This window comes from Streptomyces sp. NBC_00996 (genome assembly GCF_045162675.1).
GTDB lineage: Bacteria > Actinomycetota > Actinomycetes > Streptomycetales > Streptomycetaceae > Streptomyces.
Genome location: NZ_CP108723.1, coordinates 3,833,134 through 4,755,879, shown reverse-complemented (window position 1 = coordinate 4,755,879; position 922,746 = coordinate 3,833,134). Strand labels below are relative to the sequence as shown.

780 protein-coding genes, 11 tRNA genes, 3 rRNA genes, 1 other RNA gene, 50 pseudogenes and 3 riboswitches (2 of these 848 cut by a window edge) are annotated in these 922,746 nt (G+C 69.7%); of the genes and pseudogenes, 442 read left to right on the top strand and 403 right to left on the bottom strand.

Annotation, left to right across the window (positions count from 1 at the left end):
- The 3 genes from OG390_RS22340 to OG390_RS22330 all read right to left on the bottom strand — a co-directional run.
- On the bottom strand, positions 1-1,024 hold the 5' portion of the coding sequence (locus OG390_RS22340) for an O-antigen ligase family protein (protein WP_406170443.1). 293 nt of this gene lie to the left of the window's left edge; the window shows 1,024 of its 1,317 coding nt (coding positions 1-1,024); it begins with the start codon at positions 1,022-1,024; its stop codon lies off the left edge, out of view.
- Positions 1,025-1,028: 4 nt separating this feature from the next.
- Positions 1,029-1,856 (bottom strand): glycosyltransferase family 2 protein, encoded by an 828-nt coding sequence (locus OG390_RS22335; protein ID WP_406177803.1) that lies wholly within the window; start codon positions 1,854-1,856, stop codon positions 1,029-1,031.
- A 223-nt stretch (positions 1,857-2,079) separates the two neighbouring features.
- Positions 2,080-3,360, bottom strand: a complete 1,281-nt coding sequence (locus tag OG390_RS22330; protein ID WP_406170441.1) for a nucleotide sugar dehydrogenase — start codon at positions 3,358-3,360, stop codon at positions 2,080-2,082.
- Positions 3,361-3,571: 211 nt separating this feature from the next.
- Between OG390_RS22330 and OG390_RS22325 the strand changes: the two genes are divergently transcribed.
- The 3 genes from OG390_RS22325 (at position 3,572) to OG390_RS22315 (ending at position 6,784) form a co-directional block, all read left to right on the top strand.
- Positions 3,572-4,681 (top strand): glycosyltransferase family 61 protein, encoded by a 1,110-nt coding sequence (locus OG390_RS22325; RefSeq protein ID WP_406170439.1) that lies wholly within the window; start codon positions 3,572-3,574, stop codon positions 4,679-4,681.
- A gap of 135 nt (positions 4,682-4,816) precedes the next feature.
- Positions 4,817-5,680, top strand: coding sequence for an FkbM family methyltransferase (locus OG390_RS22320; protein WP_406170437.1), 864 nt, complete (start codon positions 4,817-4,819; stop codon positions 5,678-5,680).
- Between the two features lie 69 nt (positions 5,681-5,749).
- Positions 5,750-6,784 carry a GDP-L-fucose synthase family protein gene (locus OG390_RS22315; RefSeq protein ID WP_406177801.1) on the top strand — a complete coding sequence of 345 codons (1,035 nt, stop codon included), beginning with the start codon at positions 5,750-5,752 and terminating at the stop codon, positions 6,782-6,784.
- A 643-nt stretch (positions 6,785-7,427) separates the two neighbouring features.
- Here the strand turns inward: OG390_RS22315 and OG390_RS22310 are convergent.
- The 3 genes from OG390_RS22310 to OG390_RS22300 are packed head-to-tail and all read right to left on the bottom strand — an operon-like array spanning position 7,428 to position 10,801.
- Positions 7,428-8,333, bottom strand: a complete 906-nt coding sequence (locus OG390_RS22310; RefSeq protein ID WP_406170435.1) for a glutaminyl-peptide cyclotransferase — start codon at positions 8,331-8,333, stop codon at positions 7,428-7,430.
- Positions 8,326-10,215, bottom strand: a complete 1,890-nt coding sequence (locus OG390_RS22305) for a DUF4012 domain-containing protein (RefSeq protein ID WP_406170433.1) — start codon at positions 10,213-10,215, stop codon at positions 8,326-8,328. The genes OG390_RS22310 and OG390_RS22305 overlap by 8 nt, the downstream gene beginning before the upstream one ends.
- Before the next feature lie 10 nt (positions 10,216-10,225).
- Entirely contained in the window at positions 10,226-10,801 is a 576-nt protein-coding gene (locus OG390_RS22300; RefSeq protein WP_406170431.1) for a hypothetical protein, read from the bottom strand.
- Between the two features lie 508 nt (positions 10,802-11,309).
- Here OG390_RS22300 and OG390_RS22295 point away from each other — a divergent pair.
- The 3 genes from OG390_RS22295 to ltrA (OG390_RS22285) all read left to right on the top strand — a co-directional run bounded on the left by OG390_RS22295 (position 11,310) and on the right by ltrA (OG390_RS22285) (position 15,501).
- Positions 11,310-12,773: a polysaccharide biosynthesis tyrosine autokinase gene (locus OG390_RS22295; RefSeq protein ID WP_406170429.1), complete on the top strand. Its 1,464-nt coding sequence runs from the start codon at positions 11,310-11,312 to the stop codon at positions 12,771-12,773.
- Positions 12,770-13,396, top strand: coding sequence for a low molecular weight phosphatase family protein (locus tag OG390_RS22290; RefSeq protein WP_406170427.1), 627 nt, complete (start codon positions 12,770-12,772; stop codon positions 13,394-13,396). The genes OG390_RS22295 and OG390_RS22290 overlap by 4 nt, the downstream gene beginning before the upstream one ends.
- An 815-nt stretch (positions 13,397-14,211) precedes the next feature.
- Complete coding sequence (gene ltrA / locus OG390_RS22285) at positions 14,212-15,501, top strand: group II intron reverse transcriptase/maturase (protein WP_406170409.1); 1,290 nt, start codon at positions 14,212-14,214, stop codon at positions 15,499-15,501.
- 226 nt (positions 15,502-15,727) lie between these two features.
- Here ltrA (OG390_RS22285) and OG390_RS22280 read toward each other — a convergent pair whose 3' ends face one another.
- Positions 15,728-17,200, bottom strand: coding sequence for an APC family permease (locus tag OG390_RS22280; RefSeq protein WP_406170425.1), 1,473 nt, complete (start codon positions 17,198-17,200; stop codon positions 15,728-15,730).
- A 76-nt stretch (positions 17,201-17,276) separates the two neighbouring features.
- Positions 17,277-17,963 carry a FadR/GntR family transcriptional regulator gene (locus OG390_RS22275; RefSeq protein WP_406177799.1) on the bottom strand — a complete coding sequence of 229 codons (687 nt, stop codon included), beginning with the start codon at positions 17,961-17,963 and terminating at the stop codon, positions 17,277-17,279.
- Positions 17,964-18,346: 383 nt separating this feature from the next.
- Here OG390_RS22275 and OG390_RS22270 point away from each other — a divergent pair, with 383 nt between their 5' ends.
- Complete coding sequence (locus OG390_RS22270; RefSeq protein WP_406170423.1) at positions 18,347-19,804, top strand: amino acid permease; 1,458 nt, start codon at positions 18,347-18,349, stop codon at positions 19,802-19,804.
- 987 nt (positions 19,805-20,791) lie between these two features.
- Here OG390_RS22270 and OG390_RS22265 read toward each other — a convergent pair.
- Positions 20,792-20,950 (bottom strand): annotated as a pseudogene (locus OG390_RS22265) (chaplin); the annotation flags it as partial.
- 63 nt (positions 20,951-21,013) lie between these two features.
- Positions 21,014-21,391: pseudogene (locus OG390_RS22260) on the bottom strand (hypothetical protein); the annotation flags it as partial.
- Between the two features lie 1,083 nt (positions 21,392-22,474).
- On the opposite strand from OG390_RS22260, the pseudogene OG390_RS22255 reads away from it, so the two are divergent.
- Positions 22,475-22,730, top strand: a pseudogene (locus tag OG390_RS22255) (replication initiator); the annotation flags it as partial.
- 377 nt (positions 22,731-23,107) lie between these two features.
- Entirely contained in the window at positions 23,108-24,130 is a 1,023-nt protein-coding gene (locus OG390_RS22250) for a DNA-directed RNA polymerase subunit alpha (protein ID WP_406170421.1), read from the top strand.
- 196 nt (positions 24,131-24,326) lie between these two features.
- Here the strand turns inward: OG390_RS22250 and OG390_RS22245 are convergent.
- Positions 24,327-24,674: pseudogene (locus OG390_RS22245) on the bottom strand (G1 family glutamic endopeptidase); the annotation flags it as partial.
- Between OG390_RS22245 and OG390_RS22240 the strand changes: the two are divergent.
- The 4 genes and pseudogenes from OG390_RS22240 to OG390_RS22225 form a co-directional block, all read left to right on the top strand.
- A pseudogene (locus tag OG390_RS22240) lies at positions 24,607-24,870 on the top strand (aldo/keto reductase); the annotation flags it as partial. The pseudogenes OG390_RS22245 and OG390_RS22240 sit on opposite strands and share 68 nt — an antisense overlap.
- A gap of 187 nt (positions 24,871-25,057) precedes the next feature.
- Positions 25,058-25,860 (top strand): annotated as a pseudogene (locus OG390_RS22235) (lanthionine synthetase LanC family protein); the annotation flags it as partial.
- Between the two features lie 160 nt (positions 25,861-26,020).
- Positions 26,021-26,278: a hypothetical protein gene (locus OG390_RS22230; RefSeq protein ID WP_406170419.1), complete on the top strand. Its 258-nt coding sequence runs from the start codon at positions 26,021-26,023 to the stop codon at positions 26,276-26,278.
- A 163-nt stretch (positions 26,279-26,441) separates the two neighbouring features.
- Complete coding sequence (locus OG390_RS22225) at positions 26,442-27,287, top strand: hypothetical protein (RefSeq protein WP_406170417.1); 846 nt, start codon at positions 26,442-26,444, stop codon at positions 27,285-27,287.
- A gap of 265 nt (positions 27,288-27,552) precedes the next feature.
- Here the strand turns inward: OG390_RS22225 and OG390_RS22220 are convergent.
- Positions 27,553-28,204 (bottom strand): annotated as a pseudogene (locus OG390_RS22220) (mobilization protein); the annotation flags it as partial.
- 573 nt (positions 28,205-28,777) lie between these two features.
- Between OG390_RS22220 and snpA the strand changes: the two are divergent.
- A pseudogene (snpA, locus tag OG390_RS22215) lies at positions 28,778-29,431 on the top strand (snapalysin); the annotation flags it as partial.
- Between the two features lie 362 nt (positions 29,432-29,793).
- Positions 29,794-30,360 (top strand): hypothetical protein, encoded by a 567-nt coding sequence (locus OG390_RS22210; RefSeq protein WP_406164537.1) that lies wholly within the window; start codon positions 29,794-29,796, stop codon positions 30,358-30,360.
- Here the strand turns inward: OG390_RS22210 and OG390_RS22205 are convergent.
- Positions 30,278-31,099, bottom strand: coding sequence for an IS5 family transposase (locus OG390_RS22205; RefSeq protein WP_406170415.1), 822 nt, complete (start codon positions 31,097-31,099; stop codon positions 30,278-30,280). The genes OG390_RS22210 and OG390_RS22205 overlap by 83 nt on opposite strands.
- Before the next feature lie 594 nt (positions 31,100-31,693).
- Between OG390_RS22205 and ltrA (OG390_RS22200) the strand changes: the two genes are divergently transcribed.
- The 4 genes from ltrA (OG390_RS22200) (at position 31,694) to OG390_RS22185 (ending at position 36,704) form a co-directional block, all read left to right on the top strand.
- Positions 31,694-32,947: a group II intron reverse transcriptase/maturase gene (ltrA, locus tag OG390_RS22200; RefSeq protein ID WP_406170413.1), complete on the top strand. Its 1,254-nt coding sequence runs from the start codon at positions 31,694-31,696 to the stop codon at positions 32,945-32,947.
- 551 nt (positions 32,948-33,498) lie between these two features.
- Positions 33,499-34,233, top strand: coding sequence for a reverse transcriptase domain-containing protein (locus OG390_RS22195; RefSeq protein ID WP_406170411.1), 735 nt, complete (start codon positions 33,499-33,501; stop codon positions 34,231-34,233).
- Between the two features lie 558 nt (positions 34,234-34,791).
- Positions 34,792-36,081, top strand: a complete 1,290-nt coding sequence (gene ltrA, locus OG390_RS22190) for a group II intron reverse transcriptase/maturase (RefSeq protein ID WP_406170409.1) — start codon at positions 34,792-34,794, stop codon at positions 36,079-36,081.
- Positions 36,082-36,149: 68 nt separating this feature from the next.
- Entirely contained in the window at positions 36,150-36,704 is a 555-nt protein-coding gene (locus tag OG390_RS22185) for a group II intron maturase-specific domain-containing protein (RefSeq protein WP_406170407.1), read from the top strand.
- A gap of 36 nt (positions 36,705-36,740) precedes the next feature.
- Here OG390_RS22185 and OG390_RS22180 read toward each other — a convergent pair whose 3' ends face one another.
- Together OG390_RS22180 and OG390_RS22175 are read right to left on the bottom strand one after the other, a co-directional pair.
- Complete coding sequence (locus OG390_RS22180) at positions 36,741-37,184, bottom strand: hypothetical protein (protein WP_406170405.1); 444 nt, start codon at positions 37,182-37,184, stop codon at positions 36,741-36,743.
- A 17-nt stretch (positions 37,185-37,201) separates the two neighbouring features.
- Positions 37,202-37,594 carry a transposase gene (locus tag OG390_RS22175; RefSeq protein ID WP_406170403.1) on the bottom strand — a complete coding sequence of 131 codons (393 nt, stop codon included), beginning with the start codon at positions 37,592-37,594 and terminating at the stop codon, positions 37,202-37,204.
- Positions 37,595-37,830: 236 nt separating this feature from the next.
- Between OG390_RS22175 and OG390_RS22170 the strand changes: the two genes are divergently transcribed.
- Complete coding sequence (locus OG390_RS22170) at positions 37,831-38,784, top strand: IS481 family transposase (protein WP_406170401.1); 954 nt, start codon at positions 37,831-37,833, stop codon at positions 38,782-38,784.
- Positions 38,785-39,030: 246 nt separating this feature from the next.
- Here the strand turns inward: OG390_RS22170 and OG390_RS22165 are convergent, their stop codons facing one another.
- Together OG390_RS22165 and OG390_RS22160 are read right to left on the bottom strand one after the other, a co-directional pair.
- Positions 39,031-39,693, bottom strand: a complete 663-nt coding sequence (locus OG390_RS22165) for a response regulator (protein WP_406170399.1) — start codon at positions 39,691-39,693, stop codon at positions 39,031-39,033.
- Positions 39,668-40,840 (bottom strand): sensor histidine kinase, encoded by a 1,173-nt coding sequence (locus OG390_RS22160; RefSeq protein ID WP_406170397.1) that lies wholly within the window; start codon positions 40,838-40,840, stop codon positions 39,668-39,670. The genes OG390_RS22165 and OG390_RS22160 overlap by 26 nt, the downstream gene beginning before the upstream one ends.
- 175 nt (positions 40,841-41,015) lie before the next feature.
- Here OG390_RS22160 and OG390_RS22155 point away from each other — a divergent pair, with 175 nt between their 5' ends.
- Positions 41,016-43,277, top strand: coding sequence for an MMPL family transporter (locus OG390_RS22155; RefSeq protein WP_406170395.1), 2,262 nt, complete (start codon positions 41,016-41,018; stop codon positions 43,275-43,277).
- A 67-nt stretch (positions 43,278-43,344) separates the two neighbouring features.
- On the opposite strand, the pseudogene OG390_RS22150 reads toward OG390_RS22155, so the two are convergent.
- A pseudogene (locus OG390_RS22150) lies at positions 43,345-44,216 on the bottom strand (IS5 family transposase); the annotation flags it as partial.
- Between OG390_RS22150 and OG390_RS22145 the strand changes: the two are divergent.
- Complete coding sequence (locus tag OG390_RS22145) at positions 44,202-44,381, top strand: FxLD family lanthipeptide (RefSeq protein WP_387925134.1); 180 nt, start codon at positions 44,202-44,204, stop codon at positions 44,379-44,381. The pseudogene OG390_RS22150 and the gene OG390_RS22145 overlap by 15 nt on opposite strands.
- A gap of 1,463 nt (positions 44,382-45,844) precedes the next feature.
- On the opposite strand, the gene OG390_RS22140 is transcribed toward OG390_RS22145, so the two are convergent.
- Positions 45,845-46,693 (bottom strand): LysR family transcriptional regulator, encoded by an 849-nt coding sequence (locus OG390_RS22140; protein ID WP_406170393.1) that lies wholly within the window; start codon positions 46,691-46,693, stop codon positions 45,845-45,847.
- Positions 46,694-46,797: 104 nt separating this feature from the next.
- On the opposite strand from OG390_RS22140, the gene OG390_RS22135 reads away from it, so the two are divergent.
- Positions 46,798-47,523 (top strand): SDR family oxidoreductase, encoded by a 726-nt coding sequence (locus OG390_RS22135; RefSeq protein ID WP_406170391.1) that lies wholly within the window; start codon positions 46,798-46,800, stop codon positions 47,521-47,523.
- Positions 47,524-47,575: 52 nt separating this feature from the next.
- Positions 47,576-48,484 carry an SDR family oxidoreductase gene (locus OG390_RS22130; protein WP_406170389.1) on the top strand — a complete coding sequence of 303 codons (909 nt, stop codon included), beginning with the start codon at positions 47,576-47,578 and terminating at the stop codon, positions 48,482-48,484.
- 144 nt (positions 48,485-48,628) lie between these two features.
- On the opposite strand, the gene OG390_RS22125 is transcribed toward OG390_RS22130, so the two are convergent.
- Positions 48,629-49,066 (bottom strand): winged helix-turn-helix transcriptional regulator, encoded by a 438-nt coding sequence (locus OG390_RS22125; protein ID WP_406177797.1) that lies wholly within the window; start codon positions 49,064-49,066, stop codon positions 48,629-48,631.
- Between the two features lie 141 nt (positions 49,067-49,207).
- On the opposite strand from OG390_RS22125, the gene OG390_RS22120 reads away from it, so the two are divergent.
- The 4 genes and pseudogenes from OG390_RS22120 (at position 49,208) to OG390_RS22105 (ending at position 53,698) form a co-directional block, all read left to right on the top strand.
- Positions 49,208-50,080, top strand: a complete 873-nt coding sequence (locus OG390_RS22120) for an aldo/keto reductase family oxidoreductase (RefSeq protein ID WP_406170387.1) — start codon at positions 49,208-49,210, stop codon at positions 50,078-50,080.
- 158 nt (positions 50,081-50,238) lie between these two features.
- Positions 50,239-50,446 (top strand): annotated as a pseudogene (locus OG390_RS22115) (ISL3 family transposase); the annotation flags it as partial.
- A 349-nt stretch (positions 50,447-50,795) separates the two neighbouring features.
- Positions 50,796-51,551, top strand: coding sequence for a hypothetical protein (locus tag OG390_RS22110; protein WP_406170385.1), 756 nt, complete (start codon positions 50,796-50,798; stop codon positions 51,549-51,551).
- Complete coding sequence (locus tag OG390_RS22105; protein ID WP_406170383.1) at positions 51,491-53,698, top strand: GDSL-type esterase/lipase family protein; 2,208 nt, start codon at positions 51,491-51,493, stop codon at positions 53,696-53,698. The genes OG390_RS22110 and OG390_RS22105 overlap by 61 nt, the downstream gene beginning before the upstream one ends.
- 466 nt (positions 53,699-54,164) lie before the next feature.
- On the opposite strand, the gene OG390_RS22100 is transcribed toward OG390_RS22105, so the two are convergent.
- On the bottom strand, positions 54,165-54,599 hold the full coding sequence (locus tag OG390_RS22100; protein WP_406170381.1) for a nuclear transport factor 2 family protein: 435 nt from the start codon (positions 54,597-54,599) through the stop codon (positions 54,165-54,167).
- A gap of 183 nt (positions 54,600-54,782) precedes the next feature.
- Between OG390_RS22100 and OG390_RS22095 the strand changes: the two genes are divergently transcribed.
- Positions 54,783-55,682 carry a helix-turn-helix transcriptional regulator gene (locus OG390_RS22095; protein ID WP_406170379.1) on the top strand — a complete coding sequence of 300 codons (900 nt, stop codon included), beginning with the start codon at positions 54,783-54,785 and terminating at the stop codon, positions 55,680-55,682.
- A gap of 900 nt (positions 55,683-56,582) precedes the next feature.
- Positions 56,583-56,930 (top strand): STAS domain-containing protein, encoded by a 348-nt coding sequence (locus tag OG390_RS22090; protein ID WP_406170377.1) that lies wholly within the window; start codon positions 56,583-56,585, stop codon positions 56,928-56,930.
- Here the strand turns inward: OG390_RS22090 and OG390_RS22085 are convergent.
- The 4 genes and pseudogenes from OG390_RS22085 to OG390_RS22070 all read right to left on the bottom strand — a co-directional run bounded on the left by OG390_RS22085 (position 56,873) and on the right by OG390_RS22070 (position 59,337).
- Positions 56,873-57,232, bottom strand: coding sequence for a helix-turn-helix transcriptional regulator (locus OG390_RS22085; RefSeq protein ID WP_406170375.1), 360 nt, complete (start codon positions 57,230-57,232; stop codon positions 56,873-56,875). The two genes, OG390_RS22090 and OG390_RS22085, sit on opposite strands and share 58 nt — an antisense overlap.
- A gap of 724 nt (positions 57,233-57,956) precedes the next feature.
- Positions 57,957-58,118 carry a hypothetical protein gene (locus OG390_RS22080; RefSeq protein WP_406170373.1) on the bottom strand — a complete coding sequence of 54 codons (162 nt, stop codon included), beginning with the start codon at positions 58,116-58,118 and terminating at the stop codon, positions 57,957-57,959.
- A gap of 33 nt (positions 58,119-58,151) precedes the next feature.
- Positions 58,152-58,508 (bottom strand): annotated as a pseudogene (locus OG390_RS22075) (PRC-barrel domain containing protein).
- Positions 58,509-59,136: 628 nt separating this feature from the next.
- Entirely contained in the window at positions 59,137-59,337 is a 201-nt protein-coding gene (locus OG390_RS22070) for a hypothetical protein (RefSeq protein ID WP_406170371.1), read from the bottom strand.
- A 192-nt stretch (positions 59,338-59,529) separates the two neighbouring features.
- Here OG390_RS22070 and OG390_RS22065 point away from each other — a divergent pair, with 192 nt between their 5' ends.
- Both OG390_RS22065 and OG390_RS22060 read left to right on the top strand, forming a co-directional pair.
- The gene (locus tag OG390_RS22065) at positions 59,530-59,781 is read left to right on the top strand and encodes a hypothetical protein (protein WP_406170369.1); all 252 of its coding nucleotides are present in this window, start codon (positions 59,530-59,532) and stop codon (positions 59,779-59,781) included.
- A gap of 104 nt (positions 59,782-59,885) precedes the next feature.
- A pseudogene (locus OG390_RS22060) lies at positions 59,886-60,071 on the top strand (ANTAR domain-containing protein); the annotation flags it as partial.
- Between the two features lie 69 nt (positions 60,072-60,140).
- Here OG390_RS22060 and OG390_RS22055 read toward each other — a convergent pair.
- The 3 genes and pseudogenes from OG390_RS22055 to OG390_RS22045 all read right to left on the bottom strand — a co-directional run.
- Positions 60,141-60,467: pseudogene (locus OG390_RS22055) on the bottom strand (SpoIIE family protein phosphatase); the annotation flags it as partial.
- Positions 60,362-61,558, bottom strand: a complete 1,197-nt coding sequence (locus OG390_RS22050; protein ID WP_406170367.1) for a PP2C family protein-serine/threonine phosphatase — start codon at positions 61,556-61,558, stop codon at positions 60,362-60,364. The gene OG390_RS22050 and the pseudogene OG390_RS22055, both read right to left, overlap by 106 nt.
- A 76-nt stretch (positions 61,559-61,634) precedes the next feature.
- Positions 61,635-62,228 carry a hypothetical protein gene (locus tag OG390_RS22045; protein ID WP_406170365.1) on the bottom strand — a complete coding sequence of 198 codons (594 nt, stop codon included), beginning with the start codon at positions 62,226-62,228 and terminating at the stop codon, positions 61,635-61,637.
- Between the two features lie 469 nt (positions 62,229-62,697).
- On the opposite strand from OG390_RS22045, the gene OG390_RS22040 reads away from it, so the two are divergent.
- Together OG390_RS22040 and OG390_RS22035 are read left to right on the top strand one after the other, a co-directional pair.
- Positions 62,698-63,507 (top strand): SigB/SigF/SigG family RNA polymerase sigma factor, encoded by an 810-nt coding sequence (locus OG390_RS22040; RefSeq protein ID WP_406170363.1) that lies wholly within the window; start codon positions 62,698-62,700, stop codon positions 63,505-63,507.
- A gap of 78 nt (positions 63,508-63,585) precedes the next feature.
- Entirely contained in the window at positions 63,586-63,990 is a 405-nt protein-coding gene (locus OG390_RS22035) for a DUF1003 domain-containing protein (RefSeq protein ID WP_266958110.1), read from the top strand.
- A 21-nt stretch (positions 63,991-64,011) separates the two neighbouring features.
- On the opposite strand, the gene OG390_RS22030 is transcribed toward OG390_RS22035, so the two are convergent.
- The 11 genes from OG390_RS22030 to OG390_RS21980 form a co-directional block, all read right to left on the bottom strand.
- Positions 64,012-64,728, bottom strand: coding sequence for a GAF and ANTAR domain-containing protein (locus tag OG390_RS22030; RefSeq protein WP_406170361.1), 717 nt, complete (start codon positions 64,726-64,728; stop codon positions 64,012-64,014).
- Positions 64,729-64,807: 79 nt separating this feature from the next.
- The gene (locus OG390_RS22025) at positions 64,808-65,467 is read right to left on the bottom strand and encodes an ANTAR domain-containing protein (RefSeq protein ID WP_406170359.1); all 660 of its coding nucleotides are present in this window, start codon (positions 65,465-65,467) and stop codon (positions 64,808-64,810) included.
- Between the two features lie 89 nt (positions 65,468-65,556).
- Positions 65,557-66,159, bottom strand: a complete 603-nt coding sequence (locus tag OG390_RS22020) for a hypothetical protein (protein ID WP_406177795.1) — start codon at positions 66,157-66,159, stop codon at positions 65,557-65,559.
- 65 nt (positions 66,160-66,224) lie between these two features.
- Complete coding sequence (locus OG390_RS22015; RefSeq protein WP_406170357.1) at positions 66,225-66,650, bottom strand: STAS domain-containing protein; 426 nt, start codon at positions 66,648-66,650, stop codon at positions 66,225-66,227.
- 377 nt (positions 66,651-67,027) lie between these two features.
- Positions 67,028-68,269, bottom strand: coding sequence for a PP2C family protein-serine/threonine phosphatase (locus OG390_RS22010; RefSeq protein ID WP_406170355.1), 1,242 nt, complete (start codon positions 68,267-68,269; stop codon positions 67,028-67,030).
- Between the two features lie 308 nt (positions 68,270-68,577).
- On the bottom strand, positions 68,578-69,441 hold the full coding sequence (locus OG390_RS22005; RefSeq protein WP_406170353.1) for a slipin family protein: 864 nt from the start codon (positions 69,439-69,441) through the stop codon (positions 68,578-68,580).
- Complete coding sequence (locus tag OG390_RS22000) at positions 69,429-70,052, bottom strand: hypothetical protein (RefSeq protein ID WP_406170351.1); 624 nt, start codon at positions 70,050-70,052, stop codon at positions 69,429-69,431. Before OG390_RS22000 ends, OG390_RS22005 begins: the two co-directional genes overlap by 13 nt.
- Positions 70,053-70,129: 77 nt before the next feature.
- Complete coding sequence (locus tag OG390_RS21995; protein ID WP_406170349.1) at positions 70,130-70,456, bottom strand: STAS domain-containing protein; 327 nt, start codon at positions 70,454-70,456, stop codon at positions 70,130-70,132.
- A gap of 52 nt (positions 70,457-70,508) precedes the next feature.
- On the bottom strand, positions 70,509-70,784 hold the full coding sequence (locus tag OG390_RS21990; RefSeq protein ID WP_406170347.1) for a hypothetical protein: 276 nt from the start codon (positions 70,782-70,784) through the stop codon (positions 70,509-70,511).
- 10 nt (positions 70,785-70,794) lie between these two features.
- Positions 70,795-71,517, bottom strand: coding sequence for a DUF5994 family protein (locus OG390_RS21985; RefSeq protein ID WP_406170345.1), 723 nt, complete (start codon positions 71,515-71,517; stop codon positions 70,795-70,797).
- Between the two features lie 39 nt (positions 71,518-71,556).
- Positions 71,557-71,904 (bottom strand): hypothetical protein, encoded by a 348-nt coding sequence (locus OG390_RS21980; protein WP_406170343.1) that lies wholly within the window; start codon positions 71,902-71,904, stop codon positions 71,557-71,559.
- A gap of 503 nt (positions 71,905-72,407) precedes the next feature.
- On the opposite strand from OG390_RS21980, the gene OG390_RS21975 reads away from it, so the two are divergent.
- Together OG390_RS21975 and OG390_RS21970 are read left to right on the top strand one after the other, a co-directional pair.
- The gene (locus OG390_RS21975) at positions 72,408-73,409 is read left to right on the top strand and encodes an acyl-CoA desaturase (protein WP_406170341.1); all 1,002 of its coding nucleotides are present in this window, start codon (positions 72,408-72,410) and stop codon (positions 73,407-73,409) included.
- 42 nt (positions 73,410-73,451) lie between these two features.
- Positions 73,452-73,850, top strand: a complete 399-nt coding sequence (locus tag OG390_RS21970) for a DUF5994 family protein (protein ID WP_406170339.1) — start codon at positions 73,452-73,454, stop codon at positions 73,848-73,850.
- On the opposite strand, the gene OG390_RS21965 is transcribed toward OG390_RS21970, so the two are convergent.
- From OG390_RS21965 to OG390_RS21900, 14 genes are all read right to left on the bottom strand, one after another.
- Positions 73,841-74,440 (bottom strand): DUF5994 family protein, encoded by a 600-nt coding sequence (locus tag OG390_RS21965; protein ID WP_406170337.1) that lies wholly within the window; start codon positions 74,438-74,440, stop codon positions 73,841-73,843. The genes OG390_RS21970 and OG390_RS21965 overlap by 10 nt on opposite strands.
- Before the next feature lie 308 nt (positions 74,441-74,748).
- Positions 74,749-75,516 (bottom strand): ANTAR domain-containing protein, encoded by a 768-nt coding sequence (locus OG390_RS21960; protein ID WP_406170335.1) that lies wholly within the window; start codon positions 75,514-75,516, stop codon positions 74,749-74,751.
- A complete protein-coding gene (locus tag OG390_RS21955; RefSeq protein WP_406170333.1) occupies positions 75,513-76,262 on the bottom strand; it encodes an ANTAR domain-containing protein in 750 nt (249 codons plus the stop codon). The genes OG390_RS21960 and OG390_RS21955 overlap by 4 nt, the downstream gene beginning before the upstream one ends.
- 64 nt (positions 76,263-76,326) lie before the next feature.
- Positions 76,327-76,695, bottom strand: coding sequence for an STAS domain-containing protein (locus tag OG390_RS21950; RefSeq protein ID WP_406170331.1), 369 nt, complete (start codon positions 76,693-76,695; stop codon positions 76,327-76,329).
- Between the two features lie 459 nt (positions 76,696-77,154).
- A complete protein-coding gene (locus OG390_RS21945; protein WP_406170329.1) occupies positions 77,155-77,517 on the bottom strand; it encodes a glutamate ligase domain-containing protein in 363 nt (120 codons plus the stop codon).
- Complete coding sequence (locus OG390_RS21940) at positions 77,517-78,041, bottom strand: C39 family peptidase (RefSeq protein WP_406170327.1); 525 nt, start codon at positions 78,039-78,041, stop codon at positions 77,517-77,519. The genes OG390_RS21945 and OG390_RS21940 overlap by 1 nt, the downstream gene beginning before the upstream one ends.
- 36 nt (positions 78,042-78,077) lie before the next feature.
- Positions 78,078-79,169: an ATP-grasp domain-containing protein gene (locus tag OG390_RS21935; protein ID WP_406170325.1), complete on the bottom strand. Its 1,092-nt coding sequence runs from the start codon at positions 79,167-79,169 to the stop codon at positions 78,078-78,080.
- Positions 79,166-79,966: a diaminopimelate epimerase gene (gene dapF, locus OG390_RS21930; RefSeq protein ID WP_406170323.1), complete on the bottom strand. Its 801-nt coding sequence runs from the start codon at positions 79,964-79,966 to the stop codon at positions 79,166-79,168. The genes OG390_RS21935 and dapF overlap by 4 nt, the downstream gene beginning before the upstream one ends.
- 56 nt (positions 79,967-80,022) lie before the next feature.
- Positions 80,023-80,268 carry a hypothetical protein gene (locus OG390_RS21925; protein WP_406170321.1) on the bottom strand — a complete coding sequence of 82 codons (246 nt, stop codon included), beginning with the start codon at positions 80,266-80,268 and terminating at the stop codon, positions 80,023-80,025.
- Between the two features lie 82 nt (positions 80,269-80,350).
- Complete coding sequence (locus tag OG390_RS21920; protein WP_406170319.1) at positions 80,351-80,893, bottom strand: NUDIX domain-containing protein; 543 nt, start codon at positions 80,891-80,893, stop codon at positions 80,351-80,353.
- Positions 80,890-81,276, bottom strand: a complete 387-nt coding sequence (locus OG390_RS21915) for a hypothetical protein (RefSeq protein WP_406170317.1) — start codon at positions 81,274-81,276, stop codon at positions 80,890-80,892. The genes OG390_RS21920 and OG390_RS21915 overlap by 4 nt, the downstream gene beginning before the upstream one ends.
- Positions 81,277-81,371: 95 nt before the next feature.
- The gene (locus tag OG390_RS21910; RefSeq protein ID WP_406170315.1) at positions 81,372-82,217 is read right to left on the bottom strand and encodes a helix-turn-helix domain-containing protein; all 846 of its coding nucleotides are present in this window, start codon (positions 82,215-82,217) and stop codon (positions 81,372-81,374) included.
- A 24-nt stretch (positions 82,218-82,241) separates the two neighbouring features.
- The gene (locus tag OG390_RS21905) at positions 82,242-82,754 is read right to left on the bottom strand and encodes a DUF6879 family protein (protein ID WP_406170313.1); all 513 of its coding nucleotides are present in this window, start codon (positions 82,752-82,754) and stop codon (positions 82,242-82,244) included.
- Entirely contained in the window at positions 82,732-82,962 is a 231-nt protein-coding gene (locus tag OG390_RS21900) for a hypothetical protein (protein WP_406177794.1), read from the bottom strand. Before OG390_RS21900 ends, OG390_RS21905 begins: the two co-directional genes overlap by 23 nt.
- 40 nt (positions 82,963-83,002) lie before the next feature.
- Between OG390_RS21900 and OG390_RS21895 the strand changes: the two genes are divergently transcribed.
- Both OG390_RS21895 and OG390_RS21890 read left to right on the top strand, forming a co-directional pair.
- Positions 83,003-83,344, top strand: a complete 342-nt coding sequence (locus tag OG390_RS21895; RefSeq protein WP_406170311.1) for a hypothetical protein — start codon at positions 83,003-83,005, stop codon at positions 83,342-83,344.
- Positions 83,341-84,501, top strand: a complete 1,161-nt coding sequence (locus OG390_RS21890) for a caspase family protein (RefSeq protein ID WP_406170309.1) — start codon at positions 83,341-83,343, stop codon at positions 84,499-84,501. The genes OG390_RS21895 and OG390_RS21890 overlap by 4 nt, the downstream gene beginning before the upstream one ends.
- Positions 84,502-85,195: 694 nt before the next feature.
- Here OG390_RS21890 and OG390_RS21885 read toward each other — a convergent pair.
- Positions 85,196-85,618, bottom strand: coding sequence for a hypothetical protein (locus OG390_RS21885; RefSeq protein ID WP_406170307.1), 423 nt, complete (start codon positions 85,616-85,618; stop codon positions 85,196-85,198).
- Between the two features lie 198 nt (positions 85,619-85,816).
- On the opposite strand from OG390_RS21885, the gene OG390_RS21880 reads away from it, so the two are divergent.
- Positions 85,817-86,350 carry a hypothetical protein gene (locus OG390_RS21880; protein ID WP_406170044.1) on the top strand — a complete coding sequence of 178 codons (534 nt, stop codon included), beginning with the start codon at positions 85,817-85,819 and terminating at the stop codon, positions 86,348-86,350.
- A gap of 67 nt (positions 86,351-86,417) precedes the next feature.
- Complete coding sequence (locus tag OG390_RS21875) at positions 86,418-87,953, top strand: ISKra4 family transposase (RefSeq protein WP_406170305.1); 1,536 nt, start codon at positions 86,418-86,420, stop codon at positions 87,951-87,953.
- A 32-nt stretch (positions 87,954-87,985) separates the two neighbouring features.
- Here the strand turns inward: OG390_RS21875 and OG390_RS21870 are convergent.
- Positions 87,986-88,165: pseudogene (locus OG390_RS21870) on the bottom strand (hypothetical protein); the annotation flags it as partial.
- 1,183 nt (positions 88,166-89,348) lie between these two features.
- On the opposite strand from OG390_RS21870, the gene OG390_RS21865 reads away from it, so the two are divergent.
- Positions 89,349-89,498, top strand: a complete 150-nt coding sequence (locus OG390_RS21865; protein WP_406170303.1) for a hypothetical protein — start codon at positions 89,349-89,351, stop codon at positions 89,496-89,498.
- A 58-nt stretch (positions 89,499-89,556) separates the two neighbouring features.
- On the opposite strand, the gene OG390_RS21860 is transcribed toward OG390_RS21865, so the two are convergent.
- The 3 genes from OG390_RS21860 to OG390_RS21850 all read right to left on the bottom strand — a co-directional run bounded on the left by OG390_RS21860 (position 89,557) and on the right by OG390_RS21850 (position 93,654).
- Positions 89,557-91,281, bottom strand: coding sequence for a hypothetical protein (locus tag OG390_RS21860; RefSeq protein ID WP_406170301.1), 1,725 nt, complete (start codon positions 91,279-91,281; stop codon positions 89,557-89,559).
- A gap of 169 nt (positions 91,282-91,450) precedes the next feature.
- Positions 91,451-92,631, bottom strand: a protein-coding gene (locus OG390_RS21855) for an IS3 family transposase (protein WP_406164501.1) whose coding sequence is annotated in 2 segments (ribosomal slippage) — positions 91,451-92,367 and positions 92,367-92,631 — 1,182 coding nt in all. Because the reading frame shifts where the segments join, the coding sequence is not laid out codon by codon here.
- A 63-nt stretch (positions 92,632-92,694) separates the two neighbouring features.
- Entirely contained in the window at positions 92,695-93,654 is a 960-nt protein-coding gene (locus OG390_RS21850; protein WP_406170299.1) for a hypothetical protein, read from the bottom strand.
- A gap of 335 nt (positions 93,655-93,989) precedes the next feature.
- Here OG390_RS21850 and OG390_RS21845 point away from each other — a divergent pair, with 335 nt between their 5' ends.
- A complete protein-coding gene (locus OG390_RS21845; RefSeq protein ID WP_406170297.1) occupies positions 93,990-97,205 on the top strand; it encodes a hypothetical protein in 3,216 nt (1,071 codons plus the stop codon).
- 26 nt (positions 97,206-97,231) lie between these two features.
- On the opposite strand, the gene OG390_RS21840 is transcribed toward OG390_RS21845, so the two are convergent.
- Positions 97,232-97,780, bottom strand: coding sequence for a GNAT family N-acetyltransferase (locus OG390_RS21840; RefSeq protein ID WP_406170295.1), 549 nt, complete (start codon positions 97,778-97,780; stop codon positions 97,232-97,234).
- Positions 97,777-99,060 (bottom strand): XRE family transcriptional regulator, encoded by a 1,284-nt coding sequence (locus OG390_RS21835; RefSeq protein ID WP_406170293.1) that lies wholly within the window; start codon positions 99,058-99,060, stop codon positions 97,777-97,779. The genes OG390_RS21840 and OG390_RS21835 overlap by 4 nt, the downstream gene beginning before the upstream one ends.
- Positions 99,061-99,301: 241 nt before the next feature.
- Here OG390_RS21835 and OG390_RS21830 point away from each other — a divergent pair, with 241 nt between their 5' ends.
- The 7 genes from OG390_RS21830 to OG390_RS21800 all read left to right on the top strand — a co-directional run bounded on the left by OG390_RS21830 (position 99,302) and on the right by OG390_RS21800 (position 108,355).
- A complete protein-coding gene (locus OG390_RS21830) occupies positions 99,302-99,748 on the top strand; it encodes an ATP-binding protein (protein ID WP_406170291.1) in 447 nt (148 codons plus the stop codon).
- A 227-nt stretch (positions 99,749-99,975) separates the two neighbouring features.
- Entirely contained in the window at positions 99,976-100,164 is a 189-nt protein-coding gene (locus OG390_RS21825) for a hypothetical protein (RefSeq protein ID WP_406170289.1), read from the top strand.
- Positions 100,165-100,354: 190 nt separating this feature from the next.
- Positions 100,355-100,534: an FxLD family lanthipeptide gene (locus OG390_RS21820; protein WP_016825826.1), complete on the top strand. Its 180-nt coding sequence runs from the start codon at positions 100,355-100,357 to the stop codon at positions 100,532-100,534.
- Positions 100,535-100,747: 213 nt separating this feature from the next.
- Complete coding sequence (locus tag OG390_RS21815) at positions 100,748-103,702, top strand: lantibiotic dehydratase (RefSeq protein ID WP_406170286.1); 2,955 nt, start codon at positions 100,748-100,750, stop codon at positions 103,700-103,702.
- The gene (locus tag OG390_RS21810; protein WP_406170284.1) at positions 103,699-104,973 is read left to right on the top strand and encodes a lanthionine synthetase C family protein; all 1,275 of its coding nucleotides are present in this window, start codon (positions 103,699-103,701) and stop codon (positions 104,971-104,973) included. The genes OG390_RS21815 and OG390_RS21810 overlap by 4 nt, the downstream gene beginning before the upstream one ends.
- A gap of 21 nt (positions 104,974-104,994) precedes the next feature.
- Entirely contained in the window at positions 104,995-107,076 is a 2,082-nt protein-coding gene (gene fxlM / locus OG390_RS21805) for a methyltransferase, FxLD system (RefSeq protein ID WP_406170282.1), read from the top strand.
- An 88-nt stretch (positions 107,077-107,164) separates the two neighbouring features.
- On the top strand, positions 107,165-108,355 hold the full coding sequence (locus tag OG390_RS21800) for a hypothetical protein (RefSeq protein ID WP_406170280.1): 1,191 nt from the start codon (positions 107,165-107,167) through the stop codon (positions 108,353-108,355).
- Here OG390_RS21800 and OG390_RS21795 read toward each other — a convergent pair.
- The 4 genes and pseudogenes from OG390_RS21795 to OG390_RS21780 all read right to left on the bottom strand — a co-directional run bounded on the left by OG390_RS21795 (position 108,342) and on the right by OG390_RS21780 (position 113,218).
- The gene (locus tag OG390_RS21795) at positions 108,342-109,523 is read right to left on the bottom strand and encodes a hypothetical protein (protein ID WP_406170278.1); all 1,182 of its coding nucleotides are present in this window, start codon (positions 109,521-109,523) and stop codon (positions 108,342-108,344) included. The two genes, OG390_RS21800 and OG390_RS21795, sit on opposite strands and share 14 nt — an antisense overlap.
- A gap of 277 nt (positions 109,524-109,800) precedes the next feature.
- A pseudogene (locus tag OG390_RS21790) lies at positions 109,801-110,652 on the bottom strand (mobilization protein); the annotation flags it as partial.
- 498 nt (positions 110,653-111,150) lie between these two features.
- On the bottom strand, positions 111,151-112,317 hold the full coding sequence (locus tag OG390_RS21785) for a DUF3631 domain-containing protein (protein WP_406177792.1): 1,167 nt from the start codon (positions 112,315-112,317) through the stop codon (positions 111,151-111,153).
- Positions 112,318-112,996: 679 nt separating this feature from the next.
- A complete protein-coding gene (locus OG390_RS21780) occupies positions 112,997-113,218 on the bottom strand; it encodes a helix-turn-helix transcriptional regulator (RefSeq protein ID WP_406170276.1) in 222 nt (73 codons plus the stop codon).
- Between the two features lie 476 nt (positions 113,219-113,694).
- Between OG390_RS21780 and OG390_RS21775 the strand changes: the two genes are divergently transcribed.
- Together OG390_RS21775 and OG390_RS21770 are read left to right on the top strand one after the other, a co-directional pair.
- Positions 113,695-113,976 carry a helix-turn-helix domain-containing protein gene (locus tag OG390_RS21775; protein ID WP_406170274.1) on the top strand — a complete coding sequence of 94 codons (282 nt, stop codon included), beginning with the start codon at positions 113,695-113,697 and terminating at the stop codon, positions 113,974-113,976.
- Positions 113,977-115,215, top strand: a complete 1,239-nt coding sequence (locus tag OG390_RS21770; RefSeq protein WP_406170272.1) for a tyrosine-type recombinase/integrase — start codon at positions 113,977-113,979, stop codon at positions 115,213-115,215.
- Between the two features lie 95 nt (positions 115,216-115,310).
- Here the strand turns inward: OG390_RS21770 and OG390_RS21765 are convergent, their stop codons facing one another.
- From OG390_RS21765 to OG390_RS21740, 6 genes are all read right to left on the bottom strand, one after another.
- On the bottom strand, positions 115,311-115,655 hold the full coding sequence (locus OG390_RS21765; protein WP_406170270.1) for a hypothetical protein: 345 nt from the start codon (positions 115,653-115,655) through the stop codon (positions 115,311-115,313).
- A 113-nt stretch (positions 115,656-115,768) separates the two neighbouring features.
- Positions 115,769-115,841, bottom strand: a tRNA-Arg gene (locus OG390_RS21760).
- Between the two features lie 97 nt (positions 115,842-115,938).
- On the bottom strand, positions 115,939-116,289 hold the full coding sequence (locus OG390_RS21755) for a hypothetical protein (protein ID WP_406177790.1): 351 nt from the start codon (positions 116,287-116,289) through the stop codon (positions 115,939-115,941).
- On the bottom strand, positions 116,187-116,615 hold the full coding sequence (locus tag OG390_RS21750; RefSeq protein WP_406177788.1) for a hypothetical protein: 429 nt from the start codon (positions 116,613-116,615) through the stop codon (positions 116,187-116,189). The genes OG390_RS21755 and OG390_RS21750 overlap by 103 nt, the downstream gene beginning before the upstream one ends.
- A 384-nt stretch (positions 116,616-116,999) precedes the next feature.
- The gene (locus OG390_RS21745; protein ID WP_406170268.1) at positions 117,000-118,715 is read right to left on the bottom strand and encodes an IclR family transcriptional regulator C-terminal domain-containing protein; all 1,716 of its coding nucleotides are present in this window, start codon (positions 118,713-118,715) and stop codon (positions 117,000-117,002) included.
- A 179-nt stretch (positions 118,716-118,894) separates the two neighbouring features.
- Positions 118,895-120,172, bottom strand: a complete 1,278-nt coding sequence (locus OG390_RS21740) for a M6 family metalloprotease domain-containing protein (RefSeq protein ID WP_406170266.1) — start codon at positions 120,170-120,172, stop codon at positions 118,895-118,897.
- 337 nt (positions 120,173-120,509) lie between these two features.
- Between OG390_RS21740 and OG390_RS21735 the strand changes: the two genes are divergently transcribed.
- Together OG390_RS21735 and OG390_RS21730 are read left to right on the top strand one after the other, a co-directional pair.
- Positions 120,510-121,154, top strand: a complete 645-nt coding sequence (locus tag OG390_RS21735) for a TetR/AcrR family transcriptional regulator (RefSeq protein WP_406170264.1) — start codon at positions 120,510-120,512, stop codon at positions 121,152-121,154.
- Positions 121,155-121,294: 140 nt separating this feature from the next.
- Positions 121,295-122,842, top strand: coding sequence for an MFS transporter (locus tag OG390_RS21730; protein WP_406170262.1), 1,548 nt, complete (start codon positions 121,295-121,297; stop codon positions 122,840-122,842).
- 270 nt (positions 122,843-123,112) lie between these two features.
- Here OG390_RS21730 and OG390_RS21725 read toward each other — a convergent pair whose 3' ends face one another.
- Entirely contained in the window at positions 123,113-123,625 is a 513-nt protein-coding gene (locus tag OG390_RS21725; protein ID WP_406170260.1) for a MarR family winged helix-turn-helix transcriptional regulator, read from the bottom strand.
- A 108-nt stretch (positions 123,626-123,733) separates the two neighbouring features.
- Between OG390_RS21725 and OG390_RS21720 the strand changes: the two genes are divergently transcribed.
- Entirely contained in the window at positions 123,734-124,540 is an 807-nt protein-coding gene (locus OG390_RS21720) for a dioxygenase (protein ID WP_406170258.1), read from the top strand.
- 17 nt (positions 124,541-124,557) lie between these two features.
- Here OG390_RS21720 and OG390_RS21715 read toward each other — a convergent pair whose 3' ends face one another.
- A complete protein-coding gene (locus OG390_RS21715; protein ID WP_406170256.1) occupies positions 124,558-125,085 on the bottom strand; it encodes a GNAT family N-acetyltransferase in 528 nt (175 codons plus the stop codon).
- Positions 125,086-125,253: 168 nt separating this feature from the next.
- On the opposite strand from OG390_RS21715, the gene OG390_RS21710 reads away from it, so the two are divergent.
- Together OG390_RS21710 and OG390_RS21705 are read left to right on the top strand one after the other, a co-directional pair.
- Positions 125,254-126,252 carry an RNA polymerase sigma factor RpoD/SigA gene (locus OG390_RS21710; protein WP_399093243.1) on the top strand — a complete coding sequence of 333 codons (999 nt, stop codon included), beginning with the start codon at positions 125,254-125,256 and terminating at the stop codon, positions 126,250-126,252.
- 613 nt (positions 126,253-126,865) lie between these two features.
- Positions 126,866-127,159: pseudogene (locus OG390_RS21705) on the top strand (TetR family transcriptional regulator); the annotation flags it as partial.
- Between the two features lie 140 nt (positions 127,160-127,299).
- On the opposite strand, the gene OG390_RS21700 reads toward OG390_RS21705, so the two are convergent.
- The gene (locus tag OG390_RS21700) at positions 127,300-128,295 is read right to left on the bottom strand and encodes a helix-turn-helix transcriptional regulator (RefSeq protein ID WP_406170254.1); all 996 of its coding nucleotides are present in this window, start codon (positions 128,293-128,295) and stop codon (positions 127,300-127,302) included.
- A gap of 62 nt (positions 128,296-128,357) precedes the next feature.
- Here OG390_RS21700 and OG390_RS21695 point away from each other — a divergent pair, with 62 nt between their 5' ends.
- The 5 genes from OG390_RS21695 (at position 128,358) to OG390_RS21675 (ending at position 134,928) form a co-directional block, all read left to right on the top strand.
- The gene (locus OG390_RS21695; RefSeq protein WP_406170252.1) at positions 128,358-129,878 is read left to right on the top strand and encodes an MFS transporter; all 1,521 of its coding nucleotides are present in this window, start codon (positions 128,358-128,360) and stop codon (positions 129,876-129,878) included.
- Between the two features lie 217 nt (positions 129,879-130,095).
- Positions 130,096-130,857 (top strand): DeoR/GlpR family DNA-binding transcription regulator, encoded by a 762-nt coding sequence (locus OG390_RS21690; RefSeq protein ID WP_399093255.1) that lies wholly within the window; start codon positions 130,096-130,098, stop codon positions 130,855-130,857.
- A 73-nt stretch (positions 130,858-130,930) separates the two neighbouring features.
- Positions 130,931-131,884, top strand: coding sequence for a 1-phosphofructokinase (gene pfkB / locus OG390_RS21685; RefSeq protein ID WP_406170249.1), 954 nt, complete (start codon positions 130,931-130,933; stop codon positions 131,882-131,884).
- A 568-nt stretch (positions 131,885-132,452) separates the two neighbouring features.
- Complete coding sequence (locus tag OG390_RS21680; protein WP_406170247.1) at positions 132,453-134,558, top strand: fructose-specific PTS transporter subunit EIIC; 2,106 nt, start codon at positions 132,453-132,455, stop codon at positions 134,556-134,558.
- Positions 134,559-134,667: 109 nt separating this feature from the next.
- Positions 134,668-134,928, top strand: coding sequence for a hypothetical protein (locus OG390_RS21675; protein ID WP_406170245.1), 261 nt, complete (start codon positions 134,668-134,670; stop codon positions 134,926-134,928).
- Between the two features lie 123 nt (positions 134,929-135,051).
- On the opposite strand, the gene OG390_RS21670 is transcribed toward OG390_RS21675, so the two are convergent.
- From OG390_RS21670 to OG390_RS21655, 4 genes are all read right to left on the bottom strand, one after another.
- Positions 135,052-135,801 (bottom strand): DUF6227 family protein, encoded by a 750-nt coding sequence (locus tag OG390_RS21670; protein ID WP_406170243.1) that lies wholly within the window; start codon positions 135,799-135,801, stop codon positions 135,052-135,054.
- Positions 135,802-135,958: 157 nt separating this feature from the next.
- Positions 135,959-137,179: an Ig-like domain-containing protein gene (locus tag OG390_RS21665; protein WP_406170241.1), complete on the bottom strand. Its 1,221-nt coding sequence runs from the start codon at positions 137,177-137,179 to the stop codon at positions 135,959-135,961.
- Positions 137,180-137,570: 391 nt separating this feature from the next.
- Entirely contained in the window at positions 137,571-138,599 is a 1,029-nt protein-coding gene (locus OG390_RS21660) for a P1 family peptidase (RefSeq protein WP_406170239.1), read from the bottom strand.
- Positions 138,600-138,718: 119 nt separating this feature from the next.
- Positions 138,719-139,942, bottom strand: coding sequence for a low temperature requirement protein A (locus OG390_RS21655; RefSeq protein ID WP_406170237.1), 1,224 nt, complete (start codon positions 139,940-139,942; stop codon positions 138,719-138,721).
- A gap of 236 nt (positions 139,943-140,178) precedes the next feature.
- Here OG390_RS21655 and OG390_RS21650 point away from each other — a divergent pair, with 236 nt between their 5' ends.
- Complete coding sequence (locus tag OG390_RS21650; RefSeq protein ID WP_406170235.1) at positions 140,179-140,361, top strand: hypothetical protein; 183 nt, start codon at positions 140,179-140,181, stop codon at positions 140,359-140,361.
- A gap of 133 nt (positions 140,362-140,494) precedes the next feature.
- Here the strand turns inward: OG390_RS21650 and mscL are convergent, their stop codons facing one another.
- The 6 genes from mscL to OG390_RS21620 form a co-directional block, all read right to left on the bottom strand.
- Positions 140,495-140,965: a large conductance mechanosensitive channel protein MscL gene (gene mscL, locus OG390_RS21645; RefSeq protein WP_406170233.1), complete on the bottom strand. Its 471-nt coding sequence runs from the start codon at positions 140,963-140,965 to the stop codon at positions 140,495-140,497.
- Positions 140,966-141,079: 114 nt separating this feature from the next.
- A complete protein-coding gene (locus OG390_RS21640) occupies positions 141,080-141,661 on the bottom strand; it encodes a hypothetical protein (protein ID WP_406170231.1) in 582 nt (193 codons plus the stop codon).
- A 144-nt stretch (positions 141,662-141,805) separates the two neighbouring features.
- Positions 141,806-142,684: an S-methyl-5'-thioadenosine phosphorylase gene (locus tag OG390_RS21635; RefSeq protein WP_406170229.1), complete on the bottom strand. Its 879-nt coding sequence runs from the start codon at positions 142,682-142,684 to the stop codon at positions 141,806-141,808.
- 109 nt (positions 142,685-142,793) lie between these two features.
- Positions 142,794-143,108 (bottom strand): FmdB family zinc ribbon protein, encoded by a 315-nt coding sequence (locus OG390_RS21630; RefSeq protein ID WP_406170227.1) that lies wholly within the window; start codon positions 143,106-143,108, stop codon positions 142,794-142,796.
- A gap of 68 nt (positions 143,109-143,176) precedes the next feature.
- Positions 143,177-144,439 (bottom strand): MFS transporter, encoded by a 1,263-nt coding sequence (locus OG390_RS21625; RefSeq protein ID WP_406170225.1) that lies wholly within the window; start codon positions 144,437-144,439, stop codon positions 143,177-143,179.
- Positions 144,440-144,688: 249 nt separating this feature from the next.
- Positions 144,689-146,236, bottom strand: a complete 1,548-nt coding sequence (locus OG390_RS21620) for a potassium/proton antiporter (protein ID WP_406170223.1) — start codon at positions 146,234-146,236, stop codon at positions 144,689-144,691.
- A 225-nt stretch (positions 146,237-146,461) separates the two neighbouring features.
- On the opposite strand from OG390_RS21620, the gene OG390_RS21615 reads away from it, so the two are divergent.
- The gene (locus OG390_RS21615) at positions 146,462-149,221 is read left to right on the top strand and encodes a penicillin acylase family protein (protein ID WP_406170221.1); all 2,760 of its coding nucleotides are present in this window, start codon (positions 146,462-146,464) and stop codon (positions 149,219-149,221) included.
- Between the two features lie 68 nt (positions 149,222-149,289).
- Here the strand turns inward: OG390_RS21615 and OG390_RS21610 are convergent, their stop codons facing one another.
- Complete coding sequence (locus tag OG390_RS21610; RefSeq protein ID WP_406170219.1) at positions 149,290-149,865, bottom strand: 5-formyltetrahydrofolate cyclo-ligase; 576 nt, start codon at positions 149,863-149,865, stop codon at positions 149,290-149,292.
- A gap of 133 nt (positions 149,866-149,998) precedes the next feature.
- Between OG390_RS21610 and galU the strand changes: the two genes are divergently transcribed.
- The 7 genes from galU (at position 149,999) to OG390_RS21575 (ending at position 155,680) form a co-directional block, all read left to right on the top strand.
- On the top strand, positions 149,999-150,910 hold the full coding sequence (gene galU / locus OG390_RS21605; protein WP_406170217.1) for a UTP--glucose-1-phosphate uridylyltransferase GalU: 912 nt from the start codon (positions 149,999-150,001) through the stop codon (positions 150,908-150,910).
- Complete coding sequence (glp, locus tag OG390_RS21600; protein ID WP_406170215.1) at positions 150,907-152,229, top strand: gephyrin-like molybdotransferase Glp; 1,323 nt, start codon at positions 150,907-150,909, stop codon at positions 152,227-152,229. Before galU ends, glp begins: the two co-directional genes overlap by 4 nt.
- A 119-nt stretch (positions 152,230-152,348) precedes the next feature.
- The gene (gene moaC, locus OG390_RS21595; protein ID WP_406170213.1) at positions 152,349-152,861 is read left to right on the top strand and encodes a cyclic pyranopterin monophosphate synthase MoaC; all 513 of its coding nucleotides are present in this window, start codon (positions 152,349-152,351) and stop codon (positions 152,859-152,861) included.
- Complete coding sequence (locus tag OG390_RS21590) at positions 152,858-153,370, top strand: molybdenum cofactor biosynthesis protein B (protein WP_406170211.1); 513 nt, start codon at positions 152,858-152,860, stop codon at positions 153,368-153,370. Before moaC ends, OG390_RS21590 begins: the two co-directional genes overlap by 4 nt.
- Before the next feature lie 23 nt (positions 153,371-153,393).
- The gene (locus OG390_RS21585; RefSeq protein ID WP_406177786.1) at positions 153,394-154,053 is read left to right on the top strand and encodes a GNAT family N-acetyltransferase; all 660 of its coding nucleotides are present in this window, start codon (positions 153,394-153,396) and stop codon (positions 154,051-154,053) included.
- A gap of 187 nt (positions 154,054-154,240) precedes the next feature.
- Positions 154,241-155,509 carry a gephyrin-like molybdotransferase receptor GlpR gene (gene glpR, locus OG390_RS21580; protein WP_406170209.1) on the top strand — a complete coding sequence of 423 codons (1,269 nt, stop codon included), beginning with the start codon at positions 154,241-154,243 and terminating at the stop codon, positions 155,507-155,509.
- A gap of 97 nt (positions 155,510-155,606) precedes the next feature.
- Positions 155,607-155,680: transfer RNA gene (locus OG390_RS21575), tRNA-Ala, on the top strand.
- A 440-nt stretch (positions 155,681-156,120) separates the two neighbouring features.
- Here the strand turns inward: OG390_RS21575 and OG390_RS21570 are convergent.
- Positions 156,121-156,597 (bottom strand): GNAT family N-acetyltransferase, encoded by a 477-nt coding sequence (locus OG390_RS21570; protein WP_406170207.1) that lies wholly within the window; start codon positions 156,595-156,597, stop codon positions 156,121-156,123.
- A 149-nt stretch (positions 156,598-156,746) separates the two neighbouring features.
- Between OG390_RS21570 and OG390_RS21565 the strand changes: the two genes are divergently transcribed.
- Positions 156,747-157,550: an exodeoxyribonuclease III gene (locus OG390_RS21565; protein WP_406170205.1), complete on the top strand. Its 804-nt coding sequence runs from the start codon at positions 156,747-156,749 to the stop codon at positions 157,548-157,550.
- Between the two features lie 392 nt (positions 157,551-157,942).
- Here OG390_RS21565 and OG390_RS21560 read toward each other — a convergent pair whose 3' ends face one another.
- On the bottom strand, positions 157,943-158,572 hold the full coding sequence (locus OG390_RS21560; RefSeq protein WP_399093389.1) for a MerR family transcriptional regulator: 630 nt from the start codon (positions 158,570-158,572) through the stop codon (positions 157,943-157,945).
- A gap of 154 nt (positions 158,573-158,726) precedes the next feature.
- Between OG390_RS21560 and OG390_RS21555 the strand changes: the two genes are divergently transcribed.
- The 4 genes from OG390_RS21555 (at position 158,727) to OG390_RS21540 (ending at position 162,421) form a co-directional block, all read left to right on the top strand.
- Positions 158,727-160,277 carry a flavin-containing monooxygenase gene (locus tag OG390_RS21555; protein WP_406170203.1) on the top strand — a complete coding sequence of 517 codons (1,551 nt, stop codon included), beginning with the start codon at positions 158,727-158,729 and terminating at the stop codon, positions 160,275-160,277.
- A complete protein-coding gene (locus OG390_RS21550) occupies positions 160,274-161,212 on the top strand; it encodes an alpha/beta fold hydrolase (protein ID WP_406170201.1) in 939 nt (312 codons plus the stop codon). The genes OG390_RS21555 and OG390_RS21550 overlap by 4 nt, the downstream gene beginning before the upstream one ends.
- Positions 161,209-162,093, top strand: a complete 885-nt coding sequence (locus OG390_RS21545; protein ID WP_406170199.1) for an SDR family oxidoreductase — start codon at positions 161,209-161,211, stop codon at positions 162,091-162,093. Before OG390_RS21550 ends, OG390_RS21545 begins: the two co-directional genes overlap by 4 nt.
- Positions 162,094-162,208: 115 nt before the next feature.
- Positions 162,209-162,421: a hypothetical protein gene (locus OG390_RS21540; protein WP_406170197.1), complete on the top strand. Its 213-nt coding sequence runs from the start codon at positions 162,209-162,211 to the stop codon at positions 162,419-162,421.
- 296 nt (positions 162,422-162,717) lie between these two features.
- Here the strand turns inward: OG390_RS21540 and OG390_RS21535 are convergent, their stop codons facing one another.
- The gene (locus OG390_RS21535; RefSeq protein ID WP_406177784.1) at positions 162,718-165,990 is read right to left on the bottom strand and encodes a S41 family peptidase; all 3,273 of its coding nucleotides are present in this window, start codon (positions 165,988-165,990) and stop codon (positions 162,718-162,720) included.
- 311 nt (positions 165,991-166,301) lie between these two features.
- Here OG390_RS21535 and OG390_RS21530 point away from each other — a divergent pair, with 311 nt between their 5' ends.
- Both OG390_RS21530 and OG390_RS21525 read left to right on the top strand, forming a co-directional pair.
- The gene (locus OG390_RS21530) at positions 166,302-166,892 is read left to right on the top strand and encodes a TetR/AcrR family transcriptional regulator (protein ID WP_406170195.1); all 591 of its coding nucleotides are present in this window, start codon (positions 166,302-166,304) and stop codon (positions 166,890-166,892) included.
- A gap of 142 nt (positions 166,893-167,034) precedes the next feature.
- Complete coding sequence (locus OG390_RS21525) at positions 167,035-169,251, top strand: MMPL family transporter (RefSeq protein ID WP_406170193.1); 2,217 nt, start codon at positions 167,035-167,037, stop codon at positions 169,249-169,251.
- Positions 169,252-169,386: 135 nt separating this feature from the next.
- On the opposite strand, the gene OG390_RS21520 is transcribed toward OG390_RS21525, so the two are convergent.
- Positions 169,387-169,800 (bottom strand): SsgA family sporulation/cell division regulator, encoded by a 414-nt coding sequence (locus OG390_RS21520; RefSeq protein WP_406170191.1) that lies wholly within the window; start codon positions 169,798-169,800, stop codon positions 169,387-169,389.
- A gap of 184 nt (positions 169,801-169,984) precedes the next feature.
- Between OG390_RS21520 and OG390_RS21515 the strand changes: the two genes are divergently transcribed.
- From OG390_RS21515 to OG390_RS21490, 6 genes are all read left to right on the top strand, one after another.
- On the top strand, positions 169,985-171,034 hold the full coding sequence (locus OG390_RS21515; RefSeq protein WP_406170189.1) for an energy-coupling factor ABC transporter permease: 1,050 nt from the start codon (positions 169,985-169,987) through the stop codon (positions 171,032-171,034).
- Between the two features lies 1 nt (position 171,035).
- Positions 171,036-171,797 carry a cobalt ECF transporter T component CbiQ gene (gene cbiQ, locus OG390_RS21510; RefSeq protein WP_406170187.1) on the top strand — a complete coding sequence of 254 codons (762 nt, stop codon included), beginning with the start codon at positions 171,036-171,038 and terminating at the stop codon, positions 171,795-171,797.
- Positions 171,785-172,543, top strand: coding sequence for an energy-coupling factor ABC transporter ATP-binding protein (locus tag OG390_RS21505; protein ID WP_406170185.1), 759 nt, complete (start codon positions 171,785-171,787; stop codon positions 172,541-172,543). The genes cbiQ and OG390_RS21505 overlap by 13 nt, the downstream gene beginning before the upstream one ends.
- Positions 172,544-172,584: 41 nt before the next feature.
- Positions 172,585-173,082, top strand: a complete 498-nt coding sequence (locus OG390_RS21500; RefSeq protein WP_406170183.1) for a MarR family winged helix-turn-helix transcriptional regulator — start codon at positions 172,585-172,587, stop codon at positions 173,080-173,082.
- Between the two features lie 203 nt (positions 173,083-173,285).
- Positions 173,286-173,690 carry an organic hydroperoxide resistance protein gene (locus OG390_RS21495; RefSeq protein ID WP_406177783.1) on the top strand — a complete coding sequence of 135 codons (405 nt, stop codon included), beginning with the start codon at positions 173,286-173,288 and terminating at the stop codon, positions 173,688-173,690.
- Between the two features lie 67 nt (positions 173,691-173,757).
- Positions 173,758-174,918 (top strand): serine hydrolase domain-containing protein, encoded by a 1,161-nt coding sequence (locus OG390_RS21490; RefSeq protein ID WP_406170181.1) that lies wholly within the window; start codon positions 173,758-173,760, stop codon positions 174,916-174,918.
- 158 nt (positions 174,919-175,076) lie between these two features.
- On the opposite strand, the pseudogene OG390_RS21485 reads toward OG390_RS21490, so the two are convergent.
- From OG390_RS21485 to OG390_RS21470, 4 genes and pseudogenes are all read right to left on the bottom strand, one after another.
- Positions 175,077-175,217 (bottom strand): annotated as a pseudogene (locus tag OG390_RS21485) (YbaK/EbsC family protein); the annotation flags it as partial.
- A gap of 10 nt (positions 175,218-175,227) precedes the next feature.
- The gene (locus OG390_RS21480; RefSeq protein WP_406170179.1) at positions 175,228-175,500 is read right to left on the bottom strand and encodes a hypothetical protein; all 273 of its coding nucleotides are present in this window, start codon (positions 175,498-175,500) and stop codon (positions 175,228-175,230) included.
- A gap of 95 nt (positions 175,501-175,595) precedes the next feature.
- Positions 175,596-177,269, bottom strand: coding sequence for a penicillin-binding transpeptidase domain-containing protein (locus OG390_RS21475; protein ID WP_406170177.1), 1,674 nt, complete (start codon positions 177,267-177,269; stop codon positions 175,596-175,598).
- 102 nt (positions 177,270-177,371) lie between these two features.
- Entirely contained in the window at positions 177,372-179,015 is a 1,644-nt protein-coding gene (locus OG390_RS21470) for a penicillin-binding transpeptidase domain-containing protein (protein WP_406170175.1), read from the bottom strand.
- Between the two features lie 260 nt (positions 179,016-179,275).
- Here OG390_RS21470 and OG390_RS21465 point away from each other — a divergent pair, with 260 nt between their 5' ends.
- Together OG390_RS21465 and OG390_RS21460 are read left to right on the top strand one after the other, a co-directional pair.
- Positions 179,276-179,701, top strand: coding sequence for a DUF3592 domain-containing protein (locus OG390_RS21465; protein WP_406170173.1), 426 nt, complete (start codon positions 179,276-179,278; stop codon positions 179,699-179,701).
- Between the two features lie 396 nt (positions 179,702-180,097).
- Positions 180,098-181,606: a glycosyltransferase family 39 protein gene (locus OG390_RS21460; protein WP_406170171.1), complete on the top strand. Its 1,509-nt coding sequence runs from the start codon at positions 180,098-180,100 to the stop codon at positions 181,604-181,606.
- A gap of 141 nt (positions 181,607-181,747) precedes the next feature.
- On the opposite strand, the gene OG390_RS21455 is transcribed toward OG390_RS21460, so the two are convergent.
- Positions 181,748-183,487 (bottom strand): dolichyl-phosphate-mannose--protein mannosyltransferase, encoded by a 1,740-nt coding sequence (locus OG390_RS21455; protein ID WP_406170169.1) that lies wholly within the window; start codon positions 183,485-183,487, stop codon positions 181,748-181,750.
- Positions 183,488-183,549: 62 nt separating this feature from the next.
- Here OG390_RS21455 and rsmI point away from each other — a divergent pair, with 62 nt between their 5' ends.
- From rsmI to OG390_RS21405, 10 genes are all read left to right on the top strand, one after another.
- Positions 183,550-184,407, top strand: coding sequence for a 16S rRNA (cytidine(1402)-2'-O)-methyltransferase (gene rsmI / locus OG390_RS21450; protein WP_406170167.1), 858 nt, complete (start codon positions 183,550-183,552; stop codon positions 184,405-184,407).
- A gap of 198 nt (positions 184,408-184,605) precedes the next feature.
- Positions 184,606-185,025, top strand: a complete 420-nt coding sequence (locus OG390_RS21445; RefSeq protein ID WP_406170165.1) for a hypothetical protein — start codon at positions 184,606-184,608, stop codon at positions 185,023-185,025.
- A 112-nt stretch (positions 185,026-185,137) separates the two neighbouring features.
- A complete protein-coding gene (locus tag OG390_RS21440) occupies positions 185,138-186,007 on the top strand; it encodes a TatD family hydrolase (RefSeq protein ID WP_406170163.1) in 870 nt (289 codons plus the stop codon).
- Positions 186,008-186,145: 138 nt separating this feature from the next.
- Positions 186,146-187,546 (top strand): ubiquitin-like domain-containing protein, encoded by a 1,401-nt coding sequence (locus OG390_RS21435; RefSeq protein WP_406170161.1) that lies wholly within the window; start codon positions 186,146-186,148, stop codon positions 187,544-187,546.
- Between the two features lie 156 nt (positions 187,547-187,702).
- Positions 187,703-188,569: a 16S rRNA (adenine(1518)-N(6)/adenine(1519)-N(6))-dimethyltransferase RsmA gene (rsmA, locus tag OG390_RS21430; RefSeq protein WP_399086881.1), complete on the top strand. Its 867-nt coding sequence runs from the start codon at positions 187,703-187,705 to the stop codon at positions 188,567-188,569.
- Positions 188,570-189,463, top strand: a complete 894-nt coding sequence (locus tag OG390_RS21425; protein ID WP_406170158.1) for a 4-(cytidine 5'-diphospho)-2-C-methyl-D-erythritol kinase — start codon at positions 188,570-188,572, stop codon at positions 189,461-189,463.
- A gap of 371 nt (positions 189,464-189,834) precedes the next feature.
- On the top strand, positions 189,835-191,640 hold the full coding sequence (locus OG390_RS21420) for an ABC-F family ATP-binding cassette domain-containing protein (protein WP_406170157.1): 1,806 nt from the start codon (positions 189,835-189,837) through the stop codon (positions 191,638-191,640).
- Positions 191,641-191,924: 284 nt separating this feature from the next.
- Entirely contained in the window at positions 191,925-193,751 is a 1,827-nt protein-coding gene (locus OG390_RS21415; RefSeq protein ID WP_406170155.1) for a PQQ-binding-like beta-propeller repeat protein, read from the top strand.
- A 58-nt stretch (positions 193,752-193,809) separates the two neighbouring features.
- On the top strand, positions 193,810-195,621 hold the full coding sequence (locus OG390_RS21410; RefSeq protein WP_406170153.1) for a PQQ-binding-like beta-propeller repeat protein: 1,812 nt from the start codon (positions 193,810-193,812) through the stop codon (positions 195,619-195,621).
- 260 nt (positions 195,622-195,881) lie between these two features.
- Positions 195,882-196,598: a LuxR C-terminal-related transcriptional regulator gene (locus OG390_RS21405; protein WP_406170151.1), complete on the top strand. Its 717-nt coding sequence runs from the start codon at positions 195,882-195,884 to the stop codon at positions 196,596-196,598.
- A gap of 137 nt (positions 196,599-196,735) precedes the next feature.
- Here OG390_RS21405 and OG390_RS21400 read toward each other — a convergent pair whose 3' ends face one another.
- The 3 genes from OG390_RS21400 to OG390_RS21390 form a co-directional block, all read right to left on the bottom strand.
- Positions 196,736-198,010, bottom strand: a complete 1,275-nt coding sequence (locus tag OG390_RS21400) for an ATP-binding protein (RefSeq protein ID WP_406177781.1) — start codon at positions 198,008-198,010, stop codon at positions 196,736-196,738.
- A 208-nt stretch (positions 198,011-198,218) separates the two neighbouring features.
- Positions 198,219-198,533 (bottom strand): hypothetical protein, encoded by a 315-nt coding sequence (locus tag OG390_RS21395; RefSeq protein WP_406170149.1) that lies wholly within the window; start codon positions 198,531-198,533, stop codon positions 198,219-198,221.
- Between the two features lie 31 nt (positions 198,534-198,564).
- Positions 198,565-200,277 (bottom strand): sodium:solute symporter family protein, encoded by a 1,713-nt coding sequence (locus tag OG390_RS21390; RefSeq protein ID WP_406170147.1) that lies wholly within the window; start codon positions 200,275-200,277, stop codon positions 198,565-198,567.
- A 190-nt stretch (positions 200,278-200,467) separates the two neighbouring features.
- Between OG390_RS21390 and galT the strand changes: the two genes are divergently transcribed.
- Genes galT through galK form a run of 3 tightly spaced genes read left to right on the top strand, consistent with a single transcriptional unit; the run spans position 200,468 to position 203,688 of the window.
- Complete coding sequence (galT, locus tag OG390_RS21385; RefSeq protein ID WP_406170145.1) at positions 200,468-201,580, top strand: galactose-1-phosphate uridylyltransferase; 1,113 nt, start codon at positions 200,468-200,470, stop codon at positions 201,578-201,580.
- Entirely contained in the window at positions 201,577-202,542 is a 966-nt protein-coding gene (galE, locus tag OG390_RS21380; protein ID WP_406170143.1) for a UDP-glucose 4-epimerase GalE, read from the top strand. Before galT ends, galE (OG390_RS21380) begins: the two co-directional genes overlap by 4 nt.
- A 3-nt stretch (positions 202,543-202,545) precedes the next feature.
- Positions 202,546-203,688, top strand: a complete 1,143-nt coding sequence (gene galK, locus OG390_RS21375) for a galactokinase (RefSeq protein ID WP_406170141.1) — start codon at positions 202,546-202,548, stop codon at positions 203,686-203,688.
- A gap of 136 nt (positions 203,689-203,824) precedes the next feature.
- Here galK and OG390_RS21370 read toward each other — a convergent pair whose 3' ends face one another.
- Entirely contained in the window at positions 203,825-204,280 is a 456-nt protein-coding gene (locus OG390_RS21370; RefSeq protein ID WP_406177780.1) for a GNAT family N-acetyltransferase, read from the bottom strand.
- A 258-nt stretch (positions 204,281-204,538) separates the two neighbouring features.
- On the opposite strand from OG390_RS21370, the gene OG390_RS21365 reads away from it, so the two are divergent.
- Positions 204,539-205,309: a LuxR C-terminal-related transcriptional regulator gene (locus OG390_RS21365; protein ID WP_406170139.1), complete on the top strand. Its 771-nt coding sequence runs from the start codon at positions 204,539-204,541 to the stop codon at positions 205,307-205,309.
- On the opposite strand, the gene tamR is transcribed toward OG390_RS21365, so the two are convergent.
- Entirely contained in the window at positions 205,268-205,765 is a 498-nt protein-coding gene (tamR, locus tag OG390_RS21360) for a MarR family transcriptional regulator TamR (RefSeq protein ID WP_399086907.1), read from the bottom strand. The two genes, OG390_RS21365 and tamR, sit on opposite strands and share 42 nt — an antisense overlap.
- A 140-nt stretch (positions 205,766-205,905) precedes the next feature.
- Here tamR and OG390_RS21355 point away from each other — a divergent pair, with 140 nt between their 5' ends.
- Complete coding sequence (locus OG390_RS21355; protein WP_406170138.1) at positions 205,906-206,727, top strand: trans-aconitate 2-methyltransferase; 822 nt, start codon at positions 205,906-205,908, stop codon at positions 206,725-206,727.
- Positions 206,727-207,092 (top strand): VOC family protein, encoded by a 366-nt coding sequence (locus OG390_RS21350; RefSeq protein ID WP_406170136.1) that lies wholly within the window; start codon positions 206,727-206,729, stop codon positions 207,090-207,092. The genes OG390_RS21355 and OG390_RS21350 overlap by 1 nt, the downstream gene beginning before the upstream one ends.
- On the opposite strand, the gene OG390_RS21345 is transcribed toward OG390_RS21350, so the two are convergent.
- Positions 207,089-207,769, bottom strand: coding sequence for a TetR family transcriptional regulator (locus tag OG390_RS21345; RefSeq protein ID WP_399086913.1), 681 nt, complete (start codon positions 207,767-207,769; stop codon positions 207,089-207,091). The genes OG390_RS21350 and OG390_RS21345 overlap by 4 nt on opposite strands.
- Complete coding sequence (locus OG390_RS21340) at positions 207,766-208,776, bottom strand: acyl-CoA desaturase (protein ID WP_406170134.1); 1,011 nt, start codon at positions 208,774-208,776, stop codon at positions 207,766-207,768. Before OG390_RS21340 ends, OG390_RS21345 begins: the two co-directional genes overlap by 4 nt.
- A gap of 365 nt (positions 208,777-209,141) precedes the next feature.
- On the opposite strand from OG390_RS21340, the gene ppc reads away from it, so the two are divergent.
- Positions 209,142-211,886 carry a phosphoenolpyruvate carboxylase gene (gene ppc, locus OG390_RS21335; protein ID WP_406170132.1) on the top strand — a complete coding sequence of 915 codons (2,745 nt, stop codon included), beginning with the start codon at positions 209,142-209,144 and terminating at the stop codon, positions 211,884-211,886.
- A 62-nt stretch (positions 211,887-211,948) separates the two neighbouring features.
- Here the strand turns inward: ppc and OG390_RS21330 are convergent, their stop codons facing one another.
- The 7 genes from OG390_RS21330 to OG390_RS21300 all read right to left on the bottom strand — a co-directional run bounded on the left by OG390_RS21330 (position 211,949) and on the right by OG390_RS21300 (position 217,790).
- The gene (locus OG390_RS21330; protein WP_406170130.1) at positions 211,949-212,644 is read right to left on the bottom strand and encodes an LPXTG cell wall anchor domain-containing protein; all 696 of its coding nucleotides are present in this window, start codon (positions 212,642-212,644) and stop codon (positions 211,949-211,951) included.
- A 199-nt stretch (positions 212,645-212,843) separates the two neighbouring features.
- Positions 212,844-213,353, bottom strand: a complete 510-nt coding sequence (locus tag OG390_RS21325; protein WP_406170128.1) for a hypothetical protein — start codon at positions 213,351-213,353, stop codon at positions 212,844-212,846.
- A 101-nt stretch (positions 213,354-213,454) separates the two neighbouring features.
- On the bottom strand, positions 213,455-214,081 hold the full coding sequence (gene pth / locus OG390_RS21320) for an aminoacyl-tRNA hydrolase (RefSeq protein ID WP_406170126.1): 627 nt from the start codon (positions 214,079-214,081) through the stop codon (positions 213,455-213,457).
- A 129-nt stretch (positions 214,082-214,210) separates the two neighbouring features.
- Entirely contained in the window at positions 214,211-214,804 is a 594-nt protein-coding gene (locus OG390_RS21315; RefSeq protein WP_406170125.1) for a 50S ribosomal protein L25/general stress protein Ctc, read from the bottom strand.
- Positions 214,805-215,034: 230 nt separating this feature from the next.
- Positions 215,035-216,009: a ribose-phosphate diphosphokinase gene (locus tag OG390_RS21310; protein WP_399086927.1), complete on the bottom strand. Its 975-nt coding sequence runs from the start codon at positions 216,007-216,009 to the stop codon at positions 215,035-215,037.
- Positions 216,010-216,153: 144 nt separating this feature from the next.
- Positions 216,154-217,602: a bifunctional UDP-N-acetylglucosamine diphosphorylase/glucosamine-1-phosphate N-acetyltransferase GlmU gene (glmU, locus tag OG390_RS21305; protein ID WP_399086929.1), complete on the bottom strand. Its 1,449-nt coding sequence runs from the start codon at positions 217,600-217,602 to the stop codon at positions 216,154-216,156.
- A gap of 113 nt (positions 217,603-217,715) precedes the next feature.
- A tRNA-Gln gene (locus OG390_RS21300) sits at positions 217,716-217,790 on the bottom strand.
- Positions 217,791-218,110: 320 nt separating this feature from the next.
- On the opposite strand from OG390_RS21300, the gene OG390_RS21295 reads away from it, so the two are divergent.
- On the top strand, positions 218,111-219,481 hold the full coding sequence (locus tag OG390_RS21295) for a sensor histidine kinase (RefSeq protein WP_406170122.1): 1,371 nt from the start codon (positions 218,111-218,113) through the stop codon (positions 219,479-219,481).
- Between the two features lie 565 nt (positions 219,482-220,046).
- Here the strand turns inward: OG390_RS21295 and OG390_RS21290 are convergent.
- Together OG390_RS21290 and OG390_RS21285 are read right to left on the bottom strand one after the other, a co-directional pair.
- Positions 220,047-220,541 carry an SUKH-3 domain-containing protein gene (locus OG390_RS21290; RefSeq protein WP_406170120.1) on the bottom strand — a complete coding sequence of 165 codons (495 nt, stop codon included), beginning with the start codon at positions 220,539-220,541 and terminating at the stop codon, positions 220,047-220,049.
- Between the two features lie 69 nt (positions 220,542-220,610).
- Complete coding sequence (locus OG390_RS21285; RefSeq protein WP_406170118.1) at positions 220,611-221,114, bottom strand: YwqJ-related putative deaminase; 504 nt, start codon at positions 221,112-221,114, stop codon at positions 220,611-220,613.
- A gap of 229 nt (positions 221,115-221,343) precedes the next feature.
- Between OG390_RS21285 and OG390_RS21280 the strand changes: the two genes are divergently transcribed.
- The 3 genes from OG390_RS21280 to OG390_RS21270 all read left to right on the top strand — a co-directional run bounded on the left by OG390_RS21280 (position 221,344) and on the right by OG390_RS21270 (position 226,432).
- Positions 221,344-222,339 carry an SMI1/KNR4 family protein gene (locus OG390_RS21280; RefSeq protein WP_406170117.1) on the top strand — a complete coding sequence of 332 codons (996 nt, stop codon included), beginning with the start codon at positions 221,344-221,346 and terminating at the stop codon, positions 222,337-222,339.
- A 7-nt stretch (positions 222,340-222,346) separates the two neighbouring features.
- The gene (locus tag OG390_RS21275; RefSeq protein ID WP_406170115.1) at positions 222,347-225,241 is read left to right on the top strand and encodes an SUKH-4 family immunity protein; all 2,895 of its coding nucleotides are present in this window, start codon (positions 222,347-222,349) and stop codon (positions 225,239-225,241) included.
- Between the two features lie 303 nt (positions 225,242-225,544).
- Positions 225,545-226,432, top strand: coding sequence for a cellulose-binding protein (locus tag OG390_RS21270; protein WP_406170113.1), 888 nt, complete (start codon positions 225,545-225,547; stop codon positions 226,430-226,432).
- A gap of 174 nt (positions 226,433-226,606) precedes the next feature.
- On the opposite strand, the gene OG390_RS21265 is transcribed toward OG390_RS21270, so the two are convergent.
- The 3 genes from OG390_RS21265 to OG390_RS21255 all read right to left on the bottom strand — a co-directional run bounded on the left by OG390_RS21265 (position 226,607) and on the right by OG390_RS21255 (position 230,591).
- Positions 226,607-228,259 carry a cation acetate symporter gene (locus OG390_RS21265; protein ID WP_406170111.1) on the bottom strand — a complete coding sequence of 551 codons (1,653 nt, stop codon included), beginning with the start codon at positions 228,257-228,259 and terminating at the stop codon, positions 226,607-226,609.
- Positions 228,256-228,768 carry a DUF485 domain-containing protein gene (locus tag OG390_RS21260; RefSeq protein WP_406170109.1) on the bottom strand — a complete coding sequence of 171 codons (513 nt, stop codon included), beginning with the start codon at positions 228,766-228,768 and terminating at the stop codon, positions 228,256-228,258. Before OG390_RS21260 ends, OG390_RS21265 begins: the two co-directional genes overlap by 4 nt.
- Before the next feature lie 305 nt (positions 228,769-229,073).
- Positions 229,074-230,591, bottom strand: coding sequence for an MFS transporter (locus OG390_RS21255; protein WP_406170107.1), 1,518 nt, complete (start codon positions 230,589-230,591; stop codon positions 229,074-229,076).
- A 456-nt stretch (positions 230,592-231,047) separates the two neighbouring features.
- Here OG390_RS21255 and OG390_RS21250 point away from each other — a divergent pair, with 456 nt between their 5' ends.
- The gene (locus OG390_RS21250) at positions 231,048-231,836 is read left to right on the top strand and encodes an ABC transporter ATP-binding protein (protein WP_406170105.1); all 789 of its coding nucleotides are present in this window, start codon (positions 231,048-231,050) and stop codon (positions 231,834-231,836) included.
- Positions 231,833-234,403 carry an ABC transporter permease gene (locus OG390_RS21245; RefSeq protein WP_406170103.1) on the top strand — a complete coding sequence of 857 codons (2,571 nt, stop codon included), beginning with the start codon at positions 231,833-231,835 and terminating at the stop codon, positions 234,401-234,403. The genes OG390_RS21250 and OG390_RS21245 overlap by 4 nt, the downstream gene beginning before the upstream one ends.
- A 102-nt stretch (positions 234,404-234,505) precedes the next feature.
- Here OG390_RS21245 and OG390_RS21240 read toward each other — a convergent pair whose 3' ends face one another.
- The gene (locus OG390_RS21240; protein WP_406170101.1) at positions 234,506-235,936 is read right to left on the bottom strand and encodes a DUF2079 domain-containing protein; all 1,431 of its coding nucleotides are present in this window, start codon (positions 235,934-235,936) and stop codon (positions 234,506-234,508) included.
- A 448-nt stretch (positions 235,937-236,384) separates the two neighbouring features.
- Here OG390_RS21240 and mfd point away from each other — a divergent pair, with 448 nt between their 5' ends.
- Complete coding sequence (mfd, locus tag OG390_RS21235) at positions 236,385-239,915, top strand: transcription-repair coupling factor (RefSeq protein ID WP_406170099.1); 3,531 nt, start codon at positions 236,385-236,387, stop codon at positions 239,913-239,915.
- Positions 239,916-239,930: 15 nt separating this feature from the next.
- Positions 239,931-240,093 (top strand): annotated as a pseudogene (locus tag OG390_RS21230) (helix-turn-helix domain-containing protein); the annotation flags it as partial.
- Positions 240,094-240,238: 145 nt separating this feature from the next.
- On the opposite strand, the gene OG390_RS21225 reads toward OG390_RS21230, so the two are convergent.
- Positions 240,239-240,421: an antitoxin gene (locus OG390_RS21225; protein ID WP_406170097.1), complete on the bottom strand. Its 183-nt coding sequence runs from the start codon at positions 240,419-240,421 to the stop codon at positions 240,239-240,241.
- Between the two features lie 161 nt (positions 240,422-240,582).
- Here OG390_RS21225 and OG390_RS21220 point away from each other — a divergent pair, with 161 nt between their 5' ends.
- From OG390_RS21220 to OG390_RS21200, 5 genes are all read left to right on the top strand, one after another.
- The gene (locus OG390_RS21220; RefSeq protein WP_406170095.1) at positions 240,583-241,308 is read left to right on the top strand and encodes an HNH endonuclease family protein; all 726 of its coding nucleotides are present in this window, start codon (positions 240,583-240,585) and stop codon (positions 241,306-241,308) included.
- A 351-nt stretch (positions 241,309-241,659) separates the two neighbouring features.
- Positions 241,660-242,403 (top strand): GNAT family N-acetyltransferase, encoded by a 744-nt coding sequence (locus OG390_RS21215; RefSeq protein ID WP_406170093.1) that lies wholly within the window; start codon positions 241,660-241,662, stop codon positions 242,401-242,403.
- A gap of 252 nt (positions 242,404-242,655) precedes the next feature.
- The gene (locus OG390_RS21210; protein WP_406170089.1) at positions 242,656-253,740 is read left to right on the top strand and encodes a LamG-like jellyroll fold domain-containing protein; all 11,085 of its coding nucleotides are present in this window, start codon (positions 242,656-242,658) and stop codon (positions 253,738-253,740) included.
- 17 nt (positions 253,741-253,757) lie between these two features.
- Positions 253,758-254,318 carry a suppressor of fused domain protein gene (locus tag OG390_RS21205; protein WP_406170087.1) on the top strand — a complete coding sequence of 187 codons (561 nt, stop codon included), beginning with the start codon at positions 253,758-253,760 and terminating at the stop codon, positions 254,316-254,318.
- A 275-nt stretch (positions 254,319-254,593) separates the two neighbouring features.
- The gene (locus OG390_RS21200; protein ID WP_406177779.1) at positions 254,594-255,094 is read left to right on the top strand and encodes an Imm1 family immunity protein; all 501 of its coding nucleotides are present in this window, start codon (positions 254,594-254,596) and stop codon (positions 255,092-255,094) included.
- 184 nt (positions 255,095-255,278) lie between these two features.
- Here the strand turns inward: OG390_RS21200 and OG390_RS21195 are convergent, their stop codons facing one another.
- Together OG390_RS21195 and OG390_RS21190 are read right to left on the bottom strand one after the other, a co-directional pair.
- Positions 255,279-256,004, bottom strand: a complete 726-nt coding sequence (locus tag OG390_RS21195) for a 5-formyltetrahydrofolate cyclo-ligase (protein WP_406170085.1) — start codon at positions 256,002-256,004, stop codon at positions 255,279-255,281.
- A gap of 22 nt (positions 256,005-256,026) precedes the next feature.
- A complete protein-coding gene (locus tag OG390_RS21190) occupies positions 256,027-257,193 on the bottom strand; it encodes a helix-turn-helix transcriptional regulator (RefSeq protein WP_406170084.1) in 1,167 nt (388 codons plus the stop codon).
- A 224-nt stretch (positions 257,194-257,417) separates the two neighbouring features.
- Here OG390_RS21190 and OG390_RS21185 point away from each other — a divergent pair, with 224 nt between their 5' ends.
- The 4 genes from OG390_RS21185 (at position 257,418) to OG390_RS21170 (ending at position 263,864) form a co-directional block, all read left to right on the top strand.
- On the top strand, positions 257,418-257,786 hold the full coding sequence (locus OG390_RS21185) for a hypothetical protein (protein WP_406170082.1): 369 nt from the start codon (positions 257,418-257,420) through the stop codon (positions 257,784-257,786).
- Positions 257,786-258,130: a hypothetical protein gene (locus tag OG390_RS21180; RefSeq protein ID WP_406170080.1), complete on the top strand. Its 345-nt coding sequence runs from the start codon at positions 257,786-257,788 to the stop codon at positions 258,128-258,130. The genes OG390_RS21185 and OG390_RS21180 overlap by 1 nt, the downstream gene beginning before the upstream one ends.
- A gap of 597 nt (positions 258,131-258,727) precedes the next feature.
- Positions 258,728-263,035: an RHS repeat-associated core domain-containing protein gene (locus OG390_RS21175; protein ID WP_406170078.1), complete on the top strand. Its 4,308-nt coding sequence runs from the start codon at positions 258,728-258,730 to the stop codon at positions 263,033-263,035.
- Positions 263,036-263,099: 64 nt separating this feature from the next.
- Positions 263,100-263,864, top strand: coding sequence for a hypothetical protein (locus tag OG390_RS21170; protein ID WP_406170076.1), 765 nt, complete (start codon positions 263,100-263,102; stop codon positions 263,862-263,864).
- Between the two features lie 78 nt (positions 263,865-263,942).
- On the opposite strand, the gene OG390_RS21165 is transcribed toward OG390_RS21170, so the two are convergent.
- The 12 genes and pseudogenes from OG390_RS21165 to OG390_RS21110 all read right to left on the bottom strand — a co-directional run bounded on the left by OG390_RS21165 (position 263,943) and on the right by OG390_RS21110 (position 272,015).
- Positions 263,943-265,235, bottom strand: coding sequence for a tyrosine-type recombinase/integrase (locus OG390_RS21165; protein ID WP_406170074.1), 1,293 nt, complete (start codon positions 265,233-265,235; stop codon positions 263,943-263,945).
- On the bottom strand, positions 265,235-265,417 hold the full coding sequence (locus OG390_RS21160; protein WP_406170072.1) for a helix-turn-helix domain-containing protein: 183 nt from the start codon (positions 265,415-265,417) through the stop codon (positions 265,235-265,237). Before OG390_RS21160 ends, OG390_RS21165 begins: the two co-directional genes overlap by 1 nt.
- Positions 265,410-266,688 (bottom strand): annotated as a pseudogene (locus OG390_RS21155) (replication initiator). The gene OG390_RS21160 and the pseudogene OG390_RS21155 overlap by 8 nt, the downstream one beginning before the upstream one ends.
- 131 nt (positions 266,689-266,819) lie before the next feature.
- On the bottom strand, positions 266,820-267,077 hold the full coding sequence (locus OG390_RS21150; protein ID WP_406170070.1) for a SpdD protein: 258 nt from the start codon (positions 267,075-267,077) through the stop codon (positions 266,820-266,822).
- Between the two features lie 14 nt (positions 267,078-267,091).
- Positions 267,092-267,286 carry a hypothetical protein gene (locus OG390_RS21145; protein WP_406170068.1) on the bottom strand — a complete coding sequence of 65 codons (195 nt, stop codon included), beginning with the start codon at positions 267,284-267,286 and terminating at the stop codon, positions 267,092-267,094.
- Positions 267,287-267,304: 18 nt separating this feature from the next.
- Complete coding sequence (locus OG390_RS21140) at positions 267,305-267,496, bottom strand: mobile element transfer protein (RefSeq protein WP_406170066.1); 192 nt, start codon at positions 267,494-267,496, stop codon at positions 267,305-267,307.
- 11 nt (positions 267,497-267,507) lie between these two features.
- Complete coding sequence (locus OG390_RS21135) at positions 267,508-268,110, bottom strand: DUF2637 domain-containing protein (RefSeq protein ID WP_406170064.1); 603 nt, start codon at positions 268,108-268,110, stop codon at positions 267,508-267,510.
- Positions 268,111-268,132: 22 nt separating this feature from the next.
- Positions 268,133-268,342, bottom strand: a complete 210-nt coding sequence (locus tag OG390_RS21130; protein ID WP_406170062.1) for a hypothetical protein — start codon at positions 268,340-268,342, stop codon at positions 268,133-268,135.
- Positions 268,343-268,425: 83 nt separating this feature from the next.
- Positions 268,426-269,801, bottom strand: a pseudogene (locus OG390_RS21125) (FtsK/SpoIIIE domain-containing protein).
- The gene (locus OG390_RS21120) at positions 269,801-270,157 is read right to left on the bottom strand and encodes a hypothetical protein (RefSeq protein ID WP_154823304.1); all 357 of its coding nucleotides are present in this window, start codon (positions 270,155-270,157) and stop codon (positions 269,801-269,803) included. The pseudogene OG390_RS21125 and the gene OG390_RS21120 overlap by 1 nt, the downstream one beginning before the upstream one ends.
- Before the next feature lie 324 nt (positions 270,158-270,481).
- The gene (locus OG390_RS21115) at positions 270,482-271,711 is read right to left on the bottom strand and encodes a helix-turn-helix domain-containing protein (protein WP_406170060.1); all 1,230 of its coding nucleotides are present in this window, start codon (positions 271,709-271,711) and stop codon (positions 270,482-270,484) included.
- Complete coding sequence (locus OG390_RS21110; protein WP_406170058.1) at positions 271,701-272,015, bottom strand: putative quinol monooxygenase; 315 nt, start codon at positions 272,013-272,015, stop codon at positions 271,701-271,703. Before OG390_RS21110 ends, OG390_RS21115 begins: the two co-directional genes overlap by 11 nt.
- Positions 272,016-272,228: 213 nt before the next feature.
- Here OG390_RS21110 and OG390_RS21105 point away from each other — a divergent pair, with 213 nt between their 5' ends.
- From OG390_RS21105 to OG390_RS21090, 4 genes and pseudogenes are all read left to right on the top strand, one after another.
- On the top strand, positions 272,229-272,636 hold the full coding sequence (locus tag OG390_RS21105; protein ID WP_406170056.1) for an ATP-binding protein: 408 nt from the start codon (positions 272,229-272,231) through the stop codon (positions 272,634-272,636).
- Positions 272,636-273,022: a hypothetical protein gene (locus OG390_RS21100; RefSeq protein WP_406170054.1), complete on the top strand. Its 387-nt coding sequence runs from the start codon at positions 272,636-272,638 to the stop codon at positions 273,020-273,022. The genes OG390_RS21105 and OG390_RS21100 overlap by 1 nt, the downstream gene beginning before the upstream one ends.
- A gap of 1,058 nt (positions 273,023-274,080) precedes the next feature.
- On the top strand, positions 274,081-274,638 hold the full coding sequence (locus tag OG390_RS21095) for a hypothetical protein (protein ID WP_406170052.1): 558 nt from the start codon (positions 274,081-274,083) through the stop codon (positions 274,636-274,638).
- Positions 274,639-275,451: 813 nt separating this feature from the next.
- A pseudogene (locus tag OG390_RS21090) lies at positions 275,452-275,580 on the top strand (ATP-binding protein); the annotation flags it as partial.
- 185 nt (positions 275,581-275,765) lie between these two features.
- Here the strand turns inward: OG390_RS21090 and OG390_RS21085 are convergent.
- From OG390_RS21085 to OG390_RS21050, 8 genes and pseudogenes are all read right to left on the bottom strand, one after another.
- On the bottom strand, positions 275,766-276,089 hold the full coding sequence (locus OG390_RS21085) for a hypothetical protein (protein ID WP_406170050.1): 324 nt from the start codon (positions 276,087-276,089) through the stop codon (positions 275,766-275,768).
- Positions 276,086-276,433, bottom strand: coding sequence for a DUF6247 family protein (locus OG390_RS21080; protein WP_406170048.1), 348 nt, complete (start codon positions 276,431-276,433; stop codon positions 276,086-276,088). The genes OG390_RS21085 and OG390_RS21080 overlap by 4 nt, the downstream gene beginning before the upstream one ends.
- Before the next feature lie 33 nt (positions 276,434-276,466).
- A complete protein-coding gene (locus tag OG390_RS21075) occupies positions 276,467-276,796 on the bottom strand; it encodes a hypothetical protein (RefSeq protein ID WP_406170046.1) in 330 nt (109 codons plus the stop codon).
- A gap of 370 nt (positions 276,797-277,166) precedes the next feature.
- The gene (locus OG390_RS21070; protein WP_406178369.1) at positions 277,167-277,412 is read right to left on the bottom strand and encodes a hypothetical protein; all 246 of its coding nucleotides are present in this window, start codon (positions 277,410-277,412) and stop codon (positions 277,167-277,169) included.
- 31 nt (positions 277,413-277,443) lie between these two features.
- Positions 277,444-277,635 (bottom strand): annotated as a pseudogene (locus OG390_RS21065) (IS701 family transposase); the annotation flags it as partial.
- Positions 277,636-277,665: 30 nt separating this feature from the next.
- Positions 277,666-278,381, bottom strand: a pseudogene (locus tag OG390_RS21060) (ISAzo13-like element transposase-related protein); the annotation flags it as partial.
- A gap of 314 nt (positions 278,382-278,695) precedes the next feature.
- Positions 278,696-280,232: pseudogene (locus OG390_RS21055) on the bottom strand (ISKra4 family transposase).
- 67 nt (positions 280,233-280,299) lie between these two features.
- Positions 280,300-280,833 (bottom strand): hypothetical protein, encoded by a 534-nt coding sequence (locus tag OG390_RS21050; protein ID WP_406170044.1) that lies wholly within the window; start codon positions 280,831-280,833, stop codon positions 280,300-280,302.
- A 529-nt stretch (positions 280,834-281,362) separates the two neighbouring features.
- On the opposite strand from OG390_RS21050, the gene ltrA (OG390_RS21045) reads away from it, so the two are divergent.
- Positions 281,363-282,616 (top strand): group II intron reverse transcriptase/maturase, encoded by a 1,254-nt coding sequence (gene ltrA, locus OG390_RS21045; RefSeq protein ID WP_406164427.1) that lies wholly within the window; start codon positions 281,363-281,365, stop codon positions 282,614-282,616.
- Between the two features lie 552 nt (positions 282,617-283,168).
- Positions 283,169-284,431, top strand: a complete 1,263-nt coding sequence (ltrA, locus tag OG390_RS21040) for a group II intron reverse transcriptase/maturase (RefSeq protein WP_406170042.1) — start codon at positions 283,169-283,171, stop codon at positions 284,429-284,431.
- Between the two features lie 86 nt (positions 284,432-284,517).
- Here the strand turns inward: ltrA (OG390_RS21040) and OG390_RS21035 are convergent.
- From OG390_RS21035 to OG390_RS21025, 3 genes and pseudogenes are all read right to left on the bottom strand, one after another.
- Positions 284,518-285,483, bottom strand: a pseudogene (locus tag OG390_RS21035) (ISAzo13 family transposase); the annotation flags it as partial.
- A gap of 25 nt (positions 285,484-285,508) precedes the next feature.
- Entirely contained in the window at positions 285,509-285,661 is a 153-nt protein-coding gene (locus OG390_RS21030) for a hypothetical protein (RefSeq protein ID WP_406170041.1), read from the bottom strand.
- A 22-nt stretch (positions 285,662-285,683) separates the two neighbouring features.
- Entirely contained in the window at positions 285,684-286,127 is a 444-nt protein-coding gene (locus OG390_RS21025) for a hypothetical protein (RefSeq protein ID WP_406170039.1), read from the bottom strand.
- A 251-nt stretch (positions 286,128-286,378) separates the two neighbouring features.
- On the opposite strand from OG390_RS21025, the gene OG390_RS21020 reads away from it, so the two are divergent.
- Together OG390_RS21020 and OG390_RS21015 are read left to right on the top strand one after the other, a co-directional pair.
- Positions 286,379-287,332 carry a hypothetical protein gene (locus OG390_RS21020; RefSeq protein ID WP_406170037.1) on the top strand — a complete coding sequence of 318 codons (954 nt, stop codon included), beginning with the start codon at positions 286,379-286,381 and terminating at the stop codon, positions 287,330-287,332.
- A 63-nt stretch (positions 287,333-287,395) separates the two neighbouring features.
- Positions 287,396-289,114, top strand: coding sequence for an insulinase family protein (locus OG390_RS21015; RefSeq protein ID WP_406170035.1), 1,719 nt, complete (start codon positions 287,396-287,398; stop codon positions 289,112-289,114).
- A 62-nt stretch (positions 289,115-289,176) separates the two neighbouring features.
- On the opposite strand, the gene OG390_RS21010 is transcribed toward OG390_RS21015, so the two are convergent.
- On the bottom strand, positions 289,177-289,563 hold the full coding sequence (locus tag OG390_RS21010; RefSeq protein WP_406170033.1) for a hypothetical protein: 387 nt from the start codon (positions 289,561-289,563) through the stop codon (positions 289,177-289,179).
- An 88-nt stretch (positions 289,564-289,651) separates the two neighbouring features.
- Positions 289,652-290,371 carry a hypothetical protein gene (locus tag OG390_RS21005; protein ID WP_406170031.1) on the bottom strand — a complete coding sequence of 240 codons (720 nt, stop codon included), beginning with the start codon at positions 290,369-290,371 and terminating at the stop codon, positions 289,652-289,654.
- A 353-nt stretch (positions 290,372-290,724) separates the two neighbouring features.
- On the opposite strand from OG390_RS21005, the gene OG390_RS21000 reads away from it, so the two are divergent.
- From OG390_RS21000 to OG390_RS20980, 5 genes are all read left to right on the top strand, one after another.
- A complete protein-coding gene (locus tag OG390_RS21000; RefSeq protein WP_406170030.1) occupies positions 290,725-291,552 on the top strand; it encodes a glycoside hydrolase domain-containing protein in 828 nt (275 codons plus the stop codon).
- A gap of 124 nt (positions 291,553-291,676) precedes the next feature.
- A complete protein-coding gene (locus OG390_RS20995; RefSeq protein ID WP_406170029.1) occupies positions 291,677-291,988 on the top strand; it encodes a hypothetical protein in 312 nt (103 codons plus the stop codon).
- A 23-nt stretch (positions 291,989-292,011) separates the two neighbouring features.
- On the top strand, positions 292,012-292,692 hold the full coding sequence (locus OG390_RS20990) for a hypothetical protein (RefSeq protein WP_406170027.1): 681 nt from the start codon (positions 292,012-292,014) through the stop codon (positions 292,690-292,692).
- Positions 292,693-292,878: 186 nt separating this feature from the next.
- Positions 292,879-293,538: a SurA N-terminal domain-containing protein gene (locus OG390_RS20985; protein WP_406170025.1), complete on the top strand. Its 660-nt coding sequence runs from the start codon at positions 292,879-292,881 to the stop codon at positions 293,536-293,538.
- 361 nt (positions 293,539-293,899) lie between these two features.
- Entirely contained in the window at positions 293,900-294,934 is a 1,035-nt protein-coding gene (locus OG390_RS20980) for a nucleoside triphosphate pyrophosphohydrolase (protein ID WP_406170023.1), read from the top strand.
- An 89-nt stretch (positions 294,935-295,023) separates the two neighbouring features.
- Here the strand turns inward: OG390_RS20980 and OG390_RS20975 are convergent, their stop codons facing one another.
- Positions 295,024-296,235, bottom strand: coding sequence for a globin domain-containing protein (locus tag OG390_RS20975; protein ID WP_406170021.1), 1,212 nt, complete (start codon positions 296,233-296,235; stop codon positions 295,024-295,026).
- Positions 296,236-296,884: 649 nt separating this feature from the next.
- Between OG390_RS20975 and OG390_RS20970 the strand changes: the two genes are divergently transcribed.
- The 10 genes from OG390_RS20970 (at position 296,885) to OG390_RS20925 (ending at position 308,423) form a co-directional block, all read left to right on the top strand.
- A complete protein-coding gene (locus OG390_RS20970; protein ID WP_406170019.1) occupies positions 296,885-297,112 on the top strand; it encodes a hypothetical protein in 228 nt (75 codons plus the stop codon).
- Entirely contained in the window at positions 297,109-298,395 is a 1,287-nt protein-coding gene (locus OG390_RS20965) for a cytochrome P450 (protein ID WP_406170017.1), read from the top strand. Before OG390_RS20970 ends, OG390_RS20965 begins: the two co-directional genes overlap by 4 nt.
- A 199-nt stretch (positions 298,396-298,594) precedes the next feature.
- Positions 298,595-299,563, top strand: coding sequence for a transglycosylase family protein (locus OG390_RS20960; protein WP_406170016.1), 969 nt, complete (start codon positions 298,595-298,597; stop codon positions 299,561-299,563).
- 137 nt (positions 299,564-299,700) lie between these two features.
- Positions 299,701-299,909, top strand: a riboswitch (cyclic di-AMP (ydaO/yuaA leader).
- A gap of 4 nt (positions 299,910-299,913) precedes the next feature.
- Positions 299,914-300,609, top strand: a complete 696-nt coding sequence (locus OG390_RS20955; protein WP_406170014.1) for a transglycosylase family protein — start codon at positions 299,914-299,916, stop codon at positions 300,607-300,609.
- Positions 300,610-301,024: 415 nt separating this feature from the next.
- The gene (eno, locus tag OG390_RS20950; RefSeq protein ID WP_356275861.1) at positions 301,025-302,311 is read left to right on the top strand and encodes a phosphopyruvate hydratase; all 1,287 of its coding nucleotides are present in this window, start codon (positions 301,025-301,027) and stop codon (positions 302,309-302,311) included.
- A 158-nt stretch (positions 302,312-302,469) separates the two neighbouring features.
- Positions 302,470-302,946 carry a septum formation initiator family protein gene (locus OG390_RS20945; protein WP_406170012.1) on the top strand — a complete coding sequence of 159 codons (477 nt, stop codon included), beginning with the start codon at positions 302,470-302,472 and terminating at the stop codon, positions 302,944-302,946.
- Positions 302,947-302,975: 29 nt separating this feature from the next.
- A complete protein-coding gene (locus OG390_RS20940) occupies positions 302,976-303,500 on the top strand; it encodes a DUF501 domain-containing protein (RefSeq protein ID WP_406170010.1) in 525 nt (174 codons plus the stop codon).
- A 189-nt stretch (positions 303,501-303,689) separates the two neighbouring features.
- Complete coding sequence (locus OG390_RS20935) at positions 303,690-304,685, top strand: exopolyphosphatase (RefSeq protein WP_406170008.1); 996 nt, start codon at positions 303,690-303,692, stop codon at positions 304,683-304,685.
- Between the two features lie 703 nt (positions 304,686-305,388).
- Positions 305,389-306,783 carry an NAD(P)/FAD-dependent oxidoreductase gene (locus OG390_RS20930; protein WP_406170006.1) on the top strand — a complete coding sequence of 465 codons (1,395 nt, stop codon included), beginning with the start codon at positions 305,389-305,391 and terminating at the stop codon, positions 306,781-306,783.
- A gap of 347 nt (positions 306,784-307,130) precedes the next feature.
- A complete protein-coding gene (locus OG390_RS20925) occupies positions 307,131-308,423 on the top strand; it encodes a class I SAM-dependent methyltransferase (protein ID WP_406170004.1) in 1,293 nt (430 codons plus the stop codon).
- 83 nt (positions 308,424-308,506) lie between these two features.
- Here the strand turns inward: OG390_RS20925 and OG390_RS20920 are convergent, their stop codons facing one another.
- Both OG390_RS20920 and OG390_RS20915 read right to left on the bottom strand, forming a co-directional pair.
- Positions 308,507-311,038, bottom strand: coding sequence for an ABC transporter permease (locus OG390_RS20920; RefSeq protein ID WP_406170002.1), 2,532 nt, complete (start codon positions 311,036-311,038; stop codon positions 308,507-308,509).
- 99 nt (positions 311,039-311,137) lie between these two features.
- Positions 311,138-311,908 (bottom strand): ABC transporter ATP-binding protein, encoded by a 771-nt coding sequence (locus OG390_RS20915; RefSeq protein WP_399086999.1) that lies wholly within the window; start codon positions 311,906-311,908, stop codon positions 311,138-311,140.
- A gap of 426 nt (positions 311,909-312,334) precedes the next feature.
- On the opposite strand from OG390_RS20915, the gene OG390_RS20910 reads away from it, so the two are divergent.
- The 4 genes from OG390_RS20910 to OG390_RS20895 all read left to right on the top strand — a co-directional run bounded on the left by OG390_RS20910 (position 312,335) and on the right by OG390_RS20895 (position 315,928).
- Positions 312,335-312,417 (top strand) — tRNA-Leu (locus OG390_RS20910).
- Positions 312,418-312,792: 375 nt separating this feature from the next.
- Entirely contained in the window at positions 312,793-313,491 is a 699-nt protein-coding gene (locus OG390_RS20905; protein ID WP_406170000.1) for an SDR family oxidoreductase, read from the top strand.
- Between the two features lie 176 nt (positions 313,492-313,667).
- Positions 313,668-314,843: a 4-hydroxybenzoate 3-monooxygenase gene (locus OG390_RS20900; protein WP_406169999.1), complete on the top strand. Its 1,176-nt coding sequence runs from the start codon at positions 313,668-313,670 to the stop codon at positions 314,841-314,843.
- Between the two features lie 200 nt (positions 314,844-315,043).
- Positions 315,044-315,928, top strand: coding sequence for a Bax inhibitor-1/YccA family protein (locus OG390_RS20895; RefSeq protein ID WP_406169997.1), 885 nt, complete (start codon positions 315,044-315,046; stop codon positions 315,926-315,928).
- 141 nt (positions 315,929-316,069) lie between these two features.
- Here the strand turns inward: OG390_RS20895 and OG390_RS20890 are convergent, their stop codons facing one another.
- Complete coding sequence (locus OG390_RS20890) at positions 316,070-316,300, bottom strand: DUF4287 domain-containing protein (RefSeq protein ID WP_165342835.1); 231 nt, start codon at positions 316,298-316,300, stop codon at positions 316,070-316,072.
- A gap of 104 nt (positions 316,301-316,404) precedes the next feature.
- Between OG390_RS20890 and OG390_RS20885 the strand changes: the two genes are divergently transcribed.
- On the top strand, positions 316,405-316,716 hold the full coding sequence (locus OG390_RS20885) for a hypothetical protein (RefSeq protein ID WP_406169995.1): 312 nt from the start codon (positions 316,405-316,407) through the stop codon (positions 316,714-316,716).
- Positions 316,717-316,885: 169 nt separating this feature from the next.
- On the opposite strand, the gene OG390_RS20880 is transcribed toward OG390_RS20885, so the two are convergent.
- From OG390_RS20880 to OG390_RS20870, 3 genes are all read right to left on the bottom strand, one after another.
- On the bottom strand, positions 316,886-317,677 hold the full coding sequence (locus tag OG390_RS20880; protein WP_406169994.1) for a hypothetical protein: 792 nt from the start codon (positions 317,675-317,677) through the stop codon (positions 316,886-316,888).
- 277 nt (positions 317,678-317,954) lie between these two features.
- On the bottom strand, positions 317,955-319,175 hold the full coding sequence (locus tag OG390_RS20875; RefSeq protein ID WP_406169993.1) for an acetyl-CoA C-acetyltransferase: 1,221 nt from the start codon (positions 319,173-319,175) through the stop codon (positions 317,955-317,957).
- A gap of 308 nt (positions 319,176-319,483) precedes the next feature.
- Positions 319,484-320,503, bottom strand: coding sequence for an SGNH/GDSL hydrolase family protein (locus OG390_RS20870; RefSeq protein WP_406169991.1), 1,020 nt, complete (start codon positions 320,501-320,503; stop codon positions 319,484-319,486).
- A gap of 143 nt (positions 320,504-320,646) precedes the next feature.
- Between OG390_RS20870 and OG390_RS20865 the strand changes: the two genes are divergently transcribed.
- Positions 320,647-322,041, top strand: coding sequence for a cystathionine beta-synthase (locus OG390_RS20865; RefSeq protein WP_369247112.1), 1,395 nt, complete (start codon positions 320,647-320,649; stop codon positions 322,039-322,041).
- Positions 322,042-322,549: 508 nt separating this feature from the next.
- On the opposite strand, the gene OG390_RS20860 is transcribed toward OG390_RS20865, so the two are convergent.
- Together OG390_RS20860 and OG390_RS20855 are read right to left on the bottom strand one after the other, a co-directional pair.
- Entirely contained in the window at positions 322,550-322,987 is a 438-nt protein-coding gene (locus OG390_RS20860; protein ID WP_406169989.1) for a hypothetical protein, read from the bottom strand.
- A gap of 10 nt (positions 322,988-322,997) precedes the next feature.
- Positions 322,998-324,150, bottom strand: a pseudogene (locus OG390_RS20855) (SulP family inorganic anion transporter).
- Positions 324,151-324,204: 54 nt separating this feature from the next.
- Between OG390_RS20855 and OG390_RS20850 the strand changes: the two are divergent.
- Positions 324,205-324,692 (top strand): annotated as a pseudogene (locus OG390_RS20850) (IS200/IS605 family accessory protein TnpB-related protein); the annotation flags it as partial.
- A 300-nt stretch (positions 324,693-324,992) separates the two neighbouring features.
- On the opposite strand, the gene OG390_RS20845 reads toward OG390_RS20850, so the two are convergent.
- The 4 genes from OG390_RS20845 to OG390_RS20830 form a co-directional block, all read right to left on the bottom strand.
- Complete coding sequence (locus OG390_RS20845; protein WP_406169987.1) at positions 324,993-325,685, bottom strand: carbonic anhydrase; 693 nt, start codon at positions 325,683-325,685, stop codon at positions 324,993-324,995.
- Between the two features lie 103 nt (positions 325,686-325,788).
- Entirely contained in the window at positions 325,789-325,995 is a 207-nt protein-coding gene (locus OG390_RS20840; RefSeq protein ID WP_406169985.1) for a hypothetical protein, read from the bottom strand.
- A 1-nt stretch (position 325,996) separates the two neighbouring features.
- A complete protein-coding gene (locus OG390_RS20835; RefSeq protein WP_399087025.1) occupies positions 325,997-326,497 on the bottom strand; it encodes a cysteine dioxygenase in 501 nt (166 codons plus the stop codon).
- 40 nt (positions 326,498-326,537) lie between these two features.
- Positions 326,538-327,428: an amidohydrolase gene (locus OG390_RS20830; protein ID WP_406169982.1), complete on the bottom strand. Its 891-nt coding sequence runs from the start codon at positions 327,426-327,428 to the stop codon at positions 326,538-326,540.
- A gap of 166 nt (positions 327,429-327,594) precedes the next feature.
- On the opposite strand from OG390_RS20830, the gene OG390_RS20825 reads away from it, so the two are divergent.
- Entirely contained in the window at positions 327,595-328,599 is a 1,005-nt protein-coding gene (locus tag OG390_RS20825; RefSeq protein WP_399087029.1) for a LacI family DNA-binding transcriptional regulator, read from the top strand.
- A gap of 127 nt (positions 328,600-328,726) precedes the next feature.
- The gene (locus tag OG390_RS20820) at positions 328,727-329,077 is read left to right on the top strand and encodes a DUF1330 domain-containing protein (RefSeq protein ID WP_406169980.1); all 351 of its coding nucleotides are present in this window, start codon (positions 328,727-328,729) and stop codon (positions 329,075-329,077) included.
- Positions 329,078-329,168: 91 nt separating this feature from the next.
- Here OG390_RS20820 and OG390_RS20815 read toward each other — a convergent pair whose 3' ends face one another.
- The 4 genes from OG390_RS20815 to OG390_RS20800 are packed head-to-tail and all read right to left on the bottom strand — an operon-like array spanning position 329,169 to position 332,495.
- Positions 329,169-330,101, bottom strand: a complete 933-nt coding sequence (locus OG390_RS20815; RefSeq protein ID WP_406169978.1) for an ABC transporter substrate-binding protein — start codon at positions 330,099-330,101, stop codon at positions 329,169-329,171.
- A gap of 14 nt (positions 330,102-330,115) precedes the next feature.
- Positions 330,116-330,823 (bottom strand): ABC transporter permease, encoded by a 708-nt coding sequence (locus OG390_RS20810; protein ID WP_406177777.1) that lies wholly within the window; start codon positions 330,821-330,823, stop codon positions 330,116-330,118.
- Positions 330,823-331,464 (bottom strand): ABC transporter permease, encoded by a 642-nt coding sequence (locus tag OG390_RS20805; protein ID WP_406169976.1) that lies wholly within the window; start codon positions 331,462-331,464, stop codon positions 330,823-330,825. The genes OG390_RS20810 and OG390_RS20805 overlap by 1 nt, the downstream gene beginning before the upstream one ends.
- Entirely contained in the window at positions 331,461-332,495 is a 1,035-nt protein-coding gene (locus tag OG390_RS20800; protein WP_406169974.1) for an ABC transporter ATP-binding protein, read from the bottom strand. The genes OG390_RS20805 and OG390_RS20800 overlap by 4 nt, the downstream gene beginning before the upstream one ends.
- Before the next feature lie 142 nt (positions 332,496-332,637).
- Here OG390_RS20800 and OG390_RS20795 point away from each other — a divergent pair, with 142 nt between their 5' ends.
- The 3 genes from OG390_RS20795 to OG390_RS20785 all read left to right on the top strand — a co-directional run bounded on the left by OG390_RS20795 (position 332,638) and on the right by OG390_RS20785 (position 335,732).
- Positions 332,638-334,203 carry an aromatic amino acid ammonia-lyase gene (locus OG390_RS20795; protein ID WP_406169972.1) on the top strand — a complete coding sequence of 522 codons (1,566 nt, stop codon included), beginning with the start codon at positions 332,638-332,640 and terminating at the stop codon, positions 334,201-334,203.
- Entirely contained in the window at positions 334,200-335,060 is an 861-nt protein-coding gene (locus tag OG390_RS20790; protein WP_406169970.1) for a MurR/RpiR family transcriptional regulator, read from the top strand. The genes OG390_RS20795 and OG390_RS20790 overlap by 4 nt, the downstream gene beginning before the upstream one ends.
- A gap of 102 nt (positions 335,061-335,162) precedes the next feature.
- A complete protein-coding gene (locus OG390_RS20785; RefSeq protein WP_406169968.1) occupies positions 335,163-335,732 on the top strand; it encodes a hypothetical protein in 570 nt (189 codons plus the stop codon).
- A 19-nt stretch (positions 335,733-335,751) separates the two neighbouring features.
- Here the strand turns inward: OG390_RS20785 and OG390_RS20780 are convergent, their stop codons facing one another.
- From OG390_RS20780 to OG390_RS20760, 5 genes are all read right to left on the bottom strand, one after another.
- Positions 335,752-336,126: a hypothetical protein gene (locus OG390_RS20780; protein ID WP_399087046.1), complete on the bottom strand. Its 375-nt coding sequence runs from the start codon at positions 336,124-336,126 to the stop codon at positions 335,752-335,754.
- Between the two features lie 16 nt (positions 336,127-336,142).
- The gene (locus OG390_RS20775) at positions 336,143-336,652 is read right to left on the bottom strand and encodes a roadblock/LC7 domain-containing protein (RefSeq protein WP_406169966.1); all 510 of its coding nucleotides are present in this window, start codon (positions 336,650-336,652) and stop codon (positions 336,143-336,145) included.
- 64 nt (positions 336,653-336,716) lie between these two features.
- On the bottom strand, positions 336,717-337,532 hold the full coding sequence (locus OG390_RS20770; RefSeq protein ID WP_406169964.1) for a hypothetical protein: 816 nt from the start codon (positions 337,530-337,532) through the stop codon (positions 336,717-336,719).
- The gene (locus OG390_RS20765; RefSeq protein ID WP_406169962.1) at positions 337,529-337,927 is read right to left on the bottom strand and encodes a hypothetical protein; all 399 of its coding nucleotides are present in this window, start codon (positions 337,925-337,927) and stop codon (positions 337,529-337,531) included. Before OG390_RS20765 ends, OG390_RS20770 begins: the two co-directional genes overlap by 4 nt.
- Positions 337,928-338,384: 457 nt before the next feature.
- Positions 338,385-339,839 carry a diaminopimelate decarboxylase gene (locus OG390_RS20760; RefSeq protein WP_406169960.1) on the bottom strand — a complete coding sequence of 485 codons (1,455 nt, stop codon included), beginning with the start codon at positions 339,837-339,839 and terminating at the stop codon, positions 338,385-338,387.
- A 174-nt stretch (positions 339,840-340,013) separates the two neighbouring features.
- Here OG390_RS20760 and hutU point away from each other — a divergent pair, with 174 nt between their 5' ends.
- The 4 genes from hutU to hutI all read left to right on the top strand — a co-directional run bounded on the left by hutU (position 340,014) and on the right by hutI (position 345,503).
- Positions 340,014-341,678 (top strand): urocanate hydratase, encoded by a 1,665-nt coding sequence (hutU, locus tag OG390_RS20755; RefSeq protein WP_406169958.1) that lies wholly within the window; start codon positions 340,014-340,016, stop codon positions 341,676-341,678.
- Complete coding sequence (locus tag OG390_RS20750; protein ID WP_406169956.1) at positions 341,675-342,904, top strand: allantoate amidohydrolase; 1,230 nt, start codon at positions 341,675-341,677, stop codon at positions 342,902-342,904. The genes hutU and OG390_RS20750 overlap by 4 nt, the downstream gene beginning before the upstream one ends.
- On the top strand, positions 342,901-344,262 hold the full coding sequence (locus OG390_RS20745) for a formimidoylglutamate deiminase (RefSeq protein ID WP_406169954.1): 1,362 nt from the start codon (positions 342,901-342,903) through the stop codon (positions 344,260-344,262). The genes OG390_RS20750 and OG390_RS20745 overlap by 4 nt, the downstream gene beginning before the upstream one ends.
- A 65-nt stretch (positions 344,263-344,327) precedes the next feature.
- On the top strand, positions 344,328-345,503 hold the full coding sequence (hutI, locus tag OG390_RS20740) for an imidazolonepropionase (RefSeq protein ID WP_406169952.1): 1,176 nt from the start codon (positions 344,328-344,330) through the stop codon (positions 345,501-345,503).
- Between the two features lie 710 nt (positions 345,504-346,213).
- Here hutI and OG390_RS20735 read toward each other — a convergent pair.
- Positions 346,214-347,293 carry a transcriptional regulator gene (locus tag OG390_RS20735; protein WP_406169950.1) on the bottom strand — a complete coding sequence of 360 codons (1,080 nt, stop codon included), beginning with the start codon at positions 347,291-347,293 and terminating at the stop codon, positions 346,214-346,216.
- A gap of 232 nt (positions 347,294-347,525) precedes the next feature.
- On the opposite strand from OG390_RS20735, the gene OG390_RS20730 reads away from it, so the two are divergent.
- The 4 genes from OG390_RS20730 (at position 347,526) to OG390_RS20715 (ending at position 349,004) form a co-directional block, all read left to right on the top strand.
- The gene (locus tag OG390_RS20730; RefSeq protein ID WP_406169948.1) at positions 347,526-347,876 is read left to right on the top strand and encodes a hypothetical protein; all 351 of its coding nucleotides are present in this window, start codon (positions 347,526-347,528) and stop codon (positions 347,874-347,876) included.
- Positions 347,869-348,156 carry a hypothetical protein gene (locus OG390_RS20725; protein ID WP_406169946.1) on the top strand — a complete coding sequence of 96 codons (288 nt, stop codon included), beginning with the start codon at positions 347,869-347,871 and terminating at the stop codon, positions 348,154-348,156. Before OG390_RS20730 ends, OG390_RS20725 begins: the two co-directional genes overlap by 8 nt.
- 267 nt (positions 348,157-348,423) lie before the next feature.
- Positions 348,424-348,564, top strand: coding sequence for a hypothetical protein (locus OG390_RS20720; protein ID WP_406169945.1), 141 nt, complete (start codon positions 348,424-348,426; stop codon positions 348,562-348,564).
- 125 nt (positions 348,565-348,689) lie between these two features.
- A complete protein-coding gene (locus tag OG390_RS20715; RefSeq protein WP_406169943.1) occupies positions 348,690-349,004 on the top strand; it encodes a hypothetical protein in 315 nt (104 codons plus the stop codon).
- Between the two features lie 133 nt (positions 349,005-349,137).
- Here the strand turns inward: OG390_RS20715 and OG390_RS20710 are convergent.
- Positions 349,138-350,275 (bottom strand): annotated as a pseudogene (locus OG390_RS20710) (tyrosine-type recombinase/integrase).
- Between OG390_RS20710 and OG390_RS20705 the strand changes: the two are divergent.
- The 3 genes from OG390_RS20705 to OG390_RS20695 all read left to right on the top strand — a co-directional run bounded on the left by OG390_RS20705 (position 350,274) and on the right by OG390_RS20695 (position 352,336).
- Positions 350,274-350,603 carry a transposase gene (locus OG390_RS20705; protein ID WP_406169941.1) on the top strand — a complete coding sequence of 110 codons (330 nt, stop codon included), beginning with the start codon at positions 350,274-350,276 and terminating at the stop codon, positions 350,601-350,603. The pseudogene OG390_RS20710 and the gene OG390_RS20705 sit on opposite strands and share 2 nt — an antisense overlap.
- Before the next feature lie 29 nt (positions 350,604-350,632).
- Positions 350,633-351,511 carry an IS3 family transposase gene (locus OG390_RS20700; RefSeq protein WP_406169940.1) on the top strand — a complete coding sequence of 293 codons (879 nt, stop codon included), beginning with the start codon at positions 350,633-350,635 and terminating at the stop codon, positions 351,509-351,511.
- Positions 351,512-351,772: 261 nt separating this feature from the next.
- Positions 351,773-352,336, top strand: a complete 564-nt coding sequence (locus tag OG390_RS20695; RefSeq protein ID WP_406169938.1) for a Uma2 family endonuclease — start codon at positions 351,773-351,775, stop codon at positions 352,334-352,336.
- A gap of 459 nt (positions 352,337-352,795) precedes the next feature.
- On the opposite strand, the gene OG390_RS20690 is transcribed toward OG390_RS20695, so the two are convergent.
- Together OG390_RS20690 and OG390_RS20685 are read right to left on the bottom strand one after the other, a co-directional pair.
- Complete coding sequence (locus tag OG390_RS20690) at positions 352,796-354,451, bottom strand: ricin-type beta-trefoil lectin domain protein (RefSeq protein ID WP_406169937.1); 1,656 nt, start codon at positions 354,449-354,451, stop codon at positions 352,796-352,798.
- A gap of 197 nt (positions 354,452-354,648) precedes the next feature.
- Complete coding sequence (locus OG390_RS20685) at positions 354,649-355,560, bottom strand: RNA polymerase sigma factor SigF (protein WP_406177775.1); 912 nt, start codon at positions 355,558-355,560, stop codon at positions 354,649-354,651.
- A 250-nt stretch (positions 355,561-355,810) separates the two neighbouring features.
- Here OG390_RS20685 and OG390_RS20680 point away from each other — a divergent pair, with 250 nt between their 5' ends.
- The 6 genes from OG390_RS20680 (at position 355,811) to OG390_RS20655 (ending at position 361,367) form a co-directional block, all read left to right on the top strand.
- Entirely contained in the window at positions 355,811-356,179 is a 369-nt protein-coding gene (locus tag OG390_RS20680) for an STAS domain-containing protein (RefSeq protein ID WP_406169935.1), read from the top strand.
- Between the two features lie 245 nt (positions 356,180-356,424).
- Positions 356,425-356,970 (top strand): ATP-binding protein, encoded by a 546-nt coding sequence (locus OG390_RS20675; protein WP_406169933.1) that lies wholly within the window; start codon positions 356,425-356,427, stop codon positions 356,968-356,970.
- Positions 356,971-357,143: 173 nt separating this feature from the next.
- Entirely contained in the window at positions 357,144-357,848 is a 705-nt protein-coding gene (locus OG390_RS20670) for an LPXTG cell wall anchor domain-containing protein (RefSeq protein WP_406169931.1), read from the top strand.
- An 89-nt stretch (positions 357,849-357,937) separates the two neighbouring features.
- On the top strand, positions 357,938-358,903 hold the full coding sequence (locus tag OG390_RS20665; protein ID WP_406169930.1) for a hypothetical protein: 966 nt from the start codon (positions 357,938-357,940) through the stop codon (positions 358,901-358,903).
- A gap of 14 nt (positions 358,904-358,917) precedes the next feature.
- Positions 358,918-359,994 (top strand): hypothetical protein, encoded by a 1,077-nt coding sequence (locus OG390_RS20660; protein WP_406177773.1) that lies wholly within the window; start codon positions 358,918-358,920, stop codon positions 359,992-359,994.
- A 62-nt stretch (positions 359,995-360,056) separates the two neighbouring features.
- On the top strand, positions 360,057-361,367 hold the full coding sequence (locus tag OG390_RS20655; protein ID WP_406177771.1) for a hypothetical protein: 1,311 nt from the start codon (positions 360,057-360,059) through the stop codon (positions 361,365-361,367).
- A 52-nt stretch (positions 361,368-361,419) separates the two neighbouring features.
- Here OG390_RS20655 and OG390_RS20650 read toward each other — a convergent pair whose 3' ends face one another.
- Together OG390_RS20650 and OG390_RS20645 are read right to left on the bottom strand one after the other, a co-directional pair.
- A complete protein-coding gene (locus OG390_RS20650) occupies positions 361,420-361,641 on the bottom strand; it encodes a DUF397 domain-containing protein (RefSeq protein WP_406177769.1) in 222 nt (73 codons plus the stop codon).
- Entirely contained in the window at positions 361,634-362,431 is a 798-nt protein-coding gene (locus OG390_RS20645; protein ID WP_406169928.1) for a Scr1 family TA system antitoxin-like transcriptional regulator, read from the bottom strand. Before OG390_RS20645 ends, OG390_RS20650 begins: the two co-directional genes overlap by 8 nt.
- Positions 362,432-362,596: 165 nt before the next feature.
- Here OG390_RS20645 and OG390_RS20640 point away from each other — a divergent pair, with 165 nt between their 5' ends.
- The 4 genes and pseudogenes from OG390_RS20640 to OG390_RS20625 all read left to right on the top strand — a co-directional run.
- Positions 362,597-362,914, top strand: a complete 318-nt coding sequence (locus tag OG390_RS20640) for a hypothetical protein (RefSeq protein ID WP_406169926.1) — start codon at positions 362,597-362,599, stop codon at positions 362,912-362,914.
- Positions 362,914-363,243 (top strand): hypothetical protein, encoded by a 330-nt coding sequence (locus tag OG390_RS20635; protein WP_406177767.1) that lies wholly within the window; start codon positions 362,914-362,916, stop codon positions 363,241-363,243. The genes OG390_RS20640 and OG390_RS20635 overlap by 1 nt, the downstream gene beginning before the upstream one ends.
- A gap of 742 nt (positions 363,244-363,985) precedes the next feature.
- Positions 363,986-369,226 (top strand): DUF6531 domain-containing protein, encoded by a 5,241-nt coding sequence (locus OG390_RS20630; protein WP_406169924.1) that lies wholly within the window; start codon positions 363,986-363,988, stop codon positions 369,224-369,226.
- A 987-nt stretch (positions 369,227-370,213) separates the two neighbouring features.
- Positions 370,214-370,707, top strand: a pseudogene (locus OG390_RS20625) (histidine phosphatase family protein); the annotation flags it as partial.
- Positions 370,708-370,785: 78 nt separating this feature from the next.
- Here the strand turns inward: OG390_RS20625 and OG390_RS20620 are convergent.
- Positions 370,786-372,282 (bottom strand): oligopeptide:H+ symporter, encoded by a 1,497-nt coding sequence (locus OG390_RS20620; RefSeq protein ID WP_406169922.1) that lies wholly within the window; start codon positions 372,280-372,282, stop codon positions 370,786-370,788.
- 491 nt (positions 372,283-372,773) lie between these two features.
- Here OG390_RS20620 and OG390_RS20615 point away from each other — a divergent pair, with 491 nt between their 5' ends.
- The 3 genes and pseudogenes from OG390_RS20615 to OG390_RS20605 form a co-directional block, all read left to right on the top strand.
- Positions 372,774-373,451, top strand: coding sequence for a response regulator transcription factor (locus OG390_RS20615; protein ID WP_018566970.1), 678 nt, complete (start codon positions 372,774-372,776; stop codon positions 373,449-373,451).
- A gap of 324 nt (positions 373,452-373,775) precedes the next feature.
- Complete coding sequence (locus tag OG390_RS20610; protein WP_399087080.1) at positions 373,776-375,053, top strand: ATP-binding protein; 1,278 nt, start codon at positions 373,776-373,778, stop codon at positions 375,051-375,053.
- Between the two features lie 94 nt (positions 375,054-375,147).
- Positions 375,148-375,285: pseudogene (locus OG390_RS20605) on the top strand (S-methyl-5-thioribose-1-phosphate isomerase); the annotation flags it as partial.
- A gap of 503 nt (positions 375,286-375,788) precedes the next feature.
- On the opposite strand, the gene OG390_RS20600 reads toward OG390_RS20605, so the two are convergent.
- Positions 375,789-376,325 (bottom strand): GtrA family protein, encoded by a 537-nt coding sequence (locus OG390_RS20600; RefSeq protein ID WP_406169919.1) that lies wholly within the window; start codon positions 376,323-376,325, stop codon positions 375,789-375,791.
- 186 nt (positions 376,326-376,511) lie between these two features.
- On the opposite strand from OG390_RS20600, the gene OG390_RS20595 reads away from it, so the two are divergent.
- From OG390_RS20595 to OG390_RS20580, 4 genes are all read left to right on the top strand, one after another.
- Entirely contained in the window at positions 376,512-377,672 is a 1,161-nt protein-coding gene (locus OG390_RS20595; RefSeq protein WP_406169917.1) for a 5-(carboxyamino)imidazole ribonucleotide synthase, read from the top strand.
- A complete protein-coding gene (gene purE / locus OG390_RS20590; protein WP_399087086.1) occupies positions 377,669-378,193 on the top strand; it encodes a 5-(carboxyamino)imidazole ribonucleotide mutase in 525 nt (174 codons plus the stop codon). The genes OG390_RS20595 and purE overlap by 4 nt, the downstream gene beginning before the upstream one ends.
- 5 nt (positions 378,194-378,198) lie before the next feature.
- Positions 378,199-379,377, top strand: coding sequence for a dipeptidase (locus OG390_RS20585; RefSeq protein WP_406169915.1), 1,179 nt, complete (start codon positions 378,199-378,201; stop codon positions 379,375-379,377).
- Positions 379,378-379,501: 124 nt separating this feature from the next.
- Positions 379,502-380,647 carry a dipeptidase gene (locus tag OG390_RS20580; protein ID WP_406169913.1) on the top strand — a complete coding sequence of 382 codons (1,146 nt, stop codon included), beginning with the start codon at positions 379,502-379,504 and terminating at the stop codon, positions 380,645-380,647.
- Between the two features lie 108 nt (positions 380,648-380,755).
- Here the strand turns inward: OG390_RS20580 and OG390_RS20575 are convergent, their stop codons facing one another.
- Both OG390_RS20575 and OG390_RS20570 read right to left on the bottom strand, forming a co-directional pair.
- Positions 380,756-381,139: a VOC family protein gene (locus tag OG390_RS20575; protein ID WP_406169912.1), complete on the bottom strand. Its 384-nt coding sequence runs from the start codon at positions 381,137-381,139 to the stop codon at positions 380,756-380,758.
- A 22-nt stretch (positions 381,140-381,161) separates the two neighbouring features.
- Positions 381,162-381,521 (bottom strand): VOC family protein, encoded by a 360-nt coding sequence (locus OG390_RS20570; protein WP_406169910.1) that lies wholly within the window; start codon positions 381,519-381,521, stop codon positions 381,162-381,164.
- 112 nt (positions 381,522-381,633) lie between these two features.
- On the opposite strand from OG390_RS20570, the gene OG390_RS20565 reads away from it, so the two are divergent.
- Entirely contained in the window at positions 381,634-382,140 is a 507-nt protein-coding gene (locus OG390_RS20565) for a CGNR zinc finger domain-containing protein (RefSeq protein ID WP_406169908.1), read from the top strand.
- A 241-nt stretch (positions 382,141-382,381) separates the two neighbouring features.
- On the opposite strand, the gene OG390_RS20560 is transcribed toward OG390_RS20565, so the two are convergent.
- The 4 genes from OG390_RS20560 to OG390_RS20545 form a co-directional block, all read right to left on the bottom strand.
- Positions 382,382-383,026: a hypothetical protein gene (locus tag OG390_RS20560; protein WP_406169906.1), complete on the bottom strand. Its 645-nt coding sequence runs from the start codon at positions 383,024-383,026 to the stop codon at positions 382,382-382,384.
- A gap of 31 nt (positions 383,027-383,057) precedes the next feature.
- The gene (locus OG390_RS20555) at positions 383,058-383,615 is read right to left on the bottom strand and encodes a hypothetical protein (RefSeq protein ID WP_399087100.1); all 558 of its coding nucleotides are present in this window, start codon (positions 383,613-383,615) and stop codon (positions 383,058-383,060) included.
- A gap of 80 nt (positions 383,616-383,695) precedes the next feature.
- Positions 383,696-384,886, bottom strand: a complete 1,191-nt coding sequence (locus OG390_RS20550; protein WP_406169904.1) for an AI-2E family transporter — start codon at positions 384,884-384,886, stop codon at positions 383,696-383,698.
- Positions 384,887-385,209: 323 nt separating this feature from the next.
- Positions 385,210-386,553, bottom strand: coding sequence for a UDP-glucose dehydrogenase family protein (locus tag OG390_RS20545; protein ID WP_406169903.1), 1,344 nt, complete (start codon positions 386,551-386,553; stop codon positions 385,210-385,212).
- A gap of 272 nt (positions 386,554-386,825) precedes the next feature.
- Between OG390_RS20545 and OG390_RS20540 the strand changes: the two genes are divergently transcribed.
- The gene (locus OG390_RS20540; RefSeq protein ID WP_406169901.1) at positions 386,826-387,983 is read left to right on the top strand and encodes an acyl-CoA dehydrogenase; all 1,158 of its coding nucleotides are present in this window, start codon (positions 386,826-386,828) and stop codon (positions 387,981-387,983) included.
- A gap of 88 nt (positions 387,984-388,071) precedes the next feature.
- Here the strand turns inward: OG390_RS20540 and OG390_RS20535 are convergent, their stop codons facing one another.
- Positions 388,072-388,737, bottom strand: coding sequence for a tellurium resistance protein (locus OG390_RS20535; RefSeq protein ID WP_406169899.1), 666 nt, complete (start codon positions 388,735-388,737; stop codon positions 388,072-388,074).
- A 233-nt stretch (positions 388,738-388,970) separates the two neighbouring features.
- Between OG390_RS20535 and OG390_RS20530 the strand changes: the two genes are divergently transcribed.
- The 6 genes from OG390_RS20530 to OG390_RS20505 are packed head-to-tail and all read left to right on the top strand — an operon-like array spanning position 388,971 to position 394,478.
- A complete protein-coding gene (locus OG390_RS20530; RefSeq protein WP_406169897.1) occupies positions 388,971-390,194 on the top strand; it encodes a hypothetical protein in 1,224 nt (407 codons plus the stop codon).
- A complete protein-coding gene (locus OG390_RS20525) occupies positions 390,191-390,670 on the top strand; it encodes a hypothetical protein (RefSeq protein WP_406169895.1) in 480 nt (159 codons plus the stop codon). The genes OG390_RS20530 and OG390_RS20525 overlap by 4 nt, the downstream gene beginning before the upstream one ends.
- Before the next feature lie 21 nt (positions 390,671-390,691).
- Positions 390,692-391,360: a vWA domain-containing protein gene (locus OG390_RS20520; RefSeq protein WP_406169894.1), complete on the top strand. Its 669-nt coding sequence runs from the start codon at positions 390,692-390,694 to the stop codon at positions 391,358-391,360.
- Between the two features lie 43 nt (positions 391,361-391,403).
- Positions 391,404-392,963 (top strand): protein phosphatase 2C domain-containing protein, encoded by a 1,560-nt coding sequence (locus OG390_RS20515; RefSeq protein WP_406169892.1) that lies wholly within the window; start codon positions 391,404-391,406, stop codon positions 392,961-392,963.
- The gene (locus OG390_RS20510; protein WP_406169890.1) at positions 392,960-393,907 is read left to right on the top strand and encodes a hypothetical protein; all 948 of its coding nucleotides are present in this window, start codon (positions 392,960-392,962) and stop codon (positions 393,905-393,907) included. Before OG390_RS20515 ends, OG390_RS20510 begins: the two co-directional genes overlap by 4 nt.
- A 40-nt stretch (positions 393,908-393,947) precedes the next feature.
- The gene (locus tag OG390_RS20505) at positions 393,948-394,478 is read left to right on the top strand and encodes a CbrC family protein (RefSeq protein ID WP_406169889.1); all 531 of its coding nucleotides are present in this window, start codon (positions 393,948-393,950) and stop codon (positions 394,476-394,478) included.
- Between the two features lie 79 nt (positions 394,479-394,557).
- Here the strand turns inward: OG390_RS20505 and OG390_RS20500 are convergent, their stop codons facing one another.
- Positions 394,558-395,193, bottom strand: a complete 636-nt coding sequence (locus OG390_RS20500; protein WP_406169887.1) for an HAD family hydrolase — start codon at positions 395,191-395,193, stop codon at positions 394,558-394,560.
- A 244-nt stretch (positions 395,194-395,437) separates the two neighbouring features.
- Here OG390_RS20500 and OG390_RS20495 point away from each other — a divergent pair, with 244 nt between their 5' ends.
- On the top strand, positions 395,438-395,800 hold the full coding sequence (locus tag OG390_RS20495) for a four-helix bundle copper-binding protein (protein ID WP_406169885.1): 363 nt from the start codon (positions 395,438-395,440) through the stop codon (positions 395,798-395,800).
- Positions 395,801-395,899: 99 nt separating this feature from the next.
- Here the strand turns inward: OG390_RS20495 and OG390_RS20490 are convergent, their stop codons facing one another.
- Positions 395,900-397,219: an LCP family protein gene (locus tag OG390_RS20490; RefSeq protein ID WP_406169883.1), complete on the bottom strand. Its 1,320-nt coding sequence runs from the start codon at positions 397,217-397,219 to the stop codon at positions 395,900-395,902.
- A gap of 119 nt (positions 397,220-397,338) precedes the next feature.
- Here OG390_RS20490 and OG390_RS20485 point away from each other — a divergent pair, with 119 nt between their 5' ends.
- Positions 397,339-397,887, top strand: coding sequence for an acyl-CoA thioesterase (locus OG390_RS20485; protein ID WP_399087128.1), 549 nt, complete (start codon positions 397,339-397,341; stop codon positions 397,885-397,887).
- Between the two features lie 34 nt (positions 397,888-397,921).
- Here OG390_RS20485 and OG390_RS20480 read toward each other — a convergent pair whose 3' ends face one another.
- Complete coding sequence (locus OG390_RS20480) at positions 397,922-399,283, bottom strand: LCP family protein (protein WP_406177765.1); 1,362 nt, start codon at positions 399,281-399,283, stop codon at positions 397,922-397,924.
- Positions 399,284-399,520: 237 nt separating this feature from the next.
- On the opposite strand from OG390_RS20480, the gene OG390_RS20475 reads away from it, so the two are divergent.
- Positions 399,521-400,549, top strand: coding sequence for a glycosyltransferase family 2 protein (locus OG390_RS20475; RefSeq protein WP_406169881.1), 1,029 nt, complete (start codon positions 399,521-399,523; stop codon positions 400,547-400,549).
- Between the two features lie 104 nt (positions 400,550-400,653).
- On the opposite strand, the gene OG390_RS20470 is transcribed toward OG390_RS20475, so the two are convergent.
- The 4 genes from OG390_RS20470 to OG390_RS20455 form a co-directional block, all read right to left on the bottom strand.
- Positions 400,654-402,402 carry an LCP family protein gene (locus tag OG390_RS20470; protein WP_406169879.1) on the bottom strand — a complete coding sequence of 583 codons (1,749 nt, stop codon included), beginning with the start codon at positions 402,400-402,402 and terminating at the stop codon, positions 400,654-400,656.
- A 103-nt stretch (positions 402,403-402,505) separates the two neighbouring features.
- Entirely contained in the window at positions 402,506-404,239 is a 1,734-nt protein-coding gene (locus tag OG390_RS20465) for an LCP family protein (protein ID WP_406169877.1), read from the bottom strand.
- Positions 404,240-404,486: 247 nt separating this feature from the next.
- Positions 404,487-405,764, bottom strand: a complete 1,278-nt coding sequence (locus OG390_RS20460; protein ID WP_406169875.1) for an LCP family protein — start codon at positions 405,762-405,764, stop codon at positions 404,487-404,489.
- 476 nt (positions 405,765-406,240) lie between these two features.
- Positions 406,241-406,996, bottom strand: coding sequence for a TIGR03089 family protein (locus OG390_RS20455; RefSeq protein WP_406169873.1), 756 nt, complete (start codon positions 406,994-406,996; stop codon positions 406,241-406,243).
- Positions 406,997-407,124: 128 nt separating this feature from the next.
- Here OG390_RS20455 and OG390_RS20450 point away from each other — a divergent pair, with 128 nt between their 5' ends.
- Together OG390_RS20450 and OG390_RS20445 are read left to right on the top strand one after the other, a co-directional pair.
- Complete coding sequence (locus OG390_RS20450) at positions 407,125-408,717, top strand: peptidoglycan recognition protein (RefSeq protein WP_406169871.1); 1,593 nt, start codon at positions 407,125-407,127, stop codon at positions 408,715-408,717.
- A gap of 161 nt (positions 408,718-408,878) precedes the next feature.
- Entirely contained in the window at positions 408,879-409,961 is a 1,083-nt protein-coding gene (locus tag OG390_RS20445) for a sugar phosphate nucleotidyltransferase (RefSeq protein ID WP_406169869.1), read from the top strand.
- A gap of 194 nt (positions 409,962-410,155) precedes the next feature.
- Here OG390_RS20445 and OG390_RS20440 read toward each other — a convergent pair whose 3' ends face one another.
- The 4 genes from OG390_RS20440 to OG390_RS20425 all read right to left on the bottom strand — a co-directional run bounded on the left by OG390_RS20440 (position 410,156) and on the right by OG390_RS20425 (position 414,485).
- A complete protein-coding gene (locus OG390_RS20440) occupies positions 410,156-411,160 on the bottom strand; it encodes a DNA-3-methyladenine glycosylase family protein (RefSeq protein ID WP_406169867.1) in 1,005 nt (334 codons plus the stop codon).
- A 470-nt stretch (positions 411,161-411,630) separates the two neighbouring features.
- Positions 411,631-412,974, bottom strand: a complete 1,344-nt coding sequence (locus OG390_RS20435) for a coenzyme F420-0:L-glutamate ligase (protein WP_406169865.1) — start codon at positions 412,972-412,974, stop codon at positions 411,631-411,633.
- Entirely contained in the window at positions 412,971-413,930 is a 960-nt protein-coding gene (gene cofD, locus OG390_RS20430; RefSeq protein WP_406169864.1) for a 2-phospho-L-lactate transferase, read from the bottom strand. The genes OG390_RS20435 and cofD overlap by 4 nt, the downstream gene beginning before the upstream one ends.
- Positions 413,931-413,993: 63 nt before the next feature.
- Positions 413,994-414,485, bottom strand: coding sequence for a cysteine dioxygenase (locus OG390_RS20425; protein ID WP_406169862.1), 492 nt, complete (start codon positions 414,483-414,485; stop codon positions 413,994-413,996).
- Between the two features lie 698 nt (positions 414,486-415,183).
- Here OG390_RS20425 and OG390_RS20420 point away from each other — a divergent pair.
- The 3 genes from OG390_RS20420 to OG390_RS20410 all read left to right on the top strand — a co-directional run bounded on the left by OG390_RS20420 (position 415,184) and on the right by OG390_RS20410 (position 420,846).
- The gene (locus tag OG390_RS20420) at positions 415,184-415,447 is read left to right on the top strand and encodes a WhiB family transcriptional regulator (RefSeq protein WP_003975777.1); all 264 of its coding nucleotides are present in this window, start codon (positions 415,184-415,186) and stop codon (positions 415,445-415,447) included.
- A gap of 219 nt (positions 415,448-415,666) precedes the next feature.
- Entirely contained in the window at positions 415,667-419,353 is a 3,687-nt protein-coding gene (locus OG390_RS20415) for a glycosyltransferase (RefSeq protein ID WP_406169860.1), read from the top strand.
- Positions 419,350-420,846: a DUF5719 family protein gene (locus tag OG390_RS20410; protein WP_406169858.1), complete on the top strand. Its 1,497-nt coding sequence runs from the start codon at positions 419,350-419,352 to the stop codon at positions 420,844-420,846. Before OG390_RS20415 ends, OG390_RS20410 begins: the two co-directional genes overlap by 4 nt.
- Positions 420,847-421,036: 190 nt before the next feature.
- Here the strand turns inward: OG390_RS20410 and OG390_RS20405 are convergent, their stop codons facing one another.
- Positions 421,037-421,486: a metallopeptidase family protein gene (locus OG390_RS20405; protein ID WP_406177763.1), complete on the bottom strand. Its 450-nt coding sequence runs from the start codon at positions 421,484-421,486 to the stop codon at positions 421,037-421,039.
- 331 nt (positions 421,487-421,817) lie between these two features.
- Between OG390_RS20405 and OG390_RS20400 the strand changes: the two genes are divergently transcribed.
- From OG390_RS20400 to OG390_RS20370, 7 genes and pseudogenes are all read left to right on the top strand, one after another.
- On the top strand, positions 421,818-422,300 hold the full coding sequence (locus OG390_RS20400; RefSeq protein ID WP_406169856.1) for a DUF3499 domain-containing protein: 483 nt from the start codon (positions 421,818-421,820) through the stop codon (positions 422,298-422,300).
- A gap of 181 nt (positions 422,301-422,481) precedes the next feature.
- Positions 422,482-424,155, top strand: a pseudogene (locus OG390_RS20395) (L-lactate permease).
- A gap of 130 nt (positions 424,156-424,285) precedes the next feature.
- Positions 424,286-425,650, top strand: a complete 1,365-nt coding sequence (locus tag OG390_RS20390) for a phosphomannomutase/phosphoglucomutase (protein WP_406169854.1) — start codon at positions 424,286-424,288, stop codon at positions 425,648-425,650.
- Positions 425,651-425,879: 229 nt separating this feature from the next.
- Positions 425,880-426,050 carry a Trm112 family protein gene (locus OG390_RS20385; protein ID WP_103553626.1) on the top strand — a complete coding sequence of 57 codons (171 nt, stop codon included), beginning with the start codon at positions 425,880-425,882 and terminating at the stop codon, positions 426,048-426,050.
- Positions 426,051-426,144: 94 nt separating this feature from the next.
- Positions 426,145-427,272 carry an SIS domain-containing protein gene (locus OG390_RS20380; protein WP_406169851.1) on the top strand — a complete coding sequence of 376 codons (1,128 nt, stop codon included), beginning with the start codon at positions 426,145-426,147 and terminating at the stop codon, positions 427,270-427,272.
- Positions 427,273-427,397: 125 nt separating this feature from the next.
- Positions 427,398-428,549, top strand: coding sequence for a mannose-6-phosphate isomerase, class I (manA, locus tag OG390_RS20375; RefSeq protein ID WP_406169849.1), 1,152 nt, complete (start codon positions 427,398-427,400; stop codon positions 428,547-428,549).
- A gap of 122 nt (positions 428,550-428,671) precedes the next feature.
- A complete protein-coding gene (locus tag OG390_RS20370; RefSeq protein ID WP_406169847.1) occupies positions 428,672-429,646 on the top strand; it encodes a cation diffusion facilitator family transporter in 975 nt (324 codons plus the stop codon).
- A 129-nt stretch (positions 429,647-429,775) separates the two neighbouring features.
- Here the strand turns inward: OG390_RS20370 and lepB are convergent, their stop codons facing one another.
- On the bottom strand, positions 429,776-430,459 hold the full coding sequence (gene lepB, locus OG390_RS20365; RefSeq protein WP_406169846.1) for a signal peptidase I: 684 nt from the start codon (positions 430,457-430,459) through the stop codon (positions 429,776-429,778).
- 599 nt (positions 430,460-431,058) lie between these two features.
- On the opposite strand from lepB, the gene ahcY reads away from it, so the two are divergent.
- On the top strand, positions 431,059-432,516 hold the full coding sequence (gene ahcY, locus OG390_RS20360; RefSeq protein ID WP_399087175.1) for an adenosylhomocysteinase: 1,458 nt from the start codon (positions 431,059-431,061) through the stop codon (positions 432,514-432,516).
- Between the two features lie 99 nt (positions 432,517-432,615).
- Positions 432,616-433,230 carry a hypothetical protein gene (locus tag OG390_RS20355; protein ID WP_406169843.1) on the top strand — a complete coding sequence of 205 codons (615 nt, stop codon included), beginning with the start codon at positions 432,616-432,618 and terminating at the stop codon, positions 433,228-433,230.
- 103 nt (positions 433,231-433,333) lie between these two features.
- Here the strand turns inward: OG390_RS20355 and OG390_RS20350 are convergent, their stop codons facing one another.
- Positions 433,334-434,332 carry an RDD family protein gene (locus OG390_RS20350; RefSeq protein ID WP_406169842.1) on the bottom strand — a complete coding sequence of 333 codons (999 nt, stop codon included), beginning with the start codon at positions 434,330-434,332 and terminating at the stop codon, positions 433,334-433,336.
- Positions 434,333-434,451: 119 nt separating this feature from the next.
- Here OG390_RS20350 and OG390_RS20345 point away from each other — a divergent pair, with 119 nt between their 5' ends.
- The 4 genes from OG390_RS20345 to rrf all read left to right on the top strand — a co-directional run bounded on the left by OG390_RS20345 (position 434,452) and on the right by rrf (position 441,215).
- Positions 434,452-435,459, top strand: coding sequence for a stage II sporulation protein M (locus tag OG390_RS20345; RefSeq protein WP_406169840.1), 1,008 nt, complete (start codon positions 434,452-434,454; stop codon positions 435,457-435,459).
- Between the two features lie 586 nt (positions 435,460-436,045).
- Positions 436,046-437,571, top strand: a 16S ribosomal RNA gene (locus tag OG390_RS20340).
- A 314-nt stretch (positions 437,572-437,885) separates the two neighbouring features.
- Positions 437,886-441,005: ribosomal RNA gene (locus tag OG390_RS20335) — 23S ribosomal RNA — on the top strand.
- Positions 441,006-441,098: 93 nt separating this feature from the next.
- Positions 441,099-441,215 (top strand): 5S ribosomal RNA (gene rrf / locus OG390_RS20330).
- Together the 16S, 23S and 5S rRNA genes form the textbook arrangement of a ribosomal RNA operon.
- A gap of 129 nt (positions 441,216-441,344) precedes the next feature.
- Here rrf and OG390_RS20325 read toward each other — a convergent pair.
- From OG390_RS20325 to OG390_RS20305, 5 genes are read right to left on the bottom strand one after another with little or no spacing between them, the layout of a single operon-like run.
- Positions 441,345-442,655 (bottom strand): DUF58 domain-containing protein, encoded by a 1,311-nt coding sequence (locus tag OG390_RS20325; protein ID WP_406169838.1) that lies wholly within the window; start codon positions 442,653-442,655, stop codon positions 441,345-441,347.
- Positions 442,655-443,644: an AAA family ATPase gene (locus tag OG390_RS20320; RefSeq protein ID WP_406177761.1), complete on the bottom strand. Its 990-nt coding sequence runs from the start codon at positions 443,642-443,644 to the stop codon at positions 442,655-442,657. Before OG390_RS20320 ends, OG390_RS20325 begins: the two co-directional genes overlap by 1 nt.
- On the bottom strand, positions 443,644-444,834 hold the full coding sequence (locus OG390_RS20315) for a DUF4350 domain-containing protein (RefSeq protein WP_406169836.1): 1,191 nt from the start codon (positions 444,832-444,834) through the stop codon (positions 443,644-443,646). Before OG390_RS20315 ends, OG390_RS20320 begins: the two co-directional genes overlap by 1 nt.
- A complete protein-coding gene (locus OG390_RS20310; RefSeq protein ID WP_406169834.1) occupies positions 444,831-445,577 on the bottom strand; it encodes a DUF4129 domain-containing protein in 747 nt (248 codons plus the stop codon). The genes OG390_RS20315 and OG390_RS20310 overlap by 4 nt, the downstream gene beginning before the upstream one ends.
- Positions 445,578-445,581: 4 nt before the next feature.
- A complete protein-coding gene (locus tag OG390_RS20305) occupies positions 445,582-446,925 on the bottom strand; it encodes a hypothetical protein (RefSeq protein ID WP_406169832.1) in 1,344 nt (447 codons plus the stop codon).
- A 140-nt stretch (positions 446,926-447,065) separates the two neighbouring features.
- Between OG390_RS20305 and mtnA the strand changes: the two genes are divergently transcribed.
- A complete protein-coding gene (mtnA, locus tag OG390_RS20300; RefSeq protein ID WP_406169830.1) occupies positions 447,066-448,211 on the top strand; it encodes an S-methyl-5-thioribose-1-phosphate isomerase in 1,146 nt (381 codons plus the stop codon).
- Positions 448,212-448,849: 638 nt separating this feature from the next.
- Here the strand turns inward: mtnA and OG390_RS20295 are convergent.
- The gene (locus tag OG390_RS20295; protein ID WP_406169828.1) at positions 448,850-449,365 is read right to left on the bottom strand and encodes a hypothetical protein; all 516 of its coding nucleotides are present in this window, start codon (positions 449,363-449,365) and stop codon (positions 448,850-448,852) included.
- Between the two features lie 416 nt (positions 449,366-449,781).
- Here OG390_RS20295 and mtrA point away from each other — a divergent pair, with 416 nt between their 5' ends.
- From mtrA to OG390_RS20265, 6 genes are all read left to right on the top strand, one after another.
- Positions 449,782-450,471, top strand: a complete 690-nt coding sequence (gene mtrA, locus OG390_RS20290; RefSeq protein WP_015659998.1) for a two-component system response regulator MtrA — start codon at positions 449,782-449,784, stop codon at positions 450,469-450,471.
- A 1-nt stretch (position 450,472) separates the two neighbouring features.
- On the top strand, positions 450,473-452,563 hold the full coding sequence (gene mtrB / locus OG390_RS20285; protein ID WP_406169825.1) for an MtrAB system histidine kinase MtrB: 2,091 nt from the start codon (positions 450,473-450,475) through the stop codon (positions 452,561-452,563).
- Positions 452,553-454,397: an LpqB family beta-propeller domain-containing protein gene (locus tag OG390_RS20280; RefSeq protein WP_406169823.1), complete on the top strand. Its 1,845-nt coding sequence runs from the start codon at positions 452,553-452,555 to the stop codon at positions 454,395-454,397. Before mtrB ends, OG390_RS20280 begins: the two co-directional genes overlap by 11 nt.
- Positions 454,398-454,673: 276 nt before the next feature.
- Positions 454,674-455,612, top strand: coding sequence for a ComF family protein (locus OG390_RS20275; RefSeq protein ID WP_406169821.1), 939 nt, complete (start codon positions 454,674-454,676; stop codon positions 455,610-455,612).
- A gap of 314 nt (positions 455,613-455,926) precedes the next feature.
- Complete coding sequence (gene hpf, locus OG390_RS20270; RefSeq protein ID WP_406169819.1) at positions 455,927-456,619, top strand: ribosome hibernation-promoting factor, HPF/YfiA family; 693 nt, start codon at positions 455,927-455,929, stop codon at positions 456,617-456,619.
- A gap of 205 nt (positions 456,620-456,824) precedes the next feature.
- The gene (locus OG390_RS20265; protein WP_189184664.1) at positions 456,825-457,571 is read left to right on the top strand and encodes a response regulator transcription factor; all 747 of its coding nucleotides are present in this window, start codon (positions 456,825-456,827) and stop codon (positions 457,569-457,571) included.
- Between the two features lie 47 nt (positions 457,572-457,618).
- Here OG390_RS20265 and OG390_RS20260 read toward each other — a convergent pair whose 3' ends face one another.
- Entirely contained in the window at positions 457,619-458,809 is a 1,191-nt protein-coding gene (locus OG390_RS20260) for a winged helix-turn-helix domain-containing protein (protein ID WP_406169817.1), read from the bottom strand.
- Between the two features lie 167 nt (positions 458,810-458,976).
- Entirely contained in the window at positions 458,977-459,585 is a 609-nt protein-coding gene (locus OG390_RS20255) for a GNAT family N-acetyltransferase (RefSeq protein WP_406169815.1), read from the bottom strand.
- 244 nt (positions 459,586-459,829) lie between these two features.
- Between OG390_RS20255 and secA the strand changes: the two genes are divergently transcribed.
- Positions 459,830-462,643: a preprotein translocase subunit SecA gene (secA, locus tag OG390_RS20250; protein WP_406169813.1), complete on the top strand. Its 2,814-nt coding sequence runs from the start codon at positions 459,830-459,832 to the stop codon at positions 462,641-462,643.
- A 123-nt stretch (positions 462,644-462,766) separates the two neighbouring features.
- Here secA and OG390_RS20245 read toward each other — a convergent pair whose 3' ends face one another.
- Positions 462,767-463,696, bottom strand: a complete 930-nt coding sequence (locus OG390_RS20245; protein WP_406169811.1) for an Rv3235 family protein — start codon at positions 463,694-463,696, stop codon at positions 462,767-462,769.
- Between the two features lie 357 nt (positions 463,697-464,053).
- On the opposite strand from OG390_RS20245, the gene OG390_RS20240 reads away from it, so the two are divergent.
- Positions 464,054-464,569: a DUF6912 family protein gene (locus OG390_RS20240; RefSeq protein ID WP_406169809.1), complete on the top strand. Its 516-nt coding sequence runs from the start codon at positions 464,054-464,056 to the stop codon at positions 464,567-464,569.
- Between the two features lie 115 nt (positions 464,570-464,684).
- Complete coding sequence (locus OG390_RS20235; RefSeq protein WP_406169807.1) at positions 464,685-465,350, top strand: HAD family hydrolase; 666 nt, start codon at positions 464,685-464,687, stop codon at positions 465,348-465,350.
- Between the two features lie 159 nt (positions 465,351-465,509).
- Here the strand turns inward: OG390_RS20235 and OG390_RS20230 are convergent, their stop codons facing one another.
- Complete coding sequence (locus OG390_RS20230; protein WP_406169805.1) at positions 465,510-466,076, bottom strand: DJ-1/PfpI family protein; 567 nt, start codon at positions 466,074-466,076, stop codon at positions 465,510-465,512.
- Positions 466,077-466,806: 730 nt separating this feature from the next.
- On the opposite strand from OG390_RS20230, the gene OG390_RS20225 reads away from it, so the two are divergent.
- From OG390_RS20225 to OG390_RS20210, 4 genes are all read left to right on the top strand, one after another.
- Positions 466,807-471,747, top strand: coding sequence for an NAD-glutamate dehydrogenase (locus tag OG390_RS20225; RefSeq protein WP_406169803.1), 4,941 nt, complete (start codon positions 466,807-466,809; stop codon positions 471,745-471,747).
- Positions 471,748-471,882: 135 nt separating this feature from the next.
- The gene (locus tag OG390_RS20220; RefSeq protein ID WP_406169802.1) at positions 471,883-472,398 is read left to right on the top strand and encodes a GtrA family protein; all 516 of its coding nucleotides are present in this window, start codon (positions 471,883-471,885) and stop codon (positions 472,396-472,398) included.
- 37 nt (positions 472,399-472,435) lie between these two features.
- Positions 472,436-475,303 (top strand): CDP-glycerol glycerophosphotransferase family protein, encoded by a 2,868-nt coding sequence (locus tag OG390_RS20215; RefSeq protein WP_406169800.1) that lies wholly within the window; start codon positions 472,436-472,438, stop codon positions 475,301-475,303.
- Positions 475,300-476,451 carry a glycosyltransferase gene (locus OG390_RS20210; RefSeq protein WP_406169799.1) on the top strand — a complete coding sequence of 384 codons (1,152 nt, stop codon included), beginning with the start codon at positions 475,300-475,302 and terminating at the stop codon, positions 476,449-476,451. Before OG390_RS20215 ends, OG390_RS20210 begins: the two co-directional genes overlap by 4 nt.
- Before the next feature lie 46 nt (positions 476,452-476,497).
- Here the strand turns inward: OG390_RS20210 and OG390_RS20205 are convergent, their stop codons facing one another.
- Positions 476,498-477,322, bottom strand: a complete 825-nt coding sequence (locus OG390_RS20205; protein WP_406169797.1) for an ABC transporter ATP-binding protein — start codon at positions 477,320-477,322, stop codon at positions 476,498-476,500.
- Positions 477,315-478,235, bottom strand: coding sequence for an ABC transporter permease (locus OG390_RS20200; protein WP_406169795.1), 921 nt, complete (start codon positions 478,233-478,235; stop codon positions 477,315-477,317). Before OG390_RS20200 ends, OG390_RS20205 begins: the two co-directional genes overlap by 8 nt.
- Before the next feature lie 159 nt (positions 478,236-478,394).
- On the opposite strand from OG390_RS20200, the gene OG390_RS20195 reads away from it, so the two are divergent.
- Positions 478,395-479,030 (top strand): TetR/AcrR family transcriptional regulator, encoded by a 636-nt coding sequence (locus OG390_RS20195; protein ID WP_406169793.1) that lies wholly within the window; start codon positions 478,395-478,397, stop codon positions 479,028-479,030.
- 98 nt (positions 479,031-479,128) lie between these two features.
- On the opposite strand, the gene OG390_RS20190 is transcribed toward OG390_RS20195, so the two are convergent.
- Genes OG390_RS20190 through OG390_RS20175 form a run of 4 tightly spaced genes read right to left on the bottom strand, consistent with a single transcriptional unit; the run spans position 479,129 to position 480,711 of the window.
- Entirely contained in the window at positions 479,129-479,290 is a 162-nt protein-coding gene (locus OG390_RS20190) for a hypothetical protein (RefSeq protein WP_406169791.1), read from the bottom strand.
- A gap of 46 nt (positions 479,291-479,336) precedes the next feature.
- Entirely contained in the window at positions 479,337-480,296 is a 960-nt protein-coding gene (locus tag OG390_RS20185) for an ADP-ribosylglycohydrolase family protein (RefSeq protein ID WP_406169789.1), read from the bottom strand.
- Between the two features lie 5 nt (positions 480,297-480,301).
- On the bottom strand, positions 480,302-480,526 hold the full coding sequence (locus OG390_RS20180) for a DUF397 domain-containing protein (RefSeq protein WP_406169788.1): 225 nt from the start codon (positions 480,524-480,526) through the stop codon (positions 480,302-480,304).
- Positions 480,523-480,711 carry a Scr1 family TA system antitoxin-like transcriptional regulator gene (locus OG390_RS20175; RefSeq protein WP_406169786.1) on the bottom strand — a complete coding sequence of 63 codons (189 nt, stop codon included), beginning with the start codon at positions 480,709-480,711 and terminating at the stop codon, positions 480,523-480,525. Before OG390_RS20175 ends, OG390_RS20180 begins: the two co-directional genes overlap by 4 nt.
- A gap of 140 nt (positions 480,712-480,851) precedes the next feature.
- On the opposite strand from OG390_RS20175, the gene OG390_RS20170 reads away from it, so the two are divergent.
- Positions 480,852-481,268: an ATP-binding protein gene (locus OG390_RS20170; protein ID WP_406169784.1), complete on the top strand. Its 417-nt coding sequence runs from the start codon at positions 480,852-480,854 to the stop codon at positions 481,266-481,268.
- Between the two features lie 114 nt (positions 481,269-481,382).
- On the opposite strand, the gene OG390_RS20165 is transcribed toward OG390_RS20170, so the two are convergent.
- On the bottom strand, positions 481,383-481,976 hold the full coding sequence (locus OG390_RS20165; protein WP_406177759.1) for a TetR/AcrR family transcriptional regulator: 594 nt from the start codon (positions 481,974-481,976) through the stop codon (positions 481,383-481,385).
- 109 nt (positions 481,977-482,085) lie between these two features.
- Here OG390_RS20165 and OG390_RS20160 point away from each other — a divergent pair, with 109 nt between their 5' ends.
- Positions 482,086-483,009, top strand: coding sequence for an oxidoreductase (locus tag OG390_RS20160; protein WP_406169782.1), 924 nt, complete (start codon positions 482,086-482,088; stop codon positions 483,007-483,009).
- A 35-nt stretch (positions 483,010-483,044) separates the two neighbouring features.
- Here OG390_RS20160 and galE (OG390_RS20155) read toward each other — a convergent pair whose 3' ends face one another.
- Genes galE (OG390_RS20155) through OG390_RS20145 form a run of 3 tightly spaced genes read right to left on the bottom strand, consistent with a single transcriptional unit; the run spans position 483,045 to position 487,026 of the window.
- Positions 483,045-484,037, bottom strand: a complete 993-nt coding sequence (gene galE, locus OG390_RS20155) for a UDP-glucose 4-epimerase GalE (protein ID WP_406169780.1) — start codon at positions 484,035-484,037, stop codon at positions 483,045-483,047.
- A gap of 57 nt (positions 484,038-484,094) precedes the next feature.
- Positions 484,095-485,690 carry a glycosyltransferase family 2 protein gene (locus OG390_RS20150; protein ID WP_406169779.1) on the bottom strand — a complete coding sequence of 532 codons (1,596 nt, stop codon included), beginning with the start codon at positions 485,688-485,690 and terminating at the stop codon, positions 484,095-484,097.
- A 55-nt stretch (positions 485,691-485,745) separates the two neighbouring features.
- Positions 485,746-487,026 (bottom strand): glycosyltransferase family 87 protein, encoded by a 1,281-nt coding sequence (locus OG390_RS20145; RefSeq protein WP_406169777.1) that lies wholly within the window; start codon positions 487,024-487,026, stop codon positions 485,746-485,748.
- 168 nt (positions 487,027-487,194) lie between these two features.
- Here OG390_RS20145 and OG390_RS20140 point away from each other — a divergent pair.
- Both OG390_RS20140 and OG390_RS20135 read left to right on the top strand, forming a co-directional pair.
- A pseudogene (locus tag OG390_RS20140) lies at positions 487,195-487,824 on the top strand (hypothetical protein); the annotation flags it as partial.
- A 281-nt stretch (positions 487,825-488,105) separates the two neighbouring features.
- On the top strand, positions 488,106-488,273 hold the full coding sequence (locus OG390_RS20135) for a hypothetical protein (protein ID WP_406169775.1): 168 nt from the start codon (positions 488,106-488,108) through the stop codon (positions 488,271-488,273).
- Positions 488,274-488,431: 158 nt separating this feature from the next.
- On the opposite strand, the gene OG390_RS20130 is transcribed toward OG390_RS20135, so the two are convergent.
- On the bottom strand, positions 488,432-489,667 hold the full coding sequence (locus OG390_RS20130; protein ID WP_406169773.1) for an amidohydrolase family protein: 1,236 nt from the start codon (positions 489,665-489,667) through the stop codon (positions 488,432-488,434).
- Entirely contained in the window at positions 489,664-490,584 is a 921-nt protein-coding gene (locus tag OG390_RS20125; RefSeq protein WP_406169771.1) for an MAB_1171c family putative transporter, read from the bottom strand. The genes OG390_RS20130 and OG390_RS20125 overlap by 4 nt, the downstream gene beginning before the upstream one ends.
- On the opposite strand from OG390_RS20125, the gene OG390_RS20120 reads away from it, so the two are divergent.
- The 10 genes and pseudogenes from OG390_RS20120 (at position 490,585) to OG390_RS20075 (ending at position 500,685) form a co-directional block, all read left to right on the top strand.
- Positions 490,585-491,523 carry a ParB/RepB/Spo0J family partition protein gene (locus tag OG390_RS20120; protein WP_406169769.1) on the top strand — a complete coding sequence of 313 codons (939 nt, stop codon included), beginning with the start codon at positions 490,585-490,587 and terminating at the stop codon, positions 491,521-491,523.
- Positions 491,524-491,773: 250 nt separating this feature from the next.
- Positions 491,774-492,259 (top strand): hypothetical protein, encoded by a 486-nt coding sequence (locus OG390_RS20115; protein WP_406169767.1) that lies wholly within the window; start codon positions 491,774-491,776, stop codon positions 492,257-492,259.
- Between the two features lie 191 nt (positions 492,260-492,450).
- Positions 492,451-493,926 (top strand): radical SAM family RiPP maturation amino acid epimerase, encoded by a 1,476-nt coding sequence (locus OG390_RS20110; RefSeq protein ID WP_406169765.1) that lies wholly within the window; start codon positions 492,451-492,453, stop codon positions 493,924-493,926.
- Positions 493,923-495,092, top strand: a complete 1,170-nt coding sequence (locus OG390_RS20105) for a homoserine O-acetyltransferase (RefSeq protein ID WP_406169763.1) — start codon at positions 493,923-493,925, stop codon at positions 495,090-495,092. Before OG390_RS20110 ends, OG390_RS20105 begins: the two co-directional genes overlap by 4 nt.
- Positions 495,089-496,735 (top strand): hypothetical protein, encoded by a 1,647-nt coding sequence (locus OG390_RS20100; RefSeq protein WP_406169761.1) that lies wholly within the window; start codon positions 495,089-495,091, stop codon positions 496,733-496,735. The genes OG390_RS20105 and OG390_RS20100 overlap by 4 nt, the downstream gene beginning before the upstream one ends.
- A pseudogene (locus OG390_RS20095) lies at positions 496,732-497,202 on the top strand (ATP-binding cassette domain-containing protein); the annotation flags it as partial. The gene OG390_RS20100 and the pseudogene OG390_RS20095, both read left to right, overlap by 4 nt.
- A 101-nt stretch (positions 497,203-497,303) precedes the next feature.
- Positions 497,304-497,675: a hypothetical protein gene (locus tag OG390_RS20090; RefSeq protein WP_406169759.1), complete on the top strand. Its 372-nt coding sequence runs from the start codon at positions 497,304-497,306 to the stop codon at positions 497,673-497,675.
- The gene (locus tag OG390_RS20085; protein ID WP_406169757.1) at positions 497,672-498,487 is read left to right on the top strand and encodes a hypothetical protein; all 816 of its coding nucleotides are present in this window, start codon (positions 497,672-497,674) and stop codon (positions 498,485-498,487) included. The genes OG390_RS20090 and OG390_RS20085 overlap by 4 nt, the downstream gene beginning before the upstream one ends.
- Before the next feature lie 69 nt (positions 498,488-498,556).
- Positions 498,557-498,775, top strand: coding sequence for a hypothetical protein (locus OG390_RS20080; RefSeq protein ID WP_406169755.1), 219 nt, complete (start codon positions 498,557-498,559; stop codon positions 498,773-498,775).
- A 98-nt stretch (positions 498,776-498,873) separates the two neighbouring features.
- Positions 498,874-500,685, top strand: a complete 1,812-nt coding sequence (locus tag OG390_RS20075) for an ABC transporter ATP-binding protein (protein WP_406177757.1) — start codon at positions 498,874-498,876, stop codon at positions 500,683-500,685.
- Between the two features lie 490 nt (positions 500,686-501,175).
- Here the strand turns inward: OG390_RS20075 and OG390_RS20070 are convergent, their stop codons facing one another.
- Positions 501,176-501,709 carry a MarR family winged helix-turn-helix transcriptional regulator gene (locus OG390_RS20070; protein ID WP_406169753.1) on the bottom strand — a complete coding sequence of 178 codons (534 nt, stop codon included), beginning with the start codon at positions 501,707-501,709 and terminating at the stop codon, positions 501,176-501,178.
- Between the two features lie 125 nt (positions 501,710-501,834).
- Here OG390_RS20070 and OG390_RS20065 point away from each other — a divergent pair, with 125 nt between their 5' ends.
- Entirely contained in the window at positions 501,835-502,248 is a 414-nt protein-coding gene (locus OG390_RS20065) for an organic hydroperoxide resistance protein (RefSeq protein WP_399080524.1), read from the top strand.
- Between the two features lie 114 nt (positions 502,249-502,362).
- Here OG390_RS20065 and OG390_RS20060 read toward each other — a convergent pair whose 3' ends face one another.
- The 3 genes from OG390_RS20060 to OG390_RS20050 are packed head-to-tail and all read right to left on the bottom strand — an operon-like array spanning position 502,363 to position 504,214.
- Positions 502,363-503,325, bottom strand: a complete 963-nt coding sequence (locus OG390_RS20060; protein ID WP_406169751.1) for a hypothetical protein — start codon at positions 503,323-503,325, stop codon at positions 502,363-502,365.
- Complete coding sequence (locus OG390_RS20055) at positions 503,325-504,029, bottom strand: cytochrome b N-terminal domain-containing protein (protein WP_406169749.1); 705 nt, start codon at positions 504,027-504,029, stop codon at positions 503,325-503,327. Before OG390_RS20055 ends, OG390_RS20060 begins: the two co-directional genes overlap by 1 nt.
- A complete protein-coding gene (locus OG390_RS20050) occupies positions 504,026-504,214 on the bottom strand; it encodes a hypothetical protein (protein ID WP_406169747.1) in 189 nt (62 codons plus the stop codon). Before OG390_RS20050 ends, OG390_RS20055 begins: the two co-directional genes overlap by 4 nt.
- A 280-nt stretch (positions 504,215-504,494) precedes the next feature.
- Here OG390_RS20050 and msrA point away from each other — a divergent pair, with 280 nt between their 5' ends.
- Positions 504,495-505,007 (top strand): peptide-methionine (S)-S-oxide reductase MsrA, encoded by a 513-nt coding sequence (msrA, locus tag OG390_RS20045; RefSeq protein ID WP_406169745.1) that lies wholly within the window; start codon positions 504,495-504,497, stop codon positions 505,005-505,007.
- 162 nt (positions 505,008-505,169) lie between these two features.
- Here the strand turns inward: msrA and OG390_RS20040 are convergent, their stop codons facing one another.
- From OG390_RS20040 to OG390_RS20000, 9 genes are all read right to left on the bottom strand, one after another.
- Positions 505,170-506,750, bottom strand: coding sequence for a hypothetical protein (locus OG390_RS20040; RefSeq protein ID WP_406169743.1), 1,581 nt, complete (start codon positions 506,748-506,750; stop codon positions 505,170-505,172).
- Between the two features lie 84 nt (positions 506,751-506,834).
- The gene (locus OG390_RS20035; RefSeq protein WP_406177755.1) at positions 506,835-508,106 is read right to left on the bottom strand and encodes a hypothetical protein; all 1,272 of its coding nucleotides are present in this window, start codon (positions 508,104-508,106) and stop codon (positions 506,835-506,837) included.
- A 59-nt stretch (positions 508,107-508,165) separates the two neighbouring features.
- The gene (locus OG390_RS20030) at positions 508,166-510,388 is read right to left on the bottom strand and encodes a CDP-glycerol glycerophosphotransferase family protein (protein ID WP_406169741.1); all 2,223 of its coding nucleotides are present in this window, start codon (positions 510,386-510,388) and stop codon (positions 508,166-508,168) included.
- A gap of 1 nt (position 510,389) precedes the next feature.
- Entirely contained in the window at positions 510,390-512,552 is a 2,163-nt protein-coding gene (locus tag OG390_RS20025; RefSeq protein WP_406169739.1) for a CDP-glycerol glycerophosphotransferase family protein, read from the bottom strand.
- A 123-nt stretch (positions 512,553-512,675) separates the two neighbouring features.
- Positions 512,676-514,943, bottom strand: a complete 2,268-nt coding sequence (locus tag OG390_RS20020) for a CDP-glycerol glycerophosphotransferase family protein (protein ID WP_406169737.1) — start codon at positions 514,941-514,943, stop codon at positions 512,676-512,678.
- A 151-nt stretch (positions 514,944-515,094) separates the two neighbouring features.
- Positions 515,095-516,003 carry a carbohydrate ABC transporter permease gene (locus tag OG390_RS20015; RefSeq protein WP_406169735.1) on the bottom strand — a complete coding sequence of 303 codons (909 nt, stop codon included), beginning with the start codon at positions 516,001-516,003 and terminating at the stop codon, positions 515,095-515,097.
- Complete coding sequence (locus OG390_RS20010; protein WP_406177754.1) at positions 516,000-517,280, bottom strand: carbohydrate ABC transporter permease; 1,281 nt, start codon at positions 517,278-517,280, stop codon at positions 516,000-516,002. The genes OG390_RS20015 and OG390_RS20010 overlap by 4 nt, the downstream gene beginning before the upstream one ends.
- A gap of 70 nt (positions 517,281-517,350) precedes the next feature.
- Entirely contained in the window at positions 517,351-518,778 is a 1,428-nt protein-coding gene (locus OG390_RS20005; RefSeq protein ID WP_406169733.1) for an ABC transporter substrate-binding protein, read from the bottom strand.
- Between the two features lie 289 nt (positions 518,779-519,067).
- Positions 519,068-522,820 carry an FHA domain-containing protein gene (locus OG390_RS20000; RefSeq protein WP_406169731.1) on the bottom strand — a complete coding sequence of 1,251 codons (3,753 nt, stop codon included), beginning with the start codon at positions 522,818-522,820 and terminating at the stop codon, positions 519,068-519,070.
- Positions 522,821-523,276: 456 nt separating this feature from the next.
- On the opposite strand from OG390_RS20000, the gene OG390_RS19995 reads away from it, so the two are divergent.
- The 4 genes from OG390_RS19995 (at position 523,277) to OG390_RS19980 (ending at position 528,758) form a co-directional block, all read left to right on the top strand.
- Positions 523,277-524,959: a serine/threonine-protein kinase gene (locus OG390_RS19995; protein ID WP_406169729.1), complete on the top strand. Its 1,683-nt coding sequence runs from the start codon at positions 523,277-523,279 to the stop codon at positions 524,957-524,959.
- A 180-nt stretch (positions 524,960-525,139) separates the two neighbouring features.
- Positions 525,140-526,381 (top strand): serine/threonine-protein kinase, encoded by a 1,242-nt coding sequence (locus OG390_RS19990; RefSeq protein ID WP_406169727.1) that lies wholly within the window; start codon positions 525,140-525,142, stop codon positions 526,379-526,381.
- Positions 526,382-526,650: 269 nt separating this feature from the next.
- Positions 526,651-527,757 (top strand): peptide chain release factor 2, encoded by a 1,107-nt coding sequence (prfB, locus tag OG390_RS19985; protein WP_399080545.1) that lies wholly within the window; start codon positions 526,651-526,653, stop codon positions 527,755-527,757.
- A 326-nt stretch (positions 527,758-528,083) separates the two neighbouring features.
- A complete protein-coding gene (locus tag OG390_RS19980) occupies positions 528,084-528,758 on the top strand; it encodes a hypothetical protein (protein WP_406169725.1) in 675 nt (224 codons plus the stop codon).
- A 95-nt stretch (positions 528,759-528,853) separates the two neighbouring features.
- On the opposite strand, the gene OG390_RS19975 is transcribed toward OG390_RS19980, so the two are convergent.
- The gene (locus OG390_RS19975; protein ID WP_028805018.1) at positions 528,854-529,045 is read right to left on the bottom strand and encodes a hypothetical protein; all 192 of its coding nucleotides are present in this window, start codon (positions 529,043-529,045) and stop codon (positions 528,854-528,856) included.
- A gap of 399 nt (positions 529,046-529,444) precedes the next feature.
- Here OG390_RS19975 and ftsE point away from each other — a divergent pair, with 399 nt between their 5' ends.
- The 5 genes from ftsE to ssrA all read left to right on the top strand — a co-directional run bounded on the left by ftsE (position 529,445) and on the right by ssrA (position 533,456).
- A complete protein-coding gene (gene ftsE, locus OG390_RS19970; protein WP_081217588.1) occupies positions 529,445-530,134 on the top strand; it encodes a cell division ATP-binding protein FtsE in 690 nt (229 codons plus the stop codon).
- A gap of 33 nt (positions 530,135-530,167) precedes the next feature.
- Positions 530,168-531,088, top strand: coding sequence for a permease-like cell division protein FtsX (gene ftsX / locus OG390_RS19965; RefSeq protein WP_399080550.1), 921 nt, complete (start codon positions 530,168-530,170; stop codon positions 531,086-531,088).
- 67 nt (positions 531,089-531,155) lie between these two features.
- Positions 531,156-532,319 carry a S41 family peptidase gene (locus OG390_RS19960; protein WP_406169722.1) on the top strand — a complete coding sequence of 388 codons (1,164 nt, stop codon included), beginning with the start codon at positions 531,156-531,158 and terminating at the stop codon, positions 532,317-532,319.
- Between the two features lie 106 nt (positions 532,320-532,425).
- Complete coding sequence (gene smpB, locus OG390_RS19955; protein ID WP_399080554.1) at positions 532,426-532,959, top strand: SsrA-binding protein SmpB; 534 nt, start codon at positions 532,426-532,428, stop codon at positions 532,957-532,959.
- A gap of 127 nt (positions 532,960-533,086) precedes the next feature.
- Positions 533,087-533,456: a transfer-messenger RNA gene (gene ssrA / locus OG390_RS19950) on the top strand.
- A 59-nt stretch (positions 533,457-533,515) separates the two neighbouring features.
- Here the strand turns inward: ssrA and OG390_RS19945 are convergent.
- From OG390_RS19945 to OG390_RS19920, 6 genes and pseudogenes are all read right to left on the bottom strand, one after another.
- Positions 533,516-534,682 (bottom strand): glycoside hydrolase family 3 N-terminal domain-containing protein, encoded by a 1,167-nt coding sequence (locus tag OG390_RS19945; RefSeq protein WP_406177752.1) that lies wholly within the window; start codon positions 534,680-534,682, stop codon positions 533,516-533,518.
- A 109-nt stretch (positions 534,683-534,791) separates the two neighbouring features.
- Positions 534,792-535,802, bottom strand: coding sequence for a LacI family DNA-binding transcriptional regulator (locus OG390_RS19940; protein ID WP_406169719.1), 1,011 nt, complete (start codon positions 535,800-535,802; stop codon positions 534,792-534,794).
- 2 nt (positions 535,803-535,804) lie between these two features.
- Positions 535,805-538,054, bottom strand: a complete 2,250-nt coding sequence (gene yicI / locus OG390_RS19935; protein ID WP_406169717.1) for an alpha-xylosidase — start codon at positions 538,052-538,054, stop codon at positions 535,805-535,807.
- Positions 538,055-538,065: 11 nt separating this feature from the next.
- Entirely contained in the window at positions 538,066-538,887 is an 822-nt protein-coding gene (locus OG390_RS19930; protein ID WP_406169716.1) for a carbohydrate ABC transporter permease, read from the bottom strand.
- The gene (locus OG390_RS19925; RefSeq protein WP_406169714.1) at positions 538,884-539,705 is read right to left on the bottom strand and encodes a carbohydrate ABC transporter permease; all 822 of its coding nucleotides are present in this window, start codon (positions 539,703-539,705) and stop codon (positions 538,884-538,886) included. The genes OG390_RS19930 and OG390_RS19925 overlap by 4 nt, the downstream gene beginning before the upstream one ends.
- Before the next feature lie 104 nt (positions 539,706-539,809).
- Positions 539,810-540,202 (bottom strand): annotated as a pseudogene (locus OG390_RS19920) (extracellular solute-binding protein); the annotation flags it as partial.
- Between the two features lies 1 nt (position 540,203).
- On the opposite strand from OG390_RS19920, the gene OG390_RS19915 reads away from it, so the two are divergent.
- The 3 genes from OG390_RS19915 (at position 540,204) to OG390_RS19905 (ending at position 544,234) form a co-directional block, all read left to right on the top strand.
- The gene (locus tag OG390_RS19915; RefSeq protein ID WP_406169712.1) at positions 540,204-540,596 is read left to right on the top strand and encodes a hypothetical protein; all 393 of its coding nucleotides are present in this window, start codon (positions 540,204-540,206) and stop codon (positions 540,594-540,596) included.
- 1,002 nt (positions 540,597-541,598) lie between these two features.
- Positions 541,599-542,984 (top strand): nitrate/nitrite transporter, encoded by a 1,386-nt coding sequence (locus tag OG390_RS19910; RefSeq protein WP_406169710.1) that lies wholly within the window; start codon positions 541,599-541,601, stop codon positions 542,982-542,984.
- A 98-nt stretch (positions 542,985-543,082) separates the two neighbouring features.
- The gene (locus OG390_RS19905) at positions 543,083-544,234 is read left to right on the top strand and encodes a uroporphyrinogen-III synthase (RefSeq protein WP_406169708.1); all 1,152 of its coding nucleotides are present in this window, start codon (positions 543,083-543,085) and stop codon (positions 544,232-544,234) included.
- Here OG390_RS19905 and OG390_RS19900 read toward each other — a convergent pair.
- On the bottom strand, positions 544,183-544,746 hold the full coding sequence (locus OG390_RS19900; protein ID WP_406169706.1) for a DUF1772 domain-containing protein: 564 nt from the start codon (positions 544,744-544,746) through the stop codon (positions 544,183-544,185). The genes OG390_RS19905 and OG390_RS19900 overlap by 52 nt on opposite strands.
- Positions 544,747-544,909: 163 nt before the next feature.
- Between OG390_RS19900 and OG390_RS19895 the strand changes: the two genes are divergently transcribed.
- The 6 genes from OG390_RS19895 to OG390_RS19870 all read left to right on the top strand — a co-directional run bounded on the left by OG390_RS19895 (position 544,910) and on the right by OG390_RS19870 (position 552,246).
- On the top strand, positions 544,910-545,497 hold the full coding sequence (locus OG390_RS19895) for a CGNR zinc finger domain-containing protein (protein WP_406169705.1): 588 nt from the start codon (positions 544,910-544,912) through the stop codon (positions 545,495-545,497).
- Positions 545,498-545,812: 315 nt separating this feature from the next.
- Positions 545,813-546,343: a sigma-70 family RNA polymerase sigma factor gene (locus tag OG390_RS19890; RefSeq protein ID WP_037619265.1), complete on the top strand. Its 531-nt coding sequence runs from the start codon at positions 545,813-545,815 to the stop codon at positions 546,341-546,343.
- Positions 546,344-546,381: 38 nt separating this feature from the next.
- Entirely contained in the window at positions 546,382-547,164 is a 783-nt protein-coding gene (locus tag OG390_RS19885) for an anti-sigma factor family protein (protein ID WP_406169703.1), read from the top strand.
- 82 nt (positions 547,165-547,246) lie between these two features.
- On the top strand, positions 547,247-549,784 hold the full coding sequence (locus OG390_RS19880; protein ID WP_406169702.1) for a HelD family protein: 2,538 nt from the start codon (positions 547,247-547,249) through the stop codon (positions 549,782-549,784).
- Between the two features lie 395 nt (positions 549,785-550,179).
- Complete coding sequence (locus tag OG390_RS19875; protein WP_406169700.1) at positions 550,180-551,613, top strand: NAD-dependent malic enzyme; 1,434 nt, start codon at positions 550,180-550,182, stop codon at positions 551,611-551,613.
- A gap of 351 nt (positions 551,614-551,964) precedes the next feature.
- On the top strand, positions 551,965-552,246 hold the full coding sequence (locus OG390_RS19870) for an HU family DNA-binding protein (protein ID WP_148008648.1): 282 nt from the start codon (positions 551,965-551,967) through the stop codon (positions 552,244-552,246).
- A 113-nt stretch (positions 552,247-552,359) separates the two neighbouring features.
- Here the strand turns inward: OG390_RS19870 and murA are convergent, their stop codons facing one another.
- Positions 552,360-553,700 (bottom strand): UDP-N-acetylglucosamine 1-carboxyvinyltransferase, encoded by a 1,341-nt coding sequence (gene murA, locus OG390_RS19865; RefSeq protein WP_406169698.1) that lies wholly within the window; start codon positions 553,698-553,700, stop codon positions 552,360-552,362.
- Between the two features lie 280 nt (positions 553,701-553,980).
- Between murA and OG390_RS19860 the strand changes: the two genes are divergently transcribed.
- The 10 genes from OG390_RS19860 (at position 553,981) to OG390_RS19815 (ending at position 566,182) form a co-directional block, all read left to right on the top strand.
- Positions 553,981-554,553 carry a YqgE/AlgH family protein gene (locus OG390_RS19860; RefSeq protein WP_406169697.1) on the top strand — a complete coding sequence of 191 codons (573 nt, stop codon included), beginning with the start codon at positions 553,981-553,983 and terminating at the stop codon, positions 554,551-554,553.
- Positions 554,554-554,582: 29 nt separating this feature from the next.
- A complete protein-coding gene (locus OG390_RS19855) occupies positions 554,583-554,888 on the top strand; it encodes a DUF3039 domain-containing protein (protein ID WP_362017694.1) in 306 nt (101 codons plus the stop codon).
- Positions 554,889-555,641: 753 nt separating this feature from the next.
- Positions 555,642-556,487 (top strand): carbohydrate ABC transporter permease, encoded by an 846-nt coding sequence (locus tag OG390_RS19850; protein ID WP_406177751.1) that lies wholly within the window; start codon positions 555,642-555,644, stop codon positions 556,485-556,487.
- 18 nt (positions 556,488-556,505) lie between these two features.
- Positions 556,506-558,152 carry a beta-N-acetylhexosaminidase gene (locus tag OG390_RS19845; RefSeq protein ID WP_406169695.1) on the top strand — a complete coding sequence of 549 codons (1,647 nt, stop codon included), beginning with the start codon at positions 556,506-556,508 and terminating at the stop codon, positions 558,150-558,152.
- 280 nt (positions 558,153-558,432) lie between these two features.
- Complete coding sequence (locus OG390_RS19840) at positions 558,433-559,326, top strand: FAD binding domain-containing protein (protein WP_406169693.1); 894 nt, start codon at positions 558,433-558,435, stop codon at positions 559,324-559,326.
- A complete protein-coding gene (locus tag OG390_RS19835; protein WP_406169691.1) occupies positions 559,323-560,855 on the top strand; it encodes a 2Fe-2S iron-sulfur cluster-binding protein in 1,533 nt (510 codons plus the stop codon). Before OG390_RS19840 ends, OG390_RS19835 begins: the two co-directional genes overlap by 4 nt.
- A complete protein-coding gene (locus OG390_RS19830; protein WP_406169689.1) occupies positions 560,852-563,158 on the top strand; it encodes a xanthine dehydrogenase family protein molybdopterin-binding subunit in 2,307 nt (768 codons plus the stop codon). The genes OG390_RS19835 and OG390_RS19830 overlap by 4 nt, the downstream gene beginning before the upstream one ends.
- Complete coding sequence (locus OG390_RS19825; protein WP_406169688.1) at positions 563,155-563,283, top strand: hypothetical protein; 129 nt, start codon at positions 563,155-563,157, stop codon at positions 563,281-563,283. The genes OG390_RS19830 and OG390_RS19825 overlap by 4 nt, the downstream gene beginning before the upstream one ends.
- A gap of 351 nt (positions 563,284-563,634) precedes the next feature.
- Complete coding sequence (locus OG390_RS19820) at positions 563,635-564,792, top strand: SUKH-4 family immunity protein (protein WP_406169687.1); 1,158 nt, start codon at positions 563,635-563,637, stop codon at positions 564,790-564,792.
- A 352-nt stretch (positions 564,793-565,144) separates the two neighbouring features.
- The gene (locus OG390_RS19815) at positions 565,145-566,182 is read left to right on the top strand and encodes a chitinase (RefSeq protein WP_406169685.1); all 1,038 of its coding nucleotides are present in this window, start codon (positions 565,145-565,147) and stop codon (positions 566,180-566,182) included.
- Between the two features lie 294 nt (positions 566,183-566,476).
- Here the strand turns inward: OG390_RS19815 and OG390_RS19810 are convergent.
- Positions 566,477-566,577, bottom strand: a tRNA-OTHER gene (locus tag OG390_RS19810).
- 267 nt (positions 566,578-566,844) lie between these two features.
- Here OG390_RS19810 and OG390_RS19805 point away from each other — a divergent pair.
- From OG390_RS19805 to OG390_RS19780, 6 genes and pseudogenes are all read left to right on the top strand, one after another.
- Positions 566,845-567,216: pseudogene (locus OG390_RS19805) on the top strand (MFS transporter); the annotation flags it as partial.
- A pseudogene (locus OG390_RS19800) lies at positions 567,197-567,415 on the top strand (type II toxin-antitoxin system death-on-curing family toxin); the annotation flags it as partial. The pseudogenes OG390_RS19805 and OG390_RS19800, both read left to right, overlap by 20 nt.
- A 116-nt stretch (positions 567,416-567,531) precedes the next feature.
- Complete coding sequence (locus OG390_RS19795) at positions 567,532-569,385, top strand: DEAD/DEAH box helicase (RefSeq protein ID WP_399080670.1); 1,854 nt, start codon at positions 567,532-567,534, stop codon at positions 569,383-569,385.
- A gap of 478 nt (positions 569,386-569,863) precedes the next feature.
- Positions 569,864-570,505: an IclR family transcriptional regulator gene (locus OG390_RS19790; protein ID WP_189184748.1), complete on the top strand. Its 642-nt coding sequence runs from the start codon at positions 569,864-569,866 to the stop codon at positions 570,503-570,505.
- A 639-nt stretch (positions 570,506-571,144) separates the two neighbouring features.
- A complete protein-coding gene (gene menC, locus OG390_RS19785; protein ID WP_406177750.1) occupies positions 571,145-572,371 on the top strand; it encodes an o-succinylbenzoate synthase in 1,227 nt (408 codons plus the stop codon).
- A 56-nt stretch (positions 572,372-572,427) separates the two neighbouring features.
- Positions 572,428-573,213: a S16 family serine protease gene (locus OG390_RS19780; RefSeq protein ID WP_406169683.1), complete on the top strand. Its 786-nt coding sequence runs from the start codon at positions 572,428-572,430 to the stop codon at positions 573,211-573,213.
- Here OG390_RS19780 and OG390_RS19775 read toward each other — a convergent pair.
- The 7 genes from OG390_RS19775 to OG390_RS19745 all read right to left on the bottom strand — a co-directional run bounded on the left by OG390_RS19775 (position 573,210) and on the right by OG390_RS19745 (position 578,347).
- A complete protein-coding gene (locus tag OG390_RS19775; RefSeq protein WP_406177749.1) occupies positions 573,210-573,395 on the bottom strand; it encodes a hypothetical protein in 186 nt (61 codons plus the stop codon). The genes OG390_RS19780 and OG390_RS19775 overlap by 4 nt on opposite strands.
- Before the next feature lie 17 nt (positions 573,396-573,412).
- Complete coding sequence (locus OG390_RS19770) at positions 573,413-574,021, bottom strand: ArsR/SmtB family transcription factor (protein WP_406169681.1); 609 nt, start codon at positions 574,019-574,021, stop codon at positions 573,413-573,415.
- Between the two features lie 102 nt (positions 574,022-574,123).
- The gene (locus tag OG390_RS19765; RefSeq protein WP_406169679.1) at positions 574,124-575,089 is read right to left on the bottom strand and encodes a glycine betaine ABC transporter substrate-binding protein; all 966 of its coding nucleotides are present in this window, start codon (positions 575,087-575,089) and stop codon (positions 574,124-574,126) included.
- Entirely contained in the window at positions 575,086-575,940 is an 855-nt protein-coding gene (locus OG390_RS19760; RefSeq protein ID WP_406169677.1) for an ABC transporter permease, read from the bottom strand. Before OG390_RS19760 ends, OG390_RS19765 begins: the two co-directional genes overlap by 4 nt.
- Positions 575,937-577,214, bottom strand: coding sequence for a betaine/proline/choline family ABC transporter ATP-binding protein (locus tag OG390_RS19755; RefSeq protein ID WP_406169676.1), 1,278 nt, complete (start codon positions 577,212-577,214; stop codon positions 575,937-575,939). Before OG390_RS19755 ends, OG390_RS19760 begins: the two co-directional genes overlap by 4 nt.
- A complete protein-coding gene (locus tag OG390_RS19750; RefSeq protein ID WP_406169674.1) occupies positions 577,207-577,854 on the bottom strand; it encodes an ABC transporter permease in 648 nt (215 codons plus the stop codon). The genes OG390_RS19755 and OG390_RS19750 overlap by 8 nt, the downstream gene beginning before the upstream one ends.
- A 22-nt stretch (positions 577,855-577,876) precedes the next feature.
- Entirely contained in the window at positions 577,877-578,347 is a 471-nt protein-coding gene (locus OG390_RS19745) for an Lrp/AsnC family transcriptional regulator (RefSeq protein ID WP_189184758.1), read from the bottom strand.
- A 122-nt stretch (positions 578,348-578,469) separates the two neighbouring features.
- Here OG390_RS19745 and hppD point away from each other — a divergent pair, with 122 nt between their 5' ends.
- Positions 578,470-579,615 carry a 4-hydroxyphenylpyruvate dioxygenase gene (gene hppD, locus OG390_RS19740; protein ID WP_406169671.1) on the top strand — a complete coding sequence of 382 codons (1,146 nt, stop codon included), beginning with the start codon at positions 578,470-578,472 and terminating at the stop codon, positions 579,613-579,615.
- A 115-nt stretch (positions 579,616-579,730) separates the two neighbouring features.
- Here the strand turns inward: hppD and OG390_RS19735 are convergent, their stop codons facing one another.
- Positions 579,731-581,335: a tetratricopeptide repeat protein gene (locus tag OG390_RS19735; RefSeq protein WP_406169669.1), complete on the bottom strand. Its 1,605-nt coding sequence runs from the start codon at positions 581,333-581,335 to the stop codon at positions 579,731-579,733.
- Between the two features lie 92 nt (positions 581,336-581,427).
- On the opposite strand from OG390_RS19735, the gene OG390_RS19730 reads away from it, so the two are divergent.
- Positions 581,428-582,843: an FAD-binding oxidoreductase gene (locus tag OG390_RS19730; protein ID WP_406169667.1), complete on the top strand. Its 1,416-nt coding sequence runs from the start codon at positions 581,428-581,430 to the stop codon at positions 582,841-582,843.
- 9 nt (positions 582,844-582,852) lie between these two features.
- On the opposite strand, the gene OG390_RS19725 is transcribed toward OG390_RS19730, so the two are convergent.
- Positions 582,853-583,326 carry an SsgA family sporulation/cell division regulator gene (locus OG390_RS19725; RefSeq protein WP_406169665.1) on the bottom strand — a complete coding sequence of 158 codons (474 nt, stop codon included), beginning with the start codon at positions 583,324-583,326 and terminating at the stop codon, positions 582,853-582,855.
- 312 nt (positions 583,327-583,638) lie between these two features.
- Between OG390_RS19725 and OG390_RS19720 the strand changes: the two genes are divergently transcribed.
- Both OG390_RS19720 and OG390_RS19715 read left to right on the top strand, forming a co-directional pair.
- A complete protein-coding gene (locus tag OG390_RS19720) occupies positions 583,639-585,222 on the top strand; it encodes an RDD family protein (protein ID WP_406169664.1) in 1,584 nt (527 codons plus the stop codon).
- 99 nt (positions 585,223-585,321) lie between these two features.
- Positions 585,322-585,984 carry an RDD family protein gene (locus OG390_RS19715; RefSeq protein WP_406169662.1) on the top strand — a complete coding sequence of 221 codons (663 nt, stop codon included), beginning with the start codon at positions 585,322-585,324 and terminating at the stop codon, positions 585,982-585,984.
- 107 nt (positions 585,985-586,091) lie between these two features.
- Here the strand turns inward: OG390_RS19715 and OG390_RS19710 are convergent, their stop codons facing one another.
- On the bottom strand, positions 586,092-586,385 hold the full coding sequence (locus tag OG390_RS19710; RefSeq protein ID WP_406169660.1) for a hypothetical protein: 294 nt from the start codon (positions 586,383-586,385) through the stop codon (positions 586,092-586,094).
- A gap of 441 nt (positions 586,386-586,826) precedes the next feature.
- Here OG390_RS19710 and OG390_RS19705 point away from each other — a divergent pair, with 441 nt between their 5' ends.
- Positions 586,827-589,184, top strand: coding sequence for an immune inhibitor A domain-containing protein (locus tag OG390_RS19705; protein WP_406169658.1), 2,358 nt, complete (start codon positions 586,827-586,829; stop codon positions 589,182-589,184).
- A 122-nt stretch (positions 589,185-589,306) separates the two neighbouring features.
- The gene (locus OG390_RS19700) at positions 589,307-589,648 is read left to right on the top strand and encodes a hypothetical protein (RefSeq protein WP_406169656.1); all 342 of its coding nucleotides are present in this window, start codon (positions 589,307-589,309) and stop codon (positions 589,646-589,648) included.
- 500 nt (positions 589,649-590,148) lie between these two features.
- On the opposite strand, the gene OG390_RS19695 is transcribed toward OG390_RS19700, so the two are convergent.
- The gene (locus OG390_RS19695; RefSeq protein ID WP_406169654.1) at positions 590,149-590,733 is read right to left on the bottom strand and encodes an isochorismatase family protein; all 585 of its coding nucleotides are present in this window, start codon (positions 590,731-590,733) and stop codon (positions 590,149-590,151) included.
- A gap of 296 nt (positions 590,734-591,029) precedes the next feature.
- Complete coding sequence (locus tag OG390_RS19690) at positions 591,030-592,358, bottom strand: nicotinate phosphoribosyltransferase (protein ID WP_406169653.1); 1,329 nt, start codon at positions 592,356-592,358, stop codon at positions 591,030-591,032.
- A 92-nt stretch (positions 592,359-592,450) separates the two neighbouring features.
- On the opposite strand from OG390_RS19690, the gene clpS reads away from it, so the two are divergent.
- From clpS to OG390_RS19655, 7 genes are all read left to right on the top strand, one after another.
- Complete coding sequence (gene clpS / locus OG390_RS19685; RefSeq protein ID WP_399080725.1) at positions 592,451-592,768, top strand: ATP-dependent Clp protease adapter ClpS; 318 nt, start codon at positions 592,451-592,453, stop codon at positions 592,766-592,768.
- Between the two features lie 106 nt (positions 592,769-592,874).
- Positions 592,875-593,480 carry a DUF2017 domain-containing protein gene (locus tag OG390_RS19680; RefSeq protein WP_406169651.1) on the top strand — a complete coding sequence of 202 codons (606 nt, stop codon included), beginning with the start codon at positions 592,875-592,877 and terminating at the stop codon, positions 593,478-593,480.
- A gap of 378 nt (positions 593,481-593,858) precedes the next feature.
- Positions 593,859-595,310, top strand: coding sequence for an amino acid permease (locus OG390_RS19675; protein WP_406169649.1), 1,452 nt, complete (start codon positions 593,859-593,861; stop codon positions 595,308-595,310).
- 180 nt (positions 595,311-595,490) lie between these two features.
- On the top strand, positions 595,491-595,913 hold the full coding sequence (locus tag OG390_RS19670) for a Mov34/MPN/PAD-1 family protein (RefSeq protein WP_399080731.1): 423 nt from the start codon (positions 595,491-595,493) through the stop codon (positions 595,911-595,913).
- Positions 595,914-596,024: 111 nt separating this feature from the next.
- On the top strand, positions 596,025-596,126 hold the full coding sequence (locus OG390_RS19665) for a putative leader peptide (RefSeq protein ID WP_313904860.1): 102 nt from the start codon (positions 596,025-596,027) through the stop codon (positions 596,124-596,126).
- Between the two features lie 114 nt (positions 596,127-596,240).
- Positions 596,241-596,519, top strand: a complete 279-nt coding sequence (locus tag OG390_RS19660) for a MoaD/ThiS family protein (protein WP_369246898.1) — start codon at positions 596,241-596,243, stop codon at positions 596,517-596,519.
- A 17-nt stretch (positions 596,520-596,536) separates the two neighbouring features.
- Complete coding sequence (locus OG390_RS19655; protein WP_406169646.1) at positions 596,537-597,487, top strand: PLP-dependent cysteine synthase family protein; 951 nt, start codon at positions 596,537-596,539, stop codon at positions 597,485-597,487.
- Positions 597,488-597,635: 148 nt separating this feature from the next.
- On the opposite strand, the gene OG390_RS19650 is transcribed toward OG390_RS19655, so the two are convergent.
- Complete coding sequence (locus tag OG390_RS19650; RefSeq protein WP_406169644.1) at positions 597,636-598,094, bottom strand: type II toxin-antitoxin system PemK/MazF family toxin; 459 nt, start codon at positions 598,092-598,094, stop codon at positions 597,636-597,638.
- Positions 598,095-598,355: 261 nt separating this feature from the next.
- On the opposite strand from OG390_RS19650, the gene OG390_RS19645 reads away from it, so the two are divergent.
- Entirely contained in the window at positions 598,356-599,108 is a 753-nt protein-coding gene (locus OG390_RS19645) for an MBL fold metallo-hydrolase (RefSeq protein WP_406169642.1), read from the top strand.
- A gap of 69 nt (positions 599,109-599,177) precedes the next feature.
- Here OG390_RS19645 and OG390_RS19640 read toward each other — a convergent pair whose 3' ends face one another.
- Positions 599,178-600,443, bottom strand: coding sequence for a PTS transporter subunit EIIC (locus OG390_RS19640; RefSeq protein ID WP_406169640.1), 1,266 nt, complete (start codon positions 600,441-600,443; stop codon positions 599,178-599,180).
- Between the two features lie 252 nt (positions 600,444-600,695).
- Entirely contained in the window at positions 600,696-601,985 is a 1,290-nt protein-coding gene (locus OG390_RS19635) for a PTS transporter subunit EIIC (protein WP_406169638.1), read from the bottom strand.
- Between the two features lie 174 nt (positions 601,986-602,159).
- Here OG390_RS19635 and OG390_RS19630 point away from each other — a divergent pair, with 174 nt between their 5' ends.
- The 4 genes from OG390_RS19630 to rdgB all read left to right on the top strand — a co-directional run bounded on the left by OG390_RS19630 (position 602,160) and on the right by rdgB (position 604,660).
- A complete protein-coding gene (locus OG390_RS19630) occupies positions 602,160-602,393 on the top strand; it encodes a PTS glucose/sucrose transporter subunit IIB (RefSeq protein WP_362501359.1) in 234 nt (77 codons plus the stop codon).
- Between the two features lie 93 nt (positions 602,394-602,486).
- The gene (rph, locus tag OG390_RS19625; protein ID WP_406169636.1) at positions 602,487-603,233 is read left to right on the top strand and encodes a ribonuclease PH; all 747 of its coding nucleotides are present in this window, start codon (positions 602,487-602,489) and stop codon (positions 603,231-603,233) included.
- 166 nt (positions 603,234-603,399) lie between these two features.
- On the top strand, positions 603,400-603,792 hold the full coding sequence (locus tag OG390_RS19620; protein WP_406169635.1) for a hypothetical protein: 393 nt from the start codon (positions 603,400-603,402) through the stop codon (positions 603,790-603,792).
- Between the two features lie 265 nt (positions 603,793-604,057).
- Positions 604,058-604,660 carry an RdgB/HAM1 family non-canonical purine NTP pyrophosphatase gene (gene rdgB, locus OG390_RS19615; protein ID WP_406169633.1) on the top strand — a complete coding sequence of 201 codons (603 nt, stop codon included), beginning with the start codon at positions 604,058-604,060 and terminating at the stop codon, positions 604,658-604,660.
- 52 nt (positions 604,661-604,712) lie between these two features.
- Here rdgB and OG390_RS19610 read toward each other — a convergent pair.
- The 4 genes from OG390_RS19610 to bcp all read right to left on the bottom strand — a co-directional run bounded on the left by OG390_RS19610 (position 604,713) and on the right by bcp (position 606,721).
- A tRNA-Leu gene (locus OG390_RS19610) sits at positions 604,713-604,797 on the bottom strand.
- A gap of 53 nt (positions 604,798-604,850) precedes the next feature.
- Positions 604,851-605,294 (bottom strand): HNH endonuclease, encoded by a 444-nt coding sequence (locus tag OG390_RS19605; RefSeq protein WP_406169631.1) that lies wholly within the window; start codon positions 605,292-605,294, stop codon positions 604,851-604,853.
- 50 nt (positions 605,295-605,344) lie between these two features.
- Positions 605,345-606,001, bottom strand: a complete 657-nt coding sequence (locus tag OG390_RS19600; protein ID WP_406169629.1) for an HNH endonuclease signature motif containing protein — start codon at positions 605,999-606,001, stop codon at positions 605,345-605,347.
- A 252-nt stretch (positions 606,002-606,253) separates the two neighbouring features.
- On the bottom strand, positions 606,254-606,721 hold the full coding sequence (gene bcp, locus OG390_RS19595) for a thioredoxin-dependent thiol peroxidase (RefSeq protein ID WP_406169627.1): 468 nt from the start codon (positions 606,719-606,721) through the stop codon (positions 606,254-606,256).
- A gap of 134 nt (positions 606,722-606,855) precedes the next feature.
- On the opposite strand from bcp, the gene OG390_RS19590 reads away from it, so the two are divergent.
- From OG390_RS19590 to sugE, 3 genes are all read left to right on the top strand, one after another.
- Positions 606,856-607,194 carry a DUF3618 domain-containing protein gene (locus OG390_RS19590; RefSeq protein WP_399080756.1) on the top strand — a complete coding sequence of 113 codons (339 nt, stop codon included), beginning with the start codon at positions 606,856-606,858 and terminating at the stop codon, positions 607,192-607,194.
- A gap of 98 nt (positions 607,195-607,292) precedes the next feature.
- A complete protein-coding gene (locus OG390_RS19585; RefSeq protein WP_187285621.1) occupies positions 607,293-607,595 on the top strand; it encodes a co-chaperone GroES in 303 nt (100 codons plus the stop codon).
- Between the two features lie 66 nt (positions 607,596-607,661).
- Positions 607,662-607,748: riboswitch (guanidine-III (ykkC-III) riboswitch) on the top strand.
- A gap of 29 nt (positions 607,749-607,777) precedes the next feature.
- A complete protein-coding gene (gene sugE, locus OG390_RS19580; protein WP_399080759.1) occupies positions 607,778-608,098 on the top strand; it encodes a quaternary ammonium compound efflux SMR transporter SugE in 321 nt (106 codons plus the stop codon).
- 64 nt (positions 608,099-608,162) lie between these two features.
- Here sugE and OG390_RS19575 read toward each other — a convergent pair whose 3' ends face one another.
- Positions 608,163-610,649, bottom strand: coding sequence for a transglycosylase domain-containing protein (locus OG390_RS19575; RefSeq protein WP_406169624.1), 2,487 nt, complete (start codon positions 610,647-610,649; stop codon positions 608,163-608,165).
- A 202-nt stretch (positions 610,650-610,851) separates the two neighbouring features.
- On the opposite strand from OG390_RS19575, the gene OG390_RS19570 reads away from it, so the two are divergent.
- From OG390_RS19570 to OG390_RS19555, 4 genes are all read left to right on the top strand, one after another.
- Positions 610,852-611,652, top strand: a complete 801-nt coding sequence (locus OG390_RS19570) for an ABC transporter permease (RefSeq protein ID WP_406169622.1) — start codon at positions 610,852-610,854, stop codon at positions 611,650-611,652.
- A gap of 25 nt (positions 611,653-611,677) precedes the next feature.
- On the top strand, positions 611,678-612,529 hold the full coding sequence (locus tag OG390_RS19565) for an ABC transporter permease (RefSeq protein WP_406177748.1): 852 nt from the start codon (positions 611,678-611,680) through the stop codon (positions 612,527-612,529).
- 11 nt (positions 612,530-612,540) lie between these two features.
- Positions 612,541-613,551: an ATP-binding cassette domain-containing protein gene (locus OG390_RS19560; RefSeq protein ID WP_406169620.1), complete on the top strand. Its 1,011-nt coding sequence runs from the start codon at positions 612,541-612,543 to the stop codon at positions 613,549-613,551.
- Positions 613,552-613,614: 63 nt separating this feature from the next.
- A complete protein-coding gene (locus OG390_RS19555) occupies positions 613,615-614,475 on the top strand; it encodes a DUF1707 domain-containing protein (RefSeq protein ID WP_406169618.1) in 861 nt (286 codons plus the stop codon).
- 95 nt (positions 614,476-614,570) lie between these two features.
- On the opposite strand, the gene OG390_RS19550 is transcribed toward OG390_RS19555, so the two are convergent.
- Positions 614,571-615,953 (bottom strand): SGNH/GDSL hydrolase family protein, encoded by a 1,383-nt coding sequence (locus OG390_RS19550; RefSeq protein WP_406169616.1) that lies wholly within the window; start codon positions 615,951-615,953, stop codon positions 614,571-614,573.
- A 207-nt stretch (positions 615,954-616,160) separates the two neighbouring features.
- Between OG390_RS19550 and OG390_RS19545 the strand changes: the two genes are divergently transcribed.
- From OG390_RS19545 to OG390_RS19535, 3 genes are all read left to right on the top strand, one after another.
- Positions 616,161-617,528, top strand: coding sequence for a DUF445 domain-containing protein (locus OG390_RS19545; protein ID WP_406169614.1), 1,368 nt, complete (start codon positions 616,161-616,163; stop codon positions 617,526-617,528).
- 51 nt (positions 617,529-617,579) lie between these two features.
- The gene (locus tag OG390_RS19540) at positions 617,580-619,082 is read left to right on the top strand and encodes an MFS transporter (RefSeq protein WP_406169612.1); all 1,503 of its coding nucleotides are present in this window, start codon (positions 617,580-617,582) and stop codon (positions 619,080-619,082) included.
- A gap of 99 nt (positions 619,083-619,181) precedes the next feature.
- On the top strand, positions 619,182-619,646 hold the full coding sequence (locus tag OG390_RS19535) for a hypothetical protein (protein ID WP_406169610.1): 465 nt from the start codon (positions 619,182-619,184) through the stop codon (positions 619,644-619,646).
- 101 nt (positions 619,647-619,747) lie between these two features.
- Here OG390_RS19535 and OG390_RS19530 read toward each other — a convergent pair whose 3' ends face one another.
- Together OG390_RS19530 and OG390_RS19525 are read right to left on the bottom strand one after the other, a co-directional pair.
- Positions 619,748-620,257, bottom strand: a complete 510-nt coding sequence (locus OG390_RS19530) for a levansucrase (RefSeq protein ID WP_406169608.1) — start codon at positions 620,255-620,257, stop codon at positions 619,748-619,750.
- 117 nt (positions 620,258-620,374) lie between these two features.
- Positions 620,375-620,851: a DUF2269 family protein gene (locus tag OG390_RS19525; protein ID WP_406169606.1), complete on the bottom strand. Its 477-nt coding sequence runs from the start codon at positions 620,849-620,851 to the stop codon at positions 620,375-620,377.
- 208 nt (positions 620,852-621,059) lie between these two features.
- Between OG390_RS19525 and OG390_RS19520 the strand changes: the two genes are divergently transcribed.
- The gene (locus tag OG390_RS19520) at positions 621,060-622,103 is read left to right on the top strand and encodes a GlxA family transcriptional regulator (protein WP_406169604.1); all 1,044 of its coding nucleotides are present in this window, start codon (positions 621,060-621,062) and stop codon (positions 622,101-622,103) included.
- Between the two features lie 110 nt (positions 622,104-622,213).
- On the opposite strand, the gene OG390_RS19515 is transcribed toward OG390_RS19520, so the two are convergent.
- The gene (locus OG390_RS19515; protein WP_406169602.1) at positions 622,214-622,516 is read right to left on the bottom strand and encodes a hypothetical protein; all 303 of its coding nucleotides are present in this window, start codon (positions 622,514-622,516) and stop codon (positions 622,214-622,216) included.
- Between the two features lie 39 nt (positions 622,517-622,555).
- Complete coding sequence (locus tag OG390_RS19510) at positions 622,556-622,837, bottom strand: DUF3500 domain-containing protein (RefSeq protein ID WP_406169600.1); 282 nt, start codon at positions 622,835-622,837, stop codon at positions 622,556-622,558.
- A gap of 53 nt (positions 622,838-622,890) precedes the next feature.
- On the opposite strand from OG390_RS19510, the gene OG390_RS19505 reads away from it, so the two are divergent.
- On the top strand, positions 622,891-623,595 hold the full coding sequence (locus tag OG390_RS19505) for a hypothetical protein (RefSeq protein ID WP_406169598.1): 705 nt from the start codon (positions 622,891-622,893) through the stop codon (positions 623,593-623,595).
- Positions 623,596-623,636: 41 nt separating this feature from the next.
- On the opposite strand, the gene OG390_RS19500 is transcribed toward OG390_RS19505, so the two are convergent.
- Complete coding sequence (locus tag OG390_RS19500) at positions 623,637-624,176, bottom strand: hypothetical protein (RefSeq protein ID WP_406169596.1); 540 nt, start codon at positions 624,174-624,176, stop codon at positions 623,637-623,639.
- Between the two features lie 191 nt (positions 624,177-624,367).
- Here OG390_RS19500 and OG390_RS19495 point away from each other — a divergent pair, with 191 nt between their 5' ends.
- A complete protein-coding gene (locus OG390_RS19495) occupies positions 624,368-625,642 on the top strand; it encodes a transcriptional regulator (protein WP_406169594.1) in 1,275 nt (424 codons plus the stop codon).
- Here the strand turns inward: OG390_RS19495 and OG390_RS19490 are convergent.
- The gene (locus OG390_RS19490; RefSeq protein ID WP_406169592.1) at positions 625,623-626,285 is read right to left on the bottom strand and encodes an HAD family hydrolase; all 663 of its coding nucleotides are present in this window, start codon (positions 626,283-626,285) and stop codon (positions 625,623-625,625) included. The two genes, OG390_RS19495 and OG390_RS19490, sit on opposite strands and share 20 nt — an antisense overlap.
- A 260-nt stretch (positions 626,286-626,545) precedes the next feature.
- Here OG390_RS19490 and OG390_RS19485 point away from each other — a divergent pair, with 260 nt between their 5' ends.
- Both OG390_RS19485 and OG390_RS19480 read left to right on the top strand, forming a co-directional pair.
- Positions 626,546-627,757: a DUF262 domain-containing protein gene (locus tag OG390_RS19485; RefSeq protein ID WP_406169590.1), complete on the top strand. Its 1,212-nt coding sequence runs from the start codon at positions 626,546-626,548 to the stop codon at positions 627,755-627,757.
- A gap of 8 nt (positions 627,758-627,765) precedes the next feature.
- Positions 627,766-628,383, top strand: a complete 618-nt coding sequence (locus tag OG390_RS19480; RefSeq protein WP_406169588.1) for a HEPN domain-containing protein — start codon at positions 627,766-627,768, stop codon at positions 628,381-628,383.
- Between the two features lie 41 nt (positions 628,384-628,424).
- On the opposite strand, the gene OG390_RS19475 is transcribed toward OG390_RS19480, so the two are convergent.
- Together OG390_RS19475 and OG390_RS19470 are read right to left on the bottom strand one after the other, a co-directional pair.
- Positions 628,425-628,625: a DUF397 domain-containing protein gene (locus OG390_RS19475; protein WP_406169586.1), complete on the bottom strand. Its 201-nt coding sequence runs from the start codon at positions 628,623-628,625 to the stop codon at positions 628,425-628,427.
- Complete coding sequence (locus OG390_RS19470) at positions 628,625-629,470, bottom strand: helix-turn-helix domain-containing protein (RefSeq protein ID WP_406169584.1); 846 nt, start codon at positions 629,468-629,470, stop codon at positions 628,625-628,627. The genes OG390_RS19475 and OG390_RS19470 overlap by 1 nt, the downstream gene beginning before the upstream one ends.
- Positions 629,471-629,670: 200 nt before the next feature.
- Between OG390_RS19470 and OG390_RS19465 the strand changes: the two genes are divergently transcribed.
- Positions 629,671-630,333, top strand: a complete 663-nt coding sequence (locus tag OG390_RS19465; RefSeq protein ID WP_406169582.1) for an ATP-binding protein — start codon at positions 629,671-629,673, stop codon at positions 630,331-630,333.
- A gap of 13 nt (positions 630,334-630,346) precedes the next feature.
- Here the strand turns inward: OG390_RS19465 and OG390_RS19460 are convergent, their stop codons facing one another.
- The 4 genes from OG390_RS19460 to OG390_RS19445 all read right to left on the bottom strand — a co-directional run bounded on the left by OG390_RS19460 (position 630,347) and on the right by OG390_RS19445 (position 636,920).
- Complete coding sequence (locus OG390_RS19460) at positions 630,347-633,496, bottom strand: DUF3427 domain-containing protein (RefSeq protein ID WP_406169580.1); 3,150 nt, start codon at positions 633,494-633,496, stop codon at positions 630,347-630,349.
- 157 nt (positions 633,497-633,653) lie between these two features.
- Complete coding sequence (locus tag OG390_RS19455; RefSeq protein WP_406169578.1) at positions 633,654-634,679, bottom strand: SEC-C domain-containing protein; 1,026 nt, start codon at positions 634,677-634,679, stop codon at positions 633,654-633,656.
- 236 nt (positions 634,680-634,915) lie between these two features.
- Positions 634,916-635,353, bottom strand: coding sequence for a DUF3592 domain-containing protein (locus OG390_RS19450; protein ID WP_406169577.1), 438 nt, complete (start codon positions 635,351-635,353; stop codon positions 634,916-634,918).
- 91 nt (positions 635,354-635,444) lie between these two features.
- Positions 635,445-636,920: a beta-1,6-galactanase gene (locus OG390_RS19445; protein ID WP_406169575.1), complete on the bottom strand. Its 1,476-nt coding sequence runs from the start codon at positions 636,918-636,920 to the stop codon at positions 635,445-635,447.
- A gap of 347 nt (positions 636,921-637,267) precedes the next feature.
- Between OG390_RS19445 and OG390_RS19440 the strand changes: the two genes are divergently transcribed.
- Positions 637,268-638,065, top strand: coding sequence for a class E sortase (locus OG390_RS19440; protein WP_406169573.1), 798 nt, complete (start codon positions 637,268-637,270; stop codon positions 638,063-638,065).
- Positions 638,066-638,447: 382 nt separating this feature from the next.
- Here the strand turns inward: OG390_RS19440 and OG390_RS19435 are convergent, their stop codons facing one another.
- Together OG390_RS19435 and OG390_RS19430 are read right to left on the bottom strand one after the other, a co-directional pair.
- Entirely contained in the window at positions 638,448-639,044 is a 597-nt protein-coding gene (locus OG390_RS19435) for a hypothetical protein (RefSeq protein WP_406169571.1), read from the bottom strand.
- 25 nt (positions 639,045-639,069) lie between these two features.
- Positions 639,070-639,546, bottom strand: a pseudogene (locus tag OG390_RS19430) (MFS transporter); the annotation flags it as partial.
- Here OG390_RS19430 and OG390_RS19425 point away from each other — a divergent pair.
- The 4 genes and pseudogenes from OG390_RS19425 to OG390_RS19410 all read left to right on the top strand — a co-directional run.
- Positions 639,545-639,898: pseudogene (locus OG390_RS19425) on the top strand (winged helix-turn-helix transcriptional regulator); the annotation flags it as partial. The pseudogenes OG390_RS19430 and OG390_RS19425 overlap by 2 nt on opposite strands.
- Positions 639,899-640,005: 107 nt before the next feature.
- The gene (locus OG390_RS19420) at positions 640,006-640,323 is read left to right on the top strand and encodes a DUF6412 domain-containing protein (protein ID WP_406169569.1); all 318 of its coding nucleotides are present in this window, start codon (positions 640,006-640,008) and stop codon (positions 640,321-640,323) included.
- 96 nt (positions 640,324-640,419) lie between these two features.
- Positions 640,420-641,175, top strand: coding sequence for a YidC/Oxa1 family membrane protein insertase (locus tag OG390_RS19415; protein WP_406177746.1), 756 nt, complete (start codon positions 640,420-640,422; stop codon positions 641,173-641,175).
- A 161-nt stretch (positions 641,176-641,336) separates the two neighbouring features.
- The gene (locus OG390_RS19410; RefSeq protein WP_406169567.1) at positions 641,337-642,227 is read left to right on the top strand and encodes a fumarylacetoacetate hydrolase family protein; all 891 of its coding nucleotides are present in this window, start codon (positions 641,337-641,339) and stop codon (positions 642,225-642,227) included.
- Between the two features lie 127 nt (positions 642,228-642,354).
- On the opposite strand, the gene OG390_RS19405 is transcribed toward OG390_RS19410, so the two are convergent.
- Together OG390_RS19405 and OG390_RS19400 are read right to left on the bottom strand one after the other, a co-directional pair.
- Entirely contained in the window at positions 642,355-642,819 is a 465-nt protein-coding gene (locus OG390_RS19405) for a heme-degrading domain-containing protein (protein WP_406169565.1), read from the bottom strand.
- Positions 642,816-643,901: a Gfo/Idh/MocA family oxidoreductase gene (locus tag OG390_RS19400; protein WP_406169563.1), complete on the bottom strand. Its 1,086-nt coding sequence runs from the start codon at positions 643,899-643,901 to the stop codon at positions 642,816-642,818. Before OG390_RS19400 ends, OG390_RS19405 begins: the two co-directional genes overlap by 4 nt.
- Before the next feature lie 165 nt (positions 643,902-644,066).
- Between OG390_RS19400 and OG390_RS19395 the strand changes: the two genes are divergently transcribed.
- From OG390_RS19395 to OG390_RS19350, 10 genes and pseudogenes are all read left to right on the top strand, one after another.
- A complete protein-coding gene (locus OG390_RS19395) occupies positions 644,067-645,230 on the top strand; it encodes an ROK family protein (RefSeq protein WP_406177744.1) in 1,164 nt (387 codons plus the stop codon).
- A 285-nt stretch (positions 645,231-645,515) separates the two neighbouring features.
- A complete protein-coding gene (locus OG390_RS19390) occupies positions 645,516-646,400 on the top strand; it encodes a hypothetical protein (protein WP_406169561.1) in 885 nt (294 codons plus the stop codon).
- Positions 646,401-647,031: 631 nt separating this feature from the next.
- On the top strand, positions 647,032-647,802 hold the full coding sequence (locus OG390_RS19385) for a GntR family transcriptional regulator (protein WP_406169559.1): 771 nt from the start codon (positions 647,032-647,034) through the stop codon (positions 647,800-647,802).
- A 184-nt stretch (positions 647,803-647,986) separates the two neighbouring features.
- Complete coding sequence (locus tag OG390_RS19380; RefSeq protein WP_406169557.1) at positions 647,987-649,111, top strand: TIGR03364 family FAD-dependent oxidoreductase; 1,125 nt, start codon at positions 647,987-647,989, stop codon at positions 649,109-649,111.
- A complete protein-coding gene (locus tag OG390_RS19375; RefSeq protein ID WP_406169555.1) occupies positions 649,105-649,842 on the top strand; it encodes an HAD family hydrolase in 738 nt (245 codons plus the stop codon). The genes OG390_RS19380 and OG390_RS19375 overlap by 7 nt, the downstream gene beginning before the upstream one ends.
- Positions 649,839-650,060 (top strand): annotated as a pseudogene (locus tag OG390_RS19370) (ATP-binding cassette domain-containing protein); the annotation flags it as partial. The gene OG390_RS19375 and the pseudogene OG390_RS19370, both read left to right, overlap by 4 nt.
- A 247-nt stretch (positions 650,061-650,307) precedes the next feature.
- Positions 650,308-651,087, top strand: coding sequence for an HAD-IIA family hydrolase (locus OG390_RS19365; protein WP_399080840.1), 780 nt, complete (start codon positions 650,308-650,310; stop codon positions 651,085-651,087).
- Positions 651,088-651,239: 152 nt separating this feature from the next.
- Entirely contained in the window at positions 651,240-651,779 is a 540-nt protein-coding gene (locus tag OG390_RS19360; protein ID WP_406169552.1) for a hypothetical protein, read from the top strand.
- A gap of 1 nt (position 651,780) precedes the next feature.
- On the top strand, positions 651,781-652,446 hold the full coding sequence (locus OG390_RS19355) for a class F sortase (protein WP_406169550.1): 666 nt from the start codon (positions 651,781-651,783) through the stop codon (positions 652,444-652,446).
- Between the two features lie 599 nt (positions 652,447-653,045).
- A complete protein-coding gene (locus OG390_RS19350) occupies positions 653,046-654,065 on the top strand; it encodes a glycoside hydrolase family 6 protein (RefSeq protein WP_406169548.1) in 1,020 nt (339 codons plus the stop codon).
- 75 nt (positions 654,066-654,140) lie between these two features.
- Here OG390_RS19350 and OG390_RS19345 read toward each other — a convergent pair whose 3' ends face one another.
- The 3 genes from OG390_RS19345 to OG390_RS19335 all read right to left on the bottom strand — a co-directional run bounded on the left by OG390_RS19345 (position 654,141) and on the right by OG390_RS19335 (position 658,502).
- A complete protein-coding gene (locus tag OG390_RS19345) occupies positions 654,141-656,078 on the bottom strand; it encodes a galactose oxidase-like domain-containing protein (RefSeq protein ID WP_406169546.1) in 1,938 nt (645 codons plus the stop codon).
- The gene (locus tag OG390_RS19340) at positions 656,075-658,021 is read right to left on the bottom strand and encodes a glycosyltransferase family 2 protein (RefSeq protein WP_406169544.1); all 1,947 of its coding nucleotides are present in this window, start codon (positions 658,019-658,021) and stop codon (positions 656,075-656,077) included. The genes OG390_RS19345 and OG390_RS19340 overlap by 4 nt, the downstream gene beginning before the upstream one ends.
- Positions 658,022-658,428: 407 nt before the next feature.
- A tRNA-Lys gene (locus tag OG390_RS19335) sits at positions 658,429-658,502 on the bottom strand.
- 186 nt (positions 658,503-658,688) lie between these two features.
- On the opposite strand from OG390_RS19335, the gene OG390_RS19330 reads away from it, so the two are divergent.
- The 6 genes and pseudogenes from OG390_RS19330 to OG390_RS19305 all read left to right on the top strand — a co-directional run bounded on the left by OG390_RS19330 (position 658,689) and on the right by OG390_RS19305 (position 663,448).
- Positions 658,689-660,050 (top strand): peptidoglycan-binding protein, encoded by a 1,362-nt coding sequence (locus OG390_RS19330; protein WP_406169542.1) that lies wholly within the window; start codon positions 658,689-658,691, stop codon positions 660,048-660,050.
- Positions 660,051-660,192: 142 nt separating this feature from the next.
- Positions 660,193-661,419 (top strand): SPFH domain-containing protein, encoded by a 1,227-nt coding sequence (locus tag OG390_RS19325; RefSeq protein WP_406169540.1) that lies wholly within the window; start codon positions 660,193-660,195, stop codon positions 661,417-661,419.
- A gap of 109 nt (positions 661,420-661,528) precedes the next feature.
- On the top strand, positions 661,529-662,137 hold the full coding sequence (locus tag OG390_RS19320) for a lytic polysaccharide monooxygenase (protein WP_406169538.1): 609 nt from the start codon (positions 661,529-661,531) through the stop codon (positions 662,135-662,137).
- 135 nt (positions 662,138-662,272) lie between these two features.
- Positions 662,273-662,743 carry a DUF3592 domain-containing protein gene (locus tag OG390_RS19315; protein ID WP_406169537.1) on the top strand — a complete coding sequence of 157 codons (471 nt, stop codon included), beginning with the start codon at positions 662,273-662,275 and terminating at the stop codon, positions 662,741-662,743.
- A gap of 70 nt (positions 662,744-662,813) precedes the next feature.
- Positions 662,814-663,230 (top strand): annotated as a pseudogene (locus tag OG390_RS19310) (AMP-binding protein); the annotation flags it as partial.
- A 29-nt stretch (positions 663,231-663,259) separates the two neighbouring features.
- A complete protein-coding gene (locus tag OG390_RS19305) occupies positions 663,260-663,448 on the top strand; it encodes a hypothetical protein (protein WP_406169535.1) in 189 nt (62 codons plus the stop codon).
- A gap of 238 nt (positions 663,449-663,686) precedes the next feature.
- On the opposite strand, the gene OG390_RS19300 is transcribed toward OG390_RS19305, so the two are convergent.
- The 6 genes from OG390_RS19300 to ehuB all read right to left on the bottom strand — a co-directional run bounded on the left by OG390_RS19300 (position 663,687) and on the right by ehuB (position 668,066).
- Positions 663,687-663,760, bottom strand: a tRNA-Lys gene (locus OG390_RS19300).
- 108 nt (positions 663,761-663,868) lie between these two features.
- Positions 663,869-664,627, bottom strand: a complete 759-nt coding sequence (locus OG390_RS19295; protein ID WP_406169533.1) for an IclR family transcriptional regulator — start codon at positions 664,625-664,627, stop codon at positions 663,869-663,871.
- Between the two features lie 316 nt (positions 664,628-664,943).
- Positions 664,944-665,774 (bottom strand): ectoine/hydroxyectoine ABC transporter ATP-binding protein EhuA, encoded by an 831-nt coding sequence (gene ehuA, locus OG390_RS19290; protein WP_406169531.1) that lies wholly within the window; start codon positions 665,772-665,774, stop codon positions 664,944-664,946.
- Positions 665,764-666,408, bottom strand: coding sequence for an ectoine/hydroxyectoine ABC transporter permease subunit EhuD (gene ehuD, locus OG390_RS19285; protein ID WP_406169530.1), 645 nt, complete (start codon positions 666,406-666,408; stop codon positions 665,764-665,766). The genes ehuA and ehuD overlap by 11 nt, the downstream gene beginning before the upstream one ends.
- Positions 666,405-667,148: an ectoine/hydroxyectoine ABC transporter permease subunit EhuC gene (gene ehuC, locus OG390_RS19280; RefSeq protein ID WP_406169528.1), complete on the bottom strand. Its 744-nt coding sequence runs from the start codon at positions 667,146-667,148 to the stop codon at positions 666,405-666,407. The genes ehuD and ehuC overlap by 4 nt, the downstream gene beginning before the upstream one ends.
- Positions 667,149-667,163: 15 nt before the next feature.
- Positions 667,164-668,066, bottom strand: a complete 903-nt coding sequence (gene ehuB, locus OG390_RS19275; RefSeq protein WP_406169527.1) for an ectoine/hydroxyectoine ABC transporter substrate-binding protein EhuB — start codon at positions 668,064-668,066, stop codon at positions 667,164-667,166.
- A gap of 174 nt (positions 668,067-668,240) precedes the next feature.
- Between ehuB and OG390_RS19270 the strand changes: the two genes are divergently transcribed.
- The gene (locus tag OG390_RS19270; RefSeq protein WP_406169525.1) at positions 668,241-668,741 is read left to right on the top strand and encodes a DUF3830 family protein; all 501 of its coding nucleotides are present in this window, start codon (positions 668,241-668,243) and stop codon (positions 668,739-668,741) included.
- Between the two features lie 15 nt (positions 668,742-668,756).
- Here the strand turns inward: OG390_RS19270 and OG390_RS19265 are convergent, their stop codons facing one another.
- Positions 668,757-670,160 (bottom strand): amidase, encoded by a 1,404-nt coding sequence (locus OG390_RS19265; protein WP_406169523.1) that lies wholly within the window; start codon positions 670,158-670,160, stop codon positions 668,757-668,759.
- A 19-nt stretch (positions 670,161-670,179) separates the two neighbouring features.
- Positions 670,180-671,121 carry a D-2-hydroxyacid dehydrogenase gene (locus OG390_RS19260; RefSeq protein WP_406169521.1) on the bottom strand — a complete coding sequence of 314 codons (942 nt, stop codon included), beginning with the start codon at positions 671,119-671,121 and terminating at the stop codon, positions 670,180-670,182.
- Between the two features lie 256 nt (positions 671,122-671,377).
- Between OG390_RS19260 and OG390_RS19255 the strand changes: the two genes are divergently transcribed.
- The 3 genes from OG390_RS19255 to OG390_RS19245 all read left to right on the top strand — a co-directional run bounded on the left by OG390_RS19255 (position 671,378) and on the right by OG390_RS19245 (position 674,245).
- Positions 671,378-672,175, top strand: coding sequence for a decarboxylase (locus OG390_RS19255; RefSeq protein WP_406169519.1), 798 nt, complete (start codon positions 671,378-671,380; stop codon positions 672,173-672,175).
- Positions 672,172-672,903 (top strand): decarboxylase, encoded by a 732-nt coding sequence (locus OG390_RS19250; protein WP_406169518.1) that lies wholly within the window; start codon positions 672,172-672,174, stop codon positions 672,901-672,903. The genes OG390_RS19255 and OG390_RS19250 overlap by 4 nt, the downstream gene beginning before the upstream one ends.
- A 247-nt stretch (positions 672,904-673,150) precedes the next feature.
- Positions 673,151-674,245, top strand: coding sequence for an LLM class flavin-dependent oxidoreductase (locus OG390_RS19245; protein ID WP_406169516.1), 1,095 nt, complete (start codon positions 673,151-673,153; stop codon positions 674,243-674,245).
- A gap of 71 nt (positions 674,246-674,316) precedes the next feature.
- Here OG390_RS19245 and OG390_RS19240 read toward each other — a convergent pair whose 3' ends face one another.
- Complete coding sequence (locus tag OG390_RS19240; RefSeq protein ID WP_406169514.1) at positions 674,317-676,236, bottom strand: putative bifunctional diguanylate cyclase/phosphodiesterase; 1,920 nt, start codon at positions 676,234-676,236, stop codon at positions 674,317-674,319.
- A 355-nt stretch (positions 676,237-676,591) separates the two neighbouring features.
- Here OG390_RS19240 and OG390_RS19235 point away from each other — a divergent pair, with 355 nt between their 5' ends.
- Positions 676,592-678,274, top strand: a complete 1,683-nt coding sequence (locus OG390_RS19235; protein WP_406169512.1) for a M6 family metalloprotease domain-containing protein — start codon at positions 676,592-676,594, stop codon at positions 678,272-678,274.
- A gap of 139 nt (positions 678,275-678,413) precedes the next feature.
- Here the strand turns inward: OG390_RS19235 and OG390_RS19230 are convergent.
- The 7 genes from OG390_RS19230 to OG390_RS19200 form a co-directional block, all read right to left on the bottom strand.
- Positions 678,414-678,487 (bottom strand) — tRNA-Lys (locus OG390_RS19230).
- Positions 678,478-679,167: a bifunctional DNA primase/polymerase gene (locus tag OG390_RS19225; RefSeq protein ID WP_406169510.1), complete on the bottom strand. Its 690-nt coding sequence runs from the start codon at positions 679,165-679,167 to the stop codon at positions 678,478-678,480. Before OG390_RS19225 ends, OG390_RS19230 begins: the two co-directional genes overlap by 10 nt.
- A gap of 400 nt (positions 679,168-679,567) precedes the next feature.
- The gene (locus OG390_RS19220) at positions 679,568-679,945 is read right to left on the bottom strand and encodes a hypothetical protein (protein WP_406169508.1); all 378 of its coding nucleotides are present in this window, start codon (positions 679,943-679,945) and stop codon (positions 679,568-679,570) included.
- Positions 679,946-680,087: 142 nt separating this feature from the next.
- Entirely contained in the window at positions 680,088-681,458 is a 1,371-nt protein-coding gene (locus OG390_RS19215; RefSeq protein WP_406169506.1) for an AAA domain-containing protein, read from the bottom strand.
- A gap of 109 nt (positions 681,459-681,567) precedes the next feature.
- Complete coding sequence (locus OG390_RS19210) at positions 681,568-683,172, bottom strand: hypothetical protein (protein WP_406169504.1); 1,605 nt, start codon at positions 683,170-683,172, stop codon at positions 681,568-681,570.
- Positions 683,163-684,467 (bottom strand): hypothetical protein, encoded by a 1,305-nt coding sequence (locus tag OG390_RS19205; RefSeq protein WP_406169502.1) that lies wholly within the window; start codon positions 684,465-684,467, stop codon positions 683,163-683,165. The genes OG390_RS19210 and OG390_RS19205 overlap by 10 nt, the downstream gene beginning before the upstream one ends.
- On the bottom strand, positions 684,418-685,422 hold the full coding sequence (locus tag OG390_RS19200) for a phosphatase PAP2 family protein (protein ID WP_406169500.1): 1,005 nt from the start codon (positions 685,420-685,422) through the stop codon (positions 684,418-684,420). Before OG390_RS19200 ends, OG390_RS19205 begins: the two co-directional genes overlap by 50 nt.
- Before the next feature lie 239 nt (positions 685,423-685,661).
- On the opposite strand from OG390_RS19200, the gene OG390_RS19195 reads away from it, so the two are divergent.
- Positions 685,662-686,258, top strand: a complete 597-nt coding sequence (locus tag OG390_RS19195; RefSeq protein WP_406169498.1) for a histidine phosphatase family protein — start codon at positions 685,662-685,664, stop codon at positions 686,256-686,258.
- Positions 686,259-686,407: 149 nt separating this feature from the next.
- Here OG390_RS19195 and OG390_RS19190 read toward each other — a convergent pair whose 3' ends face one another.
- Entirely contained in the window at positions 686,408-688,009 is a 1,602-nt protein-coding gene (locus OG390_RS19190; protein ID WP_406169496.1) for a hypothetical protein, read from the bottom strand.
- A 298-nt stretch (positions 688,010-688,307) separates the two neighbouring features.
- Here OG390_RS19190 and OG390_RS19185 point away from each other — a divergent pair, with 298 nt between their 5' ends.
- Positions 688,308-688,745 (top strand): hypothetical protein, encoded by a 438-nt coding sequence (locus OG390_RS19185; RefSeq protein WP_399080911.1) that lies wholly within the window; start codon positions 688,308-688,310, stop codon positions 688,743-688,745.
- Between the two features lie 54 nt (positions 688,746-688,799).
- Entirely contained in the window at positions 688,800-689,705 is a 906-nt protein-coding gene (locus OG390_RS19180) for a spermidine synthase (RefSeq protein WP_406169494.1), read from the top strand.
- A gap of 191 nt (positions 689,706-689,896) precedes the next feature.
- Here OG390_RS19180 and OG390_RS19175 read toward each other — a convergent pair whose 3' ends face one another.
- On the bottom strand, positions 689,897-690,412 hold the full coding sequence (locus OG390_RS19175; RefSeq protein ID WP_406169493.1) for a hypothetical protein: 516 nt from the start codon (positions 690,410-690,412) through the stop codon (positions 689,897-689,899).
- A 169-nt stretch (positions 690,413-690,581) separates the two neighbouring features.
- Here OG390_RS19175 and OG390_RS19170 point away from each other — a divergent pair, with 169 nt between their 5' ends.
- The 4 genes from OG390_RS19170 (at position 690,582) to OG390_RS19155 (ending at position 695,435) form a co-directional block, all read left to right on the top strand.
- On the top strand, positions 690,582-691,271 hold the full coding sequence (locus tag OG390_RS19170; RefSeq protein ID WP_406169491.1) for a response regulator transcription factor: 690 nt from the start codon (positions 690,582-690,584) through the stop codon (positions 691,269-691,271).
- A gap of 28 nt (positions 691,272-691,299) precedes the next feature.
- A complete protein-coding gene (locus OG390_RS19165) occupies positions 691,300-692,679 on the top strand; it encodes a sensor histidine kinase (protein ID WP_406169489.1) in 1,380 nt (459 codons plus the stop codon).
- Positions 692,680-693,192: 513 nt separating this feature from the next.
- Positions 693,193-694,668: a cellulose binding domain-containing protein gene (locus OG390_RS19160; protein WP_406169487.1), complete on the top strand. Its 1,476-nt coding sequence runs from the start codon at positions 693,193-693,195 to the stop codon at positions 694,666-694,668.
- A gap of 182 nt (positions 694,669-694,850) precedes the next feature.
- Positions 694,851-695,435, top strand: coding sequence for a TetR/AcrR family transcriptional regulator (locus OG390_RS19155; RefSeq protein WP_406169485.1), 585 nt, complete (start codon positions 694,851-694,853; stop codon positions 695,433-695,435).
- A 178-nt stretch (positions 695,436-695,613) separates the two neighbouring features.
- Here OG390_RS19155 and OG390_RS19150 read toward each other — a convergent pair whose 3' ends face one another.
- Positions 695,614-697,800: an MMPL family transporter gene (locus OG390_RS19150; protein WP_406169483.1), complete on the bottom strand. Its 2,187-nt coding sequence runs from the start codon at positions 697,798-697,800 to the stop codon at positions 695,614-695,616.
- A gap of 305 nt (positions 697,801-698,105) precedes the next feature.
- Here OG390_RS19150 and OG390_RS19145 point away from each other — a divergent pair, with 305 nt between their 5' ends.
- Positions 698,106-698,756 carry a TetR/AcrR family transcriptional regulator gene (locus tag OG390_RS19145; protein WP_406169482.1) on the top strand — a complete coding sequence of 217 codons (651 nt, stop codon included), beginning with the start codon at positions 698,106-698,108 and terminating at the stop codon, positions 698,754-698,756.
- Positions 698,757-698,973: 217 nt separating this feature from the next.
- Here OG390_RS19145 and OG390_RS19140 read toward each other — a convergent pair whose 3' ends face one another.
- The 4 genes from OG390_RS19140 to OG390_RS19125 form a co-directional block, all read right to left on the bottom strand.
- Complete coding sequence (locus OG390_RS19140) at positions 698,974-700,404, bottom strand: GH1 family beta-glucosidase (RefSeq protein WP_406169480.1); 1,431 nt, start codon at positions 700,402-700,404, stop codon at positions 698,974-698,976.
- 106 nt (positions 700,405-700,510) lie between these two features.
- A complete protein-coding gene (locus OG390_RS19135; protein ID WP_406169478.1) occupies positions 700,511-701,419 on the bottom strand; it encodes a carbohydrate ABC transporter permease in 909 nt (302 codons plus the stop codon).
- The gene (locus tag OG390_RS19130; protein WP_399075061.1) at positions 701,416-702,444 is read right to left on the bottom strand and encodes a carbohydrate ABC transporter permease; all 1,029 of its coding nucleotides are present in this window, start codon (positions 702,442-702,444) and stop codon (positions 701,416-701,418) included. The genes OG390_RS19135 and OG390_RS19130 overlap by 4 nt, the downstream gene beginning before the upstream one ends.
- Positions 702,441-703,766, bottom strand: coding sequence for an ABC transporter substrate-binding protein (locus OG390_RS19125; RefSeq protein WP_406169475.1), 1,326 nt, complete (start codon positions 703,764-703,766; stop codon positions 702,441-702,443). The genes OG390_RS19130 and OG390_RS19125 overlap by 4 nt, the downstream gene beginning before the upstream one ends.
- Before the next feature lie 399 nt (positions 703,767-704,165).
- On the opposite strand from OG390_RS19125, the gene OG390_RS19120 reads away from it, so the two are divergent.
- Both OG390_RS19120 and OG390_RS19115 read left to right on the top strand, forming a co-directional pair.
- Entirely contained in the window at positions 704,166-705,221 is a 1,056-nt protein-coding gene (locus OG390_RS19120) for a LacI family DNA-binding transcriptional regulator (RefSeq protein WP_406169473.1), read from the top strand.
- 254 nt (positions 705,222-705,475) lie between these two features.
- A complete protein-coding gene (locus tag OG390_RS19115) occupies positions 705,476-706,303 on the top strand; it encodes a serine/threonine protein kinase (RefSeq protein WP_406169471.1) in 828 nt (275 codons plus the stop codon).
- Positions 706,304-706,353: 50 nt separating this feature from the next.
- Here the strand turns inward: OG390_RS19115 and OG390_RS19110 are convergent.
- The 4 genes from OG390_RS19110 to OG390_RS19095 all read right to left on the bottom strand — a co-directional run bounded on the left by OG390_RS19110 (position 706,354) and on the right by OG390_RS19095 (position 709,294).
- Positions 706,354-706,426, bottom strand: a tRNA-His gene (locus OG390_RS19110).
- A 106-nt stretch (positions 706,427-706,532) separates the two neighbouring features.
- Positions 706,533-707,135, bottom strand: a complete 603-nt coding sequence (orn, locus tag OG390_RS19105; RefSeq protein ID WP_399075051.1) for an oligoribonuclease — start codon at positions 707,133-707,135, stop codon at positions 706,533-706,535.
- 126 nt (positions 707,136-707,261) lie between these two features.
- Positions 707,262-708,506, bottom strand: a complete 1,245-nt coding sequence (locus tag OG390_RS19100) for a helix-turn-helix domain-containing protein (RefSeq protein ID WP_406169469.1) — start codon at positions 708,504-708,506, stop codon at positions 707,262-707,264.
- Between the two features lie 374 nt (positions 708,507-708,880).
- A complete protein-coding gene (locus OG390_RS19095) occupies positions 708,881-709,294 on the bottom strand; it encodes a hypothetical protein (protein ID WP_406169467.1) in 414 nt (137 codons plus the stop codon).
- A gap of 403 nt (positions 709,295-709,697) precedes the next feature.
- Between OG390_RS19095 and OG390_RS19090 the strand changes: the two genes are divergently transcribed.
- Positions 709,698-710,225: a universal stress protein gene (locus OG390_RS19090; protein WP_028803506.1), complete on the top strand. Its 528-nt coding sequence runs from the start codon at positions 709,698-709,700 to the stop codon at positions 710,223-710,225.
- A 339-nt stretch (positions 710,226-710,564) separates the two neighbouring features.
- Positions 710,565-711,137: a GPR1/FUN34/YaaH family transporter gene (locus OG390_RS19085; protein ID WP_406169465.1), complete on the top strand. Its 573-nt coding sequence runs from the start codon at positions 710,565-710,567 to the stop codon at positions 711,135-711,137.
- A 124-nt stretch (positions 711,138-711,261) separates the two neighbouring features.
- On the opposite strand, the gene glmS is transcribed toward OG390_RS19085, so the two are convergent.
- Entirely contained in the window at positions 711,262-713,079 is a 1,818-nt protein-coding gene (glmS, locus tag OG390_RS19080; RefSeq protein ID WP_406169463.1) for a glutamine--fructose-6-phosphate transaminase (isomerizing), read from the bottom strand.
- 62 nt (positions 713,080-713,141) lie between these two features.
- Positions 713,142-713,399, bottom strand: coding sequence for a hypothetical protein (locus tag OG390_RS19075; protein WP_121402877.1), 258 nt, complete (start codon positions 713,397-713,399; stop codon positions 713,142-713,144).
- A 165-nt stretch (positions 713,400-713,564) separates the two neighbouring features.
- Between OG390_RS19075 and OG390_RS19070 the strand changes: the two genes are divergently transcribed.
- On the top strand, positions 713,565-715,136 hold the full coding sequence (locus tag OG390_RS19070; RefSeq protein ID WP_406177742.1) for a purple acid phosphatase family protein: 1,572 nt from the start codon (positions 713,565-713,567) through the stop codon (positions 715,134-715,136).
- Between the two features lie 55 nt (positions 715,137-715,191).
- Here OG390_RS19070 and OG390_RS19065 read toward each other — a convergent pair whose 3' ends face one another.
- The gene (locus tag OG390_RS19065) at positions 715,192-716,070 is read right to left on the bottom strand and encodes a DUF4429 domain-containing protein (RefSeq protein WP_406169462.1); all 879 of its coding nucleotides are present in this window, start codon (positions 716,068-716,070) and stop codon (positions 715,192-715,194) included.
- 111 nt (positions 716,071-716,181) lie between these two features.
- Between OG390_RS19065 and OG390_RS19060 the strand changes: the two genes are divergently transcribed.
- Entirely contained in the window at positions 716,182-717,774 is a 1,593-nt protein-coding gene (locus tag OG390_RS19060) for a beta-N-acetylhexosaminidase (RefSeq protein WP_406169460.1), read from the top strand.
- A 12-nt stretch (positions 717,775-717,786) separates the two neighbouring features.
- On the opposite strand, the gene OG390_RS19055 is transcribed toward OG390_RS19060, so the two are convergent.
- The 10 genes from OG390_RS19055 to OG390_RS19010 all read right to left on the bottom strand — a co-directional run bounded on the left by OG390_RS19055 (position 717,787) and on the right by OG390_RS19010 (position 731,031).
- The gene (locus OG390_RS19055) at positions 717,787-719,592 is read right to left on the bottom strand and encodes an IucA/IucC family protein (RefSeq protein ID WP_406169458.1); all 1,806 of its coding nucleotides are present in this window, start codon (positions 719,590-719,592) and stop codon (positions 717,787-717,789) included.
- Positions 719,589-720,149 carry a GNAT family N-acetyltransferase gene (locus OG390_RS19050; protein ID WP_406169456.1) on the bottom strand — a complete coding sequence of 187 codons (561 nt, stop codon included), beginning with the start codon at positions 720,147-720,149 and terminating at the stop codon, positions 719,589-719,591. The genes OG390_RS19055 and OG390_RS19050 overlap by 4 nt, the downstream gene beginning before the upstream one ends.
- Positions 720,146-721,423 (bottom strand): lysine N(6)-hydroxylase/L-ornithine N(5)-oxygenase family protein, encoded by a 1,278-nt coding sequence (locus tag OG390_RS19045; RefSeq protein ID WP_406169455.1) that lies wholly within the window; start codon positions 721,421-721,423, stop codon positions 720,146-720,148. Before OG390_RS19045 ends, OG390_RS19050 begins: the two co-directional genes overlap by 4 nt.
- Entirely contained in the window at positions 721,407-722,873 is a 1,467-nt protein-coding gene (gene desA / locus OG390_RS19040; RefSeq protein WP_406169453.1) for a lysine decarboxylase DesA, read from the bottom strand. The genes OG390_RS19045 and desA overlap by 17 nt, the downstream gene beginning before the upstream one ends.
- Positions 722,874-723,157: 284 nt before the next feature.
- A complete protein-coding gene (locus tag OG390_RS19035) occupies positions 723,158-724,033 on the bottom strand; it encodes a siderophore-interacting protein (protein WP_406169451.1) in 876 nt (291 codons plus the stop codon).
- Positions 724,034-724,075: 42 nt separating this feature from the next.
- The gene (locus OG390_RS19030) at positions 724,076-725,125 is read right to left on the bottom strand and encodes an ABC transporter substrate-binding protein (RefSeq protein WP_406169449.1); all 1,050 of its coding nucleotides are present in this window, start codon (positions 725,123-725,125) and stop codon (positions 724,076-724,078) included.
- A 222-nt stretch (positions 725,126-725,347) separates the two neighbouring features.
- A complete protein-coding gene (locus tag OG390_RS19025; protein WP_406169447.1) occupies positions 725,348-726,514 on the bottom strand; it encodes an acyl-CoA dehydrogenase family protein in 1,167 nt (388 codons plus the stop codon).
- A gap of 5 nt (positions 726,515-726,519) precedes the next feature.
- Positions 726,520-727,476: a hydroxymethylglutaryl-CoA lyase gene (locus tag OG390_RS19020; RefSeq protein ID WP_406169445.1), complete on the bottom strand. Its 957-nt coding sequence runs from the start codon at positions 727,474-727,476 to the stop codon at positions 726,520-726,522.
- Positions 727,473-729,401, bottom strand: coding sequence for an acetyl/propionyl/methylcrotonyl-CoA carboxylase subunit alpha (locus tag OG390_RS19015; protein ID WP_406169443.1), 1,929 nt, complete (start codon positions 729,399-729,401; stop codon positions 727,473-727,475). Before OG390_RS19015 ends, OG390_RS19020 begins: the two co-directional genes overlap by 4 nt.
- Before the next feature lie 13 nt (positions 729,402-729,414).
- Positions 729,415-731,031 carry a carboxyl transferase domain-containing protein gene (locus OG390_RS19010; protein WP_406169441.1) on the bottom strand — a complete coding sequence of 539 codons (1,617 nt, stop codon included), beginning with the start codon at positions 731,029-731,031 and terminating at the stop codon, positions 729,415-729,417.
- 96 nt (positions 731,032-731,127) lie between these two features.
- On the opposite strand from OG390_RS19010, the gene OG390_RS19005 reads away from it, so the two are divergent.
- From OG390_RS19005 to OG390_RS18985, 5 genes are all read left to right on the top strand, one after another.
- Positions 731,128-731,721: a TetR/AcrR family transcriptional regulator gene (locus tag OG390_RS19005; protein WP_406169439.1), complete on the top strand. Its 594-nt coding sequence runs from the start codon at positions 731,128-731,130 to the stop codon at positions 731,719-731,721.
- Positions 731,722-731,951: 230 nt separating this feature from the next.
- Positions 731,952-733,109, top strand: coding sequence for an acyl-CoA dehydrogenase family protein (locus OG390_RS19000; protein ID WP_399075010.1), 1,158 nt, complete (start codon positions 731,952-731,954; stop codon positions 733,107-733,109).
- A 35-nt stretch (positions 733,110-733,144) separates the two neighbouring features.
- Positions 733,145-734,017, top strand: coding sequence for an acyl-CoA thioesterase II (tesB, locus tag OG390_RS18995; protein ID WP_406169437.1), 873 nt, complete (start codon positions 733,145-733,147; stop codon positions 734,015-734,017).
- A gap of 10 nt (positions 734,018-734,027) precedes the next feature.
- A complete protein-coding gene (locus OG390_RS18990) occupies positions 734,028-734,999 on the top strand; it encodes a cation diffusion facilitator family transporter (RefSeq protein WP_406169435.1) in 972 nt (323 codons plus the stop codon).
- Between the two features lie 176 nt (positions 735,000-735,175).
- Positions 735,176-735,856, top strand: a complete 681-nt coding sequence (locus OG390_RS18985) for a maleylpyruvate isomerase N-terminal domain-containing protein (protein WP_406169433.1) — start codon at positions 735,176-735,178, stop codon at positions 735,854-735,856.
- Positions 735,857-735,912: 56 nt separating this feature from the next.
- Here OG390_RS18985 and OG390_RS18980 read toward each other — a convergent pair whose 3' ends face one another.
- A complete protein-coding gene (locus OG390_RS18980; RefSeq protein WP_399075000.1) occupies positions 735,913-736,701 on the bottom strand; it encodes a phosphatase in 789 nt (262 codons plus the stop codon).
- A gap of 577 nt (positions 736,702-737,278) precedes the next feature.
- Positions 737,279-738,805, bottom strand: a complete 1,527-nt coding sequence (locus OG390_RS18975; RefSeq protein ID WP_406169432.1) for a PucR family transcriptional regulator ligand-binding domain-containing protein — start codon at positions 738,803-738,805, stop codon at positions 737,279-737,281.
- A gap of 202 nt (positions 738,806-739,007) precedes the next feature.
- On the opposite strand from OG390_RS18975, the gene OG390_RS18970 reads away from it, so the two are divergent.
- From OG390_RS18970 to OG390_RS18940, 7 genes are all read left to right on the top strand, one after another.
- Positions 739,008-740,468, top strand: a complete 1,461-nt coding sequence (locus OG390_RS18970; RefSeq protein WP_406169431.1) for a sodium:solute symporter — start codon at positions 739,008-739,010, stop codon at positions 740,466-740,468.
- 73 nt (positions 740,469-740,541) lie between these two features.
- Positions 740,542-741,510, top strand: coding sequence for an agmatinase (speB, locus tag OG390_RS18965; protein WP_189184904.1), 969 nt, complete (start codon positions 740,542-740,544; stop codon positions 741,508-741,510).
- The gene (locus OG390_RS18960; protein ID WP_406169429.1) at positions 741,507-743,198 is read left to right on the top strand and encodes a thiamine pyrophosphate-binding protein; all 1,692 of its coding nucleotides are present in this window, start codon (positions 741,507-741,509) and stop codon (positions 743,196-743,198) included. The genes speB and OG390_RS18960 overlap by 4 nt, the downstream gene beginning before the upstream one ends.
- Before the next feature lie 118 nt (positions 743,199-743,316).
- Entirely contained in the window at positions 743,317-744,594 is a 1,278-nt protein-coding gene (locus OG390_RS18955; RefSeq protein ID WP_406169428.1) for an ATP/GTP-binding protein, read from the top strand.
- The gene (locus tag OG390_RS18950; RefSeq protein WP_406169425.1) at positions 744,594-745,274 is read left to right on the top strand and encodes an RloB family protein; all 681 of its coding nucleotides are present in this window, start codon (positions 744,594-744,596) and stop codon (positions 745,272-745,274) included. The genes OG390_RS18955 and OG390_RS18950 overlap by 1 nt, the downstream gene beginning before the upstream one ends.
- 95 nt (positions 745,275-745,369) lie before the next feature.
- Positions 745,370-746,770, top strand: coding sequence for an N-6 DNA methylase (locus tag OG390_RS18945; protein WP_406169424.1), 1,401 nt, complete (start codon positions 745,370-745,372; stop codon positions 746,768-746,770).
- A 426-nt stretch (positions 746,771-747,196) separates the two neighbouring features.
- Complete coding sequence (locus OG390_RS18940; protein WP_406169422.1) at positions 747,197-747,928, top strand: restriction endonuclease subunit S; 732 nt, start codon at positions 747,197-747,199, stop codon at positions 747,926-747,928.
- A gap of 222 nt (positions 747,929-748,150) precedes the next feature.
- Here OG390_RS18940 and OG390_RS18935 read toward each other — a convergent pair whose 3' ends face one another.
- Both OG390_RS18935 and OG390_RS18930 read right to left on the bottom strand, forming a co-directional pair.
- Entirely contained in the window at positions 748,151-749,758 is a 1,608-nt protein-coding gene (locus OG390_RS18935) for an IS1634 family transposase (protein WP_406169420.1), read from the bottom strand.
- 292 nt (positions 749,759-750,050) lie between these two features.
- Positions 750,051-751,400 carry a tetratricopeptide repeat protein gene (locus tag OG390_RS18930; RefSeq protein ID WP_406169418.1) on the bottom strand — a complete coding sequence of 450 codons (1,350 nt, stop codon included), beginning with the start codon at positions 751,398-751,400 and terminating at the stop codon, positions 750,051-750,053.
- Positions 751,401-751,607: 207 nt separating this feature from the next.
- Between OG390_RS18930 and OG390_RS18925 the strand changes: the two genes are divergently transcribed.
- From OG390_RS18925 to OG390_RS18915, 3 genes are all read left to right on the top strand, one after another.
- Positions 751,608-751,961 (top strand): hypothetical protein, encoded by a 354-nt coding sequence (locus tag OG390_RS18925; RefSeq protein WP_406169417.1) that lies wholly within the window; start codon positions 751,608-751,610, stop codon positions 751,959-751,961.
- On the top strand, positions 751,958-752,323 hold the full coding sequence (locus OG390_RS18920; protein ID WP_406169415.1) for a hypothetical protein: 366 nt from the start codon (positions 751,958-751,960) through the stop codon (positions 752,321-752,323). The genes OG390_RS18925 and OG390_RS18920 overlap by 4 nt, the downstream gene beginning before the upstream one ends.
- Positions 752,324-752,483: 160 nt before the next feature.
- The gene (locus OG390_RS18915; protein WP_406169413.1) at positions 752,484-753,533 is read left to right on the top strand and encodes a YgjP-like metallopeptidase domain-containing protein; all 1,050 of its coding nucleotides are present in this window, start codon (positions 752,484-752,486) and stop codon (positions 753,531-753,533) included.
- Positions 753,534-753,586: 53 nt separating this feature from the next.
- Here the strand turns inward: OG390_RS18915 and OG390_RS18910 are convergent, their stop codons facing one another.
- Both OG390_RS18910 and tnpA read right to left on the bottom strand, forming a co-directional pair.
- A complete protein-coding gene (locus OG390_RS18910; RefSeq protein WP_406169411.1) occupies positions 753,587-754,390 on the bottom strand; it encodes an endonuclease I family protein in 804 nt (267 codons plus the stop codon).
- Between the two features lie 305 nt (positions 754,391-754,695).
- A pseudogene (gene tnpA / locus OG390_RS18905) lies at positions 754,696-754,938 on the bottom strand (IS200/IS605 family transposase); the annotation flags it as partial.
- Positions 754,939-755,081: 143 nt separating this feature from the next.
- Between tnpA and OG390_RS18900 the strand changes: the two are divergent.
- From OG390_RS18900 to OG390_RS18890, 3 genes and pseudogenes are all read left to right on the top strand, one after another.
- The gene (locus tag OG390_RS18900; protein ID WP_406177740.1) at positions 755,082-756,008 is read left to right on the top strand and encodes a serine hydrolase; all 927 of its coding nucleotides are present in this window, start codon (positions 755,082-755,084) and stop codon (positions 756,006-756,008) included.
- 4 nt (positions 756,009-756,012) lie between these two features.
- A pseudogene (locus tag OG390_RS18895) lies at positions 756,013-756,372 on the top strand (esterase-like activity of phytase family protein); the annotation flags it as partial.
- A 119-nt stretch (positions 756,373-756,491) separates the two neighbouring features.
- Positions 756,492-760,262, top strand: a complete 3,771-nt coding sequence (locus OG390_RS18890) for an ABC transporter ATP-binding protein (RefSeq protein ID WP_406177738.1) — start codon at positions 756,492-756,494, stop codon at positions 760,260-760,262.
- Positions 760,263-760,290: 28 nt separating this feature from the next.
- Here the strand turns inward: OG390_RS18890 and OG390_RS18885 are convergent, their stop codons facing one another.
- Positions 760,291-760,794: a hypothetical protein gene (locus OG390_RS18885; protein WP_406169409.1), complete on the bottom strand. Its 504-nt coding sequence runs from the start codon at positions 760,792-760,794 to the stop codon at positions 760,291-760,293.
- A gap of 164 nt (positions 760,795-760,958) precedes the next feature.
- Between OG390_RS18885 and OG390_RS18880 the strand changes: the two genes are divergently transcribed.
- Together OG390_RS18880 and OG390_RS18875 are read left to right on the top strand one after the other, a co-directional pair.
- Positions 760,959-761,348: a hypothetical protein gene (locus tag OG390_RS18880; protein WP_406169407.1), complete on the top strand. Its 390-nt coding sequence runs from the start codon at positions 760,959-760,961 to the stop codon at positions 761,346-761,348.
- Positions 761,349-761,462: 114 nt separating this feature from the next.
- On the top strand, positions 761,463-762,911 hold the full coding sequence (locus OG390_RS18875) for a S28 family serine protease (RefSeq protein ID WP_406169405.1): 1,449 nt from the start codon (positions 761,463-761,465) through the stop codon (positions 762,909-762,911).
- Positions 762,912-762,936: 25 nt separating this feature from the next.
- On the opposite strand, the gene OG390_RS18870 is transcribed toward OG390_RS18875, so the two are convergent.
- Positions 762,937-763,578: a hypothetical protein gene (locus OG390_RS18870; protein WP_406169403.1), complete on the bottom strand. Its 642-nt coding sequence runs from the start codon at positions 763,576-763,578 to the stop codon at positions 762,937-762,939.
- 160 nt (positions 763,579-763,738) lie between these two features.
- A complete protein-coding gene (locus OG390_RS18865) occupies positions 763,739-765,607 on the bottom strand; it encodes a glycoside hydrolase family 3 protein (RefSeq protein ID WP_406169401.1) in 1,869 nt (622 codons plus the stop codon).
- 269 nt (positions 765,608-765,876) lie between these two features.
- On the opposite strand from OG390_RS18865, the gene OG390_RS18860 reads away from it, so the two are divergent.
- From OG390_RS18860 to OG390_RS18845, 4 genes are all read left to right on the top strand, one after another.
- Positions 765,877-767,511, top strand: a complete 1,635-nt coding sequence (locus OG390_RS18860) for an IS200/IS605 family accessory protein TnpB-related protein (RefSeq protein WP_406169399.1) — start codon at positions 765,877-765,879, stop codon at positions 767,509-767,511.
- Between the two features lie 414 nt (positions 767,512-767,925).
- Positions 767,926-769,212 (top strand): 3-phosphoshikimate 1-carboxyvinyltransferase, encoded by a 1,287-nt coding sequence (aroA, locus tag OG390_RS18855; RefSeq protein ID WP_406169397.1) that lies wholly within the window; start codon positions 767,926-767,928, stop codon positions 769,210-769,212.
- 43 nt (positions 769,213-769,255) lie between these two features.
- Entirely contained in the window at positions 769,256-770,020 is a 765-nt protein-coding gene (locus tag OG390_RS18850) for a dienelactone hydrolase family protein (protein ID WP_406169395.1), read from the top strand.
- An 84-nt stretch (positions 770,021-770,104) separates the two neighbouring features.
- A complete protein-coding gene (locus OG390_RS18845) occupies positions 770,105-770,749 on the top strand; it encodes a GNAT family N-acetyltransferase (protein WP_406169393.1) in 645 nt (214 codons plus the stop codon).
- Here the strand turns inward: OG390_RS18845 and OG390_RS18840 are convergent.
- Positions 770,653-770,958: a LysR substrate-binding domain-containing protein gene (locus OG390_RS18840; protein WP_406177736.1), complete on the bottom strand. Its 306-nt coding sequence runs from the start codon at positions 770,956-770,958 to the stop codon at positions 770,653-770,655. The two genes, OG390_RS18845 and OG390_RS18840, sit on opposite strands and share 97 nt — an antisense overlap.
- Here OG390_RS18840 and OG390_RS18835 point away from each other — a divergent pair.
- The gene (locus tag OG390_RS18835) at positions 770,857-771,468 is read left to right on the top strand and encodes an alpha/beta hydrolase (protein WP_406177734.1); all 612 of its coding nucleotides are present in this window, start codon (positions 770,857-770,859) and stop codon (positions 771,466-771,468) included. The two genes, OG390_RS18840 and OG390_RS18835, sit on opposite strands and share 102 nt — an antisense overlap.
- Here the strand turns inward: OG390_RS18835 and OG390_RS18830 are convergent.
- The 5 genes and pseudogenes from OG390_RS18830 to OG390_RS18810 all read right to left on the bottom strand — a co-directional run.
- A pseudogene (locus OG390_RS18830) lies at positions 771,446-771,622 on the bottom strand (MFS transporter); the annotation flags it as partial. The gene OG390_RS18835 and the pseudogene OG390_RS18830 sit on opposite strands and share 23 nt — an antisense overlap.
- A gap of 206 nt (positions 771,623-771,828) precedes the next feature.
- Complete coding sequence (locus OG390_RS18825) at positions 771,829-772,629, bottom strand: sugar phosphate isomerase/epimerase family protein (protein ID WP_406169391.1); 801 nt, start codon at positions 772,627-772,629, stop codon at positions 771,829-771,831.
- Between the two features lie 18 nt (positions 772,630-772,647).
- Positions 772,648-773,583 (bottom strand): GNAT family N-acetyltransferase, encoded by a 936-nt coding sequence (locus tag OG390_RS18820; protein ID WP_406169390.1) that lies wholly within the window; start codon positions 773,581-773,583, stop codon positions 772,648-772,650.
- Between the two features lie 203 nt (positions 773,584-773,786).
- Positions 773,787-774,386 carry a dihydrofolate reductase family protein gene (locus tag OG390_RS18815; protein WP_406169388.1) on the bottom strand — a complete coding sequence of 200 codons (600 nt, stop codon included), beginning with the start codon at positions 774,384-774,386 and terminating at the stop codon, positions 773,787-773,789.
- Between the two features lie 130 nt (positions 774,387-774,516).
- Complete coding sequence (locus OG390_RS18810; RefSeq protein ID WP_406169386.1) at positions 774,517-775,566, bottom strand: LacI family DNA-binding transcriptional regulator; 1,050 nt, start codon at positions 775,564-775,566, stop codon at positions 774,517-774,519.
- A 351-nt stretch (positions 775,567-775,917) separates the two neighbouring features.
- On the opposite strand from OG390_RS18810, the gene OG390_RS18805 reads away from it, so the two are divergent.
- From OG390_RS18805 to OG390_RS18795, 3 genes are read left to right on the top strand one after another with little or no spacing between them, the layout of a single operon-like run.
- Positions 775,918-777,069 (top strand): Gfo/Idh/MocA family protein, encoded by a 1,152-nt coding sequence (locus OG390_RS18805; protein WP_406177733.1) that lies wholly within the window; start codon positions 775,918-775,920, stop codon positions 777,067-777,069.
- On the top strand, positions 777,066-778,220 hold the full coding sequence (locus tag OG390_RS18800) for a dihydrodipicolinate synthase family protein (RefSeq protein WP_406169384.1): 1,155 nt from the start codon (positions 777,066-777,068) through the stop codon (positions 778,218-778,220). The genes OG390_RS18805 and OG390_RS18800 overlap by 4 nt, the downstream gene beginning before the upstream one ends.
- Positions 778,217-779,044: a sugar phosphate isomerase/epimerase family protein gene (locus tag OG390_RS18795; RefSeq protein WP_406169382.1), complete on the top strand. Its 828-nt coding sequence runs from the start codon at positions 778,217-778,219 to the stop codon at positions 779,042-779,044. Before OG390_RS18800 ends, OG390_RS18795 begins: the two co-directional genes overlap by 4 nt.
- A gap of 200 nt (positions 779,045-779,244) precedes the next feature.
- On the opposite strand, the gene rbsD is transcribed toward OG390_RS18795, so the two are convergent.
- From rbsD to OG390_RS18770, 5 genes are all read right to left on the bottom strand, one after another.
- Positions 779,245-779,634, bottom strand: coding sequence for a D-ribose pyranase (rbsD, locus tag OG390_RS18790; protein ID WP_406169380.1), 390 nt, complete (start codon positions 779,632-779,634; stop codon positions 779,245-779,247).
- Positions 779,631-780,530 carry a ribokinase gene (locus OG390_RS18785; RefSeq protein WP_406169378.1) on the bottom strand — a complete coding sequence of 300 codons (900 nt, stop codon included), beginning with the start codon at positions 780,528-780,530 and terminating at the stop codon, positions 779,631-779,633. The genes rbsD and OG390_RS18785 overlap by 4 nt, the downstream gene beginning before the upstream one ends.
- Positions 780,531-780,624: 94 nt before the next feature.
- The gene (locus tag OG390_RS18780; RefSeq protein WP_406169376.1) at positions 780,625-782,574 is read right to left on the bottom strand and encodes a substrate-binding domain-containing protein; all 1,950 of its coding nucleotides are present in this window, start codon (positions 782,572-782,574) and stop codon (positions 780,625-780,627) included.
- Entirely contained in the window at positions 782,564-784,081 is a 1,518-nt protein-coding gene (locus OG390_RS18775; protein ID WP_406169374.1) for a sugar ABC transporter ATP-binding protein, read from the bottom strand. Before OG390_RS18775 ends, OG390_RS18780 begins: the two co-directional genes overlap by 11 nt.
- Positions 784,078-785,094: a LacI family DNA-binding transcriptional regulator gene (locus OG390_RS18770; RefSeq protein ID WP_406169372.1), complete on the bottom strand. Its 1,017-nt coding sequence runs from the start codon at positions 785,092-785,094 to the stop codon at positions 784,078-784,080. Before OG390_RS18770 ends, OG390_RS18775 begins: the two co-directional genes overlap by 4 nt.
- A gap of 174 nt (positions 785,095-785,268) precedes the next feature.
- On the opposite strand from OG390_RS18770, the gene OG390_RS18765 reads away from it, so the two are divergent.
- Complete coding sequence (locus OG390_RS18765; protein WP_406169370.1) at positions 785,269-787,527, top strand: ATP-dependent RecD-like DNA helicase; 2,259 nt, start codon at positions 785,269-785,271, stop codon at positions 787,525-787,527.
- Positions 787,528-787,803: 276 nt separating this feature from the next.
- The gene (locus OG390_RS18760; protein ID WP_406169368.1) at positions 787,804-789,093 is read left to right on the top strand and encodes a citrate synthase; all 1,290 of its coding nucleotides are present in this window, start codon (positions 787,804-787,806) and stop codon (positions 789,091-789,093) included.
- 594 nt (positions 789,094-789,687) lie between these two features.
- On the opposite strand, the gene OG390_RS18755 is transcribed toward OG390_RS18760, so the two are convergent.
- The 4 genes from OG390_RS18755 to OG390_RS18740 all read right to left on the bottom strand — a co-directional run bounded on the left by OG390_RS18755 (position 789,688) and on the right by OG390_RS18740 (position 794,511).
- On the bottom strand, positions 789,688-791,955 hold the full coding sequence (locus tag OG390_RS18755) for a heavy metal translocating P-type ATPase (RefSeq protein WP_406169367.1): 2,268 nt from the start codon (positions 791,953-791,955) through the stop codon (positions 789,688-789,690).
- 92 nt (positions 791,956-792,047) lie between these two features.
- Entirely contained in the window at positions 792,048-792,287 is a 240-nt protein-coding gene (locus tag OG390_RS18750) for a heavy-metal-associated domain-containing protein (protein ID WP_406169365.1), read from the bottom strand.
- Positions 792,288-792,386: 99 nt separating this feature from the next.
- Entirely contained in the window at positions 792,387-793,274 is an 888-nt protein-coding gene (locus tag OG390_RS18745) for a PrsW family intramembrane metalloprotease (protein WP_406177731.1), read from the bottom strand.
- A 547-nt stretch (positions 793,275-793,821) separates the two neighbouring features.
- Complete coding sequence (locus OG390_RS18740) at positions 793,822-794,511, bottom strand: TetR family transcriptional regulator (protein ID WP_406169363.1); 690 nt, start codon at positions 794,509-794,511, stop codon at positions 793,822-793,824.
- 166 nt (positions 794,512-794,677) lie between these two features.
- Here OG390_RS18740 and OG390_RS18735 point away from each other — a divergent pair, with 166 nt between their 5' ends.
- Positions 794,678-797,092 (top strand): MMPL family transporter, encoded by a 2,415-nt coding sequence (locus tag OG390_RS18735; RefSeq protein ID WP_406169361.1) that lies wholly within the window; start codon positions 794,678-794,680, stop codon positions 797,090-797,092.
- A gap of 264 nt (positions 797,093-797,356) precedes the next feature.
- Positions 797,357-798,400, top strand: a complete 1,044-nt coding sequence (locus tag OG390_RS18730) for a zinc-dependent alcohol dehydrogenase family protein (protein WP_406169359.1) — start codon at positions 797,357-797,359, stop codon at positions 798,398-798,400.
- On the opposite strand, the gene OG390_RS18725 is transcribed toward OG390_RS18730, so the two are convergent.
- From OG390_RS18725 to OG390_RS18710, 4 genes are all read right to left on the bottom strand, one after another.
- A complete protein-coding gene (locus tag OG390_RS18725; protein ID WP_406169357.1) occupies positions 798,381-798,977 on the bottom strand; it encodes a GNAT family N-acetyltransferase in 597 nt (198 codons plus the stop codon). The two genes, OG390_RS18730 and OG390_RS18725, sit on opposite strands and share 20 nt — an antisense overlap.
- Positions 798,978-799,072: 95 nt before the next feature.
- A complete protein-coding gene (locus OG390_RS18720) occupies positions 799,073-799,273 on the bottom strand; it encodes a helix-turn-helix transcriptional regulator (protein WP_406169356.1) in 201 nt (66 codons plus the stop codon).
- A gap of 429 nt (positions 799,274-799,702) precedes the next feature.
- Entirely contained in the window at positions 799,703-800,704 is a 1,002-nt protein-coding gene (locus tag OG390_RS18715) for a helix-turn-helix domain-containing protein (RefSeq protein ID WP_406169354.1), read from the bottom strand.
- 181 nt (positions 800,705-800,885) lie between these two features.
- Entirely contained in the window at positions 800,886-801,845 is a 960-nt protein-coding gene (locus OG390_RS18710) for a sugar phosphate isomerase/epimerase family protein (protein ID WP_406169353.1), read from the bottom strand.
- 122 nt (positions 801,846-801,967) lie between these two features.
- Here OG390_RS18710 and iolC point away from each other — a divergent pair, with 122 nt between their 5' ends.
- The 6 genes from iolC to OG390_RS18680 all read left to right on the top strand — a co-directional run bounded on the left by iolC (position 801,968) and on the right by OG390_RS18680 (position 810,024).
- A complete protein-coding gene (gene iolC / locus OG390_RS18705) occupies positions 801,968-802,918 on the top strand; it encodes a 5-dehydro-2-deoxygluconokinase (RefSeq protein ID WP_406169351.1) in 951 nt (316 codons plus the stop codon).
- Positions 802,915-803,892 (top strand): deoxyribose-phosphate aldolase, encoded by a 978-nt coding sequence (locus OG390_RS18700; RefSeq protein ID WP_406169349.1) that lies wholly within the window; start codon positions 802,915-802,917, stop codon positions 803,890-803,892. Before iolC ends, OG390_RS18700 begins: the two co-directional genes overlap by 4 nt.
- Positions 803,893-803,899: 7 nt before the next feature.
- The gene (gene iolB, locus OG390_RS18695) at positions 803,900-804,733 is read left to right on the top strand and encodes a 5-deoxy-glucuronate isomerase (RefSeq protein WP_406169347.1); all 834 of its coding nucleotides are present in this window, start codon (positions 803,900-803,902) and stop codon (positions 804,731-804,733) included.
- Positions 804,730-806,613 (top strand): 3D-(3,5/4)-trihydroxycyclohexane-1,2-dione acylhydrolase (decyclizing), encoded by a 1,884-nt coding sequence (gene iolD / locus OG390_RS18690; protein WP_406169345.1) that lies wholly within the window; start codon positions 804,730-804,732, stop codon positions 806,611-806,613. Before iolB ends, iolD begins: the two co-directional genes overlap by 4 nt.
- A gap of 14 nt (positions 806,614-806,627) precedes the next feature.
- Positions 806,628-808,139, top strand: coding sequence for a CoA-acylating methylmalonate-semialdehyde dehydrogenase (mmsA, locus tag OG390_RS18685; protein ID WP_406169343.1), 1,512 nt, complete (start codon positions 806,628-806,630; stop codon positions 808,137-808,139).
- Between the two features lie 475 nt (positions 808,140-808,614).
- A complete protein-coding gene (locus OG390_RS18680) occupies positions 808,615-810,024 on the top strand; it encodes an APC family permease (RefSeq protein ID WP_406169341.1) in 1,410 nt (469 codons plus the stop codon).
- 4 nt (positions 810,025-810,028) lie between these two features.
- On the opposite strand, the gene OG390_RS18675 is transcribed toward OG390_RS18680, so the two are convergent.
- Positions 810,029-810,439, bottom strand: a complete 411-nt coding sequence (locus tag OG390_RS18675) for a GNAT family N-acetyltransferase (RefSeq protein ID WP_406169339.1) — start codon at positions 810,437-810,439, stop codon at positions 810,029-810,031.
- A 117-nt stretch (positions 810,440-810,556) separates the two neighbouring features.
- Between OG390_RS18675 and OG390_RS18670 the strand changes: the two genes are divergently transcribed.
- The 3 genes from OG390_RS18670 (at position 810,557) to OG390_RS18660 (ending at position 815,793) form a co-directional block, all read left to right on the top strand.
- Complete coding sequence (locus OG390_RS18670; protein WP_406169337.1) at positions 810,557-813,202, top strand: alpha/beta fold hydrolase; 2,646 nt, start codon at positions 810,557-810,559, stop codon at positions 813,200-813,202.
- On the top strand, positions 813,199-814,062 hold the full coding sequence (locus OG390_RS18665) for an ABC transporter permease (RefSeq protein ID WP_399074909.1): 864 nt from the start codon (positions 813,199-813,201) through the stop codon (positions 814,060-814,062). The genes OG390_RS18670 and OG390_RS18665 overlap by 4 nt, the downstream gene beginning before the upstream one ends.
- A 153-nt stretch (positions 814,063-814,215) precedes the next feature.
- Complete coding sequence (locus tag OG390_RS18660) at positions 814,216-815,793, top strand: von Willebrand factor type A domain-containing protein (protein WP_406169335.1); 1,578 nt, start codon at positions 814,216-814,218, stop codon at positions 815,791-815,793.
- A 242-nt stretch (positions 815,794-816,035) separates the two neighbouring features.
- Here OG390_RS18660 and OG390_RS18655 read toward each other — a convergent pair whose 3' ends face one another.
- Positions 816,036-817,778: a hypothetical protein gene (locus OG390_RS18655; RefSeq protein WP_406169333.1), complete on the bottom strand. Its 1,743-nt coding sequence runs from the start codon at positions 817,776-817,778 to the stop codon at positions 816,036-816,038.
- A gap of 158 nt (positions 817,779-817,936) precedes the next feature.
- On the opposite strand from OG390_RS18655, the gene OG390_RS18650 reads away from it, so the two are divergent.
- A complete protein-coding gene (locus OG390_RS18650) occupies positions 817,937-819,880 on the top strand; it encodes an AMP-dependent synthetase/ligase (protein ID WP_406169331.1) in 1,944 nt (647 codons plus the stop codon).
- A 91-nt stretch (positions 819,881-819,971) separates the two neighbouring features.
- On the opposite strand, the gene OG390_RS18645 is transcribed toward OG390_RS18650, so the two are convergent.
- Entirely contained in the window at positions 819,972-820,382 is a 411-nt protein-coding gene (locus tag OG390_RS18645; protein ID WP_406169329.1) for a rodlin, read from the bottom strand.
- Between the two features lie 201 nt (positions 820,383-820,583).
- The gene (locus tag OG390_RS18640; RefSeq protein WP_406169327.1) at positions 820,584-820,997 is read right to left on the bottom strand and encodes a rodlin; all 414 of its coding nucleotides are present in this window, start codon (positions 820,995-820,997) and stop codon (positions 820,584-820,586) included.
- A 238-nt stretch (positions 820,998-821,235) separates the two neighbouring features.
- On the opposite strand from OG390_RS18640, the pseudogene OG390_RS18635 reads away from it, so the two are divergent.
- The 5 genes and pseudogenes from OG390_RS18635 to OG390_RS18615 form a co-directional block, all read left to right on the top strand.
- Positions 821,236-821,313 (top strand): annotated as a pseudogene (locus OG390_RS18635) (RdlA protein); the annotation flags it as partial.
- 212 nt (positions 821,314-821,525) lie between these two features.
- Entirely contained in the window at positions 821,526-821,783 is a 258-nt protein-coding gene (locus OG390_RS18630) for a chaplin (protein WP_399074897.1), read from the top strand.
- Positions 821,784-821,915: 132 nt separating this feature from the next.
- Positions 821,916-822,293, top strand: a pseudogene (locus tag OG390_RS18625) (chaplin); the annotation flags it as partial.
- 50 nt (positions 822,294-822,343) lie between these two features.
- Entirely contained in the window at positions 822,344-822,802 is a 459-nt protein-coding gene (locus tag OG390_RS18620) for a hypothetical protein (RefSeq protein WP_406178368.1), read from the top strand.
- Positions 822,720-822,893, top strand: coding sequence for an LPXTG cell wall anchor domain-containing protein (locus tag OG390_RS18615; protein WP_406177729.1), 174 nt, complete (start codon positions 822,720-822,722; stop codon positions 822,891-822,893). Before OG390_RS18620 ends, OG390_RS18615 begins: the two co-directional genes overlap by 83 nt.
- Before the next feature lie 262 nt (positions 822,894-823,155).
- Here OG390_RS18615 and OG390_RS18610 read toward each other — a convergent pair whose 3' ends face one another.
- Both OG390_RS18610 and OG390_RS18605 read right to left on the bottom strand, forming a co-directional pair.
- Positions 823,156-823,536: a hypothetical protein gene (locus OG390_RS18610; protein WP_406169325.1), complete on the bottom strand. Its 381-nt coding sequence runs from the start codon at positions 823,534-823,536 to the stop codon at positions 823,156-823,158.
- Positions 823,503-823,733 carry a hypothetical protein gene (locus OG390_RS18605; protein WP_406169323.1) on the bottom strand — a complete coding sequence of 77 codons (231 nt, stop codon included), beginning with the start codon at positions 823,731-823,733 and terminating at the stop codon, positions 823,503-823,505. The genes OG390_RS18610 and OG390_RS18605 overlap by 34 nt, the downstream gene beginning before the upstream one ends.
- Before the next feature lie 867 nt (positions 823,734-824,600).
- Between OG390_RS18605 and chpG the strand changes: the two genes are divergently transcribed.
- The 8 genes from chpG (at position 824,601) to OG390_RS18565 (ending at position 828,429) form a co-directional block, all read left to right on the top strand.
- A complete protein-coding gene (gene chpG / locus OG390_RS18600; RefSeq protein ID WP_406169321.1) occupies positions 824,601-824,840 on the top strand; it encodes a chaplin ChpG in 240 nt (79 codons plus the stop codon).
- A gap of 330 nt (positions 824,841-825,170) precedes the next feature.
- The gene (locus OG390_RS18595) at positions 825,171-825,443 is read left to right on the top strand and encodes a hypothetical protein (protein ID WP_406169319.1); all 273 of its coding nucleotides are present in this window, start codon (positions 825,171-825,173) and stop codon (positions 825,441-825,443) included.
- 31 nt (positions 825,444-825,474) lie between these two features.
- Positions 825,475-825,648 carry a hypothetical protein gene (locus OG390_RS18590; RefSeq protein WP_406169317.1) on the top strand — a complete coding sequence of 58 codons (174 nt, stop codon included), beginning with the start codon at positions 825,475-825,477 and terminating at the stop codon, positions 825,646-825,648.
- Positions 825,649-825,869: 221 nt separating this feature from the next.
- On the top strand, positions 825,870-826,172 hold the full coding sequence (locus OG390_RS18585; RefSeq protein ID WP_406169316.1) for a hypothetical protein: 303 nt from the start codon (positions 825,870-825,872) through the stop codon (positions 826,170-826,172).
- Between the two features lie 86 nt (positions 826,173-826,258).
- Positions 826,259-826,498 (top strand): chaplin, encoded by a 240-nt coding sequence (locus tag OG390_RS18580; protein ID WP_399074887.1) that lies wholly within the window; start codon positions 826,259-826,261, stop codon positions 826,496-826,498.
- A gap of 159 nt (positions 826,499-826,657) precedes the next feature.
- Positions 826,658-827,158 (top strand): DUF5949 family protein, encoded by a 501-nt coding sequence (locus OG390_RS18575; RefSeq protein WP_406169314.1) that lies wholly within the window; start codon positions 826,658-826,660, stop codon positions 827,156-827,158.
- The gene (locus OG390_RS18570) at positions 827,158-827,781 is read left to right on the top strand and encodes a vitamin K epoxide reductase family protein (RefSeq protein ID WP_406169313.1); all 624 of its coding nucleotides are present in this window, start codon (positions 827,158-827,160) and stop codon (positions 827,779-827,781) included. The genes OG390_RS18575 and OG390_RS18570 overlap by 1 nt, the downstream gene beginning before the upstream one ends.
- Before the next feature lie 135 nt (positions 827,782-827,916).
- Positions 827,917-828,429: a hypothetical protein gene (locus OG390_RS18565; protein ID WP_406169311.1), complete on the top strand. Its 513-nt coding sequence runs from the start codon at positions 827,917-827,919 to the stop codon at positions 828,427-828,429.
- A 416-nt stretch (positions 828,430-828,845) separates the two neighbouring features.
- Here the strand turns inward: OG390_RS18565 and OG390_RS18560 are convergent, their stop codons facing one another.
- On the bottom strand, positions 828,846-829,082 hold the full coding sequence (locus OG390_RS18560) for a chaplin (RefSeq protein WP_406169309.1): 237 nt from the start codon (positions 829,080-829,082) through the stop codon (positions 828,846-828,848).
- Between the two features lie 193 nt (positions 829,083-829,275).
- Here OG390_RS18560 and OG390_RS18555 point away from each other — a divergent pair, with 193 nt between their 5' ends.
- Positions 829,276-829,827: a DUF2087 domain-containing protein gene (locus OG390_RS18555; RefSeq protein WP_406169307.1), complete on the top strand. Its 552-nt coding sequence runs from the start codon at positions 829,276-829,278 to the stop codon at positions 829,825-829,827.
- A 201-nt stretch (positions 829,828-830,028) separates the two neighbouring features.
- Here the strand turns inward: OG390_RS18555 and OG390_RS18550 are convergent, their stop codons facing one another.
- Positions 830,029-830,988 carry a D-2-hydroxyacid dehydrogenase family protein gene (locus tag OG390_RS18550; RefSeq protein WP_406169306.1) on the bottom strand — a complete coding sequence of 320 codons (960 nt, stop codon included), beginning with the start codon at positions 830,986-830,988 and terminating at the stop codon, positions 830,029-830,031.
- Positions 830,989-831,116: 128 nt separating this feature from the next.
- On the opposite strand from OG390_RS18550, the gene OG390_RS18545 reads away from it, so the two are divergent.
- Together OG390_RS18545 and OG390_RS18540 are read left to right on the top strand one after the other, a co-directional pair.
- Complete coding sequence (locus tag OG390_RS18545; RefSeq protein WP_406169304.1) at positions 831,117-831,704, top strand: hypothetical protein; 588 nt, start codon at positions 831,117-831,119, stop codon at positions 831,702-831,704.
- A gap of 29 nt (positions 831,705-831,733) precedes the next feature.
- Positions 831,734-832,480, top strand: coding sequence for a YcnI family protein (locus tag OG390_RS18540; RefSeq protein WP_406169302.1), 747 nt, complete (start codon positions 831,734-831,736; stop codon positions 832,478-832,480).
- A 57-nt stretch (positions 832,481-832,537) separates the two neighbouring features.
- On the opposite strand, the gene OG390_RS18535 is transcribed toward OG390_RS18540, so the two are convergent.
- Complete coding sequence (locus OG390_RS18535; protein WP_406169301.1) at positions 832,538-833,638, bottom strand: HoxN/HupN/NixA family nickel/cobalt transporter; 1,101 nt, start codon at positions 833,636-833,638, stop codon at positions 832,538-832,540.
- Between the two features lie 27 nt (positions 833,639-833,665).
- Positions 833,666-833,867, bottom strand: a riboswitch (cobalamin riboswitch).
- An 80-nt stretch (positions 833,868-833,947) separates the two neighbouring features.
- Here OG390_RS18535 and OG390_RS18530 point away from each other — a divergent pair.
- On the top strand, positions 833,948-834,307 hold the full coding sequence (locus tag OG390_RS18530) for a winged helix-turn-helix domain-containing protein (protein ID WP_399074867.1): 360 nt from the start codon (positions 833,948-833,950) through the stop codon (positions 834,305-834,307).
- A 128-nt stretch (positions 834,308-834,435) separates the two neighbouring features.
- On the opposite strand, the gene OG390_RS18525 is transcribed toward OG390_RS18530, so the two are convergent.
- The 4 genes from OG390_RS18525 to OG390_RS18510 all read right to left on the bottom strand — a co-directional run bounded on the left by OG390_RS18525 (position 834,436) and on the right by OG390_RS18510 (position 840,391).
- Positions 834,436-835,824: a Cys-Gln thioester bond-forming surface protein gene (locus OG390_RS18525; RefSeq protein WP_406169299.1), complete on the bottom strand. Its 1,389-nt coding sequence runs from the start codon at positions 835,822-835,824 to the stop codon at positions 834,436-834,438.
- Between the two features lie 280 nt (positions 835,825-836,104).
- Positions 836,105-836,575 carry a single-stranded DNA-binding protein gene (locus OG390_RS18520; protein ID WP_406169297.1) on the bottom strand — a complete coding sequence of 157 codons (471 nt, stop codon included), beginning with the start codon at positions 836,573-836,575 and terminating at the stop codon, positions 836,105-836,107.
- 199 nt (positions 836,576-836,774) lie between these two features.
- Complete coding sequence (locus OG390_RS18515) at positions 836,775-838,778, bottom strand: GTPase (protein WP_406169296.1); 2,004 nt, start codon at positions 838,776-838,778, stop codon at positions 836,775-836,777.
- 5 nt (positions 838,779-838,783) lie between these two features.
- The gene (locus tag OG390_RS18510; protein WP_406169294.1) at positions 838,784-840,391 is read right to left on the bottom strand and encodes a dynamin family protein; all 1,608 of its coding nucleotides are present in this window, start codon (positions 840,389-840,391) and stop codon (positions 838,784-838,786) included.
- A gap of 310 nt (positions 840,392-840,701) precedes the next feature.
- On the opposite strand from OG390_RS18510, the gene OG390_RS18505 reads away from it, so the two are divergent.
- The 9 genes from OG390_RS18505 to OG390_RS18465 all read left to right on the top strand — a co-directional run bounded on the left by OG390_RS18505 (position 840,702) and on the right by OG390_RS18465 (position 847,018).
- A tRNA-Arg gene (locus tag OG390_RS18505) sits at positions 840,702-840,774 on the top strand.
- Between the two features lie 976 nt (positions 840,775-841,750).
- Positions 841,751-842,104 (top strand): hypothetical protein, encoded by a 354-nt coding sequence (locus OG390_RS18500; protein ID WP_406169292.1) that lies wholly within the window; start codon positions 841,751-841,753, stop codon positions 842,102-842,104.
- A gap of 29 nt (positions 842,105-842,133) precedes the next feature.
- The gene (locus OG390_RS18495) at positions 842,134-842,484 is read left to right on the top strand and encodes a DUF6247 family protein (RefSeq protein WP_406169290.1); all 351 of its coding nucleotides are present in this window, start codon (positions 842,134-842,136) and stop codon (positions 842,482-842,484) included.
- Positions 842,481-842,747, top strand: a complete 267-nt coding sequence (locus tag OG390_RS18490; protein WP_406169288.1) for a hypothetical protein — start codon at positions 842,481-842,483, stop codon at positions 842,745-842,747. Before OG390_RS18495 ends, OG390_RS18490 begins: the two co-directional genes overlap by 4 nt.
- Before the next feature lie 159 nt (positions 842,748-842,906).
- A complete protein-coding gene (locus OG390_RS18485; protein WP_406169286.1) occupies positions 842,907-843,953 on the top strand; it encodes a 2OG-Fe(II) oxygenase in 1,047 nt (348 codons plus the stop codon).
- Positions 843,954-844,055: 102 nt separating this feature from the next.
- Positions 844,056-845,198 carry a hypothetical protein gene (locus OG390_RS18480; protein WP_406169284.1) on the top strand — a complete coding sequence of 381 codons (1,143 nt, stop codon included), beginning with the start codon at positions 844,056-844,058 and terminating at the stop codon, positions 845,196-845,198.
- A gap of 69 nt (positions 845,199-845,267) precedes the next feature.
- On the top strand, positions 845,268-845,498 hold the full coding sequence (locus tag OG390_RS18475) for a hypothetical protein (protein ID WP_406169282.1): 231 nt from the start codon (positions 845,268-845,270) through the stop codon (positions 845,496-845,498).
- Between the two features lie 96 nt (positions 845,499-845,594).
- The gene (locus tag OG390_RS18470; protein WP_406169280.1) at positions 845,595-845,984 is read left to right on the top strand and encodes a hypothetical protein; all 390 of its coding nucleotides are present in this window, start codon (positions 845,595-845,597) and stop codon (positions 845,982-845,984) included.
- A 719-nt stretch (positions 845,985-846,703) separates the two neighbouring features.
- Positions 846,704-847,018: a calcium-binding protein gene (locus OG390_RS18465; protein WP_406169278.1), complete on the top strand. Its 315-nt coding sequence runs from the start codon at positions 846,704-846,706 to the stop codon at positions 847,016-847,018.
- A gap of 11 nt (positions 847,019-847,029) precedes the next feature.
- Here OG390_RS18465 and OG390_RS18460 read toward each other — a convergent pair whose 3' ends face one another.
- Positions 847,030-847,734, bottom strand: a complete 705-nt coding sequence (locus tag OG390_RS18460) for a UPF0158 family protein (protein ID WP_406169276.1) — start codon at positions 847,732-847,734, stop codon at positions 847,030-847,032.
- Positions 847,735-847,796: 62 nt separating this feature from the next.
- On the opposite strand from OG390_RS18460, the gene OG390_RS18455 reads away from it, so the two are divergent.
- Together OG390_RS18455 and OG390_RS18450 are read left to right on the top strand one after the other, a co-directional pair.
- Positions 847,797-848,969, top strand: coding sequence for a hypothetical protein (locus OG390_RS18455; RefSeq protein WP_406169274.1), 1,173 nt, complete (start codon positions 847,797-847,799; stop codon positions 848,967-848,969).
- Entirely contained in the window at positions 848,966-850,228 is a 1,263-nt protein-coding gene (locus tag OG390_RS18450) for a hypothetical protein (protein ID WP_406169273.1), read from the top strand. Before OG390_RS18455 ends, OG390_RS18450 begins: the two co-directional genes overlap by 4 nt.
- A gap of 9 nt (positions 850,229-850,237) precedes the next feature.
- Here OG390_RS18450 and OG390_RS18445 read toward each other — a convergent pair whose 3' ends face one another.
- The gene (locus OG390_RS18445; RefSeq protein WP_406169271.1) at positions 850,238-851,527 is read right to left on the bottom strand and encodes a helicase-associated domain-containing protein; all 1,290 of its coding nucleotides are present in this window, start codon (positions 851,525-851,527) and stop codon (positions 850,238-850,240) included.
- Positions 851,528-851,682: 155 nt separating this feature from the next.
- Between OG390_RS18445 and OG390_RS18440 the strand changes: the two genes are divergently transcribed.
- The gene (locus tag OG390_RS18440; protein WP_406169269.1) at positions 851,683-852,813 is read left to right on the top strand and encodes a hypothetical protein; all 1,131 of its coding nucleotides are present in this window, start codon (positions 851,683-851,685) and stop codon (positions 852,811-852,813) included.
- Positions 852,814-852,855: 42 nt separating this feature from the next.
- On the opposite strand, the gene OG390_RS18435 is transcribed toward OG390_RS18440, so the two are convergent.
- A complete protein-coding gene (locus OG390_RS18435) occupies positions 852,856-853,266 on the bottom strand; it encodes a type II toxin-antitoxin system VapC family toxin (RefSeq protein WP_406169267.1) in 411 nt (136 codons plus the stop codon).
- Entirely contained in the window at positions 853,253-853,471 is a 219-nt protein-coding gene (locus OG390_RS18430) for a hypothetical protein (protein ID WP_406169265.1), read from the bottom strand. The genes OG390_RS18435 and OG390_RS18430 overlap by 14 nt, the downstream gene beginning before the upstream one ends.
- 754 nt (positions 853,472-854,225) lie before the next feature.
- Here OG390_RS18430 and OG390_RS18425 point away from each other — a divergent pair.
- Together OG390_RS18425 and OG390_RS18420 are read left to right on the top strand one after the other, a co-directional pair.
- Positions 854,226-854,684, top strand: a complete 459-nt coding sequence (locus OG390_RS18425; protein WP_406177727.1) for a hypothetical protein — start codon at positions 854,226-854,228, stop codon at positions 854,682-854,684.
- Between the two features lie 8 nt (positions 854,685-854,692).
- Positions 854,693-854,938 carry a hypothetical protein gene (locus tag OG390_RS18420; RefSeq protein WP_406169263.1) on the top strand — a complete coding sequence of 82 codons (246 nt, stop codon included), beginning with the start codon at positions 854,693-854,695 and terminating at the stop codon, positions 854,936-854,938.
- A 616-nt stretch (positions 854,939-855,554) separates the two neighbouring features.
- On the opposite strand, the gene OG390_RS18415 is transcribed toward OG390_RS18420, so the two are convergent.
- The 3 genes and pseudogenes from OG390_RS18415 to OG390_RS18405 all read right to left on the bottom strand — a co-directional run bounded on the left by OG390_RS18415 (position 855,555) and on the right by OG390_RS18405 (position 858,407).
- Complete coding sequence (locus tag OG390_RS18415; RefSeq protein WP_399074857.1) at positions 855,555-855,839, bottom strand: DUF1876 domain-containing protein; 285 nt, start codon at positions 855,837-855,839, stop codon at positions 855,555-855,557.
- 537 nt (positions 855,840-856,376) lie between these two features.
- The gene (locus OG390_RS18410; protein WP_406169261.1) at positions 856,377-856,601 is read right to left on the bottom strand and encodes an FMN-binding protein; all 225 of its coding nucleotides are present in this window, start codon (positions 856,599-856,601) and stop codon (positions 856,377-856,379) included.
- 433 nt (positions 856,602-857,034) lie between these two features.
- Positions 857,035-858,407, bottom strand: a pseudogene (locus tag OG390_RS18405) (ferric reductase-like transmembrane domain-containing protein).
- A 529-nt stretch (positions 858,408-858,936) separates the two neighbouring features.
- Between OG390_RS18405 and OG390_RS18400 the strand changes: the two are divergent.
- Positions 858,937-859,395 (top strand): annotated as a pseudogene (locus OG390_RS18400) (polysaccharide deacetylase family protein); the annotation flags it as partial.
- A gap of 56 nt (positions 859,396-859,451) precedes the next feature.
- Positions 859,452-859,815: pseudogene (locus OG390_RS18395) on the top strand (sigma factor-like helix-turn-helix DNA-binding protein); the annotation flags it as partial.
- Between the two features lie 52 nt (positions 859,816-859,867).
- Here the strand turns inward: OG390_RS18395 and OG390_RS18390 are convergent.
- Positions 859,868-860,125, bottom strand: a pseudogene (locus tag OG390_RS18390) (DUF6928 family protein); the annotation flags it as partial.
- A 243-nt stretch (positions 860,126-860,368) separates the two neighbouring features.
- Here OG390_RS18390 and ettA point away from each other — a divergent pair.
- Genes ettA through OG390_RS18375 form a run of 3 tightly spaced genes read left to right on the top strand, consistent with a single transcriptional unit; the run spans position 860,369 to position 863,148 of the window.
- The gene (gene ettA, locus OG390_RS18385) at positions 860,369-862,033 is read left to right on the top strand and encodes an energy-dependent translational throttle protein EttA (RefSeq protein ID WP_406169259.1); all 1,665 of its coding nucleotides are present in this window, start codon (positions 860,369-860,371) and stop codon (positions 862,031-862,033) included.
- Positions 862,034-862,039: 6 nt separating this feature from the next.
- Positions 862,040-862,453 (top strand): acyl-CoA thioesterase, encoded by a 414-nt coding sequence (locus OG390_RS18380; RefSeq protein ID WP_406169257.1) that lies wholly within the window; start codon positions 862,040-862,042, stop codon positions 862,451-862,453.
- Positions 862,450-863,148, top strand: coding sequence for a hypothetical protein (locus OG390_RS18375; RefSeq protein ID WP_406169255.1), 699 nt, complete (start codon positions 862,450-862,452; stop codon positions 863,146-863,148). The genes OG390_RS18380 and OG390_RS18375 overlap by 4 nt, the downstream gene beginning before the upstream one ends.
- A 5-nt stretch (positions 863,149-863,153) precedes the next feature.
- Here the strand turns inward: OG390_RS18375 and OG390_RS18370 are convergent, their stop codons facing one another.
- Both OG390_RS18370 and OG390_RS18365 read right to left on the bottom strand, forming a co-directional pair.
- Positions 863,154-864,095 carry a hypothetical protein gene (locus tag OG390_RS18370; protein WP_406169253.1) on the bottom strand — a complete coding sequence of 314 codons (942 nt, stop codon included), beginning with the start codon at positions 864,093-864,095 and terminating at the stop codon, positions 863,154-863,156.
- A 47-nt stretch (positions 864,096-864,142) separates the two neighbouring features.
- Complete coding sequence (locus OG390_RS18365) at positions 864,143-865,207, bottom strand: ABC transporter ATP-binding protein (protein ID WP_406169251.1); 1,065 nt, start codon at positions 865,205-865,207, stop codon at positions 864,143-864,145.
- A 95-nt stretch (positions 865,208-865,302) separates the two neighbouring features.
- On the opposite strand from OG390_RS18365, the gene OG390_RS18360 reads away from it, so the two are divergent.
- Positions 865,303-865,647, top strand: a complete 345-nt coding sequence (locus OG390_RS18360; RefSeq protein ID WP_406169249.1) for a hypothetical protein — start codon at positions 865,303-865,305, stop codon at positions 865,645-865,647.
- A 62-nt stretch (positions 865,648-865,709) separates the two neighbouring features.
- On the opposite strand, the gene OG390_RS18355 is transcribed toward OG390_RS18360, so the two are convergent.
- The 3 genes from OG390_RS18355 to OG390_RS18345 all read right to left on the bottom strand — a co-directional run bounded on the left by OG390_RS18355 (position 865,710) and on the right by OG390_RS18345 (position 872,412).
- On the bottom strand, positions 865,710-868,463 hold the full coding sequence (locus OG390_RS18355; RefSeq protein WP_406169247.1) for an FtsX-like permease family protein: 2,754 nt from the start codon (positions 868,461-868,463) through the stop codon (positions 865,710-865,712).
- A gap of 1 nt (position 868,464) precedes the next feature.
- Positions 868,465-871,716, bottom strand: coding sequence for an FtsX-like permease family protein (locus tag OG390_RS18350; protein WP_406169245.1), 3,252 nt, complete (start codon positions 871,714-871,716; stop codon positions 868,465-868,467).
- Between the two features lie 282 nt (positions 871,717-871,998).
- On the bottom strand, positions 871,999-872,412 hold the full coding sequence (locus OG390_RS18345; RefSeq protein ID WP_399074832.1) for a globin: 414 nt from the start codon (positions 872,410-872,412) through the stop codon (positions 871,999-872,001).
- A gap of 146 nt (positions 872,413-872,558) precedes the next feature.
- On the opposite strand from OG390_RS18345, the gene OG390_RS18340 reads away from it, so the two are divergent.
- Positions 872,559-873,542 carry a methyltransferase domain-containing protein gene (locus OG390_RS18340; protein WP_406169243.1) on the top strand — a complete coding sequence of 328 codons (984 nt, stop codon included), beginning with the start codon at positions 872,559-872,561 and terminating at the stop codon, positions 873,540-873,542.
- A 31-nt stretch (positions 873,543-873,573) separates the two neighbouring features.
- Here the strand turns inward: OG390_RS18340 and OG390_RS18335 are convergent, their stop codons facing one another.
- The 16 genes from OG390_RS18335 to OG390_RS18260 all read right to left on the bottom strand — a co-directional run bounded on the left by OG390_RS18335 (position 873,574) and on the right by OG390_RS18260 (position 892,953).
- Positions 873,574-874,884, bottom strand: a complete 1,311-nt coding sequence (locus OG390_RS18335; RefSeq protein ID WP_406169241.1) for an FHA domain-containing protein — start codon at positions 874,882-874,884, stop codon at positions 873,574-873,576.
- Positions 874,885-874,957: 73 nt separating this feature from the next.
- Complete coding sequence (locus OG390_RS18330; protein ID WP_406169239.1) at positions 874,958-876,304, bottom strand: vWA domain-containing protein; 1,347 nt, start codon at positions 876,302-876,304, stop codon at positions 874,958-874,960.
- Between the two features lie 102 nt (positions 876,305-876,406).
- Positions 876,407-877,972, bottom strand: a complete 1,566-nt coding sequence (locus OG390_RS18325) for a PP2C family serine/threonine-protein phosphatase (protein ID WP_406169237.1) — start codon at positions 877,970-877,972, stop codon at positions 876,407-876,409.
- A gap of 3 nt (positions 877,973-877,975) precedes the next feature.
- Complete coding sequence (locus OG390_RS18320; RefSeq protein ID WP_406177726.1) at positions 877,976-880,525, bottom strand: tetratricopeptide repeat protein; 2,550 nt, start codon at positions 880,523-880,525, stop codon at positions 877,976-877,978.
- A gap of 11 nt (positions 880,526-880,536) precedes the next feature.
- Positions 880,537-881,868, bottom strand: coding sequence for a hypothetical protein (locus tag OG390_RS18315; RefSeq protein WP_406169235.1), 1,332 nt, complete (start codon positions 881,866-881,868; stop codon positions 880,537-880,539).
- Positions 881,869-881,946: 78 nt separating this feature from the next.
- A complete protein-coding gene (locus OG390_RS18310) occupies positions 881,947-882,963 on the bottom strand; it encodes a glutamate ABC transporter substrate-binding protein (RefSeq protein WP_406169233.1) in 1,017 nt (338 codons plus the stop codon).
- Positions 882,964-882,977: 14 nt separating this feature from the next.
- Positions 882,978-884,435: a hypothetical protein gene (locus OG390_RS18305; RefSeq protein WP_406169232.1), complete on the bottom strand. Its 1,458-nt coding sequence runs from the start codon at positions 884,433-884,435 to the stop codon at positions 882,978-882,980.
- Between the two features lie 245 nt (positions 884,436-884,680).
- Complete coding sequence (locus OG390_RS18300) at positions 884,681-885,148, bottom strand: hypothetical protein (RefSeq protein WP_406169230.1); 468 nt, start codon at positions 885,146-885,148, stop codon at positions 884,681-884,683.
- Positions 885,145-885,645 (bottom strand): RNA polymerase sigma factor, encoded by a 501-nt coding sequence (locus OG390_RS18295; protein WP_406169228.1) that lies wholly within the window; start codon positions 885,643-885,645, stop codon positions 885,145-885,147. The genes OG390_RS18300 and OG390_RS18295 overlap by 4 nt, the downstream gene beginning before the upstream one ends.
- Positions 885,635-886,108, bottom strand: a complete 474-nt coding sequence (locus tag OG390_RS18290) for a DUF3995 domain-containing protein (protein ID WP_406169226.1) — start codon at positions 886,106-886,108, stop codon at positions 885,635-885,637. Before OG390_RS18290 ends, OG390_RS18295 begins: the two co-directional genes overlap by 11 nt.
- 106 nt (positions 886,109-886,214) lie before the next feature.
- On the bottom strand, positions 886,215-887,228 hold the full coding sequence (locus tag OG390_RS18285) for an N-acetylglucosamine kinase (RefSeq protein WP_406169224.1): 1,014 nt from the start codon (positions 887,226-887,228) through the stop codon (positions 886,215-886,217).
- Positions 887,225-888,490 carry a 6-phospho-beta-glucosidase gene (locus OG390_RS18280; RefSeq protein WP_406169222.1) on the bottom strand — a complete coding sequence of 422 codons (1,266 nt, stop codon included), beginning with the start codon at positions 888,488-888,490 and terminating at the stop codon, positions 887,225-887,227. The genes OG390_RS18285 and OG390_RS18280 overlap by 4 nt, the downstream gene beginning before the upstream one ends.
- Positions 888,491-888,495: 5 nt before the next feature.
- Entirely contained in the window at positions 888,496-889,389 is an 894-nt protein-coding gene (locus OG390_RS18275) for a carbohydrate ABC transporter permease (RefSeq protein ID WP_369246648.1), read from the bottom strand.
- A gap of 5 nt (positions 889,390-889,394) precedes the next feature.
- A complete protein-coding gene (locus OG390_RS18270; RefSeq protein WP_406169220.1) occupies positions 889,395-890,336 on the bottom strand; it encodes a carbohydrate ABC transporter permease in 942 nt (313 codons plus the stop codon).
- 7 nt (positions 890,337-890,343) lie between these two features.
- Positions 890,344-891,681 carry an ABC transporter substrate-binding protein gene (locus OG390_RS18265; protein WP_406169218.1) on the bottom strand — a complete coding sequence of 446 codons (1,338 nt, stop codon included), beginning with the start codon at positions 891,679-891,681 and terminating at the stop codon, positions 890,344-890,346.
- A 60-nt stretch (positions 891,682-891,741) separates the two neighbouring features.
- Positions 891,742-892,953 (bottom strand): ROK family transcriptional regulator, encoded by a 1,212-nt coding sequence (locus OG390_RS18260; RefSeq protein WP_406169217.1) that lies wholly within the window; start codon positions 892,951-892,953, stop codon positions 891,742-891,744.
- A 460-nt stretch (positions 892,954-893,413) separates the two neighbouring features.
- Here OG390_RS18260 and OG390_RS18255 point away from each other — a divergent pair, with 460 nt between their 5' ends.
- Positions 893,414-893,590 (top strand): hypothetical protein, encoded by a 177-nt coding sequence (locus OG390_RS18255; protein WP_406169215.1) that lies wholly within the window; start codon positions 893,414-893,416, stop codon positions 893,588-893,590.
- A 118-nt stretch (positions 893,591-893,708) separates the two neighbouring features.
- Here the strand turns inward: OG390_RS18255 and OG390_RS18250 are convergent, their stop codons facing one another.
- On the bottom strand, positions 893,709-894,812 hold the full coding sequence (locus OG390_RS18250; protein WP_406169213.1) for a mechanosensitive ion channel family protein: 1,104 nt from the start codon (positions 894,810-894,812) through the stop codon (positions 893,709-893,711).
- 273 nt (positions 894,813-895,085) lie between these two features.
- Here OG390_RS18250 and OG390_RS18245 point away from each other — a divergent pair, with 273 nt between their 5' ends.
- Complete coding sequence (locus OG390_RS18245; protein WP_327428786.1) at positions 895,086-895,622, top strand: HNH endonuclease; 537 nt, start codon at positions 895,086-895,088, stop codon at positions 895,620-895,622.
- Positions 895,623-895,673: 51 nt separating this feature from the next.
- On the opposite strand, the gene OG390_RS18240 is transcribed toward OG390_RS18245, so the two are convergent.
- Genes OG390_RS18240 through OG390_RS18215 form a run of 6 tightly spaced genes read right to left on the bottom strand, consistent with a single transcriptional unit; the run spans position 895,674 to position 903,340 of the window.
- Complete coding sequence (locus tag OG390_RS18240) at positions 895,674-896,300, bottom strand: hypothetical protein (RefSeq protein ID WP_406169211.1); 627 nt, start codon at positions 896,298-896,300, stop codon at positions 895,674-895,676.
- 20 nt (positions 896,301-896,320) lie between these two features.
- A complete protein-coding gene (locus tag OG390_RS18235) occupies positions 896,321-897,865 on the bottom strand; it encodes a hypothetical protein (RefSeq protein WP_406169209.1) in 1,545 nt (514 codons plus the stop codon).
- Positions 897,862-898,704 carry an ABC transporter ATP-binding protein gene (locus OG390_RS18230; RefSeq protein WP_406169207.1) on the bottom strand — a complete coding sequence of 281 codons (843 nt, stop codon included), beginning with the start codon at positions 898,702-898,704 and terminating at the stop codon, positions 897,862-897,864. Before OG390_RS18230 ends, OG390_RS18235 begins: the two co-directional genes overlap by 4 nt.
- A 20-nt stretch (positions 898,705-898,724) precedes the next feature.
- Complete coding sequence (locus OG390_RS18225; RefSeq protein WP_406169206.1) at positions 898,725-899,666, bottom strand: zf-HC2 domain-containing protein; 942 nt, start codon at positions 899,664-899,666, stop codon at positions 898,725-898,727.
- Positions 899,663-900,265 carry an RNA polymerase sigma factor gene (locus OG390_RS18220; RefSeq protein WP_399074786.1) on the bottom strand — a complete coding sequence of 201 codons (603 nt, stop codon included), beginning with the start codon at positions 900,263-900,265 and terminating at the stop codon, positions 899,663-899,665. Before OG390_RS18220 ends, OG390_RS18225 begins: the two co-directional genes overlap by 4 nt.
- A gap of 51 nt (positions 900,266-900,316) precedes the next feature.
- Positions 900,317-903,340 carry a beta-N-acetylglucosaminidase domain-containing protein gene (locus OG390_RS18215; RefSeq protein WP_406169204.1) on the bottom strand — a complete coding sequence of 1,008 codons (3,024 nt, stop codon included), beginning with the start codon at positions 903,338-903,340 and terminating at the stop codon, positions 900,317-900,319.
- A 254-nt stretch (positions 903,341-903,594) separates the two neighbouring features.
- Here OG390_RS18215 and OG390_RS18210 point away from each other — a divergent pair, with 254 nt between their 5' ends.
- The 3 genes from OG390_RS18210 (at position 903,595) to OG390_RS18200 (ending at position 906,290) form a co-directional block, all read left to right on the top strand.
- Positions 903,595-903,834 (top strand): hypothetical protein, encoded by a 240-nt coding sequence (locus OG390_RS18210; RefSeq protein ID WP_406169202.1) that lies wholly within the window; start codon positions 903,595-903,597, stop codon positions 903,832-903,834.
- The gene (gene malQ / locus OG390_RS18205) at positions 903,835-905,979 is read left to right on the top strand and encodes a 4-alpha-glucanotransferase (RefSeq protein WP_406169200.1); all 2,145 of its coding nucleotides are present in this window, start codon (positions 903,835-903,837) and stop codon (positions 905,977-905,979) included. It abuts the gene before it with no gap.
- 71 nt (positions 905,980-906,050) lie between these two features.
- Complete coding sequence (locus OG390_RS18200) at positions 906,051-906,290, top strand: hypothetical protein (RefSeq protein ID WP_399074778.1); 240 nt, start codon at positions 906,051-906,053, stop codon at positions 906,288-906,290.
- A 155-nt stretch (positions 906,291-906,445) separates the two neighbouring features.
- Here OG390_RS18200 and OG390_RS18195 read toward each other — a convergent pair whose 3' ends face one another.
- The gene (locus OG390_RS18195) at positions 906,446-907,096 is read right to left on the bottom strand and encodes a TetR family transcriptional regulator (protein WP_406169198.1); all 651 of its coding nucleotides are present in this window, start codon (positions 907,094-907,096) and stop codon (positions 906,446-906,448) included.
- Positions 907,097-907,295: 199 nt separating this feature from the next.
- Here OG390_RS18195 and OG390_RS18190 point away from each other — a divergent pair, with 199 nt between their 5' ends.
- Positions 907,296-908,903, top strand: coding sequence for an FAD-dependent monooxygenase (locus OG390_RS18190; protein WP_406169197.1), 1,608 nt, complete (start codon positions 907,296-907,298; stop codon positions 908,901-908,903).
- Here the strand turns inward: OG390_RS18190 and OG390_RS18185 are convergent.
- Positions 908,841-909,068, bottom strand: a pseudogene (locus OG390_RS18185) (MarR family winged helix-turn-helix transcriptional regulator); the annotation flags it as partial. The gene OG390_RS18190 and the pseudogene OG390_RS18185 overlap by 63 nt on opposite strands.
- A gap of 16 nt (positions 909,069-909,084) precedes the next feature.
- Positions 909,085-909,408: a hypothetical protein gene (locus OG390_RS18180; RefSeq protein ID WP_406169195.1), complete on the bottom strand. Its 324-nt coding sequence runs from the start codon at positions 909,406-909,408 to the stop codon at positions 909,085-909,087.
- Positions 909,409-909,478: 70 nt separating this feature from the next.
- On the opposite strand from OG390_RS18180, the gene OG390_RS18175 reads away from it, so the two are divergent.
- Positions 909,479-909,949 (top strand): hypothetical protein, encoded by a 471-nt coding sequence (locus OG390_RS18175; RefSeq protein ID WP_406169194.1) that lies wholly within the window; start codon positions 909,479-909,481, stop codon positions 909,947-909,949.
- 33 nt (positions 909,950-909,982) lie between these two features.
- Here the strand turns inward: OG390_RS18175 and pepN are convergent, their stop codons facing one another.
- Positions 909,983-912,562, bottom strand: a complete 2,580-nt coding sequence (gene pepN / locus OG390_RS18170) for an aminopeptidase N (protein WP_406169192.1) — start codon at positions 912,560-912,562, stop codon at positions 909,983-909,985.
- 113 nt (positions 912,563-912,675) lie between these two features.
- On the opposite strand from pepN, the gene OG390_RS18165 reads away from it, so the two are divergent.
- Positions 912,676-913,167 carry a DUF1203 domain-containing protein gene (locus OG390_RS18165; RefSeq protein WP_406169190.1) on the top strand — a complete coding sequence of 164 codons (492 nt, stop codon included), beginning with the start codon at positions 912,676-912,678 and terminating at the stop codon, positions 913,165-913,167.
- 20 nt (positions 913,168-913,187) lie between these two features.
- Here the strand turns inward: OG390_RS18165 and OG390_RS18160 are convergent, their stop codons facing one another.
- The 3 genes from OG390_RS18160 to OG390_RS18150 all read right to left on the bottom strand — a co-directional run bounded on the left by OG390_RS18160 (position 913,188) and on the right by OG390_RS18150 (position 916,044).
- A complete protein-coding gene (locus OG390_RS18160) occupies positions 913,188-913,427 on the bottom strand; it encodes a hypothetical protein (protein WP_406169189.1) in 240 nt (79 codons plus the stop codon).
- Between the two features lie 38 nt (positions 913,428-913,465).
- Complete coding sequence (locus OG390_RS18155) at positions 913,466-914,491, bottom strand: aspartate-semialdehyde dehydrogenase (RefSeq protein WP_406169187.1); 1,026 nt, start codon at positions 914,489-914,491, stop codon at positions 913,466-913,468.
- A gap of 671 nt (positions 914,492-915,162) precedes the next feature.
- Complete coding sequence (locus OG390_RS18150) at positions 915,163-916,044, bottom strand: hypothetical protein (protein WP_406169185.1); 882 nt, start codon at positions 916,042-916,044, stop codon at positions 915,163-915,165.
- Positions 916,045-916,500: 456 nt separating this feature from the next.
- Here OG390_RS18150 and OG390_RS18145 point away from each other — a divergent pair, with 456 nt between their 5' ends.
- Together OG390_RS18145 and OG390_RS18140 are read left to right on the top strand one after the other, a co-directional pair.
- Positions 916,501-917,028, top strand: coding sequence for a sigma-70 family RNA polymerase sigma factor (locus tag OG390_RS18145; RefSeq protein ID WP_399074750.1), 528 nt, complete (start codon positions 916,501-916,503; stop codon positions 917,026-917,028).
- Between the two features lies 1 nt (position 917,029).
- Positions 917,030-917,773 (top strand): hypothetical protein, encoded by a 744-nt coding sequence (locus OG390_RS18140; protein WP_406169183.1) that lies wholly within the window; start codon positions 917,030-917,032, stop codon positions 917,771-917,773.
- Between the two features lie 52 nt (positions 917,774-917,825).
- Here the strand turns inward: OG390_RS18140 and OG390_RS18135 are convergent, their stop codons facing one another.
- Both OG390_RS18135 and OG390_RS18130 read right to left on the bottom strand, forming a co-directional pair.
- Positions 917,826-921,143, bottom strand: coding sequence for a S8 family serine peptidase (locus OG390_RS18135; protein ID WP_406169181.1), 3,318 nt, complete (start codon positions 921,141-921,143; stop codon positions 917,826-917,828).
- A 222-nt stretch (positions 921,144-921,365) separates the two neighbouring features.
- Positions 921,366-921,902 carry a CGNR zinc finger domain-containing protein gene (locus OG390_RS18130; RefSeq protein ID WP_406169179.1) on the bottom strand — a complete coding sequence of 179 codons (537 nt, stop codon included), beginning with the start codon at positions 921,900-921,902 and terminating at the stop codon, positions 921,366-921,368.
- Between the two features lie 125 nt (positions 921,903-922,027).
- On the opposite strand from OG390_RS18130, the gene OG390_RS18125 reads away from it, so the two are divergent.
- Both OG390_RS18125 and OG390_RS18120 read left to right on the top strand, forming a co-directional pair.
- The gene (locus tag OG390_RS18125; RefSeq protein ID WP_406169177.1) at positions 922,028-922,471 is read left to right on the top strand and encodes a VOC family protein; all 444 of its coding nucleotides are present in this window, start codon (positions 922,028-922,030) and stop codon (positions 922,469-922,471) included.
- A 29-nt stretch (positions 922,472-922,500) separates the two neighbouring features.
- Positions 922,501-922,746 carry the beginning of a pyridoxamine 5'-phosphate oxidase family protein gene (locus OG390_RS18120; RefSeq protein WP_406169175.1) on the top strand. Its footprint extends 624 nt past the window's final position, so 246 of the gene's 870 nt are visible here — the first part of the coding sequence; the start codon lies at positions 922,501-922,503; its stop codon lies off the right edge, out of view.

Genomic DNA, 922,746 nt, shown 5'->3' with positions numbered 1-922,746 from the left:
AGACCTCCACGTAATAATTGTGGGGTGCAAAGGCGATGAATGATCCGTTGATCACGCGGTCGTACCCGGATCCGAAGGGCAGACCCAGTACCCAGTCCGGCATCTCTTCGAGCCGCGGCAGCAGAGCGTGCCAGCCCTCCATCCGCCACACCAGCGTCCGATCATCTTCACTGGAAGCGGCGAGACTTGAGATGACCCCATCGGTGGTTCCCCAGGAGACGGCCAGCAAGGAGACCATGCTGAGGGAGCCCAGAACGCCCAGTGCCCCAGCACGGGATCCAGTCTGCCGGCGGCGGGACAGCAACCAGCCCATGATCATGGTGCCCACGGCCAGCCAGACGGTGCGGTGCTGGGCCAGGACGACGACCACCAGGAGCAGCCAAGCCAGCGTTCTCCCCCGCCCAGAGCCGCGACCACACAGCAGTATCGTGGCCGCCTGGCCGATGATCAGTGTTTCAGCAGCATTTACCGGGCGGGCGCCGGTGAGCACTCCGTCGACCACGATCCGGTCGGAGTTGGAGCCGATACCGAAGTGCAACCACCACAGCAGAGCAATGCAGGACAGAGCACAGGCGGCCAGCACCCAGATGAGGGTGACCGCGCGGACCAGGTTCCGACCGGGGGAAAGAACGGCGATGAAGAGCGCGACGCAGAAGAGCTGGATGAAATTGGTTCGGGCTTCATTGCCCGCCGTCTGGACACCGAAGAGTCCGAACCCGCGGACCAGCGCACAGGCGGTCAGGACCAACAGGGCGACAAGCAGAGCCGGGGCGCGGCGCCCCCGATTCCCCCTGAATATGATGAGGGCAGCGACCAGCAGACATACGGTCAGCACATCGGTGGGCACCAGATCCAGACCCGCGTCCGGTAGTGACTGACGCATGTTCTGCTGCGCCTGCCAGAGCTGGACGGCGGTATACAGGCCGATTCCCCAGACGGGCCAGCGGACGAAGCTGGCGGTGAGTGCCGCGCAGGCGATGAGCGCGGCGCAGCCGAGCAGCAGTGTCGTCGGATCGAGTAGCAAGGGATCACCGCGCCGCGGGGGAGCGACGAACGGACGCTCGCGCCGCGGTCTTCACATAGGGAGAGAACATCAGCAGCGGGGCCCACGGCCAACAGTGCCGCAGACAGTAGACCCACCATTGACGGGGCGGCAGTTCACGCTGCGAGGTGAGCCGGCGCAGCGCCTCGCGCACGCCGATGCCCGGTTCTCGGGACCCCGTGTGCGGTGGGTTGCGGTCGCAGATGCCGACGTGGCACGGCGTCACATAGGCGGGAATGCCGGCCCGGCGGACGCGGAATCCGTGATCGTAGTCGCCCATGCCGTGCTTGAAGACCTCGTCGATGTCGCCGACCCGTTCGCACACCGTCCTGGGCAACAGCACCACGTTGCCGTTGTACGTGTCGCAGTGCTCGGGTCGACCGGTGGGCTCGACCAGTGCGAGCGCACGACCGCGGCGCCCCGAGTACGTGGTGCGGTCGTCGGCCGAGGCACGTACGGCGCCGACTACGACCTTGCCGGGTCCGACCGTGTGCGCGGTGTCGAGCAGTACGGCGAGGGCGTCTCCGCCCAGCGTCACATCGTCGTTGAGCCAGAGCTCGTAGTCCCAGGTCGGTTCGCCGGATCGCCGACTGGCGTGGCTCGCGATCCGCATGCCGTGGCTCCAGTAGATGTCGGTGCCGACTGAGGTGACCTCCACCTCGGGGTGTGCCGCGCGGACGGCCTCGGGTGTGCCGTCGGTGCTGCCGGCGTCGACCAAGTAGGTGCGTACGGTGGTGTCCTCCGGCAGTTCGCGCTGTCCGGCGAGCGCGGCGAGCGCGGACAGGGTTTTGGCGCGGCGATTGTGACTGGTCATCAGCACGGCGATGCGGACTGGTGACACGTGGGACTCCTCAACTTGAACACCTCATCAATACCGGACAAATTTCCCATGAGCGCTCCGCCATGCCGGGTACTGATCCGAATGGCCAGCGGTTTTGGTTTCCGGAGATCGCTGCTCGCATCGCCGGGGCAAACCCGTGACGCGGCCTACCGCATTTCCCATACCGGGCTCCACGCTGTGCGAGGGAAGACGGAATTCACAGGACCTCGACACGGTCCCCCTGGCAACGGTTGCGGGTATCGAAAACGTACGCCCCGGCCCGCTCGACGAGCGCATAGTCGAAATCGTCGTGGTCGGTTGCCACAACGACCACGTCGGCCGCCCGGATTTCGGCTTCGGTCAGTTCCACGCAGATGATGTCCGGGGGGAGGAGATAGGAGTCGGTGTGCGGTTCCACCGCGGCGACCCAGGCGCCAAGGCCCTGCAGTGACCGGGCGAGCGCGATGGCCGGTGACTCGCGGATGTCGCCGGTGTTCTTCTTGTAGGCCAGGCCCAGTTGCAGGACCCGAGAGCCATTGACCGACTTGCCGCGTTCGTTCAGACCCCGGCTGATCCGCCAGACGATGTGGTCCGGCATGTGATCGTTGATTTCGTTCGCCAGCGCGATGAACCGGACGTTCTGCCTCAGTAGTCGTTTGACCTGCCATGACAAGTAGGACGGGTCCACTGGCAAGCAGTGCCCGCCGACACCGGGGCCCGGACTGAACGCCATGAAGCCGAACGGCTTGGTGTCGGCGGCCTCGATGGCTTCCCAGATGTCGGCCCCGAGCCCCCTGGAGAAGGTCGCCATCTCATTGACCAGGGCGATGTTGACGTGGCGGAACGTGTTCTCCAGCAACTTGGTCAGCTCTGCCGTATGGCAGGAGGACACGGGCACGGTGCGCTCGACGATGCGTGCGTAGAAACGCTCGATGTTGTGCAGCGACGCCGGGTCGATCCCGGAGATCACTTTGGGTGTGTTCTCCAACTGCCACTCGGGATTGCCCGGGTCGATACGCTCGGGGCTGTAGCCGAGATGGAAATCCACACCGGCCTTCAGCCCACTGCCGTCCTCCAGCAATGGCTGCAGCAGACTCTCCGTGGTGCCGGGATATGTGGTCGACTCTAGAATCACAGTGGCGCCGCGGGTGATACGAGAGGCGATGCTCCGGGCAGCGCATTCCACGAAACTCAGGTCCGGCACGCCCTCGCGCAGCGGTGTCGGCACGGTGATCGTGCAGATGTCGAAGTCGGAGATCCCGTCGTATTCGGTAGTCACCTTGTAACGGCCACTGTCCAGAGCGCTGATCAAACGCGTATTGCCGACTCCCTCGATGTATGAGTCGCCGGAGGCCAGACGCTTGACTCTCAACTCGTCCGTGTCCACGCCAACAACGGAGAATCCCGCTTCGACCGCGCGCATGGCCAGCGGGAGACCCACATATCCCTGACCGACGACGATCAGCTTGCGCTGGTCCCGGATTGGGGGATGCCCCACACTTACCACCCCGAATCTTCAGAATGGAGTATCACTGTCCCAACGTCGCATGCCCGGCCGCCTCGATTTTCCCCTCTCCGCATGTGTCCGCCGAGGATCACTCTGATTCAGTAACTGGCGCCGAACGGCACCGTCGCAATGGGTGAATACGCGCCCGATGGTGGGCGCGTAACCGGACGACGGCAGCCGCCCGGTCCTAGCGTTCCGGGGTATGACGCCGAAGCTGCGCGAATTGACGGCCCGCGGCCGAGTTCTGCTGGCGAGAACCGCCAACCAGGCACTGCTCGGACCAGTCTCGGGAGCAATGCCGCGGGAGTATGTGCGCTCCCTCACCGAGCGCATGCACCAGCCCAGGTTCGCCAGGCATGTGAGCGAGTCCTTGACCAGGACCGAAGCCGTGGTCGAGCGGTACGACTTCCCCGCCGGCTTCCCACCGCGGTTCCGCCGGTCCAAGGCGTTCGACGAGCGCCATGCGTACCGGCTCCACAATGTGCTGGTCAGCCCGCACAGCGGCCTCATCTGGTTGCCCGGCGGCCCCGTCCTGGAAGAAAGCTACGGATCCCTCATCCGGTCGCTCGGCTGGGGCGACATCCGCCACGAACCGTTGCTTCCGGTGAGGCGACTCGCTGGTCGTCCCGTCGTCGCCTTCGCGCCGACGGGCTATTACCACTGGCTGCTCGAGGTACTCCCCGCCGCGGTCTTCGCCCTCAGTGTCGAGCCCGAGGCGCTGCTCCTGATGCCGAGGGGCGTGCCCGCCTATGTACTGGCGGCCGCGGAGCACCTGGTCGGACCCTCCAGGATCGTCCGCCTGGACGACATCGCACACGTCGACTCATGCGTACTCGCCGCCATCGAGCCCATGTCCGGCTTCGTTCAGCGTGCCGAGATCGACCGACTGCGCGCAGCCTTCCCCGCGGACCCCGCCGACGTCGACACCATCTACGTAAGCCGCTTGAAGGACTCCAGGCGAGCATTGTCGAACGAAGCAGAGGTCGAGCGCGCGATGCGGGAGGCGGGCGTCACCGTAATGCACGCCCAAGACCTGTCCTTCGAGCAGCAGCGCGCGCTGTTCGCCGGCGCCCGTACGATCATTGCTCCGCACGGAGCCGGTCTGGCCAACCTGGTGTGGGCTCGGCGGGCGGAGCGTGTGATCGAGGTTTTCCCTGCCCCGTGGTTCAACGACTGCTATGCCCGCTTGAGCCGCAACCTCGGCATCGACTACGACTACGTCGTTGCGTCGCCCACGGAAGAAGGAGGGGGCGTCGCACCACTGGATCGGCTCGACGCGCTTCTGAACGAGGGTGCGGGCGCTGGGTGCTGAGCTGTGCACAACGGTGGAGTGCCGGAGTGCGGCGCCGGAGTGAACTCGGCCGCACCCGCGCAACAACACACCTCTTAGGCGGGCTATGCGCTATATGCCCTGATTATTCTGCCGTCCGTGCCCTCCAAAGACATCTTGACCAGCACACGTGACCTCGTCCTCCGCGTTCCGGGCTGCCAACGGGCTCTTCGCGCCGCGGCTCTGCGCGGCCTGCTGCCCAGCGCAGTATGGAGACGCCTGCATCCGACGGGAGAGTGGAGCCTGCGAGCCCCCGACGGACGCACCTTCCGCTACGTCAGCAGCGACGCGGACATCCTGGCCCGGGGCCTGATCTGGACCAATATGCGGCACTGGGAGGAGACCACGCATCCGCTCGTCTACGAACTCGCCCAAAACGCCCGTCGGTTCGTCGACATCGGCGCCTTCTCCGGCATCTACACCCTCCTCGCCTGCAGGGCCAACCCACACCTTGAGGCGGTGGCTGTTGAACCCAACCCGGTCGCAGCCAGCATGCTGAACCGCAACGTCCGGGCCAACCGGTTCGAGAGCCGCGTCACCGTCATCGACAGGGCGCTCTCGGACACACCTGGGCGCACCCGGCTGAGGATCCCCGCCAACGCGACGAAAGCCTCGTTGCTGGACAGGTGGCCCGCCCAAAGCATCGTCGACGTGGAGGTCACAACGGGGGACGAGGTGCTCGATGGACGTGCGGTCGACCTCATCAAGATCGACGTGGAGGGGCTCGAACCGCAGGTGCTGCGCGGACTGGAGAAGAGCATCCGCGTCCACCACCCCGCCATCATCGCGGAGTGCCTCGACAAGGCAGCCCTGAGCAGGCTCCGGGAGACCGCATTCGACCTGGGCTACCGTCACATTCAGCATCTCGGCAGCAGGGGGCCTGCACCCGTGACGGCGGACCTCGTTCCACCGGCGCGCTATGTGAACTTCCTCTTCACCCGGGACGCAATGGCCGCAGGACGGTCCGGAAGCACTTGCTGATTTCGTGCGTTCCAGGCCCACTCTCGTCCCGTGGTCCCCGTTGAAGGAGCGACTCCCATGTCAACCTGCATGAACGCCGACAGCGATGTCGCTCACCCCGCCGCTTCGGCGCCAAACGCCTTGGCAGTGGCAGCAGACGGAAACGTTCACCGCCCCCTCGACCGCTCGGCACGCGTGTTCGTGGCCGGAAGACGTGGCCTCGTCGGGTCAGCGGTATGCCGACACCTGAGGCGGGAGGGATTCACTGACCTGGGCGGGCCCACCTCGGCGGAGTTGGACCTGCGGGAGCGGCGGGCCGTGTTCGCCTGGTTCGCGGACGCGCGGCCCGACGTCGTCGTGCTCGCGGCCGCGCGCGTGGGTGGGATCAAGGCGAACGCTACCCGGCCCACCGAGTTCCTCTCCGACAACCTCCGCATCCAGGTGAACGTGCTGGACGCCGCCCTGGAGCACGGGGTGGAGAGGCTGCTGTTCCTCGGTTCGAGTTGCATCTACCCGAAGTTGGCCGAGCAGCCTATTCGGGAGGAGGCGCTGCTGACAGGTCCGCTGGAGCCGACCAACGACGCCTACGCCATCGCCAAGATCACCGGGATTCTGCAGGTGCAGGCGGTACGGCGCCAGTACGGTCTGCCGTGGATCTCCGCCATGCCGACCAATCTGTACGGGTCCGGCGACAACTTCCACCCCAAGCACTGCCATGTGCTGCCGTCCCTGATCCGGCGCTTCCACGAGGCGAAGGAGTCGGGGGCGCGGAGTGTGGTGAACTGGGGCAGCGGATCGCCTCGCCGTGAGTTCCTGCACGTCGACGACCTGGCCCGAGCGTGCCTGCACCTGCTGGAACACTACGATGAGGGCGGGCCGGTCAACGTCGGCACCGGCACGGATCTGACCATCCGTGAACTGGCGGAGCTGGTCAGGCAGGTCGTCGGATATCAGGGGAGTGTCGAGTGGGATCCGAGTCAGCCGGATGGCACCCCGCGCAAGCTCCTCGACGTCTCGCGGCTCACTGCGCTGGGCTGGGCACCTCGTATCGCACTGCGAGAGGGACTCGCCCAGACGTATGCCTGGTACGTGGAGAACCTCGGGACCGACGCCCTGCGGCACTGACCGGTATCGGGTTCGCCAGACCGATGGCCCCCAGCCGGAGGAGATCCTCGAACAGACCTCGGCCCCCGGCCGCACGACTACGTCGATCGTGCCGTCCTCCCCGGCACAGCGGAAGCGCCGCTGGCGCCTTCCGCCGGTAATGCGGGGTGCCCTTACGCATCACCCTGAATTGCCGCGCCACCTCCCGGTCACTGGCCCCGGCCTGATCAGATCGGCGGCCGCCAACCGGACCCGCTCACGCCGAACTCGCTCCTCAGCAGTCAGCCCTCCGCCATCGGGATACCTCATCCCTCCGGCACAGCGCGGCCCACGACAGCCGTCACGACCCCACGTAACCCGCACCCTTAAAGATCTCTAGTCGGCTCGACCGGCGTCTTGACGGAGTCGACGAGCAGCCTGGGCGAGGTCCGCGACCTGGATCGACTCCCTGGCCTTGCCCAGCGACACGGTGATCGCGGCGAGTTGCCTCGGGGCCGCTCGGGCCTGCGAGGGGGATTCCGTTCCTCCGTCGTACTTCCGGTGTACTCCGAAGGAGACTACTAAGCGGCAACTTATACAGTCCGTCTGAGACTGCCCACTTCTGCCGCCGCACTGTGTCCGCGCAAGCGGTGATCTGCGTCGCCGTGGATTCCTTCCCTCCGGATCAGCCACCGGTGCGGTTGGTCCGCCCGGCGGGTACGAACGTGACCCGGAGCATCCTGGGCCAGAATTTCCCGGTGATCAGGAACTGGTCCGTTCCGGGGACCGCCGCGATGCCGTTCAGCGTGGACCCCGGGACGAGTTCGTCGTCGCGCAGCAGGCCCGACGCGTCGATGTCCGCCGTCACCGCGCCGGTGGCGGGATCGATGCGCATGATCCGGTCGGTGGGGAGCACGTTCGCGTATACGGCGGCGCCGACACACTCCAGTTCATTCAGTCCCGTCACCGGTCGGCCCCCTGCGGTCACGGTGACCTCGCCCGTCTTCGCGAGCGTCCGGGGGTCTCGGAACGTCAGCCGTGCCGAGCCGTCGCTGGTGACGAGCCGGTGCGCCGACTGCCGGAAGCACATGCCCCAGCCGTCATCCGGGTACGGCACGCGGCGCAGCTCCGCGAGCGTCGTGACGTCGCGCTCGACGGCCGTCCGGTTCCGCCAGGTGAGCTGCCACAGGGTGCGGCCGAGCACGGTGATGCCCTCACCGAACAAGGGCGCGGGCAGCGCCACGCGGCCCGTGGGCGGTCTGCCCGGCGGCCCTGCCCGTACCGAGGACGCGCCGGACAGGCCGGTACTTTCGTAGAGCGTGTCGCCGGCCATCTCGAGGCCCTCGGTGAACGCCTGCGGATCGTGGGCCAGGGACTCGAGCACTTTGACCCGCAGTTGCTCGACTCGGTGCGCCGCGGCCTGCCGCCCATCCATGGCTCGGCCTACCGGGTCGTCGGGGGCGCGGTCTGCCGGGGGGCGCGACGCGAGCAGCAGTGTGGCCGCGAGCACAGCCCCCGCCGCGCGGAGGCCGCGCTGAGCCGCAGTGGGGTACACGCGATCAGCCGTGGCGCGACGCACACGCTCAGACACGGCAGGCGCCTCCCGGCTTCAGCGTGGTCCGCAGCGGCCTCACCAGGGACTGCTGCAGCAGGGTGGGGGAGCCGTCCGCGTGCGGCTCCCGCAGGTGCAGCACGAGCGTGCGGCTGGAGCCCGCGGGCAGCTCCAGGTCCAGCGTGAACACGGAGTGGCCGCGTTCGATGCCAGGCGCGAGCAGCGCGCGGCGGCCATCCAGGGTCGCGTCGGCGAGGGTGGCTCCGACCCCGGCGTAGTAGGACACCAGGAGGCGGTTGTCACCCGGCCGGGTGCGGTAGGGAGGGGAGTCCACCCTCATGGTCACGTAGTCGGGCAGGCCGGAGGCCGGTGCCCGGTTGGTCAGGGTCATGGTCGCGGTGACCGCCCGGTCGCCGCCGGAGCAGGCGCCCGCTTCCCAGGTCAGGCTCCGGTCGAGGTAGTAGTCCAGTTTGCCGCCGGCCGCGTTGTTCACCACCAGTCCCGCGAAGGGGCCGGGGGCGTTGGGGAGCGTGCCCGAGTAGGGGCGGGACTCCAGGAGGCGCTGCTCCGCCGTGTGGGCGCTCCAGACCTTGAGCCGTCCGTCCCGCTGGACGTCGTTCACGGCGACGAGCAGTGCGGGCAGTCGGCGCGTGTCGTCGAGCGCCCCCATCAGCTTTGCGGCGGCGGCACGGGCGGCGTCAACGAAGAACGCCTTGCGCCGGGCGACGTCGTCGTACTTCGCGTAGCTGGCCCGTTCGGTGAGGTCCACGACGTTGTCGGCGGTGAGCTCGGTGCCGTCGGCCATGCGGGCCGGGCCGGTGACCCGCAAGAGACGGCTCAGCGTGACCGGGTCGACGGCGATCGCCCCGTCCACGCGTTCGCCGGTGTGCTTGCGCCATGCCGCTGCCCAGATGCGGGCCGCGTAGGGGAAGTGCGGGCTCTTGTTGGAGTTGGGCCACACGTGGATGGGGTCGCTGCCCGCGTAGCGGGCGTTGAACTCGGCCCCGAGGTCGATGTCCGGCTTCGCCGTTTCCATCTCGGTGTTGTTGCCGAACCGCTCGAAGGACAGCCGGCCCCGGTCGGCCCGCAGCACGGCGAAGGCCCCCGGAAGGCCCCCGGTGCCGCGTGCCTCGGCGAGGTTCTGGAACGCGAGGAAGTAACGCCGTTGTCCTTGTGCGCCGAGCATGGGCGGCAGGACGCGCGCCGCCAGGGAGGCGTCGGTCATCACCGGGGCGAGGCGGTCCAGCTGCTGTTGCAGCCCGGCACGGGCCCGGTCGGCCGCCGGCAGCCAGGTGGACCGGGGCAGACCGTGCACGTCGGTCCGCACCTCTGCAACGGCGTCTGCGGCCCGGGCGATTTCCGGCCGGTGGCGCTGCAACTCCGCGAGGGCCTCGGACATCCCGCCGCCGCTTCCGTGCGGCGTGGCTTGCGGCAGGACGTCGGTCAGCGGGGACAGCACGTCGCCGGCCAGCCGGTCCGCCGCGTAAGCGGCGCCGCGCACGGTTCTGACGGGACCCCCGAGGAAGGGCAGCTCCGCGGCGGAGTACCAGGCCGGCCCGGTGGTGAGACGATGCGCCCGAGCCGCGTGGACGGCGGCCGAGCGCACTGCCTGTTCCGCTACCTGCGCGGGCGCGGTCGCCTTTCCGGAGGCGGAGCCGGGCGCCGCCGCGGCCGTCGCCGAGTGCCGCAGCGCGTCGAGGTCCTGCTGGGCCGCGAGCAGCTCCGAGCGGGCGAGCAGCCCGGTGACACCGATCCAGACGGCGCCGGCCAGCGGGAGCAGCGCGATGGCCAGCAGTGCTTTCCTGCGTACGCGGCGGCGACCCGGTACCTGTTCGCCGGAGCGATCTGCCCCGGGCATGCGTACGGCGTCCCGGCCGGGGCCGGGACGCCGTACCGCCTTACGGATGTCGCGCTCCGTCATGAACTACCCGTCATGAGCTGCGGCGACGGCGCACGGCCAGCGTCGTGCCGCCGCCCGCCACGAGCAGCGCCGCCGCGGTGCCGCCCACGGTCAGGGCCTTCCCACCGCCCGTCTCCGCGAGGCCTTCGCCGTTGTGGCTCTGAGTCTCGTGCTGGTAGTTCACCGGGTCGGCGACTACGCCGCCTCCGAGGGATCCGTTGTGTCCGTCGTCATGTCCGCCGTGCCCACCGGGGTGCTCGGGCTTGTCCGAGTGGGTGGGCTTACTGGTCGGGGTGTGGGTCGGTCTCGGGTGCTTGGTCGGAGTCGGAGTCGGTGTCGGTGTCGGTGTCGGTGTCGGTGTCGGAGGCGGGGTGCTACCGACACCGCCCTGCACGTAGATGGTGACGCCGATGCTTTGGTCGGGGTTGTCCCCGGTGAGCCGGAAGACGTGCCAACCGGAAGGCGCCGTCTCCGGGATGTCCACGGTACCCGCCACCGATCCGTCGTCCTCGGCCTGGAAATTACCGAGGACGATCGGGGTCGATTCCAGCAGTACCGTGATGCCCTGCCCGGGAGCGAAGACTCCCGCGGGCGTGTCGAAACTCAACACTTCTCCGGCCGTGACCGTGGTGGTGCTGACGTTCAGGGGCGGGGGCGACCCCGGGTATGGCTGTGCGTAGGCGGCCTGAGCCCCAATCAGGGGTGCCGCGATGAGCATGGCAGCTGATGCTGCCGATGCCAGGGCAACCCTCCATCTGGGCGATGTCGTCATCCTCTTCACTCTCCTCGACTTCGGTGCGGGCCAGGCTGCAGCGTCGGCCGTAATCCATGTCTAGGTACCAAGATCTGGATACATGGAATAAGTGAGACATATCGACATCTGTTGGTGCGACAGCGCCCAGAAGCCACCGGATGGTGGAGCGCCTGCCCACTGTTGGCCCATGCCGCCGTGTCGAGTGGCCGGACGGTCCGCCACCGGGGTCGTTCGACGGTCCGACGTAGGGGTGGCTCCCCCAGTTCGAGCGCGCGAGTCCCTATCTTCGGCCGTGCGCAGGGAACAGAACATTTCATTTCGGGTGATTGCCTCGGTTCGCGAGGGTTATGAGGAGTGCAGCTTGGATCTCCACGGATTGCTGAAGGCTCTTGCCAGACACTGGCCGACCGTCGTGGTCTGCCTGGTTCTCGCGATCGGGGCGGCGCTCGCCGCGACGGGCTTGAGCGCCCCCGTCTACGAGGCGAGGACCCAGCTCTTCGTCGCCACCCGCACCGGTGAGGACACCGCCCAGCTGAACCAGGGGCAGAGCTTCTCGCAGGCGCGCGTGCAGTCCTACGCGGCGATCGTGACGACCCGTCAGGTGACCGGGCCCGTGGTGAAGGAACTGGGGCTGCGCACCACACCGGAGGAACTGGCGTCCCGGATCACCGCCGTCGCCCCGCTCAACACCGTGCTCATCGACATCACCGTCCGGGACACGGCGCCCAAGCGGGCGGCGCGCATCGCCAACGCCGTGGCGGAGCGGTTCAGCGCGGTCGTGGAGCGGCTGGAGACGCCCAAGCGCACCGTCCAGCGGTCCGGAAAGAACCACGCGGACGATGCCCCGCCAGTCTCGCCCGTCTCCCTGGGCGTCACCCAGGAGGCCGTCGCCCCCACCGGTCCGGTCTCGCCCCGCCCGCTGCTGAACCTGGCCGCAGGAGTGCTCGGCGGCCTGCTGCTCGGTGCCGGACTCGTCGCCCTGCGCGAGACCCTCGACACCACGCTCAAGACGAGCGAGGCGCTGGGCGAGTTCACCGCGCTGCCGGGTCTCGGCACCATCCCGTACGACAGGAACGCCCCCAGGCAGCCGCTCGTCAGCGCCGACGGGCACTCCAAGCGCGCCGAGGCCTTCCGCAAGCTGCGCACCAGCTTGCAGTTCTCCCAGGTCGACGACCCACCGCGGGTCATCGTGGTGACGAGTTCGGTGCCCGGTGAGGGCAAGACCAACACCGCGGTGAATCTCGCCCTCTCGCTCGCCGAGGCAGGTGTCTCCACCTGCCTCGTGGACTGCGACCTGCGCCGCCCGAGTGTGGCCCCGACCTTCGGTCTCGTCCAGGACGCCGGTCTGACCACGGTGCTCATCGGACAGGCTCGCATCGAGGACGTGATGCAACAGGCCGACGGGCGGCTCTCGGTACTTGCCAGCGGCGCCGTACCACCGAACCCCACGGAGCTGCTCGCCTCTGCGCGTATGGAAGAGGTGCTGCGCGAGCTGGCGGACGCCTACGAGGCCGTGATCATCGACACCGCGCCACTGCTGCCGGTCGCCGACACCATTGGACTCGCCTCGCTCGCCCAGGGCACGTTGCTCGTCGTCCGCGCTGCGAAGACCGGCCGGGACCAGGTGCGCACCGCCGCGGAATCGCTGGAGCGCGTGGGCGTCCGCGTCCTCGGTACGGTCTTCAGTATGGCTCCGGTTCCAAGGGGTGGCCGCTACGGCCGCTACGGCAACTACGGGTACGGCGAGCTGCCCGCTCCCCGTGCGTCGGCCCCCCGCGAGGAGGCCGTCGTACCCGCGGCGACGCATCTCGCGGGCGAGAAATGACCCGGGTCCTGTTCATCTGCACGGGCAACGTGCACCGCTCGGTGCTCGCCGAGCGGCTGCTGGCCGCGAGGCTTCCGCCCGGCTCGGCCGTGCGGCCGGAGAGCGCCGGCACGGAGGCGTGGCCCCGGCCCGGCATGGAGAGCTCCACCATGGCGGTGCTGGAGAAGCTGGGCGGTGACGGCTCCGGCTTCGCGGCCCGCCCGCTCACCGCGCAGCTCGTCGTGGGAGCGGCGCTGGTCCTCGGGCTCGCGCGCGAGCACCGGGAGGCGGCCGTGCGGCTCGCGCCGTCGGCTATGCGGCGCTGCTTCACCCTGAAGGAGTTCCTGCGTCTCGCCGTGAGGGGAGTCGACGAAGGGCGGGGCGGGGAAGTGGGCGGGGAAGGTGCGGCGACCGCGCAGGGCGGCGTACCGGACGGGGAAGGCCCGCGGATCGTGGACGGTTTCGACGTCGTAGTCGCGGCCGCGGCCGGCCGTCGCGGTGCCGCCGCCCCGGTCCCGCCGGCCGAGGACGACGTCACGGACCCGTGGGGGAGACCCCACTCGGTGCTGTACGGGTGCGCCCGCGAGATCGACGGGGCGGTGAGCACGCTCGCCCGGTTGCTGGGCGGCGGGGCGAGCGTCTGAATCGAGGGTCCATGGAATAGTTCGACCGCGGCAGGACCGAGTGGACCGAACACCACCTCGAGCCGCAGGGCTCACCGGCGGGGCGAGCGTCTGAATCGAGGGTCCATGGAATAGTTCGACCGCGGCAGGACCGAGAGACCGAACACCACCTCGAGCCGCAGGGCTCACCGGCGGGGGACGGGAGAAGGCCCCACTACCGGATTCGCCGGTACGCGGACGACTGTGCGCCACGAACACAACAGGAGGTTCTGATGTAGACGGAAGCTCTTGACGTGGTGCTGCACTGGTGATGGAGGTAGGCCCTCCGGGATCGCCCACACAGGGGGAGATCTCAAATCGCCGCAGGTTGCTCCGGTGAATGAGCCGGGGTGATGAGCACTGCGGAAAAGGCGCACGAGATGCGTCAGGTGCGTGCCGAGAAGGCGAACGCGAGTGAACCACTGCTGAAGTGTCGTAAGCGTATGAGTGGTTGCCGAAACCGGGGTCCAGTTGTTGCCCCGGGACAAGTCTGGCGGGTTCCTGTATTCCTGGCCAGGTGGCGGCCCGGCATGAAGGTGGCGCGAGCTCGGTGACAGGCACCAGTGCGGAACGTGGGAACCTCTCGCCGCGATGCTGCCGACGGTCAAGTTGAAGGCCGGTTGGCGATAAGGGAGAACCCCAAGCAGCTAAAACTGTGAGGGGCTGAGTACCGATGCGTGGCAGGGGGACGGACCGCCTCGTAGTAGTGATGAAGTCCCTGTAATGGGGATGGAGCGAAGGGGGCGGGTTGTCCTGATCTTGTTTGGTGGTCAACCGGTATGTCCGGGAGGAGCCAGGTGAACGGATCAAGGCCGCAGGCCGAGGTCAAGTCGTTCTATATTTCCAAGTCGATGGTGTGGGAGGCGTATCTGAGGGTCAAAGCCAATCGGGGTGCACCCGGGGTGGACGGCGTTTCGATCGAGCAGTTCGAGCAGAACCTCAAGGGAAATCTGTACAAGCTGTGGAATCGTATGTCGTCTGGCTCGTATTTCCCTCCGGCGGTGAAGGCCGTGGAGATCCCCAAGGCGGGCGGGAAAGGTGTCCGTGTGCTTGGGGTGCCCACTGTGGCTGACCGGATCGCCCAGACGGTGGCCGCGATGTATCTGGAGAGGCGGGTGGAGCCTGTGTTCCATCCGGACTCCTACGGGTACCGGCCGAGGCGGTCTGCGCTGGACGCGGTGGAGACGTGCCGGCGGCGTTGTTGGCGGAACGACTGGGTGGTCGATCTCGACATTCGGGCGTTCTTCGACAGCGTGGACCATGAGCTGATGCTCAAGGCCGTCGAGCGGCATGTTGACGCAGACGGGAAGTGGGTCCTGCTTTATGTCCGGCGGTGGCTTGTGGCGCCGCTGGCGAAGGCGGACGGTTCGGTGCAGGAAAGGGATCGCGGGACTCCCCAGGGGTCGGCGATCTCGCCCGTGTTGGCGAATCTGTATCTCCACTACGCGTTCGATGAGTGGCTGGGGCGGGAGTTTCCGCACATCACGTTCGAGCGGTATTGCGACGATGCGGTGATTCACTGCCGCAGCGAGCACCAGGCCCGCCGCGTGCGGGACGCGCTCGCAGCGAGATTGGCGCAGGTCGGCCTGGAGTTGCATCCCGGCAAGACGCGCATCGTGTATTGCAAGGACGCTGACCGACGCGGCTCGTTCGAGCACACGTCGTTTACGTTCCTCGGGTACACGTTCCGGCCGAGGCTGGCCAAGAACCGGTATGGGAAGCACTTTGTGAACTTCCTGCCCGCGGTCAGCAAGGAGGCGATCAAGGCGATGGGCAAGGAGATGCGTTCCTGGCGCATCGCTCAACGCAGTGACAAGTCCCTGATGGACCTTGCACGGATGTTCAACAGCGTCGTGCAGGGATGGATCAACTATTACGGACGCTTCTACAAGTCCATGTTGTATCCCCTTCTCCGGCGCATCAACCGCATGTTGGTGGGCTGGGCTTGTCAGAAGTACAAACGACTACGCCGCCGGGAGAAACGCGCGGGAGAACTACTGGCTGGCACGGCCCGCCGGTATCCCAACATGTTCGCCCACTGGCGGTTCGGCCTCAAACCTGATGGCTGGGCAATGGGAGCCGTGTGAGCCGAGAGGCTCCCGCACGGTTCTGCGAGCGGCGGCGGGTGAGATTCCCGCCGCCGACTCACCTTCTCGTGCTCGTCGCGGGGACCCGAGAGGATGCGATGCGCATCCGGGCCCTTCCCCGTCCTGATGTGTGCTGAATCTGCTCTGGCCGCAGGCTGCTCGGCAGGCGCGCGGCCGTTTGCCCGGGCTCGTTGTGGCGATCTTCGGTCGCCCAAGAGCAACATGCTCACTCCGCGTCGGCGACGACGGAACCGACATGTTCGGCCAGGCTCGGGTCGCGGCGGACCAGGAGCGTCGCGTAGCCGATGGCAGCGAGCAGGGTGGCCAGTGACGCGAAGGGGAACCAGCTGTACGGCGCGGGCTGTCCGGGCTTGGCGAGGTAATAGAGCGGAACCAGGATGGCCAGGGTGCCGATCGCGGGCAGCAGCAGGTGCCGGACCGTCCGGAACTCCTGTGGACGGTACCTGCGGTAGTACAGCGGCAGGGCGACGTTGGACGCGAGGTAGACCAGCAGGATCAGGATGGCGCCCAGACTCGAGGACTCGGTGAAGAAGACCACGGGGTTCATCGAGCCGCCGTCGGACCCGAGCAGATGGCCCAGGCCCCAGCCTCCGATGATCAGCAGTGCGGTGGCGGTGAAGGTGACGATCGCATTGGTCGGCGTGCGGCGGGTGGGGTGCACGTAGCCGAAGAAGGACGGGAGCAGTCCCTCGCGTCCGGCGTTGAACACCATGCGGGCCTGGGAGTTGATGCCGGCGATCAGTACGCCGAGGGTTGAGGTCAGGCCGCCGATGTAGGCGACGAACGCCAGCGCTCCGAGCGTGTCGTGGGCGATGTCGATGAAGGGAATGCGGGAGTCGCCGAGACGGGCCACGTCGTAGTCGAAGCCGGTCACCGTGGCGTAGGAGAAGAGGATGTAGCTCACTGTCATGATCGCGACGGAGAAGAACACGGCGCGGCCGACGTTGCGCCGCGGGTTCTCCGTCTCCTCTGCCAGAGCCGCCGAGTTCTCCCAGCCGATGAACAGGTACACCGCCAGCGGGAAGCCCGCTGCCAGGCCCCTGAGGCCGTGGCTGATGTGGCCGGGCAGGAACGGGTCGGCGGAGAGACGGCCGCGGTGTTCGACGATCGCCGCGATCGAGACGACGACCAGCACCAGCATCTCCACGCCGAAGAAAAAGCCGGCCCACTTGGTGGAGACCACCACCCCGCGCAGCATCAGCACCACCGACAGTCCGGTCAGCAGCAGCGTCCAGATGATCCACGGCAGGTCGACGCCGGTGTAGTGGTGCAGCGTGATCTGTACGAACCCGCCCGAGATCGCGATGACGGAGGCCATCGCGATGATGTAGCCGAGTCCGGCCAGCAGGGCCGTGGTCACCGCGCTGACCGGTCCGAAGGTCTTGCCGACGAAGGTGATGAAGCTGCCCGCCGAGGGGTGTGCCCGGGAGAACTCGGCGAGCGTGTTGCCAAGCAGTGCGACCGCGACGCCCGCGGCGGCGATGGTCAGCGGGGACGCGATGCCCGCGGTGGTGGCCAGGAAGGCGAAGCCGAAGAAGAAGCTCATGGCCGGGCCGACGTTGGCCATCGTGGCCGCGGCGATGTCCGCCATGCCGAGGACACCGCCGCGCAGGCGCTGGGGCGTGCCGCGGACGGGGCCCGATGTCGACGACGAGCCGACGGCTCCGGGGTCAGGCATGGCGGCAACTCCTTCTGCGGTGTGGCGGCGCAAGGGGCGTGTGAGGTGTCGGCACTGGGGTCGGCACGACCGGGCGTCAGCTCGGGCGGGCGTGCTGGTGCGCCTTCACCGCCCGCACAGCCGGGTCCATCGCACCGCGGCCGAGCTCGGCGAGCAGGTCGGCGTGGCAGCGGTTCTGCGCGCGTACCACCTCGGGCGTCGGATCGGGCAGCAGCAGGCACAGCCGACCGAGCAGGTCGGCGGCGAACTCGCGGATTCCGGCGCCGCCGAGCGCCTCCGCGAGGTCGAGATGGAAGCGCGTCTCCAGTTCGAGCAGTCGTGCCCGGTCGTCGGCCAGGTCCATCTCGTCGACCAGGGTCTGCAGCGCTTCGAGTCGATCGGGCGGCACCTCGCCCGCGCCGTGCGCCACAAGGCCGCACTCGAGCAGGAGGTGGAAGGCGTCCAGTGAAGCCGCCTCGTCGGCGTCGTGCATCAGAGCGACGACCGCGTCCCATTCCGGCGCGACGAAGGTCCCGCCCGCACGGCCCCGTCGGCGGTCGAGCAAGCCGTCCTGGCACATCCCCTCCAGCGCGCGGCGCACGGTGATCTCACTGATCCCCAGCTCCTCGGCGAGGACGCCGGCGTCCGGCAGCCGGTCTCCCGGAGACACGGACTTCAGGCGCACCCGTAGTGCTATCCGTGACCGGACGAGCTCCGATCCCGTCTGGCCCCTGCCGGGCAGGACACGGGCGTCTCGTACCCCGGCGACCAACCCGGGCCGCACTGGACCTGGCTGGTTGTAGGGCCCGAACTTGCCCGCTGGATTCACCACGACGCCACCCTAACGGCCTGCTGAGCGGAGGCACGGCCCGCGGCGATGCCCTCCGCACCGGTGGTTCTCGCGACCGTGCCGCGGTGTTGCGCATAGGGGCTCCCACGGGTGCCGGAACACAGGAGACGGCGCGGCAGCCGTATCGGAAGGAGCAGCTCCGCGCTGCACGGAAAATAGAGCATGGTGAACACTTAAACAAGCCTTGTTCTTTTGGATCGTAGTGAACTATTTTCCCCTCACGGCGCCCGTCCCCCTTCGGTGAAAGCTGTGCGGTCAACCCCCGCCCCAGCTCACCGACGCATGTCCTCTTCCGCACTCCCTCCATGGATGTCGAGATGACTACACGTCCCCCGCTCTCCACCGCAGACCCGTCGGCCACCACCAAAAGCACCCCGGCAGGATCATCCGGCCTGCAAGCCGGACTGAAGAACCGACACCTGTCGATGATCGCGATCGGCGGTGTCATCGGCGCCGGCCTGTTCGTCGGCTCCGGCTCCGGCATCGCCGCCGCGGGCCCCGGCATTCTCGTCTCCTACGCGCTCGTCGGGGTCCTCGTCGTCCTCGTCATGCGCATGCTCGGCGAAATGGCCGCGGCCAACCCCACGTCCGGCTCGTTCTCCGCCTACGCGGACCGCGCGCTGGGCCGCTGGGCCGGATTCACGATCGGCTGGCTGTACTGGTTCTTCTGGGTCGTGGTGCTCGCGGTCGAGGCGACCGCCGGAGCCAAGATCCTGGCGGGCTGGATCCCGGCGGTCCCGCAATGGGGCTGGGCCCTGATCGTCATGGTCGTCCTCACCGCCAGCAACCTGGCCTCGGTCGGCTCCTACGGCGAGTTCGAGTTCTGGTTCGCCGGCATCAAGGTCGTCGCCATCGCCGCGTTCATCGTGATCGGCGCCCTCGCGATCTTCGGGCTGCTGCCCGGCTCGGACCACCCGGCGTCCGGCTTCTCCAACCTGACCGCACACGGCGGGTTCCTGCCGCACGGGCCGGGGGCGATCCTCACCGGCGTCCTGATGGTGGTCTTCTCCTTCATGGGCAGTGAGATCGTCACGCTCGCGGCCGGTGAGTCCAAGGATCCACAAGGTGCGATCACCAAGGCCACCAACAGCGTGATCTGGCGCATCGCGGTGTTCTACCTGGGCTCGATCCTGATCGTGGTGTCGCTGCTGCGCTGGGACGACCCGGCGATCCTCAAGGACGGCTCGTACGTCGCCGCACTGAGCTCCATCGGCATCCCGCACGCCGCCCAGATCATGAACGCCATCGTGCTGACCTCCGTGCTGTCCTGCCTCAACTCCGGCCTCTACACCGCGTCGCGGATGGCGTTCTCCCTCGGCCGGCGCAGTGACGCTCCGGTCGCGCTCGGCCGCACCACGGGTCGTGGCGTGCCGCAGTCGGCCATCCTGGCCTCAGTGGTCTTCGGCTTCGTCGCGGTCGGCTTCAACTACCTGTGGCCGGACACGGTCTTCCAGTTCCTGCTCAACTCCTCCGGCGCGATCGCCCTGTTCGTCTGGCTGGTGATCTGCTTCTCCCAGCTGCGGATGCGCAAGATCGTCCAGCGGGAGGCGCCGGAGAAGCTGATCGTCAAGATGTGGCTCTACCCCTACCTGACCTGGGCCACCATCGCCCTGATCACGTTCGTGCTGGGCTACATGCTGACCGACACGGCCGAGGGCGGCGGCCGCGACCAGGTGGTCCTGTCCACCCTGGTGGCCGTGGGCGTGGTGGCTATCGCGCTGGTCCGCGAACGGCTGGGCCGGAACAGGACGCACAGCGCGGTCACCCCGTCATAGGGGCCGACCCGTCATAGGGGCCGGCCCGTCGTGCGGGCCGGCCCGCAGTCGGTCCGCAAGGCGTGCACAGTCCTCAGCGGTGTCCTCGATTACGCGGTCAAGTCCCGCCGCCTGGGCGGCATGCCTCTGCCACGGACACGTATGCGTCGGAACGCAGGGTGGGCAACTGCGGCGGAGCAACTTCCGGAACGACCAGGTCACGGCCCGGAAGGCAGCAGGTAGCACGTCCGAACCGCACTTCCGCAATCTCCGCCACACCGGCGACACCCTGGCCCCGACCGCCGGAGCGGGCACCCGCGAGCTGATGCCCCGCATCGGCCACAGCAGCTCGCGTGCCGCGCTGATCCATCAGCGCATGACCAGCGACCGTGACCAGACCATCGCCGATCGTCTCGGCGCCATGATCCGCGACGGTGGGGGCCCTCCGGCTCATGCCGTGTGGCATCCACATGGCATGAGTGGGACGCGTGTGGCACGGCCTCGAACAAGACGAAGGGCCGGCCAGGGAGGAAGCCTCTCCTGAGCCGGCCCTTCTCGCTGTGCCCCGGCAGGATTCGAACCTGCGACACCCGCTTCAGGAGTTCCGTCGCTGCGCGGGGCGATCTCACGGGACGGACCCTTTTGCTGCCTGCCACTGAGGGCAGAGCTGCTGATGTCTGCCTTCGTTCAGCGGCGTTGGTGTCAACTGGTGATGTCAGCCGGACGATGTGTGCCCGCCGGGACCCGCCCGGTCCCGGCGCGGCGAGTGACCTGGTCGGCCAGTGCCGCGTCAGCCGAGGTTCGCCCCGTCGCGACGCCCGGCACGCTCCCCCACTGCCTCAAGGGCGTGGGAGGTGCCCCCACTCGCCGCACCGGCCGAAAGCCCAAGTACGTCCAGTACGAGGACTTCCGGCCGGCACTCCCCCAGCCTTCGGCCGGGGGGACCCCCAGAGCACGCACCGGAGGCCGCTCCTTGACGGGCAAACCCTGGCTGACGCGGCACTAACCGTTGACGCAGACGTTGCCCGTCGCCGGGTTGAGCAGTCCGATGACGTTCACGGAGTTGCCGCAAGCATTGACCGGGATGTCCACCGGTACCTGCACCACATTGCCGGACAGCAGACCGCCCGAGCCCGTCGCGGTGCCCACCGCCGCTGCTCCCTTTCCCTTGACGGTCAGGGTCGCGGGGTCCGGGGGATTCAGGCCAACCGTGGTGATCGCTTCGGGGCGGTTGACGTAGGTTCCCGCCTTGTCGGCCGTGACGTTCACCGTGACCGTGCAGGACTTCTCGCCGGCGGTCAGGTCGCCGCCGTTCAGGGCAACGGACGCGCCCCCCGCCGTCGCGGACACCGTGCCGTTGCCGCAGGTCGTCGACGCCTTCGCGTTCGAGGCCACCTTCACTCCGGCTGGCAGGCTGTCGGCGAAGCTGAAGTCGTTCTTCGCCGCCAGTTCACTGGTGTTGGTCACTGTCATGGTGAGCGTCGACGTGTCGCCCTTGTCCACGGTGGCAGGACTGAACGCCTTGTCCAGCTGCGGAGTCGCATCCAGGATCCGAATGTTGTCGAATGCGTGGTCATTGCCGTACCAGTCGCCTTGCCCGTTGACCATCTTGATGCCCAACCGGCTATCGCTGAACAGGACGGCTTTGTTGCCGGCGAACGTCCCGGCCCTCAACCCGCTTCCGCCGGGGTAGGGCTTGGAGTTGGGATCGGTGCAGGGATTGATGGGGGTGGTGAAGGTAGGGATGTCTGACCCGTTGCCGGTCAGATAGAACTTCAGCAGCGGAGGAGCCGCTTGGTCGCAATTCACGGCGGCTGCGTCCACTGCGAAGGTGATGTAGCGGTTCGGCTTCGCGAGCGGAATCGGCTGCTCGGTCCGGAACTCCACCCGGTCGGCGCCAGGTGGCACCCAGTTGGTGTAGGCCGCGACCACGTGGTTCGTCGGCGGATTCGTTCCGCCTACCTGTCCCAGCGCATTGGACATGTTCTTCAACACTGCCGGGCAGTTAGGCTGATCAGCACCGGTCTGATCGAGGATGATGCCGTTGCACTGTCCGTGGTCAAGCCACTGGGGGTCGGCTGTGTATGTCTCGTCGAGCGGTGGAGCGCCGACGTAGTCCTCCAGGAAGATCGGAGTCTCGCCTGCGTTTTCGAAGTCTTCGACGAACACCGTAACCGGGGCCTGCGGGGCCCCCGGAGTGCCAGGTGCATGCCGGGCGTTCAAGCCCGGTGACATGACCAGGGCCTGGGCTTGAGAGGCCAGCGGAGCACTCGCGATCGCAAGTGCTACCAGGGACACTGATGCAGTGCGCGTGTGCGAGGAAAGCTTGACTGCGGAAATTTCCACCATCTCTTTTCCAATCACCACGGCGTACAAGCAACAGCGGACATGGGCGGAAACGGCGCAGCCCAGACCATTGGCTATGCACCCCGATAGGCAGGTCGCCTTAACTTCAGCACACGCCCTCAAAAAAGACGACCAGCGACCTCGACGACTGTATCTTTCACCGCGTTGGCCGAACTGGGAACGGACACTGTGGGCTTATATCGGAATTTCATCCAGCAATGTAATGCCTAATCTAACAGCGCGTCTCTCAGGAATGGCCGGCGAGTTCGAATTGAGGTCGGTGGAAGGGGTTTGGGGTGGCCTGCCCGGTCTGGGGTCGAGCACGATCAGGGGGCCGTAACGCTGGTTGGCAACTCGGGCAGGCTTTGGACCTGCGACTACGCCGCTGCCGCCCTCTTCAACAACCACGCGGGCGACCTGTGGATGAGATTGACAACCCACCTCCGCCGCGAGATCGCCGCCCGTGCCGGACTCACCCGCCGCGAACTGCCACGTACGCCTGTCGTACGGCAAGGTCGCCGAATTCCAGAAGCGCGGAGCCCTGCACTTCCACGCTGTGATCCGCCTCGACGGACCGGACGGCCCCGACGCACCGGCGCCCCGGTCGTCACTGACCGTGCTCGTGATGTCAGACGTGGATGTCAAAGGCCCCGCACCATGATCGGTCCGGGGCCTTTTCCCTTGTGCCCCGACAGGATTCGAACCTGCGACTCCCGCTTTAGGAATTTTCCCTGGATAGGGCTGTGACCTGCGAAAACGCCAAGCGCGGTGTGTCCCGCCTGGGAAAACGCCCCTCGGTAGTTCTCGGCTGTTCAGGGGGTTTCCCGTCCTCGTGTGTGCCGAATGTGTTCCGCAGGGATGCCTGCCTGGCGAGGCGTCAACTGCTCATGCGTCAGGCTGGAGGCGGTGCCTGCCCGTACCCTTTGTGGTGTCCACGGCGTCATATAGCGGGCGCCAAACCATTGGAGGCAATACCTCGTGCTGATTGCTCAGCGTCCGTCCCTGACCGAAGAGGTCGTCGACGAGTTCCGCTCCCGGTTCGTGATCGAGCCGCTGGAGCCGGGCTTCGGTTACACCCTCGGCAACTCCCTGCGTCGTACGCTCCTCTCCTCGATCCCGGGTGCGGCGGTCACGTCCATCCGCATCGACGGCATCCTGCACGAGTTCACCACCGTGCCGGGCGTCAAGGAGGACGTCACCGACCTGATCCTCAACATCAAGCAGCTGGTCGTGAGCAGTGAGCAGGACGAGCCTGTCGTGATGTACCTGCGCAAGCAGGGCCCGGGTCTCGTGACCGCCGCCGACATCGCGCCCCCGGCCGGTGTCGAGGTGCACAACCCCGACCTCGTCCTCGCCACGCTCAACGGCAAGGGCAAGCTGGAGATGGAGCTGACCGTCGAGCGCGGTCGCGGCTACGTCTCCGCCGTTCAGAACAAGCAGGTCGGTCAGGAGATCGGGCGCATCCCGGTCGACTCGATCTACTCGCCGGTGCTGAAGGTCACGTACAAGGTCGAGGCGACCCGTGTCGAGCAGCGCACCGACTTCGACAAACTGATCGTCGACGTCGAGACCAAGCAGGCCATGCGTCCGCGTGACGCCATGGCGTCGGCCGGTAAGACCCTGGTCGAGCTGTTCGGTCTGGCCCGCGAGCTCAACATCGACGCCGAGGGCATCGACATGGGCCCGTCCCCCACGGACGCCGCCCTTGCCGCCGACCTCGCGCTGCCGATCGAGGAACTCGAGCTCACCGTTCGGTCGTACAACTGCCTCAAGCGTGAGGGCGTCCACTCGGTGGGTGAGCTCCTGGCGCGCTCCGAGGCGGACCTGCTCGACATCCGTAACTTCGGTGCGAAGTCGATCGACGAGGTCAAGGCGAAGCTGGCCGGCCTGGGCCTGGGCCTGAAGGACAGCCCGCCCGGATTCGACCCGACCGCCGCTGCCGACGCCTTCGGCGCCGACGACGACGCGGACGCGGGTTTCGTGGAGACCGAGCAGTACTGAACGCTGCGCCGGGTGGCGGGGGAGCCGGGACGGCAGAGCAGCCGGCGATGAGCAAGAGAGCGGAGACGGTGTCTTCCCGGACCCCGCTCATGGCGGCGAGGTTTCCCGTCCACAGCGGCCACGAGCCCAGGGGCTTGCCATTGACGGTGGCGCCGGAGAACGTGACGGAGCCGAAGTCGGTGACGTTGCCGGTGGGGCCACCGGTGTCGGAGTTGGCCTCGACGATGACATTCGCGGAGGTCGGCGTGCCACCCGTGGAGACCTGGGTCTTGTTCTCGGTCCTCGTCCAGCCACGGGTGACGTCCTTGATGGTGAGGGTGAAGGCGTTGTTGCCGCGGTAGGTGACCGAAGCGTGCATGTGGTCACCTGGCTTCGTCGGCACGCACATCGGGATGCCCTCCGCCGGGTACATCTCCCACCAGGAGTAGTAATCCGGCGTGGTGCCGTTGCAGTTGGCGGCGGTCCCGGTCTGCGTGATGGTGCCGCTCCCGCTGAGGCCGACCCAGAAACCGGTCTGCTGGTCGCCCCCGCGGCTGGCGGCCATCGGCTGGATCCAGTGCCAGAAGATCTCTATCCGCGCCATCGCACAGGCATATGGCAAGAGTCCGGCGCAGGTCATGCTCCGGTGGCACTTGCAGCAGGGCCGCTCGGCCATCCCGAAGTCGACCAAACCCCGGCGGATCGCAGAGAACTTCGACGTCTTCGACTTCTCGCTCACCGACGATGAACTCGCCACTCTCGATTCCCTCAACACCGGCGTCCGGCACGGACCGGACCCGGACGTGGCGCGACCCGGCATGTTCGACATGGCCATCCCGACGCGTAGAAGACGGAACCCGGCGGCGGCGTTCGAGCCCTGCCCGCCGAAACGACAGAGCCCTCGTTTTCCGTGGCAGTGGCTCTCGCCCAACGGGTGCGGCGGGGGCCACTTGGGTGGTGTGGTTGTCGCGTGCGGCGCCGGTCCGGCCGTACTGGGTCACTCAGGGCGAGCTGCGCAGGGGGCGTCTCGGCTCGTCAGCCCCCACGCGGCCGTCCTGGTGCTACGGCACCCCCGGCCTCGCACGCGCCCAGCAACTTGCGCGCTTGCCCTCGGCGATGCCAGCCGCCAGATTGACGCGGAGCACGCGCTCGTGGCTACCCTCACCGATCCTGAGCAGCTGAAGGCCACGACGGGCAACGGCCTCTGCCACGGGTTCGCCGGCCTCGCCCACGCTGCCGCGCGTACGGCACCCGAGCGCGTGGGCGGCCTCATCGAACTTGCCGACACGGCGGTGAAGAAGAGCGAGACCGTGCTGTGCCGCCGTGACGCTGGGCAGCCGATCGACCGCCACCTGACGGATCTGACAGCCACCTTTCTTGAGCGGAAGACGGAACCAGGGATGACCATCTTCGAGATACGGCTCGGACTTGCCGTCCTCGACGCGATCGGTTCCGCCGAGGCGCCCGCCGCGCACCGCATCGTCGAGAACCTCCACCGCAAGACGACGGACGCGCAAGACGGCTACGCGGCTCGCGAGTGCCTGGCGCACCCTCTGTTCACCGAGATTGCCACGGGCTGGCAAGCGCAGGACTGCCGCGAGCTGGTGCGTGCCTGCGTCTTCGGGGCGGGGGCCATCCCGGACGAGTTGCAGGGAGAACTGACGGCGGTTCATCGCGCCAGCGACGGTGTGATCAGGGAAAGCCTCGCAGACCCCTCCGATCCCGGAGGAATGCACCCCCTGCGGTTCTGACGGTGCTACCGGAGCTGTCGGTGCTGCTGTTCGGTAGGCGTCGTAGTCGCTGATGGAAGGCGACTGTTATGGGCCTGCTGGACGGGGATCGAGGCTGTGATGGTCGAGCGGCGGCGGGCGGCTTCGGCGCGGCGGTCTCGCTATCAAGGGTGCGCTCTGGGTGGACCAGGACACCGAGGGAGTGCCGGGCATCGTTGCCACGGACGACCACTTCGGCTGTACCGTCGGCGCGCCGGACACCGACGGCAACGGCCGTGTCGAACCCCTGGTCGGAGCACCCGGCAACGCGGCTGGCACAGTGACCGTCCTCAAGGTGAAGCCGAGCACCCTGGAGTCCGTGACGGCCCTCGCCGAGGCCGACTTGGGCTGGTCCGCCGGCAGCGACGGCGACGCGTCCGGCATCGCGCTGTCGCGCTGACGCACAGGGCTCGGGGACGAAGACCTCCGACAGGGCAACCCGCATACCCCATAACGGTGACTTCGGAGCTCGCCGTTCGGCTCGGGCGGCGGACCCCCGGCCCCTGCTTGAGATGTTGGCCAAATCTGTCCTTGCCAGGCATCTTCACGTAGCCTCATGGCCCGTGAAGATCGCACGGGTGATACGGAGCCGCGTACGGGAAGCGGCCACCTTGGAGGGCCTCCACCAGCTGTACCAGGAAGGCAAGTACGAGGAGGCCGAGGCCGGAGCCAGAGCGATGGAGGAAAAGTCGGGGCGCCGGCTCAGGCGAAGTCGGGGTCTCGCGGTGGGGTGGCACGCCAAGGCTCTGGCCACGGCGGCGGCCTGTGCTCACGGGCGCGGGGCGCAGGTGCTGGACGAACTGGAATCTCTCACAGCAGAGTTGAATGAGATGGTCGGCCCCGGCCGGGTACTGCTGCTGATGATCCGGAGCAACCGCATGCTGGTTCTCAACAGTGCGGGGCGCCACAGCGAGGCGGAGGCGGAGGGACTGGACATACTGCGCGACCTGACTCGGCTCAAGCATCTGGCACCGGTGTGGTCGATCGAGCTGTGCGTACTGGACAACCTGGTCGACGCGCTGTGCGGGCAAGCCCGCTATGAGGAGGCCGAGGCCATCGCCCGGGGGAATCTGCCCCGCGCCGAAGGGACGGCAGTCGCTGCTCTGCACTGCGGCCTGGTGCGCAGCCTGAACGGGCAGAAGCGGTACGACGAAGCGCTCACCGAGGCGCATCGGTTCACCCCACGTTGGGATCGGGGCCAGAGCGGGAGTCTGGGCATAGCCACGGCCGTCGCCCTGCATGGCCTGGGGCGCCGAAGTGAGGCGGAAGCGACGGTCCGTGAGGCGCTGAACGACTGCGAGCGGTTTCTGCATTCGGACCACCCCCATTTCCGGGAAGCCCGCGCACTGCTGGCCCGCATCACCGCCGACGACCCACCAGCGCCGACAGCCGAGGAGGCCGCGCGCTGACTGCGGCGGCCTCTTCCCGTCAGGGCGAGCTCACCGCCAGGTGTCGTTGGCGGCGTATAGCCCGACGAACTGCCGGTCGGGTATGGGTGGCTGGAGCCGGACTCCCAGATCCCGTTCCCCGAGGTGCCCCCTGGCTGACACGGACGCACATTGCGTCAGCCACACGAACCGGGGAAAGGCGGGCGACGTCCTCGCCATGGATGTCGAAGGCACCCGCGTGCAGCTGGTCCACCGTTGCTTTTCGTTCCGACGTTCAACGCCCGCGTCACCGATGCCGTCGGTGCCGCTGTTCAGTGGGTACCGCCGCTGCCGGCTGGAGGCTACGGCTCTGCTGAGCGGGGATCGAGCCTGCGATGGTCGAGCGTCGGCGGGCGGCTTCGGCACGGCGGTTGGGTGCTGGGTTTCGGCCGGCGTGCTGGATGCGGGTGATCAGGACGCGGGCGGGTTGGCGGGCGGTGGTCAGCTCGCGTTGGGCAGCGGCTTCCTTGAGGAGTTGGTGGGGTTGGTGGCCGCGGGCTTCGGCGTCGGCGAGGACGGTGGCGAGCGCGGGCCAGGCCGGGTCGGCGAGGATGCGCTCGGCGTGGTCGGGGACGGCTGCTCGTACGTGGCTGGCCAGGACGCGGTGGGCTTCCTCCTTGGGCGGGTCGGGCTGTGAGTTCGGCGAGCGTCGGGGCGAGGGCGCGGTCGGCGGCTGTCTGGAGGTGCTGGATGGCTTGGCGGGCGGCGTCGGCCTGGTGGGCGTGGTTCTTCGCTTTGTGCCAGCGCCCGGCGAGGATGGTCGCCCAGACGAGGGCTGCGACCAGGGCGGCCAAGGCGCTGCCGTCGGGGCCGGTGGCGGTGTGGACGATGTCGCGTACCGCGCTCCGCAGGGCGTGGGCGGCACGGTCTTTCGCCCGGACCTGGGACCGCTGGGCCCGGGGGGACTAGACAGCGTTGCGTGGGGCTATTCGTACTTGCGCGGCTTCCTTCCTGATCAGGACTGAGCGACGGCGGCTCAGTGGCCAGGGATGTCGCCCAGCGCCGAGGGCGACTCCCTGGGGGCGACCCGGAGCCGATGGGGCGCGAAAGAAGCGGAAGCCCATATTCCGTGACGTCGGTCACAGAGCTCCGCGAATCAACCGGTGTACTTAGTAGATGCAGCTTGGTGGACATCTGAGGATTTGCCCGTCTTGGCCCGGATGCGGATTCCGCCGCGCGTCCCGGAATTCCGGCCGGCCGGCCCGCGCGCCCACTGCCCCGCGCTGTAAGGCTTCTGACGCCGCGACAGCTTTCCCTCCTGCCACCGTGTGCGGACCGGAGGCCCGCGCACTGCCCCGGAGAGGTCCTGGGACCTACGAGGCGACGTAGTGGCGGGGCCCATTGCGCGCCTTGTCGGGCCGTTCTAAGAATGTCGACCCACAGGACGTCGCTGCAGTTCGGAACCGGTGTTCACGCCGAGTCGGCCGCGCGCTGCGGCGCTCGGCGTCACTGAGTGAGTAGGAGCCCCCCACATGAATTCGTCCCGAATGTCCCCGAGACTCCTCGCCCTCGCTCTCGGCCTGGGACTGGCCTCCAGCGCGCTGGGCGCAGCGGTGCCGGCGAGCGCCTTGACGGCCCCCACCCCGTCCGCTTCCGCCGATACCTCCGTGGCGGGGTACGACGGGTCGGCCGAGGAGGCCGCGAACAACAAGGCGTTCTTCGAGGCCGTGCTCAAGTCGGTCGCCGAGAAGCGCGCCGCCCAGCCCAGCGGGCAGGCGGTGACCCTCCACTACGACGCCTCCAAGGCGCCGAGCTTCCGTTCGCAGATATCGAGCGCGGCCGCGATCTGGAACAGCTCCGAGTCCAACGTCAAGCTCGAGGAGGCTTCGAGCGGGGCCGACTTCTCCTACTACGAGGGCAACGACCCCCGCGGGTCCCACGCCTCCACCAACGGGCACGGGAGCGGCCAGATCCTCCTCGACTACACGCAGATCCAGCAGAACGACCCGATCCGCGTCGTCACCCACGAGACCGGGCACGTGCTGGGCCTGCCGGACAACTACAGCGGGCCGTGCAGTGAGCTGATGTCGGGCGGCGGCCCCGGCCCGTCCTGCACCAACCGCTACCCGAACGCCACCGAGCGTGCGCGTGTCGACGAACTGTGGGCCAATGGGCTCGCGCAGGCCCCGGGCACGGGGAACCAGCCCGCTGGCGACCCGAGCGCTGCACCGTCGGCACCGACCGTGGCCCCTGGCACGGGGGACCAGCCCGCTGGCGGCCCGAGTGCGGCATGGCCGGTATGGCCCGTGGGGCCGGGCCATGGTCCGTGGCATCCGCACCACCGCACGCCCTGGAATTGACTGCGTTCCAGTGGGAAGCGGCTCGCTGTCGAGGACGGCTGCAGCCGCATGCTCAAGACGGTCGTCTGAGTGCGTTGTGGCAAAGGGAGTCCCTGTTCGATGAGCAGGGGCTTCTTCGTGTGCGGGGCATGATCGCGACGGGGTAGGGGCAGGCAGCGGACGGCTTGCTGTTGATCGAGGAGGGTGCGATGCCGTCGGTGCTGGGGCTGATGGAACGGCGTGAGGCGCGGGCGAGGCAGGATCTGGAGTCCTGGACGGAGGTTCTGGAGCAGGCTCAGGCGGAGGTGGATGCCGCGCGGGAGCGGGTCGAGCGGGCCCGGGTGGGGCGTGAGGAGCTCGTGTCGGTGCTGGCCGGGGAGAGCCCGGTGAATACGCCGGTTTCCGTGCCGTCTGGTGGTGAGATGGCTGCTGCCGTGAGATCGAGCGGCCCCGGCGCGGGGCATGGCGAGAGGCCGCCGGTGTGGCGGTCGGGCCTGGGCGAGGAGGTGCTCAGCGGCCTGTACCGGGAGGTGTTCGCCGCGGTGGTGGCTGCTTCGGGGCCGGTGAACGGGGTGGAGTTGACGCGGGCGGTGGGCCGGGAAGCGGAGATCAAGAACGAGGTGGAGAAGATCCGTCACCGTGCCTACGTGCTGGAGAAGCGGGGCTGGCTGGTGCGGGCGGAGGACGGACGGTTCATGCCCGCGCCCGGAGCAGTCGGCCGGGGCGTTTCTCCGGCCAGCGCGGAGCGTCTGCGGCCAGGCGCCGGGACAGCCTGATCACGGCGGCCCACCACACCATCTGGGCGTGGTGGTCGGGGCGGCGTTCGTGGTCGCGGTTGAGGCGGCGTGAGCGGGCCAGCCAGCTCAGCGTGCGCTCCACCACCCACCTGCGGGCCAGTACGACAAATCCGCGTTGCCCGTCGGATCGGCGCACGACCTCGATCCGGACTCCGTGACGGGCGAACGCCTTCGCCAGCGCCGGACCCTGGTAGGCACTGTCGACCCACACCAGCTTCAACAGCCGGCCCGGCTGGTCCATGAACGTCTCCAGCAGCGTGGGGGCGGCCTTGGAGTCGTGCATATCGGCCGTGGTCACGGTCACCTCCAGGAGCAGGCCCTCGGAATCGGTCAGGATGTGGCGCTTGCGCCCGTCACGTGACTTGCCGCCGTCGTATCCGCGGCTGTCCTCGCCGACGGTCTCGGAGGCGTCCACCGACTGACTGTCGATGATTCCCGCACTGGGCTCGGCGTTGCGGCCTGCGCGTGCCCTCGCCGAACATCGCAGGCGTTCGTACAGTTCACGCACGTAGTCATAGGTCCGCCAGCGGCGGAAGAAGTCATAGACCGCCCGCCAGTACGGGAAATCGACCGGCAGGGCCATCCACCTCACGCCGTTGTCGACCAGGTAGCGCACAGCGTCGAGCATCTCGCGGTGGCAATACGCCTCCGGACGCCCGCCCCGCTTGAGCAGCCAGGCCGGCACCGGCATCGCCGAGCGTGCGGGGGGAGGCTTCAAACCATGTGTGTCACGAACGTAGAGGGGAGTTCAGGTAGGAGGAGCTTCTTGATGCGGTGCTGTGCGAGAGATGAAGGATGGTTGGCCCTTCGGTGCCGTCCTGCGGGGGATGGTGCCAAACCGCCACATGCTGCGTTGGTTGACGACCGTCGTGGTGAGCGATGTGGAAAAGGCGGCGGTAGAGCCGTCAGGTAGGGATCAGGAAGACGAACGCAAGTGAATCGCTGCGGAAGTGTCGTTAGAAGATAGATGACATCAGAACCGGAGATTTGTGGTTGCTCCGGGATAAGTCTGGCGGGAGTCCCGTCTACTGGCCAGGCGGTGTCCGGCACGGAGGCGACGTGAGCCTGATCTGCGGCTTTCGCATGGAACGTGAGAAGGCATGCCCCGATAATGCCGCTTGAGTAATACGGGTGGCGAGAGGGAGTGGCTCAAGCGGAAGAACCGTGAGGGCTTGAGTACCGATGCGGGGCGTGCTGGCGGACCGGCTCGTAGTAGTGAGGAACCCTTTGTAATGAGGGGGGAGCGAAGGGGTCGGGTCATCCGTGACTGATTGTTCGTTCGGTCAACCGGAAGGTCTCCGGGAGGAGCTGGGTGGACCAGTTGAAATCATCAGGCAAGCCGTTTGAGATTTCGAAGTGGGAGGTTCAGGAGGCGTACGAGAAGGTCAAGGCAAACAAAGGTGCGCCAGGGGTGGACGGGCGTTCCATCGAGGACTTCGAGAAGGATCTGAAGAATAATCTCTATCGGATTTGGAATCGTCTGTCCTCGGGGAGTTACTTTCCCCCTCCGGTGAAGGGTGTGGAGATCCCGAAGTCGCATGGTGGCGGGGTTCGTTTGCTCGGTGTTCCTACCGTGGCGGACCGAATCGCTCAAACGGTTGTGGCCCGGCGTCTTGAAGAAAAGGTCGAACCGATCTTCCATCAGGACTCCTACGGTTACCGTCCTGGGCGGTCCGCGTTGGACGCGGTCGCGGTATGCCGAAAACGCTGTTGGAAGTACGGCTGGGTGATTGATTTGGACATCCAGAAGTTCTTTGACAGCGTGCCATGGGACCTTGTCATCAAAGCGGTTCAGGCCCACACCGATCTCCCCTGGGTAGTGCTGTATGTGCGGCGGTGGCTTGAGGCGCCGTTGCAACTGCCCGACGGGACCTTGCAGCAGCGTGATCGGGGAACCCCGCAGGGTTCTGCGATTTCGCCTGTACTGGCTAACCTGTTCATGCACTACGCGTTCGACATGTGGATGGCCCGGGAGCACCCGGACGTACCGTTCGAACGGTACGCAGACGATGGTGTTGTGCACTGCGTCAGCGAGAGCCAGGCCCGGAGACTACGGGAGGCGATCGCGAACAGGATGCGGGAGGTCGGGCTGCGTCTGCACCCTGACAAAACCAAGATTGTGTACTGCCGGGACGGTAAACGCCGACGGCCCTTCGGGCAGACGGAGTTCACCTTCCTGGGGTTCACTTTCCGGGCCCGCAAGGCCATCGACAGGAACGGGGAGAGGTTCACCTCGTTCCTGCCGGCGATCAGCAAGGAAGCCTCGAAGAAGATCAGCGGTGAAGTGCGGCAATGGCGGCTTCATCGGCAGATCGGCCGGACCTTCGCAGAGCTCGCACGGGCGATCAATCCAATCATTCGGGGCTGGATGCAGTACTTCGGCGCGTTCTACCGGACAGCACTGCTTCCCCTCCTGGAGCGCATCAACGCCTACTTGATGCGCTGGATCCGCAAGAAATTCAAGCGGCTGAGGACCTTCAAGAAGGCCCATGCGTGCTGGCGGCGTATCACCCGTCAGTACCCCAGGCTCTTCGCCCATTGGGCATGGATTCCCACGTTCTGGTGATCAGGATGACAAGAGCCCGGTGACGGGAGACTGTCACGCCGGGATCTGTGAGGGCCGGGGGGCGAAATTCCCCCCGGCTACTCGACCTCATGCTGCGTTGGTTAACGACCGTCGTGGTGAGCGATGAGGAAAAGGCATCGGAAGAGGTGTCAGGTGGGGAACGGGAAGACGAACGCAAGTGAATCGCTGCTGACGTGTCGTAACACAATCAGACGACGTCGAAACCGGGGTATGGGATAGATCTCGGGATGAGCCTGACGGGAGCCCGTCTATTGGTCAGGTGGCGTCCGGCATATAGGCGACGTGAGCCCGGTCTGCGGCATCCGTACGGAACAGGAGAAGGCAGGGCCCGGTACTGCCCGCCGGATGGTGGGCGAGAGGGAGGACTCCGAGCAGCAGAAACTGCCAGGAGCTGAGTACCGACCCGTGGCCCTGCTGGCGGACCGTCTCGTAGTAGTGCTGAAGCCCCTGTAATCGGGGTGGAGCGAAGGGGGCGGGTCGCTCGTGACTGAGTTGATCGCATCAACCGGGAGTATCCCGGGAGGAGTTCGGTGAGCCAGTTGAAGTCGAAGGCCAAGTCGTTTGAAATCTCCAAGTGGGAAATCAAGGAAGCATGGGAGGAAGTCAGGGAGAACAAAGGGGCGTCCGGAGTGGACGGGCAGAGCATCGAGGACTTCGAGAAGGACCTGAGAGGGAATCTCTATAAGGTCTGGAACCGGATGTCGTCGGGCTCCTACTTTCCTCCTCCGGTGCGTGCGGTGGAGATTCCTAAGGTGCACGGAAGTGGCATGAGAATGCTCGGCATTCCCGCTGTCGCGGACCGTGTGGCGCAGACCGTTGTGGCGCGGCATCTCATGCGGCGAGTGGAACCAGTATTCCATCCGGACAGCTACGGATATCGTCCCGGACGGTCGGCCTTGGATGCCGTGGAGAAATGCCGGGAACGCAGCTGGAAACGAGACTGGGTCGTCGAGTTCGACATCGTCCGCTTTTTCGACAGCGTGCCCTGGGACCTCCTGGTCAAGGCCGTGGAAGCACACACCGACGCCGTCTGGGTGAAGTTGTACGTGCGCAGGTGGCTTGCCGCCCCGCTCGTCATGCCCGACGGAGCCCTGCGGCAACGGGAGCGCGGAACCCCGCAAGGGGCTCCGGTATCTCCCGTTTTGGCGAACTTGTTCCTGCACTACGCGTTCGACACCTGGGTGGACCGGGAGTTCCCCATCATCCAGTTCGAGCGGTATGCCGACGACGGTGCGCCACGAACACAACAGGAGGTTCTGATGTAGACGGAAGCTCTTGACGTGGTGCTGCACTGGTGATGGAGGTAGGCCCTCCGGGATCGCCCACACAGGGGGAGATCTCAAATCGCCGCAGGTTGCTCCGGTGAATGAGCCGGGGTGATGAGCACTGCGGAAAAGGCGCACGAGATGCGTCAGGTGCGTGCCGAGAAGGCGAACGCGAGTGAACCACTGCTGAAGTGTCGTAAGCGTATGAGTGGTTGCCGAAACCGGGGTCCAGTTGTTGCCCCGGGACAAGTCTGGCGGGTTCCTGTATTCCTGGCCAGGTGGCGGCCCGGCATGAAGGTGGCGCGAGCTCGGTGACAGGCACCAGTGCGGAACGTGGGAACCCCTCGCCGCGATGCTGCCGACGGTCAAGTTGAAGGCCGGTTGGCGATAAGGGAGAACCCCAAGCAGCTAAAACTGTGAGGGGCTGAGTACCGATGCGTGGCAGGGGGACGGACCGCCTCGTAGTAGTGATGAAGTCCCTGTAATGGGGATGGAGCGAAGGGGGCGGGTTGTCCTGATCTTGTTTGGTGGTCAACCGGTATGTCCGGGAGGAGCCAGGTGAACGGATCAAGGCCGCAGGCCGAGGTCAAGTCGTTCTATATTTCCAAGTCGATGGTGTGGGAGGCGTATCTGAGGGTCAAAGCCAATCGGGGTGCACCCGGGGTGGACGGCGTTTCGATCGAGCAGTTCGAGCAGAACCTCAAGGGAAATCTGTACAAGCTGTGGAATCGTATGTCGTCTGGCTCGTATTTCCCTCCGGCGGTGAAGGCCGTGGAGATCCCCAAGGCGGGCGGGAAAGGTGTCCGTGTGCTTGGGGTGCCCACTGTGGCTGACCGGATCGCCCAGACGGTGGCCGCGATGTATCTGGAGAGGCGGGTGGAGCCTGTGTTCCATCCGGACTCCTACGGGTACCGGCCGAGGCGGTCTGCGCTGGACGCGGTGGAGACGTGCCGGCGGCGTTGTTGGCGGAACGACTGGGTGGTCGATCTCGACATTCGGGCGTTCTTCGACAGCGTGGACCATGAGCTGATGCTCAAGGCCGTCGAGCGGCATGTTGACGCAGACGGGAAGTGGGTCCTGCTTTATGTCCGGCGGTGGCTTGTGGCGCCGCTGGCGAAGGCGGACGGTTCGGTGCAGGAAAGGGATCGCGGGACTCCCCAGGGGTCGGCGATCTCGCCCGTGTTGGCGAATCTGTATCTCCACTACGCGTTCGATGAGTGGCTGGGGCGGGAGTTTCCGCACATCACGTTCGAGCGGTATTGCGACGATGCGGTGATTCACTGCCGCAGCGAGCACCAGGCCCGCCGCGTGCGGGACGCGCTCGCAGCGAGATTGGCGCAGGTCGGCCTGGAGTTGCATCCCGGCAAGACGCGCATCGTGTATTGCAAGGACGCTGACCGACGCGGCTCGTTCGAGCACACGTCGTTTACGTTCCTCGGGTACACGTTCCGGCCGAGGCTGGCCAAGAACCGGTATGGGAAGCACTTTGTGAACTTCCTGCCCGCGGTCAGCAAGGAGGCGATCAAGGCGATGGGCAAGGAGATGCGTTCCTGGCGCATCGCTCAACGCAGTGACAAGTCCCTGATGGACCTTGCACGGATGTTCAACAGCGTCGTGCAGGGATGGATCAACTATTACGGACGCTTCTACAAGTCCATGTTGTATCCCCTTCTCCGGCGCATCAACCGCATGTTGGTGGGCTGGGCTTGTCAGAAGTACAAACGACTACGCCGCCGGGAGAAACGCGCGGGAGAACTACTGGCTGGCACGGCCCGCCGGTATCCCAACATGTTCGCCCACTGGCGGTTCGGCCTCAAACCTGATGGCTGGGCAATGGGAGCCGTGTGAGCCGAGAGGCTCCCGCACGGTTCTGCGAGCGGCGGCGGGTGAGATTCCCGCCGCCGACTCACCCGGTCATGCACTGCGTCACAGAGCGTCAGGCCCACGAGGTCCTGGACGCGCTCCGGAACAGGATGGTCGAGGTCGGGCTGGAACTGCACCCGGACAAGACCCGGATCGTGTACTGCAAGGACGACAAGCGCCGCGGCTCGCACGAGCACGAGGCGTTCACGTTCCTGGGCTACACCTTCCGCGCCAGATTGAGCCGTGACCGACAGGGTGTTCAGTTCCTGTCGTTCACGCCGGTCGTCAGCAAGGAAGCCCTGAAAAGGATGGGGCAGGAGGTGCGGTCCTGGCGACTGCACACCCGCTCCGACCTGTCCTTCGTGCAGCTCGCCCGCAGGATCAATCCTGTGGTGGCGGGCTGGGTCAACTACTACGGCCGCTTCCGGCCGTGGGAGATGAACCCGGTCTTGAGGCGCATCAACGCCTATCTGGTGCGCTGGATCCGACAGAAGTACAAGCGGCTGGCGCCGAAGCGCAAGGCCATCGCGAAGTTCCAGGAGATCGCGAAGCGATACCCCGGCATGTTCGCGCACTGGCGCGTGACGATGGCGCTCTGGATGGTCTGATGATCAGGGCGACAAGAGCCGTGTAACGGGCGACTGTTACGCACGGTTCTGTGAGGGCCGGGAGGTGAGATTCCTCCCGGCTACTCGGCAGGTGAAGACCTGCGAGGGGCCGGTCGCCGTCAGCTCGGGGATCGTCCTGGGCGGATGGGTGGCCTGGCGGCGGCGTTCGCCGTTCTGCCCGGCGGCGGACAGAATCCGGTACATCGTCCGCTCCGAGCACCAGTAGTTCCCCGCGTCCAGCTCACGCGCCCAGACCTGCGCGGGCGGCAGGTCGGCGTACTCCGGCCGGTTCAACAGCGCCAGGACCTGGGCCCGTTCGGCCGGCGAGAGGGCCGAAGCGGGCGCGGGTCTTGGGGACGGTGCGGGCTTCGGCCTGGGGCTGATGTGACGGTAGTGGGTGGCGCGTGAGCGCCCGGTCAGCCGGCAGGCCGCTGTGGTCCCCAACTGGCCCTGCACGCCCGCGAACGCTTCGTCGATCACGGGCGCGGCGGCGTGCTTCAGTCCGCGCTCTCGGAGAGCAGTTCCAAGAGCGCGTTGGCTTTTCCCATGACTTCCAGGGCCGCGTCCCGGCGGGCCAGGTCCTTCTCCAGCCGGGCGACCTTCTTGCGCAGCCGCTCCAGCTCGGCCTGCTCGGCCGCCTTCTTCGGCCGCACCGCCGAGGTCCGCCGGTCGACAAGGGCATCCAGGGCGCCGGCCTCGCGGGCCTGGCGCCACTCGATGATGTGCGAGTGGTACAGCCGCTCATGGCGCAGGGTCGCGCCCTTCTCCCCGGCCGGGGCGGCGTCGTACTCGGCGACCATGCGCAGTTTGTACTCGGCGGAGAATGTGCGCCGTTTCGGACGCGGCGCCGGATCCGGTCCGGAGCTGCTGGGGGTGGTGGTGCTGGCCATGCCGGGGTGTACTCCTGTCTCGCCCATCCAGGCTAACCCGACAAGACGGGTGCCTCAGCCGAGGCTGTCAGAGAGGGGCCGCAGAGGGTGTCTCCCACTTCACGCCCGCAGCTCGCTAGCTGTTCTGCCCACGGAGGTTGGTGACAGGGTTCACGGCTGATTGATCTTGAAATGGGTGAGGGCCTTCTGGCCTGGTGTGGATTGCGACATCTGCACCGGCGACCAGAAAGGCCCTCGTGCCTCACCGTAATGCACCCCTGACCGAGACCGGACGGCTGCGTCTGGCCCGTTGTGTGGTCGAGGACGACTGGCCCCTGCGCAGGGCCGCCGAACGCTTCCAGGTCTCCGTGACCACGGCCAAGCGGTGGGCCGACCGCTACCGCGAGCTGGGCGAGGCAGGCATGAGCGACCGCTCCAGCCGCCCGCACCACAGCCCGCGCCGGACCCCGACCCGCACCGAACGCAGGATCATCAAGGTCCGCGTCCTGCGCCGGTGGGGACCGGCCCGCATCGCCTACCTCCTGGGCCTGAACCCGGCCACCGTCCACCGGGTCCTGACCCGCTACCGCCTGGCCCGGCTCACGCACCTGGACCGGGCCACCGGCCGGGTGATCCGCCGCTACGAGCGCGACCGCCCGGGCGAGCTGTGGCACGTCGACATCAAGAAGCTCGGCAACATCCCCGACGGCGGCGGACACAAGACCCTCGGACGCCAGGCGGGCCACAAGACCCGCTCCGGCGCCGGCTACAGCTACCTCCACAACGCCGTCGACGACCACTCCCGCCTCGCCTACAGCGAGATCCTCGCCGACGAGAAGAAGGAGACCGCCGTCGCCTTCTGGCAGCGGGCCCACGCCTTCTTCACCGAGGCCGGGATCACCGTCGAACGCGTTCTGACCGACAACGGCTCCTGCTACAAGAGTCACCTGTGGCGCAACTCCCTTGCACAGCAGGGCATTTCACACAAGCGCACGCGGCCGTACCGGCCTCAGACCAACGGCAAGGTCGAGCGCTTCAACCGCACCCTCCTGGACGAATGGGCCTACGCGCGGCCCTACCGGACCGAGGACGACAGACGTGCCGCCTACCCGGCCTGGCTGCACACCTACAATCACCACCGCGGACACACCGCGCTCAAGGGCCAACCACCCGCCAGCCGCGTCCCCAACCTCACGGGTCAGTACACCTAGGGCGCGTATCGAGTCGTGATCATCGGGTGGTCCTGGTGAGGTCTTTGATCCAGATCATCGAGGCGTGCAGGTGGAGACTGGCGAGGTAGCTGTCGGGAGTCTTGTCGTATCGGGTGTCTCATCGTCCCAGTTCCGGCCTCCTGGTACGTCACGCTCTGGGGCGGGTGCGGCACGTGGAGCCGACGTGAGCCGACCGGTGCACTGATGTCCGGGCGGGGACTCATGGGACATGGCCCGGCACCCGGCTCAGGTTCCGGGGAGGATACGGCGCGTTTCGTAGGCCCACATCGCGATCTCGACCCGGTTGCGGGCGCCGAGTTTGGCCATCAGGCTGGCCAGATGCGTCTTCACCGTGCTGAGGCTGATGTGCAGTGCATCGGCGATCTCGGTGTTGGTCAGCCCGCGAGCGACGGCGAGGAGCACCTGCTCCTCGCGGGCGGTGACGGGGGAGACCGGCTGGGCCACGGGCCGGCCGGCGGGCAGGTCCGCGAAGGCCTGGAGCAGACGGACGGTGACGCTGGGCGCGATGAGCGCCTCACCGTCGGACGCCGACCGTACGGCCTGGGCCAGAAGGTCTGGTCCCGTGTCCTTGAGGAGGAATCCGCGGGCGCCGGCACGCAGTGAGCCGTAGACGTACTCGTCGAGGTCGAACGTGGTGATGACGACCACGGCCAGCGGGTCGGCGACGCCCGGGCCGGCGACCAGCCGGGTGGCACCGAGCCCGTCGAGTACGGGCATGCGGATGTCGAACAGGCAGACGTCGGGGCGTAGTTCGCGAGCCAGACGTACCGCTTCCCGCCCGTCGGCGGCCTCGCCGACCACCTCGATGCCGGGCTGGGCGTTCAGCATGATCCGCAACCCGGTGCGGATGATCGTCTGGTCGTCAGCGACGAGGACGCGAATGGACACCGCTCTCGCTCCTCGCTCTCGGCAGTTCGGCTTCGACATGCCAGCCCCGGTCAGTGCCCGGGCCGGCTCGTAGTGTGCCGCCGAGCAGGGTCGCGCGCTCGCGCAGTCCGGTAAGTCCGTATCCGTCGCGACCCCGGCCGGTGCGCCGGCCGTTGTCGCGCACGCTCACCCGTACCGTGTGCCGTTCCGCGGCGACCCGGACGACGAGCTCGGTCGCGTCGACCGCATGGCGCATCGCGTTGGTCACCGACTCCTGCACGATCCGGTAGACGGCCGCGTCCACGGCCGGGGGCAGCGCGTCCAGTTCGCCGTCGAGCCCCAGGTCGACCCTGAGGCGACCACCCGGGGTGCGCACCAGGCGCTCCAGATCCGCGACACCGGCAGGTGGCGCCAGCTCGGCGCCGACCCCGCGGTCGCGCAGCGCGGCGACCATGGCTCGCATTTCCTCCAGCGTGCGCGCCCCTTCCTCCTCGACCCCCTCCAGCGCCTCGACGGCGGCGGACGGGTCGGTGCCCGCGAGCACCCGGCCCGCCTGGGCGATGATCACCATGGCCGACACGTGGTGGGCCACCGTGTCGTGCAGTTCCCGGGCGAGCTGCTCGCGCTCGCGGGAGCGCACCTGCTCCAACTGCCGCTCGCGAGCGGTCACCCGGAACCGCACGGCAGCCCCGACCACGCCGGGCACCAGCAGGAAGACGAAGCCCACGACCTTTTCGACGACCGGGGTCTCGTCCGTGACGACACACAGCGCGCCGGCCGCGAGGATCACCGCGCCGCCCAGCACGATCTCCCGTCCCGATCCCCACCGGGGCAGCGCGTACACCAGCACGAGCACGACCGCGCCGGTGTACAGGCCGACGGGCTCGCGCGGTGCGGCGATGAGCGAGGCCACCGGAAGCAGGATCACCGAGCCGAACGCCAGCGTCACCATCGCCAGCGGGCGGGTCCGGCGCCACAGGGGCAGCAGGCACAGCCATACGGCGAACACCACCGCCACCGGCCGCCACACGACGTTCTCGCGCAGGGTGGCCTCCAGCGCCACACCGGCAAGGCCCGCGGCGAGCAGCGCCCAGTCCCGCCGCACCCGGGCGGGCGCGTCGGGGGGCCGGGGTTCGGTCCACAGGGTTCGCAGGTCGTCTCGGAGCACGGTTCTCAGCCTAGGGACCGCGGCGTGCCGCGCATCGGCCGAAAGGACGGGTCGTCACTCCGCCCCGGGGCCGACGGATCCGCGGCCCGCGGGCCGATGCCGCGGAGCGCCGTGGCGACGAGCCTCGGCATCGGCGGCCGTACAAGGACGGCCGACGAGGTGGTTGGAGGACCCGATGCTCTCGAAAGCCCTGTTGCGCCTGGGCGCAAGCGCCGCCCGCCATCCCTGGCGGGTGATCGCGGCATGGCTGATCGCCGCCACGCTCGCCGTCCTCCCCGCCGTCGCCTTCGGCGGGCGTACCGCGGACTCGATGACCGCTCCGGGACTGGACTCCCGACGGGCCGCGGAACTGATCGAGCGGGCAGGCACCGGCCAGGAGGGGATGACCGCCCAAGTGGTCGTCACCCCCCTCGACGACGGTGCGACGTTCTTCGACGACGACGGCGCGCGCACCGCTCTCACGCGGCTGCGGGCCGAGGTGAAGCGGCTGCCGCACGTGCTCGGCACGAGCGACCCGGCGGGGGCGCTCGACACGGGCGGGGACACCGCCGTGCGCGGCGGCCTCGTTTCGGCCGACGGGCGGATCGCGGTCGTCCGGGTGCAGTACCCCGACCAGAGCCGGCTGTCGGCCGAAGACCTCGACGCCCTCGTCGATCTCGGCGACCGGCTGCGCGCCGAGCTGCCGCTGCGCATCGAGATGGGCGGGAGCCTCTTCTACGCCTTCTCCGACCCCGACGGCGGCGCGAGCGAGCTGATCGGCCTCCTCGCCGCGGCCGCGATCCTGTTCCTGGCGTTCGGTTCGCTCGTCGCCGCCGCGCTGCCGATCGGCATGGCGGTCTTCGGGCTGACCGTCGGGGTCGCCACGATGACGGTACTGGCGGGGGTGACAGAGGTCCCCACCTTCGCACCGGTCCTGGGCAGCATGGTCGGGCTCGGAGTGGGCATCGACTACGCGCTGTTCGTGCTCGCCAGGCACCGGGAGTACCTCGCGTGCGGGCTCGATCCGCAGGCGGCGGCCGGACGAGCGGTGGCAACGGCGGGGCGGCCGGTGGTCTTCGCCGGCGGCACCGTCGTCGTGTCGATCCTCGGCCTGGCGGTCGCGAACGTGCCGTTCATGACGGTGGGCGGGGTTGCCGTCTCGATCGTCGTCCTGACGATGGTGCTCGCGTCGGTGACGCTGCTGCCGGCCTTCCTCGGCGCGGCGGGCCCGCGCCTGGCCCGGGCCGGCCGGATCGGCCGGGCTCTGCAGACCAGGAAGCTGGGCCGACTCGCACGGCGGCGGGACCCGGCGGCAGGCGCCGCCCACGCCGCCGGGTGGCGTCGCTGGATCGGGCACGTCAGCCAGCACCCGGTGCCGTACGCGGTCGGCGCGGCGGGGCTGCTGCTGACCGCGACGCTGCCCGTGCTCGGCCTGCGCGTCGGCCTGCCCGACGACGGCTCACTGCCGCAGAGCCGTACTGAACGCCGGGCCTACGACCTCGTCGCCGAGGGATTCGGCCCGGGCACCAACGGTCCCCTCGTCATCGCCGCGGACCCCACCGGCGATCCGGGAGTGCTGGACCGACTCGTCGCAACGGTCGCGGCGGATCCGGGCATCGCATCCGTCGTGCCGACACACATCGATCGGGCCACCGGCATCGCGACCCTCGTGGTGTTCCCGACCACCAGCCCTCAGGACAAGGCCACGGCCGACACCATCGCCCGGCTGCGCGCCGAGGTGCTGCCCGCGGCGATCGGGCACGGCCCGGCCACGGCGCACGTCGGCGGGGCCGCCGCGAGCCTGTCCGATGTGGGCCGACGCACCAGCGAACGTCTGCCGGTGTTCGTCGCCGCCGTGCTGGCGATGTCGTTCCTGCTGCTGATGCTGGTCTTCCGCTCGGTCGTCGTACCGCTCAAGGCGGTACTGCTGAATCTGCTGAGCATCGGCGCGGCCTACGGCATCATGGTCGCGGTCTTCCAGTGGGGCTGGGGAGGCGCACTCATCGGGCTGGAGGCGACGGTTCCGATCGTGTCGTTCATCCCGATGTTCCTCTTCGCCATCCTGTTCGGCCTGTCGATGGACTACGAGGTGTTCCTCCTCTCCCGCGTACGCGAGGAGTACCTGCGCACCGGCGACAACGGCACGGCGATCGTTGAGGGCGTCTCGCGCACCGCCCGGATCATCACCTCGGCCGCCCTCATCATGGTGGCGGTCTTCCTGTCCTTCGCCGTCGCCGAGGACCCCTCCACCAAGATGTTCGGGCTCGGCCTGGCCACCGCGATCTTCATCGACGCCACGGTCGTACGTATGGTGCTGGTACCGGCGACCATGACACTCCTGGGCCGGGCCAACTGGTGGCTGCCGACGTGGCTAGACCGGACGCTTCCCCGCGGCCCGGTCGGCACCGACGCGGAATCCACGGGTGAGGCCCCGCGTCCACGGCTGGTTGACCGTTGACTCAACTCCTGCCCGCCCTTGGCGTCCGGCACCTCAGCGCGTCACCTAGGGGCATATCGAGTCGTGATCATCGGGTGGTCCTGGTGAGGTCCTTGATCCAGATCATCGAGGCGCGCAGGTGGAGACCGGCGAGGTAGCTTTCGGGAGTCTTGTCGTATCGGGTGGCGATGCCTCGCCATGCTTTGAGCTTGTTGATCAGGCGTTCGACGGTGTTCCGCTCCTTGTAGAGATCGGCGTCGTGGCTGACGGGTCGGCCACCTCTGGAGCCCTTCTTCTTCCGGTTGGCGGCCTGGTCCTTCTTCTCCGGGATGACCGCCTTGATACGGCGTTTACGCAGGTGGGCGCGGTTTCCGCGGGACGAGTACGCCTTGTCCCCGGCGACCGCGTCCGGCCGGATGCGGGGTCGGCCGACGGGCCCGCGTACCCGTACCTTCTTCAGGACGGGGATGAACTGCGGGCTGTCCGCCGCCTGGCCTGTGGTCAGGATGAACGCCAGCGGGCGGCACTTGCGGTCGGCGGCGAGGTGGACCTTGCTGGTCTGCCCGCCTCTGGAACGTCCGAGGAGGGCGGCCTTCAGCCGGAGTTTCCGCCGACGCCGCATGCGTCGTCGTTCTTCCAGCGCGGGATCACTTTCGGTCTCTTGCCCGTTTTGCTCCTCGAGGTCGCCCCCTTTGACCTGGCCTCCTCCTCCTCGGCCGCGGCTTTCTCCAGGGCGGTGACGACGTCCTCGTCGAGGTACATCCCGGCCGCGTCGTGGTGGGCTCGGGCGGTGGTGGAGTCGATGCTGACCAGGGACAGGTCCACCTCACCCCGCTTCGCGGCTTCCGTGATCAGGCCCTCCAGCAGAGCCTCGAAGACGCCGGCGTCACGCCACTGCCGGAAGCGGTTGTGGACGGTCGACCAGGCGCCGAACTCCGTCGGCATCTGACGCGCAGCACCGTAGTTCCCAGCCGCACCGAAGTACGCCCGCAGATCCCTGGGGCACCGGACGGCTTCGACCTGGACGTCTCCCTCGTCGAAATCGCCGACCCGGCGGGCCTGGTCAACCTGACCGACGACAACTGCGGGTCCACCTGCGGCGCCTGCACCACCAACGTCGCCTGACCCGGACCCGAGATCACTCCGGTCTGGTGCCGCCGCGTCTCCGCACGGCGGCACCAGCCGCCCGCCCCCTCACCAACGGAGATACTTGGTGGTTGCTCCGCCCGCAGCGTTCCGCACCGGTTCCACCGCTCTCGTGCGCGCCGTGGCCCGGCCCTCGCTGCCGTTTCCTCCATTCCCTGACCTCGATGACCGCTCGCCCAGTGGTTCGTCTACCCGCGTGGCGTGGCTACGCGCGGTCTGGGCGAACACGGACAACGCCGAGGCACTCCAGCACTCCAGCCCGGTCCTTGCTGCGCAGCCGAGGCTGCAGCCCGGCTCGTACCGCGCGCCCGCGTCACCTCCGAGAACACCACGCCCGAAGCGGAAGCCGAGCCCGACGAGGCCGATGAGGCGCAGGCGGACTCCGTGCCGGAGGGTGCTGATCCGTCGGGAGAAATATCGGGGCCTGGCGACTCATCCGCTCACGCAAACGGCCCCGGACGAGGAGTCCGAGGCCGACTAAAGCGCCTCCCTGGGGAAGAAACCCCAGGTCAGAGCGGTAACGCGTTGTGCCCCCGGCAGGATTCGAACCTGCGACACCCGCTTTAGGAGCATGATCATAAGCTCACTCGTCTTGCCTGATCTGGCTTGATTCTTCGCCGTTTCAGCAGGTCAGTGGACTGATGGGGGAAGGCGGGGGAGCGATCTTTCGTGATCCTTCGCGGGCCTTCTTTGTTTTGCTGTTCCCATCAGGTTCCCAGCCGAGGGCATGGAGGCGGTCTTTCGAGAGCTAGCAGAGGCATCTACGCAGGTTCGTCGCCCAACCGGGTTCCATTGAGCACCGCAGATGCTTTGGGAGGGGCGACAGGCTCGCTCCCTTGGCCCGGGAGTTGAGCCAGCGGCCGTTTCCGCAGGTCAGCCGCCTGACCGCAGGCTAGCTCGTCCTTGCTCCGTTCGGAACCGGAACTGCTCCGCCTGGGTCGCCTCCCGGCTCCTCCATCTGCCGTACGGCGAGTGCCAGCGGCGCGTGGTCGGAACCGGTGGTCGCGCAGAGGCGTCCTGCGTTACCAGTGAAGTTCATCCGATGTTGCTGGAGGCGGCCGTTCGTCGGCTGCCGGGGGGTGAGTGGGTGTGAAGCCCGCCCTTGCGCACATCACCGGGCACTGCACCTCAACCGGCACCGGCGGCACCCACCAGCTGGCCCCGGTCTCGGCCGACGACGCCGTGCTCGCGCTGCGGGCCCTGCACCGGCTCAGCCTCATCGATTTGCCAGTGATCTTCCGCAAGGCGCCCCGAACATCAAGGACCTGGGCAAGCTCCGCTACGTCGTCGAGCAGGCCTTTTTGCTCCTGCACCACTTCACAAGCCTGGCCGTCCGCTGGGGAAGACGCCTCGACCTGCACGACGCTCACGTCTCCCTCGTCTGCGGCCTCATCTGCTGGAGGTACTTCAAGAAGGCCCGTCCGTGATCGTTTTACGGGCTTTCAGAGACGTGTCGCGGTCTGGACGAGGCTGGCGACGGCTCGGGACCGGCTGTGGGGTGGCCATGCGATGACCGTCGTGACCGTGGGCGCGTCCAGTACCGGGATGGTGGCGAGATCGTCGCGTAGTTGGGCTCGGCACGACTCCGGCGCGATCCAGCAAGCGCGGCCGAGCGCGATCAGTTGGAGCAGCTGCGCATGGTCCCGAGCCTGCGGGCCGGGGCCGTCCGGGTACGTACCGTCGGGGCCGGGCCAGCGCGGCAGCGGCAGGTCGGGCAGGTCGGTGACCTCGGCCGTCCGCACATGGGTCCGGGCGGTGAGGGGATGCCCGGCCGGCAGCACCACGACCTGTCTCTCGGTGCAGAGTTCCTCGGTGTCGAAGCCGGCCGTGGTGTCGAACGGCCGGTGCAGCAGGGCCACGTCGGCCCGGCCGTCGCGCAGCATTCGTTCCTGCTCGCCGATTCCGCACAGGAGCAGATCCACGGTGACCGCATCGGATTCGGCGGCGTAGGCGTCGAGCAGTTTGGCCAGCAGTTCGCTGGACGCGCCGGCCTTCGTGGCGAGGACCACGCCGGCGTGGCCGGTGGCGGCGAGGGCAGTGCGGCGGGTGCGACGCTCGGCGGCCTCGACCGCGTCCAGCGCCGCCCGGGCTTCCCGTAGAAGCACCGACCCGGCCTCGGTCAGGGTGACCGTGCGGCTGGTGCGGTTTAGCAGCGCCGCCCCGAGGCGTCGTTCGAGCTGGCGGATCGCTCGCGACAGCGGGGGCTGCGCGATCCCGAGCCGCTGTGCGGCCCTCCCGAAGTGCAGCTCCTCGGCGACGGCGACGAAGTACCGCAGCTCTCGTGTCTCCACGCCGCAATGCTACCGGCCCCGACCGGGATCGATACCCGCGCGGTATCGCTGCCCACCCAATCGGTGTTGGCCGGCTCCGGATGGGCCCGGACAGGATTGGCCGTATGAGTGAACAGACGATTGCGCTGGTGACCGGCGCGAACAAGGGCATCGGGTATGAGATCGCGGCCGGTCTGGGCGCCCGGGGCTGGGCGATCGGGGTCGGCGCCCGGGACGGGGAGCGGCGCGAGGCGGCCGTGGCGAAGCTGCGGGCGGCGGGCGTCGACGCGTTCGGCGTACCGCTCGACGTGACCGACGACGCGAGCGTGTCCGCCGCCGCCGGGCTGATCGTGGACCGCGCCGGACGCCTCGACGTGCTCGTCAACAACGCCGGGATCACCGGCAGCGCGCCGCAGATGCCTACCTCGGTCGATGTCGCGACGGTGCGGGCGGCCGTGGAGACCAACGTGATCGGCGTCATCCGCGTCACCAACGCGATGCTGCCGTTGCTGCGCCGCTCGGTGTCGCCGCGGATCGTGAACATGTCCAGCAGCGTCGGCTCGCTGACCCTGCAGACCACTCCCGGCGCCGAAACGGGCCCGATCGCCGTCGCTTACTCACCGTCGAAGACGTTCCTCAACGCCGTCACCGTTCAGTACGCCAAGGAGCTGGGCGACACGAACATCCTGATCAACGCCGCCTGCCCCGGCTTCTGCGCGACCGACCTCAACGGTTTCCGCGGCGTCCGCACCCCGGAACAGGGCGCGGCGATCGCAATCCGGCTCGCGACCCTGCCCGACGACGGCCCGACCGGCAGCTTCTTCGACGACGCAGGGGAGGTGCCGTGGTGACCCGAATGTCAGTGAAGGACATCGGCGCACCATCGACCACAGGGGGTTCCCCATGCGCATCTTCGTGACCGGCCCGTCCGGCTGGATCGGCTCCGCACTCGTCCCCGAGCTGCTCCAGGCGGGCCACGAGGTGGTCGCCCTCGCCCGCTCCGACGCCTCCGCCGGTGCCCTGAAGGCCGCCGGCGCCGAAGTCCACCACGGCTCGCTCGACGATGTCGACGCCCTGCGCAGCGCCGCCGCCGCGTCCGACGGCGTCATTCACCTCGCCTACAAGCACCAGGAGGCGTTCTCCGGCGACTTCGCGACCGCGATGGACGCGGACCGTCGCGCGATCGAGGTGTTCGGGGAGGTCCTGGCGGGCTCCGACCGGCCGCTGGTCATCGCCTCCGGCCTGGCCGGGCTCCCGCCCGGCAAGCCCGCGACGGAGGACGACGTGCCGGACGCCACCTCGCCCGGCGGCGGGCGCACCCTCTCCGCGCAGGCGGCGCTCGCCCTTGCGGACCGGGGCGTGCGCTCGTCCTGCGTGCGCCTTCCGCCGACGGTGCACGGCGACGGCGACCCCGGCTTCGTCGCGCGCCTGATCGGCATGGCCCGCAAACACGGCGCCTCCGGCTACATCGGCGACGGCGCCAACCATTGGCCCGCGGTGCACCGGCTCGACGCCGCGCGCCTGTTCCGGCTCGCGTTGGAGGGCGCCCCGGCGGGGTCGGTTCTCCACGGCGTCGCGGAGGAGGGCGTGCCGACCCGGGCCATCGCCGAGGCGATCGGCCGGGGACTTGGCCTGCCGGCCGTGTCCGTCGCCCCGGACGCGGCCGAGGCCTACTTCGGGTGGCTCGCGCTCCTCTTCGGCCTGGACGTGCAGGCATCCAGCACCCGCACCCAGCGGCTGCTCGGGTGGCAGCCGACGCACCACGCTCTCGTCGAGGACCTGGACAAGGGCCACTACTTCAACGAAAGCTGACCGACCCGATGGTCACCGTCGCCGCCCGCCCCGCACCCCGGCACGTGTGGTGCTGCCGGTAGGGGTTCGGGTGCGGTGCGGCTCTTCGCCGTTGAGGGTGTAGCGCCGAGAACATGGAGCTGTTGGACGGTTGGATGTGAGTCGTCAGGAGGTGTGAGAGTCGTAGTTCTCGCGGTTTGCGAGGACCTCGGTCATGTGTATCTGCGCCCAGTCCCTGAGCCCGCGCGTCATGCGGTGGAGCGAGAGACCGAGGTCGGTCAGCTCGTAGGAGACGGTGACAGGGACGGTTGGCGTCACGGTACGGGTGAGCAGACCATCGCGCTCCAGCGACCGTAGCGTCTGGGTCAGCATCTTCTGGCTGACCCCGGCCAGAAGGCGATAGATCTCGGAGTAACGCATCGCCTTCGGAGCGATTGCGTGTGCTGCACCGGCCTGGCCGGAGCTGTTGTCGCCGCCCAGCGCACACAGCACCAGGACGACCCACTTGTCCGAGATTCGGTCGAGCAGCTGCCGGCTGGGGCACCCTGCCAGGAACGCGTTGTACTCCACCTTGGCCTGAGCCCTCTTCTGGGCCGCGTTCATCGTCGTCACTGATCGCACCTCTCACCGCTGGGTGGGTTGCGCACTCCCAAGTGCCTACTTCCCGATGGGAAGTTTCTCTCCAATGCTGATGCAGGGAGGCAGCAGGCGCCACCCCCCAAGTGCACGACGAAAGGCAACAAGATGAGCACACCTTCCCTCTCTCTTCCCGGCGGCACCTGGACTTTGGGTGACCTGACCGTCGCCCGGTTCGGCTACGGCGCCATGCAACTGGCCGGCCCGTGGGTCATGGGGCCGCCCGCCGATCGCGAGGCTGCCCTGGCCGTTCTGCGTGAAGCGGTCGACCTCGGTGTCACCCACATCGACACGAGCGACGCCTACGGGCCGCGTGTCACCAACGAGTTGATCCGCGAGGCATTGCACCCCTATCCCGAGTCGCTGCACATCGTGACCAAGGTGGGCGCGACCCGCGACGAACAGGGTGGCTGGCCTCCGGCCCGGCGACCCGAAGATCTGCGCCGCCAGGTCCACGACAACCTCAAGTCCCTCCGGCTCGACGTACTCGACCTGGTCAACCTCCGACTCGGCAACGCCGAAGGTCCCCAGCCCGGCTCGCTCGCCGAGGCGTTCGAGACGCTCGTCGAACTCCAGCAACAGGGCCTGATCCGCCACCTCGGGGTCAGCAACGCCACCGAGGAGCAGGTCACCGAGGCACAGAGCATCGCGCCGATCGTGTGCGTGCAGAACATGTACAACCTCGCCCACCGCCCCGATGACAAGCTCATCGACCGGCTCGCCACCGACGGCGTCGCCTACGTGCCCTTCTTCCCTCTCGGGGGCTTCACCCCGCTTCAGTCCTCGGCGCTCTCGGCGGTCGCTGCTCGATTGGTGGCGACACCGATGTCTGTCGCGCTGGCCTGGCTGCTGCAGCGATCACCGAACATCCTGCTCATCCCCGGCACGTCATCGACGGCGCACCTGCGCGAGAACATCGCCGGTGCGGGACTCTCCCTCTCGCATGAGGACTTGACCGAACTGGACGACATCAGCCGCTGAATGCCCCAGAGCTGCCAGGTCCACAAGCCACGACCGAAGCCACGACTCAGGTTCCGGCCCCGGTCACCTTCGCGCGACCGGGGCCGAAGCAGGACGATTCACCCTCACCTGGATGACTTCACATCGTCAACCGCCAGGAACTTGTCTGGCCCGGACTGCTGAAGATGCGAGCCACTGACGTGCTGGCCCATTCCGGACGCCCGGGCACCTCCAACAGACCGAACGAGGCCATCAAACGAGGCCATCAACAGACGGCTCGGACACCTCCGCGGCTCCGCCCTCGGACTCCGCAACCTCACCCACTACGGCGCCAGATCCCGCCTGGAAACGGGCGGCTTCAGGCCACGACTACACCCTGGATTGTGAAGAGCCGGAAAATGACGTCTTCTTAGGGAGATTCTCTTGACGAGATCGTTAAGTGCCGCGCTGTCGGCCCGGGTGCGGGCGCTTCGGGGGCACCGCCGGGGCATCGGCACGACGCCGGACCGGGCCGGGCGGCCGCGTGGGCGGCGCAGTTGGGCGACCACGGTGGTCCTCGCCCTGCTCGCGGCGGTCGTGGCGGTGGTGACATACCCGACGGGGACTGCCGTGGCCGCTGATCGGCCGCTGCGGAGCACCCCAGTGATCACCTGGAACATGCAGGGCGCCGACTCAGGGGGGAACAACAACAAGTGGCAGAACAATGTGCGGAACTACGCCCGGGCAGGCACAGATCGTGATGCTCCAGGAGGCCGGGCCGTGGCCGGCCGAGTCGGCCATGCAGCAGGACGACCTGACCCGGACCACGGTGGACCGTCACGGCACCGTCCACACCCACACCATCCGGCAGTTCCTGTGGAGCGTGCGTGACGGGGACTTCCGCACGGTGTACTTCGCGCACACCCAGAACGGGCAGGGCGGTCGGGTCAACCTGGCGATCGTGTGCGACGGGGAACCGGATGAGGTCAACGTGGTGCAGAACCCGGTGGACGCCGGCCGGATCGCGCTGGGCGTGCGCTACGGCCACTACTGGTACTTCACCGTGCACGGGCTGTCCGGGGGCGGCGGGGACTCCGCCGCGCTGCTGGACGCCATCGACACCGCGGTGGAGGACTGGCAGCCCCCGGGCGAGGAATACTCCTGGACGGCCGGTGGTGACTTCAACGTCGATCCCGACATCCTCGAAGAGCGGAGCGCCTTCCCGGTCGCCATGCCGGTCAGCACTCCTTCCAACGTGCCCACCCACGACAGCGGCAACAGGTACGACTACTTCGTCACCGACGACATTCCCGCCAGCCGGGAGAGCGCCTACCTCGTCGGCATGTACCAGCCTCCCTCAGACCACCGTGTGGTCGGCCTGGGCCGGATGCGCGCGGCAGGCGAGCCGCCCTCGGAGATCACGCTGCTGCCTCTCGGCGATGACCTGAAGGGGTGGGCAGCAGCAACGAATCCGGCGCCCGCGACGAGATCCAAGAGGATCTGGGGAAGATGACCTTCGACTCGCTGTACGGCCGTCTCCCCGGAGACACGTCGGCGACGGAGCCGATGTGGCCGTCGCTTACCGACCGCGATCTGGTCGGCAGCCGCAGTCACGGGGAGGGGATCCCGGACCGCCACCATGAGGGATGGCATGGCCACACCATCTCTCAGGTCCACGATTCCGCCCAGAAGGTGCTTGCCGCAGATGGGGAAGCTGCCATCCCGCACCCCAATGTGGTCATGTTGCTGGCCGGGTTGACCGACATCGTGCACGACGAAGACGTACCCACCGCGCCGGACCGGCTGAGCAGTCTGATCGACCACATCTACACCGCCGCGCCGGACGTGGCCATCGTGGTGGGCACGCTGCCGCCGTCCGACGACACGGCCATCCAGGCCCGCATCGACGCCTACAACGACGGTGTGCGCAGCATGGTCAACGACCGCATCGGCGAAGGCGACCACCTGGTCCTGGTCGATCTGAGCGCGGTGACCACCGACGACCTGGTCGACGGGGTGCACCCCGGCGACCAGGGCTATGAAAAGATCGCCGACGCCTTTATGGCCGGGATCCACTGGGCGCTGGTGAACGGCTGGATCAAGGATCCCCCCGGTGCCAGTGACATCGCCGACGCATGCACCAACAGCGTCAAGCCCGGCGTGGGCAGCGCCACCGACTCTGGTGACTCGGGCGATGACTCCGGCCAGACCGTCCAGGACGATGCCTCCGCCTCGGGCAACAATGCCTCGGACGGGGTGTGCGATGTGCTGATCGTCGGTGATTCGATCAGCAACGGGTACGAGGGCGACCACACCTGGCGGTACCGGTTCTGGGAATGGGCACGGGAGCAGCAGTTGGGGTTCAACTTCGTGGGACCGCTGACCGGGACCGTGAAGCCGAACGCCCCCCTCCCGCCACAGCCGCCCAAGCTGGGCGAACAGACGCAGGAGGAGAACGCCGATCCAGCCCAGTTCACCGGGGAGTACGCCAAGGATGTCGACGAAACGTTCGCCGAAGGCGGCTCGGCGCACTATGCGATGTGGGGCCGGCAGCTGGGTCAGAGCGTGCACACCATCGAGAAGGTCATGAACGATCTGAAGGCCAAGCAGCAGACGCCCGACCTGCTGCTGGTCGAGATGGGCTTCAACGACATCGGCTGGCTGGGTGCCGACGCCGGTCTGGTCGACACCATGAAGGACTTCATCGACAACGCCCGCGCCGTCAACCCGGATGTGGACATCGTTCTGGCCAACGTCCCCCAGCGCACCACGCTCGGCGACGCCAACCGGGACCTGCCCAAGCGCATCACCGAGTACAACTGGGCCCTGGCCAAGGCGATTCCCACCTGGGACACCGACACCTCCCCGGTCGCATTCGTCGACCTCGACGCCGCGATGAGTTGCGACCCGACCGCGACCATATGCCCGACCGCCTATGACGGGCTGCACCCCAACCAGGTGGGCGAGTACCGCATCGCCCAGAGGTTCACCGTCGCACTGCACGAGGAGTTCGGGATCGGCTCGGAGGCGCTCGCGCCCCCGTTGTCCGGCAGCGACTCCCAGCGGTCGGTGGCCACTCCGACCGGCCTGGAGTTCGACGGCACCCAGCAGGGGGTGACCGTGACCTGGCCCAAGGTCTTCGGCGCCCACGGCTACGACGTACAGTGGCGCGACATCACCGACAACAGCGCGGCCGAATGGCAGGACAGCCTCCCCGGCGCCCGGGCCAACCGCTGGGACCTGGGCTGGCAGTTCACCAACCAACCGTGGGCCGGCCACACCTACGAGGTCAGAGTGCGCTCGGCCGCCGGCGACGTGAAGTCACCGTGGTCGGATCCGGTCAGCGGAGTGGCCAACCCCACCACCGCCCCGCCACCCGCGGACATCGTCGTTTTCGGTGCCGGCGAGGGCTCGTTCGACGTGCGCTGGACGGCGGCGCCCAGGGGGCCGCACACCGACTCCATCACCCGGTACGCGCTGTGGGTCTGGGACGAGGACACCCCGATGGTGCACTCCCGCATCATCGGCTACCCGGCCTCGGAACGTATCGCCCATGTCGACGGGCTGACTCCGGGCCACCGCTACCGGGTGTTCGTGTCCACCTGGAACGCGGCCGGTGAGGGCAAACCCCGCACCGCCGCCACCGTGACCGCGCGCTGACCGCCCACCACCCGCAATCTGACGGCGCTCCCGATGCGGACCACCGCACCGGGAGCGCCGCCACAACGGCCGCCGGCCCCTGCCGCGTGGCCAGGACAGCGTCCCGCGGCGCGTGGCGCCCGCAGGTCGACCGATGGCCGTCAGGTCGAAGGGTGCGGGCTTGGCGCCGCGGCATGCCGGTCCGGTCCTCGCCCGTACCCGCCGCATCCGCCGCCAGTGCTGCGACCGGCAGGCGGACGAACAGAACACGGCCGTCGCCTTCGCCGCAGGCATCAGCGGACCACCGCACCCGCGGCACAACCGCGGCCCGGAGTCGTCGTCCGTGGTCGCGACCAGCCGCAGCCGGGGCACTCCGTTCCTGCCCGTGCCTCCACCGTACGACTGTGCGGATGGCTGCCGACCACCCGATGACCTCAGCGAAGCGGGTCACCGCGTGCACCACGGGAAGACCCGACGAGTGTCGCGGTCAGCGGGTGCCCGCCTCGGCGCGCGCGTAGAACGCGGCGAGCTCGTGGGGGTTCTTGGTATAGACGTCGATCTTGCGTACCGTGCCGTCCTCGACCTGGTGGATCTCGACCATGGTCAGCGGGAACTCCTCACCGGTGGTGTGGGCTGTGAGCGTTCCGGTGAGCGTTCCGATGACGCCGGCCGGGCCCTCGAACACCTCGGCATCGGTGATGGCGACGTTGGCGTAGCCCATCATCGCGCCCAGGATCGACTGCACGAACACCTCGCGGCCCTGGTGCACGCCGCCGTAGGGGAGTTGGTTCGGCTCATCGACGATCACCTCGGGGGCGAGCTTGGCCAGGACACCCGGCACATCGCCCTTGCTCAACGCGTCATACAGCCCTCGCACGACATCCGCGGGGCTCTCCGTCACCGCCTCGATCTGGCTGCTCATCTTGTGTGTCCTGTCCGTTTTCAGGTGCTGCCGACCGCGGCGCGTACGTCCTCGCACCGGTCGGGCCCCGGGGGATCGGGGCACGCACCATGCAACGGGAGACGGCCGTGACGGGGGAGTCCTTGCTGTGAGGGGTATTGGCAGGGCCCCCACCCCATCGCGCAGCCTGCCTACCCTGTCCTCATGGACAACCGGGACGCAGTCAGCGCATTCCTCCGCTCCCGACGCGACAAGATCACCCCAGAGCAGGCCGGTCTGCCGGCGTACGGTCAGCGGCGGGTGCCCGGACTGCGCAGGGGTGAGGTCGCCACGCTCGCCGGGGTGAGCGTCGAGTACTACACCCGCCTGGAGCGCGGCAACCTCCAAGGTGTCTCCGACAGCGTGCTGGACGCCCTCGCCCGGGCCCTGCGGCTCGACGACACCGAGCGCATGTACCTGTACGACCTCGCCCGCGCTGCGGGACCGGCGCCCCAGACGCGGGCCCGGCAGCGGAAGAGCCGACCGACGGTGCGGCTGAGTGTGGCGCGGATCGTCGAAGGCATGCCGGAGCTGCCTGCGTACGTGATGAACAACCGCCTCGATGCGCTGGCCGCGAACCCGCTGGGCCGGGCCCTGTACTCGGAGATGTATGCCGACCCGACCTGCGGTGCGAACGTCGCCCGGTTCGCGTTCTTCAACCGCGCAGCCAGACGGTTCTACGCCGACTGGGAGCGCATGGCCCGCTTCGCCGTGGGCGCGCTGCGCATCGAGGCGGGGAAAGACCCCTACGACCGGGAGCTGTCGAACCTGATAGGTGAACTGTCCACCCGCAGCGACGCCTTCCGCGTGATGTGGGGATCCCACGACGTGCATGTCTTCCGCGAGAGCACCAAACGCCTCAACCATCCCCTCGTCGGCGACCTGGAACTCGATCAGGAGACCATGAGCCTGCCGGACGAAAGCGGCTTGAGCGTGGTCGTCTACAGCGCGCCACCCAAAACCGCCGCCGAGGACGGCCTGAAGCTGCTCGCCAGCTGGTCCGCCACGACCGGACAGGAGCAGGACACGGAATCCCCAAGTAAGCCGTCGACCCGGCAGCCCTGACGGGCGGCACCATCAGGCCAACGGTCGATGCTCCCGCATCGACCGGGTGTCGGCGGTTTCTCCCAGCCGTCGCCGACACCGAGGCTCGTCTCGCCGCAGAGATGGGAGCTTTGCGTCGGATCATCAAAGGATGTCCGACGTGCGACAAACGCGCATTTTCAATGTTCCCAGGATGATCCCATTGCGCACCCAAAGGCCTTCCAGGGAGGTTCCCTGGAAGGCCTTTAGTGCGCTGACCTGTGCTTTTGTGGTGCCCCCGGCAGGATTCGAACCTGCGACACCCGCTTTAGGAGTGGGATCGAATCCATGATCGGGGGTGTTGGTTCATGCCGGGTGGCGCTGTTCTCGCAGGTCAGCGCCGTCCGGCATGATTCTTGATCCAGCTCATGACGGGTACTGCTCCGTCATCCGCTCACGCATCGCTCACGCGTGCGGGGGCGTTCTTACTTCCGGCGGGGCGAGTACGGGTGGGTCAGTAGCCGGTTGTGGTGGGCTCGCGCTCGAACCGGCTACCTCTTTGTCTCGAATGAGGATCGGTCAAGATCGGTACCTGTGGATCTCGTAAAAGTGTAGGTCAGAGGGTTGGTGTGGGCTGGTGTGACGGGGATTCGCTTGGTCTCCGGAGGAAGATCATCTCCCAGAATTCTCCCAGGGGCTGGCGCTGCGCTTGGGGCTCGTATCCACGCCACGCCTGCGAGCCGCATTGCGGGAGCAAGTTTGCCCGGGTGCTCACCTGCCCCGCGCGGCGTCAATCCTGTCAGGGCTGCCGCCGCGCGCTGACGCGCGTATGTCCCCCATGGGGTGAAGGGCTGAGTAGGAAGTCCAGGGAGGGGCAGTGGGTCGTAAGGTTCGGGTCGAGATTCCGCCGTGGTCACCAGACGAGACGGTTGGGAGAGCGTTGTGGCTGATCTTTCGTTCGAGACGATCGCTTCCGGTCGCTGTTTGGTGGCGAGGGTAGGCGGCGAGATGGACTACCTGACCGATCCCTGGTTCCGTCCGCGGTTCAAAGAGCTGATCGCGGGTGGTGGCCGCTTCATCGTGCTGGATCTGTCGGGGGTGTCGTTCTGCGACTCTGCCGGGCTGAATGTGCTGCTCGGAACGTGGCGGCAGGCGGATGCGAGTGGGGCTGTGTTGGTGCTGGCGTGTGTGCCTGAGTCGTTGCGGGGGATCCTCGAAATGACTGGAGCGGATCACGTCCTGCGTGTGTTTGACACCGTCGCCGACGCAGAAGCGGTCTTCGGCGGCTGAGCCGCTGTCCCGGTCTCGCGATCGACAGCGAGGTCAACGAGAGCGCGCAGGGTGAGGTGGGCTTCGCCCGGATGCCGCAGCGGCTGGTCGAGGCTGAGGGTGTACTGGTTGCGCCGGCCGACCCGTTGCCGGTGCAGATAGCCGGCCTGTTCGAGGTCGGCGAGGATGGCCTGGACCGCTCGTTCGGTGATAAGGTAGATGGCGGCGATGGTTCGGAGCCGCGCGTCCGGGTCCCGTGCGACGGCCCGCAGCACCCTGGCGTGGTTGGTCAGGAACGTCCACCGGCGGCCCTGGTGATCCATGAGCCTCAGCCGCCCTCCGCCTCGCGCGATGTGCGATGAAGAATGCCGGAAATCCTCATCACCCATTCTGGCAGGGGCGAGCACGACCGGAATGCCTCTCGTGCAGGAGGTGCGTCCTTGTCGGCGCCCTTGTCGCTGGCCTGGTGCGACACGACGGTGTGCACTTGTGGCGGCTTGGCGTCCGGCTCTCCCGCGCGGTCAGGAGGAAGCACTTCCGCCACTCGTCCCGTAGGACAAGAACTCGCACCCGAACCGTGGTGGGCCACCTCAACCGGGCCGCCCTTCGCGTGCCCCCAGGGCGCACGCGTTCCCCTCATGTCGGCTCGCGAGGCGGCGCCCTTCCGGGCGGGACACAAACGATGATCAGAGCACGTGCCCGCCTCGACTCTCGTCGGGGCGTCAGCCTCAGAGAGATGCTGCTGGTAAGCCCGCAAGGAGATCCCCGAAGTCGGCCGAGAAGCGCGCCTGACCATGCGTTCCGGGGGGTACGGTCGGAGCCGGCCGATGCGGGGCGCGAGAGGCAGGGCGTCCTGCCCGCCTTGGGACGCGGCCGAGGCCGACTGGGACTCGGCCCGGGAGCGGGTCTGGGGTTCACGGTGACGTGCGTGATCTGCCCCCACAGCGGGTCCAGAACCCGCGGCGGCGAAGCAGAAGACGGCATCCGGTCTTCGACCGCAGGTCGGCGCGCTGCAAGGTCGTGGTCGTCCGCTGCCCCCCGTCGTCGTCAGCGGAGAGGACGCCGCCGGGACAGCCGCACGGCGGCCACGGTCACATCGGCCACGAGAACCACGATGCCGATGATCAGCAGATAGCCCAGACCTCCGGCTGTCACGCCGATGATCCCCAGGACGACGGCAACAAGGGCGAACAAGAGGAAGTACGCCACGACTCGGACACCTCCCTTGGACCGTGCCGTCGCTCAGCGGCGTGCGAGCTTGCGTTCGCCGTTCGCGCCCGGCTGGTACGTCGTCCCGTAGTGCTGGAAGATCGCTTCTTCCTGCTCGGCGGGCAGGATGTCGTCCATGCCCATCGAAGGAGCCTTCCTGACCAGGCTCCTGGTGCAGGCGATCTTCACTTAGCCCGTACCCCGGAGTGCGTCGTCGACGGGCACGAAGACCAGGTGACGGCGAGTCGGCAGCCCGGTCCGTATGGTGACCACGGCCGGTTGGTCGGTGGTGGTGTCCACGCAGACCGCTTCGAGCACGCCGATCCTGTGCCTCTTCGGGTCGACGACGTCATGGGTGTGCCACTCGCGGATGTCGGCTGCGTGGATCATGCGCTGTCCCTCCTGAGCGGGACACCGGTCGACGCGGGCCGCGTCTCTTGGAAGGTCGCCGCCCGGCCGGAACCGGCACTGCGGCTGTGCCAACGACTCCGGCGCAACCACGCCGGAGTCGCCCTTCCGGGCGGCTGCACGTGAGAGTGAGCCAACCCACGATCCATGGTACTGCGGCTGGTGCGCCTCGCACCCTTGATGGATACGCCGGTGCGATGGATCCATGCCCGCGCAGCACTATTGCGTGATCTCCCGGTCCGGTCGTGCCGGCCCTCGTGGCGGACGCGCCGCCGCTCCGCGAGGCCGGAAGAGGAAACCCGTCCGGGCCAGGTTCGGTTTGCAGGAGTACGACGCCGGGGGCGGGCCCGGAGGCGCGGCGGCGCGCGAGGGTGCGCAGCATTCCCGCCACCGGGGTGATGCCGCTGCCCGCCGTCACCGTTAGCATCCGCGGCGGCAGCGGATCCTCCCCTGGTGACCACCTGCGCCTGTACCGGAGCCTGCATCCAGATCATCGCCGGGCCTCCGGATCGAGGCGATTTCCTGAGTTCCGCGGAGTCCGGCGAATCGGGAAGGCGGAATGCGGTGACCGCATGATCCGAAGTGGCATGGCCCTACGCCGTGCTGCCGGTCAACGCCCGGCAACCTCCCCTGTCAACGCGGTGTCGACACCCGGGAGTTCTGGGAGCTGCGCAGGGGCCGCCGGGGTGACCGGAGCCTCGGCGGGAGCTTCGACCGGCGGCGGCAGGATGCGGTCCTCCCACCACGACAGGGCCATCACAACGGCGAGTAGGACGAAGGGGATCGAAGCCGGAACGATCAGCGTGTACATGCGTACCGCGCTCGGGCCGTACCGCGCACACCAGCCCTTGCCGCGCTCCCTGAACAGCCGGCAAGTGGCCGTCCGCTCCGGGTGCGAGACCGTTACATCGGGCGCTACCAGCAGTCACGTGGCAGGGCTAGGCTGTCCGAACAGGCCCCGGCCCCCGGCAGTGATGCTCTGTTCCGCTCCGGGGGGTCCGTCGTGTTCGTCCTGCTCCTTGTCCTCATCGCGGTCCTGTTCGGCTTCGGCTTCCTCCACCCCATCTGGTGGGTGGCCGCGGCGTCGGTCGTGCTGGTGTTCGGCGCCGCCCAATACGGCCGCCGTGGTGAAGGCGGGGGCTGGGACCGTGGCGGCAGTTCCGGTCCCGGGGAGTACTGGGACCACCGGGACCGCCGTCGGCATCGGGCGCGGTGGAGACGCGAGGTCCTTCGGGACAGCGAGCACCGCAGGTGACCGACACCACGGCCCGCCCTACCAGTCCGGCGCGGCCGGCGAACGGCAACTGGCGTATCGCCGACCACCCATGGACAGGATGACTGCGTTGCGAGGTACGCACCATGCAACAGGTGACCACGCCCCGTGAGGAGCAGCCGCTGTCGACGGCTGCGGCTCTGCTGGCCGAGGTCGTCGAACTGCGCGCCAGCAACGAGCAATTGGGGCGGGCGCTGGTGAGCCGTGCGGTGATCGACCAGGCGCGCGGCATGGTGATGGCCCTGGCGCCCTGTTCCAGTGAGAGGGCCTGGGATCTGCTGGTGGACGACGGCGTGTGCGCCCGGCGGTCGTCCTGTCGGCTCATCGCCCGTTCGGCCCGGTCATGTGCTGTCGGGGAGTGGGAGGGGCACGCTGGTGTGTGCGGTGCCCGAGGCGCCGGAGGGTGTGGTGGTGGGCGTCGTGGAGGTGGCGCTGAGGGCGAGGAGCGCGACGTCGTCCGCGGGTCCTGCGGGGAAGGTGTTCAGCAGCGCGGTGAGGTCGCTGATGATCGCGGTGGCGCCGAGGGCTCGGTTGGTGGCGGCGTCGTGGGTGAGGTGGGAGGTCAGGCCGCTCTCGCCGAACCGGGCGCCGCGGGGAGTACGGGCCTCGGTGAGTCCGTTGCTGTAGAGGAAGAGCGCCTCGCCGGGCAGGAGTTGAACGGCCCGGGCGACGAAGTCCGCCTGCGGCAGGGCGCCGACAAGCATCCTCCCGCCAGGTTCACCTGCTCGGTCCCGGCTGCTGCCCGGGCGGGCCCGTCGCGGCGGGCGGGCCGCAGGTGGTGGGCCGGGAGATGGCCGCCTCCGGCGAGGGTGAGGGCGAAGCCGCCCGCGGGGTCGGGTGCGAGGGTGCCGAAGACGAGCGTGCAGAAGCCGCTGCCGTCGGACGATGCGGACAGCAGGGCGGTGTTGAGCGCCCGCAGTACGACACACGGGTCCGGTTCCAACAGGGCGGTGGTGCGCAGGGTGTAGCGGATCAGCGAGGTGAGCGCGGCGGCGGGTGCACCCCGGCCGCTGACGTCACCGAGGAAGAACGCCCACCGCCCGGTGCCGAGCGGGAAGACGTCGTAGAAGTCGCCGCCGACGTCGTGGACCGAGGCGGTGGTGTAGTGGCAGGCGGCCTCCAGGCCCGGCACCTCCGGGAGCGCCGGGGGCAGTAGGGTGCGCTGCAGGGTGGAGGCGTACGCGGCGATCTCCGACCGGTCCCGCTGGGCGCGCTCCCGTGCCGCGTGCTCGACCTCCACCAGTTCTCGTTCCACACGGAGCATGCGCAGGGCGGACAGCCGCAGTTCGAGTTCGTCCATCACGAGCGCGGCCAGGTCGGTCAGGGCGTTGGCCTGAGCCGCTGTGATGCGGCGCGGCTTGGTGTCCAGGACGTCCACGGTGCCCAGGCGGTGACCGTCGCCGGTGGTGACCGGGGCGGCGGCGTAGAAGCGCACCCGGGCCGGACCGGTCACCGGACAGTGGGCGCGGGCGACCGGGTCGTCGAGGGTGTCGGGGACGACCAGGGGGCCGCCGGTGAGGATCGCCGAGGTGCACAGCCCCGGGTCCCGGCCGATCTGTGTGACCCCCGCCAGGCCGTACGCGGCCTTGAACCAGACCCGGTCGGTGTCCACGATCGTCACCGTGGCGGCCGGAGCGTCGAACAGGCGGGCGGCCAGCGCGGCGATCCGGTCGAAGGCGCCATCGGGCGGAGTGTCCAGGATGTCGTAACGACGCACCGCGGCGATCCGCCGCGCCTCCTGCTCCGGAGACAGATCCACGCGTTCCTCCACCGCTTCTCAACGCTTCCACGTCTTCGCGCGCGACGCACCCGGCCGGCGCGGACGGCGCAGGCGACTATTCGGACCGTTGGGTCCGGTCGTTGTGCGCGAGGCCGTCCGGATGCTCCGTGGTGCGCTCTCCGAGGGGCAGAAGCAGTACGCACAGGACGATCGGGGCGCGGAGGACCTGGCCCGCCTCCTGCCAGCCCCACGCCTCCAAGGCGGCACGGGCCGAACGGTCGGACTGGTCCACCAAGGCGACGCCGAGCGAAGCCTGGTGGTCGGCGAGCAGCCGCTCCTGGAGCCGGCGGGCGAGCCCGCGGGCGTACTGGTGCGGATGGACGACGGTTTCGAGGATCGCGAAGACGTGTCCGGACGCGGTCAGTTGCTCCAGGTTCTGCGGCAGCGGCCCGTCGAACCCCTGCCACCAGGAGCCGTCACGCGGCACGGGGAATCCGAAGACACAGCCGCTCAGGGACCGGGCTTCGGCGACCAGCATGTCGAATCCCGGCAGTTTCACGCCGTCCGCCAGACGGCGCAGGAACTCCTGCCGGCCGCGGAACTCCTCGCCCGGCGGGGTGGTGGTGGACTCCACGTACAGATCCGCCAGGTCCTCCCGCAGTCCCTCGGCCTGCCAGCGGTTCAGCCGGCGCAGCCGCACCGTGTCCATGGCGGACGGCTCCGAGCCTTCGGGTTCGTGTGATTGCCGCGGAGTGCGCATGGGGCGCCTCGGTTCAGGAGACCGGCAGATGTGCGGGAGTGCCATCGTGGCCGATGTGCGGTGCGGCGCCGGGGTCTGGGACGTCTGTTCGTCAGCATAGCCCCGGATCGGCGCCGCGCCGGGGCCAGTTGGGGGTACGAGGCCGCTGTGGCCCAGGCAACTGAACGGTGAGTGAGCAGACCGACTTGTCGAGGACGAAGAGGAACGCGGCGACGAACCGGATTTGCCCGCACACCATCCGTGGACAGCCGGTGTCGTGGGACGGAAACCGTGTTTGAACGCGGGCTGTCCGGGAATCCGTGCGCTGTGCTTCAGACCGGAGGCACGCCCGTGCGAGCAGCTGTCGCTGCTCCCCAACGTGCTGCGGCCTGTCGGCTCCCACGGTGAGTGATGCCACCGATCGGGGAGACACGTGCCCATGCCGGACGTACGCACACAGAGCCCAAGAGGCGCACATCCCTACGCCCACGACGACGCCCCGGACACCGACGCCGCGTTCCGCAGTATCGCCGCCCTGCCGGACGGCCCGGAGAAGACCGCGCTGCGCCAGCAGGTGGTGTGCGCCTGGGCACCGATGGCCGTACGGCTCGCACGGCGCTTCCGTCATCACGGCGAGTCCCTCGAAGACCTCCAGCAGGTTGCCCGACTCGGCCTGGTCAAGGCGGTGGCCCGCTTCGACCCGAGCCTTGGCACCGCCTTCCCGAGCTTTGCCATACCGACGATCCTCGGCGAGGTGAAACGGCACTTCCGTGATCACCTCTGGGGCGTGCATGTGCCGCGACGCGTGCAGGAGTTGCGCGGCCGGGTCCGGTCCGCCGGGAATGAGTTCGCTTCGCTCTACGGACGCGAACCCTCCGTCGGTGAGATCGCTGCGCACGCCGGCCTCACCGAGGCGGAGGTACGGCTCGGCCAGGAGGCGCTGGAGAGCTTCACCGCGGTGTCCCTGGACGCCGTTCCCGGCCGCTCCGGGCACAGCCACCCACTGACCGACACCCTCGGGGGCCTGGAGCCCGGCTTCGACCTGATCGTCAACCGTGAGGCGCTCCGTCCACTGCTACGGGCCCTGCCCGAACGCGAGCGGCAGATCCTCTACATGAGGTTCTTCGGCGAGATGACACAGAACCGGATCGCCCTGCAGCTCGGTCTCTCGCAGATGCACGTCTCCCGTCTGATCATCCGCATCTGTGCACGCCTGCGCGACCAGGTGATGGCCGAGGCCCACGATTAGGCTCCAGGGACGCGCGGGGGCCGTTGTCTGTGGTCGGCGGAGCCCCGCGAAGCCCCGTAACGCGAGAGGCGCGCCGCGATGAGCGAGCAGGACAGCCAGGCCATGCATCATCCGGCAGTGGTTGCGCACCGCAACAGCCGTGCCGGGGATACCCAACTGCGGATCGCCGACGCCATCACCAAGTTCGCCGGTTCGATGCCGTTCGTCTACATCCATGCGATCGCGTTCGTGCTCTGGATGCTGTTCGCCGAGGGCAGCCCCTGGCCCACGTTGACGCTCGTCGTGTCGCTGGAGGCGATCTTCCTCTCCACATTCGTCATGATCGGTCAGAACCGGCAAGCGGCCTTCCAGCAGATCAAGGCCGACCACGATTTCGTCGAGCAGGAGTTGGAGCTCAGGACCAACACCGAGCTGACGCGAGCGATCCACGTCATGACCACGGAACTGCATCGCCGTCTGGTCGAGGACGGTGCAGAGCAGTAGCGGGCCCCGCCCGGGAGTGGGTCAGGACCCCAGACCGGGGAGGGGTTCGGAGTCGTCGATGAAGGTGCGGGCCACATCGGCCAGGCGCCGGTTGTGGGAGGGGGCGTAGCCGCGCAGAGCGGTGAAGGCCCGTTCCATGTCGATGCCCTGGCGTTCGGCGAGTTTCCCCTTGGCCTGTTCGATCAGCACCCGGCTGTTCAACGCCGTCTGCAGCTGCTCGTTGAGCACCGTGCTGCGGCGGGCGGTGCGTTGTTGCAGGAGGCTGATGGTGGCGACGTCGGCAAGCGCCTGGGCAATAAGTGTGGCGAGCGGGTCGAAGGGGCCGGGCGCGGCGCGGAAAAGGTTCAGAGCGCCCACGGTCTCGTCCCGCAGGCGTATGGGCAGGGCCTGGACGGCCCCGAATCCGCTGCGATGGGCCACCGTGACGAAGCGCGGCCAGCGGTCGACCTCCCGGGTCAGGTCGTGGACGATCACCGGTGCGCCGGTGCGGAAGCAGTCGAGGCAGGGGCCTTCGTCATTCTGGAGCTGGAACAGCTCCAACAGACGCACCTGTTCGTCGGAGGCGGCCATGACGCGGAGTTTGCCGTCCCGGTCGGCAAGCAGCACCCCGGCGGCGCTCGCGTCGAGCATGCCGACGCAGCGGTCGGTCAGCAGGCGCAGGAAGTCGATGAGGTCGAAGTCGGCGACCAGGTTGTCGGCCAGCTCGACGAAGGTCTTGGCCAGGAGCTGTTGATCCATCGTGGGCACCCTCGATTGAGACTAGTCCCTCCGGGAAGGGTCGGGAAGTACGGCACGTTCCTCGGTCGGCACCGCTGCGTCAGGTTTTCTCCCCGGCCTGATCCGGCTCCGCGTCCGGTGGGAAACGAAGCTGCCGGGCCACCGCGTCCGCGGCCACGTCGGCGAGCCGGCGTCCCTGTGCATAGGCGTAGGCGCGGAGCCGGACGAAGGCTTCCTCGATGCCGACTCCGAGCTGGACCGTGAGCATCCCGCTGGCCTGGTCGATCTCCGCTCGGTATGCGCCCAGGTCCTCGAAGCTGCGGTCCGCCACCGGTCCGTCGGTCGGTGCGCCCGTCTCGCCGATCCTTGTATCGAGCAGGAGGAGAGTCGCGAGATCGGCGAACGCCAGTGCGTCGGCCAGTTCCTCCGTGTCGAGCACGGTCGGAATGTCGGCGTACAGGTCCAGGACTCTCGGGCTGATCGCCCCCATCTGCAGGGGGAGCGAGAAGACCGCGCGGGCCCCGGCTTCCAGGGCCGCATCGGCGAACACGGCCCAGTGATCCTGCAGTTCGACGGTGAGCAGATCGGGTGTCAGGACGGCCGAGCCTCGTGCAAACGCGTCCACGCAAGGCCCCTCGCCCAGCGTGAGCTGGAGCTCTTCCAGTTGCTCGCTGATGTCGTCGGTGCTGCACAGCGGATGGCTCGCCGCGGCCTTGGACATCGCCGACACCCCGGCCCCGCCGACCGGCAGCGCTGCCACGGCCGCGGTGCACATCCACCACGCCGACCCGAACACCGCGTCGGGCCGCCTGCTCGGCCACCAGTATCTGGATGCGGGCCGACCGGCTGTCAGGCCCCACCCGGGCCACCGCCTCCAGGCATCGTGACAAGGCCCTCCAGCCTCGCCGTGGTTCGTTCCCCGAGGGGAAACACCAGTACGCGGAACATGGTGGGATCGGCCGGCCCGCGGAGCCCTCCGACGTCCAGCCATCCCCAGGAGCGGAGCGCAGCGAGGGTTGGGCGGTCGGCCCGGTCCACCAAGGTGGCACCGAGCGATGCCTGGTGGTCGGTCAGCAGCCCCTCCTGCACACGACGGGCGAGGCCACGGTCCTGCGGGTGCGGCCGGATCAGGATGCCGGAGAACGAGAAGACCCTGCCGGACACTGTGAGTTGCTCGATGGCGCGCGGTAGCGGTCCGTCGAAGCCGAGCCACCAGGAGCCGTCGCCGCGTACCGGGAACCCGAAGGCGCATCCCATCAGTCTGTCCGTCTCGCCGATCACCATGGCGAATCCAGGTCGGCGCATGTCCGTGGTGAGGCGGTTCAGGAAGTTCTGGCGGCTGGGACGGCGGTACGCATCACCCGGCGCCGTCGCACGGGACTCCACATACAGATCGGCCAGATCCTCACGCAGGCCCTCCACCAGCCAACGGTTCAGCCGACGCAGTCGCATCGGAGCCACGGCGGACGGCTCGCCGCCCTCAGGCTTCCATGACCGTCCCTGCCGGGGGTCGGCCGTCATCGCACATCGCCCGAGAGGACCATCACCAGCGGGACAGACCCGTGCGGTGGGGCTGCAGCGGGTGCGGCCGGGGCATCCCCGAGAGGAGCTGTCAGCCGGCCGGACGGTACACCGAGGAGGAGGAACCCGCAGCCGGTGACGTCGAGAATCAGAGCCAGCATCGCCGGCGGGTAGTGCAGTCGCAGGGTCCCGCCGGCCACGGTGGTCTGCTGCGAGGCGTGGAGGAAGGCGTTGAGGCCGCTGCAGTCGCAGAAGCCGACGGCGGTGAGGTCGACGTCGATGGTGCGGATGCCGTCCCGCAAGCACCGCTCCAGGGATGCGCGCACCAACGGCGCGGATTCGAGATCGATCTCACCGGCCAGGGTGATCAGTGCCCGTTTCCTTCGGTCATGGCGGTACACGGTGAGCTGTGGGAGGGGCATGACGCCTCGGTTCGGAAGACCATCCGGCAGCGGACGCGGTGACGCCGGATTCCCGGCCTCCCAGGGCGCGCTGTCGGCAGGGGTGTACGTTCGGCGGAGGCAGGGCAACGGTTGGTTCGACAGCCTGCACAGCAGGACAGCGAGCCCACCCAGTTCCCTCCTGGGATGCGCCGGGTGGCGGACGCAAGGTCCGCTCGCCCCAGCCATCTGTGTTCAGCAACAGCATGCCGCCGGGGTCTGGGACGTCTGCACAGCAGCGTAGTCCTCGCGTCGTGTGAAGGACGGTCCGAAGCCGCCCGGTCTCAGAATGGATGGTGCAAGCGCGCGGGTGGGTTCACCGAGGTCGCCGTAGAGTCCGTAAGAACGTGATCGTCGGCTCACTCCAGGAGGGCGAGGTGGTCGGCGCCGCCCCCGCGCCATTCGATCAGGAAGAGGGTCGCGTCGTCGCTGGTCCGGCCGCCCCGTTCCTGCTTCAGGGCGTGGGAGAGTGCGCGCACCATCGCTCGTACTCCCTTTGTCGTGTGTTCGATGCGGTTGACCCAGTGGATGAGTTGCTCTTCGCCGAACTGCTCTTCACCGGCTTCGTGCTCCTCGATCAGGCCGTCGGTGAAGCACAGCACCCGGTCGCCGCGTTGGAGCATCTGCTGACTGATCCGGGGCTCTTCACCGCCGAAGCCGACCGGCAAGGTGGTCGGGCCTGTCAGTTGCCGGACGACTTGGTGGTTGCGGATCAGCAGCGGTGCGGGGTGGCCCGCGTTGACCCACTGAAGGTGGCCCGTTGCGATGTTCAGCCGCATCATCTGGGCGGTGACGAAGTGGTCGGGCCCGAACTGCTCGGCGATGGCCCGGTCCATGAACGTGTAGATCTCGGACAGGCCGATGTCGGCACGTCTGGCGTGCCGGTAGGCCCCGACGGCGACGGTCGCCATCGTGGCGGCGTCCAGGCCGTGGCCCATCGCATCGACCATGGCCACGTGCAGGATGTCCTCGTTGAGGGCGTAGTCGAAGCTGTCGCCTGCGACGCTGTAGGCGGGCTCCAGGATTCCGGCCACCGCGACCTGCGGGACGGACATCGCCAGCGGCGGCAGCAGGGACCACTGGATCTCCGCGGCCACGCTCATCGGTTCGCGGCGCCGGGCGAGGAAGAACTGATCGGTGTAGCTGTGCTTGGTGACCAGCATGTCGGCGACCAGGCCGGCGAGCCTGCGCAGCAGCCGCCGGTCGTCGTCATCGAGGGTGTCCAGGGTGAGGGCCATCACTCCCACCTGGTCGCTGCCGTCCAGCAACGGCAGGTACATCCGGACGCCGCCGGACTGCGGCACCTCGACAGTGGTCGCCTGCAGGAAGGCCGTGCCGGCCGGAGAGTCATCGATCGGCTCAGGCTCGCCGACTGTCAGCTGCCGACCCGGCAGCGGCACCAGCACCTGCTGGCCGTAGTCCTGCAGCAGGATCGAGACGTCGCGGCCACCGACCCTGGCCACCTCTTCCGCGATCAGCGGTGCGATCAGCTGCGGCGGCATCTCGTGTGCCCGGTCCAACAGCACCCCCAGCAGCCGCTCACCGAACCCTTCCGACCGGTCCAGCATGCCCTTGTCAGGCCGCCGTCCACCTTCCGCCATAATCCGACCCGCTCACGTGATCTGTACGCACGAGCTCCTGACACGACCGCGAACAACCTGCACAGAGTGACGCGGCCAATCACCCCGGACAGCCCATTACGCCGGACGCGGCATGTCACACACGGTCAGGACAGATGCCTCTCCCTCCCGTTGTGCACCATCCCCTTCCGGAGCGGTGTCACATCCTCAACGACGTCCACTTGTCGGACGGGGACACACCAGAGACCAGCGAGGGACGAGTGCGGGGGCGATTCCTCCGGCGAGCTCGCGCTACCCACTGCCTACGGGGATGCTCGGTGCGGCACCGGTCATGCTGCCGTGCCGGGCGCGTCGGTGGCCGGCCTGAGTGTCTTGTCGGTGCTGTCGGGGACGGACGCCGGCAGCGCCGTGGCGGGGGCGGCGGCCGCGGTTTCCCGGGCGAGGAAGGAGCCGAGTTCGCCGATGGTGCTCATGAGGGGGGCGGGGAAGACGACGGTGGTGTTCTTGTCAACGCCGATCTCCACCAGGCTCTGCAGGTTGCGCAGTTGGAGGGCGAGCGGGTGGGCCATCATGGTGTCCGAGGCGTCGCCGAGCGCGGCGGCGGCCAGAGATTCGCCCTCGGCGTTGATGATCTTTGCTCGCTTCTCCCGCTCGGCCTCGGCCTGGCGGGCCATGGCGCGCTTCATGGTGTCGGGCAGCTGGATGTCCTTCAGTTCGACGAGCGTGACCTGCACGCCCCATTCGAAGGTGGTGACGTCCAGGATCTCGCGGATGCCCAGGTTGATGCGGTCGGTCTCCGACAGTGTCTCGTCCAGGGTGTGCTGTCCGACGACTTTCCGCAGGGTGGTCTGTGCGATCTGGTTGATCGCGGCGTGGACGTTCTCGACGGCGACGACCGACTTCACGGCGTCGACAACGCGGAAGTAGGCGACCGCGGACACGTCGACGCTCACGTTGTCCCGGGTGATGATGCCCTGGGACTGGATGGGCATGGTGACGACCCGGAGCGACACCCGGTGCAGGACGTCGACGACGGGGATGATGAACCGCAGTCCCGCGTCGCGGGTTCCGATGAGCCGACCGAAGCGGAACAGCACGCCCTTCTCGTACTGCTTGACGACCTTCACGGAGAGGGCGAGGCCGAGGAGGGCCAGAAGGCCGATCACGACGGCGAGAACGATCAGGGCTTGCATGGGAGGCTCCTCGGGACGAGGGTCACCGGGTGCGGGGAGTTCCCGGCACCCGTTCGGTCCGGTGTGCGGATCGCCGGGGAATCCGGCCGCGGCGACCGTGCCACGGGCAGGACCAGCACCCGCAGTGCCACCGGCCCGGGCAGCCGCACGATCTCGCCGATCTCCAGCCACCCCCAGGACTGGAACGCTGTGCGGGCGGCCCGGTCGTACGGAGGGACCAGGGTGACCCCGAGTGAGGCGTGGAGGTCGGTCAGCAGCCGTTCCTGCAGTCGGTCGGCGATGTCGCGGTTCTGCTTGTGCGGGTGGGCCACGACCTGGGTGAGGGTGAAGACCTGCCCGGCGGCGGTGAACTGCCCGATGCTCCACGGCAGTGTGCCGGCGAAGCCCCGCCACCAGGAGCCGTCGCGGCCGACCGGGAAGCCGAAGGTGTAGCCGGCCAGGGTCGTCGTCTCCGCGACCAGCAGGCCGAAGCCCGGGCGCCGGATGTCACCCGCCAGACGGCGGAGGAACCCTTCCCGGTCGCGGTACTCCCTGCCGCCCGCCCCGATGGCGGACTGCACGTACAGGTCGGCAAGTTTCTCCCGCAGGTCCTCGGCCTGCCCTCGGCTCAATCGGCGCAGCCGGATCGCGTTCGGGAGGACCGGCTCATCGACTCCCCTCCTCCGCACCGCTGTTCCGGCCCGGTTCATCAGAGGAGCACTCGATCGGAGCCGGTGTCCGCGAGGAGTCGTGCGGTCTGTGGGCACGGGTAGTGCAGTTGCAGGGACGTGTGGGTCTCGGTGGCGTGCTGCGACGCGTCGAGGAAGACGCCCAGGCCGGTGATGTCGCAGAGGCCGACGGTGGTCAGGTCGACGTCGATGGTGGTGATGCCGTCAAGCAGGCACCGCTCCAGAGCCGTGCGCACCAGGGGCGCGGTGACCGGGTCGATCTCGCCGGCCAGGGTGATCAGTGCTCGCGTGCCCCGGTCGTGCCGGTAGATGTTCAGCTGCGGAAGAGTCATGATGCCTCGGTTCATGGGCCCGGCCGCTCCTCGCGCAGTCGATGGCCCGGTGACGGAAACCGGCTGGTCACCCGTGGTGAGTGGTACGGCTGCGTCGGCGGCGCGGTGCGAAGCGGCCGCGGCCCCCGTCGCGGTGGTCCCGTCGCTCGCCGGAGGTCGGCGACTCGGACCGACCGGGTTCCACGGGGGGCTGCGGCGTGCCGCGTCCGCGGCGGCCGGGCAGGGCGGCGCTGTACCGGTGCACGGCGATTCTGTCGGCGTGCTCGATGTTGAGCCGGTGGATCACGTATGCCGCCGCTGCGATGAGGACGATGAAGGCGGCGGCCGTCAGGAAGGCATTCATGGCGGCCGCCTCACATACCGACGATCAGGCGACTGGTCCGGCTGGTCTCATTGACACGGCTGGGAGGACCGGGCTGGTGCGGGACGGCTGCCGACACCGCCGAGGCATCGCCCTCGAACTCCCATGCCTCGTCCGAGTCCAGTTGCTCGTCGGCCGCGGCGACGCCGTGCCGGGCCTCGTCCGCGGCGATGAGCGCGCTCGCGATCAGGGGCGGACCGTCGTAGTCGGACGCGGCAGCCATCAGCCGGGCCGCCGACTCCGCCCCGGTCTCCGGCGGGATGACCAACAGGTCCCAGCGGCCGGTGCCGTAGGAGAGCAGCAGCAGCTTGTGCGGGTCGATTTCCGGCGTGAACCAGCCGACCTTGACGATGTGGCCGCCCACGGGAACCTGGCGGGGGATGACCGGCCAGTACTTCGGGTTGACGGCGATGCGGGTGATGCGGCCCCACAAGGGGTCCAACACGTCGGTCAGCGCGGGCAGTTCGCTCAGCAGATCCCGGGAGCGGGGCCACCAGGCACCGTCCAGGAGTCCACGGGAGGTGCCGTCGGTCTTCAGGGCGAGACGTGCGGCCGGGGCTGCGACGGGCTCGGGGTGCGGCAGGGTTGGGTGCAAGGTCGCCGACATGATACGGACCCGTCTCCGAGCCGCCGCTGCGGCGGCCCGGGCTTCATCTCTCACCGAGAACGACCCGGCGTGGAAGCCGGTGTGCGAAATACTCTCGGTACTGTCCACACTACTCCGCGCTCCCCCGTAGCGCGGAGTAGTGGCTGCCTAGATGTGGAGCAGTCGCTGGGTGATCTCCCGGTACTGCCTCAGTGCGTGCCGGAGTTCGTCGGACTGTGTCTCGGGGTCCTGCTCCTGCCAGCCGGCGCGAAGGAGACGCCGCCGTTCCGCGAGGGCGTTCACGAGCTGCTCGATGGCTTCGTTGAATGCGCTCTCGGCCTCCGCCAGCGCCTCGAGCGGGGTGTCGGTGAAGGTGTTGAGGGCGTGCCGGAGGCGCTGGACGATCTTGTCCTGTTCGTCCGACCGGAGCAGCGGCTCCGGGCCCGGGCTGCGGCGCCCGGCCGGGCCCGGGGTCTGGCCCGCGGACTGCCGGGCGCGTGTCTGGTCGTACATCATCGGGGCCCGATTCCGTTCCGCCTGAAGGCGCCCTTGGTCTTCTCGACAGCCTGTTTCAGGCTTCCGGAAACCCGGTCGACCCTGCCCCGGCGTTGCAGTCGCCTGTTGCGGGTGACCCGGCCGAGCTCTTCCGTGATCCTGCCCTTCATCGTCTGCGCCCGGTTCCTGATGCTCCGTGAAACGGTCATGGCCGGCCTCGCTGTTGTCCGGTAGGTGGGGTCCCGCGGGGTCTGGGCGAGGCGGGTAGGCGGAATGCTTCGCCGTGCGTTCCTTCAGAGGCATGGCCCTGCACCGCGCTGCCACTCAACGTCCGACGACGGTCCGTGTCAACGCGGTGGCCACGCTGTCCGGCCCGCCTCCTTCCGGAGCATGCGGGAGTACGGTGAAGGAAGCGAGGGCCCTTCGTTGCCGGCGTCCGAACCGGTTCTGTCCTCGCGTCTCCCGTCACAGGGGCAGCCCCTGACCCCGGCCGCGCCACCCGCACCGAGGCCGAGGAGCCCCGAATGTCGCTCGACTCCACCATGTCCACGACGGCGATTGCGCCGGACACCATCCCGCCGCCCCAGAGCTACGACGGCACTTCGCCCTTCCCGCCGGACGGCCCGGCGCCCGCGCGCGAGGGCGGGGAACGGCTGTATGTCGCCGTGACGGCGGTGATCGTCGTTCTGCCGTTCGTGGCCCTCGGGCTGGTCGGATGGCTGCTGTGGGGGCGGCTCATCCACCCGGCCGACATCGTGCTCGCCGCCGTCTTCTACACGGTCACCGGCCTCGGCGTCACGGTCGGCTTCCACCGCGGTCTCACCCACGGCGGCTACCGGGCTGTCCGTCCCGTGCGCATTGCGCTGGCGGTGGCCGGCTCGATGAGTTTCCAGGGCGATGTCATCGGCTGGGTCGCCACCCACCGCCGGCACCACGCGTTCACGGACCGGCCCGGGGATCCGCACTCCCCGTACCGCTACGGCACCCATCTGCGCGGCCAGTTGCGCGGGTTGCTGCACGCCCACGTGGGCTGGCTGTTCCGCAATGACAGTACGCCGGCGGAGCGGTACGCCCCCGACCTGCTGGCCGACCGCGACATCCGGGCGGTCGACCGCGCCTTCCCGGCGCTGTGCGTCCTCACGCTCGCCCTGCCGTTCGGGCTGGGCTGGGCGATCGGCGGCACCTGGGTGTACGGGGTGACAGCCTTGCTGTGGGCGGGACTTGTACGTATCGCGCTGCTCCACCACGTCACCTGGAGCGTGAACTCGCTGTGCCACATGATCGGTGAGCGCCCGTTCCGTACCCGGCGCCACGACCGGGCGACCAACCTGTGGCCGCTGGCCCTGCTCTCGTTCGGCGAGAGCTGGCACAACCTCCACCACGCCGACCCCACCAGCGCCCGGCACGGCGTCGACCGCGGCCAGCTCGACCCCTCGGCCGCCTTCATCCGTCTCCTCGAACGCCTCGGCTGGGTGCACGACGTGCGCTGGCCGACACCGGACCGGGTCGCCGCCCGCCGCGCCTGACATTAACCACTCGCCCATGTACGGCAGTTGGCAGGAGCCCTCATGACCACCGCACTGCAACCCGCGCTTCCCTCCCATCCCGTTCTCCGTCTGCGTCTGGCACCTCGCGGCGGCATGCCCCGGCCCATCGACGGAGCGTGGTGGCCGCGTTCGTACGATCTGCTCGCCGAACTCCCCCGGCTGCTCGCCGGGTTGCCGCGCGCGTGGGGCCACATCACCAGCGTCACGGTCAACGGGGCGACGTGGTCCGCTGTACCCGGCCGGATGCTCGTGTTCAACCAGGTCATACGACTGCGCAGGAGCCTCACGGCATCAGCTCCGCACACCATCGTCCTGCTCGCCCCAGGCAGGGGGCGCTGGGACCTGCTGGTCGTGCCTCCGGACACGACCGAGGAGGCCGCGGAACCGCTCATGGCGGCTGCCGCGGGCGGTCACGTCTGATCCGGCCTGTCGCGCACTGCCCGGCGAATCACCAGAGCACCGACGGCCGGGGTGGTGACGTCACCGTCACATCCCCGCCACCAGTCGGCGGAGCTGTCCGGGGCTTCGTACGACGCGGAAGCGTCGTCGGCCCGTTCTGCCGTCATGAGAGTGGTCGCGGTCGACTGCGGTGCGGTACTCGCGCTCCCGGCGGCCATCAGCCGGACGGCCGAGGCGGCGGTGGTCTCCGGGGGAATCACCAGGAGGTCCCAGCGGCCCGACGTTCCGGACAGCAAGAGGATCTTGTGCGGGTCCAGCTCCGAGGTGAACCAACCGACCTTCACCACATGGCCGTTGACGAAGATCCTGTGCGGGAGGATCGGCCAGTAGCGGGGGTTGACAGCGACACGAGTGATCCGTCCCCACAGCGGGTCCAGTACGTCGGCCAGGGCGGGGAGTTCGTCGCTCAGGTCACGCGAACGGGGCCACCAGGCGCCGTCCAGTTCGACCTGTCCCGGGGAGGGGCTCACGGGCTTGAGGGCGAGGCGTGCGGTCGGCGCCCTGAAGGGCACGGCGCGCATCGCCGAATGGTCGGTGATCGCGGACATCATGCGAACCCGTCCCCGGACCTCTGCGCGTGGGCAGTTGTCCGGTGTCGTTGCTCACCAGGAACGACACCGGCGTCGGGGCCGGTGCGCGAAGTGCTCCCGATGACTTCACGCTACTCCCCGAAGAGGCCGAACGGACCGCTCCCGGCTATCGCCTCACTTCCGGCGGCCGTCCTTGCCCCAGGAGCGGTTTGTCTCCAGCCAGGAGCGCTGCGATGGCCGAGGCCGTCCGCGCCGACAACGTCACGCAGGCCGAACAGATCCTCATCGACACCGGTACTGGCCGGGCGGCGCCGGGGGCGTGACGGCGGTCAGCCGCGGTGGTCGCCGGTCCGGTCCGGTGCCGGGGGCGGGATGGCGGAGGTGTCGAAGTCGCCCGAGATGATCTGCGTGGCCAGCTCCGCCAGGCGCAGGCGACGGGCGCGGGCGTACGACCGGAACACCTCGAAGGCGTCGTCGACGGAGGTGTTCCAGCGTTCCGCCAGGACGCCTTTGACCTGCTCGATCAGGATGCGGCTGGTGAGCGCGGTCTCCAGTTGGCCGTTCTCGACGTGCGACTGCTCCAGGGTGCGCTGCTGGAGGATCGCGATGGTGGCCACGTCGGCGAGGGCCTGGGCGAGCGCGATGTCGTCGTAGCCAAGGCGCTGCGGGGTGGTTTGGAAGAGGTTGAGGGCGCCGACGATCCGGTTGCGCAGGCGCAGGGGGATGGCGTGTGTGGCCGCGTACCCCGTTTCGCGGGCGCGTGCGGCGAAGCGCGGCCAGCCGGCGGTGGCCTCCGCCCGCGTCAGGTCGATGTTGGTCCGGGCAGTGCCTGTGCGGTAGCACTCGACGCACGGGCCTTGGTCGTGCTGGAGCGCGAAGAGTTCCAGCAGGCGGGTGTGCTCGTCGGAGGCGGCGATGATCTGCAGTTCACCGTGTGCGTCGGCGAGCAGGATCCCGGCCGCCGACACATCGAGCAGCTCCACGCAGCGCGTGGACAGCCGCTGCAGCAGGTCGATGACGTCGAAGTCCTCGACGAGGGAGTCCGCGACCTCCACGAAGATCTCGGCCAGACGTCGTTCGCGGGCCATGCCGATCATCCCTTTCCACCGTCGGGCGCATACGGCCCGCTTCCATCGCCGTCGAATTCGTGGCTGAAGCGCAGTCTGCGGGCGACCACGTCTGCCGCAATATCACCGAGGGGGCGCTCGCTGCCGTACGCGTGGGCGCGCAGGCGCAGCAGTGCCTCCTCCATGGACACGTCCAGCTGGACGCTGATCATTCCCGTGGCCTGGTGCACGACCGCGCGGCGCAGCACCGAGGGAGGTTCCAGGGCCACGCCGAGGCCGGGAACGCCCCCGTCCCCGTCGCGGCGGTCGCCGTTCAGGAGAGCACCGGTCAGTGCGGCGGTCAGGGCGGTGGCGTCCGTGTACTCCTGCTCGCTCATACGCCGGTTCCCGTCGCACAGCACGGTCAGTACGCCGATCCGGATGACCCCGATGCCCAACGGGAAGCAGCACACACCGTGCACGCCCAGCTCGCGCGCGGCCGGCAGCAGCGCGGGCCAGCGCTCGGGGCGCACCCGTTCCAGGTCCGGCTCGACGACGGGTGAGCCGACGCGGGCCGCGTCCGGCCCCGGGCCCTCGCCCAGCGTGAACTGGAGTTCCTCGAACCGCGCGCTCAGCTCGGGATGGCACCACAGCAGCTCGGCCGACCGCTTGGCACCGACCAGCGCGGACAGCGCGACACCCTCGGCGCCCAACGCCCGCGCACAAGCCTGCGCCGTGTCGTCGGCCTCGCCCCGGTGCAGCGACCGCAGTACCTCGGCCATGCCGTCGCTGATCACCGCGCTGCGCTCCCTGGCGGCCGGGACACCTCGGGGCGAGACGCCGTCCGGCTTGCGGCGTCCATTACGTGGCTCCGCCCACCACCGCGTCGTCGGCGGGTATGCCGTTCCAGGCGTCCTGGGCGCTCGCGTACCGCGGGAAACGCTCCTGCAGATCGACGGCCCGCAACACGAGACCTGCGCCCGGCCGGTTGTGCACGATGCGCACCCATCCGAGCCGCTCATGACACTCCTCCCACGCCGCGCACAGCGGGGCCAGGACGCTGCCGTCCATGAACGTGACACCGCGCAGGTCGACGATGAGGAACAGCCGCGTGCTGCCGTGGCGGGCGTCTTCCAGATCACGCGCGAAGGCCGGCACGGTCGTCAGGTCCAACTCGCCGCCCGCCGTGACCACACGCAACTCATCGAACAGGTCGGGATGCGGGCCCATGCGCCCCATCTCCTCTGTCACCGGGGTGGCTTTCGCCTCGCGCAGGGCCTCTGTTGCGCGGAAGGGGACTTCACGGAGAGGGCCGGGGTCACGGGCGGCCGTATGACGAGAGTACCGCCGCGGAGGGATCGACCGATCGCCCATTCTCCAGGTATCCACGAGGGTGGTCGAAAGTGTCGTCCCAGGTCGATTCGTGACGGGATCGAGGGCGAGTGGTGCGGGCGGAGGCCGTTGCCCGGGAGCCGGATTCCGAACTCGGCTCCCAGATGGCTCCCAAAATGGCCCCCGGAACCACTCAGGGACCCGACCCGCGATGCGGATCAGGCCCCTGACCGTGTTCCATCAGCTCGGGATCGGTCCCGCTGTCGGGGCCGGTGATCCGGGCGCGGCAGCGGCCGGCGGGGCCGATGATCTTATCTCGGCGTTCGCCGGAGCGGCACCTGGCGGGTCGGTAGCGGCTCACAGGCCGGTGACGGCCTGTCCGGTGAGGGCTTGGGCGATCTGCCAGAGCTGACCGCCGCGGGACGCTTTGACGAGTACAACGTCATCGGGGCGGAAGATGGAGTCGAGGTAGGCGGCAGCGGTGGCGTTGTCACCCACCAGGGCAATCTCCGGAACCCCAGCGGCGCCCGCCGCAAGGGCGAGCTGCTTGGCGAGGTCCCCGCCAACTGCCACGACCAGGTCAACGCCGCTCTCGGCTGCGTAGCGCCCGATCTCGCGGTGGGCTTCGACGGCTTGGTCGCCCAGCTCCAGCATCTCTCCGAGTACGGCGATCCGCCGGCCGCCTGCGGCTTCGGTCGTTTCGCCGTCGGCCTCGGTCATCAAGATTCTCCGTGTGGGGTCAGGGGCGCGAAGGTGATTGCGCGGCCGGTGTAGGAATGGGACAGGCGGCTGAGGGTGACTCGATCGTGCGTCTGGCCCCACGCCGACGGGTCTCGGAAGAGGATCGCCGGGTCGGGACCGTCTTCGTAGCCGCGAAGGATGACGAGGTGGCCACCTGATCGGCCGTCGTCGGGGAACTGCTCGGTCACGGACACGATGAGCGGGGCGTCATCGAGGCGGCCGAACAGTTCTTCCACGGGCACGGGCTCTGCGACAGCTGGCACTCCCAGGTCGGTCGCCAGGCTCGCGATCCCCGCGTGAAGTGCCCCACGCGGGGTCAGAACCTCATGCTTGACCGCGAGTTTCAGGAGTTCCGTCACTGTGGGGGCCTCGCGCCCGTAGGCGAGAAGGATCATCCGCAGTGACGCCAGGCCGCACGCCCGGTTGGACCATTCGATCCGGTCCCCAAGGGCCCATCCGCCGTGCCGATCCCACTCGGCGGGGTCGATGAGCTGTCGGCACATGGGGACATCGTGGACGCGCGGCACAGCGGCAGGCTCCTACGGGGAGACGACAGCTTCCCGTGTCAGTGTGGTGTCGGTGAACACGGGAGTGGGCAGGGGGACATCGTACGGCGGGCGGGCCAGGGCCTCGTGCAGCATCGCCAAGACGACGTCCGTGTGCGTGAGCCCGGCCATCGCCGCCCCCACCGCGAAGTTGCTGTCACGGGACATGCCCGGCGTGCTGTTGACCTCCAGCACGTACGGCTCGTCGCCTTCGGTGAGGATGAAGTCGATGCGGGCTGAACCGCGCAGCCCGATTCCGTCCCACAGTGTCCGGGCGTCCCTGGTGATCTTGTCCAGCACATCCGGCGCCAGCTCGGCTGCGCGCACGGTTACGGTGCCCCTGGAGTCCACGTCGAGCTTCGTGTCGGCGTCGTAGAACTCGGCCTCGGCGGCCTCGGTGGCAAGCGGCGGGAAGACGACGACCGAGCCGCCCGGCAGTTCCAGCAGCCCCACGGTCAGCGGCGTGCCGCTCACGTACTCCTCGACGAGCACAGCCGCGCCCTCGCCGCCGGCAGCATCCGCAAGGGCGCCAGGGAAGTCCGCCGGATCGCGTACGAGGCTCATGCCCACGCTGGACCCGCCGAAAGGCGGCTTGACCATCACCGGGCGCCCGTTCCAGTTGGCTGGTCCGCCGGTCCAGACCTCCCAGCCGGGGGTGGGGACGCCGAGGGTCAGCATCACACGCTTGCAGAGGATCTTGTCCGCGGCCACCGCGGATGCCCCGACTCCGCTGCCGCAGTAGGGCACGCGCAGGTAGTCGAGCAGCCCCTGCAACCGGCCGTCCTCGCCGTACGGGCCGTGCAGGTTGGAGAGCGCCACGTCGTACCCGACCAGATCCATGATGAAGTCCGGTTCGCACGGGTCCAGCACCTTCCAGCGGGCGCCGATCTCCTCCAGGGCCTCGGCCAGGGCGGTGACGGACCGCTGCTCGACGGGGCACTTCGCGTGGTAGAGCCTGTCCTCGGCGGACACCGGCCCGTAGATGAGGGCGACGCCGAGGCCCTGGCGGCTCTGCCCCCACTGTCGAAGTTCCTCGGCGGCCTTCTGCACCGCGAGGTCCGAGCTGAGGCTGAGGAAGAGCGTCATACGAGTACCCCTTCGAAGGTGTTGGTGACCGGCCCGCCGACCCACTGAGTTCGGTTCGGTCGGTCGTCATGAGGCCGGACCGTGAGCGGCTCACCGGCGCGGTTGTGGACGGTGACGGCACGTCGAGCTACGAGTCCACGCATGGTGGCGACGATGACGGCTGCGACTGCCCCGCTTCCGCACGACAGGGTTTCCGCTTCGACGCCGCGTTCGTAGGTGCGGATCTTCAACGCCTGGCTGCCGGCGGACTGGACGAAGTTGACGTTCGTCCCCAGCGGGGCAAGGTCGGGATGGTGACGGACGAGGCGCCCGACCATGACCGCGTCGATGGCGTCCACGTCGTCCACGATGGCGACGACGTGTTCCGTACCGGTGTGGGCGCTGTCGAACCAGGTCGGCCTGCCGTTGATGACGGTCTGTAAGCGCCGGGGCAGAATCGCGCCCACCTCGGCCGTGACCCACACGGAGTCGTCGGCCACGACCGCCTCGTGCACCACCCCGGCCATGTGGAGCCTCATCCGCTGAAAGCCGCGATCGTGGTGGGCGGCCCAGGCGGAGCACCGCAGGGCATTGCCGCACATCGTTGCGATGGAACCGTCCGCGTTGAAGCACGTGATTTCGAGGACGGCGGGGCTGTCGCTGACGAGGTGGCTGATGACCAGCCCATCCGCGCCCACTCCGGTACGCCTGGCACACAGGCGTTCAGCTTCCTTGGGCCAGTCCTTGCCGTCGTCCGGTCCGAGGTCGGAGAGGAGGACGAAGTCGTTTCCTGCGCCGTGGATCTTGCGGAAGCGCATGGCAAAGCTCCTCGCATGGTGAGGTGAGAAAGATGCGACGCCCGAGCGGGCTGCGATCAGCGGAATTCGAGGGGCCGGTAGGTGGTCCGGGCCTCCCGCATGATCAATGGGGCACGTCCGGCGAAGTGCAGGATGCGGGCCGAGGCGCCGCCGGCGGACCTCATGTCCTGGACCCGCTGATACGTGCCGTCGAGCAGTATGAAGTCGCCAATGCGGACGTCGGTCGGCGGCCTCGTGGCCCCAACTGTCCCGACAGGTGGAGGGGGTATCGAGGGCTCCTCCTTGGTCCTGCGCTCGTACATCAGCCCCTCCAGATGCCGAGCAGCAAGGAGCCGCCGATGGCGACGAGGCTTACAGCGAGGGCGAGTTGTTGGTTTCGGGGGCTCATCGGGTTCCGATCAGGTGGCATTCAACGCGGCTGCGGACTGACGGGATGCCTATCTCGGTGAGAGGCACCCAGGCCGCTGCGCCCGTTTCGATCATTGAGGGGAAGACCGCGCCCGAGTGGGCCCGGAAGAGATAGCGGATGCCGACCCGGAGGCGGCTCCTGTACCTGTGCTGCCCTGGCCTGGTCACGTCGACCAGGAAGGGGCCTTCGGCGCCGGGCTGAGTCCAGATGTCCCGGATGCCGACCTCCTCGGCCAGCAGTCGAAGCGCTGCCTCGCTGAGTGATTGGTCCTCGGCCTCCGGCTCAGCCTCCGCGAGCGCGTAGTCTCCCTCGTGCCGCAGGCAAAGGACGTGGTTGCGCTCATCGATGACGACGGCTCCTGTCATCACTAGAGGGCAGCGCTGGTCGTGGGTGCAGGCTCGGCGTCGCGAGTGGTCGAGGGCCGCGTCGTACACGGGCATCAACGCCATTTGCTCGGCGGGATGTTCGTGGATGTAGTGGGAGAGTTCGCGAATGATCTGGTCTTCTCTGACGGTCACGGCGCATCCAGCCCGTTCCGCTCCGAGTAGATCCACAGCAGCCGCCGCGTCACCAGTGCCACATCGCGGAGGTACAGGAACGTCCCGAACACAGGAGTTTCGGCGGTCGGCCGGTTCGTGAGGTCGATCAGCCTGGTCCCCCTGCGGACCAGCTCCCGCACCTCGCTGTCGTCTTCGGCGCCCAAGTCCTCGCCGAGCAGGCGATTCAATCCCTTGGTAAGCCCTGGCAAGTGGCCGTCCATCGCCGCGCGGGTCGTAGTGTCCATCCGCAGATTGAGGACGGTTTCCGTTCGCGAGGAGATCACTGGCATGTCGAGGGAAGAGTCCTCGGCCTCAGAGTCCTCGGCCAATTCCGTCGCCTTGCCCGTGCTTGCCACAGTCATCACTGGCCCCTCCGGAGCACGCTTTCAGCCGTGGCAATAAAGCTAGGAAGGAGGAGGGGTAGGGCTCCACGAGTGTGCCCGAACTTGCCAGGCGTTCACCCTAGAGATTCGATGGCGGCGGTGATTATTTCACGCGCGGCGGGGCCGTAGACGGCAAGCTCGGCCAGCTCGCCGAACGTTTTGGCATACATGGCAAGTTCGTGCTTCTGGACGACGGTGAGATGAGCCGAGATCAATTCGACGTTCACCAAGTCGTCGTCGTACAGGAAGAATCCTTCGACGGGCCAGAGGCCCGAACGGTCGGCGCTCTGGGGGATGATGCCGATGCTTACCGAGGGGAGGGCCATGACGCTGAGGAGGTAGCCGAGTTGGCCCGCCATCACGTCCGTTCCGCCGATGCGATATCGCAGGACGCTCTCTTCGAGGATGATGGCGAACGTGTGCTTCCCGTAGACGACCTGTTGCTTCTCCACGCGCACTCGGACGGCCGCCGGCACATCGTCAACGAGTCCTCGGCGGTCACGAATGGAGGTCAGGAGTGCGGTGATGTACGACGCCGTCTGTACGGGGCCGGGGATGAGCCAGGGCGAGTAAATGCGGAACCGCTCGGTGCGCTCCCAGAGGGGAACCACGGACTCCTGCGCCCACTTGAGCCCGTGGCGCTCCATCTTGCGCCACTCGACATACATGCCCTCAATTCCGCGGGCCGTGGAGATGAGATCCTCTGCCTCATCGTCCGCGCCGCATGCGGAACACCAATCGCGAAGGTCGCGCTCCGAGGGGGCTCGTGTGCCGCTCTCGAAGCGCGAAGCCTTCGACTCATGCCAATCCAGGCTCTGGGCCAGTGCTCGCTTGGTGAGTCCGGCTGTTTTCCGGATTTCGGCGAGACGTTGTCCGAGCGCCTTGCGGGCTTCCTGGACGCTCGAGGATGGCGATGTCATGTCAGTGCGGTGCTGTTCGGACTGTCAGGCCAACTCGAATTGTGCGTGCGGCGTTGCCCGCTTCCACACGGTCTCGAAGGCCGACTCGCAGAGCTTCGCCACCTCCGGGTCTTCTGTGAGTTCGACCTCCATGTTCTCGCCTTCGCCGTCGAAGTGGTTGACGAGGACGAGGTGGGAGTCGAACAGCCAGAAGTCATTGCCAGGAAGCGCGATGTCAGTCGCATTGCGCCGCGAGAGCCACCGCACGCTTTCGCCGGCAGCGATGTTCAGTCCGTCCGTCACGTCGTACTCGAAGCGGATGTACTCGCTGACCGGTGTCGATACGACGCGGGCCCGTCGAACCTCGACACCTCGCGAGGACGCCTCCGTCACGATGGCGTGCCAGTCGGCCCAGCGCTCGGCCGGATCTAGGACCACACCGGCCTGCCAGTCGATGAAGGCCGGGTCCGACTTCATGTAGGCGTCACGCATCTCCAGGTGGACAGCGGTCCTCTGGCAGTCGCGGAACAACTCCTCAAACGTCGGGGTCCTCGTCACGCCTCTTCACCTCCTGGAAGAACTGCACCATGCGCCGGGGGATCTCCACCACGGTCTCGTGTCCGGGGATGTCCATCTGCCCGAGCCGCTCGTCGTCCTCCACCCTCCACCCCTGCACGAGGTAGGTGTCCTTCTCGTCGTCGAGGTAGACGGTGGGGGAGCCGCCGCTGGGGCTCTCCTGGGATCGCAGGTGCCGAGCGCGAATAATTGGTACGGGGACAGGGGGCGTTGTGCGCGTTGATCTGCGTATGGAACACGGTGCGAGTGACCTGCGCTCACTCCACACCTGGCTGCGGAGTGACGCGGGTGTGCGCCGATCGGCCACCCTGGAGCTGCAGGAGGCATCACTCCAGCCAGGACAAATGGGATCCGCTATCGAGGTGATCAAGCTGGTGACCGAGAACGGGTGGAGTGCGGCCTCGTTCGTGATGGCCGTGGTGGCGTGGAAGCGGACGCGGCCGCAGAGTCCCCAGATCACGATCAGCCGCGACGACACCACCGTCTCGCTCACGAACTGCAGCGACGAGGAAGTGGAGCGTGTGATCCGCATCCTGAGCGAGAGGCAGGACGGGGAGGGGCAGGGCGAGTGACTGTGCTGCCCGACCCAGGAGCATCACGGGCCGTCCTGATCGGCTCCAGTCGATTTGATCACCTGGAGCAGCTTCCGGCTGTCGCTAACAACCTCACCGCGCTTGCTGAGGTCCTGTGCCTCCCCACTTCCTGGGGCCTGCCGCCGGAGAACTGTGTGGTCGTGTCGAACCCGGCATCCAACGATGAAGTGATGGCAGAGCTCAGATCTGCTGCCAAGCAGGCCCGCGACACGCTGCTCGTGTACTACGCAGGACACGGGTTGATCAACCTGCAGAACGCCTTGCAACTTGCGTTGCCCAAGTCCCATCAGCAGCGAGTGGAGTCGGGGCTTCCCTACGACTATTTGCGCCAAGCGGTTTTGGACGGTCCGGCAGAGCGGCAGGTGATCGTGTTGGACTGTTGCTTTGGCGGCCTGGCTCTCGGGGCGATGGCCGGCACACCGGAACTGGTGGATCAAGCATCTGTGGAGGGAAGTTACCTCTTGGCTGCAGCGTCGGAGACGAGTTACGCCCTGGCACCGCCTGGCGAGACCTACACGGCCTTCACCGGCGAGCTCCTGGAAGTCCTTCGCGCGGGCATGCCTGGTGGGCCGGAGCTGCTGGAGCTCGATGCCGTGTACCGGCACCTGCGCCTCTCGCTCGGAGCCAAGCAACGCCCCATGCCGCAAGCTCGCAACAGGAACACCAGCGCTCGACTGGCACTCGGACGGAATCGAGCCTTCCTGCCTGGACCTCCAGTAGGCACCTCGGCCAGCCCGGACTTGGCCAGCCGTGCTTGGCCTGCGCCGGAGGGCATCCACACTGTCCATGGGTTCATCGCCAGGCTTCAGAATGTTCGTCAGACGTCAGGCTTGACCCAGAAGGCGGTTAGCCAACGGTCGGGTGGGCGGATTTCGGAAGGCAGCGTCAGCAATCTACTCACTCGCGAGACCCTGCCCAGGACATGGACGGCTGTGCCAACCTTCTTGTCCGCTTGCGGTGTGCCGGACGAACAGGTGGAGCAATGGCACGCAGCCTGGACGAGACTTCGGGCAGAGCAATCGAGCCTCAGTGGCGCTGTGCAGCCGCCGAAAGGCCAGATTACGAAGCCTGTTGTAGGGACGGGAGGCGTCTGGCGGAGGCTAACCAGCCGTATCGGGAGATCAAAGCCGGGTTAAGCCTCGGTGCCTACGGGGTCTGGGAAACCTGGGAAGTTGGACTTATCTGTTGGGGTGTTGTGCCAGGCTTGTCCGAATCGCTTCCGAAGACCGTGTTCCAGAGGGCGATGGCCACGATCACTGCAGCCACGATGGCCCACGTGGACGGCTTCCTCGCCCGCCGCGAGACCACTGTCGGCCTGACGTACGTGGCTGCCCGGTAATGCCCCTTGCGGTACTGCGCCACCGCGAATCCTCCCCCGAGGTCAGCATGGACGAGCTGCTCGTCCTGCCGAGCAGTCTGACAGTGCGCAGGGGTGTTTGAAGGTGAGTTGAAACCATACGGCTGGATTCCATTCACCGGATGTGGTCTCCACAGAGGTACTCGGGCACCTACGGGACCCATGGCGGCAGGACGGGACTCGTGCCTGAACTCGCAGGGGTTCTTCGACGACGGCGCCTGCTCAACCGGCCTCGGCATCGCACGTGGCACACCCATCGCCGAACTCAGCCCTGGTCCCGGCGGCCTCTACGCCGGCCACGAAGAACCGGACAGCACCTCAAGGACGAAGGATCCGCGCCTGGGTGCTTACACTCATGGACGTCAGGATTCTCCGCCTCGCCCTGCCTCCTCGTCATCCATCTCATCGGTACCGCCTACGACGCCGAAGGACGAGCCGACGTGGGCTGCGAGGAGAGGATCAGGTGGCAGCCCTTACCGCGGCACGGTCACTGCCATAAGTTTGCCGTCCCCAAGGTGGAGCCAGCCACGGCCAGGAGTGAGAGGGCTGCCGATAATGGAGTCGCCCGTCTTGATGCCGATCCAATCACCGGCGTGCCGCTCCTGAGGAGACAGCAGGAGGCCGCGGTGGGCTCTCTTCGCTTTGCCCAGCCAGGTGTAGCTCGGCCCGAGCTTGTCTTCATCGCCTGCCAGGACCAGCGCCGTACCCTCCGCGAAGCCGTGTTCCAACAGGTTTCGCAGCACACGCCGGGCATCGCACTCGCCCAAGACCTCTGCGTCGTCCATCACGACAACTACCGGCTCCTCAGCGGACGCCACTGCCAGGGCCTCCTCGAGTTCGTCGTGCCCGATGTTGTCTCGATCGAAGCAAGCAACCACGCCGTCCTGATCAGCCAACTCCCGTAGAGGCGACGGCCTGGGCGTGGCTAAGGCGAGCTGGGTGCCAGATGCGAGCAAGGAGCGTGCGATGTTCACCAGTGCCGTGGAGCGACCTGACTTGGGTGCGGCTCGTTTCGAGGGAGGGGCTGACCTGGGGAGACGTTGATTGGTGCGTGGATGGGCAGGTCTCTTCCTGACGGGAAGGGGGCGGTGCCGGTGGGGTCGTTGCTCGATGCGATCGAGGCCGAGGAGGCCGTGGTCCGGGGGCGGGTGGAGGAACTCGAGACTCAGGTCGCGGAGTTGATGGTGCGGCTGGAGGCCGAGCGCGAACGGCTGTCCCGGCTGGTGATCACGCGGGAGACGGCCGGCGAGCTCCTGGCGAGGATGGCCGGCAGTGATCCGGCAGAGCCGGCGCGTGAGCCGCCGCGGGCGGAGGAGGTGTCGCCGTTCGCGGGGGCGGAGCGGCGGGTCGTGGGAGTCCTTGCGGTGCCGAAATGGCAGCCGGGCTTGGAGCCGGGGGTGCTGCCACGGGTCTACCAGGACATCCTGGAGGTCGTGGGGGACGCTCCGGGACCGGTGCGGGCCAAGCAGATCGTGCCGAGGATCGGCCTTGCGGCCGAGACCACGAAGATCGAGGGTACGCGCGCGAAGCTGAAGCGTCTGGTCGAACGCGGCTGGCTGGATGAGGACTCGCCCGGCTTGTTCACCCCGTCCCGCACCCGAACGACCGGTTCGCCCAACTCACCCTGAAAGAAGGGCTCTTCCTTCTAGATTCGAAGGTGCCAACCGAAACGAATCGCACGAAAGAAGAGCCCGGATGGAACAGTACGACACCCGCGGCACGCCTGACCCGTTTACCCGCTCGGTCAGTGCCTTCGAATCGCTGACGGCCACCCTGTCGGGCACTTCGGCCGGCGAGTGGACCCACGCCGAGCTGGAAGAACACCTCGATGACACCGGGCGCGCCCTGATCCGGCAACTCCTGCAGGACCACCTCGACCTGCGGGCGATACGCGAGGAACAACAAGCCCGGGATGCGACTGTTGCACGCCTGGTGGGGCCGGAAGGAAAGGAACGTCCGTGGCGCGAGACGGGTCATGAACGGTGGCTGGCCTGTCTGTTCGGACACGTGAGGGTGCGCCGCGTCGCCCACCGGGGGCCGGGAGTCTGCAACGTGCACCCCGCAGACGTGTGTCTGTCGCTGCCGGCCGGGCGTCACTCGCTGGGCCTGCGGCGCCTGGCGGTCACCGAGGCCGTCCGCGGCTCCTACGACCAGGCCCTCGAGGCGATCCACCGCCGCTGCGGCCATGTGCTGGGCAAACGGCAGCTCGCCCGGCTCCTGATCGCCGCGGCCGGTGACATCGACGCGTTCTACCAGGCCAGGGTCCCCGTCCCCTGCACCCGCGACATGCCGCTGGTGATCCAGGCCGACGGCAAGGGCATCGTCATGCGGCCCGAGGCCCTGCGCGAAGCGACCCGCCTCAAGGCCGCCAAGGCCGCAGCTCAGGGCCGGCGCGGACGCCTCGCACCCGGCGAGAAACCCAACCGGAAACGCATGGCTGCCGTCGCCTGTGTCTTCGACACCCGCCCCGCCTCCCGCCGTCCCCACGACGTGATCCACCCGCCCGGCGGCCGCACCGAGGGCCGAACACCCCGGCCCGGCCCGAAGGCCGTGAACAAATGGTGCACCGCGTCGGTGATCCGCCCGCCCGAACAGGTCATCGCCGACGCCTTCCGTCAGGCCCACGACCGCGACCCGCACCACCACCGCCCCTGGATCGTCCTCGTCGACGGAGCCCACCACCAGCTCGGCCTCATCCGCGCCGAAGCCGAGCGCCGCAACATCACCGTCCACGTCCTGCTCGACTTCGTCCACGTCGCGGAGTATGTCTGGGCCGCCGCGCACGCCTTCCACACCCCCGGCAGCCGCGAGGCAGAAGCATGGGCCGCCGACCACCTCACCACGATCCTCGCAGGCCAAGCCCCCCGCGCAGCCGACGAGATGCTGACCCAGGCCGACCGTGAACGCCTGCCCGGCTCACGCCGGGAAGCCGTCACCGGCTGCCACCGCTACCTCACCGGCCACCTCGACCAGCTCCACTACGACACCGCACTCGAAGCCGGCTGGCCCATCGCCACCGGCGCCGTCGAAGGAGCCTGCCGGCACCTCATCGGCGACCGCCTCGACATCACCGGCGCCCGCTGGGGCCTCGAAGGAGCCGAAGCCGTCCTCCGTCTGCGCGCTCTCACCGCCAACCACGACCTCGACGCCTACTGGACCTTCCACACCAAGCGTGAACACAACCGGCTCTATCCCAGCCCCGACCAGGACGGTTACACACTGACCGCCTGATCCACGACCTTCACTTCAAAAGAGCTGCACCCACCTGACTTTGCGGGCCCGGCCACAACGAATGCGGGAGCCGTACCGGAGGCCAGGTCAGGGCCATATGCGGCCAGGTTGTCGCCCCCGACACCCGCAAGTGCCCACAACCTTGGTGCCGCCGAGTCGCGCAGGGTCCACGCTTCATCGAAGCTGATGCTGGACGGTAAAGAGGCAGAGCGCTTCTGTACCTCCAAGGCATCATGGGCTGCGTCCCACAGGCCGAGCAACAGGACGTGATCTTCGTGCATCAGGCTCGCCATGTGGGAGAAGGCGACAAGTGCCTCCCGCTTGGGCAGCTCATCGTGGGTGTACCAGCGGATCCACGCATCCGCCGAGATCCCCGTTTTCTCCTCCATGTCAGTGAAGGACCACTTGCGCTTCAGCCTGTGTTCGTCGAGGCGGCGATGCAGCGTGACCAACTCCAGCCGCGCCGGAGAGTGGTCCACCTCGAACTCTCTGCTCTTCACGCCGTAGAACGTCGCGTTGGCTGGCCGCTGCTCCTCTGCGGCATCAGCCATCCTGACGAAGCCTTCACTACGGCGCACTACACCTAGGAACACTCTCAACGCGTCCTTGTCGTGCCACAGGGCCTGTGCCGCGTTGAGGATCAGTCCCTTCAAGGACTCATGCGCGTAGTTGAACTGCGCTGTGTCTTGGCTGGCGTTGGCCGGTGTCTCCGTGCCGGCTGGTGGCTCTTCTTCTGCCCGCCCGCTTGGGGCCTCGGTGCCCTGCTTCGGCAAGTCCTCGGAAGGGGCAGTCGCGTCGTTTACGTCATTATCTCCGGCGGATGCTGTGGTATCTGCCGGAGGGTTTACTGATGCTTGGGCGACGGTTTCCCTGACGACCTGCTTCCACAGGCCCTTGAAACGATCAATTTCGCCGTCTACGTCGCCGTGTCGAGCGAATTCGGCCAGGGCGCGGACGATGACCTCAAGGCGGCCCCACGGCGGTAGGTCTGGCTTCTGGAACGTGTCTAACACTGCTTGGTGATTCACGATCCAGTAGTCCTGCGCATCCTTTCCGACGCGCTCGCGAATAGCCCGTGCTGACGGGAGTCCCGCGTCCAGCCTCAGATCGTGGAGCTCGTCGTTCAGCTTCTTCAGGTCAGGCTGGTCAGCCAGGTCGGGCTTCTTCCACGGCTGAGCGACCACTATCTCTGCCCCCTCCTGGTACTTCTGCGTCAGGTCCTGTGGATCAGGCATTGGTGCCTGCACTCACGGGCGTCAGGATCTGTCACGCCTGTCATTGAGCGGTTGTTCTTGGCCGATGCTGTCAGCGATCGTCTTGAGTCGTCAGGGCCGTCCGGGAAACGCCCACGCTGGATGGACAACCCACTCGGTGCCCCACGGAAGGCAGATCCTCATGGAACAGATCAGCGTGCGCCTCGTAGTCCTCCTGCTGGTCGGAGTCCTCGTCATCGCCCTGACCTTGCATGCGCCCCAAGTCGGGGCGGCCTTGGTGGCAGCTACTGCGGTGGTGGCACTACTCGCCCAACTCATGGGCCGCGAATGACTCTGGGCGAGCGTAGCGAGCCCAGTCCGACGCAGGCCAGGCATCCCACCCTGGATGCCTACGGAAGGATCCGCCTGATCGAAGCGTGGTTGGCGAAGTCCGCCACGTATACGGTGCCTTTGGCGTCAAAGCAGACAGCACCAGGATTCTGCAGGTTTGCGGCTACTGTGACGAGCAAGCCGTCGCTGAGGCGGAGCAACTGGCCTCCGTAGAAGTCCGTCACGTAAATCTCCCCGCTGGGCCCCGCCGCTAGGGCGCCGAGTGTGTTGTTCGTCAGAGGCTCGGTGAGCAGGTCCTCGGGCGTCTCGGGATGGTCGGGATCCAGGCGGCAGATCTGTTGTTCCGTTCCATGGCCTGTGAGGGCGAGCAACTTGCCAGTGTTCGGCTCTGAAGTAAGTTGCTTGATCGCGGTTGGGGTCTGGCCGAGCAGAATGCGCTGGTCATCGGAGGTGCAGCGCCACAGGGTCCGGGTGTGCATGGCAATGATCAGGTCTGCTCCCTGCCAGGCGAACGCCGTGATGGTGTTCTCGGGTTCAGGTTTGGTGACCGCGTAGCTGGAGCTCAGGTTGGAGCTGGCCGTGAGGACGAGCAGATCTGGTTCGCCATGGAGTTGAAGAGCCACATCCCCGTCGGGCGCCGGAGCCAGGATGTCGACGCCGCCGTAGTTCGGTGGCTGGAGCTGGGCACCTGCTGCCGGTTGGAAGCCGCCAGTCTTCGGGTCGACGCGCCAGATGGTGGCTTCCCTGGTCGCGATGAGCACCCCCGTGTGGCTGGTGAACGCGAGGCCGCTGACCGGTGGAAGGGCGGTGACCCAGTCCGCGACTGTGCCGCGGGGATGCGCGACGGCTTCCACGACTGCTTCGGCGTACTGCCCATCGTGCTCCAGACGCAGCGTGCACCGTCCAGCTGCGAGGACGCGTAGGGACTGCTTCTCGAAGGAGACGGTCTTCTTGTCGTCAGTCTGGAGACGGGGGTTCTCGATGGGTTCCGTCCAGGTGGCTGTTCCGTCCGTCTTCCACACCAGCGCGCGGATAGGGGGAGCCTCACCGACACGGGCTTTGATGAGGTGTGGCTCCAGGGAGACGCGCATCGTGCGGGCGGGGTGGGCTGCGGCCTTTGGGTCGCCGGCGAAGAGGGTCGATGCGTTGAAGACCATGAAGGGCGGTTCGTTGGCGCGCTCTCGGGCCCAGGCTGTGGGCAGTGTGGTCGTGCTGTCCCAGCTCCAGGTGACGTAGTCGCCGGGCGTGTATACGGTCCTGGTCGCTACGATGCGCTGGCCTTGGACACCGGCTTCCCTTGTCACCAGGCGGATGCCCGTCGTGTCCAGAGGAACGGTGCAATTTTGGTCGGAGTAGAGGGGGATATCGACCTCTACGACGCGATACCAGTTCCCTTGCCCTGCTCCTCGGACCAGCCAGATCGGCTTGCTCGGGCTCTGAAGCGAACCGTCGATCAGGACGATGTTGTGTTCATCGGTCGGGATGCCGGCTGTGGAGACGGTGATCGTGCCTACCGTGCGGCGCAGGATGCGACAGGGGCGCTCATCGATGAGAACGCGGGTAGTGGGGGTGGCTCGTACCACGCGCAGGGTCAGGGTGTCGTCGTCGCGTTGTGCGTATCCGGTGATGGCGGGGGCGACGGCGATGTCTCGGTCGAGGAGGTCGAGCAGGACGCAGGCATGAGCGAGGATTCGAACGCATTCGGGCAGGGTGCGGCAAACGAGGTTGGGCTTATTTTTGTGGGCGCGGTCTCCACGGTGCAGGCCGATCGCGGCGCTGAACATCTCGTGAAGCCGATTTTGGTCCTGCTTCCTCTCGGAGACCCGGATTTTGTATGGCTCGTCCAGGAATGCCTGCTGGAGGAGGAGGCCACCGATCGTGTCTGTCAGGCCGGTGCGGCGCTGGACCTGTGAGGGGCCTCGCGTTTTCCGGACAGGTATCTGACCGTCTATTTCACGCGGCGATTCGCAACTTCTCGTACTCGGCGTGGACTTCGCGTGGAGGGCGGTAACCCACCGACGAGTGGAGGCGCTTGCGATTGTACCAGAATTCGATGTAGCGAGTGATGTCCTGCCGGGCGGCCTCGCGGGTCAGGTAAGTCACCCTTGATACACGCTCGTTCTTCAGTGCGCCGAAGAATGATTCGGCCATGGCGTTGTCGAAACAGATCCCGGTGCGGCCGGAAGATCTGCGGAGCCCGAACCGGTCGAGCGTCTTCCCGAACTCGGCTGACATGTAGTTACTTCCGCGGTCGGAGTGAAATATTGCGCCGGCCGAGAGGTTCCTGTTCCGTGCCGCGTTGCGGATCGCCCTGGATATCAGTGGGGTTTGGTAGTGGTCGTCCATCGCGTAACCGATGACTTCCTTCGTGCAGCAGTCGATGACCGTTGCGAGGTACAGCCAGCCTTCCCCAGTCGCGATGTAGGTAATGTCGCCGACGAGCTTTTCGCCGGGCGCGTCAGCGGTGAAGTTGCGGCCGACGAGGTCCGGCACCTGACCGGCCGCGGCCCGGGTGAGGCTGAACCTCTTCGGCCGCGGCTGGCAGGGCTCAAGGCCCAGCTCGCGCATGAGCCGGCGGACCAGTTCCAGGCCGGCGGTGACGCCCCAGCGGTGCAGCTGGGCCTGGATGCGCCGATGTCCGTAGGTGCTGTCGGACATATCGAAGGCTTTCTCGATGAGCAGCTTCAGTTCGTCGCGCCGTTGGCCGGTCGCGGTTTCCGGGCGGGCTCGCCAGTCGTAGTAGCCGGATCTGGATACGCCGAGTCGGCCGCACATGAACTCGACGCTGTATGCGTACTCCTCGGTGTCGAGCCGCATCTCGTCGATGAACTCGTACTTGCTTGCTACCGGGGATCCTTCGCGAAGTACGCTGCGGCTTTTTTCAGGAAGGTAACTTCCATCTCCAGCTCGCGGTTGCGTCGTTCGAGTTCCTTCAGGCGCGCCCGCTCGTTCACTGTCAGTTCCGAGTCGGGGGCCGGTTCCTGCTGCTTCTGGTGCTTCTTGACCCAGCCGCGTAGCGTCTCCGGGTTCAGCTCAAGCTCCCGGGCGACTTCGGAGATCGTCTTGCTCGACCTCAACGCGATCTGGACGGCTTCCTCGCGGAACTCCGGTGAGTACTTGCTGGGTGGCGCCACTGCTTCCTCATTTCCTGTTCAGGACAACCCTATTGGGTCCCTGTCCGGAAACTTCGTGGCCCCTCACTGTTCTTCGACATGACGGAAGGCATCGAAGATCGCGTCGTCGTAACGCCCTTGGCTGGCAGCTTCGGTGCACAGTTCAACGACATCGTCTCTCAGCACCGATAGCAGCGTCTCGTGGGACCCTTGACGAATCGCAACAGCCGCGTCCTCACTGGCCGAGGCGGTGTCCTGCGCGGCGACCGTAACGTCCGCGGTATCCACGGTCTCCGCAGGTGGCGGCTGCGTCGGTGGGGATTCTGTGTCGCGCTGGATTTCATCCTCAAGCGAAAGAAGGTCGGTGCCAGTGCGCAGGCCACGGTAACGCCGCAGCCGACGCCGGTCGATGGAGAACGTCCAGTCCCAGGAACCTGCATGGGAGTATCCCGCTGACTGCCAGAAGCTGGGCACGAGCATCCCCAGGACTCGGATGCGTGTCATCTTCACTCGGGCCGCCGCTGCGTCCGGGGAAACCGGCCCCGCATCCGCAGACTGCGGGTCCTGCGGATCGGGCAAGGGGCCCAGGTCCAGACCGAGAACCTCGGCATACTCGCGACTGGTGACCGTCAGATCCGATTTGTCGACGGGCGTACCAAGCTCCTGTTCGCACACCCAGGCGAGGAATGCAGCCAAAGAGTCGAGGTCTTGGTGGCCGCCCTGGCAGGCGTCGATGCCGCGGAGGGTCAGGCGCACCTCGTCGTCGTCGTAGAACCTGGCCATCCGCCACGGCTGCATTAGCAACCGATCAGGAATAGATAGCAAGGCCGCCTGCGTGTCACTGATGCCCAGAGATCGGTCCATGTGCAGGTCCACCGTGCGATACGTGGGCCAGGCCCCCTCGGGGTAAACCAAGCCATAGATCAAATCCAGGATCGCTTGATCCTGCCTCGCCAGCACCATTGGCCTATTCTGGCCGAGTTGGAACCCTGCGTGCAGGATTTCAGAGCTGCCGAGCAGGGCCGCCCAGCCGCTCAGAGCCATCTGCGGCAGCACCTCGGCTTGGCGCCGAGCCGCTGACCTTGGCCCGCGGCAATGGGTAGAGGATCTGCTGGGATGTTCGATGCTGCGGTCGGAATGGCGGTCGTCGTTGAAGCCTCCGTCCCGGGGGTGCAGCAGTGTGTGATGCTGCTGGGGGCTGAGGGCAGCCAATGTAGGACCGTCAACACCGCCCCTGGGCTGTCGGAGGCTGCACACTCTGGGGCTGCAATGATCATCATGAATCGGGGCATGCCTCGTAGACGCGGTGCGCGGATCGCACAGGATCCCGCCGATGCAGAGGGCCACTGGCGTGTTGCTTGGGAGACTGAGTTGTGGCTATGACTGAGGATGCCGATGGTTCGTTGCTCGACTTGCCGGCGGAAGTGGCCGAACGAGTTGTGGCTGAGCTGTCTGACCGGGGCAGGAAGGCCGTGGCGGCGCTGCGGACCGCGGCTGTTCTGATCGCGCAGGCGGTGCACGACGAGACTGGACTGCGGTTCGCGGAGAGCGCTGCGTACAACCTGCGCGAGGCGCTGGAAGCGGTGGTGACCGGACGTACTCCTGTCCCGGGAGGATTGCCTGCGGTCATCGAAGCGTGGAAGCAGTTTGAGCGCGAGCGGGCTCAGCCCGGTAACGACGACACTGCTTCACTGGAGATGTTCGGCACGGTGGTGCGGAGCGCGGCAGAGAGGCAGGACCGCAACTCCTACCACGAGGCCAAGCTGCTCGGCTACTTTCGTGACAAGTCCGGCGTAGACCCTCTCTTTGGTGGCCTCGATCCGGTCGTGGAGTACAAGCGTCTCCGCAGGACAGCGAGTCAGGGACTGCACCGAGAGACGGCGCTGGACTCTGTTACTGAGCTCTATCAGAGGACGCTGGCGTGGTTCGTCCGTATGTTCACGCCGCCGGACACCGTCGTGCTAGCGCTTCGGGAGTTGGCCGCAGAAACGTGGCGAGGGCTTGGCCAGATCGACCGTTTGCGGGAGTTGGCGTCGAACCCGCACCACCTCCGGATGTTCTTCGCCTCGCTGGTTGATTCAGCCTGGCTGGCTCCCTTGTACCAGGCTGGTGTGGTGCCAGTACCAGACGGCGAGGGGCCGTGGCCGGTGGTCGGCCTGCTGGACGGGCTCGGCCGCACGAAGCCTGCAGAGGTCGCCGGGTTGGCGCAGCAACTGCTGGCGGACTGCAAGCGCCTGCCGGTCAAGCAACGGTTGGAGGCCCGGTTCAAGCTGCTTATCCTGGCGACGCAACTTGGCCCCAACGGCCACACGATCGTCGGCGATGTCACCACTGCCCACCCGGACAACGGCTCCGTGCGTTCGCTCGCGGCCAGCGTGGTCAAGCGGGCCGACCCTACAGCCCCGATCGTCGAGCGCGTCGGCAACGTCGTGCTCAACGGCGGCCCTCAGGACCACGACAGCTACTACTACCGGTTGCTGCTGGACCAGTTGGTATCCGGAATGACCCCGAACAACGCTGAGAAGCGAACCCGGATGGTTGCGGCCAAGCTGCGGCATGACGCACAGGAGCCCGCCGCCGACTGGTTCGTTCCGGACATCGCTAGGCTCACCTCGGACCTCGGCGAGGACGACCGCTACTTCCTAGTCGTGGTCTCTCACTACCTCGCGCGGATCTTGGTTCGTGCACACGCGCTCGGTGTGCCGAGCCGGCGGCTGCTCGACTGGTTCACCGAGATCCCTGGCGAAGTCGGCGAACGCCTCACATGCCGCGTTCTGGCACTGGCCGATGACATCCCGGTCCAGGACAAGATCGAACATGTGACGCGCCGCCTGGCGTCACAGAGGGCCACAGGTGACGACCAAGACCTCGTCGACGCGGTGCTTGCCGCCAACCCGGACCCAGCCCAGCTCGCCGTGTGGACCGACGCGCTCGGATCACCCTCGGACCCACCTGCCGACCCTGCCTTGCTGCCACAGGACTGGGCCAGAGCTTGGCGATGGTCGGCGATCCTTCCTGGGTACTTGCTCACACGGTGGCAGGATCCGATTGCATCGGTTTCTGCCCGACACGGTCAGATAGGCCCCGAGGCATTCGGCCGCAGGATTCCCACCTCTTACGCGACGTGGGGACAATCGGCTTACAGCATGGAGGAGTTGGCGGCTCTGCCCGCACTCGATGCTGCCCGTTTGGTTGCCGGATGGCGCCCTGACGCCGACAGCGACCGACGGATGATTGGCGCTCGCGAACTCGCCCGCGTCCTCCAGAGCGTCGTTGCTGCAGAGCCCCAGAAGTGGACGGCAGATGCGGTCATGATGGTTGAGACGCTGCGCGAACCCGTCTATGTGCTGCACTACCTCGATGCTCTCGCTGGAAGAGCAGCCGACATCCTTCCCCGAACCGGGGAGATCATCACCGCGGCCCGCCTCGCCATGACTGAGAGGTGGACACCGACAGTTCTCGGCAATGATAATTTCGACTTTGAGCCCGATTGGCATCGTGTCGAAACCGCCAATGTCGAACTGATCACCGCGCTGGCCGATCACGAAGCGCCCTTCGCCGAGCACCTTGACACCGCATGGTCCTGGGCACTGGCCGCCCTCGAGTCGCCGCCAGGCACCGACATTTCCACAATGGGCGACCCTCTCCATCGGGCGATCAACGCTCCACGCGGACGAGGGCTGCAGGCTGTGCTCTCTCTCGCCCACTGGGAACACCGCAACATGAGAGCGATTCGGCCACAGTTCCTCGACACCCTCGACAACCTCGTCCACGTAGATGGCCCGGTCGGCATGGAGTACCGGGCGATCCTGGCGTCGCAGCGCCCACGTCTGGAACTCATTGCCCAGGACTGGCTCGACCGACGGGTCGACACATTGTTCCGCGCCGACGACATTGGGCTGGCCACCGTGGATCTCACGCTCAAATACGCTCGGTACACCACACCGTGGTTGCATCGGACTTTGCGCGACGACATCATCGCTGCGGCACTGCGGGGCACCGACAACGCGGTCGCGAGCCTGCTTATCGGGACCCTGGAAGGCGCACCAGGCTATGACATTGACGCGATCATCACAGCACTCCGCGAAGAACCCGCCGTCCTGAGCAGGGCCGCCGAGGACATGGCGCTCCTGGTGCAGGACAGCCCCGCCGACGCACCTCAGCTTGCCCTGGCGGTCCAGTTCTGGCAGGCCCTGACTGACGCTAGTCGCGATGTCGTGCCCGTCGAAGTCCTCCGCCGCACTGGGCGATGGGCTTTCGTCACCGGCCTCCCGGACAGCATCTGGTCACCGCTCACCGTCCGGACTCTCATCATCACTGAGGGGTTGATCGACTATGCCATCGAGGTCGCCGACCGCTGTAAAACCGTCTCGATGCCAGGGGACAGCACCAGAATCCTCCTGCTGCTCCAGGGTCGCGGCGAACCGTGGGAACAGCACCACATCGGCCGGGTGGCCCTCAGCGCCTTGCGCACCCTGAGTACCGGCCGTCCCGATGAACACTTCCCGGCACTGCGGACCAGGCTGATCGAACTCGGGTATGACGAAGCTGCCGATCTGAATCCCGCCGTCATACGGCGCCCGTCGGCCCGATAGTGCCTTCTGGGAGCCGGCTTAGATGGTCACTTGCTGTCCTTCACGGAGCGGATCATCACGGTCAGGACAGGGGAGGTCGGTGACGGTTGACTCTGTCCGATGTCCTCGTATCCCCACGACCTGTAGAGCGCGTAGACCTTTCCGTCTCCAGCGGCCGGGTTGACCATAAGCGTGACGTATGGCTCGTCGCGTGTGCCGAGGAGGGCGTCATGGATACGCCGGGCGGTGCCGGTCTTTCGCCAGGCCGGTCGGACGCCGATCTCCTTCAGGGCCACGGCCGGAGATTCGGTGTACTTCTCTGCCGGCGCCGGGCTGGTGCGCTGCCAGTAGCGGTCGCCGTGCTCGATGGTGTTGCCGTAGGCGTAGCCGACCGGATGTCCTTCCGCGTACGCGAGGACGGCCGTGAACCCCGGCTCGGTGCTGTGCCGGTCCAGACGCTCGCCGAACGCGGTGACCGCGTAGTTCGGCAGGTGGAGGAGCGGGGCGCGTACGTCGGCGTACACGTCGAGGAGGTCGCCGCGGGCTGTGTCGAGGGTGGTGAAGGTGCGCAGTTCGATGGCGGGCGCCGTGGTCATGCGGCCATCCTCCAGTTGGCGGTGTGCTCGGTCCAGGTCTGCACGGTGGAGCTGCCCGGCGCGGTGGCGCGCAGTGCGGCCCCGAACTCCTGCAGCATGCGTGTGACCCGGGCGTGCTGGGTGGCGGCTTCGGCGGGGACTTTCATCGCGGTGGCCGTGGCGGCGTCGGGGGCGCCCTGGGCCAGCTGGGCGTGTGCGAGCCGGGTGGTGGTGATGGCCCGGGACCGGATCATGTGGGGCCGGAGGGCGGCCAGGCAGCGGTGGGCGTGGTACTCGGCGGTCGAGTAGTCGCCGAGCGCCAAGTGCGCTGACAGGGCCAGGGAGTCCAGTTCGGCCTGGTCGTAGAAGGCGAGCATCCATACCGGGCGGTAGTCGGTGGGATCGGAGCGCAGCATGGCGTCCTGGGCTTGATCGAACGCGCGGCGGGTGCCAGTGCGGTCCTGTGCCGCGCCGTGGATGGCGCCTTGGCGCGCCATGCCGAGGGACGCGAACAGCGGGTCTCGGCGTGTGAGGTGCAGGTTGCGGGCGACGTCGTTGGCGGCGAACGCGTCCGCCGGTCGGCCCATGTGGCGGTACATGGTGCCCGCGTGACTCCAGATGCGGAACTTGATCGCCTGGTCGCCGGACATCTCGGCGAGGGCCTGGGCCTCGCGCATGTGCGCCTTGGCGACGTCGTAGCGTCGGCCGTCGATGGCGGCCCACATCGCGGAGGAGCGGAAGGCGGCTGCGGAGGCGTAGAGGTTGCTTCGTACGCGCTGGGTGGCGCTGCCGGCGTTCTGGAGATTGAGCGCCTCGTCGGCGAGGGCGGCGGCCCGCTGCTCGATGCCGAGTTGTCCGCCGTGGCGGTGGTCGCTGGCGATGATCTCGGCGAAGCGCTTGTTCAGGCGGTTGACATCGCTCATGCCGATACGGCGCGGCGATGCGGTGCCGGGTGCGGCTGCTGCGGCGGCAGCCGCCGCGATGCTGCCGACGAGAGTGCGGCGCTTCATGTCGGGGTCCTCCTGCTGCGGTGGGGCTGGGGTGGACGAAGGTCGGCCCCGTGGCACGAACCCTAAAGCGACGGCGGGTAGTCCGGTGACGTCCTCAAGTGCCTTGCGGGCAGCTGACTTTGGCCACGTGACCCGGCCCGCTTTCCATGCCCGGACCGATGAGCCGTCGAGTCCTCCAGGGCGCCCGGTCAACCGTTCAATGGCCCTGTTCACGGCCTCGGCGAGGCTGTTGGAGCTGTAGCCGTGTTCGGTCATCCACGCCTCAAGAACGGTGTTGCGGGTGGTGTCCATGCGGGCACGGTAGCCCGCGCGATCCTCACCCGCCAGGTAAAGGAGAGGTCAAAACGTCCTAGGCGGGTCCGTCGGCTGAGTGCCTGAACGTCCTAACCAACCTGTTGGGAAAGGGAGTTGTCTAGGTGCTGGTCGCTCGCCGCGCCCCACCGTGCGGGCGGCTGTTGACGGCCCGGCCCGCCCCTGCGGTTCCCCCGCGGGGGCGGGCCGGGCGCCGAGACGACACGAAGGCTCCACCCCAATGACGAGTCTGAGAACAACAGTTGAGGCCCTCTCCGCCGGCCACCCCACGTACAGCCAGACCTTCCCGTGCGAGCCGCCCACGGCCGAGATCGGCCGCGAACTCGTCCGAGACGTCCTCGGTGTGTGGCACCTCGACGGCTTCGCCGACCGTGCGGCGCTGATCGTCACCGAGCTGATCGCGAACGCCTCCAGGCACACTCCGTGTCCCGAGATCCGCCTCACGGTTGGGCGGCCGAGCGCGACACGACTGCGTGTCGGGGTCGTGGATCAGGAACCATCGCGTCTGCCCATACTCAGCCAGGTGGCTGACGACGACGAGTCGGGGCGCGGGCTGCTCCTCGTCGATGCTGTCGCCGACCGCTGGGGCTACGACCTGCACGGCTCGGGCAGACGCCCTTGGGGCAAAGAGGTCTGGGCGGAACTCCGCACCGAGGGCGGCGAGTGAGCATCCCGGCCACGGCATCCTCGCCCCTTCCGGACCTCGCCCGACTCCGGCCCCGCCAGCAGATGGCCATGGACTGTGCCCTCTGCGCCCGCCCACTGGGAGCGAGCGGTCGACGGCTGGGCGAGATACGCCACCGGGGTCTTCCGTTCCGGCTCTGGGCTTGTGCTTTCAACTGCCAAGCCGCCAGATCGACCATCCCGACGAGCTGAGAAAGGGGACGTTCTTCCATGGAGTGGCCGTGGATCACCGGTGATTGCTGGCTCGGCTGTGGGCGTACGGGAGTCCTGGTGATCTGGCTCGGCCCGGTGCAGTGGGACGGGCAGCACGCCCCTTTCTACGCGTGCGAGCCGTGTCTCGAACGCCTCAAGGCCCAGGCTCTCGCCTACTTCATGGAGCGGCGGCCGACGTCCGCTTGATCAGACTCCCGGCACACGACTTCCCGGCGTGAGGCAGGCACCCCGCGAGGACCTTCCTACGCGGAGCACGTCCCCTCGTGCCGGGCGGCCAGGAGCCGTCCGGGGAGCAGCCATCCGGCAACGCTCCCGTGACAGCACCTGGTGGGCGCTCCAGCCCAGTAACACCACAACAATTACGAGGAGTTGAAGCATGACGCGCAGCACCGTAGTTCCCAGCCGCACCGAAGTGCGCCCGCAGATCCCTGGGGCATCGGACGGCTTCGACCTGGACGTCTCCCTCGTCGAGATCGCCGACCCGGCGGGCCTGGTCAACCTGACCGACGACAACTGCGGGTCCACCTGCGGCGCCTGCACCACCAACGTCGCCTGACCCCCCAGGTCACCCCGGTCTGGTGCCGCCGCGCCTCCGCGCGGCGGCACCAGTCGCCCGCCCCATCACCTACGGAGGTACTTGGTGGTTGCTCCGCCTGCAGCGTTCCGCACCGGTTCCACTGCTCTCGTGCGCGCCGTGGCCCGGCCCTCGCTGCCGTTTCCTCCATGCCCTGACCTTGATGACCGCTCGCCCAGTGGTGCGTCTGCCCGCGTGGCGTGGCTACGCGCGGTCTGGGCGAACAAGGACGTTGCCGAGGCACTCCAGCACTCCAGCCCGATCCTGGCCGCGCAGGTACGGGCCCTGTGTACGGCTGAGCACCCCGACCTCCGAGATGTGCAGGGCGCGACGCTGTCCGTGGCCCGCTACCTGTTGCGTGCCCTGCACCGGGCGACGCCCTTCGGCCTGTTCGCCGGCGTGGCCACCGCGGAGTTCGGCCCGCAGGCGCGGGCCGACTGGGGCGAGGAGCACGTGGCCGTCGGCCGCGCGGGGGCAGAGTGGCTGGCGGCCCTGGTCGCACGGTTGGAGTCATGCCCGGACCTCCTCGAACGGCTGCCCGTCGTCATCAACAACACCGTGACGTACCGGGGAGACCGGCTCATCGTGCCGTTCCAGCCCGACGTCCAGGACGACCGGACTCGCGCGGTCGAGGCGTCTCTGGCTCTGACCGGACCGGTGCGCGCGGTCCTTGCCGCGACCCGACTGCCGATCCGGTTCGGCACCCTCGTGGACAAGCTCCAGGCGGAGTTCCCCGAGGCCGGTTCCGAGAAGGCGCGTCAACTGCTGGCGGAGCTGATCCGGCGGCGGGTACTGATCACGGGCCTGCACTCTCCGAGCACCGAGACCGACGCCCTCGGGTATCTGGTGGGCCAACTCGACGCGATCGACGCTGGCAGCCTCGCCGCGGTCGCGGAGACCGTACGCGAACTCCGCGCGGTCCGGGCGGGCCTGGAGAAGTGCGCCATGCACGGTGGCCGGGACAGTGTCGCGGCGCGGATGCGAGACCTCGTCCCCGGCCTGCGTCGCCACCCCGTCGCGCTGGACCTCCGCCTGGACGCGCAGATCGTTCTGCCGGAAGCGGTCGCCCGCGAGATCGAGCGCGCCGCTCTCATCCTGACCCGCTTGAGCATCCGCCCATACGGGACCGCCGCCTGGAACGAGTACCACCAGCGGTTCTACGAACGGTACGGCATCGGCACGATGGTGCCGCTCGCGGAGGCCGTGGCGGACAGCGGCACCGGCTATCCCGACGGCTACCCAGGCGCTCCGGCCGGCGTACGCAGGCCCCGCGTCTCCGCTCGGGATGACGCCCTCGTACGACTGGCTCAGGCCGCCGCGCTCGATGGCCGTGACGAAGTGATCCTCACGGACGAACAGATTGAGGCCCTGGACGTGGGTCCTGACGAGCCTCGATTGCCGCCGCACCTGGAGATCGGGGTGCGGGTGCACGCGGCCAGCCTGGAGGAGTTGCAGCGGGGGCGCTTCCGGCTGGAGGTCGTGAGCGTGTCCCGTGGCGCCGGGGTCTCCACGGGCCGATTCCTCAGCGTGCTGGCCCCCGCCGACCGGGAGGTCCTGGTCACAGAGCTTGCCGACCTCCCGGCCGCAGACGGCAACACCATGCCCGCGCAGCTCTCTTTCCCGCCCCTGCTCCCCGAGAGCGCCCACGTCAGCCGCTCTCCACAGGTCCTGCCCACTGTGATCAGCCTTCAGGAGCACCGCGCCCCGCAGGACACCGTCCTCACCCCGGAGGACTTGGCTGTGGGATGCGACGGTCGCCGCATGTACCTCGCCATCCCCGAGCGCGGACACCGCGTGGAGGCCGTCGGGATGCACGCGCTGAACCTCCGCACCCACACCCCGCCGCTTGTGCGGTTCCTTATTGAACTGTCCCGCGCCCAGCGCGCGCAGGTCACCGTCTTCGACTGGGGCGCCGCAACGGCGATGCCGTTCCTTCCACGTCTGCGGTACGGCCGGACCGTGCTAGCCCCGGCGCGCTGGCGGCTGGACGCGTCCGAACTGCCCGGCCATGCCCGTCCTCGGGCTGAGTGGGACGCCGCGCTCAGCGACTGGCGTGCCCGGCGGAGGCTGCCGCGCCGCGTCTACCTCGTAGAGGACGACCGGCGCCTCTTCCTCGACCTCGACGAGGCCGGCCACCGTGCGCTCCTGCGCAGACACCTCGACCACTCGCGCCTGGCCGTGCTCGTCGAGGCCCCGGAGCCGGAGGCGTACGGCTGGTGCGGCAGGCGAGCCCACGACGTCGTAGTGCCCCTCAAAGCAACCGGGCCGTCGGCATGGCCGCCACTGCCAGCCCCCAGCCGGGCCCGTGCCCTGTCTGCGGCCCAGATGCAGACGCCTGCCTCTTCTTCGGTTCTTCTGGCCGCCCTGTACGGCGACCCCCGCCGCCAAGACGTCCTGCTCTCCCGGCACTTGCCCGGTCTCCTCGAACAGCTCGGCAACCCGCCGTGGTGGTTCATCCGCTTCCGCGACCCGGACCAACACCTCCGCGTTCGCATCGCCCTCTCCGACCCGGAAGCCTTTGCCGGCACGGCCCGAACGGTGAGTGCCTGGGCCGACGAGCTACGAAGCATCGGCCTGCTGGCCGACCTGCGCTATCCCACCTCCTACCGGGAGATGGGCCGCTGGGGCTCCGGCACCGCATGGAAGGCGGCCGAGGAGGTCTTCCGGGCGGACTCGCGGGCCATCCTGACCCAGCTCGCGCAGCCACAGCGCCCCGGACCGCGCACACTGGTGGTGGCACACACCGTCGCCATCGCCTCCGCGTTCCTCGGCATCACCGCAGCCGGGATGCGGTGGCTGATCGACCACATCCCGCCGACAGCCCCCGCTCCCGTTCCACGCCCGCAGTTCACCGACGCCGTACGGCTCGCCGACCCGAGCGACGACTGGGCGGCGCTGCGCTGTGTCCCGGGCGGGGACGCCATCGTGTCGGGATGGGCCGACCGGGATACGGCGCTCGCCGCGTACCGGCCGCATCTGCTCGGCCCGGACACCCAGGGCATCGCCGTCGACGATGTCCTGACCTCGCTGCTGCACGTCCACTTCGTGCGCCACGTCGCCGTGAACTTCCCGGAGGAAGAGGTGTGCCTCTACTTGGCGCGCGCCGCCGCCCTGGCCTGGACCGCCCGCACCAGGGGGAGGGCTTCGTGACCGCCCATCCCGCGCTCGGCCTGGTCGACGCCATCGCCGCCCGGCTCGCCGACCCCGACACCGCGCCCCTCGGCTCCGGGACGCTGTCCTCGAACCGGCAGCACCTTGCTTACGGCCCGCCCGGAATCGCGCTCCTGCACATCGAGCTGGCCGCGAACGGCCTCGGCCCGTGGCAGCGCGCCCACGACTGGATCGCCGCCGCCTCCCGGCAGCCGCTCACCAGCGGCCCGGACAGCCACCCGTTCTACGGAGTACCCGCCTTCGCCCACGCCCTGAGCTGCGCCGCCGACCACCTTCCCGACTCCTACCAGCGCGTCCTCGACGCGATGGACAGACAGCTCGCAGTCGACGTCGGACGCCGTCTCGACACCGCACACCGCCGCATCGACGCCGGACGCCTGCCGCAGCTAGCCGAGTTCGACGCCATCCGGGGCCTCACCGGATACGGCGCCTACCTACTGCGCCGAAACCCCGGCAGCTCCACGATGCGCGCCGTTCTCGACTACTGCGTGCGCCTCACCGAACCGATCACCCACCATGGTGAGACCCTGCCGGGCTGGTGGGCCAAGACCGGGCCCTCGGGCAGCCCGGACGACCGATTCCCCGGTGGGCACGCCAACACCGGTATGGCGCACGGCATCGGCGGTGTGCTCACGCTCCTGGCCCTCGCCGCTCGGAACGGCTCCGTCGCCGATGGGCACCACGCAGCGCTGCGCACGATCCTGGCCTGGCTGGACCGCTGGAAGGAGAAGGCCGACGGCGGGCCGGTCTGGCCGTACTGGGTCACTCAGGGTGAGCTGCGCAGGGGGCGTCTCGGCTCGTCAGCCCCCAGGCGGCCGTCCTGGTGCTACGGCACCGCCGGGCTCGCCCGCGCCCAGCAACTTGCCGCGCTTGCCCTCGGCGATGCCAGCCGCCAGATTGACGCGGAGAACGCGCTCGTGGCCGCCCTCACCGATCCCGAGCAGCTGAAGGCCACGACGGACAACGGCCTCTGCCACGGGTTCGCCGGCCTCGCCCACGCTGCCGCGCGTACGGCCGACGACGCTCACCCCTCGACCGCGGGCCAACTCCGCGCCGCGATCCCGGCCCTCCTGGCTGCGGTCACCCCGCCGGGCACCGACCCCCAACTCATGGCCACGGCGCTCATTCAGGACGAGGAAAGCGGCCCCGGCCTACTCGACGGCGCCGTCGGCATAGCCCTGGCCCTCCTCGCGCCCAGCACCGCTGCACCACCCCGGTCCGCCTGGGACGCATGCCTCCTCATCGCTTGATCCACCGACCGAAGGACCTCCATGCCTCCCGACCGCTGGCAGCAGCACAACATCACCTTCGTCGACCGCGAGAGTGCCCGGCGCACCATCGCCGAGCGCCTCGGCCCAGCCCTGATCGAGGCCGAGGCCGACGGGCAGCTCACCGGCTGGTGGTTCATGAACAAGCAGCCCTGGCGGCTGCGTTACCTCGCCGACAAGCCCTCACCAGCCATTGAGTCGCTCCTGAGCGATCTCATCGGCGACGGCGTGGCCGTGTCGTGCCTGCCCGGCATCTACGAGCCCGAGACCGATACGTTCGGCGGACCCGAGGCCATGGACGCAGCCCACGAACTCTTCGACAGCGACTCCCGCCACCTGCTCACCTACCAGACGAGCCCGATGCACCTGGGACGCCGGGAGACCGCCGTCCTGCTGACGAGCGTCATGATGCTCGGTGCTGGACTCGACTGGTTCGAACAGGGCGACGTATGGGCGAAGGTCGCGGCCCTTCGACCGGCCACCGCTCAACAACCGCCCGAACGAGCCGCCGAACTGGCTCCGGCCATGCGCAAGCTCATGACCGCCGACGCCCACAGCCTCTGCCACCCGGGTGGCCCACTCCACGCTCACGAGGAATGGGTGACCGCCTTCGAACGGGCCGGTGCCACGCTCGCCGACCTCGCAGGCCGCGGCGCCCTCACTCGCGGCCTGCGAGCCGTCATCGCCCACCACGTGATCTTCCACGCCAACCGCGCCGGTCTCCTCCGGGACGACCAGAGCGCTCTGTCCCACATCGCACGAGAGGTAGTCATGGGAACGAGTGACCACACCGAGTCGCCCACCGAGGCAACGGCCGACATCGATAGCGTCAGCGCGGTGAACACCGACACGATCACCACCCCCACGGCGGGCGCCGAGCGCCTCCGCAACGCCCTTGTCGACCAGCTCCGCGCGGACGGACACGCCCGCACGCCCGCCGTCGAGACCGCGTTGCGGACCGTGCCCCGCCACGTGTTCGTGCCCGAGGCATCGCTCGAAGACGCCTACGCCAACGCACCGGTGCACATCAAGTACGACACCGACGGCACCTCCATCTCCTGCGCCTCCCAGCCGGGCGTCGTCGCCCTCATGCTGGACCAGCTCGAAGCCCAGCCCGGCGAGCGCATCCTCGAACTCGGCGCCGGCACCGGCTACAACGCCGGTCTGCTCGCCCACCTAGTCGGCGAGAGCGGACACGTGACCACCCTCGACGTGGACGAGGACCTCGTGGAGGGTGCCCGCGCGCACCTTGCCGCAGCCGGGATCACCAACGTCCAGGCCGTGACCCGCGACGGAGCCCTCGGCTACGCCGAAGGCGCGCCGTACGACCGGATCATCGCCACGGTCGGCGCGCACGGCGTGCCGCACGCCTGGTTGCAGCAGCTCGCCCCCGGCGGTCGGCTCCTCGTCCCTCAGCGCCTCAAGGGCACGGTGTCCCGATCCATCGCCTACGAGCAGCGTGACAGCCGTTGGGTCTCCCTCGGCAGCAAGATGAACACCTTCATGCCGCTCCGACAGGGCATCGCCGACGATGACCGCCGAGCCATCCCGCTCAGCACGGACAGCACCGTCCGGCTTCAGGCCCCCGCCGGCCAGCACATCGACGCCGACGCCCTCACTGCCGTCCTGGATCAACCGCGCACCGAGGAGTGGACCGGCATGACGGTCCGTGCCATGGAGTCGCCGGAGTGGATGGAACTGTTCCTCACCTGCACCCTCCCCTCCGGTCTAATCCGGATGCTGTTCCCCCAGAGCGCCAAGGGCACTCTGCTCACCGAGGACCCCTATCCCTCATCGACCGCGGCCGTCGACAAGGGCGCCGTCACCTACCTGGCACGGCGCCTGTCGGAGGAAAAGACCCCCGAGGGCGGCAAGCTCTGGGAGTTCGGCGTCATCGGCCACGGCCCCGGCAGCGACGAGCTGGCCGCGAAGGTCGCTGACGCCATCCGGGCCTGGGACCGCGACTACCGCGACCGCGAGGCCACGTTCGAGATCCAGCCCCTCGACGCCCCCGCCATCGAGCAGCGCCCGGGCCTCTTCGCCCTCGACACCCCGCTGAGCCGCATCGTCGTCGACTGGCGCTGACGCCGTACATGGACGTGACGGTGCCCGCCGGCCCACGGTCGGCGGCCACCGTCGCCTCGGCAGTCCTCACTCTCGACCTGGGGGATCCATGGACCCGCACGGCCCCGTAGCCCAGCGCTTCCCGCTCGTCGCGCGATTCCGACCCGCCTGCCTACCCCTGCCTCAACGCGTACGCGCACTCGTCGACTTGGCCGACACCGCGGTGAAAGCGACCGACCAGGGGCTCGCATCGGCCGTCTACAACCAGGCCGCGCTTATCGCCTCCGACCTCGACCTCCCCGACCTCGCACGCGCGATGTGCCACAAGCACGCCGCAGCCTACCTCCACGCCTGTCCCCTGTCCGGCATGAGCGCGATCCGCGGACTGGAACCAGTCGTCAACCTGGCCCGCCTCCAGATCCGCGCTGGCCACGCCGATGAGGGCCGTCAGCGACTCCTTAACCTGTACAAGGCCGTCGAGTCGGGCACGGCCGCCCGCTTCGAGGGCGTCAACGTACCCGCGGACCTCACTGCGACTGACGAAGACCGCCAGGAGGTTCGCGCGTGGCTGTGGCGCGTTCTCCTCGCCGACGGCACGCGCACCCTCACCACCGAGGGGCGATGGGCCGAGGCCCTGGCGCACATCGAAGCCCACCATGGCATCGGAAAGCGGATGCTTGACGGACGGCAGGTCGCGGTACTTGCCGCCCTCGTCACGAACGACACGGCAGGGGCTGCTGATCTCCTCGCCGACACGGTGCCCGGCGATCCATGGGAGCAAGCTGTCACGGACTGCCTGACCGCCCTCTTCCGGCTCAGCGCCAGGCAGCCCGTCGACAGACACCTGAAGGACCTGGCAGCCGCTTATCACGGGTGGCAGGCCGAACCCGGGATGACCGTCTTCGACATCCGGCTCGGCCTTACGGTCCTCGACGCGATCGGCTCCGCCGAGGCGCCCGCCGCACACGTTGTCGAGGACCTCCACCGCAGGACCACGAACGCCGAAGACGGCTATGCGGCCCGCGAGAACCTGGCGCACCCCCTGTTCACCGCGATCGCCACAGACCGGCAATCAGAGGACTGCCGTGCGCTGGTTCGTGCCTGTTCCCTCAGGGCCGGAACCATCCCGCACAAGCTGCAAGGAGAGCTGACGGAGGCTCTGCGTGCCTGCGGCAGCGTGATCCGGGAAAGCCTCGAGACATCGAGCAACCGCGGGACCAGCTGCACACCTTTTTTAGAAGGCGTCCCATTTGGTGAGAGGGCGCTTCAACATGGGCTGTTCAGCCTCACCGTGGGATGATCAAATCGGTGAGCTGCCCTGCAGTTGGCATCCGACCACGATTGAAGACGACCGCGACAAACAGAACCACTACCGGAAGCAGAGGGACGAGTGCAGCCTCGGGCAACCCGAGGACAGCCGCACAAGCCATAACTACCACGACCACGAGCCCCACGACTCCCATCCGCAATCGCTCCCGTGGCGCGGCCGGATCCACGCCGTCGAGTTGATCTGCGTCGAGAAGGTCGTCTATGCGGCCCTCGGCGTAGCGTTCGGCGATTGTCAGCAGCATCACGATCAGGTCCTCAAGGGCCCGACCCGGCTCGGAGTCCTGCCGCGCTTCAGCCCTTCGCAGCGCGCCCACTACCAGTGCGGCGTGCGCCTTGAACTGCCGCTCGTTGTGCCGTCTGGCTCTGGCGCGGCGGGTGCGGTGGGCCATCCAGATCACTTGCTCAACTGGTTGCACGGAAACCCGGGGTATCTGGCATTCCGGCTGGGTCTCCTCCCAGCGACGAAGAACTGTGGCGCACTGGGCTGCGACCGTCAGTAGTGCCACGACAGGCCAACAACGGCGATATTCCATTCGCGCACTCTCTTTGTCCCGGGGCCCAACAAGGGTCTCGAGGTCATACGCGGCATGCGTCGCGCCGCTACCAGAGCTGGTCAAGTTTGTGCGCTTGAGAAGCCGTACTTCAGCGATCAAGATCAGGGCCCAGAACAGGAACGGCGCTGCTCTATCTACCAGCGAAAAGTCCCATGCACGCACCGCCATCGGCACAGCCACGATGTTGCTGAGCAGTGCCTGCACCACGCCTGGCTGCGGTCCCGGATCCGCGCTCAACCGCAGATGGTCCCAGTCGGCCATGTTGCCGACGTTCGCCACGACGACTAGCAGCAAGCCAAACCGGAGCGCCTTGATCGGCATGGCCAGGGGCAGAGCTCGCCACCATCGCACGACATACTGAGGGGCCAATCCGTGGCCGTCGACTCGGTCCAGTATTTGAGGCGGCAGCAACAGTATCTGCATCAGAAGCGGGACAGCTCGACGCAACCCCGAGGCGACGCGGAGTCGCTCGAAGTCCTCCAAATACCCCAAACACCACCGCTGCACTGGTCCAGGAATGAAGAACAGCGCGATCGCGACCCCGAGCGCCAGCTCGCTACCCACAATTAGATAACCGATCAACACATCGGCAGTCTCATGTATCCCACTGCCAGCGATGCCTCGAACGCGATAACCCGACGGCGGCGCTGGCGCTTCGGGACGAACCTGATGCCCATGGCAGATCGCCTGCCTCGGACGCACCCAGGGCGCGTGGACCGCTCCTGCGGTACCTGCACGCGCCCCTTCTTCGGACTCACGGCAGCCTTATGCGCCACAGGCGACTCGTCCGCTTCACCATGCAGGACGCGGTCTCATAGCCCGCTGTCCGGCATCAAGCAAAGGGGCTGTCGGCACACCGTGATCAGCGCTGACGTACCTGCGGCGGCTGTGGGGCTGTAACAGCTGCGCCCTTGTGGACTTGAGCGTCGATGCGTTGTGCGGCAGCGCTGCGGTCCTGTGCTGCGCGGGCTCCTGCACTGGGGTCCAGCCGTGCGCTGAGGCGCTGGAGGCGCCAGGTCAGGACTCGTGCGGCGGAGTCGGCGTCATCCAGGGCGCGCTGGTCGGCGACCTGCTGGAGGAGCCATACCGGGTCGCGGCCAGCTGCTTCGCCTTGGGCGAGGGTGGTGGTGAGGGCGTCGAAGGCGGGGTCGTCGATGATCTGCTCGGCGTGGTCGGGCACGGCGTGGCGTAGGTGGCGGACGTGTCGGTTCACGGTCTGCTGGGGCGGCCGGCGCTGGGCGAGGGCGGCCAGGGGTGCGGCTGCTGCTTGGTCGTAGGCCGCCCGAAGGTGGAGGAGGGTTTGGTGGGCGGCGGCGACCTGCTGGTCGTGATGGCGCAGCTCGTGCCAGCGGGCGGCGGCGATGACGACGAGGATCGCGGCGTCGAGGAACATCGCCAGAACGGCACCGTCCGTGGGGGCGGGCTCGCGGAGCATGGCACGCACGGCGCCGCGCAACGCGAGGGCATGGCGGTGTTCGGCCTGGAAACGAGAACGGGTGGCGCGTTCGAACACGGTTGCCGCGTCTCGGAGTTGGGGTCGGATGTCCTGTGGCGTGAGGATAGGGAGAGCGTCGAGGGCTTCACCGAAGGCCGCTATGTGAGCCTGGGAGGCTTGGTTGTCAGGCTGGTCGAGACGGTGCGGGATGCGTTCGAGTACGGCGGTGGCCTGGTGCCAGAGGGCGGGCCAGCGTCGGCCCGGCTGGGAGGTGGGCTGCATCGATGCTGTAGCGGGCGTCGACGCGCTGCTTGCGCTGGCCGTTCGGGTCGGGCTTGCGGCGTCGGGCGACACGGTGCAGCGCGGCGGCTTCGGCAGCACGTGGGAGCGGTGCAGCGGTGTCGGCGGGCTGTTCCTGCTCGGGCGCCCCCTGGTGCCCGAGTGCCTCCGCCACTCCCGGGGCGGAGGCATCGCCGATGGGGCCGTCCTTGGACGGTCCAGCGGCATACCTTGCTGCGCGGTTGTCTGGGGCTGAGGCGGTGTGCGTCTGCTGCTGAACTGTGGGGAGTTCGTGGTGCTGTTCGTGCATGGTGATGCTCCGGCGGTGAGGGGGCGGGGGCTGTGTCACGTGCGTCGCATCCGTCCCATGCCTGGTCAGGACAGGTACGGACACTCGGGCAGGTACGGAGATGTCCGTCCCGGTGAGGACATCCGTCCCCGCGCTGACCTGCGCGGGGACGGATGCGACGCAGTGATACGGACCCAGGGGGAGGCGGGTCAGCGGGCGTGTTTGGGGCCGGAGGGGCCGCCGGGCGGGCCGATGGGCAGCTGACCTGCCGGGACGGCGGGCGGCTTGCCCTGGGCCGGACGCGCGGGCGTGGCGTCGTGCGCGGGGGCGGGCGCCGTCTCGGTGAGGTCGGGGCAGTGCCGGGCCCAGCTGTCCAGGAACCGGTTGCGGGCGTACCCCTTGGCCTGCCTGCCCTTGTCGAAGCGGTAGTTGGCCGGGCGGATGTCGAAGTCCCGCAGCAGTTTCCCCAGGTGGTAGGCGTTGAGCCCGTTGGTGCCGTGCTCTGCCCAGGGGGCGTCGGGGTCCTGGAGCAGGGTGGTGACCAGATCCAGGCTGGACAGGGCCTCGGGGTTGCCGTGTGCCTCGAAGACGCGGTGGATGTCGCGCAGCAGCCGCGTCTTCAGGTTGGTCTGCTCGTCCTGGACGGCCTCGTACCGGCTCATCGCCACGCAGGCCGCACGGGCACTGGCGGGCCAGTGGCCGCCGGCCAGGTCGGCGACGATGACCAGCGGCTCCCAGGTGTCCGCCGCCCGGTCCTCCACCGGCATGGTCGGCGCCATGCCGCCGGCCGTGCCGCGCAGCGGTCCTAGCCAGGCGGCCAGCTTGTCCCGCACCGCGTTCAGCTCCGGTGTGGCGTAGCGCGAGCGGAACGGGGTCACCTTCTCGCCCGGCTTGCGCTTTTGCATGCGGAGCACGACCGCCCGGTCCGTGATCGTGTCGGGCAGGTCGCCGATCGAGGCCAGCGCGGCCATGGCGAAGGTCGGATACGGGGTCGGCTTGTGCTCCGGACCGGAGATGCGCCAGGCCGGCCGGTTGCGCTGATGTCCGGCGTTCAACAGGCCGCGCAGTTCCTCGTTGTCGCCGGCCTTGCTGAAGATGGCGTCGGCCTCGTCCACGAGGATCGTGCGCGGATTCTTGCCGATGACGCGGAAGAGCACCGCCGTGGACATGTTCACCGTCATGATCGGCTGGTGGACGGTCTCGTGAAGCACGTCCAGAACACGGGACTTGCCGCAGCCCTTCGTCGGGCCTACGACCGCCAGACGCGGCGCGTGCTGCAGAACGGTCTGGATGTGCGTGGCCGCCACCCACAGGGTGACCGCTGTCAGCGCCTCGTCACTGGGCAGCACGACGTACTTGCCGATCGCCGCCCGCAACTCATCCAGCAGTTCCGCACCCTCACCGGAACCCCGTTCCCCAGGGGCTGCCGGTCCCCGAGGAGGCCGGGAGCCGGTCACGTGATCCGGTCCCCGTGCGTCGACGGGACCGGTCCCCTCCTGCTGGGCGGCTCCCGCCACGGGGTTCTCGGTCCCCAGCGACTGGCGGGGACCGTGCTCACGGTCCCCATTGCGGTCCCCTGGTGCAACTGCAGCCTCTTGGGGACCGGTCCCCATTTTGGCGCCGCTGACCTGCGGGTTTGCGTCGGATGTCGATACGGGGACCGGGACGTGCGGGGACCGAGCAGCGGGCACTTCGCGGGGACGGTCCCCAACAGCGGCATCAGCAGACGGCTGGGGACGGTCCCCGTGTGCTTGCGCATCCGCCGAGTGCTCGACGGTCCCCGACGTGGGGGACCGTGTGTCCGCCTGATCCCTGCGGCGCCAGGGGATGCCTTCGCCGGGGACCGCGGGAGTGGGCCAGTCGGTCGGGGAGGTGTTTGTGGTGCTGGGGGACGTAGAGTCCTCCATAGGCGTTCCTCTCCGGTGAGAGGCAGGACGGGCAAGGTCCCACCCCTCACCAGCTCATTCGTTCAGGGATGGGCAATCGACAGGGGAGTCTTCGGCCCTCGGCGTTGGCGCGCCGGGGGCCGCTTCGTTGTCCGCGCCAGACGCGGGGTCAGGCCGTGAGGTCGTACGACGTCTGGGCATCCAGCCACGCGTCCACCTCCCGCCAGCGGTAGCGCAGGTGACGGCCGACCTTGTGGACGCTGGGGCCGATGTCCCGGTACTTCCACTGGTAGAGGGTTTTCACTGGTACCCCGAGGTACGCGGCCACGTCGGCGGGAGTGGCGAGCTGGTCACGCTCGGCGCCGGCAAGGCGCGGGGAGTGGTTCGGCAATGAGGTCTCCGTATAGGAATCAGGGTTTTGGATGGCAGGCGTGGGCAACACAGCCACACCACTTGGGAAGCGTCCAGAGTGAATTCTGAAACTCCCGGCTACTTCCCTCGGCGTCGCCGGGGAAGACCAAAACAGTAAGGGCAGATCCCCGGTTGTCGAAATCGCTCCCGCGGGAGCCGAAATTTTCTGCGGAGAAGCAACCGGCTGAAGTGCCGGAATCCGGTACCTCAGCAGCTCAGAGGCGACGTCCAGCGCTGAGAAGTGACGTGGTCAGTCCACGGATATCCCATCCGATAGCCGCTCAAATCGCCCAATTCCTTGACGCGGAGGGAAGGTAGCACAACCTCCCCGCCGAAACGACTCGTGATGTACCGGAATTCGACGAGACGAACACCACTTCGCCCCCGGGCGACTTTTGGAGAGTTTAAGAACTAAGTCTTGCCCTGACGGCCGGCTGCAAGTTACAGCTATTTGTTATGTCCAACCGAACCGTCGGAATAGGCCCCGCCGGCCTCCACACCGCCCGCGCCATCGAGCACCTACGCCTCGTGCGCGGTCTGACCCAGCACCAGCTCGCCGCCCGCTGCTCCGCATTGGGCCGTCCGATGGCCAACACCGCCCGCAGCCGCACCGAACGCGCCCGCCGCCGCTGCGACGTAGACGACCTCGTCGCCATCGCCACCGCGCTCGGCGTTTCACCCACGACCCTGCTCCTGCCGCTCCCGTCGGTGCCCGGTGATGACCGGAGGGGGTGCTAGTTGGCGCGGGTCTGGATTGAGGACCGCATAGGGCACGCGGCGTACGTACGGGCCGTGGCGGACGCCAAGCGGGCAGGACGTACGCCACCGGGGCGCTACCGCGTGCGCTGGTACAACCCCGACGGCAAGCCGAAGATGAAGACCTTCACCCGCAAGGTCGACGCCGAGGCCGAGCGGACGAGGATGGAGTCCCGTCTCAACGACGGCTCCTACCGCGATCCGGCCGCCGCACGCGTGAAGTTCGCAGAGGTGGCGGAGTCCTGGCTGGCCGCGCAGATCCATCTCAAGCGTTCAACCCGGGCCCGCTATCGCGGCGTTCTCGACGTCCACGTGATCCCCAAGTGGGGCACAACCGCGTTGGACCGCATCCATTTCGAGGACATCGCGGAGTGGCTCGCGGATCTGCTGTCCGGCGAGGCGGCCGGCGGCAGGAAGCTCAGCCCGCGGTCGGTCCGCAAGGCGTACGTCGTCCTCAGCCGCGTTCTCGGCTACGCGGTCAAGGCCCGTCGTCTGGCGGTCAACCCGGCTGTCGGCGTGCCCCTGCCGAAGGCGATGCCAGCTGACCACGTATACCTCGACGACATGCAGGTCGACGCGCTGGCCAACGCGTCAGGCGCCTATCGGGTGTTCATCCTGCTGCTGGCCTACACCGGCCTGCGCTGGGGCGAGGCGTCCGCACTGAAGGTGGGCCGCGTCGATCTGGACGCCTGTCGAGCGCACATCGTCGAGGCGTACGCCGAGGACAACGGCAAGCTCTACCTCGACACCCCCAAGAACCACGAGCGCCGGTCGGTACCGATCCCGCGATTCCTGGCCGATGAGCTGAAGCCCCACGTCCAGGGGCGGGGAGATGACGACTTGCTCTTCACCGCCCCGCAGGGCGGGCCGCTGCGGGCCCGCAACTTCCGTCAGCGATTCTTCGCGCCAGCGGTCGCGAAGGCCGGGCTGGGGCACCTCAAGGTCACCCCGCACAAGCTGAGGCACACGGCAGCCTCGCTCGCCATCGCCAGCGGCGCGGACGTCAACGTCGTCCAGACGATGCTGGGCCACAAGTCCGCGACGCTGACCCTGGACACGTACGGGCACCTCCTCCCTGACCGTCTGGACGAGGTCTCGAAGAAGATGCACAAGCGCCGGGCCAAGCAACTGGCCAAGGCGAAGGCCAAGCTGGAGAAGGCGGAGCGAAAGGCCCGTGAGGCCGCCGAGGCGGTGGCCACTCTGGAGGATGATGCCGCGTGATGTGTGCCTGATCCGTGCCGGGGAGCTGTAACCGAGGGAGCCGCCCCACCGCGCTGATTCGGTGGGGCGGCGCCTTGCGTCTCCCCCGGATCAGGTCAGCCGCGCGGTCGGTGGCTTTCCTGCCGGGCTCGGTCGATCGCGGCAGCGGCTGCATCTCCGGCCAGCCGCTCGATCTTCTCGGGAGCCTTCCGCTCGTCGAGGACGAAGAGCCGTTCACCGACGAGACGGGTGGTCGTCTTCCAGCCGAGACGCCGTCCCGCCTCCCTGGCGGCATGCCGGACGTCCTTGAGCTCGCCCATCTCCGCAAGATCGTCAGCGCCAAGGATCAGCTGCCCGTAGTACCCCTCGTACTCCGGCTTCAGCGCGGCCCGCATCATCGACTCAAGCCGGTCGACCAGCCTTTCGTACCGTCGCCGGGCCAGCTCGTCCTTCGCGGGCATCTCGCACAGCTCCCCACCTCTGCCCACAGCCCCATGTGTGCCATATGCGTGCTGCGAGTACGAAGGCCCTCCCGTCCGTTGGACGAAAGGGCCTCTGACCAGGTGTTTCTCTGTGCCCCCGGCAGGATTCGAACCTGCGACACCCGCTTTAGGAGAGCGGTGCTCTATCCCCTGAGCTACGAAGGCGTGCGGATCCCGGTGGGATCCGGTGGCTAGCCTAGCGGATGGCGGGCGGCGGCTGGGAGAGTTCCGGTTTGCGCAGGTGGGGGAGGGGAGGCGAGGGTCAGGAAGGGGGGGTGGGGAACGCGGGTTCGGAGGCCGTCGAGGACTCGGGCCAGGCCGTGGGCGAAGGTGGCTTCGCGGGTGGTGCGGGGGTCCTTGTTGCGTTGGTCGGCGTAGGTCTCGCGAAGGCGGGGTGGGCTGGGCCGCCTGTTCGGCGGTGGGCCAGAGGGCGGTGGCCCAGTCCTGTTCGGCGGTGGGCCAGAGGGCGGTGCCCCAGTCCTGTTCGGTCTGGCCTGCGGGCGAGGGTGGTCAGGCGGGCGGCCTCGCTGGTGGCTGTGCCGATGACGTAGGCGACCAGGGTTGAGGCTGCCTGGTCGACCTCGGCGGCCGGGAGGCCCGCTCGGGTGAACAGGGTCGGCAGCGACTCCGAGAAGTGCATGGCGTTCGGACCCAGGTGGGGGCTCGGGTGGACCTTGTACGACTGGTTCGGCGTTCCCGGCTCGGGCACGAAGGGCCTCGATCCGCCATCGCGTCGCTGTGGCTCAGCGAGCCTCGCACCCCTGGGGACCAGGCCGGGGAACCCGTCGCCGTATGTCTCAGCCACTGGCCTTGGTCCGTCGCCGCCTCCAGTGCCCGCCATGCGGCCAGGCGGCCCGCCGCGAACTCCGCGCGCCGGCGTGCTCCCGCGTCGGACAGCCTTACGGCCGACGGGAGTTCGTCCTGGTCACACTCGCCCATGAGCGTGCTGCCGGCGTTCACGGCAGCGGTGCGAGCGGTGCCGCGACGGCCGTCTCCGCTTCGCCCACCCCCTCCCATGTGGCTGTCCGCGCTCCGTATGGCTGTCCACGTTCCGTGAGACTCCCCGCGTCCCATGTGGCTGTTGCATCAACGCCTCTTGGCGCATCGACGCCTCTTGGCTACCGCCTGAAGCGACGACCGCCCCAGACGCGAGCAAGTCCCCGGCAACAGCCCGGGAGCAACGGCCCGGAAGCAACAGCCAGGAGCCACAGCCTGAGAGCAGCAGCCCGGACCCGCCCCGGACTTGGCCCCTGAGGTCCAGGTCGGCGGCGAGGCTGGGCGCCCCTGCCTTGGCCTGGGACGCCGGCCCGCTTGGGCACGCCGTCAGCTGACGGGTACGCGCCTGAAGCGGCCCGCGACCCGCAGGTCCGCCTCGATGCGGCCGGCCGTGGCACGGAGTTCGGGCAGCACGTCGCGGACGCACTCCTCGGGGGTGCGGCGGCTGCTGTGCATGGCGACGTTCACCGCGGCGACGACGCGCCCGTGGCGCTCGCGCACCGGTACGGCGACGGACCGCAGTCCCTCTTCCAACTCCTCGTCGACCAGGGCGTATCCGGCATCCCGTACGCGGTCCAGTTCGGCCCTGAGCCGCTCCGGGTCGGTGAGGGTGCGGGTGGTCTGCGGGAGCAGTTCGGGCAGCCGGGCCTCCGGCAGGCCGGCCAGCAGCACACGGCCCAGTGAGGTCGCGTACGCGGGCAGCCGGGTGCCGACGGCGATGTTGACGCTCATGATGCGGCTGGTGGAGACGCGGGCCGTGTACTGGATCTCGTCGCCGGTCAGGATCGCGAGCGACACCGAGTCGTGCAGCCGCTGCGAGAGTTCGGTGAGGTGCGGGGCCGCGATGTCGGAGAGCGAGGTCCGTGACAGCGGAGGGAAGCCGAGGCCCAGGACGCGCGGCGTGAGCCGGAAGACGCGGTCGTGCGCGGTGACGTATCCGAGGTGCTCCAGGGTGATCAGGGCGCGGCGGGCTGTCGCGCGGGCGAGCCCCGTGGCCTGGGCGACCTCCGTCAGGGTCAGTTCGGCGCGGCCCTCGCCGAAGGCGGTGACGACGGTGAGTCCGCGGGCCAGCGACTCGACGAACTCCCGCCCCAGCTCCTGCTTGAAGGCACCGGTCCAGGTGGCGAGCCCGGAAGCGGCCCCCGGTTCGGCGGGCGGCGCCTGTCGCAGCTCCCGCTCCATCGCCGCCACGGCCGTCCGCAGCCGTGGCAGCAGGGTGTCCCGCAGGTCGGCCGCGGTGTGCCGGCTGGTGTGACTCACCACGCTCACCACACACGCGACCCGCCCCGCCTCCCGGACGGGCATGGCCACGGCGACGAGCCCCGGCTCGATCAACTGGTCGTCCAGCGCCCACCCGGCCTCCCGTGCCTCGGCCGCACGTTGCTCGAAGCCGTCCCCGACGATGGGGAGGCGGGTGAGTGCGGCCGCCGCGGAGTCCGCCGCGTCCTCGGCTTCGTAGGGTCGGCTGCGAGCCGGTACGGCGGGGAAACCGCGGTCCTCCGGATCGGCCGCCCGGCGTTCGCGCCAGCGCGTCCACTCCTCCTGGCCCCACTCGGCGGCGAACAGCGGTCCCGGCGCGGTGCGTTCGGCGGGCAGCAGGTCGCCTATGCGGAAGCTAAGGGACATGGCGCGGCGCCGGGTCGCCTGGTGGATGAAGCGGATCCCGTCCCGGTCGCCGACGGCCAGGGACACCGACTCGTCCAGTTCGTCGGCGAGCGCGTCGGCGTGCGCGTCCAGAAGGTGGGGGAGCCGCAGGGCCGCCAGGTAGGCGTTGCCCAGTTCCATCAGACGCGGGGCCAGTACGGCGTCCCGGCCGTCGAGGCGTACGTACCCCATGCGCGCGAGGGTCGCGGTGATCCGGTCGACGGTGGAACGCGCGAGCCCGGTGGCCCGTTCGAGCCCGCTCAGGCTGGACGCCCCGTCGGCCTCGGTCAGCCGCCGTAGCACGGCGATACCGCGGATGAGGGGAGTGACGGCCTCGGCGGGCACCGCGGTCCCGGGTCCGGTCCCAGCCCCGGGGGCCGGCACGACATTCGATGGCATGGGCTCTCCGTTGCGGCTCTCAGGAGAGACACCGTGGTGCGGCTCTCGGAAGAGACACCGTGGTGCGGCTCTCAGAAGAGACACCGTAATGCTTGCCCGGCACACGTGCCCGGCCACTCCAGCAGGTCAGCGGCGGTCGGCAGCGGTAGGTGGCGGTCGGCGGACGCACTCGCGGGCCCTCAGCGCCGCGTCACGGTCACCCGGTAGTTCCCCGCGGCGTCCACCCCGGTGACATGGACCGTGACGCCCGTCTTGGGGTCCTTGAAGGTCTCGTCGGGCTCGAAGGGCGCGTCGGAGAGTTCCGCGTGCACGTTGGGGGAGCGGGTGCAGCCGCCGCTGTCCTTCTGGGAGTCGTACACGGTGATGGGCCCGTTCCCGGTGTCGACGTCCGCGTCGACCCGGTAGATGAGGATGCCGGGGCGGCAGACCGCCGCGTCGTTGCCCTCACGGGTGCGCAGTTCGAGGGCGTACCCGGTCTTGGTGCTGGTGGGCACGAAGACGAGCTTGTTGCCGCCGGGCCGGGCCAGCGGGGTGATCGTGTACTCGGTGGTGCCGGGGGCGGCGGCGCAGCGGACCTGGGAGTTGTCGAGCCAGCCGAGCTTCCACTTGTGCCAGCCGAGCAGATCGTTGTCGGCTCCCCAGTCCTCGCTCATGATGTCCCAGTGGCCGACCGCGCCCCCGCCGTCCTGGGTGTAGAGGTCGGGCAGGCCGAAGGTGTGGCTGTTCTCGTGCGGGAGCACCCGGTAGCCGGTGTCGGCGTAGGAGCCGGAGCCGTCGTCCTGGCGGCTGTAGACGAAGGACGCGTTGGAGACCGGGACGCCGTCGGCGACCGGCGCCTCCGTATTGCCGGCGAAGGTCACCGACAGCACGGTGTCCAGTGCGGAGGGCCCGGCGTTCGGCGTCACCAGGATGTTCAGGATGTCGTACGAGTCGAAGTCCACGGTGGGGTCGGCCGCGGCCACGATGTCCTGGACCAGCTCGCGGTACCCGGGGTCGAAGGGTGCGCCGCGCTCTATGCCGTACGCGTTGAAGGGCTTGGGCATCCGCAGCCAGTGCTTGATGGGGGTCGAGGGGCGGTAGTCGAGGCGGCCGTACGACGCGGCGCGAAACCATCGCTGGGTCTGCGGGAAGAACTCACCGTAGCGGTCGAGCGCGCTGCCCTTTCCGGGCGCGTCGGAGAAGTCGACCATCAGCGTGAGGGCACGGACGATGCCGGTGGAACGGGCGTAGGCGGGCGCGGTGGGGATGCCTTCCCCCATCTGTACGCCCATGGAGCCATTGATCATGCAGGGACCGAGCGCCGTGGAATGGGCCAGCGCGATGGAGCCCGCCGCCGTGGAGCCGGCCGTGAGGTGCCCGGTGCCGGCGGAGGTGCTGACCGTCAGCGTCAGGAGGGTCACCGTGGCCAGCGCTGCCACGCGGCGCGGGCGTATCCGACGGCGGCTGGTCGGCTGCATGCGGGGGCCCTTCGCTCCACGGCAGCCACCGATCTCCGGCTGCACCCTTGCGATCACCCTGTGTCGACGACGGGGCGGGCGCGCGCTGGAGGAGCCCGATCGTGGGTTTCTCCCCCGAAAGGCCCGCGGGAGGCCCGCCGGAGGCCTCCGCAGCTCACGACAGGCATGTGACGCGGGTCACAGAAAAGAATCCCGCGGGCGGGAAATAACCGGGGATCGTTTCCCCGTTTAGCCATACGTCCACGCGAAACGGGGAGCGAATCCCCGGATCGCACCACAGCCTTCAAGCACCGGCCTCACCGCCGTCACGCACCGCAAGGAAGAGGAGGAGTACGCCGTGGAAACCGCCACTCCCGTGCAGCGTCGAGTGGTCCGGCCGCGCGCCGATGCCCTGCGCAACCGGGAGCGGATCGTCGCCGCGGCCCGCGAGACGTTCGTCGAGTTCGGCCCCGAGGTGCCGTTCGACGAGATCGCCCGCCGGGCCGGGGTCGGCAATGCCACGGTGTACCGCAACTTCCCCGACCGCGACGCGTTGGCGCGGGAGGTCGTCTGCTCGGTCATGGACCGCACGTCGGAGTGGGTCGAGGAGGCGATCGCCGGGGGTGGCGACGCCTTCGAGACACTGAGCGGCTTCGTGCACTTCGCCGCCGACGAGCGGATCGGCGCCCTGTGCCCGATGCTCTCCGAGGCCTTCGACCAGAACCACCCCGATCTGGTGGCCGCGCGCGACCGGATCACCGACCTGATCGAGCAGCTGATGGCCCGCGCCCGCGAGGCCGGACAGCTGCGCCCCGACGTCGAGTTCGGCGACCTGATGATCGCCGTCAGCCAGCTCACCCGGCCGCTGCCCGGCACCGCGTGCCAGGGCATCGACCGCTTCGTACACCGTCATCTGCAGCTGTTCCTGGACGGTTTGCGGGCTCCGGCCCGTTCCGAACTGCCCGGAGTGGCCGCCACCGTGGAGGACATGCGACGAGCGTGACCGACACGTCGTCCACCTGACCGATTAGTTCAGCGCACAGCACCAGTCAGAACCGGCACAACGCTTCCGACCGTCACCGGCGACGAGCCGTCCCTTTTCCTGATCCTTTTTCGCTACGAAGTACCGAAGTGGGTACCCCCATGTCTGAAACGTCCAAGGCCACCGCGAAAGCGGCAGAGGCCGACGCCCATTCCAACCGCTGGAAGGCGCTCACCTTCATCGCGCTCGCCCAGCTGATGGTCGTCCTCGACGCGACCATCGTGAACATCGCGCTGCCCTCCGCCCAGCAGGACCTGGGGATCTCGGACGGCAACCGCCAGTGGGTCGTCACGGCCTACGCCCTGGCCTTCGGCGGTCTGCTGCTCTTCGGCGGCCGGATCGCCGACCTGTGGGGCCGCAAGCGCACCTTCGTCGCCGGTCTGATCGGCTTCGCCGGTGCGTCCGCGATCGGCGGCGCGGCCACGAACGAGGCGATGATGTTCGGCGCCCGCGCCCTGCAGGGTGCGTTCGGCGCGCTGCTCGCGCCCGCCGCGCTCTCGCTGCTCGCCGTGATGTTCACGGAGCCCAAGGAGCGCGCCAAGGCGTTCGGCATCTATGGCGCGATCGCCGGTGGCGGCGGCGCCGTGGGCTTCATCCTCGGCGGTGTCCTCACCGAGTACCTCGACTGGCGCTGGACGTTCTTCGTGAACATCCCGTTCGCGATCATCGCGGCCGCGGGCGCGTACTTCGTCATCCGTGAGCCGGCCGGCGGCCGCAACCGCTCGCCGCTCGACATCCCGGGCGTCGTCCTGTCCACCCTCGGTCTGGTCTCCCTCGTCTACGGCTTCACCCGCGCCGAGTCCGACGGCTGGGGCGACTCCGTGACGGTCGGCCTGTTCGTCGCCTCGGCCGTGCTGCTCGCGGCGTTCATCCTCACCGAGTCCAGGGTCAAGGCCCCGCTGCTGCCGCTGCGCGTCATCACCGAGCGCAACCGCGGAGGCGTCTACCTCTCCCTCGGCCTCGCGATCATCGCGATGTTCGGCCTGTTCCTCTTCCTGACCTACTACCTGCAGATCGTGAAGGGCTACTCGCCGGTCAAGACGGGCTTCGCCTTCCTGCCGATGATCGGCGGCATGATGGTGGGCTCCACGCAGATCGGCACTCGCCTGATGACCCGGGTCGCTCCGCGCCTGCTGATGGCTCCGGGCTTCGTGGTCGCCGCGGTCGGCATGCTGCTTCTCACCCAGCTGGAGATCGGCTCCTCGTACGCCGGTGTGATCCTGCCGTCGATGGTGCTGCTCGGCCTCGGTATGGGTACGGCGTTCATGCCCGCCATGTCGCTGGCCACGCTGGGCGTCGAGCCGCGTGACGCCGGTGTCGCCTCCGCGATGGTGAACACCTCGCAGCAGGTGGGCGGTGCGATCGGCACGGCCCTGCTGAACACGATCGCCGCCTCGGCGACCACCTCGTACATCAAGGACCACATCGCCGGTGCCGCCTCCAAGCCCCAGCAGCAGCTGGTCCAGCTGGAAGGCCAGGTGCACGGCTACACCAACGCGATCTGGTTCGCCGTCGGCATCCTCGTGGTCGCCGCGACGGTTGCTGCGACCTTCATCAACACCGGCCGTCCGGACGTCACCTCGGCCTCCGGCGCGGGTGCGGGCGACGGTATCGAGGACGAGGTGAAGGTGCCGGTGATCGCTCACTGATCACCCGTACCGCCGACACTTCGGGCACTTCGCGTACGGACGCGGGGTGGGGACGCCTCGTCCGTACGAATCCCAGGGTCCGCCCCGGCTCCGAACTCCACGGAGCCGGGGCGGACCCGTGTCCGGACTCCCGAGTGCCAGGCGTGCCGGAACTCCCCACGAATGAGCTCTCGACGGGAGGGGCCCAGGGCCTGTCGTCGAACTCCTTCGTCCGCCCGGAGGGCGGGCTCCGTGCCAGGCGTCGCGGGGCAGGCCGGAGTTCGAGTACACCTAGCGCAGCCAGGGCAGGTCGGCGCCCGCGTCCTTCGGCTGGAGTCCCTCGGCGATGACGCGCATGGCCTCGCCGAAGGCCTTCTGCTGGTCCGCGCTGAGCCGGTCGAACAGGACCTGGCGTACGGCGGCCACATGGCCCGGCGCGGCACGGCTCAGCACCTCGTAGCCGTCGTCGGTGAGGACCGCGAACTGTCCCCGCTTGTCGGAGGGACAATCCTCGCGCCGCACCCAGCCGTTCTTCTCCAGACGCGCGATCGCGTGGGAGAGCCGGGACCGGGTGATCTTCGCGTTCATGGCCAGCTCGGTCATCCGCAGCCGTCTGCGCGGTGCTTCGGCGAGCTGGACGAGCAGGCCGTAGTAGATGTGCGGCATGCCCGCGTCACGCTGGAGCTGGCGGTCGAGGTGGTCCTCAAGCAGGGTGGTGGCGTGCATGTACGCACGCCAGATGCGCTGTTCCTCGTCGGTGAGCCAGCGCGGCTCTTCAGCGGGTGCCGTGTTCATGTACTCCACTGTACGAGCCCCTTCTTGAATGTTAAACAAAAGCGCGCTAAGCTCAGGGTAGAGCTTTAAAGTTCAAATATAAGCGTCAGGTGATTGAACCCGCCGGAGGGAGCCGCCATGTCCGCCGCCGTCGAGGAGCGTGCCTCGCGAGAGCGCATGCCCGCCCTCTACCTGAGCCATGGTGCCCCGCCGCTCGCCGACGACCCGATCTGGCCCGGCCAGCTCGCCGCCTGGTCCGCGGACCTGCCGCGCCCCAAGGTGATCCTCATGGTTTCCGCGCACTGGGAAGAGGCCCCGCTCGCCCTCGGCGCGGTGGAGACCGTGCCGCTCGTGTACGACTTCTGGGGCTTCCCCGAGCACTACTACCGGGTGCGGTACGCGGCCCCCGGCGCCCCCGAACTCGCGCAGTCCGTACGGAAGTTGCTGCGGGCGCCCGGTACGCCGGTGCAGGACATCCCGGATCGCGGGCTCGACCACGGCGCCTACGTCCCGCTGGTGGAGATGTTCCCCGAGGCCGACATCCCGGTCCTGCAGATCTCCATGCCGACCCTCGACCCGGTCCGCCTCTTCGAGATCGGCCGCAAGCTGGCGCCGCTGCGCGACGAGGGCGTGCTGATCGTCGGCTCCGGTTTCTTCACCCACAATCTCGCGGCCCTGCGGCACAGCGGCGGGGGAGTGCCGTCCTGGTCGAGCGAGTTCGACGACTGGGGCCACCGCGCCCTGGACGCCGGTGACGTGGACGCGCTGCTCGACTTCGAGCGCAAGTCCCCGGCGGGCCGTCTCGCCCACCCGCGCACCGAGCACTTCGCCCCCCTCTTCGTGACCATGGGCGCGGCGGACGCGGCCGATGGGCCGGCCGGGCAGAAGTCCGTGATCGACGGATTCTGGATGGGAATGGCGAAGCGGTCGGTGCAGTTCGGCTGACCCGCGCCCGACGGAGGCTACGAGAGTTCCTTCTCGTACCAGGCCACATCCCAGTAGCGGCCGAACTTGCGACCCACCTCGCGGTACGTGCCCACGTGCCGGAACCCGAAGCGTTCGTGCAGCCGCACGGACGCTTCGTTCCTCTCGGGCTGGGCGATGCCGGCGTAGGCGCGGTGCAGGTCCTCGTCGGCGAGGGCTTCGAAGAGGGCCTTGTAGAGGCGGGTGCCGACGCCGCGGCCGCCGGCATCCGGGGCGAGATAGATGGTGACCTCCACGGAGGTGTCGTACGCGGGCTTCACCCGGAACGCGCTGGATGTGGCGTACCCCAGAATCCCCTGTGAGTCCGCGTCCGTGGCAACCATCAGACGGTGCGGTCCGTCTTCAGGGTGGGAGAGCAGCCACGAGCGACGCTCTTCCGGCCTGAAGACCCCGGTATCGAACGTGATGGGCGTCTCGCGTACGTAGTGGTTGTAGATGTCCGTGAGGGCGTCGAGATCGCTCTCGACTCCCGGCCTGACCTGCACCTCTGTACGTTCCGACGGCATCCGTCCTCCTCTGTGGCCGGACAGGGTACTGCATGATCAGAAAAATCGAGGGGCGGCTTGGGAATTCTGTCCGGATTCCAGTCGTTGTTTCCTTCGGATGCCGGGCACCCGGGAGGGTGAGCTCGAAGTCCAGGACCACCCGCAAGCCACCATCGCAAGGGAGCACGCATGGCAACCCGTGCCGTCGCCCGTCGTAAGTCCGCCACCGGCGAGACCACCGACGCGGCACGCAGTGTTCGCGCCGTAGGCGGCGAGATCGCCGACCGCGACCTGGTCGGCATGTACCTCGACGAGATCGCGCGTACGCCACTGCTCGACGCAGCCAAGGAAGTCGAGTTGTCCCAGATGATCGAGGCGGGTGTTTTCGCGCGGCAGATCCTCGACGGTGAGGAGGAGGCCCGGGCGGACGCGTCCCGCGAGGAGCTCGAGGCGCTGGTCGCCGAGAGCGAGCGTGCGAAGGACATCTTCATCCGCTCGAACCTCCGGCTGGTCGTCGCTGTCGCCCGCCGCTATCCGCGTAGCGGCCTGCCGCTGCTCGACCTCATCCAGGAGGGCAACGCGGGCCTGGTCCGCGCGGTCGAGAAGTTCGACTACCGCAAGGGCTTCAAGTTCTCGACGTACGCGACGTGGTGGATCCGTCAGGCCATCACCCGCTCCATCGCCGACCAGTCGCGCACGATCCGCCTCCCCGTCCACCTGGTCGAGGAACTGGGCCGGATCCGGCGCGTGCAGCGCGAGTTCAACCGTGAGCACGGGCGCGAGCCTGAGCACGCGGAGATCGCCGCCGAGCTCGGTTCGACGCCGGAGCGCGTGGGCGATGTCCTGGACTGGGCCCGCGACCCGGTCTCGCTGAACATGGCGGTGGACGACGAGGGCGAGACCCAGTTCGGCGACCTGCTGGAGGACACCTCCGCGGTATCGCCCGAGCAGTCCGTCATGACCCTGCTGCGCAGCGAGGAGCTGGACGACCTGATCGGCCGCCTCGACCAGCGCACGGCCTCCATCATCAAGATGCGGTACGGCATCGAGGACGGCCGGGAGCGCACGCTCACAGAGGTCGGCAAGGAGCACGGTCTCACCCGCGAGCGGATCCGTCAGATCGAGAAGCACGCGCTTCTGGAGCTGAAGAAGCTGGCCCGCGACACGGGGTTCGACGCTGCCGCGTAAGGCTCGTACCGGTCCGCCCCGCGCGGACCGTACGGACCCGCGGGACGCGTTGGCCACAAGTCGACCAGACATGGCCATGTAAAGCCGCTTCAACCTGCTGGGCTCTGGGCACAAGACTTCAGGGCCCAGGGTTCAGGGTTCCATCCGGGGCGTATCCACCCGCCCCGCCCAAAACCGAGTCCCGACGCACTCCCCCCCCCGCGCCGGGACTCCTCCCGAGCCGAGCCTCGGCGCCTTCCCCCCCCTGGCGCCGGGGCTCGGCTCCACTTTGCGTTCGGGGGCGGGGCAGGGTTCTGTTCGCGGGCAAGTCGCGGCCCTGTTTCAGGGCAGGTCGTGGCCCGGGTCACCCCGAACCTGAACCCCGGGGTGACCCGGATGGCAGATTCTGTCACAGAGGCATAACCTGCCGTCCGTGACCGGTTGCGAACGCGCGGTGCGCACCTCCACCGGCCGAGCGACCTCCGTCTCCGCCTCTGCGTCCGCCTCTGCCTCCTCCGGCCGACCGGTCCCGGCTTCAGCCTCCGCCCCGGCTTCAGCCGCTGCCGCCGTTTCCGGCTCTGCCCCTGCTCCTGGTCCTGCCCCTGCCGGCCCTGCGGTCGGCGCCGGTCTTTCGCTGACCGAGCGGCGCAAGGCGGCCACCCGGATGGAGATCGCCCGGGCCGCGGCGGGGCTCTTCATGCGCAACGGTCTGCGGGCCACCCGCGCCGAGGACATCGCCCGAGCGGCCGGGGTCGCGCCGCGCACCTTCTACCGGTACTTCGCGAGCAAGGAGGAGTCCCTCGGCCCCTTCTTCGACGCCGGCGCCCAGAAATGGGCCGAGGCGGTCCGTGACGCCCCGGCCCAGCTGCCGGTTCCCGAGGCCCTCCACCATGCCGTCGTCTCCACCTTGACCCCGGGCGTCGGTGTCCGGCCACCGGCAGCAGAAAGACAACCCGGGGGGCTGGGGCGCAGCCCCCAGGTACGGGACGGGTAGGGGCGGAGGGGGCGAGAAACCCGCTCCCCGGCTCCGGTCGTGCGGGCGTCACCCGGCGCCGGAATACGTGGGCGTCACGGCGCGGCGAGGCCCCGTTCCTGGTCCGGGCCGCCCGCCGCTCGCGTCAGACGCCCACCCAACTCCCGTATACAGCCCACCAGTTCCGGCGGCTCCCGCACCTCGAACTCGCAGTCGACCATCGCCATCCGCACCGCCAGCCACTCGACGGAGTCGCCCGCGGAGGAGCGCAGCCGACAGCTGTGGTCGTCGATCGGCTCGGGCGCGCCGAGCCAGGCGGGCAGGCGCGCCGCGACGAACTCGGCGGGTGCGGCGAAGGTGACGTCGAATGCGTACGTCTGCTGTCGGCGGAACATCGACTGCCGCAGATACTCCGCCGCGCTCCCCGTAGGCAGCTCGCGCGGCGTGAACCGCGCCCCCGTCGCGAAGGGCTCGGTGACCCGGTCGACGCGGAACGTACGCCAGTCCTCGCGATCGAGGTCGTACGCGACGAGGTACCAGCGACGGCCGGTGGAGACGAGCCGATAGGGCTCGGTCAGCCGTCGCGACGGCGTCCCGTCCCCGGAGCGATACGCGAACCGCAGGCGCTCCCGCCCGGCGACGCACGACGCCATCACGGTCAGTGTCTCGGGCGCGATGCTCGCCCCGTCTCCGCTGGTCAGCGGTGTGGTCGCGGCCTGGAGTGTGGCGACGCGGTGGCGCAGCCGGGACGGCAGGACTTGTTCGAGTTTGGCCAGCGCCCGTACCGACGCCTCGTCCACGCCCTCGAGGGCGTGCCCGGCGCCGGCCCGCAGCCCCACCGCGATGGCCACCGCCTCCTCGTCGTCGAGCACGAGCGGCGGCATCGCCTTCCCCGCCACCAACCGGTACCCGCCGTCGGCCCCCTTGGTCGCCTGCACCGGATACCCCAGTTCCCGGAGCCGGTCGATGTCGCGCCGGACGGTACGACGGGACACCCCGAGCCGCTCGGAGAGCTCGCCGCCGGGCCACTCGCGAGGCGTCTGGAGGAGGGAGAGGAGCTGGAGCAGCCGGGCCGGTGTGTCCGTTGTCATGAGGTCGAGGATGCCGCACAACTAGGACACGATCTGACCTATTGGGGCCATAGCTTCGAGACATGACCTCCACCGAGACCACTCTCAGCAGCCCGGCCGATGCGGCCGACCGACGGCGCTGGCTCGCCCTCGCCATCGTGATGACCGCGGCCTTCATGGACCTGGTCGACGTCACGATCGTCAACATCGCGATCCCCTCGATCCAGAAGGACGCGGGCGCCTCGTTCAGCCAGATCCAGTGGATCACGGCGGGCTACGCGCTCGCCTTCGCCGCCGGGCTCATCACCGGAGGGCGGCTCGGCGACATCCACGGCCGCAAGCGGCTCTTCCTCCTCGGCATAGGCGGCTTCACGATCGCCTCGGCCCTGTGCGGCTTCGCCGCGAACCCGGAGATGCTCGTCGCCTCCCGCATCCTGCAGGGCGCAATGGCCGCGATGATGGTGCCGCAGGTCCTGTCGATCGTGCACGCCACCTTCCCGGCGCACGAGCGGGGCAAGGTCTTCGGCCTCTTCGGCGCGATCGTGGGACTGGGGGCCGTGTCCGGTCCGCTGCTCGGCGCGCTGCTCACCGAGTGGAATCTGTTCGGTCTGGAGTGGCGGCCGATCTTCCTCATCAACCTGCCGGTGGGGGTGGCCGCGCTGATCCTGGGCCGCCGGTTCATCAGCGAGTCCAAGGCCCCGCAGGCGCTGAAGCTCGACCTCGTCGGCGTCGCCCTGGTCACCCTCGGAATGCTGATGCTGATCTACCCGCTGACCCGCGGCCGTGAGTTGGGCTGGCCGCTGTGGGGGTACGTGTCGATGGCCGGTGCCCTCGTCGTCTTCGCGGCGCTGGTGGGCTACGAGAAGCGCAAGACGCGGATCGACGGTTCCCCTCTCGTCGAGCTCTCGCTGTTCAAGGTGAAGAGCTTCGCGGCGGGCATCGCCGTACAGACCGTCTTCGGAGTCGCGCTCGGCATCTTCTTCCTGGTCTGGACGCTGTACATGCAGAGGGGGCTGGGATGGAGCCCGCTGCGGGCCGGTCTGACCGGGGTGCCGTTCTCGATCGCCGTGTCGGCGGCGGCGGGCATGTCGGTGCAGCTGCTGGTGCCGCGCTTCGGGCGCAAGGTACTGCAGGCGGGCGCCCTGATCATGGCGGTCGGCGTGCTGCTCTACATCTGGGAGTCCGACCGCTACGGGATGTCCATCGCCTCCTGGCAGATGGCGCTTCCGCTGGTGGTCATGGGCGCGGGCATGGGCTTCATCGTGGCCCCGCTGACGGACGCGGTGCTGTCGGAGGTCCCGTGGGAGCACTCCGGATCCGCATCCGGGCTCATCAACACCGTGCAGCAGATGGGCAACGCGCTGGGGCTCGGGCTGGTGTCGGTCCTCTTCTTCGGCGAGATCAGCGACCGGCTGACCCGGGTGCAGGTGGGCCCCGCCTTCGTGCACGCCTTCCAGTACGCGCTGGGCTGGGTCGCGGCGGTGATGGCGGTCATCTTCCTGCTGATGTTCGCCCTGCCGAAGAAGCCGGCGCAGCACGTGGAGGGCGCGGCGGCCGAGCCCGAGGCGGTCGAGGGCAAGAAGGAGCCGGTGCTCGTCCCGTGAGCCACGGGCGACGTACTGTGCGCCATCGCTGAAGGGCCCGGCACCTCAGGTGCCGGGCCCTTCTCTTGCGTTGCGCCGCCCAGCCCGTTTTGCGGCCAGGCACAAACCCAAGTCCGTTCATGCCCGAATCACGCCCGAACCTGTTTACTTTTCGGAAATCCGGGCGTAGCCTCCGAGTGAAACCACAGGTTCGGGCATCAGGCGGAGGCGAACGGACATGTACGCACCGGAGCGGCAGCAGGAGATCCTCCGGCTCGCTCGTGACGGCGGCAGGGTGGACGTGCTGTCCCTGGCGGAGGAGTTCCAGGTCACCGCGGAGACCATCCGCCGGGACCTGAAGACCCTGGACCGCGCGGGTCTCGTACGCCGTGTGCACGGTGGAGCGATACCGGCCGGGCGCCTGGACTTCGAACCCGACCTCGCCGAGCGCGAGTCCACCGCGGCCGACCAGAAGGACCGCATCGCCGAGGCCGCGGTCGCCGAGCTGCCGGCCGACGGCACGGTGATCCTGGACGCGGGCTCGACGATCGCCCGCCTCGCCGGTGCGCTGCCTCTGGAGGCGACGCTCACCGTCGTCACCCACAGCCTGCCGATCGCGGCCCGCCTCGCGGACCACCCCGGCATCCAGCTCCATCTCGTCGGGGGGCGCGTACGGCACCGTACGCGTGCCGCCGTGGACGCCTGGGCGCTGCGCGCGTACGGCGAGATCCGCGCCGATGTGCTGTTCATCGCCGCCAACGGCTTCTCCGCCGACTACGGACTGACCACCCCCGACCTTGCCGAGGCCGCCGTCAAGCGCGCGACCATGCGCGCCGCGCGCCGCGTGGTGCTGCTCGCCGACTCCTCCAAGAGCGGTCAGGAGCACTTCGCCCGCTTCGGCGACCTGAGCGATGTGGACCTGCTGATCACCGACCGGGGGCTGAGCCCCGAAGACGCCGCCACCATCGAACGCGGTGGCACCGAAGTGCTGTGTGTCTAGAGCGGCAAGCGGCGCGAAAGCGCCGCGTTGTCCAAGCGGCACGTATGTGCCGTGTGTTGAGAAACGAGTGCGCATGATCCTCACCGTCACCCCCAACCCGTCCCTCGACCGTACGTACGAGGTCCCGTCGCTCGACCGCGGCGAGGTCATCCGGGCCACCGGCGAACGCATGGACCCGGGCGGCAAGGGCGTGAACGTCTCGCGCGCGGTCGCGGCCGCCGGACAGCGCACGGTCGCCGTACTGCCCCTGGGCGGAGCGCCCGGCACACTCGTCGCCGACCTCCTCGACGCGCAGGGCATCGAGGTCGCCCCGGTCCCGGTCGCCGGGGCCACCCGCTCGAACATCTCGGTCGCCGAACCCGACGGCACCCTGACGAAGATCAACGCCCCCGGCCCCGAACTCTCCGCCACCGAGGCCGAACTCCTCCTGGAGACCGTCCGGCAGCAGTACCGCCCCGGCGACACCGACTGGATCACCTGCTGCGGCAGCCTGCCCCGCGGGCTCGCCCCGTCCTGGTACGCCGACCTCGTCGCCCGCGCGCACGCGGCGGGCGCCCGGATCGCGCTGGACACCTCGGGCCCGGCGCTGCTCGCGGCGCTGCGCGAGCGGCCCGACGTGGTGAAGCCCAACGCGGAGGAGCTCGCGGAAGCCGTCGGGCGCCCCCTCGCGACGGTGGGCGACGCGGTGAAGGCGGCCGAGGAATTGCGTGAGCTGGGCGCGCACGCCGTGCTCGCGAGCCTCGGCGCGGACGGGCAGTTGCTCGTGGACGCGACGGGTGCCTGGTTCGGCAGCGCGCGTGTCGACGTCGTGCGCAGCAACGTGGGCGCCGGCGACTCCTCGCTCGCCGGCTTCCTGATCGCCGGCGGCAACGGCCCCGAGGCCCTCGCCTCCGCTGTCGCCCACGGCGCCGCGGCCGTCCGACTCCCCGGCAGCGTGATGCCGGGCCCGGCCGACCTCGACCCCTCCGCGGTGACCGTCACGTCGGAGGTCCCGGTGGACCTCGCACTCACGGAGCCCGTGTCATGAACACCGGATCGCTTTGCTGCGGCGCGCGCGGATCGCTTCCCCACGCCGAGTACGGCCGGCCGGGCTGCGGCGAGTACGGTTCACCTCGCTCCGGCGAGTACGGCTCATCTCGCGGTGGCGAGCACGCCTCACCTCGCTACGGTGCGCGCGGATCGCTTCCTCGCGATGTGCGCAGGTCGCTTCCCCACGGCGTGCGTGGATCACTTTTCCACCGTGCGCGCGGATCGATTCCGCCCGGCGTGCGCGTCCCGCACCCCGGATCGCGTACGGGGCTGGTGAGCCCGGCGGCACACCCCTCCCGTACGCCCCCTGAACCGGCCCTGAAGCGGCGGGGGCTCCCCTTCCCCGCCGCAGCCATCCGGAAGTGGGGTCCCCCCGGCCCCGCGACCGGCGAGAGGCGGGATTTCCCCGGCCCCGCCTCTTCCCCTCACCGCACCACTCCTCTCACCCCCCTCGCCGGTCTCACCCGGCCTTCCCCTGTCACCTCTGTCCCCGCTGAGCGCAACACCCCCGTCCCCACCCCCGCCCACACCTCCCCCCGGGCGATACGCGTGCGAAGGAGCCCGCGATGAGCGAGATGATCACCGCGGACCTGGTCGACCTCGACCTGTCCGCCGATACGAAGGAAGCGGCGGCGCGCGCCCTCGCCGAGCGCATGGTCGCCAAGGGTCGGGTCACCGACCTCGACGGCTTCCTCGCCGACGTGGCCGCCCGTGAGGCCCAGATGCCGACCGGCCTGGACGGCGGCATCGGCATCCCGCACTGCCGGAGCGAACACGTCACCGAGCCGACGCTCGCCTTCGGACGCAGCGCGGCCGGGATCGACTTCGGCGCGCCCGACGGGCCCGCCGACCTGATCTTCCTGATCGCCGCCCCGGCCGGCGCGGACGACGCCCACCTCACGATCCTGTCGTCCCTCGCCCGCCAGCTGATGAACGCCGAGTTCACTTCCGAGCTGCGGGCCGTGGACGACGCGGCAGCCGCGGCAGCGCTCATCCGCGGGGACGAGCCCCCGGCGGCCGCGACCGCGGCCGCCTCCGAGGACTCCGCGACGGTGTCGAATGCGGCGGCCTCCGCCGGCACCGTCACGGACGGCAAGGCCCCGGTGCCGGGTGCGACCGTCGACGACGGAACCGCCCCGGCGCCGGGCGCCCCCGACACGGAGGGCGCGCAGCCGTTCCGTATCGTCGCCGTCACCTCCTGCCCCACCGGCATCGCGCACACCTACATGGCGGCCGAGTCGCTGGAGAACGCGGGCCGCGAGGCGGGCGTCGAGGTGGCCGTCGAGACGCAGGGCTCTGCCGGTTTCACCCGGCTCGACCCGGCGGTCATCGCCGCCGCCGACGGCGTGATCTTCGCGCACGACGTACCGGTTCGGGACAAGGACCGCTTCGCCGGCAAGCCGACGGTCGACGTCGGTGTGAAGGCGGGCATCAACAAGCCCGCCGAACTGATCTCCGAGGTGCGGGACAAGGCCGCACGCGGTGAGGTGACCGCGGGCTCCGCCCCCGGCACGCCCGTGGAGCGCGCCGGTGAGTCCGGCGAGGGTTACGGCACCAAGCTCCGCAAGTGGCTGATGTCCGGTGTGAGTTACATGGTCCCGTTCGTCGCGGCGGGCGGTCTGCTGATCGCCCTCGGCTTCGCGATCGGCGGCTACAAGATCAACAAGGCGCCGTCGGTCATGGACCACTTCCTGTGGACCCAGGCGGACAGCTGGGGCGCGCTGTTCTTCCAGATCGGTGTCGTCTCCTTCGGCTTCCTCGTCCCGGTCCTGGCCGGCTACATCGCCTACGGCATGGCGGACCGGCCAGGCCTCGTGCCCGGCTTCGTCGGTGGCGCGATCTCCCTCACCATCAACGCGGGCTTCCTCGGCGGCCTGGCCGCCGGTCTCATCGCCGGTGGTGTGGTGATCGGGATCCAGAAGGTCAAGATCCCGGCGGCGTTGCGAGGCATCATGCCGGTGGTGGTGATCCCACTGATCTCCGCGGCGATCGTCGGATTCCTGATGTTCGTGGTGATCGGCAAGCCCATCGCCTCCGCCCAGAAGGGCATGACCGACTGGCTGAACGGCCTCACCGGCACCAACGCCATCCTGCTCGGCATGCTGCTCGGCCTGATGATGTGCTTCGACCTCGGCGGCCCGGTCAACAAGGTCGCGTACACCTTCGCCACCGCCGGTATCGCGGTCGCCAGCCCCAGCGACTCGGCCATGAAGATCATGGCCGCGGTGATGGCGGCCGGTATGGTCCCGCCGCTCGCCATGGCGCTGGCGACGACCGTGCGCGGCAAGCTCTTCACCCAGACCGAACGCGAGAACGGCAAGGCCGCCTGGGTCCTCGGCGCCTCCTTCATCTCGGAGGGCGCGATCCCGTTCGCGGCCGCCGACCCGCTGCGCGTCATTCCCGCCTCCATGGTGGGCGGCGCGGTCACCGGCGCCCTGTCGATGGCCTTCGGCGCCACGCTGCGCGCCCCGCACGGCGGCATCTTCGTGGTCCCGCTGATCGGCAACCCGTTCCTCTATCTGATCGCCATCGCGGCCGGTGTCTGTGTCACCACCGTCCTGGTGGTCGTCCTGAAGGGCATGCGGAAGCAGGCCCCGACGGGTGCCGCCACGGAGGTCGCGGACACCGCGATATCGGCCAAGGCCACCTCGAAGGAGCCGGTCGCGGCCTGAACCGCCGAACCGCCTGCCCCTTTAGGGCGCCTGTGGGGTGTTCACCGCATCTGCGAGATGCATCACGGTCCGGGATCAAAGTCCCGGACCGTGGTGTCTACTGGGGCGTATGCCTGAGCATGTGTCGATGTTCCAGTTGGTGGGCCTGCCCGTCCTCGCCCTGGTGACCGCCATCTGCGTCGTCGGCCTGGGACGCCTCCGGCGTCGGCACCGCTTCGAGGCCGCGGCCCGGCGCCGCCATGAAACACTCCGGGCCATGCCCGAACAGCGCCGGTCCGGCCCCGCCACGGAGTCCGTGGAACTCACCCCGGAGGAGCACGCCGCCTTCGCGGGCCTGGTACGCCGGTTCAGCGACAGCCGCCGCCCGTAGCGGACGATGCGGGGGCGCCGGACGCTCCGTGGGCGGCATGCGGGGCGCAGGCTCACCGCGCCGCGATGTCTGGGGCGCACGGCAGTGCGGGGGCGCGTGGGGGTGCGGGCGTGCGCGGCGGTGTCAGCCGAGCCGTGCCGCGCGTCGTTCCATCGCGTCCCGCGCCGCTTCCTCCGTCGCGTACACCTCGCACATATGACGTCGATCCGGCGTCGCCGTGTGCTCGACCTCCCACAGGGAGATCTCCCGCCCGTCGCGCAGCAGGAACGCGTGCTCGTAGAGCGAGAAGCACAGCCCCGCCTGGCCCGCGCGGCACGGGCGCCCGAAGGCCTGGGTGATCTGATGGGCGGACGCCTCGCGCAGCAGGAGCGACGTGATGTCGGCTCCCGGCCGGTCCGGGTTCTCCGCCCGTCGCAGCAGCCGGCGCGCATGGTCGGCCGAGTCGTCGGGCACGTACGCGTGACGCGGCTCGGGGATCGTCGACAGCTGCACCAGCACGGGCAGTTCGAAGTCCGGGGCGTCCGGCGGCAGCGGGAGCCGGGCCGTGGCGGCGCGCAGCTCCTCCTCGTCGACGTACAGCTCATGCTGCGGCTCGCTGCCCGGCGCCGTGTTGTGCACGAGCTCCCACAGCGTGACCGCCGAGCCGTCGGCGAGCAGCCATGTGTGCCGGTACGTCTCGCGGTGCAGCCCCGCGCTGTGGTGCGCGGAGTGCAGCGAACTGTCGTGCGCCAGCGCGCAGTCGAGCCGCCTTATCGTCTCGTCGGGCAGCTCGAAGGAGTTCAGGGCGCGACCGAGGAGTCGCGCGAGATGCTCCTCCGGAGACTCGGGCGACTCGGGTGGTTCGTACGCTGCTGTCTCGTACGGAACGCTCAAGGTTTCTCCCGGCGTTGCTGCATGTCACCTTGTGGGTGCATACCGTAGCCCCTCGGTCGGACATCATGTCCGCGAACCGAGAAAACGTACGGACGGAAAACGAGCGGGCCGCGCGGCAAGTTCCCACGCGACCTGCCCGAGCGTCAAAAGGCCCTCGTCAGACGGCACTTCCGGCGGTCCACGCGCTCCATGACATGTTCCAGCCGTTGAGCCCGTTCTCCGGCGCGACCGTCTTGTCGGGCGAATTCTTGACCGTCACGACGTCCCCGATGAGGGAGCTGTCGTAGAACCACTTCGCGGTCGTGTCCCCCTGAGCGCCGTGCACATCGGCGAGGCCCACGCAGCCGTGGCTGGTGCCCTGCCGACCGAAGGGCGGATTACCCCGGTTGTACCAGTAGTTGCCGTGGATGAACGTCCCCGACGACGTCAGTCGCATCGCGTGCGGCACGTCCGGGATGTCGTACTCGCCGCCGTAGCCGACCGTCGAGCCGTTCATCCGCGTCTGGACGAACTTCTCCGAGATCACCATCTGCCCGTTGTATGTGGTGTGCTGCGGGCTGCCCGCCGAGATCGGAACCGACTTGAGGGTCTTGCCGTCACGTACCACCGTCATGGTCTGCGTGTTCACGTCGACCGTGGAGACCTGGGAGCGCCCGATGGTGAAGGTGACCGTCTTCTTCTGCACCCCGTAGACGCCGTTCGCGCCCTCGACCCCGTCCAGGTCGATCTTCATCGTGACCTTGGACCCGGCCTTCCAGTACTCCTCGGGCCGGAAGTCGAGCCGATCCGTCCCGAACCAGTGCCCCACCACCTGCTGTCCGCTGCTGGAGCTGACCGTGATGTGCGACTGCACGGCCTTCTTGTCGCTGATCGCCTTGTCGAAGTTGAAGGAGACCGGCATACCGACACCGACCGTGGCGCCGTTGTCGGGTGTGTACGTACCGATGAAGCTGTTGCTCGAAGAGACCGTCGTGAAGATGGAGTTGGCGGCGGAGGTCCGCCCGTTGGCGTCCTTCGCGGTCACCGAGATCTGATACTTCGTCCCCCGCTCCAGCTGCTCCTTCGGCTTCCAGGAGCTGCCGTTCGCGGAAATCGCCCCCGGTACGGTCGTCCCGGTCCCGGCCACCGTCATCTTCACGTCGGCCAGCCTGCCGTCGCTGACCTTCACCCCGGTCGCGTTGATCGACGCGCCTGTCGAACCGTCCTTGGCCGAGATGGCGATCTTCGCCGTGGACGTCTTGGCCGTGCTCTGGCCGTCCTTGCCGCTCTTGCTGTCGGCGCTGGCGTTGCCGCCGCAGGCGGTGAGGGTGAGGGCGCCGACCATCAGGGCGGCACAGGCCCCCAGTGCGCGCCGCGCTGTTATGTCCGGCGTTGTCACGGGTTGCTCCCAGTTCTCGTGATGTGCGTGATCCGCTCCAGTGCGTGGAGAAAGAGCGAGCCGAAGCGGGAGGGGTTCCCCTCGGCCCGCTCGGCAGGCCATCACGTGACAGAACCGGGACAATCGCTCCTGGGGGACCTCCCCCCTCCCCCCTCCCCTCGCCCCCAACTAGTGCCGCATCAGCCGAGGTTCGCCCCGTCGCGACGCCCGGCACGCTCCCCCACTGCCTCAAGGGCGTGGGAGGTGCCCCCACTCGCCGCACCGGCCGAAAGCCGAAGTACATCCAGTACGAGGACTTCCGGCCGGCACTCCCCCAGCCTTCGGCCGGGGGGACCCCCAGAGCACGCACCGGACGCCGCTCCTTGACGGGCAAACCTTGGCTGACGCGGCACTAGACGCCCCCGTAGAGCTCCCCGTACGACGGCCACAACCCGCCCGGCCCCTCCACCGACTCCGCCGCCCGCACCGCCCGGACGATCGCGCGCGTCACCAGGTCCGCGCCCGCCGCGAGGACCTCGTTGAGCGCGAGGGGGTTCTCGGCGGCGAGCGGCCGGGCGCCCGTGGCCAGTGCGAACACCGTGTCCCCGTCGTTCAGGAGATGCACCGGCCGCACGGCGCGCGCGATCCCGTCGTGCGCCGTGCCCGCAAGCTTTTGCGCCTGCGCGCGGGTCAGATCGGCGTCGGTGGCGACGACGGCGAGCGTGGTGTTCAGCGGGGGAGGAGCGTTCCTCGCGGCCGCCTCTGCAAGCCGCCGCCGGGCCGCCTCGTGCATTTCGACCGACGGGAGCGATGTGCGCCCCCGCAGCAACTCCCCGTACAGCGCCCCCGTTTCCGGTTCCATCGCCGAACCCGCCGCGTTGGCCACCACCAGCGCCGCCACCGTGATCCCGGACTCGAGCACGGCGCTCGTCGTCCCGATCCCGCCCTTGATCCGCCCTACCGCCGCTCCCGTGCCGGCGCCCACGCACCCTTCGCGCACCGGCGCGCCCGGCTCACTCGCGTCCGCCGCCTCGACCGCGCGCCGCCCCGTGGACGCGTCCGGCCTGGCCCGGAATTCGCCGCCGCGGCCCAGATCGAAGACACAGGCGGCGGGCACGACCGGCACGACGTGCGCCGGGTCGGGGCCCACCCGCACTCCACGCCCTCGCTCCTCCAGCCAGGCCATCACGCCCGACGCCGAGTCCAGCCCGTACGCGCTGCCGCCGGTCAGCACGACCGCCTCGACCTTCTGCACGAGGTTGCGCGGGTCCAGCGCGTCCGTCTCCTTGGTGCCGGGGCCGCCGCCGCGTACGTCCACGGCCGCGATCGCACCGCCCCCAGGGGCGAGCACCACCGTGGTGCCGGTGAGCCAACCGTCACCGATGCGCGTCGCGTGTCCCACCCGCAGGCCCGCCACATCCGTCAGAGCGTCAACTGTCATGCCGCCAGTGTTCCTCGGCCGCACGGCTCAGTGGCGGCATGTACTGCACGGCTCCGGCGGGCACACGGGCCGCACGGCTCCGCGGCGGCACGGCCGCGGGGGAGCGCGGCTCGCCCTTCCTAAGCGGTCCTCGTCCCTTCCCGCACGACCATCCGCGCCGTCAGCGTCACCCCGACCGCCACCGCCAGCGCCGATACGATGCCCGCCGCGAGCACCGCCCAGTCGCCCAGGAACGTGCAGAGGATGACCAGCAACGCGGTGGTCGGCAGCACGAGCTGCTGCGCGATGCCCACCTTGAAGTGACGGGAGTGCAGCACCCAGACCGTGAGCAGGTACAGCGCCGTCGGCAGCGTCACCGCTGCGGACGCCGCGAGCGTCGAGATGTGTGCCGTGCCGACCGCCTGCTCGACCGCGACCTCCAGCCCCGCACCGATCGCGGCGGCCGACGCGAAGATCAGGTAGTGCCCGTACCCCCACAGGAACGCCTGTGCGTTGGATCGCAGATGCCCATGGATCGGCACCACGAAGTAGATCCACCAAGCGGAGAAGACAATCAGCAGCCCACCCGCGGCGATCGGCAGCAGCTCCCCCAGCGCGTCGTGCTGGTCCACGCCCGCCTTCACGGCGACCGTGGCCGCGGCGATCGTCTCGCCGAGCACGATGATGGTGAACAGGCCGTACCGCTCGGAGATGTGATGCGCATGCCAGGACGTGGTGAAGTCCTTCTCCGCGTACACCGGGACGCACAGTTCGGCGATCGCCATGACCAGGAAAACCCAGGGGCGGCCGGACTCGGGCAGGATCAGCAGCCCCAGCCAGCCGATCAGGCACAACAGCACGCCGCCCGCGTACCGCAGCGCCATGGTTCTCTCGGCCCCTTCGGTGGACCGCGCCACGCGCAGCCACTGCGCGATCATCGCGAACCGCATGATCGCGTATCCGAGCCAGACGAGCAGGAACTGGTGGTTCTCGAATGCTTGTGACACTCCGGCCGCGAGTACCAGGACGCCGGCGATCTGCACCAGCGTGACGACCCGGTAGAGCGCGTCGTCGTTGTCGTATGCCGAGGCGAACCAGGTGAAGTTCATCCAGGCCCACCAGATCGCGAAGAAGATCATCGCGTAGTTGAGGATGCCCTCGCCGGCGTGGCCCGCGGCCACGGCGTGCACCAGCTGGGCGCCCGCCTGGGCAACGGCCACGACGAAGCACAGGTCGAAGAAGAGCTCCAGCGGCGACGCCACCCGATGGGCCTCGTCCCGCTCCCGGGCGGTCATTCTGCGCAGCGGCCCTCGCGGGGCCGGCCGGGGCGGGGGAGCGGAATCGGGTGCGGTACTGGACGTCATACGGCCAAGCACAGCAGAAAACTCCCGGGAACTCCTGCTGTGGCAGTTCACCGGCCCCTGCACCGCCTGTCGTACCGTCCGCCCCGTCCGCCCCGTCTGCCCTGCGACCTTCGGTGCCCGTCCCGCCGTCCGGGCAGCCTGCCCTGCCGTCCGCCGGCGGCGTCGAGCCCGCCCGGGTGTCGGGGCCCCCGGCCGGGCCGGACTGGGCCGGGACCCCCTCGGCGTACTCTTGACGCATGAGTAGCGCCCCTGCCCCCGAACCGCGCGATCCGAAGCCGGCGCTGGTCTTCGACGACCCGCTGAGCCAGCAGTCCTCGGACGACACGGACCGTGGGTGGGGCGAGCGGGCCGACAGCGGCAGCGACAGTGCGGCGGACCTGAAGCGCTTCCTTGACGAGAAGCCGCCCCACCACATCTGAGCCCATCTCTTGGGAATCCGCGTCCGAGCCCATCCCGTGGAGTTCTGCGCCCATCCCGTGGAGTTCTGCGCCCGTCCCGCGGGGTTCTGCGCCCGGCCCGCGAGATTCTCGGCCCAGGCCCGGATCCTCGCCGTCAGTCCTGGGTGCGTCCCGAGCCGCGCTGTGCCACCAGGGCGTCGCGGATCTCCTTCAGTACCTCCAGCTCGGTCACCTCGATGGCCTCGTGCGTGCCCTCCTTCGCCTTCCGGCGGGCCTCCACCCGTGCCAGGTACTTGGCCATCGGCAGGACCATCAGGAAATAGACGACGGCCGCGGTGATCACGAAGCTGAGTGTTGCGCCCAGCACCGAGCCCCACAGGATCCGGATGCCCGTCGCGTTGTCCCCGCTGCCGGTGCACGGGTTCTTGAGGCAGGAGCTGTAGCTGTCGAGGTTCTTCGTGCCGATCGCACCGACCAGTGGGTTGATGACGCCCTTCACGACCGAGTTGACGATGTTGGTGAAGGCCGCGCCGATGACCACCGCTACGGCCAGATCGACGACGTTGCCGCGCATCAGAAAGGCCTTGAAGCCGTCCCAGACACCGGGTTGCTTCTTCTCGCTCACAAAGAGCCCCCTCCGCACAAGTTGTGGAACAAACAGCTCCGCAACCTACGTCAGGGCCCGCCGGACCTGTCCAATTCGGCAGCTCGAAGGAGCGACTTGACACCGATTCGTCACTCAGCACAGCGTCACCGCCAGCCGTGCGGTGGCGCTCGCGCCGGCCAGCCGCGCCGCCGTCGACCGTGGGACGGAGAGGACGACCAGTGCCCCGGTCTCGGTGGCGCCGACGTCCGGCACCTCGGTCACCCGCGCCCCGGCCGCGACCACCCGGGCCCGGCCGCCGCTGTCCGCCGCGACGACATCGACCCGGTCGCCCGGCCGCAACAGCCGCACTGTGGCACCGTCGGAGATCCGCACCGGCGCCGTCACGGTCTCGACCGCGTGCCGCTCGCGTACGGGAGGGGACGCGGTGGCGGAGGCGGCGGCCGGATGCCCTCGCGTCCGCTCGGCGTCACGAGGGCCCGCCGCGACCAGGGCCGCCGCGGTGACAGCGAGCCCCGCGGCCACGGCGCGCCGCCTGTGCCGTGCGAGGCGCCGCAGCTGATACCGCCCGCCGCGTACGCGTAGGGGAGCGAAGTGCGGCACCTCGCAGGTCGGAGGCGCGTCCGTGCCGGGCGGGCGTACGAGCGCGTCCGTGCCGGGCGGGCGTACGAGCGCGTCCGTGCCGGGCGGGCGTACGAGAGGGGAGAGCTGTGTCATGGTGACCACCACCTGCGATGAGAGATCGGCTTGCGATCCCACGATGAGGCCTCGCGGCGAAGCCCGTCGGCGCCCGTGCACTACCGACGGGTTGTGGACAACTCCCTCACCCGAACGGGAAGTTTCGCATCCCTGTGAGCGGTGCTACGGCAGCGTGAACCCCGGATCCATCCCTCCCAGCGCCGTCGTGCACAGACAGTCCCGCGTCTCGTTCGTCGGCAGCCCCGCGACCGCGTCGAAGAGCACCCCCCGCAGCCGGTCCACATTGGCCGCGAACACCTTCAGCACCTCGTCGTGCGAGACGCCCTCACCGGTCTCGGCGCCCGCGTCGAGGTCGGTGACGAGGGTCAACGACGTGTAGCAGAGCTCCAGTTCGCGGGCGAGCGCGGCCTCGGGGTGGCCCGTCATGCCCACCACCGACCAGCCCTGCGCCTGGTGCCAGAGCGATTCGGCGCGGGTGGAGAACCGCGGCCCCTCGATCACCACGAGCGTGCCGCTGTCCACCGGCTCCCAGTTCTGCCCGCGCGCCGCTTCGAGGGCGACCTTGCGTCCGACGGGGCAGTACGGGTCGGCCAGCGACACATGCACCACGTTCGGCACGGTGCCGTCCGGCAGCGGCATCCCGTCGAAGTATGTCTGCGTCCGCGACTTCGTACGGTCCACCACCTGGTCCGGCACGAGCAGCGTCCCGGGCCCGTACTCCGGTCGCAGTCCGCCCACCGCGCAGGGCCCGAGGATCTGGCGTGCGCCGACGGAGCGCAGCGCCCACAGGTTGGCCCGGTAGTTGATGCGGTGCGGCGGCAGATGGTGGCCGCGGCCGTGGCGGGGGAGGAAGGCGACCCGTCGCCCGGCGATCTCGCCGAGGAACAGCGAATCGCTGGGTGGTCCGTAGGGGGTGTCGACCTGTATCTCGGTGACGTCGTCCAGGAAGGAGTAGAAGCCCGAGCCGCCGATGACACCGATCTCGGCCCGGGCCGTCGCCTGCTCCCCGCCCGGGCTCTGTGCGTTCTCCGTGTTCGCCATGGTCCGCACCCTAACCGGGCCGGGGAACGCCGAAGACCCTGCCGCCGGACGACGACAGGGTCCTGTAAGAACTGGCCCCGCGAAAGCCGGGGGCAGGCCTTACGAAGTGTTATGCGGCGGAGCTGCTGGACGAGCCGGTTCCCGACGACTTCGAGTCCGAGGACGACGAGGACGACGAGGTCGTCGACGACGAGGACGAAGAAGAGGTCGACGGCTTCGCCGACGCGGGCGAGCTGCTCGACGAGGAGCCGCGGCTGTCGTTGCGGTAGAAGCCGGAGCCCTTGAAGACAATGCCGACGGCCGAGAACACCTTCTTCAGGCGGCCACCGCAGTGGGGGCACTCGGTCAGGGCATCGTCGGTGAACTTCTGCACCGCCTCAAGGCCCTCGCCGCACTCGGTGCACTGGTACTGGTAGGTCGGCACTTGTCTTCCTCCTGGCACTCTCACTCAATGAGTGCTAACGACGGTCCATAGTGACGTATTCCGCGAGATCAGTCCACTGTCACCGGCACTCGGTGACCGACGCCACGTGCGACGGTGCGACTCCGGGCCCGCGTCGTCAGCCGTGACCGCAGGGCCAGCAGCGTCACCAGAGCCAGTCCCGTACCGGCCATCGGCACCAGGAAACCGGCACCGTCCCAGAGGCGGTCCTCCAGCTGTCCGGCGACCGTGACGGCCGCCGCCTGCCCGAGCGCGACCGCGCCGGTCAGCCAGGTGAAGGCCTCGGTGCGGGCGGCCTGCGGGACCAGGCTCTCGACCAGGGTGTAGCCGGTGATCAGGGCCGGAGCGATGCACATGCCGACCAGGAGGCCGATCCCGGCGAGCACGATCACGGAGTGGGCGGCCCACAGTCCGGAGGCGGTGAGCGCCAGGGCCGCGTACCCGAGGACGAGGCGTCGCTGCGGGGCCACCTTCCAGGCGATGGCGCCGCAGACGATGCCGGAGAGCATGTTGCCCGCGGCGAAGACGCCGTACAGGACGCCGTTCAGACCCGGCTCGCCGATCGACTCGCTGAACGCGGCGAGGGAGACCTGCATGCCGCCGAAGACGGAGCCGATGCCCAGGAAGGTGACGATCAGAACGCGCACCCCGGGGACCCGCAGCGCGGAATCGTGCCGCACGCGCGTGTGCCCGGCGGGAGCGACAGTGGGCTGGGTGCCCTTCTGCGCGGCGAAGAGGAGACCGCCGATCAGGGTCAGCGCGGCCTCGGTGAGCAGACCCGCGGACGGGTCCACGGCCGTGCACAGCGCCGTGGCGAGCAGCGGGCCGAACACGAAGGTCAGCTCGTCCGTGACGGACTCGAAGGCCGCCGCGGTGGTCATCAGGGGCGAGCCCTGCAGCTTCATGCCCCAGCGGGCACGCACCATGGGGCCGATCTGCGGCACCGAGGCGCCGGTCGGCACGGCGGCGACGAAAAGCGCCCACAAGGGGGCGTCGGTCAGCGCGAGCGCCGTCAGGGAGAGGCCCGCCAGGGCGTGCACCAGGACGCCGGGCAGCAGGACCGACCGCTGCCCGTGGCGGTCGGCGAGGCGTCCCGTGAAGGGCGCGAACAGCGCCATGGAGACACCGGTGACGGCGGCGACGGCGCCGGCAGCTCCGTACGAGCCTGTGGTGTGCTGCACGAGCAGCACGATGGAGATGGTCAGCATCGCGAACGGCTGGCGTGCGGCGAAGCCGGGAAGCAGGAACGTCCAGGCGCCGCGTGTGCGCAGCAGCTGTCCGTACCCAGGGCGGGAGGTGACCGTGGATGCCACGGCCCGTGCCTTTCTGCCGCCTGGTAGCGCGCCCGTGCGGGGGCGCCGAGAGCTGTCCTCTTGCGCGGAACTGCGGTAGATACCGGGTCGCCCACTGCGAGGGCACCGCGGCCGCCATACGGTCGCGCCAGCTCTGCGTCAGGCAGAGTTGGTTCGATCAAGGTGTGCCTTCATCGTACAGGGACGGAGGTGTCGGTACCTGTGAAAACGAGCACCACGGCAGCATTCGCCTGTGAATGCCATCGCTCCTTAATGTCCCTTTTGCCGTTCCGCTCCGTTGCCCGGTGTTCCCAGCCAGCCGGCCAGCTTGCCGCCCTGCGCCACGGCGCGCAGCCGCTTCTCGGCCGCGTCCCGGACCGGATCGGTGGCCACCACGAGTAGCTCGTCGCCGTGCCGCAGCACGGTCGTGGGCAGCGGCACGAAGGACTTGCCGTCCCGCACGACGAGCGTGACGGCGGCTCCCGCGGGCAGCCGCAGCTCGTTGACCTCGACGCCGTGCATCCGCGAACCCCCGGGGATCGCGATGGACAGCAGATGACCGCGCAGCCGTTCCAGGGGCGCCGATTCGATGCCGAGGTCGGCGGCCCCGGCGGCCTCGCCCAGGCGCAGCTTCCGGGCCAGCCAGGGCAGTGTGGGCCCCTGGACGAGGGTGTAGACGACGACCAGGACGAAGACGATGTTGAAGATCCGGCGGCTCTCCGCGACGCCGTTCACCATCGGGATCGTCGCCAGGATGATGGGGACGGCGCCGCGCAGCCCCGCCCAGGACATCAGCGTCTGTTCCTGCCACGGAACGCGGAACGGCAGCAGGCTCACGATGACGCTCAGCGGCCGCGCCACCATGGTCAGCACCAGGCCGATGACGAGGGCGGGCCAGATGTCGTCGCCCATCTCGTGCGGCGTGACCAGCAGACCGAGCAGGACGAACATGCCGATCTGGGCGATCCAGCCGAGTCCTTCGGCGAAGCCGCGAGTGGCGGGCCAGTGCGGCAGCTTCGCGTTGCCGAGCAGCATCGAGGCCAGATACACGGCGAGGAAGCCGCTGCCGTGGGCGAGCGCGCCGGCGGCGTAGGCGACGACCGCGATCGCCATCACGGCGATCGGGTAGAGACCGGAGGCGGGCAGTGCCACATGGCGCAGCCCGTAGGAGCCGAGCCAGCCCACCGCGATGCCGATGGCCGCGCCGATGGCGAGCTCCAGGGCTATCTCGCCCAGCAGCGTGTACCAGTGCTCCACGGGGCCGGCCGTGGAGAACGCGACGACGAGGATGACCACCGGAGCGTCGTTGAAGCCCGACTCGGCCTCCAGAACGCCTGTCACGCGCGCGGGGAGGGGGATTTTCCGCAGGACCGAGAAGACCGCCGCCGCGTCCGTCGAGGACACCACCGCACCGATGATGAGCGCCTGCCGCCACTCGAGCCCGATGAGGTAGTGCGCGCCCGTGGCTGTGATGCCGACGCTCACGGCGACGCCGACCAGCGCCAGGCAGGAGGCGGCCGGAAGCACCGGCTCGATCTCCTTCCACTTCGTGCCCAGGCCGCCCTCGGCCAGAATCACGACCAGGGCCGCGTACCCGATGACCTGGGTCAGCTCGGCATTGTTGAAGTGGATGCCGCCGATTCCGTCCTGGCCCATCGCGATGCCGATGCCCAGGTATACGAGCAGGCTGGGGAGCCCGCTGCGCGAAGAGATCCGAACCGCTGCCACCGCGACGAGCAGGACGAGCGAGCACACGAGCAGGAGCTGGTTGAGGTGGTGGACAGTCAGCGGCTGTTCCCTTCTCGCCGATCCGGGCACGGGATCAGAACAGGCCGATCCGAACGCCGGACGTTGGTACGTCAGTCCAAGTACTTCATTACCTTACCTAATTCTTGACGCTTTCTTGACACTCCAGTGGGCAAGATCGAACTCCCGTGCGCTCGGGTACCCGACTCCGCGTCAAGGCGCTGTGGGCCCTGCGCCTATGGTTGCTCCAGCACTCCAGGACCGCCTGCCGCTCGCGTTAGGACAGCAAGGACAGCGATGCCCCCCAACACCACCGCCTCTTCCGGCCAAAAGCCCGGCAAGTCCGGCAGGAAGAAGGGGCGCAAAGCCCGACTGTTCTTGATTGTCCTGGTCCTGGCCATCATCGGAGGCGTCGCCTTCGGCGCGTACTGGAGCGTCAGCACCGTGCGCGCCTCCTTCCCGCAGACCAAGGGCTCCATCACGCTGGACGGCCTGTCGGGACCCGTCGACGTGAAGCGCGACGACTACGGCATCCCGCAGATCTACGCCTCCTCCGACGAGGACCTGTTCATGGCGCAGGGCTTCGTCCAGGCGCAGGACCGGTTCTACGAGATGGACGTGCGCCGCCACATGACCTCGGGCCGGCTCTCCGAGATGTTCGGCAAGGGACAGGTCAAGAACGACGAGTTCCTGCGCACCCTGGGCTGGGACCGGGTGGCGAAGAAGGAGTACGACACCAAGCTGTCGGCCTCCACGAAGAAGTATCTCCAGGCGTACGCCAAGGGAGTCAACGCCTACCTGAAGGGCAAGGACGGCAAGGACATCTCCCTGGAGTACGCGGCCCTTGGTTTCACCAACGACTACAAGCCCCAGGAGTGGACCCCGGTCGACTCGGTGGCCTGGCTCAAGGCGATGGCCTGGGACCTGCGCGGCAACATGCAGGAAGAGATCGACCGCTCCCTGATGACGAGCCGCCTCGGTCCGAAGCAGATCGCCGACCTGTACCCGGACTACCCGTACAGCCGGAACAAGACCATCGTCCAGGACGGCGCGTACGACAGCATCACCAAGTCGTACGTGCAGGCCGGCTCCGGCACGGCCTCCTCGGCCTCCACGGCGGGCACCGGACTCACGAACAACGCCACGGCACCCTCCGGCTCCGGCCTGCAGAGCCAGCTGTCGGGGCTCTACAACGTCCTCGACGACCTGCCCACGGCCGTCGGCGTGAACGGCAACGGCATCGGTTCGAACTCCTGGGTCGTCGGCGGCAAGCACACCATCACCGGCAAGCCCCTGCTGGCCAACGACCCGCACCTGTCGGCCTCGCTGCCGTCGGTCTGGTACCAGATGGGCCTGCACTGCACGAGCGTCTCCAGCAAGTGCCAGTACGACGTCTCCGGATACACCTTCGCGGGCATGCCCGGTGTGGTCATCGGCCACAACCAGGACATCTCCTGGGGCATGACCAACTCCGGGGTCGACGTCACCGACCTCTACCTGGAGAAGCTCACCGGCGACGGCTACCAGCACGGCGGCAAGGTGCTGCCCTTCACGACCCGCAAGGAGACGATCAAGGTCGCGGGTGCCGCGTCCAAGAAGATCGTCGTCCGGGAGACCAACAACGGGCCCCTGCTGTCCGACCGCGACGACGAACTCGTCAAGGTCGGCAAGAAGGCCACCGTCGACCCCGCTGCGCCCGACCGCGGCGACGGCTACGGCATCTCGCTGCGGTGGACCGCACTGGACCCGGGCAACTCCATGGACGCCGTCTTCGAGATGGACAAGGCGTCGGACTGGCCCGAGTTCCGCAAGGCGTCCGCGTCCTTCGACGTGCCCTCGCAGAACCTGGTCTACGCCGACACCAAGGGCCACATCGGCTACCAGCTGCCGGGCAGGATCCCGATCCGCGGCGAGGGCAACGGCTCGCTCCCGTCTCCGGGCTGGGACCCCAAGTACAACTGGACCGGCTACATCAAGCAGGCCGAGCTGCCCTACGAGTACGACCCGAAGCGCGGCTACATCGTGACCGCCAACCAGGCCGTCGTCGACCCGGACAAGTACCCCTACACGCTCACCACGGACTGGGGCTACGGCACGCGCAGCCAGCGGATCACCGATCTGATCAAGACGAAGATCGACGGCGGCGGCAAGATCTCGACCGACGACATGCGGCAGATGCAGCTCGACAACAGCAGCGAGATCGCCAAGCTGATCGTGCCCAAGCTGCTCAAGATCGACGTCGCCGACAAGAACGTCCGCGAGGCGCAGAAGCTTCTGGAGGGCTGGGACTACACCCAGGACGCCGACTCCGCGGCGGCCGCGTACTTCAACGCGACCTGGCGCAACATCCTCAAGCTCGCCTTCGGCAACAAGCTGCCCAAGGAGCTGCGGGTCAAGGGCCAGTGCCTGTGGGTCGACCCCGTCGACAGCACCGGTCCCGCGGACGAGGACCAGTCGGTCCGCGAGTGCGGTCAGCGCGACGCCGACCAGGCGCAGCCGGACGGCGGCGACCGCTGGTTCGAGGTGGTCCGCAAGACCATAGACGACGAGAACAACGACTGGTGGAAGTCGCCCAAGACGCGCCTGGACAAGGCGACCGACACCCGTGACGAGCTGTTCGCGCGGGCGATGAAGGACGCTCGCTGGGAGTTGACCGCGAAGCTCGGCAAGGACATCGACACCTGGAGCTGGGGCCGGCTGCACCGCCTGTTCCTGAAGAACCAGACGCTGGGCACCGACGGTCCCGCGTTCCTGAAGTACATGCTCAACCGCGGCCCCTGGAAGCTCAGCGGCGGCGAGGCGGCGGTCAACGCGACCGGATGGAACGCGGCGGGCGGCTACGGAGTTGTCTGGGTGCCGTCGATGCGGATGGTCGTCAACCTCGGGGATCTCGACAAATCCAAGTGGATCAACCTCTCCGGCGCCTCCGGGCACGCCTACAGCGCCCACTACACCGACCAGACGGACAAGTGGGCCAAGGGTGAACTGCTGCCCTGGGCCTTCTCGGAGAAGGCCGTCGACAAGAAGACGAGCGACACTCTGGTCCTGAAGCCCTGAGGGTCGGTACGGAATCGAAGTGGCCCTCACGCGTGCGCGTGGAGGGCCACTTCACGTATGCGGGGGCGTCAGCGGAAGCGGCGCACGCCGGAGGGGGTCACCACCGCGTGGACGGGACGGTCGTGCGGCTCCTCGGGCACCCGCTCGACGACCTCGGCGTCGTACAGGAGCACCACCAGCGCGGGATCGGCCCCCGCACGCTCCAGACGGGCCAGGACACGGTCGTAGGAGCCCCCGCCGCGTCCCAGACGCATGCCGCGCGCGTCGACGGCGAGACCGGGCAGCAGGACGACGTCGGCGCCCTGGACGGCCTCCGGACCCAGCCGCTCGCCGGTGGGCTCCAAGAGCGCCATCTTTCCGGCGTGTTGGACCCGTACGAGGGACTTCTCCCCGGCGTACGCCCCCCAGTCCAGGTCGTTGTCCGTCATCAGGACCGGTAGCAGCACGCGCACGCCCCCGGCGCGCAGCGCGTCCAGGAGCGCGAGGGTGCCGGGCTCGCTCCCCACGGAGACGTACGCCGCCACCGTGCGCGCATGCGCCAGTTCGGGCAGCTCCAGGGCGCGGGCGGCCAGGGCCTCGGCCGTTTTCTGCACGTCATCGGCCGTCAACCCTTTTCTCACCAAGAGGAATCCTCGCCGCAACATTCGCTTGCCAGACTCAGGTTCACGTCCGAGGTGACTCACAGGTTGCTCCCGTACCCTTCCTAATGCGCTCATATGAGAGCGAATTAACCGGAGCCTCAGATTCCGCACATAGCCACCGGTTATGGTTGCGGGCATGACTGAGTCACACCCCAGGATCAGCAAGGCTGTCATTCCCGCAGCAGGCCTCGGCACCCGGTTCCTGCCGGCCACCAAAGCCACTCCCAAGGAGATGCTGCCGGTCGTCGACAAGCCGGCGATCCAGTACGTGGTCGAAGAGGCCGTGGCGGCGGGTCTTGACGACGTCCTGATGATCACGGGCCGCAACAAGCGCCCCCTCGAGGACCACTTCGACCGCAACTACGAGCTCGAATCGGCGCTCCAGAAGAAGGGCGACGCCGACCGGCTCGCCAAGGTCCAGGAGTCCAGCGACCTCGCCACCATGCACTACGTGCGCCAAGGCGACCCCAAGGGTCTCGGTCACGCCGTTCTGTGTGCCGCCCCGCACGTCGGCCACGAGCCCTTCGCCGTGCTCCTCGGTGACGACCTGATCGACCCGCGCGACCCCCTGCTCGCCCGCATGGTCGAGGTCCAGGAGCAGCGCGGCGGCAGCGTCATCGCGCTCATGGAGGTCGCGCCCGAACAGATCCACCTCTACGGATGTGCCGCCGTCGAGGCCACCGACGAGGGCGACCTGGTCAAGGTGACGGGACTGGTCGAGAAGCCGGACGCGGCGGACGCGCCCAGCAACTACGCGATCATCGGGCGATACGTCCTCGATCCGCACATCTTCGACATACTGCGCAAGACCGAGCCGGGCCGCGGCGGTGAGATCCAGCTCACCGACGCTCTCCAGCAGCTCGCCGACGAGGAGAAGATCGGCGGCCCCGTGCACGGCGTCGTCTTCAAGGGCCGCCGCTATGACACCGGGGACCGTGGCGACTACCTGCGTGCCATTGTCAGACTCGCGTGCGAACGTGAAGACCTGGGCCCGGACTTCCGGACCTGGCTTCGCAGTTACGTAGCCGAGGAGATGCAGGGACTTTGAGCAGCGCCGCGACCCGCACCACCGGCCAGGATCACCTCTGGTCCGTGGACGACCACCTGGAGGACATCCTCGCGACCGTTCGCCCCCTCGAACCCATCGAGCTGCAACTCCTCGACGCCCAGGGCTGCGTCCTGGTCGAGGACGTGATGGTGCCGGTCTCCCTGCCGCCGTTCGACAACAGCTCGATGGACGGGTACGCGGTCCGGGTCGCCGATGTCGCGGGGGCGAGCGAGGAGTACCCGGCCGTCCTGGCGGTCGTCGGTGACGTCGCGGCCGGCCAGGCCAAGCCCCCCTATGTGGGCCCCGGCCAGGCCGCCCGCATCATGACCGGCGCCCCGCTTCCGCCCGGCGCCGAGGCCGTCGTCCCCGTGGAGCGGACCGACGGCGGCCTGGGTGAGGGCCCGGTCTCCGGGATGCGCGCCCGCAGCGCGGCCCCCGAGGCCGCTTCCGGTCAGGTGCAGGTCCACCGCCCGGCCGAGGCGCGCGCGCATGTGCGCGCGAAGGGCAGCGATGTGAAGGCCGGTGACCGCGCCCTCGAAGCCGGCACCATCCTCGGCCCGCCGCAGATCGGCCTGCTCGCCGCGATCGGCCGCGGCACCGTACGCGTGCGCCCGCGCCCGCGCGTGGTCGTCCTGTCCACGGGCAGCGAACTGGTCCAGCCCGACGAGGAGTTGGGTGCCGGCCAGATCTACGACTCGAACAGCTTCGCCCTCTGCGCCGCCGCCCGCGACGCCGGAGCCATCGCCTACCGGGTGGGCGCGGTCGCCGACGACGCCGAGACGCTTCGCGCCACCATCGAGGACCAGCTCATCCGCGCGGACATGCTGGTCACGACGGGCGGCGTGAGCGTCGGCGCGTACGACGTCGTCAAGGAGGCGCTGTCCTCCGTGGCCGACGAGGACGAGGCGGGCAGCGGCATCGACTTCCGCAAGCTCGCGATGCAGCCCGGCAAGCCCCAGGGCTTCGGCACCATCGGCCCCGACCACACCCCGCTGCTCGCACTCCCGGGCAACCCCGTGTCGTCGTATGTCTCCTTCGAGCTGTTCGTGCGCCCCGCGATCCGCACCCTGATGGGGCTGAAGGACGTCCACCGGCCCACGACCAGGGCGACGCTGAAGGCGGACAAGGCGCTGACCTCGCCCGCGGGCCGCCGGCAGTTCCTGCGGGGGACGTACGCGGAGGGCGAGGTGACGCCCGTCGGCGGCGTCGGATCACACCTGGTCGCGGCGCTCGCGCAGGCCGACGCGCTGATCGTCGTCCCCGAGGACGACACGTCGGTCGAGCCCGGCGCGGAGGTCGAGGTGGTCCTTCTCGGCTGAGCGGCCGGGGCCCGAGAGGGTCCTGCTCGGCTGAGCACCCCGCGTTGGCGGTACCGTGTCGCGCACAACAGGCCCACGCGCCGCACCGCGACAGGCCCGGACCGGGAGCGCCCACGCACATGACTGTTCCATCCCGGGGGGAGACCCCCGGACCCCCTGTGCAGGACCGACTGACGCACATCGACGAGGCGGGCGCCGCCCGTATGGTCGACGTATCCGGGAAGGACGTGACCGCGCGCACCGCCCGCGCCAGCGGACGCGTCCTGGTCTCACCCCGTGTCGTCGAGCTGCTGCGTGGCGAGGGGGTCCCCAAGGGTGACGCCCTTGCCACCGCGCGCATCGCGGGCATCATGGGCGCCAAGCGCACGCCGGACCTGATCCCGCTGTGCCACCCGTTGTCGGTGTCGGGTGTCAAGATTGATCTGTCGGTCGCGGACGACGCCGTCGAGATCCTCGCCACCGTGAAGACCACCGACCGTACGGGCGTCGAGATGGAAGCCCTCACCGCGGTCAGCGTGGCGGCTCTCACCGTGATCGACATGGTCAAGGCGGTCGACAAGGGGGCGGTCATCACGGACGTGAGGGTAGAAGAGAAGACGGGCGGGAAGTCGGGCGACTGGAGCCGGGCATGACGGCATCGTCGTATCGAGCCCTGGTGGTCACGGCCTCCAACCGTGCCGCAGCCGGGGTCTACGAGGACAAGGGCGGTCCCCTGATCGCCGAGGGGCTCGCGAAGTTCGGCTTCGCGGTGGACGGCCCGCAGGTCGTCCCCGACGGTGACCCGGTCGAGGCCGCCCTGCGCGCAGGCACCGACGCCGGGTACGACGTCATCGTGACCACCGGTGGTACAGGGATCTCGCCGACCGACCGGACGCCCGAGGCGACGCGGCGGGTGCTCGACCTGGAGGTGCCGGGCATTCCCGAGGCCATCAGGGCGTTCGGAAGAGAGAAGGTCCCGACGGCGGCACTGTCCCGGGGGCTCGCCGGAGTCGCCGGACGGACGCTGATCGTCAACCTGCCGGGCTCCACCGGCGGGGTGCGGGACGGCCTCGCTGTCCTGGAGCCCCTTTTGATCCACGCCGTCGACCAGATCCGCGGCGGCGACCACCCCAGACCTCATGGCAGTGGGGGTGCGAGCTGAACAGCCCATCCTGGCCGGTCGAGCTGGTGGACGGCGATGTCGTCCTCCGGCCCATAAAGCTGCGCGACCAGCGGGCCTGGCGCGAGGTGAACCGGCGCAACCGGGACTGGCTGCGGCCGTGGGAGGCGACCATCCCGCCGCCCACCCCCAGCGGCCCGATCGCGCACCGGCCGACCTACCGCCAGATGGTCCGGCATCTGCGCGCCGAGGCCAACGCGGGCCGGATGCTGCCCTTCGTGATCGAGTACCAGGGCCGGCTCGTCGGGCAGCTGACGGTCGCCGGAATCACCTGGGGATCGATGTGCTCCGGGCACGTCGGCTACTGGGTGGACCAGGGGGTCGCGGGCCGCGGGGTGATGCCGACGGCCGTGGCGCTGGTGACCGACCACTGCTTCCGCGCCGTCGGACTGCACCGCATCGAAGTCTGTATTCGCCCCGAGAACAGGCCGAGCCGCCGGGTCGTGGAGAAACTCGGATTCCGTGAGGAAGGGCTTCGTCCACGTTATCTCCACATCGACGGGGCCTGGCGCGACCATCTCGTGTACGCGCTCACCGCCGAAGAGGTGCCCGAAGGGCTGCTCGGACGTTGGCGCCGGACGCGCTCGGCGCAGACCCGATCGGAGCAGGTGGGATCGGAGCAGGCGGGCTCGCAGAACCAGAGCGAGCCGGGGAACGCCGGCTAATTGAATAGATGTTCGAAATTGACCGATCGGCGATCGCCTTGAGTCCGTCTCCGGTCATTGAATTCACGGTCCCGGCGGCCTGCTGATCGCATCGGTCGCAAAAAAAGCTCGAAATATCAGCCAGATCGTGCGACACACCGGCGCAATTGGCAGATGGCCTCACGCAAACCCCTCTACCGTGTGAGACGTGAGCAGCAGCGGCCTCATCTACGCAGTCATCGTCGGGGCCTGGGCCGCCTACTTGGTGCCGATGTGGCTCCGTAGGCAGGACGAGCTGAACGAAGCCCGTCCGACGGAACGCTTCAGCACCGCCATCCGGCTGCTGTCCGGACGGGCGGGTATGGAGCGTCGGTACGCCAAGGACCTGCGGGCGCGCTCCGCCGAGGAGGGGGAGTTCAGCGCCGACCCGGACGGCGTCACCGATTCGGTGGACGTCCGGGCCTTCGCCATGCCTCCGACCCGGCCGCAGGCGCAGGTCCAGCACCGGCCGCAGGTGCAGGAGCGGGTTCAGCCGTCGTCCCCGGCGCACTCGGAGACGGCGCCTCCGGCCGCCGCCCGGCAGGGGGCCGCGCACGAGGCCCCGGGCGCCGCCAGACCCGTGCCCCAGCAGGCGGCCAAGTCCGTACCGCAGCAGTCGCCCACATCCGCGCCGAAACCGTCGGCCAAGTCCGCGTCCAGGCGTGCGCCGGGCGCGCGGCGTGGTTCTTCGGCGGAGGCCGCAGCGCGTGCCCGGCGCTCGAAGGTGCTCGCACGCCGACGGCGTACGACGGTGATGCTCTTCCTCGCCTTCACACTCGGCGCGATCGTGGCGGCCGTGGGCGGGCTCGCCTTCCTGTGGGCGCCCGGCGTGCCCGCGGTGATGCTGAGCGGGTACATCGTGTATCTGCGGGCCCAGGAGAAGCGCCGCTTCACCTACACGATGGACCGGCGCCGGGCCGAGGCCGCGGCGCAGCGGCTGCGGGAGCGGCAGCCGCGCCGACGGCCGACCGTCGACCCCGGAGCCGACGAGCCGGGCGAGGGACCGGAGCCGGAGACCGACCCCGGCCTCTCCGCGCTCGCGGCCGATCGCCGCGCGCTCGTCGAGCAGACCGACCACGCGGAGTGGGTCGACCAGCAGCGCGAGCGCCAGCGCCGTCCCGGCCAGGGCGACAGCTGGGACCCCGTGCCGGTTCCGCTGCCGACGTACGTGACCGCGCCGGTCGCGCCCCGGGCCACGCCCAGCGTCGACCTGGGGGCGCCGGACGCGTGGAGCTCCGCGCGCTCCAGCGCCGTGGAAGCGTCCGCGCCGGAGGCCGAGCCGGCCGCCGAGGAGCCGTCCGACGAGGCGGAGGCCGTCGACGACGGCCGCAGTGACGCGCGTCGCGCCGCGTCCGCCCGGCGCGCCCGCGAGCGCGGTCGTACACCGCTCTTCGACCAGTACGAGGACGGGGGACGGCCGCGTGCGGCCAACGAGTGACGGGTGTGACGACGGGGGTTCGGGAGCCCCTGGCTGACCAGCCAGGAACGGATTTCCGGGCACCTCGATGGGGATGCTAGAGTTTCACTCGTTGCAAGGGCCTGTGGCGCAGTCCGGTAGCGCACCTCGTTCGCATCGAGGGGGCCAGGGGTTCAAATCCCCTCAGGTCCACGCAGCAGCTGTTCTTGAGGTAACTCGGGGACAGTTGAAGAGATCCCGTCCGATCTGATTGATCGGGCGGGATCTTTGCTTTCCCGGGCTGTCCACAACTCGCGCCCGACCTGCGGGCGTTGCCGTAGGGTGCTCGCTGCGCCGAGCACGAGGGAGAGCATGCACACCGCAGCGGACTTATCGACGACCCGTGTGGCGCCCCTGAGGATCCCGGCCTTCCGGCGATTTGTGCTGGCCAACCTGATCTCCGTCACCGGGTCGCCTTCCGGGAGCGGACCAGGGGGCGCGGAAGGGGTCAATCCCCTTGGCCGACGCCGGTCATGATGAGGTCCGGGAGGGCGGCGAGGGCCAGGTCGCGGGGTAGCGCTTGGGGGCCGGAGACCCTCGGTTCGGGCTTGGCCGAGGGGTTCCCCCATGCGGTCGCGACCACGAGCGGAGCTCTACAGCGCCTTGGCGTAGCACAGGCTCAGTTCGTGGAAGCGGTAGTGGCCGAACTTGGCGCAGGGCTCGTAGTCGCTCGATGCGTAGAGGGCGACCGCCTCGGGCTGCTTGGAGCCGGTTTCCAGGACCATGCGGGTGCGGCCGGCCGCACGGGCGTCGGACTCGAGGGCGGCCAGGATGCGGCGGGCGAGGCCGAAACCGCGGGCCTCGGGGATCACGTACATGCGCTTGAGCTCGGCGTCGCCGTCCGAGTAGCCCTCGTCGTTCTCGCCCTGGGCGCGCCAGCCGCCCGTGGCGACCGGGCGGTCCCGCTCGTCGTACGCGATCAGGTAGAGCCCGAGCGGTGGGGCGAACATCGACGGGTCGAGGGGGGTGGCGTCACCCTCGTCTCCGTAGCGCTCGGCGTATTCGGCCTGCACCTGGTCGTTGAGCTTGACGGCGTCGGGGTGGTCGAAGGCGACCGAGCGGATATTCATGCAGTCTACCGTACATCTATGCAATCGGTGAGGAGTGCCGATCGGGTTCGGATCGGCGGTACCGATTAAGTATCGTGCCCGGGTGCCGGCGGTGGCCTCGGACAGGGTGTCCCGTTGATCGCGCCGGCAATGAGGCCGAGGAGAGTGTTTTGCTGACGGTGACCTCTGTGAATGTGAACGGACTTCGGGCCGCTGCGAAGAAGGGCTTCGTGGAGTGGCTCGCGGGGACCTCCGCGGACGTGCTGTGCCTTCAGGAGGTGCGGGCCGAGCCCCAGCAGCTGCCGCGGGAGGTTCTCGAGCCGGCCGGATGGCATGTCGTGCACGCTCCCGCCGCCGCCAAGGGGCGCGCTGGTGTGTCCCTTTACACACGGCGTGAGCCGGATCGTGTGCGGGTCGGGTTCGGGTCCGAGGAGTTCGACTCCAGTGGGCGCTACGTCGAGGCCGACCTGCCCGGTGTCACAGTCGCCAGCCTCTATCTGCCCTCCGGTGAGGTCGGGACCGAGCGGCAGGACGAGAAGGTCCGGTTCATGGGGGAGTTCCTCGAGTATCTGAAGGCGCTGCGGGTGCGGGCCGCCGCTGATGGGCGCGAGGTGCTCGTGTGCGGTGACTGGAACATCGCCCACCGCGAGGCCGACCTCAAGAACTGGAAGGCGAACAGGAAGAACTCCGGATTCCTGCCCGAGGAGCGGGAGTGGCTGGGGCGGGTCTTCGCCGATGAGGACGGCGGGTACGTCGACGTCGTGCGGGCGCTGCATCCCGATGTCGAAGGGCCGTATACGTGGTGGTCGTATCGAGGGCGGGCGTTCGACAACGACGCAGGTTGGAGGATCGACCTGGCCGTTGCCACGGCAGGGCTCGCGGGGCGCGCGGTCAAGGGGCTCGTGGAGCGGGCCGTCAGTCATGAGCAGCGGTGGTCGGACCATGCCCCCGTGACAGTGGTCTTCGAGTCCTGACGAGTGCTGGGTGTGCCGTCTGGATCGGCCCACCCAGCACTCGGGTCTCGGCCCACCCCCTGTGCGGCAGGGGATTCCTCAATGGCGAAGGTCAGGCGTGAGATGTCCGGTCCGGCCGGTCGGAGCGCATGCCTGCCGGCGCGGAGCGCACTTCACCTCGGGCAGTAGCGCGACCCATGTGGTCGCCGTACGGATAGCCCTTTCGCGCGGCGAAGTGCATGCGTCCGCCGCAGCCTGCACAGTGCACCACCCCGGTGAGCAGGGCCGTTGTCGTCCCCCGCTTGCGGCGCGTGCCGTTGGAACGCGCCAGGAGGACGTCTTGCGGGGCCTGGAACTCGTCCTCGGCGAGTGGGTGTTCAAGACCCTTGCCGTCGGCTTCGGCGAGCGGGTGTTCAAGACCCTTGGCGTCGGCTGAGTCGCCGGTCCAGCGCCATCGACAGCTCCGCCTCCACCACGCTCTTCGCCAGCGGGCGCAGGCGTTGGAGGTCCTCGGTCGTGCGGTCCTCGGTGAGGACGAGGGTGGTGAAGAGCTGGGCGAGCGCGTCGGCGTGATCGCGTACACGCCGGGCGGCCGTCAGGACGTCCGCGAGCGGGATGCCCTCGCGGACCAGGGCCGCCGAGACGTCGAGCAGACGGCGGCTGATGTGGACGATCTCGCCGCCGTCGGTGCCGAGGTAGCCGAGGTCGAGCGCCGCGGCGAGGTTCTCCGGGGTCGCCTGGCCCGCGAAGGCGTCGGCCAGTTCCTCGGGAGAGAGGCGGACGGGGGTCTCCTCGGTGGGCTCGCCGAGGCCCAGCAGCTCGCCCACGTCGCGGCCGTGGTCGAAGGCCTCGGCCAGCTCGGCGATGCCGCTCAGGGTGTGGCCGCGTTCGAGCAGCGCCGAGATCGTGCGCAGGCGGGCCAGGTGTGTGTCGTCGTACCAGGCGATACGGCCTTCGCGGCGGGGCGGCGGTATGAGCTTGCGCTCCCGGTAGAAGCGCAGGGTGCGCACGGTGATGCCGGCCTCCTTGGCCAGCTCCTCCATCCGGTACTCACGCTTCTCCGCCACGTGCGCACCCTACGTCGTACCCCCGGTAACTTTCCCGGCCGCGCCCCCTACCCATCAGTACGCGGCTGCTCTACTCTCCCCATTGCGCCAGTGTTCACTGGCAGGGTCGTGCGGCTAGGGAGGCGTCGGGATGACCGAGCACGAGCATGTCCGAGTGGCGGTGATCGGGTCCGGGTTCGGCGGTCTGGGAGCGGCCGTACGGCTGCGCCGCGAAGGGGTCACCGACTTTGTCGTCCTGGAGCGCGCCGACAGCGTGGGCGGCACCTGGCGGGACAACAGCTACCCCGGGTGTGCCTGCGACGTACCGTCCCACCTGTACTCGTTCTCCTTCGCGCCCAACCCCGACTGGCCGCGCACCTTCTCCGGGCAGGAGCACATCCGCGCGTACCTGGAGCATGTGGCGGACGTCTTCCGGCTGCGGTCACATCTGCGCTTCGACACCGAAGTGAAGATGATGACCTGGGACACGGAGAAGCTGCGCTGGGGGATCGAGACCAGCAGCGGGTTCCTCACGGCGGATGTCGTCGTCTCCGCCACCGGGCCGCTCTCCGACCCCAAGATCCCGGACGTCCCGGGGATCGACACCTTCCCCGGCAAGGTCTTCCACTCGGCCCGCTGGGACCACGACTACGACCTGCGCGGCAAGCGCGTCGCCATGATCGGCACGGGGGCGTCGGCCATCCAGATCGTGCCGTCCATCCAGCCGGAGGTGGCCGGGCTCACCCTCTTCCAGCGCACTCCGCCCTGGGTGATGCCGCGCGTCGACCGGGCCATCAGTGGCGCCGAGCGCTGGATCCATCGCCAACTGCCCTTCACCACGCAGGCCCGGCGCGGACTCCTGTGGGGCATCCGGGAGTTGCAGGTCCAGGCGTTCACCAAGCGGCCGAACGAGCTCGGCATGGTGGAGCAGCTGGCCAAGCGGAACATCGCCCGCGCCGTCAAGGACCCGGAGCTTCGCAGGAAGCTGACTCCCGACTACCGGATCGGCTGCAAGCGGATCCTGCTGTCCAACACGTACTACCCGGCGCTCACGCAGCCGAATGTGGACGTGGTGGCCTCCGGGCTCGCCGAGATCGACGGCTCCACGCTCATCGCCGCCGACGGCAGTACCGCCGAGGTCGACGCGATCGTCTTCGGCACGGGCTTCCACGTCACCGACATGCCGATCGCGGAGCGGGTCGTCGGGGCGGAGGGCAAGACGCTCGCCGAGGTGTGGCGGACCGGTATGAAGTCGCTGCGCGGGGCCACCGCGGCCGGCTTCCCCAACTGGATGACGATCATCGGGCCCAACACCGGCCTCGGGAACTCGTCGATGATCCTGATGATCGAGTCCCAGCTGAACTACATGGCCGACTTCGTACGGCAGTTGGACGTGCTCGGCGGGCGTGCGGCCCTCGACGCGCGTCCCGGCGCCGTGGACGCCTGGAACCACAAGGTGCAGGAGCGCATGAAGCGCACGGTGTGGAACACCGGTGGCTGCACCAGCTGGTACCTCGACGCCAACGGCGTGAACACCACCATCTGGCCCGGCACGACGAGCGAGTTCCGCACGGCCACCCGGCGCGTGGACCTGGGGGAGTACGAGGTCGTGCGGGCGCCGAAGGCACCGGCCGCCGGCGCCTCCGCTGCCAAGTCCCCGGCCAAGTTCCGTTCCGAGAAGAAGGTGGAGGCCGAAGCGTGAGCCGACTGATGCATGTGGCGCACGGGGCGTACGCGCCGCCTGCGCCCGCGCGTGAGCTGACCGCCGTCTCCGCCGACGGTGCGCGACTGCACGTAGAGGTGCACGGGCCCGAGAACGCGCCCGCGGTCGTTCTCGCGCACGGCTGGACCTGCTCGACCGCCTTCTGGGCGGCGCAGATACGGGACCTCGCCGCCGACCACCGGGTCATCGCGTACGACCAGCGCGGTCACGGGCGCAGCCCCGCGAGCGCCACGTGCGGCACGGATGCGCTCGCCGACGACCTGGAGGCCGTGCTCGCGGCCACGCTCGCGCCCGGCGAGAAGGCCGTGCTCGTGGGGCACTCCATGGGCGGGATGACGCTCATGGCCGCCTCGGCCCGGGCGCGCTTCCGGGAGCACGCGGCGGCCGCGCTGCTGTGCAGTACGGGGAGCTCGCGGTTGGTCGCGGAGGCGCAGGTGGTGCCGATGCGCGCCGGCCGGCTACGGACGCGTATCACCCAGTCCGTCCTCGGATCGCGCGCTCCGCTCGGGCCGGTCACGCCGCTCGCCAGGCGGATCCTCAAGTACGCGACGATGGGCCCCGGTTCGTCACCCGGCATGGTCGAGGCGTGCGCGCGGATCGTGCACGCCTGTCCGCGCAAGGTGCGGTACGCGTGGTCGCTCGTCCTCGAACTGCTCGATCTCGACCACGGCGTACGGGAGTTGCGGGTGCCGACGGCGGTCGTCGTCGGGACGGCGGACCGGATGACGCCGGTCGTGCACGCGCGCGCTCTGGTCGCCGCACTGCCGAACTGCGTCGGGATCACCGAGTTGCCGGGGCTCGGACACATGACACCGGTGGAGGCGCCCGAGCTGGTGACCGCACGCATCCGCGAACTCGTCACCACATACGCCTCAGGGGCACCGGAAGCCGTAGAGATGAAGGAGGGCGCATGAGCAGGGTGAGCCTGGAAGGACAGGTCGCGGTCGTCACGGGCGCGGCGCGGGGCGTCGGTGAACTCCTCGCCCGCAAACTCTCCGCGCGCGGCGCCAAGGTCGCGCTCGTGGGCCTGGAGGCGGACGCGCTCAAGCAGGTCTCGGAACGGCTGCACAGCGACAGCGACCACTGGTACGCCGACGTCACCGACCACGAGGCGATGGCGCGGGTCGCCGAAGAGGTCAAGCAGCGGTTCGGGAAGGTCGACATCGTCGTCGCCAATGCGGGGGTGGCCAGCGGCGGGCCCTTCGTGGACTCCGATCCGGTCGCCTGGCGGCGCGTCATCGAGGTCAATCTGATCGGGTCGGCGGTCACGGCGCGGGCGTTCCTGCCCGTGCTGATGGAGAGCCGGGGGTATCTGCTGCAGATCGCCTCGCTCGCCGCCATCACTCCGGCGCCGATGATGACCGCGTACTGCGCGTCCAAGTCGGGCGTGGAGGCGTACGCGCACAGCCTGCGTGCCGAGGTCGGTCACAAGGGCGTGCGCGTCGGGGTCGGGTATCTCTCGTGGACCGACACGGACATGGTGCGGGGCGCCGACCAGGACGAGGTGATGCGCGAACTGCGGCAGCGGCTGCCGTGGCCGTCCAACAAGACGTATCCGCTGGGTCCCGCGGTGGACCGGATCGTCGCCGGGATCGAGCGGCGGTCGAGTCATGTGTACGCGCAGTGGTGGCTGCGCGGGATGCAGGGCGTGCGCGGGTATCTGCCCGGGATCATCGGGGCGGTCGGGCAGCGCGAGATGCGGCGGTTCGAGCCACGGCTCGCGAGCGTGCGTACGGGGCTGGTCGGGGCCGGTGGGGCCGCCGACGAGCAGCAGCGGCAGGGCACTTCACCTTGAGTCATACGGTGTGGCTCACCGTGAGTAACTGATCGAAATGCGTGCTTTGTTCCCCCGTGTAAGTCTGGTCGAGGCCCAATCCCCTCACCCACTACGGGAGTGAAACCTCATGGGCATGAAGGACCAGTTCCAGGACAAGGCCGAGCAGATGAAGCAGCAGGCCAAGAAGAAGATGGGCGACCCCAAGGAAGAGACGCGGGAGCGTTCCTCGCAGAAGCAGGGCTCGCAGAAGCAGGGCTCGCAGAACCAGCGTTCGCAGAACCTGCGTGAGGACGAGCGCATGCAGCAGGAGGCCCAGGACCGCTTCGACCAGGACTACGACGTCTGATCGTTGCGCCTGGCTGCGCCGGCTTTACCCGGGACGGGGTGCCCTCTTGACGGAGGGCACCCCGTACTTGCGTTGGCTGCTGCTGGGCGGATCCCCATCGCCCTGCGGGACGATCGAGCACAGCGCGCGCGACGATTGCGCACAGCGGCACAGCGGCACAGCGGCACAGCGCATGCACTCTCGCCGCACCGGCCGAAAGCCCAAGTACATCCAGTACGAGGACTTCCGGCCACCGGCATGCCGAGAGCACGCACCGGACGCCGCTCCTTGACGGGCAAACCTTGGCTGACGCGGCACTAGTTCGTGGGCCTCGGCGGGAGTTTCGGTCTTGTCCTGTCCGGGACCTGTGAGTAGTCCGGTGGGGATGCCGCGGGGTTGGACTTCAGCAGGTCGAGGGCCAGTCGGATGGCGTCGTCGAGTTGCGCGTGGCGGCCCTCGGCCCAGTCGAGGGGGGTGCGGAGGATCTCCAAGTCCGGGATGACGCCACGGTTTTCGATGGACCAGCCGTAGGCGTCGAACCAGGCCGCGTTCATCGGAACCGTGATCACGGTGCCGTCGCCGAGGCGGTGGCGCCCGGTCATGCCGACGACGCCGCCCCAGGTACGCTGGCCGATCACCGGGCCCAGCTTCAGCAGCTTGAACGCCGCCGTGATCATGTCGCCGTCCGACGAGGTCGCCTCGTCCGCCAGGGCGACCACCGGCCCCCGCGGCGCGTTCGACGCGTACGACACCGGCTGGGCGTTGCGTGTCAGGTCCCAGCCCAGGATCTTGCGCGTCAGCGTCTCGACGACGAGCTCGCTGATGTGGCCGCCCGCGTTGCCGCGTACATCGACGATCAGGGCGGGCCGGGACACCTCCATGCGCAGGTCGCGGTTGAACTGGGCCCAGCCGGAGCCGCCCATGTCGGGGATGTGCAGATACCCGCACATGCCGTGGCTCAACTCCCGTACCACTTCGCGGCGTTTGGCCACCCAGTCCTGGTAGCGAAGGGGCCGCTCGTCGATCAGGGGCACCACGGCGACCCGGCGCGACCGGCCCTCGCCTTCCGCCGGGGTGAACGTCAGCTCCACCGTCGTACCGCCCGAGCCGGCCAGGAGGGGATACGGGCCCGTCACCGGGTTCACGGGACGGCCGTCGACGTGGGTGAGCACCGCACCCTCGCGAATACCCGTACCGGCAAGAGGGGAGCGGGCCTTGGAGTCGGACGAGTCGCCGGGGAGAATCCGCTTGAGCATCCAGCTGCCGTCGCGACGGACGAAGTTGGCGCCCAACAGGCCCTGCCGGCGCTGGTAGTGGGGCGGGCCCTCGTTGCGGCGGGCGGCGGAGACGTACGCGTGGGAGGTGCCCAGTTCGCCCAGCACCTCGCGCAGCAGGTCCGCGAACTCGTCCGGTGACGCGACCCGTTCGACCAGGGGACGGTACTGCGCGAGCACCGCGTCCCAGTCGATGCCGCACATGTGGGGTTCCCAGAAGTAGTCCCGGATGATGCGGCCCGCCTCCGCGTACGCCTGGCGCCATTCGGCGGGCGGGTCCACGGTGTGCAGGATGCGGCGCAGGTCGATCCAGACCGTCGTGTCGCTGTCGCCGGCCTCGGTGGAGGGGACGGCGCGCAGGTCGCCCTCGTCCGCGACGACCAGCCGGGTGCCGTCGCCGCTCACCGCGAACCAGTCCAGATGCTCGACGAGTTCGGACTTCTTCGCCTTGCCGAGATTGAAGTACTCGAGGGTCGGGCGGCCCGACAGGTCGGCCGGGTTCACGAAGGTCTCGCCCAGCGCGCCCGAGATCGGCCAGCGCAGCCAGACCAGGCCGCAGCCCGCGACCGGTTGCAGCGCCGAGTACTTGGAGGCGGTGACCGGGAAGGGGGTCACCCGGCTCTCCAGGCCTTCGATTTCGACGGTCGCCATGCCGCTGTCGCCCGCCTCGTCCTCGATCGGGTCCAGGCCCCCGGCGACCGGACGCCCCTCGGGGTTCAGCGCGAAGGGGGAGGGGGTCGCGGAGGACAGCGGCACCAGATAGGGCCTGCAGCCGAGCGGGAAGGAAAGGTCCCCGGTGTGCACGTCGTACACCGGGTCGAAGCCGCGCCAGGACAGGAAGGCCAGATAGCGGCCGTCCCGGGTGAACACCGGGTTCTCGTCCTCGAAGCGACCGTTGGTGACGTCGACGATCAGGCGGTCCTTCATCCGCGCCATCTTGATCTGGCGCAGGGAGCGGCCGATGCCCGGGTGCGACCACGCCAGCCACGCCCCGTCCGGCGAGAAGGCCAGATCCCTCACCGGCCCGTTGATGGACCGAATGAGTTCCGTGACCTCGCCTCCCCCGGACTCCTCGCTCGCGTCGAGCAGCAGCAGCCCCCCGTCGTTCGAGGCGATCGCGAGGCGCTCGCCCTGCGGGTCCGACACCAGCTCCTGTACGCGGCCCAGCTCCCCGGAGGCGAGCCGGCGCGGCTCGCGGTCGCCGGTGGCGCGCGGGAGGAAGGCGATCTCGACGGCGTCCTCGCCCTCCGCGTCGGTGACGTAGGCGACCTGACCGCCCGAGCCGAGCATCTCGGGGAGCCGGACCCGCACCCCGGGGGTGTCCGTGATCGTGCGGGCGGGGCCGTCGCGGTGGGTGAGCCAGTACAGGCTGCCGCGTACGACGACGGCGCCGGCGCGGCCCGTCTCGTCCACGGAGATGCTGTCGATGTTCTGGGTGGCCGGCACCTGGTACGTGCGGCGTCCCGCGCGTGGCCCGCCCAGACGCACGTCGAGGCGGCGCGGGATCGACTCGGGGGACAGGTCGTCGACGATCCACAGGTCGCCCGCGCACTGGTAGACGACCCGGGTGCCGTCGCTGGAGGCGTGCCGGGCGTAGAAGGCGTCGTGGTCGGTGTGCCGGCGCAGGTCGGAGCCGTCGTACGCGCACGAGTAGAGGTTCCCGATGCCCTCGTGGTCGGAGAGGAAGGCGATGCGGTCGCGGACGAACATGGGGCAGGCGAGGTGGCCCTCGAGGTCGGGGAGCAGCTGCTGACCGTGCATCCACAGCCGGCCCATCGCGCCGCCCCGGTACCGCTTCCAGGAGGCCGGCTCGTGCGGCGGGGTGCCGGTGAGCAGCAGGGTCTTGCGCTCGTCGTCGATGTCTGCGGTGGCGATGTGCGAGACCGGGCCCCAGGGCATCTTGCCGCCCGGGTCGCCGTTGGTGGGGACCTTGTAGGCCCAGGTGAAGTACGAGAAGGGCTCGCCGTGCGAGGCGACGGCGAGGATGTCGCCGTCGGGGGTCCAGCCGCAGACCTGGGTGTCCGCGCTGCCCCAATAGGTGAGCCGCCTGGCGGGACCGCCGGCCACCGGCGCCAGATGGATCTCCGGGACGAAGCTGCGCCAGCTCGTGTACGCGATGTGGCGGCCGTCGGGGGAGAAGCGGGGGTGGCCGATCTTGGTGCGGTCCACGGTGACCCGCCAGGCGCGGCCCGGCCCGTCGAGGGGGGCCAGCCACAGGTCGTCCTCGGCCGCGAAGCACAGCAGGTCGCCGCTGAGGTGCGGGAAGCGCAGGTATCCGGGTGCGTGGTCCGCGCCGGTCGCGTTCTCGTCGGTGATCGCCTGCTCGTCGGTGATCACGTGCTCGTCGATCGTCGCCTGCTCGTGCTCGTCGCTCACCTACCCATGCTTTTCCGCTCGGCGCGCCCCGGCAACTCGTAGCTTTGCCGGCGGGCCTCGGCAACTCGTAGCTTTTCCGATCGGAGGGCCTCGGCAACCACTGAAAACGTGCCCGTGACCCAGAACACGTACGAAACGGTTTCGTTTCGTTGACTCTCGGGGTATCTTCAGAGACGTACGCAAGAGACGTACGAAACCGTGTCGTTCGGAGCCCTGCCGCTCCGGGCGCGGAGCAGGGGAAGGTGAGTGCGATGGCTGAGACCGCGACGGCGCGACGCAGTCGGATCACGCCGGAGCGCGAGGCCGAGCTGTACGCGGCCGTGCTCGACCTGCTCCGGGAGGTCGGCTACGACGCGCTGACCATGGATGCCGTCGCCGCGCGCACCAAGTCCAGCAAAGCCACCCTCTACCGCCAGTGGGGCAGCAAGGCCGAGCTGGTCGTCAGGGCGATGCGGCACAGCAAGCCGGGCAACATCGCCGATATCGACACGGGGTCCCTGCGGGGCGACTTCCTCGCGCTGCTGGCGCGCGAGGACGACTGTGTCATGGAGCAGAACTCCGCGCTGATGCGGGCCCTGGCCATGGCGGTGCACTCCAACCCCGATCTCCTCAAGGCCTTCCGTGAACTGCTCATCGAGCCGGAGATCGTGGAGATGCGCAAGGTGCTCCAGCGCGCCGTCGACCGGGGTGAGATCCGTCCGGACAACCCCGCGATGGACTACGTGCTGCACATGGTGATCGGCGGCTTCGCCGCCCGCACGTTCATCGACGATCTGCCACCGACGCAGGAGTTCCTCCGCAAGTACTTCGAAGCCGTGGTCTTCCCCGCCCTCGGTGTCTGAACCTCCGCCAACTCACCTGTAAGACCCACCTGTTGCACCTGACGCGCGACCGCTCACGTCGTCGGGCTGATCCCCCCCTGCCCCCACTCGGGTGATCACACCAGCCCCTGCCATCCCACGACCTGATCGGGAGAACGCCCTCGTGGCCACGTTCCTCTACAAACTCGGCCGACTCGCCTTCAGGCGACGGCACTTCGTCGCCCTGATCTGGGTGGCACTGCTGACGCTCGCGGGTGTCGGCGCCGCCTCCGCGCCCACCGCGGGAGCGTCCTCCTTCTCGATCCCCGGCACCGAGGCGCAGAAGGCCTTCGACCTGCTGGAGAGCCGCTTCCCCGGTATGAGCGCCGACGGAGCGACCGCGCGGGTGGTCTTCAAGGCGCCCAGCGGCGAGAAGATGTCGGACAAGGACAACAAGGCCACCGTCAAGAAGACCGTCAAGGCGCTCGGCGACGGCTCCGAAGTCACCTCCGTCACCGACCCGTTCAAGGCGAAGGCCGTGAGCAAGGACGGCTCGATCGCCTACGCGCAGGTGAAGTACAAGGTCTCCGGGATGGAGTTGAAGGACTCCTCGAAGGACGCGCTGAAGGAGACCGCGCAGGAGGCGCGGCATGCCGGGCTGACCGTCGAGGTCGGCGGTGACGCCCTCCAGGCGACGCCCGAGACCGGATCCACCGAGGTCATCGGTATCGCGGTCGCCGCGGTCGTGCTCGTCATCACCTTCGGTTCGCTGATCGCGGCCGGGCTGCCGCTGCTGACCGCGCTGATCGGTGTCGGCATCGGCGTCTCCACCATCACCGCCCTCGCCAACGCGCTCGACCTCGGCACCACCACGTCGACGCTTGCGATGATGATCGGCCTCGCGGTCGGCATCGACTACGCGCTGTTCATCGTCTCCCGCTACCGGGCCGAGCTGGCCGAGGGCCGCGAACGCGAGGAGGCGGCCGGGCGGGCCGTCGGCACGGCGGGCTCCGCGGTGGTCTTCGCGGGTCTGACGGTCGTGATCGCGCTGGTGGGCCTGTCGGTCGTCAACATCCCGATGCTGACGAAGATGGGCGTCGCGGCGGCGGGCACGGTCGCCATCGCCGTACTCATCGCGCTGACCATGATTCCCGCGCTGCTCGGGTACGCGGGCCGCAAGGTGCAGCCCGCCGGCAAGAAGAGCAAGCTGCTCGGCGGCGGTCGCGCCGCCAAGAAGGAGAGCAAGCCCAACATGGGCACGCGCTGGGCGAGCTTCGTCGTGCGCCGTCCGCTCGCCGTCCTGCTGCTCGGCGTCGTGGGTCTGGGTGCGGCGGCGATTCCGGCGACCTCGCTCGAACTGGGTCTGCCCGACGACGGTTCGCAGCCGACGTCCACCACGCAGCGCCGCGCCTACGACCTGCTGTCCGAGGGCTTCGGGCCCGGTTTCAACGGCCCGCTGATGGTCGTCGTCGACGCGAAGGCGAGCGACGCCCCGAAGGCGGCGTTCACCAAGGTGCGCAACGAGATAAAGGACCTCAAGGGCGTCGTGACGGTGACCCGGCCGGCGCCCAACAAGGCCGGCGACACCGCGACGATCACGGTGATCCCGGACTCCAAGCCCTCCTCGGTCAAGACCGAGGACCTGGTGCACGCGATCCGCGACGACGGCGCCGACGTCAAGGCGGACACCGACGCCACGGTGCTCGTCACCGGCACTACGGCGATGAACATCGACTTCTCGCAGAAGCTCAACGACGCGCTGATCCCGTATCTGGCGCTGGTGGTCGGCCTCGCCTTCCTGCTCCTGATCGTGGTCTTCCGCTCGATCCTGGTTCCGCTGAAGGCGGCCCTCGGCTTCCTGCTCTCGGTGATGGCCGCGCTCGGCGCAGTCGTCGCGGTCTTCCAGTGGGGCTGGCTGTCCGGCCTCATGGGCGTCGAGGAGACAGGCCCGATCATGTCGATGATGCCGATCTTCATGGTGGGCGTCGTCTTCGGTCTCGCCATGGACTACGAGGTCTTCCTCGTGACCCGGATGCGCGAGGCGTACGTCCACGGGGAGAAGCCCGGTCAGGCCATCGTGACCGGCTTCAAGCACGGCGCGCGGGTGGTGACGGCGGCGGCCGTCATCATGATCGCGGTGTTCTCCGGCTTCATCGGCTCCAGCGAGTCGATGATCAAGATGATCGGCTTCGGCCTCGCGATCGCCGTCTTCTTCGACGCGTTCATCGTGCGCATGGCGATCGTTCCGGCCGTCCTGGCCCTGCTGGGCAAGAGGGCCTGGTGGCTGCCGAAGTGGCTGGACCGCGCGCTGCCGAACGTCGACGTCGAGGGCGAGGGCCTGCGGGCACTCGACAGGAAGTCGATGAACGAGGACGACGACCGGGCACTGGCCCGGGTCTGAGTACGCCTCAACCGCGGTGAGGGCGCCCCACGCACGCGTGGGGCGCCCTCACCGGCATTCATCGGGCTTCCGCGGTCTGCGCACGTTGCCGACCGACCCGCTCGGCCCCGCGTCGAGCGGTATGCGGCCGTCTCGCTAGCCGCGCCCGCGCGACGTCGCGCCGTGTCCGACCGGAGTGGCTGACAGGCCCGCGGACGCTGTCGTGCGCGTCGTCGCCGTGTACGTCCGGCGCAGGAAACGCATCAGGGCTTTCGAGTCGAGCTGTACGACCGCCACCCCTTGCGGTGAGTGGAACTCCAGGACGGTCTGCACCCGGCCGCACGGCCAGACGCGGACGTCTCCGCTGCTCGCCGGGACGCGCAGTCCCTTCTCCAGCAACTCGCGGGCGAACACCCACTCATGGGGGCCGGGCAAGGTGATGTGCACCTGGCGGGAATCGCCCTCGGGGTCGTAACGGAGGGCCACCGGGACGGCTCGATGCTCGTCCTCGGGGGAGTCGGCGGTGTCGGTGACGATATGGGCGCGGGCGTATTGTTCGACGGCGTACATGAACCGACTCCTTACGCTGCGTTAGCTGTGTGGAATCTGTGAATCCGCCACTGTTCCAATGTCGCACATCTCACGGAAAACGCTTCCGGATCAATCGGTGCGATCCTCCAGGACGCGCCCGCAGGACTATTCGTGGGTGACTCGCTCTTGCAAGCCATTCGCAACAAGGCACTATCATCGAACGGTGCATGTGCCTGACGGATTCATCAACGCCCCGGTCTCCGCGGTCACCGGAGTAGTCGCCGCCGGTGCCATCGCCGTGAGCCTGCGCGGCGCCCGCCGCGAACTCGACGAGCGAACCGCCCCGCTCGCCGGCCTGGTCGCCGCCTTCATCTTCGCCGTACAGATGCTGAACTTCCCGGTCGCCGCCGGGACCAGCGGACATCTGCTCGGCGGCGCGCTGGCCGCGATACTCGTCGGCCCCTGCACCGGCGTCCTCTGCGTCTCGGTGGTCCTGCTGATGCAGGGCATCCTCTTCGCGGACGGCGGCCTCACCGCGCTCGGCGTGAACATCACGGACATGGCGATCGTGACCACGGTCGTCTCGTACGCCGTCTTCCGGGGCCTGGTGAAGGTGCTTCCGCGCAAGCGGCGCTCCGTCACTGTGGCGGCTTTTGTCTCCGCGCTCCTTTCCGTCCCGGCCGCCGCCGTCGCCTTCACCCTCATCTACGCGATCGGCGGCACCACCGACGTCGCGATCTCCAAGGTCGCCACCGCCATGATCGGCGTGCATGTCCTCATCGGCATCGGCGAGGCCGCCATCACCGCACTCACCGTCGGCGCCGTCATCGCCGTACGACCCGACCTCGTGTACGGCGCCCGCGGCCTCCAGCAGCAGCTCAAGCTCCGCGTGAACGGCGAACTGGTCGACGCCCCCACGACCGTCGCCCCCGTCGCCGCCCGCTCCTCGCACCGCAAGGTGTGGATCACCGGCCTCGTCACCTCCCTCGTCCTCGCCGGATTCGTCAGCTTCTACGCCTCCGCCAGCCCCGACGGCCTGGAGAAGGTCGCCAAGGACAAGGGCATCGACCAGAGGGCCGAGAAGCACGCCACGGAGGACTCCCCGCTCGCCGGTTACGGCGTCAAGGACATCTCCGACGCCCGGATCTCCGGCGGCCTCGCGGGCGTGATAGGCGTCGGCGTCACCGTCGTCGCGGGCAGTGGCGTCTTCTGGGCGATCCGCAGGCGCCGCAGCGCCGACGCGTCTGCCGTCTCCCTCCCCGAGAGCGTCTGACGTGGGCGCGGGTCACGCCCACCGGCTCTACCGGCACGGGCACTCGCCCGTGCACGCCCTGCCGCCGCACACCAAACTCGCCGCGGCCTTCGCCTTCGTGGTCGTGGTCGTCTCCACCCCGCGCGAGGCGATGTGGGCGTTCGCGCTGTACGCCGCGCTGCTGGCGACGGTCGCGTACAAAGCCCGCGTACCGGCCGGATTCCTGCTCCGACGGCTGCTGATCGAGATCCCGTTCGTCGCCTTCGCCGTGCTGATGCCGTTCGTGGGGGAGGGCGAGCGGGTGGACGTGCTGGGCATGTCGTTGAGCGTCAATGGCCTGTGGGGCGCCTGGAACGTGCTCGCCAAGGGAACGCTGGGCGTCGCCGCCTCCGTGCTCCTCGCGTCCACCACCGAACTGCGCGAACTGCTCCTCGGTCTGCAGCGGTTGAAGCTTCCGCCGCTGCTCGTGCAGATCGCCTCCTTCATGATCCGGTACGGCGATGTCATCACGGACGAGATGCGGCGGATGCGGATCGCACGGGAGTCGCGCGGCTTCGAGGCCCGTGGTGTGCGGCACTGGGGGGTGCTCGCCAAGTCGGCGGGTGCGCTGTTCATCCGCTCCTACGAACGCGGGGAGCGCGTGCATCTCGCCATGGTGAGCCGGGGGTACGCCGGTTCGATGCCGGTCATCGACGAGGTGACCGCGTCCCGGGCGCAGTGGTCGTACGCCCTCGCCCTCCCGTTCGCCGCCCTTGTCGTATGTCTGCTGGGATGGACGCTGTGACCCCCTCTCTGGAAGTGGCCGGACTGGCCTTCGCCTACCCCGACGGGCACCAGGCCCTCTTCGGCGTGGACTTCACCATCGGGCGTGGCGAGCGCGTCGCGCTGCTCGGCCCGAACGGCGCCGGCAAGACGACGCTCGTGCTGCACCTCAACGGCATCCTGAGCGGCGGTACCGGCAGCGTGACGGTGGCCGGACTGCCGGTCGGCAAGCGGCACATGGCGGAGATCCGGCGCAAGGTCGGCATCGTCTTCCAGGACCCGGACGACCAGTTGTTCATGCCGACCGTCCGGGAGGACGTCGCCTTCGGCCCGGCCGCGGCGGGGATGAAGGGCGCCGAGCTGGAGGAGCGTGTCCGTGCGGCGCTGGAGCGGGTCGGAATGGAGGCCTTCGCCGACCGTCCTCCGCACCACCTCTCCTTCGGCCAGCGGCGCCGGGTGGCCGTCGCGACGGTGCTGGCGATGGAGCCGGAGATCCTCGTCCTCGACGAGCCGTCCTCCAACCTCGACCCCGCCTCACGGCGCGAACTCGCCGACATCCTGCGGTCGTTGGACGTCACCGTCCTCATGGTCACGCACGACCTGCCGTACGCCCTCGAACTGTGCCCCCGGGCACTCGTCCTGAGCGAGGGCGTGATCGCGGCCGACGGGAAGACCGGCGAACTGCTCTCCGACGACGCGCTCATGCGCACACACCGTCTGGAGCTCCCCTTCGGGTTCGACCCGCGCTCCGTGACCACGGGCGCGTGAGCCCCGGGCACGTGAACAATGGGCACGTGAACAATGGGCGCGTGACGAAACAAGAGGACGTCGGGTCCGTCGGTTCCGCCGGAGCGGTCGGCTCGGCCGGATCGCTGCTCCTCGACGAGCAGCTGTGCTTCGCGCTGTACGCCGCCCAGCGCGCCGTGACCGCCGCGTACCGCCCGCTGCTGGAGGAACTCGGTCTCACCTACCCGCAGTACCTGGTCCTGCTGGTCCTCTGGGAACGCGGCGAGACCACGGTCAAGGAGCTCGCGACCGCGCTGCACCTGGACTACGGCACGGTGTCGCCGCTGCTCAAGCGGCTGGAGTCGGCGGGGCTGGTGCGCCGTGAGCGGTCGGCGCACGACGAACGCTCCGTGCTGGTCGCGCTCACCGGCCGCGGCGAGATGCTCAGGGAGCGCGCGGAGGAGGTACCGCAGGCGCTGCTGACGGCGACGGGCGTGAGCGAGGCCGAGGTCGCGCGGCTCCGGGAGGAGCTGTGGCGCCTGGCGGAGCGCGCGGAAGGGGCGGCGGCGCGAGGGCGCTGACGGGCGCCCCTGGAGCGCTCCTCGAGGGTTACCCACGGTTTCTACCCCCTGGTAGTACGGATCTCCGTACCGGCGGGTACCTTGTGCACGATGTACTTGCACACCCGTGTGCTGCCTGCCGTTCCGCTCACCGAGTTGTATGCCCTGGGGGAGGTCCCGCTGTGATCGACGGCACCGTTGTCGACACCCGTCCGACGAAGATCATGTACGTCGCCGAGGCCACCGCGCACGGCGGCCGGGACGGATACGTCACCAGCCAGGACGGCCGGCTCGAACTGAAGGTCGCGATGCCGCCCGCGCTCGGCGGCGACGGCAACGGCACCAACCCGGAGCAGCTGTTCGCGGCCGGCTACAGCGCCTGCTTCCACAACGCGCTGGTGCTGGTGGGCCGCCGCGCCGGGTACGACCTCTCCGGCTCCACCGTCGCCGCGAAGGTCGGCATCGGCCCGAACAAACAGCGCGGCTACGGCCTCGCGGTCGCCCTGAGCGTCTCGCTCCCCGTCGTCGACCAGGCCTTGGCGACGAAGCTCGTGGACGCGGCCCACGATGTCTGCCCGTACTCGAACGCCACCCGCGGCAACATCGAGGTCACGATCCTGCTGGGCTAGGAATCGAAGGCTGTAGGTGTGTGTTGCACTCACTGTTGGCACAGGTGAGGCGACAGGGAGCGCGGGCGTGGACGTGAACGGCGCAGTGGCCGAGGGCTTCGAGCCGGTCAGGGAAGCGTTCGTACGCAACTTCGAGACGCTCGGGGACCGGGGCGCCGCCGTCACCGTGTACCGCGACGGGCACAAGGTCGTCGACCTGTGGGCCGGCACACGGGACGTCGACGGCAGCGAGCCCTGGCAGCGCGGCACCGCGCAGATCGTGCGCTCCGCGACCAAGGGCGTCGCCGCCGCCGTACTGCTGCTGCTCGCCCAGCGCGGGGTACTCGACCTGGACGCTCCGGTCGGCCGGTACTGGCCGGAGTACAAGGCGGCGGGCAAGGAGCCCACCCTCGTCCGGCAGGTGCTCGCGCACCGGGCCGGGGTGCCCGTTCTCGACCGTCCGCTCACTCCGGCCGAGGCGGCGGATCCCGATCTCGCGGCCGCGGTGGTGGCCGCGCAGGCACCGGCGTGGGAGCCGGGGGCGGAGCACGGGTATCACGCGCAGACCTACAGCTGGCTGACCGGTGAGCTGGTCCGGCGGGTGACCGGGCGCTCGATCGGCGCGTGGATCGCGGACGAGGTGGCCGGGCCGCTCGGGCTGGATCTGTGGGTCGGGCTGCCCGAGGCGGAAGCAGGGCGCGTGGGCAGGGTCGCGCAGGTCGAGACCCCGTCGGCGGCAGGGGGCCTGAAGACCCGCCCCAAGCGGGCGGTCTCCGAGGCGTACGCGGATCCGTCGTCCCTCACCCGACGCGCCTTCGCCGCGATCACTCCACTTCCGGACGAGAACGATCCGGCGTACCGGGCGGCGATGCTGCCCGCGTCCAACGGCATCGCCACGGCGGAGGGGCTGGCCCGGTTCTACGCCGCGCTGATCGGGGAGGTGGACGGCGTACGGCTGTTCACGCCGGCCACCGTGGAGCGGGCCCGCGCCGAAGAGTCCGCCGGCCCCGACCGCGTCCTCGTCGTCAACACCCGCTTCGGCCTCGGCTACATGCTCCACGGCGCGGCCTCGCCCCTGCTCTCCCCGGGCTCCTTCGGTCACCCCGGCCGCGGCGGCGCCCTCGGCTTCGCCGACCCCGACGCGGGCATCGCCTTCGGCTACGTCACGAACGGCTTCCGCAAGAGCGTGACGGCGGACCCGCGGGCCCAGGCGCTGGTACGGGCGGTACGTCTGTCCCTCGGGGGCTGAACTCTGCCCCGGGGGGCTGAGGCCAGGGCGGGGCGCACAGCTCGGCGCTCACGGGGTGGCACTGTGCCCACCCGTGGCGCCCCTGGTGGCGCACATGCCCACAGCTACAAACGCTGTCGCGGCACCCTGCACACGCCGGTCGGCCCACCCACCGGGCGGCGGGTCGCGGCCGGGAAGCGACGGACGCGCCCGTTCACCTCATCGAGGCCCAACTCCCGCAGGGCCTCGGCGAAACGGGGATGGGCGGCGGTCCCGGCGCGGGTGCGCTCTTCGGCGGCGTTCTCATCGGTGCCGGTCATGAACGGCACGCTAGCGGTCGGTGTACGAGGCATGCGACCGGGTTCCAGTCCCACGACAAGCGCCACAGCGGGGCGTCGACGAGGGACGCCGCGTACCCGGGGAATCGGACCGGCGGTTCGGATAGCAGAGGACCGGCAGCAGGCCGGTGTCGCCCTGCTGCCGCTGATACCTCGTCCACTCGGCCAACGGGTCCGCCGGTGGCTCGTCGGACTGCCACATGACGGGGGAGCCGTCGGGGACGAGGCGCCCGGCGGGCAGCTCCTCGGGAAGCGAGACGGTCATGAGCGGAGCGTAGGGCGCCCCACTGACATCGCCCCTGGGCCCAAGACTGGGCGCCCGCAACTGGACGGCCGGGGGCCTGATCCAAACGACAGGCCCTAGCTGCCGGCTTTCAGCAGCGCCGCCACGATCGGCCCCGCCGTGTCACCCCCGTGCCCGCCCTGCTGTACGACGCCCGCCGCCGCCAAGTCGCCCTTCCACGCCGTGAACCAGCCGTTCGGCTTGTCCTGGCCGTCGACCTCGGCGGAGCCGGTCTTGGCGCCGTAGTCGGGTCCGAGACCGGACATGGCCTCGGCGGCGGTGCCGGCTGCGGCCGTGTACTGCATGACCTCGCGGAGCTGGGAGAGCGTGGACGCGGACATGGTGCGGGACGCCGTGGCCAACGTGCGGTGGTCCACCGTAGGAGACACCAGGTACGGCTGGTGGAAGCTGCCCGCCTGGACCGTCGAGGCGACCGACGCCATGTTCAGCGGGTTCATCCGGACCCCGCCCTGGCCCATCAGCGACGCCGCCATCTGCGCGGCGCTCTGCACCGGCACCGAGCCGTCGAAGGACGGCACGCCGATGGCCCAGTTGTTCATGCTCAGCCCGAAGACCTGCCGGGCCTGCTTGGTCAGGTCGTCGTTCTCGAGCTTCTTCGCCTGGGTGATGAAGGCGGTGTTGCAGGACCGCGCGAAGCTCGCCTTGAACGTGCCGTTCTTGATCTCGAAGTCGTCGTCGTTGTGGAACTTCCAGCCGCCGTACGTCTCGGTCTTGGGGCACGGGTGCGGCTTGTCGGCCGACGCCAGCCCCTTGTCGAAGAGCAGCGAGGCCGTGATGACCTTCATCGTGGAGCCGGGCGCGAGGGAGCCCTGGAAGGCGGTGTTGAAGCCGTGGCCGGTGTTCGCGACGGCGAGGATCTCGCCCGTCGAGGGGCGCATCACGACCACCGACGCCTTCGCCTTGGCGGCCACTTTCTCCTCGGCGAGGGCCTGCAGGGTCGGGCTGAGCGTCGTCTTCACGGTCCCCGGGGTGCCCTCGCTGAGCGTCACCAGGGTCTTGTCGGGGGTCTTCTGGGCGGCCTTCTTCGCGGCCTTGCGGACCACGCGCAGCTCGATGCCCGCCTTGCCGCCGGCCGTCTTGCCGTACTTCTCGCGCAGCCCGTCGAGGACCGTGCCCAGGGAGGGGTACTTGGCGGTGGTCAACTCCGCGCCATCGCGGTCCAGGGCCGTGACCGGGGGCGTGCCCGACTCGCCGGTGACCAGTCGGTCGCCGTCCTGGAGGTCCGGGTGGACGACGGACGACTTCCAACCGACCAGCGGGATGCCGTCCTTGGCGCGTCGGACGACCGTCAGCTTCGAGTCGTACGTCAGCGGTTTGCTCTTGCCCTTGTAGGTGACGGTGGCCTTGACGGAGAACGGGACGGCGGTGCCCGAGCGCGTGCCGCTGGTCAGCGTCACTCCGGTGATGTGGGCGTCCTTGGTGTACCCGGTCAGCGCGGTCGTCGCGGCGGCCGAGTCGTCCGTGGCGGCGGCCGCCTTGGCCACGTCGCCGCTCTGCCAGGCGGTGAGGAAGGCGGCGGCCGTCGTGCGCACTTCGGTCGCCGACAACGGGCCCGTCTTCACGGCCTTGTGGTTGGCCGTCGTCGACGCCCGGTCCTCGGCCGCCGCGCCGCCGCCGTACAGGCTGTAGGCGCCGAACGCCCCGCCGGCGACGACCACGGCGATCACCCCGCCGAGTACGGCGGGTTGCTTCGTCTTCCGCCGCTCGGCGACGCGCCTTCTCTTACCCACAGCTTCCAGTCCTCCGCCGTCCCCTGATGCCCCCGTGCCTCACGCTGCTCAAACTGCTCAACGAGAGCACCACCCTAGGGTCCCGCCCCGTGAGGGGTGACTTCAGCCACCGGTTCGTAGCACAGCTGCGACGATCGGACCGGCCGCGTCCCCTCCGTGGCCGCCCTCCTGGGTCATCGCGGCGGCCGCGACGTCATTGCGGTAACCGGTGAACCAGCTGTTGGACTTGGTCTGGCCGTCGACCTCGGCGGAGCCGGTCTTGGCGCCGATGTCACCGCCCAGCCCGGCCATGACACGCGTGGCGGTGCCGCTCGTCGCGGTGAGCCGCATCATCTGCTTGAGCTGCGCGACGGTGTTCATCGGCAGCCCCTTCGCCTGCGCGGGCACGCGGTCGTCGAGCTTGAGCGGCACGATGACCGGCTGACGGAACGTGCCGGTGATGGCGGTCGCCGTCACGGACGCCATGTTCAGCGGGCTCATCTGGACCTGGCCCTGACCGATCGCGTTCGCCGCGCGGTCCGAGCCGGCGGAGGCGGGGACGCTGCCGTCGAAGGACGGAATGCCGGTCTTCCAGTTGTCCTGGCCGAGGCCGAACCGCGTCTGCGCCTCGGTGGTGAGCGACTCGTCGGTGAGCGGCGCCTTGTCGGTGCCGTCGATGAGCTTCACGAAGGCCGTGTTGCAGGACCGCATGAAGCTGTTGGCGAGGCTGGCGTTCTCGTTGGCCTGCATGCCCGTGAGGTTGTGGAACGTCTGGCTCTGCCAGGTCGCGGTGTCCGGGCAGGGCGCGGGGCCGTTCATCGTGGTCACGCCGTTGTCGATGAACATCGCCGCGGTGATGATCTTCATCGTGGATCCGGGCGCCAGCTTGCCGAGGAACGCCGCGTTGAACCCGTCCTCGCGGTGGTTGGCGACCGCCAGTACCTCACCGGTGCTCGGCTTCACTGCCACCACGGACGACTCGGAGTACTGCACGACCGCCTTCTCCGCGGCGGCCTGCGCGCTCGCGCTGAGCGTCGTACGCACCTTGCCCGGCTGCCCCTTGGCGAGGGTGACCAGGGTCGTGTCGCCGGTGTCCTCGCTCCCGTGCCGGATCGCCAGCTCGATACCGGGCGTGCCGCCCGCCGTCTCGCCGTACTTGTCGCGCAGCGCGTCCAGGATCGGCCCCAGGGACGGGTACTTCTCCTTCGTCAGGACAACGTCGTTGCGGTCCACGGCCTCGATCGCCGGACTCGCCGACTCGCCCGTGACGAGCGTGTCCCCGTCCTTCAGCTCCGGGTGGAGCACGGACGGCTTCCAGCCGACCAGCGCCTTCCCGGTGGTGTCCCCGCGTACGACGGTCAGTTCGGAGTCGTACGAGAAGGGCCTGCTCTTCCCGTCGTACGACACCTTCGCCTTCACCGAGAACGGAACGGTCGCGCCGGACGGCGTGCCCGGCGTGATCCGCACATCGGTGAGGTGCGCGTCGGTGCGGTAACCGGCCAGCATGGTTTCCGCGTTTGTCGCGTAGTTGGTGTACGACGCCGCCTTGGCCGCGTCGCCCTTCTCCCAGGCCGCGAAGAACGCCCGGCTGGTCTCCTTGACCTCCGCACCGCTCGGCGGCCCGGTCTTCACGGCGGCGGCCCCGGACGCGCCCGAGCCGCCGTCCCCGCTGATCGCGGTCACCACGTTGTAAGCGCCGTACCCGGCGCCCCCCACCATCACGGCGAACACACTGCCGATGACGGCTGCCTTTGCCCCCTTGCGCATTGCGCGAACCCTCCCCGTGGCCCTCTCCCGAACTTCTGAACGCGTTCAGAAAAGTTGGTCTACACCGCACCCTATGTGGGGCGTGTGGCTCGTGGGGCGGACATTCTCCGAATCGTTAGGCCCAAGTGTCGAGTCACATCCGTGAACGCCATTCATTGATGGGGATTGCGTGCCGGTAGGCACAGGGGCCAGAAGCCCGCTCGCGGGGGAGCCCGTCGCGCGACCGCAACCGAGACCCCAGCGCACGCGTCGCGTACCACATGGAACGCGAATGGCTCTTCTCCTTCATCCCCCTGACGATCGGCGCGGTCTTCCTCGGTTTCGGCGTGTACGGCCTCCGCCGTGCCGGCGCGCTCCGCCGCGCAGGTGTCACGGCAGAGGCTCGGATCGTCCGCCACGAGGTCAGGCGGGACGACGAAGGCGCCACGTTTTACCACCTGGTCGCGGCCTGGACGGCCCGGGACGGGCGCACGTGCGAGTACTCATCCAGGTTCGGCCGTGGAGCCGTCAGAGACGCCTTCGGCGTGGGGGCGTGCGTCACGGTCCAATACGATCCGCAAGCCCCACACCGGTTTGCGATCGAAGGCTGGGACATGAGGGGGGTCGACCTGCTGTTCACCGTGCTGGGGTCGGTGTTCACCTTGGGCACGGTGACGGTGTTGCTGATCCGGCTGCTCACCCTCTGACGGTGGCCAACCCTCGGCCGCCGTCCCGCCTCGACCTGCCGCGCTCCTCGTGCGCGTCCAGCCGGGCGATCTCGAACGCGCACGGCGGTGGATCGCGGACGAGCTTGTCTGGACCGGCAACTCGATGATCCTGCTGGGCAGGGATCGGCTGGAGGTGACAAGCGAAAGCGTCTCGGTCGCCCAGTATGTGTCGGCCCGGAACCCTGTCTGACGGATTCCTGACTCAGAGGCTCAGCCCCGAATCGCCGATTCGACCAATCATATGAAGCAAGACTATTTTCACGGATCTTTCGTTTCTGCACCCATCAAGGCGAACGCTCGACCTGTCTGCCGTCCTGATTCTCCGGCCCGCGTGTATAAGGGAGCGGTTCCCACTGCAGTGCACAGGAGATCTTGATGGTAGCCACCGCGCCGCTGCCCCCACCACGCGAAGCAACCCAGAGTGCAGAGGCGGCCGTACCGAGCAGGCACCGGACGCAGCTGCTGCTGTGGCCATTCGTCCTCACCTTCGGTGTGACCGGTTACGGTCTGACTGCTCCTGTACTGGGGCGCGACGAACTGATCACCTGGGACGTGGTGACCCGCGATGCAGGGCACATTCTTGCCACTCTGCACAATGTCGATGCCGTGCACGGAACGTATTACCTGCTGATGCACCTGTGGGTGAATCTGTTCGGCGATTCCGTCATTTCCATGCGGCTTCCCTCGGTTCTCGCCGCATCCGGAGCCGCGTCCGTCCTAAGTCTCATCGGTAACCGGCTTTTCGGGCCGCGGGCGGGAATTCTCGCGGGAATTCTCTTCGCTCTCGTTCCGGCCGTGAGCCGCTACGCTCAGGAGGCACGCAGCTACGCCTTGGTGGCCCTCCTGGCAGCACTCGCGACCCTCCTGCTGCTCCAGGTGCTCGACCGTCCTCGCAGCGTGTGGCGCTGGGCCGCATACGCCCTCACGCTTGTCGGCCTAGGACTGCTCCATGTGATTGCGCTGTCCGTCGTAGCAGCCCACGCCTGCATGCTCGCGGCTCACGCGCGGCGTGACCGCTCCCTGTGGTGGAAGTCCGCCCTCGCCCTCCTGGCCGTCGCCGTCCTGCTCGCCCCGGTCGTCCTGCTCAGCCGGTCCCAGGTCAACGTCCAACTGGGCTGGGTTCCGGTGCCCGACGGGTGGGCGCTCCTCTCCGTCTGGTGGGACATCTTCGCCTCCGGAGCATGCACCGGGGCGCTGATCGCCCTGGCTCTCCTGGCTCGTTCGCCACGCAGGGCTGCGCTGCTCCTGTGCGCAGTCTGGGCCCTCCTGCCCCCCGTGCTCGTGTGGCTCGCCTCCCAGGGCGACGTCTCCTACTTCCGCTCCGTGTACCTGCTGTTCACCATCCCTGCCTGGGCCCTTCTCGCCGGCGTCGGCCTCAGCGCAGCCTGTCACTCCTGGAAGGCTGCAACGGCCCTCCTCGCGGTGCTGGCCGTCCTCAGCCTGTTCGACCAGAGACAAGTGCGACAGCCGTTCGACCACGACGGCCCGATCCTCCAGCTCCCCCTCGACTACAGGTCCGCGGCGGACCTGATCGCGAAGCACTACCGGCCCGGGGACGCCGTCGTGTACGACCGTGAGCACTCGTGGAAGCTCGACACCGGAGTCCAGTACTACCTGCCCCGCGGCCTCAAGATGCGCGACGTGTTCCTGCAGAGTGCTTCGAGGGAGATCAACCAGCTCTACGCGATCGACTGCTCCGTGCCGGACCGGTGCCTGAAGGGCGAGCAGCGCATCTGGCTCCTGGCCCACGGTGCCGAGCCGGACCCGTTCAATGCCATCAACCAGGGCCAGGCCTACGTTCTGCGCAACCGGTACAAGCCGTCCTGGAGCCGATCGATGGCGGGGATGACCGTCACCCTGCTCGTACGCGACGACAAGCACTGACTGAGGGGCCTGCAGATCTCCCGGTGGCCGGAGCTGGGCCGTCCTCGGGCCGTGCGAGGGCGACCAACGTCCACCGCCAACGGCCGATAACGACCGAGGGGGCGCGGCAGATTGCCGCGCCCCCTTGCTACGTCTGCCCAGCTAGACCCAGGTGTCCAGCCACATCCGTGACCGCCACTGGTCGATCGGGATCGCGGTGCCCGTGTACAGCGGCCAGAAGTAGATGAAGTTCCACGCGATCAGCAGGACCAGGACGCCCGCGCCCGCCGCGCCGATGACGCGGCGGCGTTCGCCCGCGCCGGGTGGGCCGAGGATCGCGCCGATCATCATCGCGACGGCCAGGCACAGGAACGGGACGAAGACGACGGCGTAGAAGAAGAAGATCGTGCGCTCCTGGTACATGAACCAGGGGAGGTATCCGGCCGCGATGCCGCAGGCGATGGCGCCCGCGCGCCAGTCGCGGCGGAACGCCCAGCGCCAGAGCACATAGGCGATCGCGAAGCAGGCCGCCCACCACAGGAGGGGGGTGCCGAGCGCCAGCACCTCGCGGGCGCACTTGCCGCCCGCGTCGGTGGGGCAGCCGTCCTTGCCGGGCAGCGGGGACTCGTAGAAGTACGAGACCGGGCGGCCCAGGACGATCCAGCTCCACGGGTTCGACTGGTAGGTGTGCGGGGACGAGAGGCCGACGTGGAACTCGTACACCTCGTGCTCGTAGTGCCACAGGCTGCGCAGCCAGTCGGGGAGGAAGGTGAAGCTGCCGCCCTTGCCGTCCGTCACCGCCCAGTTGCGGAAGTAGCCGCCCTTGCCGTTGTCGGGGGAGAGGATCCAGCCGATCCAGGAGAAGAGATACACGGCCAGGGCGACCGGGACCGTCGCCAGGAACGTGATGCCTGTGTCGTGCTTGAGAGCCGCCAGGTACGGGCGGCGGGCGCCCGCGACCCGGCGCGAGGCCGCGTCCCACAGGACCGCCATCACACAGAACGCGGCGAGGATGTAGAGGCCGTTCCACTTGGTGCCGATGGCCAGGCCCAGCAGCAGACCGGCCCCCCAGCGCCAGGGACGCCAGCCGAGGCGGGTCGTCTCGGCGATGTGCGCGTCGGGACGGACGACTCCGTCGGCGTCGGCGGGCAGCGCCGCCGCCAGCCTCGCCCGCGCTTTGTCGCGGTCGACCACCAGGCAGCCGAAGGCCGCCAGCACGAAGAACATCAGCACGCCGTCGAGCAGCGAGGTACGGCTCATCACGAAGTGCAGGCCGTCGACCGCCATCAGTGCGCCCGCGAGGCAGCCGAGGAACGTCGAGCGGAACAGCCGGCGCCCGATCCGGCACAGCAGCAGCACCGAGAGCGTGCCGAGCAGCGCCGTCATGAACCGCCAGCCGAACGGGTTGAACCCGAACATCCACTCGCCGAGCCCGATGACGTACTTGCCGACCGGCGGGTGCACCACATAGGCGGCGTCGGTCGGGATCCGCACATGGCCGTTGCCCTGCAGGATCAGGTCGTTGGCGTCCTTCGCCCAGTTGACCTCGTATCCGCGGTGGATGAGCGCCCAGGCGTCCTTGGCGTAGTACGTCTCGTCGAATATCACCGCCTTCGGGCTGCCCAGGTTCCAGAACCGCAGCAGCCCGGCGAGCAGCGTCACCAGGAGCGGGCCGCCCCAGCCCGACCAGCGCGTGATGCGCTCGGCGACCTCGTGGCGCAGCCCGATCGTGGCCCAGATGCGAGGGCTGGGCTCGGCATATGGGGGCACGAGCCGGTCGCGGACATCACTTCTGGGCGGCGCCGTGTATCCGAAGCGGCGCAGCCGCTGCTGCCACGACGGCCGCTGCTCTTGGGCGGCCTGGCCCTGCCGGGTGTCCGTGGAGGACGCGGTACTGGTCACCGCGCCATCGTAGGGAACACGTCTGTGGGAGTCCCGTGCCTGGGCCCTGCGAGGATGGAACCGTGACAGGAACCCTTGTGTTGGCAGGCACTCCCATCGGCGACATCTCGGACGCGCCGCCACGGCTGGCCGCCGAACTGGCCGGGGCCGACGTCGTCGCCGCCGAGGACACCCGGCGGCTGCGGCGGCTCACCCAGGCCCTCGGCGTGCAGCCCGCCGGGCGCGTCGTGTCGTACTTCGAGGGCAACGAGGCGGCCCGTACGCCGGAGCTCGTCGAGGCGCTGGCCGGCGGGGCGCGGGTGCTGCTGGTGACCGACGCGGGGATGCCGTCCGTCTCCGACCCCGGGTACCGGCTGGTCGCGGCCGCCGTCGAGAAGGACATCAAGGTCACCGCCGTACCCGGCCCTTCCGCCGTGCTCACCGCGCTCGCGCTGTCCGGGCTGCCCGTCGACCGCTTCTGCTTCGAGGGATTTCTGCCCAGGAAGGCGGGCGAGCGCCTGTCGCGGCTGCGCGAGGTCGCCGACGAGCGGCGCACCCTCGTCTACTTCGAGGCGCCCCACCGGCTCGACGACACCCTTGCCGCGATGGCCGAGGTCTTCGGGACGGAACGGCGCGCCGCCGTCTGCCGCGAGCTGACGAAGACGTACGAGGAGGTCAAGCGCGGCCCGCTGGGCGAGCTGGCCGCCTGGGCCGCCGAGGGCGTACGCGGTGAGATCACCGTCGTCGTCGAGGGCGCCGCCGAGAAGGGCGCCGAGGAACTGGACGCCGCCGAGCTGGTGCGCAGGGTGCAGGTGCGCGAGGAGGCGGGGGAGCGGCGCAAGGAGGCGATCGCGGCCGTCGCCGCGGAGGCGGGAATTCCCAAGCGCGACGTCTTCGATGCGGTCGTCGCGGCAAAGAATGCAGCGCGAGGCGCCCCATAGAAGGGCAAAGGACGGTGGGGAAAGGCAAAGCTCAGACCGGGCGGCGAGCGCCTTCCGACAAGGAACGCCCAAAACGACTCCAATAGTCGACAGACCTGATGCGTTCGCGCCGGGAGAAGCGTCCACTGGTTGAAGGGACGTACCCGTCCCTCGCCCCCGTACGCGGGGGCGCTTGTCCAGCGGACAGCAGGAGCTGGCATGAGTGAGATCGCAGGGCAGACCGGCCACCGCGGTGCGGCGACCGCCGTTGTCAACGAGTCGTATTCCTTCGCCTGCATGCGCTGCGGGGACGGCTGGGAGCAGTCGTACGAGATAGAGCACCACCTCGACGCCGAGGGCAACGAGTTCGTCATGTATGTGGCCGACGGCCGGGTCGTGCCGTCGCCGCTGAGCCGGCCCACCTGCCAGAACTGCGACAGCCATGTGGTGCGCATCATGCGTCCGGGACAGGTGTCCTCGGCGCGGAACTCTCAGCAGCGGACGGTGTCGGCACGGCAGCCCGAGCCCCGGGCGGAGGCGCCCGAGACGGCGGTCGAAGAGCCCCGCGAGCCCCATGAGTCCCACCACTGGCATCTCTCCGATCTCCTGCACCCCTTCCACCACCGCAAGGCGGGCTGATCCGCCGGACGGCGGGTCGATTCGCGCGTCGGCCGTCCCGGCGGCCCGGTGGAATGGCCTCCCGGCTCCCCGCGAGGTGAGGTCGGGCATGCCCCCTTCGTAGGATCGGGGCATGCCTTCCCACGCTGAAGCCCCACCGCTGCCGGACCCCCTCCGGGTGCCTGTCGCCGACTCGCACACCCACCTCGACATGCAGTCCGGCACGGTCGAGGAGGGCCTCGCCAAGGCCGCGTCGGTCGGCGTGACGACCGTCGTGCAGGTCGGCTGCGACGTGAACGGCTCGCGCTGGGCAGCGCAGACGGCGGCCGAGTACGACGCCGTGCACGCGACCGTCGCGCTGCACCCCAACGAAGCGCCCCGGATCGTGCACGGCGACCCCGACGGCTGGTCCCGGCAGGGCGCGCGACAGCCGGGCGGAGACGCCGCGCTGGACGAGGCGCTCGCGGAGATCGACCGGCTCGCCGCCCTTCCCCAGGTCAAGGGCGTGGGCGAGACCGGGCTCGATCACTTCCGTACGGGACCCGAGGGCAAGGCCGCGCAGGAGCGGTCCTTCCGCGCTCACATAGAGATCGCCAAACGGCACGGCAAGGCCCTGGTCATCCATGACCGCGACGCCCACACCGACGTGCTGCGCATCCTCAAGGAGGAGGGCGCGCCCGAGCGGACCGTCTTCCACTGCTACTCCGGCGACGCCGCGATGGCCGGGATCTGCGCCCGCGCCGGGTATTTCATGTCCTTCGCCGGCAACATGACCTTCAAGAACGCCCAGCCGTTGCGTGACGCGCTGGCCGTGGCGCCCCTGGAACTCGTCCTCGTCGAGACCGACGCGCCCTTCCTGACACCCGCTCCGTACCGCGGACGGCCTAACGCGCCGTATCTCATTCCGGTCACGGTGCGCGCGATGGCGGCTGTACGGGGCATCGACGAGGATGCGCTGGCGACCTCGATCTCCGCGAACACGGCGCGCGCTTTCGATTACTGACGGATAACGGTTCCAGGGGTTCTTCCGGGGCGCACCTCAGGGGAGTGTCGCGACACAGCGTAGTCACGTTGCTTGGGAGAGCGGCGATCGCTCCGCTAGGTTCTGGTCGCCTGATCCGGACTTCTGGAGCGTGTCGTCGTGAGCAGCTCGCAGTACGAGACGTATGGACCCACGGGTGCCGCTGGTGACACCACTGTCGCCGGGAGCGCCGGTGTCGCTGGATTCCCTGGTGCGACGGGGACGTCGTGCGGGGATTTCGAGCCGTCGGACGGCCTCGGCCACCCGGACACCTACCGGCCCGCGTACGAGGTGGCCCGGGTGGCCGAGGCGCAGGCGCCGACGGAACCCCGGCTGCCCCGGCAGGGGCAGCCGGACGGGGCGCCGCCCGCGCCCGGCGGCCGAGCCGAGGCCCGGCGCGCGGCGCGGCGCAAGCGCGCCGCCGAGCGCCCCGACCCTCTGCGGCGACTGCTCCCGCAGGCGCTGGTCGTGGCTTTCCTGGCCGGAGGCACCTCCGCGTTCGTCGCCAACGACAAGGCGATCGAGCTCAGCGTCGACGGGAAGCCGCGCACCCTGCACACCTTCGCGGACGACGTCGGCGAACTGCTCGCCGACGAGGGGGTCGATGTCGGGACGCACGACGTCGTCGCGCCCGCGCCCGGCACGGCGATCACCAGCGGCGACGAGGTCGCGGTGCGTCACGGGCGGCCGGTACACCTCACCCTCGACGGACAGCGGCACAAGGTCTGGACGACGGCGCACACGGTGGACGGGGCGCTCAGACAGCTCGGAGTGCGTGCGGAAGGCGCGTACCTGTCGACGTCACGCTCCCAGCGGATCGGCCGCCAGGGCCTCGCGCTGGACGTCCGTACCGAGCGCACGGTGACGATCATGGCGGACGGGCGGGCGCGGACGATCCGTACGAACGCGGCGAGCGTCCGTGAGGCCGTCGAGGAGGCCGGGATCACCCTGCACGGGCAGGACACCACCTCCGTGGCGCCCTGGAGCTTCCCGCGCGACGGGCAGACGGTCACCGTGATGCGGGTCACCGGGGGCAGGGAGGTCCGCGACGAGCCGATTCCGTTCGAGGTGCGGCGGACTCAGGATCCTTTGCTGTTCAGGGGCACGGAGGTCGTCGAGCGTGCCGGTCAGCCGGGGGCGCGGCGCGTCACGTACGCGCTCCGGACCGTCAACGGCGTCGCGGAGAAGCCGCGGCCGCTCGACTCCGAGGTGGTGCGCGAGCCGCGGACGCAGCTGGTGAAGGTCGGTACGAAGCCGCATCCGACGTCCTTCGGCGGGGTCGACGATCTGAACTGGTCCGGTCTCGCGGCGTGCGAGTCCGGTGGGCGGCCGGAGGCCGTGGATCCGTCCGGCACATATGGCGGCCTGTACCAGTTCGACACCCGCACCTGGCATTCCCTCGGCGGCTCCGGGCGCCCCCAGGACGCCTCCGTCGCCGAGCAGACCTTCCGTGCGAAGAAGCTGTATGTGCGGCGGGGAGCGAGCCCTTGGCCGCATTGCGGGGGCCGGCTGCGGGGGTGAGGCCGCGAGGTTCATTCGCCCCCTCCGCCCCTTTTCGGGGCGCGGGGAACTGCGCAATCTTTCAGGGGGTCTGGGGCGCAGCCCCCAGGGACGGGACGGGCGGGGGTGGAGGGGGCGAAAACACCCCCCGGCCCGTCACACCCGTACCCTTGCTCCGTGACCAGCCCCACCCCCGACGCCCTCCTGGGCCCCGCCGACATCCGCGAACTCGCGGGTGCCCTCGGCGTGCGGCCCACCAAGCAGCGCGGCCAGAACTTTGTGATCGACGCGAACACGGTGCGCCGCATCGTGCGCACCGCGGACGTGCGGCCCGACGACGTGGTCGTGGAGGTGGGCCCCGGGCTCGGCTCGCTGACACTCGCCCTGCTGGAGGTGGCCGACAGGGTCGTCGCGGTGGAGATCGACGACGTGCTCGCGGGGGCGCTGCCGTCGACCGTGGCGGCTCGCATGCCGGAGCGCGCGGAGCGTTTCGCGCTCGTGCACTCCGACGCGATGCACGTACAGGAACTCCCCGGGCCCGCGCCGACCGCGCTGGTCGCCAACCTCCCGTACAACGTCGCCGTACCCGTCCTGCTGCACATGCTCGACACCTTCCCGACCATCGAGCGCACGCTCGTGATGGTGCAGGCCGAGGTCGCCGACCGGCTCGCGGCCGCGCCCGGTTCGAAGGTGTACGGCGTCCCGTCCGTGAAGGCGAACTGGTACGCCGAGGTCAAGCGGGCCGGCGCCATCGGGCGGAATGTCTTCTGGCCGGCGCCCAACGTGGACAGCGGGCTCGTGTCGCTCGTCCGCCGGACCGAGCCGATCAAGACCACGGCCACGAAGCGCGAGGTCTTCGCCGTGGTCGACGCCGCATTCGCCCAGCGGCGCAAGACGCTGCGCGCCGCCCTCGCCGGGTGGGCCGGATCCGCACCCGCCGCGGAGGCCGCGCTCGTCGCCGCGGGTGTCTCGCCGCAGGCGCGCGGGGAGTCCCTGACGGTCGAGGAGTTCGCGCGTATCGCCGAGCACAAGGAGTCGCAGTAAGTGAGCGTGACGGTACGCGTCCCCGCCAAGGTCAATGTCCAGCTGGCGGTCGGCGGCGCCCGCCCCGACGGCTTCCACGACCTGGCCAATGTCTTCCTCGCGGTCGGCCTCTACGACGAGGTGGCCGTGACCCCCGCCGAGGAACTGCGCATCACCTGCGCGGGTCCGGACGCCGCGCAAGTGCCCCTGGACCGTACGAACCTGGCGGCCCGCGCGGCCCTCGAACTCGCCCGGCGCTACGGCCTCGACCCCGCCGTGCACATCCACATCGCCAAGGACATCCCCGTCGCCGGCGGTATGGCGGGCGGAAGTGCGGACGGGGCCGGTGCGCTCCTCGCCTGTGACGCGCTGTGGGGCACGAACGCCTCACGCGTCGAACTCCTCGACATCTGTGCCGAGTTGGGCAGCGATGTGCCGTTCAGCCTGGTGGGCGGGGCGGCGCTCGGCGTCGGCCGGGGCGAGCAGCTGCGGGCGCTGGAGGTCGGCGGAACCTTCCACTGGGTCTTCGCGATGGCCGAGCGGGGGCTGTCGACGCCGGCCGTCTTCCGGGAGTTCGACCGGATGAACGAGGGTGTGCGGATCCCTGAACCCGTCGCCTCGCAGGAGCTGTTCGACGCGTTGAGGAAGGGGGACGCAGACGCTCTCGCGGCCGCGGTCTCCAACGACCTCCAGCCCGCCGCGCTCTCCCTCTTCCCGGCCCTCGCCGACACCCTCGACGCGGGCCGCGCGGCCGGCGCCCTCGCCGCGCTGGTCTCCGGCTCGGGCCCGACCACGGCCTTCCTCGTGCCGGGTGCCGAGTCCGCGAAGACGGTCGCCGAGGCCCTGCTCGCCTCGGGCACCTGCCGCTCCGTACGGGTCACCGAGAGCCCGGCGCCGGGCGCGACCGTGCTCTGACGCACGCAGCGGTGTGACCGAGCGGTCGGCCCGGGTATAACGGCGGCGTCACCGCGGCCGTCCTCATCCCCGAGAGCCTCCTGCGTGCCGACATGCCGGTCGACGACCGCGCGGCCAGGGCACCGGCCAGGGCCGCCCCCTGGCCCCGGCGTCGGCCCTGAGCCCACGCCAGCGCCTGTCCTGACGCCGGACGGTGCCCAGACCCCGCTGAAGGGCTCCGGGAACTGCGCGATCCTTTGGCGGGGGTCCGGGGGCGGCGGCCCCCAGGTACGGGACGGGCAGGGGTGGAGGGGGCGAAGAGCCTCACGGCTCGGCCCCCGTACCGCGCGGACTACCCTTGAGGGTCGATCGTCCCCCTTGTCAGGAGAGAAATGGCCGTCAACCTGGTCAATGTCGAGTCCGTCAGCAAGGTGTACGGCACCCGTGCACTGCTCGACGGGGTCTCCCTCGGCGTCAGCGAGGGCGACCGCATCGGCGTGGTCGGCCGGAACGGCGACGGCAAGACCACCCTCATCCGGATGCTCGCCAAGCTGGAGGAGGCAGACACCGGCCGTGTCACGCACTCCGGCGGCCTGCACACGGGAGTGCTGACACAGCACGACTCCCTCGACCCCACGGCCACCGTCCGCCACGAGGTCATCCGCGACCTGGCCGACCACGAGTGGGCGGGCAACGCCAAGATCAGGGACGTACTGACCGGGCTGTTCGGGGGGCTGGACCTGCCCGGCTTCCCGCAGGGACTGGACACCGTCATCGGCCCCCTCTCCGGCGGCGAGCGCCGCCGCATCGCCCTCGCCAAGCTGCTCATCGAGGAGCAGGACCTGATCATCCTCGACGAGCCCACCAACCACCTGGACGTGGAAGGCATCGCCTGGCTCGCGCAGCATCTGCGCGAGCGGCGTTCGGCCCTCGTCTGCGTCACCCACGACCGGTGGTTCCTGGACCAGGTCTGCACCCGCATGTGGGACGTGCAGAAGGGCGCGGTGTACGAGTACGAGGGCGGCTACTCCGACTACGTCTTCGCGCGCGCCGAGCGCGAGCGCATCGCCGCCACCGAGGAGGTCAAGCGGCAGAACCTCGTGCGCAAGGAGCTGGCCTGGCTGCGGCGAGGGGCGCCCGCACGCACCTCCAAGCCGCGCTTTCGCGTAGAGGCCGCCAACGAGCTGATCGCGGACGTGCCGCCGCCCCGGGACAAGAGCGAGCTGATGAAGTTCGCCAGCTCGCGGCTCGGCAGGACCGTCTTCGACCTGGAGGACGTGACCGTCCAGGCGGGCCCGAAGGTGCTGCTCAAGCACCTGACCTGGCACCTCGGCCCCGGCGACCGCGTCGGCCTGGTCGGCGTGAACGGCGCCGGCAAGACCTCGCTCCTGCGGGCCCTGGCCGAGGCCGCCCGCAGCGAGGGGGAGAAGCAACCCGCCGCCGGGCGGATCGTCACCGGCAAGACCGTCAAGCTCGCCTACCTCTCGCAGGAAGTCGCCGAACTCGACCCGAACTGGCGCGTGTTGCAGGCCGTCCAGGCCGTCCGCGACCGGGTCGACCTCGGCAAGGGCCGCGAGCTGACCGCGGGGCAGCTCTGCGAGACCTTCGGCTTCAACAAGGAGAAGCAGTGGACGCCGGTCGGGGACCTCTCCGGTGGAGAGCGTCGACGGCTGCAGCTCCTGCGGCTCCTCATGGACGAGCCCAACGTCCTCTTCCTCGACGAGCCCACCAACGACCTCGACATCGAGACGCTGACGCAGCTGGAGGACCTGCTCGACGGGTGGCCCGGGTCGATGGTCGTGATCTCCCACGACCGGTTCTTCATCGAGCGGACGACGGACAACGTCTTCGCGCTGCTCGGCGACGGCACGCTGCGGATGCTGCCGCGCGGGATCGACGAGTACCTGGAGCGGCGCAGGAAGATGGAGGAGGTCGCGGCCGCCGCCGTGCTCGCCTCCGCGCCGGCCGCCGGCAAGTCCGCCTCCGCCGCCGACAGCCGCGCGGCCAAGAAGGAGCTGCAGAAGATCGAGCGGCAGCTGGACAAGATCTCCGAGAAGGAGACCAAGCTGCACGCCCAAATCGCCGACAACGCGACCGACTTCGAGCGGGTCGCCAAACTCGACGCGGAGTTGCGCGAGTTGGCCGGGGAGCGCGAGAACCTGGAGCTGCGCTGGCTGGAGCTGGCGGAGGACGCCTGACAGGTCGCGCAAGAGGGCGCGTATGCATCAAGTGCGCCGTGCGAAGCCTGACATGGGCCCGCGCGAGCGCCGACGTGGGCCCCGCGTGAAGGGCGCGTGAAGGCGCGTAACGACGGCATCACGGGCCGGTCCTCCCTTGGGAACAGGGGAAGGACCGGCCCCCTGTTCATGGGCGCCACAGTGATAGAAAGAGCCGTCTGAGAACAGTCTGAGAACCACCAGGAGCGGCGCGAGTCCAGCGCCACCGGGTGGGGCGCCACATCAGTGAAGAGGGGGAAGCGCTGATGAGTCAGCCGCCCAGTCAGCCGCCGCAGGGCGGCTTCGGAGCACCACAGGACCAGCCGCCGGCGGGTGGCCTCGGTGCGCCCCAGGACCCGCGGTCGCAGGGCGGCTTCGGCGCGCCCCCCGCCAACACGCCCCAGGGCACGCCCCCTCCGCCGGCGCAGCCGCCCCAGGCCCCCGCGCCCCCGCAGGCTCCGCCCGCCGGCCCCCCGCAGCCCGGTTACGGATACCCCCAGCAGGCCGGCCCCTACGCCCAGCCGGGCCCGTACGCACAGCCCCAGCAGTCGGGTCCGTACGGCCCGCCCGGCCCCTACGGCCAGCCGCAGCAGCCCGGTTACGGATACCCGCCCCAGGCGCAGTACCCGGGCGCGCCCGGCACCCCGCTCCCCGGCGGCGGCTCCAAGAACCCCTTCAAGGGCAGGCCCGCGGTGATCATAGGCGCCGCGGTGGCCGCGCTGCTCGTCGTCGGCGGCACCGTCTGGGCCGTCAGCAGCGGCGGTGACGACGGCAAGAAGCCGGTCGCCGACAAGAGCCCGACCTCCAAGGCCTCCGCCTCCGACGACCCGGTCAACCCCGGTGACGGCAGCGGCAACGGCGGGGAGGATCCCGAGGACCTCAACGCGGGCCGCCAGGCCGGTGAGGCGAAGGTGCTCTGGTACAAGCAGGCACCCGACGCTCCCGGTTCCGGCGCCGACGCCCCCGGTCTGTGGATCACCGACAAGTCCGCGGTGAAGGCGGCGTACAAGCAGGTCTTCGCCTACAACGTCGGGGACGGCAAGCCCACTTGGGACGCGCTGACCTTCCCCCAGAAGATCTGCGCGGTCACCCCGCAGAAGACGTCCGACGACAAGGTCTTCGTGGCGTACATGAGCGGCTCCAGCGACAGCGCCAAGTGCAACCAGCTCCAGGAGATCGACCTCGACACCGGTGCCAAGGGCTGGAGCGGGAAGGTCCCCGACGGCGACCTCTTCGACAGCACGCTCTCCGTCGAGCTGTCCATCACCGGCGACACACTGACGGTCGGCCGCTCGATGTCCGGTACGGCGTTCGATGTCGCCAGCGGCAAGAAGCTGTGGGACAAGGGGAAGTACGGCTCGGGCTGCTACCCGGCCGCGTTCGCGGGCGGCCCCAAGCTGCTGGCCGTCTCCTCCTGCGGTGTCGGCTCCGACACCGAGCACGACGAGGTGCAGGAGCTGGACCCGGCCACCGGCAAGGCCAAGTGGACCACGAAGATCCCCAAGGGCTGGCGGGTCGAGCGCGCGTACTCCGTCGATCCGGTCGTTCTCTACATGACCAATGACGACAAGAAGCGGGTGAACGTCACCACGCTGAAGAACAACGGTGACCTCCGCTCGCAGCTGGAGAGCAAGGACGCCTTCGCGCCCGAGTGCGGCTACGCCGTCCTCAACCGCGACCTGGCCGGCTGCTTCGGCACCGCCGCGGACGCCAACACCCTTTATCTGCCGACCGAGGCGAAGAGCGGCGCCAACGAGATCGTCGCGTTCAGCCTGGAGACCGGCAAGGAGAAGTGGCGCGTCAAGTCCCCGGCGGACGAGACGATGCTGCCGATGCGGATGGACGGCACGAACCTCGTCGCGTACGTCGAGCCGTCGTACGACGGCGGTGGCCAGATCGTGTCGATCCCGACGAACGGCGGCAGCCACAGGACCACGAAGCTGCTGCAGATGCCGCAGGGCACCGCGGACGTCGAGAACAGCTTCTTCTCGAAGGCGGTCGACTACGTCGACGGGCGCTTCTACATCTCCACCACCCGGCTGACGGGCAATGACGAGTCGAAGGAGAAGTTGATGCTGGCCTACGGCAAGTGACCCTCGTCCTCCTTTCGTCCAGACCCGCCATCCCTTCGTATTCCGAGGTACACACGTCATGAGTCAGCCGCCCCCGCCACCGCCGAACCAGCCCCCGCAGGGCGGCTTCGGCGCGCCCCAGGACCCGCCGCCCGGCGGTTTCGGCGCCCCGCAGGACACGCCCCCGGGCGGTTTCGGCGCCCCGACGCCCCCGCCGCCCGCGCAGGGCCCCGGCTACGGCTACCCGCAGACGCCCCCGGCTCCGCAGTCGCCCCCGCCCGCCACGCCGCAGCAGCCGTACGGCTACCCGCAGACGCCGCCCCCGGCCCAGCCCGGCTACGGCTACCCGGGCCAGCAGCCGCAGTACGGCGCGCAGCAGACGCCGTACGGCTACCCCCCGCAGCAGACCATGCCGATGCAGCCGCAGTCTGCCCAGGGCGGCGGGCGGAAGTTCAACAGTCAGCTGGTCATCATCGTGGCGGCTGTGGTCGCCGTAGCGCTGATCATCGGCGGCGGGGTCTGGTACGCCAACTCCTCCGGCAAGGACGACGGCAAGAACAACTCGTCCGGTACGAGCGGCGGCACCGGCGGCAAGGACGGCGGCAAGACCAGCGGTTCCAACGGCAAGGAGAAGGTGCCGTCCAACACCACCTCCAAGTTGCTGTTCCAGGTGCCCGCGCCCGCCGTGAAGGACGACAGCAGCGTGACCACCGTCGGCTCCTGGCTCACCGACAAGGTGTACGCCAAGAGCGGCAATGCCGAGATCAACGGCTACGACCCCGACTCGGGCGCCAAGCTCTGGACGATCAAGCTCCCCGGCCCGGTGTGCCAGGCCAGCCGCCACAGCACCGAGTTCAACCGGACGGCGATCATCTACGAGCCCGCCATGCCGACCAAGGCGGAGCCGTCGCACGGCTGCAGCCAGCTCGCGGCCCTCGACCTCGACATCGGCAAGAAGCTGTGGACCAAGACGGTCAAGTCCGGTGACCAGCTGGTCAGCCTCGACAACGTCACGGTGAGCGCGAACACGGTCGCCGCGGGCAGCACCAGCGGCGGCGCCGCGTTCGACATCTCCAGCGGCAAGCAACTGTGGGCGCCGAAGCCGACGGACAGGTGCTACGACTCCGGATACGGCGGCGGCGACAAGCTGGTCGCGGTCCGCAAGTGCGGTGAGTACGGCAGCACCCGTCAGCTGCACATCCAGACCATCGACCCGAAGTCCGGGAAGGTGCTCTCGGAGTACAAGATGTCGCCCGGCATCGAGTACGCGAGCGTCGTGTCGACCAACCCGCTGGTCGTCGCCGCAGACGTCGGCGACTCCGCCGGCGACGGCAGCGGCATCTCGGACTTCTTCTCCATCGACAACAAGACCGGCAAGCTGCGTGCGAAGATCTCGGCGCCCGGCAAGACGTACGCCGCCCGGTGCGACGGGATCACCAGGATCGAGTACTGCTCCTCGCTCGCCGTCGGCAACGACAAGCTCTACATCCCGACCGAGGAGCACGACGGCACCGGCGAGTACAGCCAGACCAACGAGATCGTCGCCTTCGACCTGGCCACCGGAAAGCAGACCGGCCAGCGCGCGGACGCGGGTGACGGCTACACCATCACCCCGCTGCGTATGGATGGCGGCAACATCCTGGCGTACAAGCGTCCGCCGTACGACAAGGGCGGGCAGATCGTCACCATCGACGGCACCTCGTTCAAGGAGACCAAGCTCCTGGAGAACCCGGCGACCGAGGCGGTCCGCGACGCGGAGACCAGCATGCTCCCGGAGTACGCCGAGATCCTCTACAAGGACGGTCACTTGTACATGTCCGCGGTCTACGCCCACAAGCTCTCTGCCTCGGACGACAAGGAGTACCTGGCGATCGCCTTCGGCACGCGCTGATCGCGCACGGCGCTCAGCAGGTGAACGCGCCGTTGTGAACGACCCCGCCCCTGGTGCAGGATCCCTGCTCAGGGGCGGGGTCGTTCGCGTACCCCTCATCACTCCCGAAAGGGAGGGATTTTGATATTCCGGGGCACTTCTCTCCAGTAGGGGAAGCGCAACGTCGAACAAGCGTGTAGCTTCCGGGGGATGGAGAGCCGGGGGGCTCCTAATCCACGGGGAACCAGTGGGGATGCTTGGGGGGACTGGGGGGTTGCCTGATGGGAGTGCGGCTCATGGTGGTCGACGACCACCGACTGCTCGCCGAGGCGTTGGCCTCGGCCTTGAAGCTGCGGGGGCACCGGGTGCTCGCCGCGGCGGCGCCCGCCGCGGGAGCGGCGGAGCTGGTGATCACACGGGCACCCGAGGTGTGCCTGATCGGCACGGCGACACCGGCCGAGCCGGGGATCTTCGACCCGGTGGTGAAGATCAAACGGGAGCGCCCGCAGGTGGCGGTCCTTGTCCTCGGCCCGGTACCGAACCCGCGTGGCATCGCGGCAGCCTTCGCCGCCGGCGCCTCGGGCTACGTACGCCATGACGAACGCATAGAGGGCGTCGAGCGCGCGATCATGAAGGCGAGGGCGGGCGAGGCGGCGGTCGCCCCGCAGCTGTTGCAGGGCGCCTTCAGCGAACTCCTCAACCCCGCCGCCCAGCCGGACGACGAGGGCCAACGCCTGCTCCAGATGCTCACCCCGAGAGAGGTCGAGGTTCTGGTCCGGGTGGCGGACGGCGAGGACACGCGCCTCATCGCCGCCGGGATGGGGATCGCTCCGTCGACGGCCCGGACCCATGTCCAGCGGGTGCTGATGAAGCTGGGGGTGGGGTCGCGGTTGGAGGCGGCGGCACTGGCGGCGCGGACGGGGTTGCTGGAACGGGCGGGGCCGGTGCCGGCGTCGTCCGGGGGTACGGAGGATGCAGCGGGCTCTGATCCTTATTGAGGTCGGTCGAAACCGGCGAAGCAGACGGCGGGCAGGTTTTCGTCGGCGTGCTCCCGGGCGGCTCGACCGAGGCGGTCGAGCCGCCCGGGAGAATCCGTGCTCGACCGAGGCGGTCGAGCGCTGGGGAGAATCCGGCATCACATGCGCACGTGGTGCTCGATGTCTTCTCCGAACTCGGTGAGCGCCTGGGCGGTGAGGGAGGGACGGGTGTCGGCGATGGCGGCGAGGTAGTCCTCGGTGTCGGCCGGTGCGCCCTCGCGGCCGGTGACTTCGCGTTCGAAGGCGGCTTGGGAACCCTTGCGGGCGGCGAACTCGATGTCGGCGGGGGTGAACATCTCGCTGGCCTCCACCAGCCGGTGCAGCTCGACCCCGCCGGCGGGACCCAAGTAGCGCCGCCAGATCGCTTCCCGGGCGACCGGATCGGGGGGACCGACCGGGATGACGTAGTCGAACCGGCCCGGGCGCAGGAACGCCGGATCCAGGGAGCGGACGGAGTTGGTGGCGCAGATCAGCAGACGGTCGTCGTGGTCACGGAATCCGGGGATCAGCTTGAGCAGTTCGTTGGTGACGCCGTGGCCGGGGTCGACGGCCACGCCGGACCTGACGCCGGCGATTTCCTCGACTTCGTCGATGAACAGGACAACGGTCTCCAGGCCGGCCAGATCGGTGAACGTCTCCCGCAGCGAGGTGGCCAGGCCCCCGGCTCCCGCGGCGAGCCGGGAGGGGAAGAGCTCCACGAACGGCCACTCCAACCGGGAGGCGACGGCCTTCGCGAAGCTGGTCTTGCCGGTGCCCGGCGGGCCGAAGAGGACGACCGCCTTCGGCGGCCTGACCCCGTATCGGTCGGCCAGCGCGGGCTCGGCCAGCGGCAGCACGATCCGTCGCTCGATGGCTTCCTTCTCCCGCTCCATCCCCGCGAGGGAGCCCCAGAGTCCCTTGGGCTGGACTCGCCCGCCGAGCTCGGCGAGGAGACCGGCGTCGCTCGCACCGAGATGCTCGACCTTCTCGTAGAAGATCAGCCTGTCGCGGGTCCGGTAGCCGGAGTTCTCCAGGGCCGCGGTTCCGGTGGCCCCCGGAGCCAGTAGCGCGCCGATCCGGCGTATCCCCTGGGTGCGCAGGCGCCGCTCGAGCTCGGCGATCAGGGCGCTGCCGATCCCACGGCTGCGCCAGTTCCCCGCGAGCGCCACCAGCGTGATCCAGGCCCGGTCGCCCTGGGCCTGCGCCACCGCCATGCCCACCAGATCGTCACCGACCACCGCGACCACCGCGGGCCCGCCGGTCCGGGCCGTGGCCATGACCTCGGAGACGGGGAACACGGGAGGCGAATCGTGGGTCTGCCGGTCCTGGTCCCAGATCTGGATGGCGCGGTCGAGATCGTCGTCGCGGAAGTCCCGCAGTCGCCACGTCGGCATCATCGCCACCTCGTCGGCAGGTCACCACCACCCTTGCCGACGCCGTGGCCGCGGGCTGCCTGGCGAGCGGCGCCCACGCTCCCGCTCTTGTCATTCTCCGCGCAGATCAGACGGGGGGCGACCGGGCGGCCCGGTCGAGGCTCCGAGCAGCCCGCACAGCCGTACGGGGCCGGAATCCCCTGCGAGACGCCGGCCCCGTACGCGGACGTTACTGCGGCGCCCCCTCGTCCTCGGACACCGGCGGCAGTGGCGGCGCAAGTGGCCGCAGCCACAGCCACAGCAGGAAGAGCACGCCCAGGGCCAGCATGCCGAGCCCCGTCCAGAGGTTGATGTTGACGCCACCGGCCTTGGCGAGGTTGGCGTCGGAGACGGTGATGCCGGCGATCGTGACGATGATGCCGTAGATCACGAACAGGCCGCCGATCATGAGGCGGATGTCGAAGAGGCGGGTCGCGGTCGCGGACTTCTGCTCCAGATCGGTGACCTCGCGCTGGACGTCGCGATCCGAGTAATGGTCGGACATGGTTTCTTAAGCCTCCCTCGTCGCAACGAGATCAGAACGAGAACGGGATGTAGCAGGCGGCCGCCAGGATCAACGCGCCCCAGCCCAGCAGGGCCGGCTTGCGGTACCAGGCGTCGTCGCCGACGGCGGGCGGCTCGGCCATGCCGGGGGAGCGGGTCCCGTAGACGAGGCCCTGGAGGTCCTCCTCCGGCTTGGGGGCGGTGAAGAACGAGACCGTCACCATGACCACCGCACCGGCCACGAAGCCCGCGATCGCCGAGACGAAGTTGGCGCCCTGGTCGGAGGGGATGCCGATGATGCCCTGCTTGTAGATGACGAAGTAATTGATCATCGCCGCGGTCGTCCCGGCCAGCAGGCCCCAGAAGCCCGACTTCACCGACGCGCGCTTCCAGAACATGCCGACGATGAAGACCACGAACATCGGCACGTTGAAGAAGGAGAACAGTGTCTGCAGGTAGCTCATGATGTTCGAGAAGGACGACGCCAGGAACGCCGTGCCCATCGAGGCCAGCACTCCGATCACCGTGATCAGACGGCCGAAGCGGACGTAGTAGGTGTCCTCCCGTCCCCTGACCACGTACTTCGCCCAGATGTCCGTCGTGAAGACCGTGTTGAAGGACGAGACGTTGGCCGCCATGCCCGCCATGAAGGCCGCGAGGAGCCCCGTCACCGCGATGCCGAGAACGCCGTTCGGCAACAGCTCCTGCATCAGATAGGGGATCGCGTCGTTGTACTGCAGGTCCGAGCCGCTCGTGCCGATCTTCGGGACCAGGACGGCCGCCACCAGGCCCGGGATCATCACCAGGAAGACGATGAAGATCTTCGGGTACGCGGCGATCAGCGGGGTGCGCTGGGCCGCGGAGAGGTTCTTGGCCGACAGCGCGCGCTGGACCTCGGCGAAGTTCGTCGTCCAGTAGCCGAAGGACAGGACGAAGCCCAGGCCGAGCACGATGGTCAGCCAGTTGGCGCCCAGTGGGTTGTCGTGGCCGATGCCCGTGCCGCCCCAGGCGGTCGTGAAGTCGGCGCCGTGGGTCTTGTCGAGGGAGTTCGTCAGGCCGTCCCAGCCGCCCACCCGCTTCAGGCCGAGCGCGGCGATCGGGATCAGCGCGGCGAGGATGACGAAGAACTGCAGGACTTCGTTGTAGATGGCGGAGGACAGGCCGCCGAGCGTGATGTACGCCAGGACGAAGAGTCCGGCCACCACGATCGCCACCCACTGCGGCCAGCCGAGCAGCGCCTCGACGACGATCGCGAGCGAGTAGAGATTGACGCCGGCGATCAGGATGGCGGCGCAGGCGAACAGGATCGAACTCAGCAGGTGCGCCCATTTGTCGAAGCGCAGCAGCAGGAACTCGGGGACCGAGCGGACCTTGGAACCGTAGTAGAAGGGCATCATCACCAGGCCGAGGAAGACCATGGCGGGGATGGCGCCGATCCAGTACCAGTGCACGGTGTAGACGCCGTACTGCGCGCTGTTGGCGGCCATGCCCAGGATCTCGGTGGCGCCCAGGTTGGCGGAGATGAACGCGAGCCCGGTGACCCACGCGGGCAGTGAGCGCCCGGAGAGGAAGAAGTCGAGGCTCGTCTTCACCGAGCGGCGGGCGGCGAAACCGATGCCGAGCACGGCGACGAAGTAGATCGCCAGGATCGTGTAGTCGAGGCCATTGGTGGGGAGCCGGAGTCCGGCGGCGAGGTGGATGCCTGGTTCGGTGAGGAATGTGGGGGATTGTGTGGGGGGCTGCATAAGAACTCGCTTCGTCTCGCTTCGTTGCGCGAACTGATCAAGAGCGGAACCTACGCCTCCATGTTCAAGAAATGGACACTTCTGGTGGTGTCCTTTGTTTGATTGTGATGTTGACGCAGGTGGTGATTCGTGGTTTGTTGTGTTCGGTTCTGTTTGATGGTTTGAATGGGTGCGGATGGGGAGTCCGACTGTGAAGAAGACCTCGACCCGGCTCGCCGACGGTCGTGAGCTCATCTACTACGACTCGCGCGACGACGTGGTGCGCGACGCGGTGGACCGGCGCCCGCTCGATCCGACCGTCACCACTTCGGAGGTACGCCGCGACCCGCTGCTCGGCGATTCGGTCGCGATCGCCTCGCACCGCCAGGGCCGTACGTACCACCCGCCGGCGAACGAATGCCCCCTGTGCCCCTCCTCCGGCGACCGGCTGAGCGAGATCCCCGACTCCTCGTACGACGTCGTGGTCTTCGAGAACCGATTCCCCTCCCTGGCCGGCGACTCCGGCCGCTGCGAGGTCGTCTGCTTCACCTCCGACCACGACGCGTCCTTCGCCGACCTCACGGAGGATCAGGCGCGGCTGGTGCTGGAGGCGTGGACGGACCGGACCGCCGAGCTGTCCCACCTCCCCTCCGTCGAACAGGTCTTCTGCTTCGAGAACCGCGGCCCCGAGATCGGTGTGACCCTCGGCCACCCGCACGGACAGATCTACGGCTATCCCTTCACCACCCCGCGCACCGCGCTGATGCTGCGTTCACTGGCAGCTCACAAGGAGGCGACCGGCGGGGAGAACCTCTTCGACGAGGTCGTCGCCCGCGAGATCGCGGACGGCTCCCGGGTCGTCCTGTCGAGTGACCACTGGGTGGCCTTCGTGCCGTACGCGGCGCACTGGCCGTACGAGGTCCACCTCTACCCGCGGCGCCGCGTGCCCGACCTGCTCGGCCTCGACGAGGGCGCGCGCACAGAGTTCCCCCAGGTCTATCTGGAACTCTTGAGGCGCTTCGACCGGATCTTCGATGGGCGGGGTGGAGGGAAAGAAGGGGCGCCGGGTGGAGGGAAGGAAGGGGCGGGCGAGCCTCCGACGCCGTACATCGCCGCCTGGCACCAGGCACCCTTCGGCGCACTGGAGGAGTTCGAGGGCGTCCACCGTGACGATTTCGCGCTTCACCTTGAGCTTTTCACCATTCGACGTACTTCCGGCAAGCTGAAGTTCCTCGCGGGTTCCGAGTCCGGCATGAGCGTGTTCATCAACGACGTGCCGCCGGAGACCGCGGCCGAGCGACTGCGAGAGGTAGCGAGTTCATGAGTGGGAAGTACCTGGTCACCGGTGGCGCGGGCTATGTGGGCAGCGTGGTCGCGCAGCACCTGATCGAGGCAGGCCACGAGGTCGTCGTACTGGACAACCTCTCGACGGGCTTCCGAGAGGGCGTACCGGCGGGTGCTTCGTTCGTGGAAGGCGACATCCGGGACGCGGCCAAGTGGCTGGACTCCTCGTTCGACGCCGTGCTCCACTTCGCCGCGTTCTCGCAGGTCGGCGAGTCGGTCATGAAGCCCGAGAAGTACTGGGACAACAACGTCGGCGGCACGATGGCGCTGCTCGCCGCGATGCGCGAGGCGGGCGTCCGCAAGCTGGTCTTCTCCTCCACGGCGGCGACGTACGGCGAACCGGAGAAGACCCCGATCGTCGAGTCGGCGCCCACCAGGCCCACCAACCCCTACGGCGCCTCGAAGCTCGCCGTCGACCACATGATCACCGGCGAGGCGGCGGCGCACGGACTGGGCGCGGTGTCGCTGCGCTACTTCAACGTGGCGGGCGCGTACGGGGCGTGCGGAGAGCGCCACGACCCCGAGTCGCATCTGATCCCCCTGGTCCTCCAGGTCGCGCAGGGCCGCCGCGACGCGATCTCGGTCTACGGCGACGACTACCCGACGCCGGACGGCACCTGCATCCGTGACTACATCCACGTCGCGGACCTGGCGGAAGCCCACCTGCTGGCGTTGAAGGCGGCCACTCCGGCCGAACACCTGATCTGCAACCTCGGCAACGGCAACGGGTTCTCCGTCCGCGAGGTCATCGAGACGGTGCGACAGGTGACCGGGCACCCGATCCCCGAGGCCGTGGCCCCGCGCCGCGGCGGCGACCCGGCTGTGTTGGTGGCTTCCGCGGCCACGGCCCGGGAGCGGCTCGGCTGGAACCCGTCCCGTGCGGATCTCGCGGGGATCGTCGCGGACGCGTGGGAGTTCGCACAGAACGTAGCGAAGGGATAGCAAGTGGGGGTACGTGAGGGCTTCGAGGAGCTGTACGGGACGGCTCCCGAGGGCGTCTGGGCCGCGCCGGGCCGGGTCAACCTGATCGGCGAGTACACGGACTTCAACGAGGGGTTCGTGATGCCGCTCGCCCTGCCGCACACCGCGGTGGCGGCGGTGTCGCGCCGCTCGGACGGCGTCCTGCGCATCCACTCGGCGGACATCGAGGGGCCGATCGTCGAGCTGCACGTGGACGCGCTGGAGCCACGGACGAACACCAGCTGGGCCGCGTACCCGGCGGGCGTCGTCTGGGTCCTGCGCGAGGCGGGGCACGCGATCACCGGCGCGGACATCCACCTGGCCTCGACGGTGCCGACCGGCGCGGGCCTGTCGTCGTCGGCGGCACTGGAGGTCGTCACCGTCCTGGCGCTCAACGACCTCTTCGAACTGGGGCTGGCACGCCCGGAGCTGGCGAAGCTCGCCCAGCGCGCCGAGAACGACTTCGTCGGCGTCCCCTGCGGCGTGATGGACCAGACGGCGTCCGCGTGCTGCGACGAGGGGCACGCCCTGCACCTCGACTGCCGCGACCTGTCGATCCGTCAGATCCCGTTCGACCTGCCCGCCCACGGCCTGGAGCTCCTGGTCGTGGACACCCGTGTGAAGCACGCGCTGGGCGACGGGGCGTACGCGGAGCGGCGGGAGGGGTGCGAGGAGGGGGCGCGACAGCTGGGCGTCTCCCATCTCCGTGACGTCGCGTACGAGGAGTTGGACGCGGCGCTGGCCCGCCTCTCCGACGAGCGCGTACGCCGCTACGTCCGCCATGTCGTCTCCGACGACCAGCGCGTGGAGCGGGTCGTCACGCTGCTGGACGCCGGCGATGTCCGGGCCATCGGCCCCGTCCTCACCGACGGCCACGCATCCCTGCGGGACGACCTGCGGATCTCCTGCCCGGAGTTGGACCTGGTCGTCGACACCGCCACTTCCTCCGGTGCCCTCGGCGCCCGGATGACCGGCGGCGGCTTCGGTGGCTCGGCGATCGTCCTGGTCGAGTCCGCGGACGCCGACACGGTCACCAAGGCGGTGGAGGAGGCATTCGCCGCGGCGGGCTTCACGGCTCCCCGGGTGTTCCCGGCGGTACCGTCAGCGGGGGCCCGCCGTCTGGCCTGAAGGTCTTTCGCCGTACACGCAGTTCCCCGCGCCCTTTCAGGGGCGCGGGGAACTGCGCATTCTTTTGGCGGGGGTCCGGGGGCGCAGCCCCCGGATACGGGACGGGTAGGGGCGGAGGGGGCGAGAACCCCTTTGCTCAGCCCAAGCGCTTCGTCAGCGTGTACTCCGTGATCCCCGGCGGGTAATCGGGAATCACGCACACCACCTCGTACCCCCGCTTCTTGTAGAAATCGGGGGCCTGGAAGTCCCAGGTCTCCAGGCGCGCGTTGCGGCAGCCGCGTTCGGCGGTGGCCATGTGCTCGGCCTCGGCCAGGAGACGGGAGCCGAGGCCCGAGCCTCGGTGGATGCCGTCGACCCACAGGTAGGTCACGTGGAGCCACGTCGTCCAGGTGTGGCCGACGAGGCCGCCGGCGAGGGCGCCGGTGGAGTCCAAGGCCCAGACATGGAGCGGAAGTTCGCGTTCATCCGGGGTTCCGCGCAGGGCGCGGAGGACCGGAGACGCCGCGGTGTTGGTGTCGCGCAGGCGCCGGCGGAGCAGATCGCGCCGTTCTCTGTCGTCTCCTGTCTCAATACGAAACATACGGCTCACCATAAACGCGCTGGCCAACCAGTTCTGCAAATTACCTTCCGCTCCCGGCCCCCGGCCTTACCCTGATGAACAGCGCCGGTGGGGGCCGGTGCTGATCAGGGGGCGAGACAGTCGGGTACGACGCCCGAAGTGGGGGTAGCAGTTCCAGCACGGCGGCGGCCGTGCGGCTGTGGCACCTTGCTTTCCGAGTCGTCAGCGGGCTCGGGATCACTTCGGGCGCCGTGCCCGCACCGGCCGTCCCCCGACAGTGGGGGTTTCAGAGTGGTTCGCATCCGAGTACTGGTCGTCGACGACCATCGCATCTTCGCCGAGTCGCTCGCTGCCGCCCTCGCGGCCGAGCCCGACGTCGACGTGTCCGCAGCGGGCAGCGGTCCCGCCGCGCTGCGCTGCCTGGAGCGCGCGGCGGCGGAAGGCCGCCGGTTCGATGTGCTGCTCGTCGACGCGGACCTGGGCGGCAGTCTGCCCGGCATGCGTCCGGCGGCCGTGCCCGTCCAGGAGAGCAATGAGGACGGGCTGGTGGACGGGATCTCGCTCGTCGCCGGTGTCCGTTCAGGCCAGCCGAGCGTACGGACCGTCGTGCTGGCCGAGAAGGACGACCCGCGCAGGGCCGCGCTCGCCTTGCAGGCCGGGGCCTCCGGGTGGGTTGCCAAGGACTGTTCGCTGTCGCGGCTGCTCACCGTCATACGTGGCGTGTTGCGGGACGAGACCCACCTTCCGCCCGCCCTTCTCACCGGCGTGCTGCGCGAGTTGACCGCCGCGCGCAAGCACCGCACCGAGAGCGAGCGGCTCGTCGAGTCGCTCACGCCCCGGGAGCGGGAAGTGCTGCGGTGCATGGTCGCCGGGCTGGGCAGGAAGGCCGTCGCCGAGCGGTTGTTCCTGTCGCCGCACACCGTCCGTACGCATATGCAGAACGTGCTCGGGAAGTTGGGCGTGCACTCGACTCTCGCCGCCGTGGCGCTTGCCCGCCGTGCCGGGGTCGGACCCGTCGACCTAGCCGGGGATATTGTCGAACGGGGCGGTCAACTGGCGTAGCAGGCCCGCCAGTTCGGCGCGTTGTGCCCTGCTGAGCTCCGCCAGGATCGCGCGCTCCTGTTCGAGGAGGCCCGCCAGTGCCTGGTCGGCGCGGTCACGGCCCTCGTCCGTCAGGCGTACGAGCACGCCCCTGCGGTCGCTCGGGTCGGGGAGGCGCTCCACCAGGCCCTTCTTCGTCAGCCGGTCGATGCGGTTCGTCATCGTGCCCGAGGTGACGAGTGTCTGGGTGAGCAGTTGGCCGGGCGAGAGCTGATACGGGGATCCCGCGCGCCTGAGCGCGGTCAGGACGTCGAACTCCCAGGGCTCCAGGCTGTGCTCGGAGAACGCCAGGCGGCGGGCACGGTCCAGATGCCGGGCCAGTCTGCTCACCCGGCTGAGCACTTCCAGTGGTTCCACGTCGAGGTCCGGGCGCTCCCGGCGCCACGCAGCGACCAGCCGATCGACCTCGTCCTCCATGACGATCAGTGTAATGGTTGTGTCGACATGAAGTCTCTTGATATAGAGTATCTTGAGATCAAGATAATTCTCGCGGCAGCTCGATCAGCTCTCGAGACAGTCCTCAAGATGGTTTCCCTGCTTTTCAGGAGGCCCCACCCATGTCAGCCGCCACCACCCCCGCCTGGGACCCGAGCCAGTACCTGCGTCACGCGGAGCACCGCGCCCGCCCCTTCGCCGACCTCCTCGCCCGCGTCCCGGCGCCGCCCCGCGACCCTGCCCGCATCGCCGACCTCGGCTGCGGCCCCGGCAACGTCACCACCCAGCTCGCCGAGCGCTGGCCCACCGCGCACATCACCGGCTACGACAACTCCCCGGAGATGCTCGCCAGGACCAAGGAGTACGCCGGTCCCACGGCCGGCGGCGGCCGGCTCGACTTCGCTCACGCCGACCTCACGCGCTGGGCGCCCCCGGAGACGTACGACCTGATCGTCTCGAACGCGGCGCTCCAGTGGGTGCCGGGGCATCTGGAGTCCTTCCCGGCCTGGCTCGACGCGCTCGCCCCCGGCGGTACCTTCGCCTTCCAGATCCCCAACAACATCGACGCGCCGCTGCACGCCCTGATGCGCGAACTCGCGGCCACCGCCCGCTGGAAGGACCTGCTCGACGGCGTCCTGCGTCATGAGGACTCGGTCCACGATCCGCTGGTCTACCTGGACCGGCTGGCCCGGCTCGGCTGCGAGGCGGACGTCTGGGAGACGACGTACATGCAGCTGCTGCCGGGCGAGGACCCGGTGCTGGACTGGGCGAAGGGTACGGGGCTGCGACCCGCCCTCACGGCCCTCGCGGACGACCCGGAGGCCCGGGACGCCTTCGTGGGTGAATACCGGGACCTGCTGCGCGACGCCTATCCGACGGAGCCGTACGGCACGGTGCTCCCCTTCCGCCGGCTGTTCGCCGTGGCCGGGAAGGCCGCCGCCTGATGCTCGTCGCCGTCGACCATGTGCAGCTCGCCGCGCCGCCGGGGTCCGAGGACCGGCTGCGCGCGTATTACGTCGATGTCCTCGGGATGACCGAGATGGCCAAACCGCCCGTTCTCGCCGCCCGCGGAGGCTGCTGGTTCCGGGCGGGGGCCGTGCAGCTGCACCTGGGGATCGAGGATCACTTCCGGGCCGCCAAGAAGGCGCACCCAGGGCTGCGGGTTCGGGACATCGAGGCGTACGCCGAACGCCTCGCGGCCCATCACGCGCCCGTCACCTGGGACGACGGCCTCCCCGGCCATCGGCGCTTCTACTCGGAGGACCCCGTCGGCAACCGCCTGGAGTTCCTGGAGCCCATGCAGTCCTAGGACTTGCGATGGCCTATCAGCCGCGGCTTCGGCTCCAGGCCGTCCAGGCCGTGCCAGGCGAGGTTCACCAGATGGGCGGCGACCTCGGCCTTGCGGGGCTTGCGGACGTCGAGCCACCACTGGCCCGTCAGGGCGACCATGCCGACCAGGGCCTGCGCGTACAGCGGGGCGAGCTTCGGGTCGAAGCCGCGGCTCTTGAATTCGCGGCCCAGGATGTCCTCCACCTGGGTGGCGATGTCGGAGATGAGCGAGGCGAAGGAGCCCGTCGACTGGGGGATGGGGGAGTCGCGGACCAGGATGCGGAAGCCGTCCGTGTACTCCTCGATGTAGTCCAGGAGGGCGAACGCGGCCTGCTCGCAGAGCTCACGGGGGTGCCCTGCGGTCAGCGAACCCGTCACCATGTCCAGCAGGCGGCGCATCTCGCGGTCCACCACCACCGCGTACAGGCCCTCCTTGCCGCCGAAGTGCTCGTACACCACCGGCTTGGAGACCCCGGCCTTCGCCGCGATCTCCTCCACCGACGTGCCCTCGAAGCCCTTGGCCGCGAACAGGGTGCGGCCGATCTCCAGCAGCTGCTGACGGCGCTCGGCACCGGTCATGCGGGTGCGGCGCGCGCGCCGCGGCTTCTCATTGCTGCTCGAGGTGCTGCTGGAGTCGGTCGCCACGCTGTCAATCATGCCGCTTCGGGGGTTTCCGTCTTGCGTCGGGAGCCGGTCCCGTCGGTATTGCGGCGGGAATCGATACGCGAGCGTGACGGCCAGCGCACGTCGTACGCCCAGCCGAGCTGCTCGCACCAGCGGATGATCCGGGCCGAGGAGTCCAGCTGGCCGCGCTCCACGCCGTGCCGCGCGGAGGTCGGGTCGGCGTGGTGCAGGTTGTGCCAGGACTCGCCGCAGGAGAGCACGGCCAGCCACCACACGTTGCCCGAACGGTCACGCGACTTGAAGGGGCGCTTGCCCACCGCGTGGCAGATCGAGTTGATCGACCAGGTCACATGGTGCAGCAGGCCCACCCGGACGAGTGAGCCCCAGAAGAAACCGGTGAAGGCGCCCCACCACGACATCGTCGCCAGGCCGCCGATCAGCGGCGGAAGGGCCAGGGAGAGCATGGTCCAGTAGATGAACTGACGCGAGATCGCGCGGATCGCCGGGTCCTTGATCAGATCCGGCGCGTACTTGTCCTGCGGGGTCTGCTCCTCGTCGAACATCCAGGCGATGTGCGCCCACCACAGGCCCTTCACCAGCGCCGGAACCGTCTCGCCGAAGCGCCAGGGCGAATGCGGGTCACCCTCGGCGTCGGAGAACTTGTGGTGCTTGCGGTGGTCGGCGACCCAGCGCACGAGGGGCCCCTCCACCGCCATCGAACCGGCGATCGCCAGCGCGATCCGCAGCGGGCGTTTCGCCTTGAAGGAACCGTGCGTGAAGTAGCGGTGGAAGCCGATCGTGATGCCGTGGCAGCCCAGGTAGTAGAAGAAGACCAGCAGGCCGAGATCCAGCCAGCTCACCCCCCAGCCCCAGGCCAGAGGCACCGCCGCGACCAGCGCGAGGAACGGGACGGTGATGAAGAGCAGAAGCGTGATCTGTTCGAGTGACCGCTTCTGCTCGCCGCCCAGCGTGGCGGAGGGGAGCGGGGTGTCGTTGTTCGCCTGCGGGGCGTCGTCGATCACATCGGAGCTCGTGGTCATGGGCGTCCCCTGTGGGGTTCGAGGGTGAAGACAGATGTCCGGGGAGAGGGTTGAGCCAGAAGTCCGGGGTACGGATCTCAGGGTCCTCCCGTTATCTGACGAGAGTACCTACGCTTCCGTAACCTACGGCGTCGTAAGTATGGCAGCGCGTAGCCCGTCGGCAAGAGCCCGTGAGCCTGCGCGTCCACATGGACACCTATCCTTGGAGTCGGTCGGACAGCGCGGTCCGTTCTGATTTCTTCCCGGATGCCACGTCCCTAAGCGGCACCCGCCGTGCGGTCGCCACCCGGGTTCCCTCCCAGACGAGCTTCAGACGAGCTTCCACACTCTTCGGACGAGCTTCAACACTGCAAGGAGCCGCACCTGTGAGCAGTGCCGACGACCAGAACACCATGACCAGCAGCGAGCTGCGCGCCGACATCCGCCGCCTCGGCGATCTGCTCGGCGAGACCCTCGTCCGGCAGGAAGGCCCGGAACTGCTGGAACTGGTCGAGAAGGTCCGCCGACTGACCCGTGAGGACGGCGAGGCCGCCGCCGAGCTGCTGCGTGGCACGGAGCTGGAGACCGCGGCCAAGCTGGTCCGCGCCTTCTCGACGTACTTCCATCTGGCGAACGTGACCGAGCAGGTGCACCGCGGCCGCGAGCTGCGCGCCAAGCGCGCCGCGGAGGGCGGCCTGCTCTCCCGCACGGCCGACCGGCTCAAGGACGCCGACCCCGAACACCTGCGCGAGACGGTCAAGAACCTCAATGTCCGTCCGGTGTTCACGGCTCACCCGACGGAGGCCGCGCGCCGTTCGGTCCTGAACAAGCTGCGCCGTATCGCCGCGCTGCTGGAGACCCCGGTCATCGAGGCCGACCGCCGCCGGTACGACACCCGGCTGGCGGAGAACATCGACCTGGTGTGGCAGACCGACGAGCTGCGTGTGGTGCGTCCGGAGCCTGCGGACGAGGCCCGCAACGCCATCTACTACCTGGACGAGCTGCACGCCGGCGCGGTCGGCGACGTGTTGGAGGATCTGACGGCGGAGCTGGAGCGCGTCGGCGTCCAGGTTCCGGACGAGACGCGACCGCTGACCTTCGGCACCTGGATCGGCGGTGACCGGGACGGCAACCCGAACGTCACCCCCGATGTCACCTGGGATGTGCTGATCCTGCAGCACGAGCACGGCATCAACGACGCGCTGGAGCTGATCGACGAGCTGCGGGGCTTCCTGTCGAACTCGATCCGCTACACGGGTGCGACGGAGGAACTGCTGGACTCGTTGCGGACGGATCTGGAGCGGCTGCCGGAGATCAGCCCGCGTTACAAGCGGCTGAACGCGGAGGAGCCCTACCGGCTGAAGGCGACCTGCATCCGGCAGAAGCTGGAGAACACCAAGCAGCGCCTGGCCCAGGGCACCGCGCACGAGGACGGGCGGGACTACCTGGGCACGGCCGAGCTGCTGCGGGATCTGACGCTGATCCAGACCTCGCTGCGCGAGCATCGTGGCGCACTGTTCGCGGACGGCCGGATGAACCGGACGATCCGCACGCTGGCCGCGTTCGGTCTGCAGCTGGCGACCATGGACGTACGCGAGCACGCGGACGCCCACCATCACGCGCTCGGCCAGCTCTTCGACCGCCTCGGTGAGGAGTCCTGGCGTTACGTCGACATGCCCCGCGACTACCGTGCCAAGCTCCTCGCCAAGGAGCTGCGGTCCCGGCGACCCCTCGCCCCCACTCCCGCGCCGCTCGACGCCGCAGGTCACAAGACCCTTGGCGTGTTCGGGACGGTCAAGAAGGCGTTGGAGATCTTCGGGCCGGAGGTGATCGAGTCGTACATCATCTCGATGTGCCAGGGCGCCGACGATGTGTTCGCGGCGGCGGTCCTCGCCCGTGAGGCGGGGCTTTTGGACCTGCACGCGGGCTGGGCGAAGATCGGCATCGTGCCGCTGCTGGAGACCACCGACGAGCTGAAGGCCGCCGACACCATCCTGGAGGACATGCTCTCCGACCCCTCCTACCGGCGTCTGGTCGCGCTGCGCGGCGACGTCCAGGAGGTCATGCTGGGCTACTCCGACTCCTCCAAGTTCGGCGGCATCACCACCTCGCAGTGGGAGATCCACCGCGCCCAGCGCCGACTGCGCGACGTCGCCCACCGCTACGGCGTACGCCTTCGCCTGTTCCACGGCCGCGGCGGCACCGTCGGCCGCGGCGGCGGCCCCTCGCACGACGCGATCCTCGCCCAGCCCTGGGGCACCCTGGAGGGCGAGATCAAGGTGACCGAGCAGGGCGAGGTCATCTCCGACAAGTATCTGGTGCCCTCGCTCGCGAGGGAGAACCTGGAACTGACGGTCGCCGCCACCCTGCAGGCCTCCGCCCTGCACACCGCGCCCCGCCAGTCGGACGAGGCGCTGGCCCGCTGGGACGCCGCGATGGACGTCGTCTCGGACGCCGCGCACGCCGCGTACCGCAGGCTGGTCGAGGACCCCGACCTGCCCGCGTACTTCTTCGCCGCCACCCCCGTCGACCAGCTCGCCGACCTGCACCTCGGGTCGCGGCCCTCCCGTCGCCCCGACAGCGGGGCCGGGCTGGACGGGCTGCGGGCGATCCCGTGGGTGTTCGGCTGGACCCAGTCCCGGCAGATCGTGCCCGGCTGGTTCGGCGTCGGCTCCGGGCTCAAGGCGCTGCGCGAGGCGGGCCTGCGGCAGGAAGGGGACACCGTGCTCGACGAGATGCACGGCCAGTGGCACTTCTTCCGCAACTTCCTGTCCAACGTCGAGATGACGCTGGCCAAGACCGACCTGCGGATCGCCCGCCACTACGTCGACACGCTGGTGCCGGACGAGCTGAAGCACGTGTTCGCCACCATCGAGGCCGAGCACGAGCTGACGGTCCGCGAGGTGCTCCGCATCACCGGCGGCGAGAAGCTGCTGGACACCAACCCGGTCCTGCAGCAGACCTTCGCCATCCGCGACGCCTACCTGGACCCGATCTCCTACCTCCAGGTGGCCCTCCTCAAGCGCCAGCGCGACGAGGCGGCCGCCGGCGCGGAGGCGGACCCGCTGCTGTCGCGGGCGCTGCTCCTGACGGTGAACGGTGTGGCGGCGGGGCTGCGCAACACCGGTTGATCTTGAGGGAATTGGCGGTGCCCCCGTGGTCGTACGAGCACGGGGGCACCGCTTTTCGCATGTCAGGCGTTGTTCGCCTTGCGGCGGCGGATCACCAGGTAGCCGCCCGCCGCGACGAGCGCGGCCGCCGCGGCCGAGAGGGCGCCGACGGGTGCGCTGCTGCCGGTCTCGGCGAGGTCGCCGCCGCCCTGCGCGGACGGGGAGGAGGACGCCGACGGGGCCGCCTCGGCGCTTTCACCGGAGGCGGGCGACGAGGCGGGCGAGGTGGGGGACGCGCTCGCTCCGGCCGTGCTCGACGGGGAGGCGGACGAAGACGGCGTGGAGCCGCCCTCCTGCTCGTCCGTGCAGTCGGTCCAGAAGACCTTGTGCTTGGCCGCGCCCTTCTCGCCGTCGAAGTTCCAGAACAGCTTGTAATGGCCGTCGGGCAGCGACAGGTCGTTCGTGCGGCCGTGGCCCTCGGCGTCCAGCGTGAGCGCGCCGGACTTCACGGTCTCGCCCTTGGTCGCGGCGGTCGGGGCCCAGGCCTCGATGTGCCAGTCGACCTGCTGGACGCCGTCGAAGCCGAAGGCGTCGAGGTAGAAGGTGCAGACATGCGGCTCGTTCTTGCGGAGCTCCTCGCCGGTGGTGGCGTCGTGGATCTTTACGGTGCCGTTGTCGCCAGGGCCATCGGCATTCTGGGTGGCGTGGGCCGAGGGGGCGATGAGCAGTACGGCGGATGCGCCGGCGACGAGAGCGCCGGCGCGAGTGAGGCTACGCATGGGCAGTCCATCTTCGAGAGGAGAAACGGAAGACGTGGAGGGGGCGGCTCAGCTTCCTGTTCCGCTGACCATCGGTCAAGCGGAAGAAAATCCCTCCTGAGCCATGTGTCATGTATCGCCCCAATAGTCACGGATAACAATCAGGGAACGCACAGATCTTCCATGGATATGAAGGCGATCTCCGACCGGGATCCGCAGATCAGAGCGCCAGGAACGTGACCGTCAGCTGAGCGATCCCCAGCCCCGCCATCACCCACGCCACGCGTGTGAGGCGCAGGCCGCCCGCGACCACCACCGAGGCGAGCAGCAGGGCGCCTCCGAGGGGCACCCAGGCGTAGAGGAGCCCGGCCGGGCCGCTGCGGACGACGTCGCTGCTGCCGGGTTTCACCGTGACCGTGTACGTCTGGCCCTTCTTCACCGCCACCGACTGCTCGATGGTGACGCGGGCCCGTGCCTTCGAACCCGCCGATGTCGGCGTGTACGGCCCCGTGCAGCGCTCGCCCGAGCACGCCTTCACGGTCATCGTGCCCTGCTCCCGGCCCTTGCCCAGCATCACGTGCTGGGCGGTGCCCCAGGAGGCCCAGACGCCCGCGATCAGGATCAGTCCCGCGACCGCACCCATTGCCGCGAGCCGTCCGAACCGCAGGGCCGCGTGGGTGCTCTGACGGGAGCCTCGACTTGCGGTGACGGCAGGCATGGCCGGGATCATTGGCCATGGCCGTGCGCTCGGTCAACTCCCGTGGGGCCCGGTGGGCGGACAAGTCGGCAGTTGTGCGCGTACTTCGACCGGCTGCGAGTTGTGCGCGCCGCCTACGAGTTGTACGTGCTCTGCGCTCGCTCCAGGCCCTCGATCACGAGGCACTCCGCGGCGTCCGCCGCGCGGTCCACGAAGTAGTCCAGCTCCTTGCGCTCCGCCGACGCGAAGTCCTTCAGTACGAAGTCGGCGACCTGCATCCGGCCCGGAGGGCGCCCGATGCCGAACCGCACCCGGTGGTAGTCCGGACCCATCGCCTTCGTCATCGACTTCAGCCCGTTGTGGCCGTTGTCGCCGCCGCCGAGCTTGAGCCGCAGCACGCCGTAGTCGATGTCCAGTTCGTCGTGGACGGCGACGATGTTCGCCACCGGCACCTTGTAGAAGTCCCGCAGCGCGTTCACCGGGCCGCCGGACAGGTTCATGTACGACATCGGCTTGGCCAGGATCACCCGGCGGTTCGCCGGACCGGGCGGGCCGATGCGCCCCTCGATCACCTGCGCCTGCGCCTTCCCGGCCCGCTTGAACTTCCCGCCGATCCGTTCCGCCAGCAGGTCGGCGACCATGAAGCCCACGTTGTGCCGGTTCATGGCGTACTCGGGGCCGGGGTTGCCGAGGCCCACGATCAGCCAGGGGGCGTTGGCGTCGGTCGTCACGTCCGCTTCTCCTTCATGCCAGACCTTCATACGAGGCTCGTACGACGCTCTGCTCGTACGACGCACTGCCCGTACGGCGCTTTGCTCGTACGACGCTTTATACGCGTCAGCCGCCGCTCCCTCGCGGAGCGGCGGCTGACGGACGGGAATCCGGGAGGATCAGGCCTCGGCGGCCTCGGTCTCGCCCTCGGCACCCTCGGCGGCCGGCTCCTCGGCCTGGGCGGACAGGACCTGCAGCACGACGGCGTCCTCGTCGATGGCCAGCGTGGTGCCCGCGGGGAGCGGGATGTCCTTGGCGTGGACGGAGGCACCGGCCTCGAGGCCCTCGACGGAGACGGTGACCGACTCGGGGATGTGCGTGGCCTCGGCCTCGACGGTCAGGGTGTTGAGCACGTGCTCCAGCAGGTTGCCACCGGCGGCCAGCTCGCCCTCGGTCTGGACCGGGATCTCGACGGTGACCTTCTCGCCGCGCTTCACGAGGATCAGGTCGACGTGCACGAGGTAGCCCTTGATCGCGTCACGCTGGACGGCCTTCGGGATCGCCAGCTCGGTCTTGCCCTCGATGTCCAGGGAGAGCAGGACGTTCGGGGTGCGCAGCGCGAGGAGCAGGTCGTGGCCCGGGAGCGTCACGTGGACCGGCTCGGCACCGTGGCCGTAGACAACGCCGGGAACCTGGTTCTCGCGGCGGATGCGGCGGGCGGCGCCCTTGCCGAACTCGGTGCGGGTCTGGGCGGCGAGCTTGACCTCGGACATGTTCACTCCTCGTAGATCTTGGCGATTGCGATCCCCCGCTCGAACGAAGTCGAGAGCTTGGGGGAGGTCACCCGGCCATATGAATCGGCCTGCTACGAAGAGCGCGTCGATAACGGATCGCCGTATCCGCCTTGAAGCGGTACGGCCTCCCTCGCCGAGCAACTGTGACAGCTTACGCGGCAGGGAGGCCGTACAAGAAATCGATCTAGGAGATCGAGCGGTTCGAGGGCTTACTGCTCCTCGAACAGGCTCGTCACCGAGCCGTCCTCGAAGACCTCACGCACCGCGTTCGCGATGGTCGGGGCGATCGACAGCACCGTGATCTTGTCGAGCTCCAGCTCGCCCGGGGTCGGCAGGGTGTCCGTGAAGATGAACTCGCTGACCTTGGAGTTCTTCAGACGGTCGGCCGCGGGACCAGAGAGCACGCCGTGCGTGGCCGTCACGATGACGTCCTCCGCGCCGTGCGCGAACAGCGCGTCGGCGGCGGCGCAGATGGTGCCGCCGGTGTCGATCATGTCGTCGACGAGCACGCAGACGCGGCCCTTCACGTCACCGACCACCTCGTGGACCGTGACCTGGTTGGCGACGTCCTTGTCGCGGCGCTTGTGCACGATGGCCAGCGGGGCGTCGAGACGGTCGCACCAGCGGTCGGCGACGCGCACCCGGCCGGCGTCCGGGGAGACGACGGTGAGCTTCGACCTGTCGACCTTGGCACCCACGTAGTCCGCCAGGATCGGCAGCGCGAAGAGGTGGTCGACCGGGCCGTCGAAGAAGCCCTGGATCTGGTCGGTGTGCAGGTCGACCGTGAGGATGCGGTCCGCGCCGGCCGTCTTCATCAGGTCCGCGATCAGACGCGCCGAGATGGGTTCACGTCCCCGGTGCTTCTTGTCCTGCCGGGCGTAACCGTAGAAAGGCACGATGACCGTGATGCTCCGGGCGGAGGCCCGCTTCAGAGCGTCGATCATGATCAGCTGCTCCATGATCCACTTGTTGATCGGAGCCGTGTGGCTCTGCATCAGGAAGCAGTCGGCGCCGCGGGCGGACTCCTGGTAGCGGATGTAGATCTCGCCGTTCGCGAAGTCGAAGGCCTTCGTCGGGACGACCCCGACACCCAGCTTGTGGGCGACCTCCTCGGCAAGCTCGGGGTGGGCGCGGCCGGAGAAGAACATCATCTTCTTCTCGCCGGTCGTCTTGATCCCGGTCACAGCACTGTCTCCTCAGAGGTTTCTCAGCTGGGTGTTGAGAGGACATCTCCACTGGGCGTGAGGGGTCGTCTCAGCTGGGGGTGCGGGTGCACGGTGCGGTGTGCACTTATCACGGTACGCCGTGTCAGACATGCCCGTTTCCGGTCAGGCTTCGCCTTCCGGCTCCCGGGAAGCCGCCTCCGCCGCCTTCGCGGCCGCGCTCCCCGGACGCTTGCGAGCCACCCAACCCTCGATATTCCGCTGCTGGCCACGGGCCACGGCCAGCGAACCGGGCGGCACGTCCTTGGTGATGACCGAGCCCGCCGCGGTGTACGCGCCGTCCCCGACCGTGACGGGAGCCACAAACATGTTGTCCGAACCCGTGCGGCAGTGCGAGCCGACCGTCGTGTGGTGTTTGTCCTTTCCGTCATAGTTCACGAAGACACTGGCGGCACCGATGTTCGAGTAGTCGCCGATCGTCGCGTCGCCCACGTAGGACAGGTGCGGGATCTTGGTGCCCTCGCCGATCGTCGCGTTCTTCGTCTCGACGTACGTGCCGACCTTGGCCTTCAGTCCGAGGCGGGTGCCCGGACGGAGATACGCGTACGGGCCCACGCTCGCCTGCGGCCCGACCTCGGCGCTGTCGGCGACGGTGTTGTTGACACGGGCGCCGGCCCCCACCTTGGTGTCCTTGAGGCGGCAGTTGGGGCCGACCTCGGCGCCCTCGCCCAGGTGCGTGGCGCCCTGGAGCTGGGTGCCCGGGTGCACGAGCGCGTCCTGCTCGAAGGTGACGGTGACGTCGACCCACGTGGTGGCCGGGTCCACGACGGTCACTCCGGCGAGCATGGCCTGCTCCAGCAGCCGGTCGTTGAGGATGCGGCGGGCCTCGGCGAGCTGGACGCGGTTGTTGATACCGGCGATCTCGCGGTGGTCGGCGGCGACGGCCGCACCGACGCGGTGCCCGGCCTCGCGCAGGATTCCGAGGACGTCGGTCAGGTACTCCTCGCCCTGGCTGTTGTCCGTCCGCACCTTGCCGAGCGCGTCCGCGAGCAGCTGGCCGTCGAAGGCGAAGACACCCGAGTTGATCTCGCGGATGGCCCGCTGCGACTCGCTCGCGTCCTTGTGCTCGACGATCGCGGTGACCGCGCCGCTGACGCCGTCCCGCACGATGCGGCCGTAGCCGGTGGCGTCGGGGACCTCGGCGGTGAGCACGGTGACGGCGTTGCCGTCCTGCGTGTGCGTGGCGGCGAGGCGCCGGAGGGTCTCGCCGCTGAGCAGCGGGGTGTCGCCGCAGACCACGACGACGGTGCCGTCGACATGGCCGCCGAGCTCTTCGAGGCCCATCCGCACGGCGTGCCCGGTGCCGTTCTGCTCGGCCTGCACGGCCGTGCGTACGGCGGGGTCGATCTCGGCGAGATGCGCGACGACCTTCTCGCGGGCGTGCCCCACGACCACGACCAGGTTCTCGGGCTCCAACTCGCGCGCGGCCGCGAGCACATGACCCACCAGGGAACGGCCACACAGTTCGTGCAGAACCTTCGGTGTGGCCGACTTCATACGGGTGCCCTCACCCGCTGCAAGAACGACGACGGCTGCCGGGCGATTGGCGCTCACGGGTATGCCCTTCGGCTTCGGATGGGGGGTTTTGACACCCGCAGGATACCGGGGCGTATCAGGAGGGACATGAGAGCGGGCCCTGACGGAACTGTCAGGGCCCGAACCGAGCATGGCTCCCCCGCCAGGACTCGAACCCGGACAGATGGCACCAAAAGCCACAGTGCTGCCAATTACACCACGGGGGATTGAACGCGACCAAAATGGACATTTGGTCAGGTCGCCGAGTGGGCAACCAACACTATGCCGTACCGGGCGCCTTCCATGCGACGGCGATCGTGCGGATCGGCGCTCTGTCGAAAAGTGGATCGCGAGGCAACCCCGGCAGGTGTCTCCGGTGCGTGCCGTGCGGCCGCACGGAATGTGGACTTCCGGAGGTGAGTCGTGAGTGATTCAGCAGTTCGAGGGATATTGGCGGGTTTCGCTTCTGTTCGATTACGGAGGGTGGTGTAGGCCAGTACGTGAAACTCGCCGGAAAAGGGGCGGGGGGCGACCGTAGGCTGGAGGCATGACCACGACGGGGGAAGAGCACACCACGGCCGGGACCGGGCCGTGGTGGTGGGTCAGGTGGCGCAGTGCGGTGCTGGATGCGGGACTCGCGACGGCGTCCGCGGTGGAGTGCGCGGGGGAGGGGATCCGGTTCGCGCATGACGCGGGGCTGCCTGTTCCGGTGGGGGTGGGGTTCGGACTGATCGCCGGGTCCGTGCTGCTGCTGCGGCGGAAGTGGCCGATCGCCGTTGTCCTGGTCTCCATCGCCATCACGCCTGCCCAGATGGGGTTCCTGATGGGACTCGTCGGGCTGTACACGCTCGCCGCGTCCGAGCTGCCGCGGCGGATCATCGGGGCGCTGGCGGGGATGTCCTTCGCCGGGATGCTGATCGTCACTTTTGTGCGGGCGCATCAGGGAGTGGTGCGCGGGGACGTGACCATGGGGGACTGGTTCGTCCCCTTCATCTCCATTACGACGGCAATCGGGATGACCGCGCCGCCCGTGCTGCTCGGGCTGTACGTGGGGGCGCGGCGTCGGCTGATGGAGAGCCTGAGGGAGCGGGCGGACTCGCTGGAGCGGGAGCTGCAGCTGCTCGCCGAGCGGGCGGAGGAGCGGGCCGAGTGGGCGCGGAACGAGGAGCGGACGCGGATCGCTCGGGAGATGCATGACGTGGTCGCGCATCGGGTGTCCCTGATGGTCGTCCATGCCGCCGCGCTTCAGGCCGTGGCTCGGAAGGATCCCGAGAAGGCCGTGAAGAACGCGGCGCTGGTCGGCGACATGGGGCGCCAGGCGCTGACCGAGTTGCGAGAGATGCTGGGCGTGCTGCGTACGGGCGACGGACTGGGGGTGCGGGTGCAGTCCGTGCCGCTTGCGGCAGTGGGGGCGGCGGCCGCGGCGGCGGCTTCGCGGGCGGCGGACGACTCGGAGTCCGGGGTCGGAGCCGGGGCCGGGTTCGGGTTCGGCTCCGGGGCCCTGTCCGTGGACGGGCCCTGTCTTGCCGAGCTGGACGAGCTCATCGGGCAGTCGGCGGCTGCGGGGATGGTCGTCGACCTGTCGGTGGAAGGGGATGTGCGGGCGTACGCGCCGGAGGTCGAGCAGACGACGTACCGGGTGGTGCAGGAGGCGCTCACCAACGTCCACAAGCATGCGGCGGGTGCGAAGACGCATGTGCGGCTGGCGCATCGGGTGTCCGAGATCGCGATGCAGGTGGAGAACGAGTGCCCGTCGGAGCCGGAGCCCGGGGCGGGGGCATCCGTGCTGTTGCCCAGCGGGGGTAATGGGTTGCTCGGGATGAAGGAGCGGGTTGCCGCGCTGGGGGGCGTGTTTGTGTCCGGGCCTACGGACGTGGGTGGGTTTCGGGTGTCTGCGGTGATTCCTGCGGAGGCGTAGGGGGGCCGTGGTGCTGGGCGTTCCGCCGGGGGGTGGTTCCGCCCTGTGGCCGGTGGGTGGGTTTCGCCTGTGGCCGGTGGGCGGGTCCGCCCTGTGGCCGGTGGGTGGTTCCGCCTGCGGCCGGTGGGTGGGTCGGGGCCGTGCCGGTGCATCCGCCCCGTCGCCGGTGGCAGATCGCTTGGGCTTCACGGGTCTGCCTGTTGGCAACCACGTAAGCGACGGGGCATCTGATGTACCGGCACGGCCCCTTCCGTGTGTCGGCGACTGCGGGTGCGTGGGGGCGTGCGTCGCACGCCACCACGCCCGCCACACCCACCCACAGCCACCGCGCACACCCCCAGCCAAGAGAGGCCACACGCCCCCACGCACCCGCACCCATCCGCCAGCACCCGCCCGCGGTGACGACGCATGCCCCCACCCGCCCGCACCCATCCCCACGCACCCGCACCCGCCCGCCCGCACCCATCCGCCCGCCCGCGGCCGTCAAGGCCGAAGCGGGGGGGCTGGGGGCGGCAGCCCCCAGGTACGGGACGGGTAGGGGCGGCGGGGGCGAGAAAAGTCGCTGTCAGCCGGCGGTGAGGCGGGTGGGCTCTATGCCTGAGAGGAGGGTGGTGAGGGCTGTGTCGATGGTGGGGCCGAGGTACCAGTCTCCGGTGTGGTCGAGGCTGTAGACGCGCCCCTCGGCGTCGACGGCGAGGAGTGCGCGGGTGTCGGACTCCTCACCCAGGGGGCAGACCTCGGTGCCCAGCGCGCGGCCGAGGTCGCCGAGGGTGCGGGCCATGTGGAGGCCGTGCAGGGGGTCGAGATCGAGCGTGGCGGGGGCCAGCTGGCGTCCGGGGCCCGGTGAGGTGATGCGGAGGCCTCCGAATTCCGCCCACGCTTCCACCGCCGCCGGGAACACGGCGTGCCGGTGACCGGCCGGCGACGCGTGCCCGCGCAGCGCGTCGGCCCAGTATTCGGCCTGCTTTATGTCCCAGCGCCCGGGCTGCCACCCCGCGGAGCGCAGCGCGGCGTCCACAGGGACCGAGAAGCGTGTGGTGGAGGAGCGGTCGGCGTGCATCTGCCCTTCGTTCGTCGAGGGTTGGGACATCGGCGTGGCGGACGCCGTCGTACAGGAGCGGGAGGGGGGTCAGGCTTCCGGCGCGGCAGGGTCGACGATGCGTACGCCGAAGTGGTCGCTGAGCGCCGTGCAGGAGCGGCAGGGCGCGGCGAAGCTGCCGTGCAGCGGGTCGCCGTCCTCGCGGATGCGGCGGGCGGTGAGTTTGGCCTGTTTGAGGGCTTTGCGGGCCTCGCCGTTCGTCATCGGTTTGCGCGCGGCGCGCTTGCTGCGGGCGGCGTCGATCGAGGCGATGTGGCGGGAGATGAGGATCGCCTCGGCGCAGCGGCCGGTGAAGCGGTCGCGTTGCGCGCTGGTGAGGGTGTCGAGGAAGTCCTGGACAAGGGGGTGCAGGGCGGGGGGCTGGTCGACGCGCGCCGCCGTGCCCGTGAGCGTCGCACCGCGTACGGAGAGGGCGGCGGCGACCGTGGGGAGTATGCCGTCACGGCGGTGCAGGAGGGCGGGGGTATGGGGTGCTTCGGCGCTGCTCCAGCCGACCCGAGGGTCCCCGGACGTGCCCGTATGCGTCGCGCTCATGATCGTTTTTCCCTCCCGTGCATCCCCCGGTGCGGAGACAGACTGCCAAATGCCGTGGCGGGTGCGGAAGCTGGGGCGCCGCGACACGCCCGGTCTTCGTCGTACGGTCACGGCGGGGTGACGGCAGGTCACGGAACCGGAGGCCCGGTGACCGGTGTCGTTCAACCGCATAGGCTGTCGACATCCACGATCCATACCGCTATTGAGAACGCCGCAGGGGGCAACCGCCATGACGACAGGTCGGCTCGGGCAGCAAGCCGCGCCGCCGAACGCGGCCTACGCCGGGCAGGTCGTGCATTTCCCGGATCCGGTCCGGGCTGCCCGTCACCCCAGAGGTGTACGGGTCGACGAGCACGGCTACCCCGACTTCTCGCTGTACGCGCGTGCCGCCGCGGAGATCGCCGAGCCCCCCGAGGGCTTCGGCGTCGACGAACTGCGGCTCACGGACTACGTCTCCGCGAACGCCGCGCTGGCCGCCACCGGTCACGACCTGTGGGACACGATCCCGTCGGTGGCCACCCCGCACGGCTGGACCTGGCACCACGTGCCGGGCGGTCGGCGGCTCGAGTTGGTGCCCGTCGAGGTCAAGGCGTTGCTGCGGCATCACGGTGGTATCGCGACGTCGGCCGTCGACCACGACAAGCGGGGCACGCGGCCGTTGCAGGAGACGCGGCCCGCGCACTTCGGGCTGCCGAAGTCGGCTGTGGCGGTGACGGAGCAGCAGGTGCTGGGGGTCGAGGAAGACCTCGGGTACCGGTTGCCGGGTGCGTATCGGTCGTTCCTGAAGGCGGCCGGGGGGTGCGCGCCGGTCGGCGCCGCGCTCGACGCCGAGCTGGGTCTCTTGGTGGACCAGCCCTTCTTCACCGTGCGTGACGAGGCCGCCGTCAATGACCTCGTCTACGTCAACAAGTGTCTGCGCGACCATCTCACCAAGGATTACTTGGGCGTTGGGTTCGTGCAGGGCGGGCTGTTGGCCGTGAAGGTCAGGGGTGAGGGGATCGGTTCGGTCTGGTTCTGCGCGTACGACGATGCCCGCGACCAGGACGCCTGGGTGCCGGCCGAGCGGGTGCAGCGGCTGCTGCTGCCCTGCGGCGACGACTTCGACCAGTTCCTGTCCCGGCTCGCGGGTAATCCGCCCGAGCTGGAGACGGTGGCGAACCTGATGGTGGACGGCGGCTTCGCTCGCGCCGTGCCCGTCTCTTCAGTGTCTTCGGTGGGGGAGTGAACTTCCGATGGTGACCTTCGCGCAGGCGCAGGAGCGCGCGGAAGAGTGGATCAACGGCGACGTGGCCTCGTATCAGCATCGTGAGGTGCGGGTGCGGGAGTTCGAACTCGGGTTCGTGGTGTGGGCCGAGGACCGAGCCGAGGGGCCGCGCTCCGACGGGGGCGCGCAGCGGCTCGTCATCGCGCGCGACAGCGGGGAGGCCACGCTGTGGCCCGCCCTGCCGGTGGGCGAGGTGATCCGCCGGTACGAGGAGGAGTACGGGGTGCCGGCCGCGGCGCCCGAGCCTTCACCGGCGCCTCCGGCCCGGGTCGATCTGAACCAGACTTCCTTCTTGTTGAGTCCTCCGGAGTGGTTGCAGGAGGCCGCGGACAAGTTGGGGATCCCGGATCGGCGGGCAGGCGCCGGGGCGTCCGACGGGGCGGGGTCTCGTCCCGCTGCCGCTGCCGCCTCTGCGGGCGGGGACGCGCCCTTGGGCGGCGGGTCCGTCAATGGGGCTGCCGGGAGCGGGAGTTCGGTGCCGGGTGCGCCAGGGCAGTCGGGCGCGTACGCGGCGCCTTCCGCGCCGGGGGTGCCGTCGGCTCCCGGTGGGGGTACGCCGTGGCCTGCGGCGGCCGTTGACGAGCCGGGTTCGGGTCCGCAGGACGCCGTGACGCCGGGTGTGCCCTCCGCGGCCACCCCGTGGGCGGGGACCGACACGAACGCCGACGCCGGTGACGATCGCTCCGTGCCGCTGCCGGCGACCGTGTTCGCGCCGCCGCTCACCGATGTCGACGACACCCCGCCGCCGGCCGCGACGCCGGACGCCAAGACCGCCCTGATGTCCGGGGGCAGCCAACTTCCGCGCACGGCACTGGCGCCCGCGGTCGACGACCCGAACGCGCCGCCGCCGTCCGGCCCTTCGCAGGGTCTTGGTGCGCCTCAGGGCGCAACGCCGCCGGTCGCGCCGTCGTACGGGTATCCGCAGGGGCCCGGTGGTCCGCAGGGCACGCCTCCTCCGGGTGCGCCTGCGTATGGGTTCCCGCAGGGTCCGGGTGGGGTTCCGGGTACGCCGCCGCCCGGCGTGCCGCAGGCTCCGGGTGCCCCCGGCACGCCTCCGCCCGCCGCGCCCTCGCGGCCTCTGCCGCCCAACGCCGGTGACATCGCCGACGCCGCGACCAGCAAGGCGCAGGCGCCGCCGCGGGGCGCGCGCGGTGGTGGAGCGAGCACACCGCATCCGCCGAGCGCCCCGGGTGTGCCGGGTGCGCGGCCGGGGAGTACGCCGCCGCCGTCCGGGCCCGGTGCGCCGGGGACCCCCGCGGGCGGTTACGTGCCGACGCAGCTCGTCTCGCAGCTCGGTCCTGACGGGCCCGAGGGGCTCCCTGGTGCGCCTGCCGCGCCCGCTGCTCCGGGGCAGCCCGGTGCTCCTGGTGCGCCGCAGCCGCCGGGTGGGGTTCACCATGCGGCGACGATGCTGGCCGGTCCGGCCGTCGGTGGTCCCGGTGCGCCGCAGCCGCCGGGTGCTCCGGGCGCTCCTGGTGTTCCCGGTGCGCCTGCCGCGCCCGGTGCTCCTGGTGTGCCGCAGCCTCCGGGCGGTACGCCGCCGGGTGGGGTTCACCACGCCGCGACGATGCTGGCCGGTCCGGCCGTCGGTGGTCCCGGTGCGCCGCAGCCGCCGGGTGCTCCGGGCGCTCCTGGTGTTCCCGGTGCGCCTGCCGCGCCCGGTGCTCCTGGTGTGCCGCAGCCTCCGGGCGGTACGCCGCCGGGTGGGGTTCACCACGCGGCGACCATGCTCGCGGGTCCCGCCGTCGGTGGTCCCGGCGCGCCCCCGCCTCCGCAGGCTCCCGGTATGCCTCCGGGCGCTCCCCAGCCGCTGCCCGGGCAGGCCATGCCGGGGCAGCCGATGGCTCCCGGTCAGCAGCCGCCGGCGTACGGCTATCCGCAGGCGGGGCAGCCGACCGTCGGGCCCGGCTACCAGGCCGTCCTGCGCTATCGCGCGCAGGACGGCTCCGAGCAGCAGTTGATCCGGCGCTCCGCGCCGGGTACGCCGCACCCGGAGTGGCAGATCCTGCACGAGCTGCGCGCGATGAACGTGCCGCCACAGCAAGTGCTTGAGCTGCACACGGAGTTGGAGTCGTGTGAGCTGCCGGGCGCGTACTGCGCGCGGATGATCCGGGAGACGTGGCCGCAGGCGCGGATCACGAGCATCGCGCCGTACGGCACGGATCACGCGAGCCGTCAGCAGGGTATGCACCAACTCCTGGCTCACCAGGGTGAGTTGCACCAGGTGGCGGACGGTCCGGCGCGTCCGGCGCCGATACGGGCCCCGATTCCGCCGGTGCAGCCCGCGCCGCCGATCCCGCCGGAGGCGATCGGGCAGGAGCTGGCGGCGGCATTCGGGCCGGGGGTGTTCCGGTTCGACCAGGTGGCGGTCTCGCGTCAGGGCGTGCCGAACATTGTGGCGCACACGCTGGTGGTGGCCGGACTTCCGGTCGACATGGGCCCGTTCTTCTGGGCCCAGGCCCAGCCGGGCCGCCCGGTGCCGACGCTCGCCGAGCTGGCGCAGGAGCGCGGGGTGCAGCCTGCCGCGGACGCGGGCTCGTACCTCGTCATGGGCAGCGACTTCGGCAGGGCGATCTGTGTCCAGTACGGCACGGCGAACATCGTGGCCGTGCCGGTGGAGGCGGGTCCGGGCGGTGCACCGGTGCCGCCGCAGTTCGTGAACACGGGGCTCCCCGAGTTCACGCGCTGCCTGGCGCTGCTCGGCCGTATGTGGCGGCTGCGCTTCGGCCTCAACCAGGAGCAGGCGGGCCGCTGGACCGTCGACTTCCAGGCCCAGCTCGCCTCCCTCGACCCGGCTGCCCTCGGCTCCCCGGAGAGCTGGTGGTCGGTCCTGCTCGAGCAGATGTGGGACGGACTGCTGTAGCTCCGCGTGCACATGTACGACCGAGGCGCCCGACCCGTGTGACGGGTCGGGCGCCTCGGTCGTTCGGGCATTCGTGCGCTTCCCTCCCGGAGTCGGTGATGCCGTCGGGTGGGACCGTGCGCAGGCCCGACAGCCCTTCTCGGCGCTGCGTCGCCGCACCGCGATTCCGGCTTCTGACCTCAGATGACGCGTCTCTGGCCGGACGGCTGGGCGGAGTGTCGCGTTATGAACACTTCTGTCTGATCCATCAAGATATGCGCGAAATCTTCATTTCGTGTAGGTCGGGCGTAGAGGGGTTCGAGGATGAGCAGCGCATCGGTGTCGCCGCACGGCTTCATGGCCGTAAGGGGGCGCGGTTACCGTCCCGAGCAGGTCGACGCGTACGCCGCGGCGCTCTCCCGGGACCGGGATGCCGCCTGGGAGCGGGCCGCCCGGCTGACCGTGCTGGCCAAGGAGATGGGAGCGGAAGTGGAGCGGCTGCGGGAGACCGTGGCGCGGCTCGCCCCGCAGACGTACGAGACGCTCGGTGAGCGTGCCCGGCGGATCTTCGAACTCGGCGAGGAGGAGGCCGCGTCCGTCCGTGACACCGCACGCAGTGAGGCCCAGCTGGTCGTCGACGAGGCCGAGGCGGCGGGGCGGCAGGTGCGGGAGGCCGGGCAGGCGTACGCGGACGAGGTGCGGGGCGAGGTCGAGGAAAGCGTCCGGCAGCGGCTGCTCGCCGCGCGGGCGGAGGCCGACGAGACGCGGATCTCGGCCCGTCGTGACATCAAGGAGAACCGTGGTGAGGCGCTGGCCGCGCTGCGGGAGACACGGCAGCGTATGGAGGGACTGCTCGCCGACCAGGAGAAGGAGCGCGCGGAGCGCTGGGCGGAGGCCGGGCGTTCCGCGGCCGAGCGGGAGGCCGCACTCGACGCGCACCACGTCGAACGCGTCGCGCTCGCCGAGGCCGCGCTCGCCGAGGCCGAGCGGGCCTTCGTCGAGGCCGAGGAGTCGGCTCGGTGCCGGCAGGAGGCCGCGGTGGCCCGTGCCGGCGAGCTGCTTGCCGAGGCGCGGGTCCGGGAGGATGGGATCGCCCGGGACACCGAGCGGGTGCTGCGCGAGCACGGGGAGCGGTGGGACGACGTACGGGCCCAGATGGACCACGTACGCACGAGCCTCACGACCCTGACGGGGCGGGCGCCCGCGGAGTAGTGCCGACGCGGCACTAGTGTCCTGCGCCATCAATTCGTCGTTAGTTCTTGGTGCCCCACTGCCGCCGACTTGGCCGAATACTCGCAGGCCGGGGCTGGATGGGCGGACAACCAACCCGGCCGGGCAAGGCGCGAATCCACCGACGAACTTCTGGCGCAGCGCACCTAGCTCGCACTAGCTCCCCCTCCGTACCGCCCCCGCCAGGATCCACCCTTCCACCGCCTCGTACTGCCTCCGCTGCTCCTCCGCCTTCCTTCGGCCGGAGGCCACCGTGCCCAGCCAGCCGTAGGCGAACCCGAGGGGGATGGAGACGAGGCCCGTGGTCGTGAACGGGAACCAGTTGAAGTCGGTGTCGGGGAAGGCGGAGGTGGGGGAGCCGGAGACGAGGTTGGTGCCGGGCATGAGCAGAAGGACGGTGAGGGTGCCGCCGATGAGGGTGGCGAGGAGGCCGGTGCGGGTGTAGCGGCGCCAGAAGAGGCTGTAGACCAGGGCGGGTGCTATCGCGGAGGCGCCGAGGCAGAAGGAGAGGGTGACCAGGGGCTGCAGGCTGTGGTGTTGGACGAGGGTGGCCAGGAGGATGGCCGGTGCGCCGACCGCGAGGGCGGAGACGCGGGCCAGGATCATCTCGCGGCGCGGTGACAGCTCGTCGTCGCGGCGGCGGCCGCGGAAGAGCCGGCCGTGCGCGAACACGTCGTGGGCGAGGGAGTTGGCGCAGGCGAGGATCATCCCGGCGACCGAGGCGAGCAGGGTCAGGAAGATCGCCGACGTCACCGTGGTGAAGAGGAGGGATTCCGCCGTCGAGACGTCCGCGCCGAAGGCCGCCCTGGAGCCCAGGAGGTAGGCGGTGTTGCCCTGCGGGTCCGCGCCCGCGATCACCCCGCGGCCGATCAGCGCCGTGGCGCCGAAGCCGATGACACTGATGACGAGGACGAACAGGGCCACGCACGGCACCGCCCAGGACATCGAGCGGCGCACCTGGCGGGCGCTGTTCGCCGTGTACATCCGCATGGTGATGTGCGGGAGGCAGGCGCCGCCGAGGACGACGGTCAGCTCCGAAGTGATCATGTCCAGGCGAGGGCTGGGGCCGCCCGCGAACTCCAGGCCCGAGTGGAGGAACGCGGAGCCCACGCCGCTGTTGCTGCCGGCCGCGTCGAGCAGCGCCCCCGGGCTCCAGTCGAACCGGTGCAGGATGAGTACGGCGACGACGGCCCCGGACCCGAGCAGCATCACGATCTTCAGGATCTGGATGAGGGCGGTGCCCTTCATGCCGCCGATCGCCGCGTAGCTGATCATGAGCGCGCCGAGCCCGATGATGCAGCCGGTCTTGAGTGAGTCGCTGGAGAAGCCGAGGATGAACGCCAGCAGGTCGCCGGCTCCGGCGAGTTGGACGAGCATCAGTGGCAGCAGCGCGACCAGGGTCACCGTGCACGCGGTGATGCGGACCGCGCGCCCCGGCGTCCGGCGCGCGAGCGCGTCGCCCATGGTGAACCGGCCCGCGTTGCGCAGCGGTTCGGCCAGCAGGAACATCAGCAGCATGAGGGAGAGGGCCGTGCTGAGGGCCAGTACGACGCCGTCGTAGCCGGCCAGCGCGATGACCCCGCCCGTGCCGAGTACGGTCGCCGCGGAGATGTAGTCCCCGGCGATGGCCAGCCCGTTGCGCATCGGCGACAGCGATCCGTACCCCGTGTAGAACTCGTCCAGGTCGTCACGGTCGGGGCCGGTCATCACGCACAGCAGCAGCGTGATCGTGGCCACCGTCGTGAACGCCACCAGCGACATGGCCTGCGCGGAACTGCTGAACCCGGTCAACCCGGTCACCCCTGTCATCGTGCCGCCTCCCGCTTCGCGTCCAGCTCCGCCTGCTTGCGGATCCGGTCCGCGATGGGGTCGACGCGCCGGCGCGCCGAGTACTCGTACAGCCCGATCGCCAGGCAGGTGACGGGTACTTGGAGCAGTCCGAGCAGCAGCCCGGTCGACAGTCCGCCGGACACCGTGCTCGTCATCAGCTCCGGCGCGAACGCGGAGAGGAGGAGGAAGAGGGTGAAGTATCCGAGCGCGGTGAGCGTCGCCACCCGACGCTGCCGGCGGTACGCACCGCGCAGGAGTCTGATGTCGCTGTGGTGTCCCAGCGCCTGGTGCCGCGGCAGACGCCTTCTCTCGGGCTCGGGTGGCGGGGGCTGCCAGGGGTAGGTGGCGTAGGAGGGTGAGGAGCTGTTCGGGAACTGCGGGTACTGGTGGGACGGTTGGTACCGCGGTGGGGACGACGGCTGGTGCGGCGCTTGGTGCCTCGGTAGGCGCGGCGGTTGGTACTCGGGGGACGAGAACGCGTCTGGCATCCCGTTTCTCCTTGCGTGGCTCGGGTCCGGTGCGGACCGCAGGGAGCTGGGGGGTGAGCAGCGCACGCTACCCGCAGGTAGTCGCGGCGCGCGAGGGTTTCACCAAACCGAGCGGTCGGTATGCGCTTACTTCGGTGACCTGGGGTGTTACCCACGTTTACCCCTGTTGTCGTGCGGAACTCGTGTGAAGCCTGCACTTCAGGGATGCGGCGCGCCGCTCCGCGGAACTGCCCACGCAAGCCCGGCCACTACGACCTGATCGCTCCCGACGGCGGGACACCGACAGGCCGGGGCCGGGCGTTGTCTCAGTCCGCGGGGTTCTTCAGCACCGGAAAGCGGCGCGGTGCGACGAACAGCAGGATCAGGAAGGAGAGCGCGGCCGCGCAGGCCGCCCCCAGGTACACGGCGTGCACCGCGTCGGCGACCGCGTGGCGCAGGTGCTCGGCACGGGCGCCCGAGTCCAGCGCGCGGGTCACCGAGTCGAGATCCCCCGCGCCGCCGAGCCGCGCGGCCAGCACCCCGTTGGCGACCGCGCCGAACAGGGCCGCCCCCAGGGTCTGTCCGGTCTGGCGGCAGAAGAGGACGGAGGCGGTGGTGGTGCCGCGTTCGGCCCAGCCGACGGTCGACTGGACGCCGATGATCAGGGGGAGTTGGAAGAGGCCCAGCGCGCCGCCCAGCAACAGCATCAGCAGGGCCGGCTGCCACGGCCGGCCCGGGTAGGGGAGGAACGGGAAGGCCAGCAGGAGCAGGGTCGCCGCGCCGATGCCGATCATCGCGGTGTTGCGGAAGCCGATCCGGCGATAGACGTGCTGGCTGAGCGCTGCCGATACCGGCCAGCTCAACGTCCATACGGAGAGAACGAATCCGGCGGCGATGGGGGCCAGGCCCAGCACCGCCTGCGCGTAGGTGGGCAGGAAGACCGTGGGGGCGACCATGAGCAGCCCCAGCGCGCCGAGTGCCAGGTTCACCGCCGCGATGGTGCGCCGCCGCCACACCCAGCCGGGGATGATCGGCTCGGCCGCCCGCCGTTCGACCAGCACGACCACCGCGACCAGGCCGAGTCCGGTGCCGAACAGGGCGATCGAGGGCGCCGACAGCCAGTCCCAGGCGACGCCGCCCTGCACCAGCGCGGTGAGCAGGACGCCACCGCTGGCGAAGACGGCGAGCGCGCCCGCCCAGTCGATGCGCGGACGCCGGGTCGTCTCCCGTGCCGGCTCGTGCAGGTGACGGGCGATCAGCCACAGGGCGAGCGCGCCGATCGGCAGATTGATGAGGAAGATCCACCGCCAGTCGGCGTACGCCGCGAGGACTCCGCCGAGCGCGGGACCCGCGATCGCCGAGGTCGCCCACACAGTGGACAGTTTGGCCTGGATCTTGGGGCGCTCCTTGAGCGGGTACAGGTCGGCGGCGAGCGTCTGCACGGTGCCCTGGAGGGCGCCGCCGCCCAGGCCCTGCACGATACGGAAGGCGATCAGCGCGGCCATGTTCCAGGCCGTGGCGCAGAGCAGGGAGCCGAGGAGGAAGAGGACGGCGCCGGCGACCAGCACAGGCTTGCGGCCGAAGGTGTCCGACAGTTTGCCGTACACCGGCAGCGTGACCGTCACCGCCAGCAGATAGCCCGAGAACAGCCAGGAGAAGACGGAGAAGCCGCCGAGGTCGCCGACGATCTGCGGTACGGCTGTGGAGACGATGGTGGAGTCGAGCGCGGCCAGCGCCATCGCGAGCATGAGGGCGGAGACCACGGCGCGGCGTCCGCGGGTGTCCCGAGGCCGGCTCGCCGAGCCCGTCGCCGCGGCTCGTATCTCGGTTTCCCCCTGGTCCACGAGATTCCTTCCCCTTGCACCTATCTGCCGAGGAACACTCTCCCACTTGGCCCTCCCGTCGCCCAGCCGCCTCAACGACGCGCTTCGCGCGGCACCTGCTGATTGTCGCGGGAGGGTGGACGCTGAGTGGGCTCAAGGGTGGAGGCGACCCCGAGAGGGACTCCACCGAAGGGTGGAGGGCCCCTAGGGGGATCTCCGTACTAGGGCTCGGGGAGGGTTCGTCCCGCTGGAGGACGAGACGGGGCAGGGCCCGTCCTTAACCTGGCTTTACGCCGCTGGGGAGCACGTCCGGTCGTACGGACCGCACCTTTGGGGGTGGGGTTTTCCCCAGCAAAAGACTGCGCTGAGCACCAGCGCGCCGGACCGCCGCCCGGCACCAGACTTACCGACGTGCCGAAGCGCACGTTCAACCGCTGCGCAGCGGAATCATCTGCTGCCCGACATAGGAGACTTACCGTGACATCGGCTGTGACCATTCCCAGGCACGGGGGCACTGGAGGGCGTACGGCCGTTGCCGCGCGGGCGCGGCAGGTCGTGAAGGCGTACGGGTCGGGGGAGACCCGCGTCGTCGCCCTGGACCACATCGACGTGGACGTCGCGCGGGGCCAGTTCACCGCGATCATGGGCCCCTCGGGATCCGGCAAGTCCACGCTGATGCACTGCCTCGCCGGGCTCGACACCGTGACGAGCGGACAGATCTACCTGGACGAGACCGAGATCACCGGGCTCAAGGACAAGAAGCTCACGCAGCTGCGCCGGGACCGGATCGGCTTCATCTTCCAGGCGTTCAACCTGCTGCCGACGCTGAACGCGCTGGAGAACATCACGCTGCCGATGGACATCGCGGGCCGCAAGCCGGACAAGGGCTGGCTGGACCAGGTCGTGGAGACCGTCGGGCTCGCCGACCGCCTCAAGCACCGGCCGAACCAGCTCTCCGGTGGTCAGCAGCAGCGCGTCGCCGTCGCCCGTGCGCTGGCCGCGCGCCCCGAGATCATCTTCGGTGACGAGCCGACCGGAAACCTGGACTCCCGTGCGGGCGCCGAGGTGCTCGGCTTCCTGCGCCGCTCCGTGGACGAGCTCGGCCAGACCATCGTGATGGTCACGCACGACCCGGTGGCGGCCTCGTACGCGGACCGGGTGCTGTATCTCGCGGACGGCGGGATCGTCGACGAGATGTACCAGCCGACGGCCGACCAGGTCCTGGACCGCATGAAGGACTTCGACGCCCGGGGGCGTACGTCATGACCGTCCTGAAGACCTCGATGCGCAACTTCTTCGCGCACAAGGGACGCATGGCCCTCTCGGCCGTCGCGGTCCTGCTGTCGGTGGCCTTCGTCTGCGGCACGCTGGTGTTCACCGACACGATGAACACGACGTTCGACAAGCTGTTCGCGGTCACCTCCTCCGATGTGACGGTGCTGCCCAAGGCGGCCAAGAGCGACGGCACCCCGCAGAACGGCAAGCCCGAGTCGGTGTCGGCCTCCGCACTGCAGCGGGCGAAGAAGGCGCAGGGCGTCAAGTCCGCCGAGGGCGCGGTCAGTTCGATGAACGTGACCGTCGTCAACAGCGACAACAAGAACATGGGGTCCAGCAACGGCGCCCCGACCATCGCGGGCAACTGGACCAGGAACGACCTGCGTTCGATGGAGATCACCTCGGGCCACGCCCCGCGCGGACCGACCGAGGTGATGGTCGACGCCGACACCGCCGACAAACACCACCTGAAGATGGGCGACGAACTGCGCACCATCGCGGTCACCGGTGACCTCAAGGCGAAGATCGTCGGTATCGCCACCTTCAAGGTGACCAACCCGGGTGCCGCCGTCGTCTACTTCGACACGGCCACCGCGCAGCGCGAACTGCTCGGCGCCACCGGCCGGTTCACGCAGATCAATCTCTCCGCCGCGTCCGGTGTCTCCGACGCGCAGCTCAAGCAGAACGTCTCCACGGCGCTCGGCGGGTCGGGTTCCTTCAAGATCCAGACCCAGAAGGAGAACGCCGATGAGAACCGCAAGGGCGTCGGCGAGTTCATGAACGTCATCAAGTACGCCATGCTCGGCTTCGCCGGCATCGCGTTCCTGGTGGGCATCTTCCTGATCATCAACACCTTCTCGATGCTGGTCGCCCAGCGGACCCGCGAGATCGGCCTGATGCGCGCCATCGGCTCCTCCCGCAAGCAGGTCAACCGCTCGGTTCTGGTCGAGGCACTGCTGCTCGGCTTCTTCGGCTCGATCCTCGGTGTCGGCGCGGGCGTAGGCCTCGCGGTCGGCCTGATGAAGATCATGTCGTCGATGGGCATGGACCTGTCGACCCGCGACCTCACGGTGAAGGCGACCACCCCGGTGGTGGGTCTGCTGCTGGGCGTCGTGGTCACCGTCCTCGCCGCCTACCTCCCGGCCCGCCGCGCGGGCAAGGTCTCCCCGATGGCCGCGCTGCGCGACGCCGGCACCCCGGCGGACGGCAAGGCGGGTCTCGTACGCGGTCTGATCGGCCTGGTGCTGACCGGCGCCGGAGCCTTCGCGCTCTACACCGCGGCCAACGCCGACAAGGCGAGCGACGGTTCGCTGGTGCTGGGCGCGGGTGTCGTCCTCACCCTGATCGGCTTCGTGATCATCGGCCCGCTGCTCGCGGGCGGGGTGGTCCGGGTCATCAGCGCCGTACTGCTGCGCATGTTCGGCCCGGTCGGACGGCTCGCCGAGCGCAACGCACTGCGCAACCCGCGCCGTACGGGCGCCACCGGTGCGGCCCTGATGATCGGCCTTGCCCTGGTCGCCTGCCTCTCCGTGGTGGGCTCGTCCATGGTGGCCTCGGCGACGGACGAGCTCGACAAATCGGTCGGCGCGGACTTCATCGTCCAGGGCAACCAGCGGATCGTGCCGCAGGCCGAGAAGGCCATGGAGACGACGCCGGGCCTGGAGCACGTCACGCGCTACAAGGACCTCGGGGCCAGGACGACCTCGCCGGACGGCCAGGTCGACGACTCCGGGATCACCGCGGCCGACCCTTCCTACGCCCAGGACCTGCGCCGCAAGACGACCGCCGGTGAGCTGTCGGCGGCGTACGGCAGGGACGCCATGTCGGTCGGCTCGGACTACGCCAAGAAGCACGGGGTGAAGCTCGGCGACACCCTGACCGTCGCCTTCAAGGACGGCAAGACGGCGAAGCTCAAGGTCGCGGCCATCACGGACGACGACGTGGCCATCGACAAGGGCGCCCGGTACACCAGCCTCGAGACGATGAAGAAGTACCTGCCCGCGAACAAGATCCCGCCGAACGAGATCATGTTCGCCAAGGCCAAGGACGGCCAGGAGAAGCAGGCGTACGCGGCCCTGAAGAAGTCCATGGAGCCGTACCCGCAGTATCAGGTCCGCGACCAGACGGACTACAAGCAGGAGCTCAAGGACCAGATCGGCCAGCTCCTGAACATGGTCTACGGTCTGCTGGCCCTGGCGATCGTCGTGGCGATCCTGGGTGTGGTGAACACCCTGGCCCTGTCGGTCGTCGAGCGCACCCGCGAGATCGGCCTGATGCGCGCCATCGGCCTCTCCCGCCGCCAGCTGCGCCGCATGATCCGCCTGGAGTCGGTCGTCATCGCCCTCTTCGGCGCCCTCCTCGGTCTCGGCCTGGGCATGAGCTGGGGCGCCACCGCCCAGAAGCTTCTCGCCCTGGAGGGTCTGAAGGTCCTGGACATCCCGTGGCCGACGATCACCTATGTGTTCATCGGCTCGGCGTTCGTGGGCCTGTTCGCCGCCCTGGTCCCGGCGTTCCGGGCGGGCCGGATGAATGTGCTGAACGCGATCGCCACCGACTAGCGGCCGAGAGGTCGCCGCACAGCCACCGCGAACGGGGGTTGCGGGGGACGGGCCCGGCCCGAGGAGAGTCGATCTCCTCGGGCCGGGCCCGCGGCGTGGCTCCTACCGCCTCTTGAGGAGTACATACCCGTAGGCGGCGCCGATCACCGAGTACTCGGCGTGCGGGTGCAGTTGACGGGCGTACGCCTGGACGTCGTGGTGGGAGTGGTCGGTGTCGTCCAGGGCGATGAAGTCCGGGGTGATCCCGTGGGTGGTGCCGACCCAGAAGACCCGGCAGCGCGAGGTGAGACGGCTGCTCGGTCCGGTGTTCGCCTCGACGCTCGCCCCGTCCGGGACGAGCGCCAGCATCCGCTCGACGGCACTCACGCGCGCGGGTTTGCGATACGCCTCGGGCTCGGTCAGCAGGGACAGCGGGAGCGTGGTCGTCAGCGCGAGGGAGGCCGCGGCGATGGCGGCCGGGAGGTGCAGCGCGTACGAGCGCAGCCACGGGCGCGGGCTGTAGCGGGCGCGGGAGAGCGCGTCGGCGAGGGCGAGCGAGAGGACCGGCATCAGGACCGCGCTGTAGTGCCAGTCCGTTCCCCAGTAGTGCGCGTCGGAGGAGCCGAAGCGCCAGCCCAGGGTCGGCAGGGCGACCAGGAGGAGCGGGGAGCGCAGGGCGAGCAGTCCGGTGGTGGGGATCAGCAGCCAGGCGAGGGTACGGAGTTTGGTGCCGATGCCGTCCAGGGGGCTGCCCGCGTCGCCGACCTTGTCCCAGTAGGCGTAGGCGTCCCCGGAGTTGACGGCCGGTATCACCAGGGTGAGGGTGACCACCGTGGCCAGCACGCCCAGAGCGGCCACGCCGAGCGCGTACCGCACCGCGGTGGGGGACGAGCGCCGGGCCCGCACCGCGACGACCAGGGCGATCGCGGCCACCGTGAGCCCCAGGTCCTCCTTCACGAGCACCAGGGGCAGGGCCCACAGGAGGGCCGCGCGCCGGCGGTGGGCGAGCAGTGCTTCGAGGGCGAAGGCGATCAGCGGGACGGCGAAGCAGATCTCGTGGAAGTCGAAGTCGACGGCGCGCTGAATACCCCAGGACAGCCCGTACGCGACCCCGAGCGCGAGCCCGCGGTGACGCCCGAGCAGCCCCGCCGCGGCCCGGGTGACCGGAACGGCGGACAGCGCGAGCAGCGCGGCCTGCGCGACGAGGAGGGTGACGGGCGTGGGGAACAGCCGGTAGGCCGGGGCGAGCAGCGCGGTGATCGGGCTGAAGTGGTCGCCGAGGATGTTCGTGCCGGGGCCCTTGAGGTCGGCCACCGGGGCCTGGAGATGAGCGTAGGCGCGGACCGCCTGTTCGAAGATGCCGAGGTCCCAGGACTTGATGGCGAGGTGCCGGTAGCGGCCGAGGGAGAGCGCTGTGTACGCCACGAAGAGGACGGCGGCGAGGAGGTGGGGGTCGCGGGGGCGCCGGTCACGGGTGGGGGCGGGCGTGACCGGCAGGGGTATGTGGGGGGTCGCCGGGGCGCGGTCCGGTGGGGCGGCCTGGGCTGTGTGCACGGGGTGGTCCTTGGGCGGGGTCGCGGCTGCGGGGTGCGGGTTGGCGTCGGTGAGTTTTCGCCCCGGACGCCCCTACCCGACCCATCTTCCAGGGGCGCCGCCCCTGGACCACGCCCGGGGCTTCCCTCCCCGACCGCCGGGTTGTTTCGGCTGCTGGCTGGAACCCGCCGTCGCGCATTCCTCGTGCTTCTGAGCGGGGCGCACCATGCCCTTCCCGGCCCGGGCCGGCAATCTCCAGCCTGTACGGCGATCGAGGACGAGCGCGTCAGCGCGATGCGGGGGCTGGGGGCGGAGCCCCGGGGAGGCTCACCCCACGCCGGGGTGCGGGGCGCCGGGCCGGTGGACAAGGCCCGGCGCCGCGCACCTCGGCGTCGTACGCTTGAGACCCCCGGCCCGTCACACGTGTCGGGCGGTTCGCGTTGCCCACTCCCCGGGATGGAAGCCCTTCATGAGCCTGCACGGTCTGCTCGACGCCGTCGTCAAGGACGCCGCCCTCGCGGAAGCGGTGGGGGCCGCCACCGACGGCAACCGTATGCACGTCGACCTGGTCGGCCCACCCGCGGCCCGCCCCTTCGCGGTGGCGGCCCTGGCCCGCGAGGCCGGCCGCCCCGTGCTTGCGGTGACGGCGACGGGCCGCGAGGCCGAGGACCTGGCCGCCGCGCTGAGGTCCCTCCTTCCGTCGGAGGGCGTCGTCGAGTACCCGTCGTGGGAGACGCTCCCGCACGAGCGGCTGTCCCCGCGCAGCGACACCGTGGGCCGTCGCCTCGCCGTCCTGCGGCGGCTGGCCCACCCGCGCCCCGACGACCCGGAGACCGGCCCGGTCTCGGTCGTCGTCGCCCCGGTCCGCTCCGTGCTGCAGCCGCAGGTCAAGGGCCTGGGCGACCTGGAGCCGGTGGCGTTGCGCACGGGGCAGAGCGCCGACCTGGGCGAGGTGGTCGAGGCGCTCGCGGCAGCCGCGTACTCCCGGGTCGAGCTCGTCGAGAAGCGCGGCGAGTTCGCGGTCCGCGGCGGCATCCTGGACGTTTTCCCGCCCACCGAGGAGCACCCGCTGCGGGTGGAGTTCTGGGGTGACGACGTCGAGGAGATCCGTTACTTCAAGGTCGCCGACCAGCGGTCCCTCGAAGTCGCCGAGCACGGCCTGTGGGCGCCGCCCTGCCGCGAGCTGCTGCTCACGGACGACGTACGCCGGCGGGCGGCCCAGCTGGCCGAGGAGCACCCGGAGCTGGGCGAGCTGCTCGGCAGGATCGCCGAGGGCATCGCCGTAGAGGGCATGGAATCCCTGGCACCGGTCCTGGTCGACGACATGGAGCTGCTGCTCGACGTCCTGCCCAAGGGCTCGATGGCCGTCGTGTGCGATCCGGAGCGGGTGCGGACGCGGGCCGCGGACCTGGTGGCGACGTCGCAGGAGTTCCTGCAGGCGTCCTGGGCGGCGACCGCCGGCGGCGGCGAAGCCCCCATCGACGTGGACGCGGCCTCCTTGTGGTCCATCGCGGACGTACGGGACCGGGCGCGCGAGCTGGACATGATGTGGTGGTCGGTGTCGCCGTTCGCGGCGGACGAAGAGCTCGACACGGACACCCTCAAGCTGGGCATGCACGCCCCCGAGACCTACCGCGGTGACACCGCCCGGGCCCTCGCCGACACCAAGGGCTGGCTCGCCGACGGCTGGCGCACGGTGTACGTCACCGAGGCGCACGGCCCCGCCGCCCGTACCGTCGAGGTCCTCGGCGGCGAGGGCATCGCGGCCCGCCTCGACACGGAGCTCGCGGACATCGGCCCTTCCGTCGTCCATGTCTCGTGCGGTTCGATCGACTACGGCTTCGTCGACCCCGCGCTGAAGCTCGCGGTCCTCACCGAGACCGACCTCTCCGGCCAGAAGGCGGCCGGCAAGGACGGCGCCCGGATGCCGGCCCGCCGCCGCAAGACCATCGACCCGCTGACCCTCGAAACGGGCGACTACATCGTGCACGAGCAGCACGGCGTCGGCCGCTACATCGAGATGGTGCAGCGCACGGTCCAGGGCGCGACCCGCGAGTACCTGGTCGTGGAGTACGCCCCCGCCAAGCGTGGCCAGCCCGGCGACCGCCTCTACATCCCCACCGACCAGCTGGAGCAGATCACCAAGTACGTCGGCGGCGAGGCCCCCACGCTGCATCGCCTGGGCGGCGCCGACTGGACGAAGACCAAGGCGCGCGCCAAGAAGGCGGTCAAGGAGATCGCGGCGGATCTGATCAAGCTGTACTCGGCGCGGATGGCGGCCCCGGGGCACGCGTTCGGCTCCGACACCCCGTGGCAGCGCGAGCTGGAGGACGCCTTCCCGTACGCGGAGACCCCCGACCAGCTGACGACGATCGCGGAGGTCAAGGAGGACATGGAGAAGACGGTCCCGATGGACCGTCTGATCTGCGGCGACGTGGGTTACGGCAAGACGGAGATCGCGGTCCGCGCCGCCTTCAAGGCGGTGCAGGACGGCAAGCAGGTGGCCGTGCTCGTCCCCACGACCCTCCTGGTGCAGCAGCACTTCGCCACCTTCTCCGAGCGTTACTCACAATTCCCGGTGAATGTAAGGGCGTTGAGCCGCTTCCAGACGGACACGGAAGCGAAGGCGGTCCTGGAGGGCCTGCGCGACGCTTCGGTGGACGTCGTCATCGGCACCCACCGGCTGTTCTCGGCGGAGACGAAGTTCAAGGACCTCGGCCTGGTCATCGTCGACGAGGAGCAGCGCTTCGGCGTCGAGCACAAGGAGCAGCTGAAGAAGCTGCGCGCGAACGTCGACGTGCTGACGATGTCCGCCACTCCGATCCCGCGCACCCTGGAGATGGCGGTCACGGGCATCCGTGAGATGTCGACGATCACCACGCCCCCGGAGGAGCGCCACCCGGTCCTGACCTTCGTCGGCCCGTACGAGGAGAAGCAGATCGGTGCGGCCCTGCGCCGCGAACTGCTGCGCGAGGGCCAGGTCTTCTACATCCACAACCGTGTCGAGTCCATCGACCGCGCGGCCGCGCGGCTCAGGGAGATCGTCCCGGAGGCACGCATCGCGACGGCGCACGGCCAGATGGGGGAGCAGGCTCTGGAGCAGGTGGTCGTCGACTTCTGGGAGAAGAGGTTCGACGTGCTCGTGTCCACCACGATCGTCGAATCAGGCATCGACATCTCCAACGCGAACACGCTGATCGTGGAGCGCGGCGACAACTTCGGCCTCAGCCAACTCCACCAGCTGCGAGGCCGAGTCGGACGCGGCCGGGAACGCGGATACGCGTACTTCCTCTATCCCCCGGAGAAGCCGCTGACGGAGACCGCGCACGAGCGTCTCGCGACCATCGCCCAGCACACCGAGATGGGTGCGGGCATGTACGTCGCGATGAAGGACCTGGAGATTCGCGGCGCGGGCAATCTGCTCGGCGGCGAGCAGTCCGGTCACATCGCGGGCGTCGGTTTCGACCTCTACGTACGCATGGTCGGCGAGGCGGTCGCGGACTACCGCGCCTCGCTGGAAGGCGGCGTCGAGGAGGAGCCGCCCCTGGAGGTCAAGATCGAGCTCCCGGTCGATGCGCACGTCCCGCACGACTACGCCCCCGGCGAGCGGCTCCGTCTCCAGGCCTACCGTTCCATCGCCTCCGCCAACACGGAGCAGGATGTCAAGTCCGTACGCGAGGAACTCGTCGACCGCTACGGCAAGTTGCCCGAGCCGGTGGAGAACCTGCTGCTGGTGGCCGGTCTTCGGATGCTCGCGCGCGCGTGCGGCGTCGGCGAGATCGTCCTCCAGGGCAACAACATCCGCTTCGCCCCGGTGGAGCTGAGGGAGTCCCAGGAACTCCGCCTGAAGCGCCTGTACCCGGGCACCGTCATCAAGCCGGCCGTCCACCAGATTTTGGTGCCCCGCCCGAAGACGGCGAAGGTGGGCGGGAAGCCGTTGGTGGGGCGGGAGTTGCTGGGGTGGACCGGGGAGTTCCTGGCGTCGGTTCTGGGGTCGTAGGATCCGGCTCCCACTCAGGTCGAACAGCGCACGGACGAACTGGCCGCCGCCTCTTTGGCGTGCCCTCGGCCTGGACGCCGCCGCCCGCCTCGCCGACCTGCTCGGCGAGTTCCGGGCCGCGGTGCTGAGCTCGGGGCTGCCGCCTTCGCAGACGACGCTGGGGATCGGCGAGGTGTGAGAGGCCAGGTGACAACGCGCGCGGTAGGCCGACTCCGCCTCGGGCAACGCAGAACCGCCCGCGGGACACCGGGTCTCCGCGGACGGTCTCTGTTGCCTGGGGTTCAGGATGATTCAGTCGGCGCAAGCCTCCGTATGTCTCCGGGCTATCGCTGTTCGGGCCGGTCGCGGTCCATGCCCATCGCGCCTTCGATCTTCTGCTGCGCGTCGTCGACCCGGTCCGTGTACTTGTTGCCCGTCTTCTTGTTGACGTCTTGCTCTGCGGCGTCGGACATCTGCTTGGCCTTGTCCTGGCCGTGACGACTCTTGAACCTGTCGAAGATGCCCATCCAGAGCTCCTTCCGGAGGTGACTCACCACCGACGATACGCCCGGCGTGCGCCGATTGCCCGTTGGGTGCGGGTATGGCCGAGGGGCCCTGACCGCTACCTTGGGACCCGGGGAAACGCGCCCGTACAGGGCGGACCCGGGGAGGCAAGGGGAGGGACGCCGTGCTGCGTCTGAGGGGTGGCGCGGCCGCGGCCGCGCTGGTGGTGTTCGTCGTCGGTGCCGGCGTCAGCGGCTGCAAGAAGGAGGCCACGGGTTCCGCGGGCCCGCAGGAGACGGCGGCCGGCGGCGCGGCCCTCGCCGCCGTGGACTCGCTGACCGTCAAGGGGCGCGCGCCCAAGACGGGGTACAGCCGGGAGCGCTTCGGCACGTCCTGGGCCGACACGGACTCGAACCGGTGCGATACCCGCGACGACATCCTCAAACGGGACCTGAAGGACGTGAAGTTCAGCGACGGAAAGTGCAAGGTGAGCTCCGGGATCCTTGCCCCGGATCCGTACGGGGGTCAGGACGTGACCTTCGCGCGCGGTCGCAGCCTGGTGGACATAGACCACCTCGTCGCGCTCTCGGACGCCTGGCAGAAGGGCGCCAAGTACTGGGACGCGAGCAAGCGAATAGCCCTGGCCAACGACCCGCTCAACCTCCGTGCGGTTGACGCCGGCGCCAACCGCAGCAAGGGCGACGGCGATACGGCGACCTGGCTCCCGCCCAACAAGGCGTATCGCTGCACGTATGTCGCCGCGCAGGTGGCCGTGAAGAAGAAGTACGGGCTGTGGGTCAGCGCCGCCGAGAAGGCGGCCATGAAGAAGGTGCTCTCCGGCTGCCCCGGCCAGAAACTCCCCTCGGGCGGCAACCCGACACAGGCGCCGAAGCGGTTCCACGCGAACTAGGGTCGCGTCAGCCGAGGTTCGCCCCGTCGCGACGCCCGGCACGCTCCCCCACTGCCTCAAGGGCGTGGGAGGTGCCCCCACTCGCCGCACCGGCCGAAGGCCCAATTGCGTCCCGTACGAGGGCTTCCGGCCGGCACTCCCCCAGCTTTCGGCCGGGGGGACCCCCAGAGCACGCACCGGACGCCGCTCCTTGACGGGCAGACGTTGCCTGCCGGGGCACTGGTCCCGTCTTTCGGATCACGCCGACATCGACATGCCGGCGGCTGAGCGCGAACCCATGCCGCTGCCCCGTTGAGGCTGACACGGCGAAACCGTTTCATCGGGACCGAGTTGACGCCTACCGTGTGCGACATGCAGTTGAAGGTGTCAAGTCTCGCGGAACGGCCCGAGATGCTCGGGCACGTGGTCCGGATGGCCAACAGCTGGCCGGAGTTCCTGCTCCAGGACCCGGTGGGTGACACACACTACGGCCGGATCGCCACCGAACTTCCGGAGTACGTGCTGTTCGCCGAGGACGAGCACGACCGCGTGGTCGCCCACGCCTACAGCGTGCCGTTCGCCCTCGCGGACGAGGACCGGGGCGAACTGCCCGCGCGGGGCTGGGATCAGGTGCTGACCTGGGCGTTCGCCGACCGACGCCGCGGCAGACCGGCCGACACGGTGAGCGCCATCTCGATCGTCGTCGCCCCGCACGCCCAGGGCGGCGGCCTGTCCGCGCGGATGCTCTCCGCAATGCGGGACAACACCCGGGCGCGCGGTTTCACCGAGGTCGTCGCCCCCGTCCGCCCCAGCGCCAAGCACCTGGAACCGCGCACCCCGATGGAGGAGTACGCGTTCCGGGAGCGCACCGACGGGCTGCCGCACGACCCGTGGTTGCGCGTCCACGTCCGGGCGGGCGGTGTCATCGAGGCGGTGGCGCCGGCGTCCATGACGGTCGCGGCCTCGCTGGAGGAGTGGCGCGCATGGACGGGGCTGCCCTTCGACATGGATGGCCTCGTCGAGGTGCCCGGCGCGCTGGTGCCGGTGCACTGCGAAGCGAGGCGCGGATACGCCGTATACGTCGAGCCCAATGTCTGGGTGCGGCACACCCTGTGAACTGGCACCTTGTCAGTTCACAAGGCGTCGTTCCTGTCCATTCCTGCAAGATGAAGAATTCTGATCACTGAGGTCACCAACCTGCAAAGAAGTTCACAAGAGACAAAGGGGTGAGTCGAAACAAGTCGGGCTGGTTCAGTAAGAGGTGGTCAAGGCCAAGCCAAGATCTCCTCTCGGATCTGTCCATGGGATGTTCACAACAGTCAAGATCAGCGCGTTTCTCTGCCTCTTCTGACTGTTGGAGTCGAAGCCGTGCGCATTCGGCCTGCCCGCCGCTCCCGCCCCGCTCCCCGCGCGCACCGCGCGCGGCGAAGCGTGGCCGTGCTCGTCCTGACGGCCCTCGCACTGATGCTGACGACCCAGCAGGCCATGGCTGAGGGCCTGGAGCTCGACACCGTTTCGGTCTCCCTGCCGAGTCTCTCCTCGCTGGCGTCCTGGTTCGAGGACCCGCACTGGGGTAAGACCCCCCACCAGCAGTCGGGCACCGCGGCCGGGCACAAGCACCACGTGTCCGCGAAGGCGACGGACGCGAAGCGCGGCGTGGGCAAGGCACGGGGCAAGGGGAAGGGCGAGCTCGCCGCCTACCACGCGCACAAGCCCGCCGTCCAGCACGGCAAGAGCCAGGGCGGCCCCGGCTACAACGCGAAGACCAGCAAGCGCAACGCGGCCAAGTCCTCGCGCACCGACACCGTCTTCGACAACGCCGACGGCAGCACCACCCGCCGTATCTCCCCGAAGACCGTCAACTACCAGGTGAGAAAGGGAAGATGGGCGCCGATCGACGTGGACGTGCGGGCCGGTCCCGATGACCGCTGGTACGAGAAGGCCAACTCCCTCGCCGTCGACTTCGGCCCCAAGGCGAACGACCACGAGCTTGTCTCCTTCGCCGTCGACGGTACGCACTCCCTCTCGTACGCCCTGAAGGGCGCCAAGTCCGTCAAGGGCACGGCCGACGGCTCCCGCGTCACGTACGAGAACGTCCTGACGGACACCGACCTCCAGGTCGCCCCCACCGCCACCGGGGTCAAGGAAGCGATCGTCCTGCGTTCCGCGGACGCCGCGAACAGCTGGACCTTCCCGCTGGACCTCAAGGGCCTCACGCCCGTCCAGACCAAGAGCGGGTCGATCGACCTGCGCAACGCCGCCGGCAAGACCGTCGAGCGCATCCCCGCGTCGTACGCCTACGACGCGAAGGTGAACAAGCGCTCCGGAGACCCGGCCACCACCTACGACGTCACCACGAAGCTCGTCCACGACAAGGACGGCTACGCACTGAAGGTGACTCTCGACGACAGCTGGCTGCACGACTCGCGCCGCGTCTTCCCGGTCACCGTCGACCCGACCGTCACGGACGGTTGGACCACCACCTACGCCGAGTCCGGGTCCGGTAACAACATCGACCACTCCTACGAGCAGACCATCAAGGTCGGCTCGTACGACTCCGGCACCCACTCCGCGAACAGTTTCGTCAACCACTGGGACACCGCCTGGGACGGCAGCGGAGTCACCGTCTCCTCCGCGACGCTGCACCTCTTCGACACCTGGGCCTCCACCTGCACCGCCGAGCGGTTCGACGTTGCCCTGGTGACCAGCTCCTGGACCCCGGAGTCCGTCACCAGCTACCCGGGCCCCTCGAAGGGCTCCTCCATCGGCAACGCCACCCCGAGCGTGCCCAACGCCTGCGCCAACACGGCCGCCGACCGCAGCGTCGGCGACTGGGTGAGCGTCTCGCTGTCCACCTCGGCCATCCAGGGCTGGATGAGCGGCACCACCGCCGACCACGGCCTGGCCGTGTACGCGTCGACCACCGACAACCTGCACTGGAAGCAGTTCGGCTCCTTCAACGACCCCTCCAAAGGCCCGTACATCGTCGTCACCTACACGGGCAACACCGCCCCGCAGATGTACGAGCAGTTCCCCGCCGACAACGCGGTCGTGGGCACCAGCACGCCCGAGCTGACCGCCTGGGCGGGCGGCGCCAACTCCACCAGCGGCAGCAACAACCAGTACATCTTCAAGGTCTACGACGCGACCAACACCAAGGTCGCCGACTCCGGGCTGATCGCCACCGGCGACTGGACCGTCCCGGCGGGCAAGCTGGCCTGGGGCAAGGCCTACACATGGACCGTGCAGGCGTACGACTCGACCACGGCCCTGTACTCCCCCGCGGAACCGTACGCACTCTCCGTCCAGGTGCCGCAACCCGTGATCACCTCGGGGCTGTCACAGAACAGCAGCGACCATGGCTTTGACGCGTCGATCGGCAACTACACCACCTCCGACACCGACGCCTCGATCTCCACCGTCGGCCCCTCGCTGGACGTGGAGCGGGACTACAACTCCCGTGACCCGCGTTGGACCGGCGCGTTCGGCTCCGGCTGGTCGAGCATCTTCGACTCCCGTGCCACCGAGCAGTACACGGCGTCCGGAGCGGTCGCCGGCGTCAACGTCACCTACCCGGACGGCTCCCAGGTCGGCTACGGCAAGAACAGCGACGGCACCTTCACGCCGGGCAACGGCCGGTTCGCCACGTTCAAGACGATCACGGGTGGCTACTCGCTGACCGACAAGGACGACACGGTCTACACGTTCACCCAGTCCCTGGGCTCGGGCGGGTACGGCCTGACCTCGGTGACGGACGCCAACGGCCGCTCCATCACGTTCACCTGGACCAGCGGTCACATCACGAAGATGACGTCCGCGGTCTCCTCGCGCTCCCTCAACCTGACCTGGTCCACACCGACGGGCGCGTTGGCCGCGCATGTCGCGACCGTCGTCACCGACCCGGTCACCGCCGGCGACTCGTCCACCGCGCAGACCTGGACGTACGGCTACACGGGCGACCAGCTGACCAAGGTGTGCTCGCCGCTGTCGGCCACCAAGTGCACGACGTACGGCTACCAGACCGGCTCGCAGTACCAGAACGCCTCCCTCGACCTCGACCCGGGCGCCATGTGGCCGCTGACCGAGGCCTCGGGCACCACAGCGAAGGACGCCGTCCTCGCCAATGAGGGCACGAAGAACGCCACGTACGAGAACGTGACGCTCGGCGCGGCTGGTCCGCTGACCGGTTCCTCCGCGACGGCCGCCTCGTTCAACGGCACCTCGTCCGACGTCGCGCTGCCCAAGAACACCGGCAACGATACCGACTCCGGTGCGCTGTCCCTGTGGTTCAAGACCTCGGCCGGGCCCGGCGTCCTCTACTCGTACGCCTCCCAGCCCATCGGCTCCGGACAGGCCGCCGGCTTCTACACCCCGTCGATCTACGTCGGCACGGACGGCAAGCTGAACGCCGAGTTCTGGTACAGCGGCGGCATCAACCCGATCGTCACGTCGACGTCGGTCGCCGACGGCCACTGGCACCACGTGGTGCTGTCCGCCGCGGGCAACTCGCAGACGCTGTACGTCGACAACGCCAAGATCGGCTCGCGGACCGGCACCGTCTCCATCCAGAGCGCGGTCGCCTTCGGCAAGAACCAGTCGTACAACTACCTGGGCACCGGCTTCCTCGGCGGCAACTGGCCCGACGAGCCGCACCAGAGCTCCACCTCCAAGAGCGGCTACGCCACCTACTTCAACGGCACCATCGCGGACGCCGCCTGGTACGGCCGCCCGCTGGTCGCTGCCGACGTCAACTCCCTCTACCAGTACGGCACCCATGCGGCGAGCCTGCTCACCTCCATCACCCGGCCGTCCGGCAAGACGTACGCGGCGATGACGTACGACCCGGCCACCACCGCGCTCACCCAGCTCACCGACGAGAACGGCGGCGTCTGGAATCTCGGCACGCCCACGGTCGCCGGTTCCAGCCAGACCTACCGCGGCGCGGTCCTCGGCAGCGCCCCCTCCGGCTACTTCCGCCTCGGTGAGGCAGCAGGTGCGAGTACGGCCGTCGACGAGGTGCGCGGCGGCAACGGCACCTACAGCTCGGTGACGCTCGGTGCGACCGGGCCGTTCAGCGACCACACCACGGCCTCCTTCGACGGCAGCACCTCGTTCGTGAACCTGCCTGACGGCATGGTGCCCGGCTCGGGCGACGAATCGGTCAGCATGTGGTTCAAGACGTCCACGGCGGGCGGCGTGCTGTTCGGCACCTCGAAGCATCCGGTCACCGACGGCACCGGCTCCACCCCGTACACACCGGTCCTTTACGTCGGCAGCAGTGGCAAGCTCTACGGCGAGTTCTGGTTCTCCACGGGCTCCGACAATCCGCTGGCTTCTGCCTCGGCCGTGACCGACGGCCAGTGGCACCACGTCGTGCTGTCGACGTCGGCCACCAGCCAGTCGATGTACCTCGACGACCAGCTGGTGGGCACGCAGACCGGCACCGCGGCGATGAACGACCAGCCGTACACCTACGTGGGCGCCGGATTCCTGGGCGGCTACTGGCCGGACGAGCCCTACCGCAACACCAGCGGTGACTACACCGGCCACGCGAGTTACTTCAAGGGCTCGATCGCCGAGGCCGCCGTCTACCGCTCCCACTTGTCCGCGGCCGACGTGTCCGAGCAGTGGCAGGCGGCGAAGAACTCCACCGGCCTGCTGCCGGTCGAGACGGTCAACGTGACCTCGCCGACGAACGCCACGCTCACCTACACGTACGACGTCGACCACGGCAACCGGGCGCTGACCGAGACCGACGGCCTCGGCAACAAGACGAGCTTCGGCTACGACACCGCCGGGTTCGAGCACACCGTCACCGACCCCAACGGCTCGATGACCATCACCGGTCATGACGTGCGCGGCAACGTGGTCTCCTCGACGGCCTGCCAGGATCAGTCGGCGAACCACTGCTCGACCGAGTACTACACGTACTACCCGGACGACACCACGGCGCAGCTGACCACCGCCGACCCGCGCAACGACCAGCTGCTGACCGAGCGCGACGGCCGCTCGGCGTCCGCGACGGACAACACGTACCTGACGTCGTTCACGTACGACGCGCAGGGCAACCAGACCGGCATCACCGGCCCGGCGGTCCCCGGCTTCCCGAACGGCCGCACCACCACGACCACCTACAGCGACGGCACCAGCACCTACCCGTCCGCCGACGGCGGAGTGGTGCCGGGGGGCCTGCCGGTGAAGACCACCAGCCCCGGCGGCGCGGTCAACTCGGTGGCGTACTTCACCAACGGCGACGTCGCCTCGACCACCGACGCCATCGGTCTGGCCACCACCTACACCTACGACGGCCTCGGCCAGGTGCTCAGCCAGAAGGTCGTCTCCGACACCTATCCCAACGGCCTGACCACCACGTACACGTACGACCTGAACGGCCAGGTCACCGAGGAGCACGACCCGCAGCTCACCGACCGCGTCACCGGCGCCACGCACGCCGCCGTCTCCACGACCGTCTACGACGAGGACGGCAACGTCACCTCGCAGACCGTCTCCGACGCGAGCGGCGGCGACTCCGCGCGCACCGAGACGCAGACATACGACGCCTACGACCACGTGCTCACCCAGTCGGACGCCAACGCGGCCGCGGGCGCGACCAACGGCAACACCACGACGTACACGTACGACACCTCCGGCAACAAGACCAAGGAGGTGACCTCGGCGGGCAACGAGACCCGCTACACCTACGACGACAACGGCAACCTGCTCACGCAGGCCCTGATGTACACCGGTGACCCGGTCAACCCGCAGACCGCGACCCTTCTCACCGAGTCGTCGCGCGCCTACGACCCGGCCGGACGCCTCGCGTCCGTGACCGACGCGATGGGCAACACCACGTCGTACACCTACCTGGACGACGGCCTGACCGCCTCGGTGAAGCGGACCAGCGCCGACGGCAACAGCTCCTACGTCCTGGAGTCGGACACCTACGACGCCGCCGGGAACCTGCTCACGTCGACCACCGACAACGGCGAGACCGTCACCAACCACAAGGTCGACGCGGCCTCCCGCACCACCTCCACCGAGGTCGACCCGACCGGCGTGGACCGCGTGAGCACCGTCTCGTACACCCCGGACGACGAGATCGCCTCCGAGAACGACCACGACGCCACGGGCTACGACCGCACCACCACCAGCACGTACGACGACATGGGCAATGTGCTCAGCGAAACGCTGTACGGGGACGCCTCCGGGCACCCGGCCGGCTGGTGGAAGCTCAACCAGACCTCGGGCACGAACGTCACGGACTCCTCCGGCACCGGCAACACCGCCGCTGCCGGGGCGGGCGTGACCTGGGCGGACGACGCGGCCAAGTTCAGCGGCTCCAGCACCGGCACCGGCGACATCGTCGCCACCAACAGCCCGGTCCTGGACACCACGGCGTCCTACACGGTGTCCGCGTGGGTCAACCTGGCCGACACCTCGACCTACCGCACGTTCGTCGGGCAGGGCGGCACCAACCGGTCGTCCTTCTACCTGCAGTACTCCCCGACGAACAACGCGTACCGCTTCCACACGTCGAACGAGGACGTGAGCTCCCCGTCCGCGTTCTACGACGCGGTCGCCCCGAGCCCGCCGACGCTGAACACCTGGACCCACTTGGTCGGTGTCTTCGACTCCACGAACGGCTCGATGAAGCTGTACGTCGACGGGCAGTTGGCCGGTTCCGGAACCGACGCCTCGCCATGGACCGGAACGGGTCCGCTGGCGATCGGCGGCGCCAAGCGGGCGGGCGGCACCGTCAGCAACGTGGTGGACGGCTCGGTCTCCAACGTGCAGGTCTACCAGCGCGCCCTGGACTCGTCCGACGTCTCCTCGCTGTACGGCAAGGGCCGTACCGGCGGCACGGTCGGTTCCTCCGCCGAGCAGACCACCAAGTACACGTACGACAAGCGCGGTCTGCCGACGTCCACGACGGATGCCGAGCAGAACACCACGACGTACGCCTACGACGAGGCGGGCAACCTGGCGGTCTCCACCGCGCCGGCTGTCCAGGCCGAGGCGGACGGCACCAACCCGGTCACCGTGCACCCGGTCACCACGAGTGGTTTCAACACCTTCGGCGAGGGTGTCGAGGAGCAGGACCCGAACGGTCTGGTGACCAGCACGGCGTACGACGCCGATGGCAACAAGGTGTCCGAGACGTTGCCGTCGTACACCCCGGCGGGTGCCTCCCAGCCCAATGCGGGCACCACGGTGTGGACGTATGACAGCGAGGGCAACCAGACCTCGGTGGTCAGCCCCGGTAACAAGACGACGTCGTACCTCTACGACCAGATGGGCGACTTGGCGCAGATCACGGCGCCGGACGGTTCGACGACGCATGCCACGTACGACACGGCGGGTGACCAGCTGTCGGCGACGGATGGCACGGGCGCGCAGGCGCAGGCGACCTACGACTACCTGGGCCGCCGGCTCACCTCGACGACGATGGAGCGTTATCCGTCGACGCGGACGCTGACGAGTACGAACTCGTACGCGGTCACGACGGGCAATCCGTACGGCGCGCACCTGGCGTCGACGACGTCGCCGGGCGGTGTGTCGAGCACGTACGGCTACGACCGGGCCGGTGAGATCACCTCGGTGACGGACGGCGCGGGCAACACGACTCGCGTCGGCTACGACTTCGAGGGCAACGCGACGAAGACGACGCTGGCGGACGGTACCTGGACCGAGACGGACTACAACGCCTCGGACGACCCGACGGCGACGCGTGAGTACGACGCGAGCGGTACGAAGCTGTCGGAGACCTCGCAGAGTTACGACGGTGTGGGCAACCTGGTCGCGGCGACGGACGCCAACCAGCACACGACGCGCTGGACGTACGACGCGGCGGGCACGATCACCCAGCAGGTGGAGCCGGTCGACGCGGCGACGTCCATCACCACGACGTTCGGCTATGACGCGGCGGGTAACCGCACGCGCTTCACCGACGGCCGCGGCAACTCCTGGCGGTATACGTACACGCCGTGGGGCCAGCAGGAGAAGGTGATCGAGCCGACGACCGACCAGTACACGTCGGCGGCGGACTCGACGACGACCTTCGCCTATGACGCGGACGGTCAGGTGACGACGGCCACGTTGCCGGGCGGGGTGACGACGTCGATGACGTACGACGTCAACGGCCAGCTGAAGACGATGAACGGCTCCGGCGCGGACGCGGCGACGGCTCAGCGCAGTTTCGACTACGACGCCGACGGCAGGGTCTTGTCGGCGGACACGGCGGAGGCCGGCATCACGGGCGCGGACGATCACCAGTCGTCCACGCACGACGCGTTCACGTACGACGACCGCGGTGACGTACTGAGCGCCTCCGGTTCGGCGGGTTCGTCGAGCTTCTCCTACAACGACGACGCGTCGATGCTGTCGCGGACGGACGCGGCGGGCACGACGTCGTACGGCTACGACACGGCGGGCCGCCTGTCGTCGCTGAACGACGCGGCAACGGGCACGCAACTGACGTACACATATGGCCAGTTGAACGAGGTCAAGTCGGTCAAGTACGGCTCGACGGGCCAGACGCGCACGTTCGGTTACAACAGCGCGCACGAGCTGACGAGCGATGTGCTGGTGCAGGACGCGTCGACGTTGGCGAGCTTCAGCTACGGCTACGACGACAACGGCAACCTGACGTCGAAGACGACGACGGGTGTGTCGGGGGCGTCGTCGAACACGTACACCTATGACTGGTCGGATCGTCTGACGTCGTGGAACGACGGGTCGACGACGAAGAGTTACGCCTACGACGCGTCGGGCAACCGGATCCGCAACGGTGCGGACGTCTATACGTACGACGCCCGGGATGAGTTGACGTCGGACGGTACGCACAGCTACTCGTATTCGGCGCGCGGGACGATGACGCAGGAGTCGCAGGCGTCGGGTTCGGTGGCGTACAAGACGGACGCGTTCGGCGATCAGATCACGGCGGGTACGCAGTCGTACACGCTGGACGCGCTGGGCCGGAACATCTCGGACACGGACACGACGGACCAGTCCACGCGGACGTTCGCCTTCTCGGGTGCGGGCAACACGATCGCGTCGGACGGCGACAATACGTACACCTACGATCCGGCGGGTGGTGTGGTCGGCGTCAAGCCGTCGGGCGGCAGTGGGGCGCTGGCCCTGACGGACCAGCACAGCGACGTGGTGGGCACGTTCACGTCGGGTGCGACGTCGCTGGCGGGTTCGGCGTCGTATGACCCGCTGGGCAAGGTGGTCTCCCCGACCGACACGGTCACCGGTCATCTCGGCTTCCAGTCGGGCTGGACGGAGCCGGGCACGGGTGATGTGGGTACGGCCTCGCGCTGGTACGACCCGGGCACGGGTCAGTTCCTGAACAAGGACAGCATCTCGCTGAACGCGGTGCCGAACTCGGTGGCGGCGAACCCGTTCGCCTACGTCGACGACAACCCGATGGCGGGTACGGACACCTCGGGCAACTGCTCCTGGTACGACGTGGTGTGCGGTGCGAAGAAGGTCGCGCACCATGTCAAGCACGCGGTCTCGCATGTGGCGCACAAGGTGTACCACGCGGTCAAGCACGCGGCCCGCAAGGTGGTCCACGCGGTGAAGCACGCGGCGCGCAAGGTCGTGCATCACGTGCGGGATGTGTATCACGCGACGGTGCGGGTGGTGCGGCGGGTGTATCACTACGCGGCGCGGCATGTCAGACGCGTGTATCACGCGGCGGTGCATGCGGTGCATACGGCGTATCACAAGGCCTCGCGTGTGGTACATCGTGTGGTGCATGCGGTGAAGAAGGCGGCGCACAAGGTCGCGAGCCATGTGAAGAAGGCCGCCAAGGCGGTCGCTCATGCGGCGCGGACCGCGTATCACGCGACGGTCAAGGCGGCGAAGGCGACGGCGACGTTCGTGAAGCACCATGCGGCTGCGATCACGTCGTTCGTGGTGTCGACGGCGGTGTTCGCGGGGTGTGAGGCGGCGACCTGGGGTGTGGGCACGGTCGGCTGCGCGGCGATGGCCGGCGCGGCGGGCTCGCTGGTGGAGCAGGGCTTCAAGTGCGCGGAGAACGGTGGCGGCGACTGCAGTGTGGGGGCGTTCGCGGGCTCGGCTGTGGAGGGCGCGGTCCTGGGTGCGGCGGGCGGCAAGCTGGGCGAGCTCGGCGGGAAGCTGCTGGCGAAGGTGGCGCCCAAGGCGATGAAGGCCGTGGGCGGGCTGTTCGGGAAGGGAGCGACCGAGGCCGGAGACTCGGCGGCTGCGGATGCCACGGAGGAGGCGGCTTCGGCGGCGGAGTCGGAAGGGGCCGGGACGCGGAGTCAGTCGCGTTCAGGCGAGGGGGAGTCGGGCGGCGGTTGCAAGATCCCGAAGGCGCCGAGGCCGCACAGCTTCACCGGCTCGACTCCGGTCCTGATGGCCGACGGCACGGCGAAGGCGATCGACCACGTGCGGGTCGGTGACACGATCGCCAACTCGGTGCCAGGAGTTGCGGGTACGGAGGCGCACAAGGTCACCGCGGTGATCGTGACGCACACGGACCACGACTTCGTCGACGTCACCATCAAGAAGACAGCTGAGTCCGTGGCGAAGCCGACTACAAAGGGCGGGGCGAAGTCCCTGGCCCGGAAGGTGGCCCGCAAGGCGGCGTTCGGCCTGGCGGCTTCGGCGGCGGTACTGGGCGCGCTGGCGGCGAGCCACGGCCACGGCCAGGAGCCGGCGACGGCTCCGGTGGCGGCGGTCAGCAGCGCAGCGTCCGCGCAGGACAGCAAGGCTGCCGCGTCCGGCGCAGCGGCCGGAGACACGTCGGACGCGCAGGGCGCGCACCTGACGACGACGTTCCACCACCCGTTCTACGACGAGACCCAGTCGGCGTTCGTGGAGGCCAAGGACCTCCACACCGGAGACGTCCTCCAGACCCCGACCGGCACCGCGAAGGTCACCGGCGTCCGCCTCTACCACGCGAACACCACCACCTACGACCTCACTGTTGGCAGCCTTCATACCTACTATGTGGAGGCCGGAGACACCCCCGTCCTCGTCCACAACTGTGGCGAGGGCGATGTAGCGGACAACGCGCGCTTCGAAGTCGATTCCGACGGTGTGGCCACTGACCGGCAGGGGCCCGAGATGCCCGAAGAGCGGTACAACCGTCAGCAGCATTACGGTGGTTCGCAGACCAACGGGCCCGCCGGCCAGGCGGCTCGCGCAGCGGGAGAAGGCCAGCGCTGCATCTCGTGTGGTGAGGTGCAGGTCACTGGGACGCGTACGCAGCCGGTACCTGAGCACGATCCGGAACTTGCCATCCACTACTATTTCAAGGGCGGATGGGAAATGACGGATGAAGAACGTCGTGCTTATGCTCAGCAAGGCATCAATGGGACGCAATGTCTTACATGTCAGCGCAAGCAAGGTGCGGTGCTCTCAAGGTATACGCGTTACTTGGCCAGAGCGTTCGGCATGAGAAGGCCGGGGCGAGGGTGACGACTCGAGGTGGCAGAATGCAAGAACGTGAAATCGATGCGCACCTTCGCGGAATGTGGCCCGACCGGCAGCATGAGGATTTTCAATGGACGGCAGGGCCTGTCCAAGAAAGACTTCCGGGGTTTCACGTTCGCCGTATCGCCCCGCTTCGGCCCCGAGAGAGCTGGGTCTATGTATCAATCGGCGGCTATCAGGCGGGTGCGCCTCGACGTGAATTCGTGATCCTCTCCCCAGTGGAGTCCGTGCGGCACGTGGAGAGTCTGGCCATGGTCGCGTATTTCCACTCACTGCCCGGTCACAGAGTGGAAATTGGCTCCATCGTGAACCTTGGTCACCCATGGCTCGAAGGCTCCGAGGCCGATCGTTTCTTGGCGTCGCCTCCCTATTCCCTGGAGCATGAATTCTGGCGGACGGGGGACTCCGGTGAGGATGTGGAATTCACGTGGCTGGTTCCCATCTATTCCGAAGAGTCCGAATATGCCAAGCGTCGAGGTATTGAGGCGTTGGAAGAGAGGCTGGAGAAGCGTGGGGTCAACCTCGTGGATCCGCGCAGAACCTCTGTCGTCGGTCGCTGGTAGACCAGACGCTGATCAGTTCCCTCGAAGACTCAGCGGCTCCTTCGCCTCGCCGCGCTGGAGGTTTTTCCCTCGGTCCGTCATGACGCCACTTGACTAAGGGCGGTCAAGGCCTTCCTGCCTCGGGGGTCGACGTTGACGGTGTGGTTCAGGGGTGCGGCAAGAGTCATGCGCAGGGTTCCTTTGGAGGGCCTCGCACAGCCCTGGGGTGAGTGGTAGCAGTGGTACTGAGCGCTTTCTTCAACGGGGACTGGCTTTATGGCGAGACTTGGGATGAGATGTCTCGCATAATTTCGGGCGTCATGGAGAACCTTTGCGGAGAAGGGGGAGAGGGAAGGGGGTACACCCCGGGAGACGATGCCTGGTTCTCCCTGGCAAGTCAGCGACACAGCTATGAGCAGCGAGTTGCGGACAACCATCTGCGTGTGGCAGTCAATAGGCAGACGGGATATGGGAGTCTCATCTGGTTTGTCGACGGCGATAGTTCCAGGGTGGGCGAGGTCTGCGAATCCGTCTGGATCTCCGACAATCCCCAGCCTCCCCGCTTCGACCCTCGCGTTGTCTCCGACCCGGGGTACCCCCTTTTTCATGACCCGTCTAGTGCGCTTCCGCTTGAGCAGGTGCGTGCGGCACTCGAAGAGTTCTGCCGTATAGGCACGGGAGAGCGCCCTGAGTGCATTAGTTGGGCGCCAGGGGACGCGAATGGACAGCGTCTTGACAGGGCTCCCATGGTGGAGCAGGTGGAAGACCCGGTGATTGACTGGGGCAGCCTCTTGTAGTGAGAAGTTTCCAACCTGGCGTGGCTGCCAACGACTTGGATGGCCTGACGGAACGAAGAAGCTCCTGGTATGACGAGGTCTGGTTGGTCTTCTTCGAGGCCAAGGACGTGAAGGCGGGAGGCATCCTCCAGCCCCGACTGGCGCGGCAAAGGGGCGCGTGTGTCGCCCATACTGTGTTTGCGCGTCAGTTGGCCGGGGCCCGGGCCGCGAGTGCTGGAATGGAAGCGATCTTCGCTGCATCCAGGTGTTCCCACACTAGTCCGGTTGGGCGGTGCGGCGACCGGCACGAGATGACCTCGTGGGGCGTGATGATCAAGTCCACTCCGAAGTCGTGATCAGTTGCCGGGAGTTCTTCGTCCAGTACCTGTAGCGAGTGGACCGTGGACACGACCACTGTCTGGTCGCTGATCAGTCCGGCCTCCATGAGGAGCGCGAACTCAAGATCCGAATATCCGGCTCCCTTGCCGATGCGTACGCCGTGCCGGTTCACGGCGACACTGCCCACTACCACCATGTCGACGGGTTGGAGGTCGGCCACATCAACTCGCGGAGCCACGGTTGCCGCGATCTTGCTGGAGGCTGCTTCCTGCGGGGGAACGGGGATCACTGCGGGATCGAGGAGGTAGAAGGGGCGTGGGTCGGCGAGTTTCGGCACGGCCATGAACACCGTTTTGCCCTCGGTGAGAGCGCGAGCGCGTACTGGCAGCTGGGCCTTGTCCGGCACGGCCTTGATGACGTGCGCATCGTGCCAGACCGGCAGTTCGGCGAGACGGTTTGCGGCGGCGCCGGAGCCCTTGAAGTTCGGGATGCGGCCGTGTGCTGTCGCGTCGAGGGTGGCTCCCTCGGCGTCGAGCAGATCCCAGACGCGCTCGCGTACCTGCTGCTTGTCCTCGTCCACACGTGTGCGCACGTCGGGCTCCTTCATGCCGTGGTCACGCCGCTTCCATTAACGTCATCAACCGGTCCTGCGCGTCCTGCACCGCAGGTTCGCTTCTCCACGGTCGCATCTCTCGGGCGGCTCGGAAGACGATGTTCATCCCACCACCTCCGCGCGTGCCGTGCAGTTCGCTCACAGCGTCGTTGAACGCGGCGAGTGCGGCGTCCAGGTTCCCGTGCCGGAGCCGAGCCAGTGTGAGGTTGCCGAGGACGATGGCCCGGGACTTGCGTCTGTCGTGCAGCTCGGCCGCGGTGTCGGCCAGGAGCTGCTCGGCCTTGCCGTAGTCGCCGAGAGAGAGGTAGCAGGAGCCGGCCATGCGTCCGAAATGCGTGGGCGAGTACAAGTCGTGGGCAGCATCCGCACCGTGGGCTCGGCTCAGGTGTCTCTCTGCACCCGCCAGGGCGAGTTCACACTCGTTTGCTTCGCCCAGGTAGGCGTACGCCTCCGCGGAGTGCAGCATGGCGAGCCCTGCGAGGACGTGGCTGGTGTGCCGGACTGTGTGGGCTGCGCGGAGCGCCAGGTCCAGACCATCTCGGTGGTCACCGGCTCCGTAGAGGGCCACGTAACAGGTCCGTAAGAGGGCGTGTCCTTCCGCGTTCGGGTCGCCCAGGTAGCGAGCCACATCGACACTTTGCGCGTAGTAGGAGCGGGCTGTCGTGTGGTCCCTCCGCTGGGAGGCGTCCCAGACGAGCTGCCCCATGAAGGTTGCCGAGTCTGCTTGGAGGATGCGCATCTCGCGTTGAACGCGCCCGGGCGGGGCCTCTTCGGCGAGGAAGGCAACCTTGCTCGCGTGTTCGCTGGTGCGGGCGAGCAGCGTTGCGGAGGGGATGCGGTCGTAGCGCTCGCCCAAGGAGTTCATGCTGTTCCGGAGTTCGGCAACCGTCGAGAGATCCACACGGGACGGGTAGCGCATGGCGTACTCCGTCCGTTCGGCGAAGGGCTGCTCGTCAGGGAAGGAGACGACAAGGAGATCGTTCAGCTCGTCCACGCTGACCCGGAGAGCCTCTGCCAGCCGCGGCCGGATCCACGGTTGGGGTGCCACTTTTCCGGACTCCCAGCGTGCGACGGTGGACCGTTCGACCCTCAGCGTCTCGGCGAGGCCCTCCTGAGTGAGGCCCACCACCCGGCGGCGGCGCACCAAGCCGTGCCGTTTCAGAGCCATGGACCGACCTCCCCGCGTGGTTCTTCGTGCTTCCCAAGGGGGAATCCCCCTGCTCATGCCCGGTGTTGCGTCATGGATGCCTCATCCATGCGCCAATTCTGCTCTGGTTCACGGCAGCAGGAGGCGGTTCCGTGAAGCTCCACCGAACGACGTAGTGGACGTTCGGACCCCCGCGACGCGGCGAACGTCCGGGGGCATGGCCGATCTGATGGGAGCAGACCGACATGCACGACCTTATCCGCCGGATCCTTCAAGGGCTGAGTCTCCTGCTCGCCCCCGGCACGGGCAGGCGCCGGGTGGGCGCCCGCCCCACACCTACGACACCCGCCAGACGTTCGGACAAAGCCCTCACCACCGCTGTATCCCACCCCATCCGCCTCCCGCTGCACCGCTCCCCCTACGGCCTTCACCTCCCCCTCGACGGCACCGCCACCCGTCTCGTCCGTCCATACCTCACCGCCCACGAACACGAACGCGCCCAACAGCAGCGCCGCCGTCTCGCCCTCGTGCTCGCCGCCGACTTCGGGATCGACCTCGACCGGCACCTGGTCGGGGACCGGTACCTGGTCGGCATGCCGGAGGTGGCCGTCTGATGGAGTCGGTGACCACACTCCGTCTGCTGCCGTGGCCGTCCCCCGAGGGGAAGCCGTGCTACCTCGTACCGGGCAGCGAGGGCGGGTACCTGTCGCGTCTGGCGGATGACATGGAGGCCACACAGCTGGCCATGGCGGCCGACGTTCTCGGCCACGCCCAGAAGGTGCTGGACGACCGAATGTCCCCGCACGCCGAGGTGCGGTACGCCGGGGTCCGGCTCGCCGAGTGCCTGCGCGACGCGCTGCGGGTCGCCGAATCACGAGGCATGCGCCTTCGAGTACCGGACAACGAGGATGCCAGGGACGCAGAGACCGACAACACCAAGCCGGGAGATCGTGCGTGAGCCCGCGCACTGTGTACCGATACGTGTCCCACACGGTTCGACAGGTTCCGGAAAGTGGCGTGATCTACGAGGCGTTCTGCAGTGCCCCCGACTGCAATGCCGCATCCGGTCCCCAGGATGTCCAAGAGGCGGCACAAGACTGGGCACTTGCCCACGCCGGGCGCACGGACCACTGCCGCTTCCGCCGAGTGGTGACTGACCACGCCCGCGTGACCCGCGACGAGTAGGCCTCCCACTTACGGCCGTGACGGCATGGGCCGACTGGTGTGAGGTCCAGCGGCCCCTGCCTGTCATATGTTTCCCCATGGCGGGCAGGGGCTCACCATCCGGCGCTCGGCCTGGCCGCTGCCGCGCGTCTTCTGGAACGCGGCCGCCTTCGAGATCTCGTCGCTGTATGGCTAGGGCCGTACCGGCGGCACGGTCGGTTCCTCCGCCGAGCAGACCACCAAGTACACGTACGACAAGCGTGGTCTGCCGCTGTCCACGACGGATGCCGAGCAGAACACCACGACGTACGCCTACGACGAGGCGGGCAACCTGGCGGTCACCACCGCGCCGGCTGTCCAGGCCGAGGCGGACGGCACCAACCCGGTCACCGTGCACCCGGTCACCACGAGTGGTTTCAACACCTTCGGCGAGGGTGTCGAGGAGCAGGACCCGAACGGTCTGGTGACCAGCACGGCGTACGACGCCGATGGCAACAAGGTGTCCGAGACGTTGCCGTCGTACACCCCGGCGGGCGGCTCGACGCCCAACGCGGGCACCACGGTGTGGACGTATGACAGCGAGGGCAACCAGACCTCGGTGGTCAGCCCCGGTAACAAGACGACGTCGTACCTCTACGACCAGATGGGCGACTTGGCGCAGATCACGGCGCCGGACGGTTCGACGACGCATGCCACGTACGACACGGCGGGTGACCAGCTGTCGGCGACGGATGGCACGGGCGCGCAGGCGCAGGCCACCTACGACTTCCTGGGCCGCCGGCTCACCTCGACGACGATGGAGCGTTATCCGTCGACGCGGACGCTGACGAGTACGAACTCGTACGCGGTCACGACGGGCAATCCGTACGGCGCGCACCTGGCGTCGACGACGTCGCCGGGCGGTGTGTCGAGCACGTACGGCTACGACCGGGCCGGTGAGATCACCTCGGTGACGGACGGCGCGGGCAACACGACTCGCGTCGGCTACGACTTCGAGGGCAACGCGACGAAGACGACGCTGGCGGACGGTACCTGGACCGAGACGGACTACAACGCCTCGGACGACCCGACGGCGACGCGTGAGTACGACGCGAGCGGTACGAAGCTGTCGGAGACCTCGCAGCAGTACGACGGCGTGGGCAACCTGGTCGCGTCCACGGACGCCAGCCAGCACACCACGCGCTGGACGTACGACGCGGCGGGCACGATCACCCAGCAGGTCGAGCCGGTGGACGCCTCGACCTCGATCACCACGACGTTCGGGTACGACGCGGCGGGTAACCGCACCCGCTTCACCGACGGCCGGGGCAACTCCTGGCGCTACACGTACACGCCGTGGGGCCAGCAGGAGAAGGTGATCGAGCCGACGACCGACCAGTACACGTCGGCCGCGGACTCGACGACGACCTTCGCCTACGACGCCGACGGCCAGGTGACGACGGCCACGTTGCCGGGCGGGGTGACGACGTCGATGACGTACGACGTCAACGGCCAGCTGAAGACGATGAACGGCTCCGGCGCGGACGCGGCGACGGCTCAGCGCAGTTTCGACTACGACGCCGACGGCAGGGTCTTGTCGGCGGACACGGCGGAGGCCGGCGTCACGGGCGCGGACGACCACCAGTCGTCCACGCACGACGCGTTCACCTACGACGACCGCGGTGACGTACTCAGTGCTTCGGGCTCGGCGGGTTCGTCGAGCTTCTCCTACAACGACGACGCGTCGATGCTGTCGCGGACGGACGCGGCGGGCACGACGTCGTACGGCTACGACACGGCGGGCCGCCTGTCGTCCCTGAACGACGCGGCGACGGGCACGCAACTCACGTACACGTACGACCAGTTGAACGACCTGAAGACCGTCAAGTACGGCTCGACGGGCCAGATCCGCACCTTCGGCTACAACAGCTCGCACGAGCTGACGAGCGATGTGCTGGTGCAGGACGCGTCGACGCTGGCGAGCTTCAGCTACGGCTACGACGACAACGGCAACCTGACGTCGAAGACGACGACAGGCGTGTCGGGCGCGTCGTCGAACACGTACACCTACGACTGGTCGGACCGTCTGACGTCGTGGAACGACGGGTCGACGACGAAGAGTTACGCCTACGACGCGTCGGGCAACCGGATCCGCAACGGTGCGGACGTCTATACGTACGACGCCCGGGATGAGTTGACGTCGGACGGTACGCACAGCTACTCGTATTCGGCGCGTGGCACGATGACGCAGGAGTCGCAGGCGTCGGGTTCGGTGGCGTACAAGACGGACGCGTTCGGCGATCAGATCACGGCGGGCACGCAGTCGTACACGCTGGACGCGCTGGGCCGGAACATCTCGGACACGGACACGACGGACCAGACCACGCGGACGTTCGCCTTCTCGGGCGCGGACAACACGATCGCCTCCGACGGCGACAACACGTACACCTACGACCCGGCCGGCGGTGTGGTCGGCGTCAAGCCGTCCGGCGGCACGGGCGCGCTGGCCCTGACGGACCAGCACAGCGACGTGGTGGGCACCTTCACCTCGGGCGCGACCTCGCTGACGGGCTCGGCGTCGTACGACCCGCTGGGCAAGGTGGTCTCGCCGACGGACACGGTGACGGGCCACTTGGGCTTCCAGTCGGGCTGGACGGAGCCTGGCACGGGTGATGTGGGTACGGCCTCGCGCTGGTACGACCCGGGCACGGGTCAGTTCCTGAACAAGGACAGCATCTCGCTGAACGCGGTGCCGAACTCGGTGGCGGCGAACCCGTTCGCCTACGTCGACGACAACCCGATGGCGGGTACGGACACCTCGGGCAACTGCTCCTGGTACGACGTGGTGTGCGGTGCGAAGAAGGTCGCGCACCATGTCAAGCACGCGGTCTCGCATGTGGCGCACAAGGTGTACCACGCGGTCAAGCACGCGGCCCGCAAGGTGGTCCACGCGGTGAAGCACGCGGCGCGCAAGGTCGTGCATCACGTGCGGGATGTGTATCACGCGACGGTGCGGGTGGTGCGGCGGGTGTATCACTACGCGGCGCGGCATGTCAGACGCGTGTATCACGCGGCGGTGCATGCGGTGCATACGGCGTATCACAAGGCCTCGCGTGTGGTACATCGTGTGGTGCATGCGGTGAAGAAGGCGGCGCACAAGGTCGCGAGCCATGTGAAGAAGGCCGCCAAGGCGGTCGCTCATGCGGCGCGGACCGCGTATCACGCGACGGTCAAGGCGGCGAAGGCGACGGCGACGTTCGTGAAGCACCATGCGGCTGCGATCACGTCGTTCGTGGTGTCGACGGCGGTGTTCGCGGGGTGTGAGGCGGCGACCTGGGGTGTGGGCACGGTCGGCTGCGCGGCGATGGCCGGCGCGGCGGGCTCGCTGGTGGAGCAGGGCTTCAAGTGCGCGGAGAACGGTGGCGGCGACTGCAGTGTGGGGGCGTTCGCGGGCTCGGCTGTGGAGGGCGCGGTCCTGGGTGCGGCGGGCGGCAAGCTGGGCGAGCTCGGCGGGAAGCTGCTGGCGAAGGTGGCGCCCAAGGCGATGAAGGCCGTGGGCGGGCTGTTCGGCAAGGGGGCTACCGAGGCCGGTGATTCCGCGGCGGCGGATGCCACGGACGAGGCGGCTTCGGCGGCGGAGTCGGAAGGGGCCGGGACCAAGAGCCAGTCGCAGTCTCGTGACCGCTGTGAGTTCCACAGTTTCACCGGGGCGACTCGGGTGTTGATGGCCGACGGCACGACGAAGGCGATCGACCACGTGCGCGTGGGCGACACGATCGCCAACTCGGTACCGGGAGCGGCCGGTGTGGAGGCGCACAAGGTCACCGCGGTGATCGTGACGCACACCGACCACGACTTCGTCGACGTCACCATCAAGAAGACGGCCGAGTCGGCGGCGAAGCAGAGCACGAAGGGCGGGGCGAAGTCCCTGGCCCGGAAGGTGGCCCGCAAGGCCGCGTTCGGCCTGGCGGCCTCGGCAGCGGTACTGGGCGCGCTGGGAGCGAGCCACGGACACCACGGACAGGAGCCGGCGACGGCTCCCGTGGCGGCTGTCAGCACGGCTTCCGCGCAGCACACGAAGACCATCGCCAGTGCGGAAGACGCCCAGGGCGCGCACCTGACGACCACTTTCCACCACCCGTTCTACGACGAGACCCAGTCAGCGTTCGTCGACGCGAAGGACCTCCACACCGGAGACGTCCTCCAGACCTCCACAGGCACCGCCGAGGTCATCGGTGTTCGCCTGTTCCACGCGAACACCACGACGTACGACCTCACCATCGGCACCCTCCACACGTACTATGTGCTGGCGGGGGCCACTCCGGTCCTGGTTCACAACTGCAATGTCAGACTGACCCAGGAGGAAGCCGATACCCTGCAAATAGGACCCCACGCTAATGAGTCCGTTCCTGCGACGGGACCTGTGGTAACACCTGAACAGAGTGCGGCGATGCAGGGGAAGGTTTGCCACACATGTGGCGGAAGGACTCCGACGATGATCGGAGATCACCAGCCGCAGTCCGGGATCGGACCCACCAGTCTGCCGAGAAATCTGTTCCCGCATTGTCAGGTTTGCAGCGACACGCAGTCTGTCGCGGTACAGAAGGCTCAGCAGATACTCCGAAATCACGGATATCATGATCCGACCTTCCCGGGGCTGCCCGGCATACCCAGTGCCGTAGAAAAGCTAGCGGAGCTTCTTCCTGGCCATACAGCTTAAGTTAGAATCTGCGCCTGGCCGGCTGTATGTCGGCCAGGCGCGCTTCATGTCATGGAGGTGGCAGGTGCTGATTGGTAGCGCGGATATCTATCTAAACCACCGCGTAGTTCGCATCGGATCCAATGAGGCTCCGGCAGCGGCTTCCCCGCTTGGCGGCGCACCCGTGGCGGCATCTGACAGTCATATCCACGTGGCGGCGAGGGCGCAGGCCGGGCTGGTGCGCGTCAAAATATGGAACAAGGTCGGGCCCGTGAGGGGCGCAGTCGTCTTTGACGGAGAGATCTCGCTTGCTGATGGTTGCATCGCGGTTGGAGACATCCTCAATGTGTCCAGCTTCGTCCAGAATTTCGGGTCTGCCGGGTTGCATCGCATGCGGGTCTCGGTCGACGATCCGGGAAATGCTTCGCGTGTTGATGTGATCCTAAATCCCGGCGGGAGTCTTATTTCCCTGACGAGTGTTGATGGCCACGCGATTCCATATGAGTGGACAGCTGGCGAAGCGGCGATCGGCAGATTCGACGAGTTGGGGCTGGTGCTGTCTTCGCATGACCTTCCGCTCGGCCGCCTATCCGCAGCCTTGAAGATTGTCTTGATCGCACACAATGAAGGGGAGGCAGACAGCAGGGAATACCTCCGCGATTTCGGAATTCGCATGATTGTCGAATGGCTGCGGTGGCTGCGTGATGACATTTCCGAGGCGACTGCATCAGAGGTGGGCCGTGACATCTCGGTAAGGCTGCGCGACCTACCCGACCTCGAATCGGATGACAATATAAGTCGTTTGGCGTCCAGAGTCCTTGAATCGCTGCATCGGTCTAGTAGTTGCTAGCGATTGCAAAAAGCAGCCCCGCCAGGTGCGTCCTGGCGGGGCTTCTGCGTGGGGTGACGGCAGTAGTTGACGGCAACGTCAGCGGACGGGGACGGCGGAGGGTGGCGGTTCATCGCCTTCGTCCCGGGCCGTATGGCTGCTCTCCGGGCTGCCGAGCGCGGTGCTGAGTGTGTCGATGGCGTCGCGCTGGAGGCGGAGTCGGACGTGGGCGTAGACGGTGGCGGTGACGCCGATGTGGGCGTGGCCGAGGAGTTCCTTGATCACGACGAGTTCGACGCCCTGTTCCAGGAGGAGGGTGGCGGTCGAGTGGCGGTCGTCATGGAAGCGGATGCGGCGGAGGCCGGCCTTGCGGAGGAGCGTGATGAAGGCGCGGGTGAGGTTGGTCGGGTCGATCGGTCGGCCCTGCGCGGTGGTGAACACGTGCCCGTCGTGCTGCCATGTGCTGCCCGCGGACTCACGCTCGCGCTCCTGCTGCTCGTGGTGGAGCTTCAGCGACTGGACGCAGCGGGTGGGGAGGGCGATGCGGCGTTCGGAGGCCCGGGTCTTGGTGGGCAGCGTGGTGAGGCCGCCCGTGCCGGTGCGCTGAAGGGTGCGGCGGATGGCGGCGGTGCCGGCGTCGAGGTCGAGGTCTTCCCAGCGCAGGCCGAGGAGTTCGCCCTTGCGGAGTCCGGTGTGGAGGGCGAGTTCGAACAGCGCGTGTAGCCGGTGGCCCTGGGCGGCGGTGAGGAGCTGGCGGGCTTCGTCGGTGGTGAGGGGTTCGAAGCGGCGGGGCCGTGGGGTGCCGGTGCGGACGTTGCGGGCGACGTTGCGCGGGATCTCTTCCTCGCGGACGGCGTGTTCCAGGGCGGACTTGAGTACGGAGTGGATGTAGGTGAGCGTGAGCGGGGAGAGCAGCTTGTGGCAGCACTGGCCGGCGGCGCAGCAGCGGGGCTGGTCGCGCCGGGCGTCGATGCCGCGGGTGCAGCACTGGCAGGTGGTGCGGAGCTGGTTGAGCCAGGTGCGGATGTCCTTGGCGGTGAGCTTGGTGAGCTTCTTCTTGCCGAGGCCGGGGATGACGTAGCGGTTGACGCAGGTGGTGTAGCGGGTGTGGGTGTTCTCGCGGAGGTGGTGGACGGCAACGGCATCGAGCCAGTACGTCAGGTACGCGCCGACGCTGCCCTGTGCGGAGGGGACGGGGTGGCCGCTGTTGCTGGCGGCCATCTTCTCGGTGAGCTTGTCGGCAGCCTCTCGTCGAGTCGAACCGTACACTCGGACGCGCTTCCGCGTACCGTCGGTGGCCAGTAGGTATCCGGCGGCTTCCCAGCGGCCGTCCTTGCGCTGGTAGATGGTGCCTTCTCCGTTGGCACGAGTTTTCTTGCGCGGTGCGGGCATCACGCGGCTTCTTCCAGGTGATGGCGAATGTATCTGTCGAGGGCGGAGGCCGGGATGCGGCGGGCGCGGCCGATGGTGATCGAGGGCAGGCGACGAGAGCGGATCAGGTCGTAGACCGTGGACCGGCCGAGCTTCAACCGCGCCATCACGTCGGGCACCGTCAGCAGCTCGTCGTCATGCATGGGTGGGTTCTCCTTCCGTTCCGGGAGCCGGTTCGAGGGATGCGGCCAGCCAGGCTTCGCCGCTGGTGAGGCCGGTTCCGGCGAAGATCCAGTGGGCGAGGACGAGCGTGGTTTCGCTGTCCTGCGGGACAGGCGTGGCAGCTTGGGCGCGGCGCCAGTCGGCGCGGGCGTCGCGGAGTGCGCCGAGGGTGGTGGAGTAACGGCGGGACTTTGTGGAGAAGTGGCCGCGGAAGCCCAACATGTGGGACCAAGCCCGCAGGCGGAGGTGTTCCAAGTCCTTGCGGGCGCCGAGGGACCAGGCTGTGCGGATCATGCGGTGGGCGTGTTCGGTGATCCGGGCCCCGGCCAGCTCGGCGAGGAAGCGGATCGGGCAGTCCAGAGTGCCGGTTGCGGTCTCTGCTCCCTTGGTGGCGTACTTGGCGATGTACGCCGCTACGGCCCGCTCGGTCAGTTCCTGGCCGTCGTCGAAGTCAGCGGATCGGATCGTGCGGACGTCGAGCTGCCGGCCGAAGACGATGGTGTGGGGCCGCCTGTCGATCACCGGCCCGCCAACACGCGCCGCAGTGGCTGCTGCCCGAATGGCATCGGTCAGCAGCTCGGCGGTGGCCCAGGCGGGAGGAGCGGAGTCGCCACCCTCGGGGCCGTCGAGGCGGATCACGGCGTGGAAGTGGACGGCACCCCGCTTCTGGTACTCGGCTACCTTGCCGAACGAGGCTCGTTGGGTAAGGCCGGCGCGCTTGGCGACTTCACGGCGGAGGTAGATCGAGAAGCGCCGCCACAGCGCCCCTGCGTGCGCGTTCCACAGCACGGCCGCTTCGTAGTCGTAGGAGTCCGGGTCGAGGGGTGTCCCCAGGACGGTGTCACCTTCCTCGTGTGGGAGGCCGCAACGGCAGTTCCGGCCGCCGGAGGGGCGGTTGTGGACCGGGCCGAAGCTGGGGGCGGTGAAGGTGGCGAAGACGCGTGGGTGCGTGGCGACCCGTTCGGGCGTGCCTTTGCCGCCGCGGAGTCCGGCGGTGATCAGGTGGTAGGCGGCGGTAGGTCTCGGCGCAGGCCGCGCACCGGGTGGCGCGGCGGTTGTTGCAGCGGACGAGGAGCTGACCGGCGGGCAGGGCCGACGAGTCCAGGTGGTGCAGGACGCGGCCGATCTCGCCGGTCCTCTGGTCCACGGCGTATTCGGTGCGGTGGCCGTCGAGGCGGACGGGGTGGGTGCAGCCGCCCAGTCCGGACAGTTGGTGGGCCAGCTCGGGCATGGTGCCGAGGGAGGCCAGCATGGAGAGTTCCGCCAGCGGGGGCGGAGTCTGCCGGGTGATGATGGCAGTTCCTTTCGGCTGTTGCGACGTTTGGGAGGGACGGCCCCGGGGCGGCGGGATGCTTGGCGGCTTGTTGCCGCCCCGGCGGCTGATCAGCGCTTGTTCGCGCTGCTGAGGAGGGAGCGCAGGACCACGGCGGCGACGGCCACGGATACGGCGGAGACGGCGACCGCCGCCAGGAGCGCGGTGAGCACGATTCCGACGACGACCACGGCGGCGACCGCGCCGACACCGACACCCACGTACGGAGCGACCTGGCGGCCGGCCGAGGAGGGCGGAACCTGTGTCTGCTGAGGCGTAAGGGTTGTCGTCGGCAGAGTCGGGGCGTCGGGCAGCTTGGGGCGGAGCATGGCAAACCTCCTTGTCACTTGTGGGTGCTGTTGACGACGCCGACCCCGGAACGGGTGCCGGACTCGATGGCAGGGGCCAGGAAGGTGTGGGAGAGCCAGAAGCCGAACAGCGCGATCACGACGGCGACCCAGAGACGGACGCCGAGGAACTTGATCGCGGCCCAGGCGATGACGCCCAGGATGAAGACGAGGGGCAGCGAGACGGTCATGGGAGCTCCCTCAGCGGATCAGCGGACGTGGCAGCCATGGGTGCGGGCAGCCAGCTCGGCGGCGGCGCGGCTGTCGTAGTCGGCGGAGAAGCCGCAGCGCGGGGCGGTGCAGACGGCGGCGTGCTTCTCGCGGCCCCGACCGTCGTAGTACGTGCCGACCTGGACGGGACCGATGCGGATGACTCGGCGGAATCGGGGGTTGGCAGGCATGAGTGCTCCTCTCAGAGCTGTGCGGCGATGGCTTCGGCCAGTGGTGCCGGGACGCCGAGCCGAGCGCGAAGGGTTGAGGTGTCGATGGCCGATCCGGTCCGGGCGTGGTGTTCGTCGGCGACCTTGCGGGCGTGGGTGACGAGCGCGGCCGGGACCGGTACCGGGCGAGGGGCGACGGCCGGTCGCTGATCGGGCTCCGGGGCCGTCACGGTCGGCTCCGGAGCTGCCGGTGCGGACTCTTCGGCCGTCTCGTGTGTGGTGTGGGCGAGGAGGGTGCCGCCGAGGAAGGCGACGGCGGGCCATCCGGCGACGAGGATGCGCAGCCAGGCGGGTACGGCTCCGAGGTCGAGGAGGCCGGTGGTGGCGATGTTGGCGCCGAGCGACGCGGTCAGCGCGGCGAGGAACCAGCACCACCCGGCCGCCTTGGGGCCGCCGGAGCGCAGCCGCCGCCAGGCCGCCACCAACAGCAGGTCGACGGAGACCGGGTAGGCCCACGCCTTCCACTCGTCCTGACCGGCGGCCACGGCAAGGTCGTGCAGGTGGGCGAAGGACAGCGCGGCGGCGATAACTGCCTGAACGAGCACTGCATCGACGCGGACCAGGTGGGCGCGCACGGTCGGGTTTCTTCCGGTGCGGTCAGTCGGTGGACTTGAGTTGGTCGGCCCGTGCGCGGGCGAGGGCGGCGACATCGGCCGTTTCCTTGTCGTCAGGCCGGTCGGCCGCGATGCGTTCCAGCAGATCGGCCTTACGGCACATCAGGTCGGTGTAGTCGCCAGCTCCGAACTTGCGGTGGTCGGCCAAGTCGGCCAGGAGCGTGCTGATTTCGGAAATGGATGGGCGAGACACAGAGGGCTCCCTCGGTTTCTGGGCGTGCCGGGGTAGGGACTCGGCACGATGCGGACATGCCGGCCGTTGGGGCGGTGAGTGACCTACTCGGTGACCGGTACCGGTTTGAGCGGTGATGCGGGCCCCTCGACCGGCTGTACCGGGACTGCGGGCCGGAACGGTGCGAGTGCGGGCAGGTCGGGGACCAGGTGCGCCGACTCTCGGCAGACCGTGGCCGCGTCGGTGAGGGATAGGAACGGGGTGCGAATGCGGGACCAGCCGCCGGAGGTGTCTCCGGCTACGGCGAGGCCGGGTAGTTCGGGGGCGATGGCGCAGGCGGCGTAGACCGCTTCGGGTGCGATGTCGCCGAGTGCCATCTTGGCGGATGCTTCGTCGTTCACCCTGTGGCAGAGGCGGCCGGTCAGCTGAGCACGGAGCATGTGGCGCCCTTGCCCAGCTCGGCGCCGAAGCGCTGTCCGCAGACCTCCAGGTAGATGCCGGCCGCACGGCCGAGCTGGGCGAGCCGGATGAGCTGGGTGACCATCTCGTCCCGCCGCTCCTCGTCCTTCTTCGTGGCGACGAGGAACAGCTCGGCGACCTCGTCGACGAACAGCACGACGGGAACAGGCCGTTGGTGTTCCGGCAGCCCCCAGATGCCGGAGGTGATCTCCTCATCCGGGGTGCCGGGGGCGACGCCCTGCCGGACCTTGATCAGGTCGTACCGGTCTTCCATCTCTCGTATGAGGACTGGCAGCAGTTCGGCCGCCTGCTGCGGATCCGTCGCCAGTGCCGACAGGCGCGGGGCGAACGGCGCCAGCTCCACTCCCCGCTTGCAGTCGACCCCCACCAGCGCGACCGGTTGCCGCGCCAGTCTGGTAACCAGGTGCCGCAAGTACATCGACTTGCCCGAGAGCGTTGCGCCGAGCGTGAGCTGATGCGGGACGGCGCGATAGTCCCGGACGAAGGCCGTCGCGTCCTCCCTCAGCGCCACCGGCACCTTGAGGAGTCCACCGCCCGCTTTCCTCGGCATCCGCACGTCGCGCAGCACGTCGAAGCCGACGAGCCGCAGCTCCACCACGCCCGGCTTCACGTCCTTCACATACACGGCGTGGACGCCCCAGGCATGCCGCAGCCGTTCGGCCGAGGCAGCGACGTCCGCCGGTTCCTGTCCGGGAGCGAGCCGCAGCCGAAGCCGCAGGCCGGTCGAGGTGGGCCGGATGATGCCCCGGCGCGGGGGAACCGGCCGGACCTCACGTCGAGTCGTCGCCTTGGTGGCGAGAACGCGCAGCCGGGAAGGCTGCACCGTCAGCCCGCACGCCTCCATGACGGAGCCGTACGAGCCCAGGAGCCGGGCCGTCGATAACGGCAGCCCGACCGTGGACCAGTAGACGCCCGGGTGACGAGCCCGGGTGAAGGCGGCCCCACCGCCGAACGCGGCGAGGGGGCCACCCACCTCCAGCAGTGTCATCCAGTCCGACATCAGGCCGAGGCCCCGACGGCGGCCGGGAAGGCGGCCGGCGCGACCGCAGCCGCGCGGAAGGCGATGCCGTGGCGCTGCTGGCCGTTGAACACGCTCTCCCAAGGCCGCGCCACCAGGCCGACCAGCGAGACCGGTGCACCCAGCGCCAGCCCTTCGGTGACGCCGCTCTCCGGAACGGTGACCTTGATCAGCGAGGACTCTCCGTCCTCGATGTAGACGACGCCGATCGTCATCAGCGCTTCGCCGCTGTTGGCGTCCTTGGCGATCTCCCCGGTCTGCCGGTCCCGTACCTTCGGTTCCGGTGCCTCGGTCAGCAGGATGGTGGCCGACGAGGTCTCTACACGGATTACACGCACAGAACTGATCTCCCTTGCGCTGCACCGTACACATGCACGACGGTGCAATTAGTGACGAATGGCTACGCAACGGGAGGTTGACCGCATACCGACTGGGCGCGATACGCTCCAAGAGCGTTGATGCCAACGACGCACCCGGCCTGAGTGGGCTGCCTCCCGCTCAGGCCACATCTGCTTTCTGTGGCCCTTTCCGCTCATGTGCCGACGCAGGTCTGCCTTCCTGCTCCGGCCCGTTCGCATGCCCGCATCACCAACTCCGCTGGACGCGAAGGGGCGTGCCGACGACAACCACAGTAACCCGTACTCCAAGTGCTGTCTAGTACTTCAAGTACCAGTCCGTACTTCGTGTATGCCCAACTCTCCTGCCAGGGCTCGCAGCTCCTCGGAGGGCGGCTGGCTCATGGTCAGCAGGTCGGCGATGAGTTGCTTCACCATCGGCAGGGCCCGCACCAGCTCCGGTGACAGCTCGCAGGCCGCCAGCAACGCTGAAACGGCGTCAGCGACTTGTCGACGCTGGGCATAGGCCCTGGCAAGGTCGATCTGGAAGCGTGTCTGCCGTTCCGCCGACAGACCGGATGCATCAACGGTCTGCGCAGCCCGCAGGGCGACGCCGGCGTCTCCCAGGTCCACCGCGACGGCCACCTCATGCAAGGCGACGTTGGTGGGCCCGAACTCGGTGTTGTAGTCGTTGCGGCCGTCACCGACCTGTTCGCCCATCTCGCGGGCCTCACGGAGGTACCCGTAAGCGTCATCCGCGAGGTTCAACCGAGCGGCGGCCACCGCTCGTTGCAAGGTCAAAGCACCGCGCAGGGCGACCGCCTCAACCTGCCCGGACTCGGCCAGGGGCCGCAACGCCTCAGCCGCACTCCCGGACACCTGGGCCGCCTGATCAAAGTGACGCGCACCGAGGAAGACCAGCGACAGACGGAACTCACCGGCCGCCATCAGCAGCGGATCATTCGCCCGCTCGGCAGCGACCACAGCCCGGTCCACGGCGATCCAGGCCGCTTCCGGCTCACCCATGTTCGCCAGGGCGCCGCTGCACGTGTGGTACATGACCGCCAGCATCCGGAAGAGCTCAGGGCGTTCCGACTCGGAGACCGACCGGGTGGCCGACTCCAGCCGGGGCACCAGCCCTTCGAGCAGTTCGGCCAGGTCGGCGTACTTGCCCTGGTGGGTGAGCGACCATGCACGGTCGACTTCGGCGCGCAGCGCCGGCACGTCAGGGGAGGCGTCCTGCCGACTGAGGACCGCTTTGAGCGAGTGAGCTGCGCTCAGCACCAACCGCAGGCGACTCGCACCAGGCGGCTCCCCTTCGGCCACCGACGCGACGAGGGGCGCCTCTGCCGCCAGCTCGGCGATCGGCACTTCCAAGACGTCGGCGACCTTCTCCAGGACGGTCATCCGGTCGATGCGCCTTACGCCCCGCTCAACTTGGGACACCCACGCTTCCGAGCGCCCCAGAAGGCCGGCGAACTCCTTCTGCGACAACCCCCGGCGTTTGCGGTTGAAGGCGATCTTGCGACCGAGCGCCTTCTGATACTCAGTGCTCAACGTCCACGCCCTTGCCGGACACGAAGTCCAAGCGGTCCACCTCGATGCCGGACAGGTACTGCTCCCGCTCGGAGAGGAAGGCGCGCACGTAGTCCTTCGACTCGTGCTCCTCGAAGGCACTCTTGTCCCGGTAGAGCTCGTAGAACACGCGCTCCAGCGGACGGCCGTCAACGCGGTGCACCGCGTAGACCACCGTTCCGGGCTCGTTCGCCCGGATCAGCTCACCGGTCCGCGCCACCAGGTCGTCGAACGCAGCCGCCGCCACGTCGTCCTTGCACGTGAAGCGCACAAACAGACCGAACATGCGGAGTCCTTCCTCTATCGGCATCAGGTCAGCACCAGCCCATGCGGCGAACGCTATGCGCCCACCTGCCCGCACGAAAAGTACGAACCCGCACTCCCGCTACGCGCACATTCGGTACGGTGCTAGTACTAATTGTACGGCTCTGCATGGTTCGTGTCAGCCAGTCCGCCTGGAAGGCACAGAGAACAGCAGGTCACCGCCATGGAGGACGCCATGCGCACCCACCAACGCACGTTCCCGGGGGACCCCCGAGCGCTCCGCACCGCGCGCAACTGGATCCACGTCGCCCTGAATGGCCACCCTCACTCCGACGACGCCGCGCTGATCGTCACGGAACTCGGCACCAACGCCCTCACCTACACGGCCAGCGGAGACGGCGCCGGCGCTTTCCACGTCACGCTCACCGTCTCCGAGCTCGCCACCACGATCACGGTGACCGACTCCGGGCACGCCAAGACCACCCCAGAGATCCAGCACCCGCCCCTCAACGCCACGCACGGCCGCGGCCTCGGCATGGTGGCCGCCCTCGCAGACAGCATCACCATCCAGGGTGACGACTCCGGCCGCACGGTCACCGCGGAGCTCCGTACAGACGGCCACCAGGGAGGCCACCCGTGCTGATGAAGGGTCCTCACCGCGGCTACTGGTGCGAGTGCTGGACAGAAGACCTCACGGAGCAACAGCGGCCGACGCTGTTGGCATCCTTCGACGCCTACACGGCACCCCAGGCAGACCGATGGGTCGCAGTCGCACTCCGCACGATCTCCCCGGCCCTCGACGCGGACGCATCGGACGCAGCGTGGGAGTGGCTGTACGACGGCCGCACCGAGACCAGACGAGCTCTCTTGCGCTCTGAGCCCAGCACGGTGTCAGTCACCCACGAGGACACCCGCGTCACATGGACGATCCGGCCAGTGATCTTCCTGCCGCTCGTACACCGTCAGAGCGCTGAACTCCCAGCCTGTGCATACGATTTCAAACCCCAGGCGCCCCAGGCATCCGACTGAGTAACAACCTTCTTCACGGGTTCAAGGCGCCGCGCATCCGCGCGACGCGGCGCCCGCCCGGACTGCGCGCCGCCGCTCCTGCCTCCGGCCCGCAGTCCGCGCGGGCGCCGCAGCCAGCAATGCACGCCAACCCGAGAACAGCAGTGGGGCTCTGCCCCACACCCCGACCCTCTCTCGGAGGGGGAAGAGGCCGGCGATCGTGCGCGGGTGCGTCGTGGCACGGGAATGAGTGGCTGCCGCGGGTGGGTCCCTCCCCGGCCGGGCCCCGGAGGCGTACCAGGAACCCCCAGGGGCCGCCAAGGCCGGGCGCAAGCGTCACGACGTGAGCCTTGGCGGCCCCTGGAGAACCCTGGTCCGGCGAAGCTGCCCGACCGAGGAGGGACCCACCCGCTCCGGCCGGTCGTGTGCCGGTAGACCGGATCGGCAACCCGCACAACAGGCACGGCCGTTGACGGCAACGGCGACGGCAACCGGGACGCACGCCAGCGCACATCGACGGACGCCGACGGACCGTTGATTCCTCCCTCACCTGCGAAAACGCAGGCGGGAACGGTCCGCCTTCCACACCTACTACGTGGAAGCCGGCAGCACGCCTGTCTTGGTTCACAACTGCAACGGTGCCGTTGCGGGACACTCGACGAAGTGCCAGTGTGCCAGCGGCGCCAAGCCTCGAATTCCGCGGAATCCCTACGGTATGCGGGGCAAGCCGTCGACTGTCAGGCACATTGACGAGGTCCGGGACGAACTCTTGGACGCCAACCCCGGCTGGAAGCATGTTGCGGGAGGCACGGATCGTGCCACCGGGGCGGTCAAACCGGAGCAGACAATCTTGGGCCCTGGAGGAGAGCCACGAAGGCCTGACCTGTCATTTGAACTGGAAGATGGGTCACCCCTCTTCGTGAACACCGTTGATACCCTGAGTGACGGAATCACGGCAGATTCAAGGGAACTTGCAAATGCTATTGACATTCAGATGTGGGGCAAGGGTCCTGTTCTGATGATTCCGAAACCCAAACCATAATCGGGGGCGGGCCGGTCGAATCGGGAATGGAGAGATCATGTCTGCCGTCACGAAACAGGTGCAGCTGCTGCTACTTCCGGAAGACGAGGCGCATGTTTTCCGAGCAGTCCGGGCCGCCTATCCGGAGGTGAAACTTCTCGCCGATGTCCCCTGGGGCTCTGCGGACAGACCTCCTGCGCGCGAGTCCGTGCAGGACTGCGGAGCCAGTGCGAGTATCTGGAACCCTGCCGTGCATCCGCGACTCCAGGTGGACGTTCGCTCCAATGGCGCGATCTTTGGTCCTGGAATTGGGCCGGTCGTGCAATGGATGAGGAGCTTGGAAAAGGAGCCAGGGGTTCTCGACTCTGGTCGCTGGGCTGCCTCATTCGACAAGGAGAAGGACCCGGAGATGGCAAAATTCGTCAGTGGCTTGTGGCGGATCCTCAACCGCCTGACCACCAATCGGATACTGCGTGCAGCCGGACCCGGCGCGAGCTCTCCCGGTGCCGCACCTGAACGAAGGTTCAGAGTCGGAGAAAAGGCCGTGGAGTGGGCGCTGGAAGGCAAGTTGACGCTGCGCTCGGGCGGGCTGTACCTGCGTCCGGAGGACGCATGAGTTCGGGACATCAAATCTTCGACGGACCTCGCCCGGCGCCCTACTACTACAGCCGGTGGCTTCACGGTGAGTGAGCGCGAGCCGTCCGGGTGCGGTAGTGGCTGGCGCGGGTCTGGGTCTGGTGGCGGGTGCGCCAGCGGTGCCAGTGCATGGCCACACAGCATGACCGTACATGGCGGCCTGGACGACCGCGGTGATGCGGTTGGTGCTGCAGCGGAGTTTCCGCAGCAGGCACCAGCCTTTGAGGGGGGCCATGGCCCGCTCGCCGACGCAGCGGATCTTGGCGTGACTGCTGTCGTGCCGGCGCTGCCATCGCCTGAGCCGTCAGCCGCGGAACGGCACGCGGACGTGCCAGCTGGCACCCTGGTAGGCCCGGCCTCGGCCAGGGCGTCGACAATGCCCTGCTCGCGGGCGGCCGTCAGGCCGTCGGGCGGCAGTGGGGCGCTGGCCCTGACGGACCAGCACAGCGACGTGGTGGGCACGTTCAGGTCGGGTGCGACGTCGCTGGTGGGTTCGGCGCCGTACGACCCGTTGGGCAAGGTGGTCCGGGCCATCGAATGTTCATGAGTGAAGCGCTGATTGTGGACGTCGGTCCCGCGATGGATTTCAGGGCCCCGCTGCGCAATAGGGAGGGCTTCTCTTCTGTGAGGGTTTCGGGAACTTCCCCCGAAAGCCTTAGCTACTTGGATGAGGCTCCTTCCGTGAAGTGGCTAGTCTATGCGGCTCTGGATCATTATGATTCGTAGTTGACTCACAGGGCCGTCTGGCTGAGCTGTTGACAGCAACGATCGGCGGTCTGGGTGATCGCGTTATGCAGTTCGGCCCGCCCGGGTCACCCTCAGAGCCGTACTCGCCGGGCACGGCATGACGCAATTCACCGACACGGCCGAGCTGTTGACCTCAGAACTTGTCACGAACGCCTATCGGCACTCCACTGGGCCCCGACCGTCCGTCTCCGCGCCCTGGGAAGCGCCCGTCTCTGAGGGGCCCTGCGCTTCTCGGACAGCTCGGCAGATCGGCTCGACTTCGAACACCTGGCGTCCTTATGCCGGGCCCGTTCATGGCGTCGGTGCTCAGCAACGGCTGGTTGGACGCTGCTGGACGTACGACGGGACGGGCGGCCTGGCCTACTGCCAGAAGCACTCGTCGATCACGATTTGAGGGTCGGTGGTGCGGGGGGCGAAGTGGTACCGCAGCCATCCACGCCCGTGATCGAAGTAGAGGACGTGCTCACCGCCGGGACGGGTGGACTGGACGGGTTCGACGCTCATGCCGGCTGGTAGGCCGCGGTCGCTGTCGATGCCCCGGAAGTACGGGTCCTTGGCGGTGACGAGTTCGGCGCGGGCGGCGTCGACCAGGGCGCGGGCCTGAGCGGGGAGGGCGTTCCTGTTGACCTCGGCTTCCTTCGTCCAGTCGGCTTGCCAGGGTGGCCCCATGAATGCGCTGGTCACTGGCCGGGTTCCGCCTTTGCGGCCGTGCGGCGGATGCGTCCGGCCTCTTCGATGAGCGCTTTGGCGTGGGCGTAGTCGGGTGCCTGGGCGGCCTCGTCCTCCAGGCGGTGAACGTTGGCTTCGAGCTGGGGGTCACGGGCGAGGGCGTACTCGCTCCACCAGCGGGCCATGAAGGCGGGAACGGGGGCGAGGTCATAGGCGTCGGCGATGTCCCGGCGCCAGTGCCGGTCGAAGTCGACGAGGAGCTTTGGCGCGTGCTGGGCGATGGCGGCGCGGAGCGCCTTCGGGGTCCTCTCGGGCATGGGGGGTACGGAGGTCCCGGCCGCGAGGGGTGCGGTGGTCATGGGTGGCGGGTTCCCTTCGGCGGAGCGGGGCAATCAGGCTGCGGCAGGGAGCGAGACGGGTGCGGAACAGTCTGTCTCGAGGTGAGGCCCCGCTTGCTTGGCGCGGTTCTTTCGTACGGCGGCGCGGATTTTGGCGACGCGGTCGCGTTTGACGCCCAGCAGTCGCGCGACATGCTCGACGCGGCCGTACGGGATGGGGTTGTCCGGGGCCTTGGTGGTAGCGGCGTAGACGAGATCGGCGAGCTTTTCCCGCTCCTTCTGCATCTTCTCTTCCGCCCGACGGATGAGCTCCTGCTGGCAGGCGATGGCGATGAGTGCTGACGTCTTCAGGTCTTCTTGGTATCGCGCGTCCTCAGTGCCCATGCGGCCGAGCATGACACACAATCGCTGCCCCCAACAATTAAGTCTGCTGGTATGCACTCTGATGTGGAGCGCCGTGCGGTGATCTGTGTGGCCCGATGGCCGGGAGGTGCCCCACAGTGCGCGCCCAGCCTCCTGCGGCGGTGGAGCGAGACGTTCAACAGCTGGCACCACTCCTGTCCTCGTCCACAACTGCGACGATGCTGCCGATCTGGAAGTGGTCGACCGGGCGAGCTACGACACGCTGAAGTCAGCGGTTGATCGCGCTGCGAGCCGGACCCCCAGCAAATCCGCGGTTCGCTGAGCCCAGGGCAGCTTCGCGCCGGACAGCGGATCCCGGCCCTGCGGTCTAGACGAGTCTCTCCGAACACGGTCAGTGGTCCCTACCTTGTGGGCCGTGGACGGCGGCCCAGTTGTACTTGCGCAGGCCTTTGGCGCCGTCGGCGCAGGAGCGGCGCTCGAAGGCGCCGACGGGCACGACCGCATACAGTTCGCGGGCCTGCCGGGTGCGGCCGTCCGGCAGGGGCAGGGCCTCGTCCTTGGGGATCGCCGGCACGTTGCGCACCCGGTTGCCCTCCAGCCAGGCGCGGCAGCGCGCGGCAGGAGCCGTGTGCCTCATCGGCCAGGAAGTGGGTGAAGGGCACACCGGCGGCCAGGGTTCGCTCCAGCATGCGCCGGGCCAGTTCCGGCTTGGTGGCCACGGCCCGCGCGCGGTCGGGCGGGATGCCTTGCTCGGTGCAGCGCGCCTGGTGCTTGGCGATGGGGCCGGCCCAACCCTTGCCGAGGCGGACCTCGCGGTCGATCAGGGTGCGTCCCCGGCTGGAACCGAACGACAGGTACACGCTGACCTGGGCATTCTCGATCCTTCCCGGGGCCCGTATTTCAATAACTGTCAGCGACGGGTTTCCGCGGGGGTTGTTCGGGCGTGTAGCTGTTCCATTGTGCGGGCGGGCGATCCGGGTATCGGCGTGACGAGGATCCGGTGCAGGTCCAGGAGCCGTTTTGCATCCTGGTACTGGATGGACAGGTTGGTGCGGTTGACGCCCAGTAGTTGGGCCAGGAAGGTCATGGTCACCGCTCTGCGGCGGCGCAGGATGGCTGCCAGGAGCCGGTGGGTGTGGTCCACGCTGCTGGTTTGCGGGTGTCGGTAGCTGCGTGGGCGGTGGAAGCGTCGCTGGAATGCCGCCTCGGCCATGGCGTCCCAGAAGGGTTCCGAGACCGCCACCAAATACTCGAAGGCGGTTCGTGACATGCCGGTCAGGGCTGGATCGGTGAGCATCATGGTCAGGGCCGGGGCGGTCCGGTGAGTGGTTGCCGGCGCGTCGGGCGTTCGCGGTGGCTCGGGAGACAGGGTGTAGTTCCAGTCGCCGTGGAAGGCGTTGGGTGTGATCGGAAGGGTGTGGAACTCGGCGGGTGTGACGCTGATGCCGAGGTCGTAGCTGCCGGTGTCCAGTTCGGCCCCAATGGTTAGGCCGGTCTTGGTTGTTGTGGCGGCGATGGTCTCGAGGACGACCTGGTAGCTGGTCAGCGGTCGCCCCCGCCAGTTCGCGGTGATGTGGCAGAACATACGATGCTCTATTTTGTTCCAGTGTGTCCTGAAGGCAGAGGGGAATTCGATGTAGGACGAGTTTCTTGAAGCAGTGCTGCATGACCGATGAAGGATTGGCCCTTCGAAGTCGCCCTGCGGGGGGAGGCTTCAAACCGCGTGTGTCACGAACGTAGAGGGGAGTTCAGGTAGGAGGAGCTTCTTGATGCGGTGCTGTGCGAGAGATGAAGGATGGTTGGCCCTTCGGTGCCGTCCTGCGGGGGATGGTGCCAAACCGCCACATGCTGCGTTGGTTGACGACCGTCGTGGTGAGCGATGTGGAAAGGGTGCAGCTCTTTTGAAGTGAAGGTCGTGGATCAGGCGGTCAGTGTGTAACCGTCCTGGTCGGGGCTGGGATAGAGCCGGTTGTGTTCACGCTTGGTGTGGAAGGTCCAGTAGGCGTCGAGGTCGTGGTTGGCGGTGAGAGCGCGCAGACGGAGGACGGCTTCGGCTCCTTCGAGGCCCCAGCGGGCGCCGGTGATGTCGAGGCGGTCGCCGATGAGGTGCCGGCAGGCTCCTTCGACGGCGCCGGTGGCGATGGGCCAGCCGGCTTCGAGTGCGGTGTCGTAGTGGAGCTGGTCGAGGTGGCCGGTGAGGTAGCGGTGGCAGCCGGTGACGGCTTCCCGGCGTGAGCCGGGCAGGCGTTCACGGTCGGCCTGGGTCAGCATCTCGTCGGCTGCGCGGGGGGCTTGGCCTGCGAGGATCGTGGTGAGGTGGTCGGCGGCCCATGCTTCTGCCTCGCGGCTGCCGGGGGTGTGGAAGGCGTGCGCGGCGGCCCAGACATACTCCGCGACGTGGACGAAGTCGAGCAGGACGTGGACGGTGATGTTGCGGCGCTCGGCTTCGGCGCGGATGAGGCCGAGCTGGTGGTGGGCTCCGTCGACGAGGACGATCCAGGGGCGGTGGTGGTGCGGGTCGCGGTCGTGGGCCTGACGGAAGGCGGTCGGCGATGACCTGTTCGGGCGGGCGGATCACCGACGCGGTGCACCATTTGTTCACGGCCTTCGGGCCGGGCCGGGGTGTTCGGCCCTCGGTGCGGCCGCCGGGCGGGTGGATCACGTCGTGGGGACGGCGGGAGGCGGGGCGGGTGTCGAAGACACAGGCGACGGCAGCCATGCGTTTCCGGTTGGGTTTCTCGCCGGGTGCGAGGCGTCCGCGCCGGCCCTGAGCTGCGGCCTTGGCGGCCTTGAGGCGGGTCGCTTCGCGCAGGGCCTCGGGCCGCATGACGATGCCCTTGCCGTCGGCCTGGATCACCAGCGGCATGTCGCGGGTGCAGGGGACGGGGACCCTGGCCTGGTAGAACGCGTCGATGTCACCGGCCGCGGCGATCAGGAGCCGGGCGAGCTGCCGTTTGCCCAGCACATGGCCGCAGCGGCGGTGGATCGCCTCGAGGGCCTGGTCGTAGGAGCCGCGGACGGCCTCGGTGACCGCCAGGCGCCGCAGGCCCAGCGAGTGACGCCCGGCCGGCAGCGACAGACACACGTCTGCGGGGTGCACGTTGCAGACTCCCGGCCCCCGGTGGGCGACGCGGCGCACCCTCACGTGTCCGAACAGACAGGCCAGCCACCGTTCATGACCCGTCTCGCGCCACGGACGTTCCTTTCCTTCCGGCCCCACCAGGCGTGCAACAGTCGCATCCCGGGCTTGTTGTTCCTCGCGTATCGCCCGCAGGTCGAGGTGGTCCTGCAGGAGTTGCCGGATCAGGGCGCGCCCGGTGTCATCGAGGTGTTCTTCCAGCTCGGCGTGGGTCCACTCGCCGGCCGAAGTGCCCGACAGGGTGGCCGTCAGCGATTCGAAGGCACTGACCGAGCGGGTAAACGGGTCAGGCGTGCCGCGGGTGTCGTACTGTTCCATCCGGGCTCTTCTTTCGTGCGATTCGTTTCGGTTGGCACCTTCGAATCTAGAAGGAAGAGCCCTTCTTTCAGGGTGAGTTGGGCGAACCGGTCGTTCGGGTGCGGGACGGGGTGAACAAGCCGGGCGAGTCCTCATCCAGCCAGCCGCGTTCGACCAGACGCTTCAGCTTCGCGCGCGTACCCTCGATCTTCGTGGTCTCGGCCGCAAGGCCGATCCTCGGCACGATCTGCTTGGCCCGCACCGGTCCCGGAGCGTCCCCCACGACCTCCAGGATGTCCTGGTAGACCCGTGGCAGCACCCCCGGCTCCAAGCCCGGCTGCCATTTCGGCACCGCAAGGACTCCCACGACCCGCCGCTCCGCCCCCGCGAACGGCGACACCTCCTCCGCCCGCGGCGGCTCACGCGCCGGCTCTGCCGGATCACTGCCGGCCATCCTCGCCAGGAGCTCGCCGGCCGTCTCCCGCGTGATCACCAGCCGGGACAGCCGTTCGCGCTCGGCCTCCAGCCGCACCATCAACTCCGCGACCTGAGTCTCGAGTTCCTCCACCCGCCCCCGGACCACGGCCTCCTCGGCCTCGATCGCATCGAGCAACGACCCCACCGGCACCGCCCCCTTCCCGTCAGGAAGAGACCTGCCCATCCACGCACCAATCAACGTCTCCCCAGGTCAGCCCCTCCCTCGAAACGAGCCGCACCCATGTGGAAAAGGCGGCGGTAGAGCCGTCAGGTAGGGATCAGGAAGACGAACGCAAGTGAATCGCTGCGGAAGTGTCGTTAGAAGATAGATGACATCAGAACCGGAGATTTGTGGTTGCTCCGGGATAAGTCTGGCGGGAGTCCCGTCTACTGGCCAGGCGGTGTCCGGCACGGAGGCGACGTGAGCCTGATCTGCGGCTTTCGCATGGAACGTGAGAAGGCATGCCCCGATAATGCCGCTTGAGTAATACGGGTGGCGAGAGGGAGTGGCTCAAGCGGAAGAACCGTGAGGGCTTGAGTACCGATGCGGGGCGTGCTGGCGGACCGGCTCGTAGTAGTGAGGAACCCTTTGTAATGAGGGGGGAGCGAAGGGGTCGGGTCATCCGTGACTGATTGTTCGTTCGGTCAACCGGAAGGTCTCCGGGAGGAGCTGGGTGGACCAGTTGAAATCATCAGGCAAGCCGTTTGAGATTTCGAAGTGGGAGGTTCAGGAGGCGTACGAGAAGGTCAAGGCAAACAAAGGTGCGCCAGGGGTGGACGGGCGTTCCATCGAGGACTTCGAGAAGGATCTGAAGAATAATCTCTATCGGATTTGGAATCGTCTGTCCTCGGGGAGTTACTTTCCCCCTCCGGTGAAGGGTGTGGAGATCCCGAAGTCGCATGGTGGCGGGGTTCGTTTGCTCGGTGTTCCTACCGTGGCGGACCGAATCGCTCAAACGGTTGTGGCCCGGCGTCTTGAAGAAAAGGTCGAACCGATCTTCCATCAGGACTCCTACGGTTACCGTCCTGGGCGGTCCGCGTTGGACGCGGTCGCGGCATGCCGAAAACGCTGTTGGAAGTACGGCTGGGTGATTGATTTGGACATCCAGAAGTTCTTTGACAGCGTGCCATGGGACCTTGTCATCAAAGCGGTTCAGGCCCACACCGATCTCCCCTGGGTAGTGCTGTATGTGCGGCGGTGGCTTGAGGCGCCGTTGCAACTGCCCGACGGGACCTTGCAGCAGCGTGATCGGGGAACCCCGCAGGGTTCTGCGATTTCGCCTGTACTGGCTAACCTGTTCATGCACTACGCGTTCGACATGTGGATGGCCCGGGAGCACCCGGACGTACCGTTCGAACGGTACGCAGACGATGGTGTTGTGCACTGCGTCAGCGAGAGCCAGGCCCGGAGACTACGGGAGGCGATCGCGAACAGGATGCGGGAGGTCGGGCTGCGTCTGCACCCTGACAAAACCAAGATTGTGTACTGCCGGGACGGTAAACGCCGACGGCCCTTCGGGCAGACGGAGTTCACCTTCCTGGGGTTCACTTTCCGGGCCCGCAAGGCCATCGACAGGAACGGGGAGAGGTTCACCTCGTTCCTGCCGGCGATCAGCAAGGAAGCCTCGAAGAAGATCAGCGGTGAAGTGCGGCAATGGCGGCTTCATCGGCAGATCGGCCGGACCTTCGCAGAGCTCGCACGGGCGATCAATCCAATCATTCGGGGCTGGATGCAGTACTTCGGCGCGTTCTACCGGACAGCACTGCTTCCCCTCCTGGAGCGCATCAACGCCTACTTGATGCGCTGGATCCGCAAGAAATTCAAGCGGCTGAGGACCTTCAAGAAGGCCCATGCGTGCTGGCGGCGTATCACCCGTCAGTACCCCAGGCTCTTCGCCCATTGGGCATGGATTCCCACGTTCTGGTGATCAGGATGACAAGAGCCCGGTGACGGGAGACTGTCACGCCGGGATCTGTGAGGGCCGGGGGGCGAAATTCCCCCCGGCTACTCGACCTCATGCTGCGTTAGCCGAAGACTGTCGTGGTGAGCGATGAGGAAAAGGCGCCGAGCAGGCGTCAGGTGGGGATCAGGGAGACGAACGCAAGTGAATCGTTGCTGACGTGTCGAAAAGATTCCGACGACATCAAAACCGGGGAGCTTGGAACCGTCCCGGGATAAGCCTGGCGGGAGCCCGTCGACTGGCCAGGCGGTGTCCGGCATGGAGACGACGTGAACCTGATCTGCCGCGGTCATGTGGAACAGGAGAAGGCGCGTACCGATACAGCCCGTTCTGGTAGGGGCGGGCGAGAGGAAGCACCCCGAGCGGTTGTGCCGTGAAGGGGCCGAGTACCGATGCGGGACGCGCCGGCGGACCGGCTCGTAGTAGTGGAGAAGCCCTGTAATGGGGGCGGAGCGAAGGGGCCGGGTCGTTCGTGACTGAGTTGATCGCATCAACCGGACGGTGTCCGGGAGGAGTTCGGTGGACCAGTTGAAGTCGCAGGCCAAGCCGTTTGATATCTCAAAGTGGGAAGTCAAGGAAGCGTGGGAGGAAGTGAGGGCTAACAAGGGTGCACCGGGTGTGGACGGACAGAGCATCGCCGAATTCGAGAAGGACCTGAAGAACAACCTTTACAAGGTCTGGAACCGGATGTCGTCGGGCTCCTACTTTCCTCCACCGGTGCGTGCGGTGGCCATTCCCAAGCCGCATGGCGGCGGCGAGAGAATCCTTGGGATTCCTGCCGTCGCTGATCGCGTGGCTCAGACTGTGGTGGCCCGGCATTTGGTGCGGCGGGTGGATCCTGTATTTCATCCGGACAGCTTCGGATACCGGCCCGGACGGTCCGCCTTGGACGCCGTGGAGAGGTGCCGGGAACGCTGTTGGAAGCGGGACTGGGTGGTTGAGTTCGACATCTCCCAGTTCTTCGACAGTGTGCCGTGGGACCTCCTGGTCAAGGCGGTGGAAGCGCATACCGACGCCGTTTGGGTGAAGTTGTATGTGCGGCGGTGGCTTGCTGCCCCGCTCAAGTTGCCCGACGGCACCCTGCTGGAACGGGGGTGCGGGACGCCACAAGGCGCTCCGGTTTCTCCCGTTTTGGCGAACCTGTTCCTGCACTACGCGTTCGACGTCTGGATGGCGCGGGAGTTCCCTGCTGTCTCGTTCGAACGCTATGCGGACGATGCGGTCGTGCACTGCGTCACCGAGCGCCAGGCCCGTCAGGTGCTGGCCGCGCTCTCGGACAGGATGGCCGAGGTCGGGCTGCGTCTGCACCCGGCAAAGACCCGGATCGTGTACTGCCAGGACGGGTTGCGGCGTGGCTCGTACGAGCACACCTCTTTCACGTTCCTGGGGTTCACGTTCCAGCAGCGCCAAATGCGGGACAAGAACGGCCGTATCAGATGGTCGTTCCGTCCCGCGGTCGGCAGGGACGCCCTCAAACGACTCGGCGAGGAGGTCCGCTCCTGGCGGCTTCACCGGCGGGTCAACCTCACCGTGGAAGAACTCGCGCAGCGGATCAATCCGATCGTCGCGGGCTGGATGCAGTACTACGGCCGGTTCTACCGATCGGCCTTGTATCCAATTCTGATGCGCATCAACGCCTACCTGGTGCGCTGGCTCCGCAACAAGTACAGACGGTTTCGCGCGATGAGGAAGGCCATCGCGGCCTTCCAGAGGGCAGCCAAGCGCCGCCCGGGGATGTTCGCGCAGTGGAGATGGATCAGTTCCCCCTCCTTGGCCTGGTGATCAGGACGACAGGAGCCGTATGACGAGAGATCGTCACGTACGGATCTGTGGGAGCCGGAGGGTGTGACTCCCTCCGGCTACCCGACTTTCGACGTTCCGGGCGGTAGGTGACAGACCGTTATCTCCAGGCCGCTCTCTCGTGCGAAGGCAGCCAGGTTGTTTTTCCAGGTCCAGCGGCGGGGGTCGTTGGAGCCGCCGGAGTCGGCGGTGATCAGGAGCCTGCCTGCATTCGGGTGGTCCGTCCGTCCGCGGTGCTGCCACCAGCGGCGGATGGACTCCACCGCGAACTGGGCGGTGTCGTGGTCGGTTCCGACGTTGACCCATCCGGTGTTGTTGGCGATGTCGTAGATCCCGTAGGGGATCGCCATGGGCTGGTCGTTGGTGGTGAACGTGTGGCAGTCCACCTTGATCGCGTTCTTGCCCGGCCGCCAGGTGCGACCGGGACGGTCACGGTTGCCGAGCCATTCCTTGGCCTTGGTGTCGACGCTGATCACCGGCTGGGCGTCGTTGAGGAACTCGGTAGCGGTGGCATTGAGGTGGGTGAACTGGGCATCGCGGTCCGGATGGCTGATGCCCTCTGTCGTCTTCGCGGTTCCTTGCAGGCTGTAGCCCAGGGTGTGCAGCAGGTGTCCGACGGTTGAAGCGCTGATCGGGTGGCCCTGTGCGGTGAGGGTCGAGGCCAGGGCCCGTAACGACAACGTGGTCCACCGCAGCGGGGAGACGGGGTCGCCTCGGGTGTGTGGCTCGATCAGCGACTCGAGCGCGGGCAGCAGACCGGAGTCGGTGTCTGTCAGCCGCTTGCGGCCGGCACCCGGAGCCCGGATCCGTAGGGTCGGCACGGAGCAACCGGCCAACTCGGCGATACCACGCGCGATAGTGGCGGTACTGGTACCGGAGGCGGCGGCGACTCGAGTGATCCCGCCGTGGCCGACGGCGGTGGCCTCGCTGGCCAGGTACAGCCGACGGCGGCGCTCGTCGAAGTGCGGCAGGATCTGATCGAACTTGGCCCGCAGCGCACGGGTGGAGAGACAGCCTGGCAGACACGTAGTCATATCCCAGGCTCCCACCAACACCCGCCTACCGAGCACTTATTGACGTACAGGCCCCCGCCGTGCTGGTGTACTGCCGGGCCACACCGACGTTCTTGGTGCCCTTCTTGATGTCGGCGATCAGGACCGCGTCAGGGGCGGACAGCGCGGCGACCGTGAACTCGCGCACCCGGTCGCGCAACTCGTCCGGGGAAGGATGCGGGTCAGCGTGTCACCGGCAGAGCCGCGGCGAACCGATGGCCGTCGGCGCGGGTCTGGACCGGGAAGTCGACCTTGAGGGCGCCCTCCTGGCCCTCGACGGTCAGGTGGGTGACCACCTTGAGGCCCAGGAAGGTCTTCTTGGGTGCGCTCGCGGTGACGTAGGGGCGCGGGAGGTTCATCAGGAGCTTGCCCGGCTTGCCGCCGCGGTTGCCGTCGAAGAACAGGATCCGCTGGTTCGTCAGGGCGAGGTACATCGGGCGCGGGGTGACCGTCGCCATCACCGTTCCCGCGCTGAGTACGCCGACCACCGCCGCGGTGAGGGCCTGCTTGCGCACCGAGACCGTTCCGATGCCGGCCACGCTCGTGAGTTCGACCTGCTCGCCCTGGAGCAGCAAGGGGGCCGAGATCTCCAGCAGTTGTCTGGCGCGACGGGCGTTGAGTGCCACGGGTGGGGCTCCTGGTGACGGTGAGGTGAGTTGAGGTGAGGTGACAGTGACGGCATGGATTGTTCCAAGCCAGGGGAAAGATGGGAGGTCACCTCGCACAAGGCGAACTCAAGTTCGAGTCATGACCCGGTCAAGATCAGCCATCGAAGGGTCAAGTCGACGCCGGTATGCACTGTTTGGGCATTGTGTTCCCGCAGGTTTCCCTCACCTGGCTGGAAACCGCTTCCAACCCTCCACTTACCATCCGCTCCATGTCGACCGACGCATCCCTCCCACCCCCCGACTTCGAACTCGCCTCCGCCTTTCCCGAGGCCGGCTGGCTGCGGCAGGCCACCGCCGCGCGGGACTGGGCGGGGATCCGGCAGTACGTCGACGGACTGCCGCAGGGCACCGACCGGGCGTTTCTCGTCGGCGTGGTCGCCGATGTGCCCGGCGTCGAACACCCTCTGCGGGAACTCGTGGCCGCCGCCCCCGACGACGTACTCGCCCTGACGCTGCTCGGGACCCGCGAAGTGGAACTCGGCTGGGAGATCAGGACCGACGCGCGGGCCCAGAACGTCAGCCGGGAGCAGTTCCAGGGGCTGCACGCGCATCTGCGGCAGGCCGAGCGGCTGCTCATCCGAGCTACCGCCCTCGACCCGTCCTTCGATGCCGCCTGGGCCTCGCGCCTGACCACGGCCATGGGACTGCAACTCGGGCAGAACGAGGCCCGGCGAAGGTACGACCGACTGGCCGCGTACCACCCATACCACTTCACCGGGCAGGCCCGGCTGCTCCAGCAGCTGTGCCCGAAGTGGAGCGGGAGTTGGGAGGCGGCGCACGGGTTCGCCCGTGAATGCCTGCTCAACTCGCCCGAAGGGGCGCTCAACGGGGGGCTCGTGGCGGAAGCGCACCTGGAGCACTGGCTCGCGCTGCCCTCCGCGGGGAGTGAGCGGACCGACTACCTGCGCCAGGCCCACGTCCACGCCGAACTCGTCGAGGCCGCCGAACGGTCCGTCCTGCATCCGTACTACCGACCCGCGTATGGGTGGGTCACCATCCAGGGCGTCTTCGCAGCGCTCTTCTCGGTGATCGGGGACACCGCCCGCGCCGCCGCGCACTTCCGCGCGCTGGGCAACCTGGCCTCCGAGTACCCCTGGAGCTACCTCGGAAAGCCCGCGGACGCGTACACACGACACCGTGCCGCCGCCCTCGGAAGGGGCTGAGCGGATGCGGAACCACACAGGCAGACGCAGATGCAGACGCACAGGCATAGGTAGAGGCAGACGATGAGCCAGGGCATCCACCACACCGAGGTCGACGGCATACCCACCCTCTTCGCGTACGCCACCGGGCCGATGCGCGCCGGGCTGGTCTTCCGTGTCGGCGTAGCCGACGAGACGCTCGCCGGGGCCGGGATCACTCACCTGGTCGAGCACCTCGCCCTGCACCGTCAGGGCCTGGCCGACTACCACTTCAACGGCGCGACCAAGGCCGCGTTCACCCACTTCCACGTCGAGGGCGCCGAGCACGAGATCGTCGCCTACCTCGACGGCGTGTGCACCTCCCTCCTCGACCTGCCCATGGAGCGGCTGGAGACCGAGAAGGAGATCCTGCGCACCGAGGAGGCGCGCCGGGAGCCCGGGCAACTGCCTCTGTGGCGGTACGGGGCACAGGGGTACGGGCTGGTCAGCTACCCGGAGTGGGGCGTACGGGGGTTGCGGCCGGACGAGGTACGGGCATGGGCGGGGGCCTGGTTCACCCGGGACAACGCCGTGCTGTGGATCGCGGGGGAGCGGCTGCCGGCCGGGCTCTCGCTCAAGCTGCCCGGCGGTCAGCGCTGTCCGATGCCCGTCGTCACCTCCGCCCTCCCCACCGCTCCCGCCTACTTCTCCGACGGCAAGGGCGGCGTACTGCTCGACGCCGTCGTCACCGACACCACCGCCGCCAGGCTCTACGCCGGTGTCCTGGAACGCGAACTCTCCCGCTCCCTGCGCCAGGAGGGCGGTTACTCCTACACGGCGGCCAGTGATTACGCCTCCCGCCGGGACGGTTTCGCCACCGTCACCGCCTTCGCGGACGCCCTGCCCGCCAAGCAGGACGCGGTCCTCGGCGGATTCGTCGACGTCCTCGCGGGGCTCCAGGTCGGCCGGATCGCGCAGGGCGACCTGGAGGCCGTACGCAGCCGCAGCGACGCCACGCTGACAGCGCCCGACGCGGCCGTACGGCGGCTGCCCGGAGCGGCGGAGGACCTGCTCGCGCACCGTCCGCCGCGCGGGCTCGACGAACTGCGTTCCGAGCTCTGGGCGATGACACCGCAGCACGTGCACGCGGTGGCGCTGGAGGCCGCCGGGACGGCACTGCTCCAGGCGCCCTCGGGGCACAGAGCCGACTGGGCCGGGTACACCGCGGCCCCGACCACCTCGTCGTGTGCCGTCCAGGGCACGCGGTTCGACTCCGTACGCAAGGACGGCTCGGCCCTGGTCGTCGGGGGCGAGGGGGTCAGTCTGACGGCGGGGAACGAGCAGGCCACCGTAGCCTTCCGCGCGTGCGCCGCCCTGCTGAGCTGGCCCGACGGCGGGCGTCGGCTCATCGGCACCGACGGGCTGTCCGTGGAGGTGGAGCCGGGGGAGTACGGGATCGACGCGCACACGATGGCGACCATCGACGCGGCGGTCCGTCCGAGTGCGATGGTTCACCTACCGCCCCGGCCGCGGCGGCAGGAGCGTGCCGCTCCGGCGGGAGAGGCCGGGGGCTCCACCCTTGCCGCCCCACGGGAGTCTTCGGCTCCGGTACGGCGTACCGGCAGTCAGACGGCGATGCTCGTCGTCTTCGGGGTCCTCGCGGGGCTCTGGTCCCTCCTGGCCATCGCGTTCACCGTCTTCGGCGCCTCGGACCCGGAGACCAGCACCAGCGAATGGGCCGGCCTCACCGTCTTCCTCTGGGGTGTCGGCGCGCTGCTGGCCTGGCCGGCCGTAAGGGTTCTGCGAAGCACCCGGCGGGGGTGAACCGCCGGCATCAGGTGGGGGTGAATCGCCGGCATCAGGTGGGGGTGAACCGCCGCGTGCCTTCAGCGCAGATAAGGGTTGCCCGGCGCCGGACCCGGCAAGGGCCCCGGCACCGGACCCGCGTGCGCCGTGGCGTACTTCTGCGTGGCGTCCTTCGGTGCGCGTTTGTCGAACAGCGCGAACAGCAGCAGCCCCACCGCCATCGCGATGCTGACGACGGCGACCGTGCCGAGGATGGAATCACCAGGACCCTCCGCCCGGACGGACGCCCACGGCAGCGTCACCAGCTCGTACAGCAGGAACGCGGCGAAGGCGCCCCAGTCCGAGCCCCGGCCGCGGCGGACCGCCACGTACAGGAACGGCACCCACACCAGCAGACCCAGCGACGCGACCACCAGAACCGACCACGCGATCCGCTGGGCCCAGCCGGCCTCCACGCGCTTGCCCATCACACCCCCCGAGTACCCCCGAGCCCCCGGAGAGGTTTCCCGGGGCCCCGAGAAACCTCTCCGGGGCGTCATGCTCCCACCCGGCGGGTCAGGCGCGCTGGTGTTCGCCCTTCAGAGACGTCACGATCTGCGCCGCCAACTTCTTCGCCGTGGCCGCACCGTTGTCGTGCCCGTCCGTGGACATGACGCTGACGACGTCGGTTCCCGTGCGCACGGCGATCAGGGTCGTGCCGTTCTGCCAGGCGCTGTCGGTCAGGGTGATGGTGTACGCGGCGTCGCCCAGACCGGGGGTGGTGGCGCCGGTGGCCTTCACCTTGGTGTGTGTCTGGGAGTCGGTGAAGGTCGCGCAGGCGGTCGCGTTCTTCTCCAGGTCCTTCAGTACCGTCGCCGAAGTCGTGCCGCGGTAGGTGTCGACCTCCTGGGCGATGTCCTCGGAGGTGGCCTTGCTGACGTAGTCGTTCTGGGCGAAGGACACCCCCGAATCGCCCGTGATCGCTATCCAGCTGGTGCCGCCCAGCAGGGAGCAGTCCGGCTTCGGCGCGGGGGAGGAGCTTGGCGCGGAGTACGTGGCGCCGGAATCCCGCGCGCCGCTGGGGTCGACCGCGAAGCCGGAGGCGAAGAAGGACGTGGGTGCCAGGGCCTTCTTGAGCTGTGTGCCCGTCATGAGACCGGCGTTGGGGTCCTTGGCCGCCTTCGTCTTGGCGGGGGACGCGGAGTGGCCGGCTGTTCCGGAGGAGCAGGCTGCCAGGGCCAGCGGGAGGGCTGCTGCGGCGAGCAGTGCCTTGACCGCGCGTGACGGGTGACGCATCTGAATCTCTGAGTCCTTTGACGGGGAGCGTGGGCCGATCGGCCCGAGCGGACTCTAAAGGTGCTCGGGCGATGCACAGGTATGCACATGCCAAAGTTCGGTCAAAGAGGGGCGGTTCGCCTGGTGTCCCTCGCGGACTCGCCGGGTTTTGCCATGCCTTGAGGGAATCTTGTGGCGATCAAGGTGCGGGGTTTCCCGATCAGCAGGGCCGCGTCGGTTACGCTGCGATCCGCCCCGGGCGCCGGGGGCCGCGCACCGTCATCGGGGTGGCGGATAGGCGCCGTCTCAGGGGTCCAATCGTCTTCGGTCCGCAGGTCACGCATGCCGTGACGTGTGTCATGAATGGGGTGGGAATGTCCAGCCATCGGCTGTCCAAGAAGGGTCGTTACATGGCCTGGGCCACGGCCGGCGCCGCCGTGGTCGCCGGTGCCGGGATCGCCGCGCAGACCTCGATGGCCGCCACGACGTGGCCCGCGCAGAAGACGTACACCGGCCGGGCCTTCGACACCTGCGCCGCTCCCTCGCTGTCTGCGATGAAGGCCTGGCACACCGGCTTCTACGGCGCCGCCGCCGTCTACGTCGGCGGCAAGAACCGCGGCTGCAGCCAGCCCAACCTCACCGCGTCCTGGGTGAAGTCGGTCAGCTCCATCGGCTGGAAGCTCATCCCGATCTATGTCGGTGCCCAGCCGCCATGCCAGAGCGGCTCCAACCCCGAGAAGCTCACCGCCTCCACCGCCTCCTCCCTCGGCGCGAGTGACGCGGCGGACGCCGTGTCCAAGGCGTCGGCGCTCGGCATCAAGGCCGGCAGCCCGATCTACCTCGACATGGAGTCGTACGACATCACCAACAAGTCGTGCAACGACGCCGTGCTGACGTACGTCCGCGCCTTCGACAAGGGCCTGCGCGCCAAGACGTACCGCGCGAGCTTCTACGGCTTCACCAGCTCCAGCGCCAAGGCCATCGCCACCGCGACCGACAAGACCGACCTGCCGGGCAATCTCTGGTACGCCCTGTGGGACAAGACGAACACCACGACCACGGACTGGCCGTGGGGCTCCACGCAGTTCACCAACCACAGCCGTGGCCACCAGTACATGGTCAACAGCAAGGAGACACGTCACGGTTACACGATCACCGTGGACCGGGATGCGTGGGACGCGCCGGTCGCCATCACCGGCTGAGACGGCGGCTGTCCGAGTGCGGGCTGTCCGAGTGCCGGCTGTCCGAGCACAGACTGTCTGCGTGACCGACTGTGTCTGAGTGAAGGAGTGGGATATGAGGGTTCGGGATACGAGGGTTGAAGGCGTGCCCGTGCTCGGGCCCTCCGCCGTTCGTGCGGGGCTGGCGGCGCTTCCCGTCGTCAGCCTGGGGCTGTTGTGTCCCGTGCCTTCTCTCGTGATAGCCCTGCGGCGCGGGACGCGCGCGGACTGGGCTGCCTTCGGGGCGTTCTGCGCCGTGCTGGTCGCCTGGGTCCTGGAGCTGTCGTTCACGCCCGAGACCACCCACGGGCTGGAGTTCGCGGACGACCTGCTGCTGATCCTGGTGTCGATGGTCGGCGCCTCGGTGCACGCCTGGACGTTCTGGCCCCGGCGCGTGGGACGCGCCGGTCGCCAGTAGCACGAAGAGAGTAAGAGAACGACATGGTCAAGCGGGTCAGACAGGTGCCCCAGGCGCAGCGTGCGAAGGCGGCGCGCGACGCTGAGAAGGAGTCGCGGCTCACCGTGGCCGCCAGATCCGTGTTCCAGCGGTTGAGGGGGTTGGGCGGCCGGCGGATCACGGTGGCGACAGGTGCCGTGGTCGTGGTGGCTGCCGTCGCCGTCACCGGATACCTCCTCTCCCGCGACGACGGGAAGCGGCAGCTGCCCGACACTCGGGCCCGGCACTACAAGGACATCGACGCCTGCCTGCTGACCGGGAAGAACGGGATCACGGCCGGGACCACCGCCGCCGAGGTCTGGCAGGGCATGCAGGACGCGTCCCTCACGACACACGCGCGCGTGAGCTATGCACCGGTGACCGGCGAGCCGTCCGCGGCCAACGCGCGGCCCTATCTCAACGGCCTGCTGCAGCGCTCCTGTGATGTGGTGCTGGCAGTCGGAAAGCCCGAGGTGACGGCCGCCGCGCAGACCGCTCCGCAGTACCAGAAGGTCGACTTCGTACTCGTCGGCGACGACGGCGCCGGCTCGAAGACCGACGCCAAGGACGCCAAGGACGCCAAGGACGCCGAGAGCGCCAAGAACGTCACCGTCGCGCACACCGGCGACGGACTGCGCGCGGAGATCGCCGGGGCGGTGGAGCGGGAAGTGAACGCGCGCGGCTGAAGGCGCGCGGCCAGGACAGGCCGCGGCGGACGTACGTCCGGACGGTGACCGTCCCCGGGGTGCGCGGCAGTACCCCAACTCTCGACGAATCGTTGGGCGAATGGCTGGCCGAGAGGCGAGCCACTGCCTACCATCGATCACCGCAAGACCTTGTGCACCGCCGCACAATCTCCTCGGGAGGCTTCCTTGCACCGCCGTCGTCGCACCGCGCTCGTCCTCTCCGCCGCGCTCGTCGCCGCGGCCCCTGTCCTGACCGCGTGCGGCAGCGACGCGCATCCCGGCGCCGCCGCCGTCGTCGGCGGTCAGCGGATCACGGTCGCGCAGTTGGAGAGCCGGGTGAACGAGGTGCGCGCGGCGCAGAAGGCCGCCACCAAGGACGAGGCCCAGTACGAGCAGACCATCGCCAGGACCGGCACGCTCGCCCGCGACACCCTGCACGGCATGGTCCTCGACCGGGTCCTGGACCGGGCCGCGAAGAACGCGGGCGTCGGCGTGACCCGCAAGGACACCCAGCAGCTGCGGGCCTCCCTCGAACAGCAGGCGGGCGGCGCGCGGGCGCTGGAGACGGCCTGGCTGCAGAACTACGGAGTGGCGCCGACGCACCTCGACGAGAGTCTGCGCACCGAGATCGAGGCGCAGAAGCTGGCCGCCACGCTCGGCGTCGACATGAACACCACCGAGGGCAAGACCACCTTCTGGAAGGCGATGTCCGTCGCCTCCAAGGAGCTCCGCGTCGACCTGAACCCGCGCTACGGCGCCTGGGACGTCCGGAAGAGCAGCCGCGTCGACGCGAAGACGCCGTGGCTGCGGGAGGTCACCGCGGCGGGGACCCAGCAGACGACGTAACGCCCTGCGGGCGTGGGGGCTGTGGATAACGGTTCGGCCGGGCGGCTCGCGGAGAGAGCCGCCCGGCGCTCCCCGTCCAGGCAGTGGCACCCCCGCCCCCGTCCGGCAGCCGTACGGTGGTCTGCGTCCGGCGCCCGTACGGTGGTCTGCGTCCGGCGCCCGCATGGCGGTTCACGTCCGGCAGCCGCACGGCGGTCCTCGTCCGGCAGTTGTACCGTGGTCCGCGTCCGGCGCCCGCACGGTGGTCCGCGTCCTGCGGTCGTACGGCGGTCCGCGTCCGTTCGGCGCGTGGACGGACGGTGGGCCGCCCGGCCTGTGGATAACTGATGGGGCTGTCGGCGGTGTGGGTTACGTTCGAGGGGTGAACGCAACCAGCTTCGACGGCGCCCCGGACGCGACCGGCCCCGACGCCCCCGCCACCTCCACCGACCCCGGCCGTATCGTGCTGCTCACCACCAGCCACCGGGTGGCGCCCGGGCTGCTGTCCTGGCCCGCCTGGCAGGCGCTCCGCGGTGCCGACCAGGTCCTGTGCGCGGACGGCGCTCACCCGCAGTTGCCTTATCTGCGCGAAGCGGGCATCACCGTCGACGAGGCGTCCCCGACCGCACAGGAGCTGGTCGACGCGTGCGCGGGCGGCCGCACCCTGGTCGTCGTCGCCACCGGCGAGGGTGAGCCGCGGCTCACCGACGGCCTGGCCCGCCTGGCCGGCTCCGGCCGCATACAGATGCCGGACCTGGAGCTGCTCCCCGCCTCGTACGACCTGCCGGGCGCCCGCCTCCTCGACCTCGTCCAGGTCATGGACCGCATCCGCGCGGAGTGCCCCTGGTCGTCCCAGCAGACCCACAAGGGCCTGGCGAAGTACGGCATCGAGGAGGCGTACGAACTGGTCGAGGCGATCGAGGAGGGCGACCGGGACGAGCTGCGCGAGGAGCTCGGCGACGTCCTGCTCCAGGTCGTCTTCCACGCCCGTATCGCCGAGGAGGACGAGGACGCGCCCTTCTCCATCGACGACGTGGCGGGCGGCATCGTGGCCAAGCTCATCCACCGCCACCCGCATGTCTTCGGCGACGAGACGGCCACCACCCCCGAGGAGGTCAAGGAGCACTGGCTGCGCACGAAGGCGGTGGAGAAGCAGCGCACGTCCGTGACGGAGGGCGTCCCGCTGGGCCAGCCGGGCCTGGCGCTGGCGGCGAAGCTGGCATCGCGGGTGCGTACGGCGGGACTTGACGTCCAGCCGCCACGGGGCGAGGGCGTCGGGTACGAGCTGCTGCGGACAGCCGCGCGCGCCGAGGCCGAGGGCGTGGACCCGGAGGCGGCGCTGCGGGCGGCGGCACGGGCGTACCGGGACGCGATCCGCGCGGCGGAGGGGGCTTCGGGGGAGGGCGCGGAGGACTGAGGGCCGGGCGCCCGAGTGGCTGGATGAGAGGGGCGGGGCTGAGGGCCGGAGGCCTGACGATCGAGCGAGCCGGGGCGGCCGGGCCGGAGTTACGCCTGCGGGGCGCGGCTCGACGGGTTGTGCCAGCTCGGCCGTGGGCGGCCGAGGAGCCACTCCGCCGCGCCCACCGGTCGAGGTTGTCCCTGGCCGGTCGGCGCCAGGACGTCGTGGAAGATCCGCTCCGGCGGCGTGCCGAAAGAGGGCAGGGTCTCGCCGATCTCTTCGACGAGCATGGGCGGACCGGCGAGATAGACGTCGTGCCGGGTCCAGCCGGCGCGGTTGCCCAGCGCGGTCAGCAGCCGTTCGGTCGCCTGGGCCTTGGGCCGGCCGGGGGCGGGGGTGATGAAGGTGACGGCGAGCCGGGGAAGCCGGGCCCGCAGACGCTCGAGGGCGCCCCGGTCGTAGAGGTACGAGGTGTCGCGGGCGACAAGGAACAGCCGGGCCTCGTGTGTGTCGTCGAGCTGTTCCAGCAGCGCCTTCACGGGCGCCCATCCCGTGCCGGCCGCGATGAGGGTGAGGGGCCGATCCACGGGCGTGCGCAGGGTCAGCCCGCCGCCGGGCGCGCCCAGCCGCAGGACGTCGCCCTCCCGGGTCTGCCGGACGAGGGCGGTGGAGAGGAGGCCGTCCTCGACCCGGCTGATGTGCAGGTCGACGGTGCGGTCGGCGCGGGGTGCGTTGGCCAGCGAGTACGGCCGCCAGATGCCGGGCAGATGGGGGACGTTGACGCTGACGTACTGGCCGGGGGAGTAGCGCAGCCGGCGGTGCGGTCGCAGGGTCAGGACGACGAGGTCGTCGCCGTACCGTGTCCGGGCGGTCACCTCGGCGTCCCACCAACGCGGTTCGCCGCGCTGCTGTGCCTCCCACGCGCCCTGCAGCATCACATTCGTGATCGCCCCGTACGCCTCGCCCCAGGCCTTCTCGACCTCCGCGTTCCACGCCGACCCCGCGACGAGGGCGAACGCTGCGATCAGACTCGCCCCCACGGCGGCGTAGTGCTCCGGCTCCGCCAGATACTTCCGGTGGTCCCTCCCGAGCTCCCGTAAGTACCTCGGCAGCCCCGGATCCTCCAGCCGCTCCATCACATGGGTGAGTGCCGCGAAGAGTCTGTCCCGCTGCCGCTCCATGTCCTCCGGGAAGCCCAGCGGAAACAGCCCGCGGATCTCCGGGTGGTGCCGGAACAGGTGCGAGTAGAAGTACTTGACCGCGAACTCGGCCCGTCTCTCGACGACCGCGAAGCTGGATCTGAGTATTTCGGGGTCCACGGCGCGAATGTAGGGAGTTGTCGAGCCGCGGAGTCAAACAGCAGGTGATTTACGGACAGTCCGGGGTGAAGTATGCGGGGCCGGAGAGAGCGTGGCTGAGTACCGTTGTTCCAGGGTGTGCGGGAGCAAGGGGGCGCGGTGGAAGCGGAGTTGGCGGCGGAGTTGGCACAGGTCCTTGTCCGACGGAAGCCGAGGCGGGACTGGGAGCGGCTCAGGGCGCGTCTCGACGCGGCGTTCGGACCACGCGTGTTTCTGGGACCCGCACTTGACCAGCTGCAGAGGGAAGTGACGTACCACAGGGTGTCCCCTGGCGGCACGATCGAACGCGAATGGACCGAACGGCTGGCGGGTGTGCTCCGGCGGAAGCCGGGTGCCGTTCCTGAAATCCGGGCGATCGTGGCAGATTTCCGCCCCTCCGCGGCTTCGAGGGCCGCCTCCGGCAGCACCTCCGGAACGGAAGGCCAAGAGGGCGCGGTCAGGTCCCTCGCCGTGCAGGCCCCACCCTCCGTCGACGCGCCCCGCGCCCACGACCACCTCGACTTCCGCGAGAGCACCTTCCACGGTCAGGTCGTCGGCGTGCGAGGACCAGGACGCGGAGGTCCTGTTCCTGCGCGGGCGCTTCGCGGGACTGGGCGTCGATCCGGACGATATGCACTGGTTTCGCCGGGCGGCGGACCTCGGGCACCACAGAGCGACCCTGATGGTCGGGCTGGCCCTCGCACGCGCACAGGACCTCGCCGCGGTCCCCTACCTGGAAGCCGTCGCGGACAAGGGCAACCGACAGGCGGCGGCCGCCCTCGCCGAACTCCTCCTCTACTGGGCCCACCACTGGTCGAACAAGGCATCCGAGCCCCCTCCGGATACCGTCATGGAGTGACCGACCAGCCCCAGCTCCCCAGCACCGCCCCCGAACTCTTCACCTGGGAGTTCGCCACCAACCCCTACCCGGCGTACGCCTGGCTCAGGGAGCATGCCCCCGTGCACAGGACCCGGCTGCCCAGTGGGGTGGAGGCCTGGCTGGTCACCCGGTACGTGGATGCCAAGCAGGCGCTCGCGGACGGGCGGCTGTCCAAGAACCCCGCCCATCACGACGAGCCCGCGCATGCGAAGGGGAAGACCGGTATCCCCGGTGAGCGCAAGGCCGAGTTGATGACGCATCTGCTGAACATCGACCCGCCGGACCACACCCGGCTGCGGCGGCTGGTCAGCAAGGCGTTCACACCCCGGCGCGTGGTCGAGTTCGCGCCGCGCGTGCAGGAGCTCACGGACCACCTGATCGACCAGTTCGCCGAAAAGGGTTCCGCCGACCTCATCCACGAGTTCGCCTTCCCGCTCCCCATCTACGCCATCTGCGACCTGCTCGGCGTGCCCCGTGAGGACCAGGACGACTTTCGGGACTGGGCGGGGATGATGATCCGGCACGGCGGAGGGCCGAGGGGCGGTGTGGCGCGGTCCGTCAAGAAGATGCGGGGGTATCTCGCCGAGCTGATCCACCGCAAGCGCCAACTCCTGCCCGACCGGCCCGCCCCCGGCGAGGACCTCATCTCCGGGCTCATCCGCGCCTCCGACCACGGCGAGCACCTCACCGAGAACGAGGCCGCCGCCATGGCCTTCATCCTGCTGTTCGCCGGCTTCGAGACCACCGTCAATCTCATCGGCAACGGCACCTACGCCCTCCTCACCCACCCCGAGCAACGCCGACGACTGCAGGCCTCCCTCGCCGCCAAGGAGACCGGACTTCTCGAGTCCGGCGTCGAGGAGCTCCTGCGCTACGACGGCCCCGTCGAACTGGCCACGTGGCGGTTCGCGACCGAGGCGGTCCGGATCGGGGGGCAGGACATCGCGCCCGGCGACCCCGTCCTCGTCGTACTGGCGGCAGCGGACCGTGACCCCGAACGGTTCCAGCATCCGGACACCCTCGACCTCTCGCGGCGTGACAACCAACACCTCGGGTACGGCCACGGCATCCACTACTGCCTCGGCGCGCCGCTCGCTCGCCTGGAGGGCCAGACCGCGCTCGCCACCCTGCTCACCCGTCTTCCGGATCTCCAACTCGCGGGAGATTCGGCCGATTTGCGCTGGCGCGGCGGACTCATTATGCGTGGATTGCGCACACTTCCCGTGGAGTTCACGCCTCCGCTTGACTTGCCCCGCGCCTAAGGGGTGGGCGTGCAGGGAACGGCCGCTCAGCAGGGAAAAGGTGACGTTCCGTCAACTCTGTGATCTTCACGTGATCTGCGCTGCATCGACTTGTGACAAGCGTTCGAGTGCGGATACGTTCACCCATCAACGCGGCCCATCCGTCGCTGCAGTCGCAGTAGCGGCTGTCGTCACCTGCTGTCACGCGAAAGGCTTCCGCATGCTCTCCGGGAACGGCCGTCATCGTCGCCCCCGTCAGGCCCCGGCTCTCATCGTCGCCGCAGGAGTGACCGGATCGGCCATCGCCATCCCGTTGCTCGGCGCCACCAGTGCGAGCGCGGCCGACGGCACCACCTGGGACCGGGTCGCGGAGTGCGAGAGTGGCGGCGCCTGGAGCGCGAACGACGGCAACGGGTACTACGGCGGGCTGCAGTTGACCCAGGAGAACTGGGAGTCGTACGGCGGCCTCGAGTACGCCCCCAGTGCCGACCAGGCCAGCCGCTCGCAGCAGATAGCCATCGCCGAGAAGGTCCTCGACGGCCAGGGGCTCACCGCCTGGCCCACCTGTGGACCGCTCTCCGGGCTCAGCAAGAACTCGGGCTCGGTCGAGGTCGACACGGGTGTGGCGGACGACTCGTCGAGTTCGTCGAGTTCTTCTGATTCGTCCGACTCGTCCAATTCATCTGCTGAGTCCGATTCATCCAACTCGTCCGACTCGGGCTCCGACTCCTCGTCCGACGCCTCCTCGAGTGCGGACGGGAACTCCACGAAGTCCGACACCTCACAGGGTTCCGACAGCTCGGATACGGGAGCGGCCAAGAGTGACGAGTCGGACAAGCCCGGCCAGAACGACGACTCTTCGGCCGGGTCCGACAGTGCGACGTCCGGCGCCGGGCGCCACCGTGGCGACACCGCCGACGAGGGCGCGGCCGAGGGTGCGACCGACGGCCGTAAGGACGGCGCTTCCGGACGGCACGCCTCGCGCGGCTCCGACGCCTCCCGTGACGCCGCCGACGGCTCCTACGTCGTGCGCGCCGGAGACAGTCTCTGGACCATCGCCGACTCCCTTGACCTCAAGGGTGGATGGGCCGAGTTGTACGCCGGGAACAAGGAGGCGGTCGGCGCCGATCCCGACCTCATCCTTCCCGGTCAGAGGCTTGCAGTTGGTGCTGAATCGGGCGAAAAGTAGCGGGAGTTCACGTCATGATTCGCCGTGGAATGTCCGGTTTGGCGTGAGTGAGACATGAGTCTCAGAAGCCCTGATCGTCTTTGAAATTCCGGCGATCGCATGTCTACGGTCATGACCGCTCGCCACTGCGGGCCCCGACGGTCGCAACGCCGAATCCTGCCAACGGCCGTACGGGAACAGTCGACGCGTCAGCGCCGTAGGCAGGAGCGGGGGACCCAAGGTAAGCGCCGCGCCCGGTAGTTGACCGGGAGCGGCTTGGGGTGAAGCCGTGCGCCAGTGGCGTACGACCGGGCACTCACCCGCCCGAACCCGACAGCTCACCTCGCAGGCGTCGGTGAGGGGATCTCTCCATGCTGTTTTCCAGCAAGGGCAAGCACCGCCGCCCGGCCGTCCTCAATCGGACCACCCGTCTCGCAACGCTCGCCGGTGTCACCGGTGTCGCCATCGCCGCCCCGCTGATGGCGGCCGGCAGCGCTTCCGCCGCCACCGCCTCCGAGTGGGACGCCGTCGCCCAGTGCGAGTCCGGCGGCAACTGGTCCATCAACACCGGCAACGGCTACTACGGCGGCCTGCAGTTCTCGGCCTCCACCTGGGCCGCGTACGGCGGTACCGCCTACGCCGCCGGCGCCAACCAGGCCTCCAAGTCGGAGCAGATCACCATCGGTGAGAAGGTCCTCGCCGCGCAGGGCAAGGGTGCCTGGCCGACCTGCGGCACGGGCCTGTCGAGCGCCGCGTACACCGGCGGCACCTCCAGCTCCTCGTCCAACAGGTCGCAGAGCGCGACCCAGAGCACCACCACCCGGACGACGGAGCAGCCCGCCTCGCGTTCGGCCGAGCGCCCCGCCGCCAAGACCGTCACCACCCCGACCGGCAAGAAGGTCAAGAAGGGTGAAGGCGAGTACAAGGTCGTCAAGGGTGACACCCTCAGCTCGATCGCCGAGAAGAAGCACGTCAAGGGTGGCTGGCAGCAGCTGTTCAAGCTGAACAAGGACATCATCGACGACGCGGACTTCATCTACCCGGGTCAGCAGCTCCACCTCGGCTGAGTGCGCGGCTGATCGCTTGAGTGCGCGGCTGATCGCTCAGCCGGGCGTGCGGCGGATTGTCCGGCGGAGTAACAGCTCCCTCATGGAGGAGGCCTCCATACCGGAGACCTCGTGAGGGTCCCCCCGTCACCACGGGCTCCCCGCTCCGGTGCGTGTTCCCCCGTACGCGCCGGAGCGGGGCTTTTTGTGCCTGGCTCTCGTGCGCTTTCATGCCTGGCTCTCGTGCGCGAGGTTTCGTGTACGGGGCAGGTTTTTGTTCCGTTCGGAAACAATTTACTCTCGGTTCTGCCCAAGGGGTGGTCGACCGGCTGGCCGATCCCCCCGAGGCGGTTAGGCTCATCTCGCGGAGCCGACCGCGGCTCCGTGCACTACGGGCCCCGCGGCCCCGCGTACCCGCGTCACATCCCAGAAGGAGATGCTCGTGCCGTCCATCGACGTCGTCGTAGCCCGGGAAATCCTGGACTCCCGAGGCAACCCCACGGTCGAGGTCGAGGTCGGCCTCGACGACGGCAGCACGGGTCGTGCCGCCGTCCCGTCCGGCGCCTCCACCGGCGCCTTCGAGGCCATCGAGCTCCGCGACGGTGACCCCAACCGCTACCAGGGCAAGGGTGTCGAGAAGGCCGTCCTCGCCGTCATCGAGCAGATCGGCCCGGAGCTCGTCGGTTACGACGCCACCGAGCAGCGCCTGATCGACCAGGCGATGTTCGACCTGGACGCCACCGACAACAAGGGCTCGCTCGGCGCCAACGCCATCCTCGGCGTCTCGCTCGCCGTCGCGCACGCCGCCTCAGAGGCCAGCGACCTCCCCCTCTTCCGCTACCTGGGCGGCCCGAACGCGCACCTGCTGCCCGTTCCGATGATGAACATCCTGAACGGCGGCTCGCACGCCGACTCCAACGTGGACATCCAGGAGTTCATGATCGCCCCGATCGGCGCGGAGTCCTTCTCCGAGGCCCTGCGCTGGGGCGCCGAGGTCTACCACACCCTCAAGAAGGTGCTGAAGACCAAGGGCCTGTCCACCGGCCTCGGCGACGAGGGCGGCTTCGCCCCGAACCTGGAGTCCAACCGCGCCGCGCTCGACCTCATCCTCGAGGCCATCAAGCAGGCCGGTTACGTACCCGGTGAGCAGATCGCGCTCGCGCTCGACGTCGCCGCGTCCGAGTTCTACAAGGACGGCAAGTACGAGTTCGAGGGCAAGTCCCGCTCGGCCGCCGAGATGACCGAGTACTACGAGGAGCTCGTCTCCGCGTACCCGCTGGTCTCCATCGAGGACCCGCTGTACGAGGACGACTGGGCCGGCTGGAACGTCATCACCGAGAAGCTGGGCGACAAGGTCCAGATCGTCGGCGACGACCTCTTCGTCACCAACCCGGAGCGCCTGGCCCGCGGTATCGAGGAGGGCTCCGCCAACGCCCTGCTCGTCAAGGTCAACCAGATCGGCTCGCTGACCGAGACCCTGGACGCCGTCGAGATGGCCCAGCGCAACGGCTTCAAGTGCATGATGTCGCACCGCTCCGGCGAGACCGAGGACGTCACCATCGCCGACCTCGCCGTCGCGGTGAACTGCGGCCAGATCAAGACCGGTGCCCCGGCCCGCTCGGACCGCGTCGCCAAGTACAACCAGCTGCTGCGCATCGAGGAGATCCTCGACGACGCCGCGGTGTACGCCGGTCGCTCGGCCTTCCCGCGCTTCAAGGGCTGAGTGTTGCCGCAGGTCCGCTCCGCGGACAGTCGGCACAGCAAGGGCTGACCCGTACAGGGCCAGGCCTTAGCCAGTCGTACGTACGTCCCCGTACTCGGTCCCGTACCGTGTGCGGGGACGTACGCACGTGATGGGCTTGCACCGGGGAGGCGGGACTCATGGCCGTGAAGGACCGGGACCGGTTCTCCACCGCGACCAGACTGCGGCTGCTCGGCGAGCAGACCGCGGCCCGTGTCTACCGTTCCCAGACCAAGCGGCAGGCCCGCCGCTCGCGGCTGACGGGCCGGGCCGCGCTCCTGGCTCTCGTCCTGTGCTCCCTGATCGTGGCCCTCGCGTACCCGATAAGGCAGTACGTGTCCCAGCGGGCCGAGATCGCCGATGTGGAGCGGCAGCGGGAGCAGGCCCGTGAACGGGTCGAGCAGCTGCGCGACCTCAAGGCGCGCTGGCGGGACGACGCGTACGCCGAGCAGCAGATCCGGCAGCGGCTGCACTATGTGATGCCGGGCGAGATCGGCTACGTCGTGATCGACCCGGACACGTCGAAGCAGACTCGCGTCGACAAGGGGGCGGCCGCCCGTCCCTGGTACGCCAATGTCTGGGACGGCGTGGACAAGTCCGACGCCGCCGACCAGTGAACTGACCAGAAAGACAAGTGACTCACGGCATGGAAACGCCACCGCCGCCCACCCCGCGCACCGAGCCGACCGACGCGGACGTCGAGGCCTTCAAGCAGCAGCTGGGCCGGCCGCCCCGCGGGTTGCGCGCGATCGCGCACCGGTGCCCGTGCGGGCAGCCGGACGTCGTCGAGACGGCGCCGCGTCTTCCCGACGGGACGCCGTTCCCGACGACGTACTACCTGACGTGTCCGCGGGCCGCGTCCGCGATCGGCACGCTCGAGGCCAACGGTGTCATGAAGGAGATGACGGACCGGCTGGCGACCGACCCCGAGCTGGCCGCCGCGTACCGCGCCGCCCACGACGACTACATCGCGCGCCGCGACTCCATCGAGGTCCTGGAGGGCTTCCCGAGCGCGGGCGGCATGCCGGACCGGGTGAAGTGCCTCCATGTGCTGGTGGCCCACTCCCTGGCTGCGGGGCCCGGCGTGAACCCCCTCGGGGACGAGGCCATCGCGATGCTGCCGGAGTGGTGGCGCAAGGGCGCATGCGTGGTCCCCGCGGACGGGACCTGACCCTCCGCCTCACTCAAAGGATCGCGCAGTTCCTTCGCGTCCCGGAAAGGGGCGCGGGGAACTGCGCGACAAGCCCCCACCGTCCCGCACAAAATGAACAACGCAAGGGGGTCCGGGGGCGCAGCCCCCAGGCACGGGAACGGGTAGGGGCGGAGGGGCGAGAACCATCACGACAGGAGACCGGACACCATGACCAGGGTCGCTGCCATCGACTGCGGCACCAACTCCATCAGGCTGCTCGTCGCAGACGCGGACCCGCGGACGGGTGAACTCGTCGAGCTGGACCGCAGGATGACGATCGTGCGGCTCGGCCAGGGCGTCGACCGGACCGGACGGCTCGCGCCGGAGGCACTGGAGCGGACGTTCGCCGCGTGCCGGGAGTACGCGGCGATCATCAAGGAACACGGCGCGGAGCGGCTGCGCTTCGTGGCGACCTCGGCCTCCCGGGACGCCGAGAACCGGGACGAGTTCGTCCGTGGGGTGCTGGACATCCTCGGGGTCGAGCCGGAGGTCATCACCGGGGACCAGGAGGCGGAGTTCTCCTTCACCGGCGCGACCAAGGAGCTGACCGGCCAAAACCAGGGGGGCGCGGGGCGCCCTTCGAATGAGGGTGATGGTGGGCGACGGGCGGGCGACCTGGCCAAGCCCTTCCTTGTCGTGGACATCGGCGGCGGGTCGACCGAGTTCGTCGTCGGCGACGACCATGTGCGCGCGGCGCGCTCCGTCGACGTCGGCTGTGTACGGATGACCGAGCGGCACCTCGTACGGGACGGGGTCGTCACCGATCCGCCCACCGAGGAGCAGATCGCGGCGATGCGCGCCGACATCGAGCACGCGCTCGACCTCGCCGAGGAGACGGTCCCGCTGCGCGAGGCACACACGCTGGTGGGCCTCGCCGGCTCCGTCACCACGGTCGCGGCGATCGCGCTGGGGCTCGACGCCTACGACTCCACGAAGATCCACCATTCCCGGATCGCGTACGAGCGGGTCAAGGGCATCACCGACGCCCTTCTGAAGGCCACTCATGAACAGCGCGCCGCGCATCCGGTGATGCACCCGGGGCGCGTCGATGTGATCGGCGCGGGCGCCCTCGTCCTCCTCGCGATCATGGAGCGGATCGACGCCCAGGAGGTAGTCGTCAGCGAGCACGACATCCTCGACGGGATCGCCTGGTCCATCGCCTAGTGCCGGGTCAGCCGAGGTTCGCCCCGTCGCGACGCCCGGCACGCTCCCCCACTGCCTCAAGGGCGTGGGAGGTGCCCCCACTCGCCGCACCGGCCGAAAGTCCAAGTAACACAGTACGAGGACTTCCGGCCGGCACTCCCCCAGCCTTCGGCCGGGGGCCCCCGGAGCACGCACCGGACGCCGCTCCTCAACGGGCAAACCTTGGCTGACGCGCACTAGAGCCTGGGGCTCCTGGACCGTGACCCGAGCCACTGCTCGGCCGTGGCCTGGGTCTCCTTCGGCTACCGCTCGGTAGCCTCGGCTGAGCGGGTCGGATAGCGTATGAGCGCGCCTGAGGGGCACCGAAATACCCCTGGGCGACGAGCCGTCCGGAAACTTCGTGAAGTTCTTCACAAGGAAAAAGGCCCTGCTCGGCGAGGATTGGACCTCTGGGGCCACCGTGGGGGGCTCAGGCGGCCTGGGAACGTGCTCACAGGAGCGTTTCGAGGGCGTGGTCGACGGGTGAAACAGGGGCCTGGTCCGGTCGGTTCGAAAGGCCGGAGCGGCAGCTCACGCGGTGTTGACAACGGTCCGCACTGCACAGTGGTTCCTCGTTGTCACCATGACCTGGGTCACGTGGGTCGCGCAGTGTAGCAGAGGGCCTGCCCAAGCTTGTGAAGGGGCGCACGAGCGACCCCCCATGACCGGGTGGATACTCGATGGCATGAGCACCACGGAGCGTCCCAGGATCCTCGTAGTAGGCGGTGGGTACGTAGGCCTGTACGCAGCTCGGCGCATTCTCAAGAAGATGCGCTACGGAGAGGCGACCGTCACGGTCGTCGACCCCCGGTCGTACATGACCTACCAGCCCTTCCTCCCCGAAGCCGCCGCCGGCAGCATCTCCCCGCGGCATGTCGTCGTCCCGCTGCGACGCGTGCTCCCCAAGGCGGAGGTCCTCACCGGCCGGGTCACCACCATCGACCAGGACCGCAAGGTCGCCACGATCGCCCCCCTCGTGGGTGAGGCGTACGAGCTGCCTTTCGACTACCTCGTCATCGCGATGGGCGCGGTCTCCCGCACCTTCCCGATCCCCGGCCTTGCCGAGCAGGGCATCGGTATGAAGGGCATCGAGGAGTCCATCGGCCTGCGCAACCACGTACTTGAGCAGCTCGACAAGGCCGACTCCACGACCGACGAGGACGTCCGCCGCAAGGCGCTCACCTTCGTCTTCGTCGGTGGTGGCTTCGCCGGTGCCGAGACCATCGGCGAGGTCGAGGACATGGCCCGCGACGCGTCGAAGTACTACACCAACGTGTCCCGCGAGGACATGCGCTTCATCCTCGTCGACGCCGCGGACAAGATCCTTCCCGAGGTCGGCCCGAAGCTCGGCCAGTACGGCAAGGAGCACCTGGAGAGCCGCGGGGTCGAGATCTACCTCTCGACGTCCATGGACTCCTGCGTCGACGGCCACGTGGTCCTCAAGAACGGCCTCGAGGTCGACTCCAACACCATCGTGTGGACGGCCGGCGTCAAGCCGAACCCCGTTCTCGCCCGCTTCGGCCTGCCGCTCGGCCCGCGCGGTCACGTGGACACCCGGACCACCCTCCAGGTGCAGGGCACGGACTACATCTGGGCCGCCGGCGACAACGCCCAGGTGCCGGACGTCGCCGCCCGCAAGGCCGGTGTCGAGAACGCCTGGTGCCCGCCGAACGCGCAGCACGCGCTGCGGCAGGCGAAGGTCCTCGGCGACAACGTGGTCTCCGGCATGCGGGGCTTCCCGCAGAAGGAGTACTCGCACTCCAACAAGGGTGCGGTGGCCGGTCTCGGCCTCCACAAGGGCGTCGCGATGATCGTCATGGGCAAGATGAAGATCAAGCTCAAGGGCCGCCTGGCGTGGTACATGCACCGCAGTTACCACGGGATGGCCATGCCGACCTGGAACCGGAAGATCCGCGTCTTCGCGGACTGGACGCTCGCGATGTTCCTCAAGCGTGAGGTCGTCTCGCTCGGTGCCATGGAGTCTCCTCGCGAGGAGTTCTACGAGGCCGCCAAGCCGGCGCCCGCGGCCACCGCGGCTGCGCCCGCGGCCAAGACCGAGGAGAAGGCCAAGGCCTCCTGACCTCCGGTCACTGAACGCCCCGAAGGGGCCGTCCGCCATCCGTGGTGCGGGCGGCCCCTTCGGCGTCCCCCCCGGAGGGGTGGTTCCTTTGCTGCGGCCCGGTGGGGGTTGGTCGCACAGTTCCCCGTGCTCCTCTGAGGGGCGCGGGGAACTGCCCAGTCTTTCAGGGGGGTCTGGGGGGCGGAGCCCCCACATGTGGGAATAGGCAGGGGTGGCGGGGGCGGAAAACGCGTGGCCGCTACAGCTATTTTGCTCAGCTGTAACGCGGAAGGGGGACTGCGCAGCAGGCCCGTTGGTGTTTACGTGGTGTTGGAGCGTTCGGGAGTGTTGTCTCGGAGGTGTACGCCATGCAGGACGCCGCGCTGCGGCTGAAGAGCCTTGTCGAACAGTTGCTGGGGGTCCCGCTCCCGTTGCGCATCCGCGCCTGGGACGGCTCGGAAGCAGGCCCCCCCAGCGCCCCCGCCCTCGTGGTGCGCAACCGAAGGGCCCTGCGCCGGCTGCTGTGGAAACCCGGCGAGTTGGGGCTCGCCCGGGCCTGGGTCGCCGGAGACCTCGGGGTGGAGGGCGACCTGTACACCGCCCTGGACCTGATGTCCGGGCTGGTGTGGGATCGGGGCGAGGACGCCAGGGGAGTCGGGGAGGCGCTGCGCGACCCCGAGGTGCGCGCCGCCGTACGCGGGCTGGTGAAGATGGCCGGGCCCCCGCTGCCGCCCGCCCCGCCCCGCGAGGAGGTCCGCAGACGCAGCCACCTGCACACCAAGCGCAGCGACAAGCGGGCCATCAGCCACCACTACGACGTGGGGAACGACTTCTACGAGATCGTCCTCGGGTCCTCCATGGTCTACTCGTGTGCCTACTGGGAGAACGGCGGCACGCTTGAGGAGGCCCAGCGCGACAAGCTCGAACTCATTGCCCGCAAGCTCGATCTGAAGCCCGGCCAGCGGCTGCTCGACGTCGGCTGCGGCTGGGGTTCGATGGCCATCCATGCCGCCCGCGAGCACGGCGTGAGTGTCGTCGGGGTGACCCTGTCGCAGGAACAGGCCGCTTACGCCCGCAAGCGGGTCGCCGACGAGGGGCTGACCGACAAGGTCGAGATCCGCGTCCAGGACTACCGGGACGTCGCCGACGGACCCTACGACGCCATCTCCTCCATCGGGATGGCCGAACACGTGGGCGCCGAGCGCTACTTGGAGTACGCCGAGGTGTTGTACCAACTCCTCAAGCCGGGCGGACGGTTGCTCAACCATCAGATCGCCCGGCCGCCGCGGCGCGATGAATCGGCGTACTCCGTGGACGAGTTCATCGACGCGTACGTCTTCCCGGACGGCGAACTCGCGCCCATCGGGACGACCGTGACACAGCTGGAGCGTGCCGGGTTCGAGGTGCGCGACGTCGAGTCCATCCGCGAGCACTACGCGCTCACCCTGCGCCGCTGGGTCGCCAACCTGGAGGCTCAGTGGGCGCGGGCCGTCAAGCTCACCAGCCCCCCGCGGGCCCGCGTCTGGCGGCTGTACATGGCGGCCAGCGCGGTCGCCTTCGAGCGCAACCGCATCGGCGTCAACCAGGTACTGGCGGTCAGGACACCGGAGGCCTCCGGTGCCTCCGGGATGCCGCTGCGCGCGCGTATCTGGGGGGCGTGACCGTACGCGGGAGAGTCCTCCGTACGAGAAAGGGGCCCCGTTCCGTCCGGAACGGGGCCCCTTTCTCGTACCGCCCGGACGCGCTACTCCGACTTGATCGCCGTCAGCATGTTCAGACGAGCCGCCCGCCGGGCCGGCCACAGCGCCGCCAGGACGCCGACCGTCGCCGCCAGGAGGAGGAAGATCCCCATCCGGGCCCAGGGCAGGACCAGTTCGTACGTCGCCATCTTGCTGCCCAGCAGCTCACCGGCCGCCCAGCCGAAGAAGACGCCCAGGCCGATGCCGAGGACAGCGCCGAAGAGCGAGATGACCAGGGACTCCAGGCGGACCATGCGCTTGATGCCCTTGCGGTCGAGGCCGACCGCGCGCAGCATCCCGATCTCCTGCGAGCGCTCGAAGACCGACATGGCGAGGGTGTTGATGACGCCGAGGACGGCGACGATGACCGCCATCGCGAGCAGGCCGTAGAGCATGTTCAGCATCAGCGTGAACATCCGCGCGATGCCGTCGGAGATGTCCTGCTTGTCCTGGACCTTGATGGCCGGGTTGTCGCCGAGGGCCTTCTCCAGCTTGTTCTTGGCCGCGTCCGACGTGCCGTTCGACGTCTTCAGCATGACCTGCATGTCCGAGGCGGTGTCGGTCTGGTGGGGCGACAGCGTCGCGTTGTCCACGATGATGCCGTGGATCATCTCGTTGCCCTCGTAGACACCGGCGACGGACAGCCTCCCCTTCTTCCCGTCCTCGTACGAGACCGTGAAGTCCGAACCCGCCTTCCAGCCGTGCGACTTGGCGGTGTCCTGGTCGACGACGATCCGCTCACCGCCGACCTTGAAGGAGCCGTCGCTGATCGTCAGGTCGGTGAGCTTGGTGATGGCCGCGCCGTTGACGCCGGTCAGGAACTCGGTCTGCCGGTCGACGCGTGAGGGCGCGTCGCGCAGGGAGCTGATGTCCGTGATCCCGTCGACCCCGGCGAGCTTCTTCTCGACGTCCGGCGAGAGGGAGTTGCCGTTCGCCATGGAGACGACGTAGTCCGCCTTGAGCGCGGAGCCGGCCATCTTGTCGATCGACTTCTGCAGGCTGCCCGCCATCACCGTCATGCCGGTGATCAGGGTGAGGCCGATCATCAGGGCGGAGGCGGTGGCGGCCGTACGGCGCGGGTTGCGGACCGAGTTCTGGCGGGCCAGCTTGCCGGAGACCCCGAAGACGCGGAGCACCGGGGCCGCCGCAGCGATCAGCGGGCGGGACAGCAGCGGGGTGAGGACGAAGATGCCGATGATCAGCAGGACCGCGCCGAAGCCCATCGGGGCCTGGCCGTCCGAGCCGTCCATGGTCGTCGCGTAGAGGACCACGGCGACGCCCGCGGCGGCGAACAGGGCCCCGATCGTGTTCCGCAGGACCAGGGACTTCGTCGTCGCCTTCGCGTGCACGCTGCTCATCGCGGCGACCGGCGGGATCTTCGCGGCGCGGCGGCCCGGCAGCCACGCGGCCAGCATCGTGATGAGGATGCCGACGAGCAGGGCCGTCGCGACCGTACCCGGCGAGACGACCAGCGGTCCGTCCGGCACGGTGGCGCCGAGCGTGCCCATCAGGGAGCGCATCCCGGCCCCGATGCCGATGCCCGCGGCCAGACCCGCGACCGCCGCGACCGCGCCGACCACGAACGCCTCGACGAGGAAGGACCGGGTGACCTGCCTGCGGGAGGCGCCTACGGCGCGCAGCAGGGCCAGTTCCCTGGTGCGCTGGGCGACCAGCATGGTGAAGGTGTTGGCGATGATGAACGTGCCGACGAAGAGCGCGATGCCGGCGAAGACCAGCAGGCCCGTCTTCATGCCGCTCATCGCGGAGGAGATCTGCTCGGCCTGGTCGTCGGCGAGCCGCTGCCCGGTGGTGGTGGAGGCGACGTCCTTCGGTACGACGTCGTCAAGGGCGTTGCGCAGCGCGGTCTGGCTCGTGCCGGGCGCCGCCTTCACGTCGATCTCGTCGTAGGAGCCGACCGAGTGGAAGAGCTTCTGCGAGGTCGCCGTGTCGAACAGGGCGAGGCTGCCGCCCGCGGCCACGTTTCCGTCGTCGGTGGTGAAGATGCCGGTGACAGTGGGCGTGAGGACGGGCCCGTCTACGGACAGCCGTACGGTGTCGCCGACCTTGTAGCCCGCGCGCTTCGCTGTCTCCGAGTCGATCGCCACCTCGCCCGTCCCCTTGGGCGCGTGACCGCTCGTCAGCGGATACCGGGGGTCCTTGGCTCCCCAGTAGTTCCCGCCCTGCGACTGGAAGCCGCCGCCGATCAGCTTGCCGTCCTTGTCGGCGATGGCGGTGAAGCCGTTCACGACGCCGATGGCGGAGGCCGCGCCCGGGACCTCGGCGGCCTTGTCGAGCAGCGGCTGCCTGAGCTTCGCCGTCTTGCCGACGGTGTCGCCCTCGTCCGCCCGGCTCTCCGGCTGGATGGCGACGTCGACCTGGTCGAAGCCCTTGGCGGAGCTCTTCTGGTAGGCGTCCGAGATGGTGTTGGTGAAGACCAGGGTCCCCGACACGAACGCCACGCCGAGCATCACGGCGAGCACGGTCATCAGGAGCCTGGCCTTGTGCGCGAATACATTGCGCAAGGCGGTACGGAACATGGGTTTCTCAGTCCAGGAGGGTTGCGTCGACGGGTGGGCGCGGGCGATCGGGCCCCGGTCGGCCGTTGCGGGACGGGGGCTGGGACCGGGGCCGGTGGGTCAGCTCGTGCGGCCCTTGCCGTCGAACTGCTTCATGCGGTCCAGGACGGAGTCCGCGGTCGGCTCGTACACCTCGTCGACGATCCGCCCGTCCGCGAGGAAGACGACACGGTCCGCGTAGGCCGCCGCCACCGGGTCGTGGGTCACCATCACCACGGTCTGCCCCAACTCCCGTACGGAGTTGCGCAGGAAGCCCAGCACCTCCGCGCCGGAGCGGGAGTCGAGGTTTCCGGTCGGCTCGTCGCCGAAGATGATGTCCGGGCGGGAGGCGAGGGCGCGGGCCACGGCGACGCGCTGCTGCTGGCCGCCGGAGAGCTGGGAGGGGCGGTGGCCCAGACGGTCGGCGAGACCGATCATCTTGATGACCGTGTCCAGCCACGCCTTGTCCGCCTTGCGGCCCGCGATGTCCATGGGAAGCGTGATGTTCTCCAGGGCCGTCAGGGTCGGCAGCAGGTTGAATGCCTGGAAGATGAAGCCGATCTTGTCCCGGCGGAGCTTGGTGAGCTGCTTGTCCTTGAGGGAGCCCAGCTCGGTCTCCCCGATGCGTACGGAGCCGCTGCTGAAGGTGTCCAGGCCCGCCACGCAGTGCATCAGCGTGGACTTGCCGGACCCGGAGGGACCCATGATCGCGGTGAACTCGGCCTGACGGAAGTCGACGGTGACCCGGTCGAGGGCGACCACCTGGGTCTCGCCCTGTCCGTAGACCTTCGACAGTTCCGTGGCACGGGCTGCCACAGCGGTGGTTCGGCCGGCGAGGGGAGTGGTGGTCACGGGAGGGTGCTCCTGTCGGACGACGACGTTTCTGGGGGACGTGTCCCATCGTCGGGTGCGATCCGCGACATGTAGTCAGCCGCTGTTCTGGTTCCGGGGGCAGCCTGCGGTCGGACCGGGAGCGGTCGTGTCATACCTGGGGATGACAGGACTCCCCTGAGCGGTCTCCGGGTAGGGCCACGGCACCCGCGGGGGCGACCTCGTGGAAGCCGCGCCTTCCAACGGTGCGTTCGGAGGGTGAAATTCCGTCATTCCGCAGACGCCGCCCCGGAGCGTCCGAAAGGCTGTTGGCAAGTGCGGATGGCCCGTACCGAGGGCTGATGCACCCTCAGGCGTCAATAAAATAAGACAACATCGGGCCGCCCGTCCGCTGTTCGAGGGATGCGCCCCGATAGGCTCGGAACCTCGATGCGGAGCCCATGGCCTGCCCGGATGGTGGAATGCAGACACGGCGAGCTTAAACCTCGCTGCCCCTCGCGGGCGTACCGGTTCAAGTCCGGTTCCGGGCACTTCCCGCACCTGCAACGCAGGCACGGGCCACAGTCGGAGTACTCCGAAAGCGGCCCGCTGGTTGCATTTCTGGTTGCTGTCGCCCTCCCCGGAGGGCGTCCCCTCCCCTGGTTCGCGGCGTCCCTCGTCGACTTGCGCGGCATGCGCGTACGGCTTGGTGACGGACAGCCCTGCCACGTTCTCGCCGGTCGGCCACGGGCACGTCCGGCACGCGCGGCTCGGCCATCGAGTGCGCGAAGAGGTATCGACGCAGGTGCCGTCAGGTGCCGTCAGGTGCCGTCAGGTGCCGTCAGGTGTCGGGTGGAGCAGCCGCTGTCCTGGGCCTAGCGTCGGAAGGAAGGAGTCCTCCACATCCACTCGCAGGGAGGATGATCATGGACATCAAGGGTTCGGTAGCCCTGGTCACGGGAGCCAACCGCGGCATCGGGCTGGCCTTCGCCCAGGCACTGCTCGCTCACGGCGCCGCCAAGGTCTACGCCGGCGTCCGGGAGCCGGAGACCGTCCGGGGCCCCGGACTTGTTCCGCTGCGACTGGATGTCACCGACGAGGAGCAGGTCGCCGCAGCCGCACATGCCGCCGACGATGTCGGCATCGTCGTCAACAACGCCGGGGTCGCCGGTGGCCCGTCCCTCCTCGAGGGGTCGTTCGACGGTGCCAGGCGCGAGATGGAGGTCAACTACTTCGGCACCTGGGCCGTCTCGCGTGCGTTCGCGCCCGTATTGGCGGCCCATGGCGGCGGAGCGCTGGTCAACATGCTGTCCGTGGCGTCGTGGGTGGCCAACAGGCGGCTTCCGAGCTACGCGGCCTCCAAGTCCGCCCAGTGGTCGCTGACGAACGCCTTCCGACTGGCGCTGCGGGAGCAGGGCACGCTGGTGGTCGGCGTGCATGCCGGCTATGTCGACACCGACTTGGCGGCGGAGATCGACTCTCCGAAGATCCTCGCGTCCGATGTGGCCGAGAAGACGATGGCGGCGCTGCTCGATGACGAACCCGAAGTACTGGTCGACGAGACCACCCGCCAGGTACGCGCGGCGCTCTCGGGGGAACTGGAGGCGCTGTACGCCGATCGGTGACCGCCTCGGCGCGCCGCCGGCCGGCCTGCTGGGCAGGCCGGTTGACGCAGATCCCTCGGTGACGCAGGACTTCGCCGTCGAGCGTTGACAGCAGGCGCGTGCGGTCGGACACTTCCTTTCAGGAAATGGTGAAATAAATTTCACTGAACGAACAACGGACGCGAAGGGGCGTGCCGATGCGTACCACCGTCGGGATCATCGGGGCCGGGCCGGCCGGGTTGCTGCTGGCGCGGTTGCTGCACAACGCGGGGATCGGGTCCGTGGTGCTGGAGAGCCGGCACCGGGCGTATGTGGAGCAGCGGCAGCGGGCCGGGATCCTGGAGCAGGGGACCGTGGATGTGCTGCGGGCCGCCGGGGCCGCGGAGCGGATGGACCGCGAGGGGCTGCGGCACGACGGGATCGAGCTGCGGTTCGCGGGCAGGCGGCACCGCGTCGACTTTCCCGCGCTCACCGGCGGGCGTTCCGTGATGGTGTACGCGCAGACCGAGGTGTGCAAGGACCTCATAGCCCTGCAGCTCAAGGAGGGCGATCCGCTGCTCTTCGGGGCCGAGGCGCTCGCCGTGGAGGACGCCGGGAGCGCGCGGCCGCGGGTCCGGTTCACCTGTGAGGGGCGCGAGGACGTGCTCGAGTGCGACTACGTCGTCGGGTGCGACGGATTCTGGGGCGTCGCCCGCAAGGCCGTACCGGCCGAGCTCTCCCGTGTCTTCGAACGGACGTACCCCTTCGGTTGGCTCGGCATCCTCGCCGATGTCCCGCCCTCGCACGACGAGCTGGTCTACGCCCGCCACGACCGCGGCTTCGCCCTGCTCAGCATGCGTTCGCCCGCCGTGTCCCGGCTCTATCTCCAGGTGCCGCAGGGCACGGACGCCCAGGCGTGGAGCGACGAGGAGATCTGGGACGAACTGGAGCGGCGCTTCGCGACGGACGACGACTGGCGGCTCGAGCGTGGGCCCATCACCTCCAAGTCCGTCACCCCGATGCGGAGTTACGTCCACGAGCCCATGCGGCACGGGCGGGTCTTCCTCGCCGGGGACGCGGCGCACATCGTGCCGCCGACCGGCGCGAAGGGGCTCAACCTCGCCGTCGGCGACGTCGTCACCTTCGCGCGGGCACTGGCGTACAAGAAGCAGACCGGTTCGAGCGAGCTGCTCGACGCCTACTCCGAGACCTGTCTGCGCCGTGTCTGGCAGGCCGAGCGGTTCTCGTACGACATGACGACCCTGCTGCACCGCGACCCCGAGGCGACCCCCTTCGAGGACCGCATCCAGCTGGCCCGCCTGGAGCGGGTCGCGAGCACACGGGCGGCCGAGACCGACCTCGCGGAGGGCTACACGGGCTTTCCCTTGGAGTAACCGGAATAAGAGGGGGTCGAGGTGGATCGAGAGGGCACACGTGGTGGTGTCACGGCTTCGTACCAGTGCGGGCAGGGCATGGGACACACGCGTACCGTGGCACCACAAGGGAAAGATCCTCCCCAAGCAGTAGGGTCAATCCTTTGCCTACCTATTACTCTTGAGCCCAAGGCCGCGCAGGGTGGCTATGGAGGAGCGAAATGAGGAGCAGTAACCCGGTCTTCTCGCGACGGGGGTTCAGCCGCGACAGCGGCTACGCGGGCTTCAACGCGGCGCCGCAGGCCGGGGGACCCGCTGTCGGCACCCAGGGCAACCCGTACGCCCAGCAGGGCGGCAACCCCTACGCGCAGAACCCGTACGCCCAGCAGGACCTGCAGCACGGCGCTCCGCCGCAGGCCCCGGTCACCACCACCGGCCGTATGACGATGGACGACGTCGTCATGCGCTCGGCCATGACGCTCGGCACCGTCACCGTCGGCGCCATCCTGGCCTGGGCGCTGCTGCCGGTGTCGTCCACCAGCTACGGCCTGGCCATCGGCTCCGCCCTGGTCGCCTTCGTGCTGGCCATGGTGCAGTCCTTCAAGCGCACGGCCTCGCCCGCGCTGATCCTCGGTTACGCCGCCTTCGAGGGCGTCTTCCTGGGGGTCATCAGCGAGATGTACAACAGCCGGTGGTCGGGCGCGCCCTTCCAGGCGGTCCTGGGCACCATGGCGGTCGCCGGCGCCACCCTCCTCGTCTACAAGGCGGGCTGGATCCGGGTGACCGCGCGGTATGCGCGCATCGGCATGGCCATCGCCATCGCGTTCATCGTCGTCATGGCGGTGAACCTGCTGCTGGTCGCCTTCGGTGTCGCCGGGGACGGCGGACTGCGGAGCATGGGCCCGCTCGGCGCGATCGTCGGCATCCTGGCGATCCTGATCGGCGCGTTCTTCCTGACCCTCGACTTCAAGCAGATCGAGGACGGCATCGCCTACGGCGCGCCGAAGGAGGAGGCCTGGCTGGCCGCGTTCGGCCTGACCCTGACCCTCGTGTGGATCTACGTCGAGATGCTGCGCCTGGTCGCCATCTTCAGCGGCGACGACTAGAACGACGGAACAGGCCGGTCATGACCGGTAGTGCGTACCCGGTACGCGCCGTCAGCAGGTGACCGAAGGGCCCGTGAACCAGTGGTTCGCGGGCCCTTCGTGGTTCTGTCGTCGGATGCCTGTCGTCTCGGTGGTGCGCGCTCAGAGCAGTTTGCGCGCGGCCCTCCTCAGGTCGTACTCGTGAATAATCGCCTTGGCGTGGCCGTACGCGAGATCGTGTTCGGCGCGGAGCCAGCTGACCTTCTCCTCGAAGCGGAAGAGAGCGGGGCCTTCGTCGACGGTGCGAAGCCAGTCGGAGACTTCACGACCGGTGCAGTGGGGGATGCGGGCGAGCATGTTGCGATGGGTCTCCTCGGAGAAGACTTGGGACATCGGCGCCTCCGGACGCAAAGGGGATGTAAGCCGGTCCTTCACGCCACCGTGCCTGAGGGTTGGGTTGTTGGCAACAGTCCTGCTGCGACGCGTACGCTCGCCGCGTGCTTGATACGACGCCGTTGACCCGTGCCGTGGATCACTTCGCCGACCGGTTGAGGGCCGCGCCGCAGAGCAGGCTGCAGCGGGGGGCCGCCGCCGAGGCACTGGGGCTGGCCAGGGAGTTGGCACGCCGCGCCCAGCGTCTGGAGGATCCCTCGGGCGAGCCCCGTGAGATGCCCGACGCGGGGATGTTCGCGGCGGCGGATCAGATCACCGTCGCCGCGCACGACTTGGCGGTCGCACTGAAGGGCGAGGAGGAGCTGGCGGAGGCGGTGGCGCTCGTGGCGGAGGCACAAAAACGCGCCGGAGTCTGAATCGACTCCGACGCGGGCGCTTTGCCGGGTGGTGCGGAAAACTGCGGGCGGTTCTTTCGGCTGCGGGTCTGTTGTGGCTGGTTGGGCCGCGGGTCCGTTTTGGCTGGTCGCGCCCACGCGGCGGAGCCGTATGGTGTCACAGCCCTGCGCCCCTGACGGGGCGCTCCTCCTACAGCGACGCGATGACGCGGTCCGCCAGGATGTAGACGTTCTCCTCGCCGTAGGCGAAGGTCAGGGCGTAGGCACCCGAGACGCCGGAGCCGCCGAGCAGGACCGGGGCCTCGCCGGCGCGCAGGGCCGCGGCCAGCTGCTCCGCGGTCTCGCGGTGACCCGGCGTCATGCACAGGGTCGTACCGTCCGCGAAGACGTAGACGTCGAGGGTGCCGAGGGGGCCGGGGCGGACGTCCGCCAGCTCCGTGCGGGACCCGGCGAGTTCCTCCAGGCAGGCCACCGTGCGCTCATGGTCGTTCACGACGGGCGACTGGACCGGTACGAAGTCGGGATGCGAGGGGTGGCGGCGGCGGGCCGCGGCGAGTTCGGGGGAGTCCCCGGCGAACTCCTCGGCCTCCAGGCCGGCCTCCGTCACCGGCTCCAGGGGCTCCAGGCCCACGAAGTCCGACGGCCGCGACAGGAACAGCTCGCTGTCGGGCAGCCCGAGCAGCGAGGGCATGTCCGTGGCGTCACGTGCCTCCTGGGCGGCCCAGAACGCCCGGGCCTCGGCGAGCTCCCGCTCCCGCTCCTCGGCGAGTGCCTCGGCGACGGCAGCGCGTATCTCGTCCGCGTCCGCGGCCGTGCGGGCCGCGGGCACGAGGCCGCGCGCGGCGCCGACGCGGCTTTCGGCGAGTTCGGCACGCAGGGCCGCGACCTGCCGCCGCAGTCCCTGCAGGGTGCGCAGAACGGCGACGCCCACGGCCGCGGCGGCGGCGGTGGTGAGCAGCAAAGCAATCGGCGTGGCGCTCACTGACGTACTCCCGGTTCCAAAGTCGACCCCCCGACTTCCTACATCAGCTTGAAGGGCGGACCACCGAGCTGTCAGTGCGTAACGTCACGAAAGGGACAGGACTTTGGCCCTGATGTTTAGTCGCGCAGCGCCTCTGACCTGCGTAAATGCCGTTCTTGAGGGACATAGGTCACATTTTGGGGGGGGATTGGATCACGAATCGGCCCAGAGCCCCGGTGTTGCCGGGTTCTGGGCCGATTCGGTCACGCTGGGTTCAACTGTGGCTACTCGTACGGCACTAGCTGAGGCGCTCGATGACCATCGCCATGCCCTGGCCGCCGCCGACGCACATCGTCTCCAGGCCGAACTGCTTGTCGTGGAACTGGAGGCTGTTGATGAGCGTGCCGGTGATGCGGGCGCCGGTCATGCCGAAGGGGTGGCCGACGGCGATGGCGCCGCCGTTCACGTTCAGCTTGTCCAGCGGGATGTTCAGGTCGCGGTAGCTCGGGATCACCTGGGCGGCGAACGCCTCGTTGATCTCGAACAGGTCGATGTCGTCGACGGTCAGGCCGGCGCGCTGGAGGGCCTGCTTGCTGGCCTCCACCGGGCCGAGGCCCATGATCTCGGGGGAGAGGCCGGTGACGCCGGTCGAGACGATGCGGGCGAGCGGGGTGAGGCCCAGCTCGCGGGCCTTGGTGTCGCTCATGATGACGAGCGCGGCGGCGCCGTCGTTGAGCGGGCAGCAGTTGGCGGCCGTGACCATGCCGTCGGGGCGGAAGACCGGCTTCAGGCCCTGGACGCCCTCCAGGGTGACGCCGGCGCGCGGGCCGTCGTCCTTGCTGACGACCGTGCCGTCGGGGGTGGTGATCGGGGTGATCTCGCGCTCCCAGAAGCCGTTCTTGATGGCTTCCTCGGCGAGGTTCTGCGAGCGGACGCCGAACTCGTCCATGTCCTGGCGGGTGACGCCCTTCAGGCGGGCCAGGTTCTCGGCGGTCTGGCCCATCGCGATGTACGCGTCCGGGATCAGGCCGTCCTCGCGCGGGTCGTGCCAGGTCGAGCCCTCGGTCTGCGCGACGGCTTCGGTGCGGGCCTCGGCCTCGGCGAAGAGGGGGTTGTGGGTGTCCGGGAGCCCGTCGGAGGTGCCCTTGACGGACCGCGACACCATCTCCACGCCCGCCGAGATGAAGACGTCGCCCTCGCCCGCCTTGATGGCGTGCAGGGCCATGCGGGAGGTCTGGAGGGAGGAGGAACAGTAACGGGTGATGGTGCACCCCGGGAGGTGGTCCATGCCCATCTGTACGGCCACGATGCGGCCGAGGTTGTGGCCCTGCTCGCCGCCGGGGAGGCCGCAGCCGAGCATCAGGTCGCCGATGTCCTTCGGGTCCAGCTCGGGGACCTTGGCAAGGGCTGCCTGGATGATCGTGGCGGTCAGGTCGTCGGGGCGTACGTCCTTCAGGGAGCCCTTGAAGGCGCGGCCGATCGGGGAGCGGGCGGCTGAGACGATCACGGCTTCGGGCATCACGGCTCCATTGGCGTACGGGGGGAATCGCTGGGCTGAGTGGGAAGTTACCCGTACGTACCCGCGAGGTCACCGCTATCGGCGTGTGACTCCGGCCGCACTTTTCTAAGCGCTTGCTTTTCTCTGGCGGGGGCGCCATCGGGGGGTGGGGGTGGTGGGGGTGTGGTTTTCGCCCCCTCTGCACCTACCTGTCCCGTTCCTTGAGGGCTCCGCCCCCAAACCCCCTGGGGTTGTTTCTTCGGCCGCGGGTGGGTGGGGGCTTGTCGCGCAGTTCCCCGCGCCCCTGAAGGACGCGGGGAACTGCGCGGTCACGGGGAAGGAGCCGGAGCCGGGTCCGTGGCCGGGAGGCGGCGCCGCCGGCGGCGCTTGAGGAGGGCCCAGGGGCCGCGCGGGCCCGTGGGCATGGCGGCGGTGACCTCGGTGCCGGGCTCCGACGCGGCCTCGGCGGCCGCCCGGGCGACCGGCAGGAAGCCCTCGTGACGCGAGACGTCCGGGCGCTCCTCTTCCGCCGGCCAGAGGCCCAGCGCCGCGCAGACCGTCGGGAGCACCGCCATCGCCGCCGTGGCATACCCCTCCGCCGAGGGGTGGTAGTTGTCGGGCCCGAAGAGTTCGCGAGGGTTCGCCTCGAACTCGGGGCCCAGCAGGTCGCCCAGCGACACCGTGCGGCCCCCCTGCTCGACCGTGCCGATCGTCTGCGCGGCGGCCAGCTGGCGGGACGCCCGCCGCGCCAGCCACCGCAACGGCTGCTGGACCTGCTCGACCGTACCCAGGTCGGGACAGGTGCCGACCACCACCTCCGCCCCGGCGGTGCGCAACCGCCGTACCGCCGAGGACAGATGACGCACCGAGCGCGTCGGCGGCATCCGGTGCGTCACATCGTTCGCGCCGACCATGATCACGCAGATGTCGGGCACCCGCGAGGTGTCCGCGAGGGCGAGTGCCACCTGGCGGTCCAGGTCGTCCGACTGGGCCCCGGGCAGTGCCACGTTGCACAGCTCCACCGGCCGTTCGGCCACCGCGGCGAGCCCGGAGGCCAGCAGCGCGCCCGGCGTCTGGCGGGCCCGGTGCACACCCTGGCCCGCGGCCGTGGAGTCGCCGAGCATGGTCAGGCGGAGCGGTGGCCCGTCAGGACCCGTGTACGCGTAGCCGTACAGGCCGTCCGCGCGGGGCGCGTGAGTGTGTCCGTTGCCCACATGGCGTTTCGCCAGCTGCACCTCGGCCAGCACCAGACCGACGGCGGCCGCCCCGACCAGGCCGATACCGCCGCCACCGTACGCCGCCCCCGCCGCGATGCGCCGGGCCACCCTCGCTCTCGACAAGCTCGACATCCGTCGCCGCCACCTCCTCGTAGCCGTACAACCACTGCTTGCCCCGTGGACCAGGTCGGCCAATCTCAACGGCGCGTGAACGGTCCTTCAGGGCCTTAGGCTGACGGGACCATTCCTTTTGAAACGCAGCTCCGGAGACAACGGTGCAATTCCACGACTCGATGATCAGTCTCGTCGGCAACACCCCGCTGGTGAGGCTCAACAACGTGACCGCGGGCATCCAGGCGACCGTCCTGGCGAAGGTTGAGTACTTCAACCCCGGCGGCTCCGTGAAGGACCGCATCGCCCTGCGCATGATCGAGGCCGCGGAGGAGAGCGGCGCCCTCAAGCCGGGGGGCACGATCGTCGAGCCGACCAGCGGAAACACCGGCGTCGGGCTGGCCATCGTGGCGCAGCAGAAGGGGTACAAGTGCATCTTCGTGTGCCCCGACAAGGTGAGCACCGACAAGATCAATGTGCTGCGCGCGTACGGCGCCGAGGTCGTCGTCTGCCCGACCGCCGTCGACCCCGAGCACCCGGACTCGTACTACAACGTCTCCGACCGGCTGGTGCGCGAGACGCCCGGCGCCTGGAAGCCCGACCAGTACTCCAACCCCAACAACCCCCTTTCGCACTATCACTCCACCGGACCCGAGCTGTGGGAGCAGACGGAGGGGAAGATCACCCACTTCGTGGCGGGTGTGGGGACCGGCGGGACCATCTCCGGCACCGGGCGGTACCTGAAGGACGCCAGTGACGGCAAGGTCCAGGTCATCGGCGCCGACCCCGAGGGGTCGGTGTACTCCGGCGGCTCCGGGCGGCCGTATCTCGTCGAGGGCGTCGGCGAAGACTTCTGGCCGACCGCGTACGACCGGACCGTCGCCGACGAGATCGTCGCCGTGTCCGACAAGGACTCCTTCCAGATGACGCGGCGGCTCGCGAAGGAAGAGGGGCTGCTGGTCGGCGGCTCCTGCGGCATGGCCGTCGTCGCGGCGCTGCGGGTCGCGGAGCGGCTGGGCCCGGACGACGTCGTGGTCGTCCTGCTCCCCGACAGCGGGCGCGGCTATCTGAGCAAGATCTTCAACGACGAGTGGATGGCCGACTACGGGTTCCTGGAGGACTCCGGCCCGAGCGCGCGCGTCGCCGACGTACTCAACGACAAGGCGCCCGGCGCCATCCCCTCCCTCGTCCACATGCACCCGGACGAGACCGTCGGCCAGGCCATCGAGGTGCTGCGCGAGTACGGCGTCTCGCAGATGCCGATCGTCAAGCCGGGAGCCGGGCACCCGGACGTGATGGCCGCCGAGGTCGTCGGGTCCGTCGTCGAACGCGAGCTGCTCGACGCGCTGTTCACCAAGAGGGCCTCCCTGGAGGACCCGCTGGAGAAGCACATGTCGGCGCCGCTGCCGCAGGTCGGCTCCGGCGAGCCGGTCGGCGACCTGATGTCCGTGCTCGGCAGCGCCGACGCCGCGATCGTCCTCGTCGAGGGCAAGCCCACCGGCGTCGTCAGCCGCCAGGACCTGCTGTCCTTCCTCGCCAAGGGTGGCGCCAAGCAGTAGGGATGCGCCGGGAGACAGGAAGAAATCTCCTGAAGTACCGCCATGGACAGGGATCTTCCGGCCGTTTCGGCGGGGAACTTCGCGGAAGTGGTACGAGCGCGTCACGTCCGCGCAGCACACGCTTAACACGCGTCCGGCACATTGGTGGGTGTCGGCAGGGCGGTGGGGATACTTCCCAGGCGTTAAGCACTGGGGGAGGCTCCCCGCCCCGGCCGGCACCGAAAACGGCGCCAAGGACCTCCGGAGCGGCTCCCGGACCTCCATGACGCCACGGACGCGCAAGCCCGGCCCTGACCCGGCCCGCGTCCCTCGCGGGGACCGCCGTCGTCCCGCCCCCCGGTAACGGGGGTGCGGCGGTCCCCGCGCACCACGTGGAAAGGGCCCGGCACCTGTGAAGGTGCCGGGCCCCTCTTTTGCGCCTGAACCGGCGCCGCTCTCGCGGACCTGGTTGATCGCCGTCGTGGTTCCTCAATGAGTGGTTACGGCGTTCGTCGCTTCAAAAGCGGGGTTACTCGTCCCAGTCCGAGCCCTGTGAATTGTCCTTGCGGCGGCCGAAGAAGTTCGGGGACTGCCGCGCGGCCTGCACCACGTTGACCCCGACGATGCCGCCCCAGGCGACCAGCAGGCCGGGCAGGTGCGCGACACCGCCGCCGATCGCGGACAGCGGGATCGCGAGGACGAGCGAGACGATCCCGAAGCCGAAACGCTCGCCGAAGGAGTCGGACGACTGGGGTGACCGCGAGCCCCGGGCCACCACCATCTGCTGTTCGGCGAGCTGGCGCCGTACCCGGCGGTCGACCGCGCCGTCGAGGCGCTGCTCGACCTTCTCCAGGAACGAGTCGACCAGCGCGGACTCGTACTCGTCGCCCAGCTCCTTGCGCGCATGCAGGGTGGCGTCGAGTTCCTTCTTCAGTTCGGCGTCGCCGCGGGCTTCCATACCGGTCATGGTGCTTACGTTAGGGAGCCGAGGTCCCCGAGGCACTGGGGATAGCCCCCTTGTTGGAACTGGGCTGCGCCCCCGACGGCAGCACCCCGAGAGACTCCAGGACCTTGCGATGACCCCGTTCGACTCCGGTGATGCGGACCTCGACGCCCCGGCCCCGCAGATCCCCCACCGCGTCCTTCAGCGCCAGCGCGCCGGTCGCGTCGACCGCCGTCAGCCCCGACATCCGCAGGTCGACCGCCGACACCCCGTGCACCTCCGCGAGGCTGCGCCGGAAACGGTGCGCCGCGGCGAACAGCAGCGGCCCGTCGAAGCGGTACGTGACCTCCGCGCACCCCGGCCCCTCGTCGGCGGCGGCGGGGGTGAGCCGGCTGCCCCGTACCGCCGCGCGCAGGGCGAGCAGCACGGACACCGCGAGGCCCAGCAGTACCGCCCGCACCAGGTCGAGGGCGAGCGTCGCGAACGCGGTGAGTGCCAGCACGAGGGCGTCCCCGCGGGTGGCGCGCGCCATCGCCCGTACGGCGTCCGTCTCCACCATCCGTACGGCGGTGGCCAGCAGCACCCCCGCCAGCGCGGCCGGCGGGATCCGTGCCACCAGCGGGGCCGCCGCCGCGACGATCCCGGCGAGGATCACCGCGTGCGTGAGCGCGGCGAGACGGGAGGCCGCGCCGGTACGGACGGTCGCCGCCCGGCACGGGCACACCCAGCGCCGACGGCACCTGCTGCAACGCGATCACACACGCGATGCCGACGGTGAATCCCGCGATCACGGGAGCGGGCACGTACGCCATCGCGGCCCCCGTCCGCGCGAACGCGAGCGCCAGCAGCATCACTCCGGCGATCAGCCCGACGGTCAGCACCCCGTCGGCGCCGTACTCGTGCACGATCGGCACGAGCACGACGGTCATCGCCCCCGTGGGCCCACTGACTTGTCTCGCCGATCCGCCGAACAGCGCGGCCAGCGCCCCCGCGACGATCGCGGTGGCCAGCCCGGACGCGGCCCCGAGCCCTGAGGTCACCCCGAACCCGAGCGCGAGCGGAAGGGCGACCACGGCGACCGTGAGCCCGCAGAGGAGGTCGCGCCGCGGCGCGCGGGTCATGGAGAGGAAGTCGGCGGGAGCGGGGAGGACGGAGAGGGCCCGGGTGAGGGCGGGGGATCGCTTCATGGCGGGTGTGGCTTCTTCGCGTGGGGAGTGGGTGAGTCGAGGGACACGCCGCGCCGCCGCGAGAAGCACGGACGCCGACGCCGGTTCAGACAGCTGATCTCCGGCATGCCCACCGGCAAGCTCCGCGCCCGGCTCACCTCCATGGCCGACGCCACCGGCATCGCCATCATCGCCGTGGACCCGGCCTACACCTCCAAGTGGGGCGCCCAGCACTGGCAGAAGCCCCTCACCGCGAAAAACCGCACCACCACCCGTCACGATGCGGCGAGCATCGCGATCGGACGACGCGCCCAAGGGCATCCGATCCGGCGACGGACGACACCGCCCCCTGCCCACCAGAGCGATGGGCAGGGGCATCGGGCCGTCCAGGCCAGACCGGATGCCGTCGGGCGTGAGGGACCCCGCCCCCGCGACCCCGGGCCACGCACAGGATGTGTGCAGCCGGACGTGGAGAGTGCGCGGGCGACCAGGACATCCAAAACCGTCGGGATGTCCGCAGTGACCAGGTATGGGTGCAACACTCACTCCTGCTCACTGATTAGGAACGGTTCCGGCGGCGGACGGTGGCATGGGCGACGGCTGCCGCTGTGGGGCGGATGCGGCATCCGTCAGCCACCGCTGTGGCTACCGCTGCAGGCGTGGACGCGCAGCCGTGACGGATCGCCACGACGGTGGGTGCGGGCGTGGCAGCCACCCCGCTGCCGCTGTGGGCAGTCGTTCTGCGGGGCGATGGGCCCTCTGCCGAGCGGACCGAGAGCTTGGGGGAGGGTGGGCACAACGGGCAGCGCCCGGTGCCGTCGGAACAAGGGCTCAGGGCAGCAAGGGCGCCCCGTGGCAAGGGCTCAGGGCAGCACGGCGACCCGCCCGCTGTCGAGATCGAACCGCGCGGCCGCCACCTCGGCCGGGGCGAACGCCGGGTCCGCCCGGATGGCGTCCCGCACCCACGCCGCATGGGCCCGCACGGTGAGATCGGCCCAGTCACCGGGCAGACCACAGGTCCGCCGAGCCGCCGGCATGATCTCGTCCACCAGCAGCCGGAGATGTCCCGGCACGGGCGCTCCGTCGCGAAGATGCGCGAGCGTCGCCGCGACGGCCCCGCACCGCTCGTGCCCCAGCACGAGCACCAACGGAATGTGCAGCGCCTCGACCCCGTACTGGACGGACCCGAGCACCGCCTCGTCCAGCACCTGGCCGGCGGTCCTTATGCAGAGCAGGTCCCCGAGCCCCTGGTCGAAGACCAGCTCGGGCGGCACACGGGAGTCGACGCACCCGACGACGACCGCGAACGGATGCTGCTCGGCGGCGAGGACATGCCGCCGCGCGCTCCCTTCGTGCGGATGCAGCGGGCGCCCGGCGGCGTACCGCCGGTTGCCCGCGAGCAGTTCGGCGAGGGCCCCGCGGGCGGTCGTCGGGTGCGGATGCGGATCTGGGTGTCGATGCGGAGATGGATCCGGCGCGGCGGCGGCCGAAGCGGCCGGGGTCGCGGTGAGCGCGGCGGTGGTCGCCGCCAGAAAGGCCCTGCGATTCGAGGGCATGACGCTCCCTCAGGAGTTGTTCGTGTAGCGCTCATTCACAGTAAGCACATGAGCACGCACCCTGAGTGTCCGTTTAATGGCCCTTGGTTGATTCGTCGTCAGATCATCGCCGCGGCGATACCGGCTCTTGATCGGGTACCGGCGGATACGCCGTCCGCTCCGGAATGTGCGCCGTGTTGCGCCGTGCGACCAGCCGGTACAGCAGCGCCGGTACGGCGAGCCCCACGATCCACGACACGTCCGCACCGCCCAGCGGCGCCACCGACGGGCCCGAGCAGAAGCTCGTCGCGAGGAACGGGAGTCTGGGCATTTCAGGCGGCCGGAGTGTCCAGTGGTCGCAGCTCGTCGGCGTACGAGACGGAGATCCGGCGCATCAGGCCGTCCTCGGTGATGTCGTACTGGCCGAGGCGCCACAGCGGCGGCGAGTACGCGTGGATCGAGACCGCGTCGTCGGTGGCGCCGGTGAGACGGTGGATGTGCTCGGGGCCGAAGCAGAACGAATCGCCCGCGCCGACGGTGACGGACAGGTGGCTGCCGCCTATGCGCGGGTTGGATTCGTCCAGTGCGCCCTGGACGACGGCGACCGCACCGGAGGAGATGTCGTGGTCGTGCCAGCCGGTGTCGTTCTGCCGGGTCCAGCACAGCAGCCAGACATCGACGTACTCGTCGCGGTACAGGGACGCGTAGTGCCGCTCCTCGTCGGAGAAGGCGACCTGTTCGCGCCAGAGGTCGGGGCGGACGGCGAGATCGTCGACGAGTGCCCGGAGTTCGCGCTTGTCGAGCGTGCGGTCCGGCAGGGCCTCGTACGTCATGGATGGCTCCTCTCGTGTCGTGTCGGTCGCGTGGCGTGGCTCAGGCCGGGCCGCGCAGCAGACGGGCGGGGTTGACGGTGCGCAGGGCGTGGACGGCGGCGTCCGCGCCGAGGTCGGGGATGACGGGGGGTGCGTAAGGGCGGTCGCTGCCGCTGACGACCACGTCGATGCCGACGGCCCTCACGAGTGCGTCCACGGCGCGCGTTCCGTAGGACGAGGTCTCGTAGAAGGCGTCGAAGTCGACCTTGCCGCGCCCGCCGCCACGGGCGACGAGCCGCTCGCCGTGCAGCGGGGCCAGGCCCGCGAGGGCGGCGAAACAGACCCGCAGGTGCGGGTGCCGGGCGCGGCCGAAGGCGCGGAAGGCGAACCAGGACGCGTGCATCTGGTGGAGGTAGGGGACCAGGGCGGGCCACCACGGCGGGGCGTCGGGGGTGGGTGGGGCGGCGCCCGGGTGGACGAAGAGGGGTTTGTCGTGGTGGGTGAGGACGTCGAGGAGGGGGGCGCGGCGGTCCCAGCCGGCCGCGTCGAGGAGCGCCGTGGCGGGGAGTTGGAGACCCGCGCAGCCGCGGCTCAGCTCGCGGGCGACCGCCCCCGGGTCCGGTGCCGTCAGACAGGGCGAGGCCCAGACGCCGAAGGGTGCGGGCAGGGCGAGGGCGCCGTCGTGGAAGGCGGTCAGGAGTTCCCCGGCCTCGGTGGGCGGCAGGTGTTCGATGCCGAGCGGGCTGGACAGGGAGACCAGGGCCAGGTCGAGGCCGTCGGTGCGGGCCAGCTCGGTGCGGGCCGCGATGTCGTGGTCGGCCGGGTCGACCTCGTAGGGCGGCTCGCCCTCCAGGTGAAGGGTCCAGCCGTCGAGGTACGGCGGCGTGGTGCGGGCGCGCAGCAGCTCGATGAAGGCGGGCGGCCAGATGTGCTGGTGGACGTCGGTGGGCACGCGGCGGTCCTCGGGGCGGGATGGTCTGACTGGTCTGAGCGTGGTTAACCGATTCACTTATACGGTTAACTTAAGCGGTTAACAAGCCCTTCTGTCAACTGTTCGGCCAGGGAGCGGAGGGCGCCGCGTGCCCACAATGCGGACGGGGCCCGGTAGGCTTCCCGGCATGGCCAGGCCCAACAAGCGCACCACCCTCCGGGAGGTGGCCGAGGCCACGGGCCTCTCCACCGCCGCCGTCTCCTATGCCCTGCGCGGCAAGCACGTCTCGAAGGAGACCGAGGAGCGGGTACGCAGGGCCGCGGCCGAGCTCGGCTACGAGGCCGACCCCATCGCCCGCGCCCTCGCCAGCGGCCGCACCAGCATGGTCGGCGTTCTCGCGGGCGACCTCCAGGACCTCTGGCAGCAGCAGCTGATGGCCGCCATCGGCCGGGAGCTCCTGGCCGGCGACCGCTTTGCGCTGATCCTGGACGCGGGCGGCGACCCCGACCGCGAGCTGGCCCTCGCCAAGCAGCTGCGCGACCAGCGGGTCGACGCGCTGCTGGTGTCTCCCGTCAATCCCTCGGCGGAGGGCTGGGCCGCGATCGCCGACGCGCTCCCGGTAGTGGCCGTCGGGGACTCGCTGAGCGCCGCCCGCACCGCCGGGCAGGTGATCTTCGACAACAGGGCCGGTATCGACGCCGTACTGGAGTACCTGCACGGCCTCGGCCACCGCAGGGTGACCGTGCTGACACCGACCCGGCCGAGCACGCCGGACCGCCCCGCCGACGTATATGTCCGCGAGGCCGCCGACCGCCTCGGCCTCCGGGCCGAACTGGTCCCCTGTCCACAGGAGTTGGGCGAGGCGACCTTGGTGGCACGGCGCGTCCTGGACGGCGCGCGCCCCGCGACCGCCGTCTTCTGCTTCTCCGATTCCCTCGCATACGGGGTGTACGCGGCCGCGGCCGAGGCCTCCCTCGAAGTCGGCCGCGACGTCTCCGTGGTCGGCTTCGACGACCACCCCGTCTCCCGGGTGCTCACCCCGCCGTTGACCACCGTCGACTGGGGGCTGGCCGAGATCGCCGCGGAGGCGGCTCGACTGACCGTCGCGGCGATCGAGGGGAAGCGGGTGCGCAAGAAGCGGATTCTCTGCGCGCCTCGGATGAGTGAGCGGGGCTCGGCGGTGCGGGTGTAGGGGCCCGCCGGCCTCGGCCAGGGCTTACCCCGGAGGTAATCGACCGCGCTCCCGCGGCACGGCAGGCTTCATGGCAACCGCTCCGGCGCCGCCGGCCACCGGGGTGTCACCCGCCGAAGGAGGGCCCATGTCCGCGTACGCCATAGCCAACCTGTTCCCGACCGGCCTGAACGAGGACATCCTGACCTACATCGAACAGGTCCAGGACACCTTCGCCGCGTTCGGTGGCCGGTTCCTCGTCCACGGCGCCCGCGCCGAAGTGGTGGAGGGGGAATGGCCGGGGGACATCATCGTCGTCGAGTTCCCCGGCATGGACAGCCTCAAGGCGTGGTACGCGTCTCCCGCGTATCAGGAGATACTGTCGCTGCGCAAAGACCACATCGAGGGCAACTTGTTGTTCGTGGACGGCGTTGCGGCCGACTATGACGCGAGGAAGACAGCGGCGGAGCTCAGGGCCGCGATGGCGCCGGGTCGCTGACTCGTCCCGGCGTCCCCGAAGCCCCACGGTCGTGTCCTCGAAGAAATGCCGGACGGGCTGAAACACCTTGAACCGCCCGGCAGTTCGACGCTCACGCCGGCTCCTTCCCCTTCAGCCAAGCGTTCGCGACCTCGTCCGGGTCCTTCTTCTCCTTGTCCACCAGACGGTTGAGCTTGGTGAGTTCCTCGGAGGTGAGGACGTTGCCGAGGGTCGCGAGGGCCTTGCGGACCTTGGCGTCGGCCTTGCGGGAGGCGATGAGGGGGACGATGTGCTGGGAGGGGATCAGGTTGAGCGGGTCGGTGAGGACGACCCAGCCGTTGTCGGCCACGTCCACGTCCGTGGTGAAGACGTTCGCCACGTCGATGTCGCCCTTCTTCAGGGCGCCCTTGACGAGCGGGCCGGAGGAGTCGAGGGACTTGAACTCCTTGAACTCCACGCCGTAGCGGTCCTTGAGGCCCACGACGCCGACGACGCGCTTCTTCATCTCGGCCGCGGCGCCGAGGATCAGCTTGCCGTTGGCCTTGCGCAGGTCGGCAAGGGAGGTGAGGCCGTACTTGTCGGCGGTCTCCTTGGTGACGGCGAAGCTGTCGCGGTCCTCGGCGGCGGCGTACGGGAGGACTTCCAGGCCGCCGGGGAGGACGGTGGTCAGTGTGTTCTGCATCGCGCCCGCCTCCGTGTCCGTGGCCTTCTCGTCCAGGTAGAGGAGGAGGCTGCCCTGGTACTCGGGAAGCAGGTCGATGTCGCCGCCCTTGAGCGCGGGGACGACGATCTCGCGCGAGCCGAGGTTGGGGCGGACCTTCGTCTTGACGCCCGCGGCCTCCAGCACGCCCGCGTACAGGTAGCCGAGTATCTGGTTCTCGGTGAAGTTGGCGGTGCCGATGGTCACGCCGCCGGCGCTCGATCCGGAGCCGCCGCCGTTACCGCTGCCGGAGCCGTCGAGCGAGGTGATGCCGCTGCCGCAGGCGGCGAGGGCGGGGACGGAGGCGGCGGCGAAGAGGCCGCCGAGCAGAGTCCTACGGTTCATGGTTCTTCGGCTCCTCAGTGGGCTGCGGTACGGCGATGGGGGTCCCGCCCGCTCGAGCGCAGTCGAGAGTGGGGGAGGAACAGGTAGCGCTGGAGTCCGGCCAGCGCCAGGTCGAGCACGACGGCGACGATCGCGACCAGGGCCGCGCCGCCGAGGACCTGGACCAGGTCGCGCTGGGCCAGGCCGTCGAAGACGTACCGGCCCAGGCCGCCGAAGCTGACGTACGCGGCGATCGTGGCGGTGGACACCACCTGGATCAGGGAGAGCCGCAGGCCCGTCATGATCAAGGGGAGGGCCAGCGGGATCTCCACCTGGAACAGGACCTGGTGGCCTCGCATGCCCTGGCCGCGCGCCGCGTCCTTCACCTCGGGGTCCACGGCGCTCATGCCCGCATAGGTGTTGGTGACGATGGCCGGTACGGCGAGGACGACGAGGGCCACATACACCGACCACAGGGACAGGCCGCTGATCAGGAAGACCAGGACCACCAGACCGACGGTGGGGAGCGCGCGGCCGAACGACGAGAGGTTGATGGCCAGGAACGCGCCCTTGCCGGTGTGGCCGATCAGCAGGCCCAGCGGGAGCGCGATGGCGGCGGCTATGAGGGTGGCGAAGAGGGAGTACTCCAGGTGCTCGGCAATGCGGTGCGCTATGCCGTCCGTGCCGGCCCACTGGTCGCCGCTGACCAGCCACTTGCCGAGGTTCTTGAAGAGTTCGTACATCAGGCTCGCCGCCTCGTCCACGGGGTGAGTACGTACTGGATCGCGACCAGCAGCGCGTCCGCGACCAGGGCCAGCAGCAGGGTCAGTGCGACACCGGCGATGACCGGGGTCGGGAAGTTGCGCTGGAAGCCGTCGGTGAAGAGCTGGCCGAGGCCGCCGTCGCCGATGTAGGTCGCCACGGAGACCAGGGAGATCGACATGACCGTGGCGATCCGGACGCCAGCCATGATCACCGGGAGGGCGAGGGGGAGTTCGACGGTCAGGAGGGTGCGCAGGGGGCGCGTGCCCATCGCCTTCGCGGCTTCCGTCGTCTTGGCCGGGACCGAGTCGAGGCCCTCGACCGTGTTGCGCAGGAGGACGACCAGGGAGTAGATCGTCAGGCCGATGACCGTGGTGGTGCGGGTCAGGCCGGACACCGGCAGCAGGAGGACGAAGATCGCGATCGACGGGATCGTGAACAGGACGTTCGAGAGGCCGAGGAGGAAGCCGCGCAGGGGGCGGACCCGGTGGGCGACGACGGCCAGGGGGAGGGAGATCAGCAGGCCGAAGAAGACCGCCGAGAGCGCGGCCTGGAGGTGGGAGAGGGTGAGCGTGGTGAGGTCGTCCGTGTGGTCGCCTATCCACGACCAGTCGATGGTCATGCGGGCACGCTCGCTTCCGTGTGGGCGCGGCCCGCGTGCTCGTGGATGTCGTCCCGGGACGAGACACCGGTGAGCACGCCGGCCGCGTCGACCCGGGCCACCAGGCCGGTGGGTGAGGCGATCGACTCGTTGAGGGCCGCCAGCAGGGAGTCGGTGTCCTTCAGGGCCCGCAGGGGGAGCTCGGCTTCCTTCGACGCCCAGTGCAGCGGCTTGCGGGCCTCGTCCAGTACGAGGGTCCAGGCGCCGCCCTCGGGGGCCGGGCCCTGCGGCAGGTCCGCGAGGGACTCCAGCGAGAGCAGCTTGAGGCCGCGCTCGGTGCCGAGGAAGTCCGCCACGAAGTCGTCCGCCGGGTGGGCCAGCAGCTTCGCGGGCGTCGCGCACTGCACCAGGTGGCCGCCGGTGCGGAAGATCGCGATCTGGTCGCCGAGCCGGACCGCCTCGTCGATGTCGTGCGTGACGAAGACGATGGTCTTGCTCAGATCCTTCTGGAGTCGCAGCAGCTCGTCCTGGAGCTGGGTGCGCACGACCGGGTCGACGGCGCCGAAGGGCTCGTCCATGAGGAGGACGGGCGGGTCGGCGGCGAGCGCGCGGGCGACGCCGACGCGCTGCTGCTGGCCGCCGGAGAGCTGGTGCGGGTACCGCTTGCCCGCGTCGGCGGCGAGGCCGACGGTCTCCAGGAGCTCGGCCGCCCTGGCCCGCGCCTTCTTGCGGCCCCAGCCGAGGAGCAGCGGCACGGTGGCGATGTTGTCGAGCACCGTGCGGTGCGGGAAGAGCCCCGACTGCTGGATGACGTAACCGATGGAGCGGCGCAGCTCGGCCGCGTCCTGCTCCAGGACGTCCTTGCCACCGACGCGGATGGTTCCGGAGGTCGGGTCGACCATCCGGTTGATCATCCGGAGGGTGGTGGTCTTACCGCAACCGGAAGATCCGACGAGGACGGTCACGCCGCCTTCCGGCATCTCCAGGGAGAGGTCGTGGACTGCGGTGGTGCCGTTGGGGAAGCGCTTGTGGACCGTGTCGAACTGGATCATGAGGTGTCCCTTGCCCGGTCTGCATATCGTCATGCAGAGTTCTCTGTACCTGAATAGGTTGTCAACGGTCCCGCGTTAATCGCTCGTTACTTATGACCACCAGGCAAGATCCAATATCCGTGTTGAGGGGAGTTTGGGCTTTATGTCGTCTCAGGATGTGGATACGCCGAGTGCGGTGTCGGCGGGCCTCGTGGTTCTGGACGGGGTCGGCACCGGCGTCACCGATGTCGTGCGCCTCGCCGACGGGACCGCGCGGCCGGTCCCCGGCACCGACGCGATGAAGCGCGTCGAGGAATCCTGGGACGCGGCCCGGCAGATCGCCGCGACGGGCCGCGTCTACGGCCGGTCCACCGGCGTCGGCGCCAACCGGAACGAGGACGTGCCGACCGAGGCCGCCGCCGAACACGGCCTGCGCCTGCTGCGCAGCCACGCGGGCGCCATCGGTGAGGAACTCCCGGCCCGCCAGGTCCGCGCCATGCTCGCCGTCCGCGCCAACCAGCTCCTCGCCGGCGGAGCGGGGCTGCGGCCCACCGTCGTCACGGCGCTGTGCGAAGCGCTGGAGACGGGCGCGTATCCCGTCGTGAACGAGTTCGGGTCCGTGGGCACGGGCGACATCGCGGCGCTCGCGCAAGTGGGGCTCGCGCTGGTGGGCGAGCATCCCTGGCGGCGCCCGGAGGGCGGACACTCCATCGAGGACCTCGTCCTGGAGGGTGGGCGCTCCCCGCAGGACCTCTCCCCGGCCCCCCAGCCCCTGGACAACAACGACGCCCTGGCGCTCATCAGCAGCAACGCGCTCACGCTCGGACAGGCCGCGCTCGCGCTGCACGAACTGCGCGGGCTGATCGGGGCCACCCAGGTCGTGGCCGCGCTGTCGCTGCTGGCCGTCGACGGGTCGCACGAGGCGTACGCGGCGCCCGTGCACGCCGCTCGCCCGCACCAAGGGTCGGTCGAAGTGGCGCGGCGGATGCGGGAGTTGATCGGCGCGGCCGACCGGCCGACGCCGCCGCTCGGACGGATCCAGGACCCGTACGGCTTCCGGTGCGTCCCACAGATCCACGGACCCGCGCACGACGCGGCGGACGCGCTGGAGGCGGTCCTCACGGTGGAGATCAACGCCGCCGCCGAGAACCCCCTCATCTCGCCCGAGGACATGGCCGCGTACCACCACGGCGGCTTCTACCAGGCCCAACTCGCCCTGGCCCTGGACCACTTCAGGCTCGCCGTCACCCAGGTCGCCCGTCTGTCGACCTCCCGTCTCTCCACCCTGAACGAGCCCGCCTACACCCGGCTGCGCCCCTTCCTCGCCGACCACGAGCCCGCGTCCTCCGGCGTGATGATCCTGGAGTACGCCGCCGGGGCCGCCCTCGGCGATCTGCGGGCCTTCTCCGCGCCCGCCTCGCTCGGCCACGCTGTACTCTCCCGGGGCGTCGAGGAGCAGGCGAGCTTCGCCTCGCTCGCGGCGCGTCAGACACTGCGGGCGTGCGGTGCGTACCGTCTCGTCGTCGGCTGTGAGCTGGTCGCCGCCGTACGGGCGCTGCGCCAGCGCGACCTGCGGCCCGAGCCGGAGCTGCCGGTGGGCCGCGCGCTGGAGCTGGCCGAGTCGGTGCTCGAACCGGACCAGGCCGACCGGCCGCTCACGGACGATGTGACGGCGGCGGCCGCACTGCTGGACCGTTTCACGGAGATCTGGAGGGGGAGCACGTCATGAGCGTGGACAGGGATATGAACGTGACGGACAGTCCTGCCGCACGGCTGCAGGCGCTCTTCGAGGGGCACCGGCTCACGCCGACCCAGCGGCGCATCGCGCACAGCATGGTGCGCAGCGCCGCCGATGTGCCGTTCCTGTCCAGCGTCGAGCTGGCCGAGCTCGCCGGGGTGAGCCAGCCGTCGGTCACCCGCTTCGCGGTCGCCCTCGGCTTCGACGGCTACCCGGCGCTGCGCAAGCACCTGCGCGAGGTCGCGCCTGCGGAGCAGACGGTGGATTCGGGGTCGTACAACGAGTACCAGCAGGCCGTCGAGGCCGAGATCGAGAACCTGAAGCGTCTCGCGGAGGTGCTCGCCGACCCGCGCCCGGTCGCGAGGGCGGGCCGCCTGCTCGCCGCCTCCCGCCCGCTCCCGGTGCTCGGCCTGCGGGCTGCCGCCTCCCAGGCGTACGGCTTCGCGTACTTCGCCGCCAAGGTCCACCCCGACGTGCGGCTGCTGCACGAGGGCGGAACGATGCTCCAGGACCGCATCGACGCGGCGGTCAAGGCCGGAGCGACGGCGCTGCTGTGCTTCGCGCTGCCGCGGCATCCGCGCGAGGTCGTGGACTCCCTCGCCTACGCGAAGGAGGCCGGGCTGACCGTCGTCACGGTCGCCGACTCCGCCTTCGCGCCGGTCGCCAAGGTGTCGGACCTGCTGCTCCCTGCCGCCGTCGGCACCGGCCTCGCCTTCGACACGGCCTGCGCCCCGATGCTGCTGGGCCGTGTCCTCCTGGAGGCGATGTGCGACGACCTGCCGGACGCGCAGGCCCGGTTGGAGCAGTTCGACACGCGGGCCGCGGCGCGGGGCCTGTTCGTGGAGTAGTCACGGTTTGGTGGAGTACCCGTGCCTTCTCAGATTCGTCTCACCTTCCCTGACTAGCCTGCGCGGCCAAAGGGGCTGAACGGTGAGCCGAGGAGGCGGATCGTGGCGCGCGGAGGGCAGGGGCTGGCCCGGGTGGCCGTCGTCGTGCGGGCGGGAGCCGCACCGCTGTGGTGGTGCGGGGTGTTCGCGACCGGGATCGGGGTGCTGATCCCGGGGGTGACCGGGCGCCGGATCGGGGTCATGGCAGGGGCGGCGCTGTTCATCGTCGCGGCCGCCGCGGTGGCGTACTGGCGCCGCAAGCGGTACGCCGTCCTGGTCCGCTCCGCCGCCCGGGCCGGCAAGCACGACGTCCTCCAGGACCGCGCCGTGACGGTACGCAACTGGCGCCGGGGCCACCGCTGGTGGCTCCTGGCCGCCTTTGTGGCCGCGCTGGGCAGCTCGTTCGTGGTGCCCGCCGCGGGCGGCATGCTGCTCGCCGGCGCGGGCATCGGCCTGTGGCTGAAGGCCGGCTGGCTCGGGCGCCGCGAACGCACCGAGCAGGCCCTGATCTGGGTGCGCGTCGACTGGCTCGGCAGGGGCGCGGGCGCCCCCGCGGGCAAGCCGGTCAAGGCCTGCCGGGCCACCGGCGTCGCGGCGGGCGACGCCGCGCCCGGCGGAGCGCGGCGCCGCTGACCGTGTCGAAGCGGACTCGCTACACCTCCAGGTCCGCCTCGATCTTCTTCAGCTGGTGCCGGGCCATCGCCAGGTTGGACCGCTTCTGGTCGAGCACCAGGTACAGGAAGAGGCCGTTGCCGCCGCGGCCCTTGAGCAACCGGATCAGGTGGTACTGGTCGGACAGCGTGATCAGGATGTCCTCGATCTCGCCCTTCAGACCGAGGTGCTCCATGGTGCGCAGCTTGGCCCGTACGACGTCGGTGTTGCCGGCCGCCGCGACGGTGAGGTCGAAGCCCTTGCTGCCGCCGATCGTGCCCAGCGCCATTCCGCTGGTGTAGTCGACGAGGGCGGCTCCGGTCGCGCCCTCGATGGATGCGAGCGCCTCTTTCAGCGCGGTTTCGGTATTGGCCATGGTGCTGTGATTCCTTTCAGCTTTCCGATGTGGTCGGGGTGTTGGGGGTAGGGGTGGTGCGCGCGGCTGCCGAGCCGCGGGCCGTACGGGTCCGCGAAGTGCTGGAGGCGGTCTTCGTGGATGCCCTGGTTGGTGCGGTCGGTTCACCACGGGCCGTCGCGGTGTCCACGAGCTCCCCGATCCGGGTGCCGGAGCGGCGCCCCTCCAGATGGAGCCGGCCGACGTTGACCCGGTCCTGGGCGAGCAGCGTCAGCACGGCGGAGGTACCCGCCGCATACGTCGCCACATAGCCGTGGACGCCGCGCACCAGCAGCTCGCGGAAGTCGCCCTGTCCGGTGGCGTCCGCCATCCGCACGGCGACGCCCAGGGCGGCCGCGGTGAGTGCGGCCAGGCCCTCCGGCTCCACGCCTGGGGTGTCCTGGGCGAGGACGAGACCGTCGACGCTGGCCGCGAGGGCTCCGGTCAGCTGGGGCACTCGGGCCCTCAACCGGTGCAGTTCGTCGAGGACTTCGGGCTCCGCCGCCATCAGCAGTCTCCTCTCGGCACGCTGTCGCAGCGCGCGGATCACAAGGCCTCCCGCGGGTCGTGGCTCACAGGGCCTCCAGCGCGTCTCGCAGCCGCCGCAGCAGAGCCACGTCGGGATCGTCGGAGGGCTGCGTGAGCACACTGGGCACGGGAGGCGGCTGCGCCGGGGGCGCCGCCGTCACGAGCCCGGCGGCGGCCAGTCGGCGCAGGTCGACCAGGGTGTGGAACGCGGGCCGTCCCAGCGCGAGCGAGACATCCGCCGCGGTGCGCACGCCGTCCAGCCGGCCGAGCACGGCTTCCTGCCGCAGCGGGACCGACGGCCCGGCGGCCAGTCGGGAGCGCACCAACGGCGCGGTGTCCGTCGCCGGGTCGGGCCAGATGCGGTGCAGCAGCTCGCGGCGGCGCACGGTCTCGCGCTCCAGCGCGGCCACCGGCACGGGGCGGACGGGGCCGAGCCAGTGCGCGGCCCCGTACCGGAAGCGGGTCGGGGTGCTGCTCGGCCCGAGCGCGAAGTACGCCGCGTCGTACAGCGAGCCGAGGTGGCACAGCTCCAGCGCGCCCTTGGCGATCCGGCCGCTGTCGACCAGGAAGCGGCCGACCCGGCGGCGTGCCCCGGCCGCGGCGACGGCCTCCCGCCACACCTCGGCGTCCAGCACCCCGCGGGCGGCGAACAGCTCGTCGAGCCCTGGTGTGGCGGGGCTCTCGGCGTGCACCACGTCGCCGTCGGCGAGGTAGAGCGTGCCGCGCTCGCGGATGAGGACGCCGGTGGCCCGTTCGGCGGCGAGCCGGCTGAGCATCGGCGAGACGCCCGTACCGGGGGTGTCCGCCGCTCTGTCCCGTACGGGCAGCTTGGGCGGGGGAGGCGTCCTGACCGTCGTCATCCCAGCACCAGCCGTCCGGCCATCTCGCCGAGCCGGATGCGGGCCAGCGCGAGATTGCCGTCCGCGCGGGCCATCCACAGGTGCAGGAACACACTGCTGTCGAAGGTGGTCCGCACGAACCGCAGCAGGTGGTAGCTGTCGCGATTGCTGATGATCAGGTCCTCGACGGGTGTCTCCTGCTCGGACCAGTCGGAGCCGTCGGCCGGGGCGAACGCCTGGTGCTCCGCGGCCAGCCGGGCCAGCTCCGCGGCCTCCGCCGCGGTCGTCTCGTGGTCACCGCCCGGCGCGTCCCCGACAGTGCCCAGGGCCAGGCCGCTGGTCCAGTCGACCACCGCGGCACCCCGGGCACCTGGCAGTGTCATGGCTTCCAGTAGGCACTCGTCGATTCCGGGCACCGTGTTTCCCCTCCCGCCAAGGGTTCGGCCGAGTGACGCCGAAGTTACGCAACGTGTGCACGGGGGGTGAGGGATCTGGCATTTTCATGTGGAACATGCCCGGGCTGACTAAGGTGGGTCAACTGACCATATTTTCCAGCCGGCTGAATCCACCCCGGAGACCTTTCCGGGGGCGCGCGCGGGTGCGCCGGCGCGCACGGTGGCGTGGTGCGGCGCTGGTGACGGTGCGAGCGCGCACCGGGTGGCGGCGTGAGCGTGCACCCGGTGACGGTGAGAGCGTGCACCCGGTGACGGTGAGAGCGTGCGCCGGGTGGCGGCGTGAGCGTGCACCCGGTGACGGCGTGAGCGTGCACCCGGTGACGGCGTGAGCGTGCACCCGGTGACGGTGAGAGCGTGCACCCGGTGGCGGCGTGCGCGTGCGCCGGGTGGCGGCGTGAGTCTGCACCCGGTCGCGGGCCTAAAGCTCCGTGAGCGCCGACGGCTGCGCCCCTCCCGACTCCGCGACGATCTCGTCGAGAGTCTGCGGCTCCCGTACGACCGCGAAGCGCACCCCACCCTCTCCGTCCGGCGCGAAGCCGTAAATGCCCGGCCGGGCAAGGGAGTTGTATGCGTAGTGGTGGGCGAAGTAGTACGCGCCCGTGTCCAGCGCGGCAGCGTAGTCGCCCTGTTCGAGCAACGGCAGCACGCGCCCCTCGGCGAGGAGGTCGCCCGCGAAGCAGGCGGGGCCCGCGATGTCCTGGACGACGTCCGGCCCCGCCTTGGGGCGGCCCTTCGCGTCGTACGCGGCGATCCGCAACGGCCACGACGCGGGCGCGTACACCGTGCGGGCCGCCACCTGCACCCCGGCATGCGTGACCGCGACCGCCCGGCCCCCGGCGGACTTCGTGTACTCGACCCGCGCGAGCACCGTCCCGTGCTTGGCGAGCAGCGACCGCCCGAACTCGGTGACCAGTCCGTACCGCCCGTCGAAGAGCCCGGGCACCACCTCGGCGAGCAGCCGTGCGTACTGCGCGTATGTCGGGGCCGTCGCCTCGGAGCCGAAGTTCACCGGCAGCCCGCCGCCCAGGTCGATCGTGTCGATCTGCCGCCGCCCGATGCGCCGGTTGATCTCCTCCGCCAGCGCGTACGTCTCCGCCACGCCCTGCGCCATCAGCGACAGTGGGATGCCCTGAGACCCGGTGTGCGCGTGCAGGCGGGTTAGCCACGGCCGGTCGGCGTACGCCCCGACGATCCACTCGCGGGCGCCCTCGTCCCGCAGCGCGACCCCGAACTTCGAGGTCGCCGTGGCGGTGGACAGTGCCTCGATGGAACCCCCGCCGACCTGCGGGTTCACCCGGATTCCGAGGGGAGAGCGGGTGCTCGTGGACCGCATCAGGCCGTCGATGCGGTCCAGCTCCTGCGGATTGTCCGCGTTGACCGCGATGCCCAGTGCCAGCGCCTCGCGCAGGTCGGCGGAAGTCTTGGCGGGGGAGTCGAGCACGATGTGCGTCGGCGGCACTTGGGCCGTCCGCGCGAGCGCCAGTTCTCCGGGGCTCGCCACCTCCGCGCCGATGCCCTGCTCGTGCAGCAGCCGCAGTACGGGTACGAGGGGGGTCGCCTTCACCGCGAAGGCGTGCAGCACCGGGGTGCCGGGAGCGGCCACCGAGCCGAAGGCGGCTCGCAGCGCCGCCGCCGAGGCCCGGATGCCGGGGACGTCGAGGAGCGCGACGATGGGGGTTCCAGGTCCGAGAAGTCCCTGCTCCACGGCGGCCCGGACGGCTTCGTCGCGCCGGATGGCGCGGTGGGGGTCCGGCTCACCGCCGGCGTCGGATGCGCTGCCGGACCCATAGCCGACTCCGCCGCCGGGAAACGCCGTCGTCGCATCCACGCCGTCGCCCACCGGATCCCCTGTCCTGTCCCTGTCTGCGCCCATACATCCCAGCCAAACACCCACGACGTGCCCGCGCTGGGCCATGCGCCTATTGACTAGCTCTATTCAAGAAGTCAGGATGTGAATATCCACTGCAACAGTCCGCTGGAGCAGTCCGCTGGAGCAGTCCGCTGGAGCAGTCCGCAGAGCCGGAACAGTCCGCATAGGAGGCAGACCATGTCAGGACCCCGCCCCGTACGAGCGCCGCGCGGTACGGAACTGAGTGCCCTGGGATGGCAGCAGGAAGCCGCCCTGCGGATGCTGCAGAACAACCTCGACCCCGAGGTCGCCGAGCACCCCGACAAGCTCGTCGTCTACGGCGGCACCGGCAAGGCCGCCCGCGACTGGCGCTCCTTCGACGCGATGGTCCGCACGCTGCAGACCCTGAAGCAGGACGAGACGATGCTCGTCCAGTCCGGCCGCCCCGTCGGCGTCATGCAGACCCACGAGTGGGCCCCGCGCGTCCTCATCGCCAACTCCAACCTCGTCGGCGACTGGGCGAACTGGGAGGAGTTCCGGCGCCTCGAGCAGCTGGGCCTGACCATGTACGGCCAGATGACGGCCGGTTCCTGGATCTACATCGGCACCCAGGGCATCCTCCAGGGCACGTACGAGACCTTCGCCGCCGTCGCCGCGAAGAAGTTCAACGGCACGCTCGCGGGCACGATCACGCTGACCGCCGGTCTCGGTGGCATGGGTGGCGCCCAGCCGCTCGCCGTGACGATGAACGACGGCGTCGCGATCTGCATCGACTGCGACCCGCGCGCCATCGAGCGCCGCATCGAGCACCGCTACCTCGACGTGAAGGCCGACTCCCTGGAGCACGCGCTCCAGCTGGCCACCGAGGCCCGCGACCAGCGCAAGCCGCTCTCCATCGGTCTGCTCGGCAACGCCGCCGACCTGCTGCCGCGGATGCTCGCCGAGGGCGCGCCCATCGACATCGTGACCGACCAGACCTCGGCCCACGACCCGCTCGCCTACCTCCCCGTCGGCGTCGATTTCGACGACATGGCCGACGCGGCCGCCAAGGACCCGGCGGGCTTCACCACCCGCGCCCGCGAGTCCATGGCCCAGCACGTCGAGGCCATGGTCGGCTTCATGGACGCCGGTGCCGAGGTCTTCGACTACGGCAACTCGATCCGCGGTGAGGCCCAGCTCGCCGGCTACGACCGTGCCTTCGCCTTCCCCGGCTTCGTCCCCGCCTACATCCGCCCCCTCTTCTGCGAGGGCAAGGGCCCCTTCCGCTGGGCGGCGCTCTCCGGTGACGCGCAGGACATCGCCAAGACCGACAAGGCGATCCTCGAGCTCTTCCCGGAGAACGAGTCCCTGCACCGCTGGATCAAGATGGCGGGTGAGCGCGTCCACTTCCAGGGCCTGCCCGCCCGTATCTGCTGGCTCGGCTACGGCGAGCGCGACAAGGCCGGCGAGCGCTTCAACGACATGGTGGCCTCCGGCGAGCTGGCGGCTCCCCTCGCCATCGGTCGCGACCACCTCGACTGCGGGTCCGTCGCCTCGCCGTACCGTGAGACGGAGGCCATGCTCGACGGTTCCGACGCGATCGCCGACTGGCCGCTGCTGAACGCCATGGTGAACGTGGCCTCGGGCGCGTCCTGGGTCTCCATCCACCACGGTGGTGGCGTCGGTATGGGCCGGTCCATCCACGCGGGTCAGGTGTCCGTCGCCGACGGAACCAAGCTCGCCGGCGAGAAGATCCGTCGCGTGCTCACGAATGACCCCGGCATGGGTGTCATCCGCCACGTGGACGCCGGGTACGACATCGCCGAGTCCGTCGCCGACGAGCGTGGCGTGCGGGTGCCGATGCGCGAGGGTGGCGAGGCGTGACCTTCCACAGCATGTGGGCGGAGCTGCTGCCGGTCGGCCGCAGCTCCGCCTCCGGGGGATACCGCCGGTTCGCCTGGACCGGGGCCGACGCCGACTGCCGGGCCTGGTTCCGTGCGCAGGCCGAGGCCCGGGGGCTCACCTACGAGGTGGACCGGAACGGGAATCAGTGGGCCTGGCTGGGGGACCCCGCGGAGGGGGACGCCGTTGTCACCGGGTCGCACCTGGACTCCGTGCCGGACGGCGGGGCGTTCGACGGACCCCTCGGGGTCGTGTCGTCCTTCGCCGCGCTGGACGAACTGCGCGCCCGCCATGTGAAGTTCACCCGGCCCCTCGCCCTCGTGAACTTCGGTGACGAGGAGGGCGCCCGGTTCGGGCTGGCGTGCGTCGGGTCGCGGCTCGCCGCGGGGCAGCTCACCGTCGAGCAGGCGCACCGGCTGACGGACGCGGACGGGATCACGCTGCCGCAGGCCATGGAGCGGGCCGGGTACGACCCCGACATCATCGGGCCGGACCCCGAGCGGCTCGCCCGCATCGGTGCCTTCGTCGAGCTGCACGTCGAGCAGGGGCGCGCCCTCGACCTCAGCGGCGACCAGGTCGGCATCGCCAGTGCCATCTGGCCGCACGGCCGCTGGCGGTTCGACTTCCGGGGCGAGGCCAACCACGCGGGCACCACCCGACTGGTGGACCGCCGGGACCCGATGCTGTCGTACGCCGAGACCGTGCTCGCCGCCCGCCGCGAAGCCCGACTCGCGGGCGCCGTCGCCACCTTCGGCAAGATCTCCGTCGAGCCGAACGGCGTGAACGCCATCCCCTCCCTCGTCCGCGGCTGGCTCGACTCCCGCGCCGCCGACCAGGCGACCCTCGACACGGTCGTCAACGGCGTCGAGGAGGCGGCCCGCGAGTACGCGAAGGCACACGGCGTCGAACTCGACGTCGTACGTGAGTCGTTCACCCCTGTCGTGGAGTTCGAGCACGCCCTGCGCGACGAGCTCGCCCGCATCCTGGGCAAGGACGTGGAAGGGGCCGCGGGACTCACGGTCCCCGTCCTGGGTACCGGTGCGGGACACGACGCCGGAATCCTCTCCGGCACCGTCCCGACCGCCATGCTGTTCGTACGCAACCCCACGGGTGTCTCGCACTCCCCGGCCGAGTACGCCGCCGAGGACGACTGCGAGGCCGGGGTGACCGCACTCGCCGACGTAGTCGAAGGGCTGGCCTGCAGGTGACGACGCAGACGTACTGGCTGGAGCACGCCCGGCTCGACACCCACGTCGAGCAGGGCGTCGCCCTGACCGTGTCCACAGGCGGCTCCGCCGCGGGGGAAGACGGCCGCATCACCGCCGTCCGTACCGGGCTCGACAGCCCGCCCCCCGGCGCCGAGATCCTCCGCGGACTCACCCTCCCCGGGCTCGCCAATGCCCACTCGCACGCCTTCCACCGCGCCCTGCGCGGCACCGTCCAGGTCGGCTCCGGCACCTTCTGGACGTGGCGCGAGATCATGTACTCCGTCGCGGACCGGCTGACCCCGGACACCTACCACGCGCTCGCCCGCGCGGTGTACGCGGAGATGGCGCTCGCGGGCGTCACGGCCGTCGGCGAGTTCCACTACGTGCACCACGCTCCGGGCGGCACCGCGTACGCCGACCCGAACGCGATGGGCGAGGCGCTCATCGCCGCCGCCGCCGATGCCGGGATCCGGATCACCCTCCTCGACACCGCCTATCTGTCCTCCGGGTTCGGGCAGCCCCCGAACCCGCACCAACTCCGCTTCTCCGACGGCACGGCCGACGCCTGGGCGGAACGCTGTTCAGTTCTCAAGGACCGGGATCACGCACGGATCGGTGCGGCGATTCACTCGGTGCGGGCCGTGCCCGCCGGGCAGCTGGCGACGGTCGCGCGATGGGCCGAGGAGCGGCGGGCCCCGCTGCATGTACACCTGTCCGAGCAGACGGCGGAGAACGACGCCTGCCAGGAGACGCACGGCTGCACGCCCACGCGGCTGCTCGCCGACCACGGTGTCCTCGGCCCGCGTACCACCGGTGTCCACAACACGCACCTCACGGACGAGGACATCGCCCTGATCGGCGGCTCGGGGACCGGCACCTGCATGTGCCCCACCACCGAGCGCGACCTCGCCGATGGCATCGGACCCGCCGTCGCCCTCCAGCGAGCGGGCTCGCCCCTCTCCCTGGGCTCCGACAGCCACGCCGTCATCGACCTCCTCGAAGAGGCCCGCGCGATGGAGCTGAACGAGCGGCTGCGCACCCGCACCCGCGGTCACTGGACGGCGGCTGCCCTCCTGCGTGCCGCCTCCGCGGACGGCCACGCGGCCCTGGGCTGGGACGGCGCGGGCATCCTGGAGACGGGTGCGCTCGCCGACTTCACGACGATCGCCCTCGACTCGGTCAGAACCGCGGGACCGCTGCCGCGCCTCGGTGCCGAGACGGCCGTATTCGCCGCGACGGCGGCCGACGTACGTCACACGGTCGTGGGCGGCCGGCACGTCGTACGAGACGGTGCGCACACCCTCGTCCCCCATGTGCCGACAGCCCTCGCCGACGCCATCGACGCCCTGCGCGCCTGACGCCCACCGCCGGTTCCGCCACCCGCGGTCCGGTCACCCCCGGTCCCGCCACCCATGAGGACACCATGAGCAGCACGACGGTCATCACCAACATCGCCGGCCTGGTCACCAACGACCCCTCCCTCGGTGACGAATCCCCCCTCGGTCTGATCCAGGACGCGGCCGTCGTCATCGACGGCGACCGCGTCGCGTGGACCGGTGAATCAAGCAAAGCACCCGCCACTGACAACCGAGTCGACGCCGGTGGCCGCGCGGTGATCCCGGGCTTCGTCGACTCCCACTCGCACCTGGTCTTCGCGGGCGACCGCACCCAGGAGTTCAACGCCCGCATGTCGGGCCGCAGCTACAGCGCGGGCGGCATCCGCACCACGGTGGCCGCGACCCGCGCCGCGAGCGACGAGGACCTGGAGCGGAACCTCACGCACTATCTCCGCGAGGCCCTGCGCCAGGGCACCACCACCTTCGAGACGAAGTCGGGCTACGGCCTCACCGTCGAGGACGAGGCACGGGCCCTGCGCATCGCGGCCGCGCACACCGACGAGGTCACCTACCTCGGCGCGCACATCGTCCCGCCGGACTACGCCGACGACCCGGCGGCGTACGTCGCCCTGGTGACCGGCGAGATGCTCGACGCCTGTGCCCCGTACGCCCGGTGGGTCGACGTCTTCTGCGAGAAGGGCGCCTTCGACGGCGACCAGGCCCGCGCGATCCTCATGGCGGGCAAGGCGAAGGGCCTGCACCCGCGGGTCCACGCCAACCAGCTCTCGTACGGCCCCGGCGTCCAGCTCGCCGTCGAACTGGACGCGGCGAGCGCCGACCACTGCACCCATCTGACGGACGCGGACGTGGACGCGCTGGCGAGCGGCAACACCGTCGCGACGCTGCTTCCCGGCGCCGAGTTCTCCACCCGCGCCGAGTGGCCGGACGCGCGCCGCTTGCTGGACGCGGGTGTCACCGTCGCCCTCTCCACGGACTGCAACCCGGGTTCGTCCTTCACCTCGTCGGTCCCGTTCTGCATCGCGCTGGCGGTGCGGGACATGAGGATGACGCCCGACGAGGCCCTGTGGTCCGCCACGGCGGGCGGTGCCGCGGCGCTGCGCCGTGACGACATCGGCCGTCTGACGCCGGGCGCCTATGCCGACATGGCCTTCCTCGACGCCCCGAGCCATGTGCACCTGGCGTACCGGCCGGGGGTGCCGCTGGTGTCGGAAGTGTGGCGGCGGGGAGTGCGCGAGGTGTGACTCGGTCTTCGGTCCGTCGATCAGACCCAGGCCAAGTCGTCGGAGATTGAAGGGAGTTGACTCACGTCAGGGGCGGGAGGGGCTGCTTGTGGCTCAAGTTGCGCCCTTGACGGAAAGCGAGAGGAGGGTTTGAATCCTGGTCACATTATGAAGATCGTGTGACCACGGGGGCGGGGTTCGAAGAAGCGCCGGCAACAGCGGCCCTGACCCTCGACCCGGCAGCCCGGCCGGTGGGTTCGACGGGGTGAGCTGTTCAGATTTTCTTTACTTGATCAAGGCGGCCCGCTGGCGCGGCCCGCGCGCGCCCGGCCCCACGGGGCCGCCGCCCGCTCCTGTCTCCGCCCCGCTCGCCGCCGACCCCGCCGGACCGGGCGCGCAACAACCCACCCAGCGAGCCCATTTCAGGGGCTCCGCCCCAGACCCCGGCCCTCCCTCCGAGGGGGCAGGGGGCCGTGTGTCGGGTGCGGCTTCGTCGTGGCCCGGGGTTCGCGGTCGCGGGAGGGGGTCCCTCGCCGCCCGGTCACCGGAGGCGTACCAGGAACCCCCGGGGGCCGCCAAGGCCGAGCGCACGCGTCACGAAGTGAGCCTTGGCGGCCCCCGGAGAACCCTGGCACGGCAAAGCTGCCCGACCGACGAGGGACCCCCTCCCGCTCAGGCCCGGAATCTGCCGAGGCTGACTCCGGCCGGCGGACGGCCGACTCCGAGGGCGCTCAGGACGCCAGTAGTTCGGCGACCTCGGGCACATCGCGATAGGACCGCAGTCGATCGAGCACGATCCTCGTGCGTTCCGCCGTGCGTTCGCTGCCGCTTTGCCCGAGGGCGAGCATCCGGCCCGCTGTTCCCGCTGCGGCCTCGGGCTCGTTGGCGTCGGAGTAGGCCACCGCCAGCCAGGAAAGGTACAGCGCCAACTCCCGGGCGTGGCTGGCGTCGTATCGTCCGAGCACGTCTCTAAGCAGCGGCACGGCCCGCAGCGGGCGCCGCAGTTCGGTGTAGACGCGGGCCTCCATGACCTGCAACTCCCCGGCGTCCATCCAGTACAGGTACGACGGAGATTCGGTGCCGGCCGAGTCCTCGGACAGAGCCTCGGCCGCTTCCCCGAGGGCGGTCATCGCCGGGCGGTCCTGCCCGGCACGGGTATGCGCCCAGGCGACACGGTCCAGGTACAGCGCGCGAGCCTTCGCCGGGGCGTGCGGACCCGCGTCCTCCAGTGCGGCGCGGGCCAGTCCCACTGCGTCCGCTGTCCGGCCGGTGTTGCTCCACTGGTAGGCCAGCGAGCCCGCCACGTTCCCGGACAGTACGCCGTCCCCGGCGGCCTGTGCGGCGCTCATGCCGAGCCGGTAGATTCGCTCTGCCTCGGCATGCTCCCCTGCATCGGAGGCGACCCACCCGGCGATCTGCGCCAACTCTCCGATGGCCCGCAGAAGTTCGTGCCCCACTCCTTCGGTGTGTGTGCCCTCGCGGTAGAGCTTTACCGCCGCTTGCAGCTCGCGCAGCGCGGGCCCGATCAGGTCCTTGCCATAGACCACATCGTCAGCGAGCCGCAGGCCGTGGACCCGCTGGGCCAGGTCGGCCACCTGTCCGGCCCCGATCCGGCGGCCCGTACGAGCACGCAGCGGGGCCAGCGGATCGCCCTCGGGCAGGAAGTCGGTCACCGACCGCACCGGCGGCGCGGACTCGACCGGCTGAACGGCTTTCGCCATCTCCAGCATCTCGCGCGGCACCTGAAGCACCTGCGCGAGGAAGGGCAGCCACTCCCGCGGAGACCGCGTCCCGATCTCCCAACGGGACACGTCATTTCGCGTCGGCGGAACGCGCCCAGGAGCAGCCTCAGCCAGAGCCTCGGCGAGCCGCCGCTGACTCCAACCACGCGTCACGCGCAGCCGTCTGACCAGTTCTCCGACCGTCTCCCGCACCCCACCAGCTTGGCAGACAGCAAGGCAGACACGCTGGCTACTCCGCAAGGTCCAGGCCGGCGGGACGCTGATCAGCAACCCCGCGTCGAGTCGAGGAGAGGGCAACAAGATGGCTGAGCATGCGACACCATGGCCAGAGGGTCCTGCTGTGCAGGGGCCGCGCCTGCTGCCGTGGGCCACCGCCGAGGGGAAGCCCTGCTACCTCAGCACCGACGGCCGCGGCTACCTCGCCACCCTCGCCGACAACATCGAGTCGGTACAACTCGGTATGGGTGCGGAGCTGCTGGAGTACGCCCGAGACACCATGGCCCCCGGAGCGAAGATCCTGTCGGCCACCGAATACCGCTGGCTGGCCTGCCGGTTGACCGAAGCCCTCTCCGACGCACTCCGGGTCGCCGACTCACGCGGACAACGCCTCCCGGGCCTGGAGGAGGAAGAGGAAGCGGGCGAAGATGTCTGACTCCACGAACACCGACGCACCGGCCCGCAGTACTGCCCGTGGCCGCTTTCGATTCCGCGAGTACCACGTGACCACCGTCCCCGACACCTTGGCCCTGCCGACCGTCGCGGCGGAGTGCGTCACCGGCGAAGACCGCAACTGCGGTGCCACCTCCGGCCCCCTGCACACCCCGGACGAACTGACCCGCTGGATCGCCGGACACTGCGCCGCCACCGGCCACGAACTGTACGAACAGACCACCCGCACCCTCCTCCGAGCCGAACCCGGCGCATGGCAGTAAGGTCCTCATGCGTCGCAGAGGTGCCAGCAACAGCGCGTCGCAACTCCCGCATCCCTGACGGCAGTAGCGACGGCAACACCCACGGATTCCCCCGCACAACCACGGACACCAGCGGAACCAGAAACCACCGCTGATCTGCGAATACGCAGATAGAGAGGGGCCGCGTAGCACACGTACTCTGTACTCGCCGGGGCCACGCCGGTTCTCGTTCACAACTCGAACGGTCTTTGTGGAGTAACCTCCGCTATCCACGATGACCCGTATCTCGTGAAGGCAGCAGAAGCGGCCGGAAAGAATCAGCGAATCCAGAAGGAAATGGATGATCTGGTCATGCAGTTCCGGGGCGGTAACACGAACCCCGGCCTCGGGAATAATTCCCTTGCTGGCACGGACATTTCCTATCTGTGAGGCCGCAATGGCGGGCGCGTCTTCTTCCGGAATACCGACGATGGCATGCAGATCGTTGGTAAGGCTGACAAATCAAATGAGTCCAAGGTCATCAGTCGCCTCATGGATATGTACGGAAACTAGGTATGTACGAGATCAGCGAAGAAGGCTTGACCCTCCAGGCCGAGCTTGGCGGAGACGCGCCAGGCGAGGTCGAGAACGCGGATGGATGGATCCTGCTCCCTGACGGAGAGAGGTGGTCTGTGACCTTCTTGACGTACCTGGAGCTGGGGCGAATTCTGGATAGATGGCAGGCGACTGGAGAATGCCTCAACGGATCATATTTCGCCTGCCCCGATCTGGTGTTGATTCGCCGTCCGGGGGTCCATGAAATGTTCGCGGCGGTGCGTGAGATGGTTGCTAATGGCGACCATGAAATGTCCCTCAAGCGGGTCGAGTAACTGCGGTACAGAACATCCTGTTCGTGAGTTTCTTTTCACCCGCAGGACCTCGAACACGGCAAGAAGAAGCCCCACCGAAGAGGACCTTCGGTGGGGCTTCTGATGTGCTTGACGGCAGTAGTTGACGGCAACGTCAGCGTACGGGCGCGGGGCAAAGGGATGGTTCGTCGCCGTCGGGCTTGCCGGTGATCTTGGCGGGGTTGCGGAGGGCCTTGCCAAGAAGATCGATGGCGTCGCGCTGGAGGCGGAGCCGGACGTGGGCGTAGACGGTGGCGGTGACGCCGATGTGGGCGTGGCCGAGGAGTTCCTTGATTTCGACGAGTTCCACCCCCTGCTCCAGGAGGAGCGTCGCCGCCGAGTGACGGAGATCGTGAAACCGGATGCGGCGGAGCCTGGCCTGGCGGAGCAGGGTGTTGAACTGCCGGGTGAGGGTGGCCCGGGGCACTGTCCGGTCGGGTGAAGACGTAGCCACTGTTCTGCCGGCTCTTGCCTGCCGCTTCGTGTTCCTGGAGCTGTCGGCTGCAGTGGTGTTCGAGGGACCGCAGGCACGGCGTTGGCAGGGCGATGCGCCGTTCGGAACTCTGGGTCTTGGCCGGGAGGGCGGTCAGGCCGCCGGAGTTGGTGCGCTGGAGGGTGCGGCGGATGCTGGCGGTGCCGCCGGTGAGGTCGAGGTCTTCCCAGCGTAGGCCGAGGAGTTCGCCCTTGCGGAGCCCGGTGTGCAGAGCGAGTTCGAAGAGAGGCTGCAATCGGTGACCGTTGGCGGCGGCCAGGAATTCGCGTGCTTCCTCGGTGGTGAGGGGTTCGAAGCGGCGGGGTCGGGGTGTGCCGGTGCGGACGTTGCGGGCGACGTTGCGCGGGATTTCCTCCTCGCGTACCGCGTGCTCCAGGGCGGAGTTGAGCACGGAGTGGACGTAGGCGAGGGTCAGGGGTGAGAGCCACTTGGCGCAGCACTTGTCGGCGGCGCAGCAGAGGGGCCGACCGCGGGCAGTATCGAGGCCGCGGGTGCAGCACTGGCAGGTGGTGCGGAGGTGGTTGAGCCAGGTGCGGACGTCCTTGGCGGTGAGCTTGGAGAGCTTCTTCCGTCCGAGTCCGGGGATGAGGTAGAGCCGGGCGACGGCGGTGTAGCGGGTGTGGGTGTTCTCGCGGAGGTGGTGGACGGCGACGTTCTCCAGCCAGTACGTCAGGTACGCGGCCAGGCTGCCCTGCGCGGAGGGGACGGGGAGGCTGCACCTCCCCTCCCACTCGTGACCGGAGGGATAGTTGGGGGTCATGGCATCCAGGAAGCGCATCTACGACGCCGAGTTCCGTGAGGGGGCGGTGCGGATCGTGACGGAGACCGGGAAGCCGATTCCGGAGGTGGCCGAGGATCTGGGTATCCATCCCGGGACGCTGCACAGCTGGGTCTCGCGGGCCCGGCGCAACGGTTCGCCGTCGTCGGACCGGCCGGCGGCCGGGCCCTGTGGTGGCCGGCTGCGGGAGAGTGAGCGGGTGGAGCTGGAGCGGCTGCGGGCCGAGGCCAGGGAGAAGGACAAGCACATCCGCGAGCTGGAGATGGAGCGCGATGTGTGCAAGCGATTCGTGGCCTTGTGGGTGAAGTAGCTGAAGCGGACCCGGCCGTGGCGGTCGGGGTGACCAGCAGATGCAAGGCCGAGCAGAAGATTCCGTACCGCGTTGCCCGCCGGGCTTTGAGGGTGTCGGAGTCGTGGTACTACAAGTGGCGCGACCGCCCGCCCACCGAGCGGGAGATGCGCCGGCAGCACCTGGCGGAGGAGATCGAGGAGATCTTCCGCTGCTCCGGGGGCACCTACGGCTCGCCGAAGGTGTTCATCGAGCTGGTGCGCCGGGGCTGGCGGGTGTCGGTGAACACCGTTGCGAAGCTGATGGCCGAGCTCGGGCCGGCGGGCCGGAAGGTCACGCGCCGCCGGTCGCTGACCAGGCCGGGCAGGCGACCGGCCGCCCCGGACTTCGTGCGGAGGGACTTCACCGCCGAGGAACCGGACCTCGTCTGGGTGGGCGACATGACCGAGATCGACACCGGCGAGGGCAAGCTCTGCCTGGCAACGGTGATCGATCTGTTCTCCCGTCGGCTGCTGGGCTACGCGATGGGCGCCCGGCACGACGCCGAGCTGGTGGTGGCCTCACTCAACATGGCCGCGGCCACCCGGGGCGGCGACGTCCGCGGCGTGATCATGCACACCGACAGGGGCAGCGAATACTGCTCCCGGACGTTCGAGCGGGCCTGCCGCAAACTGGGCATCGTGCAGTCCATGGGCAGAATCGGATCCTGCTTCGACAACGCCGTGAGCGAGGCGTTCAACAGCGTGCTGAAGGTCGAGCACGTCCACTGGCACACCTTCCGTACCCGCACCGAGGCCCGCATCAAGATCGCCACCTGGATCACCGACTTCTACAACACCAGGCGGCTACACAGCGTATGCAGGTTCAAGAGCCCGATCGACTACGAACGCGAGTTCCGGGCCGCCCTCGCCGAGGGACTGGCCGCATAGATCGTCTCCACGCTGCGAGGGGATTGACAGCCAGCAGACCGCAGGAATCCCACGACGCGCCGGCACTCGGCAGAGCAGGCCCTGCCACGCGCTGACACATGCCGACGCCCTCTGGGCGGATGACTACGCGGCACGCCTGTTCGAGGGCTCGCTCATGACAGCGGAACCTCGTGTCAGCTGGTGGGAGCGCCCGTATGCTGGGCACGTACCGCCCGTCGAGGTCACACCGAGACTGCCGGTCGGACGAAAGGGTGAAAGGGAATGAGCGTTGCCATCGACCACACGGGGCCGTGGACCGTCGCCGATGTCCTGGCCCTGCCCGAAGACCGCACCACCCGTTACGAGCTGCTGGGGGAGTCCCTCGTAATGTCCCCCGCACCCGGCATCCGCCATCAGCGGGCCTCGCTGCGGCTCGCCATGATTCTGCACGCGGCGGCTCAGGCCGCCAAGGCGCCGGTCGAGGTACTGGAGGCCATCAACGTCATCCTGCCCTCGGGCCTGGTGGTCCCCGATCTCGTGGTGACCGACGCCGGCGCGACCGCCGAGGACGGCGTCAGCGTCGACGCCGAGGGCGTGCAGCTCGTGGTCGAACTGGTCTCTCCCGGCAACCGCACCCTGGACCGCAAGTTCAAGCCGATGTTGTACGCCGAGGCCGCCATCCCGCACTTCTGGCGACTCGAGTTCGACCCGGCCCCCATGCTCGTCGTCTACGACCTGCAGGGCGGCCGCTACGTGGAGCGGACGACCGCTCTCGCGGGCGCGACCACCCGCCTGGCGACCCCGTTCCCCGTTGAGATCGACCCGGCTGGACTCTCCCGGCAGTAGATGTCGTCTGACGGCAACGCTGACGGCAACCGGACCCGTCAACGGCGGACACCAGCGGACTTGAGCGGACCAGCTGACCCGCGCTCACCTGCGAAAACGCAGGTGAGAAGGGGGCGCCCAGCACACGTACCATGTGCTGGCGGGCGAGACTCCGGTCCTTGTTTATAACTCCAATGGGTGGTGCGGCCCTGCTTTAGAACGGCGTTAGAAGCTGGTATCAGCCCGAATGATGCCAAGCGAATTCAGAATGTCGCCGATAAGGCCGGGCAGCCAATCATTGTGGTCGGGAGCCGTGCCCGGTACACCCGGCGGTGACCGGCGGGGCGGAAAACGGCGCCAGTAGCCGCCGCCCGGCCCCTGACGGCGGTAGCGACGGCAACACTCGACCGGGGAGATGGTGATCCGGTATCCGCTGGGCCGACAAGACACCCCATGCGCCTACTGTCCCGCCAGGCCCTGTCAGCTCGTCCCCGTCCCCGCCCGCCACCGCTGTTCCTCCCGCCCCTGCTCAGGAGCGAGGAAGAGCCCGTCGCCGTACGGCGTGACCGCGTGGTCCGGGGCGATGTCCGGGCGGATCACGCCGTCATCGTCGACCGTGAAGCGGAGGTTCATGCCGTTGCGGCCGTAGACCGACCGGCACTCCCAGATGCCGACACCCCGGTCCGTGGAGCCGCGGCTGTCGAGGCAGAAGTCGGGGTCGGCGTACGACTGGAGGACGCCGCGGTCGGTGTCGACGCGCCACATCTGGGTGCGCGACGAGGTGCAACGGGCCGTGATGACGTCGGTGCCCAAGTCGATGTCGCCGTCGCGGATGTCCAGGCAGAGTCCCGAGCCGGCGTTCACCACCTGGGCGAAGGTGCCGTTCGGGGGGTGGGACGCGGTGTGCGCGGGAGAGGGCTTCGGGGACGAACGGGTCGGCGAGGGGGCCTTCGAGGGCCGCGAAGTCGCGGTGGGGGTAGGGGACTTGGTCCTGTGCGTGGCGGGCGGTGACGGGGTCAGTGAGACCGTCGCCGTGACCGTCACCGGAGGCGGTGCCTGAGGGGTCCGTACCGAACCGGCCGTCTTCGCGGGCTCCGATCCGCCCGACATCAACACGAACAGCAGCAGCGGCGCCACCGCGACGCCGAGCGCGGCCGAGGCGAGGACGACGCGCCGGGAGGGCAGCCAGGCCCAGTCGGCCCCTCTGTCGGGAGCGGTTCGCGTATCGCCCGCGGAGCCCATGACGTACGCCGCCCCGCCCCACGGCAGCAGCCCCTCCGCCAGCGCCTCGCGTGGGGCGTCCCGCAGGGCGCCCAGCTCCTCGTACCCGGCGGCGCAGTGCGCGCAGTGCGCCATGTGGGCCTGCAGGTCGACGCTGTAGCGCGGGTTCTCGGGGTGCGCGGCCTCCTCGATCAGCCGGCGGAAGTCCTGGCAGCGGGGGTTGCCGGAGCGGGCGAGGCGGGTCTTGAGGCAGGCCTGGCGCAGCGTCTGGAACGCGGACTCCTTGCCGTACGTCACGTCCGGGGGCGTGACCTCGAGGAGCATCGCGGTCCTGGTGTCGGCCTCCCCGTCGACGACGCCGTACCAGAGGAGTCCCTGGACGCGGGTCGGCAGTGCCTGGAACGCGTCGAGCATCGGCGGCACGGGTCCGACTGGAGACAGCACGGGGCCGGCCTGAGACGGCACAGGCCCGGCCGTAGACGGCACGGGTCCGACGGGCCCCGCCTCGCGCAAGTGGACGAGCAGGCCGGGGTCGAGGCGGCTCCCGCGCTCGTCCATGGCCCAGGACGCGGCCACCCGCCCTGTCAGGAGCAGCAGTTGGTGGCGCCAGGGCCCCGGGGGATCGATGCCGCGCGTGGTGTCGCGGGCCGCGAGGGCGAACGCCTGGGCCGTGAGCTGCCGGGCGGCGGACTCGCCCACCGTGCACAGCCGGGCGTACGAGAGGACCGCCGGCCGGTGGCGCAGGCGCAGTTCACGCAGCGCCGGATACGCGGTCGCGGTCTCGGCGCGCAGCAGTTCGGTGAGTCGTGCGTCCGAGACGGTGGCGAACATGCCGCCGCCCTCGGCGTCAGCTTCGTGCTCGCCCTCGTAACCGTGCCCGTCGTCCGCAGCGTCGGTCCGGCCGGCCCCAGCCATTCCCGTGCCTCCTCGCATCCCCGGTGCTCTGCCCGCCGTAGCCCTGACCTACTGGCGGGTATGGGGGTGCCCATAGTGATGGAGGTGAACCTTTGGGGAAAGGGGTTCCCGTGGGTAACCCCGTCCGATGCCAAGCTGTAACTGCGCCCGGCACCCCCTCACTTGGGGTACCGGGCACACAAGGCGACAGCGGGACGTCAGTCCTCGACCGTCAGCCCCTTCCGCAGCCGCACCAGCGTGCGCGACAGCAGCCGGGAGACATGCATCTGGGAGATGCCGAGTTCGTCGCCGATCTCGGACTGGGTCATATTGGCGACGAAGCGCAGCGAGAGGATCTGGCGGTCACGCGCCGGGAGTTCGGCTATCAGCGGCTTCAGGGACTCCACGTACTCGATGCCGTCCAGTCCGTGGTCCTCGTAGCCGATGCGGTCCGCGAGCGCGCCCTCGGAGTCGTCCTCCTCGGGCTGGGCGTCGAGCGAACTGGCCGTGTAGGCGTTTGAGGCCGCCATGCCCTCGACGACCTCGTCGTTGCTGAGACCGAGGCGCTCCGCCAGCTCTCCCACCGTCGGAGCGCGATCGAGTTTCTGGGCGAGTTCATCGCCCGCCTTGGCCAGGTCCAGGCGGAGTTCCTGCAGCCTGCGCGGTACGCGCACGGACCATGAGGTGTCGCGGAAGAAGCGCTTGATCTCGCCGATGATGGTCGGCATCGCGAAGGTGGGGAACTCGACGCCTCGGCTCAGTTCGAAGCGGTCGATCGCCTTGATCAGGCCGATCGTGCCGACCTGGATGATGTCCTCCATCGGCTCGCTGCGTGAGCGGAAGCGGGAGGCGGCGAACTTCACCAGCGCGAGGTTGAGTTCGACGAGGGTGTTGCGAACGTACGAGTAGTCGTGCGTGCCCTCTTCGAGGGACTCCAGCCGCTCGAAGAGTGTCTTGGACAGGGCCCGTGCGTCCACCGGCCCCACCTCGTCGTAAGGGGGGATCTCCGGGAGTCCGTCGAGTCCGTCGAATCCGCTGGTTCCATCGGCTTCGTCGAGGTGCTCCGGGCGTCCCAGAGAGGGTGCCGACGTCGCCGTCTGGGTCTGCGATGCGTCGAGCCGGGGTGACATGGTGTCCTCCATCGTTCTCGGCATATGGCCGCCGATGCCAATTCGTGCACTGCGGTGTGCCGCGCCTCCAAAGCCGGCCGTGTCGAATAGCTGTCTCTACTAGCCCTACCCGCTTTCGTGAGCTTGTCGCAAGTGCGTTTCATTACTAAATGTCCGTTTTCGTGGGGTTGTTCGGGTGTCAGGGGTAGTGAGGAAGGCGTAGTGTTCGAGTGCGTACATCAGCAGTCGCGACGCTCGGGAGAGAGACGGCATGGACCGCGGGACGGTCGGCAGCGCACAGTCGGGCCGGCTTCTTGTCGAGGTGCGGGAAGAGGGCTCAAGCGCCGTCGTGACCCCCGCGGGTGAGTTGGATCACCACACGGCCGATTTGTTGCGTGAGCCACTCGAGGACTGCCTCGACAAGGGGTATTCCCGTCTGGTGGTCGACTGCTCACGCCTCGAATTCTGTGATTCCACCGGGCTCAATGTGCTGCTCGGCGCCCGGCTGAAGGCCGAGGCCGCGGGCGGCGGCGTTCATCTGGCCGGGATGCAGCCGGTGGTGGCCCGGGTCTTCGAGATCACCGGGGCGGAGGCCGTCTTCACCGTCCACGAGACGCTCGACGCGGCCCTGGCCGACTGACCCGCCCGGCCCCGACGACGTCGAAGTTGTGACTCAGTTGCCCCCATGTGATCGCCGCGTTACTTGCGTCACATCTTCCGTGCCGAATAAGTGGGTGTTCGGACGGTTCGGTCGGGCAGGAGACATCCTGAACACGTCGGCAGCGCATATGTCGGCAGCCAAAGCGGCGAACGCGCCGTTGATCCCTACGTACTGAGTACTGAGTCTTGAATCGTGAACCGGTGAATCGGTGAGGTGAAGCGCTGATGAGCACCACCCGGCCTTACTCGCCGGGCGACCGCGGCCCGGAGTCGGGTGACGGCGGCGCTTCCGGGGCGTCCGCGGACGGCGTGACGCCCGGAGGCGGCGCGTCCCGGGGCGGCGTGGCCGTCCCCTCCGCAGGCCGTCAGGCCCGCAGGCTGAACCTCGACGGCGCGAGCGGAGTCGTGCCGCTCGCTCGCGACTTCACCCGTCAGGCGCTGTACGCCTGGGGCTGGCTGCCCGCCGCGAGCGCCGACCGGCGGGCCGCCGCCGAGGACGTCCTGCTGGTCGTCTCCGAGCTCGTCACCAACGCCTGTCTGCACGCCGAGGGCCCGGACGAACTCTGGATCGCCTGCGACAACAAGGTGCTGCGCCTCGAGGTCTCCGACCGGGGCACCGGCCAGCCCGCCCCGCGCACCCCGCACCGCGCCGGACGCCCCGGCGGCCACGGGATGTTCATCGTGCAGCGGCTGTGCCTCGACTGGGGGGTCGTGCGGACTCCGGGGGTCGCGGGCAAGACCGTGTGGGCGGAGCTCGGAGCGCCCGCGTAACCGTCATCTGGGGTTACCCAGGGTTCGAACCCCTCTTCGTACGTCGCCGTATGCGCGCCGGATCTCCTCAGATCCGGCGCGCACTTTGTCTTCCCTCCACAAGACCCCGGGCGTACTTTGAGCGCCCGATCTGATGTGCCGTCAGTAAATTTCGGCGACGAGGGGACTTCGAGGTGTCGTACCGGACGTACCAGAAACGAACCGCCGCGCTCGCGTTCGCCGCGGCCCTGGCCGGCTCGGCGGTGCTGATGGCCGCCCCCGCCGCCCAGGCCGACGTGGTGAACGTCGACTACCAGTGCAAGACGCCGATCGGCGACAAGAGCGCCATCTCACCCATCGACATCAAGAGCGTCAAGAGCGGCAGCGGCTACAAGCTCACCATGTCCTGGCAGAAGGGCGTCTCCTCCAGCCCGGTGGAGCTGGGCAAGGGTGCGATGAAGCCGAGCGCCGTGATCAAGGTGGGCGGCGCGGACAGCGGCACGGTGCCCGTGAGCGGCCCGGCCAACGCCGCCGCGATCCCCGCCAACACCCCGATCAAGATCAGTGACTTGAGCGGCACGTACACGCCGAAGAAGACCGGCAAGGTCACCTTCACCGCGGGTGTGCTCACCATCAAGGCGCTCGGCACGACGACCACCTGCACGCCGTCGAACAACCCGAAGCCCTCGCTGACCCTCGACGTCACGGCCGCGAGCGGCGGTTCGGGATCGTCGAGTTCCGGCCAGACGCAGAGCGGCTCCGACTCCGGCGGCCGGCTCCCGCAGACCGGCCCCGAGGACTCGGCGATCGCCCTCGGCACCCTCGGCGGCACGGTGCTGCTCGCCGGCGCGGCGGGCGTGCTGTGGCTGACGCGCAGGCATCAGGCGGTACGCCGCTGAGACACCTCGTACGTCGTACGCCCACCCGTCGCCCGACCACCGCCCCTCAACGAGGCGCTGCGCGCCGCCTCCGTATTTGGGAGCCGCTTGTGCCGTACGCACTCTCCGCTGCCCGCGTGCTGGGCCTGACCTTGGTGTTGTCGATCACGGCACCGGTACGCCCGGCCCTGGCCGACGACGGCTGGTCCGTGGTGCCGTCCGTGAGTACAGCGGGTACGGCGGACGGTCGGCCGTACGTCTACGCGGAGGGCGCGCCCGGCACGGTCCTGCAGGACGCCGTGTCCGTGCTCAACCCGGGTGCGCGGCCGCTCACCGTCCGGCTGCGCGGCGCGGATGCCGACAACACCACGGGCGGCGGCTTCACCGTACGGAAGAAGTCGACGGACACCGGCGCGTGGATCGGCTTCGCGCGGGAGAGGGACGGCCACCGGACGGCGGTGCGTGAGGTGTCCGTACGGGTTCCCGCGCACACCCGCGCCGACGTGCCGTTCACCCTGAGCGTCCCGGCGGGCGCGGCGCCCGGCGACCACCCCGGCGCGGTCGTCGCGAGCGGCGGCGGCCGAACCTCGGCGGTCCGGATCCAACTGCGGGTGAGCGGACCGACGTTGTCGGCGCTCACTGTCGAGCATGTCGCCGTGCGCGCCGGCCGGATCTCGTACGAGCTGGTCAACCGCGGCACCACCGTCCTCACCCCGAGACTCGCGGTGCACGCCGACGGGGTCTTCGGCGAGCTCCTCGACCGCGCCCCGCGCACGCTGCCTCTCGAACTCCTGCCGGGCCGCCGCGTCACGCTCGGCGAACCGTGGCACGACCCCCCGGCGCTGGACGCGGTCGACGTGCGGCTGACGGTGACGGCGGCGGGCGGGGCGCACGACACGGCGTCCGCGTCGGTGCGGTTCGTGCCGTGGGGCGCGGTCGTGGGGACCGGGGGTGGACTCGCGGCGGCGGTGGGCGCCTGGCTGGTCCTACGACGGCACAGGCTTCGTGGGCCGGGGGGCGAGGCGCGTGAGGAAGAGCCGCGTACGGAAGTCGAGTTGACGGGAGCGGTGTCGTGAGCGTCAAGGTGCGGATGGCGGCGCTGGGGGCGGCGCTCGCGCTCGTCCTGGTCCCGCTGACGGGGACGGCCGCTGTGTCCGCCGACGGGAAGCCGAGTGTGAAGTTGTCCAAGTCCCAGGCGGGAACGGGTGGTTCGATCACGGTGACCGGCAGCGGATGGCGGTCCAAGACCTTGCTGATGATGCTGATCTGCGGGCAGTCCGTGCCGTCCCGGGGCGTGATCGGCGGCACCAACTCCTGTGCCAACGCGGACGGCCGGGCCGTCACCACCGACGCGAAGGGCAGTTTCAGCAAGCAGCTGCCGGTCACCGAGCCGCCCAAGCCGTGTCCGTGCGTGGTGCACGTCGCCACGGTCACGGGGGAGAAGGCGGAGGCGGACGCCATCTTCATGGTGGCCGGGCACTCGGTCGAGCCGCTGCCGAAGGAGGAGAGCGGCGGGCGGCTCTCGGTGCTGACGGACACCCGGCTCGACGGGTCGAGCGGCCTGCTCACCTGGTTCGGCTCGCCGCCCTCCCGCAAGCTCGTCTTCACCGTCGGCAATGTCGGCACGGCTCCCGTGAGGAACCCGGTCTTCCAGGTCGGCACCTCCCACGGGGTGTTCGCCCCGCAGTGGGAGGCACAGCAGTGGCGCGGCACGATCGCGCCGGGCCGCAAGGCGCAGATCAAACTCCCCGTCGAGCTGTCGGCAGGTGCGCACGGCGACTACACGGTCTCCCTGAAGTACGGCGGCAAGGTGCTCGCCGAGCAGCCGTGGGGCGTGGGCCGCCCCTGGGGCGTGACCCTCTTCTGGATCCTGCTCTGCGTGGTCGTGCCGGGCGCGGTGTTCCGCATCGGGATGACCGTGGTGGAGCGGGTGCGGCCGCGCAGGTCGAACGGGCGCGGGGGTCGTCACCGGGGTCTGCGCCTGCCCGAACTCACCTTCCATGTACCGAAGTTGATCCCGCCACCGGCCTCCGCGCCGGTGTCGTCGAAGACCTCCACGACCCCGACCCTGCCGTGGTTCACGCCGGACAGCGATCCGGGCACCACGGAGAACGGTCAGCTCTCCGCACCGCAAGAGAACAGCCCGACGACGAAGGGAAATACGTGAGCACGCAACGGAGAGTGGTACCGGCGGCCGGACGGAGAGTGAGCGCGGCCGGGGTCGCGCTGATGCTCGGCGGCGCGGGCATCCTGCTGGGTGTGGCCGCGGCCCCCGCGCAGGCCGCCGAGGTGTCGTACAAGACGGAATGCGTTCCGCCCTCGATCTCCGGGCTCCCCCCGGTCGAGGGCACCACAAAGGTGGAGATCACCGCGCCCGCCGAGGCGAAGGTGGGCGACGAGGTCACCATCACATGGAAGTTCGTCCAGGCGGCGTCGAAGAATCCCGACGTCATCGACCTGGGGAAGGACACGGTCAAGCCGACCGGCACGCTGAAGGCGGGCGGTGCGCAGACGGCCGACATCGCCATGGAAGGGCCCCGGTCGAACCCGGCGATCCCCAAGAACAGCGACATGAAGCTGTCCGACATGACGGGCAAGCTGAAACTGACGGCGGCGGGTGACGTCACGCTGACCCCGGACGCGTACAACATCAACGTCAGCAAGCCCGTGTCCACCGACACGAAGTGCACCCCCAAGGAGACGGTGCAGCCTGCGGCGACGATCAAGGTGACCGGGAGCGGCGGGAGTTCGGGCGGCACGACGGGCGGGCTTCCGACGGGGACACCGACCCTGCCGACGGGGCTGCCCACGCTGCCGACGGAGCTGCCCACGGGCTCCACGACGCCGGCGCCGAGCGCGAGCGACACCGGGGGCACCGGCGGAAGCGACGCGGGCGGCGACACCACCGGGGGCGACAGCGGCGGCCAGACGGACTTCACCGGCAAGGAAGTCTCCATCCCCTACCAGTGCAAGACGCCCATCGGCGACAAGAGCGCCACGTCCCCCGTGCAGATCAACGCCAAGAAGAACGGCGGGAGTTTCGACCTCACCGTCCAGTTCAAGAAGTCCGTGATGGACAGCCCGGCCGACATCCCCGCGGACTCGGTCAAGCCGTCGATGGAGGTCGTACTGGGCGGCTCCGACAAGGGCACGGTCCATGTCGAGGGCCCCACCAACGCCAAGGAGATCAAGTCGGGCGACCCGATCGAGATCCCCGACCTCACGGGCACCTACAAGCCCGGCGCCAGCGGCAGTTCGACCCTCTCCCCGGGCGTCCTGACCGTGCAGGCCCTGGGCACGACCACGACCTGCACGCCGTCCAAGACGGAGGTCTCCCTGACCCTGGACACCACGGAACAGGCGAGCGGCGCGTCGGGGGGCGGCTCGTCCGGCTCCGGCGACACGTCGTCCAGCGGGGGTCTGGCGGAGACGGGCTCCGACAGCCACGGCGCGCTCAAGGCGCTCGGACTGGTCGCGGGGACGGTGATCCTGCTCGGCGGGGCGGTCTTCACGTTCCTGCCGGGACGGCGCCTGCGCTGAGCTCCCACTGGGTGTGGGGCACTCGGGAGGTGTCCCGCACCCACGAGGGGGCTCAAGCGGGGAGATCGCCATCCCTGACAGCAATGACGAACGACGACCAGCCGGGCGCTGAGAAGACCAGCGCGGGGCCGTGCGGGATCTTGGAGTCGCGGACGGGGACGCCGGAGACGTATCCGTCGAGGACTTCGACGCAGCTACCGGCTTCGTTTCCGCTGTATGACGACTTGCGCCAGCCGCTGAGCCTGGCAGCGTTCGAGATGGCGTGCTTAGGCATCATCGTGTCCGTGGTCCTTCGCTGTGGCCTTGAGTAGGGCAAGCGACTCGCCCAGCGGCAGTGCGTCGCTCAGTGCGAGATGGTAGGCGCCTTGCAGCTGGTCGACGATGGCCGGGGCGTCGTGAATCTTGGCAACCCGAATGCCCTCGGAATAGGCCACTGGAGGCTGGTCCTCGAACCACATCAGGCTCAACATGCCTTGCATGACCGGGTAAGCACCCGTACCGCGCGGCATGACGTGCACCCGGATACGGCCGCTCTCGACGAGGTGTACGAGGTGGATGAGCTGCTCCGCCATGACGTGTCGGCCGCCCACCAGGCGGTACAGCACGCCCTCGTCCAGTAGTGCCCAGAAGGCAGGCGTCACCGGATCGGCGAGGATCTTCGCACGCTCAAGGCGTGTGACAAGGCGCTTGTCACGCTCCTCGTCACTCAGGGGAGGGAACGTCGTGCCCAGGACGGCTTGCGCGTACTTCTTGGTCTGAAGGATCCCGGGTACGAACGTCACTGCGGACTCCCGGATCATCACCGCCTGTTGTTCGAGCAGCCGCGCCGCCTCGAAGTAGCCGGCGACGGCCACCTCTTCTTGCGGCAGGAAGCTACTCAGCACATTCCCCGTGTTCAGGGCCCTGTCCAGACGTCGCGCGTCCTCCTTGGAAGGGATCCGGCGTCCGGCCTCGATGTGCGCGATGTGCGAGCGCGTCATGATCGCCGAGTCGGCCAGATGCTGCTGCGTCAGCCCCGCCGCCTCGCGCTGCTCCTTGAGCCAGTCGCCGTAGATGCTGCTCACCACGTCAACTCCCTTGAGACTAACGCCTTGTCACCAGCCACCCCCTGGCGAGCCTAGCCCGCCCCATCCCACTCTGCGAGTGGATCGCTACACAGAGCGATACTCCCGCGACCGAGCGACCGGTCCGGGGGCGTGGCCATCAACGAACCCAAGGAAGTTGACGACATGAGTCACCGTCTCGTCCGCGTCTTCGAGCCGCTTCTGCGGCTCCTGCTCCCCGGCTCGGGGCGCCATCGTCTCGCGGTCACTACGCAGATGGGCCGTCAACCTGTCACCTCGCACTTCGGCGGGCCGACCGCCCACCGAGCTGGCTCCCGCCCCTTGCGTGGCGAGGACCACGCCTTGGTTCGCCCCTACCTCGTCGCTCACGAGCGGCGCCGCGAGGCGCAGCGGCAGCGGGCCCGGCGCCGTGCGCTGTGGCTGGCCGTCCACGGGGTCGACATCGGTCCACGCCTGATCCACGGGGTCGAGGTGACGGCGTGATGGATGGCATCGGCAGGGCACGACTGTTGCCCTGGGCGGGTCCGGAGGGCGAGCGCTGCTACCTCATCACCGACGGGAGTGGCTCTGTGTCGCGGGTGGCCGACACCATCGAGAGCGTGCAACTCGGCATGGCGGGTGAACTGCTCGGCCACGCAGCCGACATGCTCGCCGATCGTCGGGCGACATCCGGGCAACTCCGGTTCCTGCTCGCCCGGATGGCCGAGGCGCTGACCGACGTACTCCGGATCGCGGAGAGCCGGGATGTCGGCTTTCCCGCACCCGCCTGCGACGGTCCCGGCGGCATCGAGGAGACCGCGCCGCAAGCCTGAACTGGGAGAAGCCAGAGGGTGTATGGGGGCGTGTGTCCCTGACTGGTGCTGCACAGGGAATGTGGCACTCACTGCTGAACTGTCACATTTCCGCAGGCCGACCTACATGGTTGGACGGAAGTCGTTGTCGAGCCGCCCTGGGAACCGTGCTGGTTGCCAGTCATGGCCTGCCTCTCCTCCTCGGTCGGGTCGAAGTCAGGACGGAACACTTGGAACGTCTCGCGCTAATCCCACCCGTGCATGATCTCCGCGCCGGACATCGCCACCGAGGCGCGCCTCGGAGCCCCAGCCGGTCCGCCCGCATCGCGTACTCGCGGGCCTCCACCAGGCACTCGCCGGCATCGAGAACCACCGCTCGAATCACGCTCGGCAGCGTGAGGCATCGTGGTCGCACTGGCCTAAGCGCGCGGACGTTTAAGGCGGCTGCAAGGTTGTATAGACCTTTCTGTGAGTGTCCCCACGCATGCGCATTGTGTAGCGAAGCCTTGACTCCATGTGTTGTGTCCCTGGCAAGATCTGCTGGACCGCTTGATCGCTGTTGCCTGCCGACCCGCAGGCTGGGGGAGGGCTCGTTGTGCTGCGCACGCGGGTAACACGTGTTGTTGCTGCTCTGACGGTGCTGATCGCACTGATATGCACTGATGCATTGCGCGCGGTGCCGCTTCGCCCCAAGAGCCCAGAGGTTGAGGCGTCTGCTCCGGTCGCCAAGCGCACCTCGGAGCCGCTCAGGCCGGCGAAGGCGATGACCGTCAAGCAGCGCAAGACGCAGGCGAAGCGCGACGAGCAACTCGCGATAGTGCGCCCGGATCTGCGGCACAGCAAACGCCTGCAGAACGCGTTCACGAACACGGGAAGCAAGAGTCAGGACTCGATTCTGACCGCTACCGGCGAGCTCAAACTTTCCAATCAGGCGGCCCCGGCGGCGGCCGCGGCTGACTCGGACTTTGAGGGGGCGCTCTGGGGTGCCACGTACATAGTCAATGACGAGTCCCAGCTCGATCCCGCCGGGGTGGCGACGGCACTAAAGGCGAATCCGCCGGTCAATCCCCAGGTGTACCCGAACTACCGGCCCGGGCGGACGACTTGGTACGTGGAGTCCGAGTGGACGGAGAGCTCCAACATCCCTCCGGTCATGCTCCGCATTCAGCTGTACCGGGCATCGGACAACCAACTCGTGGCAACTCGGCTGACCAGTAAGGACACGACCTCCAGCGCGGAGACCGGCAGCCTGTGCTTGCGATGGAGCCTGGGCAGCAGCGCGCCGAAGACGTGCCTCTGGTCACTTCGAGACGGGGTGCTCGTCGGCAAGGCGGGCACGGCCTACTACGCGAAGCTCTCCTACGCGACGGAGATGACCAACCACTTCTACAAGGTCCCGGATCAGGACAGGCCGACCTACCGTGAGTACTGGCTGCCGACCAAGTGGACCGCCTCCGTCACAAGTCCTGCTGCCCCGGCCGTCTACACACCGGGCATCAGTGACGGCCTGTCCGGCCAGTGCACCTGCTGGTATCAGACTCTGATCGCCGATCCGGTGAACACGGCCACGGGCGCGGTCACGGAGACCGTCACCGATACGGTCGTGCCTGGCAAGGGCCTCCCTTTGACCTTGTCCCGGTCCTACTCCTCGGCCGCGACGGACACGGCCGGTCTGCTGGGCAAGGGTTGGAAGTTGCCGTTCGAGGCCAAGCTCACCGTGGCCACCAGTACCGTCACCCTGGCCGAACCGGACGGTGCCAAGGTCGAGTTCGCCAAGCAGAGCGACGGCACCTATACGGTACCCAAGCCGGTGCGCTATGTACTGACGCAGACGAGCAGCGGCTTCAAGGTGACCAACACCGATCACACCAGCCGCGTCTTCAATTCGTCGGGCCAATTGACCGGCTGGCTCGACGGTGCCGGGCAGGGGCTGGCGTTCGGCTATTCGGGCGCCAAGCTCGCGAAAATCACGGACGCGGCCGGTCGGGAAACCACGCTGGACGTCGACGCGACCACTGGACGACTGAACTCCGTGACACTGACCGACGGTCGGAGAGTGACCTACGTTTACGAGACAGGTCAGTTGGCGAAGGTGACTGGCACTGACGGAGGCATCACCAGGTACACCTACGCGGGCGGGCGGTTGGCCACCGTCGTCGACCCCAAGGGAAACACCGTCACGCAGAACACCTATGACGCGACAACCGGGCGGATCACCAAGCAGATTGATGCCTCGGGCGGTACATACAGTTTTACCTGGGCGGCTACCGCCGATGCTCCGGGTGGTTCCGGTCAATCGAATATGACAGACCCGGCCGGAGGCGTCTGGACCGACGTCTACGAGGCCGGTGTCCTCATGCGAAGCTACCGCCCGGAAGGCGGAGGCACCGATCGCGGTTACGACCAGAACCTCAATGTCACGGCCGAGTACGACGGCAACTCCAACCAGACGGCGCGGACGTTCGACGCCCGAGGCAATCTTGCCTCCCAGGTGACGGGCGGGGTGAGTGAGAAGTTTGACTTCGACACTTCCGACCGTCTCAAGTCCATGACGAACGGCCGCGGTTACAGCACGTCCTATGCGTACGACGGCAGCAGCGACCGGGTGAAGACCGTCACGGGCCCCGTAGGCACCACGGCGTACACCTACACAGCCGACGGGCAGGTCGAGACAGAGACGGCGCCAGGTGGAGGCACCACTCGATACAGCTACACCAGCGAAGGGCTTCCGGTATCGGTGACGACCCCGGAAGGCCGCAAGACGACCTACGGGTACGACGCCGCCGGCCGACTGAAGACGACGACGGATCCGCGTGGCAACGTCGAGGGAGCTGACCCGGCGAAGTACACCACCAGCTACGACTACGACGCCCAGGGGCGTCTATGGAAGGTCACCGATCCGGAAAACCAGACAACTACGTACGCCTACGACAGCAACGGCAACGTCAAGACCGTCACGGATGCGCTGGGCCAGGTCACCGCGTACGAGTACAACAAGGCGAACGAGCTGACCAAGGTCACGGACCCTGACGTCAAGTACGCCACTGTGGAGTACGACGACCGAGGCAACCAGACCGCCACCGTGGACGAAACTGGTCGCCGGACGACGTATGCCTACGACGGTGCCGGTCGTCTAGCGTCTACGACGACCCCGCGCGGCAACGTCGCCGGTGCCGATGCGGCGAAGTACACGACCACGTATGGCTACGACGACAACGGCAATCTCACCAAGACCGTTGATCCGACGGGAGCTCTGACGACTACCGGATACGACGCCCTGGACCGGCCGTACCAAGTGACTGATCCCATGGGGAACACCACCACGACGAAGTACGACGGCAACGGAAACCCCCTTGAGGTGACCGATCCGCTCGGCAAGACCACGTCGTACAGCTACACGGCCAATGACCTCGTGGATAAGGTCACCAACCCGCTGGGCAAGACCACGACCTATGGCTACGACGCCGACGGCAACCAGACCTCGATGCTGACGCACCTCGGCCGCAAGAGGACGTGGACCTACGACCACGACGGACGTTTGACCAGCGAGACTGACCCGCGTGGCTATCTGACGGGCGCGGATCCGGAGGCGTACACCACCCACTTCGGCTACCCGCAGGCCGGTGGAAAGGACACGGTCACGGACCCGCTGGGCAACACGGAGACCACGGAGTACGACGGCCGTGGCCTGGTGAGCGGATACGTCGATGCCAACCAGCACAAGACGGACTACGGCTACGACGCCATCGGCCGGCTCAAGACCGTCAGAGCCGCCGACGGCGGTGTCACGACGTACACGTACGACAAAGCGGGCAACGTCAAGACCCGGACCGACGACAACCAGCACACCACCACCTACGGTTACGACGCGGCTCATCGCCTGACATCGACGACGGACCCGCTCAACCACGCGGTCAGCTACGGCTACGACCAGGACGGCAACCGCAACAAGGTCACCAATGCCCGGGGTGCTGCGGCGACCACGACGTACAACGCGAACAACTGGCCCGACTCGATCACGTACTCCGACGGCACACCCACCGTGTCATTCACATACAACGCGGACGGCTCTCGCCGCACCATCACCGATGCCACCGGAACCCGCACCCTCGACTACGACAAGGGCGGCCGACTCAAGAAGGTCGTGAAGCAGGGCCAGAGCGCGGGCTTCAGCTACACCTACGACGATGCGGGGCAGGTCACTGGTCGCACCTACCCCGACGGGCGCACCACGACCTTCACATACACCTCTGACGGCAACAGGGACTCCAGCACCACTGACGGGCTGAAGACCACCTACGGCTACACAGCTGCACGTCAGCTCGCGCGCGTCACGCTGCCGACCGCCAACGGTTACCAGGAGACGCGCTCCTACGACCGCGCGGGCCGAATGACCGACGTCGCCAGTACCAAGGGCACCGACACTCTGTCGGCCTGGCATGCGGAACTCGACGCCACGGGGCAGCCCTGGCGCGTCGACAAGACGCATGGCGGCAGCACCAAGTCGACGTACTACAGCTACGACAAGACCGGTCGTCTGCTCACCGAATGCACCTCCGCCACCAAGGCCGCAGCGTGCCCCGCCGGTGAGCCCAGCGACACTTACACCTACGACAAGGTCGGCAATCGCAAGACTCGTACTGCGGTCAGCGGTGCCGTCACCAACTACAGCTACGACGACGCCGACCGCCTCAGCCAGGTGACCACCGGCACGACCGCCACCGGATACGACTACGACGCGGACGGCAACCAGACCAAGGCGGGCAGCACCACTTTCGGCTACGACGCCGAAAACCGCCTGACCGCTGTGACAACCAGTTCTGCCACGTACGGGTTCACGTACGACGCCGACGGCCTGCGCACACAAGCGACCAAGAACGGTGCGGCGTTGCGCACTACCACGTGGGACATCAACTACGGCGACGACCTAGCGCGTGTCGCGACCGAGAGTAGTGGATCAGGAAGCCTTCTGGCCGACTACCAGTACAACCCGGTCGACCAGATCCAAGGAGAGACGACCAGCGCCGGGGTCTTCTACCACCATCACGACCTGCTCGGCTCCGTCACGGACGTCACCGACTCGGCTGGCGCCGCACAGATCGCGTACGACTACGACGCCTTCGGTGAGCTGACCACCACGAACATCGCGGCCAGCCCGCCCAGCAACAGGTTTACCTTCACTGGCGAGTACAAGGAGCCCGCAACGAGCACCGCGGGCTACTACTTGCGGGCCCGCAACTACGACCCGGGCACCGGACGCTTCACCACTGAGGACCCGTACGTCGCCGACCAGGACACGCCGTACGCGCAGTCGTACGCGTACGTGGAAAACATGCCGACCAGCCGCACTGACCCCAGCGGCATGTGCAGCGTCGCGACCCAGATGAAGGACCTCTTCACTGGCAACTTCGGCTGGAACAACAACTGCAAGAAGGAAGACCGCGAGACCACGCAGAAGCCCGCACCCGTCCAAGCGGTCAAGAACGCCTCCGACAACTTCACGAAGGCGGCCATCGAGATAACTGGGCAGACCAGCCTCGGATTCATCGACGGCGTGACCTTCGGAACCTTCAGCCTGGTCAGTGGTGCCCAGGTCACCTGCGCACCGGCCTACAACGTCGGCTTGTACGCGACCATGGTGCCCTTCCCGATTTCGGGAGGGGGCAAGCGTGCTGCAGTGGAAGGAGGGCTCTACCTCGTTCCGAAGGCAATAAACTTGCCGTCCTGGAAGGTCGTCACTGTTGATATGATCCACGTTCTTGAGAGGCACACGGCGGACGGCAGAATTTACAAGCAGAGCAAAATAAAGACAAAATTCCCTGACTATATGTCGGCTAAAAAGATCGAATCGACAATCATCAATGCCTATCGATTCGCCTCGACGGCTGGACCTTCGCAGGGGTCGAGAGTGTTCCTTAGGGGTATGGCTGAAGGTCTGGAGATCGAGATGTGGGTCAATAAGACAACAAAGGTGATTGAGACTGCATATCCGGTCTGGCGGTAGTGGTGGATTTTGTCCTGCGGTGTGCCGTGGATTCACTGGAGATTTCCCCGTCGGGGGCTATCTGGGGAGGGGTCTGGATCGAGTTCAACGGCGAGGGTTTCCCTGAGGTTGGTTGGAACGATATGCCAATCGCTCTCGCCTGCGAGCTGGTGAGCGCGGTTGCTGCTTCCAGGGTGGGTGATTTTACATCGAGGCGCGTACGCTTTTTTGACGGACCATTCTGGGTAGATGTCAGGCGCTCTCTTTCTGGGGATCTTGACGTGACACTTGGCGGCCTTGGTGCAGGGAAATTTCTGCAGGGAATTTCGGTAGACAGAGCCATTGCGGACATAATTTCTGCAGCTCTGGAACTTCTTGATGCCTGCAATGTGCGAGGGTGGGGCGGAACTGCAGATGTCATCAGCCTTGCGGATGCGGTGGCGTCAGCAAGGAGAGGGACGTCTCATTAGACGGGCATGTGGGTGCTGAGGCGTGTGGTGAGGTGTAGGCAAAGGTCTTTTGGACGCCTGTCTTTCCCTCTCTGTCAATGGGGTGTGGCATCTCGGGAGTACGCCATTTTTCTCCTATAGGCCGCGCGCTTTCCAGTGGTTTGAGTAAGTCTGCTTGGGGCGGGAGATGGCAGTCGCCGGCACAAGGCGAAGTCAAGGCATTGTGATCAGGCCGTGAAGCGCAGCTGACCTCTGATGTGCTGAATGAGATGGCCCCGAGGGCCGCTTGACCCGTATCCGGAATTGACGGAACGCCGGGACACGTTGGTGAACCCTTGGAGGCGGGCGCCGACGAGCGCTCCCTGCCTGGGGCGCGCCCCGAACGGGCCCACGGCGGCGACCTCCCGGGGTTGAGACACCGTTTCGGGCGCGCGCAGTGCACAGCTGCGGCCGCAGCTTTCGCGATCACTACGAGGAGTTGTGTGCGGTCGGTGCCGCCCGCGTATACGGCCTGTCGTAGCAAGCGGTGGTGCACCCAAGAGAGTTGGTGGACCGGCTGCGGCTGCCCGCGGTCCCTACGCGGGCGGTCGAGGCGGCCGGGGACTATGTGCCGTACGTGCCCGGCAGGAGCGAACTGCCGACGGACGCGGCCGAGCGGCTGCTGGCGTTCCTGGCGCTTGTGGCTGAGGAGAAGCGCGAGTGCGAGTAGGGAGCGGCGCTGGCGCAGCTAGGCCGAGCAGCGGTTCACCGGTCCGTGGAAGGCGGTGAGGTACGCCAAGAGCTGGTCGTCGCGCACGCCTTCCTCATCGGCTGGCTGGTCCGCGCCGCCCTCGACGCCCCGCCCTGGCGCTGGCTGGACCTCAACCACGGCAACGCCGCCCTGACCGTCATCCGCTACGCCCCGGCCGCCCGGCCTCCGTACTCCTCTTCAGCGACATGGCCCACCTACCCGCCGAGCTGCGCTGGACCGGCTTCCCACCCGAGCTGAGCGCGCGGGTGGGAGACCTGCACCGCGGGCCGGGCTCCGTGCACGGAAAGCCCGGAGAATCCTGAAAGAACCCTGGAGGAAAGCCCGAAGGGCCACAGCACCCAGCGGTGCGGTGGCCCTTCGTAAGGGGGCTCAGGCGTACGTCAGTGGACGTCGCCCATCAGCTGCTTGACCTTCTTGCGGTACATCCACACCGCGACACCGGCGATCACGGCGAGCGTGGCCTCCAGGGCGACGATGCCCGTCTTGTTGAGGTCGACCTCGGCGATGGAGAGGAGACCGGTCGTGGCGTCACCGGCGGTGACGGCCAGGAACCAGACACCCATCATCTGGGAGGCGTACTTCGCGGGGGCCATCTTCGTGGTGACGGAGAGTCCGACCGGAGAGAGCGTCAGTTCACCGACGGTCTGCACGAAGTAGATCGCGACCAGCCACATCGCGGCGGCCTTGTGACCGCCCTCGGCGATCGTCAGCGGAGCCAGGAAGAGGAAGAAGGAGGCGCCGATCAGGATCAGACCCGACGCGAACTTCGTGGCCGTGCTCGGCTCCTTGCCGCGCTTGTTCAGTGCCAGCCACGCCCAGGCGAAGACCGGGGCGAGCGCCATGATCATGACCGGGTTGACGGACTGGTACCAGGAGACCGGGAACTCCCAGCCGAAGACGGTGTTCTCGGCGGAGGAGTCGGCGAAGATCGACATCGTCGAGCCGCCCTGGTCGTAGATCATCCAGAAGACGGCCGCGGCGACGAAGAACCAGATGTACGCGGACATCTTCGACTGCTCGGCGCGGTCCAGGTCCTTGTCCCGCTTGATGCGGCCGATGACCATGATCGGGATGATCAGACCGGCGAGCGTGATCGGGATCAGCAGCCAGTTCAGCGTGTAGTGACCGGAGAAGCCGACGATCGCGTAGAAGACGACGGCGACGGCGGCCCACAGTGCGGACTTTCGCAGCGTCGCGGCCTTCTCCTCGGCGGACAGCGGCGTGGGGACCTCGTGCGAGCGGGCGCTGAGGTGACGGCCGCCGAGCAGGTACTGGACGAGGCCGAGGGCCATGCCGAGCGCGGCGAGCGCGAAGCCCAGGTGCCAGTTCACGTTCTCACCGACGGTGCCGATGATCAGCGGCGCGGCGAAGGCACCGAGGTTGATGCCGATGTAGAAGAGGGTGAAGCCACCGTCACGGCGCGCGTCGTCCGGGCTGTCGTAGAGGTGGCCGACCATCGTGGAGATGTTGGCCTTCAGCAGACCGGAACCGATCGCGACGAGGCCGAGGCCGCCGTAGAAGGTGCCGGACGAGGGCAGAGCCAGCGTGAGGTGGCCCAGCATGATGATCACACCCGCGACGGCGACCGTGTTGCGCGGGCCGAGGACACGGTCGGCGAACCAGCCGCCCGGCAGCGCGAGCAGGTACACGAGCGAGAGGTACACCGAGTAGATCGCGGTCGCGGTGGCCGCGCTCAGGTGCAGGCCGCCCGGTGCCACCAGGTACAGCGGGAGCAGTGCCTTCATGCCGTAGTAGGAGAAACGCTCCCACATCTCGGTCATGAAGAGAGTGGCCAGTCCGCGGGGGTGGCCGAAGAAGGTCTTCTCGGAACCGGGGGTGCCCGGGGTGACCGAGTCCTTCGTCAGGCTGGACGCCATGGTCGTTCCTTGCTGGTCGGGACGCGCTGCTTGAGCGTCGCGCGCCCGGTGGGGGGCGGCCGGCACCGGCGGGGTACGACCATCCACCCCCACGCCCACGGGGATTCCGCTCCGGATTGCGAAGCGGTGGACGGCGACCACCGGGATCCACGCCCTTCACGCGTCAGCGCGCTCGGGCCCGGCCACAGGTCATTCCTTTCAAGGCTGGCGAACACCAGCCCGCACACAAAAGAGACCTTCAGCGTCAAACACTCGCCAAAGGTCCCGGTGTGGTGCTACAGGCGTCTGGTCACCATACGACATGTCAATGCCGCATATGGAAGGACTTGAGACATGGATCACAGGCGATCATGGAACCGGGGGCGCCCATTCGAAGGTGCTTCCCAGGATCGCATCCCACAGCCGCAGGTAAGAATCACACTGGTGGCGGGTGTGAATCACGGAGGCCGATCGCCCCACAGCACTCGTCCGTGGCGGACTACCATCACCCCATGACCCGAGTACTGCTCGCCGAGGACGACGCGTCCATCTCGGAGCCGCTGGCCCGCGCACTGCGCCGGGAAGGCTACGAGGTCGAGGTGCGCGAGGACGGACCCACCGCGCTCGACGCCGGAATGCAGGGCGGCGTCGACCTGGTCGTTCTGGACCTGGGGCTGCCCGGCATGGACGGCCTGGAGGTTGCCCGCCGGCTGCGCGCCGAGGGCCACACCGTCCCGATCCTCATCCTGACCGCGCGCGCCGACGAGGTGGACACCGTCGTCGGCCTCGACGCGGGCGCCGACGACTACGTCACCAAGCCGTTCCGGCTCGCCGAACTCCTCGCCCGGGTACGGGCGCTGCTGCGACGCGGCGCCGCCGAGCCGCAGCAGCCGCCCGCCACGCACGGGGTGCGCATCGACGTCGAGTCGCACCGCGCGTGGATGGGCGACGAGGAACTCCAGCTCACGGCCAAGGAGTTCGACCTGCTGCGGGTCCTCGTCCGTGACGCCGGACGCGTCGTCACCCGTGACCAGCTCATGCGCGAGGTCTGGGACACCACGTGGTGGTCGTCGACCAAGACCCTCGACATGCACATCTCCTGGCTCCGCAAGAAGCTGGGCGACGACGCGGCGAACCCTCGCTACATCGCGACGGTACGAGGCGTGGGCTTCCGCTTCGAGAAGAGCTGACATCCCACTTCTCCGTCAGGTCTGGGGCTGCGCCCCAGACCCTGCTGGGTCGTTCCTCGGCTGCGGGTGAGTGGGGGCTGGTCGCGCGGTTCCCCGCGCCCCTGATGGGGCGAGGCCCGGCAGCACTGGCCCGTCCGGCGATCGAGGACGGGGCCGCTCAGGCCGAAGGGGGGTCTGGGGGCGCAGCCCCCCAGAGATGGGACGGGTAGGGGCGGCGGGGGCGAAAACCGGGCCCGCGGCACGACGCCCGCACCCACCCCGTCCAGGCCCGGCACAGCGTCAGGGCACACTGGACCACGTACAGCCACCTGCCCGGAGGGCCCCGTGCGTCGCCGTCTCATCCAGTCCACGCTCGCCGTCGTGCTCGTGGTGATCGCCGTCTTCGGCGTATCCCTCGTCATCGTCGAGACCCGCACGATCAGCAACAGCGCCCAGGAGCGGGTGGACTCCGAGGCCCTGCGACTGGCGAGCATCGTGGACAGCCGCATCCTCGGCGACGAGAACATCACCGCGGCGGTCTTCAAGAACCAGGTCGCGGACCAGCGCTACGCCATGATCAGGATCCCCGGCCGCCCGCCCATCGAGGTCGGCACGGAGCCCACCGGCGACGTCATCCACTCCACCGCCAAGGGCGAGGAGGGCGAGACCGTCACCGTCGAGGAGCCGCGCTCGTCGGTGACCCGCGAAGTCGGCCGTACGCTCCTGATCATCGGCGCCGTCGCCCTGCTCGCGATCGTCGCCGCCGTGCTGCTCGCGGTGCGCCAGGCCAACCGCCTGGCCTCCCCGCTCACCGACCTCGCCGAGACCGCGGAACGGCTCGGCTCCGGCGACCCCCGCCCGCGCCACAAGCGGTACGGCGTCCCGGAGCTGGACCGCGTCGCCGATGTCCTGGACGGCAGCGCGGAGCGCATCGCGCGGATGCTCACCGCCGAGCGCCGCCTCGCGGCCGACGCCTCCCACCAGCTCCGTACGCCCCTCACGGCGCTCTCCATGCGGCTGGAGGAGATCACGCTCACCGACGACCCGGACACGGTGAAGGAGGAGGCGACGATCGCGTTGACGCAGGTCGAGCGCCTCACGGACGTCGTCGAACGTCTGCTCACCAATGCCCGCGACCCGCGCACCGGCTCCGCCGTCTCCTTCGACCTCGACGAGGTCATCAAGCAGCAGCTGGAGGAGTGGCGCCCCGCCTACCGCAGCGCGGGCCGCGCCATCGTCAGCTCGGGCAAGCGGCACCTGCGGGCGGTCGGCACACCGGGCGCGGTCGCGCAGGTCCTGGCGGCGCTGATCGAGAACTCCCTCATGCACGGCGGCGGCACCGTCGCCCTGCGCACCCGAGTGACCGGCAACCAGGCCGTCGTCGAGGTCACGGACGAGGGCCCCGGCGTCCCCACCGACCTGGGCGCACGGATCTTCGAGCGCACGATCAGCGGCCGTAACTCCACGGGGATCGGGCTCGCCGTCGCCCGCGACCTGGCGGAGGCAGACGGGGGCCGCCTGGAGATGCTCCAGGCCCAGCCGCCGGTCTTCGGCCTGTTCCTCTCCCGCACGCCCCTGAAGAGGCCCCCGGCAACAGAGGAAGACGAGCGCACGGTCCGATAACCCCACCCGCGCCCACCCCCACCCGCGCCCCCCGACCGAGCGGCCTCGACCGAGCGGCCTCGACCAACCCATCCCCGACCGGGCCCCGGCCCCGACGCTCGCCGTGCGCGGGGCGCCGTTGCTCGGCATCGCGGGGGCGTACGGCGTTGCGCTCGCCGCCGTGCGTGGCTCAGACGTGGATGACGCTGCCCAGGCGCTGGCCGGCGCCCGGCCCACGGCGGTGAACCCGGCCTCGACCAAGCCAGGCGCCCTGACAATGCCCCGGGCTCACCCCCGACCCGTTTCCAGGGACGCGCAAGCCACGTCCAGGCTGCCCGGCGGCGTCCCGGTGGCTGTGGCTGAGGCCTCGGCTCCGGCCTGCTCGGCAGAGCCGTGGTACGGACCTCGGTACCACCACGGCCGTCGCGCAGAGCCCCTCACGAGGCTCAGGCTTCGCACCCGGCCGGCCTGCCCGCCCGAGTCGACCTCGCGACGTTCGAGCGCGGCTCCCGCCGCCGCCCATCGAGGCCCACCCCGTGACCCACTCGCACGGGTGGGTCGGTGGGAAACCCGCCGCGGCGCGGCGAAGAAGCGGAGCGGCGAAAAAACGGCGCGGCGAAGAAGCGGCGCGGAGCGCCGGGAAGCGGGTGTCGCGGAGCGGGCGGCGGAGACACAGCAGGCGGCCGCGGAGCGGCGGAGAAAGCGGGTGGTCGCGGAGCGGCGAAAAGCCGGCGGCCGCGAAGGAGCCGAATCGCTTCAGTTCACCTTGGCCCGCGGGCGAGGCTTCGCCCCCGCGTCGAGGAACGATTCCGCACTGGCCACAGCCTCCCGCGCCGGCAGCGCCCGGAACACCCATGTGCGGTACGACCAGAACCGGAACAGCGTCGCGACCCCGATGCCGAGGAACTTGAAGACGTTGCTCTGCAGCGGGGTGTCCCAGCCGAACCCGTACGTCGCCGCGTACAGCACGCCGTTCTCGATGACCAGCCCCACCACGCTGAACAGCAGGAAGAGCGTCAGCTCCTTGGTGCGGCCACCCTTGTCGCGGTCCCGGTAGGTGAAGTAGCGGAACCCGATGTAGTTGAAGACGATCGCGACGACGGTGGCGATGACACTGGCCCGCACGACCTGCAGCCCGGTGACATGGCGTACGAGGTTGAACACGAGCAGGTTGACGAGCAGCCCCGCCCCACCGACCGCACCGAACTTGGCGATCTCCCTGAAGAGCAGGTCGAACCGGCGGCGAACCGCGCTGCGAGGCCTCGCAGGAGACCCCGAAGAAGCACTGCCCATGGTGTCGCCAGCCCCCGTCGGTGGGTACGTCGGTCGAAGTACGTCAACCCCGCCATGCTAACCAGCGGCCCTCTCCGCCGCCTGTGCACGGGCTCACAGGTAAGAAAACAGGCGGTCACAGGCTCGGAAATTACGGCGGAAGGGCGCGGAAATCGGCCACCGTGGCGCGGCCGATACTCTTGGAGCGTGACGTTCCCGGTAGTCGGCATGGTCGGCGGGGGTCAGCTCGCTCGTATGACACACGAGGCGGGCATCCCGCTCGGCATCAAGTTCAAGCTCCTCAGTGACACCCCTCAGGATTCCGCGGCGCAGGTCGTCAGCGATGTCGTCATCGGCGACTATCGCGACCTCGACACGCTGCGTGACTTCGCGCGGGGCTGCGACGTGATCACCTTCGATCACGAACACGTACCCACCGAGCACCTGCGGGCCCTGGAGGCGGACGGCATCCCCGTCCGCCCGGGACCCGATGCGCTCGTGCACGCCCAGGACAAGGGCGTGATGCGCGCGAAGCTCGACGAGATCGGTGTGCCGTGCCCACGGCACCGCATCGTGAGTGACGTCGCCGACGTCGCCGCGTTCGCGGCGGAAGGCCTCGCAGAAGGGGCCGAGGGCGACGGTTTCCCGATCATCCTCAAGACGGTCCGCGGCGGCTACGACGGCAAGGGCGTCTGGTTCGTCCGGTCGATCGAGGACGCGACCGACCCCTTCCGTGCCGGCGTCCCCGTCCTCGCCGAGGAGAAGGTCGACTTCGTACGGGAACTCGCGGCGAACGTCGTCCGCTCCCCGCACGGCCAGGCGGTCGCGTACCCCGTCGTCGAGTCGCAGCAGGTCGACGGCGTCTGCGACACGGTGATCGCTCCCGCCCCCGGCATAGCGGAGGCGCTCGCTCTCCAAGCCGAGGAACTCGCCCTGCGCATCGCCAAGGAGCTCGGCGTGGTCGGCCACCTGGCCGTCGAGCTCTTCGAGACGGCGGACGGCCGCATCCTGGTCAACGAACTGGCCATGCGCCCGCACAACTCGGGCCACTGGACCCAGGACGGCGCGATCACCTCCCAGTTCGCCAACCATGTCCGCGCGGTCCTCGACCTCCCCCTCGGCGACCCGCGCCCGCGCGCCAAGTGGACGGTCATGGCGAACGTCCTCGGCGGCGACTATCCGGACATGTACTCCGCGTACCTGCACTGCATGGCCCGCGACCCCCAGCTGAAGATCCACATGTATGGCAAGGACGTGAAGCCCGGCCGCAAGGTCGGCCACGTCAACACTCACGGCGACGACCTGGACGACGTCCTTGAGCGTGCCCGCCACGCAGCCGGTTACCTGAGAGGCACGATCACAGAATGAGCCCCGTTGTAGGCATCGTCATGGGGTCGGACTCCGACTGGCCCGTCATGGAAGCCGCCGCGCAGGCCCTCGACGAGTTCGAGATCCCGTACGAGGTCGACGTGGTCTCCGCGCACCGCATGCCGCACGAGATGATCGCGTACGGCGAGCAGGCCGCCGAGCGCGGGCTCAAGGCGATCATCGCCGGCGCGGGCGGTGCCGCCCACCTGCCCGGCATGCTCGCGTCGGTCACCCCGCTGCCCGTCATCGGCGTGCCCGTCCCGCTGAAGTACCTCGACGGCATGGACAGCCTGCTGTCGATCGTGCAGATGCCGGCCGGTGTCCCGGTCGCGACCGTCTCGGTCGGCGGCGCGCGCAACGCGGGCCTGCTGGCCGCCCGGATGCTCGCCGCGCACGACGAGGAGCTCCTCGGCAGGATGCGGGAGTTCCAGCAGGAACTGAACGACCAGGCCACCGAGAAGGGCAAGAGGCTGCGCACCAAGGTCGAGGGCGCGGGCAACGGCTTCGGCTTCGGGAAGTGACGCGGATGTCGTCCCTCGATGAGGCCCGCGCACTTCTGGCCGACTTTCCCGTCGTCGACGGCCACAACGACCTGCCCTGGGCGCTGCGCGAGCAGGTCCGCTACGACCTCGACGCCCGAGACATCGCCGCCGACCAGAGCGCGCACCTGCACACGGACCTGGCGCGCCTGCGCGCGGGCGGCGTGGGCGCCCAGTACTGGTCGGTGTACGTCCGCTCGGACCTGCCCGGCGCGGTCACGGCCACGCTCGAACAGATCGACTGCGTACGGCAGTTGATCGACCGCCACCCCTCGGAGCTGCGCGCCGCTCTGACGGCCGCCGACATGGAGTCGGCGCGGGCGGAGGGTCGTATCGCCTCCCTGATGGGTGCGGAGGGCGGGCACTCGATAGACAACTCCCTCGGCGCACTGCGGAGGCTGTACGCACTGGGCGTCCGCTATATGACGCTCACCCACAACGACAACATCGCGTGGGCGGACTCGGCCACCGACGTCCCCGCCGTGGGCGGTCTGTCGGCCTTCGGCCGTGAGGTCGTCCGGGAGATGAACCGCGAGGGCATGCTCGTGGACCTCTCGCACGTGGCCGCGACGACGATGCGGGACGCGCTGGACACCTCAGTCGCGCCGGTCATCTTCTCCCACTCCTCCTCGCGCGCGGTGTGCGACCACCCGCGCAACATCCCGGACGACGTGCTGGAGCGGCTGCCCGCCAACGGGGGAGTGGCGATGGTGACGTTCGTACCGAAGTTCGTCCTCCAGGCGGCGGTCGACTGGACGGCCGCGGCCGACGAGAACATGCGCGCGAACGGCTTCCACCACCTCGACACCACCCCCGAGGCCATGAAGGTCCACCGCGTCTTCGAGGAGTCGAACCCGCGCCCCATCGCCACGGTGGCGACGGTCGCCGACCACCTCGACCACATGCGTGAGGTCGCCGGGATCGACCACGTCGGCATCGGCGGCGACTACGACGGCACGGCCTTCACCCCGGACGGCCTGGACGACGTCTCCGGCTATCCGAACCTGATCGCCGAACTGCTGGACCGCGGCTGGTCGTCCACCGATGTGGCCAAGCTGACTTGGCAGAACGCCGTACGGGTGCTGGGCGCGGCCGAGGACGTGGCCCGCGATCTCCGGGCGAAGCGGGGCCCGTCGAACGCGACGCTGGAGCAACTGGACGGCTGAGTGGGCAGGGCGGCATGCCCGGTGGGCTGGGCGTACCCCCAAACGCCCTGCCCACCAGGAAGCCCCGCGGGCTCCGTGCAACGGTGGCGATACTGCGATCACCGTCCACCCCACGGAGCCCGTCATGGCAGAACTGCAGGACGAACTGCACGCCACCGCCGAGGTGGAAGAGCTCGACCGGCCCGTTGCCTGGCCGGAGGCGGAGTCCCTGGAGTCCCTGGAGTCCCTGGAGACCACGCAGACCACGGAGACCGACCGGGGGACGGACCCGCTGGAGCGGGCCCACGTCTTCCTCGCCGGCCACCCCGTCGCCGACGGCTACAGTGGTTTGCCCTGGGCGCTGCGCCACCTGCCGTGGTTCGACCTGGAGCTGGGCGAGAGCGCCGTGGACACGGATGTGCCGAGGTTGCGGGAAGGGCACGTGGGTGCGCTCTTCTGGTCGCTGCACCTGCCCGAGGGGCTGGCCGGGGAACGGGCCGTGGGCGCCACCCTGGAGCAGCTGGACCTGGTGAAGACGGTGGTCCGGGCACACCCCGAGGGACTGCGCATGGCGCACAGCGCCGCCGAGATCACCGACGCCCAGTACTGCGGCCGCGTCGCCGTCGTACTCGGGCCGGCCCGTGCCGACGCGCTCGGCGACTCGCTCGGCATCCTGCGCGCCCTGCACACGCTCGGCCTGCGCATCCTCACGCTGTCGGGTGCGTCCTGGGCGAGCGAGGCGGGCCTGACCCGGTTCGGCGAGGAGGTGCTTCGCGAGATGAACCGTCTGGGCGTGCTCGCCGACCTCTCCGACACCTCGGAGGCCACGATCAGCCGTGCCCTCGCGGTCTCCAAGGCCCCGGTTCTGTTCACCCGCTCCGCGGCCTGGGCGCTGCGCCCCCATCCGGCCAACCTTCCCGACGACGTTCTCGTCGCACTGGGCGCCGCCAAGGGGCTGTGCCTCGTCCCGCTCACGGCCGAGCAGACCGGTCCGTCCGTGCGGGACGTCGCCGACCACCTCGACCACGTCCGCGCCCTCGCCGGTGCGGAGTGCGTCGGCCTCTCGGGTACGTACGACTCCGGAGTGGCCCATCCGCAGGACCTGGCCGACGCGTCCTGCTATCCGTACCTGATCGCCGAGCTGTTCTCCCGCGGCTGGTCCGAGACCGATCTCGCGCTGCTCACCCGGGGCAATGTCCAACGGGTGCTGCGCAGCGCGGACTTCACGGCCCGCGCCGCCCAGCAGCGCCGCGAGCCGTCGACGTCGAAGATCGCCGAGCTGGACGGATAGCCGACCGTTACGAGTGGCCCATGACGAGTGGCCCGGTAGGAGCGGTGGCCCGTGGCAGGTGGTCGATCACGGGTGGCCCATGACGGGTGGTCGGTCAAGGGCGGTCGATCACGGGTGCTCGATCCTGCACAGGCAGAACGGATGCCCCGCCGGATCGGCGTACACGTGGAAATCCTTCTTCTCCCGGTTCTCCAGGTCCAGCGGCCGCGCGCCCAGCGCCAGCACCTTCTCGTGGGCCGCGTCGACCTCCGCCCAGGTGGCCCCGGCGTCGAAGTCGATGTGGACCTGCTGCGAGTTCCGGTCGGCCCGCGGCCACTCCGGCGGGGTGTGGCCGTCCGCCCGTTGGAAGGCCGGCCGCGGCCCGTCCGGAATCCGGGGTACGACCCAGTCGTCGTCCTCGGCCTGGGGTGTGCCGCCGCCCACCCGGGCGTAGAAGTCGGCGAGCGCGCGCGGGTCGGGGCAGTCGATCACGACGGAACGAAAACGGGCCACAGCCGGCGTGAGTCCTCCAGGGTCAGCAGGCGCAGAGACAGAACGGGTGCCCCGCCGGATCGGCGTACACACGCCAGGAACGCGACCGGTCGTCGGCGTCCAGCGGCTTCGCGCCGAGCGTGAGCACGCCCTGCTCCGCCGAGTCCAGGTCGTCGACGGTCAGGTCCAGATGGAACTGCTGTGATGCGGCGGGCGCGGGCCACTTCGGCGGTACGTGACCCGGTGCCGCCTGGAAGGCCAGCGACTGCCCGCCGGGCACCTTCAGGTCCACCCAGTCTCCCTCGCCCTCGACGGTGCCGCCCAGCACCTCGGCGTAGAACCCGGCGAGCGCGCGCGGGTCGGGACAGTCCAGGACGACGACGCCCAGTTCGGCGAGAGCCATGACTTCCTCCTAGGGGGACTCGGATACCCGTTTACCGTCTGTTACCTGTAGACCGCCTCAAGCGGTAACAAGTGTTACTGCATGTTCCCGCATTGGAGGTAACGTCGCAAGCATGAGTGAGAGATCGCCCGCACCCGGGGGGCTGGCCCTGGTGGAGGCCCTGGTGAACACCGTGGACCTGGAGTCGGGCGCCGACACGCTGGACACGGTCGAGGGGCGTGCCGCGTTGGGCGTCGCGGAGCGGGACGTGGCCGAGGTACGAGAGCTGCGCGAGTCCCTGCGGGCCGTGTGTCTGGCGCACGCCGGTCACGCCCCGCACCGCGAGGTGACGCCCCTGGGCGAGTTGCTTGCACGCGCGCCGCTGTATGTGGCGGTCGACGAGCGGGACGGCTCGGCGGCCCTCGCCCCGGCCGACGCGGGCCCGCTGCTCTCCCGCGTCGCGGCGGCCGTGGCGGAGGCGCTCACGGCGGGCACCTGGCTCCGCCTCAAGGCCTGCGAATTGCCCGAGTGCCATTGGGCGTACTACGACCGCAGCCCGGCCGGCCGGGGCCGCTGGTGCTCGATGGCGGTGTGCGGCGCGCGCGCGAAGATGCGGCGGTACCGCGCCAAGGAGTCGTAGGACAGCGGGAGTCGGGCGCCAACCGCTCGACGCACAGCGAAGTGGGGCAGAATGCAAGGGGCGCCGGTCCGGCCGACTGAGCCTCGGCCGGACCGGCGTCGTGCGTGTGGGTGTCCGGCCGACTGAGCCTCGGCCGGACCGGCGTCGTGCGTGTGGGTGTCCGGCCGACCGAGCCGCGGCCTGACCGGAGTCGTGCGTGCGCGTCGCGGCGCCACGTCACGTGACCAGCAGACGGTTCGCGTCACGTGACCAGCAGGCGATTGAAGAACGAGCGGTAGTGGCGCAGTGCCAGGCGCAGGTCCTCGGTGTCCGCCTGCTCGCCCCGATTCCACTGTCCCTCCAGTTCCTGTTTGTGATCGGCGAAAGTGGCGGCGAGCCTCTGCATCACGTCCGCGACCAGGGCGTCGGCGGTGTTCACGGCGTCGCGCGGATCGTCGACGAACTTGCTCTGCACCTCCTGCCAGCGGGCGCGGAACCCTTCCTCGTCCTCCGCGCTGAGGAGTTGGGGAATCTCGTCCTCGGCCCCCGCGTCCGAGCCGCGGGCCTCGTCCCGGGCGCCGGAGCTGTCGGCCGTGGCCTCGTCCCGGGCGTCGGAGCTGTCGGCCGTGGCCTCGGGCGAGGGGCCGGAGTCGGCCTTCGTGTCCTCGGCCGCCGGGCGGGAGTCCGCTTCCACGTCCTCGGCCGGGGGGCCGGACTCGGCTTTCACGTCCTCGCGTTCGGCGGATTCGCCCGCCAAGGTCGTGCCTTCGCCCGGGAAGGTCGGCACTTCGGACCGCGTGCTCGCCGTGTCGTCCGTGTCGGCCGTCCTCCGGTCACGGGGCTGGGCAATGTCGTCCGTGGACAGGCCGCTCCCGGTGGCGGCGTCCGGTATGTCGTGACGTTGCATCTCTTCTCCGTTCCTGCGGTCGCCGAGCCGATCAGGCCCGGGCGTGGCGGGCTCGGCCTCCATTGGAGAGCAGTTCTTCGAAGAGGGCGCGGTAGTGCACCATGGCGCCCCGCAGTTGCTCTGTGGTCGCCTGGTGTCGCACGCTCAGTTCGTCCACCTCATGAGCGGCCCGGTAGTGCTCCAGGGTGCGGCCGTGCTCGACCGAGAGGTCCTTGAGCTGCTGCTCGAAGTGCTGGGTCGGATAGCCGCGTTCGTCCATCAGAGAGGTCACCAGACGGTCCGCGTCGTGCACGGCGCCCTCCGGGTGGTCCACGAAGTCCTCCTGCACGCTGGTCCAGTCCCGGGCGTACCGATCCCTGACGCTGCTGTCCAGCGGCTTGATGTCCAGCGAGTCGTGCCGCTTCTCGCGGGCCCTGAGTTCGCGTTCGCCGGCCATGCGGCTGTCGGCGTCCTCCACCGTCCGCTCGTACTCCGGGCCGAAGCGCTCCCGCAGCTTCCGGCGGCGCACGAACAGCGCAGCCGCCACGGCGGCCAGGGCGATCACCACCACGATGGGAATGATGATTGCCAGAAGTGTCCCTGTTGACATCGGGCGGAACCTCCTCACGGGGGCAGAATGCGCCCCTATTTATGCCGAATTCCCCCGACTTTTCGACTAAAACGAAATAATCAAAGGGGAGTACGCCCTCGCCCCGGCGACCGCCCGGGCTCGTCAGGCTCGGGTGCGGCGCGCAGCTCGCCGATCACGGACCAGGCGACCGACACCATCGGGACGGCCACGACCGCGCCGATCACGCCGGCCAGGATGCCGCCGGCGATGACGGAGACGGCCACCACCACGGGGTGCAGCCGGACCGCCCAGCTCAGCACCAGCGGGTGCAGCACGTGTCCTTCGAGCTGACCGATGACGACGATCAGGGCGAGCACCGCGAGGGCGATGACCGGCCCCCGTGAGGCCAGGGCGACGACCGTGGCCACGGCCAGCGCGATGGGCGACCCCACCAGCGGGATGAAGGCGAGGAAGAACTCCAGCAGCGTCAGCGGCAGGGCCAGCGGCACGCGCAGCGCGAACAGGGCGGTCCCGACCAGTACGGCATTGGTGGCCGCCACGATGATGATGCCCCGCGTGTACCCGGCGAAGGTGCGCCACGCCGCCCGTCCCGTGCGCGCCCACGGGTCCCGCGCGCCCTCCGGCAGCAACTCCTGGAACCAGTGCCAGAACTGGTCCCCGGAATGAATGAAGAACAGGGAGCAGAACAGCGCGAGCACCCCGGTGGTGAGCACTTCCACCAGCCGCCCGGCGCCGCTGAGCGCGGAGCTGATCAGGAGGGAACGGTGCTCCGAGATGTACTTGGCCAGCTTGCCCTGGAGATCCGACACCACCGCATGGCTCAGGTGGAAGGGGGAGCCCTCCAGCCATCGTTCGATCCGCCCGATGCCCCCGGAGAACTCCTCTCCCAGCTTGCCCGATTCTCCCGCCACCAGACTTCCGACCAGCGCCAGCAGCCCCAGCACCACCACCAGGCTCCCCACGACGCTCACCGCGACCGCCGCGGGCCTCGGCAGCCACCGTGCCAGCAGATTGGCCAGCGGACGCAGCACCGAGGTCACCACCAGTGCGAGGAACAGCGCCACTGCGACCAGTTGCAGCCGCCCGAGGATGGTGAAGCCCGCGTACACGGCCGCGCCGAGCACGAGCAGCCGCCATGCGTGGGCCGCGGCCACCCGCAGCCCGTGGCCCACGGTCGTGGCCGCGCTGTCGCGGTCCCGGGCGCGCCGCATCGCCGCCCCGGCCGTACGGGCCTGTGCCACCGCCCCTACCCCGCGGGCGGGCCGGCTCCCCAGCACGGTGAACCGCATCCGTCGTCCGCCGCGACCGGAGCCGGGGTTCGCGCCGGCGTCCGTGCCGGGACCCGCGCCGGGCGAGTCCGGCCGTGGGCGCGAACGACGCGATCCGTCGCTCACCTGTGTGTCACCGCCTCCCGTCGGCGGGATCGCGCTGCTACGCGTTGCTACGCGTTCCCGAAGGGGCACCTTCGAACACAAGGGGCGTCAGGGACAGCGTGGGGCGGCAGGAGGAGTCGGGCGAGCCGGGGATGCCGGCCGTACGCCATCCGGCCCCCTGGAGTCGGCCGATCGGTGACGGGACGCCGATCGGCGGCGGGGCCGCGGGGTGTGGCCGGCTACGCGGTGGGTCGCCCCATCGCCCGGTAGGTCCACCCGGCCCGGCGCCACACCTCCGGGTCGAGGGCGTTGCGTCCGTCCAGGAGCACCCGGACCGAGGCCGCCTCGCCGAGCAACTCCGGGTCCAGCTCACGGAACTCGCGCCACTCGGTCAGGTGCAGGACGACGTCGGCGCCACGCACGGCCTCGACGGCGGAGTCGGCGTACCCGAGCGTCGGGAACAGGCGCCGCGCGTTCGCCATGCCCTTCGGGTCGTAGACGGTGACCTGGCCGCCCTGGAGGTGGATCTGTCCGGCGACGTTCAGCGCAGGCGAGTCCCGTACGTCGTCCGAGTCCGGCTTGAAGGTCGCGCCGAGCACGGCGACCCGCTTGCCGAGGAAGGAGCCGCCGCCGAGCGCCTCGCGGGCCATCTCCACCATCTGGCCGCGGCGCCGCATGTTGATGGAGTCGATCTCGCGCAGGAAGGTGAGCGCCTGGTCGGCACCGAGCTCACCGGCGCGGGCCATGAAGGCACGGATGTCCTTGGGCAGACACCCGCCACCGAACCCGATCCCGGCACGCAGGAACTTCTTCCCGATCCGCTCGTCGTGCCCGATGGCCTCGGCGAGCTTGGCGACATCGCCGCCGGCGGCCTCGCACACCTCGGCCATGGCGTTGATGAAGGAGATCTTGGTGGCGAGGAAGGAGTTCGCGGAGGTCTTCACCAGCTCGGCGGTCGGGAAGTCGGTCACCACGAACGGCGAGCCCTCGGCGACCGGTGTCGTGTACACCTCGCGCAGCAGCTTCTCGGCGCGTTCGCTGCGCACGCCCACGACGATCCGGTCGGGGTGCAGCGTGTCGTTCACGGCGAAGCCCTCGCGCAGGAACTCCGGGTTCCAGGCGAGCTCGGCGTCCTCTCCGGCGGGCGAGAGCTCGACGAGCGTCCTGGCCAGCCGGTCCGCCGAGCCGACGGGCACGGTGGACTTGCCGACGACGAGGGCGGGCCCGGTCAGATGCGGCGCGAGCGACTCGAAGGCCGAATCGACGTACGACATGTCACAGGCGTACTCGCCGTGCTTCTGCGGCGTATTCACGCAGACGAAGTGGACGTCGCCGAATTCCCCGACCTCGGCCCAGTCCATGGTGAACCGAAGCCGCCCGGTGGACCCCTCGATCCCCGCCACATGTTTGCGCAGCAGCTCCTCGAGCCCGGGCTCGTACATCGGGACTTCGCCCCGCTGGAGCATCTCGATCTTTTCGGGGACGACGTCGAGCCCCAGCACCTCGAAACCGAGCTTGGCCATGGCGGCGGCGTGCGTGGCGCCGAGATAGCCGGTTCCGATCACGGTGATCTTGAGGGCCATGGGTGCTCCAGATAATCAGGTGTCGGCGCGTCAGCGCCGTCGTTGAGGGGTGGTGGTCGGGTGACGGGTGGGCTTACGGGCCGTGGGTGCGGTGCCCGAGCATAGTCGGGGCCTGCGGGGCGACCTCACCGGACAGATCTCGCCGTGTCTTTCCGGTGCTTTTCCCTTTGTCGCCAAGCTCACGTATCACTCGGGTGGGCGGGCCCCTAAAATTTGGGTTACTTAACGGTAGTTAGCGCCACCATCACAGCATCCTTGGAGCGTGAGAGACCTTGGCCGGATCGGCTGATTTCGACCTGTACCGCCCGTCCGAGGAGCACGACATGCTCCGGGACGCGATCCGTTCGCTGGCCGAGGCGAAAATCGCGCCGTACGCCGCAGCGGTGGACGAGGAAGCCCGTTTCCCCCAGGAGGCCCTGGACGCCCTGGTCTCCTCCGACCTGCACGCGGTGCACGTACCGGAGACCTACGGCGGCGCGGGCGCCGACGCACTGGCCACGGTGATCGTGATCGAGGAGGTGGCGCGGGTCTGCGCGTCCTCCTCCCTGATTCCCGCGGTGAACAAGCTGGGCTCGCTCCCCGTGATCCTCTCGGGCTCCGAGGACCTGAAGAAGAAGTACATGACGCCCCTGGCCAAGGGTGAGGGGATGTTCTCGTACTGCCTCTCCGAGCCGGACGCGGGCTCCGACGCGGCGGGCATGAAGACGAAGGCGGTCCGCGACGGCGACTCCTACGTCCTGAACGGCGTGAAGCGCTGGATCACCAACGCGGGCGTGTCCGAGTACTACACGGTCATGGCCGTGACGGACCCGACGAAGCGCTCGAAGGGCATCTCGGCCTTCGTCGTGGAGAAGTCGGACGAGGGTGTCTCCTTCGGTGCCCCGGAGAAGAAGCTCGGCATCAAGGGCAGCCCCACGCGCGAGGTCTACCTGGACAACGTCCGCATCCCCGCGGACCGCATGATCGGCGAGGAGGGCACGGGCTTCGCCACCGCGATGAAGACCCTGGACCACACCCGCATCACGATCGCCGCCCAGGCGCTGGGCATCGCGCAGGGCGCCCTCGACTACGCCAAGGGCTACGTCCAGGAGCGCAAGCAGTTCGGCAAGCCGATCGCCGACTTCCAGGGCATCCAGTTCATGCTCGCCGACATGGCGATGAAGATCGAGGCCGCCCGCCAGCTGACGTACGCGGCGGCTGCCAAGTCCGAGCGCGGCGACGCCGACCTCACCTTCCAGGGCGCGGCGGCCAAGTGCTTCGCCTCGGACGTGGCCATGGAGGTCACGACGGACGCGGTCCAGCTCCTCGGCGGCTACGGCTACACCCGCGACTACCCGGTCGAGCGCATGATGCGCGACGCCAAGATCACCCAGATTTATGAGGGCACGAACCAAGTTCAGCGCATAGTGATGGCCCGCAACCTCCCGTAACGCACCACGCAGGCAAGGCACTTGAGGGGCACTCTCCGGAGTGCTCCTTTCCCTTGTCCGTCCCGTGGCAACGAGACGACGGGGCGGATCAGTCCTTCGTCCCCCACACCCACGGGAAGCCGAAACCGTACGCGCGGTCCATCAGCTCCTGGACCGAACTGCGTCGCGTGCCGGTGTACCAGCGGACCTCGCGGCGGACCGTGAGCCCGCCCGGCCCGGGCGACGCCAGCGCGATGGCGCAGCCCGTGGCACCGTCGGGGGAGTCGTCCAGGGCGATGCGGAAGCCGCCGGCCGGAGCGGTGACCGTGGCCGTGGCGCCCAGACGCCGGAAATCCACCGCACCCTCGTACACATAGACGTAGAAGAGCAGCTGCCGGAAGTGCTCGCGCCGGTCCAGGTTGACCCGGAGCGTCTCCCCGTCGGACAAGGCCCCGGTGCGGTCGTCCTGGTCGAGCTCCACATACGGCCACTGCGACAGTGAACCGAAGGCATTGCCCAAGGGCTGCACGGCCACGCCCGAGCCGTCCGCGCAGGCGACCAGGCAGCCGAGGTCGAGGTCGGCCTCGGTCGCCGCCGACCAGTTGAGGTTCACCTGAAGAACGCCGCGCCCCGCGATGCTGGCCTGCGGCACCGTCCTGGTCAGCACGGTGTCCGAGTGCGCGGACGGCGGCCGCATCTCGCGGGCGGCAGCGCGCTCCGGGCCGGCCGTGGGCTTCAGGCGGATGGTGCCGCGCGGACGATTGTCGTTGCTCAACTGCGCCCCCTTGCACTGCCGTTCGGGAGAGCGGCGGGTGCCGGGAGTTTATGCGCGGTGCGGCGATTCTGGAGTACTCTCTGTGCCTTCGGTCTCACGTCTGGTGCGTGTGAACCGGCGGGGGCACGGGGGCACTTGCTACGGGTGGGGATCCAAGGGTGTCGTCAACACACCCCCGCGTCCGTCGTGTTGTGGGGGTGGGCATGCCGACAGGCGCCCTGTTGGACCGTCATATGGTCGCTCAGAGCATCAACGATCTGGCGGATCGGCCGGCGCTCGGGACCCGGAAGGAAGAGCTGACCGCCCTCGCGGACGCGCTCCGGGACCAGGACGCCGGCGCGCTCGAACCGTGGTCCGAACTCGATCTGCTCGCCGCCTACGCTCGTCCGGAGAGTCTCCGGGCGACCAGGGACCAGGGCGCGGAGCACAAGGCCTGGTCCTATGCCGAAGCGGTGCTCGGCGCACTGGTCTTCGTACCGCTGATGCTCACCTGGTACGGCCTGACCCGGGCGTCGAGCGCGTACGGAGCGCTGACCGGCGCGGATCCGAAGGCTGCCGGCCGGCCCTTCCTGCAACTGTGGCAGTCCGGCTTCGAGGGGCATCTCACCGGCGCGTTCACCTTCGGTCACGTGGCGATGAGCGCCACCGTCGCCATCGCGGTGCTGTTCACCCTGGTCCTCGTGCACGGGCTGCGACGGTCCGCCGTCACGCGCAGGGAAGAGGAGGCCGAGCGCACCGCCGAGGAACTGATGGCGGTGCTCGTACCGGCGCTGACCCGCGCTCAACTGGTGCTGAACCAGCAGCGGCTCAGCTCTCCCCAGCGCTTCGCCGCCGAGCTCACCGGGGCCGCCACGACCCTCAACCGGCTGGGCAACAAGGCCGTCCGGGTCCAGAAGGACCTGACCACGGCCGCCTCGGTCGTCGGCGGGGCGGTGGAGGCCGCCGAGCGCCGGCTGGCCGGGGTGGACACGTCCATCAAGCCGCTGGAGGTGGCGGCGGGCCGCATCGAGGCCGCGGTCAGCGACGGCGGAGCGCAGGTCCGCAAGGCGCTCGACGACGTCCGTGACGCCAGCGGTGAGGTACGGCTCGCCGTGGAGGGCGCCGGTGACCGCGTCGAGGACTCGGTCACCGTGCTGGCCGCGTCCCAGCGCGCCTACACCACGGGCATCGAGGTGGCCTCGGATGTGTCCGTCCAGCTGCTCGGCAAGCTCGGCGACGTGGTGGAGGACACGGCCCGCGCGGTCGAGGGGTCCCAGCAGGCGGTCCGTGAACTGAGCGCCCAGACAGGGGCGTTGCGCGCGGCGGCCGAGGAGTTCTCGCGGCTCGCCGACGCACTGCGGGTGGACCCGGTGGAGCGGGTGCGACCGGTGGCCGACGCGGCCGACCGGCCGGATCGGGCGGCCGACGAACGGGAGACACCGCAGCTGCCCGAGGCGTCCCTGACCGAGGTTCGATGAAGGGCCGCAGGCTCCAGCCACTGCACCTGGCGGGGTGGCTGTTCGCGGACATGCTGCTCGTCCTCGCGCTGGTGGCCATGGGCGACCAGGGAGACCCGCAGGCCGCGGAGAGGCCCGGCTCCTCGCCCTCCCCCTCGGCCTCGGCGCAGCACAAGAAGCCCCAGCACACAGGCCCGCGGGCCGTTGTCCGCACACCGGTCAAGGTGGCCCTCGACGCGCGGGCCGGGGACAGGGAGGCGATCGTGCGCGGCCTGCGCAAGGCGACGGCACGCTACAAGGGGCGGCAGGCCGCCTTCGTGCTGACCTTCGGACGCCACACCGACCCGGGTGCCGGAGGCCGCTATGCCCACGAGGTCAACTCCCTGCTGGAGAAGGCGCGTCCGGACATGTTCCACGGCGCCACCACACGCGACTTCTGGAAGGGCGGCGCCTCCTCGGGCCACGCCGACATCGAGATCTACTTCTACACGTACTGAGTCACACGGAGGTACGACACCGTGCAGATCCTGCCCTTCTACCTGCTCTGCGACGAGTCCGGGTCGATGATCGGTGAGCCGATCGACGCCATCAACGGCGCGCTACCGGACCTGCACCACGAGATCAGTACCAACCCGACCGTCGCCGACAAGACGCGTTTTTGTCTCATCGGCTTCTCCGACAGCGCCACCGTGCTGCAACCGCTCGTCGACCTCAGCGACATCGACTCGGTACCCGCGCTGGCCGCCGGCGGGCTCACCTCGTACGGCGACGCGTTCCGCACGCTGCTGCGCTGCGTCGAAGCGGATGTGGCCGCGCTCAAGGCGGAGGGCCACGAGGTGTACCGCCCGGTGGTCTTCTTCCTGTCCGACGGCATTCCCACCGACGAACCGGACTGGGAGCAGGCGTACAAGGAACTCACCCAGTCCCGGTTCTGCCCGAAGATCATCGCCTTCGGCATAGGCGAGGCGCAGGAGAGCACGATCGCGCAGGTCGCCAACTTCCGGGCGTTCATGCAGAAGGACTCCTCGGTGTCACCGGCCCAGGCGCTCCGCGAATTCGCGTCCAGCCTCACCCGGTCGATCGTCCGCTCCGCGGGGAGCATCGCGGCGGACGGCGGCAACGGATTCACCCTGGCCATGGACGACACCGTGCCCGGGTTCTCCACCGTCTCCCTCGACAAGCTGTGAGGTCGTGCCGATGGGCCAGGAACAGGGCAGGAGCGCCGAGCACATGAACGCCGGACCGTCCCCTGCCGACCCGCGGCAGCCCGATCCGCTGGACGCGACGTGGCAGAGCGTCGGGCAGTTCTTCGCCGAGCCCCCGGAGCCGACCGCGCCCGCTTCCGGGCCGGAGCCGACCGCGCCCGCCTCCGGGCCGGAGCCGACCGCGCCCGCCTCCGGGCCGGAGCCGACACCGCCACCGGCACCGCCACCGGCACCGCCGACACCGCCACCGGCACCGCCGACACCGCCACCGGCACCGCTGGCGACGCCGTACGAGCCGACCCCGCCGGTGATCTCGTACGAGCCGATACAGCCAGCGGTGCCGTACGAGCCGACCCCGCCGGTGATCTCGTACGAGCCGACCCCGCCGGTGATCTCGTACGAGCCGACACAGCCCGCGACCTCGTACGAGCCGATACAGCCAGCGGTGCCGTACGAGCCGACCCCGCCGGTGATCTCGTACGAGCCGACCCCGCCCGCGATCTCGTACGAGCCGGATCTGTCGGCGATCCCGTACGTCGTCCCCGTACCACCGCACCCCGAGGTCCTCCCGACGCCGGCCGGGCCACAGACTCCGCCGCCCGGCGCCCCCGAGGAGCCCCCCGTGCTCCAGGAAGCCCCGGTCGAGGCCCCGGTCCCGGTCGTGGCCCCGGACCTGGTCCCGGCCCTGGGCGTCCCGCCGTACTCCGGCCCGAAGCCGCCGCTGTATCCGCCCGAACCCCGCGGCGTCCCGGCAGTCCGGCGCGACCCGACGGCGGCGCTGATTCCCGACATGGTGGTGGACGGTGCCGGCTACGGCGCCCTGACGGTGCGGGCGGCCTCCGTACGCGGCGACTCGCACCGCTATCAGAGCGAGCCGCGCCAGGACTCCCTGGCCGTGGTCCGCCTCGGCGCGCCCGGCCCGGACGAGCTGCTGCTGCTCATGGTGGCGGACGGCGTGGGTTCGGCGGCCCGTTCGCACGTCGGCTCGCAGCAGGCCTGCCGGCTCGCCGCGATGCAGCTGGACAGCGCCTCCGCGGAGCTCGCCGAGGCGCTGCGCGAGGGCGACCCCAGCCGGTTCGCCGCGTCGGTGGACGCCGAGGTGGGGCGCGTCGCGACGCTCCTGGCCCACCACGCGCAGGAGCGGGGCGACGACCCCGCCGCATACGCCACCACGCTGCGCGCCCTGCTCGTGCCCCTCGACCCGGAGGTCCGCACCCGCGGATTCCTGGCCGTCGGCGACGGTGGCACCGCCCGGCTGCGCGACGCCGAGTGGGACGTGTCCCTGACGGATCCCGAGCATGGCGGCGACGGGATGATCGACACCCGCACGGCGGCGCTGCCGCACAGCCACCGGGCCCGTGTCTCGCTCCTCGGCCCGGCTCTCCCCGGCGACGTACTGGTCCTGTGCACGGACGGTCTGTCCACGCCGCTGGCGGGGGACGCCGGGATGCGGGACTTCCTGCGTTCCGCATGGGGCACCGGTGCCGTTCCCGCTCCGGCCGACTTCCTCTGGCAGCTGCAGTACCGGGTGAAGTCGTACGACGACGACCGCACCGCGGTCGTCCTCTGGGAGGCCATGCCATGAGCCCGAGCGACGGCGCCGACGTACCGCTCGGCTCGCTCACCCTCGGGACCCGCGTCGGCGACGGCGGTCAGGGCGAGGTGTACGACGTCGACGGCCCGGGTCGACTGCTGTACAAGAGCTACCGCGAGCCGCAGAAGGTCGACGGCGCGGAACTCGCGGCCCTTGTGACGCTCCGTCAGGGTCTCGCCCCCGCCGACCGGGACCGTCTGGACCGGGAGGCAGCGTGGCCGCTGTGCCGGGTCGTGAACGGCGGGCGGGTGACCGGCTTCCTCATGTATCGCGCCCCGGACTCCATGACCTGGCGGACGTCGCGCGGCGAAGCACGGCTGACCGAGCTGTCGTATCTGCTCCGGGCCCCCAAAGCGGCCTGGCATGCCGTTCCGCAGCCGTCTCCGGCCGAGCGGTACGCGCTGGCGGTCGCCGCCGTCGAACTCTTCCAGTGGCTGCACGCGCTGGGACTGGTCGTCGGGGACGTGTCGCAGGCGAACGTGCTGTGGGCCGCGCGACCTGGGCCCGCTCCCTACCTCCTGGACTGCGACGGGGTGCGTCTGGTGGGGCGACCGCCGGTCCTGGAGCAGGCGGACACCCCGGACTGGCACGATCCGCTGGCAGCGCCGGGCGCGGTCACCGTGGACAGCGATCGCTACAAAGTGGCCCTGGTCGTGGGGCGCGTCCTGAGCCAGGACGCCTACGTGGCCCCCGGCAAGCCCCTGCGGCCGCTGTCCGGCGTCCTCGACGACAGACGGGAGAACGCGGTCACGGCGCTGTGGGAACAGGCGGCCGGTCCGCGGGGCAGCAGGCCGCACCTGGCACAGTGGCGTACGGCGTTGGCCGGCCGGGACACGATCAAACTCATCGCCGCCGAACCGGCGCCGAAACCGGCTGTGGACCGCACCAAGTTCGACGGCCCGCGCAGCCGGGGACGGATCAGCCTCCGTGACTGATCCACGGACCGCAGCGGCGCGCCCGAGGCAGGCTGACCCCATGACCGATCCCACGACAGCGGACCTGCCGTCCTTCCCGTACCACCCGGACCCCCTGGCCACCGGCTCGGTGGTCCCCTCGGACACCGAGTGCCTGAGCTGCGGACGCCGACGCGGATACGTCTACGCCGGTCCCGTGTACGCGGTGGCGGACATCGGCCACGAACTCTGCCCGTGGTGCATCGCGGACGGCAGCGCCGCCGAGCGGTACGAAGCCTTCTTCACTGAGGTGGACGGCCAGGTGCCGATGGACGTCGTGCGCGCCGTGGCACAGCGCACGCCCGGCTTCTCCGCCTGGCAACAGGAACGCTGGCTGACCCACTGCGGTGACGCCGCGCTGTTCCTCGGCCGCGCGGGCGTCCCCGAACTGGAGCCCTACCCGGACGCGATGGAGACCCTGCGAGAGGACCTCGGGTCACTCGGTGGCACGGAGGCCTTCCTCGCCGCCCTGAACGCCGAGGGCCAGCCGACGGCCTATCTCTTCCGCTGCCGCCATTGTGAACGACACCTCGCCTACGCGGACTTCACCTGACGGAACCGACGCCCCTCGACGTCGGGACCGGCACCCGTGACGTCGCCGCCGTGGCCCGCCGGTGCCTTGCCGGACGTGGTCACCGGCCGCCCAGCGCGCGCCGCAGGTCCTCCGGTTCGCGGAAGTGGACCGCTTGCATGCCGAGTGCGGCCGCCGCCTCCACGTTCTCCAGGGTGTCGTCCACGAACAGGCACCGTTCGGCGGGGACACCGGCCCGTTCGACGGCGATCTCGAAGATGCGCGGGTCGGGCTTGGCGATGTTGACCCGCGCGCTGCTGACGACGTCGTCGGCGAGGTCCGTCAGCCCCAACACCTCCAGGTCCGCCTCCAGTTGGACGGACGCGTTGGAGACGAGGATCAGGCGGACGTGCTGCGCGCGGGCCCCGCGCAGCAGGGCCACGACCGTTTCGTCGGCGTGAAAGGGGGAGTCGACAAGGGCGTTGGCCAGCTCGAAGGCCGTGACCTCGGGGACGAGCCCGGTCAGTCCGCGCGCGACCGACCACGCCCATTGGGTCGGCGTGATCCGGCCGACCAGCAGCGGCAGCACCGTGTCCGGCGCGAAGGCCACCTTCATGACGGTGCCCTCGGCCAGTCCGGCGGTGCGTTCCAGCGCGGTCACGGGGGCCGGGTCGTAGATCCGGATCACGTTGTCGATGTCGCAGAGCACCGCGGCGAAGGTCGGTCTGCCGGATGCCGGGTGCGGGGAGGGCGTCATGGGGAACACCCTGACACCCGCCCGCGCCCGGTCACCGGCCGGGGCTCACCGATCGGGGCTCACCGATCGGAGTATCGGCGACGGACCCCCCGGAGGGATTTCGGGTCCTTTTGTCGCCTTGGGGGTGTGGCATACGAAGCGGATTGTTGGCATCCGCTCGATGGCGCGGCGCGGCCGAGGGGCGTACCACGGAAGGACACGTACGCGGGGCCCGGCCCGGGCCCCACCACCCCCAGGAGGAGCCATGACCCAGCCCGGAACCATGACCGCGATGACCAAGGAGATGCAGGACTGCGTCGAGGCGTGCATGTCGTGCCACAGCATGTGCGAGGAGACCATGAGCTCCTGCATGCAGATGGGCGGCCAGGCCCAGATGCAGATCATGCGCGCGCTCATGGACTGCTCCGAGATGACCCGCATGTGCGCGGACATGATGATGCGCAGGTCACCCATGTCGCCCGAGATGTGCGCGCTGTGCGCCAAGGCGTGCGAGATGTGCGCCGAGGCGTGTATGTCCATGCCGGACGACCCCCAGATGATGCGCTGCGCCGAGGCCTGTCGCCGCTGCGCGGAGACCTGTCGCACGATGGCGGGCGCACGGATGTGATGCTGCCCGACCCGGCTCGCCCCGTCGAGCGGTGGGCACGACGCAGCCCCCGGAAGAGTTCCGGGGGCTGTGTCGTGTTCCAGGATTGCGGCAGGGGCGTCAGTTGCCGCTCACCGTCACCTTCTCGTCGTTCTTCAACTCGCTCACCAGCGTCTTCACCTTGGCCTTGTCCCAGACGAGGTTGCCGCCGGTGGAGCCGGAGATCGGCATGTTCATGGACTTGCCGTCGCCGCTGGTGACGCCCTTCATCGCCCAGAACATCTCGGCCAGGTCCCACAGGCTCATGTCCTTGTCGACGGTGAGGCTGTCGAGGCCCGCGCCCATGGTCGGGTAGAGCTTGAAGGGGTTCAGGACGGTCGAGGGCGTCGCGACCTGGTGCGCCAGGGCGGACAGGAACTTCTGCTGGTTCTTCGTGCGCTGGAGGTCCGAGGCCGCGAAGGCGTGCCGGGTGCGGACGAACGCGAGGGCTTGCTCGCCGTTGAGGGTCTGCTTGCCCTTCTTGAAGTCCGCGCCGGAGTACTTGTCCTTGAAGCCCTGGTCGAGGTTCATCTCGACGCCGCCGACCGAGTCGACGATCTTCGCGAAGCCGGCGAAGCCGATCTCCACGTAGTGGTCGATGTGCAGACCGGTGTTGTACTCGATGGTGCGCACGAGCAGCGTCGGGCCGTCGAACGCGTAGGCCGCGTTCAGCTTGTTCGCGCCCAGTGGGCCCTTGATCTTGCCGGACTCGGACCCGCGGAACGTGGGAATGGTGACGTTCGAGTCACGCGGCAGTGATATCAGGGTGTCGCCGTTGCCGCCGACGTGCAGGATCATCATCGAGTCCGTGCGCTTGCCCTCGGCGGACCCGGTGTGCAGCTTCTTCTTCTCCTCGGCGGACATGCCGGCGCGGCTGTCGGAACCGACGATCAGGTAGTTCGTGCCTTCGCCCGTCTCGGGGCGGTCGATGACCTTGGAGAGATCCACGTCACGGTGGAGCTTGGAGTCGGCCCAGAAGTAGGTGCCGACGGAGACCACGACCAGCAGTGTGACCAGGGTTATCGCGGTCCACTTGATCCGGCGGCGCCAGTTCGGGCGCGGGCGGTAGTTCTGGTAGTCCGGGTCCGGGTCGTTGTCGTTCGGTACGAAGCCGCCCCGGCCGCCGCCGTAGACCTGGCCGGTGTTGTATCCGCTGTCGTAGCCCTGGCCCTGGCCCTGGCCGTATCCGTCGTCGTACCCCTGCCCGTCGTCGTACGTCGGCTGTTGGGGCACCCCGCGGTACGGCGGCGCGCCCTGGCCCGGACCGGGCGTGGACGGCCCGCGCCGCACCTGCCGCATCACGCGGGCGCTCTCAGGCTGTGCGCCTGCGCTGCCGCGTCCGTAGCGGTTGCCGCCGTTGTTGCGGTTGTCGTCGGACCACGCGTCGGGCCAATCGTTCATGCGGACCAGTGTGCAGGGCCCCACTGTGTGTCTTACAAGAGAGTCAGGAGATCTGGGTCACGCCTGTTGCAGAGCTGATGCAAAGCAGGCCTTGCACGGCCCGGCATATGGTGGACGCCATGACAGACCAGGCCCCCAACCCGGAATCCGATATTCCGGGCAAGCCGACCTCCGCGTCCCGGACCACCCTCAGCCACATCATGACCCACAACGACACCAACCTTCTGGGAACGGTGCACGGTGGAGTGATCATGAAGCTCGTCGACGACGCGGCGGGTGCGGTGGCCGGGCGCCACTCCGGCGGGCCCGCCGTCACCGCCTCCATGGACGAGATGGTCTTCCTGGAACCCGTCCGCGTAGGCGACCTCGTCCATGTGAAGTCTCAGGTCAACTGGACCGGACGTACCTCCATGGAAGTCGGCGTCCGCGTCCTCGCCGAGCGTTGGAACGAGTCCACGCCACCCCAGCAGGTCGGCTCGGCCTATCTCGTCTTCGCCGCCGTCGACGCCGACGGCAAACCCCGTCGCGTCCCGCCGGTCCTCCCGGAGACCGAGCGCGACAAGCGCCGCTACCAGGAGGCGCAGATCCGCCGCACCCACCGGCTGGCCCGCCGCCGCGCGATCATGGACCTGCGCGAGAAGCGTGCGGCGGAAGGTCTCGACGACTGACCGTTCGGAGCGCTCGGGGCCAAGGCTCGGTGCCTTACGGACACATCACCTGATCCCCCGTCGCCGCCCCGAACTCCCCCTGATACGGATCCTCCGCCCGCACCCGCCTGACCTGCTTGAAGTCCGCCCCGGCGGTCACCTTCAGCAGCTGGCCCTGCCCCTTGACCGCGCGCAGCTCCGCGCCGGGCAGCGCAGCCGCGAGGGACTTCGCCGAGCGGTCCCACCGGGGGTCGTAGGAGATGACGGTGCGCGGGACGGTCGTGGCCGACGCGCTGCTGGGCCGGCCCGTCGTACGGAATCCGAGGGCGGACAGTGCGCCGTCGACCCGCTTGCCGAGGCCCGTCGTGGCCGTCCCGTTCTCGACCTGGACCTTGATCTGCTGCGGGGCCACGTCGACGCGCACGGACTTGGGCCGCGCCTTGTGCACCGCGATCGGCTTGTCGTCGCGCAGCGACTGGAACAGCTTCGCCGACTTGGCGGGGTCCCACTTCAGCGTCGAACCGATGCCCTTGACGACGTATGCCATCTGCCCGATCGGCACGGTCGCGAACTCCGACGAGGAGGGCGAGAACTTCCGCATGGCCCGCCCCAGGTCCAGCAGCTCGTCCGTGCCGAACCCCTTGTCCGCGCGGACCGACCCCAGTACGGCCCGGGTCACGTCGCGGAACCTCATCGGGTTCATCAGCACCCCGGATGAGGTGGCCCGCCCGACCAGCGCCGCCAGGAAGCGCTGCTGGCGCTGCATCCGGCCGAGGTCGGAGGCCCCGTCGACATGCCGGGCACGTACGTACTGGAGCGCCTGCCCGCCGCCCAGCAGATGCGAGCCCGCCGCCAGATCGAGACCGGTGTACGAGTCCTTGAGGGGCTTTGCGGTGCAGATCTCCACGCCGCCGAGCACGTCCACCGTCTTCATGAAGCTGGTGAAGTCGACCTCCAGATAGTGGTCGATCTTGACGTGGGTCATGTTCTCGACGGTGCGCACGGTCAGGTTCGGGCCGCCCTCCGCGTACGCCGCGTTGAGCTTGATCGGGTGGGAGCCGTGCCGCGTGCCGGTGGTCTCGTCGGTGTGCGCAGGCGTCTGCGCGTACGAGTCCCGTGGCAGGCTGACGATGCTGGCCCGCTCCCGGTCCTCCGAGATGTGCACGATCATGATCGTGTCGGTGCAGTGGCAGGGAGCTCCGCCCAGCCGGAACTTCCGTCGCTCCGCCTCCGTGATCTTGTCCCGGCCGTCGGTGCCGACCAGCAGCACGTTCATGCCGTGGCCGGCCTCGGGGCGGTTCTTCATGTCCTTGAACGGGTCGACCCGGGCGATGTCCGCGTCCAGGCTGGTGACCACCGCGTGCCCGATGCCCGCCGAGGCGAGGACCACCACGGAGATGGTCGTCACCACCCGCATGGCCCAGCGCGGCTTCTTGCGCCGTACGGGCGGCCGTACGGGGGGCCGCCGCGGGCGGGACGGCTGCTGGTGGCGCTGAGGGCGCGCCGGGGAGCGGGGCGGGCTGGGCAAGGGGACACCTCCGCGTAGGCCGGGCGTGGGGATCCGTGAGCACCGTAGGCCGATACGATCTGCGGCCCGGGCCGTAGGCCGGGCGGCGCGCGCCGGTGTCCCCCGTTCGCGGTAACGTGACGTCCGATGAGCGAGAAGTCTGACGTGCGGCCCCCCGCCGTCTCTGTGATCATGCCCGTCCTCAACGAGGAGCGGCATCTGCGCGGGGCCGTCCAAGCGATCCTGGCGCAGCGGTACGACGGCGAGATGGAGGTGGTGATCGCCATCGGTCCCTCCACGGACCGTACGGAGGAGATCGCCGCCGAACTCGTACGCGAAGATCCGCGCGTGCACACCGTGCCGAACCCGACCGGGCGCACCCCCGCCGCGCTGAACGCCGCGATCAAGGCGTCCCGGCACCCCGTCGTCGTACGCGTCGACGGGCACGGCATGCTGTCGCCCAACTACATAGCGACCGCCGTACGCCTCCTGGAGGAGACCGGCGCGCAGAACGTCGGCGGCATCATGCACGCCGAGGGCGAGAACGACTGGGAGCACGCGGTCGCGGCCGCCATGACCTCGAAGATCGGGGTCGGGAACGCCGCGTTCCACACGGGCGGCGAGGCCGGGCCTGCCGAGACCGTCTACCTCGGGGTCTTCCGGCGCGAAGCCCTGGAGCAGCAGGGCGGCTACAACGAGGAGTTCATCCGCGCCCAGGACTGGGAGCTGAACTTCCGGATCCGGGAGGCGGGCGGACTCATCTGGTTCTCGCCCGAGCTGCGGGTGTCGTACCGGCCACGGCCCTCCGTCAAGGCTCTCGCCAAGCAGTACAAGGACTACGGGCGCTGGCGGCATGTCGTCGCCCGCTACCACGAGGGCTCCATCAACCTGCGCTACCTCGCACCCCCGACCGCGGTCTGCGCGATTGCGGCGGGTGTGGTCGTGGGCGCGGCGCTGACGCCCTGGGGATTCCTGATCCCCGGCGGCTACCTCGCGGCCATCGCGCTCGGCTCACTGCCCGGCGGCAAGGGGCTGCCGCTGAAGGCACGCCTCCAGATCCCCGTCGCCCTCGCCACGATGCACATGTCGTGGGGCCTCGGCTTCCTCACCAGCCCGAAGGCGCTGGCCAGGAAGGTCATCGCGTCCCGGCGTCCGGCGGTACTCAGCGCCAACTGAACGTCCACGCATACGAGTGGGGCCCCTCTCGGAGCCGAGAGGGGCCCCACTCGTATGCCAGGGACTCGTCTGTACGGGCTACCAGGTGTAGTCCGGTATACGGGCTACCAGGTGTAGTCCGGGTCCACGTGCATGCACGCCGACTTGTCCGAGCCGTTGAGGACGTCCGCCGACTTCGGCGTCTTGTCGTCGTCCTCGGGCGCCTTGTACGTGGTGCCGTCCCGCCAGTCGGCGCCGACGACCAGCGTGACCCCGGAGACAGCCGTCGACTTCTTCACCGCGCTCGTCGGAATCCCGAGGGCCTTGGCGACCCGCAGGGCGTCGCCCTCCAGGTCCGCGCTGGGATAGCGGATGACCGTCGTGTCCTCGGCGGTAGCCGTCGTCGTGTCGGCCCTCGCCTGCGTGAAGCCCTTGCCGACGACCAACTGGGTCACGGTGCTCGCGCGTCCGCCGACCGGGGCCAGGGTGGACGTGCGCGTGCCGTTCTGCACGATCACGCCGATCTTGTCGTCCGCGGCGGCCGGGTCGGACGACGTCCTCTCCTTGGCGGCCTTCTTCTTGTCCTTGCCGTCCAGCGCGATGTCCTCGCGGACCAGCCGGAACAGCTTCGCCGCGTCACCCGGCTTGGGCACCACCCGGCCGCTGCTGGTCGACGAGTACTGCCACGGCATCGTCGTCATGGTGATCCGCTTGCTCGGGACCTTCTTCAGCTCCTTGCTCAGGTCGTACAGCTTCGTCACGGACCCGAGGCCCTCGTCGACGGTGAGCGCGCTGGTGGCCGTCTCGGCGAGCTTGCGCAGCTTGTTGGGGCTGCTGAGTGTGGCGTTGTCGCGCAGCTGGCGGACCATCGAGTTCATGTACTGGTGCTGGGCCTTGGTCCGGGCGATGTCGGTGTCGTCCTCGAAGCCGTACCGCGTCCGCAGCCACTGCAGGGCCTGCTTGCCCTTGATGGACGTCGTGCCCTCCTCGAGCTTCAGCCCGGAGCCGTGGCCGGAGGAGGTGTGCGAGTAGATGTTGGCGTCCACGCAGACCGGGACGCCGCCGATGGCATCGGCCATGGACACCACGCCCGCGAAGTCGACCATGACGAAGTGGTCGATGTGGATGTCGGTGAGCTTCTCCCAGGTGGCGACCGTGCAGCCGGGGCCGCCGCGGCCCAGCGAATCGTTGGTGATCGTGGGGAAGGTGCTCGCCGCGTAGGTCTTCCCGGTGTCCGGGTCGGTGCACTTGGGTATCTGCAGCAGCGTGTCGCGCGGCATGCTCACCACCGACATGTTGCTGCGGTCCGCCGAGACGTGCAGCAGCATCTGGACGTCCGCGCGCGGCGCGGTGTTGAAGGTGTCCTTGGCTCCGCCGAGCTTCTGGTTCTCCGCGGAGTCGCGGGCATCCGAACCGATCAGCAGGATGTTCAGCGGGGTCTGACCCGCCGCGTTCGGCTTGGATTCGGCGGCGCGGTCCTTCTCGTCGCCGATGTTCAGGTCCCTCTTTTTGATGTTGGCGTTCAGGTGCTGGTAGTAGAGATAACCGGCACCGGCGGTGCCGAGTATCAGGACCGCCAGGACCGTCGCCGACCAGCGCAGGATGCGGCGTCTGCGACGCGGGCGCCCCCCGCCCCCGTGCCGGCGCCCACCGCCGCCGCCGTGCCGGCCGTGCCCCTGCGGCTTGAGCGGCATGGTGTCGTCGGCCGTACGACGGCCATCGCCGTCGGCCGTCCGAACGGAAGCATCGTCGGTCCGGTGAACCGGATCGCCGTTCTCGTCGTACGGACTGTCGTCCCAGCCCGGTTCACCGGCCCCACCGGCTCGCCGGACGCGTGGTCGTGCTCCCTCCCCACGCACACTGCTTTGCGCCATCTCCCTGCCCCTCCCCACCCTGCGCCTGACAAACGGGTCCGTCGCGCGTCCGAACCGGACGCACCTCACGCCCTGTTAGACGTCTGACGGACCCGTTAGGTCATCAGCTGGCGCACACCGTCTTGTCCGCCGTGGACTTGTCGACGTCCGGCGCCTTCGTCGCAGTGCTCATCGACACCCCGGCGCCCTTGAAGTCCTTGCCCAGGGTCAGCACGATCGCGGGCAGACCCTGGGCGTTCTTCTCGCTCTTGCCAGGCTTCATCGCAGAAGCGGACAGCCCCATGAGGTCCGCCAGTTTGCGTGCCTGATCTGCCTGGTCGGGAGAGTACTCCAGGGTTGTCTTGCTGAGTGTTGCGTCAGCGTTTCCGAGCTGGCTGGACTTGGTCACACCCTCACTGTTCTGCAGCCAGTTAAGAGTTTCCTGTGCGGAGCCGGACTCGGCGCCGCCGTTGTAGATGTCGACGCGGATCTCGGAGGCGGCGGAACGGGAGCCCTTGAGCCGGGCGGCCACCGCCGCCTTCTCCTTCTTCTCCTTCTGCTTCACCGCGGTGAAGGAGACGTCGTTCTTGATCGCGTCGAAGACCTGGGAGCCCAGTGCCTTGTTGACGATGACCGTCTTGTGGACGACGCCGTCCGCCGGGTTGTCGAGGACCGGCACCGTGGTGAAGGTGATGTTCTTCGTCGGCACCTTCTTCAGCTCCAGGGCCATGTCCTTGAGGGTGCTGACCTTTCCTATCCCCTTGTCCACGGTCAGCGCCTTGGTGGCTGCCTCGGCCAGCTTGATCAGCTTGGTGGGGCTGGTGAGGGTGTCGCTGGAGCTCATCTTGCGCATCAGGGAGCCAAGGAACTGTTGCTGTACTTTGATGCGGTCGAGGTCGCCCTGGTTGCCGAAACTGTGCCGGGTGCGCACGAAGGCCAGGGCCTGCTCGCCCTCGATCGTGTGCTTGCCCTTCGAGAGCTTGAGGTGCGAGTCGGGGTCGTCGACGTCCTTGGCAAGACAGACGTCGACGCCGCCCACCGCGCTGGTCAGCGTCTTGACCGCGTTGAAGTCGGCCATCATGAAGTGGTCGACCGGGATGCCGGTGACGGCCTTGACCGTGCGCATGGTGCAGCCCGGGTCCCGGCCGGCCTGACCGAGACTCGTGTTGAAGCGCACGTTCTGTGTGCCCCCGATGACCTTTTCGGAGCCGTCCGACTGCTTGGTCGGGCAGTCCGGGACGTTGACGATCAGGTCGCGCGGGATGCTCATCGCGGTCGCGTTCGTACGGTCCTTGGAGACGTGCAGCAGGATGTTGGTGTCGGCGTGCCCAACGCTGTTCTTGTCGCCGTAGCCCTCGTTGCCCTTGCCGGTGCGCTTGTCGGTCCCGATGATCAGGATGTTGAAGGCCTCGTCCTTGCTGAAGCCGTTCTTGCCCGCGCTGCCGATGTCCGTCGTACTGACGTTGCCCTCGAGATGCTTGAGGTAGGCGTACCCGGCGGCCGAGACGGCGATCAGCACGAAGGCCATGCTGCCGCCGGTCCACAGCAGGATCTTCTTCGCCTTCGACTTCTTCGGCTTCGTACGCCCCCGCCGCCGCCCGGGAACGGGCTCCGGCGGTTCCGTACGGCGGCGACGCGGCCCCGGCACGCCGGTGGTGCCGGGAGCCGGACGGTCCCTGCCCGGCGCCGTGCGGGCGCGCGCTCCCGCGGGAGCACCGGAACCCGTTCGCGGCCTGGGCACCCCCGACTGCGGAGCGGAAGGGGTCAGTCGCAGTTCGTATTCACCGGTGTTCGGGTTGAGTACCCACTGGTCTGCGGGGTCGATGTTGTCCGCCCGCCCACGGCCTTGCGCGTCCACGGTTGTCTGAATCCTCCGTCGGGGCCACGCGGCGCCTTTCCCCCCTTTGAAGGCGCTCGGGTCTCGGTCAAGCAGTGCGCGACCCCCAGGACTGACCTCGTGGCCGGGTGCACCGGATCGCTCACACTATCCGCCCAGTTCAGCGTCGAGCGACGGCGGTGACAAATTCCACGTCCCTACAACTGGGCAATCCGCCCTATTTCTCAAAGACTTCTTAGCTCAGCAGTTCCCCACCTTGGTGTGCGCTTTACTCGCAGGCGTCCTCGGCCGCGGTGTTCCCGCGGAAAGTCGGCGCCGGATCAGGGGTGTCGGCGGGTGCGCCGGGCCGCTTTCCGCTCGACTTTCCGTCCTTGGTCGACGCCTCTCCGTAGTCGTGCGAGAGGGACTCAAAGGTGCTCTGGGACGGTGATTCCTTGGGCTGTGGGGTGGAATCCTCCGGAAGGTCCTTCGAGACCGCCACCGGTTCGTCCGAACGCAGCCGCGTGAAAAGGTGTGCCGCCGCGGGCTGCACGAGCTGGTCGCGATTGGAGTTGTGGACGTACGACGTCCGGGGCACCGTCAGGAACTGCACATGTTCCGTGGGGATGTCGCGCATGCCGCGCACCAGGTCGTACAGCCCGCGCAGGCTCGCCAGATCCGGGTCCGTGGTGAGCGACGAGGTGGCCGCGTCGAGCACGGGATAGAGCTTCGTCGGGTTGAGCAGGACGTCGTTGCTCTGCACCTTGTTGACGAGCGCGCCGAGGAACCGTTGCTGACGGTCCATCCGGTCGGTGTCGCTGCCGTCGCCGATGCTCTTGCGGGCGCGGACGTAGCCGAGGGCCTGCTCACCGTTGAGCGTGACCTTGCCCGCGGGCAGCTTCAGCTTGGCGGCCTTGTCGTCGATGGGTTCCTTCAGGCACACCTCGACGCCGTCCACGGCATCGACCATGTCCTTGAAGCCATGGAAGTCGACGACCATGTGGTGGTCGACGCGTATGTTCGTGAGCTTCTCGACGGTCCGGATCGTGCAGGCCGAACCTCCCGTCTCGAAGGCGGAGTTGAACATCGTGAACGTCGGCAGGGAGCGTGTGCCGTCCGGGCGCCGGCAGCTCGGCACGTTCACCATCAGGTCGCGGGGCAGCGAGACGGCGGTCGCGCTGTGCCGGTCCGCCGCGAGGTGCAGCAGGATCGTGGTGTCGGACCGCTCGGTCCCGGAGTCCCGCCCGTACTTCCGGTTCTCGTCCCCCGAGCGTGAGTCCGATCCGATCAGCAGGATGTTCTGCGCGTCACGCACCAGCGAGGTGGGCCGCTCCTTCTCGTACCGGGCCAGCTCGGCGGCGGCGCGGTCGTCGGACGTGATGTTCCCGTTCAGCTTCTCGTAGGCCGCCCAGCCCGCCCCCACGACGCCGAGCACCACACCCGCCACGCCTATCGCCGTGCAGCGCAGCCAGCGCCGCCGCCGACGTATGAGACCGGCCCCGGTGGGCGACGCTCCCAGCCCCGGCCCTACCGGGCCTCCGGAGGGCGTGCCTGCGGTGTCGGTCACGAGCGGATCCACCCCTCATGGCGTACGAACATGTCGCGCTGCGGTGCTCTTACGACCATGGCTCGAGGCGGGGGAGGGGGGCGGGCGGTGATGGGCCGAATGGGGGATGAGCGCCCCGCCGGGGGCGCGGGGAACGGCGCGATCAGCCACGAATGGCCCCCAGGCGTGGGGCGGCCTTGTCGGGGCGTGGGGAGCGGGACGTTCGACCACGAGTGGCCCGCGGGCGTGGGGCGGCCGTATCGGGGGTGTGGGGGTGGGGCGATCGGCTACGAGTGGCCCGCGGGCGTCGGGCGGCCGTTTCCGGGCGCGCGGAACTGCGCGACCAGCCGCAGACGGCCTGTGCTCAACGGGGCGGCCTTCTCGGGGAACGGCCTGTGCTCAACGGGGCGGCCTTCCTGGGGAACGGCCTGTGCTCAACGGGGCGGCCTTCCTGGGGAACGGCCTGTGCTCAACGGGGCGGCCTCCCCGGAGAATCGTCAGCGAGCGGTAGCCGTCACCCGCTCACTCTCGATCCGCTTGGCAACCGTGTCCTCACCGAGCTGCTCCAGATGGCGGCACAGCACCACGGACCCCCCGGTGGCGAGCGGCGCGTACAAGCCGGCGCTGAGCCCCTCCCACGTGTCGTAGGAAAGCGCCGACAGAATCCGCGAGCCCGGCCCGGTCAGGTCGAGCGCCGGCGCCTCCGAACGGGCCATTTCGACGACCTCCGCGCTCGTGTACTCGGCCCCGGCGACGATCAGCGCGGGCTCCTCCGGGTCCACCGGCCCGTACGGTACGAAGCGGTCGCCCTGGGACGGCACCTCGACGGCGTAGTCGGCGTACCCGGCGGGCGGAGTCGGGAAGCGACGCCCGAGCGGTGCGAGCGAGAGGGCGACGCGCTCCCCGGAGCAGGCGAGCCCGGCCTCGAACTGCCCGGGCCCGGCGACGACGTGGTCCGCCGCGCCCGGGTCGCCCCCGACATCCGCGACGACGCCGACCGAGGAACACGCGAGCAGCCACACCGCCGTCTGCCAGTGCGCGGGCAGCAGCAGCGCGACCCGTTCGCCGGGCTCGGCGGACAGTTCGCCCTGGAGCAGATTGGCGGTCTTGGCCACCCAATTGGCGAAGGTGGCCACGGACAATTCGACACGTTCGCCCGTGGCGTCGTCGTAGAAGGTCACCAGGGGGCGCGCGGGGTCCGCAGCGAGCGCGGATCGCAGCAGGTCGGCGGGGGTACGGTCGGTGGCATTCACGCGCGCAAGCGTACGCGGGGGCGGCGCGCGGGGCGGTCTGCCCGCGCCACCGGTTCGGACGAGCGTGCCCGACGGCCCGTCAAATCCCCGATGGACAGATATATACGGCTATGTCCACGATCAGGGGCATGCATGAATTCCTTGCTTCCTCGGTCGGCGTCACCTGCGCGGCCGCACTTGCTCTTCCGCTGACCCTGCCCGCCCCGGCGCAGGCCGGAACATCGGCGGTGACGTCCGAGCCGGGCGTCCCCGGCAGCACCCAGTCCCTGCCGCTCGCCCCGCCCGACGACCAGCGGGCCCTCGGGCCCGCCGCGCCCGAACAGGATCTCGCCCGACGTGACGTACGGCCGTTCTCGCTGGTCGGCGTCATCTGGGACAACCCGCACAGTGAGCTGCACGGCCGCGTCCAGGTCCGTACCCGCGCGGTCGGGACCGGCCACTGGTCCGACTGGCAGGACGTCGAGACGCACAACCACGAGCACGCTCCCGACCCGGACACCGCCGAGGGGGCATCGGGCCGGGTGCGCGGCTCCACAGCGCCGTTGTGGGTGGGGAACTCGGACGGCGTCGAGGCGCGCGTCCAGGCGGAGCGGGCGAAGGAGGACGAACGGGGGACGGCCCCCGGCGACTCGCCGCTCCCCAGGGGTCTCCACCTCGAACTCGTCGACCCCGGCGCGGATGCCCCGCGTGAGGGCGTGCAGATGAGCGACGCACGCGGGAGCGCACCGACGGGCAGCGCACACGAGGGCGCGCCCCCGCTGGATCCCACCCCGGTCACGCCCGTGGGCAAACTGACTGCGATCGCTTCCCTGGCCGTGTCGTCTGCGGTCGCTGCCGTGAGCGGCCTGATCGCGGACGCTTCCGCGGGCGAGACGGCCAAAGACGCTTCCGTGGACGAGCCGCTCGCGAACGCACCCGTGGACGACACGGACGGCACGGGCATACCCGCCGCCGACGGCACGCTCGCCGGCGCCATGTCCGCGAAGGCCGCCGCCGCGTCCTCCGCCAACGCCGATGTCGCACCCCTCGGCGCCAGGGAGATCCCCGCGCTCTCCCAGCAGGAGACGGAGCGCGAATTCATCGCCGCGAGCGGGGGCGACGAGCGCGAGAAGCCGTACATCGGCCCACGTCCGCGCATCATCACGCGCAGCGGCTGGGGCGCGGACGAGAGTCTGCGTGAAGGCGGCTTCGTCTACACGAAGAAGGTCAAGGCGGCCTTCGTGCACCACACGGTGTCGGGCAACAACTACAGCTGCTCCCAAGCCCCTTCGGTCATCCGCAGTATCTACCGCTACCACGTGGTGAGCAGCGGCTGGCGCGACATCGGCTACAACTTCCTCGTCGACAAGTGCGGAAACATCTACGAAGGTCGCGCCGGGGGCGTGACCAAGCCCGTCGTGGGCGCCCACACTCTCGGTTTCAACAGCGACACCATGGGGATCGCCGTCCTCGGCAGCTACGCCAAGACGAAGCCGTCCAGCGCCGCAGTCACCGCCATCGCACGGCTCACCGCATGGAAGCTCGGCCTCTTCGGAGCGAATCCGCGTGGCAAGACATACCTGAAGTCGGGCGGTGGCAATCTCTACGCAAAAGGAAAGAACGTACGACTGAATGTGATCTCCGGCCATCGGGACGGATTCGCCACCGAGTGCCCAGGAAAGCTCCTGTACGGCAAGCTCGGCTCGGCCCGCCAGGCGGCGGCCCGCTACCAGGGCAGGTAGGAGCGGGTGGATCCGACCGGAGGCTGCAGAGATCACCTGAGGTCGACGGAGGGCCATCGAGGGACACCGCACGGCCATCGAAGGCGCCATCGAACGGTCTGCATACACTGGCCGGCCGATACACAGTTCGGCCCGGTCCCGGCAGGAAGCAGAGACGACAGGTGACAGAAGCGATCCTCCTGGTCGGCGGCAGAGGCACCCGGCTGCGCCCCCTCACGGTGCACACTCCCAAGCCCATGGTCCCGGCGGCCGGGGTCCCGTTCCTCACCCACCAGCTGGCGCGAGCGAGGGCGGCGGGCGTCGAGCACATCGTCCTGGCGACCTCCTACCTGGCCGAGGTCTTCGAGCCGTACTTCGGCGACGGCTCCTCGCTGGGCCTCCACATCGAGTACGTCACCGAGGAGGAACCCCTCGGCACGGGCGGCGCCATCCGCAATGTGGCGTCGCGACTCCATTCGGGCCCCGACGACCCGGTACTGATCTTCAACGGTGACATTCTCACCGGCCTGGACATCCGGGCGCTGGTGACGACCCACGAGACGATGGGCGCGGACGTCTCCCTCCACCTCACCCGTGTCGAGGACCCGCGCGCATACGGCCTGGTCCCCACGGACGCGACCGGCCGCGTAACGGCCTTCCTGGAGAAGCCCCAGATCCCCGAGGAGATCGTCACCGACCAGATCAACGCGGGGGCGTACGTCTTCCGCCGCGCGGTCATCGACACGATCCCCGAGGGCCGCCCGGTCTCGGTGGAACGCGAGACCTTCCCCGAACTGCTCGCCACCGGCGCCCATCTCCAGGGCATGGTGGACTCCACCTACTGGCTGGACCTCGGCACCCCCCAGGCCTTCGTGCGCGGCTCCGCGGATCTCGTCCTCGGCCGTGCCCCCTCGCCGGCCGTCCCCGGCCGCTGCGGCGACCGCCTGATCCTGCCCACCGCCACGGTCGCCCCCGACGCCAAACTCACCGGCGGCACGGTGGTCGGCGAGGGCGCCCGCATCGGCGAGGGCGCCCGCATCTCGGGCAGCACGATCCTCGAGGGCGCCGTCGTCGAACCCGGCGCCGTCATCACCGACTCCCTCATCGGCGCCCGCGCCCGCATCGGCGAGCGCTCCATCCTCACCGGCGCGGTCATCGGAGACGGCGCGACGATCGGCCCGGACAACGAACTCCGCGCCGAGGTACGAGTCTGGTGCGACGCCCGCATTCCCGGGGGCGCGATCCGCTTTTCATCGGATCAGTAGGCAGGGCTGCACGACGGTTCCGGCCGGGGCTGGGAACTCAGCCCCGGCCGGGGAAGTTTCAGCCCGTCCGGCGCTTGAGGACGAGCGCGAAGCGCGATACGGGCGTCTGGGGGCGGAGCCCCCAGGTACGGGACGGGCAGGGGCGGAGGGGGCGAAAACCGCTCGGACCTCACCCCCCCCGCACAGGCGCCCGTTCACAGCCGCCCGATATCCCCCCGAGGCATCTTCGGCACCCGCCGCGGCGGCGTCCGCCCGGACAGCAGAATCAACCGAGCCGCCCGATGCCGCTGCCCCGCATACGGCTCCAGCAGCGAAAGCATCACCGAGTCATCCGCATCCCGGTCCCCCGCCAGGGCATACCCCACGATGCCGGGCAGATGAAGATCCCCCACGGTCACCGAATCCGCCGCCCCATGACTCCGCTGCACAACCTCCGCAGAGGTCCAGGGCCCAATCCCGGACACCACCTCAAGCCGAGCCTGAGCCCGCACGGGATCGAACCCCACCGCCTCCTCGAGCCGCGCGGCAACCCGCACGGCCCGGAGAATCGTGGAAGCCCGCTTGTTGTCGACCCCGGCACGATGCCACTCCCAGGAGGGAATCAACGCCCACGTCCGCGGCGCGGGCATGACGTACATCCGCTCCGGCGCGGGCCCGGGCGCGGGCTCCCCGAACTTCCGTACGAGCAACCGCCACGCCCGATACGCCTCGTCCGTGGTGACCTTCTGCTCCAGCACCGACGGAATCAGCGACTCCATCACGAGCCCGGTCCGCGTCAGCCGCAATCCCGGCCGCCGATGCCGAGCGACAGCGACAAGCCGGTGCCGCGGTTCGAAGACGTCGGGATCGTCGGACGCCCCGAGCAGTTCGGGAAGCTGATGGAGCAGCCACTCGGCCCCCGGTCCCCACGCCTCGCCCCGGGCCACCCCGCCCCGCAGCACGACCCGGAGGGTCCCGGGTCCGGCGGGCGTACGGCTGGTCCGCCACACGGCCCCGTCCGGCGTCGCCCGGAACGTCGGATCGCCGGGCCCGCGCCGCAGCGGCCCGAGTACGAGCCCGAGGTCGAGCGGCCCCGAGGGCGTCCACGTACGAGTGCGCCCGGCCACGGCCGCCTGCCGCGGCACCCCGCCACCGGGCACGACGACATGCCCGCCGCGCACGGTCGTACGCGTCGGCCGAGGAGAGAAACGTCCAGCCATGAATGAGGTCCTAGGGGCGCCAGGGATGCCTTACGAGAGTAGGCGCTCCACTCACCCGACACGCACGAGTCGCCCCACACAAGACAGCGCACCACGAGATCCCGCACTAGCCCCACCCAGCCCGCAAGTACAAGCCGCTGCACAACGCTCGTCCAGCCCGAAGCGCTGCCCCAGGTCGAAGCTCCGCATGGCGCTGTACAACGCTCGTCCCGCCCGGAGCACTGCACAGGGCGCTGCACAACGCTCGTCCAGCCCGAAGCGCTGCCCCAGGTCGAAGCTCCGCATGGCGCTGTACAACGCTTGTCCCGCCCGGAGCACTGCACAGGGCGCTGCACAACGCTCGTCCAGCCCGAAGCGCTGCCCCAGGTCGAAGCTCCGCATGGCGCTGTACAACGCTTGTCCCGCCCGGAGCACTGCACAGGGCGCTGCACAACGCCCCCACCTCAGCCGCCCTCCCGCACGGCGCCGCCTCAACGCACCTCGATGAACGCCCCCGCATCCCGCTCCGGCCGAGCTCTCGGCTCCTCGGCCGCGTGTCCCACGGCCACGGCCCCCATCGGATCCCACTCCTCCGGCAGCCCCAGCACCTCCCGTACGACATCCCGGCAGAACATCGTCGACGACACCCACGCGGATCCGAGCCGCTCCCCGGCCAGCGCGACCAGGAAGTTCTGCACACCCGCCCCGGCGGCGACCACGAACATCTCGCGCTCGGCCCCGTCCCGCCGTACGTCGCCGTAGGTATGGGACCCGTCCATCACGAGGCACGGCACCACGAGATACGGCGCCTTGCGCAGCACGTCACCCCGCCGTACCCGCTTGGCGATGGACTCCTCGCTCTTCCCGTCGCCCCGCAGATCGGCGATCCACGCGTCCCGCATGGCGTCGAGCAGCCGTGTCCGGGACTCCTCGGACTCCAGGAGGACGAACCGCCAGGGGGTGGTGTGATGCGGCGCCGGAGCGGTCACCGCCGCGGCGACCGCGCGCCGTACCGCACCGGGGTCGACGAGCTCGTCGGTGAAGGCCCGTACGGTACGCCGCTGGGCCACCGCCTCCCGTACGGCCTCCGACGTGCCGAGGCGGAACATGTCGTCGTGCGCGCCGCGCACCATCGCCCGCGCCCCCGCGCCGTCGTCCTCGGCCAGGACATGCGGCAGTCCGCGCACGACGGCGACGGGCAGCCCGGAGGCCTTGCCCTTGACCAGGTCACCGGCGGAGGCGAGCTCGTCGGCGGTGGCGACGACGGTCGCGCTCAGCGGATTGCCGAACGCGTCCGTGCCGCCGCGCAGATCGTCGAGCACGCGTACGCCCGCGGCGCCGATGGCAACGTCGGTGAGCCCGGTGCGCCACGGTCGCCCGAAGGTATCGGTGACGACGACACCGACACTCACGCCGAGGGTGTCGCGCAGCCCGTCCCGGATGGCCCGCGCCGACGCGTCAGGGTCCTCGGGGAGCAGGAGAACGGTCCCGGCGGGGGTGTTGGAGGCGTCGACCCCGGCGGCGGCCATCACGAGCCCCTGTCGGTTCTCGACGATCCGCAGGGCCCCGCGCCGCGCCACGACCCGTACGGTCTCGGCGTCGATGGCGGCCTCACGGTCGAGGGCCTCGACGACCCGCCCCTCCGCCTTGGACACGATCTTGGAGGTGACGAGGAGTACGTCCCCGTCGACGAGCCCGGGCTCGACCGCGGCGATCAGCTTCGCGAGGTCGTCCCCCTGACGAACCTCGGGAAGCCCGTCCAGAGCCCAGACCCGATAACCGGCCGACGGTCCGCCGTTCCCAACGCCCTCCTTCGGAGGGTGCGCTCTGCTCAAGGCGTCCGTACCTCCTCCGCCAGCGTCAGCGCCTCACGCGCCATCTGCGCCGTCGCGTCGAGGTCGGACATCATCAGCGGCACGGCCCGGCACCGGATGCCGGCCGCGTTGACGCGCTCCACGGCGGCCGCGTCCACCGTGTCGACGAGCCAGCCGTCGAGGAGCCCGGAGCCGTAGTGCTCGGCGACCGCCGCGGCCGTGGACTCGACGCCCACCGCGGCCAGCACCTTGTCGGCCATGCCGCGCACGGGCGCGTCCCCGACGATGGGCGAGAGGCCGACCACGGGAACCCCCGCGTCGGCGATGGCCTCCCGGATGCCGGGCACGGCGAGGATCGTGCCGACGGACACGACGGGGTTGGACGGCGGGAAGAGGATGACGTCCGCCTCGGCGATGGCTTCGAGCACCCCGGGCGCGGGCTTGGCCTGCTCGGCGCCGACCGGCACGATGGCCTCGGCCGGCACGGAGGCCCGCAGCCGCACCCAGTACTCCTGGAAGTGGATGGCCTTGCGCTCGCCGTCCACCTCGACGGCGACATGGGTCTCCACGCGGTCGTCGGACATGGGGATGAGGCGCACGCCCGGCTTCCACCGGTCGCACAGGGCCTCGGTGACGGCGCTGAGCGGATAGCCCGCGCCGAGCATCTGCGTCCGCACGATGTGCGTCGCGAAGTCGCGGTCGCCGAGCCCGAACCACTCGGGTCCGACCCCGTACGCCGCGAGCTCCTCCTTGAGGTGGAAGGTCTCGTCGGCCCGACCCCAGCCCTGTTCCTCGTTGATGCCGCCGCCGAGCGTGTACATCACCGTGTCGAGGTCCGGGCAGACCTTCAGACCGAAGAGATGGATGTCGTCGCCGGTGTTGCCGATGACCGTGATGTCCGCGTCCGGCACGACCCGCTGGAGACCACGCAGGAACCGGGCACCACCGATACCGCCTGCCAGAACCACAATGCGCATGGGGTTCAGTCTTGCAGGCGGGTACGACAAAGCGTCAGGTGGTTACGAGACCTCGGGCGCTTCTCAGGCGGTGACGGCGGCCGCGGCGCACTGGGCCGCGTGCATCGGCATCTCGGTGAGACCCGGGTAATAGACGTGCAGGCTCACGGCCGGTTCGAGCGAGTCGTTGACGACCTCGTGGACGTACCCCGGCGCGAAGACCCGCTGAGAACCCACGCCCAACGCGCGCGTGCCGCGTTCGGTCCGCTCGGTCAGCTCGCCGTCGAGGACCGTCAATACGCCGGACGAGGGGCCGTGGTCGTGCAGCCCGCTGCCCTGTCCGGGCACCCAGGAAAGGAGCCACACCTCATAGCCGGGCCCGGTGCGCAGCCGGTGGTACCAGCGCGAGGTCGCGTCGTACTGCACGAGGTGCTCCCACTGGGAGCGGTCGGCGGCGATGGAGCGGGCGAGGCCGACGAATTCGGCCACCGTGGCGGGGTGCTCGCGCGGCGGCTGGAGGAGGTGCGTCACTTCGAGGATGTCGCCGGCGATCTGGAGGTCGCTGTCGCTGTTCATGGGGTGCGGTGGTTCCTCGGCGGGAGAGTGCTGGGGTGTCGCGGGTCGTTCCGCCCGGGTCGCGAGCGGGAGGAGTCGCCCGGATAGGGGCGGTGGGTGCCTCAGTGGGCGGAGGGCAGCCGGAGCGCGGTACGGCTCAACAGCTGGAACAGCAACAACAGCTACAGCGAGCGCGGGCAGCACCGTGGGACCCGGCGGTGCGGGTCGAGGTGAGTGCCAAGTTCGCGAGCATGCCCACAAGGACATCGGTTCATACCTCGACTGTCAACTTCATGACCGGTATGTGGGCAATGTTTCACCTCATCCGGTTCACCTGGCAGGCGAAAGGTTTGTTCAGGAGTCGCCCCGGACACATGGCGCACAACCGGGCGCACAAACCTCGCTGCGATCCCGTGATCCAACTGTGATCCGGATCGCTTCGATGCTCGTGTTCGAAACGTTCGGAACGAGATCGAACTTCCGGGCGTCCTTCCCTGTGAGGGGTTGGGCGCCTGACCTGGGCTCCTTGGGCTGTCAGGGTTTATGCCGATTTGAACACTTTCCGCATAGCCTTGGTTCCGCAGAGTGAATAAGGGGCTCAATAGCAGATCTCGGCTTGACTGGCCCGGATCGGCACACTTGTAATTTCACTCGTGTCGTTCAGCCGAAATCGGTAACGACAGCATCACGGGGACGCGAAAGACAGACGAGGGGCGCACATGACCGAGCTGGTGCAGCAACTGCTGGTCGACGACGCGGACGAGGAACTCGGCTGGCAGGAGCGCGCGCTGTGCGCCCAGACCGACCCCGAGTCCTTCTTCCCCGAGAAGGGCGGCTCCACGCGCGAGGCCAAGAAGGTCTGCCTCGCCTGTGAGGTCCGCTCCGAGTGCCTCGAATACGCACTCGCCAACGACGAGCGGTTCGGCATCTGGGGCGGTCTGTCCGAGCGTGAGCGGCGAAGGCTGAAGAAGGCCGCCGTCTGAGCGTGACCGCCGCTGTCCGAAGACGGTCGCCCGCCGACCGAACGGCGCACACCCCTCCGTACCGATACGTAACGAACGGCCCGTCGCAGGTGGGTTATCCACAGGCGGCGGGCCACTGTGTTGCCCAGCCGTTAGTGTGGGCCCTCGTCCGAGACGTCCCGCTGTCCCCGCCGGGCACAGACGTCCACCGCAGTCCATCGAACCGGGGCCCGTACCTCGATGTCCGTGCACAGCCATTCGGCAGCCCATCACGACGCCGCTGCCACCGCGCCGTTCGACCCGGCCCACCCGCCCGAGTTTCCGCGCCACGTGGTGACCGCGGTGCTCGTCTCCCACGACGGCGCCCGCTGGCTGCCCGAGGCGCTCGCCGGGCTGCTCGGCCAGGAGCGCCCCGTACAGAACGCGGTGGCGGCCGACACCGGCAGCGCGGACGACTCCGCCCAGCTGCTGACCGACGCGCTCGGCGCCGACCGCGTGCTGCACCTCGCGCGGCGCACCGGCTTCGGCCAGGCTGTCGAGGAGGCCACCCGCAGCGCCGCCGTGCTCACCCCGGACGACCTGCCCTACCTGAAGCGCCCCAGCGGCTGGGATCCCGTCACCCGCACCTGGCGCGACGACGCGTACGACATGCCGGACCTCCCGCACGGCGAGCCCGAGCAGTGGCTGTGGCTGCTGCACGACGACAGCGCCCCCGAGCCGGACGCCCTGGCCCAGCTGCTGCGGGTCGTGGAGAACGAGCTGGAGCTCGGCAGGGAAGTCGCCGTCGTGGGCCCCAAACTCCGCGGCTGGTACGACCGCCGTCAGCTCCTCGAAGTCGGCGTCACCATCGCCAACTCCGGCCGCCGCTGGACGGGTCTGGACCGTCGAGAGCAGGACCAGGGCCAGCACGACCACGTCCACCCCGTGCTGTCCGTGTCCACCGCCGGCATGCTGATCCGGCGCGATGTCTTCGAGCAGCTCGGCGGATTCGACCGCAGACTGCCCCTGATGCGTGACGACGTCGACCTGTGCTGGCGCGCCCAGACCGCAGGCCACCGCGTCCTCGTCGCCCCCGAAGCGGTCGTACGGCACGCCGAGGCGGCCTCCCGCGAGCGCCGCACCGTCGACTGCGTGGGCCGCACCTCCGCGTCCCCGCACAAGGTCGACAAGGCGGGTGCCGTCTACACCCTCCTCGTCAACGCCCGTACGGCACAGCTGCCTTGGATCCTGATCCGACTGGTCCTCGGCACCCTGCTGCGCACGGTCGCCTATCTCGTCGGCAAGGTCCCCGGACAGGCCGTCGACGAGATCCGCGGTCTCCTGGGCACCCTGTTGCGCCCCGAGCGGATCATCGCGGGGCGGCGCAGGCGCGGCCGGCCACAGGTCGACAAGGGCGAGCTGCGCGCACTGTTCCCGCCGCCCGGCGCGACGGTGCGGGCCACCGTCGAACAGGTCGCGAGCAACCTGGTGGGCCGCTCCGACCCCGAGGTCGCCGCCGGTGCCGGACGGCACGGCAGCGCGGTCGAGTCCGGACCGGGCGGCGACGACGCCGACTTCCTGGAGATCGAGCAGTTCGCCCGGCTCAAGCGGGTCGCCCGCAACCCCGGTCCGATGCTCTTCCTGGTGCTGCTGTTCGTCTCGCTGCTCGCCTGCCGTGAGCTGCTCGGCGGCGGGGCGCTCGCGGGCGGCGCGCTGCTCCCCGCGCCCGCGGACTCCTCCGAGCTGTGGTCGCACTACCTCGACGGCTGGCATCCGGTGGGCGCGGGCGGCACCCGGTCCGCGCCGCCATATCTCGCGCTCGTCGCGCTGCTGGCCTCGTTGCTCCTCGGCTCCACCGGACTTGCGGTCACCGTGCTCCTGGTGGCCTCCGTGCCGCTGGCCGGCTTCGCCGCGTACTTCGCCTCGCGGCCCCTCGTCGATTCGCGCCTGCTGCGCGCCTGGGCGTCGGTCGCGTACGCCTTCCTGCCCGCCGCCACCGGCGCGCTCGCGGGCGGCCGCATCGGCACCGCCGTCCTCGCGATCCTGCTGCCGCTCCTCGCGCGCGCGGGTATCGCTGCGAGCGGCCTGACCCACTCCTCCGGAGCGCGTGGCAGCTGGCGCGCCACCTGGGCGTACGCCCTGCTGCTCACGTTCATCACGGCGTTCACCCCGATCGTGTGGCCCATCGCGCTGGTCCTCGGGATCGCACTCCTCGCGGTGCGCCGGAGCGAGATCACCGCCTATGGGCTGCGTTTCCTGGCCCAGTTGGGCACCCCGCTGCTGATCCTCGCGCCCTGGTCGCTGACGCTGCTCCCGTTCGGCTTCTTCAAGGAAGCCGGTCTGGAGTACGGCGACAGCGCGGCCTCCGCGCTCGATCTGCTCGGCGCCGGCCCGGGCGGCCCCGGGACTGTCAGCGGGCTGATGCTGTTCGGCATCGTGCTGGCCGCGCTGGCCGCCCTGATGCGCACGCAGCGCCAGGCGGGGATCTGGACGGCCTGGGCGGTCGCCCTGGTGGCACTCGTCTTCGCCGTCCTGTCGAACAGCTCGACGTGGGCCGGCCCCGCCACCCTCGTCTACGGCCTCGGACTGCTCGCCGCCGCAGCGATGGGTGCCGACGGGGCACGCGCGCGCGTGACCGAGCAGAGCTTCGGCTGGCGCCAGCCGGTGGCCGCGCTCATCGCCTTCGCCTGCGCGGCCGGGCCGCTGCTCGTGGCCGCCGGATGGATGATCCGGGGCGCCGACGGGCCGGTGGAGCGCCGGGACCCGGTGCAGGTGCCCGCGTTCGTCGCCGAGGAGAGCGGTACCCGCGACCAGGCTCGCACCCTCGTCCTCGACAGCCGCTCGGCCGCCACGGTCGGCTACACCCTCGTGCGCGGCTCCGGCGCCCGCCTCGGCGACGCCGAGCTCGCGTCGGCGGACGGGGCGAATCAGAAGCTCGACAAGGTCGTGGCCAACCTCGTGGCCGGCTCGGGCGCCGACCAGGCCGACGAACTGGGCGGCTTCGCCGTGCGCTATGTCCTCGTCCGCAAGGGCGCACCGCGCGAGGTGAGCCGCGTCCTGGACGCCACGCCGGGCCTCACCCGGCTCAGCCAGCAGGACGGCAGCGCCCTGTGGCGCGTGGACCAGCAGGTCTCGCGCGCCGCGATCGTCCCGAAGTCCGGCGACTCGCTGTCCATCGCCGCCGGACCCGTCGAGGTGCACACCACCGTCCCCGCCGGAGCCGAAGGCCGCGTCCTGCGCCTCGCCGACACCGCCAACGAGGGATGGACGGCGACCCTGGACGGAAAGCCGCTCACCGGCACCACGGTCGACGGCTGGGCGCAGGGCTTCGAACTGCCCAGCAGCGGCGGCAAGTTGGACGTCACCTTCGAGGCTCCGATGAGCCACACGGCCTGGCTGTGGGCGCAGGGCGCGCTGGCCGTCGTCCTCGTGGTGCTCGCCCTGCCCGGGCGGCGCCGGGACGTCGACGACGACCTCCCCGAGGAGCAGGTCGTGCCCGCCCAGGACGTCACGGGCGAGGGCCGCCGCGCCCGCCGTCTGCGTGCCCAGGCCGAGGCCGAGCAGGCCGAGCAGACCGCCGACGACGCGGACACCCCTCCCCCTCCGGAGGAGGTCCCGGCCGTCCCCGCCGCCGTCCCGCAGCAGCAGGCGTACGGCGAGTGGGACACATCGAGCTACGCGGGAGCCGAATACGGCACCTATGGCGGCGAGCAGTACCAGGGCGGGCAACAGTACCCGGCGGGCACCTACGAGCAGCCGTACCAGGCGGACCCCTACCAGGGTGGCCAGTACGACCCGTACGCGTACGGGGGCACGACCTCGTACGACCAGACGTACGGCCAGGGCTACGACGCGACCGGCCAGGGCTACGACCCGGCGCAGCCCCAGATGCCCGCGCAGCCGCCGCACGGCACCGACAGTGAGCGCCCCGACGGGAGCCAGCAGTGAACCGCACCACCCTGTCCCTGATCGCCGGCGCGACCGCGCTCGCCGCCGTCACCGGATTCGCCACGCTCTCCGCGCCGTCCGCCTCAGGCGGGCGCACCGCCAAGGCGGCCGCACAGCTGCCCGTGGAGCGCACCAGCCTGCTCTGCCCGCAGCCGAGCACCTCCGACATCGCGGACACCGCGTACACGTCGTTCACGCCCGTCTCGAAGGGCACGAGCGCCGACGGCAAGGCCGAACTCCAGGCGGCGACCGAGGAGTCGGGCGACGGGGCCGGCGGTCAAAAGAGCGGCAAGAAGGCCGCCAAGCCCGTCGTGGAACCCAAGGAGCCCGGCAAGCCGGCCACCGGTGACAGCTCGGGCGCCGAGGAGCCCGCCCTCGTCGGCACCGCCGAGGGCAAGTTCGCGCCCGGCTGGACCGTCCAGGAGACCACCGAGGTCGCCGCGGGCACCGGGCGCGGTCTGCTCGGCACCAACTGCACCGCCCCGGACACCGAGTTCTGGTTCCCGGGCGCCAGCACCGCCGCCGAGCGCACCGACTACGTGCACCTGACCAACCCCGACGACTCCGCCGCCGTGGTCGACATCGAGCTGTACGGCAAGGACGGCACCCTGAAGTCGACGGTGGGCGACGGGATCACGGTCCAGCCGCACTCCAGCGAGCCGATCCTGCTGAACACGCTCACGGACGTCCCGCAGACCAACCTCACCGTGCACGTGACGGTCCGCAGCGGCCGCGTCGGAGCCGCCGTGCAGGCACTGGACGACAAGCTCGGCGGCGACTGGCTGGCCGCGTCCACCGACCCCTCGGGCAGCCTCGTCCTGCCGGGCATCCCGAAGGACGCCACGTCCGTGCGTCTGGTCGCCTTCGTGCCCGGCGACGCCGACGCCGACCTGAAGGTACGCCTCGCCTCGCCCTCCGGGCTGATCACTCCCGCGGGGAACGAGACGCTGCACGTGAAGTCGGGCATGACGTCGGCGATCGACCTCGGTGACGTCACCCGGGGCGAAGCGGGCTCCCTGGTGCTCACGCCCACCGGCACATCGGTGCCGGTCGTCGCCGCCCTGCGCGTCGTACGCGGCAAGGGCGACAAGCAGGAGACCGCGTTCATCCCCGCCACCAGCCCGGTCGGCGCGCGCGCGACGGTCGCCGACAACAGCTCCAAGGGCTCCACGCTCGCCCTGACCGCCCCCGGACGCACCGCCCAGGTCAAGGTCACCGCGTCGGCGGGCAGCGAGGGCGGTACGGCCGTGACGAAGACGTTCACGATCAAGGGCGGGACGACGCAGAACGTGGAGGCACCGGTCCCGAGCGGCCTCAAGGGGACGTACGCGCTCACCGTCGAGCCGGTCTCCGGAGGCCCCGTCTACGCCTCCCGGATGCTCGCGGCCACCGAAGAGGGCGTGCCCGGCTTCACGATCCAGACGCTCCCGGACGACCGCGGAACGGTCGCGGTGCCGAAGGCGGAGCAGGATCTCTCGGTGCTGTTGAAGTAGTGAGCCACCGGTGGTGATCCGCCGGGTCCTCGATGTGGACCCTCTGGTGGTGATCCGCCGGGTCCTCGATGTGGACCTTCTGGTGGTGATCCGCCAGGTCCTCCACGTGGACCCCTGGTAGTGATCCACCGAGTCCTCCGCGAGGCCCCCTGGTAATGATCCGCCGGGCCCTCCACGAGGACCCGGCGGTTCAGTCCTCGCCGTACCGCGGATCCACCGTTTCCGGTGTCAGCCCCAGCAGCTCCGCGACCTGCTCCACGACGACCTCGTGCACCAGGGCGGCGCGCTCGTCGCGCCCCTTGGTGCGGATCTCGACCGGGCGGCGGTAGACGACCACGCGCGCGGGGCGACCCTCTCGCGGGGGGATCGTGCCGCCCAGGGGTACCGGCTCGTCGCTCCAACTCTCACTCGAGCGCTCCAGGCGGGGCACTTCGAGTACCAGGAAGTCGATGTCGGCGAGCTGCGGCCAGCGCCGCTCCAGCCGCTCCACAGAGTCCTGGACCAGGTCCGCGAACACCTCGGCGCGGCTCGCGGAGAGCGGCACCTGGGGCGGCGCGACGGGGCCGCGCATGCCCCTGCCATGGCGGTCACGACGGCGGGGCCCGGGTGCGGCGGCGCGGGGCTGTACGGGGTTGTCCATCACTGACGAAGAGTAGTCCCCGTGGGGGCCGGGTGCCCGGCCCCCACGCGGCCGCCCGCACGGACGGCACCCGGCGCGGTGATCACGCAGACGGCACCCGGTGCGGTGATCACGTCGGCAGCGCGAAGACCCGGTGATCACGTCGGCGGTACGAAGTCCGTTGATCACGCGGGATGTCGCTCGATGACCATTCCAGCCAAGGTTGGGCTCGTTTCCGTATCCCTCCAAGACCGCCGCTCACATGGCAATTGACGTGGTTTGCACCAAGTGGTGACCGGATTCAGGTCCGTTCGGGATCTCGGAATGTGATGTCGCCCCAGGTCAGGGCGGGATGTTCGGAGCTCTGTGTGGGCGGTCTCACAGCACGACACGGTGGGGTGACCTGGGGGAGAGTCGTCGCGGCCCGCTCAAGAGTGCGGTACCGTCCAACGTCGTGAGCCCTGTACGTCGCTGTTCGCGCACCGCTTGCGGCCGTCCCGCCGTCGCGACGCTGACGTACGTCTACGCCGACTCGACCGCGGTCCTCGGCCCGCTCGCCACCTACGCCGAACCCCACTGCTACGACCTGTGTGCGGAGCACTCCGAGCGCCTCACCGCGCCGCGCGGCTGGGAGGTCGTCCGGCTGGCCGACGCCTCGGCTCCCTCCCGTCCCAGCGGCGACGATCTGGAAGCGCTTGCCAACGCGGTGCGCGAGGCGGCACGACCGCAGCAGCGCGCCGCGGAGGCCGGTGGCGGCGGCAGTGCTCGCTCGGCGGACCCGATGGAGGTCGCGCGCCGCGGCCATCTGCGCGTGCTGCGCTCGCCGGACAACTGACCGCCCCGCACTCGTCCGCACGCCGTTTCCCCGACCCCCGCTCGCCTTGCGGAGCGCGGGTTTCCCGCACGCCGATTCCCTTCAGCGGCGCATGCCCATTGACGTGAAGTTGTCGCGGACACGACCATTCCGTTTGCCGTGAGAAATCGCTTTCCGCATCACGGAAACCGGGGAGGCGTCCGTGTACGTCCAGGAACTGAAGCCCGTCGCCGACTCGCTCGGTCTGTCCGCCCTCGTCGCTGCCCTGCCCCTCGTCATCGTGCTGGTCCTGCTCGGCGGCGTCCGCATGAAGGCGCACCGGGCCGGGCTCATCGGCCTGCTGGCAGCCGCCCTGGTCGCCTGCTCGCGTACGGCATGCCGGTCGGTCAGACGCTCTCCAGCGCCGCCCAGGGCGCCGTCTTCGGCCTCTTCCCCATCCTGTGGATCGTCGTCAACGCGCTCTGGGTGTACCGGATGACGGTCCGCACCCGGCACTTCGACATCCTGCGCCGCTCGTTCGGGCGACTGTCCGACGATCCGCGCATCCAGGCGCTCGTGGTCGCGTTCTGCTTCGGCGCGCTCCTCGAAGCCCTGGCGCGCTCCTCGAAGCCCTGGCGCGCTCCTCGAAGCCCTGGCGCGCTCCTCGAAGCCCTGGCGGGCTTCGGGGCGCCCGTCGCGATCTGCTCCGTGATGCTGGTCGCGCTCGGCTTCGACCCGGTGCGCGCGGCGGTCGTCGCGCTCGTCGTCAACACCGCACCGGTCGCCTTCGGCGCCATGGGCACACCGGTCGTCACGCTCGCCCAAGTCACGGGCCTGCCACTGGATTCCGTCGCCTTCGTAGTGGGCCGTCAGACCCCGCTGCTGGCCCTCGTCGTGCCCCTTGTGCTCGTCGGCCTGGCCGACGGCAGGCGCGGGCTGCGCGAGACCTGGGTGCCCGCCCTGGTGTGCGGAGTCGCCTTCGCCGCCGCCCAGTTCGCCGCCTCGAACTACGTTTCCGCGCAACTCGCCGACATCGGTGCCTCCTTGGCGGGCGCGGCCGCCCTGATCGCCGTACCGCAAGCGCGCAGGCCCGCCGCCGAGCCCGTACGTGCCGCGGTGCTGACCGGCGTACGCTGCGAGGACCTGGACGAGGAGGACCCGCGGCCCGAAGTCGTGCGCGCCTACGCCCCGTACGTCCTGATCGTCGCCATCTTCGCGATCGCGCAGATACCGGCGGTGAAGGACTGGCCGGCGAAGGCGACGCGCGTTTTCGACCGGCCGTTCCTGAACGTCGCGAACCCGGACGGCGAGCCGGTCGGCGGCAATGTCTTCACGCTGCCCCTGGTGTCGACCGGCGGCACCCTCGTGCTCCTCGCCGGGCTGTGCACGGCCGCCCTCCTCGGGGTGCACGCGCGCGTTGCGGCCGAGGAATGGGCGGCGGCCGTACACGAGTTGAGGTTCGCAATCCTCACCGTGACGTCGGTGCTGGCCCTCGCCTACGTCATGAACCTCTCCGGGCAGGCCGCCACCATCGGCCACTTCGTGGCGGCGGCCGGCGCGGGGCTCGCCTTCCTGTCACCCGTTCTGGGCTGGTTCGGCGTGGCCGTCTCCGGCTCCGACACCTCGGCGAACGCCCTTTTCGGTGCCCTCCAGGTGAGCGGCCAGGCAGTCGGGACCGTCTCCCGAACTGCTCGCCGCCGCCAACAGTTCGGGCGGTGCGCTCGGCAAGATGATCTCGCCGCAGAACCTGACCATCGCGTGCGCGGCCGTCGGGCTCGCGGGCCGCGAGGGCGACCTGCTGCGCAAGGTGCTGCCCTGGAGCGCCGGACTGCTGCTGATCATGTGTCTGATCGTGGTGGGGCAGAGTTCGCCGGTCCTGGAGTGGATGGTGCCCTGACGGACCGCGGTCCTGACGGGCGGCGTTTCCCCCAGGTGACGGATGTGCGTCCGCTCAGCGGCCCGACAGCGGGCTGTCGGTCGGGACGGGTAGTTTGGGGCGACCGAAGTGGACATCTGGAGGGTTGGCCGTGACTGCTGATCTGTCGCAGCTCGTGAAGGCGTACGACGTACGCGGTGTGGTCCCGGACCAGTGGGACGAGTCGTTGGCCGAGCTGTTCGGGGCGGCCTTCGTCCAGGTGACCGGAGCGGAAGCCATCGTGACCGGGCACGACATGCGGCCCTCGTCGCCCGGGCTGTCACGCGCCTTCGCACGCGGCGCGGCGGCGCGCGGTGTGCACGTGACCGAAATCGGCCTGTGCTCCACGGACCAGCTCTACTACGCGTCGGGCGAGTTCGACCTGCCGGGCGCCATGTTCACGGCCTCGCACAACCCCGCCCAGTACAACGGCATCAAGATGTGCCGGGCGGGCGCGGCCCCGGTCGGCCAGGACACCGGCCTCTCGGAGATCCGCGAACTCGTAGAGTCCTGGCTCGACTCGGGCGCCCCGGTGGCCTCGGACGTGACGCCGGGCACCATCACGCAGCGTGACACGTTGGAGGATTACGCGGCGTACCTCCGCGGCCTCGTCGACCTGACCTCGATCCGCCCCCTCAAGGTCGTCGTCGACGCGGGCAACGGCATGGGCGGGCACACGGTCCCCACGGTCTTCGCCGGCCTGCCCCTGGACCTCGTCCCCATGTACTTCGAACTGGACGGCACGTTCCCCAACCACGAGGCCAACCCGCTCGACGCGGCTAACCTCGTGGACCTCCAGAAGCGGGTGCGCGAGGAGGGCGCCGACATCGGCATCGCCTTCGACGGCGACGCGGACCGCTGCTTCGTCGTGGACGAGCACGGCGACCCGGTCTCGCCGTCGGCGATCACCGCACTGGTGGCCTCCCGCGAGCTCGCCAAGCACGGCGGCGGCACGGTCATCCACAACCTGATCACGTCCTGGTCGGTCCCGGAGGTCGTCCGTGAGCAGGGCGGCACCCCGGTGCGCACCCGTGTGGGCCACTCCTTCATCAAGGCCGAGATGGCTCGTACCGGCGCGATCTTCGGCGGCGAGCACTCCGCGCACTACTACTTCCGCGACTTCTGGAACGCCGACACGGGCATGCTGGCCGCCCTCCACGTCCTCGCCGCCCTCGGCGGCCAGGACGGTCCGCTCTCCCGGCTCGTAGCCGAGTACGACCGCTACGTGGGCTCCGGCGAGATCAACTCCACGGTCGGCGACCAGGCCGCCCGCCTCGCCGCCGTCAAGAGCGCGTACGGGGACCGCGAGGGCGTCGGATTCGACGAACTCGACGGCCTCACCGTCACGGCCGGGGACTGGTGGTTCAATGTCCGCCCGTCCAACACCGAGCCCCTCCTCCGGCTGAACGCGGAGGCACGCGACGAGGCGACGATGGCGAAGATCCGGGACGAGGTGCTGGAGATCATCAGGGGCTGAGGGATCGCAGCCGTCCAAGCCGCGTGGGCCTGCGTGCCCCCAAGGGCGGCACGCAGGGGCACAGCGGCACCCCGTACGCCGGGATCGCCGCCCCGCCCCTACGCAGGCGCCGACCCGCGTACCCGTGAGTGTCGGCAACCGGGGACGGCAACCGCACTCCGCACAAGCCAGCGCCGCGCCCCGGCGGTAGTCTGACCAGGCCGCATCCACCCGTTCGAAAGGACACCACATGCCGCTCGAAGCCGGCCTCCTGGAGATCCTCGCCTGCCCGGCCTGCCACGCCCCGCTCAAGGAGCAGGAGAGCGAGCTGATCTGCACGGGAGCGGACTGCGGCCTCGCCTACCCCGTCCGGGACGGCATCCCCGTACTGCTTGTCGACGAGGCCCGCCGCCCCGCGTAAGCGACACAAGGCGGCGCGCCAACGCGACGCATCGACGTGGCGCACAACGCGCCGCACCATGGCGACACACCGGCGATCGGAGGCTGCCGACCCCATGCTCGACGAATCGCTGCTCGACGACCCCGAAGCGCTGGCCAGAGCCGACCGGCGGGCGCTGCTCCGCGGCGCCGCCGAAGCCGGCGCCCGCGTGCGTACCGCGGTCCGGCACGCCGCGGAGGCCGGGATCGCGGACCTGAAGCCGGACGGCCGCCCACGCGCCGTCCTGATCGCGGGCCCCGGCACGGCCGCCACCGGCGTCGCCGAACTGCTTGGCGCGCTCGCCGGAGCGAGCTGCCCCCTCACCCGGCTCACACCCACTGGCGTCGCCCCCGCCGCGGGCGCCCTGCGCTGGGAGCTGCCCGGCTGGGCGGGTCCCGTCGACCTCCTCCTAATCGCGACACCGGACGGCACCGAACCAGGCCTCGAACTCCTGGTCGAGCAGGCCTACCGGCGCGGCTGCACCGTCGCCGCCGTGGCCCCGGCCCGCTCGCCACTGACCGAGTCGGTGGACGGCGCGCACGGCCTGTTCGTACCGATGGCGACGGCCCCGTACGAGCAGGACGAACCCCTGGCCGCGTCCGCGCCCGGCGTCCTGTGGGCGCTGCTCACCCCGCTGCTCTCCCTCCTCGACCGCACCGGCCTCGTCTCGGCCCCGCCCGAGGTCCTGCAGAAGGTCGCCGACCGCCTCGACCAGATCGCCGAGCGTTGTGGTCCGGCCATCGCGACCTACAGCAACCCGGCCAAGACGCTCGCCGCCGAGCTGGCCGAGACCCTCCCGGTGATCTGGACGGAGGGCACCTCCGCGGGCCCCGCGGGCCGCCGTTTCACCGCGGCGCTTGCCGAGCTCGCAGGCCGGCCCGCGCTCACCGCCGAACTCCCGGAGGCGCTCGCCTCGCACAGCGTGCTGCTCGCCGGCGCACTCGCGGCCGGCGCCGACCCCGACGACTTCTTCCGCGACCGCGTCGAGGAGGCACAGGCCCTGCACGCGCGCGTGGTGCTGCTCCGTGACCGCCCGATCGGCGGAATCAGCGCGGCGCCCGCCGCCCGCGAACTCGCCCTCAGCCACGACACCTCGATCAGCGAGCTCGAACCGGAGGAGGGCGACGAGCTGGAGACTCTGGCCGAGCTGATCGCCATCACGGATTTCGCCGCCGTTTACCTGGCGCTCGCTTCGGGGGCCTGATCTTGACTCCGACACCCTGACCTTCGTACGCGGAGAGCACGCGGAGAAGCGCCACTGTGACCTTCGGGCACGGAGGCGGGACCCGCCTCGCCCGCGTCGTACCCAGAAGGAACCGCAGAGACCGTATGGACCGCCTCGACAACACCATCCGCCCCTATGCCTGGGGTTCGACGACCGCCATCCCGCAGCTGCTCGGCGTGGAGCCGACCGGTGAGCCGCAGGCGGAGATGTGGATGGGCGCTCACCCGGGCGCACCCTCGCGCACCGCGCGCGGTCCGCTCAACGAGGTCATCGGCGAGGACCCCGAGCAGGAACTCGGCCGCGGGGCCGTCGCCAAATTCGGCCCCCGCCTGCCGTTCCTCCTGAAGATCCTCGCCGCCGGCGCCCCCCTCTCCCTTCAGGTGCACCCGAACCTGGAGCAGGCCAAGGAGGGTTACGAGGACGAGGAGCGCCGCGGCGTCCCGATCGACGCCCCGCACCGCAACTACAAGGACGCCAACCACAAGCCCGAACTCATCTGCGCCCTCACGGAGTTCGACGGCCTGTGCGGCTTCCGTACCCCCGACGAGGCCGCCGAGCTCCTCGCGGGTCTCGACGTCGACTCCCTCAAGCCGTATGTCGACCTGCTGCACGCGCACCCGGAGGACGCGGCGCTGCGCGAGGTGCTGACTGCGGTGCTGAGCGCGGACCCCGAGGACATGGCCCGCACGGTCACCGAGGCCACGGCCGCCTGCGCCCGGCTCGGCGGCGCGTACGCCCCTTACGCCGACCTCGCCCACCACTTCCCGGGCGACCCCGGCGTCATCGCCGCCATGCTGCTCAACTACGTCCAACTGCAGCCCGGCGAGGCCCTGTTCCTCGGCGCGGGCGTTCCGCACGCGTACTTGAACGGCCTGGGCGTCGAGATCATGGCCAACAGCGACAACGTCCTGCGCTGCGGTCTGACCCCCAAGCACGTCGACGTCCCCGAACTCCTGCGCGTCGTCCGCTTCGAGGCGGGCGACCCCGGCGTACTGCGCCCGGAGGCATCCCCGGACGGCGAGGAGGTCTACGCGACTCCCATCGACGAGTTCCGCCTCTCCCGCTTCGTCCTGGCTGAGGGCGCCGCCCCGCAGGACCTCACCCGTGCGACCCCGCAGATCCTGCTCTGCACGGCGGGTTCGGTGCGCGCGGACGGCATCACGCTGGCCCCCGGCCAGTCGGTCTTCGTACCGGCCGGCGAAAAGGCCGAAGCGTCCGGAAATGGCGCGATCTTTCGCGCGACCATGGTGGCCTGACGGGGTAACTGTGGTGGCCTGAGGCGCCGCTGTCGCACAGGGCTGCAAGAATGGCCCGTCGCAAAGGGCCGGCAAAGGCCCGGCGACGGACAGAGGCGAAGGCGAAGGGACACCCCGGACACATGAGCGCGTCAGGCGGCACCAAGGCGATCGTGGCGGCACTCGGCGCCAACCTCGCGATCGCGGTATCGAAGTTCGTCGCGTTCGCCTTCAGCGGCTCGTCCTCGATGCTCGCCGAGGGCGTCCACTCGCTCGCCGACTCCGGCAACCAGGCCCTGCTCCTGATCGGCGGCAAGAAGGCCCAGCGCGAGGCGACCCCGCAGCACCCCTTCGGTTACGGCCGCGAACGCTACATCTACGCCTTCCTCGTCTCGATCGTCCTCTTCTCGGTCGGCGGCATGTTCGCCGTCTACGAGGGCTACGAGAAGATCAAGCACCCGCACGACATCGAGCACTGGTACTGGCCGGTGGGCGTCCTGGTGTTCGCGATCATCGCCGAGGGCTTCTCCTTCCGCACGGCCATCAAGGAGTCCAACGCGCTGCGCGGCACGCACTCCTGGTCGCAGTTCATCCGCCGCGCCAAGGCCCCCGAACTGCCGGTCGTCCTCCTGGAGGACTTCGGCGCGCTCATCGGTCTGGTCCTCGCGCTCGGCGGCGTCGGCCTGGCCCTGCTCACCGGCGACGGCATCTGGGACGGCATCGGCACGGTCTGCATCGGTGTGCTGCTCATCCTGATCGCCCTGGTCCTGGCGGCGGAGACCAAGTCCCTCCTCCTCGGAGAGGCCGCGGGCACCGACGAGGTCAAGAAGATCGAGGACGCCATCGTCGACGGCGACACCGTCACCGGCATCATCCACATGCGCACCCTCCACCTCGGCCCGGAGGAGCTCCTGATCGCCGCGAAGATCGCCGTCCAGCACGACGACACGGCCGCCGAGGTCGCCTCCGCGATCGACGCCGCCGAGTTCCGTATCCGCGCCGCCGTCCCGATCGCCCGCGTGATCTACCTGGAGCCGGACATCTACAGCGAGGCGAAGGCGGCCAAGGGCCCGGACCCCGAGGCAACGCCCGGGGGACCGGCACAGTCGCACACGTGACGGGGGGCCCGCCTGGAGTCGTCCAGCCGGGCCCCCCGTCATACGTCTGTGAGATCTGCCCGGCCCATACGTCCGCCAGGCCTGCCCGGCCCGATACGTCCGCGAGGCCTGCCCGGCCCGATACGTCTGTCAGGCCTGCACGGCCCACGGCGGCATCGGAGGCACCGCCCGACTCCGCCGTCGTACGACGAGGGCGGCGATCCCGAAGCCGATTCCGGCAAGTACGACAGGCACTCCGAGCATCCCGGTCACCGCGAGGGCGATGGGCACCGCGCGTTCCTCGGTCACCCGCCCCTGCACCGCGCTGACGGGCACGGTCCCGCCGTGGTCGTCGCGGAAGTAACGGGAGTCCCTTGCGTTCAGGCGGTGATCGCCGAGCAGGAACAGCCGTCCTTCAGGCACCTTGACCTCGTACGGGTCGTACGGCCTTTGCATTTCGTCGACGATGCCGTCCTGCACATACGGCTCGTCGAGCGGCTTCCCGTTGAGGGTGATCCGCTCGTCCGCCCCCTTGCCGCCACAGCAGGCCACGCGGTCGCCGCCGACCCCGATGACGCGCTGAATGACACTGACCCCCGGTCCGTACCGCTCCGGCGCGGAGTACAGCACCACGTCACCGCGCCGCACCTCGTCCCCGCCGACGCGCTCGAAGACGAGCCGCTCACCGACGGTGTACGTGGGCGTCATGCTCCCGCCCCGCACCGTGGCCGTCGTATACGCACTTCGCGCGTACATGAGCGACCCGATCAGCATCACCAGCCCCAAAAGCCCCAGCGCCCACGCCGTGACCGCCAGTCCTCGCCCCCTGCGCATCCCCATCCCCTCCCCGCACGGCACTCCCGCGCGCGCCGAGGCTAGCGGTTCGCTGTGAACGGGCGACGGCGGGCCCCGAGCCTTCCGGCTACGGGACCCGCCATGGCCAGTACGGCTACTGGATCTCGCCCAGCACGCCGAGGACCGTGCGCTCGTCCCCGTCACCCCGCTCAGCCAGCGGTTCGTGCAGCCGATCATGCCCATCATCGTGATCCCGGTCGTGGCGACACGTCCCCGAATGCCTGGTCCGATGGCCCCTGTTGGCCCTGCCGAGGACCGGCTGTTATCGATCCCGAGGATGTTCCGTTATCGGCCTGATGCCTGTGCACGGGACGCCGTGGTGTCCGGAGGCGGACTGGGGAGGGCCGGGTCCGCCGGTGTAGCTTGGTGACCGAGCCAGACGTCGCTGCTGATGGCGGTCGGGCGGTCCCATCGCGGACCGGCCGAGGGAGAGAGGGCCTCCGACGGACTGCGCTGCGCGCACCAGGCACTCCGTGTGCCGTGCTGGGCACGTCTGTGCCTCGCTCGGGCATGCGTATGCCAACCGCCGCGCAGACCAGCCGTATCCACCTCGCCCCAATCCCGAGGAGCAGCTCGCAATGACGACTGTCGACAACCGACAGGACTTCAAGGTCGCCGACCTCTCCCTGGCCGCCTTCGGCCGCAAGGAGATCACCCTCGCCGAGCACGAGATGCCCGGCCTGATGTCGATCCGCAAGGAGTACGCCGAGGCGCAGCCCCTCGCGGGCGCCCGCGTCACCGGCTCCCTGCACATGACGGTGCAGACCGCCGTCCTCATCGAGACCCTGGTCGCCCTGGGCGCCGAGGTCCGCTGGGCCTCCTGCAACATCTTCTCCACCCAGGACCACGCCGCCGCCGCCATCGCGGTCGGCCCGAACGGCACGCCCGAGAACCCTCAGGGCGTTCCGGTCTTCGCCTGGAAGGGCGAGACCCTGGAGGAGTACTGGTGGTGCACGGAGCAGGCGCTGAGCTGGCCGAACAGCCCCACCGGCGGCCCGAACATGATCCTGGACGACGGCGGTGACGCCACCCTCCTCGTCCACAAGGGCGTCGAGTACGAGAAGGACGGCAAGGTCCCCTCGGTCGACACCGCCGAGTCCGACGAGCACCGTGTCATCCTCGAACTCCTGCACCGCACCATCAGCGACGGCTCGCAGAAGTGGACCCAGCTCGCCTCGGAGATCCGCGGCGTGACCGAGGAGACCACCACCGGCGTACACCGCCTGTACGAGATGCACCGCGACGGCACCCTGCTGTTCCCGGCGATCAACGTGAATGACGCCGTCACCAAGTCGAAGTTCGACAACAAGTACGGCTGCCGCCACTCCCTGATCGACGGCATCAACCGCGCCACCGACACGCTCATCGGCGGCAAGACCGCCGTCGTCTGCGGCTACGGCGACGTGGGCAAGGGCTGCGCGGAGTCCCTGCGCGGACAGGGCGCCCGCGTGATCATCACCGAGATCGACCCGATCTGCGCCCTGCAGGCGGCGATGGACGGCTACCAGGTCACGACCCTCGACGAGGTCATCGACAAGGCCGACATCTTCGTCACCACGACGGGCAACAAGGACATCATCATGGCCTCCGACATGGCCAAGATGAAGCACCAGGCGATCGTCGGCAACATCGGTCACTTCGACAACGAAATCGACATGGCCGGCCTCGCGAAGATCCCCGGCATCGTCAAGGACGAGGTCAAGCCGCAGGTCCACACCTGGAAGTTCGCGGACGGCAAGGTCATCATCGTGCTGTCCGAGGGCCGCCTGCTGAACCTGGGCAACGCCACCGGTCACCCCTCCTTCGTGATGTCCAACTCGTTCGCGGACCAGACGCTGGCCCAGATCGAGCTGTTCACCAAGCCCGAGGAGTACCCGACCGATGTCTACGTGCTGCCCAAGCACCTGGACGAGAAGGTCGCCCGCCTCCACCTCGACGCGCTCGGCGTGAAGCTGACGACACTCCGCCCCGAGCAGGCCGCGTACATCGGTGTCGAGGTCGAGGGCCCGTACAAGTCGGACCACTACCGCTACTGAGCACCCGGCCGAGCAGCGGTACCACCGCTCGGCGTACGGATGTCAGCAGGCCCTCGCCCCCGTGGCGGGGGCCTGTCCCCGATGAGGACCTGAACGCCCATGCCCCGCGGCCGTTATTCGCTCCATGATCCGCACGATCACACCCCCCTCGCTGAAGAGCACTTCCACTGCGCGCCCGGCCCCTCCGGCTGGCGCTACGTCTCCCAACTCACCACCCCCTCCGGTGACCAAGCCGGTTCCGTCGACCTCGCCCTCGACGACCTGGGCCGCCCCATCCGTCTCGAACTGCACGCGGCGGGCTGGCAGGTCCGCGGCGCTGCGCTCGACGGCGTGACCTGGGTCCGCACCGACCCCTCGGGCGCACAGGCCACCGAAGGCAATGTCCCCGCTCACGCCTTCACCGGCACGTCCCCCGCGTTCCTCATTGCCACCGCCCGTCTTCTTCGCCTCACCCCCTCCGCCTCCGCGACCCGCGTACGCCTCGTCGCCTTCAGGGACCCGGTCCTCGCCCCGCGCACCCTCGACCAGTCCTGGGCCTTGATCTCGAGAGAAACACACGCCACTGACAACGGCCCTCTGACCGTGGACGAATACCAGGTCACAGCGCTGGACACGGGTGAGCAGCATGCCGTGCACATATCGGGAGACGTGGTGCTCGCGGCACCCGGCATCGAACTGGAACACCTCGAATCACCGCCGTCGGTGTTCACCTGACCACGACGTCCCGACGTACATCCGCCGGCTATGCCCTGGCGGACCACGTGCCGGCGCTCGGCGACGTCTCTCGCTGCCCGTCCGAGCCGCGAGAGGCGTCTGGTCACGCGGGTGGCACGAAGCCCGTCGCGGGGCGATCGACATGGTCGGCCTGCTGCACGGCGGGCTGGGGCGCTTGCGGCGCCTGTTGCGACGCCGCCCCGGGAGTCGCTGACGGTCCATGCGGAGCCGACGGGTAGGAGTAGGGGTGTGCGCCCGGGGTCTGTGCCGCTGGTCCGGCCCCGCTCGGGTGCCCACCCGAGCCCGGCTGCGGGTGGTGGCCACCCTGGGCCGGGTGAGTGATCCCGGCCTCCCTGTTCCCGAATGCCCGCCGAGCCTCCCGCGCCTGCCGCTCCTGCATCACCGCCGCCAGGTACGCGGCCGCCGGAATTCCCTGCGGGGCCGGAGCCCCCGTACGAGCAGCGAGATCCATGGCCAGCCGTTCCGCCATCGCCCCGCCGACCTGCGGATCCAGCTGGTGCATCCGGGTCAGGTACTGGCGAATGGCCAACCACAGTCCGTCCGGCACCGCGGATAGATCAAGCCCGGAGAACCGACCCGCCAGCCAGGGCGGCGGCGGAGGTACGAAGGGCATGCGGCCGACCGGAATCCTTTCCCGTACGACGAGAGTCCCCGCGAACACGTCACCGAGTCGCCGCCCCCGCGCCGACACCAGCGAGGCGATGCACGCGACGATTCCGAACGTCATCAGAATCTCGACCACCCCGACGGCACCGCGCACGAGCGCATGCCGGAACCGGATCGGCCCTCCGTCGTCCCGCACCACCCGCAGCCCGAAGGCCAGCTTCCCGAGCGAGCGACCGTGGCTGAGCGTCTCCACCGCGATCGGCCCGCCCACGAGCACGAGAACGAAGCTCGCGATCGAGATCGCGAGTTGCGCCGCATCGTCCAGGGCGGCCGTCGAAGCCACCAGACCGATGGTCACAATGACGTAGACGGCCACGGCCACTACCAGGTCGAGCAGCACGGCCAGCGCCCGGCTCGGCAGCTTCGCGGGGCGCAGCTCCAGCGCCACCGCCTCGCCCGTCACTAGCTCACTCACGCTCGCCGTCCTTCCCCTGACCTGCCCCGAGAACGGCCAGTCTGCCAAGCTGAGGGCACATCGCGCCGCAGTACGACAAGCTGACACCCACGACGAGCAGCCGAGGAGCAGCCAACCCGATGGACCTCGACGTCTTCGTGTCCGCCCACCGCGTCGAGTGGGACAGGCTCGACGCCCTGCTGCGCCGCCAGCGCCGCCTCACCGGAGCCGAGGCCGACGAACTCGTCGCCCTGTACCAACGCACCGCCACCCACCTGTCTCTGATCCAGTCCAGCGCCCCGGATCCCCAGCTCACAGGCCGCCTCAGCCAACTCGTGGCACGCGCGCGCAACGTGGTGACAGGCACCCGCCGTGCCTCGTGGCGCGATGTAACCGGCTTCCTGACGCGCGGCTTCCCGGCGGCGGTCTACCGCTCGCGCCACTGGTGGGTGCCCACGGCGCTCGTCTCCACTGTCATCGCGGCCCTTCTGGGGTGGTGGATCGGTACGCACCCCGCGGTCCAGTCCTCGATCGCCGCCCCCAGCGAACTGCGTGACCTCACCCGACCCGGTGGCGAGTACGAGACCTACTACTCCAGCCACCCCGCCGCCTCCTTCGCGGCCCAGGTGTGGACGAACAACGCCCAGGCCGCCGCGATGTGCCTGGTTCTCGGCGTCTTCCTCGGTATCCCGGTCCTCTGGATCCTCTTCCAGAACATGCTCAACCTGGGTGTCGGCATCGGCCTGATGTCCTCGGCCGGCCGCCTCGATACCTTCCTGGGGCTGGTCCTCCCACACGGCCTGCTGGAACTGACCGCCGTCTTCGTCGCCGCGGGCACAGGTCTGCGACTGGGCTGGACCGTGATTGACCCTGGCCCGCGCTCCCGCCGTACCGCGCTCGCAGAAGAGGGTCGGGCCGCCCTTGGGATGGCGGTCGGCCTGGCACTGATCCTCTTCGTCTCGGGCGCCATCGAAGGCTTTGTCACGCCGTCCGGTCTCCCCACCTGGGCCCGCATAGGCATCGGAATCGCGGCTGAACTGGCCTTTCTCGCGTACGTCTACGTCCTGGGCGGTCGTGCGGCACGTGCCGGCGACACGGGTGACGTCGACGAGTCCGAGCGCAGCGCCGTCCTCCCGATGGCCGCCTGATGTGCGGGCACACCCGCTGACCTGCTAGTCTCCTCTTCGCCCCACAAGAGCCGTTGACACGGAGCGAGTGGGGAGGTAGATTCGAACAGTTGCCTAGAACTGGACATGTCCGGTGGCAGCAGTTAGTCTCTGTCTGCTTCCGGAAACAATCGATTTCCGGGAAGCCATTCCCGATGATTCAGAAATGGATGCCGGTCAGTCCGGCCCAAACTTCTGATAAAGTCGGAACCGCCGGAAAGGGAAACGCGAAAGCGGAAACCTGGAAAGCACCGAGGAAATCGGATCGGAAAATGATCTGATAGAGTCGGAAACGTAAGACCGAAGGGAAGCGCCCGGAGGAAAGCCTGAGAGAGTCTCTCGGGTGAGTACAAAGGAAGCGTCCGTTCCTTGAGAACTCAACAGCGTGCCAAAAATCAACGCCAGATATGTTGATACCCCGTCTCCGGCCGATCGGCTGGGACGAGGTTCCTTTGAAAAAGTCCTGCCGGACAGTGTTCGGTAGGCGCACAGCGAGGACGCTGTGAACCGTCCGATTATTCCTCGGACGGTTCCGCTCTCGTGGTGTCGTCCCGATTACGGGAAAACATTCACGGAGAGTTTGATCCTGGCTCAGGACGAACGCTGGCGGCGTGCTTAACACATGCAAGTCGAACGATGAAGCCCTTCGGGGTGGATTAGTGGCGAACGGGTGAGTAACACGTGGGCAATCTGCCCTTCACTCTGGGACAAGCCCTGGAAACGGGGTCTAATACCGGATAATACTGCGGACCGCATGGTCTGCGGTTGAAAGCTCCGGCGGTGAAGGATGAGCCCGCGGCCTATCAGCTTGTTGGTGAGGTAGTGGCTCACCAAGGCGACGACGGGTAGCCGGCCTGAGAGGGCGACCGGCCACACTGGGACTGAGACACGGCCCAGACTCCTACGGGAGGCAGCAGTGGGGAATATTGCACAATGGGCGAAAGCCTGATGCAGCGACGCCGCGTGAGGGATGACGGCCTTCGGGTTGTAAACCTCTTTCAGCAGGGAAGAAGCGAAAGTGACGGTACCTGCAGAAGAAGCGCCGGCTAACTACGTGCCAGCAGCCGCGGTAATACGTAGGGCGCAAGCGTTGTCCGGAATTATTGGGCGTAAAGAGCTCGTAGGCGGCTTGTCACGTCGGTTGTGAAAGCCCGGGGCTTAACCCCGGGTCTGCAGTCGATACGGGCAGGCTAGAGTGTGGTAGGGGAGATCGGAATTCCTGGTGTAGCGGTGAAATGCGCAGATATCAGGAGGAACACCGGTGGCGAAGGCGGATCTCTGGGCCATTACTGACGCTGAGGAGCGAAAGCGTGGGGAGCGAACAGGATTAGATACCCTGGTAGTCCACGCCGTAAACGGTGGGCACTAGGTGTTGGCGACATTCCACGTCGTCGGTGCCGCAGCTAACGCATTAAGTGCCCCGCCTGGGGAGTACGGCCGCAAGGCTAAAACTCAAAGGAATTGACGGGGGCCCGCACAAGCAGCGGAGCATGTGGCTTAATTCGACGCAACGCGAAGAACCTTACCAAGGCTTGACATACACCGGAAACGGCCAGAGATGGTCGCCCCCTTGTGGTCGGTGTACAGGTGGTGCATGGCTGTCGTCAGCTCGTGTCGTGAGATGTTGGGTTAAGTCCCGCAACGAGCGCAACCCTTGTTCTGTGTTGCCAGCATGCCCTTCGGGGTGATGGGGACTCACAGGAGACTGCCGGGGTCAACTCGGAGGAAGGTGGGGACGACGTCAAGTCATCATGCCCCTTATGTCTTGGGCTGCACACGTGCTACAATGGCAGGTACAAAGAGCTGCGAAGCCGCGAGGCGGAGCGAATCTCAAAAAGCCTGTCTCAGTTCGGATTGGGGTCTGCAACTCGACCCCATGAAGTCGGAGTTGCTAGTAATCGCAGATCAGCATTGCTGCGGTGAATACGTTCCCGGGCCTTGTACACACCGCCCGTCACGTCACGAAAGTCGGTAACACCCGAAGCCGGTGGCCCAACCCCTTGTGGGAGGGAGCTGTCGAAGGTGGGACTGGCGATTGGGACGAAGTCGTAACAAGGTAGCCGTACCGGAAGGTGCGGCTGGATCACCTCCTTTCTAAGGAGCATCTAGGCCGCCAAGCTTGCTTGGTGGTCCAGGGCCACAACGCAGGCGAATGTCCTGCGGTGGTTGCTCATGGGTGGAACGTTGATTATTCGGCACCTTCAGCCAACTCGGGCTGCCAGTACTGCTCTTCGGAGTGTGGAACGCAGGCCACGGGTGGCGGGGGTGTCGGGCACGTTGTTGGGTGTCTGAAGGTACGGCCGAATGTGGCTGCCTTCAGTGCCGGCCCCAGTGAACTCCGGGTTGTACCGGGGGTGATGGGTGGTTGGTCGTTGTTTGAGAACTGCACAGTGGACGCGAGCATCTGTGGCCAAGTTTTTAAGGGCGCACGGTGGATGCCTTGGCACCAGGAACCGATGAAGGACGTGGGAGGCCACGATAGTCCCCGGGGAGTCGTCAACCAGGCTTTGATCCGGGGGTTTCCGAATGGGGAAACCCGGCAGTCGTCATGGGCTGTCACCCGCTGCTGAACACATAGGCAGTGTGGAGGGAACGCGGGGAAGTGAAACATCTCAGTACCCGCAGGAAGAGAAAACAACCGTGATTCCGGGAGTAGTGGCGAGCGAAACCGGATGAGGCCAAACCTCAAGCGTGTGAGACCCGGCAGGGGTTGCGCTTGGGGGGTTGTGGGATCTCTCTTCTGTCGTCTGCCGGCGACAGGACGAGTCAGAAACCGTTGATGTAGGCGAAGGACATGCGAAAGGTCCGGCGTAGAGGGTAAGACCCCCGTAGTCGAAACATCAGCGGCTCGTTTGAGAGACACCCAAGTAGCACGGGGCCCGAGAAATCCCGTGTGAATCTGGCGGGACCACCCGCTAAGCCTAAATATTCCCTGGTGACCGATAGCGGATAGTACCGTGAGGGAATGGTGAAAAGTACCGCGGGAGCGGAGTGAAATAGTACCTGAAACCGTGTGCCTACAAGCCGTGGGAGCGTCGGACAAGCACTTGTGCTTGTCTCGTGACTGCGTGCCTTTTGAAGAATGAGCCTGCGAGTTTGCGGTGTGTTGCGAGGTTAACCCGTGTGGGGAAGCCGTAGCGAAAGCGAGTCCGAACAGGGCGGTTTAGTAGCGCGCTCAAGACCCGAAGCGGAGTGATCTAGCCATGGGCAGGTTGAAGCGGCTGTAAGAGGTCGTGGAGGACCGAACCCACCAGGGTTGAAAACCTGGGGGATGACCTGTGGTTAGGGGTGAAAGGCCAATCAAACTCCGTGATAGCTGGTTCTCCCCGAAATGCATTTAGGTGCAGCGTCGTGTGTTTCTTGCCGGAGGTAGAGCACTGGATAGGCGATGGGCCCTACCGGGTTACTGACCTTAGCCAAACTCCGAATGCCGGTAAGTGAGAGCGCGGCAGTGAGACTGTGGGGGATAAGCTCCATGGTCGAGAGGGAAACAGCCCAGAGCATCGACTAAGGCCCCTAAGCGTACGCTAAGTGGGAAAGGATGTGGAGTCGCACAGACAACCAGGAGGTTGGCTTAGAAGCAGCCACCCTTGAAAGAGTGCGTAATAGCTCACTGGTCTAGTGATTCCGCGCCGACAATGTAGCGGGGCTCAAGCGTACCGCCGAAGTCGTGTCATTGCAGCATGAGGGCCAACGCCCGCTGTGATGGGTAGGGGAGCGTCGTGTGCCGGGTGAAGCCGCGCCGGAAGGCAGTGGTGGACGGTTCACGAGTGAGAATGCAGGCATGAGTAGCGATACACACGTGAGAAACGTGTGCGCCGATTGACTAAGGGTTCCTGGGTCAAGCTGATCTGCCCAGGGTAAGTCGGGACCTAAGGCGAGGCCGACAGGCGTAGTCGATGGATAACCGGTTGATATTCCGGTACCCGCTGTGAAGCGTCAAACATCGAACCAGGCGATGCTAAGTCCGTGAAGCCGCCCCGGAGCCTTCGGGCAAAGGGGAGTGGTGGAGCCGACGGACCAGACCTGTAGTAGGTGAGTGATGGGGTGACGCAGGAAGGTAGTCCATCCCGGGCGGTGGTTGTCCCGGGGTAAGGGTGTAGGCCGTGCGATAGGTAAATCCGTCGCACTTGTGGCTGAGACCTGATGCCGAGCCGATTGTGGTGAAGTGGATGATCCTATGCTGTCGAGAAAAGCCTCTAGCGAGTTTCATGGCGGCCCGTACCCTAAACCGACTCAGGTGGTCAGGTAGAGAATACCGAGGCGTTCGGGTGAACTATGGTTAAGGAACTCGGCAAAATGCCCCCGTAACTTCGGGAGAAGGGGGGCCATCACCGGTGAGGGAACTTGCTTCCTGAGCTGGGGGTGGCCGCAGAGACCAGCGAGAAGCGACTGTTTACTAAAAACACAGGTCCGTGCGAAGCCGTAAGGCGATGTATACGGACTGACGCCTGCCCGGTGCTGGAACGTTAAGGGGACCGGTTAGTCACAATTCGTTGTGGCGAAGCTGAGAACTTAAGCGCCAGTAAACGGCGGTGGTAACTATAACCATCCTAAGGTAGCGAAATTCCTTGTCGGGTAAGTTCCGACCTGCACGAATGGCGTAACGACTTCTCGACTGTCTCAACCATAGGCCCGGTGAAATTGCACTACGAGTAAAGATGCTCGTTTCGCGCAGCAGGACGGAAAGACCCCGGGACCTTTACTACAGTTTGATATTGGTGTTCGGTTCGGCTTGTGTAGGATAGCTGGGAGACTGTGAAGCATTGGCGCCAGCCAGTGTGGAGTCGTCGTTGAAATACCAGTCTGGTCGTGCTGGATGTCTAACCTGGGTCCGTGATCCGGATCAGGGACAGTGTCTGATGGGTAGTTTAACTGGGGCGGTTGCCTCCCAAAGAGTAACGGAGGCGCCCAAAGGTTCCCTCAGCCTGGTTGGCAATCAGGTGTTGAGTGTAAGTGCACAAGGGAGCTTGACTGTGAGACCGACGGGTCGAGCAGGGACGAAAGTCGGGACTAGTGATCCGGCGGTGGCTTGTGGAAGCGCCGTCGCTCAACGGATAAAAGGTACCCCGGGGATAACAGGCTGATCTTCCCCAAGAGTCCATATCGACGGGATGGTTTGGCACCTCGATGTCGGCTCGTCGCATCCTGGGGCTGGAGTCGGTCCCAAGGGTTGGGCTGTTCGCCCATTAAAGCGGTACGCGAGCTGGGTTTAGAACGTCGTGAGACAGTTCGGTCCCTATCCGCTGTGCGCGTAGGAGTCTTGAGAAGGGCTGTCCCTAGTACGAGAGGACCGGGACGGACGAACCTCTGGTGTGCCAGTTGTCCTGCCAAGGGCATGGCTGGTTGGCTACGTTCGGGAGGGATAACCGCTGAAAGCATCTAAGCGGGAAGCCTGCTTCGAGATGAGGACTCCCACCCCCTTGAGGGGTTAAGGCTCCCAGTAGACGACTGGGTTGATAGGCCAGATCTGGAAGGCGGGTAACCGCTGGAGGTGACTGGTACTAATAGGCCGAGGGCTTGTCCTCAGTTGCTCGCGTCCACTGTGTTGGTTCTGAAACCACGAACAACCCCATGCCCCGGGGCCACCGGGCATGGTGCGGTTGACAGTTTCATAGTGTTTCGGTGGTCATAGCGTGAGGGAAACGCCCGGTTACATTCCGAACCCGGAAGCTAAGCCTTACAGCGCCGATGGTACTGCAGGGGGGACCCTGTGGGAGAGTAGGACGCCGCCGAACTAATTGTAGAGAAAACCCCCTTGCCATGCGGCAAGGGGGTTTTCTGCGTTCGGGATCATTCTCGTGATCACTTCCACGGGATCACTTCCAGGGGCCTCTTGAAACAAGAGGCCCCTTTTTTGCGTCCGCTCACAGCTGTCCCGCGGCCTTGAGCGCCAGATACGCGTCCGCGAGAGTAGGGGCCAGGTCGTCAGGAGTCGCGTCGACGACCGTGACACCGTGGCGCCGAAGCTGTTCGGCGGTGCGATGGCGTTCCGTCTGGGCCTGGGCCGCGGCGGCTGCTTCGTACACCGCTTCGGTGTTTCCCCGGCCCTTCGCCATGTGGGCAATGTGCGGATCGGCCACCGATGCCACCAGGACCGTATGGCGCTTAGTGAGGAGGGGGAGCACGGGAAGCAGGCCCGCCTCGATGGGGGCCGCGTCGAGGCTGGTCAGCAGCACGATCAGGGAGCGGCGTGGGGCCGTACGGAGTGCCGTGGCGGTGAGGCCGCGGGCGTCCGTCTCGACGAGTTCCGGCTCAAGGGGCGCCATTGCGTCGACCAGGGATGGGAGGACGTCGCCCGCCGCGCGGCCCTGGACGAGGGCGCGTACTCGGCGGTCGTACGCGAGGAGGTTCACTCGGTCGCCGGCCCGGGAGGCCAGGGCCCCGAGGAGCAGAGCCGCGTCCATGGAGGCGTCGAGGCGTGGGGCGTCACCCACGCGGCCTGCCGAGGTGCGGCCCGTGTCGAGGACCAGAAGGATGTGGCGGTCGCGTTCCGGGCGCCAGGTGCGTACGGCGACCGTGGTCTGGCGGGCGGTTGCGCGCCAGTCGATGGAGCGAGTGTCGTCGCCGGGAACGTATTCGCGAAGACTGTCGAATTCCGTGCCCTCGCCCCGCGTGAGGACGCTGGTGCGCCCGTCGAGTTCGCGGAGCCGCGCCAGTTTGGAGGGCAGGTGCTTGCGGCTGGTGAAGGGTGGCAGGACTCGTACCGTCCAGGGGACTTTGTGGCTGCCCTGCCGGGCGAAGAGGCCGAGTGGGCCGTACGAGCGGATGGTCACGCGGTCCGCCTGGCGGTCGCCGCGGCGGGTGGGGCGCAGACGGGTCGTAAGGCGTCGGCGTTCGTCGGCTGGGACCGTCAGGTGGTGTCGGGAGGCGGCTACCTCGGTGCCGGGTTCCCAGCTGCTCGGTGGCCAGGCGTCGCGGAGGTGGGCGCGCAGGGGGCGTCCGGAGGAGTTGGTGACGGTCAAGGCCACATCGGCGGTTTCGCCGAGGCGTACCGAGGTGTCGCCGGACCGGGTCAGGCCGAGGCGCCGTACGGGAGCCGCGAGGGCGGCGTCGCAGGCGCAGGCCAGGGCCAGCGGCACGTTCACCGCGAGGATGCCCGTCCAGCTCGGCTCCCAGATGCCTACGGGAAGCGTGCCGAGGGCCGCCAGGAGGGCGGCGCGTCCGGTGAGTGCCATCAGCGGGGGACGGGGACGTGGGCGAGGATCGCGTTGATGACGGAGTCCGCCGTGACGCCCTCCATCTCTGCCTCGGGGCGGAGTTGGATGCGGTGGCGGAGGGCGGGGAGGGCCAGGGCCTTTACGTCGTCGGGGATCACGTAGTCGCGGCCGGTCAGCCAGGCCCAGGCGCGGGCCGTGGCAAGGAGCGCTGTCGCGCCACGGGGGGACACACCGAGGGTGAGGGACGGCGATTCGCGGGTGGCACGGCAGATGTCGACTACGTAGCCGGTGATTTCGGGGGAGACGGCTGTCTTGGCGACGGCGGCGCGTGCGGCTTCCAGGTCGGCGGGGCCGGCAACGGGGCGTACGCCGGCCGCGCGCAGGTCGCGCGGATTGAAGCCCTCGGCGTGGCGGGTGAGGACGTTGATCTCGTCCCGGCGGGACGGCAGAGGGATCGTCAGTTTGAGGAGGAAGCGGTCCAGTTGGGCCTCGGGGAGGGGGTATGTGCCCTCGTACTCGACCGGGTTCTGGGTCGCGGCGACCAGGAACGGCTCGGGGAGCAGGCGTGGAGTGCCGTCGACAGTGACCTGGCGCTCCTCCATCGCTTCGAGGAGGGACGACTGGGTCTTGGGCGGCGTGCGGTTGATCTCGTCGGCGAGGAGGAGATTGGTGAAGACCGGGCCCGGCTGGAAGGAGAACTCGGCGGTGCGGGCGTCGTAGACGAGGGAGCCCGTGACGTCGCTCGGCATCAGGTCGGGAGTGAACTGGACGCGCTTGGTGTCGAGTTCCAGCGCGGATGCGAGGGCGCGGACGAGCAACGTTTTGGCGACTCCGGGGACTCCTTCAAGCAGAACGTGTCCGCGGCAGAGAAGGGCGACGACGAGACCGGTCACGGCGGGGTCCTGGCCGACCACGGCTTTGGCGATCTCGGCGCGCAGGGCCTCCAGGGAGGAGCGGGCGGTGCCCGGATCCCCGGCGTACCCGGCGTTGTCGGTGGTCGGGTCCATCATGAACGGCGTACCTCTCTTTCGAGGGCGTCGAGTTGGTCGGCGAGGGCGATGAGGGCCGCGTCGTCGCGGGGCGGCGCCCCGAAAAGGAGGGAATGCAGGGCCTGGCCGTCCCCTTGGAGGTGGGCGGACAGGGCGGGGAGCAGGGTCTCGGGCGCGTGCGCCTGGGCGGGGGACACGCCGATGAGGGGGGCGAGGCGGGTGCGGGTGGTGGAGCGCAGACCGCTCGCCGCGCGGTCGCGGGCGTTGGCTTTGCGGTAGAGGCGGGCGCGGCCTTCGACGGTTTCGGAGGCGCGGATCGCGACGGGGAGGCGTTCGGGTACGAGGGGGCCGAGTCGGCGTGCCCGCCAGAGGGCGGCCAGGGCTGCCGCGATGAAGAGCTGCAGCGTGCCCCAGAGCCAGCCCGAGGGGAGCAGGTCGACGAAGCTCTGGTCGCCCGCGTCGGTGGCCGAGGTGTCGGAGAGCGAGGGGAGGTACCAGACCAAGTGGGAGCGGGAACCGAGCAGTTGAAGGGCGAGCGAGGCGTTGCCCTGCTCGTCGAGGCGGTCGTTGTAGAGGATGTCGGGGGCGCCGAGCACGACGGTGTCGCCGCTCCCGGAGGCTGCGGGGAGACGCAGGAGGGTGGGCAGGCCGTCGCTGGGGTAGCACGCGTCGGCGCCTGGTTCGGTGGTGGTGTAGCGCACGCCGCCCGTGTCGGCGCTGCCCGCTCGCTGGGCGGCGGGCAGGGTGCAGTCGGGGGAGAGCGTCGAGTCGAAGCTGACCGCGGGATCGGCGGTGACCTTTGGAGCGAGGGTGCCGAGGGAGGGCGACCCGGGGGAGATCAGGATCGTACGTCCGTCGGGGTTCTCGGTCGCCGTGTGGAGGAGCGTCTGCTGACGTTTGGTCAGCAGGTCGGGGGCGGCGATCAGGAGAGTGGTGTCGGAGCCCGTCGCGGCGCGGGCCTCGTCCAGAGTGGTGACCAGGCGTGTGGACACGCCCCGTTCGGCGAGGAGTTCGGCGACGGCGCGGCTGCCGTAGGGGTCGGTGGAGCGCGGGTCGAGGCGGCCGTGCTGGGCATCCGAGCGGACTGCGGCGATCGCGACGGCGGCCGCCAGCAGGATCACGAGCGCGATGACGACGCCGCGGGCGCGGGTCCACACCTGGCGGGCGGTGGGCGAGACAGAGGTGGACGTGAGGGTGGCCTCGGTCATGAGGCGGCCCCCTGGCGGGCGTTGTGGGCCGCGCTCTGGGCGCTGTTGGCGAGTACGGGTTTGGTGCGGTCCAGGTCGCGGTCGAGTTCGGTGAGGCGTTGGTATGTGCGTGAGTCGGCGGACCGTCCGCCGTACGTGACGTCGTCGAAGTCCCGGGCCGCTGCGCGCAGTCGGTCCGTGTGGGAGGGCAGGGTGCGGCTCGCTTCGGCGGCTGCCTCGTCCGCTGTGCGGCCGGGGCGCGGATCGAGAAGGGCGCGCTCCTCCAAGGATCGGACGACGGCGCGCATGCGTTCCTGGACGGCCTGGTTCCATTTGCCCTGGGCGGCATGGGCCTCGGCGGCCGCGCGGTGTTCGGCGGCGCTCTTGGGGCGGTCGTCGAAGAGTGCGGCGGACGACGTGGGAGTGCGGTGGGGGGCGCCCAGGCGCCACCACAGGGCGGCGACGACCGCCACCACGGCCAGCACGATGACGACAAGTCCCAGCGTTCCGCCGGGCGTGGCGGCGGATGCGGCGCTCAAGAGCTTGTCGACCCAGTTCCAGAAGGCGTTCAGCGCGCGCTGGACCAGGCCGGGGTCGTTCTCGTGGTACATCCGCTTGGACAGCTCGCGCTTGGCCGCCTCCCGCGCGGGGTCGCGCGGGATTGTCACCGGTGGTTCGTCGCCGCGCGGCAGCGCGAGGACGGCTGAGGCGCCGGTGTGCGGCAGTGCCAGTACCGCCGTGAGAACTCCCCCCGCCGGACTCACCGCATCAGCTCCCCGGAGTGGTGCCGGGGGAGTCGGGGCTGTAGTCCTGGACGCCGGCGGCGCGGGCCAGGTCGAGGTCGAGCGCCTCGCGGCGGATGCGCTGGTCGATGTAGAGGAGCACGGTGACGCCCGCGGTGATCGGGAAGGTGAGCATGGATCCGATCACCGAGCCGACGCCGCTGACGATCAGGAACGTCCAGCCGAGATTGCCGCTGCCGCTGTTGAGGAAGCCGGTGACGCCGTCGCCGCTCAGGGCCGCGGCGAGGACGGCGAACGGGATCACGACGATCGACGCCACGATGTTGGCGATGATCGTGGCGAGCAACTGGATGCCGAAGACCCGCCACCACGAGCCGCGTACGAGCTTGGCGGAGCGGCTCATCGACTTCCAGATGCTCTGCTTCTCCAGCATCAGCGCCGGCGAGGCGAGCGAGAAGCGGACCATCAGCCAGAGGGCGACGATGCCGGCGCCGAGTCCGCCGAGGACAGCGAGTGCGGCGCCCGCGTCGCCGGCGCCCGCCACCGCGGCGAGTACGCCCGGCAGAGTTCCGAGGGCGACGACCGCGATGGCGATGAGCGGCAGCAGGAAGGTCAGGCCGAACAGCTTCGGCAGCTGAGGACGTGCGTCCCGCCAGGCCTCGGCCGTGGTCACCGATTTGCCGAGCACGGCGCGGCTGGTCACGCTCGTGAGCAGGGCCGTCGCGACGATGGTGCCGAGCAGGGTGATGAGCAGGACGACGCCGGAGCTCAGCATCGTGTCGCCCAGGGCGCGGCTCAGTTCGCCGACGGTGGCGCTCGGGTCGTTGAGGGCGTCCGTGTTGGCGCGATCCTTCAGGACGAGGCCCTGGAGCAGGACGACCGCGATCTCCGTGACGACGGCGACGGTCAGCGAGATGCCGAGGACGGTGCGCCAGTAGGTGCGCATCGTGGAGACGGCGCCGTCGAGGATCTCGCCGACGCCCAGGGGGCGGAGCGGGATCACGCCGGGCTTGGCCGCGGGCGGCGGTCCGCCCCAGTTGCCTCCCCAGCCGGCGGGACCGCCGGGTCCGCCGGATCCGCGACCGGGGCCTCCGTGTCCTCCGCCACCAGCGGGGCCGCCGGGGTGCCCGCCGCCCCAGCCCGGGCCGGGCGGAGGTGGTGGCGGGGTCTGGCCGGGGCTCTGCGGGCTGGGAGCGGACCACTGGCCGGGCGGGGGCTGCTCCTTGGACCACTTCGAGGGCGGTTCCGGCTGGTCCGTGCCGCCCTGGTCCGAGGGCTGCTCCGTGGGCTGCGCGGCGCCGGAGGAGTCCGGCTCCTGCCCGTTGGAGGGGGCAGATCCGGGCGAGGCCCAGCCCGGAGTGTCTTTCATCGTCGCTCCTTCACGGTGCCCGTCCGCGTTCGCGGCGGCAGGTTGGCAGCCATCGTGCCACGGTGTGCCCGGCAAGGGACCGGGCGCCGTATGGGCTGCGCACCTTCAATTGTCCGCCGGGTACGGGGCAGACTGGGCGGATGGCTGATCAGTACGCGCAATCCCACGATGACAGCGGGTCGACGGAGATACCGGTGCTCCGCTGGGACGAGCCACCCGAAGGCCCCGTACTGGTCCTTCTCGACCAGACGAGACTGCCGGCCGAGGAAGTCGAGCTGGTGTGCACCGACGCTCCCGCGCTGGTGGAAGCGATCCGCACGCTCGCCGTGCGCGGGGCGCCGTTGCTCGGCATCGCGGGGGCGTACGGCGTCGCGCTCGCCGCCGTGCGTGGCTTCGACGTGGACGCCGCCGCCCAGGCGCTGGCAGGCGCCCGGCCCACGGCGGTGAACCTTGCCGTCGGCGTGCGCAGGGCTCAGGCGGCGTACCGTGCCGTGCTCAACGGCGGCGGTGACGAGCAGCAGGCTGCCGGGGCGGCGCTCGCCGCGGCTCGGGCGTTGCACCGGGAGGACGCCGAGGCCAGCGCCCGGATGGCCGGGCACGGCCTGGCGCTGCTCGACGAGCTGCTGCCGGGCGGCGGGCACCGGATCCTGACCCACTGCAACACCGGGTCACTGGTGTCCGGTGGCGAGGGCACGGCGTTCGCGGTGGCCCTCGCGGCGCACCGAGCGGGGCAGCTGCGAAGGCTGTGGGTGGACGAAACACGGCCGTTGTTGCAAGGTGCTCGCCTGACGGCGTACGAAGCGGCGCGCCACGGGATGGCGTACACCTTGCTCACGGACAACGCGGCGGGCTCGTTGTTCGCGGCGGGGGAGGTGGACGCGGTGCTGATCGGGGCCGATCGGATCGCGGCCGACGGTTCGGTGGCGAACAAGGTGGGGAGCTATCCGCTCGCGGTGCTGGCCAGGTACCACCACGTGCCGTTCATCGTGGTGGCGCCGGTGACGACGGTGGATCCGGACACCCCGGACGGAGCCTCCATCGAGGTCGAGCAGCGCGCGGGTCATGAAGTGACCGAGATCACAGCACCTCAGGTGCCGGTGGCGGGAGCGGAAGCGGGAGGCGGGATACCGGTGGCACCGCTGGGCACCCAGGCGTACAACCCGGCGTTCGACGTGACGCCGCCCGAGTTGGTGACGGCGATCGTCACCGAAGTGGGCGCCGTGTCGCCCGTGACGGCTGAGGCGCTCGCCGAGCTGTGTGACAGGTCACGCCAGGTAACGATTTAGTTAACGGGATGATGTCGCGCTGATCGACGACAACGGCCCCTCCACCTGCGGCGATTCGCTGAGAGAGGGGCCGTGACATCCAAGTGCTACATCAGTCGGTGTCCGAGTCCGATCGGCCGGCCTCCAACTGCACGCTAAGCGCCAGCGAGTACCGGGGTTACCGATACCTCGCTAAGAGGTGCCTCGTGACCTGAGGTGTAGAGCCCGGCCCCCTACCCGACCCACGGATCTCGGGTCCCGAACCGATGGATCGCCCCTGGGCGGACGGCTACTCCGACGACCCACCGTTCTGACCAGGGGACACCGCGACGCAGCAGGCGTCACCGACGGCAGTTCCGCCGAGCTGGTGCCCCTCTGCTTGCAGGCTGGCACCTGGGCCGTGCCACCCTCGCGCCAGAACGGACGGGGACTCACGGGGAATCGGGGTCCGCAGGGGTGAAATCGCCCGACTCTGGCCCAGACAGGGAGTCCGCAGGTCACGCCTGTGATCGCCCAACCCCGCTCCTGAAGTGGTGATGCGATGGGGTCTCAGCACGGTGCAGGCAACGCCAGGTCAGAGCGCTTCCTTCGAGGCGTAATCGGCTCACCCGACTTGCGTACTACAGGCAAGACACTCCAGGCGATACTCCGCCGGTTCGTCACGATGGGCCGGGATACCGGTACTGCCCCACCTCGGGATCCGGCGGGCCATCCATACCTAAGTCCTTGCGCATGGCCTCCCGGAGATGAGCGTTCTCCCGCCAGAGGTCAGCCCGAACCCGAAAGTACGCGTCGCCTCGGATGTCAGGGTCCTCGATAAGCCCGTCTCTCATCCGGACCAGCGCGTCACACGCCTTCACAGCCAGCTGAATGATCTCAGCCGAGGCGGTGAGTGACAGGCTCTGCCGTAACCGCCAAATGCCCGAGCCGTCGAGGGCCTGATGAAGGTCACCGTAGAGCCGGTCATCGGTCGATCGATCGGGTTGGAGGACGACCGTCCGCATATCGGAGTGCCCTCGACTCAGCGCCATGAGGAAGTCGGAGTACACGACTCTACGCGTCTGAGCCCCGTCTTTCTCCTGGTCACGACGCCAACGGATGTGCTCAGCGATCAATGCAGACCCCACACCGACCACGGCTCCAGCCAGGGTGCTCACCGGGGATATCCAGTCCACGGGAGTGTGCTACCCAGGCGACCGGTATCCGTTAACACACGACTGCTGGCGTGCCTCTCGAGGGACCTGCTGGAGCGCTTCCTCGTTCGGCTTGGCCGCTTCCCCTGAAACCCGATGCTGATCACGATGAAGGTAGTCTGCGCGGACACAGGATCAACATGATGTTCAGTGGGAGACCAAGTCAGGCGATCGGGATGGCTGCTCACGAACCGCTGGACCGACGCCGGAGCGCACGCGGGCGTCCGGGAGCTTGATCAACGCTTCGTCGGTGGGCAGGTTCACCGAGTGGGCATGCTGACATCCGTTACCGACATCAACGTCGGCGGACGAGGGCAGACAGTGACGGCTCAGTCCGACTATCGTCACTGGCCGGTGACCCTGCTCACCTGCGCCACCTTCACCGTTATGAGAATGGGATGATGTCGTTTATGAAGGGACGAGTCCTTGTCGTCGATGACGACACCGCACTGGCCGAGATGCTCGGCATTGTGTTGCGTGGTGAAGGTTTTGAGCCGTCTTTCGTAGCCGACGGCGACAAGGCGCTGGCCGCTTTCCGTGAGACCAAGCCCGATCTGGTGCTCCTGGACCTGATGCTCCCCGGCCGGGACGGCATCGAGGTGTGCCGCCTGATCAGGGCGGAGTCCGGGGTGCCGATCGTGATGCTCACGGCGAAGAGCGACACCGTCGATGTCGTGGTGGGCCTCGAGTCGGGCGCCGACGACTACATCGTGAAGCCGTTCAAGCCAAAGGAGTTGGTGGCGCGGATCAGGGCGCGGCTGCGCCGTTCGGAGGAGCCGGCGCCCGAGCAGCTGGCCATCGGCGATCTCGTCATCGACGTGGCCGGTCACTCTGTGAAGCGGGACGGGCAGTCGATCGCGCTGACGCCGCTGGAGTTCGACCTCCTGGTGGCGCTGGCCCGTAAGCCGTGGCAGGTCTTCACGCGTGAGGTCCTGCTGGAGCAGGTGTGGGGCTACCGCCACGCGGCGGACACCCGCCTGGTCAACGTCCATGTCCAGCGGCTGCGCTCCAAGGTCGAGAAGGACCCTGAGCGGCCGGAGATCGTGGTGACCGTCCGTGGTGTCGGTTACAAGGCCGGACCGAGCTGACATGTCACGGGACAGTGCCGCTTCGGCGCCCGGTGAGTCGGGGGTCCGTTCGGGGCGGCCTGTCGGCCGGAAGATGACGGGCTCCCGCTGGGGACGGTTCATGGAGGGCGGGCTGCTGCAGGGCGGAGTCCAGGGCAGCCCGGTCCTTCGGTTGTTCATGCGCTGGGTGCGCCGGCCGCTGCTGCCCGTGATGCGGCTGTGGCGGCGCAACATCCAGCTCAAGATCGTCGTCACGACGCTGCTGATGTCGCTCGGCGTCGTGCTGCTGCTCGGCTTCGTGGTGATCGGGCAGGTGCGCAACGGGCTGCTGGACGCCAAGGTGAAGGCGTCGCAGAGCCAGGCCGTGGGCGGGTTCGCAGTCGCCGGCCAGAAGGCCGACAGCGCGGCGAGCGCGAGCGGCGGCGACGACAACTCGGGCTCCGACGGCAACCTCGTGCAGAACATCAGCGGATGGATGAGCGACCTCGTGGACTCGCTCTCCAGCGGTGGGCAGGGCGCTTTTGACGTCGTGACGCTCAGCACCACCGCCGCGGACAACGAGAACAGGGGCCTGGGGGCCCGCGCGTCGGGGTTGGTCGAACCGACCCTCAGCGTGCCGGAGGACCTGCGCAAGCGCGTCGACGCCGGCACCGGCGCGGCCCAGAGCTACACGCGCATCACGTACACCGACCATCGGGCGACCCAGCCCGCGCTGATCATCGGCAAGCAGGTCCACGACCCGAACGGTGACCCGTACCAGCTGTACTACCTCTTCCCGCTGACGCAGGAGGAGAAGTCGCTGAGCCTGGTCAAGGGGACGCTGGCCACGGCGGGACTGTTCGTCGTGGTGCTGCTCGGGGCCATCGCGTGGCTCGTGGTGCGCCAGGTCGTCACGCCGGTGCGGATGGCGGCGGGGATCGCCGAGCGACTGTCCGCCGGGCGCCTCCAGGAACGTATGAAGGTCACCGGCGAGGACGACATCGCGCGGCTGGGCGAGGCCTTCAACAAGATGGCGCAGAACCTGCAGCTGAAGATCCAGCAGCTGGAGGACCTGTCGCGGATGCAGCGACGGTTCGTCTCCGACGTGTCGCACGAGCTGCGTACGCCGCTCACGACCGTCCGGATGGCGGCCGACGTCATCCACGACGCGCGCGTGGACTTCGATCCGATGACCGCTCGGTCGGCCGAGCTGCTCGCCGATCAGCTGGACCGTTTCGAGACGCTGCTCGCGGACCTGCTGGAGATCAGCCGGTTCGACGCGGGCGCGGCGGCCCTGGAGGCCGAGCCGATAGACCTCCGCGAGGTCGTACGGCAGGTCGTCAGCGGGGCCGAGCCGCTCGCCGAGCGCAAGAGCACGCACATACGTGTCGTCGGCGACCAGCAGCCGGTGGTCGCCGAGGCGGACGCCCGGCGCGTGGAGCGGGTGCTGCGCAATCTCGTCGTCAACGCCGTGGAGCACGGCGAGGGCAAGGACGTGGTCGTCAAGCTCGCCGCGGCGGGCGGGGCGGTCGCGGTCGCGGTGCGCGACTACGGCGTCGGGCTCAAGCCTGGCGAGGCGACCCGGGTGTTCAGCCGCTTCTGGCGGGCCGATCCGGCACGCGCGCGTACCACCGGCGGAACGGGGCTCGGGCTGTCCATCGCGCTGGAGGACGCACGGCTGCACGGCGGCTGGCTGCAGGCGTGGGGTGAGCCGGGCGGCGGTTCGCAGTTCCGGCTGACGCTGCCGCGGACGGCGGACGAACCGCTGCGGGGGTCGCCGATACCGCTGGAGCCCAAGGACTCCCGGCGAAATCGTGGACTCAATGACGCCGGTCTGCCGCTCGGCGGCAGCGGCAAGCTCGCCACCGTGCCGGTGCAGCAGCCCGTGGGCGGCAATGTGCCGCCGATACCGCGGCGCGCGCCCATCGTGCCGCGACTGGCCGGGGTGCCGCCCACGGCCGACCCGACGGCGCTGCCGGGCAACGGCGCGCGCGTGGTGCCGCGGCCCGCCGGGTCCGTGAGGCGGCCGGACGACACACCTGCCGCAGGCGGGGAGCTGACGGTGGAGGAACGCGGGCCCGACGGCGGGGAGCCGGAGGAGCTCGGACAAGGGGAGGCATTTCGTGGGCGCTGACCGCGAGAGGTGCGGCGGCCGTGGGCGTCCGGTGCGGGTGGGAGCGTACATCTGCTGTGGTGCGCTGCTGCTGACCGGATGTGCCTCGATGCCCGACAGCGGGGGTCTGAGCGGGGTCGAGTCGACGCCGAGGCAGGACGCCCAGGTCCGGGTGTTCGCGAAGCCTCCGCGTCAGGGAGCCTCGCCCGCAGAGATCGTCCAGGGCTTCCTGGAGGCGCTGACCAGCGATGATCCTGACTATCAGACGGCGCGCGAATATCTGACGGCGAGTGCCAAGAAAGCGTGGAATCCGAACCGGTCCACGACCGTGCTCGCGGAGGGGCCGAACGCCGATTCGGTGCCCTCGGGGGTCAGGGAAGGCTCCGACGACTTCCTGTACCGGTTGAGCGGCACGAAGGTCGCCTCGGTGGACGCGCAACACGCGTACGCGCCGGACTCGGGCTCGTACAGCAGGACGGTGCATCTCACGCAGGTGAAGAAGACCAAGGTGTGGCGCATCGACGGGCTGCCCCAGGGTGTCGTGATGGGCAGGACCGACTTCCAGCGCAACTACAAGTCGGTCAACAAGTACTACTTCGCTTCGAACGTGTCCGCCAGGACGGGCGGACAGCTGGAGACCGTCGCCGATCCGGTCTATGTGCGCAAGCAGGTGGACCCGATGACACAGATGGTCCGCGCCCTCCTCAAGGGCCCCACGCGCTGGCTGGACCGGGGGGTCGGTTCGAGCTTCCCCTCGGGCACGGAGCTGAAGAAGGGCGTCAAGTCGCTGTCGCCCGACGACCGCAACAGGGTCACTGTGCCGCTGAACGAGAAGGCCGACCACGTCGGGCAGGGGCAGTGCTCCAAGATGGCGGCCCAACTCCTCTTCACGTTCAAAGATCTGACGCCCACCGGGGTGGACGAGGTGGAGTTGCAGAAGTCGGACGGTTCGCAGCTGTGCGTGCTCACCGAGGTCCAGGCGGAGGGCATTGCCTCGAACGGTACGAAGCGCCATGCCGATTACCAGTACTTCATCGACGACAAACAGCGGCTCGTGCGGATGCCCAGCAGCGGCAGCGACAAGGAGCCCGAACCGGTGCTCGGTGCGCTGGGCGAGGGCGACAAGAAGCTGCGGGCTGCCGCGGTGTCGCGGGACGAGAGCAGTGCGGCCGGGGTGTCGACCGATGGCAGTTCGCTGTACGTGGGGTCGCTGGTGTCGGGCGGTTCGCTCGGCGAAGCGGTGCTGCACAGCCAAGGCAAGACGACGGACGACCGGCTGACGACGCCCAGCTGGGACGGGCAGGGCGACCTGTGGGTGGCCGATCGCGATCCGAAGAACCCCCGGCTGCTTCTGCTGCAGAAGGGCGCGGGCGATCCGCTGGTGGTCCAGACGCCGAATCTCAACGGGCGCATCGAGGCCGTACGGGTGGCTGCCGACGGTGTGCGGATCGCGCTGATCGTCGAGAAGGACGGCAAGAGGTCGCTGCAGATCGGGCGTATCGAGCGGGACACCAAGTCCGGTGAGCCGCCTGCCGTCTCCATCCTCGATCCGCGCTCCGTGGCACCCCAGCTGGAGGAGGTCGCGGCCATGTCGTGGGCCGGGGACAGCCGGCTCGTGGTGGTCGGGAGCGAGAAGGGCGGCGTGCAGCAGATGCGGTACGTCCAGGTCGACGGCTCCACTCCGGTGGGCACCGCGCCCTCAGCGCTGACGGGTGTCAAGGAGATCGCGGCGTCCGAGGACGAGCGGCTGCCACTGGTGGCGCACTCGGAGGAGGACGGGATCGTGCGGCTGTCGTCCGGGGAGCAGTGGCAGAAGGTGGTCAAGGACGGGACTGCGCCGGTCTATCCCGGATAGGTCCGTGCGTCTGTCCCGGGTGGGCCTGGGCGTCTTTCTCGGGTGTACGTGCGCGTCCTCTCCGGGCGGAACTGTTCGCTTGCTCCGGGTGAGCCTGCGCACTGCTCCCTGGGGAAGCCCGCCTGCGGGCCTGTCCCGGGCAAGTCTGCTTGTTTCCCCGGTAAGTCCGCTCGTTTTCCGGGTGGGCCTGGTCGCGTGCGACGGCGGCTGGAGTTATCCACAGGCAGTTATCCACAGGTGTGGCCGGTCGACCCGTGCCTTGGCACAGTGGTCCACATGCGGGGGTGGTGGCAGGACCTCACCGATCTGGTGCTGCCGGCCGAGTGCGGAGGCTGCGGGAGGCCTCGCACGGTGCTCTGCCCTGAGTGCCGTGCCGTCCTGAGTGGGGCCGCACCGAGCCGGGTGCGACCGGTGCCGGAGCCGGCTGGGCTTCCTGTGGTGCATGCGGCGGCTCCGTACGAGGACGAGGTGCGCGCGGCGCTGCTCGCCCACAAGGAACGGGGCGCGCTGGCACTCGCGGCGCCGCTCGGTGTGGCGCTGGCGGGGGCTGTGCGGGCGGGGCTGGGGCACCTACGACGTCCTGGTCCGGACGGACGGCCAGTGGCTCCCGAGGGGCGGCTGGGGCCCAGGAGGGGGCAACTGCGGGGCAAGGACGGTCAGCCGGGGTCGGGCGATGGACAACCGATGTCGGCGGAGAGCGGACGGGGCCGTCTGGGGACCGCTGCCGGAGTCGTCCCAGGGCCCGTGCTGCTGGTTCCGGTGCCGTCGTCGCGGCGGGCGGTGCGGGCGCGGGGGCATGATCCGGCGCGGCGGATCGCGCTCGCGGCCGCGGGTGAGCTGCGGCGTACGGGATCGCCGGCCCGGGTGCTGAGCGTGCTGGTGCAGCGGCGGGCCGTGGCCGACCAGTCCGGGCTCAACTCCCGGCAGCGGCTGGACAATCTCGCGGGCGCCCTGGAGGTGGCCGCCGGGGGCGCCCGACTGCTGGCGGACGGTGGCTGGGTCGTGCTCGTGGACGACCTGATGACGACGGGCGCCTCGTTGACAGAGGCGGCGCGGGCCGTACAGGCCACGGAGGCAAGGGCGGAGGGGGCGGATGTGACAGAAGTGGTGCGGCGAATGGCGGGTACGGGTGAAGTTGCAGACACCGGCCGCGACGCGATCTGCGCGGCTGTGGTCGCTGCTGCACCGGACGCTTTCGAAATAAACCGGAACTGACTGAGAACTTGCATCGTTGCAGGTAATGAGAGGGTCAATTCACCTGAATGGAGGTACGTCGCGGTAGAGGGTGACGACATCCGTCCGGGCGAGATATGTTCGGTTGTGAGGCAATGGCGCTGGCCGTACCTCGCGAATCCGAATGCTGTCCTGCGGGTTTTCCCAATCACCCGCCTCGGTGGGGTGTAGATCTTGTCCTTGGGGGAGGAGGAGGTGAAAGTCACCGAGTCCGAGGTTCCGGGACACACCGGAGCCTGGTGCAAAAGGGAGATGCCCCGCCAGTGGAGCGGGGCTATCCGGGAACGGAGTTCTGCGTGGACATCGTCGTCAAGGGCCGCAAGACCGAGGTGCCTGAGCGGTTCCGCAAGCACGTGGCCGAGAAGCTGAAGCTGGAGAAGATCCAGAAGCTCGATGGCAAGGTGATCAGCCTCGACGTCGAGGTGTCCAAGGAGCCCAACCCCCGACAGGCCGACCGTAGCGACCGAGTGGAGATCACGCTCCGCTCCCGTGGTCCGGTGATCCGGGCGGAGGCAGCGGCAAGCGACCCCTATGCAGCACTCGACCTGGCCGCGGACAAACTCGAAGCCCGGCTGCGCAAGCAGCACGACAAGCGCTATACCCGCCGTGGCAACGGCAGGATCTCGGCCGCCGAGGTCGCCGACCACGTCCCGGGTGCCGCGACGCTGAACGGCAACGGCAGCGTCGTCCACGACGAGGAGCCGGAGGGCGTGCCGACCAAGAAGATCGGCTCCCTCGAGATCATGGGGGAAGGCCCCTGCGTCGTCCGCGAGAAGACCCACGTGGCCGCCCCGATGACGCTCGACCAGGCGCTCTACGAAATGGAGCTGGTCGGGCACGACTTCTATCTGTTCGTCGACTCCGAGACGAAGGAACCGAGTGTCGTCTACCGGCGGCACGCGTACGACTACGGCGTCATCCACCTCAGCACGGACCCGATGGTCGCCCAGGCCGGAGCGGATGCGCCGGGCGGTGCGCTCGGCGGCTGACCCTCCCCGGTGACAGCTGAGCCGGTGCCCCTGGAGTGCGCGTGCGCCCCCAGGGGCACCGGTGTGCGACCACTTCGCGGCCCGCTCTGTGACCGCACTGGCGTCCGGGCATGAAATCATGGCCGCACCGGCCCAACCGGTGGGCTGTTGCCTTGGATTGGCGATGGCACAGAAACACAGGCCACGGCCTTCAGGGGGAGGAACGATGGCGGACAGCTTCGGACCGATGCGTGACGAGGATGCCGACGACGGCGTCGTCGGCATGGGCCCGGACGCGGGCACTCCACGCAAGGAGCCCATCAGGGTCCTTGTCGTGGACGACCACGCCCTCTTCCGCCGCGGTCTGGAGATCGTGCTCGCGGCCGAGGAGGACATCCAGGTCGTCGGCGAGGCGGGCGACGGGGCGGAGGCGGTCGACAAGGCCGCCGATCTGCTGCCCGACATCGTGCTGATGGACGTACGTATGCCGAAGCGGGGCGGCATCGAGGCGTGCACCTCCATCAAGGAGGTGGCCCCCAGCGCGAAGATCATCATGCTGACGATCAGTGACGAGGAGGCCGACCTCTACGACGCGATCAAGGCGGGCGCGACGGGTTATCTCCTCAAGGAGATCTCCACGGACGAGGTGGCCACGGCCATTCGCGCGGTGGCCGATGGCCAGTCGCAGATCAGTCCCTCGATGGCGTCGAAACTGCTCACCGAGTTCAAGTCGATGATCCAACGGACGGACGAGCGCCGGCTGGTGCCCGCGCCGCGGCTCACCGATCGCGAACTCGAGGTCCTCAAGCTCGTCGCCACGGGGATGAACAACCGGGACATCGCCAAGGAGTTGTTCATCTCCGAGAACACGGTGAAGAACCATGTGCGCAACATCCTGGAGAAGCTGCAGCTGCACTCCAGGATGGAGGCCGTGGTGTACGCGATGCGGGAGAAGATCCTCGAAATCCGCTAGCCACGCGGCCGGCCTCGCCCGGGGTGCTCGGCCGGCCCGGCGTGTGGCTACGCGAGGGCGCGGGACAGCTCTTTGGTGAGCGGCTCGCGCAGTTCCGGCGCGTCCACCCGTTCCACCCGCACGTCCGTGCAGTCCACCCAGCTTGCTGCCTCGACCAGGGCCTGGGCCACGGCCGGGACGGCCTTGGCGCCGTCCAGCGTGACCTGCTTGGCGACCAGGGTGCGGCCCTCGCGGGCGGGGTCCACGCGGCCGACGAGGTGACCGCCGGCCAGGACCGGCATGGCGAAGTAGCCGTAGATCCTCTTCGGCTTGGGTGTGTACGCCTCCAGGCGGTGGGTGAAGCCGAAGATCCGCTCGGTGCGGGCCCGCTCCCAGATGAGTGAGTCGAACGGTGACAGCAGGGTCGTACGGTGGCGGCCGCGCGGGGCCGTCTCCAGCGCCGCCGGGTCGGCCCACGCCGGCCTGCCCCAGCCCTCCACCGTCACCGGGACCAGGCCCGAGTCCGCGATCACCGCGTCCACCTGCTCGCCCTTGAGGCGGTGGTAGTCGGCGATGTCCGTGCGCGTGCCGACGCCGAGGGACCGGCCCGCGAGGCGGACGAGGCGGCGCAGGCACTCCGTGTCGTCCAGCTCGTCATGGAGCAGCGCCTCGGGGATGGCGCGCTCGGCGAGGTCGTACACCCGCTTCCAGCCGCGGCGTTCCGTGCACACCACCTCGCCGTACATCAGGGCGCGCTCGACGGCGACCTTGGTGCCCGACCAGTCCCACCACTCGCTGGTCTTCTTCGCGCCGCCCAACTCCGTGGCGGTGAGAGGGCCTTCGGCGCGGAGCTGCTTGATGACCTGGTCGTAGGTGCCGTCCGGCAGGGCGTGGTTCCAGTGCGGGCGGGCTCTGTAGGCGCGGCGGCGGAAGGCGAAGTGGGGCCACTCCTCGACGGGGAGGATGCAGGCCGCGTGGGACCAGTACTCGAAGGCGTGCGGTGCGCCGTGCGAGCCGGGCGTCCAGTAGGCGTCGTCGACCGTCTTGCGGCCCACCGCTCCCAGGCGGGCGTACGGGATGAGCTCGTGGGAGCGGGCGAGGACGGAGATGGTGTCGAGTTGGACCGCGCCCAGGTGTCGCAGGACTCCGCGGACGCCGGCCCTGCGGTCCGGGGCGCCCAGGAAGCCCTGGGCCCGGAGGGCGATGCGGCGGGCTTCGTCGGTGGAGAGTTCGGCGGTGGGACGCGGGAGACTCGACATGCCCACACGGTAGGCGGTGCCACTGACAACGGGGGCCGGCCCGGGGTTTGGGGTCCGGACCGGAGACCGTCCGGTTCGCGTGCGGCCGACGTAGGTGTCACCCCAGGAGTTTTCGCTCCCTCCGCCCCTACCTGTCCCGTACCGGGGGCCGCCGTCTCCAGCCGCCGCTATCGGCCTTGACTGCCTCGTCCTCGAACGCCGGACGGGCCGGGTGGTGTCGGGAGGTACGGGGCCGTCGACGGGATGCCCAAGTCCGAGGGGAGCAAGGAACCCACCCAGCAGTCTCGGCGTACTCCCTTGTTGTTGATGGCGGAGCGGAGAGTGCCTTCCACTGTGAATCCGGCCCGTTCGGCCACCGCGCGGGAGCCGGTGTTGCCGACCTCGGCGCGCCATTCGACGCGGTCGATGGACAGGTCCGTGAAGGCCCAGCGGGAGGCGGCGGTGGCGGCTTCGGTGATGTAGCCGTTGCCGCGGTGTTCCTTCGCCGTCCAGAAGCCGATCTCGCCGACGCCCAGCGAGCGCATGGTGATGGCGAGCATGCCCACCAGCTCCCCGGAGGGGACGAAGACGCCGAAGGTGAACATGGAGCCGTCCGACCAGCCGTCGGGCACCATCTGGTCCGTGAAGCTCACCGCGTGCTCGCGCAGATAGGGCGACGGGATCGTGGTCCAGCGCTGGATGTCGGGGTCCTGGACGGCGTCGTACACGGCGTCCGTGTCATGCGGGCCCACGGTGCGCAGGACGAGACGGTCGGTGGTCAGGGTGACGGGGTCCATCGGCCGATTCTGCTCGGACAACCGGAAGGACGCCATTCCTTTGCTGTGAGTGAGTGGGGCGTTACTTTTCGCAACGAGAACGCGGCACCTTCAGCATCCCCTGTCCGTTGTCCTAGTGGCTGTCACTGGCAGACCTCCCGGCGCGGTGCGGTCCTCGCTTACGATGGCCGTTGCTCAAGCTGTGATTTGTAACTGTCATTGAAACCGACCGTCCCAGGCCCGACCGGCAAGGAGACAAACCCCCGTGTCCGTCCTCTCGAAGATCATGCGTGCAGGCGAAGGCAAGATCCTGCGCAAGCTGCACCGCATCGCGGACCAGGTCAACTCCATCGAAGAGGACTTCGTCGACCTCTCCGACGCCGAGCTGCGGGCCCTCACCGATGAGTACAAGCAGCGGTACGCCGACGGCGAAAGCCTCGACGACCTGCTGCCCGAGGCGTTCGCGACCGTCCGTGAGGCGGCCAAGCGCGCGCTGGGCCAGCGTCACTACGACGTGCAGATGATGGGCGGCGCCGCCCTTCACCTCGGCTATGTCGCCGAGATGAAGACCGGTGAGGGCAAGACGCTCGTCGGCACCCTGCCCGCGTATCTGAACGCCCTCTCCGGAGACGGCGTTCACCTCATCACGGTCAACGACTACCTGGCCGAGCGCGACTCCGAAATGATGGGTCGCGTCCACAAGTTCCTCGGGCTGAGCGTCGGCTGCATCCTCGCCAACATGACGCCGGCCCAGCGCCGCGAGCAGTACGCGTGCGACATCACGTACGGCACGAACAACGAGTTCGGCTTCGACTACCTGCGCGACAACATGGCGTGGTCGCAGGACGAACTGGTGCAGCGCGGCCACAACTTCGCGATCGTCGACGAGGTCGACTCCATCCTCGTCGACGAGGCCCGTACGCCGCTGATCATCTCCGGCCCGGCCGACCAGGCCACCAAGTGGTACGGCGACTTCGCCAAGCTGGTCACCCGCCTGAAGAAGGGCGAGGCCGGCAACCCCCTCAAGGGCCTCGAGGAGACCGGGGACTACGAGGTCGACGAGAAGAAGCGCACCGTAGCCATCCACGAGCCCGGCGTCTCCAAGGTCGAGGACTGGCTGGGCATCGACAACCTCTACGAGTCGGTGAACACGCCGCTTGTCGGGTACCTGAACAACGCCATCAAGGCCAAGGAACTCTTCAAGAAGGACAAGGACTACGTCGTCATCGACGGCGAGGTCATGATCGTCGACGAGCACACCGGCCGTATTCTCGCCGGCCGCCGCTACAACGAGGGCATGCACCAGGCGATCGAGGCGAAGGAAGGGGTGGACATCAAGGACGAGAACCAGACGCTCGCCACGATCACCCTGCAGAACTTCTTCCGCCTCTACAGCAAGCTCTCCGGCATGACCGGTACGGCGATGACCGAGGCCGCCGAGTTCCACCAGATCTACAAGCTCGGTGTCGTCCCGATCCCGACCAACAAGCCGATGGTCCGCAAGGATCAGTCGGACCTGATCTACCGCACCGAGGTCGCCAAGTTCGACGCGGTGGTCGACGACATCGCCGAGAAGCACGACAAGGGCCAGCCGATCCTCGTCGGTACGACGTCGGTGGAGAAGTCCGAATACCTCTCGCAGCAGCTCTCCAAGCGCGGCATCCAGCACGAAGTGCTGAACGCCAAGCAGCACGACCGTGAGGCGACGATCGTCGCCCAGGCCGGCCGCAAGGGCGCCGTGACCGTGGCCACGAACATGGCCGGTCGTGGTACGGACATCAAGCTCGGCGGCAACCCCGATGACCTCGCCGAGGCGGAGCTGCGTCAGCGCGGCCTCGACCCCGAGGAGCACATCGAGGAGTGGGCCGCCGCGCTGCCCGCCGCTCTGGAGAGGGCCGAAAAGGCCGTGAAGGCGGAGTTCGAGGAGGTCAAGGAGCTCGGTGGGCTCTACGTCCTCGGCACCGAGCGGCACGAGTCGCGCCGTATCGACAACCAGCTGCGCGGTCGTTCCGGCCGTCAGGGCGACCCGGGCGAGTCCCGCTTCTACTTGTCGCTGGGTGACGACCTGATGCGCCTGTTCAAGGCGCAGATGGTCGAGCGCGTCATGTCGATGGCGAACGTGCCCGACGACGTGCCGATCGAGAACAAGATGGTCACGCGCGCCATCGCGTCCGCCCAGTCGCAGGTCGAGCAGCAGAACTTCGAGACGCGTAAGAACGTCCTCAAGTACGACGAGGTCCTCAACCGGCAGCGCGAGGTCATCTATGGCGAGCGCCGCCGCGTCCTGGAGGGCGAGGACCTGCAGGAGCAGATCCAGCACTTCACGGACGACACGATCGACGCGTACATCGCGGCCGAGACCGCCGAAGGCTTCGCCGAGGAGTGGGATCTGGACCGGCTGTGGGGCGCCTTCAAGCAGCTCTACCCGGTGAAGGTCACCGTCGACGAGCTGGAGGAGGCGGCCGGTGACCGTGCCGGTCTGACCGCCGAGTTCATCTCCGAGTCCATCAAGGACGACATCCGCGAGCAGTACGAGGCCCGTGAGAGGCAGCTCGGCTCCGAGATCATGCGTGAGCTGGAGCGCCGGGTCGTGCTGTCGGTCCTGGACCGCAAGTGGCGCGAGCACCTCTACGAGATGGACTACCTCCAGGAGGGCATCGGCCTGCGCGCCATGGCGCAGAAGGACCCGCTGGTCGAGTACCAGCGCGAGGGCTTCGACATGTTCTCCGCCATGATGGACGGCATCAAGGAGGAGTCCGTCGGCTACCTGTTCAACCTGGAGGTCCAGGTCGAGCAGCAGGTCGAGGAAGTTCCGGTCGAGGACACGGTGCCTTCCCTCCAAAAGGAGGACGTCGTCCCCGCGGGTGCGCGTCCGGAGATCCGCGCCAAGGGCCTCGACGCCCCGCGGCGCCCCGACCGGCTGCACTTCTCCGCGCCGAAGGTGGACGGCGAGGGTGGCATCGTCGAGGGCGACTTCATCGACGACAACGGCGACGAGCCCGTGCGCTCCGAGGCGGACGGCCTCACGCGTGCGGAGCGCCGCAAGCAGCAGAAGGGCGCGCGTCGGCGCAAGAAGTGACGGTCGGCGGCGCCGGTGGTAGCGCCGCCGCGTAGCGCCGGTCACGGCCGCTTGTGAGGGCCGGGCACCTTGGGTGCCCGGCCCTTTGCGTTGCCTGGCGGAGAGCTGAGGCGGAGGGTCGGTTCAGTCCTCGTCCGCGCGGGGCATGCGCGGGCCGCCGAGCTCCACCGCCGTGCAGCGCCAGCGGAGGTCAGGGCCCTGTTCCAGGCGGAACGCCATGGCGCGCAGCTGTTCTCCGGCGCCGATGCGGGCGAAGGCCTCGATCGCTCCCGGGCGCGGTACGTAGTAGCCGATGTCGCGGACGACCGGTCGGGTGCCGCGGGCGCGCAGGGGGCCGCGCTCGGCGAGCCAGGCCAGTTCGTCGTAGGCGCGGCCCGCGGTGTGACGCAACATGCAGTGGACGGGACGCTGACCGCTGAGGACGGCGAGCAGACGGTCGGCGAAGAGGTCGGTGGGGCGGGGTTGCGGAGTGGGCCTGCGCGGGGCGTCGACGGGGGCGGTGAGAGGCGAGACTCCGCCGCCTGGGAACAGTGCGGGCGCGGTGTCGCCCGGAGCCGGGCTGTCGCCCTGTGCCGGGCTGTCGCCCTGTGCCGGGCGGCGCAGGGGGCCGCGGGCGGGCGTGGTCAGCAGGGTGGCCGTCGGTGCCTCCAGGGACGTGCCTGCGCCTGGTGAGGTGGGTCGTGACGTGCCTGCGCCTGGTGAGGTGGGTCGTGACGTGGGTCGTGACGTGCCTGCGCCTGGTGAGGTGGGTCGTGAGGTGGGTCGTGACGTGCCTGCGCCTGGTGAGGTGGGTCGTGAGGTGGGTCGTGACGTGCCTGCGCCTGGTGAGGTGGGTCGTGACGCGCCCGTGCCCGGTGGGGTCGGTTGTGAGGCACCCACGCCCGGTGGGGTCGGCCGAGGTGCGCCTGCGCCGGGCGGCGCCGACGGTGGGTTGTCGCCCGGGGTCCTGCGGGGTGCTCCCGCTCCCGGCGTGCGGGGTGGCGCGCTGCCCGGGCGGCGGGTGTCCTGGCGGCCGGGTGGGCGGGTGCCCGGGTGGCGCTTCGTCCTGGTCATCACCTTGTTCATGTGTCGTCCCCGCTCACTGGAGCCCGTTTGATACCGGGCGGTAACTTTCGTGTTGGGGATCTTGTACGAGGCGGGAGCGGGCCTGTGCAAGGACGCCGGACGCGCGCCGGAGCGGTCGGAAGGTTCACCTATCAGGGTGGCCGGACGGTGTGCGGGCCTTGGTGGGAGCGCGGCGTACCGGGTGAATCCGTGGCCGGGGGTGGACGCCTCGGAGGGTGCGGTCGGGGGCTCGAAAGGGGACGCCCGCACGTATCCTGAAGGCCCTCCCGGGAGGCGCGGGACCGCCCTCCTCGGAGCCCTCCGACTACGAAAATCGGAGCCCTCCGACTACGAAAGTGGCCAGCCATGCGCGTCTACGTCCCCCTGACCCTCTCCGGTCTCGCCGAGGCGTACAAGACGGGAGAGCTGGAGGCGGGACCTTTCGTCGCGTACGCCGTCACGCCCGCGTTGCGTGAGTGGTACCTCTCCGACAACATCGAGGAGCTCGAGTACGCGGCGCTGAACCGCGCCGCGCTGGCTTCGCTGCGGCTGCTCGCGGTCGACCGCGGAGCCGTTCGGCGGCGGGTCGTCGTCGCGGTCGACGTCCCGGACCGGGACGCGGTAGCCGATCCCGACCGGGGCCTTGATCCCGCGGCGCTCGGTGAGGTGCGGGTCTCCCAGACCGTGCCGCTGGCCAAGGTGGCCGCCGTGCACGTCGACTCGGCCGATGCCGGGACGGATGTCGCCGCCGCAGCGGATGCGCTGGGCGCGGCGGACGTCGGGGACGACGACGCCCAGTTCATCGTCGACGGGGCCGAGGACCACGAGCTCCTGTGGTTCGCCACGCAGGAGATTCCCAACCTGGTGGGGCTGGGGGACTGACGCCGCCCTGCCGTTTCCGGTCACCCGGCGTCCATGACCCCTGGCGCCCCTGTGCGCTTGCGCGTGCCTCCGGGCGACGGGGGCCGTTGTCGGTGGCTGCGGGTACGTTCTTGTCATGGGGATGAACGGAGCTGCGCACATTGTGTGGGATTGGAACGGCACGCTGTTCCACGACAATGACGCGATCATCGGGGCGACGAACGCGGCGTTCGCCGAGCTCGGGCTGGAGCCGATCACGCTGGAGCGGTACAGGGCGCTGTACTGCGTGCCGGTGCCGAAGTTCTACGAGCGACTCATAGGGCGGCTGCCGACGGATACCGAATGGCAGGTCATGGACGAGACCTTCCACCGGTACTACGCGGAGCACCGGACCGCGTGCGAGCTCACCGAGGGCGTGCCGGCGCTGCTCGCCGAGTGGGGGGCGGCGGGACGCAGCCAGTCGCTCCTGAGCATGTACGGGCATGACGAACTGGTCCCGCTGGTACGGGGGTTCGGGATCGAGCCGCACTTCATACGCGTCGACGGGCGGATGGGGCCTTCCGGCGGCAGCAAGGCCGAGCACATGGTGCGGCACGTGGGCGCGCTCGTCGGCGTGGAGCCGTCCCGCGTGGTGGTGATCGGCGACGCGGCCGACGACGCGGTCGCCGCGCGGCACGTGGGGGCGCAGGCGATCCTCTACACCGGGGGCTCCCATGGTCGCGCCAGCCTGGAGGAGGTGGGCGTGCCGGTGGTGGACAGCCTGGCGGATGCGGTCGAGGAGGCCGGGCGGCTGGCGGCCTGACTGGGGGTGGCGCCGGCAGCGCCGTGGGCGTCTCGTCCTCGTTGTCCGCCCGTGCGGAGGCGCGACGGCCGCCCTTGTCGGTGCTGCAGCGGCCGTCAGGTGGTCCGGCTCAGTGAACCCAGGGCGGTCGCGGTCCGGCTCAGTGGGGCCTCGGGTGGTTCAGGTCACCGGCGCCTTCGCGCGCAGCACTGTCAAGAACTCGCGCATCCAGCTGGAGTGGTCCGGCCAGGCGCGGGAGGAGACCAGCATGCCGTCGACCACGGCTTCCGCGTCATGGAAGGTCGCACCGGCCGCCTGCATGTCGAGTTCCAGCGCGGGGTACGCCGTGACGCGACGGCCACGCAGGGCGTCGACGGCCGCCGTCAGGAGGGGGCCATGGCAGATCTGGGCCACCGGCTTGTCGGTGTCGAAGAAGGCCTTGAGGATCTTGCGGAGTTCGGGGTCGTTGCGGAGGTACTCCGGGGCTCGGCCGCCGGGGATGACCAGCGCGACGTACTGGCCGGGGTCCACCTCCGCGAACGAGAGATCCGCGGGCCAGGTGTAGCCGGGCTTCTCCGTGTAGGTGTCGAAGCCGGGTTCGAAATCGTGGACGACGAACTGGAGCTGCTTGCGGGTGGGGGCTGCGATGTGGACTTCGTAGCCTTCCTCGCGCAGGCGCTGGTAGGGGTACAGGACCTCCAGTGACTCTGCCGCGTCGCCGGTCACTATCAGGATCTTCGCTGTCATGTCTGTCCCGCTCCCCTCAGCCTTGCCTGAGCCGTGCGTCAGCCATGCCTCAATTGTGCTGCGGTCTCCGATGGGCGTCCTGGTCAACTTGCCTCGGGCGAGCAGCTCTGCCAAGGGGGCGTGCCGTCTTTCGGGCACTCGGCGTCGGCGCTGCCGTCTGGATGGGCGCAGCTGCGACGGAATGGCGGGACGCCTGTGACGAAGGGCGGGACGCCTGTGACGAAGGGCGGAACACCGCCCCCAACGACACACACGCCCGCCATCGCCCCGGCCACGTACGGGATCCCCGCCCCTTTCGTCCCTGTGCATACTGTCAAACTTCCACCCCTGGTTTTGTACACATACGGCTCATGACGGCCCCCGGGTAGGTGGCGATAGCCTTGTGGCGTGATCAGCGCGATATCTCGCGGGGGCATCGTCGCCCCTGCCCTGCGCCCGGAGAACACGGACGACATCCGTGACCGGGCGGCGGTCGCTGGTCTTCGCGGGCGGGTCGGGGCGGCGGAAAGCGCACTCCGGACGTCGATGACACCCCGGGAACGGACGTTGCCGAGAGCAGCGTCACAGTCTCCAGGGGCGCCGAAAATGGCCGGTAACCCCCCGCTCATCTCACCTTGCGGCATAGCGTCGGAGCCGACCGGACACCCCGCGTCGCGGCGTTATGTCGGAAGAGAAGAGACCGTACTTCCTTCAACGTCACGCAACGGCGCGCGACAGGAGCCAGAGGACAATGCAGACCAAGCTGGACGAAGCCAAGGCCGAGCTGCTCGAACGGGCCGCCCGGGTAGCTGAGAACAGCCCGGTCGGGGGGCACCTACCGACTGGGACGACGGGCGAGGGCACCCCTGACAAGGACACCGTGCTCGCGTTCCTCCAGCGCTACTACCTGCACACCGCCCCGGAGGACCTCAGCGACCGCGACCCGGTCGACATCTTCGGAGCCGCCTTCTCGCACTACCGGCTGGCCGAGAACCGCCCGCAGGGCACGGCCAACGTGCGGGTCCACACCCCGACCGTCGAGGAGAACGGCTGGACCTGCAGCCACTCCGTCGTCGAGGTGGTCACCGACGACATGCCATTTCTCGTCGACTCGGTCACCAACGAGCTCTCCCGCCAGGGCCGCGGCATTCATGTCGTCATTCACCCGCAGTTCGTCGTACGGCGTGATCTGACCGGCAAGCTCATCGAGGTGCTGCCCGGCCGGCCCACCGCCGAGCAGCTTCCCCACGACGCCCACGTCGAGTCCTGGATCCACGTCGAGATCGACCGCGAGACCGACCGCGCCGATCTGAAGCAGATCACCGCCGACCTGCTGCGCGTCCTGTCCGACGTCCGCGAGGCCGTCGAGGACTGGGAGAAGATGCACGACTCGGCGTTGCGCATCGCGGAGGAGCTGCCCAAGGAGCCGACCGCCGACGACCTGCGCGACCAGGAGGTCGAGGAGGCCCGCAACCTGCTTCGCTGGCTCTCGGACGACCACTTCACGTTCTTGGGGTACCGGGAGTACGAGCTGCGCGACGACGACTCGCTCGCGGCCGTGCCCGGCACCGGACTCGGCATCCTGCGCTCCGACCCGCACCACGCCGGGGAGGACAGCCACCCTGTCAGCCCGTCCTTCGAGCGGCTGCCCGCCGACGCCCGCGCCAAGGCCCGCGAGCACAAGCTGCTGGTGCTGACCAAGGCGAACAGCCGGGCGACCGTGCACCGGCCGTCGTACCTCGACTATGTCGGCGTCAAGAAGTTCGACGAGCACGGGAACGTCGTCGGGGAGCGCCGCTTCCTCGGACTCTTCTCGTCCGCCGCGTACACCGAGTCCGTGCGCCGCGTGCCCGTCATCCGCCGCAAGGTGCAGGAAGTCCTCAAGGGCGCCGGGTTCTCGCCCAACAGCCACGACGGCCGCGACCTGCTCCAGATCCTGGAGACCTACCCGCGCGACGAGCTCTTCCAGACCCCGGTCGACGAGCTCCGCTCGATCGTCACATCCGTCCTGTACCTGCAGGAGCGGCGGCGGCTGCGGCTCTACCTGCGCCAGGACGAGTACGGGCGCTACTACTCCGCCCTCGTCTACCTCCCGCGCGACCGCTACACCACCGGCGTACGCCTGCGGATCATCGACATCCTCAAAGAAGAGCTGAACGGCACCAGCGTCGACTTCACGGCCTGGAACACCGAGTCGATCCTGTCCCGGCTGCACTTCGTGGTCCGCGTCCCGCCGGGCACCGAGCTGCCGCAGCTGTCCGACGCCGACAAGGAGCGCATCGAGGCGCGGCTCGTCGAGGCCGCCCGCTCCTGGGCCGACGGCTTCGCGGAGGCGCTGACCGCCGAGTGCGGCGAGGAGCGCGCCGCCGAGCTGCTGCGCCGCTACGGCAACGCCTTCCCCGAGGGCTACAAGGCCGACCACAACCCGCGCGCCGCGGTCGCCGACCTGGTCCACCTCGAAGCGCTCACGCGTGACAAGAGCAAGGACTTCGCGCTCAGCCTGTACGAGCCGGTGGGCGCGGCGCCCGGTGAGCGCCGTTTCAAGATCTACCGCACCGGTGAGCAGGTCTCGCTCTCCGCGGTGCTGCCCGCCCTCAACCGCATGGGCGTCGAGGTCACCGACGAGCGCCCGTACGAGCTGCGCTGCTCGGACCGTACGACCGCCTGGATCTACGACTTCGGGCTGCGCCTGCCCAAGTCCCTGATCGGCAACGGCGACTCCCTGGGAGACGACGGCCGCGAGCGGTTCCAGGACGCCTTCTCCGCCACCTGGACCGGGCAGGCCGAGAACGACGGCTTCAACGCCCTCGTGCTGAGCGCCGGGCTGACCTGGCGGCAGGCGATGGTGCTGCGTGCGTACGCGAAGTACCTGCGCCAGGCCGGTTCCACCTTCAGCCAGGACTACATGGAGGACACGCTCCGCAACAACGTCCACACCACCCGGCTCCTGGTGTCGCTCTTCGAGGCGCGGATGTCTCCGGACCGCCAGCGCGCCGGTGTCGAGCTGACCGACGCGCTGATGGAGGAGCTGGACGCCGCGCTCGACCAGGTCGCCTCGCTGGACGAGGACCGGATCCTGCGGTCCTTCCTCAACCTCATCAAGGCGACCCTGCGCACGAACTTCTTCCAGGAGGCGCTGGGTGCCAAGTGGCACGAATACGTCTCCATGAAGTTCGACCCGACGGCCATCCCGGACCTTCCGGCGCCGCGACCGGCGTACGAGATCTGGGTGTACTCGCCCCGCGTCGAGGGCGTGCACCTGCGCTTCGGCAAGGTCGCGCGAGGAGGCCTGCGCTGGTCCGACCGGAAGGAGGACTTCCGTACGGAGATCCTCGGCCTGGTCAAGGCGCAGATGGTGAAGAACACCGTCATCGTGCCGGTCGGCGCCAAGGGCGGCTTCGTCGCCAAGCAGCTGCCCGACCCGTCCGTGGACCGCGACGCCTGGCTGGCCGAGGGCATCCGCAGCTACAAGACCTTCATCTCGGCGCTGCTCGACATCACCGACAACATGGTGGCCGGTGAGATCGTGCCGCCCCTGGACGTCGTCCGGCACGACGAGGACGACACGTACCTCGTGGTCGCCGCCGACAAGGGCACCGCGACGTTCTCGGACATCGCCAACGAGGTCGCGGAGAGCTACAACTTCTGGCTCGGCGACGCCTTCGCCTCCGGCGGCAGCGCCGGTTACGACCACAAGAAGATGGGCATCACCGCGCGCGGTGCCTGGGAGTCCGTGAAGCGGCACTTCCGGGAGCTGGGCGTGAACACCCAGACGCAGGACTTCACCGTGGTGGGCGTCGGCGACATGTCCGGTGACGTGTTCGGCAACGGAATGCTGCTGTCCGAGCACATCCGCGTGGTCGCCGCCTTCGACCACCGGCACATCTTCATCGACCCGAACCCGGACGCGGAGACGTCGTACGCCGAGCGCCGCCGTCTCTTCGAGCTGCCGCGCTCCTCGTGGGCGGACTACAACAGCGAGCTGATCTCGGGCGGCGGCGGTGTGTTCCCGCGTACCGCCAAGGCCATCCCGATCAACGCGCACATCCGTGACGCCCTCGGCATCGAGGCCGGCGTCGCCAAGATGACCCCGGCCGACCTGATGAAGGCGATCCTCAAGGCGCCGGTCGACCTGCTGTGGAACGGCGGCATCGGTACGTACGTGAAGTCGTCCGCCGAGTCGCACGCGGACGTCGGCGACAAGGCCAACGACGCGATCCGCGTCGACGGCTCCGACCTGCGCGTGAAGGTCGTCGGCGAGGGCGGCAACCTGGGCCTGACCCAGCTCGGCCGGATCGAGTTCGCCCAGCACGGCGGAAAGATCAACACCGACGCCATCGACAACAGCGCGGGCGTGGACACCTCCGACCACGAGGTGAACATCAAGATCCTGCTCAACGCGGTGGTGGCCAACGGCGATCTGACGGTCAAGCAGCGCAACAAGCTGCTCGCCGAGATGACCGACGAGGTCGGCGCCCTCGTCCTGCGCAACAACTACGCGCAGAACATGGCGATCGCCAACGCGCTGGCGCAGTCCGGGAGCATGCTCCACGCCCAGCAGCGGTTCATCCGCCACCTGGTGCGCGAGGGCCACCTCGACCGTGCCCTTGAGTTCATGCCCACCGAGCGGCAGATCCGCGAGCGGCTCAACAGCGGGCAGGGCCTGACCGGTCCGGAGACGGCCGTCCTCCTCGCGTACACGAAGATCACGGTCTCCGACGAGCTGCTCTCCACCTCGCTGCCGGACGACCCGTATCTGCAGAGCCTGCTCTTCGCGTACTTCCCGACGGCACTGCGCGAGAAGTTCCGCGAGCAGATCGAAGCGCACGCGCTGCGCCGCGAGATCGTCACGACCGTTCTGGTCAACGACACGGTCAACACGGGCGGTACGAGCTTCCTGCACCGCCTGCGCGAGGAGACCGGTGCCTCGCTGGACGAGATCGTCCGGGCGCAGACCGCGGCCCGCGCCATCTTCGAGTCCAGCAAGGTGTGGGACGCGGTGGAGGCGCTCGACAATGTCGTCGCCGCCGACGTGCAGACCCGCATCCGGCTGCACTCGCGCCGGCTCGTCGAGCGCGGCACGCGCTGGCTGCTCAACAACCGGCCGCAGCCGCTTCAGCTCGCCGAGACGATCGGCTTCTTCAGCGACGGTGTCGAGCAGGTCTGGTCCGAGCTGCCCAAGCTGCTGCGCGGCGCGGACCTGGAGTGGTACCAGCAGATCTACGACGAGCTGTCGGGCGCCGGCGTCCCGGACGAACTCGCCACCCGCGTGGCCGGGTTCTCCTCCGCCTTCCCGACACTGGACATCGTCGCGGTGGCCGACCGCACGGGCAAGGACCCGATGGCCGTCGCCGAGGTCTACTACGACCTCGCCGACCGCCTCGGCATCACCCAGCTGATGGACCGCATCATCGAGCTCCCACGAGCCGACCGCTGGCAGTCCATGGCCCGCGCGTCGATCCGCGAGGACCTGTACGCGGCTCACGCGGCACTCACCGCCGACGTCCTGGCGGTGGGCAACGGCACCTCGACTCCCGAGCAGCGCTTCAAGGCCTGGGAGGAGAAGAACGCGGCGATCCTCGGCCGGGCTCGCACGACGCTGGAGGAGATCCGGGGCTCGGACTCGTTCGACCTCGCGAACCTGTCGGTGGCGATGCGAACGATGCGGACGCTGCTGCGGACGCATTCGTAGCCCGTACGGGGATGCGGTCCGTACCGCATGTGGGGGCGCCCCCGGTCTTGACGACCGGGGGCGCCCCGTTTTTCTTGTCGATCTCTGGGGGAAACCGAAACTGAAATTTACCTATTGCTGATAAAAGGAACAATTGTGACTGTGAACCTCTCCGAGGGGCGGGCCCGTGCGGGCCGTCAGGCCCCCGCGCCGACCCTCGTCCCGCCCCTCGCCAGTCCCAGTCCCGGAGTGGTCGCGCGAGCGCGGCGGATCACTCTCGAGGTGGCCAAGTTCGGGGTCGTCGGCGGCAGCGGAGTCGCGGTCAACCTCCTCGTGTTCAACATCCTGCTGCACGGCCTGAAGTGGGCCCCGATGGCCGCCACGGTGATCGCCAGCTGCATCGCCATGGGCACCAACTACCTGGGATTCCGTTTCTTCGCGTACCGCGACCGAGCCTCGCGCACCAAGCGGCAGATCGTCCTCTTCTTCGCGTTCAGCGGGCTCGGCGTCCTCATGGAGAGCGGACTCTTCTATGTCGGCTATCACGGCCTGGGCATGAGCAGCCCGCTCGGCTCGAACATGGACAAGGCGCTGTCGATCGTGCTGGCCTCGGCCTTCCGGTTCCTGGTGTACCGGACGTGGGTGTTCCAACACACCAAGCACGGTCGATAACACGGCGCAGCCGGGAGGTATGTCTAGGATTAATAGGATGAATGTGGATCAGCGCTGCGCGCCCGCCGTGTCCGTGGTCGTCATCGTCTACAACGACGCCGCCCGGCTGCCCACGGCCGTGCGCTCCGTCCTCGACCAGACGCTGCGCGGCGTCGAGGTCGTCATCGTCGATGACCGGAGCACGGACGGTTCGTACGAGCTGGCGCGGCAGCTGGCCGCCGAGCACCCCGACCGCGTCCGCGCCTTCCAGCTGCCGGAGAACAGCGGCGGCTGCGGAGCTCCCCGCAACCACGGAGTCGGCCGGGCCCAAGGCGACTACGTCCTCTTCCTCGACAGCGACGACGTACTGGAGCGCAACGCCTGCCGCAACATGCTGGAGGCCGCCGAGAACACCGGCGCCGACCTCGTCGCCGGCCTGTGCGTCCGGGTGCACGTCGACTCGCGCACGGGCAAGGAGGTCAAGTGGTACCCCTGGCTGTACGAGCGCACCCGCACCCTGGAGTCGATCTCCGAGCTGCCGGACCTGCTGGTCTTCGACACGCTGTCCACGAACAAGTGCTACCGCCGGCAATTCCTGCTCGACGAGGGACTGGAGTTCCCCGTCGGCATCCACTACGAGGACCTGCTCTTCTCCGCCCAGGCGTATGTGGCCGCCCGCCGCATCACCCTCATCCCCAACCGGGTGTACGACTGGCGGGTCGTGGAGAAGTCGGCGGCGAAGTCGATCAGCAACCGCCGTGACGAGATCGCCAACTTCACGCACCGGATGGAGATCCACCGCCGGGTCGACCAGCTCCTCGCGGACAACGGCCTGCTGGAGCTGAAGTTCGCCAAGGACGTCAAGTGGCTCAAGCACGACCTCGTGCTGCATCTTCGGGAGCTGCCGTTCCGGGACGCGTGCTATCGCCAGGAGTTCGCCGCGATCGCCCGGGAGTACCTGGAGTCGATCGACCGGGCCGCCTTCGACGAGACCGAGCCCATCCACGCCATCTGTGCCTATCTGCTGCAGAAGGGCGATTGGGACAACCTCCTGCCCGCCGTGGACACGCTCACCAACCGCGACAAGGTCTCCTCTCCGCTCATCGAGCGCGACGGGCGTGTGTACTGGTGCGCCCAGCACCTCGACGAGGGCGACGCCTTCGGCCGCCACGTCCTGGACGTCACCGAGCTCGGTTACCACACCAAACCGGTCGAGAAGATGTTCCTGCGCAACGTGCTCACCTCCTATGAGGAGGTCCACGGCCAGGTGCGGCTGGCCGGGCGGATCACCAACCCGCTCGGCGTCGTCCCGTCCGGCGCCCTGCTCGCCGGGGAGCTGGAGTTCTACGCTCGCCGTCCGGGTGTGCGCTTCCAGACCTTCCGCTTCCCCGTGGCGCAGGTGCGGCACGAGGGCGTGGCCCTTGTCTGGGAGGCCACCGCGGACCTCACGGCAGTCAGGCCGCTGGGCATCGTGGACGCCGTGTGGGACGTCCGACTCCGCCTCGACGTCGACGGCGCACGCACCACGAGCCGGCTCACGGTCGCCGAACCCGACCTGGCCGGCGGCCAGTTGCCCGTACGGCCCCGCCTCACCCGGCTGGTCGCCGACCGCATCGAACCGATGGTCTCCTCGCGCGGCCACCTGGCCTTCCGGCTCGTTCCCGACAAGAAGGCGAACGAACTCGTCCAGCGGGGTGTGCACGGCCGGGCCGGCAAGCTCGCCAAGTCCGGCTACCGCAAGGCCAGGGCGCTGCGCAAGCAGCTCACCTCCGGCGACACCAAAATCCGGCTGTACCACGAGGTGTTCAGCCGGCTGCCGGTCAAGAAGGGCCTGGTCGTCTTCGAGAGCCACCTGGGCCGGCAGTACAGCGACAGCCCCAAGGCGATCTACGAGGAGATGCGCCGCCAGGGCCTGGAGTTCGAGGCGGTGTGGGCGTACGCGGACAGTCCGGAGGGATTTCCGGCCGACGCGACCCTCGTACGACGCTGGTCGCTGCCGTATCTCAAGGCCCTCGCGCAGGCCGAGTTCTGGGTCGACAACCAGAGCTACCCGCTGAAGCTCACCAAGCGGCGGGAGACGACGTACATCCAGACCTGGCACGGCTCCGCGCTCAAGCGGATGGGCTTCGACGAGCCCGAGTGGAAGCTCAAGTCCCGCGAGCGGCAGGCCGAGCAGCAGCGCACCCTCGACCGCTTCGACCGGTTCCTGATCCGCTCCGAGCACGATGTGCGCACCCTCGCGCGGGCTTTCCGGCTCCAGGAGCGGACGCTGCTGCGGGTGGGATACCCGCGCAACGACGAACTGGTGCAGGCCAGGGAGCGGGAGGAGGCCACCGGTCGCCGTGAACGCGGACCGCTCGCCGCCCGGTTGCGCATCCCCGAGGGCAAGCAGGTCCTGTTGTACGCCCCGACCTTCCGTCGGCGCGGCGGTGGGCAACGGTTCGAGCTGCCCTTCGACGTGGAGCGCTTCGCCGAGACCTTCGGCGACCGCTACGTCCTGCTGGTCCGCTCCCACTACCTCAACCACGTCGTGCTCCCGCCGTCCGTGCGCGGCCGCGTCATCGACGTCACCGCCCACCACGACATGACCCCGCTGTTGGCGCTGGCCGACGGCCTGATCACGGACTACTCGTCGGTGATGTTCGATTACGCCCTCCTCGACCGGCCGATGTTCTTCTTCGCCTACGACTACGAGGAGTACGTGCACGAGGGCCGCGGGACCTACTTCGACCTGTTGGAGAGGGCGCCCGGTCCCGTCGTACGCAGTGAGGACGAACTGCACGTGGTGCTCGGCTCGTTGGAGGAACAGATGACCAAGTACGCCGCCAAGCGGGAGCAGTTCACCGCGGAATTCGGCGAGTACGACAAGGGCACCGCGGCCCGGAGCATCGTCGAGCAGTTCTTCGCGCAGTGGAGGCGTGGATGACCGAGTATCCGCAGCGGGACATCTTCTTCGTCTCCAACAGCGTCGACGAACTGGGCGGGGTGACCAGCTGGTCGCACCAGATGGCCCGCCTGTTCACCGACCGCGGCCACCGCGTCCACGTGGTGGGCATCACCGAGCCCGCAGTCGTCCAGGAACTCGGCGAACTCCCTTACCCCACCACGACGTTGTACGACGTCCACCCGCCGCGCGTCGGCTCCGCGCGCGGCATCAAGGGGCGGCTCAATGTGGCCGAGCGGAAGGTGCGTGCCGCACGTGCGGCGGGGATGCGGGAACAGGCCGCCAAGCTGACCGCGCTGTTCCGGGCCGCGCGCCCCGGCGCCGTCGTGATCGTCACGCAGGTGTGGGCCATGGAGTGGGTGGAGCTCGCCGACACGACCGGGCTGACCGTCATCGGCATGAGCCACGAGTCCTTCGCGTACTGCAAGAAGACCACGCGCTTCCGGCGGGTGCTGAAGCACTACAAGGACGTCGACCGGATGCTGGCGCTCACCCGAGAGGACGCCGACCGGTGGATCGGGCAGGGCATGAACAACGCCTCGTTCATGCCGAACCCCATCCCGTTCCTGCCCGAGGTGCCCTCGCCGCGCACGGAGAACGTCGTCCTCAGCGTCGGCCGGCTGCACGACCAGAAGGGCATCGACATACTCCTGGACACGTGGGCGAAGGTCGCGCCGTGCCACCCCGACTGGCGCCTGCGGATCTACGGCTCCGGCGACGACGAGGAGATCCTGAAGAAGCAGTGCACGGCGCTCGGACTCGACGACTCCGTGGAGTGGATGGGGAGTACGAGCGACGTACCCGGCGCCATGCGCGGCGGCTCCGTCTTCGTGCTGTCCTCACGCGGGGAGGGTTTCCCGCTCGTCCTCATGGAGGCCATGGCGACCGGCCTCCCGGCCGCCGCCTTCGACTGCGCCCCCGGTGTCCACGAGATCATCCACGACGGCGAGGACGGCCTCCTCGCCGTCCTCGGCAACACCGGTGAACTGGCCCGCAGACTCGACACGTTGATGTCGGACAAGGGGCTGCGGGACGCGATGGGGGAGGCGGCCCGGGTGAACATCCAGCGCTATACGGCCGAGAAGATCGTACGGCGCTGGGAGGAGCTGTTCGCCTTCCTGGAGAGGTAGGAGCGCCCTCGCCGAGGGGGCTGTCCCTCGGCGAGGGCACGGCCCCCTACTTGCTCGTGAACTTCTCGTACTCCTTGAGCACGTCCTCCGTGAGCCCGTCCATCCGCAGCTCCCCCCGCTCGAGCCACAGCACCCGGTCACACGTGTCCCGGATCGACTTGTTGTTGTGGCTGACGAGGAAGACGGTGCCCGCGGACTTGCGCAGCTCCCGGATCCGCGCCTCGGAGCGCTTCTGGAAGGAGCGGTCCCCGGTCGCCAGGGCCTCGTCGATCATCAGCACGTCGTGGTCCTTCGCGGCGGCGATGGAGAAGCGCAGCCGCGCCGCCATGCCGGAGGAGTACGTCCGCATGGGAAGGGTGATGAAGTCGCCCTTCTCGTTGATGCCGGAGAAGTCGACGATCTCCTGGTAGCGCTCGCGGACCTGCTCCCTGGACATGCCCATCGCGAGGCCGCCGAGGTAGACGTTGCGCTCGCCGGTGAGGTCGTTCATCAGGGCCGCGTTGACGCCGAGCAGCGAGGGCTGGCCGTCGGTGTAGATCTTGCCGTTCTCCACGGGGAGGAGGCCGGCGACCGCCTTGAGCAGGGTGGACTTGCCCGAGCCGTTGGTGCCGATCAGGCCGATGGCTTCGCCCCGGTACGCCGTGAAGGAGACGCTCTTGACGGCGTGCACCCTGCGGACGCCCGCGGCCTGCTCGGCCTTCTTGCGGCGCAGGATGCGGTTGAGGGCGGCGGTGGCGCTGCCCTTCCCGGCGCCGGTGCCGTTGACGCGGTAGACGATGTCGACGCGGTCGGCGACGACGGTGGGGATGCGCGCGTCCCCGATACCGGCCACGGTCGCGGGCCGGATGTCCTGCGTGATGGTGTCAGCCACGTCCGTACGTCTCCTCGGCCTTCCAGAAGTAGATGAAGCCGCCGACCCCGGCGACCAGCGCCCAGCCGACCGCCAGTGCCCACACGTGGTGCGGCAGCTGATGCGCGTGGAAGCTGTCGATCAGCGCGAAGCGCATCAGGTCGATGTAGACGGCGGCGGGGTTGCTCGCGAGCGCGATCTCCACCCAGTGCGGCACGCTGCTGTTCTTGAGCATCTTGTCGATGCTCCACATGACACCGGAGACGTACATCCAGGTGCGCAGGAGGAACGGCATGAGCTGCGCGATGTCCGGCGTCCTGGCGCCCATCCGAGCCATGACCATCGCCACGCCCGCGTTGAAGGTGAACTGCAGCGCCAGGACGGGGACGGCGAGCAGCCACGACGCGCTCATCGGGACGCCGAAGCAGAGCAGGATGACGAATAGCGCGGCCATCGAGAACAGCAGCTGCTGGAGCTGCTGGAGGGCGTACGACACCGGCAGCGCGGCCCGCGGGAAGTGCAGGGCGCGGACCAGGCCCAGGCTGCCGGAGATCGCCCGGGTACCCGCCATGATCGAGCTCTGGGTGAAGGTCCAGATGAAGACGCCGGTGACCAGGAACGGGATGAAGTCCGGCACACCGTGGCTGGTGCCGAGCAGCACACCGAAGATGAAGTAGTAGACCGCCGCGTTCAGCAGCGGGGTCATCACCTGCCAGACCTGGCCGAGCTTCGCCTGGCTGTACTGGGCGGTGAGCTTGGCGGTGGCGAAGGCGGTGATGAAGTGGCGACGCGCCCACAGCTGCCGGACGTACGCGGGCAGGGACGGGCGGGCGCCGCTGACGGTCAGGCCGCACTGGGCGGCGAGCGCCGCGGCGTCGTCGGCGGGGGGGCCCGGTGTCGCTGTCGGGGGCGGTGTGTGGAGGACCTGGCTCACATCCGCTGCTTTCGCTCGGGGGTGGAGTGCGCGGGGTCCGTCCTTGACGTTTCTTACTGCGCCTTTGCCAGCTTCTTACGTCGGGACGGGACCGTATCGTCGCAACGCGAGCGTAGGGCTTTTGGACGTCGGAACGCAACCGTTTCGTCGTAACGGCCTATGCTGGTCGGCATGACGAACGCCGATGCCCCCAAGACGCAGCCGCGCCGACGGGCCCCCGCCGGGGCGGCCGTCCTCCGGGAGGATGTGACCGAGGCCATCCGTGCCGCCGTCTTCGAGGAACTCGCGGCCGTCGGCTACGCCCGGATGTCCATCGAGGGCATCGCGCGCCGCGCGGGCGTCGGCAAGACCGCCGTCTACCGGCGCTGGCGGTCCAAGCTGCACCTGGTGCTCGACCTGGTCTCGGCCGTCGCGGTCCAGGGACTGCCCGCCCCCGACACGGGCTCCCTGGAGGGCGATCTGCGTCTGCTGTACGAGGTCACCTCGCGCGCCCTGCGCCACCCCGTCGCCGGGCAGATCATCCCCGACCTGCAGGCCGAGGCGGCCCGCAACCCCGACATCGCGGACGCCATGCAGAAGGCGCTGCGCGAGGGACAGCAGGGCGTCGCGAGCGGGATCGTCACGGCGGCGGCCGCGCGGGGTGAGGTGCGCGAGGACATCGATCTCGAACTCGCGCTCGACCTGATGTCCGGCCCGCTGTACTGGCGGGCGGTCGTGGTCCGCGGGCCCAAGCTGCCCAAGGGGTACCTGGCGAGTCTGGCCCGCGCCACGGCGGCGGCGCTCAAAGCGTTGTGATCACGCGGCGGCCTTCGAGGACGGCCGCGCCGTTGCCCGGCGGCCCTTGACGAGACTGACGCCGGCTCCCAGCGAGACGACGCCCATGCCGACGGCGGTCATGACCGGCCTCCGGGCCGCAGTACCCGGGCGACCTTCGACAACTCCTCGATGGCGGCATGCACCCGCTCGATGTACGCCCCCGCCGTGCCGGTCGACATGAAGTCGTTGTACCAGTCGGCATGTTCGTCATACACCGCCGCGCTCGCCCCGGGTCCCATGCCGTCGATGCCAGGGAGAGCGCCAGGGCCGTACGGTGCTGTTCGCTCAGGGCATGGCGTCGCCCGGCTGCCAGGCCAACCGACGGGCGAGGCGGGTGAGTTCCGCAGCGCGCAGGACTCGTCCGCCGGAGCCCGGCAGGGGGACGTGGAGCGGGTCGGTCCACCGGTCCGGGATGGCGTCCGCTCCGTATACGGCGCCTGCCAGGCCTCCCGTCACGGCCGCGACGGTGTCCGTGTCGCCACCGAGGTCGATAGCGGCGCGCACGGCGTCCTCGTACGAGGACGTGGTGCGCAGCGCCCAGACGGCGGAACCCAGACAGGGCCAGACGGCGCCGTTGAACTCCGTTGCCTGGTCCGGATGCCAGTCCGGGGCGAGGACTGTCGCATAGCGGGCACGGTGGTGGTCCGGATGGACGGCGGCGAGGGTCTCGGGGAGCGCGGTGAGCGGGTCGCCTCCCGTGAGGGCGATCCGGACCAGCTCGTGGAAGATCGCGGTGCCTTCCCAGGCCGCGCGGTCCCCGTGGGTGAGCGCGGCGATACGGCGACCCGCGTCCATGGTGGCGTCCCGGCCGTGCGGCGCGAAGTACACCGCGGAGGTGGCCGCCCGCATCAACGCGCCGTTGCCTGCGGCCCGTTGGTTGGTCTGGAAGTGCAGGGCCGCGGCGAGGTCCCACTCCTCGCCGTTGGCGAGGACGTCCTCGGTCTGCAGCCCGATGTCCTTCGGCTCGGCGGCCGCCCACCGCTGGAACCTCCGGAAGACGTCCGGCAGTTCGAGCCCGCCGCACTCCAGCAGCGACTCGCCGACCAGTACGGCCATCTGTGTGTCGTCGGTGGCCTCGCCAGGGTCCCAGCCGCCGCCTCCGCACATCTCACCGCCGTGGCCGGGGGTGGGGAAGCGGGCAGAGAAAACCCCCTCGGGGCCGAACTCGAAGGGGGCGCCGAGGGCGTCGCCCACGGCCGAGCCGAGGATGGCGGCTATGGAGTGCTGTGTACGGGGGTCGTTCATCGGGTTCAGCGTTCGCCGACGCCGTTGCCTCGCTTGAGGGTGGTCAACAGGGCTTTCAGGGTTGCGTGGTTGGTGGTGAGGATCGTCGCCGGGCTGTCGCTCTCGCGGAGGTGTATCGCGATGGGGGTGGTTTCGGGGGTGGCTAGTTCGACGCAGTCATCGGTCGTACCACCGCCGGAGAAGGACGACTTCTGCCATGTAAGTGGGGGGAACGCGTGTGCGCTTCTCATAGTTCCTGGATGATACGGGCGATGAGGTCCTGGGACGCCCTCGGAGACAGGGCTGTCGCTGACACTCGTCCGTAGCGCTGCCGGTACTGCTTCAGCCGTGACTCGGCGTCGAAGAAGGTGCCGCCGTGGCCTGTGTCGATCTGTACGGTGTCGAGCGGTGGAACCGGCCCGCACAGGTAGAGCATCGAGTACCCGGAGCTGCGAAGTCCTCGCCGGCGAACGCCCTACCGTCAGTGACGCAATCGACACTACCGGTTGCATCGGCCCTTCGCTTGCTCAACTCCCCCATGCCCACCGCCAGTTGGAAGCCCGGAGCTGATCCGCCATGCCCGAATACACCCTCCGCTGCCCCACCCTGGAAACCTCACCCCGCATCGCCCGCGACTTCGTGGCCTCCGTGCTGCGTGCGCAACGGCTCGGGGCTCTCGTCGACGACGCGACCGTCTGCGTATCCGAATTGGTCACCAACTCCTGCGTGCACGCGAAGGGAACCGATGCCGTCTTACGGCTCGCCACGGGCCCTGCGGTCGTACGCGTCACCGTCTATGACGAGGACCGGACGCCGCCGGCGCCGAGCGAGGGGTACGACGCCGAGAGCGGTCGCGGGCTGTGGATCGTGGAGGCGCTGACCGAGGGGCGCTGGGGGACCGAGCCCGGCACGCGTCTCGGGCTCACTGGCGAGGGCGGCAAGGGGGTGTGGTTCGAGCTGGACGCGGCCGCGACCTGGAAGACGCGGCCGTGATGTCCTGGGAGGTGGCGTGGGTCGGGGCAGGCCATGCCTGGAGACCCGTCGGGACAGGTCGCGCCTGAAGACCCGCCCCCTGTGCATGACGCCGCAGTACGGGAGTTACGGGCCCTACTCCGGCGCGCACCCCCGCAGCATGTGGGCGATCACGTCATCGAGGCCGTGTTCGAGGGCCTCGGCCGGCAGCATGTCGCTCACCGCCAGACTCGCGAAGCCGTGCAGGGTCGCGAAGAGCGGCAGGCCGACGCGTTCCATCGGGCCCTGCCGCACCTCGCCCCGGTGTTGTCCCTGCGCGATCAGCTCCACCAGCTGCTCGCCCCACCGCTGCGACGCGGCGACCAGCGCTTCGGACGCCGTCGGGTCGTGCTTTTTCGCGTACATGAGGTCGAGCAGCTCGGCGTTGGCGGTCGCGAAGTCCACGTACGCGCGGGCCATGGCGCCGAGCTGCTCGGCGAACGTCTCGCCGACGTCCTCCTGCGATGCGGCCAGAGTTTCGGCGAGCCGGTCGAAGCCCGTCAGCGCCAGCGCGTCCAGCAGGGCCTGCTTGTCCTTGAAGTGGCGGCTCGGTGCGGCATGGCTGACGTCGAGGTCGCGGGCCAGTTCGCGGAGGGACAGGGCGGCGGGCCCCTTCTCCCGGAGCGTCTCCTCGGCGCGGGTGAGCAGCGCGGCGCGCAGGTCTCCGTGGTGGTAGCGGCGGGTCTGCATGGGCGTCATGGCCGTCAGTGTATCGGTCATGTAATCACCGACTACATTGTTGGCGCTGTCACCATTGTTGTCATTGACAGCATTGTTGGCAGCGCCTACATTCTGAGTCATGGCTACTGAACAGAAGAAGTGGAACATCAGCGACATTCCCGATCAGGCCGGCCGCACGGCTGTCGTCACCGGCGCCAACAGCGGGCTCGGCATCGCCACCGTCGATGCGCTGGCCCGCGCGGGCGCGCATGTGGTGCTTGCCGTACGGGACCCCAAGCGCGGCGAGGCCGCCGCTGCCACGGTGCAGGGACGGGGGAGCGTCGAGGTGCGCCGCCTGGACCTGGCCGACCTCGCCTCCGTGCGCGAGTTCGCCGCCGGCTGGCAGGGCGACCTGGACCTGCTGATCAACAACGCCGGCGTCATGAACATCCCCGAGGCCAGCACCGAGGACGGCTTCGAGATGCAGCTCGGCACCAACCATCTGGGGCACTTCGCCCTGACCAACCTGCTGCTGCCGCACGTCACCGACCGCGTCGTGACCGTGTCGTCGGGCGCGCACAAGATGCCGGGCAGCCCGTACATCCACTTCGACAACTTGAACCTGACCGGCGAGTACGCCCCCATCACCGCTTACAGCCAGTCCAAGCTGGCCAACCTGCTGTTCACCCTGGAGCTGCAGCGCCGCCTCGCCGAGGCCGGTTCCCCCGTGCGCGCTCTCGCCGCCCACCCCGGCTGGGCCGCCACCAACCTCCAGAGCCACGACGGCAGCGCCCTGCGCCGCGCGTTCATGCGCGTGGGCAACCGCGTCTTCGCCCAGGACAACAAGGCGGGCGCGCTGCCCACGCTGTACGCCGCGGTCGAGGACCTTCCCGGCGCGAGCTATGTCGGCCCCGACGGCCTCGGCGAGATGCGCGGCGGCCCGACGCTGGTCGGCCGCTCGGCCGCGGCCAGCGACCCCGCCTCGGCGCGCCGCCTGTGGACGGCCTCCGAGGAACTGACCGGCGTCATGTTCCCCGAACTGACCGTATCCGTACGGAGTTAGGGCCTGTCCGGCGGATCACGCCGGAGGTGCGGTGGTCAGCGCCGAGCCGCCTCCGGATGCAGCCGCACCCAGCCCGCCCAGGCCGACGTGATCATGTCCTGGACGTCGTACTTGGCCTTCCAGCCCAGTTCGGTGGCGATGCGGTCGGCGGAGGCGACGACGCGGGCCGGGTCGCCGGGGCGGCGGGAGGTGGTGACCGGGGGGCGGTCGTAGCCGGTGAGGGCGTTGACGCGGTCGATCATCTCGCGGACCGAGACGCCTTCGCCGCGGCCGATGTTGAGGGTGAGGTCGCTGCCGGGGGACGTATCGAGGGCGCGGGCCACGGCCACATGGGCCTCGGCCAGGTCGACCACATGGATGTAGTCGCGGACGCACGTTCCGTCGGGGGTGGGGTAGTCGTCGCCGAAGATGCGTGGGGGCGCGTTCTCCGTGAGCTTTTCGAAGACCATGGGGATGAGGTTGAAGACGCCCACGTCGGCCAGTTCCGGGCATGCCGCGCCCGCCACGTTGAAGTAGCGGAGGGAGGCGGTGGACAGGCCCGTGGCACGGCCCGTTGCGCGGACCAGCCACTCGCCGGCCAGCTTTGTCTCGCCGTACGGGCTCATCGGCACGCACGGCGTCTCCTCCGTCACCAGCGCGTCCCCCCGCGCGGTGTACGGCATGCCGTACACCGCCGCGGACGAGGAGAAGACGAACGAGCCGACCCGCGTGGCCGTCACCGCCTCCAGCAGCACGCGCAGGCCCTCGACGTTCTCCCGGTAGTAGTGCAGCGGGAGGTCCACCGACTCGCCGACCTGCTTCTTCGCCGCCAGATGCACGACACCGGTGACGGAGTGTTCGGTGAGGGTCCGGGACACCAGCTCGCCGTCCAGCGTCGAGCCGACGACCAGCGGGACATCGGCGGGTACCCGCTCCGCGATCCCCGTGGACAAGTCGTCGTAGACCACGGCCTGTTCGCCCGCGTCGAGCATCGCGCGGACGACGTGCGCCCCGATGTAGCCGGCGCCGCCGGTGATCAGCCAGGTCATGTGCGACCGTCCCCTCGTCAGTGAGCCCTGGTGGTGCGTGTGTCGTGCGGTCGCGTATCAGTGAACCAGGCGTTTGAGGCGCCGGTGCACCACATCGGTCATTCCTCTCCAACCGGACGCCGTGCGCAGCGCCAGCGCCCCCGCGTGCGTGCGGTACGGCTGCACCAGCAGGACACCGCGGCGGGCGTCGGGGACGGCGCGGCGGCGCAGCAGGCCGGGGCCCGCGAGCGCGTGCGCGGTGGCCTCCCGGCTGGTGCCGTCGCGGAAGTGGAGCTCCAGCCGGAGATCCCACGTTCCCGCGCCCAGCGCCCCCAGGTCCACCGGCGTCCGGGCCGTCCAGACGTCGCCGTACCGGTCCGGCAGGAAGTTCACCTCGCGGCGCAGTCCCACGTGGCCCTTCTCCCGGTGCACGAACTCCACGTCCACCGACGCCGGACCGGCTTCCGCCATCCGCCCGTACAGCTCGTGCAGGCGCAGCCGCAGCCGGGTGCCACGCGCGCGTGGCCGCAGCTCGGCGTCGACCGCGGCCGGCAGCAGGTGGGCGGAGCGCGTCAGGAAGTGGTCCAGGGTGACCTGGGGGAGGTCGTCCGACCAGATGGGCGTGGCGTCGGAGGCGCGGGCGTACGGCGGGAGCAGTCGGGCCGGGCGGGCCGCGAGCTCCTTGAGGCGGGGCAGGTCGCGGGGCGCGGGGGAGGCCAGGACGACGCGGGCGACGAGGCGGCCGGGGGCGGTCGGGTTGACGGCGAGGTCGGTCGCGTCGAAGGACGAGAGATACGCGCGCGTGAGCTCCCACCAGGCGCGCCGGTACTCCGGGTCGCGCAGTTCGAGTTCGCGCGTGTACATCCGCACCTCGTGGTCGAGGAACTTGGCGTGCACCGCCCGCGCGAGCTCCTTCTCGCCCGCGCCGAGCAGGATCTCGTACGCGGCCCGGTTCGCCTCGGTCCTGGCTCGCCAGTTGGCGATGTCCGCGCGGTCGAGCGAGATCGAGAGCTGAGCGGCCTCGCGCCGTACGTGCCAGACGTACACCGTGTCCGGGATGAGCGCGACACACGGCCCAGCGGCCAGCACGCGCGCGGTGAACACGAAGTCCTCGTAGCGGAAGCGGCCCTCGGGGAAGCGGATCCCGTGCTCGCGCAGGAAGTCGGTGCGGTACAGCTTGTTGACGCAGAGCGTGTCGCGCACCAGGCGGGTGCGCCGAGCGGGGTGGGAGACGAGGGCGGGCTTCGCGTAGAGGGCGCGCTCCCAGGGGACCTCGCGGCCCGAGGGCAGCTCACGGCGCACGCACAGACCGGCCGCGACCTGTGTGTGCTGCCCGGCCGCCGCCGCGAGCAGCGCGTCCACCGCGCCGGCCGGCAGCACGTCGTCGCTGTCCAGGAACATCACGTACGAGGCCGTCGCCGCGTCGATTCCGTCGTTGCGGGGGCTGCCGCAGCCGCCGCTGTTGACGGCGCGGCGGATCACTCTCAGGCGCGGTTCGGCGGCGGCGAGGCCGTCGAGGAGGGCGCCGCTGCCGTCCGTCGAGCAGTCGTCCACGGCGATCACCTCATGGACGGCCGGGCCCTGCGCGAGCGCCGAGCGCACCGCGTCCGTCACATGAGCGGCGTCGTTGTACCCGATGACGACCACACTGACCTGCGCGTGCTGAGAGTTCATGGGATCCACGGGCCGAAACGGTAGGTGTTACGGGTAATTTTCCGTTAAGAGACACTTAGTGTCTTGTGCGGAAGACGGCATGAATCGGGTGCGGGTTCCGTGGAGACCCGTCGGATGTGACCCGGTCTGTCGTATCTGTCATGGCCAGAGGAAGGCCCGACCGCCACAGCCGCGCGTACGAGAGCCCCGCGGCCGTCGCCAGCAGACCGTTGCGTACGAGCATCAGCAGGCAGCCCGTCCAGGTGCTGTGGACGACTTCCCTGTAGAGGCCGGGGTACGCCACCGAGCCGACCGCCGTCGCCGCCACGATCAGCGCGGCCACCGGGCGCTGTGTGGTGTGCCGCGAGGTCAGGCACACGGCGGACAGGCCGAGCAGCCACACCATGTACTGGGGGCTGATCACCCGGCTCGTCACCGTGAACAGCAGCACGGCCGTGAGCGCCGCGTCGTACACGGTCGCCGCCGTCCAGCGCCGCGCCCGGACCCGCCACAGCAGCAGGAGTCCGAACGCGGCGACCGCGAGGGCCAGTGAGACGGCGGCCACCGCGGAGACGTACGGGCCCACGAACTCCATCGCTCCGTACTGGTAGTGCACCGTGCCCGGCCACCCGGCGCGGCGCGCGAAGCCCAGGACCGTGCCCCCGAGCGACTCGATCTGCACGCCCCGGCCGCCCTGCTGGCGCAGGAAGTCGAACGGGTCGCTGAAGACGGCCGTCAGCAGGGCGAGCAGTGCGACCGCCGTGATCACCGCCGACGTCCAGACCTCCCGGGTCCTGCGGCCCCGGGGGATCCCGATCAGCGCCAGTGCGGGCCAGACCTTCACCAACGCCCCCAGTGCGGCGAACGCGCCGCACGCACGCGTGGAGCGCGACAACGTCAACAGCGAGATGACGGCGAAGGCGGTGACCTGGACGTCGTACCGGGCGAGCGGGACGTGCAGGAGCAGGGGGAGCCCACATGTCCACAGGGTGGCGCCGTGCAGGCTGCGCCCGGGCCGCCGCCCCGCGCGCGTGAGGGCGTAGGTGATCCCGGCGTCCGCGAGGAGCGTGAGGGTCACGAAGGCCGTGAAGTACGTCAGCGTCGGCAGCAGGGCGGGCGCGAGCAGCACCGGGCCCGCGCCGGGCGGGTACTGCCACAGGCGGTCGCCGACCGGAAACGTGCCCTGCGACAGAACGCCGTACCAGCGGAAGTACAGGTGCCCCACCTCGCGCGAGACCCCGCCCCGGCCGAGCGCGGCGAGGCCGTCGTGGGCGAGCAGCCACAGCATCAGGGAGCGGGTGGCGAGCCAGGCGGCGGCAAGGGCGAGCGGGCGGCGGGGTCTCTTCGAGGCGCTCATCAAGCCCGGATCGTAAGCCGCATGGATGCCTCACAGCAGTTGATACGCCGTCAATCAACCGCAAACGTTGGTTAATAGCAAAAAATCGGTGCCATGGTGAGCGCGTGGCTGAGGTGGTCCGGTGCCGGGCGTTCGGGGGCGGCGGCCGTCCTGCTGCCCGTGTCCGCAATGCTTGCGATCGGGCTCTGGGGGCTCGACCGCGGCGGCATGTGGCGGGACGAGGCGGTGACGTTCCAGGTCGCGCGTCGCTCGGTGCCGCAGATCTGGCAGCTGCTGCACTCCGTCGACGCGGTGCACGGCCTGTACTACCTCCTGATGCACGCCGCGCTGGCACCGCACCCCGGCGAGGTCGCCCTCCGGCTCCCCTCGGTCTGCGCCGCCGCCACCACCGTGGGCCTCGTCGCGGCCCTCGGCGTCCGACTGTGCCGCCCGCGGGTCGGCCTGTGGGCGGGGCTGCTGTACGCCGTCACGCCCATGGCCGGGCAATTCGCGCAGGAGGGCCGGTCCTACGCGCTCGTCGCGGCCGGGGCGGCGGGGGCGACCGTGCTGTTGGTCCGGGCCATCGGGGTCCCCGCTGGGCGGGCGGAGTCGAGAACTTGGGGGAGGGCGGGGGGCTGGTGGGCGTACGCGGCGGTGGTCGCCGTCACGTGTCTGCTGCACGAGCTGGCGGTGCTCCTGCTGCTCGCGCACGCGGGGACGCTGGCGCTCGTGCGGGTACCGGCGCGGGTGTGGTGGCGGTGGGGGTGCGCGGCCGGAGCCGCGGTACTCGGGCTGATGCCGCTCGTCCTCGTCTCGCGGGAAACGGGCGGAGTTGCATCTGTTTCGGCATTCCGCAGGGTGCGAGAGATGCGTGAAAGCGCAGGTCAGCTCGGCAGGATCAACGAGGTCGGTCGGCTCGCGGTAGCGGCCTGACCTGGACTTTCACAGGCCTACGTAACCGATTCAACCTCTTTCCCGGCGTCTCCCCCGGCCGCCCCGCCTCCCCGCAAACCCTCCGCAGCCACCTCACCCACCTCGGCATCACTGCCCGCCCCACCCGCAACGCCGCCCTGGCCGCACTCGCCGCCGACCTGCCCGCCGTGATCGTCGCCGACTACCTCGGCATGCACATCAGCACCACCACCCACTGGGTCAACTACATCCGCAAGGACTGGGCCGCATACGTCGCGGCCCGTGTCGAGGACACGGGCGACCGCAAGGGCGCTCAGCAGCGCTCCGCGACATGGGTGCGTACCCCGGAGGGGTAGCGGTCGGGGGGCAACGGTTCTGTTGCTTACTGTGGACCCGCCCCGGCTCCGTTGTTGCTCGGGTGACGAGTGTCGACGACGGCCGAACGGTTCACCCGCCGCCGACAATGAGAAGGTTCCGAGGCATCTCCCGTTGGCCGTGCCCTCTCGGTCTTCTCTCAGCTCAGTGGGCGGGCGCGGCCTCGGCGGGTGTTGTTTTCCCCTCGGGAGTGAGCATGGCCGCCCATCACTACGAGTCGGACGTCGTGGAGGGCCTTGAGGTCGTCGAGGGGGTTGGCGCCCAGCACCACGAGATCGGCACGGTAGCCGGGGTACAGGCGGCCCGTGTCGCCGTCGATACGGAGGGCTCGGGCGGCTTCGGTGGTGGCTGCGGCGATGACGTCTCGCCTGGACAGTCCGATGTACTCGAAGAACTCCAGGCTGGAGGCGAGGCCGTCGAACCCGGAGCGGGGTACGCCCGCGTCGGTTCCGGCGATCAGGCGCACGCCTCGTTCGGCCATTCGGCGTGCCGGTGAGAACACCTCGTGGGCCCGCTCCGGGCCGATGCGCTCGGCGAACGCATGCCAGTTGGGGTGTGTGGCAGGGCATACGTGGATGTCCTCGGCGAGGAGACGCGCGACGAGGTCCTCGCGTAGATCGACGCCGCCGCTCTCCGTCATCCAGGTGCAGTGTTCGATGGTGTCGACGCCTGCGGCGATCGCGGCGGCGATTCCGCCGGTGCCGTGCGCGTGCGCGGCCACCGGGAGGCCGGCGTGGTGGGCTTCCTCGACCGCTGCGGTGAGTTCCTCCGCGGTGAACTGCAGTGCCCAGATGGGCGGTCCGTCGGCGGTGAGGCCACCGCCGGTCGCCATCACCTTGATGACGTCCGCTCCCTGACGTGCCTGGTGGCGTACGGCTTCTCGGATCTGGTTGGGGCCCTGTGCCTCGCCGCCGAGGAACCAGCAGTGACCGCGATGCGAGGTGAGGGGTGTCCCGGCTGCGAGGATGCGCGGGCCGATGGTCCGGCCCGCCGCTATGTCATCGCGCAGGCGTATGGCCAGGCCGTTGCGGTCGCCGAGGTCGCGGGCGGTGGTGACGCCGGAGTTCAGGAGCTGACGGGCACGGCTTTCCATGGCCGTGAGGAGTGCGGTGTCGTCGCTCTCGTGTAGCGAGGTGACGGGATCGGGGCCGGCGTCGAAGGCCAGGTGGACGTGGCTGTTGATGAGTCCGGGCAGCACGGTGGCATCAGGGAAGGACAGCGTGCGGTAACCCGGCCGGGCCTGTGCCTGGACGGTCGCGCGGCTGCCGGCCGCGACGATGACGGGGCCGTCTATGAGGACCGCGGCGTCGTCCACCTGCGGCGCGTCGGGGGTGAGGAGCATGTGCCCTGCGGTGATGAGGAGTTGTTCGGTCACGTCGATTCCTGTGGAAGGTCCTTGTGCTGCCCGTGCCCTGCGTGGCGGGAGGCGCGGCGGTTCAGTGCGTCGGAGAGTTTGACGAGTTGCCGCACGTCCGCGTCCAGACCCTGCGCGTGCGGGACTGCCACCGCGATGGCGCCGTACGGGGCCTTCCGGCCTTCCGCCTGGGCGCGGAGGGCGTGGTGGAGTTGGTCTGCCAGGACCTCGGCCGATGTGTCGGAGAGGTCCATGGCGGTCGTCTCCACCTGTCCGAGGTAGGGGCTGATGCGTACCAGCCCGTCTCGGCACTCGATGGCGCGGCGGTAATAGCGGCGGTCCACGCTTCGAGGGCGGCGTGGCAGAGTCCAGGGGCTGACACGGTCGTGGTGCAGGGCGTCTTGGGGGTATGTCTCGTGCAGCAGGCTCCACAGCGGGTACAGCCGGTGGTACATGCTGCGTCGCTGTCGGCGTATGCGCATGACCGACAGCCGGGCATGAGCGGCCGGGTACCCGGCGCCGATGAGGAACAGGGGGATCGCCACGGCGATCAGATGACCGGAGACCGTCGTGATGGCCGGTGTGACGGAGCCCCCGCGCCAGCGAACCACGGTCAGCGCCGCCCGGATCGCACTCGCGAGGCCGATGACAGCGAGGGCGGCGGCCATCAGCCACAGGCCCAGGGTCAGGGAGCGCCGGGTCGAGGCTCGGGCGTACTGCCAGGTCCAGCGCAACGCCATGGCCAAGGCGTAGACGAGGTACAGATTCGCTATGAGGTAGAAGGCGGCGAGCGCACCGACGGTCATGTCGGCACGGTCATAGCTTTCCCCGGTGTCGTGACCGGAAGCCGCCACCGTGGCCAGTGAGATGCCCAGAATCGCGAGGCCGAGCGGGATCGCTTCCCGGCGCGCACCGTCCAACGGGTACCCGTCTCGCACTTGACGAATGTGAGCTCGCCGCGCACTTCCGGAGCGGACATCGGCCACGCTCGGGCGCTGGCCGAGCTGGACACACCCTTGCCGCCGGTCGTTGTGCACCGGGACACCATGCGTGTCCTCGACGGTGTGCACCGGATCCAGGCCGCAGTGCTGCGCGGCCAAAGTGACGTCGAGGTCCGCTACTTCGACGGCAGCGAGGACGAGGCGTTCATTCTCGCCGTGCAGCTCAACTCGGCTCACGGCAAACCGCTCTCCTTCGCCGAGCGTACCGCCGCCGCACAGCGGATCATCGCGGCACACCCCGACTGGTCCGACCGCCGCATCGCGGCTGTGGCCTGCATGGCGCCGAAGACCGTGGCGGCCATCCGCGAGCGTTCGACCGAGGACGGGGCCCGGTTGAACACGGAATCCGGCACGAGAATCGGGGCGGACGGGCGCGAGCGCCCAGTGAACCCGGCCGAACGGCGCCTACGCGCAGGCGAGTTACTGGCCAGGAGCCCCAACGCCCCCTTGCGGCGGATCGCGCAGCAGGCCGGCGTCTCCCTGGCCACGGCGAGTGACGTACGCCGACGCGTCCTGCAAGGTCAGGACGTGCTCCCGCCAAGGCTCAGGCGCAACGGAGCGGAGACCGACGGTCGCCGGAGTGGCGCCGGGCCCCCTGAAAGCGGTCAACGGCCCTGCTCCGGCTCGCCGGAGCCGTCCTTCCCCGAGGCCGCCCCTGCCGTGCTGGAGGGGCTGCAGCGGGACCCCTCTGTGCGCCACTCCGTATCAGGCCGTCTTCTCCTGCGGCTGCTGGGCGCCCACCCGTCCGGACCGGCCGAGTGGCAGCGGCTGGTGCGCGGCATCCCTTCCCATCGGGCCGCTCCGGTGGCGCGCGTGGCACGCGGCTACGCAGAAGCCTGGCTCCAGATCGCCCGGATCCTGGAGCGGGATCTCTGAGCTGAGTCGAATTTTCCCGGCTGTCGACGACGAGTTCATCGTCGCCAACAGCCGGGATTTTTTGTTTTCGACTTCACTGGCCTCGCACAGGAATGCACTGTTCCGAATTCTTGTTCGCGAAATCAATTGAGTCGCCAAAATTCCCTGCTTACTGTTCAGGGGTCCACTTCCTGGCCGGATGGCGAGGCGGGCCCCCCTGTCTTCGTTCGAAATGTCGGCCACCTTTAAATTGAAAGGGTGTGAACCAAGCGTGACGCTCACAGCGGACTATTCCTCACTGCGTGAACGCGCCGGTGCCATCGTGGCGATGGCGGTCGCCCGCGCGTGGAAGGACGAGGAGTACCGACAGGACCTCGTGGCGAGGCCGAAGGCCGTTCTCGCCGAAGAGGGCTTCGTGTGCCCGGACGGTGTCGACCTGGAGACAGTCCAGGACACTCCGGCCGCCAAGTACGTCAGCCTGCCGCCCGACGCGGCCGACAGCATCACGGCCGTCTCCCTGGTCGAGCAGGCCCTTCCGCTGGAGGCCGGCCGTGAACTGCGGCTGGTGCAGAGCAGTGACACCAACTGGTACATCGTGCTGCCGCAGGCTCCGGCCGGCCTTCAGCTGGAGGGCACGCCGGAGCTGGTGATCAACCGCGCCGCGGCCGTCGAGAACGGCTGGGTGTGGACCGTGGCGGACGTGGTCGTCGCGGCGGAGGCCGCAGCCGCGGCGGTCGCCGTCGTCGTGGTGACCTGAGCGGCGCACGGTGTACAGGTGAGAGCCGTGATGGAGCGTTCTGAGCCGTAGCGGCGGGCCGGGGGCGGCGCAAGTCGGCCCCCGGCATTCACCAAGGCGTAGGGCGGCCGTCCCAGGCGGCCCGTTCACAGATGCGCGCCGCGCCTTCGGCGTGCCGTTTTTTCGACATCCCATTACGGAAGTGAGGGGTCATGGCCGGGACTGTTCTGGACAATGAATTTCACGCGCTGCTCGGTAATTCTTCCGGAGTTCCATCCGACTACGTGCGGGAGGTCGCGTGGACGAAGCGGACCCTGGAGCGATGGCTCGTCGACAAGACCTTCCGTGACCGCTTTTCGGAGGATCCGGCCGCGGCCCTGAAGGAAATCGGCTCACCGCTGACTCCGGGCCAGGTTCTGCCGTTCCTCGGTGAGGAGGAGCCTACGGACGGCGAAACCCGCGAACTCCCCCTCTCTGCGCGCCGCTACCGGGCCTTTCTCCAGGAGAAGCTGAACCACCGTGCCCAGCTGCGGGCCCACGGTCAGACGACGACGGACCGGCGCATGGCCGCGTGGCGAGCCCGGCAGATGAAACGGTGCGTGGGCGAACTCGGTGCCTCCCGTTCGCAGGCCATCGTGCACGCGCCCGCCGCGTTCGAACTGTCCAAGGGCTGCACCGTAGGCTGCTGGTTCTGCGGCGTCGCAGCCCCCAAGTTCGACCACACCTGGCCGCACAGCGAAGAGAACGCGGCGCTGTGGCGCGAGACCCTCCAGGTGATGGCGGCGACCGTCGGGGAGCCGATGCGGGACGCGTTCCTGTACTGGGCCACCGATCCGTTGGACAACCCGGACTACGAGCACTTCCTCACCGTGTTCCACGACATCCTCGGTCAGTGCCCGCAGACCACCACGGCGATCGGGCACAAGGATGTGGAGCGCACCCGGCGGCTGCTGGAGCTGGCACGTGCCCGCGGGTCCAAGGTCGACCGCTTCTCGATCATCGCCGTCAGCGCCCTGAACCGGGTCCATGAAGCGTTCACCGCGGAGGAGTTGCTGCACGTCGAGTGCATCCCGCAGAACAAGGGGGCGGCCAAGTCGTTTCGGAAGTCCAACTCCGGCCGGGCTCGGAAGTTCGCGCACAAGCGCAGTGACGAGATGGTGCCCGAGGAGTCCAGCTCGACGATCGCGTGCGTGTCGGGATTCCTGTTCAACATGGTCGACCGCAGCGTCCAGCTGATCACGCCGTGCGACGCGTCCGACCGCTGGCCCCTGGGCTACTGGGTCCTGGACCAGGGCACGTTCGACACCGGCGCGGAGCTGAGCGAACTGGTCGAGAACATGATCGCCCAGAACATGCGGACCCGGCTGCGCCTACAGGACTCGGTGCGGCTGCGCCCGGACGTGAAGGTGAGCGTGGCGGACGGGGAACTGCGCGCGCTCTCCCGCGGACAGCGCCTGACCCTCGCCCAGGCGGACCTGGACGACCTCGCCGAGTGCCTGACCCAGGGCATGGACAGTGCCGAGGACCTCGCCGTACGCCGCGAGAGGCGGGTCGGGGTTCCCCTGGTGCAGACCCTTTCCTGGCTCAACTCGCTCTTTGACGAGGGGCTGCTCGACGAGGAGCCCGAGCCTCCCGCCAACAAGCCCGCCCCGGTGACGCTGGGGATGCCGACCAAGGCCGCCTCATGACGGCCGTCTCCCCGGCGGCACAGCGTCCATCGGGGGCGGTGGGCTCACCAACCTCGCCGGTGGTCGAGGCCCAGCGGCTCCACTTCGACACCCCCCTGGAGCTGAGCTGTGGCCGTACCCTGCCCGCATTCGACATCTCCTTCGAGACGTACGGGCAGTTGGCCCCGGACGGCGGCAACGCGATCCTGGTCTGCCACTCGCTCACCAAGGGCGCCCACGCCGCGGGCCGCCGAACACCCCAGGACCCCCACCCGGGCTGGTGGGACGCGGCGATCGGCCCCGGCCGCATGCTCGACACCGACCGCTACTTCGTCATCAGCTCGGACGTCCTCGCCGGCGGCGACTCGACCGGACCGGCCAGTGCTGACCCGGCCACCGGCCGTCCCTACGCAGCCACCTTCCCCGTCGTCACCATCGAGGACATGGTCAACGCCCAGCACCGGCTGGTCGAACGCCTCGGCATCACGCGCCTGCACACGGTCATCGGCGGCTGCTTCGGCGGCCAGCAGGCACTGCAGTGGGCCATCTCCCACCCCGACGCCGTCCGCAACACCGTCATCATCGGGACCGGGCCCGACACCTCGGCACACACGATCGCGATCTTCTCCGTGATGCGCCACCTCATCCGAAGCGACCCGCACTTCAACGACGGCGACTACTACGCCGGCCCCGGCCCGCGCCTCGGCCTGGGCGGCGCCCTCGTGGCCGCCGTCCCCGTGTGGATGAGCCGCGACGCGATGGGACAGCGGTTCGCCCGCCGCACCATCACAGGGCAACGCCGTCAGTACACCCTGCGCCCGGAATTCGAGGTCGAGGCGTTCCTCGACCGGATCGCGAACCAGCAGCGCCCTGCGATCGATCCCAACTCGCTGCTGCACCTGATGCGCGCCGAAGAGTACTTCGACCTGCCCGGCCAGTACGGAAGCCTACAGACGGCGCTCCTGCCCGTGCAGGCCCGCACTCTGTTCGTCAGCTACGGCTCCGACTGGCGCTACCCGCCCGAAGAGGCCGAGAGCATGCACCAGACCCTGCTGCGGCAGGGCACACCGTCGCGGCACGCGATCTTGGACAGTGCGCTGGGACACGGCGGGTTCCTCTACGAGGTGGGCACCCTCGCCCAGGAGGTCACCCCCTTCCTGGCCGAGGCCGAAGGGAACGACCGATGACCCCCGCACCGCAGTGGCACGCGCTGGCATGGGAGCAGGTGTGCCGCCACATCGACGGGCTGTCGCTGGGCACCACCATGGTCGCCCTGCACCGGCATGGCGTCCTGACCGAACTTCTCGGCGACGCACCCGTGACCGTGGACGACCTCGCCCACCACACGGGCGCCAATCCCGGCTACCTGCACGTTGCCCTCGGCCTGCTCGCCAACCAGGGCTGGCTCACGCCGCACGCCGCCGAAGGCCCCCTCGACACACTGACCTACCAGGCCACCCCGCTCGGCGGGACCGTCGTGAAAGAACTCGCGGCCCACTACGCGCCGGCAACCGCCTTCCTTCCTCTCGCACAACGGCTGGGCCGGGTCCTGTTCGGCGCACGCGCCCCGGAGAGCGAACGCGAACTCGTCGCGGCCCGCGACCTGATGCGCGCCGAATGGCACGTGCCCGGCGCGCTGCGCCCCGTCACCGCCAGACTCCAGGTACTGGCTCACCTGGACGGCCACCTCACCGCCCCGGTGATGGTCCATCTGGCCAAGCACGACCTGCTGGACGCCGACAAGGGCATCCCCCTCACCACTGACGGCCGGATCAACCCCCGCGTACTGAAAACGATGTGCGAGATCCTCGCGCACCAGGGGTGGGCCGTCCTGGACGACGACGCCGACAGAGCCCACCTCACCCCGCTCGGTACCGCCGCCGCAGCCTGTGCCCGCCAGTACTGGCATCCCGTCAGTTACCTGCCCACCTTCCAAAACGTGGACCGCCTGCTGTTCGGCAATCCGGACGCGACGGACGCCACCACCGACGAGGACGATCACCTCGATCGCGAACTGGACATCGTCTTCAGCGGGGACGTGTTCACCGCCACCTGCCAAGACCCCTTCCTGGACGTGTGCCTGCCCCTCTTCGACGGGCCCGATCCGGCACAGCAGCCTGCGCTCGTCATCGACTCCGGATGCGGGGACGGCACACTGCTCCACGCCCTTTACACCGCGATACGCGACCGTACGCAGCGGGGCAAACAGCTCGGCGAGCACCCGCTGGTCATGGTCGGCGTCGAGCCCAGCCCGGTGGCCCGGCGCATCACCGCCGAGCGGCTCGCGCAGGCAGGCATCCCCCATCTGGTCATCGACGGCGACATCACCGCGCCCGAGGAGACGGCCCGCGCACTGGCGGCTCACGGACTGGATGCGACCGACGCCCTGCACGTCAGCAAATCCGTCATCCACGACCGCAACTACCGCTCCCAGGAAGACCAACACATCTCAGGGGAAACTGCGCCGCCCCGCATGCTCCGCTTCTTCTCGACCGCCGACGGGCAGGCCATCACCCCACACGCCATGGCCCATGATCTGGCCGCACACTTCCACAGCTGGCGGCCGTTCGCGCACCGCCACGGGCTCGTCGTCATCGAGGCGCACGCCACGAGCACGGCCCAGGCCGCGTCGCTCAACGGCCGCACTCTGGCCACCGACCTCGACGCGACACACGGCTACTCCCACCAATACCCCGTCGAACCCCAGGTGTTCGCCTGGGCCGCCGAAGCGGCTGGATTCCACCGCGTTCAACATCACGACCTTGGCGCCGCGCACACCGGACATACGATGCTGACCATCGACCACTTCACCACGCGGGAGAATCGATGACCGTACTGTCCGCCGACGGGATCCGCGCCGGGTACCGCGGACGGCCGGTACTGCACGACGTGACCATGGACCTCGGCCCGGGCGTGCACGTCCTCCTGGGACCCAACGGAGCCGGCAAGACCACGCTCTTCCGCGTTCTGGCCGGGGTGCTCAGTCCCACCGCCGGACACGTGACGATCGCCGGACGCGACCCGCACCACGACCCGGGCGCCAAGCGACTGATCTCCGTGACCGCGCACCGGGCCGCGCTCTCACCACAGTTGACCGTGGCCGACAACCTCGGCTACTGGGCCCGCGTCCTCGACCTGCCCGCCCCACTGCGCGCGCAGCGCATCACCGAGGTTACCGCCGCACTCCAACTGCACGACCTCATCAACCGCAACGCCGGAACCCTCAGCCGCGGACAGACCCAACGCGTCGCCCTGGCCAAGGCCCTGCTCTGCGATCCGCCCGTCCTGCTCCTGGACGAACCCACCACGGGCATGGACCCCACCGCGACCGCAGACCTCAGGAACGGCTGTGGCACCTGGCCGCGGACGGTCGCACGATCCTCGCCTCCACCCACAACATGGACGAGGCCCAGACACTCGCCGACGACGTCCTCGTGCTCAGCGGCGGCGGCATCATCGGCCGCGGCACCCCCGCACAACTGCGTGAGGAGTTCCTCGGCCGCGGCCTGCGCCTGCGCATCCGCACCCGCCTCGACCCGACCGAAACACTCCGCGGCCTCGGCCACGACCCGGCCCCCGGACGCGACGGCGCTCTGCTGGTCGACGTCGGCGACGAGGACGAGGCCGAGACGCTCATCGCGGAGCTTGTCCGCAGCGGCGTCGGACTCAGGGAAGCCGCCCACGCCGGCAACACCCTCGAAGACATCTTCCTGCGCCTCGACGACCGAACGCAGCACCAGCCCGCCTACCAGACCTGGGACCAGCAGTGACGGCACCGGCCGCAGCCCCCCGCCCCTTCGCGCTCACCCACGCCCTGCTGTGGCGCCTGCTCCACGAGGGACGACGCCACCTGCTCGGCCCCCTCCTGCCCTTCGTCGCGGTCCTCGCCCTCATGCTGCTCACCTCGCTGCGCGGCAGCGGCGCGATCAACGGCGCCGGATCCTTCCTCGACGTGGCCGCGCGCTACACCAGCGGCGGGCACGCCCTGACCGTCGGCATCCTGCTGACCATGGGCCCGGCACTGGCGGCGCTCTTCAACTCCGTATCCGTCACCCGCGCGGTACAGGGCCTGGTGGGCGCGGAAGTCACCCGAGGCGGCCTGGAAGAACTCCTGAGCGCCCCGTACACGCCACGGCGCATCACCACCGCTGTCCTCGGCTACATGGCAGCCGCGGCGACCGGATTCTGGGCCGCCTACATGGCCATCGTGGCCGTGGCGACCTTCCTCGTCGTGGCCACGACCTCGGCACAGTTGCACCTGAGCGCCGCCTACACAACGCTTTCCCTGCTCTTCCCGCTGCTCATCGCCCTGACCAGCGGCAGTCTCGCCCTGCTGGTCAGCCTCCTGTTCCCCCGGCTCACCCAGATCGGCGGCGCCGCGGGCCTGTCCGGCGGAAACCTGGGCAACCTCGTCGCCATGCTGCCCGCGGTCGGCTCCCTGTTCGTGCTGACCTACGGGCTGCCCCGCCTGGGAGCCGCCCGGCTGTTGCTGGCCGCCGGAGGCGGCACGTTCCTCATCGCGGTGGTGTCCGTGACTGTTGTCGCGGCCTGTTTCCGCCCCGAGAACGTCCTCGACTCCTGACCGGGGGCACAGCTCACCCCTGCCCTCGCCCCCACTCCAAACAATTCTGTCTGCAAGGAGACTCAGCCGATGGCCGGCAAAGCAATCGTCCAATGCTCAGCGGGACACCTGTTCACCGCGACCTGGCTCCCCCTGATCGGCATCAAGTCGCTGCGCATCACGCCCAGTCGGCGCTACGCACGGTGCCCGGTCGAACGGCACTGGGGCATGGTGACCAAGATCGATGCCGCGCATCTCACCGAACCGCAACTCATCGCGGCCCAAGCCCACGACGCGGGACTCCAGTAACACCGCCCTCGGCTGCGAAGAGGGCCCCGAGCGACGCATTCCCCCGGGGCCGCCATCCACAGTGCCACACGTTCGCCGACACCCGTGAGAGGGGGACCATGCGCGGCATTCACCACAAGGCCCGTCCTGTACGCAGACTGCTGCGGTTGCCACCTCGCCAGGACCCGGCCCAACAGGCCCCTCCAAGGCTCGTACGCGAACTGACACACGGCAGGGGCGCCGTACTGTCCCTGGCTCTCGTACTCGCCCTGCTGTCCACGATCGCCTCGCTCGCGGTGCCGTGGTTCGTGAAGGACCTCATCACCAAGCTCGGTCGCCATGAGAGCCTGGTTGCCGTGGCGCTGTTGATGGCCGGCTGTGCCCTCGGTGGCGCCGCCGCGTCGACGGCGAGCTCCTACCTGCTCCAGCGAGCCGGCGAGGCCATGATCCTCAACCTCCGGTCGAAGGCGATGACACACGGACTGCGCCTGCCACTGCGCACCGTCCGCGAACAAGGCACGGGAACGCTTGTCGCACGCGTGACGTCCGACGCCGTACTCCTGCGGTCCCTGGTCGACACAGGAGTGGTCCAACTCCCGGTGGCGGGCACGACCGTCGTCCTCACGCTCGGCGTGATGGGGTACCTGGACTGGGTCCTGGCCGCTCTCACGATCGGCGTCTTCACCGCGGTCGGGATCACGGTGGGCTGGGTCGTCGTGCGGGTGCGGCGCAACATCGTCGCCCAGCAGACCTCATTGGGTGCCCTCTCGCAGCGCTTCACCGCCGTGCTGACCTCGCTGGCCACCATCAAGGCATACCGGGCAGAAGACCGCACAGCGCGCGCACTGCGCGACGACGCGGCCGAACTCGGACAGCGCGCCCTGGCGGGTGCCCGTCTCCAATCGCTGCTCAGCCCGGTGATGGGCCTCGGGCAGCAGATCGCCCTGGTGGGCGTGATCGTGATCGGCGGGGCGCGGATGGCCTCGGGCGACCTGAGCATCCCGGACTTCGCCGCGTTCCTCCTCTACCTCATGCAACTCGCAGGCCCCGTCATGTTGTTGGTGACCGGCGTCAACCGGATCCAGTCGGGGTTCGCCGCCCGCGAACGGTTCACCACGCTCCTGGCACTGGAGCAGGAGCCCGATCAGGCACGGGAAGCAGGCCCGGAGATGCTCCCCCTGCCCACGGTCACCGCCGGGCCCGCCCTCGCCCTGCGCGACGTACATGCTGGTTATGACGGGTCCCCGGCCCTGCGCGGCGTTACCTTCGCTGTCCCCGAGGTCGGGCTCACGGCGCTCGTCGGGCACTCGGGAGCCGGCAAGTCCACGGTGCTCGGCCTCGTGGAGCGGTTCCTCGACGCGGACTCGGGCCAGGTGGAGATATTCGGGCGCGACGTACAGAAATGGCCGCTCAGCGCGCTGCGGGAACAACTGGCCTACGTCGACCAGTACTTCACGCTCCTGGAAGGCCGCGTCCGGGACAATCTCCTCCTCGGGCAGCAGGATCCGGACGCCGTGCCGCAGAAACACATCATGGCCGTACTTGACGCGGTGGGGCTACGCGCGGACATCGAAGCGCTGCCTCAGGGGCTCGACACGGTGATCGGCCGAGCCACCGATCTCTCCGGCGGCCAGCGCCAACGCCTCGCACTGGCCCGGGGGCTGCTGGCCCCCGCACCCCTCCTCCTGCTCGACGAACCGACCTCCCAGCTCGACGGCATCAACGAGCAGCGACTGCGTACGGCGATGACCACCGAGTCTCGGAGGCGTGCGGTTCTCGTCGTGGCGCACCGACTCTCCACCGTCCGCCACGCGGACCATGTGGTCCTCCTGGACCGAGGGCAGGTCGTCGACGCGGGAGGGCACGACGCGCTCATGGAACGATGCGGGGCGTACCGGGAGCTGGTCCACTCGCAGTCCTGGGCGGCTTGACCTCCGACTCGGCGGCACCGACAACGCGGCGCCGGTGAACGCTCCCGCCGTCGAACCCGTACTCCAGGTTGTTGTCCGGCGTCGCGAAAGGTGCTGCTCCTTCGCGCTGCGCCCGACCTGGTATCCGGCCAGCCCGACCGAACAGGTCAAACTCAGCGTGGTCGACGAGGAGTTCGTGGCTCGGCACGAGGTCGTGCGGAAGGGCGTGACCCTGCGCCTGTATGTGCGCAGGGCGCCCACGCAGGGCCGGCCGGGTGGTCGACCAGGGCCTGTCTTTCGGATCGCGCCGACTTCGGGTCGCGGTGCCCACCACTGCCGGTGAGCGGGGCTCGGTGCGTGCAGTTGCAAGGCGGAGGAGGGAGCCGACGCGATGGGGGTCCCCCGCGCGAGCGAAGCCGAGCGTGGGGGAGTCGGCGGCTGACGACACCGCCGCAGATGTACGTGCCAAGCCTCGCGGCCCAGGCGTGATCCGAAAGGCAGACCCCAAGGCCTAGGCGCAGCCCGGCGTCTCGTCCAGTGCCGCCTCGTCCAGTGCCGCCGTCAGGCGGTCCAGGCGGGCCCGGAGGTCGCGGATCTCCTCGAGGTCGGCGCCCGTCGCCGCGGCGATCCGGCGCGGCACGTGCAGGGCACGCTCGCGCAGGGCGACGCCCTCGTCGGTGAGGTGGACGTGCACGGAGCGCTCGTCACGGGCGTTGCGCTCACGTCGGACGAGGCCGGCCGCCTCCAGACGCTTGAGCAGCGGCGACAGCGTGCCGGAGTCGAGCCGCAGGTGCTCGCCGACCTTCTTGACGGGCAGCTCGCCGTGTTCCCACAGCACCAGCATCACCAGGTACTGGGGGTAGGTGAGCCCGAGGTCCTTGAGGATCACGCGGTAGACGCCGCCGAAAGCGCGCGAGGCGGCGTTCAGGGAGAAGCAGATCTGCTGGTCGAGACGGAGGTAGTCACCGTCGGACGGCGCGGACGGCGCGGACGGCGCGGACGGCGCGGACGGGGCCTCGGGGCTCGGGGTGGGCGTGGCGGTCATGGCTCCAGGATAGCTCTTGCGAGCCATTGAGTTGTGTGCAATTGAATTGCGTGCTCTAATTAAGTCCGTGAGGCGGTCGGACCGGCCGCCCCGGCAAGGACTTTGACTTGAGAGGGACGGTCTCCATGGACGCGATCTACACCGCTGTCGCCACCGCCACCCACGGCCGCGAGGGCCGCGCCGTCAGCTCCGACGGCAAGCTCGACCTGCAGCTGGCCCCTCCGGTGGAGCTGGGCGGGAACGGGCAGGGCACCAACCCCGAGCAGCTCTTCGCCGCCGGTTACGCCGCCTGTTTCGCCAGCGCCCTCGGCCTCGTCGGCCGCGCGGCCAAGGTCGACGTCAGCGAGTCCGCGGTGACCGGTGAGGTCGGCATCGGCAAGCAGGGTGAGGGCTTCGGCCTCAAGGTGACGCTGCGCATCGAGCTGCCCGACTCCGTCGACGAGGCGACCGGTCGCAAGCTCGTCGAGCAGGCTCACCAGGTCTGCCCCTACTCCAACGCGACCCGCGGCAACATCCCGGTCGAGCTCGTCGTCGAGTAGTTCCGGCTTTCGTGAAACATGCTCAGTGCCCCGCGCCCGTGAGGGACGCGGGGCACTGAGCGTTCGGCCTCGGCGGTTGTGTGCCGGCACGACGACGCGCACCGCGGTCGTCCCTCAGTCTCCCGACTCCCGGGCCCTCCGCTCGCGGTGGTACGAGCGCCAGATCAACCGGTGCACTCGCGTCCAGCGGGGGATGGACCGCACGCCGGGGATGAAGGGGACCAGCATCAGACACAGGCTGAGCAGAGCCATCAGGCCCCAGATCAGGGCGTCGGCGTTGCCGGACGACTTGAACGGGTCGATCTGGTACCAGAACGTGTAGAGCCACAGCCATGCCTGGCCCGGGAAGTTCCCGGTCTCGTTCATCATTCCCCACTGGTCACCACCCAGGTGTTCGGCGCGGGCCAGGGACTCCAGGTAGGAACCGTCGGAGAGGAAGAGCAGAGGACGGGTGTAGTCGGTCTGGTAGAACTTGCCCTCGGCCTGCAGTTCCCCGTCGAGGGCACCGGACCTGGCCAGACCGAGTAGGTGCGTGGTGAGAACGGGGACCGGGCCGTAGTCGCCGCCGACGACCTTGGCGGGATCGCCGCCGGGAGACTTGGCCAGTGCATCGGAGTAGGCCTTGGTCCATGCCTGCCGCCGGGAGGCCGGAGCGGCGGCCCAGGCGGCGAGGGCCGCCTTGACGGCCGGCGGTTCGGGGGCATCGGTCAGAGGACGGAGTACGAAGTCCTTGGCGGTGTCCACCGGGATGCGGACCCCGGCGGCATCCTGCAGGCCGACCGGGCCGATCTTCTGGGCGGCATCCGGAGTGTGGTTGTACGGCGGCCCGTACTCGGCCGTTCCGCTGGTGCCGCCGAGTTCGGCCACCGCGGTCGCCGTGAAGTCCGCGCCGTCCGCCCGCGACCAGGAGGCCAGGGTCACCGGCTTGACATCGGGTGAGGAGAAGGCGGAGGCCAGAGCGACGGTGAGGAGCGCGACCGCCACCAGGGCGATCGTGAACTCCTTGACCAGGTCGTACGGCCGGGTGGGGAAAGCGGCCGGGTCCGGTACCCCGGACTTCCGATGGCCTCGGCTCATCACGGCGTCTCCTCCGGTGAGGGTGCCGGCGAGGCCGTGCCGTGGTCCGCGGGATCGGTCGCGCCGATGGGCGGGACGATTCCACGCCATCGGACCAGCAGGACGTGCCAGGCGGTCAGCAGCCCGAGGGTGAACGGGAGCAGCACGATGTGCCACGTCAGCATCTGCCCGAAGTCCAGCACGTTGAAGAACGCGCCGATACCGACCGAGTTGAGCCCGTCCTTGGCCTGCCCGGCGATCCACTGCGAGTCGAAGTTCTGCTGGACCAGGTAGCCGGTGAAGGCGGTGCCGATCGAGGTGAAGAAGCACACCGCGCCGGTGACCCATGTCAGCGCCCGCCGACCGCGCCAGGCCGCCATGAAGAACTTGCCCCACAGGTGGATGACCATGAAGAACATGAGCAGCTCGACGCTCCACAGGTGCAGGCTGTTCACGTACTTCCCGGTGCCCGAGACGTGCCACCACGCGGGTCCCTTCAGCGCGAGCACACCGCCGGTGGCGAGCACCACGATCAGCGAGGCCACGGTGAGCACCCCGAACACGTAGATCCACGAGGCCATGTAGGCCGGTTGGGTGTCCGGCAGCAACTTGTCCGGGGGCAGCGCCGCGACCGCCCTCCGACGCACCTTTCCAGTCCAGCCTCCCCCCGCGGACGCTTTGGCGTACGGCCCGGCGGCCGCGCCGCCCTCACCAGGGCTGCTCATCTGCGGCCTCGGGGGAAGGGCAGCAGCAGGGCGGCCACGAAGACGACCACCATCAAGCCGATGACCACGAGATTCGCGACGGACAACTGGATGACGCCCCAGTGCACATATCGCCCGGTCCCGTTCAGGTCGATGGGCGCGCCGAGCGCACGCCCGCCCGACAGCGAGAGTCCTGTGATTGTCACGATCCGTCCGCCCATTCCTCGCCGAGCCGTCGATGACAAGCGAAGCGCCTCGTGGAGCTCTGGGCATCCGGGCCCGCCCGGTCCAGGGGCTGAACGGCCCAACGAGCGAGGAGCCGCCGGTCGAGGTTGTGCGCACCCGGGACGGGAGGCGTTGAGCGGCATTCTGAGAAGAGGCCGGATCAGCGACCGCAGGACCGTTCGGACGGGTACGGAATCGCCTGGAACCCTCACGCGTTGAGGAAGGCGGACATCGGATGCTGACAAGTACTGGAGGGGCGCAATGGCTGAGCAGACGCAGAGGGCCGTGCTGGCGGGCGGATGTTTCTGGGGGATGCAGGACCTGATCCGCCGGCTCCCGGGCGTGACGGCGACGCGGGTTGGATACACCGGGGGTGATGTGCCGAACGCGACGTACCGTAACCACGGCACGCACGCGGAGGCCATTGAGATCCTCTTCGACCCTGCGAGGACCGACTTCCGCGCGATCCTGGAGTTCTTCTTCCAGATCCACGACCCGAGCACCAAGAACCGCCAGGGCAATGACATCGGCCTCAGCTACCGCTCGGCGATCTACTACGTGGACGACGAGCAGAAGCGGATCGCTGAGGACACGATCGCGGATGTGGACGTCTCCGGTCTGTGGCCGGGCAAGGTCGTCACCGAGCTGGAGCCGGTCGGCCCTTTCTGGGAGGCCGAGCCCGAGCATCAGGACTACCTGCGGCGTTACCCGGACGGCTACACCTGCCACTTCCCCCGCCCGGGATGGCGGCTGCCCGCCCGCGCGGAGGGCTGACCTGCCCCGATCGCTGTGGTCACCGCCCGCAGTGCTGAAGCTGTGTGTCTCAGCCGTCCGCCGTGGCGACGCCGATGGGGCAGGACGTCCCCCAGTCCGTCTCGAACGGGGTACTCAGCTCGACCCCCGTCCCCACCGGCCCGCAGTGGCCGAACGGCCTTTTCACGGGTGGACCCGTGCCAGCACCTCCCCCGTCTCCCGGCTCCGGGCGACCACCGTCGCCTCCTCCGGAACCCGACGCCAGCGCGTGAGCAGCAGCCAGTGGACGTGATACCGCCGGGCGACGGCGGAGCGCTCGGCACGGGTCGACGCCGGGTCGAGATAGGCGCGCACCGCGGCCAGCCGCCGCTGCCGCTCCCTCTCGTCGAGCGCGAGGTCGGGCCAGGCGGGCGCCGCGAGGTCCGACCCGTAGCCCGCGATCAGGTGGACGGAGTAGTACCCGTCCGTGATGACCGCCTGGCCGGGCTTGATGTGCCGTGCCGCCCACGCGTACGTCGGCCAGTGCGGCGGCTGGTCGAAGCCGACCGGGTCGAGCGCGCGCGGCACCACCGCCCCCGCCTGCACGGTGAGGAAACCGACGCACGCCCCGGCGACCGCCGCCCAACCCAGCAGCCGACGCCCGAACCCCCACGGCCGCGCCGCCGCCAGCTCCACCCCGAGCGCGAACTGCAGCGGCACCAGCGTGAGCCCCAGGATCCTGCCGTACGTGTAGTGCCCGCTGACCCAGCCGTACGCCACCGCCAGGCACTCCAGCGCGAACATCAGCGCCAGCGGATCCCGCCACCAGTGCCCTTCGCTGCGCCCGGCCCGCCGCGCCCGCAGCCACAGGGCGGGCACCCCGATCAGCGCCAGCCAGAAGTGCCCGGGCATCCCCTCGTAGAGCCGCTCGTGCATCGCGTCCACGCTGCGGTCCCCGGTCAGCGCGAAGACATCGAAGTACGGCCAGAAGGACGCGACGAGCAAGGCCGTCGCGCCCGCCATGGCCCACCGGCCCACGACGGCCGGCCGCCATCCGCGCTGCCATCCCGCCACGAACGCCACCGCCCCGAGCACCGCCGCGATGGACGTGATCGGGTGCACGAGCAGGATCAGGCCGTACAGCGCGCCGAGCCCCTTGTACCCCCACAGGCTCCGCAGGCCGCTCGGACCGACGTACCGGACGGGTCCGCCGGTACCTCGCGCGTGCCTGCCCGTCAACGCCCAGGCCCAGAAGGTCAGTCCGATGGCGAACGTCGACGGATAGCCGAGGTTCCCCGTCATCGACATCAGTCCCAGATACCCGCTCCACCAGGCCCGCTCGGTGCCCCACAGCAGCACCATCGCGAACAACCCGAGGACCGGGGCCCATGGGCGAGGGGTCAGGACACGGACGAAGCGGCCGATTCCGGTCAGCAGGACCAGCAGGTTGAACGGGCCGGAAAGCCGCACCACCTCCCAGCCGCCCAGGCCTGTCAGCCGGGCGAAGGCTCCCTGGGCGAGCGCGTACGGGGAGTAGTACGGGCTGCCCGCGCCGGGCAGATCCGCCATCGGGTGGAGAGGGTGGAGGAGATGCGCCTTGAGGCGCTCGACGACCGCCGCGTGCTGGCCGGCGTCGCAGCACAGCGGGACGCGCCAGTACGCGAGCGACATCACCAGCCAGAACAGGGCGCCGAAGAGCTGGTACGGGGTCGGACGCCGGGCGGCACCGCCGCGCAGTGCGGTGGCGCCGCGCACGGCCCGTCGGACGAGGACGTCGGCGCTCATCGGGCGGAGAGGGGGGACTGGGTGACGGTTCGCAGCATTTGCCGTATATGCCCACCAGGGTCAATGGCCTAGCCGGATTTCACCTCATCGAGCGACCTCGGTGTGCCGCTTGAGGGGGCCCGGCACCGTACCCGAGGCCTCCACCCGTGGCCGTACGACCCCCTCCAGCAGCAGCGGAAGCCCCACCACCGGCAGCAGCCATGCCAGCACGATCAGCCGGTCGCCCCAGATGTTGATGTCGGGGTGCCCCGCCTGGTTGAGGGCGCCGGTGAACGCGACCGCGAGCAGGAACGCCGCGAAGGCCGGGCGGCGGCGGAGCGCGCCCCACGCGGCGGCCACCAGAGTCGTCAGGAACAGCGGCTCCCAGAACTGTCGGCGCAGCCACTCCACCCAGAAGCTGAGCTCCAGATGGAGGAACTCCGACCACAGGTGGGTGCGGTCGGGGCGGGAGAAGTGGGCCGTGAGCAGGTCCTGCAGGCTCTCGGACTCGGACGGGTAGTGCAGCACTTTCGCTACGGCGACCGCGGCCACCGCGGCGCAGCCCGCCACCGTCGCCAGGGTCCGCAGCGGACCTGTGAGCCCCCGCAGCGGCCGCCGCGGACCCCCGCGCCGTACGCCGATCACCGCGCACGCGCCCGCCAGGCACAGCCCGAGGAACAGCGCGTGCGAGTGCTTCACCGTGAAGAGCAGCGCCAGGGACCCGCCGACCAGCCAGGTTCCGGCCCGCGCGCGGCCCTCCAGCACCAGCGCACAGCCCCAGAGTGCCGCCAGGGTCAGAGTCAGCAGCAGACCCTCGGTCATCGGACGCATCGCCGTCGTGCCGCACGGCAGCACGTAGAAGAGGGCCTGCCCCGACAGGGCCGCGACCGTGGGGGCGCGCAGGGTGCGCAGCACGAGGAAGGCGAGGACGCCTCCGGCGACCGTGATGAGGACGCTCGACGCCCACAGGCCCCACTTCACGCCGAGCACCGTGATGAAGGGGACCAGCAGCGCCGGATACCCCGGCCGCACCTCGAAGATCCGCATGAAGCGGAGCGGCATGAACGGCACGGTGTGCCCCGCCGTCTCCCCGGCCGCGAGCCGCTTCGACACCCCCCACCACTGGTCGCGTCGGCACTCCTCCATGACCCGCTTCGTGGGGCTCGGCCGGTGGAAGTGCACCACGTTGACGCTCTGGTTGCGGCGCGCGATGGACGCCTTGCCGGCGCAGACGTAGTCGATCGTGAGCGCGGCGGCGTCGTGCTTGTTCTCGCCGCGCAGACTCAGCGCGTACGAGAGGTAGTTCTTGGTGTCGGGAGTGTCCCGGCCGGTGATGTTCGCCAGTTGGAGGACGGCGAAGACGGCGGCCAGGACCATCACCCAGAACCGCGGGGAGCGCGGCGACCTGGGCCCGACGACGGAGCGCACGAGCACGCTCACGACGACGCGAGGACGTCGTGCCCCGCCTGCGCGGGCACCGGGACGAGGGGGGCCGGCTCCTCGGCCTTCTCTCCGAGCATCAGCGTCCGCACCACCCGCTCGGCCGCGCGCCCGTCGTCGAACTCGCAGAACCGCGCCCGGAAACCGGCCCGCAGCCGCTCCGCGTCCGCGTCCTGCCACGCTCCGGACGCGAACAGCCACGCCAACTCCCGGTAGGAGCCGACGACATGGCCGGGGGCGTCCGCCGTGATGTCGAAATAGGCGCCCCGGCTCGCCGCATACGCGCCCCAGTCGTCGGTGTGCAGCACGATCGGCCGGTCGAGGTTGGCGTAGTCGAACATGAGGGCCGAGTAGTCCGTGACCAGGACGTCCGAGGCGAGCATCAGGTCCTCGACGTGCGGTTCGTCGGTCGCGTCGACCACGACCCTGCGGCGATGCAGCTCGGACAGGCCCATCCCGCGCGCCGGGCCGTCCGCCAGCGTGGGATGCAGCCGTACGACGAGGGTGTGGCCCTCGCCGAGATCGTCGGCGAAGCGTGCGAGGTCGATACGGTCGATGTGGCCGCCCCGGACGTAGTCGCGGCGCGTCGGCGCGTACAGCACCACCCGGTGGTCGGCGGGGATGCCCAGGCGCGCGCGGACGGCCGAGCCGTCCTCCGGCCGGGCCCGGACGAGGACGTCGTTGCGCGGGCTGCCGCTGCGCAGCGAGGTGAAGTGGCAGGGGTAGGCGCGGTCCCAGACCAGCTCGGAGTGGCGGTTGGCGACGAGGCTGTAGTCCCAGCGGTCGGCGCGGCGCAGCATCTGCGGTACGTCGAAGCCGTGCCGGGCGCCCGGCTTGTCGAGCAGGTCGGCCGCCATGTACTTCAGCGGGGTGCCCTGGTGGGTGTGGACATGGACGCTGTCGGGGCGTTTGGCGAGCGTGCCGGGCCAGTTGACGTTGTTGACGAAGTACGTGGCCCGCGCGGTGACCTGGCGACAGCCCAGGGAGTCGAGGAGCACGTGCTCGACATCCTTCGGAAGCAGTGCCGCCTCTTCTTCGCCCCGCACCACCCACACCCCGCGGATGTGCGGGGCGATCTCCCGCGCCTTGTAGTACACGGCCGCCGGGTCGCCGAGCACCCCGCGGTGCGAGAACGCCGAGTACACCGCCAGGTTCGGGTCCAGCGACCGGTGTTCGTGCACCACGGACCAACCCCGCTTGACCCGCGTGGCGGCCGCCTTGCGCACCTGCTGCCCGCGCAGGCCGAGCTCCCTGCCGAGACGGCCCGCCTGTCGATGGGCCCGGTAGCGCGCGAAGCTGCCCTCCAGGATCCGCAGCTCGCGAGGCACCGGTTCGGCGGTCCGGTGCTTGCGGAAGAGTGCGGCCGTCAGCCGGAAGAACTCGCCCTTGTCGGACTCGGGCAGCCGGTCCGGCTTGGAGAGGATGTCCAGACAGTGCTCGCCCATCTTGCGGTGCAGATACGGGCGCCAACTCGCCAGCCGGGGGCGGGAGTCGAGGAACGCGAAGACCCGCTCGTACTGGTCGTGGATGTCGAAGTGCTTGCGGCTGGTGGTGGACAGGATGTTGCCCTGGCGGCGCTGGCGGTAGGCCAGACAGATCCGGTCCAGCGTGGCGATCCGCTCCGCGCTGAGCATCACCGGGAACGTCCAGGGCGTGTCCTCGTAGTACCCGGGCGGGAAGGCGAAGCCCTCGCGCTCGACGAACTCGCGGCGGTAGACCTTGTTCCACACCACCATCAACAGCTCGAGGATTTCCGGGTGTTCGGCGGCCGTGAAGGTGCCGTCACCCGCCTCCGTGAGCACTCGCGCGAGGACGTTCCTGCGCGTCCCGCCCCACCAGTACGTGCGCGCGTAGTCGAAGACGAGGACGTCGGGGTCGTCCGGGTCGGCGGTCTCCTCCAGCCGGTCGGCGATGGCGCGCAGGGCCCCCGGGGTGAGCGTGTCGTCGCTGTCGAGGAAGAAGAGGAAGTCCCCGGTGGCGTGCGGCATTCCGGCGTTCCGGGCCCGGCCGAGTCCCACGTTCTCGGGCAGGTGCAGCACGCGTACGCGAGGATCGCGGGCCGCGTACTCGTCGAGGACCGCGCCGCAGCCGTCCGGTGAGCAGTCGTCGACGGCGATCACTTCGAGGTCCGTGTACGACTGCTCCAGGACCGAGTCGAGGCACTCGGCCAGAAAGCCCTGCACCTTGAAGACGGGGACGATGATGCTGAAGCGGGGCACGTCAGCTCCTTACGAGGGTGGACGCGGCGGGAGCCGGAAGACGCTCGGCGATCGGCACCACGGGCGGGATGGCCTCGGGCGGTTCACCCAGGAGCACTCTTCGTACGACCCGTTCGGCGGCCCTTCCGTCGTCGAACTGGCAGAAGCGCTCGCGGAATCGGGCACGCAGGGCCGTGGACTTCGGGTCCGCGTAGGAGCCTTCGGCGAAGACCCGGGCGAGGTCCTGCGGGCTGCGGGCCACCGGCCCCGGTGGCGCCTCCATCACGTCGAAGTACACGCCCCGCGTCTCCCGGTAGATCTCCCAGTCGTCCGCGTACACGACGATCGGCCGGTCGAGGTTGGCGTAGTCGAACATGATCGACGAGTAGTCCGTGATCAGCGCGTCGGCGGCCAGGCAGACGTCTTCCGAGGAGCGGTGCGCGGTGACGTCGATGATCCGGCCGCCGCTCCTGTGCGCGGCGCCCTCGTCGTAGAAGTAGTGGGCGCGCAGCAGGACGACGAAGTCCTCCCCGATCTCCTCGCAGAAGGCCTCCAGATCGAGCCGGGCCTCGAAGCCGGTGCTGTAGTCGCGGTGCGTGGGCGCGTAGAGGAGGGCGGTTCTGCCCTCGGGGACGCCCAGGCGTTCACGCACGCGGGTCACGTCGTCGGCGGTCGCCGTGTAGTAGACGTCGTTGCGCGGATAGCCGTACTCCAGCGCCTCGTACGTGCCGGGGAAGGCCCGCTCCCACATCTGGGTGGAGTGCCGGTTGGAGGAGAGGTTGTAGTCCCAGCGGTCCACCCGGGTCAGCAGCTTGGCGAAACTGCCGGTCGCGGCAGCCACCACCGGGTACGTGGACTGGTCGACGCCCATCTTCTTCAGGGGGGTCCCGTGCTGGGTCTGGACATGGACGCTGCCGGGGCGTTTGACGACGCCGTCCGCGAAATTGGCGTTGTTGATCAGGTACTTGGCGCGGGCCAGCACCTCCCAGTAGCGGCGGCTGCCGATCACCGCGTGGTCGATGCCCTTCGGCAGCGCGTCCACCGCTTCGGGCTCGACCAGGAACACCGAGCGGATGTGCGGGGCGAGTTCGCGGGCCTTGGCGTGGATGGCGGCCGGGTTGCAGGCGTAGCCGCGGCCCCAGTACGCGCAGTACACGGCGAGGTTCTCGTCGAGGGCGCGACGGAGGTGGGCCGCGTAGAGCGCGCGGGTGCGCAGCATCCTCGGGTGCGGCACCCGCTGAGCCGACTTCGCGGCCGCCTGGTTGGCTCCGCGCAGCGCCCGGAACGCGCTGTAGGCGCCGGTCGCGAGCAACCGGTGCTGCACCCCGAGACTGCCCGACGGCGGCCGGAACCCGGCCGGGCGGTGGCGTCGGTAGAGCCTGCCCGCGCGGCGGAAGAAGGCCCGGCGGCGGCGCGCGGGCACCCGCGTCGGATGGGCCGCCGTCTTCAGCACGAGGGCGAAGAGCTGACCGAACAGCGCATGCGACTTGGCCGCGGACACGGTCTGTTCGGCCACGCGGGTGAGCACCGATTCGACTTGGTCGAGGAGTTCGAACTGGTGCTCACCCGGGGTGTTGAGACGCCTGCCCTGGCGGCGCAGGTGATGACGTACGCAGACGGTGTGCAGCACCGCCGCGCGTTCGGTCGCGAGGGTCACCAGGCCGCTCCAGCCCGCGTCCGTGAAGTACCCGCCGGGAAAGGCGAGTCGGTGCTCGGCGAGGAAGGCGCGACGGTAGGCCGCGCTCCACGCCGGGGCGTGTGCGCCGAGGACCTCCGGGTCCCTGTCGAGCGGGGGCCTGCTCGACTCGCCCTCCCACCAGTGCACCCGCTCGTGTCCGAAGTAGAGGACATCGGTGTCGGCCCGCAGCGTGGCGTCCAGGGCTCCCAGCGCGCCCGGCACCAGTTCGTCGTCGCCGTCGAGGAAGAGCAGATACGTGCCGTTCGCCGCCGCCATCCCGGCGTTGCGTGCCGCGCTCAGCCCGCCCGACGGCGGCGAGTGGACCGGAGTGACCCGGGAGTGCCGCGCGGCGTACGAGGCGGCGACCGTTCCGGCCGGGGAGTCGGGCGCGTCGCAGACCGGGATCAGCTCGAAGTCGCCGAAGGACTGGGTGAGGACCGAGTCCAGCGCTTGGGCCAGTCGCCCGGCAACTCCATGGGTGGGCACGATGACGCTGAAGCGGGGCATTCTGCTCTTTCTCTCAAGGGGCACTGAGCCGGGGTTTCATCGCCCCGGTCGCCCGGCGGGCCGCCAGGTGGCCGGCCGGGTGGGGGTGGGCCGCGACGGGCTGGAGGGCACGCGGACTCCGGTTCAGAGGTTCTCGGTGACGGGGACGGCAGCGCCGGGCGGCGGCACGGTCGCGAGGGGCGTGGCAGGGCGGGCCGCGGTCGCCGACGGGACCGGGTGGCGTTCGCCGAGCGGGATGAACGGCGGCAGACCGGCGCTCTCACCGAGGACCACACGGCGTACCACCCGCTCCGCGGCGCGCCCGTCGTCGTACGGGCAGAAACGCTCGCGGAAAGCGGCCCGCAGTTGCGCGGAGCGCGAGCCGCGCCAGTGCCCCGACGCGAAGATGTCGATCAGCTCGTCCTCGCTGCGCGCGACCGCGCCGGGCGGGAACGCGCGCAGGTCGAAGTAGGTGCCGCGGGCCGCCTCGTACGCCTCCCAGTCGTCCGCGTGGATCACGATCGGCCGGTCGAGACCCGCGTAGTCGAACATCAGGGACGAGTAGTCGGTGACCAGCGCGTCCGAGGCGAGGCACAGCGACTCGATGCTCGGATGGCCGGACACGTCGATGAGACGGTCACCGGAGGCGCTCGCCGGCGGGGCCTCGTACGCGTGATGGGAGCGGGTCAGCACGACGAAGCGCGGGCCGAGTCGGCGCAGCACGCGTTCCAGGTCGAGGGCTTGGCGCTGGGTGCGGCGGTAGTCGCGGTACGTCGGCGCGTACAGCACGGCGACCGCGCCCTCGGGGATGCCGAGCAACTCGCGCAGCCGGGACACGTCCGCCGAAGTCGCCCGCTGGAACACGTCGTTGCGGGGCAGGCCGTACTCCAGCATCGTGTACGAGGACGGGAAGACGCGCTCCCAGACCAGAGTGGAGTGGCGGTTGGCGGACAGGCAGTAGTCCCACTTGTCGACGCTGCGCAGCAGCTCGGCGAAGTCCGTGCCACGGGCGGCGGCCGGGCGGTCCTGGAGGTCGAGGCCCATGCGCTTGAGCGGGGTCCCGTGCTGCGTCTGGATCATGATCTGGCCGGGGCGCTTGACCAGCCGCCGGTCGAAGTTGACGTTGTTCACCAGGTACTTGGAGCGGGCGAGCGCCGTCCAGTACGCGGCCGTCCCGGGGCGCAGCCTGCGCGTCGAGGCCGGGATCGTGTGGTGGTGCTCGGCATGCGCGATCCACGTGGTGGTGATGTGCGGGGCCCAGGTGCGGAAAGCGGACTCCAGGGCGCCCGGGTTGCAGCCGTGGCCGCGACCCCAGTAGCTGGAGAACACGGCGCGGTCGGCGCGCAGCGGGAGGCGGAGCTGGACGCGGTAGTGGAGTTGCAGCGCGGCGCCGCGGGCCCTGCGGAGCAGCGTCTTGGTCCGGCGCACGGTCTGTCTGTGGATGCGGGACGCCAGTGACAGCAGGCGGTATACGCGGTGGGTGCCCAGCCTGACCAGCACGTGCCGCGCGCGGGTGCGCAGCGGGACGGGGGCGCCCGGTGTGCGGTAACGGCGGTAGTGGGCACGTGACCTGCGCAGGAACTCGGCCCGCGAGCCGCGTGGCAGTCGGCCGCGCTTGAGGAACACCGTCGAGAAGTGGTCGACCATGCGGCGGAACAGGACCGGACGCCAGTGCGCCAGCCCCGGGCGCCGGTCGATGTGCGCGAAGACACGGTCGTACTGTCCGAAGATGTCGAAGTGCTTGCGGCTGCTGGTGCCGAGGATGCTGCCGTGGCGCCGCTGGCGGTAGTGGACGCAGACCCGGTCGAGGGTGGCGATCGTCTCGGCGGACATCAGCGCCGGATAGGTCCAGGGCGTGTCCTCGTAGTAGCCGGGCGGGAAGGCGAAGCCCTCGCGCTCGACGAACTCCCGGCGGTACGCCTTGTTCCACACCACCATCAGGATCCGCAGCAGCCCCGGCCGGTCGACGAGCCGGAACGGCGCCGGGCCCGCCTCCGTCAACTGCGCCGCGAACTGGTTGCGGACGGCCTCGCCCGACCAGTACGTGCGCGCGTAGTCGTAGACCAGGACGTCCGGTTCGGAGGTCTCCTTCAGCCGGTCGGCGATGGCGCGCAGCGCGTTCGGGGTGAGGCTGTCGTCGCTGTCCAGGAAGATCAGGTAGTCGCCGGTGGCGTGTTCGAGGCCCGCGTTGCGGGCGCGGCCCAGGCCCACGTTCTCGGTGAGATGGACAGGGCGTACGCGGGGGTCGCGGGCCGCGAACTCGTCGATGATCGCCCCGCAGGCGTCGGGCGAGCAGTCGTCGACCGCGATCAGTTCGAGGTCCGGGTAGGACTGTTCCAGGACGGAATCCAGGCACTCGTGCAGGTACGCCTGAACCTTGTACGCGGGGACGATGACACTGAACCTGGGCAAGGGACATCCATGGGTCGGCGCGGGCATACCTGCCCGGGAACGGCCGAAGGGGTGACTTGGTTACGCCAGATGTGGCATACGGGGGATGTCCGGTGAACGAGCAGGGGCGGGCCGGTGTCCGGCCCGCCCCTCAAGTGCTCCTTTGCCGAACCTACTTCACCGCGCCCGCCATGACCCCGGACACGAACTGCCGTTGGAACGCGAAGAACACGGCCAGTGGGATCACCATCGAGATGAAGGCGCCCGGTGCCAGCACATCGATGTTGTTGCCGAACTGGCGTACCTGTGTCTGCAGTGCGACCGTGATCGGCTGGCTGCCCGAGTCGGAGAACACCAGCGCGACCAGCATGTCGTTCCACACCCACAGGAACTGGAAGATCCCGAGCGAGGCGATCGCGGGACCGCCGAGCGGCATCACGACCCGTACGAACAAGCGCAGTTCACCGGCGCCGTCCAGTCGGGCCGCCTCCAGGAGCTCGCGCGGGATCTCCGCGAAGAAGTTCCGCAGCAGGAACACCGCGAAGGGCAGACCGAAGCCCACGTGGAAGAAGACCACGCCGGTGATCGACCCGAAGATGCCGATCTTGCCGAAGAGTTCGGCGATCGGGATCAGTGCCACCTGCACGGGAACGACCAGCAGCCCGACCACGCCCAGGAACCACCAGTCGCGGCCGGGGAACTCCATCCAGGCGAAGGCGTACCCCGCGAGCGAACCGATCACGACGACGAGGAGGGTCGCCGGGACCGTGATCAGCACCGTGTTCACCAGCGAGTCGGTGATGTCGCTGTTCTCCAGGAGTTTCTGGTAGCTGTCCACGGTGAGCTGCGAGGGCTCGCTGAAGACCTTCCACCAGCCGCTCGCGCTCATGTCCTCCGGCTTGCGCAGCGAGGACAGCAGCAGCCCGATGGTCGGCACCAGCCAGAACAGCCCGACGAGGAGCAGAAAGACCCGGAGCACACCGCCGCTGACCCCGCTCGCGAGCCGTGAGCCGAGGGACTGCTTCGTCTTCACGGCCGCGACAGGCGCGGCTTTCGTGAGCCTGCCGGCGTGGGTGGTCATCGCCGCACCTCCCGCCTGAGCCTGCGGATGTTGAACAGCATCACCGGGATCACGAGCAGCAGCAGGAACACCGCGATGGCGCTCGCGATGCCCGGCTGGTCCTCCGAGAAGCCCTTGCGGTACAGCTCCAGGGCCAGCACGTTGGCGTCGTCCTGGGACGAGCCCGGCGCGATGATGAAGACCAGGTCGAAGACCTTCAGCACGTTGATCATCAGGGTGACGGTGACGACCGCGAGCACGGGCGCGAGCAGCGGCACCGTGACCCTCCTGAAGACATGCCACTCGTTCGCCCCGTCGACCCGGGCGGCCTCAAGGAGCTCGCGCGGTACACCTGCCAAACCTGCCGCGATCAGCACCATCGCGAAGCCCGCCCACATCCAGATGTACGAGCCGATGATGGCGGGCGTGACCAGGGACGGGCCGAGCCAGTCGAGGCCGTTGTACGGCTCCTTGAAATTGCCCGCCGGGAGCCGGAGTTGGGCCCCGTCGGCCTTGCCCGAGAGCGTGAAGGTGCCGTCGCCGCGGACCTTGGTGGAGTCCACGACCTTGCCGTCCTTGACGGCCTCGACCTTCATGCCCGCGTAGCCGAGCTCACCCGTGTCCACCTGGCCGAGCTTCCCGACCCCCTTGCCGCGGGTGAAGTCCTGCCAGGCCGTGCCGGTGATCTTGCCTGGCTCGGCCTTGGCCTGTACGGCCTTCTTGGCACTGTCGGGCATCTGATCGGGGGCGACCCCGACCAGAGGGAGGGTGACGGACTGCCCGGCCTGGACGGGGTTCTTGGTGATGAACCCGCCCCCTCGGGGTTCGAGGGGTGACTGCCGTCCCGGATGGGCCTTCGGGAACGCGGACGACTCGGCGAACGTGTCGTGGATGCCGACCCAGACCGCGTTCGCGACCCCCTTGTCCGGGTCCTGGTCGTACACCAGCCGGAAGATGATGCCGGAGGCGAGCATCGAGATCGCCATCGGCATGAAGACGACCAGCTTGAACGCCGTTCCCCAGCGCACCCGTTCGGTGAGCACCGCGAAGATCAGCCCGAGGGCGGTCGCGATCGTCGGCGCGAACACCACCCAAATGATGTTGTTCTTGAGCGCGGTGCGAATGCCGTCGTCGGTGAACAGGGACTTGTAGTTGTCGATGCCGGCGAAGCCGTCGCCGGACTGGTTGTAGAAGCTGCGGACGACCGAGTACCCGATCGGGTAGACCACGAGCGCGCCGAGCAGCACGAGGGCAGGCAGCAGGAAGAGGGCTGCCATGGTCTTGCGGGTGCCGGTCACGCTCTTGCGCGGGCGGGGCGCGGCGGGGGTCGGGGGGACCTCCGCCGCCGCTGCCGACGTCATCGCCGGATCAGCTCCCGCTGCCGTACGCCGCCGCCGCGTCCTTCTCCAGCTTCGCCTGGGCGCCCGCTACGTCGGTCGGGTTCTTCAGGAAGTCCTGGAGATCCTTCCACTCGCCCTTGCCGGGCGTGCCGCCGAAGGCCTGCGGGGTCTGGTCGGACATGTCGAAGCGGAAGTCGTCGCCGGCCGCGATGAGCGCCTTGGCGATCTTCTGTTGCACGGCGTTCGGGTACGCCGAGTTCGGCACGTTCTTGTTGGGGGAGAGATAGCCGCCGAGCTTCGCCTGGATCGTCGCCGCGTCCGGCGAGGCCAGGAAGGTGGCGAGTGCCTGGGCCGCCTTGGAGTCCTTGAGGATCACCGCGGCGTCGCCGCCGGAGACCACCGGCGCGGTGCTGCCCACCGTCGGGAACGGGAACACCTTCGCGTCCGTGCCCACCTTCGCCTTCGTCTCCCCGATGTTGACCTGCACGAAGTCGCCCTCGTAGACCATGGCGGACTTCGGCTGGTCGCCGCCGGTGAAGGTCTGCGTCACGGAGGCCGGGAACTCGGTCTGCAGCGCGCCGGCCGCACCGCCCGCGACGAAGTCCTTCTTGCCCCAGATCTGGGCGAGCGTCGTGAGAGCCTGTTTGACGGACGGGTCCGTCCACTTGATCTTGTGCTGGGCGAGCTGGTCGTACTTCTCCGGGCCCGCCTGGGAGAGATAGACGTTCTCGAACCAGTCGGTGAGGGGCCAGCCGTCGGCGCCGGCGACGGAGAACGGGGTGACACCGGAGTCGTAGATCGTCTGCGCGGTGCTCAGGAGGTCCTTCCAGGTCGTGGGCTCCTTCGCGCCCGCGTTCTCGAAGGCCTTGGCGTTGTACCAGATCAGCGACTTGTTGGCGGCCTTGTAATAGACGCCGTACTGCTTGCCGTTGACCTTGCCGATGTCCTGCCAGCCCTGCGAGTAGTTCTTGCTGAGCTCCGCCTGCGCCTCGGCGCCGATCGGCTTCGCCCATTTCTTGTCCACGGCCTGCTTGATGGCCCCGGGTTGCGGCAGCATCGCGACGTCCGGCGGCTTGCCACCGGCGATCTTCGAACCGAGGAAGTTGATGATCGGGTCCTGCGCGGGTACGAAGGTGACCTTCGCGCCGGTGCGCTTCTCGAACTCCGCCAGCACCTTCTTGAAGTTGGCCTGCTCGCCGCCGGTCCACACGGCGGCGACCTCCAGGCTGGAGCCGTCGAGCTTGGGAAGGGTGACGGTGTCGCCGCTGCTGCTCTCCTTGCCGGTGCCGTCGTTCCCCTTGTCCTTGTTGTCGCCGTTGTCGCCGCTGCATGCGGTGAGGGTGAGCGCGCCGGCGATGACGGCGGCTGCGGCGGCTTGTGCGGCCCTGCGTGACCTGTACGTGGAGTGATTGGTGGAGTGATTGGGCGACCTGCGTACACGAAGATTGCTGCGCATCACTGCCCCGTTCTTCGTTCCTCGTCGAACGTCCGAGCGCTGTCCCGTGCGCTCTGGTCTACGCCCGGGGCTTGAGGGCGGCAAGAGCGCCAACGGTGTCAAGTGAGCGATCGTGATTGGGTCGTGACGTGTTGTCGCCTCCCAGGGGCGCGGGGAACTGCGCGACAAGCCCCCACCGGCCGGCAGTCGAAAAACACCCCCGGGGGTCTGGGGGCGGAGCCCCCAGGCACGGGACGGGCAGGGGCGGAGGGGGCGAAACCCCCCGGCACCCACCCACCCGCGCCGGACGCTAAAGCAGCGAGGGCACCTCGACCGCGGCCACAGACCGAGCTGCCCGCTCCAGCGCACTGGCGAGCAACGCCAAGTCCGTCGGCCCGTTGCCGAGCTCGCGAACGGGTCGCCGCGCCGGCGGATCGCCCATGCGATGCCACTCCAGGGGTACGACGGTGGGGCGGAGGGTGGCCGTACGAGGAATGCGCCCGGTGACCCGACCGCCCTGGAAGGGCGTGTCCCGCCCGTCCGGGCGAAGCAGCCGCCCCCGCCCGGGAGCCGGCTCGTCCGGACCCGTGGACACCGCGTCGAGGACGACCCGCACCGCGGCGGACCGCCCCAGCTCGGACCCCGCCGTACGCCCGTCGACCCCGGCCGCCGCCACAAGGTGCACCCCGAGCCGATCTCCCTCACGGGCAACAGCCTCGAGGGCGCGTATGACGGACCCGGCCGCGGGCCGCCCCGGCGAACCCAACGGGGGCGACAGCAGCGCGTCCAGATCGTCGACCACCACGACAAGTCGGGCGAGCGGCGGCCCCGGCTCCGCACGATCCCGCGCGGCCGCCGGCCGCAACCGCAGCGTCGAACTGGGCGGCGCGTCCAGATCTCCGGCGCCGGACGACGCCCCGGACACCATCCCGGGCGACGACGACTTGGCGGAACGCTGGGCCACGATCCGACCCGGCACCTCGCGCCGGGTGTGCCACTCCGTGAAGTCGAGCCGCCCGAGCAGCTCGGCCCGCCGCTTCAGCTCGGCGCTGAGGGCCTGGGCGAACTCCCGCATCCGTACGGGGTCGTTGGCGGTGAGGTGGGTCGTGACATGCGGGAGGTCCGTACAGGCCTGGAGTCCCTCGCCCCGCCCCGCGCCATTGCCCCCGGCACCGTCCCGCCCGTCTATCAGTACGATCCCGAGCCGGTCGGGTCGCTCCGCGGCGGCGAGTGACGCGGCGAGGGAGCGCAGCAGCTCCGTACGACCGCTGCCCGTAGGCCCCTCGATCAGCAGATGCGGGCCCTCTGCGGGGAGATCCACGGCGACGGGCCCGCGCGGCCCGGCTCCGAGCACGACCCGGCCGCGCCCACCGAGCGCCTCGGTGTCGTCGGCCGCGTCCGCCCAACGCGCCATCAGTGAGGCCGGGGTGGCCCGGGCGAGCCCCAACTCGTCGAGCAGACGCGCCACTTGAGGCAGTGGCGCGGATACGCGCGTGTGCCGGTCGCCGTGCGTGCCGTCGGTCCGCAGCGGCGCGAGCGCCCGTGCGAACCGCTCGGCCCACGCGATCGACACGGCGTCGATCGCGGCGACGGTGCCATGCCCCACGGGGCCGCGCGCCAGGTGCCCGGTGGTGCCGATGTGGGTGTGGCCACCGCGCATCGAACCGGCATCCGCCCCGACGGCCCCGGCACGGGGGGAGCCTCCGTGGGTGGCGTCGGCGTGCGGGGGACCGCCCCGAGTAGGGCTGCGGTACGTCGCGCCGTGCGTCGGTTCGACCCGGCCGCCGCGCGCGCGTTCCGCGGAGCCGCCCCGCGAGAACCCCTCGTGTCCGTCCTGCCCGGCCCCTGCGTGGCCGTCCTGCCCGGACCCCCCGAGCCCGCCCCGCCGGGCCCCCGCGGCGTCGCCCGCCGTGCGCCGCGCGGCCGCGCCCGGGGCGGAACCGACAGGCCCGCCCGGCGCGACCCGCATCAGCCGCAGTGCCGTGGCCACGTCCCCGCTGAGCAGCGCGACCGCGCCGCACTCGCGGAACGCCGGCGATGCCTCGCACGCCGCCTCGTACGTCTCCGTCACCGGCGACGCGGGCGATGCCGCAGGGGTCTCGGCGAGGCACACCACATGGATCCCGGCCCGCGCCCCCTCGTGGGTCAGCCGCACCACGGCCTCCCGCACATCGGCGCCCCCGGGGTCCCCGTCCACGACCACCACGGTGTACGGCCCGTCGAAGGCTCCGTCCGTCCCGTCCTCGTCCCGCGCCCAGGAGGGCCGCCGGGCCGCGCCCCGTACATCGTCGCCGGGACGTGGGTCTCGACGGGGGGCCGGAGCCCCCGGCGCGCGGCCCGCTTCGGTCAGGTGGTCCTCCAGACGGCGGAGGAGTTCGTCCGTGCGGGCCGTCGCCTGCTCGCGGTCGTAGGCGAGGAGGAGGCGGCAGTCCTGGCCGTGCGTGGGGCGCAGGTGGGGGAGCCAGCCGAGCCAGGACCACTCGGCGGTGCGCTCCTCGACCGTGCGGGAACGGTCCGTGCTGATCAGGACGATTTCGAGGGCGTCGGGGGAGTGCAGCGCGGCGAGCTGCGCCACGAGCGCGCGGGCCAGCCCCGCGAGGCGCGGACGAGGCCCGGCCAGACCCAGCGCGCCGGCCTCCCGCAGGCCGGCGGTCACCGGCACCGCGGGCAGCAGGCCCGAGCCGTCGGGTGCCGCCCGGTCGGCCGTGCCCAGCCGTACCGTCAGTGCCTCCGGGTGCCCGGGGCCGCGCTCCCACAGCCGCGGTCCCGGCCCCAGTGCGGTGAGCAGCAGCGTCGCGGGGTCGGGCCAGCTCTCCGGCGACTGCGGCACCGTGGGGAGGTGATCTTCTCCTGCGGCTTCCGCGTGGTCGTACGGGTCCTGCCCGGATCCCGCCGGTCCACCGCGTCCTGTGGCCAGTCGCCGCGCCCAGGCGCCGATTCCGCCCCGCCTGCGCACGCCCGACGGGACGTCCGTGCCGCGAGGGGGAGTGCCTTTGCGGGTGCTCGCGGTGCCCGCGCGTGCGGAGTCCGCGGTCTCTGCCGGGGGCGAGCCGTGCCCGGCGGGCTCGGGGGTGCCGTCCCGTTCGGCGCCGCCGCGCGGCCGGCTCTCGATGTGAGGTGCCCCGCCCTGTCCCGGCACAACGGAGGGCGCGGGAGACGGTCCGCCGGAGGGTGGGGCCTGCGGTACGGCTCGACCGTGCTCCTGCGCGCTCGGGACTCCCTCCGCGGCTCCCCACTCCGCCGGTCCATAGGTGTGATGTGTGTCTCCGGTGGGCGACGGGACCGGGGTGTCGTCGGTCAGCCCGGCGGCGGGGATCCGGGTGTCTCCCACGCGCGCGTGGGGCACGGTCGCGGTGGGCGATGCCGGCCCCGGGCGAGCGGGGCCGCCGACATCGGGGGCACCGGTCCCCGGACCGGCGCCGACGGTCACCCGCACATGCCCCTCCCCGTCCGGCGCCTTCTCCAACGCCCCCGCAGCCCCGGGCGGAGCCAGCCGCAGCGCGGACTCGCCGACACGGAGGAGGGCCCCGGGGGCGAGGCGGACGGGGCGGGTGCCGACGCGGGTGCCGTCGAGTGCCGTGCCGTTCGTGGAACCGAGGTCGGCGACCGAGACGCGGCCCTCCGGGGTGACCGTGACCGCGCAGTGCAGGCGGGAGACGTCGGGGTCGTCCAGCGGCACGTCCGCGTCGGCGGAGCGGCCGATGTGGATCTGGCCGCCGTGCAGGAGGTGGACGCCGCCCGCGTCGGGGCCCGCGACCACATGGAGCTGGGCGGCGCCGTCGTCCGCGTCCGGGCCTGGCTCCGCGGGCGCGCCCAGGGACAGCACGGCGCCGTCCGTCAGGGGCGGCTCGCCCAGCGTGCAGCGCTGCCCGTCGAGCCGCTCAGCGCCCGCGTACAGCACGATTTGGCTGTCACCCCCGCCGACCGCCGAGGCCAGGCCCGACGCGACCGCGGCCAGCGCCGTGCCGGCGGGCGCGGTGACCAGCACATCGCAGGCCGCGGCACGCCCCCGCGGCTCCGAGGGCGGCCCCAGCGGGTCTACGACGGTCAGCCGGATCTGCATCGCCGTCAGCGGTCCCTTCCGCGCAGGTGTCCGCGACGAGGACGAGGCTGCGCTGCGGTCCCCCACCGCAGATTCCCCCACCGCACACGGGCACGTCGGCCAGTACTGGAGGCATCCTCGCACCTGCCACTGACAACACGCCCGCCCCCCACCCGTAAGTGATCTTGATTGGTCGGCTCTGCCCGTAAAAGTGCCTGACCAGTGCCCGACCGGTGCCCGCTTGAGATCGGTCACGCCCGCCATTCGGCAACCAAGTGACCGGACCGAGCGTCTTTCCATCGAACACGCGCGGGAAGGCGTACGTAAGCGCTTATGCGAAGCACAGGCGCTCACGGGAAGCACAGAAAGACAACAGCCCAGTGCCATGTGGGACGGCACTACAGTTGGGTCGGAACACCTGTACCACGGTGATCACGGTGGACGGACCAGGCAAGCAAGCAACAGGGAGCGCATGACGTGCGGCCGGTAGGGAGCAAGTACCTCCTTGAGGAGCCGCTTGGGCGCGGCGCCACAGGCACCGTCTGGCGAGCCCGCCAGAGGGAGACCGCGGGCGCCGAGGCGGCCGTGGCCGGCCAGCCCGGCGAAACCGTGGCGATCAAGGTCCTGAAGGAAGAGCTCGCGAGCGACGCGGACATCGTGATGCGGTTCCTGCGGGAGCGGTCGGTGCTGCTCCGCCTGACCCACCCGAACATCGTGCGGGTACGCGACCTCGTCGTCGAAGGCGATCTGCTCGCGCTCGTCATGGACCTGGTCGACGGGCCCGACCTGCACCGCTACCTGCGCGAGAACGGGCCTTTCACTCCCGTCGCCGCCGCCCTCCTCACCGCCCAGGTCGCCGACGCGCTCGCCGCCAGCCACGCCGACGGCGTAGTACACCGCGATCTGAAGCCGGCGAACGTCCTGCTCAAGCAGGACGGCGGCCAGATGCACCCGATGCTGACGGACTTCGGCATCGCCCGGCTCGCCGATTCCCCGGGCCTCACGCGCACCCACGAATTCGTCGGCACGCCCGCGTACGTCGCGCCCGAGTCGGCGGAGGGGCGTCCGCAGACGTCCGCCGTCGACGTCTACGGGGCGGGCATCCTGCTGTACGAGCTGGTCACCGGGCGTCCGCCGTTCGCCGGTGGATCCGCGCTGGAGGTGCTGCACCAGCACCTGAGCGCCGAGCCGCGCCGCCCGTCGACCGTGCCGGACCCGCTGTGGACCGTCATAGAGCGCTGCCTGAGCAAGAACCCGGACGAGCGGCCCAGCGCCGAGAACCTCGCGCGCGGGCTGCGCGCCGTCGCCGCGGGCGTCGGTGTGCACGCGAACGCCGCGCAGATCGCCGCCGCCGAGGGCGTGGGCGCGCTGCTCGCCCCCGACCCGGCCCCGGCGACCGTCCCGGACGTGCCCGGTGCGGCCGACCCCACCCAGGTGCTGCCGCAGGGCGCGGGCGCCTTCGACCCGTATGCCGCGACCAGTGTCCTGCCGCACACCTCCGGGGACGCCGACCCCACGTCCGTCCTCCCGAACCGTGGCGCGGCCGACCCGACCGCCGTCATGCCGCCCGTGCCGCAGCACCAGCCGGGCGGACAGCAGGGTCAGCCGGGCCGCCCCGAGGACCCGCATCCCTGGCAGAACCAGCTGCGCGCGGCCCGCGACCGCAATGAGCAGACGCAGGTCCAGTACCTCGACCCGAACGAGGATCCGCTGCGCCGTCGCCCGCAGCGGCAGGTCGCACGGCCCCAGCAGCGACCGCAGCAGCAGCGTGGGCAGCAGCCGCCGCCCGGATACGGATACCCGCAGCAGCAACAGCCGCAGCAGTACGCGCCGCAGCACCAGCAGCAGCGGTACGCCCCCGCGCCCCAGCAGCAGCCCCAGCGGTACGCGCCTGCTCCGCAGCAGCCTCAGCAGCCCGCGCCGCGCGAGCCGCGGCAGCGCAGCGCCAACCCCATGAAGATCCCGGGGCTCGGCTGCCTCAAGGGGTGTCTGTTCACCATCCTCATCCTGTTCGTCGCGAGTTGGCTGATCTGGGAGTTCAGTCCCCTTCAGGACTGGATCGGCTCGGGCAAGGGGTACTTCGCCCAGCTGAAGGATTGGTACAACACCGTCAGCGGGTGGATCGGGGATCTCGGCGGAGGCGGCTCTTCCGGCAACTGACCCGGGAACAACTGCCCGTCGGGGCAGGCGACTCTGGGGATTTGTCGACATCTGACGGGTGATTTCCGTCTCCGCGGTGAAGATTGACTCGTCGGGCGCGTAGTTTTGTCGGCTGGGGGTCCGGGGCTTGGCCCCCGGGATGGCGCAGCAGCGACAACACGCGTCTCGGTAGGAGCAGTCTTGGCACGCAAGATCGGGAGCCGGTACACCGCGAACCAGATTCTGGGGCGGGGCAGTGCCGGCACGGTGTGGCTGGGCGAGGGGCCGGAGGGGCCCGTCGCCATCAAGCTGCTGCGCGAGGACCTCGCGTCCGACCAGGAGCTCGTGGGGCGCTTCGTGCAGGAGCGCACGGCGCTGCTCGGTCTCGACCATCCGCACGTGGTCGCGGTGCGTGACCTGGTGGTGGACGGCAACGACCTCGCGCTCGTCATGGACCTCGTCCGGGGGACCGATCTGCGGACCCGGCTCGACCGGGAGCGACGGCTCGCCCCCGAGGCCGCGGTCGCGATCGTCGCGGATGTCGCGGACGGGCTCGCGGCCGCGCACGCCGCGGGGGTCGTCCACCGCGATGTGAAGCCCGAGAACGTCCTGCTCGACATGCAGGGCCCGCTGGGTCCCGGCGGATCCCACCCCGCCCTCCTGACCGACTTCGGTGTGGCCAAACTCATCGACTCACCCCGCCGGACCCGGGCCACGAAGATCATCGGTACGCCGGACTATCTCGCGCCCGAGATCATCGAGGGGCTGCCGCCGCGGGCCGCCGTCGACATCTACGCCTTGGCGACCGTCCTGTACGAGCTGCTCGCCGGGTTCACGCCGTTCGGGGGCGGGCACCCGGGGGCGGTCCTGCGCCGGCACGTCACGGAGACCGTCGTACCCCTGCCCGGTATCCCGGACGAGCTCTGGCAGCTGATCGTGCAGTGCCTGGCGAAGGCGCCGGCGTCGCGGCTGCGGGCTTCGGAGCTCGGGGCTCGGCTGCGGGAGCAGTTGCCGCTGCTGGCGGGGATGCCGCCGTTGGACGTGGACTCGCCGGACGCGGAGTCGGCGGACGGGGACGAGGCGTACGAGGAGACGGCGGAGCCGTCCGCTCCCGCGACGCGGGAACGGCGGGGGGCTGTGCCGCTGGTGCCGGGGGCCGCGCCGGACTCGAACCGGGACACGCATACGTCGATGCGGGTACCGGGGCCGGATGAACTGGCGGGGGGAGCACGCGGTACGGCCCGTGCGCCGCGGGCAGCGGGCGCGCCCCGGCCGGGGTCGGCCCGGCATCGGGCCTCCGCGCGGCGGCGGCGCATCACGCTCGGGGCGGCTGCCGTCGCCCTTGTCGCCGCCGTGGGCGTCGGCACCTGGCTCGCCACGTCCGGGGACGACGCGGGGGCGACTCCGCCGGACACGAAGAACTCGGCTCCGGCGTCCCCGTGACCGCTCGGCGGGGCCGGGTGTGGGATTTGTTTCGCCCCCTCCGCCCTGCCCGTCCCGGCCCTGCCCGTCCCGTCCCTGGGGGCTGCGCCCCCAGACCCCCCTGAAAGATCGCGCAGTTTTCCCCGAGCCCCTGAAAGGGTGCGGGGAAGCCCCCACGAACCCGCAGACGCAAGGCTCGAACCCCACCGCAGCCGCGGCGGGGCCCGGGTCCACCGGCCCCGTGGGGGCGACCGGCCGGGCTCGCTTGTCGTAGCCGTTACGCTGGAGGCGTGGCAGTCGTCGATGTATCCGAAGAGCTCAAGTCCCTCTCCTCGACCATGGAGTCGATCGAGGCCGTCCTGGACCTCGACAAGCTGAGGGCAGATATCGCCGTGCTCGAGGAGCAGGCGGCCGCGCCGTCCCTGTGGGACGACCCGGACGAGGCGCAGAAGATCACCAGCAAGCTGAGCCACCTCCAGGCGGAGGTCAGGAAGGCCGAGGCGCTGCGCGGGCGTATCGACGATCTGGGCGTGCTCTTCGAGATGGCGGAGGAGGAGGACGACCCGGACACCCGTGCCGAGGCCGAGTCCGAGCTCGCTTCCGTCAAGAAGGCGCTGGACGAGATGGAGGTCCGGACGCTGCTGAGCGGCGAGTACGACTCCCGTGAAGCCGTCGTCACCATCCGTGCCGAGGCCGGCGGCGTCGACGCCTCCGACTTCGCCGAGAAGCTGCAGCGGATGTACCTGCGCTGGGCGGAGCGGCACGGCTACAAGACGGAGCTCTACGAGACCTCGTACGCGGAAGAGGCCGGCATCAAGTCGACCACCTTCGCCGTCCACTCCCCGTACGCGTACGGAACGCTGTCCGTGGAGCAGGGCACCCACCGGCTCGTCCGCATCTCGCCCTTCGACAACCAGGGGCGTCGCCAGACCTCCTTCGCCGGTGTCGAGATCCTGCCCGTGGTCGAGCAGACCGACCACATCGAGATCGACGAGTCGGAGCTGCGCGTAGACGTGTACCGGTCGTCCGGACCCGGCGGTCAGGGCGTCAACACGACCGACTCCGCCGTCCGCCTCACCCACCTCCCCACCGGCATCGTCGTCTCCTGCCAGAACGAGCGGTCGCAGATCCAGAACAAGGCCTCGGCCATGAACGTTCTGCAGGCCAAGCTCCTCGAGCGGCGCCGCCAGGAGGAGCAGGCCAAGATGGACGCACTCAAGGGCGACGGCGGCAACTCCTGGGGCAACCAGATGCGTTCGTACGTCCTGCACCCGTACCAGATGGTCAAGGACCTGCGCACCGAGTTCGAAGTCGGCAACCCCGAGGCCGTGTTCGGCGGCGAGATCGACGGCTTCCTCGAGGCCGGAATTCGCTGGCGCAAGCAGCAGGAGAAGTAAGCGGGCAACGGGCGGGCGCATTCGTGCCCCATTGAAGCCTCTTTGTCGACAAGGCAACTGCCGTCCATCGGACGGCAGTTGCCTTTTGTGTGGGGGTTGTCTGGGTTTTACGTCACAGTCACATGTCCTCACGGCAGGCAAATGATGTTGATCCGGACATCGCGTACGCAACGACCTTGACGATGCTTTGAAAACTGGGAAGGGTAACGCGTGGCATGCGTATCTCCGGGGCGCATGTGAACCGGGGGGCTTGAGAGAAGCCGCCTGTGACGCCGTGGCCCCGGGCGCTGCTCCATTGACGATCAGCTACTGGGGGTAGCAGGCAGATGACCAAGAAGACGCGGATCCGCGTGGCGCGGATAGCCGCCGGTACGGTGATTGCCGCCGGTGCTTCGCTGACCGCCGCGGGTGCCGCTTCGGCGCTCGACCTCGGCGTGCAGGTGGGTGGCCTGAGCGTGGGCGCCAGCGCCGACGAGACCGGTGTCGGTGTCCATGCGGGGCTCGACGACCCGGCGCCGACCCCGACCGATACGGGCATCCCGACCGGGGAGCCGACGGAGCCCACCGGGGAGCCGACTCAGCCCACGGAGGAGCCGACGGAGCCCACCGAGGAGCCGACCGAGCCCACCGAGGAGCCGACGGAGCCCACCGAGGAGCCGACCGAGCCCACGGATGAACCCACCGACCCGACCACCGAGCCGACCGACCCGGGCAACGGGAACGGCAACGGGAACGGCAACGGGAACGGGAACGGCAACGGGAACAGCAACACCGACCCCGACGGCGGCTCCTCCACTCAGGAAGAGGGCTCCTCGGCCCTCACCGACACGGGTTCGGACTCGGACACCTCGGCCCAGGGCAAGAACGACGGCGAGCTGGCCGAGACGGGTGCCGGTCAGACCATGTTCCTACTGGTCGGCGCCGCCACGATGATCGCCGGCGGTATCGGCTTCCGTATGCTGCCGCGCCTCGCGGGCGGCCGCGGTGGTGCCGCCGCCTGACGGACACCTGCGTGACGAAGGGCCCGGAGCAGCTCGCTCCGGGCCCTTCTCGCGTCAGGGGCGCCGCACGGGCGGGCGCACCGCCCGCACGCGTCTCACACCGTCTGGTGGGCCACCAGCGCCAGTGCCGCGATCAGCACGGCAAGCAGGGCGATCAGTGCCATGGGGTTCAGGCCCGCGAAGGGGCTCTCCTGCTGGAGCCGCTCGCGGTTCGCGCGGCAGACGGGGCAGCGGCCCTCGCTCACGGGCGCTGCGCAGTTCGCGCACACCAATCGGTCGTACGTCATGCGCTCGCCCTCCTTGCGCCGTATCCCCGTACACAACGCTCTACATAACGCTGCGGGGGACGCAACCGTTCCCCCTCCACTGTGCCAGGTTCCGCCGATTTCGGCTCGGTTCGCTTTATCCTGCCCCGCGCCCTGGGGGTCAGTCCGCGAAAACGGCGATCCCGGAGGGGGCTGTGGGTGTTATCGCGACTGCGGACCGTAGTGGGTCGCTCGCGCCCTCGCGGTCGAGCCGCATGGCGTCAGAGCCCCGCGCCCCTGTGGGGGCGCTCCCCCGAGGCCCGTTACCAAGCCCTGCACAAAACCGCACAAGCCCCTCGCAACCTCTACCGGCGCCTGCGCTTGCACGCCTGGGTCGCGTATGGTCACGCACACCTACCCCCGGCGACCCGTGGTGCATCCGTGATCCGATTCGACAACGTGTCCAAGGTCTACCCCAAGCAGACCCGCCCCGCTCTCAGGGATGTCTCCCTGGAGGTCGAGCGCGGAGAGTTCGTGTTCCTCGTGGGGTCCTCCGGCTCCGGAAAGTCCACCTTCCTGCGGCTGATCCTCCGCGAGGAGCGGTGCAGCCACGGTCAGGTGCACGTTCTGGGCAAGGACCTCGCGCGCATCTCCAACTGGAAGGTGCCGCAGATGCGTCGCCAGCTGGGGACCGTGTTCCAGGACTTCCGCCTGCTGCCGAACAAGACGGTCGCCGAGAACGTGGCCTTCGCCCAGGAGGTCATCGGCAAGTCCCGTGGCGAGATCCGCAAGTCCGTGCCCCAGGTGCTCGACCTCGTCGGCCTGGGCGGCAAGGAGGACCGGATGCCCGGCGAGCTGTCCGGTGGTGAGCAGCAGCGTGTGGCCATCGCGAGAGCCTTCGTGAACCGGCCCAAGCTCCTCATCGCCGACGAGCCGACCGGAAACCTCGACCCGCAGACCTCCGTCGGCATCATGAAGCTGCTCGACCGCATCAACCGGACGGGCACGACCGTGGTGATGGCCACCCACGACCAGAACATCGTGGACCAGATGCGCAAGCGCGTCATCGAGCTGGAGCAGGGCCGCCTCGTCCGCGACCAGGCGCGCGGCGTCTACGGCTACCAGCACTGATCATCGTCCACGGAAAGGTCTGAAGAAGACGCCATGCGCGCGCAGTTCGTTCTGTCGGAGATCGGTGTCGGTCTCCGCCGCAATCTGACCATGACCTTCGCGGTCGTCGTCTCGGTCGCCCTCTCGCTCGCCCTGTTCGGTGGTTCGCTCCTGATGAGCGACCAGGTCAACACGATGAAGGGCTACTGGTACGACAAGGTCAACGTCTCGATCTTCCTCTGCAACAAGAGCGATGCCGAGTCCGACCCCCACTGCGCCAAGGGCGCGGTGACCGCCGACCAGAAGAAGCAGATCCTCGCCGACCTGGACAAGATGTCCTCGGTCGTCCAGAAGGTCAGCTACGAGTCCGCGGACCAGGCGTACAAGCACTACAAGGAGCAGTTCGGCGACTCCCCGCTGGCCAGCTCCCTCACGCCGGACCAGATGCAGGAGTCGTACCGGATCAAGCTGAAGGACCCGGAGAAGTACCAGGTCATCGCGACCGCCTTCGACGGGCGTGACGGCGTGCAGTCCGTGCAGGACCAGAAGGGCATCCTGGACAACCTCTTCGGGCTGCTCAACGGCATGAACTGGGCCGCGCGCGCGGTGATGGCGATGATGCTCGTCGTCGCGCTGATGCTGATCGTCAACACGGTGCGCGTCTCCGCGTTCAGCCGACGGAGAGAAACCGGGATCATGCGCCTTGTCGGAGCCTCCGGCTTCTACATCCAGGCGCCGTTCATCATGGAAGCCGCGGTCGCCGGACTCATCGGCGGTGGCGTCGCCTGCGGATTCCTGCTGGTCGCGCGGTATTTCATCATCGATCATGGGCTGGCCCTGTCCGAGAAGCTGAATCTGATCAACTTCATCGGCTGGGACGCCGTGTTGACGAAGCTGCCGCTCATCCTCGCGACGAGTCTGCTGATGCCTGCGCTGGCCGCGTTCTTCGCGTTGCGCAAGTACCTGAAGGTGTGACGCATGCCAAGGGGGCCGTACTGCCAACCGGCGGTACGGCCCTTTGCGTTGTCCTAGACTCACCGGCATGTCAGGTCGTGACCTGTTCTGTGAGCCCCGCCGCATCCGCCGCGGGGCCGCCCTGACATTGCTGTTCGCGAGCGTTCTCGTCACCGGTGCGGCGACTGGATCATTCTCCGACCCCGGCCGGAAATCCCCTTCCTCCGCGGGCCGTCCGACCCCCATGGGCCACCACGAGGACGTCACCGAGGCCGCCGCCGAGGCGATGGCCGACGGCAAGTCGCCGATGGAGGCCGCCGAGCGCGCCGTCAGTCGCAGCGGCGACCGCTGGGGCGCGGTCTACTCCCAGGGCGAGTACGAGGAATTCCAGGAAGCCCTCGACGGCCAGTACACCGGTGTCGGACTCTGGGCCCGGCGCGAGCGTGACGGACGTATCGAAGTGACCCGCGTGCAGACCGGCTCGCCCGCCGCCGCCGCCGGGATCCGCAAGGGCGACCGGCTGCGCAGCGTCGACGGCGAGAAGGTCGACGGCCGACCGGTCACCGAGGTCGTCTCCTTACTGCGCGGCGACGCGGACGACGCGGCCGCCGGTACGGAGGTCGCCCTCGGCCTGGAGCGCGGCACGCGCGCATGGAGCCGGACACTGCGCCGGGCCAAGCTGTCCACGGACTCCGTGACCGTCCACAAGCTCGCCGGCGGCGTCACAGTGATCAAGGTCGCCGCCTTCACCAAGGGCTCGGGCGATCTCGTACGGACCGCTGTCGCCCAGGCCCCCCGGCGGGCCGGAATCGTCCTCGATCTGCGCGGCAACTCCGGAGGCCTGGTCACCGAGGCCGTCACCGTCGCCTCCGCCTTCCTCGACGGCGGCCTCGTCGCCACCTATGACGTCAATGGCGAGCAGCGCGCCCTGCACGCCGACCCCGGCGGCGACACGGCAGGACCCCTGGTCGCGCTCGTCGACGGCGGCACGATGAGCGCGGCCGAGCTGCTCACCGGAGCCCTCCAGGACCGCGGCCGCGCGGTCGTCGTGGGTTCCAGGACCTTCGGCAAGGGCTCGGTCCAGATGCCGAGCCGGCTGCCCGGCGGCTCCGTCGCCGAGCTGACCGTCGGGCACTACCGCACCCCCTCCGGGCGCAGCGTCGACGGCCGGGGCATCACACCCGACCTGGAGGCGGACGACGGATCCCTGCAGCGGGCCGAGACGGTACTGAGCGGGCTCGGGGACGAGTAGGGGCCGACCCTCACGGTTCTGGTGACCCATCGTTCACCGGCTTCGTAATCGGCTTTCCCCCTGACCCCCCTGTAGTGCGAAAATGGCCAGCACTATGAGCAAGGGAATGTACGTACCGAAAGAGTCCCAGCCCAAGCAGGGCGGGGCGGCCTCCGCCAAGGCCAAGGACGGCAAGCGCAAGATCGTCGCGCAGAACAAGAAGGCACGGCACGACTACGCGATCATCGACACCTACGAGGCCGGGCTCGTGCTCACCGGCACCGAGGTGAAGTCGCTGCGCCAGGGACGCGCCTCGCTGACCGACGGCTTCGTCCAGATCGACGGGAACGAGGCGTGGCTGCACAACGCCCACATCCCCGAGTACAGCCAGGGCACTTGGACCAACCACACGGTGCGCCGCAAGCGCAAGCTGCTGCTGCACCGCGAGGAGATCGACAAGCTGGAGTCGAAGTCCCAGGAGACGGGTCACACGATCGTGCCCCTCGCCCTGTACTTCAAGGACGGTCGCGCGAAGGCCGAGATCGCGCTCGCCCGCGGTAAGAAGGAGTACGACAAGCGCCAGACCCTGCGTGAGAAGCAGGACCGGCGCGAGTCGGACCGCGCGATCGCGGCGGCGAAGCGCAAGCAGCGGGGCCAGTAGCCGCGCGGCCGTCGGGAATACGCTGGCACCCGGCCGTGTTGGTCACGTACGATGGACCAAGTCCCGCTGGTGACGGGACGCCGGATTCGCCGAGTTCTCAGCGAATCCACCTTTGAAAAATCAACATGGGGATGATCGGTTTCGACAGCGGATGTTGAAGCAGGGGAAGCGTGTCGAGGAAGCGGCAATGATCTCGTAAACCATATGTCGCAAAAAATAATCGCCAACACCAAGCGCGATTCCTTCGCCCTCGCTGCCTAAGTAGCGACTTGCGAAGTGTCAGCCCGGGGCTGTTCCCGACCCGGATCCTGGCATCAGCTAGGGAACTAAACTCCTAGACCCGGTCACGGGGTGTAGGAGGAAATCAAACAGTGGCTGGGCCCGTCGGCGACTTGTTCGCGTGATCACCGGGGCCGAGAAAATCGCAGCGAACTGCACACGGAGAAGCCCTGATTTTGCACCGTTGGACGCGGGTTCGATTCCCGCCATCTCCACTCATCCCATGTGGGTCAAGCCCCGCTGCCGGCGCAGCGGGGCTTTTCCTTTGTGCGAGGATTCAGCCCGCCGAGGCTTCGGCGAATGCGGTGCGGCCTCGGCGGAGCGAGAAGGTCGACAGGCGCAGCCCCGCGCTCAGCACCAGGTACACGTCCTGGCGGCCCTGCGCCGCCGAGGTCAGGGCGCTGGTCACACTCTCGTAGTCGTACGCCGATGCCGTGCCGTCCGTGTGTGCCGTACCGACCAGTGTGCCCGTCGGCGACCCGAGACGGACCTCGACCGTGCCGGAGGCGGTCCCCGCCACCCGCGCGGTGAAGCGCGCGGCCCCCGAGCCGAGCCGGGCGTCCGCGAACTTCAGCCAGGCGCCGTCACCGGACGCGCCCTTCAGCGCGGCCGCGTCGCCCTCGGCGAGCGTGGGGTAGTAGTTCTGGGTGGCGGGGAGCAGGTTGCCGGGGGCGAAGGCATCGGTGACGTTCAGCAGATCGCGCGAAGTCCAGGACCGTACGACGTCGTTCAGGTCCGGGTCGACCGTGTTGGGGCGGCCGTTGACCAGGTTGTAGGAGGACATGACGCCCGTCGCCGCGTCCGCCTCGATCGCCGGCTCGAAGGCCGCCTCGTCGTACTCGTGCCGCACACGCGGGCGCAGGTCGGAGGAGGTGGTCGCGCGGTGCACCTCGTTGTTGTTGGCGAGGTAGTGCTTGAGGGTGGGGGCCGTTTTGAGGTGGTCGGGATCGCCGCCGGTCAGTCCGTCGCCGTACGCCGTGGAGATCGAACCGGTGAGGTACGGGTCCTCGGAGTAGCCCTCCTCGTTGCGTCCCCAGCGCGGGTCGCGCAGCAGGTTCACCACCGGCGCCCAGAGGTTGAGGCCCCAGCCCTCCGGGCGCTCCTGCTGAAAGCCGCGCGCCTCGTCGCCGACCGCCGAACCGACCTGCTCGATCAGCGCCGGGTCCCAGGTCGACGCGAGCCCGATCGCCTGCGGGAACACGGTGGCCTTGCCGAGCCAGGCGACGCCGTGCAGGGCCTCGGTGCCGGTGCGGAAGGCCTGGATGCCGAGGCGGGGGATGGCGGGCTCGTACTGGTGGAGGAGGGAGATCTTCTCGTCGAGGGTGAGGCGGCCCAGCAGGTCGTCGACACGCTGGTCGACGGAGAGCCGCGGATCGCGAAACGGGTACGCGGGGTCGTCGGCCGCGGCCGGCACGGTCGCGCCGAGCCCTGCGATCAGGGCCATCGCGACGACAACCGTGGTTCTCCGTCTTCTCAGTCTTCCCTTGTTCCTCTTGCCTTTCATGACACGGCTCCTTCGACCAGGGCCTTGCACCGGGGCGTTCAACGGCACTTCAGGGGGCCGCACGGCGGGCCGTGCTCGCCCGTTCCGTCAGCCGGGGAGCGAGCAGCGTCGCCTCGGGCACCTCCGCGCCGCCCAGCTTCTTCATCAGCAGCTCCACCGCCCGCGCCCCCACCTCGGCGGACGGGATGGCGATGGACGTGACGGGAACGCGGACGCCCTCGGCGAGTTCGTCCGGACAGATGGCGGTGACGGACAGATCGCCGGGGACCCGCAGCCCGAGCTGCTCGAAGGCGTCGATCAGCGGCTCGATGATCGGCTCGTTGTGCACGACGACTCCGGTCAACGCCGGTTGTTCGCGAAGCAGTTGCTCGGCGACCCGGCGCGCGGCCGCGGGCGAGGCCTCGCAGGGATGGACCGAGGACGCGAGGCCGCGCCGGTCGGCGGCCGCCGTGAACCCCTCCACCACACGCTGGGCGAACGCCGTCCCCCGCACATACACCTCGGGGGGCGACCCGACAAGGGCCACGACCCGATGACCCAGCCCGGCAAGGCGCTCGACGCACAGCTCGCCCGCCGCCTTGAAGTCCAGGTCGATACAGGTGAGCCCGTCCGGCGCCGCGGGGAACCCGATGAGCACGGACGGCCGGTCCAGGGCCCGCAGCAGCGGCAGCCGGGGGTCGTGGAGCTGGACGTCCATCACGATCAGCGCGTCCACCAGGGCGGTGTCCGCGACCCGGCGCAGCCCGTCCTCGCCCTCCTCCTGGGTGAGCAGCAGGACGTCGTGGTCGTGCCGGCGCGCCGCCGTCACCACCGACACCGCGAACTGCATCACGACCGGCACATGGATGCCCGCCCGCAGCGGCACCACCAGCGCCAGCACGTTCGACCGGCTGCTGGCCAGCGCCCGCGCACCCGCGTGCGGCCGGTAACCCAGCTCGCGGATGCTCGCCGCGATGCGCCGGCGGGTCTCCTCGGAGATCGGGCGCTTGCCGCTGAGTGCGTACGAGACGGTGCTCGGGGACACCCCGGCGTGCCGCGCCACATCGGTGATCTTGACCATGCTCAGTTCAGCTCCAACGACAGGAAGCCCGTCCCGGCCTTCGCCCGTGTCTCGCGCTCACCCGCGGCCAGCCCCCAGGGCGCCGAGGGATCACTGGACGAGGCCCGCAGTGTGTCCCCTTCGCGTACGACGGTGAAGGTCACGCCGCCGATCGGCACCGTCACCCGCGCGCCCCGCTCCAGGCCGTACGCGCGCAGGGTGACCCCGTCCGCGCGGTCGTAGTCGGGCCGGTCGTCCACCGCGCCCACCGGGATCACCGCCCCCGGCCGCACCAGCAGCGGCACGCTCAGGAAGCCGTGCCGCTCGCGCACCCAGCGCGGACCGGCCACCGTCTGCCCGCTCAGGAAGTGCGTCCAGGTCCCCTCGGGGACGCAGTACGAGACATCCCCGTCGTCGCTGAAGACGGGCGCGACCAGCAGGTCAGGACCGAGCATGTACTGCCGCTCCAGATGCGCGCACCCAGGATCGTCCGGGAATTCGAGAACCATCGCCCGCATCATGGGCACGCCCTCCGCGTGGGCGGCGCGGGCGGCCTCGTACAGATAGGGCATGAGGCCGAGCTTCAGCCGGGTGAACAGCCGCAGGACGTCCACGGCCTCCTCGTCGAACAGCCACGGCACGCGGTACGAGGACGAACCGTGCAGCCTGCTGTGCGAGGACAGCAGTCCGAAGGCGATCCACCGCTTGAACAGCGCGGGCGTCGGCGTCCCCTCGAACCCGCCGATGTCATGGCTCCAGAACCCGAACCCCGACATCCCGAGGCTCAGCCCGCCGCGCAGCGACTCGGCCATCGACTCGTACGTCGCCTCGCAGTCGCCGCCCCAGTGCACCGGGAACTGCTGGCTCCCGGTGGTCGCCGAGCGGGCGAAGACGACGGCCTCGTGCTCGCCCCGGTGTTTGCGGAGCACATCGAAGACGGTCTGGTTGTAGAGGTAGGTGTAGTAGTTGTGCATCCGCTCGGGGTCGGCGCCGTCCGCGTAGGCGACATCGACGGGGACCCGTTCGCCGAAGTCGGTCTTGAAGCAGTCGACGCCCTGGGAGAGCAGTGCTTCCAGTTTGGCCGCGTACCACTGCCGGGCCTTTTCGCTCGTGAAGTCGACGAGCGCCATGCCCGGCTGCCACAGATCCCACTGCCAGACGCTGCCGTCCGGCCGCTTGAGCAGATGCCCGAGGGCCCGCCCCTCCGCGAACAGCGGCGACCGCTGCGCGATGTACGGATTGATCCATACGCAGATCCGCAGCCCCTTGTCCTTGAGCCGCGCCAGCATCCCCTCGGGATCGGGAAAGACCCGTGGATCCCACTGGAAGTCGCACCAGTTGAACTCGCGCATCCAGAAACAGTCGAAGTGGAAGACCGAGAGCGGCAGTTCGCGCTCCCGCATTCCGTCGATGAAGGACGTGACGGTGGCCTCGTCGTAGGAGGTGGTGAAGGACGTCGACAGCCACAGCCCGAACGACCAGGCGGGCGGCAGGGCCGGACGCCCGGTGAGCGCCGTGTACTTGCGCAGGATGTCCTTCGGGGTCGGGCCGTAGATGACGTAGTACGTCAACTGCTGTGTCTCGGCGCTGAACTGGACCCGGGAGACCGCCTCCGAGCCGACCTCGAAGGAGATCCGGCCCGGGTGATCGACGAAGACGCCGTAGCCCGCGTCCGTCAGATAGAAGGGGACGTTCTTGTACGCCTGTTCCGTCGCCGTGCCGCCGTCGGCGTTCCACATGTCCACGACCTGCCCGTTCTTGACGAGCGGCCCGAAGCGCTCACCGAGGCCGAACACCTGCGTACCGACGCCGAGGTTCAGCTGTTCGCGCAGATAGTGCGCGCCGGTCGCGTCCCGCATGATGCCCATGCCCTTGGGGCCGCTGGTGGTGAGGATGCGGCCGTGGGCGAGGAAGTCGATGTGCCAGGGCGTGGTGCGGGCGACCCGGACGGACAGCGCGCCCGCGGTGAGGGTCGCGTGCGCGTCGTCGTACTCGGCGTGGGCCGTGAACTCCGTTCCATGCAGCTCGAACTGGGGCTTCCTCGGCTCCTCGCCCTGGAAGTGGGTGAAGGTGACACCGATGACATCGGGTAGGGGCGCGTGCGCGCTGATCGTCACGACGGGTCCCTTCAGCAGGTCGCCGCGGTGGCGGATGGGCTGCGTCGGCGCGTGGATCTCCAGGCCGCCGGGCCCGGAGGTCACATCGAGGACCTCGACCGGGTGGGCCGCGGTGACGCCCTCGCGCAGCAGCCAGTAGCCGTCGGTGAACTTCACGCCCACACCCCTTACTTGACCGCGCCCACGGCGATGCCGCGGGTGAGGGTCCGCTGGAAGACGAGGAAGAAGACGATGGCGGGGAGGACGCCCAGCAGGGCGGCCGCGTTCGTCATCGTGGCGTCCATCAGGCGCTGGCCCTGGAGGACGCCGAGCGCCACCGACACCGTCTGGTTGTCGTTGGAGATCAGCATGACCAGGGGCAGCAGGAATTCGTTCCAGGTCCAGATGAAGAAGAAGACGAGCAGCACGCCGATGGTGGGGCGGCTGACCGGGACCACGATCCGCCACAGCACCTGCCACTTGTTCGCCCCGTCGATCCGGGCGGCCTCGATGATCTCGCGCGGGAACTGCCCGAGGACGGCGGAGAGCAGATACGTGCCGAAGGCCGCCTGGACGACCGCGAACACGATGATCACGCTGAGCCTGGTGTCGTAGAGGCCCGCCTGCTTGCTCAGGTAGTAGATCGGATACACCAGCGCCTCTTGGGGCAGCATGTTCGCCAGCACGAAGAAGGCGAGGACCCAGGTGCGGCCCTTGATCCGGCCGACGCCGATCGCGTACGCGTTGAGGACGGACAGGACGGCGGCCCCGATCGCCACGGAGCCCGATATCAGTACCGAGTTGACGAGCTTCTGCCCGAAGTCGACGCGTTCCCAGAAGTCCTTGATGCCGTCGACGTAGAAGCCCTCGGGCAGGCTGAGCGGACCGTGCTCCGAGTACTCGGCAGGGGACTTGATCGCGTTGATCGCGACGATGAGGAACGGCAGCACCATGAACAGGGCCGCGATGACGAGCGCGACGAGCACCGGATAACGGCGTAGGGCGGTCATGCGCGGATCCCTTCCTCGGCGTCCTCGGCGCGGGTCTGGAGCTTGAGGCCGATCAGGGCCAGGGCGAGGATGATCACCGTCAGCACGGTGGAGATCGCGGCGCCGTAGCCGACCTGGGTCTTCTCGAAGAAGGTGGTGAAGGAGAAGTACGAGGGCACGTCCGTGGCGCCGCCCGGGCCGCCCTTCGTGAGCACGTACACCGCTCCGAACACCTTGAGCGCGGCGATCGTGCACCACAGCAGCACGACGTAGACCTCGGGCCTGATCTGCGGCAGCGTGATGTGCCAGAAGCGGCGCCACCAGCCCGCGCCGTCCAACTCGGCGGCCTCGTACAGCTGCGGGTCGACGCGCTGCAGTCCCGCCATGAAGACGACCAGCGGGAAGCCGATCTGCACCCACACCATCACCCCCATGACGCTGTAGAGGGCGATGTCGGGGTCCCCGAGCCAGTCCTGCTGCCAGGAGCCCAGGCCGACCGCCTTCAGCAGCTCGTTCAGGGAGCCGTTGTCGGGCGCGAGGATCCAGCTCCACACGATGCCGGCGACGGCGATGGGCAGGACTTGGGGAAGGTAGAAGCAGGCGCGGAGGACCGCGGCTGTCTTCGTCCCGAAGTGCTTGCCGACGAAGTCGAAGAGGGCGGCGGCGAGAACGAGTCCGATGACGGTCGGTACCGCGGCCATGGCGACGACCATGAACAGGCTGTGCCGGAAGGACGCCCAGAACTCGGAATCGTCCATCAGCTCGCGGTAGTTGGCGAGCCCCGACCACTTCGGGGAGCCGACGCCCTGCCAGTCGGTGAAGCTGACGCCCGTGTTCATCAGGAACGGGACGACGACGACCGTGAGGAAGGCCAGGAAGCCGGGGAGCAGGAAGAGGGCGTAGGAGTTGCGGGGGCGGCGGGGGTGCCTCGCCTCGTGCTGCGGTTGGCGTCGTACTGGCTGATCGTCCGTACGCCGCCGCTGATCTCCTTGTCCCAGCCGCGCTTGGTGGCCTCGGCGGTCAGATCGGTGAGCAGGCCCTGCTTGGAGAGTGCGCCCGCGGTCGCGTTGCCCTTGTTGTACTCCATGATGTCGGGCGCGTCGTTGGAGTTGAGGACCATCGGGGCGGTCTTCTGGATCTGTTCGAAGCCCTTCTCCTCGAACTTCACCTGCACGCCCGGATGCTTCGCCTCGAACTCCTTGATGGCCTCCTTCCAGGCCACCCCCATCGCGCTGTCGGGTCCCTCGTAGTGCCACAGCTTCAACGTCTTGCCGTCGGATCCGCCGCTGTCCGAGCCGCCGCAGGAGGCCAGCAGCAGCGTCCCCACCAGGGCCACCGTGGCCGCCGGGTTCGTGCCCGTGACGGAGGAGGGCGGGCGGGTGCGATATCTGCCGCCGGGCGGCTACCCCCAGCCGTATCAGCCTCAGCGGCAGTTTCCCCCTCAGCAGCTGTACATTCCGGGTGCGTATGGGCAGCAGCCCGCTGCCGGTCCCTATGGGCAGGCGCAGCCGCAGGCCGCGGGTCCCTATGGGCAAGGGCAGCCGCAGGCCGCGGGTCCCTATGGGCAAGGGCAGCCGCAGGCCGCGGGTCCCTACGAGCAACCGCAAGCTGCCGGTCCTTACGGGCGGCAGGTACCGGGGCAGGTTCCCGGTCCTTACGGGCAGCAGGGGCCCGCCGCGGGTCCCTACGGCCAGCAGCCGTACGCCCCCGCTCCCTACGGCCGGCAGTAGCCCCCTGCCCCGGGCTATTTCGGCCAGCCTCCCCAGGGGTAGTCCCCCGGGACCCTCATCGGGGCCACACGTCCCGCAGGCCGCGACAGCACGCCGTCAGCCACCGTGACGTGCGAGCCGGGCACTGGGCCGGGAAGATCAAGCGCGCCATCGGCAAGGACGGGCTGCACGACAAGGGCTGGGACAAGTTCAAGAACTGGGTCAGCGATCACGCGCGGCTGCTCAACGACCTTGCGAACGTGCTCGTTCGGGTGGCCACCGCCTGCGCGATCGTGGCGCTGTTCATTCCCGGGCTCAACATCCTCGCGATGATCGCCCTCGGGGCGCCCCTCGGATCGCTGCTGCTGCACACGGCTACCGCGCCGGCCGGGGCGGGGAAGTTGGATCGACGTCGGGCTCGACGTCTTCGCCCTGGCCACCTTCGGGCTCGGGCGGCTGGCGACGCCGGGGATGCGGTGCCGGATCTGCGCAAGCCGCCCATCCCCGTGTTCGTCGGATTCTGGGAGCCGCAGCATGACTACGGCTCGGCTGCCCTGTACTACTCGGGGGCGTTCGAGGAAAACAAGGCAGTCGGCAAGACACCGATCAGGGAGGAGTTCAGCACCGACCACCTCAGCGACGGCATACGCGTCATCCGCTTCGTACCGCTGAGCGCCGACGACCCCCAGGCCCCCGACCACCCTCAGGACCCCCCTGGCCCCCCAGGACCCCGACCCGGTCCTAGGAGTCCTGGCCTACCACTGGCGCACGAAGAGCCCCGTCGTAGACGTCCAGCTGCTCGCCTTCACCCACGAGCTGGGCCGGCTCTACGCCGCTCTCCCCGACTTCGATGCCTTCGCCCGTACGATCGCCCTCACCGCCACCTCCGTGCCCGAGTGAGAGCAACGTTCCCTTCCGGTCACCCACAGCCACAGGCCGGAAACGCGCCCTCCCTACCTTCGGGTGTCATCCCCAAGTCCCCAGGACGACACGCGCACCGCACCGAAGAACCGTGGAGGCGTCATGACAGCCCCTAGCACAGCCCCCGCACCCCACAAGGGGTCGCACTGGATCGAGCAGTGGGATCCCGAGGACGAGTCCTTCTGGGAGTCGGAGGGCCGGCACATCGCCCGGCGGAACCTGACCTTCTCGGTGATCTCCGAGCACATCGGGTTCTCCGTCTGGAGCATGTACTCCGTACTGGCCCTCTTCATGGGACCGGCGTACGGGATCGACCCTGCCGGGAAATTCTTCCTGGTCGCCACAGCCTCGCTGGTCGGCGCGATCCTGCGGGTGCCCTACGGCTTCGCCGTGGCCCGGTTCGGCGGCCGGAACTGGACCATCTTCAGCGCGGGCCTGCTGCTGGTCCCGACCGTGGCCCTGCTGCTCGTGATGAAGCCCGGTACCTCGTACGCCACCTTCATGGCAGTCGCGGTCCTCACCGGCGTGGGCGGGGCGAACTTCGCCTCCTCCATGACCAACATCAACAGCTTCTACCCGCTGCGCCTGAAGGGCTGGGCCCTCGGCATGAACGCGGGCGGCGGGAACATCGGCGTCGCGGTGGTCCAGCTGATGGCGCTCCTGGTCATCGGGGTCGCCGGAGCCGGTCATCCGCGTGTGCTGTTGTCGATCTACGTCCCGCTGATCGTCCTCGCGACCGTGCTGAGCGCGCGGTACATGGACAACCTCGGGCCGGTGCGCAACGACGCCGGCGCGGCCAAGGAGGCCGTGAAGGAAGCGCACACGTGGATCATGTCCTTCCTCTACATCGGCACTTTCGGCTCCTTCATCGGCTACAGCTTCGCCTTCGGGCTCGTCCTTCAGAACCAGTTCGGGCGTACGCCGCTGCAGGCCGCCTCGCTCACCTTCATCGGGCCCCTGCTGGGCTCGCTGATCCGGCCCATCGGGGGCCGGCTGGCCGACCGGCTCGGCGGGGCGCGCGTCACGCTGTGGAACTTCGGGCTGATGGCCCTTGCCACCGGCGTCGTCGTCACCGCCTCGGTGCAGAAGTCGCTGCCGCTGTTCATCGCCGGGTTCATCGCCCTGTTCGTGCTCACCGGCGTGGGCAACGGCTCCACGTACAAGATGATCCCCGGCATCTTCCGGGCCAAGGCCGCAGCGAAGGGCATGACCGGCGAGGAGGCGGCCGTCTACGCACGGCGGCTGTCCGGAGCCTCCATGGCTCTCATCGGCGCGGTCGGCGCCCTTGGCGGGGTCGGGATCAACATGGCGCTGCGACAGTCCTTCCTCTCCGTCGGGACGGGAACGGGCGCGTTCGCCGGCTTCCTCGTCTACTACGCCGTCTGCTTCGCGGTCACCTGGGTCGTATACCTTCGCCGCCCGGCCGCCCTGGCGGCGAAGGCCGCCCCCTCCGAGGCGAAGCCGCAGCTCAGCTACGCCGAGGTGTGACGTAACACCAGCGACATGAAGCCGAACCGAGCCTGTCACGCATCGTTGACAGGCTCGATCGGCATCTACGTGCAACGACTCCAGGCGAGACGAGAGCCATGTACGACGAACAGCAGCAACCAGCCACCGGCCCCCTCGCCGGATTCACCGTGGGTGTGACAGCCGCGCGCCGGGCCGACGAGCTCGGGGCGCTGCTCCAGCGGCGCGGTGCCTGCGTCCTGCACGCGCCGGCCCTGCGCATCGTGCCGCTCGCCGACGACAGCGAGCTGCTCGCCGCCACCAAGGAACTGATCGACCAGGCACCGGACGTCGTGGTGGCCACGACCGCCATCGGGTTCCGGGGCTGGGTCGAGGCCGCCGACGGGTGGGGGCTCGGCGAGGACCTGCTCGGCCGGCTGCGCGGGGTCGAGCTGCTCGCCCGCGGGCCCAAGGTCAAGGGGGCGATACGGGCCCAGGGCCTGACCGAGGAATGGTCCCCGTCCTCCGAGTCCATGGCCGAGGTCCTGGACCGGCTCCTGGACGAGGGGGTCGACGGGCGCCGTATCGCCATCCAGCTGCACGGCGAGCCGCTGCCCGGATTCGTGGAGTCGCTGCGCGCCGCGGGCGCCGAGGTCGTCGGGGTCCCCGTCTACCGGTGGATGCCGCCGGAGGACATCGGTCCCGTCGACCGGCTGCTCGACGCGGCCGTCACCCGGGGTCTGGACGCGCTCACCTTCACCAGCGCGCCCGCCGCCGCATCCCTGCTGTCCCGGGCGGAGGAGCGGGGACTGCTCCCGGAACTCCTCGCCGCCCTGAACCACGATGTGCTGCCCGCCTGTGTCGGCCCGGTCACCGCGCTGCCGCTGCAGGCCCGGGGTATCGACACGGTCCAGCCCGAACGCTTCCGGCTCGGCCCCCTCGTACAGCTGCTGTGCCAGGAACTGCCGGGGCGGGCCAGGGCGTTGCCCGTCGCCGGGCACCGGGTGGAGATCCGCGGGCACGCCGTGATGGTGGACGGTGCGCTGCGACCCGTGCCGCCGGCCGGGATGTCGCTGCTGCGGGCCCTGTCGCGGCGGCCCGGCTGGGTGGTGGCCCGGGCCGAGCTGCTGCGCGCGCTGCCGGGTGCCGGGCGGGACGAGCACGCGGTCGAGACGGCGATGGCCCGGCTGCGTACGGCACTGGGCGCGCCCAAGCTCATCCAGACGGTGGTCAAGCGCGGCTACCGGCTCGCGCTCGATCCGGCCGCGGACGCCAAGTACGCCGACGCGTAAGGCCTTCCGGACCTTCCGCACAGCGGAAGCGCACGTGCCAGGCATGCCAGCGCGAGCGTCGACAGCAGAGCCCGCACGACGTTCCACGCCACCCATGTGTCCTCGAACTTCTCGCGTACGGCGGCCGGGTCGGCGATCTTCGCCGGATCGCCGGCGTTCGCGAGGTCGTTGTTGAGCGGGATGTTCACCACGACGGTGAAGAGGAAGGCGAGCGCGTACGCGGCGAGGGCCCCGAACACCCACCACCGGTACGGGGAGTTCCGCGACTGCCAGGCGGAGATCGCCGTCAGCGCCAGTGCGCCCATGAAGCTCAGGAAGAACACCGGGTTCTGGAGCACGTCGTTGATGTTCTGCATGACCTCGATGAAGACGCGGTCGTCGCTGCGGGCCAGCGACGGCATGACATCGCAGGCGAATATGTAGAAGACCCCGGCGATCAGGCCCATTGCGACCGTGGCCGCACCCAGTACACCTCCGGCGGTCGTACGCCGCCCCGTGCTGTTGTCTGTCATGTCCTTGAGTCAACCGGCGCCGCAGCGCGGGTGACATGGCTCAGACGCGCGGCCCCATAAGCACGCGTCCAGCAGATGAGCGGTATGGAGTCTTCCGGCCGCGCGTGCGGGCATGCACTGTAGGGGGTACGACAGCGGGTAATCCCAAGGTGGTGACAGGCACATGGCATCGGGAATGGCCACGGCCTCGTACGAGCTGCGGTTCGACTCCGGGCGGATCTGCCTGGACCTGACGGCGACCACCCACCCCGAGGAACGGCTGGACTCGGCCACCCGGCTGCGCGCCTGGATCGCCGCGTCCGGACTCGTGCCCGCGGGGACGCCGCTGGCGTCGGTCGACGCGGCATGGCTGCTCGGCTTCCGTGAACTGCGCGGACACATCGCACAGTTGGTGCGCGGCGAGCTCGACGCGCGGCCCGCCGACGCGGCACTCGCCCGCGTCAACGCGGTCGCGCTGGACACTCCGCCCGCCCCCTGGGCGGTACGCGCGGACGACGGTTCGCTGCACCGCAGACTGCGCACCCCGCCCGGCTGTGCAGAACTGCTCTCCGTCGTCGCCCGGGACGCCCTGGAACTGCTCACCGATCCGGTGGCGCGGGCGAGCCTGAGGCAGTGCGAGGGGGACAGCTGCCCGATCGTCTACCTCGACACCTCCCGGGGCCGGCGCCGACGATGGTGTTCCAGTGAGGTGTGCGGCAACCGGGAGAGAGTGGCCCGGCACCGGCGCCGGGCGGCCCTCGCCCGCGCGTGATTGCCGTCACATACGGCTCCTGTCGTGTGTGAGGGCGATGACGTACGGCCCTCGCCCTCGCGTGATCACGCGGTCACGGGGCGCGCAATCGGCGTCCGTACGTGATGTCGCGACCACGTCAAGTGATCAAGAAAACCCTTGCCTCCTCTCTTCACACGCTGAACAAGAAATAAGTGCACGCTCTTTGAACACACGCACGCCTGCGCACGTACCCGGGGATGAGCGACCGACTGGGGGAACCCCCGGACACCGGAGGTAGGCGTGCGCAAGGATTCCGCCGTGGCTGATGAACGAAGGCCAAGGGCCCGACATCGCATGTCCCAGCAGTCCTCGTCGACCGAACCCGACGAGGAGCTGATGCGTGCGCTGTACCGGGAACACGCGGGACCCCTGCTGGCCTACGTGCTGCGGCTGGTCGCCGGAGACCGGCAGCGTGCCGAGGACGTCGTGCAGGAGACGCTCATCCGTGCCTGGAAGAACGCCGGTCAGCTCAATCGTGCGACCGGTTCGGTACGACCCTGGCTGGTGACGGTTGCCCGGCGCATCGTCATCGACGGCCACCGCAGCCGGCAGGCCCGGCCGCAGGAGGTGGACCCGTCACCGCTGGAGGTCATTCCCGCGGAGGACGAGATCGACAAGGCGTTGTGGCTGATGACACTGTCGGACGCGCTGGACGACCTGACCCCTGCTCACAGGGAAGTTCTGGTCGAAACGTACTTCAAAGGGCGTACGGTCAATGAGGCGGCCGAGACGCTCGGCATACCCAGCGGCACCGTGCGCTCCCGGGTGTTCTACGCCCTGCGCTCGATGAAGCTGGCGCTGGAGGAGCGGGGGGTGACGGCATGAACGCATACGGGGGTTACGGAACGGGCGGTCCAGGAGCCATGCAGGGACCACGGGGACAGCAGAACCCGGGTGACAACATCCACGAGACTGTCGGCGCCTACGCGCTCGGGATCCTCGACGACGCCGAAGCAAGCGCTTTCGAGGGACACCTCGCCACCTGCGAGTGGTGCGCCCAGCAGCTCGACGAGCTCGCCGGCATGGAACCGATGCTCGCCGCACTCGCGGATCTGCCCGCCTCCCAGGGCACCCCGGCCATCGGTGAGTCCCTGGCCGCCCGCCCGAGCCCACGGCTCGCGGAACGGCTGGTCGACGAGGTCTCCGAGCGGCGCGCCCTGAAGCGCCGGCGCGGGATGTACCTGGTGGCGGCCGCGGCCGCGCTGATCATCGGCGGTCCGCTGACGGTGATGGCGGTCAACGGCGGCGGCACCAGCAACGAGGCCGGGATGGCGCACCCCACCAGTCCGGCCAGGGCCGCCTTCGACGTCATGAAGGACAGGGTCACGGCCACGGACCCGAGCACCAAGGTCAACGCCGTCGTCGCCGTCGAGAAGAAGGACTGGGGCACCCACGCCGTCCTCCAGCTCAAGAACGTCAAGGGCCCGCTCAAGTGCTCCCTGATCGCAGTCGGCAAGAACGGCGAGCGCGAGACGGTGACCTCCTGGGCGGTCCCGAAGTGGGGTTACGGCATCCCCAACGCCAAGACCGAAGAGGCGAAATCCCCGCTCTACGTGCACGGCGGCGCGGCCTTCTCGCCCAATGAGATCGACCACTTCGAGGTCATGACCTTCGACGGGAAGCGGCTCGTGGAAGTGGACGCGTGAGCGAACCCGGAGCGCACGCGTAGATTACGGGCCCCCCTTCGCGTACGGTTGACGGCTGCCCAGCACGTCAGAAGGGGGCCCGGTGGCCGCTCAGGCTCAGCAGGAAACCGCGCTCGGCTCGGTCCGTGAATCCGTCGAGGTCGATTCCGTCAAGGACGACTCCGTACGGGACCGGGAGCTCAGCGTCGAACAGGAACATCTGGACCGGGTGTACCGGCGCCTCGAGGAGAAGATCCACGAGGCGGAGTTCCTGATGAACGACGCCGCCAAGCGCGGTCAGGTCGGTACGCCGGGGGCGCTCGCGGAGCGTGACGCCCAGGTGTTCCGCGCGGGAATTCACCTCAACCGCCTCAACAACGAGTTCGAGGACTTCCTCTTCGGCCGCATCGACCTGCTCCTGGGGAAGGACGGCAAGAAGGGCCCGGACGGCGCGTACACGGCGGTGGAACCGGCCGAGGGCGCCGTCCGCGAGGACAACAGCGCCGACATCGCCGAGACGCTCCGCATCGGCCGGATCGGCGTCCTCGACGCGGACTACGCGCCGCTGGTCATCGACTGGCGGGCGCCCGCCGCGGCCCCCTTCTACCGCTCGACGCCGGTCGACCCGGGCCGTGTCGTACGCCGTCGGGTCATCCGCTCCAAGGGGCGCAGGGTCCTCGGTGTCGAGGACGACCTGATGCGCCCGGAGCTGAAGGCCTCCCTGAACGGCCGTGAACTCCCGGTAATCGGCGACGGCGCGCTGATGGCCGCGCTCGGGCAGGCCCGCAGTCACACCATGCGCGACATCGTGGCGTCGATCCAGGCCGAGCAGGACCTGGTGATCCGGGCGCCCGCAGCGTCCGTGACGTACGTGGAGGGCGGCCCGGGCACGGGCAAGACGGCGGTGGCCCTGCACCGGGCGGCGTACCTGCTCTACCAGGACCGTCGCCGCTACGCGGGCGGCATCCTGATCGTCTCCCCGACCCCGCTGCTGGTCGCCTACACCGAGGGCGTCCTCCCCTCCCTCGGCGAGGAGGGCCAGGTCGCCATCCGTGCGATCGGCTCGCTCGTCGACGGCACGGAGGCCACTTTGTACGACTCCCCGGCCGTGGCCCGCGCCAAGGGCTCGTACCGGATGTTGAAGGTCCTTCGGAAGGCGGCGCGCGGGGTGCTGGAGGGGCCCGCGGGCGCCACCGGGCGTTCCGCCAGGGGCACGGACACCGTCCACGGCAGGACCGACGCGGCCGGAGCCCCGGGGAACGGCGGCGTGGACGCGCCGGGCAGCGGTGTGCGGGCCGGCGACCGCGGCCCCCACGCCGAGCAGCTCGCCTTCGGGGAGGAGGCCGGGGCCGCCGGGCAGGGCGGCCCGGAGGGTGGGGCCCCCGTCGGCTCGCCCACCCGCCTTCGTGTCGTCGCCTTCGGGCGGCGGCTGGAGCTGGAAGCGGCCGAGCTGGACCGGATCAAGCGCAACGCGCTCGGCGGGACCGCGCCCGTCAACCTGCTGCGCCCGCGCGCCCGCAGGCTGCTGCTCGACGCGCTGTGGGCGCGGTCGGGCGCCGGGACGCGGCACACGGACCCGGAGCTGGCCGCCGAGCTGAGGTCGTCGTTCGACGAGGACATCACGTCCGAGGACGGCTTCATCGAGTTCCTGGACGCGTGGTGGCCGGAGCTGACCCCGCGCGGCGTGCTGGCCGCCATGGCAGACGAGCGGCGGCTGGGACGCTGGGCGCGGCGGATCCTCAACCCCGGCGAGATCCGCCGGGTGGCGCGCTCGCTCAAGCGGGACGGCTTGTCCGTTCATGACGTGGCCATCCTTGACGAGCTCCAGTCGATCCTCGGCATGCCGGCCCGGCCCAGGAAGAGGCGCGATCTCGATCCCCTGGACCAGCTCACCGGACTCGAGGAGCTCATGCCCGGGCGGGAGGAGTCGCAGCGCGAGCGCGCCGAGCGGCTGTCGCAGGAGCGGACCGAGTACGCGCACGTCATCGTCGACGAGGCGCAGGACCTCACGCCCATGCAGTGGAGGATGGTCGGGCGGCGGGGCCGGCACGCCACCTGGACGGTGGTCGGCGACCCGGCGCAGTCCTCCTGGTCCGACCCCGACGAGGCCGCCGAGGCCCGCGACGAGGCCCTCGGGACCCGTCCCCGGCGCCGCTTCACCCTGACGGTCAACTATCGCAACCCCGCCGAGATCGCCGAGCTGGCCGCCAAGGTCCTCGCCCTCGCCATGCCCGGCTCCGAGTCCCCGTCAGCCGTACGGTCGACCGGGGTCGAGCCTCGTTTTGTGACAACGAGCCATGGACACTCACTCGCGCAGGCGGTGCGCGCCGAGGCGGCTCGCCTCCTCGACCGGGTGGACGGCACCGTGGGTGTCGTCGTCGCCATGAACCGGCGCGAGGAGGCCGCACGCTGGCTCGCCGGGCTCGGCGACCGCGTGGTGGCGCTCGGCAGCCTGGAGGCCAAGGGGCTGGAGTACGACGCGACGGTGGTCGTCTCGCCCGCGGAGATCGCCGACGAGTCGCCGGCGGGGCTGCGCGTGCTGTACGTGGCTCTCACACGGGCTACGCAGCAGCTGACCGTTGTCTCCGATGAGCGGGACCAAGCCGATGCGAACGGGGTGCCTGATCTGCTCCGGGACTGATATGAGGGTCTTTGTCCCGGCCACCCACCCGTCCGGCCCCAGGGGAAAGAACTCTCGGGACGGGAATTGCCTTACGGGGATCGTTTGTTACCGTTGACGTGACACCGGCCCGATCCAAGCCCCCGGGCCCAACCTTCGTCGCTACGAGCGACCACTTGCCGCGAGGCGAGCATGGCGGGTCGGTGTCATTGAACGTCGAAGAGGCCCACGTCACCCCGTGACGTGGGCCTCTTTTGTCGCGCTCCCACTTCTCGTATGGTGGAAGATGTTTTCCGAAAGTTTCCGCCGCTCACGAACAAAACGTTCGCAATCCGGGGCGGCTACCGCGTACTCGACGGTAGGTGCGACGATCGGACGGCATACCAGCAACACGGTGAAAGCAGAGGAAGTCGGCCATGGCAACGGCGCCCAGCGTCTCCTACTCGATTACGGTCCGGCTGGAGGTGCCCGCAAGCGGAACCGCGGTCTCCCAGATCACCACGGCCGTAGAGTCCCACGGAGGCTCGGTGACCGGCCTCGACGTGACCGCTTCCGGCCACGAGAAGCTCCGGATCGACGTCACCATCGCCGCGACCTCCACGGCGCACGCCGACGAGATCGTCCAGCAGCTGCGCGGCATCGAGGGTGTCACGCTCGGCAAGGTCTCCGACCGTACGTTCCTCATGCACCTCGGCGGCAAGATCGAGATGCAGTCCAAGCACCCGATCCGCAACCGTGACGACCTCTCCATGATCTACACCCCGGGTGTGGCCCGGGTGTGCATGGCGATCGCCGAGAACCCCGAGGACGCCCGCCGTCTGACCATCAAGCGCAACTCCGTTGCGGTCGTGACGGACGGCTCGGCCGTGCTGGGTCTCGGAAACATCGGTCCCAAGGCCGCACTCCCCGTCATGGAGGGCAAGGCGGCCCTCTTCAAGCGCTTCGCCGGCATCGACGCCTGGCCGCTGTGCCTGGACACCCAGGACACCGACGCGATCGTCGAGATCGTGAAGGCGATCGCCCCCGGCTTCGCGGGCATCAACCTGGAGGACATCTCCGCGCCGCGCTGCTTCGAGATCGAGGCGCGCCTGCGTGAAGCCCTCGACATCCCGGTCTTCCACGACGACCAGCACGGCACCGCGATCGTCGTACTGGCCGCCCTGACCAACGCACTTCGCGTGGCCGGGAAGGCGATCGGCGACATTCGTGTCGTCATGTCCGGCGCGGGCGCGGCCGGTACGGCCATCCTCAAGCTGCTCCTCGCCGCGGGCGTCAAGAACGCTGTCGTCGCCGACATCCACGGCGTCGTGCACGCCGACCGCGGCGACCTGGTGGACGCCACCCCGGACTCGGCACTGCGCTGGATCGCCGACAACACCAACCCCGAGGGCCTCACCGGCACGTTGAAGGAGGCCGTGCGCGGCGCCGACGTCTTCATCGGCGTCTCGGCTCCGAACGTGCTCGACGGCGACGACGTGGCCGCCATGGCCGACGACGCCATCGTGTTCGCGCTCGCGAACCCCGACCCCGAGGTCGACCCGGCAATCGCCCGCCAGACGGCGGCAGTTGTCGCCACCGGCCGCTCCGACTTCCCCAACCAGATCAACAACGTCCTGGTCTTCCCCGGCGTATTCCGTGGCCTCCTGGACGCCCAGTCGCGTACCGTCAACACGGAGATGATGCTGGCCGCCGCGACCGCCCTCGCGGACGTGGTGACCGAGGACGAGCTCAACCCGAACTACATCATCCCGAGCGTCTTCAACGACAAGGTCGCGGGCGCGGTCGCCGGAGCGGTGCGCAACGCCGCGCGGGCGGCGGGGGTGACGGAAGCGGACAACGGGACCGCGTGAGCGCGGCCGTGCTGCGGCTGTGACGGGTGCCACGACCGCCCCGGACCCGGCGCGTCGCGGAACGCGGGGCCTGTGGCCGCCTTTAGGGTGGCGGCCAGGCTCAGCCCTGCCCAGGCCTCTCCAGGGCCTTTTCGTGTGACTCCCAAGGGTGTTCGTGTGACTCCCAGGGGTGCCGGATTGGCTTTCCCGCCGCAGGTGGGGGCAGGATGCGTCTTCGGGCGCGAGGGTCTGGCTACGGACCCGGGTCCGGGGACCGACCGAGGACCCTGGCAGCATCGACTCCGCTGTGCCCAATATGCGGCTCCGCCGCGTGGCACGCCTCAACGGCAAGAAGAACACGGGAGTAACAACATGAACCGCAGTGAGCTGGTGGCCGCGCTGGCCGACCGCGCCGAGGTGACCCGCAAGGACGCCGACGCCGTTCTGGCCGCGTTCGCCGAGACCGTCGGCGAGATCGTCTCCAAGGGCGACGAGAAGGTCACCATCCCCGGCTTCCTGACCTTCGAGCGCACCCACCGTGCCGCTCGCACCGCGCGCAACCCACAGACCGGCGACCCGATCCAGATCCCGGCCGGCTACAGCGTGAAGGTCTCCGCGGGCTCCAAGCTCAAGGAAGCCGCCAAGGGCAAGTAAGCCCGCCCGTACGTTCCTGTAAGCCAAAGGGACGCGTACGAGGCGCCAGTAACGCCAATGGGGCGGCCCCCTTCACCGGGGCCGCCCCATCGTCGTACGTACGACTGCCGCTGTTACCCGAGTGCCTTGCCCGGCAGCTCCACCTTCGCGCCCAGCTCCACCAACTTCTCCATGAAGTTCTCGTAGCCGCGGTTGATGAGGTCGATGCCGTGGACCCGGGAGGTGCCCTGGGCCGCGAGGGCGGCGATGAGGTACGAGAAGCCGCCGCGGAGGTCGGGGATGACCAGGTCGGCGCCCTGGAGCTTCGTCGGGCCCGAAACGACGGCCGAGTGCAGGAAGTTGCGCTGGCCGAAGCGGCAGTCCGAGCCGCCGAGGCACTCGCGGTAGAGCTGGATGTGCGCGCCCATCTGGTTGAGCGCGGAGGTGAAGCCGAGGCGCGACTCGTACACCGTCTCGTGGACGATCGAGAGGCCGGTCGCCTGCGTGAGGGCGACGACGAGCGGCTGCTGCCAGTCGGTCTGGAAGCCGGGATGGACGTCCGTCTCCAGGGCGATCGACTTCAGCTGGCCGCCCGGGTGCCAGAAGCGGATGCCCTCGTCGTCGATCTCGAAGGCGCCGCCCACCTTGCGGTAGGTGTTCAGGAACGTCATCATCGAGCGCTGCTGGGCGCCCCGGATGTAGATGTTGCCTTCGGTCGCCAGCGCCGCGGAAGCCCAGGACGCGGCCTCCAGGCGGTCCGGGAGGGCCGCGTGGGTGTAACCGCCGAGGCTGTCCACACCCGTGATGCGGATCGTCCGGTCGGTGTCCATGGCGATGATCGCGCCCATCTTCTGCAGGACGCAGATGAGGTCCTCGATCTCGGGCTCCACGGCGGCGTTGGCGAGCTCGGTGACGCCCTCGGCCAGAACAGCCGTCAGCAGCACCTGCTCGGTGGCGCCGACGGACGGGTAGGGCAGCCGGATCTTCGTGCCGCGCAGCCGCTGCGGGGCCTCCAGGTACTGGCCGTCCGCCCGCTTCTCGATCTTCGCGCCGAACTGCCGCAGCACCTCGAAGTGGAAGTCGATCGGCCGCCCGCCGATGTCGCAGCCACCGAGCCCCGGGATGAACGCGTGCCCCAAACGGTGCAACAGCGGGCCACAGAACAGAATCGGGATGCGCGACGAACCGGCGTGGGCATCGATGTCGGCGACGTTCGCGCTCTCGACGTGCGACGGGTCGAGCACCAGCTCACCCGGCTCCTCACCCGGACGGACCGTCACACCGTGCAGCTGCAGCAGACCGCGTACGACACGCACGTCGCGGATGTCGGGGACATTGCGCAGTCGGCTCGGCTCGCTGCCCAGCAGGGCGGCGACCATGGCCTTGGGTACGAGATTCTTCGCACCGCGGACACGGATCTCGCCCTCGAGCGGGGTTCCGCCGTGGACAAGCAGGACATCGTCATTGACGGTCATGTATCTCGCGTTCCGGTGAGTTGGGCAGGTGTAAGTCGTCGGCAAGCCGGTTTGCGGGAGCCGATGAGCAAGGGTAATAGCCGCCTACCCCGGTTGAGTAAGCCCAAGTACCACCCAGCTGCGTCATAGCTTCGCCACAACACGAACCGTTTCGAATCGGGCACACGGGGTCACCGGTTCGGGTGTGCGCGGGGGTCGCTTCTCTGCGCCCTGAGCTGCATTCACTCCCGTACCGGCATTGGCTCCCCACACGAAGGGAAGATGCGGGATCATGTCTGGCATGACCGAGGTGTCCTCGCTCACAGGGCGGCTGCTCGTGGCCACGCCCGCCCTGGCGGACCCGAACTTCGATCGCGCGGTGGTGCTGCTCCTCGACCACGACGAGGAGGGCTCCTTGGGCGTCGTCCTCAACCGGCCCACACCGGTGGACGTCGGCGACATCCTGGAGGCCTGGGCGGACCTGGCCGGCGATCCCGGCGTCGTCTTCCAGGGCGGCCCGGTGTCGCTGGACTCGGCGCTGGGCGTCGCGGTCATCCCGGGCGGCGCGTCCAGCGAACGCGCGCCCCTCGGCTGGCGGCGCGTGCACGGTGCGATCGGCCTCGTCGACCTGGAGGCCCCGCCCGAGCTCCTCGCCTCGGCCCTCGGCTCACTGAGAATCTTCGCCGGGTACGCCGGCTGGGGCCCGGGCCAGCTGGAGGACGAACTGGTCGAGGGCGCCTGGTACGTCGTCGAGTCCGAACCCGGCGACGTCTCCTCCCCGTCACCCGAACGGCTCTGGCGCGAGGTGCTGCGCCGCCAGCGCAGCGAGCTGGCGATGGTGGCGACGTATCCGGACGACCCGTCGCTCAACTGATGCGCGCGGGCTTCAGTACCCTTGCACCCATGAGCACTCTTGAGCCTGAGACCCAGCCCCAGCGAGGCACGGGGACGGGGACCCTCGTAGAGCCGACGCCGCAGGTGTCGCACGGTGACGGGGACCACGAGCGCTTCGCCCACTACGTCCAGAAGGACAAGATCATGGCGAGCGCCCTCGACGGCACGCCCGTCGTGGCCCTCTGCGGCAAGGTGTGGGTCCCGGGCCGTGACCCGAAGAAGTACCCCGTGTGCCCCATGTGCAAGGAGATCTACGAGTCCATGGGCGCCGGCGGCGACAAGGGCAAGGACGGCAAGGGCGGCGACAAGAAGTAACGCCGCCGGATCCTTCGGCGCAGTACGCCGCGTAGACCAGTAAGGCCGCGACGTCCCTGGTGAGGGGCGCCGCGGTCTTGCCGTGCGTGGGGGTGGGCGTGGAGTTGTTGCTGCGGGCGCGGGAGCTTGCTCGGGAGCGGAAGTTCCGAGCGAGCCGGGCGCTCGTGGAGCGGGCGGAGCCGGAGAGCGCGGAGGAATTGAGCCTCGCGGCGTCGGTGCTCCTCCAACTCCGGGATCCGGAGGCGGCATTGCCGTTGGCGGAGCGGGCGGTGCGGCTGGCGCCGGACGACTGGCGGGGGTGGGTCGCGGTCGCCGACGCGGACTGGCTGCTGGGGCGGTGGGACGCGGCCGTGGCCGCGGCGCGTGCCGCGGTCCGGCTGGCGCCGGACGAGGCGGCGCCGCACCGGGCTCTGGGGGCCGCCCTGAACAAGGTGGGCGGCTACGGCGCCGAGGCCCGACAGGAGCTGAAACGGGCGAAGGAGCTCGGGGGCGGCCGGAAGGCGCTGCAGCAACCGTGGCGGCCGAGCCCGTGGGTGTGGGCGGTGCTGGCGGTGTTCCTGGTGTCCAGCGGTCTGACCCTGGTGGGGGACTGGCCGGAGGGACTGGATACCGGCTTCCAGACAGTGCGCGCCGCGTCGCTCATGGCGATGACGCTCTGCCTGAGAGGCACCCGAAGAGCCGGTCTCGGCTGGCAGGCGCGGTTCGCCGAGAATTGCTGCGCAGGCAGGGGGAGGAACTGTGAGCTTCCCGACGGTGAACTTCCTGCGGGGTGTCGTACGAAGTCCATGGCGGCTGGCTGCCGAGGCGTCCGCGCTGCTGATCGCGGCCGTCGTCGCCTTCCCCCTCTACTGGATGGTGCTCAGCGCCTTCAAACCGGCCGGAGAGGTCGGGTCGACCGAGCCCCGCCCGTGGACGCTTTCGCCCTCCCTGGATTCCTTCCGGCGCGTCTTCGGACAGCAGGAATTCAGCCGGTACTTCCTCAACAGCCTTGTCGTGGCAGGCTCCGTGGTCGTCGTCTCGGCGCTCGTCGCGTTTCTCGCGGCGACGGCCGTGACGCGATTCCGCTTCCGTTTCCGGACCACCCTGCTGATCATGTTCCTGGTCGCGCAGATGGTGCCCGTCGAGGCCCTGACGATCCCCCTGTTCTTCCTCATGCGGGACTTCGGTCAGCTGAACACGCTGGGCTCGCTGATCCTGCCGCACATCGCCTTCTCGCTGCCCTTCGCGATCTGGATGCTGCGGGGTTTCGTAAAGGCCGTACCGGACGCGCTGGAGGAGGCCGCGTACATCGACGGGGCGAGCCGGGCGCGATTCGTCTGGCAGATTCTGTTCCCCCTGGTCTTCCCGGGCCTTGTGGCCACGAGCGTGTTTTCCTTCATCTCGGCCTGGAACGACTTCCTGTTCGCCAAGTCCTTCATCATCAGCGACACCTCGCAGTCCACCCTGCCGATGGCTCTTCTCGTCTTCTACAAGCCGGACGAGCCCGACTGGGGCGGGGTGATGGCGGCCTCCACCGTGATGACGATTCCGGTGCTGATCTTCTTCGTACTCGTACAGCGACGACTGGTCTCCGGCCTCGGCGGAGCGGTAAAGGACTAGCGGTAAAGGACTGATGGCATGACGGACGTGCAGCTGATTCCGGCGCCCCGGGAGCTCGACTGGTCACCGCCCGCCCCGGGGTACCAGAGCCTGGACGCGGAGACGACGATCGAGGCGCGGCCCGGTACCGGGAGCGTGGCGCGCTGGCTGCGCTCCACGCTGGGCGCGGCCACCGGGTTTCCGCTCGCCGACGGCCGGGACACCGACAACCGCATCGTCCTCGCCATCGATCCGGAGCTCGCCCCCGAGGGCTATCGCCTGGTCGTCGACGGGGCCGCGCGCACCATCGAGGGAGGCAGCGCCGCCGGGGTCTTCTGGGGCGCCCAGACCTTCCGGCAGCTGCTCGGCCCCGACGCGTACAGGCGGGCTCCGGTGCGGCCGGGACGCAACTGGGAACTTCCGATGGTGACCATCGAGGACGCGCCCCGATTCCGCTGGCGCGGCCTGATGCTCGACGTCTCCCGTCACTTCGTGCCCAAGGACGGAGTCCTCCGCCATCTCGACCTCCTGGCCGCGCACAAACTCAACGTCTTCCACTTCCACCTCACCGACGACCAGGGATGGCGTGTCCAGATCAAGCGCTACCCGAAGCTGACAGAGGTCGGATCCTGGCGGGCGCGCACGAAATTCGGCCATCGCGCCTCGCCCCTGTGGGAGGAGAAGCCGCACGGGGGCTTCTACACGCAGGACGACATCCGCGAGATCGTCGCGTACGCCGCCGAGCGGCATATCAGCGTCGTCCCCGAAATCGACATCCCGGGCCACTCGCAGGCCGCCATCGCCGCGTATCCGGAACTGGGCAACACCGACGTCATCGACACGACCTCCTTGACCGTCTGGGACAACTGGGGCGTCTCCAAAAACGTACTCGCCCCCACTGACAACACCCTGCGCTTCTATGAGGGGGTGTTCGAGGAACTCCTGGAGCTCTTCCCGGCGGATGCCGCGCCGTTCTCGGGGTTCGTCCACATCGGCGGCGACGAGTGCGCGAAGGACCAGTGGAAGCAGTCGCCGACGGCTCAGGCGCGCATCGAGGAACTCGGGCTCGCGGACGAGGACGAGTTGCAGTCCTGGTTCATCCGGCACTTCGACAACTGGCTCTCCGCGCACGGGCGTCGGCTGATCGGCTGGGACGAGATCCTGGAGGGCGGGCTCGCGGACGGCGCGGCCGTGTCCTCGTGGCGTGGCTACCAGGGCGGCATCACGGCCGCCCGCGCGGGCCACGACGTCGTCATGTGCCCCGAGCAGCAGGTGTATTTGGACCATCGTCAACACGCCGGCGAGGACGAACCGGTCCCCATCGGCTACGTCCGCACCCTGGAGGACGTCTACCGCTTCGAGCCGGTGCCGCCGCAGCTCACCGCGGCGGAGGCACGGCATGTGCTGGGTACTCAGGCCAACGTGTGGACCGAGGTGATGGAGGACCACGCGCGCGTGGACTACCAGACATACCCCCGGCTCGCGGCCTTCGCGGAGGTCGCCTGGAGCGCCCTGCCCGCCCCCGCCGAACGGGACTTCGCGGACTTCGAGCGCCGGATGACCGCCCACTACGCGCGACTTGACGCCCTGGGAGTGGCCTATCGGCCGTCCGCGGGACCGCTGCCGTGGCAGAAGCGACCCGGTGTGCTCGGACGCCCGCTCGAGGGGGCGCCCCCAAACGTGTGAGGTGACTCCCAACCGGTGTGTCCCGTCGTGTTCACCCTGCCACGGTGGCCTCACAAGGCAAAAGGCGCCCAAGGGTCACCGAAGAGTATCAATTGACGCTCACCGGTGATGTTGTGCGAAAACGGACCATCTCCCTGGTGAGAGGGGCGAATGCCTCCTAGCGGACCCCCGCGTCGAGGGTCGGGGAAGATGTGCCAGAGTTGCCACGTCCGCCCTGTCAGCACGTACCGTACGGCAGCACAGGTGGGACCAGGTGGGGCAGCGGGAAGGGGCAGCCGGTTTGACCACGCACGCACCGCAGGCGGCGCAGGCCGTGACGCTGCCCGCCTCGCTGGACGAGGCAGTGGCGGCGCTGGCCGCCATGCCCGCCGCCGTTCCGGTGGCCGGCGGCACCGACCTCATGGCCGCCGTCAACTCCGGACAGCTGCGGCCCGCCGCGCTCGTCGGCCTCGGCCGGATCAGCGAGATCCGCGGCTGGCAGTACCAGGACGGCCACGCGCTGCTCGGCGCCGGCCTCACCCACGCCCGCATGGGGCGCCCCGACTTCGCGGCCCTCATCCCGGCGCTGGCCGCCGCCGCGCGCGCCGCCGGACCGCCGCAGATCCGCAACGCGGGCACCCTGGGCGGCAACATCGCCTCGGCCGCCCCTACGGGGGACGCGCTGCCCGTGCTGGCCGCCCTGGAAGCCACGTTGATCATCGCGGGCCAGGGCGGAGCCCGCCGCGAGATCCCTGTCTCGCACCTGCTCGCGGGCGTGGAGATGCTCCGCGGCGGCGAACTCATCGGCTACGTGCGCGTGCCGCTGCTGCATGCGCCGCAGGTCTTCCTGAAGGCGACCGGACGCACCGGGCCCGGGCGCGCGATCGCGTCCGTGGCGCTCGTCCTCGACCCCGCTCGGCGCGGAGTGCGGTGCGCCGTCGGAGCCATAGCGCCGATGCCGCTGCGGCCACTGGACGCCGAGGCGTGGGTCGCCCAGCTGATCGACTGGGACGGGGAGCGGGCGCTCGTGCCCGAGGCGCTGAGCGCCTTCGGGGAGTACGTCGCCGCGGCCTGCATCCCTGACCCCGTCCCGGCCGAGGACGGCTCCGTGCAACCGCTTCCGCCCGCCGTACTGCACCTGCGGCGCACCGTCGCCGCGCTGGCCCGACGAGCACTGGGGAGGGCGCTGTCGTGACCGACGACCAGCACGGAGAGGGCACTCCGCAGAGCGGCGGCCGGTGGGATCCGCTGCCCCAGGGCGACTACGACGACAGCGCGACCGCCTTCGTCCAGCTCCCCGAAGGCGGTATCGACGCCCTCCTCGCGGACCGGGACAGCCCGCTCGCGGCGCCCGGGCACGGTTACGTGCCCCCGCAGATCACGATCGCGCCCACGACGCCCGGTGCGACGGACCCGGCAGCCACCGGCACCTGGGCGGTGCCCGCCGAGGCCGTCCAGTGGCCGGATCCGAACGCCGGGCCCCGAGTGGGCGAGCCTCAGCAGGGCGTGAACGACCGGTTCTCGTACCACCCGGGAGCCACCGGGCAGTGGGACTTCGGCCAGGCGGCCGCACAAGAAGCCGCCACCGATGGGCATTCCGAGCACTCGGCACCTTCCGGACACTCGGCACACTCCGGGCATGATGTGACCGGGCAGTGGTCGATTCCGGTCGCCGGTGGTGATCTTCCGGACGAATCGGGCGAGTTCACCACGTCGGCGCTCGTCGAGCAGTGGGGCGGGACGCCACCCGCCACGCTTCCCGGCGGCGCGGCCGCTCCCTGGGCCACGGAGGCCATCGGACAGGCGTGGTCCGCCGAGCCGGAGAAAACGACCGCTGAGGCTCCCGCGGAGCCTCCGGCGCAGTCGCATACGAAATCGCCCACACAGGCCGCCCAACAGGCCGCCGAGCCCGTTCACGGGGCTCCCGAGCCGGCCGCCGGGCCCGATCCGGTGGCCGGCGATCCGGCGCAGACAGCCGAACCGGACCCGGCACCGGAGGACCGGGAAGCCTCGGAGACTGCCGAGAGCGCCGTCGCCGAGGAGGCGCGGGACGCGGACACCCTCGCCGCGCCCCCGCACGACGAGCACCCCCTCGCCTCGTACGTCCTGCGCGTCAACGGCGCCGACCGTCCCGTGACCGATGCCTGGATCGGCGAGTCGCTGCTCTATGTGCTCCGCGAGCGGCTCGGCCTCGCGGGCGCCAAGGACGGCTGCTCGCAGGGCGAGTGCGGAGCGTGCAACGTGCAGGTCGACGGGCGGCTCGTGGCGTCCTGCCTGGTGCCCGCCGTCACCGCCGCAGGCAGCGAGGTGCGCACCGTCGAGGGCCTGGCCGCCGACGGGCAGCCCTCCGACGTGCAGCGGGCGCTCGCCAAGTGCGGCGCCGTGCAGTGCGGTTTCTGCGTACCGGGCATGGCGATGACCGTGCACGACCTGCTCGAGGGCAACCCCGCGCCGACCGAACTGGAGACCCGCCAGGCGCTGTGCGGCAATCTGTGCCGCTGCTCCGGCTACCGCGGGGTGCTGGACGCCGTGCGCGAGGTCGTCGCCGAACGCGAGGCGCAGTCCGCGGCCGACGCCGCGCCGGACGCCGACGAGGCACGCATCCCGCACCAGGCAGGCCCGGGCGCGGGCGGCGTCCACCCGTCGGCGTACGAGGACACTGCTCCGTACGATCCCCGAGCGCCGCATGAGCAGCCGTACGGCCAGGACGGAGGCCAGGCGTGAGCAACGAAGCCGCGACGGCGACACCGGCGGCACCCGAGACCGGCCCCGAGCCCGTGCCGCACGGACTCGGCGTCTCGCTGCCCGCCGCCGACGCCCGCTCCAAGACGGAGGGCACCTTCCCGTACGCGGCCGACCTGTGGGCCGAGGGCCTGCTGTGGGCCGCGGTGCTCAGGTCGCCCCATCCGCACGCGCGCATCGTGTCCATCGACACCCGCCACGCGCGCGAGATGCCCGGTGTACGGGAGGTCATCACCCACGAGGACGTGCCCGGCAGCGCGCTGCACGGGCGCGGCAGGGCCGACCGCCCGGTGTTCGCCTCCGAGGTCGTACGCCACCACGGGGAGCCCATCGCGGCCGTCGCCGCCGACCACCCGGACACCGCGCGCATGGCCGCGGCCGCCGTCATCGTCGAGTACGAGGTACTCGACGCGGTGACCGACCCGGAGCAGGCCTTCGAAGCCGAACCCCTGCACCCCGACGGCAACCTGATCCGGCACATCCCGCTGCGCCACGGCGACCCGGCCGCGGCCGGCGAGATCGTCGTCGAGGGCCAGTACCGCATCGGCCGACAGGACCCTGCCCCCATCGGCGCCGAGGCCGGCCTCGCCGTGCCCCGCCCCGACGGTGGGGTCGAGCTCTACGTCGCCTCCACCGACCCGCACGCCGACCGTGACACGGCCGCCGCCTGCTACGGCCTGGAACCCGAGCGGGTGAAGGTCGTCGTCACCGGCGTCCCCGGCGCCACCGCCGACCGCGAGGACCAGGGCTTCCAGCTCCCGCTGGGCCTGCTGGCCCTGAAGACCGGCTGCCCGGTGAAGCTCACCGCCACCCGCGAGGAGTCCTTCCTGGGTCACGCCCACCGGCACCCCACCTTGCTGCGCTACCGCCACCACGCGGACGCCGAGGGCAAGTTGGTGAAGGTCGAGGCACAGATCCTGCTCGACGCGGGCGCCTACGCGGACACCTCCGCCGAGTCGCTGGCCGCCGCCGTGTCCTTCGCCTGCGGCCCGTACGTCGTCCCGAACGCCTTCATCGAGGGCTGGGCCGTCCGCACCAACAACCCGCCCTCCGGCCACGTACGCGGCGAGGGCGCCATGCAGGTGTGCGCCGCCTACGAGGCGCAGATGGACAAGCTGGCGAAGAGGCTCGGCATCGACCCGGCGGAACTGCGCCTGCGCAACGCGATGGCCACGGGGGATGTGCTGCCGACGGGTCAGACGGTGACGTGCCCGGCTCCGGTCGCCGAACTCCTGCAAGCCGTAAGGGACTTCCCGCTTCCCGCCCTGCCCAAGGACACGCCCGAGGACGAGTGGCTGCTCCCCGGGGGCCCCGAGGGTGCGGGCGAACCCGGTGCCGTACGCCGTGGTGTGGGCTACGGCGTCGGCATGGTCCACATGCTCGGCGCCGAGGGCGCGGACGAGGTCTCGACAGCCACGGTGAAGGTCCACGACGGCGTCGCCACGGTGCTCTGCGCGGCCGTCGAGACCGGCCAGGGCTTCACCACGCTGGCCCGGCAGATCGTCCAGGAGACGCTCGGCATCGACGAGGTGCACGTGGCGCCGGTCGACACCGACCAGCCGCCGGCGGGCGGGAGTTGCCGCGGCCGCCACACGTGGGTGTCGGGCGGCGCGGTGGAACGGGCCGCGAAGATGGTCCGCACACAATTGCTCCAGCCCCTGGCGCACAAGTTCGGCATGTCCACGGAACTGCTGCAGATCACGGACGGCAAGATCACGTCGTACGACGGTGTGCTGTCGACGACCGTCACCGAGGCGATGGACGGCAAGGAGTTGTGGGCCACCGCGCAGTGCCGCCCGCATCCGACGGAACCCCTGGATGCCGCCGGGCAGGGCGACGCCTTCGTGGGCCTGGCCTTCTGCGCGATCCGCGCGGTGGTGGACGTCGACATCGAGCTGGGCTCGGTCCGTGTCGTGGAACTCGCCCTCGCCCAGGACGTGGGCCGGATCCTCAACCCCGCGCAGCTCACCGCCCGGATCGAGGCGGGCGTCACCCAGGGCGTGGGCGCCGCGCTGACGGAGAACCTCCGTACGGCGCGCGGCCTGGTCCGCCACCCCGACCTCACCGGGTACGCCCTTCCCACCGCGCTGGACGCCCCCGACATCCGCATCGTCAAGCTGGTCGAGGAACGCGACGTGGTCGCCCCCTTCGGCGCGAAGGCGGTCAGTGCGGTGCCGGTCGTGACGTCCCCGGCGGCGGTCGCGTCCGCCGTCCGAGCGGCGACGGGACGCCCGGTCAACCGCCTCCCCATCCGCCCCCAGGCTGCGGTGGTGACGCCGTCATGAGCGTTCCCGAACCCGAGCCGCCGCGCTATGAACCGCCGCCCGGCGTCGGGAAGCTGATGCTCTGGGTGCTGCTGTTCGTGTCGGCGGCCGTGGTGGTCGTCGTGGGTGGCGTGTACCTCAGCTGAAGGTTCGGCGGGTGGGCCGTTTCTGCGCCCCTGAAGGGGCGCGGGGAACTGCGCGACCAGCCCCCACCGTCCCGCGGTCAAAAGTCAACCCAGGGGGCCTGGGGGCGCAGCCCCCAGGACGGGAATGGGTAGGGGCGGCGGGGGCGAAAAACATCGGCCGGCCGAGGGCGGTCCGGGCCAGGGCCCGGAGGTTCCGGGGCGTATGTTTCCCCGGTGTGGGCGGACCGTTCCTGCGTGTTTCTGGCGTTGTCAGTGGTGCGGCGTATGGTTCTGGTCAGTGGGGAACTGCCGTTGGGCGGCCGGGTGTTCCCACCTGGGGGAAGCACGATGCGTTCACATGCGCGGGGAGCCATGAGTACGACTGACACCGATGTCGGCGGCGCGGTCACGCTGACCGACGACGAGCTGGATCCGTATGTCACGCACGCGGCGACGCGCCGGTGGCTGACGGGTGCAGGACTGCCCTCCGACGGCACGCTGCTGGGGTTCGGCACACTGCGGGAGCACGGGCTGCGAAGGCTCGCGGACCTGGCCGGCGACGCGGAGAAGCTCGCCGAGGAGCTGAGGGACCAGCTCGTCATAGGGGCGCTGCGCAGCCTCGACAGGGACCTGGAGTTGATCGTGCTGGACGGGACGACGGGGGAGGTCTCCACGACGTACGTCCACCGGAACCCGGCCCTGATGGACCTGTCACCCCTCGCCCCCTCCCTGGAGGCGCTGCTGCGCTTCGCCGCCGCGACGGAGGAACTGACCGCGCCCCGAGGTCGGTTCGGCCCGAAGGCGGTCACGGAGACGTCGGACCGTCTGACCGCCGTCTTCGAGTCGGGCGCGGGTGGCGAGGTGCCGCCGTACTGGCGGATGGCCGCCCTGATCCGCCCGCTGGCCCGGATCGCCGGGCCAGGCGACGGACTCGTCCTGGACCTGCCGAAGCGGCTGCTGGACGAGGAGTTCGGCGCGGGCGAGATCATGCGCTTCGAAGAGGTCGACTTCCCGTCCGCGCTCGCGCACGAACCCACACGCCGGTTCCTGCGGGAGACGGGCCTGCCCGAGGACGGGCTCCTCTTCCAGCTGGACACGGAGGTGCCGCTGCCGGCGCTCAGCGAGTACTACGCGGACGAGCGCCCCGGCGACTTCACCGCCGACGAACTCCCCGCCGCCGCGGACCGTCTGATACGCCTCGGCCATCTGCTCGAGGACACGAGCCTCGTCGTGGACGGCACCACGGGCGCGGTCCTCGCATGGAGCGAACCGGACCTCACCCTCCGCCCCCTCAACGCCGACATCTCCACCCTCGCCTTCACCCTCTGGCTGCTCCACCGTGAGAAGACGATCGACGCGGCCCACGACCTGACCGACTCCTACGAACAACTCGCCGCCACGATGGCCCAGGCCCTCGCCACGGTCGACCCCGTCGCCTGCGATCCGACCCCGTCCCTCCCCGGCGACGACGGCCGGCGCTACTGGCCCGAGATTTTCGAGGACCAGGCGGGCGGAACGCTGTACGCGTAGGCGGACGCCGCACACCAGCGACCTCGTGCCACGGCCGACCGTGCACGAGGTCGTCAGTCGACCAGGCCGGGCTGGAGATCCCCGCCTGTGCGGTCGGGCCCGCGCATCAGGGTCGAGCGTGACACCCCACCTCTCGCACCAACTCGGGTCAGTTAACTGTAAAGAACCTTGACAGATGATTGGTCTAGTCCAACGATAGTCGTCGTTCGCCCCCGGTCAGGGGGAGTTCGCCGGCGCTCACCGATCCGGCGTACGTCTCTCGGTTCTGTCTTTCCGCTGTCCCCGCCTGCTCTTCTTCGCTATGGGAGCGTCAATGAGACGACCTGGTCCTCTTCGTGCGTTGCTGTCCTGTATGACCGTCACCACCCTGTCGGCCGGGCTGGTTGCCCTTGGGGGAGGTGGCGCGCTCGCCGCGCAATCGGCACCCTCGTACACCGGGAAGCCCATGCCCGCACACGTTGCGGCGCCGTACTTCGAGGCATGGACCGGCGAAAGCCCGGCCACGCTCGCCGCCGAGTCGGGCAACAAGTACCTCACGATGGCCTTCCTCCAGACCGCCGAGGCGGGCTCGTGCACCGCCTACTGGAACGGTGAGTCCACCCAGCCGATCTCCAAGGCGACCTTCGGCGGTGACATCGCCAAGATCCAGGCCCGCGGCGGCAACGTCATCCCGTCCTTCGGCGGCTACAGCGCCGACACCACCGGCACCGAACTGGCCGACAGCTGCACCAGCGTCGACTCCATCGCCAAGGTGTACGAGAGCCTCGTCACGACCTACGGCGTCACCCGGATCGACCTCGACATCGAGGCCGACTCCATCAACAACACCGCTGGGATCGACCGCCGCAACAAAGCCATCGCGAAGGTCCGGCGCTGGGCCGAACGCACCGGCCACCGCGTGCAGTTCTCCTACACCCTCCCCACGACCACCACCGGCCTCGCGCCCAGTGGCGTCGCGCTGCTGCAGAACGCCGTCGACAACGGCGCGCGCGTGGACGTCGTCAACATCATGACGTTCGACTACTGGGACGGCGCCACCCACGACATGGCGGCCGACACCGAGACGGCCGCCTCCGGTCTGCACGACCAACTGGCGGCCCTCTACCCGAAGAAGAACCCGGCGAAGCTGTGGCACATGATCGGCGTCACCGAGATGCCCGGCATCGACGACTACGGACCCGAGGAGACCTTCACCACGCAGGACGCCCTCACGGTGGAGAAATGGGCCGTCGCCAAGGGCATCAACACGCTCTCCTTCTGGGCACTCCAGCGGGACAACGGCGGCTGCGTAGGCACCGCCGGCGCCAACTCCTGCTCCGGGATCACCCAGGACGCCTGGCAATTCAGCCACACCTTCGAGCCGTTCACGCGCGGCGTCGGCGTCAGCTAGTCGACCCGCCCGGCGATCTCAAGGGCGTACCGCCCGCGCCGTAGGGGCGGGCGGCGCGGCGGCGTCACCTTGCCCGGCACCGCGGAGCAACCGACGTCGCAGCACACCCGCCCGACGGTGACCCGGCCCGACACTCACCGGCCCTCGCCCACCCCCCTCGCAGTCGCCCCGCGAACAACCTCTCCCACGAGCGGTCCACGGCCGCCGCATACCGCGATTCTTCGACGTGGTCGAGGACGAGGGGGCGGCACCCCTTCCGGGGTGCCGCCCTCTTGCTTTTCCTGATCAAGGCGCTGGAGGCCGTGGCGGGAATCGAACCCGCGTAACTCCCCGCGGGCGGAGCCCGCTGATGGATTCTGCGCAGGCGAGTTCCTGAACCACTCGGGCACACGGCCGAACACATTGGCCGTCACTCAGGCGGACGGCCAAGGTCAGGTGCGGCACGGCTCACTCGTTCCGAACCTGATGAGAAGACCGTAGGCGGCGGCACGGGCGGGGCTCAAGGGAGGGGCTGGCGCTGCAACGGGACTGCCATACGCCGTTCATGAACCGCAGGGGGCCCGGGGCCCGGTGGGTCGTGGCTGGTCGTACGACCAAAGGCCCAGTCGATCACCGTCTCCGGACAGGGGCGAATGCCAGTTGTGCCCCTTACGCTGACCGTCATGGCTGCCCTGGAAACGAGTGATGTCGCGACGGCACCGTCGGAGGTGGAAGGCGGTGTGCTGAGCCGCCGGTACCGGGCGCTCAGTGTCGGGATCGTCTCCGTCGTGCTGGTGATCGCCTTCGAGGCGACCGCCGTGGGGACGGCGATGCCCGTGGCGGCGCGGGAGCTCGACGGGGTGTCGCTGTACGCGTTCGCGTTCTCGGGCTACTTCACGACGAGCCTGTTCGGGATGGTGCTCGCCGGGCAATGGTCGGACCGGGACGGGCCGCTGGCCTCGCTGACCGCGGGGATCGGTGCGTTCGCGGCGGGGCTGCTGCTGTCCGGGACGGCGGCGTCCATGTGGGTGTTCCGAGCAGGCGGCCGCGCTGTTGCACGCCATCGCCACGAATCACCCCCTCGTCGACGGCAACAAGCGGACGGCCTGGCTCTCCGCGGCCACCTTCCTCGCCGTCAACGGCGTCGACCTCGTGTCCTGCGACCAGGACGCGGCGTACGACCTGGTCATCGATGTGGCCTCCGGTGAGGAGAGCGACATCGGGGCGATCGCGGACCGGCTGCGCGGTCTGTGAGGTGGATCCCATCCACGGCTGACCCGGCGTCGTCCGCGCGTTGACACATCCGGGTCGCCGGTAGGGTGGCCCGGTTGTCATACGTAGCCGAGCCGCCCAACCACCCCACGGAGACCGTGACTACCGCCCGCCCGTCGCCCGCCACCACCCTCAACGGAGGGCCCTCCGGGCCCGCCCCTACCTTCGCCACAGCGTCCTCCTCGCATCACCTCTCACCCGCCTTCCCCGGCCGTGCCCCCTGGGGCACCGCCAACAAGCTGCGTGCCTGGCAGCAGGGGGCGATGGAGAAGTACATCCAGGAGCAGCCGCGTGACTTCCTGGCCGTCGCCACGCCCGGCGCCGGTAAGACGACGTTCGCGCTGACGCTCGCGTCCTGGCTGTTGCACCACCATGTCGTGCAGCAGGTGACCGTGGTCGCCCCGACCGAGCATCTGAAGAAGCAGTGGGCGGAGGCGGCCGCACGGATAGGGATCAAGCTGGATCCCGAGTACAGCGCGGGGCCGCTCAGCAAGGAGTACCAGGGCGTCGCCGTGACGTACGCGGGTGTGGGCGTGCGGCCCATGCTGCATCGCAATCGGGTGGAGCAGCGCAAGACCCTCGTCATCCTCGACGAGATCCACCACGCCGGTGACTCCAAGTCCTGGGGCGAGGCCTGCCTCGAGGCCTTCGAGCCCGCCACCCGCCGGCTCGCGCTCACCGGTACGCCCTTCCGGTCCGACACCAACCCCATCCCCTTCGTGGCGTACGAGGAGGGGAACGACGGGATTCGGCGGTCCGCCGCCGATTACACGTACGGATACGGGTCCGCCCTCGGCGACGGTGTCGTGCGGCCCGTCATCTTCCTCTCCTACAGCGGCAACATGCGGTGGCGTACGAAGGCGGGGGACGAGATCGCGGCGCGGCTCGGCGAGCCGATGACCAAGGACGCCATCAGCCAGGCCTGGCGTACCGCGCTCGATCCGCGCGGCGAGTGGATGCCGAGTGTGCTGCGCGCTGCCGACCAGCGGCTGACCGAGGTGCGCAAGGGCATTCCGGACGCCGGTGCCCTCGTCATCGCCTCCGACCAGGACTCGGCGCGCGCGTACGCCAAGCTCATCCGCGAGATCACCGGTACGAAGGCGACCCTCGTCCTCTCCGACGACACGGGTGCCTCGAACCGCATCGACGAGTTCAGTCACAACGACGACCGGTGGATGGTCGCGGTGCGGATGGTGTCCGAGGGCGTGGACGTGCCGCGGCTCGCCGTCGGCGTGTATGCGACCACGATCTCGACCCCTCTCTTCTTCGCGCAGGCCGTCGGCCGCTTCGTGCGTTCCCGGCGGCGCGGGGAAACCGCGTCCGTCTTCCTCCCGACCGTCCCCGACCTCCTCGGCTTCGCCAACGAGATGGAGGTCGAGCGCGACCACGTCCTCGACAAGCCCAAGAAGGAGGGCGAGGAGGACCCGTACGCCGAATCCGAGAAGGAGATGGAGGAGGCGAACCGGGAGCAGGACGAGGACACCGGGGAGCAGGAGCAGTTCTCCTTCGAGGCGCTGGAGTCGGAAGCGGTCTTCGACCGGGTCCTCTACGACGGCGCCGAGTTCGGGATGCAGGCCCACCCGGGCAGTGAAGAGGAGCAGGACTACCTCGGGATTCCGGGGCTCCTCGAACCCGACCAGGTTCAGCTGCTGTTGCAGAAGCGGCAGGCCCGGCAGATCGCGCACAGCCGCAAGAAGCCGGACGAGGAGGCCGATCTCCTCGAACTCCCCGCCGAGCGGCGGCCCGTGGTCTCCCACAAGGAGATGCTGGAGCTCCGCAAGCAGCTCAACACCATGGTCGGCGCGTACGTCCATCAGAGCGGCAAACCGCACGGCGTGATCCACACCGAGCTGCGGCGCGTGTGCGGGGGGCCGCCGAGCGCGGAGGCGACGGCGGGGCAGCTGCGGCAGCGGATCGCCAAGGTGCAGGAGTGGGCCACCCGGATGCGGTGATGCCGGGCGCCATGCCTGAGCGGGTGGGTGGCCTCGGGGCGCGAGGCGTGTGGCTTTCCCGCGTTCGGTGCGGGTGCGTATGTCACGTACGGGCGGGTGTTCCGGCTGTACGGAGGTCCCGCCGTACAGCGCATGTTCCCTCCTCACAGGCGCGTGTTGTGCCGTGTGCGCTGTGTGCAAGGGTGGTGCACGCCGAGTGGTGTGTGCCGTGCGTAACGGGACAAAGAGTAAGAGCCCGTACCAGCCACTGCCCGGATTCTGGACGGAGACTTCCGCTGAGCGGACCGGCTCGCTACTGTCCCGCTACGCACACGCCCCGTGGCAGCGCCGCCGCGGAGCGCAGCCGTGAAGCGACTCACGCCCGGGAAGAACCCGGGTCGTCAGCCGACCGGCGGCCTCTGAAGCGCGTCGCCGACGGGACTCGGTGTCGCAACCGCCGCGAGGGGGCCGTCGACCTCACCACTAAGGAGTGGGCGTCGTGACCGCGGAGACCTCTCAGACGCTCGACCGGGGACTGCGCGTCCTCAAGCTGCTCGCCGACACGGATCACGGGCTGACCGTCACCGAGCTGTCGAACAAACTGGGTGTCAACCGGACCGTTGTGTACCGGTTGCTCGCCACGTTGGAGCAGCACGCTCTTGTACGCCGTGATCTGGGCGGCCGTGCCCGGGTCGGGCTCGGGGTGCTACGGCTGGGCCGCCAGGTGCATCCGTTGGTACGGGAGGCCGCGCTGCCCGCGTTGCGGTCGCTGGCCGAGGACATCGGCGCCACCGCTCATCTCACGCTGGTCGATGGGACCGAGGCGCTGGCCGTCGCGGTCGTGGAGCCGACGTGGACGGATTACCACGTCGCCTATCGCGCCGGGTTCCGGCATCCGCTGGACCGGGGGGCTGCGGGGCGGGCGATTCTCGCGGCTCGGCAGGCGCCGGTGGGGGAGCCGGGGTACACGCTGACGCATGGGGAGTTGGAGGCGGGAGCCAGCGGGGCTGCGGCGCCTCTGATCGGGGTGACGGGCGTCGAGGGCAGCGTCGGCGTCGTGATGCTCGCCGACTCTGTGCCCGAGCGGGTCGGGCCTCGCGTGGTGGACGCGGCCCGGGAGGTCGCGGACGCCTTGCGCTGACGTCGGCTCACTGGGTACCCGGCGTCGGGGCTGGGCTCGGAGGGTGGGGGCGGGGGTGGGTCGCGCAGCCCGGCGCTTACAGGGTGCCGCTTTCCTTGGGACGGGACGGGCGCGGCTTTCTTCGGGACGGGTGCCGCCGTGCTTCGGGACGGGTGCCGCCGTGCTTTGGGACGGGTGCCGCCGTGCTTTGGGACGGGTCCCGCCGTGCTTTGGGACGGGCGCGGCTTTCTTCGGGACGGGTGCCGCCGTGCTTCGGGACGGGTGCCGCCGTGCTTTGGGACGGGTCCCTCCCCAGCGGCACGTTTGCCCACAGGTGTGCAGGGCCGTGTTTCCGGTTGTCCCCTGACTTTGGCCGACCCGCCAAAGCGCCTCCTGTATCTCTGGCCGATAGGCCCACCGTCCGCCGCCCCGCCGTCCGCATCATCGGGGCACTGATGGCGGAACGGTGGAGGGAGTGGCCCGGTGGAGACAGTGCGTACGCGGGCGGATGTCGGGCAAGAGAGCGGGTGGGCGGCTCGGCTGACGCGGCGGCAAGGGGTCGGGGCGCTGGTTGCCGAGGCTGCCGGGAGTCCGCTGAAACGGACCATGGGGGTCGGGCAGCTCACGTTGCTCAGTGTGGGGGCCACGCTCGGGACCGGGATCGCCTCCCTCGACCTCACCACCGACGTCGTCACCCTCACCCGGGTCCTCGTCGACATCCCCTCCGAGAGCGGCGAGGAGGCCCGGCTCGCGGACGCCGTAGAGGCGGCCCTCACCGGGCTCGCGCACCTCACCGTCGAACGCGTCGGCAACTCGGTGGTCGCCCGCACGGACCTCGGCCACCCCGAACGGGTCGTGATCGCGGGCCACTTGGACACCGTCCCCGCCGCCGGGAACCTGCCCTCCCGCCTGGACGGCGACCTGCTGTACGGCCTCGGCGCCTGCGACATGAAGTGCGGCGTCGCGGTCGCCCTGCGGCTGGCGGCCACCGTCCCCGCGCCGGCCGCGCGCGACATCACGTACGTCTTCTACGAGTGCGAGGAGGTCGAGGGCGACCGCAACGGGCTCGGCAGGATCGCCGCCGAGCGGCCGGATCTCCTCGAGGCCGACTTCGCGATCCTCATGGAGCCCTCCGACGCCGGGGTCGAGGCCGGCTGCCAGGGCGTGCTCATGGCCGACATCACGGTGCGGGGCGAGCGTGCGCACGACGTCGAGCGCTATCTCGCCGAGGGGTACGTCCGCATCAAGCTGAAGATCGAACCCGGCTGGGACCTGGAGCCCGTACGGGCGGTGCGCGAGCGCTTCGGGGACGGGCTGCCGCTCCAGGTGGACGCGAACACGGCGTACTCGCTCGCGGACGCCGAGCAGCTGCGCCGGCTCGACGCGTTCGGTCTGCTGCTCATCGAGGAACCGCTGGAGGAGAACAACCTGCACGCGCACGCGCAGCTCCAGAAGCGCATCGCCACCCCTGTCTGCCTCGACGAGTCGCTGCACAGTGCCCGCGACACCGCGTCCGCGATCGCGATGGACGCCTGCCGGGTCGTGAACGTGAAGCCCGCCCGGGTCGGCGGCTATCTGGAGGCCCGCCGCATCCACGACGTCGCGCACGCGCACGGGCTGCCGGTGTGGTGCGGCGGCATGCTGGAGACGGGTATCGGCCGAGCACCGAACCTGGCGCTGGCGGCCCTGCCCGGCTTCACCCTCCCCGGTGACACCTCCGCCTCCAGCCGCTACTTCGCCGAGGACATCACCGAGCCGTTCGTCCTCGAGGACGGCCATCTGCCGGTCCCGCGTACGCCCGGCATCGGCATCGAACCGCTCCCGGAGGCGCTGCGCCGCTTCACCACCGCACGGCGGGACCTGCACGGGGGGCGAGCCCAGCGGTGATGTGGGATTGATCCCGCCGGGGGAGCCGCGCCGAGCGGTGACGTTAGATTGATCCTGTGCTCTCTCGCCTCACACGTCCCAAGGCCGTCGCCCTCTGCGCCCTCCCCGTCGTGGCTCTGCTCGCCACGGCGGTGTTCGCGCCGCTGCCGTTCTCCCTGGCGCAGCCCGGCATGACGGCGAACGTCCTCGGCGAGAACAAGGGCGACCCGGTGATCACGATCAGCGGGGCGCCCGCGCGAGACACCAGCGGGCAGCTGCGGATGACGACGATCGAGGCGACGGGCCCGGACGCGAGCGTCTCGCTCAGTGATGTGCTCGACGCCTGGTTCGCCACAGACCGGGCCGTGATGCCGCGCGACTCGGTCTACCCGAGCGGGAACAGCGTCAAGGAGATCGAGCAGCACAACGCCGAGCAGATGAAGGAGTCCCAGGACACGGCGACCGAGGCGGCGCTCTCGTACCTCCGCGAGAAGGACGTCAAGGTCACCCTCAAGCTCGCCGACGTCGGCGGCCCCAGCGCCGGACTGCTCTTCTCGCTCGGCATCGTCGACAAACTGGACGGCGACGGCAGCGGCGGCGACCTCACGGGGGGCCGCACCATCGCGGGTACGGGGACGATCGACGCCGACGGCAAGGTCGGCGCGGTCGGGGGCGTCGCCCTCAAGACGCAGGCCGCCCGCCGCGACGGCGCGACGGTCTTCCTGGTCCCGAAGGCGGAGTGCTCGGACGCGAAGGCGGAGCTTCCCAAGGGGCTGCGGCTGATTCCGGTGACCACCCTGAAGGGCGCGGTGGACTCCCTGGTCTCCCTGGAGAAGGGGAAGGGCTCGGTGCCGAACTGTTAGGCGGCGACCGCCGGTTTCGGGGCGGCGGCGAGGCGGAGGCCGACCTCTACGAGGGTCCAGCCGAGGCGGGTGCGCAGTTCGCCCGGCTGCCTGGCTTCGGCCGCCAGCCGGTGGGCGTCGGCCTGGGCGCGGAGCTCGGCGGCGCGGGTGTGGTGCAGGGCGAGGTGCGTGTCGGGGTGCAGCATCGGTGCTTCTCCGTTCAGCTCTGGTTGATGGGGAAGACGTGCGTGTGGATGCGGACCTGCTCGGTGTCGGGGGTGTCCTCGGCGGGAGCCGACGCGCGGTAGTTCTCCACGAGTTCGTGCATCCTGGCGACGAGTTCGGTGGCGAGTTCGGGCGTCAGCCGTAGCGTCATGTCGCTCATGTCCGTGGCCCCGGACCAGGCCGTGGGCCATTCGTCCCGGGTGGCGATCCAGGTGGACAGCTCGCGGGTGTGGGTGTTCGCGATCTCGTGCAGGAAGGTGTCCTCCGCTCCGCGCAGCTCCGGATCGGAGCCCGTGAACCGGGTGCTGTCGTAGATGAGCCCCTGGTGGACGGCCTTCCACCAGCGCTCCCGCCCCTTGCCGTGTTCCGGGGCGTCCTCGACGAAGCCGTGCGCGGCGAGCTGGCGCAGGTGGTAGCTGGTCGCTCCGCTGGACTCGCCCAGTTTCGCCGCCAGTTGGGACGCGGTGGCCGGTCCACCGCGCCGCAGCGCGCTCAGCAGCTGCATGCGCAGCGGGTGCGCGAGGCCGCGCAGTGAGCGGGCGTCGAGGGTGCGGGGGGCCAGTTCGCTCGAGGCCGGTGTCGTCGGTTCTTCGCGCTCCTGCATGCATGCAAAAGTAGCGTTGCAAAGAAGTAGTTGCAAGAGATTCTTTGCAACTATTTCTTTGTAAGTCCTCGGAGTCGAGTCTCCGTACGCCTCCGGGGCACCTCACCCGCCCTTGACGAACCCCTCCGCCTTCATCCAGTCCAACGCCACCTGATGCGGATCCTGGCCGTCCACGTCCACCTTCGCGTTCAACTCCTGGGCCACCGCGTTGTTCAGCTTCTTCGTCACCGGATCGATGACCCCGGCGATCGCCGGATACTTCTTCAGGGCCTTGGAGTTGATCACGGGCGCTGCGTTGTAGTTGGGGAAGAACTTCTTGTTGTCCTGCATCACCTCCAGGTTCATCGACTTGATGCGCCCGTCGGTGGTGAACACCTCCCCGTAGGTGCAACTGCCCTTTGCCACCTGGGTGTAGATGATCCCGGTGTCCATCTGCGTGATGTTCTTCGCCGGCAGGCTCATCCCGTACGTCTTCTCCATGCCGGGCAGCCCGTCGGCCCGGTTGGCGAACTCGCTCTCCACGCACAGCGTCACCGCGCCGGGGTCCTTTTCGGCCAGCGCGGCCACTTCGGAGAGCGTCTTGGTGCCGAATTTCTTGAAGTTGGCCTGGTTCATGGCGAGCGCGTACGTGTTGTTGAGGGCGGACGGCGGCAGCCAGGTCAGGCCGTTCTCGAGGTCGGCGTCGCGTACCGCCTCCCACTGCTTCTGCGGGTCGGGGATGGGCGTGCTGTTGCCGAGATAGGTGATCCAGGCCGTGCCCGTGTACTCGTACATGGCGTCCGCGTCCCCGCTCTTGACGGCTTCGCGGGCGCCGATCGACCCCTGGATGCCGGTGCGGTCCAGCACATCCGCGCCGGCCGCCTGGAAGGCGATGCCCATGATCGCGCCGAGGATCAGCTGTTCGGTGAACTCCTTGGAGGTGACGGTCAGGGCGGCGCCCTTGAGCGGCTCGCCCTGCCCGATCGAGCCGGGCTTGACGTCATCGACCATGGGGGAGCCGCTGGTCAGCCCGCAGCCGGAGGCCAGCAGCAGCCCGCCGGTGACCGCGCAGGCCATGAAACCCCTCATGACCCCGCCTCCAACCCGCGCGGTCTGAGCAGCAGTTCGGCCAGTGAGGCGAGCCAGTCGACGAGCAGCGCGAGCGCCACCGTGAGGATCGAGCCGAGGACCAGGACCGGCATGCGCTGGGTGGTGATTCCGGTGGTGATGAGGACGCCCAGACCGCCGCCTCCGCCGAAGGTGGCGAGGGTCGCCGTGCCCACGTTCAGTACGAGGGCCGTCCGCACGCCCGCGAGGATCAGCGGTACGGCCAGCGGGAGTTCGATCCGGGACAGGACGCCCAGCGGGGACATCCCGATGCCGCGGGCGGCTTCGAGCAGCGTCGGGTCGTTGGCCTTCAGGCCCGCGATCGTGTTCGACAGCACCGGCAGGACGGCGTAGATGATGATGCCGATCAGCGCGGCCTTCTGGCCGGAGCCGAGCAGGATGACCAGAAGTGCCAGCAGACCGATCGCCGGAGTGGCCTGCCCCATGTTGGCGATGGTCATCGTGATCGGGGTGGCCTTCCGGAACGTCTTGCGGGTGAGCAGGATGCCCAGCGGGATGGCGATGATCAGCACGAAGAATGTGGAGATCACGACCAGTTGGATCTGCTGCCACAAGGCCTTCGACACCTGACCGTTCGACAGGGCGTTCTCGGAGATCGGGTCGAGGCTCGCCTGCTGGAACCAGAGCCAGGTGGCGAGCAGGAGGGCCACGAGAACGGCGGGCAGAAGGGTCAGCTTCCGCCAGGTGATCCGGCGCTGGAACGTGACGGGCGGCGGCGGGGCCTCCTGCTCGGCCTCGCCCTCGTCCCGGAAGGCGAGCCCCTTGACGTCGTGCTCGCCCTCGGGCCGCTGATCGGTGGGCGGTGTGTTCACGCCTTCGCCTCTCCGGCGTCCACGCCCTCCTGCTCGAAGTGGGTCTGCTGGGCGCGCGCCTCCTCCAGCTCGTGCCGGTGCTCCATCGCCTCCAGCCGGTCGGCCTCCAGCAGCTCGTGCACGGAGTTCATCAGCGTCTCCATGTCGACGACGCCGATGTACTCGCCGCGCCGCCCGGTGACCGCGACCCGGCCCGTGTTGTCCGTGAGCACTGCCTCCAGGGCGTCCCGCAGCGTGGCGTCCCTGGTCACCGTGTCGTGCACGAGAGTGCCGGCCCGCGCAGGCGAGCCCTTGGCCCGCGTCAGGTCGCCGCGCCGCAGCCACTTGTACGGGCGGCGGCGCTTGTCGAGCAGCAGGATCTCGTTCGTACCGCTCGCCCGGAGCAGGTTGAAGATCGACTGGAGGGGGTCGTCGACGGTCACCGTCGGACAGCCGGTGATCTCCACATCCCGTACGCGCGTCAGATTGAGTCTCTTGAGAGCCGCCCCCGCGCCCACGAACCCCGACACGAAGTCGTCGGCCGGGTTGGTGAGGATCGCCTCCGGGGTGTCGAACTGTGCGATGTGCGAGTGTTCGCGCAGCACCGCGATCCGATCGCCCAGCTTGATCGCCTCGTCGAAGTCGTGGGTGACGAAGACGATCGTCTTGTGCAGCTCCTGCTGGAGCCGGATCAGCTCGTCCTGGAGGTGGTCGCGGGTGATCGGGTCCACCGCGCCGAACGGCTCGTCCATCAGCAGGACGGGCGGGTCGGCCGCCAACGCTCGTGCCACGCCCACGCGTTGCTGTTGTCCGCCGGAGAGCTGACGTGGATAGCGGCCGTGGAACTCGGCCGGGTCGAGCCCGACCAGGTCCAGCATCTCCTCGACCCGGGATCTGATCCTCGGCCTGGACCAGCCGACCATCTGCGGCACCAGCGCGATGTTCTGGGCGACCGTCATGTGCGGGAAGAGCCCGGAGGCCTGGATCGCGTACCCGATCTTGCGGCGCAGCTTCACCGGATCCATGTCGGTGACGTCCTCGCCGCCGATGCGGATGCGTCCGCCCGTCGGCTCGATCAACCGGTTGATCATCTTCAGGGTCGTGGACTTGCCGCATCCGGACGGGCCCACGAAGACGACGAGTTCGCCCGCCTTGATCTCCATGTTGACGCTGTCCACGGCGGGTTCCCGGCTGCCGGGATAGCGCTTGGTGAGGTGCTCCAGTTCGATGGTGGCGCCCGTCGTGGACGTGTGCCCGGTCGCGGGTCTCTCGGCGGTCTCGGCCGTCTCAGGCACGGATCCCCCTCGGAATGGTCAGCCGCCCGATGAGGACGTACGCGGCGTCGAACAGCAGCGCCAGGATGATGATCCCGAGCGTGCCCGCGAGCACCTGGTTGAGCGCGTTCTTGCTGCCGAGGGAGCCGATGCCGCGGAAGATCTCGTTGCCGAGGCCGGGCCCGGAGGCGTACGCCGCGATCGCCGCGATGCCCATCAGCATCTGTGTCGAGATCCGAATGCCGGTGAGGATCGGCGGCCAGGCCAGCGGCAGCTCCACCCGTACCAGCCGGGCCGGCCGCGACATCCCGATGCCCGTCGCCGCGTCCACGAGCGCGGGATCGACCCCGCGCAGGCCGACGATCGAGTTCCGCACGATCGGCAGCAGCCCGTACAGCGTCAGGGCGACCACCGTCGGCGGCACGCCCAGGCCGACGATCGGGATCAGCAGACCGATCATGGCGAGCGACGGGATGGTCAGGAGGGCGGAGGTGGTGAGGGTGGCGAGGCTGCCGGCCCACTCGCTGCGGTAGGTGACGACGCCGATCAGCACCCCGATGACCGTCGCCACGACCATGCACTGGAAGACCGCGCTGGCGTGCTGGTAGGCGTCCGTGAGCAGCTGCTGGTGGCGGCTGCTGAGGTACTCCCAGAAGTTCACGCCGCCTCACCCCGCTCATCGGTCAGTGCTCGGTCGCCGCCTGCTCCACCAGCGGGATGATCCGCAGCGGAACGGGGTTCTCCATGACGATCGCCGTGGAGGCCCGGACGATGCCATCAAAACCGACAACCCGGTCGATCACACGTTGGAGATCGGCGTTCGAGCGGGCCACGAGCCGGCACAGCATGTCGCCGCTGCCGGTCGTGGTGTGCAGTTCGAGGACCTCGGGCACGGTCGCCAAGTGGGCTCGCACGTCTGCACCTTGTCCCTGCCGGATCTGCAGGGTCGCGAATGCCGTGACCGGGTAGCCGAGCGCGGCCGGGTCCACCTGTGGCCCGAAACCCCGGATGACTCCATTCGATTGAAGCCGGTCGAGCCGGGCCTGCACCGTGCCGCGCGCGACCCCGAGCCGCCGGGACATCTCCAGGACGCCGATGCGCGGTTCCTCGGCGAGCAGCACGAGGAGCCGGCCGTCCAGATGATCGATCGCCATGGGGACCTCCGAGATGGTCATCCTGTACAGAACGCCCGAAGAAACGGGCGAACGTCTGAGCATATTGTCCAGCCGACACGGAAACTATTGCGCACCTTGCGGAACGGAGGGAGCCTGCGGCCATGACTCAGACCACCCACCACACTCCCGACACCGCCCGGCAGGCAGACCCCTTCCCGGTCAAGGGAATGGACGCGGTCGTCTTCGCCGTCGGCAATGCCAAGCAGGCCGCGCACTACTACTCCACCGCTTTCGGCATGCAACTCGTGGCCTACTCCGGACCGGAGAACGGCAGCCGCGAGACGGCGTCGTACGTCCTCGAGAACGGCTCGGCGCGCTTCGTCTTCACCTCCGTGATCAAGGCCGCCACCACCTGGGGCCACTTCCTCGCCGAGCACGTGGCCGCGCACGGCGACGGCGTCGTCGACCTCGCCATCGAGGTCCCGGACGCCCGCGCCGCCTACGCCTACGCCGTCGAGCACGGCGCCCGCTCGGTCGCCGAGCCGTACGAGATCAAGGACGAGCACGGCACGGTCGTCCTCGCCGCGATCGCGACGTACGGCGAGACCCGGCACACCCTGGTCGACCGCTCGGGCTACGAGGGCCCCTATCTCCCCGGCTTCGTGGCAGCGAAGCCGATCGTCGAGCCGCCGGCCCGCCGCACCTTCCAGGCCATCGACCACTGCGTCGGCAATGTCGAGCTCGGCCGCATGAACGAGTGGGTCGGCTTCTACAACAAGGTCATGGGCTTCACGAACATGAAGGAGTTCGTGGGTGACGACATCGCGACCGAGTACAGCGCGCTGATGTCGAAGGTCGTCGCGGACGGGACCCTGAAGGTCAAGTTCCCGATCAACGAGCCCGCGATCGCCAAGAAGAAGTCCCAGATCGACGAGTACCTGGAGTTCTACGGCGGTGCGGGCGTCCAGCACATCGCGCTCAACACGAACGACATCGTCGAGACCGTGCGCGCCATGCGCGCCGGGGGAGTTCAGTTCCTGGACACGCCGGACTCGTACTACGACACCCTCGGCGAGTGGGTGGGTGACACCCGCGTCCCCATCGACACGCTCCGCGAACTGAAGATCCTCGCCGACCGTGACGAGGACGGCTATCTGCTGCAGATCTTCACCAAGCCGGTCCAGGACCGTCCGACCGTCTTCTTCGAGATCATCGAGCGGCACGGCTCGATGGGCTTCGGCAAGGGCAACTTCAAGGCCCTGTTCGAGGCGATCGAGCGGGAGCAGGAGAAGCGCGGCAACCTGTGAATCCGTAGAACCCGCAACCGCTGAACGCCGGTTGACATTCTCAGGTCCTGTGGACGCCGGGGGCGCCCACAGGACCTGGGGAGACCTGTGGACGAGCTCTGATGGCGCCCGCCGCTCAGCGCGCCGCCGAGCGCTTCGGTGCGGGCGTCGGTGCGGGCGTCCGCGGGGGCGTCGGTGCCTGCGTCCGCGCGGGCTTGTGTGCGGGCGTCCGCGCCGGCTGAGGCGCCGGCTCCGGTGCCGGCGGCTCCGTGTCCTCCTCGGGCTCCTCCTCCGGCGGCTCGGGCGGCCCGCCCGGAGGCGGCTCGCCCAGCCCCTCCAAGGTCTCCTGGGCCAGCGGCACGAAGAGCGGCGAGAAGTAGGGGTTGATGCGCAGAGCCTCGGCGAGATGACGGCGGGCCGGGCCGAAGAGGTCCAGGGCGCGTTCGATCTGGCCCAGGTGATACATGAACAGCGCGCTGCGCACACCACCCCCGTGCTCCTTGTCCAGGACCTTCGTGGCGAACTTGACCGCCTCCTCGTTCGCCCCGGACTGGTGCAGCGCCCAGCCGAGCGCGTCCGCGACGGGAATCGCGGGGTGCCGCTCCCACTCCTCGCGCAGCCGCCGCACCGCCTCCACCGGGTCACCGTGGTCCGCCTCGAAGAGCCCGAGGACCAGCTCGTCGTCCACACCCCCGGCGGTTTCCTGCTGTACCCGCTCCTGCAGCAGGTCGTACTGCTCGCGCGCGTCCCGGCCGAGCCCCAGCTTCTCGTACAGCTCGCCCAGCTCCAGCGCGTACCGCGGCGCGGGCCGCTTGGCGAGCGCCGTCCGGTACGCGTGCAGCGCGTCCGACGTGCGCCCGAGCGCCGCCAGCGCGCGCCCCTGACCGGCGAGGGCCCCGTGCGCGTCGGGGTCGGCGCCCAGCGCGGCCTCGCAGTAGCGCAGCGACTGCTCCGGGTCACCGCGCTCCCATGCCAGCTCACCGGCCTGCTGGAGAAAGACCGCCTGCTCGGCGGGCGTCCGCGCGCCCGCCGCCGCGTCGGCGATCGTGGCCGCCGCGTCCTCGCGCCAGCCGCGGTCCCGGTAGACCCGCGAGGCCTGCGCCAGCACCGCCGGCCCGGAGTGCAGTTTCTGCAGCTTTTCGAGGGTCCCACGAGTGGCCTTGTAGTCCCCGAGGCCGGTGTACGCCTCGATCAGCAGCGGATACGCCGTCCACCGCTTCGGCGACTGCTCCACAGCCGCCTCGCCCCACTCCTTGGCCTCCTGGAAGTCGCCTCGCGCGTTGGCGAGCGCGGTCAGGCCTTCCAGCGCTTCCGGGTTCCCCTCCGGTCTGACCTGCAGCGACGTACGCAGAGCCTTCTCGGCCTTGGAGTAGTACGCGGGCGTCGCAGTGCGCCGCGCCTCCTCCACGTACGCGCTGCCGAGCACCGCCCACGACTGCTCGTCGCGCGGATGGGCCCGCAGGTGGGCCTCGCGATCCCCGATGAGCGCCGCCAGGTCGGGCAGTGAGGCGGGCGCCCCGGCCACGACCGCCTGCCGCGCCCGGGTCACCGAGCCCGGCCCCGCCGAGGGCGGCACCAAGGTCTGCCGCACCGGGGGCAGCAGCACCAGCACACCGCCCAGCACGACACCGCCCACGACCACGCCGAACAGCACGCGCTTGGCGACGGGGGAGAAGCGCGGCCCATGGGGTTCCTGGGGCTGTAGCCCGGAGAGAACCGGCTCTCGCTTTTCGATCTCCATGCCGCTCACTGTGCGCCAGTACGAAGACCACATCCCGGCAGCAAAAGCCTCGGGCGGACGGGGTTCACACCGATGGCCCCGAGTGCGACGCTGTGATCATGAGCCGTATCGAAGCCCCGCAGGATGAAGACACGGCAGCGACCGGCAACCTCGTCGACCGTCTGCTGAGCGGCCTGCCGGCCGAAGCCGTCCTCACCGACCCGGACGTCACGGCCTCGTACGCCAACGACATGGCGAGCCTCTGCGAGGCGGGCACGCCCGCCGTGGTCGTCATGCCGCGCACCGTCGAACACGTCCAGCACGTCATGCGCACCGCGACCGAGCTGCGCGTCCCGGTCGTCCCCCAGGGCGCCCGCACCGGCCTGTCGGGCGCCGCCAACGCCTCGGACGGCTGCATCGTGCTGTCCCTGGTGAAGATGGACCGGATCCTCGAGATCAACCCCGTCGACCGCATCGCCGTGGTCGAACCCGGCGTCATCAACGCCGCGCTCTCCCGCGCGGTCAACGAACACGGCCTGTACTACCCGCCGGACCCCTCCAGCTGGGAGATGTGCACGATCGGCGGCAACATCGGCACGGCCTCCGGCGGCCTGTGCTGTGTGAAGTACGGGGTGACGGCCGAGTACGTCCTCGGACTGGAGGTGGTCCTCGCCGACGGACGGCTCATGAACACCGGCCGCCGTACGGCGAAGGGCGTCGCCGGGTACGACCTCACCCGCCTCTTCGTGGGTTCGGAGGGCTCGCTCGGCATCGTCGTACGGGCGATTCTGGCCCTGAAGCCGCAGCCGCCCCGACAGCTGGTGCTGGCCGCCGAGTTCGGGTCGGCGCGGGCCGCCTGCGACGCCGTCTGCCGGATCATGGAGGGCGGCCACGTGCCCTCCCTGCTCGAACTCATGGACCGTACGACGGTCAAGGCCGTCAACGACATGGCACACATGGGCCTGCCGGAGACCACCGAGGCTCTGCTCCTGGCCGCCTTCGACACCCACGACCCTGCCGCCGACCTCGCGGCGGTCGGCGCGCTGTGCGAGGCCGCGGGCGCCACCCAGGTCGTACCGGCGGAGGACGCGGCCGAGTCCGAACTCCTGCTTCAGGCACGGCGGTTGTCGCTGACCGCGCTCGAAGCGGTCAAGGGCACGACGATGATCGACGACGTGTGCGTGCCGCGCTCCCGGCTCGGCGACATGCTCGAAGGGATCGAGCGCGTCGCCGACAAGTACGCCCTGACCATCGGGGTCTGCGCGCACGCGGGCGACGGAAACACGCACCCCACCGTCTGCTTCGACGCGTCCGACCCCGACGAGTCCCGGCGCGCCCGCGAGTCCTTCGACGAGATCATGGCGCTGGGGCTGGAACTCGGCGGCACGATCACCGGTGAGCACGGCGTGGGCGTCCTGAAGAAGGAATGGCTGGCGCGCGAGATCGGCCCGGTGGGAGTGGAGATGCAGCGGGCCATCAAGACGACGTTCGACCCGCTGGGCATCCTGAACCCGGGCAAGCTGTTCTGACACCCAGCGCTACTCACCGTCCTTGGACTCGTCCGACGGCGACGGGCCGCGCAGCCACCGGTCGTCGGCAGGCGTCGGAGCGAGCAGCTCGGCCAGTCCGTCGTCGATGCCGAGCTGCCCGTCCTCGGAGCCCGGGGGGACCGCCCGCAGGGTGCGCTCCAGCCAGGCCGACAGCCGCGCGGCCGGCACTTCGAGCAAGGCGTCCCCGTCGGGCGAGCTCAGCGCCATCAGCACGACGCTGCGGCCCGCGACCTTCGTCGGCCACACCCGCACATCGCCGTGCCCGCACGGCTGGAACACCCCCTCGAGGAGCAGCTCGCGGGCGAAGGTCCAGTCGACGGGATGGTCGGTTCCGATGTGGAAGGTGATGTGGACGGCGTAGGGATCGTCGGTGCGGTAGCCGAGCCGCGCCGGGACGGGGATGCTGCGCTCGGGCGACAGGACGAGTCCGAGCTGGAGTTCGCGTTCCACCACGATATGCATGTGGCGCGTTTCCTCTCGTGTACGGGGCCCTGTGGGCGGGCCGGTACGGGTGGAGAGCGCGTTGGTCCGGAACCATTACGCGGGTTCCGGGAAATTTCTCCGGACCGGCTTCGGCCCGGCGCCGAGCCGGCTTCGGGTGCCGTTTGCGACGAGGGCCGGCCCCTTCCCGGACAACCCCGGAACCCGGCTCGCAAGAGATGGCGGAACCATGCCCGAAAGGGGTGGGTAAGGCGGGAGCGGCCGTGACGAGTGCGCCCGTCTGATAGATGTGGAGCCCCCAAAAGACCCCCGAGCAGATACGGGACGACGGACATGAGCGCCCCAACCCCGGCCCCCGGTGACGACAGGCCCCGCGAAGGGTATTACCCGGATCCCTCCATTCCTGGATATGTCCGGTACTGGAACGGTGCCGCCTGGGTACCGGGTACGAGCCGTCCGGCGCCGTCCGACGGCGAACCGCTCGCACCGCCGCCGGGCGCGCGACCGGCCCATGTGCCCGCACCGGCGCCGACTCCGGCGGAGGAGACGGGTCCGCACTTCTTCGACGAGGACCCCCAGCCCCCGGTGTCCCCCGCCGATGCGCAGCACGGCAGCCGGCCCGAGCCCGCCGCCACATGGGGTGCCGACCGCTCCCAGCAGTCCGGCTTCGGCGGCGAGCAGGACCGCCGGGTGTCCTGGGGCGGGCCCCAGGGCGCCGACCCCCGCGTGCCCCGCGCGGCACAGCCGGGCGACGACATCGTCCCGCCCGACGGCAAGTCCTCCCGCACGGACGGAACGGCGACGATCCCGCCCGCGGACTCGGGCAGCGACCAGCAGCCCCCGGCGTCCGGCGGCACCGTGGTGTTCCGCCGTCCCACGGGGCCGGTGCGGCCCGCGGGGTCGCAGGGCGCGCCCGGCGCGGGCCGTACGGGGGACCAGGGTTCCGCCACGCCCGGCGGCAAGGACCCCCTCCCTTCCGAGGGCACCATGGCCTTCCGCGCGCGCTCTCCGCGCACGGAGCGGCAGCACGGGGCGCAGACCGGGGGCACGGGCCCGGCGGCGGGCGCACCCGGCACGGCCGGTGCGGCCGGTACGCCCGGTGCTTCAGGCGTTCCCGGAGCTTCCCCCGCTTCCGGAGCTTCGGGCGCTTCAGGCGCGAGCGGCCACGCGGGCGGCGGCTTCGGCGCCGGGCAGGCCGCCCAGGCGGCGGCCGCCGCGCGCAACGCCCCCGCCACGCCCGCCACTCCCTCCGTCCCGCAGCAGTCCGGTGGCCCTGCCCCCATGACCTCGGGCTCCGGCGGCGGACAGCCCTCCTGGGCCCAGCAGGTGCACCGGCTCGCGGGCGCCACGGCCGACGAGGGGCAGCCGGTCGCGCCGTGGAAGCCGCCGGTCGACGACGTGTTCCAGGCGGCCGCGCGGCGGCAGTCGGCGGCGCGGCCCGCGGGTCTGGGCAAGCGCCTGGCCGCGCGCCTCGTGGACACCGTCGTGCTCGCCGGTGTCACCGCCGTGGCCGCCGTGCCGCTGGGCACCAAGGCGATCGACCACATCAACGAGAAGATCGACGCGGCCAAGCTGTCCGGCGAGCAGGTCACGGTCTGGCTGCTCGACGGCACGACGACCAGCTGCCTCGGCATCGTCCTCGGCGTCCTGCTCCTCTTCGGCGTCCTGTACGACGCGTTGCCCACCGCCAAGTGGGGCCGCACCCTCGGCAAGAAGCTGTGCGGCATCGAGGTGCGCGACATCGAGGGCCACGAACCGCCGACCTTCGGCGCGGCCCTGCGCCGCTGGCTCGTCTACAGCGTCCCCGGCCTGCTCGTGATCGGTGTCGTCGGCGTGCTGTGGTGTCTGTTCGACAAGCCGTGGCGGCAGTGCTGGCACGACAAGGCGGCCCACACCTTCGTGGCCGCGTCCTCGTGAAGCCGCGGCCTTCCTGAAGACCCTCCGGGGGAGCCGTCCCGGTCCCCCGGACGGCCCTCGCCGGATGCGGAGGCGGAGGGTTCGCGGTCGACTCGGGCCATGAGCAGCGAACCGCCGCCCCCCGGCTCCGGCCGGCCACCGGACGAAGACCCGTTCAAGAAGCAGCCCCCGCCCGCCGAGGGCGGCGGTTCCCCGTACGACAGCCCCCCGCCGCCCCCCGGCGGCGGCTCTCCCTACGGCGATCAGCCTCCGCCGTACGGAGGCGGCGATCCCTACGGCAGTGGAGGCCCTTACGGCGGCGATCCGCTCGCCGGCATGCCCCCGCTCGCCGACAGCGGCAAACGGGTGCTGGCGAGGATCCTCGACATGATCCTGGTGGGCATCGTGGTGTGGCTGCTGTCCTGGGCCTTCGGGCTCCACCAGTACACAATGGACACGGACAAGATCAAGTTCGGCGAATCCTTCGGCAAGGAAGTGATCGCCGCCGTGCTCTATGTCGCGTACGACACCGTCATGATGAGCAGGTCGGGACAGACCTTCGGCAAGAAGCTGTTCAACCTGCGGGTGGCCAACCTCGACAACGGTTCCACGCCCTCCCTGCAGACCATGCTGACGCGCTCGCTGGTCCTGTGGCTCCCGTTCGCGTTCTGCTGCGCGTGCATCTGGACCGCGATCGCGGGCGGCTGGAGCTTCTTCGACAAGCCCTACAAGCAGGGCCTGCACGACAAGGCGGCCAAGACGGTGGTGGTCAGCACCGGTTGACGTACACGGTCCGCCTCGTAGGCGCTGACCCCAGGGCGGCGGCAGCGCTCCGATAACCGGCGGGTCCGTGCTTCACGGGCCGGTTCACGCACGAGGTGGGCCGGGCGTCAGGGGCCGGCCGGTTCGCGTACGGGCTGGGGCGCCGCGGCGGCGGACACGGACGCGGTCTCGCGCTGTACTGGCACCCGCTCGACCGGGGCGGGAGCCGGAGCCGCCGCGGACGGCGTGGGCTTCGGCAGCGGGACCGTCACGGCGACGAGCAGCCCGAGGGCGAGCGCCGAGAGGGTGATCAGCGCGATCCCCAGGCCCGAACTCGTCTGAGACAGCAGCAGCATGGCGAGGGTCGAGAAGATCACGGTGCAGGAACCGTAGGCGAGCTGTGCGGCGGTCGGACGAGGCATGGCAATCGTGTCCTCGGGTGGGGGTTCTCCCCCCGGTGCCTCTCGCGATGGGGGAGGGTGCGGATAAGAATCTGGGGTGAGACAACGGTGTCGGCTTGGCTTTCCGCCGACTTCCGACGCTCCGCCAATCGACTCTATTCGCCTGCATGCCCGAGTGGAACGACTGGTAAGCGTGACCTTACCCACGGTGCCGATGCACAGGGGGCGCACGGAGTCATCACGTCCACCAAGTGGACATACGGGCGCGCCCGTTGGGGGTTGCGCGAAGCGTTCGGATAGCGAACCTCCGCTCCGCATAATGCACTTGCCAGGTTCAAGTCAAGACCTGTCTTTTCTTTGGTAACTCCGGTCAAATGTCGTCACTTGAATCGCGTAGACGCGCGCGGACTTCCATGACCGGGAACCCCCATCCGCGCGAGCGGACGCGGGGGAGGACATCAAGTGACCAGCAGACCATGGACGTTCAGAGCAGCAGCGGTGGGCGTCGCCCTCGCGGCGGCTACCGCCACGTTCTCCACGTTCGCCGTGGCGCAGGCCGATGACGTATCGTCGTCGGCCACCATCCACCGCCACGACCCGCAGCCGGCCAAGACCGCGGTCGACCACGACCTCGACGGCCCGCTCAGCAAGACCCAGACCGCCCAGCGCCAAGAGGCCCTGAACCAGGTCATATCCGGCGACGCCCAGGTCAAGGACCGCGACGGCTCGCAGGTCGTACAGCTCAAGAGCAAGAAGGGCCACAGCAAGTACGTCGAGCTGGGCCGCGAGAAGACCGACAAGATCTTCACGATCCTGGTCGAGTTCGGCGACAAGGTCGACCCGACGTACGGCGGCACGGCCGGCCCGGGGCACAACAAGATAGCCAAGCCGGACCGCACCAAGGACAACAGCACCGCCTGGCAGGCGGACTACAACCAGAAGCACTTCCAGGACCTCTACTTCGGCACCGGCAAGCATGTCGAGTCGATGAAGAAGTTCTACGAGAAGCAGTCCTCGGGCCGCTACTCGGTCGACGGCGAGGTCGCCGACTGGGTCAAGGTCCCGTACAACGAGGCCCGTTACGGCAACAACGCCTGCGGCTCCACCAACTGCCCGAGCGTGTGGAACGTCGTCAGCGACGGCCTGAACTCCTGGGTCGCCCAGCAGAAGGCGGCCGGCCGCACCGACGCCCAGATCAAGGCGGACGTGGCGAAGTTCGACCAGTGGGACCGCTACGACTTCGACGGCGACGGCAACTTCAACGAGCCCGACGGCTACATCGACCACTTCCAGATCGTGCACGCCGGTGAGGACGAGTCCGCGGGCGGCGGCGTCCAGGGCACCGACGCGATCTGGGCCCACCGCTGGTACGCGTTCGGCACCGACGCGGGCGCCACGGGCCCGGCCGACAACAAGCTGGGCGGCGCCCAGATCGGCGGCACCGGCATCTGGGTCGGCGACTACACCATCCAGCCGGAGAACGGCGGACTCGGCGTCTTCGCCCACGAGTACGGCCACGACCTCGGCCTGCCGGACCACTACGACACCACCGGCAACGGTGACAACTCCACCGGCTTCTGGACCCTGATGTCCTCCGGTTCCTGGCTCGGCACCGGCAAGGAGTCCATAGGCGACCTGCCGGGCAACTTCAACGCCTGGGACAAGCTGCAGCTGGGCTGGCTGAACTACGACACGGCCAAGGCCGGCAAGCAGTCCACGCACAAGCTGGGTGTCGCCGAGTACAACACCTGGAACAAGCAGGCCCTCGTGGTCAACCTGCCGGACAAGGCGGTCACCACGACCGTCGTGACCCCGGCGCAGGGCTCGACCCAGTGGTGGAGCGGCAGCGGTGACAACCTCAAGAACACGCTGACCCGTTCGGTCGACCTCACCGGTAAGTCCTCGGCCACGCTGACCCTGGACGGCTACTACGACATCGAGGCCAACTACGACTTCCTCTACACCGAGGTCTCGACCGACGGCGGCGCCAACTGGACCGCGATCGACGGCACGGTGGACGGCCAGCCCATCCCGCACGACGCCAGCGACAAGCCGGCGCTGACCGGCACGGTCGACGGCTACAAGAAGCTGTCGTACTCCCTGGACGCCTACGCGGGCAAGAAGATCGACGTCCGCTTCCGCTACCAGACCGACGGCGGCGTGGCCCAGAAGGGCTTCGCGGCCGACGAGATCGCGCTGACCGCCGACGGTGCCACGGTGTTCTCCGACAACGCCGAGACCGCTGACGCCGCTTGGACCGCCACCGGCTTCTCCCGCATCGGGGCGTCCTTCACCAAGGACTACGCGCAGTACTACATCGCCGAGAACCGTCAGTACGTGTCGTACGACAAGACCCTCAAGGTCGGCCCGTACAACTTCGGCTTCTCGACGACCCGTCCGGACTGGGTGGAGCACTACACGTACCAGAACGGCCTGTTGATCTGGAAGTGGGACACCTCCCAGGCGGACAACAACACCAGCGTCCACCCGGGCGTCGGCCTGGTCCTGCCGGTCGACTCGCACCCGGCCGCGCTGAAGTGGTCCGACGGCACGCTGATGCGCAACCGCATCCAGGCGTACGACTCGCCGTTCAGCCGGTACCGCACCGACGGCATCACGCTGCACAACGCGGACGTCAAGACCAAGATCCGGTCGTCGAAGGGTGTGCCGGTCTTCAACGACCACACCAGCACCTACTACGACGACAGCACCCCGACGGCCGGTGTCAAGATCACTGACACCAACACCAAGATCCAGATCGTCAAGGAGGCCAAGGACGGCTCCACGATCTCGCTCCGGGTCGGCCCCGCGGTGAAGTAGTCGGCATTTTCGCAGGTCAGAAGGCGATCGGCGGCAACCCCCTGGCGGGTTGCCGCCGATCCGTGTTTAGGTGCGTCCTGTGGCTCGCTTATTGACACTGACTCGCACGGGGGTGTGACCGCATGGCCGCAGGAGGTTTCTGCAAGCTGCCGAACGGCAGCGTGGTGGTGGCGTTGAACCTGCCCAGCCCGTCGGGCCCGGGCGGCGGCTGTGTGCGCTTTCTGGTCCTCGCGCAGAACCGTGCCCGAGCCCTGACGCGGCTGCGCAACCTGGGCCTGCGTGCGGTCTACCTCCGCGGCAACGCGGCGCCTCCCACCCCGGACGAGGTCACCGCGGTCCTGCACCACCCCGACGGCCTCATATGGCGGACGGCCCCTGACATCGGTGTCGCGGGCCCGGAACTGGCCCAGGAGCTCTGGCACCCGATCAGAGCCCTGCTGAGACGCCCTGCGGCGCAGGCGTGAGACGGATGCGCAGCGGCGGCGTCAGTGGTAGCGGCGGCAGGGAGTAGCCGTGTCGGTGGGCGGCCGTGACGGCCGGCGGTCATGGTGGCGTCAGCGGTAGCGGCGGCGGCGTCAGTGGTAGCGGCGGCAGGGAGTAGCGGTGTCGGCGGGCGGCCGTGACGGCCGGCGGTCATGGTGGCGTCAGCGGTAGCGGCGGCGGCGTCAGTGGTAGCGGCGGCAGGGAGTAGCCGTGTCGGTGGGCGGCCGTGACGGCCGGCGGTCATGGTGGCGGCAGCGGCGGCGGCGTCAGTGGTAGCGGCGGCAGGGAGTAGCCGGTCGGCGGGCGGCCGTGACGGCCGGCGGCCATGCTGGCGTCAGCGGTAGCAGTATCGGCGGCAGGGAGTAGCCCTGGCGACCGGCGCCGGGACCGTACGTGTCGGCGGTGGCGAACCCCGTCCGGACCCTCCTGGGGGCGCTCGCGCAGGGGTTACCGGACCCGCCGTGGGGCACTCCCGCAGGGGCTAGACGACAGGCTTGCCCGTCAGCTCCACGCCCGCTGCCCGCAGCTCCTCCAGGGCCCGCTCCGTCGTCTCCTCGGCCACCCCGGCCGTGAGGTCGAGCAGCACCTGGGTGCGGAAGCCCTCGCGGACCGAGTCGAGGGCAGTGGCGCGCACGCAGTGGTCCGTGGCGATGCCGACCACGTCCACCTCGTTGATCTCCCGGGCCCGCAGCCAGTCGCCCAGCGAGATCCCGTTCTCGTCGACGCCCTCGAAGCCGCTGTACGCCGCCGCGTAGGCACCCTTGTCGAAGACGGCGTCGATCGCGCCGGAGGCGACGGCCGGGGCGAAGTTCGGGTGGAAGCCCACCCCCTCCGTGCCGGCCACACAGTGCGCGGGCCAGGAGTGCACGTAGTCGGGGTTGTCGGCGAAGTGACCGCCGGGGGCGATGTGGAGGTCGCGAGTGGCCACGACATGGCGGTAGCCGGCGGGCGCCTGCCCGATCAGCTCCGTGATGGCGGCGGCCACGTCGGCACCCCCGGCCACCGCGAGGCTGCCACCCTCGCAGAAGTCGTTCTGCACGTCTACGACGATCAAGGCGCGGCGCATGGTCGGTGTCCTTCGGCTTGGCAGGAGGTCGGTGGAGGGGGTGCGGGCCCGGCCGTTGCTGCTTGTACCGAGCCTAGAGACTTCAAGTGCGCTGCGGGAGGGGGCTTTTGGCTTCCGCCGACCGCGCAGGCACGCTGCCGTTGCATTCCCGCTCACCGGTTGTTCATGCGTGGCCGCACGAGTGGGCACCAGTGGGGCCACTGGGGCGCCGTCCCCGCGAGGCCGGCGCCCACGTCTCGGAAGTACTCCGTGGGTTTCAGGCGTACTCCGTGGGTCTCAGACGCAGTCCGTGCGCATCAGACGTATTCCGTGGGAATCACCGGCTCTCCGCGCGAGAGCTGCGTCGCCGACAGCGGCAGGTCGGCGCGGGCCGCCGCGTGCCGGTCGCGTACGACGTCGAGGGGCTCGCGGGCGACCACCTGGCCGCCCTTGATCAGCTCGACCAGGAGCTGGTGGTCGACCAGCTCACCGGGTACCGGCCCGGTGCCGATCACCTCGGCCTCGGCGACTCCGTACTCGTCGGGTCGCCTAGCCGCCCACTTGCGCCCGCCGATGGACGTCTTGCCGCCGGTGGACCTCTTGGCCACGGCCTCGAGCGGGGCCTTCGGGTCCGCCGACTCGGCGCGGGCGACCAGCTTGTAGACCATGGAGCAGGTGGGATGGCCGGATCCCGTCACCAGCTGGGTGCCGACGCCGTACGCGTCCACGGGCGCCGCCGCCAGCGAGGCGATCGCGTACTCGTCCAGGTCGGAGGTCACGATGATCTTCGTGTGGGTCGAACCCAGTTCGTCCAGCTGCTGGCGTACCCGGTGCGCGACCAGCAGCAGGTCGCCGGAGTCGATACGCACCGCGCCCAGCTCGGTGCCGGCGACCTCGACGGCCATCCGGACCGCCTCGGTGACGTCGTACGTGTCCACGAGCAGCGTGGTGCCCCGGCCGAGTGATTTCACCTGTGCCTGGAAGGCGTCCCGCTCGCGGTCGTGCAGCAGGGTGAAGGCGTGCGCGGAGGTCCCGACGGTCGGAATGCCGTAGCGGAACCCGGCGGCCAGGTCGGAGGTGGTGGTGAAGCCGCCGATGTACGCGGCCCGCGCGGCGGCGACCGCGGCCAGCTCGTGCGTGCGCCGGGCGCCCATCTCGATCAGCGGCCGCTCCCCGGCGGCGGAGGACATCCGGGAGGCGGCGGCCGCGATCGCCGAGTCGTGGTTGAGGATGGAGAGGATCACCGTCTCCAGCAGCACGCACTCCGCGAAGGACCCCTCGACCCGCAGGATCGGTGAGCCCGGGAAGTACACCTCGCCCTCGGGGTAGCCCCACACGTCGCCGCTGAAGCGGTACGAGGCGAGCCACTGAAGGGTCGGTTCGTCCACGATCCGCTGCTCGCGCAGGAAGCCGAGGACGTCCGCGTCGAAGCGGAAGTTCTCCACCGCGTCGAGAACGCGGCCGGTCCCGGCCACGACCCCGTAGCGCCGCCCGTCGGGCAGCCGCCGCGTGAAGACCTCGAAGACCGAGCGCCGCTCGGCGGTCCCCGCGGCCAGCGCGGCCTGCAACATCGTCAGCTCGTACTGGTCCGTGAAGAGCGCCGTCGAGGGAACGTCCACCGGCAGCCCAAGGTCCGCTGTGTTCATGACGGGATCGTACCCCCATCTCGTCACTTTGACGATTTTGTGGGTCCGTTCGGTGGGGCCCGTTTGTGCGGGCACCCGGGTCAGGTGGCAGCATGGGCGGTGTGACGGCTCCCGCACCCCTAGAGATCGAAAAGACCGAGTCGGCGGAGGAGGTCTTCGCCGTACCCGAGCCGGACGTCCCCTGGGTCACGATCGTGCACAACGACCCGGTCAACCTCATGAGCTACGTGACGTATGTCTTCCAGGCGTACTTCGGGTACACCAAGGACAAGGCCACCAAACTCATGCTCGATGTCCATCACAAGGGCCGGGCGGTCGTCTCCAGCGGCACGCGCGAGGAGATGGAGCGCGACGTACAGGCCATGCACGGCTACGGTCTGTGGGCCACCCTTCAGCAGGACCGGAAGTAGCCCGAACGCAGCCCGAGCCCCGGAAGCCGGAAACGGCGAGCAGGACCGGAAGCAGCCCGCACAGCCCGCACCCATGGCGCAGGACCGGAAGTAGCGAACTCACTCCATGCCAGGACACTTCGAACCGCTCCCCGGCGGCGGCGCGGCCGTCGCGCTCGACGAGGTCGAGATCTCCATCATCCGCTCCCTCGCCGTCCAGCTCCTGGAGCTCATCGGTCCCGGCCCCGCGGAGAACGCCCCCGACGACCCGCTGGCCGAGCTGTTCGCGGAGGGCCCCAGCGAGCCGCCCACCGACGCCGTGCTGCAGCGCCTCTTCCCCGACGCCTACAGCGGCCCCGACGTCGAGGCCGACTCGCCGGAGCAGGCCGAGGAGCAGCGCGCGTACTCGGCGGAGTTCCGCCGCTTCACCGAGAACGACCTGCGTGCGGCCAAGCGCGAGAACGCCCTCGTGGTGATCCGCTCCCTCGACTCGCTCACCACGGCGGGCGACGGCGGCGGCGTCCTCAAACTGTCCGCCGAGGAGTCGGAGCAGTGGCTGCGCGCCCTGAACGACCTGCGCCTGGCGATCGGCTCCCGGCTCGACGTCGTCGACGAGGAGGACACCGACCTCCTGTACCGGCTCCCGGACGAGGACCCGCGCAAGCCGATGGTGATGGCGTATCTGTGGCTGGGCGGCCTCCAGGAGAGCCTCGTCGAAACCCTCATGCCCTGATCTCTCGAAACCCCCATGCGCTCATCCGTCGAAACTCTTATGCCCTGATCTGTCGGTATAAGTGCCCTCTGGTGTTCGCTCAACGGACACTCAATTCCGGATAACGATCGCGTCACCGCCGTGGCCGCTTATGTGCTTCTGGACATCTGTTCGTCCGCTTTTTCCTGTGGCGTGCCTTACATCAGCCACCACCGATCAATGTTGCGGCCGTGATAAATCTTCACGACCGCCCGACGGGACACCACCCATGTCCGGTCGGGTGCGCCACCAGCCGGCGGATCGTCGGCCAGGCATAAAGCTCCACCATCCGGGGGGATCGGAACCCGATCCGAAGCCAAGGCACTGGCTCGGATCGGCATGGAGAAAGGCGCATCACACATGACCTCATCGCAGGTCGACAAGCAGTACGACGGCAGTGAGGCCGTGGGCGGCGACGCCCCCGAAGAGGGGTACGAGCGCGGGCTCGGCAGCCGTCAGGTCCAGATGATCGCGATCGGCGGCGCCATCGGCGTCGGCCTGTTCCTGGGAGCCGGGGCGAACATCGCCAAGGCCGGACCCAGTCTCATCTTCATGTACGCCCTCGCGGGCGTGATCATCTTCTTCATCATGCGGGCGCTCGGCGAGCTCCTGCTCTACCGCCCGGTCTCGGGCTCCTTCGCGGAGTACTCCCGCGAGTTCCTCGGCCCGTTCTTCGGCTACTTCACCGGCTGGACGTACTGGCTGATGTGGGTCGTCACCGGCATGGCCGAGCTCACGGCCGCAGCGATCTACGTCCACTACTGGTTCCCGCAGGTCCCGCAATGGGTGACGGCGCTGGTCTTCCTCGTCGTCCTGTTCGTGGCCAACCTGATCTCGGTGAAGCTCTTCGGCGAGATCGAGTTCTGGTTCTCGATGGTCAAGGTCACCGCCCTGATCGGCATGATCGTGATCGGCCTCGGCGTCCTCACCTTCGGCTTCAGCTCGGCCGGTGACACGGCGTCCGTCGCGAACCTCTGGCAGTTCGACGGCTTCTTCCCCAAGGGCATCGGCTCGTCCCTGATGACCCTGCAGGGCGTCATGTTCGCCTACCTCGCCGTCGAGCTCGTCGGTGTCACGGCGGGCGAGTCCGAGGACCCCGAGAAGACGCTCCCCAAGGCGATCAACACCCTGCCCTGGCGCATCGCCCTCTTCTACGTCGGTGCCCTCACGGTCATCCTCTGCGTCGTGAAGTGGACGGAGTTCTCACCGGGCGTCAGCCCCTTCGTCGAGGCCTTCGCGAAGATCGGCATCCCGGCGGGCGCCGGCATCGTCAACTTCGTCGTGCTGACCGCGGCCCTGTCCTCCTGCAACTCCGGCATGTACTCCACGGGCCGGATGCTGCGCACCCTGGCCGACAACGGCGAGGCGCCGAAGGTCTTCAACAAGCTCTCCTCGACCAAGACCCCCGCGATCGGCATCACGGTCTCGGTGCTCTTCATGGGCATCGGCGTGGTCCTGAACTACATCGTCCCGGAGAAGGCCTTCGGCTACGTCACCTCGGTGGCCACCGCGGCCGGCATCTGGACCTGGCTGATGATCCTGATCAGCCACATCCTGTACCGCCGCGCGGTCGACGCCGGGCGCCTGCCCGCGTCCTCCTTCCCGGCTCCGGGCGGCGCGAAGTGCAGCTGGGTCGCGGTCGTGTTCCTGCTCTTCGTCACCGGCCTGATCGCGTACGACGCCGACTCCCGCATCTGCCTGTACGTGATGGCCGGCTGGGCCGCCCTTCTGGCCGTCGGCTGGGCGATCCTCAAGGCGCGGAACCCGGAGGTCACCCAGCGCCGCGAGCCGGAGTTCGAGAAGGTCGGCTGAGCCGCACCGGCAGCCGTCGGCCGAGCCGCACGGCAGTCGCCGGCCGATCCGCACCGGCAGCCGTCGGCCGAGCCGCACGGCAGCCGTCGGGCCGAGCCTCGCGGCTCACCCTGCTCACCATGTGGGCCGTCCCGTACCACCCCTCGGTACGGGACGGCCCTTCTGCTTATCCTGGCCAGCATGCTGACCATCACCCAGGCCCTCTTCGACCAGATCGTCGCGCACGCGCGCCAGGACCACCCCGACGAGGCGTGCGGCGTCGTCGCGGGCCCGGAGGGCACCGGCCGCCCCGAGCGGTTCATCCCGATGCTCAACGCCGCCCGCTCGCCCACGTTCTACGAGTTCGACTCCGGCGACCTGCTGAAGCTGTACCGCGAGATGGACGACCGCGACGAGGAGCCCGTGATCGTCTACCACTCCCACACCGCGACCGAGGCGTACCCGTCCCGCACGGACATCTCGTACGCCAACGAGCCCGGTGCGCACTATGTCCTGGTCTCCACCGCCGACGCGGACGACGCCGGCCCATTCCAGTTCCGCTCGTACCGGATCGTGGAGGGCGAGGTGACGGAGGAGGAGATCAAGGTGGTGGAGGCGTACTGATCCGGACCGATCCCGGCGCGATCCCGAGGCGATCCCGCAATTCGGTCAGAATTCCTCCACTATCTGAGATCACACTCCGGGACCCGGACCGGGAATCGATACGATGAGCCCATGGTTTCCCACGACGTGAGCGACAAGACGCCGGGCATGCTGCTCGTGGCGCGGCTGCACGTCGACCTGTGCAGGCTGCAGAGCGCCATCTGTACGCGCTGATCGCTGCCGCCGCCGTACGGCCGTGAGCCGCGGCTCCGCAACCGGCGTACCCCCTGCTTTCCCGCGCTGCCGCGCGCCCACCGACTGACTTCCTCCCGACAGGAGCCCCAAGCCATGGCCATCGAGGTCCGCATCCCCACCATCCTCCGCACCTACACCGGCGGCGAGAAGGCCGTCGAGGGCGGCGGCGCGACCCTCGCCGAGCTCCTCGCCGACCTCGAGACCCGGCACACGGGCATCCAGGCCCGCATCGTGGACGGCGGCGAGCTGCGCCGCTTCGTCAACGTCTACCTGAACGACGAGGACGTCCGCTTCCTCGACGGCATCAACACCAAGCTGACCGACGGCGACAACGTCACGATCCTGCCGGCCGTCGCCGGTGGCATGGCCTGATCGGCCGCTGGTCTCCCATGCGCTACGACTCCCCGCTCGCAGCGGTGGGCAACACCCCTCTGGTGCGCCTGCCGCGGCTCTCGCCGTCCGCGGACGTCCGCATCTGGGCGAAGCTGGAGGACCGCAACCCGACAGGTTCGGTCAAGGACCGTCCGGCCCTGCACATGATCGAACAGGCGGAGAAGGACGGCCGGTTGACGCCCGGCTGCACGATCCTGGAGCCGACCTCCGGCAACACCGGCATCTCGCTGGCGATGGCGGCGAAGCTCAAGGGCTACCGCATGGTGTGCGTGATGCCCGAGAACACCTCGCAGGAACGCCGTGACCTGCTCGGCATGTGGGGCGCGGAGATCATTTCCAGCCCTGCGGCGGGCGGCTCGAACACCGCCGTGCGCGTCGCCAAGGAGCTCTCCGCCGAGCACCCGGACTGGGTGATGCTCTACCAGTACGGCAACCCGGACAACGCCGGCGCGCACTACGCGACGACGGGCCCGGAGATCCTCGCCGACCTCCCCTCGATCACCCACTTCGTGGCGGGGCTGGGCACGACCGGCACGCTGATGGGCGTCGGCCGCTTCCTGCGCGAGCAGAAGCCCGACGTCAAGATCGTCGCCGCGGAGCCGCGCTACGACGACCTGGTGTACGGCCTGCGCAACCTCGACGAGGGCTTCGTGCCCGAGCTGTACGACGCGTCGGTCCTCACCTCGCGCTTCTCGGTCGGCTCCGCGGACGCGGTGACCCGTACCCGGGAACTCCTCCAGCAGGAGGGCATCTTCGCGGGCGTCTCCACGGGGGCCGCGCTGCACGCCGCGATCGGTGTCGGCAAGAAGGCCGTCGCGGCGGGCGAGTCCGCCGACATCGTCTTCGTCGTGGCCGACGGCGGCTGGAAGTACCTCTCGACGGGCGTCTACACGGCGGCGACCACGGAGGAAGCGATCGAGACGCTGCAGGGGCAGCTCTGGGCGTAGTGGGTTGCGGTGGCGGGTTTTTCGCCCCCTCCGCCCCTACCCGTCCCGTTCCTGGGGGCTGCGCCCCCAGACCCCCGCTGAAAAGATTGCGCAGTTCCCCGCGCCCCTGGAAAGGGGCGCGGGGAACTGCGCAATCCAGCACCTCGACTCAGCCCGCCAGGTAGCGCACCTGATCCCACAGCACCGGGTCCACGATCCCCACCCGGCGACGGAAGTCCCACACCGGGACGTCCCGCAGCTCATCCGTCTCCAGGAAGCTCGCCCGCCCGTGCGCATCCCCCACGGCCCCCGGCGGCAACGGAATCACCCCGGCCCGCTCATCGTGGTACTTGCTGGTGATCTTCGCGACGGTAGCGCGATCCCCCCGCACGGCCAGCACCAGACAGGGCCGGTCCTTGACCCCCGGCCCGTCCTCGTACGGCACGTTCGCCCACCAGATCTCCGCCGGCCGCGGCCGAGGCGCGCCCCGCCGCCGCAGACCCGCCCGTCCGGGCGGACGGGTACGCCGGGCAGGCCGGCGCCCACGGCGCCCCCAGCCGTCCACCAGCGTCGCGACCAACGCGAGCAGCACCACCGCCGCCAGCGCGAGCCACCAGGACGTGTCCATACCGAAGAAGGTACCGGCGCGTATCCCCGCCCGCCGTCCTGCCCGGAGCGACCCGCCAGGGCTCGGCCCACTCCACGTCCATCCGAACCGGTGACAGCACAGGTGAGTTCGCCCACAACGGCCCCTGGCGGAGGAGCGACCGGCCCTTTTGCGCCTTACGCTCGACGGACCGCACGACCCCCGTTTTCCGTAACTGCTCCGAGTATCTGCACCCCGCATCTACTCTCTGCACTTCCTGCCAGCGCGGAGGTTCCAGCTCTTATGAAGCTCACCGTCGTCGGCTGCTCCGGGTCGTTCCCGTCCGCGGAATCGGCCTGCTCGAGCTACCTCGTAGAGGCCGACGGCTTCCGGCTGCTTCTCGACATGGGCAATGGTGCCCTCGGCGAGCTGCAGCGCCACTGCGGTCTCTACGACCTCGACGCGATCTTCCTCAGCCATCTGCACGCCGACCACTGCATCGACATGTGCGCGTACTTCGTCGCGCGCTACTACCGCCATGACGGCGGCCGCTGCGATCCGCTCCCCGTGTACGGACCCGAGGGCACCGAGCAGCGCCTGACCACCGCGTACGGGGACACCCCCACCGCCTCCTCGATGAGCGAGGTCTTCGACTTCCACACGGTCAAGCCGGGCACCTTCGAGATCGGCCCGCTCACCGTGCACACGGAGCGGGTGCGCCACCCCGTGGAGGCGTACGGCATCCGGGTGGAGCACGAGGGGAAGTCGCTCACGTACTCCGGGGACACGGGGGTGACCGAGGCCCTGGACGAACTCGCCCGCGACACCGACCTGTTCCTGTGCGAGGCCGCGTTCACCCACGGCAAGGAGAACATCCCCGACCTGCACCTCAACGGCCGCGAGGCGGGCGAGACCGCCGCCCGCGCCGGCGCCCGCCGCCTGCTGCTCACCCACGTCCCGCCGTGGACGGACCCCCAGATCAATCTGGAGGACGCGCGCGCGGCGTACACGGGTCCGGCGGAACTGGCGATGCCTGGACTGTCGTACGAGATCTGACGGCCGGCCCCCTGCCCACGACAAGGCCCCCGGAGATCGCTCCGGGGGCCTTGTCGCGTGTCGGGGAGGCTACTTGGCCTCGGCCTTCTGCAGTTCCGCCAGCTCCTCGTCGGACTCGCGGCCCGGCGTCGGCAGGTTCCACTTCGTGATCGCGAAGCGGAAGACGACGTAGTAGACCGCCGCGAAACACAGGCCCACCAGGACCAGGCCCCACGGGTTGGTCGCGATGCCGAGGTTCAGGCCGAAGTCGACCGCGCCGGCCGAGAAGCCGAAGCCGTCCTTCATCCCGAGGGCCCAGGTCAGCGCCATGGAGACACCGGTGAGCACCGCGTGGATCGCGTACAGGACCGGCGCGATGAACATGAAGGTGAACTCGATCGGCTCGGTGACACCCGTGACGAAGGAGGTCAGCGCGAGCGAGAACATCATGCCGCCGACGACCTTGCGGCGCTCGGGACGGGCGCAGTGCACGATCGCGAGGCAGGCGGCGGGCAGCGCGAACATCATGATCGGGAAGAAGCCGGTCATGAACTGTCCGGCGCTCGGGTCACCGGCCAGGAAGCGCGAGATGTCACCGCTCTTGCCGTGGTACTCGCCGGCCTGGAACCAGGGGTAGGAGTTCAGCAGGTGGTGCATGCCGATCGGGATCAGCGCGCGGTTGGCGACGCCGAAGACGCCGGCGCCGATCGCACCCGAATTGACCAGCTTCTCACCGAAGTTGTGCAGACCGGTGCCGAGGACCGGCCAGATGTAGCCGAAGACGATGCCGATCAGCAGGCCCGCGAAGGCGGAGAGGATCGGGACGAGCCGGCGGCCGCCGAAGAAGCCCGCCCAGTCGGGCAGCTTGGTCCGGTAGAACTTCTGGTACAGCAGGGCGACGACTATGCCCATCACCACACCGCCGAGGACCTTGGCGTCCACCGGGGCGTCGACCATGACCACCTTGCCGTCGACGGCCGTGGCGACCTTCGGCAGGTTCTTGTCGGTGAACGTGGCGAGCACGTTCTTGAAGACCAGGTAGCCCACCACGGCCGCCAGCGCCGTCGAGCCGTCCGACTTCTTCGCGAAGCCGATCGCGATGCCCACGGCGAACAGCAGCGCCATGTTGTCGAGGATCGCGTTGCCGCCGGCCGACATGAAGCCGGCGATCTTGGTGAGGAACGTGGGGAAGGACGGGCGACCGAGCATGTCAGCATTGCCGAGGCGCACCAGAAGCGCGGCGGCGGGCAGAACGGCGACCGGCAGCATCAGGCTTCGGCCGATGCGCTGCAGAACAGCCATCGCGCCGGCGCCCTTCTTCTTGTCGGCCGCGGGAGCGGCGCTGGCCGTGGACACAACTTCCTCCTGGGGGTCCCCCCGGCCGGAGGCTGGGGCAGGGCAAGGCGCCGCCCAGGGAACAAGGGGGTTTGGGACGGCGTGGTCTACACCACTCAGTGGTGTAGACCTGTTGTAGCACGGTGAAGGCTGGATAAGGAACCCGCGAATTTTGTGGCCTGGACCATAAGGGGAGGAAGCGGTTCCGGAAGTGGTTCCGCGCATGCCGAAAAGCGCCCCGGAAAGGGGCGCGAGGCCGTGACGTCGTGCGGGTTACGCCTTGGTGATGTCCTCCCGCTCCTCCTCCGGCTCCCGCCCCGGCGTCGTCAGATCGAACTTCGTGATCGCGAACCGGAAGATCACGTAGTACACGGCGGCGAAGCACAGCCCGATCGGGATGATCGCCCACGGTTTGGTCGCCAGGTTCCAGTTGATGACGTAGTCGATGAGGCCGGCGGAGAAGCTGAACCCGTCGTGCACCCCCAGCCCCCAGGTCACCGCCATCGACGCGCCCGTGAGCAGCGCGTGCACCACGTACAGCAGCGGCGCGACGAACAGGAAGGAGTACTCGATCGGCTCGGTGATGCCCGTGACGAACGACGTCAGCGCGACCGAGAGCATCAGCCCGCCGACCTCCTTGCGGCGGTTCGGTCGCGCGCAGTGCGTGATCGCCAGGGCCGCCGCGGGCAGCGCGAACATCATGATCGGGAAGAAGCCCGAGGTGAACTGGCCCGCGCTCGGGTCGCCCGCCAGGAACATGTTGATGTCACCGTGCTTCACCTGGCCTTCCGGCGTCGTATAGCTGCCGAACTGGAACCAGATGGGCACGTTCAGGAACTGGTGCAGCCCGATCACCAGCAGCGCGCGGTTGGCCACACCGAAGACGCCGGCACCCCAGGCGCCCAGCCCCACCAGCCAGTCGCTGAAGCTCTCCAGACCGTCACCGATCGGCGGCCAGATCCACAGGCACAGCGCGGCGAACGCGATGGCCACGAACGACATGATGATCGGCACCAGCCGGCGCCCGTTGAAGAAGCCGAGCCAGTCCACCAGTCTGGTGCGGTGGTATCGCTGCCAGAAGTACGCGGTCAGCAGCCCCATGATGATCCCGCCGAAGACCCCCGGATTCTGGTAGGTGAACCCCGTCACGGAGAAGTCGGGCGCCTGGCAGCCGATGTCCTGGATGACCTTCGCCTGCTGTGCGCAGCTCTCCGGGAACTCGTGCAGCACGCCGAAGTAGACGAGGAACCCCGCGACCGCCGCCAGCGCGGTGGACCCGTCCGCCTTCTTCGCCATGCCGATGGAGACACCGACGCAGAACAGCAGGGGCAGCCCGAGCTCGCCGTCCAGCAGCGCGCCGCCCGCGCCCTTCATGACCTTGGAGACGCTGTCCCAGCCGAGCCCGTCGGGGCCGAACACGTCCGGCTGGCCAAGCCGGTTGAGGATGCCGGCGGCCGGCAACACCGCGATGGGGAGCTGAAGGCTGCGACCCATCTTCTGCAGGCCCTGGAACAGAGTGTTCCAACGGGCGCGCGCGGGCGAGGCGGCGCTGTCGGCACTCATCGGTGTCCTCCCGGCGGGGCCGGTTTGGCGACTGCCCGCACACTGGTGTAGACCAGTTGGCGACCGGTCGCTCTGTCGTGATCGCCATCATTCGGTACGTACGACATGACCGCTCGCGAAGATGGGCCAACTGTGGGTTACTGCGACAAAGCGGTTCGGATCAGGGAGTAGGACATGGCCACCAAGGCTGAGAAGATCGTCGCCGGGCTCGGCGGCATCGACAACATCGAAGAGGTCGAGGGCTGCATCACCCGCCTGCGCACCGAGGTGAACGACCCCTCGCTGGTCGACGAGGCCGCCCTGAAGGCCGCCGGTGCCCACGGAGTCGTCAAGATGGGCACCGCCATCCAGGTCGTCATCGGCACGGACGCGGACCCGATCGCCGGGGAGATCGAAGACATGATGTGACACCGGGGTCCTTCGGACCTCCGGCTCACCCCTGAGGGGCTGCTTCCGTTACCGGCGGCAGCCCCTCACCCGTATACGGCTAGGCTCATCGGCATGTCTCGAATCGACGGCCGCACCCCCGAACAGCTGCGCCCCATCACCATCCAGCGCGGCTGGAGCAAGCACGCCGAGGGCTCCGTCCTCGTCTCCTTCGGCGACACCAAAGTGTTCTGCACCGCCTCCGTCACCGAGGGCGTCCCGCGCTGGCGCAAGGGCAGCGGCGAGGGCTGGGTCACCGCCGAGTACTCCATGCTTCCCCGCGCCACCAACACCCGCGGCGACCGCGAATCCGTACGCGGCAAGATCGGCGGCCGTACCCACGAGATCAGCCGCCTCATCGGCCGCTCGCTGCGCGCCGTCATCGACTACAAGGCGCTCGGCGAGAACACCATCGTCCTCGACTGCGACGTCCTGCAGGCCGACGGCGGCACGCGTACCGCGGCCATCACCGGCGCGTACGTGGCGCTCGCCGACGCGGTCACCTGGGCGCAGGGCAAGAAGCTGGTGAAGGCGGGCCGCAAACCGCTCACCGGCACGGTGAGCGCCGTTTCCGTCGGCATCGTCGGCGGAGTCCCGCTCCTCGACCTCTGCTACGAGGAGGACGTGAAGGCCGACACCGACATGAACGTCGTCTGCACCGGCGACGGCCGCTTCGTCGAGGTCCAGGGCACCGCGGAGGCGGAGCCCTTCGACCGCAAGGAGCTCAACGCGCTGCTGGACCTGGCTCTCGCGGGCTGCGACGAACTCGCGGCCATCCAGCGCGCGGCCCTGGAAACGACGATCGAGGCAACCGCGCGTTAACCCTTAGCGTTCTTAGAGGTACGGGCGTACGGTCCAGCCGTGCGCCCCGCCGATCACGTCACGGGGACGAGCCGACCGCATCACCGGTCGAGCCGACCGCATCACCGGTCGAGCCGACCGCACCACGGGGTCGGACCACATCATGCCCACGGGGAGGGACCGTTCCATGGCCGCGCGTCACCGCCGCCGCACCGCCGCATTCGCCGTCATCGCCGCACTCGTCGCCCTGCCGGCGGCCGTCGGCTGCGACGCGGTCGACAAGGCCCTGGACTGCGTCCAGACCGCCGACTCCATCGCCGACAGCGTCACCGACCTCCAACAGGCCGTCGAGAACGCGGCGAACGACCCGACGCAGACCGACGAGTCCCTCAACTCGATAGAGAAGAACCTCGACAAGATCGGCGACAAGACGGACAACGCCGACGTCAACAAGGCCGTCGACGACCTCGACAAGGCCGTCGGCAATGTCCGTACGGCCGTCAAGAACGGCGACAACACCCCCGACATCAGCCCGGTCACGGACGCCGCAGGCGAACTGACGAAGGTCTGCACGCCGTAAGAGCCTGTGGCACATCCCCGGCCGGGCGCCCGCCGCCTGGCACGCACTCCCCCAGAGGGGGCACCCCCAGCCGCGTTGCCGAAACGCCCTGGTAGCTCCTCCCCCCACGCTCGGCTGCGCTCGCGCGGGGGGACCGCGGGGGGACCCCCATCGAGGACGCTCCGGCGCCTTGCGCTCGCACGCACCGGACGACGTGCGCCGATCCGGCCGGGGATGTGACACGGGCTCTGAAAGCCGACGGGTGAACTCGGAGATACTGGCGACCATGACCCGCCTGATCCTTGCCACCCGTAACGCCGGAAAGATCACCGAGCTGAAGGCGATCCTCGCCGACGCAGGTCTCACCCACGACCTCGTCGGCGCGGACGCCTACCCCGACATCCCCGACGTCAAGGAAACCGGCGTCACCTTCGCCGAGAACGCCCTGCTGAAGGCTCACGCCCTGGCCCAGGCCACGGGCCTGCCCGCCGTCGCGGACGACTCGGGCCTCTGCGTCGACGTCCTGAACGGCGCACCCGGCATCTTCTCCGCCCGCTGGTCCGGCCACCACGGCGACGACAGGGCCAATCTCGACCTCCTCCTCGCCCAGCTCGCCGACATCGACGAGTCCCACAGGGGCGCCCACTTCGCCTGCGCCGCGGCCCTCGTCCTGCCGGACGGCACGGAGCGAGTGGTCGAGGGCCAACTGCGAGGCACCCTCCGCCACGCCCCCAGGGGCACCAACGGCTTCGGCTACGACCCGATCCTCCAGCCGGAGGGGGAGACGCGCACCTGCGCGGAGCTGAGCGCGGAGGAGAAGAATGCGATCAGCCACCGGGGGAGGGCGTTTCGGGGGCTGGTGCCGGTGGTGCGGGAACTGTTGGGCTGAGGCCACGCACGAGAACGGCCTGCGTATCCTTCGATTCGCAGGCCGTTTGCTGTGCGGCGGAAGGGATTCGAACCCTCAAGCCGTTTCACGGGCCACAGATCCTAAGTCTGCTGCGTCAGCCGTTGCGCCACCGCCGCTAGCCGTCTGACATCGTACCGGTCACGGGGCTGCCGGTGAGCAGGGGTTTCTGTCACGCCGTTCCCCCGCTTCGGCTGCCTCCCCTGCACCAGGTGCTGGTGATCGCATGACAGTTGGGACACAACAGCCGCAGGTTCTCGCGTCGATCATCGCTCCAGTCGCCGTTGATGTGGTCGATCTCCAGTGTCATGGGCTTGCCGTTCCACTCGGGTGGAGTCCCGCACTCGTCGCACCGCTCAGGAACACCGATCTCCGACAGGGCTCGGCGCAGCAAAACCGTGCGTGTGCGATGCGGTCCGTCGCGCTTGGCGAGGATGTCCTCTGCATGTCTCGCCGGTGTGGTCCCGGGTTTTCCTCGCCGATGGGCTTGGCCTAGAAAGTGAGTGATCGAGAGTCCGTCTTGCTCGATCCATTCGCCCAAGGCGGCCCTTCGGCTGCCGTTGTCGGGAAACCCGAGCCTCCGCAGTGCCTCCGCCAGGGATGTCGAGTCGTCCACGGCCCGGCGCAGAAGATGGGCTTCCGGCTTTGGGACACGAGGGCGGCCGCTCACGAGGCCGATCCGGTACGGTGGCGCTTGTTCCTGCCTCGGTACGAGTCCGTTGTCGCATGGCAGTTGGGGCACAGCAGACGCAGGTTCTCCGGCCGATTGTTCCGCCAGTTTCCGTCGACGTGGTCCACTTCGAGTGGCAGTGGACATCCTCGCCAGAGTGGTTCCGTTCCGCATAGTGCGCATTGCGCGGACCTACCGAGATCCAGTAGGGCACGCTTGAGGCGATCCGGGTGTTCCCGGCGCCTGTCCTTGGACTCGTGTTGGACGAGGACCTGGTCGACCGTCCGCTGGCGTCGACCCTCCTTCGGCCGGCGGGGGCGAGAGGTGAAGTGCGAGGTGTCGAGACCGTACTCCCTGATCCTGCGGCTGATGTTGGTGTGGTGGCCGCCCACAACTTCGAGGCCGAGGTGACGGAGTACGTCGTTCACTGACCCCGATGCCGCCACGGCGGGTGCGAGTACCGCTCTGCTCCAGCGCGTTCCCTCGCGCTCGAAGTGGGACGTGTTCACCCCCAGCCTCTTCATGCGTCCCCGGATGTACTGCCGAGTCGAACTCCTCGGATCCACCCCGAGCTTCGTCAGGGCCTCCGACAACGTCCGCGACGAACGGGCTGCCTCCTCCAGGCGTTCCTCGGTGTATGGGCTGACCGGCATGCTGTCCCTCCGTTCCGGTCACGCGGTCGTGGCCTCGCACGGAGTAACGAACCGTTTATCGGATGGTCACGTCCGCCCCTTGGTATTCTGCTGATCAGCAGTCATGCCTTCCGGGCTCGGACACATGTCCGCCGGGAGGCTTTTTTCATGCCCGAAAACTTGACGCATGGCTGGAGGAGCGCAGGCCGGTGTCGGGGCGACCGGACCTGCCTCCCGATGTGTGGATCTCGTGCTGATCCGAAAGGGCCGGGCCTAGACGCCCAGGTCCTTGATGACCTTCGCCACGTGACCCGTCGCCTTCACGTTGTACAGGGCCCGCTCGACCTTGCCCTCCTCGTCCACGACGATCGTGGAACGGATGACGCCGACGTACGTCTTGCCGTAGTTCTTCTTCTCGCCGTAGGCGCCGTAGGCCTCGATGACGGCCGTGTCGGGGTCGCCGACAAGCGTCACCTTCAGGTTTTCCTTCTCGCGGAACTTGGCGAGCTTCTCGGGCTTGTCGGGGGAGACACCGATGACGTCGTAGCCGGCGCTCGCGAGGACGTCGAGGTTGTCCGTGAAGTCGCAGGCCTGCTTGGTGCAGCCGGGGGTCAGGGCGGCCGGGTAGAAGTAGACGATGACCTTGCGGCCCTTGTGGTCGGCGAGGGAGACCTCGTTGCCGTCGGCGTCGGGCAGGGTGAAGGCTGGGGCGGTGTCGCCGGGCTGAAGTCGCTCGCTCATCGGTACCTCACGTGGCCGGGGAATGGATACGGATACGGAACGAGCGTAATGGGGGGTGCCGAGGGGTGCGGCTCGGTCCGAGCTGACAGACTGTCGACTGCAGGGACTTCAGACACGACCACGGAGGCAGCGCGGTGTCGGATACGTCGAGAACGTCGGATACCAGGACTCCGGCGCAGATCGAGGCGGACATCAAGCGCCGCCGCGAAACGCTCGCGGAGACGCTCGACGAGATCGGCGTGCGCGTGCACCCGAAGACGATCGTCGGGGACGCCAAGGCCAGGGTCGCCTCCCATGTCGATCACACGTTGGGCCGCGCCTACGTCGGCGTCAACCGTGTCGTCAGCGATGTGAAGGGCCAGCTCGTGACGGAGGACGGCGCGCCGCGGCTGGAGCGCATCGTGCCGGTGGCGCTGGTCGTGGTGGGGGTCGTCGGGCTGTTCACCTTGGGCTCGCGGCGGCGCAAGGGCTGACCCACCGACGCACGAAAGCGGCCGAGGGCAGGTAGGTTCGGGGCGTGAGCGCCAATCGGGAAAAGCACAGCACCCAACACGACAAGTTGCCCATCCGGATGCTGCACGACCGCGTGCTGGTGCGGCAGGACGCCGCCGAGGGCGAGCGGCGTTCCGGCGGTGGCATCCTGATCCCCGCGACGGCGGCCGTCGGCCGGCGTCTCGCCTGGGCCGAGGTCGTCGCGGTCGGGCAGAACGTCCGGACGGTGGAGCCGGGCGACCGCGTCCTGTACGACCCGGAGGACCGCGCCGAGGTCGAGGTGCGCGGGATCGCGTATGTGCTGATGCGTGAGCGGGATCTGCACGCGGTGGCCGCGGACCGGTTCGAGGGGTCCGAGGACTCGACCGGCCTGTACCTGTAACGACTGACTTTGCCTGTGGATCGCAGGTGAAAGGGGCCGGTGACCCTCGTCATCGGCCCCCTTTGCTGTTTCTTTGCTACCTTTGAAGGACCCCGACGAGACGCGCCGTACCGGGCGGAGAGCGAAGGAGCCTCCGGGCAAAGACGACGCACCCCTGTTGATCGATCACGGAGGTGCCTCTCATGGCCTGGGTCCTGCTGCTCGTCGCCGGTCTGCTGGAAGTCGGCTGGTCGATCGGTATGAAGTACACCGACGGATTCACCCGCCTCGTCCCGAGCGTCCTTACGGGCGCGGGCATTATCGCGAGCATGGTCCTGCTGTCCTACGCCGCCAAGTCCCTGCCCATCGGCACCGCCTACGGCGTCTGGGTCGGCATCGGCGCGGCGGGGGCGGCGGTGCTCGGCATGGTCGTACTCGGTGAGCCGGCGACCGCCGCCCGGATCTTCTTCGTCTGTCTGCTGCTGGTGGCCGTGGTGGGGCTGAAGGTCACCTCCGGCCACTGATCGGCCGGGCCGGGCCTTGCTCAGTGCTCCCGGCCTGCCTCAGAGTTGGTGCTCCCGGCCTACCTCAGTGCTTTCGTGAGGTGAGCCCGCTGAGCGGCCCCGCCCCCGCGGTGGTCCCCGTGGTGCCGCCGTCCGTGGTTCCGCCGTCCGAGGTGCCGCCGTCCGTCGTCCCGCCCGTGGTGGTGCCACCGTCCGTGGTGTCCCCGGTGGTGGTGCCGCCGTTCGTCTGGCCCTCGGTCTGGCCTTGGGACTGCCCTTCGGTCTGTCCCTCGGTCTGCCCTTCGGTCTGGCCCTGGGTCTGACCCTCGGTCTGCCCTGCCGTCTGCCCCTCGGTCTGGCCCTGGGTCTGTCCCTCGGTGTCCTGGCCGCCGGTCCCCGTGCCGCCGTCGTCCTGGCCTTCGGTGGGCGTCGTGCTGGGTTCGAGCGTCGGGAGCTGCTGCTGCTCGGCGCCCGGCTGGAGCTGGAGGTCGAAGCCCGTCGCGGGGGTGCCCTTGAGGGCGGCCTTCGTGAACTGGGCCCAGATCTGCGCGGGGTAGCCGCCGCCGTTGATGCGGTTCTGGCCCAGCGCGCCGTACAGGGGCTTGTGGGCGCCCGTCTCGGGGTCCTGGCCCATGACGGAGACGACGGTGGCGAGGTCGGGGGTGTAGCCCGCGAACCAGGCGGCCTGGTCCTCCTCGGCTGTGCCGGTCTTGCCCGCGGCGGGGCGGCCGGCGGCCAGCGCGGCCGTGCCGGTGCCGCCCTCGACGACGCTCTGCAGCATGGACGTGGTCGTGTCCGCGGCCTCCCGGCTCACCGCCTGCTTCGTGTCCTTGGCCGGCAGCTGCACATCCGCCGCCCCGTCGTTGGTGATCTTCTCGATGAGCGTGTACGTGCCGTGCTTGCCGTGGTTGGCGAGCGTGGCGTACGCCTCCGTCATGTCCAGGACGCTGGCGGTGGCCGAGCCGAGCGCGATGGACGGGGAGGCGGTCAGGTCCGGGGTGTTGGGCGGGATGCCGAGGCTGACGGCCGTCTGCTTGACCTTGTCCGAGCCGACGTCCACGGCCATCTGCGCGTACACGGCGTTCACCGACTTGTCGGTGGCGGTGCGCACGGTGATGTCGCCGTACGAGCGGCCGTCCTCGTTCTCGGGCGCGTAGGAGCCGCCGTTCCAGCCCTGCACGGGGCGTTTGTCGGTGCCGTCGTAGATGGTGTTCGGCGTGATGGTGCGGCCGTCCTGCGTCGTCGAGCCGTTCTGCACGGCAGAGGTGAACACGAACGGCTTGAAGGTGGAGCCGACTTGGTAGTCGCGGCGGGTCGCGTTGTTGACGTACTGCTTGGTGTAGTCGATGCCGCCGTACATCGCGACGACCTTGCCGCTGGACGGGTCGATGGCGACGCCGCCGGCGCGGACGTAGTTGTCGACCTTGCGGTCCTTCTTGTCGAGCTTGTCCATCACCTGGTCGTTGACGGCCTTCACGAAGGCGTCCTGCCTGGGCTTCTGCAGGGTGGTCGTGATGCGGTAGCCGCCGGTGGCGAGGGTGTCCTCGTCGAGGATCTCGTTGCTCGTCAGGTAGTCCTTGACGGCTTGCACGAGATAGCCGCGCTGCCCCGACATGCCCGCCGAGCCCTTGGCCTGCTTCGGCATCGGGAACTTGACGTTGTTCCGGTCCGACGGGGTCAGCCACTTCTTCTTGACCATGCCGTCGAGTACGTAGTTCCAGCGGGCGACCGCCGCGGCCTTGTTCTCGGGGTGCGCGATCACGTCGTACTCGCTGGGCGCGTTGAGGAGCGCGGCGAGGTAGGCGCCCTGGCCGACCGTCAGGTCTTTGGCGTCGACGCCGTAGTAGGCCTGGGCGGCGGCCTGGATGCCGTACGCGTTGCGGCCGAAGTAGCTGGTGTTGAGGTAGCCCTCGAGGATGTCGTCCTTGCTCTTCTCGCGGTCGAGCTTGATGGAGATGAAGAACTCCTTGAACTTCCGCGTGGCGGTCTGTTCCTGGCCCAGGTAGTAGTTCTTCACGTACTGCTGCGTGATCGTCGAGCCGGACTGCCTGCCCTTGCCGGTGACCGTGTTCCAGGCGGCGCGGATCATCGCCTGCGGGTCGACGGCCGACTCGGAGTAGAAGTCGCGGTCCTCGGCGGCCAGAGTCGCGTGCTGGGCGTCCCTGGAGATCTGCGCGAGCGACACGCTCTCCCGGTTGACCTCGCCGTCGCGGGCGAGTTGGCTGCCGTCCGCGTACAGGTAGACGTTGCTCTGCTTGGTCGCGGCGGCGTTCGCGGGCGGGATCTTCACCAGGTAGTAGCCGAGCGCGAAGAAGCCGATCAGGAGCAGTATCACGCCGAGGAGCGTGCCGAGCAGGATCCGCCAGGTCGGGATGAGCCGGCGCCACCCGGTGCGCTGCCGCTTCTGCTTGTTGCCGGGCTTGCCCGGTGCACCCTGCGGCACCGGTCCCGGACCCGGTCCCGTTGCCGTGGCCGGTCCCGCTCCCGTCGCCGTGGCCGATCCCGGACCCGGTGCCGGATCCCTGGGTGCCCAGCCCTGGCTGTTCTGCTGCGGCTGCGGCTTGTTGCTCATTTGTCGCCGGACTCCTGTTTCGCGTGCGTACGTTCCCGTACGCCCTCGTACGCCTTGTGCGCCCCCTCTTGAAGACTGTCGCACCAAGGGTTCCGTTCCCTCGGCCCGGCGCGCTTCGGGCCCGGAAAATGCCTGGCGGGCCACGTCAATTCGGGGCTAGGCTCCTGCGCTTTGGCTCAACGCTGCGAAGAGGGGCGGGGTTGTGGGCACAGGGCGGTTGTACGCGGCCGTCGCGGTGGGCGGGTTCCGGCGCTTCGCCACCTATCGGACGGCCACGGCGGCGGGGGTGTTCACCAACACGGTCTTCGGGCTGATCCTGGCGTACGTCTTCATCGCGCTGTGGGACACCGAACCGCACCTCGGCGGCTACGACCAGGCGCAGGCGCTCACCTATGTGTGGCTGGGCCAGGCGCTGCTCATGGTGGTGGCGGTGATGGGCGGCGGCTTCGAGGACGAGCTGATCGAGAGAATCCGTACGGGGGACATCGCGATCGACCTGTACCGGCCGGCCGACCTCCAGCTGTGGTGGCTGGCCCAGGACGCGGGGCGGGCGTTGTTCCACCTGCTGGGTCGCGGGGTGGTCCCGCTCGCCTTCGGCGCGGTCTTCTTCGATCTCGCCCTGCCCGCCTCCCCGTTGACCTGGGTCGCCTTCCTCGTCGCGGTGGCCCTCGGGGTGGTCGTCAGTTTCGCCCTCCGCTTCTTGGTGGCGCTGTCCGCGTTCTGGCTCCTGGACGGGGCGGGTGCGGCCCAACTCGCGTGGATCGCGGGGATCTTCTGCTCGGGGATGCTGCTGCCGCTCAATGTCTTCCCGGGCGCGCTCGGCGAGTTCGTACGGGCCCTGCCCTGGTCGTCGTTGATCCAGGCGCCGGTGGACGTCCTGCTCGGCACCGCCGACCCGCTGGGCACGTACGCCTTCCAGGCCGCCTGGGCGGTCGGGTTGCTGGCTGCCGGGCGGCTGGTCCAGTCGGTGGCTACGCGCAGGGTGGTGGTGCAGGGTGGCTAGGCGTTCCTTCGAGCCGCTCGGCCGGGTGGACGAGCGGTACGCGTCATGGGCCGGGCAGGGGGCGTACGCCCGCCTGCGGGAGGGAGTGCGCGCCTACCGCATGATCGCCGCCATGTGGATCCGCTCCACGATGGCCTACCGCGCCTCCTTCGCGATGACCACCCTGGGCAACTTCGCGGCGACCGCCCTCGACTTCGTGGCGATCCTGCTGATGTTCTCCCAGGTCGACCGGCTCGGCGGCTACTCGCTGCCCGAGGTCGCCTTCCTGTACGGCGTCGCGGGCACCGCCTTCGGGATCGCCGACCTGGCGCTCGGCTCGATGGACCGGCTCGGACGCCGGGTGCGCGACGGCACGCTCGACACGCTCCTGATGCGGCCCGTGCCCGTCCTCGCCCAGGTCGCCGCGGACCGCTTCGCGCTGCGCCGCCTCGGCAGGATCACGCAGGGACTGCTGGTCCTCGGGTACGCCATCGCCGTACTCGACATCTCCTGGACGCCGCTCCGGCTGCTGATGATCCCGCTGATGCTGCTCAGCGGCGGCGTCATCTTCTCGGCCGTGTTCGTGGCGGGCGCGGCCTTCCAGTTCGTCGCGCAGGACGCCTCCGAGGTGCAGAACTCCTTCACGTACGGCGGCGGTACGCTCCTGCAGTACCCGCCGACCGTCTTCGCCAAGGACCTGCTGCGCGGGGTGACCTTCGTGCTCCCGCTCGCCTTCGTCAACTGGCTGCCCGCGCTGTACGTGCTGGGTCGGCCCTATCCGCTCGACCTGCCGACGTGGGTCGCCTTCACACCGCCGCTGGTGGCGGCGGGCTGCTGTGCGCTGGCCGGGGTCGCCTGGCGCGCGGGCCTTCGGTCGTATCGGAGTACGGGGAGTTAGGGGAGTTGGACGTGGCAGCCGGCGTGGACGGTCAATTCAGCGGCGCGGAGGGTGACTTCATCGAGCTCGACGGTGTCGAGAAGGTCTTCGACGTGCGCAAGAAGACCGGCTTCCTGCGCAGTGAGCGGCGGCAGGTGCGCGCCGTCGACTCCCTCTCCTTCACCGTGCCGCGCGGTGAGATGGTCGGCTACATCGGCCCGAACGGTGCGGGCAAGTCCACCACCATCAAGATGCTGACCGGCATCCTCACCCCGAGCGGCGGCCGGCTGCGGGTCGCCGGCATCGACCCGTCGCGCGAGCGGACGCGGCTCGCGCAGCGCATCGGGGTCGTGTTCGGGCAGCGTACGACTCTGTGGTGGGACCTCCCGCTGATCGACTCGTACCGCCTGATGCACCGCATGTACCGGATCCCGGACGGGCGTTACCGCGAGAACCTCGACCGCTGTGTCGAACTCCTGGAACTGGCCGACCTGTTGGATGTGCCCGTGCGCCAGCTCTCCCTGGGGCAGCGAATGCGCGGCGACATCGCGGCCGCGCTGCTGCACGACCCGGAGGTCCTCTATCTCGACGAGCCGACCATCGGTCTCGACGTGATCAGCAAGGCGCGGGTCCGGGAGTTCCTGCGCGAGCTGAACGCCGAGCGCGGCACGACCGTCCTGCTCACCACGCACGACCTCACCGACATCGAGCAGCTGTGCCGGCGGGTGATGGTCATCGACCACGGTCGGCTGATGTACGACGGCCCGCTGACCGGGCTGCACGAGGTGGGGGAGAGCGAGCGGACGCTGGTCGTGGACCTGGAGCGGGAGCTGCCGCCGATCGAGGTGGAGTCGGCGCGGGTGGTGAAGGTGGAGGGGCCGCGGCAGTGGCTCGCCTTCCCCGCGGCTCGGTCGGCGGCTCCGCTCGTGGCGCGCATCGCGGCGGAGTATCCGCTGGTGGATCTTTCGGTGCGGGAGCCGGACATCGAGGCGGTCATTGCCAAGATGTACGCACAGAGTGGCGCGGAGAAAGCGGTCTCGTAGCGAGTCTTCGCGGATTGGCGGGCCGCATGGCCCGCGGGCCGGGGAACTCGTAGGCTGCTGTACATGACCGACGACGAACTCCCGGAGCTGCGTGCCTCCGACGCCGATCGTGAACGAGTCGCCGAACAGCTGAGGGACGCCCTCGCGGAGGGCCGTCTCGACATGGAGGAGTTCGAGGAGCGGCTGGAGGCGACGTACAAGGCACGCACGTACGGGGAGCTGACGCCGATCACCCGTGATCTGCCGGGCGCGGCGGCCGTGGCCCCCGTCTCCATGGTCAAGCAACCTGTGGCGAGCGGGAGTTGGGCGGGCCGGATCGTCGGCGGCGAGGGTTCGTCCTCGTGGGGTGTGGCGATCCTGTCCGGGTTCGAGCGCAAGGGGCGCTGGACCGTGCCGCGGCGCTTCAACTCCTTCGCCTTCATGGGCGGCGGTGAGATCGACCTGCGCGAGGCGAACTTCGCGGACCGCGAGGTCGTCATCAACTGCGTCGCCGTCATGGGCGGGGTGAACGTGGTCGTACCGCCCGGCGTCGAGGTCGTCGTGCGCGGCATCGGCATCATGGGCGGCTTCGACCACCGCGAGGAGGGCCGGCCCGGGGAGCCGGGTGCCCCGCGCGTGATCGTCACGGGGTTCGCCTTCTGGGGCGGCGTCGGGGTCGAACGCAAGCTGACCCGCGCCGAGCGGCTTCGCATCAAGGAGGAGCGCCGCCAGGAGAAGCTCGAACGCAGGGCGGCCCGCAAGGAGTTGCAGGGTTCCCAGGGGGCGCGGAGCGACGGTCTCGGCGACATGTACGACGCGCTCGACGAGGCCCGCGACCTGATCCGCGAACGCCACGAGGAGCGTCGCGAACGGCACGAGGAACGCAGGGAGCGCCACCGGGAGCGCCGAGAGGCCCGGGACAGGCGCCGCCACGGCGACTATTGACCCGCGGTCGGCCGGAGCGCCCCTTCAGGGGCGCGGGGCTGAGACATGGTGCGGCTCCGCCGCGTGGGCGCCAACGAACCCGCAGCCGAGGGCCACTACAGCTGCGCCGGAGCCGACCCCTTCAAATCCTCCAGGTCGAACACCTCAGCCATCCGCTTGTACCCCTTGTCGCTGGGGTGCAAGTGATCCCCCGAGTCGTCATCGCCCCGCAGCCGCCGGGGGTTGTAAGGATCACGAAGCGCCGCGTCGAAGTCGACGACGGCGTCGTACACCTTCCCCGCCCGGATCTCCGCGTTGACGGCCTGCCGCACTGCGTCCCGGGCGTCCGTGTACCCCCGGTGCCCCTGGAACGGCATCAGAGTGGCCCCGACGACCCGCAGTCCGCGGGCGTGCGCCTGCCGCACCAGCTTCCGCAGTCCGTCGGTGACGGTCCGGGGATCCACGTGATGCGGATTGCGCAGAATGTCGTTGACCCCGAGATCGATGACGACGGCCTTGACGTTCGTACGGTCGAGCACGTCACGCCCGAAGCGGGAGAGGCCACTTGGGTTGTCGGCGGGGCGGCCGAGCCCCGCGGCGAGGATCTGGTTCCCGCTGATGCCCTGGTTGACGACGCTGTAGCGCGGCACGTCGTCCGACCCCGCCGCGTCGCGCAGCCGGTCCGAAAGGGCGTCGGTCCAACGATGGTTGGCCCCGACCGTGGAGGTGATGCCGTCGGTGAGCGAGTCGCCCAGCACGACGACGGTGCCCGCCGACTCGTCGCTCAGCACGTCGAGGGCGGTCAGATAGCGCCAGTACTCGCTCTGTTCGGTGTACGCGGTGCCGGTCACGTCCTCCGTGCGGTCGCCGTCGGCGACGTACGACATCTGTCGCGCGTGCGGGTGGTAGGTGACCGGGCCGGACGGGGTGGGCGTGTACGTCGTCACAAGGACGTCCGAGCCGTGCGGGATCCGCACGTGCACGGCGTCGCTCATCACCTGCTCGCCGGCCGGGATGATGACCGATGTGCCGCCGCCGAAGGTGAGGCGGCGCATGGTGTCGGTCACGGCGGCGGCGTTGTTCACGGTCGCGGCGACGGCGATCGTGGCGTGGGTGATGCTCAGCGGCTGCTGCCCGTAGAGGTTGGACAGCGTGACGCGGGCACTCGTACCACCGGCGCTCGCGTGCACGACGTTGCGCACGGAGCGGCCCGCCATGCCGGTCGTCTCGGTGCCGGGCTCGGCTCCGACGGGAGAGGCCGACCAGGCACCGACCCAGGTGCCGGTGGAGGCGGGGGCGGCGGAGTTGTGCGGGGTGCGGCCGCCGGCGAGGTTGTTCTGGTCGCCGCCCTCGTCCGCCGAGACGCCGACGTATATGGCGGCGGAAAGAAACACGATCACGGCAATGATCGCGGCGAGCATGGCGCCGTGCCTTGCGGGGGCTGCTGACATCGGCTGCTCCGCAGCGGGCCCCGCACCCCCGGCGTGACGCTTGGTCATGCGGTGTGTGTCTCCTCGGGCGATGGGAGCCCGAGGCTCCGATGTGATCGCCCCATGATGCGTCATGGGGCGGAAGAACACCGACAGCGCCCCTTAGGGTCCCCCCGGACTGTTCCCCGTCCGAACAGACGCCGGGAACTCCTGTTTCGTTCCAGGAGTCGGTCAGGAAGGGACAATGTGTACGAGGTCACTGGACGGGTGGAGCGGATGGAACGCACGAAACGGGAAGAAGCGGGTGCCGAAGGGCAGCATGCCCGGCCGGGCGCCGCCGTGAACCCCGAGGGGACCGCCCCAGGGCCGCCGGGCCGGGCGATGACCTCCTTCAGCCCCGCCGACGAGGAGAAGCGCCGGGGCGTCCGCCGGATGAAGATCACGGCGACCGGCCTGCTGCTCTTCGTCGCGCTGGTGTACGTCCTCGCCAAGTGGGCGCAGAACTCGGGTGCCGGTGCCTGGACCGGCTATGTCGCGGCGGCCGCCGAGGCCGGCATGGTCGGCGCGCTCGCCGACTGGTTCGCGGTCACGGCCCTCTTCCGTCACCCGCTCGGCCTGCCCATCCCGCACACCGCGATCATCCCCAACAAGAAAGACCAGCTGGGCGTCTCGCTCGGCGAGTTCGTCGGGGAGAACTTCCTCTCCGAGGAGGTCGTACGACAGCGGCTGCGCGCCGTCGGCATCGGCAGCCGGCTCGGCGCCTGGCTCGCCGAACCGGAGCACGCCGACCGTGTGACGGCGGAGCTCTCCGCCGCCCTGCGCGGCGCGCTCACCGTGCTCCGCGACTCCGATGTGCAGGCGGTCGTCGGTGAGGCGATCACCCGGCGTGCCGACGCTCAGGAGATCGCGCCCGGCATAGGGAAGATGCTGGAGAAGATCGTCCTGGACCGCGGCCACGAGCGGGTCGTGGACCTGATCTGCGTCCGCGCCCAGGAGTGGCTGGTGCTGCACGACGAGCAGGTCATGGACGCGATCGAGGGCGGCGCGCCCGGCTGGACCCCCCGTTTCGTCGACAGGAAGGTCGGCGAGCGGGTCTACAAGGAGCTGCTCCGCTTCGTCACCGAGATGCGCGACGCCCCCTCCCACCCGGCCCGCGGTGCCCTCGACCGGTTCCTCACCGACTTCGCCCGCGACCTCCAGTCCGACACGGACACGCGGGCCCGCGTGGAGCGCCTGAAGGGCGAGGTCCTCGGCCGCGGCGAGGTCCAGGACCTGATCGCCTCCGCCTGGACGGCCGTGCGGTCCATGATGGTGTCCGCCGCGGAGGACGAGCGCAGCGAGTTGCGGCTGCGGGTCCGGGCTTCCCTGCTGTCCCTGGGTGCCCGGATGTCGGTGGAGCCCAAGCTCCAGGCCAAGGTCGACAGCTGGGTCGAGGGCGCGGCGGTGTACGTGGTGACGACGTACCGCAAGGAGATCACCTCGCTCATCACCGACACCGTCGCGGGCTGGGACGCCGAGCACACGACCCGGAAGATCGAGGCCCACATCGGCCGCGACCTGCAGTTCATCCGGATCAACGGCACGGTGGTGGGTTCGCTGGCGGGGCTGCTGATCTACGTCGTGTCGCGGGGACTGGGGGCGTAACGGACCCTGGGAGGGGAACCCGGGCGGGGTTCACTCAAGGGAGAGGGAGCCATGACCCCACCGGCCTCACCGGCATCCGTACCGGCCTCCGCCGGAACCGTCACGACGAACGTACCCGCCCGCCTGGACCGGCTGCCGTGGTCCAAGTGGCACTGGATGATCGTGATCGGCCTGGGAACGGTCTGGATCCTGGACGGCCTGGAGGTCACCACCGTCGGCAACATCGCGGGCCGGCTCTCCGAGGACGGCAGCGGGCTGTCCATCTCCTCGGCCCAGGTCACAGGTGTCGCGGCGGCTCTCTATGTGGCGGGTGCCTGCGTGGGCGCGCTCTTCTTCGGCCGGCTGACCGACCGCCACGGCCGCAAGAAGCTCTTCATGGTGACCCTCGCCGTCTACCTCTCCGCGACCGCGCTGACCGCGCTGTCCTTCGACGCCTGGTGGTTCTTCACCTTCCGCTTCCTGACCGGCTTCGGTATCGGCGGTGAGTACGCGGCCATCAACTCGGCGATCGACGAGCTCATCCCCGCCAAGTTCCGCGGCCGGGTCGACCTGATCATCAACGGCAGCTACTGGCTCGGCGCGATCGGCGGCGCGCTGTTGTCCATCCTGATGCTGAACACCGACATCTTCCCCAAGGACCTCGGCTGGCGGCTGACCTTCGGTCTCGGAGTGGTCCTCGGGCTGGTGATCCTGCTGGTCAGGCGGCATGTGCCGGAAAGCCCGCGGTGGCAGTTCGTGCACGGTCGCGGTACAGACGCGGAGGCGCTGGTCAGCGAGGTGGAACGGGAGATCGAGGAGGAGAAGGGCACGCCACTGCCGCGCCCGCAGGGCGAGATCACCATCCACCAGCGCAAGAGCATCGGCTTCGGCATCATCGCGAGGACCGTCTTCAGGCACTATCCGAAACGGGCCGTGCTCGGCCTCGCCCTCTTCATCGGTCAGGCCTTTCTCTACAACGCGATCACCTTCGGCTTCGGCGCCATCCTCACCAAGTTCTTCGACGTGCCCTCCGGGGGAACCGGCTACTACTTCGCCGTCATCGCGGCCGGCAACTTCCTCGGCCCGCTGCTGCTCGGCAAGCTCTTCGACACGATCGGCCGCCGGGTGATGATCTCCTCGACGTACTTGATTTCGGGTCTGCTGCTCTTCGGCACGGCGTGGCTCTTCGGCCGGGGCTCGCTGAGCGCGGTGACGATGACGGCGTGCTGGTGCGTGGTGCTGTTCTTCGCCTCGGCGGGCGCCTCCAGCGCGTATCTGACCGTCTCGGAGATCTTCCCGCTGGAGACCCGAGCGATGGCCATCGCCTTCTTCTACGCCATCGGAACGGCCGCCGGCGGCATCAGCGGGCCGCTCGTCTTCGCCGACCTCACCGAGTCCGGAGTCGTCGGCGACACGGTGCTCGCCTTCCGGATCGGCGCGGGCCTGATGTGCGCGGCGGGCCTGGTCGCCGCGTTCCTCGCGGTGAACGCCGAGCGGCGCTCCCTGGAGGACATCGCCACACCGCTGTCGGTGACACCGGCCGGGGCCGCCGAGTCCGCCAGGTCGGCGACATGATGTCGCTCGCCCCCGGGCATGGCTGAGTAGCGGCTGAGTATGTGGTTCTGAGTATGCGTACTCTGTCGGCCCGCCGCCCGGGCAGGAACCCTCGTACGCATGACCGAGAAGCTGCTCCGCCCCTTGCGAACGCGCCCTTGGCCGGAACGCTGGCTGACGCGCGTGCTCGGCGCCGCCCTCTCCGCGGCGGCGTATCTCCTCTGCCTGCCCTGGGATCTGCGCAACCGCCCCGAGACGGCGGATTCGAGCCTCGAGACGACGCCGGTGACCGGCCTGGGCGCCGTGTTCCTCGCCCTGATCCTGCTGCTCCTCGCCGCCTACTTCGGCCACCGGGACGCGCTGGCCTGGCCGTTGCTGCTGGTGGCGGTGCCGCCGGCGGCCCTGCTGTACGTGTCCCTGCGCACGCACCCCGGGCCGCCCGACGGCTTCGCGAACGCGTGGCCGCTGGCGTGGGCGTTCTTCACGCTGCTGGGGGCCGCCGGGGTACTCGTCGTGGCCGCGGTGGCACGGCAGTTCAGGGCGGACCTGGTGGACGATGAGCTGAGCCTGGCCCACCACATGTGACACGGGTGGAGGCGCGGGGGGCGCCCGCGGGCCTCTGGCCGGCCGCCCCCCGACGTCTCACCCGCCGCCGACCCACGACCCACTGGCGGCCCACCCACGTCTCACTGGCCGTCGAAGTACCGCGACCCCTTCTCGATGAAGTACGAGGCGTAGACGCGCCCGAGGGCCGGCTTGCCGCGGTACATGCCCACGTACTGGCGCGCGCTGTCGACCACGACGGGCCGCGTCATACAGGCGAACTTGATGCGTTGCTGCTCCTCCGCCCATCGCACGGCGGCCGGATCGACCCGGTCGCTGACGAGCAGCGGGAAGGCGCCGACCCCGTTCTGCATGCCGACGGGGAGGCCGCCCTTGGTGTCCTTGGCGTACTTCATCACCTGGTCGGTGAAGGCGGAGATGGCGGGGACGGTTATCTCCGGGACCGCCGCGGCCACGGTGAACAGGTGCAGCTTCGTCGCCATCCAGCGCATCTTGAAGTCGGCCCGCCGCCCCACGAGGACGGGTACCCCGGCCCAGTCCTCCCACCGTGTGGCACACCCGTCGGCCGTGAGCCGACCTTCCACCGAGGCGAGGTAGGCCTGCGGCGCCGCTTGCTCCTGCTGTCCGTACATGGGCGGGATCCTAAGCCCCTGTGCCGGGCAGCCGGTCGGCGGTGGTCCTGCCGCACGACATGGACTAGGAATGCCGTATCCGCAGAGAGGTCCGACAAGCGTGAGCCGTGCAGGGGGCTACGCCCCCGTGGTGGACCCCGGGCGAATGATCATCAGGATCGTGACGGTGGCCCAGAGAAGGTTGAAGATCCCGGTGAACATGGCGAGCCGAACGGTCGCGTTCCGGGCAACCGTGACCTCCCCGCCCCCGGCATCCCAGACCCCCTCCGCGATCGCGGCCTGCCCGGGCAGGACGAGGGCGATGAGCACGACCGCGGCGACGGCCGTCAGCGCGATCGAGACGATCAGCCAGGTGTCGCCGAGTACGCCCATGTTGCTCGCCGTGGCGAACCCGAAGACGGGAACGACGACGCCGACGGTGGCGTACATCCGGCAGATGCGGTGCAGCAGCCGCACGGTCGACACGGCCTGGGTGTTCTTCGGCTCGGCGAGAGCCTTGCGCGCACTGGGCGGGAACATGCTCGCGGCGACGGTGACGGGCCCGATGGCGATGATCGCTGCGAGGACGTGAACGGCGAGGAGGAACTTGGTCACAGAGTGACGCTATGGGCGGCACGGATCTTGGAGAAGTGGCGGTTCTGCCAGTACTCAACGGATTCTCGCCAGCGGCCGCCGGAGCTGCCCGCGATGCGGCTGAGAAGCGGCGTAGCGCCTGAGAGGGTTCTCACCCGGGGCTTTCCGGGCTGACGGGTGCCGACTGGACGGCGGTGGCTCGATTCCGTTGGAACCTTATCCTCTAGCCATGCACACCGTGGCCGTACTGGCGCTCGACCAGGTCATCCCGTTCGACCTCTCTGCCCCGATCGACACCTTCGGCTGGGCCCGGCTGCCGGACGGCCGGGCGGCGTACCGGATCCGGGTCTGTTCGGTCACGGCGGACGAGGAGGTGAGCGCGGGCCCGTTCGCGGTGCGCGCCCCCTACGGTCTGGAGGCGCTGGCGGAAGCGGACACGATCGTCCTGCCCGGCATCGCCGACCCCACCGTCCCGCTCCCGCCGGGCGTGGCGGAGGCGCTGCGCGCGGCGGCCGCGAACGGCACCCGGATCGCCTCGATCTGCGTCGGCGCCTTCGTTTTCGCCGCCACCGGCCTGCTGGACGGGCTGCGCGCGACCACCCACTGGGTCGCCGCCCAGGACCTGGCGGCCATGTACCCGGCGGTGACCGTCGATCCGAACGTCCTCTACGTCGACAACGGCCAGTTCCTCACCTCGGCGGGCGCGGCCGCGGCCCTCGACATGTGCCTGCACATGATCCGCATGGACCACGGCTCCGCCGTCGCCGCGCATGCCGCCCGGATGTCCGTCATGCCGCTCGAACGGGAGGGCGGCCAGGCCCAGTTCATCGTCCACGACCAGCCGCCGGTACCGGCCGGCACCACGATGGAGCCCCTCCTCGCCTGGCTGGAGGAGAACGCGGGCCACGACCTGACCCTGGAGGACATCGCCGCCCGCGCCGGCATGAGCACCCGTACCCTCAACCGCCGCTTCCGTGAACAGACCGGCACGACGCCCCTCCAGTGGCTGCACCGGGCGCGGGTACGGCGCGCCCAGTACCTCCTGGAGACGACCACGTACCCGGTCGAACGCATCGCGGTCCAGGCGGGGTTCGGCTCGCCGACGGCGTTCCGGGAGCGGTTCAAGCGGGTGGTGGGAACGAGCCCCAACGCGTATCGGCGGGCGTTTCAGGGGGCGGGCTCGGTCGCGGGGCCCGCGTCAGCGCCTTCGTCCGGGGCCGTGTCAGCGTCCGCATCCGGCGCGGCATCCGTGTCCGCCGCGGCGGCCTCGTAGGCGCGCAAGGTGTCGTGACGTCGTCCAGGTGACGGCGCCGCCGCCCGGCTGTGGTCGGCGTGGCGTCCGACGTGACGACGCCGCCGCCCCCGGCTGTGGCGTGGGCCGGCTCAGGCCCGCCGGTCGGCCACGGCCCACGAGGCGAGGGCCACGGCCCCGGCGACGCCGAACACGGCGGGCCAGGCGCCCACCTTCTTGGCCAGCGGATGAGACCCGGCGAAGGCGGCGATGTAGGCGGCGGTCAGCGCCCCGGCGGCCTTCCCGCCGGCCTGCTGCTTCCACTGCTGCGCGGCCGTGGCCCCGGCGGCGGCCAGCACGACCCCGCCCAGCTGCCGCTTCTTGGTCCAACGGGCCACGCCGTACCCACCGATGAGCCCACCCGCGGCCACCGCCGCGGCCGGTACCTTCGCCATTGCTGCCTCCCGCTGCTGCGTCTGTCGAACGAACCGAGGCTAACTCGCCCGTGCTCGTCGACGGACGCCCGCCCGGTCATGCCTTGTTGTTCGGCATGGCGAAGCCGGCCGCGGCGACCTCAGGGCTCGCTGGTATCCATCGACGTTGCTCCAGGCCGGCCATTCGTCGTCGTCGACGTCGAACACCGAGGCCCGCCGCTCCTTGGGGGACAGCCCGTCCAGGAAGGCATGCGCGGCCTTGACCACCGCGTCGGTGGAGACGTCGGTGGAGTGGATCGCGTACAGGTCGTCGGCGACCTTGCCGTCGGTGGTGACGCCCACGGTTAGACCCCCCTCCGGCGGGACTGTCAGTGGCACCCGCTTGGATGTGCCCCATGACTGCTCACGACGTCGCCCGGGCGCTCCCCGACATCGAATCCCTGAAAGACCTCTGCCGCTCGATGGCCATGGCCGAGGCGATAGTCAACCCCGAAGGCGAGCGCTACTACTCGTACGACGCCAAATGGTCGGACACCGAGGAACTGGCCTCGATGAGCAACGGATCCGGCGACGAGTACGACATAGTCTTCGCCCCCACCGGCGCATACATCCGCGGCTTCGACCACGAGTCTCCCCTGAGCCCGTACCACCACGACGACGTGCCCGCCCCCTGGCCGGGTGTCCTGGACTCCGTACCCGAGCCCTTCCAGTGCTACGTCGACGAGCCCGCCTTCACGGACGAGGACGGAACGCCCGTGGTGACGGTGTGCGTGTGGCGCGAGTCGACAGATCGGTCCTGGAAAACCGGACAGATCACCTTCCCCGAAGGACACCCGGACCCCGACGGCTCGGACTGGCTGTTCGAACTGCTCCTCGCCCCGACCCCGGAGGCCTTCCAGGAGTTCGCCGAGGACTACTACGAGACGACCATCGACATCGAGCCCGTACGCCACCTGTACGATCTGCGCCCGCTGGACCGGGCACAGATCACCAAACTCAACCCCTCGGCATCCGTACAGGACGTCATCGAAGCCGCTGCGGAAATCGGCTATCCGATGGCGGACGACCTGCTGTCGTCGAAGTCTCTGGGGTCGATGTAGTGCGTCGCCACATCTGAGAGCGGCCCTATCGCCTGGGTCGCTCAAGTGATCGCTGGAGGGCCGTCACAGCTTCGCTGGTTGGATGAGCACAGCCCTGCTGTCTCGACGAGTCGCCGCTGCCCGGCCTCGACCAGGGCGGCCACAGCCTGCGACGGACAAAGGTCGCCGGGGTACCGCGGTGTCACCACCCAATAGGTGCCCGGTGGTTCACGGCGGTCGATGCGAGGTACGCCCAGATAGGTGCCCTGCCCAAGGCAAGGTGCGACATCGGCGTGCGGCCAGACGAGTTCGGTATCCCGCTGGATCAGGGCGTAGTACGTGACACCTACGGCTCGACGGTCGTAGACGACCGGGCCGCTCAACAACTCTCGTAGCTCTGAAGCTACTTCGGCCGAGACGTCGGAATCGACGGCGGCGTGAACGGCATCCGTGGTCATCCGCACCGCGGCGAACCGTTTGCCGAGTGGCAGCAGGGCGACACCGTGCGTCGACCATTCCGTCCAGACCTGCCGAGGCACTGGGTGCTCCATGGTGAGCCACTCGGCAATTTCCCTGTCCGTCGTCTGCTGTGTGTCGCCCACGGCGTACCCCTGTCCTCATCGGCGGTTTCGCTGGTGAGACTCAGACTGGACGTCCACTGCATTCGTTTCGAGGACCTTTGGAGGCCATCAAGAGGACATCTATAGGGCTTACTTGGCGCTTTTGAGTGACGAGACGCGCCACATCGGACTTACTGTGGGGCGATGAGCACAGTCTCCCTGAGGAGGTACTCATGCCCCGTCCCACTGGCAATGTCCGCCTGAAGGCCGCTCGCGTGGCCGCAGGTTTCAACTCGCAGCAGAATTTGGCCGATGCCCTGACCGAGGCCGCTCAGCAGCTTGGCCTCCGCGGCTTGTCGATCGGTGTACGTCAGGTCCGGCGCTGGGAGTCCGAGAGCCCTCCGTGGCCGCAACCGGACTGTCAGCGGGTACTCGTCCATTTGCTTGGGCAGAGCGTGGAATCCCTTGGCTTCACGCCTCCGTGGGGTTCTGACGGGACACACCCCGATCGCATGCGTCGCACTCTTGTGACCGGCGGCGCAGCCGCTGTCGGGCTTGCCTTCGTACCGGGGCGAGCGGCTGCGACAACACAACCGGCCAGCGCCGGCGTGGATTTCGAGGCTGTGACTCGATCGCACCGGCGGCTGTACTGGTCGGTGTCCCCGGACAAGCTGCATCCCGCTGTGATCGCGCACGCCGCGTTGGGATGCGCGCTGCTGTCGGAGACGAGTGGTTCCACACGCCGTACCGTGGCTGCGGCACTGGCCGAGTCCTACCTCCTGGCGGGCCGGATCGAGTTCTTCGATCGCCGCGAACCGAGCACCGCGAACGACACCCTCCTCTTGGCTCTCCAGGCCGCGGGCGAGGCCGATGACCCTCTTCTCGGCTCGGCGGTCATCGCACATATGGCGTTCATCCCCGGCTGGGTGGGCGACAGCGACGCGGCACTGGAGCGGATGGTCGCGGCACGCACGTACGCCCGCCGCGCCCCCGCCTCCGCGGAGCTCCTCGCCTGGCTCGACGCCGTCGAAGCCGAATGCGAGACCCGTTGTGGGAACACGCGTACCGCACTCCACCTGATCGGGCACGCCGAAGACGTGATCACCACTGGGAACGAGTACGCGTCGCCCGAGTGGATGGACTGGTTCTCTCCCGCCCGTCTGGCAGCCTTCAAGGGCAACACCCAGCTGATCGCCGGGCACCTCCCTCAAGCGCGCGAGACCCTGCTCCGTGTTCTCGACGAGATGCCCGTGAGCGAGGACAAGCAACGCACCGTGGTCTTCGGTGACTTGGCCGCAGTCGAAGCCGCTTCGGGAAACCCGGGGCAGGCGTGCGAGTACGTCGGTCGCGCCCTCGACCAGCTCGCCCTCACGTGGTACGCGACCGGAATGGACCGAGTGCGAGAGGTTAGGCGAGCGCTGACCCCCCACCAACACGAGCCCTGCGTCCGCGACCTCGACGACCGGCTCTACGGATGGTCGACGACACTCAGCGCGCTGAGCCGTTGAAGTCCTGGATCAACCTGGAGAGTTCTAGGAGGCTGCCGACGCGAAACGTCGGCAGTTGCCGGGCCTCGGGGCTGTTCCACTGGATCGTGGCCCACGGTCCGCGACGCACGAGCGCGGTGTGCATCCCCGCCTCTACGGCGGGTCGGATGTCGTTGTCGCACCGATCCCCGACGTAGAGGATCTCGTCACTCTCGAAGGGCACTACGGCCGCGACGCGCTTGAAGAATTCCGGGTCGGGCTTACTGGCACCCCAGTCATCCGACGTGCCGATCAGATCGACGCCATCGGAGAACAGCGAGCGCAGAATCCGCCCTGCGCGCACGGTTTGGTTGCCGGCGATGCCGAGCCACAGACCACCGGCGCGGAGCTCGGTGAGCGCAGGCCGAACGTCCTCATACAGGTCGCCCTCCCCGAACGTCTCCGGTTGCCCGGCGGCGACTCGCTTCTCCCGCTCCTCATAGAGATCGAAGCCGGGCCGGAACTCCTGGAATGTCTCGCGATAGTCACGGCCCTGGGCGATCACTGCCCCGAACATCGCGTGAAAGGTGTGCCGAGGCACGCCAAGCCAATCGGCCCAGGTCCCGTACTCACGGGTCTCGTCCAGAAGGCACTCACCGACGTCGAAGACCACAGCGCGAATCATGAGTGCAGGGTAGCTAACGTGCTCAACGTCCCGCCGAAGCCATGCGTCCTACGGGCTGTCCTGCTCGGCTGTGTCGGAGAGCTGCCACCATCGATGCAAGTGCCTTGATCTTCAAGGCGATTGAAGCGTTGCAGTGATATCGAACACCTCGGCGAGCTAGGATTTCCACACCTGCCCCAGCATGCGATCTAGTCTGGCAAGCTGGGTCGGTTGGGAGACTCGGGGTGTCTCGGGCTGGGATCTACGAGGTGCGGAGCGACGTGACGAACGACAACGAACCCGACTGGGACGACGTAGATGGCGAAGAAGAGGACACCGCTGCATCGGTAACCTCTGAGGAAGTAACGCGAGCGGTGGTCACGGATACAGACTGGACTGCCGAAACTATTTTGAGCCAATTGCGTCGAGGGAATATTCAACTTAATCCAAGGTTCCAGCGTAGGGACGCTTGGAATAAGCCCCGAAAGAGCCGTTTTATTGAATCTCTGATTCTCGGCCTGCCGATCCCGCAGATTGTCTTGGCGGAAGACAAGAACCGGCGCGGCAAGTTCATAGTACTAGACGGTAAGCAGCGCCTACTTGCGCTCAGGCAATTTGCTGCAGGTTCGTCTTTCGCGGCATCCGCAGAGGAGGAGGCCTTCAAGGGCTTCTCGCTCACGGGGCTTGAGGTTCGCGAAGATCTCCGGCTTGCGACGCTCCGAAAGATGGAGGGTGACGATAGCTATGTGGATGATCTGAATTCGCTGCTTAATGAGACGATCCGCACTGTTGTCGTGCGGCGTTGGCCTAACGAGGATTTTCTGAATCTCGTGTTTCTGCGATTGAATACAGGTAGCGTGAGGCTATCTCCTCAGGAGCTTCGGCAGGCCCTGCATCCTGGCCCCTTTACTGACTATCTGGATGACTCCGCATCCGATAGTGAGTGGCTACGGGCGGCTCTGCGTATCGACAAGCCTGACTTCCGCATGCGGGATGTTGAGATACTGCTTCGGTACTTCGGCTTCCAGTTCACCCTGGACGAGTACACCGGAAATCTCAAAAAATTCCTCGACGACACCGTTAATGTCCTCAACGATCAGTGGTTGAAAGAAGAGGACCGTATCAAGCAGGTCGGCGAGAACTGCAATAATGCCATCGAGGCGACGTTCAAGGTTTTCGGCGATAACGCATTCTATCGCTGGGCTGGCGGCAAGTACGAAGGACGGTTTAATAGGGCCGTTTTCGATGCCATGACCTACTACTTCTCCGATGAGGCCGTTCGCTCCAAAGCGACATCTCACTCTGTGCAGGTCGAAACTGCCTTTCGTAACCTGTGCGATGGAAACCAACGGTTCGTTGAGTCGATCCAGACAACCACTAAGACTCCCGTTGCCACCCATCGCCGCCTCTCTCTATGGGGCGAGGCTCTCGGTGAGGCAATTGAGATGAAGCTGCGCATCCCCGAGCTGCGCGATAATCGCCTCATTCCATAGGGGTCGGTGTGGCATCTTCGCGTTTCATAGAGCTTGAAAAAAGAATCGGAGAGTTGCGGCAGGGCTTCCTGCCGCAATCTTTTGACCCTACGGTGCTCTATGAAGAGACAGTCTACGAACATACGCGAGCCTTCAGGATTCTTGCCCACGCAGAATTTGAATCCTTTATCGAGGATCGCGTTATTGAAGTAATCGATCAGGCAGTTTCCGACTGGAAGGCCAGCGGCTCGATCTCTACGAGCTTGCTTGCGGTCGTTGCGTACAGGGAATCTGCGCCACCCATCCCTGAATCTTTAAGCGAGGCGGCCGCAAGGCCAGCTAAGTATCCTGCCTTAGAAGCGCGGATAGATGCCGCGCGAACTGACCTTCACCGTTATGCTCGTAACCAAAATCATGGCATAAAGGAGAAGAATCTACTGCGACTGCTCCTTCCGATCGGTCTGCAGGAAGTAGAAATTGATTCCGCGTGGCTAAACACCACGGAAACCTGGGCGACGGCCCGAGGCGATACTGCTCACAAGGGGGCCAAGATGCAGGTAAGGCCTGATCCACAAAAGGAGCTTAAGACGGTAAATGTTGTGCTGGATGGGTTTCGTGACCTTGATGTCATAATGGAGAGTAAGTAACAGGTTCGTCGAACGGTGACAATTTGGAGGTGTTGTCAACCTCAGCCTTCCAGTCCCCCGTTCCTCACTGCCTCTGTGAATGCACGCCACGCTTGACCTCGAACAATGAGTACAGGGCCTCCGTCACACTTTGAGTCGCGTACGAGGGTTTCGTCTCGCGTATGCACACACTCAAGGCACTCCGTCCCGCTTCCTCCGCTGTAAGAGGACTTGAACCAGGAGGGAGCGGGGGGTGGGGTCATCACGTCTCCTTGCTTATACGGGCGATGAGTGCTGCTGAAGACTCAAGGTCGAGTGCTTGCGCGCTCAGGTACTGGAACGCCAACCTATAGCGCTCCAGTTCCTGCGGCTTCTCGATGAAGAGGCCCCCGCCGAGGAGATCCACGTACACCACGTCCAGCTCGGGAGCGGGACCGCGCAGAACAGCGAAGCTGCCAACTGCGGCTGCATGTGCGCCTGTTGAGAACGGCAGCACTTGGATCGTGACGTGAGGTCGCTGAGACATGGCGAGCAGGTGCTGGAGTTGCTTCTGCATGACCTCGCTCCCGCCGACTCTGCGTCGGAGCGCCGCCTCATCGATCACACACCAGATGTGCGGCGGCTCGTCTCGCTGGAGGAGCTCCTGCCGTTTCATGCGGATGTCGACCATGTGCTGCACCTCCCGCTCCGCGCACTCCACCTCCGAGGCTCGATGAACAGCCTCTGCGTAGGCACGGGTCTGGAGAAGCCCGGGAATGTACATGCAGGCGTAGTGGTCTTCGCGAACCACCTCGTCCTCTAGCGTGAGCATGAGGTTCATGGACTCGGGGATGGGGTCGGCGAGTGACCGCCACCATCCCTGGATCCTGGCGCCTTTGGCGAGTTCGACGAGGGCGAGGCGCTCTTCGTCAGAGGCGCCGTATTCGCGGCATAGGGCGTCCACAGCCGGCCACTTGACTGTCCCCTCCTTGGTCTCATAGCGGCTCAGTGTTGCCTTGGAGATGCCGACGCGCGCTCCTGCCTCTTCCAAGGTCAAGCCTTTCGCTTCGCGGAGGCGGCGCAGGTCGGCGCCCAGCTGGCGCCTGCGGGTCGTGGGTCCAACTGCCATGTTTAGGCCCTTCGTGTCGATCAGTCAGATCGTGCGGTTTTGCGAGCTCCACGGCAAGACGGTGTGCGCCGGGGGCGCGTCCAAGAGCTCCGTGCTCCTTCTCTCCCGTCGTGAGAGTTCCATTTTGAGAGTTCCAATGCAACTCTTCGTGTGTCATTGATCGCACAACGCGACAGGGCTTGCAGGGAAGGAGCCGGGCGATGGAGACCAACGCCCCCATGCCAAGGGAGCCGTGGAACGTCCCCGTCGTGGCAGAGCCCGAGGAAGTGGCCGCGCTTCGCCGCATCATGCGCATCCACCTCGGGCTCTGGGGAATGCAGCACGTCACCGATGCAGCTCAACTCTGCGTCTCCGAGCTCGTGTCCAATGTCATCACCCACGTTGGCGTTGGGACGCCGACCACGCTTGCCGTCTCCATGAACGGCGCCTACCTGCGCATCGAGGTCCACGACCCCGACACTCGTGCCCTACCGACACTGATCCAGGCGGGAGTCGACAGCGAAGGCGGCCGTGGGATGGCCCTCGTCGAGGCCACCGCGGACCGCTGGGGTGTCGAGCTCCGCGCCGACCGGAAGGTGACGTGGTGTGAGCTGGCGACGGGGCCGACCTCGACGATCCCGAAGACTCCGACCCCGCGACTGAGTAGAGCCGCAGGGCTGCTCGACCTCTACAGGGCGGAGTCGGCGCCGCCTGTGATGAGCGTCGGATCACATCCGTTGTGCGCGGCCGTGGCCGAGGAGGCGGCCATCGACATCATCGCCGACCTCCTCCATTGGCTCCAGGCGCATGGCCGTGACGCAGACGAAGTGCTGGACAGAGCCCAGACGCACTTCGAAGCGGAGATCGAGGCCTTGCACGGCTGATGCGTGGTCGCACTCACCCTGCCGAGACGGTGGCCGAGTACGACCACACATCGGCCGGAAGCTCGTGCTGGAGCTCCCATGTGATCGCCATCGGCTTGCTGCCGGTGTGCTTCTTGAACCTGGCCGGGCCCAGCAGCATCCATGGCTCGGCCTTGCTGATGCTGTTGTCCTTGTAGCGGCGCAGGAAGAGCAGGACATGGCTGCCGCGCTCGACATGGTGCCGGTACCGCATGCCGGTCGGGGAGTTTTCCGATGTGGCGTTCTGTGACTCCCAGTGGAACAGGGTGGGGCTGAGCGCGTAGTCCTTGTAGCGGACATTGGGGGAGAAGTCCCGCTCGTCCTTGTCCAAGGTGATGAGTAGGGCGTCGGTCTTGAGCTCCTCGATCCAGCGCACTCCTTGGCCGAAGTCTCCGGGCATCTGGCCGCCCAGTCGGGCGATTCCGAGGGCCGAGAGGATCTCGGAGCGGTTGTAGGCGCTGTGGATCTTCAGCGGGAGGTGGCCGAGCGGGCCGTCCAGAGGGATGGGGAAGTGGTCGGTCTGGTCGTGGACGTATGACAGGACCTGCCGCAGTTCATCGCGGAATACATGCAGGGCTCGCAGCGACTCAAGCCCCTGCTGGTAGCTGGAGAAGCCGCCAGCCTTGTCCCACAGGTTGAAGAAGAGCATGCGGGCGTATGCCTGCTCGGTCGGGGAGAGCGAATCGTAGTCGGGGGCGTCATCCGCGAGGAGGCGCAGATAGGTACGGGCCCGCTCAGGATCGTCCACGTGCAGGAAGGCGTGGACGCGCTTGAGGAGTTCCTCTTCTCCCGGCAGAGCGGCCTCCTTGATGAGGCCAGCTTTGCGAAGGATCTTGGTCCAGGAGTTCTTGGTCTTGTAGAGTTCCTTGATTTCCCGCCTGCTCTCCCGCAGGTAGGCCGCGAGCTTGGGCGTGCTGTAGTCCCTGACCTCTTTCGCCAGCGTGTTGATGGTGGCGTTGAGCTGGGTACGGATGTTGTCGAGGACGAGGTCCTTGGACTTGCCCTCCAGGATGATCTGGCAGCCGGAGGGCAGTTGCGGGAAGTCCCGCTCGATGCCGTCGACCAGGCGATTGCGGGAGAGGTTGGTCAGGACGCGGAACTGTTCCTCGAAGCGGAACTCCGCTCGGTGCGTCCCGATGAAGTCGAGTACGGTCAGCACTGGCTTGTTCGGCGTACGACGCAGTCCGCGCCCCAACTGCTGGAGGAAGACGGTCGCGCTGTTCGTGGGCCGCAGGAGGATCAGCGTGTCGACATCGGGGACGTCGAGGCCTTCGTTGAACAAGTCGACGGAGAAGATCACCTGGATCCTGCCGGCCTTGAGGTCGTCGAGCGTCCGTTCGCGCTCTGCTGGGCTCGATTCACTGTCGAGTGCCGCAGCCTGGAACCCCGCCTCGCGGAAGCGGTCGGCCATGAAGTGCGCGTGTTTCTTAGTCACACAGAAGCCCAGGGCACGCATGGCACCCGGGTTGGAGATCTTGTCCTTTACCTGCTTGATGACGATACGAGCCCGCGCGTGGCTGCCCGTGTAGAGGTTGTCGAGTTGGTCCCGGTCGTATGAGCCCGCACGCCAGTTGAGCTGGGACAGATCCGTGCCGTCCGGGATGCCGAAGTAGTGGAAAGGGCACAGCAGGTCGTTCTCAAGGGCTTCCCACAGCCGCATTTCGGCGGCGATGCGGCCCCCGAAGAACTCGTCCTGGACGTTGTACCCGTCCATCCTCTCCGGGGTCGCGGTGAGGCCGAGCAGCTCGGTGGGTTTGAAGTGCCTGATGACGCGCTGATAGGTGTCCGCTTTGGCGTGGTGGAACTCGTCGATGACGATGACGTCGAAGTGGCCGGGATCGAGCTGTTCCAGTCGTTGGAGCTTGAGGGATTGGACGCTCGCGAAGACATGCGTCCAGTCGCGAGGCTCCTCGCCGTTGTAGAGCAGTTCGCCGAAGGAGGCGTCGTCGAGCACCTCGCGATAGGTCCGCAGGGACTGCTTCAGGATCTCCTTGCGGTGTGCCACGAAGAGCAGGCGGGGGAGCTCACCGCCGCGCTGGTCACGCAGGTTGCGGTAGTCGAGGGCCGCCATGACGGTCTTGCCAGTGCCGGTCGCTGCGACGAGGAGGTTCTCGTGGTGGCCGCGTACCTCCCTCTCGACGCGGAGTCGCTCCAACATGTCCCGCTGGTGCGGGAACGGACGCACTTCGAGCCCGGAGAGGTTGATCTTGAGGTCGCCGCCCGACCCGCTCCCTCCCGCCTGGGAGAGCGCCTCGGCGAGCCGCTTTCCGTCGCGGTCAGGGTCGTACGACTCGAAAGCGGCATCGTCCCAGTACGAGTCGAACGTCGCCTCGAACTTGTCGAGCACCCTGGGGGTTGCTACCGACGACAGCCGTACGTTCCACTCCAGACCGTCGAGCAGCGCGGCCTTCGAGAGGTTCGAACTGCCCACATAAGCTGTGTCAAAGCCGGTATCGCGCCGGAACAGCCATGCCTTCGCGTGCAGACGCGTCGACCGGATCTCGTAGTTGACCTTGACCTGGGCGCCGAACTCGCGGACCAGGCGGTCCAAGGCATATCGATCCGTGGCGCCGATGTAGGTGGTCGTGATGACCCGGATCGGAACGCCCCGCTCCTTCGCTGCGCGCAGGGAGTCCTCAAGTACCCGCATTCCGTACCACTTCACGAACGCGCACAGCAGGTCGATGCGGTCGGCCGTGGCCAGCTCAGCCCGTAGCTCGGCGCCCAGGCTGGGGTCATCTGGGGCGTTCGTGATCAACGCGGTTTCGGAGAGGGGCGTGAGGGGCCGAATCGCGTAGACGCCGGGCGCCTCCTGCTCGGCGAGGGCGAGGAGTTGGCGGGGCCCGTCGGCGATGGTGCCGACGATGTCGTCCGCATCCGGGTCGGGCGTGCTGGCAGCCAGGGACCGCATGATCTGGTTGGCGGCGTCCACCTGCTTGTCGTGCGGCAGCCGACTCAATCGGCGCCCCACGGCCTCGCCGATGTACCGGGCCAGCACATGCGGCGTGGACTCCTTGCCGACCTCCGCGTCGATGGCCTTCCAACCTGCGGATTCGAACCCCTCTATCCGATCGTGCAGGCTGTGGGTGATCAGCTGCTCGTAGACGCCCGCGACCGGCTCTGTCAGGTCCCCCGATTCCGCCACCGCTGCTCCCCTTAGATCCCTAGTGGTAGATCCCGAGTGGGTTCTTCCGGCACGATCTCTCGTGCCGATATGGATCTGTTCTAACAGCAGGCACTGACAGTCGAAGGGTGTTGTGACGAAAGGTGATCGTTTTTAGACGGTCGCCCGCTCGCGGTATTCAGGCCTCCGTGCCATGACATTCCCCATAAAACCGCCCCGACCCACACCAACACCCCACCCCCCTCTGCGGCGGCCAAGCAACAGCCCGCCCCCGCGCAGCCAGCGTCGTCGCGTACTGCGGCAGCAGTGTCACGTCCGCTGGGGAAGACGCCTCCGACGCCGCGAAGGCTTCGTAGGACGGCACCGTTCCCGTCACGATGCCCAGGTTCGGGGTGCCGGAGGCCGCCAGCTCTCGGAGTGACGCCTCTATGGTCGCCAGGTGTTCCTCGTGGGACGGGTACTCCGAGGACAGGGGCGGGTAGGCGGCCAAGAGCTCGGATAGCTCGGGTCCCGGCCAGTGCAGGACCGCCACCGGGAACGGGCGGGAGAGGGCCTCCCTGTACGTGCCCAGCTCGGCCCGGAGGCGGCTGATCTCCGCCTGGAGTTCTGCCGGGTTGTCCGAGCCCAGGGACCAGACGCGCTTCGGGTCGTGGAGTTCGTCCAGGGAGATGGGGGACGAGTGGAGGGTGTCGGCCAGGGTGTCCCAGTCGTCGTGGGGCATGCCCAGCATGCGGCGGACGCGGTGGCGGCCGAAGACGAGGGGGAGGGTGGAGTAGGGGGGCTCCGACACGTCCGTCAGGAGGAGCTGGGCGCCCTGTGTGAAGGTCTCCTGCGCCGACTCCAGCTCGTCGTGGGACTCCAAGGCCTCCGCCACGATCACCCAGGGGGCTGCGTCGCGGGGGGACGCCGTCCGTACTCCGTCGATGATCGCGCGGGCTTCCGCCTCGTGGCCGTACTCCCAGAGGTTCGACGCCTTGAGGGCTCGTACCAGATGGGGGTTCTCGAGGGAACCCGGAGAATCCAAGGACGACAGCAGGCGGTCGTAGAGCGCTGTCGCGGCGGGGCGGTCGCCGGCCAGTTCCAGATGGGCCGCGGCCTGCAGCAGCAGGTTCTCCGTGTCCTCCGGATACAGGGAAGCAGTCCGCTCCAGGCGTGCTGCTTCCGCGTTGTGGTCGACGTTCTCGGCAGGCGTGTCGGGGCGCATGGGGGACACCGTACTGCCGCCGCCATGCGAAAAGAGAGATGGGTGTCAAGCCAGGGCGAGCAGGCCCACACCGCCTGGCCAGTACGGAGTCACCGCCCCGGGCATTGCCCGGGGCATTGCCCGGACCCGTACCGACCCCGTGCCGGACCGCCGCCGGACCGGTGCCGACCCCGTACCGGACCGGCGCCGGGCCCGCGCCGACCCCGTACCCGGCCCGCGCCGGCCCCCGTACCGGATCAGTACCGGTACGGGGCCGGCAGCAGCGTCGCGATCCGGATCAGTACCGCCGTCAGCGTGCCCGCCGACAGCAGGACGCCGAGCCACGCGCCGATCACCGCCGACCGGTAGCGGTCCGGTGCGTCCAGGGTCACCGAGTCGGGGGCGCCCGGCGTGCACAGGAGGCGGACGCGGCTGCCCTCGGGCAGGGCGTGGGCGCCGATCGTGTCGGGGACGGCGCGTTCGTGCTCCTGCCCGTCGTCGCCGGTCCAGCGGACGACGGGATGCAGGATGGCGTACGTCGCCTCGCGGGACGCTATGTGCCCGGTGACCGTGCCCTCCACGCGGCGGGCGGTGCGGCGCAGGACGTGTTCGGTGAGGGCGACCATGCCCTGTTGGCCGGTCACCGCCAGGCCCGCGAGGAAGGGGATCAGGGTCAGTAGCCAGTACGCGCTCATGGCCAGGGAGTTTATGCGGGTGGGGAGTTGGGGCCTCGGCGTGCCCGGGTCGGCGCCTCCGGACCGGGTCTTTTTGCTGTATGCGGGCCCCTCACACCACCACCCCGTCCACCTGCAACGTCTGCACCGCCCCCGCCGCGAACGGCACGGCGACCGACTTGCCGCTCAGCTGCGTGTCCGAGTGCGAGGTGTACCGGTCGCCGGACCCCGATGTCAGGGTGTTCCAGCGGGGGACCAGGCCGCCTGTGCCGCCCGACACCGTGGTGAAGCGGGAGAGGTCGAAGGTCAGGGTCTGGGCGGAGGAGGACTTGTTGACCGCCGCGATGACCAGACGTTTCGCCGTTGCGTCGTAGGCCGCCACCGCGTAGTCCACTCCCGTGTCGACGATCGTCATTCCGGGGCGGATGTGGCGGGTGAACTGGGCCATTACGTAATACTTCGTCTGGATCGCCCCGGGCGTCAGGGTGCTCGCGTCGTACGCGATCGTCGCCCAGCCCGACGACGGGTCCATAACCTGCCAGTAGACCCAGGCGGTCGGGTGCAGCCAGCGGAAGTCCAGGAGGAGGTTGCTCGCCAGGGTGAGGCCGGTGCCGTCGCTGTCGCCGTACTCGGAGTTCCACAGGCCCTTGCCGGCGGTCGTCGCCGCGTCGGTGTAGAGGAGGTCCCGGCGGCCGCCCGAGCCCTGGTAGCCGTGCACGTTGACCTGGTTCACGTATCCCTTCGTCGTCGACGAGAAGGAATTCCATGTCGTACGCGCAAGGTCGTAGCTCGTCTCGTCGGACGCCGAGATCTTCGTTCCCGTCAGGCCGCGCTTGTCGAGTTCGCTGCGCAGGTACGGGAGCACGGCCGACTGCACCGACGCGTCCATGTGGCAGCCCTCCTGGGTGCCGGTGGCGGTCCACCAGCTGGAGGACGGTTCGTTGAAGGCCTCGACCGTGGAGAAGTTCACGCCCCAGTTGTTCTTCGCGTAGAGGGCTACTGCCGCCAGGTGGGAGGCGTGCTGGCGGTAGTTCCAGGACTGGAGGTTGTTGCCGCCGCCGGACGCGCCCGACGGGTTGTGGTTCAGGCACATCCACCACATCGGGGAGTTGGCGAACAGCTCGCTCGTCGCACCCCGTGACGTCGCCTTCAGCAGCATGGCCCGCTGGGTGGCGTCGGCCGTCCACTTCCAGGCCGAGGAGGTGGGGTCCTCGTTGTTCCAGTCCTGCCAGTAGCCCTCGATCTGCTTGAAGGAGGGGATGTTGGCGGAGGCGACCATCGACTCCCCGTTCACGCTGTTCCAGCTGCACCCGCCCAGGTTGTAGCGGGCGATGTTCAGGCCCAGGCCGGGAAGCGAAGTCCCGTTGTACGTCGTCGACTTGGTGGTGAAGAAGATGTCGGCGAAGTCGTCGCGAGCGCCGAACACGTTGGCCCACCACGCCAGCGAGGTGCCCCAGCCCTCCCACTTCCCGTACGTCGTAGCGGGGTTGACGGCGATGGTCGCGTCCGCGCGGGCGGTGCCCGTCGCCAGGGTGCTGCCGAGGACCGTACCGCCCGCGGCCGTCAGCAGTGTTCTACGTCGGATCATGGCTTCTCCGTCCCGCTCGATCGCCGGTCGTCCCGCCGGCGCCGGCCTGTCGACTCGATCGCCTTTCACCCCAACGGAGTCGGCCCATCGGCTCAGCTGCCGGCCACGCGACGGGCACTGGCCAGTCGGCCCCATTTGCCCGTCACGCCACCGGTACCGGCTCGCCCCGCTGATGCCATCAGGAAGCATCGGGTGTGACGGGTGGGGTTGTCGAGGGTTGTGACGCCCCTTTCTCACCCCTTTCTAAAACCGGTGTATGAAGCCCCTGGTGGGGCGTCGGGGTGTACGGGGCTGGTGACTTGAGGAGGCGGCACCTATCGTGCGGGCCCGGCGAAGGAGGCGTACGGATGCGGGCTCCCGGGATCGTGCACCACGGCACTCGGCGGCGGCGCGCCGCGTACCGGCGGGCGGTGTGGAGCGGGGCGGAGGTGTTCGTCACCGTGGGGGTGGTGCTCCTGCTTCTCGTCGTGCACCAGCTCTGGTGGACCAACCGGGAGGCCCGACACGACGCCGCGCGCAAGGTGCAGGCGCTGGAAAGGGAGTGGGAGGCGCCGGGGGCCGCCGTGGCGCCGAGCGCGGATCCGGGCGGCGGTGAGGGCGAGGGGGACGGCGGTGACGACTCCGGCGGCGCGCGGAAACCCTCCTCGCGCGAACGGCAGGCCACCGTCAACAGCGCCCAGGCGCAGCCCCGTTGGTCCCAGGCCTACGCCATCCTCGCCATCCCCCGCCTCTCCCTGCGCGTCCCGGTCGCCGAGGGCGTCAGCAAGCAGAACGTCCTCAACAAGGGGTACGTCGGTCACTACAAGGGCACCCAACAGCCGGGCCAGGCAGGGAACTTCGCGCTCGCCGGGCATCGGAACACCCACGGCGAGCCCTTCCGGTACATCAACCGGCTGAAGCGCGGCGACACGATCACGGTCGAGACGAAGGCCGCGCTCTACACGTACGTCGTCGACAAGACCCTTCCGCAGACCTCGGCGCGGGACAGCGGGGTCGTCCGCGGCGTGCCGCGCAGTACCGTGCGGCCGTCGTACGGATACAGCGAGCCCGGGTACTACATCACCCTCACCACGTGCACTCCCGAGTACACGTCCAAGTACCGGATGGCGGTGTGGGGGAAGCTGCGGTCGATGCGGCCCCGGTAGACCCGCGGGTGGAGCACGCGGGGCTGAGCGGCCTCGGGGAAGTGGGGTGCGTTTCCGCGTTGTCCGTGCGGTGCAGGCGTGCTGCCGCGTCGCCGTCGGACGGGACGTACCTGGTTGATGTGGCAGTGCGGCGAGGTGCCGTGCCGGGCGGTGTGGGGGTGTGCCGGGCGGCGTGGTGCCGTGTCGGGCGGTGTGGGGGTGTGCCGGGCGGCGTGGTGCCGTGTCGGGCGGTGTGGGGGTGTGCCGGGCGGCGTGGTGCCGTGTCGGGCGGTGTGGGGGTGTGCCGGGCGGCGTGGTGCCGTGTCGGGCGGTGTGGGGGTGTGCCGGGCGGCGAGGTGCCGTGCCGGGCGGCGTGGGGCGTGCCTCACTTCCCCGAGGCCGCTCAGAGACTCGGCGGGCCCGGCGGTGTCACCGCCGGGCCCTTCCCCTGTGCGTGCAGCAGCGCCCCGAGCTCGTACTGGGCCACCACATCGCCCGCTTCGGCGTGCGGTCGGTACAGCGCCTCCGCCTCGGCGTAACGGCCCAGGGTCGTCAGGCACCAGCCGAGATCCCGCCAGCAGAAGCGGTGCCCGAGCTCGACCGCGAGGCGGTACCACTCCACGGCGCCCGCCGGGTCGCCGTCCCGCCGCTTCCAGTAGCCCAGTTGACCGGCGGCACGTGCGCTGCCCGCCCGTGCCATCCCGGCCACCAGGTCCTCGGCCTCGGCCACCCGTCCCGACGCCCAGCGGCGCATTTCCTGCGCCATCGTGACCAGCCGGTCGGGGTCCTGTCGTACCTCGGCCTCGCGGCGCAGCCAGTGCTCGGCCTCGGCCTCGTAGCGGGCGTCCTTGTGCGCGAGTCTGCTCGCGCTCCAGGCCGGCTCGCGCACCGCTTCCGCGTGACCGGCCTCCGCCAGGGGAACCAGCCAACGCTTCGCTTCCTCGCGGCGCCCTTGTCGCAGCAGGTCGCTGCCGCGTTCGTACGAGGCTGAGATGTCCATGATCAGAACTCTAGAGGTGTGGGTGTCAGCTCCGCTCCCGAAGCGCCAGCACGCTCACCGCCGCCACCCCCGCGAGTCCCGCCGACACGGCGATCGCGATGTCCCAGCCGTGGGCGATCCCGCCGGAGGAGGTCACCAGCGCGATCGTGAGGGCGACGCCGGCGCAGGAACCGATGTAGCGGAACGTCTGCTGCGCGCCCGAGCCCATCGCGGCGCGGGCCGCGGGGACGGACTCGACGGCGAGGTGCGGAAGGGAGGCGTTCAACAGGCCGCTGCCCACGCCGGAGACGATGAAGCCGGGGAGCAGCCGTGTCCAGGAACCGGCATCGAGCGCGCCGAGCATCGTCAGGACGCCGACCGCGTGCAGCGCGAAGCCCAGTGCGAGCTGGTGGCGTGGTGAGATCCGGCCCGCGAGGCGCCGCGCCTGCAGGGCGACCGCGAAGGACAGCCCCGACCAGAGCAGGACCAGCCACGCCGTTTCCAGCGTGGACAGGCCGAGCGTCGAAAAGCGCCGCTACCAGGAGTCGCCGCCACGCGACGAGTACGTCGTCACCGACCGCGGCATCGCGCTCTGGCCGACCCTGCGTTCGCTCGGCCTGTGGGGCCGCGAGCACTTCAGCGAGACTCAGCTGCGCTCCTTCCGGCACGCGGCCTGCGGCACGGAGCTCGGCCCGTACGGCGAATGTCCCGCCTGCGGAACCGTCGTACCCGTCCCGGACGTCGAAATGGTGCCGGGACCGGGACTCGATGCGGAGCCGACGAATCCGGTCAGCCGGGCGCTGCTCAAGCCCAAGCGGCTGCTCGAGCCGATCGAGACGGATTCGGTGCGGGCCGTCGAGTCGGGTCCCGCGTAGCGGGCCGCCGAGCCGGGTCCTGCACGGCAGATCGCCGAGTCGGGTCCTGTATAACGGCAGGACATGCAGGACATGTACGAGTACGTGCGCGAGGGGAGGGGCAGTCCATGATCCGGAGCTGGGCGAACATGCGTCCCGCCGCCGTGCTGCTGCTTCTGCTGCTCGAAGTCGCGCTGCTCGACACCGGCAGCCTCTCCGCCGCCGTAGCCGTCGCGTTCACCGCGACCGCCGCGGCCGGTTCCGCGCTCGCCGTCTGCGCCCTCATCGGCTCGCGCTGCGCGCCAGCCGTCCCCCGTACGCGGGTCCGTACGGCCATCCGCGACCGTGAGCACCGGACGGCCTTCCTGCCCCAACGTGATCCCGACGCGGCGGGGCGCAGGCGCCCCCGAGCGCCGGGGCGTGCCCTCCTGACGGCCGCCGCGTAGGGATATCCCGTAGCCGGACCCCGCGCGGGTCGTCATGCCGCATTCCGTAACCACGGCACGACGAGACCCCCGGAGGGCTCACCCATGTCCACGTTCATGTCCGTTTTCGCGAGCCTGGTCGAGCAGCTCGCCGACCTGCTCCAGCCCCTGTTCCACGCCTCGGCGGCGGCCGCCGCGATCGTCCTGTTCACCGCGCTCGTACGACTTCTCGTGCATCCCCTGTCGCGGGCGGCGGCGCGCGGTCAGCGGGCGCGCGCCAAGCTTCAGCCGAAGGTCGCGGAGCTGCGCAAGAAGCACGCGAAGGATCCCGAGAAACTGCAGAAGGCGGTGCTGGCGCTGCACGCGGAGGAGAAGGTGTCGCCGCTGTCCGGCTGTCTGCCCACCCTGCTCCAGCTGCCGGCCTTCTTCCTCCTCTACCACCTGTTCTCGAACTCGACGATCGGCGGCGAGGCCAACGCTCTGCTCGGCCACAAGCTGTTCGCCGCGCCGCTCGGCGAACGATGGGCGGACGCGCTGGGGGCCGGGGGAGTGTTCGGGGCGTCCGGGCTCGTCTACCTCGGGCTTTTCGCCCTCGTCGCCGCGGTCGCGACCTTCAATTTCCTGCGTACGAAGCGGATGATGGCCGCCTCAGCTCCGGTGGCCGGAGGCGATCAGCAGGTGCCCGGGCTTGCCTCGGTCAACAAGATCATGCCGTTCATGTCCTTCTTCACGCTCTTCACCGTGGCGGTGGTGCCGCTGGCCGCCGCGTTGTATGTGGTGACCAGTACGACGTGGAGCGCGGTGGAGCGGGCGGTGCTGTACTCCGGGCCCGTTCAAGGGCCCGAGCGGTCCGGGCCCGTTCAAGCGGTCTGAGGGGTCCGGCCCTGGTCGAAAGGCCGAACGACCTGAGCGGATGGTTACGGTCCAGTCCGTGAACGGGGTATTGCGGACTGGACGGCAAGCTTGGAGGATCGACCAGTCCTCCGATGGCTGCACCCATCGGTCGACTGCCGCGATCGAGGGAGATTGTGATCATGAAGCTGCTGCGAGTCGGTACGGCGGGGTCCGAGCGGCCCGCGCTGCTCGACGCCGAGGGGACCCTCCGGGATCTGTCGGGCATCGTCCCGGACATCGACGGGGCACTGCTCGCCGACGACGCGGCGCTCGGCCGGATCCGTTCCGCCGCCGGTGGGGGCACCTCCCATGCCCTTAAGGCTATGGGGGACGGTGAGCTGCCCGCGCTGGACGCGACCGGACTGCGCGTCGGGCCGCCGCTCGCCCGCATCGGCAAGGTCGTGTGCATCGGGCTGAACTACCACGACCACGCCCGCGAGACCGGCGCCGAGCCGCCCACCGAGCCGGTGATCTTCTTCAAGGCGGCGGACACGGTGGTCGGCCCGAACGACACGGTGCTCGTGCCGCGCAGCTCGGTGAAGACCGACTGGGAGGTCGAGCTGGCGGTCGTCATCGGCCGTACCGCCCGTTATCTGGAATCCGGTGAGGAGGCGCTCGCGCACGTCGCCGGGTACGCGGTGGCGCACGACGTCTCCGAGCGCGAGTTCCAGATCGAGCGGGGCGGCACCTGGGACAAGGGCAAGAACTGCGAGACGTTCAATCCGCTGGGGCCGTGGCTGGTGACGGCGGACGAGGTCGCCGACCCGCAGAGCCTCTCCCTGAAGCTCTGGGTCAACGGAGAGCTCAAGCAGGACGGGACCACGGCCGAGCAGATCTTCCCGGTCGCCGAAGTGGTGCGGTATGTCAGCCAGTTCATGACCCTCTACCCGGGTGACGTGATCAACACCGGTACGCCGGCGGGGGTCGCGCTCGGGCAGCCCGAGCCGAAGCCGTTCCTGCGGGCGGGGGACGTGGTCGAGCTGGAGATCGAGGGGCTCGGGCGGCAGCGGCAGGAATTGAAGGACGCGTAGGCGCTCCGCCGCGTGGGTGGGGCGGGGAACCGCGGGTGCTTCGTGCGCTGCGGGCCCGTTGTGGCTGATCACGCAGTTCCCCGCGCCCCTGGCGGTCGCGACGGGGCGAACGTTGCCTGCTGGGGCATTAGCCCGCGGTGAAGAGTTCCAGGGCCTCCACCACCAGGCTGTGGTCCTCGAGCTGCGGCAGCCCCGACACCACCACCGTGCCGATCACTCCCGCGGCCTCGACCGTGATCGGGAACGCGCCGCCGTGTGCCGCGTACACGTCGGGGTCGAGGCGCGAGGACTCCTCGAACGTCGTGCCCTTGGCGCGGAAGCGGGAGCCGACCAGGAGTGACGAGCACCCGTAGCGCTCGACGACGCGGCGCTTGCGGTCGATCCAGGCGTCGTTGTCCGCGGTCGAGCCCGGCAGTGCCGCATGGAAGAGCTGCCGGCCGCCGCGGCGGATGTCGACGGCGACGGGGGCGTGACGGTCCCGGGCCAGCTCGACGAGGAGCGTACCGAGGGTCCACGCGTCGTCGTACGTGAAGTGGGGGAGCGTCAAGCGGCGCTCCTGCTCCTCGAGTTCGGAGATCTGCGGCGCGTTCACAGGGACACCACCACTGCCTCGCGGGCGGAGCGGCGGGCGGCCCCCAGGACGTCGAGGGCGGCTGCCGCCTCCAGCGCGGTCACCGGGTTCTCGCCCTTGCCCCGCAGTGCCGCGGCGATCGCCGCGTAGTACGCGGGGTACGCGCCGGGGAGCGTGGGCTCGGGGCTGCCGCCACCCGTGAGCGGGGATTCCCCGGCGCCGACGCGGCCCCACAGGGACTCGGGCTCGACGCCCCACTCGGCCGACGTGCCGGGCCGCTTGCCCTCGCGCAGGTCCGCCTCCTGGGGGTCGAGGCCGTACTTCACGTAACCGGCCTGCGAGCCCAGCACGCGGAAACGCGGGCCGAGTTGGGCGGTCGTCGCGGAGACGTAGAGATGGGAGCGCACGCCGTTCGCGTGCGTGATCGCGATGAAGGTGTCGTCGTCGGTCCGAGCGCCGGAGCGGCGGATGTCCGACTCGGCGTACACCGAGGTCGCGGGGCCGAAGAGGACCAGCGCCTGGTCGACGACGTGGCTGCCGAGGTCGTAGAGGAGACCTCCGATCTCTGCCGGGTCGCCGGACTCGCGCCAGCCGCCCTTGGGCTGCGGGCGCCACCGCTCGAAGCGGGACTCGAAGCGCCAGACGTCGCCCAACTCGCCCTCGGTGAGCAGCTTGCGGAGGGTCAGGAAGTCGTTGTCCCAGCGGCGGTTCTGGAAGACCGAGAGGAGGAGGCCGCGTTCGTCGGCCAGGGCGGCCAGCTCGCGGGCCTCCGCCGCCGTACCGGCGATGGGCTTGTCGACCACGACCGGGAGGCCCGCCTTGAGGGCGGCCGTCGCGATCGGGACGTGGGTCTTGTTCGGGGACGCGATGACGATCAGGTCCAGTTCGTCGGCGCGCGCCCACAGCTCGTCGGGCGTGGCGGCGAACCGGAGGCCGTCGCCGAACTCGGCGCGGGCCTGCTCCTGCCGCTCCGGGTTGGACGTGACGACCGTGTCGAGGGTCAGCCCCTCGGTCGCGGCGATCAGCGGGGCGTGGAAGACGGAGCCCGCGAGGCCGTAGCCGACGAGGCCCACACGGAGGGGGGTATCAGTCATGCCTGTCATGGTGTCCACTTTCGCAACGCTGTTGCCAAAGTGCAAGCGCGGGAGACAATGGGGGACGTGAACAGGAGCGATGCGGGCGATGAGGACGCTGTGGCGTCGGGTGCGGGGGCACCGGGGCTGCGTCGGCAACAGGGGCAGGGGCGGAGCGTGGCGGCCGGGACAGACGTGGCGGCCGGAGCGGCCGCGTCCGGTTTGCGGGGCCGGTACGCGGAGGCCGGGCCCGGAGTGAATCTGCTCGCCCTGCGCAGTCACAACGCCGCGCTCGTGCTGGATCTGCTGCGCACGGCCGGGTCGTCCGGGATCAGCCGGCTCGAACTCGCCGAGCGGACCGGGCTGACCCCGCAGGCCGTCAGCAAGATCACCGCCCGGCTGCGGGCGGACGGCCTCGCGGCGGAGGCGGGGCGCCGCGCGTCCACCGGCGGCAAGCCCCGTACGGTGCTGCGGCTCGTTCCCGAAGCCGGGCACGCGGTCGGGCTGCACCTCGACCGGGACGAGCTGACGGCGGTGCTCTGCGATCTCACGGGGGCCGTGGTGGACGAGCGGAGGGCTCCGCTGGACCTGGGCTCCGGAGCGGAGGCGGTCGTCGAGGGGGCGGCGAGCGAGGTGGAGGCCCTGATCGTGGGGGCGTCCGTGCTGGGGGTGGGGGTCGCGCTGCCGGGGCCTCTCGATCATGTGCGGGGGGTTTTGCACCGGGTCACCGGGTTTCCCGAGTGGGACGGGTTTCCGTTGCGGGACGCGCTGGCGGGGCGGTTGGGGCTGCCGGTGGTGGTCGACAAGGACACGAACGCGGCCGCGTTGGGGGTTGCGGTGGGGGGCGGCGCCCCAGGGGGCTCCGGGGCTGCAGGGGTTGCCGGGGGCGTCGGGGGTTCCTTCGCGTATCTGCATCTGGGTACGGGGCTGGGGGCCGGGCTTGTCATCGGTGGGGGCGTGCATCGCGGGGCCCGTACCGGGGCGGGGGAGTTCGGGCATCAGGTCATTCAGCTGGACGGGCCGGTGTGCGGGTGCGGCAACCGCGGGTGCATCGAGGTGTTGTGTCTGGAGGCGGTGAGGCGGGGGGCCGTGGAGGAGGCGGCGCGGGTGCTGGGCGCGGGCGCGGCGAATCTCGTGGGGCTGCTGGACATCGATCTCGTGCTGCTGGGCGGGCGCACGGTCGCGGCCCATCAGGAGGCCTTCGTGCGGGGGGTCGGGGCGGTGCTGGAGGAGCGGGCTCGGCGGGAGGGGGTGGACGTGGCGGTACCGGTGCGGGTCGCTCCCGGTGGGGCGCGGGGGGTTGCGGAGGGGGCGGCGCAGTTGTTGTTGGCGCCGTTGTTCGGGCGGGGGGAGGGGTGACGGTCGGCGGGGGTGCCGGTGGGTGGGTTTTCGCCCCCTCCGCCGCTGCCCGTCCCGTACCTGGGGGCTGCGCCCCCGGATCCCCGGGTTGCTTTTCTGCTGCGGGTGGGTGGGGGCTTGTCGCGCGGTTCCCCGCACTCCTTGTGGGCCGAACGGTGGGTGTGGTGGGCGTGGCGGGGCGGTGGGGGCGGGAGGGCGTGGCAGTGTCATGGGTGCCGTTGCCCTGTATCGCCTGATGTTTCCGGTCCCGATTCCTCCTGTCCCCGATCGGCCGAAGGCCCCCTCATGCGACTGCGCAAGACCCTCCCGCTCGCTTTGACCCCCGCCCTGGCCCTCGTGCCCGTCCCCGCTCACGCGCTCACCGAGCCACTCGTCGCCGCGAGTCCCCGTCCCACCTGCGCCGCCCCCGACACGCGGGACTTCCCCATCAAGACCCGTATCCACGGTGGTCCCGCCACCTATGACGTCGGCGGTGACTTCCGGACCTGGTACATCGACCTCACCAACACCACGGCGCACTCCTGTGGGGACATTCACCCGATCGTCGTGCTGGTGGACGCGAAGCGGGTGTTGCGGCCGGGGCAGGCGCGGTTGGAGTTCTACGAGGGGGCGCAGCCGCATCCGGTGACGTTCGAGACGAGTGACGACGCCGAGAACGTGGGGGCGTTCGACGACGGGTTCCCGGGGTTCACCGTGGGACCCGGGCGGACGCTCACCGTGAAGGTGCGCCTCTCCGTGACCTCCGACGCGGCCGTCCCGAACGATGTCGTCGCGAACGCGGCCGTCGTGCAGCGGCACAACGACGACGGGGACTGGGTGGGGCAGTCGAACGACTACCGGTTCCGCATTCAGGACGAGGGGCAGGACGAGAACCAGGGTGAGAGCGAGAGCCCGAGCCAGAGTCCGAGCGGGAGCCCGAGCCACAGCCCGAGCGCGAGGGAGAGCACGGCCCAGGACGCCGGCGCCGGGGGCGTGCCCAGCGCCGGCTCGGACGGCGGTGATGGGAGTGGCGGCAACGCCATGCAGAACCAGGACCTGTCCCGGGACGAGCTGGCCCGCACCGGCCCGGGCGCAACGCACCGGCTCGGCGTGACAACCGGCCTCGTGCTGCTCGCCGCGGGAGCCGCCTTGCTCGCCGTGACCCGCCGGGTACGCCTCCGCCGTCGCTGATTCCTGTGCCCCCTTCTGCGTCGCTCGTGCCGTCGGTGCCGCCTGTGCGGCCTTCTGTGTCGCCCGTGTTGCCTGTCATGGAGATGACGGACCGGCCGGCGACCGCCCCCGAGCTGGCCGCCGCGTTCGGTGTCGCCTGTGCCGCCGGTGTCACCTGTGCCGTACGGGGCAGCTGTGCCCCCTTCGGAGTCACTGGTGCCGTCGGTGCCGTCGGTGCCGCCTGTGCGGCCTTCTGTGTCGCCCGTGTTGCCTGTCATGGAGATGACGGACCGGCCGGCGACCGCCCCCGAGCTGGCCGCCGCGTTCGGTGTCGCCTGTGCCGCCGGTGTCACCTGTGCCGTACGGGGCAGCTGTGCCCCCTTCGGAGTCACTGGTGCCGTCGGTGCCGTCGGTGCCGCCTGTGCGGCCTTCTGTGTCGCCCGTGTTGCCTGTCATGGAGATGACGGACCGGCCGGCGACCGCCCCCGAGCTGGCCGCCGCGTTCGGTGTCGCCTGTGCCGCCGGTGTCACCTGTGCGCCGGTGCCACCTGTGCCGCTTGTGCTGCCTGTGACGCCTGAGCTGCCTGAGCCGCTTGTGCCGCCCGTGTCACCTGGAACTCGTGGCGCGAACCCCGTCTGCGACGATCCCCCCGTGGACTACCCGAACGACCAGGCCCCCGGCGCCCCCGTCCGCTCCGGCATCCCGGAGCACGGCCGTATCCCGAAGTACTACGCGGTGAAGGCGCACATCGCCCTGCTGATCGAGGAGTTGGGCGAGGGGGGCCTCCTCCCCACCGAGCGTGATCTCGCGGAGAAGTACGAGGTCGCCCGCGAGACCGTGCGCCAGGCCCTGCGCGAGTTGCTGCTCGAAGGGAGGCTGCGGCGGCAGGGGCGCGGGACGGTCGTCGCGGGACCGAAACTGGAGCAGCCGCTCTCCCTCGCCAGCTACACCGAGGGCGTACGGCGGCAGGGGCGCACCCCCGGACGTGCGCTCATCTCGCTCGACCGCTTCCCCTGCCCCGAGGCCCTGGCCGCCGAGGCCGGGCTCACGCGGGGCGAACCCGTGTGGCACATGGAGCGGGTTCTGCTCGCGGACGACGAGCGGGTCGGCCTGGAGAGCACCTACGTCGCCGTGGCGCGCGTGCCGGGGCTCGACCGTGACTTCGACCCGGACTCCTCCTTCTACGCGTACCTCCATGAACGGCTCGGCATCGCGTTCGGCGACGCCGACGAGCGGATCGAGACCGTGCTGGCCACCCCGCGCGAGGCCCTGCTCATCGGGACGCCGCCCGCGCTGCCGATGCTGCTGATCCACCGGGTCTCGCGGGACACAGAGGGGCAGCCGCTGGAGCGGGTGCGGACGCTGTACCGGGGGGATCGCTTCTCCTTCACGGCCCACCTGGGCGGTCACCTCGACGGTTGATATCAGCTGGTTTCCGCCGGTTCAGGGCGGCTTTCGTGGGCTCCAGCCGTGATCGGGCGGGCTTCGGACCGTCCTCTTTTTATAACGACAAGATAACGGGTCTAGCCCAAACGTGATAGGCGGTTCACCATCTGGTTGCCGGTCGGACCCTTCCGATTCCCCCGTCCCGAGGAGCGTTGCCGCCGTGAGAGTGATAGTCGTCGGAGCCGGAGTGGTGGGCACCCTGCATGCCCGGCATGCAGTGGAGCGCGGCCACGAGGTCGTACAGATCGAGCGTGAGACGGAGGCCCGCGGGGCCTCGCTGCGCAACTTCGGGCAGATCTGGGTGAGTGGTCGAGCCGGAGGGGAGGAGCTCGAAACCGCCCTGCGGGCACGGGAGATGTGGGAGACGATCGGGGCACGCGTCCCGGGGCTCGGGTTTCGGGCGTGCGGGTCACTGACCCCCGTACGGGGAGACCTCGAACTGGCCGTCGCCGAGGCCGCTTCGGCCCGCCCGGACGCTGCCGCACGCGGCTACAAGCTGCTCACGGCGGGCGAGGCGCGCGCGATGAACCCGGCGCTGCGGGGCGCGTTCGACGCCGCCCTGTACTGCGAGCGCGACGCCGCCGTCGAGCCGCGAACCGCTCAACTCGCCCTTCGAGAAGAGCTGTCGCGGTCCCCGAACTACACCTTCCTGCCGGGGCGCGAGGTCCGTGACGTCGTCGGTGAGAACGCCGTGCGCGACGACCAGGGGGACGTGCACACCGGTGACACCGTCGTGCTGTGCACGGGGGCCTGGCTGAGCGGTCTCGTACGGGAGTTGGCGGGGCCCGAGCTGCCCGTGCGGCGCGTACGGCTGCAGATGATGCAGACCGATCCGCTCGGCGAGCCGCTCACCACCTCCGTCGCCGACGCGGACAGTTTCCGCTACTACCCCGCGTACCGCGGCCCCGCCCTCGACGAACTCGACGCGCACCAGCCGCAGGCCGCGACCGCCGCCGCGCACCGGATGCAGCTGCTCATGGTGCAGCGCGCGGACGGCGGGCTGACCATCGGCGACACCCACGAGTACGAGCACCCCTTCGCCTTCGACACCCTCGAAGACCCCTACGACCACCTCATCGAGGTCGTCGAGTCCTTCCTCGGACGGCCGCTGCCGAAGATCAGGCGCCGCTGGGCGGGGGTGTACGCGCAGTGCACCGACCCGAGCCGGGTCGTGCACCGACAGCGCGTACGGGACGGGGTGTGGCTGGTCACCGGGCCCGGCGGGCGCGGTATGACCTGTTCGCCCGCCATTGCCGAGACAACCGCCAACGAGCTGGGATGGTGACCGAGTTGAACCCCATACGTCTTGTCGTCCTCGACATGGCCGGCACCACCGTCGCCGACGGCGGGCTGGTGGAACAGGCCTTCGCCGTGGCCGCCGGCGAGCTGGGCGTCGAACCAGGCTCCGCCGGCCACGCCGAGAAGCTCGACCACGTCCGGGCCACCATGGGCGAGTCCAAGATCTCCGTCTTCCGGCATCTGTTCGGCGAGGAGGCGCTCGCCCAGCGGGCCAACTCCGCCTTCGAGAAGGCGTACGGGGAGCTGGTCGACGGTGGCCGTATCGAGCTGATCTCCGGAGCCCGCGAGGCGATCGAGGCGCTCGCCGAAGCCGGGCGGACGGTCGTGCTCACCACCGGGTTCGCCCGCGTCACCCAGGACGCCATCCTCGATGCCCTGGGCTGGCGGGACCTGGTGCCGCTCACCCTGTGCCCGGCGGACGCGGGGGGCCGCGGACGGCCCTACCCCGACATGGTGCTGGAGGCCTTTTTGCGGACCAAGGCCGCCGAGGGAGTCCAGCAGGTCGCCGTCGTGGGCGACACCTCGTACGACATGCTCAGCGGCGTCCGCGCCGGGGCGGGAGCCGTCGTCGGAGTGCTGACCGGGGCCCATGACGACCGGGCGCTGCGTGCCGCCGGGGCCGGGCACGTGCTCGGTTCCGTGGCCGAGCTGCCCGCGCTGCTCGACGGGCCCGCGCTGCTCGACGGGCCCGCGCTGCGCGACGGAGGCGGGCGATGAGCAGCGGTATCCGTTTCGACCGGGTGTCCGCCGTGTACGGGGGCACCATGGTTCTCGACTCGCTCGACCTCACTGTCGAGCCCGGCGAGGTGATGGCGCTGCTCGGGCCGTCCGGGTCCGGGAAGACCACCGCGCTGCGGGCCCTCGCCGGATTCGTGCGGCCCGCCTCCGGGCGGGTGTTCCTCGGCGACCGCGACGTGACCGATCTGCCGCGGTACGAGGACTGGAAGCCGGCCACCGGCAGTTGATCTCTCGCGCACAAGCGCTCCACCCGGCAACGCCCCTGGAACCACCGGGGGTGTTGCCATGCCCGCCACGGTGGGGTGATGGACGGAGTCGCGATCGAACAGGCCTGGCCGGGCTGGGCCCGTAGGGTCCTGACTAGGCTGAGGGCGTCGGCACAGCGTCGTTCCGGCGCCCCGGATCGTGTGCGTACGTACGCCAGGACGGCAGGAGACCCAGCACATGTCAGAGCGCAAGCCCATCGAATCGTGGCTCACCGACATGGACGGTGTGCTCATCCACGAGGGTGTGCCGATCCCCGGCGCCGACGCCTTCATCAAGAGGCTGCGGGAGTCCGGCAGGCCCTTCCTGGTGCTCACCAACAACTCGATCTACACCGCCCGGGACCTGCACGCCCGGCTCCAGAGGATGGGCCTGGACGTCCCGGTCGAGAACATCTGGACGTCCGCGCTGGCCACCGCCAAGTTCCTCGAGGACCAGCGCCCCGGCGGCACGGCGTACGTCATCGGCGAGGCGGGCCTGACCACGGCGCTGCACGACATCGGGTACGTCCTGACCGACCACGAGCCGGACTATGTGGTGCTCGGCGAGACCCGTACCTACTCCTTCGAGGCCATGACCAAGGCGGTCCGGCTGATCAAGGGCGGCGCCCGGTTCATCGCCACCAACCCCGACGAGACCGGCCCGTCCACGGAGGGCCCGCTGCCCGCCACCGGCGCGGTCGCCGCGCTGATCACCAAGGCGACCGGCAAGCAGCCGTACTTCGCGGGCAAGCCGAACCCGCTGATGATGCGGACCGGCCTGAACGCCATCGGGGCGCACTCCGAGACCAGCGCGATGATCGGCGACCGCATGGACACGGACGTCCTGGCCGGTCTGGAGGCCGGGATGGAGACGTTCCTGGTGCTCACGGGGCTGACCACGCCCGCGGAGATCGAACAGTACCCGTACCGGCCGTCGAAGATCGTGGACTCGATCGCGGACCTGGTCGACCGGGTCTAGAGCGCACACCGGGCGGGATCCGGGGCGCGCGGCCGAACCGCTCCGGCTCGGCCGCGGCTAAACCAATCACAACTCGTACGGAGCAGTCGCGCCCCTCTGAAGATGCGCCCCGCCGCCCCGAGGGGGAGTCTCCAGGTATCTGGAGGTTCACGATGCGCTCAATGCGACTCACTCTCTGTGCCGGGGCGGTGGTCGCGGCCGCGTGCACACCCCTCGCGTACGCGGCCGGCGCGGGCGTCTCCGTGGCGCCGTCGTCCCCGGCCCCCGGCAGCGACATCCAGCTGCGCGCGACGGGCTGCACGGGCCGGGCGGGCACCGCGAAGTCGGCTGCCTTCGTGGCGGACGCGCAGCTCACCGGCCAGGGCGGTGGTGCGCTCCTCGGCGAGACACGCGTGCCCACCTCGATCCCGCCCGGCACGTACGCGATCAAGGTCAGCTGCGACGGTGACGACGGCAAGGTCAGCGGCACGGTCGTCGTCGTACCGCAAGGCGGTTCGAACCCGGCCGCGCCCGCCTCCCCGGTCGCGCCCGTGCACGCGGGCGGCGGCGGCACCGCGCACTTCGCCTCCGCGGACGCCAAGGCGACCGGACCCGGAACCAAGCAGGCGGTGATCGGCCTCGTCCTCGCGAGCGTCGCCGCGGTGGCCGTGGCGGTGCGCAGCGCACGCCGGGGCCACGACAGCCGCGACTGACATGTCCGAACGGGAGCGTTCCGCCGGCACCGGGCGGCTGATCACCGGTGTCGCCTGGGTCGTGCTGCTGCTCGGGCTGTGGCTGTGGGGCCACGAGGTGACGGATGTGCGCCAAGGGATATCGGCGCCGACCACGGGGGACATCGCGGCCGTCGGACGGCCGCCGGAGGTGCAACTGCCGCCCGCGGCGAAGCCGCTGGGGAGCGCGCGACCGCAGCGCATCGACATCCCGTCGATGGGGGTGCAGGCACCCGTCGTGGCCCGCGGGCTCGACACACGCGGCGCGATCGATCCGCCGCCGTTCGACCAGCCGGGCGTGGTCGGCTGGTACGCGGCCGGGGCGACACCGGGGGCCGCCGGGACCGCGCTGTTCGTGGGACACGTGGACACCGAGACCCGGCCGGCGGTCTTCTACAAGCTCAGCACGGTACGGCCGGGCGAGAGCGTCCGGGTGACCCGCGACGACGGTACGGTCGCCGAGTTCACCGTGGACGACGTCCAGGTCCTCCCGCGTGACGACTTCGACGCCCAACAGGCCTACGGAGTACGCACGTCGGGGCGGGCCGAGCTGCGGCTCATCACCTGCGGCGGCACGTTCGACCGGGCGAGCCGAACCTATACGGCGAACGTGATCGTGTCGGCGTATCTCACGGGAACGGGCCTCTGACTCCCACCGGCAGCCGACGGCAGCCGGATGCGAGCCGGATGCCATGGCGATGAGAGTCCTGTGGGAGCCGTACCTGGCCCGGTCGACGGCCCGCTCCCCCCGAAGCCGCCGACCGGGCTGGTCCTCGACCGCGCGCGCACGGGCTGCGGGAGTAACCCGGCGACCGGCGCGGGAGGTGCTGGGAGCCGTCTGCGAGGGGCGGCGGACGGCGCAACCGGCCAGGGGCTGGGGCCGTTTGAGGCAACTGTAGAACGGATGAGCGTTCCGGCCTAGAGGTTGTTCGACGCCAAGTCGACCATCGGTGGCTGTGTGTCATCGGCGCAGGTGGAAGATGCTCCATCCAAGCTTTCACGAACGCCACGGCAGGCTTGCACGAACGCCGCAGGCCTCCAGCAGGGCCGACGCCGGCAGCATTTCCCTGCTGCCGTGGTGCATGTCCCGTACCCCGATTCTCTTGTCCTCGTCCCCCTCGCTCAGCTGCGCCTACCCGGAGGGTCAGGGCTGTAACAGCTCTCCGACAAGGGTCGGGCGACCTCGTGGGCGGCGCGAGACGTATGTCAGGATTGAGACTTAGGACGGTGCACCCAAGGGGGAGTTGGATGTACGGCACGAGGAGGGCCGGGGCACGGGCGTCCGTTGCGGTGGCGGGGGCGGCACTGCTGCTCGCGGGGTGTTTCTCCTCCGGGGGCGACAGCGACAAGGGCGACGGTTCCGGTTCCAAGGTCACACAGCAGCCCAAGAATTCGGACCCGTTCTGGGTCAATCCGGATGGGAACGCGGCCGAGCAGGTCGCCACGTATGTGAAGGCGGGCAAGAAGGACGACGCCGAGCAGATCCGCAAGATCGCCGAGCAGCCGACCGGCGAGTGGATCGGGCCGGAGAATCCGGAGCAGGAGGCGCGCGGCTTCACCGAGGCCGCCGAGAAGGCCGACCGCGCCGCGATCCTTGTCCTCTACAACATCCCGCATCGCGACTGCGGTCAGTTCTCGCAAGGAGGCGCCGCGGACGGCAATGCCTACCGGGCCTGGATCGACGGGGTCGCCAAGGGCATCGAGGACCGGCCGGCCACGGTGATCCTGGAGCCGGACGCGATCCTGCACCTGGTCAACCAGTGCACCCCGGACGAGTACCACGAGGAGCGCTACGACCTCCTCAAGGGCGCCATCGCCAAGCTCAAGGCCCTGAAGAACACCAAGGTGTACCTGGACGCGGGCAACGCGGGCTGGGGACACCCCGACCAGATCTTCCAGCCGCTCCAGTGGGCGGGCATCGACCAGGCCGACGGCTTCTCCGTCAACGTCTCCAACTTCTACCCGACCCAGGCCTCCATCGCGTACGGCAAGCAGCTGTCCGCGAAGGTGGGGGGCAAGCACTTCGTCATCGACACCAGCCGCAACGGCAACGGCCCGTACACGGGTGGCAAGACGGACGAGAACTGGTGCAACCCGCCGGGCCGCGCGCTGGGCGAGACCCCGACGACCAAGACCGCCGATACGCTCGTCGACGCGTATCTGTGGATCAAGCGGCCGGGTGAGTCGGACGGCACCTGCAAGGGCGGCCCGAAGGCGGGCCAGTGGTGGGCGGACTACGCGCTGAAGCTCGCCGAGGCGACCAAGTAGCGGCCTGTACGTGACTGGGGGCGCCCTCCGCCGCACAGGCGGAGGGCGCCCCCAGTCACGTAACGCTCAAAAGGATCAAGGCACCTTGACCCACTGGGCCTTGCTCGGTGTGCCCTGGTCGTCCGTCACGAACAGCATGTACCAGCCGGATTCGACGAGTGCGCGGTTCTTCGGGATGGTGACCGTGACGCCGTTCTTCGTCTTCTTCAGGTCCAGGGCGATGGACCGCTGGTCGACGTCGGTGACATGGGTCGTGGCGCTGGGCCGGATCAGGCGCGCTGTCCTGATGGACGAGGCGTGCTGCGAGGCGAAGGTCGCCGAGGCACCGCGGGCGATGGTCTTCGGGCCGCCGCTGAGCGAGGGCCGCGAGTCCCGGTACAGGTACGGCGGGGTGTAGATCTCGACGCGCTGCTCGAAGATCCCGGGCTTGGTGTTGGCCTTGTCGCCGTAGAGCGAGTCCGAGCCGAAGAACATCACGCGGCCGTCGGGCAGCAGGATCGAGCCCGAGTGGTAGTTGCGACCCACCAGCGGGTCGGCGACCTGCTCGAAGGTGTTGGTGTCCGGGTGGTAGATCCGCGCCTGGTGGATGTTGGAGTCACTGCGTCCGCGGTAGTCCTCGGAGCCGCCGGAGACCAGCACCGTGTCGTCGGGGAGGACCGAGGACTGCGGGTAGCGGGTGCCCTTCTCCAGCGTGGGCCCGTCCACGAAGCGCGGGTTCTTCGCCTTGAGGTCGACGATGCGGGTCTTGTTGGTGGACTTCTTCGACTCGCCGACGCCGCCACCACCGATCACCATGTACTTCTCGTCCTGCGCGGGCGGCAGCAGCACCGTGCCGGATGTCTCCATGATGTCGGGGTCGCTCATCCCGGGGATCTTGGTGAACTTGTTGGTCTCCACATCCCAGATGCCTGGGTCGCGGCCCACGTCGTCAGGACCGTATCCCGCGTTCGAACCCGAGTAGAAGATCTTGCCGTTCTGCATCTGGAAGAGGGCGGGATAGGTCGGGAACTGGCGGATGCCCTTGGTGTACGTCCATTTCTTGGTCTTCGGGTCGAAGATCTCGTTCTTGCCCGGGACCAGCTGGCCGATCTCGTCGAGGCCGGAGACGCTGAGGACCTTGCCGTCCGGCAGCGGGGTCAGTGTCGGATACCAGCGGGCCTCGTTCATCGGGTCGACCTTGATGTACCTCTCGGCGACCGGATCGAACTCGTAACTGTCCCTGATGCCCTGGAAGTCCTTCTTGTCGAGGGCGAGCTTCTGCGCGATGCCGTAGGTGTTGCGGGCGTCGGCGCCGGTCAGGCCCTGGACCCGGTAGTTGTCCTGCGTTCCGGTCTCGTACTTCGCGCCGCGCCGCAGCGCCTCCACGTAGATACGGCCCAGGCCCGGGTCGTTGCGCAGGAATTTGCCGGTCGCCTTGTCGAAGATCTTCTTGGCGCGCGGCACGAGCACCGGGTCCTTGGAGGCGAACGTCTTGCCGTTCTCCTTGCCGGTGAACTTGGTGCCGGCGGGCAACGTGATCGGCTTGTCGGGATTCTCGTTGTGCACCACCATCAGGCCGCCGGCCTTGGTGACGTCGCCCTTCAGCTTCTCGTATCGCCTGGTGCCGCCCGCGATCAGCAGATTGCCGTTGGCCAGCTGGGTGTGGCCGGTGCAGAACAGGTCGCTGGGCGTCGGGATCTTCTTGATGGTGCCCTTGACCGGATCCCACAGGCGGGAGTCGAACTTCTTCGCGTTCGAGTTGTCCTGGTTGTTGCCCGAGCCGGCCACCATCAGGATCTTGCCGGTGTGCAACAACGACGCGTGAATCGTGTTCTGCCGGAGCTCCTTGGGGAATTCGATGATGTCCCAGTGACCGTTCGCGGCTTTGTACTCCGGCTTGTTGATCGTGTACTGGTGGTACTTGTCCGTCCCGAAGCGATACAGCCACGGCCCGTTCATCCCGGCCAGCGCGAGCACCACCACCCCGGTTATCCCGAGGCGGCGGGCGCGGCGGCGGCGGGCACCGTCTTTCATTTCTTACTTCCCCCAAGGGTGATCTGCATCGTCTGGTCATTCCCGCCGTTCGCGGCCCAGGTGGGCTTGTGCTGCGGCGAATGCGGGGCGTGTTGCTCCTGCTGCGGCACGGAGGCCTGGGGAGGAACGGTTGCGGCTTCGGGCGGCGCCGGGGGCTTCTTCCGCTCCTGGCGCATCGCCCAGCGCCAGGCGAAGATCGGCGAAGCGGTGATCAGCAGGGCGAAGGTGGCCCAGGTGATCATCGCGGGGTGGGAGTGCCCGAGCATGACACCGGCGACGATGGAGCCGGCGAAGACCAGAATGAAGAACAGGTGGATCCGGAAGGTCCCGAACAGTGTGTCGGGGCTTGCCGAATCGCCCTTGGGCGTCACCACGAACTTGCTCTTGCGGCGAAGCACGGCGTCCATCAGGGACCTGGCGTAGATGGGCGCGGAGAGCGCCGACATCACCATGCCGGCCACCCCGCCCGAGCCCTCGGGCTCGTGCGGGGAGACATTGTGGCGGCGGTTCCAGACGTACAGGCCGATCTGCAGCGCGGACGCGTTGCCGTACAGCATCAGCCAGACCGTCGGGTCGATGTTCACGCCCGAGGCGCCCAGGCCCAGGAACAGCGCGCAACTCAGCGCCGCGAGAATCCAGTTGAGGGCCGACATCGGGTAGAAGATGATCATCATCGTGTAGTTGAAGAGCTTGCTCGGCGGCAGCGAGTAGAAGCCCTTCCAGTACTGCTTGAGGATCGTCTCGTAGGTGCCTCTGGACCAGCGCAGTTGCTGGGTGAAGAAGTCCGTCCAGGCGTTCGGGCCCTCGCCGACCGCGAGTACGTCCGGGGTGTAGACCGAGCGCCACTTCTTGCCCGTGGCGGGGTTCTTGTGGCGGTGGATCTCGAAGCCGGTCGCCATGTCCTCGGTGATCGAGTCGTACAGACCACCGATCTGCTTCAGCGCCTTGATGCGTACGGCGTTGGAGGTGCCCACGAACATCGGCGCGCCGTAGGCGTTGCCGGCCCGCTGGATCAGCGCGTGGAAGAGGAACTGCTGCGACTCGGCGGCCTTGGTGATGGGGTTGTCGTAGTTGCCGTACACCTGCGGGCCGATGACGAAGCCGATGTCCGGGTCGCGGAAGAAGCCGAGCATCCGCTCCAGATAGTTGGGCAGCGGCACATGGTCGGTGTCGACCGAGGCGAAGTAGTCGTAGTCGTCGCCGTGGGCTTCCAGCCAGGCGTTGTAGTTGCCGTGCTTGGTCTTGGCGCGGTGCGGGCCCTTGGCCTGGTTCCACTTCGCGACGCCCTTGCGGGAGAAGTGGTGCACGCCCAGGCGCGTGCACACCTCCTTCACCTCGGGGTCGTCGCCCTCGTCGAGGAGCCAGACGTGCAGAAGGCCCCGGTGGCGCAGCTTGACGGCCGCCTCCAGGGTCTTCGTCACCATGGCGAGTGGCTCCTTGCCGGGCACGAAGGAGGTGAGGAAGGCGACTCTGGTGCCGGTCTCGGGCACCACCGGGATGGGGTCGCGGGCGACCAGGGTGGCGTGCGCGTTCGACAGCACGTTCATGCAGCGGAAGAACTCGATCAGGCCGATCGAGACCAGCATCACTATGTCGAGGGCCGGCAGGAAGTCGTAGGCCGGGTAGTCGCGTTCGGTCCAGTGCTCGGGCTGGAGCAGCCAGCCGAGCAGGATCAGCGAGAGCAGCGGCGCGGCGCCCAGCATGAGCGCGGCCCTGATGCGGTGCGGCTCCTGCGACAGCAGCGAGCGGTACTGCACTTTGTACGGCTTGTTCGGGTCGGGCTGTGTGAGGGGTCCCGCCAGCCGGCTGTAGTGCTCGTAGTCGTATCTCGGAAGCGACTTCTTGATCCTGCGGAAGCCGCCCGTCCGGTGCGATGGCACCCTGAGCTGGGTCGTCTCTGACGGGTCGAAGTTTTGCCGGGCGCCCGTCGGCGTCGACGTCATGAGTCATCCCCCCGCACGCACCGTCAGGTGCGTGTTCGTCGGTTCCTGTCGTCCGCTCGGGTCCCCCTCGACCGTCACAGACGCATCACTGGCAGGCCAGCGTCACCACATCATCCACACCCTATAGACATGGAACGACGACCTTCCGGTTGCATGATGCCCCCCCTCGGCATCTGTTCATGAACGAGGCCCCCAACCCCCCCACGCCCGCAACCGGCCAAGCCCCCAACCGTCATGTATCGACAGTCCCTTGAAGCCCAGGGTTCTACGCCGTCCATCATGATCGCAAGATGCGAAACGCGGTGTTAACCGGTCATACGCGCTCATTGGGATGCGTGTACGAGGCTGAGGTCGGCGTGCGCGTACGACGGTGGGGCCCTCGCAGCTGCGAGGGCCCCACCGGTCGGTGCGCCGCCAGGGACTCGAACCCCGGACCCGCTGATTAAGAGTCAGCTGCTCTAACCAACTGAGCTAGCGGCGCCTGCTGACCCGAGAACTCTACCCGACCGGGTGGGGTGCCCCGGACCGCGGGGGGAGGGCTCCGGGCCAGGTCGGAGGGGTCCTGTACATCATTCGGACCGTCAACATGCGACACCGGAGGACAGTTGAGAAACTGACGAATGTGCAGAACTGCGGACATTTCCACCTGGAGTGTGAGGGGATTCGCATGGCGGCTCCGGTATTCGAGGAATTCGATCCAGCGAGCGACTGCGACTGCCCCGGATGCGTTCACTGGCGGCGCGTCATGCCGCGTTCCTCGCCTTCGGGGCCCTTGGGCCATCCGGCGACACGCAAGGCGCTCGTCCTCGCCGCCGCGGCGGGCACCGTCCTCGGCGTGGGCCAGCCGGTGCCGGCCGTCGCGGTCGCGCACGGACCCGCCCGGCCGGGCATTCCCACAGGTGACGAGCCCGACACCCCGCAGGGCGGCAAGGCCCCGCTGCACGGGCCCGTCGGCAAACCGGCGAGTCCTGGAAAACCCTCGAACGTGGCCAAGGTGCACACGACCAGCCGGGCCGAGATCATCAACCGGGCCAAGAAGTGGGTCGCCGCGCAGGTGCCGTACGACATGTACGTGTACTGGCCGGACGGGTACCGACAGGACTGCTCCGGCTTTGTCTCGATGGTCTGGGGCCTGCCGGGAAACGAATGGACGGGCACCCTGGGCACCCTCGGCGAGCGGATTTCCCGCGACCAGCTGCAGCCCGGCGACATTCTTCTCTTCCACAATCCCGACGATCCCGAGAAGGGTTCGCACGTCGTCCTCTTCGGCGGCTGGACGGACTACACGCACAGCTATTACCTCGCCTACGAGCAGACCCGCCCGCACACCCGGAAACAGGCCACCCCGTACGCGTACTGGAGCAACTCCGACCGCTATGTGGCCTATCGCTACAAGGGGCTGACCGAGGGTGCGAGCGGCGCGAGCGAGTCCTCGTCGGACGCGAAGAGCACCGTCTATCCGGGGGACGCGTACTTCGGTCCCGGCGCGAACAACGCATACGTCACCCGGCTGGGCCGCCTCCTGGCGGAGCGGGGCGCGGGCCGCTTCTACGCCACGGGCCCGGGACCGCGCTGGTCGGACGCGGACCGGCAGGCCACCCGGGCCTTCCAGCGGGCGCAGGGCTGGGCCGGAGCGGACGCGGACGGGATGCCGGGGGCCGAGACGTGGTCGTACCTGGTGGGCAGGAAGGGCAAGGACATTCCGGGTGCGGTGACGGGTGACTCCGGGGTCGAGGGGCCTCCCGGGGCGAAGGGTTCCACGGATACTTCGGGCGCCTCCTCGCACGGGGTGCCCGGCTATCCGGGGCGCGCGATGTTCCGGCCGGGCGCGCACAACGAGTACGTCACCCGGCTCGGGAAGCAGCTGGTCAAGAAGGGGTTCGGCAAGTACTACACAACGGCTCCCGGACCGCGCTGGGGCGAGGCGGACCGGCGCAACGTCGAGGCGTTCCAGCGCTCTCAGGGCTGGCGCGGCGGCGCGGCGGACGGTTGTCCGGGACCGGAGACATGGCGGCGGCTCTTCTCCTGAAGACCCGTTCGAGTGCGTACGAAATCCCGGGTTCCGGGCGATATCCCGAACTCGGTGAGATTCCGAAGCCGGGTGACATCGCACATTCGGGCGACATCCGAGTTCTTACGAAACTTCCAGGCGCGGAGGCATGGAGGCACGTATGAGTACGACGACTTCACACAACCCGGAGCCCGAAGGGGCAGAGGCGGGCTCGGGCGCATCGGCATCGGCTCCTGTTTCGGCAGTGGCACCGGTATCGGCGCCGGTATCGGCATCGGAGGCAGGTGGTACGCGGTCCGCGCGGCTCATCCAGAACGAGGCGACCACCGAGATCCCCGTCCACCTGCTCTTCCGTGACGACCCCGAGCCGGTTTCGGTGCCCCTCGCGCCCGCCGTCGTGGGCCGGCGGCGCGGCACCGGTGAGCAGCCGCGGATCCGGCGGCCCGCACCAGGCAGGGCCCCACGCCCGGTCCCGGAGGTCGACCCCGAACTGGTCGAGCGACCGGCCCGGGTGCTGCCCGGAGTGGCGGGAGTGCTGGCCGGGGCCTGTGGTGTGGCCGGATGTGCGCTTACCTCGTGGTGGGCGGGCGCGCTGCCGCCGCCCGTCCTGGAGGCGCTGGAGGTTCCGGGGCATGCGGGCGCCGGGCTCGGGCCCGCGCAGTGGGCCGCGTATGCCGGGGCCGGGGCGCTCGGCCTGTTCGGCTTCGGCGGGCTCGCCCGGGGCCGGACCGGACGGGCCTGGGTGCTCGGTCTCTTCGGGCGCTACCGTGGCACGGTCCGGCGCACCGGATTGATGTGGGTCAACCCGCTGGTGCTGCGCCGCCGTGTCGACGTCCGGCTGCGGCACTGGCGCAGTGAGCCGATGTCCGTGGTCGACGTGAACGGGGTCGCGCTGCGGGTGGTCGTGCTCGTCGTCTGGCGCGTCAAGGACACCGCGCGCGCCACGCTCGGCGTCGAGGACCACCAGAGGTATCTGCGCGAGTGCGTGGAGGCGGCGCTCTCCCGGGTGCTCTCCCAACTTCCGGCCGAGGTGCCGCCGGCCGTCGTCAAGGACGTGACCCTGCGCAACACGGACGCGGTAGGCGAGGCGCTGACCCGGCTGATCGCCGCCGACACGGCACCCGTCGGGCTCCAGGTGTTCTCGGCCCAGCCGACCCGGATCGAGTACGCGCCCGAGGTGGCCGCCGTGATGCAGCGCCGCCGGATCGCGGCGCTGGACGCCCAGCACCGCGACACCGTGCTCACCTCCGTCGTCGACTCGGTCGAGGACACGGTGACCCGGCTGACCATGCGGGGGCTGGTCGAACTCGACGACTACGAGCGCAAGGCGTTGGTGAAGGACCTGACGGTGGCGTTCTACACGGGGCGCAGGGAAAGCTCACCGTGATTGGTATGGACATGTTCAACTACCGGCAATATTCTGGAACTTGGTCTAGACCTGAACGTCGCGCGCACAGCTCACGAGAACTTCCCCCACGTCCTCCAGGAGCGGCAGCATGCGCAGAGCCAAGTTCTACGCGGCCGCGCTCGGCCTCGTCACCGCGGGCACCTTCGTGCTCTCGACCGGCGGTGCCAGCGCCCACGGCTACACCGACCAGCCCCTCAGCCGGCAGAAGATGTGCGCCGCCAACGGCGGCACCGTCGCCAACTGCGGTGACATCCAGTGGGAGCCCCAGAGCGTCGAGGGCCCGAAGGGCTTCCCCGCGGCCGGTCCCGCCGACGGCCGGATCTGTTCCGCCAACCACACCAACTTCAGCCGGCTCGACCAGCCCAAGACCCCCGCGGGCACGGCCTGGCCGACGACCAAGGTCACCAGCGGTCAGAGCTACAGCTTCCGCTGGCAGTTCACGGCCGTGCACGCCACGACCGACTTCAAGTACTTCATCACCAAGACCGGCTGGAACCAGAACCACGCGCTGACCCGCGCGGACCTGGAGACCACCCCGTTCCTGACGGTCCCCTACAACGGACAGCGCCCCCCGTCCACGTTCTCGCACACCGGCTCGCTGCCGACCGGCAAGAGCGGGCACCACATCATCCTCGGCGTGTGGACGATCGCGGACACCGCGAACGCCTTCTACTCGTGCGCGGACGTCACGTTCTGACGGCGCCCGATTTCTGAGGATCTCTTGAGGCGCGGCCGCGCTACCCGCGGGTATGTTTCCTGCACGCCGACATGACCATGACGGCGTGCAGGGAGCTGCAGCGAACGCGCGCGTGCGCGAACACGGGGGAATGTCATGGACGTCTTCTTCTACGCCATACCCGGACTGATCATGGCCGTGGTGCTCCTCGCGGCGGCCAAAGTGGTCCGCCGCTGGCTGGAGCTCAGGAGTGCCTGGAGCAGCGGACTGACCGCCGAGGCGCGCTGCCTGCGCTCGTACACGACGACCAGCGGCGGCGGTGGCGACACCTCCGTGACCACGACCCTGCACCACGTCTACGAGTTCATGACGCGCGAGGGCCGTACGGTCCGCTTCGAGGAGGCTAACGGCCCCTCGACCGTCGTCGAGGGCGACATCGTCACCGTGCACTACGCGGCCGAGCGCCCCGAGAAGGCCACGGCCCAGGCGCCCAGCCCGGTCAAGGCGGCCGCCGGCACGATCGGCATGCTGGTGTTCTTGGGCGTGATCGTCGCCTTCTGCGTCGGCTTCATGGTCACGTACCACCACATGTCGGCGGAGAGCGACGGGTTCTTCGGCGGGATGTAGACCCTACGGAGGGCATGGATGCTGTTGTGCCCCTCCTCATCTGATGGTGCGTCAATTATGGTGCGCCCCCATGGGGCCCATGAGGCGTACCGTCGCGGAGCTCGTGCGGGAACGATGGGGCGACCACCGCCCGGGGCTGTGGTTCGAGGGGCGGGTCCTGAGTCACCACCGGGTGGCGGCGGGCGCGGCGGCTCGGGCGGCGCTGCTCGCCGATCTGCTACCGCCCGGCGCCGAACCGCATCTCGGGGTGCTGCTCGACAACACCCCCGAGTATCCGCTGTGGTTGAGCGCGGCCGCCCTCGCCGGAGCCGCTGTCGCCGGGATCAATCCGACCCGGCGCGGCCCCGAACTGGCCCGCGACGTCCTGCACACCGAGTGCCGCGTCCTGATCACCGAGCGGGCCCGTCTGCCCCTGCTGGACGGCCTCGAACTCCCCGGCGTACGCGTGCTGGTGACCGACACCGACGCGTACGCCGACCTCCTCGCCTCCTAGAGAACCTCGGCTTCGGGCTCGGCATGATCGCGGTGTCGGCGACCCTCGAATCGTTCTCGGCGCTCACCGTCGTGCCCTGGTCCCACGGGGTCGCCATCGTGGTCGCGGGGGTCTACCTGCTCAGGTTGTACGCCGTCCGAGGAGCCGGCGCGGAGGGGGCGAGTGGTGCGTACGGCGATCGTCGGGACGGCGCCCAGGTTTCCGGGAGCTGACTCGCCCTCCCCGACCGGTGGCCCGTGCTGTGGCGCGAACCCGTTATCGACTGGGCGACCGCAGACGAGCGGGCCGGAGACCGGACTACGCCATCCGGCTCGGCACCGCCCTGCGGACACGCGGTCCGCCCCCGCTTCCGCTGCGCCTGCTGTACACGACCCCGACGGTGCGCGCCCTGTCGGACGTACTGGGACATGCGTGAAGGCCCCCCACTGCTGTGGAGGGCCTTCACCAAGGTGCGCCGCCAGGGACTCGAACCCCGGACCCGCTGATTAAGAGTCAGCTGCTCTAACCAACTGAGCTAGCGGCGCATGACTCCCGCCTCCCGCTCTCGCGGTCGGCGACAAAAGAAATACTACCTGGTCCGCAGGGGTGCTTCTGACCACCCGGCCGCGCGCTGGATCATCGGGTCGGGCGGCCTAGATCGCCAGCGACAGCAGGACCGGCGTCGCCCCCCGGTTCAGCGCCTCCGCGGCCTGCCGGAGCCGGTGGGCGTGCTCGACCGGCAGGGACAGGGCGAGGCAGCCGACGGAGGAGCCCGCCGTGATGGGGACGGCGGCGCAGACCGTGCCGACCGCGTACTCCTGGAGGTCGAGCACCGGCACTGTGGGCGGCTGGGCCTCCAGACGGGACAGCAGGAGCCGCTCGCTGGTGATGGTGCGCGAGGTGAGGCGGGCCATCTTGTGGCGGGCCAGGTGGTCGCGCCGGCCGTTGTGGTCGAGCTGGCCGAGCAGGCTCTTGCCGACCGCGCTGGCGTGGGCGGAGGAGCGGAAGTCGACCCACTCGTTGACCGCGGGGGTCGAGGGGCTCGTGGCGCACTGGGTGACGTGCACCTCGCCGTCGATGTAGCGGCTGATGTAGATCGCGGCGCCGACCGAGTCGCGCAGCCGGTCGATGGTCTGCTGGAGCTTCTCGCGCAGCGCCTGGTCGCGGCCGTGGGCGGAACCGAGCCGGCTCAGGGCGGCACCGGCGACGTACGCGCCGTCGGCGATCTGCTCGACATACCCCTCCCGGCGCAGCATCCGCAGCAGTGCGGTCAGCCGCTCGGTGCCGAGACGGGTCTGGCGGGCGAGTTCGGCGTCGGTGACACCGGTCGAGTGCCGCGACACCCTCTCCAGGACGCGGAGTGCGTCCTGGGCCGAGTGGTACGGCGCGGTCGGCTCGTGCATCAGCGCCACGGTTTCCCCCTGCGCTTTTATGGCGGGCCCGGCTGGAAAACGATGCAGCCCGAACAGCTGGGCTTTCTCCACGATAGCCGCCAAAGCGTCTGCTGCGGGCTCCTGTTGACGAGATTGATGGCGCGGTTCACCCCCTTCAACAGGGAGGCCGCACGCTGGCATATGTCAAGGTCATGGCACATTGGGCATGCCCCAATTGCCGGACCTCGCACCTTGCCGCGTGTGCTCCCTCTTCGCTCCGTATCCACTCCCCGTAACCGGAGAAGCACTGATCGGGCAATCGCCGATCGGAGAATCACCGATCCGAGAGTCACTGTCAGAGAACCGCGCTGAGAAACTCCCGGGTCCGCTCGTGCTTCGGATCACCGAAGATCTTCTCCGGCGCGCCGGACTCGATGACCCGGCCGGAGTCGAACATCATGACCCGGTCCGAGATGTCCCGGGCGAAGTTCATCTCGTGGGTCACGCAGAGCATCGTGATGTCGGTGCTGTGCGCGATGTCGCGGAGGACGTCGAGGACGCCCGCCACCAGTTCCGGGTCGAGCGCGGACGTCACCTCGTCCAGCAGCAGGATCTCCGGCCGCATCGCCAGCGCACGGGCGATCGCGACCCGCTGCTGCTGCCCTCCGGACAGCTGGGTCGGATGTGCGGTGATCTTCTCCCGGAGACCCACCAGGTCGAGCAGCTCCTTGGCGCGCTCCTCCGCCTCGGCGCGATCGATGCCGAGCACGTTGACCGGTGCCTCGGTGATGTTCTGCAGCACGTTCATGTTCGGGAACAGATTGAACTGCTGGAAGACCATCCCGATCTTCTTGCGGATCCGACGCTGGTGCTTCTCGCTCGCGGGCTTGAGGCTGCCGTCCGGCCCGGCCATGTGGGAGAGCGGCTGGCCGCCCACCATGATCAGTCCCTCGCTGATCCGCTCCAGCGTCATCAGCAGGCGCAGGATGGTGGTCTTGCCGGAGCCGCTGGGGCCGATCAGGGTCACGTGCTGCCCGCGCTGGACCGTGAAGTTCAGGTGGTCGAGGACGACATGGTCGCCATAGCGCTTGACCACCTCGTCGAACTGCACCAGGTGGCCGGGAGCGGCGTCGCTCTTCGGCGCGACGCCCTCGGGGTCGGTCTTCTGCAGAGGGTCAGTGGCCAAGGCGCTTCTCCAGCTTTCTCATCAGAAGCGAGGTCGGGTAGCTCGCCAGCAGGAAGATCAGGCCCGCGAGGGTGAACGTCTCGGCGTACGCGAAGTGGAACGCCCCGTACTCCCGGGCCTCGGCGACCATCTCGCTGACCGTGATGACGGCCAGGAACGGGGTCTCCTTGAACATGGCGATCGCGTAATTGCCCAGTGCGGGCAGCACGTTGCGCACCGCCTGCGGCAGGATCACGGCCTGCCACGTCCGCCGCGGTGACATGGACAGCGCCCGGCAGGCCTCCCACTGGCCCTTCGGTACGGCGTCGATGCCTGCCCGGTACACCTCGGAGAGGTACGAGGCGTAGTGGATGCCGAGCACCGCGATGCCGATGGTCAGCGGCTCGACCGTGTTGAAGATCGCGTAGGCGCCCACCAGCTGTACCAGCAGGGGCGTGGACCGGATGAACTCGGTGACCGCCCGCACCGGGATGGTCACCAGCCGGGTCGGCGCCCGTCCGGCCATGGCGACGACCAGCCCGAGGACGGCGGCCACCAGTGACCCCAGCACGGTCGCCAGCAGCGTCGTCTTGAAGCCGTCCCACAGCAGCGGCAGCGATTCGCTGACGGCGTCCCAGTCCCACTGGTAGTTCACAGCGCACCTCCCGCGATCTCGGACTTCTTCACGGCCTCGGCGCTACGGGAACGCAGCAGGCTGCGGGCACCGGGGCGCTGGCCGAGGCGCGTCTTGGCGTGCCGCTCCAGCGCGTTCATCAGCAGGGTCAGGGCGTAGGCCAGGACGAAGTACATGACCAGCAGGGTCAGGTAGGCCGCCGTCGTCTCGCCGGTGCGGGTCCGCATCTGCTCGACCACCGTCGTCAGGTCGGCGGCGGAGATCAGCCACAGCAGCGGGGTCGCCTTCAGCAGCTGGATCAGCAGGTTGGTGAACGGCGGGATCATCTGCACCCAGGCCTGCGGCAGGATCACCCGGCGCATGCGCTGAAGCGGTGTCATGTTGAGCGCGACGGCCGCTTCCCACTGCGCCTTCGGTACGGCGTTCAGTGCGCCGCGCACCACCTCGGAGCCGTACGCGCCGTAGTTGATGCCGAACGCGACCACGCCGCAGAACAGCGGCGACAGCTCGTACCCGAACACCAGCGGGAAGGCGTAGTAGAGCCAGAACAACTGGACGTACAGCGAGGTGCCGCGGAAGAACTCCACGATCACCCGTGACACCCCCCGCACGAGCACGGGCCTGCTGTTCGCCATGAAGCCGAAGACGAAGGACAGGGCGAGGGCGACGACCGAGCCGAAGACCGTCGCCTCGATCGTCACCCACAGTCCCGACCACACGTCCGGCAGATGGTCGAAGAAATAGGAGTAGAAGTCACCCATGGGCAGGTGTCCCCGTCAGCCCTTGCACAGGTCGGCGGTCTTCAGACTCGCCGGCGGAATCGTGTCCTTGCCGAAGCCGTACTGCTGGATGAGCTGCACGTAGCGGTCCGGGTCCGAGGTGATCTTCTTCAGCTGCACGTTGAAGGCGTCCCGCAACTCCTCGCTGCCCTTGCGGAAGACGGCACCGCCCGGGCTGTACTGCTTCACGCCGTTCAGCTCCGGCACGAACGAATCGGTGACCTCGACACCGCTGTTGTTCTTGGCGAGCCAGTTCAGCGAGATGCCGGTCAGCAGGAAGGCGTCGATCCGGCCACCCTGTACCGCGTCCGCGCCGTCCTGCGGCTTCTGCAGAGTCTTGATCTTGCCGTCGGAGATTCCGGCACCCGTGGCGTAGCTCTTCTCGACCGCACCCGACATCACGCCGATCGTGACCCCGGCCTTCTTCGCCGACGCCAGGTCGGTCAGGTTCTTCGGGTTGCCCTTCTTCACCATCATCGCCGTGGGCGAGATGAACTCGGGCTCCGAGAACAGCGCCTTCTCGCAGCGGTCCGGGATGATGGCCATGCCGGCGCTGATCACGTCGTACTTGCCGGCCTGCAGACCGGGGATCAGGCCGTCCCACTCGGAGAAGGTCGGACGCAGCTCGTCGACCCCCAGGGCCTTGAAGATCTCCCGGTGCAGGGTCGGGGCCTCGCCCTTGAGCTTTCCGTCCTCCTCGTAGCCGTAAGGGGCCTCGTTCGCGTACGCGACCTTCACGTAGCCCTGCTTCTTGAGCTGCTCCAGCTTTCCGCCCTCGCTGTCGCTGCCGTTCTCCGTCTTGCTGCAGGCGGCGAGGAGACCGGGGACGGTGAGCAGCCCTCCGACAGCCGCAGTTCTGGTGAGGAAACCCCTGCGGGACAGGTTCGGGAACTCGGTCATGGACGTACAACCTCCAGGAGACCTCGGTATGTGTAGCCAGTCAGAGCCCCTGCCCGAGCGCTGAGAGCTATGCCAGAAGATCGACGGATGTGATGCAACGGTGTCCGGAAGGAGACCTTTCTGTTTCCTGGGAGGCGAGGCATGAGAGGCCATTTCACCGGGGAGGGTGGGGGCATGGCCGATCGCTATCTCGAAGTCTCCCTTGTCAAGCGAGGGGTCCGGTGCACCGCGAAACTGCTCGACGACCGGGCCCCGCTCACCTGCGCGGCGGTGTGGGAGGCGCTCCCCCTCGGCGGCGACGTGTACCACGCCAAGTACGCGCGAAACGAGATCTACGCTCTCTTCCCGGCATTCGCGGACTCGGAGCCACCCCTGGAGAACCCGACCGTCACGCCCATCCCCGGAGACCTCTGCTACTTCTCCTTCTCCGGTATGGAACTGGGGACCCACGCATACGGCTACGAGCCGGGCTCCGGGGTCCGCGCGGGCACGACGGTCGTGGACCTGGCCCTTTTCTACGAACGCAACAACCTGCTCCTCAACGGCGACGTGGGCTGGGTGCCGGGCATCGTCTGGGGGCAGGTGGTGGAGGGTCTTGAGGAGATGGCCGAAGCGTGCAACGACCTGTGGCGCGCCGGCGCGCAGGGCGAGACGCTCAACTTCCGAAGGGCCTAGGCCTGTCCGGGCGGATCAGGCGGGCTGAGGGGGAGCCACCCCGGCGGCCCCCGCCTCGTACAGGGTGTGCGCCGTCCGCAGGACGAGGTCGTCCCGATGCCGGGCGGCCACGATCTGCAGGCCCACCGGGAGGCCGTCCGCGTCCACCCCGACGGGGACCGTCGCGGCGGGCTGCTGCGTCATGTTGAAGGGGTACGTGAACGGGGTCCAACCCGTCCATCGACGCTGCCCGGAGCCCGTGGGGACCTCGGCGCCCGCCTCGAAGGCCGTCAGCGGCAGGGTGGGCGTCACCAGGACGTCGTGCGACGCGTGGAAGCGCCCCATCCGCCGCCCGAGCTCCATGCGCACGTCCACCGCGGCGAGATAGTCCAGCGCGCCGAAGCGGGCGCCGAGGCCGCAGATCTCGCGGAGGCCGGGGTCGAGCAACTCCCGCTGGTGGGGACCGAAGCGCTGGGTCACACGGGCCGCTCCGCTGAACCAGAGCGTGTGGAAGGCGTCCACCGGGTCGGTGAAGTCGGGGTCGGCCTCGGTGACGTACGCGCCGAGGCCCGCGAGCCGCTCCACCGCCCGCCGAACCGTCGCCGCGACGGCGGGACGGACCGCGACCTGCCCGCCCAGCGAGGGCGAATAGGCGACCCGCAGCCCCCGCACCCCGCCCTCCAGCGCGTCCACGAAGGATCCGCCGGCCGGCCCCAATGCCGACCAGTCCCGCGCATCGGGCCCGCTGATCACGTCCAGCAGCAGCGCGGCGTCGGCGGCGTCCCGGGCCATCGGCCCCACATGCGAGAGCGTCCCGAAGGCGCTCGCGGGATACAGCGGCACTCGCCCGTACGTCGGCTTCAGCCCGAAGATCCCGCAGAAGGCGGCCGGGATACGGACACTGCCGCCGCCGTCCGTGCCGAGCGACAGCGGGCCCGCGCCCAGTGCCACGGCCGCCGCGCTGCCGCCGCTGGAGCCGCCCGCCGTGCGCGAGACGTCGTACGGATTGCGCGTCACCCCCGACAGCGGCGAGTCCGTGACCCCCTTCCAGCCGAACTCGGGCGTCGTCGTCTTGCCGAGGAAGACCGCGCCGTGCTCGCGCAGCCGGGCCACGGACGGCGCGTCCTCGTCCCAGCGCCCGTGCGGATCAACGGTCCGGGAGCCGCGCAGGGTCGGTGCGCCGCGCATGAGCAGGATGTCCTTGACGGTGACCGGGACGCCGTCCAGCAGGCCCACGGGCTCCCCGCGCCGCCAGCGCTCCGCCGACTCCCCGGCTCGGGTGAGGGCCTCGTCCGCGTCGAGGCGTACGAAGGCATTCACGGCGGGCTGGACGCGATCGGCACGTTCCAGGGTCGCGCGTGTCGCGTCCACGGGGCTGAATTCGCCCTTGCGGTAGCCATCGACGAGTTGTACGGCGGTCAGCTCGGTGAGTTCCGACATCGGCCCCTCCAAAGGGAGATCACTGTCCCGGCACGTAACCACGTTTCTTGTCGACGACGTTCGGCAGCGGCTTTCCCGCCGCCCAGCGCTCGTACAACTCCACGAACTGCGTACCCAGTTCGTCCCGCCAGCCGGCTGTGTCCCCGCTCATGTGCGGTGACACGATCAGTCCGGGCACCTGCCACAACGGGCTGTCGGGGCCGAGCGGTTCGTGCGCGAAGACATCGAGGGCCGCACCCGCGATCCACCGCTTCGACAGTGCCTCGGCCAGCGCCTCCTCGACGACGAGCTGCCCGCGTCCGACGTTGATGAAGCGCGCCGACGGTTGCATCACCCCGAAGCGCCGCGCGTCGAACATGCCGCGCGTGGCCTCGGTGAGCGGTGCCGCGCACACCACCCAGTCGGCGCGTGCCATCAGCCGGTCCAGCTCCTCCGGGCCGTGCACACCGCGGTGCGCGGCGCGCCCCACCAGCGCCGTCGTGACGTCAAGTGCTTTGAGCGTCCCGACGATCGCCCGCCCGATCGGCCCGGAGCCGATCACGCACGCACGGGTCCCCGCCACCCGCTGCGACTCGCGGTGCCGCCACTCCCGCTGCCGCTGCAGGTCCCAGGTCCGCGGCAGATCCTTCGCCATGGCCAGCACCAGCGCGGCGACGTACTCCGCGATCGGCTGGTCGAAGACTCCGCGCGCGTTGGTCACCACCGTGTCGGACGCGGCGAGCTCGGGGCACATCAGATGGTCCACGCCTGCGCTCGCCGTGTGCACCCAGCGCGGCCGCGGGCCCTCCCCGGGCCAGGCACGGCGTACGGCGTGCGAGGTGAAGTCCCAGACCAGCAGGACGTCCGCGTACGGCAGCCGTTCGGCCAGCGTGGACTCGTCGGCGTGCTCGATCCGCACCCGACCGGTGAGCCTGCCGAGGCGGGGGAGGGGGTCGGCGTCGAGGACGAGGAGCGTGGTCATCGGGGGGCAACCGTTTCGCAGGGCGGGTCCGCTTTTCCGGGGCGGCGCGGACCGCGCGGGCGGAGAGGGTTCAGGTCCGCTTTCAAGGGTTTTCCAGAGAATGAAGGGTATCTGGGTAGATGTGAGAGGAAAGGTGTGCGCGAACCGTCTGAGATGCGCGGATTGACCACGCTCGCACCCGAACCTACCTTCGTCAACACGGGCCCGCGTACGGTCCGTTGCCCACCCGTTTCTGTTCGTGAGGCCGGTGCCTGCCATGGATGTCTCCTTTCTGGGTGGCCCCCGCCCGCAGCGCGGCATCGGCGTCGTCGCCCCCTTCGACTTCGCCCTCGACCGGGAGCTGTGGCGCTGGGTGCCGGACGACGTCTCCCTGCACCTCACCCGCACCCCGTTCGTGCCGGTCGAGGTCAGCCTGGACCTGGCCCGCCTGGTCTCCGAACACGAGACACTCGGCGACGCGGTGCGTGCCCTGAACGCGGTCGCGCCCGAGGTCGTCGCGTACGCCTGCACCTCCGGCAGCTTCGTGGGAGGCGTGGCCGGGGAGCGCGCGATGTGCGAGGCGATGGCGCGGGCGGGCGGGGTTTCCTCGGTCACCACGTCCGGCGCTCTCCTGTGCGCGCTGGAGGAGCTGGGCGCCCGCCGGATCGCGCTGGTGACCCCGTACACGGTCTCGGTGACCCAGTCCCTGGAGGAGTACGTGGCCGAGGCGGGCATCGCGGTGACGGGCCGTGCCTACATGGGCCTGACCAGGCACATCTGGAAGGTCCCGTACCGCGATGTGGTGGAAATGGCCCACCGGGCGGTACGGGGTGGGGTGGACGCCCTGTTCATCAGCTGCACCAACCTTCCGACGTACGACGTCATCCCCCAGTTGGAGGCTGAACTGCGCATCCCGGTTCTCTCGGCCAACCAGGTGACGATGTGGGCGGCGCTGCGTCAGCTGGGTACCCGGGCCGTGGGTCCCTATCAGGCTCTGCTCGACGAGTCCGCTCGTCGGGGGCCCGCACTGCCGGAAGGGCCGGTACTGCCGGAAGAACAGGAAGGTTGGGCATGACCGCACTCGGATTCCTCTACCCAGGTCACTCGGGCGAGGACGACTACCCGCGCATGGAGCAGTTGCTCGGCAGCGATATCCGGCTTCCCCTCGTCCACACGGACATCGGCGAGGACGCGCACCGGGTGGACGCGCTCCTCGAGATGGGCTCGGCGGCACGGCTCGCGGCGGGCGTGGAGGAACTGCGCCTGTCCGGTGCCGAAGCGATCGTGTGGGCCTGCACCAGCGGCAGCTTCGTGTACGGCTGGCAGGGAGCCCATGAGCAGATCCGCGCCCTTGCCCGGACCGCAGGGCTGCCTGCCTCCTCCACGTCCTTCGCCTTCGCGCACGCGGTGGCGGAGATCGGTGCCCGGCGGGTCGCGGTCGCGGCGACCTATCCGGAGGATGTGGCCGCGCTCTTCGCCGCGTTCCTGAAGGACGCGGGGGTGGAGGTGGTCGCCGTGCGCGGAGCCGGTGTCATCACCGCCGCGGAGGTCGCCACCTGGGGGGTCGAGCAGGTCCTCGCCCTCGCCCGCGAGGCCGACCATCCCGACGCGGACGCGATCCTCCTCCCCGACACGGCCCTCCATACGGCATCCCACATCACGGCCCTGGAGGCCGCTCTCGGCAAGCCGGTCCTCACCGCGAACCAGGTCACCGTCTGGGAGGGCCTGCGCCTGGCGGACCGCCGCGTGAACGCCCCCGAGCTGGGCACGCTGTTCACGAGGGAGCCGATCGTGCAGGTGTGAGGGGATTTTCGCCCCCGCCGCCCCTACCCGTTCCCGTACCTGGGGGCTCCGCCCCCAGCCCCCCTCGGTTGTCCCTCGGCCGCGGGTGGGTGGGGGCTGGTCGCGCAGTTCCCCGCGGCCCCAAAAGGGGCGCGGGGAACCGGAGACCGAACAAACCCCCAGTCCCGCGCCCGCGCGGGAATAACCGGAGACCGCCTCCTGTTTGTACCCGGCGGACAGCATCGCGCACGTATCAGGAGGCACCCCGGTGGACGAGACGGACGAGATCCGAGGCACGGCGACGGGCACCGCCCCCGTACCCCTGTCGGTCCTGGACCTGGTCACCGTAGGAGCGGGCCGTACCGCGACCGACGCCCTGGGTACCAGCGTCAAGCTCTCCCGCCTCGCGGAGTCCCGCGGCTTCCACCGCTACTGGGTCGCCGAACACCACTCGATGCCGGGCGTGGCATCGTCCTCGCCCGCGGTGATCCTGGCCCACCTGGCCGCCCACACGACGCGCATCCGTCTCGGCTCGGGCGGCGTCATGCTCCCGAACCACGCCCCCCTGGTCATCGCGGAGCAGTTCGGCACACTGGAGGCGATGGCCCCGGGCCGTGTCGACCTGGGCCTCGGCCGGGCCCCCGGCACGGACGGCGCGACCGCGGCGGCCCTCCGCCGCACGGACCTCCTCAACGAAGGCGCCGACGACTTCCCCCAGCAACTCGCCGAGCTCACCCGCTTCCTGGACGACGACTTCCCCGCCGGCCACCCCTACGCCCGCATCCACGCGGTCCCCGGCCCCGTCCAGTCGACGTCCCCCGGCGGCGTGCAGTCTCCGCATCGTCCTCCGATCTGGCTCCTTGGCTCCTCCGGCTTCAGTGCCCGCCTCGCCGGAGTCCTGGGTCTGCCCTTCGCCTTCGCCCACCACTTCTCGGCCCAGAACACGATCCCGGCGCTGGACCTCTACCGCGAGTCCTTCCAGCCGTCAGCGGTCCTGTCCTCCCCCTACGCCCTCATCGGCGTCGCCGCCCTCGCCACGGACGACGAGAAGGAGGCCCGCCGTCAGGTCCTGGCCGCCGCCCTGAACATGGTCCGCCTGCGCACCGGCCGTCCGGGTCTGGTCCCGACGCCCGAGGAGGCGGAGGCGTACGAATTCAGCCCCATGGAGCGGGAGTTCATCACCAGCTGGAACGCCAACGTCATTCACGGCACCGCCGACGAGGTCCGCTCCGGCCTCGACGACCTGCAAAAGCGCACAGGCGCCGACGAGTTGATGATCACGGGCAACGCCCACAGCGGCGACCTACGCCTGCGCTCGTACGAACTCATCGCGGACGCGTACGGGTTGCCGAAGCCTCAGTAGCCCGAGGCTCGAGCGTGTCTCAGGCCTGAGCGTGTCTCAGGCCTGAGGGGGGTTCGATGCCCGAGCGGGGCTCAGGCCTGAGGGCAGTCGGTCGCCGTCAATAGTGCGGAGATACGATCCGGCGCCACCGGCCGTGAGTACAGCCAGCCCTGGCCGGTGTCGCAGCCGATGCCGCGCAGCCGGGAGGCCTGCGAGGCGGTCTCCACGCACTCGGCGGTGACCGTCAGGCCCAGCCGGTGGGCGAGTTGGATGAGGGCCTCGACGATGACCTCGTCGGCGGGATTGGGGTGAGCCCCAGTGTCCTCGTACTGGAAGCCGCGTACGAAGGAGCCGTCCAGTTTCAGGACGGAGACCGGGAGACGGCTGAGGTAGGCCAGGTTCGAGTAACCGGTGCCGAAGTCGTCGATGGCGATGCGGACGCCCATGTCGCTGAGGGCCTGCAGGGCCTGGAGGGGCCGGCCGGCCGAGCCCATCACCGCCGACTCCGTCAGCTCCAGCTGGAGGAGATGCGGGGCGAGGCCGGTCTCCGCGAGGATGGCGGCCACGTCGGCGACCAGGTCGGAGTCCCAGACCTGGCGCACCGCCACGTTCACGCTGACGAAGATCGGCGGCGCGTCCGGGTGGTCCAGCTGCCAGCGGCGGGCCTGGCGGCAGGCGGTGGCGAGCACCCAGCGGCCGAGTTGCACGATCGAACCGTCTTCCTCGGCCAATCCGATGAACCGATTCGGCGTCAACGTTCCGAACTGCGGGTGGTTCCAGCGGACCAGGGCTTCGACACCGCGTACGCCGCCGTCCTCCATGCCCACCAACGGCTGGTACTCCAGTGCGAATTCACCCCGCTCGACGGCCGCGCGGAGGGTGGAGGACAGGGCCTGGCGGGTCATCCGGTGGGCGTTGCGCTCCGGGTCGAAGAGGGTCCAGCGGCCCTTGCCGTCGGCCTTCGCCCAGTACAGCGTCGTGTCCGCGGCCTGCATCAGACCGGTCGCGCTGGTTCCGGCGGCGCGCCGCTCGACGACACCGATCGACGCGGAGAGGGACAGCCGCTGACCCGAGAGGTCGAACGGCGCCTGGAGCGCCTTCAGGACGGATTCGGCGAGGTCGGCCAACTGGTCCGTTCCGGTGGAGTCTTCGACCAGGAGCGCGAACTCGTCGCCGCCCAGTCTCGCCACCAGGGGCGCGGCCGCTCTCGTGTAACCCGCCTCGTCGGCGCAGCGCGTCAGGCGTTCGGCGACGGCCGCGAGCAGCCGGTCCCCGACGCGGTGGCCGAGCGTGTCGTTGACCGCCTTGAACCCGTCGAGGTCCAGGTAACAGAGTCCGATCCGGCCGGTGCCGCCCTCCTCGTACGCCTCCGCCTCCAGGGCCGCCGAGAGGCGCTCGAAGAACAGGGTGCGGTTCGGCAGCCGGGTCACCGGGTCGTGCATCTGCAAGTGGCGCAGCCGCGCCTGGAGTTCACGCCGGGCGCTGATGTCGGCGACGGACAGCAGCACGGCCTGCTCCTGCGGGGGCAGCGGCGCGATCGTCACCTGGACCCAGAGGGAGTGCCCGTCGGGGTGCTTGAGGCGCCGGGTGCAGCGCAGCCGGGCCTGCCGGCCGCGCAGCACCTCCCGGTACGAGTGCCAGGTGCGGGCGTCGGACGCCAGGTCCACGAGATCGGCGGCGATCCGTCCGATGAGCGCGTCCGTGCCGCCACCGAGCAACGTGCCCAGCGACTTGTTGGCGGTGACGACCAGGCCCTCGCGGTCGACGACGGCCATGGCGAGGGGCGCGGTGGCGAAGGCCGCCCGGAAAGTACGGGGTGACGTTCCGTCGGGTACGGGCGTGTCGGGAGGCGCCCCGGCAGAGGCGTACGGGTCAGGAGGTGACCCGGGGGAGACAGATGCGCCGGGAGACGACCCGGCGCACATACGAGGAGATGTGCCGATGTGACGCTCTGTGACGGCCGGCCGGACGAGGTCTGCCGCGGGCGCCGGCCCTTCGGAGGTTCCGCTCACCGCTCGCTCCCGCAGTGCACTCGTTCTTCGTATGGGTCTCTCGGGGTGGTCGGCCGGTGCTGGACGGCCGAACAAGCCGTGTCCGTGCAGGAAAGTGTGCCGATCATAGAGGGTGGCCTCGGGGAGTTGCAGCCACTGTCCAGTGTCCCGGAACAACTGCCGGTTCTGACAGATCGTTTCTGCCTCCATCTGGGCGGGTTCCTTCCCCGGCCGATCGCCTGTGACGTTCCGTGAGTGTTCGGGGTGTCGGCCTCGCGTGGCCCCTCACCCTTCTGGTGCAGACAAAAAGGGCGAAGTAATACAAATTCGCCGAGGCTGGGTGCGGTGTCCCGAAAGTCCGCATCCGGAGGTCGACGTGCCGCGTCAGCTCCCCCTGAGAGGTCTCACCCGTGAGGCCCGGAAGGGTTTCACCCGTGAGGCCCTGCGGGGCCTCACCCGTGACGGGGTGCCACGCTGGCGCAGCACCGCGGCCGTGTTCACTTCGATGACCGCGCTCGCCGCGACCTCCCTGATGCCGGGCCCCGCGCTCGCCGAACCCCGCTCGGCCCCGTGCGCCCTGGAACGGACCGAGGCACACCACTCGGAGGGCGTCGACACCTGGAACTCCGCGTATGTGCGCCCCACCCACCCGCTCGACGCGGTGATGGTCTTCCTGTCCTTCCCCGACTCCACGCCACGGACCACACCCGCCGAACTGACCGCCGACTACTTCCCGGCCACCAGCGACTTCTTCGAGCGCGCCTCGTACGGCAAGTTCACGGTGCGGCCGCATTCCCTGCGCGACTGGGTCCGGATGCCGCACACCTCCAAGTCGTACGCCATACAGCGTGACTGGAACTCCGCGCACCGTGCCGCCTATCTGCGTGACGCGCTCGCCGCGGCTGACCAGCAGGTCGACTTCTCGCGCTACGACATCGTCTACTTCGTGGCCGACCCGGACGCGCCGGGCGTCGACTCGGATGCCACGAAGGTCGTCAACCTCGAAACGCCTCTGCAGGCCGACGGCAAGGAGATCCGCCGCGTCGTCACGGTCTTCGAGAAGCACCCACCGGACCGCCTCGTCCTCGCCCACGAGACCGGCCACGTCTTCGACCTGCCCGATCTCTACCACCGCCCCTCCGACGGCAAGGGCGACTGGGACACCTATGTCGGCGACTGGGACCTCATGGGCAGCCAGTTCGGCCTCGCGCCCGACCTGTTCGGCTGGCACAAGTGGAAGCTGGGCTGGCTGGAACCACACCAGGTGGCGTGCGTGCGGGGCATCGGCAGTACGGTGCTGACGCTGGAGCCGCTGGGGGCGGAGCCTGAGGCGGTGGGGGCGGCCGGGGCCGGGGCGTCGGGTTCGTCGACGATCCTGAGGTCGTCCCGGGTCCTGGGGTCGTCCCGGGTCCTGGGTTCGTCGCCGGCACTGGGTCCGCCGGTGCCCTTGGCTTCGTCGGGGTCTGTGGCTTCGTCGGGGTCCTCGGCTTCGTCCGGGTCCTTGGCTTCGTCGAGGTTCTTCGGGCCGCCCGGCCCCTTGGATCCGGTCGGGCAGTGGGCTTCGTCGGGGTCCTCGGCTTCGTCCGGGTCCTTGGCTTCGTCGAGGTCCTTCGGGCCGCCCGGCCCCTTGGATCCGGTCGGGCAGTGGGCTTCGTCGGGGTCCTCGGCGCCGCCGGGGGTGTCGGGTTCGTCCGGTGTGCCGGGGCCGCACGTCTTCGGTTCCGGCCGGGGCACCAAGCTGGCGGTGATTCCGACCGGCGCCGACAGCGCGCTCGCCCTCGAGGCGCGCGGCTCGGAGGGCAACGACGGCACGACGTGCACGCAGGGCGTGCTCGTCTACCGCGTCCGCAGCGAGACCGAGTCGGGAGGTGGCCCGATCGAGGTCCTGGACGCGCACCCCCACACCGAGTCCTGCTGGGAGGACTCGGTCTACCCACCGCTCGCGGACGCGCCGGTGGCGCTGGGGGAGAGCTACACCGTGCCCGGCGAAAAGGTCCGGATCGAGGTCGAGGGCCGGACCCTTTCGGGCGCGTGGACGGTGAAGATCACGCCTGGGTGAGCCGGCCCTCGCGAATCCGGTCATTGGGCCGACCTCGCGGGTGGCGGAGCCCCCCCCACAACGCGCGGCGAAGTCCCGCGAAAACAACGATGGCGAGGCATGTTCGCGTTTCCGCGAACATGCCTCGCCATCGCTAGCGTGCGCCGCCAGGGACTCGAACCCCGGACCCGCTGATTAAGAGTCAGCTGCTCTAACCAACTGAGCTAGCGGCGCCTGCTGACGTCGTAGACCTTAGCATCCTGATCGGCGGGAGGAAAAATCGATATCCGCACCGCGGCGGAGGCGGCCATGCGGGCCGCCCGGACGGCCGCCCAGAGCAGGATCTCGGGGCCGGGAAGCCAGGGATGCCGGGTGTCGGGGGCGACGAGCCAGCGGGATTCCAGACGGGCGGCGGGGCTCGCTCCGCAGCGGTCGATGCTCAGCGCGGGGACGGTGACGGCGTCCCCCGTGCCGTGGCAGAGCAGCGGCGGCACCGCGCCGCACCGCCCCGCGTGCCCGGCGCCCTCCTGGCCCCCGGCGCCGCGAGAACCCCACTCCTCCCACTCCATGAGTGTGGGCAGCCGCTGAGCCGTACCGGGCGCGGCGAACAGCAGCATCCGCCCGCGGTACGCCGCCACGGGGCCGGAGCCGGGCCCGTCGTCCCGCAACCGGTCGAGCATCCGCCGCCCGAAGATCGCCGGAGCGTTGACGACGTCGAAGGTGCTGCCGCAGGGCAGGACGACCGGGGCGCCAGGCCGTTCCGCCCACAGGGCGAGCGTGCTGCGCGGGTACGTTCCTGCAGAGGCGAGCCAGGCGGCGCCCTCGGAGGTGACGCCCGCGATGTCGAACCGGTCGGGCAACGGTGCGCCGGGGCCGTGGGGGGAGGTGCTTGCCGGGTTCCGTGTGCTGCTCATGCCGATTACATCTACCGGCGGTAAGCGGTCCGTCTCGAAGGGTTGCCGGAAATCGGGACAGGAGGGGGTGGGGTGGAGTATCTTGCCCCGCTGGCATATGCCAGAAAATCTTGTGATGCCCGGCGGCCAGCAGTCGCCCGCCCTGGCGCGTGACGTCGTCCGTCGTGACTCCGGGCAGGACGGGATCGGCGATGAGCGCGCCCGGCCAGGCCTCCCGGAGGGTCCGGAAGAGGGGCTGGTCCGGATCGGCACGAGGCGGTTGGGCAGGGGGCCGAGGTGGGCGGGCTCGAAGAGCCGCGGGGAACTGCGCATTCTTTTGGCGGGGGTCTGGGGGCGCAGCCCCCAGGTACGGGAATGGGCAGGGGCGGAGGGGGCGAAAAAACTAGGCGTGCACCCGAGGTCAGGCGTGGTCGCTCACCCCGTGGCCATGGCCGTTGCCCTCCACCCCCCGCAACAGATCACGCCCGAACTCCACCATCTTCTTCGCGTAATCCTCGGTCCACTCGGCCCGCTCACCGATGGCAGCCGGCGTAAGCCGGTCGAACCGCCGCGGATCGGCAAGCTGCGCCGCGGCGATCGCCTGGAACTCGACAGTCCGATCGGCCGCGGCGCGAAACGCCTGCGTCAGCTCCGTGGCCCGGTCCAACAGCGCACGGGGATCATCGATCGACTCCAGACCGAAGAAATGCTCCGGATCCCCGGCGGCCTCCGCGGGCTCGAAGAGCAGGGGCGCGGGGCGTAGCCGCGGTTCGTTCCGACGCGGCGTGGGCTCCGCCATGTCTTCTCCTCCTCGTACGCTTCAGGGACCCGCCCCCTCGTGGGCGGGCCACCCTCTATTGTCCCCCGCCCGCGCAAGTGGGACCGGGGGACGGGGACCGGGCAGGGATCCGCAGGGTCCACCGGGGATGGATCCCCAGGATCTATGGCCGCCAAGCCACCCGATGCTCCCCCAGATGGGACAGCACCGCGTGATTCGCCTCCCATCCATCAGGAAACTTCACCGTGACCCCGAGTTGCACCGGTTCCGTCGACGGATGGTCGTCCAGCAGCTCCGTCACCCCCGCCCGGCACACCACGATGCACGCGTGCCGGTGCCGGGAGGTGAGCACGCACAACCGCCCGGTCTCCAGATGGAACGCGGTCGCGTCCGGCCGTCCCGACAGCGGATGCAGCACGATCGTCACATCGAACTCCCGCCCCTGAAGCCGGTTCGCCGTGTCGACGGTGACGTCCGCGACTCCGAGGTCCGTCAGCGCGGCCCGCACGGCCGCGGCCTGGTCCCGGTGTGCCGTACCGACGGCGATCCGGTCGGCCGTCAGCGGCACCGGATCGTCCGCCCGCTCCGACGTGGCCGCGCCACCCCGGTCCAGCAGTCGGCGTACGACCAGCGCCACGGCCCGCACCGCCTCGGGATCCGTACGAGGCGTGTGCCGGGCCGGCAGCTCCAGCAGCCCCCAGCCCGCCTCCGCCGCCTCGTCGATGACACGGTCGGGCCCCGAACCGTCCGACGGGACGGTGAAGTTCAGCCGCCGGTCGCCGTGCCCCGTCCCGCTGCGGAACGGCGTGTACGGATAGAACGCGTCCGAGACAAGCGGCGCCGCCGACGCGGGCAGCCGCCACGAGACCGGCAGCCGATGCTGCGGCAGTTCCGGATTGTGCGCGAGCAGCGTCGTCACCGCGGACGCCGACGGGTCGTACGACAGCCCGGCCCACTGCTCGGAGCCGACGATCGCGAACGGGTCCAGTTGGCCGGGATCGCCCACGAACAGTGCCCGTTCGAAGAGCCCGGCCACGGCGAGCAGCGCGTCCGACCGCATCTGGTACGCCTCGTCGACGATCGCGTGCCGCCACGGCTCGACGCCCTTGACGTGGGCCCACTTGGCGGCGGTCGAGATGACGACGTCGAGGCCCGCCAGGTCGGCCGCCTTGGTGGACTTGCGCACGTTCTCCAGGCTGTCGAGCGCCTTGTCGTACGGGTCGGAGTCGCTGCTGTGCAGTCGTCCGACCGGCAGCTCGGGGGCCTTCTCGGCGAGCCGCAGTACCAGGTCGTCGACCTGGGCGTTGGTCTGCGCGATGACCATCAACGGGCGTCCCTCGGCGGCCAGTTCCAGCGCCGCGCGTACGACGAGGGTCGACTTTCCGGCGCCCGGCGGGGAGTCGACCACGACCCCGCGGTGCGAGCCGTGCAGCGTGTCGCGCAGGATCGCCTCGGTGGCGCGCGTGGCTTCGGCGCCGGGGTCGAACGGGGCGACGGGCTTCACGGCGACGTCCTCTTCGGTCACGTGGCTCACCGGACGTCCTCCTCGGCGGCGCGGCCGCACCGGACGTTCTCCTCGGTCGCAGGGCCGCACAGGACGTCGGTCCCGGGGCTCCGCGGGATGTCCACCTCGGTCGCGGGCCTCACAGGACATCCTCCTCGGTCACCGGGTCGGGGCCCGGAACGGTCGCCTCACCCGGCGGTCCCCCGTGCGTCCACGGTGTCTCCTCCGGGTCGGGCAGTTTCGCGCCGCCCCGCTGCTCGTGCTCGAAGAGCGTGAAGCAGACGAGGTCCCCCTTCTCCGGCACGGACCCGGCCTCGGGCTCCTTGCCGCGGCCCATCTTGTCGACGATCCGCAGCACCACAGCGGCACCCCCGGAAGCCTCGAAACCCTCGTATCCCACGAACTCCGCGGCCTGCGGCTTTCCTCCCAGCGACCGGTACACCTTGGCGCGGTCCCCCAGATGCGGCCGGTCCTCCGTGCGGACCGTCACCAGGGGGCGCGGGCTGGGCCGCTTGCCCTCGCTGTACGCCATCACGACATCTGTGACCTCGCCCGCGAACGCCTCTCCGGCGAGCCGTCGCCCGGCCATGACCAGCGGGTCGTCCAGGGCCTCCTGGGCTTCCAGGCGGGCCTGTTCGCGCTCGCGCGTGGCGAGCTTGTTCGCCGCGGTGACCGCGTCGTCGCGGCGGGGCTGCGGGGGTTCGCCCGCGGTGATCCGGTCCCGGTGGCCGGTGAACGACCAGCGGTCGCGGGTCCAGCGGTCGGCGGCGTACGCGCCCTCGGGGAGCGCGCGCAGCAGGTCGAGTCCATGCCACACCGCGTCCCAGGTGGGCCGGGTGACGCTCTCGACGAGGGCCCGGATCTCCCGCTCGGCGGCGGTGAGCGCGCCGAGCCGGTCGTCCGCCTCCATGCCGTCCTCGGCGGCGGCGAGTGCCGTACGCGCGCGGTCGTAGCGCTCGATGGCGGGGGCCAGCAGTGTGTTGTCGAAGGCGGGGTCGGTGGCCGGACCCGCCGGCGGGCAGACGAGCTGACCCCGGGGGTCCCGCCGAAGCTCGGCCCGCAGGGCGGCCTCCGGGCCCGACTCGCCCTCCGGCGGGTCGATCCAGGCGAGCAGCGCGCCCAGGTGCTGGTCCTCCAGGCTGCTCTGTCCGGTGGCCCAGTGCCGGGACAGCACGTCGGTGAGGGCGAGGAGGAGCGAGGAACCCGGCACCCGGGACCGCTCCCCGTAGTGCGTCAGCCACCGCCCGAGCAACGGCACCCGGGGCGGCGCCGGATGGGGCGTCTCGGGATCCTGCTCGGCGGTCCGCCTGAAGCGCATGGAGCGCCCGAGCAGCCGTACGAAATCGATGCCCGCCCGGCTCGGCACGATCAACTGGGCGGCATCCGCGCACAGTTCGACCTCGACCTTGACCCGCTTCCCGGTCTCCGGATCGGTCTCGTTGCGCTCGGCCGCCTCGACCACGTCCGCGTACGCGTCGATGTACGGCAGCACGACGTCAGCGAGTTCCGCGAGAAACGCGAACCGCAGATCCCGGTCGCGGGGCTGCGGCACGACGAGTAGCCGGGGCGCGTCCCGCTCGGTCCCGACCAGCGCTCCGAGCGGAGCCCCCGCCTCACCGGCGGTGATCAGCGGCACGAACACGAGCGGCCGCTCGGTGAGATGCCGGTGCCGCACGGTCGCGGCGGTCTGGGCCCGCCCGCTCTCGACGGCCTCCAGCCGGGCGAGGGTGGCGATCAGCGACATACGACTCCCTCCTGCGCTGCCGATGCCCGGGCTCCCAGCGCCTCGGCCCGCAGGCGAGCCGCTCTCCTCAGCGCCGCGACCGCCGGGTCGTCCGGATCCCCGGTTTCACCGTGCGCCGCCGCCAGCACCTCCCCCACCGTCGTCAGCCCGCCCAGCTCCGCGCGCAGTGAGCGACCCAAGGACGTCACCGCGCCCTCGGCGCGGGAGCGGTCGCGGCAGTGGAAGGCCAGTTCGCAGGCGGAGAGGCACTCGGGGGCGTAGGTCGCCGGGACGGATTCGACGGCGGTCGTCAGGTCGGCGGCGGGCAGGTCGGGGGAGAAGCAGGTGCCCTCGGGGAGGGCGGCGGCAATGTCCTCGACGCGGGTGAGGCGGGCGAGCTGGCGGCGGGTGACCGCGCGCTGCTTGCGGATGTCGACGGCGGACGCGGTCGAGAGGTTGGAGAAGTCCTTGGGACAGACCAGGAGGATCCGGTGGCGGACCTCGGGGACGGGGGCGCTGTCCGAGGTGCTCTGCCTCTTGGGCGCCTCGGCAGGTGTCGAGGGGACGACCGTGCTCGGCCCGTCGGTCCTTCGCGCTCCCGCGCTCTCGGCTTCGCTCGAGCGGGGGGACCCCCATGTTCCCTCGACACCGGCGCGCCCCTCCTGCTCCGCGCCGAGGTGCGCGGCGACCTCCTCCAGGGCGAGGACGTACACCGCGGACTGGCGCGCGGCCGCGCCGACCTTCGCCGGGTCCGCCGAACCGTCCAGCATCGGGAAGGACTTGATCTCGACGACCGTCCAGACGCCGTCGGGGTGCACGACCACGGCGTCCGGCTCCAGGAAGGCGGGGGAGCCGGCGACGTCGAGCGCGAGCATGGGGTGGTCGAGCAGCGTCCAGACACCGGCCGTGGTCGCTTCGCGCAGCGCCAACGCCGTACGGGCCGCGCGTCCCTCGGGGCCGACGGCGCTCAGGTCGGGGACGACACCGGCCGTGGGCGGCTCGGCGCCGGGGTCCAGCTTCTCGTGCACGAGTCGCAGCAGCTCCGCGCCGCCGTCGGCCTTGACCCGTGCCTCGAACGCGTTGCCCCGCATGAAGGCGAACTGCGACTGCCCGAAGGCGGACGGCGAGCCCAGGGCGCCCGCCAGCCTCGCCTTGTCCACGCCCGCGCCGTCCAGCAGAGCGCGCCGGTCACACCCGGGGTTCGCGGCGAGTGCCGCGAGGGCGCGGGCGTCGAGCGCCTTGGGCGGTACGGCCGGGCCGCGCAGCTCAGCGAGCTGCTGCCGGAGCGCCGTCCCCCGCGTCCGTGGGAGAGGCACCCGGCTCCGCTGCTCCTGGCCCGGTTCGGGACTCGCGCTGTCGGGGAATTCGCTCACCCGTCGAAGTCTGGCACCCCGCACTGACAATTGAGGAACCTGCGCCCCGCGATACACCCGAGACCCTCGGGAAACGGGCACCCAGCGCTGTCCTCAGCCGGTCCGCGAGCCGCATCACCAACGGGGTGAGCAGCAGCCCGACGCCCATCACACAGGCGCCCGCGGCGGCGTCGAGGAAGTAGTGGTTCGCCGTGCCCATCACGACGATCGTGGTGAGCAGCGGATACGCGACACCCGCGACCTTCGCGGCAGGTGTGCGGCCGTACCGCCACAGCATCACTCCGCACCACAGCGCCCAGCCCACGTGCAGGCTCGGCATCGCCGCGTACTGGTTCGTCATGCCGCCCAGTCCCCGTGGCGCGCTCGCCTCGCCGCCCCACCAGCCGTACGAGCTGTACTGCGCCATCGTGTCGACGAAACCGTGGCCGGGAGAGAGCAGCCGGGGCGGGCAGGTCGGCAGCAGCGTGAAGCCGATCAGGCCGATGAACGTGGACGTCATCAGCCAGGTGCGGGCCGCGCGGTAGCGCACGGTCCGGGAGCGGAAGAGCCAGATCAGGATCGCGGGCGTCACCAGGTAGTGCAGGGACGCGTACCAGAAGTCGGCCGGCACGCCCAGCCAGGCCTCGCGAGTGAACAGCCGGTTCAACGGGTGCTCGGCGTTGAGGTGGAAGAACTTCTCGATGCGCAGGATTTCCAGGCCGTGGTGGACGGCGCTGGAGGTGTCGCCGCGGGCGAGCAGCCGGCCTGCCGAGTACGACGCGTACACCAGCAGGATCAGCGGCAGCTCGGTCCACCAGCGGAGCCGGGCGTGCGGAGCCGCGGAGTTGCGCAGGTCCGTCCACCGGCCAGGCCGGGCGCGAGGTGCCGCCTCGGTGCGCGGTGCATCGGTCTGCGGCATCCGATCGCCCTCCCCCATCTGCTTGCGGTGACCCGCCGGTCTGCTCAGTCTGCTGAGGACGATCCGTGGCCACATCCGATTTTACGGTGTATGTGAACGCCCCGAAGGGGCGCCCCCGGTCCTCAAAGACGCGGAGATCGCCCGGAGGGTTGCCCGATGTCCCGGTGAGCGATGATGGAGTGACCCACTTCGCACTCGCGCCCGTGGTTCCGTCTCCCGCTTCGGAAAGGCATCTCTTCATGGCACCGCGCATCCTGTTGGCCCGGCACGGACAGACGGAATGGTCGCTGTCCGGCAAGCACACCGGCAGGACCGACGTCCCGCTCCTGGAGGAGGGCCGGCGCGGCGCCAAGTTGCTGGGGGAGCGGTTGCACCGGGCACCCTTCGAGGGCCTCTCCGGGGTCGAGGTGCGCACCAGTCCGCTGGCACGCGCGCGTGAGACGTGCGAACTTGCCGGGTTCGGGGAGCGTGCGACCGCCTGGGACACGCTCATGGAGTGGGACTACGGCGCGTACGAGGGCATGACCCCGGCCGAGATCCAGGGAGTACGGCCGGGCTGGTTCATCTGGCGCGACGGCGTCCCCGAGGGCGAGACCCTGGAGCAGGTCTCCGCGCGCGCGGACGAGGTCGTCGCCTGGGCCCGCGCCGCCGACCGTGACGTCCTGGTCTTCGCCCACGGGCACATCCTGCGCTCCATAGGCGCCCGCTGGCTCGGCCTTCCTCTCGACTTCGCGGCCCGCATCCGGCTCAATCCGACGTCGCTGTCGGTGCTCGGGTGGGCGTACGGGGAGCCCGCGATCGAGACGTGGAACGACTGCGGGCATCTGGCGGGGTAGCCGCTCCGGGGTGGGACGTTTCTTTCGCGGCGCCCAGCGCTGGTGCCGGGCTCGGGGCGGGCTGCCCAACCCGGCGCTCACGGAGGGTTGCTGTGCCCACCAGTGCCGCCCCTGGGGGCACGCATGCCCACCGCTGAGACGGTTGGCTCTCACGCCGTGCGCGGCAGGCTCGCGTGGCGTTCCAGAAATGTGGAGACGCCCGATGCCCTGCGGTGCGGGAGCAGTACGCGGGCCGTTCCCGCCAGCATGGTCTGGATGCGGGAGGACTGGACCTCGCCCAGGAGGTCCAGGACGCGCAGGCCGGCGAGGGCCGCCTCGTCGGGGCGGCCGCCGCGGGCGAGGTCGTCGGCGAGTTCGGCGGTGTAGAGGGCGATGTTGCGGGTGAAGTGCGGGTCCTGGAGCTCGGCGGCGCGGCGCGCGTGGCGGGCCGCGCGGGGCCAGTCGCCCAGCATCGACCAGCACTGCGCCTCCAGACCCTCCAGTTCGGCCTCTCCGTAGAAGGTCATCCACTCGGGATCCGTCTGCGAAGGGCCCCGCTCGTAGAGTGCCTGCGCGCGTGCCAGCGCCTGTTCGCACCCCGCGCGGTCGGCGAGCCCCGCCCAGCCGCCCGCCTCGCGCAGCGCGAGCAGGGAGAGCAGGCGCGGTGAGCCGAGGGGGCGCGCGGCGCGCTGCGCCGCCTGCGCCGCGCGCACGGCTTCGCGCGGGCGTCCCGCGTCACGCGCCAGGAACGCCGTGTTGCAGAAGGCATGCGCCTCCAGGCCCGGGTCGCCCGACATCCGGGCGGTCGCGAGGGCCTCCGCGTAGTGCGAGCGCGCGTCGTCGAAGCGCCCGGAGTCGTGCGCCAACCAACCTACCGAGATAGCCAGTTCGCCTGCCCCGGCGTACAGCCGGTCGGCGGTCGACTGCCGGGTGGTGCCCGCGTCGAGAAGCGCGTACGCCGTCCGCAGCGGTGCCGCCGCGCGCCGGTAGAGGCCGTCGGCCCCGTGCCGGTCGTCGAGCAGCCGGATCTTGCGTACGGCCTCTTCGAGGGCGCCCGCCTCGGACGTACCCGCCCGGTGGACGCGCCGTTCCGCGGCCGCGGCGGTGGAGCTCAACGCGACCGCGAAGGGCCCCAGTGAGGCCGCCGCCACGGTGGCGGTGCCTCCGGTCATGAATGCGCGACGTTGCACGTCGCTCTCCTCGTGGTTCTGATCGTGGTCCTCGTACGTGTCGTACGGGTCATGCGGGTCGTACGGGATCTGGGTGTGGTGCGGGTCGTGCGGGATGGGGAGGTGGTGCGGGTCGTGCGGGATGGGGAGGTGCTGCGGGTCGTGCGGGGTCTGGATGTGGGGCAGGTCGCGCGGGATGTGGAGGTGCTGGTCCGGCGTCTCATACGTCGCGTACGCCTCCTCCGTCTCATGCGAGGCTCGCGAGAGGCTCGTGGAGTGCGGAGGGGGCGCCTCGTCCATGTCGCGCGCCCCGCGCCCGCGTACCGATGAGCGGGGCGCGAACCCCAGGTCGGTCAGCGTGCGGCCGGGGAACATGTGCAGGAACACCCGCTCGTACGCATAGTTGGGACAGCGGATCTCGCCCGCCTCGACGCGCCCGATGTAGCGCGCGTCGCAGCTGACCCGCTCGCCGATCTCGCGCGCGGCCCGCCGCACCGCCGCGGCGAACTCGCCCGGCGAGCGCTGTCCGCGCAGCCGCCGGAAGGCGAGATTCGGCCGCGGTGGCCGGGGGGACTGGGACGGGGTCACCGTTGACGACGCCATGGCCGGGCCCTCTCTTGCGAACCGTCGAACCATGCCGGATTCAAGGCGAGTTACCCGGGGTGTGCCCTATGGGTGCCCTGCTTCCGGCGGGGCAAGAACGTACCTGCTGTGACGACGTCACCACGTTGGGTTTGGCTACAAACCGGATATCTCATCCACGATCCGCCATGAACTGCCATCCTTTGCAGCGGTGTTCCGCCGTAGCCGTTGACGTCCTGGCGCGTTGAACTCTGCGGACCGGGAGCCGCCCGAACTCCCGACCCACTCGTCATGAGGAGGGGTTCCGTTGGAGGCCGGGATGGAGACCAGGCAGAGCACCGAGTTCCGTACACCGCTGTCGACCGCGCAGCACAGGCCGTCCCCGGAGTGCAGCGCCCCACCGCAGCCGGTCGCCGAATGCGACCTGGTGACCGTTCCCGCGCGACAGGGCCTGGAGGCGGTCGACATCCTGCGGCGCGGCTCCTGCGATGCCGTCGGGCCCGTGCTCCACGACGACGGCTGCGACACCCTCGGCTTCCTGGTGCCGCCCGGCACCGCCGACGCCTGGGACGTGCCGGGCAGTACCTGTACGCAGACCAACGGCCGCGGCCTCAGCCTGGCCCCGGAACCTCCGGTCGAGGGCTCGGACTGGCTGCTGCCGCCCGGTGAGGCGGACCTCGCGACCGACCCGGTCGTGCTGCGGGCCGCGCTGGGGGAAGCGGCCCGGCTCATCGAGGCGGCGGACAACTGCCGGTGACCCCTGCTGGACCGCCGCTGAGCCGACCCGCCCGTACGCCCCGATAATGGCGGGATGGCAAGGGCGAGGAACAAGCGGTCGGACGACGGGCGCGAGGCGGGGCGGAGCGCGCGGCGCGGGCAGGCGTCCGCCGAAGCCGTCGTCGAGCCGGTCGACGGCGGACTCGCCCAGCTGATTCCCGACCGGGACCGGGCGCGCGCCTGGACCCTGCTGATCGACGGCGCCCCGCAGTCGCACGTCGACCTCGACGACCCCGCGTACCTGAGCTTCGAGTACCAGCGCCGCCTCGGGCATGTCATCGACCTCGTCGCCCCGCCCGGCAAGCCCGTGCACGCGGTGCACCTCGGCGGCGGCGCCTTCACCCTCGCCCGCTACACCGCAGCGACCCGCCCCCGCTCCACCCAGCAGGTCGTCGAACGTGACGCGGCTCTCGTCCAACTGGTCCGCCGTGAGCTGCCCTTGGACCCGAACGCTCGCATCCGGGTGCGCTCCATGGACGCCCGCGAAGGGCTCGCCAAGGTGCCCGACGGCTGGGCGGACCTGGTGATCGCGGATGTGTTCAGCGGGGCACGGACGCCGGCGCATCTGACGTCCGTCGAGTTCGTCACGGAGGTCCGCAGGGTGGTGAAGGCCGGCGGTGTCTACGCCGCGAACCTCGCCGACGGGCCCCCGCTCGCCCATCTTCGCGGCCAGATCGCCACGGTGGCGGCCGCCTTCCCCGAACTCGCCCTGGTCGCCGACCCGACGGTGCTGCGCGGCAAGCGCTTCGGAAACGCGGTGCTGGTGGCCTGCGACCAGCCGCTGCCGATCGCCGAACTCACCCGCCGCGCGGCCTCCGACCCGCACCCCGGACGGGTCGAACACGGCAAGCAGCTCAGCGACTTCACCGGAGGCGCGACCCCTGTCACGGACGCGGCCGCGGTGGCGTCACCGGCGCCGCCCCCGTCGGTCTTCCGCTGACCGGTGGACCCGGGCGGGTCGGTTTTCCGATGACCGGCAGGCCGGGACAGACGCTCTTCGGCCGGCCGGCGGGCCGGGACAAAGGACAGACGCTCTTCCGCCGGCCGGCAGGCCGGGACGGAGGGCAGACGGTCTTCCGCCGGCCGGCAGGCCGGGACGGAGGACAGACGGTCTTCCGCCGGCCGGCCGGCTCAGTACGTCCCGATCTCCACGTGCGGCGGCCCGTCGTGCCAGGTGCAGAACACCGACACCCGGTCCGCGCCCGAGGCGAACTCCACACGGATCCAGGTCTCCGTCTTCCACACCTGCATCGACCATCCGGCGCCCGGCGTCGCGGACACCAGCGTCGCGGAGGCCTTCTGGAGGTCGAAGACCGCCCGGCCGCCGTCGGTGTCGTAGCTCTTGATCTGCCCGGACGACGTAGGGGAGGGGGAGACGGCCGGGGGCGTCGACCCGGAGGGCGTCGGGCTCGGCTTCCGGCTCGCGGGCGGCTTGCTCGACGGGCTCTTCGACGGCTCGGGCCGCCGCGTCGAGGAGGCGAGCGGCTTGGGCTCCTGCGTCGTCGCGTCGCCCGCCGTGATGGGCAGGGCGCGCGGCGGGTCGTACGCCGTTCCCGTCATCACCGTGTGGACACCCCACCACGACAGCGTGACCGCCGCGCCCGTGGCGAGCGACCAAGCGAGTACGTGTACGAGTCCTCTGCGCATCGCGGCCATACTGCACCACGAGCCCCACGAATGTCTCAGGGCTGCGTCACAGTCCGGGTTGTCCACATCCTGGTGATCCGAGTTGTCCACAGGGCCTCGAGCGTCCCCCACTCTCTGCTTCGCTCGAGCGGGAGGTACCCCCATGCCCCGATGGCGTACGGTGCCGCCCATGGCAAGTGTGCTCGTGGTCGAGGACGACCAGTTCGTACGCTCGGCCCTCATCCGGCATCTGACCGATGCCGCGCACACCGTGCGCAGCGTCGGCACCGCCCTCGAGGCGCTGCGCGAGGTCGCTCATTTCCGTTTCGACGTCGTCATCCTCGACCTCGGTCTGCCCGATCTGGACGGGTCCGAGGCGCTGAAGATGCTGCGTGGAATCACCGACGTCCCGGTGATCATCGCCACCGCCCGGGACGACGAGACGGAGATCGTCCGCCTGCTGAACGACGGAGCGGACGACTACCTGACCAAGCCGTTCTCGGTCGAGCACCTGTCGGCGCGGATGGCGGCGGTGCTGCGCCGCTCGCGAACGAGTGCGGGGGACGCGCCGCCGTCGACGGTCATCCGGGTCGGCGGTCTCGCCATCGACCCGCTGCGGCGTCAGGCCGAGTTGGACGGCGCGCGGCTGGACCTCACGCGGCGCGAGTTCGACCTGCTCGCCTTCCTGGCCGGGCGGCCCGGCGTCGTCGTACCGCGCAAGGAGCTGCTCGCCGAGGTGTGGCAGCAGGCATACGGAGACGATCAGACCATCGACGTCCATCTGTCGTGGCTACGGCGGAAATTGGGCGAGACGGCGGCGCGACCGCGCTATCTGCACACCCTGCGCGGGGTCGGCGTGAAGCTGGAGCCGCCGCTATGAGGTGGGCACCGGGCGAGGGGTGGGCGTCATGAGGTGGGCGCTGGTCAAGGTGTGCGTGGCGGTGACCACGATGGTCGTGGTCGCCTTCGCGGTCCCGCTGGGTCTGGTGATCAAGGAGATGGCGCGGGACCGGGCGTTCTCGAACGCCGAGCGGGAAGCCGCGGCCATCGCGCCCGCGCTCTCCATCACCACCGACCGGGATCAGTTGGAGCGGGTCGTCGCCTCCGCGGGTTCCGACTCGGGGATGGCCGTGCACATACCCGGCGCCGACGGCGCGGCCGCGGTCGAGATCGGCAAGCAGCGCGCCGTCGGCAAGGACATCACCACGACCCGGAAGCTCGGCCGCGCCTCCACCACGGAGGTCGCCGGCGGTTCCACGCTGCTCCAGCCCGTCGCGCTGAGCTCCGGCGAGATCGCGGTCGTCGAGGTGTACGTCCCCGAGTCCGAGGTCAGTAACGGCGTCGGCACGGCCTGGGCGGTGCTCGCCGCGGTCGGCGTCGCGCTCATCATCGGCTCGGTCGCGGTCGCCGACCGGCTGGGCGTACGGATGGTGCAACCCGCGCAGCGGCTGGTCGAGGGTGCGCACGAGCTGGGGGAGGGGAAGCTGGGAAAGCGGGTGCCCGAGGAGGGGCCCACGGAACTGCGGCTGGCGGCGGTCGCGTTCAACTCGATGGCCGATCAGGTCGTACAACTGCTGGCGAATGAGCGGGAGTTGGCGGCGGACCTCTCCCATCGCCTGCGTACGCCGCTGACGGTGCTGCGGCTCAACACGGCCTCCCTCGGTGACGGACCCGCCGCCGAGCAGACCCGGGCCGCCGTCGCGCAGCTGGAGCGCGAGGTCGACACGATCATCAGGACCGCCCGGGAGGCCAAACCGCAGACCGCGGCGATAGGTGTCGGTGCCGGGTGCGACGCGTCCGAAGTCGTGCGCGAGCGGATGGACTTCTGGTCGGCGCTCGCGGAGGACGAGGGCCGCAAGGTCCGGGTGGCCGGGATCGACCGGCCGGTCCGCATACCCGTCGCCCGCGCCGACCTGGTGGCCGCACTCGACGCGCTCCTCGGCAATGTCTTCCGGCACACCCCGGAAGGCACGGCCTTCGCGGTCGATGTGCACAACGGCGAGGACGCCGTGATCGTGCTGGTGTCGGACGCGGGCCCGGGGATCGTGGATCCCGAGGCGGCCATGGCGCGCGGCCGCGGCTCCGGGAGCGACGGGTCGACGGGGCTCGGCCTCGACATCGTGCGGCGGCTCGCGGAGGCGACGGGCGGGGACGTGCGCATCGGTTCGTCCGTGCTGGGCGGGACCGAGGTGCGGATCTGGATCCAACTCGACGGGCGGGCGACCCCCCTCCGTCGAGGGCACCGGGGGACCGTACGCCGCCGTCGCCGCGGGGCGGGCGTGAGCTGACGTCTCGCCGCGCCGGCCTCGGTCGGCGTCTGCGTTTCGGTGCGCGGGGCCTTGGTCGGTGTCTGCGTTTTGGTGCGTGGGGGCTTGGTCGGCGTCTGCGTTTCGGTGCGCGGGGGCTTTGACCGGCGTCTGCCTTCCGCTGCGCGGGCTTTCCTCTTCGCCGCCCCGCAGTGTCTCTTCGCCGCTCCGGAGTGTCTCTCTTTGCCGCCCCGCGGCGTTTCTTCTTCGCGGCTTCGCGGCTTCGCGGCTTCGCGGCTTCGCGGCAGGCTTCCCGCCCGCCCCTTTTTCGCCTGCTCCGCAGGCCCGGACTCCCCTCGCTCTGCGGCGGCTTCGGGGTGCCTCAATTGGTCTCTACCTTTAACCGTCCCCGATGCCTTCCTTAAGCGCACCCTAAGATCCTCAACCTCCGCCCGGATGAAGCGGTTTGTCCGATTCCGGATCGCTAGCGTGCTGCCGCACCCACTCCTGGGAATCCCCTGTGAACCCCCGTGAAACCGCGAAGGCAGGCACGCGATGAGCAGCACGCACCGGCGTAAGGTCAGTGGCAGGAACAAGGCGATAGGCGGCATCGTCGCCGCGGCCGTGGTCGGCGGTGGCGCCATCCTGTTCACCGGGACCGCGCAGGCGGCCGGCGTCGGCGCCGCGTACACCAAGACCAGTGACTGGTCGACGGGTTACACCGCGCAGTACGTCATCACGAACGACAGCGGCCAGGTGAAGGGGGACTGGACGCTGGAGTTCGACCTGCCGTCCGGCGCCAAGCTCAGCTCGCTGTGGAACGGCGAGTCGAGCGTGAGCGGGCAGCACGTCACCGTGAAGCCGCCGTCCTGGGACAAGGACGGCCTGAAGGCCGGCGAGACCGTCACCGTCGGCTTCGTCGTGAACGGCACCGCGGACCCGACGGGTTGTCTCATCGACAGCGCCAAGTGCTCGGTGGACGACGGCGCGACGCCCGAGCCGAGCGGCCGCCCCACGGACTCCGCGACCCCGACCCCGAAGCCCACCCCGACCGCCACCGCTTCCCAGAGCGCGACGCACACCCCGACCGCGACGGCGACCCCCTCTCCCTCGCAGAGCTCCGGCAACGGCAGCACGACGTCCGCCGGCTTCGCGCCCTACGTCGACACCTCCCTCTATCCGGCCTTCGACCTGCTCGCGAGCGCCACGGCCACCGGCGTGAAGGACTACAACCTGGCCTTCATCACGGACGGTGGCGGCTGCACCCCCAAGTGGGGTGGTGTGACCGACCTCGCCAGTGACGGGGTGGCGTCGCAGATCGGCGCGCTGCGCGCCAAGGGCGGCGACGTCCGGGTCTCCTTCGGCGGGGCCTCCGGTTCGGAGCTGGCGACGACCTGCTCCTCGGCGGACGCGCTGGCGGCGGCGTACGGGAAGGCCGTGGACGCCTACAAGCTCACGAAGGTCGACTTCGACATCGAGGGCGGCGCACTGCCGAACACGGCCGCGAACACGAACCGCGCGAAGGCCATCGCCAAGCTCCAGCAGCAGCACCCGGGCCTGGATGTCTCCTTCACCCTGCCGGTCATGCCGGAGGGTCTCACCCAGGACGGCGTGAACCTGCTCTCCAACGCCAAGTCGAACGGCGTGAAGATCAACACCGTGAACATCATGGCGATGGACTACGGCCCCGCGTACAGCGGTGACATGGGCACCTATGCCGAGCAGGCCGCCACGGCCACGCAGGCGCAGGTGAAGAGCGTCCTCGGGCTGTCGGACAGCGCGGCGTGGAAGGCCGTCGCCGTCACCCCGATGATCGGCGTGAACGACGTGTCCTCCGAGATCTTCAAGGTCGACGACGCCTCGCAGCTGGTGACCTTCGCCAAGTCCAAGGGCCTCGGCTGGCTGTCGATGTGGTCGGCCACCCGTGACAAGCAGTGCGCGGGCGGCGCCAAGAACTCCGCCGACGCGACCTGCAGTTCCATCGTCCAGGACGCGGGCGCCTTCTCGAAGACCTTCGGCGCCTACAAGTAGCCGCCATCGGCCACCGGCGGCCCTGAGCGGCCGCCAGTAGCCACCGGCCGGGCTCGATCGGCCACATAAAGCCATCGTCGAACGGGGGTTGCGCGCCCCGGCCGGAATCCCCCCACCCGGCCGGGGCGCACTTCACCTCCGAATATTGACCCGCAGGTCCAATATCGATTACCGTTTCGATCATGGGCAGGCCCAGGCAGTTCGACGAGGAAGCCGCCGTGGAGAGCGCGATGCGCGTCTTCTGGCGGAAGGGGTACGGGGCGACCACGCCGCAGGACCTGGTCGACGAACTCGGCATCGGCAAGGGCAGTCTGTACAACGCCTTCGGCAGTAAGCGGGCGCTGTTCGAGCGCTCGCTCCGCCGTTACGGGGAGACGCAGGCCGCGCGGCTGCCCGACATTCTCGAAGGGCCCGGCCCCGTCAAGGACCGCGTGCGCGCAGCGCTGGAGTTGCTCCTCGAAACGGACCTCGCCGATCCCGGCCGCCAGGGCTGCTTCGCGGTCAACACCGCTACCGAGCTGGCGAGTTCGGACGCCGAGGCGAGGGACGAGGTGCGGCGGATGTTCGCCCGCACCGAGGGGGCGTTCCTCGCGGCGCTCGAAGAGGGTCAGCGGGCCGGGGAGATCGACGCCGCGCGTGATGTACGGGCTCTCGCGTCACTGTTGCTGAACACGGTGGTCGGCATGCGTGTACTGGCCAAGACGGCGGACGGGCGGGCCCAGCTGGAGCGCGTGGTGGACGCGATCCTGGGTGCGCTCAAGGGCTGAGCGCTCGGTGGACGCGATCCTGGATGCGCTTCAGGGCTGAGCGCCCGGCTATTTCCTTGTTCCCTGTTCCCTCGGCGGGTCGGCGCGGTCGGCACGATCACCCCGAGCTGAAGGGACCAGGTCGCGGTGAGGCGACCTGGTCCCAGCCGGGGCGCGACCTCCAGGTGAGTGAGGGCCGTCAGACCTCGGCCGGCGAGCTCCCCTCCGTCAGGCCCAGCCTGCCGTGCACCGCGCGCAGTGGCTTCGGGGCGTACCAGGCCGTGCGGCCCAGGAGTCGCATGGCCGCCGGGACGAGCACACCACGTACGGCCACCGCGTCGATCAGGATCGCCAGACCGCTGCCCAGGCCGAACATCTGGATGAAGCTGACGTGGGCCGTGCCGAAGGCGAAGAAGCTCACCGCCAGGAGACCGGCTGCCATCGTGACGATCCGGCCGGTGTGGGAGAGGCCGCTGGTGACGGCGGTCTCCGTGTCGGCGCCCGCGTCGTGGAGTTCCTTGATGCGGCTGGTGACGAAGACCTCGTAGTCCATGGACAGGCCGAAGGCGATGCAGAACATGAGCACTGTCATGGAGGTGTCCATGGGCTGCGGGGTGAAGCCGAGCAGCGAGGCCAGGTGGCCGTCCTGGAAGATCCACACCATGACGCCGATGGCCGCGGTGAGGCTGATGGCGTTGAGGACCAGCGCCCGCAGCGGCTGCACCACGCTGCCGGTGAAGAGGAAGAGGATCAGGAAGGTGGTGCCGGCGACGAGGCCGATGGCGTACGGGAGCCGGTCCGCGATCGACGCCTTGGAGTCGACGAGGCGTGCGTCGGTGCCGCCGACCAGCGCCTCGGTGCCGCCGGGCGCGTCCACTGCCCGTACGGCCTTGACCAGGTCCTGCGCCTGGTCCGACTTGGGGGTCAGGCCGGTGACGACGCTGATCCGCTGGGCGTCGGGGCGGCCGAGTGCGGCCGCGGCGGGGCCGGGCCGGTCGGACCGGCCGTCGGTGTAGGTGCCGGCGGAGGTCTCGACCCGGGCCGCGCCGTCGAGCCGCGAAAGAGCGGTCGCGTACGTACGCAGGTCGGCCGGGGCGACCGGCCCGGTCGTGATGATCTGCACCGCCGACTCGTCGCTGCCGGTGAAGTCGTGCTGCACCGCGGTGGCGACCTGACGGCTCTGCGCGCTCTCGGGCAGCACCCGCTCGTCCGGCGTGCCGAAGGTGACGCCGAGCAGCGGACTCGCGGCGAGCAGCAGGACGGCCAGTACCGGCAGTGCGGTGAGTGCGGGCCTGCGCATGACCGTGCGGGACAGCCGGGCCCACAGCGGCGCCTCGGCGCTCCGTACGGTCTGCGCCCAGGGCAGTCGGCCGCTGTTGATCCGGTGGCCCAGCACGGCGAGCAGTGCCGGGATGACGAGCAGGGCACTGACGGCGGCGATGGCCACCACGCCGATGCCCGCGTAGGCGAAGGAGCGCAGGAAGAACTGCGGGAAGACCAGCAGTGCGGCGAGTGCCGCAGCGACGGTCGCGGCCGAGAAGGTGATGGTCCGCCCGGCCGTCCGTACCGTGTGCCGCAGTGCGTCGGGGACGTCGACGCCCTCGGCGAGGTGCTCGCGGAACCGGCTGATCATGAGGAGCGCGTAGTCGATGCCGAGGCCCAGGCCGAGCGCGGTGGTGAGGTTGATCGAGAACACCGACACGTTGGTGAGGCTGCCCAGTACGTAGAGCTCGGCGAAGGTGCCGACGATCGCGATCAGCCCGATGACCAGGGGCAGCAGTGCCGCCACCACGCTGCCGAAGGCGATCACCAGCAGGATCAGGATCAGCGGTACGGCGATCGACTCGGCCAGCGCCAGGTCCTTGGCGACCTGCGTGGGCACCTCGTCGCCGACCGCGGCCTCGCCGCCGGCCTCTACGGTCAGCCCGTTCCGGTCGCCGGTGTACTGCTTGATGATCACCGAAGCGTTGTCGCCCTGCTCGGTGTCGTCACCCTTCACGTGGGCCAGAACCAGCGCCTCCTTCCCGTCCCGGGAGGTCAGCGCGGAGCTGCCGGTGTCCCAGTACGAGATCACGTTCGCCAGTGTGGACTCGCCCTTGAACTGCGAGGTGAGGGTGCGCCCCGCGCGCTCGACGGCGGGGGAGTCGATGCCGCCGCCGTTCTTGTCGGCCCGGACCAGCAGGACAAGGTTGCTCTCACCGCCGAACTTGTCGTCGATGAGCTGCTGCGCGCGGGCCGAGGGCGCGCTCGGATCCTCGAAGCCGCCGCCGAGGAGTTTGCCGAACGCCCCGAAGCCAATGGCTCCCATGGCGACCACGGCCACCACGGTGAGTGTCAGTACGAGCCGGCTCCGGTGGAGGGCCAGCTCGGCGATGCGGTCGAACACGGTGATCGCCTCCGGATGTGTACGCCGTCATGTTTACGGCGTTAACATCGACAGTGGCACAGGATGTTAACGGCGTCAACATGAAAATGTTAATGGCGTCGACTTCGGGCAGGATGAGGTCATGGAACCCGGCAGGACAGCGTCGTGAGCCCAGATGGGCCGGGGTCGTGGAACCCGATGGGTCGGGGTTGTGGAATCCGGCAGGTCGGGGTCGTGGAACCCGATGGGGCGAGGCCGTGGGACCCGACAGGTCCGGTTCACGGATCCCGGAGGGACAGGGTCAGGATTCGGGCAGGATGGAGATCATGGAGTCGATCACGGGCGGCAAGCCCCGCTACCACCACGGCGACCTCCGCAACGCGCTGATCGAGGCCGCCGTCGAACTCGCGGCCGAAGGCGGCCCGGAGCGTGTCGTCCTGCGCGAGGCGGCCCGCAGCGTCGGCGTGTCACCCACCGCCGCGTACCGCCACTTCAACGGCCAGGGGGAACTCCTGGAAGCCGTGAAGATCCACGGCCAGCAGGCGCTCGCAGCCTCGATGTCCGAGGCTGTGCGCGTACTGCCTGGGCTCGACGACCCGGGCGAGGAGGCCGTGCGCAGGACCGAGGCGATCGGGCGCGGGTACGTCCGGTTCGCGATCGAGCACCCCGGGCTCTACCGCACCGCCTTCTGCCATACGTCCGCGGCGGAGGAGAGCGACTTCACCGGCCTCGAAGCCCCTGACGGCAGCGCGGAGTTCGCGGCGTTCAGGGAACTGTCGGACACACTCGACACGCTGGTGGCCACGGGCCGGATGCGGCCGGAGAGCCGCCCCGCGGCCGAGGTGGCCGCCTGGTCGGTCGTCCACGGCCTCTCCCTGCTCATCCTCGACGGGCCGCTCGCCCTGCTCTCCGCCGAGCAGCGCGACGCGGTGGTCGAACGCACCCTCACCACCATCGTGGCCGGCCTCACCCGCTGAGCGGGTCCAGGGGAGTGCGGGAACTTCCCCGGAGGACGTAACAGTCGACGGCGCCTCCCAGCAGCCGATGGCCCGCGACCCGAAGCCGGACGCCGGCGCACCCCGCCGGCCGGCCAGTGCGCCGACGACGTACTCCCTGGCCCCGGACGACACCGGGGCGCGGCACCCCCCTCAGGCGCCGCGCCCCGTCCCCCCGCCATCCCCCCGGTCACATGGTCTACTCGGCGGCCGCCGGCTGCGGCAGCGTGCCCGTCCGCGCCGCCTGCTCGTACCAGAGGGCGCTCGACTTAGGCGTGCGGGTCTGGGTCGCGTAGTCCACGTACACCGCACCGAAGCGCTTGTCGTAGCCGTACGCCCACTCGAAGTTGTCCATCAGGGACCAGAGGTAGTAGCCGCGCACATCCGCGCCGTCGGTGATGGCACGCTGCACCGCGGACAGATGGCCGTGCAGGTACGCGATCCGCTCGGGGTCGTGGACGCGGCCTTCCGGGTCCGGCTTGTCGTCGTAGGCGGCGCCGTTCTCCGTCACGTAAAGCGGCAGACCCGGCGCCTCCCGCGTGTAGCGCATGATCAGGTCGTGCAGGCCCGTCGGATCGATCGTCCAGCCCATCTCCGTACGCTCGCCCGGGGTTTGATGGAAGGCGACGTCGTCCGCGCCGGGCCACGGGGAGTACGAGCTCGCGCCGTGACCGTCCGCGCGCGGGCCCGCCGCGGTGGTGTCCGCCGCCGAAACCAGGGTCGGCGTGTAGTAGTTGAGGCCGAGCGCGTCGAGCGGCTGGTGGATCGCCGCGAGGTCGCCGTCCAGGACGTACGACCAGTCCGTGACCGATGACGTCGCCGCCAGCAGTGTCTCCGGGTACGCCCCGTGCAGCATCGGGCCGTGGAAGACGCCGTTGGCGAGATCGTCGATGCGCCGCGCGGCCGCCAGGTCCGCCGGGTCCTGGGAAAGCGGCCTGACGACCGAGGAGTTGAGGCTCACCGCGACCGCGTTGCGGGCGGGCATCGCGCCGCGCAGGGCCGAAGTGCCGAGCCCGTGGGCCAGGTTCAGGTGGTGCGCCGCCCTCAGCGACGCCGCCGCGTCCGTACGGCCCGGAGCGTGCACCCCGGAGCCGTACCCCAGGAACGCGCTGCACCAGGGCTCGTTGAGGGTGATCCACTGCTCGACACGGTCGCCCAGTGCCTCGCCGACGATCTGCGCGTACTCGGCGAAACGCAGCGCCGTGTCGCGCTCCGGCCAGCCGCCCGCGTCCTCCAGCTCCTGCGGGAGGTCCCAGTGGTAGAGGGTGACGGCGGGCTTGATGCCGTGGGTGAGGAGTTCGTCGACGAGCCGTCGGTAGAAGTCCAGGCCGCGCTGCACGGCGGGCCCGCGACCGGTCGGCTGCACCCGCGGCCAGGAGACCGAGAAGCGGTACGCCGTCAGGCCCAGCTCCGCCATCAGGGCCACGTCGTCGCGGTAGCGGTGGTAGTGGTCGACGGCCACGTCACCGGTCTCACCGCCCGCGGTCTTGCCCGGCGTATGGCTGAAGGTGTCCCAGATCGAGGGCGTGCGCCCGTCCTCCCGCACCGCCCCCTCGATCTGGTAGGCGGAGGTCGCCGCGCCCCAGAGGAAGGCGGAAGGAAAGGTCACGGGGGTAATGGGCTCAGGCATGGAAGCGCTCCCATAGGAGGTCGTGGAGACCGACGAGTCGGAGGAGGGGAGAGGGAGGAAAGGGGAGCCGGGGCGGCGGTGACCCGGCCCCCTGAGGAGGGAAGGATCAGCCCTTGATCGCGCCCTGCATGATGCCGCCCACGATCTGCTTGCCGAACAGGATGAAGGCGATGAGCAGCGGCAGTGTGCCGAGCAGCGCGCCGGCCATGATCACCGACTGGTCGGGGATGTAGCCGGTGCCGAGGCCGTTCAGGGCGACCTGGACGGTGGGGTTCTGCTGGTTGAGCGCGATGATCGGCCAGAGGAAGTCGTTCCAGGCCATCACGAAGGTCAGCAGTCCGAGCACCGCCATCGCCGGCCGCGCCGCCGGGAAGACCACGTGCCATACGACGCGCAGACTGCTCGCTCCGTCGACCCGCGCCGCCTCGATCAGCTCGGTGGGCAGCGCCTGCACCAGGTACTGCCGCATGAAGAACGTGCCGAAGGCGCTCACGAGGGTGGGCAGGATGACCGTCTGCAGCTGGTTGGACCAGCCCAGGTCGCTCATCCACAGGTAGAGGGGGACGACGGCCAGCTGCGGCGGGATCATCATCGTGCCGATGGTGAGCAGCAGCAGGGTGCTGGAGAACTTGAACCGCAGCTTGGCGAAGGCGAACCCGGCGAGCGTGGAGAACAGGACCGTACCGAAGGTGATGGTCCCGGCGACGATCACGGAGTTGACCATCGCGGTGCCGAGCCCGGCCTGGTCCCACGCGGTCTGGAGGTTCTTGAACAGGTTCCCGCCGAACCACAGCGGCGGCGGTGTCTGTGCGAGCCGCTCGTTGTTGCGTGAGGCCGCGATCGCGGTCCACAGCAGCGGCGTCAGCGAGACCAGCGCGAGAACCGTCAGGACGACATAGGTGACCGGGCCGGCGTGCAGTTGCTTGCCCGCGCCGAGCACGCGGCGGCGGCCGGGGCGCCCGCCGCCCGCGCCCTTCTCCTTCGCCTGAGGTAGCGTCAGTTCACTTGTGGTCATTGAGATTTCCTCAGCCGTCGGGTGATCAGCAGATTGATCGCGGCGACGATCAGCAGGATCAGGAACATCGTCCAGGCGATTGCGGACGCCTTACCGAGGTTGCCGATGCCCCAGCCCTGGTCGTACATGTACAGGCCGAGCGTCTGGTACTGGTGCGCGGAGCCGCCCTTCGAACCGCTCACCCCGCCGAACAGCAGGGGTTCACCGAAGAGCTGGGTCGCGCCGATCGTGGAGACCACCACGGTGAACAGGATCGTCGGCCGGAGCATCGGGACCGTCACATGGCGGAACTGCTGCCAGCGGCCCGCCCCGTCCAGCGCGGCCGATTCGTACAGATCGGTGGGGATGGCCTGCATCGCCGCCAGATAGATCAGCGCGTTGTAGCCGGTCCACCGCCAGATCACGATCGAGGAGACGGCGAACTGCCCGCCCCAGTCGGACTCGCGCCAGTTGATCGGGTCGACCCCGACGAAGTGCAGCAGCCAGTTGATCATGCCGCCGTCCCACGAGTACAGCAGCGTGAAGACCAGCGTCGCCGCCGCCACCGAGGTGGCGTACGGAGTGAGCATCACGACCCGCCACACGGTCGAGCCGCGCAGCCGGTAGTTGAGCAGATGCGCGATCCCGATCGCCATCAGCAGCTGCGGCACTGTCGAGATCACACCGATGGTGAAGGTGTTCTCCAGGGCGTTCCAGAAGAACTCCGAGGACAGCAGGTTCTTGTAGTTGTCCAGGCCCACCCAGGTCTGGTGGTCCAGGCCGGACAACTGCACGTTGTGCAGCGAGTACCAGGCCGTGTACAGCAGCGGCACGAGCCCGAAGGCCCCGAAGACGATGAAGAAGGGGGCGATGAACGCGTACGGCGACGCCTTCATGTCCCAGCGGTACAACCGGCTGCGCCAGGAGCTCGTGCCCGGGGGCGGCGTACCGCGACCGTGAGCGCGGCGGGCCGCGCCCGGCTGGTCACCGGGCGCGGCGTCGGCGCTCGGCGCGGTCTGCGCGAGAGCCTGCTTGGAGCTGGTCACTGGCCGAGCACGTCCTTGATCTCCGACTTGGCCGCGTTCCAGCCCTGGTCAGGCGTCTTGCCCTTCTGCTCGACCTGGAGGATGCCGACGTCGGTGATGGCCGTGCCGATCGGCTGGTCCTTGACGCCGAAGTACTGGGTGGGGATGGTCTTCGCCGAGTCGGAGAAGATCTGGGTGATCGGCGCGTCCGAGAAGTACGCCGTGGTGTCGGCCTGCGGCTTCAGGCTCGCGTACGCCGACGGCGTCGACGGGAAGCTCGCCTGCTTGGCGAAGACCTTGGCCTGCTGCTCGGGGGCGGTCAGCCACTTCGCCAGCGCGACGGCCTCCTTCTGGTGCTTGCCCGCCGTCGGCACGCCGATGAACGAACCGCCCCAGTTGGCCGCGGTCGGCGCCGCCGCCACGTCCCACTTGCCCTTGCCGGAGTCGCCGGACTTCTGCTCGATGTAGCCGATCATCCACGCCGGGCAGGCCACCGTCGCGAAGGTGCCCTTGGCGTAGCCCTGGTCCCACGTCGGGTCGAACTGCTTCAGCTTCGCCGACATGTCGCTGGTCGCCACCTCCATGGCGGTGTTCCAGGCGTTCTTCACGCCCGTCGACTTGTCCCAGATGACGTTGCCGTCCTTGTCGTAGTACCGCTGGCTCTCACCGCCGAGCGCCGCGTTGTAGACCGAGGAGGCGGAGTCCACGTACTTGGTGCCCTTCGGCGCCTTCTTCATGTACTCCTTGCCGAGGTCCACGTACTTGGACCAGTCGCCCTTCCACTGCTCGGCGAGCTTGGTGCGGTCCGTCTCCAGGCCGGCCTTCTGGAACAGGTCCTTGCGGTAACAGATCGCCATCGGGCCGACGTCCGTACCGAGCCCGATCAGTTTGCCGTCCTTGGTGGTGGCCTGGGCGTTCTTCCAGTCCAGCCACTGCGACTTGTCGACCTCCTTGCCGAGGTCGACGAACTTGTCGGCCTGCGTCTGCACGGCCTCGGTGATGTTGCCGACCTCGATCGCCTGGATGTCGTCGGTGCCGGAACCGGCCTGCAGCCGCGTGAGCGTCTTGGGCCAGTACACGTCGGTACGGGTGGTGACGTTCTCCTTGATGGTGATGTCCGGGTGAAGCTTCATGTACTCGTCGTAGAGGCCGGCCTGCTTGTAGCCGAAGACACCGAAGGTGCCGATGGTCAGCGTGGTCTTACCGCCGCCCTTGCCACCGCCGTCCGAGTTCGACGAGCCGTCATCCGAGTCGTTGGCGCAGCCGGCCAGCAGCCCTGTGGTCAGCGCGGCGACGGCCGCGAGGGCCCCCAGCCTGCGGGACCGACGGGTACTCGTGCGCATTGCGTCCTCCTGTTGCCTGACGTGCCGACCCCCCGGCCAACTGCTCTGTTGGGCCCGTTGGTTCTCGCTGCGGCTCGGGCGGGGAACGTGCGGGATGTGTATGTGTCAGGTACTGTGGGAGCGCTCCCACAGGTGATGTGTTGAAGAGTCGTCGGTCCGGGCGGGGGTGTCAAGGGTGGAAGCGCGGACATCTGGCTTCAGTTATCGGCCTGTTAGCTAACGGCGGGGAAGGTTCGAACTGCGGCCGGGGCCGGAGAGTTTCAGCCTGCCCGGCGTTCGAGGGCGAGCCGTTCGGACCGGAGCGGGGGTCTGAGAGCGGCAGCTCCCGGGTACGGTCACCCCCTCGGACGGGGCTGTTAGATTCCAGGCCAACGTAGAGGTCGTCGGGAGGCGGAGCCAATGGCAGGCCACGGAGCGCGGGGCCGGAGCGGGGGGCGGCCGACGCTTGAGGAGGTCGCCGCACGGGCCGGGGTGGGCCGCGGGACTGTGTCCCGGGTGATCAACGGCTCCCCGCGGGTCAGCGACGCGACCCGCGCCGCCGTCGAGGCGGCCGTCGCGGAACTCGGCTACGTCCCGAACACGGCGGCCCGCGCCCTCGCCGCCAACCGCACGGACGCCATCGCCCTGGTCGTCCCCGAGCCGGAGACCCGCTTCTTCGCCGAGCCGTACTTCTCGGACATGCTCCGGGGTGTGGGGGCCGAGCTCTCGGAGACCGAGATGCAGCTCCTGCTGATCTTCGCGGGCAGCGACCGGGAGAGACAGCGGCTGGCCCAGTACCTGGCGGCGCACCGGGTGGACGGCGTCCTGCTCGTCTCCGTCCACGCGGACGACCCTCTCCCCGACCTCCTCTCCCAGCTGGAGATCCCGGCGGTGATCAGCGGCCGCCGCTCCACGGACGAGACGCTGCCTTCCGTGGACTCCGACAACTACGGCGGAGGCCGCGCGGCCGTCGAGCACCTGATCGCCCGGGGCCGCCGGAGGATCGTCCACCTCGCGGGGCGCCTCGACGTCTTCGGCGCCCAGCGTCGCGTCGACGGCTACCGCGCGGCGCTGCGGGACGCGGGGCGCGAAGTCGACGACCGGCTGATCGTCCCCGGCGACTTCACGGAGGACGGCGGCCGCCGCGCGATGGCCCTGCTCCTGGAGCGCTGCCCCGACCTCGACGCGGTCTTCGCCGGCTCCGACGTCATGGCGGCCGGCGCCCGCCAGGTGCTGCGCGAGGAAGGCCGCCGCATACCGGACGACGTGGCGCTGATCGGCTACGACGACTCCGCCATCGCCCGCCACATGGACCCGCCGCTGACCAGCGTCCGCCAGCCGATCGAGGAGATGGGCCGCGCGATGATCGACCTCCTCCTCGGCGAGATCGCGGACCGCCGCCCGGCCATGTCGCGGGGACTGGAGAAGAGGCAGTTGGTGCTGCCGGCGGAACTGGTGGTGCGGGCGTCGTCGTGAGACCGCCCACCGGTAGCGGGCGGCTCCGTCGCCGGTGAGCGCCCGCCCGAGGTTGCCCCGCAGACCCCGCGCGGGCCCACGATGCCGTAGGGCTCCCGGAGCAGCCCGGTCGACTCGACGGGCAGCCGACACCCCGCACGCTGCCCCGGGTCGACCGGCGCGTCCGCCCGACGGGATGCCTGAACTCGGCCGGTCGGCACCTCACCCGCCGCGTCTGTCCACACGGCAGCACTCTCGTGAGGCACTCTGGCGACATGGTCCTGCATCCCCTGCTGGGAGTCGACGAAGTGCCTGCCGTGGAGCCGTACCTGGCCCGGGTGGGCGAGGTGTTCAGGGCGTTCCGGGATCAGGACTCGGGATGCGTGTCGTACGGGGTGCGGCTGCTCGACGGGGCGCGTTGGTTCGTCAAGGAGGCGGTCACGGACCGCGCGCACCACTCGCTCGCGCGCGGCTGGGCGTTCCACCGGGCCGTACGGCACACGGCGATCGTCCCGCAGGTCCACCGGATCGCCGTGCAGGGCGGCGGCTGGGGGGTGGTGATGCCCTGGCGGGAGGGCGAGGTGCTCTACCACCCGACCCGGAGCGGCCCCCGAGACCGTACGAGCCCGGACAGCCCGATGGTCCGCTTCCGAGCCCTGTCGACGGACCGCGTGCTGCGCGCCTTCGACCGGATTCTGGACGCCCACCTGGCGGTGGAGGCGGCCGGCCATGTCGCGGTCGACTTCTACGACGGCGCGCTCCTGTACGACTTCGCCCGCGACGTCACTCACTTGATCGACCTCGACGAGTACCGTCCGGGCCCGTTCGTCCTCGACGAGGAACGCCTGCCGGGCTCACGGCGCTTCATGGCCCCCGAGGAGTTCGTGCGCGGCGCGGTCATCGACACCCGCACGACCGTCTTCACCCTGGGCCGCACCGCTCGCCTTCTCCTGGACGCGGGCGACCAGGAACGCGCCTGGCGTGGCACCCCGGCCCAGCAAACGGTGATCGTCCGCGCCACCCGGGCCGACCCCGCCGACCGCTTCGAGAACATCCACGACTTCGCGACGGCCTGGCGAGCCGCCGAGGGCCGTCGGCCGTGACACGCAACAGGGCCCGGCCTGCTTTCGCAGGCCGGGCCCTGTTCATCAAGGGTGAGTGACGGGACTTGAACCCGCGACATCCTGGACCACAACCAGGTGCTCTACCAGCTGAGCTACACCCACCACGACCGGTCTTGGTTTCCCTGACCGGCCGAGAAAAAGTGTACAGGGTCCGAAGGGGTGCTCGCGCACGGCTTTTGTGGGGGCCCGGGAGGGCCCCGGCAAAGGCCTATTCGACAGGCAGGACGTGCTTCGCCGCGATGGTGCGGGCGGTGTCGGAGTCGGGGCCGGGCTGGGGGACGAAGATCGCCTCGCGGTAGTAGCGGAGCTCGGCGATGGATTCGCGGATGTCGGCCAGGGCGCGGTGGTTGCCGTTCTTCTCCGGGCTGTTGAAGTACGCCCGGGGGTACCAGCGGCGGGCCAGCTCCTTGATGGAGGAGACGTCCACGATGCGGTAGTGGAGGTAGTCCTCGAGGGTCGGCATGTCGCGCAGCAGGAAGCCGCGGTCCGTGCCCACCGAGTTTCCGCACAGCGGGGCCTTGCCCGGCTCCTTGACGTGCTCACGTACGTAGGAGAGGACCCGCTCCTCGGCGTCCGCCAGGGTCGTGCCCGCGGCCAGCTCCTCGAGGAGGCCGGAGGCGGTGTGCATCTGGCGTACCACGTCCGGCATCGTCTCCAGTGCGGCGTCCGGCGGGCGGATCACGATGTCCACGCCTTCGCCCAGCACGTTCAGCTCCGAGTCGGTGACCAGCGCGGCCACCTCGATGAGCGCGTCATCCGACAGCGAGAGCCCGGTCATCTCGCAGTCGATCCACACCATGCGATCGTTCATACGTCTCACCCTACGGCTCGCTCCGGCCGACTGGACCCGCCCGTGCTGCCCGGGCGAGGGCGCGCACCGCTGGCGAAGGGGCCCGCACCCATGGCGCGGACCCCTTCGCCTCGCACTACGGCCGTCCTACGGCGCGCTCCGCTGCCCCGGCAGGTTGGGCCTGCCCGCCGCGTACAGCTCCGGGCCGGGCTTGCCCGTGTCCGTGGAGAGAGACGCCGACGATGCGGCCGGGCCCAGGGCGCCGGCCGCCGCCGTGCGGCGGGTCTGCATCGGGACCGGACTCTCCTGCGGCGGCGCCGGTGGTGGACCGGCCGGCCCCGGGGAGCCGTCCGTCTCCGACGAACGGTCGGACTGGGGCCTGCGGGCGCGGTACGCCGCCCGGTACGCGGCCGGGGACGATCCGAGCTGGCGCCGGAAGTGACCCCGCAGCGCGACCGGCGAGCGGAAGCCGCAGCGTCCCGCGACCTCGTCGACCGAGTAGTCGGAGGTCTCCAGCAGGCGTTGCGCCTGCAGTACGCGCTGGGTGATCAGCCACTGCAGGGGAGCGCTCCCCGTGAGCGAGCGGAACCGGCGGTCGAAGGTGCGGCGGCTCATGTACGCGCGTGCCGCCAGCGTCTCGACGTCGAACTGCTCGTGGAGGTGCTCCAGCGCCCAGGCGACGACCTCCGCGAGGGGGTCGGCGCCGATCTCCTCGGGTAAAGACCGATCGAGATAGCGCTCCTGACCGCCGCTGCGGCGGGGCGGGACCACCAGACGCCGGGCCAGCGCGCCCGCCGCCTCGTTGCCGTGGTCCGTCCGCACGATGTGGAGGCAGAGGTCGATTCCGGCCGCCGTACCCGCCGATGTCAGGACGTCTCCGTCGTCCACGAAGAGCTCTCGTGGGTCGACGTGCACCGACGGGTAGCGCTTGGCCAGCGTCGGTGCGTACATCCAGTGGGTCGTCGCCGGGCGGCCGTCCAGCAGGCCTGCCGCCGCCAGCACGAAGGCGCCGGTGCACAGCCCGACTATGCGGGCGCCCTCCTCGTGCGCCCGGCGCAGTGCGTCGAGCGCGTCCTCCGGTGGCGGCGAGGTGATCGACCGCCAGGCGGGCACGACCACCGTGCCTGCTCTGGAGATCGCTTCCAGGCCATGTGGTGCGGTGAGTTCCAGGCCCCCTGTGGTCCGCAGCGGGCCTTCCTCGCCGGCGCACACCAACAGGCGATAGCGCGGCACGCCGGCGTCCTGGCGGTCAATCCCGAACACCGACAGCGGTATGGAACTCTCGAAAATGGGGCCGCCGCTGAACAGCAGCACCGCGACGATCTCCTTGCGGCGTCGCCCGGAAAGCTTCCGGGCCGCGGCTTCCGGCGCGGCAGTGGAGTCGTGGCTCATACTGCTAAGCCCCCCTCGGTGGTCGCGGCTCCTCGGTTGTGTCGCTCCTGCACGTTTCCCCTCGGTCCTGCACGAGTCCCCCGCCGTAAGACAAGATCGAATCTACTGTGTCCCGTGGTGCCAAGGTGACCAGTTCTCCACTCGGCAGAATGTCGACATGGCAACTTGGCGTGAAGCATTCGATCACGAAGCGTTGCACTCGCGGGCCGTGCAGGGAAGTGCGCCTCGTCGCAGTGGCCAATCCACGTAGGGTGCGCGCGCCCTCTGTGGCCCTTTCAGCGCAGGTCGAACGGGGGTTGGAGGGTCGTGCGACCAAGGGATGCGCGATATGCAGAAGTTGGCTGAAAAGAAGCGGGGGCGTGCGCACAAACCGGTCAGTCAACCGGCTTGTTTCCCGCACCGCGCCGACCACCTCTGTGAGCCCCCGCGCCACTGCGGCCGTGCGCGCCGCTCATGACCCCCGCGCCACCCCTGCCGTGTCGGCCGTGCTGCGGGGCCCGCTCCTCGGCGCGGAGCAGCGCCGCGCCGCGCTCGGAATGCCTCAGCAGCACCCGGCAGGCCGCGGTGACGGCCGCCAGGCCCAGGGCCGTACCGGCCGCGCCGGCCAGCGAGGTGCCGTACCAGAGGAGCACCACCGGGACGAGGACACAGCTGAAGGCCGCCCAGCCCACCACGGCGCTCGCCGTGTCCGGCACGGGGGGTGTCGCGGAGTGGGCTCCGAGGGAGTGGCGGGGTGCGGTCTCGGGTCCGGGCACGGTGTGCTCCCTCAGTACTCCAGTGCTCTCCATGCTCTCCATGGCGGTGGCTCACGGGTTCAACGCGTGCTCGACCGGCCGGTCACTGTCTGGGTACCGGTGTGCGACGAGGAAGGGCCCCGTCCTGGGTACCGGTGTGCGACGAGGAAGGGCCCCGTCCTGGGTACCGGTGTGCGACGAGGAAGGGCCCGTCCCGCGAGGAAAGGCCACGTCCCTGGGTGAACCCTGTGCAAACCGCCTGTACGGGGCAGCAGCCATTGCGTTGCGGGCGCCTCTCATGCATGCTCCGGGGAACGCCGCACAGCGCGCGCGGGATCTGGGCAGAGGAGGCGTGCCGCCGTACCCTTGGGGGTATGGGGTTGGGAAGATGATTCCCGGACACAGCTCTGCCGATCGTTGTCGTCCCCACCACGAGGATCCAAACGCCGAGATACCCATGGCCGGTCACGAATTCTTCGATCCCGCGAACCGCAAGCGCCCGCTCGCCGATCCCACGGCGGCCGAGCCCCTGGCGGCGGAAGAACCCCGCCAGTCCTGCGATCCCGCCTTCAAGCACGGCGTCGTCGTCGGTTTCGACGGCTCGACGTCCAGCGAACGCGCCCTCGCCTACGCGATCGGCATGGCCCACCGCTCCGGCTCGGGCCTGATCATCGTGCATGTCGCGAACCGGCTGCCCACCACGGTATGGGCCGGCTGTGAGCCACCGGTCTTCGTCGATGTGCCGGACCACCGCACCGAGGTGCTCGGACTCGAACTCGCCTGCGCCGAGTATCTGGCCGAGGTGCCGTGGATCCTCGTCGAGCGCGGCGGAGACATCTGCCACGAACTCGAAGAGGTGGGACGGGAGTACGAGGCGGACGCGATCGTCGTCGGCTCCACGCACGGCATCGTCGGGCGCATCTTCGGCTCGGTGGCCGGACGCCTCGCCAAGCGCGCGCAGCGCCCGGTGATCGTCATTCCGTGATCCACGCGGTCATGCCGTGATCCACCGGGTTGTCCCGTGATCCCCAGGGGCATCCGTGATCCACGCGGTCATCCCGTGATCCCCGGGGTCGTCCCGTTGTGCGCCCGGGCCTCCCGTGATCCGCGGTGCCGCACGTTCTCGAGGCGTTGTCATTCCGTAACTCGACGTTGTCCCAGGTGAGATGAGCCCTGGGCAGGGTCAACTCCCTTTCGCCGCAGCACAAATCTACTCGCGCGTAGAGGTGGTTTGTGCCCTTGTGAAGGGTACATACCGGTCGCCGGACCAATCGCACGGCCGGTACCACGCAGCACAACTGCACATGCATGAAGGGAGCCCGCCGTGGACAACGACGTCTCTGCGGGAAGCACCACAACATCGACCCTCGGCCAACTCGCGCTCGGACTCACCCTGCTGGCCTTCGGCCTCGGTCACACCGAAGTGATCGACGGCGTCACAGCGGCGGACTCCGTCTCCCTCGCCACCTATGTCGGTGGCATCGCGCTCTTCGTCGCCGGTCTGTTCGCCTTCCGCGACCATGACGCCTTCACCGGTACGGCCTTCTCCGCACTCGGTGCGCTCTGGTTCACCTGGGGCGTCACGTCCGACGCGCAGGTCTCCGCCAACGCGGCAGGCCTCTTCCTGCTCCTGTTCGCGCTCGTCGCGCTCAGCCTGACGGTCGCGGCCTCCGGCGCCTCGACACTCGTACGAGGCACGTACGGGCTGCTCTTCGTGGCTCTTCTCCTGCTGGCCATCGGGCAGTTCGGCGACTCCAGCGGGCTCGCCAAGGTCGCGGGCTGGTTCGCCGCGGCCGGTGGGCTGCTGGCCTGGTACGGGGCCACGGCGGCGCTCGCCAACTGGCCCACCGCACTGCCCGGACGCGCCGCCGGCCGGGGGGTGACGGCCACCGGCTGAGCCTGGCGCGGGCCGGGGTAATGGGCGGCCCTGGCCCCTGGAAGAACGATCCCCTGTGTGAAGGTGGCACACACAGGGGATCGTTCATGTCCGTAGGAGGCAACTGCTCGCCGTACGACCGGACTTACTCGACCGTGACCGACTTCGCCAGGTTGCGCGGCTTGTCGATGTCCCGGCCCAGCGCCAACGCCGTGTGATAGGCAAGGAGTTGCAACGGGATGCCCATGAGGATCGGGTCCAGCTCGTCCTCGTTCTTCGGGACGACGATCGTCTGGTCGGCCTTCTCCTGCTCCTGGTGGGCGACCGCGAGGATCTTGCCGCTGCGGGCCTTGATCTCCTCCAGGGCGGCGCGGTTCTTCTCCAGGAGGTCGTCGTCGGGGACGATCGCGACCGTAGGGAGTGCGGGCTCGATGAGCGCCAGCGGGCCGTGCTTGAGCTCGGAGGCGGGGTAGGCCTCGGCGTGGATGTACGAGACCTCCTTGAGCTTCAGGGAGGCCTCACGGGCCACCGGGTAGCCCCGGACGCGGCCGATGAAGAGCATCGAGCGGGCATCGGCGTACTGCTCGGCCAGCTTCTTGATCTCGTCCTCCTGCTGAAGGACCTCGGAGATCTGGCCGGGCAGCTTGCGCAGGCCCTCGATGATCCGCTTGCCGTCGCGGACCGACAGGTCACGGGTGCGGCCGAGGTGCAGGGCGAGCAGCGCGAAGGCGACGGTCGTGTTCGTGAAGCACTTGGTGGAGACGACGCAGACCTCGGGGCCCGCGTGGACGTACATGCCGCCGTCGGCCTCGCGGGCGATGGCGCTGCCCACCACGTTCACCACGCCCAGGACCCGCGCGCCCTTGCGCTTGAGCTCCTGGACGGCCGCCAGGACGTCGTAGGTCTCACCGGACTGGGAGACGGCGACGTACAGGGTGTCGGGGTCGACGACGGCGTTGCGGTAGCGGAACTCGGAGGCAGGCTCGGCGTCCGCGGGGATGCGGGCGAGCTCCTCGATCATCTGGGCGCCGATCATGCCCGCGTGGTACGAGGTGCCGCAGCCGAGGATCTTCACGCGGCGGATCTGGCGCGCCTCACGGGCGTCCAGGTTCAGGCCGCCCAGGTGCACGGTCGAGAACCGGTCGTCGATACGGCCGCGCAGCACGCGGTCCACGGCGTCGGCCTGCTCGTGGATCTCCTTGTGCATGTACGTGTCGTGGCCGCCCATGTCGTACGACTCGGCCTCCCACTCCACGGTGGTCGGCTCGGCCGTCGTACGGGTGCCCTCGGTGGTGTACGTACGGAAGTCGTCGGCCTTGAGGGTGGCCATCTCGCCGTCGTCGAGGGTCACTATCTGCCGGGTGTGGGTGACCAGGGCGGCGACGTCGGATGCGACGAACATCTCTTTCTCGCCGATCCCGAGGACGACCGGGGAGCCGTTGCGCGCCACCACGATGCGGTCGGGGAAGTCGGCGTGCAGGACCGCGATGCCGTACGTGCCCTCGATGACGCGGAGCGCGTCGCGGACCTTGTCCTCGAGCTTCTCCCGCTGCGAGCGGGCGATGAGGTGGGTGAGGACCTCGGTGTCGGTCTCGGAGAGGAACTCGATGCCGTCGGCCTCGAGCTTCTTCCGCAGGTCGGAGGCGTTGTCGATGATGCCGTTGTGGACGACCGCGACCTTGTTGTCGGTCGACATGTGCGGGTGGGCGTTCACGTCGGAGGGGGCGCCATGGGTGGCCCAGCGGGTGTGGGCGATGCCGGTGGTGCCCTTGAAGCGCGCGGGGACCTTGGCCTCCAGGTCACGGACCCGGCCCTTGGCCTTGACCATCTTCAGGCCGGCCGACTTCGGGGTCGTGACGACGATGCCCGCCGAGTCGTAGCCGCGGTACTCCAGGCGCTGCAGGCCCTCCAGCAGGAGCGGCGCCACATCACGCTTTCCGATATATCCCACGATTCCGCACATATACGGTCCTTCTGTCCCCTCTATCGATGAGTGCTCGCCCGGCGTCGGTCGTAGCCGGGCCGTCAGCCGTAGACGATGCGCCGCAACTGCCTGAGCGTGAGCTCCGGCGGTGCGACCGCCCGGTACTTCAGGTCCGCCTCGATCCGTTCGAAGATCGCCGTGTTCACCAGGCCCTGGGCCTGGAGCTCGCGGTGGCGGCGACGGACGTACTCCTCGGTCGTCTCGTCGAAGTAGGCGAGCACGTCCTGGATCACCCGCAGCGCCTCGCCCCGGTTCAGGGGCGAGGATCGCGTCAGATGATCAACAAGTTCGTCGTGCACCCGGTAGATCCTGGGGTACCGGCGGCCGTTTCGCAAGAATCCTGCCCGATATCGGGCAATGGACTGTTGAAACTCTTATGGGGGGCTGTTTGGAAGCTGTCCATCCTGTGTCTTGCGCCGCGTCGATTGCCGGGAGCAACTTCTGTGGCCATGGACACTCCACGCATGGGCGTACCGGAGAAGCTCGCCGAGCGCATGAGCATGGCTGAGCAGCACGAGTATCTTCGCGCCAAGTTCTCGCGGCGCAACATGATCAGAGGCGGCGCTGTCACCCTGGGCGCCGTCGCAGGCGGCGCCTTCGTACCGGGCGCCGTCGCACAGGCCGCGGTGCCGACGCAGCGGACCGCGGCCTCGACGTCGACGGAGAAGGTCGACGGCGCGCTCGTCGCCCCCTTCGGCCGGCATCTCGCCTACGGCGCCGACCCGCGCACCGAGATGACCGTCTCCTGGCAGGTTCCGACCGCCGTCAACAAGCCGTTCATCCGCATCGGCGCCCACCCCTGGGACCTCTCCCGCAAGATCGAGGCCGAGGTCCGCACCCTCTACACCCCGGCCGGCGTCGGCGCGAGCGGCGACCACACGCAGTACTACGTGCACGCCCAGCTCACCCACCTGCGCCCCGGCAAGACGTACTACTACGGTGTCGGCCACGCGGGCTTCGACCCGGCCGAGCCCCACCTGCTGGGCACCCTCGGCACCTTCACCACCGCTCCCTCGCACGCCAAGCCGTTCACCTTCACGGCCTTCGGCGACCAGGGTGTCAGCTACCACGCCCTGGCCAACGACAGCCTGATCCTCGGCCAGAACCCGGCCTTCCATCTGCACGCCGGCGACATCGCCTACGGTGACCCGGCCGGCCAGGGCAAGACCTCCGACACGGTGTTCGACTCGCGCACCTGGGACCAGTTCCTCGCCCAGACCGAGTCCGTCTCCAAGTCCGTGCCGTGGATGGTGTCGTACGGCAACCACGACATGGAGGCCTGGTACTCGCCCAACGGCTACGGCGGCGAGGAGGCTCGCTGGACCCTCCCCGACAACGGTCCGGACAAGAAGCACCTCCCGGGCGTCTACTCCTTCGTCTACGGCAACACGGCGATCATCTCCCTGGACCCCAACGACGTCTCCTTCGAGATCCCGGCCAACCTCGGCATCTCCGGCGGCACCCAGACGAAGTGGTTCGAGGGCCAGCTGAAGAAGTTCCGTGCCGCGAAGGACATCGACTTCGTCATCGTGTTCTTCCATCACTGCGCGTACTGCACCTCCACGGCGCACGCCTCGGAGGGGGGCGTGCGACAGGAGTGGGTGCCGCTGTTCGACAAGTACTCGGTCGACCTGGTCATCAACGGCCACAACCACCAGTACGAGCGCACGGACGTCATCAAGGGCAACCAGGTCGTCAAGAAGCTTCCGATCGGCGAGACGGCGTACTCCGACACCGAGGGCGTGGTGTACGTCACGGCGGGTGCGGCGGGGCGCAGTCTGTACGCCTTCAGCGCCCCGGACTCGTACGAGGGACACGAGAACGAGGTCGACTCCGTGGCCTCCTTCGTCAACCTCAAGGACGGCAAGCAGAACGAGACCGTCGCCTGGTCGCGCGTTCGCTACCTGAACTACTCCTTCCTGCGCGTGGACGTCACCCCCGCGCCGAAGGGCCACTGCACCACCCTGAAGGTCCAGGGCATCGCCGAGACCGGTGACCGGATCGACCACTTCACGGTGGCGCGCAGGGCCAAGTAGGGCCACTGGTACGCCCCGCTCGGAAGGCGGGGCGTACGGGCGGTCCTCACCCGGGCTACATGCGCTTGAGGACCGCCTGCTTGGCCAGCGCGAACTCCTCGTCCGTCAGGACGCCCTCCTTGCGCAGGTCGCCGAGCTCGCGCAGGCGGCGCAGGAGGGCGTCGTGATCGGCCTCGGCGGAGGCCGGCGCCGGGGCGGGCCGCAGTTCTTTCACCCGTTCCCGATCGACGGGAGCCGTCGGATGCGGCAGCCGCGCCTGCACGGCCGCCGCGACCAGCGCCATCAGCGGGTCCTTCTTGAAGCCCCACAGCTCGACGGAGTTGGGGTCGTACTTCGGCGGGGCCTTGGTCTGCGCGCCGCGCACGACGAAGCGCAGGCAGCCGTTCTCCAGGCCGACCGCGGGATGCCACTCGACGGCCGTGATGTCGCTCAGGGCGAGCGAGCGGGCGCCCGCGGCGGCCTTGGCGTCCTCCGTCTTCCAGTTCCACTCCAGGCGTACCTGCTCGCCGTCGAAGCTCGCGGTGCCGTCACCGGCGGAGGCGGACAACGGCACGGAGGGGCCGGGCAGGAGGTAGCCGTCGACGGGGTCGGACGGCACCTGGTCGAGGAGCAGTGCGTTGCGCACCTCGTCCACGAAGTACTCGGCGACGCCGTAGCGGTCGGACTCGACGGTGAGCTGGTAGGGGTCGTTGGGCTCGGCGAGCTTGCCACCGGTCGCCTGGAGCAGCGGGTCGGCGCCGTCGCGCAGCCTGAGCCTCAGCCGCCCGGTCTTCTTGCCCTGCTCGAAGGAGACGCCCGCCAACGCGCCGAGATGGACGGTCAGTTCACCCAGGGTCTTGCGGAGCAGGCTGACGTTCTTGTCGCGTCCCGGTGTCAACCGCAGTGCGTCGCCGTCGAAGGTCCACGTGCCGTCGCGCTGGATGATTTCCGCCATGAGGGGGATTGTTTCACCGGGTCTGCGGGAGAGTGGTCTTTACCAATGTGCAGGGCCGTGCGCAGGATCGTGCGCACGGCCCGCGCGAAGGGCCATTCGAAGGGAGCGCATGTGAGACAGCACCACAGAACGCCCCGCCTTCTCGGTACGCTGCTGCTCGTGGCAGCTGCCGGTATCTCCGTCGTCGGCGCGGCACCCTCCGCGGTCGACCGAACCGCGACCCCTCTGGGGCAGGTGGTCCCGGCCCCCGCCTCGGTCCACGCGGGCGGATCCGCGTACCGCATCACCAGTGACACCCGCATCCGCATCGACGACTCGCGGGAGGTCCGCCGGGTCGGCGACTACCTCGCGGACATCCTGCGCCCCTCCACCGGCTACCGGCTGCCGGTCACCTCGCACGGCGGGGGATCCATTCGACTCCGGCTCGGCGGCACGGGACTGGGTGACGAGGGCTACCGCCTCGACAGTGGCCGGGACGGTGTCACCATCACGGCCGACAAGCCCGCCGGGCTCTTCCACGGCGTCCAGACCCTGCGTCAGCTCCTCCCGGCCTCCGTCGAGAAGAACTCCGTACAGCCCGGACCCTGGCTGGTTGCCGGCGGCACCATCAAGGACACCCCGCGCTACGGCTACCGCGGCGCGATGCTCGACGTCTCCCGGCACTTCTTCACCGTCGGCCAAGTCAAGCGCTACATCGACGAGTTGGCCCTCTACAAGGTCAACAAGCTGCATCTGCACCTGAGCGACGACCAGGGCTGGCGCATCGCGATCGACTCCTGGCCGCGCCTTGCCACCCACGGCGGCTCCACACAGGTCGGCGGCGGCGAGGGCGGTTACTACGCCAAGGCCCAGTACAAGGAAATCGTCCAGTACGCCGCCTCGCGCTATCTGGAGGTCGTCCCGGAGATCGACATGCCGGGGCACACCAACGCCGCGCTCGCCTCGTACGCGCAGCTGAACTGCGACGGGGCCGCGCCACCGCTCTACACCGGCACGGACGTCGGCTTCAGCTCACTGTGCGTGGCTAAACCGGTGACGTACGACTTCGTGGACGACGTGATCCGGGAGCTGGCCGCGATCACGCCCGGCAAGTACCTGCACATCGGCGGGGACGAGGCCCACTCCACCAGCCACGCCGACTACGTCACCTTCATGGACAAGGTGCAGCCCATTGTCGCCAAGTACGGCAAGTCGGTGATCGGCTGGCACCAGCTGACCGGGGCCACTGTGGCGAAGGGCGCCATCGCGCAGTACTGGGGGCTCGACGACACCAGTGCCGAGGAGAAGGCGCAGGTCGCGAAGGCTGCGCAGAACGGGACGGGCCTGGTCCTGTCGCCGGCCGACCGGCTCTACCTCGACATGAAGTACACCGCCGACACCCCGCTGGGGCAGGACTGGGCGGGTCTGGTCGAGGTGAAACGGTCCTACGACTGGGACCCGGGCACTTACCTGCCCGGAGCCCCGGGTTCGGCGATCCGGGGAGTGGAAGCGCCGTTGTGGACGGAGACGATCGTGAACTCCGACGACATCGACTACATGACCTTCCCGCGGCTGCCCGGTGCCGCCGAGCTCGGCTGGTCGCCCGCGACGACGCACGACTGGGACACGTACAAGGTGCGGCTCGCGGCGCAGGCGGCGCGGTGGGAGGCGCTGGGGATCGGGTACTACCGGTCGCCCCAGGTTCCCTGGCCCGCGGCCCGGTGACGGAGGCGGGGCTCAGGAGGACCGTCTCCTGAGCCCCGCCCGGCTTCGGAGACCCGCGATCGGGTTCTTCAGGCTGCCCACCAGCTGCAGCGCACCCGACGGATCCGCCAGGTCCACCATCTGCTTGTTGTTGCGCAGCTGGAGGCGGTTGAGGCAGGACAGCGCGAACTCGGGCGCGAACATGTCGTACTGCCGGAATTTGTCGGCGAGTTCGGGCGTCGCGTCCTGGTAGTCGCGTACGGACTCGGCGACCGTCCGCCAGAAGTCGTCCTCGTCGAGGATGCCCTCGTCGGCGAGGTTCGCGGCGAGGAAGCGGAAGAAGCAGTCGAAGACGTCCGTGAAGAGGGACAGGAGTTTCTTGTCCTCGGGGACTTCGACGCGGATCCGCTCGACCGCCGGCGGCAGTACCGCCTGCGGGTCCATGACCGCGATCTCCTCGGCGATGTCCTTGTAGATCGCGCGCTGTACGGCGCCGTCCTTCAGGACCAGGATGACGTTCTCGCCGTGCGGCATGTAGACGAGGTCGTACGCGTAGAAGCTGTGCAGCAACGGCGTGAAGTAGGCGCGCAGATAGCGGCGCAGCCACTCCACCGGCGTCAGCCCCGACTGTTCGATCAGGGCGCCCGCGAAGGACGCGCCCTCGTGGTCGACGTGCGCGAGGGACGCCATGGTCGCCAGGGTCTCGCCCTCCTGGAGCGAGGGCACCGGGCTCTCGCGCCACAGGGCGGCGAGCATTTTGCGGTACGGGGAGCAGCGGTCCGTGGCGGCTTCGTACTCCAGGTGGCGGTAGCCGACCGCGGCACGCTCGCGGATGACCGACAGGCCGGTCGACTTCAACACCGTGTCGTTCTCGACGAGTTGGGCCAGCCAGTCGTTGATCGCCGGGGTCGCCTCCATGTAGGCGGCGGACAGACCGCGCATGAAGCCCATGTTGAGGACGGAGAGCGCCGTTTTGACGTAGTGCTTCTCGGGGTGGGACTGGTTGAAGAACGTCCGGATCGACTGCTGGGCCAGATATTCGTCGTCGCCCTCGCCGAGGCAGACGAGGTGCCGCTGGGCGACCTCGGCCGCGAAGGTCACGGAGAGCTTGTTCCACCACTGCCAGGGGTGGACGGGGATGAGCAGGTAGTCCGCGGGGTCGAGCCCCTGACCGGTGAGGATCGCGGCGAACCGCTCCACCGTCTCCGTGCCCAGCTCCTCGCGCACGAGGGACTCGTAGTCGAGGCCCACCCCCGCCGTGAAGGCGGCCCGCGAGCGGTGTGCGGCCAGCCACACCAGGCGGACCGGGTTCGCGGTCTCGGGGGCGTACGAGAGGTACTCCTGCACCCCGAAGCCGAGCCGTCCGTTGTTGGCGACGAAGCAGGGGTGGCCCTCGGCCATACCGGTCTCGATGGCCTGGAAACCCGAGCGAACCAGCTCACCGACCGGGATCTGAGGCTTGGCCAGCTTGAAGCAGGTGCCCGAGAGAGTGGAGGAGATCTCCTCCAGGTAGACCGGCAGGACCTCGTCGCTCAGGCCGAGGGACTCCTTCAGCTCGATGAAGAAGTCGAGTCCGGCCGGCGGCAGCTCGCCGCCGTCGCGGTGCCGGGTGATCGACTCGGCGTCGACCTGCCAGTGGTCGAGCGAGCGGCGGCGGGCGGTGAAGCGGTAGCGGGTGAGACCGTCGTCGCTGCGGACCTCGTAGCGGCCGTCAGGGAGGCTCTCCGGCGTGATGAGCCGCTCATGGGCGAACTCGGCGAGCGCCTTGCGGACGAGCAGGCGGTTGGCGCGGGCCCAGCGCTCGGGCGACAGATGGGCGACGGCGTCGGCGAGGCTCACGCGGCCACCGCCTGCTCGAACTGCTCCCGGGTGCAGAAGCTCAGCAGCGCCTTCTTTTCCGGCTTCTGGATCTCGCGCTCGGGTACGAAGCCGACGGCTTCGTTGAGGACGTGCACCGCCGTGTTGCGTACGTCGGGCTCGACCACGACGCGCGCGGTCGCCGGGTCGGCGAACAGGTGCTCCAGCACGGCGGTGATCACGGCCCGGGTGAAGCCGTGCACGGGCGTGTCGCTCGGCGCGACGAGGAAGTGCATGCCGACGTCGCCGGGCTGCGGCTCGTACAGGCCGACGAGCTCGACGCGCGCCGGGTCGTAGCGCTCCATGAGGAAGACGGGCTCGCCGTCCAGCAGCCCGAGGAACGCGTCGTGGTACTCGCCGGCCGCGATGGCCATGTACTCGCGCTCCACATCGGGCAGTTTCGCCTCCTGCATCATCCAGAAGGCGGCCTTGGGGTGGGTGACCCAGCCGTGCAAGAGCTCGGCGTCCTCGGTGGGATCGAGCGGGCGGATGGTGAAGGTGCCGATGCCGGTGCTGTTCATGCGGCTCGTGGTGCTCATGCGGCGAACTCCTGGAACGCGATCGTCTTCTCGACCGGGTAGTACTCGGTGCCGAGCAGCTCTCGGATGATGTACGCGTTGCGGTACGCGCCCATGCCCAGGTCCGGGGACGTGATGCTGTGCGTGTGGACGCCGGCGTTCTGGAGGAAGACGCCCCGGCCCGTGGTGTCGATCGAGTAGTTGCGGGCGATGTCGAAGTTGCCCTGTGAGTCGTGGCGCAGCCGGTCCTGGACGGGCTTGAGGAACTCCGGCTCGGCGTAGGAGTAGCCGGTGGCGAGGATCAGGCCCTCGGAGCGCAGCTCGTAGTCCTTCTCCTGCTCCTCCTGGCGCAGGCCCAGCTCGTAGCCGCCGTCCCGGTAAGTGACGGTGTCGAGCGAGGAGTTGGTGAGCAGTCGAGTGGGGACCGGGCCGCCGAGGTTCTTCTGGTAGAGCAGGTCGAAGATCTCGTTGATCAGGTCGCCGTCGATGCCCTTGAACAGGCCCTTCTGCTGGGCCGTGAGGCGGTAGCGGGTCCGCTCCGGCAGCGCGTGGTAGTAGTCGATGTACTCCGGAGAGGTCATCTCCAGCGTGAGTTTCGTGTACTCCAGCGGGAAGAAGCGCGGCGAGCGGGTGACCCAGTTCAGCTGATAGCCGTGGACGTCGATCTCGCTGAGCAGGTCGTAGTAGATCTCGGCGGCGGACTGACCGCTGCCGACCAGTGTGATCGAGTCCTTGCGCTGCAACTCCGCCTTGTGCTGCATGTAGCGGGAGTTGTGGATGAAGTCGCCGCCCAGGCCCGCGCAGGCCTCGGGGAGGTACGGCGGGGTGCCGGTGCCGAGAACCAGGTGGCGGGCGCGGTACACGTCACCGGCCCGCGTCCGTACGAGGTAGAGATCGTCCTCGTACGTCACTTCGGCGACGGTCGTGCTGAAGCGGACGCTGCTCAGTTTCGAGGCCGCCCAGCGGCAGTAGTCGTCGTACTCGACCCGCAGCGGGTAGAAGTTCTCGCGGATGTAGAACGAGTACAGCCGGCTTTTCTCCTTCAGGTAGTTGAGGAAGGAGTACGGCGACGTCGGGTCGGCCAGGGTGACCAGGTCCGACAGGAACGGGGTCTGGAGGTGGGCCCCGTCGAGAAACATGCCCGCGTGCCACTCGAAGTCGGGCTTCGAGTCCAGGAAGACGCCGTCGAGTTCGGCGATGGGCTCGGTGAGGCAGGCGAGGCCGAGGTTGAAGGGCCCGAGCCCGATCCCCAGGAAGTCGTAGGTCTTGTTCGTGGCTTCAGGAAGCGCGGTCAAGGGACTCTCCCAGGTACTGCTCGGCATGGCCGGCGATCAGATCGAGTACGGCGGCGATGTCTTCGGCCGTGGTCTCGGGGTTGAGCAACGTGAACTTCAGGTAGTGGCGCCCGCCGACCTCGGTGCCCGCCACGACGGCGTCACCGGAGGCGAACAGGGCCTTGCGGGCGTACAGGTTGGCGCGGTCGATCTCGGCCGGGTCGGTGACGGCGGCCGGGATGTAGCGGAAGACCAGGGTGGAGAGGGACGGCACGACCACGACGTCGTAGCGCGGGTCGGCGGCCAGCAGCTTCCAGCCCTCCACCGCCAGGTCACAGACCTCGTCGAAGAGTTCGCCGATGCCGTCGGCGCCCATCACGCGCAGCGTCATCCACAGCTTGAGGGCGTCGAAGCGGCGGGTGGTCTGCAGGGACTTGTCCACCTGGTTGGGGATCCGCTCCTGGACCATGCGGCGGGGGTTCAAGTACTCCGCGTGGTAGGTCGCGTGGCGCAGGGTGGAGGCGTCCCGGACGAGCACGGCGGACGAACTCACCGGCTGGAAGAAGGACTTGTGGTAGTCGACGGTGACGGAGTCGGCGCGCTCGATGCCGGCGAGGCGGTCCCGGTTCTTCAGGGAAGTGAGCAGTCCGCAGCCGTAGGCGGCGTCGACGTGCATCCAGGCGCCGAACCGGGCGCACAGTTCCGCGATTTCGGGCAGTGGGTCGATGGAGCCGAAGTCGGTGGTGCCCGCGGTGGCGACGACGGCCATGGGGACGAAGCCGTCAGGCTCGCAGCGCTCCAGCTCGTGGGCGAGGGCGACCGTCTGCAGGCGCTTGTCGTGGTCGACGGGGATCGAGACGACGGAGTCCGCGCTCAGGCCGAGTAGTTCGGCCGATTTCCTGACGCTGAAGTGACTGACCTCGGAGGCGAAGACACGCAGTGTGGCGAGCTTGTCCCCGGGTTCGCCCCCTGCCCGCCCGGGCTTGGCCTCCTCGCGGGCCAGCAGCAGCGCCTGGAGGTTGGACTGCGAGCCGCCGGAGGTGAACACGCCGTCGGCCACCGGGCCGAGGCCGAGCCGCTTGTTGGTCCAGTCGATGAGCTTGCGCTCGATGAGAGTGCCGCCGGCCGACTGGTCCCAGGTGTCCAGTGAGGAGTTGACGGCGGAGAGGACGGCTTCGCCGAGGACGGCAGGGATGACGACCGGGCAGTTGAGGTGCGCGAGGTAGCGCGGGTGGTGGAAGTAGATCGCGTCCCGGAGGTAGACCTCCTCCAGCTCGTCGAGGACCGCGGTGGTGTCGTGCAGTGGGCGGTCCAGGTCGATCTGCTCGATGCGGGGAGCGAGGGCGTCGACCGTGACGCCGGTGAACGGACGGTTGGTGGTGGCGAGTTTGGCCGCCACCCGCTCGATTCCTTCGGTCACGGATCGGCGGTACCGATCCGCGGTCGTGTCATTGAGCAGGTGCGAGCGCATGTGGGGGTCCTCCGGTGGGGACAGTCCGTGCGGGACAGGAGAGGGGCGGAAGTCGAGGACTTCAACTTAGGTTAGCCTAACCTAAGTCGAGTTCGGCGAAACTCGCCCCTCCCGTGACCGGCGTCACTCCCCCCTTTTTTTGGTCGTTCGCCTCCGGGGCGCTCCAGCCGGGGTCGAGAGCCCGACCGTGCTCACCCCTTCGGGCCTCCGCGCTCCCCCACTCTCGGCTTCGCTCGAGCGGGAGGGACCCCCATGCACTCTCGACCCCGGCGCACCCCTGCGGCTCACTCTGTTTTGCGCAGTTGCTCCTCGCTGAGCCCCTGCCGCCAGTAGCCGACGAAGGTGACGCGCCTGCGGTCGATCCCGCGCTCGCGCACGAGATGGCGGCGCAACTCCTTCACCTGACCGGACTCGCCCGCGATCCAGGCGTACGGCGCTTCGGCGGGCGGAAGTCGGGCGGCTCGTACGGCTTCGACGGCCATGGGGGTGGGGGCACCTCCCACGCCGCTGAGGCAGTGGGGGTCGTCGCCGCGTACGAGCCAGGTGATCTCAGCGTCGGCCGCGGTCACCAAGTCCTGGATGTCGCCGGCGTGATGGACCTCCAGCCAGGCGCGGACGCGGGTGTCCGCAGGCAGCGATTCGAGGATGGCCGAGGCGGCGGGCACGGCGGTCTCGTCGCCCCAGATGACTACCAGGTCGGTGTCCTCGGGCGGGCGGAAGCGGATCGCCCTGTTGTCCTCGACCGCCGGGCCGAGCAGGACGACGCGGTCGCCGGCGGACGCTCGGGACGCCCAGAGCGACGCGGGCCCCGCGGGTGTCGCCGCACCCGGCTGCACGCCGTGCAGCGCGAAGTCGATGTCGATCTCGTCGGGGCTGCGCCGCAGGGCGCGCAGGGTGTACGAGCGCATCACCGCCCTTACGTCGTCCGGGAGTTCGTGCCAGCCCTGCCACCAGCTGTCGCCCAGTTCGATGGGGACGACGGGCTCGGGCCGGCCCGGGTGCGGCAGGAAGAGCGACAGGCTCTGGTCGAGTCCGTTGGAGTGGAACGCGTGCAGATCGGGGCCCGCGAAGGTCACCCGGACCAGAGACGGACCGAGCCGCCTCGTCCGTACGACCTGGAGGGTGAAGAAACGGAACGGGGCGGCTACGGCCGTCGTCATCAGTGCTCCTGAGTCAACGTCAGAGGATCACGGCAGGGGAAGTCAGGCGACCTTCTTGGCCTTCTCGATGGCCTCGGCGAGGTTGTCGAGGATCGGGGTGCACTTGTCGTAGGACAGGATCGGCTCGGGCGTGCGCGCGATGACCTGGCCGGCCTTGACGGCGGGCAGCTTCTTCCAGGTGGCCTCGGTGATGTCGGCCGGCTGGATGGTCGAGGAGCGGTCGTCCATGATGATGATGTCGGCCGGGTACTTGTCGACGTTCTCCCAGCTCAGGTTCTCGAACCAGCCGCCGCTGGCCTTCAGGGCGTTGGCCGGTGGCTCGACGATGTTCACGCCGAGCGCCTTGAAGTGCTCCAGGTCGATGGAGAGGTTGGAGCCGGAGACGTAGAAGATGTCCTGGCTCGCGGAGCCGGCCAGCACCTTGATCTCCGGGCGGGCCTTGGCGGCCTTGCGCAGCCGCTCGGCGGCCGTCTCGAACTTCTTCTTCGCCTCGGTGATCTTCGCGGACTTCACATCGGCGCCGAGCGACTCGGCGAGCGCGAGCATGCGCTCCAGCGGCTTGGGCATCTGCACGTCGTAGACGGAGATGCCGACGCTCGGGGCCAGCTTGAGGATCTTGGCCTTGGACTCCCCGGGGACGTACCAGAGGGTGCCCGCGTCGTCGAACATCGTCGAGACGAGGACGTCGGGGGCGAGGCCCGCGTACTTCTCGATGTTGAACTGGCCCCACTCATTGCCGAGGATCGTCACTTTGCTGATGTCCATGTCGCCGGCCTGGACATCGGCCTTGCCGGCCTTGGTCTCCGTCGGGCCGAAGACGCCCTTGACCTCGATGCCGTAGTCGTAGAGCGCGGCGGCGACACCGGTGAACGCGACAATGTTCGCCGGGACCTTGTCCGTCTTCACGGTGGTGCCACGGTCGTCCTCGAAGGTCCAGGGACCGGACTTCTCTGCGGCCTTCGTGGAGTCCGCGCCACCGTTTTTCGAGTCCTTGTCGTCGCCACAGGCGGCGAGGACGGCACCGAGGCCGAGGGCGCCGCCCGCGGCGAGGATGCCGCGACGGGTGAGGTGGGTGGCACGGGCGTTGGACATGAGTGTGACTGCTTTCGGCACGGGGCAGGAACGCCCGCCGGACATGTTCGAAGGTAGGTTAGCCTAACCTAACTTTCTGTCCAGGGCGTGGGGATGCGTCGGGGTGCGCGACGAAACACGACCGGCCTGCGCCCAGGTGGGCACAGGCCGGTCGTGGTGGGGGGTGGGGGTAAGTGGGGGGCGGGGGTGGTGGGTGGTGCCGCCAGTGGTGGGCGGCGGAGGTCAGCCGACCAGCCCCAACTCCCGTGCGATCAGCATCCGCTGCACCTCGCTGGTGCCTTCGCCGATCTCCAGGATTTTGGAGTCGCGCCACATACGGGCCACCGGGTACTCGTTCATGAAGCCGTAGCCGCCGTGGACCTGGGTGGCGTCGCGGGCGTTGTCGACGGCGATCGTGGACGAGTACAGCTTGGCGAGGGCGGCCTCCTTCTTGAAGGGCTCCCCGCTCACCAGACGGGACGCGGCGTCGCGCCACGCCAGGCGGGCCGTGTGGGCCTTCATCTCCATGTCGGCGATCTTGAACTGGATCGCCTGGTTCGCGCCGATCGGCCGTCCGAACGCGTGCCGCTCCTTGGCGTACTTCACCGACTCGTCGACGCAGCCCTGCGCCAGCCCCGTCGCCAGGGCCGCGATGGCGATCCGGCCCTCGTCGAGAATCCGCAGGAACTGGGCGTAGCCGCGGCCCTCCTCGCCGAGCAGGTTGGCGGCCGGGACGCGCACGTCGGAGAAGGACAGCTCGCGGGTGTCGGACGCGTTCCAGCCCACCTTCGAGTACGGCGCCGCGACCGTGAAGCCCGGGGTGCCGGACGGCACGATGATCGAGGAGATCTGCGGCTTGCCGTCGGCCTTGCGGCCGGTGACCGCGGTGACCGTCACCAGTCCCGTGATGTCCGTGCCCGAGTTGGTGATGAAGCACTTGCTCCCGTTGATCACCCACTCGTTCGTCTCGGCGTCGAGCCGGGCCGTCGTACGCGTCGCGCCCGCGTCCGAGCCGCCGTCCGGCTCGGTCAGCCCGAAGGCGCCGAGGATCTCGCCGGAGCAGAGCCGGGGGAGCCACTCGCGCTTCTGCTCCTCGGTGCCGAAGAGGTGGATCGGCATGGCGCCGAGCGAGACGCCCGCCTCCAGGGTGATGGCCACGGAGGAGTCCACCCGGGCGAGCTCCTCCAGGGCGATGCCGAGGGCGAGATAGTCGCCGCCCATGCCGCCGTACTCCTCCGGGAACGGCAGCCCGAACAGGCCCATGCGGCCCATCTCCCGCACGATCTCGTACGGGAACTCGTGCCGCTCGTAGAAGTCGCCGATCTTCGGCGCCACGACGTCGTGGGCGAACTCCTCGACCGTACGGCGGAGTACTTCGAGTTCTGGGGAGAGGCGGTGGTCGAGGGACATGGGGATCACTCCTGGTGGGACTGTGTCGATTTACCGAGTGCTTTGACGGTGCGGGACGGGCTGGGTCGGCCCAGTTGTCCGGCCATCCACACGCTGGTGGCGGTGAGACGGCCGAGGTCGACCCCGGTGTCGATACCGAGGCCCTGGAGCATCCATACGAGGTCTTCGGTGGCGAGGTTGCCGGTCGCGGACTTCGCGTACGGGCAGCCGCCGAGGCCGCCCGCGGAGGCGTCGGCGGTCGTGACGCCGTGCTGCAGCGCGGCCAGGGTGTTGGCGAGCGCCTGGCCGTACGTGTCGTGGAAGTGCACGCCGAGCGCACTGGTCGGCACGCCCTCCTCATTGAGCTCGGCGAGCAGGCTCTGGACGTGGCCCGGCGTCGCCACGCCGATCGTGTCGCCGAGGCTCAGCTCGTCGCAGCCCATGTCCATCAGGGACTTGCAGACGCGGACGACCTGATGGATGGGGACGGCACCCTCCCAGGGGTCGCCGAAGCACATGGAGAGGTAGCCGCGGACGTGCACCTTGTCCGCCTTGGCCCGGGCCACCACCGGCTCGAACATGGCCAGCGCCTCGTCGACGGTCCGGTTGAGGTTGGCCTTCGCGAAGGACTCCGTGGCGCTGGCGAAGACGGCGACGTGGCGGGCGCCGAGGGCGAGGGCGCGGTCGAGTCCTCGCTCGTTCGGCACGAGGACGGGCAGACGTACCCCTGGCAGGTCGCTGATCAGCGGGAACAGCTGTTCCGCGTCCGCCAGTTGGGGCACCCACTTGGGGTGCACGAAGCTGGTGGCCTCAATCGTGGTCAGGCCCGCGTCGGCGAGGCGCCGGACGAACTCCGCCTTGACCTCGGTCGGTACGGTCGCCTTCTCGTTCTGCAGTCCGTCGCGCGCACCGACCTCGTGGATCCGCACCCGGGCGGGCAGGTCCTGGGCCGGTACGGCCATGGGCAGTCCCTGCACGGTCATTCCGCCTCCTCGTGCGGTGCGATCACGGCCAGCACCTGGTCCATGGCGACGGTCGTGCCCGGAGTGACGTCCAGCTCGCTGACGGTCCCGGCGTGCGGCGCGGAGATGACGTGCTCCATCTTCATCGCCTCGACCACCAGCAGGCTCTGCCCGGCGGCCACTTCATCGCCCACGGCGACCTTCACGACGGTCACCGTGCCGGGCATGGGGGCGGTGAGCGAGTCGGCTCCGGCGTGCGCGGCGCCGGTGAGGGAGGCGGCCACGGGGTCGTGGTCGCGCACATGCCAGGCGTCGCCGTCGCGGCCGAGCCAGTCGGCGGCGCGGTGGAAGGTGTGGCGTACGCCGTCCAGGGTCACGGAGACCTGGTCGGTGGTGACGGTGTGGGTGCCGCGAGGGGTGTACTCCACGGGGTCGAGCACCCGCAGGTGGAAGCCCACCGGCTTGGGCGCGCCTCCGAGCCGCCACCCGCTCGGCGCGGAGAAGGGGTCGGTCCAGCCCTCGCCCCGGGGCCGCAGCGCTTCGAGCCGTACGGCGGCCGCGGCCTCGTACACCTCGTCCGGTACGTCGCCGGAGACCAGGGAGTCCGCCTCGCGCTCCACCAGTCCCGTGTCCAACTCGCCCGCGACCACCGCCGGATGGGCCAGCAGACGCCGCAGGAAACCCGCGTTGGTCTGCACCCCCAGCGTGACCGTCTCCGCGAGGGCCGCCCGGAGCTTGCGCAGCGCGGTCGCGCGATCGGGGCCGTAGGCGATGACCTTGGAGAGCATCGGGTCGTAGAGCGAACCGACTTCCGTGCCCTCGCTCAGCCCCGAGTCGGTGCGCAGGCCGTCGCCCTGCGGCTCGCGCAGCGCGAGCACCGTGCCGCCGGAGGGGAGGAACCCGCGCGCGGGGTCCTCGGCGCAGACGCGGGCCTCCACGGCATGCCCCGTCAGCGTGATGTCCTGCTGTCCGTACGGCAGTCGCTCGCCCGCCGCCACCCGGAGCTGCCACTCCACCAGGTCGACACCCGTGATCAGCTCGGTGACCGGGTGCTCCACCTGGAGGCGGGTGTTCATCTCCATGAAGTAGTACGACGACGGGTCGCCGCCCGGCACGATGAACTCCACCGTGCCAGCGCCCCGGTAGCCGCAGGAGCGGGCCGCCTGGACCGCCGCCTCGCCCATCGCGGCGCGCGTGGCCTCGTCGAGGAGCACGCTCGGCGCCTCCTCGATGATCTTCTGGTGGCGGCGCTGGAGGGAGCACTCGCGCTCGCCCAGGTGCACGACATTGCCGTGGCCGTCCGCCAGGACCTGGATCTCGATGTGCCGGGGGCGGTCGATCCAGCGCTCGACGAGCAGGGTGTCGTCGCCGAAGGAGGCGCGGGCCTCGCGGCGGGCGGCCGCGATCTCGTCGGCGAGCAGCGCCTCGACCCGCACGAGCCGCATGCCCTTGCCGCCGCCGCCCGCCGAGGGCTTCAGCAGCACCGGCACACCGATCTCCCGAGCCGCGTCGGCCAACTCCGCGTCGGTGAGCCCGCTGCCGCTCGAACCCGGCACCACGGGGACCCCGGCCGCCTGCACCGTCTCCTTGGCGCGGATCTTGTCGCCCATCAGGGAGATCGCTTCGGCAGGTGGTCCGATGAAGACGAGCCCGGCGTCGGCGCAGGCGCGCGCGAAGGACGCGTTCTCCGCGAGGAAGCCGTAGCCCGGGTGCACGGCCTGCGCTCCCGTCCGAGCCGCCGCCTCCAGGAGCCGCTGCACGGACAGATAGCTCTCGGCCGCCGGCGCGGGGCCGATCCGTACCGCCGTGTCCGCCTCGCGGACATGCCGGGCGTCCGCGTCGGCGTCGGAGAAGACGGCCACGGAGCGCACGCCCAGCGACCGCAGCGTACGGATGACCCGGACCGCGATCTCGCCCCGGTTGGCCACAAGAACGGTGTCGAACATGGTCAGAGGTCCCTCACATCCGGAAGACGCCGAACTGGGGGTCACCCAGGGGCGCGTTGGCGCAGGCGGTCAGGGCGAGACCCAGCACCTGCCGGGTCTCCATCGGGTCGATCACGCCGTCGTCCCAGAGCCGGGCCGTCGCGTAGTAGGCGTTCCCCTGGTGCTCGTACTGTGCGCGGATCGGGTCCTTGAAGGCCTCTTCCTCCTCGACGGGCCAGGACTCGCCGCGCGCCTCCAACTGGTCGCGCTTGACGGTCGCGAGGACCGACGCGGCCTGCTCGCCGCCCATCACGGAGATCTTGGCGTTGGGCCACATCCACAGGAAGCGCGGCGAGTACGCCCGGCCGCACATCGAGTAGTTGCCCGCGCCGTACGAGCCGCCGATCACGACCGTGAGTTTGGGGACCCTCGTACACGCCACGGCCGTCACCATCTTGGCGCCGTGCTTGGCGATGCCACCGGCCTCGTACTGGCGCCCGACCATGAACCCGGAGATGTTCTGCAGGAACACCAGCGGGATGCCGCGCTGGTCGCACAGCTCGATGAAGTGGGCGCCCTTCTGGGCGGACTCGGAGAACAGGATGCCGTTGTTGGCGACGATGCCGACCGGGTGCCCGTGGATCCGGGCGAAGCCGGTGATCAGGGTCTGCCCGAACTCCGCCTTGAACTCGGCGAAACGCGAACCGTCGACCACGCGCGCGATGACCTCGCGCACGTCATAGGGGGTGCGGGAGTCGACCGGCACCGCCCCGTACAGCCCGTACGGGTCCACCTTCGGCTCGACGGTCGGCTCGACCGACCAGGGCAGCGGTCCGCGGGCGGGAAGGGTGGCCGCGATGTTCCGTACGATCCGCAGCGCGTGGGCGTCGTCCTCCGCCAGGTGGTCGGTGACACCCGACACGCGCGCGTGGACCTCGCCGCCGCCCAGCTCCTCGGCCGTGACGACCTCGCCGGTGGCGGCCTTCACCAGGGGTGGGCCGCCGAGGAAGATCGTGCCCTGGTTGCGCACGATCACGGCCTCGTCGCTCATGGCCGGGACGTAGGCGCCGCCCGCCGTGCAGGACCCGAGGACGGCCGCGATCTGCGGGATGCCGGCGCCCGACATCCGCGCCTGGTTGTAGAAGATCCGCCCGAAGTGCTCGCGGTCGGGGAAGACCTCGTCCTGCATCGGCAGGAAGGCGCCCCCGGAGTCGACGAGGTACACACAGGGGAGGCGGTTTTCGAGGGCCACCTCCTGGGCGCGCAGGTGCTTCTTCACCGTCATCGGGTAGTACGTGCCGCCCTTGACGGTGGCGTCGTTGGCGACGATCACGCACTCGCGCCCGCTGACCCGGCCGATCCCGGCGATCACGCCGGCGGCCGGGGCCTGCCCGTCGTACATTCCGTCAGCGGCGAGGGGCGCCAGCTCCAGGAAGGGTGATCCTGGGTCGAGGAGGGTGTCCACGCGGTCGCGCGGGAGCAGCTTCCCGCGCGCGGTGTGCCTCTCCCGGGCCCGCTCACCGCCGCCGAGCCGGGCCGCGGCCAGCTTCTGCCGCAGCTCCTCGCCCAGCGCGCGGTGCGCCGCCTCATTGGCCCGCCAGGCCTCCGACGCGGGGTCTGCCGCGCTCGTCAGCTCCGGTGCCTCGTGCATCCTGCGGTCCCCTCACCAGTGGTCCACCAGTTAATGAGCGTTAACGCATTTCCTTCAGGTTAACGACCGCTAACCTCCCTGTCTAGAATTGCTTTCATGGCCACCAGAACCGACGCCCCCACCCGCCGCGAGCAGATCCTCAAGGAGGCCGCGCGGCTCTTCGCCGAGCGTGGCTTCCACGGTGTCGGCGTGGACGAGATAGGAGCGGCCGTCGGCATCAGCGGCCCCGGTCTTTACCGGCACTTCGCCGGCAAGGACGCGATGCTCGCCGAGCTGCTGGTGGGGATCAGCGGGCAGCTGCTGACGGGGGGCAAGCGACGGGTGGCGGAGGCCGACGGGAGCCCCGAGGGGCTCCTCGACTCGCTCATCGAGGGGCACATCGACTTCGCGCTCGACGACCGCCCCCTGATCACCCTGCACGACCGCGAGCTGGACCGCCTCCGGGACAGCGACCGCAAGCTCGTACGCCAGCTCCAGCGGCAGTACGTCGAGCTGTGGGTGGAGGTCGTGCGCGAGGTCTACCCCGGGCTGACCGAGCCTGCCGCCCGCTCGGCGGTGCACTCGGTCTTCGGGCTGCTGAACTCGACGCCGCACCTGGGCCGCCCCGGGTCCCTGCCGGGCCGTGGGGCGACCGCGGCGCTGCTGCACCGGATGGCCCGGGGGGCGTTCGCGGCTGTCGGAACCGACTGAGGCCGACGGCCGCCGACCGCCCCGGCATCGTCGACCACCTCGGCACCGCCGGCCGCCTGGGCGCCGCCGGTCTGCGCCGTCGCGGGTGCTCGCCGCTGCGGCGGTGCTTGAGGGGGTGGCGGAGGTGACGAGCGTCTCGTACTGGTTGCTCTGGACGACCGTCGTGACTGGCGGGTAACGTGCTGTCTGAGCAAGCGCTTAGACAGAAACCCCAGGTGGAGGTGGCGGCGGTGCGCCGTACTGTGTTCAACGAGGACCACGAGGCGTTCCGGGAGACCCTGCGCGCCTTCATCGAGGCCGAGGTCGTCCCGGTCTACGACGAGTGGTTCGCGGCCGGCCAGGCGCCGCGCGACTTCTACTACAAGCTCGCCGAGCTCGGCGTCTTCGGCATCCGCGTCGACGAGGAGTTCGGCGGCGCCGGCATCGACTCGTACAAGTTCGAAGCCGTGATGTACGAGGAGACCGCCCGCGCCGGTGTCCAGTTCGGTGGCTCCGGCGTGCACGTGCTGCTCGGCCTGCCCTACATAAAGATGCTCGCCAGCGACGAGCAGAAGAAGCGCTTCCTGCCGAAGTTCGTCTCCGGCGAGGAGATGTGGGCCCTCGCGATGACCGAGCCGGGCACCGGCTCCGACCTCGCGGGCATGAAGACCACCGCCAAGCTCTCCGAGGACGGCACGCACTACGTCCTCAACGGCGCCAAGACCTTCATCACCGGCGGCGTCCACGCCGACCGCGTCATCGTCTGCGCCCGCACCTCCGCGCCCACGGCCGAGGACCGCCGCTTCGGCATCTCCCTGTTCGCCGTGGACACCAAGGCCGAGGGCTACTCCATCGGCCGCAAGCTCGACAAGCTCGGCCTGAAGACCTCCGACACCGCCGAGCTGGCGTTCGTCGACGTCAAGGTTCCGGTCGAGGACCTCCTCGGCGAGGAGAACAAGGGCTTCTACTACCTCGGCCACAACCTGGCCTCCGAGCGCTGGGGTATCGCCTTCGGCGCCTACGCGCAGGCCAAGGCCGCCGTCCGGTTCGCCAAGGAGTACGTCCAGGAGCGCACCGTCTTCGGCAAGACCGTCGCCTCCTTCCAGAACACCAAGTTCGAGCTGGCCGCCTGCCAGGCCGAGGTGGACGCCGCCGAGGCGGTCGCCGACCGCGCCCTGGAGGCCCTCGACGCGGGCGAGCTCACCCCGGCCGAGGCCGCCAGCGCCAAGCTGTTCTGCACCGAGGTCGCGCACCGCGTCATCGACCGCTGCCTCCAGCTGCACGGCGGCTACGGCTTCATGAACGAGTACCCGATCGCCCGCCTGTACGCGGACAACCGCGTCAACCGCATCTACGGCGGCACCAGCGAGATCATGAAGACGATCATCGCCAAGGACATGGGCCTGTAAGGTCCGCGAAAAAAGTTCACGATACAACTGACGTCATGAGTCAGGCACTTCAGTCACTGCTCGACCTGCTCGACCTGGAGCGGATCGAGCAGGACATTTTCCGCGGCCGGTCCCGCTCCGCCGTCGTCCCCCGCGTCTTCGGGGGACAGGTGGCGGCGCAGGCACTGGTCGCCGCGGGGCGCACAGTCCCCGAGGACCGGTTGGCGCACTCCCTGCACGCGTACTTCCTGCGTGCGGGGGACCCCGGCGCGCCCATCGTGTACTCGGTGGACCGCATCCGCGACGGCCGTTCCTTCACCACACGCCGGGTGGTCGCGGTCCAGCACGGACAGCCGATCTTCCATCTCTCCGCGTCGTTCCAGACGTACGAGGAGGGCATGGAGCACCAGGCCGAGATGCCGCCCGCACCCGACCCGGAGACGCTGCCCACGGCCGCCGAACTGCTGCCGCGGTACGCCGACGTCTTCTCGGACCCGGTCGTCGCGGAGCGTCTGCTGGAGGCCCGCGAGTCCGTCGATCTGCGCTACGTCGACGCGCCACCGTACGGCACCGTCGGCGAGGTGCGCGAGCCGCGCTCCCAGGTGTGGTTCCGCACGAACGGCAAGCTGGCCGACGACCCGCTCCTGCACGTCGTCCTCGCCACCTACGTCTCCGACATGACGCTGCTGGACTCCATCCTGCTCGCGCACGGGCGCGGCGGCTGGGTGACCGGCGATGTCGTCGGGGCCTCGCTGGACCACGCCATGTGGTTCCACCGCCCGTTCCGCGCCGACGAATGGCTGCTGTACGACCAGGAGTCGCCGTCCGCGTCGGGCGGACGCGGACTCGGCCAGGCCCGCATCTACACGCAGGACGGCCGGCTGGCCATTTCGGTGATCCAGGAGGGCGTGGTCCGGATCCCCAGGTAAGACTGAGCCTATGGCTGAAGCGGCAGAGCAGAACGGCGGCGGCGAGAGCACCTTCACGGTGATCGTCGCCGCCGTCGCCAATCTGGGGATCGCGCTGGCGAAGGCCGTCGCCGGAGTGATCAGCGGATCCAGCGCGATGCTGTCCGAGGCCGCGCACTCCGTCGCCGACACCGTCACCGAGGTGCTGCTGCTCACCGCGCTGAAGCGCAGCGAGAAACCGGCGGACGAGGACCATCCGCTCGGCTACGGCCCGGAGCGGTACATCTGGGCGATGCTCGCGGCGGTCGCGACCTTCGTCGGCGGCGCGGTGTTCTCGATCTACGACGGCATCCACACCCTCGTGGCGGGCGAGAAGCCGGGCGGTCCTCTGGTCTCCTACATCGTGCTCGCGGTCGCGTTCGTGCTGGAGGCCTTTTCGCTGCGGACCGGGGTACGGCAGGCGCGGGGCGAGGCGGCGCGCCTCGGGGCGCCCTTCAAGAGATACCTGCGCCACACGCCGGACACCGCCGTGAAGGCCGTGCTCATGGAGGACTCGGCCGCGCTGATCGGTCTCGTGTTCGCCGCGGGCGGCCTGCTCGGCGGCCAGCTCACCGGCTCCGGCGTCTGGGACGGCATCGCGTCGCTGTGCATCGGCGCACTCCTGCTGTACGTCGCCTGGGTGCTGGGCCGTTCCAACGCCGAGCTGCTGATCGGGCGGCCGTTGCCCAAGCCGATGCGGGAGCGGATCCGGGCCGAACTGCTGGCCGTGGAGCACGTGGAGGCCGTACTGGAGCTGACGACGCTGGTGCAGGGGCCACGGGAGGCGCTGATCGCGGCCAAGGTCGACTTCAGGGACGTGTCGACCGCGGCCCAGATCGAATGGGCCTGTGAGCAGGCGGAACAGCGGCTGCGGGAGGTGTTCCCGGCGGTGATCCGGGTGTATCTGGATCCGACGCCGGGGTATGCGCAGCGGCGGACGGAAGGGCTGAATCCCTGGCCGTGATGGGCCGGTTGAGGTAAGCCCGCGGTCCAGTTGTGCGGGGTCCCGCGGGTTCCGTGGTCCCGCGGGTCCTGTGGTCTCGCGGGTCCCGTGGTCCAGTTGTACGGGATTGGATCTGGGCCGGGCCGGGAGCGGGTGCGAGGATCGACGGCCTCACGTCGCGGACCCGAGGGGGCGGTATGAGCCGTACGGAAGAGTCGTGGAACTGGCGCGCGGGACGGATCCGGGAGGCCTTCCTGGAGGCGGCCGGGACCGTGGCCGAGCTGGTCGCCGAGCCGGCCGTCGCGGCAGCCTGGGGAAAGCCCAGCGCGCTGCGGGACTTCAGCGTCGGGGGCCTGGCCGGGCACACCGCATGGCAGGAACTGGCCCTTCCGGAGCTGCTCGCGGAGCCGGAGCCCAGGGAACCCGTGGTGTCCCTGCGGGAGTACTACCTGGAGCGGGTGACCTGGCTGGACGCCGGTGTCGACGGCGCGGTCAATGTGCGGATCCGCAAAGGGGGCGAGGCGACGGCCGTCGACGGGCACGGGGCGCTCCTCGCGCGGGTGCGGGAGGCGGTCGGGTGGCTGGACGCCGAACTTCCCCAGGTGCCCGCCGGGCGGGCGATCCGGATGACGTCGTGGGGCGACTGGTCCCTCGACCTCGACGACTTCCTGCTCACCCGGCTGATGGAACTGGTCGTCCACGCCGATGACTTGGCGTGCAGCGTGGGTCTGCCGACCCCGGAGTTCCCCGAGCGCGTGACCGCGCCCGTGGTCGAGCTGCTCGCCCGGCTGGCGGTGCGCCGGCACGGGGCGGTGGACGTGATCCGGGGGCTCGCCCGCGTGGAGCGTGCCCCCGCGTCGATCGCCGGGCTCCAGTAAGGACTTGGACGGGAACTGGACGTGGCCTGCCGGGACTTGGGCGGAGCTTGCGGGACTTACGCGAGTCCCGCTGCCGCGAGCAGGTACGCCGTCATCGGGTCGTAGAACCGGGGGCTCTTGACGTGGTCGTCCAGGGGGATCGTCACCTGGACGGTGCCTTCCGCCTCGGCGAGGAACAGGGCGGGGTCGTTGCAGTCGGCGTAGCCGATGGAGTCGAGGCCGAGTTGGCCGGCGCAGCCCGCCCAGCCGTGGTCGGCGACGACCAGGTCGGGCAGGGGGCGGCCCTCCCGCTCCAGGCCGGTGAGGATCGCGCGCATCGGCTCACCCGAGTGGGTGTGCCACAGCGTGGCGCCGTGTTCCAGGACCGCGACGTCCGCGAACTGGAAGACGTACCCCTCGTCCGTCTGCAGCCCGTCCGGGATGACGACGATCTCGCAGCCGGCGGTGCGCAGGGCGGCGGCGGTGGCGCGGTGCACGTCGAGGAGGCCGCCGGGGTGGCCGGTGGCGAACAGCACCCGCTGCTCGCCGTCCGCCGCCTTGCGCAGCCGGGCCGCGGCACGCTCCAGGGCGTCAACCGTCAGCTCCGGGTCGATGGTGTCCTGCCCGTACCGGTACTCCGGGTCGTCGCTCACGCCGCACCGCTCCGCCATCACCGCGAGGACGTCCTGCTCGTCGGTCCAGCGGTCCCCGAGCTCCAGGCCGAGCCAGAAATTGCGGTCGCCGTTCGCGAGCTTGCGGTAGTGGGAGAGGTTGTTCTCGCGGGGCGTGGCTACGTCGCCCGCGATACGGGTCGTTACGAGGTGTTCGACGAGCTCGGCGCGGCTGGGGGTCCCGGGTATCGGCATGCCCCCCATTGTGCCGGTGCGCTCCGTTCCTCGGGCGAGTGTCCTGAACCGTGGGACACGGGTCACTCGGCGGTACGGCGCGGGGCGGATGCGGGGTGTCTTGTCGCCGCCGCCCGCTGCGGATGCTCCCCGCCGCTCCGCAGCGGTGCCTCTCTCTGGCTCGGGTGCCTTGTCACCGCCTCCTGCCGCGGGCGCTCCCCGCCGCTCCGCGGCGGTGCTTCCCTCTGGGCTCGGGTGCCTTGTTACCGCCTCCTGCCGCGGGCGCTCCCCGCCGCTCCGCGGCGGTGTTTCCCACCCACCCGCCCGACTCGGTCACTTGGAAAGCCGGCCTCGCGGCCTCGCGGCCTCGCGGCCTCGCGGCCTCGCGGCCTCGCGGCCTCGCGGCCTCGCGGCCTCGCGGCCTCGCGGCCTCGCGGCCTCGCGGCCTCGCGGCCTCATGGGCTTGCGGCCTTGCGGCCTCATGGCCTTGCGGGCTTGCAACCTCGCGGCCTCTTGGCCTCTTGGCCCCGAGCTGGAGCTCTCGCCCGCTGGCCCCCCGCGCCCCCGGCGCCTCGCGCCCCCTGGCCCCCGCGCCCCGTCACCCCTCCCGCAACGCAAACCACAACTCCATCCGTACATCAGGGTCGTCGAGGTCCGCCCCCAGCAACGCCCCGCACCGTGCGATGCGTTGGCGGACGGTGTTGCGGTGGACGGAGAGGGCCACGGCTGTGCGGTCCCAACTGCCGTGCAGGGAGAGCCAGGTGCGGAGGGTTTCGGTGAGGGCGGGGGTAGCGGCGATGGGAGCGAGGAGGGCGCGGGCGTGGGTCTCGGCGTCGGCCGGGGGGACGAGGTCCGCGAGGGCGGGGCGCTCGCCGTGGCGGACCAGCGGTGCCCGGGTCGCGCGGGCCCGGGCCAGGGCGCGGGCCGCCTGGGTGTCGGCGGCCGCCCACTCGTGCGGGCCGACCGGTGCGCTGACCCCGCACGTCCAGCCCGCCTGCACGGTGGGCTCGCGGTCGCCGGGCATGAGGACGCGTACGACGTCGCCGCCCGCGTCGACCAGCGTGGAACCCAGCGCCGCCCCCAGCGCGGACGCGGCGACGGCGTCCGGTGCGGGGCCGTCCCCGGCGGGGCGCGCGTGCACGACGACCCATCGTTCGCCGCCGAGGAGCGGCGCCACGTCCTCGGGGGAGGCGCCCAGCAGTACGCGCACGAGCGCCGCGAGCCGCGCCGCCCCGCTCCCGCTCCGGTGCTCTCCGGTGAGCAGCGAGAGCAGGACCGATGCCACGGAGGCGATGGTGTGGTCGCCGGGTTCCCGGTGCGGAGCCCCGACCCCGAGCACGAAGCCCTGCCCGGCCCCGAGGGCGTAGGCGGAGAGATGGACACCGCCGACGGTGTCGGTGGCCGAGGAGGGAGCGGTTCTCCCCTCCCCGGGTCGCACGACGGCGGCCAGCTCGGCGAGGGCCCGTGCCACGGGGGTACTCCCGGACGGGGCCGCCTCGGCCACCCTCCCGGCCCGGGCCAGTTCGACCCCGTCCGGCCCGTACAGCACCGTCCAGCCCCCCACCCGCTGCGCCAGCTGTCGCAGCACCGCCGGTACCGGGTCCGGGCGGGCCGCGGCCGCCGCCAGGCTCTGCTGGGCCTCCGTGACGCGGCGCAGTTCCGCCAGGCGGGCCTGGGCCATGAGTTGCCAGACGGCGCGGGCCACGCCGGAGAAGGTGGTCTGGGGTGGGACCTCCAGGAGAGGGAGGCCGTGCGCGTCGCAGGCCGCGACCAGTGCCCTCGGAACCGTGTCGTGGACCGGGGCCAGGCCGAAGCCGAGTGCCGCGCCGCCCGCCGCGACGATGCGGGACACGTAGTCGTCGAAATACGTGCCCGAACCCGCCGCGTCGGGGATGTGGACCCCGGCGCTCAGGAGCAGCTCGCCGCCCAGCAGATACGGGTACGGGTCGGCCATCTCCGACGTGTGCGCCCAGTGGATCACGGTGCGCGGGTCCGACGGGCCCGCGATCTGGCGCAGGCCCAGGTCCTCCCGCGCCAGGAGAGCGGAAAGCGGGACCGGTGGGGTCGGTGGGACAGGTGGGGCGGACGGGTTGGATGTGTCCGGCATGGTGGACGTTCCCTCCATCCGGTTCAGCGGCAGTGGATGAAACGTACACTTCAGAGTCGCTTTCCGGCCACCTAGGGTCAGTGACGTCGGCAGCCGCGGGTACGGGCGTATGTCCCCGCGATCCGCTGCCGGTCTCCCGGCCGGACATCGCTCCCGGCCGCGTCCCCCCGGTTTACATCTGCACGACACGCCACCGAGAGTGCGCGAAGGAGGGCCCCACATGGCCGTCGACTACACAGTGATCGTCGTCTATCTGGCCGGCATGCTGGCCATGGGCTGGTGGGGCATGCGCCGCGCCAAGTCCAAGAGTGAGTTCCTCGTGGCGGGCCGACGGCTCGGCCCCGCCATGTACTCCGGGACCATGGCCGCCATCGTCCTCGGTGGCGCGTCCACCATCGGCGGCGTCGGGCTGGGGTACCAGTACGGGCTCTCGGGCGCCTGGATGGTGTTCACCATCGGCCTCGGGCTTCTCGCCCTCTCCGTGTTCTTCTCCGCCCGTATCGCCCGCCTGAAGGTCTACACCGTCTCCGAGATGCTGGACCTGCGCTACGGCGGCCGGGCCGGGGTCATCTCCGGCGTCGTCATGTGGGCGTACACCCTCATGCTCGCGGTCACCTCGACCATCGCGTACGCCACGATCTTCGACGTCCTCTTCGACATGAACCGGACGCTCGCGATCATCCTCGGCGGCTCGATCGTCGTCGCGTACTCGACGCTCGGCGGCATGTGGTCGATCACCCTCACCGACATGGTGCAGTTCGTCGTCAAGACCGTGGGTGTGCTGCTGCTCCTGCTCCCCATCGCCGTCATCAAGGCCGGCGGGTTCAGCGAGATGAAGGCCAAGCTGCCCACCGAGTACTTCGACCCGCTGGGCATCGGCGGCGAGACGATCTTCACGTACGTGCTGATCTACACGTTCGGCATGCTGATCGGCCAGGACATCTGGCAGCGCGTCTTCACCGCCCGCAGCGACAAGACTGCCAAGTGGGGCGGCACCGTCGCGGGTACCTACTGCCTGGTGTACGCCCTCGCCGGCGCCGTCATCGGTACGGCGGCCAAGGTGATGTACCCGACGCTGCCCAACACCGACACCGCCTTCGCCACCATCGTCAAGGACGAACTTCCGGTCGGCGTACGAGGGTTGGTGCTCGCCGCGGCGCTCGCGGCCGTCATGTCCACCTCCTCCGGTGCCCTCATCGCCTGCGCCACCGTCGCCAACAACGACATCTGGGCGAAGCTGCGCGGGGTGGTGAAGCGCGACGGTGAGGAGCACGACGAGGTCAAGGGCAACCGCGCCTTCATCCTGATCATGGGTGTCGCGGTGATCTGTACGGCGATCGCGCTCAACAATGTCGTAGAGGCGCTGACCGTCGCGTACAACCTGCTCGTCGGCGGTCTGCTCGTGCCGATCCTCGGCGGACTGCTGTGGAAGCGCGGCACGGCGGCCGGCGCGCTCGCCTCCGTCGTCGCCGGCGGCCTCGCGGTCATCGGCCTGATGGCGACGTACGGCATCCTGGCGAACGAGCCGGTCTACTACGGGCTGTTGTCCTCGCTCGCCGCCTATGTGGTGGTGTCGCTGTCCACCAAGCCGACCGAGGCAGCCGTACTGGCCGCCTGGCGCGAGCGCCTCGCGGGTCGCACCCCCGAACCCTTGCCCGAACCGGTCCCGGCCCACCAGTAGAGTCGTCCTAGTAGCACATTGGTGTGCATAGCTGTACATACGCGATGGCGTGTAAGAAGGAAGGCAATTCATCATGAGCAGCAACGAGACGCCCCGCGGGCCCGTCGACTCGTCCCGCATCCCGCGGTACGCGGGCCCCGCGACCTTCGCCCGGCTGCCGCGCCTCGACGAGGTCGGCACCGCCGACGTCGCCGTGGTCGGAGTGCCGTTCGACTCCGGCGTCTCGTACCGGCCGGGCGCCCGCTTCGGCGGCAACGCGATCCGCGAGGCGTCCCGGCTGCTGCGCCCCTACAACCCGGCGCAGGACGCCTCCCCCTTCGCCCTCGCGCAGGTCGCGGACGCCGGTGACATCGCGGCGAACCCGTTCAACATCAACGAGGCCGTGGAGACGGTGGAGGCGGCGGCCGACGAGCTGCTCGGCACCGGGGCCCGTCTGATGACCCTCGGCGGCGACCACACCATCGCCCTGCCGCTGCTCCGCTCCGTCGCCAAGAAGCACGGCCCGGTCGCGCTGCTGCACTTCGACGCGCACCTCGACACCTGGGACACGTACTTCGGCGCCGAGTACACGCACGGCACCCCGTTCCGCCGCGCCGTCGAGGAGGGCATCCTCGACACCTCGGCCCTCTCGCACGTCGGCACCCGCGGCCCGCTCTACGGCAAGCAGGACCTCACCGACGACGAGAAGATGGGCTTCGGCATCGTCACCTCCGCGGACATCTACCGCCGCGGCGCCGACGAGGTGGCCGACCAGCTGCGCCAGCGCATCGGCGACCGTCCGCTCTACATCTCCATCGACATCGACTGCCTCGACCCGGCGCACGCGCCCGGCACCGGCACGCCCGAGGCGGGCGGCATGACCTCCCGCGAACTCCTGGAGATCCTGCGCGGGCTGGCGTCCTGCAACCTGGTCTCGGCCGACGTCGTCGAGGTCGCCCCCGCGTACGACCACGCCGAGATCACCGCCGTCGCCGCGTCCCACACGGCGTACGAACTGACCACGATCATGTCCCGTCAGATTGCTGAGGCTCGCTCGAAGTGACCCACGACCACGACCTGGTACTCCGTCCCACGGCGGCGCAGACGGAGGCCGCGCTGAACCCTCCCACCGGCCGCAGCGGCGGAGACCTGGTCGTGGAGACCCTCACCGGTCTCGGCGCGACGACCGTCTTCGGCCTGCCCGGCCAGCACGCGCTGGGCATGTTCGACGCGCTGCGCCGGTCCTCACTGCAGTACATCGGCCTGCGCGTCGAGAACAACGCCGGGTTCGCGGCGGACGCGTACGGCCGGGTCACCGGTGAGGCGGCCCCGCTGCTGCTCTCCACCGGCCCCGGGGCACTGACCTCGCTGGCCGCGCTGCAGGAAGCGGCGGCGGCGTCCGCGCCCGTCCTCGCGATCAGCAGCCAGATCCCCACCGCGGGGCTCGGCGGCGGCCGCCACGGCTATCTGCACGAACTTCCCGACCAGCAGGCGTCGTTCCGGGGCGTGGTGAAGTCGGTTCACACGGTGCGTACGCAGTCGCAGATCCCGTCGGCGATCGCGGCCGCCTGGGAGTCGGCGCTGACCGCCCCGCACGGCCCGGTGTGGGTGGAGATCCCGCAGGACGTCCTTCTCGCCGAGACCCACCTGCCGGTGGTGTCGGCGATGGACGCCACCCCGGAGGACGTGCTCCCGCGCCCCGAACTGACCGCGGTCGCTGCCGACTTGCTGTCCCGCGCCGCCCGTCCCGCGATCATCGCGGGCGGCGGTGTCGTCCGCGCGGACGCGTCCGGAAAGCTCCTTCAGCTCGCCGAAAAGCTGAACGCCCCCGTCGTCACCACCTTCGGCGGCAAGGGCGCTTTCCCCTGGAACCATCCGCTCTCCCTCCAGTCCTGGCTGGAGGACCGCCACACCACGGACTTCCTGGAGGACGCGGACGTCCTCCTGGTGGTGGGCTCGGGCCTCGGCGAACTCTCCTCGAACTACCACACGTTCAAGCCCCGCGGCCGGGTCGTCCAGATCGAGGCCGACCTCGGCAAACTGGAGTCCAACCACCCGGCGCTGGGCATCCACGCGGACGCCCGCCTCGCGCTGTCGGCACTGCTGGAGACGGTCGAGGAGCGCACCGATCCGACGGCGGCAGACCGCGTACGCACGGTGCTGGAGAACGTCGCCGAGCGCATCGCCTCCCAGGAACTCACCCTGGAACAGGACGTGTTGGCGTCGGTGCGCCGGGCCCTCCCGGACGACTCGCCGTCCTTCTGGGACATGACGATCCTGGCCTACTGGGCATGGTCCGCCTTCGACGCGCGCGACGCGAACACCATGCATTCCGCCCAGGGCGCGGGCGGCCTCGGTTACGGCTTCCCGGCCGCGCTCGGGGCGGCCGCCGCCGACCCCACCCGCCCGGTCCTCGCGGTCTCCGGCGACGGCGGCGCGCTGTACTCGATCGCCGAGCTGGCGACGGCCAGGCAGTACGACCTGAACGTCACCTGGCTGATCGTCGACGACGGCGGCTACGGCATCCTGCGCGAGTACATGACCGACACCTTCGGCCAGGCGACGGCGACGGAGCTGGCCCGCCCGGACTACGTCGCCCTCGCGGAGTCGTTCGGCGTCCCGGGGGTCCGCACGACCCCCGAGACTCTGGAGGAGGACCTGGCCAAGGCCCTGGCAAGCCCCGGCCCTTCGGTGGTACTGCTCCCGGCCGTACTGCGGATGTTCGCCCCGACCCATCTGGGCTCGGACTGATCACCTGATCGGCTGTTCGCGGTGACCTTCACGGGATATGTTCCGTGAGGTCGCAGGCGTCCCCGGCCGGGCCGATGTCAGATGCGGCCATTACTCTGAGCCCTGAGAGGAGGACAGCGTGCTGCTGAGGTTCCGCGTCGCGAACGTACGGTCCCTGCGAGACGAGCAGGAGCTGTCCTTCGTCGCGCCTGGCGACGCACAAGGTGGGTCGGCGAATCCGGTGGATCTTGCAGGTGGCGGATCCCTCTCAGTCCTTCCGCTGATCGGCGTCTTCGGGGCCAACGCCTCCGGTAAGTCGAACCTGCTGCTAGCGATGACCGACATGCGCAACGCGGTCCTCAACTCCTATGCACGCTGGGCCTCTTACGAAGGCATCCCGCGCCACGTCTTCGCCCTGAACCCGAAGAGCGAGAGCGAACCCTCCTTCTTCGAGGTCGATGTCGTCATCGACTCGGTCCGCTGGACGTACGGCTTCGAGCTCGGCGCCACCCGTATCGAGTCCGAATGGCTGCACAGCTATCCACTTGGCCGCCGTCAGGAATGGCTCGACCGTGACGCCTCCCGGTCGAACGTCTTCAGATGGCCCGGCAGCCGTGTCAGGGACCGGGCCCAGCTCGAACGACGTACGCGGCCGAACGCACTGCTGCTCTCCACGGCCGGCACAGACAACCACCCGCAGCTCTCTACGCTCTTCCACTGGTTCCGCCGCAACTTCTGGATGATCAACCCTGAGGCCGAGCGGGACGAGCGCGCGCGGTACACCACGAAGGAACTGTCAGGGCCGAGGGCTACTCGGATCCAGGAGCTGCTGCGGGTCGCTGACCTCGGCATCACCGGAGCGACGGTCGTCCAGGACGGCCCTGGCCAGGACGCGGTGAAGCTGACGCACCGTTCGGTGGCCGGGGACGTGTCCTTCGACTGGCAGGAGGAATCCCTCGGCACCCGCTCCTGGTTCGCCCTCCTCGGCCCCCTGCTCCTCGCCCTCGACGAAGGCGCGGTCCTGCTCGTCGACGAACTCGACTCGAGCCTGCATTCCCGCTTCGCCGCAGAGGTCGTTCGGCTCTTCCACGACCCGCATGCGAACCCCACGGGTGCTCAGCTTGTCTTCACGACGCACGACGCGACGGTCCTCACCACGCCAAGCGGTGAGCGGCTCCTTGACCCGGAGCAGGTGTGGCTGACGCAGAAGGACAAGGACGGGGCGACCGAGCTGTATCCGCTCACCGATGTGGAGCTGGGCGAGGACGAGGACCTCACGCAGTCCTATCTCGCGGGCGTCTTTGGCGGGGTTCCGGCTCTTTTGGAGGGGCAGATCGCACGGCGGCTGCTCGTGGCGCGCGAGGCCGGCACGTACGACGAGACAGACGATGGAGCGGACCGGGCGGGGCGGGACTGATGGGGCGGGCGCAGAAGGGCAAGGACTCGTGGGAGCGTCCGGCCCGGCGGGGCGGACAGCGCAGGCGCCAGGTCTTCATCTTCACCGAGGGCAAGGTGACCGAGCCCTCGTATCTCGACATCCTCAAGGACCAGGGCGTCCCACTCGCCGACGAGGTCCAGGTGGAGATGCACATCGCCAACCGCAAGGCGGACAGCGGGCGCAAGCCGCTCGACCTCGTCGAGCAGGCGATCAAGCTGAAGCGCGAAGAGGACCGCAAGGCGAAGCGAGCCAAAGTGGACGCGAAGTACCTGCCTCAAGTCTGGTGCCTCTTCGATCACGACAGATACAAGTACATCCGCGACGCCCTGGAGCAGGCGGAGGCGGCGGGCATCGGAGTCGCCTTCTCGCATCCGTGCTTCGAGGTGTGGCGCCTTGCCCACTACAAGCCGGTCAGCGGCTCGTTCGCCGGGGTGTGCGACGGGGCGGCCGACCGGCTCCCGTTCCAGCGAGGCTCCCAGGACGCGAGGACTCCCAAGGTCGTCCTGCCGCACCAGGTCCTGGGTCGCTACAAGGCGGCGCGGAAGAACGCCGAGCGGATGAACAACCAGCACGCAGCACATGTGGACAAGTGGGACAGGGACCCGTACACAGACGTGCATGAGTTCGTGGAGAAGGCGCTGCACATCGACACGTACTGACCCCGGCGGCCACAAGTACGCGCTGATTTCGATATGGCCCCGGCCGGGCAATAAAGTCTCTCCGTTATCTCAGGTCGGGTCGTAGGGAGTCGCACGTGGCCAAGCTCACGCTCGCCCAGCTGGAACGGCATCTGTGGGCCGCCGCAGACATTCTGCGCGGCACGATGGACGCCTCCGAATACAAGGACTACATCTTCGGGCTGCTCTTCCTGAAGCGGGCCAATGACGAGTTCGAGGCGGCCAGGGACAGGCTCAGGGAGTACGCGGTCGAGGAGCTGAAGCTCAGCGACGAAGACCTTCCTGGCTACCTGGAGCAGGCAGGCCCCTACCGCAAACGTGATGTCCTGTACGTGCCGGAGAAGGCCCGTTGGCACGAGGTCTCCGCGGCCACCCACAACATCAACGAGATGACCCTGCGTCCCGCGCTCCAAGAGCTTGAGAAGCAGAACACCAAGCTCAAGGGCCTCTTCGATCACCTCGACTTCAACCGCATCGGTGGATCGGGCGCCGCCTCCGGCGCGGCCAAGCTTGCCGACCAGCGTCTCAAACTCCTCATCGCACACTTCGGGCGGATCCGGCTGCGTACGGAGGACTTCGAGTTCCCCGACCTGATCGGTGCCGCCTATGAGTACCTGATCAAGGAGTTCGCGGACACGGCCGGACGCAAGGGCGGCGAGTTCTACACCCCGCGCGCCGTGGTCAGCATGATGGTCGAACTCCTTGCCCCCACCGAGAACATGAGGATCTACGACCCGTGCGTCGGCTCGGGCGGCATGCTCATCCACGCGGCGGAGTACGTGGAGGAGCACGGCGGCGACACGTCGTCGATGTTCTTCGCCGGACAGGACGCCAACTCCAGCTCCTGGATCATGTCGACGATGAACATGGTGCTGCACGGGGTGCGCCGCTTCGACCTGACCACGGGGGACACGCTCTCGCAGCCGGCGCATGTTCCGCGCTCGGACGAGGACCGCTTCGACGGGGTGCTCAGCAATCCGCCGTTCTCTCTGGACTACGCCCTCGCGGACCTGGCACATCCCGCTGAGCGTGCCAAGTACGGGAAAACGAGCGAGCGCGGCAAGGCCGATCTGATGTTCCTCCAGCACATGCTGTGGGAGGCCAAGCGTGAGGGCTCTCGCGGCGGCATGGTGATCACGGTCATGCCCCATGGAGTGCTGTTTCGGGGCGGCGGTGAGCAGGCCATCCGTACGGAGCTGCTGGAGAAGGACGCCATCGAGGCGGTCATCGGCCTCGCTCCGAACCTCTTCTACGGGACCGGGATCCCGGCCTGCATCCTGGTGCTCCGCCCGCCGGGTCGGAAGGACCCGGCGCGGGAGGGGAAGGTGCTGTTCACCACGCGTACGCGGAGGTACCCGGCTTCTCGCGGATCGTCACCCGCGAGGAACTCGCGGCCAACGACCACAACCTCAACATCCGCCGGTACGTGGACAACACGCCGCCGCCCGAGCCGCAGGATGTGCGGGCGCATCTGGTAGGCGGGGTGCCGCGCGCGGAGATCGAGGCGAAGAAGCCGCTGCTCGACTCGTACGGGATCGGGGTGACCGATCTGTTCGTGGAGCGGGAGCCGGCGGACCCGGCGTATGTGGACTTCCGGGATGAGGCGGCGGGCGGCCGTCCTGAGCTGGGCGAGCTGGCCCGGCCTCGGGAGGAGGCGTTGCGGGCGGAGTTCGGCAAGTGGTGGGAGGAATCGGCTGCCCGCCGGTTGGAGGTGGTGGCGGCCACACCTGAGACTCTCGCTACGTCTACGTCCTCCGAGCGCAAGGCCGCTTTGATGGCGGTGCGGGGGCAGTTGATGGCGTCGTTCGGGGAACGGCTGGGCCGGGTTGGGCTGCTGGACCGGTATGCGTTGGCGGGGGCCGGTCGCGGGTTGGTGGTGGGACGCGAAGTACGACCTGCTCGCGTTGTCGGAGAACGGATTCGGGGGCGTCGTCGACGGGTGGGTCGAGAACGTCGACACGATGCTTTCGCCTCAACAGGACGCACGGACGAAGAAGCTGCGTACGAGGACAGCGGCGGAGCGGCGTCAGGCGTACGACCACAAGGCGGTTGGCGCCATTGCTCCCCGGTTCCTGGAGGAGCTGGCGGAGGCGGATGCGCGGAAGGCGGAGGGGGATGCGCGGTTCAAGGAGCTGAGTGCGCGGCTTTCCGGGAGCGGGGAGGAGCCGGAAGCCGACGGTGACTCGTCCGATGGCGAGGATGAGTCGGAGGAAGTTGTCCTGACCGTCGAGGAGTTGGCCCAGCTTACGGCTGAGCTGGCGAAGGTGAAGAAGGCGCGCACGAAGGCCGCTGCGGGCATCAAGCGCCTTGAGGCGGACTTCCACCGGTATCCGTACCCGAGCGATCCGCCGACGCTGGGGGAGGAACCGCCGGGGTTGTTCCGGGCGCGGGAGGAGTTGGACGCGGAGGGGGAGCGCCGGGATCAGGTGAATGTGAATCCGTCCCGGCTGCGAGAGCTGGAGATCCATCTCCCGGCCGACCTGGCAGAACAACGGCGCATCGTAGCGACGTTGGAGGCGTGCGACGAGCAGATCGGGCGTGAAAACAGCGAGTTGAACAAGCTTCGCGAACTCATGCTGGGCCTTGTGGACGATCTGTTGTCGGGGCAGGTTGCGGTTGCCGCTGTGGCAGCGTGAGTGAACGACGGTCGACCTGTTCAGTGGGGCGAAGACCAGACAAATCGTGGTAAGGAGTGATCAGGTGGGGATGGTTCCGTTCTGAACCGCTGCAATGAACGATATCCAAACGGTCGAAAGGAAGGTCGGCTCAGGCCCCTGAGGAGTCTTGGAGCTGCGGATAGGGACATCTGCCGGGTGGTTGTCCAGGACCTCTAGGCCCGTACTTCGCGGGTCACCGGTTCAGGTCTGTGGCCAGCGGGTTTGTGTGACTTGGACGCTGAGGAGTTCGAGGAGGTGGAGTTGGACGCCGCGGGTGATCTGCACGGTCGGCGGGTCGGTCACGTTGCCGATCCGCAGGTTGAGCTCGCCGAGGTGGTAGAGGATCATCCGGCCGGTGGGCCGCACTCTGCGATTGTCCGGGTAGAGCCCGGCCATGGTCTGCTCGGGTCCCAGGGCCCGTCTGACCTGACGTTCGATCAGGCAGAAGACCAGCAGGGCCAGGCAGATGACCTGGATCAGGGCGGCGGCGCGGCGGTTGTGCTGGACGAAGATGGGGGTGACGGCGAGCGGGCCCTTGAAGTCCGCGTAGCGGCGCTCGACCGCGCCCTGGCCCTTGTAGTGGATCAGGACCTGGGCCGGGGTGGCCTGCTCGGCGGTGAGTGGGGTGATCAGCGCGTACCAGCCGTCGGCTTTCGCTTCGGCGCTGAGCACGTCCTGGTCGAAGGACCACTCCAGCGACGGCGTGCCGGCGTCGTCCTCGTGCACGTGCCAGTGCAGACAGCCGGTGACGCGGCGCTTGGCGGCGATCATCCCGGCGCGGGCGGCGACCTTCTCGGCCGTCTTGTAGTGCCGTCCGCCCGCCGCGCGGGCGAGCTTGTCCAGGTCCTCGGCCGCCTTGGCCAGCCGTTTGGCGCGGGCGGCCCGCTGGCCTGCCGCGTTCGCTGTGGAGTGGACCAGGATCCGCCGCAGGGTGAGCACCGGGTCGCGCTTGCGCGGGCCCGCGAGGGTGTGGACGTCCTCCAGCACCCGGTAGACCTCCCGCTCGGCCGGGTCCTTGCCCGCGTCCCTCTCGGGGACCCAGTCCACGACCGCCGCCTGTTCCAGGCCGAGGGCAGCGTAGACACCGTCCTTGATCTGGGCGGCCGGGACGGGCGCGATGAACGGGACCTTCGCTTGAAGCAGGGCGGTGATGTTCGGGTAGGACACCAGCTTGGCGTCCGCGACCATCAGGAACTCCTGCTCCCCGGCGAGCTTGCGCAGGTCCTTCATCGCGCCGACGACCTGCGCGACTTCGGCGGCCCCGCCGTCGAAGACGCGCGTGTGCACCGGAATCCCGCCGTCGCCGGTGACCGCGAGACCGGCCTGCACCTGCTTCAGGTCGGTGCGGCGGTCCTTGGGGTGCCCGTACTTGATGACCGGGAACTGGTCGTCCTGGTCGTCCTCAAGGTAGGCACCGTGGACGGACATGCTGGTCATGTCCCAGTGCAGCCGACTCACGTCGATGCCGAACTCGGCGATCGCCCGCGCGCCCACCGTGCCCGCGAGCTGTTGAAGGTGCGGGGCGATCGCGTCCAGGGCACGGGCCAGGCGGTCGTCGTTGAGCAGGGCCGGCTCGATGCCGAACACCTCTTCCACGGCCCAGACCCGGGCCCAGTCGCCGACCCGAAACAGCGGCATAGGCGAGGTGAGCCTGTTCGCGACCAGTGCCTCGACGACCTGGCCGTGTGTCAGGTGCGCGCTCGCGCCACCGGGGCACAGCTCATCGACGATCCCGACCACGTCCAGCCGGCGCAGAAACTCGGCAGCGACAGGCAGAGCGCCCAGACGCTTCTCCACCACGGACGTCACCACGCACTCCAGGCGCTGACGCTCAGACCGTGGCCGGGGGGACCGGGAAGTCATCGACACACCCGATCCAACGCCACAGGACCGCCCGGGACACCGCTCCAGAGCCCAAACCATACGAATCAACGACCCGCGAAGTACGGGTCTAGGCAGCTACTGCCCTCGCTGCCGCCGTAGTAGGACTTCCGCCAGTTGTTTAGCTTTGTCTCGTTCAGGATGATTCGGTCACGCGTCGCGTTCGTAGTCCATCACTGTCGCTCGGCGCACGCGTCGACGTTCCTGAAATCTGCCAACCTCAGGCAGCCTTGGCCGCAGCCACATCGCGTGCGCGGAGTGCAAGTTCTCGCATGGGGCGGGAAGTCGAGTGTCGGCGCAGTTCCGTGCTCATCGTGCGGAAGTGGTCGTCACCGCGGATGGACGAGATGTGTTCGTACTCGTCCAGGAATCGTGACCAGCTCTCGCAGGCTGCGTCCAAGTGGCCGAGGTATAGCTGCCGTTGCGCGAGGAGAGCGTAGGAGTGCACGCGGCCCTGGCGTTCCTGTTTCGGCTGAAGGCGGATCGACTGTTTCAGGGCTTTGATCGAGCCTGCAAAATCCTTCTCCTCGTACAGAACGTGGGAGACGTGGAAGAGGTACGCGGTCTGGTCGTAGCCACCGATCGCATCCCTGCGGTTGTCCGCCTTCGATAGTGCGTCTTCTGCCTCTTTCAGGCGGGTGTGGGCCTGTTGCTTCAGGCCCACCATGGACGCGGAGTGGGCCTGCTGGCCGCGTAGGAAGGCCACGAGACGCGGGCCCGCAGAGGGGGCTGCTTCTGCTGCTGAGTCCGCGAGTTCCAGGGCCTTGGGACCGTAGCCCAGGTTGGAGGCCTGGAGGGACATGCCGCGCAGGGTCCTGCAGTAGGTGACGTGGTCTTCCGCCTCGCGAGCCAGGCCGAGGGCTTGGACGTAGTAGCGCTGTCCGAGGCCGTGGGCCTTCTCGTACATGGCCATCCAGCCGGTCAGGTACGTGAGGTCGGACGCGGCGGCCAACATGTCCTTGCGGACGGATTCCGTGGCCTGTGCCTGGAGCCAGGGACCGACGGTGTTCACGAGGAATGCGGACGCCATGGGCATCGCGTGCCCGGCGCCGAGTTCGTCGAGGATGTCCGCGATCCGGTCGGTCATGGTGCGGATCGACTGCACCTGTGAAGAGCCGATACGAACCGTCTTTCTGCCAGGAGTCACAGATTCGGCCGCCGCTCGCGCGGGGAGGGTGAATGCGGGTACTGACAGAGCGGCAGAGAAAACCGTGGCAGTCAGCAGACTGCGGCGGGACGGATCCATTGTTGCCCTTCCGAGGTCGATCAGCTCCTCGACAGTGTCGGCGGTTTGGGACCTCATGAGTGACGGGGCGGGTTCCAGGCCGGCTTCTGCGTGGGTGACGGGTCGTCCCAGCCGAGCCGAGAGGGCCTCGACGATCAGGACCCTGACCTGTGGCTTTGGCTGGACCCCTGCAATCCAGTGCGCGACTGCGGTGCGGTCGTACGTGAGGTCGAGTCCTGCCTGAGGGCCGAGGCGGTTCACCTGCTGTGCGAGCTGGGTCCTGGTCCATCGCGCCTGGTCAAGCAGGTTGTCCAGGGCGCGGTTGGGGGTGCGCTTCCGTGCCATGTCCTCAACTCCCTACGGCCTGCATGGTGTTCAACGACGGCGTTCACGGCGTTCACGGTCCCACCGTCTTCCAACGGTACCTGCGGAGAGTGTCCGAGCGGTTACCTCTTGCACAGGCGCCGAGTGATCTCGGCCGAAAGGAAGGACCCCCGCGACCGCTAGCGACGGCCCGGGGGCATGGCCCTCAACCACACTGGAGTTGAAGACGTGTTGCACCATATCGCCCGCCTCATCGAGCCGCTGCTGTGGCTGCTGTGGCCCGCCTCCGGGCGTCACCGGCACCTCGCCGGCGGAGGGGCGCCGCTCACTCTCGTACCTGCTGCCCCCGTCGCACCCAGCCGTCGCCCCTCCCCGCATGAGACCCCCCTCCGCGGCGAGGACTCCCGACTCGTCCGCCCCTACCTCCTCGCCCACGAACAACGCGAGCACGTCAAGCAGCAACGCGCCCGGCGCCGGGTCCTCTGGCTTGCCGTGCACGGCGTCGACGTAGGGCCACGGCGCATTCACGGTGTCGACGTCGGCCCGCGCCGAATCCAGGGCAACGAGGTGGCCGCCGCATGATCTACGAGAGCCGCGACGTCGCCGCCACCACAGTCAGTCGGCCACGTCTCCTCCCCTGGTCCAACCTCGAGGGCAACCCCTGCTACCTCCTCACCGACGACACCGGTACCGGTCATCTCTCCCGCATTGCCGACAACGTCGAAACCGTCCAGCTCGACATGGCCGACGACCTTCTCGACCACGCCGCCGATCTCCTCGGGGACGGCAAGGCCACCGCACCCCAACTCCGTTTCCTCGCCGCCCGATTGACCGAATCGCTCCACGACGTGCACCGCATCGCGCGGAGCAGGGGAGCCCGCCTCCCCGTGCCCCACGATGAAGAGGGCTACGGCGCCGCCCCTGAAGAAGACCCCGGCACCTGACCCGCCCGCCCCCGCCGAGCGCGCGGACGTACCGCCACAAAGCCTCGTACGTCCGCGCGCTCAGTCATGTCCTACGCCCGGATCCCTTCCCCTTACCCCGCCCCCTGGGCGCAGAATGGATCTCCGGGGAACAGAGGGACGTACGGAGAGGCGCGGGGCCGTGGTGGTGCACGTCGAGCGGGACGAGGTGGAGCGGCCGTTAGTCGCGCAGTTGGAGGCCATGGGGTGGACGCACGTCCCGGGCGTGGAGTTGGACACGCTTGACGCGACTGTGCCGTTACTCGTCGACCAGCTCGGGCCCGCGCTGAGGCGGATCAACCTCCGGGGCAGTGACGGTCAGCCCTGGATGGGCGAGGACGATATCCGGCGGGCGGTCAGCGAGCTTGCCTCCCTCACCCTCGGCAAGGGCGTCGTGCACGCGAACCTCGCCGCCACCGACATGCTGCTCCACGGCTGGACGCTTCCCTCTGAAGCCCTGATCACAGTGGACGGGTTGGCTCTGCGCGTGCGCGCCAGCGCCCGCAGGAAACGGTTTGCACTGACTGTCGAGACTGACGCGACCCTCACTCTGCACACCCCTGCCGGGCGTTCGACGGCCGAGGCGGAGCAGTTCGTACGAGCTCACCGGGACTGGTTGCTGACCAAGCGGCGGGAGCGGGAGCGCACTCGCCCGCTCAGCCCCGTCAAACAGCTCGCCGACGGAGAGGTCTTCCGCTATTTGGGGCGGACGTATCGGCTGGCCGTTTCCGGTGAGGAGGGGGCGGCTGCAGGGGTCCGGTTGATTGCGGGGCGCCTTGTCATGGGCCCGGACCTGGCGGCGGAGCCGCGGGCGGGGCGGGCAGCGCTCGTCGACTGGTACTGCCGGGCTGGTCGGAACTGGACGGGACATCGGCTCCAGCCCTGGGCAGCTCGCATGGGTGTGACCGAGCCGGAAGTCGAGGTGCGGGACCTGGGGGACCGGTGGGGTTCTTATAGGCCGCCGCAGGACAGGGCGGGCGCCAAAGGGCTGATGAGTCTCGGCTGGCCGCTCTTCCAGCTGCCCATGCATCTGATCGACTACGTCATCGCACATGAACTGGCCCACGTGAAAGTGTCCGGGCACCGAGAGGACTTCTGGCGGCTGCTGCGGATGGCGCTGCCCGAGTACGAGGAGCGGCGGGCGGACCTCGACGAGCTGGGGCGGCGACTCTGGATGGGCGATATTCGGTAAGTCGGGCTGAACTCCCCGTATAAATAAATAGGGGAGTTCAGCCACAGCAAGGGCTACCAGATCGCGTCGACCCACTCCGGGTGGTCGATGAACGGGTTGCGGTTGTGCTGGTAGGTGTCGTAGATGACCTGGTTGCGCTTCTCCTCGAACGCGCTCGGCGGGTCCTCGTCGTTCCACTGCTTGAGTACGGAGAGCTTGCCGATGTACGGGTTGCTTCCGTTGTTCACCTTCTCGTTGGGCTCGAGGTCGGCGAAGCCGTCGTCGCCCTCGTAACGGACCGCCATGTAGAGGATCATGCGGGCCACGTCGCCCTTGTCGGCATCGCGCGGCTCGAACGAGTCGGAGTCGGTGTAGCTTCCGGCCGCTCCGCTGACCGCGCTGCCGCCCTCGTCGAAGTCCTTGTTGCCACGGACGCTGTTGACCTGTACGTCCGCCGGGCGCAGATGGTGCAGGTCGGTGCCGGGGCCGGTCGCCGTGCCGAAGTCGCCGTGGGACTTGGCCCACACGTGCTCGCGGTTCCAGTCGCCGGTGTCGCCGCCGTTGAGGGTCTTGCTGCGGGAGAGGCCGGAGTACAGCAGGATCACGTTGCTGCTGTTGTTCGGGTCCTGGTCGGTGACCTTCAGGGCGTCCCAGAGCGCCGAGTACGAGAGCTTCGACTGGCTGCTGATGATGGTGTGCAGCGAGGACTTGAGGCTCGTGCCGGTCTTGCCGACAGCGTTCTTGTAGTACGTGCTGTCGTACGCGGTCGTCGTGGCGCTCGCCGGTGTCGCGGTCATCGTCGGCAGGGTGAGGCCGACGAGCACGGCGGAGGTGGTCAGCGCCAGCGTCTTCCATCGGCGTATGTGCGTGGCGGGCATGGTGGGGGGTGTCCATTCTACGCGGGTTGAATGAGCGGCAACCGGAGCGTGACATGGACATGCGTTTCAGGGAATGAACGGGACGTGTCGGTTGCGTGTCGGAAACCGGCAAGTCGCTTGTTGTGTACGCGATGTGGCATGCCAAAAGGCCCCACCCCGGAGGTGAAAGGGGCAGAGGCCCTTCGGCGTGCGTGGGCGTCAGTTCAGCATGATCTAGCGCGGAACCCCGGGCGTTCACGCCCGGGAGGAAGCGCTTCTTAGCGCTGCTCTGACCCGCGCGGGTGCACGGGTCTGCGCTGTTGACCTCAGCCGGGAGGTTTCTGATTTTCGATGTATTCCTTGATGACGGCGAGCGGGGCGCCCCCGCACGAGGCGGCGAAGTAGGACGGCGACCAGAAGTGCTCACCCCACAGGGACTTGCGGATGTGGCCGGGGAACTCCTGCCGCAGGCGCCGGGCGGAGACACCTTTGAGGGAGCCGACGAGTCGGGAGATGGCGACCTTGGGCGGGTAGTGCACGAGCAGGTGGACGTGATCGCGTTCGCCGTTGCTCCCGCTCCTCACTACCCCGAACCCCGCCCTGGGGAACGCACGTACAACTTTCGGCCACCCCTGCGAGTCAAGGGAGGCGAGTGCGCCCGTGGCGCATTCGTATCGGTTCAAGGGGATGGGAAGCCTCCATGACTCACCGGATGTCCCGGGGTACCCGTGTGCTCGCAGCGAGCCTCGGGGCCGGAGTGATCGTGCCGTTCGTGGCGGCCGCGGCACCCGCCGCCGCTGCGACGACACCGACAGTCAGTTGTACGTCGGCCCAGGCGGGCCTGGCCGCCAAGCTGCAGCACGACATCACCGCGGCGCTCGCGAACCGCCGCGGCACGGTCGCGGTCGGCCTCTACGACCGCACCACCAGGACGACGTGCACCCTGCGGAGCAGCACCGCCTTCGACTCCGCCAGTGTCGTGAAGGTGACCGTTCTCGCCACGCTGCTGTGGGACGCGAAGAAGCACAACCGCTACCTGACCGACCGTGAGGTCTCCCTCACCAAGGCCATGATCACCCAGTCGGACAACAACGCGACCACCGCCCTGTGGAAGCAGTTGGGCATGACGAAGATCAAGGGCTTCATCGCCGCGGCCGGCATGACCCGGACCGTGCCGGGCGCGAACGGCTACTGGGGTCTGACCCAGATCACCGTGACCGACGAGCAGAAGCTGCTCAAGCTCATCACCGCCAAGAACACGGTGCTGAGCGACAACTCCCGCGCGTACATCCTCAAGCTCATGGGCCAGGTCATCTCCTCGCAGCGCTGGGGTACGCCGGCCGGGGCGCCCTCGTCCGTGTCCGTGCACGTCAAGAACGGCTGGCTGCAGCGCTCCACGCACGGCTGGCGCGTGCACAGCGTCGGCACCTTCAACGGGGCCGGTCACGACTACATGATCACGGTGCTCACGCACGGCAACAGCACCATGAGCTACGGCGTCACCACCATCCAGAACGTGGCCAAGGCCATCCACAAGGACTTGGTGCCGACGACCACCACGAGCAGCGCCACCGTCCAGCGGTACACGCCGACGGCCACCCCGCAGGAGGCGTTCCCGGCGGTGCCGTCGGGCGGCTGACGCCGCCACCCCCGACGGGCGCCTCCTCGTCCTGGAGCGCGGCTTCACCTCGGGCGTCGGCAACACGGTCCGGCTCTACCCGGCGGACCTGCGGCACGCCACGGACACCAGTGGCGTCGACACCCTCACCGGTCAGGACGGCGTGCGCCTGGCTCGGAAGACCCTCCTCGCGGACCTCGTGAACTGTCCTTCACTGGGCGCCCGGGCCAAGCAGCCGCAGCCCGACCCGTTCCTCGACAACATCGAGGGCCCCGCGGTCACCGGCCGCGCCCACGGCCGTCCGACCCTGCTCCTGGTCAGCGACGACAACCAGAACCCGGTTCAGATCACCCGCTTCCACTCCCTGCGGGTCCGGCTGCCGTAGGAGACGAATATCGAGGTGACGAATATCGCGGAGGGATGAAATCCGCTTCATTCGGTGTTGGTGCTTTCCGGCGGAGTGAGAACTACGGAAGGCACGGCGTGGCAGCGCAGCAGGGGGAAATGCGGGGCCGGGCGGGGCGGGAACAGGGAGCCGGCTGGGCACGGCGCCTGGTCGGGTACGCGTGGCGGTACCCGAAGGACGTCGTCCTCGCGCTCGGCTCCTCGCTGGCCGGCATGGCCGTCATGGCGCTGGTCCCGCTGATCACCAAAGTGATCATCGACGACGTGGTGGGGAACCACACCAGGGGCATGGCCCCCTGGGCCGGCGCGCTGATAGGCGCCGCCGTCCTCGTCTACGTCCTCACCTACATCCGCCGCTACTACGGCGGCCGCCTCGCCCTCGACGTCCAGCACGATCTCCGTACGGAGATGTACGAGACGATCACCCGGCTCGACGGCAGGCGCCAGGACGAGCTGTCCACCGGGCAGGTCGTCGGACGGGCGACGAGTGACCTCCAGCTGATCCAGGGCCTGCTCTTCATGTTGCCGATGACCATCGGCAACATCCTGCTCTTCCTGATCTCCCTCGCGATCATGGCCTGGCTGTCCCTGCCGCTCACCCTGGTCGCGCTCGCCGTCGCCCCCGCCCTCTGGTTCGTCGCCAAGCGCAGCCGCTCCAAACTGCACCCCGCCACCTGGTACGCGCAGGCCCAGGCCGCCGCCGTCGCGGGAGTCGTCGACGGCGCCGTCAGCGGCGTCCGCGTGGTGAAGGGCTTCGGGCAGGAAGAGCAGGAGACCGGCAAGCTCAGGGAGGCCGGGCGGCGGCTCTTCGCGGGGCGGCTGCGGACCATCCGACTCAACGCCAAGTACACCCCGGCGCTCCAGGCCGTCCCCGCCCTCGGCCAGGTCGCGATGCTCGCACTGGGCGGCTGGCTCGCCGTGCGCGGGCAGATCACGCTCGGTACGTTCGTCGCGTTCTCCTCCTACCTCGCCCAGCTCGTCGGGCCCGTGCGCATGCTCGCCGTCGTCCTCACCGTCGGGCAGCAGGCCCGCGCCGGTGCCGAGCGCGTGCTCGAACTCATCGACACCGAGCCGTCGATCCAGGACGGGACGAAGACCCTGCCCGCCGACGCGCCCGCGACGGTCGAGTTCGACGACGTGTCGTTCGGATACGAGGAGGGGCGGCCGGTACTGGACGGGCTGTCGTTCGAGATCCGGCCGGGCGAGACCCTCGCCGTCGTCGGCTCCTCCGGCTCCGGGAAGTCCACGGTCTCCCTCCTCCTCCCGCGCTTCTACGACGTCACACACGGTGCCGTCCTCGTCGGCGGCCACGATGTGCGCGAGCTGACGCAGGAGTCGCTGCGCGCCGCGATCGGGCTCGTCCCCGAGGACTCCTTCCTCTTCTCCGACACCGTGCGCGCCAACATCGCGTACGGCCGCCCGGAGGCGACCCAGGAGGAGATCGAGGCCGCCGCCCGCGCCGCCCAGGCCGACCGGTTCATCGCCGAGCTGCCGAACGGCTACGACACCAAGGTCGGCGAGCACGGCCTCACCCTCTCCGGCGGCCAGCGGCAGCGCGTCGCGCTCGCCCGCGCGATCCTCACCGACCCGCGGCTGCTCGTCCTCGACGACGCCACCTCTGCCGTCGACGCCCGTGTCGAGCACGAGATCCACGAGGCCCTCAAGGGGGTCATGGAGGGCCGCACCACCCTCCTGATCGCGCACCGGCGCTCCACGCTCAACCTCGCCGACCGCATCGCCGTGCTCGACGGCGGGCGCCTCGCCGCCCTCGGCACCCACGAAGAGCTCCAGCAGCGGTCCCCGCTGTACCGGCGGCTGCTCACCGACCCGGACGAGCTGGGCGGGGTCTCCCCGGGACACGCTCAGCCGGTGGCACCGCAGGAGGACACCTCCGTACGGGACGAACTGGACGCCGAGTTCGACGCGGAGCGGGAAGGGGGGTCTGGGGGGAATCCCCCCGGAGGGGGCAGTACGCCGCACCTGTGGACCGGCGACCGCGAGCCCAAGGACAACGCGCTCGCCGGGATGCCCGCCACCCCCGAACTCCTCGCCCAGGTCGAGGCGTTGCCACCGGCCACCGCCACCCCCGGCATCGACGAGGCGCGCGCGGTCACGCCGGAGGAGTCGTACGGACTGCGGCGGCTGCTGCGCGGCTTCGGGCCTCCCCTCTTGGTGAGCCTTTGCCTCGTCGCCGTCGACGCCGGCATGAGCCTGCTGCTGCCCGTGCTGATCCGGCACGGCATCGACCAGGGCGTCACCAAGATGGCGCTCGGCGCGGTGTGGGCCGCGGCCGCGCTCGGGCTGGTCACCGTGCTTGTCCAGTGGGCGGCGCAGATCGGTGAGACGCGGATGACGGGACGGACGGGGGAGCGGGTCCTGTACTCGCTCCGCCTGAAGATCTTCGCGCAGCTGCAACGCCTCGGACTCGACTACTACGAGCGGGAGTTGACGGGTCGGATCATGACCCGGATGACGACCGACGTCGACGCGCTGTCGACTTTCCTGCAGACGGGCCTGGTCACCGCCTTCGTCTCCGTCGTCACCTTCTTCGGCATCATGTTCGCGCTGCTGGTGATCGACGTACAGCTGGCGCTCGTCGTCTTCGTGACGCTGCCGCCGCTGATCATCGGCACGTTCTTCTTCCGCCGGGCGAGCGTGAAGGCGTACGAACTCGCCCGTGAGCGGGTGTCGGTGGTCAACGCCGACCTCCAGGAGTCGGTGTCCGGGCTGCTGATCCTGCAGGCGTTCCGGCGCGAGCGCTCGGGCGGGCGGCGGTTCGCGGAGGGCAGCGACAGCTACCGCCAGGCCCGGATCCGTGGGCAGTGGCTGATATCCGTCTACTTCCCGTTCGTCCAGCTGCTCTCGTCCGTGGCCGCGGCGGCCGTGCTGATGGTCGGCGCCCACCGGGTGGACGCCGGCACGCTGACGACCGGCGCGCTCGTGGCGTACCTCCTCTACATCGACCTGTTCTTCGCGCCCGTGCAGCAGCTCTCGCAGGTCTTCGACGGCTACCAGCAAGCCACCGTCTCGCTCGGCCGCATCCAGGAGCTGCTTCAGGAGCCGACCTCGACGAAGGCCGCCGACGAGCCGCTCGAAGTCCTGTCCCTGAGGGGCGAAATCGCCTTCGAGGACGTCGACTTCGCGTATGGCGACGACGAAGAGGCCCTCAGTGGCGTGTCCTTGCACATCCCCGCCGGGCAGACCGTCGCCTTCGTCGGGGAGACCGGCGCGGGCAAGTCGACGCTCGTGAAGCTGGTCGCCCGGTTCTACGACCCGACGGGCGGGCGGGTGACGGCCGACGGTACGGATCTGCGTGCCCTGGACATCACCTCGTACCGTCACCGACTCGGCGTCGTGCCCCAGGAGGCGTACCTGTTCCAGGGCACGGTCCGCGACGCCATCGCCTACGGCCGCCCCGACGCCACCGACGCCGAGGTGGAGGCCGCGGCTCGCGCGGTCGGTGCGCACGACATGATCGCCACGCTCGACGGCGGCTACCTCCACGAGGTCGCCGAGCGCGGCCGCAACCTCTCCGCCGGCCAGCGTCAGCTGATCGCCCTGGCCCGTGCCGAGCTCGTCGACCCGGACGTCCTGCTCCTCGACGAGGCCACCGCCGCGCTGGACCTGGCGACGGAGGCCCTGGTCAACCAGGCCACCGACCGCCTTGCGGGCCGCCGGACGACCCTGGTGGTCGCCCACCGCCTGACGACGGCGGCCCGCGCGGACCGGGTCGTGGTCATGGACCACGGCCGCGTCGCGGAGGACGGCACCCACGACGAGCTGCTCCGACTCGACGGTCACTACGCCGAGTTGTGGCGGACGTTCGTCGGGGCGCCGGAGCCGGAGGAGCCGGTGGGTTCCACCGCCTGAGGTCCGTCGTTCTGTCGCCCGACCGCCGTCAGGACTTCGCCTTGATGCCGGAGATCTTCTTCGTCGCCAGATCGGACTGCACGGTCAGATACGTGTACGTCGGATGCTGGGCGGAGCCCCAGGTCAGACGGACCGTCGACCAGGTGTGACCCATCCCGCTGTCGCCGGCCGTCACCTTCCAGGCGCGCGGCACGTCCTGGGCGCGCAGCACGCCGTCGGCGTGCTCGCGGTTCTCCCACTTGGCAAGGCGCGACCGGAGGTCCGAAGTCAGATAGAACGTGCGCAAGTGGGAGTCGAGGCGGCCGGATCCCGAGTCGGTCACCGCGTCGATGTAGGCGCCGTAGAAGTCGGCCACCCGGTCGTAGACGGGACCGTTGGCGCCGCTACGGGCCGGGGGCGGGCCGGCGGAACTGGCGACCGCCGGTACGGAGGCGCCGGCCGCGGTGAGGAGGGCTGCCGCGACGAGGACGCGGACGGTCGTACGCGAGGGCTTGCGGGAGTGCTTCGTGCGTGCGGGCTTGGTGCCGGACATGGACTACCGCCTTTCGCTTGTGACCAGTTGGACCCCGGGTAAACGTGCACGGTTGCCCCAAACACGGAAAAAACTCTCCAGAGTGAGCCTCGGGCGAACGCAACCATCCGACGTACGTCGTGCGTCCGTACACCAGTACGCTGATTGCTGCGGGAGGGACGACAGTGGACAGTGGTGCGATACGCCGACGGTTGGCGCTCGGTGTGGCCGTGTTGGCCGCGTCCGGGCTGTTCGCGCTCGCGAGCCCCGGCAGCGCGCAGGCGGCCACCTCCTATTGCTCGGGACACAAGGTCCGCACGCTGCCCTTCTCCACCGGGTACGTGCAGGTCTACAAGCGCAGCGGTTACGTCTGCGCCGTGACCTTCCCCAAGAGTCGGGGGTCCCGCAAGCCGATGTCGGTCAGCGTGCAGGCGCGCGGCAACCGGCCGGTGGTCGACTCGGGGCGCTTCGCGCACCACGCGGGCCCGGTGACCGTGCACGCCGGTCACCGCTGCGTCCGGATCAAGGGGTCGGTCGGCTCGGGCTCGGTGAGCACGGGCTGGATTCTCTGCTGAGCCCCCGGCGCGCGGATCTGGGCACATTCACAGGAATGCCCAACATCCCCTGGTGTCACGGCAGTTGCTCCGCTAGGTTCCGGCGGACAGCTGCGTATTCCCAGGGGAGGGTGCATGCGCAAGGCGCTCAGATGGCTGCTGGCGCTCACAGTGCTCATAGGCACGCTGAGCACGGCCGGGGCGGCCACCGCCGCCCAGCCGGAGGCCACCACCGGCACCGCAAGCAGTGACGTCGACATCAAGGACCGGCTTCTCGCCATACCGGGCATGAGCCTGATCCAGGAGAAGCCGTACGCCGGCTACCGGTTCTTCGTCCTCGACTACACCCAGCCGATCGACCACAGGCACCCGTCCAAGGGCACGTTCCAGCAGCGGATCACCGTGCTGCACAAGGACACCGCGCGCCCGACGGTCTTCTACACCGGCGGCTACAACGTCTCCACGACCCCCAGCCGCCGCGAGCCGACCCAGATCGTGGACGGCAACCAGGTCTCCATGGAGTACCGCTTCTTCACTCCGTCCCGGCCCGCCCCGGCCGACTGGTCCAAGCTCGACATCCGGCAGGCCGCCGGCGACCAGCACCGTATCTTCGAGGCCCTCAAGCCGATCTACTCCCAGAAGTGGCTCTCCACGGGCGGCTCCAAGGGCGGCATGACCGCCACGTACTACGAGCGCTTCTACCCGCGGGACATGGACGGCGTCGTCGCGTACGTCGCCCCCAACGACGTGGTGAACGACGAGGACTCGGCGTACGACCGCTTCTTCGGACACGTCGGCACCAAGGAGTGCCGCGACAAGCTGAACACCGTGCAGCGTGAGGCGCTGGTGCGCCGGGAGCCGCTGGAGAAGAAATACGAGCAGTACGCGGCCGACAACGGCTACACGTTCACGACCATCGGCAGCCTCGACCGGGCCTACGAGGCGGTCGTGCTCGACTACGTGTGGGGCTTTTGGCAGTACAGCCTGCTGGCGGACTGCGACTCGATCCCGGCGGACGCCGCCCACGCGACGGACGACGCGATCTGGGACTCGGTGGACACCATCTCCGGCTTCTCGGCCTACACCGACCAGGGCCTGGAGACGTACACGCCGTACTACTACCAGGCGGGCACCCAGCTCGGCGCCCCCACGATCCACTTCCCCTCCATCGAGAAGAAGTACATCAAGTACGGCTACCAGCCGCCGCGGAACTTCGTGCCGCGTTCCATCCCGATGAAGTTCCAGCCGTGGGCGATGCGCGACGTGGACACCTGGGTCCGCCACCACGCGCACCACATGCTCTTCGTCTACGGCCAGAACGACCCGTGGGGCGCGGAGCGCTTCCGCCTCGGCTCGGGCGCGCATGACTCGTACGTCTTCACGGCGCCGGGTCTGAACCACGGCGCCAACGTCGCCGGTCTCGTCGCCGACGAGAAGGCCCTCGCCACAGCCCGCATCCTGCAATGGGCGGGCGTCGCGTCGACGACCGTCCGGTCGAACCCGTCCGCGGCCGAGCCGCTGGCGAAGTTCGACGCCAAGCTGGACGTGCGCGACGTGGAACGCGAGCCGGCGCTGCGTCCGTAACGCACCCGCTGTGCCCGCCCGTCGATCACACCGGGCGGGCGCAGCCCACCGGCTTGCTGCCGCCCAGTTGGACGTAGAGGGCTGTCGACGCCGGGCACTTGGACCGGGCGGTGACCGCCGATGTCACCTTGTACTCCGGGGGTTTCCTGCCCGTGCCGTCGCACGCCGTCTCACGGACCTGGCCGCTGCCCGCGCTGTAGACGCAGTCGCCGACGATGGTGCGGGGGCCTCCGCCGCCGCCCGGATCGCCGGGGTGCGGGGGTTCGAACTTGCGCATGCAGGCGTAGCCCTGCGGGACCGCACCGTCGCCGTCCTCGTCCGACGCGGGCGCGGTCTGGCTGATGTGCAGGACGAAGTCCGTCGTCGCGGGGCAGGACGGGCCGTCCGCGACCTTGCCGTCGTAGCGCGCGATCACCCGCGCGGCGGCCCGTTCAGTTGTGCAGGGCACCTCCGTGAAGCTGGTCGTTCCGAAGGAGCTGCACTCGTCGACGCCGAGGAACACCGCCCCGTACCCGGAGGGCCGTGTCGGTGTCGCTCCCGCGCTGGACGCGCTGTCCCCGGAATCGGAGGCGGACTGCCAGCGCTGACATCCGCAGAGCACGGCCAGCGCAAGCAGCAGCAAGTACACCGCCCCGATGCAACGCCGACCCGACGCACTGGCTCGCATGGCTTCCCCCCGATACCCCGGTCCAGCGTGACCCGCCACTGCGGGCACACGCCAGACATGCGGGGTGCTTTGCGCCAGTTGGGGGCGGTGCGTCGGGTGCGCGACGTACGTGTCGTACGACGGATGACCCGGCCGTACGACACCTCGTGTCCCGATCCGACTAGTAGCTCAGCCCGTATCCGATCGGGTACAGCACCTTTGCCGGGTCGTCCGCCCGCTGCACCGGTACCGGCAGCGTGCCTCGCGGGTCGATCCGGCCCGCGATCACCCGGACGGCCGCGCGCAGTTCCACGTCCGTCCAGGAGTACGTCGCCACGCAGGCGCCCACGGAGGGGAGTTGAGCCACGTCGTACGGGTTGCGGATGGCGATCGCGACGACCGGGACACCCGTGGCGACGAGCTGCTCCACGAGGGTCTTCTGGGAACCGGTCGCCGTCACGTTGTACGTCCCGACGACCACCGCGTCCGCGTCCTTCGCCGCCGCGACCGCCCGGGCGATCGTCGTCGTCGAGGGTGTGGTGCCGGTGGACAGGGCCGTCGCCGTGAAGCCCAGCTCGGTGAGGGCGCCGGCGAGGACGGTGGTGGGCGGTCCGTCGGAGAGCGACGGGGAGGCGGGGTCCGCGCCCACGACGAGCACCTTCGGGGTGCGCCGACGGGACAGCGGCAGCAGGCCCTCCTTGTTGACCAGCACGGTCGTCGTGCGCTCGGCGATCCGGTCGGCCGCCACGAGGTGCGCCGGTGTGCCGACCGTGCGGTCGACGCCGCCGTCGGAGATGTAAGGGCTGGTCAGCAGCCCCAGCTTCGCCTTGAGTCGGAGCACGCGCAGGATCGACTCCTCGAGGCGGGCCTCGGTCAGCTCACCGCCGCGCACGGCGTTCAGCACCGCGTTCCACGCGACGTCCAGGGAGGGCGGGTTGAGGAGCTGGTCCACACCGGCCTTGAGGGCGAGCACGGGGACGCGGTCGTCGCCGTACTTCTGCCGTACGCCCTCCATGCCGAGCGAGTCCGTCACCACGACCCCGTCGTAGCCGAGCTCCTCGCGCAGGATGCCGGTGAGGATCGGGTGGGAGAGCGTGGCCGGGTCGCCGGACGGGTCGAGTGCCGGGACCATGATGTGCGCGGTCATGATCGAGTCGATGCCCGCCCGGATGGCCGCCCGGAAAGGCACCGCGTCGAGCGTCGACCACAGCTCCCGGCTGTGCGTGATGACCGGGAAGCCGAAGTGGCTGTCGACGGCCGTGTCGCCGTGCCCCGGGAAGTGCTTGGCGGTCGCCGCGACGCCCGAGGCCTGATACCCCTTCACCTCGGCCGCCACCAGGCCGGCCACCGCGTCCGGGGCGGCGCCGAAGGAGCGTACGCCGATGACCGGGTTGGCCGGGTTGACGTTCACGTCGGCGACCGGGGAGTAGTCCTGGCGGATGCCGAGGGCGTGCAGTTCGGCGCCGCCGATGCGGCCCACCGTGCGGGCGTCCGTCCGCGAACCTCCCGCACCCAGCGCCATCGCGCCCGGGAACAGCGTCGCGGGCTTGCCCACGCGTGCCACTATCCCGTGCTCCTGGTCGGTGGAGATGAGGACGGGCAGCCCGCGGGGCTGGTCCAGGCTGGCCTTCTGAATCCCGTTCGACAGATCGGCGATCTGATGGGGATCACGGGTGTTGTGCGCCCAGGCGAAGTAGATGATGCCGCCGACGCGGTACTTGGCGATCAGCTCGGCGGCCGTCCTGACGCCGATCTCCTTGAGGTTGGCGTCGATGTCGGCCTGGTCGGGCGCGGTGGCCGAATGGCCGTACACCCGCATGACGAAGAGCTGGCCGACCTTCTCCTCCAGCGTCATACGGGAGATCAGGGCGCGCAGTACCTTGTTGTCGTGCCGGCTGCTTTCGACGGCGTACGCGCTTGCGCCGGAGGCGAGGGCGGCCGTGGCGGCGGTGACGCCGGCGGTGGCGGCGAGGACGGTACGCCGGGATGGTCCGGTCAGTGTGGCCGGTCTCGACGGTCTTGCGGTGCTTCCCGTGCTGGAGTCGCGCACGAGCGCTCCTTCCCTCATGAAGGAAACTTCCGAGGAGTCACGAATATCCGGGAAGTTTCTTCCAGTCAAGGGTTCGGGACTGCTGTCACTTGCCCGAGCAGGAGTGCGTTTTCGCGAGCATGAGTGAGCGCTGGTGCCGCGGTGGAGGCATGCTGAGGGGTTTCCGGTCGACGGGAACGGAAGTTTGTCCGTCGAATGCGTGACCTTTGGCGTGGGGGCTCGTTGGGTGAGGGTGACGGGATGTAGCGGTGCGGGGCGGGGGTGAGGGGGTGGGTGGTCTGCGGGAGGTGGCAGCGTCGTTCGTGGTGCCCGGCCCTTCGGGGGTGGCGATCCGGACCCGGCTGCGCGTGTCGGAGACGGATGCGGTGGTGCTGACCGAAGTGGGTGTGTTCCTCGGCTCGCCGGCCACGGGTGATCTCACGGTGCGGTCCCGGCAGGGGCCGGCGCATGACGCGGCCGCGTGGGCGCTACGCAAGCGGGAGCTGACCGGGGTCTCCTCGGCCAGGTGGGCGGGCAGTATCACCAAGGCGACGCATGATCAGTGGGCGTTGGCCCGGCGTGGGCAGGCGGCGGAGATGGCGTGGCTGCGGGGGCAGATCGCGTCGATCGAGGCGCGGCTGGCGCGTCCGCTGGGTGCGAAGGCGGAGAAGCGGGAGGGGCTGGCACGGGGGTACGGGTCGCGGTCCGAGTGGCATGCCAAGTCCCGCCGCCTGCACGCCTTGCGGGATCGGTTGGCGGGGGTGGAGGCGGACTGGGCGGCGGGTCGGGTGCGCGTGGTGCGTGGCGGGAAGAAAGTCGCGGGGCTGCGCCACCACCTGGATGAGGCCGGACTGGACGAGCAGGGCTGGCGGGAGCGGTGGCGGGCGGCGCGGATGTTCCTGGCCGCTGACGGGGAGTCGGGCAAACGCTTCGGCAATGAGACCATCCGCATCACCGACACCGGACAGTTCTCGATCAGACTCCCGGCCGCGCTGGCGCATCTGGCGAATGCCCCGCACGGCCGGTATGTGCTCGATGCCGCGGTGGTGTTCGCGCACCGGGGGGCGGAGTGGCTGGACCGGATCACCGTGAACCGGGCCGTGGCCTACCGCATCCACCACGACGCGGTGCGCGGCCGCTGGTATGTGACCGCTTCCTGGCAGCGCACCCCCGCCCCGGTCCTGCCGCTGGAGGCGGCGCTCGCCGGGGGTGTGGTCGCCGTCGACATGAACGACGATCACCTCGCCGCCTGGCGGCTGGACGTGCACGGCAACCCGGTGGGAGAGCCCCGCCGCATCTTCTACGACCTGACCGGGTCCGCCGCGCACCGGGACGCGCAGATGCGGCACGCCCTGACGAGGCTGCTGCACCACACCCGCGCCACCGGGGCGGTGACGGTGGCGATCGAGAACCTGGACTTCACCGACGGACGATGCCGGGAGAAGCACGGCCGCAACAAACGCTTCCGCCGCCTCATCTCCCGCTTCCCCACCGCGAAACTCAAGGCCCGGCTGGTGGCGATGGCCGCCGAGCAGGGCATCGCGGTCGTCGCGGTCGACCCCGCCTACACCTCACGCTGGGGCGTCCAGCACTGGCAGCAGCCCCTCACGAGCACCAACCGCACAGTTTCCCGGCACGATGCGGCGAGCATCGCGATCGGGCGACGCGCCCTCGGACATCCGATCCGGCGACGGACGGCACCGCCCCCACACGACCAGAGCGATCGTGCGGGGCATCGGACCGCCCAGGCCGCAGCGGAGACCCGACGGCGCGAGGAACCCCGCCCCCGCATCCCCGGACCACGGACGAGATCCGTGCCGCCCGGCAGCGGAGCGAACGCGGGGAACCAGAACGCCCAACACCGTTCGGGGCGTTCGGCTGAGCACGGGTTCTGGCAACAGGACTCGCTTCCGCCCAGTCTGTAGGAACGGTGTGCACAGTAACCCGCGTTGGGGCCGCCACCGGCGCAGTTGGAGGGGGGCGCGCCGGTGACGGCGTGCTGCCGGCCGCAGGCGGCGGAGAGGGTGGTCAGCGATCGCAGCCAGCAGCGAGGCCGACACCGCACAGCGGAGACTCATCCGACAGCGTGCGGATTGGACGAAGGGCGCTGTCTCGGGGTTCCCCGGTTTCCGGGTAACTCCGGAAGTTGGGACGGGGGTGTCGGGCGGGGGTGGTGAGGCGCCCCAGCCGCGGGCAATGGTGCCGGGAAGGGTGGCGGCCCACCCGCTCCGACTGCCGGCCGTCGTGCCGTCGGCGCGGCGCTCGTCCGGCGGCACCCAAGAGGGTCCATCTGGCGGACGTTCCAGCGAGGGAGCAGGTCAGGGAGCCAGCATGAGGGCATGGCCGTAGTCGACATCCCCGGTTCCAAGTCCATCACCGCCCGCGCCCTGTTCCTGGCGGCGGCGGCCGACGGGGTCACCACCCTGCTGCGCCCGCTCCGCTCGGACGACACCGAGGGCTTCGCGGAGGGCCTGACCCGGCTCGGCTACCGCGTCGGACGGACCCCGGACACCTGGCACGTCGACGGCCGCCCGCAGGGCCCCGCGGTCACGGAGGCGGACGTGTACTGCCGGGACGGCGCCACGACGGCCCGCTTCCTGCCCACCCTGGTGGCCGCCGGCCACGGCACGTACCGCTTCGACGCCTCCGCGCAGATGCGTCGCCGCCCGCTGCTTCCGCTGACCCGCGCCCTGCGCGACCTGGGCGTGGACCTCCGTCACGAGGAGGCGGAGGGCCACCATCCACTGCGGATCGCGGCGGCCGGGGTGGAGGGCGGCGAGGTGACCCTGGACGCGGGCCGGTCCTCGCAGTACCTGACAGCTCTGCTCCTGCTCGGCCCGCTGACCCGCAAGGGCCTGCGCATCACGGTCACGGACCTGGTCTCGGCGCCGTACGTCGAGATCACGCTGGCGATGATGCGGGCGTTCGGGGCGGACGTACGGGTGGAGGGCGACGTCTTCGCGGTGGCGCCCGGCGGCTACCGCGCCACCACGTACGCCGTCGAGCCCGACGCCTCCACCGCGAGCTACTTCTTCGCCGCGGCCGCGCTCACCGGCCGCGAGGTCATTGTCCCGGGCCTCGGCGAGGGCGCGCTCCAGGGCGACCTGCGCTTCGTGGACGTACTGCGGTGCATGGGCGCCCACGTGGAGATCGCGTCCGACCGTACGACGGTCCGGGGGACCGGCGAACTGCGCGGCCTCACGGTCAATATGCGCGACATCTCCGACACCATGCCGACCCTCGCCGCGCTGGCCCCCTTCGCCACCGGCCCGGTCCGCATCGAGGACGTCGGCAACACCCGGGTGAAGGAGTGCGACCGCCTGGAGGCCTGCGCGGAGAACCTCCGGGGGCTGGGCGTACGCGTGGAGACCGGCCCCGACTGGATCGAGATCCACCCGGGCACACCGTCCCCGGCCGAGATCAAGACGTACGGCGACCACCGCATCGTCATGGCCTTCGCGGTGACGTCGCTGCGCGCGCCAGGGATCGGGTTCGACGACCCGGGGTGCGTACGGAAGACGTTCCCGGACTTCCACGAGGCGTTCGGGGCGTGGGTGGCGCAGGCCCTCCCGAGAGGCGGAGCCCGGCCTCACCGAAATGGGGAGCACATGCGCTCGGAGATCTGACAGAGTCGGGGAATTGTCACGTTCGATGTTCGAGGGGGCTCTCATGACGTATGAAATCGTCGCGCAGGATGTGGACGTCGCAGTGGGCGGCTCGAGGCCGATGACTGCTTACCTGGCCCGTCCGAGCGAGGCCGGCAGCCGCCCGGCCGTGCTCGTCTGCTCCGAACTGTGGGGTGTGACCGAGGAGGTCCGGGACATCGTGAGGCGGGTCGCGGCACTCGGCTATGTCGCGATCGCCCCGAACCTCTATCACCGCTCCGGCCCGGAGACCGCTGCCGGTCTGGAGGAGAGCGACGCGAACCGAGAGCGCGGCTTCGAACTGCTCGGTCAGCTGACCCGTGAGGGCGTCGAGACGGATCTGCGCGCCTGCACCGCCTACGTCCGGGACCACGCTGCCGCCACGGGCAAGGCCGGTGTGCTCGGCTTCAGTCTCGGTGGCCACATCGCCTACTTCGCCGCGAGCCGGCTGGACCTCGCGGCAGCGGCGATCTTCTACCCCGGCTGGCTGCCCGTCGCCGGAACCGCGCTGAGCCGTCCGGAACCGCTGCTGGAGGCAACCGACAGCATCGCCGACCGTGATGTGCGCATGCTGCTGTTCTTCGCGGAACTCGACCACGTCATCGATGCGGACCAGCGCAGCCTGATCGACCAGGCGCTGACGAAGGCGGGAGTACGCCACGAGACGGTCGTGTATCCAGGGGCCCAGCACGCCTTCTTCTTCCCCGGGCGTGACGTCTACGACGAGGCCGCCGCGCAGGACTCCTGGAATCGTGTGCGTACCTTGTTCGCTGCCGAGCTCGACCAGTAGGGCCACCCTCCCGAGCGGCGCCGCCCGGGGCCGGTGCCGGAATATCGTTCGACGGCCCCGGTCCCGTACGGAACACTTCGGCCGGTGACTTTCAAGCTGGAGGGACCGGTCCTGGAAGGCGCGCTCGTACGTCTGGAGCCGCTGGACCATCGTCATGCCGCCGACCTGGCCGTCGCGGCGGAGGTGAACCGGGGCTCGTACGAGTTCACCTGGGTGCCCCGGGCCGCCGAGGTCGGGCAGTACATCGACGCGCAGCTCGCCCGCGCCGCGACCGGCAAGCTCGCGCCGTACGCGCAGGTGACCGTCGCCTCGGGGCGAGCGGTCGGCGCCACGTCGTACTGGGAGCCGCGTTCCTGGCTGACGGACGATCAACTCGACGCCATCGAGGTCGGCTTCACCTGGCTCGCGTCCTCCGCCCAGGGCACGGGCATCAACGCCGAGGCCAAGCTGCTGCTCTTCCGGCATGCCTTCGAGGAGTGGGGCGTCTCCCGTGTGGACCTCAAGACCGACGCCCGCAACAGCCGCTCCCGCGCCGCGATCGAGCGCGCGGGCGCCCGCTATGAGGGCGTGCTGCGCAACTGGTCCCGCTCCTGGGCCCCGGGTGAGGACGGCCGCCTCCGCGACTCCGCGATCTATTCGATCACGGCGGCGGAGTGGCCGGAGTGCCGGGACCGGCTGTCCGCGAGGGTGAGCAAGGCGGTCCAGGCGGCAGCCGCGGCACGCAGTTGATCCCGTACGGCGGCCGGCACCGGGTCACGCTCCGAACCCGCGCGTACGGCGACGAAGACGTTGCGGGACGGCGCCGCACCCTCGGTGGCCGGCAGGGCGAGGCGGCGGTGGGCGTACAGCGGCTGGACCAGGCGGGGGATCAGCGCGACTCCTTGGCCCGCTTCGACGAGCGCGGCGAGCGCACCCCAGTCGTTGACGGCGTGCCGGATGTCCGGCGTGAACCCGGCTGCCGCGACGTCACGTACCCGCAGTTGCCCGATCCCGATGACCCCGACCTGGAAGCGTGGCTGGGTGAACTGGCCCGCCACCTCGGCCGGCTGTCCGGTTCCGAGCGCGTCGTACTCGCCCACAGCGCGTCCGCCGTGCTGTGGCTGCACGCAGCCACGCGGGGTCTGCCGGGCCTCGACGTCGACCGGGTGCTGCTGGTGGCTCCGCCGTCCGCATCCGTCCTCGTACGGCACCCGGAGATCGCGGAGTTCGCCCCGCCGCCGCTCGACGCCCTGACGCTGCCCGGGCCCACCCGTCTCGTCGCCGGTGACGACGACCCGTACTGCCCCGAGGGCGCCCGCACCGTCTACGGCGACCCCCTGGGCGTACCGACGGAGATCATCCCCGCGGCCGCACACCTGGACCTGGACGCCGGCTACGGCTCCTGGCCCGCCGTACTGGACTGGTGCCTGTACGACTCGGCGAGGATCATCGGTCGTCCGGTGGCGTAGCCCCGTCGCGCAGTTCGGGTGTCGTCGCGCCCACGGCCGTGACGGCGAGCAGGCACAACAGGCCGCCGCTGACCAGGGCGGTCGCGCCGGAGCTCCACCCGGCGACCAGGCCGCCGCGCAGGCTGCCGAGGTCGGGTCCTGCCTGGCCGACGATCCACGGACACCGTCCGCCCGATGAGCAGCCGCCGGAAGGCGGGGGAGGTCCGCAACGGCCGGACGTCGATCAGCGTCCGGGTGAGGCTCACGAGGGGGTGACGGGGTGCGCGGGGTGGTTCACGTCGCGGAGGGTAACCGGCCGCCGCCGGTCCGGGCGAATGATTTACCCCCGGGCCGGGCGCGTGACGTGCGGTGTGCGGGGCCCTACGCCGATTCGTTGAGCAGCCGGGCGAGGTGCTCGCGCCCTGCGCCCAGCAGCTCCGGAAGCGGCGCGGCCGACTCGTACCACCGCTTCTCGTACTCCCAGCACAGCCAGCCGTCCCAGCCGTGGCGGGAGAGGACCTCGACGCACTCGGCGAGCGGCAGGACGCCGGCGCCCAGCGGCAGCGGTGTCGTGTCCTCGGCGGACGCGACATCCTTGACCTGGACGTATCCGAGGTACGGCGAGAGCGCGGCAAACGTCGACGACGGCTGTTCGCCGCCCAGCCAGGTGTGCATCACATCCCAGAGCGAGCCCACCTGATGGTGGCCGACCAGGCCCAGGATCCTGATCGCGTCCGCGCCGGTGCGGTGCGAGTCGTGGGTCTCCAGCAGGATTCGTACGCCCAGGTCGGCGGCGTACTCGGCGGCCGTGCCGAGGCGGCGAGCGGCGGTCGCGTCGGCCTCTTCCGGGCTCTGGTCGGTGTCGGCACCGGGGAAGACCCGTACGAACGGGGCGCCCACGTCGTGTGCGAGGTCCAGGAGCCGACGGATCTCGTCGATCACCGGCTCGTCGTCCCCCGGTGCCGCGACCCGCGCATACCCCGCGAGCCCCAGCACCTCGATCCCGGCCGCCTTGAACGCCGCCGCCGCGGCGGCCCGTTCGGCCGCACCGATGCCCGGGTGCACCGGTTCCTCCGGATGTGCCCGCAGTTCCACGCCGTGATAGCCGTGCGCGGCGGCGAGCCGTACGACGTCGGGGATGGGCAGTCCGGGCACACCGAGGGTGGAGAATGCCAGCTTCATGATCTGGGACCCTACTCGTCACTCCTGCGTACCGTGCAGATCGAGCCGCCAGTCCTGGCCCACGAGATCCGCGCCGAAGGAACGGTGCGGTGTCTCGGAGACGAGGACGAAGCCGTGGCGCTGGTAGATGCGGCGGGCGGCGGAGAGGACGTCGTTGGTCCACAGGACGAGGTCGCGATAGCCGACTCCGCGCGCGAAGCCGACGACGGCCTCGACGAGCCGGTCGCCGATGCCGAGCCCGCGCGCGTCCGGCTCGACGAGGAGCAGGCGGAGCCGGGCGGTGCCGGGCGCGTCGTCCCGTACGCACATCACGCACCCCACGGGCCGCCCTCCCCCACTCTCGGCGATCCACACCCGCTCCAGGTGCGGATCGTGATCCTCGGCGAAGTCGGCGACGATCCTCGCGACCAGGCCCTCGTAGTCGGGGTTCCACCCGTACTCGGCCGCGTACAGCGCGGCGTTGCGCTGCACGATCCAGCCGAGGTCGCCGGGGCCGGGCTCGCGCAGCACGACGTCCTGCGGGCGAGGACCCCCGCCGTCGCCCAGGATCGTCCGCACCGTGCGCATCGCCTCGGCCAGCCGCACCCGGTCGGCGGGGGTGACGGAGGCGAGCAGCGAACCGACGGTTTCCCGGGCGCGCTCGTCGAGCAGGTCGGCGGCGTCCCGGCCGCGCGCGGTGAGGGTGATGCGACGACGGCGCGGGTCCTTCTCGGACGGGGCCCGCTCGACCAGCCCGTCCTGCTCGAACTTGTTGAGGATGCGGCTCAAGTACCCCGAATCCAGTGAGAGTTCGGTACGCAGGTCGACCGCGTCCGTACGCGGGGAGTGCGCGAGCTCGTAGAGGACGCGCGACTCCGTGAGCGTGTACGGGGCGTAGAGGTGACGGCCGTAGTCGAGCGCGCCGATGACGTTCGTGTAGAAGCGGTTGAAGGAGCGGATGTCCTGGACGGTCATGGTCGGTCCCGGATGGTCGGCTCGGGTGGTCGGTACCGGCTGATCGGCCCGGATGGCTGACTCAGTCAGAGATACCGTTGCTCCGAGCATAGAACGGACACCCGCGCGCCGCCTACCGTTCCCAGGGACTGAGTGGGTGTGGGTCCTGTACTCGCGATAGCGCACCCGCGCACGGTCGAGCGGCCAACAGTTCCGAACCCCTTCTACGCCACGTCGGCCGGCCGGTAGACACACACCTCCACCCCTGTCTTGCCGGCGACCGTGGAGACCCGTTCGAGCGGGCGCTTCACGCCGTCCTCGGGGAAGATCGTCTTGCCGCCGCCGAGGATGACCGGCATCCGGATGAGCTGCAGCTCGTCGACCAGATCCTCGCGCAGGAGGGTGCGTACGAGTGTGGGGCTGCCCATCATCGCCAGGTCGCCGCCGTCGCTCTCGCGCAGCTCCCGGACGCGGGCGACCGCGTCGGCGCCGGGGATCAGCGTGGTGTTGGTCCAGCTCGTCACGTCGTCCTCGCCGAGCGTCGTGGAGACGACGTACTTCGGCAGGGAGTTCATCCGGTCCGCGAACGGATCGCCCGCCCGCTCGGGCCAGGCCGCGGCCATCGACTGCCAGGTGCGCCGCCCGAACAGCAGCGCCTCCGCCTTGCCCAGACCTTCGGCGAAGGCACCGCCCACGACCTCCGGGTCGAAGTACGGGTGCGACCAGCCGCCGTGCGCGAAGCCGCCGTCGGTGTCCTCGTCGGGACCGCCGGGCGCCTGCACGACGCCGTCAAGGCTGATGAACTCGCTGATCACGATGCGCATGGGAGGTGCTCCTGTTCGTCGCTCGGTTGATTACGGCATGAAGACCGGCGCTCCGCTCAAAACTCATCGCACGGTGGAGGTGCACTTCATCCTCGCGGCACCCCCGTCATCCTCGCGGCACCCCCGTCGTTCACTCTCGCGGCACCCCCGTCGAGCCCCGCACCATCAACTCCCCCCGTACCGTGGCGATCCCGCCCGGCGGCGGCTCCTCGCGCCCCATGGCGATCCGCCCGGCGCGCGCGCCCGCCTCGGAGAGCGGGAGCCGCACGGTGGTGAGAGCGGGCACCGCGTCGATGCTGAAGGGCAGGTCGTCGAAGCCCGCGACGGAGACGTCGTCCGGGATGCGCAGGCCGGAGTCGCGCAGCGCGGCGCAGGCGCCGAGCGCCACCGTGTCGTTCGCGGCGACGACGGCCGTCAACGACGGGTCGCGGCGGAAGAGTTCGAGGGTCGCCTCGAAGCCGGACCGGCGGTCGTAGCGGCCGTACACGGTGTGCCGCGGATCGTCCTCGATGCCGTACGCGGCCAGCGCGGCCCGGTGCCCCTCCAGCCGGTGCCGGGTCGTCGTCCGCTCCTCGGGTCCGGCGATGTAGCCGAGCCGCCGGTGTCCGAGCCCGATCAGGTGCTCGGTGAGCTGCTGACCGCCCCCGCGGTTGTCGAAGGTGAGCGCGATCGCCTCGGCGGCCTCGGGCGCGGGCGGCCGTCCGCACAGGACGACCCGGGTGCCCGCCTCGGCCAGCTTGCGCAGCTTCGCGGCGACGGCGGAGGCGTGCGACGTGTCCTCGACGGCGCCGCCGGTGAGGACGACCGCGGCGGCGCGCTGGCGCTGAAGGAGCGTGAGGTAGGTGAGTTCGCGCTCCGGGGAGCCGCCGGTGTTGCACACGACCCCGAGCCGTTCGCCGCCCGCGCGCCCCCCGGGCCCGCCGATCTCCGACTGGATCGCGGCCGCCATGATCCCGAAGAAGGGGTCGGCGATGTCGTTGACGAGGATCCCGACGAGGTCGGACGTCGCCGCGGCCAGCGAACTCGCGGGCCCGTTCAGTACATAGTCCAGCTCGTCCACCGCGCGCAGTACCCGCTCACGTGTGGACGCCGCGACGGGATAGTTCCCGTTCAGCACCCGGGACACGGTCGCGGGCGAGACCTGCGCACGCGCCGCCACGTCCGCCAGGGTCACGGTCATCTCGTCGTCCTCCGGTCACGCATCTCGTTGTCGTCCTTGAGGACGGCCGTCCTGCGTCCGTCCTCAGGGACGTCCGTCCTACGTCTTCGAACACGGCCGCCGTACGTCCCCGACGACGGCCGTCATATGCGGGTACATCCGACCGTGCGCACGCCCCCCGCGTCCAGCCGTCCGGAGGACCGAACATCTCGTCACCCGCATGGTCTTGTCCATCCGGCTGGACAGAGGCTAGCTTCTTCCTGGATAGAAAGCGCTTGCTGCCACGCTCACCAGTGGAGCCTCACACTCACCGTGGGACTCACGCTCACCATGGGCGTACGCGGCGCGGAACCCGCGTACGAAGGGAATGACGTGACACGCAAGACGGTGCGTATCGCCATGAACGGCGTGACGGGACGCATGGGCTACCGCCAGCACCTCGTCCGCTCGATCCTCGCCCTGCGCGACCAGGGCGGCCTCGACCTGGGTGACGGCACCGTGCTGTGGCCCGAACCCGTCCTCGTGGGCCGCCGCGCGCACGCCCTCAAGGCGCTCGCCGAGCAGCACGGCCTGGAGCACTGGTCGACGGACGTGGACGCGGTCCTCGCCGACCCGACCATCGACATCTACTTCGACGCGCAGGTCACCTCTGCCCGCGAGGAGGCCATCAAGAAGGCGATCGCGGCCGGCAAGCACATCTACACCGAGAAGCCCACCGCGACCGGCCTCGACGGCGCCCTGGAGCTGGACCGGCTCGCGCACGCCGCCGGCATCAAGCACGGCGTGGTCCAGGACAAGCTCTTCCTCCCCGGACTGCTCAAGCTCAAGCGCCTCATCGACGGCGGCTTCTTCGGCCGGATCCTCTCCATCCGCGGGGAGTTCGGCTACTGGGTCTTCGAGGGCGACTGGCAGCAGGCCCAGCGCCCCTCCTGGAACTACCGCGCCGAGGACGGCGGCGGCATCGTCGTCGACATGTTCCCGCACTGGGAGTACGTGCTCCACGAACTGTTCGGCCGCGTCACCTCCGTCCAGGCGCTCACCGCCACCCACATCCCGCAGCGCTGGGACGAGCAGGACAAGCCGTACGACGCCACGGCCGACGACGCCGCGTACGGCATCTTCGAGCTGGCGGGCGGCGCCGTCGCCCAGATCAACTCCTCATGGGCCGTGCGCGTCAACCGCGACGAGCTGGTCGAGTTCCAGGTCGACGGCACGGAGGGCTCGGCGGTCGCCGGGCTGCGCAACTGCCGTGTCCAGCACCGCAGTGCGACCCCCAAGCCGGTCTGGAACCCGGACATCCCGGCCACCTACTCCTTCCGCGACCAGTGGCAGGAGGTTCCCGACAACGGCGAGTTCGACAACGGCTTCAAGGCCCAGTGGGAGCTGTTCCTGCGCCACGTCTACGCCGACGCCCCCTATCACTGGGACCTCCTCGCCGGCGCCCGCGGCGTCCAGCTCGCCGAACTGGGCCTGAAGTCCTCGGCGGAGGGCCGCCGTCTCGACGTACCGGAGATCGCCCTGTGACCATCCAACTCCCGGACGCGACGGGCCGGCTGCGGCCGTACGAGCCGCGCACCGAGCCCCTCGCCCTCGCCACCGGCGCGCCCTTCACCTCCCGTACGGTCTTCTCGGCCGCGCACGTCGTCGCCGACCCGTACGCGGACGTCTCGCCCGACTCGCCCGCCGCCGTCGACTGGGAGGCGACGCTCGCCTTCCGCCGCCACCTGTGGTCCCACGGGCTGGGCGTGGCCGAGGCCATGGACACCGCGCAGCGCGGGATGGGCCTGGACTGGGCGGGCGCGGCGGAGCTGATCCGCCGGTCCGCCGCCGAGGCCCGGGCGGTCGGCGGCCGCATCGCGTGCGGAGTCGGCACGGACCAGCTGGTGGGCCCGGCGTCCCCGGCGCAGGTCCGGGCCGCGTACGAGGAGCAGCTCGCTCTCGTCGAGGAGTCGGGCGCGCAGGCGATCCTCATGGCCTCGCGGGCCCTGACGGCGGCCGCTTCCGGCCCCGAGGACTACCTCGACGTCTACGGCCACCTGCTCCGCCAGGCCGTTGACCCGGTGATCCTGCACTGGCTCGGCCCGATGTTCGACCCGGCGCTCGCGGGCTACTGGGGGTCGAGCGACCTGGACGCGGCCACGGATGTGTTCTTGCAGGTCATCGCCGCCCACCCGGACAAGGTCGACGGCATCAAGGTCTCGCTCCTGGACGCCCAGCGGGAGATCGACCTGCGCCGCAGGCTCCCGCAGGGCGTGCGCTGCTACACGGGCGACGACTTCCACTACCCCGAGCTGATCGCGGGCGACGAGAAGGGCTTCAGCCATGCCCTGCTCGGCATCTTCGACCCGCTGGGCCCGCCGGCCGCGCAGGCGGTACGGGTCCTGGACACGGGTGACGCCAAGGGCTTCCGCGAACTCCTCGACCCCACGGTCGAGTTGTCCCGCCACCTCTTCCAGGCCCCGACCCGCTTCTACAAGACGGGCGTCGTCCTCCTGGCCTGGCTGGCCGGACACCAGGAGCACTTCACCATGGTCGGCGGTCTGCAGTCGGCGCGCTCGCTCCCGCACTTCGCGCGCGCCTACGAACTGGCCGACGGCCTGGGTCTGTTCCCGAACCCGGAGCTGGCCCAAGCGCGCATGAAGTCCCTGCTCGCCCTGTACGGAGTGACCCCATGAGCCTCGCCCGTTTCTCCATCAACCAGATGACGGTCAAGCAGCTGTCGATGCCGGAACTGGTCGATGTCTGCCTGGAGTTGGGCGTACCAGGCGTCGGCCTGTGGCGCGAGCCCGTCCAGTCGTACGGCGTCGAGGCGACCGCCGAGCTGGTCCGCGACGCGGGCCTCGTGGTGACCACGCTGTGCCGGGGAGGCTTCTTCACGGCGATCGACCCGGACGAGCGCGCCCGTGCCCTGGACGACAACCGGTCGGCGATCGACGAGGCGGCGACCCTGGGCACGGACACCCTGGTCCTGGTCTCGGGCGGACTGCCGGCCGGCTCCAAGGACCTGCACGGCGCCCGCGAGCGCATCGCCGACGCGCTGGCCGAGCTGGGCCCCTACGCGGCCGAGCACGGCGTACGTCTGGCCATCGAACCCCTGCACCCCATGTACGCCGCCGACCGCTGCGTCGTATCGACGCTGTCCCAGGCCCTGGACCTCGCGGAACGCTTCCCCGCGGACCAGGTGGGCGTCACCGTCGACACGTACCACATCTGGTGGGACGACACGGCCCCCGCCCAGATCGCCCGCGCGGGCGCCTCCGGCCGTATCCACACCTTCCAGCTCGCCGACTGGGCCACCCCCCTGCCGGAGGGAGTCCTCAACGGCCGCGGTCAGATCGGCGACGGCTCGATCGACATGCGGGAGTGGCGCTCGTACGTCGAGGCGGCCGGCTACGACGGCCCGATCGAGGTCGAGCTCTTCAACGACGCGCTGTGGGCTCGGGACGGCCGGGAGGTGTTGGCGCAGACGGTGGAGAGGTTCCTCGGACACGCTGTCTGAGGGTCGGAGTCCGAGGGCCGGAAAAAAACTCGTAAGACCGTGCAACCCTTCCGCCACCTCGCGGGTCGTACTTGGCATCAGGACTTCTGGAGGGGGATCTGGGGGGATCGCGGGGGTTCTGAATGTGGAGGGGAAAGCCGAGGGGCCCGGTCGACGGACCGGGCCCCTCGAAGTTTTCTGGGCGCCGTATCGGCGGTGGCTCAGAAGAACACTCCGCAGCGCAGCAGTACGTTCGCGTACGGCCGTGCCTCGCCGGTGCGGACGATCAGGTGGGCGTGGGCCGACAGTGACTTCAGTTTCTCGTGCGGGACCAGCTCCAGGGCGGGGAAATGTCCCTCCAGCAGCGCGGTCGCCCGCGGGTTCGCCTCGCGGACCTCGGTGGCGGCCGTCGCGCCCTCCACCACCAGTTCGTCCAGCAGCCCGTCGAGCACCTGAGCGAAGGACGGCACCCCGGCCCGGAAGGCCAGGTCCACCACCCGCGGGCCCGCCGGTATCGGCATTCCCGCGTCGCACACCAGCACCTCGTGCCGGTGCCCCAGCTCGGCGAGCGCGCCCGCGAGATGACGGTTGAGGATTCCGGCCTTCTTCACGGGGACGCGACCTCCCCGGCGGTGGGGAAGGATTCCTGGGCGCCGGGGCGGGTGACGGCGGCCGCCCCGACCCGCGCGGCGTACGCGGCGGCGTCGGACAGGGACTCCGACTGTCCGAGCCGCCAGGCCAGCGCCGCCGTGAACGCGTCGCCCGCCCCCGTCGTGTCCACGGCGTCGACCTTCACCGACGGCACTCGGGCGACGCCCTCCGCGGAGGCGACGAGCGCGCCCTCCTCGCCCAGCGTGACGACCACCGAGCGCGGGCCGAGGGCCAGCAGGGCCCTCGCCCAGTCCTCGGGGGAGTCCCCGAGAGCCGCACCGGCGATCACTCGTGCCTCGTGCTCGTTCACGATCAGCGGGTCGCAGGCCGCGAGGACCTCGGTGGGCAGCGGGCACGGTGGTGAGGGGTTCAGTACGAAACGGCTGCCGGGAGCGAGACGCCGTACGACCTCCACGACCGTCTCCAGCGGGATCTCCAGCTGTGCCGAGACCACCCGGGAAGCCTGGAAGAGGCTCCCGGCGGCCCGCACGTCCCCGGGCGTGAGCCGGCCGTTGGCCCCCGGCGAGACCACGATGCTGTTGTCCCCGGACGGGTCCACCGTGATCAGCGCGACCCCGGTGGGCGCCCCGCCGACCAGCACGCCCACGGTGTCGACGCCGGCCTCTCGCTGCGAGTCGAGCAGCAGCCGGCCGTGCGCGTCGTCGCCGACCCGGGCCAGCAGGGCCGTACGGGCCCCGAGGCGGGCGGCGGCGACCGCCTGGTTGGCGCCCTTGCCGCCGGGGTGGACGGCGAGGTCGGAGCCGAGCACCGTCTCTCCGGCCGCGGGCCTGCGCTCGACCCCGATCACCAGGTCGGCGTTGGCCGATCCCACGACCAGAAGGTCGTAGTCGTACATGAACTGTCTCCCTGCATAGGTGAGTTGGTGCGCGGGTGCGGGCGGATCCCCTCGGATCCGCCCGCACCGTCTGCCGCCTGCCGGCCGGCGACGGTCAGCCGCCGAACCCGGCCACGTTCTCCTTGGTGACCACCTTCACCGGCACCTTCACCGTCTCCTGGACCTTCTTGCCCTCGGCGGCCTTCAGTGCGTTGTCCACCGCGATCCGGCCGAGTTCCTTCGGCTGCTGGGCGACGGACGCGTACAGCGTGCCCGCCTGGACCGCCTTGAGGCCGTCGGGGGTGCCGTCGAAGCCGATGACGGAGACCGACTTGCCCGCCTTGGAGCCGAGCGCCTTGATCGCGCCGAGCGCCATCTCGTCGTTCTCGGCGAAGACGCCCTGGATGTCGGGGTGCGCCTGGAGCAGGTTCGTCATCACGTCGAGACCCTTGGTGCGGTCGAAGTCCGCGGGCTGCTGGGCGACGACCTGGATGCCGGGGTAGGCCTTCAGGCCCTCGGCGAAGCCCGCGCCGCGCTCGCGGCTGGCGGATGTACCGGCCAGGCCCTGCAGGATCACGATCTTGCCCTTGCCGCCCAGCTTCTCGGCGAGCGCCTTGGCGCCCAGCTTGCCGCCCGCGATGTTGTCGGAGGCGACGAGCGCGGCCGTGTTCGCCTTGTTCACGCCTCGGTCGACGCCGACGACGGGGATGTCGGCCTTGTTCGCCGCGCGGACCGCCGGACCCGCCGCGTCCGAGTCCACCGGGTTGACGATGATCGAACCGAGGCTCGAACTGGTGAAGTTCTGCAGCTGGTTGGCCTGCTGCGAGGCGTCGTTCTGCGCGTCCGTGACGGTCAGGTCCACGCCGAGCTTCTTCGCCTCCTGCTGGGCGCCCGCCTTGATCTGGACGAAGAAGGGGTTGTTCAGGGTCGACAGGGACAGGCCCACCTTCTGGGTCGTCGAGGACGAGCCGGTGTGCAGGAACGACATCGCGCCGACGACCGCCGCCGCGACCACGGCCGCGACGATGTAGGTCGCCGCCTGCTTGCCCTTGCCGCCCGGCGTGCCGGCACCGGCGGCCGCCGGAGTCGCCCCGGCCTTGCGACGCACCGTGTCGAGCAGCACCGCCAGCGCGATCACGACACCGATGACGACCTGCTGCCAGAAGGCGGACACGGACAGGAGGTTGAGCCCGTTGCGCAGCACCGCCAGGATCAGCGCGCCGATCAGCGTGCCGGACGCCTTGCCCGTGCCGCCCGCGAGCGAGGCGCCGCCGATGACGACCGCGGCGATCGCGTCGAGCTCGTAGCCCTGCGCGGCCTGCGGCTGCGCGGAGGAGAGCCGGGAGGCGAGCACGATGCCCGCGGCGGCCGCGAAGAGGCCGGAGAGCGCGTAGATCGCGAGCTTCTGCTTCTTCACCCGGAGGCCGGACAGACGCGCGGCCTCCTCGTTGCCGCCGATCGCGTACATGGAGCGGCCGATGTACGTACGGCCCAGGATCACGGCCGTGATCAGGCCCATGACGACCATCACGAGGACCGGCACCGGCAGCCAGCCGCCGAGGGTGTCACCGAGGTGCGAGACCGAGTCGGGGAAGGCGATCGGGCTGCCCTGCGAGATCACCAGGGAGAGGCCGCGACCCACCGAGAGCATGGCGAGCGTCGCGATGAACGGCGGTAGCTTCCCGTACGCGATCAGTACGCCGTTGACCAGGCCGCACGCTATGCCGGTGGCGACCGCGAGGATCACCGCGATCCAGACCGGGACGCCCTCCGAGGTCGCCATCCAGGCAAGGACGGTGGCCGACAGCGCGGCGACCGAGCCGACCGACAGGTCGATGCCCGCCGAGACGATCACGAAGGTGACGCCGAAGGCGAGGATGGCGGTGACGGCCGCCTGGACGCCGATGTTGAGCAGGTTGTCGGTCGTCAGGAAGTCGCCGGACAGTGCCGACATCGCGATGACGAGGGCGATGAGCGCGGTGAGCGCTCCGTTGTCGAGCAGGAGGCGGCGGACCGCCGAGGCGCCACCCGCGCCCGATGCGCTCAGATGCGTGTCAGTGGCCACGAGGGGCCTCCCTTTCAGTGTTCGTGCTGACGGCGAGGGCCATCACGGAGTCCTGCGTCGCTTCGTCGGCGCAGAGTTCGCCCGCGATCCGGCCCTGGGCCATCACCAGGACCCGGTCGCTCATGCCCAGCACCTCGGGCAGATCGCTGGAGATCATCAGGACGGCGGCACCGGCTGCCGTCAGTTCGTTGATCAGCTGGTAGATCTCGACCTTGGCGCCGACGTCGATGCCGCGGGTCGGCTCGTCGAGGATCAGCACCTTGGTGTCGGCGAGCAGCCACTTGCCGATGACGACCTTCTGCTGGTTGCCGCCGGACAGGGTGCGTACGTGCTGGCCGAGGCCCGCCATCCGCACGCCGAGCTGCTCGGCGATCCGCGCGGCGGCCTCCCGCTGCCCCTTGAGGTCGACGAGTCCGCCGCGGGTGGCGGCACGCATCGTGACCAGGCCGAGGTTCTCCTCGACGGAGGCGTCCAGCACGAGGCCCTGGCCCTTGCGGTCCTCGGGGACAAGCCCGATGCCGGCCTCCATGGCGGCGTTCACGTCGTGGCGGCGCAGCGCGGAACCGGCGACCTTCACGGCGCCCTTGTCGTAGGGATCGGCGCCGAAGAGCGCGCGTACGACCTCGGTGCGTCCGGCTCCCACGAGCCCCGCGATGCCGACCACCTCACCGGCCCGCAGCTCGAAGCTCACATCGTGGAAGACACCGTCCTTGGTGAGCCCCTCGACGGTGAGCAACGCGGCCCCGGCGTCCGCCCGTTCGCGCGGATACTGCTGCTCGATGGACCGGCCCACCATGAGGCGTACGAGTTCGTCCTCGGGTGTGGACGCGGGCACCTTGCCGACGCTCCTGCCGTCCCGGATGACCGTGACCCGGTCCCCCAGGGCGGCGATTTCTTCCAGATGGTGCGTGATGAAGACGATGCCGACACCGTCCTCGCGCAGCTGGCGCACGATGGTGAAGAGTTTTTCGACCTCTTCGGAGGTGAGCACCGCGGTCGGCTCGTCCATGATCAGGACGCGCGCGTTCAGGCTCAGCGCCTTCGCGATTTCGACCATCTGCAGGCGCGCGATGCCGAGTTCACGCACCCGCGCGCGGGGGGACACGTTGACCCCGACGCGCTTCAGCAGCTCGGCGGCCTCGGCCTCCATCGTCTTGCGGTCGATCAGCCCGAAACGGCGCGGCTGCCGGCCCAGGAAGATGTTCTCGGCGACCGTGAGATCGGGGACGAGGTTGAACTCCTGGTAAATGGTCGCGATCCCGAGGCGCTCGGAGTCCTGCGCACGCTGGATGCGGACCTCCGCGCCGTCGACGAGGACGCGCCCGGCGTCGGGGTGGTAGGCGCCGGAGAGCATCTTGATCAGCGTGCTCTTGCCCGCGCCGTTCTCGCCGAGCAGTACGTGCACCTCGCCGCGGCGCAGATCGAAGTCGACGCTGTCGAGCGCGACCACGCCGGGGAAGGTTTTGCGTATGCCCTCGATGCGCAGCAACTCGTCCAGGTTGCTCACGGCTGGCTCCTGTTCGTTACGGGGGACTCGCCGCACGAGCGGCGTACGACGAGACGGGCGGGGAGGTCGACGGACTGCGGGGGCCGCCCTTCGATGCGGTCGACCAGGGCGCGTACGGCGGCCCGGCCCAGCTCGCCCGTCGGCTGGGCGATCGCGGTGATCGGCGGATCGGTGTGCACGAACCACGGGATGTCGTCGAAGGCGGCGAGCGCGATGTCGTCGGGAACCCGCAACCCGCGCGCGCGGATGGCGTCCAGCGCGCCGAGCGCCATCAGGTTGTCCGCGGCGAAGACGACCTCGGGCGGTTCGGCCAGGTCGAGGAACCCCTCGGTGACCCGACGGCCGCTCTCGGCCTGGAAGTCGCCCTGGCCTATGTAGGCCTCCGGGAGGGGAATCCCGTACTCGGCCATGGCCTCGCGGAAGGCCTCGACACGCTCGCTGCCGGTCGTGGTGGCCGCCGGCCCCGCGATGATGGCGAGCCGCCGGTGCCCGAGAGCGTGCAGATGGGCGACCAGGTCACGCACGGCGGCGCGCCCGTCCGCCCGGACGACGGGCACGTCCACGCCCGCGATCCAGCGGTCCACGAAGACCATCGGCGTCCCCGCGCGCGCGACGTCCAGCATCCCGGGCGAGCCGCCGTCGGTGGGGGAGACAAGGAGGCCGTCGATGCGGCGGTCCAAGAGCGTACGGACATGGTGGTCCTGCAGATCGGGCCGCTCGTCGGCGTTACCGATGATGACGCTGTAGCCGAGCGCGCGGGCCTCCTCCTCGACGGAGCGGGCCAGCTCGGTGAAGTACGGGTTGAGCACGTCGCTGATGACGAGGCCCAGGGTGCGGGTCTGGTCGGTGCGCAGGGAGCGGGCGACGGCGTTCGGGCGGTAGCCCAGCGCCTGTACGGCGGCCAGCACCCGGGTGCGTGCGTCCGCGCTGACCGACGGATGGTCGTTCAGGACCCGCGAGACCGTGGCGACGGATACGCCGGCCTCGGCGGCAACGTCCTTGATGCTCGCCATCACCGCTCCACCTCCTCGTGGAATCGATTACACGAAGGATTGGAATCGATTACATGAAAGTTCACAAGGCCCCGAGATCGGATCGTGATGAAGTCGTCCACAGCGTCGACGCACTCGAGGCGGAGCCGTCCCCGGCGTCCGCGCGATGTCGGAGGCGGGCGGTAGCGTCGGATCATGTCCAATCAGGCGGGAAACCGGCAGGTGCACCTGGCGGTCGTGGAAGGCGTACTGGAGCGCATCACCTACGCCAACGAGGAGAACGGGTACACGGTCGCCCGGGTCGACACCGGCCGAGGCGCCGCCGACCTGCTCACGGTCGTGGGCTCCCTCCTCGGCGCCCAGGTGGGGGAGTCGCTCCGCATGGAGGGCCGCTGGGGCTCCCACCCGCAGTACGGCAAGCAGTTCACCGTGGAGAACTACACGACGGTCCTCCCGGCCACCGTCCAGGGCATCCGCCGCTATCTCGGCTCCGGACTGGTCAAGGGCATCGGCCCGGTCTTCGCCGACCGCATCACCCAGCACTTCGGCCTGGACACCCTCCAGATCATCGAGGAGGAGCCGAAGCGGCTGATCGAGGTGCCGGGCCTCGGCCCCAAGCGCACCAAGAAGATCGCCGACGCCTGGGAGGAGCAGAAGGCGATCAAGGAGGTCATGCTCTTCCTCCAGACCGTCGAGGTGTCCACGTCCATCGCGGTCCGCATCTACAAGAAATACGGCGACGCGTCGATCTCGGTCGTCAAGAACCAGCCCTACCGCCTCGCGGCCGACGTCTGGGGCATCGGTTTCCTCACCGCCGACAAGATCGCCCAGTCCGTCGGCATCCCGCACGACAGCCCCGAGCGTGTCAAAGCCGGGCTCCAGTACGCGCTATCGCAGTCCACCGACCAGGGCCACTGCTATCTCCCCGAGGAGCAGCTGATCGCCGACGCGGTGAAGCTGCTCCAGGTGGACACGGGCCTGGTCATCGAGTGCCTGGCCGAGCTGGCGGCGCCGGTCGAGGACGGCGAGGACCCCGGTGTCGTCCGGGAGAAGGTCCCGGGCCCCGACGGCGGCGCCCCGGTGACGGCCATCTACCTGGTCCCCTTCCACCGGGCCGAACTCTCCCTCTCCGCCCAGCTGTTGCGCCTCCTGCGCAGCGACCAGGACCGCATGCCCGGCTTCCACGACGTGGCCTGGGACAAGGCGCTGGCGTGGCTGAAGGGGCGTACGGGCGCGGAGTTGGCCCCCGGGCAGGAGGAGGCCGTCCGCCTCGCGCTCACCAAGAAGGTCGCCGTGCTCACCGGAGGCCCCGGCTGCGGCAAGTCGTTCACGGTCCGCTCGATCGTGGAACTGGCGCGCGCCAAGCGGGCGAAGGTGGTCCTGGCCGCTCCCACGGGCCGGGCCGCCAAGCGCCTCGCCGAGCTGACCGGCGCCGACGCCTCCACCGTGCACCGGCTCCTGGAGCTCAAGCCGGGCGGTGACGCGGCCTATGACAAGGACCGCCCGCTGGACGCCGACCTGGTGGTTGTGGACGAGGCCTCCATGCTCGACCTTCTGCTCGCCAACAAGCTGGTCAAGGCGGTGGCTCCGGGCGCCCATCTGCTGTTCGTGGGAGACGTCGACCAGCTCCCCAGCGTCGGCGCGGGCGAGGTCCTGAGGGACCTGCTCGCCGACGGGAGCCCCATCCCCTCCGTCCGCCTCACCCAGGTCTTCCGCCAGGCCCAGCAGTCCGGGGTGGTGACGAACGCGCACCGGATCAACTCCGGGCAGCACCCGGTCACCGACGGCATGAAGGACTTCTTCCTTTTCGTCGAGGACGACACCGAGGAGGTGGGCCGGCTCACGGTGGACGTGGCGGCGCGACGGATTCCGGCCAAGTTCGGCCTCGACCCGCGCCGGGACGTACAGGTCCTGGCCCCCATGCACCGGGGGCCGGCCGGCGCGGGCAACCTCAACGGCCTGCTTCAGCAGGCCATCACGCCCGGCCGCCCGGACCTCGCCGAGAAGCGCTTCGGCGGCCGCGTCTTCCGGGTCGGCGACAAGGTCACCCAGATTCGCAACAATTACGAGAAGGGCGAGAACGGCGTCTTCAACGGCACCGTGGGCGTCGTCACCTCGCTCGATCCGGTCGAACAGCGTCTGACGGTGCTGACGGACGAGGACGAGGAGGTGCCGTACGACTTCGACGAACTCGACGAGCTGGCCCACGCGTACGCGGTGACCATCCACCGCTCCCAGGGCAGCGAGTACCCGGCGGTGGTGATCCCCGTCACCACGAGCGCGTGGATGATGCTCCAGCGCAATCTGCTCTATACAGCCGTCACCCGCGCCAAGAAGCTGGTCGTCCTCGTGGGCTCCCGCAAGGCGATAGGCCAGGCGGTGCGCACGGTGTCGGCCGGACGGCGCTGCACAGCCCTGGACTTCCGGCTCAGACCCCGCTCTGCGGAGGGCTGACGCGGTCGCCCGGAGCGTCGGCAACGGCCTTGATTCGGCGGCTCGGAGGCCTGCGCGGGCAGGCATCGCAAAAAATGATCGATCAAATGAGTCGCAAAGGTCACACAGCACTTCCGGAACCAGGGCGAAGGGGGGCAGGATGAGCAGGTTGGCGGCACTGAGTGCCGCCAATAGGCCCAATGGTCGACCCCGAGTGCACTCTCCAGGGCCAAATGGGGGATGGTAGAGACAGTCAGGGCACCTCGAAGAAGAGGCACAACGTCGGTGAGGGATGACGTGAGCGACAACTCTGTAGTACTGCGGTACGGCGATGGCGAGTACACCTACCCGGTGATCGACAGCACCGTCGGCGACAAGGGCTTCGACATCGGGAAGCTCCGCGCCCAGACCGGGCTGGTGACGCTGGACAGCGGGTACGGCAACACCGCCGCTTATAAATCCGCGATCACCTACCTCGACGGTGAGCAGGGCATCCTCCGGTACCGCGGCTACCCGATCGAGCAGCTGGCCGAGCGCTCCACCTTCCTTGAGGTGGCCTCTCTGCTGATCAACGGCGAGCTGCCGAACGTGGACGAGCTCTCCACCTTCAAGAACGAGATCACGCAGCACACCCTGCTGCACGAGGACGTCAAGCGCTTCTTCCAGGGCTTCCCGCGTGACGCCCACCCGATGGCGATGCTGTCGTCGGTGGTCAGCGCCCTGTCGACGTTCTACCAGGACAGCCACAACCCCTTCGACGAGAAGCAGCGTCACCTCTCGACGATCCGCCTTCTCGCCAAGCTTCCGACGATCGCGGCGTACGCCTACAAGAAGTCGATCGGTCACCCCTTCGTCTACCCGCGCAACGACCTCGGGTACGTCGAGAACTTCCTGCGCATGACCTTCTCGGTCCCGGCCCAGGAGTACGACCTCGACCCGGTCGTGGTCTCGGCGCTCGACAAGCTGCTGATCCTGCACGCGGACCACGAGCAGAACTGTTCGACCTCCACCGTGCGCCTGGTGGGTTCCTCGCAGGCGAACATGTTCGCCTCGATCTCCGCCGGTATCTCCGCCCTCTGGGGCCCGCTGCACGGTGGCGCCAACCAGTCGGTGCTGGAGATGCTCGAGGGCATCCAGGCCAACGGCGGCGACGTCGACTCCTTCATCCGCAAGGTGAAGAACAAGGAGGACGGCGTCCGCCTGATGGGCTTCGGCCACCGCGTCTACAAGAGCTTCGACCCCCGGGCGAAGATCATCAAGGCGGCGGCGCACGATGTCCTCTCGGCGCTCGGCAAGTCCGACGAGCTGCTCGACATCGCGCTCAAGCTGGAGGAGCACGCGCTCTCCGACGACTACTTCGTCTCGCGCAACCTCTACCCGAACGTGGACTTCTACACCGGTCTGATCTACCGGGCCATGGGCTTCCCGACCGAGATGTTCACGGTCCTGTTCGCCCTCGGCCGCCTGCCGGGCTGGATCGCCCAGTGGCACGAGATGATCAAGGAGCCCGGCTCCCGCATCGGCCGCCCGCGCCAGATCTACACGGGCGTCGTCGAGCGCGACTTCGTCCCGGTCGAGGCGCGCTGAGCCCCTGAGTTTCACCGACGTCTCCGTACGCGTGCAGTCGTACGGAGACGTCGCCGCGAGCGGCACACAAGCTGCACAGCTGAGAAAAACGGAAAGCGCCCCGCTACCGGTCCCCCCACGGGCCGGCAGTCGGGGCGCTTTCCTTGTCCCGGTACGGATTCCCCCCACGGGATCCGGCCGGGCGTCTGTGGACAGCGCCTGAATCGCTGCGAACTGGCTGCGAGCCGAACGAGCAGAACTCGCGGTACTGCGGCACTGCGATGCGATCTGCCGGGACGCGCACGAGTCGGGAGGGCCGCTCAAAGCTCTCCGGTGTACGTGCCCCGGCAACGCAATTTCCAGGAACGTCCCCCAAGACGTCCCCAGATGTCAGTCACGCCCCCCAAGACGCTTCTGACATCGCCAACTTAGACTCACGAACCCCTTCGATGGTTACGTTCACATCACTGTGATCTGCGTCTCTTGCATATGTCCTGAAGATACGCAAGAGCCCCGATACGGTAATCGGGGCTCAAGCGTAAGGAAGATGCGCGAGCCTTGTGAAGAGCTTATGTGAGCCTGCCGTTGGACTCTAGAGGGACTCTTACCCCATCGTCATGAGAATGTCCTGAGCCGAAGACTGTTCGTCACCACGAACACCGACGAGAAGGCCATCGCGCCCCCCGCGATCATGGGGTTCAGCAGTCCGGCGGCGGCCAGCGGCAGCGCCGCCACGTTGTACCCGAAGGCCCAGACGAGATTTCCCTTGATCGTCGCGAGCGTCCGCCGCGACAGCCGGATCGCATCCGCGGCCACCCGCAGGTCCCCGCGCACCAGCGTCAGATCGCTCGCCTCGATCGCCGCGTCCGTGCCCGTGCCCATCGCCAGGCCCAGGTCGGCGGTGGCCAGCGCCGCCGCGTCGTTGACCCCGTCGCCGACCATCGCGACGCTCCGACCCTCGCTCTGCAGTCGCTTGACGACGTCGACCTTGTCCTCGGGCAGCACCTCCGCGATCACGTCCGCGGAGTCGATGCCGACGGCACGCGCCACGGCCTGGGCGACCGCCCGGTTGTCGCCGGTGAGCAGAACCGGCGTGAGCCCCAGGGCGCGCAGCGCGCGGACGGCCTCGGCGCTGGTCTCCTTGATCGCGTCGGCGACGGTCACGACACCGAGTGCCACACCGTCCCGGGCGACCACGACGGCCGTACGCCCCTCCGCCTCGGCGGCGCTCTTCGCGCCCGCCAGCTCGTCCGGGAGCACCTCCAGGAACCGGCCCACCGTGACCTCGTGACCGTCCACGCGCCCGCGTACCCCACGCCCGGGCACGTTCGCGAAGTGCTCCACCGCGGGAAAGGCGCCGGCACGCTCCTGAGCGCCCGCCGCGATCGCCTGGGCAATCGGATGCTCGGAGGCGTGCTCCAGGGCGCCGGCGAGCCGCAGAACATCCTTCTCGGCGGTGCCGTCGACGACGTACACCTCTTGAAGTCTCATCCGTCCCGTCGTCACCGTCCCGGTCTTGTCCAGGACGACGGTGTCGACGCGGCGCGTGGACTCCAGGACCTCGGGGCCCTTGATGAGGATGCCGAGCTGGGCGCCGCGGCCCGTGCCGACCATCAGGGCGGTGGGTGTGGCCAGGCCCAGCGCGCACGGGCACGCGATGATCAGCACCGCGACCGCCGCGGTGAAGGCCGCGACGATGTCCCCCGCGGCCGCGAGCCAGACCCCGAACGTGGCCAGCGCGATCAGCAGCACCACCGGTACGAAGATCCCGGAGATCCGGTCGGCGAGGCGCTGCACCTCGGCCTTGCCGTTCTGCGCGTCCTCGACGAGCCTCGCCATCCGCGCGAGCTGGGTGTCCGCGCCGACCCGGGTGGCCTCGACGACGAGCCGGCCCCCGGCGTTCACGGTCGCGCCGGTCACGGCGTCGCCGACGGTCACGTCCACCGGCACGGACTCGCCCGTCAGCATGGCGCCGTCGACGGCGGAGGAGCCCTCCACCACCGTCCCGTCGGTGGCGATCTTCTCGCCGGGCCGTACGACGAACCGGTCGCCGACCGTGAGCTGTGCGACGGGGACGCGGACCTCACGTCCATCCCGCAGCACGGCGACGTCCTTCGCGCCCAGCTCCATCAGGGCGCGCAGCGCCGCACCCGCGCGCCGCTTGGAGCGGGCCTCCAGATAGCGGCCGAGCAGGATGAACGCGACCACCCCGGCGGCGACTTCGAGGTAGATCGTCGAGGCGCCGTCCATACGGGAGACGGTGAGCCTGAACTCGTCGTGCATGCCCGGCATGCCCGCTTCCCCGAAGAACAGCGCCCACAGCGACCAGCCGAACGCGGCGAGTGTGCCGACCGAGACCAGCGTGTCCATGGTGGCCGCGCCGTGCCGCGCGTTCGTCAACGCGGCCTTGTGGAAGGGCAGCCCGCCCCAGACGACGACGGGCGCGGCGAGTGTCAGCGAGAGCCACTGCCAGCTGTCGAACTGGAGGGCCGGGATCATGGACAGCAGGACCACGGGGAGGGCGAGCAGGGCGGAGACGACGAGGCGCGCGCGGAGGGAGGCGAGCTCGGGATCCCCCGCGGCCGCGGCCGCTTCCCCGGGCGCTGCGGGCGGTGGGGGTTCCTCGGCCGTGTATCCCGTCTTCACCACGGTGGCGATCAGATCGGCGACCTGTACGCCCTCCGGGTAGGAGACCTTCGCCTTCTCTGTCGCGAAGTTGACCGTGGCGGTGACGCCGTCCATGCGGTTGAGCTTCTTCTCGACGCGGGCCGCGCAGGAGGCGCAGGTCATTCCGCCGATGGAGAGCTCCACTTCCGAGGTCGTGGAGGTCGCGGGCGTCGCGGATGTCTCGGTTATCGGGGTCGCGGGTGCTGCGGTGGTCATGGTCCGGCTCCATTGAAGGAACCGGGCCGTACGGAGCCAGTATCAGCTGGTCGGTACGGCCCGGTGTGGCGGAGAGGGTTCGTGAGGGCTGTTCAGACCTGGCCGACGAGCTCGAAGCCCGCCTCGTCCACCGCGGCGCGGACCGTGGCCTCGTCGAGCAGGGCGTCGGAGACGACGGTGACCTCGCCCGTCGAGGCCACGGCCTTCACCGAGCTGACGCCGGCGATCTCGCCGATCTCGCTGCTGACCGAGCCTTCACAGTGCCCGCAGCTCATCCCGCTCACCTTGTAGACGGCGGTGACGGAACCCGGGGTTTCGGTCTGGGCGGTCATGTCATTGCTCCTCAATGAGGCGTGTGGCGTGTGCCGAAGGTGTGGGGAAGGGGCCTCTGGGGTCCCAGGTTTCCCCCCGATGCTCACCACACTATACCCCTAGGGGGTATTTCTCCAAGAGGACTCGCGGCGTGCCAGCGAGTGCAGCCAGACGATCCCCGCGAGTGAGACGAGGACCAGGCCGCCGACCGAGAACAGCGAGAAGAGATGTTTCTGCTCGTCGGTGGGCTGCGGCAGATAGCCCTGCCCGAAGAGTGCCCTGTCGAGCCCCGTGCCGGTCAGCCGGGCCACCAGCCACAGCGCGATGCCGTGCGTCGAGTCCCACAGGGCGTGCAACAGGGAGGCGCCGAGGTAGGTGCCGAGCACCGCAGAGGTGAACTCGAAGCGCCCGTTCGGGCGGCGGTACGCCAGCAGCGCCGCACCCGCGATCGCGGTCCACAGGCCGTGCCCGAACGGGGCGAGCACTCCGCGCAGGATCTCGGTCTCCAGGAGTTCCCGCAGATCCACGCCCCGCAGCGAGACGGCGGCATTGAACGCGTAGCCCGCGCTCTCCATGGCCGCGAAGCCGAACCCGACGGTCGCGCCGAGCACCAGTCCGGCGCGCGATCCGCGGATGCGGATCTGCCGGCGCAGCACGAACATCAGCGCGGCGAGCTTCACCGCCTCCTCGATCAGCCCGACGCCGACGTACATCCCCAGGGAGGGGTGGAGGAGGTGGGACTCCATCACCGACGCGCCGAGCGCGCCGAGGGTGCCGCCGGTCAGGAAGCAGCCGAGGATGAGGTGCGCGCCCAGGTCGCGGCCGTGCCGCTCGTACGCCCAGAGCGCGAAGGTGACGGGGACCAGAAAGCTGCCGAGCAGGATGAGGGTCGGCAGCAGCGTGGTGCTCTTCGTCGCGTACGTGACCACCGCGGTCAGCGCCCAGAGCGCCAGCCCGATCCCCAGGCAGCGCCTCCAGAGTCCGGCGCGGATCCGGGGGTGCGACATCGGGGGCTGCTGGGGTCCGGGAATACGGGCCCGGGGTGCACCGGGCTGCTGATTCTGGGTCACGGCTCATCCCTCGGGCTCGGACGGGTTGATTCGACGCAGCTGAAGGTGAATCGGCAACGGCGAATCGATACACGCGCATCGATTTGTCCGAACCTTATGGGAAATGCACCTTATGTCGCAGGCTGGGGCGCTCATCCTCGTCATGTCCGTCGTGGTGCTCGCCCCACTGTCGGCGTACGGGACCAGCCGCCGACTGCACGTGCCACTGGTCGTCTTCGGGATCCTGTCCGGGATCCTGGCCGGCCACGACGTATTGGGCCGGGCCGGTGAGAGGGCCGCTCATCGACGGGCTTCCGGCCTCGGCCCCGCGAGACTCGGTGTGGTGAGCGGGAGGCCGCGGCGGCCCTGGATGTCGCGCGTCATCGCTCGCACGACCCTGTGCGGCGACGGGTCGGTTCGCGGTGCGACTCGTCGTCCTCCTGGTGCACGGCCTTCCGCTGCACGCCCTCGACGCGCGTGATCTCCTGGCGCGACCGGTGCGCCCTCACCGGTCCGCTGCGGCCGCCGGTGCGGTGAGGTTCGTCCGGGTGGCCGGCTGGTCGCCGATCATCGGCGCGAGGTAGCGGAACAGGATGTTCTTCAACTCCCGGACGTACGCCTCGCGCTCGGCTCCTTCGTGGGCGAGGACCAGCTCCAGGCCGGCCTTGTACATGCCCAGGCAGACATGCGCGGTGCGGGTGACCTCGGCGGCGGGGGTGGTGGGCAGGAGTGAGGAGAGCAGTGCCTCGATCCGGGAGACCAGGGTCACGTGCAGGGCGTCGTGTTCCTCGGCGATCCGGCCGGGGATGTCCGGACCGTGCATCAGCGCGAAGAACACGGGGTGGTCGCAGTTGAAGGCGATGAAGCGGTCGACGGCGGCGCCGACGGCCTCCTCCAGCGGGGTGGTGGGGTCGACCGGGGCGAGTGCCTCGCCGTACGTCGCGCGCATCTCGTGGATGAGCCGGTCGCCCAGCTCGATCGCGATGGCCTCTTTGTTCGGGAAGAACTGGTACAGCGTGCCCGGGGAGACGCCTGCCTCACGGGCGATGGCGTTCGTGCCGGCGGCGGTGTAGCCGGTCGTGCAGAAGACCGAGGCGGCGGCCTCCAGCAACTGGGCGATACGGCGCTCGCCGCGGGCTTGCCGACGGCGGGGCCGTTCGTCGGCGGCCTGCTCCTTCTCGGGCATCTCGGGCATGAGTTATCCCCAGCTCTCCGAACGAGTTTGACAAACGCGAGCGGGCGCTCGCATTCTGGTGAAACGCGAGCGATCTCTCGCGTTTGCCAGTCTATGGCAAGAGGCGACCCATGCTGCCTGAACGGATGGGCGGGGCGCAGGGTCACGGTGAAGGGGACACCGCACGATGACCGACGTCAGCAGTGCAGGCCACGGCCCTGAGCGGGGCGGGGGCGACGACCGCGGGAAGGGCTCGGTCGGCGGTCACGGGAGCGGGACGGGCGATGGCTCCCGGAGCAGTTCCGACGATGGCCGCGGGAGCGGTGCGGGCGGCGGATCGCGGACGGGGGACGCGCGGGTGGGCGGCTGGACCCGTCTCGTGACGGCGCGGCCCCGGCTTTCCCTGCTCGTCGCGCTGCTGCTCACCGCGCTCGCCGTGGTCGCCGGCAGTGGCGTCGCCGACCGGCTGGGCAGCGGCGGCTGGCAGGACCCGACTGCCGAGTCCACCTATGCGACCAAGGCGCTGGAGCGGGAGTTCCCCGCCTCGCAGCCCAATCTGCTGCTCCTCGTCGACTCGGGAAGCGCCTCGGTCGACGATCCCTCGATCGCCGCCGAGGCGAATCGGCTCGCGGCGCGGCTCGCCGGCGAGCGGGGCGTCACGGGCGTCGGTTCGTACTGGCAGTCCGGCTCACCGGCACTGAAGGCGAAGGACGGGTACGAGGCGCTCGTCACCGCGCGGCTGACGGGTGACGAGAAGACCGCCGGCGAGACCCTCGACCGCCTCGCGTCCTCCTACCGGGGGGCGCACGGCCCGGTCGAAGTCAAGCTTGGCGGACCGGTCGCCGTGCAGCACGAGATGCAGACCACCATCCGCGAGGACCTGACCCGGGCCGAGCTGATCGCCCTGCCGGTGACCCTGGTGCTGCTGGTGATGGTCTTCGGCAGCGCGATCGCGGCTCTGCTGCCCCTCGTGGTGGGCATCATCGCGATCCTGGGCACGAACGCGGTGCTGCGCGGCCTCACCGAGTTCACCGACGTCTCCGTCTTCGCGATGAACCTCACCACGGCCCTGGGACTCGGCCTCGCCATCGACTACGCGCTGTTCATCGTCCGCAGGTTCCGTGAGGAACTCGCCGCGGGCGCCGAGCCGTTGACCGCCGTGGGCACCACACTGCGCACCGCCGGGCGTACGGTCCTCTTCTCGTCCCTCACGGTCGCCGTGTCGCTCGCCGCCATGCTGCTCTTCCCGCAGTACTTCCTCCGCTCCTTCGCGTATGCGGGCATCGCCGTGGTGCTGCTGGCCGCGGCCGCCGCGCTGATCCTGCTCCCGGCGGCGCTGGTGCTGCTCGGGGACCGGGTGAACTCACTCGACCTGCGGCGCATGTTCCGGCGCGGCAAGCCGGCTGCGACCGGCGGAGGAGCCGCCTGGGGACGCATGGCCTCCCTCGTCATGCGCCGAGCGCCGATCTTCGCGGTGGCCACCACGGTCGGCCTGGTCATCCTGGGACTGCCCTTCCTGGGCGTGAAGTTCGGCACCGCGGACGACCGCCAGCTGCCCTCCGGCGCCGAGTCGCATGTGGTCCAGCAGCACATCCGGGACGGCTTCCCGGGCAACCCGGGCGGCAGCCTGGAAGTACTCGCCGAGGGGCAGGCCACCGAGACGCAGTACGCGCGGTACAAGGACCGGATCGCCGCGCTGCCCGAGGTACTGCGGGTGGACGGACCTCTGGTGAAGGGCGACTCGGCGTACTTCACGGTGCTGCCGAAGGGCGAGGCCGTCGGCGACGGGGCTCAGCGCCTGGTGGGCGCACTCCGCGCGACACACGCCCCGTTCGGCACCTCGGTGACCGGCACGGCCGCCGTCCTGGTCGACTCCAAGCACGCGATAGCAGACCGGCTTCCCTGGGCGGCGGCGTTCATCGCGATCGTCACCCTCCTCCTGGTGTTCCTCCTGACCGGCAGCGTGCTGATCCCGATCCAGGCGGTGCTGCTCAACGCGCTCAGCCTGACGGCGATGTTCGGGGCCGTGGTCTGGGTCTTCCAGGACGGCCATCTGTCCGGCCTGCTGGGCTTCACCAGCCCGGGTTCGATCGAGACGACCCTCCCGGTCCTCATGTTCTGCGTCGCGTTCGGCCTCTCCATGGACTACGGCGTCTTCCTCCTCTCCCGAATAAAGGAGGAGTACGACCACACCGGCGACCACCGGGAGGCGGTCCGCTTCGGTCTGCAGCGCACCGGCGGGCTGATCACCGCGGCGGCGGTCATCCTCGCGGTGGTGATGGTCGCGATCGGCACCTCGCGAGTGACCAACACCAAGATGCTCGGCCTGGGCATCGCGCTCGCCGTGCTGATGGACGCGATGGTCGTGCGTAGCCTGCTGGTTCCGGCGGTCATGCGCCTCACGGGCCGCGCGACCTGGTGGGCGCCGGGGCCGCTGCGGCGATTCCACGACCGGTTCGGACTCAGCGAGGGGGAGGAGGCCCCGGCGGCCGACGCCCGGGAAGCGTCGGAGGAAGGTGACCAGGGCCGGGATCAGGACCGGGATCAGGATCAGGATCAGGACAAGGGCCGGGACCGGGACAAGGCCGAGGCTCGCGGCTAGTACCGCGTCAGCCAAGGTTCGCCCCGTCGCGACGTCCGGCACGCTCCCCCACTGCCTCAAGGGCGTGGGAGGTGCCCCCACTCGCCGCACCGGCCGAAAGCCCAAGTACGTCCAGTACGAGGACTTCCGGCCGGCACTCCCCCAGCCTTCGGCCGGGGGGACCCCCAGAGCACGCACCGGACGCCGCTCCTTGACGGGCAAACCCTGGCTGACGCGGCACTAGCGTTCATCCCGAAGGTGATCTCCGGGCGGAGGGCGAAACGGATGCGGGCAGTGGTGTTCGAGCGGTACGGGGAGCCGGCCGAAGTGCGTGAGGTGGCGGACCCGACTCCCGCGGAGCACGGGGTCGTGGTGCGGGTCGAGGCCACCGGGCTGTGCCGCAGCGACTGGCACGGCTGGATGGGGCATGATCCGGACATCACGCTGCCGCATGTGCCGGGGCACGAACTCGCCGGGGTCGTCGAGGCGGTGGGCGCCCGGGTGACCGGCTGGCACCCCGTGGACCGGGTCACCGTCCCCTTCGTCTGCGCCTGCGGAAGCTGTCCCTCGTGTGCGGCGGGCGACCAGCAGGTGTGCGAACGGCAGACCCAGCCGGGGTTCACGCACTGGGGCTCCTTCGCGCAGTACGTGGCACTCGACCACGCCGATGTGAACGTGGTCGCGGTGCCGGACGAGCTGTCCTTCGCGACCGCGGCCTCACTGGGCTGCCGGTTCGCCACGGCGTTCCGCGCGGTGGTCGCGCAGGGGCGGGTGGCCGCGGGGGAGTGGGTCGCGGTGCACGGCTGCGGAGGCGTGGGCCTGTCGGCGGTGATGATCGCGGCGGCGTCGGGGGCGAGGGTCGTGGCCGTCGATGTGTCGCCTGTGGCGCTCGACCTGGCCCGGAAGTTCGGGGCGGCGGAGTGCGTGGACGCCTCCCGTGTCGGGGACACGGCGGCGGCGGTGCGCGAACTGACGGGCGGCGGCGCCCACATGTCGCTGGACGCCCTCGGCTCCCCGGTCACCTGCGCGGCCTCGGTGAACGGCCTGCGCCGCCGGGGCCGCCATGTCCAGGTGGGCCTGCTGCCCTCGCCCACGGGTTCCACCCCGGTCCCGATGGCCCGCGTGATCGGTCTCGAACTCGAACTGCTGGGCAGCCACGGAATGGCGGCGCACTCCTACCCGGGGATGCTGGAGCTGGTCCGGGCGGGAGTGCTGCGGCCCGACCTCCTCGTGACGTCCACCATCCCGCTGGACGCGGTGCCCGCCGCGCTGGCGGCGCTGGGGACGGCGGCGGGGTCGGGGGTGACGGTCATCGAACCGTGGAGCTGACTCCCGTCTCCGGGTGCCCTCCGTGTGCGGCCCACTCGTGGGCGAGGATCGACATGATCGTCTCGTCTACCCAGACGCCGTCCCGCATCTCGGTCTGGCGCCGCACGCCCTCCTCGACGAAGCCGACCTTGTCGTAGACGTGGCGGGCCCGGTGGTTGTAGCTGTACAGGCACAACTCGACCCGGTGCAGGCCCAGTTGCTCGAATCCGTGACCGACGATGAGTCGGGCGGCCTCCGTGCCGAGCCCCCTCCCGCGCCCACGGGAGCCGATCAGCGTACGGAAGGTGCAGCTGCGGCCGGCCGGGTTCCACTCGTAGAGGACGACCTCACCGACGAGTTCACCGGTCGCGCGGTCGGTCACGGCGAGGTCCAGCCGGTCGGTCTGCGCGCTGCGGGACCCGTACCAGGAACGCAGCCGTTCCAGAGTGAGTTCGTTCGACGGCTCGCCGGTGAAGCGGATGACCTCGGGGTCCTCGATGATCTCCGCGATACCGCGGGCGTCGTCCTCGGTGAAGGGCCGCAGGACGGTCCTGTCTCCCGTGAGAAAGGGCTTGAGGGAGAAGTCGGCGAGGCTCATCTTCGGATCTTCCGCAACCGGCGAGCGTAGGGGCAAATGAATTAGGGCTGTGCCCCGCACGGCTCGGGCGGGGCACAGAGCCCGGCGGGCGCAGGTCAGTCGTCTCTGCGGCCACGGGTTCCCGGGCGGGAGGCGACCCAGGCCCGGACGGTATCCGCGTACCAGTAGGGCTTTCCGCCCTCCACATGGTCGGGCGAGGGGAGCAGCCCGTGCTTGCGATAGGACCGCACCGTGTCCGGCTGCACCTTGATGTGCGCGGCGATCTCCTTGTACGACCAGAGCCTACGGTCGGTCATGGCGGCACCTCCCTGCGCGCACCGCGGCGGCGGCCGGGGGCGGCCGTCGGGGGAGCCGGGCGCTGCGCTGGCGATCACAAAGCCTGTGCCCCGTGAACGACACAGCCTGAGCACAGGGCAGCCCCTGTAGATGGGGTGTGACCCAAGACCCGCGTACACGCGACATGTGTGACAGAAGAGGGTTCTTTGTGACACGAGTGATGCATTGCGGGTCAAGTGCTGCCGCTGCCGCTGCCGCTGCCGCCGTCGCTGTGGCGTGCCCCGCCGTACGGGCACGCCGACCGCACCGCCGTGCGGGCAGGCCGAGGTGGGCCGGACCCTTCCCCAAGCTCTCAACTACGTTCGAGCAGGGGATACCCCTATCGCCGGGCCCGGCCCACCGGCTCCCCGCATTCCCCGGGTCCGTGGCCGGAAGACCCCAGCGTGCAGTCAACGCGTCTCACCGGTCTTGGAAAAAATCGCATTCCGATCGATCGCGTTCCGGTCAGGAGCGAGCACAAGGCTCGTCGCCTCCCCCGCCATCCGATCGTCCCCCGGCGGACCGGGGCGAACCGGCGGAGCCCCCCGCGCCGCCGTGAACTCGCGCGGCGTGCACTCGGTCATCGCCTTGAACTCCCCACTGAGGTGCGCCTGGTCGTAGAACCCGCACGTCGCCGCCGTCTCGGCCTGTGACCGCCCCGCCGCGAGCAGCCGCCGTGCCCGCTGCAACCGCAGCACCCGCGCCGCCGCCTTCGGCCCGAGCCCGATCTGCTCCCGGAAACGGTTCTCCAACTGCCGTACGCTCCAGCCGACCTCGTCGGCGAGCCGGGGCACCGGTATCGCGCCCCAGGTGCGCTGGAGGTGCCCCCAGGCCCGCACCACCCGCGCCGAACTCGGAGTCCCCGCTTCGGTCCAGCGTGCGAACACGTCGTCGAGCAGCCCGAACCGCTCGGCCCAGCCGGGCAACGCGGCCAGTGCCGCTGAGAGTTCACCGATGCTGCCCCGGCGGCGCCGGCTCGAACGCGCGCCCAGTGGATGGGGCAGTTCGTCGGGATCGACCGTCCGGTCGGCGAGTTCGTACTGCGGCGTGCCGAAGAGGGTGAACGCGGCCCACGGCGCGAGCAGCACCTCGATGCCGGCGAGCCGTCCGCCGTGCTCGCCGACGGCCGCCGTGGTCGTCGGCCCGGAGAACACCGACACGAGGGTGGCGGGCGGCCGCCCCGCGCGGGAGATGCGCAGCGGCTGTTCGAAGCCCAGCAGAAGCGTCGCCGCGCCGATCGGTGCCTCCAGCCTGCGCCGCGGCCCGTCGAGGGCGAGCCGGATCCCGCGGTAGCCGATCACCCCGGGCCGCAGCCGCGGATGGGGCAGCGCGACCACATTCTCCCAGGCGCCGCCCGGCCCGTTCCCCGCACGCGAGACGATCCCGTCCCGCGCCCGTTGCCCTGTCGCCATCCGGTACGTCCCTCCGGCCGCCGCCCGCACTGGACCCTGTGGTGGGAAAGCCCATGGTGCAACGGGCACAGGAGGACCGGAAGGCCCGCCGGGCCCCGGGCTCCCGCCGGGCCCCACCACCGCGGCGCACCCGCCCGCGGGACTCCGAAACGGCTTGCGTCCCGCAGGACCTCGAAGCCGTTCAGGCCCCGCAGGACCTCAGGAACGACCGGGTCCGGCGCGCGATCGGCAGCGGCTTGTCCGGCGGGCAGGGGTACATGTCCTGCTCGACGATCGCGAAGAGGTCGACGCCGAGCCGCTGCGCGGCGGCGAGGACGGGCTCCAGTGCCGGTACGCCGGACGGCGGTTCGCACATCACGCCACGGGCCACGGCGGGCCCGAACGGCACCTCGCCCGCACGGACCTCGGCCAGGATCAGCGGGTCCACCTGCTTGAGGTGGAGGTAGCCGATGCGCTCGCCGTACGTCTCGATGAGCTTGACGCTGTCGCCGCCGCAGTACGCGTAGTGACCCGTGTCGAGGCACAGCGACACGAGCGAGGAATCGGTCGCGTCGAGGAAACGCGTGACGTTCTCCTCGCTGTCGATATGTGTGTCCGCGTGCGGGTGGACGACGATCCGCAGCCCGTAACGCTCGTGCACCTCGTGGGCGAGCCGCTCGGTCTGGGCGGTCAGATTGCGCCACTGCGTCGGCGTCAGTGTGCTGTTCTCCAACACCTCACCGGTCTTGTCGTCCCGCCAGAAGGCCGGGATGACGACGAGGTGCTCGGCACCCATCGCCTGGGTGAGCGCCGCGATGTCCGAGACGTGCGCCCAGGTGGACTCCCACACCGCCGGACCCCGGTGCAGCCCGGTGAACACCGTGCCGGCCGAGACCGTGAGCCCGCGCCGCGCGGTCTCCTCCTTGAGGACGGCCGGATCGGTGGGCAGATAGCCGTACGGACCCAGCTCGATCCACTCGTACCCGGACGCGGAGACCTCGTCGAGGAAGCGCTGCCAGGGAACCTGCTGGGGGTCGTCGGGGAACCAGACGCCCCAGGAGTCGGGAGCCGAACCGATCCGGATGCGGGACAGTGAGGACGGAGACGACGGCTTCGGCGACGGTGACGACTGAGGCGATGACTGCGGTGGCAACGACGTCATGGGCGTCAGCTTCCGGCGACCCCGGAGAGGTGTCAAGGCCTGGTCCGGATGTCCGGACAAAACATTGACAGGGCTCCCCGCGCGGGAATACACCTGGGGGCAGCCGACGTGAAGGGAACTCGATGGCGTACGACCTGATCACCATGGGGCGGATCGGCGTGGACCTCTATCCGTTGCAGACGGGGGTTCCGCTGGCCCAGGTGACGTCCTTCGGGAAGTTCCTCGGCGGCTCGGCTACGAACGTCGCGGTGGCCGCTGCCCGGCTCGGACGGCGCACCGCGGTGATCACTCGGACGGGTGAGGACCCCTTCGGCACCTACCTCCACGAGGCGCTGCGCGACTTCGGCGTGGACGACCGCTGGGTCACTCCGGTCCCCGGCCTGCCGACCCCCGTCACCTTCTGCGAGATCTTCCCGCCGGACGACTTCCCGCTGTACTTCTACCGTCGGCCCAAGGCCCCCGACCTGGAGATCGACGCGCACGACCTCGACCTGGACGCCGTCCGCGACGCCCGCGTCTTGTGGATGACGGGCACGGGTCTGAGCGAGGAGCCCAGCCGCACGGCGACCCTCGCGGCGCTGGCCCACCGTGCCAAGTCCGGTACGACGGTCTTCGACCTCGACTGGCGGCCCATGTTCTGGAAGGACACGGCCTCCGCCCGGCCCTTCTATGCCGAGGCCCTGCGGCACACCACCGTGGCCGTCGGCAACGTGGACGAGGTGGAGATCGCCACGGGCGAGCGGGAACCGCACGCGGCCGCCCGCGCCCTGCTGGCGGCCGGCGTGGAACTCGCGGTCGTCAAGCAGGGCCCCAAGGGCGTCCTCGCCGTCCACCGCGACGGCACCTCCGCCGAGGTCCCGCCCCTCCCGGTGACGGTCCTCAACGGCCTCGGCGCCGGTGACGCCTTCGGCGGCTCCCTGTGCCACGGCCTGCTCGCGGACTGGGACCTGGAGCGCGTCATGCGGCACGCGAACGCCGCCGGCGCCATCGTCGCGTCCCGTCTGGAGTGCTCCTCCGCGATGCCGACACCCGAAGAGGTCGAGGACGCGCTCATGGCGGGAGCGGTGCGGTGAGGGCGGGGCATGTCGGGGGAGCGCGGCACGAACAAGGGGGAGACGCGCCCGCGGGTGCCCCCGTCGCGTACGAACGGCTCCGCTCCTCGCACCGGCGTGTCGATGTCGCCGACCTCGTCCGCACCCGCACCCATCACCCCGAGGCGATCGCCGAGGCCGCCGCCAGCCGTCCCCGCCGCCCCCTCGTCAACGACTCGGGCCGGCTGATGATCATCGCCGCGGACCACCCGGCCCGCGGCGCCCTGGCCGTCGGCGACCGCATGTTCGCCATGGCCGGCCGCGCCGACCTCCTCGAACGGCTCTGCCTCGCCCTGTCCCGTCCCGGGGTCGACGGCGTGCTCGCCACCGCCGACATCCTCGACGACCTGTTGCTGCTCGGCGCCCTCGACGGCAAGGTGGTCATCGGGTCGATGAACCGGGGCGGACTCGCGGGCGCCTCCTTCGAGCTGGACGACCGTTTCACCGGGTACCGCCCGCGGGACATCGAGCGGCTCGGCTTCGACGCGGGCAAGCTGCTGCTGCGCATCGACTACGACGACCCGGGCTCGCTGCGCACCCTGGAAGCCACCGCCCGGGTCATCGACGCGATGGCGGAGCGCCGACTCCCGGTCTTCGTCGAGCCGTTCCTGTGCCGCCGCCGTGACGACGGGACGCTGCGCAACGACCTGAGCGCCGAGGCCGTCACCAAGTCCCTCGCCATCGCCAGCGGCCTGGGCGGCAGTTCGGCGTACACCTGGCTGAAGGTCCCCGTCACCGAGAACCCCGACGACATGGCCCGGGTCATGGAGACCTCCACCCTGCCCGCCGTCCTCCTCGGCGGCGACGTCGCGGAGGACCAGGAGGGCGCGTACGAGAAGTGGCGCGGCGCGCTGCAATTGCCCACCGTCCAGGGCCTGGTGGTCGGCCGTTCGCTGCTCTACCCGGCGGACGGCGATGTGGCCGCGGCCGTGGACACCGCCGTAGGACTCCTGTGAGGGCCGCATGAGCAACGAGCTGTACGTCCCCAAGGGCACCACCGCCGACGCGAACTACGCGCTCGACATCGACCCCAAGCGGGCCGGCTGGACCCACAGCAGCCTGCGGATCGTGGAGCTGGGATCCGGGGGTACGCACACCTTCACCACCGGTGACAGCGAGTGGATCGTCCTTCCCCTCAACGGCGGTTGCACCGTGCAGGTGGAGGACAACGAAGAGTTCCAACTCCTGGGCAGACAGAGCGTGTTCGCCGGAGTCTCCGACTTCGCGTACGTGCCCCGTGACGCCCGGGCCCAGATCGCCTCCGGCGCGGGAGGCCGCTTCGCCCTGGCAGGAGCGAAGTGCGAGCGCCGACTCCCCGCCCGCTACGGCTCCGCGCCGGAGGTTCCCGTCGAAGACCGCGGCAGCGGCAACTGCGCCCGCAAGGTGCGCAATTTCGCCTCCGCCGACGCCTTCGACTGCGACAAGCTCATCGCCGTCGAGGTCATCACGCCCGGCGGCAACTGGTCCTCGTACCCGCCGCACAAGCACGACGAGCACCGGCCGGGTATCGAATCGCAGCTCGAAGAGATCTACTACTTCGAGATCGACGGCCCGAACGGATTCGGCTATCAGCGCGTATTCCCTTCGTACGAGGGCGGATCCGACGTCCTCGCCGAGGTCCGCACCGGCGATGCCGTCCTCGTCCCCGACGGATGGCACGGCCCGTCCATCGCCCAGCCCGGCCACACGATGTACTACCTGAACGTGATGGCCGGACCGGGAGAGGACCGGGAGTGGCGGATCTGTTTCCACCCGGAACATGTAAACAACACGGCAAGCACAGAGGGATACCGATGACCTCAACGACGAGGCTGACGGTCGCACAGGCGCTGGTGCGGTTCCTGGCCGCCCAGTACACGGAACGGGACGACGAGCGGCAGCGGCTGATCGGCGCCACCTGGGGCATCTTCGGCCACGGCAACGTCGCCGGACTGGGGCAGGCGCTCGTCGAGTACGCGGACGAGATGCCGTACCACCAGGGCCGTAACGAGCAGTCCATGGTTCATGCGGCGGTCGGGTACGCACGACAGAGCAACCGGCTGTCGACGCACGCCGTGACCACCTCCATCGGCCCGGGCGCGACCAACCTCGTCACCGGTGCCGCCCTCGCGACGATCAACCACCTCCCGGTGCTGCTGCTGCCCGGCGACGTCTTCGCGACCCGCCCCGCCGACCCGGTGCTCCAGCAGCTCGAAGTCCCGTACGCGGGCGATGTGTCGGTCAACGACTGTCTGCGGCCGGTGTCGAAGTACTTCGACCGGATCACCCGGCCGGAAGCCCTGATCCCGGCCGCGTTGCAGGCCATGCGCGTGCTCGCCGACCCCGTCGAGACAGGCGCGGTCACGCTCGCGCTGCCCCAGGACGTACAGGCGGAGGCGTACGACTGGCCGGAGGAGTTCTTCGCCGAGCGGACCTGGACCGTACGCCGTCCGGCGCCGGACCAGAGTGAGCTGGCCGCCGCCGTACGGGCGATCCGCGACGCCCGCCGCCCCCTGATCGTGGCGGGCGGCGGTGTCCACCACAGCCGCGCCGAGGAGGCACTCGCCGAACTCGCCGCCGCCACCCGCATCCCCGTCGCCTCCACCCAGGCCGGCAAGGGTTCCCTGCGCTGGGACCACCCGCAGGACGTCGGCGGCATCGGGCACACCGGCACGGCGACCGCCGACGAGCTCGCCCGCACCGCCGACCTGGTGATCGGCGTCGGCACCCGTTACACCGACTTCACCACGGCCTCCGGCACCCTCTTCACCGCCTCGGGCGTCCGCTTCCTGAACCTCAACATCGCGCCCCACGACGGCCACAAGCTCTCCGGGCAGACGCTGATCGCGGACGCGCGCGTGGGACTCGAAGAGCTCACCGAGGCGCTGCTGCTGCACAAGCACCGCGCCGAGCCCGCGTACGTCACCGAGTACACGGACGACAAGGAGCGCTGGGAGTACCGGGTCGACGCGGCGTACGAGGCCGAGGACATCGACATCCGGCCGACCCAGCCGCAGGTCCTCGGCATACTCGACGAGCTGGTCACCGAGGACGACATCCTGATCAACGCGGCCGGTTCGCTCCCCGGCGACCTGCACAAACTGTGGCGGGCGCGGTCGCGGGACCAGTACCACGTCGAGTACGGCTACTCGTGCATGGGCTACGAGATCCCGGCCGCGATCGGCGTACGGATGGCGGCCCCCGGCCGTCCCGTCTGGGCGCTGGTCGGCGACGGCACCTATCTGATGATGCCGACGGAGATCGTCACCGCCGTGCAGGAGGGTGTCGCGATCAAGGTGCTCATCCTGCAGAACCACGGCTACGCCTCGATCGGCGGCCTCTCGGAGTCCGTGGGCGGCGAGCGGTTCGGCACCGCGTACCGCTACCGGTCCGCGGACGGTACGCACACGGGGGCGCCGCTGCCCGTCGATCTCGCCGCCAACGCGGCCAGCCTGGGCATGCGGGTCCTACGCGCGAAGACGGTGCGTGACCTGCGGACTGCGCTGACCGAGGCACGGTCCGCCGACACTCCCACATGTGTCTACGTGGAGACCGAAACGGCAGACACAGTGTCGGGCGCGCCTCCGGCCCAAGCCTGGTGGGATGTACCTGTGGCCGAGACCGCGACCCGATCGTCGGCGGTCAAGGCGCGCGAGGAGTACGACCGGCACGTCGCCGCCCGACGCCGCCATCTGTGAAGGAGTTTTTGGCCATGACGAAGACCGTCAACCACTGGATCGGTGGCAAGCCCGTCGGAAATGCTGCGGGTGCGGCGGGTACGTACGGGCCGGTCACCGACCCGGCGACCGGCGCCGTGACCACGCAGGTCGCCTTCGCGACCGTCGACGAGGTCGACGCCGCGGTCGCCGCCGCGAAGGACGCGTACGCGACCTGGGGCCTGTCCTCGCTGGCCAAGCGGACCACGATCCTCTTCAAGTTCCGGGCACTGCTCGACGCCCACCGCGACGAGATCGCCGAACTGATCACCGCCGAGCACGGCAAGGTGCACTCGGACGCGCTCGGTGAGGTCGCGCGCGGTCTGGAGATCGTCGACCTGGCGTGCGGGATCACCGTGCAGCTCAAGGGCGAGCTGTCGACCGAGGTGGCCTCCCGAGTGGACGTGTCCTCGATCCGGCAGCCGCTCGGGGTCGTCGCCGGCATCACGCCGTTCAACTTTCCGGCCATGGTGCCGATGTGGATGTTCCCGCTCGCCATCGCCTGCGGCAACACCTTCGTCCTGAAGCCGTCGGAGAAGGACCCGTCGGCGTCCCTGAAGATCGCCGAGCTGCTGGCCGAGGCCGGTCTGCCGGACGGCGTCTTCAACGTCGTGCACGGTGACAAGGTGGCCGTCGACCGCCTCCTGGAGCACCCGGACGTGAAGGCGGTGTCCTTCGTGGGCTCGACGCCGATCGCCCGGTACATCCACACCACGGCCGCCGCGAACGGCAAGCGCGTACAGGCCCTCGGCGGCGCGAAGAACCACATGCTGGTCCTCCCGGACGCGGACCTGGACGCGGCGGCGGACGCCGCGGTGTCGGCGGCGTACGGCTCGGCGGGCGAGCGCTGCATGGCCATCTCGGCCGTCGTGGCCGTCGGCTCGATCGGCGACGAGCTGGTGGAGAAGATCCGCGAGCGCGCCGAGAAGATCAAGATCGGCCCCGGCAACGACCCGACCTCCGAGATGGGCCCACTGATCACGGCCGCGCACCGCGACAAGGTGGCGTCGTACGTGAAGGGCGCCGCGGACCAGGGCTCCGAGGTCGTCCTCGACGGCACCGGCTACACGGTCGAGGGCTTCGAGGACGGCCACTGGATCGGCCTGTCGCTCCTTGACCGTGTGCCGGTGACGGCGGACGCGTACAAGGACGAGATCTTCGGCCCGGTGCTGTGCGTGCTGCGCGTCGACACGTACGAGGAGGGCGTGGCGCTGATCAACGCGTCCCCCTTCGGCAACGGCACCGCGATCTTCACCCGGGACGGCGGCGCGGCCCGCCGCTTCCAGCTGGAGATCGAGGCCGGCATGGTCGGCGTGAACGTCCCGATTCCGGTCCCCGTGGGCTACCACTCCTTCGGCGGCTGGAAGGACTCCCTCTTCGGCGACCACCACATCTACGGCAACGACGGCACGCACTTCTACACCCGCGGCAAGGTCGTCACCACCCGCTGGCCGGACCCGTCCGAGGCCCCGACCGGCGTCGACCTGGGCTTCCCGCGCAACCACTGACGTCTTCCACCGGTGCCCCGCCCCGAGGGGCGGGGCACCGGTGTGCCCGGCGAGCCGAGCTGCTCAGGTTCCCCCTCCCCGGCTGTGCTTCTTCTGTGCGGCGGGGCTCTACTGTCCGGTGGGCGTCCGGAGTGCGGACCAATCCTGGCGAATTTTGACGCCTCAACTGCGGTTCTCGTCATGAGGTGATGAAACGGGTGATGCAGGTGGTTGGTCGATATTGCCTTTAAAAGCAAGGTCACAATCTGCTGAGTCTTGGTGATTGCCATACAGGGGTGTCGGAGCCTGGGAAAGTGATGTGACTTGCGTCGCTCCGTTACTGCGGATTCCGTAGGTAAACGGCCATTGACGCAACGGTTTCCGTCAAGGTTCCATCAACGCCGGGAGCGGACGAAGAGACGTACGACGCGAGCCGCCGGAGGCGATATCGCTCCCGCCCGAATCACCTGACGCACGAGTCGATCGGAACCGCTTCATGACCGACACGCTTCGCCCTGTCGAGACCGCCGTCCCGGACGCCGCCCCCACGGCCTCCGGGAACCCCCAAAAGCTCAAGCGCTCCATCGGCATCGTCGGCGGCACCCTGCTGACGCTCTCCTGCGTGACGCCCGCCTCCACCCTGTTCGTGGTCGTGCCGGACCTGTTCTCGTCCCTCGGCACGGCGACCGCGCTCACCATCGCGATCGGTTCGCTGCTCTGTATCGCCGTGGCGTTCTGCTACTCGGAGCTGGGCACCCTCATCCCCAGCGCGGGCGGCGAGTACGCCATGGTCTCCACGATGGCCGGACGCCTCGCGGGCTGGCTGGTCTTCGTGCTCTCCCTCCTGGTCGTCATGATCGTGCCACCGGTGATCGCGATGGGCACGGCGGACTACCTGGCGCCGATCGTGCACCTGAACCCGTCGATGGCGGGCGCCGGAGTGATGATCCTGGCCACCCTCGCGGGCCTGCTCGACCTGCGGGCCAACGCCTGGATCACCGGCGTCTTCCTGGTTCTCGAAGTCATCGCGGCGGCTGTCGTGGCGGTCCTGGGCTTCGCGCACAGCCAGCGCGGCGCCGACAGCCTGGTCTCGATGCAGGTGGCGGGCTCCGGAGGGCACACGGACACCGTGACGGCCATGCTGGTCGTCTCCGGGCTCGCGATCGCCCTCTTCGTCACCCAGGGCTTCTCCACCGCGGTCTACCTCTCCGAGGAACTGGAGAACCCGCGCCGCAACGTCGCCCGCACCGTCCTCGCCACGCTGGCCATCTCCACGGTCATCATCCTGGTCCCGGTCGTCGCGATCACCATGGGCGCCTCCGACCTGTCGACCCTGACCGGCGGTGACATCAGCAGCATGGTCACGGCCTGGTCGAACTCCGCCGTCGGCACCTTCGTCAGCCTCTGCGTGGCCCTCGCGATCATCAACGCCGGCATCGTCATGGTCATCCAGAACTCCCGGGTGCTGTTCGCCTCGGCCCGCGACAAGGCGTGGCCCGAGCCGGTCAACAAGGGACTCTCGCGGCTCGGCCGCTTCGGCTCCCCCTGGGTCGCCACCCTGCTCGTGGGCGTCCCCGGCGCGGCCCTGTGCTTCGTCAACCTGGACACCCTGTACGGCGTGACCGGCGTGTCGGTGACGGGCATGTACCTGCTGGTCGCGGTCGCCGCCCTGCTCGCCCGCCGCGGCAAGCACGCCGACACGCCCGCCTGGCGCATGCCGCTGTGGCCCGCGATGCCGGTGCTGCTGATCGCGGTCCTCGCGTACATCCTGAGCCAGCAGGAGATGAGCTACCTGCTCTGGACCGGCGGTATCACGGCCGTCGCCACCCTGTACTGGGCCTTCTACCTGCGGCCGCGCCGCGAGACCCGCTGGCTGGTGTCGATCCCCGAGGACGCGCAGGCCTGACGGTCTACTCGAAGTCCCACGTCACCACCGTGCACGACCCGTCGTCCTTGCCACCCGCGCTGCGGTAGGTGGCAAGGGCGACGTCGTTTCCGGTGTCGACGCCGACCCACATCCCGTAGCAGCCGCGTTCGCGGGCCAGAGCGGCGAGTTCCCGGATCAGCGCACGCCCGGTGCCGCGCCGCCGGAACGGCTCGGCGACCGCCAGCTCGTACAGGAACATCTCGGTGCCCTTGTCGGGGTGGACCGTCTCGACCCCGCTGATGAAGCCGACGGGACTGCCGTCCTCGTACGCGAGGAAGAGGTGGTGGCCCTGGGCGTCGAGGAAGCGCTGGGCCCACTCGGGGCGCACGGGGTCGTCGAAGAGGTACTCGGCAGCGGTCAGTTCGTCGACGGTGCCGGCGCGGCGCATCTCCATGGGCCGTTCGTACCACGGACGCGGTATGCGGGACCGGGTCCGTACTCCCCTGGGAGGGGCGGGGGTTCAGCCCGGCGGCTGCATCGGTTGTCGGCGCTCACCCGTACCGTTGAGGGCATGGATCTTCGACTGCCCCGACTGCGCGGGCCCCGGCGGTGGATCGCGGCCGCGGCCGCCGCCGTCGTCGTGCTCGCCGGCGCGGGCACATGGACGGCTGTCGCCTCGGACGACACCGCGCCCGTGCACCGCGCCGACCGCGTCATGGCCATGGGCGGCGGGGTGCGCATCGACACCTCGTACTTCACTGCCGGCGCGTCCTCGCAGCGCCGCCCCGCCGTCCTCCTGGCGCACGGCTTCGGCGGCAGCAAGGAGGACGTACGGGACGAGGCGGACAAGCTCGCCCGTGACGGGTACGCGGTGCTCACCTGGTCGGCGCGCGGCTTCGGGAAGTCCACCGGCAAGATCGGGCTGAACGACCCCAAGGCCGAGGTCACCGACGTCTCGAAGCTCATCGACTGGCTGGCGAAGCGCCCGGAGGTCCGGCTCGACAAGAGCGGCGACCCGCGCGTGGGCGTCACCGGCGCCTCGTACGGCGGGGCGATCTCCCTGCTGGCCGCCGCCTACGACCACAGGGTCGACGCGATCGCCCCGGCGATCACGTACTGGAACCTGTCGGACGCCCTCTTTCCGAACGGGGTCTTCAAGAAGCTCTGGGCCGGCATCTTCATCAACTCCGGCGGCGGCTGCGACCAGTTCCAGCCCCAGTTGTGCGCGATGTACAACCGCGTGGCGGAGGCCGGAAAGCCGGACGCGGCGGCCACTCGGCTCCTCGAGGAGCGCAGTCCTTCCGCCGTCGGCGACCGCATCAAGGTGCCCACGCTCATCGTGCAGGGCCAGTCCGACTCCCTCTTCCCGCTCGGCCACGCCGACGCGATGGCCAAGACGATCAGGGCGGGCGGCGCGCCCGTCGACGTCGACTGGATCTCCGGCGGCCACGACGGCGGCGACATGGAGACGGGCCGCGTCGAGTCCCGCGTCGGCTCCTGGTTCGACCGCTATCTGAAGGACGACAAGAACGCCGACACGGGCCCCGCCTTCCGCGTCACCCGCACCGGAGGCATCGACTCCACCGACGGTGCGGCCCTGCTGAGGGGCGCGAGTGGGGACACCTATCCCGGACTGGAGAGCGGGCAGCACGCCATCGCGCTGAGCGGCCGCGAGCAGCGCTTCGAGAACCCGGCGGGAGCGAATCCGCCCGCCATCTCGGCGCTCCCCGGCCTCGGCGGCTCGGGCGGCCTCGCGCAGCTCTCGTCCCTGGGCGTCGGGATCTCCCTCGACTTCCCGGGCCAGTACGCGCAGTTCGACTCCGCGGCGTTCGGCAGCGACCTGCGGATCACCGGGTCGCCGATGGTGACGGTGCACGTCACCTCGAGCAGCGACGACGCGGTCCTGTTCGCGAAGGTGTACGACGTCGGACCGGGCGGTGCCCAGCAGGTGCTGCCCTCGCAGTTGGTCACGCCGCTGCGGGTGGCGGGCGCGAAGTCCGGCAAGGACGTCACGGTCACCCTGCCCGCCATCGACCACGAGGTACAGAAGGGCCACCGGCTGAAGCTGGTCCTCGCCTCGACCGACCTCGGCTATGCCTCACCGGCCGCCCCGGCGACGTACACCGTGTCCCTGAAGAGCGACCTCCGGGTCCCGACGGCGCCCGGCGTGACGACCGCCGCCGCGCCGCTGCCCGCCTGGGTGTGGTGGCTGCCGCCGGCCGCGGCACTGGTCGCGCTGGCACTGCTGCTGACGGGCCGCCGCCGCACGACGCCGGGGGCGCCCGATCCGGAGTTGGCCGAAGTCCCGCTCCAGATCGGCGACTTGAGCAAGCGGTACGCGAAGTCGGCGGACCGGTACGCGGTACGGGACCTCTCGTTCCGTGTGGAGAAGGGCCAGGTCCTCGGCCTGCTCGGGCCGAACGGCGCGGGCAAGACGACCACCCTGCGCATGCTCATGGGCCTGATCAAGCCCGACGGCGGCGAGATCCGCGTCTTCGGGCACGCGATCCGGCCGGGCGCGCCGGTGCTCTCCCGGGTCGGGGCGTTCGTCGAGGGCGCGGGCTTCCTGCCGCATCTCTCGGGCCGCGAGAACCTGGAGCTGTACTGGCAGGCGACGGGCCGTCCGCGCGAGGACGCACACCTGGAGGAGGCGCTGGAGATCGCGGGCCTCGGCGACGCGCTGGCCCGCGCGGTCCGCACCTACTCCCAGGGCATGCGCCAACGCCTCGCCATCGCCCAGGCGATGCTCGGCCTCCCGGATCTCCTCATCCTCGACGAACCGACCAACGGCCTCGACCCGCCCCAGATCCGCGAGATGCGCGAGGTAATGATCCGGTACGCCGCCGCGGGCCGCACGGTCATCGTCTCCAGCCATCTCCTGGCCGAGGTCGAGCAGTCCTGCACCCATCTGGTGGTCATGGACCGTGGCCGGCTGGTCCAGGCGGGCCCGGTGAGCGAGATCGTCGGTTCCGGAGACACCCTCCTGGTCGGCACCGGTTCCCCCGTGGACGAACCGGTCGTCGAGAAGGTCGGCGCGCTGCCGGGCGTGGCCTCGGCCGCCGTCGCCGAGGGCGGGCTGCTGGTCCGTCTCGATCCCGGCGGCAGCGCGGAGCGCCTGGTCGTGGAGCTCGTACGGCTCGAAGTGCCCGTCGCGTCGGTGGGCCCCCACCGCCGGCTGGAAGACGCGTTCCTCACCCTGATCGGAGGCTCAGCATGAGCACGCTCGTGGAGCGCACCGAGACGGCCGACGGGTACCGGGCGCGGCGCACGCTTCCGTTGCGCGTGGAGCTGATCCGGCAGTTGAAGCGGCGCCGCACCCTCGTCATGGGCGCGATCCTGGCGGCGCTGCCCTTCGTCCTGGTCGTCGCCTTCGCCATCGGCGGCGACCCCGGCTCGCGCAACGGCCAGGTCACGCTGATGGACACGGCCACCGCGTCGGGCGCGAACTTCGCCGCGGTGAATCTGTTCGTGTCGGCGGGCTTCCTGCTGGTGATCCCCGTCGCGCTGTTCTGCGGGGACACCATCGCCTCCGAGGCGAGTTGGTCGTCCCTGCGCTATCTGCTGGCGGCACCGGTGCCCAGGGCCCGACTGCTGTGGTCGAAGCTCACCGTCGCCCTCGGCCTCAGCCTCGCCGCGATGGTGCTGCTGCCGGTCGTCGCGATCGCGGTGGGCACCGCGGCCTATGGCTGGGGCCCGCTGGAGATCCCCACCGGCGGCGCGCTCTCCGCGGGCACCGCGACCCAGCGGCTCCTCGTGGTGATCGCGTACATCTTCGTGTCCCAACTGGTCACCGCGGGGCTCGCGTTCTGGCTGTCGACCAAGACGGACGCCCCGCTGGGCGCGGTCGGCGGCGCGGTCGGCCTGACGATCGTGGGGAACGTCCTGGACGCGGTCACCGCCCTCGGCGACTGGCGCGACTTCCTGCCCGCGCACTGGCAGTTCGCCTGGGCCGACGCCGTTCAGCCGAACCCGGAGTGGAGCGGCATGATCCAGGGCACGGCGATTTCCATAACGTACGCGATCGTGCTGTTCGCCCTGGCCTTCCGCGGTTTCCGGCGCAAAGACATCGTGTCGTAGGTCTCCGGAGGATCACCTACCGGTCTCGACGGCTGCCCGTCGTGGCCGCTTCGAGATTCATCCGCAATGCCCCGGAGCGCACATTCAGGCCCCCTTGGACGTCACAGTCACAGACGTCGGCCCACAGACGGGCCGCTCACCGAGGGGGCACAGATGGGTAGGGACCACATACGGGCGCGGGCCACAGGAAGCCGCCGACTGCGCGGCACCCTGCTCGCCCTGACAGCGGCGGGAGCCGTGCTGCTGACGGGGTGCAGTGCGAGCGGCAGTGGCAACTCGTCGGACGGCGCCGAAAAATCCGGCGGGCGCAACCTCCCCCTGCCCGCCCCCGCCCAGCCGTCATCGGCCACGGCGCAGGGACAACAGGAGGGCGAGCAGACCGGCGCACCCGATCGCGAGATCGCGCCGTCCCCCGACTACCTCTCCACCTTCGCTCTCGACGTCGACACCGCCTCGTACGGCTACGCCCGCCGCACCCTCGCGAACGGCCGGATTCCCGACCCCTCCACCATTCGCCCCGAGGAGTTCGTCAACAGCTTCCGCCAGGACTACGAGCGCCCCGACGGCAATGGCTTCTCGGCCACCGTCGACGGCGCCCGCACGGACGACGACCGCTGGTCGCTGGTCAGGGTGGGCCTCGCCACCCGCGCGGCCGAGGACGACCGTGAACGCCCGCCCGCCGCCCTCACGTTCGTCATCGACGTCTCCGGCTCGATGGAGGAACCGGGCCGTCTCGACCTGGCCAAGAACTCCCTCGACGTGATGACCGACCGGCTGCGCGACGACGACTCGCTCGCTCTGGTCACCTTCAGCGACGACGCCGAGACCGTCCTGCCGATGACCCGCCTCGGCGACCACCGCGGCCGTGTGCACGACGCGATCGACAGTCTGGAGCCGCAGGAGTCGACCAACCTCGGCGCGGGCGTGGACACCGGGTACGACACCTCGGTCGAGGGCCTGCGCGAGGGCGCCACCAACCGGGTCGTGCTGATCTCCGACGCACTCGCCAACACCGGCGACACGGACGCGGACAGCATCCTGGAGCGGATCTCCGACGCCCGCCGCGAGCACGGCATCACCCTCTTCGGCGTCGGCGTGGGCAGCGACTACGGCGACGCCCTGATGGAGCGCCTCGCCGACAAGGGCGACGGCCACACGACCTACGTTTCGAACAAGGACGACGCCCGCAAGGTCTTCTGCGACCAGCTCCCGCAGAACATCGACCTCACGGCCCGCGACGCCAAGGCGCAGGTCGCCTTCGACCCGCAGACGGTCGAGAAGTTCCGGCTGATCGGCTACGACGACCGCAAGGTCGCCGACGAGGACTTCCGCAACGACCGGGTGGACGGCGGCGAGGTGGGACCCGGCCACACGGTGACCGCCCTGTACGCGGTGCGCACCAGGCCCGGCACCTCGGGCCACCTCGCCACCGCGAGCGTCCGCTGGCTCGACCCCGACACCCGCGCCCCGCACGAGGAGTCCGGCCAGCTGGAGACCGGCTCACTCGAGGACGACCTGTGGACCTCGTCCCACGGTCTCCAAGTCGCCGCGACCGCCGCGTACTTCGCCGACGCCCTCCGACAGGGCGACCACCGCTGGACCGACCTCCCGGCCCGCCCGCCCCTGTCCGAACTCGCTGTCCACGCAGAGAAGTTGGCGACCGCCACGGAGGACACGGAGCTCCGTCGACTCGCCGACGCGATCCGACAGGCGAGCCGGCTCAGGGACTAGGCCCTGTCGTCGAACTCCCGCCTGCCCCGCCACGCCTGGCACGCTCCCCCACTGCCTTGAGGGCGTGGGAGGTGCCCCCACTCGTCGCACCGGGCACAGAGCCGAGATCCAGTACGAGGGCGGCGGCGCGGCTGCCGCGGAGCCCGCTCTCCGGGCGGACGACGGGAGTTCGACGACAGGACCTAGGCGCCCCGCACACGTCAGGGGCGAATCACCTCACCCCTCACACAGGGCTCCGCGTGTCACCTCCCGCCACACAACTCCCGTTCCGCCGCCATCGGATCGTCCGGGAAGCGGAACGTGGTGCGCTCCCAGGACCCGGCGACATTGCGCAGGAAGCGACCGGGCGTGAGCGGGTCCCGCGTCGCGGACCGGAGTTCGGCGAGGGCACCGCAGCGCAGGGCGCGGCGGGCCGCGGTGACACGCGCCGGGTCGAGACCCGGGGGCAGATCGGCCGGGTCGCCCCGGTCGGCGGCGAGCCAGGTGGCGGGCAGCTGCTTGTCGTGGCCGACGCGGCCGCCGCCGACCCGCTCGGAGTGGGCGGCGAGTGGATAGGCGAGCCCGATCGAATCGAGCGCGGCACCGTTCAGGGGCACGACGGCCCCGTTCCAGCCGAGGACCGCGTAACTGGCTGTCACCGACGGCGAGTCGGCAGCCATACGGAGGTGGTCGCCCCACAGCAGGGTGGGCGCGCCGGAGCGCTCGGCCTCCCGCACCTCATGCGCGTGGGCGACATGCCAGGGCGCGCCCGCGAAGGTGTGGTGAATGGGGTGGGCGTCGGCGTTATGACGGATGTACACGCCCCGTTCGTCCGCGATCCCCGCCGGGCCCACCTGTCCGCCGTACGGAATCCGCAGCCACCCGGCGCACACCACGGCCCACACGCCGACCCCGACTGCCGCGAGTGCTCCCGCCCGCGTCACGGGCACGACGAAGACGGGCAACAGCATCAGCAGCAGTCCCGGCAGCAGCATCCGGCCGTGCATGAAGTCCCCCCCGATCTTGATGACGTACAGCCAGCACAACAAGCCGGCGACGAGGGGCGCGAGCGCGGGGACGAGCGGGACCCGGCCGTGCGGTGCTGTGACCCGCCAGGCCCACCGCCCGGGCGAGAGCAGCAGCACGGCGGTCACGAGCAGCGCGGGCACCCACAGCAGATAGGGCATCGAGAAGTCCCCGAGATATCCGAAGCCGCGTCCCCACAGACTCTGCGCCGCCTCCTTGGTGACAGCGGGCAGCGGCACGAGATGCCCGTAGTAGCCCGCGCGGAAGATCTCGTACGCGCCCGGGAGCGCCACCGCACTTGCGACACCCGCGAGCGTGCCCCGCCGGGTGGGCCGTACCAGGAGCCACTGCGCGGCCAGGAAGACGGCGGACACCAGCCCCAGGTCGGGCCTCACGAGGGGCCCGAGCCCGAGCAGCAGCGAGGTCACGAGTGACGCGGAGCGGGTGCTGAGGGCGAGCCATGCCCCCGCGATCCAGCACGTGGCGAGCCCCGTCTCGAGCCCCGAGGTGGCGAAGTCCCACACGGGCGGCAGCCCGAGCAGCACAAGGGAGCCGAGCGGAAGGCCTGCCCGATCGCCGTACAGACGCAGCGCCCCGATTCCGGCGAGCGCGAATCCGACGGCGGTCAGCAGCAGCCCCCCGTACACCGCGGCCGTCGCGAGGTCCGCCCCCGGCAGCCCGGCGGCCACGAGCAGCCACTGCCAGAGCGTCCCGGTGGACGACTCGACCCGCTCGCCCGCATTGAACACGGGCCCGTTCCCCGCCAGGATCTGCCGCACGGTCCGTACGTAGATGTAGGCGTCGTCGGCCATCCAGCGCCGCTGGAACCCGGCGAACGCCACCACAAGGGCGGGGATCATCCACACCGCGGTGCGCAGCCATGCCTGCGGGGAGATGTTCCTGCCGGCCAGCAGCTCGGGGAATGAGGAAGGCGGCGGGACCTCGCGGCGCCGCCGGGCAGGAGAGTACGTGGACGTCATGATCAATTCATCGGCTCACCGCGACCCCGGCTTGACGCCGGTGGTGGGCCGAACGGGTGGATGCCGTGCGGTCGTATCCGCTCCTTGCAACCCATTGAATTTCCCTTACGTCCGAGTAAGTTGACCCACGAGTAAGAACCCTGCGACCGGGAGCCGCCATGGGCGTACGCAAGGATCTGAAACGGGCCCGGCAGCGCACCGACCTGGCCGGTCGCAGCAAGGTGGAGCTGGTCAGAGACGCTGCCGGAGTGGTGCGTGAGGCGCGCACCGCCCGGCTGGCACCGAGCCCCACCACCGGCAGCACCGCCGACCTGCCCTTCACCAACGCGGCCGAGGCACCCGACACGGTCGTCCTGCGCCGCAGGGAACACGGCGTCTGGCACCCGGTGACCGCGGCCGCCTTCGCCCGCGAAGTCACCGCCACCGCGAAGGGGTTGATCGCGGCGGGGCTCGAACCGGGCGGCCGGGTCGCGGTGATGTCCCGTACGCGCTACGAATGGACGGTCCTCGACTTCGCGATCTGGGCTGCCGGCGGCCAGACCGTCCCCATCTACGCGACTTCGTCCGCCGAGCAAGTGGATTGGATCGTACGGGACTCGGGCACGCGCTTCGTGATCGTCGAGACCGCCGAGAACGCGGACACCGTGGCGACCGGCACGGCACGGCACCCCGAACCCCCGCGTGTCTGGCAGCTGACGCCGACATCAGCCGCTGCCGCGGCGGGGGCCGCGATCGCTGAACTCGCCGCTCTGGGACGGGACATCGCGGACGAGGAGGTCGCCAAGCGCCGCGCCGCCCTCACCCCCGACACGGTGGCGACGGTCTGCTACACCTCCGGAACCACGGGCAAACCCAAGGGCTGCGTCCTCACCCACGCCAACCTGTACGCCGAGGCCGCCAACACGGTCGAGCTGCTCCACCCCCTCTTCAAGGAGGTCACCGGCCAGATCGCCTCGACCCTCCTCTTCCTCCCGCTCGCCCACATCCTGGGCCGCTGCCTGCAGATCGCCTGCCTGATGGCCCGCATCGAGATCGGCCACTGCCCGAGCATCAAGCCCGACGAACTCCGCCCGGCGCTAAAGGAGTTCCGCCCCACCTTCCTGGTGGGCGTCCCGTACCTCTTCGAGAAGATCCACGACACCGGCCGTGCCACCGCCGAGAAGATCGGCCGCGGCGCCTCCTTCGACCGCGCCGATCGCGTCGGCGTCCGTTTCGCAGAGGCGTACCTGAACAAGTTCCTCGGCGTGGGAAAGGGGCCAGGGCCCGGCCTGTACGCCGCCTGGGCGCTGTACGACCTGCTGGTCTACCGCCGTATCCGCAAGGAACTCGGCGGCCGCACCCGCTACGCCATCAGCGGGGGTTCCCCGCTCGACCGCAACCTCAACCTCTTCTTCTACGCGGCCGGAATCATCGTCTACGAGGGCTACGGACTCACCGAGACCACCGCCGCCGCCACCATCGTCCCGCCTCTGAAGCCCCGGCCCGGCACGGTCGGCCTCCCGGTCCCGGGCACGGCCGTCCGGATCGCCGACGACGGCGAGGTTCTCATCAAGGGCGGCGTCGTCTTCGGCGCGTACTGGAACAACCCGGCGGCGACGGACGCGGTCCTGCGGGACGACTGGTTCGCCACCGGCGACCTCGGCGCGCTGGACGAAGACGGCTACCTCACCATCACCGGGCGCAAGAAGGACATCCTCGTCACCTCCGGGGGCAAGAACGTCTCCCCGGCCGTCCTGGAGGACCGGCTGCGCAGCCGCCCGCCGGTCGGCCAGTGCCTCGTCGTCGGCGACAACCGCCCGTTCGTCGCGGCCGTGATCACCCTCGACCCCGACTCCGTCGCCCACTGGCTCGCCGTCCGCAAACTGCCCGCGGATACCCCGCTGTCCGAGGTCGTCCGCGACCCCCGGATGCGCACCGACGTCCAGAAGGCCGTGGACTACGCCAACGAAGCGGTCTCCCGGGCCGAGTCCATCCGCAGGTTCGCCGTGGTGGCGGGCGAGTTCACCGAGGACAACGGCCTGCTCACCCCCTCCCTGAAGGTGAAGCGGCATGCGGTGACGGCGGCGTACGCGGCCGAGATCGAGGCCCTTTACCGGACCTGAGAGAGACCCCCCATGACCGCCATGGGACCGGCGGACATGGGAACAGCGGACCGCTCCGAGGAGCGACCCGCTGTGTGCGCTGCCGAATCGATCAGCTGTTGGCGGCGCCGTTGCCCGACAGGACCGGGATGTTGTCCAGGATGTGCGAGAGCGGCTCGTCGCCCTTGGCCTGGGTGGAGTTCTCGGTGCACTGCTGGTTCTGCGGGGCCGAGAGCACCGGGACGTCCTGGAGGGCGGTGACCGGCACGACGCCTACGACCGAGCCTACGTTCGCCTTGGCCGGCAGGCCGACGCACGGCTTGTTCAGCGTGCCCTGCACGAGCGCGAGCTGCGGGCTCAGGTTGCCGCGCGTTTCCTGGTTGCCGTACGACTGGACGGAGTTGTTGCCGTTGCTGGTGGTGACGCCGTCGTCGTTGCCGATGGCCAGCGCCTGGGGGGCGGCGACGACCGAGACACCGGCGACGGAGGCGGCAATGGCCGCAGTCGCCCACAGCTTCTTCATGTTCGTTCCCTTTCGGAGAGCGGGCTCCGTTACGGAGCCGCGGGATGATCAACAGTGCGGTGAACGATGGGGTTGCGGGGGTATGCCCCGAATGATCCGGAGGGTTCCTCGGGACCGGAGTTGACGCGTCGCTGCTGCTGGCATCGTTGACAGCGACAGCGGGCCGCCGGGAGAGACCGACGGCCCGCTGTACGCGGCGGATCAGCTGCCGGTGGCGCCGTTGCCGGAGAGCACCGGGATGTTGTCGAGGATGTGCGAGAGCGGCTCGTCGCCCTTGGCCTGGGTGGAGTTCTCGGTGCACTGCTGGTTCTGCGGGGACGACAGGACCGGGACGTCCTGGAGGGCGGTGACCGGCACGACGCCCGCGACCGAGCCGATGTTGCCCTTGACCGGCAGACCGATGCAGGGCTTGTTCAGTGAGCCCTGGACGAGCGCCATCTGCGGGCTCATGGTGCCGTATGTCGCCTGGTTGCCGTAGATCTGCTGGGAGTTGTTGCCGTTGCTGGTGGTGACGCCCCCGTCGTTGCCGATGGCCAGCGCCTGCGGCGCGGCGGCGGCCGAGGCTCCGACGACGGAAACGGCGACTGCCGCAGCAGCCATAACCTTCTTGATCACTTGCATGTCCCTTCTGAGGTAACCCCGTCCACCGGAGCGCCCTGGACAACTGGCCCCGGCCTGCATGGTTGCTCCCATTCACTCCATTGGCCTATTCGAAAGGCATGTACACACCGTCCGCGTGCCTGTCGTTCCACGAATTCCGGGGCCATGAACAGTCCATCCGGGTGAAGCCGCGAAACTATTCGCGCCGCCTCCGGTTGGCGGGGGTGGAAATAAGCTCTGTGTCCGTCTGCCGACCAAGGGCGACGAGCCACTGTCGCGCATCCTGGACAACATCCCGGTGGGCTCCGGCAACGGAGCCGGCGGCAGCTGATCCGCGCGCGCCCGAAGTGAGAAGCGTTTCTGCTTCTATCGTTTCTGCATGCTATAGGGGCACGGTGTCATTTCGGTGCGATGCGTTCGAGTGAATTACCGGGCAGCGCGCGTTCCTGAGTTTCTTCGTAGGCCTGTCCCTCGTTTACAGCGTGCAGGTCATGGTGCGAGCCGTTCATGCTGTGCTCGCTCGGTTTCGGCCGTCAATGGGGCATGGCCGCAGAGAAGGGAAAGCATGTGAAGTACAAGAAGAGCGCTGCTCTCGTCACCGGCACGATCATGGCTCTGGGAATGGCCGCCCCCGCCTTCGCCGACGCCGGCGCCGAGGGTGCCGCCAGCAACAGCCCGGGTGTCCTCTCGGGCAACGTGATCCAGGTTCCCGTGCACATTCCTGTCAACGTGTGCGGCAACACGGTCGACGTCATCGCCCTGTTGAACCCGACGTCCGGCAACGGCTGCAGCAACAGCTGACGCACCACGGCGCATCAACTGCCCCGACTGTGTCAGGGTCGGCCTTGGATTGCCTCATCGGTTCCAGGGCCGACTTTCCTCACTTCTACCAGCAGGAAGACAACGAGATTGCGACAGACCCTGAGTAGGGGAGTGGTCGTGGCCGCGGCCGCGACGGGCATCCTGTCCCTGTACGCCACGCCCGGCTTCGCGGACTCGAACGCGAACGGAGCCGCCACGGACTCACCCGGCGTCGCGTCGGGCAACAACGTCCAGGTTCCGGTGCACGTACCGGTGAACGCCTGCGGCAATACGGTCAACGTCATCGCCGCGCTCAACCCGGCGTTCGGGAACTCTTGTTCCAACGGCTCGAGTTCGCAGCCGTTGCAGGGTGCGCCGCCGCGCCAATCACCCGGCGATGATGCTTCGTCCGTCTCCGGCTCCTCGGCGCACGGCGAGGCCCACGATTCGCCCGGCGTCCTGTCGGGCAACACCGCCCAGACGCCGGTGGACGTTCCGGTCAACGCCTGCGGCAACGCGGTGGACGTGATCGGTGCGCTCAACCCCGCCTTCGGCAACGGGTGCGCCAACGGGGACTCGCCCACGCCGCCTCCGCCGGTTACGCCGCCGGTGACCCCGCCCACAGCACCTCCGCCGGTTACGCCGCCGGCGCTCCCGCCGACGGTTCCTCCGCCGGTTACGCCGCCGACGTTCCCGCCGGGGGTTCCTCATGTGGTTACGCCGCCGGTGACCCCGCCGACGGTTCCTCCGCCGGTTACGCCGCCGACGGTTCCTCCTGTGGTTACGCCGCCGGCGCTCCCGCCGACGGTTCCTCCGCCGGTTACGCCGCCGGCGCTCCCGCCGGGGGTTCCTCCTGTGGTTACGCCGCCGGTGACCCCGCCGACGGTTCCTCCGCCGGTTACGCCGCAGACGACCCCTCGGACGGTCCCTCATTCGGTGAAGAGGACCCCTCCGAGCACCCCGTCTCTCACGGAACAGCCGCCCGGCGCTTCCCCCACGCTGCCGCGCACCGGCAGTGAGGGCGTGCTCGCGGCCTCGGCCGCCAGCGTCGCCCTGCTGGCGGGCGGAACCGTCCTGTACCGCAGGGGCCGAGCCGCGCCCCGCCGGTAGTACTCCGCTCTGGGTGCCGGACGCCTCACCGCGCCCGGCACCCAAGCCGCGTCTGCTACCGGCTCGATGCCGTCGCGCACCCACCACGCGCCCGTCGGCTCCAGTGCTGTGGCCGCGATCCGGGCGCGGGCGGTCTCCGGGAGCCGGCGGAACAGGCCGGGGCGCTGGGCGTAGAACCAGTTGCGCCGGCCACAGCCCAGGCCACTGTGCGGGGAGCGGGCCGACCGCCACCAGGGGCGCTCCCGGGCCGGGGCAGGCCGTTTCAGATCAGCTGGCCGGCGCGGGCCATGATCTCGTCGTCGGCCACGGAGTCGATGAGGGGGTCGGCCAGGGGATCGGAGGCGGAGCCGGTCGGTGAGACCTGCCCGCCGAGCGGACGTACGACCCGGACGTCCAACAAGGCCAACTGGTCACCCGCGCGCCGGATCCCCTTACCGCGTTCGAGGACGCCGGAGTCGTAGCCGAGCGTGTTCGGATACGCGGGCACTCGCCTCGCGGGCTCCGGCCCGCTGATCGTCGAATTCGGCACGTCGTCAAGGGGGTTGACCGGATCCCCCAGCGCCGTCGGCGTGTCGCGCCCGGTCGACACGGTCGGCAAGTCGCCGCCGCTCACGCGGTCGCCGTCGTAAGCGACCAGTCCCACCGGCCGCCGGCGTTTTCCCGGAACGGCAGCCGGTGCAGCCGGATCACCGGGTCCTCGCGCGGGCCGAGCGTGTCGAAACCATGCCACATCGCCGGATGCGGCAGCGGCTCCGACTTCTTCTCGCACGCTGCCATCAGTGTCCAGCCGCCCCAGGCCCCGGCGGCCGAGCGGCCCATCGCCCCATTGACGTGGGTCACCGTGTACAGCCCCGAACCGCCCGTCCGCACCAAGCTCCGTGACGTCCGCCGAGGCCTGGAACGCGTCGGCCTCGCGCGCCCCCCGGTGCCCGATGACGCTGTCCGCGAGGACCGCCTTGTACGCGCCGCTGGGCTCGGTGATCAGCCCCGCCGGTTGTCCTTCGGCGGTTTCTGCTTGCCGATACGGAGGTTGCCGCCGCAGTACAGCCGCGCGTACGTGACCTTCCCGCCCTCCGGCAGACGGAGTTCCGCGCGCCTGGAGTTGCAGGTGTTCGGGTGCTTGCCGACGTGTAGAGCATGTCGAAGTCGCCGTTCCCGGCGGACCTGCCCTCGCGTGGCGGAGTACGGAGGAGCCGCCAGACGGGTGGGCGCGGGCGTAGTACGGCAGCTGTTGGACGAGTTGGCCGACTGTGCGATTCCGCCGTGGTGGAGCGCAGTTGTGTGAACGCGAGGCTCTCCGCCTCAGCGGTGGGCGGCGCGGCCGTCGCGGGGCCGCCCGGCGCCCAGAGGACGGCGAGGGCGAAGCAGCCCGCCATCGCACGGCGCAGCAGGAGACTCGGGGGACAACAACATGACCGGCGGTGCCCTTTTTGGGGAAGAGGTTCTGGACCAGCGGACGGACGGAGATCTGGAGATCACGCATGCGCGGTATGACTCTCCGTCCGCTTCCAAGCGGCCTCGAAGGTGCCCGAACCCGGCGATTATCCGTACTTATCGGTCAAACCTGGCAAGTGAGTCGGAACCGTGAAGCATTGGCGTTTCATGAGATCACTCCTTTGGAGGCGCATCCCGCGTGTGCGCCGCGCGTTGAATCCAGAGCCGGGCACCCCGCCCGGATGTTGTGTCGACTCCAAGGAGCACTTCTCCATGTCGCGTATCGCGAAGGGCCTGGCCCTGACCTCCGTTGCCGCCGCAGCTGTGGCGGGCACCGCCGGCGTCGCCGCCGCCGACAGCGGCGCGAGCGGCTCGGCTGCCAACTCCCCGGGCGTCCTGTCGGGCAACGTCCTGCAGGTCCCGGTCCACGTTCCGGTGAACGTCTGCGGGAACACCGTCAACGTCATCGCCCTGCTGAACCCCGCGTTCGGCAACACCTGCAGCAACGGCTGACGGCAGCGCGAGTCCTTTGGCCGGCCGCCCTCCCCGACGGGAGGGCGGCCGGCTCGCGTTGCCCCGAATGGGGGAAGAGGGTGCCGTCTCCCGGCATGGCTCCTCACCAGGGATGACGCCGGTGACAAGGAGGTCGGACTGCTACGCGGAGCAGCCGATCGGTTGCAGGCGGCGATGCCCGCTTTCACGGTGAGCACAAGGCCCCACGCAACCATCGAGGGGAATATCCATGCGTGCTCCGCCCGCACGGCGCATAGCGTCCCCCGCACTCTGCGCCACCCTTCTGCTCGGGATCGCCGGACCGGCCGCCATGGCGGCGGACAGCGTCTCGTGCGTGGCCGCACCACCCATGCTGCGGTCCGCGACCCCAGCGCGGACGTGCTTCTGGCGCAGGTGCAGTCATTGGGCGACATCGCCGGCGTGCTGACGCCGGTCATCGATCTGCTCAACGCCGCGCTCAAGGCGGACAACGGCCGGCTCTTCGCCGACGACGCGGCGAAGCTCAGTCAGGCCGTGAAGGACGCGACCGCCAAGGTCACCGCGGCGGCTCCGGTAGGGGTGACGCGCTGGCTGTCCTGTAGACCGCGGTCGATGCGCTGGTGAAGGCGGTCCGTCCGATGACGCCACCCAAGACGTGCCCGCAGCCACCGCCGTGGTGACCGGCCTCGCCGACTTCGTCGTCGCCACGGTGCTCGGCGGCGGTCTGCCGGCGGCGAACCTGCCCGGCCTGTCGTCGCTGACGCGCACGCTGCCGACGGGCTCGGCCACCAGCGCGGTCCCGGTGTCCGGTCTGCTGCCCACCTCCTGAGCCAGGGGAGCGGTCTGAGGCGAAGCAGTCGCCACCCTGCCGTCGTGCCGACCATGCTGGTCGGCACGACGGCTGTTTTGTATGAGAATGCGACACGCCGTTCAATCGGGGCGGGGTGCAGGAATTTTCTGCACGCAGGGTTTCCGCCGCGTTCGGGGCTCGTTAGTCAGCGTAAAGAGGAATTCCCTCTGGTGACATGAGTTGCCGAAGAAAGGAACACGATGAAGTCCCTGAAGGCCGCCGCTGTCGTCGCCGGGTCCATGGTCATCGCTGGTGCCGCCGCGCCCGCCTTTGCCGCCGACGCCTCCGACCTCACGCCCTCCAGCCTCAACGGCGCCCTGGAGACCGTCACCAGCCAGCGCGAGCTCAACGTGCAGGACGTGATGCCCCTGCAGCACCAGTCGAACGGGCTGGACACCGAGAACAAGAGCTCCCTGCTCCATACCGTGAACGGCGCGGCGAAGGCGCTGAACACGGCAGCCGGCCCCGCGCAGCTCCTCGGCGGGCTTCCCCTTCAGAGCTAGTCGGCTCATTTCATCGCGTGTCTTTCCGCAAGGCCTGCGGGCATCTCTCTAGGCTTTGGAGCAAATCTCCAAGGAAAGGGCTGACGATGAACACCGCAAAGAAGGCCGCTCTGATTTTCGCCGCCGCCGGAATGGCCGCGGGTGCCGCCTCGGGCAGCGCCTTCGCCGACTCCGGTGCCGAGGGCGCCGCGCTCAATTCCCCGGGCGTCGCCTCCGGCAACGTCATTCAGGTCCCCGTGCACGTACCGGTCAACGTCTGTGGCAACACGCTCAACGTCATCGGCTTGCTGAACCCAACCTCCGGTAACGCCTGCGCCAACGGCTGACGCACTACCGCGAAAAGGGCCGACTCCACACCCCCACGGAGTCGGCCCTTCCCTGTTTTTCGAAAGGCCTCCCTCGTTCGTGTGGTCGGTTGCCGGGTCATCGCCCGGGTGGGTGAAGGAACGGCCGGGCCCGTTCGGGCGCGTCGATAAGGTTCCGCGGTGACCTCAACCTCAAGCGAAACGCGCCCTTTCCGGGCCGCCGATCTCGGCACGCTCGCCGTCATGGCCTTCAGCGGAGAAGTGCCCGACGGCGACATGCCCTATCTCCTGGCCTACTCCCTGGGCGACAGCGAGGGCGGCCCGGAGGGCACTTCGGCCGCCGTCAAGCAGCTGCTGAGCGACAACGGTCTGCCCATCGGCGACAGGCTCGTCGACGGTTCCCGGCATCCGAGCCTGCCGCTCACCCTCCTCGTGGAGGCGGGCCAGGCCGTCGTCACCATGCCGTCGTACCTCCACGCCCAGTGCGTCGCACCGCCGGAGTGGCTCGCCGCGGTCGGCGAACGCGGCTACGCCTACTTCCTGTTCGCCACCCGCGCCTGGCCCGACGCCGCGCCCGGCAAGCCTGTCGCGCCGGAGAGCCTGGCCGCCTTCGCGGGTGACGAGGAGACTCTGCTCAGCGCGGCGCACGTGCTGCTGCCCGCGCGCAGCCTGCGCAGCTGATGACAGCCACCGCGGGACGGGTGACGGGCGGCGGTGCACCCGTGCGGACCGCGGGCAGCAGCCGCGCGTTCGCCCTGCTGCTGGTGATCACCGGTGCGGCCGGTCTCCTTGCCGCGTGGGTCATCACGATCGACAAGTTCAAGTTGCTGGAGAACCCGAACTTCGTACCCGGGTGCAGCCTGAACCCCGTTGTCTCCTGCGGCAACATCATGAAGAGCGAGCAGGCCTCGGCCTTCGGGTTCCCCAACCCCATGCTGGGCCTGGTGGCGTACGGCATCGTCATCTGCGTCGGCATGAGCCTGCTCGCCCGCGCCGCCTTCCCGCGCTGGTACTGGCTGACCTTCAACGTGGGCACGCTCTTCGGCGTCGGATTCTGCACCTGGCTGCAATTCCAGTCGCTCTACCGCATCAACGCGCTGTGCCTGTGGTGCTGTCTCGCGTGGGTCGCCACGATCATCATGTTCTGGTACGTGACGTCGTTCAACGTAGGGCATGGACTCCTGCCCGCTCCGGGCTGGTTGAAGGGATTCTTCGGGGAATTCACGTGGGTGCTTCCGTTGTTGCACATCGGCATCATCGGGATGCTGATCCTGACCCGTTGGTGGGACTTCTGGACCAGCTGATTGTCGACCCGGCCGAATATATGGACGAGCTGCCTATTGGGCCCGTCGGGGGAATCTTGAACTGATGGCGTTCTCAGCATCGTTACGCGGTACGGACGCTGAGCCACCCGAATTCTGAAAGGGACCGTACCTGAGATGAAGCCGACCACACGAGGAACACTTGCCGCCGTCCTGACCGGCGTCGCGGCAGCGTTGGGTGCCGCCGCCGAGGCCCCCGCCGTCGCGGCCGAGACGGTCCCCGTCCCCGTACCGCTCAACGGCGTGGAGAACGCCCTCAACGTGCAGGTGCCCAAGATCGCCGGGGAGCTGCCGGTGCCCATGCCGGGCGCGCCGGAAGGGCCTCGGTACGTCGAGGGTCGGCTGATCCCCGAGCACGCGCTGCCCCAGCTGCCCGTCACCGGCGGACTGCCCGGGGCGGACGTCCGCACGCCCCTTCCGCACATCCTCGGGCACGGCTTCGACCACCTCGGTGTCGGCGCGCCCGCGGCCGACCTGCGCACGCTGACCCCCGGGCTGTCCACGGACACCCCGCTCACCGTGCCGAGCGCCGACAACCTCGGCCTCCCGAGGCTCCCTCAGGCCGCCGTCCTCCCCCCGCTGTTGAAGACGACGCCCGGGGCGAACCTGGAGATGGGGAGCAGGGCGTAGCGGCACGCAGGGGCGGGGCCGCAGTGTCGGGCCCGGGCCTGCTTCCGATACCGCCGCCGACGCCACCGTGGGCCACCGACACTGACCCCGACCGAATCCGCCGAGGAGAGAACCATCGGCGCCCGCTATCTGTCGGCCCGGACGCCGGGATCGGGCGGCTCGCAGCACGGCCGGATCGTCGCACGGCACGAGGAAATGCCGTCGTGGGGCGTGACGCCGGACGCGCTGGAGGACCACAGCGGGATTTACCGGTACGCGTAGGGCGGTGCGAGCGTGCGTCCGTGTCCGCGCACGGCGGCGTGATCGTTGGACGCGGCTACGGCGAGGCCCCCGGCAGTGAATGCTGCCGGGGGCCTCGCCGATGCGCGTGTCTGGCGTCAGTTGCCGTAGCCGAAGCCGCCGTTGTCCTCGTGGCCCTAGTTCACGCAGGTGTTGCCGAAGGCCGGGTTCAGCAGGCCGATGACGTTGACGGTGTTCCCGCACACGTTGACCGGCACGTTGATCGGGACCTGAACGACGTTGCCCGAAGCGACGCCGGGCGAGTTGACGGCCTGGCCCTGAGCGCCGGCGTCCGCCATGGCCAGGCCGGCCCCGCTGAGCACTACGGCACCCGTGCCAACAGCGACAGCGGCAGCCTTCGCGATGCGAGACATCACGTTCTCCTTTGACTCGATAAGTGCGGCTGCACGGGCGCGACCGCACTCCCCCTTCAACGCACCCACCCACACCTGGTCACGGCGTTCATCTGGGGATCACCCTTTCCGAACAGGCCATGCCCTCCGCCTGCCGTATCCCGGGCGGAAATTCACTCAGGCCGACGGCATGGCCTCAACCAGCCTGCCAGGCATGCCAACCGACCAACTGACCGGTGTGATCGGGCTGTTCGCCGAGGAGACCCGGGTCCGCGCCTTCGCCGCGGTGGCTCTGGGCGCGGACACCCCTGCGAAGGTCATAGAGAAGGCGGGGCTGTCTCCGAAGGACGCGACCGTGGCGCTGCGGCGGTTGCAGGACCAGGGAATGATCACGGAGGGCGAGGGGGGACTGGGCGTCGCCTACGGTCGCTTCCGGGACCTCGCGCGTTCCGTACAGGCACCGCAGCCTGTCGAGAGCTACGGCTCCGGGGACGAGCAGACCGAGGCGGTGCTGGGGACCTTCGTGCGCGACGGGCGCCTGGTGCGGCTGCCCGCCCAGTGGGAGCGCAAGTTGGTCGTGCTCCGGTACATCGCCGAGCGGACCTTCGAACCGGGCGTCGAGTACCCGGAGCGCACCGTCAACGAGAAGCTGCGCGCCTGGTGCGAGGACGCGCCGACCGACCATGTGACGCTACGGCGATACCTGGTGGACCTGCATCATCTGCGCCGGCAGTACGGCGTCTACTGGCGGCCCGCGGAGGCGTGAACGGGAGCGTGTGGTGCGGACGGGGTGCCAGGCCCCTCAGTTGAGGTGGCGGATGGGGCACCCGCCCGCTCGGTCGAGGTAGCGGGGCGGACGCCGAGGCGCTCGGTCGAAGTGGCGGGGCGGACGCCGAGGCGCTCGGTCGAAGTGGCGGGGCGGACGCCGAGGCGCTCGGTCGAGGTGGCGAACGGGATGCCCAGGCGTTCAGCCGAGGCGGCGTATGGGTGTGCCCGCCAGGAAGGCCTGGATGTCCTCGACCGCCGCGCTGTAGTACGTCTCGTAGTTGGCCCGCGACACATAGCCGAGGTGTGGGGTGGCCAGCAGGCGCGGGGCCGAGCGAGTCGGGTGGTCGGCGGGGAGCGGCTCGATGTCGAACACGTCGACGCCCGCTCCGGCGATCCGGCCGCCGCGCAGCGCGGCGAGCAGCGCGTCCTGGTCGACGATCGCCGCCCGCGAGGTGTTGACGAGGTAGGCGGTCGGCTTGAGGAGGGCCAGCTCGGTGGCGCCGATCAGGCCCTTGGTGCGGTCGCCGAGCCCGAGGTGGACGGAGACGAAGTCGCTGCCGGCGAGCAACTCCTCCTTGGAGGCAGCCAGTTCCACCCCCACCTCCTCGGCGCGCTCCTTGGTGAGGTTCTGACTCCACGCGCAGACCCGCATGCCGAAGGCGAGGCCGACCTGTGCCACCCTGCCGCCGATCTTCCCGAGGCCGAGCAGACCGAGCCGGCGGCCGTGCAGATCGGCGCCGACGGTGCTCTGCCAGGGGCCACCCGTCCGCAGCGCGTTGCTCTCCCTGACGATGCCCCGCGCGAGGCCGAGCAGCAGCGCCCAGGTCAGCTCGACCGGAGGCGTCGAGGAACTCGGGGTGCCACACACGGTCACGCCGTGCGCCTCGGCAGCCGCGTAGTCGATCACGGTGTTGCGCATTCCGGAGGCGATCAGCAGCCTCAGCCGCGGCAGTCGGGCCAGCAGCGAGGCAGAGAAGGGCACCCGCTCGCGCAGGGTGACGACGATGTCGAAGTCCGCGAGCGCGTCGGCCAGAGTGTCTTCGTCCGTGAAGTGGTCGCCGAAGCTGAGGACCTCCACCTCGTCCGCGATCGGCGACCAGTCCGCCATCTCGGTCGCCACGCCCTGAAAGTCGTCCAGCACGGCACAGCGAAGTTGCATGTCAGGTCCCTCCCACGCTCAGTCGGACCCTACCCGAGCCAGGAAAGCGCACTTGGGCCGCCGGGGACGAGTCGGCTCCGGGGGAAGCGGCGGCGGCCCCTCGCTCCCCGTGGCAGTATCTGGGCTCCATGAGTGCGTCCCTGGCAGTACGGAGCTTGCGCGCGGCGGTGTTCGCCGTGCTGTGCGTGCTGCTGGCTGCCGGCGGCCACGGGCTGGCGACAGGGGAGGGGCCGCCGCTGCGGGCGGACGGTGCTGGGGTCCTCGCCGTCTTCGCGGGCGGCATTCTGCTGGGCGGCCGGGAACGGTCGCTGCTCGGCATCGGTGGCGGAATGCTGGCCGCGCAGGCCGGACTCCACCTCGGGTTCGAGGCTGCCCGCCCGCGTATGCCGATGAACATGCACGGGGCGCACATGATGCACGCCCACGCACACGCCCTGACGCCCCACGCCACGGCCGCGCATGCGACTGCCGCGCTGCTGGCGACCTGGTGGCTGCGGCGCGGCGAGGCCGCGTTGTGGTCCCTGCTGCGGTGGGCCGTGGCGCTCGTCCCGGCGCTCGCGGCATGGTGGCGGGTGAGGACGGGACCGTCTCCCGTACGGGCCCATCAGGACGTCGTACGCCGGAATGCCTTGGAGACATGGCCGCCGCGGCAGGTGCTGCTGCGGCACGCCGTCTCCCGTCGGGGACCGCCGGCCGGGCTCGCGTACACGCCCTGACCGCATCCACACCAGTACGGAGTTCCCTGATGTCCCCGACAAGCACCACCCTGCGCCGAGCCGGCCTCGTCGCCGCCCTCACCACGGCCGGAGTCCTGACCGCCGCGGGCGCGGCCTTCGCGCATGTGACGGTCCACCCCGAGAGCTACGCCAAGGGCGCCACGGACGGCGTGCTGACCTTCCGCGTCCCCAACGAGGAGGACACCGCCAGCACCACGAAGGTGCAGGTCTTCCTGCCCACCGATCACCCGGTCCTGGGTGTCCTGGTCACTCCGCAGTCCGGCTGGACCGCGAAGGTGACGACCACCAAGCTCAAGACGCCCATCAAGACCGACGACGGCACGATCACCGACGCCGTCTCCGAGATCACCTGGACCGGCGGTCGGATCCGACACGGCGAGTTCCAGGACTTCAACGTCGCCTTCGGCCAACTTCCCGACGACACGGGTCAGCTGGAGTTCAAGACGCTGCAGACCTATTCGGACGGCAATGTCGTCCGGTGGATCGAGGAGACACCGAAGGGCGGCGAGGAGCCGGAGAACCCGGCGCCGGTGCTCACGCTGACCGCCAAGGCGACGGGGGAGGATTCCTCCGGGGCAACTTCCGGCGCTCCCTCGTCGTCGAGTTCGGGATCGGATGCCAAGAGCTCGACCGCGAGCAGCAAGAGCAGTGACTCGACCGCTCGCGGCCTCGGCATCGCCGGCTTGATCGTGGGCGTGCTCGGCCTGGCCGCGGCCGGATTCGCCCTCGCGCGAGGCCGCAGCGCCCGCTCCTAGCAGGGGAAACGGGGGCGGCTGCCACCCAGTCGACGGGCGGCTGCCGCCCCGCCGCTCTCAACTCCCTTCGGCGGGGCGGACCGCCCACCGCTGCTCGACCTTGGCCAGTCGCCAGTACGCCACCGCCGCGGCCCAGACGACCACGAACAGGCCGACGATGATGTACCCGACGTTGTCCAGGTCGAGCCCCGCTATCCAGCCGGTCACGTCGTCGCGCAGGTCGAGTTTGTCGTGCAGCACGCCCACCAGCTCGATCGTGCCGATGAAGAAGGCCACCGCGATGGACAGGCCGGTGATGGTGAGGTTGTAGAAGACCTTGCGCACCGGGTTGGAGAAGGCCCACTGGTAGGCGAAGTTCATGAACGTGCCGTCCAGCGTGTCGAACAGGCTCATCCCCGCCGCGAACAGCAGCGGTAGGCACAGGATGGCGTACCAGGGCAGTCCGGCCGCCGCGCCGCTGCCCGCCATCACCATCAGCGTGACCTCGGTGGCGGTGTCGAAGCCGAGCCCGAAGAGAAAGCCCAGCGGGAACATCTGCCCCGGCCGCGTGATGGACTTCGTGAAGCGGCCGAGAATGCGGTTCATGAACCCACGGGAATCCAGGTGCTGTTCGAGTTCCTCCTCGTTGTACGTCCCCGCCCGCATCGCCCGGAAGACCCGCAGGATGCCGATCAGCGCGACGAGGTTGAGGGCGGCGATCAGGTAGAGGAAGGACCCGGAGACCGTGGTACCCATGACGCCGAGCATCTGGTGCGTGCTGGAGTCCTCGTTCATGATGCGCCCGGCCAGTTGGGTGCCTCCGGCGATGAGCGCGGCGAGCAGGACCACCACGCTGGAGTGCCCGAGCGCGAACCAGAAGCCCACCGACACCGGTCGCTTCCCGTCGGCCATCAGTTTGCGAGTGGTGTTGTCGATAGCGGCGATGTGGTCCGCGTCGAAGGCATGCCGCATGCCCAGGGTGTAGGCGGTCACGCCGAGGCCGATGCCGAACGCCTTGGATCCGACCTCGTAGTGCTCCGGCACGACGAGCAGGAACAGGATGCCGAACGCGACGACGTGCAACGCCGCGATCACGGCCAGGAGCACAGCGGTTCGGACGGTGTCCTCGCGGCGCCACCGGAACCCGGTGGCGGGGGACGACTGCGCGGGCAGGCTCATACGGTCACGCTCCAGCACCTCGTGGATCAGTTCGTGAGATGCCGTGGCCGGTCTCCTGGCTTACGGGTGCACGTGCCCGCCCCTACCTTCCCGGCCTTGCGGCCAGTGGCGCCGCCAGAGGGCGGCACGGGACGGGAACTCCCCGATCACAGTGGCGAGGGCCGCTCCGGCCTGGGCCCCTGAGGGGCCGTCACCGGTCTTCCCGAACACCACGGCCCACCAACCCTAGGGTCGGACGGGCTCCCCTGCACAGCTGCACACCTACGCAGGTATTGAAGATCACATGGGGTCGCCTGCCAAGATGACCTCATGCACCTCGTCCCCGCCGAGCGCGCCGACCGCCGGACCATCGACGGCCACCGGGTCTGCGACGCCATCGCCGCCATCGGTGAGCCCGGGCACGTGCGCACCTGGGCCGACCGCTTCTCGCTCCTTGCCGACCCGCGTCGCCTCGCCCTTCTGCTGGCCCTGCACCGGGCCGGCCCCCTCGCCGTCTCCGACCTCGCCATCGCGACCGGCATGAACGACCCCGCCGTCTCCCAGGCCCTGCGTCTGCTCCGCACCGCCGGGGTGGTCGAGGGCGACAAGGACGGGCGGGTCGTGCGCTACCGGGTGACCGACGGCCCGACCGCCGAACTCCTCGAACACTGCGCGTCCGACAAGGGGTGAGCCGCCCCGGACGGCGGAGCCCAGAATGGGTGCGGCCCCGGATGCCTGGGGGGCTTGCCGGGGCCGCGGACTCACGGAGTCACCGTGTTGCGGTCACTCACTGTTGAGTTGCCAAGGTGCTGTGTTGTTCAGTCCTGGACCCGTGTCTGCTTCTTGCGGACGAAGACAACCGCCCCGCCGCCGATCACCACGAGGGCGATCGCTATGCCCGCGATGATCGGGGTCGTGCTGGAACCGCCGGTCTCGGCGAGGTCAGTGCCTCCGGTGGAGGTGCCGCCCACCGTCGCCGGGCTCGGCTCACTGACCGTCTGGGTCGAGATGTCGCTCGTACTGCCCTGGGTCTTGCAGTCGAGAACGCCCTTGAATCGCTTCGAGAAGCCGTTCGGACCGGTGATCGTGAAGTCGTAGGCCTGGTCCTCCTGCAGCGGGATGGTCACCGTCTGGGACGTGCCCGCCTCGATGGTGTGCTCGATCCCCATCAGCTCGAAGGTGAACGCCTCGTCGCCCGCGTTGGCCGCCGTGATGTCCACGCCGCCCTTGGCGCAGTTCTTCTTGGCGGACAGGGCCGGTATCGCGCCCTTCTCGGCCCAGTTCGCGGTCGCCGACGCGGAGACCGTCGACTCGCTGGAGCCCGCGAGGATCTGTGTCTGGCTGCGGGTCTCCGAGGTGAAGGCGCGACCGACCGGTACGGTGGTGGACGCCTGCACGGTCAGCGAGGCCGCACCGTCCGCGGCGTCCTTCGGCACGTCGAAGTAGATCCGGCTGCCGTCGGCCGCGGAGGTGATCGCCTTGTCGTTCTTGTCGACGATCTTCACCCCGCCGGCGGTGGCGTCCGAGGGCGGCGTCACCGTCACACTGTCCGCGTTGGTGTGCACCGTGACCGGGCCGAGCTTCTCACCGGCGTGACCGGAGACCGCGGCGGGGTCGAGAGCCAAGGATGCCTTGGGCTCCGGCAGGTTCCGCGCGTTCTTGTGCAGATAGTCCGCCAGCTTCTCCGCCTGCGGGTCCACCGCGTCCACGTCGGCGCCGTCCGAGTACCGCCAGATGGCCACCTGGGTGCCGGCCGCCGCGTCCTTCTCGGTGAGGCCGGCGACGCCGGCCTTCTCGGCGAGCGCCGCGAGGTCGTTCACCTGCGGGTAGGAGTTCTGCAGGATCCAGCGGATCTTGCCTGCGTCCTTGTTGCCGTTCAGCGACGTGCTGCTCCAGGGGGTCTCCTGGTACTTGGCGTCCCGCTGCGTCGGGTTGTGGATGTCGATGCAGTAGGTCTGCAGCATGCCGCCGTTGTCGACGGACATCTCGAACAACCCCGCGGACACCCACTCGTCCTCGCCGTTGTCATGGATGACCGCGGACCCGTAGGTCTTCAGGTCACCAATGGTGGCGGTCGCACCGCCCAGGCTCTGCGGGGTCTCGTCGGCAACGGCCGTACCGGCGGAGGCGATCGCCCCCGCGGCGACGAGCCCCGACACCAACGTCGCGGCGGCGAGGCGGGCGGCCCCTCGCCTGCGCGTGGACAACGCAGACAGCGAAGAAAGCACAGAATTCCCCTTCGTGCAGGACCCGTTGACATGGGGGGACGGTCCCGCCAGCAGAATCAGAAGCCCCGAGAGCTACGTCCGGCATCCTAAGGACGCGGCGCACCACGCTCCCCAGACATGTCATCCGATAACCGATCCGACTCGGAATCGTTATCGCTCACACAGCTGTGAGCTGCGCTTATCGACAAATCCATGAGGGCCGTTCGCGATACATTTGTCGATAAGTCGCAGTTCGGTCAGGGTGTGTGCAATTCTGACATCACGTCACCCCGACGGGCTCGGGCCGCTGTTGAGACGGGGCCTCGAGGTCGGCCTGTGGCTCCGTTTCCCAACTGGGCTCCGGCTGAGGTGTCGGAGCCGCTCCCATGTCCCCCTTGGACGCTCGTCGGAAGGCGGACGTGCCTCGCGAGAGGTCGTGTCCGATCGCGGCCGCGTCGACGTCCGCCGAGGTCCAGCTCTGGCCGTCGCGCGTTTCCGTGCGTACCTTCAGCCGGCCGTGCACGACAACCGGATCGCCCACCGACAACGAGGCCCCGGCATTCGTCGCGAGAGCCCTCCTGGCCCACACCGTGAAGAAGTTGGTGTGTCCGTCGGTCCACTCGTTCTTCTCGCGATCCCAGTAGCGCGACGTCACGGCCAGCCGAAACCTCGTCGAGGCTCCCGTCGACAGTTCCCGGTACACCGGCTGCGTCGCGACGTTCCCCACCACGCACACCATCGTTTCGTTCATCCCGAACCCCTCTCCCGTACGAATGCGTCTGTCGCGTTTGTTGCGTCTCTCGCGTCTCTCGCGGCGACCGCATGCGCTGCGATCGCCGCGAGTTCAGACTGCCTTCGCCGGGCCGAGCCCGCTGAGCGCTGTGGGCTACCGGCCGGTTGTGGAAAACCGCGTCACCTGATGGGGGTGTGGGCATACAACTGCGACGCGGTCACCCGACGGGCGCGGACGTCACCCCCGTGACCCGCCCGTACTGCTCTCGCACCTCCCGGTACCGAAGCAGTTCCGCGGCCACGGGATCCAGTACGCGCGCCCTCCCGCACCCCGCGGCGGCCTCGCGCAGCCGCCGTTCCGCTTCGAGCCCGTAGCGCCGTGCGGGCCCGCGCGCTGCCATCCTGCTGCTCCACTCGACGGCCGGACCGCCGATGATGCCCGCCACCATCAGTAGCACCGGAACCCCGAGATTCGGCGACGTGATCCCGATGATCTGCCCCAGCAGCCAGAGCCCGCCGATCACTTGGAGGATCGTCATGGAGGCCTGTGCCAGGACGGCGACAGGCCACCAGCCGGGCCGCGGTGGGCGACGTGCCGGGGTCACGGCGCGTGCCGCCATCTCGTCCAGCGCCTCGGGCAGCCCCTGCGCCCCGCGTACGGCCGCCTCGCGCACCGCCTGCGCCCAGGGTGCGGGGAGCCCGTACACCGCTCGGTCCGCGACCGTGCGGACCGCCTGCTCGACGCGCTGGCGTGCCGTGGACTCCTCGTCCGCGGGGGCCCGTACGGGCAGGCGGCCGGTCGGGGGGTCGGCCCGGTCCTGGCACCAGCGCCACAGCCGCAGCCAGGGCGTCCCGCAGGCACGGTTGGCGTTGCGGCGCCACGCGCGCTCGGCCGCCTCACCGGCCGCGACGGCGCCCACCGCGTCCGCGAGCCGGTCCGAGAACTCGTCGCGCGCCTCCTCGCTGAGCCCGACGCGGCGCCCGGTCGCGTAGACGGGACGCAGCCGCGCCGCGGCCGCGTCGAGATCGGCCGAAATTCGACGTGCGGCAGCACCTCTCTCGGCCACGAACTGGCTGAGAGACTCACGTAGTTCGCCGACGCCGTCCCCGGTGAGCGCCGACAGAGCGAGCACGGTCGCGCCCGGTTCGCCGTACTCGCCGAGCGCGATCCCGTCCTCGTCGAGCAGCCGCCGCAGATCGTCGAGGACCTGGTGGGCGGCCTCCCCGGGCAGCCGGTCCACCTGATTGAGCACGACGAACATGACCTCCGCGTGCCCGGCCAGGGGCCGCAGATAGCGCTCGTGGAGGACGGCGTCGGCGTACTTCTCCGGATCCACGACCCAGATGACCGCGTCGACGAGCGCCAGGACGCGGTCCACCTGTTCGCGGTGCTGGACGGCCGCGGAGTCGTGGTCGGGCAGGTCGATCAGGACGAGGCCGCGCAATTGCGCCTCCGCCTCCGGGCTCTGCAACGGACGCCTGCGCAACCGACCGGGGATGCCGAGCCGGTCGATGAGCGTCGCCGCGCCGTCGCTCCAACTGCACGCGATGGGCGCGGCGGTGGTCGGCCTGCGGACACCGGTCTCCGAAATGGCCACGCCGGCGAGCGCGTTGAAGAGCTGCGACTTGCCGCTTCCCGAGGCCCCCGCGATGGCGACGACGGTGTGCTGCCCCGAGTGCTTGCGGCGCGCCGCCGCCTCGTCGAGGACCCGGCCCGCCTCGGCGAGCGTCCTGCTGTCGAGGCGGGTGCGCGACAGGCCCACCAGCTCGCGGAGCGCGTCCAGGCGTGAGCGCAGCGGTCCGTCGTAGGCGAGAGGGGTCGGCGGGTCCTGTACGAGGGGCCTGGTCTCCCTCATCGGCGCCTCCTGCCCGGTGGCGGTCTCGGAGACGCGCCGCGCGATGAGGCCGTCGTCCCAGACGGGTCCGCCCTCCGCGCGCGCGGCCGTGTCGTCGTCCTCCACGCGCGCGTGGCTGTCGCCCGAGGCGGCGCTCTCAGGGGGCACCTCTTCGGATGGTTCGCTGTCCGCGGTGCCCTCCTGAGGCTGCTTCTGGGCAGTCGCCTTCCCGGAGACGCCGTTTTCGAAAGTGCCCTCTTCGGAGGTCTTCTCCTCGAAAGTGCCCTCTTCGGGGGAGGCGCCGGAGGCGTCCACGGAGAGGTCGTCCTCAGGGCGGTCGTCTCCGGGACGGTCGGCGTGATCCGTGCGGTCAGTGACGGCAGTCACCGCGGTCACCTCTCCTTCTGCAGTACGGACAGCGCGGCGATGAGTTCGGCCTGGGGTTCGGGATGGACGTCGAGCGCGTCGAGGGGTGCGAGACGGCGTTCGCGCTCGGTGTGCAGGGCCTTGTCGAGGTAGCCCGTGAGCAGTCGGCCGCCCCGGTCGCGCAGTCGCAGCGCACCGTGCGCCCCGATCCGCTCGGCCAGCCCCTCGCCCGCCGTCCGTGCCCGGCGGCCGCCCAGGAGCGCGGTGGCGACCAGCGCGGCCACCACCTCGGGATCCGGCGCGATGCTCTTGTCAAGGCCGCGCACCTCCTCCTCGGCGTACTCCTCCAGGACACGCCGCCAGCGTCGTACGGTCATCCCGATGCGGTGCTCGGCGCTCTCCAGCGTCGGATCACGGTCCGTCAGCCCAGGAGCGCCCGCGGCCGGTTCGCGCCGCCATGCCTCGTCCACACGCTCGTCGGCCGCCGTGACCGCGCACAGCAGCAGGGCGCTCAGGCTCCCCACGAGCGCGTCGAGCAGCTCGCCGGCGCTGCAGTCGAGGGGGTAGGCGCGCCAGCGCTTGAGCGCGTCACCGGAGAGCACGGCCCCGGCCTGCAAACGCCCCTTCACGCGTGTGTGCTCGCTGTCGTACGCCCCGTCGACGGCCGCCGTGAGCCGCAGGGCGGCTGCGTACTGTGCGGCGGCCGCGCTGGCCAGCTCGGGCATCCGCGCCTTCAGCGAGTCGAGGACCCCGTAGGCCGTACGGGCCATCGCCTCCTGCCGGGCTCCCGGGTCCTGCGCCTGGTGCACGAGCCACGTACGCAGCGGTGCGACGGCGCTGGCGGGCAACAGGCCGCCGCCCCACGCGGACTCGGGCAGCTCGGGCACGGTGAAGCGGGGCACATGGCCGAGTCCGGCCTTGGTGAGCAGGGCGCCGTACTGTCGCGAGACCTCGGACACCACCTGGTGGGGCACCCGGTCGAGCACGGTGACCAGGGCCGCCTTGTGCTCCTTGGCCGTACGCAGCAGATGCCACGGCACGGCGTCGGCGTACCGGGCGGCCGTGGTGACCATGACCCAGATGTCGGCCGCGCAGATCAGTTCGGCGGCGAGGACACGATTGTCGGCGACCAGGGAGTCGATGTCGGGCGCGTCAAGGAGGGCGAGGCCGCGGGGGAGCGTGTCGGCGGTCTCGATACGCAGCACCCGCTCGCCGCTTTCGGTGAGGGGGGGCAGGTCGTCGCCGGGCTCCCGATGGGGCACCCACACGCGCGTGAGGTCGGGCAGCACCCGCATCCCGCTGAACCAATGATGGTCTTCCGGATGGCACACCAGCACCGGCGTGCGGGTCGTCGGCCGCAGCACGCCCGCCTCGCTGACCCGGCGGCCCACAAGAGAGTTGACGAGGGTCGACTTGCCCGCGCCGGTGGACCCTCCGATGACGGCGAGGAGGGGTGCTTCGGGTTCTCTCAACCGGGGCACCAAATAGTCGTCGAGCTGTGCGAGCAGTTCGTCGCGGTTGGCACGCGCGCGTGGAGCCCCAGCCAGGGGCAGCGGGAAGCGTGCGGCGGCGACACGGTCGCGCAGGGCGGAGAGTGTGTCGAGCAGCTGAGGCCGTACGTCCAAGGTCACCACATGCGAAGAATGCCCAATTTTGGAGGCTTTCTGAAGCATATGAGTATGTCTGCGCGCCGACAGGACACACGGGGCGGAAGGGATGACTGGGACGCAGGCATAACGAGTGCACAACACCCGATGCGTGAGACGCCAAAAGCGGTGCACGATTCGTACCCGCCTGCGATTATCAGGACCGCTTCACCGAACCTCCACATCGAGCCACGGAGGCGAAGCGCGAGGGACAGGGATGCGGGAGCCCTATCCTTGTCCCCGGCAAGGTCACGGATCAGCCCGCACCCGGGCACCAGGACACCGGCCGCCACACCCGGCCCCCGTAGCTCAGTGGATAGAGCAGGCGCCTTCTAAGCGCTTGGCCGCAGGTTCGAGTCCTGCCGGGGGCGCGAACCTGCGGTCATCCTTGACTGGGTGTTACCGCAGGTCAGCAGCTTGCGCGACGTGTTTTCGAGGTGTCCAGGTGTGCGCCCCTGGGAAACCGCTCCCGGGTAATGTCCGGGAATTTCATGCGACTGATCGAGAAAACCGCAGGTAGAAGCACTACTTCACGGTATCCGTAGCTCCGACGGGAAGCCGCAGGTTCGAGTCCTACGGGGGCGCACAGAACTTGGCTGGCCGGTCGGCCGTCTCGCGAGGCCGGTTACTGCGATCGACCGTCCGTCAGCTACGTTCGGTCATCGTCGCCGGAACTGTCAGAGGCTGTCTCCGGGTGTGCCGCGAGCCATCGCAAGGCGTTGAGGACGGCTTGAGCCTGGCGCTCTTGCAGCGCGTCGCCGTCTGGCCCGTCAACGGTGCGGTAGCTGACGTACACGACGGGGTCAGGGCCCCATCGTCCGCCGCCCGGTGGCGGCGGGGGCGAGGCGTTGTCCGTGTCGGTCATGGTGTCGATGGTCGCGACCGAGCAGCGCGGAGAGGCCGGTCCGCCGAAAGCCGCGAGCGGACGCCGCAGAGCTCGTACCCTGCCTTCCTCGCACGGTCACTGTGCGCCGTGTTCACCTGGCCCGGCCACGACGGCGGATGGATCAGGTCTGCTCCTGGTTGGCCGGGCGCGCCCGGGCCGCCTGTTACAGCTGCCGTTTGCGGCGTGCGGTGACCGACGGCCCGGCACCGCGTACCGGGCCGGGGCCCCTGTGAGTCACTCCTGATCAGGCCGGGCCGCCGGGGGTGACGCCCGGCGCGGTGAGCCGGTTCAGGGGGATCGCCGGCGGCCCGGGCGGGTCGCGACGGGGGTGGACGACCGTCGAGCCGATACCGGGGAGGCTCAAAGGAAGACAGGTCGTGTCTGCATGTCAATGTTGTCTGGCGGGCGGATCGTGCCCTACGCTCGCGGTGACGCCACCGCACGCATCAGGAGTGGATCTCATGGTCGGCACCTCGCCCCGGTCCTACCGGCGGCCCTACGTGGGCGCTGCGACGTGGAAGTCGTTCGGAGCCCGGGCGCACGCGTCCGGCCTGTCCGCGGCCCGCGCGTTCGAAAGCCTCCTCGACGCTTACGTCACGGGCCGGATCCCTCCGGATCTCATGCAAGCCACCTCCCCGGGGGCCGATCGGCAGCAGGTCAGCGTCAGCATCGACCCCGCCCTGTGGAAGCAGGCCGAAGCGCGCGCCCGGGCCGAGGGACACACCAGCCTCTCCCCGGTCGCCGACCGTCTGATGGTGGCGGTGGCCGAAGGGTGGATCACCATCTCCGTGTCCGTGACGCCGGCCGCAGCCTGACCCCCTCTCTCCCCCTCAGGAGCCCCGCCATGACCGCTTCACCCCTTGCCCCGTCGGGGCCGCTCATCCCGATGCCGGAGAAGACCCCTGCCGCACTCCGCGTCGCCGTCGGGCGGCTCGATGCCACCGCCGTCACGAAGTTCGACGCCCATTGGGAAACCGTGATGGGGCAGGCCCGCGACGAGTACAGCATCCTGCCCGCACGCCATTTCACCGAGCACTGGTGGACCTGGGTCGCCGTCACCCGCTGGCCCGCCCGCGCCGCACGCTTCCGCGAACTGGAGAAGATCGCGGCCGAGTCCGCCGATCGCTCCGAGCGCCGCGCCGCCGCCGCGGAGCTCGGCCGCATCCTCGCCGAGGCAGGGGCGACCGCCGCGTGAGCGACTGGACGTGGGAATACCTCTCAGGCGCCGAGTACGTCGTCGGGGGTCTCACCAAGGACCAGCGTGAAGACGTCGAGACCCTCGCACAGCGCATCACCGACGCGGTCGGCGTCCGCCGCATCGGCCATCCCTTCGACATCCAGGAATCCGTATCCGGTGTCCTGAGTCACGGAGACGGAAACGTGATGGTCTGGTACCAGGAGGACTATCGCGACGACGTCGTACTCGTCCTGCGCGCAGAGCACTTCCTGGCCGACTGACGGCAAGTGAGGGCGTTCAGGGGGCCGGCGTGCGGTCAGCGGGCTCCGGCGACCGGCCTTCCCTCCGTGTACAGAACCTACCGATTCCTCAGACCTGCCCCGCCGCCCCGGATAGGGTCGGGACTCTCCCAGATCTCGAGAAGAACAGGGCGAGCGAGCATGGCGAAGACCGCACGGGAACAGCTGGCGCGACTCCTCGGCGGCGCCGGGCCCGTCGGATCGTTCAGCGCCCGGCTGTCGGCACCGGCCGACGTGATCGGGCTCGAGGTGTCCGGTGTCGGACCGGTGCGGCTCCCCTTGCGTGCGTCCCTGGCCAGGAAGCTGGTCGCGGTGGCACGGCCGGCGAAGTTCGGACGGGGCGAGAGGACGCTGTCCGACACGAGCGTGAGGGACACCTGGGAGCTGACGCCGGACCAGTTCGTGCTGAACGGTCCGGGCTGGGCGGCTCTGCTCGACGGAGCGCTGGAGCACTTCCGCGCCGAGCTCGGGCTTCCGTACGGGGCCAGACTGCGGGCCGAACCGCACTCGATGCTGATCTACGGCAAGGGACAGTTCTTCCTTCCTCACCAGGACTCGGAGAAGGACGACGCGATGGTGGGCACCCTGGTGGTGTCCCTGCCCTCGGCACACACCGGCGGGGAGCTGATCGTCGAGCACGCCGGGAAGAGCGTCACCTACCGGGCCTCGAAGGACGAGCTGACCCTTGTGGCGTTCTACGCCGACTGCCGCCACCAGGTGACCCCGGTCAGGTCCGGATACCGTCACACGCTCACCTTCAACCTGCTCGCCAACGCCGCGCCCCCGACCGTGGACACCGGCCCCGCCGCCGAGCCGGCGCGCTGCCTCACCGAGCACTTCAGCAGGCCCGCCGCCCCGCGCTACGGAAGTCGCGATCTCGCACCGCCGAACCGGCTGGTCTTCCTCCTCGACCACGAGTACACCCAGCGGGGTCTGGGCTGGGGCCGCCTCAAGGGCGCGGACGCGGAGCGTGCCGCGCTGCTGCGCGCCGCGGCGGAGCGGGCCGGATGCGAGAGCGTCCTCGCGCTCGCCGAGGTGAAGGAGACCTGGGAGGCCCTGCCCGACGGCGACGATCCGTGGAACGACTACTACGGCTATGAGGACGAGGAAGACGACGAGGACGGCCGTCTCGACGCCGCGGCGGAGGCCGCTGAGGACTACCAGCTCCAGGACCTGATCGACGACTAGGTCACCCTCGACTGGTGGACCGGCCCGGACGGCACCGGCGGCGAGGCCGTCTCGCTGTACGTACGCGACTACGAGGTGTGCGCCGCCACCCCGAACGCGAGCTTGACGCCCTACCAGTCCGAGTACGAGGGCTACATGGGCAACTACGGCAACACGCTGGACCGTTGGTACCGGCGGGCCGCCATCGTCGTGTGGCCACGCGAGCGCGCGTTCGCGGCACGGGCCGAGGCCGGGTCCGGATGGGCCCTGCGCGAGATCCGCTCCCGCGCCGAGGCGGGAGACCTGCCCGGCGCCCGCGGCGCGGCACAGTCCCTCGCACCGTTCTGGGAGCGGCTGAAACCCGATGCGGGCCTGCTCACCGCGGCCCTGGACGCGGCACAGGCCGTGAACTCGGCCGAGACGGCCGCGATGCTGCTGCGGCCGTTCCACACCGGGCTGCTCACACGTGAGCACACCGGCGGCCTGGCCGCGGCGGCCGGGCGGTACGGCGAGGACTGGGCACAAGGCATCGTCACCGGATGGTTCGAGCCCCGGCACCACCACATCCACGACAGCCTGGCCGAATGGGCCGACACCACCCTGCCCGAGCTGCACGGCGCGCTGTACACCAGCGGCAGCCCCTACCTGGCACGCCTCCTGACGGCCGAGACCTGGCGACGGCTGGCCGGCGAGCTCCGCACATGGGCCTCCCTCACCCGCGGCGACGTCCGCCGCCCGGGGCTGAAGACCCTGAGCGTGCCCCTGGCGCGACTCCTCGACCTGGCCGACCCCACCCTCCGTACAACGATCACGATGGACGTGCGCGCGTACGAGGACACCGTCCTGGAGTGTCTGATGCCGACGCTGCGTCTGGCCCACACGCGGTCGACGCCGGGACTCGGCCAGCTCGCCCGCGACTGCGCGTGGCGTCTCCGCCCGATCGCCGCAGCACCGCCACGCGCCGACGGCGACTGGTCGATCGCATGGACCGGGTGCGGATGCGACCTCTGCGAACAGTTGGGTGCGTTCCTCGCCTCGCGGACGCGACAGGTCCACGAGTGGCCGCTGGCCAAGGACGGCCGCCGCCACATCCACACCGGGATCGACACGGCGGAACTCCCGGTACGGCACCACACCCGCCGCCAGGGACGCCCGTACACCCTGGTGCTGACCAAGACCGACAGGCTCTTCACCGACGCCGCGAACACACGCGCCAAGGCCGCCGCCGATCTGGCCTGGCTGAGGAAAACGCACGGCACATACTGACACCCTGGGGAGCACGGTCGGGCTCTGCGGCCGGCCCGACCGGATGAGGCAGCGGGGCACAATAGGACCATGAGCGAAGAGGAACTGCTCACCCGGGTACGGGAGATGCGTGAGCGGGGCAGCGGACCGAAGCAGATCGCCAAAACTCTGGGAATCCGCCCGGCGCAAGCCACCATCCTGGTGCGGAAGGTCGCCGAGGCCCAGCAGGCCGGAGTCGCCCCCGCCGAACGCGCGGTGGTGGCCGCATACGTCAACGCTGGCTGGAGCGCCGGGCTCGACATGACCGGCGCCCCTGACTGAGCCGCGGCCGACCCCGTCCGCGACCGGACGGAACTCGGCACAGGCGGGTTCGCGCAGATCCTGCTGGCCCGGCAGGAACGGGGCAGCAAGGTCACGGTGTGCGGCTTCCTGGTGGACGTGTACTGCCTGGGCGTCAAGAACCTCACCGGACCGGAGATCATGGGCGCCGGATCATTTCCGGCGTACGCCCGCACCTACTACTCCGCCTTCGACCATCCGCCGCTGAGCATCGGTGTGGAGCAGGCCCAGGCCATCGTCCACGGCGCGATCGCCTACGCGCACGACCTGGGATTCGCCCCCGCTTCCGGATTCGAAGAGGCCGCCGCACACCTGGGCACACCCCCCGACGGACTGCCGGAGATCAGGTACGGCAAGGACGGCAAGCCGTTCTACGTCTCCGGCCCCCGGGACAACCCCCGGGCCATCGTCCAACAGCTCGAACGAACCTGTGGCACGGACAACTTCCACTACATCGCCCATCTGTGACCCCAAGGCACGGAGCACCCTGAAGGCAACCAGTTGACCCGGGCAACTCCCCGTCCGACGGGACCACAGGGGCACGGCGAGCCACACGCTCTCCGACCTCTCCCGGAAGATCACTCATTGCGCATCGCCGACCGGAACCACGCGGGCACGCCCTTCAACCCGCACCGTGGCACAAATGTGCAGGTCAGCGCCCTGCGCGTGACCAGCCATGTTTTGCGGCTCCCGCCGGGGGCGCCAACCTGCGGTCAGTCCTGCCTGGGCATCGTTGCAGGGCAGCGCCGTTTTTTGTCCGTCAGCGACGTTCGTGGTTGTGCGCCCCTGGGGAACCGAGGAGGAGCCGAGTCGGCGGAATCCCGTCCAGGCCGAAGAAAAGCGCAGGTCACGGCCCCTCATCCATGGCTCGAAATGTGAGCGGCCAGCCACAGGTTCGAGCCCTACGAGGGCGCCCAAAACATGGCTGGTCCTCCGTCGAGGACCATGCGGCTCAGCGGCCATCGACAGGCGACGAGAACGGACAGCCTGCCCCTGATCAGCACTACTCCGCGCAGTCGGCGACCCTCTCGGCGTCAATCCGCGGTTGGTGCTCGGGAGTCGGTACGAGCCACCAGGCGGCACGTCGGCCCTCAGCGCGGGAGGAACGACCGTCGTGGCTCAGGGCGGAGCGGCCGACAGTCGACCGAGGGAAGAGAGCTGCGGGCTCCGCCGGTACCGTGTTCCCTGTGGACGGGGAGTTGAGTGACGCGGAACTCGATGAGCTGGTCGAGCAGGCCACCGTGGACGCCTACGACGCCGAGGAGCAGCTCACCGGCCTCTACACGATGCTCGCAGAGCATCTGGCTGTCCCGTTCAAGACGGTCGTTCTCGGGATCGAGGTCACCGTGAAGAAGGTGGACCTGCTGCCCGGCAGCCAGATCGTGGCGGTCTGTACGCGAGGCAGGCACCGGCAGGCGATCGGCGTTCTCGACCTTCCGTTGCCGGATCCGGCGCCCGAGGGGGCTGAGTGGATCGAGGCGTACCGGCATTGGGGACCATGACGGCGCGCGGGTCAGTGTCCGCCTGGTGGCATCGGCCGGTAGCCCTGATCGGCGAGCCAGGCCCGGGCCCGGCCATACTGCCGTTCCGCGGAGAACAGCCAGTATCGCTGCAGCTGTGCCGGTGAGGTGGCCAGCATGTCCTTGAAGCGGCGGAACGCTCCCGGGCCCTGGATCGCGATGCCGAGGAACCGGGCGAGGTCCTGGTCGTCGAGGGTGGTGATGAAGTCCTCCATGTCGCGGTAGGCGTCGCGTGATCCGGCGCACGGGACATGGAGCCACCGCTCGGTGCCTTCCGGTTTGTCCTCGTCCCATGACTCCTCGGTGTCCGCGAGGGCGGGTCGGCACTCGCCGGTGTCCAGGTCGATGCGGCCACCGCCCCAGGCCGGGTCGCCTTCGAGCAGACCGGAGAGTTCCTCCAGATCGACCGGCAGCGGCCGCAGTACGCAGACGGCACCGCCACCCGCCGTGCCGAGCTGTTCGGCGAGGACCGCGTCGCCGGGCCAGCCCCGTTCGCGCAGGGTGGACGTGCACGCGATCGCCGTCTCCCGGGCGCCGGGCACACCCCGAAAGACGGCTGCGGAGAGTGCGTCTCCGCACTGCTGCAGCACGCCGACGGGGTCATGCGTACGCAGCAGGGCGAGCAGGGACGGGCCGTCCGCGGTGTGGCAGGCGGCGCGGAGCGCCTTCAGCACGTGGCCGGTCCATGCCTCGGTCATGCCCGCGAGGCTACGCCGAGGCGCGCTGCGAGCGCCATCGTCTCCGGTGCGACAATGCGCTGGTGAGCACAGCGGACAAGGCCGCAAGCAGGCGCCGGCCGCCGACGTTCGGCCCGGAGCCGTGGCCTCTTCCGGCACCGTCTGGTGAATGGTCGTACTGGGACGTGTGGTTCGCCGTGGCGTGCGTGGTGGACTGCGGCGGCGACTGGGACGCCTTCGATGTTCGCCTGACGCGGGAGCGGTCGGGCGAGGTCATGCGCGGGGCGTATCTGGAACCGTTGTGGAGCCATCTGCTGGATCTACGGGAGCGTCTTACGGCGGACGGGCTCGGTGCGGCCGAGCTGGCCGGAGGCGCGGCGCGTGATCCGAAGGTCGTCGCCCGGGCCCGTTCCAAGGTGTGGAAGCAGGCGCTGGAGGGGCGCGCGAAGACGGCGCCCATGCGGTGGACTCCGAGTCGGCGGCTGTCCGCGCGGGCTCTGACCGGGGCGTGGCCGCGCTTCCCAGTGTCGCCGCAGCGTCCGTACGAAGCATTCGCCGGGATTGTGGATCTGGATCGGCATCACGGCCAGTGGGCGACGATGGCGGTGGCAGAGGCCCTGGCCGAAGCCACAGTCGCCCAGGTGGGGGAAGCAGGCGGGGACGCAGCGAGGCTACTGGCCGTCCGGCGGGCCGCGTTGACGTGCGGGGTGCGGGCGCTGCGGGTGCGCGACGACTCGTGCGGCACACTGGGCGAGTGGCTGCGCCGGACGGTGACCGAGTACGCTTCCGCCCCCTGGCGGCAGACGGCGCTGCCCGCCGACGTGTTCTGGCAGGACTTCCTTGAACTCCTCGGTGAGGTCGGCGATTTCGGCGGGACGTACCGGCAAGAGGCCGAGTTGTTCGCGTACGCCGGGGTCCAGGGCGATCTGGACCTGGTGGAGGCCCTGGCCTCCGCACTGCACAGCGAGTACGCCTCGGCCCGCTGGGACTTCCGCGCCCGTGAGATCGTGGGCCTTCGCGCCTACGCCCAGGTCGCGGCCGGGGCGGTGGACCGGTTCACCGCCACCGCGACCGTGCTGGGCTCGGAGGACTGGCAACCACTGGACGCCATGGTCTCCTGCGCCCTGCGGCAGGATGATGTCGCGACCGCCCGCGCCGTGCTCCGGGCGGCGCACCGGCCGGGGTTCCAACAGGACTGGGTACGGCGCCGGGCCATCGAACTTGGCCAGGAACTCGACGGGGAAGGACACGCATGACGCGTGCAGGCGACGGAGGGGATGTTCGGGACCGGCTGCTCGGCTGGCTGCTGCCGGACGGCGGCCCGGCCGGCTCGCTCACCCAGGAGGACGTGGAGCGGTTATGCTGGTACGAACTGCCGGTCAAGTGGATGGCGGAGCCCGCCGAATACCCGCACATCCTCACCGCCTTGGCCGAGTTCCTCCAGGACGCCGACCAGCCCCGGGCCGCGGCCGTCTGCACCTCGGAGGCCACCCGCGAGATCCTCGACGCATGGCAACACTCGCCTGATCAGGGGCGGGCCACCTATCAGCGGGCCGTGGACGCCTCCCCGGTGACCCCGCCGGACACCGACCTGCTCACCTGGGGGCCGGTGATGGGCTTCGACGAGGCCGTCGCCCGCAGCAACGCCTCCCGGCTGCTACAGCAAGCACTCGACGACGGCACACTGGTGCCCGGCGCCCGCGGCTACACCACCGTGCGCATCAAGCACGTAGAGCGCTGGCTCACCACCCCGCACTCCATGCACGACGGCCGTACCCCGCTGGACGCCGTCCACAGCGAGCGCCGCCGCACCTGGGCCGAGGCCCCGCCCGCCGCCCGGCGCCGTCTGCGCGGCACCGTAACGGACCTGCTGAGCGTGGCGCCCGAGGTGCCCGCCGACACGGCCGAACCCCTGCGCTGGCTGCTGGAGTCGGTCGGCGACGGGGTGACACTGACCCAGGCCGGCTACCTGCCGCGCGCCCTGGTCGTCGAGGCCGCCGAACGCTACGACTGGTATCTGCCCGGCACGGTGCCACGAACCGAGTACGACGTCACCCGCCTCGTCGAACTGCACGAACTGGCCCGCGCGGCGCGGCTGCTCGCCAAGCGGCACCGCAAGCTCGCCCTGACCGCCCGCGGTCGGCAACACCTCGCCGACCCGGCGCTGCTGCAGGTCACCGCGGCCCGCGCGTGGTTCGGCGACGGTGTCCGAGCCGAGCTCGCCGAAGCCGCCGCGGCGGCCCTGCTCGCCGGGGAGCTCACGCTTGACGACCTCACCGGTGCCGTGCACACCCTGGCCGCCGAGGCGTTCACCCACCCCGACGGCACCGCGCCACGCCCCGACGACACCCGCCACTTCCTGTGGCAGTGGCTGCGTCCCGGCGAGGCCCTCGGTTTCCTGGCGTACCGCGATCGCCGCCGCTCCACCATCTCCCTCACCCCCACCGGCCGCGCCGCCGCCCTCACCGCACTCCGAGCACATGCCCACGCTCCCCGGGCCGCACCCTGGGCATGAACATCCCGCTCAGAGCCGAGCGGGCAGTAGGTAACCGAGTTTCAGCAACGCGTCTCGGAAGGCCGGCAGGTCGCCGGGGGCCACCATGAGGTGTTTCCGACCGACCCAGGAACACAGCGCGCCCGCCCTACGGTCCTTCGCGATCATCACGGCTTGCGCCTCGTCCACGCACTCCAGCAGGTGGCACGTACCCAGATTCCGTACCCTCTCAGTGCGGGAGGCGGCGTCGGCCAGCAAAGCCGTAACGGTCTGCGGCAGTTCCTCTCCTTCGCTGTTCTCAACCAGGAAGCGGCGCAGCTCCTCCAGGCCGCGGCCTGCGTGGAGGGCTTTCAGCAGGGAGGCGGTGGACAGCGTCCAGACACGGTCGGCGGACCGGGTGGCGAACGCGTCGAGCAGCAGCGCCTCGGCGGGGGCCAGGCCGTCGAGTGCTACGACGTCGAAGTTCGGCAGGACCCTGACCGGGCTCCGCCCTTTGACGGCGGGCCCCGGGATTGGCCGGTATTCGTCTGCGCGCCCCGTCACGTACGCCCCGAGCGGGTTCAACCGGACGGCGAGCAACCCGTCGTACCGGCTGAGCCGCTCCAACCAGTCGGCACCCCACATGCGGCGGAAGTCGTCCCGGGCCCCCTCCGGGTCTATGTACTGGATGTTGACGAGACCGAGGGTGGCCGCGTACTCGAACAGCACGCTCAGGGCGTAGCGGCCCTGCAGCACCGGCCAGTCGTGGTGTCCGTCGTAGCCGAGGCTGCCGTACTGCGCATCCTCCAGGTACAGCTTCCACAGCGCCCGCTCGGAGCGGACCAGGTACGGGTCATGGCCCGTTGCACGCATCGCCTTGAACAGCTCGTCCACCGTCAGCCATTCCCCGGGCGGACAGCATTCGGCGAGCGCCGCACCCACCGCCTTGCGGCGCGGACCGGTCGCGCTGGGGACGTTCGCCGCACGCTGCCCTTTGACCGCCTCGATGCGGCTGAACTCGTCCAGTACCCCGTGGCTCAGCCAGCGCCGCCACAGGTGCCGGATCGTCTCGTGGGCGGGCTCGGCCAGCGCCTTGCGGCCACGCGCCGTCAACTCCATGCGGCCGCCGGACAGTTCGGCGAGACCTCCGGCCTGGAGCAGCAGCGGCCAGGCGAAGGCCCTGACCGCCTCGCCCTCGTAGAAGTCACCGCCGGTGAGGACCTCGCTCAGCGCTCGGATCGTGGCCGCGGAAGGGCGCTTCGTCTTGTCGCTGCACCGCATCCTGCCCGCCGTGGCCAGCTGCAGCACGGCCGCGAGTTCCGCTCTCGCATCGTGCTCCATCGGCCGCTCCGTCCACACCGCTGCCACAGCCCGCTCCTCCCCGGTACCGCTCGCATCGGCTAACTCTACGGCGCCTGAATACAACGCCGGGTGGCTCCGGCCGCCTTGCCCGCTCCCCGTCCGCGCCCATCAGCGGCGGCGATAGAGTCCGCCATGTGAGCGAGTACCAGTACTACGAGTTCCAGGCCCTCGACCGGCCGCTCAGCGACGAGGAGCAGGAGCAACTGCGGGCCATCTCCTCCCGGGCCCGGATCACCGCCACCAGCTTCACCAACACCTACAACTGGGGTGACCTGAGCGGGAATCCGCGCCGCATGGTCGAGCGCTGTTTCGACGCCCACCTGTACGTCACCAACTGGGGCACCCACCGCCTGATGTTCCGCCTGCCCAAGCAGACCCTGGCCCTGCCCACGGTGAAGCCGTACTGCCTCGACCACCACATCGAGGCCTGGACCACCCGCACCCACCTCCTGCTCGAAATGACCAGCGAGGACGAGAGTGGCGACTGGGTCGAGGGAGCCGACGACTCCCTGGCCGCCCTCATCGGCGTACGCGACGAACTCGCCACCGGTGACCTGCGCCCCCTCTACCTCGCCTGGCTCTCCGCCCTCGCCGCCCGGGAACTTGAGGACGACGACGAAGAGGAGTACCAGACCTGCCCCGAACCACCCGTCCCCGCCGGGCTCGCCGACCTCACGGCCCCGCAGCGCGCGCTCGCGGACTTCCTGCGCGTCGACGCTGATCTGCTCGCGGCCGCGGCTCAGGCCAGCCCCGCCGCACCCAACGAGTCGGCCAGGCCCACGAAGAAGGAACTTGCCCCGCTGATCGCCGCCCTCCCACAACAGGAGAAGGACGGCCTGCTGCTACGGCTCGTCCTCGGCCCCGAACTCCGGTTGCGCACCGACCTCCTTCACCGCCTGCGCGGCACCACCGCCCCCGCCACAGCCCCCGGGCGCCGATCCGCCGCCCACATCCTGGATGCCGCACACACCCTGAGCACCGAACGTCGGCAGCGCGCCGAACACGAACGGGCCACCGCCCGCGCCCAGTGCCTGACCGCCCTCGCGAGCGAGGCCGAATCCGCCTGGCAACGGATCGAGGCGCACATCAGCACCAAGAAGACCAGCGCCTACGACCAGGCCGTCACCCTCCTCGCGGAACTGCGCGACGCCTACGCCCACACTGGACGTGACGCGGACTTCCGGTCGCGCCTCATCCGCCTGCGCGAGGACTACCGGCGTCGCCCCGGCCTCATCCACCGCCTCGACCACCACGGCCTCCGATAACACCCCACCGCCAGCACGCCGGGAGAGCCCTGGCAGGCGCCCTCAGGGAAGGAGCGTGAACGCGGGAACGTGTTCAGGCGCGATCGCCCGGAAATGCCGGTGGTCGAGCGTCGCGACGCTGGTCAGCTTCAGCCGCTCCGCCACAGCGATCACCGAGGCATCCGCGACGCCCAGTGGAAAGCCCTGGTAGCGGTGCATGAGGTCGGCAATCCGGGCCATGTCCCGCTCTTCGGGGAACGCCTGCACCAGGTCACCACCGACGACGGACTCCACCAGGTTGATCTCAGCCTGGGCGCCGAGATATTTCCCCACCAGATAGCAGCATTCGGTCAGCACGTACGGTGTGACCAGCAGGTCGCCGTCGAACGACTCCAGGAGCTCTGCACAGCGTTCGTGATCGGGATCGTTGCGGTTGAGGAAGGCGACAAGCGGACCGGAGTCAACGATCAGCATCGCCCTCGCCGATCTCCGCCCTCACGATGTCCCTCGCCCGGGCGCCGAGATCGGTCGCCGGACCATCGAAGGCCCGCAGTATCCGGAACCTGCTCGGCGCAGGCTTCACCAGACGCAGAGCGTGGCGGCGCAGTTCCTCCGCCTGCTCTGGCTCCAGGCGATCAATGAGCTCGTGCAGATCACTGTAGTCGTAGGCCGAGGTCATGGCCGCTTCCTCTCCACCGCGCCGTACATCCACGATAGCGTCGCCACGCCCGCCACGGTGACCGTGACGTCACGGCCGGAACCCCCTACCTGCGGGCTCCCGTCACGGGACCACCGCGCGGCTGAGCTCCGGAGCGATCCCATACCCAGCCCCCAGGGACGCCGGGCCGCATCGGAACCGTTACTGCCTCCGCTGACGATCGCTGGTTGTGCGGCTCCTGCCAGAGGCTGAACACCCATGGTCGCCCCGCCGTCACTCCTCGCTGTCTCCGGGGCGATAGGCGCCTTGTTCTTGATCCGCAAGGAATTCCAGTACGCCGCGGATCACGTTCAGTTGGCGCCGTCGCAGCTCCTCGCCCTCTGCCCCGTCGACGACGACGTACCGGACATGAACGGAGGGCGGGGGTCCCCATCTGCCGCCCTCTGGAGAAGGGACCGACTGCGCACGATCTGCATTCGTCATACCTCCCACCATCTCGTCGACGCACCAGTTGTCCGTCGTACCCGCCAGACCCAGGGAAAAGCGTCAGCCCCGACCGGTATCCTCCCCCGCCACGCTTGTTGGTTCGGTAGCCGTCGAGGCCGTCCCCTCCGCTAGGAACTCGGAACCACGCTGTGAACGTTTCTTCTGGTCAACCCACTTATTCCTTGATCACTCAAGGCGGTGAATCGGCCTGAATCCTGCAACCGGCCGACAGCGGATGCGGTTGTCCCAGGTGCTCATCGGAAGATCACAGAAGGGGACCACCTTGGTCATCCACTACGTCACGCGCCTCGCCACGGCTCTGACCGCCGCAGGAGCCCTCGTCCTCACCGCGCCGACGGGTGCGCACGCCACCGCGATCGGGTCGACTCCCGTGCGCACCTTCGAGTACAGCGTGGGCGGCGTGACGATGAAGGTTCCGACCGGCTGCATGTTCACGCACATCATCCGAGGCAGCGGCAGGAAGATCACGTACCAGAACGCCGGCGTCGACTGCGCCTTCGTCGGGGCACTCAGCAGCGGTTTCTGCAACTGGCGCATCGACTTCACGTACGCCGACACCAACAACCGCACCTACCGTACCTCGCGTGGCCGGACGCACAGCGAGTGCAAGATCGACCCGATGCGAAACAACTCTCCCCAGACACTGCCTCGTTATGGCAAGGCGTGCGCCCACCTCCACGTCAACGGAGTGCGCCGCGTGAGTCAGTGCCACCACATCACGAAGTGAGTCGTTTCATGACCGAGCAGCAAGAGGGGCAGAAATCGGACCAGGCGTGGGAAACACGGCGACGCCGGGCCGGGATCACCGCGTTCCTCGTCGGCCTCGTCGCCACGCTCGCCTTCTTCGCCTTCTTTCCCGGACTCCCGCACGTCGTCGACTGGGGCGCCATTCTCGTGTCCCTCGCCGTGGCCGGGCTTGCCCGATGGGCCTGTCAGTCCTGGATGACGAAGACGGCAGAGAAGAAGCCCGAACGCAAGTAATCGCCTCGGTGGAGCCCTTGGGCTCCACCGAGCGCTCTTTCGAACCCTCAACACACCTCATCGTCGGCGTCTCGGCCTTCCGGCATGTCAGCTGAACTCACCGAAGGCGTCAGCCCGGGACGGTCGACTTCGTCACCATGCGCGGGGGTTCAGCAGCTGCCCAGACGCCCGCGGCGGGAGCGGCACCAGCCGGGACCGCCCCTCGACCGCCAGGGTGGCGTAAATGCGCAGGTCAGCGCCATTTGCGCGACCAGCCATGTTTTGTGGCTCCTGCCGGGGGCGCCTCTCCCCACCCTCCCCACGGGAGGGTTTTTTCTTGGTTCCCCCGGCGTGTCGCGTGTTGGTTCCCCCGGCGTGTCGCGCGCCGGCGTGGACCGCTCCCGGACGGCGGGCGTGATGGCCGTGGTCGTCGAGCAACTGGCGTGGCCGGTCGCGTGATTCGGCGGTACGCACGCCAGGGCCCTTGTGTGAAGTCGAGTGCGCAGGCGGAGGCGCCGCCCACCGTCGGGGCAGCGCCCCGGTGGCGGCCGACGCCTTCGGTCGGCCCCTGTTGGGCCGGATCGGATAGGGTCGGATCGGGTCTTTTTCAGGTCGTGTCGAACGGGGTCGGATCAGGTCAGGTCAGCGGGTGCGACGTTCTGCCCGACGCCGCGTCGATCTCGTCGTGCGCCTTGGTGAGCAGCTTCATCGCCAACTCGTTCAGCGCCCTCGCACCCGCGACCTCTTCGCCGACCCTCGGCTGATTCGAATCGGAGGGATGGCGGCTGGCATAGCCGTGGGCGCGTACTTCGTTCCCATCCGGCAGTCGTACGAGGGCGGCCGCACGGGTGCGGTGGTCGTCCTCCTCGAATTCCAGCTCGATGTGCCATCCGACAGCGGTCCGTGGCTGTGTCTCTGTCATTGCGATCACCTCCGGGGCGGGCCCCAGCCCCTAGTACCAGAGTGTGCTCCTTCGGCCGACTCCGCACGAGGTGGCGACGGATGTCGACAAAGGGTGGCCATGCGGCTACTTATGGTGCGCAGCTGGGGCGGGAGGTCCGGTCGGGCCTTGCTGCCGCGCCGCCGCGGCTGCTCCTGGAGGTCCCTGATCTGCTGCTGTCGAGCGATCAATGCCGATGTCCGAGGAAGGGGGGCGGCCCCTGCGAGGGCGGCCACGGCTCAGTGGCGGCGACAGTCGGTGACCGGGCAATTACGAGAGCGCGGAGCACGTCCTTCTCGGGCGTGGCGACAGCGCATCGCGGTTGGACCTGTGAGCCGCCGAGGCAGCCATGGGCGACCGGTTGAGCGGCTTGATGCGGGGGCAGAGTGCACCACAAGCGCACAGAACGAGCGGGGAACAGCGGGGAATCACGGTAAAGCAGCCAAGTCCGAAGAGGCCGCAGCCTAGTCGTTCACCCAGGTCAGCTTTCTGAACAGCACCTACGTCAGGTCGATGTATTCAGACGCCGGCCTGGTCCAGGGCGCTCTGCAGGGACTGCTTGTAGCCGGCGCTGGTGTACGTGGCGCCGGACACCGTGTCGATGGCCGCGCTCTGCGCCGCCAGGGTCTCCTGGTTGAGCTTGGGTACGGCCGTGGAGTTGATGTCCTTGCTCCGCGCCGTCTCGTCGGGGTACTGGACAGCGGTTGCATTGGTGATCTTGCTGCCCGTGAGGGTGATCCGCACCTGGACCGGACCGTACTTCGTCTGGGCCCGGTGACGGTACGGGTGGTGGGTGCGGCCGAAGTGGTCTTCGGGGCGGAGGGGGCGCTGCTCCTCTTCGCGGGGGCGGCCGACGCCGCGTGCGACGGCGACGCGCTCGGGGAGGTGCGCTTCTTCTTGGGTGTCTTCGACGGCGACGTTGACGCGGACGGCGTGCGCGAGGGCGCCGACGGGGATGGGGAGAGGGCGGCGGAGGTCTGCGCCGTGAGGGTGGGCGTGGGGGTGTCGGTCCTCGCCAGTGCCGGGTCCGTGGTCGGCTTGAGCGCCAGCAGCAGCACGATGCCGGAGACGGCGCCTGCGGCGGCCAGCAGCGCGTGGCGGAACGGATGCTTCTTCCTCACAGGAGCTCCAGCGCATCAGAAGTCCGGGGCGTCACAGACCGCTTCACGTGATCTCCTCAGAACTCGAAGGACTCGTGGTGGATGCGGCGGTGCGGAACGCCCGCCTCACGGAGGGCGGCGTACGACTCCTCGGCCAGTCCCGGCGGCCCGCACAGGTACACGTCGTGACGTGCGATGTCCGGCAGGATCCTGCGCAGCATCTTCGCGGTGATCGCGGGTCGTCGCCCGTCCGGGCTGTTGACCGCGTACAGCAGCTGCGCCCCGCGTTCGTCCGCGATCTCCTCCAGTTCGTCCCGCAGCGCCAGCTCCTCGGCCGTGCGGGCCCGGTAGAGCAGTGTCAGGTCTCCGGGTGCGCCGGGGAGCGTCTCGAACAGCGCCCTGAGTGGCGTGATGCCCGCCCCGCCCGCGAGCAGCAGCACCTTGCCACGGCTGCGGCGGGCCGCCGTCATCGCCCCGTACGGCCCTTCCGCCCACACTCGAGTGCCAGGCCGCAGCCCGGCCAGCGCCGCGCTGTGCCCGCCGACGGCCTTGACGGTGATCCGTAGCAGGTCAGGGCGGGGCGGCGCCGACAGTGAGTACGGGTTGGCGCTCCACCGCAGCCCCTTGGTGAGGAACCGCCAGCGGAGGAACTGACCCGCCTCGGCGCCCAGCCGGTGCAGCCGCCGGCCCTGGATCAGCACGGAGACCACCCCGGCGCCTCCTGCACGACCGACTCGACCCGCATGCGGTGCCGGAGGTTGAGCCGCACCGGGGTGAGCACGCGGTATCAGAGCAGGAGGGCGCCGACCGTGACATACAGGGCGTACCAGCCCGCGCGGGCGGTGGCGTCGCCGACGAACTCACTACCCGTGGCGAGTTGGTGCCAGAAGGCGAGGTAGACCGCCGCGTACGTGAGCAGGTGCAGGTAGTACCAGAGCTCGTAGCGCATACGGCGCCGTACGGCACCGGCGGACACGAAGCCGACGAGGAGCAGCAGGAGCGTGCCGACGGCCGCTTCGATCATGTCCGAGTAATCGGTGACGACGGAGACCGTCTGCGCCACGATGCCGGTGTCCGCCTGCAGCGCGTAGCCGTAGAGGATCAGCACGACGTGGGCGAGGGTCAGGGTCAGCGCGTAGCGGCCGCTTCTCGCGTGCCAGCGCACCACGCGGTCGGATCCGACCCGGCGTTCGAGGGCCGGGACGCGCGCCATCTGCGCGATCACGAGAGCGATCGCGTAACCGGCGAGCAGCCCGGTGATCCGGCCCGCGTTCACCAGCCGGTCCGCGGTGGTCGCGGCGACGGCGGGGGTGTTGTGCCACCACAGCCACAGGACGGCGGCCGCACCCGTCCAGGCCAGCACCAGCAGGGGGGCCGCGGGTGAACGCCGGGGCCGGATCCGACGCCTGGCCTGCCGTCTTCCCGCCCGGCTGTGCTGGATCGACGTCACAAGGCTGTTCTTCCCTTTGTCGACTTGGGTGCCCCGGCACCGTACACCGGCCGGATGGCCGAAAACAGTTGGTGAAGACGGGGCCCGACCTCCAGGAGATCCCCTTCCGGGGAGGGTGCACGAGGGCCCACTTCCCCATATCCACCTGGTGCAGCGCACCGGCGGGGCCGAGCGTCACACCTTCCGTGGCACGATGGCCGCCCGCCCGTTTCGGACACACCCGCGGCCTCGCCCATGGCTGCACTCGCCGCCCATGCAACAGCTCGGCCGTAAGGCAAATCAGCAGATAACGCACGCCCCTTCATCGGGTGCCGACCCTTTCGACGACCCCGTGAAGAGCACGTGGAGTGCCACCGCACTCGCCGCTGTACGCGCCGTCAGATCGACGCCTCCTCGCCGGTTCACGCGGTCTTGGGTGCGAGTCCGGCTCGCCTGTCCGCATCGCACTCGGAGCACTCACGGCCGCCCTCAACTCCCGCAGGGCAGCCCTCGATTCAGCTGTGATTGATGTCACTCCAGGGGGCGTGGTGTGAGTCGCTCGGCACGACGTCGGCACGCCCGTTCCCGCGAGCCCCGCGGTCACTGGCGGCTGCTGGCCCTGACCCTGTCCGTCGTTTTCGCCGCCCTGCTCTTCGAGGGCTGGACCATTTATGAGGTCGACGCCGCAAAGTCGCGCCTCCCCTGCACCAGGCCCGTACCCAGGGCCGTGGACGAGAGCGGTCCGGTCCTGCGCCGGATCAGCGGGGACCACGCCGAGTCCTCCACCGTGCCCGCACGCACCGTGGCGCTCACCTTCGACGGCGGCCCCGACCCCTACTGGACCCCGCGCATCCTCGACCTGCTGCGCAAGCATCACGCGCACGCGACCTTTTTCCTGTTCGGTGCGCAGGCGGCACACCATCCGGAGCCTGTGCGGCGGATCCTCGACGAGGGCCACGAGATCGGCTCGAACACGTGCACGGGGGCCGACCTCGGATCCTCGTCGCGCGTGCGCGCCGCGATGGAACCGACGCTCACCCAGAGGACCCGTGGCGTCCGACGCCTGGCTGGACGGCGACGATCGCCCGGCACAGGGTTGCGCCGCCGGCGGGTGCGGCCCCGGCCGGGGGCGATCGAGCAGGACGTGCTGGACCTGCCCGGCCCGGACAGCACCCCTGAACAGGCTCTGGAGTCCCTCTCTACCGAGCGGGCCCTGGAACTGGTCCGCGGGCTGCCGCGGGACCAGGCGGAGGCCGTGCTCCTGCGGGTCGTCGTCGGCCTGGACGGTCCCGCTGCCGCACGCGTCCTCGGCAAGCGCCCGGGGGCGGTGCGCACGGCCGCCTACCGAGGTCTGAAACGCCTCGCCCGCCAACTGGGCGTCGGAAGCGAGGCGGGCGAGGGCGTGACGGATGAGGCTTCCCGGACGTGAGGTGCTCGGGAAGCTGTGACGGGAAGTCGACCATCACTCTCTGGTCGCAGACGATTTCCACGCCCGTCCAGCTTGCGGCGTAGGCCGTGCCTTTCGGGGGATACACGCCGTCCCCGAGTGTCGAGCCTGCACACTGCTCGATCTCCCAGCCCGGGTAAAGACGCCGCATCATGTCGGACGTCTGTGGCAGGTCTGCCGTCTCCACCTCTCGCAGCAGGCCCGGCGCCTCGCTTTCGGTACAGATGAGCAGTCCCGTCTTGGCTCCCACGGCCCCTCCCCGAAGAGCCGCGCTCGGTGGTCGTCGCACCATGACCACCGGCACTGACATCGCTACGAGCCTCAGACCCCGTGCCGTGCTGGGCCGTCCCTGGGCTGGCCGAGGGCGCCCGAGGGCACTCAACGGCGACCGGCAGTGACCGTCGAGCAACGGCGGGCAGCGGTGAAGCCGCAGGTCACAGGCCCCCGGCCATACGCGTTTCCTTCCAGGGCTGGCCGTCAGGCAAGATGGGGTGTATCTGCCCACTGCCGATTTCAAGCGTCCGGACGGTTTCTCTTGGCTGAGTTCATTTACACCATGCGCAAGACGCGCAAGGCGCACGGCGACAAGGTGATTCTCGACGACGTCACCTTGAGCTTCCTGCCGGGTGCGAAGATCGGTGTGGTCGGTCCGAACGGTGCCGGTAAGTCCACTGTTCTGAAGATCATGGCTGGTCTCGAGCAGCCCTCGAACGGTGACGCGTTCCTGTCGCCGGGCTACAGCGTCGGCATGCTGCTGCAGGAGCCGCCGCTCGACGAGTCCAAGACCGTCCTTGAGAACGTCCAGGACGGCGCCGCCGAGATCATGGGCAAGCTCAAGCGCTTCAACGAGGTCGCCGAGCTGATGGCGACCGACTACTCGGACGCGCTGCTGGACGAGATGGGCAAGCTCCAGGAGGACCTGGACCACGCCAATGCGTGGGACCTGGACGCCCAGCTGGAGCAGGCCATGGATGCCCTGGGCTGCCCGCCCGGCGACTGGCCGGTCACCAACCTCTCCGGTGGTGAGCGCCGCCGCGTCGCGCTGTGCAAGCTGCTGATCGAGGCGCCCGACCTGCTGCTGCTCGACGAGCCCACCAACCACCTGGACGCCGAGTCCGTGCAGTGGCTCGAGCAGCACCTCGCGAAGTACGCGGGCACCGTCGTCGCCGTCACCCACGACCGGTACTTCCTCGACAACGTCGCCCAGTGGATCCTCGAGCTCGACCGCGGTCGGGCCATTCCTTACGAGGGCAACTACTCCACGTACCTCGACAACAAGGCCTCCCGCCTCAAGATCGAGGGCCAGAAGGACGCCAAGCGTGCGAAGCGTCTGAAGGAAGAGCTCGAGTGGGTGCGGTCGAACGCCAAGGGGCGTCAGGCCAAGTCCAAGGCGCGTCTCGCCCGGTACGAGGAGATGGCCGCCGAGGCCGACAAGATGCGGAAGCTGGACTTCGAGGAGATCCAGATCCCGCCGGGCCCGCGCCTGGGCTCCATCGTCGTCGAGGTCAACAACCTCTCCAAGGCCTTCGGCGAGAAGGTCCTCATCGACGACCTCTCCTTCACGCTGCCGCGTAACGGGATCGTCGGTGTCATCGGCCCGAACGGCGCCGGTAAGACCACGCTCTTCAAGATGATCCAGGGACTTGAGACGCCGGACGCCGGCACGATCAAGGTCGGCGACACCGTCAAGATCTCGTACGTCGACCAGAGCCGCGAGAACATCGACCCGAAGAAGACATTGTGGGCCGTCGTGTCGGACGAGCTCGACTACATCAATGTCGGGCAGGTCGAGATGCCTTCCCGCGCGTACGTCTCCGCCTTCGGCTTCAAGGGCCCGGACCAGCAGAAGCCGGCCGGTGTCCTCTCCGGTGGTGAGCGCAACCGCCTCAACCTCGCGCTGACCCTCAAGCAGGGCGGCAACCTGCTGCTCCTCGACGAGCCGACCAACGACCTCGACGTCGAGACGCTGTCGTCGCTCGAGAACGCGCTGCTGGAGTTCCCGGGTGCGGCCGTGGTCGTCTCCCACGACCGCTGGTTCCTGGACCGGGTCGCCACGCACATCCTCGCCTACGAGGGTGACTCGAAGTGGTTCTGGTTCGAGGGCAACTTCGAGTCGTACGAGAAGAACAAGATCGAGCGCCTCGGTGCGGACGCCGCGCGCCCGCACCGTGCCACCTACAAGAAGCTGACCCGGGGCTGATCGATCTTGCGGCACCTCTACCACTGCCCACTGCGCTGGGCGGACATGGACGCGTACGGCCACGTCAACAACGCGGTCTTCCTCCGCTACCTGGAGGAAGCACGTATCGACTTCCTGACCCGCCCGGACAAGCAGTTCAAGCAGGGGTCCGTGGTGGCGCGCCACGAGATCGACTACAAGCGACAGCTCGTCCACCGACGCGAGCCGGTGGACATCGAGCTGTGGATCACGGAGATCCGCGCGGCGGCCTTCACGATCACCTACGAGGTCAAGGACGCCGAGCAGCTCTACGTCCGCGCCGCGACGGTGGTCGTGCCGTTCGACTTCGAGACCCAGCGACCGCGCCGCATCACCGCCGAGGAACGGGAGTTCCTGGAGGAGTACCGGGACGAGAAGGCCGACGAGGCCGTCGCGGCATGACCGTCCTGCATCTCGCCGACGCGGGGGAGGCGGCGGACCTCGCCGCCTTCCTCTCCCGGCTCATCCACTACGACCGGGCGGCGGCGGTACGGCTGCAGGCCGCCGGGACGGCCCTCGCGGTCTTCGGGCGCCCGCCGTCCTTCGAGGTCCTCGCCATCCGTACGGCACGCCTCGCCAAGCCGTACGAGAACGGGCTGGACGTCACCCTCGACGTGACCGTCTCGGCCGGTGAACTCCTTGAGTCCCTCGACGAGTCGGCTGCCACTGCCGCGGTGCCGCAGGCCGTCACCGGGCCGCCGTGGGCCGGGGTGCTGCCGCCCCGTGGCGGCTGGCGGCAGGAGCCGGGGCTGCCCGACCCGGACGCCCTGCGCGCGATGGTCGCCGCTGCGGTCGCCGAATTCCGGTCCCGTACACAGGAGTTGGCGCCCGAGCTGCGTACCCGCGCCGAACTCGACCGCATCGGGCGGGAGATCTGGTCCCGGCCGGTCGGCGACACCGGACTTCCGGTACGGGCCGCGCATGCGGCGCAGTCGCTGGGATTCCTGCGGTCCTGGGACCCCGGGCGCCAAGCCGCGCCCGACGAGGCCCAGGTGGGGCTGTACTCGTCGGGCGCGTGGCTCCGGCTGCGTACGCCGTACGGGTCGATCGCCGTACGCAAGGCCGGACTTGGGACGTTGGACGTCAGCGTTCGCTGATCACCTCAGACGAGCGGCCACAGGGCCGCGGTGAGGCCGAAGCGCGTCACTCCCATCGTGGTCGTCAGGACCGTCCAGGTGCGCGGGCCCGTCGCCACGTCCAGGCCGGCCGGCTTGGTGAACATCCAATAGCCCGCGTCGTTGATGTGCGAGACGGAGAGGCCGCCCGCGCCCATCGCCGGGGCGACCAGGGAGAGTTGGCCGGTGGACAGGTCGGCGCGCTGCAGGAGCGGCGTGAGGATGCCCGCCGTGGTGATCAGGGCCACCGTCGTCGAACCCTGGGCCGCGCGCAGGGCGAGCGCCATCAGGAAGGCCAGGAAGAGCGCGGGCAGACCCGTCCGGTCCAGTACGTCGGCGATCGCGTCGCCGATGCCGCTCGCCACCGGCACCTTGCCGAAGACGCCGCCCGCGCCCGCCACCAGGATCACCATGGCCACCGGCGGGAGAGCCGAGGTCATGACGTTCGCGATGCGGGTGCGGTCCCAGCCGCGGCGGCCGCCCAGGAAGTAGGCGCACAGGGCGACGTCGAGGAGCAGGGCCACCATGGGGGCGCCGAGGACCGTGAGGGCGGCGCGCAGGGTGGAACCCTCGGCGAGGAAGATCTGGCCGAGGGTGCCGGCCAGGATGAGGAGGATGGGGCTGACGATCAGGGTCAGCACCATGGCGAAGGAGGGCGGGGCGACCTCTTCCGCCACGAGCGCGGGGGCGGGCTTGGTGAGTACGGCGGTGCCGTGGCCGTCGGGGGCCGACGCGGCGGGAGCCCCGCCGTCGGTCGGCGGCTCCTCGACGCCGTACACCTCCGCGTACACCGTCGCGGCGAGTTCGGTCGCGCCGTTCTCGATGAGGCGACGAGCCTCGATGAGCCGCTCGGAGAGCGAGGTGTGCGAGGAGCGGGACGCGGCACGGACCACGGGCTCCAGTGCGGTCCAGCGGTCCGGCGGGTTCACCGCAGTTCCGAACCCCTGAGGGATTGCTGTTCGGTTACGGCAGTGGATCACTCGTGCTCGCTGTCGTCCGGCCAGACGCCGATGTGGTCCGTCTCCAGTTCCAGCGCCACGCGGTCCCGCATGCCCAGGGCCTCGGTGTACTCGGCGGGGAGCTGGAGGCGGCCCGCGCGGTCGAGCATCGCGTACTCGCGGGCCACCACCGCTTCCTGACCGGTGGCCGCGTCGACCTCGGTGCGGCGCAGTACCTCCGTGGAGGTACGGCCGTCGCGGATGGCCACCGTGCGGCGGACCTCACCGGCCACCGCCTGGTCGTGGGTGACGATCACGATGGTGGTGCCGAGGTGTTCGTTCGCCGTGCGGAACGCGCCGAAGATCTGCTCGGCGGTGTGCGAGTCGAGTTCGCCGGTGGGTTCGTCGGCCAGGAGGATCGCGGGGGCGTTGGCGAGGGCCACAGCGATGGCGACGCGCTGTTGCTGGCCGCCGGACATCTGGTGCGGGCGACGGTTGCGGCAGTCGGCGACGTCGAGCAACTCCAGGAGTTCCAGAGCGCGTTCGGACTGCGCGCGGCGGCGAGTGCGGCGACCCTTGCCGGAGCCGGAGCCGGAGCCGGAGCCGGAGCCGGAGCCGGAGCCGGAGCCGGAGCCGGAGCCGGAGCCGGAGCCGGAGCCGGAGCCGGAGCCGGAGCCGCCGGAGAGCTGCATCGGTAGGGCGACGTTCTGGGCCGCCGTCAGGTAGGGGAGGAGGTTGCGGGACGTCTGCTGCCAGACGAAGCCGACGACCTCCCGGCGGTAGCGCAGGCGGTCCTTCGCGCCCATCGTGAGCAGGTCGCGGCCGGCGACCTTCGCCGCCCCCGCGGTGGGCGTGTCCAGTCCGGCCAGGATGTTCATCAGCGTCGACTTGCCGCTGCCCGACGCGCCCACCAGGGCCATCAACTCGCCCTCGCGGACCAGGAGATCGAGGCCCTGGAGCGCTTGGACCTCCACTCCGTCCGTGGAGAAGATCCGGACCAGGCGGTCACAGGTGATCAGGGCGTCGTGGCCGTAGGCGGGGCGGTCCCGGTGGGCGGCGGCGCGCTCGGCGAGGTCGGCGAAGGTGGGGTCGGTGGTGGTCATGGGCGGCTCCTGGGGGTGCTTGTCGAGGGTTGCCCGGAGTCGGAGGCCGGGGTGAGGGCGAATGTCCGGCCGGTCGACGGCAGGGTGCCGCTCTCATGGGGACGGGCGCCGCCCCTGGCGGTACGCCTGCCCTCCGCTGCAGCAACTGCGGCCACAGCTACGGCCACGATCACAGCCACGGGCTCGCCGAGCAGCGGGCGAGAGCCGCGGCCGCGCTGTGCCGCGGGCAGGTCGAGATCGGTCGCCGCGCCCAGCCGGTCGCGCAGCACGGCTACGGTCACAGCTACAGCTACAGCTACAGCTACAGCTACAGCTACAGCCACGGCCGAAGCCACGGCCGAAGCCACGGCCGAAGCCACGGCCGCAGCCGCAGCCGCAGCCACGGCTACAGCCCCGGCCGCAGTCACGTCTGCGTCCACGTCCACGTCCACGTCCACTGAGCGTGAGCCGTCGACCCGTGCGGTGCCCGTACGCGCGCCCGCGACGGCCGTGGTGCAGGGCTTCATCGGCTGTCCCCCGCTCTCAGCTCTCGTACGGAACCCCGTCTCCCCGTCCACCACGCCTGTGCCGCGGCGATGCCCGTCGCGAGGGCGAGGACGCTCAGGGACGGGAGGAGCAAGGAGGCCGGGTCCGTTCGGAGCTGGGCGTCTCCTGACGGGGAGCTGTGGGTGGCGAGCGAGATGGTCGTCAGGTCGATGCCGGGGGAGAGCAGGCGGATGGTCGCCCAGCCGGTGAGCGCGCCGCCCGCCGCCGCGAGGAGAGCCTGCGGCAGGGCTTCCAGGACGAGGAGGCGGCGGCCCTGGGCGCGGGTGAGCCCCATGGTGCGCAGGCGGGCGAGGAGCGCGGCGCGCTCGGGAGCGGCGCGTACGAGGGACAGCAGCAGGGCCAGCACGGCGTACCCGGCGCCCGCAGCGACCGCCGCCGTGTAGATCCGCTCGGCACCGGACTGCAACGGCGAGTCGACGTATCGCGCCTCCTCCTCCGCCCGCAGCCGTACGTCGACTCCGGCGCCCGCGGCCTTGCGCAGTGCGCCCCCGTCGATGTGGTCGCCGGTCACGAGCACCGCCGTCGGGCGCGCGGGCCGGACGCCGAGACCCGCGCGGTCCACGATCAGGAAGTCCAAGTCGAAGACGGCCGGGGTCCGCTCCCGTACGACGGTGATCCGCACAGTGACATGACTACCGTCCTCCAGCCGCACCTGGAACGGCCGCGTGCCGTAGCGGTCGGCCACGGCGGGGGAGGCCACGGCCGGCAGCGGCGCCTCCCCGGGGCTGCCGGACGAGCCAGGAGACCCCAGCTCCGTCCCCGAGAACCCCCCAAGACCCACCTGCCGGGCCAAGTTCGCGTACGCCCCCGGCTCCACCCCCACCACCGCCACCGTCTCCTGCTCCGTTCCCGAGCCCTCTCCCGCCTGGGCCCGGTAGGCGATGCTCACCGGTGTGACCTCGCGTACGCCCGGGGTGCGGCGGAGCTGTTCGGGCAGGGTGGAAGGCAGGGCGTGGGTCGCTTCTACGCGGGCGTCCGCGCCGGTGGTGAGGAGAGCGGCGTGGTCGCGGGCGGCGTGCACGCCGGCGAGGACCGAGCCGCCGAAGGCGGCGGTGGTGAGGGCGGTGAGGAGGGCCAGGAGAGGCAGGACCGTGGAGGTGGAGGTGCGGCCGGCGCGGGCCAGTGAGAGGTGGGTGACCGCGCCGCGCAGCCGTCCGGCCGGCCGGGCCAGACGGCGCAGCGGCAGGGGGTAGAGCCGCACCAGGACCAGCGCCGCGATGACGCCCACCAACACCGGTGCCAGGGCGACCAGTTGGTCGCCGGAGGCGCCCCGGCGCCGCAGCGCCGCCACCGCCGCCGACGCCAGGACCAGCAGAGTCAGTTCCGCGACGGTACGGCGCCGTGAGGGACGTACCGACGTCAGGTCCTCGCGGGCCCCGGGGACGGGTACGGCACGGTGGGCGAGTGCGGCCCGCACCGGCAGGGTGGCGCAGGCCAGGAGCGTCACCGCGACGGCGGCCGACACCGCGGAGGAGCGGCGGCCTTCCGGGACGGCGAGCAGCGCGGCGCCGAGGCCCAGCGCGCCCGCGGGCACCGCGACCATCGCCGTCTCGGCCAGCAGCCGCCCAGACACGCCGCGCAGTGAACCGCCGCGGGCGCGCAGCAGGGCCAGTTCGGCGCGGCGGCGGTCCACGGCGAGGCCGCCCGCCATCAGCAGGACCACGGCGGCGACCGTGCCCGTGCCGAAGGCGGCCACCGCGACCAACGGGACGATGCCCGAGCGCAGTTGGCTGAAGGACTTCACCACGTCGTCCAGGTCCGTGGTCGCGTCCGCGAGCGGATCGATGCGCCGGCGTATCCGTCCCAGGCCCGGGCCGGTCTCCAGCGCGGCGATCGCGGAGGTCAGGCGGGACATTTCGTGTGCGGCGAGGACGGAGGTGTCGGGCGCCAACTGCCAGTAGCGTTCCGGTTTTCCGGGTGTGCCGAGCATGGCGGGCGCCGCGTCCGGCGGCAGCAGCAGCGCGCCGAGCCAGTACTTGTCCGACGCGCCTCCCTGGGTGGGCAGTTGGATGAGGGAGGGCTTGCGCAGCACGGGCATGGTCGTCCAGTACGCGCCGTCGGGTGCGTGCGGGACGACGATGCCGGTGACCTTGACGGACAACGGGCCGCGCTCCACGCCGGGGAGGTGGATCACCGAACCCACCTTGATCCGCAGGGTCTTGGCGGTCTCGGCGGTGACGGCGGCCTCCACCTCGGCCGTCGCCGCGGTCACCTTGCCCGTCACGCGCGGCAGGCGTCCCGAGCCCAGCCGGGAGTGGTCGGCGAGGCCGTTCTGCGCGGTGAGCGACATGCGGGCGGGGATGCCGGTCGGCTGGGGCAGCCAATCGTCCAGTGCGGCGGTGGGGTTGGCGGTGCGGACCCCGTACGAGGACTGGGCGGGGTCGGCGACGAGGGGGCGTTCGACGGTGTCCAGCACCTTCGCGTACGCCGCGCGGAGGGCGGCCCCGCGCAGGGCCTGTTCCCTTTGCTCCTGCGGGAGCTCGACGCCGGGCTGGGGGGCGTACACCTGCACGGTGGTCTTCCGGGCCGTGGCGTCGCCGAGGACCCGACGCAGGCCGGCGTCCTCGTACCGGTCGACGGCCCGCGGGAACGCGGCGGCCAGACAGGCGGTCAGCGCGACGAGCAGGGTCAGGGCGAGCGCCGCCCCGGGCGCGGCGCGCAGCCGCGTACGCACCCAGGGGGCCACCACGGTCGTCATGGTCCCGGCCATGTCACTCACCCCCCTGCCGGCGCAGCGAACTCGCCGGATCCGGGCGGTGCAGCGCCAGGAATGCCGTGATGGCCAGCGGTGTGACGGCCACGGCGGCCAGCAGCACGGCGACGTGTACGAGGGGGAGTTCGACCAGTACCCTGGGCATCGGCCGGGTGGCGTCGGAGGTCAACACGATCAGTGGGACGACCGCCCGGGTCAGCACCGCGCCCAGGGCGACGCCCACCACCAGCGCCAGGGTCACCAGGACCCCCTGTTCGGCGGCGATCAGCCGGGCCGGCTGACGGCGCGGCGCGCCGAGCGCCCGCAGCACCGCGAACTCGGCGCCGCGCTCCCGCAGCGACCCGGCCGTGCTGACCCCGAAACCGACTGCCGCCAGCGCCGCCGCCACCACGGCCGCCGCGGCGAACGCGGCCTCGGGGCCCGCACCGAAGGGGTCGTCGCGCAGCCGGTCGGCGATCTCGTCGCGCACGACCACCTGCGAGGGCTCGACGTCGGGCCGCTCCCGCACGGCCGCCGCGACGCGGGTCGCGTCGCCGGGCGCGGCCCGCAGCCACCACTCGGTGGGCGCGACGCTCTGCCCGTAGCGGTGCTCCAACGTCCGGTTCACGGAACGGAGATCGACGAGCAGCGCCCCACCGTTCGGCTCCCCTGCAGTGCCCGACTCGTCCCCGGTCGTCGGTAGTGCCCGTACGCTCTCCACGATCCGCACCGGCACCGTCTCGCCGCCGAGGGGCACGTCCACTTGCTGCCCGGTCCGGGCGCCCGCCGACTTCAGGAACCGGTCGGTCGCGACCGCGGTGACCTCCGGCACTTCGGGCTGGACCACTTGCAGACGCATCGTCAACGACGTGATCTGCCAGGCGAAACCGGCCGGGACGTAGCCGGTGCCGTAGCGGACGGACAGGGTGCTGTCCGAGGACTCCTCCACCCGTGGGGGTGTCGGGCGGGTGGATGCGTCGGGCGACCCCGTCGTGCTGTTGGTTCGCGACGCCGCCTTCCATGCCGTGGGCAGCGACAGCCGACGCTCCGTGCCGTCGGCGCCGACCGCGTTCAACTCCTCGACGGAGAAGAGATGCTGCTGTGCCGTGTCGGTGGGCTGGGTCATGTCCAGTTGCAGTCCGATGAGCACCAAGGGGCCGGCGGTAGGGGGCAGGTCCAGCGCCGGCGCGTGCGCCCGCCCGTCGGCGGGAAGCTCGCCGAGCCGTATCGCGTACGGCGTCCCGTAGTGGTCCTCCAGGATGACCGACACGTCCGCGCTCGTCCCCTCCCCGCCACCGCTGTTGTCCAGCCGCACCGTCATACCGAGCCGTGTCGCGCCCTTCGGGAGCGGTGTGCCCGCGGTCGCTTCCTTCGGGCCGAGCCTTGCCAGCAGCGGCCGCACCGGCCGGTCGGCCAGGTCGCCGCGCAGCAGCACTCCGTCCGCCGCGTGTGCGGTGTCCAGCGCCAGCACCGTCGCCGTACGGCTGCCGGACAGGGGCAGGGTCGTGCGGACGGCGGGGGCGGCCGCGCGGACGTGCGGCAGTGCCGCGTACGTCCCGGCCTGGCCCAACTCGCCTTCGTCGCCGGCGAGTACGCGCACGGAGGTACCGGCCTGGAAGTCGGCCCGGTCGTCCTGCGAGCGGTTCCAGGAGGCGCCCTGGCCGATCGCGAGCATCCCCATGGCGACGGCGAGGACGAGAAGCAGGACCGGGCCCGCGCCGCGCATCGGGCGGCGGCTGAGCTGCCAGCCCGCGAGGGCGGCGGGCAGCCCGCGTCCGCTCGCGGCACGGCGCTCGGCGAGCCGGGCCACCGGCGGCAGCAGCCGCAGGGTGAGCACGGTCCCGGCGAGCAGGGCGAGGGCGGGCGCCGAGACCAGGAGCGGATCGATGCCGAGCGCGCCCGAGCCGGCGTGGCTGACGGCACCGGAGGTCTGTCGGTCCAGCTGCCAGTACGCGACACCCGCGATCACCAGCAGGCCGACGTCGGCGCCCGCGCGCACCGGAGCGGGCAGCGAGCGGGCCCGACCCTCGGCTCCGTCCCGGGAGGTGAGCGCCGGAACCGTCACCGCCAGCGCGCACCCGAGGGCCACTCCCGCCGCGACGAGCCACACCCCGCCGCGCCCGTCCGCGGTGTCGAGGCGCAGCCCGATCCTGGCCAACGCGCCCTGTCCGGCGAGCAGTCGGGTCAACGGCCCCGCGAGGAGCGGCGCGCAGACCGCCGCGGGCACGGCGAGCAGCAGCGCCTCCAGTGCGGCGAGCCCCGCGACCCGGGCGCCTGAGGCTCCGCGCGCCCGGAGCACCCGTGTCTCGCCCACCCGTTCGGCGCTCAGCAGCCGGGCGACCAGGAGCAGCGCGTACCCGGCGAGCAGTGCGAGCTGCAACGCGACGATCAGCAGCGTCGAGCGTGACACGAGCAGCGAGCGCTGGACACCGTCCAGCACCTCGGGCAGCGAGGTCGCCAGCGCCGTCGTCCCGCTCAGCGCCGCGTCCTTGCGCAGCCCCCGCTGCCCGGCGCGGGCCGCGTCCCGCAGAGCGCCGATCCGGTCGGGCGTCAGCGTCGAGAAGTCGGCGGACGCCAGCCACGCGGACTCCCCGGCGCTCACCCGGTCACCGGCGAGGACGGCGGGATCGGCGAGCAGCGGACCGTACGTCGTGAAGTCGACCTTGTTGATCCCGCGGCCGCCCAGCTCGTCCAACCGCCAGTAGGGCGCGGTGGGCCGGGCGGGCCGGTACAGACCGGTGAGCCGGACGCGGACCTTCGGGCCGCCGAGTCGGTCGACGAGGGTGAGGCGCGCACCGGGCTTCAGCCCGAGGCGGTCGGCGGCACTCTCGGGCAGGGCTGCGTCGATGACCGGGCCGCCGCCGGACGCGCCCGGCAGCCGCCCCGCCGTCACGCGCACCTGCGTGCGGTCGAGGGCGGCGAAGTGGGTGAGATCCGGGTCGCCCGCGCGGTCGGCGGGTGCCTGCAGGGAGCGGGGCAGGGCGTACGGGCCCGAGCGGACCAGGGTGCGGAGCGTGACCGGTAACCCGTCGAAGGTCTGCCGGGCGCCCTTGCGTACGGCGCTGTCGGCGGCCTCCCGCTGTTCCGTGGGCACGCCGGCCCGGACGATCAGCGCGGTGTCGACGGCGGTGCCGGGGTCCTGGAGCGCGTGCCGCAGGGATGCAGTGCCGATCGCGCCGGAGTACGCCGTGAGGGTCGAGAGCACCGCCGTCGCCAGCAGGACGGTGAGCAGCGCGGCGGCCAGCAGCAGGCGGTGCGCCCGCGCACGCATGAGAACGAACCCCGTCACCCGGCCCCCCGCCGTCGTCCCGGATCTCCGGACCTTCGCGCGATGCTGTCAGAGGGGGCGGGTCGCGGGTAAGCGCTTGTAGCACGGGCTTGACCGGATTGTGACCGGAATTCGGCGTCGGGCGACCGGAATGCGCGCGTCAGTCATCAGAGGCGGACAGTCGAAAGCGGATGAAAGCCGCGGAAGCCGATGGAAGCCGATGGAAGCCGCGGAAGCCGCGGTAGCCCACGGGCGTCGGCGGCCGTGCGCGGCCGCGGTGAGGGTTCAGCCCGCCGTGTTCACCATCGAAGCCGCCGCGTACGTCAGGTAGTTCCACAGCGTGTGCTCGTGCTCTTCGGAGAGACCGAGCTCCTCGACGGCGATGCGCATGTGCTTGAGCCAGGCGTCGTGCGCGGCCTGGTCGACCGTGAAGGGGGCGTGGCGCATCCGCAGCCGGGGGTGCCCGCGGTTCTCGCTGTACGTCGTCGGGCCGCCCCAGTACTGGATCAGGAACAGCGTGAGGCGCTCCTCGGCCGGGCCCAGGTCCTCCTCGGGATACATGGGCTTCAGCAGCGGGTCCTCGGCGACTCCCTCATAGAAACGGTGCACAAGGCGCCGGAAGGTTTCCTCGCCGCCGACCTGCTCGTAGAAGGTCTGCTCCTGAAGCGTGCCGCGCCGAATCTCTTTCACATCAACCATGGTCTCAGACGGGGCGGCGGAGGACTCAAGGCTTAGGACCACTGCCTGACAGGGCCGATTCCGACGCGGGCCGGCCCGAACGGCCCAGTCCGGATCGGCCGAGTCCGGCGCTCGCCTCGTGGCCCGTCCGGCAGCACAGTGGAGGTATGAGCGCGCACGCTCTCGACCACGACCTGGACGACCTCGCCACCCTGGCGAGGGCGGCCCTCGTGCGCGAGATCGACAGGAGCGGGGCCTGGGACGCCGACCCGGTCTGGCGGGAGGCGTTCGAGGCGGTCCCGCGCCACCTCTTCGTGCCGTACTACTACGTCGGCGTCGTCGGCGGCTTCGAGCGCGTGTGGGGCGAGGACCCCGACCTGCGGGCCCGGGAGCGCTGGATTCGCGGCGCCTACGCGGACGCCCCGCTGGCCACCCGGGTGCGCGACGGAGAACTGGTGTCCTCCAGCAGCCAGCCGTCGCTGATGGCGAACATGCTCACCGAGCTGGAGGTACGGGACGGGGATGCCGTCCTGGAGATCGGCGCCGGCACCGGCTACAACGCGGCCCTGCTCGCCCACCGCCTGGGCGACGACCTGGTGACCACGATCGACCTCGACGCAGAGATCACCGAATCGGCTCGGCGGCACCTGGACACCGCCGGGTACCACCCGACCGTCGTCACCGGCGACGGTGCCCGCGGCGTCCCCGAGCGTGCCCCCTTCGACCGGATCATCGCCACCTGCACGCTGACCTCGATCCCGCACGCCTGGCTTCCCCAGTGCAACCCGGGCGCCCGTATTCTCGCGCCGTTCGCGACCGGCCTGATCGCACTGAGCGTCCGGGACGCCGGGTATGCCGAGGGGCGCTTTCTGCACACGCCCGCCTACTTCGTGCCCCTGCGCGGCGGGATCCGGCCCGAGCGGCCGGAGCCGCAGCACCTGGGCGCGCTGCCGCGCCGGGCCAGGGGCCACGAGCTGTTCCGGTTCCTGCTGACCCTCACGGCGGGCCGTCTCGACCCCTATGAGGCGTACACGCTGTGGGAGCGCGAGAACCAGCCGGTGCGCGAGCGGTACGGGATCACGGTCAGCGGCGAGCACTCCTGGGCGTGGCTGGACGACCCCGAAGGGCCGTACGCCTGGCCGCTGCCGTGACGCCTGCGAGCCGCTGCCGTGACCGCTGAGATCAGCCGCGCCGGATGGTGATCGTCGTCCAGGCGCCGACGTGCACCCGGTCGCCGTCCTGGAGCGGAACCGGTACGAAGGGCTGGATGGGCTCCTCGCCGCCGTTGACCGTGGTCCCGTTCGTGGAGTTCTGGTCGACGACCGCCCAGCTGCCGTCCGGCTGCTGGACCAGGACCGCGTGCTGGTGCGAGACGCCCGGGTCCTCCGGGGGTACCGACAGATCGATGTCCGGGGTGTCGCCGGTGGAGTGCCGGCGGCGGCCGATCGTGATCTGGTTGCCGATGAGCGGGCGCTGCTGCTCCGGCGAGTACGCGGGCAGGTTCAGGCCCGCGGCCTCGGGACCGGAGCGCTGCATCATCGCCATGAAGTACTCGCGGTCGGGACCGATCGTCGCGCTCCAGGACAGCGGCTGCTGCTGGTACGCGGGGCGCGGGCCGGGCGGGGCCTGCGTCGAGCCGGACTGCGGGTAGCCGTAACCGCCGCCCTGGCCCGCGCCGGGACCGTTCGGGCCGCCGGGGCCGCCGCCGGGCGTACCGGCCGACGGCGGGGAGATCACCCAGTCGTCGTCACCGCCACCGTAGGACGGCCCGCCGGGCGCCGGCGCCTGCGGCGGGAACCCCGGCGAGGCGGGCTGCTGGGTGAAGGCCTGCGGGGCGCCGGGGCCTCCGGGCGTCGGCCCGGGCGGCGGCGGTACCGGGCGCGACGGATCGCCGCCGAAGCCAGAAGGATCGCCGCCGAAGCCCGAGGGATCGCCGCCGAAGCCCGAAGGGCCGCCGGTGCCGAAAGGCGGGGCGGGCGGACCCGGCGGAATCGGCTCGGCGGGCCGGTTCATCTGCGAGGGCCGCGAGCTCTGGTACTCGAACGGGTCATGACCGGGCCCGGCTCCGGGACCGGCGGGCTGTCCCGGCCCCTGCTGCTGGAACCGCAGCGCCGGATTCGGGCCGCCAGGGCCGCCGGGCGTCCCGGGTGCGGGCGCCGGCGGACGCGGTGCGGCCGGGGTGTACGAGGTCGCGGTGTTGGTGAGGAAGTTCCACCGGCACTCCTCGCAGAACGGCGCGGCGCCCTCACGGGGCGTACGGCACTGCGGGCAGAGCTCCGGCTCGGGGTCGGGCACGGCGGAAAGGTGCGGGCGCCCACCAGGGCCGCCACCGGCGCCGGGCGGCGGCGGTGGAGAGCCGGGCGGCGGATAGCCGTAACCGGGGCCGGGCGGCGGCGGTGGAGGTGGCGGGGGCACGGCTCCGGCCATGCGGTGACCGCAGACCTCGCACCAGTCGTCGGAACCCGACTGGTGTCCGTTCGGGCAGGTCGGCATGTCGGCGCTTCCCCCTCTCCTTTTCCGGTCGTTATGACCGGGTTTCTCCGGCTCCCCGCGGGAACCGGGCTCGCTACTTCTTTACACGAACAGTCTTTGTGGACCGCGTTTCGAGGGTCATCTCGTCGGCCTCTTCGACCTTTGCCTTCAATCGCACAGTACCTGCCGCGGCGTCGACCACGTCCACCACCTTCGCAAGCAGTTTCGCAGTATCGGCGTTGCCGGAGGCGCTGGCGAGCTGAACGGCACGTCCCAGCTTGGCCGTTGCGCCGTCGGCATCGCCCGCTTTGCGCAGATCCAAGCCCTGTTGGATGACTTGTGCCAGTTCCGCCTGCCCCGTGTAGTGCGCGACCTGCGGATTGATCGAGGTCGAGGCCACCATGTCGTCGGTCCACACTGCCCGTACGAGACCCTGCGCGCCGAGCTTCTGCACGCTCCCGTCACTCTGCGGGATCACCAGCGAGACCCGGGCGGCCAGCATCTCCCGGCCGACTTCGGCCGAGGGGACCTCGACGCACACGTGGTAGTCGCGGGACTCGTCGCCCCAGGAACCGGTGGGGTAGTCGCCGGCGCGCGGGCCCGCCTCGGTGCGGCGATCCGTCAACCCCTCGACCGTGGGGGCCACTTGCTTGACGAACTTGATCGCGGTGCCGACCGGCGTCCACAGCCGCAGGGAGACGTCCGCGACCTCCTTGCCCATGGCCGTCTCCATCATCTGCGTGAAGTCGGCGGACAGGGCGGCCGGGTCGGCGACGATGTCGGCGGTGCCGAGCAGCGCCGAGGCGATCCCGGTGACCTCCTTGACCTCCCAGTCGGTGCCCACTCCACGCGCGTCACACGTGAACCGCCCGGCACAGGAGTCGAGTGCGGCCTTGAGGTCCTGCGGTGACTCGTGTTCATTGCGGCCGTCGGTGAGCACGATGCCGTGCCGGATGGAGACGTCCGCCGAGGAGAGCAGCCGGTCGGCCAGGCGCAGCCAGGTGCCGATCGCCGTACCGCCGCCGGCGCTCAGTTTGCGCAGGGCCTGCTTGGCCTGGTCGCGGGTGGCGGCGTCGGCGACCGCGAGCCGTCCACCGCCCGGGTAGACCTCCTTGGCGATGTGCGTGCCGCCGATCACCGCGAAGTGCACACCGTCGCGCAGGGTGTCGATGGCGGCGGCCGTCGCGTCGCGCGCGTTGCGCATCTTGGTCGGCGGATAGTCCATGGAGCCCGAACAGTCGACCATGATCGCCACGGCCGCGTCGGGGCCCTGGCCCGCCGTGTACAGGTGCGGCGCACCGACGGCGCTTCCGATGGTGCCGCCGCCGGTCGCGCTCACCGTGATGATCGCGTTGACCTCGCGGCCACCCTCGGGCAGGTACTCGTTCTGGTACACGTCGACCGAGAACTGCGGCACGTTCGACTTCGAGAAATTGGCCATGCCTACTCTGTCCCCCTCAAGGCCTCCGGTAGTTGACGGAGGTGATGACTGTGTGCGGACCGGTCCCCTCCGGTCCTGGGCCGTCCCCGTTCGTTCGCGGCCTCAGGCCGATCCTGCCCCCTGCGACGGGGCCGGGAACGGCAGGACGGCCACTGTTACGTTGTCGTGGCCCCCGCCGTCCAGAGCGTGACCGACAAGGACCTGGGCGCTGTGGAGAGGCCTTTCGGCGGCGCCGAGGGGTACGACCTCGGCCATGTCCTCGGCCGCCTCCGCGTAGTTCCACAGCCCATCGGTGCACACCACCACTACACCTGGCCGGTCCGGCTTGAAGGAAGCGGTGTGCGGCTCCAGTTCGTACGCGTCCGCGCCGAGCCAGCCCGTGATGGCGTGAGCACGCTCGTCCGCGTACGCCTCCGCCTCGTTCATCAGGCCCGCGGCGACCATCTGCGCGGCCCACGAGTCGTCCTCGGTGAGCCGGGCGGGCAGCGAACTCCGGTCGACAGGCACCCAGTAGGCGCGGCTGTCGCCGACCCAACCGACGATCAGCAGGGTGGGGGTGACGATGGCGCCGACGAGGGTGCAGGCGGGCGCGTTCACATGGGGGGCGTGCTCGCCCTGTGAGGTGGACGCGTCGGCGAGCGAGTTGACGGCCTCGGCGGCCGCGATGATCGCGTCGTGCATCGCCTGCTGCGGATGCGTGCCGACCGGCAGGGCCTCCAGCAGTGCCTCGTTCGCGGCGCGGGAGGCGGCGAGCGAGGCCTCGTCCGGGCGGGTCGCCGAGGAGACGCCGTCGCAGACGATCGCGACGACCGCGGGCTGCCCGTCGGGCAGCGCGGTCGACGAGATCGCGAAGGCGTCCTCGTTGCGGTGGTGGCGCAGGCCACGATCGCTGACCGCGGCCACCGCGCCCAACTCCTGCTCCATGTGGTCGCGTTCGCGCGGCTGCGCGTGCCCGCAGTTCTCGCAGTAGCCGTCGCTGTCGACGCTGCCCGCGCGGCAGGCGATACACATCTTGGTGCCGGCGGCCGGTGTCCCGAGGTCGGCGGTGCGCGGGTCGGCGGGAGCCTCGGGGGCCGGGGCTCCGGCGGCCGGGGGAGCCAACGGGTAATCGTCGGGCTCCGAGGGCCGGTCGAACCGTACGCCCGGGGGAGGCTCGGGCGGACCGGCGGCGTGCGCGGCGACGACAGGCGGGAATTCACCGGCGGAATGCGGGAGTCCACCCGCCGGGTGCGGGGGCTCACTCATGGCGTGCGGGACTCCACTCGTGGCGGGCGGGAGTTCACCCGTGGCGGGTGGCAGCTCACTCGCAGCATGCGGGAGTTCTCCCGTGGCATGTGGGAGCTCACTCGCAGGGGGCGCGAGTTCACCCGTGGCGTGCTGGAGCTCGGAACCGCCCGAGTCCGTGCCCCGGATGTCCGTGGCCCGGTGCACCGGGGCCGGCGTGTCGGAGCTGTCCACCTCGGGCGCGAGGGGCCAGTCCACGGACGCGGCGGCTGAAGGGGGGCGCGGTGAGGTGCCGTTCATGGTGATCGTGGGGTTGTCCGCCAGCGGTGCATGCACCGCCGACAGGTCGTACCCGCACGCGCCGCAGAAACGGTCACCCGCCTCCAGTGGCTCCTCGCAATTGGGGCACCGCGAAAGGGCCGTCGGCTGGGGCATCTGGGACATCAATCACACCCACGTCCGGGGGCGGTAACGGTTTGCACGTTCCACCAGGTCGATCCTCTCCTCGCCGCCCTGCGCGAGCCGGGCCAGCGTCCGGTACGAACGCTCGAGTCCGAAGCGGAGGCCACGCTCGTCCAGCTCGCTGCCGAGCAGCACACGTCCGCCTCCGGAAGCCGGAGCGGAACCCTGGCTACCGGAGAGTACCCAGTCCAGCGCGCAGCCAAGGACTTCTGTGGACAACTGCTCGCGTCGCACGGAGTCGAGACCGTATCCGTCAAGGGCCTCGACCTGTCCCGCCGCCGCTGTCAGATCGTCCAGGAACGGCGCGGCCGCCGCCTCCTCGGCCATCCGCTGCCGCAGCCGCGCCCGTACGGCGGCGACCCGCGCCGCCGTGTAGTGGATCGACGACTCCGGTACGGATTCCAGCGTGCGTACGGCGCCGCTGCGGTCGCCCGAGGCGAGCTGCACACGGGCCAGGCCGAACGCCGAGCTCACATAGCTGGGGTCGGTCGTCCACACCAGGCGGTAGTACTCGGCGGCGTTGTCCAGCTGACCGAGCACCTCCGCGCACAGGCCGAGGGCCAGCTTGGGCGCGGGCTCGCCGGGGAAGGCGTCGTAGATCGCGTCGAAGGACAGCGCAGCGATCTCGTACTCACCGGTGGCCAGGGCCGCGACGCCCCGGTACCAGACCACCCGCCAGTCGTCGGGGTGGTCCGCCTCCAGGGCCTCGATCGCCCTGGCCGCGCTGTTCAGTTCGCCCATCTCCAGACGGGCCCGCAACTCACGCAGGCGCAGCTCCAGCGAGCCGGTGGGTGCCGCGTGCAGCGCCGTGATCAGCTCGCCGGGCGCGGATGCCATGAGGCCCGCGAGGAAGCCCGCGTTGGGGTCGCCCGGGTCCACTCGGGGGATGGGCAGCGCGAGCGCGGTGGCGGCGGCCGGCACGGACTTGACCAGCGCGCTCGCGGTGGTCGCCGGGGGGAGGAGCGGAGTGCCGTTCGAGCCGGCCGGCAGCTGGGGCGCGCCTTTCTTCCCACGGAGGGGGATCACCCGAGACCCCAGCCGCGACACATCGCCGTCCAGCTTCCCGAACAACTCCGTGTCCGTGACCTTGAGCTCGGGCCCGAACAGGGTGGACAGCGCCGGGCGTGCCCGCCCCGTCTGGAGGGACACGACCTCCCTCAGCACACCGGTCAGCTGCTCGGACATCTCCTGCGCGGAGGCGAAGCGGCGGGCCGGGTCGGGGTCGGTGGCGCGGACCAGGAGCCGGTAGAAGGACTCGTACTGGCGGAAGACCTCGATGTTGTCCGGGTCGGGCAGGGAGTCCACGAAGACGTTCGTGTAGCCCTGGAAGTCGAAGGTGAGGACGGCGAGTGTGCGGGCGACCGTGTACAGGTCGGAGGCGACCGACGGGCCGACCTCCGCCACCTCCGGGGCCTGGTAGCCCACCGTGCCGTAGATGGCCGACTCGTCGTCGTCCATCCGGCGCACCGCGCCCATGTCGATCAGCTTGAGCTGGTCCTCGGCCTGGATCGCGTTGTCGACCTTGAAGTCGCAGTACAGCAGGTTGCGGCTGTGCAGATGACCGAGGGCCTCCAGGGCCTCGATGCCGTACGCGCAGGCCTGCTCCACGGGCAGCGGGTCCCGCTTGCCGTCCGCCGTGCGGCGGCCGTTGGCGATCTCCTTCAGCGACTTTCCGCCGACGTACTCCATGACGATGTACCCGTCCAGCGAACCCGTCCGCTGGTCGAGGTGCTCGACGAAGTTGTAGATCCGCACGATGTTGGCGTGCTCGATCTCGGCGAGGAAGCGCCGCTCGGAGATCGCCGCCGCCATCGCGTCCTGGTCGCCGGTGTCGAGGAGACCCTTGAGGACCACCCAGCGGTCGGAGACCGCGCGGTCGACGGCGAGGTAGACCCAGCCGAGCCCGCCGTGCGCGAGACAGCCCACGACCTCGTACTGGCCGTGCACGACGTCGCCCGCGTGCAGCTTCGGCACGAACGAGTACGGGTGGCCGCACTTGGTGCAGAACCCTTCGGTGCGCCCGGCCCGCTCGCCGCGCGAACGACCCACCGGAGCCCCGCAGTCCGAGCGCGAGCAGAATCGCTTCCGCTCGGGGACCTCAGGGTTCTCCTGGACCATCTCGCGCGGGTCGGGCCGCGGCACGTCCGGGACCTCGACCAGACCGACACCGAGCCGGCCGCGCCCGGAGGATCCCGCGGTCGAACCGGAACTGCGGACCGACACGGAGCGGCCCGTCGAGCGGCCCGACAGCGAGCGCGACAGCCGCCCCGAGACCGAGCGCCGTGACTGCGAGGAGCGCGAGGACGTACGGGAGCTGGCGCGCGAGCTGCTGCGCGCACTGCTGCTGTTGGATCCCCTGTTCGATCCACGCGAGCCCTTGCCGCCCGCCGTGATCCCGGTCGGGGGCGAGCCCACCATGCCGTTCGACGAGACCACCGGGGCCAGGCCGCACGTGTCGCAGTACAGCTCGCCGCCGCCCACGTCCTCGTACGACCCCGAGCAGCCGGGCCGCTGACACTTCTGCTGCCCACCCACAGCCTGCTGACTCACGATTCCCCCCTCCGGTCCACCCGGTCATGGGGCCCGCCCTGCTCGGGCACCCGCGGGCTCAACAGGTCGGCGACCGCCCGCTGGTAGCGCAGCACGGCCTCCTCCGCGACGCGCAGATCGCAGGGCGCGCTCCACAGCATGCGCCGCGCCGCGTCGTAGCGCTCGACGAGGAACGGGTCCTCGGCGAAGCCGTGCCGGGCGACCTTCGCCTTGTACGCGTCGAGGCGGCCGCGCAGCTCGGCGCGGACCGCCAGCGGCGCGGTGACCGCCGTCAACGACTCGCGAGCGCGCAGGAGTTCGTCCTCCGCCTTCTCCTCCAGCGACTCCAGAAGCGGGGACAGGCGGTGCCACTGAGCGTGTCTGCGGTACTCGGCGGCCGTCGCCAGCTGCTCCTGCAGCGCGGTCGGCGGACCGCTCACGGCCGGGACCTCGGACGCGGCGATCTTCGCCAGCACCTCACCGCGGGCGCTGCGCGCCTCGGCGAGCGTGCGGTCCGCGCGGCTGAGGACGTCCCGCAGCTTCACGAGCCGCGCCTCGGCGTCCTGCCGGACGGTGAGCACCGCGTCGATCTCCCGGCGCACCTCCTCCAGGGCGCGCGCCTCGCGGTCGTAGGTCGTCGTGTCCGGGCGTCCGCCGCCGGGCGCCGAACTCCCCGGCGCGGGCACCCAGAAGGCCAGCGGATCGGAGACGACACGCTCGCGCAGCGTGGTGAGCGTGCGGGTGATCCGCTCCAGGTCGTCGCCCGCCGGGTGCTCGCCGGGGCGTACGCCCACGGAGTGCGCGAGCTGGCGGGTGCGCTGGAGCTCCGCGGCCAGTAAATCGATCCGGGCGGGCAGCGCGGACCACACGGCGTCCGAGGCGACGACCATGTCCAGCGACGACGCGTACAGCTCGTTCATCCGCTCCACCAGCGCGGCCAGCGAGAACTGCTCGCTGAGCTTGCTGCTGCCGGCCAGGGTCGGCGCGTTCGCCGTGGCGGTGGCGCTGCCCGCGACCGTGACGCTCTCGCCGCGCAGCAGCTCGGTCAGTTCGACCAGGTCGTCACGGCTGGACCAGCGTCTGCGGGAGCGGATCTCGCGGGCGGAGCGCAGCGCGTCCGTGTACGCGTCGAAGTAGGCCCACAGCAAGGTGATCGACGCCTCCGCGGACGTCCAGCGTTCCTTGGTCGTGCCCGTGAGCTCGGCGCCTTCCAGGAGTCTGCGGCCCGCGTGGTCCTGCAGGGCGAGGAGCGAGGTCTCGATGGCCTCGTGCTCCGCGCCGAGCCGCGCCAGCGCACGGTCCACCTCGTCCCGGTCCATCACCGGCCCGGGGGGTCCCGTGACGCCCATCGATCACCTCTCGCTCTCCGTCGTTCCCTGTGCGCCTGTCCGGTGCGCCCGGGTAACTCTCCAGTCGTACCAGGTCGGTTACTTGTACTTCGCCGCGGGCGGGTTCGCCGACTCGGAGTCCGCGCCCAGGGTCGGGGACAGCCACTTGTCGTACGACGCGCGCCAGCCGCTCTTGCGGTAGTCCACGAGGACCTGGTTGACCCGGCGTACCAGATCGTCCGCGTCCTTCTTCATCGCCACGCCGTAGTACTCGGTCGTGAAGCGGTCGCCCTTGAGCTCCACCGTCGGGTCCTGCGCGGCCTGGCTCGCGGCGAGCGCGCCGTCGGTCACGACGGCATCGGCCTCACCGAGCTGCAGCCGCACCAGGCAGTCGAGCTGGTTGGGGACGGTGGTGGATATGTCGGCGGAGGAGACGAGCTTGCCGGCGTCCTTGTCCGCCTTGAGCTTGTCGTAGGCGGTGGAGCCCGCCGCCGAACAGATCTTCTTCTTCGCCAGCGACTTGTCGTACCCCTTGATGTCCGAGGTCTTCGGGGCCAGGACCTGCTGGCCGGTCAGGAAGTAGGGGGCGGAGAAGGCTACGTCCTTGAGGCGCTCGCAGTTGATCGTCATGGTGCGGACCACCATGTCGACCTGGCCGCTCTTGATCGCCGGGATGCGCTGGATGGTGGGGATGGCGTGGAACCGGACGGCGTTCGGGTCGCCGAGGATCTCCTTGGCGATCTCGTGCGCGAGATCGATGTCGAAGCCCTCCAGGTCGCTGCTCCTCTTCGTGCTGTTCGGATCGCGGTAGCCCCAGCGGTAGCTGTTCTGGTCGACGCCGACCGACAGATAGCCGCGCTTCTTGATGGCCGTGATCGTCGTGCCGCTCTCGTCGCTGGACGGGGAGAGACTCTGGTCCTGCGGATCGGTGCAGGTGTCGTCCTTCACCTGGGTGCCCTCGGCCACTCCCTGGCCGCCGATGCCCGTGCTGCCGTCCCCGCGCGCGTTGCCCAGCGGCAGCAGCAGTGCGAAGACCACGGCGAGGGCGCAGGCGACGGCCATCGCGCCCACGCCGCCCCAGCCCTTCAGGCTCGCCCTCAGGCGTCGTGCCGTCATCGCCGCTGCCCCTTTCACCGGTACTCCGAAAGCCTGCGCCCGATGCCGAGCAGCGCGCCCGCCGCGGCGAGCACCGCAAGGACCGCCGTGCCGACCGGGAGACCGGTCATCGCGTCCCGCCCGCCGCCCGCCGCCTGCTTGAACTCGCTCTCCTCGTGCGTCAGGGCGAGCGCCAGATTCGTGTCGACGCCGTCGAAGCACTCGCCCGTCGGCTTGTCGCTCTTGGATCCGATCACCTTGTTCAGAGCGCCCTGGTAGTCGCCCGCGTCGTCGGCCGCGCGCGCCTCCTTGTGGCGGGACTTCCAGACCTTCATGTTGCCGGTGGCGGCCTGTACGGGCTCCTCGCCCGCCTTGTCGTCGGCGAGGTCCGCCGCCAGGGCCAGGCCCTTGGTGAGCGTCTTCATGTCCTGCTGGAAGTCGTAGTCGAAGGCGTCCACCGTCGTCGTGCCGTCGGCCAGCGTCTTGGTCTCGGCGCCGCGGCTGACCAGGGTCAGGTTCTCGTTGCCCCGCGCGTTCAGGGAAGCGATGCGGGCGTCGTGCAGCACGTTCATGGAGCGGACGCCGTGGTCGTAGGACTCGTCGAGTCCGGCGCGCGCGACGCTGTGCCCGACGACGAGCCACAGGAGCACCACCGTGGAGGCGGCGGTGGCGGCGGCCATGCCCTGGTTCAGCACCCGGTTGGTCCGCCGGTAGTTGCGGCGCTGGGCCCAGACGAGGCCGCCGAGCGCCAGCACGCCGAGGCCGATGGCGGCCCACGGGTAGGGCCTCGCGTCGGCGTAGTCGGCGCTCAGCCGCTGGTTCTCCCGCTGGTAGAGCTCCTCGGCCTTCGGGAGCATCTGCTTCTGCATCTTCTCGTTCGCGTACCGCAGATAGGCGCCGCCGAGCGGGTAGCCCTGGCGGTTGTTGGCGCGGGCGCGCTCGATGAGGCCCTTGTACTCGGGCAGCAGCTTGTTCAGCTCGGAGATGGTGTCCGCCGAGGGGGAGCCCGGCTCCGAGCTGTTGGCGGCGGTGATCAGCTTCGCGGCGGCGGTCTTGATGTCCAGCTCGTACCGGTCGCGGGAGGCCTTGGTCTCCTGGCCGCCGGCCAGGAAGCCGCTGGAGGCCGCCGTGTTGGCGTCGGCGAGCGAGCGGTAGATGTCGGCGGCGCTCGCGCTCAGCGGCTGGCTGCTGTACAGCACGTCGTCCGCGGCGGCCGAACGCTCCGTCATCTGCCAGGCGGTGACAGCGCCGAACGCGACGACCAAGAGGGCGAGGACGGCGCCGATGATGCGCAGCCGGCCCGGCTCCGTCGTCGCCGCGGCGCGCAGGCGATCGACGCCCTCCGCCCATGCCGTACGGCGCGCGGGCGCCGTGTCCGGCGTCGCCGGCCCGCCCCGCGGTGCCGCGGGACCGGCTTGCGGCGGCACGGCGGGCATCGTCGGCGCGCCGGCCGGTGCCGGTGGCGCCGCACTGCCCTTCGGCGGGTATGTCACTTGACCTCCCCCATGGTCATCCGTAGTTCGCCTCCGTCCCGTGTGCGGGAAGCACGGACTGCGGACAGAGGCGTACGGCCGCAAGTATCGCCGCCGGGACTGACATCCGCACAGGCCTTGACTCGATCTTGTTCGGATCGCAGCGCAACTGTCGAATTCCGGCGCAGCGCAAGGCTCCCGCACCACCCCCCTTCCCATGAATACGCCGTCCGGATCTGTTCGGTTCCCGCCCGTCGCCGCCGCGTTCAGAGCAGGCCGGTCAGCCGCCGCAGACTGCGCTCCCCTTCGTGCCGTACACCCAGCGGCACCAGCGCGGCGCGCCCCGGCACTCGCACGCCTCCGGTGAACGCCACCCGTGTTCCGTCGCCGTCCGGCGCCGCGGCGGCGCCGACCAACAGGAACCGGCTCTGCAGCCAGCACCAGCCCGGCCGCTGCTCCCCGCGCAGCAGGGCCCGCATCCCGTACTTGCTGCGGGCCAGCGCCTCGACGCGGGCACCGTCCCGCTTCAGGATCCGCAGCCCTCGCATGTCGGGCGTGACGCGTCCGAACTCGCCTTCCAGGTCGCCCATCAGGGCCCATACACGCTCGTACGGGGCGGCCACGACGCCCTCGGTGACATGGGCGCCGCGGATGCCGGCGGCGAGCACGTGCAGCCGCCGCACCGGGTCGAGGTCGGCGACGGGCCAGTGACGGGTCGTGTCGCGTCCGGTCATGAGGTCCACGCCTTCCGGAAGGTGTCCCGTGCCCGGTGCAGCCGGGACTTGACGGTGCCGACGCGAAGGCCGAGCAACTCGGCCGCGGCCCGCTCGTCCATGCCCTCCACGTCGCGCAGGACGAGCACGGCCCGGTGCTCGGGGGAGAGCCGGTCCAGTACGTCCCGGATGTCGGCGGCGAGTTCGGGGTCGCCGCGCGAGGGCAGGGTGCTCAGATCGGCGGGCACCGCGCGGGCGGCGCGCCGGGCCGACCGGATCGCCTCGCGCACCGCGATGGCTCGGACCCAGCCGCGCAGCGCGGCCGGGTCCTTGAGGGAGCGCAGCGAGCGGAACACCGCGACCAGCGCCTCCTGTGCGGCGTCCGGCCCCTGGTCCAGGGCGATGGGACCGCAGATACGGCCTACGTAGGGGGCCAGTTCGTCCAGCAGTTCGGCCATGGCGAGGGTGTCGCCGCGCTGGGCGGCGCGCACCCGGCGGACCGTTTCCTCATCGGACACGTACGGCATCTTCCCAACGCGCGGTGCTTTCCCGGGCAGCGGTGCCCTGTTGGCGGGCGACCTTGAGCGCGGCCGCGCACAGCACCGCGCACAACGGGGTGTAGAGGCCGAGGTTGAGCCGGTAGAAGGCGGTCCCGGTGTCCTGCGCGAAGAGCCAGTAGACGCCCGCCAGTGTGCGCAGGGACAGCCCGGCCGCCACCGCGAGGGTGCCGAGGCGGAGCAGCCCGTGCGGGCGCCGGGACTGGGCGACGACGATGCCGCTCGCGGTCAGCAGGAGTGCGGCGAGCGGCAGGACGACGGGCGGGGTGAACGGGGCCTCGGTACCAAGGACCCCGTACGACAGGCTCTTCTCGTCGGCGGCGGGCCAGGTGGAACCGGTCGCCCAGTAGAGGTGGAACAGTGCGTCCGTGGTGAGCACCGAGGCGAGGAGTGCGGCGGCTCGTGCGGCCGTGCGGTCGGACATGGGGCCTCCTGAGATGGCAATCGACACCCACCAGAGGAGGCGTCCGGGCCATTCGTTCCCGCGGATGTGCGGGAATTTCCGGCGCGGACACCCGAACCCCCGTTCGTCAGGCCTGCTCGTAGAACGACCGCACGCGCGTGTGCACCTCCTCCTGAGCCCCCACGTGGTCCAGGCCCAGGAGGGCGGCGCCGAGTACGGGACGTGCCGTGACCACCCGGGGGACCGCCTTCGGAGCGCGGATCGCGAGGACTTCGTGGACGCGGTCGTCGAGTTGTGGGTGGCGGGCGGCGAGGATGCTGCCGCCGAGGAGGACCGGGGTCTCCTCGGTGAGGAGGTCGAGCCGGGTCAGGGCGACCATGGCCATGGCAACCACCTCGTCCGCGAGCCGGTCGACGATCGCGCGGGCCACCGGGTCGCCGTCCACCGCCGTGGCGAACAGGACGGGCGTCAGCTCGTGACGGCGGGCGTTGCCGATGTGTTCGAGGTGCAGCGCCTCGATCAGGGCGTACATCGAGGTCAGACCGAAGTGCGCGGGAAGCGTGCGCGCCAGGGTCGTGGGGCCGCCTCGGCCGTCCTCCGCCCGCGCCGCGTGCCACAGGGCCTCCTCCGCCAGGCCCCAACCCCCGCCCCAGTCCCCGGAGATACGTCCGATCGCCGGGAAGCGGGCGGTGCGGCCGTCGGGCCGCATGCCGACGCAGTTGATGCCGGCCCCGCAGACGACGGCGACTCCGCGCGGCTCGGCCACACCGGCCCGCAGGATCGCGAAGGTGTCGTTGCGCACCTCCACGCTCGCGCCCCACGCGCGCGCGTGCAGCGCGGCCGCCAGCTGCTCCTCCTCGACCGGGAGATCCGCGTTGGCCAGGCACGCGGAGACATGGGCGACGGAGGCGACACCGGCCTCGGCGAAGGCCCGGCCGACCGCGTCGGCGACCGCGTCCACGGCCGCCTCGACCCCGACGGCCGGCGGGCGGAAGCCCCCGCCCCGCGCGGTGCCGACGATCGCGCCGTCGGCAGCGATCACCGCGACGTCGGTCTTGCTGTTCCCCGCGTCGATGGCCAGGACCAGGCCCGCGGGGCCGGCCCCGGCGGTCGTCCCCGCGCCGGGGCCCGATGACGTCATGCCCACGCGAGGTGCTCCCGGTTGTGCGCGATCAGCTGGTCGGTGAGGGCGTCGGCGTACGCGTACTGGCCGACCAGGGGGTGGGAGAGGAGGGCCCGGAAGACCCGGTCGCGGCCGCCGCGCAGGGCGGCCTCCAGGGCCAGGTCCTCGTACGCCGTCACGTTGGCCATCAGGCCCGCGTACAACGGGTCCACGGACGGCATCGACAGCGGCGCGGGCCCCTTGGAGCCGATCGCAGCCTGCACCTCGATCACGGCGTCGTCCGGGAGGAAGGGGAGCGTGCCCTTGTTGTACGTGTTCACGACCTGGTACGGGTTGCCGCCTCCGCCCAGCAGCGACGCCGCGAGGTCCACCGCCGCCTCCGAGTAGTAGGCGCCGCCCCGCTTGGCGAGCAGCTCCGGCTTCTCGTCCAGCGCCGGGTCGGCGTACATCGACAGCAACTGCCGCTCCATTTGCGCCACTTCGGCGGCCCGGGACGGCTTCGTACGCAGCTCTCGGACGACCTCGTCGTGTGCGTAGTAGTAGCGCAGGTAGTAGGAGGGAACCACCCCGAGGCGGTCGGCGATGCTGCGTGGCAGGCGCAGATCGTCGGCGATGGTGTCGCCGTGCTCGGCGAGGAGTTTCGGCAGGACGTTCTCGCCCTCGGGACCGCCCAGACGCACACCTGTTTCCCAGGTGAGGTGGTTGAGGCCCACATGGTCGAGGTGCACATCGGCGGGGGTGACGCCCAGTAGTCCCGCGAATCTCCGCTGGAAACCGATCGCCACATTGCACAGTCCGACCGTCTTGTGGCCCGCCTGGAGCAGGGCGCGCGTCACGATCCCGACCGGGTTGGTGAAGTCGATGATCCAGGCGTCCGGGTTCGTACGGCGCACGCGCTCCGCGATGTCCAGCACCACCGGCACCGTGCGCAGCGCCTTCGCCAGGCCGCCCGCGCCCGTCGTCTCCTGCCCGATGCAGCCGCACTCCAGCGGCCAGGTCTCGTCCTGTTCGCGGGCCGCCTGGCCGCCGACGCGGAGTTGCAGCAGTACGGCGTCGGCGCCCTCCACGCCCGCGTCCAGGTCGGAGGTCGTCACGATGCGTCCGGGGTGGCCCTGCCGAGCGAAGATCCGTCGGGCGAGGCCGCCCACCAGCTCCAGACGCTCGGCCGCCGGATCGACGAGCACCAGCTCCTCGATCGGCAGGGTGTCCCTCAACCGCGCGAATCCGTCGATGAGTTCGGGGGTGTAGGTCGACCCTCCGCCGACCACGGTGAGTTTCATATGGGTCAACCCTTCACTCCGGTGAGCGTGACACCCTCGACGAACGCCTTCTGCGCAAAGAAGAACACGAGGATCACGGGGGCCATGACCAGCACGGTCGCGGCCATGGTGAGATTCCAGTCGGTGTGGTGCGCGCCCTTGAACGACTCCAGCCCGTAGGAGAGGGTCCAGGCGCCCGGGTTCTCCGACGCGTAGATCTGGGGCCCGAAGTAGTCGTTCCAGGCGTAGAAGAACTGGAAGAGCGCGACGGCGGCGATGCCGGGTTTGGCCATCGGGAGCACGACCTTCAGGAGCGTCCTGAGGTCGCCGCAGCCGTCAACCTTCGCCGCGTCCACGTACTCGTTCGGGATCGTCATCAGGAACTGGCGCAGCAGGAAGATGGAGAAGGCGTCGCCGAACGCCATCGGGATGATCAGCGGCCAGAGCGTTCCCGAAAGGTCCAGCTGCTTCGCCCAGAAGAGGTACATCGGGATGATGACCACCTGTGGCGGCAGCATCATCATCGAGATGACCAGCATCAGCGACAGATTGCGGCCGCGGAAGCGGAACTTGGCGAGCGCGTAGGCGACGGGGATCGACGAGACGACCGTCAGGACCGTGCCGGCACCGGCGTACAGCAGGGTGTTCTTCCACCAGGTCAGGAAGCCCGGTGTGTCGAAGACCTTCTTGTAGTTGCCCCACTCCCACGTGTGCGGGATCAGATCGCGGCTGAGCGCCTGGGTGTCGCTCATCAGCGAGGTCAGGAACACGAACACGAAGGGCAGGACGAAGAAGAGGGCAGCCGCGACGCCCAGCGCGTGGATCGCGACCCACTCCAGGAGCGCCTTGCGGCGGGCGGTGCGCTCGGCGGGCGAGACCGGGGCCCGCAACTCCACCGGCTTGTCGAGTACTTGAGTCATGGGTGTCAGTCACCTGCCTGGATGAGACCGCCCCGGCGCCGCATCAGAAACGCGGTGAACACCATGGACAGGGCGAACAGCACGAGCGCGACCACACAGGCGGAGCCGTAGTCGAAGCGCTGGAAGCCGAGGTTGTAGACGAGCTGCGGCAGGGTGAGCGTCGACTTGTCGGGATAGCCGGGCTCGAACTGCGTACCGGCGCCCTGGATGACGCCCGAGGCGACCTTCCCCGCGATCAGCGGCTGGGTGTAGTACTGCATGGTCTGGATCACGCCGGTGACCACGGCGAACATCACGATCGGCGAGATGTTCGGCAGGGTCACGTACCGGAAGCGCTGCCACGCCGAGGCGCCGTCCAGCTCCGCGGCCTCGTACTGCTCGGTCGGTACGTCGAGCAGCGCGGCCATGAAGATGACCATCAGGTCGCCGATGCCCCACAGGGCCAGCAGGGTGAGGGCCGGCTTGGACCAGGTGGGGTCGTTGAACCAGCCGGGCGCCGGGACGCCGACCTTCTCCAGGATCGAATTGACCGGGCCCGTACCGGGGTTGAGCAGGAAGGCGAAGGCCATCGTGGCCGCGACCGGCGGGGCGAGGTAGGGAAGATAGAAGAGGGTGCGGAAGACACCCGTACCCGTCTTGATCTTCGTGATCAGCAGTCCGACGCCGAGCCCGAAGAGGACCCGCAGCGTGACCATGACGACGACCAGCCACAGGGTGTTCCGCAAGGCGGGCCAGAACAGCGGGTAGTTCTCGAAGACGTACGTCCAGTTCTTCGTTCCGCTCCACGTCGGCGGTTTGAAGCCGTCGTAGTGCATGAAGGAGAAATAGACGGTCGAGATCAGCGGGTACGCGAAGAAGACCGCGAAGCCGATCAACCAGGGCGACATGAAGGCGAGCGTTCGAAGCGCCGAACGACGGCGCTTCGACGCGAGCGTTACCGTGCTCATCTCCGTACTACTTCGCCTGCGCGATGTCCGTGTCGATCTGCTTGGCGGTGCTTTCCAGAGCCGCCTTCAGATCCTTGGCCTTGCCGCTCTCGTAGTCGTATCCGAGCTGCTGGATCGTCACCAGATAGGTGCCGCCGTTGATGGACGCGGGAGTCGTCGTCGAGTTCGGGTTCGACGCGATGTCCAGGAACGTCTTGAAGCGCGGGTCGTACGTGAGCTTCGGCGACTTCAGCGCCGCGAGCGTCGACGGCACATTGTGGATGTCGTTGGCGAAGCCGACCACCGCGTCCGTGTTCGTGGTCATGTATTCGACCAGTTCCCAGGCCGCGTTCTGCTTCTTGCTGGTGGAGGCGATGCCCGCGATGGTGCCGGTGATGTAGCCCTTGCCGTACTGGTCGGCCTGGTCGTCGGGTACGGGCAGCGGGGCGACGCCGATCTCGAAGTCCGGCTTGGCCTCCTCGGCCATGCCGAGCCGCCACTCACCGTCCAGCTGCATGGCGACCTGACCGGTGTGGAAGGGGTGCTTGGGGCCCCATTCGTCACCGAGCTTGGAACGGTACGTCTCCAGCTTCTTGTAACCGCCGAGTTCGTCGACGAGCTTCTTCTGGAGGGCGAAACCGGCCGTGAAAGCGGGGTCCTTGGCGATGTTCGACTTGCCGCTGCTGTCGAAGTACGTCGGCGAGAACTGACCGAAGTAGTGCTCGGTCGTCGACTCCCAGCCGTGGTAGTTCGGCATGAAGCCGAGCTGCGAGTAGGAGTCGCCCTTGGTGATGGTGAGCTTCTTGGCGTCCTTCTCGAATGCGGACCAGGTCTTCGGGGGGCTGGTGATTCCGGCCTTCTTGAACGCGGTCTTGTTGTAGTAGAGCCCGTACGCGTCACCGAGCAGCGGCACCGTGCAGCGGTTGCCGTCGAACTGGGTGTACTCGTTCATCGCCTTCGGGAAGGTTGTCTCCGGGTCGATGCCCGCCTTCTTGAAGAAGGGGTTCAGATCGACGAAGGCGCCGGAGGAGCAGAACTTGCCCACGTTGTTGGTGGTGAAGGAGGAGACGACGTCGGGGGCCTTGTCGCCCCCCGCGCGCAGCGCCTGGTTGATCTTGTCGTCCGTCATGTTGCCGACGATGTTCACGTGGATGTTGGGGTGCGCCTTCTCGAAGCCCGCGACCAGGGACTTCACGGCCTTGACCTCGTTGGGCGCGCTCCACGCGTGCCAGAAGTTGATCGTCTGGTCCTTGGACGCGTCGTCGCTCGCGCCGGAGTCGGACTGGCCGGTACAGGCGGTGGCGAGGAGGGCTATCGAGGCGGAAGCGGCGAGCGCGGTGACCGCTTTCCGGGATATTCCGGGCATGACGGGGTCTCCCTAGGGCAGGGCGGGGGCGGTGAAGGTGGTGAGCGTGCGGGGAACGGACTAGCGGGAGGTGTCGAAGACCTCGTCGCGGGTGGCTGCCAGGGCGCTTTCCAACGCGCCGCGCAGCACGGGGTGTTCGTGTACGTCGCCGACGACGAGACGCGGCCGGGACGCGGCCAGCTCCTCCAACTCGGCCTGGACCAGGGCGCGCAGTGGTTCGCCGCCCGCGGTGAGCGATGCGCCGCTGAGCACGACGAGCTCGGGGTCGAGCACGGAGACCAGCGAGGCGAGACCCGTGGCGAGACCGGTCGCGTAGGTCTCCAGGAGCCGTCGGTGCGGCCCCTCGTCGATGGTGGCGGCCCGCTCGACAAGGGCCGCGGCGACCTCGGCGTACGGACCCGTCGGTACGTCCTCGATGCCGAGCTCGCGGGCCAGCTTGGGCAGGGCCTGCGAACCGGCCAGCTCCTGGTAGCCGCCGCTGTTGGCCTTGGTGACCTGCCGCACCAGGGGCGCGCCCGGCACCGGCAGGAAGCCGACCTCGCCCGCGCCGCCGGTCCAGCCGCGGTGCAGCCGTCCGCCGAGGACGAGCGCGGCTCCGAGGCCGCCCTCGTTCCACAGGAGTACGAAGTCCTCGTGGCCCTGGGCGGCACCGAGCCGCTGCTCGGCGATGGCGACGAGGTTGACGTCGTTCTCGTACTCGACGGGCATCGGCAGCGCGGCCGCGAGCTCGTCGAGCAGGCTGGGGGAGTGCCAGCCGGGCAGGTGTGAGGCGTAGCGCAGCCGACCGGTGTTCGGGTCGAAGGCGCCGGGGGTGCCGATGACGAGGCGTCGGACGTCGTCCCTGGCAAGCCCGGCCGCCTTCACCGCGCCGTCGAGGGCGTCGGTGACCTGGCGTACGACGGGCTGCGCGGGGCGCCGGCCGGGCGTGAGCAGCTCGTACTCGCCGACGGTCCGGCCGGTGACGTCCGCGACGGCGGCGAGGATGCGTTCGGGGGTGACGTCCAGGCCGGCCGCGTAGGCGGCGCCCGGATTGACTACGTACAACTGGGCGCTGGGGCCCGGGCGGCCCTCGCTGGTGCCGGTGGCGAGGACGAGTCCCGCCGCCTCCAGACGGGCGAGGAGCTGCGAGGCGGTGGGCTTGGACAGCCCGGTGAGCTTCCCGATCCTGGTCCGCGACAGCGGCCCGTGCGCGAGAAGCAGATCGAGGGCGGCGCGGTCGTTCATGGCGCGCAGGACGCGCGGAGTGCCCGGCGTACCGGCGGATCCTGCCATGTGGTCGACACCTGCCTTTCAACTGCCCACCTTCCCAGTGACCTGGGAGGAAAGTCCATCCGATGATCACTGTTAGGAAAGTTTCCTATTGGGTGGAAGGAACGTAAGCCCGGGGCGAAGCAGGCGTCAAGAGAAACCGCCCCCGCGGCAACAGACTCGTTACCTGCGAATGCGGTCGCGACCGGTGCAGAGCCCGTGAGGGAAGACCCCGCCGCGCTTGCTCCGGTGCGAAGCGCCGTCGCATGGCGGGCCGCGGGGCCGGCGTGCCACTCTCCGCCGAGGCGCTGGACGAGCGCCAGAGGCATGTGCTGCGTGCGATGCCCCTCTCCGAGGGGCGGCAGGAGCGGGTCCGTGACCAACTGACGGCGTCCGAGCGGGCGTTCCTCGTCGCCGAGAAGGGCCGTGAGGGGATCCACTTCCGGTGGCGGCCCGGACGCGGCGACGGTCCGTCCGGGGATCGATGGCCTTCGACGCGACCTCGGGCGACGTCCGCCTCGACGTCCGCGACGGGGAAGACCTCCTGGGAGTGGCGGGCCTGGGGAAGGGGTCCGCCTTCGCCGCGGTGTGCCAGATGGCCCGGGCCGCGGGGCTGTCCGGGGCGGACGGGCTGACATCGTGCGTTCAGCGGACGGGCTGACGCCGTGCGTTCACTCGAACGGGCGTGCTGAAGCGTTACGGCCGTCGGAGTCCCGTACAGACGGGGGAGGCGGCGCCCGGAACCCCGGGCGCCGCCTCCCCCGTACCAACCGTGAGCGCTACTTGGGAACGCCCGACGGTGTCGGTGCCGGTGTGATCGGCGTGGCCGCCGCGGCCTGCGGGGACGACGGGTTCGCGTGGGCCGACGGGGCCGCTACGGTCTCCGTCGAGTCCGGGGCCGGGTCCTCCTCCGCTTCCGCCACGGGGCCGCCCACGATGCGGATGTTCGCGGCGTCGAAGGCGCGCTTGATGCGCCAGCGCAGCTCGCGTTCCACGGAAAGGGCCTTGCCGGGCATCGTCTTGGCCGAGACGCGGACGACCATGGAGTCGAGCAGGACGCTGTCGAGGCCGAGGACCTCGACCGGGCCCCAGAGGCGCTCGTTCCAGGGCTCGTCCTTGCTCATGCCCTCGGCGACCTCGTTCAGTACGGACTGGACGCGGTCCAGGTCCTCCGAGGCGCGGAGGGTGACGTCGACGCCGGCCGTGGCCCAGCCCTGGGAGAGGTTGCCGATGCGCTTGACCTCGCCGTTGCGGACGTACCAGATCGCGCCGTTGTCGCCGCGCAGCTTGGTCACGCGCAGGCCGACCTCGATGACCTCGCCGGAGGCGACGCCCGCGTCGATCGTGTCGCCGACGCCGTACTGGTCCTCCAGGATCATGAAGACGCCGGAGAGGAAGTCGGTGACCAGGTTGCGTGCGCCGAAACCGATGGCGACACCGGCCACGCCCGCGGAGGCCAGCAGCGGGGCCAGGTTGATCTCGAACGTGCCGAGGATCATCAGCGCGGCCGTGCCCATGATCAGGAAGGACGCCACCGAGCGGAGGACCGAGCCGATCGCCTGGGAGCGCTGGCGGCGCCGCTCGACGTTCACCAGGAGGCCGCCGAGGGTCGTGCCGTCGGCCCCCTGGACCGTGCGGTTCATGCGTTCTATGAGCTTGGTGATCGCCCGCCGGACGGCCACTCTCAGTACCGCCGCGATCACCAGGATCAGCAGGACACGCAAGCCGATCGCCAGCCACGTGGACCAGTTCTGCTGGACCCAGCTCGCGGCGTTGGTCGCGCCTTCCTGGGCGTCCTGAAGCGTGGCGACCGTCGGGTCCGTCGACGTCGAGGGGGACGGCGACGGCGTCGAACCGACGGCCAATAGGACGGGCAGGGACACGGCAGCAACCTCCAGGCGTAGCGGTCTGCCCGCGGCAGGGGACACACGAGGGGCACCGGTCGGGCAGACCCACCACACTAACGGGGCATCGTGTGTGGATCGTTGCGATGTTCGAGGGAGAGACTGTGCTCACCTGGGGATGAAGAAGATGTGGTCGAAAACACTCCCAGCCCGTTACCGGGACATGGTGGCGCTTCCACCAGGCATTCGGGGACACTGGCCACAGATCGTCCCGGCGCGAGCCACGCGCCGCCGGCGTACAAGGAGGCATCCGTGCCGCATGTCCTGGTCCTCAACGCGTCGTACGAGCCGCTCGGCGTCGTACCGCTCCGCCGCGCGCTCGTCCTCGTCCTCGAGAACAAGGCCATCTGCCTCGAGGAATCCGGCGCCTTTATGCATAGTGCAACCGTTACTGTCCCCGCACCCAGCGTGGTCCGGCTGAAGAGGTTCGTGCGGGTCCCTTACCGGGGGCCCGTTCCGCTGACCAGGCGAGCTCTGTTCGCCCGCGACGGCGGCCGGTGCATGTACTGCGGTGGCGTCGCAACCAGCGTCGACCACGTCATCCCGCGCTCCCGCGGAGGTCAGCACGCCTGGGAAAATGTGGTGGCGTCCTGCCGCCGCTGCAACCACACCAAGGCCGACCGCCACCTGGTCGAGATCGGCTGGCGCCTGCGCCACAAACCCGCCCCGCCGACGGGGCTCGCATGGCGCATCATCGGAACCGGGCATAGGGACCCGCGCTGGCTGCCATATCTGCAGCCGTACGGCGCGGATGACGCGATGGCCCGGATCGACGGCATTTCCGCCTGACGATCCGGGCTTTTGCGTACCCCGCCGCGGTTGCGGCCGTGCGACCCCGCGTCAGGCGCGGGGTCCCTCGGGGCGGGCGCCGCGCGCTGCGCAGAGTGCCGTGCCGAGTACGAAGAGTGTGAGGCCGACTGCCCAGGCGCCACGCTGTGGACCCGGTTGCATGGGCCAGGCCAGGAGTGTCGCTCTACTCACGCGGGGCGAGGCGGCCGACAGGTACACGGCGCTGAGGTACAGCGTCGTCGGCATCCAGCTCACCCTGGCGCCGAGCAGCGCCGCCGCGGCTGCCGTGATGCCGACGGCCCCCAGCGTGTTGCGGACCATCGCCGCCCCGCCGAACTCCTGGGAGTGCCCCGGCACGGCGAGGGCCAGCAGTGCCGCCGCGAGCGCGGTCAGGACCAGCAGGTGGGCCAGGCGCCGCGGCCACCAGCGGCGTACGGCGGTGTCGTCCAGGTCACGCGCGTATGTGTGGAGGCTCACGCCGATCGCCGACGAGGCCAGCAGCGGGGCGAGCGAGACCAACGGCACCCTGCGGTACGGGTCGAGGTACACGTCCGGACGGCTCGCCACCCACAGGGTGAGGAGCGCGGCGCAGACGAGGGCCGCCACGGTCGCCGGGATGCCGCGGGAGCGGGCGTAGAGGGCGAGGGGGGTGAGCCCGGGTCCGGGTGCCGCGTTCACAGTGTCTCTCCGTATGACATTCACAGGGACGGGACCTCGCTCGGGTTCGGGTCGCACTCCTCGGCTGTCACGAAGTAGCGGCCGAGCCAGGCGCGGCGTTCGCCGTCGGCCATGGCGGTGAGGTGCGCATATGCCGTGTCCTGCGCGCGGAACCTCGCGAGTTCCTCCGCGTCGCCCCGCTGCCGGGCCTGCGCCACGGATTGCTCGCGCATCCCCTCGGACAGCGAGTCCGGGGCCAGCCAGCGCAGTACGGCCTCGTCGGTGACCTGGACCCGCTGGGACGGCAGCTTCCCGCAGTCGGAGCGGATCAGAGTGTGGGCGGCCTCCCACGCGTACCGCTCCGGATCGGTCACCTTGCCGCGGACGGCGCTCCAGCCGAACGGCCTGAGTATCGGCAGCTGTACCTCGTCCTGGTGCGGGGATCTCCCGAGGTCCTCGTAGCGGACCGGTAGGTTCTGCACGCCCTTCAGACGGCCGGTGAGACCGGACAGCGCGTGGGTGACCTCCGGCAGCAGACCCGGATAGGTGGCGTTGACACAGACGCGCGGGGTGGTCGAGTCGTCGCACACCTGCCGCTGGGCGAGCGGGTTGTCGCGCAGCAGGCCGTCACCCGTCTGGACCAGGAGGACGGCAGCGCCGAGCGCGGCCGCGAGCGGCAGCAGCGCGGTGGCACGACGGTACGCGGTATGGGCCAGGACCGCGGCGGCGGCGAGCCCGGCCGTCCACAGGGCCGACACGAGCGGATACCACCAGACGGCGAGGCTTTCGTCACCGAAGGGGCGGACCGAGGCGAGCGTGAGGTAGTGGAGGTCGGACCGCCCGCTGCCGACGATGCCGAGGACGACGTATCCGCAGATCGCGAGCACGGGAGCGGTCAGCCGGAAGGGCGCCCCCCGCCCGGCCGCATGACCGAGGACCGTGCAGGCGGCGAGCGAGACGGCGGTCCCGGCGTGGACGATCGGCACCGGGCCGCCCGCCGAGGCGTACGGCGCGCAGGCGAGCAGCGCTCCTGCGACCGCCACCAGGTAGGCCGTCGCCAGCCAGCAGGCGAGTGGCAGGGAGGCCGTCAGGAATTGGACGAGAGGCGTACGAGCGGTCGAGGCGCGCAGCTCCGTCATCCGCAGCCTGCGCTCCCGGCCGCCCTGCCAGGCGCCCGCGGCGAGCGCGAAGGGAGCGCCGATCATGCCGGCCGCGGTGCTCAGCGTTCCGGTCGTCTCGCCCCAGCTGCCCTGCCACTGAGCCGATTTGGCGGCGATGGGCCACGCGAGAGCGAGGAACAGCCCCGTGCCTGCCCAGGGGGCGAAGCCGCGCAGGGATTCGACGCGGAGGGGGTGGGGAGCGGAGCGGGGGCGCGGCTTCGGGACAGGCGGAGCCGAGGGGCGTGTGGTCTGCTCATGGCTTGCGCCGGGCTGGGTCCGCACGTCTGCCGGGTGGCCTCCATGGGGCTGCCGGCCTGTCGGGCGGCTGCCGTTCGACTCGGTCCGCCGGCTCGTACGACTGCCTCCCTCGGCCCGCGTGTGTGTGCCGGCCGGGCTGTCGCCGTCCGGCTGGATGCGTATGTTCATCGGCCGGCTCCCGCCGCTGTCGCCGTGCGGTGGCCGCGCAAGGCCGCCGTGTAACCGCGCTCGATGGCGTTGCCGTCGGAGTCGTGACCGTCCGCGCCGAGGGCGGCAAGCGAGTGGGGCGTGCCGCGGTAGGCGACCTGGCCGGCCTCGATCAGGGTCACCTCCGTGCAGGCCGCGGCCACGTCTTCCACCAGGTGGGTGGAGACGAGCACGGTGGCGGTCCTGCCCAACTCCCGCAGCAGCGCTCGGAACTCGACGCGCTGTTCCGGGTCGAGGCCCGCGGTGGGCTCGTCGAGGAGCAGGACGCGAGGGTTGTTCACGATGGCCTGGGCGATGCCGACGCGGCGGACCATGCCGCCGGACAGGGTCTTGACCTTCGCGTCGATACGCTCGGCGAGGCCTACCCGGGCAACGGCCCGCTCGACCGCGGCAGAGGAGGTCGCGGCCGGCAGCTCCTTCAGCCACGCCACATAGGCGACGAACTCCCGCACCGTGAAGCCCGGGTAGTACCCGAAGTCCTGCGGCAGATAGCCGAGTTCGCGGCGGACCGTGCTGCGCTCCCGGTGACCCCGGAGGCCGCTGCCGAGCATCTCCACCCGGCCCGCGGTGGGCTCAGCGACCGTCGCGAGGACGCGGATGAGCGAGGTCTTGCCGGCGCCGTTGGGGCCGAGCAGTCCGTGGACGCCGGGGCCGAAGTCCAGGTTGACGGCGTCCAGGGCGGTGGTCCTGCGGTGCCGTACGGTCAGCCCGGAGACCCGTATGGCGGTGGTCCACAGTCCGTTGCCGCCGTCCTTGGCCGTGGCTGTCCCGGGACCGTCAACGTCGCTTATGGCGGACATGCCGGTCGTACCAGGGATGTTCACATCGTCTCCAGACGGTCGTATGCGCTGCGGCGCGCGGCGAGGAGGAGGGCGCAGAGCGCGGCCGCTGCCGCCCAGGCCCCCTGAGGTGAGGCCCCCGTGAAGTAGAGGGAGAGCTGCCGCGTGAGACGGGCCGTCAGGCCGGGGCCGGTGGCCGTGAGAACGGGTGCCGCGAGCGCGAGCAGCCAGCCGCCGCCGACCAGCGCCGTCGCGGTACGGCAGCCCACGTACCCGGACAGCACGAGCGAGGCCAGCGTCAGGGCCAGCCCGGGCAGCAGCCAGGTGGCCGCGGCCGGTGCCGCGGGCAGACGTGAGCCGGAGGGCGGGAGCAGCAGCCCCGCCACCGTCAGCAACGGCAGACTCACCGCCAGCACGGCGGACGTCCGCATCAGCAGGAGGCGCAGCCCACCCGAGGGAGAGGCCGTGACGATCTCGTGCAGCGGATCGGCATGCCGCCCGTACGAGAGGGCGACCCCCGCCACGGGCACGACCGGCGCGACGGCCAGCAGCAACGGCCGTGCACCCGCCCACTCGCCCCCGTACGCGAGTGCGACCGCCCCCACGGCCACCAGCACCACGGCCCCGGCCCAGGCCCCACGCAAGGCGGGCCCGGCGGCCCAGACGATCCGCCCGAGCCGCCCCCGGACGGCTCGAGCGCCCCTCGGCACCGCCGACGCGCAGCCGGAGGCCGGGACCCGGGCGGTCGTGGGGGCCGAGGCCCGGGCGATGGTCGGCGCGGGTTCGCCCACCGTGTGCAGGACCGCGTCCCGCACCTCTGCCAGCACCACCCCCGCCGCCCCCGCACGGGCCGCGTGCGAGACCCGTGCGGCGCACGGCCCGCAGGTCTCCAGGTGTTTCTCCAGGGACCAGGCGTCCGTCTCCGGAAGAGAGCCGTCCGCATAGCGGGTGACGAGGTCGTCGGGGGCGTGCCAGCCGGTCATGCCGGGCCTCCCAGCGGGGACGGGTCCAGGGATGGATTCAGGTAGGGGCCCGGGGACGGGTTCAGATGGGCGAGGGCCGCGCGGAGTTCGGCGCGGGCGCGCATGGCGCGGCTCTTGACCGTGCCTTCGGGGATACCGAGGAGCCGGGCGGTCTCGCGCGTGGTCAGACCGTCGACGACCGTGGCTCGCAATACCTCGCGCAGTTCGGGGGAGATGCGGTCCAGTGCCGTGCCCACGTCGCCGTACTCGAGCCCCGCCAGCACGCGCTCCTCGGCGGAGGGCGCGGGCACCGGGGCCGCGTACTCCACGCGCGTCGCCCGCTCCTGCACCCGCCGCGCGTCCACCAGACGCCGTGCGGCGATGGTCCACAGCCAGCCGCCGGCCTCGGCGCCCCGGTGCGCGCCGGCCGACCGCCACACGGTCACGAAGGTGTCCTGCAACACCTCGCGCACCACCTCGGGATCGGCACACCGCCGAGTCAGCCGCGTGTGCAGCCACCCGGCGTGCCGGTCGTACAGCGCGGCCATCGCCGCCGAGTCCCCGTCCGCCACGGCCCGCAGCAGCGCCGCGTCCGTGTCGTCCTCCCGGTGGCCCCCCATGGGGCGGAACAGTCTCACACCCCGTCTATCGACCCCGTGGTGGCCGTCGGTTCACTCCGCCACCGCGTACGCCTCCACCGACCACAGCGAGTACCCGTAGTCCGTCGCCCGCTCGACCCCCTGGACACGCACGTACCGGACGTCGCGCTCGTCGAAGCGGACGGATTCGCGGCCGCCGCGACCGTCGTCGACGGCCGTCGCGGTGCGCCAGACGCGGCCGTCGGCGGAGACCTGGACGCGGTACGAGGAGGGGTACGCGTCCTGCCAGTGCAGGACGACCCGGCCGAGCCGGGCCGGCTCGGCCAGCCGCACCTGCCACCAGGCCCCGTCCTCGGCGGGCGAGGACCAACGCGTCCCCGGATCACCGTCGTTCGCCGCGGACGCCGGGAAGTCGGGGGTCTCGTCGCCGGACGAGGACGCGACACCGGTGCGGGCCAGATCGGGGCCCGTCGTGCGCGGGAAGGCGCGGACCGTCAGCGTGCGGGTCTGCGGGCCGAAGGCGACGGTGACCTCGTAGGTTCCCGACGGCGTCCCCGGTGGGACGGTGACCTCGACGGGGAGGTCGACGGCGGTTCCGCGGGGGAGGGTCGAGGCGCTCCCGGGGACCTTGACCTCGATGCCCTTCGGACCCTTCGCCGTCAGTTCGCCGCGGACATCGGCGGGTCGCAGCGAGGTCAGCCGGGCGGTCAGCCGTTCCGTGCCGCCGATCTCCACGTCGGTCGTGGAGCGGTTCAACTCCAGCGCGGCGGCGGGGGAGTCGGCGAACCACGGCACGAGATGGCGTACGCGGGAGGGCGCGGGACCGGTGACGCGGAGCGCGTCCGCGTACACGCCCGCCGCCGTGACCTGCGTCGCGCCCCCGCTCGAGAGGGAGCCGAGGGTCCGCCAGCCCTCGCCGGGGACATGGGCGTCGACGGAGCCCTTCGTGCCGGGGTCGGTGAGGACGCTGACCGCCGTGACGGCGCGGGTGCGCGGGAAGCGGACGGTGCGGCCGTCCGCCGTCGCGCCGCGGTCCGCGGCCGGCTCGTGGTCGAGGCCCGCCCAGGTCTCGTACGCCGTCCGGGCCTTGGCCAGGAACGGGTCCAGTACACCCTTGCCGACCGTCACCCCGCTCGCCGCGAGCTCGGTGCGCAGCCGGTCGAGAGTCCGGTACGCCGTCCACGCTGTGGTGGCGTCCCCGCTCGCCTGGGCGCGCAGCATGGCGACCGCGGTTTCGCCGGCCTCGCCGTAGCGCGCCAACTGCTCGGTCCAGGGCGTCACTTCGGCCGCCAGCGAGCCGTCGGCCAGCCACTTCGGGGTCTCGCGCATCACCGTGAACGCGGCGCGCAGCTGCTCGGCCGCCGTCTCGTTCGCGGCCCGGTCGGTGGTCGTACGGGCCTGCCAGAACGCCTCCATGAGCGGGCGCAGATAGGCCGACTCCGTGCCGCCGAGGACGGACGAGGCGTCGTTGCCGGCCAAAGCGCGCAGCGCGTCCCCGCGGCGTGCGTCGCCGTCCGCGAGGTCGTCGATCGCGGCCTTCCAGGACTCCTGGGGGCGGTAGTCCCGCGGGTTCCAGGCGTAGTCGGCGGCGGTGAACAGCGGGATGCGGGAGGCTTCGGCCTGGGGCATCGCATTCGCCAGCAGGGCCGCCGAACCCGTCGCGACCGCCGGCTCGCGTCCCTGGTACGGGCCGAGGAACACCCGGTCCTGCGCGTAGTCGTTGACCGGATAGTTGTCCATGGTGACGAGCGGGTGCCCGCCGAACGCGTCCCGGGTGCGGGCCAGTTCGCGGCCCGTGATCGTCCTCGGCACGACACCGACGCCCGTCCACGCGACCTCGACGCCCTTGTCCAGAGCGTTCGACAGCTCCTGACGGTAGGTCGTCGAGCCGTCCTCGTAATACTCGGTAGGCATCAGGGACAGCGCGGCGGCGTCCGGGTGGCGTTCGGCGAGATGCCGGGCCGCCGCGTTCGCCACCCGGGCCTGCGCCTTCGCGGCCGCCTCGGAGCCGGAGCCGAACGTGTCGGCGTCCGCGCCGCAGTGCCACTCGCTGTAGCTGACGTCCTGGAACTGGAGCTGGAAGGCCCGGAAGCCGAGCGCCCACATGGCGTCGAGCTTGCGCGTCAGCGCCCTCACGTCCGCGTCCGACGAGAAACACATCGCCTGACCCGGGGCCACCGCCCAGGTCAGGGTGACGTGGTTGCGGCGCGCCCGGTCCGCCAGCTCCCGGAAGTCCGCGCGCTGGTCGGCGGGGTAGGGCTCACGCCAGCGTGCCTGGCGGTAGAGGTCGTCGCCAGGGGCGTACACATAGCGGTTCTGCTTGGTGCGGCCCATGAAGTCCAGCTGGGTGAGGCGCTGTTCGCGGGTCCACGGGGTGCCGTAGAAGCCCTCCGTGGTGCCGCGCACCGCGGTGCCGGGCCAGTCGCGGACGACGACGCCCGCGACCCTGCCGTCGGTGCCGACGAGCTGCCGCAGCGTCTGCACCGCGTGGAACAGACCGTCCTCGCCGACTCCCGCGAGGGCGACGGTGTCACGGCCGCCGGTGCGGCCGACGGCCAAGCGGTAGCCACCGGTGGGGAGGTCGGTGCGGGGCGTGGCGCCGAGCGCCGTGAGCGCCCGCTCCAAGTCGCTGGAGGCGGCGCGCGGACCAAGGGCGTGCGCTCCATCAGTGGTCGCGCTCCCGGCGTGCCCCCCGAAGGAGTACGCCCCCTGAGTGACCTGTTGACTCGAGTACCCCGTCTCCGTGCCCGCGTGCACCACCAGCGCACGCGCGGGGAGCTCGTCCCCCTCGCGCGCGGTCGTGATCTCGCGCGCACCTGCTTGGCGAAGCAGCGTGCGCAGCGCGTCGACGGCGTACGGATCGGTCCTCGCGTCGGTCACCAGGACGACCTCGTCCGTGACCGCGACCGGAGTGCCGCCCGCGCGCAGGGACTGCGGGCGCGGCCAGACCGTGGGCAGTCCGCCCTCGATGGGCTCGCGGTCGTCCGCGGAGGCCGTGGGTGCGGGCGGTGCGGCGACGGCGGAAGCCGCACCCAGCGTGCCGGCAACGACGGCGAACGCGACCGCGGCCACTCCTCTCCCACGCCGGAGCTGCACGCTCCCCCTCCTCGTAGCCAGGCCCCCCGACGCCCGCGTCGGGGAGGCGTCGAGCCCACCATCCGCGTGGTGAGGGTGTCAACGAGAGTGGCCGAAGTGCCCTGTTTACCCCAATTCGGAGGTGTGACATGGGGGCAGAATGTGACGAGAAGCACGTTGTTCGTCCGCCTACGTCTGCGATCGCGCCCACTGGGTAGGGCTGCGGTATCCCGTCAGACAGGTCCAAGACCGCCGTACTCGACAAGGAGGCCCCCGTGGCCGCATCGGCACACCTTCTGCTCTCGGCCCTCTCCAAACGCGAGGCGGATACGTCCGTCGAACCCGAAGGCGCCCATCTGTGCCTGCTCAGCGCGGAAGGCGCCTGCGCGGAGGTTCCGCTGACCAGTGAACCCCCGCTGCCCGACGCCGAACCGCTCACCAGCGAGCCGCCGCTGGCCGACGCGGCGCACCTGACGAGCGAGCCGACCTCCACCGGCGCCGCCTCGGGGGTCTAGATGGCACCACGTCGGCCCGCCGACCCTCCGCAGACGACGCCTGCGACGCCCCTGTCCCGGCTCGCCGAACTGCACGGCGTCGCCACCTCGTACAACCCGTCCCCGGACCGTACGGTCGCGGCCTCGGACGCCGCGCTCGTCGCGGCCCTGACGGCACTGGGCGTCGACGCGAGCACCCCGGACGCCGTGAGCGCCGCCCTCGCGGCGCAGACGGCCGAGGCGAGGGAGCGGCTGCTGCCGCCGACAGTGGTGTGCTGGGGCGGCCGCGCCGCCGCCGAGCTGGCCGAACTGCCGGACGGCACCCGGCTGCGCATCACGACCGAACAGGGCGAGACCCGCGCCTCGGCCGAACAACTCCCGCCCGGCGTCCACGCGTTGCGCGCCACCGCTCCCGACGGCCGCACCGCCGACGCCCACCTCGTCGTCGCGCCCGCCGGGCTGCCCACCCCGCCCGGCCGCACGTACGGCCTGCTCGTCCAGCTCTACTCCCTGCTGTCCCGCCGCTCCTGGGGCATGGGTGACCTCGGCGACCTCGCCGAGCTGACCGCCTGGGCCGGCCGCGCGCTCGGCGCCGGATTCGTGCAGGTCAACCCGCTGCACGCGGCCGTACCCGGCGTCCCCACCGACCCCTCCCCCTACCGGCCCTCCTCCCGCCGCTTCCCCGACCCGGTGCACCTGCGGGTCGAGGACATCCCCGAGTTCGCGTACGTCGACGAGCCCGACCGGGTGCGCGCGCTGCTGGAGCGCGCCGAGCGGCTGCGCGCATCCGTGCTGCACAAGGGCGCGTTGATCGACCGTGACGCCGTGTGGGAGCTCAAGCGCGAGGCGCTGGAACTGGTCCGCACCGTGCCGCTCGGCCCCGGCAGACGTGCGGCGTACGTCGACTTCCTCGCCGAGGAGGGCGAGGCCCTGGAGGACCACGCCACCTGGTGTGCGCTCGCCGAGGTGTACGGCTCCGACTGGCGGCGGTGGCCCGAGAGCCTGTGCGACCCCCGCTCGCCGGAAACCGCCCGAGCCCGCGGCGAGTTGATGGACCGTGTCGACTTCCACACCCGTCTCGCCTGGCTCACCGACGCCCAACTCGCCACCGCCCAGCGCTCGGCGCGCGACGCGGGGATGGCGCTGGGGCTGGTGCACGATCTCGCCGTCGGGGTGCACCCGGACGGTGCCGACGCCTGGGCCCAGCAGGAGTACTTCGCGGCCGGCATGTCCGTCGGCGCGCCCCCGGACGCCTTCAACGCGCGCGGCCAGGACTGGGGCCTGCCGCCCTGGCGACCGGACCGGCTGGCCGAGTCCGGCTACGCCCCGTACCGCCGCCTCCTGCGCGCTCTCCTCCGGCACGCGGGCGCCCTGCGCATCGACCACGTCATGGGCCTGTTCCGGCTCTGGTGGATCCCGCAGGGCCGGCCGCCCACGGAAGGCACCTATGTCCGTTACGACGCCGAGGCGATGCTCGCGATCCTGGTGCTGGAGGCGTCGCGCGCCGGGGCGCTGGTCATCGGCGAGGACCTCGGCACCGTGGAGCCGGGCGTGCGCGAGACGTTGCGGACGCGCGGGGTGCTCGGCACGTCGGTGCTGTGGTTCGAACGCGACTGGGACGGCGACGGGCTCCCCCTGCCCCCCGAACGCTGGCGCGCCGACTGCCTGGCCACCGCCACCACCCACGACCTGCCGCCCACTGCCGCCCGGCTCACCGGCGACCACGTCGAACTCCGCGACCGGCTCGGCCTGTTGACCGGCTCCCTGGAGGAGGAGCGGGCGGCGGCCGCCGCGGACACGGGGGAGTGGCTGACGCTGCTCACCCGGCTCGGACTGCTGTGGGGTGCGAGCGGCGGGTGCACGGTTTCGGAGGAGGCCGAGATCCAGGCCGTGCACCGGTTCCTGCTGCTCACCCCGGCCCGCATGATCGGCGTCTGGCTCCCGGACGCGATCGGCGACCGGCGCCCGCAGAACCTGCCCGGAACCTGGGACCAGTACCCCAACTGGCGCCTGCCCATCGCCGACGCCGAGGGCCACCCGGTGACGCTGGAGGAACTGGCCGCCTCGCCCCGGCTGCACGCGCTGCTCGATGTGGTGCGGGCCGGGGCGCAGACCGGGGGCGGCAGGCGTGCCCGTGGTGGTGGAGGCGGTCACGCGGCGCGCTGAGACCTCCGTACGGCACCCCCTACGGCACCCCCGGGCGCGCGGCTCATTCAGGTGTTCGCTACGTTTGCACCGTGGACAAGAAGAACGCCCTGCGCGCCGGCGCCCTGGCCGCCGGTACGACGCTGATGATGCTGCTCATGTCGTCCCCCGCGCTCGCGCTGACCCGCGACGACGGTGACGACCCCGGCACGGGCCTGAGCGTGGTCGACACGCTGGGCCTCTACGTCGTGGCGCCGATCCTGCTGTTCCTGATCATCGCCGGCCTCGTGATGGCCCTGGACAAGTCCGACAAGCGGCCGAAGCAGAGCTGAGCCCGACTCGGCTCACACGGCTCCCGTCGGCTTTCACCGGTTCTTTCCGTCGAGGGAGTCCGCGCACCACAGGGTGCGCGGACTCCCTCGACGTTTTTTGCGTGCGTACGCGGTCTCGACGTTTTCGCGCGCGTACCGAGGCGTTGCCGCGCGTACTACGGATTCGGCGCCGTCAGATACCGCTGCACCGTCGGCCCCAGCCACGCCACGATCTCCGCGCGGTGCAGCGCGACGGCCGGCTCGATGCGCAGGACGTAGCGGGCGAGCGCGAGTCCGAGCAGTTGTGAGGCGCAGAGCGCGGCCCGTGTCGGCGCCTGCTCGGGATCGGGGCAGGTGCGCTGGACGACCGGGGAGAGCTGGTCCCTGAAGATGCTCTGCATACGTGCGGCGCCGGCCTGATTGGTGACGCCGACCCGGAGTATCGCGGTGAGCACTTCGTTCTCCTCCCAGAGGTCCAGGAAGTGGCTCACCAGGACGCGGCCCACGTCGTGCGGGTCGAGGCCCGCCGGATCGGGCAGCCGCAGATCGACGTCGAGCACGGCCGCGAACAGCCCCTCCTTCGAGCCGTAGTAGCGCATCACCATCGACGGATCGATCCGCGCGTCCTTGGCGATGGCGCGGATGGTGGCGCGCTCGTAGCCGTCGGCCGCGAAGCGCTCGCGGGCGGCGGCGAGGATCGCGGTGCGGGTGGCGTCGGAGCGGCGGGGCGCGGGCGCGTCGACGGGCTCCGATGGCGAGGCCGACACGGATGCCGCCGCCTCCGAAGCGGATGTCGACGGGGGCGCGGGGTGGTTCTTGAGTGGCATGCCAACAACCGTAGGCCAACACATGTTGACAGTCCAGTGATCTCGCTTTATGTTGGCAAACAAGCGTTGGCCAACAAGCGTTGGCAAGCGCACGTCGGGTCGGCCGGGCGCCGACTGGCGGGCGCGGGTCGGCAGGGGCGGCCAACGGGTGTTGGTCGACAGGCGTTGGCCAACAGATGTTGGCATCAGGGAGGTCGCCATGAACGACAACATCGGCACCAGGCACGACACGCGTAGCACGGAGAACACGCGCCGCACGTGCAACACGCGCCCAACCGCTCCCCGCGACGTCATCGTCGTCGGCTCCGGCCCCACCGGGCTGCTGCTGGCCGGCGACCTCGCCACCGCCGGCATCCCTGTCACCCTCGTCGAGAAGCGCCCGCGCAAGATCAGCAACCTCTCCCGCGCCTTCGTCCTGCACGCTCGCGCCCTGGAGCAGCTCGACGCACGCGGTCTCGCCGACGATCTGGAGCTCAAGGGCCGGCCCCTCGACCGCATCCGGCTCTTCGGCGGGCTCGGCGTCGCGCTCGACACCCTTCCCTCCCGCTTCAATCACGTCCTCGTGATCCCGCAGTACGAGGTGGAGAAGGCGTTGCTGCGGCGGGCGGAAGAGGCCGGGGTCCGGTTCGTGTACGAGGCCGAGGTGACCGGGCTGAGCCAGGAAGCGGACGGGGTGACCCTCGACGTCCGCCGCCGGGACGGTGGGTCGGAGAAGCTGGCGGCCGCGTACGTCGTCGGGGCGGACGGGATGCGCAGTGCGGTGCGGGAGGCGATCGGGCTGCCGTTCCCCGGCAAGTCGGTCATCAGGTCCGTCGTCCTCGCGGACGTCCTGCTCGACGAGGAGCCGGAGTCGGTGCTGACCGCCAACGCCGTCGGCGATGCCTTCGCCTTCATCGCGCCCTTCGGTGACGGCTACTACCGGGTGATCGGCTGGCACCGCGGGCGCAATGTCCCCGACAGCGAGCCGCTCGAACTCGACGAGGTCGAGGAGATCGCCCGGCTCGCCCTCGGCCGCGACTACGGCATGCGGGACGCCCGCTGGATGTCCCGCTTCCACAGTGACGAGCGCCAGGCGCCCTCCTACCGAGTGGGCCGCGTCTTCCTTGCCGGAGACGCCGCGCACGTGCACACTCCGGCCGGCGGTCAGGGTATGAACACCGGCCTCCAGGACGCGGCCAACCTCGGCTGGAAGCTGGCGGCCGTCCTCGACGGGCGGGTGGATGCCGCCCTGTTGGACACCTACCAGGCCGAGCGTCACCCGGTCGGCAAGTCCGTGCTGCGCAGCAGCGGCGGCATCGTACGGCTCGCGATGGCCAAGTATCCGTGGACGCTGGCGCTGCGCGCCGGGCTCACCGCACTGGTCAATCATGTCGGCCCCGTTCGTCGCAAGGCGGCGGGCCAGATCACGGGCATCGGGTACGCGTACGCGGCGCCGCGCGGTGCCCACCCCCTGGTCGGTACGCGCGCCCCGGACGTCGCCCTGAAGAGCGGCCGTCTCTATGAGGCCCTGCGCGGCGGCAGGTTCGTCCTCGTCACGCCGCAGTCGGCCTCGGAGTCGTACCGGGCCGGGGACCGCAACGGCCGTCTCGCCGTGGAGAGCTGGGCGAGCGACCGGCGTACGACGGTGCTGGTGCGGCCCGACGGATACGTCGCCTGGGCCGCGGAGTCCCCGGACGCGGCGGCGGTCGATGCGGCACTGGACGCCGCGGTGGGGACGCCGGGGGAGCGCCGCCTGGACGGTGGCGCCCGCCAGCAACTGGCGCAGCAGGTCGGCGAGTTGTCCGGCCTGCTCCTGGTCGAGGGCTGAGAGCGCCTCCGTCTGGACGGCGAGACCCGCCCCGACGGCCTCGTCGATCAGGCGGAGTCCCTCGTCGGTGAGTGTGACCTGGAGTCCGCGCCGGTCGTGCGGATCGGGTGAGCGCCGCAGCAGCCCGGCGCGCTCCAGCTTGTCCAGGCGCCCGGAACTTCTACCGGCCCGCGTTCGCCTGTCAGCCGGAGTCGCTGCCCGCGCCGGGCGCGGAACGGGGTCCGCTCCCCGAGTCGGCGACGCCGTCCGGCTGCTCGACGAGTTGCGGCCGGTGGCGCAGTTCACGCTGCACGGGATCGAAGTCGGTGGCGCCTTCATGATGTTGACGCGGGAGGTGCCCGGCGTCGCCCACGCCTTCCGGGAGACGGCCGCCCGGCTGCGCATCCCCCTCGACCGCCACCCCTGCGACGGCCCCGACCGGCACCTGGACGCCCGGTGTCCTGCTGCTCCCCGGGGACCGCAGCGAGGACGAACGCGACCCGAGACGCTTCGTCGCCGAGAGCACCTGGCTGTATCCCCGTCGGCACGGCACCCTGACCGCGCTCGTCGAGGCGCCCGCCTGGTGCGCGCCCGCGGTGAGCGACGCACGGCCCGCCGTCGCGCCGGAGCGGGAGATCGCGCGGGTGAACGAGGTGCTGCTCCTCCGGCCCCGGGAGCTCGCGGCCGTACTCGACGAGCGGGCGTCGACCGCGGACGTCCCCGCGGATCTGGTGCCCCTGCGCGAGGCCGCCCGGGAACTCGTCGACGTGGCGCCGCCACTCGTCGACACCTGGGCCGCGGAGGAACACAGCGCGCATCAGGGCCACTTCGCGACCCTCGGCATCGCCGCCCGCCGCATACCGCTGCGCGCGGCGGCCATGATGCGCCGGGCCCTCGCCCGCACCGCTCCCGAGACCTCCGACACCCTCGCGAACCTGGTGCGCGAGTGGTGCCAGGAGCTGCAGAAGTCGTACGGCCTGCGATGGGTGCCCGTGTCCGCGCAGACCGGACTGCATGTGCGGATGATGATCGACACCGCCCGCCTGGTGTGCGCGACGGGCGGGTGACCACCTCGGTCACCCCCCCGCCGTCGCCACCGGTTACGCGGTCGCTGCCGCCGCGTCCGCCGCCTGCGCCCTCAGCGCCCGCTCCACGCCCGAGCGGGACTCCGAGATCAGGCGCCGCAGGGCCGCGTTGGGCTCGGCGGAGGCCAGCCACGCGTCCGTCTTGGCGAGGGTCTCCTCGGAGACCTGGATCGACGGGTAGAGGCCGATCGCGATCTGCTGGGCGATCTCGTGCGAACGGGAGTCCCAGATGTCCTTGACCACGGAGAAGAACGTGTCCGTGTACGGGGCGAGCAGCTCGCGCTGGTCGGTCTGGACGAAGCCGGTGATCACCGCTTCCTGCACGGCGTTCGGAAGCTTGTCGGACTCGATGACCGAGGCCCAGGCCTCCGCCTTCGCCTCCTCGGTGGGACGCGCGGCCCGGGCCGTGGCCGCGTGCCGCTCGCCGGCCGCCGTCTTGTCGCGCTCGTACTCGGCGGCGATCTCCGCCTCGTCGAAGCGTCCGACCGCCGCGAGCCGCTCCACGAACGCCCAGCGCAGCTCGGTGTCCACGGCCAGGCCCTCGATGGTCTCCCGGCCCTCCAGCAGCGCCTCCAGCAGGTCCAGCTGCTCCGGCGTACGGGCGGTCGCCGCGAAGGCGCGCGCCCAGGCCAGCTGGTGGTCGCTGCCGGGCTCGGCCGCGCGTAGGTGGGCGAGCGTCGCGTCCGTCCAGCGGGTCAGCAGTGCCTCGCGCGCCGTCGGGTCGGCGTACAGCTCGATCGCCAGCTTCACCTGGCGCTGCAGCGACTGCACGACGCCGATGTCGGACTCCTTGCCGATGCCGGACAGGACGAGGGACAGGTAGTCGCGGGTCGCGAGCTCCGCGTCCCGGGTCATGTCCCAGGCCGAGGCCCAGCACAGGGCGCGGGGCAGGGAGGCCTCGAAGTCGCCCAGGTGCTCCGTGACGAACGCCAGCGAGGCCTCGTCGAGGCGGACCTTGGCGTACGACAGGTCGTCGTCGTTGAGCAGCACGACCGCCGGGCGGCGCTGGCCGACCAGCTTCGGTACGGCGGTCAGCTCGCCGTCGACGTCCAGCTCGATGCGCTCGACGCGCACCAGCTTGCCGCTCGCGTCGTCCAGGTCGTACAGGCCGATGGCGATGCGGTGCGGTCGCAGCGTCGGCTCGCCCTTGGCGCCGGCGGGCAGGGCCGGAGCCTCCTGGCGGATCGCGAAGGAGGTGATGACGCCGTCCGCGTCCGTCTCGACCGCCGGGCGCAGGATGTTGATGCCGGCCGTCTGCAGCCACTTCTGCGACCAGTTCTTCAGGTCACGGCCGGAGGTCTGCTCCAGTGCGCCCAGCAGATCGCTGAGCCGCGTGTTGCCGAACGCGTGCGCCTTGAAGTACGCCTGCACGCCCTGGAAGAACTCGTCCATGCCGACATACGCGACGAGCTGCTTGAGGACGGAGGCGCCCTTGGCGTACGTGATCCCGTCGAAGTTGACGAGGACGTCGTCGAGGTCCCGGATCTCCGCCATGATCGGGTGCGTGGAGGGCAGCTGGTCCTGCCGGTACGCCCACGTCTTCATGGAGTTGGCGAACGTGGTCCAGGAGTGCGGCCAGCGCGAGTCGGGCGCGTACGCCTGACAGGCGATGGACGTGTAGGTGGCGAACGACTCGTTCAGCCACAGGTCGTTCCACCACTCCATGGTCACGAGGTCGCCGAACCACATGTGGGCGAGCTCGTGCAGGATCGTCTCGGCACGCACCTCGTACGCGGCGTCGGTGACCTTGGAGCGGAACACGTACTGGTCCCGGATCGTCACCGCACCGGCGTTCTCCATGGCGCCCGCGTTGAACTCCGGCACGAAGAGCTGGTCGTACTTCTTGAACGGGTACGCGTAGTCGAACTTCTCCTGGAACCAGTCGAAGCCCTGCCGCGTCACCTCGAAGATCGCGTCCGAGTCGAGAAACTCGGCGAGCGAGGGCCGGCAGTAGATGCCGAGCGGGACGGACTGCCCGTCCTTCTCGTAGACGCTGTGGACGGAGTGGTACGGACCGACGATGAGCGCGGTGATGTACGTCGAGATCCGCGGCGTCGGCTCGAAGACCCAGACGTCGTCCTTGGGCTCGGGCGTCGGCGAGTTGGAGATGACGGTCCAGCCGGTCGGCGCCGTCACGGTGAACTGGAAGGTGGCCTTCAGGTCGGGCTGCTCGAAGGACGCGAAGACGCGGCGGGCGTCCGGGACCTCGAACTGGGTGTAGAGGTAGGCCTGTTCGTCGACCGGGTCGACGAACCGGTGCAGCCCCTCGCCGGTGTTGGTGTAGGCGCAGTCCGCGACGACGCGGAGCACATTGCGCCCCGTCAGCAGACCCGGGAGCGCGATCCGCGAGTCCTTGAAGACCTCGGCGGGGTCGAGCGCGTCCCCGTTCAGGGTGACCTCGTGGACGGTCGGGGCCACCAGGTCGATGAAGGACTCCGCGCCGGTCTCGGCGGAGTCGAAGCGCACCGTGGTCACGGACCTGTAGGTGCCGCCCTCCTGCGCGCCGGAGAGGTCGAGATCGATCTCGTACGAGTCAACGGTGAGCAGCTTCGCCCGCTGCTGTGCCTCTTCGCGGGTCAGGTTTGTGCCAGGCACGCGGTCATCTCCTCGTTATGTGTGGGTTGCGCCATCCTTCCACGGGACCTGCACGGAATGCGATGTCCGTTTCCCGCCGGTGCGGAGCCCCGGCGGGCGCGAACCTGGACGTCATGACGAAGTACACCGCGTACACCGCACGCCCCATCGAGCCGGCCGTCCTGAAACAGCTCCGGGACGTTGATGACGCGGGTCGCCCGGCGGCGGCCCTCACCGACGAAGAGGGGGGTGCTCCGTTGCGCTGCTGCCTGCGCCGCAGTGAGCCCGGGGAGCGGATCGCGCTCGTCTCGTACGCGCCGTTGCGGCGGTGGGCCGCGGAGACGGGGGCCGAGCCGGGTGCGTACGACGAGCGGGGGCCCGTCTTCATCCACGCGGACGACTGCGCGGGTCCCGACCTGGACGGCCACCCGTTCACGGGGACCCATCGCGTCGTCCGTCGCTACTGCGCCGACGGACGCATCCTCGGCGGCCGGCTCGTGCAGCCGCCGGACTCCTTCGACGAGGCGTTCGCCTCGGCCTTCACCGACCCCGAGGTGGCCGTCGTCCACGTACGGGCCGTGGAGTACGGCTGCTTCCTGTACGAGGTGCGCAGGGGGCGGGCGTAGGGGGGGGTACGCCCCGTCCGTCAGCCGCCCACCGCGATGCGCCGGGGGCCGTCGGCGCCCACGCGGAGGAGGCCCGGCCCCCGGACGAGGGCCAGTACGTCGAGGCGGCCGACCTCGTTGACGAGGAGGTCCTCGTCGTCGCCGGGCCAGTCGGGGTTGGCGGACTCGACGTGGTGCCAGACGGTGAAGTTGCTCCCAGAGGTCGCCGGAAAGACGTGGAAAGGGTGCGCGAAAGGGCGCCCGACAGGAGGGCGGGGCACCGTGTCCGTGCCCCGCCCTCCTGTCGTGTTCGCGGCTGTCAGCCCTTGAGCTCGTTGAGTTCGGCCGCCACCAGCTCCGCGATCTGGACCGCGTTCAGCGCGGCACCCTTGCGGAGGTTGTCGTTGGAGACGAAGAGGGCGAGCCCGTGGTCGGCGGTCTCGTCGGTGCGGATGCGGCCGACGTACGAGGCGTCCTTGCCGGCGGCCTCCAGGGGGGTCGGGATGTCGGAGAGGACGACACCCGGCGCACCGGCCAGCAGCTCCGTGGCACGCTCCACGCTCAGCGGACGCGCGAAGCGTGCGTTCACCTGGAGGGAGTGGCCCGAGAAGACCGGGACGCGCACGCAGGTGCCGGAGACCTTGAGGGCCGGGATCTCCAGGATCTTGCGGGACTCGTTGCGGAGCTTCTGCTCCTCGTCCGTCTCGTGCAGACCGTCGTCGACGATGGAGCCGGCGAGCGGGAGCACGTTGAAGGCGATGGGGCGCTTGTAGACCTGCGGCTCGGGGAAGTCGACCGCCTCGCCGTCGTGCGTGAGCTTGTCGGCGTCGGCGACGACCTTCAGTGCCTGGCCGTGCAGCTCGGCCACGCCCGCGAGGCCCGAGCCGGAGACCGCCTGGTAGGTGGCGACGACGACGGCCTCGAGCCCCGCCTCCTCGTGCAGCGGCTTCAGGACCGGCATCGCGGCCATCGTCGTGCAGTTCGGGTTCGCGATGATGCCCTTGGGACGGTCCGCGATCGCGTGCGGGTTCACCTCGGAGACGACGAGGGGGACCTCGGGGTCCTTGCGCCAGGCCGAGGAGTTGTCGATCACGACCGCGCCCTGCGAGGCGACCTTCTCGGCCAGCGCCTTGGAGGTCGTGCCGCCCGCGGAGAAGAGCACGATGTCCAGGCCCGTGTAGTCGGCCGTGGAGGCGTCCTCCACGGTCACACCGTCGAGGACCGACCCGGCCGAGCGGGCCGAGGCGAACAGGCGCAGCTCGTCGACCGGGAAGTCCCGCTCGACCAGGATCCTGCGCATGACCGTGCCGACCTGACCGGTGGCTCCGACGATTCCGACCTTCACGGCGACTCCCTTTGCGTGCGTTTTACGTGGTCCAGCGCTTCCATGATGCGTCTGTCCCGTGCCCGTGTGTCCAATCCTTTCGCCGTGGCGCCCGAGGAGTGGGACGCGGGGACCGGCCGGTCCCGCCCCGATCCTCCGGCGACGGCTCCCCCCGGTCCGAAGGAATCCGCCCGCCGCCGGTCCCGGACCGCAAGCCGTACTGCGGGACGTCGTCCCGCGGCCCGGAGCGGTGTGACGTACGACTCCGGGCCGGGGGTCGGGGTCCGCGCCCGCCGCCGGTCCCGGACCGCAAGCCGTACTGCGGGACGTCGTCCCGCGGCCCGGAGCGGTGTGACGTACGACTCCGGGCCGGGGGTCGGGGTCCGCGACCGCCGCCGGTCCCGGACCGCAAGCCGTACTGCGGGACGTCGTCCCGCGGCCCGGAGCGGTGTGACGTACGACTCCGGGCCGGGGGTCGGGGTCCGCGCCCGCCGCCGGTCCCGGACCGCAATTCGTACTGCGGGACGTCGTCCCGCGGCCCGGAGCGGTGTGACGTACGACTCCGGGCCGGGGGTCGGGGTCCGCGACCGCCGCCGGTCCCGGACCGCAAGCCGTACTGCGGGACGTCGTCCCGCGGCCCGGAGCGGTGTGACGTACGACTCCGGGCCGGGGGTCGGGGTCCGCGCGGGGCCTCAGCCGCGTGTCTCGATGCTCCACTTGCCGCCGCCCGTTCTGACCTGGACGAGGCCCTGCGGTACGTGCTGGAGACCGGTGGCCATGCTGATCCGGCGTATCGGTTCGAGGCGCTCGTCGAGCTCCCGGAGCGCGATGATGTCGATCAGACCGCGCGCTTCGTACCGGACCATCATCTCGGCCGCCGGGCCGGTGTGACGTACGACTCCATAGCCCTGTCCCGACACCTTGTCGGTGAACGCGGGCACGGTGTCGAGGGCGGCCGGCTCGATCTGCCGGCCGGTCGCATGGCCCGCGGTGATCGGGACGTAGCAGTATCCGGCCGCCGATACCGGCAGGGTACCGGCGACGGGCCGGCGCCGCCCCGCGGTGCCCGCGCTCATCCACTTCTTGCCGTCGGCCTGGACGGTGAAGGCGTCCAGCGGATGATCGTCCCGGGTGAGACGGCGCAGGGAGTGCACCGCGGGCGGACCGGTGTAGCGGAACACCGTGCTGCCCTTGCCCTCCGCCTTCCCGGTCAGCGGTGTCGCCGCCTCGATGGGCAGCACCCGCAGGCTCCACGAGCCCACCCGCTCCAGTCGCGGCCGGACCTCGCTCTGGCCCGTGCCGAACAGGAGGGTGCGGCCCTGCGTTCCGTGCGTGTGCACTTCCATGAACTTGTCGGCGTCGTCGTACTCGTCCAGCTGGTCGATCTTGTAGCCGCTGTACTCGTTGTCGTCCTTGATCGTGTACTCGAGGATCGCGGGCCGCCCCGGCTCCGGGTTGACCAGCGTGATCGTCTTCGCGCCGCGGCCCGCGTGCTCGTCCTTGGCACGGCCCAAGCGGCCGAGAAGGCCCTTCGAGCGGCTCTCGCCCTTGCCCACGCCGTTGCTGTCACCCATGTACGGCTGGACGGGTGGCGTCTCGGGTACGGCGACGGCGAGCGGTTCGGGCGCCTGGGCCGGGACGGGGTCGGGGGTGGGCAGGGGTTCGACGGGGGCAGCGGGCGGGCGGTGAGCTGCCGGGGGCCGTCGGCCTCGATGAGCAGCAGGAGCGGGCCCCCGGGGAGGGGCGCGGTCTGTCGCAGCCGCCCGACGTCGTTGAAGACCAGGCCCTGTGACCCCCGGAGGTTGTGCGCGTCCACGCTCCAGACGACGAACGAGCTGTCGCCGTCGTCGCCGCCGGAGAACTCCGCGTCCACGTCGGCCTCCGTACCCGTGTAGGCGGGCACTTCGGGGCCGAGCCCGTGCACGGTGCCGTTGAGGTGAATGGAGGCCGACGGTCCGGAAAACCCCGCCGCAGTGGGCCGAACGTTTTGGCCGGCACCGGCGTCGTAGAGGAAACGCGGGAGGGGAGGGGTGGCTGTGCTGCGCAGAAAGGCCCGCCGCGCGCAGGGGGTTGACGACCCCTTGGACGCGGCCCAGGAACGCCGGGTGCGGGCGGTGCTCGCGCTCGGCGGCGTACCGCAGGCGGACCTGCCGGACGGGGTGCAGCAGGTCCGCCTGCGGTTGCTGGAGCGGGCGGCGAAGGGGGACGAGGCTCCGCGCGACGTGTCCGCGTGGGCGGCGGTCGTCGCGTCGAACCTGGCGATGGACTGGCACCGGGCCAAGCGCCGCCAGGAGCGGCTGGGCGAACGCCTGGCCTCGCTGCGGCAGCTGGAGCATCCCTCCGACGAGGACTCCAGCGTGCTCTCGCTCGCCGTCGCGCAGGGCCTGGACGAACTGCCCGACGCCCAGCGCCAGGTCCTCGTCCTGCGTTTCTACGCCGATCTCTCCGTGCGCGGGATAGCCGAGGAGCTCGGCATCCCGGAGGGCACGGTCAAGAGCAGGCTGCACACAGCGGTCCGCGCCCTGCGCGCCCGCCTGCACGAGGACGAGGTGGTGTGACGTGGCCGAGTACGAAGGCATGGACGCGCTCATGGCCGCGATCACGGACGAGCCAGTGCCCGAGGAGGCCCATGACGACGCCGAGTTCATGGCGGAACACCGTGCCGCGGTGGCGGACGTGGCGTTGCTGCGCGCGCAGTTGACGGCCCTCGGGGATGCCTGGGCGGAACAGGGGGAGGAAAGGAAGCCGGCCCCACGACGGACTCCCAGGAAGCGCACCCGCCGCCCGGAACGGGCCCCGAGGAACCGTGGCCGCCGTCCCCTAGCCCTCGCGGTGGGAACCCTCGTCACGGCCGCGGTGGGCGCGATGGTCGTCGGCATGGGATGGCTCATCGCGCAGGGCGGGTCCGGTGGGGCGAACGACAGCGCCTCGGCGTCCAAGGCGGACAGCGGCGACGCGAAGGGCGCGGAGTCCTCGCTCAGCGCTTCCGGCTACCTCGCCTGTTCCCGGCTCGTCGCCGAGGGCACGGTCGCCGCGGTCGAGCCGGTGACCGGCACCGGACAGGACCGGATCACCCTCGACGTGGACCGCTACTACAAGCCGGACAAGGGGAAGGACCAGGTCACCTTTGTGATGGACGAGGACGTCGACCCGCGGCCGCACAAGGGTGACCACGTCCTGGTCGGCATTCCGCGCAACTCGGCGTCGCCCGACATCTGGAGCACGCGGGAGAAGGACATCGCCCACGACCGGGCCTGGATCCTCAAGGCGTTGCCCCGGTCCCGAGGCCTGGCATGTGAGTGAGAAAAGGGCGGGCGCCCGTTTCCGGACGCCCGCCCCGCACCAGCCGCAGAAGCTACGGCGTGACCTTCTCGATCTTCACGCTGCCGATGCCCGCGACCGTGCCGCGCGCGTTCACCAGCTGGACCTGGCCGAAGAACTCGCGTCCCGCGGGCGCCGCGGCGGCGGCGGTGACCGAGCCGGACACCGTCGCCGAGTCGCCCGTGCCGAGCAACACCTGCGCGGACGCGTCGACCGTGACCGTGCCGAGCGCGGACGAGAAGAACACGTCCTGGTAGTCGTACGCGGTCGAGCCCGACGGGACCGAGTAGCCCGCGACCTCGATGGTGTACGTCCCGGCGGCCGGGTTCGCGACGGAGACCGCCTCCTCGGAGTCGCCGTCCGCGGACTGCCCGACGACGGTCCCGGCGGCGTTCTTCACCGTCAGGTCGAGGTCGGCGGCCGTGTCGGAGACGTTGCCGATGGAGACGTCGAGGGACGCGGCGCCCGCGGGCACCTCGACCGTGGTGGTCTGCGTCGCGCCGTCCGCGATGGTCGGCCGCGCGGTCAGCGAGGAGCCGAGCGGGCCGCCCTTCAGGGCGCCGTCGAGCGCGGCGTAGTTGTTCGTGACCTTCCAGGAGGCGGTGGTCGGGGTGCCGACCTTGGCCTCGGGGACGGTCACGACGGCCGGGTCGAAGGCCGCGCCGAGCACGGCGGCGTCGAGCTTGTAGGGGTTGTCGAGCAGCGGCGACGTACGACGGGCCTCGACCTCGATCTCCCAGACGCCGGCCTGCGGGTCCGCGTACGAACGCACGTCGGGCTTGCAGCCGTTGCCGTCGAGGTAGTTGTTGTAGCAGTACGGGGTGCTGGTGTTGTCGACCGGGACGCCGTACGGGTGGATCGAGATGAACCGGGTCTGGCTCTTGTCCTTCAGCCCGCTCATCGCGACCTCGAGGGACTTGGCGCCCTCGGGGACGGTGACGAAGTAGGACTGGGTGCTGTTGCGCTGCACCGAACTCGACGCGGAGTAGGTGTACTTGACGGGGGACGAGACCACGACCGTCGACAGGATCTGCTTGTCGATGCCCTCGGTCCTCGGGTCGTCGACCTCCAGGATCGCGCTCTTCAGGCCGGCCGACCTCGGGGCGGCCCGGACCTTGACGGTCACCGGCTGGTTCAGCGGGAGCCTGACCTCGTCCGAGCCGACGATCCGGAAGGTGTGGGCGGCGTTGTTCTCGAAGTGCAGCTCGTGGCGGATCGCCCGGTCCGCGCCCGACGTACGCGTGATCGTGATGTCGTACGTCTTCTTGTCACCGGCCTTCAGTCCGCCCTCGCGGTCGTACAGGCCCGTGCCGAAGCCCGGCGTCTTCAGCGCGTAGTCGATCGCGGTGTCGACCGGGGCCTTCACGGTGTAGTCGTGGGCGGTGGCGCCGTCCTTGATGGCGTCCCAGGCGTCCTCGATGTCGATGAGGCCCGCGCCCTCCTCGTACGCCTGCACACCCTTGATGTGATCGGCGGTCGAGGTCAGCGCGGTGCGCAGGGTGGCGGGCTTCAGCTCGATGCCCTTGCGCTTCGCGGCGCTCAGCAGCAGCGCGGACGCGCCCGCGGCCTGCGGCGACGCCATCGACGTGCCCTGCAGCATCGAGTAGCCGGCCGGCAGCGAGTAGCCCGCCTCGGCGACCGGGGAGCCCGGCAGCCAGGTCTGTGTGGAGTTGATGGAGGCGCCGGGGGCGCTCAGCGTCGGCGTGAAGCCGCCGTCCTCGCGCGGACCGCGCGAGGAGAAGGGCAGCATCGCGTACTTCTTCTCCACCTGCGAGCCGTAGTTGGCGGCCCAGGTCTTCTTGGAGATGGTCGCGCCGACCGAGATGACCTTGTCGGCGAGACCGGGGTCACCGATGGTGTTGGCGCCGGGGCCCGAGTTGCCGGCGGAGATCACCAACTGGACGCCGTAGGTGTCGATGAGACGCGTGTAGAGCTCGGCGCGCGCGTTGTTGCCGTCGTTCAGCGCGGGCAGACCGCCGATGGACATGTTGACGATGTCTACGCCACGGTTGGCGACGAGGTCGATCATGCCCTCGGTGAGCGCGACGTTGGTGCAGCCGCCGGTCCAGGTGCAGGCGCGCGAGGAGACGATCTTCGCGCCGGGGGCCGCGCCGTTCATCCTGCCGCCGAACAGGCCGTTCGCGGAGGTGATGCCCGCGACGTGGGTGCCGTGCTCGGACTCGATGACGCCGATGTTGACGAAGTCGGCCTTCTTGCCGACCCAGTCGCCGCCGTACGGGTCCATCGGGACGTCCTTGCGGATCTCCACGACGAACGGCTGCCGCTCGACGACGTCGGTCGACGGGTTGTCGGTGCCGAAGTAGCCGATCTGGTAGCCGTCCTTGTACGGCTTCATCGGCTTGTCGTCGGTGAAGTCGTTGTTGTTGTTCAGGTCGACGGTGACCGTGCCGGCCGCCGCGTCGTACAGAACACCCCACGCGTCGGTCGTGTCGCCGTCGCGGTTCGCGTCGCCCTTGGCGTCGCCGCCCGTGGTCGCGGACTCGCGGAAGGTGCTGATCTCGTACGAGCCCGCGGGCGCCGTCCAGGTCTTGTTGCTGTAAGTGAAGGTGGGCCCGGTCACCGGGGTGATCATCGGGCGCCAGGTCGCGTCGCTGTCGAGGATCGGGTCGGTCGAGGTGACCCAGTCGACGATCTTGCGCTCGCCGGTGGTCGTCTTCTGCAGCGCGGGGTGGCCCAGGTCGACACCGGAGTCGAGGATGCCGATGGTGATGCCCCGGCCGTCCGCCTTCGGGTGGTCCTTCACGAAGTCGACGGCGCCCGTTTCGAAGGACGGGTTGTACGGGTTCTCGGCGAGGGTTTTCTTGTTGGGGCCGGAGTACGTGGCCGTCGAAGTGGCCTGCTCCTCGGCGCCCTTGGCCGTGTCGGCGCTCGGCGTCGGGTCGTCCAGCGCGATCTCCTGGCGCAGGTCGATCCCGTGCACGGAGGAGAGCTTCGCGGCGGCGGCGATGGCCGAGTCGGCCCGGCCGGTGGGGACGGTGGCCCGGACGTAACCGAGCTTGTCGTAGGTGCGGCCCACGGAGCCGCCCTTGACCGCGTCCAGCTCCTTGGCGACCTGCTCGGTCTGGCCGGGAGCCGTGGCGATCATCATCGTGACGTTCTTGTCACCGCCGGCCTTGGCCTCGGCGAGGAGATCGGCATCGGCGGAACCGAGCTTGGCGGCGGCGGACTTGGTGCCGGGATCGGCCGCCGGGGCGTCCGCGCCCGCGTTCGCGGAGAAGGCCATGGGTATCGGCCCGGCCGCGGAGAGCGCGGCCACCAGGCCCGCGGCCACGGCTGTGCGGGCCACGCGTCTCGCGCCCGATATCGGAGCGCGCTGAGGTTCGGAGGTCATCTGCATCCCTTGTAGGTAAAGGAACGAGCGCGGAGCGACCGGTTCCGACGTTCCTTCGGAACGCGATCGCGTCAGTCCGGTATGTGGACCCGGATGACCGCTCAGCTTTACCTAAGGGGCAGTTGTTTGGGGAGAGTTGACCGAGGCGGGATGGAGTCATGGCGTAATTCCGCCATGCGTCACGCCAGTTATGTCGCTGTATCGCGCGACATGCGCGAGGGTTCAGCCCTCTTTCGTGCGCGCGTAGTGGCGGGACGCCTTCGCCCGGTTACCGCACGACGCCATCGAGCACCAGCGGCGGGTGCCGTTCCGTGAGGTGTCGAAGAAGTGCAGGATGCACGAGTCGTGGGCGCAGTGGCGGATGCGATCGGGGGCGGTGGCGAGCAGCTCCAGATAGTTGCGCGCGGCGAGCCAGGCGGGAGCCCAGGTTGGGTCCTTGAACTCGGCTCTCTCCCCCGGACCCCGGGGGCTGAGCGTGGGGCGCATCCGCCCGTGCGCGAGGACGGCGTCGACGCGGTCCGCCCCGTCCTCCAGGGACCCGTCGACCACGGTGCGCAGGGCGTCGCGGGCCTGGAGCACGTGCCGCAGGGTCGCCTCGTCGGCGACATGGTTCAGCTCGTTCGCGGCCAGCCATACCGAGAGTCCCTCGGTGTCCGTGAGCAGGTCCTGTACGGCCCCCTCGTGCATCCAGCGGGTGTTGAGCAGGTCGAGTGCGAGCGGCTCGCCGGTGAGTGGACGCGGATCGGTGGTGGTGGGCATGGCGGGGCTCCCTTCACGGCTAACCGCTCAAGAGTACGTGACTGGTTGCACCTATCGAGTCTAACCCCTAACCTCGATGACAGAGGTTAGCCCCGCTGGGGGCGTCATCGACAGAGGGGACCGGCATGACACCGCGCACCGGACACATCGGCCTGAACGTCACGGACCTCGACCGCTCACTCGCCTTCTACCGGGACGTCCTCGGCTTCGGCGTGATCGGCGAGGCCAAGGAGGAGGAGTGGCGGTACGCATTCCTGGGGGAGGGCGGCAGTCCGGTGCTCACCCTCTGGCAGCAGGCGCAGGGGGCGTACGACAGCGGGTGCGCCGGCCTGCACCACCTCGCGCTCGAGGTCGACTCGATCGACCAGGTCAGGGAGTACGAGAGCGCCCTGCGCACCTACGGTGTCGACTTCGCGTACGAGGGTGTGGTCGCCCACCGCGAGGGCGCGGCCTCGGGCGGCATCTTCTTCCACGACCCCGACGGCACCCGCCTGGAGATCTACACACCGAATGGCGCACAGGAGGCACCCGCGCCGTCCGCGTCGGCGCCGACCTGCGGTTTCTTCTAGAGCACGGGTATGACTCCCCAGGGGCTGACATGACCTACCACTCCGGCTCGCGCGCCGTGCAGGACCGGGTCGGCGTCCGCGACCTCGCCGATCATGTGGGGCAGGCCATCGGGCAGGGCATCCGCCCGGTGGCCGCCGCCTTCCTCGAACTGCAGCCGATGCTGGTCGTCGGCGCCGCGGACCCGGTGAGCGGCGCCGTGTGGGCTTCGCCGCTCACCGGGGCACCCGGTTTCGTACGGGCCACAGGGTCCCACCAGATCTCGGTCGCGGGCGGG

Excerpts from the sequence above, each read along its gene's own strand:
- OG390_RS20500 (WP_406169887.1), bottom strand. The coding sequence starts at position 395,193 with ATGACGCCCTCCCCGCACCCGGCATCCGGCAGACCGACCTTCGCCGCG.
- OG390_RS21520 (WP_406170191.1), bottom strand. The coding sequence starts at position 169,800 with ATGTACGCCGTCGAACAATACGCCCGCGCCCATATCGTCACCGACACC.
- OG390_RS21390 (WP_406170147.1), bottom strand. The coding sequence starts at position 200,277 with ATGCAGCCCCCCACACAATCCCCCACATTCCTCACCGAACCAGGCATC.
- OG390_RS21970 (WP_406170339.1), top strand. The coding sequence starts at position 73,452 with ATGACCACCGCACTGCAACCCGCGCTTCCCTCCCATCCCGTTCTCCGT.
- OG390_RS20325 (WP_406169838.1), bottom strand. The coding sequence starts at position 442,655 with ATGGCACTCACCGGACGCGCCGCCCTCCTGGCGGCCCTCGGCACGCTT.
- OG390_RS21325 (WP_406170128.1), bottom strand. The coding sequence starts at position 213,353 with ATGATCCCGGCCATGCCTGCCGTCACCGCAAGTCGAGGCTCCCGTCAG.
- OG390_RS20080 (WP_406169755.1), top strand. The coding sequence starts at position 498,557 with ATGGCCGGCAAAGCAATCGTCCAATGCTCAGCGGGACACCTGTTCACC.
- OG390_RS18125 (WP_406169177.1), top strand. The coding sequence starts at position 922,028 with ATGACACCGCGCACCGGACACATCGGCCTGAACGTCACGGACCTCGAC.
- msrA (WP_406169745.1), top strand. The coding sequence starts at position 504,495 with ATGGCTGAGCAGACGCAGAGGGCCGTGCTGGCGGGCGGATGTTTCTGG.
- OG390_RS21460 (WP_406170171.1), top strand. The coding sequence starts at position 180,098 with ATGGTAGCCACCGCGCCGCTGCCCCCACCACGCGAAGCAACCCAGAGT.
- OG390_RS19255 (WP_406169519.1), top strand. The coding sequence starts at position 671,378 with ATGGATGTCTCCTTTCTGGGTGGCCCCCGCCCGCAGCGCGGCATCGGC.
- OG390_RS21100 (WP_406170054.1), top strand. The coding sequence starts at position 272,636 with ATGAAGGGTCCTCACCGCGGCTACTGGTGCGAGTGCTGGACAGAAGAC.
- OG390_RS18345 (WP_399074832.1), bottom strand. The coding sequence starts at position 872,412 with ATGGTTGATGTGAAAGAGATTCGGCGCGGCACGCTTCAGGAGCAGACC.
- OG390_RS19035 (WP_406169451.1), bottom strand. The coding sequence starts at position 724,033 with ATGACGACGGCCGTAGCCGCCCCGTTCCGTTTCTTCACCCTCCAGGTC.
- OG390_RS18875 (WP_406169405.1), top strand. The coding sequence starts at position 761,463 with ATGCGCAAGGCGCTCAGATGGCTGCTGGCGCTCACAGTGCTCATAGGC.
- OG390_RS21530 (WP_406170195.1), top strand. The coding sequence starts at position 166,302 with ATGGCTGAGACCGCGACGGCGCGACGCAGTCGGATCACGCCGGAGCGC.
- iolC (WP_406169351.1), top strand. The coding sequence starts at position 801,968 with ATGGCGTACGACCTGATCACCATGGGGCGGATCGGCGTGGACCTCTAT.
- OG390_RS21200 (WP_406177779.1), top strand. The coding sequence starts at position 254,594 with ATGTCTCGCATAATTTCGGGCGTCATGGAGAACCTTTGCGGAGAAGGG.
- OG390_RS20215 (WP_406169800.1), top strand. The coding sequence starts at position 472,436 with ATGAATGTGGATCAGCGCTGCGCGCCCGCCGTGTCCGTGGTCGTCATC.
- OG390_RS21280 (WP_406170117.1), top strand. The coding sequence starts at position 221,344 with ATGACGACAGGTCGGCTCGGGCAGCAAGCCGCGCCGCCGAACGCGGCC.
- OG390_RS19015 (WP_406169443.1), bottom strand. The coding sequence starts at position 729,401 with ATGTTCGACACCGTTCTTGTGGCCAACCGGGGCGAGATCGCGGTCCGG.
- cofD (WP_406169864.1), bottom strand. The coding sequence starts at position 413,930 with ATGCGCATTGTGGTTCTGGCAGGCGGTATCGGTGGTGCCCGGTTCCTG.
- OG390_RS21695 (WP_406170252.1), top strand. The coding sequence starts at position 128,358 with ATGACCTCCACCGAGACCACTCTCAGCAGCCCGGCCGATGCGGCCGAC.
- OG390_RS19630 (WP_362501359.1), top strand. The coding sequence starts at position 602,160 with ATGGCCACCAAGGCTGAGAAGATCGTCGCCGGGCTCGGCGGCATCGAC.
- OG390_RS19710 (WP_406169660.1), bottom strand. The coding sequence starts at position 586,385 with ATGCCTCGTCCGACCGCCGCACAGCTCGCCTACGGTTCCTGCACCGTG.
- OG390_RS20695 (WP_406169938.1), top strand. The coding sequence starts at position 351,773 with ATGAGCGTTGCCATCGACCACACGGGGCCGTGGACCGTCGCCGATGTC.
- OG390_RS20480 (WP_406177765.1), bottom strand. The coding sequence starts at position 399,283 with ATGCGGGTGGTGACGACCATCTCCGTGGTGGTCCTCGCCTCGGCGGGC.
- OG390_RS18360 (WP_406169249.1), top strand. The coding sequence starts at position 865,303 with ATGGGGACGGGCGCCGCCCCTGGCGGTACGCCTGCCCTCCGCTGCAGC.
- tamR (WP_399086907.1), bottom strand. The coding sequence starts at position 205,765 with ATGGAGGACGAGGTCGATCGGCTGGTCGCTGCGTGGCGCCGGGAGCGC.
- OG390_RS20510 (WP_406169890.1), top strand. The coding sequence starts at position 392,960 with ATGAGCCCGAGCGACGGCGCCGACGTACCGCTCGGCTCGCTCACCCTC.
- OG390_RS19575 (WP_406169624.1), bottom strand. The coding sequence starts at position 610,649 with ATGAGCAACAAGCCGCAGCCGCAGCAGAACAGCCAGGGCTGGGCACCC.
- OG390_RS21070 (WP_406178369.1), bottom strand. The coding sequence starts at position 277,412 with ATGAGGCACACGGCTCCTGCCGCGCGCTGCCGCGCCTGGCTGGAGGGC.
- mmsA (WP_406169343.1), top strand. The coding sequence starts at position 806,628 with ATGACGAAGACCGTCAACCACTGGATCGGTGGCAAGCCCGTCGGAAAT.
- OG390_RS19145 (WP_406169482.1), top strand. The coding sequence starts at position 698,106 with ATGGAGTCGATCACGGGCGGCAAGCCCCGCTACCACCACGGCGACCTC.
- OG390_RS18765 (WP_406169370.1), top strand. The coding sequence starts at position 785,269 with ATGTCCAATCAGGCGGGAAACCGGCAGGTGCACCTGGCGGTCGTGGAA.
- OG390_RS20685 (WP_406177775.1), bottom strand. The coding sequence starts at position 355,560 with ATGTCACCCCGGCTCGACGCATCGCAGACCCAGACGGCGACGTCGGCA.
- OG390_RS22015 (WP_406170357.1), bottom strand. The coding sequence starts at position 66,650 with ATGCCCCTCCCACAGCTCACCGTGTACCGCCATGACCGAAGGAAACGG.
- OG390_RS18190 (WP_406169197.1), top strand. The coding sequence starts at position 907,296 with ATGAACGACAACATCGGCACCAGGCACGACACGCGTAGCACGGAGAAC.
- OG390_RS21845 (WP_406170297.1), top strand. The coding sequence starts at position 93,990 with ATGACTGAGGATGCCGATGGTTCGTTGCTCGACTTGCCGGCGGAAGTG.
- OG390_RS21150 (WP_406170070.1), bottom strand. The coding sequence starts at position 267,077 with ATGCTCCGCCCCAAGCTGCCCGACGCCCCGACTCTGCCGACGACAACC.
- OG390_RS21350 (WP_406170136.1), top strand. The coding sequence starts at position 206,727 with ATGCTCGTCGCCGTCGACCATGTGCAGCTCGCCGCGCCGCCGGGGTCC.
- OG390_RS19670 (WP_399080731.1), top strand. The coding sequence starts at position 595,491 with ATGCTGACCATCACCCAGGCCCTCTTCGACCAGATCGTCGCGCACGCG.
- OG390_RS20525 (WP_406169895.1), top strand. The coding sequence starts at position 390,191 with ATGAAGGGCCGCAGGCTCCAGCCACTGCACCTGGCGGGGTGGCTGTTC.
- OG390_RS20145 (WP_406169777.1), bottom strand. The coding sequence starts at position 487,026 with ATGAGCGCCTCGAAGAGACCCCGCCGCCCGCTCGCCCTTGCCGCCGCC.
- OG390_RS21830 (WP_406170291.1), top strand. The coding sequence starts at position 99,302 with ATGACGAGTCTGAGAACAACAGTTGAGGCCCTCTCCGCCGGCCACCCC.
- OG390_RS18165 (WP_406169190.1), top strand. The coding sequence starts at position 912,676 with ATGACGAAGTACACCGCGTACACCGCACGCCCCATCGAGCCGGCCGTC.
- OG390_RS20560 (WP_406169906.1), bottom strand. The coding sequence starts at position 383,026 with ATGCAACGTCACGACATACCGGACGCCGCCACCGGGAGCGGCCTGTCC.
- OG390_RS20405 (WP_406177763.1), bottom strand. The coding sequence starts at position 421,486 with ATGGACAACCCCGTACAGCCCCGCGCCGCCGCACCCGGGCCCCGCCGT.
- sugE (WP_399080759.1), top strand. The coding sequence starts at position 607,778 with ATGGCCTGGGTCCTGCTGCTCGTCGCCGGTCTGCTGGAAGTCGGCTGG.
- OG390_RS20305 (WP_406169832.1), bottom strand. The coding sequence starts at position 446,925 with ATGAAAGACACTCCGGGCTGGGCCTCGCCCGGATCTGCCCCCTCCAAC.
- mtnA (WP_406169830.1), top strand. The coding sequence starts at position 447,066 with ATGGCTGATCAGTACGCGCAATCCCACGATGACAGCGGGTCGACGGAG.
- OG390_RS20345 (WP_406169840.1), top strand. The coding sequence starts at position 434,452 with ATGGACCTCGACGTCTTCGTGTCCGCCCACCGCGTCGAGTGGGACAGG.
- OG390_RS21095 (WP_406170052.1), top strand. The coding sequence starts at position 274,081 with ATGTCTGCCGTCACGAAACAGGTGCAGCTGCTGCTACTTCCGGAAGAC.
- OG390_RS18930 (WP_406169418.1), bottom strand. The coding sequence starts at position 751,400 with ATGGCACGGAAGCGCACCCCCAACCGCGCCCTGGACAACCTGCTTGAC.
- OG390_RS19050 (WP_406169456.1), bottom strand. The coding sequence starts at position 720,149 with ATGAGCACCACGAGCCGCATGAACAGCACCGGCATCGGCACCTTCACC.
- OG390_RS18710 (WP_406169353.1), bottom strand. The coding sequence starts at position 801,845 with ATGACGTCGTTGCCACCGCAGTCATCGCCTCAGTCGTCACCGTCGCCG.
- OG390_RS18530 (WP_399074867.1), top strand. The coding sequence starts at position 833,948 with ATGCACCTCGTCCCCGCCGAGCGCGCCGACCGCCGGACCATCGACGGC.
- OG390_RS18950 (WP_406169425.1), top strand. The coding sequence starts at position 744,594 with ATGGGGCGGGCGCAGAAGGGCAAGGACTCGTGGGAGCGTCCGGCCCGG.
- OG390_RS18290 (WP_406169226.1), bottom strand. The coding sequence starts at position 886,108 with ATGTCCGACCGCACGGCCGCACGAGCCGCCGCACTCCTCGCCTCGGTG.
- OG390_RS18985 (WP_406169433.1), top strand. The coding sequence starts at position 735,176 with ATGAGCCGTACGGAAGAGTCGTGGAACTGGCGCGCGGGACGGATCCGG.
- OG390_RS21850 (WP_406170299.1), bottom strand. The coding sequence starts at position 93,654 with ATGGCTCTGAGCGGCTGGGCGGCCCTGCTCGGCAGCTCTGAAATCCTG.
- OG390_RS18340 (WP_406169243.1), top strand. The coding sequence starts at position 872,559 with ATGAGCGCGCACGCTCTCGACCACGACCTGGACGACCTCGCCACCCTG.
- OG390_RS18745 (WP_406177731.1), bottom strand. The coding sequence starts at position 793,274 with ATGTCGCACCCCCGGATCCGCGCCGGACTCTGGAGGCGCTGCCTGGGG.
- OG390_RS20600 (WP_406169919.1), bottom strand. The coding sequence starts at position 376,325 with ATGGGCAGTGCTTCTTCGGGGTCTCCTGCGAGGCCTCGCAGCGCGGTT.
- OG390_RS19390 (WP_406169561.1), top strand. The coding sequence starts at position 645,516 with ATGCGACTGCGCAAGACCCTCCCGCTCGCTTTGACCCCCGCCCTGGCC.
- OG390_RS20185 (WP_406169789.1), bottom strand. The coding sequence starts at position 480,296 with ATGAACGACCCCCGTACACAGCACTCCATAGCCGCCATCCTCGGCTCG.
- OG390_RS19160 (WP_406169487.1), top strand. The coding sequence starts at position 693,193 with ATGAGCAGCACGCACCGGCGTAAGGTCAGTGGCAGGAACAAGGCGATA.
- OG390_RS20060 (WP_406169751.1), bottom strand. The coding sequence starts at position 503,325 with ATGAGCCGAGGCCATCGGAAGTCCGGGGTACCGGACCCGGCCGCTTTC.
- OG390_RS19980 (WP_406169725.1), top strand. The coding sequence starts at position 528,084 with ATGACCAAGAAGACGCGGATCCGCGTGGCGCGGATAGCCGCCGGTACG.
- OG390_RS20240 (WP_406169809.1), top strand. The coding sequence starts at position 464,054 with ATGCGCGTCTACGTCCCCCTGACCCTCTCCGGTCTCGCCGAGGCGTAC.
- OG390_RS19125 (WP_406169475.1), bottom strand. The coding sequence starts at position 703,766 with ATGCGCACGAGTACCCGTCGGTCCCGCAGGCTGGGGGCCCTCGCGGCC.
- OG390_RS21990 (WP_406170347.1), bottom strand. The coding sequence starts at position 70,784 with ATGAATGCCTTCCTGACGGCCGCCGCCTTCATCGTCCTCATCGCAGCG.
- iolD (WP_406169345.1), top strand. The coding sequence starts at position 804,730 with ATGACCTCAACGACGAGGCTGACGGTCGCACAGGCGCTGGTGCGGTTC.
- OG390_RS18815 (WP_406169388.1), bottom strand. The coding sequence starts at position 774,386 with ATGCGCATCGTGATCAGCGAGTTCATCAGCCTTGACGGCGTCGTGCAG.
- OG390_RS18630 (WP_399074897.1), top strand. The coding sequence starts at position 821,526 with ATGGCCGCAGAGAAGGGAAAGCATGTGAAGTACAAGAAGAGCGCTGCT.
- OG390_RS20760 (WP_406169960.1), bottom strand. The coding sequence starts at position 339,839 with ATGGGCGCAGACAGGGACAGGACAGGGGATCCGGTGGGCGACGGCGTG.
- OG390_RS21995 (WP_406170349.1), bottom strand. The coding sequence starts at position 70,456 with ATGAACCGAGGCATCATGACTCTTCCGCAGCTGAACATCTACCGGCAC.
- OG390_RS19195 (WP_406169498.1), top strand. The coding sequence starts at position 685,662 with ATGGCACCGCGCATCCTGTTGGCCCGGCACGGACAGACGGAATGGTCG.
- OG390_RS18715 (WP_406169354.1), bottom strand. The coding sequence starts at position 800,704 with ATGGCGACAGGGCAACGGGCGCGGGACGGGATCGTCTCGCGTGCGGGG.
- OG390_RS18870 (WP_406169403.1), bottom strand. The coding sequence starts at position 763,578 with ATGCGAGCCAGTGCGTCGGGTCGGCGTTGCATCGGGGCGGTGTACTTG.
- OG390_RS19655 (WP_406169646.1), top strand. The coding sequence starts at position 596,537 with ATGCGCTACGACTCCCCGCTCGCAGCGGTGGGCAACACCCCTCTGGTG.
- OG390_RS20970 (WP_406170019.1), top strand. The coding sequence starts at position 296,885 with ATGCACTGGTTTCGCCGGGCGGCGGACCTCGGGCACCACAGAGCGACC.
- OG390_RS18235 (WP_406169209.1), bottom strand. The coding sequence starts at position 897,865 with ATGAACATACGCATCCAGCCGGACGGCGACAGCCCGGCCGGCACACAC.
- OG390_RS22185 (WP_406170407.1), top strand. The coding sequence starts at position 36,150 with ATGCACTGCGTCACAGAGCGTCAGGCCCACGAGGTCCTGGACGCGCTC.
- OG390_RS21910 (WP_406170315.1), bottom strand. The coding sequence starts at position 82,217 with ATGACATCGCCATCCTCGAGCGTCCAGGAAGCCCGCAAGGCGCTCGGA.
- OG390_RS19175 (WP_406169493.1), bottom strand. The coding sequence starts at position 690,412 with ATGCGCAGAGGACTCGTACACGTACTCGCTTGGTCGCTCGCCACGGGC.
- OG390_RS18350 (WP_406169245.1), bottom strand. The coding sequence starts at position 871,716 with ATGCGTGCGCGGGCGCACCGCCTGCTGCTGGCCGCCGCGCTGCTCACC.
- OG390_RS20660 (WP_406177773.1), top strand. The coding sequence starts at position 358,918 with ATGGCGGCGCTGGGGGCGGCGCTCGCGCTCGTCCTGGTCCCGCTGACG.
- OG390_RS18485 (WP_406169286.1), top strand. The coding sequence starts at position 842,907 with ATGGCGAAGACCGCACGGGAACAGCTGGCGCGACTCCTCGGCGGCGCC.
- OG390_RS21295 (WP_406170122.1), top strand. The coding sequence starts at position 218,111 with ATGACCACGACGGGGGAAGAGCACACCACGGCCGGGACCGGGCCGTGG.
- OG390_RS20025 (WP_406169739.1), bottom strand. The coding sequence starts at position 512,552 with ATGCCCCGCTTCAGCGTCATCGTGCCCACCCATGGAGTTGCCGGGCGA.
- OG390_RS18975 (WP_406169432.1), bottom strand. The coding sequence starts at position 738,805 with ATGGAGGGAACGTCCACCATGCCGGACACATCCAACCCGTCCGCCCCA.
- OG390_RS21270 (WP_406170113.1), top strand. The coding sequence starts at position 225,545 with ATGAGCAGCGCATCGGTGTCGCCGCACGGCTTCATGGCCGTAAGGGGG.
- OG390_RS21635 (WP_406170229.1), bottom strand. The coding sequence starts at position 142,684 with ATGGCGAACACGGAGAACGCACAGAGCCCGGGCGGGGAGCAGGCGACG.
- OG390_RS19315 (WP_406169537.1), top strand. The coding sequence starts at position 662,273 with ATGGACGTCTTCTTCTACGCCATACCCGGACTGATCATGGCCGTGGTG.
- OG390_RS21480 (WP_406170179.1), bottom strand. The coding sequence starts at position 175,500 with ATGACCGTCTCGCTTCCCGAGGAGCTGCCCGCCGGGCGCCTCGTCCCC.
- OG390_RS18675 (WP_406169339.1), bottom strand. The coding sequence starts at position 810,439 with ATGGAGATGCGCCGCGCCGGCACCGTCGACGAACTGACCGCTGCCGAG.
- OG390_RS20680 (WP_406169935.1), top strand. The coding sequence starts at position 355,811 with ATGGACCGCGGGACGGTCGGCAGCGCACAGTCGGGCCGGCTTCTTGTC.
- OG390_RS20630 (WP_406169924.1), top strand. The coding sequence starts at position 363,986 with ATGACCGTCAAGCAGCGCAAGACGCAGGCGAAGCGCGACGAGCAACTC.
- OG390_RS21975 (WP_406170341.1), top strand. The coding sequence starts at position 72,408 with ATGTCGCTCGACTCCACCATGTCCACGACGGCGATTGCGCCGGACACC.
- OG390_RS18655 (WP_406169333.1), bottom strand. The coding sequence starts at position 817,778 with ATGACGTCCACGTACTCTCCTGCCCGGCGGCGCCGCGAGGTCCCGCCG.
- OG390_RS19005 (WP_406169439.1), top strand. The coding sequence starts at position 731,128 with ATGGCCACCAGAACCGACGCCCCCACCCGCCGCGAGCAGATCCTCAAG.
- OG390_RS18520 (WP_406169297.1), bottom strand. The coding sequence starts at position 836,575 with ATGAACGAAACGATGGTGTGCGTGGTGGGGAACGTCGCGACGCAGCCG.
- ftsX (WP_399080550.1), top strand. The coding sequence starts at position 530,168 with ATGCGCGCGCAGTTCGTTCTGTCGGAGATCGGTGTCGGTCTCCGCCGC.
- OG390_RS19875 (WP_406169700.1), top strand. The coding sequence starts at position 550,180 with ATGGCAACGGCGCCCAGCGTCTCCTACTCGATTACGGTCCGGCTGGAG.
- OG390_RS18310 (WP_406169233.1), bottom strand. The coding sequence starts at position 882,963 with ATGACGGCACGACGCCTGAGGGCGAGCCTGAAGGGCTGGGGCGGCGTG.
- OG390_RS21765 (WP_406170270.1), bottom strand. The coding sequence starts at position 115,655 with ATGCCCGCGAAGGACGAGCTGGCCCGGCGACGGTACGAAAGGCTGGTC.
- OG390_RS20780 (WP_399087046.1), bottom strand. The coding sequence starts at position 336,126 with ATGGCCAATACCGAAACCGCGCTGAAAGAGGCGCTCGCATCCATCGAG.
- OG390_RS19905 (WP_406169708.1), top strand. The coding sequence starts at position 543,083 with ATGTACGACGAACAGCAGCAACCAGCCACCGGCCCCCTCGCCGGATTC.
- OG390_RS20775 (WP_406169966.1), bottom strand. The coding sequence starts at position 336,652 with ATGGCGGCGGAGCCCGAAGTCCTCGACGAACTGCACCGGTTGAGGGCC.
- OG390_RS20170 (WP_406169784.1), top strand. The coding sequence starts at position 480,852 with ATGCCCGAATACACCCTCCGCTGCCCCACCCTGGAAACCTCACCCCGC.
- OG390_RS20100 (WP_406169761.1), top strand. The coding sequence starts at position 495,089 with ATGACCCCCGCACCGCAGTGGCACGCGCTGGCATGGGAGCAGGTGTGC.
- OG390_RS22335 (WP_406177803.1), bottom strand. The coding sequence starts at position 1,856 with ATGACCAGTCACAATCGCCGCGCCAAAACCCTGTCCGCGCTCGCCGCG.
- OG390_RS18920 (WP_406169415.1), top strand. The coding sequence starts at position 751,958 with ATGATCTACGAGAGCCGCGACGTCGCCGCCACCACAGTCAGTCGGCCA.
- OG390_RS20005 (WP_406169733.1), bottom strand. The coding sequence starts at position 518,778 with ATGCGCAGCAATCTTCGTGTACGCAGGTCGCCCAATCACTCCACCAAT.
- OG390_RS18825 (WP_406169391.1), bottom strand. The coding sequence starts at position 772,629 with ATGAAGCTGGCATTCTCCACCCTCGGTGTGCCCGGACTGCCCATCCCC.
- OG390_RS20165 (WP_406177759.1), bottom strand. The coding sequence starts at position 481,976 with ATGCAGACCCGCCGCTACCACCACGGAGACCTGCGCGCCGCGCTGCTC.
- OG390_RS18650 (WP_406169331.1), top strand. The coding sequence starts at position 817,937 with ATGGGCGTACGCAAGGATCTGAAACGGGCCCGGCAGCGCACCGACCTG.
- OG390_RS21010 (WP_406170033.1), bottom strand. The coding sequence starts at position 289,563 with ATGGGCAAGCGCGTGGAGGCCGGCTGGGCCCAGCGGATCGCGTGGTCG.
- OG390_RS20320 (WP_406177761.1), bottom strand. The coding sequence starts at position 443,644 with ATGGACCCGACCACCGACAACGCCGGGTACGCCGGGGATCCGGGCACC.
- OG390_RS20900 (WP_406169999.1), top strand. The coding sequence starts at position 313,668 with ATGCGTACCACCGTCGGGATCATCGGGGCCGGGCCGGCCGGGTTGCTG.
- OG390_RS18565 (WP_406169311.1), top strand. The coding sequence starts at position 827,917 with ATGAAGCCGACCACACGAGGAACACTTGCCGCCGTCCTGACCGGCGTC.
- OG390_RS19975 (WP_028805018.1), bottom strand. The coding sequence starts at position 529,045 with ATGACGTACGACCGATTGGTGTGCGCGAACTGCGCAGCGCCCGTGAGC.
- OG390_RS21965 (WP_406170337.1), bottom strand. The coding sequence starts at position 74,440 with ATGATGTCCGCGATCACCGACCATTCGGCGATGCGCGCCGTGCCCTTC.
- OG390_RS20555 (WP_399087100.1), bottom strand. The coding sequence starts at position 383,615 with ATGTCAACAGGGACACTTCTGGCAATCATCATTCCCATCGTGGTGGTG.
- OG390_RS20905 (WP_406170000.1), top strand. The coding sequence starts at position 312,793 with ATGGACATCAAGGGTTCGGTAGCCCTGGTCACGGGAGCCAACCGCGGC.
- OG390_RS20675 (WP_406169933.1), top strand. The coding sequence starts at position 356,425 with ATGAGCACCACCCGGCCTTACTCGCCGGGCGACCGCGGCCCGGAGTCG.
- OG390_RS20485 (WP_399087128.1), top strand. The coding sequence starts at position 397,339 with ATGACAGACCAGGCCCCCAACCCGGAATCCGATATTCCGGGCAAGCCG.
- OG390_RS20940 (WP_406170010.1), top strand. The coding sequence starts at position 302,976 with ATGGAAACGCCACCGCCGCCCACCCCGCGCACCGAGCCGACCGACGCG.
- OG390_RS18750 (WP_406169365.1), bottom strand. The coding sequence starts at position 792,287 with ATGACCGCCCAGACCGAAACCCCGGGTTCCGTCACCGCCGTCTACAAG.
- OG390_RS19820 (WP_406169687.1), top strand. The coding sequence starts at position 563,635 with ATGAGTACGACTGACACCGATGTCGGCGGCGCGGTCACGCTGACCGAC.
- OG390_RS19690 (WP_406169653.1), bottom strand. The coding sequence starts at position 592,358 with ATGAACACAGCGGACCTTGGGCTGCCGGTGGACGTTCCCTCGACGGCG.
- OG390_RS19455 (WP_406169578.1), bottom strand. The coding sequence starts at position 634,679 with ATGCGCCCCGACACGCCTGCCGAGAACGTCGACCACAACGCGGAAGCA.
- galE (WP_406169780.1), bottom strand. The coding sequence starts at position 484,037 with ATGACCTGGCTGATCACCGGCGGCGCCGGCTACATCGGGGCGCACGTC.
- OG390_RS18500 (WP_406169292.1), top strand. The coding sequence starts at position 841,751 with ATGGTCGGCACCTCGCCCCGGTCCTACCGGCGGCCCTACGTGGGCGCT.
- OG390_RS22045 (WP_406170365.1), bottom strand. The coding sequence starts at position 62,228 with ATGGACACGGTGCGGCTGCGCCGGCTGAACCGCTGGCAGGCCGAGGGA.
- OG390_RS21075 (WP_406170046.1), bottom strand. The coding sequence starts at position 276,796 with ATGGGCACTGAGGACGCGCGATACCAAGAAGACCTGAAGACGTCAGCA.
- OG390_RS21960 (WP_406170335.1), bottom strand. The coding sequence starts at position 75,516 with ATGATCGGCATGGCCCGCGAACGACGTCTGGCCGAGATCTTCGTGGAG.
- OG390_RS19325 (WP_406169540.1), top strand. The coding sequence starts at position 660,193 with ATGAGTACGACGACTTCACACAACCCGGAGCCCGAAGGGGCAGAGGCG.
- OG390_RS21840 (WP_406170295.1), bottom strand. The coding sequence starts at position 97,780 with ATGACCACGGCGCCCGCCATCGAACTGCGCACCTTCACCACCCTCGAC.
- OG390_RS19600 (WP_406169629.1), bottom strand. The coding sequence starts at position 606,001 with ATGCCGGTCAGCCCATACACCGAGGAACGCCTGGAGGAGGCAGCCCGT.
- clpS (WP_399080725.1), top strand. The coding sequence starts at position 592,451 with ATGGGCGGTGTGACGGCTCCCGCACCCCTAGAGATCGAAAAGACCGAG.
- OG390_RS20580 (WP_406169913.1), top strand. The coding sequence starts at position 379,502 with ATGGCAGAACTGCAGGACGAACTGCACGCCACCGCCGAGGTGGAAGAG.
- OG390_RS20040 (WP_406169743.1), bottom strand. The coding sequence starts at position 506,750 with ATGAGCGCCGACGTCCTCGTCCGACGGGCCGTGCGCGGCGCCACCGCA.
- OG390_RS22085 (WP_406170375.1), bottom strand. The coding sequence starts at position 57,232 with ATGGATCACCAGGGCCGCCGGTGGACGTTCCTGACCAACCACGCCAGG.
- OG390_RS18150 (WP_406169185.1), bottom strand. The coding sequence starts at position 916,044 with ATGGGTGACAGCAACGGCGTGGGCAAGGGCGAGAGCCGCTCGAAGGGC.
- OG390_RS20180 (WP_406169788.1), bottom strand. The coding sequence starts at position 480,526 with ATGAGAAGCGCACACGCGTTCCCCCCACTTACATGGCAGAAGTCGTCC.
- OG390_RS19400 (WP_406169563.1), bottom strand. The coding sequence starts at position 643,901 with ATGACAGGCATGACTGATACCCCCCTCCGTGTGGGCCTCGTCGGCTAC.
- OG390_RS19355 (WP_406169550.1), top strand. The coding sequence starts at position 651,781 with ATGTCCGAACGGGAGCGTTCCGCCGGCACCGGGCGGCTGATCACCGGT.
- OG390_RS20585 (WP_406169915.1), top strand. The coding sequence starts at position 378,199 with ATGTCGTCCCTCGATGAGGCCCGCGCACTTCTGGCCGACTTTCCCGTC.
- OG390_RS20805 (WP_406169976.1), bottom strand. The coding sequence starts at position 331,464 with ATGACCATCGACTGGTCGTGGATAGGCGACCACACGGACGACCTCACC.
- OG390_RS18355 (WP_406169247.1), bottom strand. The coding sequence starts at position 868,463 with ATGGCCGGGACCATGACGACCGTGGTGGCCCCCTGGGTGCGTACGCGG.
- OG390_RS21110 (WP_406170058.1), bottom strand. The coding sequence starts at position 272,015 with ATGTTCGGTCTGTTTGTGCGCTTCACGTGCAAGGACGACGTGGCGGCG.
- OG390_RS21370 (WP_406177780.1), bottom strand. The coding sequence starts at position 204,280 with ATGGTGAGCCGTATGTTTCGTATTGAGACAGGAGACGACAGAGAACGG.
- OG390_RS19170 (WP_406169491.1), top strand. The coding sequence starts at position 690,582 with ATGGCAAGTGTGCTCGTGGTCGAGGACGACCAGTTCGTACGCTCGGCC.
- ehuC (WP_406169528.1), bottom strand. The coding sequence starts at position 667,148 with ATGGGTGACTTCTACTCCTATTTCTTCGACCATCTGCCGGACGTGTGG.
- OG390_RS21860 (WP_406170301.1), bottom strand. The coding sequence starts at position 91,281 with ATGTTCAGCGCCGCGATCGGCCTGCACCGTGGAGACCGCGCCCACAAA.
- OG390_RS20175 (WP_406169786.1), bottom strand. The coding sequence starts at position 480,711 with ATGCTCTACCTGTGCGGGCCGGTTCCACCGCTCGACACCGTACAGATC.
- OG390_RS20875 (WP_406169993.1), bottom strand. The coding sequence starts at position 319,175 with ATGCCCGAAGCCGTGATCGTCTCAGCCGCCCGCTCCCCGATCGGCCGC.
- OG390_RS19930 (WP_406169716.1), bottom strand. The coding sequence starts at position 538,887 with ATGACCGCCCTACGCCGTTATCCGGTGCTCGTCGCGCTCGTCATCGCG.
- pth (WP_406170126.1), bottom strand. The coding sequence starts at position 214,081 with ATGAAGGTCTGGCATGAAGGAGAAGCGGACGTGACGACCGACGCCAAC.
- OG390_RS19545 (WP_406169614.1), top strand. The coding sequence starts at position 616,161 with ATGGAACGCACGAAACGGGAAGAAGCGGGTGCCGAAGGGCAGCATGCC.
- OG390_RS18545 (WP_406169304.1), top strand. The coding sequence starts at position 831,117 with ATGAGTGCGTCCCTGGCAGTACGGAGCTTGCGCGCGGCGGTGTTCGCC.
- tesB (WP_406169437.1), top strand. The coding sequence starts at position 733,145 with ATGAGTCAGGCACTTCAGTCACTGCTCGACCTGCTCGACCTGGAGCGG.
- OG390_RS20400 (WP_406169856.1), top strand. The coding sequence starts at position 421,818 with ATGTTCGGAGCTCTGTGTGGGCGGTCTCACAGCACGACACGGTGGGGT.
- OG390_RS21865 (WP_406170303.1), top strand. The coding sequence starts at position 89,349 with ATGGAACAGATCAGCGTGCGCCTCGTAGTCCTCCTGCTGGTCGGAGTC.
- OG390_RS20925 (WP_406170004.1), top strand. The coding sequence starts at position 307,131 with ATGCAGGACGCCGCGCTGCGGCTGAAGAGCCTTGTCGAACAGTTGCTG.
- OG390_RS21610 (WP_406170219.1), bottom strand. The coding sequence starts at position 149,865 with ATGTTGCGGCGAGGATTCCTCTTGGTGAGAAAAGGGTTGACGGCCGAT.
- OG390_RS22095 (WP_406170379.1), top strand. The coding sequence starts at position 54,783 with ATGGACAACCGGGACGCAGTCAGCGCATTCCTCCGCTCCCGACGCGAC.
- OG390_RS20815 (WP_406169978.1), bottom strand. The coding sequence starts at position 330,101 with ATGAACCGTAGGACTCTGCTCGGCGGCCTCTTCGCCGCCGCCTCCGTC.
- OG390_RS18420 (WP_406169263.1), top strand. The coding sequence starts at position 854,693 with ATGACCGAGCAGCAAGAGGGGCAGAAATCGGACCAGGCGTGGGAAACA.
- OG390_RS20705 (WP_406169941.1), top strand. The coding sequence starts at position 350,274 with ATGGCATCCAGGAAGCGCATCTACGACGCCGAGTTCCGTGAGGGGGCG.
- OG390_RS21545 (WP_406170199.1), top strand. The coding sequence starts at position 161,209 with ATGAGCAGGGTGAGCCTGGAAGGACAGGTCGCGGTCGTCACGGGCGCG.
- OG390_RS21315 (WP_406170125.1), bottom strand. The coding sequence starts at position 214,804 with ATGTCCGAGGTCAAGCTCGCCGCCCAGACCCGCACCGAGTTCGGCAAG.
- OG390_RS19435 (WP_406169571.1), bottom strand. The coding sequence starts at position 639,044 with ATGGACATCTCAGCCTCGTACGAACGCGGCAGCGACCTGCTGCGACAA.
- OG390_RS18970 (WP_406169431.1), top strand. The coding sequence starts at position 739,008 with ATGGCCGTCGACTACACAGTGATCGTCGTCTATCTGGCCGGCATGCTG.
- OG390_RS20380 (WP_406169851.1), top strand. The coding sequence starts at position 426,145 with ATGCTCGACGAATCGCTGCTCGACGACCCCGAAGCGCTGGCCAGAGCC.
- OG390_RS19220 (WP_406169508.1), bottom strand. The coding sequence starts at position 679,945 with ATGGCGGAGCCCACGCCGCGTCGGAACGAACCGCGGCTACGCCCCGCG.
- OG390_RS19845 (WP_406169695.1), top strand. The coding sequence starts at position 556,506 with ATGACGGACGTGCAGCTGATTCCGGCGCCCCGGGAGCTCGACTGGTCA.
- OG390_RS20075 (WP_406177757.1), top strand. The coding sequence starts at position 498,874 with ATGCGCGGCATTCACCACAAGGCCCGTCCTGTACGCAGACTGCTGCGG.
- OG390_RS20870 (WP_406169991.1), bottom strand. The coding sequence starts at position 320,503 with ATGTCGAGCTTGTCGAGAGCGAGGGTGGCCCGGCGCATCGCGGCGGGG.
- OG390_RS20530 (WP_406169897.1), top strand. The coding sequence starts at position 388,971 with ATGGTCGCTCAGAGCATCAACGATCTGGCGGATCGGCCGGCGCTCGGG.
- OG390_RS19440 (WP_406169573.1), top strand. The coding sequence starts at position 637,268 with ATGCGGGCTCCCGGGATCGTGCACCACGGCACTCGGCGGCGGCGCGCC.
- OG390_RS19270 (WP_406169525.1), top strand. The coding sequence starts at position 668,241 with ATGGCCGATCGCTATCTCGAAGTCTCCCTTGTCAAGCGAGGGGTCCGG.
- OG390_RS18755 (WP_406169367.1), bottom strand. The coding sequence starts at position 791,955 with ATGACCACCGCAGCACCCGCGACCCCGATAACCGAGACATCCGCGACG.
- OG390_RS19925 (WP_406169714.1), bottom strand. The coding sequence starts at position 539,705 with ATGAACACGGGCGTCAGCTTCACCGACTGGCAGGGCGTCGGCTCCCCG.
- OG390_RS22005 (WP_406170353.1), bottom strand. The coding sequence starts at position 69,441 with ATGCAAGCCCTGATCGTTCTCGCCGTCGTGATCGGCCTTCTGGCCCTC.
- OG390_RS21505 (WP_406170185.1), top strand. The coding sequence starts at position 171,785 with ATGGACGCTGTGACCCCCTCTCTGGAAGTGGCCGGACTGGCCTTCGCC.
- OG390_RS20475 (WP_406169881.1), top strand. The coding sequence starts at position 399,521 with ATGAGCGAGAAGTCTGACGTGCGGCCCCCCGCCGTCTCTGTGATCATG.
- OG390_RS19225 (WP_406169510.1), bottom strand. The coding sequence starts at position 679,167 with ATGAGCAGCACACGGAACCCGGCAAGCACCTCCCCCCACGGCCCCGGC.
- OG390_RS21570 (WP_406170207.1), bottom strand. The coding sequence starts at position 156,597 with ATGAATATCCGCTCGGTCGCCTTCGACCACCCCGACGCCGTCAAGCTC.
- dapF (WP_406170323.1), bottom strand. The coding sequence starts at position 79,966 with ATGCGCTTCCGCAAGATCCACGGCGCAGGAAACGACTTCGTCCTCCTC.
- OG390_RS19210 (WP_406169504.1), bottom strand. The coding sequence starts at position 683,172 with ATGTCGCTGATCGCCACCCTCGCCCGGCTGGAGGCCGTCGAGAGCGGG.
- mtrB (WP_406169825.1), top strand. The coding sequence starts at position 450,473 with ATGTCACGGGACAGTGCCGCTTCGGCGCCCGGTGAGTCGGGGGTCCGT.
- OG390_RS21410 (WP_406170153.1), top strand. The coding sequence starts at position 193,810 with ATGAGTCAGCCGCCCCCGCCACCGCCGAACCAGCCCCCGCAGGGCGGC.
- OG390_RS19470 (WP_406169584.1), bottom strand. The coding sequence starts at position 629,470 with ATGGCAGTTGGACCCACGACCCGCAGGCGCCAGCTGGGCGCCGACCTG.
- OG390_RS18735 (WP_406169361.1), top strand. The coding sequence starts at position 794,678 with ATGACCGACGTCAGCAGTGCAGGCCACGGCCCTGAGCGGGGCGGGGGC.
- OG390_RS21470 (WP_406170175.1), bottom strand. The coding sequence starts at position 179,015 with ATGCGCAAGGGGGCAAAGGCAGCCGTCATCGGCAGTGTGTTCGCCGTG.
- OG390_RS18335 (WP_406169241.1), bottom strand. The coding sequence starts at position 874,884 with ATGCCGACCTGCCCGAACGGACACCAGTCGGGTTCCGACGACTGGTGC.
- OG390_RS22210 (WP_406164537.1), top strand. The coding sequence starts at position 29,794 with ATGCCGTCGGTGCTGGGGCTGATGGAACGGCGTGAGGCGCGGGCGAGG.
- OG390_RS19180 (WP_406169494.1), top strand. The coding sequence starts at position 688,800 with ATGGCAAGGGCGAGGAACAAGCGGTCGGACGACGGGCGCGAGGCGGGG.
- OG390_RS21145 (WP_406170068.1), bottom strand. The coding sequence starts at position 267,286 with ATGACCGTCTCGCTGCCCCTCGTCTTCATCCTGGGCGTCATCGCCTGG.
- OG390_RS22070 (WP_406170371.1), bottom strand. The coding sequence starts at position 59,337 with ATGTACACGCTGATCGTTCCGGCTTCGATCCCCTTCGTCCTACTCGCC.
- OG390_RS20160 (WP_406169782.1), top strand. The coding sequence starts at position 482,086 with ATGGCTACTGAACAGAAGAAGTGGAACATCAGCGACATTCCCGATCAG.
- OG390_RS22010 (WP_406170355.1), bottom strand. The coding sequence starts at position 68,269 with ATGGCGGAAGGTGGACGGCGGCCTGACAAGGGCATGCTGGACCGGTCG.
- OG390_RS20370 (WP_406169847.1), top strand. The coding sequence starts at position 428,672 with ATGAGCGCGTCAGGCGGCACCAAGGCGATCGTGGCGGCACTCGGCGCC.
- OG390_RS21680 (WP_406170247.1), top strand. The coding sequence starts at position 132,453 with ATGAGCGAGATGATCACCGCGGACCTGGTCGACCTCGACCTGTCCGCC.
- OG390_RS18435 (WP_406169267.1), bottom strand. The coding sequence starts at position 853,266 with ATGCTGATCGTTGACTCCGGTCCGCTTGTCGCCTTCCTCAACCGCAAC.
- OG390_RS20505 (WP_406169889.1), top strand. The coding sequence starts at position 393,948 with ATGACCGATCCCACGACAGCGGACCTGCCGTCCTTCCCGTACCACCCG.
- OG390_RS21950 (WP_406170331.1), bottom strand. The coding sequence starts at position 76,695 with ATGGGCCCGCATCCCGACCTGTTCGATGAGTTGCGTGTGGTCACGGCG.
- OG390_RS20990 (WP_406170027.1), top strand. The coding sequence starts at position 292,012 with ATGGTCAAGCGGGTCAGACAGGTGCCCCAGGCGCAGCGTGCGAAGGCG.
- OG390_RS19090 (WP_028803506.1), top strand. The coding sequence starts at position 709,698 with ATGGCCGGTCACGAATTCTTCGATCCCGCGAACCGCAAGCGCCCGCTC.
- OG390_RS20945 (WP_406170012.1), top strand. The coding sequence starts at position 302,470 with ATGGCCGTGAAGGACCGGGACCGGTTCTCCACCGCGACCAGACTGCGG.
- OG390_RS21720 (WP_406170258.1), top strand. The coding sequence starts at position 123,734 with ATGTCCGCCGCCGTCGAGGAGCGTGCCTCGCGAGAGCGCATGCCCGCC.
- mfd (WP_406170099.1), top strand. The coding sequence starts at position 236,385 with ATGAGCCTGCACGGTCTGCTCGACGCCGTCGTCAAGGACGCCGCCCTC.
- OG390_RS18315 (WP_406169235.1), bottom strand. The coding sequence starts at position 881,868 with ATGGGCGTCACGGGACCCCCCGGGCCGGTGATGGACCGGGACGAGGTG.
- OG390_RS20385 (WP_103553626.1), top strand. The coding sequence starts at position 425,880 with ATGCCGCTCGAAGCCGGCCTCCTGGAGATCCTCGCCTGCCCGGCCTGC.
- OG390_RS19530 (WP_406169608.1), bottom strand. The coding sequence starts at position 620,257 with ATGTACGGACAGCAGGAGCAAGCGGCGCCGCAGGCCTACCTCGCCTCG.
- OG390_RS20260 (WP_406169817.1), bottom strand. The coding sequence starts at position 458,809 with ATGTCGAGTCTCCCGCGTCCCACCGCCGAACTCTCCACCGACGAAGCC.
- OG390_RS20860 (WP_406169989.1), bottom strand. The coding sequence starts at position 322,987 with ATGACCGGTATGGAAGCCCGCGGCGACGCCGAACTGAAGAAGGAACTC.
- OG390_RS18300 (WP_406169230.1), bottom strand. The coding sequence starts at position 885,148 with ATGACCGGACGCGACACGACCCGTCACTGGCCCGTCGCCGACCTCGAC.
- OG390_RS20355 (WP_406169843.1), top strand. The coding sequence starts at position 432,616 with ATGCCCCGCGGCCGTTATTCGCTCCATGATCCGCACGATCACACCCCC.
- OG390_RS18415 (WP_399074857.1), bottom strand. The coding sequence starts at position 855,839 with ATGACAGAGACACAGCCACGGACCGCTGTCGGATGGCACATCGAGCTG.
- OG390_RS19745 (WP_189184758.1), bottom strand. The coding sequence starts at position 578,347 with ATGGCGATCGATCATCTGGACGGCCGGCTCCTCGTGCTGCTCGCCGAG.
- OG390_RS21005 (WP_406170031.1), bottom strand. The coding sequence starts at position 290,371 with ATGCGTCACCCGTCACGCGCGGTCAAGGCACTGCTCGCCGCAGCAGCC.
- OG390_RS20070 (WP_406169753.1), bottom strand. The coding sequence starts at position 501,709 with ATGACCGCCACGCCCACCCCGAGCCCCGAGGCCCCGTCCGCGCCGTCC.
- OG390_RS20225 (WP_406169803.1), top strand. The coding sequence starts at position 466,807 with ATGCAGACCAAGCTGGACGAAGCCAAGGCCGAGCTGCTCGAACGGGCC.
- OG390_RS21400 (WP_406177781.1), bottom strand. The coding sequence starts at position 198,010 with ATGCCGACGTGGCGACTGCGGGACTTCCGCGACGACGATCTCGACCGC.
- OG390_RS19720 (WP_406169664.1), top strand. The coding sequence starts at position 583,639 with ATGAGCGCCCCAACCCCGGCCCCCGGTGACGACAGGCCCCGCGAAGGG.
- OG390_RS21925 (WP_406170321.1), bottom strand. The coding sequence starts at position 80,268 with ATGTACGAGCGCAGGACCAAGGAGGAGCCCTCGATACCCCCTCCACCT.
- OG390_RS18550 (WP_406169306.1), bottom strand. The coding sequence starts at position 830,988 with ATGCAACTTCGCTGTGCCGTGCTGGACGACTTTCAGGGCGTGGCGACC.
- OG390_RS20955 (WP_406170014.1), top strand. The coding sequence starts at position 299,914 with ATGCTGTTTTCCAGCAAGGGCAAGCACCGCCGCCCGGCCGTCCTCAAT.
- hutI (WP_406169952.1), top strand. The coding sequence starts at position 344,328 with ATGAGCAGCACGACGGTCATCACCAACATCGCCGGCCTGGTCACCAAC.
- OG390_RS21465 (WP_406170173.1), top strand. The coding sequence starts at position 179,276 with ATGGAACGCGAATGGCTCTTCTCCTTCATCCCCCTGACGATCGGCGCG.
- OG390_RS19185 (WP_399080911.1), top strand. The coding sequence starts at position 688,308 with ATGGAGACCAGGCAGAGCACCGAGTTCCGTACACCGCTGTCGACCGCG.
- OG390_RS18495 (WP_406169290.1), top strand. The coding sequence starts at position 842,134 with ATGACCGCTTCACCCCTTGCCCCGTCGGGGCCGCTCATCCCGATGCCG.
- OG390_RS20425 (WP_406169862.1), bottom strand. The coding sequence starts at position 414,485 with ATGAACAGCGACAGCGACCTCCAGATCGCCGGCGACATCCTCGAAGTG.
- OG390_RS21165 (WP_406170074.1), bottom strand. The coding sequence starts at position 265,235 with ATGCCCGCACCGCGCAAGAAAACTCGTGCCAACGGAGAAGGCACCATC.
- OG390_RS21420 (WP_406170157.1), top strand. The coding sequence starts at position 189,835 with ATGGCCGTCAACCTGGTCAATGTCGAGTCCGTCAGCAAGGTGTACGGC.
- OG390_RS19490 (WP_406169592.1), bottom strand. The coding sequence starts at position 626,285 with ATGATTCGCGCTGTGGTCTTCGACGTCGGTGAGTGCCTTCTGGACGAG.
- OG390_RS21690 (WP_399093255.1), top strand. The coding sequence starts at position 130,096 with ATGTACGCACCGGAGCGGCAGCAGGAGATCCTCCGGCTCGCTCGTGAC.
- chpG (WP_406169321.1), top strand. The coding sequence starts at position 824,601 with ATGTCGCGTATCGCGAAGGGCCTGGCCCTGACCTCCGTTGCCGCCGCA.
- OG390_RS20565 (WP_406169908.1), top strand. The coding sequence starts at position 381,634 with ATGAGTGAGAGATCGCCCGCACCCGGGGGGCTGGCCCTGGTGGAGGCC.
- galE (WP_406170143.1), top strand. The coding sequence starts at position 201,577 with ATGAGTGGGAAGTACCTGGTCACCGGTGGCGCGGGCTATGTGGGCAGC.
- OG390_RS21440 (WP_406170163.1), top strand. The coding sequence starts at position 185,138 with ATGCCTTCCCACGCTGAAGCCCCACCGCTGCCGGACCCCCTCCGGGTG.
- OG390_RS21080 (WP_406170048.1), bottom strand. The coding sequence starts at position 276,433 with ATGACCACCGCACCCCTCGCGGCCGGGACCTCCGTACCCCCCATGCCC.
- OG390_RS19265 (WP_406169523.1), bottom strand. The coding sequence starts at position 670,160 with ATGTCGGAACTCACCGAGCTGACCGCCGTACAACTCGTCGATGGCTAC.
- OG390_RS19070 (WP_406177742.1), top strand. The coding sequence starts at position 713,565 with ATGGGCGTACCGGAGAAGCTCGCCGAGCGCATGAGCATGGCTGAGCAG.
- OG390_RS18720 (WP_406169356.1), bottom strand. The coding sequence starts at position 799,273 with ATGACCGACCGTAGGCTCTGGTCGTACAAGGAGATCGCCGCGCACATC.
- OG390_RS20690 (WP_406169937.1), bottom strand. The coding sequence starts at position 354,451 with ATGGCTGGGGCCGGCCGGACCGACGCTGCGGACGACGGGCACGGTTAC.
- OG390_RS22175 (WP_406170403.1), bottom strand. The coding sequence starts at position 37,594 with ATGGCCAGCACCACCACCCCCAGCAGCTCCGGACCGGATCCGGCGCCG.
- OG390_RS21160 (WP_406170072.1), bottom strand. The coding sequence starts at position 265,417 with ATGCATGACGACGAGCTGCTGACGGTGCCCGACGTGATGGCGCGGTTG.
- OG390_RS21180 (WP_406170080.1), top strand. The coding sequence starts at position 257,786 with ATGGAGTCGGTGACCACACTCCGTCTGCTGCCGTGGCCGTCCCCCGAG.
- OG390_RS21395 (WP_406170149.1), bottom strand. The coding sequence starts at position 198,533 with ATGTCCGACCATTACTCGGATCGCGACGTCCAGCGCGAGGTCACCGAT.
- OG390_RS21140 (WP_406170066.1), bottom strand. The coding sequence starts at position 267,496 with ATGCCTGCCAACCCCCGATTCCGCCGAGTCATCCGCATCGGTCCCGTC.
- murA (WP_406169698.1), bottom strand. The coding sequence starts at position 553,700 with ATGACCGTCAATGACGATGTCCTGCTTGTCCACGGCGGAACCCCGCTC.
- OG390_RS18645 (WP_406169329.1), bottom strand. The coding sequence starts at position 820,382 with ATGAAGAAGCTGTGGGCGACTGCGGCCATTGCCGCCTCCGTCGCCGGT.
- OG390_RS18740 (WP_406169363.1), bottom strand. The coding sequence starts at position 794,511 with ATGCCCGAGATGCCCGAGAAGGAGCAGGCCGCCGACGAACGGCCCCGC.
- OG390_RS20770 (WP_406169964.1), bottom strand. The coding sequence starts at position 337,532 with ATGACGACGGTCAGGACGCCTCCCCCGCCCAAGCTGCCCGTACGGGAC.
- OG390_RS21345 (WP_399086913.1), bottom strand. The coding sequence starts at position 207,769 with ATGATTGACAGCGTGGCGACCGACTCCAGCAGCACCTCGAGCAGCAAT.
- OG390_RS21715 (WP_406170256.1), bottom strand. The coding sequence starts at position 125,085 with ATGCCGTCGGAACGTACAGAGGTGCAGGTCAGGCCGGGAGTCGAGAGC.
- OG390_RS20960 (WP_406170016.1), top strand. The coding sequence starts at position 298,595 with ATGCTCTCCGGGAACGGCCGTCATCGTCGCCCCCGTCAGGCCCCGGCT.
- OG390_RS22130 (WP_406170389.1), top strand. The coding sequence starts at position 47,576 with ATGCGCATCTTCGTGACCGGCCCGTCCGGCTGGATCGGCTCCGCACTC.
- glmS (WP_406169463.1), bottom strand. The coding sequence starts at position 713,079 with ATGTGCGGAATCGTGGGATATATCGGAAAGCGTGATGTGGCGCCGCTC.
- OG390_RS22020 (WP_406177795.1), bottom strand. The coding sequence starts at position 66,159 with ATGCGACTGCGTCGGCTGAACCGTTGGCTGGTGGAGGGCCTGCGTGAG.
- OG390_RS19065 (WP_406169462.1), bottom strand. The coding sequence starts at position 716,070 with ATGGCGGAAATCATCCAGCGCGACGGCACGTGGACCTTCGACGGCGAC.
- OG390_RS19515 (WP_406169602.1), bottom strand. The coding sequence starts at position 622,516 with ATGGCGAAGGTACCGGCCGCGGCGGTGGCCGCGGGTGGGCTCATCGGT.
- OG390_RS21330 (WP_406170130.1), bottom strand. The coding sequence starts at position 212,644 with ATGCGTAGCCTCACTCGCGCCGGCGCTCTCGTCGCCGGCGCATCCGCC.
- OG390_RS19260 (WP_406169521.1), bottom strand. The coding sequence starts at position 671,121 with ATGACCACGCTCCTCGTCCTCGACGCCGACCCCCTCCCCCGCCTCGGC.
- OG390_RS18285 (WP_406169224.1), bottom strand. The coding sequence starts at position 887,228 with ATGACGTCATCGGGCCCCGGCGCGGGGACGACCGCCGGGGCCGGCCCC.
- OG390_RS18795 (WP_406169382.1), top strand. The coding sequence starts at position 778,217 with ATGAGCCTCGCCCGTTTCTCCATCAACCAGATGACGGTCAAGCAGCTG.
- OG390_RS18580 (WP_399074887.1), top strand. The coding sequence starts at position 826,259 with ATGAACACCGCAAAGAAGGCCGCTCTGATTTTCGCCGCCGCCGGAATG.
- OG390_RS19735 (WP_406169669.1), bottom strand. The coding sequence starts at position 581,335 with ATGGAGATCGAAAAGCGAGAGCCGGTTCTCTCCGGGCTACAGCCCCAG.
- ehuB (WP_406169527.1), bottom strand. The coding sequence starts at position 668,066 with ATGACCGAGTTCCCGAACCTGTCCCGCAGGGGTTTCCTCACCAGAACT.
- OG390_RS18220 (WP_399074786.1), bottom strand. The coding sequence starts at position 900,265 with ATGGGGGGCCACCGGGAGGACGACACGGACGCGGCGCTGCTGCGGGCC.
- OG390_RS18910 (WP_406169411.1), bottom strand. The coding sequence starts at position 754,390 with ATGCCCGCCACGCACATACGCCGATGGAAGACGCTGGCGCTGACCACC.
- OG390_RS21205 (WP_406170087.1), top strand. The coding sequence starts at position 253,758 with ATGCAAGAACGTGAAATCGATGCGCACCTTCGCGGAATGTGGCCCGAC.
- OG390_RS20315 (WP_406169836.1), bottom strand. The coding sequence starts at position 444,834 with ATGACCGAGGCCACCCTCACGTCCACCTCTGTCTCGCCCACCGCCCGC.
- OG390_RS18325 (WP_406169237.1), bottom strand. The coding sequence starts at position 877,972 with ATGTCCCAGATGCCCCAGCCGACGGCCCTTTCGCGGTGCCCCAATTGC.
- OG390_RS20210 (WP_406169799.1), top strand. The coding sequence starts at position 475,300 with ATGACCGAGTATCCGCAGCGGGACATCTTCTTCGTCTCCAACAGCGTC.
- galU (WP_406170217.1), top strand. The coding sequence starts at position 149,999 with ATGACTGAGTCACACCCCAGGATCAGCAAGGCTGTCATTCCCGCAGCA.
- OG390_RS19410 (WP_406169567.1), top strand. The coding sequence starts at position 641,337 with ATGAAGCTGCTGCGAGTCGGTACGGCGGGGTCCGAGCGGCCCGCGCTG.
- OG390_RS19765 (WP_406169679.1), bottom strand. The coding sequence starts at position 575,089 with ATGAGGGGTTTCATGGCCTGCGCGGTCACCGGCGGGCTGCTGCTGGCC.
- OG390_RS19135 (WP_406169478.1), bottom strand. The coding sequence starts at position 701,419 with ATGACCACAAGTGAACTGACGCTACCTCAGGCGAAGGAGAAGGGCGCG.
- OG390_RS19725 (WP_406169665.1), bottom strand. The coding sequence starts at position 583,326 with ATGCATATCGTGGTGGAACGCGAACTCCAGCTCGGACTCGTCCTGTCG.
- OG390_RS21750 (WP_406177788.1), bottom strand. The coding sequence starts at position 116,615 with ATGGGCGAGTGTGACCAGGACGAACTCCCGTCGGCCGTAAGGCTGTCC.
- OG390_RS19940 (WP_406169719.1), bottom strand. The coding sequence starts at position 535,802 with ATGGTCAAGATCACCGATGTGGCGCGGCACGCCGGGGTGTCCCCGAGC.
- smpB (WP_399080554.1), top strand. The coding sequence starts at position 532,426 with ATGTACGTACCGAAAGAGTCCCAGCCCAAGCAGGGCGGGGCGGCCTCC.
- OG390_RS18460 (WP_406169276.1), bottom strand. The coding sequence starts at position 847,734 with ATGACCGAGGCATGGACCGGCCACGTGCTGAAGGCGCTCCGCGCCGCC.
- OG390_RS19360 (WP_406169552.1), top strand. The coding sequence starts at position 651,240 with ATGCGCTCAATGCGACTCACTCTCTGTGCCGGGGCGGTGGTCGCGGCC.
- OG390_RS21415 (WP_406170155.1), top strand. The coding sequence starts at position 191,925 with ATGAGTCAGCCGCCCAGTCAGCCGCCGCAGGGCGGCTTCGGAGCACCA.
- desA (WP_406169453.1), bottom strand. The coding sequence starts at position 722,873 with ATGCGCTCGCACCTGCTCAATGACACGACCGCGGATCGGTACCGCCGA.
- OG390_RS19825 (WP_406169688.1), top strand. The coding sequence starts at position 563,155 with ATGAGCGTTCCCGAACCCGAGCCGCCGCGCTATGAACCGCCGCCCGGC.
- OG390_RS21945 (WP_406170329.1), bottom strand. The coding sequence starts at position 77,517 with ATGACCGAGGCCGACGGCGAAACGACCGAAGCCGCAGGCGGCCGGCGG.
- iolB (WP_406169347.1), top strand. The coding sequence starts at position 803,900 with ATGAGCAACGAGCTGTACGTCCCCAAGGGCACCACCGCCGACGCGAAC.
- OG390_RS19475 (WP_406169586.1), bottom strand. The coding sequence starts at position 628,625 with ATGACCCCACCCCCCGCTCCCTCCTGGTTCAAGTCCTCTTACAGCGGA.
- OG390_RS18445 (WP_406169271.1), bottom strand. The coding sequence starts at position 851,527 with ATGGAGCACGATGCGAGAGCGGAACTCGCGGCCGTGCTGCAGCTGGCC.
- OG390_RS20440 (WP_406169867.1), bottom strand. The coding sequence starts at position 411,160 with ATGGCTGGACGTTTCTCTCCTCGGCCGACGCGTACGACCGTGCGCGGC.
- OG390_RS19895 (WP_406169705.1), top strand. The coding sequence starts at position 544,910 with ATGGCATCGGGAATGGCCACGGCCTCGTACGAGCTGCGGTTCGACTCC.
- OG390_RS18330 (WP_406169239.1), bottom strand. The coding sequence starts at position 876,304 with ATGGCCAATTTCTCGAAGTCGAACGTGCCGCAGTTCTCGGTCGACGTG.
- OG390_RS20550 (WP_406169904.1), bottom strand. The coding sequence starts at position 384,886 with ATGCGGTTCACCGTGCTGGGGAGCCGGCCCGCCCGCGGGGTAGGGGCG.
- OG390_RS21265 (WP_406170111.1), bottom strand. The coding sequence starts at position 228,259 with ATGACAGGGGTGACCGGGTTGACCGGGTTCAGCAGTTCCGCGCAGGCC.
- OG390_RS20620 (WP_406169922.1), bottom strand. The coding sequence starts at position 372,282 with ATGGCGTCCAGCCTGACGAAGGACTCGGTCACCCCGGGCACCCCCGGT.
- OG390_RS19715 (WP_406169662.1), top strand. The coding sequence starts at position 585,322 with ATGAGCAGCGAACCGCCGCCCCCCGGCTCCGGCCGGCCACCGGACGAA.
- OG390_RS20470 (WP_406169879.1), bottom strand. The coding sequence starts at position 402,402 with ATGGCGCAAAGCAGTGTGCGTGGGGAGGGAGCACGACCACGCGTCCGG.
- OG390_RS21615 (WP_406170221.1), top strand. The coding sequence starts at position 146,462 with ATGCCCCCCAACACCACCGCCTCTTCCGGCCAAAAGCCCGGCAAGTCC.
- OG390_RS18280 (WP_406169222.1), bottom strand. The coding sequence starts at position 888,490 with ATGAAACTCACCGTGGTCGGCGGAGGGTCGACCTACACCCCCGAACTC.
- moaC (WP_406170213.1), top strand. The coding sequence starts at position 152,349 with ATGACTGTTCCATCCCGGGGGGAGACCCCCGGACCCCCTGTGCAGGAC.
- OG390_RS20420 (WP_003975777.1), top strand. The coding sequence starts at position 415,184 with ATGACCGAGCTGGTGCAGCAACTGCTGGTCGACGACGCGGACGAGGAA.
- OG390_RS19650 (WP_406169644.1), bottom strand. The coding sequence starts at position 598,094 with ATGGACACGTCCTGGTGGCTCGCGCTGGCGGCGGTGGTGCTGCTCGCG.
- OG390_RS18555 (WP_406169307.1), top strand. The coding sequence starts at position 829,276 with ATGCCAACCGACCAACTGACCGGTGTGATCGGGCTGTTCGCCGAGGAG.
- OG390_RS20415 (WP_406169860.1), top strand. The coding sequence starts at position 415,667 with ATGTCCGTGCACAGCCATTCGGCAGCCCATCACGACGCCGCTGCCACC.
- OG390_RS20930 (WP_406170006.1), top strand. The coding sequence starts at position 305,389 with ATGAGCACCACGGAGCGTCCCAGGATCCTCGTAGTAGGCGGTGGGTAC.
- OG390_RS20615 (WP_018566970.1), top strand. The coding sequence starts at position 372,774 with ATGACCCGAGTACTGCTCGCCGAGGACGACGCGTCCATCTCGGAGCCG.
- rph (WP_406169636.1), top strand. The coding sequence starts at position 602,487 with ATGTCTCGAATCGACGGCCGCACCCCCGAACAGCTGCGCCCCATCACC.
- OG390_RS20800 (WP_406169974.1), bottom strand. The coding sequence starts at position 332,495 with ATGATCCAGTTCGACACGGTCCACAAGCGCTTCCCCAACGGCACCACC.
- OG390_RS18195 (WP_406169198.1), bottom strand. The coding sequence starts at position 907,096 with ATGCCACTCAAGAACCACCCCGCGCCCCCGTCGACATCCGCTTCGGAG.
- OG390_RS18785 (WP_406169378.1), bottom strand. The coding sequence starts at position 780,530 with ATGTACGACTACGACCTTCTGGTCGTGGGATCGGCCAACGCCGACCTG.
- OG390_RS21740 (WP_406170266.1), bottom strand. The coding sequence starts at position 120,172 with ATGCAGCCGACCAGCCGCCGTCGGATACGCCCGCGCCGCGTGGCAGCG.
- OG390_RS18535 (WP_406169301.1), bottom strand. The coding sequence starts at position 833,638 with ATGAGCCTGCCCGCGCAGTCGTCCCCCGCCACCGGGTTCCGGTGGCGC.
- OG390_RS21640 (WP_406170231.1), bottom strand. The coding sequence starts at position 141,661 with ATGACACAGCTCTCCCCTCTCGTACGCCCGCCCGGCACGGACGCGCTC.
- OG390_RS21190 (WP_406170084.1), bottom strand. The coding sequence starts at position 257,193 with ATGGCTCTGAAACGGCACGGCTTGGTGCGCCGCCGCCGGGTGGTGGGC.
- OG390_RS21775 (WP_406170274.1), top strand. The coding sequence starts at position 113,695 with ATGTCCAACCGAACCGTCGGAATAGGCCCCGCCGGCCTCCACACCGCC.
- OG390_RS20450 (WP_406169871.1), top strand. The coding sequence starts at position 407,125 with ATGCATGAATTCCTTGCTTCCTCGGTCGGCGTCACCTGCGCGGCCGCA.
- OG390_RS19505 (WP_406169598.1), top strand. The coding sequence starts at position 622,891 with ATGACTGCTCACGACGTCGCCCGGGCGCTCCCCGACATCGAATCCCTG.
- OG390_RS18265 (WP_406169218.1), bottom strand. The coding sequence starts at position 891,681 with ATGCCCGGAATATCCCGGAAAGCGGTCACCGCGCTCGCCGCTTCCGCC.
- OG390_RS19675 (WP_406169649.1), top strand. The coding sequence starts at position 593,859 with ATGACCTCATCGCAGGTCGACAAGCAGTACGACGGCAGTGAGGCCGTG.
- OG390_RS18365 (WP_406169251.1), bottom strand. The coding sequence starts at position 865,207 with ATGACCACCACCGACCCCACCTTCGCCGACCTCGCCGAGCGCGCCGCC.
- OG390_RS18585 (WP_406169316.1), top strand. The coding sequence starts at position 825,870 with ATGAAGTCCCTGAAGGCCGCCGCTGTCGTCGCCGGGTCCATGGTCATC.
- OG390_RS21825 (WP_406170289.1), top strand. The coding sequence starts at position 99,976 with ATGGAGTGGCCGTGGATCACCGGTGATTGCTGGCTCGGCTGTGGGCGT.
- eno (WP_356275861.1), top strand. The coding sequence starts at position 301,025 with ATGCTCGTGCCGTCCATCGACGTCGTCGTAGCCCGGGAAATCCTGGAC.
- OG390_RS22270 (WP_406170423.1), top strand. The coding sequence starts at position 18,347 with ATGACTACACGTCCCCCGCTCTCCACCGCAGACCCGTCGGCCACCACC.
- OG390_RS19140 (WP_406169480.1), bottom strand. The coding sequence starts at position 700,404 with ATGCCTGAGCCCATTACCCCCGTGACCTTTCCTTCCGCCTTCCTCTGG.
- OG390_RS19635 (WP_406169638.1), bottom strand. The coding sequence starts at position 601,985 with ATGAGTGCCGACAGCGCCGCCTCGCCCGCGCGCGCCCGTTGGAACACT.
- OG390_RS19870 (WP_148008648.1), top strand. The coding sequence starts at position 551,965 with ATGAACCGCAGTGAGCTGGTGGCCGCGCTGGCCGACCGCGCCGAGGTG.
- OG390_RS18670 (WP_406169337.1), top strand. The coding sequence starts at position 810,557 with ATGGATCTTCGACTGCCCCGACTGCGCGGGCCCCGGCGGTGGATCGCG.
- OG390_RS21285 (WP_406170118.1), bottom strand. The coding sequence starts at position 221,114 with ATGAGCGCGACGCATACGGGCACGTCCGGGGACCCTCGGGTCGGCTGG.
- OG390_RS22315 (WP_406177801.1), top strand. The coding sequence starts at position 5,750 with ATGAACGCCGACAGCGATGTCGCTCACCCCGCCGCTTCGGCGCCAAAC.
- rdgB (WP_406169633.1), top strand. The coding sequence starts at position 604,058 with ATGACCCGCCTGATCCTTGCCACCCGTAACGCCGGAAAGATCACCGAG.
- OG390_RS20105 (WP_406169763.1), top strand. The coding sequence starts at position 493,923 with ATGACGGCCGTCTCCCCGGCGGCACAGCGTCCATCGGGGGCGGTGGGC.
- OG390_RS20840 (WP_406169985.1), bottom strand. The coding sequence starts at position 325,995 with ATGCCCAGACTCCCGTTCCTCGCGACGAGCTTCTGCTCGGGCCCGTCG.
- OG390_RS19890 (WP_037619265.1), top strand. The coding sequence starts at position 545,813 with ATGTCCCAGCAGTCCTCGTCGACCGAACCCGACGAGGAGCTGATGCGT.
- OG390_RS20835 (WP_399087025.1), bottom strand. The coding sequence starts at position 326,497 with ATGACGTACGAGGCCCTGCCGGACCGCACGCTCGACAAGCGCGAACTC.
- OG390_RS18230 (WP_406169207.1), bottom strand. The coding sequence starts at position 898,704 with ATGTCCGCCATAAGCGACGTTGACGGTCCCGGGACAGCCACGGCCAAG.
- OG390_RS21875 (WP_406170305.1), top strand. The coding sequence starts at position 86,418 with ATGGAACAGTACGACACCCGCGGCACGCCTGACCCGTTTACCCGCTCG.
- OG390_RS21560 (WP_399093389.1), bottom strand. The coding sequence starts at position 158,572 with ATGGAGGAGCTGGCCAAGGAGGCCGGCATCACCGTGCGCACCCTGCGC.
- OG390_RS21185 (WP_406170082.1), top strand. The coding sequence starts at position 257,418 with ATGCACGACCTTATCCGCCGGATCCTTCAAGGGCTGAGTCTCCTGCTC.
- OG390_RS21835 (WP_406170293.1), bottom strand. The coding sequence starts at position 99,060 with ATGGACACCACCCGCAACACCGTTCTTGAGGCGTGGATGACCGAACAC.
- OG390_RS19680 (WP_406169651.1), top strand. The coding sequence starts at position 592,875 with ATGCCAGGACACTTCGAACCGCTCCCCGGCGGCGGCGCGGCCGTCGCG.
- OG390_RS18270 (WP_406169220.1), bottom strand. The coding sequence starts at position 890,336 with ATGAGCACGGTAACGCTCGCGTCGAAGCGCCGTCGTTCGGCGCTTCGA.
- OG390_RS19620 (WP_406169635.1), top strand. The coding sequence starts at position 603,400 with ATGGCCGCGCGTCACCGCCGCCGCACCGCCGCATTCGCCGTCATCGCC.
- OG390_RS18260 (WP_406169217.1), bottom strand. The coding sequence starts at position 892,953 with ATGGCAGGATCCGCCGGTACGCCGGGCACTCCGCGCGTCCTGCGCGCC.
- OG390_RS19900 (WP_406169706.1), bottom strand. The coding sequence starts at position 544,746 with ATGACAGACAACAGCACGGGGCGGCGTACGACCGCCGGAGGTGTACTG.
- OG390_RS20935 (WP_406170008.1), top strand. The coding sequence starts at position 303,690 with ATGACCAGGGTCGCTGCCATCGACTGCGGCACCAACTCCATCAGGCTG.
- OG390_RS20055 (WP_406169749.1), bottom strand. The coding sequence starts at position 504,029 with ATGAGCAGCCCTGGTGAGGGCGGCGCGGCCGCCGGGCCGTACGCCAAA.
- bcp (WP_406169627.1), bottom strand. The coding sequence starts at position 606,721 with ATGAGCGAGCGACTTCAGCCCGGCGACACCGCCCCAGCCTTCACCCTG.
- OG390_RS19855 (WP_362017694.1), top strand. The coding sequence starts at position 554,583 with ATGAGCACTCTTGAGCCTGAGACCCAGCCCCAGCGAGGCACGGGGACG.
- manA (WP_406169849.1), top strand. The coding sequence starts at position 427,398 with ATGGACCGCCTCGACAACACCATCCGCCCCTATGCCTGGGGTTCGACG.
- speB (WP_189184904.1), top strand. The coding sequence starts at position 740,542 with ATGAGCAGCAACGAGACGCCCCGCGGGCCCGTCGACTCGTCCCGCATC.
- OG390_RS22290 (WP_406170427.1), top strand. The coding sequence starts at position 12,770 with ATGACCCGGGTCCTGTTCATCTGCACGGGCAACGTGCACCGCTCGGTG.
- OG390_RS20920 (WP_406170002.1), bottom strand. The coding sequence starts at position 311,038 with ATGTTCCGTACCGCCTTGCGCAATGTATTCGCGCACAAGGCCAGGCTC.
- OG390_RS19415 (WP_406177746.1), top strand. The coding sequence starts at position 640,420 with ATGTCCGTTTTCGCGAGCCTGGTCGAGCAGCTCGCCGACCTGCTCCAG.
- OG390_RS19465 (WP_406169582.1), top strand. The coding sequence starts at position 629,671 with ATGGAGACCAACGCCCCCATGCCAAGGGAGCCGTGGAACGTCCCCGTC.
- OG390_RS20795 (WP_406169972.1), top strand. The coding sequence starts at position 332,638 with ATGTCGTCTCAGGATGTGGATACGCCGAGTGCGGTGTCGGCGGGCCTC.
- OG390_RS21260 (WP_406170109.1), bottom strand. The coding sequence starts at position 228,768 with ATGCCAGACGCGTTCTCGTCCCCCGAGTACCAACCGCCGCGCCTACCG.
- OG390_RS21915 (WP_406170317.1), bottom strand. The coding sequence starts at position 81,276 with ATGACTGTGGCAAGCACGGGCAAGGCGACGGAATTGGCCGAGGACTCT.
- OG390_RS18225 (WP_406169206.1), bottom strand. The coding sequence starts at position 899,666 with ATGACCGGCTGGCACGCCCCCGACGACCTCGTCACCCGCTATGCGGAC.
- OG390_RS20895 (WP_406169997.1), top strand. The coding sequence starts at position 315,044 with ATGAGGAGCAGTAACCCGGTCTTCTCGCGACGGGGGTTCAGCCGCGAC.
- orn (WP_399075051.1), bottom strand. The coding sequence starts at position 707,135 with ATGAACGATCGCATGGTGTGGATCGACTGCGAGATGACCGGGCTCTCG.
- OG390_RS19330 (WP_406169542.1), top strand. The coding sequence starts at position 658,689 with ATGGCGGCTCCGGTATTCGAGGAATTCGATCCAGCGAGCGACTGCGAC.
- OG390_RS20490 (WP_406169883.1), bottom strand. The coding sequence starts at position 397,219 with ATGAACGATTGGCCCGACGCGTGGTCCGACGACAACCGCAACAACGGC.
- OG390_RS21710 (WP_399093243.1), top strand. The coding sequence starts at position 125,254 with ATGGCAACCCGTGCCGTCGCCCGTCGTAAGTCCGCCACCGGCGAGACC.
- OG390_RS19540 (WP_406169612.1), top strand. The coding sequence starts at position 617,580 with ATGACCCCACCGGCCTCACCGGCATCCGTACCGGCCTCCGCCGGAACC.
- OG390_RS19020 (WP_406169445.1), bottom strand. The coding sequence starts at position 727,476 with ATGACCGTGCAGGGACTGCCCATGGCCGTACCGGCCCAGGACCTGCCC.
- OG390_RS19305 (WP_406169535.1), top strand. The coding sequence starts at position 663,260 with ATGATCGCGGTGTCGGCGACCCTCGAATCGTTCTCGGCGCTCACCGTC.
- OG390_RS20255 (WP_406169815.1), bottom strand. The coding sequence starts at position 459,585 with ATGGACCCCGTCACCCTGACCACCGACCGTCTCGTCCTGCGCACCGTG.
- OG390_RS19250 (WP_406169518.1), top strand. The coding sequence starts at position 672,172 with ATGACCGCACTCGGATTCCTCTACCCAGGTCACTCGGGCGAGGACGAC.
- OG390_RS19770 (WP_406169681.1), bottom strand. The coding sequence starts at position 574,021 with ATGCAGGAGCGCGAAGAACCGACGACACCGGCCTCGAGCGAACTGGCC.
- OG390_RS21245 (WP_406170103.1), top strand. The coding sequence starts at position 231,833 with ATGACCGTCCTGAAGACCTCGATGCGCAACTTCTTCGCGCACAAGGGA.
- OG390_RS19155 (WP_406169485.1), top strand. The coding sequence starts at position 694,851 with ATGGGCAGGCCCAGGCAGTTCGACGAGGAAGCCGCCGTGGAGAGCGCG.
- OG390_RS21820 (WP_016825826.1), top strand. The coding sequence starts at position 100,355 with ATGACGCGCAGCACCGTAGTTCCCAGCCGCACCGAAGTGCGCCCGCAG.
- OG390_RS18890 (WP_406177738.1), top strand. The coding sequence starts at position 756,492 with ATGCGGGGCCGGGCGGGGCGGGAACAGGGAGCCGGCTGGGCACGGCGC.
- OG390_RS18475 (WP_406169282.1), top strand. The coding sequence starts at position 845,268 with ATGAGCGAAGAGGAACTGCTCACCCGGGTACGGGAGATGCGTGAGCGG.
- OG390_RS18770 (WP_406169372.1), bottom strand. The coding sequence starts at position 785,094 with ATGGCGAGCATCAAGGACGTTGCCGCCGAGGCCGGCGTATCCGTCGCC.
- OG390_RS20810 (WP_406177777.1), bottom strand. The coding sequence starts at position 330,823 with ATGTACGAACTCTTCAAGAACCTCGGCAAGTGGCTGGTCAGCGGCGAC.
- OG390_RS20015 (WP_406169735.1), bottom strand. The coding sequence starts at position 516,003 with ATGACCACCCACGCCGGCAGGCTCACGAAAGCCGCGCCTGTCGCGGCC.
- OG390_RS21015 (WP_406170035.1), top strand. The coding sequence starts at position 287,396 with ATGAGCCAGGGCATCCACCACACCGAGGTCGACGGCATACCCACCCTC.
- OG390_RS18900 (WP_406177740.1), top strand. The coding sequence starts at position 755,082 with ATGTCCCGGGGTACCCGTGTGCTCGCAGCGAGCCTCGGGGCCGGAGTG.
- OG390_RS21355 (WP_406170138.1), top strand. The coding sequence starts at position 205,906 with ATGTCAGCCGCCACCACCCCCGCCTGGGACCCGAGCCAGTACCTGCGT.
- OG390_RS19450 (WP_406169577.1), bottom strand. The coding sequence starts at position 635,353 with ATGAGCGCGTACTGGCTACTGACCCTGATCCCCTTCCTCGCGGGCCTG.
- OG390_RS20515 (WP_406169892.1), top strand. The coding sequence starts at position 391,404 with ATGAACGCCGGACCGTCCCCTGCCGACCCGCGGCAGCCCGATCCGCTG.
- lepB (WP_406169846.1), bottom strand. The coding sequence starts at position 430,459 with ATGCGCAGGGGGCGAGGACTGGCGGTCACGGCGTGGGCGCTGGGGCTT.
- OG390_RS20230 (WP_406169805.1), bottom strand. The coding sequence starts at position 466,076 with ATGACAGCGAAGATCCTGATAGTGACCGGCGACGCGGCAGAGTCACTG.
- OG390_RS21000 (WP_406170030.1), top strand. The coding sequence starts at position 290,725 with ATGTCCAGCCATCGGCTGTCCAAGAAGGGTCGTTACATGGCCTGGGCC.
- OG390_RS20890 (WP_165342835.1), bottom strand. The coding sequence starts at position 316,300 with ATGTCCCAAGTCTTCTCCGAGGAGACCCATCGCAACATGCTCGCCCGC.
- OG390_RS19495 (WP_406169594.1), top strand. The coding sequence starts at position 624,368 with ATGCCCCGTCCCACTGGCAATGTCCGCCTGAAGGCCGCTCGCGTGGCC.
- OG390_RS18130 (WP_406169179.1), bottom strand. The coding sequence starts at position 921,902 with ATGCCCACCACCACCGATCCGCGTCCACTCACCGGCGAGCCGCTCGCA.
- OG390_RS21655 (WP_406170237.1), bottom strand. The coding sequence starts at position 139,942 with ATGACGTCCAGTACCGCACCCGATTCCGCTCCCCCGCCCCGGCCGGCC.
- OG390_RS22030 (WP_406170361.1), bottom strand. The coding sequence starts at position 64,728 with ATGGATCAACAGCTCCTGGCCAAGACCTTCGTCGAGCTGGCCGACAAC.
- OG390_RS19025 (WP_406169447.1), bottom strand. The coding sequence starts at position 726,514 with ATGTCCCTCGACCACCGCCTCTCCCCAGAACTCGAAGTACTCCGCCGT.
- purE (WP_399087086.1), top strand. The coding sequence starts at position 377,669 with ATGAGCCCCGTTGTAGGCATCGTCATGGGGTCGGACTCCGACTGGCCC.
- OG390_RS19030 (WP_406169449.1), bottom strand. The coding sequence starts at position 725,125 with ATGTCCAACGCCCGTGCCACCCACCTCACCCGTCGCGGCATCCTCGCC.
- OG390_RS20790 (WP_406169970.1), top strand. The coding sequence starts at position 334,200 with ATGAGCGTGGACAGGGATATGAACGTGACGGACAGTCCTGCCGCACGG.
- OG390_RS20820 (WP_406169980.1), top strand. The coding sequence starts at position 328,727 with ATGTCCGCGTACGCCATAGCCAACCTGTTCCCGACCGGCCTGAACGAG.
- OG390_RS20090 (WP_406169759.1), top strand. The coding sequence starts at position 497,304 with ATGGACGAGGCCCAGACACTCGCCGACGACGTCCTCGTGCTCAGCGGC.
- OG390_RS21495 (WP_406177783.1), top strand. The coding sequence starts at position 173,286 with ATGTACGTCGCCGAGGCCACCGCGCACGGCGGCCGGGACGGATACGTC.
- OG390_RS19960 (WP_406169722.1), top strand. The coding sequence starts at position 531,156 with ATGTCAGGTCGTGACCTGTTCTGTGAGCCCCGCCGCATCCGCCGCGGG.
- OG390_RS20845 (WP_406169987.1), bottom strand. The coding sequence starts at position 325,685 with ATGCCCTCGAATCGCAGGGCCTTTCTGGCGGCGACCACCGCCGCGCTC.
- OG390_RS18885 (WP_406169409.1), bottom strand. The coding sequence starts at position 760,794 with ATGTCCGGCACCAAGCCCGCACGCACGAAGCACTCCCGCAAGCCCTCG.
- OG390_RS21540 (WP_406170197.1), top strand. The coding sequence starts at position 162,209 with ATGAAGGACCAGTTCCAGGACAAGGCCGAGCAGATGAAGCAGCAGGCC.
- OG390_RS22155 (WP_406170395.1), top strand. The coding sequence starts at position 41,016 with ATGCTCTCGAAAGCCCTGTTGCGCCTGGGCGCAAGCGCCGCCCGCCAT.
- OG390_RS18135 (WP_406169181.1), bottom strand. The coding sequence starts at position 921,143 with ATGACCTCCGAACCTCAGCGCGCTCCGATATCGGGCGCGAGACGCGTG.
- malQ (WP_406169200.1), top strand. The coding sequence starts at position 903,835 with ATGGCACCACGTCGGCCCGCCGACCCTCCGCAGACGACGCCTGCGACG.
- OG390_RS19550 (WP_406169616.1), bottom strand. The coding sequence starts at position 615,953 with ATGACCAAGCGTCACGCCGGGGGTGCGGGGCCCGCTGCGGAGCAGCCG.
- OG390_RS18725 (WP_406169357.1), bottom strand. The coding sequence starts at position 798,977 with ATGAGCCTCGCCGACTTCTCCCTCAAGCCCTTTCTCACGGGAGACAGG.
- OG390_RS19165 (WP_406169489.1), top strand. The coding sequence starts at position 691,300 with ATGAGGTGGGCGCTGGTCAAGGTGTGCGTGGCGGTGACCACGATGGTC.
- OG390_RS18430 (WP_406169265.1), bottom strand. The coding sequence starts at position 853,471 with ATGACCTCGGCCTACGACTACAGTGATCTGCACGAGCTCATTGATCGC.
- hppD (WP_406169671.1), top strand. The coding sequence starts at position 578,470 with ATGACTCAGACCACCCACCACACTCCCGACACCGCCCGGCAGGCAGAC.
- OG390_RS19910 (WP_406169710.1), top strand. The coding sequence starts at position 541,599 with ATGACAGCCCCTAGCACAGCCCCCGCACCCCACAAGGGGTCGCACTGG.
- OG390_RS18570 (WP_406169313.1), top strand. The coding sequence starts at position 827,158 with ATGACAGCCACCGCGGGACGGGTGACGGGCGGCGGTGCACCCGTGCGG.
- OG390_RS18850 (WP_406169395.1), top strand. The coding sequence starts at position 769,256 with ATGACGTATGAAATCGTCGCGCAGGATGTGGACGTCGCAGTGGGCGGC.
- OG390_RS21675 (WP_406170245.1), top strand. The coding sequence starts at position 134,668 with ATGCCTGAGCATGTGTCGATGTTCCAGTTGGTGGGCCTGCCCGTCCTC.
- OG390_RS19535 (WP_406169610.1), top strand. The coding sequence starts at position 619,182 with ATGACCGAGAAGCTGCTCCGCCCCTTGCGAACGCGCCCTTGGCCGGAA.
- OG390_RS21730 (WP_406170262.1), top strand. The coding sequence starts at position 121,295 with ATGTCTGAAACGTCCAAGGCCACCGCGAAAGCGGCAGAGGCCGACGCC.
- OG390_RS21650 (WP_406170235.1), top strand. The coding sequence starts at position 140,179 with ATGAGTAGCGCCCCTGCCCCCGAACCGCGCGATCCGAAGCCGGCGCTG.
- OG390_RS20725 (WP_406169946.1), top strand. The coding sequence starts at position 347,869 with ATGTCTGACTCCACGAACACCGACGCACCGGCCCGCAGTACTGCCCGT.
- OG390_RS19665 (WP_313904860.1), top strand. The coding sequence starts at position 596,025 with ATGGTTTCCCACGACGTGAGCGACAAGACGCCGGGCATGCTGCTCGTG.
- fxlM (WP_406170282.1), top strand. The coding sequence starts at position 104,995 with ATGCCTCCCGACCGCTGGCAGCAGCACAACATCACCTTCGTCGACCGC.
- OG390_RS18255 (WP_406169215.1), top strand. The coding sequence starts at position 893,414 with ATGGCCTTCGACGCGACCTCGGGCGACGTCCGCCTCGACGTCCGCGAC.
- OG390_RS21275 (WP_406170115.1), top strand. The coding sequence starts at position 222,347 with ATGGTGACCTTCGCGCAGGCGCAGGAGCGCGCGGAAGAGTGGATCAAC.
- OG390_RS19885 (WP_406169703.1), top strand. The coding sequence starts at position 546,382 with ATGCAGGGACCACGGGGACAGCAGAACCCGGGTGACAACATCCACGAG.
- OG390_RS20110 (WP_406169765.1), top strand. The coding sequence starts at position 492,451 with ATGGCCGGGACTGTTCTGGACAATGAATTTCACGCGCTGCTCGGTAAT.
- hutU (WP_406169958.1), top strand. The coding sequence starts at position 340,014 with ATGTCAGGACCCCGCCCCGTACGAGCGCCGCGCGGTACGGAACTGAGT.
- aroA (WP_406169397.1), top strand. The coding sequence starts at position 767,926 with ATGGCCGTAGTCGACATCCCCGGTTCCAAGTCCATCACCGCCCGCGCC.
- pfkB (WP_406170249.1), top strand. The coding sequence starts at position 130,931 with ATGATCCTCACCGTCACCCCCAACCCGTCCCTCGACCGTACGTACGAG.
- OG390_RS21555 (WP_406170203.1), top strand. The coding sequence starts at position 158,727 with ATGACCGAGCACGAGCATGTCCGAGTGGCGGTGATCGGGTCCGGGTTC.
- OG390_RS18810 (WP_406169386.1), bottom strand. The coding sequence starts at position 775,566 with ATGACCGTGACCCTGGCGGACGTGGCGGCGCGTGCGCAGGTCTCGCCC.
- OG390_RS21745 (WP_406170268.1), bottom strand. The coding sequence starts at position 118,715 with ATGCCATCGAATGTCGTGCCGGCCCCCGGGGCTGGGACCGGACCCGGG.
- OG390_RS19555 (WP_406169618.1), top strand. The coding sequence starts at position 613,615 with ATGACCGACGACGAACTCCCGGAGCTGCGTGCCTCCGACGCCGATCGT.
- OG390_RS19520 (WP_406169604.1), top strand. The coding sequence starts at position 621,060 with ATGCACACCGTGGCCGTACTGGCGCTCGACCAGGTCATCCCGTTCGAC.
- OG390_RS19095 (WP_406169467.1), bottom strand. The coding sequence starts at position 709,294 with ATGGAGAGCACTGGAGTACTGAGGGAGCACACCGTGCCCGGACCCGAG.
- OG390_RS19700 (WP_406169656.1), top strand. The coding sequence starts at position 589,307 with ATGGCCGCAGGAGGTTTCTGCAAGCTGCCGAACGGCAGCGTGGTGGTG.
- OG390_RS20640 (WP_406169926.1), top strand. The coding sequence starts at position 362,597 with ATGAGTCACCGTCTCGTCCGCGTCTTCGAGCCGCTTCTGCGGCTCCTG.
- OG390_RS20065 (WP_399080524.1), top strand. The coding sequence starts at position 501,835 with ATGGACGCGATCTACACCGCTGTCGCCACCGCCACCCACGGCCGCGAG.
- OG390_RS22280 (WP_406170425.1), bottom strand. The coding sequence starts at position 17,200 with ATGCCTGACCCCGGAGCCGTCGGCTCGTCGTCGACATCGGGCCCCGTC.
- OG390_RS21215 (WP_406170093.1), top strand. The coding sequence starts at position 241,660 with ATGCAGTTGAAGGTGTCAAGTCTCGCGGAACGGCCCGAGATGCTCGGG.
- OG390_RS21340 (WP_406170134.1), bottom strand. The coding sequence starts at position 208,776 with ATGACCACGAGCTCCGATGTGATCGACGACGCCCCGCAGGCGAACAAC.
- OG390_RS20235 (WP_406169807.1), top strand. The coding sequence starts at position 464,685 with ATGGGGATGAACGGAGCTGCGCACATTGTGTGGGATTGGAACGGCACG.
- OG390_RS19645 (WP_406169642.1), top strand. The coding sequence starts at position 598,356 with ATGAAGCTCACCGTCGTCGGCTGCTCCGGGTCGTTCCCGTCCGCGGAA.
- OG390_RS19695 (WP_406169654.1), bottom strand. The coding sequence starts at position 590,733 with ATGCGCCGCGCCTTGATCGTCGTAGACGTGCAGAACGACTTCTGCGAG.
- OG390_RS18820 (WP_406169390.1), bottom strand. The coding sequence starts at position 773,583 with ATGACCGTCCAGGACATCCGCTCCTTCAACCGCTTCTACACGAACGTC.
- OG390_RS22035 (WP_266958110.1), top strand. The coding sequence starts at position 63,586 with ATGAGCGAGCAGGACAGCCAGGCCATGCATCATCCGGCAGTGGTTGCG.
- OG390_RS20730 (WP_406169948.1), top strand. The coding sequence starts at position 347,526 with ATGGCTGAGCATGCGACACCATGGCCAGAGGGTCCTGCTGTGCAGGGG.
- OG390_RS19420 (WP_406169569.1), top strand. The coding sequence starts at position 640,006 with ATGATCCGGAGCTGGGCGAACATGCGTCCCGCCGCCGTGCTGCTGCTT.
- OG390_RS22120 (WP_406170387.1), top strand. The coding sequence starts at position 49,208 with ATGAGCACACCTTCCCTCTCTCTTCCCGGCGGCACCTGGACTTTGGGT.
- OG390_RS18540 (WP_406169302.1), top strand. The coding sequence starts at position 831,734 with ATGTCCCCGACAAGCACCACCCTGCGCCGAGCCGGCCTCGTCGCCGCC.
- OG390_RS19350 (WP_406169548.1), top strand. The coding sequence starts at position 653,046 with ATGTACGGCACGAGGAGGGCCGGGGCACGGGCGTCCGTTGCGGTGGCG.
- OG390_RS18560 (WP_406169309.1), bottom strand. The coding sequence starts at position 829,082 with ATGTCTCGCATCGCGAAGGCTGCCGCTGTCGCTGTTGGCACGGGTGCC.
- OG390_RS18665 (WP_399074909.1), top strand. The coding sequence starts at position 813,199 with ATGAGCACGCTCGTGGAGCGCACCGAGACGGCCGACGGGTACCGGGCG.
- OG390_RS21800 (WP_406170280.1), top strand. The coding sequence starts at position 107,165 with ATGGACCCGCACGGCCCCGTAGCCCAGCGCTTCCCGCTCGTCGCGCGA.
- OG390_RS19945 (WP_406177752.1), bottom strand. The coding sequence starts at position 534,682 with ATGGCCCTGATCGCAGGGCTCGGCGCGACCGTGCCGGCCGCGGCCGAC.
- OG390_RS21980 (WP_406170343.1), bottom strand. The coding sequence starts at position 71,904 with ATGATGTACGACCAGACACGCGCCCGGCAGTCCGCGGGCCAGACCCCG.
- OG390_RS20825 (WP_399087029.1), top strand. The coding sequence starts at position 327,595 with ATGGCCAGGCCCAACAAGCGCACCACCCTCCGGGAGGTGGCCGAGGCC.
- OG390_RS22135 (WP_406170391.1), top strand. The coding sequence starts at position 46,798 with ATGAGTGAACAGACGATTGCGCTGGTGACCGGCGCGAACAAGGGCATC.
- OG390_RS20190 (WP_406169791.1), bottom strand. The coding sequence starts at position 479,290 with ATGGGACCCGGGGCGAGCGCGGCGGTGTATGACGAACATGCCGACTGG.
- OG390_RS19375 (WP_406169555.1), top strand. The coding sequence starts at position 649,105 with ATGGTGACCGAGTTGAACCCCATACGTCTTGTCGTCCTCGACATGGCC.
- OG390_RS18990 (WP_406169435.1), top strand. The coding sequence starts at position 734,028 with ATGGCTGAAGCGGCAGAGCAGAACGGCGGCGGCGAGAGCACCTTCACG.
- OG390_RS19190 (WP_406169496.1), bottom strand. The coding sequence starts at position 688,009 with ATGGCGTCGTCAACGGTGACCCCGTCCCAGTCCCCCCGGCCACCGCGG.
- OG390_RS19585 (WP_187285621.1), top strand. The coding sequence starts at position 607,293 with ATGCTGCACGACCGCGTGCTGGTGCGGCAGGACGCCGCCGAGGGCGAG.
- OG390_RS19200 (WP_406169500.1), bottom strand. The coding sequence starts at position 685,422 with ATGCCGCAGACCGATGCACCGCGCACCGAGGCGGCACCTCGCGCCCGG.
- OG390_RS22040 (WP_406170363.1), top strand. The coding sequence starts at position 62,698 with ATGCCGGACGTACGCACACAGAGCCCAAGAGGCGCACATCCCTACGCC.
- OG390_RS19815 (WP_406169685.1), top strand. The coding sequence starts at position 565,145 with ATGACCGTCACCACCCTGTCGGCCGGGCTGGTTGCCCTTGGGGGAGGT.
- OG390_RS21405 (WP_406170151.1), top strand. The coding sequence starts at position 195,882 with ATGGGAGTGCGGCTCATGGTGGTCGACGACCACCGACTGCTCGCCGAG.
- OG390_RS19365 (WP_399080840.1), top strand. The coding sequence starts at position 650,308 with ATGTCAGAGCGCAAGCCCATCGAATCGTGGCTCACCGACATGGACGGT.
- OG390_RS21225 (WP_406170097.1), bottom strand. The coding sequence starts at position 240,421 with ATGGGCATCTTCGACAGGTTCAAGAGTCGTCACGGCCAGGACAAGGCC.
- OG390_RS20570 (WP_406169910.1), bottom strand. The coding sequence starts at position 381,521 with ATGGCTCTCGCCGAACTGGGCGTCGTCGTCCTGGACTGTCCCGACCCG.
- OG390_RS22305 (WP_406170433.1), bottom strand. The coding sequence starts at position 10,215 with ATGACGGAGCGCGACATCCGTAAGGCGGTACGGCGTCCCGGCCCCGGC.
- OG390_RS19660 (WP_369246898.1), top strand. The coding sequence starts at position 596,241 with ATGGCCATCGAGGTCCGCATCCCCACCATCCTCCGCACCTACACCGGC.
- OG390_RS21590 (WP_406170211.1), top strand. The coding sequence starts at position 152,858 with ATGACGGCATCGTCGTATCGAGCCCTGGTGGTCACGGCCTCCAACCGT.
- OG390_RS20265 (WP_189184664.1), top strand. The coding sequence starts at position 456,825 with ATGGCGGACAGCTTCGGACCGATGCGTGACGAGGATGCCGACGACGGC.
- OG390_RS20495 (WP_406169885.1), top strand. The coding sequence starts at position 395,438 with ATGACCCAGCCCGGAACCATGACCGCGATGACCAAGGAGATGCAGGAC.
- OG390_RS21105 (WP_406170056.1), top strand. The coding sequence starts at position 272,229 with ATGCGCACCCACCAACGCACGTTCCCGGGGGACCCCCGAGCGCTCCGC.
- OG390_RS18660 (WP_406169335.1), top strand. The coding sequence starts at position 814,216 with ATGGGTAGGGACCACATACGGGCGCGGGCCACAGGAAGCCGCCGACTG.
- OG390_RS20150 (WP_406169779.1), bottom strand. The coding sequence starts at position 485,690 with ATGAACTCTCAGCACGCGCAGGTCAGTGTGGTCGTCATCGGGTACAAC.
- OG390_RS20245 (WP_406169811.1), bottom strand. The coding sequence starts at position 463,696 with ATGACCAGGACGAAGCGCCACCCGGGCACCCGCCCACCCGGCCGCCAG.
- OG390_RS19320 (WP_406169538.1), top strand. The coding sequence starts at position 661,529 with ATGCGCAGAGCCAAGTTCTACGCGGCCGCGCTCGGCCTCGTCACCGCG.
- OG390_RS21700 (WP_406170254.1), bottom strand. The coding sequence starts at position 128,295 with ATGACAACGGACACACCGGCCCGGCTGCTCCAGCTCCTCTCCCTCCTC.
- OG390_RS18275 (WP_369246648.1), bottom strand. The coding sequence starts at position 889,389 with ATGACTCAAGTACTCGACAAGCCGGTGGAGTTGCGGGCCCCGGTCTCG.
- OG390_RS19860 (WP_406169697.1), top strand. The coding sequence starts at position 553,981 with ATGACCGAGGTGTCCTCGCTCACAGGGCGGCTGCTCGTGGCCACGCCC.
- OG390_RS21445 (WP_406170165.1), top strand. The coding sequence starts at position 184,606 with ATGAGTGAGATCGCAGGGCAGACCGGCCACCGCGGTGCGGCGACCGCC.
- OG390_RS21895 (WP_406170311.1), top strand. The coding sequence starts at position 83,003 with ATGGAACACGGTGCGAGTGACCTGCGCTCACTCCACACCTGGCTGCGG.
- OG390_RS21020 (WP_406170037.1), top strand. The coding sequence starts at position 286,379 with ATGTCGACCGACGCATCCCTCCCACCCCCCGACTTCGAACTCGCCTCC.
- ahcY (WP_399087175.1), top strand. The coding sequence starts at position 431,059 with ATGACGACTGTCGACAACCGACAGGACTTCAAGGTCGCCGACCTCTCC.
- OG390_RS19120 (WP_406169473.1), top strand. The coding sequence starts at position 704,166 with ATGGCAGGCCACGGAGCGCGGGGCCGGAGCGGGGGGCGGCCGACGCTT.
- OG390_RS18730 (WP_406169359.1), top strand. The coding sequence starts at position 797,357 with ATGCGGGCAGTGGTGTTCGAGCGGTACGGGGAGCCGGCCGAAGTGCGT.
- OG390_RS22125 (WP_406177797.1), bottom strand. The coding sequence starts at position 49,066 with ATGAACGCGGCCCAGAAGAGGGCTCAGGCCAAGGTGGAGTACAACGCG.
- OG390_RS20035 (WP_406177755.1), bottom strand. The coding sequence starts at position 508,106 with ATGGTCCTGGCCGCCGTCTTCGCCGTCCTCCAACTGGCGAACATCACC.
- mtrA (WP_015659998.1), top strand. The coding sequence starts at position 449,782 with ATGATGTCGTTTATGAAGGGACGAGTCCTTGTCGTCGATGACGACACC.
- OG390_RS22100 (WP_406170381.1), bottom strand. The coding sequence starts at position 54,599 with ATGAGCAGCCAGATCGAGGCGGTGACGGAGAGCCCCGCGGATGTCGTG.
- OG390_RS22325 (WP_406170439.1), top strand. The coding sequence starts at position 3,572 with ATGACGCCGAAGCTGCGCGAATTGACGGCCCGCGGCCGAGTTCTGCTG.
- OG390_RS20000 (WP_406169731.1), bottom strand. The coding sequence starts at position 522,820 with ATGCAGATCCGGCTGACCGTCGTAGACCCGCTGGGGCCGCCCTCGGAG.
- OG390_RS21290 (WP_406170120.1), bottom strand. The coding sequence starts at position 220,541 with ATGCACGCCGACCGCTCCTCCACCACACGCTTCTCGGTCCCTGTGGAC.
- OG390_RS21940 (WP_406170327.1), bottom strand. The coding sequence starts at position 78,041 with ATGTGCCGACAGCTCATCGACCCCGCCGAGTGGGATCGGCACGGCGGA.
- OG390_RS19100 (WP_406169469.1), bottom strand. The coding sequence starts at position 708,506 with ATGAGCCACGACTCCACTGCCGCGCCGGAAGCCGCGGCCCGGAAGCTT.
- OG390_RS20275 (WP_406169821.1), top strand. The coding sequence starts at position 454,674 with ATGCGGGGGTGGTGGCAGGACCTCACCGATCTGGTGCTGCCGGCCGAG.
- OG390_RS21935 (WP_406170325.1), bottom strand. The coding sequence starts at position 79,169 with ATGACGCTCTTCCTCAGCCTCAGCTCGGACCTCGCGGTGCAGAAGGCC.
- OG390_RS18450 (WP_406169273.1), top strand. The coding sequence starts at position 848,966 with ATGACGCGTGCAGGCGACGGAGGGGATGTTCGGGACCGGCTGCTCGGC.
- OG390_RS19115 (WP_406169471.1), top strand. The coding sequence starts at position 705,476 with ATGGTCCTGCATCCCCTGCTGGGAGTCGACGAAGTGCCTGCCGTGGAG.
- OG390_RS19340 (WP_406169544.1), bottom strand. The coding sequence starts at position 658,021 with ATGACGTCGACGCCGACGGGCGCCCGGCAAAACTTCGACCCGTCAGAG.
- OG390_RS20715 (WP_406169943.1), top strand. The coding sequence starts at position 348,690 with ATGTACGAGATCAGCGAAGAAGGCTTGACCCTCCAGGCCGAGCTTGGC.
- OG390_RS18680 (WP_406169341.1), top strand. The coding sequence starts at position 808,615 with ATGACCGACACGCTTCGCCCTGTCGAGACCGCCGTCCCGGACGCCGCC.
- OG390_RS20545 (WP_406169903.1), bottom strand. The coding sequence starts at position 386,553 with ATGGCCCTCAAGATCACCGTGATCGGAACCGGCTATCTCGGCGCCACG.
- OG390_RS20655 (WP_406177771.1), top strand. The coding sequence starts at position 360,057 with ATGCTCGGCGGCGCGGGCATCCTGCTGGGTGTGGCCGCGGCCCCCGCG.
- OG390_RS19445 (WP_406169575.1), bottom strand. The coding sequence starts at position 636,920 with ATGATCCGACGTAGAACACTGCTGACGGCCGCGGGCGGTACGGTCCTC.
- OG390_RS19345 (WP_406169546.1), bottom strand. The coding sequence starts at position 656,078 with ATGAAAGACGGTGCCCGCCGCCGCCGCGCCCGCCGCCTCGGGATAACC.
- OG390_RS20635 (WP_406177767.1), top strand. The coding sequence starts at position 362,914 with ATGGATGGCATCGGCAGGGCACGACTGTTGCCCTGGGCGGGTCCGGAG.
- OG390_RS19010 (WP_406169441.1), bottom strand. The coding sequence starts at position 731,031 with ATGCACGAGGCACCGGAGCTGACGAGCGCGGCAGACCCCGCGTCGGAG.
- OG390_RS20650 (WP_406177769.1), bottom strand. The coding sequence starts at position 361,641 with ATGCCTAAGCACGCCATCTCGAACGCTGCCAGGCTCAGCGGCTGGCGC.
- OG390_RS20195 (WP_406169793.1), top strand. The coding sequence starts at position 478,395 with ATGCTGGTCGGCATGACGAACGCCGATGCCCCCAAGACGCAGCCGCGC.
- OG390_RS18980 (WP_399075000.1), bottom strand. The coding sequence starts at position 736,701 with ATGCCGATACCCGGGACCCCCAGCCGCGCCGAGCTCGTCGAACACCTC.
- OG390_RS18375 (WP_406169255.1), top strand. The coding sequence starts at position 862,450 with ATGACCGTCCTGCATCTCGCCGACGCGGGGGAGGCGGCGGACCTCGCC.
- OG390_RS21660 (WP_406170239.1), bottom strand. The coding sequence starts at position 138,599 with ATGACAGTTGACGCTCTGACGGATGTGGCGGGCCTGCGGGTGGGACAC.